553 protein-coding genes, 8 tRNA genes, 3 rRNA genes, 1 other RNA gene, 6 pseudogenes and 1 riboswitch (2 of these 572 running past the window's edge) are annotated in these 671725 nt (G+C 61.0%); of the genes and pseudogenes, 288 read left to right on the top strand and 283 right to left on the bottom strand.

Features of this window, described 5'->3' with window-relative positions:
- The 8 genes from msrP to mrcB form a co-directional block, all read right to left on the bottom strand.
- Positions 1-975 carry the 5' portion of a protein-methionine-sulfoxide reductase catalytic subunit MsrP gene (gene msrP, locus C5F71_RS16980; RefSeq protein ID WP_104911573.1) on the bottom strand. The gene continues 39 nt to the left of window position 1, outside the view, so the window shows 975 of its 1014 coding nt (coding positions 1-975); it begins with the start codon at positions 973-975; its stop codon lies beyond the left edge, outside the window.
- A gap of 63 nt (positions 976-1038) precedes the next feature.
- Positions 1039-1896: a CDP-diacylglycerol--serine O-phosphatidyltransferase gene (gene pssA / locus C5F71_RS16975; RefSeq protein WP_029298897.1), complete on the bottom strand. Its 858-nt coding sequence runs from the start codon at positions 1894-1896 to the stop codon at positions 1039-1041.
- Between the two features lie 143 nt (positions 1897-2039).
- On the bottom strand, positions 2040-3056 hold the full coding sequence (gene ilvC / locus C5F71_RS16970) for a ketol-acid reductoisomerase (RefSeq protein ID WP_007948647.1): 1017 nt from the start codon (positions 3054-3056) through the stop codon (positions 2040-2042).
- 47 nt (positions 3057-3103) lie between these two features.
- Positions 3104-3595 carry an acetolactate synthase small subunit gene (gene ilvN / locus C5F71_RS16965; protein WP_003176102.1) on the bottom strand — a complete coding sequence of 164 codons (492 nt, stop codon included), beginning with the start codon at positions 3593-3595 and terminating at the stop codon, positions 3104-3106.
- A gap of 2 nt (positions 3596-3597) precedes the next feature.
- Entirely contained in the window at positions 3598-5322 is a 1725-nt protein-coding gene (locus tag C5F71_RS16960; protein ID WP_029298914.1) for an acetolactate synthase 3 large subunit, read from the bottom strand.
- A gap of 431 nt (positions 5323-5753) precedes the next feature.
- Positions 5754-6083, bottom strand: a complete 330-nt coding sequence (locus C5F71_RS16955; protein ID WP_029298916.1) for a YqcC family protein — start codon at positions 6081-6083, stop codon at positions 5754-5756.
- The gene (locus C5F71_RS16950) at positions 6083-6814 is read right to left on the bottom strand and encodes a tetratricopeptide repeat protein (RefSeq protein ID WP_029298918.1); all 732 of its coding nucleotides are present in this window, start codon (positions 6812-6814) and stop codon (positions 6083-6085) included. The genes C5F71_RS16955 and C5F71_RS16950 overlap by 1 nt, the downstream gene beginning before the upstream one ends.
- A gap of 16 nt (positions 6815-6830) precedes the next feature.
- Positions 6831-9155: a penicillin-binding protein 1B gene (gene mrcB, locus C5F71_RS16945; RefSeq protein ID WP_029298920.1), complete on the bottom strand. Its 2325-nt coding sequence runs from the start codon at positions 9153-9155 to the stop codon at positions 6831-6833.
- 117 nt (positions 9156-9272) lie between these two features.
- On the opposite strand from mrcB, the gene C5F71_RS16940 reads away from it, so the two are divergent.
- The 3 genes from C5F71_RS16940 to C5F71_RS16930 all read left to right on the top strand — a co-directional run bounded on the left by C5F71_RS16940 (position 9273) and on the right by C5F71_RS16930 (position 11739).
- Positions 9273-10829, top strand: a complete 1557-nt coding sequence (locus tag C5F71_RS16940; RefSeq protein WP_104911572.1) for a bifunctional aminoglycoside phosphotransferase/ATP-binding protein — start codon at positions 9273-9275, stop codon at positions 10827-10829.
- 91 nt (positions 10830-10920) lie between these two features.
- The gene (locus C5F71_RS16935; protein ID WP_070994367.1) at positions 10921-11265 is read left to right on the top strand and encodes a pentapeptide repeat-containing protein; all 345 of its coding nucleotides are present in this window, start codon (positions 10921-10923) and stop codon (positions 11263-11265) included.
- A 201-nt stretch (positions 11266-11466) separates the two neighbouring features.
- A complete protein-coding gene (locus tag C5F71_RS16930) occupies positions 11467-11739 on the top strand; it encodes a TfoX/Sxy family protein (RefSeq protein WP_029298926.1) in 273 nt (90 codons plus the stop codon).
- Positions 11740-12033: 294 nt separating this feature from the next.
- Here C5F71_RS16930 and C5F71_RS16925 read toward each other — a convergent pair whose 3' ends face one another.
- From C5F71_RS16925 to C5F71_RS16915, 3 genes are read right to left on the bottom strand one after another with little or no spacing between them, the layout of a single operon-like run.
- Positions 12034-12801, bottom strand: a complete 768-nt coding sequence (locus C5F71_RS16925; RefSeq protein WP_029298928.1) for a heme ABC transporter ATP-binding protein — start codon at positions 12799-12801, stop codon at positions 12034-12036.
- Positions 12801-13838, bottom strand: a complete 1038-nt coding sequence (locus C5F71_RS16920; RefSeq protein WP_032862939.1) for an iron ABC transporter permease — start codon at positions 13836-13838, stop codon at positions 12801-12803. Before C5F71_RS16920 ends, C5F71_RS16925 begins: the two co-directional genes overlap by 1 nt.
- Positions 13835-14713 (bottom strand): hemin ABC transporter substrate-binding protein, encoded by an 879-nt coding sequence (locus C5F71_RS16915; protein WP_104911571.1) that lies wholly within the window; start codon positions 14711-14713, stop codon positions 13835-13837. The genes C5F71_RS16920 and C5F71_RS16915 overlap by 4 nt, the downstream gene beginning before the upstream one ends.
- A gap of 184 nt (positions 14714-14897) precedes the next feature.
- Between C5F71_RS16915 and C5F71_RS16910 the strand changes: the two genes are divergently transcribed.
- Complete coding sequence (locus tag C5F71_RS16910; RefSeq protein ID WP_029298934.1) at positions 14898-15215, top strand: Rieske (2Fe-2S) protein; 318 nt, start codon at positions 14898-14900, stop codon at positions 15213-15215.
- Here C5F71_RS16910 and sfsA read toward each other — a convergent pair.
- Together sfsA and C5F71_RS16900 are read right to left on the bottom strand one after the other, a co-directional pair.
- Positions 15212-15925 (bottom strand): DNA/RNA nuclease SfsA, encoded by a 714-nt coding sequence (gene sfsA / locus C5F71_RS16905; protein ID WP_104911570.1) that lies wholly within the window; start codon positions 15923-15925, stop codon positions 15212-15214. The genes C5F71_RS16910 and sfsA overlap by 4 nt on opposite strands.
- Positions 15925-17097, bottom strand: coding sequence for a pyridoxal phosphate-dependent aminotransferase (locus tag C5F71_RS16900; protein ID WP_104911569.1), 1173 nt, complete (start codon positions 17095-17097; stop codon positions 15925-15927). Before C5F71_RS16900 ends, sfsA begins: the two co-directional genes overlap by 1 nt.
- A 319-nt stretch (positions 17098-17416) precedes the next feature.
- Between C5F71_RS16900 and dksA the strand changes: the two genes are divergently transcribed.
- The 14 genes from dksA to C5F71_RS16830 all read left to right on the top strand — a co-directional run bounded on the left by dksA (position 17417) and on the right by C5F71_RS16830 (position 37213).
- Positions 17417-17851, top strand: coding sequence for an RNA polymerase-binding protein DksA (gene dksA / locus C5F71_RS16895; RefSeq protein ID WP_029298940.1), 435 nt, complete (start codon positions 17417-17419; stop codon positions 17849-17851).
- A gap of 84 nt (positions 17852-17935) precedes the next feature.
- Positions 17936-18823 (top strand): tRNA glutamyl-Q(34) synthetase GluQRS, encoded by an 888-nt coding sequence (gene gluQRS, locus C5F71_RS16890; RefSeq protein WP_104911568.1) that lies wholly within the window; start codon positions 17936-17938, stop codon positions 18821-18823.
- A gap of 62 nt (positions 18824-18885) precedes the next feature.
- On the top strand, positions 18886-19062 hold the full coding sequence (locus C5F71_RS16885; RefSeq protein WP_003176118.1) for a hypothetical protein: 177 nt from the start codon (positions 18886-18888) through the stop codon (positions 19060-19062).
- Complete coding sequence (locus C5F71_RS16880) at positions 19046-22000, top strand: sensor histidine kinase (RefSeq protein WP_029298944.1); 2955 nt, start codon at positions 19046-19048, stop codon at positions 21998-22000. Before C5F71_RS16885 ends, C5F71_RS16880 begins: the two co-directional genes overlap by 17 nt.
- A gap of 22 nt (positions 22001-22022) precedes the next feature.
- On the top strand, positions 22023-23450 hold the full coding sequence (locus C5F71_RS16875) for a sigma-54 dependent transcriptional regulator (RefSeq protein ID WP_029298946.1): 1428 nt from the start codon (positions 22023-22025) through the stop codon (positions 23448-23450).
- A 712-nt stretch (positions 23451-24162) separates the two neighbouring features.
- Positions 24163-25560: a polynucleotide adenylyltransferase PcnB gene (locus tag C5F71_RS16870; RefSeq protein WP_029298948.1), complete on the top strand. Its 1398-nt coding sequence runs from the start codon at positions 24163-24165 to the stop codon at positions 25558-25560.
- A gap of 5 nt (positions 25561-25565) precedes the next feature.
- Positions 25566-26048, top strand: coding sequence for a 2-amino-4-hydroxy-6-hydroxymethyldihydropteridine diphosphokinase (gene folK / locus C5F71_RS16865; RefSeq protein ID WP_092233383.1), 483 nt, complete (start codon positions 25566-25568; stop codon positions 26046-26048).
- A 322-nt stretch (positions 26049-26370) separates the two neighbouring features.
- Positions 26371-27171 (top strand): 3-methyl-2-oxobutanoate hydroxymethyltransferase, encoded by an 801-nt coding sequence (panB, locus tag C5F71_RS16860; protein WP_104911567.1) that lies wholly within the window; start codon positions 26371-26373, stop codon positions 27169-27171.
- Positions 27168-28022: a pantoate--beta-alanine ligase gene (panC, locus tag C5F71_RS16855; RefSeq protein WP_029298955.1), complete on the top strand. Its 855-nt coding sequence runs from the start codon at positions 27168-27170 to the stop codon at positions 28020-28022. Before panB ends, panC begins: the two co-directional genes overlap by 4 nt.
- 348 nt (positions 28023-28370) lie before the next feature.
- Complete coding sequence (gene pgi / locus C5F71_RS16850) at positions 28371-30035, top strand: glucose-6-phosphate isomerase (RefSeq protein ID WP_029298957.1); 1665 nt, start codon at positions 28371-28373, stop codon at positions 30033-30035.
- A 125-nt stretch (positions 30036-30160) separates the two neighbouring features.
- Entirely contained in the window at positions 30161-32098 is a 1938-nt protein-coding gene (gene acs, locus C5F71_RS16845; protein ID WP_104911566.1) for an acetate--CoA ligase, read from the top strand.
- Between the two features lie 16 nt (positions 32099-32114).
- Complete coding sequence (locus tag C5F71_RS16840) at positions 32115-32984, top strand: oxygenase MpaB family protein (RefSeq protein WP_029298961.1); 870 nt, start codon at positions 32115-32117, stop codon at positions 32982-32984.
- Between the two features lie 171 nt (positions 32985-33155).
- On the top strand, positions 33156-34172 hold the full coding sequence (locus tag C5F71_RS16835; RefSeq protein WP_070994374.1) for a class I SAM-dependent rRNA methyltransferase: 1017 nt from the start codon (positions 33156-33158) through the stop codon (positions 34170-34172).
- 107 nt (positions 34173-34279) lie between these two features.
- Positions 34280-37213 (top strand): DUF748 domain-containing protein, encoded by a 2934-nt coding sequence (locus C5F71_RS16830; RefSeq protein WP_104911565.1) that lies wholly within the window; start codon positions 34280-34282, stop codon positions 37211-37213.
- Between the two features lie 288 nt (positions 37214-37501).
- On the opposite strand, the gene C5F71_RS16825 is transcribed toward C5F71_RS16830, so the two are convergent.
- The 16 genes from C5F71_RS16825 to rlmE all read right to left on the bottom strand — a co-directional run bounded on the left by C5F71_RS16825 (position 37502) and on the right by rlmE (position 53735).
- The gene (locus tag C5F71_RS16825) at positions 37502-38122 is read right to left on the bottom strand and encodes a BON domain-containing protein (RefSeq protein ID WP_029298967.1); all 621 of its coding nucleotides are present in this window, start codon (positions 38120-38122) and stop codon (positions 37502-37504) included.
- A 296-nt stretch (positions 38123-38418) separates the two neighbouring features.
- Positions 38419-40524, bottom strand: coding sequence for a polyribonucleotide nucleotidyltransferase (gene pnp / locus C5F71_RS16820; protein WP_029298969.1), 2106 nt, complete (start codon positions 40522-40524; stop codon positions 38419-38421).
- A 194-nt stretch (positions 40525-40718) separates the two neighbouring features.
- Positions 40719-40988: a 30S ribosomal protein S15 gene (rpsO, locus tag C5F71_RS16815; RefSeq protein WP_003177875.1), complete on the bottom strand. Its 270-nt coding sequence runs from the start codon at positions 40986-40988 to the stop codon at positions 40719-40721.
- Between the two features lie 115 nt (positions 40989-41103).
- Positions 41104-42021, bottom strand: coding sequence for a tRNA pseudouridine(55) synthase TruB (gene truB, locus C5F71_RS16810; protein WP_104911564.1), 918 nt, complete (start codon positions 42019-42021; stop codon positions 41104-41106).
- A gap of 3 nt (positions 42022-42024) precedes the next feature.
- A complete protein-coding gene (gene rbfA / locus C5F71_RS16805) occupies positions 42025-42420 on the bottom strand; it encodes a 30S ribosome-binding factor RbfA (protein WP_029298974.1) in 396 nt (131 codons plus the stop codon).
- Positions 42421-42579: 159 nt separating this feature from the next.
- Positions 42580-45102, bottom strand: a complete 2523-nt coding sequence (gene infB / locus C5F71_RS16800; protein WP_029298975.1) for a translation initiation factor IF-2 — start codon at positions 45100-45102, stop codon at positions 42580-42582.
- A 27-nt stretch (positions 45103-45129) separates the two neighbouring features.
- The gene (nusA, locus tag C5F71_RS16795) at positions 45130-46611 is read right to left on the bottom strand and encodes a transcription termination factor NusA (RefSeq protein ID WP_029298976.1); all 1482 of its coding nucleotides are present in this window, start codon (positions 46609-46611) and stop codon (positions 45130-45132) included.
- 59 nt (positions 46612-46670) lie between these two features.
- Positions 46671-47129, bottom strand: coding sequence for a ribosome maturation factor RimP (rimP, locus tag C5F71_RS16790; RefSeq protein WP_032867412.1), 459 nt, complete (start codon positions 47127-47129; stop codon positions 46671-46673).
- Positions 47130-47269: 140 nt separating this feature from the next.
- Positions 47270-47346 (bottom strand) — tRNA-Met (locus tag C5F71_RS16785).
- A gap of 96 nt (positions 47347-47442) precedes the next feature.
- Positions 47443-47528: transfer RNA gene (locus C5F71_RS16780), tRNA-Leu, on the bottom strand.
- A 21-nt stretch (positions 47529-47549) separates the two neighbouring features.
- Positions 47550-47933 (bottom strand): preprotein translocase subunit SecG, encoded by a 384-nt coding sequence (gene secG, locus C5F71_RS16775; protein ID WP_029298979.1) that lies wholly within the window; start codon positions 47931-47933, stop codon positions 47550-47552.
- Between the two features lie 4 nt (positions 47934-47937).
- Positions 47938-48693, bottom strand: coding sequence for a triose-phosphate isomerase (tpiA, locus tag C5F71_RS16770; RefSeq protein ID WP_070994377.1), 756 nt, complete (start codon positions 48691-48693; stop codon positions 47938-47940).
- 66 nt (positions 48694-48759) lie between these two features.
- Entirely contained in the window at positions 48760-50097 is a 1338-nt protein-coding gene (gene glmM / locus C5F71_RS16765; RefSeq protein ID WP_029298983.1) for a phosphoglucosamine mutase, read from the bottom strand.
- Positions 50098-50113: 16 nt separating this feature from the next.
- Positions 50114-50965, bottom strand: coding sequence for a dihydropteroate synthase (folP, locus tag C5F71_RS16760; RefSeq protein WP_029298986.1), 852 nt, complete (start codon positions 50963-50965; stop codon positions 50114-50116).
- 8 nt (positions 50966-50973) lie between these two features.
- On the bottom strand, positions 50974-52884 hold the full coding sequence (gene ftsH / locus C5F71_RS16755; RefSeq protein WP_029298988.1) for an ATP-dependent zinc metalloprotease FtsH: 1911 nt from the start codon (positions 52882-52884) through the stop codon (positions 50974-50976).
- Positions 52885-53084: 200 nt separating this feature from the next.
- On the bottom strand, positions 53085-53735 hold the full coding sequence (rlmE, locus tag C5F71_RS16750; protein WP_029298990.1) for a 23S rRNA (uridine(2552)-2'-O)-methyltransferase RlmE: 651 nt from the start codon (positions 53733-53735) through the stop codon (positions 53085-53087).
- 105 nt (positions 53736-53840) lie between these two features.
- On the opposite strand from rlmE, the gene C5F71_RS16745 reads away from it, so the two are divergent.
- Complete coding sequence (locus C5F71_RS16745) at positions 53841-54149, top strand: YhbY family RNA-binding protein (protein ID WP_029298992.1); 309 nt, start codon at positions 53841-53843, stop codon at positions 54147-54149.
- Positions 54150-54157: 8 nt separating this feature from the next.
- Here the strand turns inward: C5F71_RS16745 and C5F71_RS16740 are convergent, their stop codons facing one another.
- The 8 genes from C5F71_RS16740 to grpE form a co-directional block, all read right to left on the bottom strand.
- Positions 54158-54562, bottom strand: coding sequence for a hypothetical protein (locus C5F71_RS16740; protein ID WP_029298994.1), 405 nt, complete (start codon positions 54560-54562; stop codon positions 54158-54160).
- Positions 54563-54590: 28 nt separating this feature from the next.
- On the bottom strand, positions 54591-55067 hold the full coding sequence (gene greA, locus C5F71_RS16735) for a transcription elongation factor GreA (protein WP_092233355.1): 477 nt from the start codon (positions 55065-55067) through the stop codon (positions 54591-54593).
- Positions 55064-58285 carry a carbamoyl-phosphate synthase large subunit gene (gene carB, locus C5F71_RS16730; protein ID WP_029298996.1) on the bottom strand — a complete coding sequence of 1074 codons (3222 nt, stop codon included), beginning with the start codon at positions 58283-58285 and terminating at the stop codon, positions 55064-55066. The genes greA and carB overlap by 4 nt, the downstream gene beginning before the upstream one ends.
- 105 nt (positions 58286-58390) lie before the next feature.
- Positions 58391-59527: a glutamine-hydrolyzing carbamoyl-phosphate synthase small subunit gene (gene carA / locus C5F71_RS16725; protein ID WP_029298997.1), complete on the bottom strand. Its 1137-nt coding sequence runs from the start codon at positions 59525-59527 to the stop codon at positions 58391-58393.
- Positions 59528-59786: 259 nt separating this feature from the next.
- Entirely contained in the window at positions 59787-60593 is an 807-nt protein-coding gene (gene dapB / locus C5F71_RS16720; protein WP_029298999.1) for a 4-hydroxy-tetrahydrodipicolinate reductase, read from the bottom strand.
- Positions 60594-60603: 10 nt separating this feature from the next.
- Positions 60604-61728, bottom strand: a complete 1125-nt coding sequence (gene dnaJ / locus C5F71_RS16715; RefSeq protein WP_029299001.1) for a molecular chaperone DnaJ — start codon at positions 61726-61728, stop codon at positions 60604-60606.
- A 316-nt stretch (positions 61729-62044) separates the two neighbouring features.
- Entirely contained in the window at positions 62045-63967 is a 1923-nt protein-coding gene (gene dnaK, locus C5F71_RS16710) for a molecular chaperone DnaK (RefSeq protein WP_029299003.1), read from the bottom strand.
- A gap of 103 nt (positions 63968-64070) precedes the next feature.
- Positions 64071-64640: a nucleotide exchange factor GrpE gene (gene grpE, locus C5F71_RS16705; protein ID WP_104911562.1), complete on the bottom strand. Its 570-nt coding sequence runs from the start codon at positions 64638-64640 to the stop codon at positions 64071-64073.
- Between the two features lie 232 nt (positions 64641-64872).
- Between grpE and recN the strand changes: the two genes are divergently transcribed.
- Positions 64873-66546 carry a DNA repair protein RecN gene (recN, locus tag C5F71_RS16700; RefSeq protein WP_029299005.1) on the top strand — a complete coding sequence of 558 codons (1674 nt, stop codon included), beginning with the start codon at positions 64873-64875 and terminating at the stop codon, positions 66544-66546.
- Positions 66547-66642: 96 nt separating this feature from the next.
- Here recN and fur read toward each other — a convergent pair whose 3' ends face one another.
- A complete protein-coding gene (fur, locus tag C5F71_RS16695) occupies positions 66643-67047 on the bottom strand; it encodes a ferric iron uptake transcriptional regulator (protein ID WP_003194220.1) in 405 nt (134 codons plus the stop codon).
- A gap of 98 nt (positions 67048-67145) precedes the next feature.
- Here fur and C5F71_RS16690 point away from each other — a divergent pair, with 98 nt between their 5' ends.
- Complete coding sequence (locus C5F71_RS16690; protein WP_029299006.1) at positions 67146-67673, top strand: outer membrane protein assembly factor BamE; 528 nt, start codon at positions 67146-67148, stop codon at positions 67671-67673.
- Positions 67674-67734: 61 nt separating this feature from the next.
- Here C5F71_RS16690 and C5F71_RS16685 read toward each other — a convergent pair whose 3' ends face one another.
- Positions 67735-68049, bottom strand: a complete 315-nt coding sequence (locus tag C5F71_RS16685) for an RnfH family protein (RefSeq protein ID WP_104911561.1) — start codon at positions 68047-68049, stop codon at positions 67735-67737.
- Positions 68042-68476, bottom strand: a complete 435-nt coding sequence (locus tag C5F71_RS16680) for a type II toxin-antitoxin system RatA family toxin (protein WP_029299010.1) — start codon at positions 68474-68476, stop codon at positions 68042-68044. The genes C5F71_RS16685 and C5F71_RS16680 overlap by 8 nt, the downstream gene beginning before the upstream one ends.
- A gap of 168 nt (positions 68477-68644) precedes the next feature.
- Here C5F71_RS16680 and smpB point away from each other — a divergent pair, with 168 nt between their 5' ends.
- Positions 68645-69127 (top strand): SsrA-binding protein SmpB, encoded by a 483-nt coding sequence (gene smpB, locus C5F71_RS16675; protein WP_029299012.1) that lies wholly within the window; start codon positions 68645-68647, stop codon positions 69125-69127.
- 65 nt (positions 69128-69192) lie between these two features.
- Here the strand turns inward: smpB and C5F71_RS16670 are convergent, their stop codons facing one another.
- Complete coding sequence (locus C5F71_RS16670) at positions 69193-69960, bottom strand: FCD domain-containing protein (protein WP_070994380.1); 768 nt, start codon at positions 69958-69960, stop codon at positions 69193-69195.
- Positions 69961-70219: 259 nt separating this feature from the next.
- On the opposite strand from C5F71_RS16670, the gene C5F71_RS16665 reads away from it, so the two are divergent.
- The 11 genes from C5F71_RS16665 (at position 70220) to C5F71_RS16610 (ending at position 89439) form a co-directional block, all read left to right on the top strand.
- Positions 70220-71914, top strand: a complete 1695-nt coding sequence (locus tag C5F71_RS16665) for a lactate permease LctP family transporter (RefSeq protein WP_092233337.1) — start codon at positions 70220-70222, stop codon at positions 71912-71914.
- A gap of 123 nt (positions 71915-72037) precedes the next feature.
- Positions 72038-74872, top strand: coding sequence for an FAD-binding and (Fe-S)-binding domain-containing protein (locus C5F71_RS16660; RefSeq protein WP_070994381.1), 2835 nt, complete (start codon positions 72038-72040; stop codon positions 74870-74872).
- Positions 74873-74972: 100 nt separating this feature from the next.
- Positions 74973-75257, top strand: a complete 285-nt coding sequence (locus tag C5F71_RS16655) for a hypothetical protein (protein ID WP_104911560.1) — start codon at positions 74973-74975, stop codon at positions 75255-75257.
- 102 nt (positions 75258-75359) lie between these two features.
- Positions 75360-75753: a transfer-messenger RNA gene (gene ssrA, locus C5F71_RS16650) on the top strand.
- A gap of 461 nt (positions 75754-76214) precedes the next feature.
- Complete coding sequence (locus C5F71_RS16640) at positions 76215-78710, top strand: class I SAM-dependent DNA methyltransferase (protein WP_104911559.1); 2496 nt, start codon at positions 76215-76217, stop codon at positions 78708-78710.
- Complete coding sequence (locus tag C5F71_RS16635) at positions 78703-79968, top strand: restriction endonuclease subunit S (RefSeq protein ID WP_104911558.1); 1266 nt, start codon at positions 78703-78705, stop codon at positions 79966-79968. The genes C5F71_RS16640 and C5F71_RS16635 overlap by 8 nt, the downstream gene beginning before the upstream one ends.
- A gap of 1 nt (position 79969) precedes the next feature.
- On the top strand, positions 79970-81622 hold the full coding sequence (locus C5F71_RS16630) for an ATP-binding protein (protein WP_104911557.1): 1653 nt from the start codon (positions 79970-79972) through the stop codon (positions 81620-81622).
- Between the two features lie 67 nt (positions 81623-81689).
- On the top strand, positions 81690-85016 hold the full coding sequence (locus tag C5F71_RS16625) for a type I restriction endonuclease subunit R (protein ID WP_104911556.1): 3327 nt from the start codon (positions 81690-81692) through the stop codon (positions 85014-85016).
- Positions 85013-85714: a M48 family metallopeptidase gene (locus C5F71_RS16620; protein ID WP_017700074.1), complete on the top strand. Its 702-nt coding sequence runs from the start codon at positions 85013-85015 to the stop codon at positions 85712-85714. The genes C5F71_RS16625 and C5F71_RS16620 overlap by 4 nt, the downstream gene beginning before the upstream one ends.
- 5 nt (positions 85715-85719) lie before the next feature.
- On the top strand, positions 85720-88098 hold the full coding sequence (locus C5F71_RS16615) for an McrB family protein (RefSeq protein WP_104911555.1): 2379 nt from the start codon (positions 85720-85722) through the stop codon (positions 88096-88098).
- 12 nt (positions 88099-88110) lie between these two features.
- Entirely contained in the window at positions 88111-89439 is a 1329-nt protein-coding gene (locus tag C5F71_RS16610) for an McrC family protein (RefSeq protein WP_104911554.1), read from the top strand.
- 525 nt (positions 89440-89964) lie between these two features.
- On the opposite strand, the gene C5F71_RS16605 is transcribed toward C5F71_RS16610, so the two are convergent.
- Positions 89965-90516 (bottom strand): chalcone isomerase family protein, encoded by a 552-nt coding sequence (locus C5F71_RS16605; protein WP_104911553.1) that lies wholly within the window; start codon positions 90514-90516, stop codon positions 89965-89967.
- Positions 90517-90808: 292 nt separating this feature from the next.
- Between C5F71_RS16605 and C5F71_RS16600 the strand changes: the two genes are divergently transcribed.
- The 4 genes and pseudogenes from C5F71_RS16600 to C5F71_RS16585 all read left to right on the top strand — a co-directional run bounded on the left by C5F71_RS16600 (position 90809) and on the right by C5F71_RS16585 (position 92316).
- Positions 90809-91096, top strand: a complete 288-nt coding sequence (locus C5F71_RS16600; protein ID WP_104911552.1) for a GTP cyclohydrolase I — start codon at positions 90809-90811, stop codon at positions 91094-91096.
- Between the two features lie 46 nt (positions 91097-91142).
- The gene (locus C5F71_RS16595; RefSeq protein ID WP_104911551.1) at positions 91143-91685 is read left to right on the top strand and encodes a DUF3833 domain-containing protein; all 543 of its coding nucleotides are present in this window, start codon (positions 91143-91145) and stop codon (positions 91683-91685) included.
- Positions 91686-91780: 95 nt separating this feature from the next.
- Positions 91781-91996, top strand: a pseudogene (locus C5F71_RS16590) (short-chain dehydrogenase); the annotation flags it as partial.
- Positions 91997-92010: 14 nt separating this feature from the next.
- Positions 92011-92316: a DUF6482 family protein gene (locus C5F71_RS16585; protein WP_104911550.1), complete on the top strand. Its 306-nt coding sequence runs from the start codon at positions 92011-92013 to the stop codon at positions 92314-92316.
- Between the two features lie 56 nt (positions 92317-92372).
- Here C5F71_RS16585 and C5F71_RS16580 read toward each other — a convergent pair whose 3' ends face one another.
- The gene (locus C5F71_RS16580) at positions 92373-92660 is read right to left on the bottom strand and encodes a hypothetical protein (RefSeq protein ID WP_070994398.1); all 288 of its coding nucleotides are present in this window, start codon (positions 92658-92660) and stop codon (positions 92373-92375) included.
- Positions 92661-92849: 189 nt separating this feature from the next.
- Between C5F71_RS16580 and C5F71_RS16575 the strand changes: the two genes are divergently transcribed.
- The 3 genes from C5F71_RS16575 to dsdC are packed head-to-tail and all read left to right on the top strand — an operon-like array spanning position 92850 to position 96544.
- A complete protein-coding gene (locus C5F71_RS16575; protein ID WP_104911549.1) occupies positions 92850-94193 on the top strand; it encodes a gluconate:H+ symporter in 1344 nt (447 codons plus the stop codon).
- A gap of 26 nt (positions 94194-94219) precedes the next feature.
- Positions 94220-95575, top strand: a complete 1356-nt coding sequence (locus C5F71_RS16570) for a D-serine ammonia-lyase (RefSeq protein WP_029299863.1) — start codon at positions 94220-94222, stop codon at positions 95573-95575.
- Between the two features lie 33 nt (positions 95576-95608).
- On the top strand, positions 95609-96544 hold the full coding sequence (gene dsdC / locus C5F71_RS16565) for a DNA-binding transcriptional regulator DsdC (RefSeq protein ID WP_104911548.1): 936 nt from the start codon (positions 95609-95611) through the stop codon (positions 96542-96544).
- Between the two features lie 252 nt (positions 96545-96796).
- Here the strand turns inward: dsdC and C5F71_RS16560 are convergent, their stop codons facing one another.
- From C5F71_RS16560 to C5F71_RS16550, 3 genes are all read right to left on the bottom strand, one after another.
- Entirely contained in the window at positions 96797-99202 is a 2406-nt protein-coding gene (locus C5F71_RS16560; protein ID WP_104911547.1) for a TonB-dependent siderophore receptor, read from the bottom strand.
- Between the two features lie 107 nt (positions 99203-99309).
- Entirely contained in the window at positions 99310-100278 is a 969-nt protein-coding gene (locus tag C5F71_RS16555; RefSeq protein WP_104911546.1) for a DUF4880 domain-containing protein, read from the bottom strand.
- A complete protein-coding gene (locus C5F71_RS16550; RefSeq protein WP_104911545.1) occupies positions 100275-100784 on the bottom strand; it encodes a sigma-70 family RNA polymerase sigma factor in 510 nt (169 codons plus the stop codon). The genes C5F71_RS16555 and C5F71_RS16550 overlap by 4 nt, the downstream gene beginning before the upstream one ends.
- 166 nt (positions 100785-100950) lie before the next feature.
- On the opposite strand from C5F71_RS16550, the gene C5F71_RS28925 reads away from it, so the two are divergent.
- On the top strand, positions 100951-101457 hold the full coding sequence (locus C5F71_RS28925) for a hypothetical protein (RefSeq protein WP_158682862.1): 507 nt from the start codon (positions 100951-100953) through the stop codon (positions 101455-101457).
- Between the two features lie 172 nt (positions 101458-101629).
- Here C5F71_RS28925 and C5F71_RS16540 read toward each other — a convergent pair whose 3' ends face one another.
- From C5F71_RS16540 to C5F71_RS16530, 3 genes are all read right to left on the bottom strand, one after another.
- Positions 101630-102820 carry a benzoate/H(+) symporter BenE family transporter gene (locus tag C5F71_RS16540; RefSeq protein ID WP_104911544.1) on the bottom strand — a complete coding sequence of 397 codons (1191 nt, stop codon included), beginning with the start codon at positions 102818-102820 and terminating at the stop codon, positions 101630-101632.
- 53 nt (positions 102821-102873) lie between these two features.
- Positions 102874-104376, bottom strand: coding sequence for a PLP-dependent aminotransferase family protein (locus C5F71_RS16535; protein WP_104911543.1), 1503 nt, complete (start codon positions 104374-104376; stop codon positions 102874-102876).
- Between the two features lie 91 nt (positions 104377-104467).
- Positions 104468-104926 carry a GNAT family N-acetyltransferase gene (locus C5F71_RS16530; protein WP_029299880.1) on the bottom strand — a complete coding sequence of 153 codons (459 nt, stop codon included), beginning with the start codon at positions 104924-104926 and terminating at the stop codon, positions 104468-104470.
- Positions 104927-105120: 194 nt separating this feature from the next.
- On the opposite strand from C5F71_RS16530, the gene C5F71_RS16525 reads away from it, so the two are divergent.
- Positions 105121-106536: a glycosyltransferase family 39 protein gene (locus C5F71_RS16525; RefSeq protein ID WP_104911542.1), complete on the top strand. Its 1416-nt coding sequence runs from the start codon at positions 105121-105123 to the stop codon at positions 106534-106536.
- A 3-nt stretch (positions 106537-106539) separates the two neighbouring features.
- On the opposite strand, the gene C5F71_RS16520 is transcribed toward C5F71_RS16525, so the two are convergent.
- Positions 106540-107763 carry an OprD family porin gene (locus C5F71_RS16520; RefSeq protein WP_104911541.1) on the bottom strand — a complete coding sequence of 408 codons (1224 nt, stop codon included), beginning with the start codon at positions 107761-107763 and terminating at the stop codon, positions 106540-106542.
- Between the two features lie 172 nt (positions 107764-107935).
- On the opposite strand from C5F71_RS16520, the gene C5F71_RS16515 reads away from it, so the two are divergent.
- The 5 genes and pseudogenes from C5F71_RS16515 to C5F71_RS29715 all read left to right on the top strand — a co-directional run bounded on the left by C5F71_RS16515 (position 107936) and on the right by C5F71_RS29715 (position 114560).
- Positions 107936-108829: a LysR family transcriptional regulator gene (locus C5F71_RS16515; protein ID WP_092233297.1), complete on the top strand. Its 894-nt coding sequence runs from the start codon at positions 107936-107938 to the stop codon at positions 108827-108829.
- Between the two features lie 356 nt (positions 108830-109185).
- On the top strand, positions 109186-110625 hold the full coding sequence (locus tag C5F71_RS16510; protein ID WP_092233294.1) for a YfcC family protein: 1440 nt from the start codon (positions 109186-109188) through the stop codon (positions 110623-110625).
- Between the two features lie 19 nt (positions 110626-110644).
- Positions 110645-112465 (top strand): CocE/NonD family hydrolase, encoded by a 1821-nt coding sequence (locus C5F71_RS16505; RefSeq protein WP_104911540.1) that lies wholly within the window; start codon positions 110645-110647, stop codon positions 112463-112465.
- 175 nt (positions 112466-112640) lie between these two features.
- Positions 112641-113657, top strand: a pseudogene (locus C5F71_RS29720) (methyl-accepting chemotaxis protein); the annotation flags it as partial.
- 39 nt (positions 113658-113696) lie between these two features.
- Entirely contained in the window at positions 113697-114560 is an 864-nt protein-coding gene (locus tag C5F71_RS29715; protein WP_371923395.1) for a methyl-accepting chemotaxis protein, read from the top strand.
- 637 nt (positions 114561-115197) lie between these two features.
- On the opposite strand, the gene C5F71_RS16495 is transcribed toward C5F71_RS29715, so the two are convergent.
- From C5F71_RS16495 to C5F71_RS16480, 4 genes are all read right to left on the bottom strand, one after another.
- Positions 115198-115566, bottom strand: a complete 369-nt coding sequence (locus tag C5F71_RS16495) for a glyoxalase superfamily protein (protein WP_029299885.1) — start codon at positions 115564-115566, stop codon at positions 115198-115200.
- Between the two features lie 82 nt (positions 115567-115648).
- Complete coding sequence (locus tag C5F71_RS16490) at positions 115649-117103, bottom strand: amidohydrolase family protein (protein WP_104911538.1); 1455 nt, start codon at positions 117101-117103, stop codon at positions 115649-115651.
- A gap of 1 nt (position 117104) precedes the next feature.
- The gene (locus tag C5F71_RS16485) at positions 117105-117965 is read right to left on the bottom strand and encodes a MurR/RpiR family transcriptional regulator (protein ID WP_104911537.1); all 861 of its coding nucleotides are present in this window, start codon (positions 117963-117965) and stop codon (positions 117105-117107) included.
- Between the two features lie 26 nt (positions 117966-117991).
- Positions 117992-119395 carry a gluconate:H+ symporter gene (locus tag C5F71_RS16480; protein WP_104911536.1) on the bottom strand — a complete coding sequence of 468 codons (1404 nt, stop codon included), beginning with the start codon at positions 119393-119395 and terminating at the stop codon, positions 117992-117994.
- Between the two features lie 195 nt (positions 119396-119590).
- On the opposite strand from C5F71_RS16480, the gene C5F71_RS16475 reads away from it, so the two are divergent.
- Positions 119591-119974: a lysozyme inhibitor LprI family protein gene (locus C5F71_RS16475; protein ID WP_029299891.1), complete on the top strand. Its 384-nt coding sequence runs from the start codon at positions 119591-119593 to the stop codon at positions 119972-119974.
- 392 nt (positions 119975-120366) lie between these two features.
- On the opposite strand, the gene C5F71_RS16470 is transcribed toward C5F71_RS16475, so the two are convergent.
- The 4 genes from C5F71_RS16470 to C5F71_RS16455 form a co-directional block, all read right to left on the bottom strand.
- On the bottom strand, positions 120367-121812 hold the full coding sequence (locus C5F71_RS16470; protein ID WP_029299892.1) for a SulP family inorganic anion transporter: 1446 nt from the start codon (positions 121810-121812) through the stop codon (positions 120367-120369).
- A gap of 102 nt (positions 121813-121914) precedes the next feature.
- Positions 121915-122811: a LysR family transcriptional regulator gene (locus C5F71_RS16465; RefSeq protein ID WP_104911535.1), complete on the bottom strand. Its 897-nt coding sequence runs from the start codon at positions 122809-122811 to the stop codon at positions 121915-121917.
- A 41-nt stretch (positions 122812-122852) separates the two neighbouring features.
- On the bottom strand, positions 122853-123443 hold the full coding sequence (locus C5F71_RS16460; RefSeq protein WP_104911534.1) for an NAD(P)H-dependent oxidoreductase: 591 nt from the start codon (positions 123441-123443) through the stop codon (positions 122853-122855).
- Positions 123444-123565: 122 nt separating this feature from the next.
- The gene (locus C5F71_RS16455; protein WP_104911533.1) at positions 123566-124330 is read right to left on the bottom strand and encodes a sulfite exporter TauE/SafE family protein; all 765 of its coding nucleotides are present in this window, start codon (positions 124328-124330) and stop codon (positions 123566-123568) included.
- A gap of 430 nt (positions 124331-124760) precedes the next feature.
- Between C5F71_RS16455 and C5F71_RS16445 the strand changes: the two genes are divergently transcribed.
- Entirely contained in the window at positions 124761-125690 is a 930-nt protein-coding gene (locus C5F71_RS16445) for a LysR substrate-binding domain-containing protein (protein ID WP_104911532.1), read from the top strand.
- On the opposite strand, the gene C5F71_RS16440 is transcribed toward C5F71_RS16445, so the two are convergent.
- Both C5F71_RS16440 and kynU read right to left on the bottom strand, forming a co-directional pair.
- Positions 125687-127117, bottom strand: coding sequence for an amino acid permease (locus C5F71_RS16440; protein ID WP_029299897.1), 1431 nt, complete (start codon positions 127115-127117; stop codon positions 125687-125689). The two genes, C5F71_RS16445 and C5F71_RS16440, sit on opposite strands and share 4 nt — an antisense overlap.
- A gap of 150 nt (positions 127118-127267) precedes the next feature.
- Positions 127268-128518 (bottom strand): kynureninase, encoded by a 1251-nt coding sequence (kynU, locus tag C5F71_RS16435; RefSeq protein ID WP_104911531.1) that lies wholly within the window; start codon positions 128516-128518, stop codon positions 127268-127270.
- A gap of 143 nt (positions 128519-128661) precedes the next feature.
- Between kynU and C5F71_RS16430 the strand changes: the two genes are divergently transcribed.
- Positions 128662-129135: an Lrp/AsnC family transcriptional regulator gene (locus C5F71_RS16430; protein ID WP_029299899.1), complete on the top strand. Its 474-nt coding sequence runs from the start codon at positions 128662-128664 to the stop codon at positions 129133-129135.
- A 310-nt stretch (positions 129136-129445) separates the two neighbouring features.
- Here the strand turns inward: C5F71_RS16430 and catA are convergent, their stop codons facing one another.
- Genes catA through C5F71_RS16415 form a run of 3 tightly spaced genes read right to left on the bottom strand, consistent with a single transcriptional unit; the run spans position 129446 to position 131849 of the window.
- Entirely contained in the window at positions 129446-130375 is a 930-nt protein-coding gene (gene catA / locus C5F71_RS16425) for a catechol 1,2-dioxygenase (RefSeq protein ID WP_104911530.1), read from the bottom strand.
- A gap of 42 nt (positions 130376-130417) precedes the next feature.
- The gene (catC, locus tag C5F71_RS16420; protein ID WP_029299901.1) at positions 130418-130708 is read right to left on the bottom strand and encodes a muconolactone Delta-isomerase; all 291 of its coding nucleotides are present in this window, start codon (positions 130706-130708) and stop codon (positions 130418-130420) included.
- A gap of 13 nt (positions 130709-130721) precedes the next feature.
- On the bottom strand, positions 130722-131849 hold the full coding sequence (locus C5F71_RS16415; RefSeq protein ID WP_029299902.1) for a muconate cycloisomerase family protein: 1128 nt from the start codon (positions 131847-131849) through the stop codon (positions 130722-130724).
- Positions 131850-131963: 114 nt separating this feature from the next.
- Here C5F71_RS16415 and C5F71_RS16410 point away from each other — a divergent pair, with 114 nt between their 5' ends.
- On the top strand, positions 131964-132839 hold the full coding sequence (locus C5F71_RS16410) for a LysR family transcriptional regulator (protein WP_104911529.1): 876 nt from the start codon (positions 131964-131966) through the stop codon (positions 132837-132839).
- 133 nt (positions 132840-132972) lie between these two features.
- Here the strand turns inward: C5F71_RS16410 and C5F71_RS16405 are convergent, their stop codons facing one another.
- Positions 132973-133974: a helix-turn-helix domain-containing protein gene (locus C5F71_RS16405; RefSeq protein WP_092233255.1), complete on the bottom strand. Its 1002-nt coding sequence runs from the start codon at positions 133972-133974 to the stop codon at positions 132973-132975.
- A gap of 309 nt (positions 133975-134283) precedes the next feature.
- Between C5F71_RS16405 and antA the strand changes: the two genes are divergently transcribed.
- The 4 genes from antA (at position 134284) to C5F71_RS16385 (ending at position 138822) form a co-directional block, all read left to right on the top strand.
- Positions 134284-135675 (top strand): anthranilate 1,2-dioxygenase large subunit, encoded by a 1392-nt coding sequence (gene antA, locus C5F71_RS16400; protein ID WP_104911528.1) that lies wholly within the window; start codon positions 134284-134286, stop codon positions 135673-135675.
- Positions 135675-136166 carry an anthranilate 1,2-dioxygenase small subunit gene (antB, locus tag C5F71_RS16395; protein WP_029299908.1) on the top strand — a complete coding sequence of 164 codons (492 nt, stop codon included), beginning with the start codon at positions 135675-135677 and terminating at the stop codon, positions 136164-136166. Before antA ends, antB begins: the two co-directional genes overlap by 1 nt.
- Before the next feature lie 173 nt (positions 136167-136339).
- A complete protein-coding gene (gene antC / locus C5F71_RS16390) occupies positions 136340-137347 on the top strand; it encodes an anthranilate 1,2-dioxygenase electron transfer component AntC (protein ID WP_104911527.1) in 1008 nt (335 codons plus the stop codon).
- A gap of 71 nt (positions 137348-137418) precedes the next feature.
- Positions 137419-138822 carry an amino acid permease gene (locus C5F71_RS16385; protein ID WP_104911526.1) on the top strand — a complete coding sequence of 468 codons (1404 nt, stop codon included), beginning with the start codon at positions 137419-137421 and terminating at the stop codon, positions 138820-138822.
- A gap of 263 nt (positions 138823-139085) precedes the next feature.
- Here C5F71_RS16385 and kynA read toward each other — a convergent pair whose 3' ends face one another.
- Together kynA and kynB are read right to left on the bottom strand one after the other, a co-directional pair.
- The gene (gene kynA / locus C5F71_RS16380; protein ID WP_029299913.1) at positions 139086-139943 is read right to left on the bottom strand and encodes a tryptophan 2,3-dioxygenase; all 858 of its coding nucleotides are present in this window, start codon (positions 139941-139943) and stop codon (positions 139086-139088) included.
- Positions 139940-140590: an arylformamidase gene (kynB, locus tag C5F71_RS16375; protein WP_104911525.1), complete on the bottom strand. Its 651-nt coding sequence runs from the start codon at positions 140588-140590 to the stop codon at positions 139940-139942. The genes kynA and kynB overlap by 4 nt, the downstream gene beginning before the upstream one ends.
- A gap of 366 nt (positions 140591-140956) precedes the next feature.
- Between kynB and C5F71_RS16370 the strand changes: the two genes are divergently transcribed.
- Complete coding sequence (locus C5F71_RS16370; protein ID WP_029299917.1) at positions 140957-141301, top strand: cupin domain-containing protein; 345 nt, start codon at positions 140957-140959, stop codon at positions 141299-141301.
- Positions 141302-141471: 170 nt separating this feature from the next.
- Here C5F71_RS16370 and mmsB read toward each other — a convergent pair whose 3' ends face one another.
- Positions 141472-142359, bottom strand: a complete 888-nt coding sequence (gene mmsB, locus C5F71_RS16365; RefSeq protein WP_029299919.1) for a 3-hydroxyisobutyrate dehydrogenase — start codon at positions 142357-142359, stop codon at positions 141472-141474.
- A gap of 14 nt (positions 142360-142373) precedes the next feature.
- Positions 142374-143900, bottom strand: coding sequence for a CoA-acylating methylmalonate-semialdehyde dehydrogenase (locus C5F71_RS16360; protein ID WP_029299921.1), 1527 nt, complete (start codon positions 143898-143900; stop codon positions 142374-142376).
- Between the two features lie 131 nt (positions 143901-144031).
- Between C5F71_RS16360 and C5F71_RS16355 the strand changes: the two genes are divergently transcribed.
- A complete protein-coding gene (locus C5F71_RS16355; protein ID WP_070994421.1) occupies positions 144032-144979 on the top strand; it encodes a LysR family transcriptional regulator in 948 nt (315 codons plus the stop codon).
- A 195-nt stretch (positions 144980-145174) separates the two neighbouring features.
- Here C5F71_RS16355 and C5F71_RS16350 read toward each other — a convergent pair whose 3' ends face one another.
- The 13 genes from C5F71_RS16350 to C5F71_RS16285 all read right to left on the bottom strand — a co-directional run bounded on the left by C5F71_RS16350 (position 145175) and on the right by C5F71_RS16285 (position 165671).
- Positions 145175-145666: an OmpA family protein gene (locus C5F71_RS16350; RefSeq protein ID WP_029299925.1), complete on the bottom strand. Its 492-nt coding sequence runs from the start codon at positions 145664-145666 to the stop codon at positions 145175-145177.
- 4 nt (positions 145667-145670) lie between these two features.
- The gene (locus C5F71_RS16345) at positions 145671-146939 is read right to left on the bottom strand and encodes a diguanylate cyclase domain-containing protein (RefSeq protein ID WP_104911524.1); all 1269 of its coding nucleotides are present in this window, start codon (positions 146937-146939) and stop codon (positions 145671-145673) included.
- Complete coding sequence (locus C5F71_RS16340) at positions 146936-147508, bottom strand: YfiR family protein (protein WP_104911523.1); 573 nt, start codon at positions 147506-147508, stop codon at positions 146936-146938. The genes C5F71_RS16345 and C5F71_RS16340 overlap by 4 nt, the downstream gene beginning before the upstream one ends.
- 138 nt (positions 147509-147646) lie before the next feature.
- Positions 147647-149695, bottom strand: coding sequence for an exodeoxyribonuclease V subunit alpha (gene recD / locus C5F71_RS16335; RefSeq protein WP_104911522.1), 2049 nt, complete (start codon positions 149693-149695; stop codon positions 147647-147649).
- Positions 149692-153372: an exodeoxyribonuclease V subunit beta gene (gene recB, locus C5F71_RS16330; RefSeq protein ID WP_104911521.1), complete on the bottom strand. Its 3681-nt coding sequence runs from the start codon at positions 153370-153372 to the stop codon at positions 149692-149694. Before recB ends, recD begins: the two co-directional genes overlap by 4 nt.
- Positions 153369-156818: an exodeoxyribonuclease V subunit gamma gene (gene recC, locus C5F71_RS16325; protein ID WP_104911520.1), complete on the bottom strand. Its 3450-nt coding sequence runs from the start codon at positions 156816-156818 to the stop codon at positions 153369-153371. Before recC ends, recB begins: the two co-directional genes overlap by 4 nt.
- 155 nt (positions 156819-156973) lie before the next feature.
- Positions 156974-157089, bottom strand: a 5S ribosomal RNA gene (gene rrf, locus C5F71_RS16320).
- Positions 157090-157239: 150 nt separating this feature from the next.
- Positions 157240-160133: ribosomal RNA gene (locus tag C5F71_RS16315) — 23S ribosomal RNA — on the bottom strand.
- A 247-nt stretch (positions 160134-160380) separates the two neighbouring features.
- Positions 160381-160456 (bottom strand) — tRNA-Ala (locus C5F71_RS16310).
- Positions 160457-160486: 30 nt separating this feature from the next.
- Positions 160487-160563: transfer RNA gene (locus C5F71_RS16305), tRNA-Ile, on the bottom strand.
- Between the two features lie 82 nt (positions 160564-160645).
- Positions 160646-162182 (bottom strand): 16S ribosomal RNA (locus C5F71_RS16300).
- The 16S, 23S and 5S rRNA genes sit together here with 2 tRNA genes alongside, the layout of an rRNA operon.
- Before the next feature lie 571 nt (positions 162183-162753).
- On the bottom strand, positions 162754-164247 hold the full coding sequence (locus C5F71_RS16290; protein WP_070994359.1) for a CoA-acylating methylmalonate-semialdehyde dehydrogenase: 1494 nt from the start codon (positions 164245-164247) through the stop codon (positions 162754-162756).
- A gap of 74 nt (positions 164248-164321) precedes the next feature.
- A complete protein-coding gene (locus C5F71_RS16285) occupies positions 164322-165671 on the bottom strand; it encodes an aspartate aminotransferase family protein (protein ID WP_029297539.1) in 1350 nt (449 codons plus the stop codon).
- Between the two features lie 125 nt (positions 165672-165796).
- Here C5F71_RS16285 and C5F71_RS16280 point away from each other — a divergent pair, with 125 nt between their 5' ends.
- From C5F71_RS16280 to C5F71_RS16250, 6 genes are all read left to right on the top strand, one after another.
- On the top strand, positions 165797-166717 hold the full coding sequence (locus tag C5F71_RS16280; RefSeq protein ID WP_029297541.1) for a LysR family transcriptional regulator: 921 nt from the start codon (positions 165797-165799) through the stop codon (positions 166715-166717).
- Positions 166718-166803: 86 nt separating this feature from the next.
- Positions 166804-168198, top strand: a complete 1395-nt coding sequence (locus tag C5F71_RS16275) for a uracil-xanthine permease family protein (protein WP_104911519.1) — start codon at positions 166804-166806, stop codon at positions 168196-168198.
- An 87-nt stretch (positions 168199-168285) separates the two neighbouring features.
- Entirely contained in the window at positions 168286-168945 is a 660-nt protein-coding gene (locus tag C5F71_RS16270) for a TetR/AcrR family transcriptional regulator (protein WP_104911518.1), read from the top strand.
- A gap of 13 nt (positions 168946-168958) precedes the next feature.
- The gene (locus C5F71_RS16265) at positions 168959-169540 is read left to right on the top strand and encodes a YigZ family protein (protein WP_029297547.1); all 582 of its coding nucleotides are present in this window, start codon (positions 168959-168961) and stop codon (positions 169538-169540) included.
- A gap of 46 nt (positions 169541-169586) precedes the next feature.
- Positions 169587-170273 carry an SDR family oxidoreductase gene (locus tag C5F71_RS16260; protein ID WP_029297549.1) on the top strand — a complete coding sequence of 229 codons (687 nt, stop codon included), beginning with the start codon at positions 169587-169589 and terminating at the stop codon, positions 170271-170273.
- Between the two features lie 320 nt (positions 170274-170593).
- Positions 170594-171949 (top strand): 8-oxoguanine deaminase, encoded by a 1356-nt coding sequence (locus C5F71_RS16250; protein ID WP_104911517.1) that lies wholly within the window; start codon positions 170594-170596, stop codon positions 171947-171949.
- On the opposite strand, the gene C5F71_RS16245 is transcribed toward C5F71_RS16250, so the two are convergent.
- A complete protein-coding gene (locus C5F71_RS16245) occupies positions 171950-173038 on the bottom strand; it encodes a calcium:proton antiporter (protein WP_029297553.1) in 1089 nt (362 codons plus the stop codon).
- A gap of 194 nt (positions 173039-173232) precedes the next feature.
- Between C5F71_RS16245 and C5F71_RS16240 the strand changes: the two genes are divergently transcribed.
- Entirely contained in the window at positions 173233-174186 is a 954-nt protein-coding gene (locus C5F71_RS16240; RefSeq protein ID WP_029297554.1) for an adenosine deaminase, read from the top strand.
- A 103-nt stretch (positions 174187-174289) separates the two neighbouring features.
- On the opposite strand, the gene C5F71_RS16235 is transcribed toward C5F71_RS16240, so the two are convergent.
- Positions 174290-174988: a helix-turn-helix transcriptional regulator gene (locus C5F71_RS16235; protein ID WP_104911516.1), complete on the bottom strand. Its 699-nt coding sequence runs from the start codon at positions 174986-174988 to the stop codon at positions 174290-174292.
- A 134-nt stretch (positions 174989-175122) separates the two neighbouring features.
- A complete protein-coding gene (locus C5F71_RS16230) occupies positions 175123-176052 on the bottom strand; it encodes a LysR family transcriptional regulator (RefSeq protein WP_029297557.1) in 930 nt (309 codons plus the stop codon).
- 122 nt (positions 176053-176174) lie between these two features.
- Between C5F71_RS16230 and C5F71_RS16225 the strand changes: the two genes are divergently transcribed.
- Both C5F71_RS16225 and C5F71_RS16220 read left to right on the top strand, forming a co-directional pair.
- Positions 176175-177188, top strand: a complete 1014-nt coding sequence (locus tag C5F71_RS16225; protein WP_029297560.1) for a zinc-binding alcohol dehydrogenase family protein — start codon at positions 176175-176177, stop codon at positions 177186-177188.
- Positions 177189-177337: 149 nt separating this feature from the next.
- On the top strand, positions 177338-177517 hold the full coding sequence (locus C5F71_RS16220; protein ID WP_029297561.1) for a hypothetical protein: 180 nt from the start codon (positions 177338-177340) through the stop codon (positions 177515-177517).
- Between the two features lie 8 nt (positions 177518-177525).
- Here the strand turns inward: C5F71_RS16220 and C5F71_RS16215 are convergent, their stop codons facing one another.
- Together C5F71_RS16215 and C5F71_RS16210 are read right to left on the bottom strand one after the other, a co-directional pair.
- Positions 177526-178719, bottom strand: a complete 1194-nt coding sequence (locus C5F71_RS16215) for a multidrug effflux MFS transporter (protein ID WP_104911515.1) — start codon at positions 178717-178719, stop codon at positions 177526-177528.
- Between the two features lie 86 nt (positions 178720-178805).
- Complete coding sequence (locus C5F71_RS16210; protein ID WP_029297565.1) at positions 178806-179003, bottom strand: heavy-metal-associated domain-containing protein; 198 nt, start codon at positions 179001-179003, stop codon at positions 178806-178808.
- Positions 179004-179148: 145 nt separating this feature from the next.
- Here C5F71_RS16210 and C5F71_RS16205 point away from each other — a divergent pair, with 145 nt between their 5' ends.
- From C5F71_RS16205 to cueR, 3 genes are all read left to right on the top strand, one after another.
- Entirely contained in the window at positions 179149-179529 is a 381-nt protein-coding gene (locus C5F71_RS16205; protein ID WP_029297567.1) for a hypothetical protein, read from the top strand.
- 204 nt (positions 179530-179733) lie between these two features.
- The gene (locus tag C5F71_RS16200; protein ID WP_104911514.1) at positions 179734-181935 is read left to right on the top strand and encodes a cation-translocating P-type ATPase; all 2202 of its coding nucleotides are present in this window, start codon (positions 179734-179736) and stop codon (positions 181933-181935) included.
- Positions 181932-182339: a Cu(I)-responsive transcriptional regulator gene (gene cueR, locus C5F71_RS16195; protein ID WP_104911513.1), complete on the top strand. Its 408-nt coding sequence runs from the start codon at positions 181932-181934 to the stop codon at positions 182337-182339. The genes C5F71_RS16200 and cueR overlap by 4 nt, the downstream gene beginning before the upstream one ends.
- A gap of 178 nt (positions 182340-182517) precedes the next feature.
- Here the strand turns inward: cueR and C5F71_RS16190 are convergent, their stop codons facing one another.
- Positions 182518-183414 carry a PA4780 family RIO1-like protein kinase gene (locus C5F71_RS16190; protein WP_029297573.1) on the bottom strand — a complete coding sequence of 299 codons (897 nt, stop codon included), beginning with the start codon at positions 183412-183414 and terminating at the stop codon, positions 182518-182520.
- A gap of 174 nt (positions 183415-183588) precedes the next feature.
- Positions 183589-184866 carry an acetyl-CoA C-acetyltransferase gene (locus tag C5F71_RS16185; protein WP_092233214.1) on the bottom strand — a complete coding sequence of 426 codons (1278 nt, stop codon included), beginning with the start codon at positions 184864-184866 and terminating at the stop codon, positions 183589-183591.
- Between the two features lie 106 nt (positions 184867-184972).
- Here C5F71_RS16185 and C5F71_RS16180 point away from each other — a divergent pair, with 106 nt between their 5' ends.
- From C5F71_RS16180 to C5F71_RS16160, 4 genes are all read left to right on the top strand, one after another.
- A complete protein-coding gene (locus C5F71_RS16180; RefSeq protein ID WP_104911512.1) occupies positions 184973-186325 on the top strand; it encodes a 3-oxoacyl-ACP reductase in 1353 nt (450 codons plus the stop codon).
- Between the two features lie 2 nt (positions 186326-186327).
- A complete protein-coding gene (locus C5F71_RS16175) occupies positions 186328-187176 on the top strand; it encodes a MaoC family dehydratase (RefSeq protein ID WP_104911511.1) in 849 nt (282 codons plus the stop codon).
- Positions 187177-187488: 312 nt separating this feature from the next.
- Positions 187489-189189: a collagen-like triple helix repeat-containing protein gene (locus C5F71_RS16165; protein WP_177410408.1), complete on the top strand. Its 1701-nt coding sequence runs from the start codon at positions 187489-187491 to the stop codon at positions 189187-189189.
- A gap of 168 nt (positions 189190-189357) precedes the next feature.
- Positions 189358-191040, top strand: a complete 1683-nt coding sequence (locus C5F71_RS16160; protein WP_104911510.1) for a ShlB/FhaC/HecB family hemolysin secretion/activation protein — start codon at positions 189358-189360, stop codon at positions 191038-191040.
- A gap of 180 nt (positions 191041-191220) precedes the next feature.
- On the opposite strand, the gene C5F71_RS16155 is transcribed toward C5F71_RS16160, so the two are convergent.
- From C5F71_RS16155 to C5F71_RS16145, 3 genes are read right to left on the bottom strand one after another with little or no spacing between them, the layout of a single operon-like run.
- Entirely contained in the window at positions 191221-191409 is a 189-nt protein-coding gene (locus C5F71_RS16155) for a Flp family type IVb pilin (RefSeq protein WP_104911509.1), read from the bottom strand.
- Between the two features lie 44 nt (positions 191410-191453).
- Positions 191454-191846 carry a response regulator gene (locus tag C5F71_RS16150; protein WP_029297587.1) on the bottom strand — a complete coding sequence of 131 codons (393 nt, stop codon included), beginning with the start codon at positions 191844-191846 and terminating at the stop codon, positions 191454-191456.
- A 55-nt stretch (positions 191847-191901) separates the two neighbouring features.
- Positions 191902-192090 carry a Flp family type IVb pilin gene (locus tag C5F71_RS16145; protein WP_029297589.1) on the bottom strand — a complete coding sequence of 63 codons (189 nt, stop codon included), beginning with the start codon at positions 192088-192090 and terminating at the stop codon, positions 191902-191904.
- Positions 192091-192417: 327 nt separating this feature from the next.
- Between C5F71_RS16145 and cpaB the strand changes: the two genes are divergently transcribed.
- The 8 genes from cpaB to C5F71_RS16105 are packed head-to-tail and all read left to right on the top strand — an operon-like array spanning position 192418 to position 199848.
- A complete protein-coding gene (gene cpaB / locus C5F71_RS16140) occupies positions 192418-193365 on the top strand; it encodes a Flp pilus assembly protein CpaB (RefSeq protein ID WP_104911508.1) in 948 nt (315 codons plus the stop codon).
- A gap of 19 nt (positions 193366-193384) precedes the next feature.
- Positions 193385-194587, top strand: coding sequence for a type II and III secretion system protein family protein (locus C5F71_RS16135; protein WP_029297593.1), 1203 nt, complete (start codon positions 193385-193387; stop codon positions 194585-194587).
- Complete coding sequence (locus tag C5F71_RS16130; RefSeq protein WP_092233194.1) at positions 194584-195777, top strand: pilus assembly protein; 1194 nt, start codon at positions 194584-194586, stop codon at positions 195775-195777. Before C5F71_RS16135 ends, C5F71_RS16130 begins: the two co-directional genes overlap by 4 nt.
- Positions 195774-197045 (top strand): CpaF family protein, encoded by a 1272-nt coding sequence (locus tag C5F71_RS16125; RefSeq protein WP_070994311.1) that lies wholly within the window; start codon positions 195774-195776, stop codon positions 197043-197045. Before C5F71_RS16130 ends, C5F71_RS16125 begins: the two co-directional genes overlap by 4 nt.
- Positions 197046-197055: 10 nt before the next feature.
- Positions 197056-197937 (top strand): type II secretion system F family protein, encoded by an 882-nt coding sequence (locus C5F71_RS16120; protein ID WP_104911507.1) that lies wholly within the window; start codon positions 197056-197058, stop codon positions 197935-197937.
- Between the two features lies 1 nt (position 197938).
- Positions 197939-198826: a type II secretion system F family protein gene (locus C5F71_RS16115; RefSeq protein ID WP_029297601.1), complete on the top strand. Its 888-nt coding sequence runs from the start codon at positions 197939-197941 to the stop codon at positions 198824-198826.
- Positions 198827-198836: 10 nt separating this feature from the next.
- Positions 198837-199556, top strand: coding sequence for a tetratricopeptide repeat protein (locus C5F71_RS16110; RefSeq protein WP_029297603.1), 720 nt, complete (start codon positions 198837-198839; stop codon positions 199554-199556).
- A 19-nt stretch (positions 199557-199575) separates the two neighbouring features.
- The gene (locus C5F71_RS16105; RefSeq protein WP_104911506.1) at positions 199576-199848 is read left to right on the top strand and encodes a DUF3613 domain-containing protein; all 273 of its coding nucleotides are present in this window, start codon (positions 199576-199578) and stop codon (positions 199846-199848) included.
- Positions 199849-200024: 176 nt separating this feature from the next.
- Here the strand turns inward: C5F71_RS16105 and C5F71_RS16100 are convergent, their stop codons facing one another.
- Entirely contained in the window at positions 200025-200807 is a 783-nt protein-coding gene (locus tag C5F71_RS16100) for a response regulator transcription factor (RefSeq protein WP_029297607.1), read from the bottom strand.
- Between the two features lie 125 nt (positions 200808-200932).
- Positions 200933-201406 carry a prepilin peptidase gene (locus C5F71_RS16095; protein WP_029297609.1) on the bottom strand — a complete coding sequence of 158 codons (474 nt, stop codon included), beginning with the start codon at positions 201404-201406 and terminating at the stop codon, positions 200933-200935.
- Positions 201407-201478: 72 nt separating this feature from the next.
- Here C5F71_RS16095 and C5F71_RS16090 point away from each other — a divergent pair, with 72 nt between their 5' ends.
- Positions 201479-201916 (top strand): TadE/TadG family type IV pilus assembly protein, encoded by a 438-nt coding sequence (locus C5F71_RS16090; protein WP_029297611.1) that lies wholly within the window; start codon positions 201479-201481, stop codon positions 201914-201916.
- Positions 201913-204657 (top strand): ATP-binding protein, encoded by a 2745-nt coding sequence (locus C5F71_RS16085; RefSeq protein ID WP_104911505.1) that lies wholly within the window; start codon positions 201913-201915, stop codon positions 204655-204657. The genes C5F71_RS16090 and C5F71_RS16085 overlap by 4 nt, the downstream gene beginning before the upstream one ends.
- Here the strand turns inward: C5F71_RS16085 and C5F71_RS16080 are convergent.
- The 6 genes from C5F71_RS16080 to pbpC form a co-directional block, all read right to left on the bottom strand.
- Positions 204654-206591 (bottom strand): pilus assembly protein TadG-related protein, encoded by a 1938-nt coding sequence (locus C5F71_RS16080; RefSeq protein WP_104911504.1) that lies wholly within the window; start codon positions 206589-206591, stop codon positions 204654-204656. The two genes, C5F71_RS16085 and C5F71_RS16080, sit on opposite strands and share 4 nt — an antisense overlap.
- Positions 206592-206892: 301 nt before the next feature.
- Positions 206893-207450, bottom strand: coding sequence for a DUF4136 domain-containing protein (locus tag C5F71_RS16075; protein ID WP_092233185.1), 558 nt, complete (start codon positions 207448-207450; stop codon positions 206893-206895).
- Positions 207451-207495: 45 nt separating this feature from the next.
- Positions 207496-208098 carry a DUF4136 domain-containing protein gene (locus C5F71_RS16070; RefSeq protein ID WP_029297619.1) on the bottom strand — a complete coding sequence of 201 codons (603 nt, stop codon included), beginning with the start codon at positions 208096-208098 and terminating at the stop codon, positions 207496-207498.
- Positions 208099-208122: 24 nt separating this feature from the next.
- Positions 208123-208872: a methyltransferase gene (locus tag C5F71_RS16065; protein WP_029297621.1), complete on the bottom strand. Its 750-nt coding sequence runs from the start codon at positions 208870-208872 to the stop codon at positions 208123-208125.
- Complete coding sequence (locus C5F71_RS16060) at positions 208865-209173, bottom strand: MazG-like family protein (RefSeq protein ID WP_092233183.1); 309 nt, start codon at positions 209171-209173, stop codon at positions 208865-208867. The genes C5F71_RS16065 and C5F71_RS16060 overlap by 8 nt, the downstream gene beginning before the upstream one ends.
- A 156-nt stretch (positions 209174-209329) precedes the next feature.
- A complete protein-coding gene (gene pbpC, locus C5F71_RS16055) occupies positions 209330-211660 on the bottom strand; it encodes a peptidoglycan glycosyltransferase PbpC (protein ID WP_104911503.1) in 2331 nt (776 codons plus the stop codon).
- 99 nt (positions 211661-211759) lie between these two features.
- Between pbpC and C5F71_RS16050 the strand changes: the two genes are divergently transcribed.
- On the top strand, positions 211760-212053 hold the full coding sequence (locus C5F71_RS16050) for a hypothetical protein (protein ID WP_029297627.1): 294 nt from the start codon (positions 211760-211762) through the stop codon (positions 212051-212053).
- Positions 212054-212215: 162 nt separating this feature from the next.
- Here the strand turns inward: C5F71_RS16050 and C5F71_RS16045 are convergent, their stop codons facing one another.
- A complete protein-coding gene (locus tag C5F71_RS16045) occupies positions 212216-217117 on the bottom strand; it encodes an alpha-2-macroglobulin (RefSeq protein WP_104911502.1) in 4902 nt (1633 codons plus the stop codon).
- A 274-nt stretch (positions 217118-217391) separates the two neighbouring features.
- On the opposite strand from C5F71_RS16045, the gene C5F71_RS16040 reads away from it, so the two are divergent.
- Entirely contained in the window at positions 217392-218735 is a 1344-nt protein-coding gene (locus C5F71_RS16040; protein ID WP_104911501.1) for an MATE family efflux transporter, read from the top strand.
- 384 nt (positions 218736-219119) lie between these two features.
- On the opposite strand, the gene speA is transcribed toward C5F71_RS16040, so the two are convergent.
- From speA to C5F71_RS16020, 4 genes are all read right to left on the bottom strand, one after another.
- Positions 219120-221033 carry an arginine decarboxylase gene (gene speA / locus C5F71_RS16035; RefSeq protein WP_029297633.1) on the bottom strand — a complete coding sequence of 638 codons (1914 nt, stop codon included), beginning with the start codon at positions 221031-221033 and terminating at the stop codon, positions 219120-219122.
- Positions 221034-221229: 196 nt separating this feature from the next.
- On the bottom strand, positions 221230-221601 hold the full coding sequence (locus tag C5F71_RS16030; RefSeq protein ID WP_029297635.1) for a translation initiation factor Sui1: 372 nt from the start codon (positions 221599-221601) through the stop codon (positions 221230-221232).
- A gap of 314 nt (positions 221602-221915) precedes the next feature.
- Entirely contained in the window at positions 221916-222452 is a 537-nt protein-coding gene (locus C5F71_RS16025; protein WP_104911500.1) for an NUDIX hydrolase, read from the bottom strand.
- 3 nt (positions 222453-222455) lie between these two features.
- A complete protein-coding gene (locus C5F71_RS16020) occupies positions 222456-223523 on the bottom strand; it encodes a DUF2333 family protein (protein ID WP_029297639.1) in 1068 nt (355 codons plus the stop codon).
- Between the two features lie 274 nt (positions 223524-223797).
- Between C5F71_RS16020 and C5F71_RS16015 the strand changes: the two genes are divergently transcribed.
- The 13 genes from C5F71_RS16015 (at position 223798) to C5F71_RS15955 (ending at position 240885) form a co-directional block, all read left to right on the top strand.
- Positions 223798-225468, top strand: coding sequence for a PleD family two-component system response regulator (locus tag C5F71_RS16015; protein ID WP_029297642.1), 1671 nt, complete (start codon positions 223798-223800; stop codon positions 225466-225468).
- A gap of 55 nt (positions 225469-225523) precedes the next feature.
- The gene (locus tag C5F71_RS16010) at positions 225524-227485 is read left to right on the top strand and encodes a methyl-accepting chemotaxis protein (RefSeq protein WP_104911499.1); all 1962 of its coding nucleotides are present in this window, start codon (positions 225524-225526) and stop codon (positions 227483-227485) included.
- 297 nt (positions 227486-227782) lie between these two features.
- Complete coding sequence (aroQ, locus tag C5F71_RS16005; protein WP_029297648.1) at positions 227783-228238, top strand: type II 3-dehydroquinate dehydratase; 456 nt, start codon at positions 227783-227785, stop codon at positions 228236-228238.
- A 24-nt stretch (positions 228239-228262) separates the two neighbouring features.
- Positions 228263-228727: an acetyl-CoA carboxylase biotin carboxyl carrier protein gene (gene accB / locus C5F71_RS16000; protein ID WP_029297651.1), complete on the top strand. Its 465-nt coding sequence runs from the start codon at positions 228263-228265 to the stop codon at positions 228725-228727.
- Between the two features lie 17 nt (positions 228728-228744).
- Positions 228745-230106 (top strand): acetyl-CoA carboxylase biotin carboxylase subunit, encoded by a 1362-nt coding sequence (accC, locus tag C5F71_RS15995; RefSeq protein WP_003188188.1) that lies wholly within the window; start codon positions 228745-228747, stop codon positions 230104-230106.
- A gap of 284 nt (positions 230107-230390) precedes the next feature.
- Positions 230391-231269, top strand: coding sequence for a 50S ribosomal protein L11 methyltransferase (prmA, locus tag C5F71_RS15990; protein WP_104911498.1), 879 nt, complete (start codon positions 230391-230393; stop codon positions 231267-231269).
- Positions 231270-231299: 30 nt separating this feature from the next.
- Entirely contained in the window at positions 231300-232511 is a 1212-nt protein-coding gene (locus C5F71_RS15985; protein ID WP_104911497.1) for a DUF3426 domain-containing protein, read from the top strand.
- A 186-nt stretch (positions 232512-232697) separates the two neighbouring features.
- A complete protein-coding gene (gene dusB, locus C5F71_RS15980; protein ID WP_029297661.1) occupies positions 232698-233711 on the top strand; it encodes a tRNA dihydrouridine synthase DusB in 1014 nt (337 codons plus the stop codon).
- A complete protein-coding gene (gene fis / locus C5F71_RS15975) occupies positions 233708-234028 on the top strand; it encodes a DNA-binding transcriptional regulator Fis (RefSeq protein WP_003186237.1) in 321 nt (106 codons plus the stop codon). Before dusB ends, fis begins: the two co-directional genes overlap by 4 nt.
- Positions 234029-234109: 81 nt before the next feature.
- Positions 234110-235717, top strand: a complete 1608-nt coding sequence (gene purH / locus C5F71_RS15970) for a bifunctional phosphoribosylaminoimidazolecarboxamide formyltransferase/IMP cyclohydrolase (protein WP_104911496.1) — start codon at positions 234110-234112, stop codon at positions 235715-235717.
- 155 nt (positions 235718-235872) lie between these two features.
- Positions 235873-237165 (top strand): phosphoribosylamine--glycine ligase, encoded by a 1293-nt coding sequence (gene purD, locus C5F71_RS15965; protein WP_029297678.1) that lies wholly within the window; start codon positions 235873-235875, stop codon positions 237163-237165.
- A 102-nt stretch (positions 237166-237267) separates the two neighbouring features.
- Positions 237268-240045 (top strand): hybrid sensor histidine kinase/response regulator, encoded by a 2778-nt coding sequence (locus C5F71_RS15960; protein WP_029297680.1) that lies wholly within the window; start codon positions 237268-237270, stop codon positions 240043-240045.
- A gap of 243 nt (positions 240046-240288) precedes the next feature.
- A complete protein-coding gene (locus C5F71_RS15955; RefSeq protein ID WP_029297681.1) occupies positions 240289-240885 on the top strand; it encodes a MarC family protein in 597 nt (198 codons plus the stop codon).
- Positions 240886-240893: 8 nt separating this feature from the next.
- Here C5F71_RS15955 and C5F71_RS15950 read toward each other — a convergent pair whose 3' ends face one another.
- From C5F71_RS15950 to cobG, 5 genes are all read right to left on the bottom strand, one after another.
- Positions 240894-241676: a hypothetical protein gene (locus tag C5F71_RS15950; protein ID WP_070994298.1), complete on the bottom strand. Its 783-nt coding sequence runs from the start codon at positions 241674-241676 to the stop codon at positions 240894-240896.
- Positions 241677-241973: 297 nt separating this feature from the next.
- On the bottom strand, positions 241974-243611 hold the full coding sequence (gene cobJ, locus C5F71_RS15945; RefSeq protein WP_104911495.1) for a precorrin-3B C(17)-methyltransferase: 1638 nt from the start codon (positions 243609-243611) through the stop codon (positions 241974-241976).
- Positions 243611-244345 carry a precorrin-2 C(20)-methyltransferase gene (locus C5F71_RS15940; protein ID WP_370694595.1) on the bottom strand — a complete coding sequence of 245 codons (735 nt, stop codon included), beginning with the start codon at positions 244343-244345 and terminating at the stop codon, positions 243611-243613. Before C5F71_RS15940 ends, cobJ begins: the two co-directional genes overlap by 1 nt.
- Positions 244342-244968, bottom strand: coding sequence for a precorrin-8X methylmutase (locus tag C5F71_RS15935; RefSeq protein WP_029297694.1), 627 nt, complete (start codon positions 244966-244968; stop codon positions 244342-244344). Before C5F71_RS15935 ends, C5F71_RS15940 begins: the two co-directional genes overlap by 4 nt.
- Positions 244961-246265 carry a precorrin-3B synthase gene (cobG, locus tag C5F71_RS15930; protein ID WP_104912631.1) on the bottom strand — a complete coding sequence of 435 codons (1305 nt, stop codon included), beginning with the start codon at positions 246263-246265 and terminating at the stop codon, positions 244961-244963. The genes C5F71_RS15935 and cobG overlap by 8 nt, the downstream gene beginning before the upstream one ends.
- A 111-nt stretch (positions 246266-246376) precedes the next feature.
- Between cobG and C5F71_RS15925 the strand changes: the two genes are divergently transcribed.
- From C5F71_RS15925 to C5F71_RS15870, 12 genes are all read left to right on the top strand, one after another.
- The gene (locus C5F71_RS15925) at positions 246377-247582 is read left to right on the top strand and encodes a bifunctional cobalt-precorrin-7 (C(5))-methyltransferase/cobalt-precorrin-6B (C(15))-methyltransferase (protein WP_029297699.1); all 1206 of its coding nucleotides are present in this window, start codon (positions 246377-246379) and stop codon (positions 247580-247582) included.
- Entirely contained in the window at positions 247579-248304 is a 726-nt protein-coding gene (locus tag C5F71_RS15920) for a cobalt-precorrin-6A reductase (protein ID WP_104911494.1), read from the top strand. Before C5F71_RS15925 ends, C5F71_RS15920 begins: the two co-directional genes overlap by 4 nt.
- Before the next feature lie 115 nt (positions 248305-248419).
- A complete protein-coding gene (locus C5F71_RS15915) occupies positions 248420-248743 on the top strand; it encodes a DNA-binding protein (protein WP_057958200.1) in 324 nt (107 codons plus the stop codon).
- 102 nt (positions 248744-248845) lie between these two features.
- Complete coding sequence (locus C5F71_RS15910) at positions 248846-249238, top strand: DUF2946 domain-containing protein (protein WP_092233147.1); 393 nt, start codon at positions 248846-248848, stop codon at positions 249236-249238.
- A 45-nt stretch (positions 249239-249283) separates the two neighbouring features.
- Entirely contained in the window at positions 249284-249766 is a 483-nt protein-coding gene (locus tag C5F71_RS15905; RefSeq protein ID WP_029297710.1) for a copper chaperone PCu(A)C, read from the top strand.
- 19 nt (positions 249767-249785) lie between these two features.
- Complete coding sequence (locus C5F71_RS15900; protein WP_104911493.1) at positions 249786-250208, top strand: DUF2946 domain-containing protein; 423 nt, start codon at positions 249786-249788, stop codon at positions 250206-250208.
- 94 nt (positions 250209-250302) lie between these two features.
- Positions 250303-252378 carry a TonB-dependent copper receptor gene (locus C5F71_RS15895; protein ID WP_070994292.1) on the top strand — a complete coding sequence of 692 codons (2076 nt, stop codon included), beginning with the start codon at positions 250303-250305 and terminating at the stop codon, positions 252376-252378.
- Between the two features lie 148 nt (positions 252379-252526).
- On the top strand, positions 252527-253909 hold the full coding sequence (locus tag C5F71_RS15890) for a PepSY domain-containing protein (protein WP_104911492.1): 1383 nt from the start codon (positions 252527-252529) through the stop codon (positions 253907-253909).
- Positions 253910-254062: 153 nt separating this feature from the next.
- Complete coding sequence (locus C5F71_RS15885) at positions 254063-256171, top strand: TonB-dependent siderophore receptor (protein WP_104911491.1); 2109 nt, start codon at positions 254063-254065, stop codon at positions 256169-256171.
- Positions 256172-256302: 131 nt separating this feature from the next.
- Complete coding sequence (locus C5F71_RS15880; RefSeq protein ID WP_029297725.1) at positions 256303-257091, top strand: ABC transporter ATP-binding protein; 789 nt, start codon at positions 256303-256305, stop codon at positions 257089-257091.
- Complete coding sequence (locus tag C5F71_RS15875) at positions 257088-258035, top strand: ABC transporter substrate-binding protein (RefSeq protein ID WP_104911490.1); 948 nt, start codon at positions 257088-257090, stop codon at positions 258033-258035. Before C5F71_RS15880 ends, C5F71_RS15875 begins: the two co-directional genes overlap by 4 nt.
- Positions 258032-259042 (top strand): iron ABC transporter permease, encoded by a 1011-nt coding sequence (locus C5F71_RS15870; RefSeq protein ID WP_029297729.1) that lies wholly within the window; start codon positions 258032-258034, stop codon positions 259040-259042. The genes C5F71_RS15875 and C5F71_RS15870 overlap by 4 nt, the downstream gene beginning before the upstream one ends.
- Positions 259043-259075: 33 nt before the next feature.
- On the opposite strand, the gene C5F71_RS15865 is transcribed toward C5F71_RS15870, so the two are convergent.
- Positions 259076-264970 carry a DUF4329 domain-containing protein gene (locus tag C5F71_RS15865; RefSeq protein WP_104911489.1) on the bottom strand — a complete coding sequence of 1965 codons (5895 nt, stop codon included), beginning with the start codon at positions 264968-264970 and terminating at the stop codon, positions 259076-259078.
- A 284-nt stretch (positions 264971-265254) separates the two neighbouring features.
- Between C5F71_RS15865 and urtA the strand changes: the two genes are divergently transcribed.
- The 12 genes from urtA (at position 265255) to C5F71_RS15805 (ending at position 276667) form a co-directional block, all read left to right on the top strand.
- On the top strand, positions 265255-266520 hold the full coding sequence (gene urtA / locus C5F71_RS15860) for an urea ABC transporter substrate-binding protein (protein ID WP_029297732.1): 1266 nt from the start codon (positions 265255-265257) through the stop codon (positions 266518-266520).
- 88 nt (positions 266521-266608) lie between these two features.
- A complete protein-coding gene (gene urtB / locus C5F71_RS15855) occupies positions 266609-268111 on the top strand; it encodes an urea ABC transporter permease subunit UrtB (RefSeq protein ID WP_104911488.1) in 1503 nt (500 codons plus the stop codon).
- Entirely contained in the window at positions 268111-269190 is a 1080-nt protein-coding gene (gene urtC / locus C5F71_RS15850; RefSeq protein WP_104911487.1) for an urea ABC transporter permease subunit UrtC, read from the top strand. The genes urtB and urtC overlap by 1 nt, the downstream gene beginning before the upstream one ends.
- Positions 269187-270047, top strand: coding sequence for an urea ABC transporter ATP-binding protein UrtD (gene urtD / locus C5F71_RS15845; protein WP_029297738.1), 861 nt, complete (start codon positions 269187-269189; stop codon positions 270045-270047). Before urtC ends, urtD begins: the two co-directional genes overlap by 4 nt.
- 157 nt (positions 270048-270204) lie before the next feature.
- Positions 270205-270903 (top strand): urea ABC transporter ATP-binding subunit UrtE, encoded by a 699-nt coding sequence (gene urtE / locus C5F71_RS15840; protein ID WP_029297740.1) that lies wholly within the window; start codon positions 270205-270207, stop codon positions 270901-270903.
- Positions 270904-270933: 30 nt separating this feature from the next.
- Positions 270934-271773 carry an urease accessory protein UreD gene (locus C5F71_RS15835; protein WP_104911486.1) on the top strand — a complete coding sequence of 280 codons (840 nt, stop codon included), beginning with the start codon at positions 270934-270936 and terminating at the stop codon, positions 271771-271773.
- A gap of 175 nt (positions 271774-271948) precedes the next feature.
- The gene (locus C5F71_RS15830) at positions 271949-272251 is read left to right on the top strand and encodes an urease subunit gamma (RefSeq protein ID WP_032862374.1); all 303 of its coding nucleotides are present in this window, start codon (positions 271949-271951) and stop codon (positions 272249-272251) included.
- Between the two features lie 9 nt (positions 272252-272260).
- On the top strand, positions 272261-272791 hold the full coding sequence (locus C5F71_RS15825) for a GNAT family N-acetyltransferase (RefSeq protein WP_029297747.1): 531 nt from the start codon (positions 272261-272263) through the stop codon (positions 272789-272791).
- Positions 272792-272796: 5 nt separating this feature from the next.
- The gene (locus tag C5F71_RS15820; RefSeq protein WP_029297748.1) at positions 272797-273330 is read left to right on the top strand and encodes a GNAT family N-acetyltransferase; all 534 of its coding nucleotides are present in this window, start codon (positions 272797-272799) and stop codon (positions 273328-273330) included.
- Positions 273327-273632 carry an urease subunit beta gene (locus C5F71_RS15815; RefSeq protein ID WP_070994282.1) on the top strand — a complete coding sequence of 102 codons (306 nt, stop codon included), beginning with the start codon at positions 273327-273329 and terminating at the stop codon, positions 273630-273632. Before C5F71_RS15820 ends, C5F71_RS15815 begins: the two co-directional genes overlap by 4 nt.
- A gap of 111 nt (positions 273633-273743) precedes the next feature.
- Entirely contained in the window at positions 273744-275444 is a 1701-nt protein-coding gene (ureC, locus tag C5F71_RS15810) for an urease subunit alpha (protein WP_092233120.1), read from the top strand.
- Between the two features lie 95 nt (positions 275445-275539).
- Positions 275540-276667 carry a sensor histidine kinase KdpD gene (locus C5F71_RS15805; RefSeq protein WP_070994281.1) on the top strand — a complete coding sequence of 376 codons (1128 nt, stop codon included), beginning with the start codon at positions 275540-275542 and terminating at the stop codon, positions 276665-276667.
- Positions 276668-276837: 170 nt separating this feature from the next.
- Here the strand turns inward: C5F71_RS15805 and cbpA are convergent, their stop codons facing one another.
- Positions 276838-277782: a curved DNA-binding protein gene (gene cbpA, locus C5F71_RS15800; RefSeq protein ID WP_104911485.1), complete on the bottom strand. Its 945-nt coding sequence runs from the start codon at positions 277780-277782 to the stop codon at positions 276838-276840.
- A gap of 272 nt (positions 277783-278054) precedes the next feature.
- On the opposite strand from cbpA, the gene C5F71_RS15790 reads away from it, so the two are divergent.
- The gene (locus C5F71_RS15790) at positions 278055-279323 is read left to right on the top strand and encodes an Hsp70 family protein (protein WP_029297755.1); all 1269 of its coding nucleotides are present in this window, start codon (positions 278055-278057) and stop codon (positions 279321-279323) included.
- Between the two features lie 38 nt (positions 279324-279361).
- On the opposite strand, the gene C5F71_RS15785 is transcribed toward C5F71_RS15790, so the two are convergent.
- Positions 279362-279703 (bottom strand): co-chaperone YbbN, encoded by a 342-nt coding sequence (locus C5F71_RS15785; protein ID WP_104911484.1) that lies wholly within the window; start codon positions 279701-279703, stop codon positions 279362-279364.
- A 109-nt stretch (positions 279704-279812) separates the two neighbouring features.
- On the opposite strand from C5F71_RS15785, the pseudogene C5F71_RS15780 reads away from it, so the two are divergent.
- Positions 279813-279992 (top strand): annotated as a pseudogene (locus C5F71_RS15780) (heat-shock protein); the annotation flags it as partial.
- Positions 279993-280128: 136 nt separating this feature from the next.
- On the opposite strand, the gene C5F71_RS15775 reads toward C5F71_RS15780, so the two are convergent.
- From C5F71_RS15775 to C5F71_RS15765, 3 genes are all read right to left on the bottom strand, one after another.
- Positions 280129-281142, bottom strand: coding sequence for an AI-2E family transporter (locus tag C5F71_RS15775; RefSeq protein ID WP_029297762.1), 1014 nt, complete (start codon positions 281140-281142; stop codon positions 280129-280131).
- A gap of 344 nt (positions 281143-281486) precedes the next feature.
- Positions 281487-281786, bottom strand: coding sequence for a PsiF family protein (locus C5F71_RS15770; RefSeq protein WP_029297763.1), 300 nt, complete (start codon positions 281784-281786; stop codon positions 281487-281489).
- Between the two features lie 71 nt (positions 281787-281857).
- The gene (locus C5F71_RS15765) at positions 281858-282646 is read right to left on the bottom strand and encodes a helix-turn-helix transcriptional regulator (RefSeq protein ID WP_029297765.1); all 789 of its coding nucleotides are present in this window, start codon (positions 282644-282646) and stop codon (positions 281858-281860) included.
- Positions 282647-282743: 97 nt separating this feature from the next.
- Here C5F71_RS15765 and C5F71_RS15760 point away from each other — a divergent pair, with 97 nt between their 5' ends.
- On the top strand, positions 282744-283622 hold the full coding sequence (locus C5F71_RS15760; RefSeq protein WP_104911483.1) for a DMT family transporter: 879 nt from the start codon (positions 282744-282746) through the stop codon (positions 283620-283622).
- Between the two features lie 14 nt (positions 283623-283636).
- Here the strand turns inward: C5F71_RS15760 and C5F71_RS15755 are convergent, their stop codons facing one another.
- Positions 283637-284527, bottom strand: a complete 891-nt coding sequence (locus C5F71_RS15755) for a triacylglycerol lipase (protein ID WP_104911482.1) — start codon at positions 284525-284527, stop codon at positions 283637-283639.
- A 176-nt stretch (positions 284528-284703) separates the two neighbouring features.
- Between C5F71_RS15755 and C5F71_RS15750 the strand changes: the two genes are divergently transcribed.
- Positions 284704-285234: a bacterioferritin gene (locus C5F71_RS15750; RefSeq protein WP_029297770.1), complete on the top strand. Its 531-nt coding sequence runs from the start codon at positions 284704-284706 to the stop codon at positions 285232-285234.
- Between the two features lie 124 nt (positions 285235-285358).
- Here the strand turns inward: C5F71_RS15750 and C5F71_RS15745 are convergent, their stop codons facing one another.
- The gene (locus C5F71_RS15745) at positions 285359-287428 is read right to left on the bottom strand and encodes an AsmA family protein (protein ID WP_104911481.1); all 2070 of its coding nucleotides are present in this window, start codon (positions 287426-287428) and stop codon (positions 285359-285361) included.
- A 368-nt stretch (positions 287429-287796) separates the two neighbouring features.
- Here C5F71_RS15745 and C5F71_RS15740 point away from each other — a divergent pair, with 368 nt between their 5' ends.
- Both C5F71_RS15740 and C5F71_RS15735 read left to right on the top strand, forming a co-directional pair.
- Positions 287797-288216 carry a hypothetical protein gene (locus C5F71_RS15740; protein ID WP_092233104.1) on the top strand — a complete coding sequence of 140 codons (420 nt, stop codon included), beginning with the start codon at positions 287797-287799 and terminating at the stop codon, positions 288214-288216.
- Positions 288217-288368: 152 nt separating this feature from the next.
- Complete coding sequence (locus tag C5F71_RS15735; RefSeq protein ID WP_029300780.1) at positions 288369-289001, top strand: TetR family transcriptional regulator; 633 nt, start codon at positions 288369-288371, stop codon at positions 288999-289001.
- A 5-nt stretch (positions 289002-289006) separates the two neighbouring features.
- On the opposite strand, the gene C5F71_RS15730 is transcribed toward C5F71_RS15735, so the two are convergent.
- Positions 289007-289528: a C40 family peptidase gene (locus tag C5F71_RS15730; protein WP_029300782.1), complete on the bottom strand. Its 522-nt coding sequence runs from the start codon at positions 289526-289528 to the stop codon at positions 289007-289009.
- A 309-nt stretch (positions 289529-289837) separates the two neighbouring features.
- Between C5F71_RS15730 and ureE the strand changes: the two genes are divergently transcribed.
- From ureE to C5F71_RS15700, 5 genes are all read left to right on the top strand, one after another.
- Entirely contained in the window at positions 289838-290338 is a 501-nt protein-coding gene (gene ureE / locus C5F71_RS15725; protein ID WP_029300785.1) for an urease accessory protein UreE, read from the top strand.
- Complete coding sequence (locus tag C5F71_RS15720; protein ID WP_104911480.1) at positions 290335-291009, top strand: urease accessory protein UreF; 675 nt, start codon at positions 290335-290337, stop codon at positions 291007-291009. Before ureE ends, C5F71_RS15720 begins: the two co-directional genes overlap by 4 nt.
- A 9-nt stretch (positions 291010-291018) precedes the next feature.
- Positions 291019-291633, top strand: coding sequence for an urease accessory protein UreG (gene ureG / locus C5F71_RS15715; protein WP_029300789.1), 615 nt, complete (start codon positions 291019-291021; stop codon positions 291631-291633).
- A gap of 22 nt (positions 291634-291655) precedes the next feature.
- Positions 291656-292228, top strand: coding sequence for a HupE/UreJ family protein (locus C5F71_RS15710; RefSeq protein WP_029300790.1), 573 nt, complete (start codon positions 291656-291658; stop codon positions 292226-292228).
- A gap of 184 nt (positions 292229-292412) precedes the next feature.
- The gene (locus tag C5F71_RS15700) at positions 292413-293534 is read left to right on the top strand and encodes an AGE family epimerase/isomerase (protein WP_104911478.1); all 1122 of its coding nucleotides are present in this window, start codon (positions 292413-292415) and stop codon (positions 293532-293534) included.
- A 375-nt stretch (positions 293535-293909) separates the two neighbouring features.
- Here C5F71_RS15700 and C5F71_RS15695 read toward each other — a convergent pair whose 3' ends face one another.
- The 9 genes from C5F71_RS15695 to C5F71_RS15650 all read right to left on the bottom strand — a co-directional run bounded on the left by C5F71_RS15695 (position 293910) and on the right by C5F71_RS15650 (position 305009).
- Positions 293910-294815, bottom strand: a complete 906-nt coding sequence (locus C5F71_RS15695; RefSeq protein WP_029300498.1) for a cation diffusion facilitator family transporter — start codon at positions 294813-294815, stop codon at positions 293910-293912.
- Positions 294816-294987: 172 nt separating this feature from the next.
- A complete protein-coding gene (locus tag C5F71_RS15690; RefSeq protein WP_029300500.1) occupies positions 294988-295752 on the bottom strand; it encodes an SDR family oxidoreductase in 765 nt (254 codons plus the stop codon).
- Between the two features lie 805 nt (positions 295753-296557).
- Positions 296558-297274, bottom strand: coding sequence for an ABC transporter ATP-binding protein (locus C5F71_RS15685; protein ID WP_029300502.1), 717 nt, complete (start codon positions 297272-297274; stop codon positions 296558-296560).
- A complete protein-coding gene (locus C5F71_RS15680; protein ID WP_029300504.1) occupies positions 297271-298146 on the bottom strand; it encodes an ABC transporter ATP-binding protein in 876 nt (291 codons plus the stop codon). Before C5F71_RS15680 ends, C5F71_RS15685 begins: the two co-directional genes overlap by 4 nt.
- A complete protein-coding gene (livM, locus tag C5F71_RS15675; protein WP_029300505.1) occupies positions 298143-299420 on the bottom strand; it encodes a high-affinity branched-chain amino acid ABC transporter permease LivM in 1278 nt (425 codons plus the stop codon). The genes C5F71_RS15680 and livM overlap by 4 nt, the downstream gene beginning before the upstream one ends.
- 2 nt (positions 299421-299422) lie before the next feature.
- On the bottom strand, positions 299423-300337 hold the full coding sequence (locus C5F71_RS15670) for a branched-chain amino acid ABC transporter permease (RefSeq protein ID WP_029300506.1): 915 nt from the start codon (positions 300335-300337) through the stop codon (positions 299423-299425).
- A gap of 222 nt (positions 300338-300559) precedes the next feature.
- Entirely contained in the window at positions 300560-301696 is a 1137-nt protein-coding gene (locus C5F71_RS15660) for a branched-chain amino acid ABC transporter substrate-binding protein (protein ID WP_104911477.1), read from the bottom strand.
- A gap of 389 nt (positions 301697-302085) precedes the next feature.
- Entirely contained in the window at positions 302086-303369 is a 1284-nt protein-coding gene (locus C5F71_RS15655; RefSeq protein ID WP_104911476.1) for an FAD-binding oxidoreductase, read from the bottom strand.
- 149 nt (positions 303370-303518) lie between these two features.
- Positions 303519-305009 carry an aldehyde dehydrogenase family protein gene (locus C5F71_RS15650; RefSeq protein WP_029300511.1) on the bottom strand — a complete coding sequence of 497 codons (1491 nt, stop codon included), beginning with the start codon at positions 305007-305009 and terminating at the stop codon, positions 303519-303521.
- Between the two features lie 149 nt (positions 305010-305158).
- Between C5F71_RS15650 and C5F71_RS15645 the strand changes: the two genes are divergently transcribed.
- The 3 genes from C5F71_RS15645 (at position 305159) to nadE (ending at position 308243) form a co-directional block, all read left to right on the top strand.
- Positions 305159-306049 carry a LysR family transcriptional regulator gene (locus tag C5F71_RS15645; protein WP_104911475.1) on the top strand — a complete coding sequence of 297 codons (891 nt, stop codon included), beginning with the start codon at positions 305159-305161 and terminating at the stop codon, positions 306047-306049.
- A 148-nt stretch (positions 306050-306197) separates the two neighbouring features.
- Positions 306198-307412 carry a nicotinate phosphoribosyltransferase gene (gene pncB / locus C5F71_RS15640; protein ID WP_029300515.1) on the top strand — a complete coding sequence of 405 codons (1215 nt, stop codon included), beginning with the start codon at positions 306198-306200 and terminating at the stop codon, positions 307410-307412.
- Positions 307413-307415: 3 nt separating this feature from the next.
- Positions 307416-308243, top strand: a complete 828-nt coding sequence (nadE, locus tag C5F71_RS15635) for an ammonia-dependent NAD(+) synthetase (protein ID WP_029300518.1) — start codon at positions 307416-307418, stop codon at positions 308241-308243.
- A 133-nt stretch (positions 308244-308376) separates the two neighbouring features.
- Here the strand turns inward: nadE and azu are convergent, their stop codons facing one another.
- A complete protein-coding gene (azu, locus tag C5F71_RS15630; RefSeq protein ID WP_104911474.1) occupies positions 308377-308823 on the bottom strand; it encodes an azurin in 447 nt (148 codons plus the stop codon).
- 382 nt (positions 308824-309205) lie between these two features.
- Here azu and C5F71_RS15625 point away from each other — a divergent pair, with 382 nt between their 5' ends.
- On the top strand, positions 309206-309394 hold the full coding sequence (locus C5F71_RS15625) for a hypothetical protein (protein ID WP_070996421.1): 189 nt from the start codon (positions 309206-309208) through the stop codon (positions 309392-309394).
- Between the two features lie 155 nt (positions 309395-309549).
- Here C5F71_RS15625 and C5F71_RS15620 read toward each other — a convergent pair whose 3' ends face one another.
- From C5F71_RS15620 to rnr, 13 genes are all read right to left on the bottom strand, one after another.
- Positions 309550-310440, bottom strand: a complete 891-nt coding sequence (locus tag C5F71_RS15620) for a transglutaminase family protein (protein WP_104911473.1) — start codon at positions 310438-310440, stop codon at positions 309550-309552.
- Positions 310440-312926: a circularly permuted type 2 ATP-grasp protein gene (locus C5F71_RS15615; protein WP_104911472.1), complete on the bottom strand. Its 2487-nt coding sequence runs from the start codon at positions 312924-312926 to the stop codon at positions 310440-310442. Before C5F71_RS15615 ends, C5F71_RS15620 begins: the two co-directional genes overlap by 1 nt.
- A gap of 97 nt (positions 312927-313023) precedes the next feature.
- Complete coding sequence (locus C5F71_RS15610; protein ID WP_104911471.1) at positions 313024-316308, bottom strand: DUF2126 domain-containing protein; 3285 nt, start codon at positions 316306-316308, stop codon at positions 313024-313026.
- 237 nt (positions 316309-316545) lie between these two features.
- Positions 316546-317004, bottom strand: coding sequence for a hypothetical protein (locus tag C5F71_RS15605; protein ID WP_104911470.1), 459 nt, complete (start codon positions 317002-317004; stop codon positions 316546-316548).
- Positions 317001-317921, bottom strand: coding sequence for an NAD synthetase (locus C5F71_RS15600; protein ID WP_104912630.1), 921 nt, complete (start codon positions 317919-317921; stop codon positions 317001-317003). Before C5F71_RS15600 ends, C5F71_RS15605 begins: the two co-directional genes overlap by 4 nt.
- A 250-nt stretch (positions 317922-318171) precedes the next feature.
- A complete protein-coding gene (locus C5F71_RS15595) occupies positions 318172-320475 on the bottom strand; it encodes a YgiQ family radical SAM protein (RefSeq protein ID WP_104911469.1) in 2304 nt (767 codons plus the stop codon).
- A gap of 218 nt (positions 320476-320693) precedes the next feature.
- Positions 320694-322091, bottom strand: coding sequence for a replicative DNA helicase (gene dnaB, locus C5F71_RS15585; RefSeq protein WP_017138451.1), 1398 nt, complete (start codon positions 322089-322091; stop codon positions 320694-320696).
- 110 nt (positions 322092-322201) lie between these two features.
- A complete protein-coding gene (rplI, locus tag C5F71_RS15580) occupies positions 322202-322648 on the bottom strand; it encodes a 50S ribosomal protein L9 (protein WP_003171376.1) in 447 nt (148 codons plus the stop codon).
- Positions 322649-322666: 18 nt separating this feature from the next.
- Positions 322667-323560 carry a hypothetical protein gene (locus C5F71_RS15575; protein WP_029299607.1) on the bottom strand — a complete coding sequence of 298 codons (894 nt, stop codon included), beginning with the start codon at positions 323558-323560 and terminating at the stop codon, positions 322667-322669.
- A gap of 36 nt (positions 323561-323596) precedes the next feature.
- Positions 323597-323827 (bottom strand): 30S ribosomal protein S18, encoded by a 231-nt coding sequence (gene rpsR, locus C5F71_RS15570; protein WP_003171373.1) that lies wholly within the window; start codon positions 323825-323827, stop codon positions 323597-323599.
- Positions 323828-323856: 29 nt separating this feature from the next.
- Complete coding sequence (gene rpsF, locus C5F71_RS15565; RefSeq protein ID WP_003217491.1) at positions 323857-324279, bottom strand: 30S ribosomal protein S6; 423 nt, start codon at positions 324277-324279, stop codon at positions 323857-323859.
- 307 nt (positions 324280-324586) lie between these two features.
- Entirely contained in the window at positions 324587-325342 is a 756-nt protein-coding gene (gene rlmB, locus C5F71_RS15560; protein WP_032862039.1) for a 23S rRNA (guanosine(2251)-2'-O)-methyltransferase RlmB, read from the bottom strand.
- A complete protein-coding gene (gene rnr, locus C5F71_RS15555) occupies positions 325339-327969 on the bottom strand; it encodes a ribonuclease R (protein ID WP_070996432.1) in 2631 nt (876 codons plus the stop codon). The genes rlmB and rnr overlap by 4 nt, the downstream gene beginning before the upstream one ends.
- A gap of 224 nt (positions 327970-328193) precedes the next feature.
- Between rnr and C5F71_RS15550 the strand changes: the two genes are divergently transcribed.
- The 4 genes from C5F71_RS15550 (at position 328194) to C5F71_RS15535 (ending at position 331279) form a co-directional block, all read left to right on the top strand.
- Positions 328194-328280 (top strand) — tRNA-Leu (locus C5F71_RS15550).
- Between the two features lie 177 nt (positions 328281-328457).
- A tRNA-Leu gene (locus tag C5F71_RS15545) sits at positions 328458-328544 on the top strand.
- A 144-nt stretch (positions 328545-328688) separates the two neighbouring features.
- Positions 328689-329714, top strand: coding sequence for an extracellular solute-binding protein (locus C5F71_RS15540; protein ID WP_104911467.1), 1026 nt, complete (start codon positions 328689-328691; stop codon positions 329712-329714).
- Positions 329714-331279, top strand: a complete 1566-nt coding sequence (locus tag C5F71_RS15535) for an iron ABC transporter permease (protein WP_104911466.1) — start codon at positions 329714-329716, stop codon at positions 331277-331279. The genes C5F71_RS15540 and C5F71_RS15535 overlap by 1 nt, the downstream gene beginning before the upstream one ends.
- Positions 331280-331369: 90 nt before the next feature.
- Here C5F71_RS15535 and C5F71_RS15530 read toward each other — a convergent pair whose 3' ends face one another.
- From C5F71_RS15530 to C5F71_RS15475, 12 genes are all read right to left on the bottom strand, one after another.
- A complete protein-coding gene (locus tag C5F71_RS15530) occupies positions 331370-333304 on the bottom strand; it encodes a methyl-accepting chemotaxis protein (protein ID WP_104911465.1) in 1935 nt (644 codons plus the stop codon).
- A gap of 139 nt (positions 333305-333443) precedes the next feature.
- Entirely contained in the window at positions 333444-334733 is a 1290-nt protein-coding gene (locus C5F71_RS15525) for an adenylosuccinate synthase (RefSeq protein ID WP_029299589.1), read from the bottom strand.
- A gap of 54 nt (positions 334734-334787) precedes the next feature.
- Positions 334788-335975, bottom strand: a complete 1188-nt coding sequence (locus C5F71_RS15520; protein ID WP_029299587.1) for an ATP phosphoribosyltransferase regulatory subunit — start codon at positions 335973-335975, stop codon at positions 334788-334790.
- A gap of 296 nt (positions 335976-336271) precedes the next feature.
- Entirely contained in the window at positions 336272-337138 is an 867-nt protein-coding gene (gene hflC / locus C5F71_RS15515; protein WP_010213607.1) for a protease modulator HflC, read from the bottom strand.
- Positions 337138-338316 carry an FtsH protease activity modulator HflK gene (gene hflK / locus C5F71_RS15510; protein WP_029299584.1) on the bottom strand — a complete coding sequence of 393 codons (1179 nt, stop codon included), beginning with the start codon at positions 338314-338316 and terminating at the stop codon, positions 337138-337140. Before hflK ends, hflC begins: the two co-directional genes overlap by 1 nt.
- A gap of 96 nt (positions 338317-338412) precedes the next feature.
- Complete coding sequence (gene hflX / locus C5F71_RS15505; protein ID WP_029299582.1) at positions 338413-339714, bottom strand: ribosome rescue GTPase HflX; 1302 nt, start codon at positions 339712-339714, stop codon at positions 338413-338415.
- Positions 339715-339726: 12 nt separating this feature from the next.
- A complete protein-coding gene (gene hfq, locus C5F71_RS15500) occupies positions 339727-339987 on the bottom strand; it encodes an RNA chaperone Hfq (protein ID WP_104911464.1) in 261 nt (86 codons plus the stop codon).
- A 95-nt stretch (positions 339988-340082) separates the two neighbouring features.
- A complete protein-coding gene (gene miaA / locus C5F71_RS15495) occupies positions 340083-341054 on the bottom strand; it encodes a tRNA (adenosine(37)-N6)-dimethylallyltransferase MiaA (RefSeq protein WP_070996436.1) in 972 nt (323 codons plus the stop codon).
- Complete coding sequence (mutL, locus tag C5F71_RS15490) at positions 341054-342952, bottom strand: DNA mismatch repair endonuclease MutL (RefSeq protein WP_176770990.1); 1899 nt, start codon at positions 342950-342952, stop codon at positions 341054-341056. The genes miaA and mutL overlap by 1 nt, the downstream gene beginning before the upstream one ends.
- 14 nt (positions 342953-342966) lie before the next feature.
- Positions 342967-344388 carry an N-acetylmuramoyl-L-alanine amidase gene (locus tag C5F71_RS15485; RefSeq protein WP_029299576.1) on the bottom strand — a complete coding sequence of 474 codons (1422 nt, stop codon included), beginning with the start codon at positions 344386-344388 and terminating at the stop codon, positions 342967-342969.
- 17 nt (positions 344389-344405) lie between these two features.
- Positions 344406-344873 carry a tRNA (adenosine(37)-N6)-threonylcarbamoyltransferase complex ATPase subunit type 1 TsaE gene (gene tsaE, locus C5F71_RS15480; RefSeq protein WP_029299575.1) on the bottom strand — a complete coding sequence of 156 codons (468 nt, stop codon included), beginning with the start codon at positions 344871-344873 and terminating at the stop codon, positions 344406-344408.
- Positions 344861-345721 carry an NAD(P)H-hydrate dehydratase gene (locus C5F71_RS15475; protein WP_104911463.1) on the bottom strand — a complete coding sequence of 287 codons (861 nt, stop codon included), beginning with the start codon at positions 345719-345721 and terminating at the stop codon, positions 344861-344863. Before C5F71_RS15475 ends, tsaE begins: the two co-directional genes overlap by 13 nt.
- A 63-nt stretch (positions 345722-345784) precedes the next feature.
- Here C5F71_RS15475 and queG point away from each other — a divergent pair, with 63 nt between their 5' ends.
- Positions 345785-346864: a tRNA epoxyqueuosine(34) reductase QueG gene (gene queG / locus C5F71_RS15470; RefSeq protein ID WP_029299568.1), complete on the top strand. Its 1080-nt coding sequence runs from the start codon at positions 345785-345787 to the stop codon at positions 346862-346864.
- On the opposite strand, the gene C5F71_RS15465 is transcribed toward queG, so the two are convergent.
- Both C5F71_RS15465 and orn read right to left on the bottom strand, forming a co-directional pair.
- Positions 346846-347460, bottom strand: a complete 615-nt coding sequence (locus C5F71_RS15465) for a trimeric intracellular cation channel family protein (RefSeq protein WP_169851492.1) — start codon at positions 347458-347460, stop codon at positions 346846-346848. The two genes, queG and C5F71_RS15465, sit on opposite strands and share 19 nt — an antisense overlap.
- Positions 347461-347665: 205 nt before the next feature.
- A complete protein-coding gene (orn, locus tag C5F71_RS15460) occupies positions 347666-348208 on the bottom strand; it encodes an oligoribonuclease (protein WP_010213620.1) in 543 nt (180 codons plus the stop codon).
- Positions 348209-348316: 108 nt separating this feature from the next.
- Between orn and rsgA the strand changes: the two genes are divergently transcribed.
- Entirely contained in the window at positions 348317-349348 is a 1032-nt protein-coding gene (gene rsgA, locus C5F71_RS15455) for a small ribosomal subunit biogenesis GTPase RsgA (protein ID WP_029299566.1), read from the top strand.
- Positions 349349-349481: 133 nt separating this feature from the next.
- Here the strand turns inward: rsgA and motB are convergent, their stop codons facing one another.
- Positions 349482-350504 carry a flagellar motor protein MotB gene (gene motB / locus C5F71_RS15450; protein ID WP_029299134.1) on the bottom strand — a complete coding sequence of 341 codons (1023 nt, stop codon included), beginning with the start codon at positions 350502-350504 and terminating at the stop codon, positions 349482-349484.
- Positions 350505-350507: 3 nt separating this feature from the next.
- Positions 350508-351359: a flagellar motor stator protein MotA gene (gene motA, locus C5F71_RS15445; RefSeq protein ID WP_029299136.1), complete on the bottom strand. Its 852-nt coding sequence runs from the start codon at positions 351357-351359 to the stop codon at positions 350508-350510.
- 166 nt (positions 351360-351525) lie between these two features.
- Between motA and C5F71_RS15440 the strand changes: the two genes are divergently transcribed.
- The 3 genes from C5F71_RS15440 to asd are packed head-to-tail and all read left to right on the top strand — an operon-like array spanning position 351526 to position 354812.
- Entirely contained in the window at positions 351526-353061 is a 1536-nt protein-coding gene (locus C5F71_RS15440; RefSeq protein WP_104911462.1) for an HDOD domain-containing protein, read from the top strand.
- A gap of 58 nt (positions 353062-353119) precedes the next feature.
- The gene (locus tag C5F71_RS15435) at positions 353120-353935 is read left to right on the top strand and encodes a rhodanese-like domain-containing protein (protein ID WP_070996439.1); all 816 of its coding nucleotides are present in this window, start codon (positions 353120-353122) and stop codon (positions 353933-353935) included.
- A gap of 16 nt (positions 353936-353951) precedes the next feature.
- Positions 353952-354812: an archaetidylserine decarboxylase gene (gene asd, locus C5F71_RS15430; protein WP_104911461.1), complete on the top strand. Its 861-nt coding sequence runs from the start codon at positions 353952-353954 to the stop codon at positions 354810-354812.
- Between the two features lie 148 nt (positions 354813-354960).
- On the opposite strand, the gene serB is transcribed toward asd, so the two are convergent.
- Complete coding sequence (gene serB, locus C5F71_RS15425) at positions 354961-356172, bottom strand: phosphoserine phosphatase SerB (protein WP_104911460.1); 1212 nt, start codon at positions 356170-356172, stop codon at positions 354961-354963.
- Positions 356173-356305: 133 nt separating this feature from the next.
- Between serB and C5F71_RS15420 the strand changes: the two genes are divergently transcribed.
- Positions 356306-357838, top strand: a complete 1533-nt coding sequence (locus C5F71_RS15420) for an AhpA/YtjB family protein (RefSeq protein WP_104911459.1) — start codon at positions 356306-356308, stop codon at positions 357836-357838.
- A 174-nt stretch (positions 357839-358012) separates the two neighbouring features.
- On the opposite strand, the gene C5F71_RS15415 is transcribed toward C5F71_RS15420, so the two are convergent.
- From C5F71_RS15415 to C5F71_RS15375, 9 genes are all read right to left on the bottom strand, one after another.
- Positions 358013-358720: a membrane integrity-associated transporter subunit PqiC gene (locus C5F71_RS15415; RefSeq protein WP_029299146.1), complete on the bottom strand. Its 708-nt coding sequence runs from the start codon at positions 358718-358720 to the stop codon at positions 358013-358015.
- A gap of 176 nt (positions 358721-358896) precedes the next feature.
- Positions 358897-361161, bottom strand: coding sequence for a DNA topoisomerase IV subunit A (parC, locus tag C5F71_RS15410; protein WP_104911458.1), 2265 nt, complete (start codon positions 361159-361161; stop codon positions 358897-358899).
- A 10-nt stretch (positions 361162-361171) separates the two neighbouring features.
- Positions 361172-361693 (bottom strand): TIGR02281 family clan AA aspartic protease, encoded by a 522-nt coding sequence (locus C5F71_RS15405; RefSeq protein WP_104911457.1) that lies wholly within the window; start codon positions 361691-361693, stop codon positions 361172-361174.
- A complete protein-coding gene (locus C5F71_RS15400) occupies positions 361690-362685 on the bottom strand; it encodes an esterase-like activity of phytase family protein (RefSeq protein ID WP_104911456.1) in 996 nt (331 codons plus the stop codon). Before C5F71_RS15400 ends, C5F71_RS15405 begins: the two co-directional genes overlap by 4 nt.
- The gene (gene parE / locus C5F71_RS15395; RefSeq protein ID WP_032862074.1) at positions 362685-364589 is read right to left on the bottom strand and encodes a DNA topoisomerase IV subunit B; all 1905 of its coding nucleotides are present in this window, start codon (positions 364587-364589) and stop codon (positions 362685-362687) included. Before parE ends, C5F71_RS15400 begins: the two co-directional genes overlap by 1 nt.
- Before the next feature lie 44 nt (positions 364590-364633).
- Complete coding sequence (locus tag C5F71_RS15390) at positions 364634-365242, bottom strand: YqiA/YcfP family alpha/beta fold hydrolase (RefSeq protein WP_029299153.1); 609 nt, start codon at positions 365240-365242, stop codon at positions 364634-364636.
- A 205-nt stretch (positions 365243-365447) separates the two neighbouring features.
- A complete protein-coding gene (gene cpdA / locus C5F71_RS15385) occupies positions 365448-366263 on the bottom strand; it encodes a 3',5'-cyclic-AMP phosphodiesterase (protein ID WP_104911455.1) in 816 nt (271 codons plus the stop codon).
- Between the two features lie 97 nt (positions 366264-366360).
- On the bottom strand, positions 366361-366810 hold the full coding sequence (locus C5F71_RS15380) for a DUF1249 domain-containing protein (RefSeq protein ID WP_092233027.1): 450 nt from the start codon (positions 366808-366810) through the stop codon (positions 366361-366363).
- Positions 366801-367418, bottom strand: coding sequence for an NUDIX domain-containing protein (locus tag C5F71_RS15375; protein ID WP_104911454.1), 618 nt, complete (start codon positions 367416-367418; stop codon positions 366801-366803). Before C5F71_RS15375 ends, C5F71_RS15380 begins: the two co-directional genes overlap by 10 nt.
- A 202-nt stretch (positions 367419-367620) precedes the next feature.
- Here C5F71_RS15375 and C5F71_RS15370 point away from each other — a divergent pair, with 202 nt between their 5' ends.
- Entirely contained in the window at positions 367621-368367 is a 747-nt protein-coding gene (locus tag C5F71_RS15370) for an RsiV family protein (protein ID WP_104911453.1), read from the top strand.
- Here C5F71_RS15370 and cytX read toward each other — a convergent pair.
- Together cytX and thiC are read right to left on the bottom strand one after the other, a co-directional pair.
- A complete protein-coding gene (cytX, locus tag C5F71_RS15365) occupies positions 368336-369625 on the bottom strand; it encodes a putative hydroxymethylpyrimidine transporter CytX (RefSeq protein WP_104911452.1) in 1290 nt (429 codons plus the stop codon). The genes C5F71_RS15370 and cytX overlap by 32 nt on opposite strands.
- 154 nt (positions 369626-369779) lie before the next feature.
- Positions 369780-371669 carry a phosphomethylpyrimidine synthase ThiC gene (gene thiC, locus C5F71_RS15360; protein WP_032862087.1) on the bottom strand — a complete coding sequence of 630 codons (1890 nt, stop codon included), beginning with the start codon at positions 371667-371669 and terminating at the stop codon, positions 369780-369782.
- Between the two features lie 150 nt (positions 371670-371819).
- Positions 371820-371925: riboswitch (TPP riboswitch) on the bottom strand.
- A gap of 196 nt (positions 371926-372121) precedes the next feature.
- Here thiC and C5F71_RS15355 point away from each other — a divergent pair.
- Positions 372122-373561 carry a TolC family outer membrane protein gene (locus C5F71_RS15355; RefSeq protein WP_104911451.1) on the top strand — a complete coding sequence of 480 codons (1440 nt, stop codon included), beginning with the start codon at positions 372122-372124 and terminating at the stop codon, positions 373559-373561.
- A gap of 48 nt (positions 373562-373609) precedes the next feature.
- On the opposite strand, the gene waaA is transcribed toward C5F71_RS15355, so the two are convergent.
- Positions 373610-374887, bottom strand: a complete 1278-nt coding sequence (gene waaA / locus C5F71_RS15350) for a lipid IV(A) 3-deoxy-D-manno-octulosonic acid transferase (protein ID WP_070996445.1) — start codon at positions 374885-374887, stop codon at positions 373610-373612.
- 23 nt (positions 374888-374910) lie between these two features.
- Positions 374911-375801, bottom strand: coding sequence for a LysR family transcriptional regulator (locus C5F71_RS15345; protein WP_029299167.1), 891 nt, complete (start codon positions 375799-375801; stop codon positions 374911-374913).
- A 201-nt stretch (positions 375802-376002) separates the two neighbouring features.
- Between C5F71_RS15345 and C5F71_RS15340 the strand changes: the two genes are divergently transcribed.
- The 4 genes from C5F71_RS15340 (at position 376003) to C5F71_RS15325 (ending at position 379415) form a co-directional block, all read left to right on the top strand.
- On the top strand, positions 376003-376338 hold the full coding sequence (locus tag C5F71_RS15340) for a multidrug efflux SMR transporter (protein WP_029299169.1): 336 nt from the start codon (positions 376003-376005) through the stop codon (positions 376336-376338).
- 85 nt (positions 376339-376423) lie between these two features.
- Positions 376424-377599 (top strand): FAD-binding oxidoreductase, encoded by a 1176-nt coding sequence (locus tag C5F71_RS15335; protein WP_104911450.1) that lies wholly within the window; start codon positions 376424-376426, stop codon positions 377597-377599.
- Positions 377596-378408, top strand: a complete 813-nt coding sequence (locus tag C5F71_RS15330; RefSeq protein WP_029299173.1) for an aldo/keto reductase — start codon at positions 377596-377598, stop codon at positions 378406-378408. Before C5F71_RS15335 ends, C5F71_RS15330 begins: the two co-directional genes overlap by 4 nt.
- A 41-nt stretch (positions 378409-378449) precedes the next feature.
- Complete coding sequence (locus C5F71_RS15325) at positions 378450-379415, top strand: hypothetical protein (protein ID WP_029299175.1); 966 nt, start codon at positions 378450-378452, stop codon at positions 379413-379415.
- Positions 379416-379461: 46 nt separating this feature from the next.
- Here the strand turns inward: C5F71_RS15325 and C5F71_RS15320 are convergent, their stop codons facing one another.
- From C5F71_RS15320 to msbA, 3 genes are all read right to left on the bottom strand, one after another.
- Positions 379462-380391: an NAD-dependent epimerase/dehydratase family protein gene (locus C5F71_RS15320; RefSeq protein ID WP_029299177.1), complete on the bottom strand. Its 930-nt coding sequence runs from the start codon at positions 380389-380391 to the stop codon at positions 379462-379464.
- Between the two features lie 10 nt (positions 380392-380401).
- Entirely contained in the window at positions 380402-381838 is a 1437-nt protein-coding gene (gene hldE / locus C5F71_RS15315; protein WP_029299178.1) for a bifunctional D-glycero-beta-D-manno-heptose-7-phosphate kinase/D-glycero-beta-D-manno-heptose 1-phosphate adenylyltransferase HldE, read from the bottom strand.
- Between the two features lie 105 nt (positions 381839-381943).
- Positions 381944-383764, bottom strand: a complete 1821-nt coding sequence (msbA, locus tag C5F71_RS15310) for a lipid A export permease/ATP-binding protein MsbA (protein WP_029299179.1) — start codon at positions 383762-383764, stop codon at positions 381944-381946.
- Between the two features lie 124 nt (positions 383765-383888).
- On the opposite strand from msbA, the gene C5F71_RS15305 reads away from it, so the two are divergent.
- Complete coding sequence (locus tag C5F71_RS15305; RefSeq protein WP_104911449.1) at positions 383889-384545, top strand: phosphotransferase; 657 nt, start codon at positions 383889-383891, stop codon at positions 384543-384545.
- Between the two features lie 2 nt (positions 384546-384547).
- Here the strand turns inward: C5F71_RS15305 and C5F71_RS15300 are convergent, their stop codons facing one another.
- The 4 genes from C5F71_RS15300 to C5F71_RS15285 all read right to left on the bottom strand — a co-directional run bounded on the left by C5F71_RS15300 (position 384548) and on the right by C5F71_RS15285 (position 389324).
- Positions 384548-385954, bottom strand: coding sequence for a hypothetical protein (locus C5F71_RS15300; RefSeq protein ID WP_256587891.1), 1407 nt, complete (start codon positions 385952-385954; stop codon positions 384548-384550).
- 225 nt (positions 385955-386179) lie between these two features.
- Complete coding sequence (locus C5F71_RS15295; protein ID WP_104911447.1) at positions 386180-387085, bottom strand: glycosyltransferase family A protein; 906 nt, start codon at positions 387083-387085, stop codon at positions 386180-386182.
- Positions 387078-388832, bottom strand: coding sequence for a carbamoyltransferase (locus C5F71_RS15290; RefSeq protein ID WP_104911446.1), 1755 nt, complete (start codon positions 388830-388832; stop codon positions 387078-387080). Before C5F71_RS15290 ends, C5F71_RS15295 begins: the two co-directional genes overlap by 8 nt.
- A gap of 150 nt (positions 388833-388982) precedes the next feature.
- Complete coding sequence (locus C5F71_RS15285) at positions 388983-389324, bottom strand: YceK/YidQ family lipoprotein (RefSeq protein WP_104911445.1); 342 nt, start codon at positions 389322-389324, stop codon at positions 388983-388985.
- Positions 389325-389486: 162 nt separating this feature from the next.
- On the opposite strand from C5F71_RS15285, the gene C5F71_RS15280 reads away from it, so the two are divergent.
- Entirely contained in the window at positions 389487-391598 is a 2112-nt protein-coding gene (locus C5F71_RS15280) for a TonB-dependent receptor (RefSeq protein WP_177410406.1), read from the top strand.
- Between the two features lie 180 nt (positions 391599-391778).
- Here C5F71_RS15280 and C5F71_RS28920 read toward each other — a convergent pair whose 3' ends face one another.
- From C5F71_RS28920 to glnE, 9 genes are all read right to left on the bottom strand, one after another.
- On the bottom strand, positions 391779-392228 hold the full coding sequence (locus C5F71_RS28920; RefSeq protein ID WP_158682861.1) for a hypothetical protein: 450 nt from the start codon (positions 392226-392228) through the stop codon (positions 391779-391781).
- Between the two features lie 343 nt (positions 392229-392571).
- Positions 392572-394023: a lipopolysaccharide kinase InaA family protein gene (locus tag C5F71_RS15270; RefSeq protein WP_070996452.1), complete on the bottom strand. Its 1452-nt coding sequence runs from the start codon at positions 394021-394023 to the stop codon at positions 392572-392574.
- A complete protein-coding gene (locus tag C5F71_RS15265) occupies positions 394023-394775 on the bottom strand; it encodes a lipopolysaccharide kinase InaA family protein (RefSeq protein WP_092232987.1) in 753 nt (250 codons plus the stop codon). Before C5F71_RS15265 ends, C5F71_RS15270 begins: the two co-directional genes overlap by 1 nt.
- On the bottom strand, positions 394772-395506 hold the full coding sequence (locus tag C5F71_RS15260; RefSeq protein ID WP_029299192.1) for a lipopolysaccharide kinase InaA family protein: 735 nt from the start codon (positions 395504-395506) through the stop codon (positions 394772-394774). Before C5F71_RS15260 ends, C5F71_RS15265 begins: the two co-directional genes overlap by 4 nt.
- Complete coding sequence (gene rfaP, locus C5F71_RS15255) at positions 395506-396312, bottom strand: lipopolysaccharide core heptose(I) kinase RfaP (protein WP_029299193.1); 807 nt, start codon at positions 396310-396312, stop codon at positions 395506-395508. Before rfaP ends, C5F71_RS15260 begins: the two co-directional genes overlap by 1 nt.
- Positions 396312-397433, bottom strand: a complete 1122-nt coding sequence (locus tag C5F71_RS15250) for a glycosyltransferase family 4 protein (RefSeq protein WP_104911442.1) — start codon at positions 397431-397433, stop codon at positions 396312-396314. Before C5F71_RS15250 ends, rfaP begins: the two co-directional genes overlap by 1 nt.
- Positions 397433-398494 (bottom strand): lipopolysaccharide heptosyltransferase I, encoded by a 1062-nt coding sequence (gene waaC / locus C5F71_RS15245; RefSeq protein WP_032862116.1) that lies wholly within the window; start codon positions 398492-398494, stop codon positions 397433-397435. The genes C5F71_RS15250 and waaC overlap by 1 nt, the downstream gene beginning before the upstream one ends.
- 1 nt (position 398495) lies before the next feature.
- Positions 398496-399530, bottom strand: coding sequence for a lipopolysaccharide heptosyltransferase II (gene waaF / locus C5F71_RS15240; RefSeq protein ID WP_104911441.1), 1035 nt, complete (start codon positions 399528-399530; stop codon positions 398496-398498).
- A gap of 198 nt (positions 399531-399728) precedes the next feature.
- Positions 399729-402668 carry a bifunctional [glutamate--ammonia ligase]-adenylyl-L-tyrosine phosphorylase/[glutamate--ammonia-ligase] adenylyltransferase gene (gene glnE, locus C5F71_RS15235; protein WP_092232978.1) on the bottom strand — a complete coding sequence of 980 codons (2940 nt, stop codon included), beginning with the start codon at positions 402666-402668 and terminating at the stop codon, positions 399729-399731.
- 383 nt (positions 402669-403051) lie between these two features.
- Here glnE and aceE point away from each other — a divergent pair, with 383 nt between their 5' ends.
- The 4 genes from aceE (at position 403052) to msrA (ending at position 411173) form a co-directional block, all read left to right on the top strand.
- Positions 403052-405697 carry a pyruvate dehydrogenase (acetyl-transferring), homodimeric type gene (gene aceE, locus C5F71_RS15230; protein ID WP_029299202.1) on the top strand — a complete coding sequence of 882 codons (2646 nt, stop codon included), beginning with the start codon at positions 403052-403054 and terminating at the stop codon, positions 405695-405697.
- Positions 405698-405708: 11 nt separating this feature from the next.
- Positions 405709-407355: a dihydrolipoyllysine-residue acetyltransferase gene (gene aceF, locus C5F71_RS15225; RefSeq protein ID WP_092232975.1), complete on the top strand. Its 1647-nt coding sequence runs from the start codon at positions 405709-405711 to the stop codon at positions 407353-407355.
- A gap of 412 nt (positions 407356-407767) precedes the next feature.
- Positions 407768-410458 carry a bifunctional diguanylate cyclase/phosphodiesterase gene (locus tag C5F71_RS15215; RefSeq protein ID WP_104911439.1) on the top strand — a complete coding sequence of 897 codons (2691 nt, stop codon included), beginning with the start codon at positions 407768-407770 and terminating at the stop codon, positions 410456-410458.
- A 67-nt stretch (positions 410459-410525) separates the two neighbouring features.
- On the top strand, positions 410526-411173 hold the full coding sequence (msrA, locus tag C5F71_RS15210; protein WP_029299207.1) for a peptide-methionine (S)-S-oxide reductase MsrA: 648 nt from the start codon (positions 410526-410528) through the stop codon (positions 411171-411173).
- Positions 411174-411269: 96 nt separating this feature from the next.
- Here the strand turns inward: msrA and C5F71_RS15205 are convergent, their stop codons facing one another.
- Positions 411270-412106: a 23S rRNA (adenine(2030)-N(6))-methyltransferase RlmJ gene (locus C5F71_RS15205; protein ID WP_104911438.1), complete on the bottom strand. Its 837-nt coding sequence runs from the start codon at positions 412104-412106 to the stop codon at positions 411270-411272.
- Positions 412107-412356: 250 nt separating this feature from the next.
- Here C5F71_RS15205 and C5F71_RS15200 point away from each other — a divergent pair, with 250 nt between their 5' ends.
- Entirely contained in the window at positions 412357-413625 is a 1269-nt protein-coding gene (locus C5F71_RS15200) for an O-acetylhomoserine aminocarboxypropyltransferase/cysteine synthase family protein (RefSeq protein WP_029299210.1), read from the top strand.
- A 1-nt stretch (position 413626) separates the two neighbouring features.
- Here C5F71_RS15200 and C5F71_RS15195 read toward each other — a convergent pair whose 3' ends face one another.
- The 4 genes from C5F71_RS15195 to C5F71_RS15180 all read right to left on the bottom strand — a co-directional run bounded on the left by C5F71_RS15195 (position 413627) and on the right by C5F71_RS15180 (position 418460).
- Positions 413627-414340 carry a DUF4123 domain-containing protein gene (locus C5F71_RS15195; protein ID WP_104911437.1) on the bottom strand — a complete coding sequence of 238 codons (714 nt, stop codon included), beginning with the start codon at positions 414338-414340 and terminating at the stop codon, positions 413627-413629.
- Positions 414337-416361 carry a type VI secretion system tip protein TssI/VgrG gene (tssI, locus tag C5F71_RS15190; protein ID WP_104911436.1) on the bottom strand — a complete coding sequence of 675 codons (2025 nt, stop codon included), beginning with the start codon at positions 416359-416361 and terminating at the stop codon, positions 414337-414339. Before tssI ends, C5F71_RS15195 begins: the two co-directional genes overlap by 4 nt.
- A 185-nt stretch (positions 416362-416546) precedes the next feature.
- Complete coding sequence (gene putP / locus C5F71_RS15185) at positions 416547-418031, bottom strand: sodium/proline symporter PutP (RefSeq protein WP_029299217.1); 1485 nt, start codon at positions 418029-418031, stop codon at positions 416547-416549.
- A gap of 174 nt (positions 418032-418205) precedes the next feature.
- The gene (locus C5F71_RS15180) at positions 418206-418460 is read right to left on the bottom strand and encodes a hypothetical protein (RefSeq protein WP_104911435.1); all 255 of its coding nucleotides are present in this window, start codon (positions 418458-418460) and stop codon (positions 418206-418208) included.
- Between the two features lie 29 nt (positions 418461-418489).
- On the opposite strand from C5F71_RS15180, the gene putA reads away from it, so the two are divergent.
- Positions 418490-422443 (top strand): trifunctional transcriptional regulator/proline dehydrogenase/L-glutamate gamma-semialdehyde dehydrogenase, encoded by a 3954-nt coding sequence (gene putA / locus C5F71_RS15175; RefSeq protein ID WP_029299219.1) that lies wholly within the window; start codon positions 418490-418492, stop codon positions 422441-422443.
- Positions 422444-422955: 512 nt separating this feature from the next.
- Positions 422956-424758, top strand: a complete 1803-nt coding sequence (locus C5F71_RS15170) for an acyl-CoA dehydrogenase (protein WP_029299221.1) — start codon at positions 422956-422958, stop codon at positions 424756-424758.
- On the opposite strand, the gene C5F71_RS15165 is transcribed toward C5F71_RS15170, so the two are convergent.
- Both C5F71_RS15165 and C5F71_RS15160 read right to left on the bottom strand, forming a co-directional pair.
- On the bottom strand, positions 424759-425052 hold the full coding sequence (locus tag C5F71_RS15165) for a cell division protein ZapA (protein ID WP_029299223.1): 294 nt from the start codon (positions 425050-425052) through the stop codon (positions 424759-424761).
- Entirely contained in the window at positions 425049-425279 is a 231-nt protein-coding gene (locus C5F71_RS15160; protein ID WP_029299225.1) for a hypothetical protein, read from the bottom strand. The genes C5F71_RS15165 and C5F71_RS15160 overlap by 4 nt, the downstream gene beginning before the upstream one ends.
- Positions 425280-425553: 274 nt before the next feature.
- Between C5F71_RS15160 and C5F71_RS15155 the strand changes: the two genes are divergently transcribed.
- The 4 genes from C5F71_RS15155 to selO all read left to right on the top strand — a co-directional run bounded on the left by C5F71_RS15155 (position 425554) and on the right by selO (position 434282).
- Positions 425554-427179 (top strand): methyl-accepting chemotaxis protein, encoded by a 1626-nt coding sequence (locus tag C5F71_RS15155; RefSeq protein ID WP_104911434.1) that lies wholly within the window; start codon positions 425554-425556, stop codon positions 427177-427179.
- Between the two features lie 439 nt (positions 427180-427618).
- Positions 427619-429361, top strand: coding sequence for a potassium/proton antiporter (locus tag C5F71_RS15150; protein ID WP_029299228.1), 1743 nt, complete (start codon positions 427619-427621; stop codon positions 429359-429361).
- Positions 429362-429431: 70 nt separating this feature from the next.
- Complete coding sequence (gene mscK / locus C5F71_RS15145) at positions 429432-432770, top strand: mechanosensitive channel MscK (protein WP_029299229.1); 3339 nt, start codon at positions 429432-429434, stop codon at positions 432768-432770.
- A gap of 48 nt (positions 432771-432818) precedes the next feature.
- On the top strand, positions 432819-434282 hold the full coding sequence (gene selO, locus C5F71_RS15140; RefSeq protein WP_104911433.1) for a protein adenylyltransferase SelO: 1464 nt from the start codon (positions 432819-432821) through the stop codon (positions 434280-434282).
- 6 nt (positions 434283-434288) lie between these two features.
- Here the strand turns inward: selO and C5F71_RS15135 are convergent, their stop codons facing one another.
- Positions 434289-434603 (bottom strand): type II toxin-antitoxin system HigA family antitoxin, encoded by a 315-nt coding sequence (locus C5F71_RS15135; protein WP_104911432.1) that lies wholly within the window; start codon positions 434601-434603, stop codon positions 434289-434291.
- Between the two features lie 301 nt (positions 434604-434904).
- On the opposite strand from C5F71_RS15135, the gene trxC reads away from it, so the two are divergent.
- Positions 434905-435339, top strand: a complete 435-nt coding sequence (gene trxC, locus C5F71_RS15130) for a thioredoxin TrxC (RefSeq protein ID WP_092232953.1) — start codon at positions 434905-434907, stop codon at positions 435337-435339.
- 115 nt (positions 435340-435454) lie between these two features.
- On the opposite strand, the gene C5F71_RS15125 is transcribed toward trxC, so the two are convergent.
- Positions 435455-436225, bottom strand: a complete 771-nt coding sequence (locus tag C5F71_RS15125) for a ParA family protein (RefSeq protein ID WP_029296134.1) — start codon at positions 436223-436225, stop codon at positions 435455-435457.
- A gap of 348 nt (positions 436226-436573) precedes the next feature.
- Between C5F71_RS15125 and C5F71_RS15120 the strand changes: the two genes are divergently transcribed.
- The 20 genes from C5F71_RS15120 (at position 436574) to C5F71_RS15025 (ending at position 454192) form a co-directional block, all read left to right on the top strand.
- Entirely contained in the window at positions 436574-437293 is a 720-nt protein-coding gene (locus tag C5F71_RS15120) for a beta-ketoacyl synthase chain length factor (RefSeq protein WP_104911431.1), read from the top strand.
- Positions 437269-438081, top strand: a complete 813-nt coding sequence (locus C5F71_RS15115) for a 1-acyl-sn-glycerol-3-phosphate acyltransferase (protein ID WP_104911430.1) — start codon at positions 437269-437271, stop codon at positions 438079-438081. The genes C5F71_RS15120 and C5F71_RS15115 overlap by 25 nt, the downstream gene beginning before the upstream one ends.
- Entirely contained in the window at positions 438059-438328 is a 270-nt protein-coding gene (locus C5F71_RS15110) for a phosphopantetheine-binding protein (RefSeq protein ID WP_038445478.1), read from the top strand. The genes C5F71_RS15115 and C5F71_RS15110 overlap by 23 nt, the downstream gene beginning before the upstream one ends.
- Before the next feature lie 9 nt (positions 438329-438337).
- Complete coding sequence (locus C5F71_RS15105) at positions 438338-438592, top strand: acyl carrier protein (protein ID WP_003209389.1); 255 nt, start codon at positions 438338-438340, stop codon at positions 438590-438592.
- The gene (locus C5F71_RS15100) at positions 438589-439134 is read left to right on the top strand and encodes a membrane protein (protein WP_029296124.1); all 546 of its coding nucleotides are present in this window, start codon (positions 438589-438591) and stop codon (positions 439132-439134) included. The genes C5F71_RS15105 and C5F71_RS15100 overlap by 4 nt, the downstream gene beginning before the upstream one ends.
- Positions 439131-440801: an acyl-CoA synthetase family protein gene (locus C5F71_RS15095; RefSeq protein WP_104911429.1), complete on the top strand. Its 1671-nt coding sequence runs from the start codon at positions 439131-439133 to the stop codon at positions 440799-440801. The genes C5F71_RS15100 and C5F71_RS15095 overlap by 4 nt, the downstream gene beginning before the upstream one ends.
- Positions 440802-441019: 218 nt before the next feature.
- Positions 441020-441754, top strand: a complete 735-nt coding sequence (locus C5F71_RS15090) for a glycosyltransferase family 2 protein (protein ID WP_029296120.1) — start codon at positions 441020-441022, stop codon at positions 441752-441754.
- Positions 441751-442689, top strand: coding sequence for a glycosyl transferase (locus C5F71_RS15085; RefSeq protein WP_104911428.1), 939 nt, complete (start codon positions 441751-441753; stop codon positions 442687-442689). The genes C5F71_RS15090 and C5F71_RS15085 overlap by 4 nt, the downstream gene beginning before the upstream one ends.
- Positions 442670-444214 carry a histidine ammonia-lyase gene (gene hutH / locus C5F71_RS15080; RefSeq protein ID WP_104911427.1) on the top strand — a complete coding sequence of 515 codons (1545 nt, stop codon included), beginning with the start codon at positions 442670-442672 and terminating at the stop codon, positions 444212-444214. Before C5F71_RS15085 ends, hutH (C5F71_RS15080) begins: the two co-directional genes overlap by 20 nt.
- Positions 444207-444635: a thioesterase family protein gene (locus tag C5F71_RS15075; RefSeq protein WP_029296114.1), complete on the top strand. Its 429-nt coding sequence runs from the start codon at positions 444207-444209 to the stop codon at positions 444633-444635. The genes hutH (C5F71_RS15080) and C5F71_RS15075 overlap by 8 nt, the downstream gene beginning before the upstream one ends.
- The gene (locus C5F71_RS15070; RefSeq protein ID WP_104911426.1) at positions 444629-445312 is read left to right on the top strand and encodes an outer membrane lipoprotein carrier protein LolA; all 684 of its coding nucleotides are present in this window, start codon (positions 444629-444631) and stop codon (positions 445310-445312) included. Before C5F71_RS15075 ends, C5F71_RS15070 begins: the two co-directional genes overlap by 7 nt.
- Entirely contained in the window at positions 445302-447614 is a 2313-nt protein-coding gene (locus C5F71_RS15065; RefSeq protein ID WP_104911425.1) for an MMPL family transporter, read from the top strand. Before C5F71_RS15070 ends, C5F71_RS15065 begins: the two co-directional genes overlap by 11 nt.
- Positions 447615-447671: 57 nt before the next feature.
- Positions 447672-448919 carry an NAD(P)/FAD-dependent oxidoreductase gene (locus C5F71_RS15060; protein ID WP_224791170.1) on the top strand — a complete coding sequence of 416 codons (1248 nt, stop codon included), beginning with the start codon at positions 447672-447674 and terminating at the stop codon, positions 448917-448919.
- A gap of 11 nt (positions 448920-448930) precedes the next feature.
- Complete coding sequence (locus C5F71_RS15055; RefSeq protein ID WP_104912629.1) at positions 448931-449665, top strand: class I SAM-dependent methyltransferase; 735 nt, start codon at positions 448931-448933, stop codon at positions 449663-449665.
- Positions 449662-450144 (top strand): DUF3261 domain-containing protein, encoded by a 483-nt coding sequence (locus C5F71_RS15050; RefSeq protein WP_104911424.1) that lies wholly within the window; start codon positions 449662-449664, stop codon positions 450142-450144. Before C5F71_RS15055 ends, C5F71_RS15050 begins: the two co-directional genes overlap by 4 nt.
- Positions 450141-451307: a beta-ketoacyl-[acyl-carrier-protein] synthase family protein gene (locus tag C5F71_RS15045; protein ID WP_104911423.1), complete on the top strand. Its 1167-nt coding sequence runs from the start codon at positions 450141-450143 to the stop codon at positions 451305-451307. Before C5F71_RS15050 ends, C5F71_RS15045 begins: the two co-directional genes overlap by 4 nt.
- Positions 451304-451768 (top strand): hotdog family protein, encoded by a 465-nt coding sequence (locus tag C5F71_RS15040; protein ID WP_104911422.1) that lies wholly within the window; start codon positions 451304-451306, stop codon positions 451766-451768. Before C5F71_RS15045 ends, C5F71_RS15040 begins: the two co-directional genes overlap by 4 nt.
- Positions 451761-452489: a 3-oxoacyl-ACP reductase FabG gene (gene fabG, locus C5F71_RS15035; protein ID WP_029296098.1), complete on the top strand. Its 729-nt coding sequence runs from the start codon at positions 451761-451763 to the stop codon at positions 452487-452489. The genes C5F71_RS15040 and fabG overlap by 8 nt, the downstream gene beginning before the upstream one ends.
- Positions 452489-453715 carry a beta-ketoacyl-ACP synthase gene (locus C5F71_RS15030; protein WP_104911421.1) on the top strand — a complete coding sequence of 409 codons (1227 nt, stop codon included), beginning with the start codon at positions 452489-452491 and terminating at the stop codon, positions 453713-453715. Before fabG ends, C5F71_RS15030 begins: the two co-directional genes overlap by 1 nt.
- Positions 453716-453742: 27 nt before the next feature.
- Positions 453743-454192 (top strand): hypothetical protein, encoded by a 450-nt coding sequence (locus C5F71_RS15025; protein WP_029296094.1) that lies wholly within the window; start codon positions 453743-453745, stop codon positions 454190-454192.
- A gap of 333 nt (positions 454193-454525) precedes the next feature.
- Here the strand turns inward: C5F71_RS15025 and C5F71_RS15020 are convergent, their stop codons facing one another.
- On the bottom strand, positions 454526-455419 hold the full coding sequence (locus C5F71_RS15020) for a LysR family transcriptional regulator (protein ID WP_029296092.1): 894 nt from the start codon (positions 455417-455419) through the stop codon (positions 454526-454528).
- A gap of 155 nt (positions 455420-455574) precedes the next feature.
- Here C5F71_RS15020 and C5F71_RS15015 point away from each other — a divergent pair, with 155 nt between their 5' ends.
- Positions 455575-456807 carry an MFS transporter gene (locus C5F71_RS15015; RefSeq protein WP_240160215.1) on the top strand — a complete coding sequence of 411 codons (1233 nt, stop codon included), beginning with the start codon at positions 455575-455577 and terminating at the stop codon, positions 456805-456807.
- 99 nt (positions 456808-456906) lie between these two features.
- Here C5F71_RS15015 and C5F71_RS15010 read toward each other — a convergent pair whose 3' ends face one another.
- From C5F71_RS15010 to pilM, 13 genes are all read right to left on the bottom strand, one after another.
- Positions 456907-458178, bottom strand: a complete 1272-nt coding sequence (locus tag C5F71_RS15010) for a type II toxin-antitoxin system HipA family toxin (protein WP_104911420.1) — start codon at positions 458176-458178, stop codon at positions 456907-456909.
- Positions 458171-458434 carry a helix-turn-helix transcriptional regulator gene (locus C5F71_RS15005; RefSeq protein ID WP_224791169.1) on the bottom strand — a complete coding sequence of 88 codons (264 nt, stop codon included), beginning with the start codon at positions 458432-458434 and terminating at the stop codon, positions 458171-458173. The genes C5F71_RS15010 and C5F71_RS15005 overlap by 8 nt, the downstream gene beginning before the upstream one ends.
- A 122-nt stretch (positions 458435-458556) precedes the next feature.
- The gene (gene hemE, locus C5F71_RS15000) at positions 458557-459624 is read right to left on the bottom strand and encodes a uroporphyrinogen decarboxylase (RefSeq protein ID WP_029296084.1); all 1068 of its coding nucleotides are present in this window, start codon (positions 459622-459624) and stop codon (positions 458557-458559) included.
- A gap of 243 nt (positions 459625-459867) precedes the next feature.
- Entirely contained in the window at positions 459868-461286 is a 1419-nt protein-coding gene (locus C5F71_RS14995; protein WP_010213750.1) for an FAD-dependent oxidoreductase, read from the bottom strand.
- A 32-nt stretch (positions 461287-461318) separates the two neighbouring features.
- Positions 461319-465764 carry a glutamate synthase large subunit gene (gene gltB / locus C5F71_RS14990; RefSeq protein ID WP_029296080.1) on the bottom strand — a complete coding sequence of 1482 codons (4446 nt, stop codon included), beginning with the start codon at positions 465762-465764 and terminating at the stop codon, positions 461319-461321.
- Positions 465765-466115: 351 nt separating this feature from the next.
- Positions 466116-467690 carry an SPOR domain-containing protein gene (locus C5F71_RS14980; protein ID WP_104911419.1) on the bottom strand — a complete coding sequence of 525 codons (1575 nt, stop codon included), beginning with the start codon at positions 467688-467690 and terminating at the stop codon, positions 466116-466118.
- A gap of 10 nt (positions 467691-467700) precedes the next feature.
- Positions 467701-468801 carry a 3-dehydroquinate synthase gene (gene aroB / locus C5F71_RS14975; RefSeq protein WP_057958082.1) on the bottom strand — a complete coding sequence of 367 codons (1101 nt, stop codon included), beginning with the start codon at positions 468799-468801 and terminating at the stop codon, positions 467701-467703.
- Positions 468802-468948: 147 nt separating this feature from the next.
- The gene (gene aroK / locus C5F71_RS14970; RefSeq protein WP_029296072.1) at positions 468949-469467 is read right to left on the bottom strand and encodes a shikimate kinase AroK; all 519 of its coding nucleotides are present in this window, start codon (positions 469465-469467) and stop codon (positions 468949-468951) included.
- A gap of 4 nt (positions 469468-469471) precedes the next feature.
- Positions 469472-470803, bottom strand: a complete 1332-nt coding sequence (locus tag C5F71_RS14965) for a type IV pilus secretin PilQ (protein WP_104911418.1) — start codon at positions 470801-470803, stop codon at positions 469472-469474.
- A 69-nt stretch (positions 470804-470872) separates the two neighbouring features.
- A complete protein-coding gene (locus C5F71_RS29710; protein ID WP_371923346.1) occupies positions 470873-471388 on the bottom strand; it encodes a pilus assembly protein PilP in 516 nt (171 codons plus the stop codon).
- Positions 471385-472005, bottom strand: a complete 621-nt coding sequence (locus C5F71_RS14955; protein WP_104911417.1) for a type 4a pilus biogenesis protein PilO — start codon at positions 472003-472005, stop codon at positions 471385-471387. Before C5F71_RS14955 ends, C5F71_RS29710 begins: the two co-directional genes overlap by 4 nt.
- Entirely contained in the window at positions 472002-472553 is a 552-nt protein-coding gene (locus C5F71_RS14950) for a PilN domain-containing protein (protein WP_029296063.1), read from the bottom strand. Before C5F71_RS14950 ends, C5F71_RS14955 begins: the two co-directional genes overlap by 4 nt.
- Positions 472553-473206 carry a type IV pilus biogenesis protein PilM gene (gene pilM, locus C5F71_RS14945; RefSeq protein ID WP_104911416.1) on the bottom strand — a complete coding sequence of 218 codons (654 nt, stop codon included), beginning with the start codon at positions 473204-473206 and terminating at the stop codon, positions 472553-472555. The genes C5F71_RS14950 and pilM overlap by 1 nt, the downstream gene beginning before the upstream one ends.
- A 221-nt stretch (positions 473207-473427) precedes the next feature.
- Between pilM and C5F71_RS14940 the strand changes: the two genes are divergently transcribed.
- Complete coding sequence (locus C5F71_RS14940) at positions 473428-475872, top strand: penicillin-binding protein 1A (protein WP_371128933.1); 2445 nt, start codon at positions 473428-473430, stop codon at positions 475870-475872.
- Between the two features lie 182 nt (positions 475873-476054).
- Here the strand turns inward: C5F71_RS14940 and C5F71_RS14930 are convergent, their stop codons facing one another.
- From C5F71_RS14930 to rpmE, 3 genes are all read right to left on the bottom strand, one after another.
- Positions 476055-477323, bottom strand: coding sequence for a malic enzyme-like NAD(P)-binding protein (locus tag C5F71_RS14930; protein ID WP_029296057.1), 1269 nt, complete (start codon positions 477321-477323; stop codon positions 476055-476057).
- A 182-nt stretch (positions 477324-477505) separates the two neighbouring features.
- On the bottom strand, positions 477506-478312 hold the full coding sequence (locus C5F71_RS14925) for a thermonuclease family protein (protein WP_104911415.1): 807 nt from the start codon (positions 478310-478312) through the stop codon (positions 477506-477508).
- Between the two features lie 14 nt (positions 478313-478326).
- Entirely contained in the window at positions 478327-478557 is a 231-nt protein-coding gene (gene rpmE / locus C5F71_RS14920) for a 50S ribosomal protein L31 (RefSeq protein ID WP_029296053.1), read from the bottom strand.
- Positions 478558-478759: 202 nt separating this feature from the next.
- Between rpmE and C5F71_RS14910 the strand changes: the two genes are divergently transcribed.
- From C5F71_RS14910 to C5F71_RS14865, 10 genes are all read left to right on the top strand, one after another.
- A complete protein-coding gene (locus tag C5F71_RS14910) occupies positions 478760-480979 on the top strand; it encodes a primosomal protein N' (RefSeq protein WP_029296049.1) in 2220 nt (739 codons plus the stop codon).
- Positions 480980-481183: 204 nt separating this feature from the next.
- A complete protein-coding gene (gene argS, locus C5F71_RS14905) occupies positions 481184-482920 on the top strand; it encodes an arginine--tRNA ligase (protein ID WP_104912628.1) in 1737 nt (578 codons plus the stop codon).
- A gap of 1 nt (position 482921) precedes the next feature.
- Complete coding sequence (locus C5F71_RS14900) at positions 482922-483623, top strand: SPOR domain-containing protein (RefSeq protein ID WP_029296044.1); 702 nt, start codon at positions 482922-482924, stop codon at positions 483621-483623.
- A 502-nt stretch (positions 483624-484125) separates the two neighbouring features.
- Positions 484126-484656, top strand: coding sequence for an ATP-dependent protease subunit HslV (hslV, locus tag C5F71_RS14895; RefSeq protein ID WP_017738857.1), 531 nt, complete (start codon positions 484126-484128; stop codon positions 484654-484656).
- A gap of 38 nt (positions 484657-484694) precedes the next feature.
- Entirely contained in the window at positions 484695-486032 is a 1338-nt protein-coding gene (hslU, locus tag C5F71_RS14890; RefSeq protein ID WP_029296041.1) for an ATP-dependent protease ATPase subunit HslU, read from the top strand.
- A 162-nt stretch (positions 486033-486194) separates the two neighbouring features.
- Positions 486195-486572 carry a gamma-butyrobetaine hydroxylase-like domain-containing protein gene (locus C5F71_RS14885; protein ID WP_104911413.1) on the top strand — a complete coding sequence of 126 codons (378 nt, stop codon included), beginning with the start codon at positions 486195-486197 and terminating at the stop codon, positions 486570-486572.
- Positions 486573-486821: 249 nt separating this feature from the next.
- A complete protein-coding gene (gene phaC / locus C5F71_RS14880; protein ID WP_029296037.1) occupies positions 486822-488501 on the top strand; it encodes a class II poly(R)-hydroxyalkanoic acid synthase in 1680 nt (559 codons plus the stop codon).
- A 181-nt stretch (positions 488502-488682) separates the two neighbouring features.
- The gene (gene phaZ / locus C5F71_RS14875; RefSeq protein WP_029296035.1) at positions 488683-489540 is read left to right on the top strand and encodes a poly(3-hydroxyalkanoate) depolymerase; all 858 of its coding nucleotides are present in this window, start codon (positions 488683-488685) and stop codon (positions 489538-489540) included.
- A 102-nt stretch (positions 489541-489642) separates the two neighbouring features.
- The gene (phaC, locus tag C5F71_RS14870; protein ID WP_104911412.1) at positions 489643-491325 is read left to right on the top strand and encodes a class II poly(R)-hydroxyalkanoic acid synthase; all 1683 of its coding nucleotides are present in this window, start codon (positions 489643-489645) and stop codon (positions 491323-491325) included.
- A gap of 32 nt (positions 491326-491357) precedes the next feature.
- Entirely contained in the window at positions 491358-491978 is a 621-nt protein-coding gene (locus C5F71_RS14865) for a TetR/AcrR family transcriptional regulator (protein WP_029296031.1), read from the top strand.
- 54 nt (positions 491979-492032) lie between these two features.
- Here C5F71_RS14865 and C5F71_RS14860 read toward each other — a convergent pair whose 3' ends face one another.
- Entirely contained in the window at positions 492033-492728 is a 696-nt protein-coding gene (locus C5F71_RS14860) for a response regulator transcription factor (RefSeq protein WP_256588153.1), read from the bottom strand.
- A 317-nt stretch (positions 492729-493045) separates the two neighbouring features.
- Between C5F71_RS14860 and C5F71_RS14855 the strand changes: the two genes are divergently transcribed.
- The 6 genes from C5F71_RS14855 (at position 493046) to C5F71_RS14830 (ending at position 499528) form a co-directional block, all read left to right on the top strand.
- Positions 493046-493624: a fimbrial protein gene (locus C5F71_RS14855; RefSeq protein ID WP_104911411.1), complete on the top strand. Its 579-nt coding sequence runs from the start codon at positions 493046-493048 to the stop codon at positions 493622-493624.
- A 100-nt stretch (positions 493625-493724) separates the two neighbouring features.
- Entirely contained in the window at positions 493725-494492 is a 768-nt protein-coding gene (locus C5F71_RS14850) for a molecular chaperone (RefSeq protein WP_256588160.1), read from the top strand.
- Positions 494489-495238, top strand: coding sequence for a molecular chaperone (locus C5F71_RS14845; RefSeq protein ID WP_256588152.1), 750 nt, complete (start codon positions 494489-494491; stop codon positions 495236-495238). The genes C5F71_RS14850 and C5F71_RS14845 overlap by 4 nt, the downstream gene beginning before the upstream one ends.
- Before the next feature lie 271 nt (positions 495239-495509).
- Entirely contained in the window at positions 495510-497996 is a 2487-nt protein-coding gene (locus C5F71_RS14840) for a fimbria/pilus outer membrane usher protein (protein WP_104911409.1), read from the top strand.
- A 41-nt stretch (positions 497997-498037) separates the two neighbouring features.
- A complete protein-coding gene (locus tag C5F71_RS14835; protein ID WP_092232872.1) occupies positions 498038-498982 on the top strand; it encodes a fimbrial protein in 945 nt (314 codons plus the stop codon).
- Between the two features lie 18 nt (positions 498983-499000).
- A complete protein-coding gene (locus C5F71_RS14830; RefSeq protein ID WP_029296016.1) occupies positions 499001-499528 on the top strand; it encodes a fimbrial protein in 528 nt (175 codons plus the stop codon).
- A 93-nt stretch (positions 499529-499621) separates the two neighbouring features.
- On the opposite strand, the gene C5F71_RS14825 is transcribed toward C5F71_RS14830, so the two are convergent.
- The 3 genes from C5F71_RS14825 to C5F71_RS14815 form a co-directional block, all read right to left on the bottom strand.
- Positions 499622-500563: a phasin family protein gene (locus tag C5F71_RS14825; protein ID WP_092232869.1), complete on the bottom strand. Its 942-nt coding sequence runs from the start codon at positions 500561-500563 to the stop codon at positions 499622-499624.
- A gap of 11 nt (positions 500564-500574) precedes the next feature.
- Positions 500575-500997 (bottom strand): phasin family protein, encoded by a 423-nt coding sequence (locus C5F71_RS14820; protein ID WP_092232866.1) that lies wholly within the window; start codon positions 500995-500997, stop codon positions 500575-500577.
- 239 nt (positions 500998-501236) lie between these two features.
- The gene (locus C5F71_RS14815; protein WP_029296011.1) at positions 501237-501512 is read right to left on the bottom strand and encodes a polyhydroxyalkanoic acid system family protein; all 276 of its coding nucleotides are present in this window, start codon (positions 501510-501512) and stop codon (positions 501237-501239) included.
- 157 nt (positions 501513-501669) lie between these two features.
- On the opposite strand from C5F71_RS14815, the gene ubiE reads away from it, so the two are divergent.
- The 12 genes and pseudogenes from ubiE (at position 501670) to C5F71_RS14760 (ending at position 511876) form a co-directional block, all read left to right on the top strand.
- Entirely contained in the window at positions 501670-502440 is a 771-nt protein-coding gene (gene ubiE, locus C5F71_RS14810; RefSeq protein WP_003209306.1) for a bifunctional demethylmenaquinone methyltransferase/2-methoxy-6-polyprenyl-1,4-benzoquinol methylase UbiE, read from the top strand.
- Positions 502440-503063, top strand: coding sequence for an SCP2 domain-containing protein (locus C5F71_RS14805; protein ID WP_029296005.1), 624 nt, complete (start codon positions 502440-502442; stop codon positions 503061-503063). The genes ubiE and C5F71_RS14805 overlap by 1 nt, the downstream gene beginning before the upstream one ends.
- Positions 503060-504664: a ubiquinone biosynthesis regulatory protein kinase UbiB gene (gene ubiB, locus C5F71_RS14800; protein WP_070995898.1), complete on the top strand. Its 1605-nt coding sequence runs from the start codon at positions 503060-503062 to the stop codon at positions 504662-504664. Before C5F71_RS14805 ends, ubiB begins: the two co-directional genes overlap by 4 nt.
- Before the next feature lie 64 nt (positions 504665-504728).
- Positions 504729-505121, top strand: a complete 393-nt coding sequence (gene hisI / locus C5F71_RS14795) for a phosphoribosyl-AMP cyclohydrolase (RefSeq protein WP_029296001.1) — start codon at positions 504729-504731, stop codon at positions 505119-505121.
- Positions 505122-505123: 2 nt separating this feature from the next.
- Complete coding sequence (locus C5F71_RS14790) at positions 505124-505456, top strand: phosphoribosyl-ATP diphosphatase (RefSeq protein WP_029295998.1); 333 nt, start codon at positions 505124-505126, stop codon at positions 505454-505456.
- A gap of 27 nt (positions 505457-505483) precedes the next feature.
- The gene (locus C5F71_RS14785; protein WP_070995899.1) at positions 505484-505762 is read left to right on the top strand and encodes a twin-arginine translocase TatA/TatE family subunit; all 279 of its coding nucleotides are present in this window, start codon (positions 505484-505486) and stop codon (positions 505760-505762) included.
- Between the two features lie 10 nt (positions 505763-505772).
- The gene (gene tatB / locus C5F71_RS14780; RefSeq protein ID WP_104911408.1) at positions 505773-506180 is read left to right on the top strand and encodes a Sec-independent protein translocase protein TatB; all 408 of its coding nucleotides are present in this window, start codon (positions 505773-505775) and stop codon (positions 506178-506180) included.
- The gene (gene tatC / locus C5F71_RS14775; RefSeq protein ID WP_029295992.1) at positions 506177-506968 is read left to right on the top strand and encodes a twin-arginine translocase subunit TatC; all 792 of its coding nucleotides are present in this window, start codon (positions 506177-506179) and stop codon (positions 506966-506968) included. Before tatB ends, tatC begins: the two co-directional genes overlap by 4 nt.
- Positions 506965-507672 carry a 16S rRNA (uracil(1498)-N(3))-methyltransferase gene (locus tag C5F71_RS14770; RefSeq protein ID WP_104911407.1) on the top strand — a complete coding sequence of 236 codons (708 nt, stop codon included), beginning with the start codon at positions 506965-506967 and terminating at the stop codon, positions 507670-507672. The genes tatC and C5F71_RS14770 overlap by 4 nt, the downstream gene beginning before the upstream one ends.
- Positions 507673-507864: 192 nt before the next feature.
- Positions 507865-508878 (top strand): annotated as a pseudogene (locus C5F71_RS29705) (methyl-accepting chemotaxis protein); the annotation flags it as partial.
- Between the two features lie 30 nt (positions 508879-508908).
- A complete protein-coding gene (locus C5F71_RS29700) occupies positions 508909-509781 on the top strand; it encodes a methyl-accepting chemotaxis protein (protein ID WP_371923394.1) in 873 nt (290 codons plus the stop codon).
- A gap of 187 nt (positions 509782-509968) precedes the next feature.
- Positions 509969-511876 carry a methyl-accepting chemotaxis protein gene (locus tag C5F71_RS14760; protein WP_177410405.1) on the top strand — a complete coding sequence of 636 codons (1908 nt, stop codon included), beginning with the start codon at positions 509969-509971 and terminating at the stop codon, positions 511874-511876.
- Between the two features lie 15 nt (positions 511877-511891).
- On the opposite strand, the gene C5F71_RS14755 is transcribed toward C5F71_RS14760, so the two are convergent.
- From C5F71_RS14755 to pip, 8 genes are all read right to left on the bottom strand, one after another.
- Positions 511892-512626, bottom strand: a complete 735-nt coding sequence (locus C5F71_RS14755) for an amino acid ABC transporter ATP-binding protein (RefSeq protein ID WP_029295984.1) — start codon at positions 512624-512626, stop codon at positions 511892-511894.
- Positions 512619-513578 carry an amino acid ABC transporter permease gene (locus tag C5F71_RS14750; protein ID WP_070995902.1) on the bottom strand — a complete coding sequence of 320 codons (960 nt, stop codon included), beginning with the start codon at positions 513576-513578 and terminating at the stop codon, positions 512619-512621. Before C5F71_RS14750 ends, C5F71_RS14755 begins: the two co-directional genes overlap by 8 nt.
- A gap of 193 nt (positions 513579-513771) precedes the next feature.
- Entirely contained in the window at positions 513772-514569 is a 798-nt protein-coding gene (locus C5F71_RS14745; protein ID WP_104911404.1) for a transporter substrate-binding domain-containing protein, read from the bottom strand.
- A 222-nt stretch (positions 514570-514791) separates the two neighbouring features.
- On the bottom strand, positions 514792-515592 hold the full coding sequence (locus C5F71_RS14740; RefSeq protein ID WP_104911403.1) for a transporter substrate-binding domain-containing protein: 801 nt from the start codon (positions 515590-515592) through the stop codon (positions 514792-514794).
- Between the two features lie 229 nt (positions 515593-515821).
- Complete coding sequence (mdoH, locus tag C5F71_RS14735) at positions 515822-518392, bottom strand: glucans biosynthesis glucosyltransferase MdoH (RefSeq protein WP_104911402.1); 2571 nt, start codon at positions 518390-518392, stop codon at positions 515822-515824.
- Positions 518385-520127 (bottom strand): glucan biosynthesis protein G, encoded by a 1743-nt coding sequence (locus tag C5F71_RS14730; protein WP_104912625.1) that lies wholly within the window; start codon positions 520125-520127, stop codon positions 518385-518387. The genes mdoH and C5F71_RS14730 overlap by 8 nt, the downstream gene beginning before the upstream one ends.
- A gap of 267 nt (positions 520128-520394) precedes the next feature.
- Positions 520395-520832 (bottom strand): D-aminoacyl-tRNA deacylase, encoded by a 438-nt coding sequence (gene dtd, locus C5F71_RS14725; protein ID WP_104911401.1) that lies wholly within the window; start codon positions 520830-520832, stop codon positions 520395-520397.
- Positions 520829-521800 (bottom strand): prolyl aminopeptidase, encoded by a 972-nt coding sequence (gene pip / locus C5F71_RS14720; RefSeq protein ID WP_029295970.1) that lies wholly within the window; start codon positions 521798-521800, stop codon positions 520829-520831. The genes dtd and pip overlap by 4 nt, the downstream gene beginning before the upstream one ends.
- A 301-nt stretch (positions 521801-522101) precedes the next feature.
- Between pip and C5F71_RS14715 the strand changes: the two genes are divergently transcribed.
- On the top strand, positions 522102-523085 hold the full coding sequence (locus tag C5F71_RS14715; RefSeq protein ID WP_092232852.1) for a hypothetical protein: 984 nt from the start codon (positions 522102-522104) through the stop codon (positions 523083-523085).
- A 48-nt stretch (positions 523086-523133) separates the two neighbouring features.
- Here the strand turns inward: C5F71_RS14715 and hutG are convergent, their stop codons facing one another.
- The 12 genes from hutG to hutC form a co-directional block, all read right to left on the bottom strand.
- Positions 523134-523937: an N-formylglutamate deformylase gene (hutG, locus tag C5F71_RS14710; protein WP_104911400.1), complete on the bottom strand. Its 804-nt coding sequence runs from the start codon at positions 523935-523937 to the stop codon at positions 523134-523136.
- Between the two features lie 11 nt (positions 523938-523948).
- On the bottom strand, positions 523949-525154 hold the full coding sequence (hutI, locus tag C5F71_RS14705) for an imidazolonepropionase (protein WP_070995907.1): 1206 nt from the start codon (positions 525152-525154) through the stop codon (positions 523949-523951).
- A 15-nt stretch (positions 525155-525169) separates the two neighbouring features.
- Positions 525170-526579: an amino acid permease gene (locus C5F71_RS14700; RefSeq protein ID WP_070995908.1), complete on the bottom strand. Its 1410-nt coding sequence runs from the start codon at positions 526577-526579 to the stop codon at positions 525170-525172.
- Between the two features lie 181 nt (positions 526580-526760).
- Positions 526761-528299, bottom strand: coding sequence for a histidine ammonia-lyase (gene hutH, locus C5F71_RS14695; protein ID WP_104911399.1), 1539 nt, complete (start codon positions 528297-528299; stop codon positions 526761-526763).
- Between the two features lie 19 nt (positions 528300-528318).
- Positions 528319-529842 carry a histidine ammonia-lyase gene (gene hutH / locus C5F71_RS14690; RefSeq protein WP_092237275.1) on the bottom strand — a complete coding sequence of 508 codons (1524 nt, stop codon included), beginning with the start codon at positions 529840-529842 and terminating at the stop codon, positions 528319-528321.
- 136 nt (positions 529843-529978) lie between these two features.
- Positions 529979-530803, bottom strand: coding sequence for a glycine betaine/L-proline ABC transporter ATP-binding protein (locus C5F71_RS14685; protein ID WP_050492906.1), 825 nt, complete (start codon positions 530801-530803; stop codon positions 529979-529981).
- Positions 530800-531651: a proline/glycine betaine ABC transporter permease gene (locus C5F71_RS14680; RefSeq protein ID WP_104911398.1), complete on the bottom strand. Its 852-nt coding sequence runs from the start codon at positions 531649-531651 to the stop codon at positions 530800-530802. Before C5F71_RS14680 ends, C5F71_RS14685 begins: the two co-directional genes overlap by 4 nt.
- Before the next feature lie 72 nt (positions 531652-531723).
- Positions 531724-532692 (bottom strand): ABC transporter substrate-binding protein, encoded by a 969-nt coding sequence (locus C5F71_RS14675; protein ID WP_104911397.1) that lies wholly within the window; start codon positions 532690-532692, stop codon positions 531724-531726.
- A gap of 68 nt (positions 532693-532760) precedes the next feature.
- Positions 532761-534218: a cytosine permease gene (locus tag C5F71_RS14670; RefSeq protein WP_104911396.1), complete on the bottom strand. Its 1458-nt coding sequence runs from the start codon at positions 534216-534218 to the stop codon at positions 532761-532763.
- 157 nt (positions 534219-534375) lie between these two features.
- Complete coding sequence (hutU, locus tag C5F71_RS14665) at positions 534376-536061, bottom strand: urocanate hydratase (protein ID WP_070995911.1); 1686 nt, start codon at positions 536059-536061, stop codon at positions 534376-534378.
- Between the two features lie 412 nt (positions 536062-536473).
- On the bottom strand, positions 536474-537034 hold the full coding sequence (locus C5F71_RS14660) for a HutD family protein (RefSeq protein ID WP_104911395.1): 561 nt from the start codon (positions 537032-537034) through the stop codon (positions 536474-536476).
- Complete coding sequence (hutC, locus tag C5F71_RS14655; RefSeq protein ID WP_169851409.1) at positions 537031-537810, bottom strand: histidine utilization repressor; 780 nt, start codon at positions 537808-537810, stop codon at positions 537031-537033. Before hutC ends, C5F71_RS14660 begins: the two co-directional genes overlap by 4 nt.
- Before the next feature lie 78 nt (positions 537811-537888).
- On the opposite strand from hutC, the gene C5F71_RS14650 reads away from it, so the two are divergent.
- On the top strand, positions 537889-539253 hold the full coding sequence (locus tag C5F71_RS14650) for a formimidoylglutamate deiminase (RefSeq protein ID WP_104911394.1): 1365 nt from the start codon (positions 537889-537891) through the stop codon (positions 539251-539253).
- A 50-nt stretch (positions 539254-539303) separates the two neighbouring features.
- Here C5F71_RS14650 and C5F71_RS14645 read toward each other — a convergent pair whose 3' ends face one another.
- From C5F71_RS14645 to C5F71_RS14610, 8 genes are all read right to left on the bottom strand, one after another.
- Positions 539304-540227, bottom strand: a complete 924-nt coding sequence (locus tag C5F71_RS14645) for a LysR substrate-binding domain-containing protein (RefSeq protein WP_104911393.1) — start codon at positions 540225-540227, stop codon at positions 539304-539306.
- Complete coding sequence (locus C5F71_RS14640) at positions 540227-541075, bottom strand: EamA family transporter (protein ID WP_104911392.1); 849 nt, start codon at positions 541073-541075, stop codon at positions 540227-540229. The genes C5F71_RS14645 and C5F71_RS14640 overlap by 1 nt, the downstream gene beginning before the upstream one ends.
- A 172-nt stretch (positions 541076-541247) precedes the next feature.
- Complete coding sequence (locus C5F71_RS14635; RefSeq protein WP_029295936.1) at positions 541248-541817, bottom strand: lipocalin family protein; 570 nt, start codon at positions 541815-541817, stop codon at positions 541248-541250.
- 30 nt (positions 541818-541847) lie between these two features.
- Positions 541848-542102, bottom strand: coding sequence for a hypothetical protein (locus C5F71_RS14630; protein WP_029295934.1), 255 nt, complete (start codon positions 542100-542102; stop codon positions 541848-541850).
- A 246-nt stretch (positions 542103-542348) separates the two neighbouring features.
- Positions 542349-543359 carry a class 1 fructose-bisphosphatase gene (locus tag C5F71_RS14625; protein WP_029295932.1) on the bottom strand — a complete coding sequence of 337 codons (1011 nt, stop codon included), beginning with the start codon at positions 543357-543359 and terminating at the stop codon, positions 542349-542351.
- A 113-nt stretch (positions 543360-543472) separates the two neighbouring features.
- Positions 543473-544810: a DUF3999 domain-containing protein gene (locus C5F71_RS14620; RefSeq protein WP_104912624.1), complete on the bottom strand. Its 1338-nt coding sequence runs from the start codon at positions 544808-544810 to the stop codon at positions 543473-543475.
- Positions 544810-547881, bottom strand: coding sequence for a DUF2339 domain-containing protein (locus C5F71_RS14615; RefSeq protein WP_104911391.1), 3072 nt, complete (start codon positions 547879-547881; stop codon positions 544810-544812). The genes C5F71_RS14620 and C5F71_RS14615 overlap by 1 nt, the downstream gene beginning before the upstream one ends.
- Positions 547882-548081: 200 nt before the next feature.
- Complete coding sequence (locus tag C5F71_RS14610; protein WP_029295924.1) at positions 548082-550532, bottom strand: glycogen/starch/alpha-glucan phosphorylase; 2451 nt, start codon at positions 550530-550532, stop codon at positions 548082-548084.
- Between the two features lie 240 nt (positions 550533-550772).
- Between C5F71_RS14610 and C5F71_RS14605 the strand changes: the two genes are divergently transcribed.
- On the top strand, positions 550773-551207 hold the full coding sequence (locus tag C5F71_RS14605) for a YkgJ family cysteine cluster protein (protein ID WP_029295922.1): 435 nt from the start codon (positions 550773-550775) through the stop codon (positions 551205-551207).
- 193 nt (positions 551208-551400) lie between these two features.
- Here C5F71_RS14605 and typA read toward each other — a convergent pair whose 3' ends face one another.
- Positions 551401-553221 carry a translational GTPase TypA gene (typA, locus tag C5F71_RS14600; RefSeq protein WP_092232819.1) on the bottom strand — a complete coding sequence of 607 codons (1821 nt, stop codon included), beginning with the start codon at positions 553219-553221 and terminating at the stop codon, positions 551401-551403.
- Between the two features lie 139 nt (positions 553222-553360).
- On the bottom strand, positions 553361-554815 hold the full coding sequence (gene thiI, locus C5F71_RS14595) for a tRNA uracil 4-sulfurtransferase ThiI (RefSeq protein ID WP_104911390.1): 1455 nt from the start codon (positions 554813-554815) through the stop codon (positions 553361-553363).
- Positions 554816-555148: 333 nt separating this feature from the next.
- On the opposite strand from thiI, the gene glnA reads away from it, so the two are divergent.
- The 3 genes from glnA to ntrC all read left to right on the top strand — a co-directional run bounded on the left by glnA (position 555149) and on the right by ntrC (position 559535).
- On the top strand, positions 555149-556555 hold the full coding sequence (gene glnA, locus C5F71_RS14585) for a glutamate--ammonia ligase (RefSeq protein ID WP_029295916.1): 1407 nt from the start codon (positions 555149-555151) through the stop codon (positions 556553-556555).
- Between the two features lie 461 nt (positions 556556-557016).
- On the top strand, positions 557017-558102 hold the full coding sequence (glnL, locus tag C5F71_RS14580) for a nitrogen regulation protein NR(II) (protein ID WP_029295914.1): 1086 nt from the start codon (positions 557017-557019) through the stop codon (positions 558100-558102).
- Positions 558099-559535: a nitrogen regulation protein NR(I) gene (gene ntrC / locus C5F71_RS14575; RefSeq protein WP_029295912.1), complete on the top strand. Its 1437-nt coding sequence runs from the start codon at positions 558099-558101 to the stop codon at positions 559533-559535. Before glnL ends, ntrC begins: the two co-directional genes overlap by 4 nt.
- Before the next feature lie 426 nt (positions 559536-559961).
- Here ntrC and C5F71_RS14565 read toward each other — a convergent pair whose 3' ends face one another.
- A complete protein-coding gene (locus tag C5F71_RS14565) occupies positions 559962-560402 on the bottom strand; it encodes a hypothetical protein (protein ID WP_029295911.1) in 441 nt (146 codons plus the stop codon).
- Between C5F71_RS14565 and C5F71_RS14560 the strand changes: the two genes are divergently transcribed.
- Positions 560401-560856: a tRNA (cytidine(34)-2'-O)-methyltransferase gene (locus C5F71_RS14560; protein WP_029295910.1), complete on the top strand. Its 456-nt coding sequence runs from the start codon at positions 560401-560403 to the stop codon at positions 560854-560856. The genes C5F71_RS14565 and C5F71_RS14560 overlap by 2 nt on opposite strands.
- 148 nt (positions 560857-561004) lie before the next feature.
- Here C5F71_RS14560 and secB read toward each other — a convergent pair whose 3' ends face one another.
- Genes secB through C5F71_RS14545 form a run of 3 tightly spaced genes read right to left on the bottom strand, consistent with a single transcriptional unit; the run spans position 561005 to position 562204 of the window.
- Positions 561005-561490 (bottom strand): protein-export chaperone SecB, encoded by a 486-nt coding sequence (secB, locus tag C5F71_RS14555; protein WP_029295909.1) that lies wholly within the window; start codon positions 561488-561490, stop codon positions 561005-561007.
- Between the two features lie 44 nt (positions 561491-561534).
- On the bottom strand, positions 561535-561789 hold the full coding sequence (gene grxC / locus C5F71_RS14550) for a glutaredoxin 3 (protein WP_092232813.1): 255 nt from the start codon (positions 561787-561789) through the stop codon (positions 561535-561537).
- Position 561790: 1 nt separating this feature from the next.
- Positions 561791-562204 (bottom strand): rhodanese-like domain-containing protein, encoded by a 414-nt coding sequence (locus C5F71_RS14545; RefSeq protein ID WP_029295907.1) that lies wholly within the window; start codon positions 562202-562204, stop codon positions 561791-561793.
- A gap of 151 nt (positions 562205-562355) precedes the next feature.
- On the opposite strand from C5F71_RS14545, the gene gpmI reads away from it, so the two are divergent.
- The 4 genes from gpmI (at position 562356) to C5F71_RS14525 (ending at position 567552) form a co-directional block, all read left to right on the top strand.
- Positions 562356-563882 (top strand): 2,3-bisphosphoglycerate-independent phosphoglycerate mutase, encoded by a 1527-nt coding sequence (gene gpmI / locus C5F71_RS14540; protein WP_029295906.1) that lies wholly within the window; start codon positions 562356-562358, stop codon positions 563880-563882.
- A gap of 258 nt (positions 563883-564140) precedes the next feature.
- Positions 564141-565427 (top strand): murein hydrolase activator EnvC, encoded by a 1287-nt coding sequence (locus tag C5F71_RS14535; protein ID WP_092232807.1) that lies wholly within the window; start codon positions 564141-564143, stop codon positions 565425-565427.
- A 30-nt stretch (positions 565428-565457) separates the two neighbouring features.
- On the top strand, positions 565458-566765 hold the full coding sequence (locus tag C5F71_RS14530; RefSeq protein ID WP_029295904.1) for a S41 family peptidase: 1308 nt from the start codon (positions 565458-565460) through the stop codon (positions 566763-566765).
- Between the two features lies 1 nt (position 566766).
- Positions 566767-567552 carry a divergent polysaccharide deacetylase family protein gene (locus C5F71_RS14525; RefSeq protein ID WP_092232803.1) on the top strand — a complete coding sequence of 262 codons (786 nt, stop codon included), beginning with the start codon at positions 566767-566769 and terminating at the stop codon, positions 567550-567552.
- Positions 567553-567840: 288 nt separating this feature from the next.
- Here the strand turns inward: C5F71_RS14525 and C5F71_RS14520 are convergent, their stop codons facing one another.
- The 7 genes from C5F71_RS14520 to C5F71_RS14490 form a co-directional block, all read right to left on the bottom strand.
- A complete protein-coding gene (locus C5F71_RS14520; RefSeq protein WP_104911389.1) occupies positions 567841-568596 on the bottom strand; it encodes an ABC transporter substrate-binding protein in 756 nt (251 codons plus the stop codon).
- A gap of 66 nt (positions 568597-568662) precedes the next feature.
- A complete protein-coding gene (gene hisF, locus C5F71_RS14515; protein ID WP_029295900.1) occupies positions 568663-569433 on the bottom strand; it encodes an imidazole glycerol phosphate synthase subunit HisF in 771 nt (256 codons plus the stop codon).
- Positions 569434-569442: 9 nt separating this feature from the next.
- Complete coding sequence (hisA, locus tag C5F71_RS14510) at positions 569443-570180, bottom strand: 1-(5-phosphoribosyl)-5-[(5-phosphoribosylamino)methylideneamino]imidazole-4-carboxamide isomerase (protein ID WP_029295899.1); 738 nt, start codon at positions 570178-570180, stop codon at positions 569443-569445.
- Positions 570181-570219: 39 nt separating this feature from the next.
- Entirely contained in the window at positions 570220-570477 is a 258-nt protein-coding gene (locus tag C5F71_RS14505; RefSeq protein WP_029295898.1) for a DUF2164 domain-containing protein, read from the bottom strand.
- On the bottom strand, positions 570477-571115 hold the full coding sequence (gene hisH, locus C5F71_RS14500) for an imidazole glycerol phosphate synthase subunit HisH (RefSeq protein WP_029295897.1): 639 nt from the start codon (positions 571113-571115) through the stop codon (positions 570477-570479). The genes C5F71_RS14505 and hisH overlap by 1 nt, the downstream gene beginning before the upstream one ends.
- The gene (gene hisB / locus C5F71_RS14495) at positions 571115-571708 is read right to left on the bottom strand and encodes an imidazoleglycerol-phosphate dehydratase HisB (protein WP_003218037.1); all 594 of its coding nucleotides are present in this window, start codon (positions 571706-571708) and stop codon (positions 571115-571117) included. Before hisB ends, hisH begins: the two co-directional genes overlap by 1 nt.
- 270 nt (positions 571709-571978) lie before the next feature.
- Positions 571979-573640: an OFA family MFS transporter gene (locus C5F71_RS14490; RefSeq protein WP_029295882.1), complete on the bottom strand. Its 1662-nt coding sequence runs from the start codon at positions 573638-573640 to the stop codon at positions 571979-571981.
- Between the two features lie 296 nt (positions 573641-573936).
- Between C5F71_RS14490 and C5F71_RS14485 the strand changes: the two genes are divergently transcribed.
- From C5F71_RS14485 to C5F71_RS14460, 6 genes are all read left to right on the top strand, one after another.
- The gene (locus tag C5F71_RS14485) at positions 573937-576156 is read left to right on the top strand and encodes an AsmA family protein (RefSeq protein WP_104911388.1); all 2220 of its coding nucleotides are present in this window, start codon (positions 573937-573939) and stop codon (positions 576154-576156) included.
- Positions 576153-577220 (top strand): A/G-specific adenine glycosylase, encoded by a 1068-nt coding sequence (gene mutY / locus C5F71_RS14480; RefSeq protein ID WP_104911387.1) that lies wholly within the window; start codon positions 576153-576155, stop codon positions 577218-577220. The genes C5F71_RS14485 and mutY overlap by 4 nt, the downstream gene beginning before the upstream one ends.
- Positions 577217-577489 carry an oxidative damage protection protein gene (locus C5F71_RS14475; RefSeq protein WP_092232796.1) on the top strand — a complete coding sequence of 91 codons (273 nt, stop codon included), beginning with the start codon at positions 577217-577219 and terminating at the stop codon, positions 577487-577489. The genes mutY and C5F71_RS14475 overlap by 4 nt, the downstream gene beginning before the upstream one ends.
- Before the next feature lie 103 nt (positions 577490-577592).
- Positions 577593-577668 (top strand) — tRNA-Phe (locus C5F71_RS14470).
- A gap of 205 nt (positions 577669-577873) precedes the next feature.
- Positions 577874-578542, top strand: a complete 669-nt coding sequence (locus C5F71_RS14465) for a hypothetical protein (RefSeq protein WP_029295874.1) — start codon at positions 577874-577876, stop codon at positions 578540-578542.
- A 310-nt stretch (positions 578543-578852) separates the two neighbouring features.
- A complete protein-coding gene (locus C5F71_RS14460; protein WP_104912623.1) occupies positions 578853-580928 on the top strand; it encodes a TonB-dependent siderophore receptor in 2076 nt (691 codons plus the stop codon).
- A gap of 13 nt (positions 580929-580941) precedes the next feature.
- Here C5F71_RS14460 and C5F71_RS14455 read toward each other — a convergent pair whose 3' ends face one another.
- Positions 580942-582582 (bottom strand): glycosyltransferase family 39 protein, encoded by a 1641-nt coding sequence (locus C5F71_RS14455; protein WP_104911386.1) that lies wholly within the window; start codon positions 582580-582582, stop codon positions 580942-580944.
- A gap of 217 nt (positions 582583-582799) precedes the next feature.
- On the opposite strand from C5F71_RS14455, the gene C5F71_RS14450 reads away from it, so the two are divergent.
- Together C5F71_RS14450 and C5F71_RS14445 are read left to right on the top strand one after the other, a co-directional pair.
- A complete protein-coding gene (locus C5F71_RS14450; protein WP_104911385.1) occupies positions 582800-583708 on the top strand; it encodes an alpha/beta fold hydrolase in 909 nt (302 codons plus the stop codon).
- A gap of 70 nt (positions 583709-583778) precedes the next feature.
- Positions 583779-584192 carry a hypothetical protein gene (locus C5F71_RS14445; protein WP_070996150.1) on the top strand — a complete coding sequence of 138 codons (414 nt, stop codon included), beginning with the start codon at positions 583779-583781 and terminating at the stop codon, positions 584190-584192.
- Between the two features lie 879 nt (positions 584193-585071).
- Here the strand turns inward: C5F71_RS14445 and gabP are convergent.
- On the bottom strand, positions 585072-586463 hold the full coding sequence (gabP, locus tag C5F71_RS14440; RefSeq protein WP_104911384.1) for a GABA permease: 1392 nt from the start codon (positions 586461-586463) through the stop codon (positions 585072-585074).
- A 553-nt stretch (positions 586464-587016) separates the two neighbouring features.
- Here gabP and C5F71_RS14435 point away from each other — a divergent pair.
- From C5F71_RS14435 to C5F71_RS14415, 5 genes are all read left to right on the top strand, one after another.
- A complete protein-coding gene (locus tag C5F71_RS14435; RefSeq protein ID WP_029295861.1) occupies positions 587017-587790 on the top strand; it encodes an ABC transporter ATP-binding protein in 774 nt (257 codons plus the stop codon).
- A gap of 13 nt (positions 587791-587803) precedes the next feature.
- Positions 587804-588556: an ABC transporter substrate-binding protein gene (locus C5F71_RS14430; protein ID WP_057437113.1), complete on the top strand. Its 753-nt coding sequence runs from the start codon at positions 587804-587806 to the stop codon at positions 588554-588556.
- Between the two features lie 75 nt (positions 588557-588631).
- A complete protein-coding gene (locus tag C5F71_RS14425) occupies positions 588632-589327 on the top strand; it encodes an ABC transporter permease (protein ID WP_029295857.1) in 696 nt (231 codons plus the stop codon).
- 38 nt (positions 589328-589365) lie between these two features.
- Positions 589366-590055, top strand: a complete 690-nt coding sequence (locus C5F71_RS14420; RefSeq protein WP_029295855.1) for an ABC transporter permease — start codon at positions 589366-589368, stop codon at positions 590053-590055.
- The gene (locus tag C5F71_RS14415) at positions 590036-591259 is read left to right on the top strand and encodes a methyltransferase (protein WP_104911383.1); all 1224 of its coding nucleotides are present in this window, start codon (positions 590036-590038) and stop codon (positions 591257-591259) included. The genes C5F71_RS14420 and C5F71_RS14415 overlap by 20 nt, the downstream gene beginning before the upstream one ends.
- A 230-nt stretch (positions 591260-591489) precedes the next feature.
- On the opposite strand, the gene bcsQ is transcribed toward C5F71_RS14415, so the two are convergent.
- Both bcsQ and C5F71_RS14405 read right to left on the bottom strand, forming a co-directional pair.
- On the bottom strand, positions 591490-592383 hold the full coding sequence (bcsQ, locus tag C5F71_RS14410) for a cellulose biosynthesis protein BcsQ (RefSeq protein ID WP_371923388.1): 894 nt from the start codon (positions 592381-592383) through the stop codon (positions 591490-591492).
- Positions 592384-592523: 140 nt separating this feature from the next.
- Positions 592524-593372: an SDR family NAD(P)-dependent oxidoreductase gene (locus tag C5F71_RS14405; protein ID WP_104911382.1), complete on the bottom strand. Its 849-nt coding sequence runs from the start codon at positions 593370-593372 to the stop codon at positions 592524-592526.
- Positions 593373-593625: 253 nt separating this feature from the next.
- On the opposite strand from C5F71_RS14405, the gene C5F71_RS14400 reads away from it, so the two are divergent.
- Positions 593626-593701 (top strand) — tRNA-Thr (locus C5F71_RS14400).
- A gap of 164 nt (positions 593702-593865) precedes the next feature.
- The gene (locus tag C5F71_RS14395; RefSeq protein ID WP_104911381.1) at positions 593866-595194 is read left to right on the top strand and encodes an integrase arm-type DNA-binding domain-containing protein; all 1329 of its coding nucleotides are present in this window, start codon (positions 593866-593868) and stop codon (positions 595192-595194) included.
- A gap of 41 nt (positions 595195-595235) precedes the next feature.
- Here C5F71_RS14395 and C5F71_RS28915 read toward each other — a convergent pair whose 3' ends face one another.
- Positions 595236-595820, bottom strand: coding sequence for a hypothetical protein (locus tag C5F71_RS28915; protein WP_158682860.1), 585 nt, complete (start codon positions 595818-595820; stop codon positions 595236-595238).
- A gap of 271 nt (positions 595821-596091) precedes the next feature.
- Between C5F71_RS28915 and C5F71_RS14385 the strand changes: the two genes are divergently transcribed.
- From C5F71_RS14385 to C5F71_RS14355, 6 genes are all read left to right on the top strand, one after another.
- Positions 596092-597072 carry an integrase domain-containing protein gene (locus C5F71_RS14385; RefSeq protein ID WP_104911380.1) on the top strand — a complete coding sequence of 327 codons (981 nt, stop codon included), beginning with the start codon at positions 596092-596094 and terminating at the stop codon, positions 597070-597072.
- Between the two features lie 498 nt (positions 597073-597570).
- Positions 597571-598962 (top strand): DUF2130 domain-containing protein, encoded by a 1392-nt coding sequence (locus C5F71_RS14375; protein ID WP_104911378.1) that lies wholly within the window; start codon positions 597571-597573, stop codon positions 598960-598962.
- Between the two features lie 65 nt (positions 598963-599027).
- A complete protein-coding gene (locus tag C5F71_RS14370; protein WP_104911377.1) occupies positions 599028-600212 on the top strand; it encodes an SIR2 family protein in 1185 nt (394 codons plus the stop codon).
- Positions 600209-601981, top strand: coding sequence for an ATP-binding protein (locus tag C5F71_RS14365; RefSeq protein ID WP_104911376.1), 1773 nt, complete (start codon positions 600209-600211; stop codon positions 601979-601981). Before C5F71_RS14370 ends, C5F71_RS14365 begins: the two co-directional genes overlap by 4 nt.
- A gap of 8 nt (positions 601982-601989) precedes the next feature.
- Complete coding sequence (locus C5F71_RS14360) at positions 601990-602202, top strand: KTSC domain-containing protein (protein WP_104911375.1); 213 nt, start codon at positions 601990-601992, stop codon at positions 602200-602202.
- A 797-nt stretch (positions 602203-602999) separates the two neighbouring features.
- Positions 603000-603860 carry a tetratricopeptide repeat protein gene (locus C5F71_RS14355; RefSeq protein WP_104911374.1) on the top strand — a complete coding sequence of 287 codons (861 nt, stop codon included), beginning with the start codon at positions 603000-603002 and terminating at the stop codon, positions 603858-603860.
- A 151-nt stretch (positions 603861-604011) separates the two neighbouring features.
- Here C5F71_RS14355 and C5F71_RS14350 read toward each other — a convergent pair whose 3' ends face one another.
- Positions 604012-604794 carry a helix-turn-helix transcriptional regulator gene (locus C5F71_RS14350; protein ID WP_104911373.1) on the bottom strand — a complete coding sequence of 261 codons (783 nt, stop codon included), beginning with the start codon at positions 604792-604794 and terminating at the stop codon, positions 604012-604014.
- A gap of 119 nt (positions 604795-604913) precedes the next feature.
- Here C5F71_RS14350 and C5F71_RS14345 point away from each other — a divergent pair, with 119 nt between their 5' ends.
- Positions 604914-605813, top strand: coding sequence for an EamA family transporter (locus tag C5F71_RS14345; RefSeq protein ID WP_070995034.1), 900 nt, complete (start codon positions 604914-604916; stop codon positions 605811-605813).
- Here the strand turns inward: C5F71_RS14345 and C5F71_RS14340 are convergent.
- The gene (locus C5F71_RS14340) at positions 605772-606902 is read right to left on the bottom strand and encodes a cupin-like domain-containing protein (RefSeq protein ID WP_104911372.1); all 1131 of its coding nucleotides are present in this window, start codon (positions 606900-606902) and stop codon (positions 605772-605774) included. The genes C5F71_RS14345 and C5F71_RS14340 overlap by 42 nt on opposite strands.
- A gap of 178 nt (positions 606903-607080) precedes the next feature.
- On the opposite strand from C5F71_RS14340, the gene C5F71_RS14335 reads away from it, so the two are divergent.
- The 6 genes from C5F71_RS14335 (at position 607081) to C5F71_RS14310 (ending at position 614580) form a co-directional block, all read left to right on the top strand.
- Positions 607081-607581, top strand: coding sequence for a sigma-70 family RNA polymerase sigma factor (locus C5F71_RS14335; protein ID WP_070995032.1), 501 nt, complete (start codon positions 607081-607083; stop codon positions 607579-607581).
- Positions 607581-608528 (top strand): FecR domain-containing protein, encoded by a 948-nt coding sequence (locus C5F71_RS14330; RefSeq protein WP_104911371.1) that lies wholly within the window; start codon positions 607581-607583, stop codon positions 608526-608528. The genes C5F71_RS14335 and C5F71_RS14330 overlap by 1 nt, the downstream gene beginning before the upstream one ends.
- A gap of 112 nt (positions 608529-608640) precedes the next feature.
- Positions 608641-611064, top strand: coding sequence for a TonB-dependent siderophore receptor (locus tag C5F71_RS14325; RefSeq protein WP_029299838.1), 2424 nt, complete (start codon positions 608641-608643; stop codon positions 611062-611064).
- A 190-nt stretch (positions 611065-611254) separates the two neighbouring features.
- Positions 611255-612598, top strand: a complete 1344-nt coding sequence (locus tag C5F71_RS14320) for a CHASE2 domain-containing protein (RefSeq protein ID WP_104911370.1) — start codon at positions 611255-611257, stop codon at positions 612596-612598.
- A gap of 38 nt (positions 612599-612636) precedes the next feature.
- Positions 612637-613002, top strand: coding sequence for a hypothetical protein (locus C5F71_RS14315; protein WP_029299836.1), 366 nt, complete (start codon positions 612637-612639; stop codon positions 613000-613002).
- A gap of 12 nt (positions 613003-613014) precedes the next feature.
- Positions 613015-614580 (top strand): M48 family metallopeptidase, encoded by a 1566-nt coding sequence (locus C5F71_RS14310; protein ID WP_104911369.1) that lies wholly within the window; start codon positions 613015-613017, stop codon positions 614578-614580.
- Positions 614581-614655: 75 nt separating this feature from the next.
- On the opposite strand, the gene C5F71_RS14305 is transcribed toward C5F71_RS14310, so the two are convergent.
- Positions 614656-615951 (bottom strand): OprD family porin, encoded by a 1296-nt coding sequence (locus C5F71_RS14305; RefSeq protein WP_029299834.1) that lies wholly within the window; start codon positions 615949-615951, stop codon positions 614656-614658.
- A 393-nt stretch (positions 615952-616344) separates the two neighbouring features.
- On the opposite strand from C5F71_RS14305, the pseudogene C5F71_RS14300 reads away from it, so the two are divergent.
- Positions 616345-618267, top strand: a pseudogene (locus C5F71_RS14300) (TonB-dependent receptor); the annotation flags it as partial.
- A 283-nt stretch (positions 618268-618550) separates the two neighbouring features.
- On the opposite strand, the gene C5F71_RS14295 reads toward C5F71_RS14300, so the two are convergent.
- From C5F71_RS14295 to C5F71_RS14280, 4 genes are all read right to left on the bottom strand, one after another.
- On the bottom strand, positions 618551-618763 hold the full coding sequence (locus C5F71_RS14295; RefSeq protein WP_104911367.1) for a hypothetical protein: 213 nt from the start codon (positions 618761-618763) through the stop codon (positions 618551-618553).
- A 243-nt stretch (positions 618764-619006) separates the two neighbouring features.
- Entirely contained in the window at positions 619007-620113 is a 1107-nt protein-coding gene (aguA, locus tag C5F71_RS14290; protein ID WP_104911366.1) for an agmatine deiminase, read from the bottom strand.
- Positions 620114-620118: 5 nt separating this feature from the next.
- On the bottom strand, positions 620119-620997 hold the full coding sequence (gene aguB, locus C5F71_RS14285) for an N-carbamoylputrescine amidase (protein ID WP_029299828.1): 879 nt from the start codon (positions 620995-620997) through the stop codon (positions 620119-620121).
- Between the two features lie 304 nt (positions 620998-621301).
- Entirely contained in the window at positions 621302-624205 is a 2904-nt protein-coding gene (locus tag C5F71_RS14280; protein WP_104911365.1) for an aminotransferase, read from the bottom strand.
- A 197-nt stretch (positions 624206-624402) separates the two neighbouring features.
- On the opposite strand from C5F71_RS14280, the gene rfbB reads away from it, so the two are divergent.
- Genes rfbB through C5F71_RS14250 form a run of 6 tightly spaced genes read left to right on the top strand, consistent with a single transcriptional unit; the run spans position 624403 to position 630949 of the window.
- On the top strand, positions 624403-625485 hold the full coding sequence (rfbB, locus tag C5F71_RS14275; RefSeq protein WP_104911364.1) for a dTDP-glucose 4,6-dehydratase: 1083 nt from the start codon (positions 624403-624405) through the stop codon (positions 625483-625485).
- Complete coding sequence (rfbA, locus tag C5F71_RS14270; RefSeq protein ID WP_092232754.1) at positions 625482-626357, top strand: glucose-1-phosphate thymidylyltransferase RfbA; 876 nt, start codon at positions 625482-625484, stop codon at positions 626355-626357. The genes rfbB and rfbA overlap by 4 nt, the downstream gene beginning before the upstream one ends.
- Positions 626354-627244, top strand: coding sequence for a dTDP-4-dehydrorhamnose reductase (rfbD, locus tag C5F71_RS14265; RefSeq protein WP_104911363.1), 891 nt, complete (start codon positions 626354-626356; stop codon positions 627242-627244). The genes rfbA and rfbD overlap by 4 nt, the downstream gene beginning before the upstream one ends.
- A 35-nt stretch (positions 627245-627279) precedes the next feature.
- Positions 627280-629088: an ATP-binding protein gene (locus C5F71_RS14260; protein WP_070995049.1), complete on the top strand. Its 1809-nt coding sequence runs from the start codon at positions 627280-627282 to the stop codon at positions 629086-629088.
- The gene (locus C5F71_RS14255; RefSeq protein ID WP_092232749.1) at positions 629085-630467 is read left to right on the top strand and encodes a sigma-54 dependent transcriptional regulator; all 1383 of its coding nucleotides are present in this window, start codon (positions 629085-629087) and stop codon (positions 630465-630467) included. The genes C5F71_RS14260 and C5F71_RS14255 overlap by 4 nt, the downstream gene beginning before the upstream one ends.
- A gap of 26 nt (positions 630468-630493) precedes the next feature.
- On the top strand, positions 630494-630949 hold the full coding sequence (locus C5F71_RS14250; RefSeq protein ID WP_029299813.1) for a YiiD C-terminal domain-containing protein: 456 nt from the start codon (positions 630494-630496) through the stop codon (positions 630947-630949).
- 144 nt (positions 630950-631093) lie between these two features.
- Here C5F71_RS14250 and cysQ read toward each other — a convergent pair whose 3' ends face one another.
- Both cysQ and nudE read right to left on the bottom strand, forming a co-directional pair.
- The gene (gene cysQ, locus C5F71_RS14245; RefSeq protein WP_029299811.1) at positions 631094-631930 is read right to left on the bottom strand and encodes a 3'(2'),5'-bisphosphate nucleotidase CysQ; all 837 of its coding nucleotides are present in this window, start codon (positions 631928-631930) and stop codon (positions 631094-631096) included.
- Positions 631927-632493: an ADP compounds hydrolase NudE gene (gene nudE / locus C5F71_RS14240; RefSeq protein ID WP_029299809.1), complete on the bottom strand. Its 567-nt coding sequence runs from the start codon at positions 632491-632493 to the stop codon at positions 631927-631929. The genes cysQ and nudE overlap by 4 nt, the downstream gene beginning before the upstream one ends.
- Before the next feature lie 91 nt (positions 632494-632584).
- On the opposite strand from nudE, the gene yrfG reads away from it, so the two are divergent.
- Positions 632585-633253 carry a GMP/IMP nucleotidase gene (yrfG, locus tag C5F71_RS14235; RefSeq protein ID WP_104911362.1) on the top strand — a complete coding sequence of 223 codons (669 nt, stop codon included), beginning with the start codon at positions 632585-632587 and terminating at the stop codon, positions 633251-633253.
- Positions 633254-633359: 106 nt separating this feature from the next.
- Here the strand turns inward: yrfG and lysM are convergent, their stop codons facing one another.
- Positions 633360-633800 (bottom strand): peptidoglycan-binding protein LysM, encoded by a 441-nt coding sequence (gene lysM / locus C5F71_RS14230; RefSeq protein ID WP_104911361.1) that lies wholly within the window; start codon positions 633798-633800, stop codon positions 633360-633362.
- Positions 633801-633933: 133 nt separating this feature from the next.
- Between lysM and C5F71_RS14225 the strand changes: the two genes are divergently transcribed.
- The 4 genes from C5F71_RS14225 to C5F71_RS14210 all read left to right on the top strand — a co-directional run bounded on the left by C5F71_RS14225 (position 633934) and on the right by C5F71_RS14210 (position 638805).
- The gene (locus tag C5F71_RS14225; protein ID WP_029299805.1) at positions 633934-634803 is read left to right on the top strand and encodes a LysR family transcriptional regulator; all 870 of its coding nucleotides are present in this window, start codon (positions 633934-633936) and stop codon (positions 634801-634803) included.
- 115 nt (positions 634804-634918) lie between these two features.
- Positions 634919-635758 carry a formate dehydrogenase accessory sulfurtransferase FdhD gene (gene fdhD, locus C5F71_RS14220; protein WP_029299803.1) on the top strand — a complete coding sequence of 280 codons (840 nt, stop codon included), beginning with the start codon at positions 634919-634921 and terminating at the stop codon, positions 635756-635758.
- Positions 635755-638103 (top strand): FdhF/YdeP family oxidoreductase, encoded by a 2349-nt coding sequence (locus C5F71_RS14215; RefSeq protein ID WP_070995020.1) that lies wholly within the window; start codon positions 635755-635757, stop codon positions 638101-638103. Before fdhD ends, C5F71_RS14215 begins: the two co-directional genes overlap by 4 nt.
- A gap of 222 nt (positions 638104-638325) precedes the next feature.
- Positions 638326-638805 (top strand): glycine zipper domain-containing protein, encoded by a 480-nt coding sequence (locus C5F71_RS14210; RefSeq protein WP_029299799.1) that lies wholly within the window; start codon positions 638326-638328, stop codon positions 638803-638805.
- Between the two features lie 143 nt (positions 638806-638948).
- On the opposite strand, the gene C5F71_RS14205 is transcribed toward C5F71_RS14210, so the two are convergent.
- The 3 genes from C5F71_RS14205 to C5F71_RS14195 form a co-directional block, all read right to left on the bottom strand.
- Positions 638949-639380 carry a thioesterase family protein gene (locus C5F71_RS14205; protein WP_104911360.1) on the bottom strand — a complete coding sequence of 144 codons (432 nt, stop codon included), beginning with the start codon at positions 639378-639380 and terminating at the stop codon, positions 638949-638951.
- A 23-nt stretch (positions 639381-639403) separates the two neighbouring features.
- Positions 639404-641341, bottom strand: a complete 1938-nt coding sequence (locus C5F71_RS14200) for an ATP-dependent DNA helicase RecQ (RefSeq protein WP_104911359.1) — start codon at positions 641339-641341, stop codon at positions 639404-639406.
- Between the two features lie 262 nt (positions 641342-641603).
- Positions 641604-642779 (bottom strand): tetratricopeptide repeat protein, encoded by a 1176-nt coding sequence (locus C5F71_RS14195; protein WP_029299795.1) that lies wholly within the window; start codon positions 642777-642779, stop codon positions 641604-641606.
- A gap of 343 nt (positions 642780-643122) precedes the next feature.
- On the opposite strand from C5F71_RS14195, the gene C5F71_RS14190 reads away from it, so the two are divergent.
- Together C5F71_RS14190 and C5F71_RS29695 are read left to right on the top strand one after the other, a co-directional pair.
- Positions 643123-643554: a hypothetical protein gene (locus tag C5F71_RS14190; RefSeq protein WP_186351788.1), complete on the top strand. Its 432-nt coding sequence runs from the start codon at positions 643123-643125 to the stop codon at positions 643552-643554.
- Between the two features lie 274 nt (positions 643555-643828).
- A complete protein-coding gene (locus C5F71_RS29695) occupies positions 643829-644185 on the top strand; it encodes a DUF1493 family protein (protein WP_092237261.1) in 357 nt (118 codons plus the stop codon).
- 199 nt (positions 644186-644384) lie between these two features.
- Here C5F71_RS29695 and C5F71_RS14180 read toward each other — a convergent pair whose 3' ends face one another.
- Together C5F71_RS14180 and hslO are read right to left on the bottom strand one after the other, a co-directional pair.
- Positions 644385-645926 (bottom strand): phosphoenolpyruvate carboxykinase, encoded by a 1542-nt coding sequence (locus C5F71_RS14180; protein ID WP_104911358.1) that lies wholly within the window; start codon positions 645924-645926, stop codon positions 644385-644387.
- Between the two features lie 179 nt (positions 645927-646105).
- The gene (hslO, locus tag C5F71_RS14175; protein WP_029299788.1) at positions 646106-647008 is read right to left on the bottom strand and encodes an Hsp33 family molecular chaperone HslO; all 903 of its coding nucleotides are present in this window, start codon (positions 647006-647008) and stop codon (positions 646106-646108) included.
- A 125-nt stretch (positions 647009-647133) separates the two neighbouring features.
- On the opposite strand from hslO, the gene C5F71_RS14170 reads away from it, so the two are divergent.
- Positions 647134-647934 (top strand): phosphatase PAP2 family protein, encoded by an 801-nt coding sequence (locus tag C5F71_RS14170; protein WP_104911357.1) that lies wholly within the window; start codon positions 647134-647136, stop codon positions 647932-647934.
- Positions 647935-647975: 41 nt separating this feature from the next.
- Here the strand turns inward: C5F71_RS14170 and C5F71_RS14165 are convergent, their stop codons facing one another.
- Complete coding sequence (locus C5F71_RS14165; RefSeq protein ID WP_104911356.1) at positions 647976-648383, bottom strand: RNA-binding S4 domain-containing protein; 408 nt, start codon at positions 648381-648383, stop codon at positions 647976-647978.
- Positions 648384-648731: 348 nt separating this feature from the next.
- On the opposite strand from C5F71_RS14165, the gene C5F71_RS14160 reads away from it, so the two are divergent.
- Positions 648732-649148: an ATP-dependent zinc protease gene (locus C5F71_RS14160; protein WP_229689213.1), complete on the top strand. Its 417-nt coding sequence runs from the start codon at positions 648732-648734 to the stop codon at positions 649146-649148.
- Positions 649145-650050, top strand: coding sequence for a 30S ribosomal protein S6--L-glutamate ligase (gene rimK / locus C5F71_RS14155; protein WP_029299780.1), 906 nt, complete (start codon positions 649145-649147; stop codon positions 650048-650050). Before C5F71_RS14160 ends, rimK begins: the two co-directional genes overlap by 4 nt.
- Before the next feature lie 114 nt (positions 650051-650164).
- Here rimK and C5F71_RS14150 read toward each other — a convergent pair whose 3' ends face one another.
- On the bottom strand, positions 650165-651478 hold the full coding sequence (locus C5F71_RS14150; RefSeq protein WP_029299778.1) for an ATP-binding protein: 1314 nt from the start codon (positions 651476-651478) through the stop codon (positions 650165-650167).
- Positions 651479-651594: 116 nt separating this feature from the next.
- On the bottom strand, positions 651595-652335 hold the full coding sequence (gene ompR, locus C5F71_RS14145) for a two-component system response regulator OmpR (protein ID WP_029299776.1): 741 nt from the start codon (positions 652333-652335) through the stop codon (positions 651595-651597).
- 335 nt (positions 652336-652670) lie between these two features.
- Between ompR and C5F71_RS14140 the strand changes: the two genes are divergently transcribed.
- The 7 genes from C5F71_RS14140 to tauD all read left to right on the top strand — a co-directional run bounded on the left by C5F71_RS14140 (position 652671) and on the right by tauD (position 660913).
- Positions 652671-655007: a Tex family protein gene (locus C5F71_RS14140; RefSeq protein WP_104911355.1), complete on the top strand. Its 2337-nt coding sequence runs from the start codon at positions 652671-652673 to the stop codon at positions 655005-655007.
- Positions 655007-655390 carry a PaaI family thioesterase gene (locus tag C5F71_RS14135; RefSeq protein WP_092232729.1) on the top strand — a complete coding sequence of 128 codons (384 nt, stop codon included), beginning with the start codon at positions 655007-655009 and terminating at the stop codon, positions 655388-655390. The genes C5F71_RS14140 and C5F71_RS14135 overlap by 1 nt, the downstream gene beginning before the upstream one ends.
- A 215-nt stretch (positions 655391-655605) precedes the next feature.
- A complete protein-coding gene (gene gshA, locus C5F71_RS14130) occupies positions 655606-657189 on the top strand; it encodes a glutamate--cysteine ligase (RefSeq protein ID WP_070995015.1) in 1584 nt (527 codons plus the stop codon).
- A 233-nt stretch (positions 657190-657422) separates the two neighbouring features.
- Positions 657423-658400, top strand: coding sequence for a taurine ABC transporter substrate-binding protein (gene tauA, locus C5F71_RS14125; RefSeq protein WP_104911354.1), 978 nt, complete (start codon positions 657423-657425; stop codon positions 658398-658400).
- A 16-nt stretch (positions 658401-658416) separates the two neighbouring features.
- Complete coding sequence (gene tauB, locus C5F71_RS14120; protein ID WP_104911353.1) at positions 658417-659196, top strand: taurine ABC transporter ATP-binding subunit; 780 nt, start codon at positions 658417-658419, stop codon at positions 659194-659196.
- Positions 659193-660020, top strand: a complete 828-nt coding sequence (tauC, locus tag C5F71_RS14115; RefSeq protein ID WP_029299766.1) for a taurine ABC transporter permease TauC — start codon at positions 659193-659195, stop codon at positions 660018-660020. Before tauB ends, tauC begins: the two co-directional genes overlap by 4 nt.
- Positions 660021-660076: 56 nt before the next feature.
- Positions 660077-660913 (top strand): taurine dioxygenase, encoded by an 837-nt coding sequence (gene tauD / locus C5F71_RS14110; RefSeq protein WP_104912621.1) that lies wholly within the window; start codon positions 660077-660079, stop codon positions 660911-660913.
- A gap of 114 nt (positions 660914-661027) precedes the next feature.
- On the opposite strand, the gene betT is transcribed toward tauD, so the two are convergent.
- Together betT and epsC are read right to left on the bottom strand one after the other, a co-directional pair.
- Complete coding sequence (betT, locus tag C5F71_RS14105; RefSeq protein WP_166647830.1) at positions 661028-662989, bottom strand: choline transporter BetT; 1962 nt, start codon at positions 662987-662989, stop codon at positions 661028-661030.
- Between the two features lie 345 nt (positions 662990-663334).
- Positions 663335-664261, bottom strand: a complete 927-nt coding sequence (gene epsC, locus C5F71_RS14100; RefSeq protein ID WP_104911352.1) for a serine O-acetyltransferase EpsC — start codon at positions 664259-664261, stop codon at positions 663335-663337.
- A 167-nt stretch (positions 664262-664428) separates the two neighbouring features.
- On the opposite strand from epsC, the gene C5F71_RS14095 reads away from it, so the two are divergent.
- The 8 genes and pseudogenes from C5F71_RS14095 to C5F71_RS14060 all read left to right on the top strand — a co-directional run.
- Positions 664429-665421 carry a D-cysteine desulfhydrase gene (locus C5F71_RS14095; RefSeq protein WP_104911351.1) on the top strand — a complete coding sequence of 331 codons (993 nt, stop codon included), beginning with the start codon at positions 664429-664431 and terminating at the stop codon, positions 665419-665421.
- A gap of 282 nt (positions 665422-665703) precedes the next feature.
- Positions 665704-666498, top strand: coding sequence for a cystine ABC transporter substrate-binding protein (gene tcyJ, locus C5F71_RS14090; RefSeq protein WP_029299562.1), 795 nt, complete (start codon positions 665704-665706; stop codon positions 666496-666498).
- On the top strand, positions 666498-667163 hold the full coding sequence (gene tcyL, locus C5F71_RS14085) for a cystine ABC transporter permease (protein ID WP_029299561.1): 666 nt from the start codon (positions 666498-666500) through the stop codon (positions 667161-667163). Before tcyJ ends, tcyL begins: the two co-directional genes overlap by 1 nt.
- Positions 667164-667166: 3 nt before the next feature.
- Positions 667167-667912 (top strand): annotated as a pseudogene (tcyN, locus tag C5F71_RS14080) (L-cystine ABC transporter ATP-binding protein TcyN).
- A 362-nt stretch (positions 667913-668274) separates the two neighbouring features.
- Positions 668275-669051 carry a hypothetical protein gene (locus C5F71_RS14075; RefSeq protein WP_029299557.1) on the top strand — a complete coding sequence of 259 codons (777 nt, stop codon included), beginning with the start codon at positions 668275-668277 and terminating at the stop codon, positions 669049-669051.
- A gap of 184 nt (positions 669052-669235) precedes the next feature.
- The gene (locus C5F71_RS14070; protein ID WP_104911350.1) at positions 669236-670477 is read left to right on the top strand and encodes an SfnB family sulfur acquisition oxidoreductase; all 1242 of its coding nucleotides are present in this window, start codon (positions 669236-669238) and stop codon (positions 670475-670477) included.
- A 23-nt stretch (positions 670478-670500) separates the two neighbouring features.
- A complete protein-coding gene (locus tag C5F71_RS14065; protein ID WP_092232716.1) occupies positions 670501-671694 on the top strand; it encodes an SfnB family sulfur acquisition oxidoreductase in 1194 nt (397 codons plus the stop codon).
- Positions 671694-671725, top strand: partial view of an LLM class flavin-dependent oxidoreductase gene (locus tag C5F71_RS14060; protein ID WP_104911349.1) — the 5' end (the start) only. It continues 1321 nt past the right edge of the window; only the first 32 of its 1353 coding nucleotides appear in the window; it begins with the start codon at positions 671694-671696; its stop codon lies off the right edge, out of view. Before C5F71_RS14065 ends, C5F71_RS14060 begins: the two co-directional genes overlap by 1 nt.

Here is a 671725-nt window from a genome sequence, read left to right as displayed (position 1 = left end):
GGCGACCTCTTCCGAGTAACCGTTGAACATCTGCGTCTCGCGCACATTCGGGCTGAATAAACCACTGGGCAGGCGTCGTTCTCGCGCCTGGGTCCAGCGCGGATGGTCGACCGTGGGATTCACATTCGCATAAAACCCATACTCATCCGCCGCAATGCTTTGCCAGGTAGTTTTCGGCTGCTCACTTACCAGGCTGATCCGCACGATGGACTTCACACTCTTGAAACCATACTTCCATGGCACCACCAAACGCAGCGGCGCACCGTTCTGGTTGGGCAATTCACGCCCATACATGCCCACTGCCAGGATCGCCAGAGGGTTCATCGCTTCATCCAGGCGCAACCCTTCTACATAAGGCCAGTCGATCAGGCCGAAGCTCGAACGCTGGCCCGGCATGCTCTTGGGGTCTTGGAGGGTTTCAAAGCGGATGTACTTGGCCTTGGAGGTCGGCTCAACCTGCTTCAGCAGGGCTGATATGGGGAACCCCATCCAGGGAATGACCATCGACCAAGCCTCGACACAGCGCAGACGATAGATCCGCTCCTCTAACTGGTACGGTTTCATGAAGTCTTCCAAGGCGTAACGCCCCGGTTTTGCAACCTCGCCATCAATTACGACACTCCATGGCTCGGTCTTGAGCGATCCGGCATTTGCCGCGGGGTCGCCCTTGTCTGTACCGAACTCATAGAAGTTGTTGTAGTGGGTCGCATCTTTGAACGGGGTGATGGCCTCATCTTTTACCGTCACTGCCTGCCATTGCGTACCTGGAAGCTTTTCGGCGAACCAGCCAGGCGCCTTGCCGGGCTCGACATCAGCATAACGCGCAGTGTCAGCCGCACTCGCCCAACGCGGCAGGCTACTGGCCGCCATACCGGCAAGCGCGCCACCGAGCAAACTGCGACGGGAGAAATAGAGGGATTCTGGGGTGACATCCGATTCGTGGCAGTCGGACGCTTTGGGCAATTTGATTAACATGGCAACTCCGCAGCATTGGAGAACTGATGCACCAATAGACTGCGGAGTATGGGGGAAATTACATTAAGGCAATGTTTTGTCCCGGCGAAGATGCAACAGGTATTGAACCGGACCCGAAGCGGCATATACCAGGAACGCCAGCAGCAGAATCCGCGGCGGATCGCTGAAGACGACCGCGAAAACCAGCACCACCACCAGAATTGCCACGAAAGGCACCCGCCCTTTCAGATCGAACTCCTTGAAGCTGTTGTACTTGATGTTGCTGACCATCAGCATGCCAGCCGCCGCGACCATCAAGGCTACCAGGAACGACATCTTCGACCCCTGGATACCATAGTCACTGAACGCCCAGACAATACCCGCCACCACACCTGCCGCAGCAGGGCTGGCCAGGCCAATGAAGTAGCGCTTGTCGGCAGTGCCTACCTGAGTATTGAAGCGCGCCAGACGCAACGCAGCTCCCGCCACATAGATGAAGGCAACCATCCAGCCAACCTTGCCCATATCCCCCAGCGCCCAGGCAAACGCCAACAACGCAGGTGCGACACCAAAGGCAACCATGTCCGACAGCGAGTCGTACTCGGCACCGAAGGCGCTTTGGGTATTGGTCATCCGCGCCACGCGCCCATCAAGGCCGTCGAGCACCATGGCCACGAAGATCGCGATGGCGGCAAAACCGAAATATTTGCTGGCACTCGCCGCATCACCTGCCGCCAATGCGCTCTGGGCACTCATTGAATTGATGATGGAGTAGAAACCGGCAAACAGGTTCGCCGTGGTGAACAGGTTGGGCAGAAGATAGATGCCACGATGCCGGACCTTGCGGCCTTCCGCGTCATGCCCTTCTTCGACATGCTCATCGATCGGTAGCAGGCTTTCGGCGTCAGAGGCCTGGTTTGGCTCTTCGGGACGTTCGCTCATGGACTTTACCTTGCAACGGTGTGAAAAAATTCGACAGACACTTGCGGCGAGTGTTCGCCCGCAAACGATGCAGCTTTATACCAGAACCAGCCCTCAAACGAAAAAACGCGGCCTAGGCCGCGTTTTCACTTGATACGTACGACTTAGTTCTTGGCTTTGTCGACGATCTTGTTGGCACCGATCCACGGCATCATGGAGCGCAGTTGCTCGCCGATGATTTCGATACCGTGAGCGGCGTTGTTACGACGCTTGGCGGTCATCGAAGGGTAGCCGGTTGCGCCTTCGCTGATGAACATTTTGGCGTACTCGCCGTCCTGAATACGTTTCAGGGCGTTGCGCATGGCCTGACGGGATTCGGCGTTGATCACTTCCGGGCCGGTCACATACTCGCCGTATTCAGCGTTGTTGGAGATCGAGTAGTTCATGTTGGCGATACCGCCTTCGTACATGAGGTCAACGATCAGCTTCAGTTCGTGCAGGCACTCGAAGTAGGCCATTTCCGGCGCGTAGCCAGCTTCAACCAGGGTTTCGAAACCGGCTTTTACCAGCTCGACGGTACCGCCGCACAGAACAGCCTGCTCGCCGAACAGGTCGGTTTCGGTCTCGTCCTTGAAGGTGGTTTCGATGATGCCGGTACGACCACCACCAACGCCAGCAGCGTAGGACAGTGCAACGTTCTTGGCGTTGCCCGAGGCGTCCTGGTAGATCGCGATCAGGTCAGGGATACCGCCGCCCTTGACGAACTCGGAACGCACGGTGTGGCCCGGTGCTTTCGGCGCGATCATGATCACGTCGAGGTCAGCGCGCGGTACAACCTGGTTGTAGTGGATCGCGAAGCCGTGGGAGAAGGCCAGGGTAGCGCCCTTCTTGATGTTCGGTTCGATTTCGTTCTTGTACAGCGCGGACTGGAACTCGTCCGGGGTCAGGATCATGACCAGGTCGGCAGCAGCAACAGCGGAAGCAACGTCAGTCACTTTCAGGCCATGAGCCTCGGCCTTGGCAACGGTCGCCGAGCCTTTGCGCAGGCCAACAGTCACGTCAACGCCGGAGTCTTTCAGGTTGCACGCTTGAGCGTGGCCCTGGGAACCGTAGCCGATGATGGCGACTTTTTTGCCCTGGATGATCGACAGGTCACAATCTTTTTCGTAATAAACTTTCATGAGGTTCCTCTATATATCCAGGCCGTAAGGCCATTCACTAATTTGGGTTAGATGCTGAGTACTTTGTCGCCACGGGCAATCCCGGTGACACCACTGCGTACGGTTTCCAGAATCGAGGCCGTCCCGATCGACTGGATGAAGCTGTCCAGCTTGTCGCTTGTACCGGTCAGTTGCACGGTATAAACGCTGGCGCTCACATCGACGATCTGCCCACGATAAATATCGGTAGTGCGCTTGATCTCGGCACGTTGGGCACCCGTAGCCTTGACTTTAACCAGCATCAGCTCACGCTCGATGTGGGCACTTTCCGACAGATCGACCAGCTTGACCACTTCGATCAGCTTGTTGAGGTTCTTGGTGATCTGCTCGATCACCTCATCGTGACCTACAGTAGTCAACGTCAGACGCGACAGGGTCGGGTCTTCGGTCGGGGCCACGGTCAGGCTTTCGATGTTGTAGTTGCGTTGCGAAAACAGGCCGACCACACGAGACAGAGCGCCGGGTTCGTTCTCCAGAAGCAGGGAGATAATGTGCCGCATGATTAGGTTCGCTCCGTCTTGTTCAGCCACATGTCGCGCATAGAGCCGTCTTTGATCTGCATCGGGTAGACGTGCTCGCTGGTGTCGACCTGGATGTCGATGAACACCAGGCGATCCTTCATGGCGAACGCCTCTTCCATCTTCGGCTTCAGATCCTTCAAATCAGTGATGCGCATGCCGACATGGCCATAAGCTTCAACCAGCTTGACGAAATCAGGCAGCGATTCCATGTAGGAATGGGAGTGACGGCTGTTGTAGCTCATGTCCTGCCACTGGCGAACCATGCCCAGTACACCGTTGTTCAGGCAGACGATCTTCACCGGCAAGCCATACTGCAGGCAGGTCGACAGCTCCTGGATGTTCATCTGGATACTGCCCTCACCGGTCACGCACGCAACGTCGGTGTCGGGGAAGCTCAGCTTCACACCCATGGCCGCAGGGAAACCAAAGCCCATCGTGCCCAGGCCACCGGAGTTGATCCAGCGGTTAGGCTTGTCGAACTTGTAGTACTGCGCGGCGAACATCTGGTGCTGGCCCACGTCGGAGGTCACAAAGGCGTCGCCCTTGGTCACTTCGCACAGGGTTTCGATCACGGTCTGTGGCTTGATGATGCTGCCGTCGCCCTTGTCGTAAGGGAACAGGCCGCGGTCACCACGCCATTCGTCGATCTGCTTCCACCAACTGGCAACGGATTCCTTGTTCGGCGTCTCGCCAATGTCCTTGAGCGCGGCGACCATTTCGGTCAATACGCTTTCCACTGGACCTACGATCGGCACGTCGGCCTTGATGGTCTTGGAGATGGACGCCGGGTCGATGTCGATGTGGATGATTTTGGCATTCGGGCAGAACTTGCTCGCGCCGTTGATCACCCGGTCATCGAACCGCGCACCCACGGCCAAAATCACGTCGGCATGGTGCATGGTCAGGTTGGCCGTGTAGCTGCCGTGCATGCCGAGCATACCGACGAACTGACGATCCGAACCCGGGAACGCGCCGAGGCCCATCAAGGTGTTGGTCACCGGCAGGTTGAGCATCTTGGCCAATTCGGTCAAAGGTGCGGAACCACCACCCAGGATCACCCCACCACCGGAGTACAGCACCGGACGCTTGGCCGCCAGGAGCATTTCTGCGGCCTTGCGGATCTGCCCCGAGTGCCCACGAACGGCCGGGCTGTAGGAACGCAGCTTGGCTTTCTTGGGGAAGACGTATTCGAATTTTTCCGCCGGGTTGGTCATGTCTTTCGGGATATCGACCACCACAGGCCCCGGGCGACCGGACTGTGCGAGGTAGAAGGCCTTTTTCATGACGTCCGGGATCTCCGACGGATGCTTGATCATGAAGCTGTGTTTCACGATCGGCCGGGAGATACCGATCATATCGGTTTCCTGGAATGCATCGGTACCAACCATGGTGCTAGGCACCTGGCCGGAAATGATCACCATCGGAATGGAGTCCATATAAGCAGTCGCGATGCCGGTAATGGCATTGGTTGCGCCTGGGCCGGACGTTACCAGCACCACGCCGGCTTTACCGGTGGCACGGGCGTAACCGTCAGCCATATGGGTCGCGGCCTGTTCGTGGCGAACCAGGATGTGGGTAACACCAGGTTCCTTGAACAGTGCGTCGTAGACATGCAGCAGAGCACCACCTGGGTACCCGTAGATATAGTCGACGCCTTCGTCACGCAAAAAGCGGACGAGCATCTCACCACCAGATAAAAGCTCCACGTTGTTCACCTCTAAAACGCCAGAATACCGTCCGTTGAAAACCGACGGGTCTTAATAGGTTTACTTCTCAACAGAGCATGAGCGACGGTGGTCGCCGACTACGTCAGCACTGACTGAGCAAGTATTGGGATCGTCCCAAGTGTTGCGGGCTTTTCCCACCCAGCGCGAGGTAACGCGTTGCGGGTGTAACAGGTCGGCGCGGATGTGCGCCTCATGATCTGCTGAGCGGGCCTGCTTCTGGCAGTCCCGATACAGCGGACTTTGGATTCTTCTGTTTCAGCCCCTTCAAGTCAAGCAATAATTGCGCTTTTTTCCAAGTAAGCGCATGAGAACGAAGAAGAAAGGGGTTTGAGGAGGGATAAAACTCGCCTGAATGTCGTCAAGCGGTAGAAATGTGCGCAAGACTGCCGGAAAACCCGGCAGTCAGGCAATTAACGAGCGTCGACGATCAGTTGGTCGAACTTTTTCAGCGCATTGCGCAAGCCGAGGCTCTCGCGCGGACGATCGGCGTAGACCATCTCGGCCATCTCCAGGATTCCCGACGCATTGGGCAGCGGCAAGTCCTGTTCCAGGATCTGTTTCATCCGGGCCAGGAAAATCCACTGCAACCACTGGTGAAAATCCAGGGTATCGACAGAAAACGGCTCGACGCTGCTCAGCGCCTCGACACTGGGAGACACATCATCCCACCAGCCCTGCACACGCAGTTCACGCTCAATCAACAACAACTGTTCGGCAATCGCCGGAAAACGCGAATCCATCAGAGGCTGACCTTGGCTTTTTGCCGGGCCTGGGCGGCGCCGGCAGCATCACCTTGCGCGGCACGTGCATCACCAATCAAGGCCCACAGGCTGGCCTGCAGATCAGGACGACCGTTGGCCATGGTCAAGCCACGACGGGCGAACTGTTCAGCTTGTGGCGCGTCACCCTGGGCCATGCGCACTTGCGCCAGACGGTAGAGCACCTGCGGCTCACGTGGTGCAACACGCTGGGCGCGCTCGAGGCTGGACGATGCGCCGTTCAAGTCGCCACCGGCCTGCTGTTGCTGCGCGGTGGTGAGCAAGGCCAGGACCGGGCCGTCCAACTGCTCGTCGGCAGACAAGCCGCCAGCATTGGCCGAAGGAATCCCGCTCGGTGTCGACGGCATGTTGTAGGAACCCTGGTTGATCGGCGCCGTATCAATCGGCGCGGAATTCGACGGCCCTGGTGTAATCGGGCCCGGCGTCCAAGGCGCGGAGCTGATCGGCGCTGACGTGGTGGCGCCTCCGCCAGGGACCATCACTACCACGCCAGAATCCTGCGGCACGGCCTGGGTCGTGGCAGGGTTGGGACGGGTGGTCACGGTCTGGCGAAAGCCGCCATTGGCCGAAATCCGATCATTGTTGGACACGGCCGTGCCGGAATCCACCACAGGGATGGAGCCGCGCTGCACGCTGGAGCAACCACTGAGCAAAGCTAACGTTGTAATAGCCGGAATCAACCACTTGTTCACTTGAAATCCTCTTTGCTTAATTCATCCAGCCCTTGACCCAATCCATCACCGAATCCGCGTCTGTGGGCACACCTGTGCCACACGGAGCGCCGGCTGGCGGTTCGCTGCCGCGAATATACGGCATCTGCACCGCGCCCGGACAGTTGGCATCGGAGCCCTGGCCGGTATGGGGGTCGATCCAGGCCTGAACGATATTGTCAGGTTGTGGCATGTTCAGTGGCAGCGGGTCGGCCTTGCGCATAAAGCTGGTCCAGACCTGCAACGCGCCGGTCGCGCCGGTAAAGGGTGTCTTGCCGTTGTCATCGCGCCCCAGCCATACCACCGCAAGCAGGTCCTGGCTGAAACCGGCGAACCAACTGTCACGGGAATCGTTACTGGTACCGGTTTTGCCAGCCAGCGTCAGGTTGCCCGGCAGTGAGCTATACACCGACCGCCCGGTACCTTCGCGCATGACGCGCTGCATGGCGTTCTGGATCAGGTAGATGGAGGCCGGATCAAAGCGCTGCTCGATCTGGAACGGGTAGCGCTTGAGCGGTTCACCTTCCGCCGTGAGCACACTGCGGATCCCGCGCATCGGCGTATTGAAACCACCGTTGGCGAGGGTCTGGTACATGGTTGCCACTTCCATCGGGCTCAAGCCCCCCGCGCCCAGCAACATCGACGGGAACGCCGGGAATTCGCGGCTGACGCCCAGCCGCGCCAGCGTCTTGAGCACATTCGGCACACCCAGTTCCAGGCCAAGCCGCGCCGTGGACAGGTTGTAGGAATGCGCCAGCCCCTGGTACAGGAATACGGTGCCGTGGGAGCGACGATCATAGTTCTGCGGCTTCCACACCTGGCCGTCGGCGCCCTTGACCGAAAACGCTTCGTCGGATAGCCAACTGGTCAGGGTGTATTTGCTCGGTTTTTCCAGCGCGGTGAGGTACACCGCCGGCTTGATCAGCGAGCCAATCGGCCGCACGGCATCCAGCGCCCGATTGAAACCGGCGAAGCTGGCCTGGCGGCTGCCGATCATGGCCTGGACCTCACCGGTTTCCGGATTGGTCACAACCATGGCGGCTTCGACTTCGTCCGAGCCTTTACGCCCGGCCAGGCGCTTGAAGGTATCGCTGACCGAGGCTTCGGCCTTCATCTGCAGAATCGGGTCGAAACTGGTAAAGATCCGCAGGCCTTCTTCGGTCAAGTCTTCGTCGCGATAGTCTTCGCGCAACTGGCGTTTGACCAGGTCGATAAAGCCGGGGAAGGAGCTGTCGGCCAACTTGCCACGGGTGGTGACACCCAGGGGCATCTTCTTCGCAGCAGCAACCTGTTCAGCGGTCGCAACGCCCTGCTGCTCCAGCACATCGAGCACCAGGTTGCGGCGCTCCAGAGCCCGTTCCGGGTTGCGGCGCGGGTTGTAATAGGACGGTCCCTTGACCATGCCCACCAACAGCGCCACCTGGTGCAGCTTGAGCTCGGACAATGGCTGGCCGAAGAAGAACTGGCTGGCCAGGCCGAAACCGTGCACCGCGCGCTGACCATCCTGGCCGACGAACACTTCGTTGAGGTAGGCCTCCAGAATCTCCTGCTTGCTGTAATGCAACTCCAGCAGCATCGCCATCATGGCTTCGGTGAGTTTACGGGTCAGGCTGCGTTCGCTGGTCAGGTAGAAGTTCTTGACCAATTGTTGCGTCAGGGTACTGCCGCCCTGGGTCATCCGCCCACCCGAGGTGTTGACCCAGATGGCGCGGGCGATGGACTTGGGCGATACGCCCCAGTGGCTATAGAAATCCCGGTCTTCGACCGCAACCAGGGTTTCCAGCAGATACGGCGGCACCTGATCGATCTTGATCAGGATGCGATCTTCAAGGTTCTTGGGGTAAATCCCGCCGATCAACAATGGCTCAAGGCGCACCACCGGCAGCTTGCCGCCATTGAGTGCAGAAAGCTCAGCCACGTAGTCCCCGGAGAAGCGCACGCGCACCGGCTGCGCCTTTTCGAGGCCCTCGTAGAACTGGAAGCCGCGGGTGTTCAGATCCACGGTATTGCCGCTGACCGCCGCCGCCCCCGGACCATTGGCCACGGCTTCGCGCCGGTAGCCCAACGCATCGAGTTCGGTGAGAAAGTCGGCCTTGCTCAGCTTCTGGCCGGTAAACAGTTCCAGCGGGCGAGCGTAGACCTTCGCCGGGATGGTCCAGCGCTTGCCAGAGAACTTCTCCTGCACCACCGCATCGAGGTAGACCGCGATGCCGGCGATCACCACCAGGCCCACCAGGCCGAGCTTGAGCGCCCAGCCCAACCAGGGGCGCAGGCTGCGGGAAGGAGGTTTTTTACGGGAACGGGGAGATCGAGTACGAGTCATGGCGGCGGATTATACGCACTTTATTGATGATCAACATGAACCGGACGGCGGTTTGCATGACCGGCTTGAGCGGCCATAATGCGCTCCATTATTTTCCCAGACTCCGAAGGATCGCCCGTGAGCCAGCCCCTGATTGCCGCCCTGCAAAACCCGGCCCTGTTTCCTCATCCGGTCGAAACGTTTCAAGTCATCGAAACCCATATTTCCTGGGTCCTGCTCACCGGTCCCTATGCCTATAAAATCAAGAAGCCGGTGAACTTCGGCTTCCTCGACTTCACCCAACTGGATGCCCGCGCCCACTTCTGCAACGAAGAGCTGCGCCTGAACCAACGCCTGACGCAAGATTTGTATCTTGAAGTGTTGCCGATCACCGGCAGCGTTGAAGCACCGCAACTGGGCGGCGAAGGCCCCGCCATCGAACATGTGCTGAAAATGCGCCAGTTCCCGCAAAGCCAACTGCTGAGTACCTTGCAGGCCAACGGCGAGCTGACCAGCGGCCACATTGATGAGATGGCTAGCCAGATTGCGCAATTTCACCTGAACGCGCCCAAGGTTCCCGAGGCACATCCGGCCGGCACCCCGAACGAAGTGATGGCGCCGGTGCGGCAGAACTTCGAGCAGATTCTTCCGTTCCTCAGTGACAAGGCCGACCTGGCCCAACTGGAAGCACTGCAAGCCTGGGCCGAGAGCAGCTTTGAACGCCTCAAGCCCCTGCTGGAGCAGCGCAAGCTCAATGGTTTTATCCGCGAGTGCCACGGTGATATCCACCTGGGCAACGCGACCATGATCGACGGGCACGTGGTGATCTTCGATTGCATCGAGTTCAACGAACCGTTCCGCTTCACCGACGTGTGCGCCGACACCGGCTTCCTGGCCATGGATCTGGAAGACCGTGGTCTCAAGTCCCTGGCCCGGCGTTTTATCAGCCAGTACCTGGAGCTGACCGGCGACTACCAGAGCCTGGAGCTGCTGAACTTCTACAAAGCCTACCGCGCGCTGGTCCGCGCCAAGGTCGCGCTGTTCAGCATGCCGTCCGAGGCAACTCCGGTCGAACGTGCAACCACCCTGCGTCAATACCGCAACTACGCCAACCTGGCCGAAAGCTACAGCACGATCCCCTCGCGCTTCCTGGCAATTACCCATGGCGTGTCGGCGACCGGCAAGAGCCATGTGGCGATGCGCCTGGTGGACGCGCTGGGCGCCATTCGCCTGCGCTCGGATGTCGAGCGTAAACGCCTGTTCGGCGAGCAGCAGGTGGAGAACACTCCGCAAGCCGGGATCTATGCCTCGGACGCCAGTGCCGCGACCTACGCCCGCCTGAATACCCTCGCCGAAACCGTGCTGCGCGCAGGCTTCCCGGTGGTCCTGGACGCAACCTACCTCAAACGCGAGCAACGAGACGCTGCCGCCAAAGTCGCAGAAGCCACCGGCGCGCCATTCCTGATCCTGGATTGCAATGCACCGCAGGCAGTTATCGCTAGCTGGCTGGCAAAACGTCAGGCAGATAAAAACGATCCGTCCGACGCCACCCTGGCGGTCATTGAACAGCAGCAAGCCAGCCGTGATGCCCTGGGCGCCGAAGAGCTGCTGCTGAGCAAGCGGGTCGAGACCAATGAGAGCGGGACGCTGGACGCGCTGGTTGCCCATGTTCGCCAGCACCTGCCAGGGTTGTAAGAAATATTTCCTGGCCGTGATGCCGTTAACAGCTCACGGCCGGAAATAGTGGCACTATAATGGCATTATAAGTCCAACAGGAGATGCCGCCATGGGCCAGCCGAAGCTGCTTGATACCCCGCTCTACGCGCTGCTGCATAAAGATGACATCCGTGGCTTCAATCAGGAGCGCCCCAAGGATGGCGTCATAGATATGCGCGGCGGCGACTTCCGTGGGCTCGACCTGCGTCACCTGGACGCCGAGGGCGTGGATTTTACCGACGCCTATTTCCGTTCTGCCGACCTGCGTGGCCTGGACTTGCGCGACTGCGCGCTGGAAGGCGCGAGCTTGGCCCATGCGCAGATCTCGGGCACTTACTTCCCCCCAGAACTGAGCGCTGACGAGATCCTCATGTCGGTCAATTTCGGCACTCGCCTGCGTTACCGCACCCGCTGACCGTACACCTTGATACCCAGCTGCGCGCAATGCGGGCTGGGGGCCGGCACCTGCCACCGTCAAGATTCCAGCGTCAGCCTTAGAAGCGTTTACGTCGTTTCTGAGCAAACAACTACGCTTTTCCTACTGAGCGCTACACTCCTTTCAGGCTTGCCTGGTCACGATACCCACCGAACCATTCGGCCGTCGCAAGGAGGCTTGATGAATGATGAGCTGCAACACCTGAAAAACCTTGGCAAGACCTCGGCGCAATGGCTGCATGCGGTGGGCATTCATAGCGCTTCGGACCTGCGTCGCCTGGGCGCGGTAGACGCCTACCGGGCGGTACGTACCCGCGGCTTTCGGGCTTCAAAGGTCCTGCTGTATGCCATCGAGGGCGCATTGATGGACGTGCATTGGAACGATATTCCAACCGAGCGCAAGGAAGCCTTGAATCGCCAATTGGAAGCGTTGTCGGCACGCAATAAGAACTGAGAAGAGCCAAAGCCCAGTGTTTGCGGGGATTCCAAACAAGCGTTTGAGGAAAACCTTCCAGGGTGCAAAAACAAATGTTGACTCTCAAATGAGAATCGTTATGATTATCACAACTGGTCGCGAGATCAGCCGATAACTGAAAGACCATTGGTTCGGACTCTCAGATTATCTCCTCATCAGGCTAATCACGGTTATTTGACCCGGCTCTTGCCGGGTCTTTTTTTGCCTGCGTTTTATGGCCCAGGCACATGAGTGCATTCCTTGTGGGAGCTGGCTTGCCGGCTCCTACCGGTTTTAGCGGGCGATGATCAGTGGATGGCCTAGTTCAGGATGGGGCTGCACTAGCACATCCAGGCCAAACACTGCCTTGAGCAGCTCAGGACGCAACACTTGCGTCGGCGTATCCAGGGCATGGGGGCGGCCATTCTCCAACAGCAGGATGCGGTCGCAGTAGCGCGCCGCCAGGTTCAAGTCGTGGAGGATCACCAGCACGGCGGCACCACGGTCGGCGAAGCTGCGGATGGCCTGCAAGGTGGTGTGCTGGTGCAAGGGGTCAAGCATCGAGGTCGGCTCATCGAGCAGTAACGTCTGCCCCGCCTCGCCCGGCCATAATTGCGCCAGCACCCGCGCCAGGTGCACGCGCTGGCGCTCACCGCCGGACAGGGCCAGGTAGCTACGCCCACTCAAATGGCCTACATCGGCAGCGCGTAAGGCCGCTTCGATGATTTCATCGTCGCGTACCCGCCCGCTTTGGTGGGGCAAGCGCCCCATGCCCACCACTTCCTCGACGCGAAAAGCAAAATCCAGGGTCGACACCTGGGGCAGCACCGCCAGCCGCTGTGCCCGTTGCGCGCCCTGCCAATCCTTGAGCTCGCGTTCGTCCAGCCAGACTCGCCCTTCATCCGGATGCAATTGCGCGCACAACGCGCCCAGCAAGGTACTTTTACCCGCTCCATTGGGCCCCAACACACCCAATACTTCACCCGGCCGAAGGTCAAGGGTCACATCGGCCAGTACGGTTTTGCGACCGCGGCGGATCTGCAGGTTTTCCACTCGCAGCATCAGGCGCGTCCTCGCAACAGCAGGTAGAGAAAAAACGGAGCACCGATAAAGGCCGTAACAATGCCGATGGGCAACTCAGCCGGTGCCAGCGCCAGGCGGGCCACCAGATCGGCGAACAGCAACAGACTCGCACCCGCCAGTACCGAGGCCGGCAGGAGCACGCGGTGATCCGGCCCCGCCAATAGCCGCACCAGGTGCGGCACCACCAACCCGACAAAACCGATCAGCCCTGCAGCAGCGACCGCTGCGCCCACCCCAAGGGCCGTGCAAAACACCAGTTCGCGCTTGAGCCCCTCGACATTGATCCCCAGATGGCTGGCCTCCGATTCGCCCAGGAGCAAGGCATTGAGCGCCTTGGCCCGGCGCGGCAGCCATAGCGCCACGCCCGCACTTACCAGCAGCAACGGCCACAACCGCGAGTAGCTGGCGCCATTGAGGCTGCCCAGGTTCCAGAACGTCAGGGTGCGCAAAGTGGCGTCATCCGCCAGGTAGGTGAACAGGCCCACCGCCGAAGCCGCCAGGGCGGTCAAGGCGATGCCGGCCAAGAGCATGGTTGCAACATTGGTCTGGCCGTCGCGACGCCCCAGGCGATACACCAATGCAGTCACACCCAAGCCACCAAGAAATGCACACAGCGACAGCAGATACGGCCCCACCGCGTCCGGCAGGCCACCGAAAGCCGCGCCGCCGACGATGGCCACCGCGGCCCCCAGCGCAGCCCCACTGGACACCCCGACCAGCCCCGGGTCGGCCAACGGGTTACGGAACAACCCCTGCATGGCCACCCCCGACAGCGCCAGCACCCCGCCAACCGCCAGCCCCAGCAACGTGCGCGGCAGGCGGATCTGGCCAAGAATCAGTTCAGCCTGCTCCAGGCCCTGGGCCTCGATGGGCACGCCCAATAAACGCAGGGCGGCGCGCAATGTGTCGAGCAACGGCAGGCTGACCGGCCCCAGGGCCAGGGACAGCCAGATCGCCAATACACACAACAGGCTCAAGCCGATAAACAGCGCACGCGGTTTAACCAGAGTGGTCATGGTGCGGCTTGGGCTCTAGCGGGATAGAACCCGGCGGACAAAGCTTGCAGGCTAGCCGGCAATCGCGGGCCCAGGCCACCGACCAGCAGCGTGGCGTCCAACTCAAACACCCGGCCTGACTGGGCCGCCGAGGTTTTCGCCAGAATCGGGTTCTCTTTGAACAAGGCCGCGCGGGCTGCCTCGCCGCTCAGGGCGCGGTCGGAGAACACCAGCACTTCTGGGCTCAACCCCGCCAGCGACTCAACCGAAAACTGCTTATAGCCGCTGTGCGTCGCCAGGTTGCGCCCACCCGCTTGTTGCAACACCCAATCGGCGGCCGTGTCCGTGCCAGCGATCAGCGGCTTGCCACCGGCATGCCCGAGCACCAGCAGCACGCCGGGCGCCTTTTGCCGGGCTTGCGCCTGGGTCACGGTCTTTTTCTGCAGGTTCAGTTGCTGTTGATAAGTACTGAACAGTGCCGCGGCCTTGTCTTCGGCCCCCAACAACTTGCCCAGGTGTTGCAGGTTGCCTTGCAGGGTCGGCAGGTCCGGTTGCGCGGAGAACAGTTCCACTTGCACCCCTGCATTGCGAATCTGCGCCAGCACCGGTGGTGGCCCCATTTCCTCGGTGCCCACCAGGATCTGCGGGCGCAGGCTCAGGATCCCTTCGGCGGAGAGCTGGCGCTGGTAACCGATACTCGGCAGCGCCTTGAGCGACTGCGGATGCTGGCTGGTAGTATCGACACCCACCAGCTTCGACTCCCCGCCAAGGGCCGCCACCCACTCCGACAACGCACCGCCGGCGCTGACCCAGCGTTGAGGCAGCTCAGCGGCTTGCGCCACGTGGTTGACCAGCAGTCCAACAACAAGCGCAATAGCGCTGGTACTCAGGCGCATAAAAGGGTTTCCTTCCAAGGGTGGGGTCAGTCATATGACCGCCTGGCATCGTACTGAGCACGCAGTCAGCCAACGGGCGAAGCCGGCATTTGATAATTGTTTGCATTTGCACGTCAAGCACCGGGCTCACCCGCAAACCCCGGATCACTCTACAGCCCTTGAGCCGCGCCACCTGAGAACACCTATGAAGTTTCTGTGCCCCTCCCACGAACTGGCCCCTGGCAGCAGTCGCGGCTTCGATCTCGATGGCCGCAAGCTGTTTGCCGTACGCCGCGAAGGCCGCGTGTATTTCTATATCAACCGTTGCCCTCATCGCGGCGTACCGCTGGAGTGGCAACCTGACCGGTTTCTCGACCCCAGCGCGAGCATGATCCAATGTGCCACCCATGGCGCGTTGTTTCTGATCGAAAACGGCGAATGCGTCGCCGGCCCCTGCGCGGGCCAGAGCCTGACGCCCCTGCCCGGCCGTGAAGACGCTCAGGGGTTGTGGGTACAACTCTAATCGTTGAGCAACACCAACAATGGGCGGTCGATGCAGATTTGCTGGGCACTCACCTGCACGCCGTAAGCCAGGACTTCCACCCCGGCAGCCTTGGCCTCGCGCAGCGCAACGGCGTACCCCGCATCTATTTCCACAGCGGGCCTTACGCCATCAATGCCGGACAGATTCACGCAATACAACTGCACGGCTCGTACACCGCTACGGGCCAGGTGCGCCAACTCCCGCAAGTGCTTGGCGCCACGCTGAGTCACCGCATCGGGAAACGCCGCGATAGACGTGCCGTCAAAGCCCAGGGTGACACTTTTGACTTCGACATAGGCTGCGCCGCCAGGGTAGTCCAGGCGAAAGTCGATACGGCTCTTCTCCTGGCCGTAGGGTACTTCACGCTTTAACGCGGTAAAGCCGTTGAGCTCCGTGATCACCCCGGCATTCAGCGCCTCTTCAACCAACTGGTTGGCCCGCGCGGTGTTGACGCACGCCAGGCGGCCCTGGGGGGTTTGCGCAATCTCCCAAGTGCCCGGCAGTTTGCGCTTGGGATCGTTGGAGCGGCTGAACCAGACCGGGCCGCCCTCAACCATGCAGTTGAACATCGAGCCGGTGTTCGGGCAGTGGATGGTGAGCAGTTCGCCAGTAGCGGTTTCGATATCGGCCAGAAAACGCTTGTAACGGCGAATCAGCCGGCCTTCTTCGAGAGGAGGATTAAAAAGCATCAGCCTTGCCAACTCCGCAAGCCACGGGCAATCCGCTCCACGGCTTCCTGGAGACGGTCGAGGTTTTGCGTGTAGGCAAAACGCACATGATGACCCGCCTGGAAGCGACCGAAATCCAACCCCGGCGTGAATGCCACATGCTCGGTTTCAAGAAAGTGCCGGCAAAATGCGAAAGCATCACCGCCAAAGGCGCTGATATCGGCATACAGGTAAAACGCGCCCTCGGGCTCGACCGCAATACCGAAACCCAGCTCACGCAAGGCCGGCAACAAAAAGTCACGCCGGCGCCCGAACTCGGCCCGGCGCTCTTCGAGAATCGCCAGGGTTTGCGGGGTAAAACAGGCCAATGCCGCATGCTGGGCCATGCTGGGTGCACTGATGTACAGGTTCTGCGCCAGCTTCTCCAGTTCGCCCACGGCTGCGGGCGGTGCCACCAGCCAACCCAGGCGCCAACCGGTCATGCCGAAATACTTTGAAAAACTGTTTAGGACAAACGCCTCGTCATCCACTTCCAGCACGCTGGCCGCATCAGTGCCATAGGTCAGGCCATGATAGATCTCATCCACCACCAGATGGCCATTGCGTGCTTTGATCGCACTGGACAGGCCGGCCAGCTCATCGCGGGTCAGGATGGTTCCGGTCGGATTGGCCGGCGAGGCGACCAAGGCCCCCACACTGTCCTGGTTCCAATAGCGCTCCACCAGGTCGGCGGTCAGCTGGTAGCGCACCTCGGGACCGACCGGCACCAATTGCGCCGCGCCTTCCACCAGTCGCAGGAAGTGCCGGTTGCAGGGGTAGCCGGGATCCGCCAGCAGCCAATGCTTGCCGGGATCCACCAATAGGCTGCTGGCCAGGAGCAAGGCCCCGGAGCCGCCCGGGGTGATCAGGATGCGCTCGGGGTCGATATTCAAGCCGTAGCGCTGCTGGTAGAAACCACTGATGGCCTCGCGCAACTCCGGCAGGCCACGGGCGGCGGTGTAGCGGGTCTTGCCATTGGCCAGCGCGGCCTGGCCGGCCTGGATGATCGGCTCGGCGGTGGTGAAGTCCGGCTCGCCGATTTCCAGGTGAATCACATCATGGCCCGCAGCTTGCAACTCATTGGCCCGCGCCAGCAACGCCATGACATGAAACGGTTCGATAGCACGACTGCGAGCACTGTAGGGCTGAGCCATTAGCCTTCCTTAACAATGAGGACAAAATCGGGATTCTACCGAACCCGTGAGGTAAAACATGTTCTATTGCCTGCCCGACCGGGATGATGAGCCGGGCAAGCGCCTGCAAAAAGACTAAAATCATCATTCGAGACGGTGGATGCCCTTCCATGGCGGGTCGCAACAGTTTGCAACCCCCGCGTGACGGGCCCAGACAACCGGGAGTGGCGCACCCCGAATCTATCTGGTAAGTTCGCCCGCTTGCAGCCGCAGGGCCGGCAGGTGTCGGTGATGTTGCAATCCTGCGCAATGGATTAGAAGAGTGAGAGGCGGTCTATTCATGTCCACCCAAGCAAAGCAACAGAGCATCAGCGGCTTCGAACCCTACATCGAGACGAAGGGCGAGGAGTACATGGGCGAGCCCATGCGCAAGCACTTCACCAAGATCCTGCAGAAATGGAAGCAGGACTTGATGCAGGAGGTCGACCGTACGGTTGACCATATGAAGGACGAAGCAGCCAACTTCCCTGACCCGGCCGACCGTGCCAGCCAGGAAGAAGAGTTCAGCCTTGAACTGCGCGCCCGTGATCGCGAGCGCAAGCTGATCAAGAAGATCGACAAGACGCTGCAACTGATCGAAGACGAAGAGTACGGCTGGTGCGAATCCTGCGGCGTCGAGATCGGCATTCGTCGCCTGGAAGCCCGTCCTACTGCTGACATGTGCGTAGACTGCAAGACCTTGGCCGAAATCAAGGAAAAACAGGTCGGCAAGTAATCCCTGCCGAGCTGAACGAATGGGGCGTGCAAACGCCCCATTTTTGTTTCTGGAGTTTGGCGGTTTTCCAGTAATATCCAGGCCATGACAGCCTCTCCTTATATCGGGCGCTTCGCCCCCACGCCCAGCGGCCATTTGCACTTTGGCTCCCTGGTTGCAGCCCTCGCCTCCTACCTCGACGCCCGCGCCAATCACGGCCGCTGGCTGATGCGCATGGAAGACCTCGACCCACCCCGTGAAGAACCCGGCGCCCAGGCGGCGATCCTGCATGCCCTGGAAAGCTACGGTTTTGAATGGGACGGCGAACTGGTCCGCCAAAGCGAGCGGCATGATGCCTACGCCAAAGTACTGAACGATATGTTCAACCATGGCCTGGCCTACGCCTGCACCTGCTCACGCAAGCAACTGGAAGTGTATAACGGCATTTACCCCGGCCTGTGCCGCAATGCCGGTCACGACCAGCAGGATGCCGCCATTCGTCTACGGGTTCCCGAGCTGGAATACCACTTCACCGACCGTGTTCAAGGCCAATTCCGACAACACCTGGGGCGCGATGTCGGCGATTTCATCATCCGCCGCCGCGACGGCCTGTACGCCTATCAACTGGCCGTGGTGCTCGACGATGCCTGGCAAGGCGTCACCGATATCGTGCGCGGCGCCGACCTGCTGGACTCCACACCGCGCCAGTTGTACCTGCAGGAGCTGCTGGGCCTGCGCCAGCCGCGCTACCTGCATGTGCCCCTGATCACCCAGCCGGACGGTAACAAGCTGGGCAAATCCTATCGCTCCCCGCCGTTGACGCCCGACCAGGCCACGCCGTTGCTACTGAGGGCGTTGCGCGCGCTCGGCCAACAACCGGGGGATGAACTGCACCATGCCAGCCCACGAGAATTGCTGGATTGGGGCATTGCGCACTGGGATGCCACCCGGATCCCGCGCACACTCACATTGGCCGAGGCGCAATTACACTGAAGGCGCTTGCAGCCTGCCAGCCATCCGTTAACATCGCCGCAGTTTTTCAATCAGAGGCCAACATGTACATCTATCGCTTGGTCCTGCTGTTGGTCGTCGGGATCTACCTGTTTTCTCCCGCCATCATGGACTGGTGGATCGACGCCACGGGCGCCTGGTATCGCCCCTATCTGCTGTGGCTGATCCTGATCGTCGTGACCTTTATCCTGCAGAGCCAAAAAGATGCCGATGAGCTTTAGCCTGACCCAGATGCTGCTGATCAGCGCCGCCTACCTGGCGGCGCTGTTCGGGGTGGCCTGGATCAGTGAGCGTGGAATGATCCCGCGGGCGATCATTCGCCACCCGCTGACCTACACCTTGTCGCTGGGCGTGTATGCCAGCGCCTGGGCGTTCTATGGTACGGTGGGCCTGGCCTACCAGTACGGTTATGGGTTTCTTTCCAGCTACCTCGGGGTGTCCGGGGCCTTCCTGCTGGCGCCGGTGTTGCTGTACCCGATCCTGAAGATCACCCGCACCTACCAGTTGTCGTCGTTGGCCGACCTGTTTGCGTTCCGCTTTCGCAGCACCTGGGCCGGCGCGCTGACCACCATTTTCATGCTGATCGGCGTACTACCGCTGCTGGCCCTGCAAATCCAGGCCGTGGCTGACTCCATCAGCATCCTCACCCATGAACCGGTGCAACATCGGGTGGCCCTGAGCTTTTGTGCGCTGATTACCCTGTTCACGATTTTTTTTGGCTCGCGGCATATCGCCACCCGGGAAAAACACGAAGGCTTGGTGTTTGCGATTGCCTTCGAGTCGGTGATCAAGCTGATCGCTATCGGTGGCGTGGGCCTGTACGCGCTGTACGGGGTGTTCGACGGCCCGCAGCAACTCGAGCTGTGGCTGCTGCAAAACCAGACCGCCCTCGCCGCCCTGCACACCCCGTTGCAAGAAGGCCCATGGCGCACGCTGTTGCTGGTGTTCTTTGCCTCCGCCATCGTCATGCCGCACATGTACCACATGACCTTTACCGAGAACCTCAACCCGCGCTCGCTGGTCAGCGCCAGTTGGGGCTTGCCGCTGTTCCTGCTGCTGATGAGCCTGGCAGTACCGCTGATCCTCTGGGCCGGCCTGAAACTGGGGGCCACCACCAACCCGGAATATTTCACCCTCGGTATCGGCATCGCGGCCAACAGTAAGTCCCTGGCATTGCTGGCCTACGTCGGCGGCTTATCGGCGGCCAGTGGCTTGATCATTGTCACCACCCTGGCGCTGTCGGGCATGGCCCTCAATCACCTGGTGCTACCGCTGTACCAGCCGCCTGCCGAAGGCAACATCTACCGCTGGCTGAAATGGACACGCCGCGCGCTGATCGTAGCCATCATCATGGCCGGCTATGGCTTCTACCTGCTGATGGCGGCCGAGCAGGACCTGGCCAACCTCGGAATCGTGGCCTTCGTCGCCACCTTGCAGTTCTTGCCGGGGGTTCTGTCGGTGCTGTACTGGCCGACCGCCAATCGACGCGGGTTCATCGCCGGGCTGCTGGCGGGGATCCTGGTGTGGCTGGTGACTATGCTGCTGCCGCTGGTCGGTAATCTGCAGGGCTTCTATATCCCGCTGCTGAACATGATCTACGTGCTGGATGACACCAGTTGGCACATGGCTGCCATCGCCTCGCTGGCGGCCAACGTGCTGATGTTCACCCTGATTTCCCTGTTCACCAACGCCAGCCCCGAAGAAACCAGCGCTGCCGAAGCCTGCGCGGTGGATAACGTGCGCCGCCCGCAACGCCGTGAACTGCATGCGGCATCGCCCCAGGAGTTCGCCACCCAACTGGCCAAGCCCCTGGGCGCCAAGGCTGCGCAAAAGGAAGTGGAGCAGGCACTGCGCGATCTGTACCTGCCCTTCGATGAGCGCCGCCCTTATGCCCTGCGCCGCCTGCGCGACCGCATCGAGGCCAACCTGTCGGGGTTGATGGGCCCCAGCGTGTCCCAGGACATGGTGGAGACTTTCCTGCCCTACAAGGCCGGCGGCGAAAACTATGTCACCGAAGATATCCACTTCATCGAGAGCCGGCTGGAGGACTACCACTCGCGCCTCACCGGCCTTGCCGCCGAACTCGACGCCCTGCGCCGCTACCACCGCCAGACCCTGCAGGAACTGCCCATGGGCGTCTGCTCCCTGGCCAAGGACCAGGAAATCCTGATGTGGAACAAGGCCATGGAAGAGCTGACCGGCATCGCCGCCCAACGCGTGGTGGGCTCGCGCCTGACCACCATCGCCGATCCGTGGAAGGAACTGCTGCAGGGCTTTATCAACCTGCCGGACGAACACTTGCACAAACAGCATCTGGCCCTCGACGGCCAGACGCGCTGGCTGAACCTGCACAAAGCGGCGATCGACGAGCCCCTGGCCCCCGGTAACAGTGGCCTGGTATTGCTGGTCGAAGACCTGACCGAAACCCAAATGCTCGAAGACAAACTGGTGCACTCCGAGCGCCTGGCCAGTATCGGGCGCCTGGCGGCCGGGGTGGCCCACGAGATTGGCAATCCGATCACCGGTATCGCGTGCCTGGCGCAGAACCTGCGCGAAGAGCGCGAAGAGGACGACGAAATCACCGAAATCAGCGGGCAGATCCTCGAACAGACCAAACGCGTCTCGCGCATCGTGCAATCGCTGATGAGCTTTGCCCATGCCGGCGGCCACCAGAATCACGATGAAGCCGTGTGCCTGGCCGAAGTCGCCCAGGATGCCATTGGGCTGCTGGCCTTGAACCGGCGCAATTTCGAAGTACAGTTCTATAACTTGTGCGATCCGGAACACTGGGTGGTCGGCGACTCACAACGCCTGGCCCAGGTGCTGATCAACCTGCTGTCCAATGCCCGCGACGCGACACCCGCCGGCAGTGCGGTAAGGGTCAAGAGCGAGGCTTTCGAGCACACGGTCGACCTGATCGTGGAGGACGAAGGCAGCGGTATTCCACAGAACATCATGGACCGATTGTTCGAACCCTTCTTCACCACCAAGGACCCTGGTGAAGGTACCGGTCTGGGCCTTGCACTGGTCTATTCCATCGTTGAAGAGCATTATGGACAAATCACCATCGACAGCCCGGCTGACACCGAAAGCCAACGCGGCACCCGTATTCGGGTGACCTTGCCGCGTCATGTCGAAGCGACGTCCGCTGTGAACTGAGACCGTCGAGAGAATTGAATCAATGCCGCACATTTTGATCGTCGAAGACGAAACCATTATCCGCTCTGCCTTGCGTCGCCTGCTTGAACGTAATCAGTACCAGGTCAGCGAAGCCGGCTCGGTGCAGGAAGCCCAGGAGCGTTTCAGCATTCCCACCTTTGACCTGATCGTCAGTGACCTGCGCCTGCCTGGCGCACCGGGCACCGAACTGATCAAGCTGGGCCAGGGTACGCCGGTGCTGATCATGACCAGCTACGCCAGCCTGCGCTCCGCCGTCGACTCGATGAAGATGGGCGCGGTGGACTACATCGCCAAGCCTTTCGATCACGACGAAATGCTCCAGGCGGTGGCTCGCATCCTGCGTGATCGTCAATCGGCCAGCAGTGCCCCGGCGGAACGGCCGGCCGGCAAGGCCGCCAGCGACAAGCCCGGGGTCGACAACAGCAATGGCGAAATCGGCATCATCGGCTCCTGCCCGCCCATGCAGGACCTGTACGTCAAGATCCGCAAGGTTGCGCCCACGGACTCCAATGTATTGATCCAGGGCGAGTCCGGTACCGGCAAGGAGTTGGTGGCCCGCGCCCTGCACAACCTGTCCAAGCGTGCCAAGGCGCCGATGATTTCGGTGAACTGCGCGGCAATCCCTGAATCCCTGATCGAGTCCGAACTGTTCGGCCATGAGAAAGGTGCCTTTACCGGTGCCAGCGCCGGACGCGCAGGCCTGGTAGAAGCGGCGGACGGCGGCACGCTGTTCCTCGACGAAATCGGTGAACTGCCCCTGGAAGCCCAGGCGCGCCTGCTGCGAGTGTTGCAGGAAGGCGAGATTCGTCGGGTGGGCTCGGTCCAGTCGCAAAAAGTCGATGTGCGCCTGATCGCCGCGACTCACCGCGACCTGAAAAGCCTGGCCAAGATCGGCCAGTTCCGCGAAGACCTGTACTACCGCCTGCACGTGATCGCCCTCAAGCTGCCGGCCTTGCGTGAACGCGGCGCCGACGTCAACGAGATTGCCAATGCGTTCCTGTTGCGCCAGAGCGCACGAGTCAACCGTACCGACCTGACGTTTGCGGCCGACGCCGAACAGGCCATCCGCCACTATTCGTGGCCAGGCAACGTGCGCGAGCTGGAAAACGCCGTGGAGCGCGCGGTAATCCTTTCGGAAAGCCCGCAGATCTCCGCAGAGCTGTTGGGCATCGACATCGAACTGAGCGACCTGGACGATGACGACTTCATTGGCCTGGCCCCCCAACAGGGCGGCAGTAACACCAGCCACGAGCCCACGGAAGACTTGTCCCTGGAAGACTACTTCCAGCACTTCGTCCTGGAACACCAGGACCACATGACCGAGACCGAACTGGCGCGCAAATTGGGCGTCAGCCGCAAATGCCTGTGGGAGCGGCGCCAGCGCCTGGGCATTCCAAGGCGCAAGACCGGGGTTGCCAGCGAAAGCTGAGGCCAACTCACATGGGGTAACACCCCAAACGTGAAAAAACTGTTACCTCAGATATTCACGTAACAAAAAGCCGGGGCTTACGGTAACGAAGCCCCGGCTTTTTTATGCCCGCCAAACCCACCAGATCCGACCAAACCCCTTGTTTTGCTGGGGTTTGCAAAAGTTGGCACGCACCCTGCTATATGCTTAGTACAAGAACAATAAAAAGCACCGTACACACACAATAAAAATAAGACGAATCGACTCACGCACAATAAAAACAACACGGCGGAGGCGCAGCTAACTGATTCTTTTGGAGAGGCGTTGCATTTGGGGCTTGCCCCGCAACCAGGCCGAGAACAACAAAAACTGCCCTAAGGCAGAGCCTGAACTGGTTGGATCATTGATCATCGCAACACAGCGACCAAAGCAATCCGTTTGCTCTTGACTCCCGATTGGGAGTGTCATGAAGGTCAAATCTCATGACGAGGGCGATCAACAAAAACAAGAAGCCCGAAATCAATAATAAAAATAGAGCACGCAACTACTTTCTGGGGGAGCTTCGGCTCCCCTTGTAGTTTCTGCGATTTGAGCGTCAACCGGCCTCATTTAAGCATCTGGCTCACGGCTTGCAGCTAGTTCCTACACCATCCCCTGACTAAATGCTAGAATCCCGGCCCATCATGCGGTCATTCTTCGTTATGGCCGAACATTCCTTCAAACAGTGCATCCCATGCTGAAGAAGTTGTTCCAGTCATTCCGTTCCCCCTTGCGTCGTACGCAACACATTCGCAGCACGCCTGAAGTGCTCAACAGCAATCAACATTCGCTGCAGCGCGCCCAGTTCAGCCGTTATGCGGTGAACATCGTCGAACGCCTGCAGAACGCTGGCTACCAGGCCTACCTGGTCGGCGGTTGCGTGCGCGACATGTTGCTCAACATCACCCCAAAGGATTTCGACGTCGCCACCAGCGCCACGCCTGAACAAGTGCGTGCCGAGTTTCGCAACGCGCGGATCATCGGCCGGCGCTTCAAATTGGTGCATATCCACTTTGGTCGCGAGATCATCGAGGTCGCGACCTTCCGCGCGGGCCACCCGCAAAACGATGAAGAGGAAGACAGCAACCAATCTTCCCGCAACGAAAGCGGACGCATCCTGCGGGACAATGTGTACGGCACCCTGGAAGAAGACGCGCAACGTCGCGACTTCACCATCAATGCCCTCTATTACGATCCGGTCAGCGAGCGCATCCTCGATTACGCCAACGGCGTGCACGATATCCGCAATCACCTGATCCGCCTGATCGGCGACCCCACGCAGCGCTACCAGGAAGACCCGGTGCGCATGCTGCGGGCCGTGCGGTTTGCCGCCAAGCTGAACTTCGGTATCGAGAAACACACAGCCGCGCCGATTCGCGAACTGGCTCCGATGCTGCGGGAAATCCCCTCGGCGCGCCTGTTCGAAGAAGTGCTCAAGCTGTTCCTGTCCGGGCATGCCGCCGACACGTTCGAAATGCTGGTGGACCTGCAGTTGTTCGACCCACTGTTCCCGGCCAGCGCCGATGCACTGGAGCACAACCCGACGTACACCCACACCCTGATCAGTGAAGCCTTGATCAACACTGACCTTAGGATCAAACAGAACAAACCGGTGACCCCGGCCTTCCTGTTTGCTGCCCTGCTCTGGCCTGCGTTGCCAGCCCGGGTGCTGCGCCTGCAGAACCGTGGCATGCCGCCAATTCCAGCGATGCAGGAAGCCGCCCACGAACTGATCGCTGAACAGTGCCAGCGCATCGCGATCCCCAAGCGTTTCACCATGCCGATCCGCGAGATCTGGGACATGCAGGAGCGCCTGCCACGCCGCAGTGGCAAACGTGCCGACCTGCTGCTGGACAACCCGCGCTTCCGTGCCGGCTATGACTTCCTGCTGCTGCGCGAAAGCGCCGGCGAGCAGACCGATGGCTTGGGCGAATGGTGGACCGACTACCAGGACGCCAATGACAGCGAACGTCGCGAGATGATCCGTGAGCTCAGCAGCAAAGGCGAAGCCACTGGCGACGGGCCGAAGAAACGCCGCCGCAGCAGTGGCAGCAAACGCAAGCGCAGTGCCGCCGACACCTCTGGCGAATAAGCACGGTGGAGCGTATCTACATCGGTATGGGCAGCAACCTTGCTGCCCCGCAACAGCAGTTGCGCGACGCCCTCAAGGCGTTGGCGCAATTGCCGAACACCACATTCGCGGGTGTTTCTGCCTTCTATCAAAGTGATTCCCTGCTTAGCGGCCAGCCGCGCTACACCAATGCCGTGGCGGCGCTGGACAGCACGCTTGCGCCGCTGGTACTGCTGGATGCGCTGCAGGCCATCGAGAACGATCAGGGCCGCGAACGCCTTGAGCGCTGGGGGCCACGCACCCTGGACCTGGATATCCTGCTGTTTGGTGATCGCCTGATCGACGAGCCGCGCCTCAAGGTGCCTCATTACCAAATGCATCTAAGGGCTTTTGTGCTCTATCCACTTGCCGAATTGGCGCCGTCCACTTTAAAACTGCCTGACGGCCGCCTACTCAGCGAAGTGCTCGGCGAATGCCCGTTCGTCGGCCTCGAACGCCTGCGGTTGTAGGAGCGAGCTTGCTCGCGAAAATCGTCAATATAAATGCAGGCGGCCTGATTAAACGCGTTGTCTAGATGTTCTTCGCGAGCAAGCTCGCTCCTACAATCGCATCAGTAACAGCGGTAACACCCCGCTCGTAACAATGCGGTAACACATCCAATTGACTTCCCGAGTCCTCCTCACGACTATAGGCGTCCCGCTGCCGCCAACCCGGCGCTGAAGGGCGCAATCCAGGCCTTATAAGCACTGCTCTGAAGAAAGTGCGCCTGTATAAACGAAGACTCACGCGCGTTACTCGCTGTTTCCAAGCGCCTGAACGAGGACCCTTTTCATGCCAGACATTACCCTGACCACCTTGCAGAGCCTCAAACTCAAAGGTGAAAAAATCGCCATGCTGACCTGCTATGACGCCACGTTCGCCCAGGCCTGCTGCCAGGCCGGCGTCGAGGTGTTACTGGTAGGCGACTCCCTGGGCATGGTTCTTCAAGGGAATGACAGCACCCTCCCCGTCACCACCGATGAGCTCGCCTACCACACCGCCAGCGTCAAGCGCGGTAACGAGGGCGCGCTCATCATCGCCGACCTGCCGTTCATGGGTTACGCGACGCTGGAGCAGACGTTCCAGAACGCCGGCAAGCTGATGCAGGCCGGGGCGCATATGATCAAAGTGGAAGGTGCCGTGTGGCTCGCCGAGTCGATCCGCCTGTTAGCTGAACGCGGCGTGCCGGTATGCGCGCATATGGGCCTCACGCCACAGTCGGTGAACATCCTCGGTGGTTACAAGGTCCAGGGCCGCAATGAAGCCCAGGCGCGGCAGATGCGTGCCGATGCCATCGCCCTGGAGCAGGCTGGCGCCGCGATGATCGTACTCGAATGCGTGCCAAGCGAACTGGCGCAAGAAATCACCCAGGCGGTGAAAATCCCGGTGATCGGCATTGGTGCGGGCAGCGCGACTGACGGCCAGGTCCTGGTACTGCACGATATGCTGGGCCTGAACCTCACTGGCCGCGCACCAAAATTCGTGAAGAACTTCATGGCCGGCCAGGACAACATCCAGGCTGCACTGAGCGCCTATGTCGCCGAAGTCAAAGCCGTTACCTTCCCAGGCATCGAACACGGATTCTCTGCATGAACACCGTCAAAACCCTGCGCGAACTGCGAGCCGCCGTCACTCACGCGCGTAGCGCCGGCAAGCGCATCGGCTTCGTGCCCACCATGGGCAACCTGCATGCCGGTCACGCTACGCTGGTGACCCGCGCCGCCGAGCAAGCCGACTTCGTGGTGGCGAGCATTTTCGTCAACCCACTGCAGTTTGGCGCCGGCGAAGACCTGGACAAGTACCCACGCACCCTCGCCGCCGACCAGGAAAAGCTGCTGGTGGCAGGCTGCAACCTACTATTTGCCCCTACGGTTGACGAGATGTACCCCGGCGGCATGACCGTGCAGACCCGAGTCAGCGTGCCGCAATTGTCCGAAGGCCTGTGCGGCGCCAGCCGTCCGGGCCACTTCGAGGGTGTGGCGACCGTGGTGAGCAAGTTGTTCAACATGGTCCAGCCTGACCTGGCGGTATTCGGGCAAAAGGACTATCAGCAACTGGCGGTGATCCGCGCCATGGTGCGCGACCTGAACATGCCGATCCAGATCATCGGCGAGCCCACCGTGCGCGCCGAGGACGGCCTCGCGCTGTCCTCGCGCAACGGTTACCTGAGCGAAGAACAGCGCGCCATCGCCCCGGTGCTGTACCGCAGCCTCTGCCAGATCGCCACCGCGATCCAAGCCGGCGACCGCGACTTTGCCAAACTGCGCGCCGAACAGATCCAGCACATCGAGGCCGCCGGCCTGCGGATGGACTACCTGGAAGTTCGCCAGGGCCAGCACCTGCGCCCTGCAACTGTCGAGGATCGTGATGTGGTGATCCTCGTTGCCGCTTACCTGGGCGCGACCCGGCTGATCGACAACCTGCACCTCACGCTACCCGCCTGATCCTGGCGATACTCCACTGTAGGAAAGGCTTGTGTGGGAGCGGGCTTGCCCGCGAAGGCGGTGGGTCAGCGACAAATGCATCGACTGACAGTCTGCAATCGCGGGCAAGCCCGCTCCCATACAAAGCGGCTCCCATAGTTGTTTTGTAACCCCCCTCAGGCCCCGGTATAAAAAAGTACCGGCCTCTGCACAGACAAAGCCAAGACATATCGACACGCTAGGTTTAATGTAATCGCCCGGCGTTATAGTTAGCGCTATCTGGAACCCAATCCTTGATACAAGACTGGACGTTCCGGGTTTAGAAGTGTCCTAAAGGCAGTCCCAGCAATAAAAAGGAAACCCGCAGCGATGGCGTACTACCGCACTCCCCATGACGTTACCGCTCTGCCCGCTTGGCAAGCGCTCAATCAACATCGCCAGGCCATGCAGGATTTCAGCATGCGCGAAGCGTTCAATGCCGATCCCCAGCGCTTTACCCAGTTCACTTTGAGCAGTTGCGGGCTGTTCCTCGATTACTCGAAAAACCTGATTACCCCTGAAACACGCGACCTGCTGGTGGGCCTGGCCAACGAAGTCGATCTCAAAGGCGCGATCAAGGCGCTGTTCGACGGCGAGCCGGTCAACTCTTCGGAAGGTCGTCCGGCGCTGCACACTGCACTGCGCCGCCCGGTGGGCGACAAGCTGTCGGTCAACGGCACCAACATCATGCCCGACGTGCACAAGGTGCTGAACCAGATCACCGATCTGGTGGGCCGCATCCATGATGGCCTGTGGCGCGGCTACACCGAAAAGCCGATCACCGACGTGGTAAACATCGGCATCGGTGGCTCGTTCCTCGGCCCGGAGCTGGTCTCTGAAGCGCTGTTGTCCTACGCCCACAAAGGTGTGCGCTGCCATTACCTGGCGAATATCGATGGCAGTGAGTTCCACGAACTCACCCAGAAGCTGCGCGCCGAGACCACGCTGTTTATTGTCTCGTCGAAATCCTTCAACACCCTCGAAACCCTGAAAAACGCCCAGGCCGCCCGCGCCTGGTACCTGGCCCAGGGTGGCTCGGAAGCCGAGCTGTATCGCCACTTCATCGCCGTGTCGAGCAACAACGCGGCGGCCGTGGCCTTCGGTATCCGTGAAGAGAATATCTTCCCGATGTGGGACTGGGTCGGCGGCCGTTACTCGTTGTGGTCGGCCATCGGCTTGCCTATCGCCCTGGCGATTGGCATGTCCAACTTCAAGGAACTGCTGTCTGGCGCCTACTCCATGGACCAGCACTTCCAGAACACCCCATTCGAGCAGAATATGCCTGTGCTGCTGGGTCTGCTGGGTGTGTGGTACGGCAACTTCTGGGGCGCACAGAGCCATGCGATCCTGCCGTACGACCACTACCTGCGCAACATCACCAAGCACCTGCAACAACTGGACATGGAATCCAACGGCAAAAGCGTGCGCCAGGACGGCAAGCCGGTTGCGGTCGACACGGGCCCGGTGATCTGGGGCGGCGTGGGCTGCAACGGCCAGCACGCTTACCACCAGTTGCTGCACCAGGGCACCCAACTGATCCCGGCCGACTTCATTGTGCCGATCGTCAGCTTCAACCCGGTCTCCGACCATCACCAGTGGCTGTATGCCAACTGCCTGTCCCAGAGCCAGGCGCTGATGCTCGGCAAGACCCGCAGCGAAGCCGAAGCCGAGCTGCGTGACAAAGGCATGGCCGAGGAAGAAGTACAGAAACTGGCGCCACACAAAGTCATCCCTGGCAACCGCCCGAGCAACACCCTGGTGGTCGAACGGATCAGCCCGCGCCGCCTCGGCGCACTGGTGGCGATGTATGAGCACAAGGTGTTCGTGCAGAGCGTTATCTGGGGCATCAACGCTTTTGACCAATGGGGCGTTGAGCTGGGCAAGGAGCTGGGCAAAGGCGTCTACAACCGCCTGACAGGCGCTGAGGAAACCTCGGCCGAAGATGCCTCGACCCAGGGCCTGATCAACTACTTCCGTGGTCGTCACCGCGGTTGAAGTGATCGGCACTACAATCAGGGATTGAACCTGCACAAGCGCCCTTGTGTAGGAACTGGCTTGCCAGCTCCTGCACAAGGGTCAGCCTTGAGCTCTTGTATCTATAACAAGAAGAGGGATCCCTTATGTTCGATATCAGCCAGTTTCCCCATGCCGATGCCGTGCGCCGTGCCGCCCAACTGGGCCAAGAGGACTATCAGCGCCTCTATCGTCAATCCATCGATCACCCCGATATCTTCTGGGCCGAACAGGCCAAAGCCTTGCTCGACTGGATCACGCCCTGGCACACCGTCCAGCACTGCGATATCCACACCGGCGGCGCCCAGTGGTTTGCCGGCGGCCAGCTGAACGTCAGCTACAACTGCATTGACCGGCACCTGGCGCAACGTGCCGATCAGCCGGCCTTTATCTGGGAAGGCGACGATCCTGCAAAATCTTCCAAAATCACCTACCGCCAACTTCATCAAAACGTCAGCCGCCTGGCCAATGTGCTGAAAAGCCGTGGGGTGAAGAAAGGCGATCGGGTGTGTATCTACATGCCGATGATTCCCGAGGCCGCCTACGCGATGCTGGCCTGTACGCGGATTGGCGCGGTGCACTCGGTGGTGTTTGGCGGGTTCTCACCGGATGCCTTGCGCGACCGCATTCTGGATGCCGACTGCCGCACGGTGATCACTGCCGATGAAGGCGTGCGCGGCGGCAGGCCCGTGGCACTGAAACAGAATGTCGACAAGGCCTTGGCCAGTTGCCCAAATGTCACGACGGTACTGGTGGTGGAACGCACGGGCGCTGCGGTGGCCTGGACCGAGGGGCGCGACCTCAAGTATCAACAGGCTGTTGACGCGGTCAGCGGCGAATGCCCGCCCGAGGCAATGGATGCCGAAGACCCGCTGTTTATCCTCTATACCTCCGGCAGCACCGGCAAGCCCAAAGGCGTGTTGCACACCACCGGTGGCTACCTGCTGCAAGCGGCAATGACCTTCAAGTACGTGCTCGACTACCGCGAGGGCGAGGTGTTCTGGTGCACCGCCGACGTCGGCTGGGTCACTGGCCATAGCTATATCGTGTACGGGCCACTGGCCAATGGCGCCACCTCCCTGATGTTCGAGGGCGTGCCGAGTTACCCGGACAGCTCGCGCTTCTGGCAGGTGATCGACAAGCATCAGGTGAATATCTTCTACACCGCGCCCACCGCCTTGCGGGCCCTGATGCGTGAGGGCCATGGTCCGCTGGAGAACACATCCCGGGCCAGCCTGAGGTTGCTCGGCAGTGTCGGCGAGCCGATCAACCCGGAAGCCTGGGAGTGGTATTTCAATGCCGTCGGCGAACAACGCTGCCCGATTGTCGATACCTGGTGGCAGACCGAAACCGGCGGCATCATGCTCAGCCCACTGGTCAGCGCCCAGCGCATCAAGCCTGGCTGCGCCACCCAACCGATGTTTGGGGTGCAGCCGGTATTGCTCGACGAACAGGGTAAGGAAATCAACGGCGCCGGCAGTGGCGTCCTGGCGATCAAGTCCAGCTGGCCGGGGCAGATCCGCAGCGTGTATGGCGACCCACAGCGGATGATCGATACCTACTTCAAGCCCTACCCCGGCTACTACTTTACCGGCGACGGCGCGCGGCGCGACGAGGATGGCGACTACTGGATCACCGGGCGTATCGATGATGTGATCAACGTGTCCGGCCATCGCATCGGCACCGCCGAGGTGGAAAGCGCGCTGGTGCTGCATGACAAGGTGGCCGAGGCCGCTGTCGTCGGCTATCCCCATGACCTCAAGGGCCAGGGCATCTATGCGTTTGTCACGCCGATGAATGGCGTCGAGCCCAGCGACGAGCTGAAAAAGCACCTCTTGGAACTGGTCAGCAAGGAAATCGGTAGTTTCGCCAAGCCCGAGCTGATCCAATGGGCGCCGGCCTTGCCCAAAACCCGTTCAGGCAAGATCATGCGACGTATCCTGCGCAAGATCGCTTGCAATGAGCTGGACAGCCTGGGCGATACCTCGACCCTGGCCGATCCGAGCGTGGTCGACGGCCTGATCGACAAACGCCTGAACCGATAGGAACCCCCAAGCCACCATGGAATTTCTGCGCAACCGTATCGAATCCCAGTTGATGAGCCTGACGGGCCTGTCCCTCGGCAATCTGGACCTGGAGAGCCCCAAGGGCGACCCAGGGCTGTTCGGGCCGGACTCGGTAAGCTGGAAGGTCCATGGTGACTTCAGCAGCATGCTGATCGGTGGCATCAGCGCCTTGATGTTGCAGGCGCTGCATCCCCTGGCGTTGGCCGGCGTGTGGGACCATTCGAATTTTCGCCAGGACATGCTCGGGCGTTTGCGCCGCACTTCGCAGTTTATTTCCGGTACCACCTTTGGCTCGCGCCGCGACGCGTCATGGCTGATCGAAAAGGTGCGCACCATCCACCTGCAAGTGGTCGGGCATGCGCCTGACGGGCGTCCTTATGCGGCCAGCGATCCCGAATTGCTCACCTGGGTCCACGTCGCCGAAGTCAGCAGCTTTCTCGCGGCGCACCTGCGCTACAAAAACCCGGATTTATCGCCCAGGGATCAAGACCGCTACTACAGCGAAATAGCCCTGATCGCCGAACAGCTGGGAGCTCGGCATGTGCCGCGCTCACGGCAGGAAATTTCGGATTATCTGCAGCGGATTCGCCCACAACTGCTGTGTGACGAACGTAGCCGTGAAGTGCTGCGCCTGCTGCTCAACGCCCCGGCACCCAGCACCCTGGCCAAGCCGTTCGGCGCGCTGATGATGCAAGCGGGCATTGATCTGCTTCCGGACTGGGCCAACGACATGCTTGGCCAACAACAAAGCCCACTGCAACGCCAACTGATCCGCACTGGGGTCAGGCGCAGCGCGCCACTGCTGCGCTGGGCGATGCGCAACGGCTCGGTGCAGCGCGCCCACAGGCGCATGGGCCTGCTGTAACGCAGCTTTGTAGGAGCGGGCTTGCCAGCGAAAATCGTCAACGCTGACGCAACACGCCTGAAGAAACGCGGGGATGTCGAGTTTTTCGCGGGCAAGCCCGCTCCTGTAAAAGCCGCGACCCACAGGAGCTGTTAAACTTGCGCGCTTAAATTCCCCAGCAAGGCGCGCTCCATGTCGTCCCTGAATCAGGCGCTGCGCGCCGCCCTCGATCACCGCCAAGACCTGTTCGCCGAGCTGCATGCCCAAGGCACCGATTGCTATCGGTTATTCCATGGCAGCCAGGAAGGCGCCGGCGGCTTGACCATCGACCGCTACGGCCCGCAATTGATGGTGCAGAGCTTTCACCAGGCGCTGGACAGCGATGCACTGCTGCAATTGCACCTGATGATCAACCAGTACCTGGGGCTTGAATTGTTGCTGGTCTATAACGACCGCTCCCGAGGCAACTCGCGTATCGACCGCGAAGACACCGTATACCGCGCCGAGCCCGCCGCCCTGGAAGACCTGGTCGGCCATGAATGGGGCCTGAACTATCGGGTGCGCGGCCGCCACTCCGGGCAGGACCCGCTGCTGTTCCTGGACCTGCGCAACACCCGCGGCTGGGTCAAGGCCCACAGTGCCGGCAAAAGCGTACTCAACCTGTTTGCGTACACCTGCGGCGTCGGCCTCAGCGCAGCGGCTGGTGGGGCCCGTGAGGTGTGCAACCTGGATTTTGCCGAGGGCAACCTGGCAGTCGGCCGCGAGAACGGCGACCTGAACCCACAATTGCCGCCCATGACGTTTGTACAGTCCGATTACTTTCCGGCCATCCGCCAACTGGCCGGGCTGCCGATCACCCAGCGTCGCGGGCAAAAACTGCCGAGCTACCCGCGCCTGGAACCACGTCAATATGACCTGGTGCTGCTCGACCCGCCGGCCTGGGCCAAGAGCGCCTTTGGGACCGTGGACCTGCTGCGTGACTACCAGAGCCTGCTCAAGCCGGCATTGCTGGCCACCGCACAAGATGGCGTGCTGATCTGCTGCAACAACCTGGCAAAAGTCAGCATGGACGACTGGCGCGAACAGGTCTTGCGCTGCGCTGAAAAGGCCGGCCGACCTGTACGCGACTGGAAAGTGATGACACCCGGCGCTGACTTTCCCTCACAAGACCAACAGCCCCCACTGAAGACCTTGATCCTGCAACTGTAGGATTGTCCTGAAAGGCTTGGCCTGGCGTAATAAAGGCGCGGTTCTTCGGAACCGCAAACCCGTGCCATACTCCAAGGCACTCCTGATTGATATAGATGGCGTCACCCATGTCCAAAGGATTGATTCGCGCCGCAGGCGCCTTGCTGACCGCCCTTGCACTCTACAGCTTGCTGGGCTTCCTGATTCTGCCCGGTATTGCGCTTCGCGTAGCCAACCAGCAGTTGGCCAACTACGCCACGGTACCGGCCCGTATCGAGCGTATCGAGCTCAACCCGTTCAGCCTGGAGCTGACCCTCTGGGGCCTGAAACTCGGTGAACCCGGCAAGGAACAAGTGGGTTTTGAGCGTCTCTACGCCAACCTGCAGATCGACAGCCTCTGGACACGCGCCCTGCACCTGGCCGATGTGCAGCTGGACAAGCCCAGGACCGAAATCCTCTTCGACAAAGCCGGCACGCTCAACCTGGCGCAACTGTTCAAAGTACCGCCGAGCGAACCAACCCCCGATGACCCCGACAGCAAACCGTTCCCGCTGCGTATCGAACGCATCAAGCTGGCCGACGGCTACGTGCACTTTGAAGACGTGCGCCCCAGCGAGCCTATCGAGTTCCTCTACGACAAACTCGACTTTGAGCTGAAAAACCTCAGCACCCTGCCCGAAGACAATGCCGACATGACCCTGGTCGCCGCCGGCCCCGAAGGCGGTCAGATCGACTGGACCGGCAATTTCAGCCTGGTACCGATCACCTCCGAAGGTAAGCTCAAGGTCACCGATGGCAAAATGAAGGTCTGGTGGCCCTACGTACGGGACGCCCTGCCGCTGGTCCTGGAAGACGGCATCCTCAACTTCAGCACCGACTACAAGCTGAACCTGGCCAAAGAAACCGAACTGAACCTGACCAACGTCTCCGCAAGCGTCGCGCCGTTCGCGATCAAGGCCCCGGATGGGCGGCCCCTGGCGCGCCTGGAACGCCTGGATGTCAGCGAAACCTCGATCGACCTGGCCAAGCAGCAAGTGATCGTTGGCAAGATCCGCAGTAACAAGCTCGAAACCTGGGCCGCCCGCGAAGCCGACGGCCAACTGGACTGGCAGAAACTGTTCGCCAGCCAGCCGAGCAAGCCGGCCACCAAGCCCGAGCCAGCCACGGCGCCCGCTACAGCCGATTCGCCGGAACCCGCCCCCACAGCACCGAGCAAGCCTTGGCAAGTACTGCTCAAGGACGTGCAACTGCGCAACTACCAGGTGCACTTGGCTGATCGCCAGGTAAAACCTGCTGTGGCACTGGAACTGGGCCCGCTGAATGTCGATGTACAAGACTTCGACAGCCTCAATCAAAGCCCCTTCACCTTGAAGATCGACAGTGGCCTGGGCAAGCAGGGCAAGCTCCAGGCGAGCGGCCAGGTCAACCTGAACCCGGTTAGCGCCAAGCTGAAAGTCGACACCAAGGACATCGACCTGCGGGTTGCCCAATCCTATATCAGCCCGTTTATCCGCCTGGAACTGCGTAGCGGCATGCTCGGCAGCAACCTGGACGTGAACCTCAAGAGTACCGAGCCCCTTGCACTGCAGATCACCGGCCGGGCGCAAGTGGATCAGTTGCACACCCTCGATACCCTCAAGACCCGCGACTTCCTCAAGTGGCAGCGCCTGGTGGTCGAAGGCTTGAACTACCAGCACGGCAACAGCCTGTCGATCGACAAGATCAACCTGCTGCAACCCTATGCACGCTTTATGATCAACGACGACCGCACCACCAACGTCGATGATCTGCTGATCCCGCAACCGGCTGACAGCGGCGCCAAATCTACCGCCAAATCCAGCGCGAGCAACGAAAAGCCTTTGGGTATCCGCATCGGCCAGATCGCGATCAACGATGGTTCGGCCAACTTTGCCGACTTCAGCCTCACGCCGAACTTCGCCACAGCGATCCAGCAGCTCAATGGCCAGATCGGTACCATCGACAGCCGCCAGGCCAAGCCGGCCAGCGTCGATATCAAGGGTAAAGTCGACCGCTATGCACCAGTGACCATCAAGGGCAGCGTGAGCCCGTTTGACCCGATGGCCGCCCTGGATATCGCCACCAGCTTCAAACGCGTCGAGCTGACTACCCTGACCCCGTATTCCGGCAAATTTGCCGGGTTCCGTATCCGTAAGGGCCGGCTCAACCTCGATCTGCACTACGTGATCACCAAAGGCCAGTTGAAGGCCGAGAACAAGGTGGTAGTGGAGCAACTGCAACTGGGCGAGAAAGTCGATAGCGCAGATGCGGTGGACCTGCCGATTCGCCTGGCGATCGCCCTGCTCAAGGACACGGACGGCAAGATCTCCATCGAATTGCCGGTGACTGGCGACTTGAATAACCCGCAATTCAGCGTGATGCCAATTGTCTGGCAAACCCTGCGCAACCTGGTGGTACGCGCGGCGACGGCGCCGTTCAAGTTCATTGGCGGGCTGGTAACCGGTGGTGGCGCGCAGGATCTGGGCAACGTGTCGTTCGCCGCAGGTTCCAGCGCACTGAGCAAGGACGCCGAGTCGGCCCTGGACAGCCTCGCCAAGGCCCTCAAGGAGCGCCCTGCGCTGCGCCTGGAGATCGAAGGCACCGCGGCAGCCAGCAGCGACGGTCCGTTCCTGGCGGCCGAGCGGCTTGAGCGCGAGTATCAGTACAACTACTACAAGATTCTCCAGCGTCGCGGCGATAAAGTCCCGGCCCAGGCGTCGTTGCTTGTAGTACCTGAAAAGGAAAAAGCCCCACTGCTCGAAGGCATCTATCGCACCCGCTTGAAGCAACAGCCACCGGCTGAGTGGAAAGATCTGGGCAGCGATGAACGCTCGGCGAAACTGCGCGACGGCGTGATCAAGTTCTGGAGCGGCAGCGACGTGCTGCTACGCCAACTGGGCCAGGACCGTGCCAGTACGATCAAGGACTATCTGGTCGACAAGGGCCAGTTGGAAGATGACCGGGTGTACTTCATCGATGCCAACCTGGGGCAGGCCGAGAAAGATGGCCGGGTTGTCACGCCAATGCACCTGGATGCCGAGTAACTACCGGCACCAGAAGTCTGAAGTGTAGGAGCTGGCTTGCCTGCGAAGGCGGCGGGTCAGCCAGCCTATTTGCCGCTGATACACCGCCATCGCAGGCAAGCCAGCTCCTACATTTGCTCTGCATAATCTGCAAACATGAATTCCAACCCACAATAAAACGGGCCCCGACACAAGTGCCGGGGCCCGTAGTGACCACATCCCTGTGGTCGGTCGCATGAACCTGTAAGGTGCATTGAGCGGATATCTGCCTCGCTCTAGGCCGCCTGGGTTCAGTCGAGTTGTTAAGCGTTACTCTGCTTTCAGGCCGTCGGCCGATACAGCTTTAACGCCTTTGATTTTCTTGGTGATATTCACCGCAGTAGTTTTCTGCGCTTCAGTCACAGCGACCGAAGAGGACAGGGAAACTACGCCCTTGTTGGTTTCGACTTTGATATCGGTACCAGGAATGCCTTTCTCGGTTACCAGGTCAGCTTTCACTTTGGTAGTGATCCAGGTGTCGGAAGTGGACTCTTTGGCGCCTGCAGCTGCGCTTTTGGTTTTGTCGATGTTGTCTGCCTTGGTAGCGCCGCCAGCCAGCAGGCCGTCAGCAGAAACCGCGGTTACACCTTTGATTTTCTTGGTAATCGCTACAGCGGTTGCTTTCTGCGAATCCGAAATGGCTACAGTCGACGACAGGGAAACCACACCTTTGTTGGTTTCAACCTTGATGTCCGAACCAGGAATGCCTTTTTCGGTCAGCAGATCAGACTTAACTTTAGTGGTGATCCAAGTATCCGAAACGCTTTCTTTTGCCTTGGTGGCTTCACCGGCCGCCAGGGTCATTGGAGCTTGGGAAGTCTGGGCAAAGGCCACGTTAGCACCCATGGCCAGGGTCAGAGCGGTAGCAGTAGCGAGAGCGAACTTCTTCATACGAGTAACTCCTGTTTTATTAAAAGTCTGCAGTGTGTGAACCTTGATGCTGCAGCGTTAACAGGAATATTGCAGGCAGTGTGCCAAGTCTAAACATTAAAATAAATCCTTATAAAACAACAAGTTAACAAAATAGGACTTTTTCGGAATCGTGCAACTTGCATGAAGACCTTCATGCCTGCATGCAAGTTGCGGCTTTTGCCCTAGGCTAAACGGCTGATTTACCGTCACTTTCCCAAAGCCATAAAAAAAGGACTCCGAAGAGTCCTCTTTTTCAGCGTGAAGCCTGGGAGTGATTAAACGCCCGAAGCCTTGGCTGCTGCTACGTCCTTGATGGACAGCTTGATACGGCCGCGGTTGTCCACGTCCAGTACCAGCACTTCCACTTCCTGGCCTTCTTTCAGAATGTCGGTCACTTTCTCAACGCGAGCGTCGCTCAGCATGGAGATGTGAACCAGGCCATCCTTGCCAGGCAGGATGTTGACGAATGCGCCGAAGTCGACGATGCGCTCAACCTTACCCACGTAGATCTTGCCGATCTCGGCTTCAGCGGTGATACCCAGTACGCGCTGACGTGCTGCTTCAGCCGCTTCCTTGGTTTCGCCGAAGATCTTGATCGAACCGTCGTCTTCGATATCGATCGAGGCCTTGGTTTCTTCACAGATCGCACGGATGGTCGCGCCGCCTTTACCGATAACGTCACGGATTTTGTCGGTGTCGATTTTCATCGCGATCATGGTCGGAGCATTTTCCGACAGCTCGGTGCGGGACTGACCAATGATCTGGTTCATCTGACCGAGGATGTTCAGGCGCGCTTCCAGGGCTTGGCCCAGGGCGATCTCCATGATCTCTTCGGTGATGCCCTTGATCTTGATGTCCATCTGCAGCGCGGTAACACCTTTGGCGGTACCGGCTACTTTGAAGTCCATGTCGCCCAGGTGGTCTTCGTCACCCAGGATGTCGGTCAGGATGGCGAACTTCTCGCCTTCTTTAACCAGGCCCATGGCGATACCGGCAACCGGCGCCTTCATCGGCACACCGGCGTCCATCAGTGCCAGGGAAGCACCGCAAACGGAAGCCATGGAGCTGGAACCGTTCGACTCGGTGATTTCCGATACAACACGGATGGTGTACGGGAACACGTCGGCGGCCGGCAGCATGGCCGAAATCGAACGACGGGCCAGGCGGCCGTGACCGATTTCGCGACGACCAGCACCGCCCATGCGACCACACTCGCCCACCGAGAACGGAGGGAAGTTGTAGTGCAGCATGAAGGGGTCTTTTTTCTCGCCTTCCAGGGTGTCCAGCAGCTGTGCGTCACGGGCAGTACCCAGGGTCGCAACAACCAGGGCCTGGGTTTCACCACGGGTGAACAGGGCCGAACCGTGAGTCTTCGGCAGAACGCCGACTTCGATGTTCAGCGGGCGCACGGTGCGGGTGTCACGGCCGTCGATACGTGGCTTGCCGTTAACGATGTTTTCGCGAACGGTGCGGTATTCGATTTCACCGAAGGCTGCTTTGACTTCGCTGGAAGAAGGCTGGCCTTCTTCGCCGGACAGCTTGGCAACGACTTGGTCCTTCAGCTCACCCAGGCGTGCGTAACGGTCGGCCTTGACAGTGATGGTGTAGGCGTCGGAGATAGCAGCGCCGAACTCGGAGCGGATAGCGCCCAGCAGTGCGGTGGCTTCTGGCTGAGGAGCCCAGGTCCAGGTTGGCTTGGCAGCTTCGGCAGCCAGTTCTTTAACGGCGTTGATCACCACCTGGAACTCGTCGTGAGCAAACAGTACGGCGCCCAGCATCTGGTCTTCGGTCAGCTCTTTGGCTTCCGATTCAACCATCAACACGGCTTCCGAAGTACCGGCAACGACCATGTCCAGGCTCGAGGCTTTCTGCTGCTCGTAAGTCGGGTTCAGCAGGTAGCCGGTGCTTTCGTGGAAAGCAACGCGAGCGGCGCCGATCGGGCCGTCGAACGGAATGCCGGAGATGGCCAGGGCCGCCGAAGTACCGATCATCGCAGCGACGTCCGGATCGGTCTTCTTGCTGGTGGAAACGACGGTGCAGACAACCTGCACTTCGTTCATGAAGCCTTCTGGGAACAGCGGACGGATCGGACGGTCGATCAGTCGGGAAGTCAGGGTTTCTTTCTCGGAAGGACGGCCTTCGCGCTTGAAGAAACCGCCAGGGATCTTACCGGCAGCGTAAGTCTTTTCCTGGTAGTGAACGGACAGAGGGAAGAAGCCTTTGCTCGGGTCAGCGGTCTTGGCGCCAACAACGGTCACCAATACGGTGACGTCGTCGTCAACGGTGACCAGCACTGCGCCGGAGGCCTGACGGGCGATACGGCCTGTCTCGAGGGTAACGGTCGACTGACCGAACTGGAATTTTTTGATTACCGGGTTCACGGTGTCCTACCTTCTTTGTGGCTCTTGGGGAACTTGTCTTCTTGCGAAATTCTTGGGCAATGTCGGGAATCGGCCCAACCCTTGTCCAGGGTAAAACGTGTATCCAGATAAAACTTGAGGCTGGGAGCCTGCCATGGGCCAGCGGGAATCCCACTGACACACGGCAAACAACCAACCTCTAGCGCAATCGCTGATTAGCGACGCAGACCCAGGCGACCGATCAGAGTCTGATAACGACCCAGATCCTTGCCTTTCAGGTAGTCCAGCAGCTTACGGCGCTGGTTTACCATGCGGATCAGACCACGACGGGAGTGGTGATCTTTACCGTTGGCCTTGAAGTGACCTTGCAGCTTGTTGATGTTGTGGGTCAGCAGTGCAACTTGCACTTCTGGCGAACCAGTGTCACCAACAGCTTGCTGATAGTCAGCTACGATTTGTGCTTTTTCTTGAACGTCGAGAGCCATGAGGCAATCCTTTTTTCAGGAAACCACCCAGAGGGCAGTTTCAACAGGCCAGGGACAAATCCCTGTATCTAAAAATGAGTAGTGACCGTGCCTGTTAACAGCCACCCTCGTCCGGTCATTCTGACCGAATCAGTCGACGCGGCGCGATGCGCCCGTCTTCGCTCACTTCACCGATACCGATAAAGCGACCGTTGTGATCTTGTACCCGCACCATGCCGAACTTCGGCGCATCCGGAGCGCGTACCGGTTGGCCGTTAAGCCAGTAGAACGCGCTGTGCTCCGAGAAGTGCAGCAATGGCCAATCCAGCAAACCGCTGTCCGATGGCATCAGGAAGCGATCAACTGCTTCGTTGCCGCCTTCGGCATGCACGGCTTCCAACTCTTCCAGCGTGACCGTCTGGGCCAGGGTGAAAGGGCCTGCCTGTGTGCGTCGCAGTTCTGCAACGTACGCGCCGCAACCGAGTTGTTCACCAATATCTTCCACCAGGGTACGGATATAGGTGCCTTTGCTGCAGTCCACGGCCAAACGGGCGGTCTCGCCTTCACAGGCGAGCAATTCCAAGCGCGCAATAGTAACAGAACGCGGTTCACGCTCCACTACTTCGCCCGCACGTGCCAGCTTGTAAAGAGGCTGGCCATCACGCTTGAGAGCCGAGTACATCGGCGGTATCTGACTGATTTGCCCACGAAAAGCGGGTAAGGCAGCCTCAATATCTGCACGACCAACGGTCACGTCGCGAACCTGCAGAACATCACCTTCGGCATCGGCCGTGGTGGTGGTCTTGCCCAGTTGCATCAGGGTTTCGTAACCCTTGTCCGAATCGAGCAGGTACTGGGAGAACTTGGTAGCCTCGCCGAAACACAATGGCAATACGCCAGTCGCCAGGGGATCAAGGCTACCGGTGTGCCCCGCCTTCTCGGCATTGAGCAGCCAGCGGACCTTCTGCAAAGCGGCATTGGAGGTAAAGCCAATGGGCTTGTCGAGCAGGATGATACCGCTGACGTTACGACGGATACGTTTGACCTGAGCCACCGCTTACTCCTTGGCGTCTTCAGGTGTGGACGGATGCTGATTGTCTTCAGCCACTGCACGTTCGATCAGGGCCGACAGATGCGCACCACGCACGACGCTTTCGTCGTAGTGGAAGTGCAACTGGGGCACGCTGCGCAGCTTCATCTCGCGGGCCAACTGCATCCGCAAAAACCCTGCGGCGGAGTTGAGCACCTTGATGCTTTGCGCGATCTCTTCACTGTTGTCCTGGCCCATCACGGTGATGAAGATCTTCGCGTGACCAACGTCACGGCTCACTTCAACAGCGGTGATGGTGACCAGGCCAACGCGCGGGTCTTTGACTTCGCGACGGATCAGTTGGGCCAGCTCGCGCTGCATCTGATCGCCGATACGTTGGGTACGGCTGTATTCTTTTGCCATGTCTTGTTACCTGTTACTGCCACACGGTGAAACCCGTGGGGTCTGAAAGCGGCAAACGCCCGGCCTGACAAAAGCCAGACCGGGCGTTGCGTTTAGAGTCCGGACACTGCGCGGGGCATTTGCATGCCCACACGCGGCGTGGCTCCTGAAGTGCGCGAGTTAGAGGCTGCGAGCAACCTGGACCTTCTCGTAAACTTCGATCTTGTCGCCAGGCTTGACGTCGTTGTAGCTCTTGACGCCGATACCGCATTCCATGCCGGCACGCACTTCGGAAGCGTCATCCTTGAAGCGGCGCAGGGATTCCAGCTCGCCTTCGAAGATAACGATGTCTTCACGCAGTACACGGATTGGACGGTTGCGGTACACAGTACCTTCGATAACCATGCAACCGGCAATCGCGCCGAACTTCGGCGAACGGAACACGTCACGAACTTCAGCGATACCCAGGATATTTTCCCGGACGTCACTGCCAAGCATGCCGGTGAGGGCCTTCTTGACGTCTTCGATGATGTCGTAGATGACGTTGTAGTAACGCATGTCCAGGCCTTCCTGCTCGACGATCTTCCGTGCGCCAGCATCGGCACGCACGTTGAAGCCGAACAGTACAGCGTTGGAAGCCAGTGCCAGGTTGGCGTCGGACTCGGTGATACCACCGACACCGCCACCGACAACACGCACTTGCACTTCGTCGTTACCCAGGCCGTTCAAGGCGCCGTTCAACGCTTCGAGGGAACCACGGACGTCAGATTTGAGGACGATGTTGAGCGTCTTCTTCTCTGCCTGGCCCATGTTCTCGAAGATGTTTTCCAGCTTGCCGGCGTGAGCACGGGCCAGTTTGACTTCGCGGAACTTGCCTTGACGGAACAGAGCCACTTCACGGGCTTTCTTCTCGTCCGACAGTACGCTCATCTCGTCGCCAGCGTCCGGGGTACCGTCCAGGCCGAGGATCTCGACAGGGATGGATGGACCCGCTTCCTTGATTGGCTTGCCGTTCTCGTCGAGCATGGCACGTACACGGCCATAGTTCGAACCGACCAGCACCATGTCGCCTTGGCGCAGGGTACCGTCTTGAACCAGAACGGTAGCAACCGGGCCACGACCTTTGTCGAGACGCGATTCAACCACAACACCACGACCCGGGGCCGATGGGGTTGCCTTGAGTTCCAGGACTTCGGCTTGCAGCAGAACAGCTTCGAGCAGTTCGTCTACGCCGGTACCGACCTTCGCCGAAACCGAAACGAACGGCGTATCACCGCCCCACTCTTCGGAAGTCACACCGTGAACCGACAGTTCGCTACGGATGCGATCAAGATCAGCGCCCGGCTTGTCGATTTTGTTCACGGCAACAACCAGTGGAACACCAGCGGCCTTGGCGTGCTGGACAGCTTCAATGGTCTGCGGCATTACGCCGTCGTCCGCTGCAACTACCAGGATCACGATGTCGGTCGCCTTGGCACCACGGGCACGCATTGCGGTAAACGCGGCGTGACCTGGGGTGTCAAGGAAGGTGACCATGCCGCGCTCGGTTTCAACGTGGTATGCACCGATGTGCTGGGTGATACCACCGGCTTCGCCGGCAGCTACCTTGGCACGACGGATATAGTCGAGCAGCGAGGTCTTACCATGGTCAACGTGGCCCATTACGGTCACGACTGGCGCACGGGAGAAGGTCTCGCCTTCAAACTTAAGGGACTCGGCCAGGGAGTCTTCCAGGGCGGTGTCGCTGACCAGGGTCACTTTGTGGCCCAGTTCTTCGGCTACCAGTTGAGCAGTTTCCTGGTCAAGCACCTGGTTGATGGTCGCTGGAGTACCCAGTTTGAACATGAACTTGATGATTTCAGCAGCCTTGACCGACATCTGATTGGCCAAATCGCCAACAGTGATGGTCTCGCCGATCTGCACATCACGCACGACAGGGCCGGTTGGGCTCTGGAAACCGTGGGCGTTGCGTTTCTTCAGCTTGGCCTTGCCGCGACCACCACGACGGAAGCCATCGCTTTCTTCGTCGGTAGTACGTGGCGCAACACGTGGAGCAGGCGCTTTCTCTTTGACCGAGGCACGATGCGGAGCGTTTTTACGCTCGCCATCGCCACCACCACTGCGACGATTGTTATCGTCGGCACGCGGCTTGTCCGGACGACGAGGTTCGTCGCGCTTGCGAGCGTCAGCAGCAGGTGCTGGCGCAGCGGCAACCGGAGCAGCCTCACGCACAGCTTCAACAGGCGCTGCAGGAGCGGCGACTGCATCAGTAGCGGATTGCGCAGCAGCAGGCTGGCGACGCGCTTCTTCTTCGGCGCGACGCTTGGCTTCTTCTTCAGCCTTCTGACGTGCAGCATTTTCTACTGCGCGACGTTCGTCCATCTCGCGTTTGCGCTCGGCTTCGATTTCTTCCGGGCTGCGCTGTACGAAGACTTTCTTCTTACGTACTTCAACGCTGATGCTCTTGCTACCAGCCACCCGCAGGGTGCTGGTTGTTTTGCGCTGCAATGTAATCTTGCGCGGTTCTTCCACTTTCGCCTTGTGGCTGCTTTTCAAGTGAGTCAGCAACGATTGCTTCTCACTGTCGCTCACATGTTCCTCGGCGGCGGTGTGCGGCAGACCTGCCTCACGCATCTGCTGCAACAGGCGCTCTACCGGTGTTTTGACCTCATCGGCCAGTTGTTTCACCGTGACTTGCGTCATGCACTTCTCTCCTCAGGCCGCGCCTAATTACTCGAACCAATGGGCTCGGGCGGCCATGATCAACTTGCCGGCACGATCATCGTCAATGCCGTCGATGTCGAGCAGGTCGTCAATAGACTGCTCGGCCAGGTCTTCGCGGGTAATTACGCCGCGCACCGCCAGTTCCATCGCCAAATCCTTGTCCATACCCTCAAGCGAGAGCAGGTCTTCGGCCGGATGGGCGTCTGCCAGCTTTTCCTCAGTAGCGATGGCTTTAGTCAACAAGCGATCCTTGGCCCGAGCGCGAAGCTCGTTGACGGTGTCTTCGTCAAAGCCGTCGATGTTGAGCATTTCCTCCACCGGTACGTAGGCAATCTCTTCCAGGCTGGTGAAGCCTTCATCTACCAGCACCTGTGCCAGATCTTCGTCGACTTCCAGCTCGTCGATGAAGTTGCGCAGGATATCGCCGGTTTCTGCTTGCTGCTTAGCCTGGATGTCCGATTCGGTCATGACGTTCAGGGTCCAACCAGTCAACTGGCTGGCCAGACGCACGTTCTGACCACCGCGACCGATGGCCTGGGCCAGATTGTCTGCGCCAACGGCGATGTCCATTGCATGGGCATCTTCGTCAACAATAATTGCCGCAACTTCGGCCGGGGACATGGCGTTGATCACGAACTGCGCTGGGTTATCGTCCCACAGCACGATATCCACGCGCTCACCGCCCAATTCTCCCGACACTGCCTGGACGCGCGAACCGCGCATACCAATGCAAGCGCCTTGCGGGTCGATGCGTTTGTCCTTGGAGCGGACCGCGATCTTGGCACGCGAACCCGGGTCGCGGGACGCAGCCATGACTTCGATCAGGCCTTCGGCAATTTCCGGCACTTCGATACGGAACAGCTCGATCAACATTTCCGGCGCAGTACGCGACAGGATCAGTTGAGGGCCGCGGTTCTCAGTGCGGATTTCCTTGAGTAGCGCGCGCAAACGCACGCCAACACGGAAGGTTTCGCGGGAAATGATGTCTTCACGGGCCAACAACGCTTCTGCGTTGTTACCCAGGTCGACGATCACGTTGTCGCGAGTTACTTTCTTCACGGTGCCGGAGATGATTTCCCCCAGGCGCTCGCGATAGGCATCAACAACTTGGGCGCGCTCGGCTTCGCGAACCTTTTGCACGATGACCTGCTTGGCAGTCTGTGCAGCGATGCGGCCGAACTCGATGGACTCGATCTTTTCCTCGACGACGTCACCAACCTGGGCACCAGGATGCGTTAACGCAACCTTGCTCGGCCAGGTTTCGATGGCCGGATCATCAAGATCGGCTTCTTCGACGACCGTCCAGCGACGGAACGTCTCATAGGCTCCGGTGTGGCGATTGATTTCCACACGCAGATCAACTTCGTCTTCAAAACGCTTTTTGGTAGCAGTGGCCAGGGCCAGCTCCAGCGCTTCAAAAATCACGTTTGCCGGTACGCCCTTTTCATTGGATACCGACTCAACAACCAGCAGTACTTCTTTGCTCATCGTACGCCTCGCCTTTCGCAAGCCATTGGATCCGCGGGATCCGCAGTTTCTGGCACGTCTCAGTCAAAACTGGGAATAATGTTGGCCTTGTCGATCATATCGATCGGCAACAGGAACTCGTGGTCTTCTACCTGCACCACTACATCCTGTTCTTCTACACCGCGCAGAAGGCCCTGAAAGTTGCGTCGCCCTTCGAAAGGAGATCGCAGCTTGATCTTCACTTGTTCACCGGCATATTTAGCAAACTGCTCAATAGTGAACAGTGGGCGTTCCATGCCTGGCGAGGAAACTTCGAGGGTGTATTCAACGGCGATCGGATCTTCAACATCCAGGACACCACTGATCTGACGGCTGACGATGGCACAATCGTCCACCAGCACGCCGCCCTCTTTATCGATATAAACGCGCAACATTGAGTGGCGACCTTGAGCCGAAAACTCAATACCCCAGCATTCATAGCCTAGGGCCACGACCACCGGGGCCAGCAAGGCCTGCAACTCTTCTAGCTTGCTCGACACCCGAACCCCCTCGTGCATGTATGTGCATGCTGTGCAAAATAAAAAAATGGGCGAAACGCCCATCCTTGAAACGCCGTCGAACAGCGGCGTTGAAAGTGTCCAGCTAACAAAAAGCCCCTTAAAAGGGGCTCCGCTAAAACTGGTTGCGGGGGCCGGATTTGAACCGACGACCTTCGGGTTATGAGCCCGACGAGCTACCAGACTGCTCCACCCCGCGACAAAGCTGGGGCGGAAGTATACGACCGATCCCTTACAGGGTCAATGTAACCTTCCACCTACAAGAAAGCCCGCAACAGCGGGCTCTCCTGATAATTGGTACCGAGAAGGGGACTCGAACCCCTACACCCTATGGGCACAACCACCTCAAGGTTGCGTGTCTACCAATTCCACCACCTCGGCAATACAGCGTTTACAACCTTCTTACTTCTGCTCTTGAGCTGGAGGCACGTCAGTCGCTGGAGTAGCCGACTTTTGCTCTTGAAGCACCGGGACATCATCAGAAGCCGGTTTTGCTTTTGGAACTTCCAACACTGCTGGATCTGGCAAACCTGCTTGAGTCAGCACATGAGCTTTCTCTTTAGCAAAGTAACCTAACCCCAGGCTGGTTATGAAGAAACCGGCGGCAAGTATAGCAGTAAACTTACTAAGAAAGGTAGAGGAACCTTGGCTTCCGAACACAGTATTTGAAGCACCTGCCCCGAAAGACGCACCAGCGTCCGCACCTTTACCCTGTTGCAGCAATACCAAGGCAACAACGCCCAGTGCACCCAACAGATGAAAAACGACTACGACTGTTTCCAGCATTTTCTCAGTTTCCCGCGGCGCGACAAATCGCACCGAACTCATCTGCATTCAGGGAAGCTCCACCAATGAGCCCCCCATCGATATCCGGCATGCCGAACAGTTCGACCGCATTGGCCGCCTTCACGCTGCCGCCGTATAGAAGCCGCACACCTTGCGCGACCTCAGAATTCTCTGCCGCCAACTGCGCGCGGATGGCTGCGTGCACATCCTGCGCCTGTTGCGGTGTAGCAGTCAGCCCGGTGCCAATGGCCCAGACCGGCTCGTAAGCAATCACTGCCTTTGCAAATGCACCAACACCCAGCTCCTCGATGATGCTGCCCAGCTGACGCGAGACAACTTCAAGAGTCTTGCCGGATTCACGCTGCTCAAGGGTCTCCCCTATGCACAACACGGGAATCAGGCCACAAGCCTGTGCCGCTGCGAACTTGCGGTTGAGTGTCCCATCACGCTCGCCCATCATTTGACGGCGCTCGGAGTGCCCAACGAGCACATAGGAACAACCTGCATCAACCAGCTGACTCGGTGCAATCTCACCAGTCAACGCACCCTGCATGGCTTCTACTGCGGAATTCTGCGCGCCGACCTGGATCGACTTGCCTTTCAAGCCATCAACCACTTGGTTGATATGCAAGCAAGGCGGGAATACCGCGATATCGACACCGCTCGGCAGTGCCAAGTGACGAAGGCCATTGACCAGCTCAGCGACACTGGCGCGGGTACCGTGCATCTTCCAGTTACCAGCTACCATAGTGCGACGCATGCTGTACCTCGTCGGTCAAAGTGGGCGCAGATGTTACCCAACCGCATCAACACTGGCAAGCCGAATTCAGGCGCAAACTTCAGTTACCAGTTTTGCCAGCTCTTCGGCATAGCCGCGAACCTGTGTTTCGTCATCGCCTTCGACCATGACACGCACCAAAGGCTCGGTCCCCGACTTGCGCAACAAGACCCGGCCACGGCCCGCCATAGCGACGGTAACACGCTCACAGGCTTCCTTGATGGCCGGGTGCTCGATAGGGTTTTCACCCCCAGAGAAACGCACATTGAGCAGCACTTGAGGACACTTGCGCAATGCTTGACGCGCCTGGGCCAGGCTTTCTTCACGGCGACGCAAGGCCAATAGCACCTGCAACGCAGCGATGATCGCATCACCGGTAGTGGTGTGCTGGAAGCACACTACGTGCCCGGAATTCTCGCCACCCACCACCCAGTTGCGCTCCAGCAGCTCGGCAATCACGTAGCGGTCGCCAACATTGGCGCGCACAAACGGGATCCCCAGATCTGCCAGGGCCAACTCCAGCCCCAGGTTACTCATCAAGGTACCGACGACGCCGCCTTGCAGCTTGTTACGCTCATGCAGGTCACGGGCAATGATGAACAGCAGGTCGTCACCGTCGACGATGGCGCCAGTGTGATCGACCATCAACACGCGGTCGCCGTCGCCATCAAAGGCAATACCCAGGTCCGCGTGCTCAGCCAATACCGCCGCCTGCAACTGCCCCATATGGGTCGAGCCGCAGTTGTCGTTGATGTTCAGGCCGTTGGGCTGAGCCGACAGCACAGTCACCTCGGCCCCCAACTCCTTGAATACGCTGGGCGCCACCTTGTAGGTCGCACCGTGGGCGCAGTCGATCACCACCTTGAGCCCGGCAAAATTGGTACTGGTGGGCACGCTGCTTTTGCAAAACTCGATATAACGACCCGAAGCGTCGTTGATCCGCGAAACCTTGCCCAGCTTGCTCGATTCGACGACGGTCATCGGCGCATCCAGCAGCTCTTCAATCATGTGCTCGATCTCGTCCGGCAGCTTGGTGCCCTGCCCCGAAAAGAACTTGATGCCATTGTCATCATGGGGATTGTGCGAAGCGCTGATCACAATCCCGGCTTCAGCGTGAAAGGTACGCGTGAGGTAAGCGATCGCCGGCGTAGGCATCGGCCCCAGCAACATCACGTCAGCCCCGGCAGCAGACAGGCCCGCCTCCAATGCAGATTCGAACATGTAACCAGAGATCCGCGTGTCCTTGCCGACCAGGATGCGACATGCCCCCATGCTGCGGAAAGCCATCCCGGCCGCCCAGCCCAGCTTGAGCATGAAATCCGGAGTGATCGGGAATTCGCCGACCCGACCACGAATACCGTCGGTGCCAAAATATTTCTTTGTCATAAGTGCTCCATCATTCTTATTCGGCTGATTCTACCGCTTCGATCATCCGCACTACGTCAACGGTCTCGGCCACATCGTGCACCCGTAGAATGCGCGCGCCCTTGGCGACGGCCAAGGCCGCCAGGGCCAGCCCGCCGTGCAGGCGCTCGCCCACGGGACGATTCAAGGCCATGCCTATCATGCTCTTGCGCGACACCCCAACCAACAGGGGACGACCAAGGGCATGCAGCGACTGCATATGTTTGAATAGGCTCAAGTTGTGCTGCAGGGTTTTGGCAAAACCAAACCCGGGGTCGAGAATGATCCGCTCAGGTGCAATTCCCACAGCGGCGCATTGGGCAATGCGATCCACCAGGAATTCCGTCACTTCTTCAACAAGGTTGTCGTAGTGCGGAGCGTCCTGCATCGTCCCGGGCTCACCGAGCATATGCATCAGACAGACCGGCAACCCAGTGGCCGCAGCAGCATCCAGCGCGCCGTCGCGCTGCAATGAGCGCACGTCGTTGATCAACCCCGCTCCGAGCCGCGCGGTTTCGCGCATGACGGCAGGGGTCGAGGTGTCTACTGAAATGATTACATCCAATTCGCGATGGATTCGCTCGACAATCGGCGCTACACGCTCCATCTCCTCCAATGGGGAGACAGCGCGCGCTCCTGGCCGGGTCGATTCGCCACCAACATCAATCAGGGTCGCGCCTGCAGCGACCATCGCTTCTGCATGGCGCAATGCCGCATCCAGCTGGCTGAAGCGGCCACCGTCGGAAAAGGAATCAGGGGTTACATTGAGAATGCCCATAACGTGAGTACGGGCCAAATCAAGAACCCGGCTGCCGCAAGGCAACCGGGTAGAGGGCGACGCAGAAGTCATCTCAAGCCTTAAAGGTCGGCAGCCGGGCCGCCGATTGGGTTTTCCGGGCGCTCGTTCTGTACTACTGGCGGTGTGCCTGAAGTACCCGAACCACCTTCCCAATCCCGAGGCTCACGAGGCGTACGGCCGGCCATGATGTCGTCAATCTGCTCGGCATCAATGGTCTCGTACTTCATCAGGGCATCAGCCATGGCGTCGAGCTTGTCGCGGTTATCGGTAAGGATCTGCTTGGCCGTGCCGTAGCACTGGTCAATGATGCTGCGCACTTCGGAGTCGATCAGTTTGGCAGTCTCACCAGAGAAGCTGGCGCTTTGACCGCCGCCGCCACGCCCCAGGAACACTTCACCTTCTTCCTCGGCATACATCAGCGGGCCAAGTTTTTCCGACAGACCCCACTTGGTGACCATATTCCGCGCAATCTGGCTGGCACGCATGATGTCGTTGGACGCGCCAGTGGTAACACCGTCGAAACCCAAGGTCATCTCTTCAGCGATACGGCCGCCGTACAGCGAACAGATCTGGCTGATCAGGGCGCGCTTGGAGAGGCTGTAGCGATCCTCTTCCGGCAGGAACATGGTGACACCCAGCGCCCGACCACGTGGAATGATCGAGACCTTGTAGACCGGGTCATGCTCAGGCACAACACGACCGACAATGGCGTGACCAGCTTCGTGATAAGCGGTGTTCTGCTTCTCTTTTTCGGACATGACCATGGATTTGCGCTCGGCACCCATCATGATCTTGTCTTTGGCCAGCTCGAATTCTTTCATCTCGACGATGCGCTTGCCGGTACGGGCAGCGAACAGCGAGGCCTCGTTCACCAGGTTGGCCAGGTCGGCACCGGAGAAACCAGGAGTACCACGGGCAATCACGCCCGGAGCCACGTCATCGCCCATTGGCACTTTGCGCATATGGACCTTGAGAATCTGCTCGCGGCCACGGATATCTGGCAAGCCAACCACGACCTGACGGTCGAAACGGCCCGGACGCAGCAGCGCAGGGTCAAGTACGTCAGGACGGTTGGTGGCGGCAATCACGATGATGCCATCGTTCATTTCAAAGCCGTCCATCTCCACCAGCAACTGGTTGAGGGTCTGCTCACGCTCGTCGTGACCACCGCCCATACCAGCACCACGATGGCGACCGACAGCGTCGATTTCATCGATGAAGATGATGCAAGGCGCGTGCTTCTTGGCCTGCTCGAACATGTCACGCACACGGCTTGCACCTACGCCGACAAACATCTCGACGAAGTCGGAACCGGAAATGGTGAAGAACGGCACCTTGGCTTCGCCGGCAATCGCCTTGGCAAGCAGGGTCTTACCGGTACCCGGAGGACCGACCATCAGTACACCGCGAGGAATACGGCCGCCCAGGCGCTGGAACTTGCCCGGATCGCGCAGGAACTCGACCAACTCACCGACTTCTTCCTTGGCTTCGTCGCAACCTGCAACGTCAGCCAGGGTAGTTTTCACCTGATCTTCAGAAAGCAGGCGCGCCTTGCTCTTGCCGAAGCTCATCGGCCCGCCCTTGCCCCCCGCGCCGCCTTGCATCTGGCGCATGAAGAACATGAACACGGCGATAATCACCAGGATCGGAAAGCTGGCTACCAGCAACTGGGTCCAGATGCTCTGCTGCTCAGGCTGCTTACCTTCGACGACGACCTTGTTATCCACCAGGTCGCCGATCAGGCCATTGTCCTGGATCGCCGGACGAATGGTCTTGAAGCTGTCGCCATCGTTGCGCTTGCCAGTGATCACGTAGCCATCAACCGCCACGCGCTCGACCTTGCCATCCTTAACTTGCTGGATGAAGTCGGAATAGTTGAGGGTCTGCGGCTCGTTAGGGCTGGAGAAGTTGTTCATCACCGTCACCAGGACAGCCGCGATGATCAACCACAGGATCAGATTCTTTGCCATATCGTTCAATTAACTACCCTCTGAAGCAAGCTCCGCTACTGGCGCGCGCTTCGCATGATATTCACCGGCCTAACTTACTACATTACCTACAACTCTGGCAGGCGCCGTCTGTAACCCTTTGTGAAACTTTGACTACACAATATTCGTAAAGCTTCATGACGAAAGCGATATAAAAAAACCTATCGCCTACCTCGAATTCCTCAAAAACGCTCTTCGCTCGCAGCGCCCTCGACACCGCGGAAGCCGCGGCACAACAGATACTGCTCCCTGGACCTGTCCCGGGAAGAGTCAGGCTTGCGCGTCTGCACCTTGTCGAACAACTTGCGAATGTTCTTGTGGTACTCGTCAAAACCTTCGCCCTGGAAGACCTTCACAAGGAAATCTCCACCTGGACGCAAAACCCGACCCGCCAAATCCAGCGCCAATTCACAAAGGAACATCGCGCGCGGCATATCAACGGCCGGTAATCCACTCATATTGGGGGCCATGTCGGAAATCACAAGGTCTACCTGTGAATTTCCTACCGCCTCAAGGATCTGCGCAAGTACGGCGTCCTCGGTGAAGTCACCGTGAACAAAGGTCACATCCGGGATGCTGTCCATTTCCAGGATGTCGGACGCGATCAGACGCCCCTGCCCACCAATCAGACGACTGGTCACCTGGGACCAACCACCTGGGGCGGCACCCAGGTCAATAACGCTCATGCCCGGACGGATCAACTTGTCCTTGTCCTGGATCTCCAGCAGCTTGTAACTGGCCCGTGAACGGTAGCCGTCCTTCTGCGCCTTTTTGACGTAAGGATCGTTGAAATGCTCTTGCAGCCACTTAAGGCTAGTTTTGGAACGGGCCACGGGCCACCTCGAAAATAAAACGGGTCGTGATTAACTGGGCGGTCCCGGACTCGCTCGGGTAAACTGGCCGCCGCTTTTTACAAGATCAGACGCAGGGGTCAGATTATGCCGCTCACTCAAGAGCAGAAGAAACAGTACAAATCCATTGGCCACCATCTGAAACCAGTTCTGATTGTGGCAGACAACGGTTTGACTGAAGGTGTGTTAGCCGAACTTGAACGCGCATTAGGCGATCACGAGCTGATCAAGATCAAGGTCAATATCCTTGATCGCGAAGCACGCCTGGCCGCCATTGCAGAACTGTGCAAGGTGGGCAAAGCGGACCTGGTTCAGGTCATCGGCAAGATGGCGCTGCTGTATCGCAAGAATTTCAGCGCCAACAAGCAACTGTCGAACGTTCATCGCTTCAAATGATTCAAGGGTCACGGGCGTGCTTCGCGCGCCCTGCCGCTCCACCCCGGCGCAGGCTGTACCACCAGCACCAAGCCAGAAAACCCTAGCACAAGATAGCTGAACAGCTGCCAGCGCAACGCTTCCGGCAGCAATATGCGCACCACGCAATACATTGCGCACGCATACAGCGCCATCAACAGCAGTTGCCCACGCATATCCCGCCACAAACTCCCCAAGCCCTCGGCCTTGATCAGCACAAGTGCCTGGAGCGTCACGCACGCGGCTGCAAAACCTACCAGCAACGCACTCAATAATCCGCCGATCTCATCGATCAGCAACGGCGCCAGGCCAATCATGCCCAGCACCGGCAATACACCCAGGTGCAACAGCCACAGGCCGCCGACCCAGAGCATCTGGGTCAACTGCCAAAGCATGGCGCCCGCTCGAAGCGGGCGCCGCCGTTCAGATGTGACGAACTTCGACAATCTCGTACTCGATCACGCCACCAGGCGTCTTGACGGCCACCACATCACCCTCTTCCTTGGCGACCAAGGCACGGGCCAGGGGCGAGCCGACGGAGATCTTGCCGAGTTTGAAGTCAGCTTCATCCTCACCCACGATGTGGTAAGTCACGCGCTCATCCGTCTCGACGTTGGCGATTTCCACAGTGGTACCGAAAATCACTTTGCCGGTGTACGGAATGCTTGTGACATCAATGATGACCTGATTCTGAATCCGCCCTTCAATATCACGGATCCGCGCCTCGACCATACCCTGCTGCTCGCGGGCAGCGTGGTATTCGGCGTTTTCCTTCAAGTCACCCAGCTCGCGGGCCGTACCGATGTCCTGGCTCAGCTTTGGACGTACGACCTTGGTCAGATGGGCGTGCTCCTCTTCCAGGGCCTTGGCGCCCTGGACAGTCATAGGGTATTTGATCATGCCTTCAATCCTGCGTGTAGATCCTGCAAGCGACGCACGGTCTTTTCCGGACCGAACTTGAGCGCTTCACAGATAGCTTCGCCAGCAGCAATGGTGGTGGTGCAGTAGATCTTGTGCTGCAAGGCGTTTCGACGAATGGAGTAGGAGTCCGCGATCGACTGGCGACCTTCGGTGGTGTTGATGATCAGGGTGACTTCGTCATTCTTGATCATGTCGACCACGTGCGGACGACCTTCCGTTACCTTGTTCACGCGACGCACTTTCAGGCCAGCCGCCTCAATCAACTTGGCAGTCCCGGCAGTCGCCACGACTTCGAAGCCCAAGTTGATCAGATCACGGGCCACGCCTGCAACCAGTGGCTTGTCATCGTCACGCACGCTGATAAACGCAGTACCGCCGGTCGGCAGCACTTCGCTGGCGCCCATCTGGGCCTTGGCGAATGCTTCGCCGAAGGTATCGCCCACGCCCATCACTTCACCGGTGGACTTCATCTCTGGGCCCAGGATCGGGTCCACACCAGGGAATTTGGCGAAAGGGAACACCGCTTCTTTCACACTGTAGAAGTTCGGAATGATTTCCTTGGTGAAGCCGATTTCCTTCAAGGTTTTACCGGCCATCACACGGGCGGCAATCATCGCCAGGGACACGCCGATGCACTTGGAAACAAACGGCACGGTACGCGAAGCACGCGGGTTGACTTCGATGACGTAGATGTCTTCGCCTTGCAGCGCCAACTGTACGTTCATCAGGCCGACCACACCCAGTTCCAGGGCCATTTTCTTGACCTGCTCGCGCATCTCGTCCTGGATGTGCAGCGGCAGCGAGTACGGCGGCAGGGAGCACGCGGAGTCACCGGAGTGAACGCCTGCCTGCTCGATGTGCTGCATGATCGCGCCAATCACCACGTCGGTACCGTCGCAGACCGCATCCACGTCCATCTCGATGGCGCAGTTGAGGAAGTGGTCCAGCAGCACCGGGCTGTCATTGGACACTTTCACCGCGTCACGCAGGTAGCGCTTGAGTTCTTCTTCTTCGTAGACGATTTCCATCGCCCGGCCGCCCAGCACGTAGGACGGACGCACCACCAACGGGTAGCCGATCTTGCTGGCTGCACGGATGGCCTCGTCTTCGCTGCGCACGGTCGCGTTTGGCGGCTGGCGCAGGTTCAGGCGCTCGACCATCTGCTGGAAGCGCTCACGGTCTTCGGCACGGTCGATGGCGTCAGGGCTGGTACCGATGATCGGCACGCCGGCCGCTTCCAGGGCACGCGCCAGTTTCAGCGGAGTTTGCCCGCCGTACTGGACGATCACGCCTTTTGGCTTCTCGACGCGACAGATTTCCAGCACGTCTTCCAGGGTTACTGGCTCGAAGTACAGGCGATCGGAGGTGTCGTAGTCAGTGGAAACGGTTTCCGGGTTGCAGTTGACCATGATGGTCTCGTACCCGTCTTCGCGCAGGGCGAGGGCGGCGTGGACGCAGCAGTAGTCGAACTCGATGCCCTGGCCGATACGGTTTGGACCGCCGCCCAGGATGATGATCTTGTCGCGGCCCGACGGCGCGGCTTCGCACTCTTCCTCGTAGGTGGAGTACAGGTACGCGGTGTCGGTGGCGAACTCTGCGGCGCACGTGTCAACGCGCTTGTAGACCGGGAAGATATCCAGCTTGTGGCGATGGGTGCGCAGGTTCTTCTCGGTCACGCCCAGCAGCTTGGCCAGACGCTGGTCAGAGAAGCCTTTGCGCTTGAGGCGGAACATCAGGTCGCGGTCGATAGAGGACAGACCCAGGGTCTTGACCTTCTCTTCTTCCTTGATCAGATCTTCGATCTGCACCAGGAACCACGGGTCAATCATGTTCATGCCGAAGATGTCTTCGACGGTCATGCCAGCGCGGAAAGCATCAGCCACGTACCAGATACGCTCGGCGCCCGGCACGGTCAGCTCGCGCTTGAGCACGCTCATGCTTTCTGGGTTGCTCAGGTCGAGCTTCTCGTCCAGACCGCAAACGCCCACTTCCAGGCCACGCAGGGCTTTCTGCAGCGACTCCTGGAAGGTCCGGCCGATGGCCATGACTTCACCGACCGACTTCATCTGAGTGGTCAGGCGGGCGTCGGCTTTCGGGAATTTCTCGAAAGCGAAGCGTGGCAGCTTAGTGACGACATAGTCGATCGACGGCTCGAAGGACGCCGGCGTAGCACCACCAGTGATCTCGTTTTGCAGCTCGTCCAAGGTGTAACCGATCGCCAGCTTGGCAGCGATGCGCGCAATCGGAAAGCCGGTAGCTTTTGATGCCAGCGCCGAAGAACGCGATACACGCGGGTTCATCTCGATTACGACCATACGGCCGGTGTTCGGGCAGATACCGAACTGAACGTTGGAACCGCCGGTTTCAACGCCGATCTCACGCAGTACCGCCAACGAGGCGTTACGCATGATCTGGTATTCCTTGTCCGTCAGGGTCTGTGCCGGAGCCACGGTGATCGAGTCACCGGTGTGCACACCCATTGGGTCGAAGTTTTCGATCGAGCAGACGATGATGCAGTTGTCCTTTTTGTCGCGGACAACTTCCATCTCGTACTCTTTCCAGCCGATCAGGGATTCGTCGATCAGCAGCTCTTTGGTCGGCGACAGGTCCAGACCGCGTGCGCAGATTTCTTCGAATTCTTCACGGTTGTAAGCGATACCGCCGCCAGTTCCGCCCATCGTGAAAGACGGACGGATAATGCACGGGAAACCCAGCTTTTCGAGAACCGCGTTGGCCTCTTCCATGCTGTGGGCGATGCCCGAGCGCGGGCAATCAAGACCGATGGACTTCATGGCCTTGTCGAAACGCGAGCGGTCTTCAGCCTTGTCGATGGTGTCGGCATTGGCGCCAATCATCTCTACGCCGAACTTTTCCAGGACGCCTTCGCGCTCCAGGTCCAGGGCGCAGTTCAGTGCAGTCTGGCCGCCCATGGTCGGCAGCAGTGCATCTGGACGCTCTTTCTCGATGATCTTGGCAACGGTCTGCCATTTGATCGGTTCAATGTAGGTGGCGTCGGCCATGTCCGGGTCGGTCATGATGGTGGCCGGGTTGGAGTTCACCAGGATGACGCGGTAACCCTCTTCGCGCAGGGCCTTGCAGGCCTGGGCGCCGGAGTAGTCGAATTCGCAGGCCTGGCCGATAACGATCGGGCCAGCGCCGAGAATCAGGATGCTTTTTATGTCTGTACGTTTTGGCATGGGTTTGTCACTCAAATCCGCAGGTCAGTCGGCAAGCCGTCTTGAACAATCCTTGAAGAGCCTGAGGGGGCCACCGGTTTCCCGGGCCGCCCTCAGGCCGCTCATTTAGCGTCGCTTGGCCATCTCATTGATGAAACGGTCGAACAGCGGCGCTACGTCGTTCGGGCCCGGGCTCGCTTCAGGGTGGCCCTGGAAGCTGAACGCGCTCTTGTCGGTGCGCTCGATACCCTGCAGGGAACCGTCGAACAGCGACTTGTGAATGGCGCGCACATTGGCCGGCAAGGTGGCTTCATCCACCGCAAAACCGTGGTTCTGGCTGGTAATCATCACTACGCCAGTGTCCAGGTCTTGTACCGGGTGGTTGGCACCGTGATGGCCATGCCCCATTTTCAGGGTCTTGGCGCCGGAGGCCAGGGCCAGCAGTTGATGACCCAGGCAGATACCGAATACCGGGATCTCGGTGTCCAGCACTTCCTTGATGGCCTTGATGGCGTAGTCGCATGGCTCCGGGTCACCCGGGCCGTTGGACAGGAACACACCATCCGGTTGCAGGGCCAGTACGTCGGCGGCCGGGGTTTGCGCCGGCACCACGGTCACGCGGCAACCGCGCTCGACCAGCATGCGCAGGATGTTGTACTTCACGCCGTAGTCGTAAGCGACCACGTGGTAAGGCAACTCGCTAGCCTCGATGGTTGCGTGGCTGTCAGTCTTCAAGTCCCAGACAGTGGAGCGCCACTCGTACTGTTCTTTGGTGCTGACGACTTTCGCCAGATCCATGCCTTTCAGGCCAGGGAAGCCTTGCGCTGCAGCAATCGCTGCAGCTTCGGAAACATCGTCACCGACCATGATGCAGCCATTCTGCGAGCCTTTTTCACGCAGGATGCGTGTCAGGCGGCGCGTATCGATACCGGCGATCGCCACAACGTTGTTGGCTTTCAGGTAATCGGACAGCGACATCGTGTTACGCCAGTTGCTCGCAACCAGTGGCAGGTCACGAATCACCAGACCAGCCGACCAGACACGATCAGACTCGATATCTTCCGGTGTAGTACCGGTGTTGCCGATGTGCGGATAGGTCAGGGTAACGATCTGTTGGGCGTAGGAAGGATCGGTAAGGATTTCCTGATAGCCGGTCATGGCGGTGTTGAACACCACCTCTCCAACGGTCTGACCGTCGGCTCCAATGGCTTCGCCGCGAAAAATGCTGCCATCAGCAAGGGCGAGTATGGCTGGCTTAGTCAAGAAGACCTCCCGTAAATAAAGCCTGAAAGGGCGATCGCAGGTTGTAAAAAAGCGGAGTGACGTATGGACACGTCACCCCGCTTCTTCACTGAATTATTCTGCGCGCTTTTAGTGGACACACTAAAGCTGTAGCTTACAGAAAAAGGCTTTTTTGGTCCACCGCTAAAGAGCCTAAAAGGCAGGAGAATGCGACAGGACGTCGCTTAGCGGGTAAAAACGGGGCCCTAGAGTAATACCCGGGGCCCGTTTTTGCTACTAATTAACGCAGGTCCAGCACGTCTTGCATGTCGTAGAGGCCCGCTTCGCGACCCTCCAGCCACAATGCCGCACGCACTGCGCCCTTGGCGAAGGTCATACGACTGGAGGCCTTATGGGTAATCTCCAGGCGCTCGCCTTCGGCAGCAAACAGCACCGTGTGGTCACCCACCACGTCACCGCCGCGCACCGTAGCAAAGCCAATGGTCTCGCGCTCACGCGCGCCGGTATGACCTTCGCGACCATACACCGCGACTTTCGACAAATCGCGCCCCAAGGCATCGGCAATCACCTCACCCATGCGCATGGCGGTGCCCGATGGCGCATCCACCTTGTGCCGGTGATGGGCCTCGATGATCTCGATATCCGCATCATCACCCAGCACCCGTGCGGCCATGTCGAGCAACTTCAGCGACAAGTTGACGCCCACACTGAAGTTGGCGGCAAACACGATAGGGATGTCCTTGCCCGCCGCAACCAGCAACTGCTTCTGCTCGGCATTCAGGCCAGTGGTACCGATAACCATGGCCTTACCAGCCTTACGGCAGAAGGCCAGGTTTTTCAGCATCACTTCGGGCAGGGTGAAGTCGATCAGCACATCGAACTCATCAACCACCTGCTCCAGGCTACCGGACAACGACACTCCGATCCGCCCCAGCGAAGCCAGCTCACCAGCATCGGCGCCAATCAGCGTACTGCCCGGGCGCACGATCGCCGCAGTCAGCCCCGACAGAGGCGAGCGCTGCTGCACCGCCTCCACCAGGTTCTTGCCCATGCGCCCGGCGGCGCCCATCACTGCTATACGTCGCATATCCACGTCCTTACAGGTCGCCGAAGAAGCGCTTCACGCCTTCGAACCAGCCAGCGGTCTTCGGCGAATGGGAGCCATCACCGTCCAGCGAGCTGCGCAATTCTTCGAGCAACTCACGCTGACGACGATCTAGGTTGACCGGGGTCTCAACGGCCACACGGCACATCAAGTCGCCCGCCCCACCGCCACGCACTGGCGCAACGCCCTTGCCACGGATCCGGAACTGCTTGCCGGTCTGCGTCCCCTCAGGGATCTTCAGCTTGACCCGGCCATCGAGGGTCGGAATCTCCAGCTCGCCACCCAGGGCGGCATCGACAAAGCTGATCGGCACTTCACAGAACAGGTGCTTGCCGTCGCGCTGGAAGATCGAGTGCTCGCGCACATTGATCACCACGTACAGATCGCCCGTAGGGCCACCCTGCGCACCCGCCTCGCCTTCGCCCGACAAACGAATACGGTCGCCAGTATCGACACCCGCCGGCACTTTCACCGACAGCGTCTTGTACTCTTCAACACGCCCTTCGCCGTGGCAAGAGTCGCACGGATCGGAAATGATCTTGCCCTGGCCATGGCAACGCGGGCAGGTTTGCTGCACAGAGAAGAAGCCCTGCTGCATGCGCACCTGGCCAATACCACCACAAGTCGGGCAGGTAATCGGCGAAGAGCCCTTCTTGGCACCTGAACCGTCGCACGGCTTGCAATTGACCAGCGTCGGCACGCGGATATTGACGCTGGTGCCGCGCACGGCTTCTTCCAGATTCAGCTCCAGGGTGTAGCGCAAGTCGCTGCCGCGCTGGGCACCGCCACGCTGACCGCCGCGACCGCCACCGAAGAAGTCGCTGAACACGTCACCGAAGATATCGGAGAAGTTCTGCCCGCCAAAACCGGCACCGCCGCCACCCATGCTCGGATCGACACCCGCGTGGCCGTACTGGTCGTAGGCTGCGCGCTTGTTCGGATCACACAGGCATTCGTAGGCCTCGTTGGCCTCCTTGAACAATTCTTCGGATTCTTTGTTATCCGGATTACGGTCCGGGTGATGCTTCATCGCCAGGCGACGGTAAGCCTTCTTCAGGTCCGCCTCGCTGGAGCCGCGCTCCACACCCAACACTTCGTAATAGTCACGCTTTGCCATAAGTCTTTGCACTCTTAAGGACGTCCGGCAAAACCCTCCTGAGCCTGCCAAACTCGTTGAGCCCCAATACAGGCCCGGACCCAACTCACGTCAAATTCAACGATCCTGGTCTTTACTGCTCTCAGCCGAGACCCAGCTAAAAACGCGGTGATTGTTGATCGCAAAGCAGGAGCATTCCCGATCACACCGCCAACATCCGAACCTTGTCGCATGCTGTAAAAATTCGCGTACCCCAGACACGCCAACGCGGGAGCAAGCTCCCGCGCGGCGACATCCTACCAGTCACCGCTTGATAGCGGTCAACCGGGCGACCAAGTTACTTCTTCTGGTCTTCTTTTACTTCTTCGAACTCGGCATCGACAACATCATCGTGCTTGGCTTCAGGCTCTGCCTGTTGCGCGGCACCGTCAGCTGGCTGGCCTTGCTCGGCGTACATCTTCTGAGCCACTGGCGCGGAGACTTTCGACAGTTCCTCAACCTTGGCTTCGATAGTGGCCTTGTCATCGCCTTTAACGGCGGCTTCCAGGGCAACCACTGCAGCTTCGATTGCAGTCTTCTCTTCAGCAGTCACTTTGTCGCCAGCATCAGCGATCATTTTGCGCGTCGAGTGAACCAGTGCATCACCCTGGTTGCGGGCAGCGGCCAGCTCTTCGAACTTGCGATCTTCCTCGGCGTTCTTTTCAGCGTCGTTGATCATCTGCTGAATTTCTTCCTCGGACAGGCCGGAGTTGGCCTTGATCACGATCGACTGAGTCTTGCCAGTGGCCTTGTCCTTGGCGCCTACGTGCAGAATGCCGTTGGCGTCGATGTCGAAGGTCACTTCAATCTGTGGCACGCCACGTGGAGCTGGTGGAATCTCGGCCAGGTCGAACTTGCCCAGGGACTTGTTCTGCGCAGCCTGCTTACGTTCACCTTGCAGCACGTGAATAGTCACCGCGCCCTGGTTGTCATCGGCAGTCGAGAACACTTGCGATTTCTTGGTAGGAATCGTGGTGTTCTTCTCGATCAGCGCAGTCATCACGCCGCCCATGGTTTCGATACCCAGGGTCAGCGGGCTGACGTCCAGCAGCAGCACGTCTTTCACGTCGCCGGCCAATACCGCACCCTGGATGGCAGCACCCATGGCAACTGCTTCGTCCGGGTTGACGTCTTTACGCGCTTCTTTACCGAAGAACTCAGTAACCTTCTGCTGCACCAGCGGCATACGGGTCTGACCACCGACCAGAATCACGTCGTTGATCGAGCCAACATCGATACCCGAGTCTTTCAGGGCGATGCGGCAAGGTTCGATGGTGCGCTGAACCAGGTCTTCAACCAGCGATTCGAGCTTGGCGCGCGAAATCTTCACGTTCAAGTGCTTAGGACCGGTGGCGTCTGCAGTGATATACGGCAGGTTCACGTCGGTCGAATTGCTCGAAGACAGTTCGATTTTGGCTTTTTCAGCGGCTTCTTTCAGGCGCTGCATCGCCAGCGGGTCACCCTTGAGGTTCATGCCGCTTTCTTTCTTGAATTCGTCGACGAGGTAGTCGATCAGACGAATGTCAAAGTCTTCACCGCCCAGGAACGTGTCACCGTTGGTCGCCAACACTTCGAACTGGTGCTCGCCATCGACTTCAGCGATTTCGATCACGGAAACGTCGAAAGTACCGCCACCCAGGTCATAAACGATCACGGTGTGGTCGCCCTTGGCCTTGTCCATGCCATAGGCCAGAGCAGCCGCGGTTGGTTCGTTGATGATACGTTTTACGTCCAGGCCCGCAATACGGCCGGCGTCTTTGGTCGCCTGGCGCTGGCTGTCGTTGAAGTAGGCCGGAACGGTGATCACCGCTTCGGTCACTGCTTCACCGAGGTAGTCTTCGGCAGTCTTCTTCATCTTTTTCAAGATTTCAGCCGAGATTTGTGGCGGCGACATTTTCTGGCCGTTCACTTCAACCCAGGCGTCACCGTTGTCGGCCTTGGCGATTTTGTACGGCACCATCTTGATGTCTTTCTGTACGACTTCTTCGTCGAACTTACGACCGATCAAACGCTTCACCGCGTACAGGGTGTTATGCGGATTGGTCACAGCCTGACGCTTGGCGGACTGGCCTACCAGGATTTCGCCGTCGTTGGCGTAAGCCACGATGGAAGGGGTAGTACGTGCGCCTTCGGCGTTCTCAATAACCTTGGATACGCCGTTTTCCAGCACGGAGACGCAGGAGTTGGTGGTCCCCAGGTCGATACCGATAATTTTGCCCATGATTCACTCTCCCGAAACTTTGGATTTGGTTGCCGCAGCAGTGGTGGCTAACTGCGGTAGCACTTAAACGCTTGACTTATAAATGGGGTCGTTACGAACGATTTCAAGCCTGCTCGTCAATCGATGGCGAAACCGGTGCGGGAGCCTTGCTCACCACCACCATCGCCGGGCGCAACAGGCGACCATTGAGCTGGTAGCCCTTCTGGAACACCTTCAACACGCTATTGGGCTCAAAGTCAGCATTTTCCTGCATGGCCATGGCCTGGTGATGCTCCGCGTTGAACGGCTCGCCGCCTTGTGGATCGATGGCTTCCATCTGATAACGCTTCAGGGTGTCCTGGAACATCTTCAGGGTCAGCTCGATCCCTTCGCGCATGCCACGGATGTTTTCGTCGTCCGGGCTAGACAGCTCCAGGCCGCGCTCCAGGCTGTCGATGATCGGCAACAGATCACCGGCGAACTTCTCCAGCGCGAACTTGTGGGCTTTTTCTACATCCTGCTCGGCGCGGCGGCGGACGTTCTGCAGATCGGCAGCAACACGCAAAGCCTGATCCTGAGCGCCTGCCAGTTGCTCTTCGAGCACTTGCACGCGAGCCGCCAGGTCTTCACCCGCTGCCTGCGAGGCCTGGTTGGCGTCTGGGTTTTGCGTATCCAGCGTCTGTTCGTCAGCCATAATTTTCTCCTTTCAGAATCCTGCGCGAACTCAACTCGCGCTTCTGTTCCGGTATATGGGGCCACAATTTCCAGGTTCAAGGGCCGACACGCCCCGACTCACACTTTCCCGCACATTCCACATCGCACTAAAAAATCCCGCCATCCAAGCAAATCGAGCTAAACCTCAGGATTGTCAGCGCCAAACAAAACACTGTATAAATAACCAGACCTAAAGCCTGGGAGCAGCCACTATGCTGGTTCACCTGTCCGTACATAACTACGCCATCGTTGAGCACCTGGATCTTGAACTGGATCGCGGGATGAGCGTAATCACAGGCGAAACCGGCGCCGGCAAATCGATCATGCTCGATGCCCTGGGCCTGACCCTTGGCGATCGCGCCGACAGCGGCGTGGTTCGCCCCGGCGCAGACAAGGCCGATATCCTGGCGACTTTTGACCTGGCGGATATTCCGGAAGCCAGCGCCTGGCTTGCCGAGCGCGACCTTGATAACGACGGCCCGTGCATCCTGCGCCGCGTAATCACCGCCGAAGGCCGCTCACGGGGCTATATCAATGGCACGCCCTGCCCCCTTGGCGACCTGAAAGCCCTGGGCGAATTGCTGATCGATATCCACAGCCAGCACGAACATCAATCCCTACTCAAAACCGATACCCATCGCCGGCTCCTGGATGAGTACGCCGGTGCCACCGACCTGGCGCGCCAGGTGCAGTTGGCCGCACAACGTTGGCGCCAGACCCGCCAGGAGCTGGAGCGTCTGTCCAACTCCGGCGACGAGCAGCGGGCCCGCCACCAGCTCCTCAGCTATCAGTTGGAAGAACTGGAAAGCCTGGGCCTGGGCGAAACAGAACTGGAACAATTGGAGCAGGAGCACAAGAACCTGACCAATGCCGAAACCTTGCTGGGCATTTGTCGCCAGGTTGTCGAGCAATGCAGCGAAAGCGATTCCGGCAATGTGCTGAACGCCCTGACGGCAAGCCTTAACCGCCTGTCGAGTGTGAACAGTGGCTCTGGCTCGCTGAATGAAGCCACCACCCTGCTGACCAGTGCGCAGATCCAGGTAGAAGAGGCGGTTGGCGAGCTGAACCGCTTCCTTGACCACTTCGATGCCGATCCGGCACGCCTGCAAGAGATCGAAGAGCGCCTCGACACTATTTATACCCTGGCGCGCAAACATCGGATCCAGCCAACCGAAGTGGCGGCCATGCAGCAAAAACTGCTGGACGAGATCGAAACCCTGAATGCCAACGATGAATCCATCGAGCGCCTGGGCGATGAACTGGCGTCTTTCGCCCGCCACTATCAGGAAAAAGCCCGGGAACTAAGCGACCTGCGCCAGCAAGCGGCTACCGGACTGGCCTGCGCCGTGGAACAGGAAATCCAGCGACTGGGCATGCCCGGCGGGCGCTTCACCATCGAATTGCATGCCAATAGTGGCAACGAGCTGCAGCCCAACGGCCTGGAGCAGGTCGAGCTGCTGGTGAGCGCCAACCCAGGCCAACCCCTCAAGGCCCTGGCGAAGGTAGCGTCTGGTGGTGAACTGTCACGGATCAGCCTGGCGATCCAGGTCATTACTGCCCAGACCTCCCGCGTACCTACACTGGTATTCGACGAAGTGGACGTGGGGATCGGTGGACCGACGGCAGAAATCGTCGGTCAATTGTTGCGTCGCCTCGGCGAACGCGGGCAGGTACTGACCGTTACCCACTTGCCCCAAGTGGCAGCCCAGGGGCATCAGCATCTGTTTGTGCATAAGGTCAGGGGCAGCGATGCGACACATACTGCTGTGTCCAAGCTAAACAAGACCGAAAGGGTCGAAGAAGTCGCGCGCATGCTCGGCGGCATCGATCTGACCAAGGAGTCCCTGGCCCATGCGAAGAAAATGGTGGTGACAGCGAAGGCCTGAGCCCTATTTCACACTGGGTTTCCCCCCGATAGAAAACACGAAGGCGACCCTAGGGTCGCCTTCGATCGTTTCGCAGAGTGGATCTGCGTAGCTTTCTTACTTTTTCTTACGTATGTACAGAACCAGATTGTGGTCAACCAAATCGAATCCGTGCTCCTCAGCAATCTTGTGCTGCAGCGCCTCGATCTCGGGGCTGGTGAACTCGATAACCTCATTGGTATCCAGGTCAACCATGTGGTCGTGATGACCACCGTCAGCCAGTTCAAATACTGCATGACCGCCGTCGAAATTATGACGAACCACCAGCCCTGCGGCTTCGAACTGGGTCAGTACACGGTAAACCGTGGCCAGGCCAACGTCCTCGTTAGACTCCATCAGCGCCTTGTAGACATCCTCGGCACTCATGTGGCGTTGCTCGGCGGAATCGAGCATTTGTAGAATCTTGACTCGTGGCAGAGTCACTTTAAGACCGGCTTTGCGTAGTTCGCTATTTTCAACCATGGTTAGCTTTCTCGCGGATGCTGCTTCGCAGCTTCTCTTAATACGGGTATGATCGGCGTTTACGTTGTCCCAGCCAAGATAGTGGAAGTCGCCCACCGATGCAAAACACCAAGCTCTTGCTAACCAGTTTCACCCTTGTGGGACTGCTCGCACTCGCCGGTTGTTCATTCCCCGGGGTTTACAAAATCGACATCCAGCAGGGCAATGTCGTCACGCAGGACATGATAGACCAGTTACGCCCGGGAATGACCCGACGGCAAGTACGGTTTATCATGGGCAATCCCCTGCTGACCGACACATTCCATGCCGATCGCTGGGATTATCTCTATAGCCTGCAACCTGGAGGCGGGGAGCGCCAACAGGAGCGCGTCAGTGTCATCTTTAATGGCAACGATCAGCTCGTCAGCCTTTCCGGTGACTTCATGCCTGGCGTAAGCCGTGATGAAGCCCTGTTGGGCAAGGACAGCGGGACCAGCGTCACTGCGCCAGCGCAGAATGCTGAACAGCCCAAGTCCGAGGTACCGGCCAAGCCAGGCTCCTTGCTTGACCAGATTCAGAAAGATATCGACGGTGTGCAAACCGTTCCGGTGCCAACTCCAGAACCTCTGGACGCCAGCCCACAATAATTTGCATCGCTCAACAAAAAGCCCGGCATGCCGGGCTTTTTGTTGCCTGCTGTTTCACAGACTATGGATTCAGCCGCCGAGCTTCGGCTGCTTTTGCCGCTCGCAGGCGCCTCACTTCCTTCGGATCGGCGAGCAAGGGCCGATAGATCTCGATGCGATCACCAGCCTGCACGCTACGGGTTTCAGCGTCCGCCACAACTTTGCCAAAAACCCCCAATGGGCAACTGTCGATATCCAGCTCGGGAAACTGTGTCGCAATACCTGACGCCAGCACCGCCGCCCGTAGGCTCGTCCCCGGCGCAACCGCCAGGCTCAACAACAATTGGCGATCCACTGCGGCGTAGACCACCTCAATCTCAATCAATCGCTCAGCCATGCAGTTGCTTGGCCCGCTGGCAAAACGCATCCACCAAGGTATTCGCCGCCTGGTTGAACAGCGGCCCCAGGGTCGCCCGCACAATGGAGCCTGCGTAATCAAACGTCAGGTCCAGGCTGATCTTGCACGCCTTCTCCCCCAATGGCTTGAATACCCAGACCCCGTGCAACTGGGTGAATGGCCCTTCTTCCAGATTCATCTCGATGGACCGCCCAGGAACCAGCACATTACGGGTGACAAACTTCTGGCCAAGCCCGCCCTTGGACACCTCGAGACTCGCGCGCATATGCTCATCGCTGCTCTCCAATACCGTGGATGAGGAGCACCAGGGCAGGAAATCCGGGTAGCTCGCCACGTCGTTGACCAGGTCATAAAGCGCTTGCGCCGGGTAAGGCAGCAGGGCCGAGCGTTGAATATGCGTCGTCATGGGAGCGTTATTTCCGAAGCTGAGCGGCAAACATCGCGAAAAGACTGCACGATTCGCGAGAGAAAAAAACCAGAAAACTGGCGGTATTGTCCGGGATTCGTCCAACACGCTCAAGCACGCAGGTTGACCGTAGCCGACACGCTCGCAACTGCCTATAATGCCGCCCCTATGGCTAAACAAAAGAAACACCCAACAGGGACCATCGCGCAAAACAAAAAGGCGCGACACGATTACTTCATCGAACATCGGTTCGAGGCTGGTCTGGTCCTGGCCGGCTGGGAAGTAAAAAGTCTGCGCGCCAGCAAGCTGCAACTGGTCGACAGTTACGTGCTGCTCAAAGATGGCGAAGCCTGGCTGCTCGGCAGTCATATCACGCCGTTGATGACCGCCAGCACCCACGTGATTGCCGATCCGGTACGCACGCGCAAACTGCTGCTCAATGCACGCGAACTGGAAAAGCTCGCCGCCGCGGTACAACAGAAAGGCTACGCTTGCGTCTGCCTGTCGTGGTACTGGAGCAAGCATCTGGTCAAGTGCGAAATCGCGCTGGGCAAGGGCAAGAAGGAATACGACAAGCGTGATACCGAGCGCGAGCGCGACTCCAATCGGGAATTGCAGCGCGCCGTACGCAACAAGGGCAAGGAAGACTGACCTTCCCCGCCCCTTGATGCGCGCCCATGTGGCCAGGGAGCCCGCTCCCTGCGCCGCACTATTGGCTACATCCCCTTACGCCGCTCCGCCCGCGCCATGCGCTGCACTTCCTGACGCACCTCCTCCAACACCTCCTGCACATATAGCAGGTGCCGTGTTGAAACTTCCCGCGCCTGCTCGGCCCGCCCTTCGATAATCGCCAGGTACAAGTCCCGATGCTGATTGATCAGCATGTCGCGGGTTTCGCTGCGCTGCTGGTACATGCCACCGATATTGGTCACCACGTTACGCTTGAGCAGATCAAACAAGCCGCGGATGGTGTGCAGCAAGACCGCATTGTGGCTGGCTTCGGCGATAGCCAAGTGAAACCTGGCATCGGCCGCGCCTTCTTCGATACGGCTCACCTCATCATCACGCGTATAACAATCCTGCAAGGCATCAAAAGCCGCAGTCAGACGCTCGCGGTCCACTTCCGTGGCGCGCAGCGCGGCGTAATAAGCACACGATGCTTCTAGCGTCTGGCGAAATTCCAACAGATCACGCTGGGCTTCGGGGTTGTTTTCCAGCAGATGCAACAAGGGGTCGCTGAAGGTAGAACCCAGCGTCTCCACCACATAATTACCGCCGCCCTGGCGACTGACCAGCAACCCCTTGGCCGCCAGCTTCTGGATCGCCTCGCGCAACGACGGGCGCGACACACCGAACTGTTCAGCCAGTGCGCGCTCGGCCGGCAATCGCTCGCCCGACTTCAACGTGCCCTCAAGGATCATCCCCTCAAGCTGCTCGACGATATCGTCGGACAAACGGCGCTGACGCACCTGATCAAACGCCATAACTGACTCTCCACGATCCCGGCCACTCGCCGGGCCCTCTATTCTGGCCTATTGCCGCGCTGTCGGCACCTATCAGAACCCCTTTGATTACACCGATCAGACCCCACGCCGCCGACATGCGACCAAAGTTTCTCAGGCGGCAAATTGACACATCACCCCGAAGGCTCTTAACCTAGCCATCAGCGATTGTAAATTGGTCTTACCAATTATCCAAATCAGCTAAACATGCATGACCAACAACAATTAGGGGCCACCCCATATGCAAACCTGGCAACAGCTCTACAGCCCACTCGGCAGCCTTGGCCTATCCGCACTGGCCGCCGTTATTCCTATCGTATTTTTCTTCCTGGCCCTGGCGGTGTTTCGCCTTAAAGGCCATGTTGCCGGGAGCATCACCCTGGCGCTGTCGATCCTGGTAGCGATCTTCGCCTTCCAGATGCCAGTCGATATGGCACTCGCTGCCGCCGGCTACGGCTTTGCCTACGGCCTGTGGCCAATCGCCTGGATCATCGTCGCCGCGGTATTCCTCTACAAACTGACGGTCAAGAGCGGCCAGTTCGAAGTGATCCGCAGCTCAGTACTGTCGATTACCGATGACCAACGCCTGCAAGTGCTGCTGATCGGCTTCTGCTTCGGCGCATTCCTCGAAGGCGCCGCCGGTTTCGGTGCCCCGGTAGCGATTACTGCCGCGCTGCTCGTAGGACTGGGCTTCAACCCACTGTATGCCGCCGGCCTGTGCCTGATTGCCAACACTGCACCGGTGGCGTTTGGCGCCCTGGGGATCCCGATCATCGTCGCCGGGCAAGTCACCGGTATCGACGCCTTCAAGATCGGCGCCATGACCGGCCGCCAACTGCCGCTGCTGTCGCTGTTCGTGCCGTTCTGGCTGGTGTTCATGATGGACGGCTTGCGCGGCGTCAAGGAAACCTGGCCTGCCGCACTGGTGGCCGGCTTGAGCTTTGCCATCACCCAGTACTTCACCTCCAACTTTATCGGCCCGGAACTGCCTGACATCACCTCAGCCCTGGCCAGCCTGATTTCCCTGACCCTGTTCCTGAAAGTCTGGCAGCCCAAGCGCACTGCGGGTGCCCAGATTGCCGGCGCCACGTCCAGCGTTTCGGTCACCGGCAGCGTCGGCGGTTTCGGCCAGCCACGTACTTCCGTGGCTTCGCCTTACAGCCTGATGGAAATTTTCAAGGCCTGGTCGCCGTTCTTGATCCTGACCGTATTGGTCACCATCTGGACCCTCAAGCCGTTCAAGGCGATGTTCGCCGCCGGCGGTTCGATGTACAGCTGGGTGTTCAACTTTGCGATTCCGCACCTGGACCAGATGGTGATCAAGGTTGCGCCGATTGTCACCAACCCCACTGCCATTCCAGCGGTGTTCAAACTGGACCCGATTTCCGCGACCGGTACAGCGATTTTCTTCTCTGCGCTGATCTCCATGCTGGTGCTGAAGATCAACTTCAAAACTGGTCTGACCACTTTGAAAGAGACCTTCTACGAGCTGCGCTGGCCAATCCTGTCCATCGGCATGGTGCTGGCGTTCGCGTTCGTAACCAACTATTCCGGCATGTCTTCGACCATGGCGCTGGTACTGGCCGGCACCGGCGCAGCATTCCCGTTCTTCTCGCCGTTCCTCGGATGGCTGGGCGTATTCCTGACCGGCTCCGATACCTCGTCCAATGCCCTGTTCAGCTCCCTGCAAGCCACTACCGCACACCAGATCGGTGTCAGCGACACCCTGCTGGTGGCGGCGAACACCAGTGGCGGCGTGACTGGCAAGATGATCTCCCCGCAATCGATCGCCGTGGCCTGCGCCGCGACCGGCCTGGTGGGTAAAGAATCCGACCTGTTCCGCTTTACCCTCAAGCACAGCCTGTTTTTTGCCACAATTGTCGGCCTGATCACCTACGCCCAGGCGTACTGGTTCACCGGCATGCTGGTGCATTAAGACCACAGGCAATACCGTTAGAACCGACGCCGCAGCCTTGCGGCGTCAGCTATTCACAACCCAGTCTGCTGGACCGTGGCGCCTAGGCTCCCCAGACTGGGTGCTGCTGATCCTGGAGGACCCATGAGTCTGCCCATCGCGTTCCTTGATGCTGTCGCACGACTGATCCCGAAAGATCGGCGCTTCGACGATCCTCTTTCCACCCTGGCTTTCGGCACCGACGCCAGTTTTTACCGACTGATCCCACAACTGGTGATCCGAGTCGAATCGGAAGATGAAGTCGTCGAACTGCTGCAACTGGCGCAACGCGACCGCGTGCCAGTGACCTTTCGTGCAGCTGGCACCAGCCTTTCCGGCCAGGCGATCAGCGATTCGGTGCTGATCGTGCTCGGCGATAACTGGAACGGGCGCGAGATTCGTGGCCAAGGTACGCAAATCCGCCTGCAACCCGGGGTGATCGGAGCCCAGGCCAACGCGTGGCTTGCGCCATTCGGGCGTAAGATCGGCCCGGATCCGGCATCGATCAATGCCTGCAAGATCGGCGGGATTGTCGCCAACAATGCCAGCGGCATGTGCTGCGGCACCGCCCAGAACACCTACCACACCCTGGCCGGGATTCGCCTGGTACTGGCCGACGGCAGCCGCCTCGACACCGAGGATGCCGCCAGCGTCGCCGCTTTCCGCGAGCAACACGGCCCGTTACTGGAACGCCTGGCTACCCTGGGCCGCGAGACGCGGGCCAATGCTGAACTGGCCGCAAGAATCCGCCATAAATACCGTCTGAAAAACACCACCGGCCTGTCGCTAAACGCCTTGGTGGATTTCGACGAGCCACTGGATATCCTCAGCCATCTGCTGGTGGGTTCCGAAGGCACCCTGGGCTTTATCAGCGCCGTGACCTACGACACGGTGATCGATCACCCGAACAAAGCTTCGGCCCTGATCGTATTTCCCGATGTAGAAACCTGCTGCAACGCCGTAACGGTGCTGAAAACCCAGCCGGTGTCAGCGGTCGAGTTGCTGGACCGGCGCAGCATGCGCTCGGTGCAAGACAAACCCGGCATGCCCGCTTTCGTACAGCAGCTATCGGAAGGTGCCTGCGCGCTATTGATCGAATCCCGCGCCGCTTCATCGTCGCTGCTGCAGGAGCAACTGGCGCTGATCATGGCGTCGCTGGCCGACTTCCCGGTCGAGAAACAAGTCGACTTCACCGAAGACCCGGTGGAAAACGCTCGCCTGTGGGCCATCCGCAAAGACACCTTCCCTGCCGTCGGCGCCGTACGCAAAACCGGCACCACGGTGATCATCGAAGACGTGACCTTCCCGGTGGAGCAACTGGCTATCGGCGTGAACCGCTTGATCGAGCTGTTCGACAAACATCACTACGACGAAGCCATCCTTTTCGGACACGCGCTCGAAGGCAATCTGCACTTTGTCTTCACCCAAGGCTTCAACAGCGCGGAAGAAGTCACACGCTACCAGGCGTTCATGGATGACGTAGCGCAACTGGTGGCCGTGGAGTTCGGCGGCTCGCTGAAAGCCGAGCACGGCACCGGTCGGAACATGGCGCCCTTCGTCGAGTTGGAGTGGGGCAGCGATGCCTATCAACTGATGTGGCAACTCAAGCGCCTGCTCGACCCCAACGGCATTCTCAACCCGGACGTGGTGCTGAGCGAAGATCCGCAAATCCACCTGAAAAACCTCAAGCCGCTGCCGGCCGCCGACGAGATTGTGGATAAGTGCATCGAGTGCGGTTTCTGCGAGCCAGTATGCCCATCCAAAGGCCTGACCCTCAGCCCACGCCAGCGCATCGTGATCTGGCGCGATATCCAGGCACGTAAACGCGCCGGCATCGATACCACCGAGCTGGAAGCGGCGTATCACTACCAAGGCATCGACACCTGTGCCGCCACCGGGTTGTGCGCCCAGCGTTGCCCGGTAGGCATCAATACCGGTGACCTGGTGAAAAAACTGCGTAGCCGCGAAGCTGACAGTACGAAAACCGCCGAGTGGCTGGCCAACCATTTCTCCACCGCATTGCAAGGTGCGCGCTTTACCCTGCATGTGGCCAACGGCGCGCGCATGCTGCTCGGCGCGCCACGCCTGGCGAAGCTCTCGGCCTCCGTAACCAAGCTGTCCAAGGGCCAAATCCCGCAGTGGACCAGCGCCATGCCACAGCCGGAAAAAGCCATCCGCTTCAGCCCCGCCGTCAACGACGAGCGACCACGGGTGGTCTACCTCGCGGCCTGTGTATCGCGAGCAATGGGCCCGGCGGCCGGGGACAAAGAGCAAATGTCGCTGTACGACAAAACCCGTGGCCTGCTGGAAAAAGCCGGTTACCAGGTGGTCATCCCGGACAACCCAGACAGCCTGTGCTGCGGCCAACCCTTTGCTTCCAAAGGCTACGCCGAACAGGCCGAGCACAAACGCCAGGAACTGATCGGCGCCCTGCTCCACGCCAGCCGTGGCGGCCTCGACCCGATCTATTGCGATACCAGCCCCTGCACCTTGCGCCTGGTCCAGGACCTGGGGCAAACGCGTCTGGACCTCTATGACCCAGTTCGATTTATCCGCACCCACCTGATGGACCGCCTGGACTTCACACCCCAGGATGCCCCCATTGCCGTGCATGTCACCTGCAGCACCCAGCACCTGGGCGAAAGCCAGGCCCTGATCGACCTCGCCCGGCGCTGCAGCAACAACGTAGTCATCCCCGAAGGCATCCACTGCTGCGGGTTTGCCGGCGACAAAGGCTTCACCACCCCGGAACTCAACGCCCACTCCCTGCGCTCCCTCAAGGACGCCGTGCAGTACTGCAGCGAAGGCATCTCCACCAGCCGCACCTGTGAGATCGGTCTGACCCAGCATGGTGGGATCGATTACCACGGCCTGGTCTACCTGGTCGACCGGGTGACCCAGGCCCGCGCAATAAAAACGAACCCCTGCACACTGGCGTAGTCACTTGCTTAAGCCCCGGGCAACCGGGGCTTACCAATAACCTCGCCAGCTGCCGCACGTACCGCGCAGCATCGAGACCTCTTTGCACAAGGAGATACCCATGAAGCGTTCCGTACTGGCTGGCGTATTCGTTACCGCTGCGATGCTGGCCTCCCCCGTGTTTGCCGCAGGTAATGAAGCAGATCTGTGCCAGATCAACCTGGAAAAAATCAACAACGGCAAAGCGCTGCTGGCCACCGACACCAGCGGCAAAAGCGGCGAGATCGACACCGCCGTCTCCCAAGCCAAAGCCGCCCATGCGGCCGGCGATGAAAAGAAGTGTATCGAGATCACGTCCAAGGCCCTGCAAGACCTGCAGAACCTGGACAAAGGCGGCAACCCATAACCCACCAACCGCTCAAGGCCAACCTTTCGGGTTGGCCTTCTGTGACCGTTTGACGTACACTGCGCAGGCTTGTCGCTCACGATCACATCGAGCAACAAGCACGGGGCCGTTTAGGATTCGACGCCGGTTGCGAACCTTTAGGTGCATGCCGAGTTGGTAACAGAACTCGTAAATCCACTGTTGCAACTTTCTATAGTTGCCAATGACGAAACCTACGGGGAATACGCTCTCGCTGCGTAAGCAGCCTTAGCCCTTCCCTCCTGGTACCTTCGGGTCCAGCAATCATCAGGGGATGTCTGTAAACCCAAAGTGATTGTCATATAGAACAGAATCGCCGTGCAGTACGTTGTGGACGAAGCGGCTAAAACTTACACAACTCGCCCAAAGCACCCTGCCCGTCGGGTCGCTGAGGGTTAACTTAATAGACACGGCTACGCATGTAGTACCGACAGCAGAGTACTGGCGGACGGGGGTTCAAATCCCCCCGGCTCCACCACTTCAACATCTAAAGACGTCCACGGACGTCTTTTTTTGTGCCTGAAATCCAGTAAATACAGAGGGTTAAGGACTGCGAGGGCGTTCCATTTTTTTGAGTTCCAGCGTTTTTTTGTATTCCAAGGCATCCGGCTCTATTTTTTTTGAATATCAAAATGGGATCAGAGGAAGCTCTCATTCCTGGGTTAACGCTCCGCCTCTCCGACCGCCAACTCAAGGCAGTCATCCCACTTTATAGCTGCCCTATATGGTTATGGCGAACAGCTCAAGGCGCTTCGCGCTGCAATGGCATCAGCGCGAAATCATAGACATGAAAAAGTCAGTACAGCTAGAGCTAGCACCCAACCTGAACCCGTGTAGCCGAGACTGCTCAGTGCCGAGCGTGGAGTGGGATACAATCACCGGCATCTAATACCATCAGGATTGGCATACGCTCCCTGGGTGCCCACAAGAGATTCCGCAATGCCCCTCACGCTGCAACAACTGGAACGCCATCTGTTCAAGGCTGCCGATATTCTGCGCGGCAAGATGGATGCCTCGGAGTTCAAGGAATACATTTTTGGCATGCTGTTCCTCAAGCGCTGCTCCGACGTATTCGAGGAGCGCTATGAGCAGGTCGTAGCCGATGAGATAAACGCTGGCAAGAGCAAGGCCGAGGCCTTTGTCACGGCGGAAAACCCACGCTGGTACAAGCGTGATGGCAGTTTTTGGGTGCCCAGCCATTCGCGCTTCAAGTATTTGCTCAACGAAGCGCACATCAATGTCGGCGACCTGCTTAACAAAGCGCTGGGCGGCATTGAGGAGAATAACGTCTCCCTGGAAGGGGTGTTGGAGCACATCGACTTCACCCGCAAGGTCGGCCAGAGCAAGATTTCCGATCAGAAGCTGCGCCAGCTCATCACCCACTTTGGTGAAGTGCGCCTGCATAACAGTGACTTCGAATTCCCTGACCTACTCGGGGCAGCCTACGAGTACCTGATCGCCGAGTTCGCCGACTCGGCCGGCAAGAAAGGCGGTGAATTCTATACGCCGCGCTCTGTCGTGCGACTGATGGTTCAACTGCTCAAGCCGACTCTGGCACACGATGTCTACGACCCCTGCTGCGGCTCGGGCGGCATGTTGATTGCTGCCAAGGAATATATCGACGAGCACGGCGAGGACGGCCGCAAGGCCAACCTGTTCGGCCAGGAATTCAACGGTACCGTCTGGTCCATCGCGCAGATGAACATGCTGCTACATGGCATCAGCAACGCCTGGCTGGAGAACGAAGACACACTGGCCGACCCTCGGCATATCGAGGGCGGCGAACTGCGCCGCTTCGACCGAGTCCTCACCAACCCGCCATTCTCCATCAACTGGGGTCATACCGAGAAAAGCCCAGATGGCAGCCTGGCCTGGAACCCGACATTCCGCGAGCAGCGCTTCCGCTTCGGTGAAGTGCCGCTGGGCTCGAAAAAGGCCGACCTGATGTTCCTCCAGCACATGCTCGCCGTGACCCGCGACGAGGGCATGATCGCCACCGTACTGCCCCACGGCGTGCTGTTCCGGGGCGGTGAGGAACGCGGAATCCGCGCTGGCATTATCGAAAACGACCTGCTCGAAGCCGTGATCGGCCTGCCGGCCAACCTTTTCTATGGCACTGGCATTCCCGCCTGCATCCTCATCCTGCGGCAACAAAAGCAGGAAGGTGCCAACCGTATCAGCGCCAAGCCTGCCCAGCGGCAGGGCAAGGTGCTGTTTATCAACGCCGACCGCGAGTACTTCGAGGGCCGTGCGCAGAACTACCTACTGCCCGAGCACATCGAGAAGATCACCACCGCCTTTGACGAATTTCGCCGGATCGGCGGTCTCAGCGACGTGGTGGATATCGCCACACTGCGTGAAAACGACTACAACCTTAATATCCGCCGCTATGTGGATAACGCACCGCTGCCCGAGCCGCATGATGTGCGTGCACACCTGTTTGGCGGTGTGCCCGAGGCCGAAATCGAGGCGAAAGCTCCGTTGTTCGCCGCGCATGGTCTCGACCCGCATGACCTTCTCGTGGCGCGCGAATTGCAATATTTCGACTTTGGCGGCGAGCTAACCCGCCGTGCCGACCTCAAGCCGGCCATCGAAGGCAATGCCGGCCTGCAGTCCAAGGAAGCCGCCCTGCGTGAGGCATTCGAGAGCTGGTGGCACGAACACAGCCCGCGTATAACCGCCTTGGCCGGGAAGTTCGATAATAACGCCGCGCTGGTCAATCTGCGTGGAGAACTGCTGGCCAGCTTTAGCCAGACGCTGGAACGTATTGCCCTGCTCGACCCCTTCCAAGTCAGGGGCATCGTCGCCGGCTTCTGGTACCAGAGCAAGTATGACTTTCTCGGTTTGATGGCGCGCGGCAGTCGGGGTGTGATCGACGCTTGGCGCACCAGCATCATCACCGCCTTGGAAGACAAGGCCAGCAAGCAAAGCCCATTGGAGCACAAACTGGTGAAGTTCCTTCTCGGCGATTTCGTAGCCGGGCTAGCCGAGTTGGAAGCGAGAAAAGCCGAACTGGATAGCCAGCTTAAGATCGCCGCCACAAGCAAGGGAGAGGATTCCGACGAGGAAGACGGCGAAGTGGATGCCGACGACGAAGAAAGTCCGATCAACGAAGCCCATATCAAGGCCTGGAAGGTCGAGCTGGCCAACGTAAAGAGGCTGCTTAAAACCCAGCAGGAAAACTTCGCCAGCCACCTGAATCAAGCTGTCGACGGCCTGGACGAGCCACAAGCCGCCGAGCTGCTGCTGACTATTCTGCACAACGATATGCAGACTATCGTTGAGCGCTATATCGCCGCTCAACGCGCGCAGATTATTGCCGCATTCGAGAACTGGTGGGACAAGTACCGGGTAACGCTGAAAGAGATAGAGCAGAAGCGCGATGCGGCGACAGAGGCGTTTGAGGGGTTCCTGAAGGGGTTGGGGTATGTTTGAGCTCGATAAGGCTCCATTACTCAATGGAAAGATTGAGGTGCTATCTGGCTTTGCCTTTCCGTCTAGCGGCTTCAATCAGCTTGATGGTTTGCCGCTGATTCGGATTCGTGATCTCGGTGGCAGCACCACTGAGGTTCGATTCCGAGGCGCGTATGACCCTGCATATCGCGTCTCCAAAGGCGACCTACTGGTTGCCATGGATGGCGATTTTGAGGTGCATCGATGGGAGGGTGAAGATGCTCTGCTCAATCAACGTGTGTGCAGAATCTCATCGGCTAGTAGAGAAATTGATCAAGGCTTTTTGTATTGGTACCTGAAGCCAAAAATCGCGGAAATCCATCGTAGAACCCCGCAAACGACAGTCCGACATCTGTCGACGAAGGATGTTTATGCGATAGCCGAACCGCCTATTGGCTATCCCGCTCAGAAGCGCATTGCCCAAATCCTCGACACCCTCGACACCGCCATCCGCGAAACCCAGGAACTGATCGTCAAGCTCAAGGCCGTCAAGCAGGGCCTGCTGCACGACCTGCTGGCCCGTGGCATCGACGCCAACGGCCAACTGCGCCCGCCGCAGAGCGAAGCGCCGCAGCTCTACAAGGAATCGCCGCTGGGGTGGATCCCGAGCAAGTGGGAGGTGCTCCGGCTCGATACGGTTACGGCACGTGGCAGCGGGCACACGCCGAGCAAGGATGTTCTTTCCTACTGGAATGGCGGAGTGAAGTGGGTTTCTCTGGCCGACTCGCATCGCCTCGACCAGATCTACATCCACGAAACGGACAAGGAAATCAGCGAGCTTGGTATAGCCAACTCATCGGCAGTTCTTCATTCCGAAGGAACTGTCATTCTGTCCCGCGATGCAGGGATTGGTAAGAGCGCCATCCTCGGCTGCAACATGGCGGTTAGCCAGCACTTTATGGCGTGGCGTTGCGGAGAAAAGCTGAACAACCTTTTCCTGTACTTCTACCTGCAGCGAGAAAAGCCTAAGTTTGAAGCGATAGCGATGGGAAGCACGATCAAGACCATAGGCCTGCCATTCTTCAAAAGCTACGAAATTGCGTTACCTCCGCGCCGAGAGCAGGATCAAGCGGCCGCCATCATGATGGAAACTGAGCAGCATTTGACAGCGCATGATGCCGAACTGGAAAAGCTTCGGCAGCAGAAGATTGGCCTAATGGACGACCTGTTGACCGGCCGCGTGCGTGTCACCCCGCTACTGGAATCTATGCAGCAAGCAGCTGCACAAACGGAAGCCTGATATGCCACTGCGCCTGCCACCTCGCGAATCCCTCACCGTCGAATTCAAGAGCGACCGCAGCAAGCTCCCCGACCGCGAACTAATCGAAGCGCTGGTCTGCCTGGCAAATGCCGAAGGCGGCGAGCTATGGCTAGGTGTCGAGGACGACGGTACGCCCACCGGCCTGCATGCGGAGCATCGCCTGCTGGAGGGCTTGGCCGGCATGGTCGCAGCGCGCACCTCGCCGTCGCTGAACGTACAGGCCGAGACGCTCGATCTGGATGGCGTGACCGTGGCACGTATCCATGTACCCAAAACCCAGGGCGAGGTGGCCACCACCAGCGGCGTCTACCTGCGCCGTCGTTTGAAACACGACGGCTCGCCCGAATGCATAGCCATGCTGCCCCATGAGCGCAGCAGCCGCGCAAGCAGCTTCGGCCTGCTCGATGTTTCCGCCCAGCCGGTGGCCGGTGCCACTCTCGCCGACCTTGACCCGCTGGAGCGCGAACGCCTGCGCCAGGCGGTGCAGCAATACGGCGGCGACCGAGTTCTGCTGGAATTGGACGACGAAGCCCTGGACGGCGCGCTGCTGCTCACTGCGCGCCAGCCGGACGGTATGCGCGTGCCGACCCTTACCGGCCTGCTACTGATCGGCCGGGAAACCTCCCTGCGCCAACTGGTGCCCACCCACGAGTTCGCTTTCCAGGTGCTGGCCCAGCAGGCAGTGCGCTTCAATGAGTTTCGCCGCTTCCCATTGCTCAAGGCACTAGACTGGCTGGAAACCAACTTCCGTCCATACAACCCAGAGGAAGAACTACAGGTCGGCCTGTTCCGCGTGCCAGTGCCCAAGGTCGACTTCGGTGCCTTCCGTGAAGCCGTAGCCAACGCCCTGGTCCATCGCGATTACCACGGCAGGGGCGCGGTGCATGTGCGCCTGGAGGACGATGCCCTGGTGGTCAGCAACCCCGGCGGACTGGTCGATGGCGTAACCCTGGCCAACCTGCTGGTGACCGAACCGCGCCCGCGCAACCCGGCCCTGGCCGACGCAATGAAGCGCGTCGGCGTGGTCGAACGCTCCGGCCGAGGCGTGGACAAGATTTTCCGCGGCATGCTCAAGTTCGGCCGGCCGGCCCCGGACTACAGTTACACCACTGCCCAGAGCGTGGTGCTGCGCCTACCCACCACAGAGGCCGACCTTGACTTCCGCCGCTTGGTAGTCGAGCACGAGCGCGCCACCAACGCCGAGCTGCCCATCGACAGCCTGATCGCCCTGGCCGCCCTGCGAGAGGCCAAGCGCGTCACGGCCGACGAACTGGCCGTACAGATCCAGCGCGACACCGCCAGTGCCAAACGCACGCTGGAGGCCCTGACCGAAGCAGGCTTGGTCGAGGCCCACGGTTCTACCCGAGGGCGCAGTTACACTCTGTCAGCCAGTCTGTACCAGGCCGTGGGCGACAAGGCCGGCTATACCCGCCAGGCAGGCTTCACACCCATTCAACATGAGCAGATGGTGTTGAACTACGTGCAGCAGCATGGGCAGATTCAGCGCGCTGAAGTAATGGATCTTTGTCGGCTCTCGCCTGATCAGGCGGCAAAACTGCTCAAGCGCATGAAAGACAAGGGCACACTGATACAACAAGGTGAACGACGCTGGTCGGTCTATAAGCTCGGCTAAAAATTCTATGAGCCGCTATGAGCCTGTATGAGCCCATACACGCCTGAACTGGATTAAAGGAGTAACCGTGGGCTGGGAATTGGATGACGTCGAAAAACCCTTTGTGACTCAGTTACAGGGGCTGAACTGGAAGCATATCGAGGGCAGCCTCGACGACCCGGCCATCACTGGCCGCAGCAGCTTCAGTGAAGTGATTCAGCGGGCCACACTGGCCGAGCGTCTGCGTGCCATCAACCTACGCGACGGTCAGCCCTGGCTGGAGGAGCAGCGCATTGCCGAAGCACTGGCGGCCATTACCCGCGTGGGCGCCGGCAAGCTGATGGAAGCCAACCAAACAGTCACTGAACTGCTGCTCAAAGGCATCACTGTCGACGGCCTCCAGGGCTGGGAAGGCGGACGTGGTCAGACCATCCAGTACATCGACTGGGCCAACCCGGCCAATAACCACTTCCGCGTGATCAACCAGTTCCGAGTGGATTGCCCACCGGGGTACAACAGCGGCAAGAAATTTATCGTCCCGGATCTGGTGTTGCTGGTGAACGGCATCCCGCTGGTGGTAGTGGAATGCAAGAGCCCATCCATCCCAGAACCGCTGGCCGAAGCTGTCGATCAATTGCGCCGCTACAGCAACCAGCGCAAGGCGGCCTTCGAAGTCGAGGACAACGAGGGTAACGAAACACTGTTCGCTAGCGTGCAGCTGTTGGTCGCCAGTAGCTACGACGAAGCACGGGTGGGCTGCATTGGGGCCGGCTTCGGGCATTTCTCCCAATGGAAAACCGTGGTTGGTCCGGAGGGTAGCGGCAGCGAGCAGTCAGTAGCCGAGCAGTTGGGCAAAGCCAAACTGTCCGAGCAGGAGCGCCTGGTGGCAGGCATGCTGACGCCGGCTCACCTGCTCGATCTGATCCGGCATTTCATGCTGTTCATGCCGGTTGGCGGGCAGACCATCAAGACGGTCTGCCGCTACCAGCAGTACCGCGCGGTGAACCGAACGGTGATCCGTATGAAACGCGGGCAGACACGCCTTGAGTATGGCGAGAGCGACCAGCGCGGCGGCATCGTTTGGCACACTCAAGGCTCAGGCAAGAGCCTGACCATGGTATTTCTGGTGCGCAAGATGCGCACGGATACACAACTGCGCCGCTTCAAAATCATCGTGGTCACTGACCGTAAAGACCTGCAAAACCAGCTCTCCGCCACCGCCACGCTGAGCGGTGAACTGCCGGAGGTGGCCTCCAATATCCAGGGTGTTAAAGCCTTGGCACGTCGCCAGGGCCCCGGCTTGGTATTCGCCACCATCCAGAAGTATCGCAATCCCGAACAGGAAGAAGATGGGGAGGCGTCGATCCCTACGCAAGCTACTGCCCCCCTCAAAGCCGCAGAAAAGCGCGCGCCCTACCTGGTAAGCAAACCATTCGAGGTGCTCAACCACGACGAGAGCATTCTGGTATTGATCGATGAGGCGCACCGCACCCAGGCCGGCGATCTGCAGGCAAACCTGCTGGCGGGCCTGCCCAACTGCGTGCGCATCGGCTTTACCGGTACACCGATCATCATGGGCGATAAGAAACGCACCCACGAAATTTTCGGCGCGTTCATCGACAAATACACCATCAAGGAAGCCGAGGCAGATGGCGCTACAGTGCCGGTGCTTTACGAAGGACGCACTGCCCAAGGCGCATTAAAAGATGGAGCGAGTCTGGATGAACTGTTCGAGGATTTGTTCCGCGAGCACAGTCAGGACGAGCTGGAGCTGATCAAGAAAAAATACGCCACCAAAGGCCATATCTTTGATGCCCCCGCGCTGATTGCAGATAAGGCGCGCGACATCCTCAGACATTACGTCACCCATATCCTGCCCAATGGCTACAAGGCGCAGGTGGTAGCCTATAGCCGGATTGCGGCAATCCGCTATTTCCACGCACTGCAGGCCGCCCGCGATCAGTTGTTGGCCGACGCCGAAGCGTTGCCAGCAGCCGACAAGGACCTCGACGATGAAGCACTGTGCCAGCGTCCACCCAAGCTGCAGGCGCGCGTGCAGGCGTGGCGCTATCGCGACAGGCTACGCAGCCTGGAATTCGCACCGATTATTTCCGGCTCAAATAACGATCCGGCCGAGTGGAAAACCTGGACGGATGGCAGCAAGCACGAGCTGCTGATCCAGCGTTTCAAGAAGCCCCTGAATCATGAGCAGCCAGGCAAGACCGACCCGTTGGCTTTCCTAATCGTTAAGTCTATGTTGCTCACCGGCTTTGACGCCCCCATCGAAGGGGTCATGTACCTTGACCGGCCAATCAAGGAAGCCGAGCTGCTGCAAGCCATTGCACGGGTCAACCGTACTGGTTTCGGCAAGCGCTGCGGCATCGTGGTCGATTACTACGGGGTCGCTAACCACCTGCGCGAAGCGCTGGCAGCTTATGCCGACGAGGATATCGAAGGTGCGCTGAGCAGCATCAAGGACGAGGTGCCGGTGCTGCGCGATCGTCATCTTCGTGTAGTGGATGTGCTGCGTCGCCAGGGCATCGAGTCGCTGGAAGATGCCGAAACCTGCATTGCCGCACTGGAGTCGGAAAAGGTGCGCGCCGAATTTGCGGTAAAACTCAAAGCGTTCCTCAACTCATTGGACACCGTGCTGCCACGCCCCGAGGGCCTGCCCTTCGTCAAGGATGCCAAGCGCCTGGCCTATATCCACGCGCGGGCACGTGGGCGCTACAAGGACCTGCCGCAATTGGGCAAGGATGTCGGTGCCAAGGTGCGCAAACTGATCGACGATCATGTTATCTCACTGGGCATCGACCCGAAGATTCCGCCGATCCAGCTCACCGATGCAGACTTCGAGAAACAGTTGTCGCGAAGCGTCAACGACCGCGCCAAGGCATCAGAGATGGAGCACGCCATTCGCTCGCATGTGCGCAAGCATACTGATGAAGATCCGGTGCTCTATCGCAAGCTGTCCGAACGCTTAAACGAGCTGCTCAAGTCGCTGGGCGAGCAGTGGGATCAGTTGGTTGAACAGATGCAGAAGATCATCAACGAGCTGCGCAGCGGTCAAATGAGCGATGGCTACAGCCCCCTGGATTTGCCCGAACACTATGCACCCTTCCTGCGCACCCTGCTGGATGTGGTGTGTGCCGACGCCAATCCGCAGCCCGCCGAGCTGCTGCGTTTGAAGGATGTGACAGTGGAACTGGTCGATCTGTTGGTGGGCGAACTCCAAAGCCACCGCGATATCTGGAGCCCGCGCAAGCGAGCGGCACAGGAGGAGCTGGCCGGGCAGCTATTTGATTACCTGATGCGACTGCGTCCGCCCTTGGTGGATAGCGATACGGCGGGGGTGCTGTCTGACCGCCTGATGGATCAAGCGAGAGCCAGCCATGAACGGTTGATGCAGCTATGAGCAGTCAAACCCTCACCGTAAACGATCTGCAACTGACGCTACGCCGCAGCGCGCGGCGCAAGACGTTACAGATCACCGTCGAACGTGACGGCGCACTTATCCTGTCTGCCCCGCCAGAGGTTGAGGAGCAAGCGCTGCGGCAATTCGTAGCGGAAAAAAGCTTCTGGATTTACTCGCGTCTTGCCGAAAAGGAACGCCTGCAGCGCTCAATCCCCACCAAGGAATACGTCGACGGAGAGGGGTTTCTGTATTTGGGACGAAGTTATCGCCTCAAACTGGTTGATGAGCAGGATGGGCCATTAAAACTTTCTGCTGGTCGCTTCCGCCTGCTGCGTAGCGAACTGCCAAGAGCCCGCGAACATTTCATCCGTTGGTATAGCGAACATGCCCGCAGCTGGCTCGCCTTACGAGTCGAGAACCACCAAGCGCGAATGGACCTGACGCCCAGCGGTGTGCGTGTGCAGGATCTGGGCTATCGCTGGGGCTCATGTGGTAAGGGCGCACAGCTCTATTTTCATTGGAAAACAATCCTACTGCCCAAGCCCATTGCGGAGTACGTGGTGGTGCATGAGATGGTGCACCTACAAGAGCCACATCACACCCCAGAATTTTGGCTCCGCCTGGAACGCGTCATGCCTGACTATGCACAGCGCAAGACATGGTTGGCAGAACATGGAATTGATGTTGAAGGAATCTGAGTACCATGACGGACTATTTCACGAGCAACCACTTCGAGTTGTTGAACAAGTGGGCAGGACACAAGCGTGACGAGTCCAACCCCGAGCAAAACCAAGCTTACGATGATCTGAAAAAAGCCTATGCAGTCACACAGGCATGGGCTAACAAACTCAAGACCACGCTGTTTCCAGTAGGGCGCGTCGAAATTCGCAAGCGGCCTACCAACCAGGGTAATCATTTCTCTGGCTACAACTGGGCGAAAATTTACCCCTCACCGGAAGCGCCTAAGGAACTGGCCATTACCGTAGGAATCGATGCCGACGACGGCTTTGTGGTCAAGATCGATACCGTCGGGCTGGGCGAGTCTAGTAAAACGCGCAAAACCTACTTAGCCCTGCGAGGCGACTATTACAACGCTCCCTTTGTAACAACAATGCCCGCAGGCGATGGTTTGGAAAAATCGCTGGACCAGCTCACCGAATGGAGCGCTGAAGCCATCCGCAACTTCAAGCTGCATTACGAAGAGTTAGTAGCCAAAATGAATCTGAGTAAGTCACTGGACGACGAAGACCTGCTCAAGCACTTCGACAGCAAGCCAGCGTTTCAGACCTTCCGCGCCTCATGGACTCCAGAGGACAAAGCGGAGTTCTGTCGATTGGCGCGTGCTGTACATATGGCCGGCTTGGACTGGTGGCACTCGAGCAAAGATATTCAGGTGCGATTTGGCCGCAAGAACCCCGGAAGCGAACGGGCGATTGGCGTACTTGGCATTGTGCGGGGCACGCGAGTGCGGAAGCTCTCCTGGAAGCGTGAGGTGGGCGCCCTCCCCATCCTCCACCGTGAGCCGCTAACTAATGAACTGCTCACGAAGATTGAAGCATCCCTTGCCGACAAGCATGATTTACCCAACGACTGGCTATTACTTGAAGCCGAACGACCTGGACTATGGCCGGATCAACTGAGGGACGATCCGGTGGAAGACAACGATGAGACTGGCGAAGACGACATTGCTGATTCTGATGCGATAAGGCTTCCTCTCAATCGTATCTACTACGGCCCACCTGGCACAGGCAAGACATACGAATTGTCGAAGCTAATGAAGCGAGAGTATGAGCAAGTCACGACCTCGGTATCCAAGGAAGAATGGCAAAATCAGTTTGTGAGCGAAAGGATTGCGAGCCTTACCTGGTGGGAGGCAATCGCAGCAACTCTGTACCACTTGGGCGGGAAAGCAAGTGTCGATCTCTTGCTTGATCACCCATTCATGAAATCGATTGCCGCCGCCAAAAGCACGAACAAGAGTGTGCGAAACACGGTTTGGGGTGCTCTCCAATACCACGCTATCGAGTCCTCCGAAACCATCAAGATGAGCAAGCGAATGGCACCGGCTGTCTTCGATAAGCTATCGGACTCATCATGGATACTAACTGGAGACTGGGCGGACGCAGCTGCCAATCTGAAGCGGCTGGTAGACGAGTACAATGCCGGTCCTCCCTCAGCCGAATACATCAAGCGTTACAGTTTCGTCACCTTCCATCAATCTTACGGGTACGAGGAATTCGTGGAAGGTCTGCGTCCGGTTCTCGAAGGCGATGCGGAATCCGGTGAAGTCCAATACGAGATCCGCGCTGGTGTCTTCAAGGACTTGTGCCGCAAAGCACGTATGGCGCCAGATCAGCAGTTCGCGATGGTAATCGACGAGATCAACCGGGGAAACATCAGCAAGATCTTTGGCGAGCTGATCACTTTGATTGAACCTGATAAACGCGAAGGTGCTAAAAACGCCATCTCGGTGACGTTACCGTATTCCGGAGAGGTTTTTTCGGTACCAGCCAATGTCGACATTGTCGGCACTATGAACACGGCAGACCGATCCCTTGCGTTGCTGGACACCGCGTTACGTCGCCGATTCGAGTTTGTGCCGTTAATGCCGGACGCTCGCGACGAGCCAGGCGCGCCGCTTGCAAACCTTCGAGTCAGTCTGGGGGAGCAAGTAATGGATGTGCCTCGTATGCTTGATGCAATAAACCAGCGCATCGAGATGCTCTACGACCGCGACCATTGCATCGGCCATGCGTACTTCACAGCATTAGCGCTAGTGCCTGATGGAGACGAGCGATTTGTAGCCCTGCAACAGGTGTTCAGCACACGTATTCTGCCCCTGCTCGAAGAGTACTTTTTCGAAGACTGGCAAAAGATCCGCCTTGTCTTAGCAGACAATCAGAAATCCCAAGCCGCACGCTTTATCGTTGAGGGTGAAGACCAGGAGGATGATCTGGCTCGCCTGTTCGGCAGCGATCATGGCATGGACAGCTATTCCACTAAGCGCCACTACGCTCTGCAGAAGGCTGCCCTCTCTAATCCGGATGCCTACATTGGCATCTACAAGACGCTGTCGACCTGAAGGCGGAGGCACGTGAGCGGAATATCGATTTACGAATTTGACGTGTTGATGGCAGCGACTTCGACTGGCTCGTTGTCCGAGGGTCTGCACATTATCCCGGATACGGTCTACGCATGGCTAGAACGCCAGTGCCTGCGGGCCTCCAACGACAGTAAGCCAGCGTGGCTGCGCCTGACTCAACGGCGCGGGCATCGAGCCGTTCAGGTCACTAGTTTTGTTGGAGTGATACGTGCACCAGACGGTTACCAAATCGAGGTACTGCCAAAAGTCGGAAAAGTAATAGGTGCGGGCGCCTCGAAGGCTCGTCAGCTGTTGATCGAAATGCTCTGCTGCCTTCAAGAGTTTCGCCACCTCCAAACTGACACCGCCAACCTCGCCGCGGCACGAATGCCCTTACTGGAAGTTTTTATTGCCGAGTTCCTACGCACCGTCGGGCATATCGTCAAACAAGGCCTGCGCAGCACCTATACCACTCAGCAAAGCAACCTGTTTGCCCTTCGCGGCAAACTGATGATGGCATCCCATCTGCGGCAAAACCTTTGCAGGGCGGACCGGTTCTTTACAGAGCACGACGAGTTCTCGATTAATCGTCCGGAAAACCGTTTATTACACACCGCATTGCAACGAATCCTGCAACTGACGGCATCTCAGACACATCAGCAACTGGCTCGAGAACTGAGATTTGTCTTCGCAGAGGTCCCGATTTCAGCAGACCCTAATATGGACTTCCAGCGGGTACGCCTTGAGCGGGGCATGGGTTACTACGAAGAAGCACTCGCTTGGTCAAAGTTGATTCTAGAACAGCAATCACCCATGACAGGCCGCGGAGGCAATCACGCTCCGTCGCTGCTGTTCCCAATGGAGGCAGTGTTCGAAGCGTTCGTCTCCAAGCATATAGCGAAGCAACTGGCGAGGCCGCTTCACCTGAAAACCCAAGCACGCAGCCATCACCTGGTTCGCCATCAAGAACAGAATTGGTTTTGTCTAAAACCAGACCTGTTGATCAAGGATGCCAAGAAAGATGTGCTGGTTCTCGATACAAAGTGGAAACTGCTCGATGGTCTCAAGGCAAATGGGACGAATAAATACGGCCTCGCACAGGGTGACTTCTATCAGTTGCAGGCCTATGGGCAAAGCTATCTGAATGGGTCGGGAGATGTGGTGCTGATTTACCCTAAGACTGGGGCATTTGATCGACCGCTACCAGTATTCGAGTTCCCCAAGACAGGTGGGCTGCGGCTATGGGTACTGCCTTTTTGCTTGAAGTCACGCCAGCTGTTGGTCCCTAGCGATGCGCCGTTCAAAATGGTGTTCAAAGACTTGTTTGAGCGGGTTACTTAAGTAGCGGGCTGAACTGGGTTTGGCAAACCCGCGAGAGATGGCCTCGTTAGCTTGGCCAGTTCGGATAAACAGATGTTCTTGTCGGCCATGCCTACAGGACGGCAATGAGGCATGTTGCTCAATTCAGCTCTGCCTGTATTCCAACTGATATTCCAGAAAATTTTACAAACCCAAATTAGTCATTTAGATCAAATGCCTAAGTAATGAATTCAACTTCCCCCGGCCATGTGTCTGGCTAGAAAGCCCAAAAAAGCCGTAACACATAGCAGAATCAAAGCCCTACGGCTTTGTTCTTACCCGCGTCTCCCCACCTAATCCCAGGACATCCCACAGTTGATAGGAACACAAAGCGCTCACCCGCTCACTAGCAAAGCAACGTTCCCCCCCACGCCCCTGAAAACCCACCAACTGCCGCAACACCAAGCCCCAGTACAAACCTCTACCCCCTAGTGCGCGTGCCCCCCACACTCGCAAGACCACCGCAAAACAGCCCCCGGTTCAAACCGGGGACATCGTTTACATTTCTCACCGCTCCCCCACCCCCAACAACCGCCCCCGCAACTCCGGATTACGTGTCCGAGGATCAAGCCATATAGCAAAAAACGCTTTAGCGAACGCAACATCCCTCACCACATGCTGAAGTCTCTTTCCAACATAAAACCGTGCGCCCTCTCCCGGCATATAAACGCCGGTGATCTGGTCACCCGCACGCACATCGACAAACGCTTGCAACATCTCCGCCTCCCAGCGGGCCATCAGTTCTGAATTCTGGGTGTTGGGCGACAGGCGACGGATTTCTTTGATGCTGGCCTCTACCAGGTCATCGCGACTGATAGCGCGACTGTAGGTCAGCTCCAGTGCAAAAGGCGCATCAGCATCCAGCGTTCCATCGGCAGTGGAGCGTGAGCTCCAGAATTGCGCGTTGTAAACGGCAAATCCGAATACGCGCATCTCCCCGTACCCCAGCCGACGAGCATTGGGAACAGCTTCGCGCCAATCAGCAAATAGTTCTGCGCTCTGGAGCATCAGAACAAAACAGATAGCCTGGCGGATTAAACGGCTCGTCTGCCTGGACATGCGAAGACCTCAATGTGACTCAATAAGCGTCCTTGAAAGTTATACCAAATACTTATTTTGTACAGTCAATACCTCAAACTCGATTGCCCCCACAAAAACGGAATTCACAGCGCAGGGCAGCCTCATCCGAGGCGTGCGTGAGAATTTCGCATCTGCACAAAAAGATTGTCGATTCATTGTCAGGTGATTTTTTTCAGCCTATCTTGATTAAAACCTATACAAGATACATTGCCAGGTATAAGTATTGGCTATGGATCGGCCCTCACGCACCGCATCGCCGCGAGAAACTTGAATGAACCCACTATTAGCCAGCCATTACCGTGAAATTCTCGTTGGCATCGGTGAAAACCCCGAGCGCGAGGGGCTGCTGGATACCCTCACCCGGCAGATTGCTGAAGCCATCGAGCAGATCACCGGTGCCGCCGGTGTGGCGGTGGTCATTGAAGCCAAGCACATGTGCATGATGATGCGCGGCGTAGAGAAGCAGAATTCGGTCATGACTTCGTCCGTCATGCTGGGCGTGTTCCGTGATAGTTCGACGACGCGGCAAGAGTTCCTGCAGCTCATCGGACGACGATAGCTCGAAACCTCCCCCTCATCAGCTGTGTACTTCAGGGAGTAAGTCAATGACCCGACTTCTGCTGTTACTGGTACTGGCGCTCAGCATCGCCAGCTGCGGCAGTGTGGATGTCGCCCGTTATGCCGATCAGCAACCGACATTGGATCTGGAGCGCTTTTTCAGCCAGCCCGTTAAAGCCTGGGGGATGTTTCAGAAGCGTAGCGGTGAGGTTGCCAAGCGTTTCGAGGTCAATATCGTCAGCTGGCGCGAGGGCAGCAACCTGATTCTCGACGAGCGCTTCCTGTACAGCGACGGCACCCGCCAGCGCCGCGTCTGGGTGCTCACGCCCACGGGCCAAGGGGGCTGGATCGGGCGTGCGGATGATGTGGTAGGCGTGGCTGACGGCCAAGTCGCTGGCAACACCTTGCACTGGCGTTATCGCCTGAACCTGCCGGTCGGCGACTCGACCTACGAAATGAGCATGGACGACTGGATGTACTTGATGGACGAGGACACGCTGATCAACCGCACCCGTATGTCCAAGTTCGGGGTCGAGGTCGGCCAGGTGACGTTGTTCTTCCGTCGCCAAGGCGCCGGAGCGGGCCAATGAGCCGCGCATGGACCATGACCTCCCTTGGCACGGCTTTTTGCGAACAGCTCAAACAGGACCCGTGCTGGACCTTGAACAGCCCGAAACGATTTGCCAGCGCCGCCGAACTGGCGCGCACTCGCCCGCAGGTCCGCTTGCTCAGTCTGCACCCGGGCACGGTTGTGTCGGGGTTGTCGCAGCCGTTCAGTGGAGCCGCCAATGCGCGTCCGGCAGACATCGCCGCGGCCCAATTGCTGACCGTGATTGACCAGTTGACGCCGGCCGACAGCGGCTATTTCTATTCCTACGATGGAGAACGCCTGCCCTGGTAGGCAAGGAGTGACGCATGAACCTGCATACCCTCACCGAGCATGCGGCCAACAGCGCAATACGCGAGCTGGAACTGCTGTCACTCGAAGGTGGTTTTTACCTGGCAAGGATCCGCCTTGATCACGGCCAGTTCACCTTGCTGGATGATGCGGCCAAGCCGATGCACCTGCGTTCGATCACCCACCTGCGGGACTTGCTGCAGACCGTGCCGGCATTTCCTTGCGTGCTGGTGCAGCAATGCGTGCACGACGAAATGTGCGGCCGGGATACAGGGCCTGTCGAAGCGCTGCGTATCCCGTTTTCGCTCACCACGCCATTATGAGTTGCACAGCGCAGAGCGCCACTGGATGAACGTCAAGTTCCAGTGGTTCAGCCAGCCTAGTCACACACAGCCTTCAACCCCAAAACAGTGGTCGGCGTACTACCAAGATGCGACTGCGTGGCAACCACCATATTGGCCCCAGCGTCACCCTCCAGATGGTAAGGCTTGCCATCACAGGCCTTGGCAGCCTTCTGGTTGATGTTCTCCAACAACCCTTCGCGGGAGTTAAAGATGCTGCCGTGGCTGGTGATCATGTACTGGCCGGGGGCGATTTCGTTGACGCCGGTGAAGGTGCATCCCGTCAAGACCAGGGCAATGCATGCGGTTAACAGTGCGGCTTTCAAGGGTTCGAACTCCTGTAAGGACCTGGCGATTGCGCAGGCGCCGTGCATTGTCGAGCAATCGGCAGCCCCTGACCATAAGTGAACAGGCTTCAGCTAGCGCCTGACGAATCATCGTTTGTCCGCGCCATAGGCCTGAAATCTAATCCATCGCAAACAACTAACAATAACTGCGATGGAGCAGACCCACCCATGTCCCCTACCTTTTCTCTATTGGTTCTTGGCGCGTCAATCCTGTTGATTGTCGTGCTGATCGGAAAATGCCGTGTCCATCCGTTCCTGGCCCTGATCGCCGCCAGCCTGCTGGTGGGCGTCGGTACGGGAATGACGCCAACCGCCATTGTCTCAGCCTTTGAGAAGGGCATGGGCAGCACGCTCGGGTTCCTCGCCGGCATCATTGGGTTGGGCAGCATCCTCGGCAAGCTGCTGGAGGAGTCCGGCGGTGCCAAGCGCATCGCAACCACGCTCTTGAGAGCCCTGGGCGAAAAGAACGCCGCGTGGGCGATGATGCTGGTGGGCTTTATTGCCGGGATTCCGGTGTTCTTCGAGGTGGGATTTGTCCTGCTGATCCCGCTGATTTATGTCGTCGCCCGTCAGACCCGGATCAACCTGTTGTACCTGGGCGTACCGCTGGCGACCTCACTGATGGTGGTGCACTGCATCCTGCCGCCGCACCCCGCCGCCACGGCCATTACCGGCATGCTCAATGCCGATATTGGCAAGGTGATTCTCTACGGTTTGATCGTCGGCCTGCCCACGGCGGTGATTGCCGGGCCGATCTGGGTCAAGCTGACCTGCGCGCGGCAGGCGCCTGCCAGTCAGGCTCAGTTTCTGGCCGAGCGTGGCGAAGGGAATATCGACGACAGCCAAACGCCCAGCTTCGCGATTGCGATGATCACCGTGCTGTTGCCCTTGGCCCTGATGGTGGGCAAAACCCTGACCACCCCGTTGCTGAGCAAAGGCTCGATGGCGTTTGAGTGGGTGTCCTTTATAGGCAACCCGCTGATTGCGCTCGTACTGTCGATTTGCTTTGCCTACTGGTCCCTGGGCCTGCGCCGTGGGCTGGGCATGGGCGACCTGCTTAACCTGACCCACCGCTGCTTCCCGCCGTTGGCCGGCATTCTGCTGGTGATCGGTGCCGGTGGCGCGTTCAACGACATGCTGGTCGGCAGCGGCATCGGCAAGGTGCTGGCGGACGTGCTGGGCCAGTCCAACATCAACCCGATCATCCTCGCGTGGTTGATCGCCGGCTTGATGCACTTCGCCGTCGGCTCGGCCACCGTCGCCATGATCAGCACCGCCGGCATGGTGCTGCCGATCCTCGGACAGAACCCGCAATACAGCCCCGAGATCCTGGTGATCGCCATCGGTGCCGGCGCCATCGGCTGGACCCACGTGACGGACTCGGCGTTCTGGGTCGTAAAAGAGTACCTGGGGATCTCCCTCTCCGAAGCCCTCAAGAAGTTCACTGGCGCCACTGTGCTCGCCTCGGTGGCGGCCCTGGTCTTTACCCTGATTCTTTCGCGGTTTGTATGATGAACCCCACCTCAAAGGCAGTTCCCATGATTCAAGGCAAAACCCTAGACGCCTGGTATGCAAGCCATCCCGTTATCCAGCCATTGGTCGCGCTGGAGCAGGTCAGCTGGTTCAACCCCGCGATCGCCCCAGCCGCTGTGGCGCTTGGGGATGTGGGCCTGACCCTGGCCGATGTAAAAGACGCCAGCGCACGCCTGCTGCGCTTCGCGCCCTATCTGGCCAAGGTGTTCCCGCAAACTGCAGCGGCGGGCGGCATTATCGAGTCGGCGATCCAGCCGCTGAAGACCTTGCAGCAAGCGCTTTTGAGCGAGGCCGCCCTGCCCGACAGCGGCGCGCTGTGGCTGAAAAAAGACAACGACTTGCCGATCTCGGGCTCGATCAAGGCCCGTGGCGGTATCCATGAGGTGCTCAAACATGCCGAAGACCTGGCCCTACAGGCTGGTTTGATCACGCTCGACGACAACTACGAGACCTTGGCCAGCGAACGCGCACTGGGGTTTTTCAGCCAGTACAAAATCGCCGTGGGTTCCACCGGCAACCTGGGCCTGTCCATCGGCATCATGAGCGCCATGCTGGGCTTCCAGGCCACGGTGCATATGTCATCGGATGCCCGCCAATGGAAGAAGGACAGACTGCGCGCCAGCGGCGTGACCGTGGTCGAGTACCCCTCCGACTACAGCGTTGCCGTCGAAAACGGTCGCCTGCAGGCGCAAAACGATCCCGCCTGCTATTTCATCGACGATGAAAACTCGCCCCACCTGTTCCTCGGCTATGCCGTGGCCGCCGAGCGCCTGGCCCGGCAATTTGAAGTGGCAGGCGTGCCGGTGGACGCCGAGCATCCGCTGTTCGTGTACCTGCCCTGCGGTGTTGGCGGCGGCCCTGGCGGCGTGGCGTTTGGTTTGAAGCTGGCGTTTGGCGATGCCGTGCATTGTGTGTTTGCCGAACCCACCCACTCGCCGTGCATGCTGCTCGGTGTGTATACCGGGCTGCACGACCAGGTGAGTGTGCAGGACTTCGGCATCGATAATGTCACCGCCGCTGACGGCCTGGCCGTGGGCCGACCCTCGGGTTTCGTCGGGCGGGCGATGCAGCGCCTGATCGATGGTTACTACACCGTCACCGATGAGGAACTCTACCGCCTGATGTTCCTCGCCCACGAGCTTGAAGGGGTAAAACTCGAACCTTCGGCCCTGGCCGGCGCACCTGGCATTGTGCGGGTACTCAAGGACGCGCAGTATTTGCAGCGCATTGGTGTCACGCCAGCGCGGTTGGCCAATGCCACCCACTTGATCTGGGGAACCGGCGGCAGCATGGTCCCTACCGAGGAGTACGCCACTTACCTGGACAAGGGGCGTGCGCTGCAAACCACAACCCATCGTTGATCGCCGGCGGTCGACGCGAAGAGGGATAAACACATGGCAGTACCTGGCCTGAGCAAAGCGCCCAAACTTAACGGCGCCCACCTGTCCAACCTGCATACGTTCCTGGTCGCCGCCCGCCACTTAAGCTTTGCCCGCGCCGCTGACGAGCTGTGCCTGACCGCCAGCGCGGTCAGCCACCGGATCGCCCGCCTTGAAGAGGATCTGTCGCTCAAGCTGTTCCATCGCCTGCCCCGCAAGGTCGACCTGACCGATGACGGCGAGCGGATTTTCAGGGTCATGCAGCACACCATGGATACCCTGTCCGAGGCCGTGCAAGAACGTTCCGACAGCCAGATCGAAGGTCAGCTGTGCTTCTACGCAAGGCCTTCCGTCGCGCAATGCTGGCTGGTGCCCAGGCTGGCCGACTTCACCGCACGCTATCCCGGGATTCAACTGGATGTGCGGGTCGGCAACGAACCCATCGACTATCGCACCCGCCGCATCGACCTGGTGCTGTGCTACTCCAACGGCGAGCATCCGGGCCTGGAAAGTATCCGCCTGATGCCCGAGCGGATTGCCCCGGTGTGCAGCCCGCACTATGCCCAGGCCCATGGCCTGATGGGCCACCCGGAACGCTTGGCACAGTGCACGGTGCTGCACGATGTGGCGGCGTGGGACAACATCTCGTTCGATGCAGAATGGCGTTTATGGCTGGATGCGGTGGGCGACAGCAGCCCATTGCCAGACCGCTTCATGACCTTTGACCGCTCCGACTTGAGCACCCTTGCGGCGATCAACCATGCGGGCGTGGCCATCGGTCGCGAACAACTGGTGCGCAAGCGCGTGCAGGATGGCGAGTTGGTGCTGCCCTTCGGCGGGTTCAGGCAGGCGGTCAACTACGGTTACTACCTGGTGCATCCCGCCCACGAAAACTTGCCAAAACGCCTCAAGGCGCTGATCGACTGGTTGGTGGAGCAAGCCCAGAGCTGATCGCAGCGTCTAAATGGCTCAAGGGTTGTGAGCGGGCTCTTGTGGAGAGAGGGCTTTTTGTGGCGAGGGGGCTTGTCCCCCGTTGGGTTGCGCAGCAGCCCCAGTCAAGCAAGGCCACTGAGTTTTTTCAGGGAGACCTAGGGGCTGGGTTTGGGGCTGCTGCGCAGCCCAACGGGGGACAAGCCCCCTCGCCACAAAAAGCCCCCTCACCACTACAGTCCCCTCCACTGCCCGGTCACCACGATCAGGCCATCAGAAATCCCAGCGCGTGGTCACCATCACATTGCGTGGGTCGCCGTAATACGCCGAGTCGTAGAAGCCGATGTTGGTGTAGTACGCCTTGTCGAACAGGTTGTTGACGTTCAACGTGGCCGACAAGTTTTCCGTCAATTGGTAGCGAGCCATCACGTCCACCAACCAGTAAGGGTCCTGGGTGAATTTCTCGCTCTGACGCGTGCCAGGGTTGTTGACGTTTTGCCAGCCAGCAGCCTGCCAACGCGCACCACCACCCAGGGTGAGTTTGTCCAGGCGGCCTTGGAGTTTGTAGCTGGTGTAGAAGCTCAGTTGATCTTCCGGCTCCCAGGTGGCGACCTTTTTCTTGTCGTCATCACGGGCAATCTTGTGGGTGTAGCCGGCCTGCAGCTGCCAGCCGGGGCTGAGTTCACCGGAGATTTCCGCTTCGTAGCCCTTGGTTTGGGTTTTCGTGCCGATGTAGGAGTAGTCCACGCCCGGCTGGGAGTTGTAGGCGGTATCGGCAATCGGGCGATTCTCCTCATGGACCTCGAAGTAGGCCAGGCTGGCGTTCAGGCGCCCGTCGAAGAATTCGCCCTTGAGGCCCAGTTCGTAGTTCTTGCCTTCGTTGGGATCAAGCATGGTGCGCGTACGGTCGCGATATTGGGTTTGCGGCTGGAAGATTTCGGTGTAGCTGGCGTAGGCCGTGAAGTTGTCGTTAAGGTCGTAGGTCAGGCCGGCGTAGGGCACGACTTTGCCGCTTTCCTGGGTGTCGCTGGTGCCGGTGACCTGGTAGTTGGCGATGCGCGTCCCCAACAGCAGGTGCAGGTCATCCATCAGGCTGAAACGGCCGGTGATGTAGCTGCCGGTCTGGCGCGTGGTTTCGTCATTGATCTTGGTCGGCTGGTTCCACAGCGGCTTGATGGCTTCGCCGTGCCACTTGTAGAAGTCGTAGGAATTGTCGAAATAGGTCGCGCTGCCGTAGTCCTTGCCTTTCCATTTGGAGATGGACAACGACTGGCCCACCACCAGTTGGTGCTCACGACCGAACAGTTCAAAGGGCCCGGATGCGTACACATCGAGGCTGTCACTGGTGGTCTCGCCGGTGTATTTACGCGCGAAGATCGAGCTGGCGCTCAGGGTGTCCTGAGAGATGTAGCCCAACGGCGCGTCGTAGCCATTGATCTGATGGTTGTACTGGCCCTTGGTGACCCAACCATTGTCGAAGTTGTGCTCCAGGGTGGCGAACAGGGTGCGGCTGTACTGCTCCCAACTGCTCCACTTCGGCCCGTTGTTGAACGAGCGCGGCAGGTCCAGCTTATTGCCGGCCGGATCGAAGATGGTGCGCGTACCGGTCCAGCTGGAGCCTTTGGGATCGCTGTCCTGGTAGTCGGCGCCCAGGGTCAGCAAGGTGTCGGGGTCGAGGTCGACTTCGAGGATGCCGTAGTAGACGCCGGTCTTGCGCGAATAGTGGTCGAGGAATGATTTTTTGTCCTGGTAGGCCGCCACAGCCCGGCCGCGCACGTTGCCGGTTTCAGTCAACGGGCCGCTGACGTCGATCTGCGAGCGGTAGTTATCCCAGGAGCCAGCGCCCAGTTCGATGCTGCTCTTGAACTCGGAAGTGGGCTTCTTGCGAATCAGGTTGATGGTGCCGCCCGGGCCACCCGCGCCGGTCAGCAGGCCGGTGGCGCCCTTGAGCACTTCAACGCGGTCATACAGGGCCATATCGGTCAGGGTCTGCCCCGCCGAGTACTGGGCGTCGCGCAGGGTGGGAATGCCGTCGTACTGGAAGTTGACGATGGAAAAACCACGGGAGTAGTAGTTGGTACGTTCGGTGTCGTAGGTCGACACGGTGATGCCGGGGGTGTGGCGCATCACGTCGTCGATGGCATTGAGGCCGAAGTCATCCATCACCTGGCGCGTGACCACCGAGATCGATTGCGGCGTTTCCCGTGGGGTGAGCACCATGCGCGTGGCCGTGGCAATCGTCCCGGGGGTGTAGGAGCCAGTGCCTTCGGTGATCGAGCCCAACTGGTTGGCACTGATCTGCGTAGCCTGCAATTGCACTTGCCCGTCGGCGGCCCGCGCCACCACGCGATAACTGCCCTGCTCGTACTCGGCCTGCATGCCCAGCGGTGCCAGCAGCCGCTCAAGCCCCTCGGCTACGGCAAAACTGCCGTGCAAGCCCTGGCTTTGCACACCCTTGGCCAGCGCCGAGTCGATGGCGATCATCACCCCTGCCTGATTGCCGAAAGCCCCCAGCACACGGTCCAGGCTACCGGCAGCAATGTCGTAGGACTGGCGCGGGGCTTGTTCGGTGGCAGGCTGCGAGGTGGCGGCGATGGCGGCGTGGCTGGCCGTTGCCACGGTTAAACCGACGATTATGGCGCGCAGGGCGCTGGCAAGCGGAGTGACGCGGCTGTGCATAAAGACTGTCCTGTGGTGAAAGGTTGGAGGGCGCTTTTATTCAGCGTCTTCCCTGTCTTGATGCACGAGATGGCAAATACTGCCGGCCCCATGGGATTTTTTTTGAACTAGGCGGGGACCACTGTCGCCAGGTAGCCGAAGACCCGCTGCACGCGGACCGGCAATACCTTGGCCAGCAAATCCAGACTGGCGTCCGGCCGGTCGAGGGAGAACGAACCCGAGACTTGCAGGCCGGCGACGGCCGGGTCACAGCGCAGCACACCGCGCCGGTAACGGTTGAGTTGCTCGATCACCTGGGCCAGGGGCATGCGCTCGGCAATCAGCAGGCCACGGGTCCAGGCATCGGCGGCGGGCAAGAGCGGTTGCGCCGGGCTGCTTTGGTGACGGTCAAACGTCAACTGCTGGCCGGTACCGATCGCGAGTCGGGCGCCCTGCAACGGTTCGACCACTACACTGCCGGCCAGCATTTGCACCTGGGTCCCGTGCTGGCCCGCCAGGTCCTGGCTGATGATCAGCCGCGACAGCGCCGCCGGCCGTACCCAGCCATGGGCGGTCTTGATGCCGACGAAGGTATCCGCCGCCGTCGCCAACAGCAGGCGCCCCTGGTTCAGGGTCAATTGCGGGCCGCGTACATCCACGGCGGTCTGGGTATCGAGTTGCACTTCACCGGCACCGGCCAACAGCACTGGCCGCCGCTCGCCCGTGGTGGTGCGATAGTCACTGAACAACTGGGGCAGCAGTACCCGTTCACGCACGCTCAACCCCATGGCCGCGGCAATCCCCAGGCCGGCGAAGCCCTTGAGCAACGTGCGCCGCGACGTCAGGCTGCGGGCCCGCAACAACTGCCGGGCACTGGGGGCGGGCAACGCGCTGGTGCTGCTGCGCAGGTCGCGGCTCAAGCCGGTCAAGCGCTGCCAGGCCAGTTCATGCTGGGGGTTGGCATTGCGCCAGGCGGCACATGCCCGCTGCTCTGCCGCGCCACTGACACCCGATTGCAGGGTGACCATCCACATCAGTGCCTGATCCAGCACGTATTCATCCAACAACTGATCGTCGGCGGGCTGGAACAGCGTCATGCCTGGTACACCGCCAGGTAGCAATGCCGATAGGCCTTGAGCATGGCCTTTTGCACAACATTCACGGTCAGGCCCAGTTGCTCGGCGATCTGTGGATAAGTCAGGCCGTCCAACTGCGACAGCAGGAAAACCTCCCGCACCCGGCTCCCCAGCCCGTCCAACACCTGCCCTACCGCATCCAGCGCTTCAAGCACCAGCAAGCGGGTTTCCGGGGATGGCGCGTGTTCCGGCTCAAGGATCGCCAGGGATTGTTCGTACGCACGCTCCAGGGCCTGCCGGCGAAAATACTGGCCGCACAAACGGCTGGCCACCGTGTTCAGATAGGCCCGTGGTTCACGCAGCGACGGCAATGGCCCACTGCTGAGAATGCGCACGAAGGTATCCTGTGCCAGGTCCAGCGCCTGCTCCTGCCCACCCAGCTTGCGCCGCAGCAACTGCACCACCCAGCCGTGGTGCTGGGCGTAGAGTTCACCCACAGCGCGGTGGGTGGAAGAGGATGCGGCCATCGGCGAGATATCCAGATTGACAACTGACGGGAGTCGCACATGGTAATACTTCTCATTAGAGACAAGTAGAAGTTTATACTCCCCGCTGTTTTATCTGACCAAAAGGCAAGCCAGGGGACGATGGACCACGCTTGCACACCGTTTTTATGCAGAGAAGCCATTTGAATTGAGTAAAAAACCTATCCTCTCGCAGCTGCTCGTCGGCACTGCTCTGCTACTTTTTGCGGTCACGATTGTGAACTGGCTGTTCCATATCGACCTAGTGGTGTACTTCAATGCGCTGACCGTAAAGATCTACCAAGTGAGCTCGACCGCGTTGGCCGTGGCGGGGTTTGCGTTGATGGTGTGGCGCAGGAACCCTCGCCTCAAATACACCCCGCTCCACTGGCTGAAGGTCGCAGGCGGCACGTGTGTCCTGTCGTTGCTGCTGGGCGTGGTGGTGTTGTCCTATCTGACTTACTGGTCGAGCACCATCCCGGCCAGCTATATCGCCACCTACGAATATGCCGCCCACGGCAAACGCAGTTGCACAGGTGCAACGGTCTACGATCAAGAGGTGGCGAAGAAAATCAGGGTTTGCCATCCCGGCGTACTCAGGGAGGGCGGTGAAATAAGGGTCGAAAAACTCAGCGGCCCGTTGGGGATCTTCGTGCAACAAGGGCATCTGCTCTGACGAACTCCCCTGTGGCGAGCGGGCTTGCCCCGCGTTGGGCTGCGAAGCGGCCCCAAAACCAGCCTCCGCGGTGTGTCTGTTACGGCGCATTCGGTTTATTGGGGCTGCTTCGCAGCCCAACGCGGGGCAAGCCCGCTCGCCACAAAAGCCCTATCTGCTGGGGTTTATGGGGCTAGGCCAGCGCCCGGCGCCCACCATGAATCACCCCATGCACCAGCAACCCCGCCACCAGCCCCCAGAACGCGCCGCCAATCCCCAGTAACGTGACATTGGCCGCCGTCGCCAAAAAGGTGATCAACGCCGTTTCCCGAGTGCGGGTATCGGCCATTGCATTGGCCAGGCTTGAACCAATGGCGCCGAGCAGCGCCAGGCCCGCCAAGGTGGTGATGAATGCGCGCGGCAGGACCATGAACAAGGTCGCCAACGTCACGCCAAACACCCCGACGAGGATATACAACGCCCCACACACCAACCCCGCGATGTAACGTTTGGACGGGTCCTGATGGGTATCGCGCCCGGTGCAGATCGCCGCCGTGATTGCCGCGACGTTGAACGCATGAGCCCCGAACGGCGCCATCAGCAAAGAGCCCAGGCCCGTGACGGTGATGATCGGATTGGCGCTGGTCTTGAACCCGTCGTTGCGCAGCACCAGCATGCCGGGGATGTATTGCCCGGTCAGGGTGATCACGAACAACGGCAAGGCCACGCCAAAAAACGCCGCGATGGAAAAATGCGGCATTTCAAACACCGGTGCCGCCAGTTGCAGCTCAAGGCTGTGCAAGTCGAGCCGCTGCTGGGCGAGCAGCAGCCCCAGGCCAATCAACAGAATCCCGACCATCGCATAACGTGAGGTAAAGCGGCGCAGCACCGCGTAGGCCACCACCAGCACGATCACCAACAGCGGGTCTGCACTGGCCCCACCAAAGGCCGCCACACCAAACTGCAGGAGAATCCCCGCCAGCAAACCTGCGGCAATGCCACCGGGGATCAGCCGCACCAAGCGCTCAAACGCACCGCTCAGGCCCAGGACGATAAAACCGATAGCGCACATCACATAGGCGCCAATCACCTCGGCATAGGGAGTAAACGGCATGACCGTCGCCAGAAAAGCCACGCCCGGCGTCGACCACGCCGTGATGATCGGCTCGCGGTAGCGGTAGCTCAACCACGCACCGGTCACGCCCACGCCGATACTCACCGACCACACCCATGAAGCCGTTTGCGCCGCACTCAACTGCGCCAGGTGCGCAGCCTGGAATACCAGGACAAAAGTGCCGGCGTAATTGACGATGACGGAAATCAGCGCACTGATGCTCGGTGACAGGTAATCGGCGAGGCGCAGGCGTAGGGCGGGTCGGTTCATGGCGCATTCCTTTTGTTAAGGCCGCAAAGGCTAACAAGCACCGGACCGTCCTTTCAGTCCACTTCGCCACCTTGCACCAGACCACCCTTGAGCGCCTTGGCCAACTGCCGGCTGGCGCTGTCGATTTCACCGGGCGTCAGCGCCGAGAACCCCAGCAGCCAACCGCCCCTCGCCGGCGGCTGGGCGTAGAGCCGAGTCAGGCCTGGCAATTGGATACCCACCCGCGCCGCCTGGCGAATAGTCTCCAGCTCCGACCACCCCTCATGCAACACACACGGTAACTGCAAGCCCCCGGGCGGCAAGCTGGCGGTGACCACATGGCTCAAGTGACGCTCAACCGCTTCGGCCATGACATCCCGTCGCTCGCCGTAGATTTTGCGCATCGCGCGTATATGGCTGCCGAAATGCCCATCGTTCATGAAGCGCGCCAGAGTCAACTGGGCGATTTGCGGGGTGTGGCCGTCGAGGATGCTGCGGGCGTAGGTCATGGGTTTGACTAACTCCCGGGGCAGCACCATAAAGCCCATGCGCAAGCCGGGGTACAGCGACTTACTGAAGGTGCCGAGGTAGAGCGTGCGCTGGTAGTTGTCCAGGCCCTGCACACAGGCGGTCGGCAAGCCTTCGTAATGAAACTGGCTGTCGTAGTCGTCCTCGATGATCCAGCCTTGGCGTTGCTCGGCCCAGGCGATCAGGTCCAGGCGCCGTTCCAACGCCAGGGTCGCGCCTGTGGGGTATTGATGGGACGGCGTGACATAGACCGCATTGGCGCCGCTGCGGTCGGCGCGCAAGGCGTCGATGCACAGGCCTTTGGCGTCCACCGCCACCGGTACCACCTTGAGCTGGGCCATTTCAAACGCCTTGCGGGCGCCGAAGTAACCGGGGTCTTCCATCAGGATCGGCTGGCCGCTGTCGACCAGCACCTGCGCGCACAAGTACAGGGCCTGACGCGTACTGGACAGCACCAGCACCTGATCCGGCGTGACCCGCGCACCGCGTTCCAGGTTCAGGTAGTCGGCGATGGCCTGGCGCAGGGGTTCAGCCCCTTGCGGGTCGCCGTGCAACAGCAGGTTCGGGCGGTAGTCCTTCAATGCCTGGCGGTGCAGGCGCTCCCAGATGCCCACGGGGAAGGTGCGCGTTTCCGGCAGCCCCGTGGCAAACGCCTTGACCACCTGCTGGTCGCTGACGCCGCCGCTGGCGAGGATCTGCGCGCCCCTGGCACTCAGCGCCGGGGCCTGGTTTGGCATCAGCGGCTGGCGCTTGCGCGCTCCCCGCAGGCTCGGCCCGATCTTCTCGGAAACGAAACTGCCCGAGCCTTCGCGCCGGCTCAGGTAACCGTCCAGTTGCAGTTGGACGTAGGCCATTTCTACGGTATCCCGGGAAATGCCCAGTGACTTGCACAGTGTGCGGGTCGCAGGCAAGCGGCTGCCTGGCGCGAGGACGCCCTCGAGGATCAATTGGCGCAGCACGCGTTGCACCCGCACCCGCAAATCCAGCGAGGCCAGCTTGGGGTCCGCCAGGCGGATCTTCAGCGTGTCCAGTTCCAGGTTGTGGGTCATTGACTTGGCCAAGGGCTAAAAAACCATGCATCTTTGTGCGAAGCCGCCGATATGTCCACGACCAATATCGGCGAGCCGTATGGGCGGGGCTTTACAGGGCCATCCGGTACTCGATGCAACCCGAGTCTTCGGCGATCCAGTTGTAGAGTTTTTGCGCGCGCTTATTAGTCTGCTGGGTATGCCAGTACAAACGTGCACAGCCGTGATACTGCGCATAGCGCTGAACCCATTCGATCAGCAACTTGCCGGTACCGCCACCGCGTACCGTGGGGGCCACGTACAGGTCTTCGAGGTAGCAAAAATCAGCCACCGCCCAGGTCGAACGATGCAACAGCGCGTGCACCAACCCCACCACTTCATCGCCCTGTACCGCTACCGCGCAGGCCATGGTTTGATCGGCATCGAGCAAGCGACTGAAGGCCGTGCGGGTCGTGGTTTCATCCAGGGTCACTTGATAAAAGTCCTGGTAGGCCAGCCACAGTTGCAGCCATTGCTCATAGTCCTCGGCTTGCACGGCTCTGACCACGATGGCCTGTGGATCGTTACTCATCGCTTTCTCCTGTAGGGGAACCCGTTCCGGTGTGGATCGGGACCTGGCAATGGTAGGTTCCCGAGGCGGCGGCAAACCGACCACTTCCAGGCCACCGGGCAGGCCAATCCACAACCGGATGTACGTTCACAATTGGTTAAGGATTGCCTTCGTATACTCCAACGCTGCCCCCCTCCCATCCGGTAACCCACTCCATGACACGCCCTGCCACGCTGTTGCTGCTGCTTGCCGGTTTGCTGTTCTTCGTTGCCCTGGGCAATCACCAGTTGCAAGGCTCCACCGAAGCCCGGGTGGCAGGGATTGCCATGGCCATGCACCTAGACAATGACTGGGTGGTACCGCGCCTGTTCGGTGAGCCATTCCTGGAAAAACCACCCCTGAGCCTGTGGCTGGATGCCGGGGCGATTCGCCTGTTTGGCGCCAGCACCGGCGCGGTACGGCTGGCCTCGGCGTTTGCCGGGTTGTTCAGCGTGATGCTGCTGTACGGCATGCTGCGCCGGTTCGGGCGGCCCACGTCGCTGGCGTTTTGCGCAGCGCTGATACTGGCGACCATGGCCAGTTACTGGAGCAACGTGCGCGGCGTGGGTGAAGATGCGCTGCTCAGCCTCGGCGTAACCCTGGCCCTGCTGGCGTTCTACCAGGCCATGCGCCCCGAGTCCCGGCACAGCGCCAACGTCGGCAGTTGGCTGCTGTTTACCCTGGGGATGATGATCGCCACGCTGAGCAAAGGCGTGTTGGGCCTGGCGATGCCGGGCATTGTGATATTCGCCTACCTGGCCTGCACCAGCCTGATGGACAAACGCTTGCAACTCGGCCAATGGCTAAAACCGGGCGCCTTCACTGTGCTCGCACTGGTGCCGCTGTTGATCTGGCTGGGGTTCCTGTATCAACGCGGCGGCCTGCAGGCAGTCGGTGAGGTGTTATGGACCAACAGCGTCGGGCGTTTCAGCGGTTCCTTCGTCGAAGCCGGGCATTACGAGCCCATCTACTACTACCTCGCCAAATTGCCCGAAGCCTTTTTGCCATGGAACATCCTGGTGTACCTGGGCCTGTGGCACTTTCGCAAAAGCCTGGCGAGCAATCGTTACCTGCTGTTTTTCAGCCTGTGGCTGGTGGCGCAATTTACCCTGCTGACCTTCGCGTCGAGCAAACGCATTGTGTATCTGATGGCCCTGACACCGGCGGCAGCGGTCCTCGCGGCCGAGTATGGCGCAGTCCTGCTCAGCCGCCTGCCGGCCTATCGTCGTGGATTGATCAGTGGCGTGTTTAGCGTGGTGATTGCCTGCTACCTGGGCGCCGCTATCTGGTATGCGCCAAAGGCCGACCGGCGTGAATCCTTCGTCCCCCTGACCCGCCAAATCCAGGCATTACAAGCCCAAGGCCACACGGTGGTGCTGTACCAGCCCAACGAGCGCGTGGCCGGCGCCACCGTGTTTTACACCCAGAGCAACTTGCCGATCCTGCACACAGAGGCACAACTGCGTACCTATCTGGATGCCAGGCCGGGCAACCTGGCGTTGCTGGACCGTATCGAGCAACTGACCATCCCGGTCTCCGCCCTCAAGCAGATCACCGTGGGCAGTCGCCCCTACTCCTTTGTCGAACAGTAAGGCCTACCAGAGCGCCAGGTCGTACGTGAGATAAACCCGGTAGTTATCACGGTCACTGGCATAGGTAGAACGGTAAGTGGCCTTGCGCAACTCCACGCCCAGGCCTTTGAAGGTGCTGTCCTGGATCACGTAGCGCAGGTTGGTATCGGACTCCCACTCGCGGGCTTCACGGCCCTTGAAGTCGCCGTTCTGGCCCTTGTAGTAACGGCTCATGAAACTCAAGCCCGGCAGCACCGCAGCCAAGTCGTAGTCATAGCGCAGCATCCAGGTTTGCTCACCAGCCTGGATGAACTTGCCGACCCCGGCGTTGCTGAACGAGTACACCGTCGACACGCTGGCATAGGGCAGCGCGGTGTCGCCGCTGACTTTCTGGTAGCCCAAGCCCAATGCCTGCCGACCCAGGCGGTAAGTGAACAGGCCGCTGAACATATCGCTGTCGACCTCGCCGTTACGCGCCTCGCCCGCTTCGTTGCTGATGAAGTAGCGCAGGTCGCTGGTCAGGCTGCCCGGCCCCAACGGCTGCTTATGCACCAGCCCAAGGAATTGTTGGCGATAGAATTCGCGCATTTCGCCGTAGTACCAAGTGCCACTGAGAGTAGGCGTGAAAGCATAGGTGGCACCGGCGAAATCGAAGTCAGTGCCCTTTTTGCCGCTGTAGCCCTGTGGATAAATATCCACGCTGTCGGTGGAGTTACGCAGCTTGAATTGGTCCAGGTGCCCACTGTGCAGGTACAGGTTGCGGATGCCGGTGTATTCGATCTGCGTGCCGCGAAACGTCTGCGGCAGCAAGCGACCGTCGTTGTGTACCAGCACCGGGATCTTCGGCAGCAACGTGCCCGTTTTCAGCACGGTAGCGCCGATGCGCATTTTTGCGGTCACGCCCAGGCTTGAGAATTCATTGGCGGCGCGCCCGTCATCATGGACCGGCAACAAGCCGGTACCGGCGTGGGTGCGGCTGGAGTCGAGCTTGATCCCCGACAGCCCCAGGGCGTCCAGGCCAAATCCTACGGTGCCTTCGGTGTAGCCCGATTGCAGGTTGAGCAAGAAGCCTTGCGCCCACTCCTTGCGGTCCTCGCCACCGTCGCGATAACCGTCGTTGAAATAGTAATTGCGCAGGGTCAATTTGCCATGGGAGTCCTCCCAGAAACCCTGGGCCATCAGCGCCGGCGACACACTCGCCAGTAAGCCTGCGGTGACGACGCCGCCCTTCGTGAAAAGCTCACGCATCAGTGTTTCCTCAATGCCGTATTGTCGATTTTTATGGGCAGTTGCTCCGTGTGCCAGGCTGGACGCCAGGTCACATTGGGGCGGACACTAACGGCTTGCCGAACGCCCCACAACGTTATGCGAGAAGCGCATGACGCTATGCGCAAAGCCGCCCTTCGACAGGAAACCCACGGTGAACCTCAAGCAACTCGAAGCCTTCAAGGCGATCATGTCCACCGGCTCGACCATCGGCGCAGCCACGCGCATGGGCTTGTCGCAATCTGCGGTCAGCCGCCTGTTGAGCCAGTTGGAGGACGCCCTGGGGTTTGCCCTGTTCCTGCGCAAAAAGGGCCGCTTGATGGCCACGCCAGAGGCCGAGGAATTGCTCACCGAAGTCGCAGGATTGGTGGACGGCATGCAACGAATCCAGCGCCTGGCCGATGAAATGCGCGTAGGTCGCTCACGCAAAAGCCTGCTCAAGGTCGGCGTACCCACCAGCATGACCCAGGAATTGTTGCCGCGTATTGTCGCGGACTTTCTCAAGGACCATGAAGACATCGTGGTCGAACTGCTGACCGGCTCCTACGACATGATCGAACGTGCCGTACTGGACCGCTCCGCCGACCTGGGCTTTGTGCGCCTGCCCACCGAGATGCCCGACTTCGATGTCGAGCCGGTGCTGCACACCGAAGGCGTGTGCGTGATGCCGGTCGACCACCCATTGAGTCGCCACGACTTCATCGAGGTACAGCATCTGCGCAATGTGCCGCTGGTGATGCTGGGCCGACAGCGGGCAGTGCGTACCGAACTGAACCAGATGTTCCGCGCTGCCAACCTGACACCGCAAGTGCGGGTCGAAGTGCACTCGGTGGGCGCCGCGTGCAGCTTTGTCGCCGAAGGGCTGGGGGTGTCGATCGTCAACGGTTTGCTGGCCAGCCACTTCATGCATCTGCCGATTGTCAGCCGCCCATTCCGCCCGGCGCTGCCCTATGAGTTCGGCCTGGCCTTCCGTGCCGACGAGCCACGCTCACAGCTGGTAACGGCCTTTGCCGATCACCTTAAACAGCGACTGAATCTGAGCACGTAGCCCCCCAGAGTGCCTGTTGTGATGAGCAGGCTTGTTGTGGCGAGGGGGCTTGTCCCCCGCTGGGTGGCGAAGCCACCCCAGTAGGCCCCCCGACTTCCTTCAGATAGACCGAGGCGGTAGGTTTTGGGGCGGCTTCGCCACCCAGCGGGGGACAAGCCCCCTAGCCACAAAAAACCACATTGTCACAACAAGCAACCCTGCCCACCACAACAAAAACGCATACCCCAACCCGCCCCACGCATAACGTTGTGGCCGGCAAAACTTTGCCCTAGTGTCCGCCCAACCAAGCGTCACTACCCACAACAATAACAGCGCACGTACCCCGCTCAGACGGGGGCCGCGCCGGGGCCGCCAGCATGACCGAACCGCAGATCCTCCGTACCCCACCGCCCACCGAGGCGGTCGCAGACAAACCCGTGCAACGCAAGCAAATCAACCCGGCAATCATTCTGCTGAGCATCGTCCTGCTCGCCGTGGCTTTCACCTATGCGGTCAACGCCGGCAAGTTCCAGCGCCAGAATGGCCTGGTGGTACCCGGCTCGTACCAGGTGTTGGAAAAGCAGGATTCCTTCAGCCAGTTGTTCTCCCTGGAACCCCGCAAGGCGGGCGATACAACGGCCCGCCCGGTGTCGCTGGTGGAAGGTTTCATGGCCATTCCCCAAGGCATCGAAAAGCGTGCGGCGCTGATTTTCATGGTGCTGTTCATCGGCGGCATGTTCGGCGTGCTGAACAAGGCCGGGGTGATCGATGCCGGGCTGGAGCGCCTGCTGGGGCTGACCCGGGGCAATATCTACGTGTTGGTGCCGAGCCTGATGCTGGTATTTTCCGCCGGCAGTACCTTTATGGGACTGGCCAAGGAATTCATCCTGATCGTGCCGTTAATGGTAGCCATGGCCAATCGCCTCGGGCTGTCGAACCTGATTGGCCTGGCCATCGTCACCATCTCCGTGAAGATCGGTTACCTGGCGTCCATCTCCAACCCCGTGGCCTTGTCGGTGGCCCAGCCAATGGTCGGCCTGCCGATTTTCAGCGGCTTGAGCATGCGCGTCGCAGCCTATTGCACCTTCCTGCTGGTGGGCATCGCGTTTGTGTTGTGGAGCATTCGCAAGCACGGGTTTGATGCCAGCGCGCAGATCACCTTCGAGAGTAAACCCCTGCCCGTGCGTCATCTGCTGAACCTGCTGGTGCTGGGTGGCGGGATTGGTTTTCTGGTCTATGCCTCGAACCGCTGGGGCTGGAAATACCATGAGCTGTCGGCGTTCTACCTGCTGCTGACCGTGGCCTTCGCACTGATCGCCGGCCTGGCCGCCAGCACCGCCGCCAGTGCTTTTGTCGACGGCATGAAAAAGGTCCTGATCGCTGGCGTCCTGATCGGCCTGGCGACCGCCGTGGAAATCATCCTCAGCACCGGCCAGGTACTGGACACCATCGTCAACAACCTGGCCAACCTGGTGGGCGACCATGGGCCAGTGGTGTCGGCCTACGGCATGTTCTTCGCGCAATTGGGGCTGGACGTGCTGATCCCCTCCACCTCCGGCCAGGCGGCCGTGACCATGCCGATCTTCGGCCCGCTGGGCCAGTTGTCCGGGGTCAGCCCACAAACCACCGTCTTTGCCTTTTTGATGGGCAACGGCCTGACCAACATGATCACCCCAACCTCCAGCGGCCTGCTGGTACTGCTGGCCACCGCCAACGTCGGCTGGGGCCAATGGGCGCGCTATATCCTGCCGCTGTTCCTGATCTATGCGGTGCTGGCGATGGTGCTGTTGGCCATTGCAGTGCAAACCGGATATTGAGTCGATGAGTGTTTTACCTATGCAAACCCTGCACAACCAGATGATCGCCATGCGCGACGGCATCCACCTGGCCACCGACATCTACCTGCCGGCAGGCGGCGACGGCCCGTATCCGGTGGTGATCGAACGTACGCCCTATGACAAGTGCAAACCGTCGCGCTCGGAAAAACAGCTCGACGGCCAGCACATTTCCCGCGAGCAAATGGCCGCTCGTTTTACCGCCCGGGGCTTTGTCGCGATCTTCCAGGATTGTCGCGGGCGCTACGCCTCCGAAGGGGTGTTCACCAAATACACTGCCGAGGGCGAAGACGGTTTCGACACCCTGGCCTGGATCGTCCGCCAGCCATGGTGCAACGGCAAGATCGGCAGCATGGGCCTGTCCTACGCGGCGCACACCCAACTGGCGATGGCCTGCCTGCATCCGCCGGGCCTGGGCAGCATGGTGCTCGACAGCGGCGGCTTCGCCAATGCCTACCAATGCGGGATTCGCCAGGGTGGCGCGTTTGAACTCAAGCAGGCCACCTGGGCGGTTCGCCAGGCCAAGGAAAGCCCGGCCGCGCTGGCCGACCCGCAGGTGCGCCAGGCGCTGGAAGACGAAGATATCCACGAGTGGTTCCGCCGTATGCCCTGGCAGGCGGGCCGATCGCCATTGCGCCATGTGCCCGAGTACGAAGCCTATCTGCTGGAGCAGTGGGCCCAGGGCAGTTTCGGCCCCTACTGGCAGAAGTCGGGGATTTATGCCGAAGGTCATTACGGTGACTTACCGGATATCCCGGTGCTGTTCATGTCCAGTTGGTACGACGCTTATGTCAGCTCGACCCTGGCCAACTACACCGCCTTCAACCGAGACCGCAGCGCACCGCAGCAATTGATCATGGGCCCGTGGCTGCACGGCGACCGCAACATCAGCCACAGCGGTGATGTCGAGTTCGGTGCCCAGGCGGCCTTTGACGGCCAGGTGGCGCAGGATTGGTTGAGTTGCCGCCTGCAATGGTTCGAGCAGTCCCTCAAGCCCGGGACGCCACCGCCGCAGGCAGGCGTGAAGGTGTTCTTGATGGGCGGCGGCAGCGGCACGCCGGATGAAAACGGCCGCCTGCAGCATGGCGGCCGTTGGCTGCAGGGCGAGCAATGGCCGCTGCCCGGCACCCAGTCACTGACCTTGTACCTGGATGCGCAGCGGCAATTGACCGAGGTTGCGCCCAGTACCGAAGAGTCCGTCTTGGGTTACTACGCCGACCCGGCCAACCCGGTGCCGACCGTGGGAGGGGCATTGACGTCCGGCGCACCGATTTTTGTCGGCGGCGCCTTCGACCAGCGCGAGCGCGCCGACTTTCTTGGCAGCCGGGGCGACAATCGCCCTTTGTCCGAGCGCGACGATGTGCTGAGTTTCCAGACCGCGCCCCTGGCCGAAGACTTGGTCGTCGCAGGTCCCGTGCAGATCGAACTGTGGATCGACAGCGACGCGCCAGACACTGACTTCACCGCCAAGCTGGTGGATGTCTACCCGCCGAGCGCGGCGTATCCGGAAGGCTTTGCGATGAACATCACAGACGGCATCCGCCGCTGCCGTTATCGCGACGATTGGGAGCAGCCCAAACCGCTGGCACCCGGTGAGCGGGTGAAGCTGACTATCGAGCCATTCGCCACCTGCAACCTGTTCAAACAAGGTCATCGCCTGCGCCTGGACATATCCAGTAGCAACTTCCCGCGCTTCGACGTCAACCCCAACAGCGGCGAGGCCGAGGGCCAGGCCCGGCATCCGCGCATTGCTCACAACCGTCTGCACCTGAGCCGGGATGCGGCGTCGTGCCTGATCCTGACCACCCTCCCCAACGGATAAAGCCCCCCCGCAGGAGCCGGCAAGCCGGCTCTTGCATACCGCTCATCCGCCAATCCCACATTCATTAAAAAACCGTTTCAGCTCTCGCCCTGGCTGCCGATATCCCCTGTCTATCCATCGGCTGGGCGACCTTCCAGCAACTGATGTACACGCAATCTGTTCCTGGAGGAATTCGATGAATACATGGTTTGGCAACATCAGCGTCAACTTGAAACTGGGCCTGGGCTTCGGCCTGGTGCTGGTGCTCACCTCGATCCTCGCGCTCACGGGCTGGACCAGCCTGGGCAACCTGATCGACCGCAGCAACTGGATGAGCGACATCACCCAGCTCAACGCTTCGCTGACCAAGCTGCGCATCGTGCGCCTGCAATACATGCTGGCCAACGGCGACGAGGACGTGGCACAGAATGTCCAGGCCAGCCTCGACAGTTTTGCCGCGCAGCAACAACAGCTGATCAACAGCTTCAAAAGCCCGGAAAACCTCAAGCTGCTCAACGAGCAGAAAGACACCATCACCGCCTACCGGCAGTCGCTGAACAAAATGCGCGAGGCCTACCGCAACGGTAACGCGGCACGCCAAACCATGGGTGAGCGTGCCGACGCCGCAGGCCTGGTGATTGCCGCCCTGGACCGCAGCGTGCGCCAGATGCCCGAAAGCAGCGAGCGCTTCGCCCAGTACGAAGCGATCAACCATGCCAAGGAAGAGTTCCAGGTCGCCCGCTATGAAGTGCGCGGCTATACCGGCAACGTCAACCCGCAAACCGAAGCCCGCGCAGCCGCGCAAATCGAGTCGGCGATCAATGGCCTCAAGGGCTTGAAGGACGTATTCGGTCAATCCCAGCAAACCGAACTGAGCGCCCTGGAAAACGCCTTGGGCGCCTACCGCAGCGCGGTGCAGGCCTACAAGGCAGCCAATGCCAATATCGTCCTCGCCCGCCAGGAAATGACCGTGCAAGGCGCCGATATCGTGTCGCGCAGCGAAGCCCTGTATGACATCCAACTGCAACGCCGCGATGCAGAAAGCGCCCAGGCCCGCAGCCTGCAATTGATCAGCACCGTGCTGGCCCTGTTGGTGGGGATTATCGCCGCGCTGCTCATCACCCGGCAGATCACCCGCCCACTGCAGGAAACCCTGGCCGTGGTCGAGCGCATCGCGTCCGGCGACCTGAGCCACAACATCCAGGTAACCCGCCGTGACGAACTGGGCGTGCTGCAACAAGGTATCCAGCGCATGGGCACTACCTTGCGCGAGCTGATTTCCGGTATTCGCGACGGCGTCACCCAGATCGCCAGCGCCGCCGAAGAGTTGTCGGCCGTGACCGAACAGACCAGCGCCGGGGTCAACAGCCAGAAGATCGAGACCGATCAAGTAGCTACGGCCATGCATGAGATGACAGCCACCGTGCAGGAAGTTGCGCGCAACGCCGAACAAGCGTCCCAGGCCGCCTCCGCCGCCGATGGCCAGGCCCGTGAAGGCGACAAGGTAGTGGCCGAAGCCATCGCCCAGATCGAACGCCTGGCCGATGAAGTGGCGCGCTCCACCGACGCCATGGCGCACCTGCAACAAGAGAGCAACAAGATCGGCAGCGTGATGGACGTGATCAAGGCCGTGGCCGAACAGACCAACTTGCTGGCGCTCAACGCCGCCATCGAAGCCGCCCGTGCCGGTGAAGCCGGGCGTGGGTTTGCCGTGGTGGCCGACGAGGTCCGTGGGCTGGCCCAGCGCACGCAGAAATCCACCGAGGAGATCGAAGGCCTGGTCGCCGGCTTGCAGAACGGTACCCAGCAAGTGGCCAATGTGATGAACAACAGCCGCAGCCTGACCGACAGCAGCGTCGAATTGACCCGCAAGGCTGGCGTCTCCCTGGAGAACATCACCCGCACGGTGTCGAACATCCAGTCGATGAACCAGCAGATCGCCGCCGCCGCCGAACAGCAAAGCGCCGTGGCCGAAGAAATCAGCCGCAGCATCGTCAATGTGCGCGATGTGTCGGAGCAGACTGCTACCGCCAGCGACGAGACCGCCAAGTCCAGTGTCGAGTTGGCACGCTTGGGCAGCCAGCTGCAGCAGATGGTCAGCCATTTCCGGGTGTAAACAAAAAGCCGCCCCGGCCAAAACCGGGGCGGCTGCGCTTCTCAGGCCTTAACGGTCATCGAAGCTGTCTCGCAGGAATTTCCAGACGTGATAAACACGCAGGCAATTCACTACGAGGTCCCACGTACGTCGTGCAAACTTGGACATACTCGGCCCTCCTGAAGTTGGGCCTTACCTCCAGCGCACTTACCGGAACACGTGAGCCTTGGGATGCACATCACTGCTTCCTTTGAGGCGGCCGGGCTTTGGTTCCTCCCGCATGAATCCGGCACGGATTACTAGCCCGTGGCGGTCGGTCCAGAATTCGAGCGCGTACCCAGCCTCACCTACCAAACGACAAACGCAGAACAGGGGCGATACTAACCAAGATCCACGTCCAAGGTGTGACGAACGCCCATCAAACACTCTGTAGTTCCACAGTGTTTTATTACCATTTTTTGCGTCTACACTTGGATAAGGTCAGGCATCAAAAACGAACAATGCCGATTGTCGCCAAGCCTTGCGAATTCCCAAAACCAAAAGTAGTATTTGTTCGCACATCACTGCTTCCTTTGAGCATGCAACCCCAGCCACTAACTGGGATTGCAATAAAAAACCGCCCTGCAAAGGCGGTTTTTTATTGCCTGCTATTTGTCGATCAGGCTTGGCCTTCCTCGACAAATACCAGCCGATTGCCGAATGGATCCTTGATGCTCATCTCCCGCGTGCCCCAGGGTGTTTCTTCGATTTGTGGCTTGGCAAAGCGATAGTCCTTGGCCTGCAATTGCTGCTGGTAAGCGTCCAGGCCCGCGGCCTGGATCCGCACTGCGGCGCCCGGTGAGGCATCACCATGGTGCTCGGACAGGTGCAGTACACAGGCACCGAACGACACTTGCAGATACAACGGGAAATTATCTTCAAAGCGGTGCTGCCAATCGACCTTGAAGCCAAGGAAACCGATATAAAACTCCTCAGTCTTGGCCTCGTCGAAGGTCCGCAAGATGGGGGTGACTGTTCCTAACTGCATGGCGACGGCTCCCTGTTTTGAAGCAGCCACTATAAGCAAACACCCCACCCGTGGCGAGCGGGCTTCAAACCAAGCCTTGAAATCAGAACCCCCCACGCAAATCACCGCTGCGCGCCAGAAACCGCCCCGCCCGCTGACCATTCGCCCGTCCGTCGCGGTAGCTCAGCACGCCATTGATCCACACCCCATCTATCCCTTCGGCAGCCCGTTGCGGGTCCTTGAAGTCAGCCACATCGCGCACCCGCACCGGGTCGAACAGCACCAGGTCGGCCCAGTACCCTTCGCGGATTGCACCGCGCCCGGCCAGGCCAAACCGTGCGGCCGACAGGCCGGTCATTTTGTGTACTGCGGTGTGCAGCGGAAACAGGCCCAGGTCGCGGCTGAAATGCCCGAGCACCCGTGGGAAGGCACCCCACAAGCGCGGATGAGGGAACGGGTCTTCCGGCAGGCCATCTGAACCCACCATCGACAGGGGATGGGCGAGGATCCGTTGCACATCGCTCTCGTCCATTCCGTAATACACCGCGCCGGCCGGTTGCAGGCGCCGCGCCGCGTCCATCAGCGACACATTCCACGTGCCTGCGATAGCCTGCAGATCCTGTCCGCCCATTTCCGGGTGCGGTGTCGACCAGGTGATAGTGATACGGAAGGCATCGGTCACTTGCTTGAGGTCCAGGGTCGAGGAACTGGCGGCATAGGGGTAACAATCGCAGCCCACCGGATGGGTCTTGGCGGCCTGTTCCAGGGACGCCAGCAATTGCGGACTGCGCCCCCAGTTGCCCGCGCCGGCGCACTTGAGGTGGGAGATGATCACCGGCGCCTTGGCGTGGCGGCCGATCAGGAACGCCTCGTCCATGGCCTCCAGCACCGGTTCGAATTCACTGCGCAAATGGGTGGTGTATACCGCGCCAAACGCGGTCAGTTCTTCACTCAGTTGCAGCACTTCGTCGGTGTCGGCGTTGAACGCGCTGGCGTAGGCCAGGCCTGTGGATAAGCCCAGGGCGCCGGCTTCAAGGCTCTCGTGCAATTGCACGCGCATCAACGCGATTTCGGTCGGTGTGGCGCTGCGCTGCAGGTCGTCCATATGGTTGCTGCGCAATGCCGTGTGGCCGACCAATGCGGCGACGTTGAGCGCCGGCTCGGCGTTTTCCACGGCGGCGCGGTAATCGGTAAACCGCGGATAGACAAACGCCTCGGCCTTGCCCAGCAGGTTCATAGGATCCGGCGGATCACCGCGCAGGCTGACCGGCGAGGCGCTGATGCCACAGTTGCCGACAATCACCGTAGTCACGCCCTGGCTGAGCTTGGGCAACATCTGCGGCTGGCGGATCACCACGGTGTCGTCGTGGGTGTGCACGTCGATAAATCCCGGCGCCAATACGCGGCCACTCGCCTCGATCTCATGCTCGCCCTGGGCGCCCGCCAAGTCGCCGATCGTCTCGATACGCCCGTCGCGCAGGCCCACGTCAGCGATATACCCCGGCGTGTTGCTGCCATCAATGATCAGCGCCTGGCGGATCAACGTGTGGTACTTCATCTCAATCTCCAAGCGGCAAGCTGTCAGGGCCGCCGCGATAGTCGTCCAGGGCCAGCTTGATCCGGCGCAGGCGTTCCTGGTTGTCGTCCGGCCTGGCCAGCGCCAGCTCAGTGGCAAGCACGTCAATGGCCAGCAGCATTCCGTAGCGCGCCGCGGTGGGTTTGTAGATAAAACTGGTTTCGGCCGGTTGCAGCGGCAGCAGTACGTCGGCCAACTGCGCCAGCGGTGAGTCGGCCAGGGTGATGGCGACGACCCGTGCCCCATAGTTGCGCGCCAGCCCCACTACGCCCAGCAGTTCGGGCGTGAGGCCGGTCAGGGAGCAGACAATCAATGCGTGTTCGGCACTCAATGTGGCGGCCGTGACCCGCATCATTACCGGGTCGCTGCATGCGGCAATCGGGTAGCCCAGGCGTACCAGGCGCACCTGCAATTCTTCGCTGCACAGGCTCGACGGGCCGCCCATGCCAAACGCGTGGATCATCCGCGCCTTGCCCAGCAGGTGCACCGCATCGGCAAAAGCGGCCTGGTTGAAGCCCGACAGATGCTGGCGCAGGGTCGCTTCGATATCACCGAGGATCTGCCGATGAAACGCCGACTGCTCGGGCAACCCCGCCGGGTCGAGGAAACGACTGCCCACGCCGCTGGCCTGGGCCAGTTGCAGGCGCAGGTCGCGCAGGTCCCGGCAACCGACACTGCGGGCAAAGCGCGACAAGGTGGCGGTGCTGACCTCGGCCCGCAGGGACAACTCTTCCAGGCTGGCGGATGCGGCGAAGCCCACATCATCAAGCATCAGCCGGGCGATTCGCCCTTCGCCAGCGCTGAAGGAATCCTGGCGGGCGCGAATCTGGTAGAGGATGTCCATGGGGGCTCCGGGTTACAGGATCAGGCTCATAAAACAAGAGACAGGCCGTAGGTCAGACCGAAGGCGACCACCGAAATCAAAGTCTCCAGCACGGTCCAGGTCTTGAAGGTCTGGATTACCGTCATATTGAAGTATTCCTTGATCAGCCAGAAGCCGCCGTCATTGACGTGGGAAAAAATCACCGAGCCGGCACCGGTCGCCAGCACCAGCAATTCCGGGTGTGGATAACCCAGGCCCAGGGCCACAGGCGCAACAACGCCGGACGCGGTGGTCATGGCCACAGTGGCCGAGCCGGTGGCAATGCGCATCAGCGCGGCGAACAACCAGCCCATCACCAGCGGCGACAGGTTGAAGGCATTGGCCATGCCGAGGATCTCGTGGGTCACGCCGGCGTCCACCAGGATCCGGTTCAAACCGCCGCCCGCGCCCACCAGCAAGGTGATGCTGGCGGTCGGCGCCAGGCACTCGTTGGTGAACTTGAGGATCGACTCGCGGTTGAAGCCCTGGGCCAGGCCCAGGGTCCAGAAGCTGACCAGGGTCGCCACCAACAAGGCGATCACCGAGTTGCCGATAAACAACAGGAACTGGTTGAAGCCGCTGCCGGGCGTGGAGATCAGGTTGGCCCACCCGCCGATCATCATCAGCACCACCGGCAACAGGATGGTACCCATGGTCAGGCCGAAACTTGGCAGGCGGGTGCGTGGTTCGCGCTCGATGAACTGGCGCTCCAGTGGGTTCTCGGCAGGCAAGTGAATGCGCGGCACGATGAACTTGGCGTACACCGGCCCGGCGATGATCGCGGTCGGGATGCCGATCAAAATCGCGTACAACACGGTTTGCCCGACGGAGGCGTTATACGCCAGTACCGCCATCATCGCCGCCGGGTGCGGCGGCACCAGCGCATGCACCACCGACAGACCGGCGACCATCGGCAGGCCGACCATCAGGATCGACACCCCCACGCGCCGGGCCACGGTAAATGCAATCGGCACCAGCAATACAAAACCGACTTCGAAAAACAGCGGCAGCCCCACCAGGAAGGCAATGCACACCATGGCCCAATGGGCATTGCGTTCGCCAAAGCGGTTGATCAGGGTTCGCGCCACCTGCTCGGCGCCGCCGGATTCGGCCATCATCTTGCCGAGCATGGTGCCCAGGGCCACCACCAGCGCGATATGCCCCAGGGTCTTGCCGACACCCGCTTCATAAGAGCTCATGATCGTATCCGCCGGCATCCCGGCCAGCAGCGCCAGGCCGATGGACACCAGGGTGATGACGATAAACGGGTTGAGCCGGTAACGTGCAATCAGCACGATCAATGCAATGATGGCGATGGCAGCGTATGCCAACAGCCAGACGCCAGGTGATGTGGCCATGCGGTACTCCTCGGAAAGGGTCACGTCGAATTGGTTGTGAAACTCATAAATCATTACCGAGGAGCGTTTTCAAATTTTATGAAAGTAATTTTCGCCCACAGATAAGCGCTGTCGCTTTGGGACATGCCCGCAGACCCGGGATGAAAATCAGGGGATAGTTCTTACATGCGCGCTGCAGGGGGCAAGGGAAACTCGACTGCCCGTGCCCGGTCTCAAGTTGCACACCGAATCATCTTCAGGAATGCCGTCATGAACCGTAGAACCCTCGCCATCAGCGCAATACTGCTGGCCTCGTCCGGCACCACGATGGCCGCCGACAGCAGCCCTGCCCTGCAAAAATGCATGGACAGCGCCAACACCACAGCCGCGATGGTCGGCTGCAACGCCCAGGAAACCAAGGTCCAGGACAAGCGCCTGAACAGCGCCTACAAAACCGCGCTGCAGGCCCAGCAAGGCCCGCGCAAGCAACAATTGCAGGATGTGCAGCGCCTGTGGATCAAGTACCGCGATGCCAATTGCGCCTTCGCCGGCTCCGCGACCGGCGGCAGTATTGACCAGGTCAATGGCTCTGGCTGTGTACTGGACATGACCCAGACCCGCGCCGAAGAACTGGAAAACCTCGTCGGCCCATAAGCCTGCGTCGATCTCCTGGCCCCATCGCCGCATAGGTATCTACACAACTTTGCCGCAACGCCTAAATCCAGGCAGATAGCGCAGTTGTGGCGAGCGGGCTTGTCCCGCGCTGGGCTGCGAAGCAGCCCCAATAAGCCGAATGCGTTGTACCAGATACACCGCAGCGGCTGGTTTTGGGGCTGCTTCGCAGCCCAGCGCGGGACAAGCCCGCTCGCCACGGGGGAGTTCGTCAGTTTCTGAAAGTTGTGTAGATACCGATGCCCATCGCCGGCAAGCCGTGGACACCTGTAGGAGCGAGGTTGCTCGCGAAAAACCTGAGAGCGCCGCGTGCGTCCAGAAGCCCCGCGTTATCGTTGACGTTTTTCGCGAGCAAGCTCGCTCCTACAGGGGGATCAGTCGTGTTGCACTCGCGCGCGCTTGAGCAGTTTCTTGCAGCGCTCGGACAAGTGCAGCACCCGCAGGTGCTTGCCAGCCTTGCTATAGCGCTCGCGCAAGGTCATCAACGCCGCGATGGCGGAGTAGTCGACAAAGCTCAGGTGCCGGCAGTCCAGCGTGACCTGGGCCGGGTCGTTGGCCGGGTCGAACTGGTTCAGGAACGGCGTGGTCGAGGCAAAGAACAACGTACCGTGCAGCCGGTAGAGCTTGCTGCCATCCGCCTCCAGATGTTCATCGGCGTACAGCTCGCGGGCCTGCTGCCAGGCAAAGTTGAGCGCGGCAATCACAATCCCGCACAGCACCGCGGTGGCCAGGTCGGTAAAGACGGTGATCACCGTCACCGCCATGATCACCAACACATCATTGAGCGGCACTTTGTTGATCACCCGCAGCGACGCCCAGGCAAACGTCTGCTGGGACACCACGAACATCACCCCCACCAGCGCCGCCAGAGGAATGCGCTCGATCAGCGGCGACAGGAACAAAATAAACAGCAGGATCATCACCCCGGCAAACACCCCGGAGAAGCGCCCGCGCCCGCCCGAGCTGAGGTTGATCACGGTCTGCCCGATCATTGCGCAGCCGCCCATGCCGCCAAACACCCCACTGACCATATTCGCCGCGCCCAGGGCCACGCTTTCACGGTCGGGGTAGCCGCGGGTCTCGGTGATTTCATCGGTGAGGTTCAAGGTCAGCAGGGTTTCCAGCAGCCCCACCATCGCCATCAAAAACGCGTAGGGCGCGATGATGCCGAGGGTTTCCAGGGTCCAGGGAATCTGCGGCAGCGCGAAGGTCGGCAGGCCGCCGGCGATATGGGCCATGTCGCCCAGGGTGCGCGTGGGCAAGCCCAACAGGTACACCGCCAACCCCACGCCGAGAATCGCCACCAGCGCCGGCGGCACCGCGCGGGTCAGGCGCGGCAACAGGTAGACGATGGCCATGGTCGCGGCCACCAGCCCGCTCATCACGTACAACGGCGTGCCGCTGAGCCAGGTCTCACCGCTCTTGAAATGCTCCAGTTGCGCCAGGGCAATGATGATCGCCAGGCCGTTGACGAAGCCGAGCATCACCGGGTGCGGCACCATGCGCACCAGTTTGCCCAGGCGCAGCAGGCCGAAGGCAATCATGATCAGGCCGCCCAGCAGCACCGTCGCCAGCAAGTACTGCACCCCGTGCTGCACCACCAGCGCGACGATCACCACCGCCATCGACCCCGCCGCCCCCGAGACCATCCCCGGCCGGCCGCCGAACAAGGCGGTCAAGGTGCAGATGATAAAGGCGCCATACAGCCCCATCAGCGGGTTGAGGTGGGCCACCAGGGCAAAGGCGATGCATTCAGGCAGCAAGGCAAAAGACGTGGTGAGTCCGGCCAGGGCGTCGGCACGCAGACGAGAGAGCTTCATGGGTTTACCGGGGGAATTGCGGGGAATGAGGTGGCGATGGTACGCAAATACATGAGTGGGGACCACCGTGGCGAGCGGGCTTGCCACCGGTGAACAGTCGGGTCAACAGGCGTAGCGCGCCAGTTTTTCCTGGATAAAGTCGAGGAAGCACTGGATACGCAGGGCCAGTTGCGAGTTGCGGTAGTACACCGCATTGATCGGCTGGCGATAACCACTGTTGAACGGGGCAAGTACCGTCTGCAAGCGGCCGGCGTTGATGTCTTCGATGGTCATGAAGTGCGACAGGCAGGCGATCCCCTGCCCTTCCAGCGCCAACTGGCGCAGGGTTTCACCGCTGGACGCGGCAATGCCCGGCTCGATCTGCCAACGATCACCCTGCACATGGCGCAGCGGCCAGTGGTTGAGGGTTTCGGTCTGGGTGAAGCCCAGCAACGTGTGATCCGCCAACTCGGCCACCGTGCTCGGCGTACCGTGCTGCGCAAGGTACGCGGGGCTGGCGAGGATATGCAGCGGGCTGCAGCCCAGGGAACGGGCATGCAGGGTCGAATCCGCCAGGGTGCCGATGCGGATCGCAATATCGGTGCTCTGCTCCAGCAGGTCGATGATCAGGTCGTTGCTGTTGAGCTCCAATTGGATATCCGGGTACAGGCGGCGAAACTCGGCGACGTACGGCACGATGGCATGCAGCATGAACGGCGACGCCGCGTTGATCCGCAGGCGCCCGGACGGGGTTTTCTGCCGCGACGACAGGCGCTCTTCCAACTCGTCCATCTGCGCCAGGATCAGCTTGGCCTGTTCGAAGAAATACTTGCCCTCTTCGGTCAGGTCCATGCGCCGCGTGGTGCGGTTGATCAGGGTGGTGTCGAGCTTGGCTTCGAGCCGCGACAAGGTGCGGCTGACCGCCGAGGGCGTCTGCCCGACTTGTTCGGCGGCGGCGGAAATCGAACCGCACTCAATCACGCAGACGAAGATCTGTAGCTCATCGGATCGGGCTTTCAACGTGAATCCTCGGGAATACGGCTGCGTGGATACTAGCCGTATTACCGGGGCAGGTTAAACACCTGAGCCAGATGCTGCTCATAACGCAGCACATCAGCCTCGATGGCGGGACGCTTCATCACGTCCACACAGAGGAACGTCGGCAGGCCGCTCATGCCGAGGAACTGGTTGGCCTTGTGGAACGGGAAATACACCGCATCCACGCCCTTGGCTTCGAAGAAGTCGCTCGGATCGTCGAAGGCCGCCTGCGGCGCGTTCCAGGTCAGCGACAACATGTACTGCTTGCCTTGGATCAGGCCGCCGCTGCCGTACTTTTGCGACGCATCGGAACGGGTGCGGCCATCGCTGGCGTACAGGCTGCCGTGGCCTTCGGTGAAGACTTCGTCGATGTACTTCTTGACGATCCACGGCGCGCCCATCCACCAGCCGGGCATCTGGTAGATGATCACGTCGGCCCAGAGAAACTTGGCAACTTCTTGCACAACGTCGTAGCCGGCGTCGATGTGGGTGACTTTCACGTCGATACCACCACGGTCCAGCACGGCCAGGGCGGCGTCGTGCAAGGTGTCGTTGTAGCGACCGTCCGAGTGGGCGAATTTTTTACCACCGTTGAGCAACAGAACTTTTTTCATGGGGATTACCTGAAGGTTGAAAATGTATGAGCGCAGGCTACGGGCAACCCCTCGGGTGAGTAAGCCACGGATCGGCAAAACACTTTTGACCTTCAAGCACGAGTAATCATTTGATTGTTGCGCTAGCCGCCAATCAGCAAGTGCCCGCCCAGTGCCGCCATGCCGATAAAAAACACACGCTTGAACAGCACGCCGCTGATGCGCTGGCGCAGCTTTTGCCCCAACCACATGCCCAGCAGCGCCGGCACCAGCGCCAGCAACGAGGCATTCAACTCGCCGGCACCGAGGTTGCCGCGCCAGAACAGCCCGGCCGCCAGGGCCAGGGTAGACACGGTGAAAGACAGGCCCAGCGCCTGCACCAGTTGGTCACGGTTCAAGCCCAGCGCTTGCAGATAGGGCACGGCCGGGATCACGAACACGCCGGTGGCCGAGGTGATGACCCCAGTCAACAGGCCACACACCGGGCCCAGCCAGCGTTCGGTGTTGATCGGCACGCTGAACGCCGGCAGGAACAACCCGCACAGCGCATACACCAGCAATGCCCCGCCCAATGCCCGAACCACCCATGTACCACCGTCCATGCCCAGCCACAGCGAACCGAGCCCGGTGCCGAGGAAAATCAGCAGGAGCATGGGCCACAGGCGTTTGCTCAAGGCGCCCAAGTGCCCACCGAAGGCCAGTTGCCAGAGGTTGGTGATGGTAGACGGGATGATGAGTAGGGCTGCAGCCTGCGCCGGCAGCATAGCCAGGCCGAGCAGGCCCATGGCGACGGTGGGCAGGCCCAGGCCGATCACACCCTTGACGGTGCCGGCCAGCAGGAAGGTACCGATCACCAGCAGCGTCAAGGCTGGGCCAAGGTTTTGGTAGAACGCGAGGAAGGTCGTCATGGCGGGAATTGTGCGGGTTTGGCGAGGGGTTGGAAATTCGCCATATACTGAGGCAGCCTCTTGTTTTGCATGAGGCTCAGAACGCTATCGCAGGCAAGCCAGCTCCCACATTTGGATTTGTGAACACATTCAAATGTGGGAGTTGGCTTGCCTGCGATGAGCATAGGTATCTACACAACTTTCAGAAACTGACGAACTCTCCTGTGGCGAGCGGGCTTGCCCCGCGCTGGGCTGCGAAGCAGCCCCAGTAAGCCGTATGCGGTGTATCAGATACTCCGTAGCGGCTGGTTTTAGGGCTGCTTCGCAGCCCAGCGCGGGGCAAGCCCGCTCGCCACAACTGCGCTATCTGCCTGGATTTAGGCGTTGCGGCAAAGTTGTGTAGATACCTATGCTGCGATGAGGCCCTTCCAGGCACCCGGGATTTCCAGCCATGCACTTTGACCTGACCGACCTGCGCCTCTACCTGCACATCCTCGACACCGGCAACATCACAGCCGGTGCCGCCCGCAGCCATTTGTCCCTGGCCGCCGCCAGTGCGCGCATCCGGGCGATGGAAGCCTCATCAGGCGTCGCCTTCCTACTGCGCGGCCGGCGCGGCGTGACCCCGACCGCCGCTGGCAACGCCCTGGCCCGTCATGCCCGCTTGTTGTTACAACAGGCCGAGCGCCTGCAACAGGAGCTAACGGAGTACGCCAACGGCGTCAAAGGCCAGGTGCGCCTGCTGTGCAACACCACCGCCCTCAGTGAATACCTGCCGGAGTTGTTGGCGGATTTTCTCTGCGCCCACCCCAACCTTGATATCGACCTGCAGGAACTGCCCAGCCTGCGCATCACCCACGCCTTGCGCCAGGGCGCGGCAGACCTGGGGATCATTTCCGATGCGGTGGACACCCACGGCTTACAGACCCGGGCATTTCGCGATGACCCGCTGGTGCTGATCATGCCCATAGGTCATCCGCTGACGGCAGGGCCGGTGAGTTTTATCGACAGTCTGTTCCACGACTATGTGGGATTGGCGGCCAACAGCGCGTTGGCGGTGTACCTGGAAGAACAGGCCCTGCACGCAGGTTTTCGCTTGCAGACCCGGGTGCGCGCCGACGGCTTTGATGGGGTGATGCGCATGGTCGCCCGTGGCGCAGGGCTGGGGATTGTGCCGCGGGCGGCGTTGCTGCGCTGGCCCCACGCCGAGCAATTGCAGGCCCAGCCCCTGACAGAGGACTGGGCCTGTCGCAAACTGCTGTTGTGCGCACGTTCGTTCGAGCAGTTGCCGGGTTATGCCACTGCCCTGCTGAACGCACTCACGGTAGGAGCGGGCTTGCCCGCGAAGGTGGTCAACGATAACGCGGGCTTGCAGGTTTAACGTGGCGTACTCGGGTTTTTCGCGAGCACGCTCGCTCCTACAGGGGTTGCGCGGCGCTTGCGGAAGAACACGTAATACACCGCCGACAGGATCAACAGGAACGGCACGCCAAACACCAGGGTCATCTTGAACGCCTCGGTGAAGAACGTGGTGATCATCACCGCGCCCATCAGCACCAGCCCCAGCAGCGTGCTGTAGGGGAACAACCGCAGTTGGAAGGACAACTTCGGCCCGCCGTGACGCTTGCGGTAGCGGCGGAAGAACAGGTGCGTGAGGAAGATCATGAACCAGGTGAAGATCGCACCAAACATCGAGATGGCCATCATCAGGGTGAAGGAGCTTTCTGGGTACACCACGTTCAACAAGGTCGCCAGGGCAATGCCCGAACTGGACAGCAACAGGGCGTTGAGCGGGATCCCGCTTTTGCTCAGGGCGCCCATGGATTTTGGCGCAAAGCCGCCACGGGACAGGCTGAACATCATGCGCGTGGTGATGTAGAGCTGGCTGTTCATCGCCGACAACGCGGCAATCAAAATCACAAAGTTCATCACCCCGGTGGCGCCGGGAATGCCGATGGTCTGCATCACCGTGACAAACGGGCTCTGGCTCTGCCCGGACTGGTTCCACGGCACGATGGCGAGCATCAACGCCAGGGTCAGCAGGTAGAACACCACCAGCCGCACAATCGTGGCGCGGAAGGCTTTTTTCACCGCCTGCTCCGGATCAGCCGCTTCACCCGCTGCCACTGCGATCATCTCCACGCTCAGGTAGCTGAAGATCGACACAATCACCGCAATCCACATACCGCTCAGGCCATTGGGGAAAAACCCGCCGTGGGCCGTGTAGTTCTGCACCCCGTAATCCGGGTTGCCAGAGCCGAACACCACGTACACCGCGAGGATGATGAAGCCGACGATGGCGCTGATCTTGATCGTCGAGAACCAGTACTCGAAGTTACCGAACGTCTTCACACTGATGGCGTTGAGCACGATCAACACGCTGGAGAACGAGACGATCCACACCCATTCCGGCACATTGGCGAACCAGTACTTCATGTACATCGCCACCGCCGTGACCTCGGCGCCCACCGCCAGCACAATCGCCGCCCAGTAGGCGTAGCGCACCAGGAAGCCGGCCAATGGGCTGATATAGAACTCGGCGTAGGCGCCAAAGGAGCCGGAGGTGGAATGGGCCACCGTCATCTCCGCCAGGCAGCCCATCAACAACAAGGTGATCAACGCGCCGATGGCGTAGCTGACCAGCACGCTGGGCCCGGCATAACCGATGGCGTAGGCACTGCCCATGAACAACCCAGTACCGATGGCGCCACCGATGGCGATCATGCTCATCTGCCCGGAAGTGAGCTGGCGCCGCAGGCCCAGTTCGCGATTGGTGATTGCTGCAAAGCCGTTGTCTGGCGTGGTCACGTGGCGTGCCCCTTTATTATTGTGATGTTGACTGCTGACCAGGCACCTGTAGGAGCTGGCTTGCCTGTGATGCAGGCACCTCGGTAGTCAGTCAGACCGAGGCGATTTCATCGCAGGCAAGCCAGCTCCTACAGGGGTTTTGTGGTGTTCTCAGGTGACGCTGTGGCGCACTTTGAATTGTGGCTGGTCCCAGGTTTTGCCGTCGAGGATTTCGCCGAGGATTTCCACCGCATCCCACACCTCGGTAAAGCTGGTGTACAGCGGGGTAAAGCCAAAACGCATGATTTTCGGCTCACGGTAATCACCGATCACGCCACGGGCGATCAGCGCCTGGACGATGGCGTAGCCTTGCGGGTGTTCAAAGCTGACATGACTGCCGCGCTTGGCATGCTCGATCGGGGTAATCAGGGTCAGGTCGTGGGCGGCGCAGCGGCTTTGCACCAGTTCGATAAACAGGTCGGTCAGCGCCAGGGATTTGCGGCGCAGGCTGGCCATGTCGGTCTGGGCGAAGATATCCAGGCCGCACTCGACCATCGCCAGCGAGGTGATCGGCTGGGTGCCGCACAGGTAGCGGGTGATGCCCTTGCCTGCGACGTAGTTGGACTCCATGGCGAACTGGCGGCTATGGCCGAACCAGCCCGACAGCGGCTGCGTCACCAACTCCACCAGCGCTGGGTTGACCCACACAAACGCCTGGGAACCCGGGCCGCCGTTGAGGTATTTGTAGGTGCAGCCAATGGCGTAGTCGGCGCCGGCCTGGTGCAGGTCGATCGGCACCGCGCCCGCCGAATGCGCCAGGTCCCAGATCGCCAGCGCACCGCACTCATGGCTCAGCGCGGTCAGCGCTTGCATGTCGTGCATGTAGCCGGTCTTGTAGTTGACGTGGGTGATCATCACCACCGCCGTGTCCTGGTCGATGGCTTGCGGCAGTTCCTCGGGGCTGTTCACCAGGCGCAGGGAGTAGCCCTGTTGCAACAGCGCGGCCAGGCCTTCGGCGATGTACAGGTCGGTGGGGAAGTTGCTCGCTTCACTGACAATCACTTTGCGTTGCGGCTGGCGTTGGCGCTGCACGATCAAGGCTGCGCTGAGCACCTTGAACAGGTTGATCGAGGTGGTATCGGTAATCACCACTTCAGCCTCGCCCGCGCCGATCAGCGGTGCCAGGCGATTGCCCAGGCGCTGGGACAGGTCGGCCCAGCCGGCGCTGTTCCAGCTGCGGATCAGACCGTTGCCCCACTCCTCGGCGATGACCGCTTGCGCCCGTTCCAGCGCTGCCACCGGACGCGCGCCGAGGGAGTTGCCGTCGAGGTAGATCACGCCTTCCGGCAGGGCGAATTGATCGCGCAGTGGCGCCAGCGGGTCCTGGGCGTCGAGGGTCTGGCAATGGTTTCGGCTGGTCATGGAAAGTCCTGTTTTTATAGGTGACGATGGACCAAATAATGAACGAAGATTTGCAGAATTTTCGTGCAAAGTGCGCTACAACTGGCTTAATAAGCTGTAGGAAATTCGAATTTAACCTCCAAATACGCGGATTAATTCTAAGCATGATTCTCGACGCCACCGACCTGCGCCTCCTGCATTTCCTGCAACAGGATGGCCGTATCAGCAACCAGGAACTGGCGGAGAAAGTCGCCCTGTCGCCATCCGCCTGCCTGCGCCGTTTGCGCCTGCTGGAAAGTGAGGGCGTGATCAGTGGTTATCGCGCGGTGCTCAATGCCGAGCAGTTGGGGATCGAGCTGGAAGCCATCGTCCACCTGTCATTGCGCCAGGATATGGAGGATTGGCACGAGACCTTTATCAAGAAGGTCCAGGGCTGGCCGGAAGTGGCCAGCGCCTACGTGATCACCGGCGCCAGCAACTATGTGCTGCGGGTGCAGGCGCGCAACCTCAAGCACTTCTCCGACTTTATCGTGAACCACCTGAACCGCACGGCGGGGGTGATGGATATCCGCTCGGAGATCGTGCTGCAGAAGATCAAGGATCGGGATGAGGTGCTGGACCTGGTCGTACGCAAATAACCAAGACACGTATCAACACAATTCTGCCGCAACGCCTAAATCCAGGCAGATAGCGCTGTTGTGGCGAGCGGGCTTGCCCCGCGCTGGGCTGCGAAGCAGCCCTAAACCCGGCTATCGCGGTTTATCTGCAGAAACGCGGCGGGCTTAATGGGGCTGCTTCGCAGCCCAGCGCGGGGCAAGCCCGCTCGCCACGGGGAGTTCATCGGTGTCTGAAGATTGCGTAGATACCGATGCCGCGATGCGGACACCTCGGTTTATCTGTAGGCAAGCCAGCTCCCACAAAAGCCAGCTACCACAGTTTTAACTGCATTCAGTCTTCGAGGGCGCGCACGCGTTGCATGCGTGTTTGCTCTACGGGCGCGGCCGCCGGCTGTAGTTCGAAGTCATAATCGATCTGCGCAAACTTGCCCTCCACGCCAAATTCACGCGCCAGCTGCTGATCCTCGCTGAAACGAATCTCGGCAATCAGTTCATCCCGGGTGGCATAGGCAAAGTCATCGTGCAGATACGGATCATCCGACAGGTTGATCTGCGTGGTCAGGTGCCGATGCCCCGGTGCCGAGATGAAGAAGTGGATATGCGCCGGCCGCTGGCCGTGGCGGCCCAGTTGATCGAGCAACTGCTGGGTCGGGCCGGTCGGCGGGCAGCCGTAGCCGGACGGGACGATGCTGCGAAAGCGGTAGTTGCCCTGGGCATCGGTCTCGATCCGGCGACGCAGGTTGAACGCCGATTGCGTCGGGTCGAACCAGGAGTAAGTGCCGCCGGTATTGGCCTGCCACACGTCCACAATCGCCCCGGCCAATGGCTTGCCGTCGACATCGCGCACCTGCCCGCGCATGAACAGCGGCACCGCCGCATCCAGGCCATCGTCCAGCCGCGCTTCGTACTTGGACAGCGGCGCGCCGGCCACGTACAGCGGCCCTTCGATGGTGCGCGGGGTACCGCCGGACTTGCCGGCTTCCTCGTCGGCCGCGTCCATCAACATATCCAGGTAATGCTCCAGGCCCAGGCCTGCGGCGAGCAACCCGGCTTCCTGGTTCTTGCCCAGCTCATTGAGGTAGTTGACCGCCTTCCAGAACTCTTCCGGGGTCACTTCCAGGTCTTCGATGATATTCACCGTATCGCGCAGGATCCGGTAGATCAGCGCCTTGGCCCGTGGGTTGCCGGCGTCATTGAGGTTGCCGCTGGCTTCTTCGAGGAAGCGCTGGGCGTGGGCAGTCTGGGACAGTCGAATGGACATGGTGCAATCCTCATCTTGTAATTATTAGGTGGCTAGACAGACTCAGCGATCATCCTCATGGATCGACGACGGATGCCGGCACAGGGCATTCACTTCGATGGCCATGTACGGATAGAGCGGCAGTTGCATCAGCAGGTCATGCAGTTCCTGCACGCTGTCGACATCGAACACGCTGTAGTTGGCGTACAACCCGGCGATACGCCACAGGTGGCGCCACTTGCCCTGCGCTTGCAGGCGTTGGGCCAGGGCTTTTTCGTCGGCCTTGAGGGCCGCCGCGCGCTCGGGGTTCATGTCGACGGGCAGGTTTACGGTCATTTTTACGTGAAACAACATCCCAGGCGTCCTCTTAATGTTTGTCGCGACGGAAGAACGCCAGGCGTTCCTCATCGATGGCCAGGCCCAGGCCCGGGGCGGTCGAGACATGCAGGTGGAAATCGCGATACACCAGCGGCTCGCTGAGGATGTCCTCGGTGAGCAGCAGCGGCCCGAACAGCTCAGTGTCCCAGGCCAGTTTGTTCAGGGTGAGAAACGCATGGGCCGAGGCCAGGGTGCCGATCCCGCCTTCGAGCATGGTGCCGCCATACAGGCCGATCCCCGCCGCCTCGGCAATCGCCGCCGTGCGCAACACTGCGCGCGGGCCACCGTTTTTCGCGATCTTCAGCGCGAACACCGAGGCCGCACCTTCGCGGGCCAGGTTGAAGGCATCTTCGACACATTCGATGGATTCGTCCGCCATGATCGGCGCCGGGCTCGACAGGTTGAGCCGGGCCATGCCGCCACGGTTGTTGCGCGAGATCGGCTGCTCGATCAGGTCGATACCGTTGTCGCCCAGCACCTTGCAAGCGCGCAGGGCCACGGCTTCGTCCCAGGCCTGGTTGACGTCGACCCGCACGCTGGCGCGCTCGCCCAGAGCCTTTTTGATCGCGATCACGTGGGCCAGGTCCTGGCTGACTTCACCGGCGCCGATCTTCAACTTGAAGATGCGGTGGCGGCGCAGGTCGAGCATCTTCTCGGCCTCTTCGATGTCTTTGGCGGTGTTGCCGCTGGCCAGGGTCCACGCCACCGGCAAGGCATCGCGCACGCGGCCGCCGAGCAGTTCGCTGACGGGCAAACCCAGGCGCTTGCCGAGGGCATCGAGCAAGGCGCTTTCAATACCGGACTTGGCAAAGGTGTTGCCACGGATGCTGCGCTCCAGGCGCAACATCGCCGCGTTGATATTGCTGGCGTCCTGGCCGATCAAGAGCGGCGCGAAGTGGTGGTCGATATTGGTCTTGATGCTGTCGGGGCTTTCGTTGCCGTAGCTCAGGCCACCGATGGTGGTGGACTCGCCAATGCCTTCGATGCCGTCGGCGCAACGCACACGAATGATCACCAGGGTCTGGTTTTGCATGGTGTGCATCGCCAGCTTGTGCGGGCGAATGGTGGGGAGATCGACGATGATGGTTTCGATCGACTCGATGGCGCAAATCGGCATGGCAATACCCGTTGGGTTCTTTATAGGTCTGGCCTGATTCTGTCGCCCATTGTTGTTGGCTTCCAATATAGAATTGGTCTCGAACAATACCCTCAAGGTATGAGAGGAACCCGTATGGAACTGCGCCACTTGCGTTACTTCCAGGTGCTGGGGGAAACCCTGAATTTCACCCGCGCCGCCGAACGCCTGCACATCGCCCAGCCGCCGTTGAGCCGGCAGATCCAGCAATTGGAGGATGAGTTGGGCGTGGTCCTGCTGGAGCGTGGCCGGCCACTGCGGCTGACCGAAGCCGGGCGCTACTTCTATGACCACGCCAATGTGCTGTTGGAACAACTGGCCAAGACCTGCGATAACACGCGGCGCATTGGCCTGGGGCAGAAGACCTGGCTGGGCATCGGTTTTGCCCCCTCGACCCTGTATGGCGTGCTGCCAGAGCTGATTCGCCGCCTGCGCAGCCATGACGCGCTGGAGCTGGAGTTGGGGCTGGCGGAGATGACGACCCTGCAACAGGTCGAAGCGCTCAAGGCCGGACGCATCGATGTGGGCTTCGGGCGGATTCGCATTGATGACCCAGCCATCGTCCAGCGCGTGCTGGTGGAGGATCGGCTGGTGGCAGTGTTGCCCGCCGGGCACCCGCTGCTGGGCGCGCCGGTAACGCTCGCGCAACTGGCCGCCGAGCCACTGGTGCTCTACCCCGGCAACCCGCGCCCCAGCTATGCCGACCATGTGATCGCACTGTTCGACACCCATGGTTTGGCGATCAAGGTGGCGCAATGGACCAATGAATTGCAGACCGCCATCGGCCTGGTCGGCGCGGGCATGGGCGTGACGCTGGTGCCGGCCTCGGTGCAGATGCTGCATCGGGCGGATATCGGCTATACGCCGATTGTCGAGGCCACCGCGACGTCGCCGATCATTCTCAGCCGGCGGATTAATGATCAATCGCCGGGGTTGGGTCATTGCCTGCAATTGGTTGAAGAGCTGATCTGAAATCGCCCAAACACCACTGATCCAATGTAGGAGCTGGCTTGCCTGCGATAGCGGTGGGTCAGCCACTGCATGTACTAGCTGACCCACCGCTATCGCAGGCAAGCCAGCTCCCACATTTTGATTTGCGGTGTGTTCAGGCACCGCGCATGCGTCGGGCATCGTTGCGCTGCAAGGTCTGGCTGGGGGACTCGTCGAACAGTTTGCGGTACTCCGCCGAAAACCTTCCCAGGTGGGTAAAGCCCCAGCCCAGGGCAATCTCGGAAATGGTGCGGGTGGCCCCGTGTTCGAGAATTTCCTGGCGCACCGCGCTCAGGCGGTACTTTTTCAAATACGCCATGGGCGACAGGGCAAAGTATTTGCGAAAGGCATCAAACAGCTTGAACCGCGATACGCCGGTGGCCGCCTCCAGGTCTTCCAGGTGCAGCGCTTCGCGGGCGTTGGCGTGAATGTACTGGCGGGCACGGAGCAGATAGTGGGGTAACTTGACCCCCAGCACATCGCGCAGCTCTTCGGAGTAGTTGTTCGGCTGGGCCAGGATCAGGCCCTTGATCAGCGAGCTTTCCAGGTCACGGGTGAAGGCGGCCTGGTCATACAGTTCGCTGCTGTGCTCCAGCTCCGCGATGAAGTGCCGCGCCATGCGCCACCACGCTGCGGGTGCGCCCTGCACCGCGTCCATCACCGACTCAAAGCGCAGCGGCGCATCGATCGGGCGCTGCAACAGGCCCTCCAGGGTTTCGCTCATTGCCGCGCGGGTAATCACCACTTGCAGCTTGCGGCAATCGCCGGAGATCGCCAGCACCTGGTGTTCATTGGGCGAAATGATCACACCCTGGTCGCGGTTGGAGATCAGGCGCTGGCCACCCTTGCTCAGCTCCTGCTCGCCCACCAGCGGCAGGCTCAGGCTGTAGCTGCTGAAGTGTTCGGCGTCTTCGATATCGATGGTCACGTCGGTGCCGTACTCAATTACCCCCAGCGTAGTGGCGCGGGACTTGAACACATTGGCACTGTGGTGGAATCGCAGGCGTTCCGGGGTGGTGGTTTCCAGCCGATGGGGCCCGCAGATGCCCGACATCCAACTGCGGGCGCCTTCAAGGTCGAAACGTTCAATACGGATATCGCGTGTATGGCTACTCATCAGGTTGCACTCACGGCGGTTGTGGCCAGCGCGCTCTGACGGCGCGTCCGGTGGATCAAGGCAAGTTCTGCGCCACGCAGGCGGTTTACCCACTCAATGGATAACGACCGCCGACTAAGTGGATAAGAAGCCCGCTTTTGCGACCATTGCCTGGCAAGACAGTAGCCCATTGCCGCATACCCTTGCACTGAAGTGGGTATTTGCGCCCCAACTATGCGGCCCATCTTCCCCCACTAAGCGGATAGCTGGCCGCCCCCCTGCCCGCCTCTAATGAACCACCGATTAGCTACCCAATAAAAGGTGCCTCCCATGAGTGGTGCAAGAAGCGTCGAGCAGTGGAAAACATTTATCGAAAGCTGCCTGGACTTTCGTCCGGCCGAGGGCGTGTTCCGCATCGCCCGGGACATGTTTACCGAGCCCGAGCTGTTCGACCTGGAGATGGAACTGATCTTCGAAAAGAACTGGATCTACGCCTGCCACGAAAGCGAACTGGCCAACAACCATGACTTCGTGACCATGCGCGCCGGGCGCCAGCCGATGATCATCACCCGCGACGGTGAAGGCCAGCTCAATGCGCTGATCAACGCCTGCCAGCATCGCGGCACCACCCTGACCCGCGTCGGCAAGGGCAACCAGTCCACCTTCACCTGCCCGTTCCACGCCTGGTGCTACAAGAGCGATGGCCGCCTGGTGAAGGTCAAGGCACCGGGGGAATACCCGGAAGGTTTCGACAAGGCCACCCGCGGCCTGAAGAAGGCGCGCATCGAAAGCTACAAGGGCTTTGTGTTTATCAGCCTCGACGTGCAGGGCACCGACAGCCTGCAAGACTTCCTCGGCGACGCCAAAGTGTTCTTCGACATGATGGTCGCGCAGTCCGCCACCGGTGAGCTGGAAGTGCTGCCGGGCAAGTCGGCCTATACCTACGACGGCAACTGGAAGCTGCAAAACGAAAACGGCCTGGACGGCTACCACGTCAGCACCGTGCACTATAACTACGTGGCCACGGTGCAGCATCGCCAGCAGGTGAATACCGAGAATGGCACCGGTTCGGGCACCACACTGGACTACAGCAAGCTCGGCGCTGGCGATGCCAACACCGATGACGGCTGGTTTGCCTTCAACAACGGCCACAGCGTGTTGTTCAGCGACATGCCCAACCCCAGTGTACGCTCCGGCTACGCCACCATCATGCCGCGCCTGGTGGCAGAACACGGCCAGCAGAAGGCCGAGTGGATGATGCACCGCCTGCGCAACCTGAACGTCTACCCGAGCCTGTTCTTCCTCGACCAGATCAGCTCGCAACTGCGCATCATCCGCCCGGTGGCGTGGAACAAGACCGAGATCATCAGCCAGTGCCTGGGGGTCAAACACGAGTCCGACGCCGACCGCGAAAACCGGATCCGCCAGTTTGAAGACTTCTTCAACGTGTCCGGCATGGGCACCCCGGATGACCTGGTGGAATTTCGCGAAGCCCAACGTGGTTTCCAGGGCCGCCTGGAACGCTGGAGCGATATCTCCCGGGGCAGCCACCGCTGGGCAACCGGGCCGACGCCCAACAGCGAGGCCATCGGCATTACACCGGCGATGACCGGCACCGAATTCACCCACGAAGGGCTGTACGTCAACCAGCACCGCAACTGGCAGACATTCCTGCTGGACGGTCTCGACGCGCAAGCCCTGAAACTGCACGAGGTGAAATGATGAACGCGCAATTGCAGTACCAGATCGAGCAGTTTTTCTACCGCAAATCCGAGCTGTGCGACGCCCAGGACTGGGATGCCTATGTGCAGTTGTTTGACCCGCAGAGTGAGTTCCATTTGCCGCAGTGGGATTCGGAACACGTCTATACCCGCGACCCCAAGCGCGAGATGTCGCTGATCTACTACGCCAACCGTTCGGGCCTGGAAGACCGGGTGTTCCGCCTGCGCACTGGCAAGGCTGCGTCCGCCACACCGATGCCGCGCACCTTGCACCTGATCAACAACGTGCGGGTTACCGAACTGGCAGACGGCTGCCTGGAAGTGCGCTTGAACTGGCACACGCTGTTTTATCGGTTGGCGATGTCGGAGCAGTTCTATGGCCACGCCACCTATAGCCTCAAGCCCCATGGCGACAGCTGGCTGATCACGCGCAAGCATGCGCTGCTGCTCAACGACACCATCAACTCGGTGCTGGATTTCTACCACCTCTAACAGCCCCCTGTGGCAAGGGGGCTTGTCCCCCGCTGGGCTGCGCAGCGGCCCCAAAACCAGGCGCCGCGTTTGGCCCGCTGGAATGGGGTTAACCAATTGGGGCTGCTGCGCAGCCCAACGGGGGACAAGCCCCCTCGCCACAGGGGCAAATCTATCTACGCGGAGAACGGTGGATGAATCACAAAGTGGCCTTCAGTTTTGCCGACGGCAAGACCTTGTTCTTCCCGGTGGGCGTCAACGAGATCCTGCTGGACGCGGCGCTGCGCAACGGGATCAAGATCCCCCTTGATTGCCGCGAAGGTGTCTGCGGCACTTGCCAGGGGCGTTGCGAGTCCGGCGACTACAGCCAGGATTATGTGGACGACGAAGCGCTTTCCAGCCTCGACCTGCAACAGCGCAAAATGCTCAGTTGCCAGACCCGGGTGCAATCCGACGCGGCGTTTTACTTCGATTTCGATTCAAGCCTGTGCAATGCGCCGGGGCCGGTGCAGGTCCGCGCCACGGTGTGCGAGGTACAACAGGTGTCGGCCAGCACGGCGATCTTGTCGGTGCAGCTTGAGCAGGGCCTGGATTTCTTGCCGGGCCAGTACGCCCGGCTGTCGATTCCCGGTACCGATAGCCAGCGCTCGTACTCCTTCGCCAACCGTCCGGGCGACCGTTTGCAGTTTCTGATCCGCCTGCTGCCGGACGGGGTGATGAGCAATTACATCCGCGAACGCTGCCAGGTCGGCGATGAACTGCAACTGGAGGCACCTCTGGGCGCGTTTTATCTGCGCCACGTCACCCAGCCACTGGTGCTGGTGGCCGGCGGTACCGGATTGTCGGCGCTGCTGGGGATGCTGGACGAACTGGCCGAGCGCGGCTGCGAGCAACCGGTGCATTTGTATTACGGCGTGCGTGGTGCTGAAGACTTGTGCGAAGCGCAGCGCATCCAGGCCTATGCCGAATCAATCCCGGGATTTCGCTACACCGAAGTGCTCAGCGACCCATCGCCGCAGTGGTTGGGCAAGCGCGGGTATTTGACCGAGCATTTCGACCTGGCCGAATTGCGGGATAGATCGGCCGATATGTACGTATGTGGCCCCCCTCCGATGGTCGAATCCATCAAGAACTGGCTGCAAGAACAGGCACTTGATGGCGTTCAGCTGTATTACGAAAAGTTTACCGAGAGTAATATCTGACCCCTCAGCAGTGAGGGGCGGGTCTGGCGTGTAGGATCAACCCTGAAAAAAACAAGTAGAAGGGAATGTTAATGGCGGATGACATGGTTAACCCGGTGGGCCTCAAGCGTGGCCTGAAAAACCGGCATATTCAGCTGATTGCCCTGGGTGGGGCGATTGGTACGGGCTTGTTCCTCGGTTCGGCCGGGGTGCTGAAGTCGGCGGGGCCGTCGATGATCCTGGGCTATGCGATAGCCGGGTTCATCGCGTTCCTGATCATGCGCCAGCTGGGCGAGATGATCGTCGAGGAACCGGTCGCCGGCTCCTTCAGCCACTTCGCCCACAAATACTGGGGCGGCTACGCAGGCTTCCTCGCCGGCTGGAACTACTGGGTGCTGTATGTGCTGGTGGGCATGGCCGAATTGACGGCGGTGGGCAAGTACATCCAGTTCTGGTGGCCGGAAATACCGACCTGGGTCAGTGCCGTGGTGTTCTTCATTGCGGTGAACCTGATCAACACCCTGAACGTGAAGTTCTTCGGTGAGACCGAGTTCTGGTTCGCTATCATCAAGGTGGTGGCGATCATCGGCATGATCGTGCTCGGCTGCTACCTGCTGTTCAGTGGCACCGGCGGCCCGCAGGCGTCGATCAGCAACCTGTGGGACCACGGCGGTTTCTTCCCCAATGGCGGCATGGGCCTGCTGATGGCCATGGCCTTCATCATGTTCTCGTTCGGTGGCCTGGAGCTGGTGGGTATTACCGCAGCCGAAGCCAGCGAGCCACGCAAAGTGATCCCCAAGGCGATCAACCAGGTGGTGTACCGGATCCTGATTTTCTACGTCGGCGCACTCACCGTGCTGCTGTCGCTGTACCCATGGGATCAACTGCTGCAAACCCTCGGCGCCTCGGGCGATGCCTACAGCGCCAGCCCGTTCGTGCAGATCTTCTCGCTGATCGGTAACGACACCGCTGCGCACATCCTCAACTTCGTGGTGCTGACTGCGGCGCTGTCGGTGTACAACAGCGGCGTGTACTGCAACAGCCGCATGCTGTTCGGCCTGGCCGAGCAAGGCGACGCGCCCAAGGCGCTGATGAAGCTCAACAAGCAAGGCGTGCCACTGCGTGCCCTGGGCATTTCGGCCCTGGTGACGCTGCTGTGCGTGGTGATCAACTACGTGGCGCCCAAGGATGCCCTGGTGCTGTTGTTTGCGCTGGTGGTTGCCTCGCTGATGATCAACTGGGCGCTGATCAGCATGACCCACATCAAGTTCCGCAAGGCTATGGGCGAACAAGGCGTGGTGCCGACGTTCAAGACCTTCTGGTTCCCGTTCAGCAACTACCTGTGCCTGGCGTTCATGCTGGTGATCGTGGGCGTGATGCTGGCGATTCCGGACATGCGCCCGTCGGTGTATGCGATGCCGGTGTGGGTAGGGGTTCTCTTCCTGGCGTACTGGTTGCGCTCCAAGAAGACCAAGGCCGTGGCTGTCGCGCAGTAACCTGTGTAGGGGCCCGCTCATCTGGGAGCGGGCTTGTGTGGGAGCGGGCTTGCTCGCGAAAGCAGTGGGTCAGTCAACATCAATGTTTGCTGAGCCGACGTCTTCGCGAGCAAGCCCGCTCCCACATTTGATCTTCGCTGCTTTGAGCATTGCGTTCGTTTAAGGCAAGCCCGGCTCCCACATGAACAGGGCCACAACAGGAATGCATACCAACAAAAAGCCCCGGCACTCGATGAGTGCCGGGGCTTTTTGTTGGGTTTCAATCAGAGCGTTGAACGCACTCGCCACAGCTCGGGGAACAGCACGGTGTCGAGCATCTTGCGCAGGTAACCCACGCCCTCGGTGCCGCCGGTGCCCGGCTGGAAGCCGATGATCCGCTCCACCGTGGTCACATGGCGGAAGCGCCATTGGCGGAACGAGTCTTCCAGGTCGATAAACTTCTCGGCCAACTGGTACAGGTCCCAGTACCGGTTCGGATCACGGTACACCTCGCGCCACGCCGCTTCCACGGATTCGTCATGCACCGTGGGCGCCGTCGGATCGCGTTGCGCGCGCTGCGGATCAATCGCCAGGCCCGCCTTGATCATCAGGTTGATCGCCTCGTCATACAGCGACGGCGTGGCAATCGCCACTTGCAGCTCCTTGAGCAACTCCGGACGGTGGGCATGGGGCCGCAACAGCGCCGCGCTTTTATTGCCGAGGATGAACTCGATTTCCCGATACTGGAACGACTGGAAACCCGACGACTGCCCCAGGTACGGCCGGATCGACTTGTATTCCGACGGCGTCATGGTCGCCAGTACCGCCCAGGCGTGCACCAGTTGGTCAAAGATCCGCGAGACCCGCGCCAGCATCTTGAACGCCGGCGCCAGCTCACCCAGGCGCACGTGCTCACGGGCGGCCTTGAGTTCGTGGAGCATCAGCTTCATCCACAGCTCGGAAGTCTGGTGCTGGATGATAAACAGCATTTCGTTATGGTCCGGCGACAACGGGTGTTGGGCCGTGAGCACCTTGCCCAGGTCCAGGTAGTCGCCGTAGCTCATGGACTCGGAAAAATTCAGCTCAGCGTTATGCCATTCTTCCGGCGGCTGGTAATCAGGGGAGAAAGGACACTGGCTCATCGCGTGGGCTCCTTGAGCGGGCGCAGGATTGCTCGTACCGGGCTGGCATCGAGGTTGGCAAAACGTAGCGGCAGGGCGATCAACTCATAATCGCCTTGCGGTACATCGTCGAGCACGATGCCTTCGAGAATCGCCATGCCATGGCGGGCGACGGCGTTGTGGGCATCCATGGTCTTGGACTGTTGCGGGTCCAGGGACGGGGTATCGATGCCGATCAGGCGCACACCCAGGCTGGCCAGCAGCTCGACGGTTTCCTTGGCGACGGCGGTGAAGTTCGAATCCCAATTGCTCAGGGGCGCCTTGTGATAAGTACGCAGCAGGACCCGTTCCGGCAGGTTATCCAGGTGGCCCTGCAACTGCTCCGGCTGTACCAGCACGCCGCTGTCCAGGCAGTACAGCACCCGACACGGGCCCATATACACGTCCAGCGAGACTTCGCCGATAGGCGCACCGTCGGCGCTGTAGTGCAACGGCGCATCGACATGGGCACCGGTGTGGGGCGACAGGGTGATACGCCCGACGTTGACCGGGCATTCGGGGCCGAACTGCCAGACGCGTTCTTCCTGGAACGGCGTATCGCCCGGCCACGTCGGGGTGGCGGTGCTCAAGGGTGGGCTGATATCCCACCACGTTTTTATTGGATTCATACGAGGCTCTCGGTTGTTTCTAAAGTGAATGATACGAGGGCCAGCGGTAAATATTCTTGCGATTTCCAGCGCCAGGCAGGATTTCTTTCGCACTTACTGCGAAGAAACGTCTGATTAGTGAATGGATCCTTCAGCCCCACAGATAAAAATGTGGGAGCGGGCTTGCCCGCGATGGCGGTGTGTCAGTTGAGGCATTTTTCACTGATCCGGCGCCATCGCGGGCAAGCCCGCTCCCACAGGGGGGCTGTGCAGGTTTGCAGATCGTATGCCAATGCGCTTCTGGGCATCCCGATGTCGAGTTCAGACCACAGGCATTCGCCCCGGCGCTATAGGGTTCACCTTTGTCTTTCCTGCCTTGGAGCCATCATGTCCCAGCCCATCACCGTATTGCGCGACACCCACCCCCTGCCGGTCCTGGATGCCTGCAAATGGGAGAAGCTCGAGGGCGACCCGCACACCGTCAACCTCAACGCCTACACCAGCGAAGACGGCAGCAAGATCATGGGCACCTGGATCTGCACCCCTGGCAAATGGCGGGTGGAATATGTGAAGTGGGAATACTGCCATTTCCAGGAAGGCTACTGCGTGATCACCCCGGACGGCCTGGAGCCGATCCATTTGCGCGCTGGGGATATCTTTGTGGTGGAGCCCGGGATGAAGGGCACGTGGGAAGTGGTCGAGACGGTGCGTAAGTACTTTGTGTTTGCCTGATACAGACTCTGTGGCGAGGGGGCTTGTCCCCCGCTGGGTGGCGAAGCCGCCCCAAAACCTACCGCCTCGCAGGCCTACTGGGGTGGCTTCGCCACCCAACGGGGGACAAGCCCCCTCGCCACAACAAGCCTCATCACAACAAGCCGCCTCTTGATCGCGAGCCCTCTGACCTATTGAGGCTTGCGATAGCTGTTGATGATCGCCGAGAAGTCCTTGCCCCCTTCCCCACGCTGGCTCATCGATTGATACAACTGCTGCGCCACCGCCCCCAGGATCACCGGCTGGTGCGCCTGGCGCGCGGCTTCGGTCGCCAGGCCCAGGTCCTTGAGCATCAGGTCGGCGCCAAACCCACCGGTATAGCCTCGGGATGACGGCGCAGTTTCAATCACACCCGGCCAAGGGTTGTAGGTGTCGGAACTCCAGCAACGCCCGGTGGAGCTGTTGATGATGCCGGCCAGCACTTGCGTGTCGATACCCAGGGCATCGCCCAGGGCCATGGCCTCGCTGACGCCCACCATACTGATCCCCAGCAGCAGGTTGTTGCAGATCTTGGCGATTTGCCCGGTGCCCACATCACCGCAATGCACGATGTTGCGGCCCATCTGCGCCAGCACCGGCTGCAGGGTGGCGAACAGTTCCGGGTTGGCGCCGACCATAAAGGTCAACGTCCCGGCCTGGGCGCCACCGGTGCCACCGGAAACCGGGGCATCGGCCATCGCCACGCCGTGTTTGGCTGCAGCCGCCGCTACGTCGCGCGCGGTCTGTGGGTCGATGGTGCTGCAATCCACCGCAGGCACGCCTTTGCCGATGCCGGCCAGCACGCCGTCTTCATTGAGCCACACGCTACGCACATGGGCGGCGGCGGGCAGCATGGTCAATACCAGCTCCGCACCCTGGGCCGCATCACGCGGCGAAGCGCTGATGGTGCCGCCCAATGCGGCCAGTTCGTTGAGCACCGTCTGGTTCAGGTCGAACAGGTTCAGCGCATGGCCAGCCTTGATCAGGTTGCGGGCCATGGGCGCGCCCATGTTGCCCAGGCCGATAAATGCAATCTTCATGGTCGTCTCCTTGATCAACGCAGGTTGATGGTGGTGTTGACGCCATCATTGACGCTGTCGTCGTCGAACCAGCGGCTGGTGACGGTTTTGGTCTGGGTGTAGAACTGCACCACTTGCTTGCCGTACGGGCCCAGGTCGCCGAGTTTCGAACCACGGGAACCGGTGAAGCTGAAGATCGGGACTGGCACGGGGATCGGGATGTTGATGCCCACCTGGCCGACGTCGATTTCGCTCTGGAACTTGCGCGCCGCCGCACCGCTTTGGGTGAACAGGCCGGTGCCGTTGCCGAACGGGTTGGCGTTGACCAGGGCGATCGCCTCATCGAGGGTATCGACTTCCAGCACCACCAGCACCGGGCCGAAGATTTCCTGGGTGTAGATCTGCATGTCAGTGGTCACGCCCGAGAACAGGGTCGGGCCGACGAAGTTGCCTTGCTCGAAGCCCGGCACCTGGATGCCACGGCCGTCCAGTTCCAGCTTGGCGCCTTCTTTCACGCCGCTCTCGATCAGGTCGAGGATACGTGCCTTGGCACGCTTGGAAATCACCGGGCCCACGTCTGTTCCGGCTTCGCTGCCGGCGTTGACTTTAAGCTTCTGCGCCAGGGCCTTGAGGTCCGGCAGCCATTGCTTGGCCGCGCCAACCAAGACCACCACCGAGGTGGCCATGCAGCGCTGGCCGGCGGCACCGAAACCGGCGCCGACCAGGGCATTGAGGGTTTGTTCGCGGTTGGCATCCGGCAGCACTACCGCATGGTTTTTCGCGCCCATCATCGATTGCACGCGCTTGCCGTGCTTGCCCGCCAGGTCGTAGACGTGGGTGCCGACGGCGGTCGAGCCAACGAAGGACACGGCCTTGATATCTTTGTGGGTGCAAAGTGCATCCACCACATCCTTGCCACCGTGGACCACGTTCAGCACGCCCGCTGGCACGCCAGCCTCCAGCGCCAGTTCCACCAGCATCAGGGTCGACAATGGATCCTGTTCCGAAGGCTTGAGCACGAAGGTGTTACCGCAGGCGATGGCCATCGGGAACATCCACAGCGGGATCATTGCCGGGAAGTTGAACGGGGTGATGCCGGCGCACACGCCGATCGGTTGGCGCAGGGTGTAGGTGTCGACACCGCCGGCCACGTTCTCGGCAAATTCGCCCATTTGCAGGGTGCCGATGGAACAGGCGTGCTCGACCACTTCCAGGCCACGGAAAATATCGCCTTCCGCGTCGGCAATGGTCTTGCCCTGCTCGGCACTGAGTACTGCGGCAATGCGCTTGGAGTGCTCGCGGATCAGCGCTTGCAGCTTGAGCATGATGCGCATGCGCGCGCCGATCGGCGTCAGTTTCCAGGTCTGGAAGGCGCGCTGGGCAGCGTCGATGGCCGCGTTGACTTCATCGGCTGTGGCAAAGGGCACACGGGCCAGGACTTGTTGGGTCGCCGGGTTGACGATGTCTTGCCACTCGGTGGTCTTGGACTCGACCCATTCACCGTTGATCAACAGTTTGGCCTGTTTCACGGTGGTATCGGCAGACGTAAGCGATGCGTTCATTGTGGTCTCCAGATCTTGTAGTTATGCAGAGAGCCAAGGCGTGAAGCGCCTTGAGGATGAGGCGTTCGGACGATTTTTGGAGTATAGATGTGCAAACTTCCAATAAGAACCCACATAAAAGCCGGTCCAACATGCAAAAAAACATCACGTCTTTAGGGTCGTTGAACTGGGATGACCTGAAGTTTTTCCTCGAAGTGGCGCGCACCCGCAAGGCCAGCGTCGCCGCCAAGCGCCTGGCGGTGGACTACACCACGGTGTCGCGGCGCATCAGTTCGTTGGAAGGTTCGTTGGGCACCCTGTTGTTCGAAAAATCCCGGACCAGCGGCTTCGTCCTGACCAACGAAGGCCAGCGCTTGCTGGGTTATGCCGAGTCCATCGAAAGCACCCTGCACATGGCCTGCGAACAAGTGTCCGGCTCCGGCGTGGCGCTGTCGGGGCATGTGCGCATGGGCTGCACCGAGGGTTTCGGTAGCTTTTTCGTCACCCCGCAACTGAGCCACTTCGTCGACACCTACCCGGCGATCTCAGTGGATATCCTGCCCCTGCCCCACTTCATCAGCCTGTCCAAGCGTGAGGCCGATATCGTCATCGCCCTGGAACGCCCGGAGCACGGGCCCTACGTGTGCTGCAAACTGTGCGACTACAAACTGCAGTTGTACGCGACCCAGGACTACCTCGACCAACACCCACCCATCCGCCGCCCGGCCGACCTGGCCGAGCATCCGTTTATCAGCTATGTGGATGACCTGGCGTTCAGCTCGGAGCTGCTGTACCTGGCCAATGTCGTACCGGGCGCCAGCGCCAGTCTGCGCAGCACCAGCGTGATTGCGCAGTACGTGGCGGCGCAGCAGGGGCGTTCACTGGCGATCCTGCCGTGCTTCCTGGCCGCACAAGACTCGCGGTTGCTGCCGGTGCTGGGGGAGGAGATCACTATTACGCGGCAGTTCTGGATGTATTGCCGGGAGGATTTGCGCAAGTTGAAGCGGATTACATTGTTGTGGGATTACATCCGTGAGGTGACGGAGCAGAACCAGGGGCTTTTGATGGGCGAGACGCGGGAGATGGTGTTTGCCGACTGAGCCGCCATCGCGGGCAAGCCCGCTCCCACAGGTGAGTGGCGGTGGGCGCAGAATTTTGGGGCGACACGAACAACTGTAGGAGCTGGCTTGCCAGCGATGGCGGTGGGTCAATCGATACATACTCGGCTGAACCACCGCCTTCGCGGGCAAGCCCGCTCCCACAATTTGGTTGCACAGTTAGGCCGACCTGTCGGCTCAGTCGGCGATCACCACGATCGATACCCGGCGGTTTTCGGTACGGCCCGCAGAGGTGCTGTTGGAGGCCACCGGTTCGCTGCTGCCCAGGCCACGCAGTTGCACATTTTCTTCCTTCATACCCACGTCCACCAGGACCTTGCCCACGCTTTTCGCCCGGCGCAAGGACAGTTGCTGGTTGTACGCTTCCTTGCCCGAGGCGTCGGTATGGCCGTCTACGCGCACGCGTTCGATGCCCACGCCGGTGAGGGCCTTGCCGATGCGCTCGACGATTTCAGTGCTGGGCTTGTTGAGTTTTTCGACGTCGCTGCCAAACAGCACTTTGCCCGACAGGCCAAACGCCCAGCCTTCGTCGGTCAGTTCGAAGCCTTGTTGTTTGAGTACCGCCACTTGTGCCGGTGTCAGGCCCTTGGGCGGAGCGGTCTGGCAGCCGCTCAGTGCCAGCAGCGCGATAAACAAGGTGATAAAGAGAACACGTGTGTTAGCAAACAAGGGATCAACTCCTGTGTTGAACGTTGGCAGCGGGGTGCTCCGACTCCGCCGTGTGCTGGCCGCCCTGGGACAGGCGTTTGGCCTGGTACATCGCCGCATCGGCGGCATTGAGCAAGGCGCCGGGAGTGGCGCCATGATCGGGATAAACCGCGATACCGATACTGAGTGAGGTCAACACTTCGGTGTTGCCCGGCAGCGGGATGGGCAGGTCCATGCTGGCGATGATTTTGTCGGCGATGCGCTGGGCATCTTCGAGCTTGTGCAGGGGCGAGAGCAGGATGGCGAACTCATCGCCGCCCAGGCGCGCTACCAGGTCACTCTCGCGCAGTTGCGCCCGTACGCGCGCGGCGACGGCGACCAGCACGGCGTCACCGGCGGCATGCCCGAAGTTATCGTTGATATCTTTGAAGCGGTCGCTGTCGAGGAACAGCACCGCCACCCGCTCGTTGAGCTTGGCTGCACTGCGCAGCGCACGGATCAGCCGGCCCTCGAAGAAAGCACGATTGGGCAGCCCGGTGAGGCTGTCATGGCTGGCCAGGTGGGCGAGGGTTTCGTTTTCGCTTTGCAGATGGGTTTGCCAGGCTTCGAGTTCGTCGAGCAGGGCATTGAAGTCGTTACCCAGGCTGTCGAGTTCGGCGATCTGTGCCGGCGGCACACGGCGGTCGAAAGCCCGCTCGCTACGTGCGGCGTGGGCGACGTCGGCCAGGCTGTGCAGCGGGCCGGTGATGCCGCGCAACATGCGCCGCGCCAGGTAAATCGCGACCCAGCCACTGATGGCTGTACAGATGATGATCCCCGCCAGGCCACTGAGCAAAAAGCGCAACAGGCTACCACCGTGGCCGCTCAACTCGACGGTGCCGATTTTCTTGCCTTGGTGCAGGATCGGTTGGCTGATGGGTTCTTCCAGCAGTGTGTGGGCCAGCTCCAGCTCCACCTTGGACAACACCCCCGTTTCCGGGCGCACCCAGTGCGCCAGGGTATTGCCATTGAGGTCCAGCACCCGGGCTTCGGCCACTTCTTCAGTGGAGGCAATCAACGCCAGGGCTTCGGTGGCCACTACGCGGTCGTTGAACACCACCGCAGCTTCCACGGTGTAGTTGATCGAGCGGGCGATCAGGTGCAGGTTGTGATCGGCATAGACCCGCAGGGCCAGCACGCCCAGCAGGGTCAGGGATACGCTGGCCATGGCGACCGCCACCAATGCCACACTCAGGTGCCCGCGACCAAGGACCGAACGTAATGTAGGGCGGGTTTTGGCGTTGCGCAGCCTCATGGTTCCGGCGCTCGACGACGGGACAACTGCAAGACGCTGGGATGAATACGCACTCCGCTGCGGGCCACGGAGTCGAGGTTGACCTCGAATGACACCTGCTCATCACTGACCCGCAGGCAGAACAGGCTGCCCACTGTGCACTGGTCGCCGCCTTCGCTGATGCTCAGCACCGGGCGCCCGATCAAGGCCGTGAACAAATGACTGCGCTCGTCAGGGGAGAGCTTGCCGATATACAGCGCGTCGCAGGCATTGACGATATTGGGGTTGTCGGCCAGCAAACGCTGGACCACCACCGGCCGCCCCGTAGCCTGGGTGGTGCCCTTGACCAGGTCATCGGTGTATTGGGTCGGGCCAACGATGCACAAACGCAGTTGGCTGGGCTCAACCGGCCATCGGGCGTAGCTGAGAATCCCCAGTACCACCTGGGTGACGGCCTGGGCCCGCTGGTCGGCCGCACTGGCGGTAGACGCCTGGGCAAAAGCCAGAGGCGTGACGAGGCACAGAACGGCCGATAGCAGCAATCGTCTCCAGCTCCAACTACGCTCTGTGGGCGAGACAGCCACGTTCATGCAGCGATTCTCTATGATCTTCTCGGGATGATGCCGCAACGATAGCATATCGGCGGAAACCCCATCGAGACGGGGCCTAGGTAGATTCCGCCATTTATCACGAAAAACCGACACATCAGTCAGGTTTTTCCTGCGCCATCATGTCCCAAGTTCCAACATCAGCCCGCTTAAACGTTTCACCTTGCGCCGTACCGCTTCCTCGAAAACCCCACCACGGGTTTCGATCAAGCTGAAGCGGTCTTTCGCGCGGGTGATGCCGGTGTAGATCAGCTCTTTGGTCAGTACCGGGTTCAGCGCATCCGGCAGGATCAAGGCCGTGTGGGCGAACTCCGAGCCCTGGGACTTGTGCACGGTCATGGCGTAGACGGTTTCTACATCGTTGAGCCGGCTGGGCAAGACAAAGCGCACCCCGCCCTGGCCATCGTTGCGCGGGAAAGCGACGCGCAGCACCTGCGGCCCGCCGTCAGTTTCGGGCAGCTTCAAGGCGATACCGATGTCCCCGTTCATCAAGCCCAGGCCGTAGTCATTGCGGGTCATCAGCACCGGGCGGCCTTCGTACCATTGCTGGTCGCTATCGATCAGCCGGGCCTTGAGCAGCGCGGCGGTGATGCGTTGGTTGAGGCCTTCCACGCCCCAGGGGCCCTTGCGCACCGCGCACAGCAACTGGAAGGCATCAAAGGCTTGCAATAACTGGCGCGCCCAGTCGGTCCAGCGCGGATCGTCCCGGGGTGTCTCGGCTGCCGGCCGCGAGGTGCGCAGCTGGTTCAGGTAGTAGCGATAGCCCTGGGCATCGGCGCCCTGCCCGTCCAGCACCAGGCGCTCGAGGGCGCGGTCATGCTCGCCCTTGAGGCGCAGGCAAAACAGGTCGTGGCTGCCGGCGTCCAGCAGTTGGCGAGCCTGTTCGGGGTTTTGCTGGTTGACCCAACGCGCCAGTTGGCCGATGCCACTGCCTTCGCCGAAGCGCCGGGAATAACGCAACATCACCACTTGTTGCGCGAGGGGATGGCTGGCGTCGAGGTCTTGCTCCAGGCCGCTGCCCGCCAGCGTTTCGCCGCTGACACTTTCCAGCCATTGGCGGGTGCCGGGGCTGTACCAGCCCGCCTCGGCATCGCGGCACAAATCGCCGAGCACCGCACCGGCTTCCACCGAAGCCAACTGGTCCTTGTCCCCCAGCAGCACCAGGCGCGCATGGGCTGGCAAGGCATCCAGCAGGTTGGCCATCATTTCCAGGTCGATCATCGAGGCTTCATCGACCACCAGCACATCCAGCGGCAACAAGTTGCCCGCGTGATGGCGGAAATGCCGGGTGCCGGGACGGCTGCCCAACAGGCGGTGCACGGTGGTGACCTCGGTGGGGATTTTTTCGCGCACGGCTTCGGCCACGTGCAGCGAGCGCACTTGCTGGCTGATGGACTCGGTCAACCGCGCCGCCGCCTTGCCGGTGGGCGCCGCCAGGCGGATGCGCAAGGCCGTGCCCTGCTCCACCGCTGGCGCTTGCAGCAATGCCAACAGGCGCACCACGGTGGTGGTCTTGCCGGTGCCGGGGCCGCCGGTGACGATGCTGAACGCCCCCCGCGTGGCCAGGGCGCAGGCGAGCTTCTGCCAATCGACCACGCCATTGGGAGGTGGCTGGTCGAACAGGCCGTTCAAGCGCTGGGGCAGGTCCGCCGAGACCGTTTCCTGCACGGCCAGACGCTGACGCAAGGCGCTGTCGATGCGTCGCTCATAGGTCCAGTAGCGCCGCAGGTACAGGCGCTTGCCCGACAACACCAAGGGCCGGCTCTGCGCTGCAGCACTGCCATCCACGGCCAGCGCCACCAGCGGGCTTGCGGCCAGGGCATGGCACCAATGGGCGCCGTCCAGGCCGTCGAGCAATTGCGAGGGCAACAACATCACGCCACTTGAAAGATCACCTTCAGGGGGCAGCGACAGGGCGAAATCCGGGGCATTCAGGGTCTCGAACAGATCCAGGCACACGTGCCCGTGGCCCAGTTGGTGACTGGTCAGGGCAGCAGCCAGCAGCACCAGAGGATCGGCCTGTGGGTCGAGTTCGTGGAGAAAGCCGACGAACGCCTTGTCCAGCGAGCGCAGCCAGCCGCGCTCGACCCAGCGCTCCAGCAGGTGCACCAGGTCGTCGGCACGCTCCAGCGGTGCCAGTGCCTCCAGCGGCACAGTCGAGAGGCTCATAACAGGACTCCTTGTTCCCAGGCGGGTTCGACCTTGGGCGGTTGCGGCTTGCCCTGGAACAACAGGTCCAGGCGCTCGATCAGTTCACGTGGCGGCCGGGTGAAATACGCCCCCTGGCTCACGGCTTGGCTGCCGCGCAGGAACAGGTAGAGCGCGCCACCCACGTGCCGGTCGTAATCGTAATCGGGCAGGCGCGCCTTGAGCTGGCGGTGCAGGGCCAGCAGGTAGAGGACGTATTGCAGGTCATAGCGATGGTCGAGAATCGACTGTTCCATGGCCTGTTGGGTGTAGGCCGCGTCGTCGGCGCCGAGCCAGTTGGATTTATAGTCGGCCACGTAATAGCGGCCGTCATGTTCGAAGGTCAGGTCGATAAAGCCTTTGAACATCCCGTTGAGCATTACCGGTTCGGCAGCCACCCGCGACACACCGTCGTGGGTGTATTGGCAGACCAGTTGGTCGAGGGCGAGCACATCGACTTTATGGCTGGCGAACCAGAACTCCATTTCGATCTGATAGTGCTGCAAGTCACCCAGGGTCAACGATTCCGGCCCCTGGCCCAGGCTCAGTGGCGCTTGCAACAGGTGCCCAAGCCAGCCGCTGAGGGTGCCGATCCAGCCTTCCCAGCCGCGCCGGTTGCAGCGCCGTGCGACAGCATCTTCGATGGCTTCGGGCGTTACGTCGAAGCCATCGTTGCCGGCCCACTCCAGCAGGCCGTGGAGAAAGGTCCCGGGATTGGGCCCCCGTGGGAATCGATGAATGTCGCCGCCAGACGCGGCAACTTCGCGCGGGGCATCCGGGTCCAGGCGTTCGTCGTCGAACAGCTTCTGCGCTTGTGGGCTTTCCGGGGCCTCCAGGCTGGCGGCGCTCATGCTTTCGCCAATGCGCAGGGCGCTGTAGGACGCAATCCACCAGTTTTCCGCAGCCTTGCGCTTGGGCAGCAGCGGCGCGAGCAAGGTCGCGTCATTGCGCGGTGGCTGGTAGGTGCTGCTCTGGGCCTCTGGCATGTGCCCGTAGGCAATCGCCGCGCAGCCGTCCTGCAAGTCCATCAGCCAGCGGGCCAAGGCTGCGGATTCCGCCAGGGCCGCGCCACCACCCAACAGATAACCCAGCGCCGACAGGTGCAACACCGAGCTGTTGGTATTACCTCGCTTGAGGTCGGCCACACCGAGCCAACAGGCATGTTTGGCCCGCGTCAGCGCCACGTAGAACAGGCGCAGGTCTTCAGCCAGGCGTTCGTCATCGGACTGGGCGATCAGTTCGGCGGTGGGTTTGAGGCTGACCTGGGACTTGCCGTGGGCATCGTGGTAGTGCAGCGGCAGGCGACTGCCGTCGACGGGCTTGGCCGAGCAGATGAACGGCAGGAACACCAGATCGTATTCCAGGCCCTTGGATTTGTGGATGGTCACCACCTTGACCAGTTGCTCATCACTTTCCAGGCGCAAGATCTGCTCTTCGCCGGCCTGGCCCGACAGCGCCAGATGCTCCGCCAGATGGCGGATCAGTGCCTGTTCGCCATCTAGCTCAGCGGCGGCTTGTTGCAGCAATTCGCACAGGTGCAGCAGGTTGGTCAGCACCCTTTCACCATCGCTGCGGGCAATCAGGGTTTGCGGCAACTTGAAGTCATGTAGCAGGCGTCGCAGCATCGGCAACACGCCCTGGGTCCGCCAGATCACGCGGTAATCGCGAAACTGCATGACCCGCTGTTCCCAGGCCAGTTCGTCCTGGTTCAGTTGCTCCAGTTGCGCCAGCGACAGGTTGAGGGTGACGCAGGCCAGGGCCGCGCGCAGCGGGCGCTCCACGTCCGGCTCGGCGCAGGCCTTGAGCCAGGCGAGTACGTCGTGGGCTTCCTGGGAGGCAAACACCGAATCCTTATCGGACAGGTACACGCTACGCACACCGCGCGCGGCCAGCTCACCGCGCACGGCCTGGGCTTCCTTGCCGTCACGCACAAGGATGGCGATGTTCGACGGTTGCACGGGGGAGAAGTCGCCATCCTTGACGAACCCTGCACTGCCTTGCTGGCCGCCATTGAGCAACGCGACGATCTGACTGGCACAAGCACCGGCCAATTGTTGGCGATAAAGCACGTTGGAGATCGGCTGGTCGGTGGGCAGGTGCCAGATATTCAGGGCTGGCACTATGTGGCCATCGACCTGCAAGTGCTCCTTGCGGCCTTGGGACGATACCGGCTGGAACGGCACCGGGTTCTCGCCGTCCGGCTGGCGAAACAGAAATGCCCCACGCCCGGTTTCTGCACGTTCGAACACGTGGTTGACCGCCGCGACCATCGCATGGCTGGAGCGGAAGTTGGTGCCCAGGGTGTGCAAGCGCCCGGCGGTGGCCTGGCGAGCACGCAGGTAGGTGTAGATATCGGCACCGCGAAAGGCGTAGATCGCTTGCTTGGGGTCGCCGATCAGGAACAGGCCACTGAGCGGGCTGTTGTCTTCAATGCGGTAGATGCTTTCGAAGATCCGGTACTGCACCGGGTCGGTGTCCTGGAATTCATCGATCAGGGCCACCGGGAATTGCTCGCGGATCACACTGGCCAGGCGCTCGCCGCCCTCGGCTTGCAGGGCCGCGTCCAAGCGGATGAGCATGTCGTCGAAGCCCATCTCGGCACGCCGGCGCTTCTCATCTTCAAAACGTTTACCGACCCAGGCCGCCGCGTGTTGGAGCACCGCGGCGTCGGGCGTGGGCAAGGCGTCCAGGCTGGCTTTGAGGCCCACCATGGCATCCAGGCCCGGATGATGCGGCGCGTCGCCCTTCCAGGCTTCGGCCATACCCTCTGGCGTCAGGCGGCTGAAGCCGGTGCCGATATCCAGTTGCTCCAGGGTTTCGTCCGCGGCCCAGGCGCTGATTTTCTCGAACCAGGGCTCGAAATAACGGGCCTGCATCTTGCGCCCATCAACAGCCTTGGCGGCGACGGCCTGCAGGCAGATCTCCCGCAACTCGGCGGCCCACTGCTGCCAGGGCGCCTTGAGCGCCACCAGGGCCTCGCGGCGCTCGTGCAGGCAGGCCTCGATCAGTTCGGCAGGCTCCCGTGGTTCGTCACTGGGGCGCTCGCTGCCGAACAAGGCGCGCACTCGCGGCATCAACGCCGCAGGCCCGCCCCAGTGGCTGCGCACCCAGTTCAGGGCATCGCCGTGCATCGGGTAGCAGAACAGCCGCCAGTAGTCGCGCAACACTTCGCCGAGCAGGTCGCTGTGGTCCGTTTCCAGGGTCTGGGTAAACAGGCTGCCACTGTCGAAGGCGTGTTCGCGCAGCATGCGCTGGCACCAACTGTGAATGGTCGAGACGGCGGCTTCGTCCATCCATTGCGCGGCAATGTCGAGGCGATTGGCGCAACCTGGCCATTGCTCGGCGCTGTATTCGTCGCGCAACTCGGCGATCAAGGTGTCGGGCTGCTCGATTTCATCACGAAAGTAGCGCGCCGCTTGTGCCAGGCGGGTACGGATACGCTCGCGCAACTCTTTGGTGGCAGCATCGGTGAAGGTCACCACAAGGATCTGCGGCGGCAGCAATTCACGGCCAAAGCCTTGCAGCTCGCCGCCGTGGCCGAGCACCAGGCGCAGGTACAACGCAGAGATGGTGAAGGTCTTGCCGGTGCCGGCGCTGGCCTCGATCAGTTGGCTGCCGCGCAGGGGAAAGGCCAGGGCCAGGGGTTTGATGGCGCTCATGGGCGGGCCTCTTCGCTTGTCAGTGATCGCCAGGGGGCGGTTATCAAGGGTCGATAGAGGGTTTCGCACCAGCCTTCGAAATCCTCGCTGGCGACCAGCGCTGCATAATCGGGAAACTGCCGGGTAAGGGCCGGGCTTTCGCGGCGCTCGCCGTCACTGTTGATGCCATCGCCTTCGTAGGCTTTTAGGGCCGCAGCCTGGGCTTTGTCCGGATCGGTCTGGCCGAGCCAGGCAAACGCAGTCTTGACCGCGACCGGCAGTGGTTCACTCATGCCGGCCTGCCAAGCCAGGAGCAGGTTGCCGAGGATATCCTGGGCAAGGCTTTGCTCCAGGGGAGCCAGCAAGAGTGTGTCGTCGCTGGCCACCAGGCCCGTGCTCAACGGAAGGCCACAGGCGCAGGCCACCAGGTGATTGACCCATGGGCGGATCAGGCGATGCCACTTGCGGGTCTTGATCGAGCCGATGCTGTTGGGAATGGTGGTCACGCTGAGCAAGCCGCCATCGCTGCGTCGGTGCAGGCCGCTGACCCAGCCTTCGAGTTCAATCCCCTGGTGTGCGTAGCTGACAGGTTCTGCGGTGTTGTGCGGCGTGGGCCAGAGTGCCAGGAGTTGCTGGTAGCGTTGCAACAGGTCAGGCAAAGGCTCGATCAGTTCGCTGCGCAGGCATTCGCCAAAGCCAACCATGGGCAGCAGGCCGCTGCCTTGCAGACGCTGGGCCTGGGCATCCAGGGCCTGCTCCAGATGATCCGGATCGCTCAGTGCAGCGGCGAGCAGGCTGTCGCTCAAGGTGTAGCGCTGCAGGGCGTCGAGGACAAAGGGCTCTTCATCGGCCAGGGGTACCTCGGCGGCTTCGAAAAACACTTTGAGGCGCTGGCTGAAGAAATGCCTGACGGGGTTACGCAGGAAGTCCTGCACCTGGCCCAGGCTCAGGGGTTCTTCCTGGACGTAGGCTGACAGGCAGGTTGTGTCGAGGGGCAGGTCTTGGGCTTCGTGCAACAACTGCCATTCGCGGGCGTAGCTGAACAGCGGATCACCTTCGTGGAAATAGCGCGCGCTGAAGGGTTGCAAAGGGTGTTCCTGGGTCATTGCCTCCAGCAGCGATTGCTCTTGGGCATGTTGCCAGCCGCTGGCGAGGTGATCGCGCAGTTGGCCGATCAGCACGGACGCCGGGCGCTCACTGTTGTCACGGATGCTGCGGCCGATCCAGCTTATGTAGAGTTGGTCGCGTGCTGAGAGCAAAGCTTCCAGCAACAGGTAGCGGTCGTCTTCGCGACGAGAACGGTCGCCGGGGCGGTAGTCGCTGCCCATCAGGTCGAAATCCAGTGGCGGTTGGGCGCGTGGATAGTCGCCATCGTTCATGCCCAGTAGGCACACCAGCTTGAACGGGATCGCACGCATCGGCATCAGGGTGCAGAAGTTCACCGCGCCGGCGAGGAAGCGCTGGGACAGGCGGCCCTGGTCGAGACCGGCCAGCCAAGCCTCACGGACCACCGTCAGCGGTAATTCGTCGTACAGGCCGACGGATTCGCAGGTTTCCAGCCAGTCTTCCCGCAGTTGCTCCAACTGGCCCAGCAGATAGTCATCGTGTTCATTGCTGGCCAGGAAAAAGCGCTGCATCAGGTCTTGCAGGCGTACGCCCCAGGCTTGCGGTGTCGCCGGTTGTGACAGGGCTTGGTGTGCATCGTGCAATGCGTCTAGCAAGGCTACCAATGGGCCGATCAGCGCAGCATCAAGGCCGCCGATTTCATCGTAGGGCTCAATGCCGGCGCAGGCGGCACCACTGCCAACGGCGTAGCCCAGCAGCATACGGCGCAGGCCGAACCGCCAGCTGTTTTGCTCCAGCTCACTGGGCAGGCCAAGACCTGCACGCTGCTCGGCGTTCAGGCCCCAGCGGATGCCGGCCCCTTCTATCCAGCGGTGCAGAGTGGGCAGGTCGCGCTCCTGGATGGCGAAGCGTTCACGCAGGGCGGGAACGTCCAGCAAGTCGAGTATTTCGCTGACCGGAAAACGGCTGTCGGGAAGTTTCAGCAGGTGCTCGACGGCGATCAACAGTGGATCGCGGCCCCGTTGGCCCTGGTCAGTGAGGGTGAAGGGGATGAAGCGCGGGTCTTTTTTGTCCAGTTGACCGAATACCGCACGGATATGCGGCGCGTAGCTGTCCACATCCGGGACCATCACGATAATGTCGCGAGGCCGCAGCGCGGGATTTTCGCTGAAGCGCTGTAGCAGTTGGTCGTGGAGGATTTCCACTTCCCGCTGGGCGCTGTGGGCGATGTGGAAGCGGATCGAGGTGTCGTGCTGCAGATCGACGGCGGGCCAGCGCTCTCGCGTTTCGGGGAGGGGGCGCAGTTCGAGGATGTCATCCTGCAGTTGGTTGAGGATTGTGGTCGGTTCGCTATCGCTGAACAGGTCGATGCGCCCGTCACGGAAAGCGGATCGGTAGCTGTTGGGATCGTCGTAGCTGTCCAGCAGGTTGATGTAATCGCGACCTTGCTTGCCCCAGGCGGCCAACAGTGGATGGGCGTGCTGGTGCAGGGTTTGCGGGTCGATGGTGACGGGCATCCCGGTCTTGCGCGCTTGGCGCTTGTATTCGTTTCGCAGTAGGTCTTTGTCGGCAACGATGTCAGACCAATGGTGACGGCAAGGGTTATGCACGCAAAGCAGGACCTGGCTGAAACGGGCCAGGCCGGCCAGCGCTTCAAGCGCCTGGGCGGGCAAGGAAGAGATGCCAAACACAATGACCCGAGACGGCAGGCCTTGGGGGGCGGTGTCCAGCTTGTTGATGCGCTCGATAAAGCGTTGGTGGACCCCGGCACGGCTCTGCGCCATACCCTCCTCGCCGACATCCAGCAGCAATGCCCGCCATAACTCGGCCTGCCAGCAGTTGGCCGGGCTCAGGGGTTTGGCCTCGCCTCGGCCGTTGCGCAGTTGGTGTCGACCGGCGGCCCAGTCTTCCAGCCAGTCCGCACGATAGACCTGGTATTGGTCGAACAAGTCGGCCAGGCGTTCCGCCAGTTGGTAGCGTTTACGCAGGTCGGTGTCATGGGTAAGGAAGCGTTGCAGGGGCTCGAAGTGCGGCTGGTCGATCAGCTCGGGCAAGAGGCGCATGAGACGCCAGGTCAGCGGGGCTTTGTCCAGAAGGGACTTGACCGGGATTTCGTCGCGGCCCAGGACCATGCGATAAAGCTGCCACATGAAACTGCCGGGCAACTGCACGTCGATTGCAGCGGCGATGCCACAGCCGCCCGTGTCGTCATCTTCTGGATCTTCAGCAAGCGCCAGTTTGAGCCATTGTGCGATGCCGTTGCTTTGCACCAGGGCGATTTCGTTTTCCAGGGGAGCCAGTGGATAGCGACGCATCCAACTGACGACCAGGCTGCGCAGCTCATCCAGGCGATTGCCGTGGACGACCATGAATCCAGCACTGAGGGACGTTGCATCCGGCATAACGGCTTCCTTGGGAAAAGCAAAATCGAGGCAGCGACTTTAGCATTGAAGGGCGTTATGGGCGGTGTTGGACTAAGCGCAAAATCCCATCAGCGCTTTTCTACCGCCCAAAACAAAACCCCAATTGCTTTCGCAATTGGGGTTTCGGAATTTAATCTTGACGATGACCTACTCTCACATGGGGAAACCCCACACTACCATCGGCGATGCATCGTTTCACTACTGAGTTCGGGATGGGATCAGGTGGTTCCAATGCTCTATGGTCGTCAAGAAATTCGGGTACTGAGTCGTGGCCAGCTGGCCTCGCTTCAGCAAATTGGGTATGTAATAGAAGTCGGTGTTTTGCGAGATCGAACTTTCGGTTCGTTTCGTCTTCACACACCGCAATCTGGCCTTTCGACGCAAATTGCTTGGGTGTTATATGGTCAAGCCTCACGGGCAATTAGTATTGGTTAGCTCAACGCCTCACAGCGCTTACACACCCAACCTATCAACGTCGTAGTCTTCGACGGCCCTTCAGGGAACTCAAGGTTCCAGTGAGATCTCATCTTGAGGCTAGTTTCCCGCTTAGATGCTTTCAGCGGTTATCTATTCCGAACATAGCTACCCGGCAATGCCACTGGCGTGACAACCGGAACACCAGAGGTTCGTCCACTCCGGTCCTCTCGTACTAGGAGCAGCCCCTCTCAAATCTCAAACGTCCACGGCAGATAGGGACCGAACTGTCTCACGACGTTCTAAACCCAGCTCGCGTACCACTTTAAATGGCGAACAGCCATACCCTTGGGACCGGCTTCAGCCCCAGGATGTGATGAGCCGACATCGAGGTGCCAAACACCGCCGTCGATATGAACTCTTGGGCGGTATCAGCCTGTTATCCCCGGAGTACCTTTTATCCGTTGAGCGATGGCCCTTCCATACAGAACCACCGGATCACTAAGACCTACTTTCGTACCTGCTCGACGTGTCTGTCTCGCAGTCAAGCGCGCTTTTGCCTTTATACTCTACGACCGATTTCCGACCGGTCTGAGCGCACCTTCGTACTCCTCCGTTACTCTTTAGGAGGAGACCGCCCCAGTCAAACTACCCACCATACACTGTCCTCGATCCGGATAACGGACCTGAGTTAGAACCTCAAAGTTGCCAGGGTGGTATTTCAAGGTTGGCTCCACGCAGACTGGCGTCCACGCTTCAAAGCCTCCCACCTATCCTACACAAGCAAATTCAAAGTCCAGTGCAAAGCTATAGTAAAGGTTCACGGGGTCTTTCCGTCTAGCCGCGGATACACTGCATCTTCACAGCGATTTCAATTTCACTGAGTCTCGGGTGGAGACAGCGCCGCCATCGTTACGCCATTCGTGCAGGTCGGAACTTACCCGACAAGGAATTTCGCTACCTTAGGACCGTTATAGTTACGGCCGCCGTTTACCGGGGCTTCGATCAAGAGCTTCGCGTTAGCTAACCCCATCAATTAACCTTCCGGCACCGGGCAGGCGTCACACCCTATACGTCCACTTTCGTGTTTGCAGAGTGCTGTGTTTTTAATAAACAGTCGCAGCGGCCTGGTATCTTCGACCGGCATGAGCTTACGGAGCAAGTCCTTCACCCTCACCGGCGCACCTTCTCCCGAAGTTACGGTGCCATTTTGCCTAGTTCCTTCACCCGAGTTCTCTCAAGCGCCTTGGTATTCTCTACCCAACCACCTGTGTCGGTTTGGGGTACGGTTCCTGGTTACCTGAAGCTTAGAAGCTTTTCTTGGAAGCATGGCATCAACCACTTCGTCACTCAAAGAGTAACTCGTCATCAGCTCTCGGCCTTAGAATCCCGGATTTACCTAAGATTCCAGCCTACCACCTTAAACTTGGACAACCAACGCCAAGCTGGCCTAGCCTTCTCCGTCCCTCCATCGCAATAACCAGAAGTACAGGAATATTAACCTGTTTTCCATCGACTACGCTTTTCAGCCTCGCCTTAGGGACCGACTAACCCTGCGTCGATTAACGTTGCGCAGGAAACCTTGGTCTTTCGGCGTGGGTGTTTTTCACACCCATTGTCGTTACTCATGTCAGCATTCGCACTTCTGATACCTCCAGCAAGCTTCTCAACTCACCTTCACAGGCTTACAGAACGCTCCTCTACCGCATCATCCGAAGATGATACCCGTAGCTTCGGTGTATGGTTTGAGCCCCGTTACATCTTCCGCGCAGGCCGACTCGACTAGTGAGCTATTACGCTTTCTTTAAAGGGTGGCTGCTTCTAAGCCAACCTCCTAGCTGTCTAAGCCTTCCCACATCGTTTCCCACTTAACCATAACTTTGGGACCTTAGCTGACGGTCTGGGTTGTTTCCCTTTTCACGACGGACGTTAGCACCCGCCGTGTGTCTCCCATGCTCGGCACTTGTAGGTATTCGGAGTTTGCATCGGTTTGGTAAGTCGGGATGACCCCCTAGCCGAAACAGTGCTCTACCCCCTACAGTGATACATGAGGCGCTACCTAAATAGCTTTCGAGGAGAACCAGCTATCTCCGAGCTTGATTAGCCTTTCACTCCGATCCACAGGTCATCCGCTAACTTTTCAACGGTAGTCGGTTCGGTCCTCCAGTTAGTGTTACCCAACCTTCAACCTGCCCATGGATAGATCGCCCGGTTTCGGGTCTATTCCCAGCGACTAGACGCCCTATTAAGACTCGCTTTCGCTACGCCTCCCCTATTCGGTTAAGCTCGCCACTGAAAATAAGTCGCTGACCCATTATACAAAAGGTACGCAGTCACCCAACAAAGTGGGCTCCCACTGCTTGTACGCATACGGTTTCAGGATCTATTTCACTCCCCTCTCCGGGGTTCTTTTCGCCTTTCCCTCACGGTACTAGTTCACTATCGGTCAGTCAGTAGTATTTAGCCTTGGAGGATGGTCCCCCCATATTCAGACAAAGTTTCTCGTGCTCCGTCCTACTCGATTTCATGACTAAGAGATTTTCGCGTACAGGGCTATCACCCACTATGGCCGCACTTTCCAGAGCGTTCCGCTAATCTCAAAGCCACTTAAGGGCTAGTCCCCGTTCGCTCGCCACTACTAAGGGAATCTCGGTTGATTTCTTTTCCTCAGGGTACTTAGATGTTTCAGTTCCCCTGGTTCGCCTCTTACGCCTATGTATTCAGCGTAAGATAACCATCTTATGATGGCTGGGTTCCCCCATTCAGACATCTCCGGATCAAAGTCTGTTTGCCGACTCCCCGAAGCTTTTCGCAGGCTACCACGTCTTTCATCGCCTCTGACTGCCAAGGCATCCACCGTATGCGCTTCTTCACTTGACCATATAACCCCAAGCAATCTGGTTATACTGTGAAGACGACATTCGCCGAAAATTCGAATTTCTCAACTAAGAGAACTCACAAATTTTACCTTAGCCTGATCCGTTACCAGTGAAAGTAACGTTCAGTCTATCTTTCTATCACATACCCAAATTTTTAAAGAACGAACTAGTCAAAGACTAGAAATCAACATTCACCATCACAACGATGGAATGCTCATTTCTAAGCTTTATACAAACAGAAGCAGTAGTGGTGGAGCCAAACGGGATCGAACCGTTGACCTCCTGCGTGCAAGGCAGGCGCTCTCCCAGCTGAGCTATGGCCCCGTATTTCTACAGGCGTTTCCCACACAAAATTGGTGGGTCTGGGCAGATTCGAACTGCCGACCTCACCCTTATCAGGGGTGCGCTCTAACCAACTGAGCTACAGACCCAATTTCGGGCTGCTTCTTTTCGTCTTCTTCAATGAATCAAGCAATTCGTGTGGGAACTTATGGAGCAGCTGATGTCGTCGATTAAGGAGGTGATCCAGCCGCAGGTTCCCCTACGGCTACCTTGTTACGACTTCACCCCAGTCATGAATCACACCGTGGTAACCGTCCTCCCGAAGGTTAGACTAGCTACTTCTGGTGCAACCCACTCCCATGGTGTGACGGGCGGTGTGTACAAGGCCCGGGAACGTATTCACCGCGACATTCTGATTCGCGATTACTAGCGATTCCGACTTCACGCAGTCGAGTTGCAGACTGCGATCCGGACTACGATCGGTTTTGTGGGATTAGCTCCACCTCGCGGCTTGGCAACCCTCTGTACCGACCATTGTAGCACGTGTGTAGCCCAGGCCGTAAGGGCCATGATGACTTGACGTCATCCCCACCTTCCTCCGGTTTGTCACCGGCAGTCTCCTTAGAGTGCCCACCATTACGTGCTGGTAACTAAGGACAAGGGTTGCGCTCGTTACGGGACTTAACCCAACATCTCACGACACGAGCTGACGACAGCCATGCAGCACCTGTCTCAATGTTCCCGAAGGCACCAATCTATCTCTAGAAAGTTCATTGGATGTCAAGGCCTGGTAAGGTTCTTCGCGTTGCTTCGAATTAAACCACATGCTCCACCGCTTGTGCGGGCCCCCGTCAATTCATTTGAGTTTTAACCTTGCGGCCGTACTCCCCAGGCGGTCAACTTAATGCGTTAGCTGCGCCACTAAGAGCTCAAGGCTCCCAACGGCTAGTTGACATCGTTTACGGCGTGGACTACCAGGGTATCTAATCCTGTTTGCTCCCCACGCTTTCGCACCTCAGTGTCAGTATCAGTCCAGGTGGTCGCCTTCGCCACTGGTGTTCCTTCCTATATCTACGCATTTCACCGCTACACAGGAAATTCCACCACCCTCTACCATACTCTAGTCAGTCAGTTTTGAATGCAGTTCCCAGGTTGAGCCCGGGGATTTCACATCCAACTTAACTAACCACCTACGCGCGCTTTACGCCCAGTAATTCCGATTAACGCTTGCACCCTCTGTATTACCGCGGCTGCTGGCACAGAGTTAGCCGGTGCTTATTCTGTCGGTAACGTCAAAATTGCAGAGTATTAATCTACAACCCTTCCTCCCAACTTAAAGTGCTTTACAATCCGAAGACCTTCTTCACACACGCGGCATGGCTGGATCAGGCTTTCGCCCATTGTCCAATATTCCCCACTGCTGCCTCCCGTAGGAGTCTGGACCGTGTCTCAGTTCCAGTGTGACTGATCATCCTCTCAGACCAGTTACGGATCGTCGCCTTGGTGAGCCATTACCCCACCAACTAGCTAATCCGACCTAGGCTCATCTGATAGCGCAAGGCCCGAAGGTCCCCTGCTTTCTCCCGTAGGACGTATGCGGTATTAGCGTCCGTTTCCGAACGTTATCCCCCACTACCAGGCAGATTCCTAGGCATTACTCACCCGTCCGCCGCTCTCAAGAGAAGCAAGCTTCTCTCTACCGCTCGACTTGCATGTGTTAGGCCTGCCGCCAGCGTTCAATCTGAGCCATGATCAAACTCTTCAGTTCAAACATCTTTGGGTTTTTAAGAAACCCTAAACTTGGCTCAGCAATCGTTGGTTACATCTTTGATTTCTCGCGGAGTAACTTGTGATGCTGATAATCTTGTTGACTATCAGTCTGACTCCACAAGCACCCACACGAATTGCTTGATTCAGTTGTTAAAGAGCGGTTGGTTAAGATCTTTCGTCTCAACCGAGGCGCGCATTCTACAGCAGCCTCATTTGCTGTCAAGTGGTTATTTTCAGAAGCTTTCGAGGTTTTCCTCAACAACTTCAACCACTTGCGCTTCCGATCTCTCGTCAGCGGGAGGCGAATTCTACAGCGTTACACGCTGCTGTCAACACCTCTTTTTCAACTTCCTTTTGACTTCGATGAACTGAAGCAACTTGCTGTCGAATTTCGCATAACTCATTGTTTACCAAGGAGTTTTACGTTTCGACTGCGCCGGAAGTGGGGCGAATTATAGACAGATATAATTCGCCGTCAACCGTTACTTTCACATTTCTGTCATATCGATCAAAAAAGCCCAGAAACGCAAAGGCCGGCCCCAAGGGGCCGGCCTTCTGCTCATCCACCCTTACAAACTAGGGAAGGCAAACTGCGACGCTTCATGGCTGGCACGCTGCGGCCAACGCTGGGTGATCGCCTTGCGACGGGTATAGAAACGCACCCCGTCCGGCCCATAGGCGTGCAAGTCGCCAAACAGCGAACGCTTCCAGCCGCCAAAGCTGTGATAAGCCACCGGCACCGGCAATGGCACGTTAACCCCCACCATGCCCACTTCAATTTCGTCACAGAACAGACGCGCCGCCTCACCGTCACGGGTGAAGATGCAGGTACCGTTGCCATATTCATGGTCGTTGATCAGTTGCATCGCCGCTTCCAGGCTGTTCACCCGGACGACGCACAGCACTGGGCCAAAGATCTCTTCTTTATAGATGCGCATCTCGGGCGTCACGCGATCAAACAGGCAGCCACCCAGGAAGAACCCGTCTTCATTCCCAGCAACGCTCAGGCCACGCCCATCGACCACCAGCTCAGCGCCCGAAGACACACCATCTTCTATATAGCCGCTGACCTTGTCCCGCGCCTGCGCAGAGACCAGTGGCCCCATGTCCAAGCCACAGGAAGTACCTGCACCAATCTTCAGTGCCTTGACCTGCGGTACCAGCTTGGCAATCAATGCATCCGCCACCTGGTCACCCACACAGACCGCCACCGAGATCGCCATGCAACGCTCGCCGCAGGAGCCATAGGCGGCACCCATCAAGGCGCTCACGGCGTTATCCAGATCCGCATCCGGCATCAGCACCGCATGGTTCTTCGCCCCGCCCAGCGCCTGTACGCGCTTGCCGCGCTTGGTCGCTTCGGAATAGATGTACTCGGCAATCGGCGTCGAGCCCACAAAACTCAAGGCCTTGACCTCAGGCGCCTCGATCAGCGCATCCACCGCGCCCTTGTCGCCATGGACCACACTCAACACACCTTTGGGCAAACCGGCTTCCTGCAACAGTTGGGCAATCAGCAGCGTCGAGCTTGGATCGCGCTCCGATGGCTTGAGGATGAAGCAGTTACCGCAGACGATCGCCAATGGATACATCCACAGCGGCACCATGGCCGGGAAGTTGAACGGCGTAATACCGGCCACCACGCCCAGCGGCTGGAAGTCGGACCAGGCATCAATGTTCGGGCCGACGTTACGACTGTACTCGCCCTTGAGGATCTCCGGCGCCGAACACGCGTACTCGACGTTCTCGATCCCGCGCTTCAACTCACCGGCAGCATCTTCCAGGGTCTTGCCATGTTCTTCGCTGATCAACTGCGAGATACGGGCTTCGTTCTGCTCCAGCAATTGCTTGAAACGAAACATCACCTGGGCGCGCTTGGCCGGCGGCGTATTGCGCCAGGCCGGGAATGCAGCCTTGGCCGAGTCGATAGCCTGTTGAATGGTTTCACGGCTGGCCAATGGCACCTGGTGAATCACCTGGCCAGTAGAAGGGTTGTAAACGTCGGCGCTGCGACCGCTGTCGTTGACCAGTTCGCCGTTGATCAAATGCTGGATAAGGCTCATGCAAGGCTCCTGAAAAGTTGTCCACAGGCGCGACACGCGTCGCGCCAGGCTGTTGTTCTATATAGAAGGAGAAATCAGTCGATCTTGTTCAGCACTTCGCCGACGGCATCGAACAAGCGATCCAGGTCCTGCGGCTTGCTGTTGAAGGTTGGGCCGAACTGCAGGGTGTCGCCGCCAAAGCGCACATAGAACCCGGCCTTCCACAACGCCATGCCCGCTTCGAATGGACGCACGATGGCATCCCCATCACGCGGGGCGATCTGGATCGCACCGGCCAGGCCGTAGTTACGGATGTCGATCACGTTCTTGCTGCCCTTGAGGCCATGCAGCGCATTCTCAAAGTGCGGTGCGACTTCGGCCACGCTCTGCACCAGGTTTTCCTTCTGCAGCAGATCCAATGCCGCCAGCCCGGCCGCGCAGGCTACCGGGTGGGCCGAGTAGGTGTAGCCGTGTGGGAATTCCACCGCGTACTCAGGCGTCGCCTGGTTCATGAAGGTCTGATAGATCTCGCTGCTGGCAATCACTGCCCCCATCGGAATCGCACCGTTGGTGACCTGCTTGGCGATGCACATCAGGTCCGGCGTCACACCGAAGCTATCTGCACCGAACATCGAGCCGGTACGACCAAAGCCGGTGATCACTTCGTCGAACACCAGCAGGATATTGTGCTGGTCACAGATCTCACGTAGCCGCTTGAGGTAGCCCTGCGGCGGTACGAGCACCCCGGCCGAGCCTGCCATCGGCTCAACGAACACCGCAGCAATGTTCGACGCATCATGCAACTCGATCAGCTTGAGCAACTCGTCAGCCAGGGCAATACCACCCAGCTCCGGCATGCCGCGGGAGAAGGCATTGCTCGCCAGCAGCGTGTGGGGCAGGTGATCGACATCCATCATCGCCTGGCCAAAAATCTTCCGGTTGCCGTTGACGCCACCCAGGCTGGTACCGGCGATGTTCACCCCGTGATAACCACGGGCACGCCCGATCATCTTGGTCTTGGTCGCCTGGCCCTTTAGGCGCCAGTACGCACGCACCATCTTCACTGCTGTATCGGCGCACTCGGAACCGGAGTCGGTGAAGAACACATGGTTCAGATTGCCGGGGGTCAGATCGGTGATCTTTTCTGCCAACTGGAAGGACAAAGGATGGCCGTATTGGAAGCCCGGCGAGTAATCCAGGGTGCCAAGTTGTTTGGCGACGGCTTCCTGGATTTCCTTGCGGGTGTGCCCCGCGCCGCAGGTCCACAGGCCCGACAACGAGTCGTACACCCGACGCCCCTTGTCATCGATCAACCAACTGCCTTCGGCCCCCACGATCAGACGCGGGTCGCGCTGGAAGTTGCGGTTGGCGGTGTAAGGCATCCAGTGGGCATCCAGCTTCAGCTGGCTGGCCAGAGTGGATGGGGCGTTTTCGGGCATGTTCATCAGCAAAACCTCGCAGGGCAAAAGGCAGCGTCGGGATTGAAAAGCGTTGTTGCAGCTAAATTGCCACGGGGATAAAGTCTGGGAAATGCAACTCTTCTAACCTTCAGTCAGGCTTTTACTAAACTATGAGCAGCCGCCGACCCGACCCGCTGGCCCAAGTGAGCGACTTCGATATCCGCCTGTTGCGCATCTTCCGCAGCGTGGTGGAGTGCGGAGGCTTCTCGGCGGCGGAAACCGTGCTGGGCATTGGTCGCTCTGCGATCAGCCAGCAAATGAGCGATCTCGAGCAGCGCCTGGGCCTGCGTCTGTGCCAACGCGGGCGCGCCGGTTTCTCCCTGACGGAAGAAGGCCGGGAGGTCTACCAATCGGCCCTGCAACTGTTAAGTGCGCTGGAAAGTTTCCGCACCGAGGTCAACGGCCTGCACCAACACCTGCGCGGCGAACTGATCATCGGCCTGACCGATAACCTGGTGACCCTGCCCCATATGCGCATCACCCATGCACTGGCGCAGTTGAAAGAGCGCGGCCCCGACGTGCAAATCCAGATCCGCATGATCGCCCCCAATGAAGTTGAGCAAGGCGTGCTCGACGGGCGCCTGCATGTCGGCGTGGTCCCCCAGGCCAGCGCCCTGTCGGGCCTGGAATACCAACCCCTGTACAGCGAGCGTTCGCTGCTCTACTGCGCGGTGGGCCACCCGCTGTTTTACGCCGACGACAAACAATTGGACGATCAACGCATCAACAGCCAGGACGCCATCGCACCGACCTTCCGCCTGCCCGCCGATATCCAGGCCCATTATCAGGCGCTCAACTGCACCGCCAGCGCGTCCGACCGCGAAGGCATGGCCTTCCTGATCCTTACCGGGCGCTATATCGGCTACCTGCCCGATCACTACGCCAGTCTGTGGGTGCAACAAGGCCGACTGCGTGCGCTGAAACCGCCTACACGCTTTTACGATTTAAGCCTGGCTTCGGTCACGCGCAAAGGCCGTCGCCCTCATTTGGTGCTGGAAAGCTTCCTCGAAAGCCTGGCCGCGACCCGCTGATACGGGCTCCACACAAAACCTGAGCAAGTGGACAGCTTTTTGCAAGGCACAGGGACCATGAACCGTCAGCCCTGAGTCCACATGCCATGCCACCAGAATCCTCCAGCGCCAGCAACTTGATCTACGGTCTCAACGACCGCCCCAAACCACTGCCCGCCTTGCTCGCGGCACTGCAACATGTGCTCGCCAGCTTCGTCGGCATCATCACCCCGCCACTGATCATCGGCTCCACCCTGGGCCTGGCCGCCCACCTGCCCTACCTGATCAGCATGGCGTTGATGGTTTCCGGTGTCGGCACCTTCATCCAGGCGCGTAGGCCGTTTGGAATTGGCGCGGGGATGATCTGCCTGCAAGGCACCAGCTTTGCCTTTCTCGGCGCAGTCTTGTCAGCGGGTTTCCTGGTCAAGCAGCGCGGCGGCAGCCCGGACGACATCCTGGCGATGATTTTCGGCGTGTGCTTTTTCGGCGCGCTGGTGCAGATCGTGCTGAGCCGTTTTATCGGCCAATTGCGCCGGGTCATCACGCCGCTGGTGACCGGCATTGTGATTACTCTGATTGGCATCAGCCTGATCAAAGTGGGCATCACCGACCTGGGCGGCGGCTTCAATGCCCCGGACTTTGGCGCGCCGACCAACCTGGCCCTGGGCCTGTTCGTGGTGCTGACGATTATCCTGCTCAACCGTTCGGATACCCCGTGGGTACGCCTTAGCGCGATCATCATCGGCCTGGTACTGGGCAGCCTCGCTGCATGGTTCAGCGGCAAACTGGTACCCCAGCCCCTGCCCGACCTGCCCTTGATCAGCCTGCCGACACCGTTCCGTTTTGGTTTCAACTTCGACTGGAGCGCCTTCCTGCCGGTCGCGCTGATTTATCTGATCAGCAGCATCGAAACCGTGGGCGACCTCACCGCCAACTGCATGATCGCCCGCCAACCCATCAGCGGCCCTTCCTATATAAGCCGGCTCAAGGGCGGTGTGCTCGGGGATGGCGTCAGCTGCATGATCGCCGCCACCTTCAGCGCCTTTCCCAACACCACCTTCGCCCAGAACAACGGGGTGATTCAGTTGACCGGCGTCGCCAGCCGCTATGTGGGGCTGTACATCGGCGTGGTGCTGTTTTGTCTCGGGCTGTTTCCGCTGATTGGCGCGGTACTGCAGCAAATCCCCAAGCCGGTGCTCGGCGGCGCGACCCTGGTGATGTTCGGCAGTGTGGCCGCCGCTGGCGTGCGCATCCTGGCCCAGGCCCCGCTGGACCGACGCAGCATGCTGATCATCGCCACCTCGTTTGGGGTCGGCCTGGGCATCGCCGCGCAACCGAATTTGTTGCACCTGATGCCAACCCTGGTGCAAAACCTGTTCGACTCGGCCATCACCAGCGGCGGGCTGACGGCAATTGTGCTGTGCCTGATCCTGCCGGAATCCAAGGCCGAAACGCGCGCCGCAAATCCACTCGTGGAAAACGACACACTGGAACCGCTTTGACGCTTTTATCGTATCGGGACTTGTCTGAGGCTTGAGGGTGGGTTATCTGTGCAGCAATCGCATTCATCGATCTGCACGGAAACCTCCATGAGCCTCGAAGTTCCTGCCCACAACAGCCACGCCGGAAAACCCGCCAGCCGCATTCGACAAAAGAACGAACAAGCGATCATCCAGGCCGCCGAAGACGAATTCGCCCGGCACGGCTACAAAGGCACCAGCATGAACACCATCGCCGCGAGTGCCGGGCTGCCGAAGGCCAACCTGCATTATTACTTCACCAATAAGCTGGGGCTGTACATCGCGGTGCTGAGCAATATCCTCGAACTGTGGGACAGCACCTTCAACACCCTCACCGCCGAGGATGATCCCGCCGAGGCGCTGACCCGCTATATCCGCACCAAGATGGAATACTCGCGACGCCAACCACAGGCCTCGCGGATTTTCGCCATGGAGATCATCAGCGGCGGCGAATGCCTTACCGAATATTTCAGCCAGGACTACCGCACCTGGTTCAGCGGCCGGGCCGCGGTCTTCCAGGCCTGGATCGATGCCGGCAAGATGGACCCCGTGGATCCGGTACACTTGATCTTCCTGCTGTGGGGCAGCACCCAGCATTACGCCGACTTCGCGACCCAGATCTGCCGCGTGACCGGCCGCACCAAGCTGACCAAGCAGGACATGGAAGACGCTGGCACCAACCTCATCCACATTATTCTCAAGGGCTGTGGCATCAAGCCGGCCCTCTGAACGAAGCGACCCGATGCCTTTCACCCTTACGGGCTTTTGTGAATTTCGCGAAGAAATCCGCAAAAGCCGCTTCATCACCTTTGCTGCACCGATTACCAGCCCGCAAGACGCCCAGGCGTTTATCGAGCAGCACAGCGACCTCAATGCCACGCATAACTGCTGGGCCTGGAAACTGGGCGGGCAATACCGCAGCAACGATGACGGCGAACCCGGCGGCACCGCCGGACGCCCGATCCTGGCCGCCATCGAGGCCCAGGGGTTTGACCAGGTCGTGGTGCTGGTGGTCCGCTGGTACGGCGGCATCCAACTGGGCACCGGTGGCCTGGCCCGCGCGTATGGGGGCGGCGCCAATAAATGCCTGCAAAACGCCGAACGGGTCGAGTTGATCAGCCGCGTGCCCTTGAGCTGTGCCTGTGGTTTTGCTGAGTTGCCGCTGGTAAAGCTGCGTGTCGCCGAACTGGGTGGCCTGGTCCTGGAAGAAACCTTCACCGCCAACGGCGTGGAGTTGCAACTGGCACTCGGCGAAGCCCATATCGACACCCTGCAATCGCAGTTGGCCGACCTGAGCCGTGGGCGAATCCTGCTGCAACGTTGAACCTGATAATGTTGTTCACTGAACCTCGACGCCAAAGGAAGCCTTCATGTCTACGCCAAAAACCGCATTGATCATCGGCGCCTCGCGCGGGCTGGGCCTGGGCCTGGTCAAGCAATTGCTCCTGGACGGCTGGGATGTGACCGCCACCGTGCGTGACCCAAGCAAGGCCGATGCCCTGAAAGCTGTGGGCCCGGTCCAGATCGAGAAACTCGACATGGACGACCAGCAGGCCGTGATCGCCCTGAGCCAGCGCCTCAAGGACCGCACCTTCGACCTGCTGTTCGTCAACGCCGGCGTCAAGGGCCCGGCCATCCAGACCCCAGGCCACGCGACCCAGGCCGAAGTCGGCCAACTGTTTTTCACCAACGCCGTGGCGCCGATCAACCTGGCCCAACGCTTTGCCCCGCAGATCCGCCAAGGCAGTGGCGTACTGGCGTTCATGAGTTCGGTACTGGGCAGCGTGACCATGCCCGATGCGCCGGACCTGGCGCTGTACAAGGCGAGCAAGGCCGCGCTGAACTCCATGACCAACAGCTTTGTAACGCAATTGGGCGAGCAGAAGTTGACCGTACTGTCACTGCACCCGGGGTGGGTCAAGACCGATATGGGCGGCGAAGGTGCCGACCTGGATGTGGAGACCAGCGTGCGCGGCCTGATTGCCCAAGTGAACGCCTACACCGGCAAGGGCGGCCATCACTTCGTCAACTACAAGGGCCAGACCATTCCCTGGTAAGACTGTAGCGATGTTGTGGCGAGCGGGCTTGCCCCGCGCTGGGCTGCGCAGCAGCCCCAATAAGCTCACCCTATTTTTTCAGACACACCTCGGCGCCAGGTTTCAGGGCTGCTACGCAGCCCAGCGCGGGGCAAGCCCGCTCGCCACGAAAAGCCGGCTTACCACAACAGACTCACTCGCCACCACCGATGAGCGGTGGATAGACCCCACCGCTCACTCCACGTAGACTTCCCTCCTCGCCCTTACCGGCGACCCTGGATCAGCAGACAGGGCAACACTGAGCTGGCAAACCTGAACCCATCATTCAGAGGAGCCGGCCAATGCCTGCGACCCGTATCTGGTTAAAAAACCCTCTCGCGATCTTCACCGCCAATGCCCTCGATGCCCGTGGCGGCCTGGTGCTGCAAGACGGCGTGATCGTCGAAGTGCTCGCCCTCGGCCAACAACCGAGCATGGCCTGCGAACAAACCTTCGACGCCCGCGAGCATGTGATCCTTCCCGGCCTGATCAACACCCACCATCACTTCTACCAAACCCTGACCCGCGCCTGGGCGCCGGTGGTCAACCAGCCGTTGTTCCCCTGGCTGAAAACCCTGTACCCGGTGTGGGCGCGCCTGACCCCGGAAAAACTCGCGCTGGCCAGCAAGGTCGCCCTGGCAGAATTACTGCTCTCGGGCTGCACCACCGCCGCCGACCACCACTACCTGTTCCCCGACGGCCTGGAAAATGCGATCGACGTGCAAGTCGACAGCGTGCGCGAACTGGGCATGCGCGCCATGCTCACGCGCGGTTCCATGAGCCTGGGCGAAGCCGATGGTGGGCTGCCACCGCAGCAGACCGTGCAGCAGGGTGAAGTGATCCTCGAAGACAGCCAGCGCCTGATCAAGCGCTACCACGAGCGCGGCGACGGCGCGCAAATCCAGATCGCCCTGGCGCCCTGCTCGCCGTTCTCGGTCACCCCCGAAATCATGAGCGCCAGCGCTGAACTGGCCAACCAGCTCGACGTACGCCTGCACACCCACTTGGCCGAAACCCTCGACGAAGAAGACTTCTGCCTGCAACGCTTCGGCTTGCGCACCGTGGACTACCTCGACAGCGTCGGCTGGCTCGGCCCACGTACCTGGCTGGCCCATGGCATTCACTTCAACCCCGATGAAATCGCCCGCCTGGGCGCGGCCGGCACCGGGATTTGCCACTGCCCAAGCTCCAACATGCGTCTGGCCTCCGGCACCTGCCCGACCCTGGACCTGATCGCCGCCGGCGCGCCGATTGGCCTGGGCGTCGACGGTTCAGCCTCCAACGATGCGTCCAATATGATCCTCGAAGCACGCCAGGCCCTGTATATCCAGCGCCTGCGCTACGGGGCGGAAAAAATCACCCCTGAAGGCGTGCTGGGCTGGGCCACCAAAGGCTCTGCGCAACTGCTCGGCCGTAGCGACATCGGCGAGTTGGCCGTAGGCAAACAAGCTGACCTGGCGCTGTTCAAGCTTGATGAGCTGCGCTTCTCCGGCAGCCACGATCCTGTTTCGGCGCTGCTGTTGTGCGGCGCCGACCGCGCGGACCGGGTGATGGTGGGCGGCAAGTGGCGGGTGATCGACGGGCAGATCGAGGGCATGGACCTCAAGGGCCTGATCGCCGATCACAGCCAGGCGGCGCGGCAGTTGATTGCCGGCTAGCTACACACCCAGCAGCGACAACATGATAAAGGTCGCAAACAGCACAAAGTGGGTCATCCCTTCGATGGCGTTGGTTTCGCCATCGTTGAGGTTGATCGCGCTGACAATCAGCGTGATAAACACCATCACTGTTTGCACCGGTGTCATCGCCATCTGAAACGGCTGGCCGGTGTACAGCGCCATCGCTTCCATCACCGGCACAGTCAAGATCACCGTCGACAACGAAGCCCCCAGCGCGATGTTGACCACCGACTGCATACGGTTGGCCAACGCTGCACGCAACGCGGTCAGTATCTCCGGCGCGGCAGAAATCGCTGCCACCAGGATCGCCGTGATCACCGGCGGCGCACCCGTGCCCTCCAGGCCAAGGTCCAGGGTCTTGGACATCACTTCGGCCAATGCGCCAATCACCACCACGCCAAACACCAGGGTTGCGATGGAGAATGTCAGGTTGACCGGCGACGCCTGTTCCTCCGGCAGCGGCTTACGGCGTTTTTCCGGATAGCTGTAGCTGAAGAAGTAACTGTGTGGCCCCACCTGCATGCGCAGGAACAAGGCATACAGCACCACCATCGCGCCAATGGTGAAGGCCGAGTAGATTTTCCAGTCGGCCTCGGGGATGAATTCCGGCACCACCATGGACACACCCATGGCGGTCAGGATCATCACGCTGTAGGTCCGCGCCGAATCATCGTTGTAGGACTGCTCGCCATGCTTGATGCCGCCCATCAGCGCGGCCAGGCCGAGGATGCCGTTGATATCCAGCATCACCGCCGAATAAATCGTGTCGCGCACCAGGGTCGGCGACGCCTCGTTGCTCATCATGATCGCCAGGATCACCACTTCCACCAGCACTGCCGCGAGGGTCAGGATCATCGTGCCGTAGGGGTCGCCCACCTTTTCGGCGAGCAGTTCGGCGTGATGGGCCACGCGCATCGAAGCCATGACAATAAAGCCGATCAGCACCAGGCCACCGAGCAGCGCCGTGGCCTGCCCACTGTGCAGCAGCCAGTGTTCCAGCGGGTAGGCCGCGATGGCGGCGATCAGCGCCAGCCACATGAATTTTTCTTGCTTGAGGGATGTGAGCATTGCGGGCCTTTTCGAGCGGCGATTCAGTCATTGATGGGGTACAGACTGCAGCGAATCGCTAACGTTTCGTTACACCTTAGTTCATTCACCCACTGGCACAGGCACGAAGAATGCTTACCGCTCGGTCAGGTTTTACCGATTATTTGCGCCCTGGCCTGTAGAATGTCGCCATTGCACCTGATGAGAACGCACACATGTACGACTGGCTAAACGCCCTGCCCAAGGCTGAACTGCACCTGCACCTGGAGGGTTCGCTGGAGCCCGAGCTGCTGTTCAGCCTGGCCGAACGCAACAAGATCGCGCTGCCGTGGAACGACGTCGAGACCCTGCGCAAGGCCTACGCCTTCAACAACCTGCAGGAGTTTCTCGACCTCTATTACAAGGGCGCCGATGTATTGCGCACGTCCCAGGACTTCTACGACCTGACCTGGGCCTACCTGCTGCGTTGCAAGGCGCAGAACGTGATTCATACCGAGCCGTTCTTCGACCCGCAGACCCACACCGACCGTGGCATCCCTTTTGAAGTAGTGCTCAATGGCATCGCCAGCGCGCTCAAAGATGGCGAGCAGCAACTGGGTATCACCAGCGGCCTGATTCTCAGCTTCCTGCGCCACCTGAGCGAAGAAGAAGCGCAAAAAACCCTAGACCAGGCGCTGCCGTTCCGTGATGCGTTTGTCGCCGTGGGCCTGGACAGCTCGGAAATGGGCCACCCACCGAGCAAGTTCCAGCGCGTGTTCGATCGCGCCCGTGGCGAAGGTTTCCTGACCGTCGCCCATGCTGGCGAAGAAGGCCCGCCGGAATACATCTGGGAAGCCCTCGACCTGCTGAAAATCCAGCGTATCGACCATGGCGTGCGCGCCATCGAAGACGAGCGCCTGATGCAGCGGATCATCGACGAGCAGATCCCCCTGACCGTGTGCCCGCTGTCCAATACCAAGCTGTGTGTATTCGACGACATGGCCCAGCACAACATCCTCGACATGCTCGAACGTGGGGTGAAGGTCACGGTGAACTCCGATGACCCGGCTTACTTTGGCGGGTATGTCACCGAAAACTTCCACGCGCTGCACACCTCCCTGGGCATGACCCAGGACCAGGCTAGCCGCCTGGCGCAAAACAGCCTGGATGCACGCCTGGTCAAGCCCTGACCCCTCCCTGTAGGAGCGAGCTTGCTCGCGAAGGACGCCAACGATAAAGCGTACATCCTGGATGAACGCGGCGCCTTTGAATTGTTCGCGGGCAAGCCCGCTCCTACACAGCTGCCATCCGGGCAATTTCCAGGCGCCCGGTCTCGGTAACCTGCAGTGCGCTCGACTCACTGATCGCCTGCAACCAGCGCGACTGCATGAACAACTGCAACAACCCTGCCCCCAACGCCCCCCCCAGGTGCGGCTGCTGTTCGCTCCAGTCATAACAATCGCAAGCCATCGTCGCGTAACTCTGGTGGGCCAGGGCCTGGGTAAAAATGCCATGCTCGGCCAAATGGCGTGCGCCCAAGGGGGTCACGTGGATCCGCTGCTCGAAGCGTTCAATCCACTTCGCCAACACCATGCGTTGATAAAGTGCCGCGGCCATTTCCCCGCCCAGGTGGTCATGGCAGAGCCGTGCCTGACGCAACAACGCCGGCGCCAGCAATACCGCGACCGACCGGCTGGGCGCACTGCGCGCCACACTGGCCATTGTGGTACTGGCCAATGCATCGACGGCTGCGGCCACATCCGCCGCCGCCATGCGGAAGAAACGCTTGCGCCCCCGGGCTTCGATACGCAGCAACCCGCCCGCCGCCAACCGCGCCAAATGCGCATTGGCCGATGACGCTGACAACCCGGCCAGCATCGCCAGTTCCTCGGACGGCTTGGCCGAACCGTCCATCAACGCCCAGATCATTGCAGTGCGCTTGGGGTCTGCCAGCAAGGTGGCGATCTGGCTGATGCAAGGTGCCTGTTCCATGTACTCACTCCCTGTTGAATCGTTGGTCTGCTCCATTTCGCGCAAAAGTATAAGTGTGTGGGCAGCAGATTCCGTGGCGTCCTACCGCCAAATCAGCGACAGCAGCTGCCTGAAATTTCCTGAAATTCCTGAGGTTATTGCGTAGTTCCCCTGCGTTCGGGCAATTGCGCGCTCAACTTCCCACAACGTGCCACAAGCATTTCTCGTAAGAGGTTGACCGGTTTACTCAATTGCGCACGATGGGCACACAGCAGATTGAGCGGTGTGCGTTCACCCTGCAGCTCGGGCAAGAGCAACTGCAGGCGACCAGCCAGTACATCGGCGCTGACATCCAGCCAGGACTTGTAGGCAATGCCCACCCCGGCCACGGCCCAGCGCCGCACCACATCCGCATCGTCACTGAAACGGTCACCGCTGACAGTCAGGCTGATTTCCCGTTTGGCGTCCTGAAACCGCCAATGGTCGTGCACCCGGCTGCCGAGCATATAGAGCAGGCAATTGTGCTGGGCCAGTTCTTCCAGATGGCGCGGCTCGCCATGCCGGGCCAAGTAGCCGGGCGCTGCGCACAGTACCCGACGATTGTCCGGCGCCACCGGCAACGCCACCAGGCTCGAATCCTCGGGTTCGCCGTAGCGCAAGGCTATATCCACCGGTTGGCGGAACAGGTCGGCGATCCGGTCGCCCAGCAGCAGGCGCACGCTCAATTGCGGGTGCTCGCGCTGAAACTCGTCCAACCACGGCAGCAACAGGTTCCGTCCGAAGTCCGAAGGCGCCGACAGCTGCAGGACGCCGCTGACATGATCCTGGCCGCTGGCCAGCAGGCGACGGCCTTCATCCAGTTGGCTCAAGGCACCCCGGGCGTACTCTAGAAAGCCTTCGCCCTCGGCGGTCAGGCGCAGGCTGCGGGTGGAACGTGCCAGCAAGCGCGCACCCAACTGTTGCTCAATGCGTTTCAACGCAGCACTGGCCACCGCCGCCGACATATCCATGACCCGTGCGGCAGCCGACAAGCTCCCCAAATCCGCCGCACGCACAAACAATTGCAAATCATCAAAACGCAGCATGAGCACCGCCCCAGGCAATTATCAAAAAAATATTGAAAGAGACTGCTCTTTTAGCGGGTTTTATCTGCAAGAGAAATAGCCAATGATCTACCCATCCCATTCCGTACACTCTGGAACTCGTCATGAAAGCCATCGCCTACTACGCCGCATTGCCGATCAACGACCCCAAGTCCCTGCAAGATGTGCAACTGCCTGAGCCGGTAGCCGGCCCGCGCGACCTGCTGGTGGAAGTCAAAGCCATCTCGGTCAACCCGGTCGATACCAAGATCCGCCAAAACGTCGCCCCGGAAAACGGCGCGGCCAAGGTACTGGGCTGGGACGTGGCTGGCGTGGTCAAGGCCGTGGGCAGCGACGTCACCCTATTCAAGGTCGGCGACAAGGTGTTTTACGCCGGCTCCCTGACACGCCCGGGCGGCAACAGCGAGTTGCATACTGTGGATGAGCGCATCGTCGGCCATATGCCCCAGAGCCTGGGTTTTGCTGAGGCGGCCGCCCTGCCATTGACGGCCATCACCGCCTGGGAGCTGCTGTTCGAGCGCCTGCAAATTGCTGAAGGCCAGACCGATCAAGGCCAGAGCCTGCTGATCGTCGGCGCTGCCGGTGGCGTGGGGTCGATCCTTACCCAGCTGGCTGCGCAACTCACCGCGCTCAAGGTGATCGGCAGTGCCTCGCGCCCGCAAACCCAGGCCTGGGCCAAGGACCTGGGGGCTGATCTGGTGGTCGACCACAGCCAGCCACTGAGCGAAGAACTCAAGCGCGCAGGCCACCCACAGGTGACCCATGTCGCCAGCCTGACCCAGACCGACCAGCATCTGGACCAGTTGGTCGAAGCCCTCGCGCCCCAGGGCAAACTGGCCTTGATCGATGATCCCAAGTCACTGGACGTGCTCAAGCTCAAGCGCAAGAGCCTCTCGCTGCACTGGGAGTTCATGTACACACGCTCGATGTTCGAGACCGCCGACATGATCGAGCAGCACAACCTGCTCAATCGGGTAGCCGAACTGATCGATGCCGGCACCCTGAAAACCACGGTGGGCGAACACTTCGGCCTGATCAACGCAGAGAACCTGCGCCGGGCCCATGCCCTGCTGGAAAGCGGCAAGGCCAAGGGCAAGATCGTGCTGGAAGGCTTCTAAGCCAAGGGCTCTGTCAGTACCGTCTGTTATCGCTGTAGGTAACGGACGGCACCGCTAGTCAGAGACTTGATCCTTGTCATATTTGTGAGCGTATTCGGGTTTATATTGGCCGCCTTTGCCACGCAATCTTTTACGTGAGGAAGTCAGCAATGAAGATCCTGATAAAAGCGTTAGCAAAATCCCAAGGCAACAAATGGCAGGTCCGCCTGGACCACGACGCCTTTACCTTCCGCACTGAAGCCGAGGCCCGCGCCTTCGCCAACACCCTGCAAAACCGCATCCAGGCGCCCCACCGCTTTCCCGAAAGCCAGCAGCGCGCTACTGGCTGAAAACGCCGTCAGACCTGCGCTTGCAAGGCTCGCTGCCGTTGCAGGCGCTGGGTCAACATGGCCACCACTACCGCCAACACCCCGCACAAGCTGATGACGATCGACATCGGCATGGCTGTGCCGTCGTGCAATGCGCCGACCAACGACGCTGCACCCGCGGCCACGCCAAACTGGATGCAGCCCAGCAGTGCCGACGCGCTGCCGGCCCGTGCGCCCTGGCCGTTCATGGCGCACGCCGAAGTGTTGGGCATGATGCAACCCAGGCTGGCAATACACAGGAACAGCGGCACCAGCAGCGGCCACAATGCTTCGGTATGCAAGGCACTGACCGCCAGCAACGCCAACGCCGCTGCGAGGTAGACCCACACCGTGCGGGTCAGCAGAAACGCCGGGCCGCGCTTGGACAGCAGCCGCGCGTTGACCTGGGCCACCAGGATAAAGCCCGCGGCATTGGTGCCGAACAGCCAACCGTAGTGCTCGGCCGGCACGCCATACAGCTTGATAAAGATGAAAGGTGAACCGGCGATGTAGGCAAACATCCCGCCAATTGCGATACCGCCAGTCACGGCATACCCCAGGTATACCCGATCAGCCAGCAGCCGCCCGTATTGGCGCAACGCCCCGGACAGTGGCTGCCGAGGCTGATGGGCCGGAAAACTTTCCGGCAAGCCGACAGCCACCGCCACCCCGGCGCCGACACTGAATACCGTCAACGCGAGGAAGATCGACTGCCAGCCCCACAGGTTGACCATCACCCCACCGAGCATCGGCGCCAGGATCGGTGCCAGCCCGACCACCAGCATCAATTGCGAAAAAACCTTGGCCGAGCCCACCGCATCGCACTTGTCGCTGACCACCGCCCGGGAAATCACCATGCCCGCACACCCGCCCAGGGCCTGGACGAAGCGCGCACCGATCAGCCATTCCAGGGACGGCGCATAGGCGCACGCCAGGGAAGCCACGGTGAACAAAGTGACACCGCTCAACAGCGGGATACGCCGGCCAAAACGATCCGCCAGCGGCCCATAGATCAACTGACCGATCGCCAGGCCCGTGAAGTACACCGCCAGGGTCAGTTGGATATGTTTTTCGTCAGTGCCGAATGCCACGGCCATGGCCGGGAAGCCCGGCAGGTAAAAGTCGATGGCCAGCGGCGCAAATGCGCTCAAGGCCCCCAGAATAAGGATTATGCGAAGGTTCATCAGGCACCCGGTAGAGTCGGCAGCCCGACAGTCTAGCCGCGCTTGAGTGCCTTGAACATTACGTTAGCTCGCTACCTATTAAATAATCAGGCGAGCTTGGCGCTGTAGCCTTCTTCGCTGATCAGGCTGATCACTTCGTCCGGCGATAAACGACTTTCAACGCCGACTTCCTTGGCGGCCAGATTCACATTCACACTGGCCGCCGGGTCCTTGGCCTGTACCGCTTGGGTCACGGCCCGAACGCAGTGGCCGCAGGTCATTCCTTCAACGCTGAATATTTGCATGACATGACTCCTTGAGTGAGGTTGCACCCAGTCTCATCCTTGCCACGATGGCAAGGTCAAGCGCTGAAAACAACCGCCGGGCTGGTATTCCCCGGCGACGTCCGCCAAGCTGCAAGCATCAACGATCTAAACCGGAGAATTCACCATGCGCTGGTCGTTTTTTGGCCTTGCCAGTCTGCTGAGCCTGTTCGCCGCCGTTCCCCAGGCCAGCGCCGCCGAGGACTATGCGGTGCTGATCGTATCCAGGGAGCGCCTGGAAGTGCCCACCAACTGCGAGATTGGCCTGTACGTCAATGACCAGTTGGCCGGGCGGCTGTTCCAGGAGCAGGCCACCTCGTTCAACTTCCCGGAAGGCAAGGTCTCGCTGCGTCTCAAGCTGCTGCCGGGCCAGGCTCCAGGCTGCCTGCCGGGGCTATTGGCGCCCAAAGCCCAAGAGATCACGCTGAAAGCCGGCGACGTACGCAAGTTGCGCATTGCCCAGGGCGCGGACGGCATGTACCTCAAGGCCGCCAAGCTCGGTTACTGACCGTTTTTGTAGGAGCGAGCTTGCTCGCGAAGAACGACAACGATGACGCGTATTTACCGGGTAAATGCGGCGCTCTCCAGTTCTTCGCGAGCAAGCTCGCTCCTACAAAAAAACGGTATCAGGGCTTGCCGTGAATTAAGGGGCTTGACCTTCCCCTAAGGTCAAGCTTGATCCTACAGGCAACTTTTCCTGGAGGAACGCCCCATGAATGGATCCACCACCTTCGACCTGCCGATCAGCGGCATGACCTGCGCCAGTTGCGTGGGCCGGGTCGAGCGCGCCCTGAACAAGGTGCCCGGCGTGCAAAGCGTCAGCGTCAACCTGGCCAATGAACGGGCCCATGTCGAGGTGGCGGGCCAGATGGACCCTGCCGTGCTGATCGCCGCCGTGGAAAAAGCCGGCTACACCGCCACCCTGCCGCAAAGCGAAACCGCCACCCAAGCCAGCCAGGAACAGCGTCTGAAACGCGAACGCTGGTCGCTGGTGATGACCATTGCGTTGGCGTTGCCGCTGGTTTTGCCGATGCTGGTGCAGCCCTTCGGCCTGCACTGGATGCTGCCGGCCTGGGTGCAGTTCCTCCTCGCCACGCCGGTGCAGTTCATTTTCGGTGCGCGCTTCTATGTCGCCGCCTGGAAAGCCGTGCGCGCCGGCGCCGGCAATATGGACCTGCTGGTGGCCATCGGTACCAGCGCCGGGTATGGCCTGAGTATCTACCAGTGGCTAATCGCCCCGGCAGGGGTTGAACCCCATCTGTACTTCGAAGCCTCGGCGGTGGTGATTGCCCTGGTGCTGCTGGGCAAATACCTCGAAAGCCGCGCCAAACGCCAGACCGCCAGCGCCATCCGTGCCCTGGAGGCCTTGCGGCCGGAGCGGGCGATTCAGCTGATCGATGGCCGTGAGCAAGAGGTTGCCATCAGCGCCCTGCGCCTCAACGACCTGGTGCTGGTCAAGCCCGGCGAGCGCTTTCCGGTGGATGGCGAAGTGGTCGAAGGCCAAAGCCACGCCGATGAAGCCTTGATCACCGGTGAAAGCTTGCCGGTGCCGAAACAACCTGGGGATAAAGTCACCGGCGGCGCAATCAACGGTGAAGGCCGTTTGCTGGTACGCACCCTGGCCCTCGGTGCCGAGAGCGTGCTGGCGCGGATCATTCGCCTGGTCGAAGACGCCCAGGCGGCCAAGGCGCCGATCCAGAAACTGGTGGATAAAGTCAGCCAGGTGTTTGTGCCGACCGTGCTGGTGATCGCCCTCGCCACCCTGATTGGCTGGTGGTTGTACGGTGCACCGCTGGAAACGGCATTGATCAATGCGGTGGCGGTGCTGGTCATTGCCTGCCCTTGCGCACTGGGCCTGGCCACGCCAACGGCGATCATGGCCGGCACTGGCGTCGCGGCCCGCCACGGGATTCTGATCAAGGACGCTGAAGCACTGGAGCGCGCCCACGAAGTCAGCGCGGTGGTATTCGACAAGACCGGCACCCTCACCTCCGGCGCGCCGAAAATCGCCCACCTGAGGGCAGTGGATGGCAACGAAGCCTTGTTGCTGCAACAGGCCGGCGCCCTGCAACGCGGCAGCGAACACCCCTTGGCCAAGGCGGTGCTGGACGCCTGTAATGATCAAGGTTTGCCGGTTGCCGATGTGAGCGCCAGCCAATCCCTGACCGGACGCGGCATTGCCGGCACCCTGGACGGTCGGCAACTGGCCCTGGGCAATCGGCGCATGCTCGATGAAACCGGCTTGAAGCCAGGTGACCTGGCCGCCAATGCCAGCGCCTGGGAAGCCGAAGGCCGCACCTTGTCCTGGCTGATCGAGCAAAGCCCACAGCTTCGCGTACTGGGCCTGTTTGCCTTTGGCGACACGCTCAAGGAGGGTGCCCTGCAAGCCGTGCAACAGCTCAAGGCGCGGCATATCAGCAGCCATTTGCTGACCGGCGACAACCGCGGCAGCGCCCGCGTGGTGGCACAAGCGCTGGGCATCGATGATGTGCACGCCGAAGTATTGCCCGCCGATAAAGCCGCCACCGTCGCCGAGCTGAAAAAGACCGGCGTGGTGGCCATGGTCGGCGACGGCATCAACGATGCGCCGGCCTTGGCCGCAGCAGATATTGGCATTGCCATGGGCGGCGGCACCGACGTCGCCATGCACGCGGCCGGCATCACCTTGATGCGCGGCGATCCGCGCCTGGTGCCCGCGGCCCTGGAAATCAGCCGCAAGACCTACGCGAAAATTCGACAGAACCTGTTCTGGGCCTTTGTGTATAACTTGATCGGCATTCCGCTGGCCGTATTCGGCCTGCTCAACCCGGTATTGGCCGGCGCCGCCATGGCCCTGTCCAGCGTGAGCGTGGTCAGCAATGCGCTACTGTTGAAAACCTGGAAACCCAAGGATCTGGAGGATCACCGCCAATGAACATCGGCCAGGCAGCCCGGCAAAGCGGCTTGAGTGCGAAGATGATTCGCTATTACGAGTCGATCAACCTGCTCAAGCCGGCCCATCGCAGCAACAGCGGCTATCGCCTGTATAACGACGACGACCTGCACACCCTGGGCTTTATCAAACGCTCGCGAGACCTGGGGTTTTCCCTGGAGGAAGTCGGCAAGTTGCTGGAGTTGTGGCAGGACCGGCAACGGGCCAGTGCCGACGTGAAAGCGTTGGCTCGCCAGCATATCGAGGAGCTGGATCACAAGATCCGCGAACTGGGGCAGTTGCGCGATACGTTGCAGGACCTGGTGGAGCACTGCCAGGGCGATCACCGGCCCGATTGTCCGATTCTCAAGGAATTGGCGTCGGGCAGCTGTTGCGGATCCAACTGACTGAACGCAAAACCCAATGTGGGGGCTGGCTTGTGTGGAGGCTGGCTTGTGTGGGAGCCAGCTTGCCTGCGATGCAGGCACCTCGGTACATCAGTTGCACCGAGGTGATGCTATCGCAGGCAAGCCAGCTCCCACACAAGCCAGCTCCCACATTTTTAACCCCCAGTATGCCGGGCGATCACTGCATCCAAGGCGGCGGCGGTTCTTCCGCCGGTTTGCCCGGTGGTGCATCGTCCGCTGCGCGGATCGCCTGGCGTCGCTCTTCGTCGAGCCGCGCCGCTTCGATCTCACGCATCACGCCGCCGACGTCTGCCAACTCTTCCGGCTCGTCGAACTCGCCAGTCAACACACTGGCCGGGTGCAAGGTGCCGGCTTCGTACAGCGCCCACATCTCCTTGGCGTACTTGGTGGTCTTCAATTCCGGGGCAAATCGCCCGAAATACGAAGCCATGTTGCCCACGTCCCGCTCCAGCATGGTGAATGCGTGGTTGTTGCCCGCCGCGTCCACCGCTTGCGGCAAGTCGATGATCACGGGGCCCGTCGGCGTCAACAGTACGTTGAACTCCGAGAGGTCACCGTGCACCAGGCCGGTACACAGCATCAGCACGATCTGCGAGATCAGGAACGCGTGATACTCACGGGCCTGATCCGGCTCCAGCACCACGTCGTTGAGCCTTGGCGCCGCATCACCGTATTCATCGGCCACCAGCTCCATCAGCAATACGCCTTCAAGGAAGTCGTAGGGCTGGGGCACGCGCACACCGGCGCCGGCCAAACGAAACAGAGCCGCAACTTCGGCGTTCTGCCACGCGTCTTCGGTTTCTTTCTTGCCGAACTTGGAACCCTTGGCCATCGCCCGGGCCTGCCGGCTGTTGCGGACCTTGCGGCCTTCCTGGTATTCGGCCGCCTGACGAAAACTTCGTTTATTCGCCTCCTTGTAGACCTTGGCGCAACGTAACTCGTTGCCGCAGCGCACCACATAAACAGCTGCTTCTTTACCACTCATGAGTGGGCGCAGCACTTCGTCGACCAGACCGTCCTCGATCAGGGGTTCAATGCGTTTAGGAGTCTTCATCAGCTTTTATTGTGGGTCCTTTATTACCAAACACGCGTATGGCACTCGTTATACGGCAATCCTCGCACAGCGGGGAGAGGGTAACGAGCCTTGATCTGCTAAAGAATGCATCCAATATGCCAGATTAATCCGACAAAGCCGCTATTGCCCGAGGCGTTCGGATAATAGCCGAGATCAGCGCTCAATGATCGCCGTCACGCCTTGGCCCCCCGCCGCGCAGATCGAGATCAGCCCGCGCCCCTTGCCCGCCGCGTCCAGCAGCTTGGCCAGGTTGGCGACAATACGCCCACCGGTGGCGGCAAATGGGTGCCCGGCGGCCAGGGAACTGCCCTTGACGTTCAGGCGGCTGCGGTCGATTGAGCCCAACGGCGCATCCAGCCCCAGGCGGGTCTTGCAGTAATCGGCATCTTCCCAGGCCTTGAGGGTGCACAACACTTGGGCAGCGAAGGCTTCGTGAATTTCGTAGTAGTCAAAATCCTGCAAGGTCAGGCCATTTCTCGCCAGCAAGCGTGGGACGGCATACACCGGCGCCATCAACAGCCCTTCGGCACCGTTGACGAAATCCACCGCCGCCGCTTCGCCATCACGCAGGTAGGCGAGAATCGGCAGGCCACGTTCCTTGGCCCAGGCTTCGCTGCCCAGCAACACCAGGGAGGCGCCATCGGTCAGTGGCGTGGAGTTGCCAGCGGTGAGAGTGCCCTTTTCACTGCGCTCAAAAGCCGGTTTGAGGCTGGCGAGTTTCTCCAGGGTCAGGTCCGGGCGCAGGTTGTTGTCACGGGTCAGGCCCAGGAACGGCGTGAGCAAATCGTTGTGCCAGCCCTCGGCATAGGACGCGGCCATTTTCTGATGGCTTTGCAGGGCCAGTTGGTCCTGCTCGGCGCGGGGAATCTGCCAGGTCTGCGCCATCAATTCGCAATGCTGGCCCATGGACAGGCCAGTACGCGGCTCGCCATTGCGCGGCAACTCCGGCTTGAGGTGCTGGGGACGAAGTTGTAACAGGACTTTTAATTTATCCGCCATGGATTTGCTGCGATTGGCTTGCAGGAGGATTTTGCGCAGGCCCTCATTCACTCCGATGGGCGCGTCGGAAGTGGTGTCGACACCACCTGCGATCCCACATTCGATCTGCCCCAGGGCAATCTTGTTGGCCACCAGCAGCGCCGCTTCCAGCCCGGTGCCACAGGCCTGTTGAATGTCGTAGGCCGGGGTTTGCGGCGACAGGCGCGAGCCCAGCACGCACTCACGGGTCAGGTTGAAGTCCCGCGAATGCTTGAGCACCGCACCTGCAGCCACTTCGCCCATGCGCAGGCCGTGCAGGTTGTAGCGCTCGATCAAGCCTTCCAGGGCAGCCGTCAGCATCGCCTGGTTACTGGCCGTGGCGTAGGGGCCATTGGAACGGGCGAAGGGGATACGATTACCGCCAATGATCGCGACACGGCGCAACTGAGTCATGGAAAGCTCCCTGTTAGGTGGTAGGTGCAATCCTGAGCCTAGACTAGGAACGACTGTCACCTATTGATGGTCCACCCTTTGAACCCCAGCAGCCGGAGAGCGTTCCATGCCTGACCGTTATATCGACTTCGCCAACTCAAACCTTGGCCACCGCGTGGTCTCGGCCATTGGCCTGCCGTCCCCGGTACGCCTGGAGCGCTGGCAAGCCGGGCGCCTGCGCCCGGTGGAAGGCGCCCTGCTGTTGGGTGGCGGCCCGCTGGCGGCCCAGGTGCTGGGATTTGCCAATAAACTCACCGAGGCCATCTACAGCTACGGGGCCGAGCCGCTCAAGGCCACGCCCTGGATCCCCGGGCATGGCCCCAAGCTCAAGGCGGTGCTGTTCGATGCCAGCCATTTGCAAGACACCGACCAACTCAAGCAACTGCGCGAGTTCTTCCAGCCGCTGCTGAAAAATCTCGATCACAGCGCGCACCTGGTGATTCTCGGTCGCGCCCCGGAAAGCCTCAGCGATCCATTCGCCGCCAGTGCCCAGCGGGCCCTCGAAGGCTTCAGCCGGTCGCTGGCCAAGGAGCTGCGCAACGGCGGCACCTTGCAGTTGCTGTATGTCGGCGAAGGCGCCGAAGCACAGTTGGAAGGCGCGCTGCGGTTTTTCCTCTCGCCGAAAAGCGCCTATATCTCCGGGCAGGTGCTGCGCCTGAGTGCCTGCCCGACCCAAGTGCATGACTGGACGCGCCCACTGGCCGGGCTCAAGGCCCTGGTGACCGGGGCTGCCCGAGGTATCGGCGCTTCAATTGCCGAAACCCTGGCCCGGGACGGTGCCGAAATTGTGTTGCTGGATGTGCCGCAGGCCAAGGCCGATCTCGACGCCCTCGCCGCACGCTTGGGCGGGCGTGGCATTGCCCTGGATATCTGCGCCGATGACGCCGCCACGCAACTGATCGAACAATTGCCAGATGGCATCGACATCGTGGTGCACAACGCCGGGATCACCCGCGACAAGACCCTGGCCAATATGACCCCGGAATACTGGGACGCCGTATTGGCGGTCAACCTCAACGCCCCACAAGTGCTGACCAAGGCCCTGCTCGACAGCGGCACCCTGCACGACAACGGCCGCGTGGTGTTGCTGGCCTCGATCAGCGGCATCGCCGGCAACCGCGGGCAAACCAACTACGCCGCGAGCAAGGCCGGGCTGATCGGCCTGGCCCAGGCCTGGGCGCCGCTGCTGGCGCAACGGGGCATCAGCATCAACGCCGTTGCCCCGGGCTTTATCGAAACCCAGATGACTGCACATATTCCTTTCGCCTTGCGTGAAGCCGGGCGGCGCATGAGCTCCCTGGGCCAGGGCGGTTTGCCGCAGGATGTTGCCGAAGCGGTAGCGTGGCTAGGCCAACCGGGCTCAGGTGCGGTCAGTGGCCAGGCGTTGCGTGTATGCGGGCAAAGCCTGCTGGGAGCGTAACTATGCTGTGGTACACATTACCTCGCAGCCCGGCACTGCCGCCGCTGTATTGGCGCGCCGCACTCAAGCGCAAGATCACCGGCACCACGCTGCCCGACTCAGGGTTGCATTGCCGGGTGCAGGTCAATCCTGCGGCAGTGACGGCCTACCGCAAGGTCTGTGGGTTTGCCGAGAGCCCGATGTTGCCGGCGACTTATCCACACATCATGGCGTTCGGCCTGCAGCTGCAACTGCTGACGGCACCGCAGTTCCCCTTCCCGCTGCTAGGGCTGGTGCACTTGAGCAACCGTATCCGCGTGTTTCGCCCCATGGGCGGGGTCAGCGAGGTGCGGGTCAGTGTGCATTCGCGCAACCTGCAACCCCACGCCAAGGGCGCGACCTTTGACCTGATCACCACGGTCGAGGATTCCCTGGGTTTGCTGTGGGAAGGTGAAAGCCAAATGCTTTGTCGCGGGGTGAAACTCGATGGCGAGGTACCGGAGCAATCCCTGCCAGCGCCCAGTACGGTCAGCGAGCTGACTCGCTGGAAGGCACCGTCCGACATCGGTCGGCGGTATGCCCGGGTATCCGGCGACTACAACCCGATCCACTTAAGCGCCCTGACCGCCAAGTTGTTCGGCTTCCCCCAGGCGATCGCCCATGGCCTGTGGAACAAGGCGCGCACTGTGGCGGCCCTGCATGAACATCTACCCGCGGCGAACATCGAGATCTACGTGGAGTTCAAGAAACCGGTACGCCTGCCTGGCGAGGTCATCTTGTTGAGCAGTGCCCCCGGTTCCAGCGGCGAGTTGCAACTCAAGGGCGCTGGCGATATCGAGCATATGCTCGGCAAGTGGCAAGCGATTGCCTGAAATCGGGTTAACCGGCTGATTAATTGTATATATACAACCTAAGTTATAGCGGGCTATCGATAGCCCGCTAACTTATTCAAGTCATTGATTTACATCGCATCACATTTAACAGAAACCTCACTTATATACCGTTGGTATTAATCACCAAGACGCATATCCGTGCCTGTATATAAATCGTTAATACCAAGTTGAGCGTTGCGACAAAGAGTGCCGAGGACTGTTATAGCCACAACGGACGCAAATATTGCCTGCTGAAGAACGGGTGAACTTGCGAGACCAACAAAGGCTGTACCAGGTGCTAAGGAACTCATCATGAAAACTCAAGTCGTGTTGTGGAAGGCAAGTACTGCATTGGCCCTTATCTTGGCGATGAGCCTGGGAGGCTGCAGCAGTGGTGGTGGCGGTCATAAGAGCAGCGTTGCATCCTCGTCCCCGGATGCTGGCGCCGGTACCGGTGGTGGTGACGGCGGCGGCACGGGTGGCGGCGACGGTGGCGGAACTGGCGGTGGCACGGGTGGCGGCACAGGTGGCGGCGACGGTGGTGGCACTGGCGGCGGAACCGGCGGTGGCACAGGTGGCGGAACCGGCGGTGGCACTGGCGGCGGCACAGGTGGCGGAACCGGCGGTGGCACTGGCGGCGGCACAGGTGGCGGCACAGGCGGTGGTACTGGCGGCGGCACAGGCGGCGGCACCGGCTCGACTACCAGCCCATTGGTCACTGGTCAGATTGCGGCCAATCTGGGCAGCACCCTCGGTAACGTCGGTACAGCGATCGGTGGCATCGGCACGACCGTTGGCGGCGTTCCGGTAGTCGGCACTGCCGCAGGCGGCCTGGTGACCAGCGTGGGCACCGCGGTTGGCAGCGTCGGCACTGGCGTCGGCACTGGCCTGGGCTCCCTGGGCACCAACAGCAACTCCGTAGGCGTTACCGTGGCCGGTGTGGCCAACGGCGTTGCCGACCTGGGCACGGGTGTTTCGAACACCGGCAAAACACTCTCGACTACCCTGGGCGGTATCCCGGTAGTCGGCGGCCTTACCGGCGGCGTCGGTGGGGCAGCAGGTGGCCTGGTGGATAAAGTTGGCCAGGCAGTCACCATGCTCGGCGATACCTTGAGTACCGCCAGCACCACCGGCCCACTGGGATCGGTCACCAACACCCTGGGCGGCAAAGTGCTGGTGCCTGTGGTCTCGCTGGTGGAAAACACCACCGGCAACCTGGGTAAAGCCACCGGCCTGGGCAACCCGGTCAATGGCCTGCTGGATAAAGTCGGCTCTACCGTCACCGGCCTCGGCACTCAGGTGGCAGGCGCAGGTGGCGCTGGCAACCCAGTGACCGGTGCCGTGGGCAGCGTGCTCAGCGGTGTCGGTGCGGTAGCAGGCACTGCGGGTGGTTATGTGGCACCGTCTGCCGGTACCGGCAGTGGCAGTGCCCCGGCATCCGGTCTGCCTGAACTGGTGGGCGGCCTGGTGGCCAACGTCGGTAACGGCCTGAATGCGGGCAACACCAACGGCACCGTCAGTGCAGGGGGTGTGGCAGGTGGCGCACTGGGCAACACCGTGGCCTCGCTCGGCACAGTGATCGGTGGCAATGGTGTGGCCAACACCGCAGCAACCGCACCGGTAGCAGGTCTGGCGACCAATGTGGGCGCGGCGCTTAACCCTGTGACTTCGGGTGTCAGCAGCCTGACCCAGAACATCGGCACCACCACCGGCATCGGCGCACCGGTCAACGGCCTGGTGACTCAAGTGGGCGGCGCTGTCAGCAGCCTCGGCGGCAACATCACTGCAGCCAATGCCAACCCAATCACCAACACTGTAGGCCAGACCGTCAACACAGTCGGTGGGGTGGTGTCCTCGGTCGGTGGCCTGGTAACCGGCGGCACCGGCGGTAGTAGTGGTGGTGGCCTGCTCGGCGGTCTGAACATCAACGCCAACGCCAATGCCACGGCGTCTGGATCGGCCACTGCAAACACCGGCGTAGGTGGCCTGCTCAAGGGCCTGACCGGCAAATAGAAGAATTGCACCTGGCCATTAGACGGCCTCCTCTACAGCGCCTACGCTTGGTTGAGACGAGAGATTCCAATGGGTCTCTCGTCTTTTTTATTGGAACTCCCGAACCGTGCCCAAGAACCCGGCGGGAACCTGCGAAATGCCGCTGCAGTTTTGACCATGGAGTGTCCTATGCGCGTTTTGACGCCGTTGTTATTGCTCACCCTCAGCGCTTACGTCCACGCCGAGACCCTACCCAGCTTCCTCAACAGCAACGACACCATCCGCAACCTCCCCGTACCCAACCTGCCGGCCGACGCCTACCGCCCGGTGACGCCGCAGACCCAGCTACCAGAGACCCCGGCCGCACAAGCGCAACCGTTGCTGATGGACACCAAAGTCACCATCCGCAAACTGCAGATCGAGGGCGGCACCGTGTACCCGCTGCAGGAAGTCGCCCAGGTTTTCGAGCCGTTGATTGGCCATGAAACCAACCTTGCGCAACTGATCGAAGCCACCCGCAGCATCACCCGTCGCTATCAGCAGGACGGCTACCTGTTGTCCTACGCCTTCCTGCCCGACCAACGCTTCGAGCAGGGCCTGGTGCGGGTGGTTTTGGTCGAGGGCTACATCAAGGACTACCAAGTGCAGGGCGACATTTGCTCGGTCTCGGGCTACGTCGACAAGCTGGCGCAAAAGCTCCAGGCCGAACGCCCGCTGACCCGCAAGACGTTTGAGCGTTACACCACCTTGATGGGGCGGATTCCCGGCGTGACCCTGCAAGCGCAAGTACCGCCACCGGGCACCACCGACGGTGCCGCGCATATGAATATCCAGGCCAGCCGCAAACCGTTTACCAGTAGCATGAGCATGACCGACGACAGCCGTGGCGGCCTGCAAGCCCTGATCGCCGGCACCAGCAACTCCCACACTGCAATGGGCGAACAAGTGAGCCTGAGCGGCCTGTTCCCGCCGGGGGAAGACAAAGAGCGTTACTACCGGCTCGACTACAGCCAGTTCATCAATGCCGAAGGCACGCAATTGAGCCTGTATGGCGCGCGCTATCGCAGCGACCCGAGCACCCGTATCCGCCTGGACGGCGGCTTTTCACTCAAGCCGCACCGGGAGAACGACCGCTTCTCCATCGGCCTGAGCCATCCGCTGATCGCCTCGCCCAGCGAGTCCCTGACCCTCGGCACCCGCTTCTACGGGGTGAACGACCGGACCCGCTATCAACTGGTGGGTTACCCGCAACGGTTCGACGTAGAAACCGACCTGCGCGCACTGGCCTTCGAAGGGGACTGGCGCAAGGCCGATGATCGCCAATTACGCATCCTCAGTGCCGGCCTGTACCAAGGCATCGACGGCTTGGGGGCCAAGACACGCAGCGACCTGGAAGGGATAAAGTCTGACCTGGACTTCTTCCGCCTGCGCCTGTCCGGGGTACAGAGCGACAAGTTCTTCGACAATTGGCAAGGCGTGCTCTCGGCAGCGCTGTACTGGAGCGACGACACCTTGCCCGACAGCGAACGCGCAGTGTTCGGCGGGCAGAATTTCGGGCGTGGTTACCCGGATGACCAGGGCTCGGGCGACAAGGGCTGGGGGGTGGCCTACGAGGTCAACTACAGCTACAACCGCAGTGGCGACTGGGTAAGGATCGTGCAGCCCTACATCGTGCTCGACCGTGCCAAGGCGTGGTTCAACAACTTGCCGGTGAAAGATAGCGACATGTCCTCTGCCGCCATAGGCCTGCGGTTTGGCGATGCCAAGTACTACAACATTGCGTTGGAGGCGGCCAAGCCGATGTCGGATATGGCGCTGGACAGTTTCAACCGGCGGCCGCGGTATACGTTGAGTTTCAGCTATCAGTTGTAGGGGTGGTTTGAGCCAATAAAGGCGCGCTGACCTGTGGAGAGGGGGCTTGTCCCCCGTTGGGCTGCGCAGCAGCCCCAATAAGACTTACTGATTTTTATCAGCCACACCGAAGTGGCCGGTTTTGGGGCTGCTGCGCAGCCCAGCGGGGGACAAGCCCCCTCGCCACAATAGCCGCCGTACTCAGGTCAACGCATCCCCCACCTTGCCAAAGAATGTCGCAATCTGCGGTCCCAGCAACTTCCCGGCCGCCAGTACCACCAACGCAATCACCACAATCAAAATCACATATTCAATCGCCGTCGCACCGTCCCGTCGGCGCAACAACAGCATCCACCACGTGCAAATCCTCAGCAGCAGGGCAGGCAACATAGAACATCTCCTCAGATGGGCGCTACGGACTGGCCAACTGCTCCCTACGCCCTGGGAAACAGATTGTTTAGGGTATCGATCAAACGAACCAGGTAGATGGGTTTGCGAAACAAGTCCAGGACCTGCAAGCGCAACATGTCACTGACGTCATCCATTTCGGCATGACCCGACATGACAATCACGGGCAGGTGCTGGCGTGAGGTGTGCTCACGCAAGCGCTTGATCAGGGAAATGCCGCTTTCCTCAGGCATGCGCAAGTCAGTGATGACCAGCGCAATATCAGGATGCAGTGTCAGCTCCTGTAGTGCATCCGTGACGGAGCTGGCACAGAAGCAAACAAAGCCCTCGTTCCCCAGCGATTCCGCCAGTTCTACGAGGGCATCTTCTTCGTCATCCACCAACAGGATCTGCTGGCGGCTCGTCACAACAGCGTTCATGAGCAATACCTTCCAAGACAATCACTGATGGGCTTGCTCAAAGCGCTGTTGCCAATCAGGTCAAGGCTGCCCCGACTTTAGCGAACATGGCCGCGATCTGAGGCCCAAGCAATTTCCCTGCTGCCAATACGACTAACGCAATAACTGCTACGAGGATCACATACTCGATCGCCGTAGCGCCCTCTTTGCGATGAAACAGCAGTTGGAGTTGAAGGTAGAGCTTCATCATGAAGGTAAGGAACATATGACTTCTCCTTTGCGCTTACTTGCGCAGATCGCGGTACTGCACGGTGATTGCTGCGTGCCACTAGAGCATTGTCAACAAACCCCACATCAACAACTGTAAGAACGGATTAATCACAAAGTAGTAGTCGCAACACTGGCGTCATAAACCCGCGTTTTCAGGAGGCATGTCGATAGTTCCAAAATAAATCGTGATGGCTAATGGCATTTTGTCCTAGCTCGGCTACCGTCAAATAGCGAAATCGTTAGATGTTCATAGCTGCCTGGTTGCGAAATCAACTCGTTGGGAAAAACGGGCCCGTAGTGCAACAGGAAAGGGAGAGCCTTCATGAACAGTCGTGTCAGCATGATCCTGGCCGGGTTGTTATTAATCGGTGCGCTATTCGCAGGCTATTGGGGGCTGGTGCTGAGTCGCCCGCCTGAGCCGGTTGTCGAACCGTCGCCATCTGGCGTTTCCGTGGAAAAAACCGTCGCCGCCGTCGAAGACCAGACCCGCCAATCGGTGGTGGTCCTGGCCCATGATGTGCCGCCGTATATCGCCCTCACCGCCGCCGACCTGACCCTGGAAAGACTGCGCACGGCACCGGCCGGCAGCCTGACCAGCCTCGACCAGGCCATCGGCCGCACGCCCTTGAGAGCCCTGCCTGCCGGTACTTGGCTGGATGATTCGAGCTTCAATGCCGGTGGCCCCCTGGCCCGCATGATCCGCCCTGACGAACGCGCCCTGGCGGTCGCCGTCGATGAGGTCATCGGCGCCGCCGGCCAGTTGAGCCCCGGGGATTTTGTGGATGTGCTGCTGTTCCTGCGTCCGGAAGGCACCAACCCTGAGGCCACGGCCCAGGTCATCGTGCCGGCCCTGCGCCTGCTCAGTGTGGGCGATAACCTCGGCCCGACCAACGATGGCAAGCCGGCCGTAGCCCCGCCCACCACCGATGAAGAAAAGGCCCGCCAGGCACAACGCCAGGCAAGCCCGCCGCGGACCGTGGTGTTGGCAGTGCCACAACAGTTGATGAGCCGCTTGATGCTGGCAACCAGCGCCGGCACCTTGCGCCTGGCCGTACGCAGTGCCGATGAGCAGTTGTTGAGCCAATACTGGGCCGGCAACAACGAGGCCCCCGCCAACCTGCAAAGCGCTAATCGCGAACTGTACCAGTTCACTCAACTGGCGATGCTCGGGGCCCCGAAAAGAGTCGCGCAAGCCGGGGGCGCCAACGAAACCAGGCGCTCCGGCATCGAGGTCATACGTGGTAACCAAGCAACCCAACAAAACCCCTGATTGAGCAAGGATGCCCTGAATGCGCCAACGTTTCGCACCTGCGTTCACTCAAATGGCCTGGGCCTTGATGCTGTCCAGCCTGCCTGTCGGCCTGGCATTCGGCGCCTCGGACACCTGCAGCAACCTGGGTGCCCTGCCGGCCGTGGTCGAGGTCGGCGAAGGCTTGCAGCAAAACCTGCAGTCACCGGTGGCGATCACCCGGCTGGCCATTGGTGACCCCAAAATCGCCGACGTACACCTCAATGGTGACCGCGCGTTCCTGCTCACCGGCGTGGCCTCTGGCGCCACTAGCCTGATGGTCTGGACCCGTTGTTCCAGCGCCCCGCGCCAGAGCATGGTGTTCGTCAAGGGCAAGGCCAGCTCAAGCCTGACCAGCATGGCCCTGTCGCCCTCCGACGACCCGTCCCTGCCGAGCCAGGTGCAGACCGATATCCGCTTTGTGGAAGTCAGCCGCACCAAGCTCAAGGAGGCCAGTACCTCGATCTTTGGCGGCACGCGCAACTTCCTGTTCGGTAGCCCGCGCACCGCCGGGATGAGCCTGCCGCTGGATAACGAAAGTTTTAATATCGGCATTGGTGGTGGACGTTTTTCGGCGGTGATCAATGCCCTGGAACGCAGCGGCTTTGCCTACACCCTCGCGCGTCCGAGCCTGGTTGCCATGAGCGGGCACAGTGCGACCTTTCTGGCCGGCGGCGAAGTGCCGATCCCGGTGCCCAGCGCCGGCAGCGACACGATCTCCATCGAGTACAAAGAGTTCGGCATCCGCCTGACGCTGACCCCGACCGTGATCGACCGCACGCGGATTTCCCTGAAGGTGGCGCCGGAAGTCAGCGAGCTGGATTACGCCAACGCCCTACAGGTAGAGGGCATCCAGGTGCCGGCCCTGACCGTGCGCCGCACCGACACCACGGTGTCCCTGGCCGATGGCGAAAGCTTTGTGATCAGCGGTCTGATCAGCAATAACAACCGCTCCACCATCAGCAAGTTTCCAGGCCTGGGCGATATCCCGATCCTCGGCGCGTTTTTCCGCGACAGCAACGTCAGCCGCGAGGAAAAAGAGCTGCTGATGATCGTCACCCCGCACTTGGTCCAGCCCCTGGCCGCCAACGCACGCCTGCCGTCCCTGCCCGGGGAAAAACTGCGCACCTACGACCCCAACTGGTATCGCCTGTACTTCCTGGAAAACGGCAACTTCGACCGACGCACAGGACTTTCCCAATGAGCGATAGCCTGAGCCAGACGTTCCTGGCAATCACCCGCAACACCACCGACCTGGAATGGCTGCAAGGCGCCCTGGCGCCCCTGGGCCAAGTGGTCAGTGCCGGTGGTGGCAGCCTTGATGAACTGTTGGCCCTGGTGGACGTGACCTTCGCCAACCTGGTGTTCGTGGGCCTGGACCGCGAGCATGTGGTGGCCCAGAGCGCCTTGATCGAAGGCGCACTGGAAGCCAAGCCAATGCTCGCCATCGTCGCCCTGGGCGACGGCATGGACAATCAACTGGTGCTCAACGCAATGCGTGCCGGCGCGCGGGATTTTGTCGCCTACGGCTCACGCTCCAGCGAAGTCGCCGGCCTGGTGCGACGCCTGAGCAAGCGCCTGCCACCGGTGGCGCACAGCGCACACCTGGGCGGCCTCACCGTGCTGTATGGCACCCAGGGCAATGCCGACGGCGCCCTGCTCGCCAGCCACCTGGCGATGGTGGTGCAAAAGAGTGGTCAACAGACCCTGCTGCTGGACCTGGGCCTGCCCCGTGGCGACAGCCTGGCGCTGCTGGGCCTGGAAAGTTCGTTCAACTTTGGCGATGCCCTGCGCCACCTGCGCCGCCTGGACACCACCCTGATCAACAGCGCGTTCACCGCCACCGAGGGTGGGCTGCGCATCCTCGCCTATACCGAAAGCGACGAGCCACTGGAAATGACCAGCGCCGCCGAGTTGTACATGCTGCTCAGCGCCCTGCGCCAGCACTTCCAGCACATCGTGGTGAACCTCACCGGCCAGCGCGACAGCGAAGCCTTGCGCACCTTCGTCAGCCATTGCGACAAACTCTTGTGGTGCACCGACCAGAACGTCCTCGACTGCCGGCGCAACCTGGCGGTACTCAATCAGTGGCGGGAAAAAGGCATGAAGCTTGATCATGCCAAGCTGCTGGTGGACCGCTACCTCAAAGGTGCCGCGCCGGACACCGATGCCCTGGAAAAGAGCTTCGGCCTGGAGGCCATCGCCGTGTTGCCCTTCAGCCCCGAGGTGCGCCTGAACGCCAAGAACCAGGGGCAAACCTTATTCAGCCTGGCGCCCCGGGAGACCCTGACGCAAAACCTCAAGACCCTCGGTGAACGCCTGGCCAAGCGCTCCGAAGGTCTGGAAAAACCCTCCACCCGCTGGTTCGATCGGCTGCTGGGGACTCCCAAATGAGCAGCGAAAAACTCTTCGGCGCACCCGCCCGTGGGCTTAACAGTGCGGTGGATCACGACGGCCTGAAACTGGTGCTGCACCGCTACATCATCGATGCCATCGAAGAGTCAGGCAAAAACCTGCTGGAAGGCTCGCGCCAATCCCTGGCGCAATTTGTCATCGACAAGGTGTCGGAATACATCACGCGCATGCACCTGGCGATTTCGCGTTATGAGATGGAGCGCCTGGCCGAAGAAATCGTCGATGAGCTGACCGGTTTCGGCCCGCTGGAAGTGTTGTTGCGCGACCCCTCGGTGACCGAGATCCTGGTCAACGGCCCGCACCGGGTATTTGTCGAGCGCGACGGCCTATTGCACCAGAGCGACCTGCGTTTTATCGACGCCCATCATGTGGAGCGAGTCATGCAACGCATCCTCGCACCGCTGGGCCGGCGCCTGGATGAGTCATCGCCGATGGTCGATGCCCGGCTGCCCGATGGCAGCCGGGTCAACGCGATCATCCCGCCGATTGCCCTGGACGGCCCGTGCCTGTCGATTCGTAAGTTTCGCAAGGACATGCTCAAGAGCAGCGACCTGGTAGCGATGCAGACCATCGACCAGGCGATCTTCGAGTTTTTCCAGGAGGCGGTCGGCAAGCGCTGCAATATCCTGATCAGCGGCGGCACCGGCACCGGCAAGACCACCCTGCTCAATATCCTCAGCCAATTGATCAACCCCCATGAACGCCTGGTGACCATCGAAGACGTCGCCGAACTGCAACTGGGCCACCCCCACGTGGTGCGCCTGGAAACCCGCCCGCCGAATGCCGAAGGGCATGGTGAGGTAAAGGCCAGTGACCTGATCCGCAACGCCCTGCGGATGCGGCCGGACCGCATCATCCTCGGCGAGATCCGCGGCGTGGAAGTGCTGGATGTGATGACCGCAATGAACACCGGCCACGACGGTTCCATGAGTACCGTGCACGCCAACAATGCCCAGGACGCGCTATTGCGCCTGGAAACCCTGGTGGGCCTGACCGGTCGCGTGGTCGCGGAGAAAACCCTGCGCCAGATGATCTGTGCGGCCCTGGATGTGGTGATCCAGCTGACCCGCATGCCCGATGGCCGGCGCTGCGTCAGTGAAGTGGTGGAGGTCGTGGGGGTGCGCGATGACGTGTATGTCACCAACACCCTGTTCCGCCATGACCGGCGCACCGGCTTTGGTTTCCTGCGCGAGGCGGTCAACCCGGCGGGTGACAAGCTGCGCCGCGAATCGGCCTTGCCGCTATAGGAGCGTCACCATGACCGGCGCCATCTTGATGTTCAGTTGCGTGATCCTGATTGGCGTGTCGCTGCATCTGTTCCTCAGTGGCCTGCGCCAGGCGGAAACCGATCGGGTCCTGGAGCGGCTCGCCGAAGGGCAACCGCTGCTGGCCGAAGAGCGCGGCCGCTGGATCGGCCTGGAGCGCATGTTCCAGCGCGCGGGCCTGGGCAAGCCCACCGACAGCCTGGGCCTGTGGGTGACCTGCTGGGTGTTGGGCGCGCTCCTGGGCTTCTTGGTGTGGAGCTGGGTCGGGATGGCCGCAATGTTAGTGCTTCCGCCCCTGATACTGCGGCTGTATATCGCCTGGCGCTATCGGCGGCGGGTGAAACGGATGGTCGAACAATTGCCGCAAGTCCTCGACCACACCGTGCGCAGCCTGAAATCCGGGCGTACCCTGGCCGATGCCCTGCTGGGTGCCATCGACAGCACCGAGGCGCCTTTGAAGCCTGCCATGGAACGTATCCAGCGCAACGTGCAATTGGGGGTCAGCCTGCCCGAGGCCGCCAGTGATTTTGCCGAATTCTACGAACAGGACGAGTTCCGCATGCTCGCCCTGGGACTCAAGGTCAACCACCGCTACGGCGGCAACGCCAGTGACTTGCTGGAGAACCTGATCAAGGTCATCCGCGAACGGGAGCAAGGCGCGCGGCAATTGCGCGCCATGACCGGCGAGACCCGCGTCACCGCCTTTGTACTGGCCGGCATGCCGATTGCGATGGTGGGCTATTTCATGCTGATCAACCCCGGCTACCTGCTGACCATGTGGAACGACGACAGCGGCCGCTACATGCTGCTGGCCGCGCTGACCATGCAGGTGCTGGGCTGCCTGACGATGTGGCGCATGTTGCGGAGTATTTGAGATGGTTCTGCTGATCAGTGCCTTACTGTTTTTGGCTGCGCTCGTGCTGATCGCCGGCCAGTTGCTGGGCCAGCGCCGCCGCGAGCGCCTGGTCAACCAACGCCTGCAAGGCCAACTGGTACGCGGTGACCGCCTCGGCACCCTGCTCAGCCAGTTTGGCAGCAGCCAGCTGGCCCAGCGCTCGGTGAGCATGGATAACGAAACCCAGATCCTGCTCAACCGTGTGGGCTGGCGCAAAGCCAACCAGCGCTCGATCTTCGCCGCCTGCCAGATTGGCGTACCGCTGGTGCTGGCAGGCGTGATCCTGGTGGGCGAAGAACTGATCTTCCCTGGTTCCGACTCCCCGTGGATCGCCCCCCTGCTCGGCCTGGGCGTGGGTTACCTGATCCCCAAGCGCATCCTCGCCAGTGCGGCCAAGGCCCGCCAGCAGCAAATCTCCCGCGAGGTATCGACCTTCATCCCGCTGCTGCGCATCTTGTTCGAGTCGGGCATGGCGGTTGAACAGTCCCTGCGCGTGTTGAGCGTTGAGGCGCAGCGCCTGCTGCCGGCGCTGACCCAGGAGTTGCGACTGATCCTGGCACGGGTCGACTCGGGCCTGGAACTGAGCGAGGAACTGGGCAAGACCGCCCGGCTACTGGCCGTGGACGAGTTCACCGACACCTGCATCATTTTGCAGCAACTGATCCAGCAGGGCGGCGGCGCCATGAAGTCGCTGCTGGCCCTCAAGCAACTGCTCGATGACCGCCGCCTCACCCGTTTGCAGGAGTTCATCTCGAAGATGTCGGCCAAGATGTCGGTGGTGATGATGGTCTTCCTGTTTCCCGCTTTGTTGATTGTGCTGGGGGGGCCGGCATTCATTGCGATCTCCCGGGCCCTGAGCAGTTTTTGAGGAGCGCTCGATGAAAGCACTGATTGCAGGCCTGAGCCTGCTGATGCTCGGCGGCTGTGCCAGCAACGGCCAGATGCCCTGGTCGGCGCTGATGACCCCGGGCAGTTGCACCAAGCCCAGTTCCGAGCAGGAGCTGTCATTGAACCTGGCCGACGACATGGCCAATGAAGGGAAGATGCACGCCAGCCTGGCCAACCTGCAAAGCCTGCCGGAGTCTTTGCCGCAAGTGCGCCAGCGCAAGGCCAAGGTCTACCGCCTGCTGGGGCGCAGTGAAGCGCAACCGCTGTACCGCAGCCTGCTGGGCACCTGCATGGCGGCCGAAGGTGAGCACGGCCTGGGGCAACTGGCGGCGGCCCGTGGCGACAACGAGCAAGCCCTGGCCCATATGCAACGGGCAGCGCAACTGGCGCCCACCGACGAAAAAATCCGCAACGACCTGGGGGTGGTCTACCTCAACCAACGGCGCCTGGAAGAGGCGCGCTTTGAATTCATGACGGCCATGGAGCTCAAGCAAAGCGATCAACTGGCGGCCGTCAACCTGGTGACCCTGTTGATCTATCAGGACAACTGGGGCCAGGCCGCGCAACTGGCCAGCCAGGTGGGCCTGAGCCCCGAGCAGGTCACCGAGGCCCAGGCCCGCGCCGAGAAGCTCAAGGCCGGCACGCCAGCCGCCAAGGCCAACGGCCAGGTCGCGGCGGCCAGCGATGCACCGCCCGTACTAATCAAGTAAGCGCTTGAAGGAGTCGATGATGAAATTCCATTACCTCGCCAGCCTGACGCTGCTGGCCCTGCCTCTGTCAGTACAGGCCATCGAGCCTGGGCCCTCGTCCAAGGCCCAGCAGGAAACGGAGAACTGGCTGGGGCTGCAAGTCCACGGGCAAGCCGCCTCGCCCACGGTGCAAAGGGCAACGCTCGCCGAGCGCGAACTGGCGCTGCAGCGTTTGCTGGAAAGCAAGAAATTCGCGATCCCCGAGAAGTTTGGCGAGGACGGCGCAAGCGCAGGCTCGGGCGGTAGCAAATAATCTAGGCGACCTCACGGCCACTGGAGAACTATCGGCTGTACCCCACTCAAAATGTGGGAGCGGGCTTGCTCGCGAATGCGGCATGTCAGTCAGCCTATCTGGTTCTGACCCACCGTATTCGCGAGCAAGCCCGCTCCCACATTTGTTTTGTGCATGTCCTGAGTAATCAGTAATCCTCAGTGCGCCGTCACCCGTTGGCGCAATGCCGAATTGCTCGGCGACAACGCCAAAGCCAGTTGGGTGCGGTTGTGCATATGGGTCAGGCGCAACACCTGGGACACGTACAGCTTGACCGTGTTCTCGGTGATGCCCAGCTCGCAGGCAATCTGGTAATTGGTCTGGCCCTTGCCCACCAGCCTTGCGACGTCCAGTTGCCGGGGTGACAACTGATTGAAGATCGCCGGCACCTCCAGGCGCTCTCCCTCCTCGCCTGCCCCGTCGCCATCGGCTTGTGGCGCCGGGCCGCGACGGACCTTGTCCAGGTCCTGGTACAAGTCGTCGATGGATTCAGAAAGGTATTGCAGCTTCTGGTTCAGGTTGCCCAGGTGCAGGTTCTTGTGGCGCTCCTCCAGCGCGGCCTCCTGGCGCTGCAACCCTTCGAGCAATTCGTTGAGGTTGATCGGCTTCTGGTAATAATCGGAGATACCCACGCGCAACGCCTTGATCACGTCCTGCTTGTCGGCCCTGCCGGTCAACATGATGGCTTCGAATGCACGCTGCTTGCCGGCGATTTTCTGCAGGGCCTGCACCAACTCGATACCGTCCATATCCGGCATATGCAGGTCACACAGCACCAGGCCGATCTGCGGGTCTTCACTGAAGCGTTGCACCGCCTGCTGGCTGGAGCCGCAAGGGACACAGCGATAACCGCTGCTTTCAAGAAATTCGCAAAGCTCCTCCACGATCAGCGGCTGATCATCGACCACGAGCACTTTTACTGCAGACGTAAGCTTGTTCACGCGCTACTCCATGCCTGGCAAGCCAAAAATTGACCTATCCGTTCCGAAGAACCTTCCTACTAGCTGTACAAATAAACGTAGACGTACTTTCCGACTATGTACATAGCGATATAGAGCCCCCGCGACTAATGGAGCACCAGCCAGGCCAGGGTGAAACCCACTAAAAGAAACGGCGCAAAGGGCAGTTTTTTTGACGGATCCACCACCAGATAACCCAGGCGCGCCCTAACGCCTTGACTGGCAAGTGGTAACAGCCGCGGCCCGTACACCAGCCAGGCGACATTGGCTACGCCGGCACCTATCAGCGACCACAACAGGTAGGTCGAATTCGACGCCAGCGCCAACGCCGCGAGCAACTTCACATCACCGGCGCCCAGGCGCCCGAGGGCGTAGCCCGGCAACGTCAACAGTAGCGCCAGGACAAATGCCCACACCCCTTCAGACCTGGACGTACCAAGCCAGGTGCTGCCACTCCACAGCAGATAGAGCAGCGCCAGCAGCAGTGCGCCCAAGGTCAGCCGATTGGCAATCTGCCGCTGGCGAACATCCTGCACCGCACACAACACCAACCAGACAAAAACCACGAGGCCTTGGATCACGTAAAAACCGTCCCTTTTTGCTGATTGATTCTATGCTGATATCAGGTAGTAGCAGTCAGGGTAGTCGCAGTGATGAAAACCAGCCTCCCTAGAAAGCAAAAAGGCGCCGTCGCCATCGAATTTGCCGCGGTGTTCGTGATCTTTTTTGCGGTGTTCTATGCCACGGTCAGCTACAGCCTGCCGCTGTTGCTGTTGCAGTCCTTCAACCAGGCCACGGCCGAGGCTGTGCGCCGCAGCGTGGCATTGGACCCCAGCACCCCCAACTACAGCGCGGCGCTTATCCAGCGCGCCACGCAAACCGTACAAAGCCAATTGCAGTGGATCCCCGCGACCTTCCAGTTCCAGGCGGGCCATATCAAGCCGACCTATACCGCAGGGGTGCTGACCGTCGAAATCAACTACCCCTCGGCCAATCTCAAGAACGTCCTGCCGTTTATTGTCCTGCCGGGCATTGGCACCGTCCCCAGGTTGCCGACCACGCTGCATGCCCAGTCGAGCCTGCAATTTTGAACTCCGGTGACAAAATCTTCGGCCGGCTGCTGGGCCGCAGCAACGCCCAGGCCCTGGAGACGCCCGCCAGCCCACCCGCGCCGGGCTTGCACCTGCGCCTGGATCAGCAAGGTCATGTGCTGGACATCAGCCGTGCATTGCAGCAACACCTGGCCCGCCACCTGGGTAACCAGGCTCCACCGCTGCTGCGCGACTTGCTGTGCCTGCCCGGCGCTTTAAGCATCGAAGGCACGCCCGCCGACTGGCAGCGCCATAGCATGGACCTGGACTTCCAAGGCGCCGGCGACAGCATCTTGCACACCCGTGGCTGGATCGAGCCGGACGCCGATGGCTGGCTCCTGCGCCTGACGGATATCAGCGACCTGCTGACCGGCCGGCAATTGGCCCAGCAGCGCGAACAGAACCATCAACTCGCCAGCCAGATGAGCGAGCAACTGCGGGTGTGCAGCCTGACGCGCCTGCCCCAGGTCTTCAGTGAGCACCTGCGCAGCCTCGCCCAGCGTTGGCGCATCCCGTGCGTGGCCATGGTCCTGCTCGACCAACAGGACCAGGACTGGCTGGTGTATTGCAGCTACAGCGCCCATGACGCGCCTCAGCTCTGGGAGCCGGGCCAACGCCTCGGCACCTGCCTGGACAGCCTCAACGGCAACACCCCACTGAGCCTCAAAACCCTGCAGGGCCGCAGCGAACACCCGCGCCTGCACAGTGTATTTGGCAATGCCGAAGGCCTGCTGGTGCCATACCGCGATAGCCAGGGCGTCGCCGCCTGGTTGCTGTGCGGCTTCTACAGTGGCCACCCCGACGTCAGCGAACGCGACTGGCTGAACCTTGCCGCCGCCCTCGCCGCACCGCTGCTCAGCCGCCTGCGCGAGCAGCGCCATCACCAGCAACTGGAACGGGTTGAAGCCTTGCAAGGCCTGCTCGGCACCGGCTGGTGGGAACTGCTGGCCAGCGGTGAAGAGATCCTGCTGGCGCCGCAACTGATGCGCAGCCTGAGCCCGGAAGATGCGCCGACCAAACAGGTGCTGGGCAACTGGCTGGAGTTGATTCACCCCGCCGACCGCCAGGAGCTCAACAGCCGCCTGCAAGACCTGCAAACCCTGGGCAAACCGCTACTGACCAGCGTGCGCCTGCTGCGCAGCGACGCCAAGCAGAACCCCATCTGGTACCGCGTACAGGGCCAGGTGCTGGGCACCGGCGAACATCGGCGCTGGATCGGTTTCATGCTCGACATCAGCGACATCAAGAACCAGCAACTACAGGCCGCCGCCGCCCATGCCCGCCTGGACAACCTGATCGCCAGCTCCCCGGCGGTGATCTACGTGCAGCGCTACGTCAACGGCGCGCTGCACCCGGCATTCTTCAGCGACAGCCTGCTGCCGCTGCTGGGCTGGACCCTGGCCGAATGCACCCACGACACCTCCGTGGAATGGGTACACCCCGAAGACCGTGACCTGTACTTCGAACGCACCCGGCAATTGCTGCGCGAAGGCAGCGTGCGCAGTCGCTACCGCGTGCGCGATCGCCAGGGCAATTACCACTGGCTGCTGGACGAAGCCAAGCTTTTGCGCGACGACCTTGGCTTGCCGGTGGAAGCCGTCGGCCTGTGGCTGGACGTCACGGAAGCGACCCTGGCGGCGCAACAGATCAAGGACAGCGAAGAGCGCTATCGCATCCTCGTCGAAGACTCGCCGGCCATGATCTGCCGCTACCGCCCTGACCTGACCCTGACCTTCGGCAACACGCCCCTGGCCAACTACCTGGAATGTACGCCGGCACAGTTGCCGGGGGTCAACCTGGGCCACTGGTTATCTGAAGAACAGCGCAACGCCTTCGTAAAACGCATCGGCCAGTTGAGCCCGGAGTTCCCCGTCAGTACTGCCGAAATCAGCCTGCAACTGCCGGGGCGCGAACATGCGTGGTGGGTGTGGTCCGACCGTGGCGTGTTCGACGAACACGGCCAACTGCAGGAAATCCAGGCCGTGGGCCGTGACAACACTGAAGTGCGCCGCTCCCAGCAGCAACTGACCCAAAGCGCAAAAATGGCCACCCTCGGCGAAATGGCTACGGGCCTGGCCCATGAGATCAACCAACCGCTGAACGTGATGCGCATGGCCATCGTCAATGTGCTCAAGCGCCTGAGCAACGGCGACGTACAGATCGACTACCTGACCGAAAAACTCCAGCGCATCGACGCCCAGGTCCAGCGTGCGGCCAGGGTGGTGGACCATATGCGCGTGTTCGGCCGCCGCTCGGAGGTCGAGCAACAACCCTTCGACCCTGCCCAGGCAGTGGAAGGTACCCAGTCACTGCTGGGCGAAGGCCTGCGCGGCAAGGGCGTGGACCTGCGCATCACCCCCATGGACTTCAGCGCGCAGGTCAACGGCCATGTGGACCAACTGGAACAGGTACTGATCAACCTGGTAGTCAACGCCCGCGACGCGCTGATGGCACGGCACGAAAAAAACCACGACTTCCACCCATGGATCGCGCTGTACAGCGAACACGACAGCCGCCATGTGCGCCTCTTTGTCGAAGACAACGGCGGCGGCATCGATGCACGGTTGCTGGAGCGCATCTTCGAGCCGTTCTTTACCACCAAGCCCATTGGCGTCGGCACCGGGCTGGGGTTGTCGGTGAGCTACGGCATTGTGGAAAACATGGGCGGACGCCTGAGCGTCGCCAACAGTGAACACGGGGCGCGGTTTTGTGTGGAGTTGCCGGTGGTGGGTGGGGGTTAGATGACGAGGTAGGCGCGGCCCATGTGGCAGGTGAGGTTGGCGCCGACTTCGGCATTGCCCAGGTTGATGCCCAAGGCAGCCAACAGCGTATTGACGATAGGGTCCAGCAGCGGGGACAAAAGCCCTTGAACGAGACCGACAAGGGTCGTGGTGATCGTTGCCAGGAGCGTCGCGACACCCGCCAGTGCGCCATTCGGAACGGCTGGGGCGGGGGGCGGTGCATAGGTCACCTGAAGGCCATTCAAGGTATTACCCAGGCTGTTGACGATGTTGATACTGGAGATACTTTTATAGGTCGGCGGGAGGTTCATTTCTGCCACCGGTGAATAAAACAGGCTTTCTGTTCTCTGCCCCACGGCTGACTGAGCCATCAGCAAGAATCCGCCGCCAACGTTGGGTTTACGTGCAGCGCAGCCACCCAGCAGGGTGCAATGCTGAGTGCCAATATCAATCAGGCGTATCGGCTGGACATCCACCGATGTCGATGAGGAGAACGCCTTGGTAGGGTCAATGTTGCCGACTGCCAGGGTGGCCAATGAACTGGTGGCCTGGGCGGTTAATGTCTTGGTTGCGGATGTTGCACAGGTGAAGTCGGTGACATGACTTTCGCCACTGGCGGCCTCGATATAAACATCCAACTGACTGGCAATATCAACGCTGGTGTACTCACAGCTCAAGGCACATAACAGCCCATTCACGATAGCTGCCAGATCCAGATTCAAAAGCCCCTTCACCACTTTGGTCACCGGATCAGTCAAGCTTGCCAGCCCCGATATCACAGAAGAAACCGTCCTCAAAATCGGCGCATCCACCGAGATCAACGTGCGTACTTGTGCAGTGCGCACGGAAATCTGATTTGTCCCCGTAGCCAAGCCAGCCTTGGCCAGCGCGGGGTTGCCGATGGCGGATAGCTGTGGCGGCTCCATGACTTTGGTTTTGACTGAGAAGGTGGCGACCAGTGGCACGCTCAATTGAAAATCTGCCCTCACCAAACTATTGCCATTGGAGAGTTGGGCCACGCCCTGCAGCAACTGGAACAACTGCACATCCGTATTCAAGGCCGCTGTGGGCGTGCCCGTCGCGACATTTAACAAATCGCCCAGTTTGAGCACCTTGGTATTCGGTGCGATGGCTTCGATGGCAAGCACGTTGGTGATCGTCGCCGCGACCGCCGAACCGTTGGTTTGCAGCACCTTGACCGCCGCGTCGATCAATTGCGTCGCCGAAACCGCGGTGTTGAGCAGCGTCGCGTAGTCACCCGCCGCCACATTCGCTTGAATAGCCAGTTGGTCCAGGTAACTGAGCAGGTTCACATTGGTATTGATCAAGCCCTGCCAACCCACGGCGGTCAGGGACAGGCCACCACCAAGCAAGCCACCGATGGTTTTGTTCAAGATGTCTGACTGAGCCGAATTGACCGTCAGCAGCGAACTGCGAATCGTCAATTGCGCCACCGGCGGCGCCAGCGCCGCCACCGCTGTCGCAGTCAACGTAGTACTTGCGTTGTACGTCCCGCTGAACAACTTCCACACCCCATTGGCGATACCCGTGGTGACGGTGCGGCTCGCGACTACGCGGATGGCCTCATTCTTGGTGGCATCCGCCGTAAAGACACGGGTGTTGAGGCCATTGGTCAACAACGTCCCACACGTCACCGCCAGGGCGCGGCTGGGGTCGTTGGCGACGACGGTGAAGCCATTGCGGGTGGCGTTCTGCTTGGCGTAGTCGACGGCGGTGGTGCTGCCTGCACACTGCCCGCCGCGGTTGGCGGCTTCCAGGGCGGCGGTGTCGGCAACGGCCTGCAGCTTGCGTTTTTCCAGGTACAGGCGACCGCTATCGACCACCAGCAACAGAAACACCAGGGCCAAGGCCAAGGTCCCGGCGAACACCAGACCGATTGCGCCACGTTGGCCAGAACGAAGTCGGGGAGACATCGAGCACTCCTTTGCCGGCGAACTGCCGAGCGCTTACTCTCCTGTAATGAACACCAGTGTAGACAAGGCTTGGGAGGTGCGCTGGCAAGTTGCCACTTTGGCGACTGACGGAACCCTCAAGGCCCACCAACCCTTTGTGGCGAGCGGGCTTGCCCCGCGCTGGGCTGCGCAGCAGCCCCAAAACCAGACGCCACGGAGAACCTGATACACCGCATTCGGTTCACTGGGGCTGCTTCGCAGCCCAGCGCGGGGCAAGCCCGCTCGCCACAGAAAGCCCGCGCCTGTTCGGACCGAGTACGACTTACCGTGGCGGGTAGTTGGACAGCACCTTGGTCACCGTCGCCCGGATCGCCGCGCTGCGGTCTTGGGGGCTGGGGGAGCTGCTCATCATCTGTTCATCGCTGCCGCGCCACACCAGCTTGCCGTCCTTGCCGTCGAGCAGGTCGATCTGGAGGGTGGCGACCTTATAGGTGACGTTGCGCGTTTCGTTGTACATCGGCGCGCCCCAATAGCCATTCCACGGGCCACCCCAGGCGCCGCCGTAGTTGGTGGTGACTTGTTGCTGGCGATCTTCGACGATCAGGTAGGCCTGCACGTTCACGTCAGCCTTGGCCCCGGGGGCGGCCGGGCGCAGGCCGCGTTGGTCGAGCTGGTCGGCCACCGCCTGGCGGATGCGCTGTTCGGTAAGGTCACTCTTGATCCGCGGATCGTCAGGTCGGTACTGCAACGCCGGATCTTTCCAGGCCCAGCTACGGTAGGCACCAAAGTCGCGGCTGGCGTCAAAGTCGTGGTTGACCTGATGGGTCTGGCAACCGCCCAGCAGCACGGCAAAAGCGAGCAAAGCGATACGACGCAACATGGTAGTTCTCCAAAGGGCAAACCGAACCTGAGATGAGAATAGCTGTTAACTCGGAGGATACGCCGTCATCGCCTTCTGCACAGCCTGGCGCAAGGCATCACCACGTTCACTCAAGCTGCCCTGGCTGCCCGTTTCGGCGCTGGCGCTCCACACCGGCTGGCCCGTGCGGGCGTCGAACAGGTTGACGCGCACCACCACGACCTGCACTTCATAGGTGCGCACAATCGGCACCGAGTTGTACATGCCGTAGCCGTTGCCATAACGATTGTAGCCACCGTAGCCATAGCCATAATCGTCCTGCACCTGGCGCAGGCGCTTTTCCAGGTGCACGTCGGCGCTGACCAGCAAGTCCGGCGCACGCTGGTCATGTACCGGGCGCAGGCCGCGCTGGTCGAGGGCACCGCTGACGGCTTCGGCGATCTGCGCAGGATCGGCCCAGGCCGAGCCCGCCGGCAATTGGCCGTTGCGCCAGGCCCAGTTGCGGTAGGCGCCATAGTCGCGCACCGGCGCCGGGTAGGCGCTGGCGTCAAAGGTGTTGGCGGCCTGGGCAGGCGCCGGCGGCATGGGCTTGGACGCCGCAACATACGGGTTGTTGCTGGAGCAGGCACCCAGCCCCAGGCACAGCAGGATCAATGCACAGCGCTTCATTTCGATCTCCGCAGACTGGGCCGCTTAAACCGGACGGCAGATCCAGTGCAAATAACGCCCAAGTCCGGCAAAGCTTGGGTGACGACGGTGAGCGAGTTCCATCTCCAACAAGTCCTGCAAATCGGCGCGGGCCTGGAACTCCACCGGCATGTAGTCGTGAAATACCCGTACCCCGCTCTGGCTTTCGACCTGCCACAGGCCTTCAAGTTGCGCCGCCAGTTCACGCGGGTCCAGGGGCTGTTGCGGGGTCAGGCTCTGTTTTTCGCCGGCCATGTCGTTCTTGCGCATCTTGCGAAAGTGGCCCTTGAGCAAGTTGCGATAAATCAACGCATCACGGTTATAGAACGCCAGGGACAACCAGCCGCCCGGCGTCGTCAACTGGTGCAGCACCGGCAGGATCGCGTGGGGTTCGGCCAGCCATTCCAGCACGGCGTGGCACAGCACCAGGTCATAGGGTTCGGTGAGCTGACCCAACAGCTCCTGCCACGGTGCCTGGATGAACGTTGCAGTCTGCCCCGCCTCGGCGAATCGCTGGCGGGCGCCTTCAAGCATCGGCTCGGCGGGTTCGGCCAACGTCACCTGATGCCCGCGCTCGGCCAGCCACAGCGACATATGGCCCAGGCCTGCGCCGATATCCAGCACGCGCAAGGGGCGATCCGGCAGGGCCTCGATCAGGTCGGCCTGCAACACGGCCAGGCGAATCGCGCCCTTGGCACCGCCGTAGATCTTCTCGGCAAATCGCGTGGCCAACTGGTCGAAATGACGATCACTCATGGGCAAACCGCCGCTCGTTGTCAGCCAGCTTGGCGCTTACCACCTGGTTCATATCCAGGCCCAGCTCACCGCACAGCAGCAGGAGATAGAGCACGATGTCACCCACTTCCTGGCCGGCGTGGGCGAGTTTGTCGGCGGGTAACTGGCGGGATTGGTCTTCGCTCAACCACTGGAAGATTTCTACCAGTTCAGCCATTTCGACACTGGCGGCCATGGCCAGGTTTTTCGGGCTGTGGAACTGTTTCCAGTCGTTGTTATCGCGGATGCGATGCATGCGTTCGGTAAGGTGTTCGAGATTCATGGGGGGCTCCTGAAGGGGTATAGCTTCGGGCTCAAGGGCGGGGATGGCAAATAAATTTGCGGCGCGCTCAAGGCCGCCATTGCTGGCAAGCCAGCGCCCACATTTGACGGTATTCAAAAATCAAACTGTGGGAGCTGGCTTGCCTGCGATAGCGATCTAATCAACCACGCTGAACTCAACCCGGGCCGTCTGCCCCGCCTCATCGAGCACACTCAGTTGATAGCGCCCCAACTGCTCCAGGCTGGCATTGATACTGTCCTGGTTGGCACTGTCGCCCAGCGGCGCCCCGTTAAGGAACCACCAGCGCCGCCCACTGCCGCCCAACGCCGATAGCTTCAAGCGCAACTGCTGCTGGCTGCCCGCCGGCAAGCGCAGTTGATCTCCCTCCCGCACGCCCACCACCGACAACGGCGACGACGCCGCCAACGCCGGTGGCGGGCAATCCGGGTCTGGCGCGGGGATGCGAGCGTCACGCCGCTCGATCTTCGGCAGCCACGGCTCCAACGGTGCCGGCCACAGTGCAATATCCCGCGATACCGCGCCCGGACAACTGGCGGCCACGCGCAAGCCTTTGGCGTTGACCCATATGGTTTCCATCAAGCCGACACCCAACGGCTGATCCAGTGCCTGCAAGGTCGGCGGCGTGGTGTTGTCCAGCGTCCAGGCAAAGCGCTGGCGCCGGCAATTGGGGTCGCTACGCCCCATGGGCTGGCCCAGGGGCCAACAGATCGCCGCCACGCCGACGTTCATCGGCACGGCTTTGACGGGCGCGGTAATGCCGCGCTGGCTGTCGCGATTGGTCAGCACATCGTGCACTTGCAGCATCAACGGCGCCGCCGAGGCCAGCCCAAACTGGCCCGGCACCGGGGTGCCGTCCGGGCGGCCGATCCACACTCCAATCAAGTAGCGTGGCCCGACCCCGATGGCCCAGGCATCGCGAAAGCCGTAGCTGGTGCCGGTCTTCCAGGCCAGCACCGGACGCTGTACCAACTCGGCCCGGGGATCACGATCCGGCCGTGCCTGGCCACTGAGGATGCGCCGCACGATCCACGCCGAACCTGGCGATAACAGCGGACGCTCCTTGAGCGCATCCCCCGGCTGCAAGCGGATCGCGGCGCTCTTGCCGTCACGGGCCAACGCGCTGTAGCCGCCGACCAGGTCCTCCAGGCGGCTGCCGGCACCGCCGAGGATCAACGCCAGGTTCGGTTCAGCCAGCGCCGGCAACGCCAGGGGCATGCCGCCGATGCGCATCTCCCCGGCAAAGCGCTTGGGCCCGTAGGCTTCCAGCAGTTGCACCGCCGGCAGGTTCAATGAGCTGGAGAGCGCCGTACTGGCCGGCACCGCACCGGTAAAGCCCATGGAGAAATTGCCCGGCCGGTAATCGCCGTAGCGCCGCGGCACATCCTGCAGCAGCGATTCGGAATGAATCAGCCCCGCGTCCAGGGCCATGCCATACAGGAAGGGTTTGAGGGTCGAGCCCGGCGAGCGCAGGGCGCTGATCATGTCCACATGGCCAAAGCGCCGTGCATCGTTGATGTCCACCGAACCCAGGTAGGCGCGCACGGCCATGCTTTCTTCCTCGACCACGAGGATGGCCGCCGAGGTGTGCTCCGGCAGGCGTGCGCGCCAGCCCAGCAGCAGGTCTTCGAGACGGCGTTGCAGGGTCGCGTCGATCGTGGTGCGAATCAGCGGCGGGCTGTCAGGACGGTTCAGGCGGCGCGCCAGCAGCGGCGCCAGGCTGGGTTCCAGGCGCGGCGCCAGCAACAGGGGTTCTTCCAGGGCCTCGTCGACCGCCGACTGCGGCCAGACCTGAAACTCGGCCAGGCGCCGCAGCACTTTGTCCCGCGCCTCCTGGGCGCGCTGCGGGTGGCGATCCGGGCGCAGGCGGCTCGGCGCCTGGGGCAGCACCGCGAGCAAGGCCGCTTCGGCGTGGGTCAGGTGCTGTGGAGACTTGCCCAGGTACGCCCAACTGGCTGCTGCCACCCCCTGCAAGGTGCCACCGAAGGGCGCGCGATTGAGGTACAGGTTGAGGATTTGATCCTTGGACAGGTGCCACTCCAACTGCGCCGTGCGCCACAGCTGGCGAAACTTGCCCGGCAAGGTGCGCGAATGGGGATCGAGCAGGCGCGCCACTTGCATCGACAAGGTGCTGCCGCCGGACACCACCCGCGCCCCGGAGAGGTTCTGCCAGGTCGCCCGCACCAGGGCCAGCGGGTTGACGCCGGGGTGTTGGTAGAACCAACGGTCTTCGTAGGTCAGCAGCGCATCGAGGTAATACGGCGAGACTTCACCGGTGGCGACCGGGTAACGCCATACGCCGTTGGCATCCGCGAAACGCCAGAGCGGCGTGCCATCTTCGGCCAGCACCACGCGGGCCAGGTCGTCCTTGGGCAGCGGCAACGGCCAGAGGCGGTCGGCCAGCCAAAGCAGGGCTGTCACCACCAGCAGGCTACCCAGGGTAGCGCGTGCAACTATTCGCAAATTCAAACGGGCAAACCTCTATGCTTCAAGGGAACTCGCCCAAGGGATTGGCGACCAAAGGCTCAGGTCCGGCAGATACGCCCACCCTTTCATCAGGAAACTCATATGCAGGTAGAAAGCTTTTTCGAATGGCTGGGCCAGGCGCTCGGTTCGGTCATCCGCTTTATCGTCGACGGGCTCAGCGGACTGTTCGGCGCCCTGACCAATGCCGGTGGCAATTTTATCGATGGCCTGTCCCGCACCCTGGGCATGGATACCTCGATCATCAGCATCATCACCCTGATCATTGGCCTGATGCTGCTGTACTCGGCAGTCCGGGCATTTATGCGGGCCTCGATCATCATGGGGATTATCTGGTTGCTGCTGGGGCTGTGGCTGCTCAGTTGGGTTGTGCATTAAATACACAGCCTATGGAGGAAAGGCTTGTGTGGGGCTTGCTCGCGAAAGCGATTTTTCAGCCGATTCATTCAGCGACTGACACACCGCTTTCGCGAGCAAGCCCGCTCCCACACAAGCCCGCTCCCACATTAAAGATAGAGCCTGCTCCCACAGGTGGGGCGCTTAACGCCCCTTGATCACCATATCCGCCGGGGTTTCCCCCACTGCCTGCCAGTTCGGCCGGTACATCGACTCCACTTGCGGTGGCGGTACGCGATATGTCCCAGGTGTGACCGCGCGAGCCAGGTACAGCAGGTGCGTGGTGCCGTAGCCGTCCAGGTTCAGCGCTGCCACGTAACGATCATCGCGATACTCCTGATGCTTGATCGACGCATTCTGCATCGACTCACGCCACTCCTTGACCTGGCTGCTGGCGTTTTCCAGGCTGGCAGCGCTTTGCCCCAGGTTCTGGTTCTCCAGCTCCAGGCCAGCCGGCAGCAGATCGACAACCAATGCATCCGGTACCCGTTGCTTCTTGGCGCTGACCGCAATATGCACCAGCACCAGGTCACCGCTGCGCAGGCTTTGCAGGTTCAGCGGCTGGCCATTCATCCCCAGGTATTCGCGGCGGATGCTCAGGTTTTCACCGCCCGCCGCTGGCGCCTGCTGTGGATAACCGGAAATGCTCAGTTGCTGGTAAATCGGCTCGCTGCCTGGGTTGCGCAAGGTCAGCGGGGAGGCCAGCAACGGCCCTTCCAGCTTCAGGCCGGACTGGCCATTGTTCAGCTCGCGGGTTTCGCCGCCGCTGCTCAACTGGGCAGTCCAGTTGGTTTCCGGCTTGCCCAGCAAGCCACGGCCGGCGAGGAACAGCGAGTTGCGCTCCTGGGTCGACAACCATGGGCTGGCCGCCATCTGGTCCGACAGCTCGAACAGGCGCTCTTCACGCTTGCCCTTGGCCAGGTCGTTTTCTTCGAGCAAGGCCAGGATCATCGCCTGGTCACGCAGCGGGCTGCCGTAGTCGGCCAGCCATTCATTGGCCTTGCGCTGTACGGCAAGACCCGCCAGCAGCGCCTGGTCGGCACGCGGCTGATCGCCCATCTTCTGCAAGGCAATCGCCAACTGCACCAGCGGCAGGCCCGAACGCGCATCGCTGCGGCGCTCGAACAGGCTGCGCAAGGCACCCAACGGTGCCTGCTGGGTACGTGACAGCACCAGGCCGGCATAGGCCTGCACGGCGAAGCGTGTGTGGTCGGCGTTGTCGCTGTAGTCGACTTCGATCAGGTTGCGTTCCTGCACGTAGCGCAGCAGGCGTTCGCTGGCCTTCTTCAGCGCTTCAGGCGGTACCGCAAAGCCCTGGTCGCGGGCGCGCAGCAGGAAGTCGGTGACGTAAGCCGTCAGCCAGTACTCTTCCTCGCCATCGGCGCCCCACAAACCAAAGCTGCCGTTGTAGCGCTGCATGCCCAATAGGCGTTCGATACCCAGTTCGATCTTGCGCTTGCGCTCGGCATCCGGCTCACCGGTCAAACCCAGGCGCGCCAGCACGGTGGCATCGGCATACAGCGACGGATACAGGCCGCTGGCGGTTTGCTCCAGGCAACCGTATGGGTAGGCCTTGAGTGCACGAATCTGCTCGCCAAGGTTCAACGGTGGCCGGCTCGACAGACTCAACAGCGCCTCACGCCCGGCGGGTTCAAACAAGGCCAGCTCCGCATCCGGCAAGCTCCAGGCTTCATCCTTGAGCACCGCACGGTATTGCTTGAGCAACGCCGGATAAGCCGGGCGCACGCCCAATGTCCATTCGCGGGTAAACGCCGGCAGGTTCTCGCCCGGCAGGTCCAGGCCATTGACCGTGACCTTGACTTTGCCCTGGCCGAAGCCACCCAGCGCGCGCACCGGAATCTGCAAGGTGGTGCGCTGGCCCTCGGTCAGTTGCACGCTGTGCGATGGCTCGCCCAGCAGGGTCAGTTGACCTTCGGCGGTCAGTTGCACATCCAGCTTCTGTGCCTTGCCCGACAGGTTGGACAGGTCCAGTGCCAGGCGCGTCTGGTCGCCGCCGGCGAGGAAGCGTGGGGCCGACAGTTCGGCAATCAAGGGCGCGGCGATCACGGTCTTGGCCTCGGCCATGCCGTAGCGGTCGTCACTCCAGGCCTGGGCCATCAGACGCAGTTCGCCGTTGAAGTCAGGGATATTGACGCTGACTTCGCCCTCGCCTTTGTCGTTCAAGGTCACCGGCGCGCTTTGCAAAGCGACGATAGTGACGCTGGTGTCCGGGCGCTTGCCGCCCTTGGCCAGCGCCGCGTCACCACCAAAGGCCAGGCTGGCCAGGCGGCCCTGGCCGGCTTCGATCAACTGCCCATAGATATCGAACTGGTCCACACCGTAGGCCTTGCGGCCAAACAGGCTGGAGTACGGATCCGGGGTTGGGTATTCGGTGATGTTAAGGATACCCACGTCCACCGCTGCCACCAGCACATGCACCTGTTTGGGCACGCTGCCATCGGCATTTTTTGCCGCGACCTTGACCGTCAGTGGCTGTTTGGGGCGCATTTTTTCCGGCGCGGTCAGGGTCAGGCCCAGTTTGCGCTGTGTACGATCCAACGGCAGATGCAGCAAGCCCACGGCGCGTTTAGGCGTGATGTTGGCCTTGCGCTCACCCGGGCGAATCACCAGCGCACTCACATACAGGTCATGGCGCGACCATTTCGGGTCGAGTTTCACCGCAAAGCTCTTGCCTTCGGCCGGCACGTCGATCTCTTGCCACCACAGCGGGCCTTCGCTGGACTCCACCAACAGGTAGCCTTTACCAGCCGCCGGCGGGGTGACGGTGACGTTGGCCGTATCGCCATCGCCATACGCCGGTTTGTCCAGCGCCAGCTTGACCTGATCGGGGCGCACGGCGCCGCCTTCGGTGTTGTCCTGGGCCTGGTAACCGGCCCAGAAGCGCTTGCTGCTGATCAGGCCGGTCTGCGGGTCTTCGACTTCGACGCGGTACGGGCCCCACTCCACCTGGAAGCTGACCTTGGCCGTGTCGCCGGCCTTGATGTTGACGGTCTGCTCATCGAGGTTGAGGAATTTCTCGTTGTAGTGATAGCTCCAGCCATCGTTGTCCGAGTAGTTCCAGTAGTAGTCGCGGCGCTCGCGAACCAGGCGGACCTTGAGGTTGTCGACCGCGAGTTTCTGGCCCTGCTGGTTGGCCAGCAGCACTTCAAACTCCGCGGGGCCGTCGCCATTGGTTTCCTTGCCATCGAACAGGCCACGCAGGCCGGGCAGTTGCTCGGCAGGCCAGACCGGCTGCACCAGGCGCCGGGTGATCGGGCGCCCGCCGGACTCTTGCAGGCTGGCCTGGACGATCAGTTGCAGCGGTGACTTGGCCTCGCTCCACTTGCTTTCCAGGGTGAGTTTTTCCTCGCCCTTGGCGTCGAGCACGCTTTCATCCAGTTCAAAATCCTGGCTCAGTTCTTCTTCAGTCACCGAGCCAAACTCATAACCGGGCAGCGACTTGACCGCCTCGCGCAACGGCCGCACATACACTTGCCCGCTCAGGCGATTGCCCGCCGCAGGGGCGCCGTAGAGGTAGCGGCCATTGACCTGGATAACCGCATTGTCCGCAGGACTAAGCGGTGTATCGCTGCCCTTGAGCTCCAGGGCCAGGCGCTCGGGCAGGAAGTCTTCGACGAGGAATTCGTACAGTTGCGGCTTGCCGTCACCCAGGTCGAACACCAGTTGCCAGCGCCCGGTCGGCGCTTCGCCGGCCAGTTGCAGTTGGTATTGATAGAGGCCGGAGGCATCGGCATCCCACACGAATTTGCGGCTGACCTGCTCATCCGGGCGGCGTACTTCAACACTCACCGGTTGCGGCTTGACGGCATTCCCGTCCTTGTCGCGCAGCAAGGCATTGAGCAGCACGGTTTCGCCAGGGCGGTACAGGTCGCGCGGGCCGAACACAAAGAATTGCAGGGGGTGCGCGGGCTGGCCGCCGATATCGAACTCGGCCAGGTCCAGGGCTGCGCTGTCGAGGCGCAACAGGCTGGTCTGCTCGCCCTGTTTGGCGAGCAATACCTGGGCCTTTTTCGGCAGCGGCAGTTCAGCGTGGCCACCCTTCTCGGTCTTGCCCTGGCCCAACACGCGGCCTTCGGCATCGAGGATTTCCAGCTCGACGCCATCCAGCGCCTTGCCGCCCTCCAGAGCCTGGGTGAACACATCCAGGCGGTTGGCGTAACGGTGTACCGACAGGCCGATATCACTGAGGGTGAACAACGTGGCCGGTTGCGAATAGTTGTAGGTGCCCGAAGCACGCATCACCGCCAGGTACACGCCCGGCTGTTGCAGCTGCTTGAGGCCGGCGATGGGCAACAACAGGGTTTCGCGGGTATTGCGCGCAGGATTGAGGTCGAAGCGGCCGCCGTAGACCAGGTCGGCCATGGGCAACAGTTCACGGGATTCGTAGCTTTGCAGGCTGGTATTGCGGCCCCACTGGGCGAGGAACGCCGGCAGCGACTCGGGTTTGATGCGGAAGAATTCGACGTCGATCTTGTCGACATTCAACGCGATCACCGGCAGGCCTTCGGCCAGACGAGTGGGCAACAGGGTGCCACGGCTGGCGAAGCCGACGGTGGCTTGCAGGTCGCGGGTTTCCAGGCGTGCCGTGTATTCAGCGGCGAGCTTGGCGTCGTTGACCCCACGCAGCCCGGCGTCCACGGTCAGCACCAGCTTGCGCTGGGGCTCCAGGTGACGCAGGCGCAGTTCCATCAGGTTGTCGGAAAGCTCCCAGGCACCGTCGACCTTGCCAGACTTGCTGTCCACCAGGTGCAGTTTGTCGGCGAACTTCTGCTCGGGATCCAGCGGGATTGAAAAACTCACCGACAAGGTGCTGGCGCCATCCAGTTGCACCTCAGACACGTCCACCACGCTTAACTCACGGCCGGCATAACGCTGCTTGAGCGTCGCCACATCCACCGCGGCCTTGGCCGGCTTTGGCGCCGTCACCGCCGCCGCAGGGGCAGTGGGTGCAGCCGGTTTATCGGAAGAATCGCAGGCGCTCAGCAGGGCCAGCGCACAGGCCAGGAACAATCCTTTGTTAAGCATGGGGCACTCGTTGTCGGGGTGTCTGAGGGGTGAACTATATATCAGTGCCAGCCAAGTGGCTGTGGCGCTGCTCACATTGACCGACGGAGGGCGGTTTGGTTCTCGGCTACCTCAAAAGCGTAGAAAATCCCCTGTGGGCTTGCTCGCGAATGCGGTGGATCAGCCAATATATAGGTTGACTGATCCACCGCATTCGCGAGCAAGCCCGCTCCCACATTTGGATCTGCGCCGCTGTTGAGGGCCAGTTACAATGCCGCTCCCCCAAGGAGCCCGAATGTCCACCTTACTCACCGACTGGCGTCACCGCCCCACCCATCGCCGTGTCTGGGCCCTGGCCGCGCCGATGATTCTGTCGAATATCTCGGTGCCGCTGGTGGCCTTGGTGGACAGCATGGTCATCGGCCACCTGCCCCACGCGCACCAGTTGGGCGCGGTGGCCGTGGGGGCCAGTCTGTATACCTTCCTGGCCTGGGCCATGGGGTTTCTGCGCATGGGCACCACCGGGTTCGCCGCCCAGGCGGCCGGGCGCAATGATGGCGCGGCGCTGCGGCAAATCCTGTTGCAAGGCCTGCTGTTGGCGCTGGGGTTGGCCATGGTGCTGGGCACGGTGGGCATTCCCCTGAGCCATCTGGCGCTGGAATGGATGCAGCCTTCGGCCGAGTTGAATCAACTGACCCGCGAGTTTTTCCACACCCGCCTGTTCGGGTTACCTGCGGCGTTGGCCACTTATGCGCTGGTGGGCTGGTTCCTCGGCACGCAAAACGCCCGGGCGCCGCTGGCGATTCTTTTGACCACCAACCTGGTGAACATCGCCCTGAACCTGTGGTTTGTGCTGGGCCTGGACTGGGGCGTGGTCGGTTCGGCACGGGCCTCGGTGATTGCCGAATGGACCGGCGCCCTGCTCGGCCTGGCCCTCACGCAAAAAGCCCTGCGCGCCTACCCCGGGCATATTGCCTGGGCGGCGCTCAAGGTCTGGCAAAGCTGGCGCGCGCTGCTGGCGGTCAACCGCGACATTTTCATTCGCAGCCTGGCGCTGCAATCGGTGTTTTTCATGATCACGGTGCAAGGCGCTCGGCTGGGCGATGCCACGGTCGCGGCCAATGCCCTGCTGCTCAACGGGCTCTTGCTGACGGCCCATGCGCTGGATGGCCTCGCCCACGCAGTGGAGGCACTCTGCGGCCACGCCATCGGCGCCCATGATCGCCAGGCATTGCGCCGCTCGCTGGTAGTCGCCTGCGGCTGGTCGCTGATCGCCAGTCTCGGCTTTGTGCTGCTGTTCACCTTCGCCGGCCACTTGTTTATCGCCATGCAAACCGATATCCCCAGCGTGCGCGCAACCGCCGATATCTACCTGCCGTACCTGGCGGTACTGCCGTTGATTGCGGTGTGGAGTTATCTGCTGGATGGTTTGTTTATTGGCGCGACCCGCGCGCGGGAGATGCGCAATGGCATGTTGCTGACGGTGCTGATGATGCTGCCAGTTGCCTGGGCGTTGCAGGGGTTGGGTAACCACGGGCTGTGGATAACGTTCCTGCTGTTCATGGCGGTGCGCAGTTTGACGTTGTGGGCGATTGCCTGGCGGCTGAATCGGCAAGGGCTTTGGCTGGGCGCCAACTAGTGTGGGAGTGGGCTTGCCCGCGATGACCCTAGGTATCTACACAACTTTCAGAAACTGACGATCTTCCCTGTGGCGAGCGGGCTTGCCCCGCGCTGGGCGGCGAAGCAGCCCCAAAACCAGCCGCTGCGGCGTATCTGGTACAACGCATTCGGCTTATTGGGGCTGCTTCGCCGCCCAGCGCGGGCGATGCGGCGTTCCGACAAGCCCGCTCGCCACAACAGCCCTATCTGCCTGGGTTTATGCGATGCAGCAAAATTGTGTAGATACCTGTGCCGCGATGACGGCAGATCAGTCAGCACCTGTATTGACTGATCCACTGCTTTCGCGGGCAAGCCCGCTCCTACACAAGCGGGCTCCCACCGTTTGGATCGCTGCCTGCCGGTCTTAGGAGGACAGGTAGGACGAGCGGGTCAGGCCCAGGCGCAGCGCATCCAGGAACTGGGTGCGCTCGGCCGCCGTGATCTTCGCGCTGGCGCACTTGTCACGGTAGTGGGTCATCAACTCCTCCGGCGACAAGTGCACGTAGCGCAGCATGTCTTCGATGGTGTCGTGGGTCTCGATCCCGGCGCTGTACACCGTGCCATCGTCACGCTGGTAGATGTTCACCGAGTCGGTGTCACCGAACAGGTTGTGCATGTCCCCGAGGATTTCCTGGTAGGCGCCCACCAGGAAGATCCCCAGCAGGTAGTCTTCGCCTTCGTTCAAGCCATGTACCGGCAGGCTGGTCTCGATGCTCTGCTCGTCGACGTATTGCTTGATCTTGCCGTCGGAGTCGCAAGTCAGGTCCTGCAGCACCGCACGGCGCAGCGGCTCTTCGTCGAGGCGGTGCAGCGGCAGGATCGGCAGGACCTGGCCGATGGCCCAGGTGTCCGGCAAGCTCTGGAATACCGAGAAGTTGCAGATGTACTTGTCGGCCAGCTTGTCGTTGAGTTCGTCCAGCACCTGGCGGTGCGAGCGCTGGCGGGCCTTGAGCGAGTTGTGCAGGCGACGGCACACGGCGAAGTAGCACTGTTCGGCCAGGGCTTTTTCCGCGAGGGTCAGCTTGCCGTCGGCGTACTGGGCGGCCACGTCGCTCATGTAGTGGGTGGCGCGCCAGTAGGTTTCGGTGACCATTTCAATGTCGGTCGGGCCCAGCAGGTCGACCAGCCATTGCACGGTTTCGGGCAGGCTTTCCTTGTTCTCGATCACCGGCACGTCGTCGTTGTGTTTCTCGACGTCGGTCACCTGCACCACCAGCATGGCGTGGTGGGCAGTCAGGGAGCGGCCGCTCTCGGAGAAGATGTTGGGGTGCGGCAGGTTCTGCGCATCGCAGAATTCCTTGAGCATGCCCACCACCACGCCGGCGTAGTCGTCCATGTCGTAGTTGATCGAACTGGCGTTGCGCGAGTGGGTACCGTCGTAGTCCACGCCCAGGCCGCCACCGACGTCGATGTGGTCCACCGGCAGGCCGAGGTTGCGCAGCTCGCCGTAGTAACGGATGGCTTCCTTGAAACCATGCTGGTAGTCCGCCAGGTTGGCGATCTGCGAGCCCATGTGAAAGTGCAGCAGGCGGATGCCCTGGTCCAGGCCCGCGGCGCGGAAGCGCTCGACCACCGACAGCAGCTGCGCCGCCGACAGGCCGAACTTGGACTTCTCACCACCGGTGTCTGCCCACTTGCTCGACGCCAGGGACGACAGGCGCACCCGCAGGCCGACCTGTGGCTTGACCTTGAGGTTGGCGGCTTCTTCGATGACCAGGCCCACTTCGGACTCTTTCTCGATCACGATGAACACGTTGTGGCCCAGCTTCTGGCCCATCAGCGCCAGGCGGATGAACTCACGGTCCTTGTAACCGTTGCAGACGATGGTGCCGCCCTTCGGTGCCAGGGCCAGCACGGCCAGCAGCTCGGGCTTGGAGCCGGCTTCCAGGCCGATGGACACGTCCTGGGTGGCGATGATGTTCTCGATCACCGCTTCCTGCTGGTTGACCTTGATCGGGTACAGCGCGGTGTATTTGCTCTGGTATTCCAGGCGCTCGATGTTCGCGTCGAAGGCACCGGTCAGCTGGCGCACGCGGTCTTGCAGGATATCCGGGAAGCGCACCAGCAATGGCAGGGACAGGCCGCTTTTGCGCAGCTCGTCCACTTGCTCGTACAAATCGATGGGCGAGCTGTTCGGGCCGTTCGGACGGACTTCAACGCGACCGGCATCATTGATCGCGAAATATCCGGCCCCCCAATGGCGAATCCCGTAAACACTGCGGCTGTCCGCAACTGTCCATTGGCTGCCATCGTCTTTGCGTGTGCGTCGTACGGACATCGAAGTCCCCTATATAAAGTCGAAGAGCGCCACCCAAGTCAGAGGCTGGCGCAGTCTAAAGAGTGAAAATGACGATTTGCCTGTGAGAGGGGTAGACCCCACTTGCAGGACAGAGTTTAGACACCGGTCAGGAACAGGCTCTGTGAAACCATGGAGACGACGAGCACGCTCGTCGGTGCGGGTTTCACAGAGGCTGCTAGCCGCCGGATTTCTTCGCCTTGTATCCGAGCTTGATCAACTCGGCCAACAGCAACTCGACGTGATCGCCCTGGATTTCGATGATCCCGTCTTTCAGGGCACCACCGGTGCCACAGCGCTTCTTCAGCACGGTGGCCAACTCCTTGAGTGGCTCGGCGGCCAGGGGCACGCCGGTGATGGTGGTCACCGTCTTGCCGCCACGGCCCTTGCTCTCGCGGCGCACGCGGGCAATGCCGTCACCTTCGGGAATCAGGGTCTGTTTGCAGGTACAGGCGTCCACGGGCTGGCGACAGTCCGGGCAATGCCGACCTGCGTCGGTGGAAAACACCAGGCCACCAAGGGCGGCGAAGGATGCGGCTTTTTTGGCCACCGGCAATCCTCTTGGGAGGATGAAGACTGGTCAGTGCCCGCAATGGGCGGCTGACCGCGAAGCCCCACTCAGGCAGGGGCAGCGCTACCGAACCGCTCAGCCCTCCCCGCCCCTGTAGGAGCGAGCTTGCTCGCGAAAATCGTCAACGATAACGCGGGCATTCAGGCAGCACGCGGTGACATTGGTTTTTTCGCGAGCAAGCTCGCTCCTACAGGGGCCGGGGAGACGCGGTGGCGGTTCGGCTTGAAAAGTCGCGCAGTGTAACGGCAAAAAGCCTGATTGCTAAGAGCCAAATGGCGCCAATTTATGCAACTTTAGCGACGCGCGGCCAGATAGCGTTTTAATGCGGCCAGGGAGTCGGGGCAATAGGGCTTTCGCTCGATATCCTCAAGCACCGCCTCGATGCTCATAAAGCGCGCTTCCAGCACCTCTTCGGGCTGCAGCTGCAGCGGTCCATCCCAGACCGCCGAGAACGCCGAGCACCAGAGCCGGTTGCCCGTATCCTCGAAAAAAAAGTGGTCGTGGGCGGTCAATTCAACACCACTGACGCCCAACTCTTCTTCCAGCTCACGGGCTGCCGACTGCTCATAGGATTCGCCAGCCGCCACCATCCCGCCTGCCGCCACGTCCCAGTAACCGGGATAGATGGCTTTGCTCAGGGTGCGCCGGTGCACGCACAACTCGCCCTTTGAGTTGAATAGCATGATGTAGGTACCGCGCCCGATCAGCCCGCGTTCACGCAGGTCGGCGCGCACCAGGGCGCCGAGCAGGTTGTCCTGCTCGTCGACCCAGGCGATATGTTCGGCATCCGAGGCCGCGCGGTGCGCGACCTCCTTGGCGCTATCGACCACGACTCAACCCTGGTTCAGCAGTTGACGCAAGTCGATCACCGCGGCGTTGGCGCGGGAGATGTAGTTGGCCATCACCAACGAGTGGTTGGCCAATACGCCATAGCCGCTGCCGTTGAGGATCATCGGGCTCCACAGGGTTTCCTGCGACGCCTCCAGCTCACGAATGATCTGGCGTACGCTGACGGTGGCGTTTTTCTTGGCCAATACGTCGGCAAAGTCGACTTCGATGGCGCGCAACAGGTGGGACAGGGCCCACGCCTGGCCACGGGCTTCATAGAACACGTTGTCGATCTGCATCCATGGGGTTTCCACCACTTCTTCATCGACCTGCGGCACTTCGCCCGGCGCCAGCGCTTCGGTTTTCAACGCGGTGTTGAGCTTGACCCGGCCCACACTGGCCGACAGGCGCTGCGACAACGAACCCAGGCGAGTGGCGACGTCGCCCAGCCAGTTGTTCAGGTTGTCGGCACGCGCATAGAACAGGGCGCCTTTCTGGTTGGGGTCGGACAGGCGCGCTTGGTAGCGGTTCAGGGAGTTGATGCCTTCCTGGTACTCCGATTCACTGGAAGGCAGCACCCAGCTCTTGTTATCGAAGTTGAAGCGCGGCTCGGCCTTGGCCAGGTCGGCGTCTTCAGCCGATTGCGATTGCGAGCGGGCGAAATCCTTGCGCAGGGCGCGGGTCAGGTCACGCACCTGCACCAGCACGCCATATTCCCAGCTGGGCATATTGTCCATCCACAACCCTGGCGGGAAGCGGTCGTTGGAGATATAGCCACCCGGCTTGTTCAGCAGGGTGCCCACCACGGTCTTGACGGTTTCGACGGTGGTAAAGCCGATCACCATTTGCTTGCCATCTTTTTCGGCGGCAATTTGCGCGTTTTGCTGGACCGGGAACAGCGCCGGCTCCTGGCTCCAATACCAACCCAGGCCACCGGTGACCAACAGGTAAATTACAACCAGGGTCAGCAGGGCACGACTCATCAGCAAATTGCGAAAATAGCTGCGGGAGGCCGACTTGGGCGCAGGGCTTGGGCCTGGGGCGCTGCCTGCACGGTTTTTCCAGTCCAGCATGGCGGATATCCTTTCAGTCACTTGAGTTCAATAGCTACGACCACAACCCTACCCCATCGTGCCCGTCTGTGCGGGGCTTTTAATCAAGGTGGCGTAAAGCTGGCACTCAACTATAAAGGATGGGCGCTGATGCGCCTACGCGACCCAACAGTCAGCAAATGAATCATCTGGACGTTGCAGTTAATTGACGTATGACACTCGTGCGAATGAAAAGAGGTGCTAGCATAGAGCCACCAGTCGACCTCAGCATGCACCCTTACCTAGTAGTCAGGATATGACCGAGCCAGAAGACCCCAGCCGTGAGCGTCTCAAGCACCACTTTGCCCAGCGGGTAATTCATCAGGCGCGTCAAATTCTTGAGATCTGGCAGCGTTTGCAGCGCAGCGAATGGTCGAACGCCGAATTGAACGAGCTCAGCGAGGCCAATCTGCGCCTGCTGCGTTTTGCCGAGCGCTTTGAGCAACCCGAGCATGGCCAACTGGCCCGGCACATCATCGAGTCGCTTAAAGCCGTGGATGAAAACCGCGGCCGCCTGAGCAGCAACCTGATCACCGACCTCAACCGCTTGATGCAGCGCCTGTCCCGTACCGGCCTGCGCCAGGGCGATCAGTTGGACCAGACCTTCCTGCCGCCGATGCGCAAGCCCATCTACGTGATGCTGGCCGATCACGACCGCGCCGAGCGCCTGGCCAAGCAACTGGAATTCTTTGGCTTGAGCGCGCAGTCCCTGGACAGCGTGGCGGCCTTCCGTTCGTCCATGGCCGAACGCCTGCCGGCCGCGATTGTGATGGACGTGGACTTCTGCGGCACCGGCCTGGGCCTGAAGCTGGCCGCCGAAGCCCAGGAAGGCCTGGAGCAGAAACTGCCGCTGCTGTTCTTCAGCCTGCACGAAACCGACACCCCCACCCGCCTGGCCGCCGTGCGCGCCGGGGGCCAGGAGTTCCTCACCGGCACCCTGGAAGCCTCCAGCCTGCTGGAAAAAATCGAAGTCCTGACCTGCGTCGCCCAGTACGAACCTTATAAAGTGCTGATCATCGACGACTCCCGCGCCCAGGCGATGCACACCGAACGCTTGCTCAACAGCGCCGGGATCGTCACCCGCACCTTGATCGAACCGATCCAGGCCATGGCCGAACTGGCGGATTTCCAGCCCGACCTGATCATCCTCGACATGTACATGCCAGCCTGCACCGGCACCGAGCTGGCCAAGGTGATTCGCCACAACGACCGCTATGTCAGCGTGCCGATCATTTACCTGTCGGCCGAAGACGACCTGGATAAACAGCTGGACGCCATGAGCGAAGGCGGCGACGACTTCCTCACCAAGCCGATCAAGCCGCGCCACCTGATCACTACCGTGCGCAACCGCGCGGCACGCGCCCGTCATCTCAAGGCACGGATGGTGCGCGACAGCCTGACCGGCCTGTACAACCACACCCACATCCTGCAACTGCTGGAAGACTGCAGCTTCCGCTCGCGCCGCGAGAACAAGCCGCTGAGCTTTGCCATGCTCGACATTGACCACTTCAAGCGGGTCAACGACAGCCACGGCCACCCCATGGGCGACCGCGTGATCAAAAGCCTGGCGCTGTTTCTCAAGCAGCGCCTGCGCAAGACCGACTATATCGGCCGGTACGGCGGCGAAGAATTTGCCATTGTCATGCCCGACACCGACCTGGACGCCGCCTGCAAAGTGCTCGATGAGATCCGTGGGCGCTTTGCCGAAATCCATTACCCGGCCCAGCCCCAGGATTTATGGTGCACCTTCAGCGCCGGCGTGGTGCAGCTATGCGACGGCTCCGACAGCCTGATGATGGCCGCCCAGGCCGACGAAGCGCTGTACCGCGCCAAGGACGCCGGGCGTAATCGGGTGCATGCTTCGGGCGAATCAAGGCAAAGTGCCACTTTTTCACCAGATTCCACTCAGTCCGTCATAACCCTGTAACGAAAACGCAATAACTTCAGGCACTTACTCCTTCTGCCGTTGGTTGAAACCACGCATGCGCCTGAAGCTGCTGACGAATCTGAACACCCTTCTGCTGGTCGCCGTTTGCCTGGCCCTGGGCGCTACGCTCTGGTGGTCGCAACGGGCCCTCGAACGCCCTTATCTATTGATGGAGCGTTATCTGGGCCTGTCCCAGGCGTTCCAGAACCAGACCGCGCGCAATATCGACGACTATCTGGCCAGCGGCGACGCCTTGCGCCTGAGCGCGGCCGGCCAGAGCCTGGAAAACCTGTTGCTGCACCTGGATGAATTGCCGCCTGAGCTGACCGAAAAACTGCAGCCCGGCCTGCTCGACCTCGACGGCTTCAGCAAGACCGACCTGCTGGCCGCCGGCAAACTGGCCGGCGACCCACAAGCCTTGCTGCTGCAAGCCGAGCGGGAACTGGGGGCCAACCTGGAGCAACTGAGCCAGTACGCCATGGGCGTCAACTCAGCCGATGCAGGGCGTTATCTGCCGCCGCTGCTGGCGGCCTCGCAGCACCTGGCCAAGCTGTCCCTGGCGCGGGACAAACTGGTGAGCAGCGGGCGCAGTGAATTGGCCGCCGACGTGGAACGTGAACTGACCAATATCCGCAGCCAGGCTGACCTGCTTGAGCAACTGCCACTACTGGGCGTGACTGCCAGCAGTGCCTCCAACAGCGATGACTTTTCTGCGTTGATGGGCCTGGAAAGCAGCGAAACCGCCACCGCCGAAGACACCGGCGTCAATCTCAAACGCGAACTCAACAGCCTGCTCACACGCTACCCGGCAGAGCTTGCGCGTACCCGTGAGCAAATCCATAAGCGCGCAGAACTGGCCGCTGCCACGCACCTGAAAATCGACACCGTGCAGCAAGCCATCGCCGCGCTGGAGCCCGAGGTGCGTGCCCAGCACGGCAAGATCCAGGGCGAGGTGCGGGTGATCCAAGGCGTGATGATTGGCCTGATCCTGTTGATCGCCCTGCTCATCGACACCCTGCAACGACGCCTGGCGCGCGTGCTCACCAGCCTGGCGCCGGCCCTGTCGACCTGGGCCGAGGGCGATTTCAGCCAACCGATCGCCCTGGGTGCGACCAACCGCGAACTGCATGATATTGAAGCCTCGCTCAATCGCCTGCGGGCTTACCTGGTGAACCTGGTGGGCACTATCCGCGCCAACGCAGAGGAAGTGGCCGGTAGCAGCCGCGCCCTGGCCGAACTGAGCGGCGGCCTGCATGACGGCGCCGAACGCCAGGCCGGGGACACTGCGCAAATCCGCGATTCGTTGGGCGAACTGGAAGCCACGATCCAGCAGGTCGCCGGCGACGCCAGCCAGGCCGCCGGGGCCAGCCGCAGCGCCGGCGACGCCGTGGAGCATGGCCAACGGGTGATCGGCTTGAGCCTGACCGGCCTGCACGCACTGGTGGGCGAGGTGCAGGACAATGCGCAGATGATCGAAAAACTCGCCGAAGAGTCCGCCACCATTGGCAGCGTGCTGACGGTGATCCGCTCGATTGCCGACCAGACCAACCTGCTGGCGCTCAATGCCGCCATCGAAGCCGCCCGCGCCGGTGAGGCCGGCCGCGGGTTTGCCGTGGTCGCCGACGAAGTGCGTTCCCTGGCCCAGCGCACCGCAGGCGCCACCGCCGAAATCCAGACCCTGATCGCCGGCCTGCAGACCGCAGCAAGGCAGTCGGTGGAGGGCATGCGCGCCCAGGTCGAACATGCCGAAGCAACCGCTCAACAAGCCCAGGCCGCCGACGGCGCGCTGGACGAAATCGTCAACGCGATCCAGACCATTTCCGACACGGCCATCCGCATTGCCGATGTCACGGCGCAGCAGAGCGGCGCCGTCAGTGAGATCCGTGATAACAGCGAACGCATCCACCAGTTGGGCGAGGACAACCTGCTGCGCATTGGCCAGGGCCGCAGCCAGGGCGAGCATTTGTTGGTGCTCGGCGGGCAGCTCAACACGGCCGTGCAGGCCTTCCGCGTCTGACGCCATCTCCCGCCCCATGAAGATCAAATGTGGGAGCTGGCTTGCCTGCGATAGCGGTGTGCCAGGCGACTAATCGGCTACTGATCCACCGCTATCGCAGGCAAGCCAGCTCCCACAGTCGATCTTCATTGCTTTCTAGACCGTATTACCAATGACCGGATCGTGCGCCTCGGTCACATACTTTGCGCAATCCTCGCTAATCGTGCTGGCTATTGCAGAGAACTGGACAGTCACAAAGGCTTTGCGGCATAGTCGCCGGGTTCTGACGTACCCACATCCAATAACAAGGAACAGCCGATGGCGACCTTACTGGTTCTGCACGGACCCAACCTGAACCTGCTCGGCACCCGCGAGCCGGGTGTATACGGTGCAGTTACCCTCGAACAGATCAACCTCGATCTGGAACGACGGGCCCGTGAAGCCGGCCACCATCTGCTCTACCTGCAAAGCAATGCCGAGTATGAATTGATTGATCGCATTCACGCCGCGCGCAGCGAAGGCGTGGACTTCATCCTGATCAATCCCGCCGCTTTTACGCACACAAGCGTTGCATTACGTGACGCGCTGCTGGCGGTGAGCATCCCATTCATCGAAGTGCATTTATCGAACGTGCATAAACGCGAAGCTTTCCGCCATCACTCTTACTTCTCCGACGTAGCGGTAGGAGTGATCTGCGGCCTTGGCGCCAGCGGTTACCGACTGGCCCTGGAGGCCGCCCTGGAACAAGTTGAAGAACAGGCTAAACGCCCCTGACCGACCCTTGGGAGTTGATGATTCATGGATATCCGTAAAGTTAAGAAACTGATCGAACTGCTGGAAGAATCCGGTATCGACGAGCTGGAAATCAAGGAAGGCGAAGAGTCCGTACGGATCAGCCGTCACAGCAAGACCCCGGCCCAACAGTTCTACGCACCACAGATGCAAGCACCGGCTCCTGCCGCTGCTGCTCCGGCCGCCGCACCTGCTGCTGCCGCAGCTCCCGCCGCACCGGCCGCGCCAGTGCTCAACGGTTTCGTGGTCAAGTCGCCAATGGTCGGTACTTTCTACCGCACCCCGGCACCGACCTCGCCAGCCTTCGTTGAAGTGGGCAAGACTGTGAAAGTGGGCGACACCATCTGCATCGTGGAAGCGATGAAAATGATGAACCACATCACGGCCGAAAAAGCCGGCGTCATCGAATCCATCCTGGTAGAAAACGGTCAGCCGGTTGAGTACGACCAGCCGCTGTTCACCATCGTTTGAACCGCGGAGCGCCTTCGATGTTGAAACCTGCGAAGAAACTGCAAAAAGTCCTGATCGCCAACCGCGGCGAGATCGCGCTGCGTATCCTGCGCGCCTGTAAGGAAGAGGGCATCAAGACCGTCGCTGTTTACTCGACGGCCGATACCGAATTGATGCACGTGAAACTGGCGGACGAAAGCATCTGCATCGGCCCGCCACTGGCCACGAACTCGTACCTGAAGGTCTCGAACATCATCGCCGCGGCTGAAGTGACCGGCGCTGATGGCATCCACCCTGGCTACGGCTTCCTCGCGGAAAACGCCGACTTCGCCGAACAGGTGGAAAAATCCGGCTTTGCCTTCATCGGCCCGAAAGCCGAGACCATTCGCCTGATGGGCGACAAGGTTTCGGCCAAGGACGCCATGATCGCAGCCGGCGTGCCAACCGTTCCAGGCTCCGACGGCCCGCTGCCGGAAGACGAGGAAACCGCTCTGCGCATTGGTCGTGAAGTCGGTTACCCGGTGATCATCAAGGCCGCCGGCGGCGGTGGTGGTCGCGGCATGCGCGTGGTGCACAAGGAAGAAGACCTGATCGAAGCGGCCAAGCAGACTCGCTCGGAAGCGGGCGCCTGGTTCGGCAACCCGATGGTCTACCTGGAAAAATACCTGACCAACCCACGTCACGTGGAAGTCCAGGTACTGTCCGACGGCCAGGGCCACGCCATCCACCTGGGCGACCGCGATTGCTCGCTGCAACGTCGTCACCAGAAGGTCCTGGAAGAAGCTCCGGCGCCGGGCCTGGATGAAAAGGCGCGTCAGGAAGTCCTGGCACGCTGCGTCAAGGCTTGCATCGATATCAACTACCGTGGCGCCGGGACTTTCGAGTTTCTCTACGAGAACGGCCGCTTCTACTTCATCGAGATGAACACTCGCGTGCAGGTAGAGCATCCGGTTTCGGAGATGGTCACCGGTATCGACATCGTCAAGGAGATGCTGAGCATCGCCGCTGGCAACGTGCTGTCCTTCACCCAGGACGACGTGAAGATGCACGGCCACTCCCTGGAGTGCCGGATCAACGCCGAAGACCCGAAAACCTTTATCCCAAGCCCTGGCCTGGTCAAGCATTTCCATGCGCCAGGCGGCAACGGCGTGCGTGTGGATTCGCACCTGTACAGCGGCTACAAGGTTCCGTCCAACTACGACTCGTTGATCGGCAAGCTGATCACCTGGGGCGCCACCCGCGACGAGGCCATGGCCCGTATGCGCAACGCCCTGGACGAAATCGTGGTCGACGGCATCAAGACCAACATCCCACTGCATCGGGATCTGGTTCGTGATGAAGGCTTCTGCGAAGGTGGTGTGAACATTCACTACCTGGAACACAAGCTGGCCAACCAGTAAGTTTGTGCTCCACTCACAAAACCGCCTTCGGGCGGTTTTGTTGTTTATGGATGCACACAATCCAAATGTGGGAGCGGGCTTGCTCGCGAATGCGGTGTATCAGTGAACATGTCCATCACTGCCCCACCGCATTCGCGAGCAAGCCCGCTCCCACATTTTGCTCCATGTACACCCGCTGCAGCGCATATCGTCGGCACTGTCGTCTTCTGGCCTGCTCTCGCGTAAACTTGCGCCCTTTCGCAGCCCCACCCCGCTGCACACTCATTTTTTCAAAGGTGCCCGCCATGCCTTGGCTGCAAGTCCGTCTCGCCATCAGCCCAGAACAAGCCGAAACCTATGAAGACGCGTTCCTTGAAGTGGGCGCCGTGTCGGTGACCTTCATGGACGCCGAAGACCAACCGATTTTCGAGCCTGAGCTGAACACCACGCCGCTGTGGTCCCACACCCACCTGCTGGCCCTGTTCGAAGACGGCACCGACGCCGCCAGCGTCTTTGCCCATATGGAACTGCTGACCGGCGGCCCGCTGCCCGAGCACCACAGTGAAGTGATCGAAGACCAGGACTGGGAACGCAGCTGGATGGACAACTTCCAACCCATGCGTTTCGGCCAGCGCCTGTGGATCGTGCCCAGCTGGCATGCCGCCCCGGAGCCTGAGGCCGTCAACCTGCTGCTGGACCCGGGCCTGGCATTCGGCACCGGCACCCACCCGACCACCGCCCTGTGCCTGGAATGGCTCGACGGCCAGGACTTGCACGGTTGCAACGTGCTGGACTTCGGCTGCGGTTCGGGGATCCTGGCCATCGCCGCGCTGCTGCTGGGCGCCAAGGAAGCGGTCGGCACCGATATCGACGTGCAGGCCCTGGAAGCTTCCCGCGATAACGCCGGGCGCAACAACATCCCTGAAGACAAATTCCCACTGTACCTACCGGAGCAGTTGCCCCAGGTACAGGCCGACGTGTTGGTCGCCAATATCCTTGCCGGGCCGCTGGTCTCGCTGGCCCCGCAACTGTCGAGCCTGGTCAAGCCTGGCGGGCGCCTGGCGCTGTCGGGGATCCTCGCCGAGCAGGGTGAAGAAGTCGCCGCCGCCTATGCCCAGGACTTTGACCTGGACCCCATCGCCAACCGCGATGGCTGGGTACGCATCAGCGGTCGTCGGCGCTAGAATGAGCGCCTGCATGAATCGGATGGCCGCATGACCGACAGTTTCGTCACCCAGTGCCCGCATTGCCAAACCCGTTTCCGCGTCAGCCATGCTCAACTGAGCGTGGCCCGTGGCGTGGTTCGCTGTGGCTCTTGCCTGCAAGTGTTCAATGCTGCCCGCCAGTTGCTGGAGCAGCGTGCCCATGCACCTGAGGCGCCAAGTGCCGAAGCTGCGCCGCGCGCCATCAGCCAGAAGCAATGGAGCGCCGAAGAGCTGGACCTGGATAACCTGGACCTGGACGAGGAACTGGCCAAGCTGGAGCGCCGGGAGATCCAGCACACTCAGCCCCAGGGCAGCGAACGGCGCCAAGCCAGCGCCGACCGCCGGCAAAAAGACGAGTCGATGAGCGCCAGCCGCGACACCGCCAAGGCCGAAGAAGAACAATGGGCCGCCAGCCTGTTCAGCGATCCACCAGACGAACGGGCTGCGACAATCGCCCACGCCGAGGAAGCCGTCGAGCCGGCCCCAGTACCCACGGGCAAACCCCTGCGCACCGAGCCTTCGATGTCCTTCGACCTTCACGAGGTGGACGACGAGCCGACGGTGCTGCACAGCGCCGACGCCCTCGACCCGCCCGAGCCAACGCTCGGCAGCGAACCGGACGAGCCTGAGCCTGAACCGCGCCGCAAGCGCTCCCGCACCACCTCCAATGCCCATGACGAGATGCTGCAGGACTTGGAAGACGACCCGCTGCACCTCTACACCGGCAAACGCCCCGCTGGCTGGGGCCGCCGCCTGTTCTGGCTGGCCCTGGTGCTGCTGGCCGCCGCGGCGCTCGCCGGACAGCACATCGCCTACCAGTTCGACGAGCTGGCCCGCCAGGACAAATACCGGCCGTGGTTCCAGGAGCTGTGCCCGAAACTGGGCTGCACCGTGCCGTCGCGGGTCGATATCGCCCATATCAAGAGCAGTAACCTGGTGGTGCGCAGCCATCCCGAGTTCGCCGGCGCGCTGGTGGTGGATGCGATCATCTACAACCGCGCCACCTTCTCCCAGCCGTTCCCGCTGCTGGAGCTGCGCTTTGCCGACCTCAATGGCCGGATGATCGCCAGCCGGCGCTTCAAGCCCGCCGAGTACCTCAGCGGTGAGTTGGCCGGCCAGACCGAGATGCCATCCCAGACCCCGATCCATATCGCCCTGGACATTCTCGACCCGGGCAACAAAGCTGTGAACTACAGTCTCAGTTTCCACTCCCCCGAGTGATTGGCCGCGCGCGTCAAGGTTCGGACGGCAGGTTATTGACTTGCCCGTCCACGACCAAACCGCTGGCGATAAGAAAATAGCTGCTCAGATTTTATCCAATTCAGCCTTTAACCAGTCATCGAGAGCGGGTATCATGCCAACCCTTTTTCGAACTCTAATGATCCGGCCCCACAACAGGGAAGTCCTATGTCGGCGGTACGCATCGGCCCATATACATTGCCAAACGCTTTGATTCTCGCCCCGATGGCGGGCGTCACCGACCAGCCCTTTCGTCAGCTATGCAAACGTTTGGGCGCGGGCCTTGTAGTCTCGGAAATGGTCACCAGCGACATGAGCTTGTGGAACACCCGCAAATCGCGGATGCGCATGATCCACGAAGGTGATCCCGAGCCCCGCTCGGTACAGATCGCCGGTGGTGATGCACAAATGCTGGCGGATGCGGCCCGGGCCAACGTAGAGCTGGGTGCACAGATTATTGATATCAACATGGGCTGCCCGGCCAAGAAGGTCTGCAACAAGGCCGCCGGTTCCGCCCTGTTGAAGGATGAGCAACTGGTGGCCGAGATCCTGCAGGCCGTTGTCGGCGCAGTGGATGTACCGGTCACCCTGAAGATTCGTACCGGCTGGGACCGGGACAACAAGAACGGCCTGACGGTGGCGAAGATCGCCGAACAGGCAGGCATTACAGCATTGGCGGTGCATGGCCGCACCCGCGCTGACCTTTATACCGGTGAAGCCGAATACGACACCATCGCTGCGATCAAGCAGGCGGTGTCGATTCCGGTCTTTGCCAACGGCGACATCGACTCGGCCGAGAAAGCCCGGCGCGTGCTGCACGCAACCGGTGCCGATGGCCTGTTGATCGGCCGGGCCGCCCAGGGGCGGCCATGGATCTTTCGTGAGATCGAGCACTTCCTGCGTACCGGCGAAATCATGCCGGCACCGGGGCTGATCGAGGTGGAACGTATTCTGCTAGAGCATCTGGCCGCCCTGCACACCTTCTATGGGGACGTGATGGGCGCGCGCATTGCTCGCAAGCATGTGGGTTGGTATCTCGCAACCCTGCCCGGCGCCAAAGAGTTTCGCGCAGGGTTCAATCGTTTGGATGAAACGCAAGCACAGGTCACCGCCGTTCGTGAGTTCTTTGCCGAACGAGACAAGAGCCTGAGAGCAGGGGACGGAGAAGGGGTGGCCGCATGACGATGATGACCGAGACTTTAGTGAGTGGAACAACACCCGTGAGCGACAACGTCAATTTGAAACAGCACCTCAACACGCCGAGCGAAGAAGGCCAGACCCTTCGCGGGAGCGTCGAGAAAGCGCTGCACAATTATTTCGCCCACCTTGAGGGCGCGGCCGTCACGGATGTGTACAACCTGGTGCTCTCCGAAGTCGAGGCGCCCTTGCTCGAAAGCGTGATGAACTACGTCAAGGGCAACCAGACCAAAGCCAGTGAGCTGCTGGGCCTGAACCGTGGGACCCTGCGCAAGAAGCTCAAACAGTACGATTTGCTGTAAGCATTCAATCAAACCAGAAAGGCGCCCGCGTAAAACCGGTCGCCTTTTTTGCTGACTCCTTTGCTTTTGATGGAAATTGAGATGACCGACCAGACTACCCGCCTGCCGATCCGCCGCGCCTTGATCAGTGTTTCCGACAAGACCGGGATCCTCGAATTTGCCCGGGAGCTGGAAGCCCTGGGTGTGGAAATCCTCTCCACGGGCGGGACCTTCAAACTGCTGCAGGACAACGGCGTGGCCGCAGTAGAAGTCGCGGACTACACCGGTTTCGCAGAAATGATGGATGGTCGGGTCAAGACCCTGCACCCGAAAATCCATGGCGGCATCCTCGGCCGTCGCGGTATCGACGACGCCATCATGAACGAGCACGGCATCAAGCCGATCGACCTGGTGGCCGTTAACCTCTACCCGTTCGAAGCCACCATCAACAAGCCAGGCTGTGACTTGCCGACCGCTATCGAAAACATCGATATCGGCGGCCCGACCATGGTGCGCTCGGCGGCCAAGAACCATAAAGACGTGGCCATCGTGGTCAACGCCAGCGACTACGCCCACGTATTGGAAAGCCTGAAAGCCGGCGGCCTGACCTACGCCCAGCGTTTCGACCTGATGCTCAAGGCCTTCGAACACACCGCCGCCTATGACGGCATGATTGCCAACTACATGGGCACCGTGAACCAGGCCGCCGAGACCCTCAGCACTGAAGGCCGCAGCCAGTTCCCGCGCACCTTCAACAGCCAGTTCATCAAGGCCCAGGAAATGCGCTACGGCGAGAACCCGCACCAGAGCGCGGCGTTCTACGTGGAAGCCAAGCCTGCCGAAGTGGGGATCGCCACCGCGACCCAACTGCAAGGCAAAGAGCTGTCCTACAACAACGTGGCCGATACCGACGCCGCGCTGGAGTGCGTGAAGAGCTTCGTCAAGCCGGCCTGCGTGATCGTCAAGCACGCCAACCCATGCGGCGTGGCCGTGAGCCCGGACGCCGAAGGCGGGATCCGCCAGGCCTACGAACTGGCCTACGCCACCGATACCGAATCGGCATTCGGCGGCATCATCGCATTCAACCGCGAACTGGACGCCGAGACCGCCAAGGCCATCGTCGAGCGTCAGTTCGTTGAAGTGATCATCGCGCCAAGCGTCAGCAGCGAGGCCCGTGCCATCGTGGCGGCCAAGGCCAATGTGCGTCTGTTGGCCTGCGGCGAGTGGTCGGCTGACCGTGTCGCTGCCTGGGACTACAAGCGCGTCAATGGCGGCTTGCTGGTACAGAGCCGCGACATCGGGATGATCGGCAGCCAAGACCTTACAGTTGTGACCAAGCGCGCGCCGACCGAGCAAGAGATCAACGACCTGATCTTTGCCTGGAAAGTGGCCAAGTACGTTAAATCCAACGCCATCGTCTACGCCAAGAACCGCCAGACCATCGGTGTCGGCGCGGGCCAGATGAGCCGGGTGAACTCGGCGCGCATCGCCGCGATCAAGGCCGAACACGCCGGTTTGCAGGTGGTGGGTTCGGTGATGGCTTCCGACGCATTCTTCCCGTTCCGTGATGGCCTGGACAACGCCGCAAAAGCGGGCGTGACTGCCGTGATCCAACCGGGCGGTTCGATGCGTGATGCCGAGGTGATCGCCGCGGCTGATGAAGCCGGTATCGCGATGGTCTTCACTGGCATGCGCCACTTCCGTCACTGATCCAAATGTGGGAGGGGCTTATGTGGGAGCGGGCTTGCTCGCGAATGGGGTGTGTCACTCGACACTTTCCTCACAGGTCCACCGCTTTCGCGAGCAAGCCCGCTCCCACATTTTAAAGCGCTCCTGCAGCGCCTACAGAATTCGAGGTTTTTGAAATGAATGTTTTGATCATTGGCAGCGGTGGCCGTGAACACGCACTGGCCTGGAAAGTCGCCCAAGACCCACGCGTGCAGAAAGTATTCGTGGCCCCCGGCAACGCCGGTACCGCCATTGAAGCCAAGTGCGAAAACGTCGCCATCGACGTATTGGCCCTTGAGCAACTGGCCGACTTTGCGCAAAAGAACGTGTCGCTGACCATCGTCGGCCCGGAAGTACCGCTGGTGGCGGGCGTCGTGGACCTGTTCCGCAGCCGTGGCCTGGACTGCTTCGGTCCGACTGCGGGCGCGGCCCAGCTGGAAGGCTCGAAAGCCTTCACCAAGGATTTCCTGGCTCGCCACAAGATCCCGACCGCCGACTACCAGAACTTCACCGAGATCGAGCCGGCCCTGGCTTACCTGCGTGAAAAAGGCGCACCGATCGTGATCAAGGCCGATGGCCTGGCCGCCGGTAAAGGCGTGATCGTGGCGATGACCCTGCAGGAAGCCGAAGACGCCGTGCGCGACATGCTCGCCGGCAATGCCTTCGGTGACGCGGGTTCGCGCGTGGTGATCGAAGAATTCCTCGACGGCGAAGAAGCCAGCTTCATCGTGATGGTCGACGGCAAGAACGTCTTGCCGATGGCTACCAGCCAGGACCACAAGCGCGTCGGCGACGGCGATACCGGTCCGAACACCGGTGGCATGGGTGCCTACTCCCCTGCCCCGGTGGTCACCGCCCAGGTGCACCAGCGCGTGATGGACCTGGTGATCTGGCCGACCGTGCGTGGCATGGCCGATGAAGGCAATGTCTACACCGGCTTCCTGTACGCGGGCCTGATGATCGACAAGGCCGGCAACCCGAAAGTCATCGAGTTCAACTGCCGCTTCGGCGACCCGGAAACCCAACCGGTGATGCTGCGCCTGCAGTCGAGCCTGGTGCTGCTGGTGGAAGCCGCCCTGGCCCAGGCCCTGGACAAGGTTGAAGCACAGTGGGATCCACGTCCGAGCGTTGGCATTGTGCTGGCGGCCGGTGGTTACCCTGCCGACTACGCCAAGGGTGATGTGATCCAGGGCCTGGATGCGGCCGCTACACTCGAAGGCAAGGTGTTCCACGCCGGTACCGCGCTCAAGGACGGCCAGGTCGTGACCGCCGGTGGCCGTGTACTCTGCGCCACGGCCATGGGCGCCAGTGTCGATGCCGCCCAGCAGCAAGCGTACAAGCTGGCCGCCAAGATCGACTGGCAGGGCTGCTTCTACCGCAAGGACATCGGCTACCGTGCCATTGCCCGTGAGCGCGGCGAAGATCAGTAACCAGCTATCCGTTCGGCTAGGCAAGGGCCTTTGGCCCTTGCCGTCCTATTGCGGTCCCGCGCATAGTTAACCCCGTGCATCAACCTACGAAGGGATTTCGCCGTGCGCTGGCTCAGGATCGCCATAGTTTTTACTGTCAGCCTGCTGACCTTGCTCTGCCTGTTGCCGGCCCAGGCCGTCGCGCAAGGCAGTGGCTGGGCCGTATTACTCGATGAACAGGCCGACCTGCAACTGAGCGACATTCGCTCCCCCCGCTACAACAACCAATTTAGCCCCATCGAACTGGACCGGATCACCGCCGCCGAGCCCAATGGCGCGCTGTGGGTACGTTTCAGGCTGCAACCGGGCAAGCACGAGCAAGTGCTGCGGGTATTCGCGCCGGACCTGGCGCACCTCAACCTGTATGTGCTGGACGGCGACACGCTGATCGAACAAGTGAATACCGGCACCCGCCAACCCCAGGCTGAACGTCCGCTGCCGAGCAGCGACTTCATGCTGCCCATGCCCCAGAGCCAGAAACCCCTGGATGTGTATGTGCGCCTGGTCTCGGAGCACGAACTGCGGCCGTACCTGACCCTGGAACCGGCCGTGATGGCTGCCGCCAACCAGACCCAGACCCTGGTCTATGGCCTGCTGTTCGGCTGCCTGCTGATGCTGATCCTGCACAACCTTACCCGCTACGCTTACCATCGTTCGCGCAGCAGCCTGTGGCTGGCGGCCTGCGAAGTGCTGCTGTTACTCAGCCTGTTGCTGCTGCTCAACCTGCTGGGCCCCTGGCTGCCGAACTGGCACGCCCTGCAAACGCCGGGCGCCTATATGGCGTTGCTGCTGACCGCGCCGTGCGGCTTGATGTTCGCCTATCGCTTCTTCGCGCCACTGGGCCCGCACCCGCTGAACAAGCTGCTGATGGCCGATATCCTGCTAATCGTCCTGTGCGGCCTGTTACTGCTGTTCGTCAACACCCTGCCGCTGAACATCATCACCTATGCCCTGGTGGCACTGGCCGGCCTGAGCATGCTGTTTGTCTCGGCCTACCACTGGCAAAAAGGCTACCGGCCTGCACGCCTGTTCTTGCTCGCCATGGTGGTGTTCAACACTGGCACGCTGATTATCCTCCCGGCCCTGCTGGGCCTGACCCTGGTGGCCCCGCAAGGCCTGATCATTACCCTGCTGGCGGTGATCTGCGTCAGCGGCCTGCTGATGAGCCAGGCCCTGGGCGAGCGCCAGCGCAGCATCGTCGAGGATCGCTTCAGCCTCAGCCGCGACCTGGCGGCCAGCAACGCCGAGATCGCGGCCAAGGCCGAGTTCCTGGCGAAGATCAGCCATGAAATCCGCACGCCCATGAACGGCGTACTGGGCATGACCGAATTGCTGTTGGGCACGCCTTTGTCGGTCAAACAGCGTGACTACGTGCAGACCATCCACAGCGCCGGCAATGAACTGCTGACCCTGATCAACGAGATTCTCGACATCTCCAAGCTCGAGTCCGGGCAGATTGAACTGGACGACGTGCAGTTCGACCTCAACGCCCTGATCGAAGACTGCCTGAGTATTTTCCGCGCCAAGGCCGAGCAGCAGAACGTCGAACTAATCAGCTTTATCCAGCCCCAGGTGCCACGGGTCATCAGCGGCGACCCGACACGCCTGCGCCAGGCCCTGCTGAGCCTGCTGGAAAATGCCCTGCAAAAGACCGACGAAGGCGAAGTGCTGATCGTGGTCGCCCTGGATGAACGCAGCAGCAAACCGCGCCTGCGCATCGCCGTGCAAGACAGCGGCCTGCCAATGGAAGCCGCCGAGCGCGACGCCCTGCTGCACAGCGAACTGCACAGCAAGAATTTCCTGTCGGCCACCCGCCTGAGCGGCCACCTCGGCCTGGTGATCGCCCGCCAACTGATCCTGCTGATGAATGGCGAGTTCGGCATCAAGGCCGGCAGCCAGCAAGGCAGCACCCTGTGGCTGACCTTGCCGCTGGACCCCGAGCGCCTGGAGCACCCGACCTCCGATCTCGACGGCCCGCTGCAAGGCGCGCGGGTGTTGGTGGTGGACGACAACGACACCTGCCGCAAGGTGCTGGTGCAGCAATGCACCGCCTGGGGCCTGAACGTCAGCGCCGTGCCATCGGGCAAGGAAGCCCTGGCCCTGCTGCGCACCAAGGCGCACCTGCGCGACTATTTCGACGTGGTGCTGCTGGACCAGAACATGCCCGGCATGACCGGCATGCAACTGGCGGCGAAGATCAAGGAAGACCCGAGCCTGAACCACGACATCCTGCTGATCATGCTCACCGGCATCAGCAATGCCCCGAGCAAGATCATCGCGCGCAACTGCGGGATCAAACGCATCCTGGCCAAGCCGGTTGCGGGCTACACCCTCAAGACCACCCTGGCCGACGAACTGACCCAGCGCAGCAAAGGCGTGGTCCAACCCCGCCACATCGCGCCGAACGTTCCTGTGGCCGTCACCGTGCCCAGTGATTTCCGCATCCTGGTGGCCGAAGACAACAGCATCTCCACCAAAGTGATTCGCGGCATGCTCGGCAAGCTCAACCTGCAACCCGATACCGCCAGCAATGGCGAGGAAGCCTTGCAGGCGATGAAGGCCCAGCGTTACGACCTGGTATTGATGGACTGCGAAATGCCGATCCTCGATGGCTTCTCTGCGACCCAGCAGTTGCGGGTCTGGGAAGTCAGCAACCAGCGCACCCGCACGCCGGTGGTGGCACTGACCGCGCATATCCTCTCGGAACACAAGGAACGCGCACGCCAGGCCGGGATGGATGGGCATATGGCCAAGCCGGTGGAGTTGTCGCAACTGCGCGAACTGGTTGAATACTGGGTGACACAGCGCGAGCAGCCGGCGGAGCAGGCGCACACCTCCTGAGGCAAGGAGGCTCCCTGTGGCGAGGGGGCTTGTCCCCCGCTGGGCTGCGAAGCGGCCCTAAAACCTGCTATCCGGATTTAACTGAAAGAACTCAGTGAGGCGGGTGGGGCCGCTTCGCGGCCCAGCGGGGGACAAGACCCCTCGCCACAAAAAGCCCACTCTCCACAGAAAGCCCCCTAGCCACAGAAAGCCCACAAGCCTGATAGACTCCCCCTCGCCCTTCCTTCGCTGTGAGCTTCCACCATGCTCCATGTGTTGTTCAGCGTTTATTTGAAGATGCTGGTGCTGTATAGCCCCTTCTTTGTCCTCTCCTGCTTTATCAGCCTGACCCGCGGCTATTCCAGCAAGGAACGGCGGCGCCTGGCCTGGAAGGTCGCCCTGGCGACGCTGGTGTCGAGCGTCTTGCTCTACCTGTTTGGCCGGGTGATTTTCAGTGTGTTTGGCATCACCGTGGATGCCTTCCGCATCGGCGCCGGCAGTGTGTTGTTCATTTCAGCCCTGGGCATGGCCCAAGGCAAGTCAGCGGTACAGACCGACAATGTGCAGCAGGACGTGACCATCGTCCCCCTGACCATTCCCCTGACTGTCGGCCCGGGCACCATCGGCGCGCTGCTGGTGATGGGGGTCAGCCAGCCCCATTGGGACGACAAGTTCATGGCGATTCTCAGCATTGCCCTGGCCAGCCTGACCGTAGGCGTGGTGCTGTACCTGTCCAATCGGATCGAACGCATCCTCGGTGACCAGGGCCTGCAGATTGTCAGCCGCTTGATGGGCCTGTTCGTGTGCGCGCTGGCCGCGCAGATCATTTTTACCGGGATACGCGGTTATCTGGTGCCCTGAGGCAGCGGTCAAATCCGGTATTGGGCAATGGCCTGCAAGACCTTGTCGCCTGCACTCCTGCGCAACTGCTTGAGGGTTGCCTCGTTGACCACCGCCGGGTTGAGCATCAGGCAGGTCTGACCACTGAAGGCTTCGACCGTGGAGCTGTCCCATTCAAAAAACGGGACGCCCAGTTTCTTGCTGACGCCATGGGCGCTGTAAGTCACCAAAATCATCAGCACTTCGCCATCGACTTCAGAGCAGGACGCCAGGCCAAAGTCACCGCCTTCATGGGTGACAATGTTGCGCTTGAACAGATCAAACGGCGCCGCCTGCTGCTTCAGCGCGTCGAAGGCATCCGCTGCCAATTTGGGCAGCGCCATGGCCAACGGGCCCGCAAGGGACGTCGAAGCCACGGTGGACGAGATGATGTTGAGCGCCGCCATCTGCACCGTCAGGCCTTTCCTGGAGGTCGTCACCCGCTCAAAACTGCTGCGTATCGGCAACCACCCCAGGCTGGTCATGACCTTGATGAACTCGTCATACCAGGCCTGGCTGCCGCGCGTCACGTTCAGCACGTCACTCACATAGCTGCTGGCCAACAGGTAGCTCTTGCGGGTGTATTCCTTGTTGAGATGGCTCATGCCCGCGACAAACGAGAACACACTGTTGTTAATCACCGCGCCATTGAGGTCGACCTGCGCCTCGGCGGGTAAAGGGCCCCCCGACGACTGCGCGCTCACCGGTAAACGGTAAGTGGCAATCAACTTGCTCTTTTTCGCCATATTGATTCGTTTATGTTTTCGCTCCATGAATGTTTCTCCACAAAAACCCACACGGGTCTACTGCCAACACTAGCCGGCCCAGGCGTTTTTTTCAGGGGCCCGGGCAGCGCCGAATGCGGTGGGCAAAAAGCACCTGCCAGCGCCAGCTCCCGCAAACACTGGGGAGGGCGCCAAGCCTGATAAAGCGCAGGTTTGCTTCTGTAGCGATAAGGTGAGAAACCGTGGCTGGCGTGTCGAAACAGCCCCATCGGATAGGGAAACGTCATCGCCGGGAGTTGGTCTTTTCCTACCCGTCAGCGGCCCCATTGCGGGGCCGCTGTTGCATCAGGAGAGCGGTTTTTCACCGTACCAGCGTGGCGTGTACACCCACTCGCCACCGCCCAGCCGAGGGAACGCACAGGTGGTGGACGAACCGATCAGCACCATGGTGCGCATGTCCACCTGGTCCGGTGTCAGTTGGCCCAAGGTGAGGGTGCGCAGCGTCTGCCCAGGACGACCAATATCCCGCCCCAACACCACCGGCGTTGCCGCATTGCGGTGCTGGGCGACGATTTCCAGGGCGCGCCCCAGTTGCCATGGGCGCGAACGGGAGATGGGGTTGTAGAACGCCAGGGCCAGGTCGGCCTGGCATGCCAGGTCCAGGCGTTTTTCGATGATGGACCAAGGCTTGAGGTTGTCCGACAGCGACATCACGCAGAAGTCATGCCCCAGCGGTGCACCCGCCTGGGCCGCGGTGGCGAGGGAGGCCGAGACCCCCGGCAGGATTTCCAGCTCGACCCGCTGCCAGGCCGGGTCGCTGGATTCATGCAACGCCTCCAGCACCGCCGCCGCCATGGCGAATACGCCAGGGTCGCCAGAAGACACCACCACCACCGAACGACCCTGGGCCGCCAGCTCGAAGGCGTGCCGCGCCCGCTGCATTTCTTCACGGTTGTCGGTGCAGTGCTGCACTTGGTCGGCGCGAAACGGCCCGGCCATGCGCACATAGGTTTCGTAGCCCAGCACATCGGTGCAACGCGCCAGTTCAGCCTTGACCGCCGGCACCATCAGTTCGGCAGCGCCGGGGCCCAGGCCGATCACGGCGAGACGGCCACGGGGGCGGCCCAGTTGCGCCAGGTCTACCGGCGCAGCAGCGCCATGGATGACGATATCCGGCCCGGCAGCCAGCGTCGTAAACCGCAGTGGCACACCCAGTTCCAGCGCAGCTTCCTGCAATTGACCGCTGGCCATGTCGGCATCGTCGGCCAACAGGCACGCCAGCGACTGCACAGCGATGCCGTCCTGCTGTAACGCCTGGCGAACCCGCGCCGCCAGTTCGGCGCCCGGGCGGCAGGCGACCCAGGTGTTCTTCGGATAGATCAGTAGCTCATTGGCCGCCGGCACACGTTCGGCGCTGCCCACATGAATGCTCAGGCGCGCCTGCTGGTCCTGCGCCAGATTAGCCTGCTCCAGCCACGGCGCCGCGCCTTCGATACGCACTTGCTCACCGGCCAGCAGGTCCGAGACAAAGCGCTTGCCCAGCTCCAGGTCGGCCAGTTGATAGCCCTGAGGCGGGTTGAGCAGGCAGGTGCCAAAGCGCAGCTCGCCACTGGTGGTGATCGCGGCCGCCACACCCAGGGCCGCCGCGATTTCCCGCGCCATGCTATTGACCCCACCCAGGCCACCGAGCAACGGCACCACCGCGCTGCCGTCTTCGGCAACCGCCAGTACCGCCGGCTCTTCGCCTTTTTCCAGCAACAGCGCGGCCAACGTGCGGATCACAATGCCTGCCGCGCACAGGGCAATGATCGGCGTGCCCTGCTGATACAACTGGCGCAGGGTCGCGCCAAACTCACTGTAGGTCTGGTCGGCGCCTTCCACTCGACCGGCCAAGCCGTGGATCTGCGCGCCTGGGTACACCTGCTGGATGCTGCGAGCCGTGGCCAGGCTGCCCTGGCCGAGGATTACGATCGCCGGCGTCATCACCCTTGCCACCTTTCGCCCGGCACGATGATCAACGAGAAATACGGCGACGACATCGGCTCGACCTGATCCAGCGCGACGATTTTCTGGTTGGCCATGGTGGCGCGCTCGACATACAGCGCACGCCCGGCCAGCCCCAGTTCCTCAAGCACCTGGCGCACCTTGGTGAAGTTGCGCCCCAACTTCATGATCACCGCCGCATCGGCATCCGCCAGGCGCCGCTTGAGCTCGTCATGGGGCAGCACCCCGGACAGTACCGACAGGCTCTGGTTGCGATACACCAACGGTGCGCCCAGCACCGAAGCGCCGCCGAGCATCGAGCACACGCCGGGGATGACCTGGGCGTCGTAGCGCTCGGCGAGGCGGTCATGCAGGTACATGTAGGAGCCGTAGAAGAACGGGTCGCCTTCGCAGATCACCGCCACATCACGCCCGGCATCCAGGTGCGCGGCCACGTCGACACTGGCGGCGTCGTAGAAATCGCTGATCACCTGTTCATAGGACAGCGGCGCCGGCAAGGCTTCGGTGGTCACCGGATACACCAGCGGCATCAGCGTCTGCTGGGGCACCAGGTGCTCCTCGATAATGCCAAACGCATTGCCCTTCTTGCCCTTGGCGACGAAGTACGCCACCACCGGCGATTCGCGCAGCAGGCGCAGGGCCTTGAGGGTGATCAGTTCCGGATCGCCAGGGCCGACGCCCAGGCCAATCAAACGTCCACGCGCCTGCATCATTCGACCTCCGTGGCCAGGGCGTTGACCGCCGCAGCGGCCATCGCGCTGCCGCCCAGACGGCCCTGCATGATCACAAACGGCACGCCACGGCTGTCGGCGGCGAGCATCGCCTTGGACTCGGCGGCGCCGACAAAACCTACCGGGAAACCGAGGATCAGCGCCGGCTTGGGCGCGCCGGCGTCGAGCATTTCCAGCAGGTAGAACAGGGCGGTAGGCGCATTGCCGATCACCACCACACTGCCGGCAAGATGCGGGCGCCACAGTTCCAGGGCGGCAGCGGAACGGGTGTTGCCCAACTCGCGCGCCAACTGCGGCACGCTGTCGTCGCGCAACGTGCAGATCACTGGGTTGTTGGCCGGCAGGCGGGCCCGGGTCACCCCTTCAGAAACCATCCGCGCATCACACAGGATCGGCGCGCCAGCGGCCAGGGCCTCACGGCCGGCCTTGCCTGCGCCTTCGGAGAACTGCAGACCGTCGATCGCCTCGACCATGCCGCAGGCGTGAATCACCCGCACGGCGAGTTTTTCCAGGTCGGCCGGGATGCGATCAAGCTTGGCCTCTGCGCGAATAATCGCAAAGGAGTTGCGATAGATCTCCTGACCGTCGCGGATGTAATCAATCATCGGTGTTGCTCCGTGGACGGGCACGCAACACGGCGCCCGCCGCTTCAATAGAAAGGTTGTGCGCGTGCAGGCGGCCGAAACCCGGCTGGCCTGCATCGCGAAAATAGAGGTCGTAGTGCCCAACGCCCACCGCCAGCAAAGTGACCGGGGCAATGTGCGCCGCAGCGCAGGTGCGCGGGCAGCCGGACAGGTGCACGTCCAGGCCCTGGCCGTGGTCCTGGAGCAGCGTGGCCAGGTGCAGGGCATCGGCCTTGGTGTCGGTCTGGGCCTTGGCGCAGCCGCTGGAACCGGTGCAGGCAATCATCCGCGCCAGGGCCTGGTCGGCCGAACACAGGAAGCCCAACTGCGCCAGGCCTTCAGTCACGCGCGGGGCTGCGTGCGGCGCCAGGTTGGGTAGCAACAGGCCCTGCCACGGGGTGAAGCGTAATGTGCCGTCGCCACATTCGAGGGCCAGTTGCGCGGCGCCGCGCAGCATGGCTGGGTCCAGCCGGCCCAATGGCGTGACTGCGGCCACGTAGACCCGCTCGGGTTGGCGCTGTGGATAAGTCCCCAGGCGCAAGCGGCTCGCAGTGGCGCGGCGACGATAGCCATCGGCGGGGAGCAAGGGCAGGTTCAAACGCCCGACAAAGTTATCCACAGACGTTTGCGCCAGCAGGTCGCGCATGCGGTTCTGGTCGGGCCGGGCCAGGTCGAGAAACAGCTCCAGCACCGCGACGACCAGTTCATGCCCCTGATCCACAGGGACCGCGGCCAGCGGCAGGTCGCGCGCGGGGCAACCGGCCAGGCCGAACGCCAACAAGGTCTGGCCCTGCGCGGCATAGGCCGATAACCACAGGTCGTGATGATGGTCGAGCATCGCCAGGGCTTCACCGCCATCCAGTTGCACGGCGAACTTGGCCGACAACTCATGAAACCGTGGATGGGCTTGCAGGGTGGCGAGGATCTGGTCCGCCAGGGGCCGGGTGTCCAGCAGCATCGCGCGGTCGATGCCAGCGCCGGGGCTGAGCATCACATTGCGTACGTCATCGCCGCCGGCGGTGGTCGGGCCCAAGCCTGCAGCCAGCAGGTGCGTGATCAAGCCATCATGCTGCGGGCCAATGCCACGAATCTGCAGGTTGGCACGGTTGGTCGCCTCGATCACACCGCCGGCGTAAGCCTGCGCGGCGTGCGCCACGGCCAAGGCCTGCGCAGCGGTGATGGCCCCACCGGCCAATTTGATCCGGCAAATCCCGCCATCCAACGCCTGGACAATACGCAGCAACCCCGGGCAACCCGAGGGGCGTTTGCTATTGGACAGAGGAAGTGGCTTCACGGGGGCTACCGGTTCACGGGTAAAGGCGCGGTATTATGCCTGCTTTGTCCGGCAGCATGAAAAGCCTGCCCGTCGGATGTCGTTCAAGGAATCAATATGTCGCCCTGGCTGACGGTAGTAGGCATCGGTGAAGACGGCTTCAAGGGCCTGGGCAGGAATGCCCGGCATGCTCTGTTGCGCGCCTCTCGTATCATTGGCGGCCAGCGCCAGCTGGATTTGCTGCCGGTGTGCATTCGTGCTGAGCGCGAGTTGTGGCCCAGCCCGTTTTCCCTGGCGCCGCTGCTGGCACGGCGCTTTGAGCCGATATGCGTGCTGGCCAGTGGCGACCCGATGTTCTACGGCGTCGGCGCTAGCCTGGCACGGCAGGTGGCGGCGGATGAACTGTTGATCCTGCCGGCGCCCTCTTCCGTGTCGCTGGCGGCGGCACGCCTGGGCTGGCCGCTGCAGGATGTGGTGACGCTGTCGGTAGTCGCCCGCCCGGTGGCTGCGCTCAATGCCCATCTGGCCAGCGGTGTGCGCTTGCTGGTGTTGAGCAACGACGGCCAGAGCCCGGCCGCTATCGCCGCGATGTTGCGCAGCAGCGGTTTTGGCCCGAGCCGCCTGAGTGTGTTTGAACACCTCGGTGGCAGCGCTGAACGGCGCATCGATGGCAACGCCGAAAGCTGGCAGGACCCGCCGGTTGCGGCGCTGAACCTGATCGCCATCGACTGCCTCGCCGACGCCAATACCCCGCGCCTGTCGCGCCTGGCCGGCCTGCCGGATGCGGCCTTCAAGCATGACGGCCAACTGACCAAGCGCGATGTGCGAGCCATGACCCTCGCGCGCCTTGCCCCCGCCCCCGGCGAGTTGCTTTGGGACGTCGGCGCGGGCAGCGGCTCCATCGGTATCGAATGGATGCGCGCCCACCCCAGCTGCCGCGCCCTGGCGATTGAAGCCGACGCCGGCCGCCAGCAGTTGATCGAACACAACCGCGATGCCCTCGGCGTGCCCGGCCTGCATTTGATTCGCGGCAGCGCACCCCAGGCCCTTGCGGGGCTGGAAGCGCCCGATGCGATCTTCATCGGCGGCGGTGTGACCCGCGACGGCGTGCTCGACACCTGCTGGCAACACCTGCGCCCGGGTGGGCGACTGGTGGCCAATGCCGTGACCCTGCAAAGCGAAATGACCTTGATGAACTGGCGTGCACAACACGGCGGCGAACTGACCCGCATCCATGTGGCCCAGGCCCAGCCCCTGGGCGAGTTCGACACCTGGCGCCAGGCGCTGCCCATCACCCTGCTGGAAGTGATCAAGCCGCTATGAAGCGCATCCTGCTGCTGGGCGGCGTGACTGAAGCCCTGGCCATCGCCCGCACCCTGGGCCCGCAACATATCTACAGCCTGGCCGGGATCGGCCGGGTGCCCACCGACCTGGCATGCCAGGTACGCGTCGGCGGTTACGGCGGTGCCGAGGGGCTGGCGCAGTTTGTCCGCGCCGAGCACATCAGCCTGATCCTCGACGCCACCCACCCCTACGCCGCACAAATCAGCGCCAACGCCGCCCAGGCCGCACAAAGGTGCAATATCCCCTGCTGGGCCCTGCGCCGCCCCGCCTGGCAGCCACAACCTGGCGATGACTGGCGCGAAGTGCGCGACTGGGCCGGGCTGATCGAGGCCTTGCAACCCTTCCAGCGCCCGTTGTTCACCCTGGGCCGCGAACCGCTGCAACACCTCGACGAAATCCCCGCCGGGCAGTTCTGGACCTTGCGCGCACTGGACACCTACCCCGGCAACGAACGCTGCGAAGTGATCGGCGCCCGCGGCCCGTTTTTGCTCGCGGATGAACAGGCGTTGTTCGAACGCCGGCAGATCGATGTCTTGATCAGCAAGAACAGCGGCAGCAGCGCCACCGAACCCAAGCTGGAAGTGGCCCGCGAGCGCGGCGTACCGGTGCTGATATTGCAACGGCCGGTGCTGGCGGGGGTGGATCGGGAGTTTTTGACGCCCCAAGAAACACTCACAGCATTGGCAAGTTTCACTCAATAAGTCAGGATCGCCCGCTTGCTTGATTAGTAACCTATTTGTTACCTTCGAGGCGGGCGATGATTGAGATTGAGGAATATAAACGCGACAAAAAACTGGAACAAAAGAGGTAGCCAGCATGGCACTTACCCGCAGTTATAAACTCACGATTGCCGAAGCCGCCCAGCGCGACCCAGAGTTTGCCCAGGCACTCCTCGATGAGGCTGCTACGCTATTTCTCAACGGCGAACCCGAATTGTCCCGCATCATTCTGCGCGACCTGGTCAACGCCACTGTTGGTTTTGAGAGTTTGGCAAAAGAGACGGCCAAACCGAGCAAAAGCTTGCACCGTATGCTTTCGGCCCATGGCAACCCCAGCATGGATAACCTGGCGGCGATATTTGCGGTACTCCGAAAGGGGCTTGGCGTCGATATGCAGGTGCATGGCGTTCCCGTCGCATAACTTGACATCACTGCGACACCAAACCACACCGCCACTTTTTACTTATGCCCCCCGATCAGGCTAAATACCTACCTGATCGCTTAACCCTACGGATTGTCCGCCATGGCCCGTCAACGCTTTGCATTTGCCTGGATCGCCTGCCTTGCAGTGCTGTTCAACGCGTTTGCCATGCCGATGGCCGGGGCGATGCAGCAGGGTCAGAGCCCTGCCGAGCAATTGCTGTGGGGCAGTTTCTGCTCCTCCAATGGCAGCAAGCTGGTGGCGATCTCCCTGGGCAAGCTGGATATACCGGCGCCGCAGCAGGACGAGCATTCCTCCATGCAGCATTGCTGGTGCTGCTCCGGCTCGCCGCCGCTGCTGGCACTGGGGCATGTGCCGCAGTTGTATCTCACACGGATCGATCCGGCCCCTGGCCTGCCATCACCCACCCTGCAAGCCCCGACTCCGCGCCAGCAATGGCCGAGCCTCAACCCCCGCGCCTCTCCTGTCGTTTGATCACTTCGCAATTGAACTGCGTTTGAATCGTTCTGGAGAACTGCCATGCTCAAATCTTCCCTGCTTCTGGCGGCCTTGCTGCTGCCTGTGTTCAGTGCCGCCAATGCCGAGGACTACAAGGCCGGCGACCTGCTGGTCAGCGATCCCTGGTCCCAGGAGTTGCCGCCCAATGCGCCGACGGTGGCCGCGTACTTTGTGATCCATAACCAGGGTGAAGCCCCGGACCGCCTGCTCAGCGTCGATACGCCAGTGGCGGCCAAGGCCGAGCTGCATGAACACGTCATGCAGGGCGACTTGATGAAAATGCAACAGGTGCCCAGCGTGGCCGTGCCGCCCAAGGGCGAGCTGACCTTCGCACCGATGGCCTATCACGTGATGCTCCTGGACCTGAAGGATCGCAGCCAGTTGCGCGACGGCCAGCACTTCCCCCTGACCCTGAACTTCGAAAAGGCCGGGCCGGTAAAAGTGGAAGTCTCGGTACAAAAAGTACCGCCGATGGCCGGCCACGAGCAAAAGCACGCCCATTAACCACCCCAGGCCGCTCCCCATGGGTGCTCCCGCCAACAGGTCAACCACGCACCGCCGCCAGCCCCTGAAGCTGGCGCGCGGCAGCTGGATCAGCCTGTTCGCCATGCTGATGATCTTTATCGGACCGCTGATTTCCCAAGCGATGCCGATGGATCATCACGCCGGCATGTCCATGCAGATGTCCATGGACGACACCTGCCATGCCGCGCCAAAGCATCCCGCCGAGCACACCAAGCCCCCCGCCGCCGACCACGTCATGTGGGAGAAATGCGGCTATTGCAGCCTGTTGTTCAGTTGCCCGGCCCTGCCGGGCAGTGTTTCATTCGTGGCCCTTGGCACCCCACCACCGGCCAACGCCCTCACCCCTGCAACGCGCCTGGGCCATGCCCGGCAGAGCATTTTCCCTGGCGCGCGCAGCCGCGCCCCGCCCAGCCAGTCGTAAACCGCCAATCACACACAACTTCGCACGGCCGCCTTCACACAGACAGCCGCAGGCTGCTGGCCGTGTTGTTTACGACTGACTGATGGAATTTTTCATGTCCAGGTTTCCTGCTGACACCCGTATGGGATGTACCCCCGTGCTCGCCGTTTTGTGCGGCGCACTCTTGGCCCCACAGGCGTATGCCGACGACCACGCCGAACACCACAACGAGCTCAGCCCGACGGTGATTACCGGCGTTGCCCCAAGCTCCCCACTGACCATCGTCACCAACCCCAAGGACCCACGCCAGCCGGTGCCGGCCAGTGACGGCGGCGACTACCTCAAGACCATCCCGGGCTTTGCCCTGGTGCGCAACGGCGGCACCAATGGCGACCCGGTGCTGCGCGGCATGTTCGGCTCGCGCCTGAATATCCTCACCAACGGCAGCATGATGCTCGGCGCCTGCCCGGGCCGCATGGACGCGCCCACCTCCTACATCTCGCCGGAAACCTACGACAAGCTCACCGTGATCAAAGGCCCGCAAACCGTGCTCTGGGGCCCCGGCGCCTCGGCCGGCACGGTGCTGTTCGACCGTGAGCCGGAGCAGTTCGGCGAACTGGGCACGCGGGTCAACGCCAGCATCCTCGCCGGTTCCAACGGGCGTTTCGACAAAGTGCTGGATGCCGCCGCCGGTGGCTCGCTGGGGTATATCCGCGTGATCGGCAACCAGGCCCACGCCGATGACTACAAGGACGGCAACCACGACACCGTCGCCTCGCGCTACGACAAATGGAATGGCGACGTCGCCCTCGGCTGGACCCCGGACGCCGACACGCTGCTGGAACTCACCGCCGGTCGTGGCGATGGTGAAGCGCGTTACGCCGGACGTGGCATGGATGGCTCGCAATTCCTGCGCGAAAGCCTCGGTCTGCGCTTCGAGAAATCCAATATCGGCGAGGTACTCGACAAGGTCGAAGCCCAGGTCTACTACAACTACGCCGACCATGTGATGGACAACTACAGCCTGCGCACGCCCTCGGGCACCGGGATGATGGCCGGGCCCATGGCGTCCAACGTCGACCGCCGCACCCTCGGCGCGCGGATCAAGGCCACCTGGCGCTGGGCCGACGTGCAACTGATCAGCGGCATCGATGCGCAGACCAACGAGCACCGCCAGCGCAGCAGCGCCGGGGTCGACACCTACAAGAACCTGCCGCGCAACAAGGACGCCGACTTCCACAACTACGGAGTGTTTGGCGAATTGACCTGGTACGCCGCCGACAATGACCGGCTGATTACTGGCGCCCGCCTGGATCGCGCCTCGGCCAAGGATTACCGCCAGCGCACCGGCAGCGGCATGATGAGTCGCGCCAACCCTACCGCCGGCGATACCCGCGCCGACACGCTGCCGTCCGGTTTCGTACGTTATGAACATGACTTGGCCGACAGCCCGACAACCCTCTACGCCGGCCTCGGCCACGCCGAACGCTTCCCGGACTACTGGGAGTTGTTCTCCCCCAACCGTGGCCCTGCGGGCTCGTTGAATGCCTTCGACGCGGTCAAACCGGAGAAAACCACCCAGCTGGATTTCGGCCTGCAATACAAGACCGCAGACCTGGAAGCCTGGGCCTCCGGTTATGTCGGCCAAGTGCGCGACTACATCCTGTTCAACTACACCCCTGGGATGATGGGCATGACCTCCCAGGCGCAGAACATCGATGCGCGGATCATGGGCGGTGAACTGGGCGCGGCGTACAAACTGACGTCCAACTGGAAAGCCGACGCCACCCTGGCCTACGCCTGGGGCAAGAACAGCAGCGACGGCAAGGCGCTGCCGCAAATGCCGCCCCTGGACGCACGCTTTGGCCTGACCTACAGCGAAGACGACTGGAGCGCCGGCGCCTTGTGGCGTGTGGTCGCGGCGCAAAACCGCATCGACCAGAACAAAGGCAACGTGGTCGGCAAGGACTTCGCCAAGAGCGGTGGTTTTGGCGTGTTCTCCCTCAATGCTGCATACCGCATCAACAAGAGCTTCAAGGTCAGCACTGGCGTCGACAATCTGTTTGGCAAGGCCTACGCCGAGCACTTGAACCTGGCCGGCAACGCCGGGTTCGGCTACCCGGCCAACGACCCACAAGCCATCAATGAACCGGGGCGCACGCTCTGGACCAAGGTCGACATGAGCTTCTAGCCACCACCGTTGTAGGAGCGAGCTTGCTCGCGAAGAACGTGAACGATGACGCAGCAAATCAGACTCAACGCGGCAACCTCAGGTTTTTCGCGAGCAAGCTCGCTCCTACAAGTCATGCACAAAAATAACGTCCTTGCGGAGCACCCTGATGAACCCTCCAAAGATCTCCTTCTACAACCTGGCCTGGCGCTGGCATTTCTACGCCGGGCTGTTTGTCGCCCCCTTCATGGTGTTGCTGGCAGTGACCGGCATCATCTACCTGTTCAAGCCCCAACTTGACCCGCTGATGTACGGTCAGTTGCTCACCGTGCAGCCTGCCGAACACGTCCTCAGCGCCGACGAGCAACTGCAGCGGGCCAAGGCCGCCTATCCACATGCCACCCTCAGCAAATACCTGCCCCCCGTGGACGCCAGCAGCAGCGCGCAGTTTGTCCTGCACAACGCAGGTAACGAACTGACCGTTTTTGTCGACCCTTATCGCGGCAGCGTGCTTGGCGAGCAGGACGCGACCTACAACCTGCAAGCCATCGTTCGTGCCCTGCATGGTGAATTGATGATCGGCACCACCGGCGACCGCCTGATTGAACTCGCGGCCGGCTGGGGGGTGATGCTGGTGGTGTCCGGCCTGTACCTGTGGTGGCCGCGCGGTCGCTCTGCTGCCGGGATTCTGTGGCCGCGCCTGGGCAGTCGCGGGCGCCTGTTCTGGCGCGACCTGCATGCCGTCACCGGGTTCTGGGGCGCGGCGTTTCTGCTGCTGATGATCCTCAGCGGCATGACCTGGACCGGCTTCTGGGGCAAGCAGTACGCCGACCTGTGGAACCGCTTTCCGGCGGCGATGTGGAACGATGTGCCGCAGTCCGATCAACAGGCCCGCAGCCTCAATACCGCGACGCAGCAGACCGTGCCCTGGGCCATGGAAAACACCCCCATGCCGGTGTCCGGCGAGCATGCCGAACACATGCAGCACGGTGGCATGCACCACGGCCCGGCCGCGCCCTCGATCAGCCTGCAACAGGTGGTGGACCTGGCCACCGCACGCCAGGTCGAGCCGGGCTACAGCATCACCTTCCCGACCACGGCCACAGGCGTGTTCACCATCGCCGTGTTCGCCAACGACCCGCGCAATGACGCAACCCTGCATGTGGACCAATACACCGGCAAGGTCCTCGCCGATGTGCGTTGGCAGCACTACAACACAGTGGCGCGGGTTACCGAGTCCGGGGTGATGCTGCACGAGGGCAAGATGTTCGGCGTGATCAACCAGATCATCGTGCTGCTGGTGTGCCTGATGATTCTGCTGAGTGCGGTCAGCGGCGTGGTGATCTGGTGGAAACGCCGGCCACAAGGTGGCCTGGGGGTTCCACCGTTGCGCCATGATTTGCCGAAGTGGAAAACCGCCATGGTGATCATGCTGGCGCTGGCGATCGTTTTCCCATTGGTCGGTGCGTCGCTGATCCTGGTGTGGGTCTTGGATCGGCTGGTGCTGGCGCGCTTTTTCAAGCAACGTGAATCGGCCTCATCTTCCCCATGAGGTAGGCGAGATGCCCTACATAGAGACGTTATGTAGTCTTACGCGGGCTTTCATCCCAAACGTAAGAAGTGTTAACTTATAACACTTACTGCACCGTCCCCACTCGCCGCGTCCAGCGGCGAGTACCGTCTCGAAGAAGCGATCTGTCGTCCGATGAACAAGTACCTTGCCAGCGGCCTGTGCCTGCTTGCCTTGCAAAACAGCGCCCAGGCCCTGACCCTGCCCGCCAGCCCCGTGACCGCCCCGGCGGTGGACAGCGAATATATCGACCTGAGCACTCCAACCACCGCCGGTTCGCGCCTGGGCCTCACAGCCCTGCAAACCCCCGCCAGTGTCGAAAGCCAGACCGGCACGCAGATTCGCGAGCGGGGCGACGCCAGTGTGCAAGACGCAATCTCCCGGGCCACCGGCATCAGCCGCACCGGCACCCCGGGCGACGGCGGCACCTCGCTGCAAGCCCGTGGTTTTACCGGCCAGGGCTCGGTGATGCAGTTGTATGATGGCAACCGCCTGTACACCGGCATGGGCACCTCGACCTTCCCGGTCGACACCTGGGCAGTCGAGCGCGTGGACGTGCTGCGCGGCCCGGCCTCGGTGCTGTACGGTGAAGGCGCCACCGGCGCAGTGGTCAACACGATTTCAAAGAAGCCCTTCACTGGCGAGATCGAAAACCACATCCGCCTGGGCTACGGCTCCTATGATCGCCAGCAACAAGCCCTGGACAGCGGCGGTTCGCTGACCGACACCTTGAGCTATCGCCTGAACCTCAACCGCCTGCGCAGCAATGGCTTTATCGACCGTGGCGACTCGGCCAGCGATTTTGCCAGCGGCGCCCTGCGCTGGCAGGCCGCCGACAACCTGAGCTTCACCCTGGCCCACGACTACGGCGACCAGCGCCCACAGAACTACTTCGGCACACCGTTGCTCAACGGCCATCTGCACAAGAGCCTGCGGGACAAGAACTACAACGTCAGCAACGACACCCAGCACTACAACGACCAGTGGACGCGCCTGAGCAGCGAATGGCAGATCAACGATGCCGTCAGCGCGCGCAACGAGCTGTACTACCTCAAGGCCCAGCGCCGTTGGCAGAACGCCGAGAACTACAACTTCAGCGCCGGGCAGTTGACCCGCAGCGGGTTCTATGGCATCAAGCACAACCAGGAGCAGGTCGGCGATCGCCAGACCTTCACCTTCAAGCACACCCTATTCGGCCTCGATAGCCAGACCGTGACCGGCGTGGAATACAACCGCATCCGTTTCCGCCTGGCCAGCAACTCACCGTTTAAAGACGTCGTAACCGGTGGCCAGCCGATTGATGTGAAACACCCGGCCCAGGCCCCTTTTGAAAGTGCCGACCCGTTCCTGCCGCTGTTCGCCACCACCACCAAACAGTTCGCAGGCTTTGCCGAAAACCGCCTGCAACTGACCGACCAGCTCTCGCTGATCACCGGCATCCGTCGCGACTACGTGCACCTGGACCGCGATGAACTGCGCAGCGGTGAGCGCAGCGACAGGACCCTGACCGGCAACAACTGGAAGGCCGGCCTGGTGTTTGCCATCACTCCAGACACCTCGGTCTACGGCCAGTACGCCACCAGCACCGATGGCGTCGGCGGGTTGATCTCCCTGAGTTCAAGCCAGCAAGCGTTCGACCTGTCCACTGCCAAGCAGACCGAGATCGGTATCAAGCAGGCCTTCTGGGACCAGCGCGGCGAGTGGACCCTGGCGGCCTACCATATCGTCAAAAAGAAACTGCTGACCGATGTGCCGGGCAACCCGCAGTTCAAACAGCAGGTGGGCCAGCAATCCTCCAATGGCCTGGAAGCCAGCCTCGACCTGCAACTGCCCCACGCCTGGCAGCTGCAAGCCAACGCGGCCATCGTGCGGGCGCAGTACGACGACTTCCAGCAGAATGTCGGCGGCGTGCAGGTATCGCGCGATGGCAATCGCCCAGTGGACGTGCCGCGCCGCACCGCCAACCTGTGGCTGAGCAAGGCCGTGACCGAAGACATCCGCGCCAGTGCCGGCGTACGTTATGTGGATGCCCGTTACGCCGACATGGCCAACCAGAACGAGCTGCCCAGCTACACCGTGGTCGATGCCAGCGTTTCGTGGAAAGCCCTGCGCAACACGACATTGGGCCTGCAATTGAATAACCTGTTCGACCGCACCTATGCCGTGAGCCAATACAATGACGGCCAGCAATGGATACTGGGGGAGCCGCGCTCGTTCTTTGTGACGGCCGACTACACCTTCTAACCCCCCCACAATGTGGGAGCGGGCTTGCTCGCGAATGCGGTGGGTCAGAGATGAATATGTTGACTGACCCACCGCATTCGCGAGCAAGCCCGCTCCCACATTTTGGGACAGTGTTAACCTTGAGACCGATGATGCCCACCCTCGACCTTCACCACCTCGCCTGGTCCCCCCTGGGCCACAGCCACTGCCATCACCAGTTCCAGCTGCGTGATGCCAGCCTGCAGGTGGGCGCCGGGGAGTTTGTCGGGTTGATCGGGCCCAATGGCAGCGGCAAGACCAGCCTGTTGCGCTGCGCCTATCGGTTCAGCAAACCCGAGCAGGGCGAAGTGCGGTTCGATCACCAGAACGTCTGGAAGCAGCCTTCACGCTGGTGCGCCCAGCGCATCGCCGTGGTGTTGCAGGAGTTCCCCGATGCCTTCGGCTTGCGCGTCGATGAAGTCGTCGCCATGGGCCGCACGCCGCACAAAGGGCTGTTCGACGGCGATACCCAACACGATCGCCAACTGGTGCAACAAGCCCTCGACTCCGTCGGCCTGCTGGGCTTTGAGGACCACGCCTTCGCCACCCTTTCCGGCGGTGAAAAGCAGCGCGTGATCCTCGCCCGCGCCCTGGCCCAGCAACCGCAATTGCTGATCCTCGATGAACCGACCAACCACCTCGACCCACGCTACCAGCTTGAGCTGCTCAAGCTGGTCAAGCGCCTGCAGATCGGCACCCTGGCCAGTATCCACGACCTGAACCTGGCGGCAGCCTTCTGTGATCGCCTGTACGTGATAAACCACGGGCGCATCATCACCAGCGGTACGCCGCACGAGGTGTTGACCACCGAGTTGCTGCGCGAGGTCTTCGGTGTCGAGGCCTTGATCGATGCCCATCCTTTGTCCGGCTACCCTCGAATCACCTGGATAACCCAACCATGATCCTGCGCTCCCTGCTCTCCCTCGCTTTGCTGCTGGGCACCGCCCAGGCGTTTGCCGAAGCGACCCATTACCCGCTGAAAATCCAGAGCTGCAACCGCGAAGTGACCTTCAACCAGGCGCCGGAACACGCCGTCAGCCACGACATCAACATGACCCAGATGATGCTGGCCCTGGGGCTCAAGTCGCGCATGGCCGGCTACAGCGGCGTGACGGGCTGGAAATCCGTGACCCCGCAAATGGCCCAGCTACTCGATGGCCTGCCAGAGCTGGCGAGCAAGTACCCGTCGGTGGAAACCCTGCTCAATGCCAACGTCGATTTCTTCTTCGCCGGCTGGGACTACGGCATGCGCGTGGGCGGCGACCTCACGCCGCAAACCCTGCAACCTTTGGGCATCAATGTGCTGGAGCTGACCGAGTCCTGTGCGTTTGTGATGAAGCGTCCGGCCGCCACCCTGGATGACACCTATAACGACCTGCGCAACCTGGGCAAGATCTTCGACGTGCAGGAGCGCGCCAATGCCTTGATCGCCCGGATGCAGGCACAGGTCGCCGATATACAAAAAAACCTGCCGGCGGAAAAACCCCGGGTATTTCTCTACGACAGTGGCGAAGACCGCGCCATGACCTCGGGCCGCCTGGGCATGCCGCAAGCGCTGATCGAGGCGGCGGGCGGGCGCAATATCCTCGATGACGTGGACGCCAGTTGGACCCGCATCAATTGGGAAACCGTGGTCGAGCGCAACCCACAGGTCATCGTGATCGTCGACTACAGCGAAATCAGCGCCGCACAGAAGCAGCAATTCCTGCTGGACAACCCGGCGCTGCAAGCGGTGGACGCCATCAAGCACCAGCGCTTTATCGTGATCCCCTACGTGCAGGCCACGCCCGGTATCGACAATGTGTTGGCGGTCCAGACCCTGGCCAAGGGGTTTCACAACCCATGATTGACCGTCGCTACGCCCTGCTGCTGGTTGCCCTTGGCGCGTTGTTGCTGGTGTCTTGCGTGATGTCTTTGGGCTTCGGCCCCGCGCGGGTGCCCCAGGACGTGGTGTGGCGGATTCTGCTGCACAAGGTAGCGGGCGTTGGCGAGGTGAGCTGGAGCGCCGGCCAGGAACATATCGTCTGGTTGATCCGCGTGCCGCGCATGCTGCTCGGCGCGCTGGTGGGCGCGGGTCTCGCGTTGATCGGCGCGGTGCTGCAGGCCGTGACGCGCAACCCGCTGGCCGACCCCCATCTGCTGGGCGTGACCTCCGGCGCCACCTTGGGCGCGGTGATTGTGGTGCTGCATGTCGGCCAGGTCATCGGCTTGCTGACGCTGCCGCTGGCCGCATTTATCGGCGCGCTGTTGAGCATGCTCGTGGTGCTGGCCGTGGCCAGTCGCAACGGGCGCCTGGAAAGTGATCGCCTGTTGTTGTGCGGTGTCGCGGTGTCGTTTGTGATGATGGCGGTGGCCAACCTGCTGCTGTTCATGGGCGACCATCGCGCGGCGTCGGCGGTGATGTTCTGGATGCTCGGCGGCCTGGGCCTGGCGCGCTGGGAGTTGCTGGCAATTCCCTCTGCGACTGTGCTGCTCGGGCTGCTGTTGCTGTTGGGCATGGCGCGCCCGCTCAACGCACTGATGGCTGGCGAGCAGACCGCCGTCACCCTGGGCCTGAACGCACGCAATGTACGCCTGAAGGTGTTCCTGATTACGTCGCTGATGACCGGCGTACTGGTGTCCATCAGCGGCTCCATCGGCTTTGTCGGGTTGATGGTGCCGCACATTGCCCGGCGCCTGGTGGGCGCCGAGCATCGGCGACTGCTACCGGCCTGCGGCTTGCTCGGCAGCCTGTTCCTGGTATGGGTCGACGTCGCTGCACGCACCCTGATCGCCCCCGAAGACCTGCCTATCGGCGTAGCCACGGCGGCGATTGGCGGGCTGTTTTTCATTGGCCTGATGCGTAAGCGTTAGGCCGCCGGCCCCCTGAAAAAACCGGGCCCGCGCTTACAGCTCATCCCGGTCCCGTATGTTCAGCGGCTCATCCCCCCCGATCGCTTCCAGGCTCAGACCATTGGCATATCCCAACTGCTGCTCGGACAACTGCCCTTCGTTGATCCAGAATCCGTCTTTATCCAGGACCAACAGCTTGCCAGCGTTGACCATGCCTTTGAGAAACACGCTGGGATAAACCGTGGGCCCGGTCACCAGCGTCTTGCCTTCGGTGGGCATAAAACTTGGCACGTATTTCAATAGCGCACCGCCCTGGCACGAGAGATAAAGAGCGGCGGACTCACGGGGCAAGCTACGCAATACCCAGATGAAATAACTCATGAGTTCCGGCCCCACAAAATTGCGCAACAGGGCCTGGTCCGCTGGATCCAGGCTGTCCGTGGCAGGCATGCTGCTGTAGAGCAGATGCACCCCGACAACCCCATGATTTGACGGGAAGTCCGGCATTGGCGCCGGGGGCTCCACCGGTTGGACGGGACCTTGAGGGCCGCTGTAGAACAGCCGCAAAATCAGCGCGCGCCCAACCCCAGGAGCCACGGGGAGCGTGACCAGGAACGAGGAGCGCGTGGCGTCGGCCAGAACGGCAGCGAGGTACTGCTGATCCTGATAAGGCGAGAGTTGCCGCTGCAGATAGCGCACCGCATCATCCCCATGGGAGAACACCGGGCCACATGCCGCCGCCCATGGGTCGACAAAGACCTCGACCACGCCAGGCCGCCAGAACTGATCCACACGATTGCGCGTGGTCCACACCCGCCCCTGGATCAGCGTGCTCAGATCGCCGCGCGCCACCAGGTCCTGCACGTAACTGAGTACGGTCCGCTTGCCTTCCAGTAACTGCTGGCGCAATTCGACCAATCGCCCAAAATCCTCCAATTGGGCCTCGGTTCCCTGGTACTCATAGTGGAGCAAGGCGCCGTCCTGGCACGACAAGTACAACCCCAGGCGCTTGTCCTTCAAGCCATGCAGGGAGAAGCGAATGCCGGTGTCGATATCCGTGGGCGCAAAGAACGCCTGGCGCAGTGGATCATCGGCGGGCGCCTGGGCTACGTTGCTGGCGCACAGGTAGAAACCTTCGAGCCCATAGTCCTGGGGAAACTGGCCATTGGGAAAGACTTGCCAGAAGTCGCGATAGCTCTGGCGCACCATCGGCAGGCTGGCCATATAACGTGCGGTTTTCTTTGACTTGAAGAGATAGCCAAACTGTAGATTTTCACCATGTCGGCAGCGCTCATGGACATAACGTATCGCATCCTTTTCGTTGGCAAAGAGCGGACTGAAGGCCGGGTCTGCCAGGGCATTGCGGATCATCAACGGCGCGACCTGAAACGCAATGAACTCCCCACTGATGCGACGTGGAACACCCCAGGCAGGGCTGCCCTGCACCACTCGCAACACCCCGGTTTTGCCCAGGAGGGTGACAAACTCAGTGGGGGTCAGTTCGCCCTTGCGGATCTGCCGCTCAATGCGGTTATCCAGCAGATCTGCGCGCACCGGATCCAACGCTTGCAGGTCTTTTTTCAGTTGCTCTTCCAATGGCGTCCCGCTGCGGGTGTAACTCACCACACAGCGATCGGCGCCCAACAGGTACTCGTCAGTCAAGCTGGCGTCCTGCCCCCAAAGCGCTGCGCCAATCACCCTAGTGGACGGCATATTGCGATACAGCTGCTCCTGGTGGGTCTCCAGGGCAAAGGGCAACTCGCGGACCGGGCTTGAGCGGTAGCGCCCCACAAGGGTGTGGGCGGCGGGGAAGCCGCCCGTGCTGACCACTTCATCCGGGAAGATCCATTTGGGGTCGAAATCTTCACGCGGCACTTTCAGCGGCTCAGTGGCCACAAACAGGCCGTCGGGGCGCTTGAGGATCACCCCGCCCATCAAGCCGTTGCCCTGGAGCAACAACGACTGTACATGGCGTACCGCATCGTCCTGATGATGGAAGGCCGGCCCCAGGCGACGGCGCAGGAAATTGGCATAGGGTCGCCATGGCTCGGAGCCTCGGCTCACCGCCCCTCGCCGATCCCAGCACTGGCTGCTGTACAGCACCCGCAAATCCCCGACCTTGGCGACCAATGAAACAAACTTGGCGGTGTCGAACGTGCCGTTGCGCAGGCTCATGCCCTCGATTGTCACGTCCTCACCTTGAGGGGGCTCTGTGAGCAGGGGCGCGACTTGTGGCTGATAACGCAATAAGGCGCCGTCCAGCGTCGACAGGTAGACCGGCAATATGCCTGTCGCTGAAGCACGCGGTATCGAGCGGGCGTCGTCTTCGGCACGCATCAGCACATTCGGGGTGACAAAAAACCGCATCAGCCAGGCCTCGACCGGCGGCAACCCCGACGGTAGCCATTGCTGTGAATAGAGCAGCCCCACCACCGTAAAGCCCCTGGCGAAAGCACCACCAGCCAGATAGCCGGCACCTTTGGAGGCGTCACGTAACGAACGCCCGCTGAGGGCTACCGGTAACAGTTCGCTGACCACAAACTCATCCGCCTCTGGGTGCTTGAGCACATAGGCGATGTAGCCCTGGGCATCCAGGTTCCTGCCTGCCCAACGCAAATGGGCATTGAGCGCCGCGCCATCCTGGCTGCTGAAAATCGCGCCGAATGCCGGGCTCAACGGATCGACATCGGCGTAGTCGAAGTTTGGCGTCCAGTCGCTGTAGACCCGGCCACGGGGGCCCCACAACGAACTGCGGACCAGCACTTGCAGGTCGCCTGCGTCAGCCAGCCGGGTAACGATGTCTGCCGGCTTGAGCGCACCTGCTTCCAATCGCTCGAAATACCCATGCTTGCCAGGCTCACGGGTGGTGTTGCTCTGCACCACCACCTCCCTGGCCGAGCCGCCGGGGACGTAGCCGATCAGGTTGTTCGGCGAGCCGCTCAGGTAGGCAGGCCGGCGCGACGCAATCACCGCGTGGAGTTCCTGATCCGAGAACATCGTGGTCATGACTTCCAGGTCCGTCAGCGTCCAGTTCAACCGCTGCTGGCGCTCGCGGTCACCGGCCGACAGTGCGGCGTGGGAGGCGTAGCGCGCATGCAGCTCATAACCTCGCGGCGGTACCAGCACCCCATTACCGGCAACCGGCGTGAGCAGGTCGGCAGTGAATCCATTGCCGTGGATAGTCAACGGCTCAGTGAAGACAAATCGCCCATCCAGGCCCTTGAGGATATAACCACCATAGGCCGCCGCTCGGCGAAAGCCGATCCGCTCATGGGCATGGCGAGCGGCATCTTCGGCCGTCAGGAACGCCGCACTCAACACCATGGGAACCGAGCCCAATGGCAGGCTCTCGCTGTCATACACCGGTCCCTGGGTTTGCCATAACGCGCCCTGCTGAAGCACCGACAACGCACCGGCCCGGATCACCCGGCGCACGAAGTCCCGTGGGGACAACGAGCCGTCGAGCAAGGCGGCCTGGTTGCCTTTGTCGGTCACCGTACTGCCAGTCACCGTCACCAGTTCGTTGTCGGGCGCGGCACCTGGCACCTGCCATTGCAGCAATGCGTCGTCGGCGGTGCGCAGATACAACTTCAGCCCCAGCCCGGCGACCTGCAACGCAAAGGTTTCCAGCCCCTGTTGTACGCTCTCCACCAGCAATTTCGGGCTGGTAAAGCGCCTGTACAGCCAACCCTCCCGAACGGGCAGTTGCGCGGCATCAAGGGGCGGCGCATTGCGGTAGATACCGACCAGTCGGTAATTGGCCGGCAGTCTTGGCTGACCGTCGGCCCGCAGCGGAAACTGGCTTGCCACGCTCGTGCCGGCCGCAACGGGCAGCGTCGCGGCGTAGGTTTGCGTGGTCTTGTGCTTGAGTACAACGCCTTGGTACGCACCGGCTGGCAAGGCGGCCATGTGGTTCAGTGCAATCAGCGCAGCCACTTGCCCCGTGTTCGCGGCGGATGTGAAGAAGGGCTGCTCCTGCACGACATTGGCAGGACCGACCGGCGTACCGAGTCGCCACCCTTTGGAGACACGGCCGCGAACACCTCCCCAAACACGACTGGGCAGCACCACTCGCAGGTCTCCAACGTCTGCAATACTCCAAATCACTGCCTCAAATTCAGTGTTCGGCTCAAATGGTTCTTCACCGGTCAACTGATCCAGCAGCTTCTGCTCTGCAGCCGAACCGCTGCTTACGTATTTGAGCAACGAGCCCCCCGGCCCCGATAGATAGTGGGCCGAAGCAAACGTGCGATTAGCGATGATTAACGTCGCGTCAGCCGACGAAAAAAAGCTGACAAACAAAGCGACCTGATCAGCGGGGTGTTGCGTCAACAGTTCTTGCTCTCCCTCGGACTTGGCCGGATGGGAGTGATAGAGGGCGTAGCACTCATAAGATTGCGGGGCGATGAAGTGATCATGTTCATCGGTGGCCAGGATGGTGATAAAACTAAACTGAGTGGCCATGCCGGCCACCGGCTCCGTGGCGAAATAGCGCACTCCCTGTTTCAGCACGACACCGCCGTACTCCTTGTCTCGCTGGTTGCCAATCCGGTCGTGGGCCCAGCGGGCAGCATCGTCAGCGCTGATGAAGGGCGGGCTCAAGACCGGTTTTGGAATCAATGAAAACGCGCGCCACTGAGCATCCACTGGGCCGCTCCTGTCCCAGACTTTTCCCGTGCGCAAGACCGTCAGATGCCCTGCTGCGGCCACGCGCAACACAAAGGCCCGAGGCCGCAATGTACCGGCGAGTAACGCCGAATCGATCTGGTTATCCACCACCCGACCGTCAGCCTCGACGCGAAAAAGATCGGCCTCCGCCGCCGAGAACGAACAGGTGTATTGCAGCAAGGCTCCATCATTGACACTGCGATAGAACACCAGCCGCTGCTGTGGCCCCAACAAGTCCTTGGACTGGTGCCCTTGATAAAGCTGGGTTGCCAGTTCGACGGGAGCAAAAAAGTTGCGGTACAACCATGGTTCCTGGGCGGTGAGCCTGGCAGGCACTGGGGTGCGCCCCTGGTAAACGCCGTACCAATGAAACTGATCGTGCTGCACCCGATTGCCATCCGGGGTCAGTGCAAAAAGCTGTTGAATGGTCACAGGCGCCGCGCCACCGGCCAGCGGCTCGATCAGCACGTAATCTTCTTTATCGATGTGCTTGAGGATAAACGCCGTTTGGCGGTGCTCAAGCAATGCCAGCGTGGCATCCAGCCCGGACTGCACAGCCCCGCAAGCCGGCAGGTCGTAGGTGCGCGAGACGAACGGGGAAAAAGGCTGCCATTGCGTGGGCACTGTACCTACCGAGCCGCCCCATAAACCACTGGGCACCACGAAGGACAATTGGCTGACGCTGAGCAGCTTCTTGATGAGGCTCTCAGGTTTCACGTCGGGGGGACCGTCCTCATGGCCGAAGTGCAGGCCTTTCTTCAACCACACGCCAAAGCGCCGCTCCGCCTCCGACCCCGTGGTGACATGTTTGAGCAGCGCACCGTCCGGACCGGACAGGTAAGAAGCAGAAAAAAAGCCGCGCTCCAAAATATTGATGCTCAGGTCGATATCCGAAAAGAAGCTGTTCAAGGCCCTGGCCTGGCGTTCGGAAAGCTCAGGATTATTGGCCGCAAAAGCGTCGAAAATATCGGGGTGTGAGTGATATTCGGCCACGCACCGATAGCCTTGCGGGTGCAAGTACTGACTGTTGCTGTCGACCTTGAGCACGTCCCAGAAGTCGAAAGTATTGCGCTGCCCCGCAATAGGTTCGGTGCTATAGAAATAGCCATCTGACACGCGCTCCAGAATCACCCCTCCATACTCGACATCACGCCGGCTGCCGATCTGCCGGTGGGCGTAGCGGGCCGCATCGTCCATGGTGATAAAGGCAGGCCCCACAGGTGGTAGCGCCACATCGGACTTCAGGCCACCGCCGAACCATCCGCGTTTAGGTCGTTCCATGACATCCCCTCAAATGTGCCGTGGCCAGACGCTGGCCAGGGTCACGGCGATCTTTGCCCCTGGCGCCATCCCCAGGGCGCTAGATAGTTATCCACACCCTGCCCCGTTCAGGCGCGCGCCCTGCACCAACACCTGAAACAAGCCCTGACTTGGTGCACAGCTCGCGATCCAGACGCCTGACTCCCCGCATAACCAGGGGCCACTCGCAGTAGGCACAGCCTTTGCAAACGCTCCCTCAGCGCCCTACCTGCCCCCTAAAAATATTGAGTTCTGGAGACCACACCATGAAGCGTCGCAGCTTGATAAAGGCTTTCACTCTGTCGGCATCCATTGCCGCCATGGGCATGACCTGGACTGTCCAGGCCGCCGAGACCATCAAGGTCGGCATCCTGCATTCGCTGTCCGGAACCATGGCCATCTCCGAAACGTCCCTCAAGGACATGGCGCTGATGACCATCGACGAGATCAACGCCAAGGGTGGCGTGAACGGCAAGATGCTCGAGCCGGTGGTGGTGGACCCTGCGTCCAACTGGCCGCTGTTTGCCGAGAAAGGCCGGCAGTTGCTGACCCAGGACAAGGTCGCGGTGGTGTTTGGTTGCTGGACCTCGGTGTCGCGCAAATCGGTGCTGCCGGTGTTCGAAGAACTCAATGGCTTGCTGTTCTACCCGGTGCAGTACGAAGGTGAAGAAATGTCGCCCAACGTGTTCTACACCGGTGCGGCGCCCAACCAGCAGGCAATCCCGGCGGTGGAGTACCTGATGAGCGAAGAAGGCGGCAGCGCCAAGCGCTTCTTCCTGCTGGGCACCGACTACGTGTACCCACGCACCACCAATAAGATCCTGCGCGCGTTCCTGCATTCCAAAGGCGTGGCCGACAAGGACATCGAAGAGGTCTACACCCCGTTCGGCCATAGCGATTACCAGACCATCGTCGCCAACATCAAGAAGTTCTCGGCGGGCGGCAAGACGGCCGTGGTGTCCACGGTCAACGGCGATTCCAACGTGCCGTTCTACAAGGAACTGGCCAACCAGGGCCTGAAAGCCACCGAGGTTCCGGTGGTGGCGTTCTCGGTCGGCGAAGAAGAACTGCGCGGCATCGACACCAAGCCGCTGGTGGGCAACCTGGCGGCGTGGAACTACTTCCAGTCGGTAGAGAACCCGGTCAACGCCAAGTTCGTCGCCGACTGGAAAGCCTATGCCAAGGCGAAAAACCTGCCGGGCGCCGACAAGGCCGTGACCAACGACCCGATGGAAGCCACCTACGTCGGGATCCACATGTGGGCGCAGGCCGTGGAAAAAGCCAAGTCCACCGACGTCGACAAAGTGCGTGAAGCCCTGGGCGGCCAGACCTTCGCCGCGCCGTCGGGCTACACCCTGACCATGGACAAGACCAACCACCACCTGCACAAGCCGGTGATGATTGGTGAGATCCAGTCAGACGGGCAGTTCTCGGTGGTGTGGCAGACCGAAGGGCCGATCCGCGCCCAGCCATGGAGCCCGTACATCCCTGGCAATGACAAAAAGCCGGATCACGCGGTGAAGAGCAACTAAGCCCCAACACAGATCAAATGTGGGAGCGGCGGTGCGACTTGCTCGCTCCCACATAAACCTAGTCCGTGCATGACCAGGACATTTGTTTATGCCCACTGCCCTCCACCGTTTCATCCTGGCCTGCCTGCTGTTGCTGCCCCTGGCCGCACACGCAGGCGATGCCGAAGACTTCCTCGCGGCCAACCCCATGCAACAGGCCAAACTGTTGCAAGACTGGGCCGCCCAGCCCGACCCGGCGCGCATCGAGTTGGTCAACGCCTTGCAACAAGGCCAAGTCAGCGTCAACGGCGAAACCAAGACCGTACGCCTGAACAACCGCCTGCGTGGCTTGATCAACAACGTGCAGGCCAGCCAGCAATTGCTCGCCGCCGACCCCAAGGTCCGCCTGGCCGCCGCCCAGACCCTGCAAAAAAGCGCGCAACCTGCGCAACTGAAATTCCTCGACCAGCAACTCGCCAGCGAAACCAATGACGAGGTACACAGCGCCCTGAGCCTGGCCCTGGCCAACCTGCAACTGGTCGACCCCGACCCGGCCGTGCGCCTGGCCGCCGTGCGTCTGCTGGGCAGCACCGGCGACCCACTGGCCCGCACGCGCCTGGAAGCGCTGCTGGCGCCTGGCGTAGAAACCGATGCCGGGGTGCACACCGCCGCCGAAACCAGCCTGGCCCAGGTCAAGCGCAAGCTGCTGGTGGGCGAGGTGCTCGGCCAGGCCTTCAGCGGCATGTCCCTGGGCTCGATCCTGTTGCTGGCGGCCCTGGGCCTGGCGATCACCTTCGGCCTGCTCGGCGTGATCAATATGGCCCACGGCGAGATGCTGATGCTCGGTGCCTACTCCACCTATGTGGTGCAGTTGCTGATGCAGCGCTACTTGCCCCAGGCCATCGAGTTCTACCCGTTGCTCGCGCTGCCGGTGGCGTTTTTTGTCACCGCCGGCATCGGCATGGCGCTGGAGCGCACGGTGATCCGTCATCTCTACGGGCGGCCGCTGGAAACCCTGCTGGCCACCTGGGGCATCAGCCTGATGCTGATCCAACTGGTGCGCTTGCTGTTCGGCGCACAGAACGTCGAAGTGGCCAACCCGGCCTGGCTGTCGGGCGGGATCCAGGTGCTGCCCAACCTGGTGCTGCCGTACAACCGCATCGTCATCATCGGCTTTGCCCTGTGCGTGGTGGTGCTGACCTGGCTGCTGCTGAACAAGACCCGCCTGGGCCTCAACGTGCGCGCCGTGACCCAGAACCGCAACATGGCCGCCTGCTGCGGCGTGCCCACCGGGCGCGTGGACATGCTCGCCTTTGGCCTCGGCTCGGGCATCGCAGGCCTGGGTGGCGTGGCCCTGAGCCAGATCGGCAACGTCGGCCCGGACCTGGGCCAGAGCTACATCATCGACTCGTTCCTGGTGGTGGTACTCGGCGGCGTCGGCCAACTGGCCGGCAGTGTCATGGCCGCCTTCGGCCTGGGGATTGCCAACAAGATTCTTGAACCGCAGATCGGTGCCGTGCTCGGCAAGATCCTGATCCTCGCGCTGATCATTCTGTTTATCCAGAAACGCCCGCAAGGACTCTTCGCACTGAAAGGACGGGTGATCGACTGATGAACCAGCCATTGATGCTCACGGCCGCGCAAAAGGCCGGCCCCAAGGTGACGATTGCGGTGGGCGCGGTGATCCTCGCCGTGCTGCTGGCGTTGCCGCTGCTGTCGCTGTTGCCCGCAGAGAACGCATTCCACGTCTCGGCCTACACCCTGACCCTGGTGGGCAAGATCCTCTGCTACGCCATCGTCGCCCTGGCCCTGGACCTGGTGTGGGGCTACGCCGGCATGTTGTCCCTGGGCCACGGCCTGTTCTTTGCCCTCGGCGGTTACGCGATGGGCATGTACCTGATGCGCCAGGCCGCCGGCAGCGAGTTGCCGGCGTTCATGACCTTCCTGTCGTGGACCGAACTGCCGTGGTATTGGCTCGGTACCGAGCACTTCCTCTGGGCCCTGTGCCTGGTGGTATTGGCGCCGGGCTTGCTGGCGCTGGTGTTCGGTTTCTTCGCCTTCCGCTCACGGATCAAGGGCGTGTATTTCTCGATCATGACCCAGGCCCTGACCTTTGCCGGGATGCTGTTGTTTTTCCGCAACGAGACCGGCTTTGGCGGCAATAACGGCTTTACCAACTTCCGCAGCATCCTGGGCTTTGGCATCACCGAACCCGGCACCCGTGCGGTGCTGTTCCTGGCCACGGTGCTGCTGTTGGTGGGCAGCCTGTTTATCGGCTGGCGCCTGGCCCGGAGCAAGTTCGGCCGCGTGCTGACGGCCCTGCGCGATGCAGAAAACCGCCTGATGTTCTGCGGCTACGACCCCCGTGGTTTCAAGCTGTTTGTCTGGGTGTTGAGCGCCGTGCTGTGCGGCCTGGCCGGGGCGCTGTACGTGCCGCAGGTGGGCATCATCAACCCCAGCGAAATGTCACCGACCAACTCCATCGAAGCCGCCGTGTGGGTCGCCCTGGGCGGGCGCGGCACGCTGATCGGCCCGCTGCTGGGTGCCGGCGTGGTCAACGGCATGAAGAGCTGGTTCACCGTGGCCTTCCCGGAGTACTGGCTGTTCTTCCTTGGGGCGCTGTTCATCATCGTCACCCTGTACCTGCCCAAGGGCATCATCGGCCTGTTGAAGAAAAGGGGCGAACAATGAGAGTCACGGCAACCGACCAGTTCATGCTCGAACCGATCATCGAACCGAACCGCGACCAGGGCACCAGCCGCGATGCCATCGGCCTCGGCCAGGCCGCCGGCAAAGGCCTGAACACCCGCCACGGCACGATCCTGACCCTGGAAGACATCAGCGTCAGCTTCGACGGCTTCAAGGCCCTCAATGACTTGAACCTGTACATCGGCGTTGGCGAACTGCGTTGCATCATCGGCCCCAACGGCGCAGGCAAAACCACCCTGATGGACGTGATCACCGGCAAGACCCGCCCCAGTCACGGCAAGGCCTGGTTCGGCGAAACCCTGGACCTGACCCGCATGAGCGAAGTGCAGATCGCCCAGGCCGGCATCGGCCGCAAGTTCCAGAAGCCCACGGTGTTCGAAGCCCTGAGCGTGTTCGAGAACCTGGAACTGGCGCAGAAGACCGACAAATCGGTATGGGCCAGCCTGCGCGCACGCCTTGGCGGGGAACAGAAGGACCGCATCGAAGAGGTGCTGGACACCATCCGCCTTAGCGCGTCGGCACAACGCCCCGCCGGCTTGCTGTCCCACGGCCAGAAGCAGTTCCTGGAAATCGGCATGCTGCTGATGCAAGACCCACAGCTGTTGCTGCTCGACGAGCCGGTGGCCGGCATGACCGACGCCGAGACCGAGTTCACCGCCGAGCTGTTCAAGCGCCTGGCGGGCAAGCATTCGCTGATGGTGGTGGAACACGACATGGGCTTTGTCGGCTCGATCGCCGACCACGTCACGGTGTTGCACCAGGGCAGTGTGCTGGCCGAAGGGTCGCTGGAACAGGTGCAGGAAAACGAGCGCGTCATCGAGGTGTACCTCGGTCGCTGAACCCGATGCGGATTGCTCTCTGTAGGAGCGAGCTTGGCTCCGGGCGGCGTTCCGACGAAGATCGTCAACGATAACGCGCCGAGCCTGAATGCCCGCGGTGCCTTGGCGTTTTTCGCGAGCACGCTCGCTCCTACAGGGAATTGAGGAGAGTTTGAACATGCTGCAAGTCGACAAACTGCACCAGTACTACGGCGGCAGCCATATCCTGCGCGGCCTGTCCTTTGACGTGAAAGTCGGTGAAGTCACCTGCCTGCTCGGCCGTAACGGCGTGGGCAAGACCACCCTGCTCAAATGCCTGATGGGCCTGTTGCCCGCCAAGGAAGGCGCGGTGAACTGGGAAGGCAAGGCCATCACCGGTTTCAAGCCACACCAGCGGGTACACGCCGGCATTGCCTATGTGCCCCAGGGCCGGGAGATTTTCGGCCGGCTGACGGTGGAAGAAAACCTGCTGATGGGCCTGTCGCGCTTTCCCGGCAGCGAAGCCAAGCAAGTCCCGGCGTTTATCTACGAGCTGTTCCCGGTGCTGCTGCAAATGAAGCATCGGCGCGGTGGCGACCTGTCTGGCGGCCAGCAGCAACAACTGGCCATCGGCCGCGCCCTGGCCAGCCGTCCGCGCCTGCTGATCCTCGACGAGCCCACCGAAGGCATCCAGCCCTCGGTGATCAAGGAGATCGGTGCGGTGATCAAGAAACTTGCCGAGCGCGGCGACATGGCGATTTTGCTGGTGGAGCAGTTCTACGACTTCGCCGCCGAACTGGCCGATCAATACCTGGTGATGTCCCGCGGGGAAATCGTCCAGCAAGGCCGTGGTGAAAATATGGAGGCCGAGGGTGTACGCGGCCTGGTTACCATCTAATCTGTAGCGTCTTGTCGATAAGCCCAAACCATGACTGTGCCTGCCCCCACCGCCCTGTTCACCCCCAGCTGGCACGCCGCGCTGGAGTTGGGCTATGCACGATTCGGCGCGACCACGCGCCCGGTACTGCGCCGCCACCTGGGCCCGCTGCGGGTGCAAAAACACCTGTACGCCGAAGGCCCCGAGGTGTGCCAGCACATCATCGTGCACCCGCCGGGCGGGATTGCCGGTGGGGATCGCCTGGATATCACCGCCCATCTGGCTGAGGGCGCGTGGGCGCAATTGACCAGCCCCGGCGCCGCCAAGTGGTATCGCGCCAGCGGGCCGGCCTACCAGCAGGTGGTGTTGACGGTCGAGGCCGGCGCCACCCTGGAGTGGCTGCCCCAGGAAACCATCGTGTTCAGCGCCGCCCAGGCCGAACTCAGCACGCGCATCAACCTCGAAGGCAACGCCCGGCTGTTCTACTGGGACGTGGTGGCGCTAGGGCGCCCGGCCAGTGGCGAGCGTTTCGACCGTGGGCACTTTCAGTCGCACCTGGATATCCGCCGCGACGGCCAGTTGCTGTGGCATGAGCGCCAACGCATTGTGGGCGACGACGGCCTGCTCGACTCGCCGATTGGCCTGGATGGGCAGCCGGTGTTTGCCACGTTGCTGGTGAGCGGGGAAATCGATACCGAACTGCTTGAACAATGCCGTGCGCTGCCGCATGCAGTACGCGGCGACCTGACCCAACTGCCGGGTTTGCTGGTGGCGCGCTGCCTGGCCAGCGAGACGTTACTGGCGCGGGCCTGGTTGATTGATTTATGGCGGCTGTTGCGCCCGGCATTGCTGGGGCGTGAAGCTGTGCCCCCAAGAATTTGGAACACCTGAACATTCAAGGTGGAACTGAACTTGTGTGGGAGCTGGCTTGTGTGGGAGCTGGCTTGCCTGCGATACAGGCGACTCGGTCCCCAGACAAACCTAGGTGCTGCCATCGCAGGCAAGCCAGCTCCCACATTGGATTTTCGGTGTTTTTTAGAATGCTTTTTATGACGGATTGCTGACCATGGACCTGACCCCACGGGAAAAAGACAAACTGCTGATCTTCACCGCAGGCCTTGTGGCCGAACGCCGCCTGGCGCGCGGGGTGAAGCTGAACTACCCGGAAACCATCGCCTACATCTCCGCCGCCCTGCTCGAGGGCGCGCGCGACGGGCGCACGGTGGCCGACCTGATGCACTTTGGCACCACCCTGCTCAGTCGCGAGCAAGTGATGGAAGGCATCCCGGAGATGATCCCGGATATCCAGGTCGAAGCCACCTTCCCCGACGGCACCAAGCTGGTGACCGTCCACCAACCCATCGCCTGAGGCCCGGCCATGTCCTTGCTGATTCGTGACGCGGTGCACGGCGACCTGCCGGCGATCCGCGATATCTACAACGATGCCGTGCTCAACACCACGGCGATCTGGAACGACCAACCGGTGGACCTGGGCAACCGCCAGGCCTGGTTCAGTGCGCGCCAGGCGCAGTTCTATCCGATCCTGGTGGCGGTGGAGGCCGAGCACGTGGTCGGCTATGCCTCATTCGGTGACTGGCGGCCCTTCGACGGCTTTCGCCATACCGTCGAGCATTCGGTGTATGTGCGCAATGACCAACGCGGCAAAGGCCTCGGCCCCCTGCTGATGCAGGCCCTGATCGAACGCGCCAGGGCCTGCGACAAACACGTGATGGTCGCCGCCATCGAAAGCGGCAACCAGGCCTCGATCCGCCTGCATGAGCGTCTGGGCTTTGGCATCACCGGGCAAATGGCCCAGGTGGGCACCAAGTTCGGCCGCTGGCTGGACCTGACCTTTATGCAACTGATGCTCAACCCTGGCGCCCAGCCGCCGGCGGTTCACAAGGAGTAACAGCAATGAGCGCCGCCCAACTGCGTCGAGTGAACACCGAAAGCTTTGCCCATTACCGCCAGGGTTTGATTGAGCTGTTGCTGGACGCCGTGCAGCACGGTGCATCGGTGGGCTTCATGGCCGACCTCGACGCGGCTCAGGCACGGGACTATTTCGACGGCGTACAGGCCGGTATCGAGGATGCCAGCCTGCTGCTGTGGGTGGTGGTGCGCGATGAACAGGTGCTGGCCAGCGTACAACTGGCGCTGTGCCAGAAAGCCAACGGTCTCAACCGCGCCGAGGTGCAAAAGCTGCTGGTGCGCAATGACGCCCGGCGCCACGGCCTCGGCCAGCAATTGATGAGCGCCCTGGAGCTGTGCGCACGCCAGCACAAGCGCGGCCTGCTGTACCTGGACACCGAAGCCGGCTCCCCCGCCGAAGCTTTCTACCAGGCGCTGCGCTACACCAAGATCGGCGAACTGCCGGACTACTGCCAAAGCCCGGACGGGCGCTACAGCCCGACCGCCATCTACTACAAGACCCTGGGGCAACCTGCATGATTCCTGGTGAATATCAGATCCAGCCTGGTGAAATCGAACTCAACGTGGGCCGCCGCACTGTCACCCTGAGCGTGGCCAACAGCGGCGACCGGCCGATCCAGGTGGGTTCCCATTACCATTTTTTCGAGACCAACGACGCGCTGGCCTTCGATCGTGCCCTGAGCCGCGGCATGCGCCTGAACATCCCGGCGGGCACGGCGGTGCGCTTTGAGCCAGGGCAGAGCCGCGAGGTGGAGTTGGTGGAGCTGGCGGGGTTGCGCCGGGTGTTCGGGTTTGCCGGACGCATCATGGGCGACCTGTAGGGCCGCATCGCAGGCAAGCCAGCTCCCACATGGGAATGCATTTCAAATGTGGGAGCTGGCTTGCCTGCGATAGCGGATTCACATTCAACACAAATTCTTCAGGACACCCCTATGAAAATCAGCCGCCAAGCCTACGCCGACATGTTCGGCCCCACCGTCGGCGACAAGGTCCGCCTGGCCGATACCGAGCTGTGGATTGAAGTGGAACAGGACTTCACCACCTACGGCGAAGAAGTGAAGTTCGGCGGCGGCAAAGTTATCCGCGACGGCCAGGGCCAGAGCCAACTGCTGGCCGCCGACGTGGTCGACACGGTGATCACCAACGCGCTGATCATCGATCACTGGGGCATCGTCAAGGCCGATGTCGGCCTGAAGAACGGGCGTATCGCCGGGATCGGCAAGGCCGGCAACCCGGATATCCAGCCGGGCGTGACCCTGGCCATCGGCGCCAGCACCGAAGTGATTGCCGGCGAAGGCATGATCCTCACCGCCGGCGGCATCGACACCCATGTGCACTTCATCTGCCCGCAGCAGATCGAAGAGGCGCTGACCAGTGGCGTCACCACCATGATCGGCGGCGGCACCGGGCCGGCCACCGGCACCAACGCCACCACCTGCACCTCGGGCCCGTGGCACCTGGCGCGCATGCTGCAGGCCAGCGATGCGTTCCCGATGAACATCGGCTTTACCGGCAAGGGCAACGCCAGCCTGCCTGAGCCGTTGATCGAACAGGTCAAGGCCGGGGCGATTGGCTTGAAGCTGCATGAAGACTGGGGCACCACCCCGGCGAGCATCGACAACTGCCTGAGCGTGGCCGACGAATACGATGTGCAGGTGGCGATCCACAGCGACACCCTCAACGAGTCCGGTTTTGTCGAAACCACCCTCGCCGCGCTCAAGGGGCGCACCATCCACACCTACCACACCGAAGGGGCCGGCGGCGGGCATGCGCCGGATATCATCAAGGCCTGCGGTTTCCCCAACGTGCTGCCCAGCTCCACCAACCCGACCCGGCCATTCACCCGCAATACCATCGACGAGCACCTGGACATGTTGATGGTCTGCCATCATCTGGACCCGAGCATTGCCGAAGACGTGGCCTTCGCCGAAAGCCGCATCCGCCGCGAAACCATCGCCGCCGAAGATATCCTGCATGACCTTGGCGCATTCTCGATGATCAGCTCCGACAGCCAGGCCATGGGCCGCGTGGGCGAGGTGATCATGCGCACCTGGCAAACCGCCGACAAAATGAAAAAACAACGCGGGCCGCTGCCGGGGGACGGAGCAGGCAACGATAACTTCCGTGCCAAGCGCTACATCGCCAAGTACACCATCAACCCGGCGATCACCCATGGCATCAGCCATGAAGTGGGCTCGATCGAGGTGGGCAAGTGGGCCGACCTGGTGCTGTGGCGCCCGGCGTTCTTCGGGATCAAGCCCACGTTGATTCTCAAGGGTGGGGCGATTGCCTCAAGCCTGATGGGCGATATCAACGGCTCGATCCCTACGCCGCAGCCGGTCCACTACCGGCCGATGTTCGCCAGCTTCGGCAGCGCGCTGCACGCCACCAGCCTGACGTTTATCAGCCAGGCGGCACTGGCCGAGGGCCTGCCGCAAGCCCTGGGCCTGAAAAAGCAGATCGGGGTGGTCAAGGGCTGCCGCCAGGTGCAGAAAACCGACCTGATCCACAACGACTACCTGCCCGAGATCGAGGTAGATCCGCAGACCTATCAGGTCAAGGCCGACGGTGTATTGCTGTGGTGCGAACCGGCGGATGTGTTGCCGATGGCCCAGCGTTACTTTCTATTCTGACCGTTCATCGGCATTAACCCTGTGTGCCAGTGAAGCGAAGAGGCGTAAGGCGCTACGATGCGCCTCTTTACTGTCTTGCACTTGGGAACCTGGCTATGGGCCTATCCGAATTCATCGTGTTGCATGCCGAGCGGATCGTCGATGAATGGGAGCAGTTTGCCGAAACATTGACCCCGGCCGCCGACACCCTGAACCGCACGCAGCTGCGCGACCACGCGCACTCGATCCTGCTGGCCGCCGCACGGGACATGAACACCCGCCAGAGCGCCGACGAACAAGCGGCCAAGGCCAAGGGCGAAGGCCCGGAGAAAACCCCAAGCCTGGACGAAGCCGCCGCCAGCCATGGCGAGCTACGTCATACCGTGGGTTTTGACCTGGTGCAGATGACCTCCGAGTTCCGCCACCTGCGGGCCTGTGTGATCCGGCTGTGGGTCGATAGCCTCGAAGTGCCGGACATGACGTACTTCCAGGACATGATCCGCTTCAATGAGGCCATCGACGAAGCCCTGGCCGAATCCACCGCGGCCTACGCCGAGCAGGTCAATCGCTCGCGGGATATTTTCCTCGCCATCCTCGGCCACGACCTGCGCGCACCGTTGCAGGCGGTGAACATGTCCACCGAGATGTTGTTGCGCAAAGTCGCGCTGGACAGCCAAGGCTTGAGCCTGGTGGGCAATATCAAAAATGGCGCCCGGCATATGGGGGCAATGGTCCGCGATCTATTGGAGTTTGTGCGCAGCCGGCTGGGCAGCAGCCTGCCGATCGAACCCAAGCCGATGAACCTGGCTGACGCCGCGCAGGCCGCCATCGACGAAGCATGCGCTGGTCGCCCGGATTGCCAGGCCCATTTGCATGTCGAGGACGACACCCAGGGGCAGTGGGATCGTGGGCGAATCGATCAACTGCTGCAGAACCTGATTGGCAACGCGTTGCAGCACGGCCTCAACAGCCAGGCCGTGACCCTGAACCTCAAGGGCACGCCCGACACCGTGGAACTGAGCGTGCACAACTACGGCATCCCAATTCCCCAGGCGGCGCTGGGCACCGTCTTCGACCCACTGGTACGCAGCGCCACTGAAGAACTGGGCAACACCTCGACCAGCCTCGGGCTGGGGCTGTTTATCGTCAAGGAAGTGGTGCTGGCCCATCAGGGCACGATTGAAGTGACCTCCAGCGAGGCCGAAGGCACCACATTCACCGTGGTGCTGCCGCGACGGTGCTAGTGCGATTGTTTATTGTGGCGAGCGGGCTTGCCCCGCGCTGGGGTGCGAAGCAGCCCCAACAAAGGCCACCGTATTCTTGCAGATACACCTCAGTGGCAGGGTGTAGGGCTGCTTCGCAGCCCAGCGCGGGGCAAGCCCGCTCGCCACAACAAGCAAGCCCGCTCCCCCCCTTAGCGAGCCCAGTTTTCCCGCGGATCAAAATCAGCCTTTTTCGCCAGCTCCTGCCACAACGCCTTGACCTCTTCGTCGCTGCTTTTGGGCATCACGGCCTTGAGCTGCACAAACAGATAGCCGCGTTGCCCGGCCTTGTTCAGCAAGCCATGGCCCTTGGCGCGCATGCGCTGGCCATTCTGGCTGCCGGCCGGGACCTTGAGGTTGATCTTGCCGGTCAACGTCGGCACCGCGACTTCCGCGCCCAACGCCAGCTCCCAGGGTGCCAGAGGCAGGTTGATGATCAGGTTTTCGCCGTCGACTTCGAACTTGGGATGCGGCGCAAACTTGATGATCAGGTACAGGTCGCCATTGGCCCCACCGCCAATTCCCGGCGCGCCCTGGCCCTTGAGGCGGATGCGCTCGCCATCGGCCACGCCGGCCGGGATTTTTACATTCAGGCTCTTGGTGGTGTTGCTGACATGCCGGCCCGACGCATCGTATTGCGGAATCTGGAAGCTGATCGCCTTGGACTCGGTAGACAGGGTCTCTTCCAGGAACACCGGCAGTTCCATCTCCACATCCTGGCCGCGACGGCCGGGGCTGCGCCCTTGGGTACCGCCAAAACCATTGCCGCGCGAGCCGAAGATCGAGCTGAAGAAGTCCGAAAACTCGCCCGTATCCTGGCCACCGCCAAACCCGCCACGGCTCTGCCAGCCTGGCGGCCCCTGGAAGGGCTGACCGTGCTGGCCATAGCGGCGCAACTCGTCGTATTCGGCGCGCTTGTCTGCGCTTTTCAACGCTTCATAGGCTTCCGAGGCGTCCTTGAACTTCGCTTCCGCGTCCTTTTCCTTGCTGACGTCGGGATGATACTTACGCGCCAGCTTGCGATAAGCGGCCTTGATTGTCTTGTCGTCGGCCGTCGGCTCGACACCAAGAATCTTGTAATAGTCTTTGAAATCCATGGGGGCATCACCATCCGTTATCGAGATCGCACAGTCGCGCCCTGCCTGCCGGGGCATTGCGGGGCGATTCGAGGTGCGTCAGAAAATTATCGGCGGCTTGCAGGACAAACTTGATCCTTTCGACAGCCACCAACCGTATGCACAGGAGTTGGGGGCAAAGAGCCGACCTTTCAAGGTAACAAGTCTGCTGTATTTAGCGGATAGTCGGCCTACGCATCTGCACGCGAGTGACATACACTGCGCGGCCGTTTTTTAACCGGAACCTGTTAGACATGAACAACACCTCCCCAGCCCGTGCCTGCGGCATCGACTTCGGCACGTCCAACTCCACTGTCGGCTGGATCCGTCCCGGCATGGAAACGCTTATCGCGCTGGAGGACGACAAGATCACCCTGCCGTCAGTGGTGTTCTTCAACTTCGAAGAACGCCGCCCGGTCTATGGCCGCCTGGCGCTGCACGAGTACCTGGAAGGCTACGAAGGCCGCCTGATGCGCTCGCTCAAGAGCCTTTTGGGCTCCAAGCTGATCAAGCACGACACCAGCGTGCTGGGCACGGCCATGCCGTTCAAGGACCTGCTGGGCCTGTTTATCGGCCAGCTCAAGAGCCGCGCCGAAGCCACCGCCGGTCGTGAGTTCGAGGAAGTGGTGCTGGGCCGCCCGGTATTTTTCGTCGACGACGACCCGATGGCCGACAAAGAGGCCGAAGACACCCTGGTGGACGTAGCCCGCAAGCTCGGCTTCAAGGAAGTCTCGTTCCAGTACGAGCCGATTGCCGCAGCCTTCGACTACGAGTCCACCATTGAAAAAGAAGAGTTGGTACTGATTGTCGACATCGGCGGCGGTACGTCCGACTTCTCCCTGGTGCGCCTGTCGCCCGAGCGACGCAAGCACGACAACCGCCACGACGACATCCTCGCCACCGGCGGCGTGCATATCGGCGGGACCGACTTCGACAAACAGCTGAGTCTGCAAGGCATGATGCCGCTGTTCGGCTACGGCAGCCGTATGAAAAGCGGCGCCTACATGCCCACCAGCCACCATATGAACCTGGCCACCTGGCACACCATCAACTCGGTGTACTCGCAAAAATCCCAGATTGCTTTGGGCAGCATGCGCTACGACATCGAGGACACCGGTGGCATCGACCGCCTGTTCAAGCTGATCGAACAGCGCGCCGGGCACTGGCTAGCGATGGAGGTGGAAGAAACCAAAATCCACCTCACCCACGACGACAGCCGCCATGTACCGCTGGACCGGGTAGAACCAGGCCTGAGCGTGGAACTGAGCCGCGCCCTGTTCGAGTCCTCCATCGACAACCTGCTGGAGCGGGTGCGCAACAGCGTGACCCAACTGCTCGACGACGCCTCGGTAGACGTGGCCCAGGTCGACACGGTGTTCTTCACCGGCGGCTCCAGCGGCATCCCGGCCCTGCGCCAGAGCATTTCGGCGATGCTGCCCAATGCCCAGCATGTAGAAGGCAATATCTTCGGCAGCATTGGTAGCGGGTTGGCGATTGAGGCCAGTAAGCGTTACGGCTACTGAGTGAAGAAATCGCCTCGTGATGGCACGGGGCGATTTCTTCAGGCCTCACCTTTGGCCAACTGATCGACCCATGCCTTGAAGGTATCTGCATAGTCATAAAAACCGACAACCGTGCGGACTAATTTTCCGTCCCGGAAAAAGAGCGTGGTTGGCGCGGACTGCACGTCATAAGCAGGCGTTTTCTCGATCGTGCCATTTACCTCCAGCGTCTTTTCGAGGAACTCAATAGCCTTGCCCTGATCCTGGGCTGCTGCCTCCAGTGTCGCGACCATTCTGTTTGAAGATTGTTTGCTGGCATTACTGAACAGCACAATCACGGGGGTTGTGGACTTGAGCACACGACTTTCAAAGCTGCTGGCATCTACCGTAGGCAAAGACATGATTTAGCTCCTGTCGAAACAAAAGATGATACTGCGCAATCAAGAGCAGACCATCAAACCCGTGGTGGGTCTACTGTCAGAAATAACAGGTCTGAACCACTTCGACGACGCCTCGGTAGACGTGGCCCAGGTCGACACGGTGTTCTTCACCGGCGGCTCTAGCGGCATCCCGGCCCTGCGCCAGAGCATTTCGGCGATGCTGCCCAATGCCCAGCATGTAGAAGGCAATATCTTCGGCAGCATTGGTAGCGGGTTGGCGATTGAGGCCAGCAAGCGTTACGGCTACTGATCTTTAGTTAAGACCGTGGTGCGGCCTTCGCGAGCAAGCCCGCTCCCACATTTAGATCGAGTTCCGCCTGGGGAATGCAGTCTAAATGTGGGAGCGGGCTTGCTCGCGAAAGGGCCAGTCCAGGCACCCTGAACCCTCAGACCATCCCGCCCAGCTTCAACTCACTCTTCAAATACGCATAGTAGATCGGCCCCGCCACCACGCCCGGCAGGCCGAATGCGGCTTCAAATACCAACATCGCCAACAGCAACTCCCACGACTTGGCACTGATCTGCCCGCCGACGATGCGCGCGTTGAGGAAGTACTCGACCTTGTGGATCACGATCAGATAACCCAGCGCCGCCACCGCCACCCAGATCGACATCGACAACGCAACGATGGTGATCAGGGTGTTGGACATCAGGTTGCCGATCACCGGCAGCAGGCCCAGCAAGAATGTGAGGACGATCAGGGTCTTGGTCAGCGGCAGATGGATCCCCGCCAACGGCAGCACCACCGCGAGGAATATCCCGGTGAACACGGTGTTGAGGGCAGCGATTTTGATTTGCGCGAAGACGATGTTGCGAAAAGCCTGGACCAGCAGGTGCAGGCGGTCGAACAGCGCGGCGGCCAGGGGTTTGCGTTTGGTCAGGTCGGGGACCCGCTGCAGGGCGATGATTGCCCCCAGGACCATGCCGATCAGCAGGGTCACGAACATATGCGCCGCGTCCTTGCCCACCAGTTGCAGGTCGCTCAGGTGCTTGCTCAACCATTCGCCGATGGCCACGCGAAACTCGGCGGCGCTGGCCGGCAGGTAGGCGTCGAGGAACGGCGGCAACTGGCCGCGCGCGCGGTCGACCACGCCCATGAATTTATCCAGGGAGGCCCCGGGGTTTTCCGCTTCGTGCAGCAAAAAGCTGATGGCGCCGGCGAAGATCAGGGTCAGCACGCTGACAATCACGGTACCGAGCAATGCCACCGCCAGCCAACGCGCGCGCCGCCCTTCGATCAGGCGTTGCAGCTGTGGAGTGAGCATGTTGACCAGTTCGAAAACCAACAGGCCGGCCAACAGGCTAGGCAGCAGTTTTAACGGCAGGACCAGCAGCAACCCGCCGAAGATGATGATGTAGCTGGCCAGCAACAACACATGACGCGAAGAAAACGTTGGCATACAGCCTCTAAACGAACGGCGTTAAAGGACATGTAGGAGCGGGCAAGCCCTAATGCCGTTCAGTTAAGCCTTTTTGTAGGAGCGAGCTTGCTCGCGAAGAACTTGAGAGCGCCGCGTTTACCTAGCAAACACGCGTTATCGTTGACATCCTTCGCGAGCAAGCTCGCTCCTACAGAAAGCAGAATCCGCTTAACTGAACGGCATTAGGGCTTGCCCGCGAAAAACGTCCAGACAACGCGTTCATCCAGAGTGCCGGCGTTATCGTCAACGTTCTTCGCGAGCAAGCTCGCTCCTACAGGTGTAATGGCTGTGCGAGTGTCGCAGCCTTAGGTAGTCCGGGGCTATTAATTCTTCAGGCAGGTGCTCATAAAGGTTTTACGCGCATCGCCAGTCAACGCCTTGGTTTTCGCCGACGCGTTGCAGTCCTTCATTTTTTGCTGCTGCGGGGTCAGGGTCTTGGCGTCGTTGGCTGCCGGGGCCGAGAGGCAGGTTTTCATGAAGGCCTTGCGCTCGTCGCCCTTCAAGGTCTTGGTGGTGGCTTCGGCGTTGCAGGTGGTCATTTTGTTTTGCTGGGCAGTGGCCGCAAACCCTTGGGAACAGAGCAGCAGACCGATCATCAACAACGGAATACGCAACATCTTCATGGAGTTTTCTCCCTGTTACCACGCCGAGGGGCGCGGCCTCCCCTGCAGTGTAGACAAAGCCTGTTACACCTTCACCTGCTACGTAGATTCGTCCGCCGATACTGCTCCGGCGTGCTGCCGGCCTGGCGCTGGAACATCGCAATAAACGCCGAGGCGGTGCTGTAGCCCAGGTCAAAGGCCACTTCCTGCACGCTGCGGCTGCTTTCCAGGGCTTCGATGGCCGCAAGAAAGCGCAGGCGCTGGCGCCATTCGCCAAAACTCATGCCCAGTTCCCGCGCAAATTGCCGGGCCAGGGTGCGTTCGCTGACGTGCACCTGCTGTGCCCACTGCGCCAGCGCGCGGTTGTCTCCAGGATCCACCTGCATGCCTTCAAGCACGCTGAGCAGGCCGGGACTGCTGGCATAGGGCAGGAAACAATCATGCACCGGCGCCTGCCGGAGTTGGTCCACCAGCACCTGGGCCAGGCGCACGTCGGCCTCGTTGGCGGGGATGTTGACATCGCGCTCGGCAAAGTCACTGAGGATGGCCTTGAGGATGTTACTGATGGTCAGGGTGCAGGGCTGCGAGGGCAATTGCTCGCACAAGGACGGCGCCAGGTACACCGAGCGGTAGACAATCGCCTGGGCATTGTAGGAACTGTGCTGGGTGTTGGGCGGGATCCACACCGCGTATTGCGGTGGCGACATAAACCGGTTGCCGCCCACTTCAAAGCGCATCACGCCACGGGCCGAGTAATCCAGCGAGCCCCAGGCATGCTGATGGCTGGAGGCGCGGCTGTCGGCGGCAAATTCCGAATAGCGAAAGTACACCGGGGCCGGCAGCACCTCGAAATCGGGCAGGTTGATGTAGGTCTGGGACATGTTGTCTGGATCCAAAGGTGGCTTGGCCGGATCGAAGTATAGGCTTCGATCCAGACAAAGGATAATCAGCCTTCACTAACGTTCCTGGTTCCCTGCAATGCAATACGCTTATCCACTGCTGGCCATCTTTATCTGGGCCGGCAATACCGTGGTCAACAAACTCGCCGTGGGTTCGATTTTCCCGGCCGAGATCGGCTTTTATCGCTGGCTGCTGGCTGCCATCCTGTTTACCCCGTTCATGCTCAAGCCGGTCATCGCCAACTGGGCGCTGATCCGCCCCAACCTGGGCAAGATCGCCGTGCTTGGCGTGCTCGGCATGGCGGTCTACCAGAGCCTGGCGTACTACGCCGCGAGCCTGACCAGCGCCACCAATATGGGGATCATCCTGTCGCTGATGCCGTTGATGGCCCTGACCGCGGCCATTATCAGCCTCGGCCAGCGCCTGACCTTTGGCGCCCTGACCGGTGCGGTACTGTCGTTTGCCGGGGTCGCGGTGGTCGTCTCGTCCGGCAGCCTCGGCGCGTTGCTGCAACACGGAGTGAACCTGGGCGACGCGATGATGCTGGTAGCCACCCTGGCCTATGCGATCTACAGCACCCTGCTGAAGAAATGGCAACTGCGCCTGCCACCGCTGGTGTTGCTGTATTTGCAGGTGCTGGTGGCGGTGGTGGTGCTGTTTCCGCTGTTCCTGGCCTCGGACAAGGTCGGCCTGGGCCCGTCGAATATTGGCCTGGTGGTGTATGCCTGCCTGCTGGCCTCGATGATCGCGCCACTGGCGTGGATGCATTCGGTGAAAAACCTGGGACCGAGCCGGACCACGCTGTTTTTCAATCTGCTGCCGTTGATCACCGCACTGATTGCAGCGATGGTGCTCAAGGAGCAGTTGGCGCTGTATCACTTGGTGGGGGGTGTGTTGACGTTGGGTGGGGTGATTCTGTCGGAGCGGTGGACGACACCGGTCAGGCGCATCGCCTGACCGATTGCTATCGCCTAGACCCCGGCCGCCTTCAGCCGCTGCGCATGTTCGACAAACAGCCGAACCGGCTCGGCGCCCTTGCCCACCAGGCCCAGGGACTGGTTGACGATATCGAAATGGTCCAGTGCATAGTCATCGCCGATCACCGTACCCAGGTGTGAGCTGTAGCGCCCGACCATGCCATCGCACTGGCCCTTCTCCTTGACGAAGGTCCGCGCAAACAGCCGGCAACTGCGGTTTGTGCCGTCCAGCAGGTTGCGCCCGCGATCGGTCTTGCCCGGCTGCAAGGTGCCGGACCAGGAGTAATAGCGCACACCGTTCACTTCCTCGGCGCCCTGCCCGCCCCAGGTGTGTGGCAGGCCTTGGGGGTATTGGCGATTGAACAGTGCCACCCCCGCGCTGGTCAGGGATTGATGGGAGGCATGGATATCCGCGGCAAAGCGCGGGCCGCGATAACCGGTTTCGAGCAGGCCCATCACCCCGCCCACCAGGCGCAACAGCGCACTCATGATGCGGCCCTTGGCGCTGTCGGCCGGGTAATGGGTGTGCAGGTAGTCCGCCAGTTCCGACCCGTGGTTGGGCCCGGCCACCGAAGTGACCGAAGCCACCCATTCCGGACGTTTGGCCGCCGCGTAACGGGCGGTGAGCGAACCCTGGCTGTGGCCGATCAGGTTGACCTTGTCGGCGCCGGTCTGGCGGCGTATCTGCTCGATCTGCACCAGCAACTGCTCGCCGCGCACCTCACTGGAGTTGAGCGGCGCCACCTGCACCGCAAACACCTGCGCCCCACCGGCACGCAAGGCCGGGACGATGCCGTACCAGTAGGGGTACAGCACCAGCCTTACAAAACCGAGCATGCCCGGCACCAACACCAAGGGATAACGTGTAGCCAATGTCTGCGCCATGGCGGCGAACATCCTTGAAAAGGGGCGACTGAGCTGATCGTAGACCAGCCCTGGGGCAATCGATATGACAGCCGGCAACATCCGATAAAACTTTTTGCGCCGCGCAGCACTCACAACTTTGAGCGATCACACCACCAGAGTGTGGCGCAAAACCGGATTAGCCTCAGGAGATTGAAATGACCGACATGCATTTGTCTGACGTAAGCACCCTTCGCGAACGTGCGCGCAAGAATGTGGAAAACGGCGCAGTGACCGAAGGCTACAGTGCCGACCGCGAAGAGATCCTGCGCCTGCTCAATGAGTCGCTGGCCACCGAACTGGTCTGCGTCTTGCGCTACAAGCGCCACTACTTCATGGCCAGCGGCCTGAAAGCCAGCGTGGCTGCCGATGAGTTCCTGGAGCACGCCAATCAGGAACTGGAACACGCCGACAAACTCGCCGAACGCATCGTACAACTGGGCGGCGAGCCGGAGTTCAACCCGGACCTGCTGTCCAAGAATTCCCATGCGCAATACGTGGCCGGCAAGACCTTGAAGGAAATGGTCTACGAAGACCTGGTGGCCGAGCGCATCGCGGTGGACAGCTACCGCGAGATCATTCAGTACATCGGCGAGAAAGACCCAACCACCCGCCGGATCTTTGAAGACATCCTGGCCCAGGAAGAAGAGCACGCTGACGATATGGCGGACATTCTCAAAGACCTGTAAGCCACACTACAAACCAATGTAGGAGCTGGCTTGCCTGCGATGCATGCACCTCGGTTTTTCAGTAAACCCGAGGCGATGCTATCGCAGGCAAGCCAGCTCCTACATTTGGTTGTGGTTCAGTCAGTTAGCCCTTCACAGTCTTCGGCGCCTTGCCTTCCTTCATCTGCTGCAACAACGGCACGCACTGGTTCGGCTCATCCCCACTGGGCGCCACCAGCGCCAGCAAGCCCGCCGCAGGTGCGACGATCACACCCAGCGCCACCATCCCTGCGCCACGCAGCAACAGCGGCACCGTCTTGACCCCGGCATTGGGCTTGATGAACGGCCCGTTGACGTACAACGGCGAACGCAGTGAGAACAAGCGAAAGCCCTTGGACTCTGGCGTGATGGTCAGGTCCAGTTGTTCGCTGGCCATGTTCGCGGTGCCATCGATGTAGATGATCGCGTTCTCGGTATCGAACACAAACAGCCGGCTGGTGGCCAGGCCGGTCTTGATCCCGAAGTCCGCCGCTGCGCAGTTGATCTTCACTTCCTTGTCGCCAAACAACTTGCCGATCACATAGTTGCCCACGTTCAACCCGGCAATTTCCATCAGGCTGCGGCTGATCGCGCCGTCGTTGATGAGCATTTTCAGATCGCCATTGGCACTGCCCAACAGCGCCGCCACCGAGTTGCCGCGCCCGGCGATATCGGCGTCGCCGTTAAGCTCGCCGAAGCTGGTTTTCATCGGTTCAAAGGTTGGGAACAGCTGCTTGAGCTTGAAGTTGCGCGCCGTCAGCTTCGCCCGGCCTTCCAGCGGCGTGATGCGGCCATTGAGGCGGATCTGCGCATCGAGCTTGCCGCCCGCCACGCCGAAGCGCAGGGGTTCGAGGCTTAGTTGGCCATCGTTGAGCACCAGGTGGGTGTAGAGGTCGGTAAAGGGCAGTTCGGCGCTGTGCACGATGCGCTTGCCGGTGAACTCGACGTCGGCGTCCATATCGCGCCAGCGCTCAGTGCGGAACTCCTCCACCGGCAGCACTTTGGTCGCTGGTTGCTTGCTTTCACCGCCACGGGCCTTTTGCTTGGCGTTGGAGTCGGCACCGATCAGCGGCGCCAGGTCGGCCAGCAGCAGTTGGTTGGACACCAGCGCGCCACTGAGCTTGGGCCGTGGCTGGCTGGCGACATAGGCCAGGTCGCCGTGGATATCGCTGTTGCCGATCTTGCCGTTGAAGTTTTCATAGCGGAACGACGCGCCGCCGGCTTCATGCAACTTGGCGATCAAGCGACCATCGGTGGAATAAGCCGGCGAGTCCGGCAGGGTCACGCCGGTCAGGGGGTAAAGGTTGCCCAGGCTGGTGCCGGACAGTTTCAGGCGCAGATCCAGGGCGCCGAGGTTCAGGGGGTCCGTCAGGGTGCCGGCCAGGGCGATGCTGGTATCACCGACCTTCGCCTGGGCCTGCAAGGGGAATGGCTTGGCCGCGTCTTGCAAAGCCAGCAGCCCGCCGATCTTGCCGCTACCCGCCAGTTTCTGCCCGTGGTACTGGCCGCTGACCTTGAGGCCAAACGCATAGTCCTGGGGCGTGGCGCCCTGCTCCAGGGCTTTTTTAGCATCGCGCTCGCCGACGATCTCACTGAACGCAATCGGCTTGCCCAGGGGGTCGATCAGCACATCGAGACGGGTCTTGAGGGTCTGGTCGTCGAGGGTCACGTGGCCTTTATCGAAGCCTATGGCGCCGATGTCCACCACCCAATTGGAGGGTTCGGCATTCGGATCCTTGGGATCAAAGGTGAAGGTCCAGTTGGCGCGACCATCGGCCATACGCTGCAATTGGGCGCTCGGCTCGGTCAGGTCGATGCGCGGGATCACCACGCGTTGGGCCAGCAACGCCAAGGGCGAGATGCGCAGTTCGACGCGTTTGAGGGTGACCATCTGCGGTTTTTTCGACCACTCGGGGTTGCCCAGGCTCAGGTCCTCGGCCACCACATGGGGCCACGGCACCCAGGCCCGCCAACCGCCCTCGTCCGGCTCGCGCTGCCAGACCACAGCCAGGTTGCCATTGATGGCAAAGGCGCGGTGCAGCTCTTCAGAGACCTTGGCATTGATTTGCGGCTTGATCCGGTTCCAGTCGAAGAACACCAGGATCAACACCACGGCGGCGATTAACAGAACGAAGCAGGCACTGCTCCAGGCGAGAATTTTACGAGTGCGCGTCATTGCACAGGGCTCCTGATTACGGCTGCGCGTGCCACCGGCAACGCGCGCAAGGACTAAAGCTTATATGGCTACGACTGGCAAATGGCCTGGGGGTTTAACCGCAGATGGCATTTAGCGGTGAAAAGCGCTTTTTCTGACTGATCCGACAGCTTGCCTCATGGCCAGCGCACCGTTGTTACCCATGCCCGTATCGAAAATACCCACCCCGGTGCAAAAGCGCGTGCTTGAGAGACGCGATCTAGAGCCTCGGCGCAGAACAATCAATTCTGTTGATTATTACCATTGTGTTTATGAACTTTTATATCGAGATATCGAGAGTAGCATTGCCTCCGTACCCACTTTATCGCCCTCCCAAGGAGCAACTCATCATGAAACGCCAATTACTGCTCAGTGTTGCACTCTCTGTCCTGGCCACCAGTGCTTTTGCCCTGCCAGCGGCCGAACAAGCCATCCCACAAGCCAAGGCTGACGCTTCGCACATCGGCCAGACCGTTGCCGAAGGGGGTCGTGATCGCCTGGAACAGAAAGGCCTGGTTGAAGGTGGTTCGGACCGTCTGCAAAAACGCGAATTCGTCACTGAAGGCGGCCGTGATCGCCTCGAACAGAAAGGCCTGGTTGAAGGTGGCTCGGACCGTCTGCAACAACGCGAATTCGTTGCCGAAGGCGGCCGTGATCGCCTGGAACAGAAAGGCCTGGTTGAAGGTGGTTCGGACCGCCTGCAACAACGCGAATTCGTTGCCGAAGGCGGTTCCGACCGTCTGGAAGAAATGCATAAAGCAACGAGCTAAGCCGGTGCTGGCCCTGAAAAAAGCCCGATCCCCTGAGATCGGGCTTTGACTTTGTACGATCCGCACCACCTTTGTCCTGCTTCAAGTTCGACGCCGGTAAAGTTGTTTTGCTAGAGTGCGTCGCTGTCCTTGTCTACAAAGCCCACCCGCCCATGCTGCCCCGCGCCGAACAGAAGCAACAGACCCGCCTTGCCTTGATGGACGCAGCCCGCCATCTGATGGAGGGTGGCCGAGGGTTTGGCAGCCTGAGCCTGCGGGAAGTGGCCAAGAGCGCCGGCATCGTGCCCACCGGTTTTTACCGTCACTTTGCCGATATGGACCAACTGGGCCTGGTGCTCGTCAGTGAGGTCGGCCAGACCTTTCGCGCCACCATCCGCCTGGTACGCCACAACGAATTTGTCATGGGTGGCATCATCGATGCCTCAGTGCGCATCTTTCTCGATGTGGTGGCGGCCAACCGTTCGCAGTTTTTATTCCTGGCCCGCGAGCAATACGGCGGCTGCCTGGCCGTGCGCCAAGCCATCGGCGCCTTGCGCGAAGACATCACCTCGGACCTGGCGGCCGACCTGACGCTGATGCCCAAGCTCCAGCACCTGGATGCCGAGGGCCTGCATGTGATGGCCGACCTGATCGTCAAGAGCGTGTTCGCCACCCTGCCCGACATCATCGACCCGCCCGCGGCTGCCCTGCCGGCGCACCTCACGCCCCAGGCCAAGATCACCCAGCAACTGCGCTTTATCTTTATCGGCCTCAAGCACTGGCAAGGCCTGGGCAGCACCGAGTAGCGCGCTCAACGCACCGCGTGGAAACGCTTGGCCGTGGTGTAGTTCTTCTTCCAGTAATTGTTGGCCAGCGAGTCGATGCGCACGCTCTTGCCCTTGCGTGGCGAGTGAATGAATTTACCCTCCCCCACATACAGGCCGACATGACCGACCTGGCCACTGCCATTGGCCCGGAAAAACACCGCATCGCCGGGTTGCAGTGCGTTGCGCTTGATCGTCGCCGCCGTTGAACGGTGCATCGCTGCCGTGGTGCGCGGGATGACGATGTTGGCTTCAGTCTTGAACAGATAGACCAGCAAGCCGCTGCAATCAAACCCCTGCTCCTGGGAGGTACCGCCCCAGGTGTAGGCGGTGCCCAGCAATTGATGGGCGCGGTCGATCACATTGTCGATGGTCGGTTGCGGCACGGCCTGCAGCGAAGAGCCGAACGGGGCCAGGCCAGTGTTGTTGCGCTTGGTGAAGTTGGCCGAGGCCGATGAAACGATGCCGAACAGACCGACAAGAACTACACATAAAAATGACTTGAACATGATGAACGTCGCAATGGATTAAACACGGGGCGAAATCCTAGTAAAACGACGCGTAGCATGATGAACGGAAAATCCAAGATTCTCGTAGGACAAATCCCAAACATCACCACCGATAAATACCCCACGTTCAAATCGCCCAATTGGAGTGCCTGCACACCCCATCGCGCACCAAATTGGATCACCCCCTTCCAGAACGCTCGCCCCGTTTAGTGGCGTAACGCCCAGAACCTACGGCGTTTTCCTACATCCAGCCTGGTTGGCAAGCCCCTTGCTCTAGCCTGTTTATCGCTCATAGCTGGAAGCTTTCAGATGCTGGTGATCCACCGCAAAATTGCGCCCCAATCCACCTGGGCTGCGGAGTTGCTGCTGAACTTCGAAGCCCGTAGCAAAAGCCGTCTGCGCTGTTTCAGTGCCGAGGGCGAAGACGTCGGCCTGTTTTTGGAGCGCGGCCAGCCGCCGCTGCATGATGGTGAATTCCTACAGGCTGAAGACGGACGTGTCGTACGTGTCTGTGCGCGCCCTGAACAACTGCTGCACGTCACCTGCAGCAGCGCCTTCGAGTTGACCCGCGCGGCCTATCACCTGGGCAACCGTCATGTGGCCCTGCAAGTGGGTGACGGCTGGCTGCGCCTGCTCGATGACTACGTGCTCAAGGCCATGCTCGAGCAACTGGGCGCCCATACCCAAACCCTCGAAGCGCCCTTCCAGCCCGAGCACGGGGCCTATGGTGGCGGTCATCATCACTCGCGCCACGGTGATGAAGACTTCAACTATCCGCCCAAACTGCACCAGTTCGGCGTGCGCCTGTGAACCCGGCCTGGGCGCTGCTGCGTCTGGCCAGTCCGCAATTGCCGATTGGCGGCTACAGCTACTCCCAGGGCCTGGAAATGGCCGTGGACAATGCCCGTGTGTGCGATGCCGCCAGCGCCCGACGCTGGATCAGCGACCAACTGTTGCTCAACCTCGCGCGTTTCGAAGCGCCGCTGCTGCTTGCCCATTGCCAGGCTGCTGCGGACCACGACTGGGAGGGGCTGCGCCACCTGTGTGAAGAACACCGCGCCAGCCGCGAAACCCGCGAGCTGTTCCAGGAGAGCCGGCAAATGGGCTACTCCCTGCAACAACTGCTCAACGGCCTGCCGGAGCTGGATGAGCCGGCCCGGCGTTTTCTCAACGCCACCCACGAACCCCACCTGGCCCTGGGCTGGGCACTGGCCGCACGCGCCTGGGCGATCAGCCCCGACGATGCCCTGGCCGCCTGGCTCTGGAGCTGGCTGGAAAACCAATTGGCGGTGCTGATGAAAACCCTGCCCCTGGGCCAGCAAGCCGCCCAACGCCTGACCAGCGAACTGCTGCCGTTGCTGCAACAGGCCCAGCAGGACGCCCGCCAGCGCGATCCCCATCATTTTGGCAGCGCCGCGTTCGGCCTGTCCCTGGCATGCATGGCCCACGAGCGCCAGTACAGCCGCCTGTTCCGTTCCTAGGAGAGCCCCATGAACACACAACCCCTGCGCGTCGGTATCGGCGGCCCCGTTGGCTCCGGCAAGACCGCTCTGACCCTGGCGCTGTGCCTGGCCCTGCGTGATCGCTACAACCTGGCGGTGGTCACCAACGATATCTATACCCGCGAAGATGCCGACTTCCTGGTGCGTAACCAGGCGCTGGCACCCGAGCGCATCATCGGCGTGGAAACCGGCGGCTGCCCGCACACGGCCATTCGCGAAGACGCGTCGATCAATCTGGAAGCCGTGGACCAGTTGAACCGGCGTTTTCCAGGCCTGGACCTGATTCTGGTGGAGTCGGGCGGCGACAACCTGTCGGCCACCTTCAGCCCCGAACTGTCGGACCTGACGATCTACGTGATCGATGTGTCGGCCGGCGACAAGCTGCCGCGCAAGGGTGGGCCGGGGATCTGCAAGTCGGACCTGCTGGTGATCAACAAGATCGACCTCGCGCCGTTGGTCGGCGCCTCACTGGAACTGATGAACAGCGACACCCAGCGCATGCGCGGCGGCAAGCCGTTTGTCTTCAGCAACCAGAAAACCGGCGTCGGCCTGGAAGAAATCGTCGCCTTCATCGAACGCCAAGGCCTGCTGAGCGCAGCCTGATCCACTCACCAAGGAGCTGTTTATGAGCCTCAACAAACTGTTTGCCGCCGCCACCCTGCTGCTGGCCCCGGCCCTGGCCTTTGCCCATCCGGGTCATGGCGACAATGGCCTGGTGGCCGGTATCAGCCATCCACTCGGCGGGCTGGACCATTTGCTGGCGATGCTGGCGGTCGGCCTGTGGGCGGCGCAGCAACAAGGCGCGGCGCGCTGGGCGCTGCCGTGTACCTTTGTCGGCACCATGCTGCTGGGCGGCATGCTGGGTTTTGAAGGGTTGGCATTGCCAGCCCTGGAAAGCGGGATTGCCGCGTCGGTACTGGCCCTGGGCCTGGCGGTGGCCTTGGCGATTCGCCCACCGGTGGCGGTGGCCATGGCCGCAACAGCCGTGTTCGCCCTGTTCCATGGTGTGGCCCATGGCCTGGAGCTGCCGGACATGACCAGCCCTTGGGCGTATGCCGCCGGGTTCGTGGGGGCGACGGCGGTGTTGCACGCGGCCGGTTATGCGCTGGTGCGGTTCCTGCCGGCTGCAGCGGCACCCCTGGTGCGGGTGGCGGGGGCGGCTTCGGCGGCGACTGGGGTTTGGTTGCTGGCGGGCTGAGTGATGCAGCGCTGTTGAGGGCCTCTTCGCGAGCAAGCCCGCTCCCACATTTGACCGCATTCCAACGATGGAACCCGGTCAAATGTGGGAGCGGGCTTGCTCGCGAAAGCGGTAGCAAAACCACCGCTGCCCCCAAGCCTGCTAACATGCGCGGCAAACACCCCTGCCGTGACGACGCCAGCCGATGCCCATCGCTCCAAGCTCTGCCAACAAGCCTCACTTGAACGCTGTGCTCACGCACTTCAACGACCTGATCGTGCCGCTCTGGCAGGGTCCGGGCTGGAATGCCGAGTTGGCGTTGCCCTATGAGGCGCTGGATGCCGATCACCGCCCCTTGCCCCCACAGCGCTACCGCGCCATGGCCTGTGCGCGGCAGTTGTACGTGTTTGCCAGCCTGATCGGCGAGCCGGGCCAGGACTTTGCCGAAGAACGTGCCGCGGCGTTGTTTCGCTCGCTGCAACGGCACTTCCACGACGCCGAGCACGGTGGCTGGTTCTACAGCATCGACCCCCACGGCAAGCCGCTGGACAAGCGCAAAGACCTGTATACCCACGCGTTTATCATCTTCGCCTGCGCCCATTACTGGGCCAAGGTCCGTGAGCCGCTGGTGGAATCGGTGCTCAACGCCGCCCTGGAAGTGGTTGCCGAACGCTTTGCCACGGGCGACGGCCTGTATGAGGCGGTAGTGGAGCGTAACTGGTCATCCCTCAAGTCCGGCCCGCTGCAAAACCCGCTGATGCACCTGGCCGAAGGCTTCCTCGCCACCCTCGCGGTGCGTGAAGACGCCGCAGTGCAAAAGGCCCTGCTGGCATTGGCGACGGCCATGCAGCAGCGTTTCATCGACCGCCAGCATGGGGTGATGATGGAGAAGCCGCTGGGTGCTGTGGATAACTGGTTCGAACCGGGGCACCAGTTCGAGTGGTTCTTTCTCCTGGAGTCCTCACCCGTATTGCGCGGCACTGCGCTGCATGCCTCGCTGAGCCGGGCATTTGCCTATGCCGAGCAGATGGGTGTGGATAACGTGAGCGGCGCCGTCAGTGGCATGTTGGCCCTGGACGGTACCGTGCGTGACGGCACCCAACGCATCTGGGCCCAGGCCGAGTACCTGCGGGCACTGACTTTGCGTGCGGGTAGCGCAGCGGTGCTGCAGCGCCAATTGCTGGCGTTGCAGCAGCATTTCTTGCATGCCCGGGGCTGGAATGAGTGCCTGGATGCCAAGGGAGAGGTGAGCCGCCGGGATATGCCGTCGACTACGCCCTACCATTTGGCGACGTGCTATCAGGGCCTGATCGAATTTTTCGGCTGATCTTTGCAGCCCCTTCGCAGGCAAGCCAGCTCCCACACTTGACCGAGTTCCATCTTTGGAATGCGGTCGAATGTGGGAGCTGGCTTGCCTGCGATAGTCATCGGTATCTACACAATTTTGCCGCAACGCCTAAATCCAGGCAGATAGCGCAATTGTGGCGAGCGGGCTTGCCCCGCGCTGGGCTGCGAAGCAGCCCCAATAAGCCGAATGCGTTGTACCAGATACACCGCAGCGGCTGGTTTTGGGGCTGCTTCGCAGCCCAGCGCGGGCGATGCGGCGTTCCGACAAGCCCGCTCGCCACAGGGAAGTTCGTCAGTTTCTGAAAGTTGTGTAGATACCTATGCAGCGATAGCCTCACCGCGGTCTAACTGACTATCAGGCAATCCACTTGCGATCGCCGGTAAAGCTGATGGTCAACCAACGCGCCTTGTCCGCCGCGCCCAGCCCTGTGGATATCTCTTCACGCAGCTCATCGAGCGTTGCGACTTTATCCACCGGGTAGTCAGCCGGCAGCACCACATGAATCTCGATAAACCGCGCGCGCCCGTGTTTCTGCACGTAGGACACGTAGTCCTCGAAACCATGCCGGGCCTGGGCCGCGTCCATCACTTCGCGCACCTTGTCGTCCAACTGGTCCGGGGCAATCCCCAGCACATCGCGCAAGGCCGGGCGCAGGATCTTCAAGGCCGGCGCCAGCATGCTCAGGGCCAGCAGGATCAGGATCATGGGGTCGACATACACCGCCCACTCGCCATAGCCCTGGGACTTGAGCAGCAACGCGGCCAGGAAGCTCACCAGCAAGCCCACCGAGAGCATCGCGTCCACCAGCCAACTGATGTTGTCGAACTGGATCAACGACGATTGCAGCTTGCGGTTGCGGTGGCGCACATAGAAGAAGTACGCGAACTCGACCACGGTAAACACCGCGGCGTAGATGATCACCAGCCCCAACTCGATCTCGCGCCCGCCATTGATAATGCCGAACACCCCGTTGAGAAACGCATAGATGGCGATCAACAGCAGGAAACTGCCCTCGATCAGCAGCACCATGGGCTCCAGGTGCCAGTAGCCGAACTGGAAACGGTCGTTACTTTTCTTGGCGATCAGCTTGGCCGTGATCAGCATTAGTACCTTGATAAAGGTCGCGATCAGCGAGAAAAAGCCATCGAATAAAATGGATTGGGCGCCTGATATCACACCCGTGACAATCCCGGCGATCGCCACGGCGAACATCAGGATGGTCGATTGTTTGAGCAGTGCCTGCTCACCTCGGTTACTCACATATCCTCCTGTCAAAACCTTTAAACCGCTGGGTGCGGTGGGGTTTTCAGGAGTGGAGTGTACCTTATGCCCTGTTTTGACCGATCTGACGCCTTCGCGGGCACGTCGAATCGTCGCACCGGCGGTACAATGACTCGACTTGCCCGCGAAACACGCGACGCAGTCTCAAGCCTTACTTGGCCCCACGCTCAATCGCAAACCCAGCCCAGGTCTGGCTCACTGGCATCAGTTCCAGGCGGTTGATGTTCACGTGCGCCGGGGTGTTCATCACCCAGAAGATGGTGTCGGCAATGTCCTGGGGCTGGATCGGCTCGGCGCCGGCATAGGTGGCGTCGTAACGCGCCTGGTCACCGCCAAAGCGCACCAGGGAGAACTCGCTCTCGCACAGGCCCGGCTCGATGTTGGTCACGCGCACGCCAGTGCCTTGCAGGTCGCAGCGCAGGTTCAGGGAGAACTGTTTGACGAACGCCTTGGAGCCGCCATACACGTGGCTGCCCGGGTACGGGTAGTTGCCAGCGATGGAGCCCAGGTTGATGATCCCGGCACCACGGCCATGGGCGATCAGGCGCGGCAGCAGCAAGCTGGTGGTGGTCAGCAGGCCCTTGATGTTGGTGTCGACCATGGTTTCCCAATCGTCGAGGCTGCACTTAGGCGCCGGGTCAGTGCCCACCGCCAGGCCGGCGTTGTTGATCAGCCCGCGTAGCTTGCTGAACGACGCTGGCAGGTTGGCAATCGCTTCTTCCATGCCCTTGCGGTCACGCACGTCCACTACCAGGCCATGCACCTCGGTCTGCTTGGAAAGCTCCTCGACCAGCGCATTCAAGCGCTCGGCACGCCGGCCGGTGAGCACCAGTTTCCAGCCGGCCTCAGCGAAGCGACGGGCACAGGCTTCGCCGAAACCTGAGGTTGCGCCAGTAATAAACAGCGTGTTGGACATGGTGTTCTCCTTGCAGGCATCGAGAAAAAATCAGCCAGCAGAATGCCCTTACGCCGCCGTCGCGGCAACCGCTATGCACATAATCCCACGCACACCTGGTCACTTTTTAACCACACCACGTAAAGCCTTGTGAACCGTGGCTTACAGCCATGTGCGCGCAGGTTATCCACAGCTGCGCCCACAGTCTTTGGGGGCAACTGCAAAACCCTCCAGGCCGCTATGTACAAGGCTTTCAGCGCGATTCAAAAAGTTTTTTGCTTGACCTTGGACCCGCCCTATGTAGGCCTGTGCAAAGCAACGCGCCGAGGGACATGGCTCCAGGCCAGTAAATCCGGCCTCTACCAAGGTCTTTCCAGAGTTTAACCACAGACTTATCCACAGGCTCCGGCATCATCTTTCGGTCATATACCTGTGTCTATGAACAGGTTGACAAATCCTGTGCAAGCCCACGAAAAAGCCGCTGATCAAAAAACACTCACCACGCTGCAGGCCACGTAAATAGAGGCTTGCAGCCAGCTACTCCCATGTTACCCACAGCCGGTTCCACAGTGGATGGGGACAAGTCATTTGTGTGACAAAACAGGGATTTGCGGCGGCTATATGTCGCGCTTTGGCAGGTGTGTGGATTTGTTTTCCACAATTTGCCTATGCGCCTGTGGACTACCGAAAAATGTAAGAGCCGGCTCTATGTGGGAGCCGGGCTTGCCCGCGATGGCCCCCCTCGGTTTACCGGAAACACCGAGGGGCATGCATCGCAGGCAAGCCAGCTCCCACACAAAGGCGGCTCCTACAATGGGGGCGGGTTTTAGTGCCCGCCGAGGTAGGCGTTGCGCACTTCCTCGTTCACCAGCAGCTCTTTGCCGCTGCCTGTGAGGCGAATCTCGCCGTTGACCATCACATACGCCCGGTCAGACAGGCGCAGCGCGTGGTTGGCGTTCTGCTCCACCAAAAAGATGGTCATCCCGGTGGCGGCCAACTCACGCAGTGTGGCAAAAATCTGCTTCACCACGATCGGTGCCAACCCCAGGCTCGGTTCATCGAGCAGCAGCAGCTTGGGCCGGCTCATCAGCGCCCGGGCGATGGCGAGCATTTGCTGCTCGCCACCGGACATGGTCATTGCGCGCTGGTTGCGCCGCTCCTTGAGCCGTGGAAACAGCTCGAACATGCGTTGCATATCTTCGCTGGCGTGCTTGTCACCAATCGGGATGGTGCCCATCAGCAGGTTTTCCTCGACGGTCATGTCGGGGAACACCCGCCGCCCTTCCGGGGACTGGGCGATGCCGTTGGAGGCGATGTAGTGGGACGACTTGTGGGTAATGTCCACGCCCTGATACAGGATCTGTCCGGACTCGGCGCGCGGCTGGCCGAAGATCGACATCAGCAGCGTGGACTTGCCCGCGCCATTGGAGCCGATCAGGCTCACCGTCTCGCCTTCGTCGATGTGCAGCGAGACCTTCTTCAAGGCCTGGATCGGGCCATAGAACACGTCCAGGTCCTTCATTTCGAGGATAGGCGTCGTCATACCAACTCCTCTTCATCGGCGCCCAGGTAGGCCGCGATCACTTTCGGGTCGTTGCGAATCGCTTCCGGCCCCCCCTCGGCGATGACGTTGCCGTGGTCCAGCACCACAATGTGGTCGGAAATACTCATCACCATGCCCATGTCGTGCTCGATCAGTACCACTGTGAGGTCGTGTTCGTCGCGCAGCAGGCGAATCATCGCGCTGAGGGCTTCGGTTTCCTGGGGGTTGAGGCCCGCAGCCGGTTCGTCCAGGCAGATGATCTGCGGCCGGGTGCACATGGCCCGGGCGATTTCCAGGCGGCGCTGCTGGCCGTAGGAGAGTTCGCCAGCCAGGCGGTTGGCGCAGTCCACCAGGTCCACCACTTCCAGCCAGTAGAAGGCGTGGTCCAGTGCATCGCTTTCGGCCTTGCGGTAGCCCTTGGTGTTGAGGATGCCCGCCAGCATGTTGCGGTTGACCCACATGTGTTGGGCCACCAGCAGGTTTTCCACCACAGACATTTCCTTGAACAGGCGAATGTTCTGGAACGTGCGGGCCAGGCCGGCGCGGTTCACCAGGTGGGTGCCGCCGAACATCTTGTAGTACACCCGGCTGAAAAAGCTCTTGGGCGAAACAAAGTCGGTGGGCTTGAAACGTTCCCCCAGCAACTGGATCACGTTGGTCTGCTTGCCGCGGATGTTGAGTTCGATCTTGCCGCCGCTGGCCGTATAAAACCCGGTCAGGCAGTTGAACACCGTGGTCTTGCCGGCGCCATTGGGGCCGATCAGGGCGAAGATCGAGTTGCGCTCGACCTTGAGGCTTACATCGCTCAAGGCCTTGATGCCACCGAAGTGCATCATCAGGTGTTCCACGTTGAGAACGACTTCTTTGCTCATGGCGCCACCCCTTTGCGTGGTGTCACACCGGTACGGCTGATCCGGATCAGGCCCCGTGGCCGCCAGATCATCATCACCACCATCAACACGCCGAACAGCAGTACGCGGTACTCGGAGAAGCTGCGCAGCAGTTCAGGTGCCACGGTGAGCACAAACGCGGCAATTACCACGCCCACCGTCGAGCCCATGCCGCCCAGCACCACAATCGCAAGGATCAACGCCGATTCGAAGAAGGTAAACGACGAGGGGTTGACGAAGCCCTGGTAGCTGGCAAAAAACACACCGGCCAGGCCAGCGGTGGACGCACCAATGGTGAACGCCGAAAGCTTCACCAGCACGTGGTTCAAGCCCATGGAGCGGCAGGCGATCTCATCTTCACGCAAGGCTTCCCAGGCGCGGCCCACCGGCATGCGAGTCAGGCGGTGCTTGATGTACAACACCAGCAATACCACCAGAAACAGCACGATGTAGATGAACAGGAATTTCACGTTGGGGTTGTAGGCAATGCCGAAGAACTCATGGAACGGCACCCCGCCTTCCTTGGCCCGCCGGCCGAATTCCAGGCCGAGGAACGTCGGCGATGGCACCGGCATGCCGTTCGGCCCACCGGTAAACGACAGCCAGTTATTGAGCACCAGGCGGATGATTTCACCAAAACCCAGGGTCACGATGGCCAGGTAGTCACCGTGCATTCGTAACACCGGGAATCCCAGAATACATCCGGCCAACGCCGCCGCGATGGCCGCCAGTGGCAGCACCGTCCAGAAGCCCAGCCCGAGGTATTGATAACCCAGGGCCAGGCCATAGGCGCCGATGGCGTAGAACGCCACGTAACCCAGGTCGAGCAGCCCGGCCAGGCCGACCACGATGTTCAGGCCCAGGCCCAGCAACACGTAGATCAGCCCGAGGATCACCACGGTCAGCAGGTACTTGTTGGCGAAAAACGGAAAGACGATGGCGATCACAATCAGCGCCGGGATGATCCAGCGCAGCCGCGACTTGTAGTCCGGCGCCAGCACATGCACGCCGGAGCCCGAGTTTTCAAAACCCTGGAGAATCTTCAAGCCCTTGGGGGTTTGCAGGAACAGGCTCATGACCAGGCGCCCGGCCATCACAATGGCCACCAGCAAGCCCACGCGGGCGGGCTCCAGATTGAAGCTGTAGCCGTCCAGGACCACGCCGACGATGGGCCCGAACACGATCAGGGAAATCAGCCCGGCGAGGACTGCATCGACCACACTTTTCTTGATATCGATAGATTTGGCTGCAGACATGTTTACACCTTCGCCACGAGTGGGCGACCAAGCAGGCCCTGGGGACGGAAAATCAGAATCACCACCAGCAGGGAGAAACTGAACACGTCTTTGTAGTCAGAGTTGATCAACCCCGAGAACAGCGACTCGGAAATCCCCAGGATGATCCCGCCCAGCATCGCCCCAGGCAGGGAGCCGATGCCGCCGAGTACCGCTGCGGTAAATGCCTTGATGCCAATGATGAAGCCGGCATAGAAGTCGAACGTGCCGTAGTTCAGGGTGATCAGCACACCGGCCAGGGCCGCCATGGCCGCACCGATGACAAACACGTAGGAGATCACGCGGTCGGTGTTGATCCCCAGGATCGAGGCCATCTTGCGGTCTTGCTGCGTCGCGCGGCACATGCGGCCGAGCTTGGTGTACTTGATGATGTAGGTCAGCAGCGCCATGCCGGCAAAGGCCGCAACCAGGATAAACACCTTGGTGTAGGTCAACTGCACGAACCCGGTGCCGATATCGACGCGCCAGGCGCCGGCCAGCAGGGTCGGAATGCCTTGTTGCTTGGCGCCCTGGGCGATCTGCGCGTAGTTCTGCAGGATCAGCGAGATCCCGATGGCACTGATCAGCGGGGCCAGGCGGGTGGAGTTGCGCAACGGTTTGTAGGCGACACGCTCGATGACCCAGCCGTAGACGCCGGTGACGACGACGGTGAATATCAGGGTGCCGAGTATGAGCAGCGGGAAGGATTCAAGACCAAAGTACGCCAGCAGTGCCAGACTGATCGCCGCGAGGTAAGCGGAAATCATATAAACCTCGCCGTGGGCGAAGTTGATCATGCCAATGATGCCATAGACCATTGTGTAGCCGATGGCGATCAGGCCATAGACCGACCCGAGGGTCAGGCCGTTGACCAGTTGCTGCAGGAAAATACCATCCATAACGCAATCTCACGCGGTGAGAACCTGCACACCATCAGGTGTGCGGCCCTTCTGGAGGAAAAGACAGATTGGGTGCCGGACACCATGGCCCGGACAACCTCGATCCAATGTGGGAGCTGGCTTGCCGGCGATAGCGGTTTCACATTCAACACAGGTGCTGGCTGTCAGTCCGTCATCGCGGGCAAGCCCGGCTCCCACAAGGGGTCGGTGGTGGCTGGTTGATTACTTCTGCTTTTCCAACTGGTGGTATTTGCCGTCCTTGTCCCACTGGTACACCACGTAGTCGGAGACCTTCAGGTCGCCCTTGGTATCCCACTCTTTCTTGCCCATCACGGTTTGCACCGGATTGGCCTTGAGCCACTTGGCCGCGTCTTCACCCTTGTTGGACTTGGCGCCATTGAAACCGGCCGCCAGGGCCTGGATCGAAGCGTAGGCGTACAGGGTGTAGCCTTCAGGCTCGGTGCCGTTTTTGCGGAACTCTTCCACCACCGCCTTGCTGTCTGGCAGCAGGCGCGGGTCGGCGCCGAAGGTCATGTAGACGCCATCGACGTACTGCGCACCACCGGCGGTCGCCACCAGTTCATCGGTCACTACACCATCGTCGGACATGAACTTGACGTCCTTGAGGCCCGCTTCACGGATCTGGCGCACCAGAGGGCCGGCTTCCGGGTGCAGGCCGCCGAAGTACACCACGTCGGCGCCCAGGGAGCGGATCTTGGTGACCAGGGCGCTGAAGTCTTTCTCGCCACGGGTCAGGCCTTCTTCCAGCACCGGCTTGACGCCGCGCTTGGTCAACTGGGCTGCGGTGGCATCGGCCAGGCCTTTACCGTAGGTGTCCTTGTCGTTGATAACGGCGACTTTCTTGCCCTTGAGCACGTCGACGATGTAGTCACCGGCCACGATGCCCTGCTGGTCGTCACGCCCGCACATACGGAACATGGCGCCCAGGCCACGCTCGGTGACTTGTGGGTTGGTGGAGCCTGGAGTGATGGCGATGATGCCCGCTTCGTCGTACACCTCGGAGGCTGGAATGGTGTTCGAGGAGCAGAAGTGCCCGACCACGCCGATCACTTTGTCCTGGTCAGCCAGGCGGTTGGCCACGGCCACGGCCTGCTTGGGCTCGCAGGCATCGTCACCGGCCACCAGCTTGATCTGCTCGCCGTTGATCCCGCCGGCCTTGTTGATAACGTCAGCTGCCGCCTGGGCACCTTTCATGTACTGCTCACCGAAGGCTGCGTTGGCACCGGTCATCGGCCCCGCCACGCCAATCTTCACATCAGCTTGAACAAACGTAGAAACACCCAGCGCGGCAGCTACCGCGAGGGCCAGGAAACCTTTCTTGTAAAACGTCTGGGACATGAGTGGTGCTCCGAGTTTTTTGTTGAATGGGCACTGCAATTTCACTTCAAACTTTCACTTGAAACCTTCACTGGAAAGCTGAGAGCAAGCAGCGTGCCATTGCGTTTTTTTATTTCAGAAAGACACGGTGTCATTGTTATTACAGGTGTTTCGGTGCCTTTTTGGCGGGACGTGCAACCCTCTAGATCACAGAGGTGCAACCAAGGTGCAAAAAAGGTAAAACCCGCTCGATGAACTGATGTCAGCCAGCCATCAAGCGCGCCTTAGAGCATCTGTAACCATGTGCGTAACGGAAGTGCACATTTACAGTGCGTCACTGCTACGACTCGCACCAATACAGATTAGTAGCCGGCTAAGAAAATGCCGGCTTCTGAAGGGTATTTCGCTGATCAGATGACAATTCGCAGGCATTGGCCGGCGTGGTACAGCGAAAACCCCGCCTCGTACAGGCAACTGCGCAGGCCTACACCGGCCAGCGGCTGCATCGGCGCAAACGGAATCGGCAAGGCCTGGGGATCCTGGTGGCACAAATAGTCGGCAAATGCCTTGCCGACCACGCTGCCCGTGGTCACGCCACGCCCGTTGTAGCCAGTGACCGCCACCAAGCCGGGCGCTGGCTCGAAAAGCCGCATCAAGTGGTCTGGGGTAAAGGCGATGCAGCCGGTCCAGGTGTATTCCCAGTCCACCGCCTTGAGGAACGGGAAGTAGTGCTGCTGCACGCGGTCAGCCCAGGCCTTGAGGAACCACACAGGTTTCTGGTTGCCATTGCCCAGGCTGCCGAGCAACAAACGGCCCTCGGCATCGCGGCGGATGCTGCTCAGCACTTGGCGTGTGTCCCAGGAACCCTGGCCGCCCGGCAGGATTTGTTGCGCAGCGTCATCGCTCAATGGCGCCGAAGCCACTTGGTAGTAATAGCCAGGGAAAAAATTGCGCCGCAGCTCGGTCCACTCGCCTTCGGTGTAGGCATTGGAGGCGATCACCACTTGTGCAGCCTGCACCGCGCCCTGGGCAGTTTGCACAGACCAGTGCTGGCCCTGGCGCTCCAGTTGCGTCACCGGGGAATGGTCGAACAACTGCCCGCCCAGGCCCACCGCCGCATTGGCCAGGCCACTGGTGTAGGCCATCGGGTTCAAGGTGCCGGCGCGCCGGTCGAGCAAGGCGGCAGCGATCTTCTTGGTGCCGGTGGCCTGCTCGCACGCAGCACCGGTCAATAACTCCACGGGCGCGCCACGGCGCTTCCATTGTTCCTCGCGGCTGCGCAGGTCGGCCTCGCCACGGGCGTTGTGCGCCATGTGCAATGTGCCCTCGCGGCGCAGCTGGCAATCAATTCTGTACTTGTCGATCAGGCTGAACACCAGGGACGGCGCCGCACCGAGCATGCGGATGAGCTGGCTGCCCACCGCCGTGCCGAAACCGGCCTCGATGTCGTCCGGAGGGATCCACATCCCGGCGTTGACCAGGCCCACGTTACGCCCCGAACCGCCATGGCCGGTGCGATGGGCCTCCAGCACGCAGACACTTTTGCCTTGCTCCAGCAGATGGATGGCCGCCGACAAACCGGTGATACCGGCGCCAATCACACACACATCCACCTTGACCTCGCCCGTGAGTGCGGCGCGATCTGGCCGGCCAGGGGTCAGTTGTTCCCACAAACACGCTTCGCGTAATGGCATTGCCAGACTCCGGGATGAGACCTAACAAACAATTGTTGAACTGCAAACCCGATCAACTGTGGGAGCGGGCTTGCCTGCGATAGCGGTATTGGATTCGCCATCGCCATCGCAGGCAAGCCAGCTCCCACATTGACCGCATTTCGGCTGGCTCAGTCGAAGGTAATGCCCTGGGCCAGCGGCAATTCCAGCGAATAGTTCACGGTATTGGTCTGCCGGCGCATGTACCCGCGCCACGCATCCGAACCCGATTCACGCCCGCCACCGGTTTCTTTTTCACCGCCAAACGCGCCGCCGATCTCCGCACCGCTGGGGCCGATATTGACGTTGGCGATCCCGCAATCACTGCCTATCGCCGACATGAACTGCTCGGCCTCGCGCACATCGGTGGTAAAGATGCACGACGACAAGCCCTGCGGCACTGCGTTGTTCAGGCGCAGCGCCTCGCTGAAGTCCTTGTAGCCGACCACATACAGGATCGGCGCGAACGTTTCGTTGCACACCACATCGCTCTGCTCGGGCATTTCCACAATGGCCGGCGACACGTAGTACGCGTCAGGGAACTGCTCCTGCAACTGACGCTTGCCGCCAAACACCTTGCCACCTTCGCTCAGGGCCTGCTCCAACGCGTCCTGCATGTTTTCAAAGCTGTGTTTGTCGATCAGCGGGCCGACCAGGTTGCCTTGCAGCGGGTGGCCGATGCGCACCTTGGAATAGGCGGCCTTGAGGCGCGTGACGATTTCTTCCTTGACCGACTCATGGGCGATCAACCGGCGCAGGCTGGTGCAACGCTGGCCGGCGGTACCCACCGCGCTGAACAGGATGGCGCGCACGGCCATGTCCAGGTCGGCGCTGGGGCCGAGGATCATCGCGTTGTTGCCGCCCAGTTCAAGAATGCTGCGGGCAAACCGCGCGGCGACCTTGGGCGCCACTTCGCGGCCCATGCGCGTGCTGCCGGTGGCGCTGATCAGTGCCACACGTGGGTCGTCCACCAGGGCGGCGCCGGCGTCACGCCCGCCAATGACCACCTGGCAGAGGTACGGCGGTGCATCGCTGAAGTTTTTCGCCACCCGCTCGAACAGCGCCTGGCAGGCCAGGGCGGTGAGCGGGGTCTTTTCCGAAGGCTTCCAGATCACCGCGTTGCCGCACACCAGCGCCAGCGCGGTGTTCCATGCCCACACCGCCACCGGGAAGTTGAAGGCGCTGATCACGCCGACCACGCCCAGCGGGTGCCAGGTTTCCCGCATATGGTGGCCAGGGCGCTCGGAGGCGATGGTCAACCCGTACAACTGGCGCGACAGGCCCACGGCGAAGTCGCAGATGTCGATCATTTCCTGTACTTCCCCCAGGCCTTCCTGGGTGATTTTGCCGGCTTCCCAAGACACCAACTCGCCCAGGTCGGCCTTGTACTCACGCAGCAGGTCGCCGAACTGGCGCACCAGCTCACCGCGACGGGGTGCCGGCACCTTGCGCCAGGCGTCGAATGCATGCTCGGCGCGACTGACCTGCTGTTCGACCTCGGCGGCCCCTTCCCAGTGCACACTGGCGATGCGGCTGCCATCGATGGGGGAATGCACAGGCTGTTTACCGGCCTGGTACAACGCCGGGTCTACGCCGAGACGATCAAGCAATGCGGCAACCATGGGTCACTCCTTCAATCCACACAAAAATTGCGCCGCGACCAACACGACGATCAGCGCTTATTTGTAGCTGGCCCAGGACTTGCCAACAAACGACGTTTAGGCGAGATATCATTCCGTTTATTCATGCCAAAACAAAAAAGAGGCAGGCCGTGCTCAATAAAAGACATTTACCCTCGATCACCGCCCTGCAGTGCTTCGAGGCCGTGACCCGCCACCTGAGCTTCACCCGCGCCGCCGAGGAACTGAACCTTACACAGAGCGCGGTCAGCAAGCAGGTGGCGCAGTTGGAAGAGTTGCTGCAACACCTGTTGTTTCGCCGGGTGCGCCGCCGCTTGCAGATGACCCCCGCGGGCGATCTGTACCTGGTGGAAGTACGAAAGATCTTGAGCCAGGTGGAGATGTCGACCCACTACCTGCGTTCCTACGGCGGCGAGACCGAAGTACTGCGCGTGTCCACGCCCTACACCTTCGGCGCCCGCTGGCTGGTGCCGCGCCTCAAGGGCTGGCGCCTGCGCCACCCGCAGATTCACCTGGACCTGTGCAACGAGCAGACCCCGGACGAGTTGCTGCAAGGCAAGGCCGACTTGGCGTTTTACTTCGGCGCAGGCTCGCGACCGGGCACCGAGAGCCTCAAGTTGTTCGGCGAAGAGTTGGTGCCGGTGTGCGCTCCCGAGAGCCTGCCGGCCCAGCCGTTACGTGACCCCACGCAACTGAGCGAACTGGTGCTGCTGCAAAACGCCTCGCGCCCCCAGGGCTGGCACGACTGGTTCGCCAGCCTGGGCTACCAGACCGAGCACAGCTACCACGGGCCGCGCTTTGACACCTTCTATATGTGCATCCGCGCCGCCCAGGTGGGCTGTGGCGTGGCGCTTCTGCCACGGTTCCTGGTGGAAGAAGAGCTGGCAGACGGCAAGTTGGTGATCCCCTGGCAACATGCAATGCCCAGCCAGGATGCGTACTACCTGGCGTATCCAGAGCATTCGGCGGAGGTGCCCAAGGTGCGGGATTTTGTGAAGTGGATGATGGAGCAGGTTGTTTAGCCCCTGGAATGCTCCCACATTTGGAATGCATTCTCCTGTGGGAGCTGGCTTGCCTGCGATGACGCCAGAGGCCACGACAAAAAAACCTCTGGCAAAACAACACAGGTCTATGCGCCACTAGCGCCATTCTTGTCTGGAGATTCCCGTTATGAGCGAGAGTGTGTTTGCCGATCGCATCGTGCAGAACCTGCTCGACACCGACTTCTACAAGCTGACCATGATGCAGGCGGTGCTGCACAACTACCCCAATGTGGAAGTTGAATGGGAATTCCGTTGCCGTAACAGCGAAGACCTGCGCCCGTATCTGGCAGAAATCCGTTACCAGATCGAGCGCCTGGCCGAGTTGAGCCTGAGCCCGGATCAACTGGGCTTTCTGGAACGCATCAGCTTCATGAAGCCGGACTTCCTGCGCTTCCTCGGCCTGTTCCGCTTCAACCTGCGCTACGTGCAGACCGGCATCGAGAACGGCGAGTTGTTTATCCGCCTGCGCGGCCCGTGGCTGCATGTGATCCTGTTTGAAGTACCACTGCTGGCCATCGTCAGCGAAGTGCGCAACCGTTATCGCTACCAGACCATCATCCTGGAGCAGGCGCGCGAGCAGTTGTATCGCAAGTTCGACTGGCTGAGCGCCAACGCCAGCAGCGACGAGCTGGCCGAGTTGCAGGTCGCGGACTTCGGCACGCGCCGGCGCTTCTCCTACCGCGTGCAGGAGGAAGTGGTGAATGTGCTCAAGCACGACTTCCCCGGCCGTTTCGTCGGCACCAGCAACGTACACCTGGCCCGCGAGCTGGACATGAAACCCCTGGGCACCATGGCCCATGAGTGGATCATGGCCCACCAGCAGCTGGGCCCGCGGCTGATCGACAGCCAGATCGCCGCACTCGATTGCTGGGTTCGCGAGTACCGTGGCCTGCTGGGTATCGCCCTGACCGATTGCATCACCACCGATGCCTTCCTCAGCGATTTCGATCTGTACTTCGCCAAGCTGTTCGACGGCCTGCGCCACGACTCTGGCGACCCGGTGCAGTGGGCCGAAAAAGCCATCGCCCATTACCATAAGCTGGGCATCGAGCCGATGAGCAAGACCCTGGTGTTCTCCGACAGCCTGACGCTGCCCAAGGCCCTGGAGATTTTCCGCGCGCTGCGTGGACGGATCAATGTCAGCTTTGGCATCGGTACCAACCTGACCTGTGACATTCCAGGTGTGGAACCGATGAGCATCGTGCTTAAAATGACCGCCTGCAATGGCCAGCCCGTGGCGAAGATTTCCGATGAAGCGGGCAAGACCCACTGCACGGATCCGAACTTCGTCGCCTATTTGCGCCACGTTTTCAAAGTACCTGCCATCTCTAGCGAGGAGTGAATCATGCAAGCCGTACAGCGTGAGATTGCCCAACAGCTCAAGGTCCAACCACCGTTCCAGGACCACGCCGCCCTTGAAGCAGAAGTGGCCCGGCGGATCACCTTTATCCAGGACTGCCTGCTCAATTCGGGGCTCAAGACCCTGGTGCTCGGCATCAGCGGCGGCGTCGACTCCCTGACCGCCGGCCTCTTGGCCCAACGCGCAATGAAAGAGCTGCGCGCCCTCAAAGGCGATGATGCTTACCGTTTTATCGCGGTGCGCCTGCCTTACGAGACTCAGTTCGACGAACACGATGCCCAGGCCAGCGTCGACTTTATCAACCCCGACGAGCGCCACACGGTGAATATCGGCGCGGCGGTCAAGGCCCTGGCCAATGAAGTGGCGGCCTTCGAAGGCAAGGCGGCGGTGTCCCGTGACTTTGTGCTGGGCAATACCAAGGCGCGGATGCGCATGGTCGCGCAATACACCATCGCCGGCGCGGCGAGCGGCCTGGTGATCGGTACCGACCATGCGGCGGAAGCGGTAATGGGTTTTTTCACCAAGTTCGGCGATGGCGCCTGCGACCTGGCACCGTTGAGCGGACTGGTGAAAAACCAGGTACGGGCGATTGCCCGGCACTTTGGTGCGCCTGAGTCGCTGGTGGAGAAGATCCCGACCGCCGACCTGGAAGACCTGTCACCGGGCAAGCCGGATGAAGCGTCCCATGGCGTGACCTATACCGAGATCGATGCATTCCTGCACGGCCAACCGGTGCGTGAAGAGGCGTTCAGGATTATCTGCGAGACCTATCGCAAGACTGAGCACAAGCGGGTGATGCCGTTTGCGCCGTGAGGTGAGCCTGATAGTTGCGTATTGATTGTCAGACCGCTATCGCGGGCAAGCCCGCTCCCACATTTGAATGTATTCACAAATCAAAATGTGGGAGCGGGCTTGCCTGCGATGAACGATAACGTGGTCTGTGGCCTTACTTCAGAGTCACAGTGCCTTTCATCATCGCGATGTGGCCTGGGAACGAGCAGAAGAACATGTATTTGCCGTCAGCCTTGAGCTTGGACACATCGAAGGTCACCGAGTCGGTTTCACCAGCGCCGATGATCTTGGTATGGGCGATGATGCGGGTATCGCCTTCTTTCAAGTAGTTCTTGTCGATACCGGCGGCCATGCCTTCGGTTGCAACCGGCTGCATATCAGCCTCAGTGGTCAGCACCCAGTTATGGCCCATGACGTTCTTCGGCAGTTTGCCGGAGTGTTTCAGATCAACGGTGAATGTCTTGCAGCTCTTGTCGATTTCAATGGCCTTGGTGTCGAAGGACATTTGGTCAGTGGAGTCGACAGTGACCTTGCACTCTGCAGCAAGCAACTGGCCGCTAGCCAGCGTCAGCAGGGAAACAGCAACGATTTTGGCAAACATGTGAATCTCCAAGGCAGGGTTTAAAAAACGCATGTGCGACAAGGGTGCCTGAGGCAGGCAAATGTTCCAATGATCTGAATCAACAGATTGTATACAACTTTAGGCTATCAGACTGATCGACAGAATCAACCGGCCAAAGTGCCGCACACAACCTATGATCGGCCCATCTTTACTTCCTGGAGTCCGAGCCATGCACCTCAACAGCCTGTTGCGCAGCTTGCTTGCCACTTACGCCTGTGGCGCCAGCGGTACTTACGAAACGGTTAATGTCGACTAACGTTTAATCGGTAGAGGCGATTCTGAAACCCGATTAACCCTTGGGGCGCGTTTAAAGGCAGAATAGCCGCCGCTCAACCTCACCTTCGACCCCAGAGGATCGCCCATGGCAAAACCTAATTACTCCTTCGCCAAACGTCAGAGAGACTTGGCCAAGGAACAGAAGAAAGAGGAAAAGCTGCAACGCAAGAAAGCTGCAGCTGACGAAGAAGCAGGCGCACTGAACCCGGATGCAGAAGGTGAAGTGGCTGCTGATGACACTGAAACCCCGAAAGACCCTGCACCTGAGGCCTGAACACCCGCCTCAATGAATACCTGACCTGTATGTGGCGAGCGGGCTCGCCCCGCGTTGGACTGCGCAGCAGTCCCATTTCTGGGGCCGCTTCGCGCCCCAACGCGGGCGATGCGGCGTTCCGACAAGCCCGCTCGCCACAACACGGGAACCATCGGTTATTCCAGCGGCATCACCGTTACCCGTACTTCCGGGTCATGGCTGCCCCCTCCCAGAATCACCCCGCGCAACGGCGAGACATCTGAAAAATCCCGGCCCCAGGCCAGGGTGATGTGCTCCAGTGCCGGCTGCACATTGTTCGTCGGGTCAAAATCCACCCAGCCCGACCACGGGCAAAACACCGATACCCACGCGTGCGACGCATCGGCGCCGATCAGCCGTGGCTGGCCGGGCGGTGGCTGGGTCAGCAGGTAGCCACTGATGTAACGTGCCGCCAGGCCCCGTGAGCGCAGGCAGGCGAGCATCAGGTGGGCAAAGTCCTGGCACACCCCCCGTCGACGCTCCAGCACCTCCACCAGCGGCGTGGCGACCTGGGTGGCTTCGGCATCGAAGGTGAACTCGCTGAAAATCTTCTCCATCAACGCCTGCACCCCCAACAACAGCGGGCGACCGGGCGCAAAGCAGCTCTCGGAGAACTCGACGAAGTTTTTCTTCAAATGCACGTAGGGCGATTCGAAACGATAGCGGCACGCCTCGATCGCCTCTGCCGACAACGGCTGGCCGCTGTAGCTCAGGCTGTTGCGGGTCTGGTCCCAGGGCGGTGACTGGCTGAAATCCAGCACCGGCCGGGCCAGTACTTCGACGGTCAAGCCGGCGTTGACCAGCAATTCATCATGGGGCCGCTCGAACGCCAGCCGGGTGATGGGGTTGCCAAACACGTCCAGCTCATCGCGGCGCGCGGTCGGCTCGGGGCTGATCTGCAACTGGTGCGAGGTGCAGCGCTGCCAGGCACAGGGGCGCGGCCACAGGTGCGCCAGTTGCTGGGCCAGGGACACCGGGCTGTCGTAGTGATAATGGGTGTCGTGGAAAATCTGATAGCGCGCGCTCATTACACAGACACCGTTTGCTGGCTGACATCATCCACGTGGGCAAAATGGCGCAGGGCCAGGCGATCAGAAACTTGCCCGCTCTCATCGGCGACAGCCTGCAACAGGTCCGCCAGGCCATCGAGGGCCGCACGCACGCTGGCGTCGCCAAACAACGGGTTCTCCAGGCAACCCAGGTCAAAGCGCGCCAGGCGCTCCACCAGCGGTGCCAGGCCGGTCTCCCGGGGTACGCCGAAGTCATCGTTGAGCCGGCGCAAAGTGCGGCTCACCAGCTTGAGCTGGAACAGCACCGCATGGGGGTTCTGTTCATCCAGCAGCAACAGGTCCAGCACCGGAATCAATTGCGGCACCGCCAGGTAGCGCGAACGGTAGGTGATGCTGCTGTTGCCCAGTTCCAGCAACCACTCCAGCCCGGCCTGATCGAACACCGCTACCCCGCGCAGGAAGGCCGCGAGGCTGCTGCTGAGAAACTGCAGGCGCTCGATGCGCCGGCCCATCATCAAAAAGCGCCAGCCTTCGTCGCGGGTCATGTCGTCGAGGGCAAAGCCGGACAAGGCCGCCAGGGACATTACCAGGCGATTGAGGAAGTCCAGCAGTTCGCCAAAATCCGGCGTCTCGCGTTCCAGCTCCATGGCTTCGCGCTGCAACTCCACCAGGGCCTGCCAGTTCTCCCGGGACAGCTTGCCGCGCACCTGGGACGCCGCCCACTGCAGACGCTGCAGGTTGGCGCGCAGGCTCGATGGCCAGTCATCACCGAGCAGGGCCTGCAGCAGGCGCTCGGGCAACTCGCCCTCCTCCGGCAGCAGGCGCAGGCTTTCCCCCAGCTCCACGGCGGCCTGCAAGGCCAGGGGGTCGTCACCGTCGACATAGCGCGCCAGGACGATGCGCAGCCAGCGTGCACTGTCATCACAGCGCTCACAGTAACGGCCGAACCAGAACAGATTTTCTACAACCCGCGAAGGCAGGTACGGGTCGCGACGTACCAGGTCATGGGTGCCGATCGCCCGCTGCGCGCGCCATTGCTCGCCACCGGGCGCACGCTCGCCCAGCACCCAGGTGTCCTTGCTCGCCCCGCCACGCTGCATCGAGACCACTTCGGCGTCGGCCTGCGCTGCCACGCGGGTCAGGCCACCCGGCAGCACCCGGTAGCCATCCTCACCGGCCACTGCGTACACGCGCATGCCGATGGCGCGATGTTGCAGATGGTCATCCACGGTATGCCAGACCGGCGCCTGGGACAGTTGGGCCAACTCCTGGGCCACATAGGCGTAGGGTCGCGCCAGCATGCGCTCGGCCAGGGCCTGGCGTTGCTCATCGTTCAGGTCGCGGCCAAACACCGGGGCAAAACTTTGCGAAGGGAACGCCGGCTTGATCAGCAGTTCCGGCAGTTTTTCCAGGGCTTCGGCCAGCACCGGCGCTTCGCCGCACCACCAGGTGGCGATGGACGGCAGGATCAGTTCTTCGCCAAACAGAAACTGATTGATCTTGGGCAGGAACCCCAGCAGCCCAGGCGATTCCAGCACGCCGGCGCCCAGGGCGTTGGCCACCAGCACATTGCCCTGGCGTACCGCGTCCAGCAGGCCGGGCACGCCCAGGGCCGAGTCGGTGCGCAGTTCCAGGGGGTCGCAGAAATCATCGTCCAAGCGCCGCATGATTGCGTGCACACGGCGCAGACCACTGAGGGTCTTGAGGTACACGGTGCTGTCGCGCACGGTCAGGTCGCCGCCTTCTACCAATGGGTAGCCAAGCTGACGGGCCAGGTACAGGTGTTCGAAATAGCTTTCATTGAAGCGCCCCGGGGTCAGCAGCACGATCAGCGGCGGCTGGTCATCGCCGGGCGCCTGACGGGCCAGGGTTTCCTGCAGGGTGCGGAAGAACCCGGTGAGGTGCTGCACCTGCAAGTCGCGATACAAATCCGGGAATGCGCGGGAGACGATGGTGCGGTTTTCCAGGGCATAACCGGCGCCGGATGGCGCCTGGGTACGGTCCGCCGTGACCCACCAGCGGCCATCCGGGGTGCGCGCAAGGTCCACCGCATACAGGTGCAGGAACACCTCATCGGGTGGCTGGATGCCCTGGCACGGCCACAGGAAGTTGTTATGGCCAAACACCAGCTCAGCCGGCAGCAAGCCTTCGGCAATCAGGCGTTGCGGGCCATACAGGTCGGCCAGCACCGCGTTGAGCAGCCGCGCACGCTGGGCGATACCCGCCGCCAAATGCGCCCATTCATCCGCAGCCAATACGTGGGGTAGCAAGTCCAGCTCCCAGGGGCGGTCGGCGCCCTTGGGGTCGGCGTAGACGTTATAGGTCACGCCGTTTTCCTGGATCTGGCGGGTCAGTAGCGCTTGGCGCTGGGCCAACTGCGCCGGGGTGCTGCGCTGCAGATGGTCGAGCAGGCGCTGCCAATGGGCGCGCACCGCGCCGCTGTCGTCCAGCAGTTCGTGATAAGTGCCCGCAGTCAGCGGGTAACGGTCGAGCAAGTCGGACATGGAACGCTCGGCAGGGGCAAGGGAAGGCAGATTAACTCACAAACACTGCAAATCTACTGTAGGAGCGGGCTTGCCGGCTCCTACCTTAGGTTTGTGTTTAGTCATTTTTATGGGGAAAACGCCGTAGATCCAGGGTCATAGGCAGTTCATCGTTGATCACCACCGGGGGTATCGGCAACTTCCCGGGGCTATGCCCCAAGCGGAAAAACCGCGCCATGCGCCGGCTCTCCGCTTCATTGGCATTGACCGGCAGGCTGTCGTAATTGCGCCCGCCCGGATGGGCCACGTGGTACTGGCAACCGCCCAGGGAACGCTGCATCCACGTATCGAGCAGATCGAATACCAAAGGTGCGTGCACCGCAATGGTCGGCTGCAGGCAGTTGGCCGGTTGCCAGGCGCGATAACGTACGCCCGCGACGAACTCGCCCACCCGGCCGGTGGCGTGCAGCGGCACGGCCACGCCGTTGCAGGTCAACACATAGCGCTGGGGTGGCAAGCCGCTGAGTTTCACCTGCAAACGCTCAAGGGATGAATCCACATAGCGCACCGTACCGCCCGCTGCGCCCTCTTCACCCAGCACATGCCAGGGCTCCAGGGCCTGGCGCAGTTCCAGCTCGATACCGCTGACGGCATAGTCGCCCACCTTGGGAAAACGGAACTCCAGGTGTGCGGCAAACCATTCGGCACGCAGCGGATAACCGGCCGCGTTGAGTTCGACGATCACGTCGGCAAAATCCTGCTCGATAAAGTGCGGCAGCAGGAACCGGTCGTGCAGCTCCGTGCCCCAGCGCGCCAGCTTTGGCGGCGCGTAGGGCTCACGCCAGAAGCGCGCCACCAGGGCTCGCAACAGCAACTGCTGGGTCAGGCTCATGCGTGCGTGGGGCGGCATCTCAAAGGCGCGCAGCTCCAGCAAACCCAGGCGGCCGGTGGCGCCGTCGGGGGAGTAGAGCTTGTCGATGCAAAACTCGGCGCGGTGGGTGTTGCCAGTCACGTCGATCAGCAGGTTGCGCAGTAAGCGGTCCACCAGCCACGGTGGGCATTCCTCGCCTGGCGCGGGCATCTGCGCGAAGGCGATTTCCAGTTCATACAACGCATCGTTGCGCGCCTCATCCACCCGTGGCGCCTGTGAGGTGGGGCCGATAAACAGCCCGGAAAACAGGTACGACAAGGACGGGTGGTTGTGCCAGTAGCTGATCAGGCTGCGCAGCAGGTCCGGGCGGCGCAGGAACGGCGAATCCTTGGGCGTGGCGCCGCCCAGCACGAAGTGGTTGCCGCCGCCGGTGCCGGTGTGGCGCCCGTCGATCATGAATTTTTCGGTGGTCAGGCGAGTTTGCCGGGCTTCCTCATAGAGGAACTCGGTGCGTTCCACCAATTCATCCCAGGTTGTCGATGGCTGCACGTTGACTTCGATCACGCCTGGGTCGGGCGTGACGCGGAAGTTGCTCAGGCGTGGATCGCTCGGCGGCTCGTAGCCTTCCAGCAGCACCGGGCAATGCAGTTCCTGGGCGGTGGCCTCGATGGCGGCCACCAGTTCCAGGTAGTCCTCGACCCGCTCCAGGGGCGGCATGAACAGGTAGAGCCGCCCCCCGCGCGCTTCGGCACACAACGCGGTGCGGGTCAGCCAGTCAGCGGACTCGTCGACCTTGGGCACACGCTCGTCGATGGGGGCGGGCTCGCCAGGCGCTGGCGCGGTGAAGGGCAGCTCCGGCAGGTCCTGATTGGGGTCGGTCGGATGCACAAAGGGGTAGTCTGCCGCCGTCACCCAAGGCTGTGAAGCCAGGGGCAAGCGATAGCCCAGCGGCGAATCACCCGGTACCAGCCGGCAATGGCTGTCGCGCAGGTACCACCGGCCACTCTGCCAGCGGTCGTTGGCGGCCGTGCGCGCCAGGGGCAGCACATGGCCGATGACTTTATCCAGGCCCTGGCTGAACACCTTGCGCAGGCGTTCGCGCTCCAGCCCATCCTCCAGGCGTGAATCCTCGGCACTGACGTTCTGCGGCAAGGCACCTTCGCGCCACAGGTAGTAAAAATTGTCCTCGAAGGCCGGGAATACATAGCGCGCGGGGAGTTTCAGGCGCTCGGCAATGCTCGCCAGGAAGCGCCCGGCCATCACGTCATCGGCGCCGTAGTCTTGCTGCTCGTCGGCAATCAACGCGTCGTTGTGCCAGACCGGCACGCCATCGCGGCGCCAATGGCAATTGAGCGACCAACGCGGCAGTTGCTCGCCGGGGTACCACTTGCCCTGGCCGAAATGCACCAGGCCCTTGGGCGCGTAGTGCTTACGCATGCGCTGGAACAACTCGGCAGACAGGCGGCGCTTGTCCGGGCCGAGGGCGGCGGTGTTCCATTCGGCACCGTCGGGGTCGTCGATGGAAACAAACGTCGGCTCGCCGCCCATGGTCAGGCGCACATCGTCCTTGAGCAGGTCGCCATCGATCTGCCGGCCCAGGGCCTGGATCGCCAGCCATTGTTCTTCGGTGTAGGGCTTGGTCACCCGAGGGGCTTCCCAGATGCGCTCCACGGACATTTCGTGGGTGAATTCGCACTCGCACGGCTCCACCAGCCCACTGATCGGGGCGGCGGACGATGGATCGGGACTACAGGCCAACGGAATATGGCCTTCACCGGCGAACAGCCCGGAGGTGGCATCCAGGCCAATCCAGCCGGCGCCGGGCAAATACACCTCGCACCAGGCGTGCAGGTCGGTGAAGTCCACCTCGGTGCCAGACGGGCCGTCGAGGGCCTTGACGTCGGCGGTGAGCTGGATCAGGTAACCGGAGACAAATCGCGCCGCCAAGCCCAGGTTACGCAGCAATTGCACCAGCAGCCAGGCCGAATCGCGACACGAGCCGGAGGCGTTTTCCAGGGTGAATTCCGGGGTTTGCACGCCCGGCTCCATGCGGATCAGGTAGCCGATATCCGCCGCCAGGCGCTGGTTGAGACCGACCAGGAAATCCACGGCCGGCAGCGGCGTACGGTCGATAGCGGCCAGGTACGCGGCAAATTTTGGCGTCAGCGGCAGGGTTTCCAGGTACGGCGCCAGCTCGCGCTGCTCATCGGCGGCGTAGCTGAAAGGGATTTTTTCGGCGTAGGGCTCAAGGAAAAAGTCGAACGGATTGAACACCGCCATCTCAGCGACCAGGTCGACTTCGATGCGCAGCTCATCGGTTTTTTCCGGGAACACCAGGCGCGCCAGGTAATTGCCCTGGGGGTCTTGCTGCCAATTGATGAAGTGCTGCTCGGGCAGCACCTTCAGCGCATAGGACAGGATCCGCGTGCGGCTATGGGCCGCCGGGCGCAGGCGCACAATCTGCGGGCCAAGCTCCACCGCACGGTCGTAGCGGTAATGCGTAACATGGTGCAACGCGACATGAATCGACACGGCGGCCTCCTGCGAGCCAGGGCATGGAAACAAAGCGCGCAAGACTTATGCCAGAGCGGCGGTCATTACGCTTTATCGAGGGACCCGGTGCAGTACAGCACCAAAACGGCGCGAGAGTGAACGCCGTGGTGCGAGGGTTGCACATATTTGTGGCGCAAGTGCGGGGCGCAGTGGTGAATCTACCCAATCAACGCTTTTTGCGCGTTGCGATAAAACCGGTTATCGAAGGCGACACCCTCACATGCGACTACTCGATCTAGCGGTTGATTTGACAGACTGCCGAATGCGACGGATTCCAACGAGTTTTGTACGCATCTCTCGTTGGACGTTGCTGTTAAGTGTCAGTAATCCAAGGAGTGGGAATAACAGCGCCAACCCGTAGAGACCTTTATGAGGCTGGTACTGAACCATTGGAACTACAAACACCAGACAGGCGAGGTAGATACCGACCATCACCCACACCCAGGAGGGTCGGCCCCGCAAAATCATAAAGTTGCTATGGACCGTCAACAGAATGAGCAGCGCCCCGACCAACATGATCTTGAGCCCCACTTGAGCCAGCGGCACATCACGAAAATAAGTGACGAACGCCAGCGCCACAGCCAGCGCCAACGAAAAATACGCAGCGAATACGCCACCCATAAACGTCAGAAAGTATTGCCTAAAAAAGTCTCGCAACGTCATTAGCTGGTTCATTCGTTTATTTCCTCGTACAGCCCTATCGCGATGGTATTGACGTTTCCGGAGTACGCACTCCCGCCAAACCCTACGCTTGCGCCCAGGACATCCTTGATCTGGGTAGTGGTGCTGTGCTTGAGCTGCGTAGGGGTGAAACGCTTGGTGAGTTCACCCGACGCCTGCTTCAATTTGAGCATCTTCGCAGTCAAGCTGGGATGGTTGATGCTGAGTAGCTCTTTCGTGAGCTTGGCTCTTTCCTGGCGATTCAACCCGCGAAGCACGTCACGCAGACTCTTGCCCGTCGATGCTTTGGCGGCCCTGACCAGCTTGACCGTCGTCAGGGCCGAAGCGCCCACGCCTGCCAGTGATACTGCGTCCAGCACAATGGAAGCATTCTGGTACCAGCCCTCACTGTCGAGCCAATCCTTTACCTCAGGCTTGGCGACCTCCAGCGCTGTTCGAGCAATGCCGTTGAAACACTGAAGCGAACTTGCACCGGCAGCCGCATATCCCACCACAACGATGACGGAACTGGCACCGCCACTGAAAGGCACCAGAATTGTTCCACTGGCGATCGCAGCCCAACTGATGACAGCCCCCAAGCAGGAGACTCCGGTATTTACGGCTTCGCCAATCAGTCGGGATTCTCGAGGATTGCTCACGACATGTTGGGCAAACTGCGTCGGCGCGATGTACCTCTGCGCCTCACGCAAAATGATGCGCTTGGGCTTGATGCTGCAGATCGGCTTGAACTCGCGCAGGGTAATGACATTGAAGTCAGCGTCGATATACACCACCCCCGCGCCGACGATGCCGGGGTCGGCGTCGATGGCGGCGAACAGGCGGGGGAGGTTGATCTGGCTTTCGATGCGCTGGCGCGCCATGAACTGGGAGCGGTTGGAGTCCATGCCGATGTTGAGCAGGGGGTTGCTCATGGGGTGTTCTTCCTTGAAGGGTTCGAGTGACCGCAGAGGCCTCATTTCTGTAAGAGCGAGCTTGCTCGCGAGAAACTCACAAGCGCCGCGTTTGTCCAGGCAGCTCGCGTTATCGTTGACGTTTTTCGCGAGCAAGCTCGCTCCTACAGGTATGGCGGCTTAACGGGCGCCACCTTAACAAACAGGTTCCCCACCCGCTAGAAAGCAAAACGCCAGCACGAGGCTGGCGTTTTGCATGTTCAGGCTGCGATCAACGCGGTACGACCGGCTTGCGCGCAGGCTTGCCGCCCTTGCCCTTCGCCGCATCAGCGCGCTCCTTGGCCGCCTGTTTGTTACGTGCCTGGGCCGCGGCCTTGGCTTGTTCGCGCTTGTCCCACGGGTTGCTGCCGTCGCTGCCGCGAGGTGGCAGGCCGGTGTGCTGGGTGAGGATCCTGGTGGCGGTTTCCTTGGCGACCTTATGGCTGCCCACCGGCGTCGAGTTCTTGCGACGGGCACTCTGGTAGCTGTCGGTGGACGGCTGGTGCAACGGGATCAACTGGTCCTTGCCCGACCCGATCAAGTCGGCGCGGCCCATGCGGGTCAATGCTTCACGCAGCATCGGCCAGCCCTTCGGGTCGTGGTAGCGCAAGAACGCCTTGTGCAGGCGGCGCTGGTCTTCGCTCTTGACGATGGTCACCGCGTCGCTCTTGTAGGTGACCTTGCGCAGCGGGTTCTTGCCCGAGTGGTACATCGCGGTGGCGGTGGCCATTGGCGAGGGGTAGAACGCCTGCACCTGGTCGGCGCGGAAGCCATTGCCCTTGAGCCACAGGGCCAGGTTCATCATGTCTTCATCGGTGGTGCCCGGGTGGGCCGCGATGAAATACGGGATCAGGTACTGTTCCTTGCCCGCTTCCTTGGTGTACTTCTCGAACATGCGCTTGAACTTGTCATAGCTGCCGATGCCCGGTTTCATCATCTGGTTGAGCGGACCTTCCTCGGTGTGTTCCGGGGCGATCTTCAGGTAACCACCGACGTGGTGGGTCACCAGTTCCTTGACGTACTCCGGCGACTCGACAGCCAGGTCGTAGCGCAGGCCGGAAGCGATCAAAATCTTCTTCACACCCGGCAATGCACGGGCGCTGCGGTACAGCTGGATCAAGGAGGAGTGGTCGGTGTTCAGGTTCGGGCAGATGCCGGGGAACACGCACGATGGCTTGCGGCACGCGGATTCGATTTCCGGGCTCTTGCAGGCGATGCGGTACATGTTCGCGGTAGGGCCGCCGAGGTCGGAAATCACCCCGGTAAAGCCCGGGACCTTGTCGCGGATCTCTTCGATCTCGCGAATGATCGACTCTTCGGAACGGTTCTGGATGATCCGGCCTTCGTGCTCGGTGATCGAGCAGAAGGTGCAGCCGCCGAAGCAGCCACGCATGATGTTCACCGAGAAGCGGATCATGTCGTAGGCCGGGATCTTCTCCTTGCCGTACACAGGATGCGGGACACGTGCGTAAGGCATGCCAAACACGTAGTCCATTTCTTCGGTGGTCATGGGAATGGGCGGCGGGTTGAACCACACGTCTACTTCGCCATGCTTCTGCACCAGGGCGCGGGCGTTGCCTGGGTTGGTTTCCAGGTGCAACACGCGGTTGGCGTGGGCATACAGCACCGCGTCGCCACGCACTTTCTCTACGGAAGGCAGGCGGATCACGGTCTTGTCGCGGGTCATGCGCGGGCTGGCCAGGATCTGTACGACCTTGGCTTCTTCCGGATCTTCAACCGGGCCCTTTTCCTGCTCGATGGCGCAGGCCTGGGTGTCCTGGGTATTCACGTACGGGTTGATGATCTTGTCGACCTTGCCCGGGCGGTCGATACGGGTGGAGTCCACTTCGTACCAGCCGGCTGGCGTGTCACGGCGAATGAACGCGGTGCCGCGCACATCGGTGATGTCCTCGATCTTGTGGCCCCACGACAGGCGCTGGGCAACCTCGACGATGGCCCGCTCGGCGTTGCCGTACAGCAGGATGTCGGCGGTGGCATCGATCAGGATCGAGTTACGCACCCGGTCCTGCCAGTAGTCGTAGTGGGCGATGCGACGCAGGGAAGCTTCGATACCGCCGAGTACGATCGGCACGTTCTTGTAGGCTTCCTTGCAGCGCTGGCTGTACACCAGGCTCGCGCGGTCCGGGCGTTTGCCGGCCATGCCGCCAGGGGTGTAGGCGTCGTCGGAACGGATTTTCTTGTCGGCGGTGTAGCGGTTGATCATCGAGTCCATGTTGCCGGCCGCGACGCCGAAGAACAGGTTCGGCTCGCCGAGCTTCATGAAATCGTCTTTGGACTGCCAGTTGGGCTGGGCAATGATCCCGACGCGGAAGCCCTGGGACTCCAGCAGCCGGCCGATGATTGCCATGCCGAACGACGGATGGTCAACGTAGGCATCACCGGTGACGATGATGATGTCGCATGAATCCCAGCCGAGCTGATCCATCTCCTCCCTGCTCATGGGCAGGAATGGCGCTGGACCGAAACATTCGGCCCAGTACTTGGGATAGTCAAATAACGGCTTGGCTGTTTGCATGACGGTGACCGGTGTTGAGATGAAAAATCGCGGGCGCGGAATATAGCACAAATTTTGACCAATTCCGACGGTAATGGTCGGAATTGTGGAGTGCCCTGAATTGTGAATGCTTTGCAATGTGGGAGCGGGCTTGCTCGCGAAAGCGGCGGATCAGTCAGTCGATATATTGACTGACACACCGCCTTCGCGAGCAAGCCCGCTCCCACATTGGAGGGCGCTTATTCGTCGTCGTCGAAGTTATAACTGCCCGGCGCCAGGTTTTCGAAGCGCGTGTATTTGCCGATGAAGGCCAGGCGGATAAAGCCGATCGGCCCGTTACGCTGCTTGCCGATGATGATTTCGGCAATGCCCTTGTGCTCCGTCTCGGGGTGATACACCTCGTCGCGGTACACGAACATGATCACGTCGGCATCCTGCTCGATCGCTCCGGATTCCCGCAAGTCGGAGTTCACCGGGCGCTTGTTCGGGCGTTGTTCCAAGGAACGGTTGAGCTGGGACAGGGCCACCACCGGGCAGTTGAATTCCTTGGCCAGGGCTTTGAGGGACCGAGAGATTTCGGAAATCTCGTTGGTACGGTTATCACCGCTGGAGCCAGGGATCTGCATCAACTGCAGGTAGTCGATCATGATCAGGGCGATGTCGCCGTGCTCACGCACCAGGCGCCGGGTACGCGCACGCATCTCGGAGGGGCTGATACCGGCGGTGTCGTCGATGAACAGCTTGCGGTCATTGAGCAGATTGACCGCCGAGGTCAGGCGCGGCCAATCGTCGTCTTCCAGGCGACCGGCACGCACTTTGGTCTGGTCGATCCGACCCAGCGAGGAAAGCATACGCATGATCAGCGATTCGCCTGGCATCTCCAGGGAGTACACCAGTACGGCCTTGTCGCTGCGCAACACGGCGTTTTCCACCAGGTTCATCGCAAAGGTGGTCTTACCCATGGATGGACGGCCGGCGACGATGATCAGGTCGGACGGCTGCAGGCCGCTGGTCTTCTCGTCGAGGTCGGTGTAGCCGGTGGAGATACCGGTGATGGCGTTGTCGGTGTTGAACAAGGTGTCGATACGGTCGATAGCCTTGGTCAACAGGTCGTTGACGCTGACCGGGCCGCCGGTTTTCGGGCGGGCTTCGGCGATCTGGAAGATCTGCCGTTCGGCTTCGTCGAGGATCTCGGCGGCAGTGCGGCCTTCGGGGTTGAAGGCGCTGTCGGCGATTTCGGTGCTGATGCCGATCAACTGGCGCAGGGTTGCCCGCTCGCGCACGATTTGGGCGTAGGCCTTGATGTTGGCGACGGATGGCGTGTTTTTCGCCAGCTCGCCCAGGTAACCGAGGCCGCCAACTTGTGAAGTCTGGCCTTCCTTGTCCAGTTGCTCGGCCAGGGTCACCACGTCGATCGGTGAGTTCTGGTCGGCCAGCTTGGCAATGGCGCGGAAGATCAGGCGGTGGTCATGGCGATAGAAGTCACCGTCCGAGACTTGATCGAGCACGCGTTCCCAGGCGTTGTTGTCCAGCATCAAGCCACCGAGCACGGCCTGTTCGGCCTCGATGGAATGCGGCGGCACCTTCAGGGCAGCGGTTTGCAGATCGTATTGCTCAGGAGCTGAAATATCGTTCATGGCCACTTGGAATTAGGGGTGTGTAGAAAAACAAAAGGCACGACCTGTAAACAGGATCGTGCCCGATGTTAACTGGCTGACACGCGAGGTGCCAGTCAGTTAGGTGCTTCTTAAGCTGCTACCACGACAACGCGTACGGTGGCTTCAACTTCAGCGTGCAGGTGCACGGCTACGTCGAATTCGCCTACGTTGCGGATGGTGCCGTTCGGCAGACGAACTTCGCTCTTCTGCACTTCAACGCCGGAGGCGGTCAGTGCGTCAGCGATGTCGTGAGTACCGATCGAACCGAACAGCTTGCCTTCGTCGCCAGCGGTGGCAGTGATAGTCACTTCCAGCTCGGCCAGTTGGGCAGCACGGGTTTCAGCCGAAGCTTTTTTGTCTGCTGCGGCTTTTTCCAGCTCAGCGCGACGCTCTTCAAACGCGGCCAGGTTGGCAGCGGTTGCAGCGGTGGCTTTGCCGTATGGCAGCAGGTAGTTACGACCGTAGCCGGCCTTAACGTTTACTTTGTCGCCCAGGTTGCCCAGGTTGGCGACTTTTTCCAGAAGGATCAGTTGCATGTGAAAATCCTCTAACTTTTAACCTTCACCGTTCGCGTTATCGGCGTCTTTCGGCGCCAGACGACCGCGAAAATCAATCAGGCCGTCGACAATGGCCAAGACCACGAGTAACGGATAGATCAGTTGCATAAACAGCAACAGCGTCACGTACAACCCCACCAGCCAGAACTTGGCCAGGCGCTTTTGCGCCACCAGCCCGTGTATCAGGGCCAGCCCGGCAATCACCAGCGGTACGCTGCACAACGGCGTCAACATGGCCATTTGCGGGCCGAAGTTCGGCCCCACAAGCATGCACGCCAGCAGCAACATCGCTGGGCCTGCGGGGATTCTGATACTGCGAAACTCGCGACCAAAACCACCCGGGTTATACAACAACGCCTGCCAGTAGCGCCCAAGAATCAGGCTCAGCACACTGACGATCTGCAACAGTGCCGCTATCAGGCCGGTAAGGACCGGAGCAATCAGTGTGGCCATGCGCGCTCGCTCATCTACCGACAATTGCTGGTAGAGATCCCCGAGGGCCAGTGGCAGGATTTTTACCAACTCCTGCGACAGCGCCTCGATTTGCGGGCGGAAAGCCGCGCCAAGCACCACTGAATACACCACTCCCAATGCCACGCTGACCAGCAGCGTACGGACCCAGGACTCACTTGCGCGCAGAACCAACGCAAGGCTCGAAGACCCCAGCAGTACCAGAAGTACCCGTGGATCGTCGAATTGCAGCCACCAGATCAAGGCCGGCAGCAACCCCAGGGCAAGGACGCCCAAGGCGTCCTTCAAACCGCGCCGCAGCAGCACAAGGCTTCCTGCGGCAGCACCCAACCAATACAACAACGGCAACGCTGCACATCCAGCCACTACCAGAGTGGCCTGCACACGACCGCGCATGATGAACTCAGCTAAGGCGCGCATGCATTCAATCCCTTACTACTTGTCGACTGCCCGGTCTCAGCGGCCGTGGCTGTCGGTGTAGGCCAGCAGGGCCAGGAAGCGGGCGCGCTTGATAGCGGTGGCCAGCTGACGCTGATAACGAGCTTTGGTACCGGTGATACGGCTTGGAACAATTTTGCCGGTCTCGGATACGTAGGCTTTCAGAGTGTTGAGATCTTTGTAGTCGATCTCCTTCACTTCTTCAGCGGTGAAGCGGCAAAACTTACGACGACGGAAGAAACGTGCCATTTGATAGGCTCCTTAATAAGGTCCGTGGATTACTCGTCAGCGTTATCGCTGTTGTCGCTGTCATCACTATCAGCGCTTTCAGCGCCTTCGTGCTCAGGACGGTCGCGACGCTCACGGCGCTCACTGCGGTTTTCTTCAGCCTTGAGCATCTCGGATTGGCCGGTAACGGCTTCTTCGCGACGGATGACCAGGTTACGGATCACTGCATCGTTGTAGCGGAAGTTGTCTTCCAGCTCGGCCAGGGCCTTGCCAGTGCACTCAACGTTCAGCATCACGTAGTGAGCCTTGTGAACATTGTTGATTGCGTAGGCCAGTTGACGACGGCCCCAATCTTCCAGACGGTGGATTTTGCCGCCGTCTTCTTCGATCAGCTTGGTGTAACGCTCAACCATGCCGCCGACTTGCTCGCTTTGATCCGGGTGGACCAAAAAGATGATTTCGTAATGACGCATGAATGCTCCTTACGGGTTGTAGCCTGCCGCTCAAAAACGGTCAGACAAGGAGTGAATGACACTTAGGAATCTTGCCGCTGGGAGGCACATGCGTGCCCGCCGGGAAGGCAAGGGGCGCAATTGTAGAGAAGGGGAAGAAAGGGTGCAAGGCAATTGGTGATTATTTGAACAATCTTTCAAGCGATGCAAAACCAGTGTGGGAGCGGGCTTGCTCGCGAATACGTCAGGCCAGCCAACATTTATGGCGACTGACACTGCGCATTCGCGAGCAAGCCCGCTCCCACATTTGGACCTGCGTCAGGCCTGATTATTTCTTGGTCTTGGCCTTGGCGCCGCGCTGGCGCTGGGCTTCGAACAGGCAGACGCCCGTTGCGACTGAAACGTTGAGGCTGCTGACGCTACCGGCCATCGGCAAGTGCACCAGGTAGTCGCAATGCTCGCGGGTCAGGCGACGCATACCCTTGCCTTCTGCCCCCATGATCAAGATGGTCGGGCCAGTAAGGTCCTGGTCATAGATACTGACCTCGGCCTCCCCCGCCGTACCCACGACCCACAAGCCGCGCTGCTGGAGTTTTTCCAGGGTGCGCGCCAGGTTGGTCACGGCCACCAGCGGAATCACTTCCGCCGCGCCGCAGGCAACTTTACGCACAACCGGCGTCAAGGTGGCCGACTTGTCTTTAGGCACGATCACCGCCAGCGCACCGGCAGCGTCCGCCGAACGCAGGCAGGCGCCGAGGTTGTGCGGATCGGTCACGCCGTCAAGCACCAGCAACAGCGGCGCGCCTTCGGTGCGATCGAGCAGCTCGTCGAGCATCGCTTCGCCCCAGACCTGGCTCGGACTCACGTCCGCGACCACGCCCTGGTGCACGCCTTCGACCCAGACGTCCATTTCACGACGCTCGGCCTGGCCGATGGCAACCTTGTTCTGGTTGGCCAGCTCGACCAGCGCTTGCACGCGCGGCTCGCTACGACCTTCGGCCAGCCACACTTGCTTGACGCGCTTGGGATGGTGACGCAACAACGCTTCTACGGCGTGCACGCCGTAGATTTTTTCCAGACTCATGACTTGGCCTTAGGTTTGCGCGACCCGCCGCTTTTCGCAGGGGCCGAACCCGCCTTAGGCGGGCCTTTACGGTGCTTACTCGGTTTGCTCGACGGTTTGTCGGCGCCCTGGGACTTTCCCCCAGACGCCGCTTTACCACCGCTTTTGGCTTCGTTGAGCAACTGCTGCTTCAATTCGCGACTCTTGCGCAGCTCGGCGTTTTTCGCCGCGGCATCGCTAGGACGGTAAGCATCGCTGACCTTTTCCTTGGTCGACGAGCGACGAGCAGGCTTGGCGGCTGGCTCAGCTGCAGCGGCAGCTTTCGCCGGAGCGCCTTTTTTCGCCGGCGCTGCAGTTTCAGCACCACGCTTCTTGCGGCCAATCGGAGCGTCGATGGTTTTTTCAGCCATCTCGAAGTCGATCTTGCGTTCGTCGAGATCGACGCGCATGACCCGCACTTCGACGGTATCGCCCAAACGGAAGCTACGACCGGTGCGCTCGCCCGCCAGGCGGTGATGCACAGGGTCGAAGTGGTAGTAGTCACCCGGCAAGGCGGTGACGTGCACCAGGCCTTCGACGTAGATGTCGGTCAGCTCGACGAACAGGCCAAAGCCGGTCACGGCGGTGATCACACCCGGGAACGACTCGCCTACGCGGTCTTTCATGAACTCGCACTTGAGCCAGTTCACCACATCACGAGTGGCTTCGTCGGCACGGCGCTCGCTCATGGAGCACTGCTCGCCCAACTGTTCCAGGGCCGCTTCGTCGTACGGATAGATCCGCGCCTTCGGAATGGTCATGGCACCGGCGCGCTTGACGTGCGGGGTGTTCTGCTTGGAATGGATCACGCTGCGGATTGCGCGGTGCGTGAGCAGGTCCGGGTAGCGACGGATCGGCGAGGTGAAGTGCGTGTACGCCTCGTAATTCAGGCCGAAGTGGCCCTGATTGTCGGCGCTGTACACTGCCTGGCTGAGGGAACGCAGCATCACGGTCTGGATCAAGTGGAAATCCGGACGATCCTTGATGCTGGCCAGCAGAGCCTGGTAATCCTTCGGCGATGGGCCGTCCTTGCCTTTGTGCAGCGACAGGCCGAGCTCGCCGAGGAAGGCGCGCAGTTTTTCCAGGCGCTCCGGCGGCGGACCATCGTGGACCCGATACAACGCAGGAATCTCGTGCTTTTTCAGGAACTCAGCGGTGGCCACGTTGGCCGCCAGCATGCATTCCTCGATCAGCTTGTGCGCGTCATTACGGGTGGTCGGCGTGATCTCGGCGATTTTGCGCTCGGAACCGAAGATGATCCGGGTTTCCTGGGTTTCAAAATCGATCGCGCCACGCACATGACGTGCGCCCAGCAACACCTTGTACAGCGAGTACAGCTGCTTGAGGTGCGGGACTACGTCTGCATACTGGGTGCGCAAAGCCTTGGCTTCGCTGGTCTTCGGCGTTTCCAGGATGGTGCTGACTTTGTTGTAGGTCAGGCGCGCCTGGGAGTGGATCACCGCTTCGTAGAACTGATAGTCGGTCATTTCGCCGGTTTTCGAGATGGTCATCTCGCACACCATGGCCAAACGGTCGACTTTCGGGTTCAGGGAGCACAGGCCGTTGGACAACTGCTCCGGCAGCATCGGGATCACGCGCTCAGGGAAGTACACGGAGTTGCCGCGCACCTGGGCTTCGTTATCCAGGGCCGAACCGATCTTCACGTAGCTGGATACGTCGGCAATCGCAACGAACAACTTCCAGCCGCCGGAGAACAGACGCAGTTTGCCGGGCTTGGCTTCGCAGTAGACCGCATCGTCGAAATCGCGGGCATCTTCACCGTCAATGGTGACGAACGGCAGATGGCGCAGGTCGATGCGCTTCTCTTTGTCTTTTTCTTCGACTTCCGGCTTGAGCTTGGCGGCTTCCTTGAGCACGGCCTCAGGCCAGACGTGCGGGATATCGTAGGTGCGCAGCGCAACATCGATTTCCATGCCCGGCGCCATGTAGTTGCCGACCACCTCGACGATATCGCCCTGTGGCTGGAAGCGTGGGGTTGGCCAGTGGGTGATTTTCACCTCGACAAACTGACCGACCTTGGCGGCGCCATTGCGGCCCGGGGTTACCAGCACTTCCTGCTGGACCTTCGGGTTGTCCGGAATCACGAAGCCGATGCCGCCTTCTTCGAAGTAACGACCGACGATGGACTCGTGGGCACGGGACACCACTTCGACGATCACGCCTTCACGGCGACCGCGACGGTCCAGGCCGGACACGCGCGCCAGGGCACGGTCGCCATCGAATACCAGGCGCATTTGCGCCGGGCTCATGAACAGGTCATCGCTGCCATCGTCAGGGATCAGGAAGCCGAAGCCATCACGGTGACCGGCAATGCGGCCAAGGATCAGGTCGAGCTTGTCCACCGGGGCGTAAGTGCCACGACGGGTGTAGATCAACTGTGCATCGCGCTCCATGGCGCGCAGGCGGCGGCGCAGCGCTTCGACCTGGTCTTCGGTGGTCAGACCGAATTCTTCAACCAGCTGCTCGCGGCTAGCAGGCGAACCCCGATCGGCGAGATGCGCCAGGATCAGTTCGCGGCTAGGAATAGGGTTTTCATATTTTTCCGCTTCACGAGCGGCCTCGGGATCGAGGGACTGCCAATCGGCCATTAGAGAGTTTTCACCTTGTCTATATGTGGGTTAGTTTGGCATACGCGTATTGAAACGGGAAATTTCCAGCAATAACTAGCCGGGAAATGCGTTTTATAGCCCCAGTAAGCCACCTTGCGCGACCGCCCGCGAAATTTTCCAGGCTTTTTTGATGACGGGGGTTTACAGCGCAAAAGTCACTCCGTATAGTGCGCGCCATCGACGACGGCAACGTTGAAGATACTGCCCAGATGGTGAAATTGGTAGACACGCCAGCTTCAGGTGCTGGTGACCGCAAGGTCGTGGAAGTTCGAGTCTTCTTCTGGGCACCAATTCAAAACCCAAGGCCAGCCTTGAGTTTCACAAAAACCCGCGAAAGCGGGTTTTTGCGTTACAGGCCTTTGATTTTTAACTGAAAATTTGATTTATAAAATCAAATCAGGGGTTTACAGATCAAAAAGCCCGCCGTATAGTTCGCCCCATCAACAGCGGCAACGTTGTTTGATAATGCCCAGGTGGTGAAATTGGTAGACACGCCAGCTTCAGGTGCTGGTGATCGCAAGGTCGTGGAAGTTCGAGTCTTCTCCTGGGCACCAGATTCAGATCAAACCCGCGAAAGCGGGTTTTTTCGTTTCTGGGGTTTAAAAACTCTGCCAGCAATTCCAGCCATGCCCGGACTTGAGAAGGTTTATCGTTTATCCTTGTAAGAATTTGTTGCATACAAGTGAGGAACACCCCGGATGATGATCCGCGATACCCGTCTCAAGACATCCCTTCTGCGTGGCCTGACCATCACTCTGCTCGGCCTGACCCTACTCTCGCCCACCGCCTATTCCGCCGACAAGGTTGAACTGACCTTGTACAACGGCCAGCACAAGGAAGTCGGCGATGAACTCGCCAAGGCCTTCGAGGCCAAAACTGGCATCCATGTGAATGTGCGCAAGGGCAGCAGCAACCAACTGGCCAGCCAGGTCGTTGAAGAGGGTGATCGCTCCCCTGCCGACGTGATCTACACCGAAGAGTCCCCGCCGCTGAACAAACTCGGCGAACAAAGCCTGCTGGCGACCATCGATGCCAGCACGCTAGATGTATTACCCAAGGAATACGTGGCCGCCGACGGCGCCTGGATGGGCGTGACCGCACGCACCCGGGTCGTGGCCTTCAACCCGAAACTGATCAAGGAAGACGAACTGCCCAAGTCGGTGCTGGATTTTGCCGGCCCCGAATGGCAAGGCAAGGTTGGCTTCGTCCCCACCAGCGGCGCCTTCCAGGAACAAGCCGTCGCGATCCTCAAGATGCACGGGCGCGACGCCGCCGAAGAATGGCTCACCGGCCTGCGCGCGTTCGGCAAGGTCTACAGCAACAATATGGTCGCCCTCAAAGCCGTGGAAAACGGCGAAGTGGCCACGGTGTTGGTGAACAACTACTACTGGTTTGCCCTGAAAAAGGAAAAGACCAACCTGGATTCGCAACTGCACTACTTCACCGATGGCGATGCCGGCGGCCTGATTACCGTATCCGCAGCAGCAGCACTGAAATCCAGCAAGCATCCCAAGGAAGCGCAGCAGTTGCTGGCGTTCATGGCCAGCGAAGAAGGCCAGCGCGTGATTACCAACACGTCCGCCGAATACCCGCTGCGCAAAGGCATGGAATCCAATCGCGGCCTCAAGCCATTTAGCGAACTGCAACCGCCGAAAATCACTCCCGCCGACCTGGGCAATGCCGAAGAAGCCCTGGAGCTGGAACGTGAGGTTGGCCTGAACTGATGAACCCATCGCTACCGACCCCCGCCTTGCGCGGGGGTTTTAGCCCACGGCGCAAGCGCCCCTCGATCTGGCTGCTGCTGCCGGTCTTGCTGTTGGTCGGCCTGAGCCTGTTGCCGTTGGTGTACGTGGGCCTCAAGGCCTGGCAAGCCGGCTGGGCCGAGGCAGTGCATCTGCTGTGGCGACCGTATGTGTTCGGGTTGCTGCGCAATACTTTGGCACTGATGATCGGCGTGACCGTGGCCTGCGCCGTGATCGGCCTGTCCCTGGCCTGGCTGCTGGAGCGCAGCAACCTCCCGGGCCGGCGCATCTGGGGCGTGATTTTGTGCCTGCCGTTTGCCGTGCCGGCGTTTGTCAGCAGCTTTACCTGGGTGTCGCTGAGTGCCCAGTTCGAAGGCCTTGGCGGGGCGATCCTGGTGATGACCCTGTCCAAGTACCCTCTGGTGTTTTTGCCGGTAGCGGCCACCCTGCGCAACCTCGATCCGTCCCTGGAAGAGTCGGCCCGCACCCTGGGGCTCAATCGCTGGGGCGTGTTCTTTCGCATTACTTTGCCGCTGTTGTGGCCGTCGCTGCTGGCCGGCGCCCTGCTGATTGCCCTGCATATGCTGGTGGAATTCGGCGCCCTGTCGATCATCGGCCTGCAAACCTTCACCACGGCGATCTACCAGCAGTTCGAACTGGAGTTCAGCAATGCCAACGCGGCGATGCTGTCTGCGGTATTGCTAATGATGTGCCTGACCCTGCTCTGGCTGGAATTGCGCGTGCGCGGCAAGGGCCGCCATGTGCGCACTGGGCAAGGCGCGGCGCGGCATGCCGAGCAGGTTCGACTGGGTAAATGGGCGCCACTGGGTCAGCTTTATTGCTTGATGCTGGCGATCATTGGCAGCGGCATTCCACTGGGGATGCTCGGTTACTGGCTGGCCGTCGGTTCTTCGGCCGCCTTCCCGGTCGCGCAAATCAGTGAGGCGTTGCTGTCGTCCCTGGCCTTGTCCCTGGGCGGCGCCGCACTTTGCCTGGCGCTGGCGGTGCCAGTCGGCTTGCTGGTGGTGCGCTACAAGGGCCAACTGGCGCTGTGGGCCGAACGCCTGCCCTACCTGCTGCACGCCCTGCCCGGCCTGGTGATTGCCTTGACCCTGGTGTATTTCGCCCTGCATTACGTGCCGGCGCTGTATCAGACCTCGGCACTGCTGTTGATCGCGTATGCATTGCTGTTCTTGCCGCTGGCCCAAGCGCCGATCCGGACCGCGCTGAACAAGGCGGCGCCCCAACTGGAGGAAGCGGCCCGCACGCTGGGTGCATCGTCATTCAGCGCATTTTGCCGGGTGACCCTGCCGATTATCTTTCCGGCATTGGGGGCCGCGTTTGCGCTGGTGTTCCTTGATGCGATGAAGGAATTGACCGCGACCCTGCTGCTTAGCCCGACCGGGCTGAATACCTTGGCCACTGCCGTGTGGGCGCATACCTCGAATGTGGAGTTTGCGGCAGCGGCGCCTTATGCGGCGTTGTTGATTGTGGTGTCGGGGTTGCCCGTCTATCTGCTCACGACGCGGATGTATCTGAGCCGCTGAGACCGCAATCGCGGGCAAGCCCGCTCCCACATTGGAACGCGATTACCTGTGGGAGCGGGCTTGCCCGCGATGAGGCCCGAGCAGCCAACCTCAGGCCCGAAACTGCCCCAGGCTGGCCTTCAACTGCGCCGCCAACCCATCCAGCACCTTGCCACTGGCGGTGGTCTCCACCACCGCCTGGGCCGCACGCTCGGCCTGGGCGTGGATCACTTCGACCCGACCACGCACCGCATGCGCGCCCTGGGCCTGATGCTCGGCAGCCCGAGTCGCCAGGCCAATCGCCGCATGCACCTGCTCAACCGAGGCCTGCACCGTTTGCTGCAAGCGCACGCTGTCGCGCAGTACCAGCAGCCCCTCACTGGCCTGGCGTCCGGCCTTGCCGATGGTTTCCACCGCCTCGCGCGCGCCTTGTTGCAGCGCCACGATATGCGCCTGGATATCGCCCGTGGAGCTTTGGGTTTTACTGGCCAGCGCGCGCACTTCGTCCGCCACCACCGCAAAACCACGCCCGGTCTCACCGGCCCGCGCCGCTTCGATAGCCGCGTTCAGGGCCAGCAGGTTGGTCTGCTCGGCAATGCCGTGGATCACCGTCAGCACCACCTCGATCTGCTCGCTTTGCTGGGCCAGGCGCTCGATCACCTTGGAGCCGGCCTGCACCTGGCCCGCCAATGCCTCGATCAAACTGCCGACCTCGGCCGAGGTCCGCGAATTTTCATCGGTGGCCTGGCGTATATCCACCACCTGCTGCAACGCGGCCTGCATGGCATGGCTTTCGGCTTGGGCCTCATCAGCCATTTGCGACAGCGCCCGCAGGCTTTCGGCCACTTCATCGCGCTGCAAGCCCGCCGCCGCATCGGCACCGGCGTTGCGCAGAGTCATCGCGCCGATTTCCACACCGGTACGCTGCGCCACATCACCCGCCTCCCGCACAATGGGCTGCAACTTATCCACAAAGCGATTGACCGCCGAGGCCATGGCGCCGATTTCATCCTGGCTGTTGATCTGCACGCGCTTGGTCAGGTCGCCCTCACCCGCCGCCAGATCATCCATGGCCGCAATCAGCAGTTTCAAGCGGTTGACCACACGCCGCCCAAGCACCACGGCAATCAGCAACAATACGCCCAGGCCAACCACCGCCAGGCCCAGGCCGATGCGCCAGCGCAAGGCTTGCGCGGCCTCCTGTACCGCACCCGAGGTGTTGGCCGTCATTTGCGTGGCCGTGGCTTGCGCCGACTGCAGGCGGGCGCCCATGGCTGCCGCACTGTCCGCCGCTGCGCCCTTGAGGCTATCCCCCACCAATTGACCGCCGCTGGCGATCAGCGCAGCAAAGCGCTGGTCCAGCGCCGTCAGGTCAGCCTCCACCGCCGCGGTGGAAACCCCCATGAGCACCTTGCCGATCTCCACGCCATTGGGGCTGATGGAGGCTTCGACGTAGTACACCGAAGGGTCGTTTTTCGCGGCATTCAACACTTTATCCAACGCACGGTCACCCTCGCCTTTCTCCAACAGCGCCTTGTTGATCGGGTTTTCCCGGTTCAAATAACGGGTCAGATGCTGGCCAGTAGCGTCGTCATACACCACAAACAACACATTGGGATTGCGCTGGGCACGCCGGGCGAATTCCGACAGTGCCGGAACATCACTGTCCCACATCGCACGCGGTGCAACCGAGGCCAGCAACTGCGCCATGTCGTTGGCAGAGTCTTTCAGGTCCTTTTCCAGGGTCGCACGCAGTTGCTGCTGCTCTTGCTTCAAACGCGCAGAAAGCCCGACCGTCAGGCGGTCACTGGTACTGGTCGATAAGCTGTCCAGGCTGGACATCACTTCCTTGCCCGCCTGGGTCAATTCGCCCGACAGTTTCTGGCTGTCGACGCCCAGGCGCTTGCCCAAATCGGCTTCCAGGGCCGTGACTGTGCTCCGGGTCAGGGCGACCGCCACCAGCACTTGCACCAAAAGAGCGATACCAAGGGTAACGAACACCGGTCGCAACAACCGGCTTTGTAACAATGAGAGAACGGCAGACATCGGGAATCCCTCCACCACGGGTGCCATTAAATTGATAGCACCGCGAAAGAGAGAAACATAGCAAGGGTCGTGCCGTGCCCGAGACAGAAACGACAAAGGGCCCCCGAAGGGGCCCTTTGCTTTTTACATCAACAGCTTATTAAGCGAACGGATGACGCAGGACGATGGTCTCGTTGCGGTCCGGGCCCGTCGAAATAATGTCGATCGGCGCGCCGATCAACTGTTCAACGCGCTTGATGTAGGCACGGGCGTTGGCAGGCAGCTCTTCCAGGGTCTTGGCACCCACGGTCGACTCAGTCCAGCCCGGCACTTCTTCGTACACCGGCTGCAGGCCCACGTAGCTGTCGGCGTCAGTCGGGGCAACATCGTTACCGTCTGCATCTTTGTAGCCGATGCAGATGTTGATGGTTTCCAGACCGTCGAGCACGTCCAGCTTGGTCAGGCAGATGCCCGAGATGCTGTTCACATCGATAGCGCGACGCAGGATAACGGCGTCGAACCAGCCACAACGACGAGCACGACCGGTAGTCGCGCCGAACTCGTGACCCTGTTTGGCCAGGTGCGCACCGACGTCGTCAAACAGCTCAGTCGGGAATGGACCCGAACCTACGCGAGTGGTGTAGGCCTTGGTGATGCCCAGGATGTAGTCCAGGAACATCGGGCCAACACCCGAACCGGTCGCCACGCCACCAGCGGTGGTGTTGGAGCTGGTCACGTACGGGTAGGTACCGTGGTCGATGTCCAGCAACGAACCCTGGGCACCTTCGAACATGATGTCTTTGCCGGCGCGACGCAGGTCGTGCAGCTCGGCCGTCACGTCCAGCATCAGCGGCTTGAGCAGCTCAGCGTACTCTTTGCACTCAGCCAGGGTCTTGTCGAATTCAATGGCCGGCTCTTTGTAGTAACCGACCAGCATGAAGTTGTGGTAATCCACCAGTTCACGCAGCTTGTCTTCAAAGCGCGGCATGTTGAGCAAGTCGCCCACACGCAGGCCACGACGTGCAACCTTGTCTTCGTAGGCCGGGCCGATGCCGCGACCGGTAGTACCGATCTTCAGCTCGCCACGGGCCTTTTCACGGGCCTGGTCCAGGGCGACGTGGAAGGACAGGATCAGCGGGCAGGACGGGCTGATACGCAGGCGCTCGCGCACCGGTACGCCTTTCTCTTCCAGCTTGGTGATCTCGCGCAACAGGGCGTCAGGTGCAACCACCACGCCATTGCCGATCAGGCACTGCACGCCTTCGCGCAGGACGCCCGACGGGATCAGGTGCAAGACGGTTTTTTCGCCATCGATGACCAGGGTGTGGCCAGCGTTGTGGCCACCTTGGTAGCGCACTACGGCGGCAGCATGTTCGGTCAGCAGATCAACGATCTTGCCTTTGCCCTCATCACCCCATTGGGTGCCCAGGACTACGACATTCTTACCCATAACACTTGTCCTCATTCGCGCAAACTTGGTGCCGGCGTTGGCCGGCAGGAAAACTCAAGAAGCCAGTGGCGATACTTGCCAAAGCCCGTTCTGCTGAATCAATTGCCGGTCGCAGTCCGCTTCACGGGCGGCGGCCAATGGCTGCCCAGGCAAGGCCTGGACGACACGCTGACCCTCGCTGCGCAACTGGCAGACCTGCTGCCAGAGTGCCGCGTCCGTACTGTCTGGCATCCAGATACCGCCAGACGGTAGCTCGACTTCAGCACGCCCCAGGGTCACCAGGGTTTTCAAATCGGTAGAAAAACCAGTCGCTGGACGGGCACGACCGAAGTCGGCGCCGATATCGTCATAACGACCGCCCTGGGCGATGGCTTGGCCAACACCCGGCACAAACACGGCGAACACCACACCGGTGTGGTAGTGGTAGCCGCGCAACTCACCCAGGTCGAAATACAAAGGCAACTGCGGGAAGCGCGCCGACAACTGCTCGGCAATCGCCAGCACGTCGTCCAGCGCCGCCAATACAGGCGCAGGCGCTTTGGCCAGGCGCTCACGGGCGGCGGCCAGCACTTCGCGACCACCACACAGATCCACCAGCGCACGCAGCATGCCAGCCAGATCGGCAGGCACACCTTCGGTCAGGGCGATCACTTCGTCGATAGCCTTGCGCTGCAGGGCATCGAACAACTGTTGCTCAACTTCACCGGACAGACCAGCCGCACGGGCCAGGCCACGGTAGATACCGACATGCCCCAGGTCCATGTGCACATCCGGCACATCAGCCAACTGCAGCATCGCCAGCATCAGGCTGATGACTTCGACGTCGCTGCTCGGGCTTGCATCGCCGTATAACTCGGCGCCCAGCTGGATCGGGCTACGGGAAGACGACAAGGCACGCGGCTGGGCATGTAGCACGCTGCCGGCGTAGCACAGGCGGCTCGGCCCTTCACGGCGCAGGGTATGCGCATCGATGCGCGCCACTTGCGGCGTGATGTCGGCGCGAAAGCCCATTTGCCGGCCCGATTGCGGGTCGATGACCTTGAAGGTGCGCAGATCCAGGTCCTGGCCCGCGCCGGTCAGCAGGGATTCCAGGTACTCGATATGGGGAGTCACGACAAACTCGTAACCCCAGCTCTGGAACAGATCCAACACCTGGCGACGCGCGATTTCAATACGCGCAGCCTCTGGTGGCAGTACTTCTTCGATGCCATCTGGCAGCAGCCAGCGGTCTACCGTTGCCATTACGCCATTCCCCTATGACCCGGCCAGCCCTTGGGCGAGCCTTGAGTGAAGCAGAAAATACCCGGCCCCTGCATAAACCACGCGCAAGAGCGACGTGACGAATGGCCTGTAACGGGCCTCGTCGGGCACTTTCCTCGAAAAACCTGTCACGCCTGCAGCGCACAACAACAATCAAACATGCAGACGCAAAAAAGCCGGGAATTTCCCGGCTGCCGCATCATACACCCGTTTTCCGAAAGGATCACCCCGCCGAGCGTTTTAGCCGCCCGACGGAGTGAAACCAGCCAGTCAGCGGGTTACTTGGACTTTTCCAGGTAGCGGAAGAAATCGCTACTTGGGTCCAGCACCATGACATCGGTTTTGTTCGCGAAGCTTTCACGGTAGGCACGCAGGCTACGATAGAACGCGTAGAACTCCTGGTCCTGGCCGTAGGCCTTGGCGTAGATCGCCGCGGCTTGAGCATCACCGTCACCGCGAGCCTCTTCAGACTCACGATAGGCTTCTGCCAACAGTACGCGACGCTGACGGTCGGCATCCGCACGGATACCTTCAGCCAGTTCGTTACCCTTGGCACGGTGCTCACGAGCCTCACGCTCACGCTCGGTGCTCATACGCTCGAACACGCTGCGGTTCACTTCCTTGGGCAGGTCAATGGCCTTGACCCGAACATCGACCACTTCGATGCCCAGCTCTTTTTCAGCCATGGTGTTCAACGAACGCGTGATGTCAGCCATCAACGCATCACGTTCACCTGAAACCACCTCGTGCAGGGTGCGTTTACCAAATTGGTCACGCAGGCCCGATTCCAGACGACGGGACAAACGCTCGTCGGCAATCTGCTTGAGGCCGGAAGTCGCGGTGTAGAAGCGCTCGGCATCCTTGACGCGCCACTTGGCGTAGGCGTCAACCATCACGGCTTTCTTTTCCAGGGTCAGGAAGCGCTGCGTCGGTGCATCCAGGGTCATCAGGCGGGCGTCGAACTTGCGCACCTGGTTGACGTAGGGGACCTTCACATGCAGGCCTGGCTGGACATCCGCCTGGACCACGCGACCGAATTGCAGCAACACCGCACGCTCGGTCTGAGCCACGATGTAGAAGCAGTTCCAGGCAGCGATGACCACGACGACACCCACAATCAGGGCGGTCAGCGATTTATTGCTCATCAACGACTCTCCCTGGAACGTGTTTGCTGTTGCTGCAAGTCAGCGGCCGCACGGGCGCTCGCTTCGTTGGCAGCGGCAGTCGAACTGGCGGAAGACGAAGTGTTACCAGCGCTACGACCACCTTCGATCATCTTGTCCAGCGGCAGGTACAGCAGGTTGTTCTGCCCACCCTTGTTGCCGGTCACGAGTACCTTGCTGGTATTGGTGAAGACTTCCTGCATGGTGTCCAGGTACAGACGCTCGCGGGTGACTTCCGGTGCCTTGCGGTACTCGGCCACCAGCTTGGTGAAGCGGTCAGCCTCACCCTTGGCGCGGGACACGACTTCGTCGCGGTAACCGTTGGCATCTTCAAGGATGCGCTGGGCCTGACCACGGGCTTCCGGCACGACGCCGTTGGCGTAGGTTTCAGCCTGGTTGCGCGAACGCTGCTCGTCTTCACGGGCGCGGATCACGTCATCGAAGGCTTCCTGCACTTCACGCGGTGCCGCTGCGCTCTGTACGTTGACCTGGGTAACAGTGATACCGGTGCGATATGTATCGAGGAACCGTTGCAGGCGCTCCTTGATCTCGCTGGCCATCAATTCACGACCTTCGGTCAGCACCTGGTCCATCGCAGTGGAGCCCACTACGTGGCGCAGGGCGCTTTCGGTCGCGTGCTGCAAGCTGATTTCCGGCTGGTCGACGTTAAGCACGAAGTCCTGCAGGTTGCTGATCTTGTACTGCACGGTCAGCGGCACTTCGACGATGTTCTCGTCTTCGGTCAGCATCTGACCCTGCTTGGTGTAGGCACGCTCACGCGTGACGTTCTCCATGTACTTCTTGTCGATCGGCGGGAAGTAGATGTTCAGGCCTGGACCGACAGTCTCGTAGTACTTGCCGAAGCGCAGCACCACGGCTTGCTCCTGCTCGTCGACTACATAGACCGCGCTGTACAGCCAGACAGCCGCCAGCGCCACGAGACCGAGGCCAAGCAGGCCGTAGCCGCCGCCCTTGCTCGTGCGACCGCCGTCGTCACCACCACGTTTTTTTCCACCACCGAACAACCCATTCAGGCTTTCCTGCAGCTTTCGGAAGGCCTCGTCGAGATCTGGTGGCCCCTTGCGGTCGCCATTATTGCGGCGTTTACCACCCCAAGGATCCTGATTATTCGAGTTGCCACCCGGCTCATTCCAAGCCATAGCGCTCTCCATCTGATAAAGCAAAGACGCACCCACGGCGCGCCGACCAATGCTACAGAATGCCTGCCACAGCGGCACAACCGCTTTCTCAGGCTTTTATTGCAAAGTGTGTTGTTCGAGGAACTCTGTCGGTACAACACCCTCACGACTCACCAGCCGATTGAGCTCCGAACGAGGCAAACGAACAGCCAGCAGGCTGACACCTTCTTCGTCGTGTTCTTCTTTCTGTACGGCGCCCAACTCAAAAAACTGAGCACGCAGTCGAGCAAAACGCTGCGGCAAGCGCAAGGTGCCGACGAACAAATCGCCACCGAGCAACTCGGCAATCGCCTGCTCGAGCAGCTCAAGACCGCTACCATCGCGCGCCGAGAGCCAGACCCGTTGGGGCCTGCCGTTTTCGTCACGCTGGATTTGCGGCTCTACGCCCTCAAGCAAATCGAGTTTGTTATAGACCTCAAGGATCGGCAAGTCCTGGGCACCAATCTCGCCCAGTACCACCATGACCTGTTCGATCTGCAACATCCGGTCAGGCTCGGCCGCATCGATTACGTGCAGCAGCAGGTCGGAGTTGCTCGACTCTTCGAGCGTAGACCGAAACGCCTCGACCAGCTTGTGGGGCAAGTGGCGAATGAAGCCCACGGTATCGGCCAGCACAATCGGCCCCAGGTCGTCGAGTTCCAGACGGCGCAAGGTCGGGTCGAGGGTGGCGAACAGCTGATCGGCCGCGTACACGTCCGATTTGGTCACGTTGTTGAACAGCGTGGATTTGCCTGCGTTGGTATAGCCCACCAGGGACACGGTAGGGATATCCGCACGCGTACGCCCACGGCGCGATTGCTCGCGTTGGCTGCGTACTTTTTCCAGGCGGCCCTTGATCTGGCGCAGGCGAACCCGCAGCAGGCGTCGGTCGGTTTCAAGCTGGGTTTCACCCGGGCCACGCATGCCGATACCGCCACCCTGACGCTCAAGGTGAGTCCAGCCGCGAACCAGGCGGGTGCTCATGTGGTCAAGCTGGGCCAGTTCGACCTGGAGCTTGCCTTCATGGGTACGGGCGCGCTGGGCGAAAATATCGAGAATCAGACCGGTGCGGTCAATCACGCGGCACTCGAACACACGTTCGAGGTTACGTTCCTGACTGGGCGTGAGGATGTGATTGAAGATCACCAGATCGGCTTCTTCGGCATGGACCAGGTCGCGTAGTTCCTCGACCTTGCCGCTGCCAATCAGAAATTTGGCGGTTGGCCGATGACGCGGCACGTTAAAAAACGCGACGGTCTCGGCGCCGGCCGAATTTGCCAGCTCCTGAAACTCCTGCGGATCTTCGCGCGCCTCAGGGTCCTGTCCATCCAAGTGAACGAGGATTACTCGCTCACCACCACCGTGGCGCTCAAAGAACAAAGGAGACTCCTATCAGGCGTTACCTGGCTCAGGGTCACCCTGTTCGGATTCGGTTGCGCTAGGCAGACGAATTGGACGAACCGGCACTACTGTCGAGATAGCGTGTTTGTAGACCATCTGGCTGACGGTGTTTTTCAGCAGGATAACGAACTGGTCGAAAGACTCGATCGTACCTTGCAGCTTGATGCCGTTGACCAGATAGATGGAAACCCCAACTTTCTCTTTACGTAAAGTATTCAAGTAAGGGTCTTGTAGCGAATGCCCTTTTGACATGTGCCGCACTCCTTTAAGGATCAATAATAAAAAATCGGAAAAATAGATAGTTTGTGACCGTCACACCCCCAAGGATAGACGGCAATTGCAAGGACTCAGCTCAATATGGAGACCGTTCCCAAGTATTTCAAGGCGCGTGACAGATTGTCGCAATCCAGACTGTCCAGCCAATGCAAGTCAGTCCAGCTGCGCAGCCAAGTGAACTGGCGCTTTGCCAATTGGCGCGTGGCAATAATGCCGCGCTCCTGCATTTCGGCTGACGTCAGCTTGCCATCCAGATGATCCCAGACTTGGCGGTAGCCTACAGCACGTATCGAAGGCAATCCCGGATGCAGATCACCTCTTGAACGCAGTGCTACGACCTCCTCTACGAACCCCTGTTCCAACATAATTGTGAATCTTTGTGCAATTCGCTCATGCAGCACCTGGCGATTCGCCGGAGCGATCGCCAGATTTGCGACAGTATAGGGCAATTGTCCCGGTCCAGAGGTGCCTGCGTCAGTACTTTGCGCAGATTGTCTGAGGCGGTGGGCTGTCATGGTCTGACCACTGACGCGCCAGACTTCCAGGGCCCGGCTCAGGCGCTGGGGGTCATTGGGGTGAATGCGCGCGGCAGACACCGGGTCAATCGCCGCCAATTGCTCGTGCAGGGCTTGCCAGCCAAGGCGCGCAGCCTCTTCTTCGATTTCGGCGCGCACCTGCGGATCGGCGGGCGGCATGTCTGCCAGGCCTTCCTGCAGCGCCTTGTAATAGAGCATCGTGCCGCCCACCAGGAGCGGGATATTGCCCCGCGCGGTGATTTGCGCCATGGCGGCAAGGGCATCGCTGCGAAAATCCGCCGCCGAGTAGCTTTGCGACGGATCGATAATGTCGATCAGACGATGGGGATGGGCGGCCAACAGCTCTTTGGACGGTTTGGCGGTGCCGATGTCCATGTCTCGGTAAACCAGGGCCGAATCGACGCTGATCAACTCGCACGGCAGGACCTTGGTCAGCTCGATAGCCAGGTCGGTCTTGCCGGCGGCCGTCGGGCCCATCAGGAAGATGGCGGGAGGTAGAGAGCTCATCAACGGCCGCGCAGGAATAGTTTGTCCAGATCATCCAGGCCCATTTGGGTCCAGGTCGGTCGGCCGTGGTTGCATTGGCCGCTGCGTTCGGTGTTTTCCATATCCCGCAGCAAGCCGTTCATTTCCGGCAGGGCCAGGCGCCGGTTGGCGCGGATTGCACCGTGGCAGGCCATGGTGCCGAGCAGTTCGTTGATATGCGCCTGGATCCGGTCACTGGTGCCGTACTCCATCAGGTCCGCCAGCACATCAGCTACCAGCCGATTGGCCTCGGCCTGCTTGAGCAAAGCCGGAATCTGCCGGATCGCCAGGGTTTCTGGCCCCAGGCGCTGCAACTCAAAGCCCAGCTTCTGGAACACCGCCAGGTGCTCTTCAGCGCAATCGGCCTCGCGCTGGCTGACCGCCAACGACTCCGGCACCAGCAACGGTTGGCCGCTCAGGCCTTCGCTGGCCATGGCGATCTTCAGGCGCTCGTACATGATCCGCTCATGGGCCGCGTGCATGTCCACCAGCACCAGGCCGTGGGCGTTTTCCGCGAGGATGTAGATGCCCTTGAGCTGGGCCAGGGCATAACCCAGGGGCGGGATGTCACCGCCACCTTCCGGCAAAGCCACTGCGCCCGGTTCGGCACCGGGCAGCGGCGCAAAGAACTCACGATAGGCCGACTGGGCCTCAGCCACCGGCACTGCCGATTGCGGTCGCGGGGTGTATTGATATTGATAGCCGGCACCTGCACCGGAACCCGCCGCCGGGTAACTCGGCTGGGCTTGCGGCGATTGCAGCAGGTTGGCCGCCAGGCTCATTTCGCCCTGGGGCCCGAATTCACCGGCCTCCGGCCCTGTCGGGCGGACGACGGCAGTAACAATCGGCGCGCCCAACTGATCATCCGGGCGCACGTCGCCCAACGCTCGGTGCAAGGTACCGTAGAGGAAGTCATGAACCATGCGCCCATCACGGAAGCGCACTTCATGCTTGGTCGGGTGCACGTTGACGTCGACGACCGCCGGGTCCACTTCAAAAAACAGCACGAAGGTCGGATGGCGGCCATTGAACAGCACGTCGCGATAGGCCTGGCGTACCGCATGGGCCACCAGTTTGTCGCGCACCGCACGGCCATTCACAAAGAAGTACTGCAAGTCCGCCTGGCTGCGGGAGAACGTTGGCAGGCCTACCCACCCCCACAAATGCAAGCCATTGCGCTCGATTTCAATCGGCAGCGCCTGCTCCAGGAAGCCCGCGCCACAGATCGCCGATACGCGTCGGGCGCGCGCGGCATCGTCGTTGGCCTCGTGCAGGCTGAGGATGGTCTTGCCGTTGTGGCGCAAATGGAAGGCCACGTCGAAACGGGCCAGGGCCAGGCGCTTGATGACTTCTTGCAGGTGATCGAATTCGGTTTTTTCGGCCTTGAGGAATTTGCGCCGAGCCGGGGTATTAAAGAACAAGTCACGCACTTCCACCGAAGTGCCTACCGGGTGGGCCGCCGGCTGGACCCGGGGGGCCATGTCGCGACCTTCGGTCTCTACCTGCCACGCCTGCTCGGCGCCACGGGTGCGGGAAGTCAGGGTCAGGCGCGCCACCGAGCTGATCGACGCCAGGGCTTCGCCACGGAAACCCAGGCTCATCACCCGCTCAAGATCTTCCAGGTCACGAATCTTGCTGGTGGCATGTCGTGCCAAGGCCAGCGGCAGGTCATCGGAGGAAATCCCGCTGCCGTCGTCGCGCACCCGCAGCAGCTTGACCCCGCCCTGCTCCACATCCACGTCAATGCGCTTGGCGCCGGAGTCGAGGCTGTTTTCCAGCAACTCCTTGATCACCGAGGCCGGGCGCTCAACCACTTCGCCCGCGGCAATCTGGTTGGCCAGCCGCGGGCTGAGCAATTCGATGCGCGAGGCGCTGTTCAATACCGATTCACTCATTACTGGGCTGCCAATTCAGTGCCAGGGATGGTCAACACCTGGCCGACTTTCAGTTCGTCGGTTTTCAGGCTGTTGGCGCTGCGCAACGTGGCGGCCGACACCTGGAAGCGTACAGCCAGCATGGCCAGCGTATCGCCAGGCTGCACCCGGTGATCGCGTGGGCCCTGGGCGATTTTCCCGGAATCGCGCAGCCAGGCGATATAGGTGCCCGGTGGCGGGTTCTGCTGGAAGAACTGACGCACGCCAGAGCTGATGGAACGCGCCAGGGCCTGCTGATGGCTGGCACTGGCCAGCTTGTTGGCTTCGTTGGCGTTGGAGATAAAGCCGGTTTCCACCAGGATCGAGGGGATATCCGGCGACTTGAGCACCATAAACCCGGCTTGCTCCACCCGCTGTTTATGCAGCGGCGTGACCCGGCCCATGTTGGTCAGGACTTTCTGCCCGACGTTCAGGCTGGAGGTCAGCGAGGCGGTCATCGACAGGTCAAGCAACACACCGGCGAGCATGCGGTCCTTGTCATCCAGGGACACGTTGCCCGCGCCGCCGATCAAGTCGGAGCGGTTTTCGCTATCGGCCAGCCAGCGTGCAGTCTCAGACGTGGCGCCGCGATCCGACAGGGCAAACACCGAGGCGCCAAAGGCGGCCTTCGACGGTGCGGCGTCGGCGTGGATCGAGACGAACAGGTCGGCGCCCTTCTTGCGGGCGATTTCGGTACGCCCGCGCAATGGGATGAAGTAGTCACCCGTACGGGTCAATTCGGCGCGGTAGCCTTTCATGCCGTTGATCTGGCGCTGCAATTCCCGGGCAATGGCCAGGACCACGTCTTTTTCGTGTTGGCCACGGGAGCCGGAGGCGCCCGGGTCTTCACCGCCGTGGCCGGCATCGATCACCACGATGACGTCACGCTTGCCGGCCGGTGCGGGCGGCAGCGGTGGCAACTTGACCTGGGGCTGCGCAGGGTTGACCGGCACCGCAGGCGTCGTGGCAACAGCAGGCGTTGGCGCAGGGGCTGGCGCCGCGTCGGCCGGGTTGTCAAACAGGTCGACCACCAGGCGGTTGCCATACTGGGCGTTCGGTGCGAGGGAAAAACTCTTGGGTGTGACGACCTTCTTCAGGTCGATGACCACCCGCAGGTCGGTCGGCGTGCGCTGGGCCGAGCGCATCGCGGTAATCGGCGTGTTGGCCGTGGAAACCTTCAACGGCGCGGCCAGGGTCGCACCATTGATGTCAATGACCAGGCGATCAGGCGCCGTCAGGGTAAAGACACTGTGCTGGACCGGGCCAGACAGGTCGAACACCAGTCGCGTGTTATCCGGCGCTCGCCACAGGCGCACACTTTTTACCTGTGAAGCGGCCAGAGCATTGACAGTCATTGCCGCAAGCAACACCCCCACGACAGCAACCAACGCGCGAAAGCGCATACCTAACCCACCCATTATTAGAATTCCAAAGCCAAAGCGGCGCACCAGGACTCACTGCGCGCGCTCTGGGACAACAATTTCAACTGACGCCCATTGTCATGCGGGGTAATGGTAATGGTCAGGTCAGGCTTTGGCAAAAAGCCTGTGCCCTTGTCCGGCCACTCGATCAGGCATAACGCATCGCCATCGAAGTAATCGCGGATGCCCATGTACTCCAATTCCTCGGGATCCACCAAGCGATAGAGGTCGAAATGGAACGCCCGCACGTCACCGATCTCGTAAGGCTCTACCAAAGTGAACGTCGGACTTTTTACTGCGCCGGTATGGCCAAGCCCACGAATAATGCCGCGCGACAGCGTGGTTTTGCCGGCCCCCAGATCGCCCTGCAGAAAAATCAGGCCCGCGCCCTGGGTGATTTCGGCAATGCGTTTGCCAAAAGCCACCATGGCCTCCTCATCCGCAATAAACAGCGTTACTTCAGACACGGTGACTGCTCCTCCAACAACTGACGAATGGCGGGAATCAGGTCGCTGGCAGCCAGGCCGCGACCAAAACTACCCTGACGGTCGCCCGCCGTGGCATGCAACCACACCGCCAGGCTGGCGGCCTCGAACGCCGGCATGCCCTGGGCCAGCAGCGCGCCGGTGAGGCCGGCAAGCACATCGCCCAAACCCGCCGACGCCATGGCGGGATGGCCCTGATCGCAACGTGCCACCCGCCCATCCGGGCTGGCGATCAGGCTGCCAGCGCCCTTGAGTACCGTGACGGCATTGAATTTCTGGCTCAGCGCGCGCGCCACCTTAAGCCGGTCGGCCTGAACCTCGGCTGTCGAGATCCCCATCAGCCGCGCCGCTTCCCCAGGGTGCGGAGTGATCACACAACCGCCCGGCAGAGCTACATGGCCTGCGGCCAGCAGGTTCAGTGCATCAGCATCCCAGACCTGGGGTTGCCGGGCATTGGCGGCCACCGACAGCAGGCTTTTACCCCACGCCATGTCGCCGAGGCCGGGACCAATAACGATCACCGAGACTTTCTCCAGCAGGGCCATCAGCTGATTGGCCGAATGCACGCCCCGCACCATGGCTTCCGGCAAACGGGTCAGGGCTGCCGGGACGTGCTCGCTGCGGGTCGCCAGGGATACCAGGCCAGCACCGCTGCGCAGTGCGCTTTCGGCACTCAGCAGCGACGCGCCGCCAAAGCCATGGTCGCCGCCAATGACCAGGACATGGCCAAACTGGCCCTTGTGGGCCGCTGGGGAGCGCGCAGCCAGTTGCGGCAAATGGCCAGGCAACAGCGGCTGAACGTCGGTTATTTCGTGTTTTGTCTGCGGCATGCGTCTTCAAGCTCCGATGTCTGGCAGAATTATACGCATCTAACCTGCGGTTTCTCTCGTCTCATGCCTGCTATTACCACCGATCTGCCCGCCCTCGCCCAATCGATCAAAGACTGGGGCCGCGAGTTGGGCTTTCAACAAGTCGGCATCAGCGGCCTGGACCTGGCCGAGCATGAACAGCACCTGCAGCGCTGGCTCGACGCGGGCTATCACGGCGAGATGGACTATATGGGCGCCCATGGCAGCAAGCGCTCGCACCCGGACGAACTGGTACCCGGCACCTTGCGCGTGGTGTCCCTGCGCATGGATTACCTGCCCGGCGACACGCAAATGGCGCAACTGCTGGCCCAACCCGAAAAAGCCTACATCTCCCGCTACGCCCTGGGCCGCGACTACCACAAGCTGATCCGCAAGCGCGTGCAGCAACTGGCCGACCGCATCCAGGCCCAGATCGGCCCGTTTGGCTTTCGCGCCTTTGTCGACAGCGCCCCGGTGCTGGAAAAAGCCATCGCTGAAAAGGCCGGCCTGGGCTGGATCGGCAAAAACACCCTGGTCCTCAACCGCAAGGCCGGCAGTTACTTCTTTCTCAGCGAGCTGTTTGTCGACCTGCCGCTGCCTATTGACCCGCCCCACAGCACCGAACACTGCGGCCGCTGCACCGCCTGCCTGGATATCTGCCCGACCAATGCGTTCGTCGGGCCCTATGTGCTGGACGCCCGGCGCTGTATTTCCTACCTGACCATTGAGTTGAAGAGCGCGATCCCCGAAGACCTGCGGCCGTTGATTGGCAACCGCGTGTTCGGCTGTGATGACTGTCAGATCGTTTGCCCGTGGAATCGTTTCGCCCGACCTTCAGGAGAAAGCGATTTCAAGCCGCGCCACAACCTGGATAACGCCGAACTGGCCGAGTTGTTTATGTGGGATGAGGATAAATTCCTCAGCAGCACCGAAGGCTCGCCACTGCGCCGTGCCGGCTACGAGCGCTGGCTACGCAACCTGGCCGTGGGCCTGGGGAATGCGCCCTCCAGCATTCCGGTGCTCGAGGCGTTGAAGGCGCGCCGGGATTACCCCTCTGAACTGGTCCGCGAACATGTGGAATGGGCACTGAACCAGCACGCGATCCGTCAGTGCTCGTCGTTGTAGACGAACTTGGGCATTTCCCAATGAAAGCGGATCGCCAGCAGGCGCAGCAGAAAACCGCTGAACAGGGTCAGCAGGATAGCCTGCTCGCTGGGCAGTTCGAGGTAGATGCACAGCATGTAGCACCAGGCCGCGAGGAACGACACGCTGGCGTACAGCTCGCGGCGGAAGATCAGCGGAATGTCGTTGCAGAAGATATCCCGCAGGATGCCGCCGAACACCCCGGTAATCACGCCGCTGACCGAAGCCACCAGCATGCCGTGGCCCATTTCCAGGGCCGTCATGCAGCCGATCAGCGTGAAGGCCACCAGGCCCACGGCGTCCAGCGCCAAAAACAGTGAACGCAAATGGCGCATCAGCGGCGCGATAAAGATCGTCACCAAGGCCGCGACTGAGGTCAGCACCAGGTATTCCGGGTGTTTGACCCAGGTCAGCGGGTAGTGGCCGAGCAGCACATCACGCACCGAACCGCCGCCAAGGGCTGTGACGCACGCGATCAGCACCACGCCGAACCAATCCATGCCGCGCCGACCAGCGGACAAGGCACCGGTCATGGCTTCGGCGGTGATGGCGATGAGGTAGAGCATCAACAGCATGATGGCGATCCTTGCAAGAATATTGTGCAGAGCTGGCGTGTTGTGGCGAGCGGGCTTGCCCCGCGCTGGGCTGCGTAGCAGCCCCGATATTGGGCGATGATATCCGACCGAAGGATTGCAGTGGCTGAATTAGGGCCGCTGCGCGCCCCAGCGCGGGGCAAGCCCGCTCGCCACGACATACCCACGACAAACCTGCCAAACGGTAGGATCAGGCCTTGATGAAATGCTTGCGGTAATGCTGCAGCTCGGCAATCGACTCGCGGATATCATCCAGGGCCAGGTGGGTGCTGCCCTTGTGGAAGCTGTCCTTGACCTCCGGCGCCCAGCGCGCGGCCAGTTCTTTCAAGGTCGACACGTCAAGGTTGCGGTAGTGGAAGTAGCTTTCCAGTGCCTTCATATGGGTATAGAGGAAGCGGCGGTCCTGGCAGATGCTGTTGCCACAGATCGGCGACTTGCCCTTGGGCACCCATTTTTCCAGGAAGGCAATCGTCTCGGCCTCAGCCTCGGCCATGCTGATGCGGCTGTCGCGCACACGCTGGGTCAGGCCCGAGTTGCCGTGGGTGCGGGTGTTCCACTCGTCCATAGTGGCCAACACCGCGTCGCTATGGTGGATAGCGATCACCGGACCTTCGGCCAAGGTGTTGAGGTTGCTGTCGGTGACAATGGTCGCCATCTCGATGATGACGTCGGTGTCAGGGTTCAGACCGGTCATTTCCAGATCGATCCAAATCAGGTTCTGTGGGTTTTGCATGTCGTAGTTCCTTGGCACCTTGGCGTAGCTGCGCAGTTTAGCAGGCGGCGGCGTGCTAGACTCGCGACCGTTTTACCCAACCTTTTGCATTATCGACACGGAACACCAATGGCCAAACGCCAGCTCAACCGTCGCCAAAACTGGCGCATCGAAAAGATCCAGGGTGAACGCGCTGCCCGCGCCGCCAAACGTGAGTCCTCTGCCGTGGAAGCGCTGGAGGGCGGCGACCTGGGACCCGAGCAAACGGGCCTGGTAATCGCGCACTTTGGGGTACAGGTCGAAGTCGAGGCGCTGGAAGGCGAACTGGCGGGCCAGGTTTCCCGCTGCCACCTGCGCGCCAACCTGCCGGCGCTGGTAACCGGCGACAAAGTCGTCTGGCGTGCCGGCAACCAGGGCATCGGGGTGATCGTCGCGCAACTGCCGCGCACCACCGAACTGCGTCGCCCCGACAGCCGTGGCCAGCTCAAGCCGGTAGCGGCCAACGTCGACATGATTGTCATCGTCTTCGCCCCGCTGCCCGAACCCCACGCCAACCTGATCGACCGCTACCTGGTGGCCGCCGAACACGCGGGTATCCGCCCCCTGCTACTGCTGAACAAATTCGACTTGATCGACGAACAAAACGCTCCGGCGCTGAATGCGCTGCTCGCGGTTTATCGGCAGTTGGGTTACCCGGTACTGGAAGTCTCCGCGCACCATGGCAATGGCATGGAACAACTGCAACAGCAGTTGGACGGGCGCATCAGCGTGTTCGTCGGCCAGTCGGGCGTGGGCAAGTCGTCGCTGGTCAACAGCCTGCTACCGGAAGTCGAGACCCGCGTCGGTCCGCTGTCGGAGTTGTCTGGCCAGGGCACTCACACCACCACCACCGCACGCCTGTTTCACTTCCCGGGCGGGGGCGAGTTGATCGACTCACCGGGCATCCGTGAGTTCGGCCTGGGGCACGTCAGCCGCAGCGACGTGGAAGCCGGCTTTATCGAGTTCAACGACTTGATCGGCACCTGCCGCTTCCGCGACTGCAAGCATGACCGCGAGCCGGGCTGCGCCTTGCTCAAGGCGCTGGAAGATGGGCGCGTGCAGCAGCAGCGGATGAACAGCTATCGCTCGATCATCGCCAGCTTGCCAGAGAGCAGCTATTAAGTTGTAGGCACACGCTTATGTGGGAGCGGGCTTGCCCGCGAAGACGTCGGCCCAGCAAACATCCAGGTTGGCTGACCCACCGCTTTCGCGGGCAAGCCCGCTCCCACACAAGCCCGCTCCTACACAAAGCGCATCAGCTCCCGGCCGGGGCTTCTCCGGGAGCCTTCACCCCACCCTCATCAAACAGATTGAGCTTCTGGCGCAACTCATGCGCCGGCAACGGCTGCTGCTCTGGCGGCAGGGCGTTCGGGTCCACCGGCACTTCGCCCGGTGCGCCGTCGCCTTGGGTCGGCACTGGCGGCGTGGGTACCTGATCACCTTCAATCGCACGCTGGGCCTTCTTGGTCAGCACGACGATATCAATGCGCCGGTTGACCGGGTTGAACGGGTCCTGGACATCAAACAGCTGCGATGAAGCAAAACCCACCACGCGCGCTACCTGGGTATCCGGATAACTGCCGGCCACCAGGGCACGACGCGCAGCGTTGGCACGGTTGGCCGACAGCTCCCAGTTGCCGAAATCACCCAGGCCCGAATAAGGCTTGGCATCGGTGTGGCCGCTGACGCTGATCTTGTTCGGCACCGCCTTGATGGTGTCGGCCATGGCCAGCAGGATGTCTTCGAAGTAAGGCTTCAAGCGCGCACTGCCAGAATCGAACATCGGGCGGTTAGCCGCATCCATGATCTGGATACGCAGGCCATCCGGGGTGATCTGGAAGTGGATCTGGTCCTTAAATTTTTGCAGTTGCGGGTTCTCATCCACCTTGTTCTGCAACTCTTGCAGCAACAATTCCAGGCGTTCCTGCTCGACCTGTTCGGCCATGCTTTCGACGGTCTGGCGTTCGATCGGGATGTTTTCCTGGGGCGCTTCGGTTTGCACTTCCGGGTTGATGGTGCGCTCGGGAGCCAACTCAGGCGAACCACCCAGGTCGATCACAAACGGCGTACCACTCTCAGAGAAGCCGATGGGATCCTTGAAATAACCGGCAATGGCGATCTTCTGTTCAGGGGTGGCAGTGGACATCAGCCACAGCACCAGGAAGAACGCCATCATCGCCGTCGCAAAGTCGGCGAACGCGATTTTCCAGGCACCGCCGTGGTGCCCGGCAGCGAAGCGCTTGACGCGCTTGATGATGATTGGCTGGTTGTTTTCCATGGCTTAGCGACCGCGAACTGCTTGTTCCAGCTCGGCAAAGCTCGGACGGTGCTTCGGATACAACACCTTGCGCCCGAATTCCACGGCCAGGGACGGCGGCATGCCCGAAGCAGACGCCACCAGCGACGCCTTGATGGCTTCGTAGATATTGAGCTCTTCCTTGGCATCGTGGGCCAGGGAGGTGGCCAGCGGACCAAAGAAACCATAAGCGGCGAGAATACCAAAGAAGGTTCCCACCAACGCTGCACCAACGTGCATGCCGATCGCGGCCTGGTCGCCTTCGCCCAGGGACGCCATGGTCACCACGATACCCAGTACCGCCGCGACAATACCGAAGCCGGGCATGCCGTCGGCGATGCCGGTCACGGCGTGGGATGGGTGTTCGAGTTCTTCCTTGAGGCTGAACAGTTCCATGTCGAACAAGCCTTCCAGCTCGTGCGGGGCCATGTTGCCGGAGGACATGATGCGCAGGTAGTCGCAGATGTAGGCCGTCATGCGGTCGTCTTTGAGCACGGCCGGGTACTTGGCGAAGATCGGGCTCGCCGCGGCGTCCTCGATATCAGCCTCGATAGCCATCATGCCTTCACGGCGGCTCTTGTTGAGGATCTCGTAGACCAGGCCCAGCACTTCCAGGTAGAACGTGTGGGAAAAGCGCGAGCTGAACATACCCAGCGACTTTTTGACCACGTGCATGGTCATGTAGCCTGGGTTAGCCTGCAGGAAAGCGCCAAACGCCGCACCGCCGATGATCAGCACTTCGAAGGGCTGGATCAGCGCAGCAATTTTACCGTGGGACAGAACGTATCCGCCGAGCACACTTGCGATGACGACGATGATGCCGATAATTTTAGCCATAGGGGATGAGTACTTGCGCCGTCGGGTTCATGGACATATTCGGAAGATCTAAAAACTCTTCTTCTACTTATCGGCAAAACTGCGCCAGACTATAGCCCGTTAAGGCGAAAAGCCAGTTCGGCCCGCTCCGGGCGTGTTGACCGCAAGTGATGATCGCGCCCCAATCATGGCAAACGAAACGACAGTCCCAACTACAAAACCCAACTCTCTGGCCGGCTGGATAAAGCGCCTGGACGAGATTCACCTGCCCGTCCCGCAAGCGAGCCACATGGCCGTGTGCAAGGCCATCGGCGACAGCCGCCGTTCGTTGCGAGATATTGCAGAGCTGATGCAAGACAGCCCGGCACTGGTCCTGAGCGTCATGCGCGAAGCCAATAACCAGGCCCACGGCAGCCTGGCGGAACCCGCAGAAAACCTTGAAGTGGCGATCAACCGCCTCGGCCTCAAGCGCACCGAAGAATTGCTCGCACGCCTGCCGTCAGTGCCACTCAATGAAATCCCCGTAGCCCTGCGCCAACTGCAACTGATCAGCCAACATGCCTCGCAGCAAGCCAGCGGCCTGTTCGCCAGCCGCCTGGCGCGCCTTTGGCAGGATATCCATTGGGGCAGCCTGCTGTTTCTCTCGCCGCTGTGGCCAATGGCCGTGGCCTACCCCAAGCTCCTGGAAGAATGGGAACTGCGGGTGATCCACAAGGGCCAGTCGGCACGCAAGGTCGAGCAGGAACTGTTTGGTGTGCGCCTGCTGGAACTGTGCCTGGGGCTGACCGAGGCCTGGCGCCTGCCGATCTGGGTGTCTCAGGGCTACCAACTGCTGCTCAAGGAACAACGTTTGCTGGTCAAGGCCCTGCACATCGCCCGCGATGAAGTGCCGCTGAGCCAGCAGCAAAAACTCGATGACGACCCCGCGTTGCGCCGCTGGCTGAACCAACCGGCCAACACCGTGCTCCTGGCCAATGGCATGGCACTGGCGGCGCAAGAGTCCTGGACCTGCCCGCACACCCAGCGCTGGCAGTACCTCACGGCGCTGTACCTGCAACAACCGCTGGCCGATGTGCAGCAGCAAGTGCACCAACAGGCCGCCATCAGCGCCCGCCATACCCTGACCCCAGGCCTCTGGCATCCTGCGCTGGCGCTGATCTGGCCATGGCATGTGCAGCGTGTGCATCGCGGCCTGCTGCCAGCACCACCACCCACAGCCGAAGCCCTGGCGATCTGGCGCAAGCGGTGCAGCGAGTTGCTGGTAGAGCCGAGCCGCTTCGCCAACGCCATGCACTTGACCACCTGCGCCAAGGAGGCCCTGGTGGCCAGCGGCATGCAGCGCGTCATGCTGCTGATGGCCGACAAGGCCCTGACCACATTGCGCGTGCATCAGGTCGACGGCCTGCCCAAGGACGCCGCCAACCTGAGCCTTGAGACCGCACAAAGCACGCTGCTGCAACGCTTGCTGGAGAAATCTGCACAAGTGCGCCTGACCCCGGACAATCACGCACAATTCGCGGCGCTGCTGCCTGCCTCCGTGCGCCGCCTGTTCGTGGGCGAGCACCTGCTGTTGCGCTCCCTGAGCTGTAACGGCCGGGTGGTGATGTTGATGATTGCCGACCAGGGCGGCGGGCCGTTCTCCGAAACCACCGTGCAGGCCTTCGGCAAAACCGCCCAATGCATCGAGAAAGCCCTGCACTGCTTTACCAACCGCACCACCTGATGCTTGCGTTACAATCGCCCTCTTTTATCGCCCAAACCTAGTGCCCGGGAGACCTCACATGCCTGACTTTTCTGGCTTGCCGCTGGTGATCGAGCCCAGCGATCTGCTGGGTCGCCTCGCCGCCGAGCAGTTGATTCTGGTGGACCTCACCAGCGCCGCCCGTTATGCCCAAGGGCATATCCCCGGCGCGCACTTCGTTGATCCCAAGCGCACCCAACTGGGCCAGCCACCCGCGCCGGGGCTGTTGCCGGCCAAGGCCGACCTGGAAAAGCTGTTCGGCGAACTGGGCCACACCCCGGACGCCACCTACGTGGTGTACGACGACGAGGGCGGCGGCTGGGCCGGGCGGTTCATCTGGTTGCTCGACGTGATCGGCCACAAGAAGTATCACTACCTCGATGGCGGCCTGCTGGCGTGGCTGGATGAACAGCATCCAGTGTCCACCGAGGCCGTTGCCGCCGTCGCCGGACCGGTCAGCCTGACCCTGCACGACGAGCCCACCGCCACCCGCGAGTACCTGCAAAGCCGCCTCGGCGCTGCCGACCTGGGGATCTGGGATGCACGCGGGCCGCTGGAGTACTCGGGGGAGAAAGTCCTTGCGGCCAAAGGCGGGCATATTCCCGGCGCAGTGAACTTCGAATGGACTGCGGGCATGGACACGGCGCGCAACCTGCGAATCCGCCGCGACATGCCGCAGATCCTCGAAAGCCTGGGCCTGACCAAAGACAAAGAAATCATTACCCACTGCCAGACTCACCACCGTTCTGGCTTCACCTACCTGGTGGCCAAGGCGCTCGGTTATCCGCGAGTCAAAGGTTATGCCGGTTCCTGGGGCGAATGGGGCAACCACCCCGACACCCCCGTCGAGATTTAAGGTTTAAGGACAGTTCATGAAAAAGCGTTTGTTTATCCTCAGCCAGTACCTGCTGCCCCATCACCTGCTGTCGCGCCTGGCCGGCTGCATTGCCGAGTGCCGCGTGCGCTGGTTCAAGAATGCCTTCACCACCTGGTTCGCCAAGCGTTACCAAGTGGATATGTCCCAGGCACTGGTGGAGGACGTGACCGCTTACGAGCACTTCAACGCCTTCTTCACCCGTGCCCTGAAAGACGGCGCGCGCCCATTGGACCCGACCCCGGGCGCGGTGTTGAGCCCGGCAGACGGCGCAGTCAGCCAACTCGGCCCGATTGAACACGGGCGCGTGTTCCAGGCCAAGGGCCACAGTTTCAGCGTGCTGGAATTGCTCGGTGGCGACGCGGCCGTTGCTGCGCCCTTCATGGGCGGTGACTTTGCCACCATCTACCTGTCGCCGAAGGACTACCACCGCGTGCACATGCCATTGGCCGGCACCCTGCGGGAAATGGTCTACGTGCCAGGGCGGATTTTCTCGGTCAACCAGACCACCGCCGAAAACGTGCCGGAGTTGTTTGCGCGTAATGAGCGAGTTGTCTGCCTGTTCGATACCGAACGCGGCCCGATGGCCGTGGTATTGGTGGGCGCGATGATTGTGGCGTCGATCGAGACCGTATGGGCTGGGTTGGTAACACCACCCAAGCGCGAGTTGAAAACCTTCCGTTACGACGAAGCCGCCCGTGCGCCGATCCACCTGGAAAAAGGTGCGGAACTGGGGCGCTTCAAGCTGGGTTCGACGGCGATCGTGCTGTTTGGCCCGGGCCAGGTGCAGTGGGCGCAAGAGCTGGCGGCAGGCACGCCGGTGCAGATGGGCCAGGGTATCGCGCTGCCGAAAGCCTGATCCGAATACAGCGAAAATCAAATGTGGGAGCGGGCTTGCTCGCGAAGGCGGTGTGACAGTAGACACCTTAGTTGACTGACACTCCGCCTTCGCGAGCAAGTCGAATCGTCGCACCGCCGCTCCCACATTTTTGACCGCGTTCCTGTCGTTATTGGCCGTCGCGGTCGCGAAAGCCCAACAGATACAGCACACCGTCCAGCCCCAACGTCGAAATCGCCTGCTTGGCCGATTGCTTGACCAACGGCTTGGCACGGAACGCCACGCCCAGCCCGGCGATAGCCAGCATCGGCAAGTCGTTGGCACCGTCGCCGACCGCAATGGTCTGCTCCAGACGCAAACCTTCCTTGTGCGCCAACTCCCGTAGCAGATCAGCCTTGCGCTGCGCGTCGACAATCGGCTCGACCGCCACGCCCGTCACCTTGCCATCCACTACTTCCAGCTCGTTGGCGAACACATAGTCGATGCCCAGCTTGGCCTGCAATTGCTTGGCGAAGTAGGTAAAGCCGCCCGACAGAATCGCCGTCTTGTAGCCCAGGCGCTTGAGCTCGGCGAACAGGGTCTCGGCACCTTCGGTCAAGCGCAGCGAGGCGCCGATGGAATCCAGCACGCTGACGTCCAGGCCCTTGAGCAGCGCCAGGCGCTCCTTGAAGCTGGCGCGAAAGTCCAACTCACCCGCCATCGCGCGCTCGGTGATCGCGGAGACTTGCTCGCCAACGCCCGCCGCCTTGGCCAACTCGTCGATGACTTCGGCTTCGATCAGGGTCGAGTCCATGTCGAATACCGCCAGGCGGCGATTGCGCCGGAACAGCGAGTCTTCCTGGAAGGCGATATCGACGTTCAACTCCTGGGCGACGCTGAGAAACTCGGCGCGCAAGGCCTGCGGATCGGCCGGCTCGCCACGCACAGAAAACTCGATACAGCCCTTGCCCTGGTCCGCCGGCATATCCAGCGGCATGCGGCCCGACAGACGGTCGATATGATCGATGTTCAGACCATATTGCGCGGTGATCGAACTGACCCGCTGCAATTGTTCGGCGGTCACCCGGCGCGTCAACAGCGTGACGATATGACGTTTTTTGCCTTGGCCGGCCACCCAATGCTGGTAATCCTCTTCGGAGACCGGGGTGAAACGTACCTGCTGATCCAGCTTATAGGCCGTAAACAGGATGTCCTTGAGCACGGACGAGGCTTGCTCAGTGCTCGGGATCTCGACCAGGATGCCGAACGACAGGGTGTCGTGGATCACGGCCTGGCCGATATCGAGAATGGTCACACCACCCTGGGCGAGGACACCAGTAATGGCTGCGGTAAGACCCGGACGGTCCTCACCTGTGATGTTAATCAGGACAATTTCGCGCAAAGCGCACCCCCGGGCTGGAAAAAAACCGCATTCTACCCACTTTCAGTGACCATCGGGCACAGCCAGCGCTTTGCCGGTCTTGGGCCTGTCGCTATACTGCGCGTCAACTTCACGGACCAAGAGCCGAGCGCAAGTGAACCGGCCCACGCCAGTAAAAACCGATAACTTCTTCCTGCTGATCTTCCGGGCACTGCGCCACCGCCGTGTACCGATCGCATTACGCATCGCCAGCCATAACGTGATCCTGGTCGCCTTGGCCCTGGTGATCTATGCGTGCGTGATGGGTTTGCAGTTCAAACAGGCCATGCACGAGCAAGCCGACGCCCTGGGCGAGAGCTTGACGACCCAGACCGCCACCTCGGCGACTGAGTTGCTGGTGTCCAACGACATCCTCAGCCTCAACGTGCTGCTCAACAACCTGACCAAGAACCCGCTGGTGGCCCACGCGGCCATCTACAGCGTGGACAACCGGATCATGGCCGAAGCCGGGCAACGCCCGAAGAACGGCCTGCTGGGTGAAGCCGAAGGCCTGTACCAGAGCAATATCACGTTTCAGGATGTGAAAGCCGGCCAACTGCGCATCAGCCTGGACATGCAACAGTTCCAGCAGCCGATGACCATCAGCCTGCAAAGTATGGGCATCCTCAGCGCGATCCTGCTGGCCTTGGCCCTGGCCTTGAGCCTGCGCCTGGGCCGACATATCTCCACGCCCCTGATGCAGTTGCGCATCTGGCTGCGCGATATCGACGAGCACACCCCGGCCACTGACCGCCAGGATGAAATCGGCGACCTTGCCCGCCAGTTGCACACCAGCTTCGCTCCAGAGCCGGTGGTACAGGAGGTCGAGCCTGAACCGGAGTTTGACGACGCCGATTACGACGACGAACCCGAGTTTGAAGTGCGCAACCTGCGTGACCCGAGCTTCGACGAGTCGGCGCCGGTGGCCGGCCTCAAGCCAGTACCGCGCACAGTCATCAAGGCCGACGAAGACAGCCTGAACGATGACGACCCGTTTGCCGACCTGCGTGACGACTCAACGCCTGCAACGCTGCCGACCCCGACACCTGCCGTCTCCCAGAACACCCAGCCACAGCACAGCGCCGTACTGGCTGTGCAACTGGGTGCCCAGGACCAACTGCGCCGCCTGCCCCGTGCACGCCTGACCGAACTGCTGGAACGCTACCGCGACTGCCTCGACCAGGCTGCCTCGCTGTATCAGAGCGAGCTGCACACCCTGAACGACGGCAGCACCTTGATGCTGTTCCACAGCGAAGACAGCGGCGAAGACTACCTGACCAATGCCATCTGCTGCGGCGAGCTGCTGCGGGCCCTGGGCCATGCGTTGCAAATTGAAGTCGCTGACAGCGGCATCACCCTGCAACTGCAACTGGGCCTGACCCTGGGCGACGACCTGTATGGCATGAGCCAGATCGACCTGCTGCTGACCGAAAACGCCCAGGACGCCCTGGCCTTGTCGCAACACAGCCGCAACCTGCTGCTGGTGGAGCGCAAGATCAGCGACGACGCGCTGATCCGCCAACGCGCGCGCATCCGCCCGATTGCCAGCCCGGAAGGCGCGTGCTGTGTAGAGCGGTTGATGGAGCCTTATCCGTCGATGCTGGAGCGCCAGTTGGCGCGGATGCATGAGACCCGCAACAAAGGGTGAATCCTCCCCCAACAAAAAGCCCACCCATGATCACTCATGGGTGGGCTTTTTATTGGCTCTGTGTAGGAGCGAGCTTGCTCGCGAAGATCGTCAACGTTAACGCGCTTATCCTGAATGAGCGCGTTGCCCTTGAGTTTTTCGCGAGCAAGCTCGCTCCTACAGGGGGCTGTTACCTCAGAAGCGGAACACTTCCATGTCGGTGCGAATCGGCGAAGCCATTGGGATCTTCGGCTTTTCCGGGGCTGCCGGCTTGGCGGGTGCCGGAGCCTGTTTGCGCGGGGCTTCGGCAATCGGTGGCTGGTTGGCCAATGGCTTGAGGGCTACCGACAGCTGTTCTGCCAAACGCTGCAACAACACGCCTTGGGCCTGGACCTGGGAGGCCGTGCTGCCTGCATGCTGCTCCTGCAGATGCACGATGCGGTTGTCCCGCACCTGGCCGCGGCGGTCGATCAGGCGCCATTGCGCGTCAAGGATGGCCGGCTGCGACGCCCCGGAATCCAGGCGCGTGATGGTCAGCAAGACCTGCACATCGGGCGAGAAGCTGGTGGGCGCCGGCGACAGCACCACACGCTGGCTGTCCAGGTGGCCAGCCACCTGGCGCAGCATCAACTGGTTGATATCCGACGACAGGCTACCGGCCCAACGGCCGTCGATGGAGCCTTGCAGGCTGCCATCGTCCTGGCGTTGCAGCAGGGTTTCACGTTGCAGGTAATCGGCAACCACGACCGGCCCGAGCAACACCGCCATGCCAGCACTTTGCGCTGGTTGCGCAGGATTTCCGCTATCCAGCTGGTACAGCGACACCGGCTGGTGCGTGGTGCAGCCCGCCAACCCCAAAAGGCCAGCGAGCATCAAAAATAAAGGAAGGCGTGGAGCAGTCATCATCCCATCCAGGTGGCTGCCACAAGGCAAACCACAATGTAATACTAAAAATAACCTATACGCGCTCAGCCACGCCGGCGCTGGAAAGGCCATATCATCCGTGAATATGCGCCATGACTCCAGCGCGAAAGCGCCGATCTACGCGTTAAATCGTAGATCGGGCGCTCTATATCGCTTTAAGCGGGCGTTTCTACCAGCAATGCATCTACCCGCTGGAAGCCACGGGGCAATTTATTCCCACGGCGCCCACGTTCGCCCTTGTAATGCTCCAGGTCGTCAGGGCGCAGGGACAACGTGCGCTTGCCGGCCTGCAGCACCAGGGTCGAGCCTTCCGGGATCACTGCGATGTCGGTCACGTACTCTTCGCGACTGGCCACCCGCTCCCCTGGGATACCAATGATCTTGTTGCCCTTGCCCTTGCCCAACTGCGGCAGGTCGCTGATCTTGAACACCAGCAAGCGCCCTTCGGTGGTCACCGATGCCAGCCAATTGCCTTCGCGGTCCTCGACCGGACGCGGCAAGATCACCTTGGCGTTGTTCGGCAAGCTCAACAGGGCCTTGCCCGCCTTGTTCTTGGCCTGCAAGTCCTCGCCCTTGACCACGAAACCGTAGCCAGCGTCGGAGGCGATGACGTACAGCGAGTCATCATCAGGCAGCAATACACATTCAAAACTTGCCCCTGGCGGTGGCGCCAGGCGACCGGTCAAGGGTTCGCCCTGGCCTCGTGCAGACGGCAGGGTATGAGCCGGCACCGAATAACTGCGCCCGGTGGAGTCGATAAACACCGCAAACTGATTGGAGCGCCCGGCTGCAGCAGTCTTGAATCCATCACCGGCCTTGTACGACAGGCCAGTGGCGTCAATATCATGCCCCTTGGCGGAGCGAACCCAACCCTTTTCCGACAGAACGACGGTAATTTTCTCGTTGGGCAACAGCTCGGTTTCGGTCAGGGCCTTGGCCTCGGCGCGCTCGACAATCGGCGAGCGGCGGTCGTCGCCATAGGTTTCGGCATCTTTGATCAGTTCGCTGCGCACCAACTTCTTGAGCTTGGCTTCACTACCCAGCAGCGCTTGCAGCTTGGCTTGCTCCCTGAGCAAGGCGTCCTGCTCGTCGCGCAACTTCATCTCTTCCAGGCGCGCCAACTGACGCAAACGGGTATCGAGGATGTAGTCGGCCTGGATCTCGCTCAGCTCGAAACGCGCGATCAACTCGGCTTTCGGGTGCTCGGCGGTACGGATGATATGGATCACTTCATCCAGGTTGAGGTAAGCGATCAGCAAGCCGTCCAACAGGTGCAGGCGACGCTCGACCTTGTCCAACCGGAACTGCAAGCGGCGGCGTACGGTATTGACCCGGAACTCCAGCCACTCCACCAGCAGGTTGCGCAGGTTTTTCAGCTGCGGCTTGCCGTCCAGGCCAATGATGTTGACGTTGACCCGGTAGCTGGATTCCAGCTCGGTGCTGGCAAACAGATGCTGCATCAGCACTTCGTGATCGACCCGGCTATTGGTCGGGATGATCACGATGCGACAAGGGTTCTCGTGGTCGGACTCGTCACGCAGGTCAGCGACTTGCGGCAGCTTCGACGGCTTGGCCTGCATCAGCGCGGCAATCTGTTCCAGCACTTTGGCGCCGGAGACCTGGTGCGGCAAGGCGGTGACGATGATGTCGCCATCTTCGATGTGGTACACGGCACGCATGCGCACCGAGCCCTTGCCGGTCTCGTACATTTTCAGCAGGTCGGCGCGCGGCGTGATGATTTCCGCTTCGGTCGGGTAGTCCGGGCCCTGGATATGCTCGCACAGCTGCTCGACCGTGGCCTTGGGCTCATCGAGCAGACGCACGCAGGCGGTGGCGACTTCGCGCAGGTTATGCGGCGGTACGTCGGTGGCCATGCCCACGGCGATGCCGGTGGTGCCGTTGAGCAGGATATTGGGCAGGCGCGCCGGCAAGACCAGCGGCTCGTCGAGGGTGCCGTCGAAGTTCGGGCCCCAGTCTGCCGTGCCCTGGCCCAGCTCGCTGAGCAGTACTTCGGAGTAGCGCGACAGCCGCGCCTCGGTGTAACGCATGGCGGCGAAGGACTTGGGATCGTCCGGCGCACCCCAGTTGCCCTGGCCATCGACCAGGGTGTAGCGGTAGCTAAACGGCTGGGCCATCAGCACCATGGCTTCGTAGCACGCCGAGTCGCCGTGGGGGTGGAACTTGCCGAGCACGTCACCGACGGTACGCGCCGACTTCTTGTGCTTGGAGTCCGCGTCCAGGCCCAACTCACTCATGGCGTAGATAATGCGCCGCTGTACCGGCTTCAAGCCGTCGCCGATATGCGGCAAGGCACGGTCCATGATCACGTACATGGAGTAGTTGAGGTAGGCATTTTCGGTGAAGTCAGCCAGCGACCGGCGTTCTACGCCGTCTAAGCTGTCTGCAAGGATGTCACTCATGCGGGCCTCATCATTGTCTGGTCTGGCGCAGCAGCATGGTGCCGCCGCGCTGGGTAAATTCAAGTTGTTTCAATGCGCTCATGCCCAACAGCACTTGCTCGCCACCCAGGCCCGGCGCCACCAGGGCGCGTACGTCCTGCAGGACGATATCGCCCAGTTGCAGGCGCTCCAGGTGGGTGCGATAGCCCTGGCTGCGGCCGTTGGCGGTGCTCAAGGTCACCGGCAAACCGCGCTTGAGCCCCAGGCGTTCGGCCAACTCGGCCGGTACCGCCACGTCGGTGGCGCCGGTATCGAGCATGAAATCCACCGGCTGGCCGTTGATCTGGCCAGTGGCGACAAAATGACCCTGGCCGTTGCCGACCAGTTTCACTTCTATATAACCCGCGTGTTGCTGCGAGGTGACCACGGCGTTGGGGTTTTCCTGACGCGCTTCCCATTGCCCAAAAAACCGTGTTGCCAGAAACAGCCCGGCGCCCCACGCCACGAACATCATTATGCGTCCGGCGCGCTTGCCAGGCGGCTGCGTACTCATGGCTGGGCACTCCAACCACCGGCCGGGGCAGCAAAACGATAGACCATCGGGCGTTTTTCACCGTCGGCCCGGGTGCCGAAGTTATTGTCGATGCCAATCCAGGCTCCGTCGCCGTCAATCAGCAAGGCTTCTGCCAGGCCGTAGCTCTGGGCGTAACGTCGGTTGGGCTGCAGCGCCTCGTCGGCGTACGACCAGCACAACTCGACCTTGGCCGTCACGCTGTCGCGCCGGCAGACCTGGAACGCATTACGCTCCAAGGTAAACAACTTGCCATTGAACAGCGCCAGGTCGGCAAAGTCCTTGGACACCGCCTTGGCGCCCGGAAACTGCGCCGGCTGCATTTCCTGGCCGGCTTCGCTCAACAGTACGCAGGGGCCGTCGCAATCCCAAACGCTCTGCCCACGCTTGATCGAAATCAGCCCGCGCCGCTCACGCTCGGCCGCCAGCCAGATCTGATTGCCCTCGGGGTTGACCGCCAGCCCTTCAAACAACGCATTGAAGTGCAGCAGCAAGCCACTGGCCCGCGCCTCGCGAACCATGCCAGGGGCAATCTTCAGCCACTCCGGATCGCCGCTTGCCGGCACTTGCAGCACCGCCGCGTGGGCTTCGCTGACGATATAACGATTACCGACGGCGTCACAGCTGATGCCTTCAAAATCCAGGTCGCCACCACGAATCACCGAAGCTGCCGTGGTGCGCGCGCGCAAGCCCCAGGGCAGGCCCGATTCAGGCACCGGCGGCACGTCGATCTTTACCGTCTCGGCCTGCCAGGTCTCGGCGCGGGTATCGAGGCGGTAGATCTGGTCGTCGTCGCGGTCAGAGACCGTCCACAACTCCTTGCCACACAAGGCCAGGCCCGACAGGTTACCGCCGCGCATGCCGTCTACCGGGTGTTCGGACAGCAGCTTGAGCTCGACAGCTGGCTGGGCCACGACCTGGGTCGCTGCCAACCCGCTCAACAACAGTATCGCCAGGGCGAAACCGCTGCGCATCAGCCCAATACCTCGGCCAGGTTGCCTTTGGACTCCAGCCAGGCCTTACGGTCGCCGGCGCGCTTCTTGGCCAGCAACATGTCCATCATTTCCGAGGTCGCGGCGTAGTCTTCCAGGGTCAACTGCACCAGGCGTCGGGTGTTCGGGTCCATGGTGGTTTCCCGCAGTTGCGGTGGGTTCATTTCACCCAGGCCCTTGAATCGAGTGACTTGCGGCTTGCCACGCTTCTTCTCGGCCACCAGGCGATCGAGGATGCCGTCGCGCTCGGCTTCGTCCAGGGCGTAGTAGATTTCTTTGCCCAGGTCGATACGGTACAGCGGCGGCATCGCCACGTAGACGTGCCCTGCATCCACCAGCGGGCGGAAATGCTGGACGAACAGGGCGCAGAGCAAGGTAGCAATGTGCAAGCCGTCGGAGTCGGCGTCGGCGAGGATGCAGATCTTGCCGTAGCGCAACTGGCTCATGTCCTCGGCGCCGGGATCCACGCCAATGGCCACGGCGATGTTGTGCACTTCCTGGCTGGCCAGCACTTCGCTGCCGTCGACTTCCCAGGTATTGAGGATCTTGCCGCGCAGCGGCAGGATCGCCTGGAACTCCTTGTCCCGTGCCTGCTTGGCCGAACCGCCGGCGGAATCACCTTCCACCAGGAACAGCTCGGAGCGCATCGGGTCCTGCCCGGCGCAGTCCGCCAGCTTGCCGGGCAACGCCGGGCCCTGGGTGATGCGCTTGCGCTCGACCTTTTTGCTGGCCTTGAGGCGACGCCCGGCGTTGTTGATCGCCAGCTCGGCCAGGGCCAGGCCCAGTTCCGGATGCTCGTTGAGCCACAGGCTGAAAGCATCCTTGACCACACCCGAGACAAACGCCGCCGCCTCACGGGACGACAGGCGCTCCTTGGTCTGGCCGGAGAATTGTGGCTCCTGCATTTTCATCGACAGAACGAAGGCGATGCGCTCCCAGACGTCTTCCGGCGCCAGCTTCACGCCGCGCGGCAGCAGGCTGCGGTACTCGCAGAATTCGCGCATGGCATCCAGCAGGCCCTGGCGCAGACCGTTGACGTGAGTACCGCCCTGGGCTGTGGGGATCAGGTTGACGTAGCTTTCCTGGACACTGTCGCCACCCTCGGGCAACCACAGCAAGGCCCAGTCCACGGCCTCCTTGTTACCGGCCAGGCTGCCGCAGAAGGGTTCGTTGGGCAGGCGTTCGAAGTCGCTGACCGAGTCTTCCAGATAGGAGCGCAGGCCGTCTTCGTAGTGCCACTCGACCTTTTCGCCGGTGCCTTTGTCTTCAAAACTGACCAGCAAGCCCGGGCACAACACGGCCTTGGCCTTGAGTACGTGCTTGAGGCGGCTGATGGAGAATTTCGGGGAATCGAAGTATTTCGGATCCGGCGCGAAGTACACGCTGGTCCCGGTATTGCGCTTGCCGACAGTGCCGACGACTTCCAGCTCGGTGGCCTTGTAGCCATCGGCGAAGGTCATCTGGTATTCGTTGCCGTCGCGCTTGACCTTGACCCGCACTTGCGTGGACAGGGCGTTGACCACGGAAATACCCACGCCGTGCAAGCCGCCGGAGAACTGGTAGTTCTTGTTGGAAAACTTGCCGCCGGCGTGGAGCTTGGTGAGGATCAGCTCGACACCCGACACGCCCTCTTCGGGGTGGATATCCACCGGCATGCCGCGCCCGTCGTCGGACACTTCCAGGGAATGGTCGGCGTGCAGAATGACCTGGACCGACTTGGCGTGCCCGGCCAAGGCTTCGTCGACGCTGTTGTCGATGACTTCCTGGGCAAGGTGGTTCGGCCGACTGGTGTCGGTGTACATGCCGGGGCGTTTGCGCACCGGGTCGAGGCCCGAGAGGACTTCGATGGCGTCGGCGTTATAAGAGCTAGCGCTGGGAGTGGCCATGGGGTCTCGTCGTGAGTCGTTCGATTAAAAAGTAACCTGCGGTTTCACAATGCGGTGAAATCGAAGGACTGGTACTGATCTGCGCCAATGCCGGCAAAACTCAACAGGGCCGGCAACTGTCGGCCAAAGCCCTGGTAACCGTGGTCGCCGCCAGCCTGGATACGCAAGGCACAGGCCCGGTAATACTGCTCGGCGAGGCGATAATCCAGTGTTTCGTCCCCGGTCTGCAACCACACCTGATAGCGCTGGGCATCCTGGGGCGCTGCAACCTCAAGCTCAGCCAGGGCCGCGACGTGATCGTGGGTCAATTCCCAGGTCTCATCGGTGTAAAGGTTCTTCTGGGTGCCCAGGTAACCGTCGAACATGCGATGGGGGCTGACCGCCGGGTTGACCAGCAGGGCCTTGAGGCCATGGCGTTCGGCAAGATGGGTTGCATAGTAGCCGCCGAGTGAGCTGCCGACCAGCAGCGGCCGCCCCAGCTCGCCGATCGCCTGCTCCAACTGGGCAATCGCCTGGCGTGGATGGTGATGCAGGGCCGGCACCCGCAGTTGGTCGGCCAGCCCGAGACTGTCCATCACGCCCATCAGGTAGCTGGCCTTGGTCGAGGCCGGCGCGCTGTTGAAACCGTGGATATACAAGATCGAAGCGGACATGCCGGGCTCTCCGTGCGTTATCGGCCAAAGGGGCGCAGTTTACAGGGAATGACGCGGTGTGAGCAGGGTTACTGCCGAACGCGGCCTGCCAGGGGTGTGGGAGCGGGCTTGCCCGCGATGGCGCTATATCAGTGATAGATTTGTTGGCTGACCCACCGCAATCGCGGGCAAGCCCGCTCCTACATTTTGATGTGTGTTTGCAGGTTTAGTAGCCGTTGCTGCCGTAATCCACGGTAAAGGTGAAACCTTCGACCCGTTCTACCCCAGTTTCCAGCCGCCCGTCCGGGTGCAGACGCAGCCAGCGATAGCCAGGCGCCTGTTCGCTGACCTTGAAATCCTCACTGCCGGGGGCGAACTGGATGCAGGTGGACGGCGACGCCAGCAAGCGCACGCCATTACGCTGGCGGTCGATCTCCTGGTGCACATGCCCCCACAACACCGCCCGCACCTGGGGAAAACGGTCGAGCACGGCAAACAGCGCCTCGGGGTTGCGCAAACCGATGGGCTCCATCCAGGCACAGCCGATGGGCACGGGGTGATGATGGAAGCACACCAGATGATGGCGACAAGGTGCTTCACTCAAGGCTTGCGCCAGCAATTGCAGTTGCGGCTCGGCCAGATAGCCCGGTACCGAACCCGGCACGGCGGAGTCCAGCAAGGTAATGCGCCAGTTGCCCACATCCACCACCGACTCCAGCAACGCGCTGCCAATGGTCGCCTGGGCCATGACCTGCGGCTCATCGTGATTGCCCGGAATCCAGCGCGCCGGGGCGCCAATCTGCTGGCTCAGGTCGCGAAATAGTTGGTAGGACTCAAGCGTACCGTCCTGGGACAAGTCGCCGGTGGCCAGCAGCAAATCAATCTGCGGTTGCCGGGCCCGCACCAGCTCGATCACCCGTTGCAGGCTGTCGCGGGTATTCATGCCCAGCAGCGTGCCGTCGGCCTCGGCAAACAGGTGGCTGTCAGACAGTTGCACCAGCAACGCCGGCGCATCGGGGTTCACGGTGGATACGCTCGGCAAGGCGTTCTCCCAGGGCAATCACATAAATGGACAATGGGTGCAATTATGCTGGGGCAGGACACAAAGAGGAAAGCCGTCAAACGCACGCCGTCGAACGCTATCGGACGACTTCAAACTCATGGCCCAGGGCCAGACAATGACTCAACCATTCACCGAGGAACACATTGAGCTGTGCTTTCTCATCGGGCTGGTGCATGAACACATTGGGGTAAGGATAGATGCTGCGAAAGCGCCGTGCATGTTCGGCGCTGACCACTTCGGCCATTCGCGCATCGTGATACACCTGCACTTCCAGCTGCGGCACCGGCAGCCACGGCAGGCTGTGCTCCTGGCGCACGCGCAGGGTGCTGGTGTACGGGCAAGTGAGGATGACTTCCAGGGTCAGCACGCCGAGCATCTGGTCACCGTGGGTCACGGCGATCCGTCGTGCTTCGGGCGTATGGCGCATGTCCGGCAACAGGCGCATCAGCCGCGCATAGTTGGCCTCGCAAGCGGCTTGCAAGCCGATCAGGTCGACCCGGTAGCGTTCCCGTGCCTTTACTGCCATAACCCCCTCACTTCCGCGCGATTAAGCGCAAGCCATTGCAGGGCGATAATGCTGGCTGCGTTGGAAATTTTACCGTCGCGTACCGCTTGCAGGGCATCTTCAAAGGCCCACACGGTAACGCGGATATCTTCTGCTTCTTCGGCCAGGCCATGGATACCGCCAGCACCGCTACTGTCGCAACGTCCCAAAAACAGGTGGACGAATTCGGTGCTGCCCCCCGGCGACGGGAAATACTTGGTGATCGGCCGTAGCGCAGAGAAGGTCAGCCCAGCTTCCTCCTCGGCTTCGCGGTGCGCAACCTCCTCCGGTTGCTCGTCTTTGTCGATCAGACCGGCAACCATCTCCACCAACCATGGATTGTCGGTGCGGCCCATGGCGCCAACCCGGAACTGCTCGATCAACACCACTTCATCGCGTTGCGCATCGTAGGGCAGGACACAGACGGCATCGTGGCGGACAAAAATCTCGCGGTTGATCACCGGGCTCATGCCGCCGTCGAACAGCTCGTGGCGCAGCTGTACGCGATCAAGCTTGTAGAAGCCCTGGTAGGCATTGTCGCGCTGAACCACTTCAAATCTGTTCGGCGTCGATTTCGCACTGTCGGTCATATCAACCCTCGTTTATTGCGGTGTGTGTCTCGGCATCGCGCCATCCTACAGCGCCCGCGCCCGTCGGTGCAGCCCCTTTCCTGTTGCCGGGACAGGCGGCGGCGGTCAAACTCACTGTAATCAGCTTAGTGGCGAACTGACTGGGATGCCGACAGTCGAAGCCCCATATCTTTCGCTCTTCTCCGCTTTATGAAGGACGCCCATGTCGCTGTTAAAAGTCGCCTCCGTGGCCTGTATTGCCTTGACGCTCGGCGCTTGCCAGAGCCTGTTCCAACCCAGCTACCGCGCGCCGCTGGAAGCCACCCGCGATGCATCCGAAGTGGTGCAACCGGGCTGCACCACTGCCGATTGCCCACTGGTGAACATCGATACGGTGCATTTCGCCAACGAGCCCAAGCTCGACGCCTTGATCGAGCAACGCCTGCTGGAAATGACCCGCACCACTCCCGGCGCGCCACTGCCGGCGTCGCTGAACGCCTATCGGGAAAAATTCCTGCGCGAGTCCGGCCCACGCAACAGCATGTACTTGCAGGCCAAGGTACGGGAGCAGCATGACGGCTTGGTGATCATCGAACTGTCCAGCTACCTGGACACCGGCGGCGCCCATGGCGAGCCTGGCCGCGGCTTCATCAACTACTCACGCCAACAGCAAAAAAACCTGACCCTGGCGGACATGCTGCGCCCTGGCAAGGAAGACGCGTTCTGGAAAGCCGCCCAGGTAGCCCACAACAGTTGGCTGATCAGCACCCGCCTGAGCCTGGAGCCGGAGTACGTGAAAAGCTGGCCCTTCCAGAAAACCCCGAACGTGGCGCTGACCTACGGCGCGGTGGTGCTCAAGTACCCTACGACCACCATTGCGCCCTACGCCATGGGCCACGTCGAGTTGCAGATTCCTTACGCGCGCCTCGACGGCATCATCAAGCCGGAGCTGGTGCCCGTACGCCCCTGAAGGCGCGCCCGAGGATAAATTGCAGCAGCCCTGCCAGCGCCAGTGCCGGTAGGGTCGCGCCAATATCCGGGTACAGATTGGCCAACAGATGATAGGTGCTGATACCGCCCAGCCAGGCCAGCAGCGCCGGCCAGCGCAGGCTTGCAGGCCGCGCCTGGCCACGCCGGCGCAGGATGAAGTGATCTACCAGCACCACGCCAAACAGCGGCGCGAATACCGAGCCGATCAACAGCAGGAAATTCTGATACTGGGCCAAGGGCGCGAAGCAGGCGATCAGCGTGCAAACAAGCCCGATCGCCAGTGCCAGGTGTTCGACTTTCACCCGTAGCAACATGCCGCTGGATACCGCCGCGGAGTGGATATCGGCGAAGGCGTTTTCTGATTCATCCAGCAGAATCAACAACAGCGGAATCCCCAGGCCAGCCCCGGCCAACGCCAGCAGCAGCGCGTTGACTTCACCACTGGGCGCAAACGCCAGGGTGTAAGCCACGCCCAGGCTCATCAGCCAGAAATTGCCGATAAAAAAGCCCAGGGCCGTGCCGCCAAACACTCGGGTTGCGCGTTTGCCGAAGCGTGAGTAGTCGGCAATCAGCGGCAACCAGGACAACGGCATGGCAATGGCGATATCAAACCCGACGGCAAACGGCAGCGAACCATCGCCCGCTTGGGCCCACAACGCGGCCAGGTCGGCCTTGGCGAACAGGTTCCAGGTCAGCCACAGGCAGGCCGCCAGCAGCAGCCACATCCCCCACTTGCGCAGGATCTTTCGCACGAAGGTCAGCGGGCCACTGACCGCCAGCAAGGTGGCGAGGCCGCCGAAGAACAGCGTCCAGAGCAACGGGCTGGCCCACAGACTGCCTTCGTTGAAGGCACGGGTGCCCAGCAGGCTGGCGGCATCGCGCATGACGATGATTTCGAACGAGCCCCAGCCAATCAGTTGCAGCAGGTTCAACAGCGCCGGCAGGCTAGCGCCTCTGGCACCCAGGCTGAGCTTGAGGGCGGCCATGGACGATAGGCCGGTGTCACTGCCGATCACCCCGACGGCGGCCAGCAACAGCACACCCACCAGGGTACCGAGGAAGATCGCCAACAACGACCCCGACAGGCCCAACCCCGGCGCCAGCAGCGCGCCGGTTTGCAGGACCATCAGGCCGATGCCGAGGGAGAACCACAGGGAGAACAGATCGCGGGCGCCGAAGACACGTTTGTCTATGGGGACGGCAATGTCGGGAGAGTAGGTACTCGGTTGAATGCTCAAGGGTGGAATCTCTGAGGAGTATTTGTTGTTTGAGAGGTCGCTTTCGCGAGCAAGCCCGCTCCCACACTCGATCGAGTTCCACCTCTGGAATGCGGTCGAGTGTGGGAGCGGGCTTGCTCGCGATGAGGCCCTTACAGGCGCCTGCGATCTCGGATCAGACCTTTTTGTAGAGCTGGCTGCCTTCCTGCTTGAACCGCTCTGCCTGCTCGGCCAAGCCCTTGGCCACATCCACATCCACCGCCTCGATGCGCTGGTTGGCCGCGTACTCACGCACTTCCTGGGTGATCTTCATCGAGCAGAATTTCGGCCCGCACATCGAGCAGAAATGCGCGACCTTGGCCGAATCCTTGGGCAGGGTTTCGTCGTGATAGGAGCGCGCGGTGTCCGGGTCCAGGCCGAGGTTGAACTGGTCTTCCCAGCGGAACTCGAACCGCGCCTTGCTCAAGGCGTTGTCACGGATCTGCGCGCCTGGATGGCCCTTGGCCAAATCCGCCGCGTGGGCCGCAATCTTGTAGGTGATGATGCCGGTCTTCACATCATCCTTGTTCGGCAGGCCCAGGTGTTCCTTGGGCGTGACGTAGCAGAGCATCGCGCAACCGAACCAGCCGATCATCGCCGCGCCGATGCCTGAGGTGATGTGGTCGTAGCCCGGTGCAATGTCAGTGGTCAGCGGGCCGAGGGTGTAGAACGGCGCCTCGTCACAGCACTCCAGTTGCTTGTCCATGTTCTCCTTGATCAACTGCATCGGCACATGGCCCGGGCCTTCGATCATGGTTTGTACGTCGTGCTTCCAGGCGATCTTGGTCAGTTCGCCAAGGGTTTCCAGCTCGCCGAACTGCGCGGCGTCGTTGGCGTCGGCAATCGACCCCGGGCGCAGGCCATCGCCGAGGGAGAAGCTGACGTCGTAGGCCTTCATGATTTCGCAGATTTCATCGAAATGCGTGTAGGTGAAGTTCTCTTTGTGATGCGCCAGGCACCACTTGGCCATGATCGAGCCGCCACGGGAAACGATACCGGTCACCCGCTTGGCGGTCAGCGGTACATAGCGCAGCAGCACGCCGGCGTGGATGGTGAAGTAGTCGACGCCCTGCTCGGCCTGTTCGATCAGGGTGTCGCGGAACAGCTCCCAGGTCAGGTCTTCGGCAGCGCCGCCGACTTTTTCCAGGGCCTGGTAGATCGGCACGGTGCCGATCGGTACCGGCGAGTTGCGGATGATCCACTCGCGGGTTTCGTGGATGTGCTTGCCGGTGGACAGGTCCATCACGGTGTCCGAGCCCCAGCGAATGCCCCAGGTCAGTTTCGCCACTTCTTCTTCGATGGACGAGCCCAGGGCACTGTTGCCAATGTTGCCGTTGATCTTCACCAGGAAGTTACGGCCGATGATCATCGGTTCCAGTTCGGTGTGGTTGATGTTGGCCGGGATGATGGCGCGGCCACGGGCGATTTCTTCGCGCACAAATTCGGGGGTGATGATTTTCGGCACGCTGGCGCCGAAGCTGTGGCCGGCGTGTTGCTGGGTCAGCAGGCCGGCCGCGCGGGCTTCTTCAAGCTTCATGTTTTCGCGGATGGCGACGTATTCCATCTCGGCGGTAATGATGCCCTGGCGCGCGTAGTGCATTTGCGTGACGTTGGCCCCGGCCTTGGCGCGGCGTGGGTTCTTCACATGGGCAAAACGCAGGGCGGTCAGCTCGGCATCGCTCAGGCGCTGCTGGCCGAAGTGCGAGCTCAGGCCGGACAGGCGCTCGGTGTCGCCACGGGATTCGATCCACGGCGAGCGCACATCGCCCAGGCCTTTGCGCACGTCAATAATCACGTTGGGGTCGGTGTACGGGCCGGAGGTGTCGTAGACCACCACGGGCGCATTGATCTCGCCGCCGAAGTCGGTGGGCGTCACGTCGAGGCTGATTTCGCGCATCGGTACGCGGATGTCCGGGCGGGTGCCCTGCACATAGACTTTTTGCGAGCGGGTAAACGGCTGCACGGATCCCGAGTCAACCTTGGCCGACTCACTCAAATGCACGGTGTTTTTTAGTTTTGTACTCATCACGGGCTCTCCAGACACATCCAGGCAGTGGATTTTTGTCGGAGCGAACCTGTGACGGACGGACGCACTGGAACCAGTGCTGTGCTTGGTGCACGAGGGCTGTTCGATGGTCGAACAACATCCCGGACGAAGCACAAGAGGACTCGCCGGGTGACGAGAAATCTTGTTCCCTACGCAGGCGCTAACCTGATCAGGTTCAACGGGATCCGGTATTTACCGATCTCAGCCTCATAGCAAGGCACCCCGACAAGAACGCGGCCAGTCTAGACCATGGAGCAGGCAAATTGCCAATAGCGGTGCATTCAGCGTGATGAATGGCGCAATTACAGGATTGTTGTGCCGCAGTGCGGCCACTACACTCGGCTACTGTCTCAACGCCTTGACGCTATGGATTGCTCGTCGTAGCCTTGGGCGCTAAATTATCGCCGTAATATTTACCTAGGGATCGCCTCATGCTGCGCAAACTTTCACTGGCTCTTGCCGTGTCTTGTGCGACCAATGGAATGGTCTGGGCAGCAGAAGCGCCCTTGTCGACCAAAACCGATCTGGTCAGCGTCTACCAGGAAGCGGTGGACAATAACGCCGACCTGGCCGCCGCCCGTGCCCAATACGGCGCGCAAAAAGAAGTGGTGCCCCAGGCCCGGGCCGGCCTGCTGCCCAACCTCTCGGCCGGCGCCGACGTGAACAACGTGCGCACCCAGATCGACACACCCTCGGCCACTGCCAATCGCGACGCCCACACCTGGCGCGCGACCCTCAGCCAGCCGCTGTTCCGTGCCGACCGCTGGTTCCAGCTGCAGGCTGCCGAAGCCGTGAATGAACAAGCCGCCCTGCAGCTCTCGGCCACCGAGCAGGAACTGATCCTGCAAAGCGCCGAAAACTACTTCGCCGTGCTGCGCGCCCAGGACAACCTGGCCTCGACCAAGGCCGAGGAAGCGGCCTTCAAGCGCCAGCTGGACCAGTCCAACGAGCGTTTCGACGTGGGCCTGTCGGACAAGACCGACGTACTGCAATCCCAGGCCAGCTACGACACCGCACGCGCCAACCGGATCCTCGCCCAGCGCCAGGTGGATGACGCGTTTGAAGCGCTGATCACCTTGACCAACCGCCAATACAACGCGATCCAGGGCATTGTCCACACGCTGCCGGTGTTGCCGCCGGCACCGAACGACGCCAAAGCCTGGGTCGACACCGCCGGGCGACAGAACCTGAACCTGCTGGCCAGCAACTATGCGGTGACGGCTGCCGAAGAGACCCTCAAGCAGCGCAAGGCCGGCCACGCGCCGACCCTGGACGCGGTGGCGCAATACGAGAAAGGCGACAACGACGCCCTCGGTTTCAGTAACCCCAACGCCTTCGGCCAGCACTATCGTGGTGATGTCGAGCAACGCACCATCGGCCTGCGCCTGAATATCCCGCTGTACAGCGGCGGCCTCACCAGCTCCCAGGTGCGCGAGTCATATTCGCGCCTGGGCCAGACCGAGCAGCAACGCGAAGGCCTGCGCCGCCAGGTGGTGGAAAACACCCGCAACCTGCACCGCGCGGTGAATACCGATGTGGAGCAAGTGCAGGCCCGCCGCCAGTCGATCATCTCCAACCAGAGCGCAGTGGAAGCCACGGAAATCGGTTACCAGGTGGGCACGCGCAATATCGTCGATGTGCTGGACTCGCAGCGCCAGCTCTACTCCTCGGTGCGCAACTACAACAACAGCCGCTATGACTACATCCTCGACAACCTGCGCCTGAAGCAGGCGGCGGGGACGTTGAACCCGGGGGATCTGCAGGATCTGGCGCGGTATCTGAAGGCTGACTACAACCCGGACAAGGACTTCCTGCCACCGGACCTGGCCAAGGCTGCGGCCGAGCAACTGAAGGCCCGCCCCAGCAACTAAACCCACCGCATAACAAATGTGGGAGCGGGCTTGCTCGCTCCCACAAGGTCAGCGGTTGATCAGGCGATCGATACCATCGAGCAAACGCTTCAACGCCCCCTGGTTGCCCTGCATCACCTTGAGCCCCGCCTGCGCCATCTTCTGCGCATCCTGCGGCAGCTCAAACAACTGCCGCACCGCCTCGGCCAAGCCCTCGGCATCCTCCACCTCCCGCAACGCCCCGGCTTCGCGCATCATCGCGGCGATTTCGAGGAAGTTGAACAGGTGCGGGCCGCTGATCACCGGCTTGGCCAGCGCAGCGGGCTCCAGCAGGTTATGCCCACCATTGGGCACCAGGCTGCCGCCGACAAAAGCGCTGTCGGCCAAGGCATACAAAAACAGCAGCTCGCCCATGGTGTCGCCCAGCAATACCGAGGTCTGGGCGTTGACCGGCGCGCCGCTGGAGCGCCGCACGGTGGCAAAACCCTGCTGCTGGCACAGCTCAAACATCGTGTTGAAACGCTCCGGATGCCGTGGCACCAGAATCAACAGGGCGTTGGGATAGCTGGCGAGCAACTGCCGATGGGCCGCCAGCACCACTTCATCTTCACCCTCGTGGGTACTGGCGGCGATCCACACCGGGCGCTCGCTGGCCTGCCACTGCTCACGCAACGCAGCGGCGCGCGCCAACAGCTGAGGGTCGATGGTCAGGTCAAACTTGATCGAGCCGGTGACTTCGACCGTTTCCGGGCGTGCGCCCAGGCTGCGAAAGCGCTCGGCCTCGGTGGCGGTCTGCACGGCGAACAGGCTCATTTCTGCCAGCATCGGCGCAGTCAGTTTGGCGAAACGTGCGTAGCCCTTGGCCGAGCGTGCCGACAGCCGCGCATTGGCCAGGACCACCGGAATCCCGCGCTTGGCGCACTGGTGGATATGATTGGGCCACAACTCGGTTTCCATGATGACCGCCAGCCTGGGCTGGACCCGGTCCAGAAAGCGCTTGGCGGCACACGGCAAATCGTAGGGTAGGTAGCAATGCTGGATGCGCGGCTCATTGGCGAACAATGCCTGGATCCGCTCGGAACCGGTGGGCGTCATGCAGGTGACGGTGATCGGCAACTGTGGATGACGCTCCAGCAAACCACGGATCATCGGCGCGGCGGCGATGCTCTCGCCCACCGACACCGCGTGCACCCAGATCCCACCGGGTTTGAGTAGCGGCAACCCGTAGGAAAAGCGTTCGCTGACGCGCTTGGCGTAGGCCGGCGCCTTGCGTGCCCGCAGCCATAGACGTAAGGCCACCAACGGCAGCGCCAGGTAAAACAGACAGCTGTAGAGAGTTCTATTCATGGCGCCGGAGTTTATCGGCTTTTTCAGCCGATCGCCTGCAAACACTCGGTAAAACGTTCGGCCAGAAAGCGCGCCGCCGGGCCCAGGGGCTCATCCCGACGCCAAACCAGCTCTACCACCAGGGCCGGTGGCGTCCATTCGCTATCCAACTCGACCATCTGCCCCTGATACGTCGGGTATTGCACCACATGTCGCGGTAACCAAGCCCAGCCCAGGCCACGCGCCAGCCACTCGGCCAACACGTAAAAGCTGTCGGCACGCCACACCTGCGGGCTGGCCGCCTCGCTACCGGGGTAGACGCTGGTCTGGGTCGACATCAGCAACTGGCGAAACTGCGCCAGGCGCTGGCAATCGACAAAACCGCCGCTGGCCAGCGGATGCCCGACGCCGCACACCGTGACCATCTCCACGCTGCCAACCACCCGCCGCTCAAGGGCCTCGGGGATCTGGTCGTGGTAGAACAGCAACCCCAGGTCCGCTTTGCGCTCGACTAATTTGCGTGCGACATCACCTTGGGCCGTGCTCGACAATTGCACTTCCAGGCTAGGAAACTTCCCGGCCAATGCCTCAAGGCTATCGAGTACCGGCTGATACAACATGGCTTCGTCCTGGGCCAGGCGCAGCCGCGCTTCTTCGCCACGCATCAAGGACAGAGCGCGGCCGTTGAGACGCTCGCACTGGCGCAGCACTTCCCGGGCCTCCTCCAGCAGCACCGTACCGGCCTCGGTCAACCGGGGCTGGCGACCGCTGCTACGATCAAACAGGCTCACCCCAAGGTCGGCCTCCAGCAAGGCAATGCCATTGCTTACCGCCGACTGCGCCTTGCGCTGGTCCCGGGCCACCGCCGAAAAAGAACGCTGTTCGGCGACGCTGACAAACAGGCGCATCTGCTCCAGGTTCCATTGCACGCTCATTGGTCAAACCCATCTTTAATTCGGATAGGTAATGACTTTACCCCATCTGATAACGCACTAAAATGCCAGCCTTTCCAGGAGCGGGCTGGCTCGCGAAAAACCCGAGAACACCACGTTCAACCAGGTTATGCGCATGACCGTTAACGATTTTCGCGAGCAAGCTCGCTCCTACAGTATTGAGCCCATCCCGAGGATTGCCCCATGAACGTCGCCTACTACTACCTGGCTATCGCCATCTGCTCGGAGGTGATCGCTACCGTTTCCATGAAAGCAATCAAGGGCTGGAGCACGCCGATTCCCCTGCTGTTGGTGATCGTGGGTTATGGCGTGGCTTTCTGGATGCTGACTCTGGTGGTGCGCACCGTCCCGGTGGGCGTGGCCTATGCGGTATGGGCCGGGATGGGCATTGTCATGGTCAGCATCGCGGCGCTGTTTATCTATGGGCAGAAGCTCGATCTGCCGGCGATGCTCGGGATGGGCTTGATTGTGCTGGGGGTGGTGGTGATTCAGCTGTTTTCGAAAACGGCAGGCCACTGACCTCCTACAGTTGTTGATCCTGAGCAAAGATCCCGCCGTCGAGTCTGTATACTTGGCCTCTTGTTCTGAACACTGAGGTCGCCCCATGCCATCCGTTATTTCCACCGACGTCCTGATTGTCGGCGCCGGGGTTGCCGGCCTCTGGCTCAATGCGCGCCTGCGTAGCCAGGGGTTTTCCACGATTGTGGTGGAGAACGCGACCCTGGGTGGCGGGCAGAGCGTGAAGTCCCAGGGGATCATTCACGGTGGTGCGAAATACGCCTTGCACGGTGCCCTGACCGGCGCCTCTGAAGCTATTGCCGATATGCCACGACGCTGGCGCGAGGCGCTGGCCGGCACCGGCGAGCTGGACCTGACGGGCGTGCGCCTGCTGTCCCAGGCCCATTACCTGTGGTCGCCAGGCACCCTGGCCGGCAACCTCACCAGCTTCTTCGCCAGCAAGGCGGTGCGCGGCCGCGTCGACCAGGTCAAGGGCGACGATTTGCCGCTGGCCCTGCAAGACCGCCGCTTCAAGGGCAAGGTCTATCGCCTGGCCGAACTGGTGGTGGATGTGCCGAGTCTGATCGAGCGCCTGGCGCAATTGGCCGGCGACGGCCTGCTCGCCGGGCAACAGATCGAGCCGCTGCTTGAGGGTGGCATCCTGGTTGGCCTGAAAGTCGATGGCCGAGCGATTCGTGCCCAGCGCATCGTGCTGAGTGCCGGCGGCGGCACCGCCGAACTGCTGACCACCCTGGGCCTGAGCCAGCCGGCCATGCAAAAGCGCCCGCTGCATATGATCATCGCCAAGGGACCCGGCCTCAAACCCCTGTACGCGCACTGCCTGGGCGGGGGCACCAAGCCACGGATCACCATCACCACGCACCCGACCGCTGACGGCAATTGGGTGTGGTACATGGGCGGCGATATTGCCGAGACCGAAGGCGTGCACCGCACGCCCGCCGAGCAGATCGCCACCGCGCAAAAGGAGCTGGCGCAACTGCTGCCGTGGATCGACATGAGCCAGACCCAGTGGGCGACCCTGCGGGTGGATCGCGCCGAGCCCCTGCAAACGGGCCTGACCCGGCCGGACAACGCATTCCTCGCCGAACAGGGCCGGCTGCTGGTGGGCTGGCCAACCAAGCTGGCCCTGGCGCCGGACTTCGCCGACCGGGTGCTCAACGCCCTGGAACGTGACGGCATCCAGCCGACACCCAGCGAACCATTGCCGCAACTGCCTCGCCCCGCCATCGCCCAACCCGCCTGGGAGCAATTGTTGCCATGAGCCTGCCGACGCTGCATGACCTTCATCGCCCCCTGGGCAGCACCGGCCTGCTGGTGTCGCCGCTGGGCCTGGGCACCGTGAAACTGGGGCGCGACCAGGGGGTGAAGTACCCCAATGGTTTCCAGATCCCCAACGATGAGGAGGCGCGGATGTTGCTGCGCCAGGCGCGCGAGCTGGGGATCAACCTGATCGACACCGCCCCCGCCTATGGTCACAGCGAAGAACGCCTGGGCCCGCTGCTGCGTGGCCAGCGCCAGGACTGGGTGATTGTCAGCAAGGTCGGCGAAGAATTTGCCGACGGCGTGTCCCGTCACGACTTCAGCGCGGCCCACACCCGGCTGTCCGTGGAGCGCAGCCTGAAACGCCTGGAAACGGATTTTATCGACCTGGTGCTGGTGCATTCCGACGGCAACGACTTGCATATTCTCAACGACTGCGAGGTCTACCAGACTCTGGCGGACCTCAAGGCCGAGGGCAAGATTCGCGGTTTCGGCTTTTCCGGCAAAACCGTCGAGGGCGGGGTGAAGGCTCTGGAACAAGGTGATTGCGCGATGGTCACCTACAATCTGAACGAGCAAGACGAAAAAGCCGTGATTGATTATGCCGCCGCCCACGGCAAAGGCATCCTGGTGAAAAAGGCCCTGGCCAGTGGGCATGCGTGCCTTGAGCCGGGAGTGGATCCAATTCACGCCAGTTTCATCTTGTTGTTTGCGCAAACGGGCGTGGCCAGTGCTATTGTCGGGACCATCAACCCGCTGCACCTTGCCCATAATGTGGCAACCGCTGCCAAGATCATTCGCCAATCCTGATGCCGCCGACGCGGCCGACCCCGACGCAAGAAGGAGCCGACATGCCGCGAACGCTCATAAGAAAAAACCCCAGTAACTTTAAAACTCTGCCGCTGTACGTCGAAGCCACCCCCGAAGGCCTGAGCTACCAGAGCGTGGGCATGCCGCTCAACTTTGCCCAGACTCTGCAGCGACGCAAGCCGGTGGAAGTGGCGGATGCCGAGCGCTTCGCCCTGGAACTGGCCAACCTCGGGGTGTCCGTGCGCCTGACACTGCACTGGCAAAACCGCGATTACTGGGTACTGGTGCGCCAGCGTCGCCAGGACCGTGGCGACGTGGTGCTCAAGCTGATTTCCGGCTACGTGCCGGCCCATGAACTGAACTTGCCACTGCACACTGCCATCCAGGAAATCGCCGAGGAGTGCCTGCTGGAAACCCCGGAAGGCTGGCTGGGCGGGCGCTTCAACGATACCTGGCTGCCGGCGCCCTACTCCAGCGCGCTGCATTACCGCGAGGCCTTGCCGTTTCGCCTGTCGCCGCTGTCCGGCGCTGCCCGCCCGGTGCGCTGCGCCAACATGCAATTGATCGAACGCCCCCGGGCCTATGTGCACCTCCCCACGGCCTCACTGCAATTGATCTACGACCTGCGCCTGGAAGTGCCCAAGGAAGCCAAGTCCTTGAGCCTGTTCCATGTGGACGAACGCCTGGAGGGCGACCAACTGGTGGCGCGCCTGGACCGCCAGCGCCCGGACTTGTACCTGATGCCCCTGAAGGACGGCCAGCCTTGCGCCGAGCTGTTTACCTTGAAAAAGGATCAACTGGTGCCAGCGAGCACGCGCGGGTTGTACCTGGCCGAAAGTTTTGCCCAGCAGGAAGGTTGGCTGGTGCGCGATGAGCGGATCCGCTGGAAGGACTGGCTCAGGCAACAGGGCCTGAGCGCGCCGGAGAAGGAATCGAAGTTGAGCCAGCTGACCGGGCGGGCCAGGCAGATCTTGCGCAAGATGGTGCCGAAAAAAGCAGGACGCTGACGCCTCCCCTGTAGGAGCCAGGCCGGCTCCTACAGAGAATAAGGGCTCAGCCGTGCAGCAGTTTCTCCAGGCCCGTCTTCAGCGGCGTCGCCTCAGGCAACGTGAAGCTCGCCGCCAGGCGCTGGTTATTGGCCCTGGAGTGCCGAATATCCCCTGAACGCGGCTCTGTGTAGCTGACAGCCGGCAACGAGCCGACGATTTCCGACAGCGCTTGCAGCAACTGTTTGAGCGTGGTGGTGCGGTTCCAGCCGACATTGATCGCGCCCAGAGGCGCTTCGGCCATTTCCACCGCTTGCACCAGCACCGCCACCAGATCCCCGACGTACATGAAGTCCCGGGTTTGCTCACCGTCGCCGAATACGGCAATCGGCAGGCCTTTTTGCGCGCGCTCGCTGAAGATGCTGATCACCCCGGAGTACGGCGATGAAGGATCCTGGCGCGGGCCAAAGATGTTGAAGAAGCGGAAAATCACCGGCTCCAGGCCATGCTGGCGACGGTAGAAGTCAAAGTAGTGCTCGCTCGCCAGCTTGTCCGATGCATAAGGCGTCAACGGTGCCTTGGCGGTTTGCTCGTCGATAGAGTCGCCTTCGCCGTTGTTGCCATACACCGCGGCACTGGAGGCAAACACCACGCGCTTGACCCCGGCCTGGCGCATGGCCTCGCAGACATTCAGGCTACCCACGAAGTTGCTCTGGTGTGTACTGACCGGATCATCCACCGACGCCTGCACCGACGCGACTGCCGCCAGGTGCACTACGGCTGTCGCCCCCACCGCCGCACGAGCGACCAGCGCAGCGTCGGCCACGTCGCCTTCCAGCAGTTGCAGGCGCGGGTTGTCCAGCGCCAGGTTGCTGCGTTTGCCGGTGGACAGGTTATCCAGCACGCGCACTGCATAGCCCTTGGCAAGCAGTGCATCGACCAGATTGGAACCGATAAAGCCGGCACCGCCGGTAATCAGTACGAGAGCATCAGACATAGCGGTAAACCTATTGAGCGGCATCGTTGGTTTGGCGGATTTTTTCGACAATCGCGGTCGTCGAGCTGTTTTCCACCAACCCCAGGACTTTGACCTTGCCACCATAGGCGTTGACGATATCGGCACCGACCACCTGGTCGACCGAGTAGTCACCACCCTTGACCAATACATCTGGCTTGACCTGGGCCAGGAGGTTTTCCGGAGTGCCCTCGGAGAAGCTGATCACCCAATCCACCGCACCCAATCCAGCCAGGACCGCCATGCGCCGGTCCACGCTGTTGATCGGTCGGCCAGGGCCTTTCAGGCGGCTGACCGAAGCATCATCGTTGATCGCCACGATCAGGCGATCACCCTGGGCGCGAGCCTGCTCCAGGTAGGTCACATGGCCGGCGTGCAGGATATCGAAGCAGCCGTTGGTGAAGACAATGCTCTCGTTATGGGCACGGGCATCGTCAATCGCCAGCAGCAATTGCTCCAGGCTCAACACACCACGCTCCGAGCCTTCCTCGCGCTGGATTGCGCGACGCAGTTCCGGGGCACTGATGGACGCCGTACCCAGCTTGCCCACCACGATGCTCGCTGCCAGGTTGGCCAGGGCTACCGCATGGGGCAACTCCTCCCCTGCCGCAATCGCTGCCGCCAGGGTGGAGATGACGGTGTCGCCGGCGCCCGTGACGTCGAACACTTCCCGCGCACGCGCCGGCAAGTGCATGGCCGGGTGACCGGGACGCAGCAGGGTCATGCCGTGTTCGCCACGGGTCACCAGCAAGGCGCCGAGGTCGAGGTCGGCCATCAGGCTTGCGCCTTTGCTCACCAAGTCGTGCTCATCGACGCAACCGCCGACGATGGTTTCAAATTCGCTGAGGTTCGGCGTGATCAGGCTGGCGCCTCGGTAGACCGAGAAATCCTTGCCCTTGGGATCGGCCAGCACCGGGATGCCACGGGCCTTGGCGGCCTGGATCAGCATCTGGTGGTTTTTCAATGCGCCTTTGCCGTAGTCCGACAGCACCAGCACCTTGATGCCTTCGAGCAGCTCGTCGACCTGCTCACTGAGGGCCAGGGCGTCGGTGGCGAAGGGTTCTTCAAAGTCGATACGCAGCAACTGCTGGTGACGGCTCATGACCCGCAGCTTGACGATGGTCGGCTGGTGGGCGATGCGCTGGAACAGGGCACGCACGCCAGCGCCGCGCAGGCTGTTGGTCAGGCTGTCGGCGGCTTCATCGTCGCCGGTCACGCCGACCAGGGAGGCCGGGGCGCCGAGGGCGGCGATGTTAAGGGCAACGTTGGCAGCGCCGCCTGGGCGGTCTTCGATTTGCTCGACCTTGACTACCGGTACCGGTGCCTCAGGGGAAATCCGTGAGGTACCGCCATGCCAGTAACGGTCGAGCATGACATCGCCGACCACCAAGACAGGGGCTTGATCGAATCGCGGCATGGACAACTTCATGGAGCAACCCACATACAAAATGAACAGGGGCGCGATATTAGCACAGGGAAAAGCATCGACCGATTCAATCCTGGCGGTCGATCGCAGCCCGGCGCCCCTGGCGCCTCAATAGGCATCCGTCACATGGGAGGGCGCCACTGGGTCGCCTTCTTCGAACTCCTTGGCGTGCAGGCGGGCGTAGTAGCCATTCTTCGCCAGCAACTCGACATGGGTCCCGCGCTCGACAATCTGGCCGTCATCCATTACCAGGATCAGGTCGGCTTTCTCGATGGTGCTCAAGCGGTGGGCAATCACCAGGGTGGTGCGGTTCTTCACCACATGGTCCAGGGCCGCCTGGATATGGCGTTCGGACTCGGTATCCAGGGCCGAGGTCGCTTCGTCGAGAATCAGCAGCGGCGCATCCTTGAGCAAGGCCCGGGCAATTGCAATGCGCTGGCGCTGGCCGCCGGACAGCAGTACGCCGTTCTCGCCTACCAGGGTCTCATAGCCCTGGGGCATCTTCACGATGAACTCATCGGCATACGCTTCGCGAGCGGCGTGGTGTACCGCATCGGTGGGCGCGCCAGCCAGGTCGCCATAGGCGATGTTGTTGGTCACGGTGTCGTTGAACAGGGTGACCTGCTGAGTCACCAAGGCGATTTGCCGGCGCAGGTTGCGCAGGGTGAAATCCTGCACGCGTACGCCATCGAGCAGAATCTGCCCCTGCTCATGCTGGTAGAAGCGAGGGATCAAGCCGGCCAGGGTCGACTTGCCGCTGCCCGAACGCCCCACCAGCGCGACCATTTGCCCAGGCTCGACGATAAAGCTGATGTCGTTGAGCACCTTCTTGTCGCTTTCCGGGTATTGGAAGCTGAGGTTGCGCACTTCAATACGCCCAGCCAGGCGTTCATGCTCGATCACGCCCTGGTCGACTTCTACCGGCTCATCCAACTGCTCGAAAATACTCTCGGCGCCCGCCACACCCTTCTGGATGGTCGAGCTGACCTCGGAAAGCTGGCGAATCGGCTTGGGCAGCAGGCCAGCCATGGTGATATAGGCCACCAGGTCGCCAGGCGAGGCATCGCCGCGCAAATACAGGACCAGGAACATGACCACGGCCATCGCACTGTAGGTCACCAATTGCAGCATCGGCGTGTACACCGCGCCGGTCTTGGTCATCGCCAGTTGTTTCTCGGTATTGCTCAGGCTCGCCTGCTCGAAGCGCACCTTTTCATATTGCTCGCCGCCAAAGCTGCGGACCACACGGTAGCCGTGGATCGTCTCGGAGGCCACATGGGTCACGTCGCCCATGGACACCTGGATTTTCTTGCTCTGCTTGCGGAATTTACGGCTGGTGCTGTTCACCATCATGCCGATCACCGGCAGGATCGCCAGCATCACCAGGGTCAGTTTCCAGTTCATCCAGACCAGGGTGCAAAACAGGAAAATCACGGTCATGCCTTCACGGATAACCACCTTGATCGCATCGGTGGCAGCCCCGGTGACCATGGTGACGTTGAAGGTAATGCGGGAAATCAGGTGGCCGGAGTTGTTCTTGTCAAAAAAGCGGTTGGGCAACTCCAACAGCTTGTTGAACAGCACCACGCGCAGGTCGTGGACCAACCCCAGGGAAACCCGGGCCAGGAAGAAGTTACCGAGGAACGAGCCCACGCCCTGCCAGGCTGCGATCAGCACGATCATCAGCGGCACGGTTTCCAGCAACTGCAACTTGCCAAGATAGGGGTTGCCGGGGAACAGGCTAGCCTCGGGGTTCGCCAGGCCATCGACGAAATACTTGAGGATGTAAGCGAGCATCGGCTGGGTCGATGCGAAGATCAGGAACCCGACGATACTCAGGATGAACAGACCCACATAAGGCCGTACGTAAGTCAGGAGGCGGAAGTAAATCGCCAGCGTCGACTGGGTTTTCGGTTCAGGACTGCTCATGGGAATCCGCGCAAATCAGTAAGGCGCGGATCATATCACAGGCCTCTTCGCCCCAAAAAACATGAGCATGGGCCAGCTTTGCGCCAAGTCGGTTAAGATGACCGGCTATTGATGGGAGTCAGGCATGCAAGTAATCGATCACAACACCTATGAGGCATTGCGCGCCGGCGCGCAGGTGCTGGAAGCCGATGGTTCTGGCGACAAGGTGCTCCGGTTGACCGATGGTTGCATGCTCAAACTGTTCCGGCGCAAGCGCCTGCTCAGTTCGGCGCTGTTCTACCCCTATGCACAACGCTTCGCCAACAACACCCGCGCATTGCAGCAACGGGACATCCCCTGCCCGCGCATCATTGCGGTGTATCGCATCCCCAGCATTGCGCGGGATGCGGTGTATTACAGCCCGCTGGCCGGGGAAACCATCCGCCAGTTGAAACTCGCCAAGGCCGACGCCGACGCCCTGCGTGGGCGCCTGGGCGGCTTCATTGCGCAATTGCACGAGAAGGGCGTGTACTTTCGTTCGCTGCACTTTGGCAACGTGGTCCTGACACCGGAAAACACCCTGGGCTTGATCGACATTGCCGACCTGAGCTGCCAGGCCACCCCGCTGAGCCAGAGCAAACGGCGGCGCAACTTCAGCCACCTGCGGCGCTATGCCGAGGATCGGCAATGGCTACTGGGCGATGACGCCGGGCAAGCCTTCTTCAATGGCTATCGCCAGGCCTTGCCGGCGGGCAGTCAACAGGCGCCACTGATTGAGCGCCTGCGGCAACTACTGGACTGATCTCACTGGCCGATGACCAGTACCGTGGCGCCTCGGCGATTGGCGAAGCGCTCGACGATGCGCAGGTTGCGCTCGGCCAGCCAACCGGTGAGCCAGGGTTCGTTGCCGCGGGCTTCGATCAGGAAGTAGCGGAATTTATCCGCATAAGCCGGCGACATGGCCACTTCCCGGGTCAATTGCTGGAGCTGATAACCGCGACCAGCGTAATAGCCGATACGGCCATCATCGAAATACGCCGGGACATCCGGCTCGACATTCGCCGCCATCCAACGCCCCGCCTCGACGTACTGGACCTTGCCGGGCCCGGTGGACACCACATTGGACAACATCACCAACAGGCAGACCGCCACCAGGGCCTTGCCCAGGCGCGGGAACTGCTGGGCAAACATCTGCAGCGCCAGTGCCAGCGCCGGTACAAACAGCAGGTTCAAGAAGCTCATGTAACGCACGTTCATGAACTGCTGCTGAATAAAGAACAGCAGCAACACCAACAGGTACAACACCGCAGCCCAGGCAAAAGGCCGGTACTCATGCCAGTAGAGCTTGATTGCCTGCCAGTTGCGCCCCCGTAAAAAAGGCACGGCAAAGGGCCCGCAAATATTCACAAAACTGATGACCATGGCCGCCAGGATGCCAAAAAAGATGATGCGCCCTGTTTCATCCTGGGAGTACTTGTTGATCAGCGATCGGGAGAACTGCTCGCGCAGCAAATCAAACGACGCCAATACACTGTTTGGATTGATCAAGTCCAGATAGTAGGCAACGCGGCCCGATGAAAAACCACCCGTGGCCGAGACCAGCACCATACCCGCCACCACGCCCAGCAGCGGCAACGCGATGAATTGCAGGAGCGCCAGACGCCGCTCGCGAACCCACAGGCCAGGCAACTGCCACAGGCCCAGCGCCGGCAACAGCAATAACGCCTCCAGGCGGAAGGCTGCCGCCGCGACAATCGCCAGATGAATGATTGCCGCCCGCAGCCAGCCACCACGGGCCTGCCAGCGCATGGCCAGCCACAGCGTCAGGATGCAGAAAAACCAGAAGCCGAACTCGCGCAGGATCTCGCCACGAAACTGGTTGAACGCCGGCATCGCCAGCACCACCAGGCAGGCCCAGGGTGCAACCTGCACCGAGCGCTGGCGAACGCAGTCAACCAAGAGCGCACAGGTGCCCGCTGCAAACAGTGAACACCACAGGTAAGCACTCAGTTCTATGGGCAGGGCTGAAACCGAATGGGTACCCGCCAGGAGCAGGGAGAACCAGGGCCAGTTGAATACCGCAAAGGCGGATTTCGGACCATGGTCTAGGACGTCCTGGGCAATGGTCAGGTAGAACGCAGCATCACGCCCTACAGTCGCGGCACCCAGTACCGCGATCAGGGATAGCAGCAGGCTCCCAAAAAATGCCACTCGAACGGGATGCTCGACGACCACGCTCAAAGCCCGAGCCCACAACTTGCTGCTTATACCAACCACACCCCCCCCTTAAAACCTGGCGTCACATCGTGTGCACAAGATTTGAAAACATATGTTCCAGAAAACCACTGCACCGCAAAAAACCGACGCCCAGTGATTGCAATCAAACCGGGCGCTGTACTGGTCATTCTCGGCGTAGCGTAACAGGCTATAAAACGCTTACTTGAACAGCAGCTGAAGCGCCTTGCGTGTGTACGACCAGCGCGTCAGGGCGCGCCAGTCTGTACGCACCGCCTGGCAGTAAAACTGCTTGGCAAGCGTGTACTCCCCGGCACTTAAGCAATTGCGAAACAAAGACAAGCAGCGCTGTGCGAGAAACGCACGGCGCAAGCCTTGCAGCTCTGCCGGCATACGCACCGGCGAGAACACCTCGTCCACCAGGCTCACGCCTGCCGCGACACTGTGATTGATGTCATGGCGCAAGCTGTCCCCATGCTTGTAGATCAGCGCCAGCGGCTGGTCGATGACTGTGCAGGGCACGCGCGCCAGGGCCTGGGCAAACACCGGAATATCCTCGGCGTTGCGCATGCGTTCGGGGTAGTTGCCCACCGTGAAGATGTCCCGGTGCATGGCGCAGGCGCCATTGGAGATCGCGATGGTTTTTTCCAGCAAATACCCGCGCACCCGCTGGTAGGGGGTGGCCGGCAGCGGCTTGACGGCATGCAGGCGACGCTTGCCATCTTCAAATACTGACCAGTGGCCACCGATGATCAAGCGACTGTCGGGATGGGTGGCAATATGCTGCGCGACCAGGGCCAGGGCGCCTGGGGCCATTTCATCATCGGCGTCCAGAAACATCAGATACTGGCCCGCAGACTCTTCAATCCCACGATTGCGCACCGAGGCCAGGCCGCCATTGGGCTTGCGCAGGGCGCGGAATCGCCCGGGGTGCTTAGCCAACAGCGCCTCGAGCACCTGCGGCGTCTCATCGGTAGAGCCGTCATCAATCACCAACAACTGCGCATCGGCTTCGTCGAGTTGCGCCAGCACCGACTCAACCGCGCGCCCAAGGGTGCGCGCATAGTTATAGGCAGGGATGACGACGCCAATCAGTGCTTCAGTCAATGACTTGCCCTTCCACACCATCTTTGACGACTAGGATGTCTTCCATGATCAGGTACTGCAGGTCCGAGCCGAAGAACATGTTCAGGGCGTCGGTCGGCGAGCAAATCATCGCTTCGCCACGGCGGTTGAGCGAGGTGTTCAGGGACACACCGTTGCCGGTCAGCACTTCCAGCTCTTTCATCATGTCGTAGTAGCGCGGGTTGTACTCGCGCTTGAGCACCTGGGCGCGGGAGGTGCCATCTTCATGGACCACTTCCGGCACGCGGGTTTTCCATTCTTCCGCCACTTCAAAGGTGAAGGTCATGAACGGGGCCGGGTGATCGACCTTGATCATTTGCGGGGCCACGGTGTCGAGCATCGACGGGCAGAAAGGCCTCCAGCGCTCGCGGAACTTGATCTGGTGGTTGATCCGGTCAGCCACGCCCACGGCGCTCGGGCAACCGATGATCGAACGTCCGCCCAAGGCACGCGGACCGAACTCCATGCGGCCCTGGAACCAGGCCACCGGGTTGCCGTCGACCATGATCTGGGCGATGCGCTTGGGCATGTCCTCGATCTGGCGCCACTTCGGCTTGCTCGGGTGCTTGGCGCACGCGGCAATCACTTCCTCGTTGCTGTAGGACGGGCCGAGATAGACGTGCTCCATCTTCTCTACCGGTACACCACGGGCATGGGACACATAGGCCGCCGCACCTACCGCGGTGCCGGCATCGCCGGACGCTGGCTGCACGAACAGCTCCTTGACGTCGTCGCGGGCAATGATCTTCTGGTTCAATTTGACGTTCAGCGCACAGCCGCCGGCGAAGGCCAGCTTGCCGGTTTCCTTGAGGATATCGCCCAGGTAATGGTCGATCATCTGCAACGCCAGCTTCTCGAACAGCGCTTGCATGCTGGCTGCGTAGTGGATGTACGGCTCGTCAGCGATATCGCCTTCGCGCTTGGGACCCAGCCACTCGATCAGTTTTGGCGAGAAGTAGAAGCCCTTGCCTTTCTCTTTATAGCGGCGCAGGCCAATGACGTTGGCGTAGTCGGTATTGATCACCAACTCGCCGTTTTCAAAGGAGGCCAGGCGCGAGAAGTCGTACTTGCTGGCATCGCCATACGGCGCCATGCCCATGACCTTGAACTCGCCATCAAGCATCTCGAAACCGAGGAACTCAGTGATCGCGCCGTACAGGCCGCCGAGGGAGTCCGGATCGTAGAATTCCTTGATCTTGTGGATCTTGCCGTTCTCGCCATAGCCAAAGAAGGTCGTGGCGTACTCGCCCTTACCATCGATCCCCAGGATCGCGGTCTTCTCCTGGAAGCCCGAACAGTGATAAGCGCTGGAAGCGTGGGCCAGGTGGTGCTCGACCGGCTCGATCTTGATCTTCTTCGGATCAAAGCCCAGTTGCTCCAGGCACCAGACAATCTTGTTGCGGTAGCGCTTGTAGCGACGGTTGCCCATCAGGATCGCATCGAGTGCGCGGTCCGGTGCATACCAGTAACGCTTGGCATAGTGCCAGCGGGCCTCGCCGAACAAGCTGATCGGGGCAAACGGGATCGCCACCACATCAACGTCGCAAGGTTTGATACCGGCCTGCTCCAGACAGAACTTCGCCGATTCGTAGGGCATGCGGTTCTTTGCATGTTTATCGCGTACGAAGCGCTCTTCTTCGGCGGCCGCGATCAGCTTGCCGTCGATATACAACGCTGCGGAAGGATCATGGCTAAGGGCGCCGGACAGGCCAAGAATCGTCAATGCCACTGGGGTCTAGCCTCTTTTAGTCTGCATGCAGGCGCTGGCGCCTGAAAAATGTGTGCTCCTCGCCTCGGCGAGAAAAGCTAAAGGGCGGGATTATAGCTTAAAAGCGGCAAAACGCCTCTAGCGGCAAATGGCACGGAGAAACAAGCGGTATCAGCGGAAGATCTCGATACTGCCATCATGGGTCTGTCGATAGACGGTGTAGGGCAGTACCAAAGTATCGAGAACACCTGACAGTACCAAGTCAACGGCAATCCAGGGCAGCGGGCCGATCTGCTGCTCGTCCAGGCTTTTTTTGCTGTTGGGTTCGCCATTGAGGGAGCAGAAGTCGTACACCACGCCGCTGTAGATACGGGGCACGCTCTCGCAATGGCTGCGCAGGTTCTTGAGGCGCTGGCTGGCCACCGCATCTTCGCGAAACACCGTATCGAGGGTGCCACAGGCCGTGGTCGAAAGGACAATGGCGGCAAACAGCAGAATGTTTGTAGGATTCACGGGCAACCCTCTTTGGCATGAGGGGGCAGCCTAACCCAAGACTGCGTAAGACGAATATGCCGGTAATGTGCGGGAATATTCTTCGGAAAAGCCTCGCAGAATCGTTAAACTCGCGCCCTTTTTTCCGCGCCTGCGCTGCGCGTCATGGAAGTTGGCTTGCTCATGAAAGTTGTTGTTCCCACCTGTATTGCGATGCTGCTCCCTAGCCTGCTGGGCTTGCCGCAAACCGCTCAGGCAGAAGATGCCCCACTGATCCTCGACCCCAGTGTGGTGACAGGCTCGCGCAGCGCCAGTCGCAGCTTCGACCTGCCCTACTCGGTGGACAGCATCAGCCGTGAGCAGATCAGCGATGGCCAGTTGGGCATCAACGCCTCGGAGGCCCTGTCCCGCGTGCCGGGGCTGGTGGTGCAGAACCGGCAGAACTACGCCCAGGACTTGCAGATTTCGTCCCGTGGCTTTGGCGCGCGCTCGGCGTTTGGCGTACGCGGGATCAAGCTGATTGCCGATGGTATCCCCGCCAGCACCCCGGACGGCCAGGGCCAGGCGGCAACGTTCAACCTTGACACCGCCGAGCGCATAGAAGTACTGCGCGGCCCAGCCGCCACCCTGTATGGCAGCAACGCCGGCGGGGTGATCCAGATGTTCTCGCGCAATGGCGAGGGCGCACCACGTATCGGCGCCGAAACCCTGTTCGGCAGCGACGGCCTGAACAAGAACCACCTCAGCGCCGAAGGCGCGGTACAGGGCGCCGGGTTTGTCCTCGACGCCTCGCGCATGGACACCGACGGCTACCGCGACCACAGCAGCGCTCGCCGCGACCAGACCTTCGCCAAGCTCAACGTCGAACCCGATGACGACAGCAAGCTGGCCCTGATCTACAGCAGCCTGGAGCAGAATGGCACCCAGGATCCGCTGGGGCAGACCTGGGCGGGCTACAAGGCCGACCCACGTTCGGTCAGCAGCAACGCCTTGACGTACAACACACGCAAGAGCATCGATCACCAGCAGTTGGGGATGAATTACGAGCGCTACATGGGCGATGCGACGTTGCAGGTCAATGCCTATACGGGGCGGCGGAGTGTGATTCAGTATTTGTCGATTCCAGACAAGTTCGCCAATGGCAATCCCAACCCCGCCAACGCGCGCGGAGGGGTAGTGGCCTTTGACCGCAAATTCTATGGAGGCTCAGCCCACTGGCTGCAACCTATCATCAGCGCTCCGGGAGAACTGACCCTGATCACTGGCCTCGACTACGACCGTAGTGAGGATGATCGTCAAGGGTATTCCAACACCGTCAATGGTGAGCATGGCGTAAAAGGCGCCTTGGGCCGTGACGAAATTGATACTGCCACCAGCATCGATCCATTCATCCAGGCCAACTGGCTACTGGGCAATTGGACCCTGCAAGCTGGACTACGCCACAGCACGATGAAAATGGACGTTGATGATCACTTTGTGAGTGCCAATGACGGCAACGATAGCGGCAGCAAGACCTACCAAAAAAACACACCATCGATCAGCGCCATGTATGCCTTCACTCCGGACTTGCACGCTTATGTGAGCGCAGGGAAAGGTTTCGAAACACCAACACAGGCAGAACTGGCCTACTCCAGCGCAGTAAATGGCTTCAACTTTGCGCTAAAACCCTCAGTCAGCAAGCAGTATGAGGTCGGCCTGAAAGCACGGGTTGGTCAAGACACCCGAATCAACGCTGCGCTGTTCCAGATCACTACGGATGACGAGTTGGTGGTACAGCAGTCCAGTGGCGGCCGCAGCACTTACCAAAACGCCGGCCGCACCCTGCGCCGCGGCTTTGAACTGGGCATCGAAAGCCAACTGAGCGAACAATGGAGCGCCAACCTCGCCTACACCCGCCTGCAAGCTACCTACGACAGTGACTTCAGCAACAACAGCAAAACCATCGACAAAGGCAACTACCTGCCCGGCGTCCCGCAGACCCTGCTGTTTGCCGAGCTGAACTGGAAACCACGGGACTGGGTCAGCACCGCCGTCGAAGGCATGTACCGCAGCAAGATCTATGTCGAGGACACCAACCAGGAGCGTGCTGCGCCGGGCTACAGCGTCTTCAACTGGCGTGCGCGGTTTGAGCAGAAGGTCGAACACTGGACCTTTCACCAGACCTTGCGCCTGGATAACCTGCTGGACCGCCAATATGTCGGCTCTGTGATTGTTGGCGACAGTAACGGGCGCTATTACGAAGCGGCACCGGGGCGATCCTGGTATGCCGGAGCCGGCGCCCAGTATCAGTTCTGACCCCACCAGGAGGCGCCGGCTTGCCGGCGCTTACTCGGTCGCTGTAACACCACGACATATCGTTAAACAAAGGCGCAACTGGAAAAAGTGACGCCACATGCCTTAACTGCACTAGACGCCACTCCTCAATTGCGACCAAACAAACGCCGGCCAAACTATTTACTTATGAAGCCACCCAACTTACCGAATAGAACTCAAGTGAGTACGATGAGTGCTAGCGGGTTTATCGGTTTCGTTCTTGTCCGGAGTACTACCATAGAGCCCGGTAGGATCATAAGGAATTTCCACATCAATCAATTGACCATCCGGGTCGGTAGATTCATAGCTCTTTCCCGTAGGGTCATAAGGAATCTCCACATCTATCACCTGACCGGCAGCATCGGCCGGCCCGTAGCTTTTGCCGGTAGGGTCATAGGGAATTTCCCTATCGATAGGCTCCTCAGGAGCCCTGCCTCGACCCTCGCCAGCAGCGACCGCCGGCCCCCAGGTGCCGGTGCGGGGATCAAGCACTTGCGCATCCTCTCCAGCGGTAAGATCCAGTTTATTGGGCCGAGCTATATCTTTTTCCTTATAGCCAACTCCCTCATAAGGTTGAAAGTTATAACCCGAAACACTACCAATATTAGACATGATAAAACTCTCCAAACTTAAAGACATTAACAGGCCACGCAACCTGTTAACGCAAAAGCTACATCCCCAACCCACAACTTTCAACAGCACAAAAAACTCAAATAAAGATCAAACATCACGAGATGTAAAACCACATAACCGAACACATACACACCCAATGAGAAGTATCGGACTAATCCGAGACAGAACTCCCCACATACACTTAAGATCAGTTTTTCATGACATGATTTTGCGCTCTCAAATAATTCGAGCGCACAACGACTCAACAATCATTAATCAATATACAAGATGAAACACTACGCATGAGCTGAGCCCGCCCTGTCAGGAGCGGGCAAGCGTGCAGCTACAGGACGCCGTCGATCCTGCTGGGCAAGCGCTGATCGATTACTCGATACAACGCGCTATCGACCGGCCAGTTGCGCATGAACCGCGCACGATCCTTGGCAAACGCCGGCGCAAAACTACTCAGCGAGCCGTGCTGGCACATCGAGTCCAGATCTATCAGCACCCAGCGCCCCCCCTGCCAGAACAGGTTGCGCCCCTTGAAGTCGCCATGACTGATCCGCTCGCGTATCAGTTCGCCAAACAGGCGCTCCAGGGCCAACAGTTCGGGCTCGGGTACCTCGCCGCTTTCGACATAAGGGGCCAGATGCTCAATCAGGTCTGGCCCGGCCAAATGCTCGGTAACCAGATACGCCCGGCTGCGCAGCCAGAAAAAACGCCGTTCCAGGAGTGCCAGGGGCTTGGGCGTGGCGATCCCCAGGAACGTCAGGCGATTGCCTTCGTACCAGGCGTGCCAGGCGCGGCTTGGCCGCCAGAAGCGCTTGAGCCAGTGCACAAAACCCTTGATGTTGTAGCGCTTGATCACCAGTGGTCGCCCGGCCACATCCACTCGGGCCACCGTGGCCGAGGCACCGGCCTTGTACATCTGGCCTTGGCCGATGAGCCCATCGACGTTTGCCAGTACCGGTAGCAGGGCCGCCTCCTCTTCCCGGCGGATCGCCCGCAGCCCAAAGGCCCCGCGCACCACGCTGAACAAGGTGCACTCGCGGCCGACCTTGCCCAGGAAGTCTTTCAAGCGCCAGGCCCGCACTTTGCGCACCTGCTTTTGCAGGGCTTCCAGGGGCAAGGCGTGTTCGCCATTGCTTAACAGGTAGTACACCAACAATTCTTCGGTAAACGGCTCGAGGTCGCTCGGCAACTGGGCAAAAAACACCCCGAGGTTTTCCAGTACCCGGTTGCGTGACAGGGGCTTGCCCGCCTGTTCGACGCAGATCCCGCCACCATCGATCAAATACAGCTTGTCGCCCTGGCGCATCAGGTTGTCCAGGTGCAGGTCTTCCTGCCACAGGCCCTTGGCGTGCATCTGTGCAATCGCGCCCAGCGCTTCGGCCAACACAGCCTGCTGTTCATCCGCCAGAGGCGGCATGCTTTCAACCGCTGCCCAGGCCTCGGCCAGGCTGTGTGCGCCGTCGAGAAACTCGAACAACAGCCAGCCGCCCTCACCGTCTTGCAGACCGTCAGCCAGCAACAGCGGCGTGGTCAGGCCTTGCTCGGCCAGCAGGCGCACGCCCTGGAGTTCACGCTGGAAATGCCGGGCGGCGCTGCCACCCACCAGCAACTTGGCCAGCACCGGCCGGCCGCGCCAGATAGCCGCACCCACATAACGCTGGCCCGGCAACACCCGCAGTAGGCTCAGCAGCTGCAATTGCCCTGGGCCGGCCGCATCCGCCAACTCGATACTCAAGGGCAGCGCAGGCGTGCGCCCGGCATTTTTGAGTTCAGACAAGCGCATCAGCGGGCCTCCTTGTGACTGCGCCGCCCTGCCAGGTAACGTGCCCAGGTATCCACCAGAGAGCTGTCCACCGGCTGGTCGAGGTAGGCCGCCAGAAACTGCCGCACCTGCTCTGCAGTCCAGGCCCCGGCACGCCGCAGCAACGGCTCCAGGTCCTTGACCCGGTCACGCCGGCCGAGCAACAGCGGTCGGGTCTTTTCCAGGTCGATCAACTGCGCTGCGTAACCGTCGCCAGTGGCCTGCAGGAAGATATGCTTGGGGTAAAAACAGCCATGCACCTGGCCGACTCCATGGAGCTTGCGCGCCAACTGGCCGCAGGCCACGAGGATCGCATGGTGCTGGGCGTCGCTCAGGGCTGGCCACTGCTCCAGCAGCGAATCCAGGTCATTCCAGCCATCCAGCGCGCGGGTCAGCAGCAAGGCGCGGTATTCGCCCGCAACTTTGCGCTCACCATAAAAGGCGGCCTGCAAAGCCGGGATCGCCTTCTGCCGATAGCGGCTGATATTGCGAAACTCGCGGGCAAAGGTCGGCTCGCCAAACGGCCGATGCAGGGTGCGCGTCAGGTAGTTGCTCTGGCGCTTGAGGTAAAAACCGCGACCCTCCAGCTCCAGGCGAAACACGCTGCTCCAACCGCCGCGACTGGTGTTGGGCTCGTCCACTGCGTCCAGTTGCCTGGCCCACAGGGCATCAAAGTCAGCCAGGCCATTGCGCTCCAGCAAGGCCCGGTCTTCAGTTGCCAGGAAGTCATTCATTCGCGTCCCTCGAAAAACTTCAGTACATGGCGGATCCGCTGTTTATCCGATACGCCCAGGTGCTTGCGCCGACGATATTGCATGTAGAAGCGTAGGCGCTGGGTGGCAGACAAGTGGTATTTGGCAACCTTGTCCAGGCACGCCAAGTCCTTGGTGATCCGGTACTTGAGCCAGAACCCGCGCCAGAAGTCACCGTTGGGGCAGTCGATCAGGTACAGGGTCTGCTGGTCGTCGATCAGCAGGTTGCGCCACTTCAAATCGTTGTGGGTAAAGCGGTGGTCGTGCATGGTCCGGGTGTATTCAGCGAGCTGGCGGCTGACCTTGTCGACCCACACCGGGTCGGACAATTGCGGGTCCTTGCGTTCAGCCAGGGCCGCCAGGTCTTCGGTGCGCGGCAACTCGCGGGTGATCATCGCCCCACGATCATAGGCCAGGCCCTTGCGCTCCAGGCCCCAGGCCACGACTTCGGCGGTTGGGATGCCCCACTTGGCGAAGCGCTTGAGGTTCTGCCACTCGGACTTGACCCGGGGCTTGCCCAGGTAACGGCGCAGGCCTTTGCCGGCGCCGGTGTAGCGCTTGACGTAATAGTTGATCCCGCCGCGCTCCACGCGAATGACTTCGGACAGCGGATCACGGGTCAGCCGCTCGCCTTGCAGGGCGAACACTGCGTCGAGGCTACCAAAATCGTCCACAAGCTCCGAGTAAGCAGGTTCCAGGTTCCAACCCGCCATCAGAGTGCACCTCCGTACCGGACTTTGCGGTCATAGAGCTTGCTGGCCTTACGCTCCAGCCACTGCAGCAACGCGCCTTCCTCGGCCAGGATCTGGCGCAGGGGCTGCTGGAAGTAGCCTTTGAGGAAGCGCAACTTGTCGCGGCGGGTCAGGCCAATATCCAGGATCGAGAAATACAGGGCCGCCAAATCCTTGTTGCGCCAGCGCTGGCTGATGCGCGGCCGCACCTGGGCGCGGTGCAGGTCGATCACCGAGAGTTTGAAGTCATCGGCGGTTACCGGCTTGTCGGTGTGCAGCAGGAAGTGACAGATGTAGCAGTCACGATGGTTGACGCCAGCGCGATGCATCATCCCGGTCATGCGCGCCACTTCGGCAATCAGCGCGCGCTTGAGACGCGGCTCGGGCGGCTGCTTGAGCCAATCCATGCTCAAGTCTTCCAGGCTGATGGTCGGCGCCAGCTCTTCGGTGACAATAAAGGAATGCTGGTCGGCCGGGTTGGCGCCGCGTTCGCCATAGGCCACGGCGGTCATGGTCGGTACGCCAACTTCGTGCAGGCGCTGGATTGCCTGCCACTCCTGCCCGGCGCCCAGCACCGGCAACTTGGCGGTGAACAGGTTCTTGAAGATTTCACCCCAGCCGATGCCACGGTGGATTTTCACAAAGTAGCCGCGCCCATCCACCTCGGTACGCAAGGTACGACGGGCTTCCAGTTCACGGTAAACCTCACCGTCCAACAGCTCGACTTCGGCGAACGCATCGCGCCCGGCCCAAAGGCTCTTGAACGGTTCGGCAAGAATCAACTTCATCAGTGTTGCTCCGCCAGAATTACATCCGCAGCGTGCTGCGGCATGCTATAGAGGTCGGCCGTCTCGGCGAAGGCCAGACCATTGCGGCTCCAGGCCGCACGTTGCTGCTGATCGCTGAGCATCCCGGCCAGGTACTGGTTGAGCTGGGCCTGCTCGAACGGCTCGTCCAGCACACGCCCGCAATCGGCCTCGCGGATGTAATGGGCATACCCACACACCGCCGTGACCAACACCGGCAACCCGGCCACCAGGGCTTCGAGCAGCACAGTCCCGGTATTTTCGTTGTACGCCGGGTGAATCAACAGGTCGGCGCCCAGCAGGAAACGCGGGATATCACTGCGCCCCTTGAGGAACTGCACGTTGTCGCCCAGCCCAAGGGTAGCACTCTGCAGTTGGAATACTTTGGGGTCGTCCTGGCCAATTACAAACAGGCGGGTGCGCTTTTTCAGATCCGCAGGCAGCGCCGCCAGCGCCTTGAGGCTGCGGTCCACGCCCTTGGTCTTGAAGCCCGAACCGATCTGCACCAGCAGCAAATCATCGTCCGCGAGGTTGAATTCGGCCCGGAACCCGGCCCGGATCTGTGCCGCATCCGGCGGCGCCCGACGATCCTGGGCGATGCCCGGCGGCAACAGGTGGAAACGCTCCAGCGGCGTGTCGTAATGCTTGATAAACAGCGGCTGCTGGACCTCGGAGATCATCAGGACTTCAGTCTTGGCGTCCTTGGCAAACACCGCGCGTTCGTACTCGGAAAAATGCCGATAGCGGCCAAAACTGCGGTACAGCGAGTGGCGCAGGTTCTGCGCCTTGTCTTCAAAACAGCCGTCTGCGGCGTAGTACACATCCAGGCCCGGCATTTTGTTGAAGCCGATCAAGCGGTCCACCGGGCGCTTGGCCAGGTCGGCCTGCATCCAGGCGGTCAATTTTTCGTTGCGCCGATGATTGAAGAACGCCTTGACCGGCGCCACCAGCACTTCAAAGCCCGGCGGGATGTCGCCTTCCCAGATCAGGGTGTAGACACGGATCTGGTGGCCGCGCTGCTGGCACTCCAGGGCGATGCGCATGAAGTCGCGCTGCAAGCCACCAAAGGGGAAATATTTGTACAGAACAAATGCCAGTTGCATCAGTGCAGCTCCTCAGCCAATAACAACGTGCTCAGTCGGCTGGCCACACGCTCAGGGTTCAGGCGAGTAAAGCACAGCGGCCACTCGCGCTTGAGATCAAACCGGCGCTGGTCTTCAGCGGTCGGTTGGTAGGTGCATTTCTTTTGCAGGCACGGCGCGCAGGGGAAATCGCTGCCCAAATGGATCTGCGCCTTGCCATACGCACCGGTCAGGCCCGGGTTGGTCGGGCCGAACAGAGAGATCGTCGGCACATCCAGCGCAGCCGCCAGATGCCCCAGGCCGGTATCCACGGCGACACAGGCCCGGGCACCAGCCAGGACGCGTGCCACACCGGCCAGATTCAATTTAGGCAACACTTCGGCGTTGGCCAGGCCTTGGGCCAGGCGCTCGGCCCGAGCTTTCTCGGCGGCGTTGCCCCACGGCAACTTCACATCCACCCCCAGGCTGCCCATGCGTTCGGCCAGGTCGCGCCAGTAGGCTTCGGGCCAATGCTTGGTGTCCCAGGTGGTGCCGTGCAGCAGCAGCACGAACGGTTTCTTGGGCGGCAAGCCCAGCAGTTTTTCGGTGCTCAGGCCGTAATCCCCCAGACCCTTGGGCAGGTCATAGCCCAGGGCCACGGCGAACAACTGGCGCAAGCGCTCAACTGCATGCTGACCACGGGCAACCGCCAGGCGCCGGGAGTAAAAACGTGCGGCAATGGGCTCGCGGGCCGACTGCTTGTCGAAGCCGGCCACCGGCGCCCGCACATAGCGGGTCAGCCAGGCGCTTTTCAGCAGGCCCTGGGCGTCGATCACCAGGTCATATTTGGTGGACTGGATCTGCTTCTTGAAGCGCCGCCATTCGCCGCTCTTGAAGGTCTGCCAGAGGTTCTTGCGCCAGCGGCGAATCGCCACCGGGATCACCTTGTCCACCGCAGGATGCCAGGTGGGGATTTCGGCGAAGCCTTCCTCCACCACCCAGTCGAAGCGAATCCCCGGAATCGCCCGGGCCGCGTCGGTCAATGCCGGCAATGCGTGGATCACATCGCCCAGGGATGAGGTCTTGATTACCAGTACCCGCAACTCAATGAACCTCGACCACGTTGCCCTGCAACCGCTGCAAGGCCTCGGCTACCGAATCGGGCAGCAACTGACGCAGGCAATTGTAGTGGCCGAAACGGCAGGTGCGTTCAAAACACGGGCTGCAATCCAGGCCCAGGCGCACCACTTCAACCTTGTCGGCCAATGGCGGGGTGAAGCCTGGTGACGTGGAGCCATACACCGCCACCAGCGGGCGGTTCAGCGCAGCGGCCACATGCATCAGGCCGGAGTCGTTGGACACCACCGAATCGGCGCAGGACAGCAGGTCAATCGCCTCGGCCAGCGAGGTATCGCCACTGAGGTTGACCGCTTCTTCGCGCAGGCCGGGGATCAAGCGTTGTCGGATGTCTTCACCCACCGAGTGATCGTTTTTCGAGCCAAACAGCCAGACTTGCCAGCCTTCGCGGATTTTCAGCTCGGCGACCCTGGCGTAGTGCTCCGACGGCCAGCGCTTGGACTCGCCAAACTCGGCGCCCGGACACAGCGCCAGCACCGGCCGATCCAGGGTCAGGCCGAACTTGGCCAGGGCCGCATCGCGAGTAACCGGGTCGATTTGCAGGCTCGGCCGCGGATACGGCGCCGGCAACTCGGCATCAGGCGCGTAGGCCAGGGCCATGAAGCGCTCGATCATCAGCGGGTAGCGGGCCTTGTCGAGCTTGCGCACATCATTGAGCAAGCCATAGCGGAACTCGCCGCGCCAGCCGGTGCGCTTGGGGATGCCGGCAAAGAACGGCACCAGCGCCGACTTCATCGAGTTGGGCAGCAGGATCGCCTGGTCATACTGGCCGGCCAGGGACTTGCCGATGCGCCGTCGGGTCGCCAGTTCCAGCGCGCCATGGCCGAGCGGGAAGCTCAAGGCCTGCCGGACTTCAGGCATGCGCTCCAGGATCGGCCGGCTCCACTCGGGGGCGAGCACGTCGATTTGGCAGTCGGGATGACGCTGTTTCAGGCACTGGAACAGTGTCTGCGCCATCACCATGTCACCGACCCAACTGGGCCCAACGATCAGAATATTCATGTAGTTTCCACAAACGATTCGGGGAGGCTCATGCCTCCCCGCCTCGATAATTACTGTAGGTCACGGTTTGTGTGGGAGCGGGCTTGCCCGCGATAGCATCACCGCGTGCTGCCAGCCAGACCGCAGCGCCTGCATCGCGGGCAAGCCCGCTCCCACATAAAGCCGGTCTCCACATTCAATTGGGGTCGCTGTAGTGTTTTAGCTTAACCCCAGTTCTTGCCAGATCCGTTTCACCTGGCGCCGTTCGTCAGCAAACTGATCCCCGGCAACCACCCCAGCCTCGTTCTGCAGGGCCTGGCGATGGGCCGCCGAGCGGTAGGCCTTATACACCTCGCGCAACAGGTGGGCATCGGCGGCGGGCATCAGCCCGACCTGCTCCAGGCCTTCCAGGATGCGGATATTGTCGGTATAGCGTAGCAACGACGGATGTTGCGCAGACCACGCCAAAGCGGCGTATTGCACCATAAATTCAATATCGACGATACCTCCGGCGTCCTGCTTGAGATCGAACACCGCCGTGGGCTCGAAGGCATTCGCCGCCGTGCCGGCCCCGGTCGACTTGGTGCCCAGGTTGTCGCGCATCTTGGCGCGCATCTCGCTGACCTCCTGGCGCAGCTTCGCCAGGTCCTGTGTGCGCCCCAACACCTGCGCCCGCACGCCTTCAAACGCGCGGCCCACATCCTGACTGCCGACCAATACCCGCGCCCGCACCAGGGCCTGATGCTCCCAGGTCCAGGCCTCGTTTTCCTGATAGCGGGCAAAGGCCCCCAGGGAGCTGACCAGCAGCCCGGATGCGCCAGAAGGTCGCAGGCGCATATCCACTTCGTACAATTGCCCGGAGTTGGTCTGGGTGGTCAACAGGTGAATGATCCGCTGGCCCAGGCGCGTAAAGAACTGCGCACCATCGATCGGCTTGGCGCCATCGGTTTCGGCCTGCGGGTCACCGTCATGGATAAACACCAGGTCCAGGTCCGAGCCATGTCCCAGCTCGATGCCGCCGACCTTGCCATAGCCGACGATGATAAATCCGGGATCGCACAAGGTGCCGTCCAGGCGCTGCGGCGTACCGTGGCGGGCCACGGTCTGGCGCCAGGCCAGGGCCAGCACTTGCTCGAGAATGGCCTCGGCAAGCCAGGTCAGGTAGTCGCTGACCTTCATCAGCGGCAGGCTGCCGGCGATTTCCGACGCCGCTACGCGCAGGCGGTGGGCCAGCTTGAAGTGGCGCAGGGCTTCCATCTGCTGCTCAAGGTCATCCTCGGGGATGCGCGTGAGGCGCTCGCGCAATTCGGCGGCCAACTCCGGCGCCAAGGGCGGCTTGAACAACCGGCCTTCGTTGAGCAATTCGTCCAGCAGCAGCGGGAAGCGGGTGATCTGCTCGGCAATCCACGGGCTGGCGGCGCACAGGGTCAACAGCCGACGCAGGGCGTCAGGGTTTTCGGTCAACAGCACCAGATAAGCGGACCGCCGCGCCACCGCTTCCACCAGCGGCAATACGCGCTCCAGCACCAAGTCGGGATTAGCGTGCTCGACCGCCTGGGCCAGCAGGCGCGGGATAAACGCGTCCAAACGCTCACGCCCCAGGCGCTGCATCGCCCGCAACTGCGGGCTGCCGCGCAGGCTGGCCAGGGCCTTGAGGGCCTTGGGTGCGTCGGCAAAACCACCTTCGGCCAATTGGCGACAGGCCGCCTCTTCATTTTGGGACTCTTCCCACAGCGGCAACCACTCGCCGCCCACCACCAATTCGCTTTCTACACCCTCCTCTTCGTCCGGATCGGCAATCACCTGGCGAAAATGCCAGTCCACCCGGCCACGCCAGTACATCAATTGCTCATGGAACGCGGTCCAGTCGGCAAAGCCCATCATGAACGCGATCCGCGCCTGGTCTTCGTCAGTGTTGGGCAGCATCTGTGTCTGGCGATCAGCGATGGCCTGGATTGCATGTTCGGTGTAACGCAGGAATTCATAGCCGCTGCGCAGCTCGGCAATCACCGCCGGCGGCAGGTAGCCCTGGCCTTCCAGGGTGCCCAGCACCTTCAACAATGGCCGTTGTTGCAGGCTGAGGTCGCGCCCGCCATGAATCAGCTGGAACGCCTGGGCGATAAACTCCACCTCGCGGATGCCGCCCGCGCCCAGCTTGATATTGTCGGCCATGCCCTTGCGCCGCACTTCCTGCTGGATCAACTGCTTCATGGTGCGCAGCGCTTCGATCGCAGAAAAGTCCAGGTAGCGCCGGTAGACGAACGGGCGCAGCAGGTCGAGCAACTGCGCACCCGCCACCTGATCGCCGGCCACCACCCGCGCCTTGATCATCGCGTAGCGTTCCCAGTCGCGCCCCTGGTCCTGGTAGTACTGCTCCAAGGCATTGAAACTGAGCACCAGCGCCCCGGCTGAACCATACGGCCGCAAACGCATGTCGACACGGAACACAAAACCGTCGACGGTCATCGGGTCCAGGGCCTTGATCAGCTTCTGGCCCAGGCGGATAAAGAACTCCTGATTGTCCAGGGCACGCTTGGCGCCCACGGTCTCGCCGCCCTCGGGGTAGGCGAAGATCAGGTCGATGTCCGACGACAGGTTCAACTCCACCGCCCCCAGCTTGCCCATGCCGAGGATGACCATCTGCTGCGGTTCGCCGCTGCGCCCGCCGGTGGGGGTGCCAAATTGCGCACAATGGCGCTGGTACAGCCACTGGTAAGCCTGGTCGATGCTGGCGTCGGCCATGTCAGACAGGTCGCGGCAGGTCTGCACCAGGTCCGCCTGTCGGGTCAGGTCGCGCCAGATAATCCGCACCTGCTGGCGGGTCCGCTGGCGACGCAGGACGCGGCCCAGCTCGTCTTCTGTTTCAACCTGTTGCACCGCTGCGGCAATCTGCCCACACAGCTCATCGGGTGCAAAGCCGCGATCCAGTTCGCCCCAGGCCACCAGTTCCAGCAACATCAAAGGGTCACGAACACTCTGTTCAATCACAAAATCACTGGCGGCGCAGACACGGGCGAAGTCGGCCCAACGTTGCGGCGTCCACGCGGACAGGCCATGATCGGCATCCAGCATGGCCGCTGCGTCACGAAATGACTGCTCGGCCCGGCTGGCAAACGGCAACAGAACGGCAGGGAGTTCAACCAGCATTGGAAGGCTCATGGTCTATCCTTGATCGGCGTGTAAATGGCTTGTGGCTGTGAACGCAAGAACCACGCTTGGCGAAGGACTGTCGAACAAAAGTTAGAAATAGCTGAAAATTCATTAATTTTGGCAGGCAACATTAAACTTCTACCTTTTCTTGTTCGCAAAAGATCAACAATAACGATTATGCTCACCAGCCAGACCGAGTCATACACTCAGTCTTGTGTAGTTTTACTACTCGTATATACATTCGAAAGGCTGAAATGGCCGACGATTTGTAGTAAAACTACAGGACGCCGAAGCAACCTTCGGCCATCCAAGAATTTATGTCGTCTGCCCACAAGGCCAGTCGCAAACTTCAGGCAACCGATTCTGGTAGCCTTTCCGCCCTGGAGCAAGCCATGCAAGACCTCGATCCCGTCGAAACCCAGGAATGGCTGGACGCCCTGGAATCGGTTCTCGACAAAGAAGGCGAAGACCGTGCGCATTACCTGATGACCCGTATGGGCGAACTCGCGACCCGCAGCGGCTCGCAACTGCCTTACGCCATCACCACGCCATACCGCAACACCATCCCCGTTACCCACGAAGCACGCATGCCTGGCGACCTGTTCATGGAACGCCGCATTCGCTCGCTGGTACGCTGGAACGCGATGGCGATGGTTATGCGCACGAACTTGAAAGATTCTGACCTGGGCGGTCACATCTCCAGCTTCGCTTCCAGCGCAACCCTGTATGACATCGGCTTCAACTACTTCTTCCAGGCCCCGACCGACGAACACGGCGGCGACCTGATCTACTTCCAGGGCCACACCTCGCCAGGCGTCTACGCCCGTGCGTTCATGGAAGGTCGCATCACCGAAGACCAGATGAACAACTTCCGCCAGGAAGTCGACGGTGGCGGCCTGTCGTCGTACCCGCACCCTTGGCTGATGCCTGACTTCTGGCAGTTCCCGACCGTTTCCATGGGTCTGGGCCCGATCCAGGCGATTTACCAGGCACGTTTCATGAAGTACCTGGAAGCCCGTGGCTTCATCCCCGAAGGCAAGCAGAAAGTCTGGTGCTTCCTGGGCGACGGCGAGTGCGACGAGCCGGAATCCCTGGGCGCCATCTCCCTGGCCGGCCGCGAGAAGCTGGACAACCTGATCTTCGTCATCAACTGCAACCTGCAGCGCCTCGACGGCCCGGTTCGCGGCAACGGCAAGATCATCCAGGAACTCGAAGGCGTGTTCCGCGGTGCCCAATGGAACGTGACCAAAGTCATCTGGGGTCGTTTCTGGGACCCACTGCTGGCCAAGGACGTCGACGGCATCCTGCAACGTCGCATGGACGAAGTCATCGACGGCGAGTACCAGAACTACAAGGCCAAAGACGGCGCGTTCGTACGTGAACACTTCTTCAACACGCCTGAACTCAAGGCGATGGTTGCTGACCTCTCCGACGACGAGATCTGGAAACTCAACCGTGGCGGCCACGACCCGTACAAGGTCTACGCGGCGTACCACGAAGCGGTCAACCACAAAGAACAACCTACCGTCATCCTGGCCAAGACCATCAAGGGTTATGGCACCGGTGCCGGCGAAGCGAAGAACACTGCGCACAACACCAAGAAAGTCGACGTCGACAGCCTGAAGTTGTTCCGTGACCGCTTCGACATCCCGGTCAAGGATGAAGAGCTGGAGAACCTGCCGTTCTTCAAGCCAGAGCCGAACAGCGCCGAAGCCCGCTACCTCAGCGAGCGTCGCACTGCCCTGGGTGGTTTCGTGCCACAGCGCCGCGCCCAGAGCTTCAGCGTACCGACACCGGACCTCAGCACCCTCAAGGCAATCCTTGATGGTTCGGGCGACCGTGAAATCTCCACCACCATGGCCTTCGTGCGGATCCTCGCGCAGCTGGTCAAGGACAAGGAGATCGGCCCGCGCATCGTCCCGATCATCCCGGACGAAGCCCGTACCTTCGGTATGGAAGGCATGTTCCGCCAGTTGGGCATCTACTCCTCCGTCGGCCAGCTCTACGAGCCAGTCGATAAAGACCAGGTGATGTTCTACAAGGAAGACAAGAAGGGCCAGATCCTCGAAGAAGGCATCAACGAAGCGGGCGCCATGAGCTCCTTCATCGCTGCCGGTACTTCGTACTCCAGCCACAACCAGCCAATGCTGCCGTTCTACATCTTCTACTCGATGTTCGGCTTCCAGCGTATTGGCGACCTGGCTTGGGCAGCAGGCGACAGCCGTACCCGTGGCTTCCTGATCGGCGGCACCGCCGGCCGTACCACGCTCAACGGCGAAGGCCTGCAACACGAAGACGGTCACAGCCACATCCTGGCTGCCACCATCCCGAACTGCCGCACCTTTGATCCAACCTACGGCTACGAGCTGGCGGTGATCATCCAGGACGGCATGAAGAAGATGACCGAAGAGCAGCAGGACGTTTTCTACTACATCACCGTGATGAACGAGTCCTACCAGCAACCTGCCATGCCGGCCGGTGTTGAAGAAGGCATCATCAAGGGCATGTACCTGCTCGAAGAAGACACCAAGGAAGCGGCACACCACGTACAGCTGATGGGCTCCGGCACCATCCTGCGCGAAGTGCGTGAAGCGGCGAAGATCCTGCGTGAAGAGTTCAACGTCGGCGCTGACGTGTGGAGCGTTACCAGCTTCAACGAACTGCGTCGCGACGGCCTGGCCGTGGAACGCAGCAACCGCCTGCACCCAGGCCAGAAGCCTGCGCTGAGCTACGTCGAAGAGTGCCTGGCTGGCCGTAAAGGTCCGGTTATCGCCTCTACCGACTACATGAAGCTGTTTGCTGAACAAATTCGCCAGTGGGTCCCGTCCAAGGAATTCAAAGTGCTGGGCACCGACGGTTTCGGCCGCAGTGACAGCCGCAAGAAGCTGCGTCACTTCTTCGAAGTCGATCGTCACTTCGTGGTGTTGGCAGCCCTGGAAGCCTTGGCTGACCGTGGAGAGATCGAACCCAAGGTGGTGGCTGACGCCATCGTCAAGTTCGGGATCAACCCGGAAAAACGCAACCCACTGGACTGCTGAGGAAACTATCTGTGAGCGAGCTCATTCGCGTACCTGACATCGGCAGCGGTGAAGGTGAAGTAATTGAACTGTTTGTGAAGGTCGGCGACAAAGTCGAAGCCGACCAGAGCATCCTGACCCTGGAATCGGACAAGGCGAGCATGGAAATCCCTGCTCCCAAGGCCGGCGTGGTCAAGAGCCTGAAAGTGAAGCTGGGCGACCGCCTGAAAGAAGGCGACGAACTGCTGGAGCTGGAAATCGAAGGAGCCGCTGACGCGGCCCCGGCGGCGGCACCTGCTGCAGCTGCTGACCCTGCGCCGGCTGAAAAGCCCGCTGCTGCTGCCGAGGCCCCAGCGGCCCCGGCTGCTGCACCGGCAGCGGCCACCGTTCAGGACATTCACGTCCCGGACATCGGTTCGTCGGGCAAGGCCAAGATCATCGAGCTGCTGGTCAAGGTCGGCGACACCGTCGAAGCCGACCAGTCGCTGATCACCCTGGAGTCCGACAAGGCCTCCATGGAAATCCCTTCGCCGGCTGCCGGCGTGGTGGAAAGCATCGCGGTCAAGCTGGAAGACGAAGTCGGCACTGGCGACTTCATCCTCAAGCTGAAAGTCGCGGGCGGCGCAGCTCCTGCTGCAGCCCCTGCACCAGCCGCTGCTGCTCCGGCCGCCAAGGCTGAAGCTGCACCTGCCGCCGCCCCGGCTCCTGCGGCAAAAGCCGAGGCCGCTCCGGCCCCGGCTGCTGCCCCTGCGCCAAGTGGTGCCAAGGCTCATGCAGGCCCTGCCGTGCGTCAATTGGCCCGTGAATTCGGTGTCGAGTTGAGTGCTGTCAGCCCTACCGGCCCACACGGTCGCGTGCTCAAGGAAGACGTGCAGGTCTACGTCAAATCCATGATGCAAAAAGCCAAGGAAGCTCCGGCTGCCGGCGCTGCCACCGGTGGCTCAGGCATTCCGCCGATCCGCACCGTGGACTTCAGCCGCTTCGGTGAAATCGAAGAAGTGCCGATGACCCGCCTGATGCAAATCGGCGCGGCCGGTCTGCACGCCAGCTGGCTGAACATTCCGCACGTGACTCAGTTCGACCAGGCCGACATCACCGACCTGGAAGCTTTCCGCGTTGCGCAGAAAGCCGTGGCCGAGAAGGCCGGCGTGAAACTGACCGTACTGCCACTGCTGCTCAAGGCCTGTGCGCACCTGCTCAAGGAACTGCCGGACTTCAACAGTTCGCTGGCACCAAGCGGCAAAGCGATCATTCGCAAGAAGTACGTGCACATCGGCTTTGCGGTCGACACCCCGGATGGCCTGCTGGTGCCGGTCATCAAGAACGTCGACCAGAAGAGCCTGCTGCAACTTGCTGGCGAAGCCGCGGCACTGGCTGCCAAGGCCCGCGACAAGAAGCTGACTCCGGACGACATGCAAGGCGCCTGCTTCACCATCTCCAGCCTCGGGCACATTGGCGGCACTGGCTTCACGCCAATCGTCAACGCGCCGGAAGTGGCGATCCTCGGTGTTTCCAAGGCCACTATCCAGCCTGTGTGGGATGGCAAGGCCTTCCAGCCGAAGCTGATGCTGCCACTGTCGCTGTCCTACGATCACCGTGTGATCAATGGCGCGGCCGCTGCACGCTTCACCCAGCGCCTGAGCCAGTTGCTGAACGATATCCGCACCATCCTGCTGTAACCCGCAGCAGCCTCCCCCTTCATCGGGGGAGGCTGGCTGCACGATTTCCGAGCGCCACGCTCGTACCTCAACCCCGCCAATTTGGCGGGGCTTTTTTTGCCCAGCCGAATTGCCCATGCCCTTGTGTAGGAGCGAACTTGCTCGCGAAGAACTCAAGGACGCCACGCGCATTCAGGTCAGGCGCGTTGTCGTTAACGGTTTTCGCGAGCAAGTTCGCTCCTACAAAGGGCATGCAGGATAACCGTCCATCATTGCGACTGTAGAAAACCGCTGCGCGGCCGATAACCCACTTATAGCACTTAGCCTTCATCCTCTCTTGTCAGTCCGCGCTGCATGATGCAACCTTGCCGCAGACAGCAGTAAAGAGGGCGATAGCCCGGCGCGATGCGCATTTTTCCAAGCGAGTTCCCCCATGAAAAGCCAACCCGATGTCGCCCGAACGGCGGCCGAGGTCGTGACGCAATTACCGGTGCCTTCGCGCCTCGGTATGCTGCGTTTCGAACGGCTTAATGAGGCTAGCTGGGCGCTGCTGTACCTCGATCCCAATTGTGAACGCCAATTCGGCTTGCCCGCAGTAGAGCTGTGCTCGCTGCTCGGCGCCCCCTACGCCAGCCTGATGGAACCCCAGGTACGCTACCAGTTGCATGATGCGATCCAGCAGCAACTGACCGCCAGCCCCCATTACCTGGTGCGCTACACCCTGCACACCAACGACGGCCCGCTGAGCCTGCTGGAGGTGGGCGAGGCCTACAAGCAACACAATCGTCACTTGCTGCGCGGCTACCTGATGGTGGTAGACGGCTTGTTCAGCAACCTGGCACCGATGCCCGCCGCCGACCTGGAAGACCAGAACAGCCGCCTGCAGATCGCCCTGGAGCTCAACCAGCGCGCGCAACAGGAGCAGTTGCAACACCTGGAGCGGGTGCGCGCCCAGCAGGAACTGATCCTGCTGCTGGCCCGCCAGCGCTACAGCACCACCAACTCCCTGCAAGAAGCCGCCGAACTGATCACCCGCAGCGCCTGTGATATCTACCAGATCGACTGCGCCAGCATCTGGAACCTCGAAGGCCAGCAACTGGTGCCGATCTCTGCGTTTCATCGCGCCGACCAACAGCACCATATGCCGGCACCGATCGATGCCAGTGGCTTCCCGGACTACCTCGAAGCCCTGCACAGCAGCCGTGCCATCGACGCCAGCAATGCAATGCGCGACCCGCGCACCCGGGAAATGGTCGAAAGCCTGCGGCCCATGGACATCCATGCAATGCTCGACGCCAGTATCCGTGTCGATGGCCAGGTCGTGGGCGTGCTCTGCCTGGAGCAAAGCACTGGCACCCGGGATTGGCTGTCCGATGAGATCGCCTTTGCCGGCGAGCTGGCCGACCAGTTCGCCCAGGTCATCAACAACCACAATCGTCGCACCGCCACCAGCGCCCTGCACCTGTTCCAGCGCGCGGTGGAGCAAAGTGCCAATGCCTTCCTGCTGGTCAATTGCGACGGCGTGGTGGAATACGTCAACCCCAGCTTCACCGCGATCACCCAGTACAGCACCGAGGAAGTCCACGGCCATCGCCTGGCCCAGTTGCCGGCCCTGGAAAACCTCAGCGAACTGTTGTTCGACGCCCCTTCCAGCCTGGCCAAGAGCAACAGTTGGCAGGGCGAATTCAAGAGCCGGCGCAAAAACCTCGAGCCGTACTGGGGCCAGCTGTCGATTTCCAAGGTCTATGGCGACAACCGCGAACTGACCCACTACATCGGCATCTACGAAGACATCACCCAGACCAAGCTCGCCCAGCAGCGTATCGAGCGCCTGGCCTACACCGACAACCTGACCAACCTGGGCAACCGTCCGGCGTTTATCCGCAACCTCGATGAGCGCTTTGCCCGTGACAGCGACGCGCCCATCAGCCTGCTGCTGGTGGACATCGACAACTTCAAGCGGATCAATGACAGCCTCGGCCACCAGACCGGCGACAAGCTGCTGATCAGCCTGGCCCGGCGCCTGCGCAACAGCCTCAATGCCGGCGGCAGCCTGGCGCGCTTTGCCAGTAACGAATTTGCAGTGCTGCTGGATAACGCCGACCTTGAGGTCGGCCAGCAAATGGCCTCCCAGCTGTTGATGACCCTCGACAAACCGATGTTCGTCGACAACCAGTTGATCAGTGTCACCGGCTCCGTGGGCCTGGCCTGCGCGCCGCTGCATGGCCGCGACCCGCAGACCTTGATGCGCAACGCCGGCCTGGCGCTGCACAAGGCCAAGGCCAACGGCAAGCACCAGGTACAGGTGTTTACCGAGGCGCTGAATGCCGAGGCCAGTTACAAACTGTTCGTCGAAAACAACCTGCGCCGCGCCCTGACCCAGAACGAGCTGGACGTGTTCTACCAGCCCAAGCTGTGCCTGCGCAGCGGCCGCTTGCTGGGCATGGAAGCGCTGCTGCGCTGGAACCACCCGGAAAAGGGCATGATCCGTCCGGACCAGTTCATCAGCGTCGCGGAAGAGACGGGGCTGATCATCCCCATCGGTAAATGGATCGCGCGCCAGGCCTGCCGCATGAGCAAGCAGTTGAGCGCCGCCGGCATGGGCAACCTGCAGGTGGCGATCAACCTGTCGCCCAAGCAGTTTTCCGACCCGGACCTGGTGGCCTCCATCGCCAGCATCCTCAAGGAAGAACAACTGCCGGCCAATCTGCTGGAGCTGGAGCTGACCGAAGGCCTGCTGCTGGAGGCCACCGAAGATACGCGCCTGCAACTGGACCAGTTGAAGAGCTTCGGCCTGACCCTGGCCATGGATGATTTCGGCACCGGTTACTCATCCCTGAGTTACCTGAAGAAATTCCCCATCGACATCATCAAGATCGACCGCAGCTTTATCCATGAAATCCCGGACAACCAGGACGACATGGAAATCACCTCGGCGGTGATCGCCATGGCGCACAACCTCAAGCTCAAGGTGGTCGCCGAAGGCATCGAGACCGCCGAGCAGCTGGCGTTCCTGCGCCGCCATCGATGCGACGTCGGCCAGGGCTACCTGTTCGACCGGCCAATCCCCGGCTCCGAGTTGCTGGACAAGCTCAAACGCTATCCGCGCGGGCCAATCGCCTGACAGCGCTGTAACACTCGGGCACACTGGTGGTCTGAACTGTTAACTCAACCTGACGAGAGGACTGATCATGGTCTTGCGCTCGGAAATCCTGGTGAATAAAAACGTGCTGCCGACTGCCGAACAAGCCCTGCCTGGTCGTGAAACCCCGATGAACCTGCCCGAGACACACTTCGTCAACGGCAACCCGCTGCTGGGCCCGTTCATGGATGATGTGGGCTTTGCAATCTTTGGCCTGGGGTGTTTCTGGGGTGCCGAACGCAAGTTCTGGCAGCGCGATGGTGTGGTCAGCACGGTAGTCGGCTACGCCGGCGGCTTCACGCCCAACCCGACCTATGAAGAAGTCTGCTCGGGCCTGACCGGCCATAGCGAAGTGGTGCTGGTGGTGTATGACCAGGCCAAACTCAAGTACGAAGACCTGTTGAAGATGTTCTGGGAGCTGCACAACCCGACCCAGGGCATGCGCCAGGGCAATGATATTGGCAGCCAGTATCGCTCGGTGATCTACGCCACCACCCCTGAGCAACTGGACGCGGCCAAGGCCAGTGCACAGGCTTATCAGGAAGAACTGACCAAGGCCGGCCTGGGGGAAATCACCACTGAAATCGACCAGGCGCCGACGGTGTACTTCGCCGAGGCCTATCACCAGCAGTACCTGGCGAAGAATCCGCAGGGTTACTGCGGGATCGGCGGGACTGGCGTGACCTGCCCGATCTGACCTCAAAAGCATCGCGGGCAAGCCCGCTCCCACATGGCCTCACATAACCCTGTGGGAGCGGGCTTGCCCGCGATAGCACTCTAAAGAGCGATGCCGTTACTCAGCAATCAGCCAATCCATCTGCCACCCACCCTGGGTCTGTCCCAGTTTCTTCGACAGCCACGGCAGCAGCTCACGCAACTCCTCCTCAAGGCCCCACGGTGGGTTGGCAATCGCCAGGCCCGAGCCGGTCAGGGTGTTGGGGGTGTCCAGCGGGTGCACCAGCAATTCCACGCGCAGCAGCTTTGGCGCGCCGGTGCCGGCCAGGTCCTGATAGAAGCGGCGCAGCATGCGCTGGTCCTTCACCGGGTACCAGATCGCGGCGACCGTCTGGCGCATGCGGCCCACGGCTTCCTTGAGGGAGGCGGCGCAGCGCTGCATCTCATCGAGTTTTTCGAAAGGCGGGTCGATCAACATCAAGGCACGCTTTTCCGGCACTGGCAGCAAGGCCCGTGGCACATGCCAACCTTCGCCCAGATGGACCTTCACGCGGCGGTCGCCCTTCATGTTGTCCTTGAGCAGCACGCCGTCTTCCGGGTGTTTTTCGTTGAGCAGCACGCGGTCTTGCGGCCGGGTCAGGCGCCGCGCCAGTTCCGGCGAGCCTGGGTAATAGCGCAATTGGCCGTCCGGGTTCATCTCGTGCAGCACCCGCATGTAGTCAGCAGTCAGCGCAGGCAGGTCCGCCTCGCCCCACAGGCGGGCGATGCCTTCCAGGTATTCACCGGTGCGGTTGGCCTGGTCGCCTTGCAGGTCGTACAGACCGATCCCGGCGTGGGTGTCGAGATAGGCAAACGGCTGCTCCTTGCGCGACATCAGGGCGATGAGGCGGGTCAAGGTCAGGTGTTTGAAGACATCGGCGTGGTTGCCGGCGTGAAAGGCGTGACGATAATTCATGGTTGCTCCTGCGCAGGGGGCGAAGTTTACCTTTTACGCGGGCAAAGGTGCAGGGCTGCATGCCAGGCGGTGCTTATGCCGCAAACGTAGGGGCAACACCGAAAACGTTCTAGCCGGTTATGTTGGAGCGGGCTTGCCCGCGATGCAGGCTACGGGGTATTACCCATACGCTGCGGTGATGCTATCGCCGGCAAGCCAGCTCCCCCGTTATCCGGGCTGCCCATGCAATCCAAGGAGGTCAAACAGCACCATGAAAGACGCCACCCTCGCCCTGCACCATGGTTTCAAATCGGACCCGACCACCAAGGCCGTCGCCGTACCGATCTACCAGAACGTCGCTTTCGAGTTCGATAACGCCCAGCACGGCGCCGACCTGTTCAACCTCGACGTGCCGGGCAATATCTACACGCGGATCATGAACCCCACCAATGACGTGCTGGAACAGCGCATGGCGGCGCTGGAAGGCGGGATCGCGGCCCTGGCCGTGTCGGCAGGCAGCGCGGCAATCCACTATGCCATCCAGGCCCTGACCCGCGCCGGCGACAATATCGTCTCCACCCCCCAGTTGTACGGCGGCACTTACACCCTGTTCGCCCACCTGCTGCCCAGCTTCGGCGTCGACGTGCGCTTTGCCCGCGATGACTCGGCCCAAGCCATCGCCGAACTGATCGACGAAAACACCAAGCTGGTGTACTGCGAGAGTATCGGCAACCCGGCCGGCAATATCGTCGACCTGCAGGCCCTGGCCGACGCTGCCCACGCCCGCGGCGTACCGCTGATGGTGGATAACACCGTCGCCACGCCGATCCTGTGCAAGCCGATCCAGTTTGGCGCAGACATCGTCGTGCATTCCCTGACCAAATATGTCGGCGGTCATGGCAACTCCCTGGGCGGGGTGATTGTCGACAGCGGCACCTTCCCCTGGACCGACTACCCGCAGAAATTCCCTGGCCTCAACCAGCCGGAGCCGGCCTACCATGGCGTGGTCTACACCGAAAAGTTCGGCCCGGCGGCCTTTATTGCCCGGGCCCGCACCGTGCCGCTGCGCAACACCGGCGCCGCCCTGGCGCCGATGAACGCCTTCCTTCTGCTGCAGGGCCTGGAAACCCTGGCCCTGCGCATGGAGCGCCACACCGAGAACGCGCTGAAAGTCGCGCAGTTCCTGCAGGCCCACGAACAGGTGGAATGGGTCAGCTACGCCGGCCTGGCGGATCACCCGCACCATCATCTGGCGCAAAAGTACATGCAGGGCAAACCCTCGGCGATCCTCTCCTTTGGCCTCAAAGGCGGCTATGAAGCCGGGGTGCGCTTCTACGATGCGCTGCAAATCTTCAAGCGCCTGGTGAATATCGGCGATGCCAAATCCCTGGCCTGCCATCCGGCCTCCACCACTCACCGGCAGATGAATACACAAGAGCAAGCCAAGGCCGGTGTGCGTCCGGAGATGATCCGCCTGTCGGTAGGCATCGAGGCGATTGAAGACCTGCTCGATGACTTGCAGCAATCCCTGAACGCCTGATTCAACCCCCCTCGCCGGCCAGGTAGGCAACCAATGCCTGGTCCCCGGCGTAAGGCTGGCGCACAAAGTACGCGACCTTGTGCTTCAAGGTCGCGGGTGCGAAGGCGTCGTGCAGGTCGGGGTGTTCTTGGGCCAGCCATTGCAGCAGGTTGTCCACCAGGGTCACGCTGGACTGCTCGCCAAGCTGCTTGAGTAGGGTGGCCGGCACATTCCACCAGGGACTTTTCTTCGCCGCCCCCACCACCATGCCCGGCACGTGCTGAAGCTGCCCATTGATCCAGTAGCGTCGAAATACGGGAATCACCTCCCCCGCCCCAGGCCCCAGCGCTTGCAGGATCGGCAGCAGATAGCCGCCATCCCAGAAACGAAAGAACACCTCCTGCCCCTCGGACAAACGCACCTTGGTCAGGCTGGCGAGATGGTCAACCACTGTGGGCAACGGGCTGGAGGAAACACCCAGCCAGCCCCAATCGCTAGCAGTACACCGCGCCACCCAATCGAGAAACCCACTGCTTTCACTGACCAACGCCACATAGGGCATCACCTCACCCCAGGCGCCGGACTCGCTGCCGGCCCACACCGGGCTCAGCGGCCCGCCATCCGCCTGGCGCCAGGCCGCCACCGGCTGGCACTCGCTGGTGCTGGCCAGGATGACAAACACCTGCTCGCCGTCCTGCAGCGGCTCCTGGGCCAGCCATTCACGCGGGGTCATCATCGCAAGCCTCCAACCCGATGCTGTGGGGTATCACAGACACCATTCTTGCAACGCTCACATTCCTCGCAGAACGGCGCACTGCGCTTGAGGCTGAACACCTGCGCGGCACTCAACGCCGCCTGCAGGGTTTCCTGCGCGCCCGGGCGCAACGCTGATGGCGCCACGGCCGCCGCCGGCGCACCACCCAGTTGGATCGGCGTGCTACTGAAAATCCCTGCCGCCGACAGGGTGATCCATTGCCCCCCGGCCTGCAGTGTCAGGCTGGCACCGCCATCGACCACCATTTGCTGGCCCGCGCCAAGGCTGATCTGCTCGCCCGCCTGCAGCGCATAACGTGCGACGTGCACCTGCTGCTGCCCCGCGATCACCAGATGATCGTCCTGCTTCAATTCCGTCAGCCGGTTGCCGTAGGTAATCCGCTGCTCCTGGCCGTGCAATTCGTGGTGTGACTCGCCGCGCACCTGCACATGGCGCTGGTGATCCACCTGCAGGCGCAAATCATGGAGCACGTGCTGGGTCCAGTCGCGCTGGGCACGCAGGTAGATCTGCTCGGCGCCCTTGCGGTCTTCGATGCGCAGCTCGTTATAGCCGCCACCTCCCGGGCTGCTCTGGCTGCGGAAGATGCTGCGGGTCTTGTCGGCGGGCAAGTCGAGGGGCACCGGCGTCGCGCCGTTGGCCAGGCAACCCACCACCAGCGGCATGTCGATATCACCGTTGACGAAGCCCACCAGCACTTCCATGCCCACCCGCGGGATCACCACGCTGCCGTAATGCTCATGGGCCCAGGCGCTGGCGACCCGCAGCCAGCAACTGGAATGTTCGCCGGATTGGCCGTGGCGATCCCAGGCCAGTTGCACCTTGACCCGACCGAACTCGTCGCAATGGATTTCGCTGTCCGCGGGCCCTGTGACCACGGCGTTCTGATATCCGGCAAGCGGGGCCCTGGCCTCAGGCAGCGGCGGGCGAAACGGCACGTCCCAGGGCGTGGCGAAAAACTCGTTGCGGTAACCCTGCTCGTCCACCAAACCCACCGATTCCTCCAGCACTTGCGGCTGCCTGCCCTGATGGATCACCCGCGTCACCAGCCACAGGCCACTCCATTGCTGACGCGGATGATCGGCCAGCTTGAGGAACTGCCCGCTGACCAACGCCGCCTGGTCGCCCTCACCCCGTGCCTGGCGCTGATCGCTGCGGTAACGCTCCAACACCCGCTGCGCCAGGTGCTTGCCCTGCCCACGCTCGGTGAAATGCCCGGGATAGCCCTGGGCCTCCAGCGTTGGCAGTTGCTCGCCCAGGGCGGCGCTTTCCAGCACCAGGCGTGGCTTGCGAAAGTCATAGTCGCGCAGGTTGACCCCAGTGGTCCGCGCCTCCAGGCGCACGTTGAAACGTTTGATCACCGGCACCGCCGCAACCATCCCTGAGCCCGGTGCATAGCCTGTCGGCTGATCCGCCTGGGCAAACACCGTCTGGTCATCACCGAACACCAGCAGGTGGCCGTCCGGCGAATGCTGAAAGTGATAGTGAATCCCCAGTTCCGCACACAGGCGCTGGATAAACGCCAGATCGGTCTCATCGAACTGCACGCAGTATTCACGTTCGGGGTAATCCGTACCCAGGCGCCATTCAAAGGCATCGCGCTGGATGCCCTGCCCTTCAAGCACCAGGCTGACGATCTGCGGCACGGTCTTGTGCTGGAAAATACGTTGGTGGGCACTGTGCTGCAGGTACGCCAGTTGCGGTACCAGGCTCACTTGATAGCGGGTCAGGCGCCGCCCCGAGTCACCTTGCGCAACGCCCTGGATTTGCCCGTGAATGCCATGGCCCAGCGTATCGAAGGCGAGAAAGGCCTGGCGGTGCAGCAGGTCTTCCAGATCCAGGTCCGGCTGTTCGCTGACCAGTTCAATATCAAAACAGTAGGGCTGGCTGATCGCCTCCTCGCCCTTGAATGCCAGGACCTTGAGATCACTGGAGCGGCCGTCGACGGTCAGGCTAAACGCACTTTGATTGGCAGGAGCGAACATCCGGTGTTTCTCTGCAAGTGGAGGGCCTGGGATTCTGCACCAGCCATTTGCCGAGCGGCGCGGGCCGCAGGCAATTCAGTATTTCCCTACAAGGCAACCGTCACCGTCGCACCAAAAAAAAGGCCCGCATCCAGGGATGCGGGCCTTTTTCAGTTCAGCGGGCCATCAAGGCCTGGATGAACGCCTCATTTGTTGAGGTTGTAGTCTTTCTCGGCAGCGGTGAAGCGCTCGACCATACCGGCAGTCGGGGCACCCATCTTGCTCACGAAGTAGATCGCCAGGCTGGCGAAGATAAAGCCTGGGATGATTTCGTACAGACCCAGCAACTCAAAGTGTTTCCACACGATCACGGTGATCGCGCCGACCAGGATACCGGCCAGTGCGCCGTTACGGGTCATGCCTTTCCACAGGACCGAGATCAGGACCACAGGGCCGAACGCGGCGCCGAAGCCGGCCCAGGCGTAGCTCACCAGGCCCAGTACACGGTTTTCCGGGTTAGCGGCCATCGCGATAGCGATCAGCGCAACCACCAGCACCATGATGCGACCTACCCATACCAATTCAAGCTGGGAAGCGCCCTTGCGCAGGAAAGCCTTGTAGAAGTCTTCGGTCAGGGCACTGGAGCACACCAGCAACTGGCAGCTCAGGGTGCTCATCACGGCAGCCAGGATGGCCGACAGCAGCACGCCAGCGATCCATGGGTTGAAGAGCAGCTTGGCCAGTTCGATGAACACACGCTCAGGGTTTTCGGTCACTGGACCTGCAACTTCAGGGTGTGCCGAGAAGTAGGCAATACCGAAGAAGCCTACAGCCACGGTACCGGCCAGGCACAGGATCATCCAGGTCATGGAGATACGACGTGCATTGGCAATCGACTTGACCGAATCCGCCGCCATGAAACGCGCGAGGATGTGCGGCTGGCCGAAGTAGCCCAGGCCCCAGCCCATCAGCGAGATGATGCCGATGAAGGTGGTGTTTTTCAGCATGTCGAAGTTGGTTGGATCGTTCGCTTCAATAGCCAGGAACGTGGTATCGACGCCGCCGGTGGCCAGCAGCACGATGATTGGCGTGAGGATCAAGGCGAAGATCATCAGCGTGGCTTGTACGGTATCTGTCCAGCTTACTGCCAGGAAACCACCGATGAAGGTGTAGGCAATCGTCGCCGCAGCACCGGCCCACAGCGCCGTCCCGTAGGACATGCCGAAGGTGCTTTCGAACAGACGGGCACCCGCAACAATGCCGGAGGCGCAGTAGATGGTGAAGAACACCAGGATCACTACTGCCGAGATAATCCGCAGCAGGCCGCTTTTGTCTTCAAAGCGGCTGGAGAAGTAATCCGGCAGGGTCAGGGCGTCGCCGTTGTGTTCGGTCTGCACGCGCAGGCGACCGGCCACAAACAACCAGTTCAGGTAAGCACCGACGATCAGGCCGATGGCGATCCAGCTTTCCGACAGGCCCGACATGTAGATGGCACCTGGCAGGCCCATCAACAACCAGCCGCTCATATCCGAGGCGCCAGCCGAGAGTGCGGTGACGACGCTGCCGAGGCTGCGACCACCGAGGATGTAATCGGAAAGGTTATTGGTGGAGCGATAGGCCATCAGACCAATCAACACCATTGCCGCGATGTAGATCACAAATGTGATCAGGGTTGGATTACTTACGCTCATTGAGTTACGCCCTGGCTTTGTTTTTATGTAGCGGCGGTCTGTCAGCCCACCTACAAGAGAGTAGCTTGTAGACGAAACTGCATGCCGCGCATTTATGACTGACGTTTCCCCAGGAAAGCCATCAGCCGATGAACCGAACCTTGCAGTTGGTTGCACCTTGGGCGCGAATGCTATTCAACAAAGCAAATAAGGTGCAACCAGTTTCGTGAGAATAAGTTGCACCCAGTGATGATTTTCGGCAAACGGCGGTTTTTTGCTCCTTTTCGGAGCAAGAACAGCCAAATCCAGAAGTAAATGCACCAATACCAAGCCGATTCCGTCGACTGAAAATGAATTCTGACGAGCAGCGCGGATTTCGTGAAGAAAATGGGTTGCACCCGGTTGCACCTCGTACTGCGCAAAGCTAATCTTGCCGCCAGCTGATGCCACGCAGTAGTGGCACCCATGAGGATAAAAATATGGCTACGACCACCCTTGGGGTCAAACTCGATGACCCGACCCGCGAACGCCTGAAGGCCGCCGCGACCTCCATTGATCGCACGCCGCACTGGCTGATCAAGCAGGCAATTTTCAATTACCTGGAGAAACTCGAGGGTGGTGCAACCCTGACCGAGCTCAACGGTTCGGGCATCAAGGACGCAGACGACGCCGGTGAGGTGCAGAACGACCACGCCCACCAGTGCTTCCTCGAATTTGCCGAGAGCATCCTGCCGCAATCGGTGCTGCGCGCCTCGATCACTGCTGCTTACCGTCGCCCCGAGCCGGAAGTGGTACCGATGCTGATCGAGCAGGCACGCCTGCCGGCCCAGATGGCCGAAGCCACCAACAAGCTGGCCGCCTCGATTGCCGAAAAACTGCGCAACCAGAAGAGCGCCGGCGGCCGTGCCGGTATCGTCCAGGGCCTGTTGCAGGAATTCTCCCTGTCGTCCCAGGAAGGCGTGGCACTGATGTGCCTGGCCGAAGCCCTGCTGCGTATCCCCGACAAGGGCACCCGTGACGCACTGATCCGCGACAAGATCAGCACCGGCAACTGGCATCCACACCTGGGCAACAGCCCGTCGCTGTTCGTCAACGCGGCCACCTGGGGTCTGCTGCTGACCGGCAAACTGGTCGCCACCCATAACGAGGCCGGCCTGACCTCATCCCTGAGCCGCATCATCGGCAAGAGCGGCGAGCCGATGATCCGCAAGGGCGTCGACATGGCCATGCGCCTGATGGGCGAGCAGTTCGTCACCGGCGAAACCATCGCCGAAGCCCTGGCCAACGCCAGCAAGTTCGAAGCCAAGGGCTTCCGCTATTCCTACGACATGCTCGGTGAAGCCGCACTCACCGAACACGACGCCCAGAAATACCTGGCCTCGTACGAACAAGCTATTCACTCCATCGGCAAAGCCTCCCATGGCCGTGGGATTTATGAAGGCCCGGGCATCTCCATCAAGCTGTCGGCCCTGCACCCTCGCTACAGCCGCGCCCAGTACGAGCGCGTGATGGAGGAGCTGTACCCGCGCCTGCTGTCTTTGACCCTGCTGGCCAAGCAATACGACATCGGCCTGAACATCGATGCCGAAGAAGCCGACCGCCTGGAACTGTCCCTGGACCTGCTCGAGCGCCTGTGCTTCGAGCCGCAACTGACCGGCTGGAACGGCATCGGTTTCGTGATCCAGGCGTACCAGAAGCGCTGCCCGTACGTGATCGACTACGTGATCGACCTGGCGCGCCGCAGCCGTCACCGCCTGATGATCCGCCTGGTAAAAGGCGCGTACTGGGACAGCGAAATCAAGCGCGCCCAGGTCGAAGGCCTGGAAGGCTACCCGGTCTACACCCGCAAGGTGTACACCGACGTTTCCTACATTGCCTGCGCACGCAAGCTGCTGTCGGTACCGGAAGTCATCTACCCGCAGTTCGCCACGCACAACGCCCACACCTTGTCGGCCATCTACCATATTGCCGGCCAGAACTATTACCCCGGCCAGTACGAGTTCCAGTGCCTGCACGGCATGGGTGAACCGCTGTACGAACAGGTTGTAGGCAAGGTCTCCGAAGGCAAGCTGAACCGTCCGTGCCGCGTGTACGCTCCGGTCGGTACCCACGAAACACTGCTGGCCTACCTGGTGCGTCGCCTGCTAGAAAACGGCGCCAACACTTCGTTCGTCAACCGTATCGCCGACCAATCCATCTCGATCCAGGAGCTGGTGGCCGATCCAGTGGCCAGCATCGAGCAGATGGCGACGCTGGAAGGCGGCTTCGGCCTGCCGCACCCGCGTATCCCGCTGCCGCGTGACCTGTATGGCAGCGAGCGTGCCAACTCGGCCGGTATCGACCTGGCCAACGAACACCGCCTGGCGTCGCTGTCCTGCGCCTTGCTGGCCACCGCGCACAACAACTGGAAAGCCGCGCCGATGCTCGGTTGCGCCTCCAGCAATGAACCCGCTGCGCCGGTGCTGAACCCCTCCGACCTGCGTGATGTGGTCGGCCATGTCCAGGAAGCCACCGTCGAAGACGTCGACAATGCGATCCAGTGCGCCCTCAATGCCGCTCCGATCTGGCAGGCCACCCCACCGGCCGAACGCGCCGCGATCCTGGAACGTGCCGCGGACTTGATGGAAGGTGAGATCCAGCCACTGATGGGCCTGCTGGCCCGTGAAGCCGGCAAGACCTTCGCCAACGCCATCGCCGAAGTGCGTGAAGCCGTGGACTTCCTGCGTTACTACGCGGTGCAGGCGCGTAACGATTTCACCAACGACGCCCACCGCCCACTGGGCCCAGTGGTGTGCATCAGCCCGTGGAACTTCCCGCTGGCAATCTTCAGCGGCCAAGTCGCCGCTGCACTGGCCGCCGGTAACCCGGTCCTGGCCAAGCCGGCCGAACAAACCCCGCTGGTCGCCGCGCAAGCCGTGCGCCTGCTACTGGAAGCCGGTATTCCGCAAGGCGTGCTGCAACTGCTGCCGGGCCAGGGCGAAAGCGTGGGTGCCCGCCTGGTGGGTGATGATCGCGTCAAAGGCGTGATGTTCACCGGCTCCACTGAAGTGGCGCGCCTGCTGCAGCGTAACGTCGCCGGTCGCCTGGATGCCCAGGGGCGCCCGATCCCGCTGATCGCCGAAACCGGTGGCCAGAACGCGATGATCGTCGACTCCTCGGCCCTGACCGAGCAAGTGGTGATCGACGTTGTCTCCTCGGCCTTCGACAGTGCCGGCCAGCGTTGCTCGGCCCTGCGTGTACTGTGCCTGCAGGAAGATTCGGCAGACCGCGTCATCGAAATGCTCAAGGGCGCCATGGCGGAATGCCGCCTGGGGAACCCGGAGCGCCTGTCCGTGGATATCGGCCCGGTGATCGACGCCGAAGCCAAGGCTGGTATCGAGAAACACATCCAGGCCATGCGTGACAAAGGCCGCACCGTGTACCAGGTGGCGATTGCCGACAGCGAAGAAATCAAGCGCGGCACCTTCGTGATGCCAACCCTGATCGAGCTGGAAAGCTTCGACGAGCTGCAACGGGAGATCTTCGGCCCGGTACTGCACGTGGTGCGCTACAAGCGCAAGGAAATCGACCAGTTGATCGGCCAGATCAATGCCTCGGGCTACGGCCTCACGCTGGGCGTGCACACCCGTATCGACGAGACCATCGCCAAGGTGATCGACAACGTCCACGCCGGTAACGTGTACGTAAACCGCAACATCGTCGGTGCCGTGGTCGGCGTGCAGCCATTCGGCGGCGAAGGTTTGTCGGGTACCGGTCCGAAGGCCGGTGGCCCGCTGTACCTGTACCGCCTGCTGTCGACCCGTCCTACCGATGCGATCGAGCAATCCTTCGTACGCGGTGATGCACTGGCTGCGCCGGATGTGCGCCTGCGTGACGCCATGAGCCAGCCGCTGACCGCCCTGAAAACCTGGGCCGAAAGCAATAAGTTCAGCGACCTGGCCGTGCTGTGCAGCCAGTTTGCCGCGCAATCGCAAAGCGGTGTTACACGCCTGCTGGCCGGCCCGACTGGCGAGCGCAATAGCTACGCCATCCTGCCCCGCGAGCACGTACTGTGCCTGGCAGACCTGGAAGGCGATCTGCTGGCGCAACTGGCAGCCGTACTGGCGGTGGGTAGCTCGGCGGTGTGGCCGGAATCTGACCTGACCAAAGCGCTGTTCCCACGGCTGCCGAAGGAAGTTCAGGCGAAGATCCAGCGCGTGGCCGACTGGACCAAGGACGAAGTGATCTTCGATGCGGTCCTGCACCATGGCGATTCCGACCAACTGCGCGGGGTGTGCCAGCAAGTGGCCCAGCGCAGCGGCGCGATTGTCGGGGTCAACGGCTTGTCTTCGGGCGAAACCAACATTGCGCTGGAGCGCCTGGTGATCGAGCGCGCGTTGAGCGTCAACACCGCTGCGGCTGGCGGTAATGCGAGCTTGATGACGATCGGCTGATCAATGCCAAAGTGGGGCACCTGCAATGGGTGCCCCACTGCATCAAGGCTGCCTACACCGGATAACTGTTGGAGCTGGCTTACCTGCGATGGCCATAGGTATCTACACAACTTTGCCGCAACGCCTAAATTCAGGCAGATAGTGCAGTTGTGGCGAGCGGGCTTGCCCCGCGCTGGGCTGCGAAGCAGCCCCAATAAGCCGAATGCGTTGTACCAGATACACCGCAGCGGCTGGTTTTGGGGCTGCTTCGCAGCCCAGCGCGGGGCAAGCCCGCTCGCCACGGGAGAGTTCGTCAGTTTCTGAAAGTTGTGTAGATACCTATGCTGCGATGGCGCAGTGTCAGCCAAGCAAATAATGCCTGGCCCACCGCCATCGCAGGCAAGCCAGCTCCCACATTGACCGCGGCATACCTTTACGCTGTGTTTTGCTGCTCCATCACCCAGATCAATCTTGCTATCGCGCCTCTATTCGCGCACTTAGACTGCGGCCTATTCCCACATAGGTAAGCCGCCATGTCCGAGACGCTCCTCAGTTCCCGCAATCTGGCTTTCGAGCTGTATGAAGTCCTCGATGCCGAGGGCCTGACCCAGCGCGAGCGGTTTGCCGAACACAATCGCGAAACCTTCGACGCCGCGATTGGCACTGCGCGCAGCATCGCCGAAAAGTACTTCGCACCGCACAACCGCAAGGGCGACGAGAACGAACCGCGCTACGAAGACGGTCAGGCGATCCTGATCCCGGAAGTGAAACCTGCCGTCGATGCCTTTCTCGAAGCGGGCTTTCTCAATGCCGCCCGCAGTTTCGAAGCCGGTGGCATGCAACTGCCGACCCTGCTGTCCCAAGCGTGTTTTGCGCACTTTCAGTCAGCCAATGCGGCCTCTACCTCCTACCCGTTCCTGACCATGGGCGCGGCCAATCTGATCGAGAGTTTTGGCACCGAGGAGCAGAAGCAACGCTTTCTGCAACCGATGATCGAAGGCCGGTTCTTCGGCACCATGGCCTTGACCGAACCCCATGCCGGTTCGTCGCTGTCGGATATCCGCACCCGCGCCGAGCCGGCGGCGGATGGCACGTACCGGCTCAAGGGCAACAAGATCTTTATCTCCGGCGGCGATCATCCGCTGTCAGAAAACATCGTGCATATGGTCTTGGCCAAACTGCCGGATGCACCGGCCGGGGTGAAGGGCATTTCGCTGTTTATCGTGCCCAAGTTCCTGGTCAACGATGACGGCAGCCTGGGCCCGCGCAACGATGTGTTGCTGGCCGGGTTGTTCCACAAGATGGGCTGGCGCGGCACCACTTCCACGGCGTTGAACTTCGGCGATAACGGCGAGTGTGTCGGCTATCTGGTGGGCAAGCCACACCAGGGCCTGGCTTGCATGTTCCAGATGATGAACGAGGCGCGGATTGGCGTCGGCATGGGCGCGGTGATGCTGGGCTACGCCGGTTACCTGTATTCCCTGGAGTACGCCCGGGAACGCCCGCAAGGTCGTCTGCCCGACAGCAAGGACCCGAACACCGCACCGGTGTCGATCATCCAGCACGCCGATATCAAGCGCATGCTGCTTACGCAAAAAGCCTATGTGGAAGGTGCCTTCGACCTGGGTCTGTACGCGGCACGGTTGTTCGATGACACCACCACCCTGGACAGCGAGGCCGGACGCAAGCAGGCCCATGAACTGCTCGACCTGCTGACCCCGATCGTCAAGTCCTGGCCCTCGGAGTTCTGCCTGAAGGCCAATGAACTGGCGATCCAGATCCTCGGCGGCCACGGCTACACCCGTGAATACCCGGTAGAGCAGTACTACCGCGACAACCGCCTGAACCCGATCCACGAGGGTACCCACGGCATCCAGTCCCTGGACCTGCTGGGGCGCAAGCTCGCGCAAAACGGCGGCGCGGGGTTGAAGCAGTTGGTTCGCTTGATCGCCGAGACCGGCGCACGGGCCCAGGAATACCCGTCACTCACGGCCATGCGCGAGCCGCTGGAACAGTTGGTGGCGAGCCTGCAAAGCGTGACCCTGGGGCTGTTGACGGATCTCGCCCAGGGCAAGGTCAACAGCAGCCTGGCGAACTCGGCGCTGTACCTGAAAGTATTTGGGCATACGGTGATTGGCTGGCGCTGGCTGGAACAGGCGATCCGCGCCGAAGAAGGCTTGGCCAAAGGCAATGCAGCGGATGTGGCCTTCTATAAGGGCAAGCTGCAAGCGGCCCGGTACTTCCTGACCTGGGAGGTACCGGGCTGCCATCATGAACTGTCGATCCTGCAGGCACGGGACGATACGTGCCTGACCATGCAGGATGAATGGTTCTGATCAGGGCTGGCCGATGGCCTTGGAAATCACATCGACCGTGGCGCTGACTTGCTCTTGGTAACGGTCGAGTTCCTGCTGGTGACGCTGCTGCATGTCGATCTGTTCGGCACATAGATTCAGCGCCGCCAGCACCAGCAGTTTGTCGCCGATCAGGGTCGGGTACTTCTGCTTGGTGGTGGCCAATGACGCCTTGAGCATGGTCACGGCTTTGAGCAGGGTGTTGTCTTCCCCGTCCGGTGCCTTGATCGAGTAATCCTCACCGAGAATCGAAACGACCTTTATCCCTTCACTCATGCGCTCACAGGACCTGCGCTCACACGCTCAACCAACGCCTGGATACGGGCGGCGGTGGCGCCCTGCTTTTCTTCCTGTTCCATCAGGTTCAGTTGCAGGCTGTCGTTCTCATCCTTGGCGCGGGCCAGTTCCGCCTTGAGGGATTCGTTGGTACCCAGCAATGCTTGATTCTGCTGCACCAGGTCACTGACCAGTTGTTCCAGTTGGCTGAGGGATGTTTCTAACATTTTGAATTCTCGGGCTTTTTCAAAGGGCGGTGACGATAAAGAAAATTCACCGTGGAAGCCAGGGTTATCCTGGCGCGCAGCCCTGATTTCACGGGTCAGGCCACGCTGTGGAGCCTTAGTGACTGCATTTACGCCATCTGGTTCCTGAATCCCTGCCAATCCGTGCCGGGTGCGACAAAAGCGCACAGCCCCTCAAGACTTTGGTCGCATGTCCGATAGGTCATGCTTACCCCGCCTCAAAGCCGCACGGATCGCGCCTCTCCCAGGACCACTCATGTCTCTTCGTAATATGAATATCGCGCCGCGCGCGTTTCTCGGCTTCGCGTGCATTGGTGCGCTGATGTTGTTTCTCGGTATTTTTGCGCTGAACCAGATGAGCAAGATCCGTGGGGCCGCCGAAGACATCACCCAGAGCAGCGTGCCGAGCATTCGCGCCCTCGAGGACTTTACCCAACTGACCCTGCGCCTGCGCGTGCTGTCTTATCGCCTGCTGACCAACCGCGAGCCAGACGTACAACAGAAGACCCTGGAAGCCTTTGAACTGCGCAACCAGCAGATTCGTACGGCCCAGGGCACTTATGAAAAGCTGATCGAAAGCCGTGAGGAACGCTCGGCCTACGAGGAGTACGTACGCCTGCTGGGCCAGTACCACCAGATTGAAGAGCGGATGAAGAGCCTGTCGCGCAGCAACCAGATAGAAGAACTGCGCACCCTGCTCAACACGCAATTGCTGAGCAACTCCGAGCAGATCAACACAGCCCTCACGCGCCTGCTGGACCTCAACAACAGCATGGCCAATGCCACCAACCAAAAGGCTGCCGATCAATATGACTCGGCCTTTGACCTGGTGGTGGCCCTGCTGGTGCTGACCACCGCACTGACCGTGCTGTTTGCCTGGCTGCTGACCCGCAGCATCACCCTACCCATCGCCCAAGCCCTGGACGCCGCCGAGCACATTGCCGAGGGCAACCTGACCCAGTCGATCAAGGTCGATGGCGATGACGAAGCCGGCCGCCTGTTGCGCGCAATGAATAAAATGCAGGAGAAATTGCGCGACACCCTGCAGCGCATTTCTGGTTCGGCCACCCAACTGGCCTCCGCTGCCGAAGAGCTGAACGCCGTCACCGACGAAAGCGCCCGTGGCCTGACCCAGCAGAACAACGAGATCGAACAGGCGGCCACCGCCGTCAACGAGATGACCAGCGCCGTTGAAGAAGTCGCGCGCAATGCGGTCAGCACCTCCGAAGCCTCGAAAAACGCCACGGCCTCGGCGGGTGATGGTCGCGACCTGGTGCAGGAAACCGTCAGCGCCATCGAGCGCATGAGCGGCGATGTGCAGGGCACCGCCACGCTGATCGGCGCGCTGGCCGAAGAGTCGCGGGATATCGGCAAGGTGCTCGACGTGATTCGCGGCCTGGCCGACCAGACCAACCTGCTGGCCCTGAACGCCGCCATCGAGGCTGCGCGTGCCGGGGAAGCCGGGCGTGGTTTTGCGGTAGTGGCCGATGAAGTGCGGGCCCTGGCCCATCGCACCCAGCAATCGACCAGTGAGATCGAACGGATGATCGGCAGTATCCAGGCCGGTACCGAGCAGGCGGTGGACTCGATGCGCAACAGCACCGAGCGCGCCGAATCCACACTCAATATCGCCAAAGGCGCGGGGATGTCCCTGGATACCATCAATAGCGCGATCATCGAGATCAACGAGCGCAACCTGGTGATCGCCAGCGCCGCCGAAGAGCAGGCGCAAGTCGCGCGGGAAGTGGATCGCAACCTGGTGAACATCCGCGACTTGTCGGTGCAATCGGCCACGGGCGCCAGCCAGACCAGTGCGGCCAGCAGCGAGTTGTCGCGCCTGGCAGTGGATTTGAATGGGATGGTGGGGCGTTTCCGCCTCTGAAATACAGTCACCCCCTGTAGGAGCTGGCTTGCCTGCGATGGCCATAGGTATCTACACAACTTTCAGAAACTGACGAACTTCCCTGTGGCGAGCGGGCTTGCCCCGCGCTGGGCTGCGAAGCAGCCCCAAAACCAGCCGCTGCGGTGTATCTGGTACAACGCATTAGGCTTATTGGGGCTGCTTCGCAGCCCAGCGCGGGGCAAGCCCGCTCGCCACAACGGCGCTATCTGCCTCGATCTAGGCGTTACGGCAAAGTTGTGTAGATACCTATGCTGCGATGGCAGCGCCGCGGTGAGCCTGATTCACCGAGGCGCTGCCTCGCAGGCAAGCCAGCTCCTACAAAAGCTTTTTGACAGCGCAGCAATTCAACAGGTTAGAATCGCTGGCACGCAGACTGCATGGTCAGACTGCGCCTCGCCTTATTTCCGGAGTACTGCCTTTGAATGCGACGACCATCAACAGCCTGTTCTTGATCGGCGCGTTGCTGGTAAGTGCGAGCATTCTGGTGAGTTCTCTTTCGTCCCGCCTGGGCATCCCGATCCTGGTGATCATCCTGGCCGTGGGCATGATCGCCGGCGTCGATGGCGGCGGGATCATTTTCGATAACTACCCGACCGCGTACCTGGTGGGCAACCTGGCATTGGCAGTGATCCTGCTCGATGGCGGCTTGCGCACACGGGTCGCGAGTTTTCGCGTGGCACTGTGGCCAGCCCTGTCGCTGGCGACCGTGGGGGTGTTGATAACCACCGGCCTCACCGGTATGGCGGCGGCCTGGCTGTTTGACCTCAATATCATCCAGGGCCTGCTGATCGGAGCCATCGTCGGCTCCACCGATGCCGCCGCCGTGTTCTCGCTGCTGGGCGGCAAGGGCCTGAACGAACGGGTCAGCGCCAGCCTGGAAATAGAATCCGGCAGCAACGACCCAATGGCGGTGTTCCTCACCGTAACCCTGATCGACATGCTCGCCAGCGGCCAGACCGGCCTGCACTGGAGCCTGTTGACCCACCTGATCCGCGAATTCGGCATCGGCGGCATTATCGGCCTGGGCGGCGGCTGGCTGATGCTGCAACTGGTCAACCGGATCAACCTGGCCAACGGCCTGTACCCGATCCTGGTGATCGCCGGTGGCCTGTTCGTGTTTGCCCTGACCAATGCCCTGCACGGCAGCGGCTTCCTCGCCGTGTACCTGTGCGGCCTGGTGATCGGCAACCGTCCGGTGCGCAGCCGCCACGGCATCCTGCATATGCTCGACGGCATGGCCTGGCTGGCGCAGATCGGCATGTTCCTGGTGCTGGGCCTGCTGGTCACGCCCCACGACCTGCTGCCCATCGCCCTGCCGGCCCTGGGCCTGGCGCTGTGGATGATCCTGTTTGCCCGGCCGCTGTCAGTGGCGGTTGGCCTGCTGCCGTTCAAGGCCTTCCACGGCCGCGAAAAAGTATTTATCGCCTGGGTCGGCCTGCGCGGCGCGGTACCGATCATTCTTGCGGTGTTCCCGCTGATGGCCGGCCTGCCCCACGCCCAGCTGTATTTCAACCTGGCGTTCTTTATCGTGCTGGTGTCGTTGCTGGTGCAGGGCACCAGCCTGCCGTGGGTGGCCAAGCTTTTGAAAGTGACGGTACCGCCCGAGCCCGCGCCGATCTCCCGGGCCGCCCTGGAAGTGCACGTCACCAGCGAGTGGGAGCTGTTCGTCTACCGCCTGGGCGCCGAGAAGTGGTGCATCGGCGCCGCCCTGCGCGAGCTGAAAATGCCCGAAGGCACGCGCATCGCCGCACTGTTTCGCGGCCAGCAACTGCTCCATCCGTCGGGTAGTACGGTGTTGGAGGCCGACGACCTGCTGTGCGTGATCGGCCATGAACACAACCTCGCCGCCCTCGGCAAACTGTTCAGCCAGGCGCCGCAACGGGGCCTGGACCTGCGCTTCTTCGGCGACTTCGTGCTCGAAGGCGACGCGCAACTGGGCGCGGTGTCGGCGCTGTACGGGCTCAAGCTCGACGGTATCGATCCGGATATGCCCCTGGGCCAGTTCATCACGCAAAAGGTCGGTGGCGCCCCCATCGTCGGCGACCAGGTGGAGTGGAACAACACCATTTGGACAGTCGCCGTGATGGACGGGAACAAGATCGGCAAAGTCGGCGTCAGATTCCCCGAAGGAAGTCGCCCGGCCCCCGGACTCTTCCTCTAAACTGCGGGGCGACGGTGTGCCAATGGCCATCAGCACGCCCCCTATTCTTCATCTTGTTCGACCGGTCTCTATGACAATCCTGCGCACTTTTTTAGCCACTGCCTTGCTGGGCCTGAGTCTCTGCGTCAGCCCCGTATTCGCCGCCGACCCGCCAAGCATCGAGAGTGTGCAACAGACCCTGGACAAGCTGCCGGACCGCAAACTGCCCGACGCCGACATGAAGGCGCTGCAGAACGTTTTGCAGCAGACCCTGACGTTGCTGGGCAACAAGCAGGACTACGAGCAACGCCTGAGCGATCTCAAGCGCCAATTGCAAGATGCACCCCGCCAGACCACGGAAAACGCCCGTGAACTGGCCCGGCTCAAGGGCACCAAGGTTGTCCCGGTGGCCCAACGCTACGCCAGCCTGCCGGTGCCGCAGCTCGAACAACTGCTGGTGCAGCGCAGCACCCAGCAAGGCGACCTGCAAAAAGAGTTGGCCGACGCCAACAGCCTGAGCATCGCTGCCCAGACCCGCCCCGAGCGCGCCCAGACCGAAATCAGCAACAGCCAGACGCGCATCCAGCAGATCAACAGCATCCTCAAGGCCGGCAAGGACAATGGCAAACCGCTAAATGGCGACCAGCGAAACCTGCTGAACGCCGAACTGGCGGCGCTCAACGCCTTGATCCCGCTGCGCCGCCAGGAACTGGCCGGCAACAGCCAACTGCAAGACCTGGGCAACAGCCAGCATGACCTGGCGGTGGAAAAAACCGCGCGCCTGGAGCAGGAAATCCAGGACCTGCAAACCCTGATCAACCAGAAACGCCTGGCCCAGTCCCAGGAGACTGTGACCCAGCAGTCCATCGAGGCACAGAAGGCCGGCGGCAGCAGCCTGCTGGCCACGGAAAGCGCAGCCAACCTGAAGCTGTCCGACTACCTGCTCAAAAGCACTGACCGGCTCAATGAGCTGACCCAGCAGAACCTGCAAACAAAACAGTTGCTGGACAATGTGACCCAGAGCGATTCGGCCCTGGACGAGCAGATCAACGTGCTCAAGGGCAGCCTGCTGCTGTCGAAAATCCTCTATAAACAGAAGCAGGCCTTGCCGCGCCTGAAAGTCGATCGCGACCTGGCCGACGATATCGCCAACATTCGCCTGTACCAATTCGAGGTCAACCAGCAGCGCGAGCTGATCAGTTCACCGAGCGCCTACGTCGACAACCTGCTGGCCGACCAGCCAGAGGACCAGGTCACGCCACAGCTGCGCCGCACCCTGCTGGAACTGGCCGTGACCCGCAGCGACTTGCTCGAACGCCTGAGCCGGGAACTGAGCTCGCTGCTCAACGAATCCATCACCCTGCAACTGAACCAGAAGCAACTGCTCAGCACCGCCGCCAGCCTGCGCGCGACCCTCGACGAACAGATGTTCTGGATCCCCAGCAACAAACCGCTGGACGTCGAATGGCTCGAAGGCGTGCCCAACCGCCTGAGCAAACAGGTCGACACCCTGCCCTGGGCCTCCAGCCTCAGCGAACTGTACGACGGCCTGGCCCAGCGCCCGCTGCTGTTTTTGCCCCTGCTGCTGCTGATCGGCGCACTGTTGTGGCGGCGCAGCAACCTGTATGACCGGCTGAAGAAAATCCACATGGATATCGGTCACTTCAAGCGTGACAGCCAGTGGCACACCCCGGTCGCGATCCTGGTGAATATCCTGCTGGCCTTGCCCGTGACCCTCGGCCTGGCGCTGTGCGGCTATGCCCTGCAAATCGATGCGCGTGGGCAGAACGCCAACCTGGGCATGGCCCTGGTGCAGATCGCCCAGGCGTGGCTGGTGTTCTACACCGCCTACCGGATCCTTGCGCCGGGTGGCGTGGCCGAATTGCATTTCCGCTGGGAAAAACCCCAGGTCGAATTCCTCCAGGGCTGGATCCGCAAACTGGGGCTGGTGGTGTTGGCGCTGGTGGCCGTGGTGTCCATCGCCGAGCATCAACCGGCGGCCCTGGCCGATGATGTGCTGGGCATCGCCGTGGTCCTCACCTGTTATGGGCTGATGGCCTGGCTGCTCAGCCGCCTGCTGCTCAACAGCCCGACCCATGAAAAAGCCTCACTGTTTCGCAAGGTCGTCGGCGTCGCGTTTACCGCGCTGCCCATCGCGCTGTTTATTGCCGTGTGCTTTGGCTACTACTACACCGCGCTCAAACTCAGCGACCGCCTGATCAACACCCTGTACCTGCTGATGTTCTGGCTGGTGATCGAAGCCACCTTCGTCCGTGGCCTGGGCGTTGCCGCACGGCGCCTGGCCTACTCCCGCGCACTGGCCAAACGCCAGGCCGCCAAGGAAGCCGGCGACGGCGAAGTGGTGATCGAGGAACCGACCCTGGATATCGAGCAGGTCAACGAACAATCCATGCGCCTGATTCGCCTGGCCTTGCTCGGCGGTTTTATCGCGGCGCTGTACTGGGTCTGGTCCGACCTGATCTCGGTGTTCTCCTACCTGGACAACGTCACCCTCTACGAATACACCAGCGGTACCGGCGCCAATATCAGCATGGTGCCCATCAGCATCGGCGACATGCTCGGCGCGCTGATCATCATCGGTATCACCTTTGCCCTGGCGCGCAACCTGCCGGGGCTTCTGGAAGTGCTGGTGCTGTCGAAGCTGGACCTGGCCCAGGGCAGCGCCTATGCCACCACCACCTTGCTGTCGTATGTCATTGCCGGTGTGGGTTTTGTGTCGACCCTGTCGACCCTCGGGGTGAGCTGGGACAAGCTGCAATGGCTGGTGGCCGCACTGTCGGTGGGCCTGGGCTTCGGTATGCAGGAGATCTTTGCCAACTTTATCTCCGGCATCATGATCCTGTTCGAGCGCCCGGTACGCATCGGCGACACCATCACCATCGGCAACCTGTCGGGCACGGTGAGCAAGATCCGCATCCGCGCCACCACCATCACCGACTTTGACCGCAAGGACATCATTGTCCCGAACAAAACCTTTATCACCGGGCAACTGATCAACTGGTCGCTGACCGACACCATCACCCGGGTCACTCTCAAGCTCGGCGTGGACTACGGCTCTGACCTGGACCTGGTGAAGGAATTGTTGCTCAAGGCCGCCAGGGATAACCCGCGCGTCCTGAAAGACCCGGAACCCCACGTGTACTTCCTCAACTTCGGCGAAAGTACCCTGGACCACGAATTGCGCATGCATGTGCGCGATCTGGGCGACCGTAACCCGGTGATCGATGAGGTCAACCGCTTCATCAATCGTGAGTTCAAGAAACAGAGCATCAATATTTCGTTCCGGCAGATGGAGGTTTACCTGAAGAACCTGCACGGCCAGGAATACAAACTGGTGGAAATCGAACCCCTGAGCAAGCCGGCCAATGACGGCTCGCCACAACCCACTCCGCCGACCAAACTCGACTAACCGCTTTATCCCCAGCAGAATGCTCGGACATTCTGCTGGAGATGGCCGGTGAAAGCCCTCGACGACCTGACCTTCGACAACCGCTTCGCCCGCCTGGGCGATGGTTTCTCAACCCACGTACTGCCCGAGCCCATCGACGCGCCACGGCTGGTGGTGGCGAGCAGTGCCGCCATGGCCCTGCTTGATCTCGACCCAGCCGTCGCCCAGACACCGGTGTTCGCCGAACTGTTCGGTGGCCACAAGCTGTGGGCCGAGGCCGAACCACGGGCGATGGTCTATTCGGGGCATCAGTTTGGCTCCTACAACCCGCAACTGGGGGATGGTCGCGGCTTGCTGCTGGGCGAGGTATATAACGCGGCGGGCGAACACTGGGACTTGCACCTCAAGGGCGCGGGGCAAACGCCTTACTCACGCATGGGTGATGGCCGCGCGGTACTGCGCTCTTCGATCCGCGAGTTTCTCGCCTCCGAAGCCTTGCACGCCCTGGGCATCCCCAGCAGCCGCGCCCTGTGCGTGATCGGCTCCGACACCCCGGTATGGCGCGAAAAACAGGAACGTGCGGCCATGGTCCTGCGCCTGGCGCCGAGCCATATCCGCTTTGGGCACTTCGAGTACTTCTATTACACCCAGAAAACCGAGTTGCACCAGCAACTGGCCGAACACGTGCTGAAGTTGCACTTCCCCGAATGCCAGGAGCAACCCGAGCCGTACCTGGCGATGTTCCGCGAGATTGTCGAGCGCAACGCCGAACTGATTGCCAAGTGGCAGGCTTACGGCTTTTGCCATGGGGTGATGAACACCGACAACATGTCGATCCTGGGTATTACCTTCGACTTCGGGCCGTTTGCCTTCCTCGATGACTTCGACGCCCATTTCATCTGCAACCACTCCGATCACGAAGGGCGTTACTCCTTCAGCAACCAGGTACCGATCGGCCAGTGGAACCTCAGTGCCCTGGCCCAGGCATTGACGCCGTATATCAGCGTTGAAGCCCTGCGCGAAACCCTGGGCCTGTACCTGCCGCTCTACCAGGCCCACTACCTGGACCTGATGCGCCGCCGCCTGGGCCTGACCACCGCCGAAGACGACGACCAGAAACTGGTAGAGCGCTTGCTGCAACTGATGCAAAACAGCGGCGTGGACTACACCTTGTTCTTCCGCCGCCTGGGGGATGAGCCCGCCGTACTGGCCGTGGCGCAGTTGCGCGATGACTTCGTCGACCGCGCGGGCTTTGATGCCTGGGCCGACGAGTACAAGGCGCGGGTTGAACGCGAAGGCAATGCCAGCGAGACACAACGCCGCGAGCGGATGCACGCCGTCAACCCGCTGTATATCCTGCGCAACTACCTAGCACAAAACGCCATCACCGCCGCCGAGTCCGGCGACTACAGCGAAGTGCACAGGCTGCATGAGGTGTTGAGCAAACCATTTGAAGAACAGGCAGGGATGGAGCAGTACGCCCAGCGGCCGCCCGATTGGGGCAAGCATTTGGAGATCAGTTGTTCGTCATAGCTCTTTTCAGATGAACATATCCACAGGCACTTTAAAGTGCTCTGCCAGCCAACGAATCTGTCGCACGTTGAGCTGGCGCTTGCCACTGAGAATTTCAGAGACCACCGATTGAGGACCTACGCCCGGTAAATCACTCTGGGTCAAACCGTGCTCCTGCATCATTGACCGCAACACTTCGACACCACTCACCTCGGGTATCGGCCAATGCTCCAGATCGTAGGCCTCGACCAGCACATCGTAGTCAGCCTCGCTTTTGGGCTTGCGCAACAGCGGTGACACAAATTCCCAGTGCTCAACAGCCTGCTCAATCAATACGCTCATTTTCCTGTCACTCCTTCCACTTGCCCTTGGCATTTCGAATGGGTCTCACACTGATTACTCGCATGCAATATCCTTATCGCATCTTGCTATGGGGGTTAGTCTCGGCATCAAATTATCGCAATATGCGATAGGTGCTCAGTAGACCAGCGGCACAATCTCAAACTTGCATACGTAGCCTAGGTAGGCGGCCAAACGTGCGCACAGGCAAAAATGTGAACACATGCGTCGCCACCGCCGAGCCTTGATAATTTCGGTCTTGGCTCCAAATAGAGTTCATTGGCAACTTCAACGGAATCCCACCATGTCCGATCCCCTGGTAATCCCCTGCCCTCATTGCAATGGCCTCAACCGCATCCCCCACGAACGCATGGGCGATGCCCCAAAGTGCGGGCGATGCAAGCAGCCGGTGTTGCTGAGCAAACCGTTTGAACTGAAACAGGGCGACTATTCCAGCCAGATCAAGGGCGACTTGCCGCTGCTGGTGGATGTGTGGGCAGAGTGGTGCGGGCCGTGCAAATCGTTTGCGCCGGTGTTTGAACAGGCGGCCGGGCAGTTGGCGGGAAAGTGCCGCCTGGCCAAGCTCGATAGTGAGGCCAACCAGCAGCTTTCGGCACAATTGGGGATTCGCTCGATTCCCACCCTGATCCTATTCAAGAACGGCCGGGAAGTGGCACGCCAGAGCGGCGCGTTTGCGCTACCGCAATTGATGAGCTGGTTGCGCAGCCAAGGGGTGTAACCCTGTAGGAGCGGGCTTGCCCGCGATGGCGAGGGGCAGCTTGATGGATATGCAAGCTGGCACACCGTCATCGCAGGCAAGCCAGCTCCCACATAGACCGTGTTCACCCTTCAGATCAGGTGTTTTCCAGCAGGTTGTGCAGCTCCACGAACTGTCGGGTCAGTTTGTGGCGCGGGTCGAGGTGGATCAGCGGTTTGCTTTCCTGGTGGGACTCGCGCATGCGCACCGAGCTGGCCAGGTACACCGGCAACACCGGTAGGCCTTCGGCAATCAACTCGTCGAGCATCTGCTGCGGCAGGCTCGCCCGGGCCTGGAACTGGTTGACCACGATGCCTTCCACTTCCAGGCCTTCGTTGTGGTCGTCCTTGAGTTCTTCGATTTCCGCCAGCAGGCCGTACAGCGCCTGGCGCGAAAAACTATCGCAATCGAACGGGATCAACACGCGATCCGCTGCAATCAGCGCGGAAACCGCATAAAAGTTCAAGGCCGGCGGCGTATCCAGGTAAATCCGGTCGTAATCCTCGGCCAATTCATCAAGCAGTTTTCGCAGCTTGTTGATCTTGTGCTTGGCCTCAAGCTTGGGCTGCAGGTCCGCCAGTTCCGCGGTGGCGGTGATCACGTGCAGGTTGTCGAATGGGGTTTCGTAGATATCCACCTGGTTTTTCTTCGAAAACGGCCCGGATGACAGGGTCTGCTTGAAGAAATCGGCAATGCCCATGGGGATATCGTCACCCGTCAGCCCCGTCAGGTACTGGGTCGAGTTGGCCTGTGCATCGAGGTCCACCAACAGGGTTCGATAGCCTTCGCTGGCGCTGACCGCCGCCAGGTTGCAGGCGATGCTGGATTTGCCAACGCCGCCTTTTTGATTGAACACCACGCGCCGCATGGAAAAACCTCCGTGTATCAATGAATGCCCGAGTGTAGAGGGCAAAAGCGCCCGCTCGCTACCTTGATCAAGCATGTACTACAGCATCAGAGGATCGATCCCGCATAACTATCTCGTATTACGCCAACCAACAAAGACCTGCCTGACACCAAACACCTACAGCCATTGGCGGAGAATCGATGATTCATTTCGCTGACTTTGTAATATCTCGTGAACAATTCTTTACCAAAGTTTGCTAGAACCCCACCGCACCGGGATAATGCGCGCCATTCGGCCATCGCGCCATGTCCCGCCATTGCGGGGCAAACTGCAGCACAAGGAAGCCCGCAGGGGCGGGAAATCTTCTCAGTGATCAATTTCAACATCGCCCAATGGCGCGCCTGGGCCCCTGGGCTCGACAGCGTGGATGCCTGGCGCGACTGGTGCCAGGCCCCGACGTTGCTGGCCCAAAGCGATGCCGCACCCGATGTGTCGTTCCTGCCGGCCATGCAGCGCCGGCGCCTGAGCCGCCTGGCCCGGATGGCCTTCAGCGTCGGCTGGCCCTTGGCAGAAGGCCTGCAGGACCTGCCGCTGGTGTTTGTTTCACGTCATGGCGAAACCCCGCGCACCCTGGATATCCTCAGCGACCTGGCCAATAACCAGCCCCTGTCGCCCACCCAGTTCAGCCTGTCGGTACACAATGCGGTGATTGGCCTATGGTCGATCCTGCGCAATGAAACCAGCGAAATGACCGCCCTGGCAGCGGCAGGCGACGGCCTGGAGCACGGCATGCTCGAAGCGGCGGCCCTGCTCAACGAAGGCGCGCCGGCCGTGCTGCTGGTGATTACCGAAGAACAGCCACCCCCGGCGTACACGCGCTGGATCAATGATGTGCCGTTCCCCTATGCCCTGGGCCTGCTGCTGACCCCAGGCGACGAATGGCAACTGGCGCTGCACACCGCAACGGTCCAACCCACCGAGACCCAGTGGCCCCACGCCCTGAACCTGCTGCGCACCCTGCTCAACGAGCAAGGTGCCTGCCAACATGCCTGGAAGAACCGAGTATGGAACTGGCAACGCAAACCCTGACCGACAAGCCCCGGGACGCCTACTACTGGCGCCTGCTCGCCACGGCGGCCAGCTTCGTGCTGTTCGGCCTGGGCGGCTTGTGCCTGCGCCTGCTGGTGTTTCCGCTGCTCAGCTGCCTGCCGGGGGACGCCCGGCAACACCAGCGTCGCGCGCGCCTGACCATCGGGCGGTTGTTCTGGTTCTTTATCAACATGATGTACCGCGCCGGCATTCTGACCTACAGCGTCGAAGGCGCCGAAAAGCTCGGGCGCCCCGGGCAGATGATCATCGCCAATCACCCGTCGCTGATCGATGTGGTGGTGCTGATCGGCCTGGTGCGCCAGGCCAATTGCGTGGTCAAGCAAAGCCTGTGGCAAAACCCCTTCACCCGGGGGCCGGTGAGCGATGCCGGCTATATCAGCAACGACGGCAGCATCGACATGCTCGATGCCGCCGCAGGCGCCCTGCGTGGCGGCCAGACCCTGATCATCTTCCCCGAAGGCACCCGCACCGTGCCAGGCGCGCCGCCGGCCTTTCATCGCGGGGCCGCCGCCATCGCCCTGCGCGGTGCGACAATCATCACCCCCGTGGTGCTCAAGGTCAGCCCGACCACGCTGACCAAGGCCGAGCCCTGGTATCGCATCCCCAACCGCCGCTTTCACTTCAGTTTGCAGGTGGGGGCCGATATAGACCCACAGGTGTTTGCCTCACAAGGGCCCGCACCCCAGGCCTCACGCAAGCTCAACGATTACCTGCATCACTATTTCATTAAGGAGCTCGCCGAAGATGAGCAACCCCAACAGCCTTGAGCACGACATTAAAACCCTGATCATCGAGGCCCTGGGCCTGGAAGACATCGACGCCTGCGACATCGGCAGCGAGCAAACCCTGTTCGGCGAAGGCCTGGGCCTGGATTCGGTAGATGCCCTGGAATTGGGCCTGGCGATCCAGAAAAAGTACGGTATCAAGATCGATGCCGACGCCAAGGACACCCGCAATCACTTTATCAACGTGGCCAGCCTTGCGGCGTTCGTCACGGCCAGACAGGCAGCTTGAGACCCGACCATGCAAACTCGTGACGATATCTTCAACACCCTGCGCGACGCCCTGGTGGAACTGTTTGAACTGGAGCCGGAGCGGGTCACCCTCGACGCCAACCTGTACCAGGACCTGGAAATCGACAGCATCGATGCGGTGGACCTGATCGACCATATCAAGCGCCAGACCGGCAAGAAAATCGCCGCCGAAGAGTTCAAGGCCGTGCGTACGGTCAATGACGTGGTCGAGGCGGTCTACCGTCTGGTCCAACCGGCCGCATGAGCCGGCTGATCGGCCTTGGCCTGTTGCTGGTAGGGCTGCTGTATCCTTTTGCGGTGTATTACGGCACGGAGCATTTCGCGCCCTGGCAATTCGGCCTGCTGCTGGCCTGCCTGTGGCTGCTGCGCGCGCTGACCGGCGCACGGCGCCCCGGCAGTGGCTGGATGGCCTTTGTCGCGGTGGTGTTTTGCCTGCTGCTGGCCTGGTTCGACAACCCGCAACTGCTGCGCTGGTACCCGAGCCTGGTCAGCACCTTCATGCTCGCGCTGTTCGGCCTGAGCCTGAAATACGGCCCGCCGATGGTCGAGCGCCTGGCGCGCCTGAGCGACCCGCATCTGCCGCAAAAGGCTATTGCGTACACGCGCCAGGTCACCGTGGTATGGAGTGTGTTTTTCTTGTGTAACGGCCTGCTCGCCGCCGCGCTCACCCTGTGGGCACCGCTGAGCTGGTGGATGTTGTACAACGGCCTGATCGCCTATGGCTTGATGGGCCTGTTGTTTGCCGTGGAATGGCTGGTACGACAAAGGGTTCGAGGCCGCGTATGAATTGGGTCAATCTTGAGCATCTGTTGCTTGAGCCTGTGGAACTGCGTTCGGTCACCACCGAACCTGCGATGAACCACGCACAGCTGTGCGAACGGGCCCTGAGCCTGGCGGCCGGCCTGCAAGCCCGCGGCATCCAGCGCCTGGCGGTGCACTTGAACGACGCCGGCGAGCTGGCGATTGCCTTGCTGGGCGCCTGGCAGGCCGGGGTCAGCGTGTTGCTGCCCGCCGACCTGCAACCCCAGACACGCCAACGCTGGGCCGCTGATGTTGACGCCTGGCTGACCGAAGCGGGCGACCTGGATGCGCTCTACCAACCGCCGCTGGCCGCCGCCGCCCTGGACCTGGACGCCTGCCATTTGGGCCTGTGTACCTCCGGCTCCAGCGGCGAGCCCAAGCGCATCGACAAGACCCTGCGCCAACTGGCCAACGAGGTGCGGGCCCTGGAAGCCTTGTGGGGCGCCGACCTGGGCCAGGCGTGCATCATCGGCAGCGTCGCCACCCAACACATCTATGGCCTGCTGTTCCGGGTGCTGTGGCCGCTGTGCGCCGGTCGCAGCTTTGTGCGCCAGCAACTGCCGTTCCCCGAGGACGTGCAGCGCATCAGCCGCCAGCACCCGCATTTTGCCTGGGTGGCCAGCCCGGCCCTGCTCAAACGCATGGGTGATAACCTCGACTGGGCGGCCTTGAGCAGCGTCAAGCGCGTGTTCTCCTCCGGTGGTGCGCTGCCCATCGACGCGGCCGACAGCCTGCACCAACGCCTGCAACAGTGGCCGACCGAGATCCTCGGCAGCTCGGAAACCGGTGGCATTGCCTGGCGCCAGGGCCAAACGCCCTGGCAGCCGTTTGCCGATGTGTGCCTGAGCCAGGATGCCGAGGGCGCCTTGCGCATTGCCTCACCGTACCTGCCGGCCGGGCATGTCGAACAGACTGCCGACGCCGCCCAGATCTACGCCGACGGCCGCTTCGAATTGCTCGGGCGCCTGGATCGGATCGTCAAGCTGGAAGAAAAACGCATCTCGCTGCCCATGCTCGAACACGCCCTGGCCGAGCACGCGTGGGTTGCAGAAGCGCGCCTGGGGGTGGTCCAGGAAAACCGCGCATCCCTCGGCGCCCTGGTGGTGCTCAGTGGCGACGGCCTGCACGCCTTGCGTAACCAAGGCCGGCGCAGCGTCACCCAGGCCCTGCGCCAACACCTGAGCCAACACTGCGAAGCCCTGGCCCTGCCCCGTCGCTGGCGCTTGTTGCGGCAGCTGCCGTTCAACACCCAGGGCAAACTGCCCCAGGCGCAGATCGACGCCCTGCTCCTGGCGCCGCGCCCCAAGGCCCCGCAAGTGCTGGCGCAAGTCGAGACTGACGGCGAATGGACCCTGCAACTGAGCATCCCCCCGGACCTGGCCTACTTCAGCGGGCATTTCCCTCACACGCCGGTATTGCCGGGGGTGGTGCAGGTGGAATGGGCGTTCAACCTGGGCCAGCAACTGCTCGACCTGCCGCCGACCTTTGCCGGCATGGAAGTGCTCAAGTTCCAGCAACTGGTACGCCCTGGCGACGTGATCGAACTGCACCTGCGTTTTGATCGCGAGCGCGGCAAGTTGTACTTTGCCTATCGCAACGACAGTGCGGCGTGTTCCAGTGGGCGGGTTTTGCTGGAGCAACCCCATGAGTGAGCCCCTGTTCCCGCGGCTAATGGGCTTGTTGTGGCGAGCGGGCTTGCCCCGCGCTGGGCTGCGCAGCAGCCCCAAAACCGGCAACGGGATTCTGTCTGAAAAACCGCGTAGGCCTTTCTGGGGTTGCTGCGCAGCCCAGCGCGGGGCAAGCCCGCTCGCCACAACCATAACCACAGCCATAGCCCCATCCACCTCCCTACACCGCAAGCAGGCCTGTCATGCATAACCCCTGCGCCCTGATCCCGGTCTACAACCACGAAGCCGCCGTGCCCGCCGTGGTCCGTAGCCTGCTGGACCACGGCCTGCCCTGCCTGCTGGTGGACGATGGCAGCAGCCCGGCCTGCGCGGCGGTGCTGGCGCAACTGGCAAGCCTGGATAACGTGTCGCTGCTGACCCTGCCCGTCAATCAAGGCAAGGGCGCAGCCGTGATGGCCGGCTTTCGCGAAGCCGCGCGCCTGGGCTTTACCCATGCCCTGCAAGTAGACGCCGACGGCCAGCACGACCTGCGCGAAGTCGCGCTGTTTCTCGACGCCTCACGCACTCACCCTGATGCGGTGATCTGCGGCTATCCCGAATACGACGACAGCGTGCCCAAGGGCCGTCTCTACGCCCGTTACCTGACCCACTTCTGGGTATGGATCAACAGCCTGTCCCTGCAAATCCGCGATTCAATGTGCGGCTTTCGCATCTACCCCCTGCCTCCGGTGCTGGCGCTGATGGACTCGGCGCGGATCGGCAAGCGCATGGATTTCGACTCCGACATCCTCGTGCGCCTGTCGTGGCGCAACCAGCCGATGCGCTGGCTGCCGACCAAGGTGCATTACCCGGCCGATGGCCTCTCGCACTTTCGGCTGTTCCACGACAACCTGCTGATTTCGTCGATGCACACCCGGCTGTTCTTCGGCATGTTGATGCGTGCGCCGTTGATTCTGTGGCGACGGTGGCAGGCATGAGCGACAGCCCCCGGCATTGGGCCGACCGCCAGGAGCGCGGCAGTTTCTGGCTGATGAAGCTCACCGCGTTCGCCGCCAAAGTCCTCGGGCGCCGGCTGCTGAGCCCGTTGCTGTATGGCATCGTGCTGTACTTTTTCCTGTTTGGCCGCACCGCGCGCCGGAGCATCTGGCAATACCAGCAGCGCCTGGCCGACTGGAGCGGGCGCGACGACCTGCGCCCCAGCCACACCAAGGTCTTCGGCCAGTTCATGGCCTTCGCCGACGCCTTGCTGGACAAGCTCGATGTGTGGAACGGCAAGCTGCGCCTGGAACAGATTGAAATCATCGACCCCGCCCAACTGCGCGGGCAACTGCGCGGCGAGCGCGGGCAGATGCTGGTGGGCGCCCATCTGGGCAACCTGGAAGTGTGCCGCGCCCTGGCGGAACTGGGCGAGAAAGTCACCATGAACGTGCTGGTGCATACCAAGCATGCCGAACAGTTCAACCGCCTGCTGGGCGAAGCCGGGGCGAGTAACCTGCGGCTGATCCAGGTCAGCGAACTGGACCCGGCGGTGATGCTGCTGCTCAGCCAGCGCCTGGACGACGGTGAATGGCTGGCGATTGCCGGCGACCGCATCCCGCTGCATGGCGGACGCACGGTGCGCGTGGATTTTCTCGGCCATGACGCGGCATTCCCCCAGGGCCCATGGCTGCTGGCCGGTCTGCTCAAATGCCCGGTCAACCTGCTGATGTGCCTCAAGCACCAGGGGCGCTATCGATTGATCATCGAGCCCTTCGCCCAATTGATCGAATGGAAACGCAGCGACCGCCAGCACGTAATCGCCCACTGGACCGCCCGCTATGCCGAGCGCCTGGGCCAGTTCTGCCTGCAAGCGCCCCAACAATGGTTCAACTTTTACCCTTTCTGGAAGACCGATGACGACGCATCTGCTTGAGCCGGTAACCTTCGGCGAACTCCCTTTGCGCATCGAAGACGTGCTGGCCCTGGCCAACCGTCAGGCGCCTACCCGCCTGCAAGACGATGCCGGTTACCGCCAGCGCATCGCCAAGGGCGCGCAGTTCCTCGATTCGCTGCTGGACAAGGAAGGCGTGATCTACGGCGTGACCACCGGCTACGGCGACTCGTGTGTGGTGGCGGTACCGTTGCAGCATGTCGAGGCTTTGCCGCGTCACCTGTACACCTTCCACGGCTGCGGCCTGGGCAAGTTGCTCGACGCCCAGGCCACCCGTGCGGTGCTCGCGGCGCGCTTGCAGTCGCTGTGCCATGGCGTGTCCGGGGTACGGGTTGAACTGCTGGAGCGCCTGCAGGCGTTCCTTGAACACGACATCTTGCCGCTGATCCCCGAAGAGGGCTCGGTGGGCGCCAGCGGCGACCTGACGCCGCTGTCCTACGTGGCCGCAACCTTGTCCGGCGAGCGCGAAGTGCTGTTCCACGGCGAGCGCCGCCAGGCCGCCGACGTCCACCGCGAGCTGGGCTGGACACCGTTGGTGCTGCGGCCCAAGGAAGCTCTGGCACTGATGAACGGCACCGCAGTGATGACCGGCCTCGCCTGCCTGGCCTTTGCCCGCGCCGACTACCTGCTGCAACTGGCCACGCGCATCACCGCGTTGAACGTGGTGGCGCTGCAAGGCAACCCGGAGCACTTTGACGAGCGCCTGTTCGCCGCCAAGCCGCACCCCGGGCAGATGCAGGTTGCGGCCTGGCTGCGCAAGGACCTGGCCATCGACGCCCCGACCGCGCCGCTGCACCGTTTGCAGGACCGCTACTCGCTGCGCTGCGCGCCCCACGTCCTCGGCGTGCTGGCCGACAGCCTGAACTGGCTGCGTTCGTTTATCGAGATCGAACTCAACAGCGCCAACGATAACCCGATCATCGACGCCGAAGCCGAGCGCGTGCTGCACGGTGGGCATTTCTACGGCGGGCATATCGCCTTTGCCATGGACAGCCTGAAAAACCTGGTGGCCAACGTCGCCGACCTGCTCGACCGGCAACTGGCACTGCTGGTGGACGAGCGTTACAACCATGGTTTGCCGAGCAACCTGTCGGGCGCCCCGGCGGATCGCGCGATGATCAACCACGGCTTCAAGGCTGTGCAGATCGGCACCAGCGCCTGGACCGCCGAAGCGTTGAAAAACACCATGCCGGCCAGCGTGTTCTCGCGCTCCACCGAGTGCCACAACCAGGACAAGGTGAGCATGGGCACCATCGCCGCCCGCGATGCGATCCGCGTGCTGGAGCTGACCGAACAGGTGGCCGCCGCCACCTTGCTCGCCGCCAACCAGGGCGTGTGGCTGCGCGCCCAGGTCGAAGATGCACGGCCATTGCCGCCGGCCCTGGCGGCCATGCACATCGAGCTGGCCAAGGACTTCCCGCCGGTGATTGAAGACCGCGCCCTGGAAGGCGAACTGCGCCTGTGCCTGCAACGTATCGCTGCGCAACACTGGAGGCTGCATGCGTAGCCCCGGCGTATTGCACAGCGACACGCAGATCCTCGTGCCGTTCTTCGACATCGACACGATGAACGTGGTCTGGCACGGCCATTACGTGAAATACCTGGAAATCGCCCGTTGCGCGCTGCTGGACAAGCTCGGCCACAACTACACGGCGATGCTCGAATCCGGCTATGCGTGGCCGGTGATCGACATGCAACTGCGCTACGTGCGTGGCGCCACCTTTGGCCAGACCATCAACGTGCGCGCCAGCCTGGTGGAGTGGGAGAACCGCTTGAAGGTCAACTACCTGATCACCGACCTTGCCAGCGGCGAACGCCTGACCCGCGCCAGCACCGTGCAAGTGGCCGTCGAAATCGCCAGCCGCGAAATGCAGTTGGCCTCGCCCAGCGTATTCACCACCGCCGTCGAAAGGGCCCTGAAATGCTGACCCCTGTGGGAGCGGGCTTGCCCGCGATGGTCGTCAACGATAACGCGGGGAGCCTGACACTGCGCGGCGCCCTCGGGTTTTTCGCGAGCAAGCTCGCTCCTACAGGGGTTGGGTTGTTTTTGAGTTTTGGGGCTTATGCCTTCGACTTGCAACAACTGAGCGATCAGTTGGCCAAGCCCTCGGTGATCCATGGCAGTTTCATTCAGGAGAAACACCTGCGTGCCCTGCCCCAGCCGTTGACCAGCAAAGGCACCTTCGTATTGGCCCGGGATCACGGCCTGCTCTGGCTGCTCAAAACCCCGTTGCAACAGGACTATCGCATCAACGCCCAAGGCATAGCCCGCCGCGATGCCAACGGCTGGCAGCCCCTGCCGAACAAAAGCGCCGGCGCTGAGCAGAACCGTTTGTTCCTTGCCGTGCTGCAAGGCGACAGCAGTGGCCTGCAGCGCGACTTCGAGTTGCAACTGCAAGGTGAGGCCAAGGCCTGGAAACTCACGCTGATCCCACGCTCGCTGCTGCTCAAGCAAGTGTTCACCCAGATCAATATCGATGGCGGCGAGTTGGTGCACACCATCGAACTGCTGGAAACCCAGGGCGACAGTACCCTGTTGCGCATGCAGGACAGCACCAGCACACAACCCTTGAGCGACGCGGAGCAACACGACTTTGCCCAGTGAGCGTTGGTTGCCGCGTCTGTTCCTGATCCTGCTGGTGGCCGTGCTGGCCCTGGCCGGCTGGCAATGGCGCCATGGCGCGCCGTTGTCGGCGAACCTGATGGAGCTGGTGCCGGGCAACACCCCGAACGCCCTGGAACTGGCGGCCGAGCAACGCATGCAAGAGCCGCTGAACCGCGAGATGCTGGTGCTGGTCGGGCATGCCGAGCGCCAGCAAGCGCTGGCCATGGCCCAACAACTGGGTGAGCGCTGGCAAGCCAGTGGCCTGTTTGAGAAGGTCACCTGGACCCTGCAGGCCGACCTGCCAGCCCTGCGCCAGCAACTGCTGCAAGGGCGCCTGGCGATGCTCTCGGCCAAGGACCGCGAACAGTTGATCGCCGAGCCCGAAGCCTTTATCCAGCAGCGGGTGCAGACACTGTTCGACCCCTTTACCGGCTTCAGCCTGGTGTCGAGCCAGGACGATTGGCTGGGCCTGACCGGGCGCATCCAGAGCAGCCAGCCGCAACACGGCGCGGTGCAGCTGGATATTGGCAGCGGCGCGTTGATCGCCGATGCCGACGGGCAAAGCTGGGTGCTGCTGCGCGCACGTACTCAGGGCAATGCCTTTGATATGAAACTGCCGCTGCAAGTCGCCGACCTCCTGCAAGCAAGCCGCGACCAGGCCAGCGAGCAAGGCGTGCAACTGCTTGCCGCCAGCGGCCTGCTGTACGCGGCCAACGGTCAACAGCAGGCCAGCCGCGAGATGACCTGGGTCGGCGGCGGCGCGACCGTGGGTATTCTGTTGCTGTTGCTGTTGGCGTTCCGCCGTTGGCGCGTGTTGCTGGCCTTTGTCCCGGTGCTGGTGGGCATGCTGTTTGGCGCAGTCGCCTGCGTGGCGCTGTTTGGCCATATGCATGTAATGACCCTGGTACTGGGCGCAAGCCTGATCGGCGTGGCGGTCGACTACCCACTGCATTACCTGTCCAAGAGCTGGAGCCTGCAACCCTGGCGCAGTTGGCAGGCCTTGCGCCTGACCCTGCCGGGCCTGAGCCTGAGCCTGGCCACCAGTTGCATCGGCTATCTGGCCCTGGCCTGGACGCCATTCCCGGCGCTGACCCAGATCGCCGTATTCTCCGCCGCCGGCCTGGTGGGCGCCTATCTGTCGGCAGTGTGCCTGTTGCCGGCGCTGCTCAACGGCATCGACCTGCGCCCGGCGCAATGGCCACTGCGGGTCGCGGAGTTCCTGCTGGGGGTGCGCGAGTCGCTGCTCAAGCGCCTGCCAAGCCAGGCGCTGCTGGTGCTGGCCCTGCTGTTCTGCGCCGGTGGCCTGTGGCAGTTGAACAGCAAGAACGATATTCGCCAGTGGATCGGCGCGCCGCCGCAGTTACTGCAAGAAGCCCAGGCCATTGCGCGGATTACCGGCTACCAGCCCACCAGCCAGTTCTTCCTGGTGCGGGCGGACAATCAACAGCAGTTGCTGGAACGCCAGGCTGCCCTGAGCCAACGCCTGGATCAACTGGTGCACATGGACAAGCTGCAGGGTTACCTGGCGCTCAATCAACTGGTCAGCACCCCCAGCCAACAGCAGCAAGTGCGCGAGGCCCTCTCGCAGTTGCCGGCGCTGTGGCAACCGCTGCTGGACCTCGGCATCCCCGCCGGCGCCCTGCAAGCCGAACTGGCGCAACTGCAGGCGCTGCCCACCGCAGATATCGACGCCGCCCTGAACGGACCATTGGCCGAGCCCTGGCGCCTGTTGTGGCTGGGCAATGTCGATGGCGGCGTGGCAGCGATGGTCAGCCTGCAAGGTCTGAACAACCCGGCGCTGCTGCGGATCCAGGCCCAGGACTTACCGGGGGTGGAGCTGGTAGACCGCCTCGGCGACTTGAACCAGGTATTTGCCGCGACTCAGGTCAGCGCCGCCGAATTGAAATTATTGTCCTGTGTACTGATCGTCTTGCTGCTGGTCCTGCCCTTTGGCCTGGGTGGCGCACTGCGGATTGTCGCCCTGCCGCTGCTGGCCGCCCTGTGCAGCCTGGCCAGCCTCGGTTGGCTGGGGCAACCGTTGACCCTGTTCAGCCTGTTTGGCCTGCTGCTGGTCACAGCGATCAGCGTCGATTATGCGATCCTCATGCGCGAACAGATCGGCGGTGCCGCGGTCAGTCTGCTGGGGACATTGCTGGCCGCCGTCACCACCTGGCTGTCCTTTGGTTTGCTGGCAGTCTCCAGCACCCCGGCGGTGAGTAACTTCGGCCTGTCGGTCAGCCTGGGCCTGGCCTTCAGCTTTATGCTGGCACCCTGGGCCGGCCGCCAGGAACATGCGCCATGATGCCCACTAATTTTTTTCAGTTGAATGTGATGATCGCCAACCCGGCAAGGAGCCACAGTGCCCACAGTTGAAATGGAACGTCGCCAGGTCGTGGTGATCGGTGCCGGCCCGTCCGGTGCCATTGCGGCCGCGTTGCTCAAGCGTAACGGGCATGATGTGTTGATTATCGAGCGCGAGCACTTCCCGCGTTTTTCCATCGGCGAGAGCCTGCTGTCCCACTGCATCGACTTTATCGAAGAAGCCGGCATGCTCGAGGCGGTCAACGCCGCCGGCTTCCAGCTGAAAACCGGTGCCGCATTTGCCTGGGGCGAGCGCTACAGTGCGTTTGATTTCGGTGACACGTTCAGTGAAGGCAAGCCCACTACCTTCCAGGTCCAGCGGGCCGATTTCGACAAGTTGCTGGCCGATCAGGCGGCGTTGCAGGGCGTAGAGATCCGTTACGGCCAGACCCTGGTCGGCGTGGACTTCGCCGCTGGCCACCGCTACCTGCATGTGCGCCGCGAGAATGGCCGCGAATACCACATCAAGGCCGGCTTCGTGCTCGACGCCAGCGGTTACGGCCGCGTGCTGCCCCGCCTGCTGAACCTGGAAGCACCCTCGAACTTTCCGTTGCGCCAGGCGGTGTTCACCCATGTCGAAGACCGTATCGAACACCCAGGCTTCGACCGCACCAAGATCCTCATCACCACCCACCCCACCCAGCGTGATATCTGGTTCTGGACCATCCCGTTCAGCAACGGGCGCTGCTCGGTGGGCGTGGTCGCGGCCAAGGAGCATTTCGACGGTTGTGATGGGGATCTCGATGCCTGCCTGCGCGGCTTTATCGAACAAACCCCGAGCCTGTCCAACGTTCTGGCGAACGCAGTGTGGGATACCCCGGCGCGGACCATCGGCGGCTACTCGGCCAACGTCACCACCTTGCACGGCCCCGGCTTTGCGCTGCTGGGCAACGCGGCGGAGTTCCTCGACCCGGTGTTCTCCTCGGGCGTGACCATCGCCATGCGCTCGGCCAGCATGGCCGCAGGCGTCCTGCATCGCCAGCTCAAAGGCGAGAGCGTGGACTGGCAGACCGAGTTTGCCGAACCGCTCAAGCGCGGGGTCGATACCTTCCGTTGCTACGTCGAAGGCTGGTACGCCGGCACGTTCCAGGATGTGATCTACCACCCTGGCAGCTCCCCGGAAATCCGCCGCATGATCAGCTCGATCCTCGCCGGTTATGCCTGGGACGAGCGCAACCCCTTTGTCAGCGAACCCAAGCGCCGTTTGCGGATGCTTTCGGAAATCTGTGCGGGGGAAAACCTATGAGCAGCCCTTCTGTGTCAAAAGAGTACTTGAGCAAAAACTACGTCGAAGAGACCAAATTCGGCTTCTGGTTCCTGCGCAGCCACACCTGGCAGCATCACGTCTTGCGCGTGGCGATCAACGACCTGCGCAGCCTGTTCAGCGACCCGTTGCCAGAAGCACCAGTGCTGCTGGATGCCGGTTGCGGCCAGGGCAAGTCGTTCCGTTACCTGCAGCAGGTGTTCGCCCCCGAGCGCCTGATCGGCCTAGACGCCGACCCGCACAGCCTCGACTTGAGCGGTGCCGAAGCCGCGCGCCAGGGCATTGAGATCGAGCTGATCGGCAGCGATTGCGCCACCCTCAACGTGGCCGATGAAAGTGTCGACATCCTGTTCTGCCACCAGACCTTCCACCACCTGGTGGAGCAGCAGCGGGCACTGACCGAGTTTTACCGGGTGCTCAAGCCCGGCGGCTACCTGCTGTTTGCCGAGTCCACCGAAGCCTATATCGATACCTGGGTGATTCGCTGGCTGTTCCGCCACCCGATGCATGTGCAGAAAAGCGCCGCCGAGTACCTGGAGATGATCCGCGACCAGGGTTTCGAGTTCGGCCCGCAGAATGTCTCGTACCCGTACCTGTGGTGGAGCCGCTCGGCAGACTTCGGCCTGCTGGAGCGCTGGGGCCTGCGCCAGCCCAAGCCGTTTGGCGAGCGTGAAGAAACCCTGGTGAATGTGGTCGCACGCAAGCCACTCACAGGCACGCCAGCATGATCCGTGCGTTGTTGATCGGCTGCCTGTTGCTGCTGGCCGCGTGTGCCAGCCAGCCGCCGCTGCCGGTGCATACGCCAAACCTGGCCTTGCCCGTGCAATTGCATATCGAGCGCGAGCAGGACGGCCAGCGCCAGGACTGGCTGCTGGTGATCCAGCGCGAGGGCGAAGCGCTGCGCTGGTCGCTGATGGACCCACTGGGCATCCCCCTCGCCCGGCAAAAACTGGTGGCCGGCAGTTGGCAAGCGGATGGTTTATTGCCGCCCAACCCCCAGGCCCGTGAATTGTTTGCCGCCTTGCTGTTTGCTTTGACGCCCGCCGCCGAGCTGCCAGGTAGCTACCCCCAAGCCCGTGAGGACGACGGTGTGCGGGCGCTCAAGCCGCATTGGCAAGTGATTTACCGCGCGCCCTTGACCTTCACCGTGAGCATGCCTGCCCAGCACCTGGATTATCGCGTCACCGCGCTTGAGAGCAGCCCATGACCGCCTACCTCAATGCCCTCGGGATCATCTGCGCCCTGGGCCGTGGCCAGCAGCAAGTGCGGCGCAACCTGTTTGCCGGGGATTGCTCGGGCATGCGCGCCGAGAGCGGCTGGGTGCCCGATCGGGTGCTGCCGGTGGGCAGCGTGCCCGGCGAACTGGCGGCGCTGCCGCCGCACCTGGCCCAGCAGAACAGCCGCAATAACCAGTTGCTGTTGGAAGCCGCCTTGCAGATCGAAGGCCCGATCCGGCAGGCGATCCAGACCTTTGGCGCCTCGCGCATCGGCATCGTACTGGGCACCAGCACCTCGGGCATCGATGAAGCCAGTCGCGGCATTGCCCATTACCTGCAGCAAGGGCAGTTCCCCGAAGATTACGACTACCGGCAACAAGAACTCGGCGCCCCGGCCAACTTCCTCGCCGACTGGCTGCAACTGAGCGGCCCGGCCTATGTGATTTCCACTGCCTGCACCTCCAGCGCTCGCGCGATGATGAGCGCGCGCCGCCTGCTGGACCTGGGCCTGTGCGATGCGGTGCTGTGTGGCGGGGTCGATAGCCTGTGCAAGCTGACCCTCAATGGCTTTACCTCCCTGGAGGCCGTGTCTTGCGAGCGTAGCAACCCGTTTTCGGTGAACCGCAATGGCATCAACATCGGCGAGGCGGCGGTGCTGTTCCTGATGAGCAAGACCCCAGCCACCATTGCCCTGCTGGGCAGCGGCGCGAGCTGCGATGCACACCATATTTCCGCGCCGGAACCCACGGGCAAGGGCGCTTTGCAGGCGATGAGCAAGGCCCTGACCAGTGCGAAGTTGGCACCGGAGCAGATCGGCTACCTGAACCTGCACGGCACCGCGACCCAGCACAACGACGCCATGGAAAGCCTGGCCGTGGCGACGCTGTTTCCCGCTGGCGTAGCCTGTTCCTCGACCAAGCCGATGACCGGCCATACCCTGGGCGCCGCCGGGGCGCTGGAAGCAGCGTTCTGCTGGCTGAGCCTGATCGAGGGCGCGCTGGCGCCGCATATCTGGGACGGCCAGGCCGACCCGGCGCTGCCCGCCCTGCGCTGGGCCAAGGTCGGTGACACCCTGGAAAAACGCTGCCTGATGAGCAACTCGTTTGCCTTCGGCGGCAATAACGTCAGCCTGATTATCGGAGACGCCCCATGATCGATTGGCCGCTCGCCGAACTGCTGCCCCACGCCGGGGACATGATCCTGATCGACCAGGTGCTGGCGTTCGATGAAGAGCAGATCCGCACCCGCCTCACCGTCAAGCCTGGCGGCCTGTTCAACCGCCCCGACGGCAGCCTGCCGGCCTGGGTCGGCGTCGAGTTGATGGCGCAAAGCGTCGCCGCCTATGCCGGCTGCCGGGCGCGGCAGAACGGTGAAGCCGTCGAACTGGGGTTCCTGTTGGGCACCCGTAAGTTTGAATGCAACGTCGAGCACTTTCCCGCCGGCACCGAGCTGACCATCCACGGCCTGCGCTCCCTGGAAGACGACAACGGCATGGGTGTGTTCGAATGCCACCTGACCGGCGACGGGATCCAGGCCAGCGCGCGCCTGAACGTATTTCGACCGCCCCAGGCGGCCAACTATTTAGCTGAATCGAAGGACACGCGTCATGACTGAATCCGTACTGGTCACCGGCTCCAGCCGGGGTATCGGCCGCGCTATCGCCCTGCGCCTGGCCCAGGCCGGCCATGACATCGTGCTGCATTGCCGCAGTGGTCGCGCCGAGGCGGATGCCGTACAGGTCGAAATCCAGGCCCTGGGCCGCAAGGCGCGGGTGCTGCAATTCGATGTGGCAGACCGTGCCACCTGCAAGCAGATCCTCGAAGCCGACGTTGAAGCCCACGGCGCCTATTACGGTGTGGTGCTCAACGCCGGGTTGACCCGCGATGGCGCGTTCCCGGCGCTTTCGGAAGACGACTGGGACGTGGTGATGCGCACCAATCTCGACGGGTTCTACAACGTGCTGCACCCGGTGATGATGCCGATGATCCGACGCCGCGCGGCCGGGCGCATTGTGTGCATCACTTCGGTCTCGGGGCTGATCGGCAATCGTGGCCAGGTCAACTACAGCGCGTCCAAGGCCGGCTTGATCGGCGCGGCCAAGGCCCTGGCAATCGAGTTGGGCAAGCGCAAGATCACCGTCAACTGCGTGGCTCCCGGCCTGATCGACACGGCAATGCTTGATGAGAACGTGCCGGTGGAAGAACTGATGAAGATGATCCCCGCGCAACGCATGGGTACGCCAGAAGAGGTCGCCAGTGCGGTGAATTTCCTGATGTCCGCCGAAGCCGGCTACATCACCCGCCAGGTCCTGGCTGTGAACGGGGGCCTGTGCTGATGAAACGTGTGGTAGTCACCGGCATGGCCGGCATGACCTCCTTGGGCTGCGACTGGGAAACCATCGTCGCCAACTTCCGTGCCCCGCGCAGCGGTATCCGGCGCATGGATGAGTGGGATCGCTTCAGCGAACTGAACACCCGTTTGGCCGGGCCGATTGATGATTTTGTGGTGCCGGCCCACTGGACCCGCAAGCAACTGCGCAGCATGGGCCGGGTCTCGCGCCTGGCCGTGTGGGCCGCGGAGCAGGCGTTGCAGGACGCCGGCCTGCTGGGCGATGCGTCGATCAAGGACGGGCGCATGGGCGTGGCCTGCGGCTCGTCCACCGGCAGCACCGATGAGATCAAGGCCTTTGGCAATATGCTGCTCAACTCGGTGGCCGAGGGCCTGAACGCCAACTCCTATGTGCGCATGATGCCGCACACCACGGCGGCCAATATCAGCATTTTCTTTGGCCTCACCGGGCGCCTGATCCCCACGTCCAGCGCCTGCACCAGCGGTAGCCAGGGCATCGGCTATGCCTATGAGGCGATCAAGTTCGGCCGCCTGCCATTGATGCTCGCCGGTGGCGCCGAAGAGCTGTGCCCCACCGAAGCCATGGTGTTTGATGCGCTCTACGCCACCAGCCTGAAAAACGACGCCCCGCAAACCAGCCCACGCCCCTACGACAGCGGCCGCGATGGCCTGGTGATCGGCGAAGGCGGCGGCATGCTGGTGCTTGAGGAGCTGGAACATGCCTTGGCCCGTGGCGCGCATATCCATGCCGAGATCGTCGGCTTTGGCAGCAACGCTGACGGCCAGCACACCACCCGTCCCGAGCAGGTCACCATGCGTCGCGCCATGGAACTGGCCCTGGAAGATGCCGGCCTGACGCCGGATGCCATCGGCTACGTGAACGGCCACGGCACCGCCACCGAACAAGGCGACATTGCCGAAACCCTGGCCACCAGCAGCCTGTTCGGCAGCCGCATGCCCATCAGTTCGCAGAAGAGCTTCCTGGGCCATACCCTGGGCGCCTGCGGCGCGCTGGAGTCGTGGTTCAGCATCGAAATGATGAACCGTGACCAATACGTGCCGACCTTCAACCTCGATCAAGTCGACCCGCGCTGCGGCGAACTGGATTACCTGCGCGGCGAGTTCCGCCAGATGCACAACGACTACGTAATGAACAACAACTTTGCCTTTGGCGGCGTCAACACGTCGCTGATCTTTCGCCGCTGGCAGTAAGCCTTTTATTTGATTGGAGAGAACGGAATGTCTTCGTTGCTACGCGCCACCCTCATCGCCCTGACCCTGCTGACCGCCGCCGGCTGTACCAGCAAACCGGTGCTCAACACCCAGCACGCGCTCGCCGCCAACGAGCAGGTCAGCGAAGAGAAAATGAAACAGAGCATCCTCACCGCCCTGGACAAGCGCAACTGGACCGTCCAGCGCGCCGACCCACGCCTGATCCAGGCCCAGATCAACGTGCGCAACCGCTACTACGCCGAGATCGACATCCGCTATACCGGCACCAGCTACGCCATCACCTACCGTGACAGCCAGGAACTGGGCTACAAGGACGGCAAGATTCATCGCAACTACAACCGCTGGGTGAGCATGCTCGACCGCGACATCATGGCCGGGCTGCGCACAAACGGCGCGGCGCAAGCGGGTACGGCGGCGCAGTTGTTCAAGGAGACGGGGACGTCGAAGCAGAACTGAGTGGCGCCTGGCAAGCCAGCATCCACCTAACACCAGAAACGACAAAGGGCGCCTTTCGGCGCCCTCTTCACAAGCAGGCTGGCTTGTCATCGCCTTTGTCCTGCCCGGCTCTGCGATAGCTGGATTTCCAGGATCCTCAGAGTCTCACAAGCCCCTTTCGGGAACTGGGGCAGTATGCCTGAAAAGCCGGATAGGACAATCCGTGGCAAAACGCCTCCTGTCTTGGGGTTGATAGAGAAGTGTCATCCATGTCACTCAGTGAAAAAGAAACGATTTTGCGCAACGCCAAAGCAAATCACTAAACCGGTTCCGTTACCTGATATGTGACCGCCGCTACACCAACGCCTTGCGCGTCAGCAGCTCGACAAACGCCTTGGCCATGGGCGACTGCTGGTCTTTACGCTGCACCAGCCACACCGCCGTCACTGCCTCCGGGTCGAGCAAGGTGCGGTAGACCACGCCGTCGATGCGGATGCGCTGGTACGAGGCCGGCAACACCGACACCCCCAACCCCGCCGCCACCAGGCCGATGATGGTCATGGCTTCGCCGGCCTCTTGTGCGAAGTACGGGCTGAAGCCGGCATCGCGGGCCAGGTTGATCAGTTGCGCATATAAACCACTGCCGTAGGCCCGTGGGAAAAACACAAAAGGTTCGTCAGCCAACTGCGTCAGGTGCAGGCCCCGCTCGCTGCCTTGGGCCAACGGATGGCCGGCACTCAGCACCGCCACCAGGGGCTCGCGCATCAACTCCACGACACTCAATGAGTCCGGCAAGGGCAGCGGGCGCATCAGGCCGACCTGGATCGACTCGTCCACCAGTGCCCCCGCCACCTCGGTGCTGCTCATTTCCTGCAGGTTCAGGTGCACCGCCGGGAAGGCCTGGCGAAAAGCAAAAATCGCCTGTGGGATGCTGGAGTTGAATGGCGCCGAAGAAGTGAAGCCGATCTTCAATTCGCCCAATTCCCCCAACTGCGCACGGCGCGCCACGTCTGCGGCCTTGTCGACCTGGGCCAGTACCAGGCGGGCTTCTGTGAGGAACAAGCGGCCAGCCTCGCTCAGCTCGACCCGACGATTGGTACGTTCAAACAAGCGGGCGCCGACCTCCTGTTCCAGGGCCTGTATCTGCTGGCTCAACGGCGGCTGGGAGATGCCTAATACCTGGGCAGCCCGGCCGAAATGCAGCTCTTCAGCCACGGCGATGAAGTAGCGCAAGTGGCGCAATTCCATGAAAACCTCATTAGGTCGTAAAAGCTATCAAACAGGTCGAACAATATATTGGAAAGAATCATTAGCCAGCTATATTCTTTTTTCATTGCCAGCCCTGGCAGCCTTTGCCACCGAGGTCCCGCGTGAAATCTGCTGTTGCTCCACTCGCCCAGGAACTGCCACCCACCGCCCTCGACGAGGTGGTGGCGCAACTCAACGATGTGTACATCGAAAAAGACACGCCGATGTTCATGCGCACGGTGCTGGCCCTGTTTTCCGGCGGGTTTGCCACCTTTGCCCTGCTGTATTGCGTGCAGCCGATGATGCCGGCGTTGTCCCACGAGTTTTCCATCAATGCCGCGCAAAGCAGCCTGATCCTCTCTGTCTCCACGGCGATGCTCGCTTTTGGCCTGTTGATCACCGGACCGATTTCCGACCGCCTGGGGCGCAAGCCAGTGATGGTCACCTCGCTGTTCTGCGCGGCGGTATGCACCATCGCCAGCGGCCTGATGCCGACCTGGGAAGGCATCCTGTTACTGCGTGCGCTGCTGGGCCTGTCCCTTAGTGGCTTGGCGGCCGTGGCCATGACCTACCTCAGCGAAGAGATCCATCCGCAGCACATCGGCTTGGCCATGGGCCTGTATATCGGCGGCAATGCGATTGGGGGCATGAGCGGGCGCCTGATCACCGGCGTGCTGATCGATTTCGTCAGTTGGCACACCGCGATGTTGATCATCGGCGCACTGGCACTGATTGCGGCAACCGTGTTCTGGAAGATCCTCCCCGAGTCGCGCAACTTCCGCGCCAGCAGCCTCAAGCCGCGCAACCTGATCAACGGCTTTGTCATGCACTTCAAGGATGCGGGCCTGCCGTGGCTGTTTCTCGAAGCCTTCGTGCTGATGGGCGCCTTCGTCACGCTGTTCAACTACATCGGCTACCGCTTGCTGGCCGCCCCTTATGACATGAGCCAGGCGGTGGTCGGCCTGTTGTCAGTGGTGTACCTGTCGGGCATCTACAGCTCGGCGAAGATCGGCTCGCTGGCCGACCGCCTGGGCCGGCGCCGCATGTTGTGGGCCACTATCGTGCTGATGCTCGCCGGCATCACCCTGACCCTGTTCAGCCCACTGCCACTGATCATCATCGGCATGTTGGTCTTCACCTTCGGCTTCTTCGGCGCCCATTCGGTGGCCAGCAGCTGGATTGGCCGACGAGCGCTGAAAGCCAAGGGGCAGGCGTCGTCGCTGTACCTGTTCAGCTACTACGCGGGGTCGAGTATTGCCGGTACGGCGGGGGGTGTTTTCTGGCACTACGGGGGGTGGAACGGGATTGGCGGGTTTATCGTTGCACTGTTGATCGTTGCGCTGCTGGTGGCGTTGAAGCTGGCGAAGTTGGCGCCCCTCAAACGGTAGGAGCGGGCTGGCCATCGGTATATACACAACATTCCGGCACTGACAAACTACCCCTGTCTGCTTGGATTTCGGCATTAATCGTCAGTCAGAAAAACCGCGTTACCGCGTTTTTTTCACCACAGGTTTTCGTTTCATACCGCCCACCAACGAGTCATGACACGCCATGGCACGCCCCGCATCCCATTCGGCCTGCATCGCCGAAAACAGCTCAACGTCGATTCGGGCTTGATGGGTGACGAGCGCCTCGGACATGGCCTCTGCGATTCGCTCGATGATTATCCCTGGCTTTTCCACGGCACAGTGTTTACGACCGAACTCCATCAGTTGTTGGCGATCCGGGTAGGTCTTCACCTTGTTCATCTTGATTGCCAACGTGCGATCAACCAATGAGCGTCCGGACTTGGGGTTGTAGTGCTCATACACCGTGGTGGTAGTCACATCAAACACCGGCGCCAACCGCACCGTTTCACGCGCGCCAGGATGGGTATAGAGCACCCCGAAGTTCTTCAAGTGCGCATCGCCATTGCGCACCATCACTGACAGGCAGACGGAAGAGAAAAACCGCTCAAGCTCGCGCAGCGGCTCGCCATGCGCACAGACATGGTCAATGACCGTAGCCAGGGTTTCGTAGCTCTGGGAATACTTGTAATTGTCATGGGGGTCTTTGTTGAGGCCCAAAAGCACCGCCATGTCTTCAAAACCCAGCCGCCCAGACGGTGTCAGGTCAAAGCGTTCCATGACAAACAGATCGCCTGCTTCGGACAACCAGAATGGCGGTGTTTCCAGCCCCGCAATGCGCGCGGCTTCCATGCAGAGGAATTCATTCTGGGCCAGATGAGCATATTCATCGGCCCCGGACTTTACGATCAGGTCGGAACTGAGCAGGGTTTTACGGCCACCGGCCAGCTTGTCCAGATCAGGCACCAACACTTTGGGCTGCACGCCGGAAATACCCGACTCGAAATAGGTGTGCACCAAAAACGCAAAGATGTCCTGGGTACTGTCAGCCGAAAGAATTTGGCCTAGCCCTACCTGGGCACGCACGGCAGCCGACGCTTCGACGGGGTTCTGATAGGTCAGGCGCCCGATCTGGTTCCCGCCAATAACCGATAGCAGGCGCATCTCATCTACCTGAATGTGCCTGGCCATACGGCGCTTTATCTGATCGGCGAGAAAACCTTCCGGCACGTTCATATCAAAAATCGGATGCAACACGTTGCTGACCGCAGGCGTCGGGTCATAAGGCATGACCAGCGACACCTCGCGCTCGGTATCGGCAGATGCGTACGCAAACGAGAACTGAGAGCCCTTGGACAACTCGCCCGAACGCCCCTGCGGGGTAACGACGTTGAGTAACTTGACTCTACTCATCGTGCTCTACCAGGTCCGCCAGGGATTTGAGATCTATGCGTTTGTCGACGACTTCCAATGCCATCCCAAGTGCCGAGATCACCCGGAATACCGTGTACATCGCAACGTTCTCACCCGCTTCAAGATCAATGATGGTCTTGCGATTGCACTTGGCCCGATCCGCCAGTTGCGCCTGGCTGTAACCTTTGGCGCGACGTAACTGGCGTATCCTTTCGCCAAGTTGAGGTGGATTCGCCAGCAGCATGATGTCACCCATATTGGACTTTTTTAAATAAAAAGCAGAATAAGTCCTATATGAAGGACTTTACTAGCACCTTACGTCTGTTTCGGGCCCAAAAAAACGCCCAGCCTAAGCCGGGCGTTTTTTATGAGCTGAAATCACTCGTGATACTGCGCCGACAACTCATGCACCGCCCGCAGGAACGCGCCTGCATGCTCCGGGTTCACTTCCGGGGTGATGCCGTGGCCAAGGTTGAATACGTGGCCACTGCCTTTGCCGTAGCTGGCGAGGATGCGACCTACTTCGGTACGGATGGCTTCAGGCTTGGCGTAGAGCACGGTCGGGTCCATGTTGCCTTGCAGGGCCACTTGGTTGCCCACACGGCGACGGGCTTCGCCCAGGTCGCAGGTCCAGTCCAGGCCCAGCGCGTCGGCACCGGCGTCGGCAATGCTTTCCAGCCACAGGCCGCCGCCCTTGGTGAACATGATCACCGGCACTTTGCGGCCTTCGTGTTCGCGGATCAGGCCGCTGACGATTTTGCGCATATAGGCCAGGGAGAACTCCTGGTACGCCGCCGCCGACAGGTTGCCACCCCAGGTGTCGAAGATCTGCACCGCTTGCGCACCGGCCATGATCTGGCCGTTGAGGTAGGAAATGACCGACTGCGCCAGCTTGTCCAGCAGCAGGTGCATGGCTTGTGGGTTGTCGTAGAGCATGGCCTTGGTCTTGCGGAAGTCTTTCGACGAACCGCCTTCGACCATATAGGTGGCCAGGGTCCACGGGCTGCCGGAGAAGCCGATCAACGGTACGCGGCCATTGAGCTCACGGCGGATGGTGCTGACGGCGTCCATCACATAACCGAGGTCTTTGTGGGGATCCGGGATCGGCAGGGCTTCGATATCGGCCAGGGTGCTGACCACTTTCTTGAAGCGCGGGCCTTCGCCGGTTTCAAAGTACAGGCCTTGGCCCATGGCGTCGGGGATGGTCAGGATATCGGAGAAGAGGATGGCCGCATCCAGTTGTGGATAGCGGTCCAGCGGCTGCATCGTGACTTCGCAGGCGAACTCCGGATTCATGCACAGGCTCATGAAATCGCCCGCATTGGCGCGGCTGGCGCGGTATTCCGGCAGGTAGCGACCGGCTTGACGCATCATCCACACTGGGGTGACGTCTACAGGTTGCTTGAGCAGGGCACGAAGGAAACGGTCGTTCTTGAGGGCAGTCATGTCGGCATCCGCAAAAAAAGTGCGGGCATTTTCTCAGAGCCGGACGCAAAAGGCACGGTTGCAGGTCAGCCTTTTGTCTATCGGGTCAATTTGTCGCGGACATGAGAGCGCTGCAAAACAAATGTGGGAGCGGGCTTGCTCGCGAATGCGGTGGCTCAGTCGACATATTTAGTGACTAATACAGCGCATTCGCGAGCAAGCCCGCTCCCACATTTTTGATCCCATTGCAGCGGGGGACCCGTATTAGACCTGCAAGTAGTCCAGGATGCCTTCGGCGGCGTTGCGGCCTTCGAAGATCGCCGTTACTACCAGGTCCGAACCGCGCACCATGTCGCCACCGGCGAAGATTTTCGGGTTGCTGGTCTGGTGCTTGTACTGGCCTTGTTCCGGGGCTACGACGCGGCCCTGGCTGTCGGTCTGGATCTGGAACTGCTCGAACCACGGCGCCGGGCTTGGACGGAAACCGAAAGCGATGACCACGGCGTCAGCCGGGATGATCTCTTCGGAACCCGGGATCGGCTCGGGGCTGCGGCGGCCACGGGCGTCCGGCTCGCCGAGACGGGTCTCGACCACCTTCACGCCTTCAACGCGATCTTCACCCACAATGGCGATCGGCTGGCGGTTGTAGAGGAATTTCACGCCCTCTTCCTTGGCGTTCTTCACCTCTTTGCGCGAGCCGGGCATGTTGGCTTCGTCACGGCGATAGGCACAGGTCACCGACTTGGCGCCCTGGCGGATCGACGTGCGGTTGCAGTCCATCGCGGTGTCGCCACCGCCCAGTACCACGACCTTCTTGCCTTTCATGTCGACGAAATCTTCCGGCGACTTTTCAAAGCCCAGGTTGCGGTTGACGTTGGCGATCAGGAAGTCGAGCGCGTCATACACGCCCGGCAGGTCCTCACCGGCAAAGCCGCCCTTCATGTAGGTGTAGGTGCCCATGCCCATGAATACCGCATCGTATTCTTCGAGCAACTGCTCCATGGTCACGTCTTTGCCGATCTCGGTGTTCAGGCGGAACTCGATGCCCATGCCGGTGAAGACTTCGCGGCGATTGCTCAACACGGTCTTTTCCAGCTTGAACTCGGGGATGCCGAAGGTCAGCAGGCCACCGATTTCCGGGTTCTTGTCGAACACTACCGGGGTCACGCCGCCGCGTACCAGCACGTCGGCACAGCCCAGGCCCGCCGGGCCTGCGCCGATGATCGCGACACGCTTGCCGGTCGGCTTGACCTTGGACATGTCCGGGCGCCAGCCCATGGCGAACGCGGTGTCGGTGATGTACTTCTCCACCGAACCGATGGTCACCGCGCCAAAACCGTCATTGAGGGTGCAGGCACCCTCGCACAGACGATCCTGGGGGCACACCCGGCCGCAGACTTCCGGCAGGGTGTTGGTCTGGTGCGACAGCTCGGCGGCGGCGAGGATATTGCCCTCGGCTACCAGCTTGAGCCAGTTGGGAATGAAGTTGTGCACCGGGCACTTCCACTCGCAATACGGGTTACCGCAACCCAGGCAACGGTGGGCCTGGTCGGCCGAGTGCTGGGGTTTGAAGGGTTCGTAGATTTCCACGAACTCTTTCTTGCGTTGACGCAACAGTTTCTTCTTCGGATCTTTGCGCCCGACATCGATGAACTGGAAGTCGTTATTCAGACGTTCAGCCATGTTAAAACCTCATCAAACTCTTCAGGCGCATATCACTGCGGGTTGGCACGGATGCTGGAAAGCAACGATTTCAGGTTGGCAGCCTTGGGCTTGACCAGCCAGAAACGACGCAGGTAATCATCGAGGTTCTCGGCGAGGTTACGACCCCATTCGCTGCCGGTCTCCTCGACGTACTCGTCCAGCACGTGCTGCAAGTGGTTCCGGTAGGACTCCATGGCTTCGCCGCTGATCCGCTGGATCTCGACCAACTCGTGGTTGACCTTGTCGACGAAGGTGTTGTCCTGGTCCAGCACGTAGGCGAAACCGCCGGTCATGCCCGAACCGAAGTTGTAACCGGTCTTGCCCAATACCGCGACAAAGCCCCCGGTCATGTACTCGCAGCAGTGATCGCCAGTGCCTTCGACCACGGTGTGGGCACCGGAGTTACGCACGGCGAAACGCTCACCGGCGGTGCCGGCAGCGAACAGCTTGCCACCGGTGGCGCCGTACAAGCAGGTGTTGCCGATAATGGCACTGTCCTGGGTCTTGTAGACGCTACCCGCTGGCGGAACGATCACCAGCTTGCCGCCAGTCATGCCCTTGCCCACGTAGTCGTTGGCGTCGCCTTCGAGGTACATGTGCAGGCCACCGGCGTTCCACACGCCAAAGCTCTGGCCGGCCGTGCCCTTGAAGCGGAAAGTGATCGGCGCCTTGGCCATGCCCTGGTTGCCGTGCTTGCGCGCGATTTCGCCAGAGATCCGCGCACCGATGGAACGGTCGCAGTTGCAGATATCCAGGGCGAACTCGCCACCGCTGGCGTCATTGATCGAGGAGCCGGCCATATCGACCATCTTCTCGGCCAACAGGCCTTTGTCGAACGGCGGGTTGCGCTCTACCTGGCAGAACTGTGGCTTGTCTGCCGGGATGTGATCGCTGCCCAACAGTGGCGTCAGGTCCAGGTGGTGCTGCTTGGCGGTCTGGCCCTGGAGGATGTCTAGCAGATCGGTACGGCCGATCAGCTCTTCCAGGGAACGCACGCCGAGCTTGGCCAGCCACTCACGGGTCTCTTCGGCGACGTAGGTGAAGAAATTCACCACCATGTCGACGGTGCCGATGTAGTGATCCTTGCGCAGCTTCTCGTTCTGCGTCGCCACGCCGGTGGCGCAGTTGTTCAGGTGGCAGATGCGCAGGTATTTGCAGCCCAGGGCGATCATTGGCGCGGTACCGAAGCCAAAGCTTTCGGCGCCGAGGATGGCGGCCTTGATTACGTCGAGGCCGGTTTTCAGGCCGCCGTCGGTCTGTACCCGGACTTTGCCGCGCAGGTCGTTGCCGCGCAGTGTCTGGTGAGTCTCGGCCAGGCCCAGCTCCCACGGTGCACCGGCGTACTTGATGGAGGTCAGCGGCGATGCGCCGGTGCCGCCGTCATAGCCGGAGATGGTGATCAGGTCGGCATAGGCCTTGGCCACGCCAGCGGCGATGGTGCCCACGCCGGCTTCCGCCACCAGTTTCACCGAGACCAGGGCCTGCGGGTTGACTTGCTTGAGGTCGAAAATCAGCTGCGACAAGTCTTCAATCGAATAGATGTCGTGGTGCGGCGGTGGCGAAATCAGGGTCACGCCTGGCACTGCGTAACGCAGCTTGGCGATCAGGCCGTTGACCTTGCCGCCCGGCAGTTGCCCGCCTTCACCGGGCTTGGCGCCCTGGGCCACCTTGATCTGCAGCACTTCGGCGTTGACCAGGTATTCCGGGGTCACCCCGAAACGGCCAGTGGCGACCTGCTTGATTTTCGAGCTCTTGATGGTGCCGTAGCGCGCCGGGTCTTCGCCGCCTTCGCCGGAGTTGGAACGCGCACCCAGGCGGTTCATGGCTTCGGCCAGGGCTTCGTGGGCCTCGGGCGACAAGGCGCCCAAGGAGATACCGGCAGAGTCAAAGCGCTTGAGGATCGATTCCAGCGGCTCGACTTCAGCGATGTCCATCGGCGTATCCAGGGTCTTCACCTGGAACAGGTCGCGGATCATCGACACCGGGCGGTTATCCACCAGCGCGGTGTATTCCTTGAACTTGGCGTAGTCGCCCTGCTGCACAGCGGCTTGCAGGGTGTTGACCACATCCGGGTTGTACGCGTGGTATTCGCCACCGTGCACGAACTTGAGCAGGCCACCTTGCTGGATCGGCTTGCGCGCGCTCCAGGCTTCGGCCGCCAGGGCTTTCTGTTCGGCTTCGATATCGACGAAACGCGCACCCTTGATGCGGCTCGGCACGCCACGGAAGCTCAGCTCGCAGACTTCTTCGGACAAGCCGATAGCTTCGAACAGTTGCGCACCGCGATAGGACGTGACGGTGGAGATGCCCATCTTCGACAGGATCTTCAGCAGGCCCTTGGTGATGCCTTTGCGGTAGTTCTTGAATACTTCGTACAGATCGCCCAGCACTTCGCCGGTACGAATCAGGTCGCCCAGTACTTCGTACGCCAGGAACGGATACACCGCCGAGGCGCCAAAGCCGATCAGCACCGCAAAGTGATGCGGGTCGCGGGCGGTGGCGGTTTCGACGAGGATGTTGGAGTCGCAGCGCAGGCCTTTTTCGGTCAGGCGGTGGTGCACCGCGCCGGTGGCCAGGGATGCGTGGATCGGCAGCTTGCCCGGGGCGATATGGCGGTCGGTCAGCACGATCTGCGTGCGACCGGCGCGCACGGCTTCTTCAGCCTGATCGGCGACGTTGCGCACCGCGGCTTCCAGGCCGAGGCTCTCGTCGTAGTTCAGGTCGATGATCTGGCGGTCAAAGCCTGGGCGCTCCAGGGTCATCAGCGAGCGCCACTTGGCCGGGGAAATGACCGGCGAGCTGAGGATCACGCGTGAGGCGTGCTCTGGCGATTCCTGGAAAATATTGCGCTCGGCACCGAGGCACACTTCCAGGGACATCACGATGGCTTCACGCAGCGGGTCGATCGGCGGGTTGGTCACCTGGGCGAACTGCTGACGGAAATAGTCGTACGGCGTGCGCACACGCTGGGACAGCACGGCCATTGGCGTGTCGTCGCCCATGGAGCCAACCGCCTCGTAGCCTTGCTCGCCGAGCGGGCGCAGGACCTGGTCGCGCTCTTCGAACGTGACCTGGTACATCTTCATGTACTGCTTGAGCTGGTCGACGTCGTAGAAGGCCGAACCGTGGTCGTTGTCTTCCATGGTCGCCTGGATACGCAGGGCGTTCTTGCGCAGCCATTGCTTGTACGGGTGGCGCGACTTCAAGCGGTTGTCGATGGCGTCGGTGTCGAGGATCTGCCCGGTTTCGGTGTCCACGGCAAGGATCTGGCCAGGGCCGACGCGACCTTTGGCGATCACGTCTTCAGGCTGGTAGTTCCACACGCCGACTTCCGAGGCCAGGGTGATGAAGCCGTTGGTGGTGGTCACCCAACGCGCCGGGCGCAGGCCGTTGCGGTCGAGCAGGCACACCGCGTAGCGGCCGTCAGTCATGACCACGCCGGCCGGGCCGTCCCACGGTTCCATGTGCATCGAGTTGTACTCATAGAACGCCCGCAGGTCCGGGTCCATGGTCTCGACGTTCTGCCACGCTGGCGGAATGATCATGCGCACGCCACGGAACAGGTCGATGCCGCCGGTGACCATCAGTTCCAGCATGTTGTCCATGCTCGAGGAGTCGGAACCCACACGGTTGACCAGCGGGCCGAGCTCTTCGAGGTCCATCAAGTCGTTGGCGAACTTGGTGCGACGGGCCACGGCCCAGTTGCGGTTGCCGGTGATGGTGTTGATCTCGCCGTTGTGGGCGAGGAAGCGGAATGGCTGGGCCAACGGCCATTTCGGCAGGGTATTGGTGGAGAAGCGCTGGTGGAACACGCAGATCGCGGTTTGCAGGCGCTCATCGCTCAGGTCTGGATAGAAGGCGGTCAAGTCCGCCGGCATCATCAGGCCTTTGTAAATGATGGTCTTGTGGGAAAAGCTGCAGATGTAGTGGTCAGTGTCCAGGGCGTTGGCCACGGACGAGCGACGACGGGAAGTGAACAGCTTGATCGCCATGTCCTGGTCGCTCAGGCCGTCGCCTGCGATGAACACTTGTTCGATCTGCGGCAGGCGCTCGTGGGCCAGGCGGCCGAGCACACTGGTATCGATTGGCACTTTGCGCCAGCCAACCAGTTGCAGGCCAGCGGCGAGGATCTCGCGGTTCATGTTCTCGCGAGCGGCCTCGGCTTTGACCGGGTCCTGATTGAAGAACACCATGCCCACGGCGTATTGCTTGGGCAGATCGGCGCCGAAGGTTTCCTTGGCGACAGCGCGCAGGAACTGGTCGGGCTTTTGAATCAGCAAGCCGCAACCGTCACCGGTCTTGCCGTCAGCGTTGATCCCACCGCGGTGGGTCATGCAGGTCAGGGCCTCGATGGCCGTTTGCAGAAGGGTATGACTGGGTTCGCCCTGCATATGGGCTATCAGGCCGAAACCACAGTTATCCTTGAATTCATCGGGTTGGTACAGACCTGCTTTCATAGACACTTTCTCACCAGGCTGCCTCTTATTTCGAGGCAAATTTCTTTTCAATTCAACCGGTTACCTTCCACGCCGAACGTACGCCGGCTTAGCGGGGGCAAAAGGGAGGTCATTGTACACACCGACACAGACGCCCACAAATTTGGCGACGAACTGTCGCAAATCTATGTCGCATTTATGAAAGGTTTAAAGCGATATGCTGTGCTAGTCAAAACTTTTTTAATTTCGACCGCCGCTACTCAAAAGCTACTGTGACGCAGACACCACAAAGCGCGCGGCCTTCAGGGCTGCACGCTGTTGTCGTTTTTTTTGAGGTGCTGGGAGGGCGACCTGGGTAAGGTCGCCGGATCTTCAGCGAGTTGTTGCGAGTTCTTGTTGAACGCTGGCAACAGTGCGAGGCCAAGGTTTACCAGCCTGAACCTTCGCTGGCAAGGCCTTGATCGCGGAATCGGCTGCCGCGCGGCTCGCGAAACTACCGTAGGTGATCACGTAGAGAGGCTTGCCGTTGAGCACTTTCTTGAAATAACGGTACTCGCCGCCCTGCTCTTTCACGAACGCCTGGGCGTTGGCTTCGGAGCTGGTGCCGAGGATCTGCACCACGTAGTTCTTGGCCGGCTGGCTACCGTACCAGCCACTGCCGGCAGCGGCCTTGGCCACGGTCACCGGTTTTTCAGCAGGCTTGGCGACAGGCGCTGGCTTGGCCGCAGGAGCTGGCGTCGGCTTGACCACTGGCGCCGGGGCTGGCTTGGCGGTGGCGACCTGGGTCGGGGCAGGCGTTGGCGTGGCCGCAGGCACCGGTGCAGCGCTGGCTGTTGCGCCCGGTGGTGGAGCCACTGTGGTAACGGTTGGTGGCGTGGCGCTGGAGCCTTCGACCGGCACACCGTCATCGCCTTCGGAAATGGCACCGGCTTCTTCTGCCAGCGGGCCACGCATGACCGGCTGGCCGACCATCGGCAGGTTGGTAGGCTGGCCGGACCCGGCAAACTCAACGGCTGGTGCGCCATTGGTCGTGGGCTTGCCAAGTGGCAATTGGGCCTGCTCGGTCGGTGCGCCCGGAGCGGTCGGGGCCTTGCTGCGGCCAGGAATCAGCCAGGCGGCGGCAACGGCAACCACGACAACAGCAGAAATCGCCAGTACGTGTTTCTTCGGCATGGTGAACCCCATCTTTGGACGCTTAACCGCAGAGCGGCTGGCAATCATTGCTTCAATCATCGCATCCCGGGCCACCTGGTTGATGGTGCCAGGCCAGCCGTCGGAGCTTTCGTGAATATCAGAGATCTGCTGCGCAGAGAAAAGTTCGATGCCCTGGCCAGCACCTTCAAGGCGCTGGGCCAGGTACTCGCGGGTTTCTTCTTCTTCGTAGGGCTGCAATTCGATGACGTGAAACAGCTCTTGCTCGCCACTGAGCTGCTCCAGATCGGCAATCAGCGACGCCTCACCGAACAGGAACACATGGGGACGACCTTCCGGCGTACCCGCCGCCAGCGCCAGCAAGGCTTCGAGGGCAGACTCGTCGAGCTGCTCGGCGTCGTCCACCAGCAGGTAGACTTCCTGGCCGGTCAGCCCCAGTTGCACGACTTGCTTGAGAATCGCAGTCGGCTCGGCATTGGCCACGTCCAGCGCCTGGGCAACCTGGCGCAACACGCCTGCCGCATCGCCGGCGCCACGGGCGGAAACCACCACGCTCTGCACCGATTGCTTGTTGGTGCTGGCCACCAGGGCCTGGCGCAGCAGGGTCTTGCCGCTGCCCAAGGGGCCGGTGACCACCAGCAGCAACTGGCTGTAGCGCGCCAGGTGGTGCAACTGCCCAAGCACCGGCTTGCGCTGTGCAGGGAAAAACTTGAAACCGGGGACCCGTGGCGCAAAAGGGTCATGGCTCAACTGGTAATGGCCGAGGAAAGCCTCGTCGGCATGCAAACTAGTCATCGGGATCTGGTTAACCTTTCAGCTGGGCCAGGGCGCGGTAATCCGCTCCCAGCGTGGCCTGTAGAATCTCTTTCGGATAATCGTCGGTCACTACCGCTTCGCCCATTCGGCGCAACAGCACCAGACGCAAACGACCATCGATCACTTTCTTGTCTATCGCCATATGTTCGAGGAAGTCAGCCTCGGTCATTTCCTCGGGAGGAATGACCGGCAACCCGGCGCGCTGGAACAGGCGGATACCGCGGTCACGCTCTTGGACACTGATCCAGCCCAGGCGTTGCGACATCTCCAACGCCATCACTGTGCCAGCCGCTACAGCCTCGCCATGCAACCAGACACCATAGCCCATGTGGGTTTCAATCGCATGGCCGAAGGTGTGGCCCAGGTTCAAGGTGGCGCGCACCCCCGACTCACGCTCATCGGCATTGACCACCAGCGCCTTGGCCGCGCAGGAGCGGGAGATAGCCTCGGTCAGCGCCACCTGGTCCAGGTTGCGCAAGGCATCGACGTGTTCTTCAAGCCAGGTCAGGAACGGCTCGTCACAGATCAACCCGTACTTGATGACTTCCGCCAGGCCCGCCGACAGCTCGCGGGGCGGCAAGGTATTGAGGGTGGCAGTATCGATCAGCACGGCGTTAGGCTGGTAGAACGCGCCGACCATGTTCTTGCCCAGGGGATGGTTGATGCCGGTCTTACCGCCCACCGACGAGTCGACCTGGGACAGCAGGGTGGTCGGCACCTGGATAAAGTCCACGCCACGCTGGTAGCACGCGGCCGCAAAACCGGCCATGTCGCCGATCACGCCGCCGCCAAGGGCGACCACCGTGGTACGCCGGTCATGGCGCGCGGTGAGCAGTCCGTCAAAGATCAGTTGCAGGGTTTCCCAGTTCTTGAACGCTTCGCCGTCGGGAAGAATCACCGAAATCACCGAATACGCTGCCAGGCTGCGACTCAGACGCTCAAGGTAGAGCGGCGCCACTGTCTCGTTGGAGATAATCGCCACTTGTCGCCCGGCAATATGCGGTGCGAGCAACTCGGGCTGGTCCAACAAACCTTCGCCAATATGGATCGGGTAGCTACGCTCGCCAAGATCGACCTTAAGTGTCTGCATGTGTCCCCGCGCTGAAGATGGAAGCAGGCGTCCTGCCCTGTATTAACGTTGTCGGCACCGTCGAGATCGGACGCTGCCTGATGGCTCTACGCCACACCTCGGACGGTTGCAACGCGTTGCCGAGGATAGCGCATTTCGGCCCTGGCTTTAACGGGGCGCAAGTTGCTGCAAGCGCTCGAGAATGTCGATTACGACCATGCGCGGCGGCCGTTCATCGGTTTCCACCACCAGATCGGCGATTTCCCGATAAAGCGGATCGCGCAGCGTCAGCAAGTCCCGCAGGGTTTTCTCGGGATTGGCGGTACGCAGCAATGGCCGGTTGCGATCACGTGCGGTGCGCCCGACTTGCTGCTCGACCGACGCGTGCAAATAGACCACCCGACCGCCGGCATGCAGCGCCCGCCGGTTTTCCTCGCGCATCACCGCACCGCCGCCGGTGGCCAATACCACGCCATCGCAGCCGCACAGTTCGGCAATCATCGCCTGCTCGCGGTCACGAAAGCCCAGTTCGCCTTCCTTATCGAAGATCCACGGGATATTGGCGCCCGTGCGCAATTCAATTTCCTTATCGGAGTCTTTGAATGGCAGGCGCAGCTCTTTGGCCAGCAAACGGCCGATGGTGCTTTTTCCAGCCCCCATCGGCCCTACAAGAATCAAATTTCGCACAGAATCAACGACTCACAGCAATCGCCTGGTTATTCATAATACGCGGAGTCAGGAATACCAGCAGCTCGGATTTTCTTTGGGCAACGACATCACGCCGGAAAAGGCGGCCAAGATACGGCACATCGCCCAAAAATGGCACTTTATCTACCACCTTGCTTTGGTTTTTGGAGAAAACCCCGCCCAGGACGATGGTCTCGCCGTCCCTGACCAGAACCTTGGCAGTGACCTCGTTCTTCTTGATCGGCGGCACATCGTTGAGTTTGTTCAGGTAGTCCGGCTCATCCTTGGTCACCCGGACCTCCATGATGACCTGGTCATCCGGGGTGATTTGCGGCGTCACCTCCAAAGAAAGCGAGGCCTCCTTGAACGACACCGACGTCGCACCCTCGGCAGTGGCTTCCTGGTAGGGGATCTCGGTGCCCTTGAGAATCCGTGCGGTCTCCTTGTTGGAAGTGACCACCTTGGGCTGGGAGATCACCTCGCCATTGCCGCCTTTTTCCATGGCTGTGAGTTCCAGGTCCAGCAGCACGTTATCGGTGATAAACGCGATGCCCAGACCAGAGCTTGCGTTGACCACGCCCAGGTCAACGAACGGCGAGCTATCGGGCGGCTCGCCCTCGCCGGACGGGCTTTTACCAACCCCACCCCCGCTCCAATGACCTTTATTGCGCAACAACCCACCCCAGCGCACGCCCACGCTTTTGTCATAGTCGACATTGGCCTCGACTATCCGCGCCTCGATCATCACCTGGCGCACCGGGATATCCAATTGATTGACGATGCGCCGCAGCTCCTCCAGGCGCTCCCCCGTCTGGTAGGCGATGATGTTGTTGGTACGCTCATCTACCGTCACCGAACCACGCTCATCGGCCACGCCCTCAGGCCCGCTCACCGACTGGAACAGCTTGGCCAACTCGGCCGCCTTGGCGTAATTGACTTGCAGCAGCTCCCGCCGCAAGGGCGCCAGCTCGGTCATCAGCTTGCGCGACTCCAAGGCCAGCAGCTCACGGGCGGCCAGTTCCTCAGCCGGCGCCACCAGCAGCACATTGGCCGTCACCCGCTTGTCGAGCCCCTTGGCTTGCAGCACCAGGTCCAGGGCCTGATCCCAGGGCACGTCCTTGAGGCGCAGGGTGATCGAGCCCTGCACATCATCACCGGCCACCAGGTTGAGGCCAGCCACGTCGGCAATCTGCTGCAGGACTGCGCGGACCTCGATGTCCTGGAAGTTGAGAGAGAGCCTGTCACCGCTATAGGCCCCTCGTCCGGCGCCCAAAGGCGAAGCACCAGGGGGTGGCAACTGAATCAGGTCAATCCGCTTGGGCACAGCCTCAGTCATCGGTGCCGTGAACGCTATCCATAGCGCCACACCGAAGGACGAAATAATCCTTTTCATTTTTTGCTTCCGTTATGAATTCACGTTCAACACCAAGGTGCGCGGGCGCTCAAGCCAGGCACCCTCACCGTCGGGAAAAAGTTCGACCAGCTCCAACTGCCCCTCATGGATCGCCACGACACGCCCATGGTCGGCCCCCAGGTAATCCCCCACCGCCAGGCGGTGAACACCTGCGGCGCCACGCAGCAGGGCAAATGTCTGCGCACCCAGCGACAAGGTGCCGACCATCTGGAACTGGTCCACGGCAAACCCTTCGAGAAACTGCCGGGGGCGGTCGAAGTCCGGCGCAGGTCCGGCTTTGCCGGTGGGTCGACTGGCGGGCTGGCCCGCTGGCTGGAAGGGATCACGCACGGGTGGCGAGCTGGAGACAACCCGCAGCCCCGGCAATGCTGCGGGCGTTTCGTCAGCAAGAGGTACCACCTGCTGGCGAATCAATTGCAACTCGTCGTTCAGCGCCTGCAACTGCGGGTCACGCTCGCACCCCGCCAGAAGCAGCAGGCCCAGGCCCGTAACCATGAGGCGGTTCATGGCAATGCTCCCTGGTTGCTGTACCTGTAGGTCTTGGCAAGCATCGTCAGGCTCAGCAATGCGCCATCCTGTGGACTCACAGGGCGAATGACAAAGTCATGCAGGGTTACGATATGCCCCAACCCAGCCACCCCGCTGATGAAAGCCAACAGGTCGTGATAGGTGCCAAGCAGCCTGAGCTGCATCGGCCGCTCGACGAACACGGGCTGCACCTGCTCGTCCAGCACGCTGAGCTGCTCGACCAGCACCCCGCTGGCTTGCCCCAGCCGGGCGAAGTCTTCCAGCAGGCCAGGCATCTGCGTCAGCGTGGGCATTTGCCGCAACTGCTCGTTGAAGGCGATGCGCAAGTTCTCAAGCTCACGCGCCACCCCGTCATATTGCGCGGCTTGCCGGGCTTTGGCAGCAAACTGCTGGCGCAGCGCTACTTCCCCTGCTTCCTGGCGTTGCAACACCTCGCGGGCGCCGCCCAGGTACACCGCATCCCCCGCCAGCAGTAGCAGCAACGCAAGCACCGCGCCCACCAGAAGCCTGCCAGCCAACGGCCAGCGTGCGATGTTGCAGTACAGCGTGGAGAGTTGTGGGAGTGCCAGCCCTGACAGACTGGACCAAAGACTCACCGCTGCGTCTCCAGGTGCTCCCCATGGTCCACCATCAACTGGAAGGCGCTGCCTGCACCACCCTCTTCGGCCCGGACATGCCGCAGATTGGGCGCGCGCAGCGTGTTGGAAGCCTCCAGGCTGCGCATCAGCCGGGCGACATCATCGCTGGACACTGCCGTGCCAGTGACCTCCACCGATGTGCCACTGACGCTGACCTCGCTCAGTTGGACGCCATCCGGCATCGCCCGGGCCAACTGGTCGAACAACTCCTGGCCGGATGCGCGATGCCCCTGCAGGTCTTCGACCACTTTCATCCGCTCCATCAGTTGCTGACGCTGTTCGCGCAGTTCGTCGATGGTCTTGATCCGCGAGTCCAATACCGTGACTTGCTTGCTCAAGTGATTGTTACGGGCCACTTGTCGATCAATCGCCCGATCAATGACCCGGTCGGCCAGCCATACCGCAGCCAATGCAATAGTGGTGATCAGCAACAGAAAAATCAGGAAAAACCTGCGACGGCGCTCAGCGCGCTCTTCACGCCAGGGTAAAAGGTTGATTCTTGTCATCAATCGAAACTCCTGAGGGCCAAACCGCAGGCGACCCGCAATCCCTGGGCATCGGCTGCCCATTGTGCACTATTGATCCCACTCCCCGGCGCTATCCGGGCGACCACCTGGTCGGTCATCCGCGCCACGGCAAACGCCTCTACATCCACCACTCGCGCAACCAGGCCAGCCATGGCCAATACCGCTTCGCGCGCTTCCACCTGCTCCTTGAGGCACGCCACAAGCAGCACATCAACATAACCGGGTTCATGAGCCGATGGGCCCTGCACCTGAAAATCAATGGCAACCTCATCCAACGGATAAGGAATGTACTGGTCGGCTTCACAGCGCAAGCGCTGCTCCATCTCGTCGGGCTCAAGCCCAGCCTCCAGCGCAACCACCCGGCTGATCACCGCAGGGCCCGCCACGGCAACCGCCGCCTGCGTGACCTGGATCTGCGCCCGGAACAATGCCTTGGAAATGGTCTGCGCGACAACCTCCAGATCAACGATATTACTGTCGACCACCGCATGGCCCGGCAAAGGCTGGCTTGCATACGCGCGCACGGCATAGCCCTCGCCGGCGAGGGCCAGCTCTAGTACGTTGATGCCGCTGTCCTGGATGTCCACACCCAGTACGGTTTCGGCTTTTCGCCTGAAAAATCCCTTTCTCATAAAACTCCCTAAAGCTTTGCCTGTCTCAGGGCTGCTCAGTTGCGGGTTTGATGCATTCGGTCGGCTCGGTTGAGCGGCGCCCATGACGCCCCGAGGCGAAAAATGCTTTAATGCCCAGCGTTTTTTCCCGCTTTTTATCCGCAGGTCGGGTCGATACATTCCTAAGTCATGCCTATCCCGACACCTAACTCATTCTTTTCTCTGGAAATCCAAAAGCCTTGATTCGTCTGCTGAAGTTTTTCGGGTACTCCTTCGTCGCGATCGTTTGCGGGCTGCTGCTCGTGTTCAGCGGCGCCTATCTCTACCTTAGCCCGGGATTGCCCTCGGTAGAGGCCCTGAGAAGTATCCAGTTGCAGATTCCTTTGCGGGTCTACAGCAGCGATGAAAAACTGATCGCGGAGTTCGGCGAAATGCGCCGCACCCCGATCCGTTTCGCCGATATTCCGCCCAATTTCATCAATGCCCTGCTGTCGGCCGAAGACGATAATTTTGCCAACCACTATGGCGTCGACCCCAGCAGCCTGGTGCGCGCGGCTACGCAACTGGTAAAAAGCGGACACATTCAATCGGGGGGCAGCACCATCACCATGCAGGTGGCGAAGAACTTCTTCCTCACCAGCGAGCGCAGCTTCTCGCGCAAGGCCACGGAAATCCTCCTGGCGCTGCAGATCGAACGCCAACTGACCAAGGATGAAATCCTTGAGCTGTACGTCAACAAGATCTACCTGGGCAACCGCGCCTACGGGATCGAGGCGGCGTCCCAGGTGTACTACGGCAAGTCGATTCGTGACGCCAGCCTGGCACAAATGGCAATGATTGCCGGCCTGCCCAAGGCGCCATCGCGCTTCAACCCGCTGGCCAACCCGGCCCGCAGCAAGGAGCGTCGCGACTGGATCCTGGGGCGCATGTACAAACTGGGCAAGATCGACCAGAACGCCTATGAAACGGCGGTGGCCGAGCCGTTGAATGCCAGCTACCACGTACCGACGCCAGAAGTCAGCGCACCGTACATCGCCGAGATGGCCCGCGCCGAAATGGTCGGCCGCTATGGCAGCGATGCCTACACCGAAGGTTTCCGCGTTACTACGACCATTCCGAGCAACTTGCAGGAAATCGCCAACAACGCCGTGCATGAAGGGCTGATCACCTATGACCAGCGCCATGGCTACCGTGGGCCGGAATCGCGCCTGCCAGGCAAGACCCTGAGCGCCTGGACGGTCGAACTGGGCAAGCAGCGCTCCATCAGCGGTCTGGATCCCGCCATCGTCACCCAGGTGAAAAAAGACGGCGTGCAGGTGCTGACCCGCAGCGGCGAAGAACATGTGGCGTGGGACAGCATGAAGTGGGCGCGCCCCTTCCTGAACACCAACAGCATGGGGCCGATGCCCAAGCAACCATCGGACGTGGCCCAGGTCGGTGACCTGATCCGCGTGCAGCGCCAGAAGGACGACAGCCTGAAATTCAGCCAGGTCCCGGTCGCCCAGGGCGCCCTGGTATCCCTGGACCCGCAGAACGGTGCGATCCGCGCCCTGGTCGGCGGCTTCGCCTTCGAGCAGAGCAACTACAACCGCGCCACCCAGGCCAAGCGCCAGCCGGGCTCCAGCTTCAAGCCATTTGTCTACAGTGCCGCGCTGGATAACGGCTATACCGCAGCCAGCCTGGTCAACGACGCGCCTATCGTGTTTGTCGACGAGTACCTGGACAAGGTCTGGCGCCCGAAGAACGACACCAACACCTTCCTCGGCCCGATCCGCGTGCGCGAGGCGCTGTACAAGTCGCGCAACCTGGTGTCGATCCGCTTGCTGCAGGCGATGGGCGTGGGCAAGACCATCGACTACATGACCCGCTTTGGCTTCAACAAGCAGGACCTGCCGCCCAACCTGTCGCTGGCCCTGGGCACCGCCACCCTCACCCCGATGGAAATCGCGACGGGCTGGAGTACGTTTGCCAACGGCGGCTACAAGATCACGCCGTACCTGATCGACAAGATCGAGAGCCGCAACGGCGACACGCTGTTTGTTGCCAACCCGCCGAGCGTGCCCAACGGTGTCGCCGCCAGCGATGGCCTGGCCGCACCCGCCAACGGCGGCATCACCATCGAGCCCGTGCCCGGCGCTGCGCCCGCCGACGCTGCCGCAGCCGCCCCGCAAACACCGGCGGTGGCTGAGCGTGTGGTTGACGGACGTACCACCTATATCCTCACCAGCATGCTGCAGGACGTGATCAAGCGTGGCACCGGCCGCCGTGCGCTGGCCCTGGGCCGCACGGACCTGGCAGGCAAGACCGGTACCACCAACGAATCCAAGGATGCGTGGTTCTCCGGCTACAACGCCGACTACATCACCACCGTCTGGACCGGTTACGACCAGCCAGAAAGCCTCGGTCGCCGCGAATACGGCGGCACCGTCGCGCTGCCGATCTGGATGAGCTACATGGGCGGGGCCCTCAAGGACAAGCCGGCGCACACCCAGGCCGAGCCGGAAGGCATCCTGAGCCTGCGCATCGACCCGATCAGCGGCCGCGCTGCAACACCCGGCACGCCGAATGCGTACTTTGAACTGTTCAAGAGCGAAGATACGCCGCCGTCGATGAATGAACTGGGCAATGGCGTGGCACCGGGCAGCCCGCTGCCAGCGGACGAGTCGGCGCCGATCGATCTGTTCTGATTAACACAGACCCCCCTTGTGGGAGCGGGCTTGCTCGCGAAGGCGGTGGGTCAGTCACCAAAAATGCCGACTGATCCACCGCCTTCGCGAGCAAGCCCGCTCCCACAAGGGGTTATGTGTAGAGCCACAAAAAAGCCCCGACTCGCAAGAGCCGGGGCTTTTTGTTGGTGCGCTACAACGGCTTAGCCGTTGAACACATCATCCACGCTTTGCAGCGGGTAGTTCTTCGGATACGGCAGGGTCGCCACACCTGTCTCGATGGCGGCCTTGGCCACGGCATCGGAGATCACGGTGATCAGGCGCTTATCCATTGGTTTCGGGATGATGTACTCACGGCCGAATTCCAGCTTGCCGCCACCATAGGCGTCGCACACGTCCTGGGGTACCGGCAGCTTGGCCAGTTCACGCAGGGCATTGGCGGCAGCCACTTTCATCTCTTCGTTGATACGCTTGGCGCGAACGTCCAGGGCGCCACGGAAGATGAACGGGAAGCCCAGTACGTTGTTGACCTGGTTCGGGTAGTCCGAACGGCCAGTGGCCATGATCACGTCGTTACGGGTGGCGTGTGCCAGTTCCGGGGCGATTTCCGGATCAGGGTTCGAGCAGGCGAACACGATCGGGTTGGCCGCCATGGACTTCAGGCCTTCGGCGCTCAGCAGGTTCGGGCCGGACAGGCCGACGAACACGTCAGCACCGTCCAGTGCGTCTGCCAGGGTGCGCTTGGAGGACGGGTGGGCAAACATCGCCTTGTACTGGTTCAGGTCGGTACGCTCGGACTGGATCACGCCCTTGCTGTCGACCATGTAGATGTTTTCAAGGCGCGCGCCCATGCTCACGATCAGCTTCATGCAGGAGATGGCCGCAGCACCGGCGCCCAGGCAGACGATCTTCGCGTCGGACAGGGTTTTGCCAGCGATTTCCAGGGCGTTGATCATGCCGGCCGCGGTAACGATCGCGGTACCGTGCTGGTCATCGTGGAAAACCGGGATGTCGCACTGTTCGATCAGGGCCTTTTCGATCTCGAAGCACTCAGGTGCCTTGATGTCTTCCAGGTTGATGCCACCGAAGGTGATGGAGATGCGCTTGACGGTGTCGATGAAGGCCTGCGGGCTTTCGGAGTCGACTTCGATGTCGAAGACGTCGATGCCGGCAAAGCGCTTGAACAGTACGCCCTTGCCTTCCATCACTGGCTTGGAAGCCAGTGGGCCGAGGTTACCCAGGCCAAGAATCGCGGTGCCATCAGAAATCACTGCAACCAGATTGCCCTTGCCGGTGTATTTGTAGGCCAGTTCGGGATCGCGGGCGATTTCACGCACGGGCTCGGCTACACCGGGGCTGTACGCCAGCGACAGGTCGCGTGCGGTAGCAGTGGCTTTGGTGAGCTCGACACTCAGCTTTCCTGGACGAGGATGGGCATGATATTCGAGAGCGGCAGTTTTCAAATCAGACATATCGGCATTCCGCTTTTTACTGTTGGACGACGGATCGCCGAGGATACTCGCCTCGCAAAGTCCCCACAAGACTGAGCAGTCACAGGTGTCAAGGGCCCTACCCTACGACTTTCGGCCAAGAGCCACGGGATACAAGGCCTACAACTGTTCACAATCGATAGAAAAAATGTCTACAATTTTTCTTATTGTGCCAATTGCAGCATGCCGGGATCGGTCAGCGGGAGCAGCCAACGCGCCTGGCCACTTTTCAGGCCGCCACGCCGAGAGCGGTCCACCACCCAGCCACGGGCCTCGATATCCTGGCCTTGCAGGCGCCGGAGCAAGGCGTCATCGAATTGTCCGACAAGATTGGGTGCAACCCGTAATACCAGGGAGCCCTGCAATTCGATCCAGATCCCGCCACGATTGCGTTCGACCTTGCTTACGCGGCCACTGACCACGGCAAAGCCCGACTGCCTGATTTGCTCGGCTTTGTGCACGGGCGACTGGCGCCACAGGCCCAACCTGGCAGCCCGCGCACTGCGTTCGGCCGCTTGCTGGCAGGCGACCAAGTCGACATTGGGTGCCACCGCCACCAGGAATCCGAGACCCTCGGCGAGCAGTTGGGCCTCCAGGTTTGCGCCGTTGGCCCCATAAAGATGGGCCAGGGTCCGCCCGTAACGGTCCTTGCCCTCACGGCCCGGCACCACCCCGACCCGACCACCACTGGTATCCACCAACCCTTGCAGGCGTTGGCGCGCCGCCACGGCGAAAGGCTCGTCCGGGCGGCCTTTCTTGCCGGTCTCCGGGGCATTGACGCCGATCATCCGCACACTGCGGCCGTCCTTGAGGCGGACGGTGTCGCCATCGACCACGCGCTGCACCTCAAAGGTACTGATCGCTGCAGGGGCGGGGCAAAACACCTCGGCCTGGACGGCCGACAGCCAAATCGCAGGCACAAAAAAGGCGCCCGCAAGGGACGCCTTTTTCATTAGCAGGTAAAAGCCCATCAGGCTTTTGAACCTTACTCTGCAGCAGCTGGAGCTTTCTTGCCGAAAGCACCGAAACGGTCGGCGAAGCGCTGTACACGGCCGCCAGTATCCAGAGTCTTCTGCTTACCGGTGTAGAACGGGTGGCACTCGTTGCATACGTCAGTACCCAGTGGCTTGCACAGGTTCGAACGAGTTTCGAACTTGTTGCCGCAGCTGCAAGTAACTTGGATGGTTTCGTACGCTGGATGGATATCGGCTTTCATGGTGTCTTCCTCAGGCTAGCGTGCCGCCACTCGACACTATTGTCGAATACCGCACGTAATTAGGCCGCGGATTCTACCAGAGCTTTTTAAACGCGCAAGCGCCGCCATGCCCCCTTTCATCAGAAACTGTGGCAGGACACTCCCCTGCGGGTCTGCTAGGCTCGCGCCCTTCTTCAGCGCCTGCCATATGAGAATTTCCCGCGTGCCCGACGCCATTTTGCGCCTCGCCCTGCCCTCGCCCCTGCGCCGCCTGTTCGATTATCGGGCGCCTGCCGGTGTGGTGCGGGCGCAGCTGCAGCCGGGGATGCGCGTGCGCGTGCCGTTCGGCCGGCGGGAGATGATCGGGATCCTGATCGAAGTGGCGGACCACAGCGAAGTGCCGGCAGAAAAGCTCAAGCCGGCCCTGGCCATCCTCGATGCCACGCCACCGCTGCCGGCGTCACTGTTCAAGCTGTGCCTGTGGACCTCCCAGTATTACCAGCACAGCCTGGGCGACACCTTGAGCTGGGCGTTGCCGGTGCTGTTGCGCCAGGGCGAGCTGGCCGAGGCCCGCCAGGAGCGTTTCTGGTCGATGGCCCCCGGCGCACGCCTGGACGACCCGCGCATCGCCCGCGCCCCGCGCCAGCGTGAAGCCCTGGCCACCCTGGCGCAGCACCCCCACGGCGTTGCCCATCAGTTGCTGAGCAAACTGATGTTGAGCAAGGACAGCCTGGACCTGCTGCTGGCCAAGGACCTGGTGCAAGTGGAAATCCGCCGCCATGCCCCCGGCGAGCGCCATGAGCACTGGCTGGCCCAACCGGAACTGCCGCTGAACCCGGAACAGCGCGCCGCCTTTGAAGCCATCAGCGCTGGCGCCGACAGCTTCCACGCGTTCCTGCTGGCCGGCGTCACCGGCAGCGGCAAGACCGAAGTCTATTTGCAGTTGATCCGCGAAACCCTGGAAGCCGGCAAGCAGGCGCTGGTGCTGATCCCCGAGATCAACCTCGGCCCCCAGACCCTGGCGCGCTTCGAGCAGCGCTTCAATGCGCGGATTGCCCTGGTGCACTCGGCCGTCAACGACCGCGAGCGCCTGGAGTCCTGGCTTGCCGCGCGGGACGGCGAGGCCGACATTATTATCGGCACCCGCTCGGCGCTGTTCACGCCGATGAAAAACCCCGGCCTGATCATCATCGACGAAGAACACGACGGCTCCTACAAGCAGCAGGAAGGCCTGCGCTACCACGCCCGCGACCTGGCCCTGGTGCGCGCACGCCAGGAAAACATCCCGATTGTGCTGGGCTCGGCCACGCCCTCCCTGGAGAGCCTGCACAACGCCTATACCGGGCGCTACGGCCTGCTGCGCCTTAACGAACGGGCGGGCGGTGCCAAGCAACCGCGTTTCCTGCGCCTGGATGTAAAAAGCCGGCCACTGGACAGCGGTATTTCCGGGCCGATGCAACAAGCCATCGGCCAGACCCTGGCTGCCGGCCAGCAAGTGCTGGTGTTCCTCAATCGCCGGGGCTTTGCGCCGACCCTGCTGTGCCACGACTGCGGCTGGATGTCGGAGTGCAACCGTTGCGACGCGCGGATGACCGTACACCAGCGTTCCGGCGAGTTGCGCTGCCACCACTGCGGCCATGTGGAGCGGGTGCCGCGCCATTGCCCGCAATGCGGCAAAGTCGACCTGCGGCCAGTGGGCGCAGGCACCGAGCGCGCCGAGGAGCGCCTGGGGATTCTGTTTCCGGACTTCCCGGTGCTGCGTGTAGACCGCGACAGTACATCGCGCAAGGACGCGATGAACCAGTTGTTCGCCACCATCCAGAAAGGCCAGCCGTGCATCCTGGTCGGCACGCAGATGCTTGCTAAAGGCCATCACTTCCCGCGCGTGACCCTGGTCTCGATCCTGGATGCCGATGGCGGGTTGTTCTCCGGGGACTTTCGCGCCAGTGAACGCATGGCACAACTGATCGTGCAGGTCGCAGGCCGCGCCGGGCGTGCCGAGGAACCGGGCAAAGTGATTATCCAGACCCACTTGGCCGACCACCCACTACTGATTCAACTGACGGAACAAGGCTACTTCGCCTTCGCCGAGCAGGCGCTGAGCGAGCGTCGCTCCGCCGGCCTGCCGCCTTTTGCGCACCTCGCACTGTTACGCGCCGAAGCCCATAAGCCGGGGCAGGCCGAAAGTTTCCTGGATGAAGCGTGCAGCGCGGCTGAACGTTTGCTCGGTGAGCTGGGTCTGAGCGGCATCGAGTTGCTGGGCCCTGTGCCAGCACCGATGGAACGGCGCGCCGGGCGTTATCGCGCACAGCTCCTGTTGCAAGCCACCGCCCGCGCACCGCTGCATCGGCTATTAAGTAGCTGGTTGCTTGCGCTGGAGCAAATGCCCAGCGGGCGACAGGTGCGATGGTCGTTGGATGTCGATCCGGTGGATTTGTACTGAGAGATAAATTGCTATCGCAGGCAAGCCAGCTCCCACATTTGACGGTTTTCACACATCAAAATGTGGAAGCGGGCTGGCCCGCGATGAGGCCCGCAGGTCCAGTAACGGACCTTGATGGTTGGCAAGCCCGCCCTCGCACCGGATAATGTCCAGTTTTTCCACCTGCGCATCGCGCACCGCCGCTTGCGGTCGAAAGAGAACACCATGAAAGACACAATTCGCCAGTTGATCCAACAAGCCCTCACCCAACTCGTCAACGAAGGTGTGTTGCCTGAAGGCCTGACGCCGGCGATCCAGGTGGAAAACTCTCGAGACAAGACCCACGGTGACTTCGCCAGCAACATCGCAATGATGCTGGCCAAGCCTGCTGGCATGAAACCGCGGGACCTTGCGGAAAAAATCATTGCCGCACTGCCGGCCGACCCACAGGTGAGCAAGGCCGAAATCGCCGGCCCCGGCTTTATCAATATTTTCCAGAACACCCAGGCCCTGGCTTCACGCCTGGACTCCGCCCTGGCCGACGCCAAAATCGGCGTACGCAAGGCCGGCCCGGTACAGCGTGTGGCCATCGACCTGTCGGCCCCCAACCTGGCCAAGGAAATGCACGTTGGTCACCTGCGCTCGACCATCATTGGCGACGGCGTGGCGCGGGTCCTGGAGTTCCTCGGCGATACCGTGATCCGCCAGAACCACGTGGGCGACTGGGGCACCCAGTTCGGCATGCTGATGGCGTACCTGCAAGAAAACCCCATCACCAGCAACGAGCTGTCGGACCTGGAAAACTTCTACCGCGCCGCCAAGAAGCGCTTCGACGAATCCGAAGAGTTCGCCAACCGCGCCCGTGGCCTGGTGGTCAAGCTGCAGGCCGGCGACCAGGAATGCCTGGAACTGTGGGCACGCTTCCGCGATATTTCCCTGTCCCACTGCCAGAAAATCTACGAACTGCTGAACGTCAAGCTGACCATGGCCGACGTCATGGGCGAAAGCGCCTACAACGACGACCTGATCAATGTGGTCAACGACCTCAAGGCCAAGGGCTTGCTGGTTGAGAGCAACGGCGCCCAGTGCGTGTTCCTCGACGAATTCAAGACCGCCGACGGCGAGCCGCTGCCAGTGATCATCGTCAAGGCCGATGGCGGTTATCTGTATGCCACCACTGACCTCGCGGCCGTGCGCTACCGCAGCGGCGTGCTCAAGGCCGACCGTGCGCTGTATTTCGTCGACCAGCGCCAGGCCCTGCACTTCCAGCAAGTGTTCGAAGTGGCGCGCCGCGCCGGTTTCGTCACCCACCCGATGCACATGGAGCACATGGGCTTCGGCACCATGAACGGCGCCGATGGCCGTCCGTTCAAGACCCGCGACGGCGGCACCGTGAAGCTGATCGACCTGCTGAACGAAGCCCAGGAGCGTGCCTACAACCTGGTGAAGGAAAAGAACCCGGAACTGGCCGATGCCGACCTGCGCAACATCGCCCGGGTGGTGGGGATTGGCGCGGTGAAATACGCCGACCTGTCCAAGCACCGTACCAGCGACTACAGCTTCAACTTCGAGCTGATGCTCAACTTCGAAGGCAACACCGCGCCGTACCTGCTCTATGCCTACACCCGTGTGGCGGGCGTATTCCGCAAGCTGGGCAAGGATTTCAGCGAAGTCGACGGCCAGATCATCCTGCAAGCGCCGCAAGAGCATGACCTGGCCGCCAAGCTGGCGCAGTTCGGCGAAGTACTCAACAGCGTGGGCGAGAAAGGCACGCCGCATATTCTGTGCACCTACCTGTATGAAGTCGCCGGGTTGTTCTCCAGCTTCTACGAGAACTGCCCGATCCTGAGTGCCGACGACGAAACGCAAAAGCAAAGCCGCCTGCGCCTCGCCGCACTGGCTGGACGGACCCTCAAGCAAGGCCTGGAACTGTTGGGCCTGGAAACTCTGGAGCGTATGTAAGTTGGCAGCCAAGAAAAAACCTGCACCCAAGCGCGGCGCCAGCCGCTACCAGGCACCGGCCAAACAACCGATCCCGGGCTGGATGTGGCTGGCCATCGGCCTGTCGGTCGGTGCGTTTATCGTGTTCCTGATGAAACTGGAGCCGGGCCAGGGTGAAGACGTCAAGCGGGTCAAGCAGGAGCAGCAGAAAGCCAGCAAGATCGCCGAAGCGAACAAGACACCACCGAGCCCGACCGCGCCTGTGAAGCCGAAATATGACTTCTACACGCTGCTGCCGGAGTCGGAAGTGATCGTGCCGCAAGACGCCGTGCCGGAGAAAACCCTGCCGACGCCGCAGGTGCCGACCACCCCGGTAACCCCGGCGGAAGCAGCGAAGATCGACACCGCGCGCGCCCAGGCGGCACTGGCCGGGATTACCCCGCCGCCGGCACCACCGGTCGCCACCACCAAAGCGGCGCCGGTGACCAAGTTCTTCCTGCAGGCGGGCTCGTTCCCCAAGCAGGCGGATGCCGATCGGGTGCGTGCGCAGATCATCCTGCTCGGGCAGACGGTGACGGTGGAGTCCGGGACGGTGAAGGAGGCGACCTGGTATCGCGTGTTGGTCGGGCCGTTCAGCAACCGTGAACAGCTGACCGTGGCGCAGAAACAACTGGCCGGGGCGGGCTTTAGCAACCTGCTGTTACAACAACGCCAGAGCCGCTGATCCACAGTCAACACGAATCAAATGTGGGAGCTGGCTTGCCTGCGATAGCCATAGGTATCTACACAACTTTCAGAAACTGACGAACTCCCCCGTGGCGAGCGGGCTTGTCGGAACGCCGCATCGCCCGCGCTGGGCTGCGAAGCAGCCCTAAACCGGCCTATCGCGATTTATCTGAAGAAACGCGGCGGGCTTATTGGGGCTGCTTCGCAGCCCAGCGCGGGCGATGCGGCGTTCCGACAAGCCCGCTCGCCACAACTGCGCTATCTGCCTGGATCTAGGCGTTGCGCTGCGATAGCGGTGTATCAGTCAATATTTTCAGTGACTGGTACACCGCTATCGCAGGCAAGCCAGCCCCCACACTGGTTTTATAGTGCGCTCAAGCCTGTGCCAGCCCGCTAGACACCACTCGTCCGCACATCCTTCCTACGGTTGAAATCTCCCCCGCCACCCCCATATGAGTTCCATCAGGGCATTTTCGCCCCGCAGCGTGGAGACTCTCCCCTTGACCACCATCGTTTCAGTTCGTCGCCACGGCAAAGTCGTCATGGGCGGCGACGGCCAGGTTTCCCTTGGCAATACCGTGATGAAAGGCAACGCCAAAAAAGTGCGTCGCCTGTACCACGGCCAGGTCCTTGCCGGTTTTGCAGGGGCCACCGCTGACGCCTTTACCCTGTTCGAACGCTTTGAAGGCCAACTGGAAAAACACCAGGGCCATCTGGTGCGCGCCGCTGTCGAGCTGGCCAAGGAGTGGCGCACCGATCGCTCCCTCAGCCGCCTCGAGGCCATGCTCGCCGTCGCCAACAAAGACGCGTCCCTGATCATCACCGGCAACGGTGACGTGGTTGAGCCCGAGAACGGCCTGATCGCCATGGGCTCCGGCGGCGGCTACGCCCAGGCCGCAGCCAGCGCCTTGCTGAAGAAAACCGACCTGTCGGCCCGGGAAATCGTCGAGACCGCCCTGGGTATCGCCGGCGATATCTGCGTGTTCACCAACCACAACCTGACCATTGAGGAGCAGGACCTCGCGGAATAAGCCGTCGGCTTTTTCCTGCTTGAGGACCACACACCACTATGTCCATGACTCCCCGCGAAATCGTCCATGAACTCAATCGCCATATCATCGGCCAGGACGATGCCAAGCGCGCCGTTGCCATCGCCCTGCGTAACCGCTGGCGCCGGATGCAACTGCCCGAAGAATTGCGCGTTGAAGTAACGCCCAAGAACATCCTGATGATCGGCCCGACCGGTGTCGGCAAGACCGAGATCGCGCGTCGCCTGGCCAAGCTGGCCAACGCGCCGTTCATCAAGGTCGAAGCCACCAAGTTCACCGAAGTTGGCTATGTGGGCCGTGACGTCGAGTCGATCATCCGTGATCTGGCCGACGCCGCCCTAAAGCTGCTGCGCGAACAGGAAATGACCAAGGTCAGCCATCGCGCTGAAGACGCTGCCGAAGAGCGCATCCTCGATGCCCTGCTGCCACCGGCACGTACCGGTTTCAATGAAGACGCCGCTCCCGCCTCGGATTCCAACACGCGCCAGCTGTTCCGCAAGCGCTTGCGTGAAGGCCAGTTGGACGACAAGGAAATCGAGATCGAAGTCGCCGAACACGCTGGCGTCGACATCTCCGCTCCGCCTGGCATGGAAGAAATGACCAGCCAGTTGCAGAACCTGTTTGCCAATATGGGCAAGGGCAAGAAGAAAAACCGCAAGCTCAAGGTCAAGGACGCGCTCAAGCTGGTGCGCGACGAAGAAGCCGGGCGCCTGGTCAACGAGGAAGAACTCAAGGCCAAGGCCCTGGAAGCCGTCGAGCAGCACGGTATCGTGTTTATCGACGAGATCGACAAGGTGGCCAAGCGCGGTAACTCCGGCGGCGTCGATGTGTCCCGCGAAGGCGTACAGCGCGACCTGTTGCCGCTGATCGAAGGCTGCACGGTGAATACCAAGCTGGGCATGGTCAAGACTGACCACATCCTGTTTATCGCGTCCGGTGCGTTCCACCTGAGCAAGCCAAGCGACCTGGTGCCGGAGCTGCAAGGCCGCCTGCCGATTCGCGTGGAACTCAAGGCGCTGACCCCTGGCGATTTCGAGCGCATTCTCAGCGAACCGCACGCCTCGCTCACCGAGCAATACCGCGAGCTGCTGAAGACCGAAGGCCTGGGCATCGAGTTCCTGCCGGACGGTATCAAGCGCCTGGCGGAGATTGCCTGGCAGGTCAACGAGAAGACCGAGAACATTGGCGCCCGTCGCCTGCATACCTTGCTTGAGCGCTTGCTGGAGGAAGTTTCCTTCAGCGCCGGCGACATGGCGGGCGCGCAGAATGGCGTGGCGATCAAGATCGACGCCGACTACGTCAACAGCCACCTGGGCGAATTGGCGCAGAACGAAGACTTGTCTCGTTATATCCTGTAAGCCTCACACAGGAACCGCTCTGCTTTAATGTGGGAGCGGGCTTGCTCGCGAATGCGGTGGGTCAGTTTATGCAACTGTGACTGACCCACCGCATTCGCGAGCAAGCCCGCTCCCACATTTTAAAGCCGGTTCCTTCAGGATCATCCATGAGCGGTTCCCCCAATGTCTAAAATGCCCACCGCCATCAACCTGCACAAAGCCTCCAAGACCCTGTCGCTGACCTACGGGCCGGACGAGGTCTATCACCTGAGTGCCGAACTGCTGCGGGTGCACTCGCCTTCCGCCGAGGTCCAGGGCCACGGCAATCCGATCCTGCAATTTGGCAAGCTGAATGTCGGCCTGACCAAGATCGAACCCGCCGGGCAGTACGCACTGAAATTGACCTTCGATGACGGTCATGACAGCGGACTGTTCACCTGGGAATACCTCTACCAACTCGCCGTACGTCAGGACGCGTTGTGGGCCGACTATCTTGCCGAGCTCAAGGCGGCCGGAAAAACCCGCGACCCGAGCCAGTCCGTCGTCAAGCTGATGCTCTAACTCAGGCTTCTTGCTCATTAGTGGGCATTTTCTAATTTCATCTGCTTGAATGCCCTGTCGTGTGGCCAACGATTGGCCCGCTTGCGCATTAAATAAAACTCGGGTAACCAATGGAATTGGCAAGTTCCCTGCATTTGACGATGTGGTATCAACGGTCACCCGAGCAGCAGTACCAGGCTTGTGTTGTGCCTCGATAGTTGGGGCACAGCGGTACCCGGTACTCGTCTTTCGGACAATGGAGCGTCGTAGATGAGTAATAAGAATAACGATGACTTGAAACGCCAGGCCTCGGAAAACACCCTGGGGCTGAACCCGATCATCGCGTTACGCAAAAAGGATTTATTGGCTTCTGCGCGGATGGTGCTGACCCAGGCCATCAAGCAACCGTTACACAGCGTCAAGCACGTCGCCCACTTTGGCGTCGAATTGAAGAACGTGGTGTTCGGCAAGTCCGAACTTGCCCCGGAAAGCGATGACCGTCGCTTCAACGACCCGGCCTGGAGCCAGAACCCGCTCTACAAGCGCTACCTGCAAACCTATCTGGCGTGGCGCAAGGAATTGCACGACTGGATCGGCGACAGCAACCTGTCGGAACAGGACATCAGCCGCGGGCACTTCGTCATCAACCTGATGACCGAGGCCATGGCGCCAACCAACAGTGCCGCCAACCCGGCCGCCGTCAAACGCTTCTTTGAAACCGGTGGCAAGAGCCTGCTCGATGGCCTCTCGCACCTGGCCAAGGACCTGGTCCATAACGGCGGCATGCCGAGCCAGGTGAACATGGGCGCCTTTGAAGTGGGCAAGAGCCTGGGCACCAGTGAAGGCGCGGTGGTGTTTCGCAATGACGTGCTGGAGTTGATCCAGTACAAACCGATCACCGAGCAGGTGCACGAACGGCCACTGCTGGTGGTGCCGCCGCAGATCAACAAGTTTTATGTATTCGACCTGAGTCCGGACAAGAGCCTGGCGCGCTTTTGCCTGCGCAATAACCAGCAGACCTTTATTGTCAGTTGGCGCAACCCCACCAAGGCCCAGCGCGAATGGGGCCTGTCGACCTACATCGAGGCGCTCAAAGAGGCGGTCGATGTGGTGACCGCGATTACCGGCAGCAAAGACATCAACATGCTCGGCGCCTGCTCGGGTGGCATCACTTGCACCGCGCTGCTGGGCCACTATGCGGCGCTGGGCGAGAAGAAGGTCAACGCCCTGACCTTGCTGGTGAGCGTGCTGGACACCACCCTTGACACCCAGGTGGCCCTGTTCGTCGACGAGCAGACCCTGGAATCAGCCAAGCGCCACTCCTACCAGGCCGGCGTCCTGGAAGGCCGGGACATGGCCAAGGTCTTCGCCTGGATGCGCCCCAATGACCTGATCTGGAATTACTGGGTCAACAACTACCTGCTGGGCAATGAGCCGCCGGTGTTCGACATCCTGTTCTGGAACAACGACACCACGCGCCTGCCCGCGGCCTTCCATGGCGACCTGATCGAGCTGTTCAAGAACAACCCGCTGATACGGGCCAATGCCCTGGAAGTGTGCGGTACACCGATCGATCTCAAGCAGGTGACGGCCGACATCTACTCGCTGGCGGGCACCAACGACCACATCACACCGTGGCAGTCCTGCTACAAGTCGGCGCAATTGTTTGGCGGCAAGGTCGAGTTCGTATTGTCCAGCAGCGGGCATATCCAGAGCATCCTCAACCCGCCCGGCAACCCGAAGGCGCGCTACCAGACCAGCGAGAGCATGGGCGAGAAGGCCTTGGACTGGCAGGAAAACGCCACCAAACATACCGACTCATGGTGGCTGCACTGGCAAGGCTGGATAGGAGAACGCTCGGGCAAGCTAAAGAAAGCACCTACGAGTTTGGGTAACAAGACCTACGCAGCGGCAGAGGCTGCACCCGGCACATACGTTCACGAGCGCTAAGGCAAACACTTTTGCGCGATTGAAATGGGATCAATCAGGGTGGGAGCGGGCTTGCTCGCGATGCAGGCAACACGGTGTATCTATCAGGCCGAGTTGATGCCATCGCGGGCAAGCCCGCTCCCACACAAGCCCGCTCCTACATTGGCCGCATTCCAGCAGTAACACTTCACAGGGTTTGAGCATGCCGCAACCGTTCATCTTCCGTACCATCGACCTGGATGGCCAGACCATCCGCACGGCGGTACGACCGGGCAAGTCTCACTTGACGCCACTGCTGATTTTCAACGGCATCGGCGCCAACCTTGAGCTGGTGTTTCCGTTCGTCCAGGCCCTGGATCCGGACCTGGAAGTGATTGCCTTCGATGTACCGGGGGTCGGCGGCTCGTCGACACCCAGCCGCCCCTATCGCTTTCCCGGCCTGGCCAAGCTCACCGCGCGCATGCTCGATTACCTGGACTACGGCCAGGTCAATGCCGTGGGGGTTTCCTGGGGCGGCGCCCTGGCGCAGCAGTTTGCCTATGACTACCCGGAACGCTGCAAGAAACTGATCCTGGCCGCCACCGCCGCCGGCGCCTTCATGGTGCCGGGCAAGCCAAAAGTGCTGTGGCTGATGGCCAGCCCCCGGCGCTACATCCAACCGTCCCACGTGGTGCGCATCGCGCCAATGATTTATGGCGGCTCGTTCCGCCGGGATTCAAAGCTGGCCGCCGAGCACGCGAGCAAAGTGCGCTCGGCGGGCAAGCTGGGCTACTACTGGCAATTGTTCGCAGGCCTGGGCTGGACCAGCATTCACTGGCTGCACAAAATCAAGCAGCCGACCCTGGTGCTGGCCGGCGACGACGACCCGCTGATCCCGCTGGTCAATATGCGCATGCTGGCCTGGCGCATTCCCAATGCGCAGTTGCACATCATCGACGACGGCCATCTGTTCCTGATTACCCGGGCCGAAGCGGTGGCACCGATCATCATGAAGTTTCTCCAGGAAGAACGCTTGCGTGCGGTGATCCATCCGCAGCCGGCGCCCTACAGCAATACCTGAGCAGTAGCGGGTCAGGACGACCCTTACGCGCAACTTGGCCAGAACCGACTATGGTTCTGAACTGGCGTGCTTGTTGGCGAATTGACGAAGGAGTGTTGACCCATGCGTGACAGACCCGTAAATGTCCCGGCCCCCACACCCGCCGCGTTCATCAATGCACAAAGTGCAATCACCGGCCTGCGCGGCCGGGATCTGCTGTCGACCCTGCGCAGTGTCGCGGCCCATGGCTTGCGCAACCCGTTGCACAGCGCCCGCCATGCCCTGGCGCTGGGTGGGCAACTGGGTCGGGTGCTATTGGGTGAAACCGTACATGAGCCCAACCCCCACGACAGCCGCTTTGCCGACCCCACCTGGAAACTCAACCCCCTGTACCGGCGCAGCCTGCAAGCCTATTTGAGCTGGCAGAAACAGACCCGGCACTGGATCGACGACAGCCACTTGAGTGACGACGATCGCGCGCGTGCACACTTTGTCTTCTCGTTGCTCAACGATGCGGTGTCGCCGTCCAATACCCTGCTCAACCCGCTGGCGATCAAGGAGTTGCTCAACTCCGGTGGCAACAGCGTGGTACGCGGCATGGGCAATCTGTTCGATGACGTGCTGCACAACAACGGCCTGCCGCGCCAGGTCAGCAAGCAGGCGTTTGAGGTGGGCAAGACAGTCGCCACCACGCCAGGCTCGGTGGTGTTTCGCAATGAACTGCTGGAGTTGATCCAGTACAAGCCCATGAGCGAAAAACAGTACGCCAAGCCGCTGCTGGTGGTGCCGCCGCAAATCAACAAGTACTACATTTTCGATTTGAGCCCGGCCAACAGTTTCGTGCAGTACGCTCTGAAGAACGGCCTGCAGGTGTTTATGGTCAGTTGGCGCAACCCGGATGTGCGCCATCGCGAATGGGGCCTGTCCACTTATGTGGCGGCGCTGGAAGAGGCGCTGAATATCTGCCGGGCAATCAGCGGCGCCCGTGAAGTGAACCTGATGGGCGCCTGCGCCGGTGGCCTGACCATCGCGGCCCTGCAAGGCCACCTGCAGGCCAAGCGCCAACAACGCCGGGTCGCCAGCGCCACCTACCTGGTCAGCCTGCTGGACAGCCAGATCGACAGCCCCGCCATGCTGTTTGCCGACGAACAGACCCTGGAGGCAGCCAAGCGCCGCTCCTACCAACAAGGGGTGCTGGATGGCCGCGACATGGCCAAGGTCTTCGCCTGGATGCGCCCCAACGACCTGATCTGGAACTACTGGATCAACAACTACCTGCTGGGCAAGGAACCACCGGCGTTCGACATCCTGTACTGGAACAACGACAACACCCGCTTGCCGGCAGCCTTGCACGGCGATCTGCTGGACTTCTTCAAGCACAACCCGCTGAGCCATCCCGGTGGCCTGGAAGTGTGTGGTACGCCCATCGATTTGCAGAAAGTCACGGTCGACAGCTTCAGCGTGGCCGGAATCAACGATCACATCACGCCGTGGGACGCGGTCTACCGCTCGACCTTGCTGCTAGGCGGTGAAAAACGCTTCGTGCTCTCCAACAGCGGGCACATCCAGAGCATCCTCAACCCCCCGGGCAACCCCAAGGCCAACTTTGTCGAAAACCTCAAGCTGAGCAGCGACCCGCGCGCCTGGTACTACGACGCCAGCCATATCGAGGGCAGTTGGTGGCCGCAGTGGCTTGAGTGGATCCAGCAACGCTGCGGGGTGCAGCGCGAGACCCTGACGGCCCTGGGCAACCAGAACTACCCACCGATGGAGGCGGCGCCCGGCACCTATGTGCGGGTTCGCTGACACCCTGGCCCCTTGAACACTAAGAAGACTGGATGAAAACCCGCGACCGTATCCTTGAATGTGCCCTGCAGTTGTTCAACCAAAAGGGCGAGCCGAATGTTTCAACCATGGAAGTGGCCAATGAAATGGGGATCAGCCCCGGCAACCTCTATTACCACTTCCATGGCAAGGAACCCCTGGTCATCGGGCTGTTCGAACGCTTCCAGGGCGAACTGGCCCCACTGCTCGACCCACCGGCGCAAGTGCAGTTGGCGCCGGAGGATTACTGGTTGTTCCTGCACTTGATCGTCGAACGCATGGCGCACTATCGGTTCCTGTTCCAGGACCTGTCGAACCTGGCCGGGCGCTTGCCGAAGCTGGCCAAGGGCATTCGCAACCTGCTGACCGCACTCAAGCGCACCCTGGCTTCACTGTTGGCGCGGCTCAAGGCCGAAGGCCAGTTGGTCAGCGAAACCCAGGCCCTGGGCCAACTGGTGGAGCAGATCACCATGACCCTGCTGTTTTCCCTGGATTACCAGCGGATTCTTGATCGCGAGGCTGAGGTGCGAGTCGTGGTCTATCAAGTGATGATGCTGGTGGCCCCGCACCTGTTGATGCCCGCACGCTTGGCGACCGAGCGTTTCGCCCTGCGTTACCTGGATGACCCGGTTTGACGGTCAAGGCCGAACCCCACCTGTGGAAGGGGCCAGGTTCAGCCTCCCGTCAGGTTATCCCGACTTCCGGAACTGGTGCGTGAACTTGAACAGTTCACTGTCGCTGCTGATTCCCAACTTTCGATAAGCCGATTGTTTTTGTGTACTGATCGTACTTGCACTGCGCGAGAACTTTGCCGCAATTGAGTTCACCGACATACCATCCAAAAAACACCGCAGTACTTCTTGCTCCTTGGGCGAGAGACAAGCGTTCAATTGCAACGGCGTTGCAAAGTCCATTTTCGACTTCATGCTCGCGACCTCAAGCACCGATTGCATGCCCTGCAGGGCTGGCACCATACAAGGTTGCAGGTATATGCGGCCCTGGGCGACGGTGCGAATCGCCGTAATCAACTCCGTCAAGTTCTGGGTTTTACCCAGAATCCCCCAACATCCGGCTTTCAATGACAGTGAAACCGTGGCCGGCGTGAAGTGCGAACAGACAATCAACGGCCGGCACTGCCTGAAACGCCTGTTCAGCGCCTGGATCAGGCTGATGCCATCGCTGTCCGAGGGGGCCAGGATAAAGTCCATGACCACCACATCCACCGGGCGCCGGGCCAGCGCTTCCAACAACTCCCGCCCCGTTCCGAATGATCCGACCACGTCCAGATCGGTCTCTTTGCGCAAGCCCAGCTCGATGCCCTGGCGGACCATTGCGTGGTCGTCCAGCAGCATGACGGTATAAGGGGTGGCAATTGAAGTAGGCATAAATAGCCTCGCTTAAATGAATGCAGCAGCACATACCTGATCTGTTACTGCAAGCACGGTATACCCGGCCACACACTAGGATCAATACAACACAGCAATAAGTTAGATGCCTACAGCAATTACCTACAGACCATTCTTAGTACTACAGAAAATTCTGAAATTTATTAATTTTGTTTTCGAACAATTACGAGACAAAACTCGCTACTTCTCTATAGATGCAACGCGCGCAAACAGACAAATTAGGGCTCCCCGCCATTTAAGCACCCAGCGTTTGAAACACTGGCGGGCCACCCCGATGACTCACGACTGGAAACACGATGAAAGGCAACACTGTATCCACGCTTACAGCCGCGCTGGCCTTGACCGCCGCAGTTTCACAAGCCGCCCACGCAGCAGATGGCGTTATCAACTTCAGCGGTCTGGTGACCGATGTCACCTGCACGATCGAGGGCGCAGCACCGGGCTCTGGGGCAGTGGTCAAGGACATCAACCTGGGGGGCGTGTCGGCTGCGCGCCTGGCCGTCGCAGGCAATCGCGCCAACCTCACGGGCTTCACCATCCGTATTGGCGCCCCCGGCGAAGGCAGTTGCACCAACGGGCGCACCGCCATGGTGGCCTTTGACCCGACCAGCCCGGCCATTGATGTGGCAACCGGGCGCTTGAACATCGACGGTTACGATAATCCGTCCGACAGCAGCAACGCCAAGAACGTACAGATCGAAGTCACCAACCGCGATGGCACGCCGATCAATCTTTACAGCGAGAAATCCACCGGTGTGGTGATCGCCGACAACCAGGCACTGATCCCCCTGGCTGCGCAAATGTACGCCAGCGCGCCTGCCACCGAAGGCAAGGTCAAGACCCGTGTCGGCTTTTTGATCGAGTACGCCGAGTAAGGGCGCAACCAGCCTTGCCAGTGCCGACCTGCGTGAATCGCGCAGGTCGGTACTGCCTGATGCGAAGAGATTTCAGACGATGAAAACAACAAACTGCCGGATGCTGCTCGCCTGTGCCTGCTGCTTGTTACTGCTGCTGCCCCCGCCATCCCATGCCGGGGTGATTGTTCACGGCACACGGGTGATCTACCCCGCGCAACAGCAGGAGGTGGTGGTGCGCCTGGAGAACAAAGGGACACGTCCCGCGCTGGTGCAAGCCTGGCTGGACGCCGGTGATCGGCATTCGCCCCCCGCGGCGGCGAAAACCCCGTTCACCCTGTCGCCACCGATCTTGCGCATCGAGCCCCACCAGCAACAGGCGATACGCCTGCGGTACACCGGCGAGCCGATAGCCGAGGACCGCGAAAGCCTGTTCTGGCTCAACGTGCTGGAAGTGCCGCCGCTTGCCACCGACGCGATGCAAAAGAACCAGATTGAACTGTCATTCCGCACCCGCTTGCGCGTCTTTCTGCGCCCACAAGCACTGCCTTACCCGGTCGACAGCGCGCCGGCAAAACTGCAATGGCAACTGCTGGTCCACGAACAAGGCCTGGCCCTGCAAGCCAGCAACCCGACGCCGTACCATATTTCGCTTGCCTCGATCGAGTTGTTGAGCGATGGCCAACGCTTCAGTAAAGCGCCGAACAAAGCCGCCGATGACAGCCTGCTGCTGCCGGGTGGTGGCGTGAAGGTGTTTGCACTCCCCCTGCTACGCCAGCGCCCCCGCGGCGAGGCCAAAGTGGAGTTCACCACGGTCAGCGATTTTGGCGCCCGCGTACGCCATTCCGTTGACCTTGGCCCTACGCCCGCCAAGCGAGTCACGCCATGAGTGCCACCACCCGCTTCATGACGTTGACCGTTGCGCTGTTGAGCAGCGCCGCCGTGCAAGCGAGCGTTATCGTCAACAGCACCCGCATTGTCTATCCACAGAACGACAACGAAGTGACCGTCCGGCTGGAGAGCAAGAACCAGGCCCCGGTGCTGGTCCAGGCGTGGCTGGACAGCGGCGATGAACAATCCACCCCGGACGTGGCCACCGCACCTTTTGTGGTCATCCCGCCGATCTTTCGCATGGAGCCGGGCAAGCAACAGGTTGTGCGCCTGGCTTATACCGGCCAGAACCTGCCCTCGGCCCAGGAAGGCCTGTTCTGGTTCAACCTGCTGGAGGTGCCCTCACAGCGCCAGGGCGCTGCACAGAGCAATCAGTTTCAGTTGGCTTTCCGCTCACGCATCAAGCTGTTCCTGCGCCCGGCCAACCTGCCCTACGGAGTCGAGGCCGCGCCCGGCAAGCTGCAGTGGCAGCGCGTGGCCACCGAGCAGGGCCAGGCTCTGGACGTGTTCAATCCAAGCCCTTACCACGTGACCTTCGAACAGATCCGCGTGCAGGTGGCAGAGCAGCAGCACGTGCGCGAACCCGCGGCCTCGGGTGCTGAAAACATGGTGATACCCGGTGGCCGCCTGCGCTTCGCCTTACCTCGGCTCACCGCGCCTTTGAACAGCTGCGCGACTGTGGCGTTTGAGACACTGGATGATTTCGGGGCAAAGGTGCGGCACACCACCGAGGTCTGTCCATGATGGGCCAATGACGGCATCGGTAATGGGAGCTGTGGGGGGCTTTGTTGGGGCTGCTTCGCAGCCCAGCGCGGGCGATGCGGCGTTCCGACAAGCCCGCTCGCCACAACAAGCCCGCTCGCCACAGTAAGCCCGCTGGCCACAGCAAGCGCCGCGCGATATGGGGCGGCGCGGATTAACCCTTCGATACATGCCTTCGCTGAATGCCCATTGCCCGGGGTAGGGACGCCCTATGCCGGGATTTGGACAGCACTTGCCTTTGAGAATCGTAGATATGAGTTTCAACACCCTGGTGCCTAGCCTGCTGCTGAGCGGCGCCTATGCCATGGGCGCCCACAGTGCCGAACACGTCGAGTTCAACCCGGCCTTCTTCGCCGGTGCAGCGGCGGGTTTGCAGGTCGATATTGCCAAGTTCAACCAGGGTAACGTGGTGCTGCCCGGCAGTTACCGCACCGAGGTACACCTCAACGGGCAGTGGGTCGGACGCGAAACCTTGACCTTCGTCGCACTCGACGGCCAGCGTAGCGCCCAGGTGTGTCTGGAGCGTGATGCGCTGCAGCGGTTTGGCATCGACCTGGGCAGCGCCGCATTTGCCCCCTGCGCCGATATCGCCACTTATCTGCCTGGTGCCAGCGGCCAATTTGACCCAGGCGAAAACCGCCTGGACCTGCAGGTGCCACAGGTTTACCTGGCTCGCCAGGCGCGGGGCTACATCGACCCACGGCACTGGGACAGTGGCATCGATGCCGCCTTTGTGCGCTACAACGCCAATACCTTCAGCACCCAGGCCGGCGGGCGCTCACAGGGCTCGATGTACCTGGGCCTCAACACCGGGCTCAATCTGGGTGATTGGCACTGGCGTCACGACGCCAGTTACAGCCACTCCAACAATGCCAGCGGCTATCAAAGCAACGCCACCTATGTGCAGCGCGAGCTGAGCGCGTGGCAATCACAGTTGATGGTGGGCGAAATCTACACACCGGGGGAGCTATTCGACAGCGTGCGCCTGCGCGGTGCCAGTGTGTCGAGTGATGACCGCATGCTGCCGGACTCCCTGACCGGTTTTGCGCCCGTGGTGCGCGGCGTCGCCGAGACCAACGCCCGCGTCAGCGTGCGCCAGCGCGGCGTGTTGTTGGACGAAGTCTCCGTCGCGCCCGGCCCCTTTGTGCTCAAGGACTTTTCCCCGACCGGTTATGGCGGCGACCTGAGCGTGACGATCACCGAAGCCGATGGGCGCCAGCGCGCGTTCATCGTGCCGTTCGCCGCCAATGCCAACCTGCTGCGTCCCGGCTATCACCGCCACTCGTTGAGTGTCGGTCAACTTGATGAAATCGGCCTGCGGCATCCGCCCAGCCTGGTGCAGGCCACTTATCAGCATGGCCTGAACAATCTGCTGACCGGCTACACCGGCGCCATGATGGGTGACGACTACCAATCGCAGTTGCTGGGCACGGCATTCAATACGCCATGGGGTGCGCTGTCTGTCGACCTGACCCATTCAAATGCCTATCTGCCGGGTCACGGCTCCCGTGACGGGCAGAGCGTACAACTGCGCTACAGCAAGAACTTCGCAGACACCGGCACCCACTTTGCCCTTGGCGCTTACCGTTACTCCACCACCGGTTTCCTGAGCCTGGGCGACGCTGCGCGCATTCGCGACCTCGCCATCGACGGGCTGAACCTGGACGACGTAACCCGCCTGCGCGCCCGCACGGACCTGAGCCTGAGCCAGGGCGTGGGCAGCGGTTCGGTGTACCTGACAGGTTCTGCACAAAACTACTGGAACCGCGCGCAGGGCAACCTGACGTTCACGGCGGGGTACAGCAGCACCTGGAAAGGCCTTCACTACACCGTCAGCGCCCAACGCAGCCGTGACGTGCTCAGTGAAAGGGTCACTCAGCAAGTAGACGTCACCTTGAGCCTGCCACTGGGCAGCGGCGCCCGCTCGCCAACCTTGACTACCACGGCCTACCGCGGCGACCAAGGCAGCGGTGAGCGGATCAGCCTGGGCGGCAGCCTGGGCGAACACAGTCAACTGAGCTACAGCGTCAGCCGCAGCCGGGCCCAAGGCAGCGGCAGCACCACCAGCGCGGACGCGAAATACCAGACAAACCATGGCGTGCTGTCTGCCGGTTATGGCCAGAGCGACGCCTACCGTTCGACCTCCCTGGGCATGACCGGGGGCATTGTCGCCCACTCGGGCGGGGTGATTTTTGCCCCCGAACTGGGCGATACCCTGGGCATCGTCCAAGCCCCCGACGCCCAGGGCGCGCAAATCAATGGTCACCACCGTTCGCAAGTCACCGACAGCGGCTTTGCCGTGGTGCCCCACCTGACGCCCTACCGCCAGAACATCGTCGAACTGGACCCCAAGGACCTGCCCGTCGATGTCGAGCTCAAGACGGCCTCGCAGAATGTGGCGCCCCGCGCCGGTTCGGTGGTCAAGCTGCAATTCGGCACGATCAGCGGTCAGGCCTTATTGATCACGGCACCGCGCCAGGACCGCAGCCCGCTGCCGTTCGGTGCCGATGTGTTCGACGAGGACGGTGCCAGCGTCGGGGTTGTCGGCCAGGGCGGCAAAGCGTTTGTCCGCGTGGCCCGCCCGTTGGGCCAATTGACCGTCAGGTGGGGCGCCGACGCCAGCACCGCGTGCCAGTTGCACTACGACGTGAACGCCCAGGCGCAGGCGGCTGGCACCCAGCGGCTGCGTCATCTGCACGCAGGCACCTGCCGGGGCGATGCAGCCAACGCCGCGTTGTAGACAGCCACGCACACGCCCTATTTCCCAGCGCAGGACTGACGATGAAACACCCCATCAAACTCATTGCAACACTGCTGATGTCCGGCCTCTCGAGTGCCGCACACGCCGCGTGCGACCGGTATCAGAACGACACACTGACCCTCAACATGCCCGCCACTGTCACCGTACCGGCCAGTCTCCCGGTGGGTGCCGAAATTTTCAGTGGTACCTTCAGCGGCACAGCGCAGGCCTTCACCACGAACTGCCCCACCTGGACACTGTTGACGATCACCGGGCGCTACCAGACCAAAGACCCCGGCTACCCAGCCGCCTATCGCACCGAAGCGCCAGGTGTGGGCGTTCGCCTGAGACTCACGAATGCCGCAGGCATCGATTATCCGTTCGCATTGCATAACCAGCAGAGCAGATTCTCAGGACAAGTCCACAGCTTCACCGGCGCGACGCTGAAGTTCTATAAAACCGGGCCGGTCACCGACGGCACCCTCCCGGCCGGGGCTATCCGGGTGAACCGGATGGACAACACCCCGGAGAGTTTCACCCTGCTGCTCGGCAACGCCGTGCGGTTTGTCAGCCCTGCTGCCACCTGCGACCTGGCAACCGGGGACGTCAACCGCACCATTGCACTCGATCCGGTCAAGGTCAGTACTTTGCAAAACGCCACCTTCACCGGCGCCCGCGACTTCGAGCTCACTGCGATCTGCCAGGATGCCTCCCAGGTCACTTTCCGTTTTTCCGGCACCCCCGCCGGGGGCAACAACGCCCTCTTCGCCAATACCGGCACTGCCGGCGGCGTCGCACTGTGGCTGTATTCGCGGATCAATGGCGCAGTCCAGAACATCAACGCCGACGGCACCAGCGACACACGCACGGTGGTGGTTTCCGGCGATCGCGCAGTCCTGCCGCTGGGCGCGGCTTACCACACAAACGGCACGGTCAGCCAAGGCACCCTCCTCAGCACCGCTACCGTCAACATCACCTACAACTGAATCCCGGAGAACTATCTAATGAGCACCCGCAGACTCTCGCTACTGCTGGCCGTGACGGCTGGCCTCGCGGCCAATACGGCGCACGCAAATGCCACGGGCACCCTGCACTTCAACGGCCAGGTCGAGGCCGGCACGTGCAACCTGGCCGCCGGCGACGAAAACCGCACCTTTACGCTGCCGGCCATCAAGATCTCCGACTTCGATGCCGCGCCGAGTGCGGGCGCGTTTGATTTCGAGATTTCGGCCGATTGCGAATCGGACATCCGCCACGTGACGTTCCTGTTCGCCGGCACGCCGTCGACCGGCAATCCGGCATTGTTTTCCAATACGGGGACATCGAAAGGCACGGCCTTGTGGTTGGCACACCGCGCGTCCCCGGTTTTTGCGATTGCTGCCAATGGCAACGTGGCCAAACGCAGCCGCAAGATTGCAACGAACAGCCACAAGGCGGTGATCCCGCTCACGGCGGCGTACCATAAAACCGGCGCAGCGATCAGCCAAGGCACGCTGGTGAGCGCGGTGACCGTTTCAATCACCTACAACTGATGGGTTTGGATGGCGCTGGCGAAATAGCTCGTTGCGCACAATAAAAAACGCCCAACCTTTGCAGGCCGGGCGTTTTCAGGTGTCCCGTAACGATCAGGACTGACTGGTAGGCGGGGTTACCGGCGTGACAGTCGGGGTAGCCGCAGCGGGCGTCGGCGCAGTGGCCGAGTTGGTCGCGGATGCCGTCGTTGCGGGTTTGGCCGCAACGGCTGGCTTTGGTGCTGCTGGCTTCTTGGCTACAGCCGGCTTTTTCGCCGCAGGCTTTGCAGCAGGTTTGGCCGCTGCAGGCTTGGCGGCCGGTTTGGCTGCAACGGGCTTGGCCGCAGGTTTCGCCGCAGCGGTTTTTGCCGCTGGCTTGGCTGCTGGCTTGGCGGCCGGTTTCGCGGCTGGCTTGGCCACAGGTTTTGCAGCAGCTTTGGCAGCCACTGGTTTCTTGGCCGCAGGTTTGGCCGCGGCCGTTTTTGCCGCAGGCTTGGCAGCTGCCTTGGCCGCAGGCTTAGCGGCAGGTTTGGCGGCGGCCTTGACCAACGGTTTGGCTGCGGTTTTCGCTGCAGGCTTGGCTGCCGCGGTTTTCGCAACCGGCTTGGCAGCAGGTTTTGCCGCCGCTTTGGCGGGAGCCACTTTGGCGCCGGTCAGTTTCTCGATCTGCTTGGTCAGGGTATCGACCTTGCTGTGCAGTGCCTTCACTTCATTGCGGCTAGGCACGCCCAGGCGCGAAATGGCACTGTTAAGACGCTTGTCGAGTGCACCTTCCAGTTCGCCCCAGGTACCCAGGACCTGTTTTTTGGCATCACTGATACGGGACTTGGCAGAGCTGGCGCTCGCCTTGGCCGCATCGACTTGTTTACCGACGGTGCTCTTGGTCAACTTCTCGGCCTTCTCGCCGTCTTTAACCAAAGTCTCGAAGAGTTTGCTGCCGTCACTGTCGATCTTCGAGTACACGCCTAAACCAGCCAGCCAGATCTTGCGGGAGTATTCTTCAACTTTCCCGACCCAAGAGCTGCCTTCTTTCTGAGTAGTCTTTTTAACAGCCATCCGATGTCTCCTTAGTGTTTACGCGCGACACGTTCGAGCAATGCCGTTAGCTCATCGAGCTTAGCAGAGAGTGTCTCCACGTCATGTTTAGACGCAATGCCGATACGATTCAAGGCACTTGCGACACGCGCATCAAAAGCCTTCTCGACTTTATCCAGTTGCACTTCCACACGACCTTTGACGTCGCAGACATTGCTCTTGACGTAATCAATCTGACTGTTGGCCGCATCAAGTTGTTCATTCACAACTTTTTTGCCTTTGCTTTCAACATGTTGACCGGACTTAACGAGTTCCTTGAAGTACTCGCTGCCTTCGCTGCCGACCTTCGCGTAAGCCCCCAAACCCGCCAACCAGATCTTGCGAGCATAGGTTTTAACCTCACTCAGAGCGTTGTTTTGGGTGTCGATTTTTTTCTTCAAAATAACTTTGGCCATGGTGCACCTCACGCATAAAAGGGTGGAGGAACTGCCCACAGGAGTTGAGGGCTGACTACAAAGTAGGGAGAAAAATTAGAATCGGCACCCTAACAAGCAGCCCTTTCAAAGGCGCTCAAGTACCACTTCGTGCCTAGCAGTGTGCCTTATTGGGGCTGCTGCGCAGCCCAGCGGGGGACGAGCCCCCTCGCCACAACAGCCTGCTTGCCACAGTTGAGTGTTTGCGCTGCAAGTACAGGTCAGGCCAGTGCCTTATCCAGGGCCTTTTCGATTTCCGACTTGATGGTGCCACTCATGGCCGACATCAATAGACCCAGTTCCACCTCGACCCTTAAAGAGTCCTCGGCTACTTTCACCGTGCCTTTGACCCCGGAACGCTTGAGGTTCAGCGTATCGCCGGACCACGACGGCTCAAGGCCGTATTGTTCCTTGAGTTTGTGCGCCAACTTGTCGGCCTTCGCCCTGGCGACTTCTTTGCCAAGTGTATGGGCACGTTCAACCTGTATCCGGGCCATGTGAATGACTCCTCGCTGCAAAGACTTATTGAGCCCCTTGTTTACCCGGCCATGCGGCAAAAGGTCTCGGTGGCGATCTATCTTACCTTCAGCCTTGCCAAGACAAAGCAGGCCCTGGGGATTATCATGTCCCGCATTCTCTTTTGGTGACAGCGATATGACTGATCAGCGCAAAGGCAGCGATGCCGAACCCACCACTCACTTCGGCTTCAAGAACGTCCCGGAAAGCCAGAAAGCGGAAAAAGTCGCTGAAGTGTTCCACTCCGTGGCCGCCAAGTACGACCTGATGAACGACGTACTGTCGGGCGGCATGCACCGCCTGTGGAAACGGTTCACTATCGAGTTGTCGGGCGTGCGCACCGGCAATCGGGTGCTGGACATCGCCGGCGGCACAGGCGACCTGGCAGCCAAGTTCTCCAAGCTCGTTGGCCCTACCGGCCAGGTGGTATTGGCCGACATCAATGGCTCGATGCTCAAGGTGGGCCGCGATCGCCTGCTGGACAAGGGCGTGGCGGGCAATATCGAATTCGTCCAGGCCGACGCTGAAAAGCTGCCGTTCCCCGACAACCATTTCGACTGCGTGACCATCGCCTTCGGCCTGCGCAACGTGACCCATAAAGAAGACGCCCTGCGCTCGATGCTGCGGGTGCTCAAGCCGGGCGGCCGCCTGCTGGTGCTGGAGTTCTCCAAGCCGACCAACGCGCTGATGTCCAAGGTCTACGACACCTACTCGTTCGCCTTCATGCCGTTGATGGGCAAGCTGATCACCAATGACGCCGAAAGCTATCGCTACCTGGCCGAATCGATCCGCATGCACCCGAACCAGGAAACCCTGAAGTCGATGATGGTCGAGGCCGGTTTCGACCGCGTTACCTACCACAACATGACCTCCGGCATCGTTGCCCTGCACCGCGGCATCAAACCCTGATGTTGTTCACGGGCCTTCTCGCCAGCGTCGAACACGGCCTCAACCGTGTCCTGCGCCTGGACAGCACCGCTCTGGCGCGGCTGGCGCACCTCAATGGCAAGATCATTGCCGTCGATTGCACCAGCCCCGCCTTGCAACTGTTCATCCTGCCCAGCGATGAAGGCCTGTTGCTGGCGGCACACTGGGCCGCCGATGCCGACTGCACCCTGCGTGCCTCCGGCTCAAGCCTGCTGCGCCTGGCCATGAGCCGGGACAAGACCGCGATCCTGCACGGCCCGGACGTGGAGCTTGAGGGCGACAGCGCGGTACTGATGGACCTGGCCGCCGTGCTGCAAGACCTGGAGCTGGACTGGGAATACGAGCTGTCCCGCTGGCTCGGCCCCGTGGCCACCCAACTGATCAGCGGGCACCTGCGCAGCCGCTCGCGCTGGTACCAGCAGGGTTTCGCCAGCCTCAATCAAAACCTCGCCGAATACCTGAGCGAAGAATCGCGCACCCTCGTCGGACAACGGGAAGCCGAAGCGCGCTTTCGTGAACTCGACCAGGCCAAACTCGACCTGGAACGGCTTGAGGCGCGCTTCGAGCGCCTGAGCCGCTCCCTTGATCCAAGCGATAACGCATGAAGCTGCTCGCCGTCCGCCGTCTGTTCCGAATCCAACGCGTCGTCATTCGCTACCGCCTCGATGACCTGCTGTTCGCCCTGCCGCTGCCGTGGTTTCTGCTGGCTGTGCGCTACGTGCTGCCGTGGCGCTGGTTCCCGCGCAAGACCCTGGACCTGAGCCGTGGTGCGCGCCTGCGCCTGGCCTTGCAGGACCTGGGGCCGATCTTCATCAAGTTCGGGCAGATCCTGTCCACCCGCCGTGACCTGCTGCCCGAAGATATCGCCGACGAGCTGATGCTGCTGCAAGACCGCGTGCCGCCGTTCGACTCACAGCAATCGATGAAGCTGATCGAAGAACAGCTGGGCAAGAAAATCAGCGAGGTGTTCAGCCGGTTCGACGTCGAGCCCCTGGCCTCGGCTTCGGTCGCCCAGGTGCATGCCGCGCAGCTGAAAACCGGCGAAGAAGTCGTGGTCAAGGTGATCCGCCCCGGCCTCAAGCCGATCATCGGCCAGGACCTGGCGTGGCTGTTCATCCTCGCCCGCGCCGCCGAGCGGTTCTCTGCCGATGCGCGCCTGCTGCACCCGGTGGACGTGGTCGCCGACTACGAAAAAACCATCTACGACGAACTCGACCTGCTGCGCGAGGCGGCCAACGCCAGCCAGCTCAAGCGCAACTTCGAGGGCTCGCCGCTGCTGTATGTGCCGCAGGTGTATTGGGACTGGTGCCGGCCGAAAGTGCTGGTGATGGAGCGTATCTACGGGGTGCAGGTCACCGACCTGGCGACCCTGGCCGACCAGCGCACCGATATGAAGATGCTCGCCGAGCGCGGTGTGGAGATTTTCTTCACCCAGGTATTTCGCGACAGTTTCTTCCACGCCGACATGCACCCCGGCAATATCTTCGTCAGTACGGTGAACCCGTGGAGCCCGCAGTACATCGCCATCGACTGTGGCATCGTCGGCAGTCTCACCCCCGAGGACCAGGACTACCTGGCGCGCAACCTGTTTGCCTTCTTCAAGCGTGACTACCGCCGCGTGGCGCAATTGCACATCGATTCGGGCTGGGTGCCGGCCGAAACCAAGCTCAATGAGTTCGAAGCGGCGATCCGCACCGTGTGCGAGCCGATCTTCGAAAAACCGTTAAAAGATATTTCCTTCGGCCAGGTACTGATGCGCCTGTTCCAGACCGCCCGGCGCTTCAATATGGAAGTGCAGCCGCAACTGGTACTGCTGCAAAAGACCCTGCTCAATATCGAAGGCCTGGGCCGCCAGCTGTACCCGGACCTGGACCTGTGGAACACCGCACAACCGTTCCTTGAGCGCTGGATGCGCGAGCGCGTCAGCCCGAAAACCCTGCTGGGCAACCTGCAAAGCCAGGTCGAGCAACTGCCGCACCTGGCCAACATGACCCGCGATCTGCTCGAGCGCATGTCCCAGCCCCACGCCAAGGACCCGGCGCCGCCGTGGCACCAGCGCAAGGACGACTGGTTCCTGCGCCTGCTGGGCGCGGCGCACCTGGGCGCTGGCGCGGTGCTTGCCGTCGGCGGGCCGTTGCACGAACTGGGTCACTGGCCGGCCGCAATCATGGTCGCCGTGGGCCTTTATCTGGTCGTGCGTCGATAGGCCGACCGGTTATACACTGTTGCACAATGCCGGGGCGGGCCACGCACGGCTGTCGGAGTCGAAGATGAAAGACTGGCTGGACGAGATCAAGTGGGACAGTGACGGCCTGGTGCCAGCCATTGCCCAGGACCACAAGACCGGGCGCATCCTGATGATGGCCTGGATGAACCGCGAGGCCCTGAGCCTGACTGCCGCCGAGCAGCGTGCCATCTACTGGTCACGTTCCCGTGGCAAACTGTGGCGCAAGGGCGAAGAGTCCGGGCATGTGCAAAAACTGCACGAGATGCGCCTGGATTGCGACGCCGATGTGATCGTGCTGATGGTCGAGCAGATCGGCGACATCGCCTGTCATACCGGCCGCCACAGCTGCTTCTACCGGGTGTTCGAGAACGGCGCGTGGAAAACCGTCGAGCCGGTGCTCAAAGACCCGCACGCCATTTACTCGGCAGGACATTGAACATGAGCGATACCCTGAACCGTGTGGCCCAGGTGCTGGAAGACCGCAAAGGTGCGGACGCCGACAGCTCCTATGTCGCCAGCCTGTACCACAAGGGTCTGAACAAGATTCTGGAAAAACTCGGCGAAGAATCCGTCGAGACCATCATCGCCGCCAAGGATGCCGAAATCAGCGGCGACTACAGCGATGTAATCTATGAAACCGCCGACTTGTGGTTCCATAGCCTGGTGATGCTCGCCCAACTGGGGCAGCACCCACAGGCCGTGCTGGATGAACTGGACCGTCGCTTCGGCTTGTCCGGGCACGCCGAAAAGGCCTCGCGCCCGTCCGCCTGAATAACTTTCTGACTGAGGAATTGCAGCATGGGCATTTTTGACTGGAAACACTGGATCGTCATTCTCGTGGTAGTTGTCCTGGTGTTCGGTACCAAGAAACTGAAGAACCTGGGCACCGATGTCGGCGAATCCATCAAGGGCTTTCGCAAGGCCATGAACGACGACGAAAAACCGGCCGATGCCGGCGCCAACCCGATTCCTCCGGCGCAACCTGTACACCCCCAGGCCGCGCAGCCGATCACTGAGCGTCGCACCTTCGACGTACAGGCCGAGAAAGTCGAAGAGCCGTCCCGCAAAGACTCGTGAGCACTGACTAATGTTTGGTATCAGCTTCTCTGAACTGCTGCTCGTCGGCCTTGTTGCCCTGTTGGTGCTGGGGCCTGAACGCCTGCCCGGCGCCGCACGCACGGCCGGCCTGTGGGTCGGGCGCCTGAAACGCAGTTTCAACGCCATCAAACAGGAAGTTGAACGGGAAATCGGCGCCGACGAGATCCGCCGGCAACTGCACAACGAACACATTCTGTCCCTGGAGCAGGAAGCGCGGAAAATCCTCGCGCCCCAGCAACAGGCGCCGACACCGGTTGAGCCGGTGGCCGAGCAGAGCATTGCGCCAGTGGCCCAAACCACCCCGGCCGCAACGCCCGTGCTCCCAGCAGAGCCAGCGCCGACGCCCGCCGCGTCGCCCGCTCCCCACGACCCTACATTGCCGCCGCGAGCCCCATGAGCGCTGATAAACCGGAAAACGACCAGCACATGCCGCTGGTCTCGCACCTCACCGAGTTGCGCACCCGCCTGCTGCGGTGTGTCGCGGCGATCTTCGTGATCTTTGCCGGGCTGTTTGCCTTTACCCAGCAGATCTACACCTTTGTCTCCACGCCGCTGCGCGAGTACCTGCCGGTGGGCGCGACGATGATCGCCACCGACGTATCCTCGCCGTTCCTGACGCCGCTCAAGCTGACGATGATGGTTTCGCTGTTTTTGGCGATCCCGGTGATCCTGCACCAGATCTGGGGCTTTATCGCCCCGGGCCTGTACAAGCATGAAAAGCGCATCGCGGTGCCGCTGCTGGTGTCGAGCATCATGCTGTTCTACACCGGCATGGCGTTTGCGTACTTCCTGGTGTTCCCGCTGATCTTCAAGTTCTTCGCCGCCGCCACCCCGGCCGGCGTGGAAATGATGACCGATATCACCAGCTACCTCGACTTCGTGATGACGCTGTTCTTCGCCTTTGGCGTGGCCTTCGAGATCCCGGTGGCGGTGGTATTGCTGGTGTGGATCGGCGTGGTCGACGTGCAGTACCTGCGCAAGATCCGCCCTTACGTGATCATCGGCTGCTTCGTGGTCGGCATGATCCTGACCCCGCCGGATATCTTCTCGCAAACCTTGCTGGCCGTGCCGATGTGGATGCTGTTTGAAGTAGGCATCCTGTTTGGCAGCCTGGTGAGCAAGCGTGGCGAACACCCGGATGACCAACCCGCCGATGACGACCAGCCGCCAGCGACACAACCGTGAACCTGCTGCTGCTTGAAGACGCCGACTTTATCGCGGCCGACCGGGTGGTGCTGCGTGACCGACGCCTGGTGCACATGCAGCAAGTGCATCGCGCGGCGGTCGGCGACAGCCTGCGCGTGGGGCGCATTGGCGCTCTGATGGGCAATGCCCAGCTGCTGCGCCTGGAAGCGGACGAAGCCGAGCTGCAAATCACCCTCGACCAGCCGCCACCGGCCAAACTGCCACTGACGTTACTGCTGGCCCTGCCGCGCCCGAAAATGCTCCGTCGGGTGTTGCAGACGGTGGCGTCCATGGGCGTGCCACGGGTGGTGCTGGTCAACAGCTATCGGGTCGAGAAGAGCTTCTGGCAGACGCCCTTCCTGGAGCCCGAAGCGGTTCGCGAGCAACTGATCCTTGGCCTGGAACAGGCCCGGGATACCGTGTTGCCCGAGATCATCATCGAAAAGCGCTTCAAGCCCTTCGTCGAAGACCGCCTGCCGGCCCTGGCCCAGGGCACCCTTGGCCTGGTCGGGCACCCCGGCACTTACCCGCCCTGCCCTCGCGATGTGGATGAGCCGGTGACCCTGGCCATCGGCCCCGAAGGTGGCTGGATCCCCTATGAGGTGGATTTGCTGGCCAAGGCCGGGTTGCAGCCGGTGCAGCTGGGTGCGCGGATCCTGCGGGTAGAAACCGCCGTCACCGCGCTGCTGGCCCGCCTCTTCTAACCCGCTCTGATAGACCACTGAAATCTCTTGTAGGAGCGAGCTTGCTCGCGAAAAACTTGAGAGCCGCGCGTTCATTTGGCAAGTACCCGTTATCGTTGACGATTTTCGCGAGCAAGCTCGCTCCTACAGAATCGCGCGTGCATGCCGATACCCTCAGGATAAGTCCAAGCCTTGTTCAGGGGAGTTCACCGCATGCACCGTTGGCTAGCTGAAAAACTGGGAAATGTGAGCGTCAATCGCAAGTTGAGCGTGGGCTTTGGCCTGGTGTTGCTCCTCACGCTTCTGATCACCTTCACTGGCTGGACGGGCCTTAGCGGCGTGATCAGCCGGGGCGATAAACTGGGCTTTATTTCCAGCCTCAATGAACTGACCAAAGACCTGCGCCAGGCCCGCCTGGACTATGAAATGCGCCGTGGCGAACAGGGTCCCGGGCTGGTCAACGAGCTGATGGAAAAACTCGACAGCGGCCTCAAGACCGCGCGTAGCCAGATCGAGCAGCCGGCCGATATTGCCGTCATCGATGAGCAACTGGCGGCCGTCGCCAAGTATCGACAGGCCTTCGCTGCCATGGTCCAGGCTGGCGCCCATCGCGAAGACGCCCGCAGCAAACTCGGCGCCACCGCTGACAACGCCGTCGCCCGCGTGTCGGAGATCGAAAAGAGCCTGCTGCAAGGCGACAGCGTCAGCCAATTCAACAGCGTGATCGACTTGAGCAAGTTGATCCAACAGGCGCGCTTCCAGGTACGTGGCTACACCTATAGCGCCAAGGTCGAGGCCGAGCAGCCGGCCCTGGACGCCATTGCCAACGCCCTGAAAAACGCCGACAGCCTGCGCAGTCAATTGCCGGAGCAATACAGCGCCAACCTGCAAGAGGCCAGCGACTCCCTAAAGGCCTACCTCGCGGCAGTCAGCCAGTTCCGTGATTCCCAGGTGGCCAGCGCCGCAGCCCTCAAGGCCATGGCTGAACAAGGCGACCTGCTGTTCGACCGCAGCAAAAAACTCACAGCCTCACAAACCATCATCCGCGACGCCGACGCTGCACAGGCCAAGTTCCTGTTGATGCTCGCCACCGCCCTGGCGCTGGTCTTCGGCATCGTGGCGGCCTGGGCGATCACCCGCCAGATCGTGATTCCACTGAGCCAGACCCTCAAGGTCGCCGAGCGGGTCGCTGCCGGTGACCTGACCCACGACCTGGTCTCGCAACGCCAGGACGAACTGGGCCAACTGCAACGTGCCATGCAAAGCATGACCATGGGCCTGCGCGACTTGATCGGCGGGATCAGCGACGGCGTGACGCAGATCGCCAGTGCTGCCGAAGAATTGTCGGCCGTTACCGAGCAGACCAGCGCCGGGGTCAACAGCCAGAAGGTCGAGACTGACCAGGTCGCCACCGCCATGAACGAAATGGCCGCCACCGTGCAGGAAGTGGCGCGCAATGCCGAAGAGGCTTCCGAAGCCGCCGTCGCCGCCGACCAACAGGCCCGCGAAGGTGACAGAGTGGTCGGCGAGGCCATCGCCCAGATCGAGCGCCTGGCCGGCGAAGTCGGCAACTCCACCGAGGCCATGGGCCATCTCAAGCGCGAAAGCGACAAGATCGGCAGCGTCCTGGACGTGATCAAGTCCGTGGCCCAACAAACCAACCTGCTGGCACTCAACGCCGCTATTGAAGCCGCACGCGCCGGGGAAGCCGGTCGTGGCTTCGCGGTGGTGGCCGATGAGGTGCGCAGCCTGGCGCAACGCACGCAGAAATCCACCGAGGAAATCGAAGAACTGATCGTCGGCCTGCAAAGTGGCACCCAACAAGTGGCGACCATCATGGACAACAGCCGCAGCCTCACCGACAGCAGCGTCGAGCTGACCCGCCGGGCCGGCAATGCCCTGGAAAACATCACTCGCACGGTTTCGGCGATCCAGGCCATGAACCAGCAGATCGCCACCGCCGCCGAGCAACAGAGCGCGGTGGCCGAAGAGATCAACCGCAGCGTGCTGAATGTGCGTGATGTGTCGGAGCAGACCGCAGCGGCCAGTGAAGAGACCGCCGCCTCCAGTACCGAACTGGCGCGCCTGGGCACCCATCTGCAGGCACTGGTCGGCCGCTTCCGGGTTTGATACCTGCCCTTCGCGGCGATCCGTCCGGGTCGCCGCTTAAAGCTTGTGAAGTTTCCTACATTCTTTTCAGACCGTGATCCATACGCCCGGCGCCCAACGGAACTAGCGTTCAAATGGGTTCACTGTGTCCACGCCCTTCGGCGCCCCGGTACAGCGAACGCCTTTGTTCACTTGCCGGAGGTTGACCATGCTTCGTCGAATGACTCAACTGCTGGGTGACGCCAGCGTCACCCTCAAACTGGTTCTGGGTTTTGCCTTGGTCTTGGCCCTGAGCCTGGTGATTGCCCTCACCGGCTGGCAGGCCCTGGCCGCCTCGCTCTACCGTTCGCAGACCCTGAGCGTACTGGCGCAACTGGCGGTGACCGGCGAAGAGCTGCGGGCCGACCGCATCGTCTACCGCACCCTTGACGATGAGGCCAGCCTGAAAAAACTCAGCCTTTCCATAGAGCGGGTCGACGGGTATCTGGCCGAGGTTACAACACGCGTCACGGTAGCCAAGCCGCTCCAATACCTGCAAAGCATGGTCAGTATTTCCGGCCAGTTCAAAACCACGCTCAAGGATGTACCGGCACTGGTCAAGCAGCGGGAAACCGCCCGTGAACAATTGAAGCAAAGCACGATCGACGGCGGTGACGCCCTGTCCCAATTGGCCAGCGACCTACCCGATCAAGAAGACCAGAAAGCCCTCGATACCGTCGAGGATTTGCGCCTGGCCATCGAACAGGCCGAAGACCGCGCCACAAGCCCGGCCTGGGCCGCCAGTTCCCTGGATGCCTATGCCCAGGCCGTCAGCGACGCGCAACGCAGCCTCGAACTGGCCCAGGCCGCCGTAGAGAAGTTACCGGTGGACAGCGGCGCATTGAAAAATGTCGTACTCAGCATCCGCACCCACCTGACACGCCTGCGCGATACCCAACTCAACACCGAAAAGGCGCAAAACCTGCTGGAGCAGCAACTGGACCAACTGTTGGCACAAAGTGACCTGCTCAGTCAGGACCAGACCGAGCGTCGCAACCAAGAGGCGGAAAATGCCCGCACCCAAACCGTTGCCATCACTGCTGCAGCCTTGCTGTTCGGCGCCCTGGCGGCCTGGGTGATTGCCGGGCAGATCGTAAAACCGCTACGCCGGGCGCTGGCCGTGGCCAACCGCATCGCCGATGGAGACCTGAGCCACGATGTGCAAACCCGGCGCCGGGATGAACTGGGTCAGTTGCAATGCAGCATGGCGCAAATGACCCTCAACCTGCGGAGCCTAATCGGCAGCATCAGCGACAATGCCCGGCAGATCGCCAGCGCCGCCGAAGAGCTTTCGGCCGTCACCGAGCAAACCCGCGCGGGCGTCAGCAATCAGCGCGACGAAACCGAGCAGGTAGCGACCGCCATGAACCAGATGCTCGCCACCGCCCAGGAAGTGGCCCGGCATGCCGAACAGGCCGCGATTGCCGCCAGCCAGGCCAATCAGCAGACCGAACTGGGGGACCAGGTGGTGACAGATGCAGTGGCGCACATTGAACACCTCGCCCACGAGATGGCGCGCTCAAGCCAGGCGATGCTGGGCCTGCAACGGGAAAGCCAGAAGATCGGCAGCGTGCTGGAGGTGATCAAGTCGGTGTCCCAGCAGACCAACCTACTGGCGCTCAATGCGGCGATCGAGGCCGCCCGCGCCGGGGAAGCCGGCCAAGGCTTTGCCGTGGTCGCTGACGAAGTGCGCAGCCTTGCCCAACGCACCCAGCAGTCTGCCGAGGAAATCGAAGAGCTGATTGGCGGGCTGCACAGTGGCACGCAACAGGTTGCCGATATCATGGACAACAGCCGCACCCTGACCGATCGCAGTGTCGGCCTGACGCGCAACGCCGGGGATGCCCTGACGGAAATCGCGCGCACTGTGCTGCTCATCCAGGAAATGAATCCACAGATCGCCGCCGCCGCCGAGCAGCAAAGTGCGGTGGCCGAAGAGATCAATCGCAGCGTGTTGAAAGTGCGGGATGTGTCGGAACAAACCGCCGCGGCCAGCGAACAGACAGCGGCGGCAAGTATTGAACTGGCCCGATTGGGCAGCAATCTTCAGAAGTGCGTGGGCAAGTTCAAGGTTTGAACCTGCCCCCGCGACTTACAGGACCTGACGCAAGAACGCCTGTGCCCGTGGATCCTTCGGCGAATCGAAGAACTGCGCGGGCGCAGCATCTTCCAGCAGTTTGCCGTGATCGAAAAACAACACCCGATCCGCCACTTCCCGGGCAAAGCCCATTTCGTGGGTGACGCAGACCATGGTCATGCCTTCCAGGGCCAGGGTTTTCATGACATCCAGCACTTCGCCGACCATTTCCGGGTCCAGTGCCGAAGTGGGCTCGTCAAACAACATGACCTTGGGTTCCATGGCCAACGCCCGGGCAATCGCCACACGCTGTTGCTGGCCACCGGAAAGCCGCGAGGGGAACTCGTTGGCTTTCTGTGCAATGCCGACCTTTTCCAGCAACGCCAGGGCCTTGGCCTCACGCTCTTTCTTGCCGCGCTTGCGCACGACTTTCTGCGCTAGGCACAGGTTCTCCAGGACGGTCATGTGCGGGAACAGGTTGAAGTGCTGGAACACCATGCCGACTTCGCGACGATAGGCGTTCACATCGGTCTTGGGGTCGGCCAGTTGCAAGCCGTCGATGCTCACCGAGCCTGAGTCGAACTCCTCCAGGCCATTGAGGCAGCGCAGGAACGTCGACTTACCAGAGCCAGATGGGCCGATTACTACCAGCACTTCGCCCTTGGCCACCTGGGTGGTGACGTGATCCACGGCGCGGACCACATGCCCACGGGTGTCGAAGACTTTTACCAGATCGCGGACTTCAATCACTTTGCGCGAGCCTCCGCTCAAGCCGGCTGGCCATTTTCGACAGCGGCAGGTTGATCAGCAGGTACAGGCCTGCGACACAGAACAGGATTTCAAACGGCGAGAACGAGGTGGTGATGACCTCGCGACCGCTCTTGAGCAGCTCGGTAATGGCGATCACCGAGACCAGCGAGGTGTCCTTGACCAGGCTGATAAACTGCCCGGCCAACGGCGGCAGCACGCGTTTGAAGGCCTGCGGCAACACCACGTGGCGCATCGACTGGCTGGCGCTCAAGCCCAGGGACCGGGCCGCTTCGCCTTGGCCACGGGCAATCGACTGCACACCGGCACGCACGATTTCCGCCACGTAGGCGCCGGTAAACAGCGACAGCGCGGCAATACCGGCGAACTCGCGGGACAGGTTCAATACCGTGCCGATAAAGAAGTAGAAAATGAAGATCTGCACCAATAGCGGCGTGCCGCGTACCAGTTCGACGTAGATCGTCGACAGATCGCGTAGGGTCGGGTTATTCGACAACCGACACAGGCCCGTCGCTAGGCCAATCAACAAGCCCAATACCCCCGAGACCAGCGACAGCCACAGGGTGGTCCACAAGCCCCACATCAACGGGCCCAGCGCCCAGTGCCGGGTCACACCGATCACATCGCCTTCGGCCACATCGTCGCCACGGGCCACTTGCAGGCTGTTTTCGGCCACCGTCAGGTGCTGCTCGGCGCCGGCGTCGTTGCGCAAGGTAACTTCAGCAACGTCGCCCTTGCGTACCAACTCGACCACGGTGGAAATATCCGCCGCCCGCTTGGACTCTTCAGCCTGGTAGGCGAAGTATTGCGGCACGCGGTTCCAGCGCCATTCGTAGGACATCAGCGAGGTGGCGTAGTACAACGCGCCGGCCAGGCCGACCAGCACCAGCACGGTCAGCAAGTGCCAGGGCCATTGGGCTTTTTTCTGTTTCATTGCTCAACATCCATCAAGGTCGGGGCAAGCCCCTCTGTGGCGAGGGGGCTGTCGTGGCGAGGGGGCTTGTCCCCCGCTGGGTGGCGAAGCCGCCCAAAAACCACCCCCTGCGGTCTATCTGATACAGCTGGGTAAGCCTTGCAGGGGCGGCTTCGCCACCCAGCGGGGGACAAGCCCCCTCGCCACAGCGCTCTTATTCCATGTCCTTGAGCCACTCGGAGCTCTTGAACCACTTGTCATGGATGCGATCGTAGGTGCCGTCGTGCTTGATCTGGTGCAGGAAGTTGTTGATGAAGTTGACGCTGTCGTAATCACCCTTCTTCAGGCCAAATGCCAGAGGCTCGTAGGTGAACGGTTCTTCGAGGTACACCAGCTTGCCATTGCCGACTTTTTTCTCGGCAACCACGTTGTACGGCGCGTCGTAGACAAAGGCGTCGGCCTTGCCGTTGACCACATCAAGCACACCTTCCTGCTCGTTGTCGTAGCCGTGGTACTTGGCCTTGGAGATCAGCTTCTTGGCCACCATCTCGCCGGTGGTACCGAGCTTGGAGGTCAGGCGGTATTTCTCGTCATTCAGGTCTTTATAGGACTTGATGGTGCCTTCCAGGTCCTTGCGGATCAGCAGGGTCTGGCCAACCACGATGAACGGTTCGCTGAAGTTCAGGCGCAGGTTACGCTCCTGGGTCAGGGTCATGCCGCTGCCGATCATGTCGAACTTGCCGGTCAGGAAGGCCGGGATAATGCCGTCGTAACCGGTGGAGACCAGTTCCAGCTTGACCCCCATGGACTTGGCCATCGCCTTGAGCAGGTCGACTTCGAAACCAATGATTTCGCCGCGCTTGTTGGTCATCTCGAACGGCATGTAGGTCGGATCCATACCGACTTTCAAGGTGCCGCGCTTGACCGCGTCGTCAATCGCACCGGCCTGGGCCGTATTGACTGCCAGCAAGGCTGTAACACCGAGCATGAGCATCGAAAGATACTTTTTCATCACCAAGTCCCCTGACTCATTTTATTTTGATGCAGGCCTTAGCACGCCTGCACTATTTCTTCGGGGAGCGATGCTAACCCACTCGCCCACCGGCACAAAGGTCTAGCCGGGATTTGTTGGCGGATATGACAGAAAAACCCTACAAAACCCCGGAGAAAAGCGCAGTTAGACGGTTTACCACAGGGGGCCAGGCTCTAGAACTTATGTAAGCAGTTGTGACCATCATTCGATCTCCGACAACCAGTCCGTGTCCCGGAACCACTTGTCATGCAGCCGATCGTAGGTGCCGTCCTGGGCAATCTGATTCAGGAAGTGATTGATCCAGTTCAGGCTGTCGTAATCGCCCTTTTTCACCCCAAACGCCAGGGGTTCATAGGTAAAAGGCTGTTCCAGGGCCAGCAGCCCGTGGTTTTGCGGCTTGGCCAGGGCAATCAGGTTATAGGGCGCATCGTGGATAAATGCATCCACCTCGCCGCTGACCACCTGACGTACGCCTTCCTCCGCCGTGGCAAAGCTGCGCAGCTGTGCAGCCCCCAGGAAGCGACGCGCCGCGGCTTCGCCCGTGGTGCCGTCTGCGGCAGCAATGCGATAGCCGGCTTCGTTCAAGTCTTCAATGCTGCCGACCTTGCCGGCCAGGCGCGGGTGGAGCAGGACGGTCTGGCCGACAATGATGAACGAATCACTGAAGTTGAGTTGCAGGTTGCGCTCCTGGGTCACGGTCATGCCGCTGCCGATCAGGTCGAAGCGGCCGGCCAGCAGGCCCGGGATCAGTTCGGTATAGGCCACCGGGACCCATTCCAGCGTCACCCCCAAGGCATTGCTCATCTCTTCGAGCAGGTCGGCTTCAAAGCCAATCACACGCCCGTGCTTGTCGGTCATTTCAAAGGGCACGTAGTTGGGGTCGGTCCCCACTTTCAGTACCCCGCGCCGCACGGCCTCATCGATGGCGCCTGCCTGTGCCACCTGCACCTGCAGAAACGCGATAAAGCCCAGCAGCAGTATCGACCAGTAACCCTTGACCATGAAAAGCCCCTTTTTCATTAAGCAGCCGCGCACCGGGCGTTGCGGATTCAGCGCAAACCAGAGGCGGTCTATTCAGATTTGGGGGGCGATCCTAACCCACTGGCAGGCACGGCAATACGCCTTGAGCCAGGGTCTTTTGTATCGAAGTTAGAAGGTTGAGACGCGAGCGACAAGCGCTGTAGGACGGGCGTATCAAGCGCCCCCGAGACAGGTCTCGGGGGCGTCTGAATCAGGCAGGTTGCACCTGGGAGGACAGCGGTTTGAGCGGCAGCAACGGCGCATGCGGGTCGGCCTTGACCGACTCGCGCCAAGCGCCAAGCCATTCAGCGTGCCCTTCGCTCCAGACCTGCTCATGCAAGCGAGCCAGGGCCACCGGGTCGCTGAGCAAGGCTACGCGCTCGTTGTTGGTCAGCCCAGCCGGGCCGACTTTCAACGCATGGCGCACGCGATCGGTACGCAGCCACTCAATCGGCTCCGCCTGACCATGGCGCGAGGTTGCCAGGGCGCAGGCCAGGGCGTTCTGTTGCGGATCGACCACTGCCCGTACAAAACCGTCGTTGAGTGCATGCCAACGGTTTTCGTGGGTGTAGAGGTCGGTCGACAGCAGCGCCTGCGGCGGATTGTATTCCTCGGGGATCAGGAACAGGCTTTCATCGCGAGACTTGAGGCCCAGCTTGACCCGGCTGGAGATCACCGAGACCGGGATCGACAGCATCAACGAACCGACAATCGGCACCAACCACCACAGGAAGCTAGGGTTCAACCACACCACCAGCAGTGCCCAGAAGAAGCCCAGCAAAGTCTGCGGGCCGTGGCGCTTGACCGCCTCGCTCCATGGCGTGGAGTCGTCGTCACGTTGCGGCGAATTCCAGGTCGCAGCCCAGCCGAGGAACGCGGCGAGTACAAAGCGGGTGTGGAAGATCATCCGCACCGGCGCCAGCAGCATGGAGAACAACATCTCCAGCAGCATCGACAAGGTCACCTTGAACTTGCCACCGAACTCTTTCGCGCCCTTGGCCCAGATCAGGATGATGCTCAGCAACTTGGGCAGGAACAGCAGCACGATGGTGGTGGAGAACAGTGCCACCGCCTTGTCCGGGTGCCATTGCGGCCACAGCGGGTACAACTGGCGTGGTGCCATGAAGTACTGCGGCTCCATCAGGGTGTTGACCGCCAGCAGGGCCGTGGACAGCACCAGGAACAGGAACCACAACGGCGCCGACAGGTAGGACATCACGCCGGTGAGGAACACCGCACGGTGTACCGGGTGCATGCCCTTGACCAGGAACAGGCGGAAGTTCATCAGGTTACCGTGGCACCAGCGACGGTCACGCTTGAGTTCGTCCAGCAGGTTGGGCGGCAATTCTTCGTAGCTGCCTGGCAGGTCATAGGCAATCCACACGCCCCAGCCGGCACGGCGCATCAGCGCCGCTTCAACAAAGTCGTGGGACAGGATGGAGCCAGCGAACGCACCTTTACCTGGCAATGGCGCCAGGGCGCAATGCTCGATAAACGGCTTCATGCGGATAATAGCGTTGTGGCCCCAGTAGTGGGATTCACCCAACTGCCAGAAGTGCAGGCCGGCGGTGAACAGCGGGCCATAGACGCGGGTGGCGAACTGCTGCATGCGCGCATACAGGGTGTCCATGCCCGAAGCCCGTGGCGCGGTCTGGATGATCCCGGCGTCCGGCGTGGCTTCCATCAGGCGCACCAGGCTGGTCAGGCATTCGCCGCTCATCACGCTGTCGGCGTCGAGGACCACCATGTACTTGTAGTCACCGCCCCAGCGACGGCAGAAGTCGTCGAGGTTACCGCTCTTGCGTTTGACGCGACGGCGACGGCGGCGATAGAAGATCTTGCCAAAGCCACCGGCTTCGCGGCAGACGTCGAGCCAGGCTTGCTGCTCGGCGATGCAGATATCGGCGTCGTTACTGTCGCTGAGCACGAAGAAGTCGAAACGATCGAGGTCACCGGTAGCGGCCACCGACTCGAAGGTCGCGCGCAGGCCGGCAAAAACCCGCGGCACGTCTTCGTTGCAGATCGGCATGACCAGCGCGGTACGGGCATCTTTCGGGATCGGCTCGTCGCCGGCGCTTTTGCCGGAGATGCGGTACTTGTCGTGACCGGTGAGCAGCTCGAGGAAGCCCATCAGCGCGGTCCAGAAACCTGCCGAAACCCAGCAGAACAAGATCCCGAACATGATCAGGATGCTGGTTTGCAAGGCGTATGGCAGTACCTGGGTGGCCGTTTGCAGCAGGGTCTGGTTGCGCACCTCGTCAAAGTCGACGAAGGACCAGCCCTGGTAAGGCATGATGCCTTTCATGTACCAGCCGGCCACAATCGTCTGGCCGAGCATCAGCACCAGCAGGATATAGCGGCGGATCGAACCGACCGTGCGCCAGCGCGCAGCCGGCAGCACGCGTTCGTCTTTGGGCGGCGCAGGCCGGTTGCTGCGGCCGGTCAGCCGGCGCCAGCCGCGCACCAGGATATTGGTGCGCCAAGGCTCGGGCACCACCCTGGTACGGCGGATCGGCGGCGTAGCCTTGAGGCAAACCCGACCTGCGGCGTCGAGCACCAGCATTTCGGCGTCTTCGAGCTCTTCGGCCGTGTTGAGGGTCAAGCGGCGGCCAACCGACGCCTGCGCGGCGTCCACCGGTGCGTCAAAGGTCGACGACGACAGGCGCTCGTGCAGTTCGGAGAAGGACTTGCAGCCCGCCAGTTCGGCGCGCTGCTCGTCGGTCATCGGAAGATGCGCCAGATACTCGGCAAGAGTCTCTGGCTGGACTGGGGAGTTACTCATCGGCAGGCAACTGATTGCTCCAGGTTTCAGTCAGGACTTGTTCTGTTTCTGTCTTGACCGGTTCCGGGGTGGCTGGGGCAGCTTCTGGCTGCTTGTCTTGCTTGTCCTTGGCATCTTTCTTGGCCTGTTTCTCGTGTTGCTTGGCCAGGACTTTGTCAGCCTTCAGGACTTGGGTGGAAGCCTGCTCTGGCTCAGGCTTGACGATGTCCTGGACCAGGGCCGCACGCATTTCGGTCGGCTTGCCTGCGTCCTTGATCTTCAAGCGCAGGGTCAGGCGCCAGCCTTTGGTGTGCGGGTTGTAGCGCACGCTGTTTTCCACGACTTCGCCGTTTTCGCCGACGCTGACCTGGCTGCGCACTGCCGCATCGGGCTTCAGGGCCTTGAGGGACGGGCCCTCGAAGTCCACCAGATAGGCCACGCTGCCGTCTGGCTGGCGGATCAGGTTCGATTGCTTCACGTCACCGGTCGAACGCAGGGTCTGCTTGACCCAGGCGCTGTCTGGCGAGTGGAACGGTGCGTCGTTGAGCGTCCAGTGCAGGCGGTAGGCGATATCCAGCGGCTCACCGGGCTTGGGCAGCTCGGCCGGGCTCCAGAACGCAACGATGTTGTCGTTGGTCTCGTCGGCAGTCGGGATCTCTACCAGGTCGACGGAACCCTTGCCCCAGTCGCCTTCAGGCTCGATCCAGGCGCTTGGGCGCTTGTCGTAGTTGTCGTCGAGGTCTTCGTACTGGCTGAAGTTGCGACCGCGCTGCAACAGGCCGAAACCACGCGGGTTTTCTACCGAGAAGTTGCTGACCGACAGGTGTTTTGGGTTGTTCAGCGGGCGCCAGATCCACTCGCCGTTGCCGGCATGGATCGACAGACCGCTGGAATCGTGCAGTTCACGACGGTAGTTGAGCACTTTGGACGGCTGGTTCGCGCCGAACAGGAACATGCTGGTCAACGGGGCAACCCCCAGTTTGCTGACCTTGTCACGCAGGAACATCTGCGACTTGACGTCAACAATGGTGTCGGTACCCGGGCGCAGGATCAGGCGATAGGCGCCAGTGGCCCGTGGCGAATCCAGCAAGGCAAAGATCACCAGGTGCTTGTCACCCGGTTTTGGACGCTCAATCCAGAACTCGGTGAAACGCGGGAACTCTTCGCCGGACGGCAGCGCGGTATCGATCGCCATGCCACGGGCGGACAGGCCGTAGACCTGGTCCTTGCCCACGACGCGGAAGTAGCTGGCGCCGAGCATGGTCATGATTTCGTCTTGCTTATCGTCCTTGTTGATCGGGTACAGCACGCGAAAGCCGGCATAACCCAGCTGATCGGTGGCTTTAGGATCAAACGTGACGTCGCCGAAATCGAAACGAGTCGGGTCGTACTTGATTTCCTGGACGTCGGTCGCGGTGATTTCGTTGATCTTCACCGGCGTGTCGAAGTGCATGCCCTGGTGATAGAACGACAGCTTGAACGGGGTTTTCTGATCGGCCCACTCGGCTTTTTCATTGCGGAAACGAATTTTCTGGTAGTCAGCGAATTTCATTTCGCGGAATTCGTTCGGCAGATTGCTGCGCGGGGCTTCGTACTTCTGCCCGGCCAGCTCTTTTGCCTTGGCCGACACATCGTCCAGACTGAATGCCCACAGTTGACCCGCGCCGAACAGGCAAAACAGGGCGGAGCCCGTTACCAGTGCGTTTCGTAACCGTTTGGCAGACAATTTTGGTGCATTACAGGGACTAACAATCACGAGCAACCCTCGCCGAAAACAGATCAAAAAACCAACGGCCAGCTATCTATATGCCAGGTTGGCGAGCATTGTTCCGACTCCGATGGGGCTAAATGATTCCCCAAGGGCGAGCGGACAAGTCTCTACCTAAATCAAAATTGGACCAATTTACGCTGATCCCCGTAGCGCGCGATTATCTAGTAGCCCGTGAGATAACGCAGCAGGGGCAGCGAAGTATTTGTAGCGAAAACTTGGGTTTTTGCGCATTAAAAGTCGTTTTTCATACAATCAGGTCTGCAAAAGGAAGGTGACCGGCCCGTCATTGACCAGATGCACCTGCATATCCGCGCCAAAACGCCCCGATGCCACCGTGCCATGCAATTGTTGCGCTTGTAGCAGCAAGTGCCCAAAAAGCGCCTCGCCCAACGCCGGAGGCGCCGCCGTGGAGAAGCTGGGACGCAGGCCACTCTTGGTATCGGCCGCCAGGGTGAACTGGGACACCAGCAGCAAACCACCGCCAATATCCTTCAACGACAGGTTCATCTTGCCCTCGTCGTCACTGAACACCCGATAGTTAAGCAGCTTATGCAACAGCTTGTCGGCACTGGCCGCTGTATCTGAAGGCTCGACGGCCACCAGCACCAGCAAACCCTGGTCTATCGCCCCCACCACTTCGCCTGCCACTTCGACCCGGGCGCCGCGCACCCGTTGTAAAAGCCCCTTCATGCTTCTTCTGGCGGCAGATCAAGCAGGCGCCGTGCCATCTCGTTCGTGGCTCGCACCAGCGCATCGGTGATTCCAGGCTCGGCGGCAGAATGACCCGCCTCGCGGATCACCTGCAATTCGCTGTTCGGCCAGGCTTGATGCAATTCCCAGGCATTGTCCAGCGGGCAGATCATATCGTAGCGGCCATGCACGATGACGCCCGGCAGGTGAGCGATCTTGTGCATGTCGCGAATCAGCTGGTCGGGCTCCAGGAAGGAGTTATGGGTGAAGTAGTGGCACTCGATACGCGCAATCGACAAGGCGCGCTGCGGCTCGGAAAAACGCTCGATCAACTGCGGGTTGGGGCACAGGCCCAACATGCGGCCTTCCCAGGTGGACCAAGCCTTGGCGGCATGCATCTGGGCGATCTGGTCGTTGCCGGTCAGGCGCTTGTGGTAGGCGCTGATCATGTCGTGGCGTTCTTCCACAGGGATTGGCGCGATGTAGTCCTGCCAGTAATCGGGGAACAGACGGCTCGCGCCGGCCTGGTAGAACCACTGGATATCCTGGGGGCGGGCCAGGAAAATGCCGCGCACGATCAGGCCAAGCACACGCTCGGGGTGGGTTTGCGCATAGGCCAGGGCCAGGGTCGAGCCCCAGGAGCCGCCGAACAGCACCCACTTTTCAATGCCCAGGTGCTCGCGAATGCGCTCAAGGTCAGCGACCAGATCCCACGTGGTGTTGTTTTCCAGGTTGGCCCGTGGCGTGGAGCGCCCGCAACCGCGCTGGTCAAAGGTGACGATACGGTACAGGTTGGGATCGAAATAGCAGCGGCTGTTGGCATCGCAGCCGGCGCCGGGGCCGCCGTGGATGAAAACTACGGGCAAACCTTGCGGGGAACCACTTTCGTCGACATACAGCGTGTGGGTTTCATCGACGGCCAGATCGTGCCGGGCGTAGGGTTTGATCTGCGGGAACAAAGTCTGCATTGCGCGCTCCGTAAGGGGTCGGGTCCATCCCTGGGGGGACGTCTATTATTTTGCCGTCTGGCATCATAAACCCGAATTGTGCAATGAGCATGTTCTTGAGGGCTTGGATCTGTGTCAGCAGATCTGCCTGCCAAGGCGCTGCTTCTTTTACGCAGACACAGATACCCTCCATAATCCCTCTTGGCGCTATATCCAAATATTATAAAAAACTGTCAACTATGACAGTCGACACCTCCTTATAACGGCATTTAAATCATGACAACCGCCTTGCGGAATTTCACGGCCACAGGAGAGTTGCGCCATGTCCACTCAAATAATCCAGGATGAGTTCATAGAATACTTTACGGCCGATCTGATTTTTTCCAGCCATACGGAAAAAATCACCGCCGATAAAGCAAGTATTGACAGCTATGATATTTCCGGCACCGACTGCTGGAAAATAACCGCCGCCGAAAACACCATAAACGAAACAACCTACAGCGACGAAGTCAATTTATTCCAGTTCTTTCTTGATAAGAACTCAACCAGCTTCGATCATGCACTTGCCACGCCCGAACCGTATCCCGTCATGACGAAAAACAGCGGCTACTTTTATAAATACACAGACAGCCCTGACGATATAGATAAAGAAGTTGATACAGCCAATAACTTTCCTCTGCGCAACGGTTGGATAACGTATCAATGGAACACGGACAAAACCTACTTGCGCGGAACATTTGACCTGACCGTCGAAAACCCGGGCGTCTCTAGCTTTAGAATAATGGGCGGTTTTAACCTGAAGAAGGGTGGCGTGCACCGTATCAAGACAAACGAGGAGTTTGTGGCTAGCGTGCAGTATCCGACCAGCAATTTAGAATTCAAAGCCGTTAAAGTCAGGGTTGAGCCCCCCGAAGGTACCTCAGAAGACGCCTGCTGGAAAATCGAGGCCTTTCAGGAAATCGTAGAAGGCGGGGCGATCAAGGAAGTACAGGGGATCCATTTATATATTGCGCGAACCCCTCTGGAAGACAATCAGCCGATGGCACCTGCCAAAAGCCTCCCCGCAACTCAAAAAAACAGCGCCAGCTTTTTTAGAATTATTGACCACATTCCCGACGCTCAAAACAAGATCGATACCACTGTTGACTACCTCGGCATTTCGGGACACATCAGCTATCGCTGGGAGAGTGGCAGGAAAAGAGTCCTGGGCGAGTTCAGCGTCCTGGTTGTCGCGCCCGATAAAACAAACATTCAAATACGCGGCCACTTCAACGTATTAACCGGCCCCCCACGTCTTATTTATTGAGGCTCGGAGATTAAAGATGCGATCTTTTTTCAAAGATCGCATCCGCCTTTATTTGGCATACTGCCGGCATCCCCAACCCAGCATGCTCTTCAATAACTCCATAAGCACTCGACGTGTCGGTTCGGCCAAATCCGCCCGATAACGAAACGGCTCGAACTCCTCCATATACGTGCACTGCCCCAGCTCCAGTTGCACTGCATGGATAGCCTGCGCCGGGTTGCCGTAGTGCCGGGTGATGTGCCCGCCCTTGAAACGCCCGTTCAGCACATGGCTGTATTGCGGGTGCGCCGCGCAGATCGCTTCCAATTGGCTGGCCAACCCGGGATCGCAGGCGGCACCGTTGAACGTGCCGAGGTTGAAGTCCGGCAACTTGCCGTCGAACAGGTGCGGGATGACTGAGCGGATAGAATGCGCATCGAACAGCAATGCGTAGCCGAACTCGGCCTTGAGCCGCGCCAGTTCGTGCTGCAGGGTCTGGTGATAGGGCGTCCAGATCTGCTCCAGGTAGGTCGCCCGTTCCTCTTTCGACGGCTCCTTGCCTTCGCTGAACAACGGCACGCCATCAAACAACGTCGCTGGAAACAGGCCCGTGGTCGCGCCGGCATACAGCGGCTTGTCGTCAGATGGCCGGTTCAGGTCGATCACAAACCGCGAATACTCGGCCGCCAGGGTGCTGGCCCCCAGCTCTGCCGCAAAATCGTACAGCGTGGGGATATGCCAGTCGGTATCCGGCAGGCTTTGTGCCTCGGGGATCAAGCCCGCCGCCACCGCAGGCGTCAGGCGCAGGCCGGCATGGGGCATGCTGATCAGCAGCGGGGTGCTGCCTTGTTTGAAGTTCAGAACCTTGTCCACAACGCTACTCCTTACACAGTGACGTCGACGCCGTGGCGCACAACGCGTTTATCCAGCTCGCCGCCCAGCCAGTAGGCCAGGTCGGCGGGACGATCGATCTGCCAGGCGACAAAGTCCGCCACCTTGCCCACTTCCAGCGAGCCGTGGGTGTCACCCATGCCCAGCGCCGTGGCGGCATGCCGGGTGGCGCCGGCCAGGGCTTCTTCCGGGGTCATGCGGAACAAGGTGCAGGCCATGTTCAACATCAGCCGTAATGACAGGGCCGGTGAAGTGCCGGGGTTGAGGTCGCTGGCAATCGCGATCTTCACCCCGTGCTTGCGCAAGGCATCCATCGCAGGCAACTGGGTTTCACGCAGGAAATAGAACGCCCCCGGCAATAGCACGGCGACAGTGCCGGAGGCGGCCATGGCGATGGCATCTTCTTCGGTCATGAATTCCAGGTGGTCCGCCGACAGCGCCTGATACCGCGCCGCCAGGCTGGAGCCGTGCAGGGACGACAATTGCTCGGCGTGCAGCTTTACCGGCAAGCCCAAACGCTGGGCAACCTTGAACACACGCTCGACCTGCTCGGTGGAAAACGCCAGGTATTCGCAAAACGCATCCACGGCATCCACCAACCCTTCAGCGGCCAGGGCTGGCAGCATCTCGTTGCAGATATGCTCGATGTAGTCGTCGGCACGGTCCTTGTACTCCGGCGGCAACGCATGGGCCGCCAGGCACGTGGCACGCACGCTGACCGGCAGCTCCTGGCCCAGGCGCCGGGCCACCCGCAGCATCTTGCGCTCGTTGGCCAGGTCCAGGCCGTAGCCGGACTTGATCTCCACGGTGGTCACGCCATCGCGCAGCAAACTGCGCAGGCGCTTGCGACTGCTGTCAAACAGCTCGTCTTCGGTCGCTGCACGGGTGGCGCGCACGGTGCTGGCAATGCCGCCACCGGCCGCGGCGATCTCGGCGTAGCTCACGCCCTGCAAGCGCTGCTCGAACTCACCGCTGCGGTTGCCGCCAAATACCGTGTGGGTATGGCAGTCGATCAGCCCCGGCGTGACCCATGCCCCCTGCAGGTCATGGGTCTGCCCGTAGTCGCCACTGGGCAGCTCGGCCCGTGGGCCGATCCACTCGATCAGCGTGCCGGCCGTGACCATGGCGCCATCCTCGATGATCGAGTACTCGCCCTGGGCCATGGTTGCGATGTGGCAGTGTTGCCAAAGCGTTTTCATCAACGCCTCCCTAAGTTATCGATGAGACAAAGCCGGGTCGTAATGGACCTTGGCCGCTTGCCCGGCTGCAGGCTTGACCCACAGCAGGTAGGCGACGACCAGCAGCACAATCCATGCGGCACCCACCAGCAGCGCGGCCTGGGTGTCCGGGAAGTAGCCCAGTACGCCAAAAATAAACAGCATGAATACAATGGCCGCCGCCGGCGCATAGGGCCAGAACGGTACCGGGAATTTCAGTTCGGCGATCTGTTCCTTGCTCATCGAGCGGCGCATTGCCACCTGCGTGACCAGGATCATCAGCCATACCCAGACGGTGGCGAAGGTGGCAATCGAGGCAATCACCAGGAACACGTTTTCCGGGATCAGGTAGTTCAATACCACGCCGCCCAACAGCGCAGCGCCCATCACCACCACGGTCATCCACGGCACACCGTGGCGCGACAGTTGCGCAAAGCCCTTGGGCGCCTGCCCTTGCTGGGCCAGGCCGTACATCATGCGGCCTGCGCCGAAGATGTCACTGTTGATGGCCGAGACCGCCGCCGAGATCACCACGATATTGAGGATAGTCGCCGCCGAGCCAATCCCCAGGTTGCTGAAGATCTGCACGAACGGGCTGCCCTGGCTGCCGATCTGCGGCCATGGGTAGATGGCCATCAGCACAAACAGGGTCAGCACATAGAACAGCAGGATGCGCAGCGGCACCGCGTTGATCGCCTTGGGGATTACCCGTTGCGGGTCCTTGGCTTCACCCGCAGTGATGCCAATGATTTCGATGCCGCCAAAGGCAAACATCACCACCGCAAACGAAGCGATCAGGCCGCCCACGCCATTGGGCATGAAGCCGCCATGGGCCCACAGGTTGCTCAAGCCACTGGCTGGCGCGTCACCGGCCGAATGCACGCCGAACAGCATGATGCCGAAGCCACCGAGGATCATCGCGACAATCGCGCCGACCTTGAGCAGCGACAGCCAGAATTCCATCTCGCCAAACACCTTGACGTTGCACAGGTTCAGCCCGCCGATCAGCAGGACAATGCCGAGCACCCAGACCCAGCGTGCGACTTCGGGAAACCAGAAGCCCATGTAGATGCCGAAGGCCGTGACGTCCGCCAGGCAGACGATGATCATCTCGAAGGCGTAGGTCCAGCCGAGGATAAAGCCGGCCATCGGGCCCAGGTAGGTGCTGGCGTACTGGCCGAAGGAGCCAGACACCGGATTGTGCACGGCCATTTCACCGAGGGCGCGCATCACCATGAACACCGCAGCGCCACCGATCAGGTAGGCCAGCAACACCGCCGGGCCGGCCATCTGGATGGCCGAGGCGGAGCCGTAGAACAGCCCGGTGCCGATGGCCGACCCCAGTGCCATGAAGCGAATATGGCGGGCGGTCAGTCCGCGTTTGAGACCTTGTGCTTGCTGGTGCATTTCTCGTCCCTAATTATTGTTATCCAGAGAGAATCCGAACCTATGGACGATCACCTGTGGGAGCTGTCGAGCCTTGGCGAGGCTGCGATGGCGGCGGCACAGGCAACATTTACATTGCCTGGTCCACCGCTATCGCAGCCTCGCCGGGCGAGACAGCTCCCACACGGGATCGGGGGAGTGTTTAGAGGCTTGGTAGCAACTTGGCGGGTACCAGCTCATTCAGGCAGCGGCTGGCCAACAGCTCACTGGCGGCATTGATGTCCGGGGCGAAGAAGCGGTCCTTGTCATAGAACCCTACTTTGGCGCGCAGGATCCCACGGGCCTGTTCCAGCTTCGGCGAGGTTTTCAGGCCATCGCGCAGGTCCAGGCCCTGGCACGCGGCCAGCCATTCCACCGCGAGAATGCCACGGGTGTTTTCAGCCATTTCCCACAGGCGCTTGCCGGCAGCCGGGGCCATGGAGACGTGGTCTTCCTGGTTGGCCGACGTCGGCAGGCTGTCGACGCTATGGGGATGGGACAGCGCCTTGTTCTCACTGGCCAAGGCCGCAGCAGTCACCTGGGCGATCATGAACCCGGAGTTCACCCCGCCGTTGCCCACCAAAAATGGCGGCAGTTGCGACATGTGCTTATCCATCATCAACGAAATACGACGCTCGCTGAGGGAGCCGATTTCGGCGATGGCCAGGGCCATGTTGTCGGCAGCCATCGCCACCGGTTCGGCGTGGAAGTTACCGCCGGAGATCACATCACCCTCGGCGGCAAATACCAGCGGGTTGTCCGACACCGCGTTGGCTTCGACCACCAACACCTCGGCCGCCTGGCGGAACTGGGTCAGGCAAGCGCCCATGACTTGTGGCTGGCAGCGCAGGGAGTACGGGTCTTGCACCTTGTCGCAGTTCTGGTGGGACTGGGACACTTGGCTGCTGTCGCCGAGCAGGTCGCGATACGCGGCCGCTGAGTCAATCTGCCCACGCTGGCCACGGGCCGCATGAATGCGCGCGTCGAACGGCGAGCGCGAGCCCAGCACGGCTTCGACGGTCAGGCCACCGCAGGCGATGGCGGCGGCGAACAGGTCTTCGCCTTCAAACAGACCGCGCAGGGCGTAGGCGGTGGAAACCTGGGTGCCGTTGAGCAGCGCCAGGCCTTCCTTGGCCGCCAGGATCAGAGGCGTGAGGCCGGCGACTTTCAGCGCCTCGGTGGCCTCCAGCCATTGCCCTTTGTAACGGGCCTTGCCTTCGCCCAGCAGCACCAGGGACATATGGGCCAGCGGCGCCAGGTCACCGGAAGCCCCCACCGAGCCCTTGAGCGGGATAAGTGGGTAGACCTCGGCGTTGATCAGGGCGATAAGCGCGTCGATCACCTTGCGGCGAATCCCGGAGAAACCACGGCTCAGGCTGTTGACCTTGAGCACCATCACCAACCGCACCAGCGCATCGCTGATCGGTTCACCCACGCCGGCAGCGTGGGACAACACCAGGGAACGCTGGAGGTTTTCCAGGTCTTCGCTGGCGATACGGGTCGAGGCCAGCAGGCCAAAACCGGTGTTGATGCCATAGGCGGTGCGGTTCTCGGCAAGGATCTGCTCGACACAGGCAACACTGGCTTCGATCTGCGCCGTGGCGCTGTCATCCAGGCTGAGGGTTACCGGCTGCTGGTAGATGGCACGCAGTTGGGCAAGGCTCAGTTGGCCTGGAATCAGATTTAGCGCGGTCACATTCATGCTCCTTTTGAAATAGGGTTCAGTGCACATTCGGTAAAGCGTGGTTCAGCAAATCGGTGTTCTTGAGCAGCGTGGCGGCGGTCGCGATATCCGGCGCCAGCCAGCGGTCCTGTTCATAGGCCGGGACCTGCTCGCGCAGCAGGCGCCAGGCGGTGTGGGTGCCGGCGCCGAAGCGTTGCTCCTTGAGGAACTCAAAGGCCTGGGCCGCCAGCAGGTATTCGATGGCGAGGATCTGGGTGACGTTGTCCAGCACCGCGTGCAGTTTGAGCGCGGCATTGGTGCCCATGCTCAGGTGGTCTTCCTGCAGGCCCGAGGTGACGAAATTGTCGAGCACCGCCGGCTGCGCCAGTTGGCGATTCTGCCCACAGAGGGAAGCGGCGACGTACTGCACGATCATCATCCCCGAGTTAACCCCGGGGTTGCTCACCAGGAATGCCGGCAGGCCGCTGACGTGGGGGTTGATCAGGCGGTCCAGGCGGCGCTCGGCGATGGCGCCGATTTCCGCCATGGCGATGGCCAGCATATCCGCCGCCAATGCCACGGACTGGCCATGGGGGTTGGCTTGGGACACCACCCGGTAGTTGTCCGGCGTGCCCAGCAACAACGGGTTGTCGGTGGCGCCGTTGAGTTCGGTCTCGATCTGCCGGGTGGCGTGCTCCAGTTGATCGCGGGCGGCACCATGGACCTGGGGGATCGAACGGATGCTGAGCGCGTCCTGGGTGCGAATGCCCTTGCTCGCGGCAATCACCTCACTGCCATCGAGCAAGGCCCGCAGGTTGCTGGCGACCTGCTGCATGCCCGGATGCGGTTTGAGGGCGATGACCTGCTCGTCGAATGCGTCGATCTGCCCGCGCTGTGCTTCAAAGCTCATGGCACCGATCACATCGGCCCATTGCAGCAAATGGTGGGCATCGGCCAGGGCCAGGCAGCTCAGGCCGCTCATGCACGGCGTACCGTTGACCAGGCTCAGGCCGTCCTTGGCGCCAAGCACCACGGGCTGCAGGCCTTCGGCGGCCAAGGCGGCCTGGGCGGTAACGATCTGCCCGCGATAACTAACATTTCCTACACCCAGCAAGGCAATGCCGATATGGGCCATATGGGTCAGGTAGCCCACCGAACCCTGGGACGGCACTTGCGGGGTGATGCCATGGTTGAGCAGCGCCAGCAGCGAGTGCACCACCTGCGGATGCAGGCCGGACTTGCCCTGGCTGTAGTTGATGACGGCGGCGCAGATGATGGCGCGGGTCTGTTCATTGCTCAGCGGCGCACCGACACCGCAGGCGTGGCTAAGTAAGGTGTTGCGCGACAACTGGCTCAGTTGCTCGCCCTTGAGCGATACATTGCACAGGGCGCCCAGGCCGGTGTTGACGCCATAGGCGCGCTCGCCGCTGGTGACGATGCGTTGCACGATGGCCTGGGCATTATCGATGCGCGCCCAGGCCTGGCCCGACAGCTGCAGTTCGGCGCCGAAACGAGCGACGGCGACTACGTCCTGCCAGTGCAGGGGGGTGTCGGCGATGATGATTTTTTTTGCCTGGGACATCTTCATACCTTCTTCAATTCTTTTGCAGCCTTGCCGGCCTCATCGCGGGCAAGCCCGCTCCCACATTTGGAATGCGCTCCCCTGTGGGAGCTGGCTTGCCTGCGATGGGGCCAGCAGCCTCACTGCACTTGCTGGCTCAGACCACCGCCGCCCGCCGCTGAACAAACCGGTCCACATACTCATCCGCCGGCGAATGCAAAATCTCCCGCGGCGTACCGACCTGGATCAGCTTGCCGTCCTTGAGGATCGCAATGCGGTTGCCGATACGCACGGCCTCGTCCAGGTCGTGGGTGATAAACACGATGGTCTTGTGCAGGGTCTTTTGCAGCTCCAGCAACTGGTCCTGCATCTCGGCACGGATCAGCGGGTCGAGGGCGCTGAACGCCTCGTCCATCAGGATGATGTCGGTGTCGGCCGCCAACGCACGGGCCAGGCCCACCCGTTGGCGCATGCCGCCCGACAGTTGGTGCGGGTATTTGTTTTCGTAGCCCTTCAAGCCCACGGTCTGGATCCAGTGCAACGCGCGCTCGGTGCACACTGGCTTGCTTTCGCCGCGCACTTTCAGGCCGTAGGCCACGTTGTCCAGCACGCTCTTGTGGGGCAACAGGCCGAAGCTCTGGAACACCATGCTGATCTTGTGCCGGCGGAACTGGCGCAAGGCGTCCATATCCAGTTGCAGAATGTCTTCACCGTCCACCAGGATCGCGCCGCTGGTGGGGTCGATCAGGCGGTTGAAGTGGCGCACCAGCGTGGACTTGCCAGAACCCGACAGGCCCATGATCACAAAGATCTCGCCGGTGCCGATGCTCAGGGACAGGTCATTGACGCCCACCACGCAACCGGTCTGCGCCAGCACCTGGTCCTTGGTCTGGCCTTGGCCAATAAGTGCCAGGGCTTCTTTTTCCCGCGCGCCGAAAATCTTGAAGACGTTTTTAACTTCGATCTTGCTGACAGTAGTCATTTGCTCGCCTCATGCCGTGGACGACCATAGGCCTGGGTAATGCGGTCGATGACCACTGCGAGAATCACAATCGCCAGGCCGGCCTCCAGGCCACGCCCGACGTTGAGGGTCTGGATGCCGACCAGTACATCTTCCCCCAGGCCACGGGCGCCGATCATCGAGGCGATCACCACCATCGACAGGGCCATCATGGTGGTCTGGTTGATCCCGGCCATGATGCTCGGCAGGGCCAGCGGCAGTTGCACGCCGAACAGCTGCTGCCAGCGGTTGGCGCCGAAGGCATTGATGGCTTCCATCACTTCGCGGTCCACCTGGCGAATGCCCAGGTCGGTCAGGCGTATCAGCGGCGGCGCGGCGTAGATCACCGTGGCAAAAATCGCCGGCACCTTGCCCAGGCCAAACAGCATCAATACCGGGATCAGGTACACGAAGCTGGGCATGGTTTGCATGATGTCCAGCAGCGGCATCAGCACCGAGCGCAGGCGATTGCTGCGCGCCGAGAGAATGCCCAGGGGAATGCCGATCAGCACCGAAATCACCGTGGCTACCATCATCAGGGCCAGGGTCTGCATCAGTTTGTCCCACAGGCCGACCGCGCCGACCAGGAACAGCAGGCCGACGATCACCGACGTGGTCACTACCTTGCGGGTAGCGTGCCAGGCAACGCCGCCGACAATCGCCAGCATCAGCCACCAGGGCGCCATGCGCAGCAGGCCTTCCAGGTTGACGATGGCCCACAGCAAGGTGTCGGAGATCTGCCGGAACACATCACCGTAGTTGGTCACCAACCCATCGACCCAACCGTTGACCCAGTCGGCGATGGAAAACGTAAAACTCTCAGGAAACATAGCGTGCTCTCGATCCAGTGGAGTGTGGCCGGGTGTCCGGCTGCCTTTTCAGGGTAGCCGGGAGCACTGTGCCTACAAGGCCGCGTCGATTTTCTTGGCTGCGTCTTCACTGACCCAGGCGTGCCAGACTTCCGGGTGTTCCTTGAGGAAAATCTTCGCCAGCTTCGCTGAGTCAATGCGCTCTTTGCTCATGCGCGCCAGGTTCTGGTTGAGCAGGTCGATCGGCAGGTTGACCTTTTCCAGCACCGCCACCAGTTCCGGGGCCTGTTCGTGGAAGGTCTTGGACAGGCCGACCTTGATGGTCACGCTTTTGTCCACGCCGGGTTTTTCGTCGAGTTTGACCAGGTCGACCTGGCCCATCAGCGGCGTTGGCGACCAGTAGTAGAACAGGACCGGCTCGCCACGCTTGTAGCTCGACAGCACTGCCGCATCCAGCGCCGGGCCGGTGCCTGGGCGGAAGTTGGTGTAGGAACTTTCCAGGCCATAGCTCTTGAGCATTTCGCTGTTGTCCAGCTCGCAGGTCCAGCCGGCCGGGCAGTTGTAGAAGCGGCCTTTGGCGGGCTCTTCCTGGTCCTTGAATACCGCAGAGTACTTGGCCAGGTCGGCAATGTTTTTCAGGTCCGGCGCCTTGGCCTCAAGCTTGCGCTTGGCGTCGCCTTCGATCACATAACGCGGCACGTACCAACCTTCAACCGCGCCGACCACGGGGGCGCCGACGCCGACGACTTTGCCGGCCTTCTCGGCTTTCTTCCACACTTCGCTGCGGCCGACCCACTCCTCGGCGAAGATCTGAATATCGTTGCTGCCCAGGGCGTTTTCCATGGTGATGGAATTGCCCGGCAGGCTATCGGTTTTGCAGTCGTAGCCTTTTTCCAGGACCACTTGCAGGACGTCGGTCAGCAGCATGCCGCTTTCCCAATTCAGGCCGGCGAACTTCACCGGTTTGCCTGACTCGCACCAGCCGGCCGCCTGGGTGGCACCAGCGCTGGCCAGCAAGCCTGCGGCGAGCAATGGGGTCAGCAGGGTCTTATGCATTTTCATTGTGTGACGCTCCCAATCATGAAATGGATTACGGCAGTCAAAAGGCATCCTGCCTCGTCCACGTCCCATCAGGCTTGTGCAAGCTGCCCGGTTGTTGTTGGTGTAGCGCCCTGCTCTACCGGCAGGATCAGTCGCTGCGGAATCTCGCCGTGCCATTTTTTTGCACACACGTAATACAGGGCGGCAGGCAGTACCAGGCCGATGATCCAGGAAATATCCACACCCCCCAGGCTGGCCACCAGGGGACCGGTGTAAAACTTGGTGGCGATGAACGGCAACTGCACCAGCACACCGAACACATACACGCTGATACCCAGCGGGTTCCAGCGGCCATAGCGACCGTTCGGATCGGCCAGCGCCGGCACGTCATAGCGATCGCGGGTGATGCAGTAGTAGTCCACCAGGTTGATCGCGCTCCAGGGCGTAAAAAACGCCAGCAAAAACAGGATGAAGGACTTGAACGCACTGAGGAACGAGTGCTGGCCGAGCAACGCGATCAGGGTCGCCGCGCCGACGATCAACAGCACGAAAACCAGGCGCTGCACACGCGTCACCTCCATGCGCCCACGAAAACCGCTGACGATGGTCGCAATACACATGAAGCTGCCGTAGGAATTGAGCGTGGAGATGGTGACCTTGCCGAACGCGATGCTGAAGTACAGCAGCGCCGCCGTAGCACCGGTGCCGCCCAGGCCCACGATGTAGGCCACTTCGTTACCGGCAAATTGCCCGTTGGACATGGCGGCGGCAAACACGCCGAGGATCATCGCCACCTGCGCACCAATGACCGAGCCTGCGCCTGCGGCCAGAAAGGTTTTCACCGAAGACGTGTTGCTCGGCAGGTAGCGTGAGTAGTCAGCCACATAGGGCCCGAAGGCGATCTGCCAGGAGGCCGCAAGCGACACCGCGAGCAGGAAGCTGGACCAACTGAAGTGGCGGATTTGCAGGAGTGCGCCAACATCGGTCTGGCTCATCAGGCGGCTGAACAGGTAGACAAAGGCAATCACCCCAATGACGCTGGCGACACGGCCGATGAAATGGATTACCCGATAACCGAGCACCGTGACCAGCACGATGACACTGGCAAAGATAAGGATGCCGAGGCTGTCACTGACCCCGAACAACTGGCCCAGTGCCTGGCCGGAAAGCACAGTGCCGGTGGCGGTGAACCCCAGGTACATCAAGCACACCAGCACCATCGGAATGGCCGCGCCATATACCCCGAACTGCACCCGGCTGGAGATCATCTGCGGCAGGCCAAGCCGTGGTCCTTGCGCCGCATGCAATGCCATCACCGCGCCGCCCAGCAATTGGCCGATCAACAGACCGATCAACGACCAGAACACATCACCGCCCAACACCACGGCCAGGGCCCCGGTGACAATCGCGGTGATCTGCAGGTTGGCCCCCATCCAGAGGGTGAACTGGCTAAATAGACGACCGTGTCTTTCCGCTTCCGGGATGTAGTCGATCGAACGCCTTTCGATCAACGGGGTGGAGCTTGCACGTGCGTCTTTTGCAGCCATGGGGGTTCAACCTCTAATGGATTGTTTTCTGGTTCACTGCAGATCAAATGTGGGAGCGGCGGTGCGACGGTTCGACTTGCTCGCGAAATCAGGGGGTCAGCTAACGCTTGCGGTGACTGATACACCGCATTCGCGAGCAAGCCCGCTCCCACATTAGTTACTTGATCATCGGGAGGTTGAGGCCCTGCTCCTTGGCGCAGTCGATAGCGATCTGATAGCCCGCATCGGCGTGGCGCATTACCCCAGTGGCCGGGTCGTTGTGCAGCACGCGGGCAATCCGCTCGGCGGCTTCGTCGGTACCGTCGCAGACAATCACCATCCCCGAATGCTGGGAGAAGCCCATGCCTACGCCGCCACCGTGGTGCAGCGAAACCCAGGTCGCACCGCTGGCGGTATTGAGCAGGGCATTGAGCAGAGGCCAGTCGGACACGGCATCGGAACCGTCCTGCATGGATTCGGTTTCGCGGTTGGGGCTGGCCACCGAACCGGAGTCCAGATGGTCACGGCCGATCACCACCGGCGCCGACAGCTCGCCGCTGCGCACCATCTCGTTGAATGCCAGGCCAAGCTTGGCGCGTTGGCCCAGGCCGACCCAGCAGATGCGCGCCGGCAGGCCCTGGAAGCTGATGCGCTCGCGGGCCATGTCCAGCCAGTTGTGCAGGTGGGCGTCGTCGGGGATCAGCTCTTTGACCTTGGCGTCGGTCTTGTAGATATCTTGCGGGTCGCCCGACAGTGCCGCCCAACGGAACGGACCGATGCCACGGCAGAACAACGGACGGATGTAGGCCGGCACAAAACCCGGGAAGTCGAAGGCATTTTCTACGCCCTCTTCTTGTGCCATCTGACGGATGTTGTTGCCGTAGTCGAAGGTCGGAATGCCTTGTTTCTGGAACTCGAGCATCGCTTTGACGTGCACGGCCATCGACTGCTTGGCCGCCTTGATCACGGCGGCGGGCTCGGTCTTGGCGCGGGCGCGGTACTCGTCCCAGGTCCAGCCGGCTGGCAGGTAGCCATTGAGCGGGTCGTGGGCGCTGGTCTGGTCGGTGACCATGTCCGGGCGCACGCCGCGCTTGACCAGTTCCGGGAGAATTTCGGCAGCGTTGCCCAGCAGGGCGATGGAGATGGCCTTGCCTTCCTTGGTGTACTTGGCGATGCGCGCCAGGGCGTCGTCGAGGTCGGTGGCTTGTTCGTCGACATAGCGGCTGTTCAAGCGGAAGTCGATGCTGACCTGCTGGCATTCAATGTTCAGCGAGCACGCGCCGGCCAGGGTCGCGGCCAGAGGCTGGGCACCGCCCATGCCGCCGAGGCCGGCGGTGAGCACCCAACGGCCTTTGAGGTTGCTGTCGTAATGCTGGCGACCAGCCTCAACGAAGGTCTCGTAGGTGCCCTGGACGATGCCCTGGCTGCCGATGTAGATCCAGCTGCCGGCGGTCATCTGGCCGTACATGGCCAGGCCCTTGGCATCCAGTTCGTTGAAGTGCTCCCAACTGGCCCAGTGCGGCACCAGGTTGGAGTTGGCGATCAGTACGCGGGGCGCGTTGCTGTGGGTCTTGAACACGCCCACCGGCTTGCCGGATTGCACCAGCAGGGTTTCGTCGTCGTTCAGGTGGGTGAGGCTTTCGACGATCTGGTCGTAGCACTCCCAGTTACGCGCCGCGCGGCCGATGCCACCGTATACCACCAGCTCTTTGGGGTTCTCGGCCACTTGCGGGTCGAGGTTGTTCATCAGCATGCGCAGCGGTGCTTCAGTCAGCCAGCTTTTGGCGGTAAGCGTGTTGCCACGGGCGGCGCGGATTTCAACGTCGCGGTACTTGGTAGGCTTGTTCTGGGAAAAGTCAGTCACAAAAAAATCCTCAGCAATCGATGCGCGAACACGATGGTGCGAAGAGGATGTCCAGCGACTCTTATGCACACACCTTTACTTGTACATACAAGCATATGCAATCAAGCGGCCAACTTCTGCGCCATGTGCCTAAGATTTTCTTGTGCGGTGCGTGTAAGCCTCGGAAAACAAGGCTTCTGGGCTTGATGAAATTTCTTACAGAGGGGTTTTGAAGTGCCGGGGGATTGCTACTGAAGCAGGGCATTGCGCCATGCTGGGGCATTCGGTAACAACTTGGTGCGGGACTGGAAACAGATTTTGTAGCCTATGAAGATCCAAATGTGGGAGCGGGCTTGCTCGCGAATGCGGTGTGTCAGCTAACGCTTGCGGTGACTGATACAGCGCATTCGCGAGCAAGCCCGCTCCCACATTTTTAAGCGCGTGCGGTCAGTTCGATGATGCAGCAGCGGCCAGTTACTGCAATGTCCAGCAGCCCGGTGTTACCGTCCACCTGCAAACAATCATGATGCCCCAGCACTTCGCCCAGCACCTTCACCTCATCCGCCACACTGAACACCAGCACGGTGTGCGCGGTGCTGAAAAACTGCTGCACACCATCCACCCACTGCAAACGCGCGTGGTAACGCTGGGGCGAATAGATCAGGTTGAAATCGCGGATCGGCCCGGTGATCAGGCGGCACGCCACCTGGCTTTCACCGCTGAAGGCAAACGGTTGCAGCGGTAACAACCCGCGCTGCTCCTCACCGTCCACCGTCAACACCATGCCCGCGCCCTGGATCACGGTGATGACCCGCTGATACCCGGCAAACGTGGAAAAGCCGCCCGACTCGCCAATATCGGCAATCGACAGGCGCCAGCCAAAGCCGTCGAGACCATGGCCAGCGTCACGGGTGATTTCTTCGGTGCTACCGCCACCGTTCTTCCACGGCATACGCACGTAATCGGCAGCACGCCAGACCTTTACTGCATTCATTTGCTGAAACGTCCTTCGAGGCTATGACGGGAGCCGGGGTGGATCAGTCGCGCAGCGGTCACCGGCTGGCGGCCGGACCAAGTGCGCCGACGAATCAACAGGCATGGCTCGCCGGCCTCGATCTGCAGCAGCTTGCACTCCTGCGCGTCGGCCAGGATCGCTTCCACCACATGCTCACCCTCGGTCAGCGGTGCCACCTGGTTGAGATAGGCATAGGGGGTTTGCTGGGTGAAATCCTGTTGCAGGTATTCGGGGGCGACCAGGGCGTTGACGAAGCGGTCTTCGATTTGCACCGGGATATCGTTTTCGTAGTGCACGATCAACGAGTGGAACACCCGCCCGCCTTCACGCATCTCCAGGGCCACGGCACGTTCGGAGCCAGCGGCCTCTTCGCCCAGGGTAATGACTTTGCAAGTGTGGCGGTGGCCGCGGGAGGCGATCTCATCGGCGATGTTATGCACCTCGAACAGCGCCGACTGGCTCTTGGGCTCGGCGACGAAAGTGCCGACGCCTTGCATGCGCACCAGCAGACCTTCGGCGGTCAGCTCCCGCAGCGCCCGGTTGATGGTCATACGGCTGAAGCCCAGTTGGTTGACCAACTCGCTTTCCGACGGCACGCGATAGTGCGGCGGCCAGTTGCCGTTGAGGATCTGCTGGCTGATCATCTGCTTGACGCGGGCATACAAGGGCGCCGGACTTTCGTCCATGTGGGCAGCCAGCGGGGACTTGGCGGGCGGAGTCGGCACGGGGAATCCTTGCAGGGGGAAAAGATGCATAGATTGCCGGAGTTTACCGAGCAGGCAAACGTCTGTATATGTATATACAAATAAACACACGACCGGGGTGCCTTGATCATGTCCGCTTTCTTTGCCGAACGCGCGCTGCTGCCTAATGGATGGGCCACTGATGTACGTCTTGAAGTCAGCGCCGACGGCCTGCTGACCAACGTAACGGCCAATGCCAGCGCAGACGGCGCCGAACGGCTCAGAGGCCCGTTGTTGCCGGGCATGCCGAACCTGCATTCCCATGCATTCCAGCGGGCTATGGCAGGGCTGGCGGAAGTCGCCGGCAACCCCAATGACAGCTTCTGGACCTGGCGCGACCTGATGTACCGCATGGTCGGCCAGATCAGCCCCGAGCAACTGCAAATCATCGCCCGCCAGCTGTATATCGAAATGCTCAAGGCCGGCTACACCTCGGTCGCCGAGTTCCACTATGTACACCACGATGTCAGCGGCCAGCCGTACGCCGACCCCACCGAACTGTCACGCCAGATCAGCCTGGCGGCGGCCAGCAGCGGGATCGGCCTGACGTTGCTGCCGGTGCTGTACAGCCACTCGGGCTTTGGCGGCCAGGCGCCGAACGAAGGCCAGCGGCGGTTTATCAACAGCACCGAAAACTACCTGGACCTGCAAGCGCGTTTGCAACCGATAGTGGCCGCGCAACCGGCGCAGCAGCTGGGCGTGTGTTTCCACTCATTGCGCGCGGTAACGCCACAACAGATCAGCGCAGTCCTGGCCGCCAGCGACCAGGCCTGCCCGGTGCATATCCACATCGCCGAACAGCAAAAGGAAGTCGATGACTGCCTGGCCTGGAGCGGCAAGCGCCCGCTGCAATGGCTGTATGACAATGTCGAAGTCGACCAGCGTTGGTGCCTGGTACATGCCACCCACGCCAACCCTGAAGAAGTGACGCTGATGGCCCAGAGCCGAGCGATTGCCGGGTTGTGCCTGACCACTGAAGCCAACCTGGGCGACGGGATTTTCCCGGCGGTGGACTTCCTGGCCCAGGGCGGGCGCATGGGGATTGGCTCAGACAGCCATGTGTCATTGAGCGTGGTCGAGGAACTGCGCTGGCTGGAATACGGCCAGCGCCTGCGCGACCAGCGGCGTAACCGGCTGTATCGCAGCGATCAACCGATGGTCGGGCGTACGTTGTTCGACGCCGCCCTCGACGGCGGCGCCCAGGCCCTGGGCCAGCCGATTGGCCGCCTGGAAGTGGGCAAGCGCGCCGACTGGCTGGTGCTGGACGGCAACGATCCGTACCTGGCGACGGCCAGTGAAGACGGGATTCTCAACCGCTGGCTGTTCGCCGGGGGTGATCGGCAAGTGCGTGATGTGCTGGTCAATGGCCAGTGGGTGGTGCGCGATGGGCGGCATGCTGGCGAGGAAGAAAGCAGCCGGGCCTTCACGCAGGTTCTTAGAGACCTACTGTCCTAACAGTACATCCCACTTTAGGAGCTGGCTTGCCAGCTCCTACATGCACCTCTTCAGCTACAGATTTGCGGACACTGCTCGCGGACTTCTCCCACAAACTCATCGGCAGTCGCCTTGAGCCAAGCAAATAGCCGGGCGATATCCGGCTCAGACTGTCGCCCATTTCGACAAATGATGTAGTACGCCGCCGGTGACATCATCACCGGACCGTTCAAAGCCAGCAGGCTCCCCTCTTTCAGCGCGTCATACACCAGCGCCGTCCTGCCCAGGGCAATCCCACTGCCTTTTGCCGCCAGGCTGATGGCCTGGCTGGAATCCGGAAATCGCGGGCCACGGTGATACGGTGGAGCCGCCAGCGCCTGGAACGCAAACCAGCTTTCCCAGCCCGGGCACACTTGATCGTCGACCCGGTGGATTAGCGGGTGCCGGGCGATATCCTCCAGCGAAATATCGCCATTGCCCCGCACAAACTCTGGGGAGCAGACGGGGAATACCGCATCACGCATCAGCAGTTCGACGTGATGCTCCGGATAGTCGCCGTACCCCATCACCACGGCTACGTCGTATTGATGGGCGCCCAGGTTATCCGTACTGGTCAACACCAGGTCCAGGTTGAACGAAGCCTCGGTATGCGAGCCGTGCAGCCTGGGGATCAGCCATGTCGAGCAGAGGGACGAGGTACACGAAAGGTAGAGCGGTTGAGGTGTGTCCGGGCGCAGGGAATGCAGCACCTCATCAAGTTCGCGGAAAAATCCAGCGGCCACCGGCAGCAAGGCCTGCCCCGCTTCAGTCAACTTGACGCCCCGCGAGTGGCGCTCGAACAGTTGCACGTCCCACCACGCTTCCAGGCCCGCAATCTGATGGCTGATGGCACTGGCTGTGAGGTTGAGTTCAGACGCCGCACGCGCAAAGCTGCCACATTGCGCGGCGCTGACAAAGGCTTGAAGCATGGGGGTCGGTGGCGGGCGCTGGGCCATCAGGTGCTCACTTTGATCAGGATGATCCCGCAAACAATCACCAGCGCCGAAAGCATCCGCCGCCAGCCGAACCGCTCACGAAAGAACAGTGCAGCAATAATGGCGCCGATGATAACACTGGTTTCCCGCAGTGCTGAGACCTTGGCCACCGCGTCCAAGGACAGCGCGAACAACACCAGGCCGTAGGACGCCAGGTAAAAAACCCCGCCCAGCATGCCCACCCGCCACTGCCGGGCAATCGCCTGGACAAACTGCGTACGCGCCTTGAGAAACGCCAGCAACGGGATTGGAATACTCTGGAACACCGTCAGGTAAATGATGTATTGCAGCACCGTCTCACTGGCTCTTACACCCTTGGCGTCCACCACCGTGTAAGACGCAATAAACACTCCCGCGCCCACCGCCATCAGGATCGGCCGGAGCATCAGCGTCGTCATCCTGCGCACAAACGTCAGGCTGATGATCCCCAGGCAAATCAACAACACACCTGCCAGCGCCTGGAAAGACAGGTGTTCGTGCAGCAGAAAGTAGGAAAACAGCGCGACCAGTACCGGCGGTACGCCACGCATTACCGGATAGACCTGGCCGAAGTCGCCCGTTTCATAGGCCTTGATCAGAAACAGGCGATAGATCGTATTAAGCACCACCGAGAGCAACACATAACCCCAGACCTGCAAGCTCGGCACATTGACCAGTGGCAACGCCGCGAGACAGATCAGCAATGCCGTGCCATCGACCAGAGCCAGGGTCATGAAGCGGCTGCTGCCGGCCCGGACAACGGCGTTCCAGGTGGCGTGCATAAAGGCGGAGATCAGGACCAGGGTGATCGCAATATCGGAGTTGTCCATGGAGTCGGCTGTTCAGAGGAAAAGGCGGGTATTTAACTCAGCCTCGCGCGCTGACCAGAAGCGAATCCTCATCAGCACAGCCATCAAAATCCATCATGGTTCCCGACGTGGTCAAACCCTGCGGGCAAAAAAAGGGCGGGTTTATTAAAAAACCCGCCCTTTCTATTTCGCATTACTGCGACGTCTTGCTCATCTGCTTATCCGACGTACGCCAGATCAAACGCGTGGTGTCGTAACCCTGCTGGCGTGCCCTGCTGAGCAGGTCTTCGCGGGTGTCGGCGCTGACGGTCGGCGTGCGCGACAGCAGCCACATGTAGCGCCGGCTCGGGCTGCCGACGATGGCGGTCTTGTAGTCGTCGCTGACGTACAACACCCAGTAATCGCCCTTGGCCACGCCCGGCAACAGCGCGGTGAACCAGTTATTGAATTCGACCCACAACTTGTCGGTCTTGCCCGGTACTTGCGGCGTGGCCGTGCCCTTGGCTTCTTCCCACTTCCACTCGGTGGTCAGGCAGCGGTTGAACACTGACATGTCGCCATCGGGCAGCAGGGAGTAACGGGCCTCGGACTGCGCGCAGTTACGCTGGAAGTACATGGGCAGGCGGGCCAACTCGTACCAGGTGCCCTGGTAACGCTTGAGGTTGACGCTGCCGACGGTCTTGGGTTGCAGATCATCGCCAGAATGGCTGGCGCAGCCTGCCAAAAACAGGCTGGCGCAAAGGTATAAAACGAAACGCATCATTCTTCTTCTCCCGCAGGCTTGCGCCCCGGTTTACTTCAGGCCTTGCCCGGAAAACATCAGAACTTTGTCACCGGCGTACTGCACGCTGATAAAGCTGGTTTTATCGCCCCAGGTGCAACTGGACATGCCCAGCGCGCCGGAACAATCGGTGGGCTTACCCAGCAACGACTCCACTTCAGCCTTGGCCATGCCAGCCGAGAGCTTTTGGTAGTTTTCCTGGGTGACCTTGCTGCAAGCGGCCAATAGGACGCAAAAGCACAAGAGTGCGAGACGGCGTAACGACATGGTAGAGCTCCTGGAGGGACACGCAGCAGTGGGGGTCTGCCAGAAGCTTAGAAGGGAAAAGGGGGGTCTGGTTCCCGGAAGGCAAAAACAAAAAAAGCCCCCTGTGGCTAGGGGGCTTGTCCCCCGCTGGGGTGCGAAGCAGCCCCAATAAAGCCACTGAGTACTTTCAGGTAAACCGAGTGGGTTGGTTTGGGGGCTGCTTCGCAGCCCAGCGGGGGACAAGCCCCCTCGCCACAGGGGGTAGCATTAGCCTTTGTGGTAACCGGTCACGCGCGCCACTTCTTCCTTGGAGCCCAGGAACACCGCCACACGCTGGTGCAGGCCTTCAGGCTGGATGTCGAGGATGCGCTGGTGACCGTCGGTGGAAGCACCGCCAGCTTGTTCGACCAGGAACGACATCGGGTTGGCTTCGTACATCAGGCGCAGTTTGCCCGGCTTGGACGGCTCGCGGCTGTCGCGTGGGTACATGAACAGGCCACCACGGGTCAGGATGCGGTGTACGTCGGCAACCATCGCAGCGACCCAACGCATGTTGAAGTTTTTCTTCAACGGACCTTCTTCGCCTTCCATCAACTCGTTGACGTAGCGCTTAACCGGTTCTTCCCAGTGGCGCTGGTTGGACATGTTGATCGCAAATTCCTGGGTCGAGGCAGGAATGGAGATGTCTTCGTGGGTCAGCACGAAGCTGCCCATTTCACGGTCCAGGGTAAAGCCCTTGACGCCATCGCCCAGGGTCAGCACCAGCATGGTCTGCGGGCCGTAGATCGCATAACCGGCGGCGACCTGCTCGGTGCCTGGCTGCAGGAAGGCCTTTTCGTTCAGGGCTTCGTTCTGGCTCAGGTATTCGTTCGGGCAACGCAGTACGGAGAAGATGGTGCCGACTGGCGCGTTGATGTCGATGTTCGACGAGCCGTCCAGCGGGTCGAATACCAGCAGGTACGCGCCTTTAGGGTATTTGCCCGGGATCTGGTAGGCGTTGTCCATTTCTTCGGACGCCATGCCGGCCAGGTGACCGCCCCATTCGTTGGCTTCGAGCAGGATTTCGTTGGAAATCACGTCGAGCTTCTTCTGCACTTCGCCTTGCACGTTTTCAGTGCCCATGCTGCCCAGGACGCCGCCCAGCGCGCCCTTGGACACGGCGTGGCTGATTTCCTTGCAAGCACGCGCCACCACTTCGATCAGGAAGCGCAGATCGGCAGGGGTGTTGTTGCTGCGGGTCTGCTCAATCAAATAGCGACTCAGGGTAACGCGGGACATGGACGGCTCCGGAGAATGGGGGGGGCTAAAAACCCGCGCAGTTTAGCGCGAGTCGGGGCGCATTTCCTCCTATCAGACGAGATAACCCTGACAGAGTTCATGCAGGCCCCGGCTCAGGGCCTGGCCGGCGGCTTGCGCAACAGACTGTAGGCCATGCCCCCGAGTACCGCTACGCCCAGCAGCAATACGGCCCACAGGCCGATTGTCTGCCAAGGCATACCTGCGACATTTGGCGCGGCCGGTGGGTTGGCGCGCCACTCGCCATCGACCCTGGCCTGGCCCAACGCCGCGAGGCGCTGCGGCTGATAATCGGGAATCAGGGTGGTCAACGGCAGGTTCGCCGCCTTGGCCGACGGGTTGCCCAGCGCCAGGGTAAACGGCGGTTCGCCCCGCGCCAGGAACACCACCTGCGTGGCCCGCACGGCGAAACTCAACCCCGGCGCCTGCGGCCCCAGGCCACCGCCCCGCTCGTCTACGTCCAGCTTGAGTTGGCGGACCGGGTAACCCGGCAACTGCAATTGATCCTGGGTGATCTCTTGCCCGTTCTGCGGCAATCGGTAGAGCAAACCGCGGCTTAACGGCTGCCATGCCTGCTTGCTGTCCTGGCGCCCGGCAAGACCCACCGGGGCCAGGCTGTTGGGCTGGCGTAACTCGATGCGCACCCGCTCGATATTCAACGCCCCGGGCAGCTGCCAGCTGTATTGCCCCGCTTCAAGGGCGCTGCCGGCCAATGGCTCGGACCACACCAGCGGCAACGGCAGGCTGCTGGTGCTCTGCACTTCAATGGAGGTCAACTCGGGCGCGGCCTGGCCTTGCCATAACAGGCGCAGGTAACGCGCCGGTTGCCCCGGCAAGGCCACTTCACGCAGTTCAACCCGATCATCGGCAAACGCCAGGCGCGCCAACTGCCCTTCGCCCCAGGAGCGCCAGTGCTGCAAATCGTCACTGGCTTCGATGCTGAAACGCTGGAAACCGTCGTGCTCGGCGGACCAGTCGAGGATCAGCTTTTGCAACGGCGCCTTGATGGCACTGGCATCGAGCAACCAGCCGCGTCGCACCTGCGCGCCGGCCGGCACTTCGCTGGACGGCTGCACCTGCACCAGGGTGCCCGTGGCACTCGATTGCACGCGCACGCTGGGCGCGCTGTCACTGGTGTTGTCGGCGGCGTACAGCGGGAAGCCCTTCAGCCTCGCCAGGTTTTTCGCGCTGGCGGCCGACTGACGCACCAATGCATACGCCTGCGGCTCGCCGGCGGCGTTGAACACCCGCAGGTCACTGAGATCGGCCTGGCGGGCGCTCAGTTGCACCGCCAGCGGCAACTCCAGGCGATACCAGGGCCCTTGGCCGCTGATCGCCAGCGGCACTTGGGCGGTGAAGTCGGCGGGGGCTTCTGCGGCCCATACCGATAGCGCGGTGCACAGGCCCACCAGGGCAATACTCAGTTTGCCGATCAAGAGGAAGCTCCTTGGGTTTGAACCTCGGGCTCAACGCGTTTGGGCGGCAGCGGGGCAAAATAACCCACCACCAGCAACAGCCCGCCCACGCCGATAAACGACACAATCCGCTCCAGCCCGCCACGGTTGCTCAGCTCGACGAGGAACAACTTGGCGACCACCACGCCAATCAGCACCGCGCCGACCAGCCACACCTCCCGGCGATTGCGCAGATGACCACCGATCATCAGGCCCAGGGCAATCAGGGTCCAGACAATCGACAATCCGGCCTGCACCAGCATGGAGTCGAGCAACGCATCCAGATGAAACGGCACACCGCCCCAATGGTGCGCCGTGCGCATCACCAATGCGGTGAAAAAGGCGAACAGCGAAACCCCGGCAACCCCCTGGGCAATCCAGGGGGTGCGGCCGCCCAGTTGCGGCGCCGCGCTGCGCGCCCACAGGTACACACCCAGCAGCGCAAACAGCAGGCCAAGGTCCAAGGGGTTGAGCAATGGCATGTAGGGCAACGGCTTGGCGGTACCGTCGCTGTAAATATTGGCCAGCCAGAACCACACCAGCATCAGCACGGCCAACGGCAGCGCGACCAGCAGGCGGTATTCGCGCGGATAAGCAGATACCGGCCACGGCCATTGGCGCGGTGCAGCGACGGCTATCAGGTACAGGCTGGGGAAAATCGCCCAGCCGAGCCAGCGCCAGGCGTTGTATTGCACCGAGAGCACCAGCAGGCCGTAACGCAACTCCAGGGCCAGCATGCCGATCAGCATCCAGCAGCCCAGCACGTGGGCGACACGCAGGGCCTTGGCCGCCGCCAAGTCGGTCAAGTAACGCAGCGCGATAAAATGCACGGCGAACACCGCAATCCAGGCCAGCCAGCCCAGTTCGGCCGCCGGGTGGTAATAGCGATGCAACGACACCAACAGCACCAGCGCCGCCGCTGGCATCAACAACAGGCAGAGGGTCCCGAGCGCAGCCCAACGCAGACGCAACGCCAGCAACATCCAAAGCGCCGCGCTGGCCGCTGCCGCCGCCAACAGAAAGGTGGCTTGCAGCTCCGGCGGAGTAAAGCGCAGCAATTCGTGGTTGAGCGCCAACACCCACCAGGCGGCGCCCCACGCCAGCAGGCCGTGGGATAGGTGGGGTAATTTGAGCCGTTGGCCACTGCCCTGCAAACGCCAGGCTCCGACAAACGCAGCCAACCCGACCAGCATCGGCGCCCAGAAACCGATATGACGCAACGCCGGCAGCTCCTCGGTGCCCCAGGACGTCAACGTGAGCAACGCCCCCGCCAGCACTTGCACGCCGAGCGCGCAGAACAGGACCGTGCGCGAAGCGATATGCAGGCCGACAAACACAGTGACCAGCCCCGCCAGCGCCCAGCTGATCGCGGTGCCCTGCTCGGCCAACAGTAACGGTGCCAGCAGATACACAAACCCCAGGCCCAGGCCGGCCAGGACCGGCAAGCCCTTGCGCTCCCACTGGCTGATCTGCCCATGCGCAGCCTTGCGCAATTGGTGGAAGCTGAACAGCAACGCCACGCCGAGCAGCAACGCGCCCAGCGCCGCCCCTTCCAGCAGCGTGTGCTGGCCCACGTCCAACTCACTGAGAAAGGCCAGCGCCGAGCCCAGTTGCAACAACAGGCCAAATGCGCGCGCCAACAACCGCTGCTGGCGCAGGCCGAGCCAGAGAATCCCCGCGCCTTCCACCGCCCAAGCTGCGGCGGTCCAGCGCGCATCCAGGCCCAGGGGGATCGCCAGGCTGGCGAAGATCACGCCCAGGGCCAGGCAGGTTTCGCCCAGCAATACGGTGCGCCCGCCACTGAGCACACGCGCCAGCGCCATATAAATGATCCCCAACGCCAACGCGCTGAATGCCGGAGCAAATGCCAGGTGCTGCACCAGGGTGAACTGCAAGCCAAACGCCACAAGCGGTGGCCCGAACAGCAGGCCGCCATCTACATAATCCCCCTTGGCCGCCGACCAGCGCAGCAATGCACCACGGCTGTCATCGGCCGGGGCGTCGGGCATTTCCAGGAGTTTGCGCCGCGCAAACAACAGGCCGATGGCCAGGTACATCAGGAAAAACACAATCAGGAACGGCTCGGTACTCCACAGCAACTCCGGCGTGTAGGAGCGGATGCCCCAGGCGAAGCCAATGCCGAAGGTGCCGGCAAAACCAATCACATTGAGCAAGCGCCAGGCCTTGAACCAGGCAATGGCGAGGATGCCGACGTTGAGCAAGGTGAAGTAGCTGAACAGCGCCACATGGCTGCCCTCGCCGGTGGACGCCAGGATCGGCGCGGCGAAACCGCCCAGGGCGGCGGCGCAGGCCAGGCCGATGGCGTCCTGGGTAATGGCGAGGATCGCCGAAAACAGCGTCACAGCCACCAGCAGGCCGAGTGCCGCGCCGGGTTCGAGCAACGGGTGCAGACGCATGGCGGCGAATACCGTCAGGTACAACACGGCGATGCCGGTGCCTTGCAGGATCAGCGCGTAATTGCCGTTGCGCGCGCGCAGCCACCAGCCCAGGCCCAGTAAACCCAGGGCGCAGGCGGCGACACCGGCGTAGCGCAACTCGATGGGCACCACCATGCCTTCGGTGGCATAGCGCAGCAAAAATGCCAGGCCAAGGAACAGCAGCACCACGCCAACCCGCAGCACGGTGTTGCCACCCAGCAGCCAGTTGCGCGCACCCTGGATAGCCCGTTCGATCAGGTTGGGGCCACGGGGGGGCTGGGGTTCAGCTTCGCGTGCAGCAGCGGCCGGCTTCCACAGGTCGTCCGGCAGCGGCGGGCTGGGTTCGGCAGCAGAGGTGGATTGCAGTTCGGCGGGCAGTTCCCAGACCAGTTCTGGGGCGGGCGCGGGTTCGACCATGGGCGGCTCGACCTGCGGCGGCTTTTCCAGCATCGCCAGGCGTTGCTCCAGTGCCTTCAAGGCGCTGCCAAGGTTCGACAGACGAATGGCTTGGCCAATCCCCAAACCCAGGAGCGCGCCGAAGGCTGCGTCACTGAACGACTCATCCAGCGCCCAGCCGAGCACCAGGCCAATGAGCATGAACATCCATTGCATGGTCGAGATCCCTAAGCAGCCCGAAGCGGGCGTAACCGACGCTCAGTATATCGACACAATTCCAATGTAGGAGCCAGCTTGTGTAGGACCTGGCTTGTGTGGGAGCTGGCTTGCCTGCGATACAGGCGCCTCGGTGTATCAGTGACACCGAGGGGATGCTATCGCAGGCAAGCCAGCTCCCACACGGGGTTCTGCGGGTTCTAGTCCAAGGCTTTCCAGATCTCGGTGGCGTATTCCCGGATGGTTCGGTCTGACGAGAACCAACCCGTGCGCGCAGTATTGAGCACCGCCGAACGCCACCACTCCCTGGTGTCGTGCCAATGGGCTTCGACCCGCGCCTGGGCGTCCCAGTAGGCGTCAAAATCGGCGCACACCAGGAACCGGTCATAGGCGATCAACGAGTCGATCAACCCCACATAGCGCCCCGGATCGTCCGGCGAGAACACCCCGCCACGAATCGCCTGCAGCACGTCGTTCAAGCGGTGGGATGCGGCGATATCAGGGCCGGCATTGAACTCACCGGCCTGTTTACGCGCTTCCACCTGTTCGGCGCTGAGGCCGAAAATAAACATGTGCTCGCCGCCGATACGCTCATGCATCTCCACATTGGCGCCATCCATAGTGCCGATGGTCAGCGCGCCATTGAGGCCGAACTTCATGTTGCTGGTGCCCGAGGCCTCGAACCCGGCGGTGGAGATCTGCTCCGACAGGTCCGCCGCCGGGATGATGTTTTCGGCGAGGCTGACGTTGTAGTTGGGCAGGAACACGACCTTGAGCAAGCCACGCACCGTGGGGTCGTTGTTCACCGTACGGGCGATGTCGTTGGTCAGCTTGATGATCAGCTTGGCCTGGTGATAACTGGCCGCCGCCTTGCCGGCGAAGATCTTCACCCGCGGCACCCAATCCACTTCGGGTTCGGCGCGAATCGCCTGGTACAGGGCGACCGTGTGCAACAGGTTCAGCAATTGGCGCTTGTACTCGTGGATACGCTTGACCTGCACATCGAACATCGCCGCCGGGTTGACCGAAATACCCAGGCGCTCGTGGATGATATCGGCCAGCACCCGCTTGCTGTGCAGGCGCTGCTCAGCGAAGGCTTTGCGAAAGGCGTCTTTCTCGGCGAAGGTTTCCAGCTCCACCAGGCGCTGTTCCATGTTGTCGAGAATGTCCGGCCCCAGGGCCTCCACCAGCATCGCGGTGAGCTTGGGGTTGGCCTGGAACAGCCAGCGGCGGAAGGTAATGCCGTTGGTCTTGTTGTTGATACGCTCGGGGTAGAGCTTGTGCAGTTCGGAAAACACCGTGCTGCGCATCAGCTGCGTATGCAGCCCCGAGACGCCGTTGACGCTGTGGGAACCCAGGAACGCCAGGTTGCCCATGCGCACGCGGCGCCCGTTGTCTTCTTCGATCAGCGAGACAGCGCGCAGGACGTCGAAGTCGTGAATGCCCTTGGCCCGCAGCGAATCAATGTGCTGGGCGTTGATCAGGTAAATGATCTGCATGTGCCGGGGCAGCATGCGTTCCATCAGGCCCACCGGCCAGGTTTCCAGGGCTTCGGGGAGCAGGGTGTGGTTGGTGTAGGACAGCGTTTCGACGGTGACCTGCCAGGCCGCATCCCAGGCAATATCGTGCAGGTCGACCAATTGGCGCATCAACTCGGCCACGGCGATGGACGGGTGCGTGTCATTGAGCTGGATGGCCGCGTGCTCGCCCAGGCTCAGGACCGAGCCGTGCATGTTTTTGTGGCGGCGCAGCAGGTCCTGCAGGGAGGCCGAGACGAAGAAATATTCCTGGCGCAGGCGCAATTCCTGCCCTGCTTCGGTGCTGTCGGCCGGGTAAAGCACCCTTGAGATGCTTTCGGCACGGGCCACTTCGGCAACGGCGCCCAAATGGTCACCGGCGTTGAAGCGCTCCAGGTGCAGGTCTTCGACGGCCCGCGCACGCCACAGGCGCAAGGTGTTCACACTGGCACCACGCCAGCCGACCACCGGGGTGTCGTAGGCTACGGCGCGCACGGTTTCATTGGGCGACCAGACCTGGATCGACTTGCCGGACGCATCCAGCACAGTCTCGACGCTGCCGCCAAAGCCGATCGGGTAGATCACCTCGGCGCGCTCGAACTCCCAGGGGTTGCCGAAATCCAGCCAGCGTTCGGTCTGCTCCTGCTGCCAGCCATCGACAATCGCCTGGCGAAACAGCCCGTGTTCGTAACGAATGCCATAGCCATGGCCGGCAATGCCCAGGGTCGACATGCTTTCCATAAAGCACGCGGCCAGGCGCCCCAGGCCCCCGTTGCCCAGGGCCGCATCGGGCTCCAGCAGGCGAATGCGCTCCAGGTCTACACCCAACTCGCCGAGGGCTTCGCGCGCCACCTCCAGCAGGCCGAGGTTGCTCAGGCTGTCAAACAGCAAACGACCGATCAAAAATTCCAGGGACAGGTAATACACCCGCTTCTGCCCACGCCGGTAGATACGCCGGGTGTGGTCCATCCAGTGGTCGACCATATGGTCGCGCGCCGCCAGGGCAATGGCTTCGAACCAGTCGTGGTCAAAGGCGTGATCGGGATCCTTGCCCACCGCATAAGTGAGTTTGGTCAAGACAGCATCGCGAAACGCGGCTACCTCTGCTTCTCGTACAAGCGGTTCCTGAGACATCGGTGCGACCTCGGGCGAGATAGAAGAAGGGAAATCCTAGAGCCTAGACGGTCTGACCCATGGCATGGCTGACGGTTCGGCAGTTTTTTCACTCATTCACGCATGCAGGTTTTAGATGCAGGGGCCGTGCCCGTTTGAGACGGGCGGGAGCCTTTGAGCCGAAATCCGCAAAATATTGTTCAAAAAATCACCAATCCCGGTATGATCGCGCGCCCGGACAAAGCCCCTCTTGGAAACCTGATGAAGCCTCAACTGATCGCCGCCGCGGAACTCGACCGTCTCGAAACGTGGCAGAAATACTCCAGCCACATGTGCGGCGGCTGCACGTCCAACTGCTGCACCCTGCCGGTTGAGGTGAAGATCAAGGATTTGATCCGCATTGGCATCGTCGACGAATTCGAGCGTGGCGACCCGCCGAAGAACATCGCCAAGCGCTTGCAGAAGGAAGGCATCGTCGAGCGTTTCAACTCCAAGTCCGAGATCTTTACCCTGCAGCGCATGAGCAACAACGATTGCCTGTACCTGGATCGTAAGACGCGCTTCTGCACTATTTATGACAAGCGCCCGGATACCTGCCGCAATCACCCGAAGATCGGGCCACGGCCGGGGTATTGCGCGTACAAGCCCAAGGAAGTGGTGCGCGAGACCAAGTTCAAGACCCTCGACAAGTTCTGATCCGGATTTTGCAGGGCTCTTGAGGGCCCCATCGCAGGCAAGCCAGCTCCCACAGTTTGATTTGTGAACACCCTCAAATGTGGGAGCTGGCTTGCCTGCGATGGGGCCGGCAAACCACCACAAAATCTACAGGGATAAAAAAACGCCCCCGGCCTTTCGACCGGGGGCGTTTTTATTCAGCCGGAACTAAGTATCAGTTCTTGGCCTTTTTGGCAGCGCGGGTACGCTCGCCTTCGTCCAGGATCTTCTTACGAAGACGGATGGACTTCGGCGTCACTTCGCACAGCTCGTCGTCCTGGATGAATTCCAGAGCCTGTTCCAGGGTGAAGCGAACAGGTGGAACCAGGGCGATGGTTTCGTCTTTACCCGAAGCACGCATGTTGTCGAGCTTCTTGCCTTTGGTTGGGTTGACGCCCATGTCGTTGTCACGGCTGTTCAGACCAACGATCTGGCCGTTGTAGATCTCTTGACCGTGTTCAACGAACAGCTTGCCACGCGCCTGGAGGGTTTCCAGGGAGTAGGTCAGTGCCTTGCCGGTTTCTACCGATACCAGAACACCGTTCTGACGGCCGGACATGTCGCCGGACTTCATGGTGTCGTAGCGATCGAAGATCGAGGTCAGGATGCCAGCACCGTTGGTCAGGGTCAGGAACTGGTTACGGAAACCGATCAGACCACGAGCAGGGATGTTGTATTCCAGACGCACACGGCCTTTGCCATCCGGCACCATGTTGGTCAGGTCGCCCTTACGCAGGCCCATCTCTTCCATGACCTTGCCCTGGGATTCTTCAGGGGTGTCGATGGTGACGTTTTCGAACGGTTCCTGCTTCACGCCGTCAACGGTACGGATGATCACTTCCGGACGACCAACGCCCATTTCGAAGCCTTCGCGACGCATGGTTTCGATCAGTACCGAGAGGTGCAGCTCACCACGGCCGGAAACCTTGAACTTGTCAGCCGAGTCGCCTTCTTCAACGCGCAGTGCAACGTTGTACAGCAGCTCTTTGTCCAGACGTTCCTTGATGTTACGGGAAGTCACGAACTTGCCTTCTTTACCGCAGAATGGCGAGTCGTTTACCTGGAAGGTCATGGAAACGGTTGGCTCGTCAACGGTCAACGGCACCATTGCTTCAACCATGTCCGGGTGGCACAGGGTGTCGGAGATGAACAGCGAGTCCATACCGCTGATGCACACGATGTCGCCTGCAGCAGCTTCTTCAACGTCAATACGGTGCAGACCGTGGTGACCCATCAGCTTCAGGATACGACCGTTACGCTTCTTGCCGGTGGCGTCGATAGCCACGACCGGAGTGTTCGGCTTGACGCGACCACGAGCGATACGGCCAACGCCGATAACACCCAGGAAGCTGTTGTAGTCCAGTGCCGAGATTTGCATCTGGAACGGACCGTCACGGTCGACTTTCGGCGCTGGTACGTTGTCGACGATCGACTGGTACAGCGGGGTCATGTCTTCAGCCATGTCGGTGTGTTCCAGACCGGCAATGCCGTTCAGGGCCGAGGCGTAGACAACTTTGAAGTCCAGCTGTTCTTCGGTGGCACCGAGGTTGTCGAACAGGTCGAAGATCTGGTCCAGAACCCAGTCCGGACGCGCGCCTGGACGGTCAACCTTGTTGATCACCACGATTGGACGCAGGCCGGCTTCGAAAGCCTTCTTGGTCACGAAACGGGTTTGCGGCATAGGGCCGTCTTGAGCGTCAACCAGCAGCAGAACGGAGTCAACCATCGACATTACACGTTCAACTTCGCCGCCGAAGTCGGCGTGGCCCGGGGTATCCACGATGTTGATGTGGTAGCCGTTCCAGTTGATGGCGGTGTTTTTTGCCAGGATGGTAATACCGCGCTCTTTTTCCTGGTCGTTGGAGTCCATCACGCGCTCGTCGTTGAGCTCGTTGCGCTCCAGGGTGCCGGATTGACGCAGGAGTTTGTCTACCAGGGTGGTTTTACCATGGTCAACGTGAGCAATGATGGCGATGTTACGTAGATTTTCGATCACTTGTGTATCTCGATCAGAGGATTCGGTGTGCTGACAGGTCGTGGCAGCGATTAACAGTAGAGTCAGGCCTTGCCGTTACAGCTTGACGGCAGAGTCGGGGGGCCGGTGACGCAGGCCACAGGCAAACAGCCCCGGGCTCTTAGCTCGGTCGATAAACGCGCACATTGGCATATCCCTCACTGAGCAAATGGTGGGCATGCAGGCGACTCATCACGCCTTTGTCGCAATACAGCAGGTACTGACGGCTGTTATCCAGTTCCTTGAAACGCGCGTTCAGTGCATAGAACGGCAACGTTTGCACGTCGATGCCAGCGATTTCCAGCGGCTCGTCTTCAGCGGCATCCGGGTGACGGATGTCGATGACAATCTGACCGGCCAGGGCTTCGCTGACTTCTTCGATCTGTATGTCCTGGCCCAGTTCGTCGATGACTCGATCGATCGGCACCAGTTTGGCGTTCTCGAGCGCTCGCTCCAGAATCGCCATGTCGAATTCTTTCTCTTCATGCTCCACGCGATAGCGCTTGGCATGGGTCTTGGGGTTCACCGAGATGACCCCGCAGTACTCTGGCATGTGCTTGGCGAAATCAGCGGTGCCGATTTCGTTGGCCAGGTCGATGATGTCCTGCTTGTGGCTGGCGATCAGCGGGCGCAATACCAGCTTGTCGGTCACGCAGTCGATCACGGACAGGTTCGGCAACGTCTGGCTGGAGACCTGGGAAATCGCCTCGCCGGTCACCAGCGCTTCGATTTGCAGGCGGTCGGCGATTTTCGACGCTGCGCGCAACATCATACGCTTCAATACGACGCCCATATGACCGTTATCGACTTTTCCGAGAATTTCTCCCAGGACTTCCTCGAACGGTACGCTGACAAACAGCACGCGCTGGGAGCTGCCGTACTTCTTCCAGATATAGTGCGCAACTTCCATCACGCCCAATTCGTGTGCACGCCCGCCCAGATTAAAGAAGCAGAAGTGGCTCATCAGGCCCCGGCGCATGATCTGGTAGGCCGCCACGGTAGAGTCGAAACCGCCGGACATCAGCACCAGGGTCTGTTCCAGCGCACCCAGCGGGTAGCCACCGATGCTGTTGTGCTGGCTGTGGATCACAAACAACCGTTGGTCGCGAATTTCGATACGTACTTCGATTTGCGGCTCTTTCAGCGAGATTCCTGCGGCCCCACACTCGCGACGCAGCTTGCTGCCGACGTATTTCTCGACATCCATGGAGCTGAACGGGTGCTTGCCCGCACGCTTGCAGCGCACCGAAAAAATCTTGCCTTCAAGGCTGGTGCCAAAGTGCAGTTTGCATTTTTGCGTGATGTCGTCGAAGTCGCCCAGCGGGTACTCGTCGACCTGCAGGAAATGCGCGATGCCCGGCATGCAGCTCAGGCGCTCGGTCATATCTTTCAAGGCTTTAGGGTCGCTGACGCGGGTTTCCAGCTCGAGGTTGTCCCACACACCGTTCACCACCACGGCCGGGTCCAGGTCACGGAGCACGGCGCGGATATTCTTGGCCAATTGACGGATGAAACGCATCCGTACCGGTCGGCTCTTGATGGTGATCTCGGGGAAGACTTTAACGATTAATTTCATGGAAACAGCGCGCGCAGGGCCAGCCGAAAAAGGGGGGCGCGGATTATAGCGGAAATCGCTCAAGGTTTGACCAGTTAATATACAAACGGCACGCGACGCACCAAAGAGGTGCATTTACAGGCAGTTACGCTACATTGCAGTGCGCGATTTTTGCCATTTCGACGATTTGCACCTTTATAGGGGCCATTTTGAGGCAAAAAACCCATGTCGGGGCACTGGCATGCAATTTGCTCTCTTGTGAGGCAGGTTGCCATGGCGGACTATCCGCGCCGGCATCACCCACATTCTAAGGGCTACTCCACTACCCCAGCCCGAAGCCACCCGGAGGACACTATGTCGAAGTCGGTTCAACTCATCAAAGATCATGACGTTAAATGGATTGATCTGCGCTTCACGGACACCAAAGGCACTCAGCACCACGTGACCATGCCGGCTCGCGACGCGCTGGATGACGCCTTCTTCGAAGAAGGCAAAATGTTCGACGGCTCCTCCATCGCTGGCTGGAAAGGCATCGAAGCCTCCGACATGATCCTGATGCCGGACGACTCCACCGCCGTACTCGACCCGTTCACCGAAGAGCCAACCCTGATCATCGTCTGCGACGTGATCGAGCCTTCGACCATGCAGGGCTACGACCGCGACCCACGTGCGATCGCCAAGCGTGCCGAGGAATACCTGAAGTCCACCGGTATCGGTGACACCGTATTCGTGGGCCCTGAGCCTGAGTTCTTCATCTTTGACCAGGTGAAGTTCAAGTCCGACATCTCCGGCTCCATGTTCAAGATCTTCTCCGACCAGGGTTCGTGGATGTCCGACCAGGACGTGGAAGGCGGCAACCATGGCCACCGTCCAGGCGTCAAAGGCGGCTACTTCCCAGTACCACCGTTCGACCACGACCACGAAATCCGTACCTCCATGTGCAACGCCATGGAAGACATGGGCCTGGTCATCGAAGTTCACCACCACGAAGTGGCGACTGCCGGCCAGAACGAAATCGGTGTGAAGTTCAACACCCTGGTTGCCAAGGCTGACGAAGTACAGACCCTCAAGTACTGCGTACACAACGTGGCAGTGGCCTACGGCCGTACCGCTACCTTCATGCCTAAGCCACTGTACGGCGATAACGGTTCGGGCATGCACGTTCACCTGTCCATCGCCAAAGATGGCAAGAACACCTTCGCTGGCGAAGGTTATGCCGGCCTGTCCGACACCGCCCTGTACTTCATCGGCGGCATCATCAAGCACGGTAAGGCCCTGAACGGCTTCACCAACCCGTCGACCAACTCCTACAAGCGTCTGGTCCCAGGTTTTGAAGCACCGGTGATGCTGGCCTACTCGGCTCGCAACCGTTCCGCTTCGATCCGTATTCCTTACGTGTCCAGCCCTCGCGCTCGCCGTATCGAAGCACGCTTCCCGGATCCAGCAGCCAACCCGTACCTGGGTTTTGCTGCACTGCTGATGGCTGGCCTGGACGGCATCCAGAACAAGATCCACCCAGGCGACGCCGCCGACAAAAATTTGTACGACCTGCCGCCTGAAGAGGCCAAGGAAATCCCACAAGTGTGCGGCAGCCTGAAAGAAGCCCTGGAAGAGCTGGACAAGGGCCGTGCGTTCCTGACCAAAGGCGGCGTGTTCAGCGACGACTTCATCGATGCCTACATCGCCCTGAAAAGCGAAGAAGAAATCAAGGTCCGCACCTTCGTACACCCACTGGAATACGAGCTGTACTACAGCTGCTGATCCGGTAGCGCTGCTCAACGCGGCGTGACAAAAAGGCCTCCTTCGGGAGGTCTTTTTTTTGCCTGAAACAATGACTCTCCAACTTTTCAAACCCCGTCAAAACTGTGGGAGCTGGCTTGCCTGCGAGAGCGGTGGTTCAGTCAGTCGTGATGTGACAGATACACCGCTCTCGCAGGCAAGCCAGCTCCTACAGTTTGATTGGTGCTTCCAGGAAATAGTTGATCGCTGAACAGAATGCCGGGATTCGCACTATATTGGTGCGATAGGTTGCACCCATGCCCGCCGGCCAGCCCATTTTGGGTCGATATCTCCCGAGCAAGCTGGCAGAGCGCCATAGTTTCGCGCCTAAAGCCCCTATTTCAGGGCTTTTACGCTTCTTTTCGGAGCCTTGGTTTGGTTTTTGCATTTTCCTGGTATCAGCGTGAGCCTCAAGCCCACGCCTTGCTCCAAAAGAGGTCCTAATGACCATCAGCGACGCACTGCACCGCTTGCTACTCGACAACCTGACCACCGCGACCATCCTGCTCAATGCCGAACTGCGCCTTGAGTACATGAACCCCGCGGCGGAGATGCTCCTGGCCATCAGCGGCCAGCGCAGCCATGGGCAATTTATCAGCGAGCTGTTCACCGAGTCCGCCGAGGCCTTGAGTTCCTTGCGCCAGGCCGTGGAGCAGGCCCACCCGTTCACCAAGCGCGAAGCGATGCTCACGGCCCTCACCGGCCAGACCCTGACCGTCGACTACGCGGTAACACCGATCCTGAGCCACGGCGCCACCTTGCTGCTGCTGGAGGTGCATCCCCGCGATCGCCTGCTGCGCATCACCAAGGAAGAGGCGCAGTTGTCCAAGCAGGAAACCAGCAAGATGCTGGTACGCGGCCTGGCCCATGAGATCAAGAACCCCCTGGGCGGGATTCGCGGCGCCGCACAGTTGTTGGCCCGCGAGCTGCCGGATGAGCACCTCAAGGACTACACCAACGTCATCATCGAGGAAGCCGACCGCCTGCGAAACCTGGTGGACCGCATGCTGGGTTCCAACAAACTGCCGTCGCTGGCGATGACCAACGTGCATGAGGTGCTGGAGCGCGTCTGCCAGTTGGTGGAGGCCGAAAGCCAGGGCTGCATCACCCTGGTGCGCGACTATGACCCGAGCATCCCCGACGTATTGATCGACCGCGAGCAGATGATCCAGGCGGTGCTCAATATCGTGCGCAACGCCATGCAGGCCATCAGCAGCCAGAACGAGCTGCGCCTGGGCCGTATCAGCCTGCGCACCCGCGCCTTGCGCCAGTTCACCATTGGCCACGTACGCCATCGCCTGGTGACCAAGGTCGAGATCATCGACAACGGCCCGGGTATCCCGGCCGAACTGCAAGAAACCATTTTCTTCCCGATGGTCAGCGGCCGCCCGGACGGTACCGGGCTGGGCCTGGCCATTACCCAGAACATCATCAGCCAGCACCAGGGCCTGATCGAATGTGAAAGCCATCCCGGCCACACGACCTTTTCGATCTTTCTGCCACTGGAACAAGGAGCCCCATCGACATGAGCCGTAGTGAAACTGTCTGGATCGTCGATGACGACCGTTCCATCCGCTGGGTCCTGGAGAAAGCCTTGCAACAGGAAGGCATGACCACCCAGAGCTTCGACAGCGCCGACGGGGTGATGAGCCGCCTGGCGCGCCAGCAGCCCGATGTGATCATCTCCGACATCCGCATGCCCGGCGCCAGCGGCCTGGACTTGCTGGCGCGGATCCGCGAGCAGCACCCGCGCTTGCCGGTGATCATCATGACCGCGCACTCGGACCTGGACAGCGCTGTCGCGTCCTATCAAGGCGGCGCCTTTGAGTACCTGCCCAAGCCGTTCGACGTCGATGAGGCGGTGGCGCTGGTCAAGCGCGCCAACCAGCACGCCCAGGAGCAGCAAGGCCAGGCCGTGGAGCCGACCCTGACGCGCACCCCGGAAATCATCGGTGAAGCGCCGGCGATGCAGGAAGTGTTTCGCGCCATCGGGCGCTTGAGCCATTCCAACATCACCGTGCTGATCAACGGTGAGTCCGGCACCGGTAAAGAGCTGGTCGCCCATGCCCTGCACCGCCACAGCCCACGGGCTGCCTCACCGTTCATCGCGCTGAACATGGCGGCGATCCCCAAGGACTTGATGGAATCGGAGCTGTTCGGCCATGAGAAAGGCGCGTTTACCGGCGCCGCCAACCTGCGTCGCGGCCGGTTTGAACAGGCCGACGGCGGCACCCTGTTTCTCGATGAAATCGGCGATATGCCGGCCGACACCCAGACCCGACTGCTGCGGGTGCTGGCCGACGGTGAGTTCTATCGTGTCGGCGGCCATACGCCGGTCAAGGTCGATGTGCGGATCATCGCCGCGACCCACCAGAACCTGGAAACCCTGGTGCACGCCGGCAAGTTCCGGGAAGACTTGTTCCACCGCCTCAACGTGATCCGCATCCACATCCCACGGATGTCGGACCGCCGCGAAGACATCCCGACCCTGGCCCGCCACTTCCTCAGCCGCGCCGCCCAGGAGCTGGCGGTAGAGCCCAAGCTGCTGAAGACGGAAACCGAGGAATACCTGAAAAACCTGCCGTGGCCGGGCAACGTGCGCCAGCTGGAGAATACCTGCCGCTGGATCACGGTGATGGCGTCCGGGCGCGAAGTGCATATCAGCGACCTGCCGCCGGAGCTGTTGAGCCTGCCGCAGGATTCAGCGCCCGTGACCAACTGGGAACAGGCCCTGCGCCAATGGGCCGACCAGGCCTTGGCTCGCGGCCAGTCGAGCCTGCTGGACAGCGCCGTGCCGACCTTTGAGCGGATCATGATCGAGACGGCCCTCAAGCACACCGCTGGCCGCCGGCGTGACGCCGCCGTACTGCTGGGCTGGGGTCGTAACACCTTGACCCGCAAGATCAAGGAATTGGGGATGAAGGTGGATGGCGGGGATGATGATGAGGGTGAAGAGGGCTGAACACAGCCCTCCAGCACACGGATGACCTAATGTGGATGAGGGCTTGTGTGGGAGCTGGCTTGCCTGCGATTGCATCACCTCGGTATCTCTGAAAGACCGAGGTGCCCGCATCGCAGGCAAGCCAGCTCCCACATTTGTTTGGTGTGCACCGCTTCAACGCACCATGAACCGCTATCGCGCACGAACTCCAGGCCGCTTTCAAAAAACGCTGAACCCTGAAAACGCCAAAGCCCCGTAATCCGGGGCTTTGCGCTTTATAAAAGAATTTTCCTAGACAAATTCACCATTCTGGCACGCCCCCTGCAATACCTCTGGTACTACCCAGTTTCGGGGACCTTGGTACAGGCAGGCCGAGAATCCCCTCTTTAATTCGAGCTTCAAACCGTTTTGGGAGCCCTGGTACAGGCAGGCCGGGAACTCCCTCTTTTATTGCTCCAGGAGATGGATCTCCAGTCGCCAGCGGTCATCGACCGCCTTGCCCGACCATTCCCCGCGCAGCGGCCGTGCCGCCACCAGGTTCAACAGCAAGCCGCCATCGGTCTTGCGCACCCGCCAGTTCACATCCTTGTCATTGACCTTCAATTGCCCCGCCTGCGCATGGCCCTGGGCGTCGAACAGCAGCGCCACGGTGCCGTCGATATGCTCGCCGTGCAACTTCGGTTCGTTGTTGAACCACACCACCAGCCCATCGGTGGCGGGCTCGACCTGCAGCAAGGCCGTCGGGTCCGGGGTGGTCAGGCGACCGATCATCAAGCCCACCATCAGACCGACAATCGCCAGCGAACCCAGGACTCTGGGCAATAGCTGCGGCCTGGGGTCGTCTTCAGGGGTAGAATGCGCTGCATCTTTATCTTCGGAGCCGTGCATGTTTCACGTCATCCTTTTTCAACCAGAAATTCCGCCGAACACCGGCAACGTTATCAGGCTGTGCGCCAACAGTGGCTGCCACCTGCATTTGATCGAGCCGCTGGGCTTCGAGATGGACGACAAGCGCCTGCGTCGCGCCGGCCTGGACTATCACGAATACGCCACCCTGCAGCGTCACGCCGACCTCGCCAGTTGCCTGGAAAGCCTGGGCCATCCACGGCTGTTTGCGTTCACCACCAAAGGTTCGCGGCCGTTTCATGATGCCAGCTTTGCCGAGGGTGATGCCTTCCTGTTCGGCCCGGAAAGCCGTGGCCTGCCGGCAGACGTACTCGACGCCCTGCCCGATGGCCAGCGCTTGCGTTTGCCGATGCGTGAAGGCTGCCGCAGCCTGAACCTGTCCAACACCGTGGCCGTCGCCGTCTACGAAGGCTGGCGCCAGCTCGGTTTCAAGTAAACCCCTTTTCCCTGTAGGAGCGAGCTTGCTCGCGAAAACCAACAGGCGACGTGGGCTACCTGATAGCGCCGCGAGCAAGCTCGCTCCTACAGGCGTTAGCCGTGCATAAAAAAAGCGCCAGTGATGGCGCTTTTTATGCGTCGTCGACTTACTGAACCGTCGGCGCGCCTTCCTGTTGCATGCGCTGCAGCTCTTGCGCATACAGGGCATCGAAGTTCACCGGGGCCAGCATCAGCGCCGGGAACGAGCCACGGGTGACCAGGCTGTCCAGGGTCTCGCGGGCATACGGGAACAGGATGTTCGGGCAGAACGCACCCAGGGTGTGGCTCATGGACGCATCGTCCAGGCCCTGGATCAGGAAGATACCGGCCTGTTGCACTTCAGCGATGAAGGCCACTTCTTCACCGTTCTTCACGGTGACCGACAGGGTCAGCACGACTTCGTGGAAGTCGCCTTCCAGTTGCTTTTGACGGGTGTTCAGGTCCAGGCCGACGCTTGGAGTCCACTCCTGGCGGAAGATCGCCGGGCTTTTAGGGGCCTCGAACGACAAGTCACGCACGTAGATGCGCTGCAGGGAAAACTGTGGGCCTTGAGCCTCTTCTGCTGCCGCTTCGGTGTTCGGTTGGTCAGTCATCTCGCAGATCCTTCTTGATCTTGGGGTCTTTTAGGGTTTTGGAGTCAGACGTGAAGCAGCGCATCCAGTTTACCGGCGCGCTCCAGGGCGAACAGGTCGTCGCATCCACCGATATGCTGGGTACCGATCCAGATTTGCGGCACAGAGTTGCGCCCCGCCTTCTGGGCCATCTCGGCACGTACCTGGGGCTTGCCATCGACCTTGATCTCGTCGAAGGCAACCTTTTTGCTCTGGAGCAAATGCTTGGCTCGCGTGCAATAGGGGCAATAATCGCTGGAATAAACGACAACCTGGCTCATATCACTTCACCAACGGCAGGTTATCGGCGCGCCAGCTGGAGATACCACCCGACAGCTTGGCGGCGGTGAAACCGCTCTTCATCATTTCGCGGGCATGGCCACCGGAGTGCTGGCCCTGGGCGTCGACCAGGATAATGGTCTTGGCCTTGTGCTTTTCCAGTTCGGCGATGCGGGCGATCAGCTTGTCCTGGGGAATATTCAGCGCGCCAACGATATGGCCGGCGGCAAAGTCCTTGGCCGGACGGATGTCGACGACAACGGCCTGGTCCTTGTTGACCAGCGCGGTCAGCTCGGCGGTGCTGAGGCTACGGCCGCCACGGCTAACTTCATGAGCAATCAGCAGCGCCAGCAGTACGACGAAGGCACCGACCAGCAGATAGTGAGAGGTAGCAAATGCAATCAGGTGATCAACCATCAAGGAGGTTCCAGGGCGTTAAAATGGCGGTAAGTATACACAGCCGCCATGGGGGGCCAACCCCCGTAAAGCGGTGACGGCATCGGAACTTCGCTTTAAACTGCCACTCCCTTTTCAATCGCCTTCCTTTAATACCGCCGCGAGAGGATCTATGACTACCACGCCTAAACCTTTGGTCCTGATGATTCTCGATGGCTTCGGTCACAGTGAAAACCACCACGACAACGCCGTATTCGCGGCGAACAAGCCCGTGCTGGACCGCCTCTGCGCCAGCGTACCCAATGGCCTGATCTCCGGATCGGGCATGGACGTCGGCCTGCCGGACGGCCAGATGGGCAACTCTGAAGTCGGCCATATGAACCTTGGCGCCGGACGAGTGGTATATCAGGACTTCACTCGCGTGACCAAAGCCATCCGCGATGGCGAGTTCTTCGAGAACCCGACCATCTGCGCCGCGGTGGATAAAGCCGTCGCCGCCGGCAAAGCCGTGCATTTCATGGGCCTGCTGTCTGACGGTGGCGTGCACAGCCACCAGGACCACCTGGTGGCCATGGCCGAACTGGCCTACAAGCGTGGCGCCGAGAAGATCTACCTGCACGCCTTCCTCGATGGCCGCGACACCCCGCCCAAAAGCGCGCAGTCGTCCATCGAGCTGCTGGACGCCGCCTTCGCCGCCCTCGGCAAGGGCCGCATCGCCAGCCTGGTCGGCCGCTATTTCGCCATGGACCGCGACAACCGCTGGGATCGCGTGTCCCAGGCCTACAACCTGATCGTCGACGGCAACGCCCAATTCAACGCGGCTACCGCCCAGCAAGGCCTGGAAGCGGCCTACGCTCGCGGCGAGAGCGATGAGTTCGTCAAGGCCACCACCATCGGCGAGCCAGTGAAGGTCGAAGATGGCGACGCCGTGGTGTTCATGAACTTTCGCGCCGACCGTGCCCGCGAACTGAGCCATGTGTTCGTCGATGACGGTTTCAAAGACTTCGAGCGGGCGCGCCAGCCGAAAGTCGAGTTCGTGATGCTGACCCAATACGCCGCCAACATCCCGGCCCCGTCGGCTTTCGCGCCGGGCAGCCTGGAAAACGTGCTGGGTGATTACCTCGCCAAAAACGGCAAGACCCAACTGCGCATTGCCGAAACCGAGAAATACGCCCACGTCACCTTCTTCTTCTCCGGCGGTCGCGAAGAACCGTTCCCCGGCGAAGAGCGCATCCTGATCCCGTCGCCCAAAGTCGCCACCTACGACCTACAGCCCGAGATGAGCGCGCCGGAAGTCACCGACAAGATCGTCGATGCCATCGAACACCAGCGCTATGACGTGATCGTGGTCAACTACGCCAACGGCGACATGGTCGGCCACAGCGGCAACCTGCAAGCGGCGGTCAAGGCCGTGGAATGCCTGGACTTGTGCGTGGGCCGTATCGTCGACGCCCTGGAGAAGGTCGGCGGCGAAGCGCTGATCACCGCCGACCATGGCAACTGCGAACAGATGTCCGACGAATCCACCGGCCAGGCCCATACCGCCCACACCACCGAGCCGGTGCCGTTCATTTATGTCGGCAAGCGCGACTTCAAGGTGCGCGAAGGCGGCGTGCTGGCAGACGTGGCGCCGACCATGCTCATGCTGATGGGGCTCGAGAAGCCTGTCGAAATGACCGGTACGTCGATCCTGGTCTAATTTTCAAACCCACCACCAAACAATGTGGGAGCGGGCTTGCCCGCGATAGCGGCGGATCAGTCGACATTTCCATGGCTGACACAACGCAATCGCGGGCAAGCCCGCTCCCACATGGGTAGGTGGCGTTTTTGAAGATGGCTTTTAGCCACACCCGCGCCACTGGGCGCCTAACTTGCCCGCCAGCCCGAATTGGACGTTTTTTTTGCCGCGTGGGCCGGGCATACTAGGCCGTCCCTTTCCCTGGTGTCGCCCGCCTCTATGCTTCGCGCCTTGATTACCCTCGCTCTTGTCTGCGTGCTCCAACCGGCTATGGCCGACGAGCGTGCGCAAACCCAACAACAGTTGGACGCTACGCGTCAGGACATTACCGAGCTGAAGAAACTGCTCGGCAAGCTCCAGGAAGAAAAATCCGGGGTGCAGAAAGACCTGCGCGGCACGGAAACCGAAATGGGCAAGCTGGAGAAGCAGGTCCAGGAGCTGCAAAAAGAACTAAAGAAGAGCGAGTCGGAACTGGAGCGGCTCGACGGTGAGAAAAAAAAACTCCAGAGCGCGCGCGTTGAACAGCAACGCCTGATCGCAATCCAGGCCCGTGCCGCCTACCAGAACGGCCGCCAGGAATACCTCAAGCTGCTGCTCAACCAGCAGAACCCGGAAAAATTCGCCCGCACCCTCACCTACTACGACTACCTGAGCACCGCGCGCCTGGAGCAACTCAAGAGCTTCAACGAGACCCTGCGCCAATTGGCCAATGTCGAGCAGGAAATCGCCGACCAACAAAGCCAACTTCTGGCCCAGAAAAGCAGCCTCGACAGCCAGCGCGACGAGCTGGACAAGGTGCGCAAAGAACGCCAGCAGGCCCTCGCCAAGCTCAACAGCGACGTAAAAGCCCGGGATGCCAAGCTGCAGGCGCGTCAGCAAGACCAGGCCGACCTGGCCAAAGTACTGAAAACCATCGAGGAAACCCTGGCTCGCCAGGCCCGCGAGGCCGAAGAAGCGCGACAAAAAGCGCTGATCGCCCAGCAGGAAGCAGAAAAAAAGCGCCAGCGTGACGCCGCGGCGCTCGCCACCGACGCCCCGCGCAAACCGGCGCGTGCAGCGCCTGGCCCACTGGTTTCCAGCGCCGGCGAATCGTTTGGCGGGCCTTTTGCTACTGCCCGAGGCAAACTTCCATGGCCAGTTGATGGTCGACTACTGGCACGCTTTGGTGAAACCCGTGGCGATGACACCCGCACCAAGTGGGACGGCGTGATGATCAGCGCCTCTGCGGGCAGCCAGGTACACGCCGTCCACGGTGGGCGCGTGGTGTTCGCCGATTGGCTGCGCGGCGCTGGTTTGCTGGTGATTCTTGACCACGGCAATGGCTATTTGAGCTTATATGGCCACAATCAAACGTTGCTCAAGGCCGCAGGTGATGTTGTAAAAGCCGGTGAATCCATCTCCACTGTCGGTAACAGTGGCGGCCAGGACACCCCGGCGCTGTACTTCGCTATTCGTCAGCAGGGCCGCCCAAGCGACCCTGCACAATGGTGTCGCGCCCAAGGATAGGGCCGCATCTACATTAGGAGTTCGTTCGACATGCTGCATTTGTCCCGCCTCACTTCGCTGGCCCTGACGATCGCCCTGGTGATCGGCGCGCCTATGGCATTCGCCGACCAGACCGCCCCGTCAGCCACGGCCGCGACCACCAAGGCGCCGCTGCCGCTGGACGAATTGCGCACCTTTGCCGAGGTCATGGACCGGATCAAGGCAGCCTATGTCGAACCCGTGGACGACAAGACCCTGCTGGAAAACGCCATCAAAGGCATGCTCAGCAACCTCGACCCGCACTCTGCCTACCTGGGCCCGGAAGATTTCGCCGAGCTGCAGGAAAGCACCAGCGGCGAATTCGGCGGCCTCGGCATAGAAGTGGGCGCCGAAGACGGCATCATCAAGGTGGTGTCGCCCATCGACGATACCCCGGCGTCCAAGGCCGGCATCCAGGCTGGCGACCTGATCGTCAAGATCAACGGCCAGCCGACCCGCGGCCAGACCATGACCGAAGCCGTCGACAAGATGCGCGGCAAGGTCGGTCAGAAAATCACCCTGACCCTGGTGCGCGACGGTGGCAACCCGTTTGACGTGACCCTGACCCGCGCCACCATCGTGGTCAAGAGCGTGAAGAGCCAGTTGCTGGAGTCGGGCTACGGCTACATCCGCATCACCCAATTCCAGGTCAAGACCGGCGACGAAGTGGCCAAGGCCCTGGCCAAGCTGCGCAAAGACAACGGCAAGAAGCTCAACGGCATCGTCCTCGACCTGCGCAACAACCCCGGCGGCGTGCTGCAATCGGCGGTGGAAGTGGTCGACCATTTCATCACCAAGGGCCTGATCGTCTACACCAAGGGCCGCATCGCCAACTCCGAACTGCGCTTCTCGGCCACCGGCAAGGACCTCAGCGAAAACGTCCCGCTGGCGGTGCTGATCAACGGCGGCAGCGCCTCGGCCTCGGAAATCGTCGCCGGCGCCCTGCAAGACCAGAAACGCGGGGTGCTGATGGGCACCACCAGCTTTGGCAAGGGTTCGGTGCAAACCGTGCTGCCGCTGAACAACGAGCGTGCGCTGAAGATCACCACGGCGTTGTACTACACGCCTAATGGTCGCTCGATCCAGGCCCAGGGCATCGTGCCGGATATCGAGGTTCGCCGGGCCAAGATCACCAACGAGAGCGAAAACGAGTACTTCAAGGAAGCTGACCTGCAAGGTCACCTGGGCAATGGCAATGGCGGTGCCGACCAGCCAACCGGCAGCGGCACGAAAGCCAAGCCGATGCCACAGGACGATGATTACCAACTGGCCCAGGCGTTGAGCCTACTCAAGGGCCTGAGCATTACGCGCAGCCGTTGATATGCGTGTTGCCCTGATCATCGCCCTGCTCTGCAGCCTGGCAGGAGTCGCCCATGCGGCCCCTGCCCAGAAGCCCCACAAAGCCTACCTGACCCTGATCATCGACGACCTTGGGCAGAACCTGCCCCGGGATCGTCGCGTGCTGGCCCTGCCCGGCCCGGTGACGGCGGCGATCATGCCCGACACCCCCCACGCCGCCGAATTCGCGCGCGAGGCCCATCGCGCCGGCAAGATCGTGATCCTGCATATGCCCATGGACCCGGCCACCGGCCCGTTCGCCTGGCACCCCGAGTTGCCTGTCGAAGAACTGGGCAAGCGTTTGGATGCGGCGTTCAACGCCGTGCCCTACACCGCCGGCCTCAACAACCATATGGGCAGCCGCATGACCGCGCAGCCTGCGGCCATGACCTGGCTGATGGGTGAATTGCAACGTCGCCACAAGTTTTTCGTCGACAGCCGCACCAGCGCGCAGACCGTGGCCGCCGCCGAGGCACAAAAAATCGGCCTGGCTCATGTCTCGCGGGATGTTTTCCTTGATGACGAACGCACCGAAGCCGCTATCACCACGCAGTTGCAGACCGCTATCAAGCTGGCCCACAAACAGGGCTCGGCCGTGATGATCGGCCATCCTTATCCACAGACCCTGGCGGTACTGGAGCGCGAGTTGCCCAAGCTCAAGGCCCAGGGCATCGAGTGGATTGATATCAAGTTGATGATCAGCGTGCGCAGCAACCAGGCCATGGCCGGACATGGCAAAAATGGCACCTACCTTCCTGCGTCTAGATAACTATCACTTTAAGTATGCTCAGTCCTGCCGCCAGCGGCAGTCACGGGCGAAGCCTACTTTTCGCCTGGAACCTTTATCAGCCATGCCAGCCTTGATAAGCCCTCAGAACAGACCAAAGTCTATTCATTGCGGGTAAAAATTCCTTTTGAGGAAAAGGCGCTTACCCCGTCGTCGCCTGTGCTGCCCAGCAATCTACAACCGACATCACGTTCATCAACGGCGACAAAGTGCACTGGAGTGAGTACCCCCAGACAGAGCCAGAAATGTCCTGCCCGCCGGCTCCCCCCACTAGAGATACCGCCCCATGATCTCGCTCACCACGCCCTCTTCACGCAGCTGATCCAGCGCGGCTTGCAGTTTGGCGACGGTTTCGTCCGGGACGTTTTTGTTCAGGGCCAGGTACAACTGGGCACTGTTGAACCGCAGCACGGTCTTGAGCCCGGTTATCCCGACTTGCCGCGCCAGGTAGCGGCCGGCGGGATCGCCGGTGGCCCAGAGGTCGATCTGGCCATCCAGCAGTTTTTGCGCATTGTCCTGGTCGCGGAGCACGACCTGCGGTGTGAGGCCTTGTTTTTCCAGGCTCAGGGCAATCGCGTCACCTTTGTAGGCACCCACCTTGTAGCGCCGGGCCTGCTCAAGGTCGGTCAACTGGATGTTGCTGTCGGCGTTGGCCAGCAGCACCCAATCGTCCGGGCCGATGGGGCCGACCCACTTGAACAGGGCTTCGCGGTCCGGCAGGCGCGCCATGACGAATACCCCGTAGCCAGGTTGCTCCAGGGCGAGTTTGTAGATCCGTTCCCAGGGGAAACGCAGCGTCAGGTTGTAGGAAACGCCAGCGCGCTTGAAGGTTTCGCGCACGATGTCCACGGCGATGCCTTCGACGTTCTCGTCCTTGGCGAAGTTCTTGCCGTTTTTCGCCATGTTGTAGGGCGGAAAATTCTCCGTCAGCAGCACCAGCGAATCAGCAGAGGGCTCGGCAGCATTGGCCGAGCCTGCCAAAAGAATGGAAGAGCTGGCGAGGGCAAGAAGCAGGTCTTTGAGCATGTAGAATTACCGGAATCCATGGCAGGCCCCAGAGTGCCGCGAGCCTGTCATGGTGTCCAGTGGCGTTTAGCGTACGACGATGCCGCGCGCCGCCATGTAGGCCTTGGCCTCGGGCACGGTGTATTCGCCAAAGTGGAAAATACTCGCCGCCAGCACCGCACTGGCGTGGCCTTCGATGACGCCGTCGGCCAGGTGTTGCAGGTTGCCCACACCACCGGAAGCGATCACCGGGATGCCCAGCGCATCGCTGATGGCGCGGGTCACGCCCAGGTCGAAGCCGTTTTTCATGCCGTCCTGGTCCATGCTGGTCAGCAGGATTTCACCGGCGCCCAGGCCTTCCATCTTCATTGCCCACTGCACCGCATCCAGGCCGGTAGGCTTGCGCCCGCCATGGGTGAAGATCTCCCAGCGCGGAGGTTCACCCGGCCCGGAGACTTTCTTGGCGTCGATGGCGACCACGATGCATTGCGAACCGAAATGCTGCGCGGCTTCGCCGACAAATTCCGGATTGAACACCGCGGCAGTGTTGATCGAGACCTTGTCCGCACCGGCGTTGAGCAGGTTGCGGATGTCTTGCACGGTGCGTACGCCACCGCCCACGGTCAGCGGGATAAACACCTGGCTGGCCATGCGCTCGACGGTATGCAGCGTGGTATCGCGGCCATCGACGCTGGCGGTGATGTCGAGAAAGGTAATTTCGTCGGCACCCTGCTCATCGTAGCGACGGGCAATTTCCACCGGGTCGCCGGCGTCACGGATGTTCTCGAACTTGACGCCCTTGACCACCCGACCGTTGTCGACGTCCAGGCAAGGGATGATGCGTTTGGCCAGCGCCATGGTCAGTCCTCAGCCGTTGTAGGCATCGCAGTAGGCCTGGGCCTCGGCGACGTCCAGGGTGCCTTCATAGATCGCACGGCCGGTGATCGCGCCGATGATCCCAGGAGCCTTGGCGTCCAGCAGCGACTTGATGTCGCCCAGGTTGTGGATACCACCGGAGGCGATTACCGGGATCTTGGTGGCGGCCGCCAGCGCAGCGGTGAACGGTACGTTGCAGCCCTGCATCATGCCGTCTTTGGCAATGTCGGTGTAAACGATGGCGGACACGCCGTCTGCCTCGAACTGCTTGGCCAGGTCGATCACCTGAATGGTGCTGATCTCAGCCCAGCCGTCGGTGGCGACGAAGCCATCCTTGGCGTCCAGGCCCACGATGACCTTGCCCGGGAATGCACGGCAGGCCTCGGCGACGAAGGCCGGGTCTTTCACGGCCTTGGTGCCGATGATCACGTAGCTCACGCCCGCCTTGACGTAGTGCTCGATGGTTTCCAGGGAGCGGATACCGCCACCGATCTGGATCGGTAGGTTCGGGTAGCGCTTGGCAATGGCAGTAACCACTTCGCCATTGACCGGCTGGCCTTCGAAGGCGCCGTTCAAGTCCACCAGATGCAGACGGCGGCAGCCACCCTCCACCCACTTGGCAGCCATGCTGACCGGGTCATCGGAAAACACCGTGGAATCTTCCATGCGGCCCTGGCGCAGACGTACGCAAGCGCCGTCCTTGAGATCGATAGCGGGGATAATCAGCATCTGGCAAACCTTATTCGATATTCAGCATTGCTCGAAGAATCAGGGTTTTTCGAGCGCCCACAAGTCGCTTTCGATGCTTTCGAACCTTTCTTTAAGGTGCGTCTGCACATCGAAAATCGCCCTGTTGTAATAGTGCGGAGCAATTTCAGTGGTGAACAGTTCGAGGATCTCAGCCACCTCGAACGACCCGAGCCTGAGCTCGAAGCGGTCTTCCATGAAACGCTTGATCTTGTCGGTCGCCTCACTCTCCTGCTGGGGAGTGAGATTGAGGATCGGCGGCTTGATCTTCTTGGCCATTACCAACGCCCGTCCCAACTGGCGAAGTTCTGCAGCAACTGCAGGCCATGGGTATGGCTCTTCTCCGGGTGGAACTGCACGGCGAAGCGCGAGCCTTCGGCCAGCGCGGCGGCGAAATCGACGCCATAGTGCCCGCCACCCACCACCTGGCGCGGGTTACCGGCGGCGATGTAGTAGCTGTGCACGAAGTAGAAACGCGCCATGTCCGGGATGTCATGCCACAGCGGGTGGTCGACGGTGCGGCGCACTTCGTTCCAGCCCATGTGCGGGACTTTCAAGTGTTCGCCGTCTTCATGCAGGTCCTTGCCGAAGAACTTCACATCCCCCGGGAACAGGCCGATGCAGTCGACGCCGCCGTTTTCTTCACTGCGCTCGAGCAAGGCTTGCATGCCCACGCAGATCCCGAGGAACGGCCGGTCCTGGCTGACTTCGCGCACCAGGCTGTCAAAGCCCAGGCGACGGATTTCAGCCATGCAATCGCGAATCGCGCCAACACCGGGAAACACTACCCGGTCGGCTTCGCGGATCACCTTGGCATCGCTGGTGATCAGCACCTTGCCGGCACCTACGTGTTCGAGGGCCTTGGCCACCGAGTGCAGGTTACCCATGCCGTAGTCGATAACCGCGACCGTCTGCATTACAAAACGCCCTTGGTCGAAGGCATTTGCCCGGCCATGCGGTCATCGAGCTCCACGGCCATGCGCAGGGCGCGACCGAAAGCCTTGAACACGGTTTCGATCTGGTGGTGGGTGTTGGTGCCACGCAGGTTGTCGATGTGCAGGCTCACCAGGGCATGGTTGACGAAGCCCTGGAAGAACTCCTGGAACAGGTCCACGTCAAAGCCGCCGACGGTGGCGCGGGTATACGGCACGTGCATCTGCAGGCCTGGGCGGCCGGAGAAGTCGATGACCACACGCGACAGTGCCTCGTCCAGCGGGACATAGGCGTGGCCGTAACGACGGATGCCTTTTTTGTCGCCGATGGCCTTGGCAAACGCCTGGCCGAGGGTGATACCGACATCCTCCACGGTGTGGTGGTCGTCGATATGCAGGTCGCCCTTGCTGACGATATCCAGGTCGATCAGCCCATGACGGGCGATTTGATCCAGCATGTGCTCAAGAAAAGGGACACCGATATCAAATCGGGCCTTTCCGGTGCCATCCAGGTTGATCGAGGCTTTGATCTGGGTTTCCAGAGTGTCGCGCTCGACGGACGCCTTACGTTCGGCCATCACCAGCTCCGCAAAATCATTGGGCGAAAAAGGTGGCCATTATAGGGGGTGTGGGCGCTAAACAGAAACATCGGAGGGGATAAGACTGACGGCCTGTCGGGCATAGACATGTCAGTACAAGTGCGGGAGCGTGCTTGTGCGGGAGCGTGCTTGTGTGGGAGCTGGCTTGCCTGCGATGCAGACGCCTGACTACTACAGATACACCGAGCGGGTTCTATCGCGGGCAAGCCCGGCTCCCACAGGAACCGGGCCCACACGGGTTATGCGGTGTTAGTGGAACAGCACTGCAGTCTTCTGCAACGTCACCCACACGCCCCACGCCAGCGGAATACCTACCACCAGCCAGGCCGCAATGGCCAATGGCACGGTGCCGGAAGCGGCTTTCCATTCCAGGGACGTGGTCGCATCGGCGCCCTTGTCATGGCCCAGCGCCTGTTCGGCAGCCAGTTCGGCGTCGGTCATGAAGTACTTGTCGGCCACCGGGCGTACCAACAGGTTGCAGATAAAGCCCAGTACCAGCAGGCCGGCGAGGATGTACAAGGTGATGTCATAGGCCGCAGCGCGCTCGACGCCGATGCTCAATTGATATTCACGCAGGTAGTTCACCAACACCGGGCCCAGCACGCCGGCCGCCGCCCAGGCGGTGAGCAGGCGACCATGGATTGCACCGACCATTTGCGTACCGAACAGGTCCGCCAGGTAGGCCGGTACGGTCGCGAAGCCGCCGCCGTACATCGACAGGATGATGCAGAACGCCGCCACGAACAGCGAGACGTTGCCCAGGTGGCCGAGGTTCGGGATCAGCGCGTACAGGGCAAAGCCCAGGGCGAAGAACACGAAGTAGGTGTTCTTGCGGCCCAGGTAGTCGGAGAACGACGCCCAGAAGAACCGCCCACCAATGTTGAACAGGCTCAACAACCCGGTGAACCCCGCCGCAATGGCGGCGATGGAGGCCAGTTGACCCGCATCCAGTTGGCCAAACGGCACATCCACGCCCAGCAACTTGCCGCCGAACACTTCCTGCAACAGCGGCGACGCCATGCCCAGGATGCCGATACCGGCCGATACGTTCAGGCACAGCACCAGCCAGACCAGGCGGAATTGCGGGGTTTTCCACGCCACGTTCACGTGGACGTGACGGTGGGTGATCATCGCATTACTGGCTTTTTTCGCCGGCGCGGTCCAGCCCTCAGGCTTCCAGCCGGTCGGCGGGACACGGTAGGACAAGGCGCCGCCGATCATGAACACGAAGTAGATCGCGGCCATGACCAAAAAGCTCTGCCACACGCCCACGCCGGTCGGCGACGCAAAGTGGCCCATCAACGCTGCAGCCAGGGGCGCACCGACCATCGCACCACCGCCAAAGCCCATGATCGCCATGCCGGTCGCCATGCCGCGCTTGTCCGGGAACCACTTGATCAGGGTCGACACCGGCGAGATATAGCCCAGGCCCAGGCCAATACCACCAATCACCCCCGAACCGAGCCACATCAGCCAGATCTGGTGGGTATAAATCCCCAGCGCCGAGATCAGCAGGCCACCGCACCAGCACAGTGCCGAGACCACACCGGCCTTGCGCGGCCCGGCGTGTTCCAGCCAGCCGCCCCAGATCGCTGCCGAGCAGCCCAGGAAGATGAAGAACAGTGTGTAGATCCAGCCCAGCATGGAGATCGGCCAGTCGCAGGACGACGAGAAGATCTGCGCGATAAAGCTCATGTCCGGTGCACAGGCCACCGGTGCGGTCACGCCCAGCGCCTTGGACAATGGCAGCCAGAACACCGAGAAGCCGTAGGCCATGCCGATGCACAAGTGGATGGCCAGGGCGGCCGGCGGAACCAGCCAGCGGTTGAAACCGGGCTTGGCTATGATGCGTTCCTTGGACAGGAACGCAGGCTGCGCAGCAGAATTGCCGGCCGCAGTGCTAGTGTTCATTGGTGTTTCCCCCAGTTGTTGGTCTGTGTTCGCCAGGCGCTCTCCTCCTCGGCCTTTGCACGCAATGCGTGGCCGTTTTGTCGAGTGAAGCTCCCTGTAAGCGCGACGTTTCGTCGCAGAAGGCGGGCGAACGGGCAAAGATTAGCATCTGGCGCAGCGAGAGAAACCAAACTGACACTACCTTTTTCAGTCCATCTGTTTTGTTTGACACTATGTAACGATGCGTAAACAGCCACGGACCTCCCGGCGTTATACTCTGCGGCTAAATTTTAAAATCGACATACAAGGACTCGCCCATGAAAGCGTTCGGCAAAATCCTGGGTCTGGTACTTCTCGGGCTGTTGCTGATCATTGTGGCTCTGGGCTTTGCCCTGACTCACCTCTTCGATCCCAACGACTACAAAGACGAGATTCGCCAGATTGCCCGCGACAAGGCCCACATCGAGCTGACGCTCAATGGCGATATCGGCTGGAGCCTGTTCCCCTGGCTGGGCCTGGAGCTGCATGAGGCCAGCGTGGCCACCCTGAACAACCCTGCCCAACCATTTGCCGACCTGCAGATGCTCGGCCTGTCGGTACGCGTGCTGCCGCTGCTGCGCCGCGAAGTGCAAATGAGCGATGTACGCGTCGAAGGCCTGAACCTGCGCCTGACCCGCGACAAGCAAGGCCATGGCAACTGGGAAGATATCGGCAAGGCTGCGCCCGTTGCGGCTACCACCAGCGCCGAAGCGCCCGCCACGACTGCGCCGGCCACGACGCCCGCGCCGGAGAAACCGGCCCAGCCGATCCGCCTGGACATCGACAGCCTCACGGTCAACAACGCCCGTATCGAGTACAACGACGAGCAGACCGGCAAGCAATTCAGCGCCGAAAGCATCCAACTGAGCACCGGTGCCGTGCATGAAGGCGCGAGCATTCCGGTCAAGCTCACTGCGTTCTTCGGCAGCAACCAGCCGGTCATGCGGGTCAAGAGCGAGCTCAATGGCGAGCTGCGTTTTGATCGCGCCCTCAAGCGCTATCAGTTCGAAGACATGAAAGTCGCCGGCGAAGCCACGGGCGAGCCTCTGCAAGGCAAGACCGTCACGTTTGCCACCCAGGGCCAGTTACTGGTGGACCTGTCGGCAAACATTGCCGAGTGGACCGGCCTCAAGCTCTCGCTCAACCAACTGCGGGCACTGGGCGAACTGAAGGCCCACGACCTGGATAAAACCCCACAGATCAGCGGCGCCCTGTCGATTGCCCAGTTTGACCTGGCCAAGTTCCTCGACAGCGTCGGCCAACCGCTGCCAGCCATGGCCCCAGAGAGCCTGAGCAAGGTCGAGCTGGTCAGCCGCCTGCAAGGCACGCCGTCGAGCATGGCGCTGGAAGACCTCAACCTGAAAGTCGATGGCAGCACCTTCACCGGGCGCCTGGCGGTTGAAGACTTTGCCAAGCAATCCCTGCGCGTGCAGTTGAAGGCCGACACGTTCAACGCCGACCACTACCTGCCCGCCAAATCCGAAGCAGCCAACAGTGCCGCCGTCGCGCGCCAGGCCGAAGTGCAAAGCAGCGAAGCCGGGGCCATGGCCGCCGGCGGCACCACTCCGCTGCCGGATGCGCCGACCAAAGGCGCCTGGAGCACCGACAAGCTGCTGCCGCTGGCACGCCTGCGCACCCTGGATGTGATTGCCGACCTGTCCTTCGGCCAACTGACCCTCGGCCAGTTGCCCATCGAGAACGCCACCCTCAAAGCCTCTGGCCAGGGTGGTCAGCTCAAGCTCGACACCTTGAGCGGCGGCCTCTACAACGGCACCTTCCAGGCCAACGGCAACCTCGACGCCCGCGAAGATGTGCCGGTGTTGGCACTGCAGACCAAAATCAAGCAAGTGCCGGTCGAACGCATCCTGCAGGCCCAGGGCAAAACCCCGCCGGTCAAAGGCCAGATCACCCTCGACAGCAACCTGACGGGGCGCGGCAACAGCCAGAAGGCGCTGATCGACAGCCTCAACGGCACCGCCAGCTTTGTGATCAACAATGGCGTACTGCTCAACGCCAACATTGAGCAACAGCTGTGCACCGGCATCGCCCTGCTCAATCGCAAGACCCTGGCCAGCGAACCGCGTGGCAAGGACACACCGTTCCAGGAGCTCAAGGGCAACCTGACCTTGCGTAACGGCGTGGCCAGCAACCCGGACCTGAAAGTGCGGATCCCCGGCCTGACCGTCAACGGCAATGGCGACATTGACCTGCGCGTGCTGGGCATGGACTACCGTGTGGGCATCATTGTCGAGGGTGACAAGCGCGACATGCCGGACCCGGCCTGCCAGGTCGGCTCGAACTTCCGTGGCATCGAAGTCCCGCTGCGCTGCCGTGGGCCGCTGGAGCTGGGAGCCAAGGCCTGCCGCCTGGACAAGGACGGCCTGGGCCAGGTCGCCGCGAAAATGGCCGGCAATAAAATCAGCGAGAAACTTGAAGAGAAGCTCGACAAGGTCAATCCCAAGTTGAAAGACGCCCTCAAAGGCCTGTTCAACCGATGAGAAACGAGCAATTTTCTGCGGCCGTGCTCGACTGGTACGACCGCCACGGTCGCCATGACCTGCCTTGGCAACAGGGCATCACCCCTTACCGGGTGTGGGTCTCGGAAATCATGCTGCAACAGACCCAGGTCAGCACCGTGCTCAACTACTTCGACCGTTTCATGGCCTCGCTGCCAACGGTCGAAGCCCTGGCCGCCGCGCCAGAAGATGAAGTGCTGCACCTGTGGACCGGGCTGGGCTACTACACCCGGGCGCGCAACCTGCAAAAGACCGCGAAGATCGTCGTCGCCGAATACGGCGGCGAGTTTCCTCGCGATGTAGAGAAGCTTACCGAACTGCCAGGCATCGGCCTGTCCACCGCCGGCGCCATCGCCAGCCTGAGCATGGGCCTGCGCGCACCGATCCTCGACGGCAACGTCAAACGCGTGCTGGCGCGCTTTACCGCCCAGGAAGGCTATCCGGGCGAACCCAAGGTGGCCAAGCAGCTGTGGGCCACCGCAGAGCGCTTTACCCCGCACGCTCGCGTCAACGCCTACACCCAGGCGATGATGGACATGGGCGCCACCCTCTGCACCCGCAGCAAGCCCAGTTGCCTGCTGTGCCCCCTGGAAAAGGGCTGCGAAGCGCACATGCTGGGCCTGGAAACCCGCTACCCGATCCCCAAGCCCCGCAAGACCATCCCGCAAAAACGCACGCTGATGCCCTTGCTGGCCAACCATGAGGGCGCGATCCTGCTTTACCGTCGCCCGTCTACGGGCCTGTGGGGCGGGCTGTGGAGCTTGCCGGAACTGGACGACCTGAACGATCTGGAACACCTGGCCAACCAGCACTCGCTGGCGCTGGGCAAGCAGCAGGAGCTGCCGGGGCTGGTCCACACTTTCAGCCACTTCCAACTGGCTATCGAACCCTGGCTGGTGCAAGTCGAGGAATCGGCCCATCACGTGGCCGAGGCCGACTGGCTCTGGTATAACCTCGCCACCCCGCCGCGCCTGGGCCTTGCCGCCCCGGTGAAAAAACTGCTGAAGCGCGCGGCCGACGTATTGAACGCAGGAGTTTCGTCATGACCCGCACCATCATGTGCCGCAAATACCACAAAGAACTGCCCGCCCTGGAGCGCGCCCCATTTCCGGGGCCCAAGGGCCAAGACATTTTCGATTACGTTTCCGCCCAGGCCTGGGCCGACTGGCAGAAGCACCAGACCCTGCTGATCAACGAAAAACGCCTGAACATGATGAACGCCGAAGACCGCAAATATCTGCAGGGCGAAATGGACAAGTACTTTTCCGGCGAGGATTACGCCAAGGCTGACGGCTACGTGCCGCCTGCTCAATAATTGAGCAAAAACCGGGGTTGGCACGTAAGCGACGGTAATAATTAAATATTTTTTGAAAACTTGCTTGACGACCCCCTGAAAAACCCGTTTAATGCGCCCCGTTGCCCAGATAGCTCAGTCGGTAGAGCAGGGGATTGAAAATCCCCGTGTCGGCGGTTCGATTCCGTCTCTGGGCACCACTAATTAGTTTCAGGTGGTGCAAACGTCATCTGAAACACACAAGAAACCCGCCTAGTGCGGGTTTTTTGTTGCCTGCGATTTAGTACGCCACACCGCCCTGGTTACATTCAGGTTAACGCCAAGCCTCGTTGGCACCCGATGTGTTATTTATCGCGCTGCTCAACCGTCTAGCCTTAATCCAATCTTCAGCAAGGTAGTTACTTCATGACCCGGTACTTGTTCTGCACGCTGTTAATGCTGACAGCGCTGCTCAGCGGATGCGCCACGACGATGGACGTCGCGATCAACGCAACCCCAGACCCGGACTATCACTTTGACCGACAGGCGCCAGTGCTGGTGACGTCGGTGGGCGGCAATAACGAGAACGCGCTCAACGCCCGCTACTATCTGCGCGATATGGTCAGCGCCATGAAGGACCAGGGCTTTCGCCAGGTCTATACCGACATGACCCTGCCCAAGAACCTGGCACCGAAAATCACGATCACCCTGGACGTCGACAGCCACCAGGTGACTTATCGCTATACCGCCACCGACTATGGCCAGGTGCCAACCAGCACCTCCACTGTGTGCAAGAACAGCAAGAAAAAAAGCGACCAGATGATCTGCACCAGCACACCCAACACCACCTATGGCCCGGTGGGCAGCTCGGAGCGCACCGGCTACACCACCCTCACCACGTTCACCGCCACGGCCCGGGACGAAGCGAGCAAACGCGCGGTGTACCTGCTGCGAGTGACGTCCTACAACGAGGACTGCCAGGCTGCCAAGGTCGAGGCCTTTCTGGTACAGCAGGGCCTGCAGAACCTGAATTTCCAGGATCGCGTACAGCGCAACTACAGCGTCACGATGCCTGAAGGGTATCGCTGCAAATAATCCCTCCATGATGAAGGTCACTTCGGAGTCAGCGGTCTGGGGGCCCAACCCAGGATCAAAGACTCCGCAACCTTGATTACTCCCTCCCCGCGCAAGACCGCCCTACCGCCCCTCCCATCGACTGCCCCCGCCAAAAAGCCAGGATTGACCGGCATCTAGCGTTGCTAATAGCAATTATTATCATTTAAGCTGCGCGCAAAATATCCTCCCCCCGCATCACTAAAATAATTAAGGAGCTGCAATGCCCTCTGCACGCGAGCCAGGCTCATGGTTGAAGGCGCTCGGCCTTGCCCCCTTCGGATTCGCTTCGATGCTGGTCCCGGTCGCAGACGCGGCCCAGGAAACAGGCCAGCTCGAACTGCCCAGCCAAAGTATTACGGCCACGGCCTCAGAAGAAACGGCGGACGGCCCGATCAAAGGCTATGTCGCCAAGCGCAGTGCAACGGGTGCCAAGACCGACACTCCGATTACTGAGATCCCCCAGTCGATTTCCGTCATCAGCGCCGACCGTATGCGTGATCAGGGCGCGCTGACCGTGCAAGACGCATTGCGTTATGTGGCCGGGGTGCGCGCCGAAACCTTCGGGCTGGATAGCCGGGGAGACTGGTCGAAAGTGCGAGGCAGCTCACCTGCCCTGTTCCTTGATGGCTTACAGCAGAGCTTCGGCAGTTACACCAACGTGCGCACCGACCCCTTCACCCTGGAACGCCTCGAAGTGCTCAAGGGCCCGGCGTCGATGCTTTATGGGCAAAGCCCGGTGGGGGGCCTGATCAACCAGGTCAGCAAACGCCCCCAGGCCGAACAACACACCGAACTGCAACTGCAATATGGCAATTACAACCGCAAGCAGGTCGCCGTCGACACCACGGGCTCCCTGAACCCACAAGGCACGCTGTTGTACCGGCTGGTGGCAATTCAGCGCGACAGCGACACTCAGGTTGATCACGTCAAAGACAACCGCCAGGTCCTGATGCCATCGCTGACCTGGCGCCCCACCGAAGATATCGACTGGACGATACTGGCCAACATCCAGCGCGATGACAGCGGCTCCACCACGCAGTTCTTTCCGCACAAAGGCACGGTCTGGAATGCGCCCTACGGTCGGATCCACAGCAATAGGTTCGCCAGCGAGCCGGGATTCGACGAATACGACAGCGACCAGACAGCCCTGACGTCGCAATTCTCGTGGCACGTGAACGACACATGGACGCTGCGACAAAACCTGCGCTGGCAGAAAAGCAAAGTCAGCTACCAGTCGATTTATGCGAAGTTCGCCAGAAACCCACCGTTTAACGCCGACAACCAGACCCTCGACCGCGTGTATTACGTTTCCAAACCAGAGGTCAAAGTCTGGGTCGCCGACCAAAACGCCGAGGCCCGATTCGACACCGGCCCGCTACAACACACGCTGCTGCTGGGGGGCGACTACCAGCACGCTGTCTCCAACCGCGACGGCGCCAGCGGCGCGGCAACACCACTGAACGTGTACGACCCGGTGTATGGCACCTTTGATCCCTCTATCATTCGCCTCACCGCAGACCCGGAACAACGGGTCATGCAGCGCGGGCTCTATGCCCAGGACCAGATCAAATACGAGCAGTGGTTACTGACCCTTGGCCTGCGCAAGGATTGGGCCTCCAGCCAGACCCAAGGCAAGGCCCAGCAGAAAGATGACAAAGTGACCGGCCGCGTGGGCCTGACCTATCTGTTCGACAACGGCATAGCGCCCTACTTGAGCTACAGCGAATCATTCCAGCCCCAGATCGGCCTCAACCAGCGAACGCTTGACCCCTACGTACCGCTCAAGGGCAAACAGTGGGAGTTGGGTGTGAAATATCAGCCCGTTGGCAGCAACAGTCTCTATACCGCTGCGGTGTATGACATTCGCGAGCAGAACCGACGCATGCCCGACCCACTGGATGCGATGAACACCCTGCAAAGTGGTGAAACCCGCGCCCGTGGCCTGGAGCTCGAAGCACTGGTAACGGTCACGCCCGACTGGGACCTGATTGGTACCTACAGCTATACCGACACCACCGTGCTCAAGGGCTCACCCGCCGAACAAGGCAAACGCCTGGCCAGTGTTCCAGAGAACATGGCCTCGGTCTGGAGCCAACATCGGTTCAGCATCGGCGATATATCCGGGTTCAGTGTCGGTGCAGGCGTTCGCTATGTAGGAACAAGCTGGGATGGCGCCGACCGACTGAAAACGCCCTCTACCACCCTGGTGGATGCGATGCTCGGGTACCGATACCAGAACTGGAACCTGACCCTCAACGCGACCAATCTTGAAGACAAGACCTACTACACGACATGCCTGGCGCGAGGCGATTGCTTCATCGGCAACCGTCGTACGCTCGTCGGTACGCTGGCCTACAACTTTTGATCGAGCTTTAAGATCACGGTACGCGAAACACCAGCAGCGGGTTGTCATTGAGACGCCCATTGAATGCTGGAGCCAGGTGCTCCAGCGGCGTGCCCTGCAGCAGTTGGGTTTCCTTGCGCGCGACGATGACCCAGGACGAGCGCGGCAGCGCGCTCAGTTGCGCAAGGTCGTCACGCCCGACAAACAGCGGCTGCTCGTCATGGTCCAGGTTCATGATGTAGCGAATGGCCCAGGTGTCCTTGCCGAGGTCGAGAAACACCAGCGGCCCGGGGTTCTCGGCCCGCAGGGTCTGCACCGCCCGCACAAAGGTTTTGGTGTCGAACTGCAGATCCTTGGCCGGCTCGACGACCGTCACCAGTACCAGCCATTGAGTGGCCAGAGCAATCAAGCTAAGCGACACCAATCGCGCTCCCACACGGCCGCGCCAACGGCGCCAGGCAAGCACCGCCGCCAGTTGCAGGACGATCAGCAGCGCAATCAGCCCCGGCACCGAAACATCCGGCCAGTAACCATGCTTGCTCCACAGCTGCCGGCAGACCACTACCACGACAGCCCCCAGCAGCGGCAGGATCGCCACCAGCCACTCATAACCCCGACGCACGCCAAGCAACCAACCCCGGGCCTGAAGCAGCCCATAGGCCGCCACAGCGGCAAACATCGGGACCATGGGCACGATGTAGTAGGCGCGTTTGAAGTTCGGCACCGACAACCCCAGCAGGATCATCAAGCCACAACCAGCCAGGCGCAGCATCAGTTGCACATCGGCATCGTCATTGCGCGTCGACCAGGTGTGACGCAGGGCAATCAACGTCGCGAGCGCCAGCGGTATCACCGGGAAATAACGATACAGACTCAGTTGCAGGTAGAAGTAGAACGGTTCGCCGCTCTCATCGAGGCGACCGGCCACCTGCATCTTCAGCACCTCATCGGCAAACCCTTCACCACCGCTGATCCGCGCCAGCTTCAGCAGCACCCACCCACAGGCCAGAAGCAGGACCAGGCCGATTACCCCGTGGGCAACGACCTTTTTCAGTAAGCGAATCTTCTCTTCTCGCGAGCCAGCAGGCCCCAGCACCCAATACACACAGGCCACCCCACAGACTTCGATCAGCCCCAAAGGGCCCCGAATGGCAAACGCCGCCACGAACAAGGGAAAGATTGCGTATTGACGCAGCTTTGAGCCCAAACGCTCGCCGGTATGCAACAGGTAGAAGCACCCAAGACACAGCAGGGAGACCATCTGATCCAGACACACCGAGCGCGACTTCTCGAGCAATTGCGCCGTCGACGCCGTGAGCAATACCGTCAGCAACGCCCACGCCCGACCCGAAGGCACCAGCAAACGGTAGATCAGCGCCATGACCCCGGCCGATGCCAGGGCAGTGGGCAAGACGTTAGCCAGGTCGTTGGGCGCACCGAACAGCCGGGCAAAGAACAGGCTGAAATAGGTCGCCGTACCTGGGTAATCCGGGTACGGCTCACCGTAGGTGGTGGGGAAGAAGCTCGCACCGTGGCGAAACATTTCCTGCATGAACACCGCCCAGCGCCCGTCAAACCCTTGAGGCTGTTGGTCCCAGATGCCCAGCGTAAATAGCAACAAGGCCACCAGGAAAATACCCAGGGCCTCCAGACGAAAACGCGTGCGGTGTTCCATGCTTTAACCTGCCAGGCCGGGGGAAATGCTGGCGTATATTGCCGGCAACACGGCTGAATCACGCCTGAACCAAATGCAACAATCCCTCACCACCGATCGGCATTCACACTTAAAGATTACGGGCCTTTGCCCGTCGATTTTGTTAGCGTCAACTTCCAATAAAAACTGCGCACGGGCAGCCCATGCCCCATCGAAAGCGCATGGATCGAGGCCCGTCATGAACCTGCCCACCCGCCTTCACCCCGAGGCATTCCGCGAGCCCGCCGCCGATAGCTACCCCATCGGCGGCTTCACCTGGCGCCATATCCGCACCGATATCGCACGCCCAGTGGTGATCATCAACGCCGCCACCTCAGTGCGCTGCCGGCACTATTCGCGCTTTGCCGACTACCTGTTTGCCAACGGTTTTGATGTGATCACCTACGACTATCGCGGCATTGGCGAATCGCGCAGCGGCTCATTGCGTGGGTTCAAGGCCTCGTGGTCGGACTGGGGCCGGCTGGATTTCGAGGCCATCTTGCAGCGTGCGCAGCGAGAGTTTGCCGGGCAACCCATTGATGTGGTCGGCCACAGCTTTGGCGGCTGTGCGGCCGGGCTCGGGGCGTCGGGAGCAGCGATCAGGCGCTTGGTCACCGTGGGGGCGCAGTTTGCGTACTGGCGTGACTATCAAGCGAGCGGCCGCTGGCGGATGTTTGCCAAGTGGCATCTAGTGATGCCGCTGGTGACCGCCGTATGCGGGTATTTCCCGGGCAAGCGCCTGGGCTGGCTGGAAGACACACCTGCGGGGGTGGTGCGCGACTGGAGCACGCCCACGCCCACCTACCAGACACGGCCTAGCGGGCGCGCCCTGGGCGAGCTGCCCTTTGCCCGGGTGAAGGCACAGATCCTGGCGATCAGCATCAGCGACGATCCGTTTGGCACGGTACCCGCCATTGAGCGTCTGCTGAATTACTTCCAGGCCAGCGAGCGCACGCACTTGCGGATTGCGCCGAGGGATATTGGCGAAGAAGCCGTCGGGCATTTCGCGTTTTTCCGTAATGAATATGAAGATCGCTTATGGCCGATTGCACTGGCGTGGCTGCAACACGGCCAGCTCGCGGCCGACACGCCGGGAGCTCGACTGTAGAAACCCTTGGGATTTCGCCCGACCTGCGCTTCAATACGCCACCCAGATCCTGAACCAAGGACGTGAGCCCATGGCTTCGCCAGACAAGCAGCAAAAACGCGCCCAGCGGGCAAAAGCCAAGGCCAAGCAGAACCGCACCCAGCGCGCCAATGCGCCGAAGCAGGATGCATTTGCCGGCGATGACGACCGCATTGATCTTGAGTCGGTGGACTTGACCGAACTGTTCGTGGAGATGCGCACAGCCGGCGAGACCAGCCAGCAGGCGCTGTGTGCGGCATTCCTGGCGCACCCGCTGCTGGCGTTGGTGCTGGAACAGGAAGGCGAAGAAAACGCCACAGACTTTATCCTGGCGGCGCTGATCGAATATCGGCAGTGGTCCACGGACAGCGACGATGAAGCAGCGGCGCTGGCATGGATTGAATCGCCCGCGTTCCAGGCCGATTACGTAGCGGCCTCGCAAGCCCTGGCCACCTCGCAAGATTGATACAAACCTAATGTAGGAGCGAGCTTGCTCGCGAAGAACTCAAGAACAACGCATTTATTCAGGCAGCACGCGTTATCGTTGACGTTTCTCGCGAGCAAGCTCGCTCCTACAGTGTTTTGTGGCGTTAGCAGCAAGGTGGCGGCGTCGCAGGCACTGACCACTTCGCAGGATTAATACAAAACCCATGTAGGAGCGAGCTTGCTCGCGAAGAACTCAAGAACCACGCGTTTACCCAGGCAGCCCGCGTTATCGTTGACGTTTTTCGCGAGCAAGCTCGCTCCTACAGTGGTTTGTGGCGTTAGCAGCAAGGTGGCGGCGTCGCAGGCACCGACCACTTCGCAGGATTAATACAAAACCCATGTAGGAGCGAGCTTGCTCGCGAAGAACTCAAGAACAACGCATTTACTCAGGCAGCACGCGTTATCGTTGACGTTTTTCGCGAGCAAGCTCGCTCCTACAGTGGTTTGTGGCGTTAGCAGGCCGATTACGTGGCGGCGTCGCAAGCCCTGACCACTTCGCAGGATTAATACAAAACCCATGTAGGAGCGAGCTTGCTCGCGAAGAACTCAAGAACAACGCATTTACTCAGGCAGCACGCGTTATCGTTGACGTTTTTCGCGAGCAAGCTCGCTCCTACAGTGGTTTGTGGCGTTAGCAGCAAGGTGGCGGCCTCGCAGGCACTGACCACTTCGCAGGATTAATACAAAACCCATGTAGGAGCGAGCTTGCTCGCGAAGAACTCAAGAACAACGCGTTTACCCAGGCAGCCCGCGTTATCGTTGACGTTTTTCGCGAGCAAGCTCGCTCCTACAGTGGTTTGTGGCGTTAGCAGCAAGGTGGCGGCGCACCAGGCGCCGGCTCCTGCTGAGGGGGTGCTGATTAATTCAGCACCGCAGTCTCAAGGTTGCGGGCCTTGCGCCGGCTCGCCACCAGCAACCCCGCCACCACCACCAGCAAGCTCAACACGCCGGTCGCGATGATCTCCACCCGATGCGCTTCCTGGAACAGCATGATGGTCAACGCACCGACAATAAACACGATCACTGCGTAGGTCAGGCCCGGAAACAGCCACATTTTGAAGGCAATTTTCTCGCCCGCCGCCGTACGTTTCTGACGCATGCGCAGTTGCGACACGGCAATCACCAGGTACACCAGCAGCGCAATCGCGCCGGAGCTGGCCAGCAGGAATTCAAACACCGCCGCCGGCGCCACGTAGTTGGCGAATACCGCGAGGAATGCCGCGCCTGTGGACAACATCACCGCCCAGTAAGGCGTGCCGCTCTTGTTGGTGCGCTTGGCCACCGCCGGTGCATCACCACGACGCCCCAGGGAAAACAGCATGCGCGACGCGGTGTACAGCGCCGAGTTCAGGCAACTGGTCACGGCAACCAATACCACCAGGTCGACGATCAGCTTGGCATTCGGGATGCCCATGCGCTCCAGCACGGTCTGGTAGGAACCTACGGCTGCCAGGGTCGGATCGTTCCACGGCACCAGGGCCACGACGATGAAGATCGATACCAGGTAGAACAAGCCGATCCGCCAGATCACCGAGTTGGTGGCCTTGGTGATCTGCTGGCCAGGGTTCTTCGATTCTGCGGCCGCGATGGTCACGATCTCAGTGCCCATGAACGAGAACATGGTGGTCAGGATTGCCGCCAACACCGCGCCCATACCGTTGGGCAAAAAGCCCTGGGTGTCGAACAGATGCGATACGCCGCTGACCTGGCTGCCCGGCAGCAAGCCGAAGATCGCCAGCACGCCGAGGATCACAAAACCAATGATCGCCACCACTTTAATCAGCGCAAACCAGAACTCGAACTCGCCGTAGTTCTTCACGCTGAACAGGTTGGTAGCAGTCAGCAGCAAGGTAATGACCAGGGTGAACGCCCAGATCGCCACGTCGGGGAACCAGGCATGCAGGATGGTTGCGGCGGCGTTGGCTTCCAGGGGAATGACCAACACCCAGAACCACCAGTACAGCCAGCCGATGGTAAAGCCGGCCCAATGGCCGATGGCCCGGTCGGCGTAGGTGGAAAAAGAACCGGTGTCGGGAGAGGCAACGGCCATCTCGGCCAGCATGCGCATCACCAGCACCACCAGCGTACCGGCCGCCGCATAGGCCAGCAGCACGGCGGGCCCGGCTGCCGCAATCGCGTGGCCGGAGCCGACAAACAAACCGGCGCCGATCACGCCGGCAATCGACAACATGGTGACGTGACGCGGTTTGAGCCCCTGTTCGAGGTCATTGGAGCTTTGCGTACTACTCATTGACACACCTTTGCGAGGAATTGCGAATACGGTCCACCCGGCCTGTTGCCACTTCGTGAAAAGAAACAAACGGGGCGTTCTTTATTTTTTACGCAAGATTTGCGCCAAAATGTTACAAAGCCAAGGTTGACGCGGCCTGTAGGACAATCCTCTAGCACTCGCAAGCCATTGAGATTACTGGCAATCCGCCACAACGTTACCAGCCGACTCACTTCCAGAACGCATGAGCGCACCAAAAACACACACAGAAAGTAAGTGACGCCCAATTAAAGGGCTGATAGGCACCGTTTACCCGTTTAACCCTTCCAACACCCGGCCAAAGCTGGCACCATCGCGCCCTTTTTTACGCGACTGCCACGGGTTTATCGGTTAAAACGGCTGTTCGGTTGTTGATGGCGCGACACGCTGCTGTGCCGATGCGACAACCTGTCACACACTGTCTGTTTAACGCCCGTGGCGCTGTTGGCTGTCATCCGAACGCTATGCTAGCTTGGCGCCACGCCAGGAAGGCGACCCAACAGCAGGAACGCAATGAACACAATGAGGACCGCTCATGGCTTTGGCCGCGCCCGCGCTTGAAATCCGCAACTTGCATAAACGCTATGGTGAGCTGGAGGTGCTAAAAGGCATCTCGCTGACCGCTCGCGACGGCGATGTGATCTCGATCCTGGGCTCCTCCGGTTCCGGCAAGTCCACGTTCCTGCGCTGCATCAACCTCTTGGAAAACCCGCACCAGGGCCAGATCCTGGTGGCCGGCGAAGAGCTCAAGCTCAAGGCCGCGAAAAACGGCGAGCTGATGGCCGCCGACGGCAAGCAGATCAATCGCCTGCGCAGCGAAATCGGCTTCGTGTTCCAGAACTTCAACCTCTGGCCACATATGAGCATCCTCGACAACATCATCGAGGCCCCACGCCGCGTGCTCGGCCAGAGCAAGGCCGAAGCCATCGAAGTAGCCGAGGCGCTGCTGGCCAAGGTCGGTATTGGTGACAAGCGCCACGCCTACCCGGCGCAATTGTCCGGCGGCCAGCAGCAACGCGCGGCCATTGCCCGCACCCTGGCGATGCAACCCAAGGTCATTTTGTTCGATGAGCCCACTTCGGCACTTGACCCGGAAATGGTTCAGGAAGTACTTAATGTGATCCGCGCGCTGGCCGAAGAAGGCCGCACCATGCTGCTGGTCACCCACGAAATGGGCTTTGCCCGCCAAGTGTCCAGCGAAGTGGTGTTCCTCCACCAGGGCCTGGTCGAAGAGCAAGGATCGCCACAGCAGGTGTTCGAGAACCCGCTTTCGGCGCGCTGCAAACAATTCATGTCCAGCAACCGCTAACGGAGCAACATGCATGCAGAACTATAAAAAATTCCTCCTGGCCGCCGCCGTTTCCATGGCATTCAGCGCCACGGCCATGGCCGAGACTTTGAAAATGGGGATCGAAGCGGCCTACCCGCCCTTCAACAATAAAGACGCCAGCGGCAACGTTGTCGGCTTCGACAAAGACATCGGCGACGCCCTGTGCGCCAAGATGAAAGTCGAGAAGTGCGAAGTGTATGTCTCGGATTGGGACGGCATCATCCCGGCCCTGAACGCCAAGAAGTTCGACTTCCTGGTGTCGTCGCTGTCGATCACCGACGAGCGCAAGCAAGCCGTTGACTTCACCGACCCGTACTACTCCAACAAGCTGCAATTCATCGCGGCAAAATCCATCAAAGACTTCAAGACCGACGCCGACTACCTCAAAGGCAAGATCATCGGTGCACAACGCGCGACATTGGCCGGTACCTACCTGGAAGACAAACTGCCAGACACCACCGCCAAGCTCTACGACACCCAGGAAAACGCCTACCTCGACCTGACTTCCGGCCGCCTGGACGGGATGCTCGCCGACAAGTACGTGCAGTACGAGTGGCTCAAGAGCAAAGACGGTTCGGCCTATGAGTTCAAAGGCGATCCGGTTGTAGAAAGCGACAAGATCGGCATCGCCGTGCGTAAAGGCGACCCACTGCGCGAGCGCCTGAACAAGGCCCTGGCGGAAATCAAGGCCGATGGCACCTACAAGAAGATCAACGACAAGTACTTCCCTTTCAGCATCGAATGATCCTGATGGGCCAGTCCGGCGCGCTCGCATGAGCGCGCCGGCTTTTCGCAATGCCTTGCGCGATATGAAAAAACCATGAATTTCGATCTCTACGGATTCGGCCCCGCACTCGCTGCCGGCGCGCTGATGACCGTCAAACTGGCGCTCACGGCTTTATGCCTGGGGCTGGTGCTCGGCCTGGCCGGCGCCTTGGCCAAGACTTCCCCGTACAAGTTCCTGCAATGGCTTGGCGGCGCTTACTCGACGATTGTCCGGGGCATTCCCGAACTGCTGTGGGTGCTGCTGATCTACTTCGGCACGGTCAATATGATGCGGGCGCTGGGGGAGTTTTTCGGTAACCCCGACCTGTCGCTCAGCGCCTTCGCCGCCGGGGTGATCGCCCTGGGCCTGTGCTTTGGCGCCTACGCCACCGAAGTGTTCCGTGGCGCGATCCTGGCGATCCCCAAGGGCCACCGTGAAGCGGGCGTTGCCCTGGGCCTGTCGAAGCTGCGCATCTTCACCCGGCTGATCATGCCGCAGATGTGGCGCATCGCCCTGCCGGGCCTGGGCAACCTGTTCATGATCTTGATGAAGGACACCGCGCTGGTCTCGGTGATTGGCCTGGAAGAAATCATGCGCCACGCGCAAATCGGCGTGACCGTGACCAAGCAGCCTTTCACCTTCTTCATGGTCGCGGCCTTTATGTACCTGGGCCTCACCGTCCTGGCCATGGCCGGCATGTACTTCCTGGAAAAACGCGCCGCTCGCGGCTTTGCGAGGAGCACGCAATGAACGGCGACTATAGCTGGCTGTCGCATTTCGACCTGGGCCTGAACTGGGCCGTGATCATCAAGTGGCTGCCACGACTGGCCCAGGGCGCAACCCTGACCCTGGAACTGGTGGCCATCGCGGTGATCGCCGGCCTGCTACTGGCGATCCCCCTGGGCATCGCCCGCTCCTCGCGCCTGTGGTACGTGCGCACCCTGCCCTACTGCTACATTTTCTTCTTCCGCGGCACACCGCTGCTGGTGCAGCTGTTTTTGGTCTACTACGGCCTGGCGCAATTCGACGCCGTGCGCGAAAGCGCCCTGTGGCCGTACCTGCGGGACCCGTTCTGGTGCGCCACCGTCACCATGACCCTGCACACCGCCGCCTACATTGCCGAAATCCTGCGTGGCGCGATCCAGGCCATCCCGCCTGGTGAGATCGAAGCGGCGCGGGCGCTGGGCATGTCCAAGCCCAAGGCGCTGTTCTATATCATCCTGCCGCGTGCGGCGCGCATCGGCCTGCCGGCCTACAGCAACGAAGTGATCCTGATGCTCAAGGCCAGCGCCCTGGCCAGTACCGTGACTCTGCTGGAATTGACCGGCATGGCCCGCACCATCATTGCCCGCACCTACCTGCCGGTGGAGATCTTCTTTGCCGCCGGGATGTTCTACCTGCTGATGGCCTATGTACTGGTGCGTGGCTTCAAACTGCTGGAACGCTGGTTGCGGGTCGATGCCTGCCAGGGCCGCTGATACCGGGTTGACGGGCGAGCGCCTGCTGGAACGCTTCCTCGCATTGGATGCGTTCCTCAGCGAACATCAAGGGCTGTGGCGACCACGGCCCTTTACCCATCTGCAATTGCCCTGGGAAACCCAGCATCCGCAACTGGCCCAATGGCTGCGCCAGCGCTCGCTGGCAGAGGCCGAAAGCAGCCACAACCTGCCCACTGAACTACAAGCACCGGCGCCGTTTCCCCACTGGGCGCAAATGGCAGCGCGCTTGAGTGCTGTGGATAAGTTACCGTCAGGCGCGCTGCATATGCCGCCGTCGCGCCTGAATGTTGATGTACCCGGGCGCAAATGGCAGCAGATCGAGGCGTTTGGCGCCGCCCTGCAGTTCGCCCAGCGCCCCGGCCATTGGCTCGACTGGTGCGCCGGCAAAGGCCACCTCGGCCGTCGCCTGCAGCAACCGGGGCAGCAGTTGACCTGCCTGGAATACGATCCCGCGCTGGTTGCCGCCGGCATAACCCTCAGTGATCACCATCGACTGCCAGCGCTGCATCGCGAGCAAGATGTGATGGCCGAGGACGCCGTGCAGCACCTCACCCGCGAACACACCCCGGTTGCCCTGCATGCCTGCGGCGATCTGCACGTGCGCTTGCTGCAACTGGCCAGCGCCGCCGGCTGCCAGCACCTGGCCGTGGCGCCCTGCTGTTACAACCGCATCGGCAGCGAGCAGTACCAGGCGCTGTCGGCCCCGGCCCGCGCTTCGGCACTGCGTTTATCACGGGAAGATCTTGGCCTGCCACTGAGCGAAACCGTCACCGCTGGCGCGCGGGTGCGCCTGCAACGCGACACCTCCATGGCCCGGCGCCTGGGCTTCGACCAACTGCAGCGGCAACTGCGCGGGCGTGATGAGTACCTGCCCACGCCGTCACTGCCCAGCGAATGGCTGACCCGGCCCTTCGCTGATTACTGCCGGCACCTGGCGGCGCTCAAGGGTTTATCCACAGGCGAACAGGATTGGCCAACCCTGGAGCAGCACGGCTGGCAGCGCTTAGCGCAGGTACGAAACCTGGAGTTGGTGCGTGGCCTGTTTCGCCGCCCACTGGAAGTGTGGCTGGTGCTGGATCGGGCACTGTTTCTGCAAGAAAACGGCTACAAGGCTCAAGTCGGCCACTTCTGCGAAACCTCCCTGACACCGCGCAACCTGATGGTGCTCGCCGAGCGCGATTAAAGGGCAGGGCGACCTGTGGATAAGTCTGTTGATGGAATTTTTGAAGCCCCCGTATTTACGGGCTCCACAGGCCAAAATGCTGACTGGTCATTTTTTGTTCACAAAATAAAACGCACGCAAAACAGGCAGTTGCAGCGTAATGAGAACAGCTCCACAAAATGACTGTTTCCATACCTGTACAACCAACAGATTGTGCATAAGCATCTGCGGTTAGCCGTATAAGACGTGGTTCAAGCGCCATCCAAGCGTTGGCACAGCACATGGATATCGTCACAGGCCATGCTCGCAGCATCCCTCTCCAGAGGGTCCTCGCCAAAGGCCAGCGCCTCACTGATATGCGGATCGCGATGGATCACTTCCAGGCCATCTTGCCCAAGGCGTTGCTTGAATAAGTCCACCATATCCAGGCTGAAGGCGCTGCCCTCGTCCAGTTGATTGACGAACATGTGGCAACGCGGCGCCGACGGGCGCGCAAGGTATGGCGCCAGCAACCGCTGCATCTGCTCCAGCGCGCCAAGCGACGCCGCGTCTGCCAGGGCAACCACCACCACGGTATGGGCGACGTGTAATGCCTGGTGCAGGTAAATGTTATTGCCGGCGGGAGTGTCGATGATGACCGTGTCCTGCTCACTCAAGCCCAGGTGCGACAAGTGCTGCGCCAGCCACTGCGGGTCTTGCTTGAGCCAGCGCTGCAGGTCTTCTTGCTGTTGCATGTCGGTCTCGCCAAACACCAGCACCCGGCTGCCGCAGAAGCCCGGCTGGACGAGTTGATCCCAGGCCTGATTACACAAGCTGGCACGACCGATTCCCGGGCTGTCGTGGGGCAGGCCAAAATGCAGGTGCAGGGCGTTTTGCGGGTCCAGCTCCAGGACCGTCACCGACCGCCCCAGGCGTTGCAAGCCACTGCCCAGCGCCGTCGCCAGGGTGCTACGCCCCACACCACCATTGACCGACACCAGCACCACAACCTGCGCTCGGCAGGCTGGCATGACGGTTGGACGGGGTTGTTCGGCGGGGGAAGGCGCGTCGTCGAGGGGGGTATCTTCGAAGAACTGCAGCGTCGACGTCATCGGTTGATCATGACTGGCAAAATTCTTTGCAAAACGTTCGTCGGCCTGGCTCACAGCCCATCCTCCCTTGTCACGGCGCCTCCTGCTGGGCATGGGCGCACTTGTTGTTCACGCAGTGTGTGACAGGACTAGGAGAGTGTCATTATTTTGGTGTTTTTTATCATGATGATTGCGACGAACGGCCAGCCGTCAATTTAGTGGCTTTCTTTTATCCGCTCCCACTGCTGCGCAACCTGCTCGGCACTGGACGCACTGACCCGCGCCAGGTCGACGGGATAGTCCACCCCCGGATTCTCGACAAACCGCGTCGCAGTAAATTGACCGTTGCTGGCGCGCAGGATGTAGCCGGTGTCCTGGCATTGCCCCGACGCCAGGAACACCACCCCGGGCGCTACCCACTCAGGCTTGAGATTATCCGGCTCGCCATCAACCCCCCACATGCGCGTCTTGGCCACCGGCGAGACCGCATTGACCAAAATCCCGTCTTTAGCGCCCTCCATACTCAGGGCATTCATGATGCCCAACTGCGCCATCTTCCCGGCCGCATAGGCCACCAGACCGGGCTGGGCATATTGCTGGTACATCGCCCGATCAGAAGACGTCAGCACCACCCGCGCCGCCGCCGATTGCTTGAGGTGCTTCCAGGCATGTTTGCACAGCCAAATGGGCGTATAGACATTGATATCCAGCGCACGCCCGACAAACGCCGCGTCCGCCTGCTCAATGGCTTGATAACCCACCCAGCCAGCGTTATGAATCAGGATATCCAACTGTCCAAATGCGGCGATGGCCACCTCGACCAACTGCCGGCAACCTTGCTCGCTGGACAAGTCACCCTGATGATCAACCACCCTCAACCCCTGAGCCTGCAGACGCCGCGCCGCATCCTGGGCGACGGCATTATCGCCCCCCGAACCGAGGTGATCGGCGCCGATATCACTGACCACCACATTAGCCCCGCGCCGGGCCAACGCCTGTGCGTAGACAAAACCCAAGCCACGGCCTGCACCGGTGATAACGGCGGTTTTTCCTGCGAAATTCATGGGCTTTTCCTCATTGAGTGCCACCTCAACTTAACAACGAACAACGGTGTTGTTTAATACTGATCAAGGGGCGGTTTGATACCTTCTGCGTATCAAGCCTCACGCCACCCCAGGGCCTGGGCACAGGCCCTCATCAGCCTTCGCGAAACCGCTGGAGCGCACGACCAGAAGGGGAAAAACCGTGTTCTGAAAAATAGTCAGAATTCAGGGGTTTACAGAACCTTTTCAATCGCTATAATCGTCGCCCTAACACGCCGGTATAGCTCAGTTGGTAGAGCAACTGACTTGTAATCAGTAGGTCCCGGGTTCGACTCCTGGTGCCGGCACCACATTAGGCTCCATTGCATTCCATCGAATGCTCTGGAAGCCCCGAAAACCCGCCCTTTGGCGGGTTTTTTCGTTCCAGGACCCTCTGTCGGGATCCAACAAAATCCCCCTTCCCCGAGGGTATGTTAGGGGTACTGCGATTTCCCGGTCAGGAGCGCGTACCCCTATGCCACGTCTAGCGATCCCTCTCAGCGACCTGCAATGCCGCACGGCCAAAACCCGCGAACGCGCCTACAAACTGTTCGACGGCGGCGGCATGTACCTCTTCGTTAAACCCAACGGCGTCAAGACCTGGCGCTTGCGATACTTCAAGCCCAGCGGCAAGGAAGGCACGCTGATCATCGGCAACTATCCTATCGTTACGTTGGCCGTCGCCCGACGTAAACGCGACGAAGCCAAAGCGCTGCTGCTCGATAACCTCGACCCCATGGAAGAGAAGAAGAAGGCCAAGGTCGCCGCCCAACGCGCAGCACTGCTTTTTGAAACGGTCGCGCTGGACTGGCATACAGAAATGTCGCGCCGCTGGACCGAGGGTCACGCCAAAACAGTGATGAGTCGACTGCGCACTCATGTCTTTCCGTTGATTGGTCAAAGGCCCATCGCTGAACTGGACACCCATGACCTTCTGGAGATCACCCAACGGATCAAGGAACGGGGCACGATGGATGTGGCGCTCAGGGTGCAGAACTATCTGTCCACCATCATGCGCGGCGCCAAAAGGGCCCGGCAGATCACCCAGAACCCAGCCCTCGACCTGGCCGGCTCGATCCACGCACCGCGAACGGTGCATCGCCCTGCCCTGTCACTCAACCGCTTACCCGACCTGCTTGAGCGCATCGACAAATACGAAGGCCGAGAACTAACCCGGCTCGCGGTGCTGCTCACCCTGCACGTATTCGTTCGCTCCAGTGAGTTGCGTTTTGCTCGGTGGAGCGAGTTCGACCTGCAGCGAGCCATGTGGGAGATACCCGATACGCGTAAAGCGATCGATGGGGTACCCAACTCCACGCGCGGTACCAAGATGAACGGAGATATTCAGATCGTCCCCTTATCGCCACAGGTCATTGAGATTCTGGAACGGCTGCGGAGCATAAATCGGTTCTCCGAACTGGTGCTTCCCGGAGACCATAAGTATTGGAAGCCGATCTCCGAGAACACAGTGAATCAAGTGTTGCGTAACATGGGCTATGACACGACCAAGGAAGTCTGCGGCCACGGCTTCCGCACCATGGCGTGCAGCGCGCTGCTGGAATCCGGGCTTTGGACGGACGCAGCCATTGAAAGGCAGATGAGCCACAAGGAACGCAACCGCGTACGAGCGGCATACATTCATAAGGCAGAGTTTCTAGAGCAACGCCGGCTGATCATGGCATGGTGGAGCAACTACATCGATGCAAACCGAGCTGGCCATGTGACGCCGCATGAGTTTGCTCATCCTGTAGGCGAAAACGTCTCCTTATTGAAGAGCATCCATGGCACATTCGATAAGCGTTGAGGCTTAGAGTCGGCGGTATCTGCTCTTCCACGCGGGTCCATTCAGACAGGGCTGCGAAGCCGCCCTGTCTGAATGGACCTCATATTGAAAATCTCAGAATCACGCCAACCAGTCTGTGGAAAACCACTGATTTCCACCGGTGGATAATTTAATCCACAGGAGGCAATATCCCTGAAATTGGGGTCTTGACCAAAATTATCCACAGCGGTAGAAAGGAATTTCACAGCGCTGTCGTTGACAGCAGCCCAGGTGACCAGAACCTTCAAGGTCACGCCATTAACGTGGTGGTTCGTCCCAAGTGCGATTCGCGTCCGGAGGCTCGCACGGTCACTCACTGAGTGATGGATGCTTATTCGTTTCATTGCCCACTGCGGCAAATCTCTTTCCTGCTGCCCTTCAGCAATCCATCCGCTTGGCCCATTCCCTGCGCCAACCCTTTCGCCCGTCTCTTTCTCCGGAAAGAGACGGGCGCTCATACCACTGCTGCAGCCCATATAGAACGTGGCTTTGCCGCAATCCACCTCATGACAATCGGCGTGACAAACACCGAAGTCACCAACAACAGCGATGTAGATGATGGTGCCGCAGACCATGGATTGGACTGCACCTGGCTGACAGTCAGGCATGCCCCTGTCATCGCATCGCTGCCTTCACCCGACTCAGGATCTCGCGGCACTGGTTTCGTCAGCCAACGCAGCCTCCACCCGCCCACCGGTTTCGGTGTTCAGGAGGCCAGATCATGAGATGCCCATGCTCCCGGTCGTAAGGAGCCGTCAGTCCCGCGTTAGTGGACACCCCCACAGGCCGCAGGGGCCTTGATCCCTGATAACACTCAACATTCTTGGCGGGATGACGTGGGGAACATTTTCAAGGTTTAGCTTGGAGAGGAGTTTGATCATGGCACTTGTGGGGAGACGGGATGGGCGCAATTTTGGCTGGGGCCGGCAACTGAGCTATGCCGGGCCACAGGCAATACGCGATATGTTTGGCGGCGGGCATTACGGCACGGTCAAGGCGCATAGTGACCGCTGGCAGGCGTTTGTGCGCTGGTGTCGGTCGAAGAATGGTCCTGGGTTCAACGATGCGCGGCAAATTGATCGGCAGATTCTGTTGGAATATGCAGGGTATCTTCGCGGCTTGGTTGAACACGGCGACCTCGCAATCAGTACCGCCCAAAACCGCCTGTCCAGCGTCAATCGAGCCATGGCCGCGCTTCGCGGTGATCAGTATGTGAAATTGCCGAGCCCGAGCAAAGCATTGGGCATGCAGCGCACCGGAGTTCGTCATTCGGTACCTCAGGGCCAAGACCACGCACAGGTCAATCAGATCGTTGAAGCACTTTGCGCACATGAGCTGCAACGCAGTGCTGCCATCGTCCAGCTGGCGCGCGCGACCGGCAGGCGCTTGCGCGAGGCCATATTGGCAGACTTGCCGCGGCTTATCCGTGAGTGCGAGCAGCAAGGGAAGATCAACATCCAGGACGGCACCAAAGGTGGCCGTTCAGGTGCGTCGGCACCTCGTTGGATTGCAGTGGATGATCATGTTCGCGATGCCCTGAGATTTGCCGAGCAGTCCTCTCCAATCGGCAGCCGCAACCTGCTTGCACCGGGCGAAAGCTACCTCGAATTTATAAAGGGAATGGTACGACCTGCTCGGGACATCCTGCATACGCACCAACTCAAAGGCTTTCATGAATTGCGGGCGGTTTATGCGTGCGAACGATATGAGCAGATTACTCATCACCGTGCGCCGGTAAACGCTGGCGACTGCATTCAGCAACACCGACGACTCGATCAAGAAGCCCGAGGGCAAATTAGCTACGAGCTGGGGCATGGCCGTATCGACGTAGTGGCGGCGTACATCGGGGGAAGATCATGACAAAACCCTTCGATATGGAGCTATTCCTGGCGGGCGTTTTGACGGGATCACCTGCTACGCGCCAACGCCATCTGCAACAGGCGAAGGCGATCCAGTCGGCAATCCAAGACCGTTGGCAACGAGATACCCCATGGACTTGGCAGAGAAAACATCTCGCGTGGTTTCTCAATCGCTGCTTGAACCGGCGCAGTGAGTCGACGCGTTATTACTATTCGCTGACCGCGCAATTACTCACTGATAGATTAGGAAAATCATGGGTGTTCGAGCGCCGGGCGGTCGCTATAAAACTAACAACGAGAGCTGTTCCGGACAGTCCTTGACTACAAAGGGCATCGTATATCTCACCTTGATGGCACGCTGCCATGTGCTAGAGTCGAGCGAGGTGATGAGCTCAGGGGACAGATACCCCGAAACGCAAGCAAGCTAACCACGTAGGCCAGAAACTGGAAGCCGGTCCTTAGCGTCAGGAAAACTCAGGAATCTGCACGGAGGCGAAAAATGCATGAAATTATCTGTCCGCATTGCGCAAAGGCGTTCAAAATCGATGAAGCTGGATACGCAGATATTCTGAAGCAAGTTCGAGATACCGACTTCGAGAAACAACTACATGAGCGACTTGACCTAGCCGAACTAGAAAAGCGGAACGCCGTTGAGCTAGCGACTGCGAAGGCAGCTAGCGAACTGCATAAGGCGACAGCTAGCAAGGACGCAGAGATTCAAGAACTGCGATCCTGTATTGGCAATGAACAAGTGGCGCGAAAACTCGCGATCAGTGAGGCGCTAGGTAGTGTTGAGAAAGAGCGGGATACGCTTACATACGAACTTAAGAAAATACATCGAGAGCAAGAATCTTCCTCCCAATTAGCAGAAGCAAAGCTTCTAAATGAATTGCAAAAAACCACCGCAGCTAAAGATTTTGAAATTCAAGAATTAAAATCTAGAATCGAATCCATTGAGGTCGGAAAAAAATTTGCAATTACCGAGGCCATCAGTTCTATTGAAAAAGAACGGGACAAACTGCAAAGTGGCCTAGAGAAAGCCGAACTAGAAAAAAAGCTTGCAGAAAAGTCCCTGAAAGATAAATACGAAACGCAAATCAAAGATCGTGATGACGCTATCGAGCGCCTGCGAGATATGAAGGCTCGCCTATCAACAAAGATGGTTGGTGAAACCCTCGAGCAGCACTGTGAAACGGAGTTTAATCGTATCCGATCTACAGCCTTTCCAAGAGCATACTTCGAAAAGGATAACGACGCACGAACAGGCAGCAAAGGAGATTATGTATTTCGCGACTGGGATGAAGCTGGAACAGATATAGTTTCCATAATGTTTGAAATGAAGAACGAGGATGATCAAACTGCAACTAAAAAAAAGAATGAAGACTTTCTAAAGGAACTAGATAAAGATCGTATTGAAAAAGGGTGCGAGTACGCCGTGCTAGTCTCCCTCTTAGAACCTGAAAGCGAACTATATAACATAGGGATCGTCGACGTTTTTCATAGATTCCCCAAAATGTACATCGTCAGACCTCAGTTTTTTATCCCGATTATAACGCTACTACGAAATGCAGCACTGAACTCTTTACAGTTCAAATCTGAACTTGCGCTAATGAAAGAACAAAATATAGATATCACGAATTTCGAATCCGAACTCGAAACATTTAAATCAGCGTTTGCAAAGAACTACGATTTAGCCGCAAAAAGATTCCAGACGGCTATTAGCGAAATCGACAAATCAATCGATCATCTCCAAAAAACAAAGGAAGCGCTTTTAGGGACAGACCGGAACCTTCGTTTGGCGAACGACAAAGCGCAGGACGTTACGATAAAAAAACTTAACCGCGGCAACCCAACAATGGCTGCGAAATTTGCCGACCTAAAAGCCCCATAGTAGGCGTAGGGAATAAATCTCCACTATCACGCGGGGATCGCCAATTAAAAATATCAGGTGAGAATATGGAAAATACCTCGCACAACCCAGATCAGCACATGTTTGGATTTCGCCAACTTGCTACAAATGGACGAAAGAAAATAGGTCTACTCATCGGTGCAGGGGCACCTGTCAGCATAAACATAGGTGAGGCAGGAGCCTGGAAACCGCTGATACCAAATATTGCCGGCCTCGAAAAAATAGTGTTAGCTGAGCTTTCTGAAAGTCAACGCGGAGTCTACAATCAAATAAAATCCTCGTTTCCTGATTCAAATCTTGAAAAAGTTCTATCACGCGTCAGAATGCTTGCAGAGGTCATTGGTGAGGGAAGGCTATTTGACTTTTCGGAAAAAGATTTTTCTGCGTTATCTGAAGCAATATGCAATTCGATTCGGGAGGTAGTGGCACAGGATCTACCAATGGGAGCAAACCCCTATTCCGAACTGGTATCATGGATTAATGGCATTAATAGAAAGTATGCAGTTGAAATCTTCACTACAAATTATGACCTTTTGATTGAACATGCCTTAGAGCGAGCAAAAACACCCTATTTTGACGGGTTCAGTGGATCCAAGAGCGCGTTTTTCGATCCTTCAAGCATTTCAAAAAATGATCTTCCAGCACGTTGGGTAAGGCTCTGGAAACTTCATGGCTCAATTGGTTGGGAATCAAATGCTAATGGCGAGGTTGTTCGCGTACCAAACTCAAAAAATGCCAACATGGTGTATCCTTCGCATATAAAATACGATCAGACACAAGCTGCTCCGTTTTCCTCTCTTTTTGAACGCCTTAAAAATTTTATCCTTGAACCTGACACATTAATTTTAAGTGCTGGATTTTCTTTTGCAGATGCTCATATTTCCTCTCGACTGCTTGAGTGCCTTTTGGCTAACCCCACTGCCGCGCTCTTCGCTTTTCAATTTAACAGCCTAGCAGATGAAAAAGCCGCAAAGGAACTGGCCCTAAAGTGTCCAGGAATAAGTGTTTTTTGTAGTGATGGGGCGGTTATCAATGGAGTGGAAGCGAAGTGGAAAATCGGCACCCCTCCAACCAAAAACTGGCACGAAATTAGAGCAGAATACTACAAGGACAATAAATTCTTACTCGGAGACTTCCTTCGGTTAGCTCGTTTTTTGGCAACAGCTGGTAGCGATATCTCTCAAGATGCGGCCCCTCCAGCACCTCTGGAAGTGCTAGAGGAAACCATATGACTGCTATCCAACCAACCTTTTTGGGGGTCGTAAGCGCTGTTTCGAGCTCGTCATTGGCCGTTGACCTGGCTGCTTCTGTGGAGTCTGGAATTGTCGTGCTGGAAGGGCGCAATTACCGAATCGGACAAGTCGGAAGTTTCGTAAAAATACCCCTGGGATACAACCATCTATACGGAGTAATTTCTGAATCTAGCGAATCCTCAACAGTCGACGCTGATTCAAAAATATCTTCAGATAGAAAATGGATTAAAGTAGAGTTAGTAGGAGAATCCATTGGAGGAAATTTTGATCGCGGGATAAGCGAATACCCAAGCATTGGCGACCACGTTCACTTTGTCGTGGAGAGCGATCTAAAATTGATATTCCGAAAACATTTAAATAGTCACTTTCAAGTCGGGAGGCTATCCAGCTCAGAGGGAATTGAAATAAGTTTGGACCTGGACAAACTAGTCGCTCGTCATTCTGCAGTCTTAGGATCTACAGGTTCTGGAAAGTCGACAAGTACTGCCAGCATCCTTCGTTCGATGGTGATAAAACAGGATGGTAGCTCTTTACCGTCTGCAAGAGTTTTACTGATAGATATTCATGGCGAATATGGCCCAGCACTTAATGATGTAGCCAAGACCTTTTCAATTATGCCCTCGGGCGAAAATCAGTTATACATACCATTTTGGTGCATTTCACCAGACAAGCTAATAGACTTTCTTTGCAACAATCCTAACGACTCTCAACGATCACTTTTCATGGATAAAACAGTTGACGAGAAGAGACTTGGCATCGTCGAAAACAACATACAAAATATAGATGCCGATAAGATAACAAGCAATACCCCGCTGCCTTATAGATTAAAGAAAATTTGGTATGACCTTTGTCACGAGGATACTATTAACTATAGTGACACTGCGATGACCACCCCTGCATATGCTGTAAACGGCGAAGGGGACTTCGCCTCCCTGATCGCTCCTAAATTTCTCCCTCCCGGGGCTGGCCAGTCACTGCCAAAAAAGGGTGGCGGCGGCGCAATGAAGAGGCAGCTTGACTTGATGAAGTCACGGCTGCTAGACACACAATATTCATTCTTGTTAGAGCCTGGCGATTGGAATCCAGACAGTGCCGGGGCGATTAATAAAGATTTAGATGGGCTTTTGGAAGATTGGCTAGGGCATGATAAACCCATAACCATATTTGATTTGTCTGGTATGCCCTCAGCACGGCTGACGCTTCTTTTAGGGGCAGTCCTAGATATTATTTTTGAGTCCGCAATTTGGGGAAGAAATATTACGGAAGGGATGCGCGAGCGGCCGCTTCTTATAGTTCTCGAAGAAGCCCACCGTTATCTTGGCAAGTCAGAGGGCGGCCACGCAAAAGAGATGGTGCAACGAATTGCTAAAGAAGGCCGAAAATTTGGCGTCGGAGCCATGATCGTTAGTCAGCGCCCCTCGGAGATAGATGAAACCATTCTATCTCAATGTGGAACAATCATTTCACTGCGCATAAACAATTCTACGGATCGCGGAATAGTTAAAGCGGCAATGTCTGATGGTTTAGCCGGGATTGTTGACTCACTTCCCGTCCTGAGAACTGGGGAGGCAATTATAGTTGGCGAAGCAGCACAACTCCCAACGCGGTGTAGATTCAATGTTTTGCCAGATGATAAATACCCTAATAGCTCAGATCCAAAAATTGGTGAAAAGTGGAATTCCACAAGAAGCAATGAAGATTACTCAAGGCTCGTTAGCGCCTGGCGAAACCAAGACATTACACAATAGGAGAAATCATGGAACGTGTATCTGTTAGCTCTTCAAATATTGCATCTGTTGGGCATGATGGTGCTTCGCAGACTCTCGAAATCGAGTTCTTAAACGGATCCATATATGAATACTACGATGTACCTGAAGATGTATATCAAGAGTTAATCTCTGCTTCCTCCGTCGGAGGTTATTTTGCACAGCGAGTAAAAAATGTGTACGGATTTAGCCGTGCAGGGTAATAACTAGGAAATTTTATACTAGCAATAGGTTCGCATCACGGTGCGAACCCATTTGATAAACCACCACTATAACGGCATGTCTTTTAAGTTTTATCCAGTAAAGTCAATCCTATGGGCCACGCTATAAAAATAGTTTCCTGGATATCTTCCGAAAACAACGCATCTTGAGACCATTTAGCTGAACTTATGGTAGCACCCAGAAATCCCGAGTTCGATTCCACCGAAGGCCATAACTAGCTGATTTATTTATAGTTACTAGTTGAGGTACGCCGATTTTTCCACCGAAATCCAGATGCCCGGAAAACCTGGCCTCCCCAGAACATACCGTTCGTCTGGTGCCGGCACCATACAAAACAAAGCCCCTGCAGAAATGCAGGGGCTTTGTTGTTTCTGGGGTTTGAGCATACCCGTCCTCTCCACGCTCCGTGGGCATCCTCTTAGCCGTCCTCTCCTCGCCATTACTTAGCTTCGTCGTGCACCTGACGTGCGGGATGCCTGCAGATTAAGGGTGAGAATAAATCGGTCTCCTTTTCCAAAACGTCCACAAAGTGTCCACACCGGAATTACTAGGCCGCGCGCCACCACTTCATTTCGACGGTTGAGATGCTGCTGTCAGCTCTCGAGCAAATTTCAGGGCAGGCGCTGGTGAAAATAAATCCATCCCCTTTTCACTCCCTTCGGGCTTCAATCCCTAACGTCTCCGGCTGGAGGTTTGCGTGCTTGACCGAATAGTAGGGCACCATGCCAATATCGCCGCAATAATCTGACCTCATTAGCGCGTTGAACGGAAGCAAGCCATGCGTAAAGCTGCTCTTTTACTGACATTTACTGCTTTGGTCGCCGGATGCACAAACACCGGGCCAGGATCACCGGGCGACCCCTACGCAAGCATACGTTGCTCGAAATCATTGGATCACCCCCCCATCCCCAGTGAGCATGTCGAGTACATCCGCGCGCAAAGCGATGACGGAGACCTCTATTGCAAAAACGTACTTGCCCTTATGTACGAGAGCGGCACGGGTGTGCCGCAAGATATACCGAAAGCCAGGGCGCTCTTTCAATCAATAGCGAATGTGGACGAAGCGGGTTATCACAACCTTGGCCGCATGGCGGAGGAGGGTATTGGTGAGACATCCGACTATGTGAAGGCAAGAGCCCTTTACCAGCGGTCTATTTCTGTTTCTGGTAGCAAAACGAAGTTGGCCAAATTCATGGAGGAAGGGATTGGAGGGCCCCAGGATCTTAACGGGGCGATGGCGCTATATCTGCGAAGCAGCAGCGAAGGTGTTCACCGGCTACGCGCCAAAGGTGTGACATTAACCCCCGAGCAGATAGAAGACTTCAACGCACGCTGGCTCAAGGGAGTGACTGCCTACAGTCAAATGAAGATACTCCAGGTAGAAAACAGTCTGCCCTTGGAAGTAAGGCGGGGCCCTGCTCTCAAGCCAGTTTGGTTCGCGATGAAGTACACCAAGGGGTCCTTAGTACCTGAAATCGAGCTTCTCGAAAGTTCGGGCAATAATTCCGTCGATCAGATGGTGTTGAAGGGGATGAGTTCCTACAGATTTCGCTATGAACCTATCATGCCCGAAGGCAAGACCGTTTGGCCGCTGGTTACCAGCCTCAGCCCAAATTCAGCTCCACGCAGTTTGGAGTAGTACGTTTCCCTTGCTGCGCAGCGCGCCGGGCTTTCGTGCTGCGCATCGAGCCTAGTCAAACAGCCGACCTGTCTCCACCTCTTCTGGCTTCAATACCTAACGTCCGGCCGGGCGGCCTGCTGACCAGCACCCAAACTCAACCCGCCCCACCTCAACCCAACCTATTCAAAAAATACCGACTAGGCACCTCCCCCAACACCCGCCTGAACACACTCGTAAACGCACTCGAGCTGCTATACCCCAAATCAATCGCCACCCGCGTCACCGATTCGCCATTCCCCAACCTGACCACGGCCGCCAACAGGCAGGCTTGCTGGCGCCATTCCACAAAGCTGATTCCGGTCTGCTGGCGGAACAGCCGGGTGAAGGTGCGGCGGCTCATGCCGAGGTGTTGGGTCATGTCGTCGATGCTGGTTTCCAGTGATGGCTGTTCCAGCAGCTTGCGGCAGATGTGGGCCAGACGGGGGTCGTTGGGGAGGGGGGCGTTGAGTGACAGGGGGCGCATGTCGGCGATTTCGTCGAGCAGCAGGGTCATCAGGCGGCCGTGCAGGTGTTCCTTTTCGTACAGCGCCGGTACGTCGATGGCGCGGATCAGCAGTTCGCGCAGCAGCGTGGATACGCCGAATACCTGGCACTGCGCGGGCAGGTTGAGACGGGTTGCGGCTCGGTCGCGGATGTAGGTGTTGAGCATGGTCACCGGGCCGCTCATGCTCATTTCGTGGGGCACGCCCGCCGGGACCCAGATGGCGCGGTGGGGCGGTACCACCCAGTTGCCCTGTTGGGTGAACACGGTAATCACGCCGCAGGCGGCGTAGGCAAATTGCCCGCGTTGATGGGTGTGTAACGCAAAGTGCCGGCCATCGTGGTAGTCGTTGGCGGTGACCACGGCGTCGCGGGGGGTATTTTCGTAGGGGTCGATATCAGTTTCGCGCATGGCCCGAATTTAATGATTTATGACCTGATAGTGCAAGCGAGCCATCGCGCCTATTGCCCATAGTTGCGCCCTGGCTGGCGCACACGGGTGCCGGCGCTGCGTTGTGGAATCAGAACATCATGCAAAACAAGCATCTGGCCCTGGCCGTGTTGGTGACGGCTGTGTGGGGGCTGAATTTTCCGATCACCAAACTGGGTTTGGTGGGGATCGATCCGCTGTTGCTGACCGCCCTGCGCTTTACGCTCGCGGCGTTGCCGTGGGTGTTTTTTGTGCGGCGTCCGGCCGTGGCGATGAAGTGGCTGGTGGCCTATGGCTTGATTTTCGGGGTGGCGATGTGGGCCTTGATCAACCTGGGGATTGAACTGGGCGTACCGCCAGGCACTGCAGCTTTGCTGATCCAGTTCAGTGCATTTTTTACCTTGGGTTGGGGCGTGTTGTTGTTTCGTGAGCAACTGAGCGTAGGCCAGATCCTGGGGGTGGGGCTGGCGGCCGTAGGACTGATCGGCATTATCGCCAGCAGTCCAGGCGAGGCGACGACGCTGGGTTATGGCTTGTTGCTGGTGAGTGCGTTCAGTTGGAGTGTGGGCAACGTCATCATCAAGCAATCGAAGGTGCGAGAGATGTTTGCCTTTGTGGTGTGGGCCAGTCTGTTCCCGCCGCTGCCCTTGCTGCTGCTGACGTGGCTGGCCCATGGGGCGGCGCCGTTCACCGCGCTGGTCACCCATGTGCAATGGCCGACGGTGTTCTCGCTGCTGTTCCAGGTGTACGCGGCCACGCACTTTTGTTACTGGGGCTGGAACCTGTTGCTGCGCGAGTACCCGGTTTCAAAGGTGGCGCCGCTGTCGTTGCTGATCCCGGTGTTTGGCGTTACCGGTTCCATGCTGTTGCTGGGGCACAGGGTCGATATCAGCGAGGGCATCTCGATTGCGCTGATTCTGTCGGCCCTGGCGGTGGGGTTGGTGAAATGGCGCCGCCCTTCACCACCCACGCCCCGAGTTGACCCAGAAATTCACCGATAGGGATGTGGCCAGTGACTCCACCTGGTGGAACCAGCCTTCGGGCAAGAACAACATATCCCCGGCTTGCAGCACCACGCGTAGGAAGGTTACGTCGCGCGCGGCGGGGAAGCGTTGGTAGTCAGGCGCGTCCGGGTTGAAGTCGCAGCCATCCAGGCCGCCTTTCGGGGCGGTGGACCAGGTGCCCAGGGCCTGACGATGATGGGGAGCAGCCAGGATGAAGGATTTTTCGCCCCAGACCTGGGCAAACAGGTTATCGGTGTCGTCGCGATGCAGCGGTGTCAGGGTGCCTTTGGGGCCGATCCAGATGCGGGGAGCGATGTACTGCGCGCGATCAAAATAGAGGGGGTAGCTGATCTGTTCCATCAATTGCGCCGGCAGGATGTTGTTGCCCATATAGGCCGGCGGCTCGCCGTTGGCGCCGCGCACTGCAGGGCGGTCGAGGGAGTCGATGAAATCGGCCATGGGCGTGGAGCGAAAATCGCGCTCGGTAGAGAAGGTTTTCTGCACGTAGTCGCCATGCCGGGTGATGCCTTGCAGTTGGGCGAAGTGCACCAGTGATTCTTCACGGCTCATATTGAACAAGCGCCAGTCTTGCAGGGCCTCGCTGATGACCAGTGGGATGCCCTCCGGCACGTAGCCGCCGCGAAATTCGTCCACCGACAACCCCGCACGCGGCCGCCGCTCGACGCTGTGCTGGGTCGGCAGGCTGGCCGAAACCCGCTCGCTGAAGCGCGGGGGCGTCGGGTAGCGCTTGTTCATGTCGACTTTTTCGGCGCTGACGCCCTGGCGCGCGCTGTCGATGATCTGTGGCAGCAGCGTGGCCAGGCCCATGTTGCCGCTGATTTTCAAACGGCCACTGGCGAACAGTTCTTCGACGTCGGTGGCGCCGGCCATGATGCCGAGAAAGTCTTGTTGCGCCACTTCAATGGTCACATCCGGCGCTGGATGCACCCCGGCCTGGGTCACGCTCTGGGTCTCAACCTGCGCCCAAAATGCCTGGCCTGGGCCAAAAAGGAACTGGAAGGTGCCCTCCAACCCAACCGCGCCGGCATTGGCAAACAACCTGGACAGAATGTTGAGCACGTCCATTGCGTTCCCTTTTTGTATTTTTCTGAATAGGGAACGAATAGCGGCCTTGAAAAGTTATAACAAAATATTGCACAGCTCCCCGATAGGTAAAGCTGACAGCGCCACAACACCCGCTTGCATAAAAACTCCACCCTCACAATAATGAGAGAGATTACCATTTACGCTTGGTGAAACCCTCATGTCGGCGCTTGATCATTCAGCTCTTCATCAGCTGTACAGCGAACACAACAGTTGGTTGAAGGGCTGGTTGCGCGTCCGCCTGGGCAATGCTGCCGATGCTTCTGACCTGGCTCAAGACACGTTCCTACGGGTCATGACCGCACGCAATGACACGCCCATCCGCGAGCCCCGCGGTTATCTGAGTGCCATTGCCCGTTCGCTGCTAATCGACAAGTCGCGCCGACGCACCATCGAAAGGGCCTACCTTTACGCCCTGGCCCAGAGGCCGGAGCCGGTGGATGTTTCGCCGGAGATTCGTTTGTCCATCATCGAAATGCTGGTAGCCATTGATAGCCTGCTCGATGAACTGGGTACCCGGACCCGGGAGATTTTCCTCGCCGTGCAGCTTGAAGGCCTGAGTTACGTTGCCGCGGCTGAACGCTTCGGCGTGTCGGTGACGACGGTCAAAAACCATCTGATCCGGGCCATGACGCGCTGCCTGTTGCTGGTCGAACCTTGATGCCTGCCACAGTCGACCTCAAGACACTGGAAGCCGCCGCAACCTGGTATGTACAGCTCAACGACGGCAGCGGCAGCGAAGCGCAGACCCAGGCCTGGCAAGCATGGGTAGATGCCAATCCACAGCACGCGGCGGCGTGGGCCCGGGTCGAAATGTTGCAGCAACAATGGGCAAAGATGCCTCGACAAGCGGCCCTGTCGAGCCTTGGCGCCGCCCAGGCACAGCGCCGTGACGTGCTGAAAATACTCGGCATGCTGGTGGCCGTTGGCGGCTGTAGCTGGCTGGCGGTGGAGCAGGTGCCATATCGCTCGATGCTCGCCCAGCAACGCACCCGCCTGGGCGAACGGCGCTCGGTCCGCCTGGACGATGGGTCGCAATTGGAAATGAACGCCGACACGGCACTGGATATCCACTTCGACGCCAGGCAGCGGCGGATCGAGCTGTACCGTGGCGAGATTCTTATCCAGACCGCCAAGGATCCCGCCCACCGCCCATTTATTGTGTACACCACTGATGGCAGCGTGCGTGCCCTCGGCACCCGCTTCAGCGTTCGCCCGCTGGCAGGGCAAACGCAGGTGGGCGTTCTGCAGGACGCGGTCGAGGTCACGCCAGGTAACCATGACCACCAGCCATTGCGCCTCGAAGCCGGGCAACAAGTCACTTTTGATCGCCATGCGGTCTCCCCTCCTCACCCGCTGCCAACCGGTTCGACCGCCTGGGTGCAAGGTATGTTGAGCGTGGACGACTGGCGCCTGGGTGACTTTATCGAGGAGTTGAGCCGCTATCGCCCTGGCGTGCTGCGCTGCGCTGCTGGCGTGCAAAACCTGAGCATCTCAGGTGCGTTCCGTATCGACGACACGGATACGGTCCTGGAAAACCTGAGTAAAACCCTACCGGTGAAGGTGCGTTATCTGACGCGATATTGGGCCAGTATCGAACCGGCCTGATTGCCCGCGCAAATTTGTTTGGCTGCTACCTTGCTGATTCCGATTCTCATCCGTCAATGACACAAGCCGCGATAACAGCGGCTCTCTGCCAGCTCAACGGAAGGATCATCCGATGCCCCCGCTTCCTCTCTACGCCAGGACTTCATTGACACGTGCGGTTCGCCTGGCGCTGTTTGGCTTGACCCTCGCAAGCCTGCCGGCAATGGCGCTCCTGCCGACGCAGGCAATGGCCCAAAGCACGGCGCCTTACGCGATCGCCGCCGGCCCGCTGGGCAAGGCCCTCAGCCAATTTGGTGTGCAAGCTGGGGTGACTATTTCGTTCGATACCGAGCAGGCTCGCCACCTCACCACCGGCGGGTTGCAAGGCGCGTACAGCGTCGAGGAAGGCCTGGCCCGGCTGCTCGCCAACAGCGGCTTGCAGGCCCAACGCCAGAGCAACGGCGGATATGTTCTGGTCACCGCCACGGCGCAGGCCGCGCTGGAACTGGGTGCGACCCAAGTCACCGCCAACCAGTTGGGGACGGTGACTGAAGGCTCCGGGTCATATACCCCTGGCACCATCGCGACGGCGACTCGCTTGGTCCTGACGCCTCGCCAAACGCCGCAGTCGATTTCTGTGGTCACCCGCCAGGCCATGGATGATTTCAGCCTCAAATCCATCGACGACGTGATGCGCTATACACCAGGCATCACCGTCGCCACCTACGACAGCGAGCGCACCGCTTATTTCTCGCGTGGGTTTGCCATCCAGAACTTCCAGTACGACGGCATTCCGATCCTGCAGGATGCCCAGTATTCGTCCGGCCATACGCTGACCGATACGGTGATGTACGACCGCGTGGAGATCCTCAAGGGCGCCACCGGCCTGCTCACCGGTGCGGGCGGGTCGGGGGGCACGATCAATATGGTGCGCAAAAAGCCGACCTCGGCGTTCAAAGGCTATATCGATCTGGGTGCAGGCTCGTGGGACAACTATCGCTCGGAAATCGATATCAGCGGCCCGCTGACCGAGACCGGCAATGTCCGTGGCCGAGCGGTTGCCGCCTATCAGGACAAACATACGTTCCTGGATCACTACCAGCGCAAGACCAACGTGTATTACGGGATTCTTGAGTTTGATCTGTCGCCGGACACCTTGCTGACGGTTGGTGGTGACTATCAAGACAGCGACCCGCAAGGTTCTAGCTGGTCCGGATCTGCCTCGCTGTATGACTCGGCGGGCAACCGTATCAACACCTCGCGCTCGTTCAACAACGGTGCCAAGTTCAGTAAGTGGGAACAGTACACGCGCACTGTGTTCGCCACCCTGGAGCACAGCTTTGAAAACGGCTGGGTGGCCAAGGCGCAATACAATCACCAGATCAACGGCTACGACGCACCGCTGGCGGCCTTGCTGTCACCCGATGTCAATACGGGCAAGGCGATGATGCTGACCCGCAAATACACCGGTGAAACCACCAGCGACACCGGCGATCTTTACGCCACAGGGCCCTTCAGCCTGTTTGGACGTGAGCATGAGCTGGTGCTCGGCACCTCGGTGTCCCGTTCCCGCTGGCTGGGCCGGGATTACACCAACGCCACCAACTTCAACAATAGCCACGACTACTTCAACTGGGACGGCGATGCCCCCCGACCGGACTGGGGCCCGCAAACCAAGCGTAACGATGAACTGACCCGCCAGAGCGCCAGCTACATCACCGGGCGCTTTAGCCTGATGGATGACCTGACGCTGATGCTCGGTACCCGGGTCAACAACTATGAGGTCAGCGGCACCAGCCAGGTGAAGGACACCGGCAAGGTGGTGCCCTATGTCGGCGCGGTCTATGACCTCAACGACTATCTCTCGGCCTACGCCAGCTATACCGAAATCTACCTGCCACAAGACGACTACCGCGACAGGACCAACAAGCCCATCGAACCCGATGAAGGCAAGAACTACGAGGTCGGTCTCAAGGGCGAGTTCTTCAATGGCCGCTTGAACGCAAGCCTTGCGTACTTCCAGGTGCATGAAGAAAACCGTGCGGTGGATGACGATGACTACATCGGCGGCAGCTACCCTGGGCTCGACTACGCCTCCAAAGGGATCAAGGCCAAGACCAAGGGCTGGGAAGCGGAAGTGTCCGGTGAACTGAGCCCTGGCTGGCAATTGCAGGCCGGCTATACCCACAAGATCATGCGCGATCAGGCGGGGGAAAAGGTTTCTACCTGGGAGCCGGAAGACCAGGTCAATCTCTACACCAGCTATAAGCTCAAGGGCCCACTGGACAAGCTCACCCTGGGCAGCGGCGTACGCTGGCAAGGTACTGGCTGGAAGATGCTCAGTAACTACGGCAAAGGCACCACCGAGAAGTTCTCTCAGGAACCGCTCTGGCTGGTGGACGTAATGGCGCGCTACCAGATCACCGACACGGTGTCGGCCTCACTGAACGTCAACAACATCTTCGACAAGACGTACTACACCAACATTGGTTTCTACAACTCGGCGTACTACGGCGACCCACGCAATGTGATGCTGTCCACCCGCTGGAACTTCTGACCGGCTAACAAGAGCTCTGCGTCCAGGCATCACATCACGCTGCCTGGACCGCCGCCGGACACACCAGATGGCACTTAGCCATATTTCTAATTGACACCCCCCTCCCCGTCCTTTAAAACCCATGCATTCGCTGCATTCACGCGGGAAACCCTGCCCCTGACAGCACCCGCCGCTTTATATCGAGACATGGATGTCGAAGAACCCCCCGCTTTTCAATCCCCGCCGCTATTTGCTCGCGATTTTTATCGTGTTGCTGGCGGTGCTCGACCCCTTCGGCCTGGCCAGTTCCAGTGACAAGGCATCCGCCCAGTGGCTCAACCGGATGTCTTCCAGCAAGTACCCCAGCACCGGCCAGCAACACATCACCGTGGTGTTGGTCGATGACGCCTACTTGATGCGTAACAACACCTCGTGGCCGATGCCGTACAACGAGCAGAGCAAGTTGTTCAAACGCTTGCTGGCCTACAAACCCAAGGCGGTGTTTGTGGATTTGCTGTACAGCCACGATCACTCCCTCGGTGACCCGACGCGGGGCAGTCAGTTGTTGGCGAATGTGTTCGAGCGCTATCAGCGCCGGGGCATTCCCTTGCTGCTGGCCAATACCGGGGTGACGCGTGGCGAAAAGGGCCAAGCCAATACCCTCGAACAATTTGCCGCATTCAGCCAGCCGGGGCTGGTGGTGTGGGACGGTGTGGACGACAAGTACCCGCTGGCAATGCCGACCGCGCTGGGGGTGATGGAAACCCCGGCCTTGGCGATGTACCGCCAATTCTGCAAGGACGCTCCCTGCACGGGTCTGCCCGAAGATGCCGAGGCGGCCTCACGCTTGCAGCCAATCGCCGTGCAGTGGGGCTTGAAGCTGGCACCCGAGCAGGCACAGATCGCCGATATTCGCCACTGCGCAGCGCCGCGCAACTTCGTACTGGATTGGGTGGCGCAGTTGCTCCAGGCGGTGTTCTGGAAACTGGACGACTCAGCCCAGGCCCGCTGCCCTTATAGCCTGACCTTGTCGGCCAGCGACCTGGAGGTCAGCTCGCCGGAAGATCAGGCGCTGGTGGCCGGGTTGCTGCGCGATCGGCTGGTGATGGTCGGGGCCAGCATCACCTCCACCGGCGACGTGGTGCAGTCACCCGTGCATGGCCTGATTCCTGGGGTTTACCTGCATGCCATGGCCTTGGACAACCTGATCAACAAGGGCATGGATTACGAGCGCGAGCCGGCCAATTTCCCCGGTTGGAACCTGCACTGGGTGGACGTGCTGGAGCTTGGGCTGCTGGCGCTGATTATCGTGCTCAAGGCCCTGCATGCCCGGCGTCTGGCCGGCCTGCATACCTGGACTCGCTGGCGCAGGCAGGAGATCCGCTTCTTCACCTCGCCCTATCCGTCGTGGGGTTTGGTGATGCTGATGCTGCTGGTGGTGTGCGGGGTGCTCTATCTGAACCACATCACCCTGGTCAACGTACTGGGGATTGTTTTGTTGTCATTGGCGCTGTTCAGCGAGCGGATCGAAGCCTTCTTCGACCGTGGCCGCTGAAGGGTGCCGCCATGTCGTCTCACTCAAGGAAACCAAGGATGAACAAGATCCTCATCGTGTTACTCGCCGCGCTTTACAGCCAGGGCGTGCTGGCCGAAACCCATCTCATCAAGGAGTTCCTGGCCGACCCGGTGGAGGTGGTGGACGAGCAAGGCAAAGTGCAGCGGGAAATCGCGCGCAAAGACGCACCCAAGCAACCTCTTCCGGTGTTGCAGCTCAACCAGGCGCTGGAGCTGATCCAGGTGGAATTGGCAGGGCAGAAAGTCTGGCTGGACACCGGCGACGTGCGTATCGAGCCGCCATTTCACAAAACCGCACTGCCGTGCCAGCTAATGCCCCAAAGCCTGGCCAAGGACACACACAACAATTCCACGCTCAGCTACGGCGCCGGCTGCAATCAATAAGGGAGTACCGCGGTGAAGGGATATCTATTGCTGGCCAGTGCATTGCTCAGCGGCTGCGCCACCTTGAAAGGTGCAGACCAGGCGTTTCTGAACCTGGTGGGGCCATCGACCCAGTCACGCGTCGAAGGCCACTATGTGGATAACGCCGACGTGCGCCAGTACTACAAGCTCGACCCGCAACGCGCGGGCCAGCAGCGCTTGAGTTACGACGGTCGCACCGTACCTGCCGCCGAGGCGCGCCAGCAGAACCTGGCGGATATCCCGATGTTGCAGGTGTACTTGCAGAGCATCGTCACGCGCCTGTCCAAGGGCTGGCCAGGGCAGTTGCCGCTGCTGCAGGTGAAGATCACCGACAGCTACAGCTTCGGGCCGTCGGCGGACCCGTACGGCAATATCTTCGTGCCCCTGGGCATGCTGGAAAACGTCGGCAGCGAAGATGAAATCGCCGCCATGCTCGGCCACGAGATGAGCCATGTGCTGCTGCATCACCATGACCGCGCCGCCGCCTTCAAGCAGCAGAAGGACATGTTCACCACCGTAGCCTCCACTGTGGCCCTGGCAACCGTGGCGGCCAACACCGGGGTGGATCGCAGTTCGGGCACCATGAAACTGTTCAGCAAGGACCCGGCGGGCACGCAAAAAACCATCGGCAACACCGTGCTGTATACCTCGCTGGCCAACAGTTTTTCCGACAACGTCTGGAGCACCGCCTGGGGCCGCAGCCAGGAAGACCAGGCAGATTTGCTCGGCACCGACCTGATGATCCGCGCCGGCTACGCGCCGCGTGCGGCCACCCATAGCCTGGAACGCTTGAATGATTTCCAGGGCAAGCAGAAGCCGCTGCTGACGGGCTTTCTCACCGCCCGCAAGGACGCGATGCAAGACTCATTGCAACAGTTCAACCTCGACCGCTTTACCAAAGAGCTGGACGTGCTGGTCAAGGATGGCCTGACCAATACCATCACCGCCACCACCGATTACTTCAACCGCTCCCACATGTCCGCCATCGACCGTGACACCGAGCTGCGCCAATACCTGCAACGCGAGTACCGCAAGGAACGCCGCGCCCGAGTAAACACCACGAGCTGGCCGAAGGTACGTGACGCCGCGCCCGTGGCCAAGGCCATGCAAGGCTACAAGGATGCGTACGCCGCCACCGCTGCCCTGGCAAAAAACAAAGTGCCCGAGGCCGATGCCTTTATCCGGCGCGCCTTGAGTTCACCGGTCAAGGATCAGCCGAACATCCGTCGCACCGCCTACGCCGTACGCCTGGCCCAAGGCAGAAATGCCGATGCGCTCAAGGAGTTGCAGGCGATCAAGGACTGGTCCCTGGCTGGGCCTTCGACCTATGACTTGATGATCAGCTACTACCTCAAGCGCGGCGACGGCAAGGCCGCGCTGGCCATGATCGACAAGGCCGAACGCAACCTGGGCTCGGAAGAGTTGTTTATCACCGAGAAGCTGCTGGCCAACCAGCAACTGCAAAACACCCAGCAGGTGCAGAGCGTGCTGCGCAAATGCGGGCAGTACCCGGCGCGCAAGGCCAACTGCCAGAAGCTGGCGCAGGTCAAGGCGTAGGCTTTCAGGCAGGTATAAAAAAACCCCGACAAGTCGGGGTTTTTTATTGCCTGGTATCAGGCACGACGCTCGATCTTAGAACACGTTGATCGGGTAGTCGGCGAACAGACGGATTTCGTTACCACCAACGTTGTAGTTGTTGGCGTTGGTCGAAACACGCAACCACGAAGCGCGGGCACGCAGGCTCAGGTCTTTAGCCGGGCCGCTCTGTACCACGTACTTGAACTGGTTGAAGATTTCACGCTCGGTGCCATCGCCACGGTTGCTACCGTCGTCGATGTTGGTGCCGCGCACGTAAGCGATGTTGTAGCTCAGGCCCGGTACACCGAAGGTGGTGAAGTCAATGCCGTAGCCGACCTGCCAGGAGCGCTCGTCTTTAGCGTTGAAGTCAGACCAGTAGGAGTTGGCCAGCAGGATGGTATTACCACCGTCGCCGATACCGCTGCCACGGGTGTTGTTGCGATAGCCGCCGTACATGTAGCCAGTGTCACCGGAGCTGCGCTGGTGAGCCAGGGTCAGGCTGTGCGGACCGAAGGCCCAAGTGGCGCCCAGGCTCCAGATTTTGTTGTCGCGAGCGCTAGCATCACCTTGAGTCAGCTGGGCGAAGCTCTTGTCCAGCTTGGTCTTGTAGCCGTTGAAGTCAAAAGTCAGCGACTGCTCTTGTGGCAGGGCCAGCACGTAGTTGACGTTGACGTATTGCTTCTTCAGCACGTCTTCCATGTCGGATGCGTACAGCGCGGCCGACAGGCTTTCGGTGAACTTGTAGCTACCGCCCAGGTAGGCGATGTTTTTCAGGTTGCCGCTGTCGGTGCCTTCGGCGCCTTTTTGGGCTTCCTTGGTGAAGTAACCACCTTGCAGCTCCAGACCTTTGATCTCTTTGGAGACGATCGAGGTACCGGTGTAGGTTTCCGACAACAGACGGGAGTTGTCGTACTGCAGGACCGGCACGGCTGGCATCTGGTCACCGTACTTCAGCACAGTGTTGGAGATGCGTGCCTTGACGGCTGCGCCGCCCTTGGCCAGGTCGTGTGGTGCTGCGCCGCTGTCGCCTTGCTTGAAGAAGTTGATACCGCCAGCGCCGCTGCGACCTTTACCACCGTCCAGACGGATGGCGTATTGGCCGATCACGTCCACACCCACACCGACGGTGCCTTGGGTGAAGCCGGACTCGAACTTACCGATGAAGCCTTGGCCCCACTCGGCTTTATCTTGACCACCGTCTTTGTAATCGCGGCTGATATACGCATTACGCGCCGCGATGTTCAGGTGACTGTCTTCCACGAAGCCTTTGGATTGCTCCTGGTCGTTTGCCATTGCCTGAGTAGCGCTCAAAATCCCCAGAGCAAGCAGACCCATCCGTTTATTCAACATTTTTTTATTCCTTATTACTGGTTGAGTACGCGCTGTGACACCTGGCTCCATTTGGCTTTTTTGGTATCGACTTTCCCCGGATAAAAAAAGGCCCGCGGACGACCGAATATGCCGCGGGCCTTTTTTTATAGAGAAGTCATGGCGGTTAGCCACAGGCGTTGAGGCGAATCCTATCCGCGCCTTCAACCGCATGTCAATTTAGTGAATCGTCTGTATTTAGGCAAAAAAAGTCTAAGCGATATTATTTAGCCATTATTTACGCCATATATACGCTCGCCCGATTCATACGGTGAATAAGCCGCTGGTGGGTAACGCAATTTCCAATGTGGCGTAAAATTCCCTACAAGACACATCTTGATACAAATACCCGAGCGGGCAGCGCAAGAATAAATCACGCGCGCAAATACGCCGGTGCGCTACGTGCCCCAGGCGATTGATTCGGTAAAGACCGAGAACCTGCGCGCCTACGGCACCAACGACCTGGGCCAGGCCTTGAGCGGTATCCCCAACGTCAGCAGCGGCGCCGATACGCGCTTCGACAGTTTGCGCATCCGCGGCTTCGAGGCCAGCAGCGACTTCTACCTCGATGGCATCCGTGACGACAGCCAGTACGTGCGCGACCTGCACAATATCGAGCGCATCGACGTGCTCAAGGGCCCCGCCGCAGTGCTGTACGGGCGTGGCGGCCAGGGTGGGATCGTCAACCGCGTCAGCAAGCTGCCCCAGGCCGGGCGTGCTTCCAGTATCGAGGCCCAGGGCGGCACCAACGGGTTGCGCAGCCTGTACACCGACTTGAGCGCCGACCCTAGCGAGAACATCAGCCTGCGCCTGAACATGGGTAACGAGGACACCGACAGTTTCCGCGACGATATCAGCGGCAACCGCAAACTGTTCGCGCCGTCGATAAGCTGGCAACTGACCCCGCAACTGAACTGGCTGGTGCAATACGAATACAGCCGCTACGACCGCACCCCGGACCGTGGCATCCCTGGCGTGCGTGGACGCCCGGCCGATGTGAGCCGCGACACCACCTACGGCGACCCGCGCGACTACATCGACGACACCACCCAATCCCTGCGCTCCAAGCTCGCCTATGAGCTCAACGACAGTTGGCAACTGCGCCACACCCTGGGCGTGTTCAAGCTCGACAGTGACTTCGACAACACCTACCTGACCGGCTACGACGCCGTGACCAACAAGGTCGGGCGTCAGCGCTGGCAGCAGGACCTGAGGACGCGCAACGTATTCAATAACGTCGAGCTCGAAGGCGGCTTCAACACCTTTGGCCTGGAGCATCGCCTGCTGAGCGGTGTGGAATTGGGCAGCCAGCGCCGTGATCCGAAGCTGTACAGCGCGGTAACGGCAACAGTGCCCGGCCTTGATCTGAACCACCCCAACCGGCACCTGAGCCATACCGGGCCGATGAGGATCTCCAGCAACAACCACACCGAAGTCGAAAGCCAGGGGCTGTATGTGCAGGACCAACTGCGCCTGAACGATCAGTGGCAAGTCCTCGCCGGTCTGCGCTACGACCGTTTTGAAGTAGAAACCACTAATAAGATCACCCATATCCGGCAACCCGTCGACAGCCACAACACCAGCCCACGGCTGGGCGTGGTGTGGACGCCGGTGGAGAACCATTCGTTCTACGCGTCCTGGAGCAAGACGTTTTCCCCCACCGGTGGCGGCCTGATCGGCATCACCCCGAATGCGCCGGGCAATGCCAACGACCTGAGCCCCGAGCTGACCAAGCAAAAAGAAATCGGGGTCAAGAGCGACTGGCTCGACGACCGCCTGAGCACCACCCTCGCCGTGTATGAACTGGAACTGTACAACCGCCGCACCCGTGACCCGGAGAACCCGCTGATCACCCTGCTCAGCGGCATACAACGCTCCCGTGGTATCGAGCTGACCACCACCGGCAAAATCGTCGGCAACTGGTATGTGCGCGGCGGCGTCGGCGTACAGGATGCCAAGGTGGTGAAAGACAACAACGGCTTTGAAGGCAAGCGCATCAGCGACGTGGCCAAGCGCAACGCCAGCCTGTTCGTGACCTGGAAACCCGAGATGGGCTGGTACGCCGAAACCGGCCTGACCCTGGTGGGCGATCGTTATGCCGATAACGCCAATACCGTGATGCTGCCCGGCTATGGCCGCTGGGACGCCCTGGCGGGCTTCCGGCACAAGGAATGGGATGTGAAGGCGGCGCTGAACAACATCAGCGACAAGACGTACTACGCGTCGGCGACCAGCGCCAACCAGATCCAGTTTGGCGACCCGCGCAGCCTGGTGGTGACGGGGACGTACAACTTCTAACCCTCGCCCAACGCCACTGGTACACACGATTCATGTGAGATTCGACATGGCGCTGTCGCGCAGCAAACTGGCCCCTTAGTGGCGAGCGGGCTTGCCCCGCGTTGGGCTGCGCAGCAGCCCCAAAACCAGCCTCTGCGCACGCATTCGTCTTTCGTTGGGGGCGCTATGCGCCCGACGCGGGGCAAGCCCGCTCGCCACAAAAATACGGTCACTTTTTGAATCAATGACTTATTTTATTTTTGATAAAAGCGGGCCAGCTCCCACATTTGGAAATCAGTGCCCATCAGTTCTGGATCAAGTCGCACAGCACCTGCACTTCATCCTCGCTGAACAACCCCACCGGGTAACGCTCACTCATCACCCTGCGCGAATCAGCCTGCCTGATCCGGCGCGAGCCGTTTGCCTTCAACCAGAGTGCCAGCGCGTGAATCGCGTCGCCCCGCACTGCCAGGGGATGGGACGCGCGTTTATAGACCAGGTTGATATCGGCGTTCATTTCAGCGCTCTCTCCTACTGCTTGAGCGGCTAACTTACTCAAGGTTTATGACAGAACTGCGCAGTCACAAACCCCGATCACTGTCACAGCGTCGATACAAGAGCTGTGCCAATAAGCCCGGTTTATCTGGCGCCAGACACAAAAAAGCCCACGACCCTCACGGGCCATGGGCTTGCTGTTACTGCTCGGTGCAACTAGCGGCGATCAGTCGCCGTACGGCGAAATTGCCTGTTACAAGTGCACTCAGTTTTTGTGCGGTGCGGGCTGTTGTTGGGTCAGGCAGTGGATATTGCCGCCACCCAGTAACAGTTCACGGCCGGGCACCATCACCACTTCATGTTGCGGGAACAGACCCTGAAGGATTTCCTGGGCACGGCTGTCCAGCGGATCATCAAAACTCGGCGCAATAATGCCGCCGTTGACGATCAGGAAGTTGACGTAGGAACCGGCCAAACGCACGGTCGGATTACGCTCCTGGGAACCATCCACCGGGTCGACACCGGCGCATTCTTGCTCAGTGGCGTACAGCGGCCCCGGGATCGGCATTTTATGCACAATAAATGCGCGGCCCTTGGCATCGGTGCTGTTTTGCAGCACGTCCATGGCAGCATGGCAGCGCGCATAGTTCGGGTCTTGCGGGTCGTCAGTCCAGGCCAGCAGCACTTCACCCGGGCGCACGTAGCAGCAGAAGTTATCCACATGGCCGTCGGTTTCGTCGTTGAACAGACCGTCGGGCAACCAGATGATTTTATCCACCGCCAGGTTGGCGCTGAGGACCGCTTCGATTTCTGCACGGCCCAGATGCGGGTTGCGATTGCGGTTGAGCAGGCATTCCTCGGTGGTGATCAGCGTGCCTTCGCCATCGACGTGAATCGACCCGCCTTCGAGCACAAACCCCTCAGTGCGATAACGCGGGCTGCGCTCGATCTCCAGGATCTTGCCGCCCACCTGGGAGTCGCGGTTCCACGGCGCATACAAGCCACCGTCAAACCCGCCCCAGGCATTGAAGTCCCAATTCACGCCACGGACTTCACCCTGGTCATTGATCACGAAGGTCGGCCCGCTGTCGCGTACCCACGCGTCGTCGCTGGACATCTCCACCACGCGAATATTCGGCACATCCAGGCGCGCCCGGGCGTTTTCGTACTGGCCGGCCGAAACCGCGACCGTCACCGGCTCAAAGCGCGCAATGGCCTTGGCCACCGCCACATGGGCCGCCTGTGCCGGTTTGCCGCCCAGGCGCCAGTTGTCCGGGCGCTCGGGCCAGATCATCCAGGCCTGGGTCTGGGGTGCCCACTCGGCTGGCATATAGAAGCCGTCAGCGCGAGGCGTGCTGTGCAAAGTGGTCATGGCGATCAGGACTCCAGGGAACCGTCGAGGGTCTTGAGCGCGCCGTACAGGTTCGGCCGGCGATCACGGAACGAGCCCCACGCACTGCGGATGTGCTCCAGTTCATCGAGGTCGAAGCTGTGCACCAGGATGCCTTCTTCGGTTTCGTTGAGTTCTTCGACCTTCTCACCGAACTGGTTGGCAATGAACGACGAGCCGTAGAAGGTAATGTCGTAGCCGTCCTGCTCTTCGTTGCCGATGCGGTTGCTGGCGATCAGCGGCATCAGGTTGGCGCCGGCATGGCCTTGTTGCACACGCTGCCAGTGGTCGCGGGACGAGATGGTCTTGTCGTGCGGCTCGCTGCCGATGGCGGTCGGGTAGAACAGGATTTCCGCGCCTTGCAGCGCCATGCTGCGGGCGCATTCCGGGAACCACTGGTCCCAGCAGATGCCCACGCCGATTTTTGCGTAGCGGGTGTTCCACACTTTGAAGCCGGTATCGCCCGGGTTGAAGTAGTACTTTTCGTGGTAGCCAGGGCCATCCGGGATGTGGCTTTTACGATAAATCCCGAGGTTGGAGCCGTCGGCATCGATGATCGCGATGCTGTTGAAACGCGCACGGCCGGCCAGCTCGAAAAAGCTGATCGGCAGGACGACTTGCAGTTCCTTGGCGATTTTCTGGAAGTGCTTGATAGCCACGTTTTCTGCAACCGGAGTTGCCAGTTGCAGATAGTCCGGGTTTGGCTTCTGGCAGAAGTAAGGGCTTTCGAACAGTTCCTGGATCAGGATGATCTGCGCGCCTTTGGCGGCGGCCTCACGGACCAGCTTCTCAGCGGTCTCGATATTGGCTTCGAGGTCCCAGGAACAAGCCATCTGGGTAGCGGCGACGGTAACGATACGGCTCATGAATCATCTCCTGGGCGGTGGTCAGCGGCCAGGATAACCGGGGCCGATGACAGAAAGGGGAATGCTGGGCGACTTTATAGCGGATAAAAATCGGCTTTTAAAGCTTGCAGATCTCCACCCATCGAAAAAAAGCAAAATATTCCCGATAACAATCGGCTTAAAGTCTGAAACACCATCGCCCTTGTGGGAGCGGGCTTGCTCGCGAAAGCGGTGTGCCTGTCTACAAATCTGTCACTGATACACCGCTTTCGCGAGCAAGCCCGCTCCCACAGTGGTGATCTCATTTCAACTCATAGAAAGGTGTCTACAACCCTTCATCCAACACCTTCGACAACATGTCGACAAAGAAATCCACACTGCGTTTAGACGTTACCATCGGCGGCTTGATCTTGAGGATATTCAGATAGTCCCCGGTCGGTTGCATGAAAATCCCCAGTTCACGTAGACGATCGCACAACCGTGCGGTCTCTTCGGTGGCCGGTTCCAGCGTCTGCCGATCCCGCACCAACTCCAACCCCAGATAGAAGCCCGAGCCATGCACCGCTCCCACCAGGGGATGGCGCTCGATCAACGCTTGCAGCCGCGCCTTGAAATGCGCGCCGACCACCTGGGCGTTTTCCCAGAGTTTTTCTTGCTCCATCACATCCAGCACCGCCAGGCCAATCCGGCAACTGACCGGGCTGCCGCCTGAGGACGAGAAGAAATACCCTTCGGCCTCCAGCGCTTCGGCGATTTCCCGGCGGGTAATCACCGCGCCCAGGGGCTGGCCGTTGCCCATGCCCTTGGCCATGGTGATGATGTCCGGCACCACGCCCTGCTCTTCAAAGCCCCAGAAGAAATGGCCCATGCGTCCGTAGCCGACCTGCACTTCATCGGCAATACACACCCCACCCTGGGCGCGGACCAGGGCGTACACCTGCTGCAGGTAGCCCGGCGGCAAGGAAATACCGCCGGCATTGCCATACACCGGCTCGCAGATAAAACCCGCCAGTTGGCGCTGGCTGGCCGCGATCTTCGCCAGGTTGTGCTCGACGCTGCGCACATAATCCGGCGCACTGTGCGGGCCACGGAATTGGCCACGATAGGTATTGGGCGCGGTCACCGGATGCACCCAGTCTGGCCGGCTGCTCAAGGCCTGGGGGTTGTCGGCAATCGAAGTGGACACCGCATCGGCCGCCACCGACCACCCGTGGTAAGCCTCCAGCACGCTGAGCATGTCGCGCCCGCCGCTGTAGGCCCAGGCCAGGCGGATCGCCAGGTCGTTGGCTTCGGTGCCACTGTTGACCAGGAACACCCGGTCCATGCAATCCGGGGCCAGGGCCAGCAAGCGCTCGGAGAACTCGGCAATCGCGGCGTAGTGAAAGCGTGAGTTGGTGTTGAGCAACGACCACTGCCGCGCCGCCACCTGTGCCATGCGCGGATGGCCGTGGCCCAGCACCGCGACGTTGTTGAGCATGTCCAGATACGAACGGCCCTGCATATCGATCAGATGGTTGCGCCAACCGCGTTCGATGCGCGGCGGGTCAACGTAATAATGCTTCTGCGAGCGCGCAAAGCTGGCATCGCGCCGGGCCAGCAAGGCGTGTGGATCCAGCTCCGGCTCGGCGTCGCAGGCAAGACCCAGCAGCGTCGCCGGCGAGGGGCACAACGCCTGCCAGGCCGCAGCGCGCGATGGCGTGCAGAACAACGGTGGCTCAAGGTCGACGCGGCACAGTTGCACCGCCAATAGCCCGCCAGCCTCACCCAGGACCTGGCCCTTGAGCACCGCGGCACCGGCTTGCAACGTCGGTTCAACCCCCCACAGCCATATATTCAGTTGCGCACTGTGCAGACACAGGCCGCCATCGGCCGTGCGCCGCAGGGTGCCGGCAAACGGCGCTTGGACGACCGTACCCGCAGGCGCATGCAGTTCCACATGCAGCGCGAAGGTATCGGGTTCGGCCGCGCAATCGGGGCGCGTGCGGGACAGGCGATATTGGCCATAACGGCTGGCCGCCAAGCCATGGGCCGCCGCCGCTTGCTGCAATAGTTGCTGATCGATGCCAGGGGCTTCCCAATTACCTGCTTCAAAATGCGGGCTGAGCACGCCCAGGTCGACCAGCGCGAACTCGCGTCCCACCAGGCCCGGCAGCAGCGGGGCAAAGTCTTCGCTGGCCGTGAACGACGGGGTAGCACCGACGCAAGCCAGGATCGCCGACTCCATCAACTCAAATGGCACCGAGGTGGCAACCTGGAAGATTTCCCACTCGTGCTCGGCATTCTTCAACAGGTAGGTGTTATCCGGGTCCAGGCGCTGCTGCTGTTCACTGCTCAACACCAACACCGCCGCGCGGGCCACGATCAGCGGCCACAGCGCCTGCAATTCTTGCGGCTGCAGGGGCGTCAGGGCGTGACAGGCCTGGATCGCCGGCAGGATCGCGAACGTGTCGCCCTCGGCGTGGTGCAGTAACGCGGCGCAGGTCACCGACAGATCGGCAATCCGCCAGGTGTGCACCAGGTCGCCGAAATCGATGACCCCCTGCACCTGCCAATGCCGCTGGGCATCGCGCTGCCAGACCACATTGTCGTCGGTGATATCCATATGCACGGCTTGCCAGGGCAATTGATCGGCCAGGGGCCGGATGCGCTGCTCGACCTGTGCGGCGACCCGTTCCAGGGCCGCGCGGTGCGGCAGGTTGTCGAGTGTCGACAACAAATGGCTGATCAACTCCCCGGCATGGCGCGGGTCCCACTGCAGCGTGCGCGCAAGGCCCGCATGGGTGAAGCCGGCCAACGCCTGGCTCATCTGCCCGCACAGCCGGCCAAAACCTTCGATCACCTCACGGCCCAGGTGCGGCAGGTGGGTCAGCGGCTGGCCTTCGATATAGTCCAGCAAACGCACATGCAGGGTTTGCCCGGCGACCGTCACGGTCAGCAGTTGCTCGCCGTCGAGAGCCCTGATGACCTCTGGCACCCGCACCTCGGATTGCAAGTGCGCCAGGGCCGCATGCTGGGCGTGCAGCTCCATGGCGGCATACTCGCCACGGCAGATTTTCAGGACGAAGCGGCCACGGTCACTGTCGACGCGGTAATTGAGGTCTTGCTGGCTGCCCAGGGACTGCAGCGTGCCACTGAGGCCGTAATGCTGCTCCAGCAACTGCAAAGCCTGCTGCGGCCCGACCTGCGGGCACGGCAAACTGGCGCGGTGGATCAATGTATCGAGCAACATGTGACGGCCCCTGGTTTTTTGTCCGGCGCTTATATCGCCATTGTTGATAGGTTTGATGCAACCCTAACCCATTGTGATTGTCTTCTTTGAGCACGCAAGTCGGGCCAATCTGACCACCGCCCCTTGCACCGCCCATCGCAAGCCCGCAAGCTATGCCCCATTCGCTCAATGTCCGTCTAAGGAAAAGGCCTCCCGACATGCGTATTCTTGTTACCGGTGGTGCCGGTTTTATCGGTTCCGCACTGATCCGCCATTTGATTCAAAACACTGAACATGAAGTTCTCAACCTCGACAAACTGACCTACGCCGGCAATCTTGAGTCGCTGACCAGCATTGCGAGCAATGCCCGCTATGAATTCGTCCAGGCCGATATCATCGACCAGGCCACCGTCAGCGCAGTGCTGGCACGCTTTCAGCCCCAGGCCATCATGCACCTGGCAGCCGAGTCCCATGTCGACCGCTCCATCGACGGCCCGTCGGACTTTATCCAGACCAACATCGTCGGCACCTACAGCCTGCTGGAAGCCACTCGCGCTTACTGGCAACAGTTGGCAGAGCCGGCCAAGAGTGCCTTCCGCTTCCATCACATCTCCACCGACGAAGTGTATGGCGACCTGCATGGCGTGGATGATCTGTTCACCGAAACCACGCCTTACGCGCCAAGCTCGCCCTACTCCGCGAGCAAGGCGGCATCCGACCACCTGGTCCGCGCCTGGCAGCGCACTTACGGCTTGCCGGTGCTGCTGACCAACTGCTCGAACAACTACGGGCCGTTCCACTTCCCAGAGAAGCTCATCCCGCTGGTGATCCTCAATGCCCTGGCAGGTAAAGCCCTGCCGGTGTACGGCGACGGCCTGCAAGTGCGCGACTGGTTGTTTGTCGAAGACCACGCCCGTGCGTTGCTCAAAGTGGTCACCGAAGGTGTGGTGGGCGAGACCTACAATATCGGCGGGCACAACGAGCAGAAAAACATCGACGTGGTCCGTGGCATCTGTGCACTGCTCGAAGAGCTGGCGCCACAGCGCCCGGCCGGCGTTGCCCAATTCAGCGACCTGATCACCTTCGTCAAGGATCGCCCAGGCCACGACCAGCGCTACGCCATCGACGCCAGCAAGATCGAGCGCGAATTGGGCTGGGTTCCTGAAGAAACCTTCGAAACCGGCCTGCGCAAGACCGTTCAGTGGTACCTCGATAACCTGGAATGGTGCCGTCGGGTCCAGGACGGCAGTTACCAGGGCGAACGACTCGGTAACACCGAAGCGAAGGACCTGATTGCATGATGAAGGGAATCGTACTTGCCGGTGGCTCCGGGACGCGCCTGCACCCCATTACCCTGGGGGTTTCCAAGCAACTGCTGCCGGTGTACGACAAACCGATGATCTACTACCCGATTTCCGTGCTGATGCTCGCCGGAATCAAGGAGATCCTTGTGATCTCCACACCGGTGGACTTGCCGCAGTACCGCAACCTGCTAGGTGACGGTAGCCAGTTCGGCGTGCAAATCAGCTATGCCGAACAACCCTCGCCCGATGGCTTGGCACAGGCCTTCCTGATCGGCGAAACATTCATCGGTAATGACCCGGTTTGTCTGATCCTGGGTGACAACATCTTCCACGGCCAGCATTTCAGCGAGCAACTGCGCGCCGCCGCCAAGCGTCCATCCGGCGCGACGGTGTTTGGCTACTGGGTCAAGGATCCGGAGCGCTTCGGCGTAATTGATTTCGACGCTGAAGGACGCGCGCTGTCCATCGAAGAAAAACCCGCCAAGCCAAAGTCCAGCTATGCCGTGACCGGCCTGTACTTCTATGACAACGATGTGGTCAAGATCGCCAAGGCCGTCCAGCCATCGCCACGGGGCGAATTGGAGATCACCGACGTCAACAATGCCTACCTCAAGCGTGGCGACCTGCATGTCGAGCGCTTCGGCCGTGGCTTCGCCTGGCTCGATACCGGTACACATGACAGCCTCCTGGAAGCCTCGATCTATGTTCAGACCATCGAGCACCGCCAGGGCCTGAAAGTGGCTTGCCTGGAAGAAATCGCCTACGAGAACGGCTGGATCGACCGCGACCATCTGCTCGAACGGGCCAAATACTTCGGCAAAACTGGTTATGGCCAGTACCTGTTCACCCTCGCTGGGGAAGCCAAATGAATGTGAGCGGTACACCCTTGAAAATCCTCATCACCGGCCAACACGGCCAGGTTTCCCGCGAGCTGCAACAGCGGCTGCAGGGCCTGGGCGAACTGGTGGTGCTCGGTCGCGACCAGCTCGACCTGGCCAACCCCGAACAGATCCGCCAACAGGTACGCAGCCATCGTCCCGAGCTGATCATCAACGCGGCGGCGCATACCGCTGTCGACCAGGCCGAGAACGAGCCCGACATCGCCTTCGCGATCAATGCCACGGCGCCCGGTGTCCTGGCCGAAGAAGCCAAGACCTTGGGCATCCCGCTGATCCACTACTCCACCGACTACGTGTTCGACGGCAGCAAACCCGCGCCCTACAGCGAGGACGATGCGCCCAACCCGTTGGGCGTCTACGGTATGAGCAAGCTGGCGGGCGAACAGGCCATCGCGGCAGTGGGTGGTCAGTACCTGATCCTGCGCACCAGTTGGGTGTATTCGAGCCATGGCAAGAATTTCCTGCTGACCATGCAGCGCCTGCTCCAGGAAAAACCCCACATGCGCATCGTCGCCGACCAGATCGGCGCACCGACCTGGGCCGGGACCATCGCCGACAGCACCCGCGCACTGATCGAGCGCTGGCAGGCTGGCCAGGCCGGCGAGTGGGGCGTGTATCACCTGACGGCCCAGGGCGAGACCTCGTGGTTCGGCTTTGCCCAGGCCATCGGCGAGCAATTGCTGGCCGAAGGCAAGGCCTGCGCCGCGCTTGAAGGGATTCCTGCCAGCGAGTACCCAACGCCCGCCAAGCGCCCGTTGAACTCGCGCCTCGATTGCAGCCGCCTGCAACAACAATGGCAAGTTAGCCAACCGCAGTGGCGCGAAGCATTGCGCGAGTGTCTTGCACAGCAGCACTAGGCATAATGCGCCTGTACCCACAGGCGCAGACTTACATGACTCCACCCCTTCCACGCAGACCCCGCTGGCGCAGCCTGGCCTTGCTGGCATTGTGCCTGGCGCCACTGCTGTGGCCGTTGGAGCATCTGGCCGAGCGTTACTACCGCAGCGAGCTGGCCGGGCAGAACCGCCAGACCCTCGACCTGTACGTCGCCAACCTGCTGGGTACCCTGCACCGCTACGAAGTGTTGCCGCAGATCCTCGGCGACCTGCCGGCCCTGCGTACCGCCCTGGCAGCGCCCCAGGTCAGTACCAACCTGGTGGCCGCCAACCAATTGCTCAAGCAGGTGGCGGCCCAGGCGGGCGTGGAAGTGATGTACCTGATGGACACCCGCGGCAAGACCCTGGCCGCCTCGAACTGGGACAAACAGGACAGCTTCGTCGGCCGCAACTTTTCCTTTCGGCCTTATTTCAGCGAAGCCATGGCCGGGCGCCTGGGCCGCTTCTTCGGCCTGGGGACCACGTCGGCCAAGCGCGGGTACTTCTTTGCCGCTGCGGTGCGAGAAGACGAACATGTGATCGGCGTGCTGGTGGTCAAGGTTGACCTGGACCACACCGAAAGCCTGTGGGGCCAGACCCCCGAACAACTGCTGGTGACTGACCACAACGGCGTGGTGATCCTGACCTCACGCCCACAATGGCGTTTTCGCACCACCCGGCCACTGACCGAGGCCGAGCGCCAGGCCATCATCGCGATCCAGCCCTACCCGACCCGCGATCCGCAGCCCCTGAATTTCAGCTCCAGCGCCTGGCTGCGTCAATCCACCGAAATCGCCGAAACCGGCTGGAATGTGGAAATCCTTGCACCCCGCACCCTGATCGACCGCCCCGTGCGCACGGTAGTCGCAGTCGGCGGCGCGACCTTGCTGGTGCTGATGCTGCTGCTCGGCCTGATGATGCAGCGCCGGCGTCATTACCTGGAACGCATCGCCTTTGAAGCCAAGGCCCGGCGCGAGCTGGAAATGCGCGTGGCTGAGCGGACCAGCGACCTCGAAGGCCTCAACCGCCGCCTGCGCCAGGAAGTACTGGAGCGGGAAAATGCCCAGCAGGAGCTGGTACGCGCCCAGGATGACCTGGTGCAAGCCGGCAAACTGTCGGCGCTGGGTACCATGTCGGCGAGCATCAGCCATGAGCTCAACCAACCCCTGGCGGCCATCCGCAGTTACGCGGAAAACGCCGGGATTCTCCTCGACCACCAGCGCACCGATGACGCCCGGGGCAACCTCAAGTTGATCAGCGAACTGACCGGGCGCATGGCCTCGATCATCGCGCACTTGCGCGCCTTTGCCCGCCGCGACCGGCATGCCCCGGAAAGCGTGGCCCTGCAACCAGCCCTGGACGACGCGCTGGCGTTGCTGGCCAAGCGCCGGCGGGCCATGGAAGTGGAACTGATCCGCGACTTGCCAGAGGCATCCCTGTGGGTAGAAGCCGGGGAAACCCGCCTGCGCCAGGTACTGGGCAATCTGCTGGCCAACGCCCTGGACGCCCTGACCGAAAAGGGCCCGCCGCGCAAACTGTGGCTGAGTGCCGAATCCACCGATCAAGGCGTCAACCTGTACATCCGCGACAACGGGCCGGGGTTCTGCATGGAAGCCCTGGGGCGCGCCGGCGAGCCCTTCTACACCACCAAGACCCGCACCCAGGGCCTGGGGTTGGGCCTGGCCATCTGTGACACCCTGATGCGTGCCTTTGGTGGCGAACTGTTGTTTGCCAACCACAAGGAAGGCGGCGCACTGATAACCTTGAAACTGCGCGCCGGAGCACCTGGCGTCAGTCTGCAACCGTCCGAGGACCGCAGTGTATGAGTATCGATAACCAGATTCAGGTGGTGTTGATCGACGATGATCCACACCTGCGTCAGGCCCTGTGCCAGACCCTGGACCTGGCCGGGCTGAAAGTCCTGCCCCTTGGCGAAGCCACTGGCCTTACGGCGCAGCTGTCGCGCGACTGGCCGGGAGTGGTGGTCAGCGACATTCGCATGCCCGGCATGGATGGCCTGGAGCTGCTCGCCGAACTTCACGGCCAGGACCCGGAGCTGCCGGTGCTGCTGATCACCGGCCACGGCGATGTGCCACTGGCGGTGCAGGCGATGCGCGCTGGCGCCTATGACTTCCTCGAGAAACCCTTTGCCAGCGACGCCCTGCTCGACAGCGTACGCCGCGCCCTGGCCCTGCGCCGGCTGGTGCTGGACAACCGCAGCCTGCGCCTGGCCCTGAGTGATCGCCAGCAACTGAGCACCCGTTTGGTGGGCCAGTCGGCGCCGATGCTGCGCCTGCGCGAGCAGATTGGCGCGCTGGCGGCGACCCGCGCCGATGTGCTGATCCTCGGTGAAACCGGCGCCGGCAAGGAAGTGGTGGCGCGCGCCCTGCACGACCTGTCGAACCGCCGCACCGGGCCCTTCGTTGCCATCAACGCCGGGGCACTGGCCGAATCCGTGGTGGAAAGCGAACTGTTCGGCCATGAGCCGGGGGCGTTTACCGGGGCGCAGAAGCGGCGGATCGGCAAGTTCGAGTTTGCCAACGGCGGCACGTTGTTCCTTGATGAAATCGAGAGCATGAGCCTGGATGTGCAGGTCAAGTTGCTGCGCCTGTTGCAGGAGCGTGTGGTCGAGCGCCTGGGGGGTAATCAGCAGATCCCGCTGGATATCCGCATCATCGCCGCCACCAAGGAAGACCTGCGCCAGTCCGCCGACCAGGGGCGCTTCCGTGCAGACTTGTACTACCGCCTGAACGTCGCGCCGTTGCGCATTCCGCCCCTGCGTGAGCGTGGCGAAGATGCCTTGATGCTGTTCCAGCACTTTGCCGACGAGGCCAGTAGCCGCCATGGCTTGCCGCTGCATGAGTTGCAACCCGGCCAACGGGCAATGCTATTGCGCCATAACTGGCCGGGCAACGTGCGGGAGCTGCAAAACGTCGCCGAACGCTTCGCCCTCGGCCTGGAACTGGCCCTGGACAGCACACCCGACGGCCCGGCGCCCGGCGTACCGATGTCTACCGGGGGCTTGAGCGAGCAAGTCGAGCACTTTGAAAAAGCCTTGATCGCCGCCGAACTCGGCCGCCCCCACAGCTCTGTGCGCAGCCTGGCCGAAGCCCTGGGGGTGCCACGCAAGACCTTGCATGACAAGCTGCGCAAGCATGGGCTGAGCTTTGCCGACAGCGGCAACGCCCACGCCGATGACGAATGACCTTTCCCAGCCGCCAAGAGACCGCCATGAGCCGCGATAGCCGTTACCTGGAATCGATTCTGCACCATGACATCCCCCTCACCCGGGAGATGGGCCTCAAGGTGCTCGACTGGCAGGACCGGCAACTGCGCCTGCACTTACCGTTGCAAGCCAATATCAACCACAAGAGCACCATGTTTGGCGGCAGCCTGTACTGCGGCGCCGTACTCGCGGGTTGGGGCTGGCTGCACCTGCAATTGCGTGAGGAAGGGGTTGAAGACGGGCATATCGTGATCCAGGAAGGGCAGATCAGCTACCCGTTGCCTGTCACCCAGGACGCCACGGCGATTTGCCAGGCCCCGGAAGACAAGGTATGGAAGCGCTTTTTGGCGACCTACCAACGCCATGGCCGGGCGCGGCTGGCGTTGCAGACATGGATTGTGAATGAGGGCAGTGAAGCGCCGGCGGTGGTGTTTACCGGGCAGTACGTCCTGCACCGCTAAACCCTGCAACACATAACCAATGTGGGCACAGGGCTTATGTGGGAGCGGGCTTGCTCGCGAAAGCGGTGTATCAGTCAGCACTTGTATTGGCTGATACACCGCTTTCGCGAGCAAGCCCGCTCCCACATTTTTGATCGCGGCGGTTTATGACCTTGCCAGCGCCAGCAAACGCTCGCGCCAGGCGGCCTTGGCCGGCAAGGCCAGGAAGAACGGGTTCAACAGCGACGCCCGCGCCGGGTAGCTGAACCGCTGGCCATTCAACTCCAGCACTTCGCCGCCAGCGCCCTCCAGCACGCCCTGGGCAGCGGCGGTGTCCCACTGCGAGGTCGGTGCCAGGCGCGGATAGCAATCGGCGCTGCCTTCGGCCAACAGGCAGAATTTCAAGGAGCTGCCGATATTGGCCAGCTTCAACTCCCCCAGCCCTTCGCTCAAGCCGTCGAGCAAGCGCTCCTGTTCGGGGCTGGTATGGCGACGGCTGGCGACTACGGTGAACGCCTCGCCGGCGGCGGGTTTCTGCCGCACCTGGATCTGCCGGGGCGCGGCATTCACGTCGGAGCGCCACGCCCCAAGCCCGGCACCACCGAAGTAGCAACGGCCACTGGTGGGCATGGAAACCACACCAAACACCACACGCCCGTGTTCGATCAAGGCGATGTTGACGGTAAATTCTTCACTGCCACTGATAAATTCCTTGGTGCCATCCAGTGGGTCTACCAGCCACCAGCGCTGCCAACCGGCACGCACGCTCTGGTCGATATCGGCGTCTTCTTCCGACAGCACCGGGATGCTCGGGTCCAGCGCAGTGAGACCGGCGAGAATCAGGTGATGGGCGGCCAGGTCGGCGGCGGTGACCGGCGAATCATCCGCCTTGGCCGTCACGGCCACATCGGCGCGCCAATACGGCAGGATCACCTCGCCGGCCTGGCGGGCCAGTTCGATCACCGGGGCAATGTAGGCGTGGCCGAGGAACAATTCACTCATGGCTGGTAGGCTCCGCGCTGGGTCAGCAGGTCACGCACCAGGTACAACGCGGCCAGAGCACGGCCTTCGCTGAACTGCGCGTGCTGCGCCAGCTGTGCAAGCTCGCGCAGGTTGACCCGGTCCACGCGCATCGGCTCGGGCTCGTCACCCTCCAGGCGCTCTTCGTAAAGCTCGGTGGCCAGCACCACCTGGATTTTCTGGCTCATATAGCCTGGGGACAGGGACAGTTCGGTCAAGTGTTCCAACTGCCGTGCGCCATAGCCCGCCTCTTCCTTGAGTTCACGGTCTGCCGCCGCCAGCACGTCTTCGCCCGGTTCGATCAGGCCCTTGGGCAAGGACAGTTCATACTCATCCGTGCCGCCGCAGTATTCTTCCACCAGCAGCGCGTGGTCAGCGTCGATCATCGCCACGATCATCACCGCGCCATACCCTGCGCCACGGCCCACCAGGCGCTCGTAGGTCCGCTCAACGCCATTGGAGAAGCGCAACTGCACTTGCTCCACGCGGAACAAACGACTACTGGCGACAATTTCGCGGGCGAGGACGGTGGGTTTCTGGCGCATAAAGGGCTCCTTGGCGTGATCGGGTTACTATACCGTGGCTTTTCCGATTGTCTGTGTCGGATATATTTACTTACCTGCTTGAGACCCCACCATGCCTCCATTGCCCTGGTCCGAAATCGACACCGTCCTGCTGGACATGGACGGCACCTTGCTCGACCTGCATTTCGACAACCACTTCTGGATGGAACACCTGCCCCGGCGCTATGCCGAACTGCACGGGGTGGGCCAGGCCATGGCCGAGATGGAGTTGCAGCCGCTGTTCGAGCGTAACGCCGGCCAGTTGCAATGGTATTGCCTGGATTTCTGGAGCGCCGAACTGAAGATCCCGGTGCGCGAACTCAAGCTGGAAACCGCCCATTTGATCGCCCTGCGCCCGGATGCCGATACCTTCCTGGCGGCGATCAAACAGGCCGGCAAACGCGTGATCCTGATCACCAATGCCCACCGCGATTCGCTGTCGTTGAAGCTGGAACGCATTGAGCTGGCGCCGTATTTCGAGCGACTGATCAGTTCCCACGACTATGGGTTTGCCAAGGAAAACCCGCAGTTCTGGGACGCATTGCAGGCGGATATCGACTTCGACCCGGCACGTAGCCTGTTTATCGACGACACCTTGCCGATTCTGCGCAGTGCGCGGGATTTTGGCGTGGGGCATTTGCTGGCGGTCAAACAGCCGGACAGCCGCAAGGGGCCGAAGGATACGGCGGAGTTCGATGCGGTCGAGGATTACCGGGAATTGATTTCAGAATTATCGTTGTAGGAGCGAGCTTGCTCGCGAAAAACGTCTGGACAGCGCTTTCATTCAGGATGTCCGCGTTATCGTTAACGACCTTCGCGAGCAAGCTCGCTCCTACAAGGGGACAAGCTTACTCAGGAATACGCAGTGTCTGCCCTGGGTAGATTTTGTCCGGGTGCGACAGCAGCGGCTTGTTGGCCTCGAAGATTTTGTTGTACTTGTTGGCGTCGCCGTACTCAACTTTGGCGATCGCACTCAAAGTATCGCCCTTTTTGACGACTACAAAGCGGGCAGCCGCAACAACTGGGCCAGACACGGTGATTTTATCTTCCACGGTAGCCACGCCGGCAATGTTGCCCAGCGCCAACAGAATCTTCTCTTTCTCTTCCTGGCTGGCGACTTCACCGGTGACCGTTACCTTGTCACCGTCCACCGTGGTCTGCACATTCGGATTACCCAGGCCGACCTTGGCAACGTGATCCTTCAACTGCTCACTCGCGTTCGCATTACCCGGCGTCAACAGATCAACGATTTTCTCGCCGGCTTCTTTGATAAAGCTAAAAAGACTCATAGTGCGCTCTCCTTGGGATTGGGTTTCCAGATGCCAAAGACTAGACCAGTCTTACAGAGCTTGGTTCCAGTCCGACCAATGACGCAAACGCGCTAGAATCCCCCCGCCATTGGAATAAGAGCCCGGAGCGAAGATGGACATCAAACAGCTGAAATTCCTCATCGCCCTCGACGAAACCCGTCACTTCGGCCAGGCGGCCGCGCGCTGCCACATTACTCAGCCGACCCTGTCGATGCGCCTGCGCAGCCTGGAAGAAGAACTGGAGCTACCGCTGGTCAATCGCGGCCAGCGTTTCGAGGGTTTTACTGCCCCTGGCGAGCGGGTACTGGCCTGGGCCCGTACGGTACTGGCAGCCTATGACGGCCTGCAGGCCGAGGCGGCAGCCTGCCGCGGCAACCTGGTGGGGACATTGCGCCTGGGGGTGGTGCCGCTGTCGAGCTTCGATCCGCTGGCCTTGATGCAACAACTGCACAGGCAGCACCCCAGCCTGCGCTTTGAGTTATCGGCCCTGAGTTCCGAGCAGATCCTCGAACAACTGGCGAGCAATCGCCTGGATTTGGGCGTGTCCTACCTCGAGCGCCTGGACGCCGAGCGCTTTGACTCCCTGGCCCTGGACGAAACCCGCATGGGCTTGCTGTACGACCAACGGTTTTTCAGTTTTGGCGAAAAGCCCTTGAGCTGGGAGGCGCTGATCGAACTGCCTCTGGGCATGCTTACCAGCGGCATGCACTTTCGCCAGTCCATCGACCACAACTTCCACAGCCGCGGCCTGACCCCCCAACCCTTGCTGCAAACCGATGCCGTCCATCAGTTGCTGCAGGCCGTGCACGGCGGGCTGTGTTGTGCGGTGATGCCCCTGGACGGCGGCCTTGACGCCCTGACCGAGCACCTGCGCCTGCAACCCATCGAAAACGCGCAAACCCTGGCCAAGCTGGGGCTGATCATGCGCCGCAGTGCGCCGCGTTCGGCGCTGGCCGAGGCGTGTTTTGCGCTTTATCAGTAATCGCTGCTGGAACCTTGATCGACGTCATCTATCGGCAGATCAGTACTGACGATTAGACGCGACCCTTTGTCGCGCCTAGTCTTCACTCTGAACACTTCGCCGGTGACTAGACTTCATGAACGCCCAGCGCCCAGCACGCGCGGCGCCCGCCCTGACAACGCCCGCGCCCGCCGCCAGCCAGAGTTATCAGTATTGCAACCTCGACCGCACGCAATCGGACAGCACCGCGCTGGCCGAGGAAGTCGCGTTGGCGATTGCCTATAACGACATCAGCCAGGCCGTGATGCTGGTGACGCCCACCGACCTTGAAGACTTTATCGTCGGTTTCAGCCTGGGCAGCGGCATCATCAGCGACATCAGCGATATCTACGACCTGCAACTGAGCGGCACAGGCTCGGCCCAGTACGCCCAGGTACAGATCTCCAGCCGTGCCTTCTGGAACCTCAAGCAACAGCGCCGGCAACTGGCTGGCACCAGCGGCTGCGGCCTGTGCGGAGTGGAAGCGCTGGAGCAAGCGCTGCCGGACCTCAAGGTGCTGCCGGGCGCACCATTGCCGCCTGCCGCGTGGCTGGAGGGCTTGCGCCAGCGCATCAGCGCCTTTCAGCCATTGGGCCAATACAGCGGCGCGGTGCATGCGGCGGTATTCATGAATAACCAGGGTGAACTGCTGCTGGGCCGCGAAGATATCGGCCGGCATAACGCCCTCGACAAACTGATCGGCGCCTTGGTCCGTCAGCACATCCCGACGGCAGGCGGCGTGGCAATTGTCACCAGCCGTTGCAGCCTCGAATTAATCCAGAAAGTCCTGCGCGCGGGCATCCAGACCCTGGTCAGCCTGTCGTCGCCCACCGGCCTGGCCCTGCAGTGGGCACGCCGGCACAACCTCAACCTTATCCACCTGCCGCAAAAAAGCGCGCCGCGGGTCTATAGCCCTGCGATGGAGTATCAGCCATGAGCAATCATCACCAAGCCGACCAAACCCCAACCCCGCGCTACAAGCCCTACAAAGGCCCGGCTGGCGGCTGGGGTGCGCTGATCAGCGTGGCGCAGGCGTGGCTGACCAGCGACAACGCGCTGAAAAATATCCGCATGATGCTCAAGACCAACCAGAACGGCGGCTTCGACTGCCCCGGCTGCGCCTGGGGTGACTCGCCGGAAAGCGGCATGGTCAAGTTCTGCGAGAACGGCGCCAAGGCAGTCAACTGGGAAGCCACCAAGCGCCGGGTGGACGCGGCGTTCTTCGCCAAACACAGCGTCAGCGCGCTGCTGGAACAAAGCGACTATTGGCTGGAATACCAGGGCCGCCTGACCGAGCCGATGAGCTACGACGCCGAGACCGACCGTTACAAGCCCATCAGTTGGGAGTCGGCCTTCGACCTGATCGGCCAGCACTTGCGCGCCCTGCCAAGCCCGGATATGGCCGAGTTCTATACCTCGGGCCGCGCCAGCAATGAGGCCGCGTACCTCTATCAACTGTTCGTGCGCGCCTACGGCACCAACAACTTCCCGGATTGCTCGAACATGTGCCACGAAGCCAGCGGCGTGGCCCTGGCGCAAAGCGTGGGCGTGGGCAAAGGCACGGTGACGTTTGACGACTTTGAACACGCCGACGCGATTTTCGTCTGGGGCCAGAACCCCGGCACCAACCACCCGCGCATGCTCGAACCGCTGCGCGAAGCGGTGAAGCGCGGCGCCCAGGTGGTCTGTATCAACCCGCTCAAAGAGCGTGGCCTGGAACGTTTCCAGCACCCGCAACACCCGCTGGAAATGCTCACCAACGGCGACAAGCCAACCAACACTGCGTACTTCCGCCCAGCACTGGGTGGCGACATGGCCATCCTGCGCGGCATGGCCAAGTTCCTGCTGTTGTGGGAGCGCCAGGCCCAGGCCGAAGGCAAGGAGGCGGTGTTCGACCACGACTTCCTCAATGAGCACACGGTCAACGTGCTGGATTACCTGGCGAAGATCGACGACACCTCTTGGGATGAAATCGTCGAGCAGTCCGGCCTGAGCCTGGTGGAGATAGAGCAGGCGGCGCGCATGTACGCCAAAGGCAAGAACGTGATCATGTGCTGGGCGATGGGCATCACCCAGCATCGGCACTCGGTGCCGACCATCCAGGAAATCGCCAACCTGATGCTGCTGCGCGGCAACATCGGCCGCCCCGGCGCCGGCCTGTGCCCGGTACGCGGCCACAGCAACGTGCAGGGCGATCGCACCATGGGGATCAACGAACGGCCGCCCGTGGCCTTCCTCGATGCCCTGGAGCGTCGCTTCCAGTTCAAGGTACCCCGCGACAACGGGCATAACGTGGTCGAGGCAATCCACGCCATGCTCGAAGGCCGCGCCAAGGTATTTATCGGCCTGGGCGGCAACTTCGCCCAAGCCACGCCCGACAGCCCGCGCACCTTCCAGGCCTTGAGCAACTGCGACCTGACGGTACAGATCAGCACCAAGCTCAATCGCAGCCACCTGGCCCACGGCAAACAGGCCTTGATCCTGCCCTGCCTGGGCCGTACCGACATCGATATTCAGGCCGATGGCCCGCAAGCGGTGACGGTAGAAGACTCGTTCAGCATGGTGCACGCCTCCAACGGCCAGTTGCAGCCACTGTCGAAGCTGATGAAGTCGGAGCCGGCGATTCTCGCCGGCATCGCCGCTGCCACCCTGGGCAGCAAGCCGGTGGACTGGAACTGGTTGGTAGCCGACTACCGCCGCATCCGCGACTTGATCGCCGATACCATTCCCGGCTTCAAGGACTTCAATGAGCGCGTGCAACACCCAGGCGGTTTCTACCTGGGCAACAGCGCCGGCGCACGCCGCTGGAACACGCCGTCAGGGCGCGCCAATTTCCGCGCCAATATCCTGCCCAAGGACCTGGTGCATGAACGCACCCGCGCCACTGGCCAATTGCCCGACCTGATCATGCAGTCCATGCGTTCCCACGATCAGTACAACACCACTATCTACGGCCTGGATGACCGCTATCGCGGGGTCAAGGGCCAGCGCGACGTGCTGTTCGTCAACGAAGCCGACATCATCCGCCTGGGCTTCAAGCCAGGGCAGAAGGCCGATATCGTGTCGATCTGGGATGACGGCCGCGAGCGTCGGGTCAAGGGCTTTACCTTGCTGGCGTTCGATATTCCGGCGGGGCAAGCGGCAGCCTACTACCCTGAGGTTAACCCGCTGGTGCCACTGGAGAGCACTGGGGACGGTAGCCATACGCCTACTTCCAAGTTCGTGGCGATCCGCCTGGAAGCGGCCAGCGAGACTGGTTTGATAATGGCCAGAATCGCCTGATCGACTCCACGCCAGGGAACGATCTTACGGGCACAAAAAAGGCCGCTTTTGCATAAAAGCGGCCGTTCCGAAGTAGCTAAAGACCGGCAAAAACGACTTAAGTTCCCGAGTTAAAACAGTAACTTAGCTAATTGTATACAACCTGCACCACTGGTCGGAATTCGATTGTAAGAATATTCCGACAACCTCAGGATCGCGCCGTCATCCCCTTGAGGTTCACCTATGAAGTTCTCCTCGATTCTCTTGTTGTCCCTTGGCCTGGTCAGTGGCGCAGCCATGGCCGGTGGCACCACCGAAGCCGGTGTAGGCGGCGCATTGGGCGGGGTTCTAGGTTCAGTCGTCGGCCAGCAGATCGGCGGCAATACCGGTTCGGCCATTGGTGCGGCCCTGGGCGGCGCCGGCGGTAGCGCAGTGGGCGCAGACAAACGCAGCCGAGGCGAAGCGGCCATTGGCGGCGCGCTGGGCGCAGCCGGCGGCAACGTGGTCGGTCGTAGTGTCGGCGGCAACACCGGTAGCCTGATCGGTGCGGCAGCAGGCGGTGGTGCCGGCGGCGCGCTGGGCAACTACATGGGCAACAAGAGCGACGACGACGACCGTCGCTATCGCGGGCGCGATAACCGTCGCTACGACCGCGATGATCATCGTGGCCGTGGGCATGCCTATGGGCATCGCAAGAACAAGCATCACTACCGTCACCGGTAAATCCAAAGAACACTGCATACCCCGTGTGGGAGCGGGCTTGCCCGCGATTGCGGTGGGTCAGTTATTGGATACTTGACTGATCCACCGACATCGCGGGCAAGCCCGCTCCCACATTTGCTTCGGTGGCGTTTATGCGTTCGGGGTCAGATCACCAACCGCTGCAAAGCCTCGCGCAACACCCCCGCAATCGCCACCGGCTGGTTTGTCGCCCGGTTGACAAACACATGCACAAACCGCCCCGCCGCGCAGGCTTCGTCTTCGCCAGCCTTGAACACCGCCAACTGGTACTGCACTGAACTGTTGCCCAACTTGCCCACCCGCAGGCCGATATCGATACGGTCGGGAAAGGCTATCGACGCGAAATAATCGCACGCCGAACTCACCACAAACCCCACCACCTTACCGTCATGGATATCCAACCCGCCCTGCTCGATCAGGTAGGTGTTCACTGCCGTATCGAAGAAGCTGTAATAGGTGACGTTATTCACATGGCCATACACGTCATTGTCGTGCCAGCGCGTAATGATCGGCTGGAAGTGGCGGTAATCGGCACGCTGCGGCATTGAGTCAGGCATGGGCAAGTCTCGTGAAAGTGAATTTACAGGTCGTTCAGATGGGCCCCGGCCCAATCCCGCACCTGGGCATACGGATACTCTTCCAGCGCGGCAAACCCTGGAATCCCGCGGGCCTTGAGTTTGGTAAACAATGGCACGCTGATCCCGCATAAAAACCGCGTCAACCGTTCAGCCCCCGGCAAGCTGCCGGTGTGCTGATGATGCCTGTGGATAAAATCCGCGCACAATGCCTGGAAGCTTTTATCCACAAGCGGCGCCAAGCCAGGTGGCGCTGGGAGATGGGCGATCTGGCCACGGCAAACCGAACAATGCCCGCACTGGCGGGGCGCATCCGCATCACCAAAATACTCGGCCAGCCGAAAGCCCAGGCAACGCTCGCTGGCGAACAGCGCCAGCATCCCATGGATCCGCGCCACTTCCGTGACTTCGTGCTGCTTGAAGCCTGCGTGTAACTCGGCGCTCATGGCCTGGGGATCGAACCCGCTATCGAGCAGGCTGTAGACCTCGGTCATCTGCTTGCTCTCCAGCTCGATCAGCCCCTGCTCCTGGAAATAGTCCAGCGCCTTGACCACCCGCCCACGCTCGGCCTGGTGCAGTTGATAAAGCGCGTCGAAATCCACGGTGGCCCAGCTACGGGCCCGTTTGCATACCTGGATGATCGCGGCGACAAACTGCTGTCGCTCGCCGGAAAAACGCGCCAGCAACACATCCGGCTCCACCAGGTACTTGAAGCGATACTCGGCATAAAACGCATAGCGCGGTGCAATCACGCCCTTGAGCTCCAGTTGCACCAGCAAGGTCTTGAGCGGTAGCTCACGGATATTGCTCAGCTCTGCCAACGAGCGCAGCAGAAACTCCCATTGCCCGTCATCCCGGGCTGCCAGCAACTCCTCCAGCACCAGCCGGATGCCTTCCTGCTCGGGCGTATCGCCGTACACGAAGTTCTCCAGCACTGTGAGGCTGTCGCGATTGGCCAGCACCAGGCACTCGGAAGGCTGGCCATCACGACCGGCGCGCCCGATTTCCTGGCTGTAGTTCTCGATGGACTTGGGCAGGTCGAAGTGCACCACGTTGCGGATATCGCTCTTGTCGATGCCCATGCCAAAGGCAATGGTGGCGACGATGCAATTGGACTGCCCCCCCATAAACCGGCGCTGAATGCCCTCGCGTTGATCATGGGGCAAACCTGCGTGATAGGCCTCGGCCTGGATGCCGTGGCGGTTCAGGTGTTCGGCGATCTGCTCGGCGGTTTTCTGCAAAGTGACATAGACGATGCTCGGCTGGTTGGCCCGCTCACCCATCCACTCCACCAGGCGCCGGCGCTTGTCCACGCCGCTGACCGGCTCTACCCACAGGTTGAGGTTGGGCCGGTAGAAGCCCGTGGTGATCACATCCGCGGGGGCGATGGCGAACTTGGCCTGCATATCCGCAATCACCTTGGGCGTCGCGGTGGCCGTCAACAGCAGCGCCTGGGGAATCTTGAACTGGCGCTGGTAGTCGGGGAGCTTCAGGTAGTCCGGGCGGAAGTTGTGGCCCCACTCGGAAATACAGTGCGCCTCGTCTACCACGAGTAACGAAATCGAAACGCTGTGCAAAAAGTTGCGAAAGCGCTCGTTCTTCAAGCGCTCCACGGAAATCATCAGGATTTTCAGCTCGCCGGAGCGGGCCCGGGCCATGACGTCATTGGCCTCCTCGCGACTTTGCGCCGAATCGATACTGCCGGCCGAAATACCATGACGCTGTAAAAAGCCCAACTGGTCCTGCATCAACGCCAACAGCGGCGACACCACCAGCGTCAGGTGCGGCAGCAATACGGCTGAGAGCTGATAACAGAGGGATTTGCCGGAACCGGTGGGAAAGATCGCCGCCGCCGACCGACCGGCCAGCACGGCGCTGACAGCGGCCTCCTGGCCTGGGCGAAACTGGGGGTAACCAAAGACCTGCTGGAGGGTGTCGTGCATAAGCTGTCACTCCATTGACCGCTGAACAGACCTAAAACATAGCCCGGTATTTTCAGCGGTTCGAGAAAGGTCGCGAGGAAAAGAGAGACAGGATGATACACAGGCCAGGAGGCCCAGTCGGCAATCCGGCAAACACTCAAAAACCAATGTGGGAACGGGCTTGCTCGCGAATGCGGTGTATCAGATACACAGTCAGTGACTGACACTACGCATTCGCGGGCAAGCCCGCTCCCCCATTTTTTACAGCGTCGCTACAGCTCGATCAGCGGTTTTGCACACGCTCAATGGCTTTGTCATACACCGGGTTGGCCTTCTGCTCCTTGGCCAACTGGTAGTGGCGCAGCGCATCGGCAAACTGCCCGGCTGCTTCGTAGATCCGCGCGATGTTGTAGTAGGACCCGGCACGCACGGTAGCGGCGGTCGGGCCGCTGGCCAAAGCGATGGCCTTGCGGTTGGCCCAGATCGATTCTGCGGTGTTGCCGGCTTTCTGATAAGCCAGGCCGAGGTTGCCGTAGGCTTTGCCGAACGAGTTATCCAGTTCGATCGCCTGGCGGAAGTAGTCAATTGCCTGGTCCAGGTTACCGGCCTGGTAGGCAGCTTCGCCTTTGAGGTTCAGTTTTTTCGCATCACCCTGGACTGCAGAACTGACCACCACGGCATCAACCGCAACGCTGTCGTTGAGCAGCGGTTTGACTTCGTTGAGCACGTCCTTGGCTTCGACCAGCACGCCGGTGAAGGTATTGATGTCCTGGAAGTCGCCGCTGCCGGTCATGCGGAACACCGTCCACAAGTTGCCGGTACGATTGGTCGGCACGTAGTAGGTGCGCACCAGGGACTGGCCCATGTACACAAACACCTTGGCCTGGCTCTCGGACAGCGCCGTAGAGCCGGTGTTGGTGCGGTTGGAGAAGTCATGCACGGCGTACACATAGCTTTCGCCGTAGTGTTTTTTCTGCAGGGTGATGGTTTCCGGGCCGTAGCTGTCGGTGTCATCCACATCCAGCTCGGCGTCGGTGCCGGTCTTGCTGTTGAAGTAGATATTGTTGCCAGGGAAGATCATGTGGGAGTCAAGGTCCGAAGGCGATTGCCCCCAGGTCAGCACCACACGCAGGCCGTCGAGGTTTTCCATCACCGGGCTGATGGCGTAGGTCATGCCTTTGCACGGGCATTTGACCACCAGATTGGAGTAGCCAGGCTTCTTGATGATCAGCAGGTTGTCGGCGCCATCGGCCACTTCGCTGGTGAGGGTGACTTGACCCTGGGCGTTGGTGCGCCCCACCACATTCTGCGCGCCGTTGCGTTGCAGCAAGACTTCGGCGTCGGCGATTTTCTGGTCCTTGACCACCGCACTGAGCACTTCAATCGGCAACTGCTCGGCCTGGACGGCAAACGCCAGCGCACACAAAGACATCGCCGAAGCGACACGAAGCAAACCCATGCTTAACTCCCTTTAAGTAGTGGGCGGAATCGCCCTACAAGATTTTGCGGTGAAACATACGCTGAATTCAGGCGGCTTGCCGGGATTTTATACAAAATGTGACGTGGTTTTTATCCCAACTATGGGTGGGCGCCTCTTAGCCCAACTTCAAGTATCGGAAGCCTCTGTAGGAAATCGCCAAGCAAGGCACCATACGCTTCCCAAACTACCTCCAGTGCAAACTCAACCCCCTACAGAATCAACCAAGCCTGATCGAAACTAGCGCCCTCTCAACCCTCTCGGCAAGAAATCCGTGGACCTTGAAAGGACTCAATACATTGGCCATTACGGGGTCACGTTCAGCGTGATTCGTTTCACCGTACGACCCAACAACAAGCAAGCACTTGCCAGTCTTTGCTTACTAGAAGCAAAGACCTCTGCGCAGGAAGTTCGCCTGCAACTACAAAATCTGTATGAGCGAATGCTCGCCCAAGACCTCCCTTGCCTCATGACAGTGGTCATTTCAAAACCGCTGACTAGAAAACAGGCAGATAGCTTGAACAACCGGAACAACGTCATCAAAGAAACTATATCGGGAGCGGTGGCAGCCCCAATTGGGCTCATGTCCAGCAAGGCAGAATCAATGGTCGAAAAAGCTACCAGCGATTTGATATCGCGCCAGCTGCGCAACTTCCAGCATGCAGACATCATCATCGGCCTAGAGGCTCAGGTCAGCGGGGGAATTGGCCCGCAGCGCTCCAGCCTCTCACTACACGTGTACTCAAATGAGCCATAGTCAAATGCTCTATCTACAGGCGGCGATCTTCTTCGCCTTTTATCTGTTGCTGTATTACAAAATCACCGACTGCACACTCAGAAAACGTTTTGCTGTCACGTTTATCGCAAGCGGCTTGATCCTGACATTCTGGCTACCTTACGTAGCGATCATTCTTAGTATTCAACTGCTCCCCCTCGCTCTGTTCTTGATAGGCTTGGCACTGTTCTTCACCCGCAACAAGTACCGCTATCGCCATGACCAACCCCCTCACCCACTCCGGCGTGCCCCCACCATGAACCTGGCCCCGCACTTCCCAGAAGACCCCGTCATGCAGCAGCTCCTGCAATTGCTGCATGAAGAAATCGGCCTGCCCAAGCACAAGACCATCCGCCTTAAAACTTCGCTCAACTTCGACCTCGGGTGCGACGGCGCGGAGGCCAGGCAGTTTATGGAAGCGCTGGAGCAGGCATTTGATCTCGACCTAGGCGACTATGATGCCTACCGTTACTTCAACCCACCGGTGTTTGACGTGTTCCTCAAACACCGCGCCAAGGGCCGGGGCGAGAAGATGCCGCTCACCATCGGCATGCTTTACCTGGCCATCAAAACTCATAGCTGGGATACGCAGACGCTGGAAAATCTGAGCTAAAGAACACTGCGTCATTAATGTCTGTGGGCTCGTGATAGCGGTGGGTCAGTCAATGCATCCAGCGGTTGATACACCGCAATCGCGAGCAAGCCCACATTCGGATCTGCGCCTTTTTGCCGTCCTGCTCTACGTTCATAGAGATTTGCGCGCGCACAAAAAAGCCGCCCACTAGGGGCGGCTTTTTAACAGCTGGCGAATCTTACAACTTAGGACCCGCTGCCTTGATTGCGTCGCTCACTTCAAACTTCTTGAAGTTCTCGACGAACAGGCCGGCCAGAGCCTTCGCGGCTTCGTCGTAGGCTGCTTTGTCAGCCCAGGTGTTGCGTGGGTTCAACAGGCCAGTCTCAACGCCCGGTACGGCCAATGGCACGTCGAGGTTGATGGTGTCCAGGTGCTCGGTTTGCGCACCGATCAACGCGCCGCTCTGGATCGCTGCGATCACTGCACGGGTGGTCGGGATGTTGAAGCGCTTGCCAACACCGTAGCCGCCGCCGGTCCAGCCGGTGTTGACCAGGTAGACCTTGGAGCCGAAGCCGCGGATGCGCTTGATCAGCAGCTCTGCGTATTCGCCAGCCGGACGCGGGAAGAACGGCGCGCCGAAGCAGGTAGAGAACGTCGACTTGATGCCGCTGCCCGAGCCCATTTCAGTCGAGCCCACCAGTGCGGTGTAGCCGGACAGGAAGTGGTAGGCCGCTTGTTCTTCGTTGAGGATCGACACCGGTGGCAGCACGCCAGTCAGGTCGCAGGTCAGGAAGATCACTGCGTTCGGCTCGCCACCCAGGTTCTTCTCGGAACGCTTGGCAACGTGCTCCAGTGGGTATGCGGCGCGGCTGTTCTGGGTCAGGCTGACATCGGTGTAGTCGGCGTGCTTGGCATCGTTGATCACGACGTTTTCCAGGACCGCGCCGTGCTTGATGGCTTTCCAGATTACCGGCTCGTTCTTCTCGGACAGGTCGATGCACTTGGCATAGCAACCGCCTTCGATGTTGAACACCACGCCTTCGCCCCAACCGTGTTCGTCGTCACCAATCAGGTAACGGCTTTCGTCGGCAGACAGGGTGGTCTTGCCGGTGCCGGACAGGCCGAAGAACAGGGTCACGTCGCCTTCTTCACCGATGTTGGCAGCGCAGTGCATTGGCAGCACGTCAGCGGCCGGCAGCAGGAAGTTCTGCACCGAGAACATGGCTTTCTTCATCTCGCCGGCGTAACGCATGCCTGCGATCAGAACTTTCTTCTGGGCGAAGTTGAGGATCACGCAACCATCGGAGTTGGTGCCGTCACGCTCAGGTACGCATTCGAAGTTGGCAACGTTGAGCACTTGCCATTCTTCACGACCGGCCGGGTTGTACTGGGCCGGGTTGATGAACAGGCAACGACCGAACAGGTTCTGCCAGGCAGTCTGGGTGGTCATTTTCACGGCCAGGTAGTGGTCTTCGGCAGCACCAACGTGAACGTGGGAAACGAAATGCTCTTGCGCGTTGTTGAAAGCCTCGACGCGAGCCCACAGGGCATCGAACTTGTCGGCCGGGAACTTGCGGTTGATCGGGCCCCAGGCAATGGCGGCCTGGGTGGACGGCTCTTCAACGATGAAACGGTCGACTGGCGAACGCCCGGTACGGTGACCGGTTTCTACGACCAGCGCGCCGGTATCGGCAAGCACGCCTTCACCGCGCTGCAGGGCTTCTTTGACCAGATCGTCAACACTCAGATCGGTGTATACGGCGTTATTGGCTTGCGTCATGAGGTTCCCCGTCGGCCTATGGCCGAGTGCTCCAAACGTTTTGTAGTAGAAAGTTGCGCACTACTACCGCGAAAAAAGTGGGCCGGATTATGCCAGAAAAGCCCAAAAAAAGTAGGGCCCTCCCGTCAGAACACCTCTAATCCGGCGTTTGTCAGGTGATTTACCTGTGCTTAAACGTTTTAGTGGTGGGTGCCCGAAGGGGTGTCAACGCCAGCGCCAGCGAACAATTGGGCGATATCGGCAGCGTCGAACAGGTAGCGTTGATTGCAGAACTGGCAGTCGATTTCGATTCGGCCACCATGCTCCACAGCCAGGTTTTGCGCATCTTCCAGGCCCAGGCTCACCAGGGCATTGCCCGAACGCTCGCGGGAACAGCTGCAATGGAAACGCAAGGATTGCGCATCGAACAGACGCACCTCTTCTTCGTGGTACAGGCGGTGCAGGATGGTTTCGTTGTCCAGGCCCAGCAGCTCTTCGGCAGTCAGCGTACCGGCCAGGGCAGTGAGGCCGCGCCAGCTTTCTTCGCGCTCATCCTCATCCTTGATGCGGTCGGCCGGCAGCTGTTGCAACAGCAGGCCACGGGCGCGCTTGCCATCCGCATTGAGCCAGAAGCGGGTGCCCACTTGCTGGGACATGACGAAATAGTTGGTGAAGCAGTCGGACAGGGTTTCACCGTCCAGGTCGACAATGCCCTGGTAGCGCTGGCCAACGGTCGGGTCGATGGTCAACGCCAGTACGCCGTTGGGCATCAGGTCGGCGAGGGTCGCGTCCGCCGGGATCTGGTCCTCTTCATAACGGGCCAGGCCACGGATTTCGCGCTCGCTGGAGCACTCGATCATCAGCATGGGAACCGGGCCTTCGGAACGGGCCTGCAGAATCAGCAAGCCATCGAACTTCATGGTGCCCACCAGCAGCGACGCGGCGGCCATCAGTTCGCCGAGCAACTGTGCGACCGGCTCCGGATAGGGGTGCTTGGCAAGGACTTCGGCATAGCTGCGCTCCAGGGCAACCAGTTCGCCACGAGCGTCGTTGTCGTCAAAGAGGAAACGTTGGGTGAAGTCGGTATCCGGTAGATCAGTCATAGGTCTGGGTATCTGAATTGATGACAAAGTGATGACAATGTTTCTAAAATTATGCGCTTTAGCACCAATTTGGTGCGCTTTTCTTCCGATAGATGAAGAGTTTTAGAGCGAAGAGGAAACAGTTTATGAACAATCCGGGTTTGTTCCAAGCCAAGTGGAACCTCGGGCGATTGGCCCTGTGCAATTTACTCGCTCTGGGGCTGCTGTGTTTTTGGCTATGGCCCGCAGGCCAGATGCTTTGCGTGATATTCGACGAATGGCTGTTTCATCTACTCAACGACCCTCTGGCCAGCAACCCGACCTGGCTGCATGTCTGGGCAGTAGCGAGCCTGCGACCATTTGATGCGGTGGTCGGGGTAATACTGCTGATGCTGCTGATTCGCGGCGAATGGGTGTTCAAGGCGATTGAGGTGCGCCAGGCGTTTTTTGGTTTCCTCGCGATCCTGCTGTTACTGCTGTTTATCCGCATGCTGTTTTCCAAGCTCGCGGCGCAGATGGGCTGGCAGCACAACAGCCCCTCTATGGTGATCAGCGGGGCGATCCACATGAGCGACTACTTCCCTGACCTGGAAAAAACCTGGGAGTTGAAGGACCGCTCCAGCCAAAGCTTCCCTGGGGACCACGCTTCGGTGCTGCTGATCTGGGGGATGTTCATGAGTGTATTTGCCAAGCGGATCGGGCAAGTCGTGCTGGTCTGGGCGCTGGCGCTGCTGTTCATGATGCCGCGTCTGGTGGCCGGTGCACACTGGGGGCAAGACGACTATATCGGTGGCGTGCTGCTGGCGCTGTTGGCACTGGGCTGGGGTTATTACACGCCGTTTGCTGCGAAGGTCTCGGGTTGGCTGCTGCGCGTGACCGAACCGGTATTCGGGTTGTTGCAACGAGTACCTGTGATCAATCGCTTGAGCGTGATCCGCAACGCCTGAGCCCAGGTGCAGGAGCCTGGCCGGCTCCTGCACGTAAAGCCTCACTCATCATTGCCGCTGCCGCGAAACTTGAACAGGTCGCGGCGCTGTTTCTTGCTTGGCTTGCCGTCGGTGCTCATACCCAACGCTCCGGCCTTGCGCATGGCCGCCGCATTCTCACGCTTGGCGATACTTGCCGGCGTCTCGGTATACAGCGCCTGCGCTTCGGGAGCGCCGCGGCGGACGATGGAAAGCGCCTGCACCACCACGATCTTCTCTTCAAAGCCAACACGAATCTGCAACTCATCGCCAATGTGCGGTTCCTTGCCCGGCTTGCAGCGTTCGCCACGGCAATGCACCTTGCCGCTCTCGATGGCGGCCTTGGCCAAGGCCCGGGTCTTGTAGAAACGCGCAGCCCACAACCACTTGTCCAAACGGACTTTTTCGTCATCTTCCTGCTTTTGAGCCACTTGAATTCCTCGCTCTGAAAAATGTCGCAACTTAACCGTCGAACCCCTTCGACGCACAAACGCCAAGGCTCACCTAAGATACGCCAGGTGTCAGGCAGTTTCCCTTCAGCCATGGTTTTTTATGGCGTGAAGATATCTGTCGCCATTTGGTGAATATTCTGCGTGAATACCGCGAATTCGGCTCCAAGCGCCCGTCAACGTTCCAGGGTTGTCATAATCCGTGAGCAGTTGGACGCTAGTGTCGTTTGACGTCGAAATATTTCTGATTGCCGGTTGTTCATATTGAAGACATTTGACCATTTGACCGTTGTCGGTCTGCGTGAATGGGTGGCGCTTCCCGATCTGGGAGTGGCGGGCCTGCGCGCGAAGATCGACACCGGGGCCAGTACCTCCAGCCTGCATGCCACCGAGATCGAGCCTTTTGAGCGTGACGGTGAAAAGTGGGTGCGTTTCACGGCGCACCTGGGCAGCGTGGTGCAACTGCGTCACCGGCGTTGCGAAGCGCCGCTGGTGGCGATGAAAACCATTAAAAGCTCCAACGGCCAGGCGCAGGTGCGCTACGTCATCAGCACCACCCTGGCCCTGGGTGATCGGGTATGGCGGGTGGAGTTCACCCTGGCTTGCCGCAAAACCATGCGTTACCGCCTGTTGCTAGGTTCCAAAGCCCTGATCGACGGCCAGTTGGTGGTCAACCCGGGGCTCAAGTACGTTCAAGACAAGCCGGTGTTCCCGGTCTCTACTATTGCTGCCACAGGTGTTGCATGAAGATCGCTGTGCTGTCGCGTAACCCGCGTCTGTATTCCACCCGTCGTCTGGTCGAGGCCGGCACCGAACGGGGCCATGAGATGGTGGTGATCGATACGTTGCGCGCCTATATGAACATTGCCAGTCATAAGCCGCAGATCCACTATCGGGGCAAACCACTGGAAGGCTTCGACGCGGTGATCCCGCGCATCGGCGCCTCGGTGACCTTCTACGGCTGCGCGGTACTGCGCCAGTTTGAAATGATGGGGGTGTTTCCGCTCAACGAATCGGTGGCCATTGCTCGCTCCCGGGACAAGCTGCGCTCCCTGCAGTTGCTGTCGCGCCGCGGTATCGGCTTGCCAGTGACCGGCTTTGCCCACTCCCCCGATGACATTCCCGACCTGATCGAGATGGTCAACGGCGCTCCCCTGGTGATCAAGGTGCTGGAAGGCACCCAAGGCATTGGCGTAGTGATGTGTGAAACCGCCACGGCGGCTGAGTCGGTGATCGAGGCGTTCATGGGCCTCAAGCAGAACATCATGGTCCAGGAATACATCAAGGAAGCCGGCGGCGCGGATATCCGTTGCTTCGTGGTGGGGGACAAGGTGATTGCGGCGATGAAGCGCCAGGCCAAGCCAGGGGAGTTTCGCTCCAACCTGCACCGGGGCGGCAGCGCCAGCCTGATCAAGATCACCCCGGAAGAACGCATGACCGCCCTGCGTGCGGCCAAGGTCATGGGCTTGAGTGTGGCGGGAGTGGATATCCTGCGCTCCAACCACGGGCCACTGGTGATGGAAGTGAACTCTTCACCGGGCCTGGAAGGGATCGAAACCACCACCAACAAGGATGTGGCGGGGATCATCATTCAGCATCTGGAGAAGAACAGCGGGCCGAACATGACCCGTACCAAAGGCAAGGGCTGAGAACCCTTGTAGGATCTGGCTTGCCAGCGATGACTGACTAACATTCAACATCAATGTCGACTGTTATATCTTCGCGCAGGCAAGCCAGCTCCCTCATTTGATATTCGTAAGGGTCTAGACCGCATCTCGGGGCAACATCAGCCCCAACGGCAAGCGCACCCGCGCCTCCAACCCGCCATCGGCACGGTTGCGCAGTTCGACATTGCCGCCATGCATCGAAGCAATCCGCCGCACAATCGCCAACCCCAACCCGGTACCCTTGCCACCACGGGCACGGTCGCCACGGGTGAAGGGGTTGAAGATGCCCTCCAGTTCCGCCGGATCGATCCCTGCGCCACGGTCCATGACACTCAACACCACATAAGGCGCGTTGGTATCACCCGACACATAGGCGGCGACTTCCACCTCAGTCCCCGCGTGGTGCAGGGCATTACCGATCAGGTTGTTCAGCAGGCGCTTCATCGAGACCCGACGCAAGGCAAAGGGCTGGATCGGCTCCAGGCGCATGCGCACCTGCTCGCCGTTCTGGTTATAGGGCGCCACGACCTCGCGTACCAGGTCGGTCAGGTCGACTTCCTCTACCACCTCATCGCGACCATCGCGGATAAACGCCAGGAACTGGTCGAGAATCGCATCCATATCTTCGATGTCGCGGACCATGTCATCGGTAAGATCGGTGTGGTTGCCCATCAACTCCAGGGACAGGCGCAAACGTGTCAGCGGCGTGCGCAGGTCATGGGAAACCCCGGCCAGCATCAGCTCGCGTTCACGCCCGGCCTGTTCGACATCTTCGGCCATTTGATTGAACGCGCTGTACACCTCGGTCATTTCGCTGGGCGTGTCGCTGATTGGCAGGCGCACACTGCGACCTTGCCCCAGTTGCCTGGCAGCAAACACCAGGCGCTTGAGCGGCTGGTTGAGTTGGCGCACGAAAATCCAGGCCGACGCGGTGGAAAGCAGGCCAATGGCCAGGAACCAGCCGAGTACGTTCCAGATTTTCTGCCCCCGTAGCGGATGGGGATACAGTGGCACTTTCAGCCATCCATCCCCCAGGCTAGGGGCTCGAACCCACAGGGCTGGCGAAACATGCATCCGTAGCCGCACCTCAGTGTCCTCGCCCAGTTCGGCCTGCATCTGGCGCTGGTAGATCTCGCTATAGGGCCAATGCTGCTCGCCCTCGGGAACACCCGCGCCCACCACGCGAGTCAAGGTCGCCGCCTTGGCGATTTTTTCACGGTTCTCCGGGTCGGCAGCCCAATAGGCACGCAATGTCAGCGCCACACCGTGGCTGTACTGTCGATCCACCAGCACGTCTTCGTTCATCAGCAGGTAAACGAGGGTCAGGGCCTTGGAAAACAGAACGACGATCAGCACCAGCCAAAGGGTGCGGGAGAAGAAACTCTGGGGGAACCACAGCGGGGTTTTCATAGAAGACAGCTAGACACCTGGCAAGAGCGAGCACGGCTCGCAGAATTGCAGACGCCGGGCATCCGGCCGACCCATTGGGATCGAACTCCGGAGTACCCGCCTGTGCAAATCATCGGTTACTTGGTTGCTGTGCCATCCGGCACAAACACGTAACCCACGCCCCACACTGTCTGGATATAACGCGGCTTGGACGGATCCGGCTCGATCATCCGGCGCAGACGGGAGATCTGCACATCGATGGAGCGCTCCAGGGCATCCCACTCGCGCCCCCGGGCCAGGTTCATCAGCTTGTCACGGGTCAGCGGTTGGCGAGCGTTCATCACCAGCGCCTTGAGCACCGCGAATTCACCGGTGGTGAGCATATGGACTTCTTCGCCACGCTTGAGCTCACGGGTCGCCAGCGACAGTTCGTAGTCACCGAAGGTCACGCTTTCGTCTTCGCTGCCTGGAGCGCCCGGGACGGGAGCCGCCTGGCGACGCAATACGGCCTTGACCCGGGCCATCAGCTCGTCGGGGTTGAACGGCTTGGCCAGGTAATCGTCGGCGCCCAGTTCCAGGCCCTTGATACGACTCAGCTCGTCGCCCTTGGCGGTCAGCATGATGATCGGGATCTGGTTGTTGCTACTGCGCAGGCGCTTGCAGGCCGTCAGGCCGTCTTCACCCGGCAACATCAGGTCGAGTACGACCAGATTGAAGACTTCACGCCCCAGCAGGCGGTCCATCTGCTCGGTGTTTGGCACCGCGCGGGCACGGTAGCCCTTGGAGGTGAAGAAACGCTCCAGCAGGCTGCTCAGCCCCGGATCGTCATCAACGATGAGAATTTTTTCGCCTTCAGCAGTTTGTGCAGTGCTGCTCATTGGATGCTCCTCTTATCTGGCGCGCATTATGGCTTAGCTGCCGTTATACGCACGGTACGCATTGTTAGCAGATTTTTCTCCAACCACCAGTGCACGTGCCCCCTGGCGCAATCCCCCCAAGAAGGGAACGCTGGTTATAATGCCGCGCCTCAGTGTCCGGCCATGCCATGGCCGGCCTGGTGTTTTTTCATCTGCTTGTCGTGACTTTTTCGATTTCGAGGGTCAATAGGCTGCCTCTTGACCCAGGCAGCGGCGCCAGTCGGGCCGCTCAACCAGCCGCGCACGGCCTTGTTTTCCGGGCCTGCGAACTGCTTTCAAGAATTTCAGGTGGTTTTATGGACAGCATCAACAGCCGCATCGCCGAGGAACTCGGTGTACGCCCACAACAGGTCGAAGCGGCCGTCGCTCTACTGGATGAAGGCTCCACGGTGCCCTTCATCGCCCGTTACCGTAAAGAAGTGACCGGCAGCCTCGATGACATCCAGCTGCGGCATCTGGAAGAACGCCTGCGCTACCTGCGAGAACTCGACGAACGGCGTATCAGCATCCTCGCCAGCATCCAGGAGCAGGGCAAGCTGACCCCGCAACTTGAACGCGATATCAAGCTCGCCGACACCAAGACCCGCCTCGAAGACCTGTACCTGCCGTACAAGCAGAAGCGCCGCACCAAGGGCCAGATCGCCCTGGAAGCCGGCCTTGGCGAGCTGGCCGACGGCCTGTTCAACGACCCGTCCCTGGCCCCGGAAGCCGAAGCTGCGCGCTTTGTCGATGCTGAAAAAGGCATCGCCGACGTCAAGGCTGCCCTCGAAGGCGCCAAGTACATCCTCATGGAGCGTTTCGCCGAGGATGCCAACCTGCTGGAAAAATTGCGTAACTACCTGAAACAGGAAGCCACCCTCAGCGCCCGCGTCATCGCCGGCAAAGAGGAAGAAGGCGCCAAGTTCCGCGATTACTTCGAACACGACGAACCGCTGAAAAGCATGCCGTCCCACCGCGCACTCGCCATTTTCCGTGGTCGCAACGAAGGCATTCTCAGCTCCGCATTGAAAGTCGGCGACGAACTGCCGGGCACCATGCACCCGTGCGAAGGCATGATCGGCCAACAATTCGGCATCCAGAATCAGAATCGTCCTGCGGACAAGTGGCTCAGTGAAGTCGTGCGCTGGACCTGGAAGGTCAAGCTCTACACCCACCTGGAAACCGACCTGCTGGGCGAATTGCGCGACGGCGCCGAAACCGAAGCGATCAACGTGTTCGCCCACAACCTGCATGACCTGCTGCTGGCAGCGCCAGCCGGCCCGCGCGCGACCCTGGGCCTGGACCCGGGCCTGCGCACCGGTTGCAAGGTCGCCGTGGTCGACGCCACCGGCAAGCTGCTGGACCACGCCACCGTGTACCCACACGTGCCCCACAACAAGTGGGACCAGACCATCGCCATCCTGGCCGCCCTGTGTGCCAAGCACGCGGTAGACCTGATCGCCATCGGCAACGGCACCGCCAGCCGCGAAACCGATAAGCTGGCCCTGGAGCTGATCAAAAAATACCCAGGCATGAAAATGACCAAGGTCATGGTCTCCGAGGCTGGCGCTTCGGTGTACTCGGCGTCGGAACTGGCCTCCAAGGAATTCCCCGACCTCGATGTGTCGATCCGTGGTGCCGTATCCATCGCCCGCCGCCTGCAGGATCCCCTGGCCGAGCTGGTGAAGATCGACCCCAAATCCATCGGCGTCGGCCAGTACCAGCACGATGTGTCGCAGCTCAAACTGGCGCGCGGCCTGGATGCGGTGGTGGAGGACTGTGTGAACAAGGTCGGCGTCGACGTAAACACCGCCTCGGTCGCCTTGCTCGCACGGATTTCCGGCCTCAACGCCACCCTGGCGCAGAATATCGTCAACCATCGTGACGAAAACGGCGCGTTCAAGACCCGTGCAGCGCTGAAAAAAGTCGCACGCCTTGGCGAAAAAACCTTCGAACAAGCCGCCGGTTTCCTGCGCGTCATGAATGGCGACAACCCGCTGGACTCCTCGGCCGTCCACCCGGAAGCCTATCCGCTGGTAAAACGCATTGCCGCCGAGACCGACCGCGATATCCGCTCGCTGATCGGCGACGCCGCGTTCCTCAAGCGTCTGGATCCGAAGAAGTACACCGACGAAACCTTCGGCGTGCCGACCATCACCGACATCCTGCAAGAGCTTGAAAAACCAGGCCGCGACCCGCGCCCCGAGTTCAAGACCGCCGAGTTCCAGGAAGGCGTCGAAGACCTCAAGGACCTGCAACTGGGGATGATCCTCGAAGGCGTGGTGACCAACGTGACCAACTTCGGCGCATTTGTGGACATCGGCGTGCATCAAGACGGTTTGGTGCACATTTCTGCGCTTTCGGAGAAGTTCATCAAGGACCCGCGCGAGGCAGTGAAGGCCGGTGACGTGGTCAAGGTCAAGGTCATGGAAGTCGATATCCCACGCAAACGCGTGGGCCTGTCGATGCGCATGAGCGATACCCCCGGCGAGAAAATCGATGGCGCCCGTGGCGCACGTCCGGGTTCGGCACCGCGCCAGTCGCAGAACCGCTCGGAAAACAGCGCACCACGCAAGGAAACCGCCACCGCAGCCCCGGCAAACAATGCCATGGCTTCGCTGTTCGCCAACGCCAAGCAACTGAAGAAACGCTGATGGATCTGCCCGCCGGCCAGACCCACAGCGCCTTCAGCGAACTGCTCGGCTGCCGCCTGCAACGCCTGGACCAGGGCGTTGCCGAGGTGGCCCTGAGCCTGGAGCCACACCTGCGCAACCGCGCAGGCAAGCTCCATGGCGGGGCGATTTTCAGCCTGGTGGACATTGCCATGGGGCTGGCCTGCTCCAGCGCCCATGGCTTTGACCAACAAAGCGCGACCATCGAGTGCAAAATCAACTACATCCGCGCCGTGTCCGACGGCGACGTGCTGTGTACCGCCCGGGTCATCCACCCCGGCCGGCGCACGCTGGTGGTCGAGGCCGAGGTGTATCAGGAGCAAAAACTCGTCGCAAAAGCACAAGGCACCTTCGCTGTCCTATAGCTCCCTGTGATCAATTTGGGTTAATTTCGGCGCTGCGAAAACAGCGTCGGAATTTTCTTCCTGCGTAATAGCCTAATTCAGGGAATGAAGTCGGCACTTTCAGAGCAGGTTATTCCAGCTCGAAAACCAGGCGATAACGCCAGTTTTAACTTCACCCTTGTAGACCGTCTTGCCCACCCCCATATTGGGGCGACTGACGCGTGAAGGAATCCAACTTGAGCGAACTTCTCAACCGCCGCCTGGCTCTGCTCGGCAAGCGCGAACACCTCTCTTTGCTTGAGCACTGCCTGCACGGCATCGAGCGTGAATGCCTGCGTGTCACCGGCGAAGGTCGCCTGGCTCAAACGCCGCATCCAGAGGCCCTGGGCGCCGCATTGACCCATGAATCGATCACCACCGACTATTCCGAGTCGCTGCTGGAGTTCATCACGCCGGCACTGCCAAACCCGGCAGACACCCTGCGCAGCCTCGACCGAATTCACCGTTTTGCCTACAGCAAGCTCGGCAACGAGTACCTGTGGAGTCCGTCGATGCCGTGCCCGTTGCCGGCCGAGGAAGATATTCCGATTGCCTACTACGGCACCTCCAACATCGGACAGCTCAAGTACGTGTATCGCAAGGGCCTGGCCCTGCGCTACGGCAAGACCATGCAGTGCATCGCCGGGATCCACTACAACTTCTCCCTGCCGGAAGAGCTGTGGCCGCTGCTCAAGGAAACCGAAGGCTTCGTGGGCACCGACCGTGACTACCAGTCCACGGCCTATATCGCCCTGATCCGTAACTTCCGCCGCTACAGCTGGCTGCTGATGTACCTGTTCGGTGCCTCGCCGGCCCTGGATGCAGGCTTTTTGCGCGGGCGCTCCCATCAGCTTGAACAGTTCGATGCCGACACCCTCTACCTGCCGTATGCCACCAGCCTGCGCATGAGCGACCTGGGCTACCAAAGCAACGCCCAGGCCGGCCTTACTCCTTGCTACAACGATCTGGCCAGCTACACCGACAGCCTGCGTGAAGCGGTGGCAACGCCCTACGCGCCTTACGTCGAAGTCGGCACCCATAAGGATGGTGAGTGGGTGCAACTCAACACCAACATCCTGCAGATCGAAAACGAGTACTACTCCAACATCCGCCCCAAGCGCGTGACCTACACCGGCGAACGGCCGATCCAGGCGCTGATGGCCCGTGGCATCCAGTACATCGAAGTGCGCTGCCTGGACATCAACCCGTTCCTGCCGATGGGTATCGATTTGCCAGAGTCGCGCTTCCTCGATGCGTTCCTGCTGTACTGCGCGCTGAATGACAGCCCGTTGTTCGAAAACAACGAGTGCGGGAATGCCACCTCGAACTTCCTCAGCGTGGTCAAGGAAGGCCGGCGCCCGGGTCTGCAATTGCAGCGTCGCGGGCAACCCGTGGAAATGAAGGCATGGGCCGCCGAACTGCTGGAGAAAATCGCCCCGCTGGCTGCACTGCTGGACCAGAGCCATGGCATCAATGAGCACAGCCAGGCGCTGGATGCCCAGTTGGCGAAGATTCAGGACCCGTCCCTGACCCCGTCGGCCCAGGTGTTGGCGGCGATGCAGGAGCGCAAGGAAAGCTTTGCGCAGTTCTCCCTGCGCCAGAGCGAAGTGCATGCCGAGTACTTCCGCAGCGAGCCGTTGCCGGCGGACGAACAAGCACGCTTTGAAGAGCTGGCCCGCAGTTCCCTGGCACAACAGGCGGAGCTTGAGCAGAACGAAGTGGGCGATTTCGATGTGTTTGTCGGGTCTTACCAGGCCAGCATCCTGGCGATCAGCAACTGACACCTGGCTCGGATCCCGTGTGGGAGCGGGCTTGCTCGCGAAAGCGGTGTATCAGTCAGCACTTATATTGACTGACACACCGCTTTCGCGAGCAAGCCCGCTCCCACATTTGTCCTAAGCGTCTTCAAAGTTCTCCTCATAAGCTAATTCGAAAATGTTATTTATTTTCGGATTCTTAGATCATTTAGTCTCCTCCCACGCCGACCCTCGGCCGCCTGATGAGGAGCTACACCATGAAACTGCCTTCCCCTTTGCGCCTCTTGGCGGCTATATCCCTGGCCGGCGCGAGCCTGTTTGCCCAGGCGGCCGACGTGACCATCGCCTACCAGACCACCGTTGACCCGGCCAAAGTCGCCCAGGCCGACGGCGCTTATGAAAAAGCCACCAACGCCAAGATCGACTGGCGCAAATTCGACAATGGCGCCGATATCATCGCCGCCATCGCGTCCGGCGACGTGCAGATCGGCTACCTCGGTTCCAGCCCGCTGACCGCCGCCATCACCCGCAAAGTCCCGGTGCAGACCTTCCTCGTCGCGACCCAGATCGGTGGCGCCGAAGCCCTGGTGGCGCGCAACGGTTCCGGGATCAACAGCCCCCAGGACCTGATCGGCAAGAAAATCGCCGTGCCGTTCGTGTCCACCGGCCACTACAGCCTGCTGGCCGCGCTCAAACACTGGAACATCGATCCCGCGAAAGTCACCGTGCTCAACCTCGCCCCGCCGGCCATCATTGCGGCGTGGAAGCGTGGCGATATCGACGCTACTTATGTCTGGGACCCGGCCCTGGGCGTGGCCAAGGAAAACGGCAAAGTGCTGATCACCTCCGGCGAACTGGCCAAGTTCGGCGCGCCGACCTTCGATGCCTGGATCGTGCGTAAGGACTTTGCCGAGAAGCACCCGGAAATCGTCAGCGCCTTCGCCAAAGTCACCCTCGATGCCTACGCCCAATATCGCAAAGACCCACAAGCCTGGCTGGCCGACAAGGGCAACGTCGACAAACTGGTGAAGCTCTCCGGCGCCAAGGCCAGCGACATTCCGTTGCTGCTGCAAGGCAACGTCTACCCGCTGGCCGCCGACCAAGTGACGCTGCTTGGCGCCCCCACCACCAAGGCTGTAACCGACACCGCCGCGTTCCTCAAGGAACAAGGCAAGGTCGAGGCCGTGCTGCCGGACTACGCCCCTTACGTCAGCGCCAAGTTCATCACCAACTGATCGGGAGTTCACCGCGATGGCCTTGCTACAGCTGGAGCGCATCAGCGCACAGTACCCCGGCGCAACCACGCCCGTGCTGGCGGATATTTCCCTGACCCTTGGGCCCCAGCAATTGCTGGTAGCCCTCGGCCCTTCCGGCAGTGGCAAGACTTCGCTGTTGAACCTGATTGCCGGTTTCGTCGAACCCAGCGCCGGGCGCATCACCCTCGACGGCGTACCCGTCAAAGGCCCGAGTGCCGAACGTGGCGTGGTGTTCCAGGACGACGCCCTGCTGCCCTGGCAGGATGTGCTGGCCAATGTCGGCTTCGGCCTGGAACTGGCCGGCGTGCCCAAGGCCCAACGGCAAGTCCGCGCCCGTGAAATGCTCGCGCTGGTGGACCTGGCGGGTTTTGACAGCCGGCGCATCTGGCAACTGTCCGGTGGGCAGAAACAACGCGTGGGCCTGGCCCGCGCCCTGGCCGCCGACCCGCGGGTATTGCTGATGGACGAACCCTTCGGCGCCCTCGATGCCTTCACCCGTGAACAGATGCAAGAGCTGCTGCTGCAAGTCTGGCAGCGCACGGCCAAGCCGGTGTTCCTGATCACCCACGACATCGAAGAAGCGGTATTTCTCGCCACCGACCTGATTCTGCTGGCCCCCAACCCCGGGCAAATCGTCGAGCGCCTGAGCCTGGATTTCGGCCAGCGTTACGCTGCCGGCGAATCGGCGCGCGCGATCAAGTCCGACCCACGGTTTATCGAAACCCGCGAGCACGTGCTGGGCAAAGTGTTCTCGCAACGGCAGGTGTACGCATGAGCAGTTATGAAATCCCGGCCACTGCCGTCAGCCAAGCCAGCCCACCGCTGCGTCGCACGTTGAGCACGCGCTGGATCAGTGTGCTGACGCTGGTTGCGCTGCTGGCGCTGTGGTGGGCCGTGACCGCCAGCGGGCTGATCGAGCCGCTGTTCCTGCCGCCGCCGGCGGCCGTATTGCAAAAAGGCTGGCTGCTGGCAACCAGCGGCTACATGGACTCCACCCTCTGGCAGCATCTGGGCGCCAGCCTGGGTCGCATTGGCCTGGGCCTGGGCTTTGCGGTGCTGACCGCCGTGCCGGTCGGCATTGCCATCGGCGCCAACCGTATCGCCCGTGGCATTCTCGACCCGCTGATCGAGTTCTACCGCCCGATTCCACCGCTGGCCTACCTGCCGCTGATCGTGATCTGGTGCGGCATTGGCGAGCTGTCCAAAGTGTTGCTGATCTACCTGGCGATCTTCGCGCCAATTGCCATCGCTACCGCCACCGGCGTACGCACCGTAGACCCGGCCAAATTGCGCGCAGCGCAGTCCCTGGGCGCGACGCGGGCGCAGTTGATCCGCCATGTGATTCTGCCCAGCGCCCTGCCCGACATTCTCACCGGCGTGCGCATCGGCCTGGGCGTGGGCTGGTCGACCCTGGTCGCCGCCGAACTGATCGCCGCCACCAGCGGCCTGGGGTTCATGGTGCAGTCAGCGGCGCAGTTTTTGGTCACCGATGTGGTGGTGCTGGGCATCCTGGTCATCGCCCTGATTGCCTTCGCCATGGAAATGGGCCTGCGTGCCCTGCAGCGCAAGCTGGTGCCATGGCATGGCCAAGCCCACTGAATAACAACAGCACTGACTACGCCGGCATCTCGGCGCCCGACATTTGCGAGAAGAGCATGAGCCGCCTGACCGTTACCCCCTTAAGCAGCGCCCTGGGCGCCCAGATCAGTGGCGTCGATATTGCCCAGCCGCTGAACCTCGAACAGCGCGACGCCATCGAGCAGGCGCTGCTCCAGCATTCGGTGCTGTTCTTTCGCGACCAGCCGATCACCCCGCAACAGCAAGCGCGCTTCGCGGCGAATTTCGGTGACCTGCACATTCACCCGATCTACCCCAACGTGCCGGAACAACCCGAAGTGCTGATCCTCGACACCGCCGTCACCGACGTGCGCGACAACGCCATCTGGCACACCGACGTGACCTTCCTGCCCACGCCAGCCATGGGCGCCGTGCTCAGCGCCAAGCAGCTGCCGGCCTTTGGCGGTGACACCTTGTGGGCCAGCGGCATCGCGGCCTTTGAGGCGTTATCGGAACCGATGAAGGGCTTTTTGACCGGCCTGACGGCGACCCACGACTTCACTCGCTCGTTCCCTCTGGAGCGTTACGGCAACACCGCCCAAGACCTGGCTCGCTGGGAAGAAGCACGCAGGAAAAACCCGCCACTGTCGCACCCGGTGATTCGCACGCACCCGGTCAGCGGGCGCAAATCGCTGTTTGTCAGCGACGGCTTCACCAGCAAGATCAACGAACTGGAACCGGCCGAAAGCGAGGTCATCCTCAAACTGCTGTTCGCCCACGCCACTCGCCCGGAATTCACTATCCGCTGGCGCTGGCAAGCCAACGACGTGGCCTTCTGGGACAACCGCGTCACCCAGCACTACGCCGTGGACGACTACCGGCCACAACGACGGGTGATGCATCGGGCAACAATCCTGGGTGACGTGCCCTTCTAACAGGCCCTTGTAGGGGCGAGCTTGCTCGCGAAAAACCCAAGGACGCTGCGGGGCATCAGATGCCCCGCGTTTTCGTTGCCGATCTTCACGAGCAAGCTCGCGCCTACAGTTTGTTCAGCGCACCAGATGCAGGAACTGCAGATGCCGCTCGTACTGGTCGAGGATGTCGTTGATGATCTGCTCCTTGGTGTAGCCCACCAAGTCGTAGTCCTGGCTACCCTCGCTCAGGTGTACTTCCGCGCGGTAGTAGCGACGGTTGTTCATCTCTTTGGAGCCCATGCCACCACGGGCAAAGGACGGCGTGAAGTAGCCGCGCATCTGCACCTGGTAGACAAACGGATGCTCTTCGCCGTGGCCGATTTCCAGGCTGACGCTGTCGTTGGACGGGTCGGGCTGGGTGACGACGTTCAGGCCCTTCTCGACAAACACCGCCGTCACTTCCTCAATGGCCGGGCGTACTGTGGTTTCGAGGAAGCGGTAGACCTCGTCCCGTGAAGGGAAGTGCACCGCCTGGCTCAAGCGCTGGCGCCAGCCGCCACGGCCCTTGCGGGATGCCGATACCGGGGCCAGGGAGTGCAGTTGGGCAATCTGCTTCTGGGATTCGAGGTAGAACGCCTTGTGCAGCCCCCACATCATCAACAGCAGGATCAACGAGAATGGCAGCGAGGTCAGTACGACTGCGGACTTGAGCGAGTCTATGCTGCCGGCAAACAGCAAGGCGCTGGTCACCAGCGCGGTCATCGCGCCCCAGAACACCCGCAGCCACTTGGGCCCGTCTTCATCGGCGTTGCCACCCTTGGACGACAGGGTCGACAGCACCACGGTGCCGGAGTCGGCCGAAGTGACAAAGAACACAAAGCTGATAAACACCGTGACGGCGATCACGGTCTTGCTCCACGGGTAGGTTTCCAGCAGCAGGTACAGGCTCATCGAGGGGTCGTCGATGGCCGACTGACCCAGGGCGACCATGCCGTGGTTGAGCACCTGGTCAATGGCGCTGTTGCCGAAGATCGACATCCACGCCAGGGTGAAGCCCAGCGGGATCAGCAGCACGCCGAAGACGAACTCGCGGATGGTGCGGCCACGGGAAATCCGTGCGATGAACAGGCCCACGAACGGCGACCACGCGATCCACCAGGCCCAGTAGAACACGGTCCAACCGCCGAGCCAGTCGCTGGGCTTGTCGTAGGCGTACACATCAAAACTCTTGCTCGGCAATGCGCCGAGGTAGTCACCGATGTTCTGGATCAGGGTGTTGAGCAAATGCTGGGTGGGCCCGGCGAACAGCACAAACAGCAGCAGCGCACAGGCCAGCAGCATGTTGATGTCGGACATGACGCGCACACCCTTGTCGACGCCGGCCACCGCGACCAGGATCGCCGCGCCCATCATCAGGGTAATCAGGCCGACCTGAATCCATTGGGTGTGGGCGATGCCGAACAGGTAGTCCAGGCCCGAGTTGAGGTGCAGCACCCCAAAGCCCATATCGGCGCCCAGGCCGAACACCGTGGCGATAATGCCGAAGCCATCCACTGCATAGCCAATGGGGCCGTTGATGCGCTTGCCGATCAGCGGGTACAGCGCCGAACGCAAGGCCAGCGGCAGGTTATGCCGGTAAGCGAAGTACGCCAGGGCCATGCCGACAAACGCAAATACGCCCCAGCCGTGCAGGCCCCAATGCAGGAACAGCACCTGCATGGCCTGGCGCGCCGCATCGGCATTCAAGGCCTCGCCCTGGGGCGGTTGCACCAGGTGGGTCAAGGGCTCCGAGACGCAGAAGAAAAACAGCGTGATGCTGATCCCGGCGGCAAACAGCATGCCGGCCCAGGACAAATAACTGAATTCGGGCTCGTCGTGGTCGGCACCGAGTTTGATCTTGCCGTAGCCAGACAACGCGGTGACCACCACGAAGACCAGATACAGGGTCATCGCCAGCATGTAGTACCAGCCGACCGTATTGGCCGCCCAGTTTTGCGCGGCCAGCAACCAGGCGCCGGCCTGTTCGGGGATCGCGATGACGGTGAGGCCAAACAGCAGGATGAAGCTCGCGGCGAAGTAAAACACCGGCGCATTCATGCGCACCAGGCCGCTTGGAGGGGCAGACGATGCACTCATGAACGGTGCACCTCGAGGGTGTTGGATGTGGCTGTATAAAACGGACTCAGCAAAGGTAAGCCTCCTGTTGTGAGCGGGCAGCGAACCACCGGTTTAACTTGAACGAACGTTCAAGTTAAACATGAATAGGCGGTCTGGGACTAATCGCAAGGCTGAGTGGTAGGTAATTCCTACACTAGCTCAAGGAAGGGTATGACGGGCGAGAAAGGCAAAACGTTCAGCGATTGCTGGTTGAATTTGGAATACAGGCAAAAAATGTGGGAGCGGGCTTGCTCGCTCCCACATTAGATCGTCGCTACTTCAACACTACTTCTGCGTCCCATCATCATGCTGCAAATTCGCCTGTGTGATGTTCGCCCCCGCCGGCACGCTGCGGGTCAGCCACACATTGCCGCCAATGGTCGAGCCCTTGCCGATGGTGATCCGCCCCAGGATCGTCGCCCCGGCATAGATCACCACATCGTCCTCCACAATCGGGTGGCGCGGATGGCCCTTCTGCAACTGCCCATCCTCATCCGCCGGGAAACGCTTGGCGCCCAGGGTTACCGCCTGGTAGATACGCACTCGCTCGCCAATGATCGCCGTCTCGCCAATCACCACACCCGTACCGTGGTCGATAAAGAAGCTCGGGCCGATCTGCGCGCCAGGGTGGATATCGATGCCGGTGGCCGAGTGGGCGATTTCCGCGCTGATCCGCGCCAGCAGAGGCAGCCCGGCGCGATACAAATGGTGGGCCAGGCGATGGTGGATCACCGCCAGGATCCCCGGGTAGCACAGCAACACCTCATCCACACTGCGCGCGGCCGGGTCGCCGTGATAGGCAGCCAGCACATCGGTGTCCAACAGGCTGCGCAACGCCGGCAAGGCCAGGGCAAAGTCCTGGATCAGGCGAATGGCCAATGCATCGACTTCAGTATCGGCATGGCCGCCTTGGCGCGCGGCATAGCGCAACTCCAGGCGGGCCTGGGCGAGCAAGGCATTGAGCGCCACATCGAGGGTATGGCCGACGTAAAAGTCCTCGCTCTCCTCGCGCAAATCCACCGGCCCCAGGCGCATGGGGAACAGTGCGCCACACAACGCCTCGAGAATCTGCGCCACCGCATCACGGGAAGGTAATTCGCGACCGCCCTGCTCGCCGCTGACCCGCCCGTTGCGCGTGCGCCACTGGTCCCGGGCACCGCGCAACTGGCTGACGATGGTCTGTAATTGCCAATGACTGGAACGCTCGCTCACGGTATTCACTCCTGACGTAATGGCCATCACTTTACGGTATGCAACCGGGCCGCCCTTAAGAACCAATGGTGCAATGCTAATAACCGCAGAGCATAAGCAACTGGCAGTTGCCCGCGCAAAAAGCCCTGCCTATAGTCCTTCCCATCTCCTCTTACCCGTGCGTGACCATGATCAAACAACAGCTCGACCGTTTTAATCGTCTGGAACTGCTGGGTGGCGCCACCGCCCTGGAAAAACTCGAACGACTGTCGACCTGGCTGGGCCGTGATATCTACATCAAGCGCGACGACACCACGCCGCTGGCCATGGGCGGCAACAAACTGCGCAAGCTCGAATACCTCGCCGCCGATGCCCTGGCCCAGGGCGCCGATACGCTGATCACCGCCGGTGCGATCCAGTCCAACCATGTGCGCCAGACCGCCGCCCTGGCGGCCAAGCTGGGCCTGGGCTGTGTCGCCCTGCTGGAAAACCCCACAGGCACCGACGACCCCAACTACCTGGGCAATGGCAACCGCTTGTTGGTAGAGCTGTTCGACGCCAAGGTCGAACTCGTCGAAAACCTGGACAACGCCGACGAGCAACTCCATGCCCTGGCCGAGCGCCTGCGCAGCAATGGCAAAAATCCCTATCTGGTGCCGATCGGCGGCTCCAACGCCCTGGGCGCCCTGGGCTATGTGCGCGCCGGGCTGGAACTGGCCGCGCAGATTGACGCCAGCGGCCTGCAATTCGCGGCGGTGGTCCTGGCATCCGGCAGCGCCGGCACCCACAGCGGCCTGGCCCTGGCATTGAGCGAGGTGCAGCCGGACTTGCCGGTGATTGGTGTCACCGTATCGCGCACCGACGAAGCGCAACGGCCCAAGGTCCAGGGCCTGGGCGAGCGCACGGCGCAGTTGCTGGGAGTGGAGGTACCCGACGCGTTCAAGGTGATCCTGTGGGACGAATACTTCGCCCCGCGCTACGGCGAACCCAACGCCGGCACCCTGGCGGCAATCAAGCTGCTGGCGAGCCAGGAAGGCCTGCTGCTCGACCCGGTCTACACCGGCAAGGCCATGGCCGGGTTGCTGGACGGCATCGGACGCGGGGCGTTCGAAGACGGGCCGATCATCTTCCTGCACACCGGCGGGGCGCCGGCGTTGTTTGCCTATGACTCATTGTTCTGACGGGAGGCATGCCTACTAAATGTGGGAGCGGGCTTGCTCGCGAACGCGGTGTATCAGTCAAACTATCCATCAATGACCCACCGCATTCGCGAGCAAGCCCGCTTCCACAATTGATTTTTCATCGAATTCATATTCCTTAATAGAATATAAAACTAAATTTATATTATTTTTAACGCTTTAAACCTCGCCCTATAGTCGCGCTCCCACACACCGCGTTTTTAGGGCAGGATACGACCACTGCGTCACCTGCTTCGCACACCACAAAAAACACAGGGGCTTGTCATGACTATTTCTGTATTGCGTCGCACATTGCTGGTTGGCACATTGGGCCTGGCCCTTGGCGCCGGGTTGCTGGGCCAGGCGGTTGCCGGCGAGCAACTGGGCAAGATCAAGAAGGCCGGCGAGATCAAGATCGGCCTGGAAGGCACCTACCCACCGTTCAGCTTCGTTGATGAAAGCGGCAAGCTCAGCGGCTTTGAAGTCGAGCTGTCCGAAGCCCTGGCCAAGGAGCTGGGCGTCAAGGTCAAGCTGCAAGCCACACCGTGGGACGGCATCCTCGCCGCACTGGAATCCAAGCGCCTCGACGCCGTGGTCAACCAGGTGACGATCTCCGAAGAGCGCCAGAAAAAGTACGATTTCTCCAAGCCCTACACCGTCTCCGGGATCCAGGCCCTGACCCTGGCGAAAAACGTCGACACCATCAAGACCGCCGATGACCTGGCCGGCAAGAAAGTCGGGGTAGGCCTGGGCACCAACTACGAACAATGGCTCAAGGACAACCAACCCAAAGCCATCATCAAGACCTATAACGACGACCCGACCAAGTTCCAGGACCTGCGCATCGGCCGTATCGACGCGATTCTGATCGACCGCCTGGCGGCCCTGGAATATGCGAAGAAAGCCACGGACACCGCCGCTGCCGGTGAAGCCTTCTCCCGCCAGGAAGCCGGGATTGCCCTGCGCAAAGGCGAGCCTGAGCTGCTTGAAGCGGTCAACCAGGCCCTCGACAAACTGCGCGCCGACGGCACCTTGAAGAAGCTGTCCGAGAAATACTTCAACGCTGACGTCACTCAATAATGGAAGCAGGTTTCCAACTCGCGCTCGACTCCGCGCCCTTTCTGCTCAAGGGCGCGTACTACACGGTGATCCTCAGCCTCGGCGGGATGTTTTTCGGTTTGCTGCTGGGCTTCGGCCTGGCCTTGATGCGCCTGTCGCGCTTCAAGCTCTTGAGCTGGACCGCCCGGGTGTACGTCTCGTTCTTTCGCGGCACGCCGTTGCTGGTACAGCTGTTTTTGATCTACTACGGCTTGCCGCAAGTGGGGATCGAGCTGGATCCGATCCCGGCGGCGATGATCGGCTTTTCGCTGAACATGGCCGCCTACGCCTGTGAAATCCTGCGCGCCGCCATCGGCTCCATCGAACGTGGCCAGTGGGAAGCTGCCGCCAGTATTGGCATGACCCGCGCGCAAACCCTGCGCCGGGCCATCCTGCCGCAGGCCATGCGCACGGCCCTGCCGCCTTTGGGCAACAGCTTTATTTCGCTGGTCAAGGACACGGCGCTGGCCGCCACCATCCAGGTGCCCGAACTGTTCCGCCAGGCCCAACTGGTGTCTGCGCGCACCTTTGAAATTTTCACCATGTACCTGTCCGCGGCCCTGATCTACTGGGTCCTGGCAAGCATCCTGGCGCATTTTCAAAATCGCCTGGAAGACCGGGTCAACCGGCATGACCTGGAGTCTTGACGCATGATCGTGGTTGAAAAACTGACCAAACAATTCAAGGGCCAAGTGGTGCTCAACGGGATCGACCTGGAGGTCAAGGAAGGCGAAGTCGTCGCCATCATCGGCCCCAGCGGGTCTGGCAAGACGACCTTCCTGCGCTGCCTGAACTTCCTTGAAGAACCCACCAGCGGCCGGATCAAGGTCGGCGACATCCAGATCGACGGCAGCCGCCCGCTCAACCAGCAACAAAGCCTGGTGCGGCGCCTGCGCCAGCATGTGGGCTTTGTGTTCCAGAACTTCAACCTGTTCCCCACCGCACCGCGCTGGAAAACGTCATCGAAGGGCCGCTGGTGGTCAAGAAGATGCCCCGCGAAGCCGCCGACCGCCTCGGTCGTTCGCTACTGGCCAAGGTCGGCCTGGCGGGCAAGGAAGACGCCTACCCCCGGCGCCTGTCCGGTGGCCAGCAGCAACGGGTGGCTATTGCCCGGGCCTTGGCAATGGAACCGGAAGTCATCCTGTTCGATGAACCGACCTCGGCCCTCGACCCAGAGTTGGTGGGCGAAGTACTGGCGACCATCCGCAGCCTGGCCGAAGAGAACCGCACCATGGTCATCGTCACCCACGAAATGAGTTTTGCGCGGGACGTGGCCAACCGGGTGATCTTTTTCGACAAGGGCGTGATCGTCGAGCAAGGCGAAGCCAAGGCGCTGTTTGCCAACCCCAGGGAAGAACGGACCCGGCAGTTCCTCAGCAAATTCCTCACCCACTAACCCCCCACTCACTGTAGGAGCGAGCTTGCTCGCGAAAAACGCCCAGACGACACGGTTAATTTGATTCTCCGCGTTATCGTTGACGTTCTTCGCGAGCAAGCTCGCTCCTACAGGGATCGGCGCTCATCACATAGAAAAGCACCCTACCCAAACCCGCCTTTACCCCCCTCCCAGTCAGACCCATCTGAATAATCCCAAACCCGCCGTTTAGCCTTTTGCCGCCATTGACGCCCCCTGGCCAACCCTCTTATCTAAGGCCCAAAGGATTGGATCCTATCCTGGCTTTTCAAAAAAATCGTTCCTTTCGAACCCCCCTCCGGGGCTCGGAACGATCGCTGCTGGCTGCATCAAGGAGATTATTTATGAAGCACCTTCCCCCCCTGGCCATGTTCGCCGCGCCGACAGTGCCCCAGGCCCTCAAACAAGGTATCAATGCGCACGCCGCCACCCATTTGCAGGTCGATATCGCCCCCTACCCAAACATGGGCAAGGGCGACCTGATCGAGCTGTTCTGGAATAACTGCTTTGCCGCCTCCAAGCGCGTAGGCGCCGCCGATATCGGCCAGCCCAGCAGCCTGCGGGTGCCCGAGAGTTTTGTGCAAAATGGCGCCGCACGCATTCATTACCGGGTCATGCAAGTGGGGCGCGGCCCGGCGCGCTCCCTGATCACCCGCGTGCAGGTCAAGACCGCGTGCCCTGGCGGCCAGCCATCGGTGCTGTGTGGTGAAGAAAACCAGAGCCTGGCCCCGGTCGGCCTGCCGGAAACCATTCGCCGCCATGGCGTCAACCCCAGCCAGATCCGCCGGGGCGTGCCGTTGATCATCGAACCCTACCTGAACATGGCCACCGGCGATGCAATCACCCTGCGCTGGGGCGACGCGCGCCTTGACCTGCCGCCCATCCAGGCCCATGAGGTGGGCCGGCCGGTGCATGTCTGGGTGCCTTCGGCGCTGATCCTCGACGCGGGCGACGATGCACGCCAGGAGGTCACCTACTGCGTGATCGACCGTGTGGGCAACAACTCCCGCTGGGCCCCGCCACGCACCGTGAGCATCGGCCAGGCCCAGGCCCATGGCCCGGCCGGCCATCCGTCGGTGTACCAGCCACGGCGTCCTGGCTCGCCTTGCGAGCCGGGGTGACAGACCTTCTATGCATATTCCTAAAAGTTAGTTTATTTAAAAAATAAACACGCTTAGGGTATATACACCGGACCACCGGACATTCCTGATTTTTAAGCTTTCCACGGATGTGAGGTAGGTATGGTCAAAATTACCCCGGTGCACAACGCCAGGGCATTACGTGTAGCCACGCAGGGGCGCACCGATGTCTAACTTGGCGCAATCGCCCCTCCAGAGCGATCTGGATATCGCCCCGCTGCTATTGCCCGCCAAGGTGCTGCGCAACGACAGTGAAGCCCTCGCCGCCGCCCACGAGCTTGCCCAGGCTGCCCGCCTGCAAGCCGGGTTGCGCGACCGCCAGCGCAAACTGCCCTGGGCCGAACTCGAACAGTTCACCCGCAGTGGCCTGGGCAGTATTTCCATCCCCCGCGAATACGGTGGCCCGCAAGTGTCGTTCGTGACCCTGGCCGAGGTGTTCGCCATTATCAGCGCCGCCGACCCGGCCCTGGGGCAGATCCCGCAGAACCACTTCGGCATCTTGCACGTGCTGCAAGGTGCGGCCAGCCAAGAGCAGAAAAAACAGCTGTTCCAAAGCGTGCTGGATGGCTGGCGCATCGGCAACGGCGGCCCGGAACGCGGCACCAAAAACACCCTGGATTTGAAGGCGCGGATCAGCGCCGAGGGTGACGGCCTTGTCATCAACGGCCAGAAGTTCTACTCCACCGGCGCGCTGTTCGCCCATTGGGTCGCGGTCAAGGCCCTGGATGACGAAGGCCGCCAGGTCATGGCGTTTGTGCGACGGGGCACGCCGGGCCTGCGCATCGTCGATGACTGGTCGGGTTTTGGCCAACGCACCACCGCCAGCGGCACCGTGCTGCTCAACAATGTGCCGGTAGACGCCGACCTGGTGGTGCCGACCTGGCGCCTGGGGCAAACCCCGGGCATCCAGGGCGCGGTCTCGCAATTGATCCAGGCGGCCATCGACGCCGGCATCGCCCGCGGCGCCCTCGACGACACCATCAGCTTTGTGCGTGAGCGCGCACGACCCTGGATCGACGCCAAGGTCGAGCGGGCCAGTGACGACCTCTACGTGATTGCCGATATCGGCAAACTGAAAATCGAGCTGCACGCCGCCGAAGCCCTGTTGCGCAAGGCCGGCCAAGTGTTGGACCAGGTCAGCGCCGCGCCCATCACCGAGCACTCCGCCGCCCGGGCCTCGATTGCCGTGGCCCAAGCCAAGGTGCTGACCACCGAAGTCTCGTTGCTGGTCAGCGAGAAGCTCTTCGAACTGGCCGGCAGCCGCGCCACCCTCGCCGAATTCAACCTCGACCGCCACTGGCGCAATGCCCGGGTACACACCCTGCACGACCCGGTGCGCTGGAAATATCACGCGGTGGGCGCTTGGCACCTCAATGGAACATTGCCGGCCCGGCATTCCTGGATCTGACGACCAGACCTCTGGAGAAAAACATGACGCTTTCCCATCCCGTCGCGGTCATCACCAGCGATGAACAAGCCCTGATTGTCGCCAGCGACCTGGCCGAAGACTTTCGCCGTGACAGCGCCCTGCGCGACCGCGAACGGCGCCTGCCGCTCGCCGAACTGGAAGCCTTTTCCCGTTCCGGCCTGTGGGGCATCAGCGTGCCCAAGGCCTACGGCGGCGCTGGCGTATCCAACGTCACCCTGGCCAAGGTCATCGCCCTGATTGCCCAGGCCGATGCCTCATTGGGGCAGATCCCGCAGAACCATTTCTATGCCCTGGAAGTGCTGCGGGTAAATGGCAGCCCGGCGCAGCAACAGCGCCTGTACGCCGAGGTCCTGGCCGGCCAGCGCTTTGGCAATGCCTTGGCGGAACTGGGTACCAAGACCGCCCATGACCGGGTGACCGCGATTACCCGTGACGGCGACGGGTTTCGTATCAGTGGCCGTAAGTTCTACGCCACCGGCGCGATCTACGCCCAGCGCATTCCCACATCGGTGGTGGACGAGCACGGCGTGCAGCAACTGGCCTTTGTCCCGCACGACAGCCAGGGCCTGACGGTGATCGACGACTGGAGCGGCTTTGGCCAGCGCACCACCGGCAGCGGCTCGGTGGTGTTCGACAACGTATGGGTCGCGGCAGCAGACGTGATCCCGTTCCAAAGCGCCTTCGAGCGCCCGACCACCGTGGGCCCGCTGGCCCAGATCCTCCACGCCGCCATCGACACCGGCATCGCCCGCGCGGCCTTTGAAGATGCCCTGCATTTTGTGCGCACTAAGACCCGGCCGTGGATCGACTCGGGCAACGACAAGGCCAGTGAAGACCCACTGACCCTCAAGAGCTTCGGCCACCTGAGCGTGCGCCTGCACGCCACCGAAGCCCTGCTGGAGCGCTCCGGCGAATTCCTCGACCGCGCCCAGGCCGACAGTACCGCGCAAACCGTCGCGGCGGCCTCGATTGCCGTGGCCGAAGTACGCGCCCTGAGCACCGAAATTTCCCTGGCCGCCGGCAGCACCCTGTTCGAACTCGCCGGCAGCCAGGCGACCCTCGCCGAACATGGCCTGGACCGCCACTGGCGCAACGCCCGGGTGCATACCCTGCACGACCCGGTGCGCTGGAAGTACCACGCGGTGGGCAATTACTACCTCAACGATGAGAACCCGCCACTGCGGGGGACCATCTGATGGCGAAGAAAAAGATCCTGCTCAATGCCTT

It is taken from the genome of Pseudomonas sp. LG1D9, assembly GCF_002949995.1.
In the GTDB taxonomy this organism is placed as follows: Bacteria; Pseudomonadota; Gammaproteobacteria; order Pseudomonadales; family Pseudomonadaceae; genus Aquipseudomonas; species Aquipseudomonas proteolytica.
The sequence above is the reverse complement of the archived record's forward strand: the minus strand, read 5'-3'. Positions and strand labels throughout refer to the sequence as shown.

Coding starts and splice junctions, on each gene's coding strand:
- pssA (WP_029298897.1), bottom strand. CDS start 1,896: ATGAGCGAACGTCCCGAAGAGCCAAACCAGGCCTCTGACGCCGAAAGC.
- ilvC (WP_007948647.1), bottom strand. CDS start 3,056: ATGAAAGTTTATTACGAAAAAGATTGTGACCTGTCGATCATCCAGGGC.
- ilvN (WP_003176102.1), bottom strand. CDS start 3,595: ATGCGGCACATTATCTCCCTGCTTCTGGAGAACGAACCCGGCGCTCTG.
- C5F71_RS16955 (WP_029298916.1), bottom strand. CDS start 6,083: ATGGATTCGCGTTTTCCGGCGATTGCCGAACAGTTGTTGTTGATTGAG.
- mrcB (WP_029298920.1), bottom strand. CDS start 9,155: ATGACTCGTACTCGATCTCCCCGTTCCCGTAAAAAACCTCCTTCCCGC.
- C5F71_RS16935 (WP_070994367.1), top strand. CDS start 10,921: ATGGGCCAGCCGAAGCTGCTTGATACCCCGCTCTACGCGCTGCTGCAT.
- C5F71_RS16930 (WP_029298926.1), top strand. CDS start 11,467: ATGAATGATGAGCTGCAACACCTGAAAAACCTTGGCAAGACCTCGGCG.
- C5F71_RS16925 (WP_029298928.1), bottom strand. CDS start 12,801: ATGCTGCGAGTGGAAAACCTGCAGATCCGCCGCGGTCGCAAAACCGTA.
- C5F71_RS16920 (WP_032862939.1), bottom strand. CDS start 13,838: ATGACCACTCTGGTTAAACCGCGTGCGCTGTTTATCGGCTTGAGCCTG.
- C5F71_RS16915 (WP_104911571.1), bottom strand. CDS start 14,713: ATGCGCCTGAGTACCAGCGCTATTGCGCTTGTTGTTGGACTGCTGGTC.
- C5F71_RS16910 (WP_029298934.1), top strand. CDS start 14,898: ATGAAGTTTCTGTGCCCCTCCCACGAACTGGCCCCTGGCAGCAGTCGC.
- sfsA (WP_104911570.1), bottom strand. CDS start 15,925: ATGCTTTTTAATCCTCCTCTCGAAGAAGGCCGGCTGATTCGCCGTTAC.
- C5F71_RS16900 (WP_104911569.1), bottom strand. CDS start 17,097: ATGGCTCAGCCCTACAGTGCTCGCAGTCGTGCTATCGAACCGTTTCAT.
- dksA (WP_029298940.1), top strand. CDS start 17,417: ATGTCCACCCAAGCAAAGCAACAGAGCATCAGCGGCTTCGAACCCTAC.
- gluQRS (WP_104911568.1), top strand. CDS start 17,936: ATGACAGCCTCTCCTTATATCGGGCGCTTCGCCCCCACGCCCAGCGGC.
- C5F71_RS16885 (WP_003176118.1), top strand. CDS start 18,886: ATGTACATCTATCGCTTGGTCCTGCTGTTGGTCGTCGGGATCTACCTG.
- C5F71_RS16880 (WP_029298944.1), top strand. CDS start 19,046: ATGCCGATGAGCTTTAGCCTGACCCAGATGCTGCTGATCAGCGCCGCC.
- C5F71_RS16875 (WP_029298946.1), top strand. CDS start 22,023: ATGCCGCACATTTTGATCGTCGAAGACGAAACCATTATCCGCTCTGCC.
- C5F71_RS16870 (WP_029298948.1), top strand. CDS start 24,163: ATGCTGAAGAAGTTGTTCCAGTCATTCCGTTCCCCCTTGCGTCGTACG.
- panB (WP_104911567.1), top strand. CDS start 26,371: ATGCCAGACATTACCCTGACCACCTTGCAGAGCCTCAAACTCAAAGGT.
- panC (WP_029298955.1), top strand. CDS start 27,168: ATGAACACCGTCAAAACCCTGCGCGAACTGCGAGCCGCCGTCACTCAC.
- pgi (WP_029298957.1), top strand. CDS start 28,371: ATGGCGTACTACCGCACTCCCCATGACGTTACCGCTCTGCCCGCTTGG.
- acs (WP_104911566.1), top strand. CDS start 30,161: ATGTTCGATATCAGCCAGTTTCCCCATGCCGATGCCGTGCGCCGTGCC.
- C5F71_RS16840 (WP_029298961.1), top strand. CDS start 32,115: ATGGAATTTCTGCGCAACCGTATCGAATCCCAGTTGATGAGCCTGACG.
- C5F71_RS16835 (WP_070994374.1), top strand. CDS start 33,156: ATGTCGTCCCTGAATCAGGCGCTGCGCGCCGCCCTCGATCACCGCCAA.
- C5F71_RS16830 (WP_104911565.1), top strand. CDS start 34,280: ATGTCCAAAGGATTGATTCGCGCCGCAGGCGCCTTGCTGACCGCCCTT.
- C5F71_RS16825 (WP_029298967.1), bottom strand. CDS start 38,122: ATGAAGAAGTTCGCTCTCGCTACTGCTACCGCTCTGACCCTGGCCATG.
- rpsO (WP_003177875.1), bottom strand. CDS start 40,988: ATGGCTCTCGACGTTCAAGAAAAAGCACAAATCGTAGCTGACTATCAG.
- rbfA (WP_029298974.1), bottom strand. CDS start 42,420: ATGGCAAAAGAATACAGCCGTACCCAACGTATCGGCGATCAGATGCAG.
- infB (WP_029298975.1), bottom strand. CDS start 45,102: ATGACGCAAGTCACGGTGAAACAACTGGCCGATGAGGTCAAAACACCG.
- nusA (WP_029298976.1), bottom strand. CDS start 46,611: ATGAGCAAAGAAGTACTGCTGGTTGTTGAGTCGGTATCCAATGAAAAG.
- secG (WP_029298979.1), bottom strand. CDS start 47,933: ATGCTGGAAACAGTCGTAGTCGTTTTTCATCTGTTGGGTGCACTGGGC.
- tpiA (WP_070994377.1), bottom strand. CDS start 48,693: ATGCGTCGCACTATGGTAGCTGGTAACTGGAAGATGCACGGTACCCGC.
- glmM (WP_029298983.1), bottom strand. CDS start 50,097: ATGACAAAGAAATATTTTGGCACCGACGGTATTCGTGGTCGGGTCGGC.
- folP (WP_029298986.1), bottom strand. CDS start 50,965: ATGACTTCTGCGTCGCCCTCTACCCGGTTGCCTTGCGGCAGCCGGGTT.
- ftsH (WP_029298988.1), bottom strand. CDS start 52,884: ATGGCAAAGAATCTGATCCTGTGGTTGATCATCGCGGCTGTCCTGGTG.
- C5F71_RS16745 (WP_029298992.1), top strand. CDS start 53,841: ATGCCGCTCACTCAAGAGCAGAAGAAACAGTACAAATCCATTGGCCAC.
- C5F71_RS16740 (WP_029298994.1), bottom strand. CDS start 54,562: ATGCTTTGGCAGTTGACCCAGATGCTCTGGGTCGGCGGCCTGTGGCTG.
- greA (WP_092233355.1), bottom strand. CDS start 55,067: ATGATCAAATACCCTATGACTGTCCAGGGCGCCAAGGCCCTGGAAGAG.
- carB (WP_029298996.1), bottom strand. CDS start 58,285: ATGCCAAAACGTACAGACATAAAAAGCATCCTGATTCTCGGCGCTGGC.
- dapB (WP_029298999.1), bottom strand. CDS start 60,593: ATGCGACGTATAGCAGTGATGGGCGCCGCCGGGCGCATGGGCAAGAAC.
- dnaJ (WP_029299001.1), bottom strand. CDS start 61,728: ATGGCAAAGCGTGACTATTACGAAGTGTTGGGTGTGGAGCGCGGCTCC.
- dnaK (WP_029299003.1), bottom strand. CDS start 63,967: ATGGGCAAAATTATCGGTATCGACCTGGGGACCACCAACTCCTGCGTC.
- grpE (WP_104911562.1), bottom strand. CDS start 64,640: ATGGCTGACGAACAGACGCTGGATACGCAAAACCCAGACGCCAACCAG.
- recN (WP_029299005.1), top strand. CDS start 64,873: ATGCTGGTTCACCTGTCCGTACATAACTACGCCATCGTTGAGCACCTG.
- fur (WP_003194220.1), bottom strand. CDS start 67,047: ATGGTTGAAAATAGCGAACTACGCAAAGCCGGTCTTAAAGTGACTCTG.
- C5F71_RS16690 (WP_029299006.1), top strand. CDS start 67,146: ATGCAAAACACCAAGCTCTTGCTAACCAGTTTCACCCTTGTGGGACTG.
- C5F71_RS16685 (WP_104911561.1), bottom strand. CDS start 68,049: ATGGCTGAGCGATTGATTGAGATTGAGGTGGTCTACGCCGCAGTGGAT.
- C5F71_RS16680 (WP_029299010.1), bottom strand. CDS start 68,476: ATGACGACGCATATTCAACGCTCGGCCCTGCTGCCTTACCCGGCGCAA.
- smpB (WP_029299012.1), top strand. CDS start 68,645: ATGGCTAAACAAAAGAAACACCCAACAGGGACCATCGCGCAAAACAAA.
- C5F71_RS16670 (WP_070994380.1), bottom strand. CDS start 69,960: ATGGCGTTTGATCAGGTGCGTCAGCGCCGTTTGTCCGACGATATCGTC.
- C5F71_RS16665 (WP_092233337.1), top strand. CDS start 70,220: ATGCAAACCTGGCAACAGCTCTACAGCCCACTCGGCAGCCTTGGCCTA.
- C5F71_RS16660 (WP_070994381.1), top strand. CDS start 72,038: ATGAGTCTGCCCATCGCGTTCCTTGATGCTGTCGCACGACTGATCCCG.
- C5F71_RS16655 (WP_104911560.1), top strand. CDS start 74,973: ATGAAGCGTTCCGTACTGGCTGGCGTATTCGTTACCGCTGCGATGCTG.
- C5F71_RS16640 (WP_104911559.1), top strand. CDS start 76,215: ATGCCCCTCACGCTGCAACAACTGGAACGCCATCTGTTCAAGGCTGCC.
- C5F71_RS16635 (WP_104911558.1), top strand. CDS start 78,703: ATGTTTGAGCTCGATAAGGCTCCATTACTCAATGGAAAGATTGAGGTG.
- C5F71_RS16630 (WP_104911557.1), top strand. CDS start 79,970: ATGCCACTGCGCCTGCCACCTCGCGAATCCCTCACCGTCGAATTCAAG.
- C5F71_RS16620 (WP_017700074.1), top strand. CDS start 85,013: ATGAGCAGTCAAACCCTCACCGTAAACGATCTGCAACTGACGCTACGC.
- C5F71_RS16615 (WP_104911555.1), top strand. CDS start 85,720: ATGACGGACTATTTCACGAGCAACCACTTCGAGTTGTTGAACAAGTGG.
- C5F71_RS16605 (WP_104911553.1), bottom strand. CDS start 90,516: ATGTCCAGGCAGACGAGCCGTTTAATCCGCCAGGCTATCTGTTTTGTT.
- C5F71_RS16600 (WP_104911552.1), top strand. CDS start 90,809: ATGAACCCACTATTAGCCAGCCATTACCGTGAAATTCTCGTTGGCATC.
- C5F71_RS16595 (WP_104911551.1), top strand. CDS start 91,143: ATGACCCGACTTCTGCTGTTACTGGTACTGGCGCTCAGCATCGCCAGC.
- C5F71_RS16585 (WP_104911550.1), top strand. CDS start 92,011: ATGAACCTGCATACCCTCACCGAGCATGCGGCCAACAGCGCAATACGC.
- C5F71_RS16575 (WP_104911549.1), top strand. CDS start 92,850: ATGTCCCCTACCTTTTCTCTATTGGTTCTTGGCGCGTCAATCCTGTTG.
- C5F71_RS16570 (WP_029299863.1), top strand. CDS start 94,220: ATGATTCAAGGCAAAACCCTAGACGCCTGGTATGCAAGCCATCCCGTT.
- dsdC (WP_104911548.1), top strand. CDS start 95,609: ATGGCAGTACCTGGCCTGAGCAAAGCGCCCAAACTTAACGGCGCCCAC.
- C5F71_RS16560 (WP_104911547.1), bottom strand. CDS start 99,202: ATGCACAGCCGCGTCACTCCGCTTGCCAGCGCCCTGCGCGCCATAATC.
- C5F71_RS16555 (WP_104911546.1), bottom strand. CDS start 100,278: ATGACGCTGTTCCAGCCCGCCGACGATCAGTTGTTGGATGAATACGTG.
- C5F71_RS16550 (WP_104911545.1), bottom strand. CDS start 100,784: ATGGCCGCATCCTCTTCCACCCACCGCGCTGTGGGTGAACTCTACGCC.
- C5F71_RS16540 (WP_104911544.1), bottom strand. CDS start 102,820: ATGAACCGACCCGCCCTACGCCTGCGCCTCGCCGATTACCTGTCACCG.
- C5F71_RS16535 (WP_104911543.1), bottom strand. CDS start 104,376: ATGACCCACAACCTGGAACTGGACACGCTGAAGATCCGCCTGGCGGAC.
- C5F71_RS16530 (WP_029299880.1), bottom strand. CDS start 104,926: ATGAGTAACGATCCACAGGCCATCGTGGTCAGAGCCGTGCAAGCCGAG.
- C5F71_RS16525 (WP_104911542.1), top strand. CDS start 105,121: ATGACACGCCCTGCCACGCTGTTGCTGCTGCTTGCCGGTTTGCTGTTC.
- C5F71_RS16520 (WP_104911541.1), bottom strand. CDS start 107,763: ATGCGTGAGCTTTTCACGAAGGGCGGCGTCGTCACCGCAGGCTTACTG.
- C5F71_RS16510 (WP_092233294.1), top strand. CDS start 109,186: ATGACCGAACCGCAGATCCTCCGTACCCCACCGCCCACCGAGGCGGTC.
- C5F71_RS16505 (WP_104911540.1), top strand. CDS start 110,645: ATGCAAACCCTGCACAACCAGATGATCGCCATGCGCGACGGCATCCAC.
- C5F71_RS29715 (WP_371923395.1), top strand. CDS start 113,697: ATGGGCACTACCTTGCGCGAGCTGATTTCCGGTATTCGCGACGGCGTC.
- C5F71_RS16495 (WP_029299885.1), bottom strand. CDS start 115,566: ATGCAGTTAGGAACAGTCACCCCCATCTTGCGGACCTTCGACGAGGCC.
- C5F71_RS16490 (WP_104911538.1), bottom strand. CDS start 117,103: ATGAAGTACCACACGTTGATCCGCCAGGCGCTGATCATTGATGGCAGC.
- C5F71_RS16485 (WP_104911537.1), bottom strand. CDS start 117,965: ATGGACATCCTCTACCAGATTCGCGCCCGCCAGGATTCCTTCAGCGCT.
- C5F71_RS16480 (WP_104911536.1), bottom strand. CDS start 119,395: ATGATTTATGAGTTTCACAACCAATTCGACGTGACCCTTTCCGAGGAG.
- C5F71_RS16475 (WP_029299891.1), top strand. CDS start 119,591: ATGAACCGTAGAACCCTCGCCATCAGCGCAATACTGCTGGCCTCGTCC.
- C5F71_RS16470 (WP_029299892.1), bottom strand. CDS start 121,812: ATGAAGCTCTCTCGTCTGCGTGCCGACGCCCTGGCCGGACTCACCACG.
- C5F71_RS16460 (WP_104911534.1), bottom strand. CDS start 123,443: ATGAAAAAAGTTCTGTTGCTCAACGGTGGTAAAAAATTCGCCCACTCG.
- C5F71_RS16455 (WP_104911533.1), bottom strand. CDS start 124,330: ATGACGACCTTCCTCGCGTTCTACCAAAACCTTGGCCCAGCCTTGACG.
- C5F71_RS16445 (WP_104911532.1), top strand. CDS start 124,761: ATGCACTTTGACCTGACCGACCTGCGCCTCTACCTGCACATCCTCGAC.
- kynU (WP_104911531.1), bottom strand. CDS start 128,518: ATGACCAGCCGAAACCATTGCCAGACCCTCGACGCCCAGGACCCGCTG.
- C5F71_RS16430 (WP_029299899.1), top strand. CDS start 128,662: ATGATTCTCGACGCCACCGACCTGCGCCTCCTGCATTTCCTGCAACAG.
- catA (WP_104911530.1), bottom strand. CDS start 130,375: ATGTCCATTCGACTGTCCCAGACTGCCCACGCCCAGCGCTTCCTCGAA.
- catC (WP_029299901.1), bottom strand. CDS start 130,708: ATGTTGTTTCACGTAAAAATGACCGTAAACCTGCCCGTCGACATGAAC.
- C5F71_RS16415 (WP_029299902.1), bottom strand. CDS start 131,849: ATGCCGATTTGCGCCATCGAGTCGATCGAAACCATCATCGTCGATCTC.
- C5F71_RS16410 (WP_104911529.1), top strand. CDS start 131,964: ATGGAACTGCGCCACTTGCGTTACTTCCAGGTGCTGGGGGAAACCCTG.
- C5F71_RS16405 (WP_092233255.1), bottom strand. CDS start 133,974: ATGAGTAGCCATACACGCGATATCCGTATTGAACGTTTCGACCTTGAA.
- antA (WP_104911528.1), top strand. CDS start 134,284: ATGAGTGGTGCAAGAAGCGTCGAGCAGTGGAAAACATTTATCGAAAGC.
- antB (WP_029299908.1), top strand. CDS start 135,675: ATGAACGCGCAATTGCAGTACCAGATCGAGCAGTTTTTCTACCGCAAA.
- antC (WP_104911527.1), top strand. CDS start 136,340: ATGAATCACAAAGTGGCCTTCAGTTTTGCCGACGGCAAGACCTTGTTC.
- C5F71_RS16385 (WP_104911526.1), top strand. CDS start 137,419: ATGGCGGATGACATGGTTAACCCGGTGGGCCTCAAGCGTGGCCTGAAA.
- kynA (WP_029299913.1), bottom strand. CDS start 139,943: ATGAGCCAGTGTCCTTTCTCCCCTGATTACCAGCCGCCGGAAGAATGG.
- kynB (WP_104911525.1), bottom strand. CDS start 140,590: ATGAATCCAATAAAAACGTGGTGGGATATCAGCCCACCCTTGAGCACC.
- C5F71_RS16370 (WP_029299917.1), top strand. CDS start 140,957: ATGTCCCAGCCCATCACCGTATTGCGCGACACCCACCCCCTGCCGGTC.
- mmsB (WP_029299919.1), bottom strand. CDS start 142,359: ATGAAGATTGCATTTATCGGCCTGGGCAACATGGGCGCGCCCATGGCC.
- C5F71_RS16360 (WP_029299921.1), bottom strand. CDS start 143,900: ATGAACGCATCGCTTACGTCTGCCGATACCACCGTGAAACAGGCCAAA.
- C5F71_RS16355 (WP_070994421.1), top strand. CDS start 144,032: ATGCAAAAAAACATCACGTCTTTAGGGTCGTTGAACTGGGATGACCTG.
- C5F71_RS16345 (WP_104911524.1), bottom strand. CDS start 146,939: ATGAGGCTGCGCAACGCCAAAACCCGCCCTACATTACGTTCGGTCCTT.
- C5F71_RS16340 (WP_104911523.1), bottom strand. CDS start 147,508: ATGAACGTGGCTGTCTCGCCCACAGAGCGTAGTTGGAGCTGGAGACGA.
- recD (WP_104911522.1), bottom strand. CDS start 149,695: ATGAGCCTCTCGACTGTGCCGCTGGAGGCACTGGCACCGCTGGAGCGT.
- recB (WP_104911521.1), bottom strand. CDS start 153,372: ATGAGCGCCATCAAACCCCTGGCCCTGGCCTTTCCCCTGCGCGGCAGC.
- recC (WP_104911520.1), bottom strand. CDS start 156,818: ATGCCGGATGCAACGTCCCTCAGTGCTGGATTCATGGTCGTCCACGGC.
- C5F71_RS16290 (WP_070994359.1), bottom strand. CDS start 164,247: ATGAGCCTTATCCAGCATTTGATCAACGGCGAACTGGTCAACGACAGC.
- C5F71_RS16285 (WP_029297539.1), bottom strand. CDS start 165,671: ATGAACATGCCCGAAAACGCCCCATCCACTCTGGCCAGCCAGCTGAAG.
- C5F71_RS16280 (WP_029297541.1), top strand. CDS start 165,797: ATGAGCAGCCGCCGACCCGACCCGCTGGCCCAAGTGAGCGACTTCGAT.
- C5F71_RS16275 (WP_104911519.1), top strand. CDS start 166,804: ATGCCACCAGAATCCTCCAGCGCCAGCAACTTGATCTACGGTCTCAAC.
- C5F71_RS16270 (WP_104911518.1), top strand. CDS start 168,286: ATGAGCCTCGAAGTTCCTGCCCACAACAGCCACGCCGGAAAACCCGCC.
- C5F71_RS16265 (WP_029297547.1), top strand. CDS start 168,959: ATGCCTTTCACCCTTACGGGCTTTTGTGAATTTCGCGAAGAAATCCGC.
- C5F71_RS16260 (WP_029297549.1), top strand. CDS start 169,587: ATGTCTACGCCAAAAACCGCATTGATCATCGGCGCCTCGCGCGGGCTG.
- C5F71_RS16250 (WP_104911517.1), top strand. CDS start 170,594: ATGCCTGCGACCCGTATCTGGTTAAAAAACCCTCTCGCGATCTTCACC.
- C5F71_RS16245 (WP_029297553.1), bottom strand. CDS start 173,038: ATGCTCACATCCCTCAAGCAAGAAAAATTCATGTGGCTGGCGCTGATC.
- C5F71_RS16240 (WP_029297554.1), top strand. CDS start 173,233: ATGTACGACTGGCTAAACGCCCTGCCCAAGGCTGAACTGCACCTGCAC.
- C5F71_RS16235 (WP_104911516.1), bottom strand. CDS start 174,988: ATGGAACAGGCACCTTGCATCAGCCAGATCGCCACCTTGCTGGCAGAC.
- C5F71_RS16230 (WP_029297557.1), bottom strand. CDS start 176,052: ATGCTGCGTTTTGATGATTTGCAATTGTTTGTGCGTGCGGCGGATTTG.
- C5F71_RS16225 (WP_029297560.1), top strand. CDS start 176,175: ATGAAAGCCATCGCCTACTACGCCGCATTGCCGATCAACGACCCCAAG.
- C5F71_RS16220 (WP_029297561.1), top strand. CDS start 177,338: ATGAAGATCCTGATAAAAGCGTTAGCAAAATCCCAAGGCAACAAATGG.
- C5F71_RS16215 (WP_104911515.1), bottom strand. CDS start 178,719: ATGAACCTTCGCATAATCCTTATTCTGGGGGCCTTGAGCGCATTTGCG.
- C5F71_RS16210 (WP_029297565.1), bottom strand. CDS start 179,003: ATGCAAATATTCAGCGTTGAAGGAATGACCTGCGGCCACTGCGTTCGG.
- C5F71_RS16205 (WP_029297567.1), top strand. CDS start 179,149: ATGCGCTGGTCGTTTTTTGGCCTTGCCAGTCTGCTGAGCCTGTTCGCC.
- C5F71_RS16200 (WP_104911514.1), top strand. CDS start 179,734: ATGAATGGATCCACCACCTTCGACCTGCCGATCAGCGGCATGACCTGC.
- cueR (WP_104911513.1), top strand. CDS start 181,932: ATGAACATCGGCCAGGCAGCCCGGCAAAGCGGCTTGAGTGCGAAGATG.
- C5F71_RS16190 (WP_029297573.1), bottom strand. CDS start 183,414: ATGAAGACTCCTAAACGCATTGAACCCCTGATCGAGGACGGTCTGGTC.
- C5F71_RS16185 (WP_092233214.1), bottom strand. CDS start 184,866: ATGACTCAGTTGCGCCGTGTCGCGATCATTGGCGGTAATCGTATCCCC.
- C5F71_RS16180 (WP_104911512.1), top strand. CDS start 184,973: ATGCCTGACCGTTATATCGACTTCGCCAACTCAAACCTTGGCCACCGC.
- C5F71_RS16175 (WP_104911511.1), top strand. CDS start 186,328: ATGCTGTGGTACACATTACCTCGCAGCCCGGCACTGCCGCCGCTGTAT.
- C5F71_RS16165 (WP_177410408.1), top strand. CDS start 187,489: ATGAAAACTCAAGTCGTGTTGTGGAAGGCAAGTACTGCATTGGCCCTT.
- C5F71_RS16160 (WP_104911510.1), top strand. CDS start 189,358: ATGCGCGTTTTGACGCCGTTGTTATTGCTCACCCTCAGCGCTTACGTC.
- C5F71_RS16155 (WP_104911509.1), bottom strand. CDS start 191,409: ATGTTGCCTGCCCTGCTGCTGAGGATTTGCACGTGGTGGATGCTGTTG.
- C5F71_RS16150 (WP_029297587.1), bottom strand. CDS start 191,846: ATGAACGCTGTTGTGACGAGCCGCCAGCAGATCCTGTTGGTGGATGAC.
- C5F71_RS16145 (WP_029297589.1), bottom strand. CDS start 192,090: ATGTTCCTTACCTTCATGATGAAGCTCTACCTTCAACTCCAACTGCTG.
- cpaB (WP_104911508.1), top strand. CDS start 192,418: ATGAACAGTCGTGTCAGCATGATCCTGGCCGGGTTGTTATTAATCGGT.
- C5F71_RS16135 (WP_029297593.1), top strand. CDS start 193,385: ATGCGCCAACGTTTCGCACCTGCGTTCACTCAAATGGCCTGGGCCTTG.
- C5F71_RS16130 (WP_092233194.1), top strand. CDS start 194,584: ATGAGCGATAGCCTGAGCCAGACGTTCCTGGCAATCACCCGCAACACC.
- C5F71_RS16125 (WP_070994311.1), top strand. CDS start 195,774: ATGAGCAGCGAAAAACTCTTCGGCGCACCCGCCCGTGGGCTTAACAGT.
- C5F71_RS16120 (WP_104911507.1), top strand. CDS start 197,056: ATGACCGGCGCCATCTTGATGTTCAGTTGCGTGATCCTGATTGGCGTG.
- C5F71_RS16115 (WP_029297601.1), top strand. CDS start 197,939: ATGGTTCTGCTGATCAGTGCCTTACTGTTTTTGGCTGCGCTCGTGCTG.
- C5F71_RS16110 (WP_029297603.1), top strand. CDS start 198,837: ATGAAAGCACTGATTGCAGGCCTGAGCCTGCTGATGCTCGGCGGCTGT.
- C5F71_RS16105 (WP_104911506.1), top strand. CDS start 199,576: ATGAAATTCCATTACCTCGCCAGCCTGACGCTGCTGGCCCTGCCTCTG.
- C5F71_RS16090 (WP_029297611.1), top strand. CDS start 201,479: ATGAAAACCAGCCTCCCTAGAAAGCAAAAAGGCGCCGTCGCCATCGAA.
- C5F71_RS16080 (WP_104911504.1), bottom strand. CDS start 206,591: ATGTCTCCCCGACTTCGTTCTGGCCAACGTGGCGCAATCGGTCTGGTG.
- C5F71_RS16075 (WP_092233185.1), bottom strand. CDS start 207,450: ATGTTGCGTCGTATCGCTTTGCTCGCTTTTGCCGTGCTGCTGGGCGGT.
- C5F71_RS16070 (WP_029297619.1), bottom strand. CDS start 208,098: ATGAAGCGCTGTGCATTGATCCTGCTGTGCCTGGGGCTGGGTGCCTGC.
- C5F71_RS16065 (WP_029297621.1), bottom strand. CDS start 208,872: ATGAGTGATCGTCATTTCGACCAGTTGGCCACGCGATTTGCCGAGAAG.
- C5F71_RS16060 (WP_092233183.1), bottom strand. CDS start 209,173: ATGAATCTCGAACACCTTACCGAACGCATGCATCGCATCCGCGATAAC.
- C5F71_RS16050 (WP_029297627.1), top strand. CDS start 211,760: ATGCAGGTAGAAAGCTTTTTCGAATGGCTGGGCCAGGCGCTCGGTTCG.
- C5F71_RS16045 (WP_104911502.1), bottom strand. CDS start 217,117: ATGCTTAACAAAGGATTGTTCCTGGCCTGTGCGCTGGCCCTGCTGAGC.
- C5F71_RS16040 (WP_104911501.1), top strand. CDS start 217,392: ATGTCCACCTTACTCACCGACTGGCGTCACCGCCCCACCCATCGCCGT.
- speA (WP_029297633.1), bottom strand. CDS start 221,033: ATGTCCGTACGACGCACACGCAAAGACGATGGCAGCCAATGGACAGTT.
- C5F71_RS16020 (WP_029297639.1), bottom strand. CDS start 223,523: ATGCTGGACTGGAAAAACCGTGCAGGCAGCGCCCCAGGCCCAAGCCCT.
- C5F71_RS16015 (WP_029297642.1), top strand. CDS start 223,798: ATGACCGAGCCAGAAGACCCCAGCCGTGAGCGTCTCAAGCACCACTTT.
- C5F71_RS16010 (WP_104911499.1), top strand. CDS start 225,524: ATGCGCCTGAAGCTGCTGACGAATCTGAACACCCTTCTGCTGGTCGCC.
- aroQ (WP_029297648.1), top strand. CDS start 227,783: ATGGCGACCTTACTGGTTCTGCACGGACCCAACCTGAACCTGCTCGGC.
- accB (WP_029297651.1), top strand. CDS start 228,263: ATGGATATCCGTAAAGTTAAGAAACTGATCGAACTGCTGGAAGAATCC.
- accC (WP_003188188.1), top strand. CDS start 228,745: ATGTTGAAACCTGCGAAGAAACTGCAAAAAGTCCTGATCGCCAACCGC.
- prmA (WP_104911498.1), top strand. CDS start 230,391: ATGCCTTGGCTGCAAGTCCGTCTCGCCATCAGCCCAGAACAAGCCGAA.
- C5F71_RS15985 (WP_104911497.1), top strand. CDS start 231,300: ATGACCGACAGTTTCGTCACCCAGTGCCCGCATTGCCAAACCCGTTTC.
- dusB (WP_029297661.1), top strand. CDS start 232,698: ATGTCGGCGGTACGCATCGGCCCATATACATTGCCAAACGCTTTGATT.
- fis (WP_003186237.1), top strand. CDS start 233,708: ATGACGATGATGACCGAGACTTTAGTGAGTGGAACAACACCCGTGAGC.
- purH (WP_104911496.1), top strand. CDS start 234,110: ATGACCGACCAGACTACCCGCCTGCCGATCCGCCGCGCCTTGATCAGT.
- purD (WP_029297678.1), top strand. CDS start 235,873: ATGAATGTTTTGATCATTGGCAGCGGTGGCCGTGAACACGCACTGGCC.
- C5F71_RS15955 (WP_029297681.1), top strand. CDS start 240,289: ATGCTCCATGTGTTGTTCAGCGTTTATTTGAAGATGCTGGTGCTGTAT.
- C5F71_RS15950 (WP_070994298.1), bottom strand. CDS start 241,676: ATGGAGCGAAAACATAAACGAATCAATATGGCGAAAAAGAGCAAGTTG.
- cobJ (WP_104911495.1), bottom strand. CDS start 243,611: ATGACGCCGGCGATCGTAATCCTCGGCCAGGGCAGCCTGGCCACGGCT.
- C5F71_RS15940 (WP_370694595.1), bottom strand. CDS start 244,345: ATGATGCAGGCGCGTGGACGTTTGATTGGCCTGGGCGTCGGCCCTGGC.
- C5F71_RS15935 (WP_029297694.1), bottom strand. CDS start 244,968: ATGATTGATTACATCCGCGACGGTCAGGAGATCTATCGCAACTCCTTT.
- C5F71_RS15925 (WP_029297699.1), top strand. CDS start 246,377: ATGTCGCCCTGGCTGACGGTAGTAGGCATCGGTGAAGACGGCTTCAAG.
- C5F71_RS15920 (WP_104911494.1), top strand. CDS start 247,579: ATGAAGCGCATCCTGCTGCTGGGCGGCGTGACTGAAGCCCTGGCCATC.
- C5F71_RS15915 (WP_057958200.1), top strand. CDS start 248,420: ATGGCACTTACCCGCAGTTATAAACTCACGATTGCCGAAGCCGCCCAG.
- C5F71_RS15910 (WP_092233147.1), top strand. CDS start 248,846: ATGGCCCGTCAACGCTTTGCATTTGCCTGGATCGCCTGCCTTGCAGTG.
- C5F71_RS15905 (WP_029297710.1), top strand. CDS start 249,284: ATGCTCAAATCTTCCCTGCTTCTGGCGGCCTTGCTGCTGCCTGTGTTC.
- C5F71_RS15900 (WP_104911493.1), top strand. CDS start 249,786: ATGGGTGCTCCCGCCAACAGGTCAACCACGCACCGCCGCCAGCCCCTG.
- C5F71_RS15895 (WP_070994292.1), top strand. CDS start 250,303: ATGTCCAGGTTTCCTGCTGACACCCGTATGGGATGTACCCCCGTGCTC.
- C5F71_RS15890 (WP_104911492.1), top strand. CDS start 252,527: ATGAACCCTCCAAAGATCTCCTTCTACAACCTGGCCTGGCGCTGGCAT.
- C5F71_RS15885 (WP_104911491.1), top strand. CDS start 254,063: ATGAACAAGTACCTTGCCAGCGGCCTGTGCCTGCTTGCCTTGCAAAAC.
- C5F71_RS15880 (WP_029297725.1), top strand. CDS start 256,303: ATGCCCACCCTCGACCTTCACCACCTCGCCTGGTCCCCCCTGGGCCAC.
- C5F71_RS15875 (WP_104911490.1), top strand. CDS start 257,088: ATGATCCTGCGCTCCCTGCTCTCCCTCGCTTTGCTGCTGGGCACCGCC.
- C5F71_RS15870 (WP_029297729.1), top strand. CDS start 258,032: ATGATTGACCGTCGCTACGCCCTGCTGCTGGTTGCCCTTGGCGCGTTG.
- C5F71_RS15865 (WP_104911489.1), bottom strand. CDS start 264,970: ATGGAACGACCTAAACGCGGATGGTTCGGCGGTGGCCTGAAGTCCGAT.
- urtA (WP_029297732.1), top strand. CDS start 265,255: ATGAAGCGTCGCAGCTTGATAAAGGCTTTCACTCTGTCGGCATCCATT.
- urtB (WP_104911488.1), top strand. CDS start 266,609: ATGCCCACTGCCCTCCACCGTTTCATCCTGGCCTGCCTGCTGTTGCTG.
- urtC (WP_104911487.1), top strand. CDS start 268,111: ATGAACCAGCCATTGATGCTCACGGCCGCGCAAAAGGCCGGCCCCAAG.
- urtD (WP_029297738.1), top strand. CDS start 269,187: ATGAGAGTCACGGCAACCGACCAGTTCATGCTCGAACCGATCATCGAA.
- urtE (WP_029297740.1), top strand. CDS start 270,205: ATGCTGCAAGTCGACAAACTGCACCAGTACTACGGCGGCAGCCATATC.
- C5F71_RS15835 (WP_104911486.1), top strand. CDS start 270,934: ATGACTGTGCCTGCCCCCACCGCCCTGTTCACCCCCAGCTGGCACGCC.
- C5F71_RS15830 (WP_032862374.1), top strand. CDS start 271,949: ATGGACCTGACCCCACGGGAAAAAGACAAACTGCTGATCTTCACCGCA.
- C5F71_RS15825 (WP_029297747.1), top strand. CDS start 272,261: ATGTCCTTGCTGATTCGTGACGCGGTGCACGGCGACCTGCCGGCGATC.
- C5F71_RS15820 (WP_029297748.1), top strand. CDS start 272,797: ATGAGCGCCGCCCAACTGCGTCGAGTGAACACCGAAAGCTTTGCCCAT.
- C5F71_RS15815 (WP_070994282.1), top strand. CDS start 273,327: ATGATTCCTGGTGAATATCAGATCCAGCCTGGTGAAATCGAACTCAAC.
- ureC (WP_092233120.1), top strand. CDS start 273,744: ATGAAAATCAGCCGCCAAGCCTACGCCGACATGTTCGGCCCCACCGTC.
- C5F71_RS15805 (WP_070994281.1), top strand. CDS start 275,540: ATGGGCCTATCCGAATTCATCGTGTTGCATGCCGAGCGGATCGTCGAT.
- cbpA (WP_104911485.1), bottom strand. CDS start 277,782: ATGGATTTCAAAGACTATTACAAGATTCTTGGTGTCGAGCCGACGGCC.
- C5F71_RS15790 (WP_029297755.1), top strand. CDS start 278,055: ATGAACAACACCTCCCCAGCCCGTGCCTGCGGCATCGACTTCGGCACG.
- C5F71_RS15785 (WP_104911484.1), bottom strand. CDS start 279,703: ATGTCTTTGCCTACGGTAGATGCCAGCAGCTTTGAAAGTCGTGTGCTC.
- C5F71_RS15775 (WP_029297762.1), bottom strand. CDS start 281,142: ATGCCAACGTTTTCTTCGCGTCATGTGTTGTTGCTGGCCAGCTACATC.
- C5F71_RS15770 (WP_029297763.1), bottom strand. CDS start 281,786: ATGAAGATGTTGCGTATTCCGTTGTTGATGATCGGTCTGCTGCTCTGT.
- C5F71_RS15765 (WP_029297765.1), bottom strand. CDS start 282,646: ATGTCCCAGACCTACATCAACCTGCCCGATTTCGAGGTGCTGCCGGCC.
- C5F71_RS15760 (WP_104911483.1), top strand. CDS start 282,744: ATGCAATACGCTTATCCACTGCTGGCCATCTTTATCTGGGCCGGCAAT.
- C5F71_RS15755 (WP_104911482.1), bottom strand. CDS start 284,527: ATGGCGCAGACATTGGCTACACGTTATCCCTTGGTGTTGGTGCCGGGC.
- C5F71_RS15750 (WP_029297770.1), top strand. CDS start 284,704: ATGACCGACATGCATTTGTCTGACGTAAGCACCCTTCGCGAACGTGCG.
- C5F71_RS15745 (WP_104911481.1), bottom strand. CDS start 287,428: ATGACGCGCACTCGTAAAATTCTCGCCTGGAGCAGTGCCTGCTTCGTT.
- C5F71_RS15740 (WP_092233104.1), top strand. CDS start 287,797: ATGAAACGCCAATTACTGCTCAGTGTTGCACTCTCTGTCCTGGCCACC.
- C5F71_RS15735 (WP_029300780.1), top strand. CDS start 288,369: ATGCTGCCCCGCGCCGAACAGAAGCAACAGACCCGCCTTGCCTTGATG.
- C5F71_RS15730 (WP_029300782.1), bottom strand. CDS start 289,528: ATGTTCAAGTCATTTTTATGTGTAGTTCTTGTCGGTCTGTTCGGCATC.
- ureE (WP_029300785.1), top strand. CDS start 289,838: ATGCTGGTGATCCACCGCAAAATTGCGCCCCAATCCACCTGGGCTGCG.
- ureG (WP_029300789.1), top strand. CDS start 291,019: ATGAACACACAACCCCTGCGCGTCGGTATCGGCGGCCCCGTTGGCTCC.
- C5F71_RS15710 (WP_029300790.1), top strand. CDS start 291,656: ATGAGCCTCAACAAACTGTTTGCCGCCGCCACCCTGCTGCTGGCCCCG.
- C5F71_RS15700 (WP_104911478.1), top strand. CDS start 292,413: ATGCCCATCGCTCCAAGCTCTGCCAACAAGCCTCACTTGAACGCTGTG.
- C5F71_RS15690 (WP_029300500.1), bottom strand. CDS start 295,752: ATGTCCAACACGCTGTTTATTACTGGCGCAACCTCAGGTTTCGGCGAA.
- C5F71_RS15685 (WP_029300502.1), bottom strand. CDS start 297,274: ATGACGACGCCTATCCTCGAAATGAAGGACCTGGACGTGTTCTATGGC.
- C5F71_RS15680 (WP_029300504.1), bottom strand. CDS start 298,146: ATGAGCAAAGAAGTCGTTCTCAACGTGGAACACCTGATGATGCACTTC.
- livM (WP_029300505.1), bottom strand. CDS start 299,420: ATGTCTGCAGCCAAATCTATCGATATCAAGAAAAGTGTGGTCGATGCA.
- C5F71_RS15670 (WP_029300506.1), bottom strand. CDS start 300,337: ATGGATGGTATTTTCCTGCAGCAACTGGTCAACGGCCTGACCCTCGGG.
- C5F71_RS15660 (WP_104911477.1), bottom strand. CDS start 301,696: ATGTCCCAGACGTTTTACAAGAAAGGTTTCCTGGCCCTCGCGGTAGCT.
- C5F71_RS15655 (WP_104911476.1), bottom strand. CDS start 303,369: ATGCCATTACGCGAAGCGTGTTTGTGGGAACAACTGACCCCTGGCCGG.
- C5F71_RS15650 (WP_029300511.1), bottom strand. CDS start 305,009: ATGGTTGCCGCATTGCTTGATCGTCTCGGCGTAGACCCGGCGTTGTAC.
- pncB (WP_029300515.1), top strand. CDS start 306,198: ATGAGCGAGAGTGTGTTTGCCGATCGCATCGTGCAGAACCTGCTCGAC.
- nadE (WP_029300518.1), top strand. CDS start 307,416: ATGCAAGCCGTACAGCGTGAGATTGCCCAACAGCTCAAGGTCCAACCA.
- azu (WP_104911474.1), bottom strand. CDS start 308,823: ATGTTTGCCAAAATCGTTGCTGTTTCCCTGCTGACGCTGGCTAGCGGC.
- C5F71_RS15625 (WP_070996421.1), top strand. CDS start 309,206: ATGGCAAAACCTAATTACTCCTTCGCCAAACGTCAGAGAGACTTGGCC.
- C5F71_RS15620 (WP_104911473.1), bottom strand. CDS start 310,440: ATGAGCGCGCGCTATCAGATTTTCCACGACACCCATTATCACTACGAC.
- C5F71_RS15615 (WP_104911472.1), bottom strand. CDS start 312,926: ATGTCCGACTTGCTCGACCGTTACCCGCTGACTGCGGGCACTTATCAC.
- C5F71_RS15605 (WP_104911470.1), bottom strand. CDS start 317,004: ATGAACCAGCTAATGACGTTGCGAGACTTTTTTAGGCAATACTTTCTG.
- C5F71_RS15600 (WP_104912630.1), bottom strand. CDS start 317,921: ATGAGCAACCCCCTGCTCAACATCGGCATGGACTCCAACCGCTCCCAG.
- C5F71_RS15595 (WP_104911469.1), bottom strand. CDS start 320,475: ATGCAAACAGCCAAGCCGTTATTTGACTATCCCAAGTACTGGGCCGAA.
- dnaB (WP_017138451.1), bottom strand. CDS start 322,091: ATGAACGATATTTCAGCTCCTGAGCAATACGATCTGCAAACCGCTGCC.
- rplI (WP_003171376.1), bottom strand. CDS start 322,648: ATGCAACTGATCCTTCTGGAAAAAGTCGCCAACCTGGGCAACCTGGGC.
- C5F71_RS15575 (WP_029299607.1), bottom strand. CDS start 323,560: ATGCGCGCCTTAGCTGAGTTCATCATGCGCGGTCGTGTGCAGGCCACT.
- rpsR (WP_003171373.1), bottom strand. CDS start 323,827: ATGGCACGTTTCTTCCGTCGTCGTAAGTTTTGCCGCTTCACCGCTGAA.
- rpsF (WP_003217491.1), bottom strand. CDS start 324,279: ATGCGTCATTACGAAATCATCTTTTTGGTCCACCCGGATCAAAGCGAG.
- rlmB (WP_032862039.1), bottom strand. CDS start 325,342: ATGAGTCTGGAAAAAATCTACGGCGTGCACGCCGTAGAAGCGTTGTTG.
- rnr (WP_070996432.1), bottom strand. CDS start 327,969: ATGGCCGATTGGCAGTCCCTCGATCCCGAGGCCGCTCGTGAAGCGGAA.
- C5F71_RS15540 (WP_104911467.1), top strand. CDS start 328,689: ATGATGATCCGCGATACCCGTCTCAAGACATCCCTTCTGCGTGGCCTG.
- C5F71_RS15535 (WP_104911466.1), top strand. CDS start 329,714: ATGAACCCATCGCTACCGACCCCCGCCTTGCGCGGGGGTTTTAGCCCA.
- C5F71_RS15530 (WP_104911465.1), bottom strand. CDS start 333,304: ATGTCTGCCGTTCTCTCATTGTTACAAAGCCGGTTGTTGCGACCGGTG.
- C5F71_RS15525 (WP_029299589.1), bottom strand. CDS start 334,733: ATGGGTAAGAATGTCGTAGTCCTGGGCACCCAATGGGGTGATGAGGGC.
- C5F71_RS15520 (WP_029299587.1), bottom strand. CDS start 335,975: ATGGCAACGGTAGACCGCTGGCTGCTGCCAGATGGCATCGAAGAAGTA.
- hflC (WP_010213607.1), bottom strand. CDS start 337,138: ATGAGCAATAAATCGCTGACCGCCCTGATTGTGGGTGTCGTCGTGGTC.
- hflK (WP_029299584.1), bottom strand. CDS start 338,316: ATGGCTTGGAATGAGCCGGGTGGCAACTCGAATAATCAGGATCCTTGG.
- hfq (WP_104911464.1), bottom strand. CDS start 339,987: ATGTCAAAAGGGCATTCGCTACAAGACCCTTACTTGAATACTTTACGT.
- miaA (WP_070996436.1), bottom strand. CDS start 341,054: ATGAGCTCTCTACCTCCCGCCATCTTCCTGATGGGCCCGACGGCCGCC.
- C5F71_RS15485 (WP_029299576.1), bottom strand. CDS start 344,388: ATGCGCTTTCGCGCGTTGGTTGCTGTCGTGGGGGTGTTGCTTGCGGCA.
- C5F71_RS15475 (WP_104911463.1), bottom strand. CDS start 345,721: ATGCCGCAGACAAAACACGAAATAACCGACGTTCAGCCGCTGTTGCCT.
- queG (WP_029299568.1), top strand. CDS start 345,785: ATGCCTGCTATTACCACCGATCTGCCCGCCCTCGCCCAATCGATCAAA.
- orn (WP_010213620.1), bottom strand. CDS start 348,208: ATGCAAAACCCACAGAACCTGATTTGGATCGATCTGGAAATGACCGGT.
- rsgA (WP_029299566.1), top strand. CDS start 348,317: ATGGCCAAACGCCAGCTCAACCGTCGCCAAAACTGGCGCATCGAAAAG.
- motB (WP_029299134.1), bottom strand. CDS start 350,504: ATGGAAAACAACCAGCCAATCATCATCAAGCGCGTCAAGCGCTTCGCT.
- motA (WP_029299136.1), bottom strand. CDS start 351,359: ATGGCTAAAATTATCGGCATCATCGTCGTCATCGCAAGTGTGCTCGGC.
- C5F71_RS15440 (WP_104911462.1), top strand. CDS start 351,526: ATGGCAAACGAAACGACAGTCCCAACTACAAAACCCAACTCTCTGGCC.
- C5F71_RS15435 (WP_070996439.1), top strand. CDS start 353,120: ATGCCTGACTTTTCTGGCTTGCCGCTGGTGATCGAGCCCAGCGATCTG.
- asd (WP_104911461.1), top strand. CDS start 353,952: ATGAAAAAGCGTTTGTTTATCCTCAGCCAGTACCTGCTGCCCCATCAC.
- C5F71_RS15415 (WP_029299146.1), bottom strand. CDS start 358,720: ATGACTGCTCCACGCCTTCCTTTATTTTTGATGCTCGCTGGCCTTTTG.
- parC (WP_104911458.1), bottom strand. CDS start 361,161: ATGAGTGACATCCTTGCAGACAGCTTAGACGGCGTAGAACGCCGGTCG.
- C5F71_RS15405 (WP_104911457.1), bottom strand. CDS start 361,693: ATGAGTACGCAGCCGCCTGGCAAGCGCGCCGGACGCATAATGATGTTC.
- C5F71_RS15400 (WP_104911456.1), bottom strand. CDS start 362,685: ATGCGCAGCGGTTTCGCCCTGGCGATACTGTTGTTGAGCGGGTTGGCA.
- parE (WP_032862074.1), bottom strand. CDS start 364,589: ATGGCCACTCCCAGCGCTAGCTCTTATAACGCCGACGCCATCGAAGTC.
- C5F71_RS15390 (WP_029299153.1), bottom strand. CDS start 365,242: ATGTCCGCTTCGATCTTGTATATCCACGGTTTCAACAGCGCGCCGGCC.
- C5F71_RS15380 (WP_092233027.1), bottom strand. CDS start 366,810: ATGGCAGTAAAGGCACGGGAACGCTACCGGGTCGACCTGATCGGCTTG.
- C5F71_RS15375 (WP_104911454.1), bottom strand. CDS start 367,418: ATGACCGACAGTGCGAAATCGACGCCGAACAGATTTGAAGTGGTTCAG.
- C5F71_RS15370 (WP_104911453.1), top strand. CDS start 367,621: ATGTCGCTGTTAAAAGTCGCCTCCGTGGCCTGTATTGCCTTGACGCTC.
- thiC (WP_032862087.1), bottom strand. CDS start 371,669: ATGAGTACAAAACTAAAAAACACCGTGCATTTGAGTGAGTCGGCCAAG.
- C5F71_RS15355 (WP_104911451.1), top strand. CDS start 372,122: ATGCTGCGCAAACTTTCACTGGCTCTTGCCGTGTCTTGTGCGACCAAT.
- waaA (WP_070996445.1), bottom strand. CDS start 374,887: ATGAATAGAACTCTCTACAGCTGTCTGTTTTACCTGGCGCTGCCGTTG.
- C5F71_RS15345 (WP_029299167.1), bottom strand. CDS start 375,801: ATGAGCGTGCAATGGAACCTGGAGCAGATGCGCCTGTTTGTCAGCGTC.
- C5F71_RS15340 (WP_029299169.1), top strand. CDS start 376,003: ATGAACGTCGCCTACTACTACCTGGCTATCGCCATCTGCTCGGAGGTG.
- C5F71_RS15335 (WP_104911450.1), top strand. CDS start 376,424: ATGCCATCCGTTATTTCCACCGACGTCCTGATTGTCGGCGCCGGGGTT.
- C5F71_RS15330 (WP_029299173.1), top strand. CDS start 377,596: ATGAGCCTGCCGACGCTGCATGACCTTCATCGCCCCCTGGGCAGCACC.
- C5F71_RS15325 (WP_029299175.1), top strand. CDS start 378,450: ATGCCGCGAACGCTCATAAGAAAAAACCCCAGTAACTTTAAAACTCTG.
- C5F71_RS15320 (WP_029299177.1), bottom strand. CDS start 380,391: ATGTCTGATGCTCTCGTACTGATTACCGGCGGTGCCGGCTTTATCGGT.
- hldE (WP_029299178.1), bottom strand. CDS start 381,838: ATGAAGTTGTCCATGCCGCGATTCGATCAAGCCCCTGTCTTGGTGGTC.
- msbA (WP_029299179.1), bottom strand. CDS start 383,764: ATGAGCAGTCCTGAACCGAAAACCCAGTCGACGCTGGCGATTTACTTC.
- C5F71_RS15305 (WP_104911449.1), top strand. CDS start 383,889: ATGCAAGTAATCGATCACAACACCTATGAGGCATTGCGCGCCGGCGCG.
- C5F71_RS15280 (WP_177410406.1), top strand. CDS start 389,487: ATGAAAGTTGTTGTTCCCACCTGTATTGCGATGCTGCTCCCTAGCCTG.
- C5F71_RS28920 (WP_158682861.1), bottom strand. CDS start 392,228: ATGTCTAATATTGGTAGTGTTTCGGGTTATAACTTTCAACCTTATGAG.
- C5F71_RS15270 (WP_070996452.1), bottom strand. CDS start 394,023: ATGCGCTTGTCTGAACTCAAAAATGCCGGGCGCACGCCTGCGCTGCCC.
- C5F71_RS15265 (WP_092232987.1), bottom strand. CDS start 394,775: ATGAATGACTTCCTGGCAACTGAAGACCGGGCCTTGCTGGAGCGCAAT.
- C5F71_RS15260 (WP_029299192.1), bottom strand. CDS start 395,506: ATGGCGGGTTGGAACCTGGAACCTGCTTACTCGGAGCTTGTGGACGAT.
- rfaP (WP_029299193.1), bottom strand. CDS start 396,312: ATGAAGTTGATTCTTGCCGAACCGTTCAAGAGCCTTTGGGCCGGGCGC.
- C5F71_RS15250 (WP_104911442.1), bottom strand. CDS start 397,433: ATGCAACTGGCATTTGTTCTGTACAAATATTTCCCCTTTGGTGGCTTG.
- waaF (WP_104911441.1), bottom strand. CDS start 399,530: ATGAATATTCTGATCGTTGGGCCCAGTTGGGTCGGTGACATGGTGATG.
- glnE (WP_092232978.1), bottom strand. CDS start 402,668: ATGAGCCTTCCAATGCTGGTTGAACTCCCTGCCGTTCTGTTGCCGTTT.
- aceE (WP_029299202.1), top strand. CDS start 403,052: ATGCAAGACCTCGATCCCGTCGAAACCCAGGAATGGCTGGACGCCCTG.
- C5F71_RS15215 (WP_104911439.1), top strand. CDS start 407,768: ATGAAAAGCCAACCCGATGTCGCCCGAACGGCGGCCGAGGTCGTGACG.
- msrA (WP_029299207.1), top strand. CDS start 410,526: ATGGTCTTGCGCTCGGAAATCCTGGTGAATAAAAACGTGCTGCCGACT.
- C5F71_RS15205 (WP_104911438.1), bottom strand. CDS start 412,106: ATGAATTATCGTCACGCCTTTCACGCCGGCAACCACGCCGATGTCTTC.
- C5F71_RS15200 (WP_029299210.1), top strand. CDS start 412,357: ATGAAAGACGCCACCCTCGCCCTGCACCATGGTTTCAAATCGGACCCG.
- C5F71_RS15195 (WP_104911437.1), bottom strand. CDS start 414,340: ATGATGACCCCGCGTGAATGGCTGGCCCAGGAGCCGCTGCAGGACGGC.
- tssI (WP_104911436.1), bottom strand. CDS start 416,361: ATGTTCGCTCCTGCCAATCAAAGTGCGTTTAGCCTGACCGTCGACGGC.
- putP (WP_029299217.1), bottom strand. CDS start 418,031: ATGAGCGTAAGTAATCCAACCCTGATCACATTTGTGATCTACATCGCG.
- putA (WP_029299219.1), top strand. CDS start 418,490: ATGGCTACGACCACCCTTGGGGTCAAACTCGATGACCCGACCCGCGAA.
- C5F71_RS15170 (WP_029299221.1), top strand. CDS start 422,956: ATGTCCGAGACGCTCCTCAGTTCCCGCAATCTGGCTTTCGAGCTGTAT.
- C5F71_RS15165 (WP_029299223.1), bottom strand. CDS start 425,052: ATGAGTGAAGGGATAAAGGTCGTTTCGATTCTCGGTGAGGATTACTCG.
- C5F71_RS15160 (WP_029299225.1), bottom strand. CDS start 425,279: ATGTTAGAAACATCCCTCAGCCAACTGGAACAACTGGTCAGTGACCTG.
- C5F71_RS15155 (WP_104911434.1), top strand. CDS start 425,554: ATGTCTCTTCGTAATATGAATATCGCGCCGCGCGCGTTTCTCGGCTTC.
- mscK (WP_029299229.1), top strand. CDS start 429,432: ATGACAATCCTGCGCACTTTTTTAGCCACTGCCTTGCTGGGCCTGAGT.
- C5F71_RS15135 (WP_104911432.1), bottom strand. CDS start 434,603: ATGAGCGTATTGATTGAGCAGGCTGTTGAGCACTGGGAATTTGTGTCA.
- trxC (WP_092232953.1), top strand. CDS start 434,905: ATGTCCGATCCCCTGGTAATCCCCTGCCCTCATTGCAATGGCCTCAAC.
- C5F71_RS15125 (WP_029296134.1), bottom strand. CDS start 436,225: ATGCGGCGCGTGGTGTTCAATCAAAAAGGCGGCGTTGGCAAATCCAGC.
- C5F71_RS15115 (WP_104911430.1), top strand. CDS start 437,269: ATGGAACTGGCAACGCAAACCCTGACCGACAAGCCCCGGGACGCCTAC.
- C5F71_RS15110 (WP_038445478.1), top strand. CDS start 438,059: ATGAGCAACCCCAACAGCCTTGAGCACGACATTAAAACCCTGATCATC.
- C5F71_RS15105 (WP_003209389.1), top strand. CDS start 438,338: ATGCAAACTCGTGACGATATCTTCAACACCCTGCGCGACGCCCTGGTG.
- C5F71_RS15100 (WP_029296124.1), top strand. CDS start 438,589: ATGAGCCGGCTGATCGGCCTTGGCCTGTTGCTGGTAGGGCTGCTGTAT.
- C5F71_RS15095 (WP_104911429.1), top strand. CDS start 439,131: ATGAATTGGGTCAATCTTGAGCATCTGTTGCTTGAGCCTGTGGAACTG.
- C5F71_RS15090 (WP_029296120.1), top strand. CDS start 441,020: ATGCATAACCCCTGCGCCCTGATCCCGGTCTACAACCACGAAGCCGCC.
- C5F71_RS15085 (WP_104911428.1), top strand. CDS start 441,751: ATGAGCGACAGCCCCCGGCATTGGGCCGACCGCCAGGAGCGCGGCAGT.
- hutH (WP_104911427.1), top strand. CDS start 442,670: ATGACGACGCATCTGCTTGAGCCGGTAACCTTCGGCGAACTCCCTTTG.
- C5F71_RS15075 (WP_029296114.1), top strand. CDS start 444,207: ATGCGTAGCCCCGGCGTATTGCACAGCGACACGCAGATCCTCGTGCCG.
- C5F71_RS15070 (WP_104911426.1), top strand. CDS start 444,629: ATGCTGACCCCTGTGGGAGCGGGCTTGCCCGCGATGGTCGTCAACGAT.
- C5F71_RS15050 (WP_104911424.1), top strand. CDS start 449,662: ATGATCCGTGCGTTGTTGATCGGCTGCCTGTTGCTGCTGGCCGCGTGT.
- C5F71_RS15045 (WP_104911423.1), top strand. CDS start 450,141: ATGACCGCCTACCTCAATGCCCTCGGGATCATCTGCGCCCTGGGCCGT.
- C5F71_RS15040 (WP_104911422.1), top strand. CDS start 451,304: ATGATCGATTGGCCGCTCGCCGAACTGCTGCCCCACGCCGGGGACATG.
- fabG (WP_029296098.1), top strand. CDS start 451,761: ATGACTGAATCCGTACTGGTCACCGGCTCCAGCCGGGGTATCGGCCGC.
- C5F71_RS15030 (WP_104911421.1), top strand. CDS start 452,489: ATGAAACGTGTGGTAGTCACCGGCATGGCCGGCATGACCTCCTTGGGC.
- C5F71_RS15025 (WP_029296094.1), top strand. CDS start 453,743: ATGTCTTCGTTGCTACGCGCCACCCTCATCGCCCTGACCCTGCTGACC.
- C5F71_RS15020 (WP_029296092.1), bottom strand. CDS start 455,419: ATGGAATTGCGCCACTTGCGCTACTTCATCGCCGTGGCTGAAGAGCTG.
- C5F71_RS15010 (WP_104911420.1), bottom strand. CDS start 458,178: ATGAGTAGAGTCAAGTTACTCAACGTCGTTACCCCGCAGGGGCGTTCG.
- C5F71_RS15005 (WP_224791169.1), bottom strand. CDS start 458,434: ATGGGTGACATCATGCTGCTGGCGAATCCACCTCAACTTGGCGAAAGG.
- hemE (WP_029296084.1), bottom strand. CDS start 459,624: ATGACTGCCCTCAAGAACGACCGTTTCCTTCGTGCCCTGCTCAAGCAA.
- C5F71_RS14995 (WP_010213750.1), bottom strand. CDS start 461,286: ATGGCTGAACGTCTGAATAACGACTTCCAGTTCATCGATGTCGGGCGC.
- gltB (WP_029296080.1), bottom strand. CDS start 465,764: ATGAAAGCAGGTCTGTACCAACCCGATGAATTCAAGGATAACTGTGGT.
- C5F71_RS14980 (WP_104911419.1), bottom strand. CDS start 467,690: ATGACTAGTTTGCATGCCGACGAGGCTTTCCTCGGCCATTACCAGTTG.
- aroB (WP_057958082.1), bottom strand. CDS start 468,801: ATGCAGACACTTAAGGTCGATCTTGGCGAGCGTAGCTACCCGATCCAT.
- C5F71_RS14965 (WP_104911418.1), bottom strand. CDS start 470,803: ATGACTGAGGCTGTGCCCAAGCGGATTGACCTGATTCAGTTGCCACCC.
- C5F71_RS29710 (WP_371923346.1), bottom strand. CDS start 471,388: ATGAACCGCCTCATGGTTACGGGCCTGGGCCTGCTGCTTCTGGCGGGG.
- C5F71_RS14950 (WP_029296063.1), bottom strand. CDS start 472,553: ATGACAAGAATCAACCTTTTACCCTGGCGTGAAGAGCGCGCTGAGCGC.
- pilM (WP_104911416.1), bottom strand. CDS start 473,206: ATGAGAAAGGGATTTTTCAGGCGAAAAGCCGAAACCGTACTGGGTGTG.
- C5F71_RS14930 (WP_029296057.1), bottom strand. CDS start 477,323: ATGTCTGATTTGAAAACTGCCGCTCTCGAATATCATGCCCATCCTCGT.
- C5F71_RS14925 (WP_104911415.1), bottom strand. CDS start 478,312: ATGGGCTTTTACCTGCTAATGAAAAAGGCGTCCCTTGCGGGCGCCTTT.
- rpmE (WP_029296053.1), bottom strand. CDS start 478,557: ATGAAAGCCGATATCCATCCAGCGTACGAAACCATCCAAGTTACTTGC.
- argS (WP_104912628.1), top strand. CDS start 481,184: ATGAAAGACACAATTCGCCAGTTGATCCAACAAGCCCTCACCCAACTC.
- hslU (WP_029296041.1), top strand. CDS start 484,695: ATGTCCATGACTCCCCGCGAAATCGTCCATGAACTCAATCGCCATATC.
- C5F71_RS14885 (WP_104911413.1), top strand. CDS start 486,195: ATGTCTAAAATGCCCACCGCCATCAACCTGCACAAAGCCTCCAAGACC.
- phaC (WP_029296037.1), top strand. CDS start 486,822: ATGAGTAATAAGAATAACGATGACTTGAAACGCCAGGCCTCGGAAAAC.
- phaZ (WP_029296035.1), top strand. CDS start 488,683: ATGCCGCAACCGTTCATCTTCCGTACCATCGACCTGGATGGCCAGACC.
- phaC (WP_104911412.1), top strand. CDS start 489,643: ATGCGTGACAGACCCGTAAATGTCCCGGCCCCCACACCCGCCGCGTTC.
- C5F71_RS14865 (WP_029296031.1), top strand. CDS start 491,358: ATGAAAACCCGCGACCGTATCCTTGAATGTGCCCTGCAGTTGTTCAAC.
- C5F71_RS14860 (WP_256588153.1), bottom strand. CDS start 492,728: ATGCCTACTTCAATTGCCACCCCTTATACCGTCATGCTGCTGGACGAC.
- C5F71_RS14855 (WP_104911411.1), top strand. CDS start 493,046: ATGAAAGGCAACACTGTATCCACGCTTACAGCCGCGCTGGCCTTGACC.
- C5F71_RS14850 (WP_256588160.1), top strand. CDS start 493,725: ATGCTGCTCGCCTGTGCCTGCTGCTTGTTACTGCTGCTGCCCCCGCCA.
- C5F71_RS14845 (WP_256588152.1), top strand. CDS start 494,489: ATGAGTGCCACCACCCGCTTCATGACGTTGACCGTTGCGCTGTTGAGC.
- C5F71_RS14840 (WP_104911409.1), top strand. CDS start 495,510: ATGAGTTTCAACACCCTGGTGCCTAGCCTGCTGCTGAGCGGCGCCTAT.
- C5F71_RS14835 (WP_092232872.1), top strand. CDS start 498,038: ATGAAACACCCCATCAAACTCATTGCAACACTGCTGATGTCCGGCCTC.
- C5F71_RS14830 (WP_029296016.1), top strand. CDS start 499,001: ATGAGCACCCGCAGACTCTCGCTACTGCTGGCCGTGACGGCTGGCCTC.
- C5F71_RS14825 (WP_092232869.1), bottom strand. CDS start 500,563: ATGGCTGTTAAAAAGACTACTCAGAAAGAAGGCAGCTCTTGGGTCGGG.
- C5F71_RS14820 (WP_092232866.1), bottom strand. CDS start 500,997: ATGGCCAAAGTTATTTTGAAGAAAAAAATCGACACCCAAAACAACGCT.
- C5F71_RS14815 (WP_029296011.1), bottom strand. CDS start 501,512: ATGGCCCGGATACAGGTTGAACGTGCCCATACACTTGGCAAAGAAGTC.
- ubiE (WP_003209306.1), top strand. CDS start 501,670: ATGACTGATCAGCGCAAAGGCAGCGATGCCGAACCCACCACTCACTTC.
- C5F71_RS14805 (WP_029296005.1), top strand. CDS start 502,440: ATGTTGTTCACGGGCCTTCTCGCCAGCGTCGAACACGGCCTCAACCGT.
- ubiB (WP_070995898.1), top strand. CDS start 503,060: ATGAAGCTGCTCGCCGTCCGCCGTCTGTTCCGAATCCAACGCGTCGTC.
- hisI (WP_029296001.1), top strand. CDS start 504,729: ATGAAAGACTGGCTGGACGAGATCAAGTGGGACAGTGACGGCCTGGTG.
- C5F71_RS14790 (WP_029295998.1), top strand. CDS start 505,124: ATGAGCGATACCCTGAACCGTGTGGCCCAGGTGCTGGAAGACCGCAAA.
- C5F71_RS14785 (WP_070995899.1), top strand. CDS start 505,484: ATGGGCATTTTTGACTGGAAACACTGGATCGTCATTCTCGTGGTAGTT.
- tatB (WP_104911408.1), top strand. CDS start 505,773: ATGTTTGGTATCAGCTTCTCTGAACTGCTGCTCGTCGGCCTTGTTGCC.
- tatC (WP_029295992.1), top strand. CDS start 506,177: ATGAGCGCTGATAAACCGGAAAACGACCAGCACATGCCGCTGGTCTCG.
- C5F71_RS29700 (WP_371923394.1), top strand. CDS start 508,909: ATGCAAAGCATGACCATGGGCCTGCGCGACTTGATCGGCGGGATCAGC.
- C5F71_RS14760 (WP_177410405.1), top strand. CDS start 509,969: ATGCTTCGTCGAATGACTCAACTGCTGGGTGACGCCAGCGTCACCCTC.
- C5F71_RS14750 (WP_070995902.1), bottom strand. CDS start 513,578: ATGAAACAGAAAAAAGCCCAATGGCCCTGGCACTTGCTGACCGTGCTG.
- C5F71_RS14745 (WP_104911404.1), bottom strand. CDS start 514,569: ATGAAAAAGTATCTTTCGATGCTCATGCTCGGTGTTACAGCCTTGCTG.
- C5F71_RS14740 (WP_104911403.1), bottom strand. CDS start 515,592: ATGGTCAAGGGTTACTGGTCGATACTGCTGCTGGGCTTTATCGCGTTT.
- mdoH (WP_104911402.1), bottom strand. CDS start 518,392: ATGAGTAACTCCCCAGTCCAGCCAGAGACTCTTGCCGAGTATCTGGCG.
- dtd (WP_104911401.1), bottom strand. CDS start 520,832: ATGAAGGGGCTTTTACAACGGGTGCGCGGCGCCCGGGTCGAAGTGGCA.
- pip (WP_029295970.1), bottom strand. CDS start 521,800: ATGCAGACTTTGTTCCCGCAGATCAAACCCTACGCCCGGCACGATCTG.
- C5F71_RS14715 (WP_092232852.1), top strand. CDS start 522,102: ATGTCCACTCAAATAATCCAGGATGAGTTCATAGAATACTTTACGGCC.
- hutI (WP_070995907.1), bottom strand. CDS start 525,154: ATGAAAACGCTTTGGCAACACTGCCACATCGCAACCATGGCCCAGGGC.
- C5F71_RS14700 (WP_070995908.1), bottom strand. CDS start 526,579: ATGCACCAGCAAGCACAAGGTCTCAAACGCGGACTGACCGCCCGCCAT.
- hutH (WP_104911399.1), bottom strand. CDS start 528,299: ATGAATGTGACCGCGCTAAATCTGATTCCAGGCCAACTGAGCCTTGCC.
- hutH (WP_092237275.1), bottom strand. CDS start 529,842: ATGTCCCAGGCAAAAAAAATCATCATCGCCGACACCCCCCTGCACTGG.
- C5F71_RS14685 (WP_050492906.1), bottom strand. CDS start 530,803: ATGACTACTGTCAGCAAGATCGAAGTTAAAAACGTCTTCAAGATTTTC.
- C5F71_RS14680 (WP_104911398.1), bottom strand. CDS start 531,651: ATGTTTCCTGAGAGTTTTACGTTTTCCATCGCCGACTGGGTCAACGGT.
- C5F71_RS14675 (WP_104911397.1), bottom strand. CDS start 532,692: ATGAAAATGCATAAGACCCTGCTGACCCCATTGCTCGCCGCAGGCTTG.
- C5F71_RS14670 (WP_104911396.1), bottom strand. CDS start 534,218: ATGGCTGCAAAAGACGCACGTGCAAGCTCCACCCCGTTGATCGAAAGG.
- C5F71_RS14660 (WP_104911395.1), bottom strand. CDS start 537,034: ATGAATGCAGTAAAGGTCTGGCGTGCTGCCGATTACGTGCGTATGCCG.
- hutC (WP_169851409.1), bottom strand. CDS start 537,810: ATGCATCTTTTCCCCCTGCAAGGATTCCCCGTGCCGACTCCGCCCGCC.
- C5F71_RS14650 (WP_104911394.1), top strand. CDS start 537,889: ATGTCCGCTTTCTTTGCCGAACGCGCGCTGCTGCCTAATGGATGGGCC.
- C5F71_RS14645 (WP_104911393.1), bottom strand. CDS start 540,227: ATGGCCCAGCGCCCGCCACCGACCCCCATGCTTCAAGCCTTTGTCAGC.
- C5F71_RS14640 (WP_104911392.1), bottom strand. CDS start 541,075: ATGGACAACTCCGATATTGCGATCACCCTGGTCCTGATCTCCGCCTTT.
- C5F71_RS14635 (WP_029295936.1), bottom strand. CDS start 541,817: ATGATGCGTTTCGTTTTATACCTTTGCGCCAGCCTGTTTTTGGCAGGC.
- C5F71_RS14630 (WP_029295934.1), bottom strand. CDS start 542,102: ATGTCGTTACGCCGTCTCGCACTCTTGTGCTTTTGCGTCCTATTGGCC.
- C5F71_RS14625 (WP_029295932.1), bottom strand. CDS start 543,359: ATGTCCCGCGTTACCCTGAGTCGCTATTTGATTGAGCAGACCCGCAGC.
- C5F71_RS14615 (WP_104911391.1), bottom strand. CDS start 547,881: ATGCAATGGATGTTCATGCTCATTGGCCTGGTGCTCGGCTGGGCGCTG.
- C5F71_RS14610 (WP_029295924.1), bottom strand. CDS start 550,532: ATGTCTCAGGAACCGCTTGTACGAGAAGCAGAGGTAGCCGCGTTTCGC.
- C5F71_RS14605 (WP_029295922.1), top strand. CDS start 550,773: ATGAAGCCTCAACTGATCGCCGCCGCGGAACTCGACCGTCTCGAAACG.
- thiI (WP_104911390.1), bottom strand. CDS start 554,815: ATGAAATTAATCGTTAAAGTCTTCCCCGAGATCACCATCAAGAGCCGA.
- glnA (WP_029295916.1), top strand. CDS start 555,149: ATGTCGAAGTCGGTTCAACTCATCAAAGATCATGACGTTAAATGGATT.
- glnL (WP_029295914.1), top strand. CDS start 557,017: ATGACCATCAGCGACGCACTGCACCGCTTGCTACTCGACAACCTGACC.
- ntrC (WP_029295912.1), top strand. CDS start 558,099: ATGAGCCGTAGTGAAACTGTCTGGATCGTCGATGACGACCGTTCCATC.
- C5F71_RS14560 (WP_029295910.1), top strand. CDS start 560,401: ATGTTTCACGTCATCCTTTTTCAACCAGAAATTCCGCCGAACACCGGC.
- C5F71_RS14565 (WP_029295911.1), bottom strand. CDS start 560,402: ATGCACGGCTCCGAAGATAAAGATGCAGCGCATTCTACCCCTGAAGAC.
- secB (WP_029295909.1), bottom strand. CDS start 561,490: ATGACTGACCAACCGAACACCGAAGCGGCAGCAGAAGAGGCTCAAGGC.
- grxC (WP_092232813.1), bottom strand. CDS start 561,789: ATGAGCCAGGTTGTCGTTTATTCCAGCGATTATTGCCCCTATTGCACG.
- C5F71_RS14545 (WP_029295907.1), bottom strand. CDS start 562,204: ATGGTTGATCACCTGATTGCATTTGCTACCTCTCACTATCTGCTGGTC.
- gpmI (WP_029295906.1), top strand. CDS start 562,356: ATGACTACCACGCCTAAACCTTTGGTCCTGATGATTCTCGATGGCTTC.
- C5F71_RS14535 (WP_092232807.1), top strand. CDS start 564,141: ATGCTTCGCGCCTTGATTACCCTCGCTCTTGTCTGCGTGCTCCAACCG.
- C5F71_RS14530 (WP_029295904.1), top strand. CDS start 565,458: ATGCTGCATTTGTCCCGCCTCACTTCGCTGGCCCTGACGATCGCCCTG.
- C5F71_RS14525 (WP_092232803.1), top strand. CDS start 566,767: ATGCGTGTTGCCCTGATCATCGCCCTGCTCTGCAGCCTGGCAGGAGTC.
- C5F71_RS14520 (WP_104911389.1), bottom strand. CDS start 568,596: ATGCTCAAAGACCTGCTTCTTGCCCTCGCCAGCTCTTCCATTCTTTTG.
- hisF (WP_029295900.1), bottom strand. CDS start 569,433: ATGGCGCTGGCCAAACGCATCATCCCTTGCCTGGACGTCGACAACGGT.
- hisA (WP_029295899.1), bottom strand. CDS start 570,180: ATGCTGATTATCCCCGCTATCGATCTCAAGGACGGCGCTTGCGTACGT.
- C5F71_RS14505 (WP_029295898.1), bottom strand. CDS start 570,477: ATGGCCAAGAAGATCAAGCCGCCGATCCTCAATCTCACTCCCCAGCAG.
- hisH (WP_029295897.1), bottom strand. CDS start 571,115: ATGCAGACGGTCGCGGTTATCGACTACGGCATGGGTAACCTGCACTCG.
- hisB (WP_003218037.1), bottom strand. CDS start 571,708: ATGGCCGAACGTAAGGCGTCCGTCGAGCGCGACACTCTGGAAACCCAG.
- C5F71_RS14490 (WP_029295882.1), bottom strand. CDS start 573,640: ATGAACACTAGCACTGCGGCCGGCAATTCTGCTGCGCAGCCTGCGTTC.
- C5F71_RS14485 (WP_104911388.1), top strand. CDS start 573,937: ATGAAAGCGTTCGGCAAAATCCTGGGTCTGGTACTTCTCGGGCTGTTG.
- mutY (WP_104911387.1), top strand. CDS start 576,153: ATGAGAAACGAGCAATTTTCTGCGGCCGTGCTCGACTGGTACGACCGC.
- C5F71_RS14475 (WP_092232796.1), top strand. CDS start 577,217: ATGACCCGCACCATCATGTGCCGCAAATACCACAAAGAACTGCCCGCC.
- C5F71_RS14465 (WP_029295874.1), top strand. CDS start 577,874: ATGACCCGGTACTTGTTCTGCACGCTGTTAATGCTGACAGCGCTGCTC.
- C5F71_RS14460 (WP_104912623.1), top strand. CDS start 578,853: ATGCTGGTCCCGGTCGCAGACGCGGCCCAGGAAACAGGCCAGCTCGAA.
- C5F71_RS14455 (WP_104911386.1), bottom strand. CDS start 582,582: ATGGAACACCGCACGCGTTTTCGTCTGGAGGCCCTGGGTATTTTCCTG.
- C5F71_RS14450 (WP_104911385.1), top strand. CDS start 582,800: ATGAACCTGCCCACCCGCCTTCACCCCGAGGCATTCCGCGAGCCCGCC.
- C5F71_RS14445 (WP_070996150.1), top strand. CDS start 583,779: ATGGCTTCGCCAGACAAGCAGCAAAAACGCGCCCAGCGGGCAAAAGCC.
- gabP (WP_104911384.1), bottom strand. CDS start 586,463: ATGAGTAGTACGCAAAGCTCCAATGACCTCGAACAGGGGCTCAAACCG.
- C5F71_RS14435 (WP_029295861.1), top strand. CDS start 587,017: ATGGCTTTGGCCGCGCCCGCGCTTGAAATCCGCAACTTGCATAAACGC.
- C5F71_RS14430 (WP_057437113.1), top strand. CDS start 587,804: ATGCAGAACTATAAAAAATTCCTCCTGGCCGCCGCCGTTTCCATGGCA.
- C5F71_RS14425 (WP_029295857.1), top strand. CDS start 588,632: ATGAATTTCGATCTCTACGGATTCGGCCCCGCACTCGCTGCCGGCGCG.
- C5F71_RS14415 (WP_104911383.1), top strand. CDS start 590,036: ATGCCTGCCAGGGCCGCTGATACCGGGTTGACGGGCGAGCGCCTGCTG.
- C5F71_RS14405 (WP_104911382.1), bottom strand. CDS start 593,372: ATGAATTTCGCAGGAAAAACCGCCGTTATCACCGGTGCAGGCCGTGGC.
- C5F71_RS14395 (WP_104911381.1), top strand. CDS start 593,866: ATGCCACGTCTAGCGATCCCTCTCAGCGACCTGCAATGCCGCACGGCC.
- C5F71_RS28915 (WP_158682860.1), bottom strand. CDS start 595,820: ATGCCTGACTGTCAGCCAGGTGCAGTCCAATCCATGGTCTGCGGCACC.
- C5F71_RS14385 (WP_104911380.1), top strand. CDS start 596,092: ATGGCACTTGTGGGGAGACGGGATGGGCGCAATTTTGGCTGGGGCCGG.
- C5F71_RS14375 (WP_104911378.1), top strand. CDS start 597,571: ATGCATGAAATTATCTGTCCGCATTGCGCAAAGGCGTTCAAAATCGAT.
- C5F71_RS14370 (WP_104911377.1), top strand. CDS start 599,028: ATGGAAAATACCTCGCACAACCCAGATCAGCACATGTTTGGATTTCGC.
- C5F71_RS14365 (WP_104911376.1), top strand. CDS start 600,209: ATGACTGCTATCCAACCAACCTTTTTGGGGGTCGTAAGCGCTGTTTCG.
- C5F71_RS14360 (WP_104911375.1), top strand. CDS start 601,990: ATGGAACGTGTATCTGTTAGCTCTTCAAATATTGCATCTGTTGGGCAT.
- C5F71_RS14355 (WP_104911374.1), top strand. CDS start 603,000: ATGCGTAAAGCTGCTCTTTTACTGACATTTACTGCTTTGGTCGCCGGA.
- C5F71_RS14350 (WP_104911373.1), bottom strand. CDS start 604,794: ATGCGCGAAACTGATATCGACCCCTACGAAAATACCCCCCGCGACGCC.
- C5F71_RS14345 (WP_070995034.1), top strand. CDS start 604,914: ATGCAAAACAAGCATCTGGCCCTGGCCGTGTTGGTGACGGCTGTGTGG.
- C5F71_RS14340 (WP_104911372.1), bottom strand. CDS start 606,902: ATGGACGTGCTCAACATTCTGTCCAGGTTGTTTGCCAATGCCGGCGCG.
- C5F71_RS14335 (WP_070995032.1), top strand. CDS start 607,081: ATGTCGGCGCTTGATCATTCAGCTCTTCATCAGCTGTACAGCGAACAC.
- C5F71_RS14330 (WP_104911371.1), top strand. CDS start 607,581: ATGCCTGCCACAGTCGACCTCAAGACACTGGAAGCCGCCGCAACCTGG.
- C5F71_RS14325 (WP_029299838.1), top strand. CDS start 608,641: ATGCCCCCGCTTCCTCTCTACGCCAGGACTTCATTGACACGTGCGGTT.
- C5F71_RS14320 (WP_104911370.1), top strand. CDS start 611,255: ATGTCGAAGAACCCCCCGCTTTTCAATCCCCGCCGCTATTTGCTCGCG.
- C5F71_RS14315 (WP_029299836.1), top strand. CDS start 612,637: ATGAACAAGATCCTCATCGTGTTACTCGCCGCGCTTTACAGCCAGGGC.
- C5F71_RS14305 (WP_029299834.1), bottom strand. CDS start 615,951: ATGTTGAATAAACGGATGGGTCTGCTTGCTCTGGGGATTTTGAGCGCT.
- C5F71_RS14295 (WP_104911367.1), bottom strand. CDS start 618,763: ATGAACGCCGATATCAACCTGGTCTATAAACGCGCGTCCCATCCCCTG.
- aguA (WP_104911366.1), bottom strand. CDS start 620,113: ATGACCACTTTGCACAGCACGCCTCGCGCTGACGGCTTCTATATGCCA.
- aguB (WP_029299828.1), bottom strand. CDS start 620,997: ATGAGCCGTATCGTTACCGTCGCCGCTACCCAGATGGCTTGTTCCTGG.
- C5F71_RS14280 (WP_104911365.1), bottom strand. CDS start 624,205: ATGTTGCTCGATACATTGATCCACCGCGCCAGTTTGCCGTGCCCGCAG.
- rfbB (WP_104911364.1), top strand. CDS start 624,403: ATGCGTATTCTTGTTACCGGTGGTGCCGGTTTTATCGGTTCCGCACTG.
- rfbA (WP_092232754.1), top strand. CDS start 625,482: ATGATGAAGGGAATCGTACTTGCCGGTGGCTCCGGGACGCGCCTGCAC.
- rfbD (WP_104911363.1), top strand. CDS start 626,354: ATGAATGTGAGCGGTACACCCTTGAAAATCCTCATCACCGGCCAACAC.
- C5F71_RS14260 (WP_070995049.1), top strand. CDS start 627,280: ATGACTCCACCCCTTCCACGCAGACCCCGCTGGCGCAGCCTGGCCTTG.
- C5F71_RS14255 (WP_092232749.1), top strand. CDS start 629,085: ATGAGTATCGATAACCAGATTCAGGTGGTGTTGATCGACGATGATCCA.
- C5F71_RS14250 (WP_029299813.1), top strand. CDS start 630,494: ATGAGCCGCGATAGCCGTTACCTGGAATCGATTCTGCACCATGACATC.
- cysQ (WP_029299811.1), bottom strand. CDS start 631,930: ATGAGTGAATTGTTCCTCGGCCACGCCTACATTGCCCCGGTGATCGAA.
- nudE (WP_029299809.1), bottom strand. CDS start 632,493: ATGCGCCAGAAACCCACCGTCCTCGCCCGCGAAATTGTCGCCAGTAGT.
- yrfG (WP_104911362.1), top strand. CDS start 632,585: ATGCCTCCATTGCCCTGGTCCGAAATCGACACCGTCCTGCTGGACATG.
- lysM (WP_104911361.1), bottom strand. CDS start 633,800: ATGAGTCTTTTTAGCTTTATCAAAGAAGCCGGCGAGAAAATCGTTGAT.
- C5F71_RS14225 (WP_029299805.1), top strand. CDS start 633,934: ATGGACATCAAACAGCTGAAATTCCTCATCGCCCTCGACGAAACCCGT.
- fdhD (WP_029299803.1), top strand. CDS start 634,919: ATGAACGCCCAGCGCCCAGCACGCGCGGCGCCCGCCCTGACAACGCCC.
- C5F71_RS14215 (WP_070995020.1), top strand. CDS start 635,755: ATGAGCAATCATCACCAAGCCGACCAAACCCCAACCCCGCGCTACAAG.
- C5F71_RS14210 (WP_029299799.1), top strand. CDS start 638,326: ATGAAGTTCTCCTCGATTCTCTTGTTGTCCCTTGGCCTGGTCAGTGGC.
- C5F71_RS14205 (WP_104911360.1), bottom strand. CDS start 639,380: ATGCCTGACTCAATGCCGCAGCGTGCCGATTACCGCCACTTCCAGCCG.
- C5F71_RS14200 (WP_104911359.1), bottom strand. CDS start 641,341: ATGCACGACACCCTCCAGCAGGTCTTTGGTTACCCCCAGTTTCGCCCA.
- C5F71_RS14195 (WP_029299795.1), bottom strand. CDS start 642,779: ATGGGTTTGCTTCGTGTCGCTTCGGCGATGTCTTTGTGTGCGCTGGCG.
- C5F71_RS29695 (WP_092237261.1), top strand. CDS start 643,829: ATGAACCTGGCCCCGCACTTCCCAGAAGACCCCGTCATGCAGCAGCTC.
- C5F71_RS14180 (WP_104911358.1), bottom strand. CDS start 645,926: ATGACGCAAGCCAATAACGCCGTATACACCGATCTGAGTGTTGACGAT.
- hslO (WP_029299788.1), bottom strand. CDS start 647,008: ATGACTGATCTACCGGATACCGACTTCACCCAACGTTTCCTCTTTGAC.
- C5F71_RS14170 (WP_104911357.1), top strand. CDS start 647,134: ATGAACAATCCGGGTTTGTTCCAAGCCAAGTGGAACCTCGGGCGATTG.
- rimK (WP_029299780.1), top strand. CDS start 649,145: ATGAAGATCGCTGTGCTGTCGCGTAACCCGCGTCTGTATTCCACCCGT.
- C5F71_RS14150 (WP_029299778.1), bottom strand. CDS start 651,478: ATGAAAACCCCGCTGTGGTTCCCCCAGAGTTTCTTCTCCCGCACCCTT.
- ompR (WP_029299776.1), bottom strand. CDS start 652,335: ATGAGCAGCACTGCACAAACTGCTGAAGGCGAAAAAATTCTCATCGTT.
- C5F71_RS14140 (WP_104911355.1), top strand. CDS start 652,671: ATGGACAGCATCAACAGCCGCATCGCCGAGGAACTCGGTGTACGCCCA.
- C5F71_RS14135 (WP_092232729.1), top strand. CDS start 655,007: ATGGATCTGCCCGCCGGCCAGACCCACAGCGCCTTCAGCGAACTGCTC.
- tauA (WP_104911354.1), top strand. CDS start 657,423: ATGAAACTGCCTTCCCCTTTGCGCCTCTTGGCGGCTATATCCCTGGCC.
- tauB (WP_104911353.1), top strand. CDS start 658,417: ATGGCCTTGCTACAGCTGGAGCGCATCAGCGCACAGTACCCCGGCGCA.
- tauC (WP_029299766.1), top strand. CDS start 659,193: ATGAGCAGTTATGAAATCCCGGCCACTGCCGTCAGCCAAGCCAGCCCA.
- tauD (WP_104912621.1), top strand. CDS start 660,077: ATGAGCCGCCTGACCGTTACCCCCTTAAGCAGCGCCCTGGGCGCCCAG.
- betT (WP_166647830.1), bottom strand. CDS start 662,989: ATGAATGCGCCGGTGTTTTACTTCGCCGCGAGCTTCATCCTGCTGTTT.
- C5F71_RS14095 (WP_104911351.1), top strand. CDS start 664,429: ATGATCAAACAACAGCTCGACCGTTTTAATCGTCTGGAACTGCTGGGT.
- tcyJ (WP_029299562.1), top strand. CDS start 665,704: ATGACTATTTCTGTATTGCGTCGCACATTGCTGGTTGGCACATTGGGC.
- tcyL (WP_029299561.1), top strand. CDS start 666,498: ATGGAAGCAGGTTTCCAACTCGCGCTCGACTCCGCGCCCTTTCTGCTC.
- C5F71_RS14075 (WP_029299557.1), top strand. CDS start 668,275: ATGAAGCACCTTCCCCCCCTGGCCATGTTCGCCGCGCCGACAGTGCCC.
- C5F71_RS14070 (WP_104911350.1), top strand. CDS start 669,236: ATGTCTAACTTGGCGCAATCGCCCCTCCAGAGCGATCTGGATATCGCC.
- C5F71_RS14065 (WP_092232716.1), top strand. CDS start 670,501: ATGACGCTTTCCCATCCCGTCGCGGTCATCACCAGCGATGAACAAGCC.